The sequence below is a fragment of the Pseudomonas sp. WJP1 genome (genome assembly GCF_028471945.1).
Taxonomy (GTDB): Bacteria; Pseudomonadota; Gammaproteobacteria; order Pseudomonadales; family Pseudomonadaceae; genus Aquipseudomonas.
The window spans coordinates 3447799-4370544 of record NZ_CP110128.1 but is presented as its reverse complement, the minus strand read 5'-3'; the positions used below and the strand labels follow the sequence as shown (position 1 = coordinate 4370544).

Annotated in this window: 792 protein-coding genes, 5 tRNA genes, 10 pseudogenes and 2 riboswitches (2 of these 809 cut by a window edge); of the genes and pseudogenes, 405 read left to right on the top strand and 402 right to left on the bottom strand. The window is 60.1% G+C overall.

The genetic code is table 11. The features are described from left to right. A protein-coding gene (locus OH720_RS19545; protein ID WP_272602530.1) for a winged helix-turn-helix domain-containing tetratricopeptide repeat protein crosses the window boundary here: on the bottom strand, positions 1–334 show its 5' portion. Its footprint begins 1244 nt before the window's first position; the window shows 334 of its 1578 coding nt (coding positions 1–334); it begins with the start codon at positions 332–334; its stop codon lies beyond the left edge, outside the window. A gap of 258 nt (positions 335–592) precedes the next feature. Between OH720_RS19545 and OH720_RS19540 the strand changes: the two genes are divergently transcribed. The 4 genes from OH720_RS19540 to OH720_RS19525 all read left to right on the top strand — a co-directional run bounded on the left by OH720_RS19540 (position 593) and on the right by OH720_RS19525 (position 4596). Next, a complete protein-coding gene (locus tag OH720_RS19540) occupies positions 593–1345 on the top strand; it encodes an SDR family oxidoreductase (protein ID WP_272602529.1) in 753 nt (250 codons plus the stop codon). 42 nt (positions 1346–1387) lie between these two features. Next, positions 1388–1801 carry a cupin domain-containing protein gene (locus tag OH720_RS19535; RefSeq protein WP_272602528.1) on the top strand — a complete coding sequence of 138 codons (414 nt, stop codon included), beginning with the start codon at positions 1388–1390 and terminating at the stop codon, positions 1799–1801. A 96-nt stretch (positions 1802–1897) separates the two neighbouring features. Then, positions 1898–2995 (top strand): HlyD family secretion protein, encoded by a 1098-nt coding sequence (locus tag OH720_RS19530; RefSeq protein WP_272602527.1) that lies wholly within the window; start codon positions 1898–1900, stop codon positions 2993–2995. Continuing rightward, entirely contained in the window at positions 2992–4596 is a 1605-nt protein-coding gene (locus OH720_RS19525) for a DHA2 family efflux MFS transporter permease subunit (RefSeq protein WP_272602526.1), read from the top strand. Before OH720_RS19530 ends, OH720_RS19525 begins: the two co-directional genes overlap by 4 nt. Here the strand turns inward: OH720_RS19525 and OH720_RS19520 are convergent. The 7 genes from OH720_RS19520 to OH720_RS19490 form a co-directional block, all read right to left on the bottom strand. After that, positions 4583–5083: an outer membrane beta-barrel protein gene (locus tag OH720_RS19520; RefSeq protein ID WP_272602525.1), complete on the bottom strand. Its 501-nt coding sequence runs from the start codon at positions 5081–5083 to the stop codon at positions 4583–4585. The two genes, OH720_RS19525 and OH720_RS19520, sit on opposite strands and share 14 nt — an antisense overlap. Positions 5084–5301: 218 nt before the next feature. Continuing rightward, positions 5302–6192, bottom strand: a complete 891-nt coding sequence (locus OH720_RS19515; protein ID WP_272602524.1) for an AraC family transcriptional regulator — start codon at positions 6190–6192, stop codon at positions 5302–5304. Beyond that, complete coding sequence (locus tag OH720_RS19510) at positions 6192–6527, bottom strand: hypothetical protein (protein WP_272602523.1); 336 nt, start codon at positions 6525–6527, stop codon at positions 6192–6194. Before OH720_RS19510 ends, OH720_RS19515 begins: the two co-directional genes overlap by 1 nt. 123 nt (positions 6528–6650) lie before the next feature. After that, the gene (locus tag OH720_RS19505) at positions 6651–6908 is read right to left on the bottom strand and encodes a hypothetical protein (RefSeq protein ID WP_272602522.1); all 258 of its coding nucleotides are present in this window, start codon (positions 6906–6908) and stop codon (positions 6651–6653) included. A 110-nt stretch (positions 6909–7018) separates the two neighbouring features. Beyond that, a complete protein-coding gene (locus OH720_RS19500; RefSeq protein ID WP_272602521.1) occupies positions 7019–7501 on the bottom strand; it encodes a hypothetical protein in 483 nt (160 codons plus the stop codon). Continuing rightward, positions 7498–8313, bottom strand: coding sequence for a winged helix-turn-helix domain-containing protein (locus OH720_RS19495; RefSeq protein ID WP_272602520.1), 816 nt, complete (start codon positions 8311–8313; stop codon positions 7498–7500). Before OH720_RS19495 ends, OH720_RS19500 begins: the two co-directional genes overlap by 4 nt. A gap of 201 nt (positions 8314–8514) precedes the next feature. Next, positions 8515–9051: a glyoxalase superfamily protein gene (locus OH720_RS19490; protein ID WP_272602519.1), complete on the bottom strand. Its 537-nt coding sequence runs from the start codon at positions 9049–9051 to the stop codon at positions 8515–8517. Between the two features lie 380 nt (positions 9052–9431). Here OH720_RS19490 and OH720_RS19485 point away from each other — a divergent pair, with 380 nt between their 5' ends. After that, positions 9432–9893, top strand: a complete 462-nt coding sequence (locus OH720_RS19485; RefSeq protein ID WP_272602518.1) for an HvfA family oxazolone/thioamide-modified RiPP metallophore — start codon at positions 9432–9434, stop codon at positions 9891–9893. Between the two features lie 586 nt (positions 9894–10479). On the opposite strand, the gene OH720_RS19480 is transcribed toward OH720_RS19485, so the two are convergent. Then, entirely contained in the window at positions 10480–11508 is a 1029-nt protein-coding gene (locus tag OH720_RS19480) for a D-cysteine desulfhydrase family protein (protein ID WP_272602517.1), read from the bottom strand. Positions 11509–11742: 234 nt separating this feature from the next. On the opposite strand from OH720_RS19480, the gene OH720_RS19475 reads away from it, so the two are divergent. From OH720_RS19475 to OH720_RS19455, 5 genes are all read left to right on the top strand, one after another. Next, a complete protein-coding gene (locus OH720_RS19475; RefSeq protein ID WP_272602516.1) occupies positions 11743–12987 on the top strand; it encodes an MFS transporter in 1245 nt (414 codons plus the stop codon). 137 nt (positions 12988–13124) lie between these two features. Beyond that, the gene (locus OH720_RS19470) at positions 13125–13439 is read left to right on the top strand and encodes a DUF485 domain-containing protein (RefSeq protein ID WP_008055468.1); all 315 of its coding nucleotides are present in this window, start codon (positions 13125–13127) and stop codon (positions 13437–13439) included. Then, entirely contained in the window at positions 13436–15109 is a 1674-nt protein-coding gene (locus OH720_RS19465) for a cation acetate symporter (RefSeq protein WP_272602515.1), read from the top strand. Before OH720_RS19470 ends, OH720_RS19465 begins: the two co-directional genes overlap by 4 nt. Positions 15110–15163: 54 nt before the next feature. After that, positions 15164–15718 (top strand): cytochrome b, encoded by a 555-nt coding sequence (locus tag OH720_RS19460; RefSeq protein ID WP_272602514.1) that lies wholly within the window; start codon positions 15164–15166, stop codon positions 15716–15718. Between the two features lie 3 nt (positions 15719–15721). Further along, positions 15722–16705 (top strand): NAD(P)H-dependent flavin oxidoreductase, encoded by a 984-nt coding sequence (locus OH720_RS19455; RefSeq protein ID WP_272602513.1) that lies wholly within the window; start codon positions 15722–15724, stop codon positions 16703–16705. A 101-nt stretch (positions 16706–16806) separates the two neighbouring features. On the opposite strand, the gene OH720_RS19450 is transcribed toward OH720_RS19455, so the two are convergent. Beyond that, complete coding sequence (locus OH720_RS19450) at positions 16807–17706, bottom strand: LysR family transcriptional regulator (protein WP_272602512.1); 900 nt, start codon at positions 17704–17706, stop codon at positions 16807–16809. 162 nt (positions 17707–17868) lie between these two features. Between OH720_RS19450 and OH720_RS19445 the strand changes: the two genes are divergently transcribed. From OH720_RS19445 to OH720_RS19430, 4 genes are all read left to right on the top strand, one after another. Beyond that, positions 17869–18486: an MOSC domain-containing protein gene (locus OH720_RS19445; protein ID WP_272602511.1), complete on the top strand. Its 618-nt coding sequence runs from the start codon at positions 17869–17871 to the stop codon at positions 18484–18486. Positions 18487–18618: 132 nt separating this feature from the next. Further along, a complete protein-coding gene (locus OH720_RS19440) occupies positions 18619–20136 on the top strand; it encodes a CoA-acylating methylmalonate-semialdehyde dehydrogenase (protein WP_272602510.1) in 1518 nt (505 codons plus the stop codon). 103 nt (positions 20137–20239) lie between these two features. Further along, entirely contained in the window at positions 20240–21289 is a 1050-nt protein-coding gene (locus OH720_RS19435; RefSeq protein ID WP_272602509.1) for an NAD(P)H-dependent flavin oxidoreductase, read from the top strand. A gap of 68 nt (positions 21290–21357) precedes the next feature. Next, positions 21358–21912: a nucleotidyltransferase family protein gene (locus OH720_RS19430; RefSeq protein WP_272602508.1), complete on the top strand. Its 555-nt coding sequence runs from the start codon at positions 21358–21360 to the stop codon at positions 21910–21912. Positions 21913–21925: 13 nt separating this feature from the next. On the opposite strand, the gene OH720_RS19425 is transcribed toward OH720_RS19430, so the two are convergent. From OH720_RS19425 to OH720_RS19395, 7 genes are all read right to left on the bottom strand, one after another. Beyond that, a complete protein-coding gene (locus OH720_RS19425) occupies positions 21926–22417 on the bottom strand; it encodes a GNAT family N-acetyltransferase (protein WP_272602507.1) in 492 nt (163 codons plus the stop codon). Positions 22418–22505: 88 nt separating this feature from the next. Then, positions 22506–23207: an arsenical resistance protein ArsH gene (arsH, locus tag OH720_RS19420; protein WP_272602506.1), complete on the bottom strand. Its 702-nt coding sequence runs from the start codon at positions 23205–23207 to the stop codon at positions 22506–22508. A gap of 12 nt (positions 23208–23219) precedes the next feature. Beyond that, complete coding sequence (locus tag OH720_RS19415) at positions 23220–23690, bottom strand: arsenate reductase ArsC (RefSeq protein ID WP_272602505.1); 471 nt, start codon at positions 23688–23690, stop codon at positions 23220–23222. A gap of 29 nt (positions 23691–23719) precedes the next feature. Then, on the bottom strand, positions 23720–25009 hold the full coding sequence (locus OH720_RS19410; RefSeq protein ID WP_272602504.1) for an arsenic transporter: 1290 nt from the start codon (positions 25007–25009) through the stop codon (positions 23720–23722). Between the two features lie 23 nt (positions 25010–25032). After that, on the bottom strand, positions 25033–25380 hold the full coding sequence (locus OH720_RS19405) for a metalloregulator ArsR/SmtB family transcription factor (RefSeq protein ID WP_008063688.1): 348 nt from the start codon (positions 25378–25380) through the stop codon (positions 25033–25035). A 77-nt stretch (positions 25381–25457) separates the two neighbouring features. Then, positions 25458–26429, bottom strand: a complete 972-nt coding sequence (locus OH720_RS19400) for a ribonuclease Z (protein ID WP_272602503.1) — start codon at positions 26427–26429, stop codon at positions 25458–25460. A 15-nt stretch (positions 26430–26444) separates the two neighbouring features. Then, positions 26445–27002, bottom strand: a complete 558-nt coding sequence (locus tag OH720_RS19395; protein ID WP_272602502.1) for an ATP-dependent Clp protease proteolytic subunit — start codon at positions 27000–27002, stop codon at positions 26445–26447. Positions 27003–27810: 808 nt separating this feature from the next. Here OH720_RS19395 and OH720_RS19390 point away from each other — a divergent pair. Both OH720_RS19390 and OH720_RS19385 read left to right on the top strand, forming a co-directional pair. Continuing rightward, a complete protein-coding gene (locus tag OH720_RS19390; RefSeq protein WP_442967204.1) occupies positions 27811–28161 on the top strand; it encodes a stress protein in 351 nt (116 codons plus the stop codon). Between the two features lie 172 nt (positions 28162–28333). Beyond that, the gene (locus tag OH720_RS19385; RefSeq protein WP_272602501.1) at positions 28334–29053 is read left to right on the top strand and encodes a class I SAM-dependent methyltransferase; all 720 of its coding nucleotides are present in this window, start codon (positions 28334–28336) and stop codon (positions 29051–29053) included. Here the strand turns inward: OH720_RS19385 and OH720_RS19380 are convergent. Beyond that, entirely contained in the window at positions 29050–29961 is a 912-nt protein-coding gene (locus tag OH720_RS19380; RefSeq protein ID WP_008055881.1) for a LysR family transcriptional regulator, read from the bottom strand. The two genes, OH720_RS19385 and OH720_RS19380, sit on opposite strands and share 4 nt — an antisense overlap. Positions 29962–30069: 108 nt before the next feature. Between OH720_RS19380 and OH720_RS19375 the strand changes: the two genes are divergently transcribed. After that, positions 30070–30909, top strand: coding sequence for a HalD/BesD family halogenase (locus OH720_RS19375; protein WP_272602500.1), 840 nt, complete (start codon positions 30070–30072; stop codon positions 30907–30909). A 104-nt stretch (positions 30910–31013) separates the two neighbouring features. Then, complete coding sequence (locus tag OH720_RS19370; RefSeq protein WP_272602499.1) at positions 31014–31982, top strand: ABC transporter substrate-binding protein; 969 nt, start codon at positions 31014–31016, stop codon at positions 31980–31982. A gap of 20 nt (positions 31983–32002) precedes the next feature. On the opposite strand, the gene OH720_RS19365 is transcribed toward OH720_RS19370, so the two are convergent. The 5 genes from OH720_RS19365 to OH720_RS19345 all read right to left on the bottom strand — a co-directional run bounded on the left by OH720_RS19365 (position 32003) and on the right by OH720_RS19345 (position 36306). Then, positions 32003–32293, bottom strand: coding sequence for a hypothetical protein (locus OH720_RS19365; RefSeq protein WP_008055884.1), 291 nt, complete (start codon positions 32291–32293; stop codon positions 32003–32005). Positions 32294–32392: 99 nt separating this feature from the next. Next, a complete protein-coding gene (locus OH720_RS19360; protein WP_272602498.1) occupies positions 32393–32713 on the bottom strand; it encodes a Rieske (2Fe-2S) protein in 321 nt (106 codons plus the stop codon). A gap of 60 nt (positions 32714–32773) precedes the next feature. After that, positions 32774–34318: a class I adenylate-forming enzyme family protein gene (locus tag OH720_RS19355; protein ID WP_272602497.1), complete on the bottom strand. Its 1545-nt coding sequence runs from the start codon at positions 34316–34318 to the stop codon at positions 32774–32776. Position 34319: 1 nt separating this feature from the next. Continuing rightward, the gene (locus OH720_RS19350; RefSeq protein ID WP_272602496.1) at positions 34320–35477 is read right to left on the bottom strand and encodes an acyl-CoA dehydrogenase family protein; all 1158 of its coding nucleotides are present in this window, start codon (positions 35475–35477) and stop codon (positions 34320–34322) included. Positions 35478–35487: 10 nt separating this feature from the next. After that, on the bottom strand, positions 35488–36306 hold the full coding sequence (locus tag OH720_RS19345; RefSeq protein WP_272602495.1) for an IclR family transcriptional regulator: 819 nt from the start codon (positions 36304–36306) through the stop codon (positions 35488–35490). Between the two features lie 243 nt (positions 36307–36549). On the opposite strand from OH720_RS19345, the gene OH720_RS19340 reads away from it, so the two are divergent. The 14 genes from OH720_RS19340 to OH720_RS19275 all read left to right on the top strand — a co-directional run bounded on the left by OH720_RS19340 (position 36550) and on the right by OH720_RS19275 (position 53052). Continuing rightward, the gene (locus OH720_RS19340) at positions 36550–37320 is read left to right on the top strand and encodes an enoyl-CoA hydratase (RefSeq protein ID WP_272602494.1); all 771 of its coding nucleotides are present in this window, start codon (positions 36550–36552) and stop codon (positions 37318–37320) included. 2 nt (positions 37321–37322) lie between these two features. Next, a complete protein-coding gene (locus OH720_RS19335) occupies positions 37323–38840 on the top strand; it encodes a 3-hydroxyacyl-CoA dehydrogenase (protein ID WP_272602493.1) in 1518 nt (505 codons plus the stop codon). A 27-nt stretch (positions 38841–38867) separates the two neighbouring features. Continuing rightward, a complete protein-coding gene (locus tag OH720_RS19330; RefSeq protein WP_272602492.1) occupies positions 38868–40067 on the top strand; it encodes a 3-oxoadipyl-CoA thiolase in 1200 nt (399 codons plus the stop codon). A gap of 10 nt (positions 40068–40077) precedes the next feature. Continuing rightward, positions 40078–41850, top strand: coding sequence for an acyl-CoA dehydrogenase C-terminal domain-containing protein (locus OH720_RS19325; RefSeq protein WP_272602491.1), 1773 nt, complete (start codon positions 40078–40080; stop codon positions 41848–41850). A 21-nt stretch (positions 41851–41871) separates the two neighbouring features. Further along, the gene (locus tag OH720_RS19320) at positions 41872–42909 is read left to right on the top strand and encodes an AraC family transcriptional regulator (protein WP_272602490.1); all 1038 of its coding nucleotides are present in this window, start codon (positions 41872–41874) and stop codon (positions 42907–42909) included. A 254-nt stretch (positions 42910–43163) separates the two neighbouring features. Then, on the top strand, positions 43164–44219 hold the full coding sequence (locus OH720_RS19315) for a 3-keto-5-aminohexanoate cleavage protein (RefSeq protein WP_272602489.1): 1056 nt from the start codon (positions 43164–43166) through the stop codon (positions 44217–44219). Between the two features lie 77 nt (positions 44220–44296). After that, a complete protein-coding gene (locus tag OH720_RS19310) occupies positions 44297–45118 on the top strand; it encodes an SDR family NAD(P)-dependent oxidoreductase (RefSeq protein ID WP_272602488.1) in 822 nt (273 codons plus the stop codon). Positions 45119–45145: 27 nt separating this feature from the next. Beyond that, positions 45146–45886 carry a carboxymuconolactone decarboxylase family protein gene (locus OH720_RS19305; protein ID WP_272602487.1) on the top strand — a complete coding sequence of 247 codons (741 nt, stop codon included), beginning with the start codon at positions 45146–45148 and terminating at the stop codon, positions 45884–45886. Between the two features lie 106 nt (positions 45887–45992). Beyond that, positions 45993–47336: an MFS transporter gene (locus tag OH720_RS19300; RefSeq protein WP_272602486.1), complete on the top strand. Its 1344-nt coding sequence runs from the start codon at positions 45993–45995 to the stop codon at positions 47334–47336. 88 nt (positions 47337–47424) lie between these two features. Continuing rightward, a complete protein-coding gene (locus OH720_RS19295) occupies positions 47425–49272 on the top strand; it encodes a DUF1302 domain-containing protein (protein WP_272602485.1) in 1848 nt (615 codons plus the stop codon). Further along, a complete protein-coding gene (locus tag OH720_RS19290; protein WP_272602484.1) occupies positions 49272–50630 on the top strand; it encodes a DUF1329 domain-containing protein in 1359 nt (452 codons plus the stop codon). The genes OH720_RS19295 and OH720_RS19290 overlap by 1 nt, the downstream gene beginning before the upstream one ends. Positions 50631–50740: 110 nt before the next feature. After that, positions 50741–51760 carry a YeiH family protein gene (locus OH720_RS19285; protein ID WP_272602483.1) on the top strand — a complete coding sequence of 340 codons (1020 nt, stop codon included), beginning with the start codon at positions 50741–50743 and terminating at the stop codon, positions 51758–51760. A gap of 46 nt (positions 51761–51806) precedes the next feature. Beyond that, the gene (locus OH720_RS19280) at positions 51807–52670 is read left to right on the top strand and encodes an MBL fold metallo-hydrolase (RefSeq protein ID WP_272602482.1); all 864 of its coding nucleotides are present in this window, start codon (positions 51807–51809) and stop codon (positions 52668–52670) included. Positions 52671–52782: 112 nt separating this feature from the next. Further along, positions 52783–53052, top strand: a complete 270-nt coding sequence (locus tag OH720_RS19275; RefSeq protein WP_272602481.1) for a hypothetical protein — start codon at positions 52783–52785, stop codon at positions 53050–53052. A 200-nt stretch (positions 53053–53252) separates the two neighbouring features. On the opposite strand, the gene OH720_RS19270 is transcribed toward OH720_RS19275, so the two are convergent. The 3 genes from OH720_RS19270 to OH720_RS19260 all read right to left on the bottom strand — a co-directional run bounded on the left by OH720_RS19270 (position 53253) and on the right by OH720_RS19260 (position 56376). Further along, positions 53253–53513 carry a DUF6429 family protein gene (locus OH720_RS19270; protein WP_272602480.1) on the bottom strand — a complete coding sequence of 87 codons (261 nt, stop codon included), beginning with the start codon at positions 53511–53513 and terminating at the stop codon, positions 53253–53255. A 64-nt stretch (positions 53514–53577) separates the two neighbouring features. Then, on the bottom strand, positions 53578–55437 hold the full coding sequence (locus tag OH720_RS19265; RefSeq protein WP_272602479.1) for an ABC transporter ATP-binding protein: 1860 nt from the start codon (positions 55435–55437) through the stop codon (positions 53578–53580). Between the two features lie 282 nt (positions 55438–55719). After that, positions 55720–56376, bottom strand: a complete 657-nt coding sequence (locus tag OH720_RS19260) for a GIN domain-containing protein (protein ID WP_272602478.1) — start codon at positions 56374–56376, stop codon at positions 55720–55722. A gap of 411 nt (positions 56377–56787) precedes the next feature. Between OH720_RS19260 and OH720_RS19255 the strand changes: the two genes are divergently transcribed. The 4 genes from OH720_RS19255 (at position 56788) to OH720_RS19240 (ending at position 61266) form a co-directional block, all read left to right on the top strand. Next, the gene (locus tag OH720_RS19255; protein WP_272602477.1) at positions 56788–57777 is read left to right on the top strand and encodes a ParA family protein; all 990 of its coding nucleotides are present in this window, start codon (positions 56788–56790) and stop codon (positions 57775–57777) included. Beyond that, the gene (locus OH720_RS19250) at positions 57777–58643 is read left to right on the top strand and encodes an SIR2 family protein (RefSeq protein ID WP_272602476.1); all 867 of its coding nucleotides are present in this window, start codon (positions 57777–57779) and stop codon (positions 58641–58643) included. The genes OH720_RS19255 and OH720_RS19250 overlap by 1 nt, the downstream gene beginning before the upstream one ends. A gap of 693 nt (positions 58644–59336) precedes the next feature. Continuing rightward, positions 59337–60110, top strand: coding sequence for a hypothetical protein (locus OH720_RS19245; protein ID WP_272602475.1), 774 nt, complete (start codon positions 59337–59339; stop codon positions 60108–60110). Between the two features lie 463 nt (positions 60111–60573). Further along, positions 60574–61266, top strand: coding sequence for a hypothetical protein (locus OH720_RS19240; RefSeq protein ID WP_272602474.1), 693 nt, complete (start codon positions 60574–60576; stop codon positions 61264–61266). A gap of 63 nt (positions 61267–61329) precedes the next feature. Here the strand turns inward: OH720_RS19240 and OH720_RS19235 are convergent, their stop codons facing one another. From OH720_RS19235 to OH720_RS19215, 5 genes are all read right to left on the bottom strand, one after another. Then, the gene (locus OH720_RS19235) at positions 61330–64521 is read right to left on the bottom strand and encodes a UvrD-helicase domain-containing protein (RefSeq protein WP_272602473.1); all 3192 of its coding nucleotides are present in this window, start codon (positions 64519–64521) and stop codon (positions 61330–61332) included. Next, positions 64518–67133 carry a PD-(D/E)XK nuclease family protein gene (locus tag OH720_RS19230; RefSeq protein WP_272606490.1) on the bottom strand — a complete coding sequence of 872 codons (2616 nt, stop codon included), beginning with the start codon at positions 67131–67133 and terminating at the stop codon, positions 64518–64520. Before OH720_RS19230 ends, OH720_RS19235 begins: the two co-directional genes overlap by 4 nt. A gap of 35 nt (positions 67134–67168) precedes the next feature. Further along, positions 67169–68149 carry a hypothetical protein gene (locus OH720_RS19225; RefSeq protein WP_272602472.1) on the bottom strand — a complete coding sequence of 327 codons (981 nt, stop codon included), beginning with the start codon at positions 68147–68149 and terminating at the stop codon, positions 67169–67171. A 46-nt stretch (positions 68150–68195) separates the two neighbouring features. Continuing rightward, positions 68196–68567, bottom strand: coding sequence for a hypothetical protein (locus tag OH720_RS19220; RefSeq protein ID WP_272602471.1), 372 nt, complete (start codon positions 68565–68567; stop codon positions 68196–68198). Positions 68568–68628: 61 nt separating this feature from the next. Next, positions 68629–69510, bottom strand: a complete 882-nt coding sequence (locus tag OH720_RS19215) for a hypothetical protein (protein ID WP_272602470.1) — start codon at positions 69508–69510, stop codon at positions 68629–68631. A gap of 100 nt (positions 69511–69610) precedes the next feature. Between OH720_RS19215 and OH720_RS19210 the strand changes: the two genes are divergently transcribed. Then, positions 69611–70693 carry a helix-turn-helix transcriptional regulator gene (locus OH720_RS19210; protein WP_272602469.1) on the top strand — a complete coding sequence of 361 codons (1083 nt, stop codon included), beginning with the start codon at positions 69611–69613 and terminating at the stop codon, positions 70691–70693. A gap of 407 nt (positions 70694–71100) precedes the next feature. Here the strand turns inward: OH720_RS19210 and OH720_RS19205 are convergent, their stop codons facing one another. The 4 genes and pseudogenes from OH720_RS19205 to OH720_RS19190 form a co-directional block, all read right to left on the bottom strand. Then, on the bottom strand, positions 71101–71580 hold the full coding sequence (locus OH720_RS19205) for a hypothetical protein (protein WP_272602468.1): 480 nt from the start codon (positions 71578–71580) through the stop codon (positions 71101–71103). A gap of 286 nt (positions 71581–71866) precedes the next feature. Next, the gene (locus tag OH720_RS19200; RefSeq protein WP_272602467.1) at positions 71867–72346 is read right to left on the bottom strand and encodes a hypothetical protein; all 480 of its coding nucleotides are present in this window, start codon (positions 72344–72346) and stop codon (positions 71867–71869) included. A 245-nt stretch (positions 72347–72591) separates the two neighbouring features. Further along, positions 72592–72800 (bottom strand): annotated as a pseudogene (locus OH720_RS19195) (hypothetical protein). A gap of 216 nt (positions 72801–73016) precedes the next feature. Beyond that, positions 73017–73104 (bottom strand) — tRNA-Ser (locus OH720_RS19190). A 123-nt stretch (positions 73105–73227) separates the two neighbouring features. On the opposite strand from OH720_RS19190, the gene OH720_RS19185 reads away from it, so the two are divergent. Beyond that, positions 73228–73899: a Bax inhibitor-1/YccA family protein gene (locus OH720_RS19185; RefSeq protein ID WP_034147218.1), complete on the top strand. Its 672-nt coding sequence runs from the start codon at positions 73228–73230 to the stop codon at positions 73897–73899. 60 nt (positions 73900–73959) lie between these two features. Here the strand turns inward: OH720_RS19185 and OH720_RS19180 are convergent, their stop codons facing one another. Beyond that, positions 73960–74286 (bottom strand): YceK/YidQ family lipoprotein, encoded by a 327-nt coding sequence (locus OH720_RS19180; protein WP_272602466.1) that lies wholly within the window; start codon positions 74284–74286, stop codon positions 73960–73962. A gap of 56 nt (positions 74287–74342) precedes the next feature. Continuing rightward, entirely contained in the window at positions 74343–74780 is a 438-nt protein-coding gene (locus tag OH720_RS19175) for an Lrp/AsnC family transcriptional regulator (RefSeq protein ID WP_272602465.1), read from the bottom strand. Between the two features lie 137 nt (positions 74781–74917). On the opposite strand from OH720_RS19175, the gene OH720_RS19170 reads away from it, so the two are divergent. Beyond that, a complete protein-coding gene (locus tag OH720_RS19170) occupies positions 74918–75811 on the top strand; it encodes a DMT family transporter (protein ID WP_272606489.1) in 894 nt (297 codons plus the stop codon). Between the two features lie 6 nt (positions 75812–75817). On the opposite strand, the gene OH720_RS19165 is transcribed toward OH720_RS19170, so the two are convergent. Together OH720_RS19165 and OH720_RS19160 are read right to left on the bottom strand one after the other, a co-directional pair. Next, positions 75818–76873, bottom strand: a complete 1056-nt coding sequence (locus OH720_RS19165) for an FUSC family protein (protein WP_272602464.1) — start codon at positions 76871–76873, stop codon at positions 75818–75820. Positions 76874–76896: 23 nt separating this feature from the next. Continuing rightward, positions 76897–78522: an NADP-dependent glyceraldehyde-3-phosphate dehydrogenase gene (locus OH720_RS19160; RefSeq protein WP_272602463.1), complete on the bottom strand. Its 1626-nt coding sequence runs from the start codon at positions 78520–78522 to the stop codon at positions 76897–76899. A gap of 260 nt (positions 78523–78782) precedes the next feature. Between OH720_RS19160 and OH720_RS19155 the strand changes: the two genes are divergently transcribed. The 9 genes from OH720_RS19155 (at position 78783) to OH720_RS19115 (ending at position 87450) form a co-directional block, all read left to right on the top strand. Further along, on the top strand, positions 78783–79667 hold the full coding sequence (locus OH720_RS19155) for a Dyp-type peroxidase (protein WP_272602462.1): 885 nt from the start codon (positions 78783–78785) through the stop codon (positions 79665–79667). 383 nt (positions 79668–80050) lie between these two features. Further along, on the top strand, positions 80051–80803 hold the full coding sequence (locus tag OH720_RS19150) for a GntR family transcriptional regulator (protein WP_180203407.1): 753 nt from the start codon (positions 80051–80053) through the stop codon (positions 80801–80803). Next, on the top strand, positions 80800–82530 hold the full coding sequence (locus OH720_RS19145) for a fumarate reductase/succinate dehydrogenase flavoprotein subunit (protein ID WP_272602461.1): 1731 nt from the start codon (positions 80800–80802) through the stop codon (positions 82528–82530). Before OH720_RS19150 ends, OH720_RS19145 begins: the two co-directional genes overlap by 4 nt. A gap of 26 nt (positions 82531–82556) precedes the next feature. After that, positions 82557–82802, top strand: coding sequence for a 4Fe-4S dicluster domain-containing protein (locus tag OH720_RS19140; protein WP_008060065.1), 246 nt, complete (start codon positions 82557–82559; stop codon positions 82800–82802). A 231-nt stretch (positions 82803–83033) separates the two neighbouring features. Next, on the top strand, positions 83034–84440 hold the full coding sequence (locus OH720_RS19135) for an ABC transporter substrate-binding protein (RefSeq protein ID WP_272602460.1): 1407 nt from the start codon (positions 83034–83036) through the stop codon (positions 84438–84440). Between the two features lie 139 nt (positions 84441–84579). Next, positions 84580–85362, top strand: coding sequence for an ABC transporter permease (locus OH720_RS19130; protein WP_272602459.1), 783 nt, complete (start codon positions 84580–84582; stop codon positions 85360–85362). Next, positions 85362–86210, top strand: coding sequence for an ABC transporter ATP-binding protein (locus OH720_RS19125; protein WP_272602458.1), 849 nt, complete (start codon positions 85362–85364; stop codon positions 86208–86210). Before OH720_RS19130 ends, OH720_RS19125 begins: the two co-directional genes overlap by 1 nt. Beyond that, positions 86207–87169 (top strand): HEAT repeat domain-containing protein, encoded by a 963-nt coding sequence (locus tag OH720_RS19120; protein WP_272602457.1) that lies wholly within the window; start codon positions 86207–86209, stop codon positions 87167–87169. The genes OH720_RS19125 and OH720_RS19120 overlap by 4 nt, the downstream gene beginning before the upstream one ends. Next, complete coding sequence (locus OH720_RS19115; protein ID WP_272602456.1) at positions 87166–87450, top strand: DUF971 domain-containing protein; 285 nt, start codon at positions 87166–87168, stop codon at positions 87448–87450. The genes OH720_RS19120 and OH720_RS19115 overlap by 4 nt, the downstream gene beginning before the upstream one ends. An 81-nt stretch (positions 87451–87531) precedes the next feature. Here OH720_RS19115 and OH720_RS19110 read toward each other — a convergent pair whose 3' ends face one another. Both OH720_RS19110 and OH720_RS19105 read right to left on the bottom strand, forming a co-directional pair. Then, a complete protein-coding gene (locus OH720_RS19110; protein WP_272602455.1) occupies positions 87532–88269 on the bottom strand; it encodes a TorF family putative porin in 738 nt (245 codons plus the stop codon). Between the two features lie 119 nt (positions 88270–88388). Beyond that, a complete protein-coding gene (locus OH720_RS19105) occupies positions 88389–90131 on the bottom strand; it encodes an amidohydrolase (protein WP_272602454.1) in 1743 nt (580 codons plus the stop codon). 103 nt (positions 90132–90234) lie between these two features. Between OH720_RS19105 and OH720_RS19100 the strand changes: the two genes are divergently transcribed. The 5 genes from OH720_RS19100 to OH720_RS19080 are packed head-to-tail and all read left to right on the top strand — an operon-like array spanning position 90235 to position 96922. Further along, complete coding sequence (locus OH720_RS19100) at positions 90235–91152, top strand: LysR family transcriptional regulator (protein WP_272602453.1); 918 nt, start codon at positions 90235–90237, stop codon at positions 91150–91152. 38 nt (positions 91153–91190) lie between these two features. Beyond that, positions 91191–91808 carry a transcriptional repressor LexA gene (gene lexA / locus OH720_RS19095; protein WP_272602452.1) on the top strand — a complete coding sequence of 206 codons (618 nt, stop codon included), beginning with the start codon at positions 91191–91193 and terminating at the stop codon, positions 91806–91808. Then, complete coding sequence (imuA, locus tag OH720_RS19090; RefSeq protein WP_180203420.1) at positions 91808–92425, top strand: translesion DNA synthesis-associated protein ImuA; 618 nt, start codon at positions 91808–91810, stop codon at positions 92423–92425. The genes lexA and imuA overlap by 1 nt, the downstream gene beginning before the upstream one ends. Positions 92426–92432: 7 nt before the next feature. After that, a complete protein-coding gene (locus OH720_RS19085; protein ID WP_272602451.1) occupies positions 92433–93848 on the top strand; it encodes a Y-family DNA polymerase in 1416 nt (471 codons plus the stop codon). Then, positions 93824–96922, top strand: coding sequence for an error-prone DNA polymerase (locus tag OH720_RS19080; RefSeq protein WP_272602450.1), 3099 nt, complete (start codon positions 93824–93826; stop codon positions 96920–96922). Before OH720_RS19085 ends, OH720_RS19080 begins: the two co-directional genes overlap by 25 nt. 111 nt (positions 96923–97033) lie before the next feature. On the opposite strand, the gene OH720_RS19075 is transcribed toward OH720_RS19080, so the two are convergent. From OH720_RS19075 to OH720_RS19045, 7 genes are all read right to left on the bottom strand, one after another. Beyond that, positions 97034–97696, bottom strand: a complete 663-nt coding sequence (locus OH720_RS19075; RefSeq protein ID WP_272602449.1) for a flavin reductase family protein — start codon at positions 97694–97696, stop codon at positions 97034–97036. Between the two features lie 12 nt (positions 97697–97708). After that, complete coding sequence (locus OH720_RS19070) at positions 97709–99196, bottom strand: amidohydrolase family protein (protein WP_272602448.1); 1488 nt, start codon at positions 99194–99196, stop codon at positions 97709–97711. Next, positions 99193–100389, bottom strand: a complete 1197-nt coding sequence (locus OH720_RS19065) for an amidohydrolase family protein (protein ID WP_272602447.1) — start codon at positions 100387–100389, stop codon at positions 99193–99195. Before OH720_RS19065 ends, OH720_RS19070 begins: the two co-directional genes overlap by 4 nt. A gap of 148 nt (positions 100390–100537) precedes the next feature. After that, positions 100538–101590: an extracellular solute-binding protein gene (locus OH720_RS19060; RefSeq protein ID WP_008060034.1), complete on the bottom strand. Its 1053-nt coding sequence runs from the start codon at positions 101588–101590 to the stop codon at positions 100538–100540. 17 nt (positions 101591–101607) lie between these two features. Further along, entirely contained in the window at positions 101608–102396 is a 789-nt protein-coding gene (locus tag OH720_RS19055; protein ID WP_020795454.1) for an ABC transporter permease, read from the bottom strand. After that, positions 102393–103310, bottom strand: a complete 918-nt coding sequence (locus OH720_RS19050; protein WP_008060032.1) for an ABC transporter permease — start codon at positions 103308–103310, stop codon at positions 102393–102395. Before OH720_RS19050 ends, OH720_RS19055 begins: the two co-directional genes overlap by 4 nt. Position 103311: 1 nt before the next feature. Further along, positions 103312–104394, bottom strand: coding sequence for an ABC transporter ATP-binding protein (locus tag OH720_RS19045; RefSeq protein WP_272602446.1), 1083 nt, complete (start codon positions 104392–104394; stop codon positions 103312–103314). Positions 104395–104534: 140 nt separating this feature from the next. Between OH720_RS19045 and OH720_RS19040 the strand changes: the two genes are divergently transcribed. The 14 genes from OH720_RS19040 (at position 104535) to OH720_RS18975 (ending at position 124591) form a co-directional block, all read left to right on the top strand. After that, positions 104535–105224, top strand: coding sequence for a GntR family transcriptional regulator (locus OH720_RS19040; RefSeq protein WP_020795451.1), 690 nt, complete (start codon positions 104535–104537; stop codon positions 105222–105224). 287 nt (positions 105225–105511) lie between these two features. Next, a complete protein-coding gene (locus OH720_RS19035) occupies positions 105512–107911 on the top strand; it encodes a type VI secretion system Vgr family protein (RefSeq protein WP_272602445.1) in 2400 nt (799 codons plus the stop codon). Between the two features lie 16 nt (positions 107912–107927). Beyond that, a complete protein-coding gene (locus OH720_RS19030) occupies positions 107928–108698 on the top strand; it encodes a DUF4123 domain-containing protein (protein WP_272602444.1) in 771 nt (256 codons plus the stop codon). A gap of 55 nt (positions 108699–108753) precedes the next feature. Further along, on the top strand, positions 108754–109179 hold the full coding sequence (locus OH720_RS19025; protein ID WP_272602443.1) for a YceK/YidQ family lipoprotein: 426 nt from the start codon (positions 108754–108756) through the stop codon (positions 109177–109179). A gap of 89 nt (positions 109180–109268) precedes the next feature. Beyond that, complete coding sequence (locus tag OH720_RS19020) at positions 109269–109784, top strand: DUF3304 domain-containing protein (protein WP_442967203.1); 516 nt, start codon at positions 109269–109271, stop codon at positions 109782–109784. Further along, a complete protein-coding gene (locus tag OH720_RS19015; RefSeq protein WP_272602441.1) occupies positions 109772–110005 on the top strand; it encodes a hypothetical protein in 234 nt (77 codons plus the stop codon). The genes OH720_RS19020 and OH720_RS19015 overlap by 13 nt, the downstream gene beginning before the upstream one ends. A 96-nt stretch (positions 110006–110101) precedes the next feature. Next, on the top strand, positions 110102–110623 hold the full coding sequence (locus tag OH720_RS19010) for a DUF3304 domain-containing protein (protein ID WP_272602440.1): 522 nt from the start codon (positions 110102–110104) through the stop codon (positions 110621–110623). Further along, positions 110611–112968 carry a T6SS phospholipase effector Tle1-like catalytic domain-containing protein gene (locus OH720_RS19005; protein WP_272602439.1) on the top strand — a complete coding sequence of 786 codons (2358 nt, stop codon included), beginning with the start codon at positions 110611–110613 and terminating at the stop codon, positions 112966–112968. Before OH720_RS19010 ends, OH720_RS19005 begins: the two co-directional genes overlap by 13 nt. Continuing rightward, on the top strand, positions 112968–113231 hold the full coding sequence (locus OH720_RS19000; RefSeq protein WP_272602438.1) for a PAAR domain-containing protein: 264 nt from the start codon (positions 112968–112970) through the stop codon (positions 113229–113231). The genes OH720_RS19005 and OH720_RS19000 overlap by 1 nt, the downstream gene beginning before the upstream one ends. A 140-nt stretch (positions 113232–113371) precedes the next feature. Then, positions 113372–114361 (top strand): hypothetical protein, encoded by a 990-nt coding sequence (locus tag OH720_RS18995; RefSeq protein WP_272606488.1) that lies wholly within the window; start codon positions 113372–113374, stop codon positions 114359–114361. Further along, positions 114348–117740 (top strand): ImcF-related family protein, encoded by a 3393-nt coding sequence (locus OH720_RS18990; RefSeq protein ID WP_272602437.1) that lies wholly within the window; start codon positions 114348–114350, stop codon positions 117738–117740. The genes OH720_RS18995 and OH720_RS18990 overlap by 14 nt, the downstream gene beginning before the upstream one ends. Before the next feature lie 100 nt (positions 117741–117840). Then, positions 117841–119610, top strand: coding sequence for a type VI secretion system baseplate subunit TssF (gene tssF, locus OH720_RS18985; protein ID WP_272602436.1), 1770 nt, complete (start codon positions 117841–117843; stop codon positions 119608–119610). Between the two features lie 183 nt (positions 119611–119793). After that, positions 119794–121905: an ATP-binding protein gene (locus OH720_RS18980; RefSeq protein ID WP_272602435.1), complete on the top strand. Its 2112-nt coding sequence runs from the start codon at positions 119794–119796 to the stop codon at positions 121903–121905. A gap of 49 nt (positions 121906–121954) precedes the next feature. Further along, a complete protein-coding gene (locus OH720_RS18975) occupies positions 121955–124591 on the top strand; it encodes an excinuclease ABC subunit UvrA (protein ID WP_272602434.1) in 2637 nt (878 codons plus the stop codon). A gap of 104 nt (positions 124592–124695) precedes the next feature. Here OH720_RS18975 and OH720_RS18970 read toward each other — a convergent pair whose 3' ends face one another. The 7 genes from OH720_RS18970 to OH720_RS18940 all read right to left on the bottom strand — a co-directional run bounded on the left by OH720_RS18970 (position 124696) and on the right by OH720_RS18940 (position 130888). Next, complete coding sequence (locus OH720_RS18970; RefSeq protein ID WP_272602433.1) at positions 124696–126639, bottom strand: response regulator; 1944 nt, start codon at positions 126637–126639, stop codon at positions 124696–124698. Next, positions 126629–127504 carry a sensor histidine kinase gene (locus tag OH720_RS18965; protein WP_272602432.1) on the bottom strand — a complete coding sequence of 292 codons (876 nt, stop codon included), beginning with the start codon at positions 127502–127504 and terminating at the stop codon, positions 126629–126631. Before OH720_RS18965 ends, OH720_RS18970 begins: the two co-directional genes overlap by 11 nt. Further along, positions 127497–128507 carry an ATP-binding protein gene (locus OH720_RS18960; protein WP_272606487.1) on the bottom strand — a complete coding sequence of 337 codons (1011 nt, stop codon included), beginning with the start codon at positions 128505–128507 and terminating at the stop codon, positions 127497–127499. The genes OH720_RS18965 and OH720_RS18960 overlap by 8 nt, the downstream gene beginning before the upstream one ends. Then, positions 128504–128908 carry an anti-sigma regulatory factor gene (locus tag OH720_RS18955; RefSeq protein ID WP_180203437.1) on the bottom strand — a complete coding sequence of 135 codons (405 nt, stop codon included), beginning with the start codon at positions 128906–128908 and terminating at the stop codon, positions 128504–128506. The genes OH720_RS18960 and OH720_RS18955 overlap by 4 nt, the downstream gene beginning before the upstream one ends. After that, positions 128905–129267 carry an STAS domain-containing protein gene (locus OH720_RS18950; protein ID WP_180203438.1) on the bottom strand — a complete coding sequence of 121 codons (363 nt, stop codon included), beginning with the start codon at positions 129265–129267 and terminating at the stop codon, positions 128905–128907. Before OH720_RS18950 ends, OH720_RS18955 begins: the two co-directional genes overlap by 4 nt. Before the next feature lie 4 nt (positions 129268–129271). Continuing rightward, on the bottom strand, positions 129272–130123 hold the full coding sequence (locus OH720_RS18945) for an STAS domain-containing protein (RefSeq protein WP_272602431.1): 852 nt from the start codon (positions 130121–130123) through the stop codon (positions 129272–129274). 243 nt (positions 130124–130366) lie between these two features. Then, complete coding sequence (locus tag OH720_RS18940) at positions 130367–130888, bottom strand: DUF4142 domain-containing protein (protein ID WP_272602430.1); 522 nt, start codon at positions 130886–130888, stop codon at positions 130367–130369. A 217-nt stretch (positions 130889–131105) separates the two neighbouring features. Between OH720_RS18940 and OH720_RS18935 the strand changes: the two genes are divergently transcribed. Continuing rightward, positions 131106–131339, top strand: a complete 234-nt coding sequence (locus tag OH720_RS18935) for a DUF465 domain-containing protein (RefSeq protein WP_180203441.1) — start codon at positions 131106–131108, stop codon at positions 131337–131339. A gap of 142 nt (positions 131340–131481) precedes the next feature. On the opposite strand, the gene OH720_RS18930 is transcribed toward OH720_RS18935, so the two are convergent. The 6 genes from OH720_RS18930 to OH720_RS18905 all read right to left on the bottom strand — a co-directional run bounded on the left by OH720_RS18930 (position 131482) and on the right by OH720_RS18905 (position 138166). Next, on the bottom strand, positions 131482–132573 hold the full coding sequence (locus OH720_RS18930) for an SMP-30/gluconolactonase/LRE family protein (protein ID WP_272602429.1): 1092 nt from the start codon (positions 132571–132573) through the stop codon (positions 131482–131484). Next, complete coding sequence (locus OH720_RS18925; protein WP_272602428.1) at positions 132570–133721, bottom strand: sterol desaturase/SRPBCC family protein; 1152 nt, start codon at positions 133719–133721, stop codon at positions 132570–132572. The genes OH720_RS18930 and OH720_RS18925 overlap by 4 nt, the downstream gene beginning before the upstream one ends. Positions 133722–133975: 254 nt before the next feature. Continuing rightward, the gene (locus OH720_RS18920) at positions 133976–134839 is read right to left on the bottom strand and encodes a LysR family transcriptional regulator (protein WP_272602427.1); all 864 of its coding nucleotides are present in this window, start codon (positions 134837–134839) and stop codon (positions 133976–133978) included. Positions 134840–134935: 96 nt separating this feature from the next. Continuing rightward, positions 134936–136783, bottom strand: coding sequence for an amidohydrolase (locus OH720_RS18915; protein ID WP_272606486.1), 1848 nt, complete (start codon positions 136781–136783; stop codon positions 134936–134938). A 294-nt stretch (positions 136784–137077) separates the two neighbouring features. Next, complete coding sequence (locus tag OH720_RS18910; protein WP_272602426.1) at positions 137078–137392, bottom strand: SCP2 sterol-binding domain-containing protein; 315 nt, start codon at positions 137390–137392, stop codon at positions 137078–137080. 63 nt (positions 137393–137455) lie between these two features. Continuing rightward, positions 137456–138166 (bottom strand): histidine phosphatase family protein, encoded by a 711-nt coding sequence (locus OH720_RS18905; RefSeq protein ID WP_272602425.1) that lies wholly within the window; start codon positions 138164–138166, stop codon positions 137456–137458. 201 nt (positions 138167–138367) lie between these two features. On the opposite strand from OH720_RS18905, the gene sohB reads away from it, so the two are divergent. Both sohB and OH720_RS18895 read left to right on the top strand, forming a co-directional pair. Next, positions 138368–139390, top strand: coding sequence for a protease SohB (gene sohB, locus OH720_RS18900; RefSeq protein WP_008059244.1), 1023 nt, complete (start codon positions 138368–138370; stop codon positions 139388–139390). 188 nt (positions 139391–139578) lie between these two features. Beyond that, the gene (locus OH720_RS18895; RefSeq protein ID WP_272602424.1) at positions 139579–143361 is read left to right on the top strand and encodes a dermonecrotic toxin domain-containing protein; all 3783 of its coding nucleotides are present in this window, start codon (positions 139579–139581) and stop codon (positions 143359–143361) included. A 66-nt stretch (positions 143362–143427) separates the two neighbouring features. On the opposite strand, the gene OH720_RS18890 is transcribed toward OH720_RS18895, so the two are convergent. From OH720_RS18890 to OH720_RS18880, 3 genes are all read right to left on the bottom strand, one after another. Continuing rightward, positions 143428–143922, bottom strand: a complete 495-nt coding sequence (locus OH720_RS18890) for a DUF934 domain-containing protein (RefSeq protein ID WP_272602423.1) — start codon at positions 143920–143922, stop codon at positions 143428–143430. Further along, a complete protein-coding gene (locus OH720_RS18885) occupies positions 143906–145564 on the bottom strand; it encodes a nitrite/sulfite reductase (RefSeq protein ID WP_272602422.1) in 1659 nt (552 codons plus the stop codon). The genes OH720_RS18890 and OH720_RS18885 overlap by 17 nt, the downstream gene beginning before the upstream one ends. A gap of 500 nt (positions 145565–146064) precedes the next feature. Further along, the gene (locus OH720_RS18880; RefSeq protein ID WP_008059251.1) at positions 146065–146286 is read right to left on the bottom strand and encodes a DUF2970 domain-containing protein; all 222 of its coding nucleotides are present in this window, start codon (positions 146284–146286) and stop codon (positions 146065–146067) included. Positions 146287–146437: 151 nt separating this feature from the next. Here OH720_RS18880 and OH720_RS18875 point away from each other — a divergent pair, with 151 nt between their 5' ends. Further along, positions 146438–153391 (top strand): NEL-type E3 ubiquitin ligase domain-containing protein, encoded by a 6954-nt coding sequence (locus OH720_RS18875; RefSeq protein WP_272602421.1) that lies wholly within the window; start codon positions 146438–146440, stop codon positions 153389–153391. A 54-nt stretch (positions 153392–153445) separates the two neighbouring features. Here OH720_RS18875 and metH read toward each other — a convergent pair whose 3' ends face one another. Continuing rightward, a complete protein-coding gene (gene metH, locus OH720_RS18870) occupies positions 153446–157156 on the bottom strand; it encodes a methionine synthase (protein ID WP_272602420.1) in 3711 nt (1236 codons plus the stop codon). A gap of 156 nt (positions 157157–157312) precedes the next feature. On the opposite strand from metH, the gene OH720_RS18865 reads away from it, so the two are divergent. Both OH720_RS18865 and nfuA read left to right on the top strand, forming a co-directional pair. Further along, positions 157313–159610, top strand: coding sequence for a fatty acid cis/trans isomerase (locus OH720_RS18865; RefSeq protein ID WP_272602419.1), 2298 nt, complete (start codon positions 157313–157315; stop codon positions 159608–159610). Positions 159611–159802: 192 nt separating this feature from the next. Then, positions 159803–160387 (top strand): Fe-S biogenesis protein NfuA, encoded by a 585-nt coding sequence (gene nfuA / locus OH720_RS18860; protein WP_008059275.1) that lies wholly within the window; start codon positions 159803–159805, stop codon positions 160385–160387. A 142-nt stretch (positions 160388–160529) separates the two neighbouring features. Here nfuA and cobM read toward each other — a convergent pair whose 3' ends face one another. The 4 genes from cobM to OH720_RS18840 form a co-directional block, all read right to left on the bottom strand. Then, on the bottom strand, positions 160530–161276 hold the full coding sequence (gene cobM / locus OH720_RS18855; RefSeq protein ID WP_272602418.1) for a precorrin-4 C(11)-methyltransferase: 747 nt from the start codon (positions 161274–161276) through the stop codon (positions 160530–160532). Positions 161277–161359: 83 nt separating this feature from the next. Beyond that, on the bottom strand, positions 161360–161773 hold the full coding sequence (locus tag OH720_RS18850; RefSeq protein WP_272602417.1) for a cobalamin biosynthesis protein: 414 nt from the start codon (positions 161771–161773) through the stop codon (positions 161360–161362). Further along, entirely contained in the window at positions 161770–162474 is a 705-nt protein-coding gene (locus OH720_RS18845; RefSeq protein WP_272602416.1) for a CbtA family protein, read from the bottom strand. The genes OH720_RS18850 and OH720_RS18845 overlap by 4 nt, the downstream gene beginning before the upstream one ends. Before the next feature lie 11 nt (positions 162475–162485). Continuing rightward, on the bottom strand, positions 162486–162680 hold the full coding sequence (locus OH720_RS18840) for a CbtB domain-containing protein (protein WP_008059280.1): 195 nt from the start codon (positions 162678–162680) through the stop codon (positions 162486–162488). 122 nt (positions 162681–162802) lie between these two features. Next, a riboswitch (cobalamin riboswitch) is annotated at positions 162803–163027 on the bottom strand. 177 nt (positions 163028–163204) lie between these two features. Next, positions 163205–163416, top strand: a riboswitch (cobalamin riboswitch). Positions 163417–163515: 99 nt separating this feature from the next. Here OH720_RS18840 and cobW point away from each other — a divergent pair. The 4 genes from cobW to OH720_RS18820 all read left to right on the top strand — a co-directional run bounded on the left by cobW (position 163516) and on the right by OH720_RS18820 (position 170119). Beyond that, complete coding sequence (gene cobW / locus OH720_RS18835; protein WP_180205445.1) at positions 163516–164577, top strand: cobalamin biosynthesis protein CobW; 1062 nt, start codon at positions 163516–163518, stop codon at positions 164575–164577. Between the two features lie 3 nt (positions 164578–164580). After that, positions 164581–168423, top strand: a complete 3843-nt coding sequence (gene cobN, locus OH720_RS18830; protein WP_272602415.1) for a cobaltochelatase subunit CobN — start codon at positions 164581–164583, stop codon at positions 168421–168423. A 32-nt stretch (positions 168424–168455) separates the two neighbouring features. Then, complete coding sequence (locus OH720_RS18825; protein WP_272602414.1) at positions 168456–169454, top strand: ATP-binding protein; 999 nt, start codon at positions 168456–168458, stop codon at positions 169452–169454. Positions 169455–169573: 119 nt separating this feature from the next. Further along, the gene (locus tag OH720_RS18820) at positions 169574–170119 is read left to right on the top strand and encodes a vWA domain-containing protein (protein ID WP_336299053.1); all 546 of its coding nucleotides are present in this window, start codon (positions 169574–169576) and stop codon (positions 170117–170119) included. A gap of 152 nt (positions 170120–170271) precedes the next feature. Here OH720_RS18820 and OH720_RS18815 read toward each other — a convergent pair whose 3' ends face one another. Further along, a complete protein-coding gene (locus tag OH720_RS18815; RefSeq protein WP_272602413.1) occupies positions 170272–171816 on the bottom strand; it encodes an MFS transporter in 1545 nt (514 codons plus the stop codon). Positions 171817–171919: 103 nt separating this feature from the next. Here OH720_RS18815 and OH720_RS18810 point away from each other — a divergent pair, with 103 nt between their 5' ends. From OH720_RS18810 to OH720_RS18785, 6 genes are all read left to right on the top strand, one after another. Next, complete coding sequence (locus OH720_RS18810; protein WP_272602412.1) at positions 171920–172786, top strand: LysR family transcriptional regulator; 867 nt, start codon at positions 171920–171922, stop codon at positions 172784–172786. Between the two features lie 378 nt (positions 172787–173164). After that, positions 173165–174724, top strand: coding sequence for a TerC family protein (locus OH720_RS18805; protein WP_272602411.1), 1560 nt, complete (start codon positions 173165–173167; stop codon positions 174722–174724). A 275-nt stretch (positions 174725–174999) separates the two neighbouring features. After that, a complete protein-coding gene (locus tag OH720_RS18800) occupies positions 175000–175389 on the top strand; it encodes a RidA family protein (RefSeq protein ID WP_020795432.1) in 390 nt (129 codons plus the stop codon). Positions 175390–175464: 75 nt separating this feature from the next. Beyond that, positions 175465–176229 carry an IclR family transcriptional regulator gene (locus OH720_RS18795; RefSeq protein ID WP_272602410.1) on the top strand — a complete coding sequence of 255 codons (765 nt, stop codon included), beginning with the start codon at positions 175465–175467 and terminating at the stop codon, positions 176227–176229. Between the two features lie 39 nt (positions 176230–176268). Then, complete coding sequence (locus OH720_RS18790) at positions 176269–177486, top strand: amino acid deaminase (RefSeq protein WP_272602409.1); 1218 nt, start codon at positions 176269–176271, stop codon at positions 177484–177486. Positions 177487–177618: 132 nt separating this feature from the next. Next, positions 177619–178551 (top strand): sugar kinase, encoded by a 933-nt coding sequence (locus OH720_RS18785; protein ID WP_272602408.1) that lies wholly within the window; start codon positions 177619–177621, stop codon positions 178549–178551. A gap of 141 nt (positions 178552–178692) precedes the next feature. On the opposite strand, the gene OH720_RS18780 is transcribed toward OH720_RS18785, so the two are convergent. Continuing rightward, positions 178693–178968, bottom strand: coding sequence for a peptidylprolyl isomerase (locus OH720_RS18780; RefSeq protein ID WP_007933743.1), 276 nt, complete (start codon positions 178966–178968; stop codon positions 178693–178695). Between the two features lie 55 nt (positions 178969–179023). After that, positions 179024–181561 carry a PAS domain-containing hybrid sensor histidine kinase/response regulator gene (locus OH720_RS18775; protein WP_272602407.1) on the bottom strand — a complete coding sequence of 846 codons (2538 nt, stop codon included), beginning with the start codon at positions 181559–181561 and terminating at the stop codon, positions 179024–179026. Positions 181562–181681: 120 nt separating this feature from the next. Between OH720_RS18775 and OH720_RS18770 the strand changes: the two genes are divergently transcribed. Beyond that, a complete protein-coding gene (locus OH720_RS18770) occupies positions 181682–182791 on the top strand; it encodes a PilT/PilU family type 4a pilus ATPase (RefSeq protein ID WP_272602406.1) in 1110 nt (369 codons plus the stop codon). A gap of 124 nt (positions 182792–182915) precedes the next feature. Here the strand turns inward: OH720_RS18770 and OH720_RS18765 are convergent, their stop codons facing one another. From OH720_RS18765 to OH720_RS18715, 11 genes are all read right to left on the bottom strand, one after another. Continuing rightward, on the bottom strand, positions 182916–184871 hold the full coding sequence (locus tag OH720_RS18765) for an acetoacetate--CoA ligase (protein WP_272602405.1): 1956 nt from the start codon (positions 184869–184871) through the stop codon (positions 182916–182918). A gap of 189 nt (positions 184872–185060) precedes the next feature. Further along, complete coding sequence (gene hbdH, locus OH720_RS18760) at positions 185061–185834, bottom strand: 3-hydroxybutyrate dehydrogenase (RefSeq protein WP_272602404.1); 774 nt, start codon at positions 185832–185834, stop codon at positions 185061–185063. Between the two features lie 7 nt (positions 185835–185841). Continuing rightward, on the bottom strand, positions 185842–187233 hold the full coding sequence (locus OH720_RS18755) for a GntP family permease (protein WP_180205459.1): 1392 nt from the start codon (positions 187231–187233) through the stop codon (positions 185842–185844). A gap of 300 nt (positions 187234–187533) precedes the next feature. Continuing rightward, positions 187534–188949: a sigma-54 interaction domain-containing protein gene (locus OH720_RS18750; RefSeq protein WP_272602403.1), complete on the bottom strand. Its 1416-nt coding sequence runs from the start codon at positions 188947–188949 to the stop codon at positions 187534–187536. Between the two features lie 157 nt (positions 188950–189106). Beyond that, positions 189107–190684: an ABC transporter ATP-binding protein gene (locus OH720_RS18745; protein WP_272602402.1), complete on the bottom strand. Its 1578-nt coding sequence runs from the start codon at positions 190682–190684 to the stop codon at positions 189107–189109. Positions 190685–190698: 14 nt separating this feature from the next. Further along, a complete protein-coding gene (locus tag OH720_RS18740; RefSeq protein ID WP_272602401.1) occupies positions 190699–191721 on the bottom strand; it encodes an ABC transporter permease in 1023 nt (340 codons plus the stop codon). Further along, positions 191721–192779 carry a microcin C ABC transporter permease YejB gene (locus OH720_RS18735; protein WP_272602400.1) on the bottom strand — a complete coding sequence of 353 codons (1059 nt, stop codon included), beginning with the start codon at positions 192777–192779 and terminating at the stop codon, positions 191721–191723. Before OH720_RS18735 ends, OH720_RS18740 begins: the two co-directional genes overlap by 1 nt. Next, on the bottom strand, positions 192779–194647 hold the full coding sequence (locus tag OH720_RS18730; RefSeq protein WP_272602399.1) for an extracellular solute-binding protein: 1869 nt from the start codon (positions 194645–194647) through the stop codon (positions 192779–192781). The genes OH720_RS18735 and OH720_RS18730 overlap by 1 nt, the downstream gene beginning before the upstream one ends. 134 nt (positions 194648–194781) lie before the next feature. Beyond that, positions 194782–195063 carry a peptidylprolyl isomerase gene (locus tag OH720_RS18725; protein ID WP_007984657.1) on the bottom strand — a complete coding sequence of 94 codons (282 nt, stop codon included), beginning with the start codon at positions 195061–195063 and terminating at the stop codon, positions 194782–194784. 106 nt (positions 195064–195169) lie between these two features. Continuing rightward, positions 195170–196051, bottom strand: coding sequence for an esterase/lipase family protein (locus OH720_RS18720; RefSeq protein WP_272602398.1), 882 nt, complete (start codon positions 196049–196051; stop codon positions 195170–195172). Positions 196052–196684: 633 nt separating this feature from the next. Then, a complete protein-coding gene (locus tag OH720_RS18715) occupies positions 196685–197755 on the bottom strand; it encodes a 3-deoxy-7-phosphoheptulonate synthase (RefSeq protein WP_272602397.1) in 1071 nt (356 codons plus the stop codon). A gap of 625 nt (positions 197756–198380) precedes the next feature. Here OH720_RS18715 and OH720_RS18710 point away from each other — a divergent pair. From OH720_RS18710 to OH720_RS18685, 6 genes are all read left to right on the top strand, one after another. Further along, positions 198381–198857 (top strand): GNAT family N-acetyltransferase, encoded by a 477-nt coding sequence (locus tag OH720_RS18710; RefSeq protein ID WP_272602396.1) that lies wholly within the window; start codon positions 198381–198383, stop codon positions 198855–198857. A gap of 128 nt (positions 198858–198985) precedes the next feature. Then, the gene (gene gacA, locus OH720_RS18705; RefSeq protein WP_008015884.1) at positions 198986–199627 is read left to right on the top strand and encodes a response regulator transcription factor GacA; all 642 of its coding nucleotides are present in this window, start codon (positions 198986–198988) and stop codon (positions 199625–199627) included. Positions 199628–199629: 2 nt separating this feature from the next. Then, positions 199630–201453: an excinuclease ABC subunit UvrC gene (gene uvrC, locus OH720_RS18700; protein ID WP_272602395.1), complete on the top strand. Its 1824-nt coding sequence runs from the start codon at positions 199630–199632 to the stop codon at positions 201451–201453. Between the two features lie 33 nt (positions 201454–201486). Further along, a complete protein-coding gene (gene pgsA / locus OH720_RS18695) occupies positions 201487–202047 on the top strand; it encodes a CDP-diacylglycerol--glycerol-3-phosphate 3-phosphatidyltransferase (RefSeq protein ID WP_180205469.1) in 561 nt (186 codons plus the stop codon). Between the two features lie 63 nt (positions 202048–202110). After that, positions 202111–202186, top strand: a tRNA-Gly gene (locus tag OH720_RS18690). A 45-nt stretch (positions 202187–202231) separates the two neighbouring features. After that, positions 202232–202305, top strand: a tRNA-Cys gene (locus tag OH720_RS18685). A 100-nt stretch (positions 202306–202405) separates the two neighbouring features. Here OH720_RS18685 and OH720_RS18680 read toward each other — a convergent pair. From OH720_RS18680 to OH720_RS18670, 3 genes are all read right to left on the bottom strand, one after another. After that, complete coding sequence (locus OH720_RS18680; RefSeq protein ID WP_272602394.1) at positions 202406–203455, bottom strand: phage integrase; 1050 nt, start codon at positions 203453–203455, stop codon at positions 202406–202408. Position 203456: 1 nt separating this feature from the next. Further along, the gene (locus tag OH720_RS18675; RefSeq protein WP_272602393.1) at positions 203457–203699 is read right to left on the bottom strand and encodes a DUF4224 domain-containing protein; all 243 of its coding nucleotides are present in this window, start codon (positions 203697–203699) and stop codon (positions 203457–203459) included. 239 nt (positions 203700–203938) lie between these two features. Further along, a complete protein-coding gene (locus OH720_RS18670) occupies positions 203939–204265 on the bottom strand; it encodes a hypothetical protein (RefSeq protein ID WP_272602392.1) in 327 nt (108 codons plus the stop codon). Positions 204266–204337: 72 nt separating this feature from the next. On the opposite strand from OH720_RS18670, the gene OH720_RS18665 reads away from it, so the two are divergent. The 3 genes from OH720_RS18665 (at position 204338) to OH720_RS18655 (ending at position 205458) form a co-directional block, all read left to right on the top strand. Beyond that, positions 204338–204640, top strand: a complete 303-nt coding sequence (locus OH720_RS18665; protein WP_336299052.1) for a hypothetical protein — start codon at positions 204338–204340, stop codon at positions 204638–204640. 143 nt (positions 204641–204783) lie between these two features. Then, on the top strand, positions 204784–205113 hold the full coding sequence (locus OH720_RS18660) for a hypothetical protein (RefSeq protein ID WP_272602391.1): 330 nt from the start codon (positions 204784–204786) through the stop codon (positions 205111–205113). A gap of 141 nt (positions 205114–205254) precedes the next feature. Next, complete coding sequence (locus OH720_RS18655) at positions 205255–205458, top strand: hypothetical protein (protein ID WP_336299051.1); 204 nt, start codon at positions 205255–205257, stop codon at positions 205456–205458. Between the two features lie 20 nt (positions 205459–205478). Here OH720_RS18655 and OH720_RS18650 read toward each other — a convergent pair whose 3' ends face one another. Beyond that, positions 205479–206102 carry a hypothetical protein gene (locus OH720_RS18650; protein WP_272602390.1) on the bottom strand — a complete coding sequence of 208 codons (624 nt, stop codon included), beginning with the start codon at positions 206100–206102 and terminating at the stop codon, positions 205479–205481. A gap of 40 nt (positions 206103–206142) precedes the next feature. On the opposite strand from OH720_RS18650, the gene OH720_RS18645 reads away from it, so the two are divergent. Continuing rightward, positions 206143–207066 (top strand): hypothetical protein, encoded by a 924-nt coding sequence (locus OH720_RS18645; protein WP_272602389.1) that lies wholly within the window; start codon positions 206143–206145, stop codon positions 207064–207066. A 97-nt stretch (positions 207067–207163) separates the two neighbouring features. Here OH720_RS18645 and OH720_RS18640 read toward each other — a convergent pair whose 3' ends face one another. Next, positions 207164–208969: a DNA cytosine methyltransferase gene (locus tag OH720_RS18640; RefSeq protein WP_272602388.1), complete on the bottom strand. Its 1806-nt coding sequence runs from the start codon at positions 208967–208969 to the stop codon at positions 207164–207166. A gap of 78 nt (positions 208970–209047) precedes the next feature. Between OH720_RS18640 and OH720_RS18635 the strand changes: the two genes are divergently transcribed. After that, the gene (locus OH720_RS18635; protein ID WP_272602387.1) at positions 209048–209233 is read left to right on the top strand and encodes a hypothetical protein; all 186 of its coding nucleotides are present in this window, start codon (positions 209048–209050) and stop codon (positions 209231–209233) included. Here OH720_RS18635 and OH720_RS18630 read toward each other — a convergent pair. Next, entirely contained in the window at positions 209230–209601 is a 372-nt protein-coding gene (locus OH720_RS18630; RefSeq protein WP_272602386.1) for a hypothetical protein, read from the bottom strand. The two genes, OH720_RS18635 and OH720_RS18630, sit on opposite strands and share 4 nt — an antisense overlap. Positions 209602–209696: 95 nt before the next feature. Between OH720_RS18630 and OH720_RS18625 the strand changes: the two genes are divergently transcribed. Then, positions 209697–209891 carry a hypothetical protein gene (locus OH720_RS18625; RefSeq protein ID WP_272602385.1) on the top strand — a complete coding sequence of 65 codons (195 nt, stop codon included), beginning with the start codon at positions 209697–209699 and terminating at the stop codon, positions 209889–209891. 48 nt (positions 209892–209939) lie between these two features. On the opposite strand, the gene OH720_RS18620 is transcribed toward OH720_RS18625, so the two are convergent. Further along, the gene (locus tag OH720_RS18620; protein ID WP_272602384.1) at positions 209940–210533 is read right to left on the bottom strand and encodes a hypothetical protein; all 594 of its coding nucleotides are present in this window, start codon (positions 210531–210533) and stop codon (positions 209940–209942) included. Positions 210534–210646: 113 nt separating this feature from the next. Here OH720_RS18620 and OH720_RS18615 point away from each other — a divergent pair, with 113 nt between their 5' ends. Then, a complete protein-coding gene (locus OH720_RS18615) occupies positions 210647–210883 on the top strand; it encodes a hypothetical protein (RefSeq protein ID WP_272602383.1) in 237 nt (78 codons plus the stop codon). Positions 210884–210950: 67 nt separating this feature from the next. Here OH720_RS18615 and OH720_RS18610 read toward each other — a convergent pair whose 3' ends face one another. From OH720_RS18610 to OH720_RS18580, 7 genes are all read right to left on the bottom strand, one after another. Next, positions 210951–211307: a hypothetical protein gene (locus tag OH720_RS18610; RefSeq protein WP_272602382.1), complete on the bottom strand. Its 357-nt coding sequence runs from the start codon at positions 211305–211307 to the stop codon at positions 210951–210953. A gap of 81 nt (positions 211308–211388) precedes the next feature. Beyond that, positions 211389–211850 carry a hypothetical protein gene (locus tag OH720_RS18605; RefSeq protein WP_272602381.1) on the bottom strand — a complete coding sequence of 154 codons (462 nt, stop codon included), beginning with the start codon at positions 211848–211850 and terminating at the stop codon, positions 211389–211391. Further along, entirely contained in the window at positions 211847–212080 is a 234-nt protein-coding gene (locus tag OH720_RS18600; protein ID WP_272602380.1) for a hypothetical protein, read from the bottom strand. Before OH720_RS18600 ends, OH720_RS18605 begins: the two co-directional genes overlap by 4 nt. Then, positions 212077–212439, bottom strand: a complete 363-nt coding sequence (locus OH720_RS18595; protein WP_272602379.1) for a hypothetical protein — start codon at positions 212437–212439, stop codon at positions 212077–212079. The genes OH720_RS18600 and OH720_RS18595 overlap by 4 nt, the downstream gene beginning before the upstream one ends. 669 nt (positions 212440–213108) lie before the next feature. After that, positions 213109–213783 carry a polysaccharide lyase family 7 protein gene (locus OH720_RS18590; protein WP_272602378.1) on the bottom strand — a complete coding sequence of 225 codons (675 nt, stop codon included), beginning with the start codon at positions 213781–213783 and terminating at the stop codon, positions 213109–213111. A gap of 106 nt (positions 213784–213889) precedes the next feature. After that, a complete protein-coding gene (locus OH720_RS18585) occupies positions 213890–214051 on the bottom strand; it encodes a hypothetical protein (RefSeq protein ID WP_272602377.1) in 162 nt (53 codons plus the stop codon). Positions 214052–214065: 14 nt separating this feature from the next. Then, positions 214066–214449 (bottom strand): response regulator transcription factor, encoded by a 384-nt coding sequence (locus OH720_RS18580; RefSeq protein WP_093219601.1) that lies wholly within the window; start codon positions 214447–214449, stop codon positions 214066–214068. Positions 214450–214941: 492 nt separating this feature from the next. On the opposite strand from OH720_RS18580, the gene OH720_RS18575 reads away from it, so the two are divergent. Both OH720_RS18575 and OH720_RS18570 read left to right on the top strand, forming a co-directional pair. Next, positions 214942–215253 carry a DUF1654 domain-containing protein gene (locus tag OH720_RS18575; protein ID WP_272602376.1) on the top strand — a complete coding sequence of 104 codons (312 nt, stop codon included), beginning with the start codon at positions 214942–214944 and terminating at the stop codon, positions 215251–215253. 82 nt (positions 215254–215335) lie between these two features. Further along, positions 215336–216163: a hypothetical protein gene (locus OH720_RS18570; protein ID WP_272602375.1), complete on the top strand. Its 828-nt coding sequence runs from the start codon at positions 215336–215338 to the stop codon at positions 216161–216163. 52 nt (positions 216164–216215) lie between these two features. Here OH720_RS18570 and OH720_RS18565 read toward each other — a convergent pair whose 3' ends face one another. The 3 genes from OH720_RS18565 to OH720_RS18555 all read right to left on the bottom strand — a co-directional run bounded on the left by OH720_RS18565 (position 216216) and on the right by OH720_RS18555 (position 217749). Continuing rightward, positions 216216–216461, bottom strand: coding sequence for a hypothetical protein (locus tag OH720_RS18565; RefSeq protein WP_272602374.1), 246 nt, complete (start codon positions 216459–216461; stop codon positions 216216–216218). Between the two features lie 38 nt (positions 216462–216499). Then, positions 216500–216811, bottom strand: a complete 312-nt coding sequence (locus OH720_RS18560) for a hypothetical protein (protein WP_272602373.1) — start codon at positions 216809–216811, stop codon at positions 216500–216502. Positions 216812–216882: 71 nt separating this feature from the next. Further along, complete coding sequence (locus OH720_RS18555) at positions 216883–217749, bottom strand: XRE family transcriptional regulator (RefSeq protein WP_272606482.1); 867 nt, start codon at positions 217747–217749, stop codon at positions 216883–216885. 83 nt (positions 217750–217832) lie between these two features. On the opposite strand from OH720_RS18555, the gene OH720_RS18550 reads away from it, so the two are divergent. The 40 genes from OH720_RS18550 to OH720_RS18350 all read left to right on the top strand — a co-directional run bounded on the left by OH720_RS18550 (position 217833) and on the right by OH720_RS18350 (position 247249). Beyond that, entirely contained in the window at positions 217833–218069 is a 237-nt protein-coding gene (locus tag OH720_RS18550) for a hypothetical protein (protein WP_272602372.1), read from the top strand. A gap of 31 nt (positions 218070–218100) precedes the next feature. After that, the gene (locus tag OH720_RS18545; protein ID WP_272602371.1) at positions 218101–218445 is read left to right on the top strand and encodes a hypothetical protein; all 345 of its coding nucleotides are present in this window, start codon (positions 218101–218103) and stop codon (positions 218443–218445) included. 19 nt (positions 218446–218464) lie between these two features. After that, the gene (locus tag OH720_RS18540) at positions 218465–218716 is read left to right on the top strand and encodes a hypothetical protein (RefSeq protein ID WP_272602370.1); all 252 of its coding nucleotides are present in this window, start codon (positions 218465–218467) and stop codon (positions 218714–218716) included. Between the two features lie 254 nt (positions 218717–218970). Further along, the gene (locus tag OH720_RS18535; protein WP_442967202.1) at positions 218971–219714 is read left to right on the top strand and encodes a phage antirepressor KilAC domain-containing protein; all 744 of its coding nucleotides are present in this window, start codon (positions 218971–218973) and stop codon (positions 219712–219714) included. Positions 219715–219725: 11 nt separating this feature from the next. Continuing rightward, a complete protein-coding gene (locus tag OH720_RS18530; protein WP_272606480.1) occupies positions 219726–220499 on the top strand; it encodes a helix-turn-helix domain-containing protein in 774 nt (257 codons plus the stop codon). Next, positions 220499–221275 (top strand): replication protein P, encoded by a 777-nt coding sequence (locus tag OH720_RS18525; RefSeq protein ID WP_272602369.1) that lies wholly within the window; start codon positions 220499–220501, stop codon positions 221273–221275. The genes OH720_RS18530 and OH720_RS18525 overlap by 1 nt, the downstream gene beginning before the upstream one ends. 192 nt (positions 221276–221467) lie before the next feature. Then, a complete protein-coding gene (locus tag OH720_RS18515) occupies positions 221468–221770 on the top strand; it encodes a nuclease domain-containing protein (RefSeq protein WP_272602367.1) in 303 nt (100 codons plus the stop codon). Positions 221771–221876: 106 nt separating this feature from the next. Beyond that, positions 221877–222308 carry a VRR-NUC domain-containing protein gene (locus tag OH720_RS18510; RefSeq protein WP_272602366.1) on the top strand — a complete coding sequence of 144 codons (432 nt, stop codon included), beginning with the start codon at positions 221877–221879 and terminating at the stop codon, positions 222306–222308. Then, a complete protein-coding gene (locus OH720_RS18505; RefSeq protein WP_272602365.1) occupies positions 222305–223585 on the top strand; it encodes a tyrosine-type recombinase/integrase in 1281 nt (426 codons plus the stop codon). Before OH720_RS18510 ends, OH720_RS18505 begins: the two co-directional genes overlap by 4 nt. 2 nt (positions 223586–223587) lie before the next feature. Further along, positions 223588–223788 (top strand): hypothetical protein, encoded by a 201-nt coding sequence (locus OH720_RS18500; RefSeq protein WP_272602364.1) that lies wholly within the window; start codon positions 223588–223590, stop codon positions 223786–223788. After that, positions 223785–224099, top strand: a complete 315-nt coding sequence (locus OH720_RS18495) for a hypothetical protein (protein WP_272602363.1) — start codon at positions 223785–223787, stop codon at positions 224097–224099. The genes OH720_RS18500 and OH720_RS18495 overlap by 4 nt, the downstream gene beginning before the upstream one ends. 34 nt (positions 224100–224133) lie before the next feature. Beyond that, entirely contained in the window at positions 224134–224811 is a 678-nt protein-coding gene (locus OH720_RS18490) for a hypothetical protein (RefSeq protein ID WP_272602362.1), read from the top strand. A gap of 267 nt (positions 224812–225078) precedes the next feature. Next, positions 225079–225459 carry a hypothetical protein gene (locus OH720_RS18485; protein ID WP_272602361.1) on the top strand — a complete coding sequence of 127 codons (381 nt, stop codon included), beginning with the start codon at positions 225079–225081 and terminating at the stop codon, positions 225457–225459. Between the two features lie 337 nt (positions 225460–225796). After that, positions 225797–226201 (top strand): hypothetical protein, encoded by a 405-nt coding sequence (locus tag OH720_RS18480; RefSeq protein WP_272602360.1) that lies wholly within the window; start codon positions 225797–225799, stop codon positions 226199–226201. Between the two features lie 10 nt (positions 226202–226211). Then, a complete protein-coding gene (locus tag OH720_RS18475) occupies positions 226212–226406 on the top strand; it encodes a DUF7940 domain-containing protein (protein ID WP_272602359.1) in 195 nt (64 codons plus the stop codon). Positions 226407–226750: 344 nt separating this feature from the next. After that, positions 226751–227119 (top strand): HNH endonuclease, encoded by a 369-nt coding sequence (locus tag OH720_RS18470; RefSeq protein WP_336299050.1) that lies wholly within the window; start codon positions 226751–226753, stop codon positions 227117–227119. Between the two features lie 156 nt (positions 227120–227275). Continuing rightward, on the top strand, positions 227276–227770 hold the full coding sequence (locus tag OH720_RS18465) for a terminase small subunit (protein WP_272602358.1): 495 nt from the start codon (positions 227276–227278) through the stop codon (positions 227768–227770). Next, positions 227771–229459, top strand: coding sequence for a terminase large subunit (locus OH720_RS18460; RefSeq protein ID WP_272602357.1), 1689 nt, complete (start codon positions 227771–227773; stop codon positions 229457–229459). Further along, positions 229456–229617, top strand: a complete 162-nt coding sequence (locus OH720_RS18455) for a hypothetical protein (protein ID WP_272602356.1) — start codon at positions 229456–229458, stop codon at positions 229615–229617. The genes OH720_RS18460 and OH720_RS18455 overlap by 4 nt, the downstream gene beginning before the upstream one ends. Further along, on the top strand, positions 229610–230920 hold the full coding sequence (locus OH720_RS18450) for a phage portal protein (RefSeq protein WP_272602355.1): 1311 nt from the start codon (positions 229610–229612) through the stop codon (positions 230918–230920). The genes OH720_RS18455 and OH720_RS18450 overlap by 8 nt, the downstream gene beginning before the upstream one ends. Before the next feature lie 2 nt (positions 230921–230922). Beyond that, positions 230923–231786, top strand: a complete 864-nt coding sequence (locus OH720_RS18445; RefSeq protein ID WP_272602354.1) for a head maturation protease, ClpP-related — start codon at positions 230923–230925, stop codon at positions 231784–231786. A gap of 69 nt (positions 231787–231855) precedes the next feature. Continuing rightward, positions 231856–233046, top strand: coding sequence for a phage major capsid protein (locus OH720_RS18440; protein ID WP_272602353.1), 1191 nt, complete (start codon positions 231856–231858; stop codon positions 233044–233046). Positions 233047–233099: 53 nt separating this feature from the next. After that, positions 233100–233435 (top strand): hypothetical protein, encoded by a 336-nt coding sequence (locus tag OH720_RS18435; protein WP_272602352.1) that lies wholly within the window; start codon positions 233100–233102, stop codon positions 233433–233435. A 1-nt stretch (position 233436) separates the two neighbouring features. Continuing rightward, entirely contained in the window at positions 233437–233778 is a 342-nt protein-coding gene (locus OH720_RS18430; RefSeq protein WP_272602351.1) for a head-tail connector protein, read from the top strand. Beyond that, positions 233778–234110, top strand: a complete 333-nt coding sequence (locus OH720_RS18425; RefSeq protein WP_442967201.1) for a head-tail adaptor protein — start codon at positions 233778–233780, stop codon at positions 234108–234110. Before OH720_RS18430 ends, OH720_RS18425 begins: the two co-directional genes overlap by 1 nt. A gap of 9 nt (positions 234111–234119) precedes the next feature. Further along, on the top strand, positions 234120–234287 hold the full coding sequence (locus tag OH720_RS18420; protein ID WP_008061046.1) for a hypothetical protein: 168 nt from the start codon (positions 234120–234122) through the stop codon (positions 234285–234287). Positions 234288–234292: 5 nt separating this feature from the next. Next, positions 234293–234871 carry an HK97-gp10 family putative phage morphogenesis protein gene (locus OH720_RS18415; protein WP_272602349.1) on the top strand — a complete coding sequence of 193 codons (579 nt, stop codon included), beginning with the start codon at positions 234293–234295 and terminating at the stop codon, positions 234869–234871. Beyond that, positions 234864–235250 carry a DUF3168 domain-containing protein gene (locus tag OH720_RS18410; RefSeq protein ID WP_272602348.1) on the top strand — a complete coding sequence of 129 codons (387 nt, stop codon included), beginning with the start codon at positions 234864–234866 and terminating at the stop codon, positions 235248–235250. Before OH720_RS18415 ends, OH720_RS18410 begins: the two co-directional genes overlap by 8 nt. A gap of 53 nt (positions 235251–235303) precedes the next feature. After that, positions 235304–235792, top strand: coding sequence for a hypothetical protein (locus tag OH720_RS18405; RefSeq protein WP_008061040.1), 489 nt, complete (start codon positions 235304–235306; stop codon positions 235790–235792). Positions 235793–235832: 40 nt separating this feature from the next. Beyond that, entirely contained in the window at positions 235833–236162 is a 330-nt protein-coding gene (locus tag OH720_RS18400; RefSeq protein ID WP_272602347.1) for a hypothetical protein, read from the top strand. 314 nt (positions 236163–236476) lie between these two features. Continuing rightward, the gene (locus OH720_RS18395; protein ID WP_272602346.1) at positions 236477–239725 is read left to right on the top strand and encodes a phage tail tape measure protein; all 3249 of its coding nucleotides are present in this window, start codon (positions 236477–236479) and stop codon (positions 239723–239725) included. A gap of 19 nt (positions 239726–239744) precedes the next feature. Next, positions 239745–240329: a hypothetical protein gene (locus OH720_RS18390; protein WP_166618805.1), complete on the top strand. Its 585-nt coding sequence runs from the start codon at positions 239745–239747 to the stop codon at positions 240327–240329. Next, positions 240329–240931 carry a hypothetical protein gene (locus tag OH720_RS18385; protein WP_272602345.1) on the top strand — a complete coding sequence of 201 codons (603 nt, stop codon included), beginning with the start codon at positions 240329–240331 and terminating at the stop codon, positions 240929–240931. The genes OH720_RS18390 and OH720_RS18385 overlap by 1 nt, the downstream gene beginning before the upstream one ends. Before the next feature lie 2 nt (positions 240932–240933). Continuing rightward, complete coding sequence (locus OH720_RS18380) at positions 240934–241332, top strand: DUF6950 family protein (protein WP_272602344.1); 399 nt, start codon at positions 240934–240936, stop codon at positions 241330–241332. Beyond that, positions 241329–244394: a phage tail tip fiber protein gene (locus OH720_RS18375; RefSeq protein ID WP_272602343.1), complete on the top strand. Its 3066-nt coding sequence runs from the start codon at positions 241329–241331 to the stop codon at positions 244392–244394. Before OH720_RS18380 ends, OH720_RS18375 begins: the two co-directional genes overlap by 4 nt. Then, the gene (locus OH720_RS18370; RefSeq protein ID WP_272602342.1) at positions 244391–244744 is read left to right on the top strand and encodes a hypothetical protein; all 354 of its coding nucleotides are present in this window, start codon (positions 244391–244393) and stop codon (positions 244742–244744) included. Before OH720_RS18375 ends, OH720_RS18370 begins: the two co-directional genes overlap by 4 nt. After that, positions 244741–245400 carry a hypothetical protein gene (locus OH720_RS18365; RefSeq protein WP_272602341.1) on the top strand — a complete coding sequence of 220 codons (660 nt, stop codon included), beginning with the start codon at positions 244741–244743 and terminating at the stop codon, positions 245398–245400. The genes OH720_RS18370 and OH720_RS18365 overlap by 4 nt, the downstream gene beginning before the upstream one ends. Before the next feature lie 24 nt (positions 245401–245424). Beyond that, entirely contained in the window at positions 245425–246558 is a 1134-nt protein-coding gene (locus tag OH720_RS31705; protein WP_336299049.1) for a phage tail protein, read from the top strand. After that, positions 246558–246893: a hypothetical protein gene (locus OH720_RS18355; protein WP_272602340.1), complete on the top strand. Its 336-nt coding sequence runs from the start codon at positions 246558–246560 to the stop codon at positions 246891–246893. The genes OH720_RS31705 and OH720_RS18355 overlap by 1 nt, the downstream gene beginning before the upstream one ends. Continuing rightward, positions 246890–247249 carry a phage tail protein gene (locus OH720_RS18350; protein ID WP_272602339.1) on the top strand — a complete coding sequence of 120 codons (360 nt, stop codon included), beginning with the start codon at positions 246890–246892 and terminating at the stop codon, positions 247247–247249. Before OH720_RS18355 ends, OH720_RS18350 begins: the two co-directional genes overlap by 4 nt. Before the next feature lie 8 nt (positions 247250–247257). Here the strand turns inward: OH720_RS18350 and OH720_RS18345 are convergent, their stop codons facing one another. After that, positions 247258–248340 carry an acyltransferase family protein gene (locus tag OH720_RS18345; RefSeq protein WP_272602338.1) on the bottom strand — a complete coding sequence of 361 codons (1083 nt, stop codon included), beginning with the start codon at positions 248338–248340 and terminating at the stop codon, positions 247258–247260. A 206-nt stretch (positions 248341–248546) separates the two neighbouring features. Between OH720_RS18345 and OH720_RS18340 the strand changes: the two genes are divergently transcribed. Continuing rightward, positions 248547–249098 carry a glycoside hydrolase family 19 protein gene (locus OH720_RS18340; protein WP_272602337.1) on the top strand — a complete coding sequence of 184 codons (552 nt, stop codon included), beginning with the start codon at positions 248547–248549 and terminating at the stop codon, positions 249096–249098. Between the two features lie 106 nt (positions 249099–249204). Here OH720_RS18340 and OH720_RS18335 read toward each other — a convergent pair whose 3' ends face one another. From OH720_RS18335 to OH720_RS18315, 5 genes are all read right to left on the bottom strand, one after another. Next, positions 249205–249918, bottom strand: a complete 714-nt coding sequence (locus OH720_RS18335) for an SOS response-associated peptidase family protein (protein WP_272602336.1) — start codon at positions 249916–249918, stop codon at positions 249205–249207. A 143-nt stretch (positions 249919–250061) separates the two neighbouring features. Further along, positions 250062–250310, bottom strand: a complete 249-nt coding sequence (locus OH720_RS18330) for a hypothetical protein (protein ID WP_272602335.1) — start codon at positions 250308–250310, stop codon at positions 250062–250064. After that, a complete protein-coding gene (locus tag OH720_RS18325) occupies positions 250307–250561 on the bottom strand; it encodes a hypothetical protein (RefSeq protein ID WP_272602334.1) in 255 nt (84 codons plus the stop codon). The genes OH720_RS18330 and OH720_RS18325 overlap by 4 nt, the downstream gene beginning before the upstream one ends. Beyond that, on the bottom strand, positions 250561–250839 hold the full coding sequence (locus OH720_RS18320; protein ID WP_272602333.1) for a hypothetical protein: 279 nt from the start codon (positions 250837–250839) through the stop codon (positions 250561–250563). The genes OH720_RS18325 and OH720_RS18320 overlap by 1 nt, the downstream gene beginning before the upstream one ends. 171 nt (positions 250840–251010) lie before the next feature. Continuing rightward, positions 251011–251244: a hypothetical protein gene (locus OH720_RS18315; protein WP_272602332.1), complete on the bottom strand. Its 234-nt coding sequence runs from the start codon at positions 251242–251244 to the stop codon at positions 251011–251013. Positions 251245–252185: 941 nt separating this feature from the next. On the opposite strand from OH720_RS18315, the gene OH720_RS18310 reads away from it, so the two are divergent. Then, entirely contained in the window at positions 252186–252407 is a 222-nt protein-coding gene (locus OH720_RS18310) for a hypothetical protein (protein ID WP_272602331.1), read from the top strand. Between the two features lie 136 nt (positions 252408–252543). Further along, positions 252544–252789: a DUF1652 domain-containing protein gene (locus tag OH720_RS18305; protein WP_272602330.1), complete on the top strand. Its 246-nt coding sequence runs from the start codon at positions 252544–252546 to the stop codon at positions 252787–252789. Positions 252790–253122: 333 nt separating this feature from the next. On the opposite strand, the gene OH720_RS18300 is transcribed toward OH720_RS18305, so the two are convergent. Together OH720_RS18300 and OH720_RS18295 are read right to left on the bottom strand one after the other, a co-directional pair. Next, a complete protein-coding gene (locus OH720_RS18300) occupies positions 253123–253539 on the bottom strand; it encodes a response regulator (protein WP_272602329.1) in 417 nt (138 codons plus the stop codon). A 163-nt stretch (positions 253540–253702) separates the two neighbouring features. Next, complete coding sequence (locus OH720_RS18295) at positions 253703–254113, bottom strand: response regulator (protein ID WP_272602328.1); 411 nt, start codon at positions 254111–254113, stop codon at positions 253703–253705. Between the two features lie 914 nt (positions 254114–255027). Here OH720_RS18295 and OH720_RS18290 point away from each other — a divergent pair. Further along, complete coding sequence (locus OH720_RS18290) at positions 255028–255444, top strand: hypothetical protein (protein ID WP_272602327.1); 417 nt, start codon at positions 255028–255030, stop codon at positions 255442–255444. A gap of 185 nt (positions 255445–255629) precedes the next feature. Here the strand turns inward: OH720_RS18290 and OH720_RS18285 are convergent, their stop codons facing one another. From OH720_RS18285 to OH720_RS18260, 6 genes are all read right to left on the bottom strand, one after another. Next, the gene (locus OH720_RS18285) at positions 255630–256499 is read right to left on the bottom strand and encodes a hypothetical protein (RefSeq protein WP_272602326.1); all 870 of its coding nucleotides are present in this window, start codon (positions 256497–256499) and stop codon (positions 255630–255632) included. 16 nt (positions 256500–256515) lie between these two features. Continuing rightward, complete coding sequence (locus tag OH720_RS18280; protein WP_272602325.1) at positions 256516–257166, bottom strand: hypothetical protein; 651 nt, start codon at positions 257164–257166, stop codon at positions 256516–256518. A 429-nt stretch (positions 257167–257595) separates the two neighbouring features. After that, entirely contained in the window at positions 257596–257805 is a 210-nt protein-coding gene (locus OH720_RS18275) for a hypothetical protein (protein ID WP_272602324.1), read from the bottom strand. 374 nt (positions 257806–258179) lie between these two features. Beyond that, positions 258180–258950, bottom strand: coding sequence for a hypothetical protein (locus OH720_RS18270; protein ID WP_272602323.1), 771 nt, complete (start codon positions 258948–258950; stop codon positions 258180–258182). Continuing rightward, complete coding sequence (locus OH720_RS18265; protein ID WP_272602322.1) at positions 258938–259957, bottom strand: hypothetical protein; 1020 nt, start codon at positions 259955–259957, stop codon at positions 258938–258940. The genes OH720_RS18270 and OH720_RS18265 overlap by 13 nt, the downstream gene beginning before the upstream one ends. A gap of 280 nt (positions 259958–260237) precedes the next feature. Next, positions 260238–264386 carry a CheR family methyltransferase gene (locus tag OH720_RS18260; RefSeq protein ID WP_272602321.1) on the bottom strand — a complete coding sequence of 1383 codons (4149 nt, stop codon included), beginning with the start codon at positions 264384–264386 and terminating at the stop codon, positions 260238–260240. A 418-nt stretch (positions 264387–264804) separates the two neighbouring features. On the opposite strand from OH720_RS18260, the gene OH720_RS18255 reads away from it, so the two are divergent. Next, a tRNA-Leu gene (locus OH720_RS18255) sits at positions 264805–264891 on the top strand. 83 nt (positions 264892–264974) lie between these two features. Here the strand turns inward: OH720_RS18255 and OH720_RS18250 are convergent. Continuing rightward, complete coding sequence (locus tag OH720_RS18250; RefSeq protein ID WP_442967200.1) at positions 264975–265250, bottom strand: tyrosine-type recombinase/integrase; 276 nt, start codon at positions 265248–265250, stop codon at positions 264975–264977. 77 nt (positions 265251–265327) lie between these two features. On the opposite strand from OH720_RS18250, the pseudogene OH720_RS18245 reads away from it, so the two are divergent. Then, positions 265328–265582 (top strand): annotated as a pseudogene (locus tag OH720_RS18245) (phage portal protein); the annotation flags it as partial. Positions 265583–265804: 222 nt separating this feature from the next. Here OH720_RS18245 and OH720_RS18240 read toward each other — a convergent pair. Both OH720_RS18240 and OH720_RS18235 read right to left on the bottom strand, forming a co-directional pair. Further along, positions 265805–266386, bottom strand: a complete 582-nt coding sequence (locus OH720_RS18240) for a CatB-related O-acetyltransferase (protein WP_272602320.1) — start codon at positions 266384–266386, stop codon at positions 265805–265807. A 653-nt stretch (positions 266387–267039) separates the two neighbouring features. Next, positions 267040–267228: pseudogene (locus tag OH720_RS18235) on the bottom strand (integrase); the annotation flags it as partial. A 323-nt stretch (positions 267229–267551) separates the two neighbouring features. Here OH720_RS18235 and OH720_RS18230 point away from each other — a divergent pair. After that, positions 267552–270125 (top strand): autotransporter family protein, encoded by a 2574-nt coding sequence (locus OH720_RS18230; RefSeq protein ID WP_272602319.1) that lies wholly within the window; start codon positions 267552–267554, stop codon positions 270123–270125. Between the two features lie 122 nt (positions 270126–270247). Then, on the top strand, positions 270248–271090 hold the full coding sequence (locus OH720_RS18225; protein WP_272602318.1) for an alpha/beta hydrolase: 843 nt from the start codon (positions 270248–270250) through the stop codon (positions 271088–271090). A gap of 568 nt (positions 271091–271658) precedes the next feature. On the opposite strand, the gene OH720_RS18220 is transcribed toward OH720_RS18225, so the two are convergent. Continuing rightward, entirely contained in the window at positions 271659–272108 is a 450-nt protein-coding gene (locus tag OH720_RS18220) for a hypothetical protein (RefSeq protein WP_272602317.1), read from the bottom strand. Positions 272109–272773: 665 nt separating this feature from the next. Further along, positions 272774–273778 (bottom strand): AraC family transcriptional regulator, encoded by a 1005-nt coding sequence (locus tag OH720_RS18215; RefSeq protein WP_272602316.1) that lies wholly within the window; start codon positions 273776–273778, stop codon positions 272774–272776. Positions 273779–273948: 170 nt separating this feature from the next. Between OH720_RS18215 and OH720_RS18210 the strand changes: the two genes are divergently transcribed. The 9 genes from OH720_RS18210 to OH720_RS18170 all read left to right on the top strand — a co-directional run bounded on the left by OH720_RS18210 (position 273949) and on the right by OH720_RS18170 (position 283216). Then, positions 273949–274911, top strand: coding sequence for a quinone oxidoreductase family protein (locus OH720_RS18210; RefSeq protein ID WP_442967199.1), 963 nt, complete (start codon positions 273949–273951; stop codon positions 274909–274911). 10 nt (positions 274912–274921) lie between these two features. Continuing rightward, positions 274922–275770: a TauD/TfdA dioxygenase family protein gene (locus OH720_RS18205; protein ID WP_272602314.1), complete on the top strand. Its 849-nt coding sequence runs from the start codon at positions 274922–274924 to the stop codon at positions 275768–275770. Between the two features lie 57 nt (positions 275771–275827). Beyond that, the gene (locus OH720_RS18200; RefSeq protein ID WP_272602313.1) at positions 275828–276883 is read left to right on the top strand and encodes a 3-keto-5-aminohexanoate cleavage protein; all 1056 of its coding nucleotides are present in this window, start codon (positions 275828–275830) and stop codon (positions 276881–276883) included. A 126-nt stretch (positions 276884–277009) separates the two neighbouring features. After that, positions 277010–278320, top strand: coding sequence for an MFS transporter (locus OH720_RS18195; RefSeq protein WP_272602312.1), 1311 nt, complete (start codon positions 277010–277012; stop codon positions 278318–278320). Between the two features lie 36 nt (positions 278321–278356). Next, positions 278357–279088, top strand: a complete 732-nt coding sequence (locus OH720_RS18190) for an SDR family NAD(P)-dependent oxidoreductase (RefSeq protein ID WP_272602311.1) — start codon at positions 278357–278359, stop codon at positions 279086–279088. 88 nt (positions 279089–279176) lie between these two features. Beyond that, positions 279177–279779 carry an HD domain-containing protein gene (locus tag OH720_RS18185; RefSeq protein ID WP_272602310.1) on the top strand — a complete coding sequence of 201 codons (603 nt, stop codon included), beginning with the start codon at positions 279177–279179 and terminating at the stop codon, positions 279777–279779. An 81-nt stretch (positions 279780–279860) separates the two neighbouring features. After that, entirely contained in the window at positions 279861–280739 is an 879-nt protein-coding gene (locus OH720_RS18180) for an SDR family NAD(P)-dependent oxidoreductase (RefSeq protein WP_272602309.1), read from the top strand. A gap of 54 nt (positions 280740–280793) precedes the next feature. Continuing rightward, positions 280794–281645 (top strand): fumarylacetoacetate hydrolase family protein, encoded by an 852-nt coding sequence (locus tag OH720_RS18175; RefSeq protein ID WP_272602308.1) that lies wholly within the window; start codon positions 280794–280796, stop codon positions 281643–281645. 212 nt (positions 281646–281857) lie between these two features. After that, positions 281858–283216 carry a DUF1329 domain-containing protein gene (locus OH720_RS18170; RefSeq protein ID WP_272602307.1) on the top strand — a complete coding sequence of 453 codons (1359 nt, stop codon included), beginning with the start codon at positions 281858–281860 and terminating at the stop codon, positions 283214–283216. Between the two features lie 135 nt (positions 283217–283351). Here the strand turns inward: OH720_RS18170 and OH720_RS18165 are convergent, their stop codons facing one another. Continuing rightward, entirely contained in the window at positions 283352–283732 is a 381-nt protein-coding gene (locus OH720_RS18165; protein ID WP_272602306.1) for a hypothetical protein, read from the bottom strand. Between the two features lie 200 nt (positions 283733–283932). Here OH720_RS18165 and OH720_RS18160 point away from each other — a divergent pair, with 200 nt between their 5' ends. Beyond that, a complete protein-coding gene (locus OH720_RS18160) occupies positions 283933–284445 on the top strand; it encodes a DUF3016 domain-containing protein (RefSeq protein ID WP_272602305.1) in 513 nt (170 codons plus the stop codon). 15 nt (positions 284446–284460) lie between these two features. Here the strand turns inward: OH720_RS18160 and OH720_RS18155 are convergent, their stop codons facing one another. From OH720_RS18155 to OH720_RS18115, 8 genes are all read right to left on the bottom strand, one after another. Further along, on the bottom strand, positions 284461–288603 hold the full coding sequence (locus tag OH720_RS18155; RefSeq protein ID WP_272602304.1) for a CheR family methyltransferase: 4143 nt from the start codon (positions 288601–288603) through the stop codon (positions 284461–284463). An 829-nt stretch (positions 288604–289432) separates the two neighbouring features. Further along, positions 289433–291082, bottom strand: a complete 1650-nt coding sequence (locus OH720_RS18145) for an arylsulfatase (RefSeq protein ID WP_272602302.1) — start codon at positions 291080–291082, stop codon at positions 289433–289435. A gap of 282 nt (positions 291083–291364) precedes the next feature. Next, on the bottom strand, positions 291365–293461 hold the full coding sequence (locus tag OH720_RS18140; protein WP_272606478.1) for an HlyD family efflux transporter periplasmic adaptor subunit: 2097 nt from the start codon (positions 293459–293461) through the stop codon (positions 291365–291367). Further along, entirely contained in the window at positions 293461–294807 is a 1347-nt protein-coding gene (locus OH720_RS18135) for an efflux RND transporter periplasmic adaptor subunit (RefSeq protein WP_272602301.1), read from the bottom strand. Before OH720_RS18135 ends, OH720_RS18140 begins: the two co-directional genes overlap by 1 nt. Before the next feature lie 13 nt (positions 294808–294820). Beyond that, positions 294821–295546: an efflux RND transporter periplasmic adaptor subunit gene (locus tag OH720_RS18130; RefSeq protein WP_272602300.1), complete on the bottom strand. Its 726-nt coding sequence runs from the start codon at positions 295544–295546 to the stop codon at positions 294821–294823. 19 nt (positions 295547–295565) lie between these two features. Then, positions 295566–297101 (bottom strand): TolC family protein, encoded by a 1536-nt coding sequence (locus OH720_RS18125; protein WP_272602299.1) that lies wholly within the window; start codon positions 297099–297101, stop codon positions 295566–295568. 30 nt (positions 297102–297131) lie between these two features. Next, positions 297132–308462 (bottom strand): VCBS domain-containing protein, encoded by an 11331-nt coding sequence (locus tag OH720_RS18120; RefSeq protein ID WP_272602298.1) that lies wholly within the window; start codon positions 308460–308462, stop codon positions 297132–297134. A gap of 150 nt (positions 308463–308612) precedes the next feature. Then, a complete protein-coding gene (locus OH720_RS18115) occupies positions 308613–310112 on the bottom strand; it encodes a lytic transglycosylase F (RefSeq protein WP_272602297.1) in 1500 nt (499 codons plus the stop codon). A 245-nt stretch (positions 310113–310357) separates the two neighbouring features. Between OH720_RS18115 and OH720_RS18110 the strand changes: the two genes are divergently transcribed. Beyond that, entirely contained in the window at positions 310358–311131 is a 774-nt protein-coding gene (locus tag OH720_RS18110) for a ParA family protein (RefSeq protein WP_272602296.1), read from the top strand. 822 nt (positions 311132–311953) lie between these two features. Here OH720_RS18110 and OH720_RS18105 read toward each other — a convergent pair. Both OH720_RS18105 and OH720_RS18100 read right to left on the bottom strand, forming a co-directional pair. Further along, entirely contained in the window at positions 311954–312163 is a 210-nt protein-coding gene (locus OH720_RS18105) for a hypothetical protein (protein ID WP_008055678.1), read from the bottom strand. A 93-nt stretch (positions 312164–312256) separates the two neighbouring features. Then, positions 312257–313093, bottom strand: a complete 837-nt coding sequence (locus OH720_RS18100; RefSeq protein ID WP_272602295.1) for an NAD(P)H-binding protein — start codon at positions 313091–313093, stop codon at positions 312257–312259. Between the two features lie 179 nt (positions 313094–313272). Here OH720_RS18100 and OH720_RS18095 point away from each other — a divergent pair, with 179 nt between their 5' ends. After that, positions 313273–313914: a TetR/AcrR family transcriptional regulator gene (locus tag OH720_RS18095; RefSeq protein WP_272602294.1), complete on the top strand. Its 642-nt coding sequence runs from the start codon at positions 313273–313275 to the stop codon at positions 313912–313914. Between the two features lie 44 nt (positions 313915–313958). Here OH720_RS18095 and OH720_RS18090 read toward each other — a convergent pair whose 3' ends face one another. The 8 genes from OH720_RS18090 to OH720_RS18055 form a co-directional block, all read right to left on the bottom strand. After that, positions 313959–314243, bottom strand: a complete 285-nt coding sequence (locus tag OH720_RS18090) for a hypothetical protein (RefSeq protein ID WP_272602293.1) — start codon at positions 314241–314243, stop codon at positions 313959–313961. A gap of 195 nt (positions 314244–314438) precedes the next feature. Then, complete coding sequence (locus OH720_RS18085; RefSeq protein WP_008055683.1) at positions 314439–314669, bottom strand: hypothetical protein; 231 nt, start codon at positions 314667–314669, stop codon at positions 314439–314441. A gap of 130 nt (positions 314670–314799) precedes the next feature. After that, the gene (locus OH720_RS18080) at positions 314800–315021 is read right to left on the bottom strand and encodes a hypothetical protein (protein ID WP_008055684.1); all 222 of its coding nucleotides are present in this window, start codon (positions 315019–315021) and stop codon (positions 314800–314802) included. 72 nt (positions 315022–315093) lie between these two features. Beyond that, positions 315094–316113 (bottom strand): DNA topoisomerase IB, encoded by a 1020-nt coding sequence (locus OH720_RS18075; RefSeq protein WP_272602292.1) that lies wholly within the window; start codon positions 316111–316113, stop codon positions 315094–315096. Between the two features lie 76 nt (positions 316114–316189). Next, the gene (gene modC / locus OH720_RS18070) at positions 316190–317269 is read right to left on the bottom strand and encodes a molybdenum ABC transporter ATP-binding protein (RefSeq protein WP_272602291.1); all 1080 of its coding nucleotides are present in this window, start codon (positions 317267–317269) and stop codon (positions 316190–316192) included. Between the two features lie 3 nt (positions 317270–317272). Further along, positions 317273–317953, bottom strand: a complete 681-nt coding sequence (gene modB, locus OH720_RS18065) for a molybdate ABC transporter permease subunit (protein WP_272602290.1) — start codon at positions 317951–317953, stop codon at positions 317273–317275. Next, complete coding sequence (modA, locus tag OH720_RS18060) at positions 317954–318712, bottom strand: molybdate ABC transporter substrate-binding protein (protein WP_272602289.1); 759 nt, start codon at positions 318710–318712, stop codon at positions 317954–317956. Between the two features lie 121 nt (positions 318713–318833). Continuing rightward, complete coding sequence (locus OH720_RS18055; protein WP_272602288.1) at positions 318834–319898, bottom strand: NAD(P)H-dependent flavin oxidoreductase; 1065 nt, start codon at positions 319896–319898, stop codon at positions 318834–318836. A gap of 173 nt (positions 319899–320071) precedes the next feature. Between OH720_RS18055 and acuI the strand changes: the two genes are divergently transcribed. Continuing rightward, positions 320072–321055 carry an acrylyl-CoA reductase (NADPH) gene (gene acuI, locus OH720_RS18050; protein ID WP_272602287.1) on the top strand — a complete coding sequence of 328 codons (984 nt, stop codon included), beginning with the start codon at positions 320072–320074 and terminating at the stop codon, positions 321053–321055. A 125-nt stretch (positions 321056–321180) separates the two neighbouring features. Here the strand turns inward: acuI and ada are convergent, their stop codons facing one another. From ada to OH720_RS18020, 5 genes are all read right to left on the bottom strand, one after another. Then, complete coding sequence (gene ada, locus OH720_RS18040) at positions 321181–322248, bottom strand: bifunctional DNA-binding transcriptional regulator/O6-methylguanine-DNA methyltransferase Ada (protein WP_272602286.1); 1068 nt, start codon at positions 322246–322248, stop codon at positions 321181–321183. An 87-nt stretch (positions 322249–322335) separates the two neighbouring features. Further along, on the bottom strand, positions 322336–323001 hold the full coding sequence (alkB, locus tag OH720_RS18035) for a DNA oxidative demethylase AlkB (RefSeq protein ID WP_272606477.1): 666 nt from the start codon (positions 322999–323001) through the stop codon (positions 322336–322338). A gap of 5 nt (positions 323002–323006) precedes the next feature. Then, a complete protein-coding gene (locus OH720_RS18030; protein ID WP_272602285.1) occupies positions 323007–323711 on the bottom strand; it encodes a 2OG-Fe(II) oxygenase in 705 nt (234 codons plus the stop codon). 120 nt (positions 323712–323831) lie between these two features. Next, complete coding sequence (locus tag OH720_RS18025) at positions 323832–323999, bottom strand: hypothetical protein (RefSeq protein ID WP_272606545.1); 168 nt, start codon at positions 323997–323999, stop codon at positions 323832–323834. Between the two features lie 35 nt (positions 324000–324034). Continuing rightward, entirely contained in the window at positions 324035–324337 is a 303-nt protein-coding gene (locus OH720_RS18020) for a DUF1883 domain-containing protein (RefSeq protein ID WP_008065357.1), read from the bottom strand. A gap of 212 nt (positions 324338–324549) precedes the next feature. On the opposite strand from OH720_RS18020, the gene OH720_RS18015 reads away from it, so the two are divergent. Beyond that, positions 324550–324906, top strand: a complete 357-nt coding sequence (locus tag OH720_RS18015) for a hypothetical protein (protein ID WP_008065359.1) — start codon at positions 324550–324552, stop codon at positions 324904–324906. A 72-nt stretch (positions 324907–324978) separates the two neighbouring features. Then, complete coding sequence (locus OH720_RS18010) at positions 324979–325209, top strand: hypothetical protein (protein ID WP_110747777.1); 231 nt, start codon at positions 324979–324981, stop codon at positions 325207–325209. Positions 325210–325220: 11 nt separating this feature from the next. On the opposite strand, the gene OH720_RS18005 is transcribed toward OH720_RS18010, so the two are convergent. Both OH720_RS18005 and OH720_RS18000 read right to left on the bottom strand, forming a co-directional pair. Next, complete coding sequence (locus OH720_RS18005; RefSeq protein WP_008065363.1) at positions 325221–325502, bottom strand: hypothetical protein; 282 nt, start codon at positions 325500–325502, stop codon at positions 325221–325223. 132 nt (positions 325503–325634) lie between these two features. Further along, positions 325635–325823, bottom strand: coding sequence for a hypothetical protein (locus tag OH720_RS18000; protein ID WP_008065365.1), 189 nt, complete (start codon positions 325821–325823; stop codon positions 325635–325637). Positions 325824–326116: 293 nt separating this feature from the next. Between OH720_RS18000 and galU the strand changes: the two genes are divergently transcribed. The 4 genes from galU (at position 326117) to gorA (ending at position 330766) form a co-directional block, all read left to right on the top strand. Beyond that, positions 326117–326956 (top strand): UTP--glucose-1-phosphate uridylyltransferase GalU, encoded by an 840-nt coding sequence (gene galU, locus OH720_RS17995; protein ID WP_008065368.1) that lies wholly within the window; start codon positions 326117–326119, stop codon positions 326954–326956. Positions 326957–328326: 1370 nt separating this feature from the next. Beyond that, on the top strand, positions 328327–328779 hold the full coding sequence (locus tag OH720_RS17990) for a hypothetical protein (protein ID WP_272602284.1): 453 nt from the start codon (positions 328327–328329) through the stop codon (positions 328777–328779). Positions 328780–328813: 34 nt separating this feature from the next. Continuing rightward, positions 328814–329233, top strand: a complete 420-nt coding sequence (locus OH720_RS17985) for a PaaI family thioesterase (protein ID WP_272602283.1) — start codon at positions 328814–328816, stop codon at positions 329231–329233. Between the two features lie 174 nt (positions 329234–329407). Continuing rightward, positions 329408–330766 carry a glutathione-disulfide reductase gene (gene gorA, locus OH720_RS17980; protein WP_272602282.1) on the top strand — a complete coding sequence of 453 codons (1359 nt, stop codon included), beginning with the start codon at positions 329408–329410 and terminating at the stop codon, positions 330764–330766. On the opposite strand, the gene OH720_RS17975 is transcribed toward gorA, so the two are convergent. Beyond that, on the bottom strand, positions 330763–331776 hold the full coding sequence (locus OH720_RS17975; protein WP_272602281.1) for a DNA-binding protein: 1014 nt from the start codon (positions 331774–331776) through the stop codon (positions 330763–330765). The two genes, gorA and OH720_RS17975, sit on opposite strands and share 4 nt — an antisense overlap. Positions 331777–331981: 205 nt before the next feature. Between OH720_RS17975 and ahpC the strand changes: the two genes are divergently transcribed. Next, positions 331982–332545, top strand: a complete 564-nt coding sequence (gene ahpC / locus OH720_RS17970; RefSeq protein WP_007975937.1) for an alkyl hydroperoxide reductase subunit C — start codon at positions 331982–331984, stop codon at positions 332543–332545. A 140-nt stretch (positions 332546–332685) separates the two neighbouring features. Continuing rightward, a complete protein-coding gene (gene ahpF / locus OH720_RS17965; protein ID WP_272602280.1) occupies positions 332686–334248 on the top strand; it encodes an alkyl hydroperoxide reductase subunit F in 1563 nt (520 codons plus the stop codon). A gap of 79 nt (positions 334249–334327) precedes the next feature. Here ahpF and gloA read toward each other — a convergent pair whose 3' ends face one another. Beyond that, on the bottom strand, positions 334328–334849 hold the full coding sequence (gloA, locus tag OH720_RS17960) for a lactoylglutathione lyase (protein ID WP_272602279.1): 522 nt from the start codon (positions 334847–334849) through the stop codon (positions 334328–334330). A 138-nt stretch (positions 334850–334987) separates the two neighbouring features. On the opposite strand from gloA, the gene OH720_RS17955 reads away from it, so the two are divergent. Further along, entirely contained in the window at positions 334988–335512 is a 525-nt protein-coding gene (locus OH720_RS17955; RefSeq protein WP_272606476.1) for a DUF4946 domain-containing protein, read from the top strand. A 165-nt stretch (positions 335513–335677) separates the two neighbouring features. Here OH720_RS17955 and OH720_RS17950 read toward each other — a convergent pair whose 3' ends face one another. Together OH720_RS17950 and OH720_RS17945 are read right to left on the bottom strand one after the other, a co-directional pair. Further along, on the bottom strand, positions 335678–336040 hold the full coding sequence (locus OH720_RS17950; protein ID WP_008065377.1) for a histone-like nucleoid-structuring protein, MvaT/MvaU family: 363 nt from the start codon (positions 336038–336040) through the stop codon (positions 335678–335680). A gap of 236 nt (positions 336041–336276) precedes the next feature. Then, positions 336277–337809, bottom strand: a complete 1533-nt coding sequence (locus tag OH720_RS17945) for an EAL domain-containing protein (RefSeq protein WP_272602278.1) — start codon at positions 337807–337809, stop codon at positions 336277–336279. 442 nt (positions 337810–338251) lie between these two features. On the opposite strand from OH720_RS17945, the gene hppD reads away from it, so the two are divergent. Next, the gene (gene hppD / locus OH720_RS17940; RefSeq protein WP_180206627.1) at positions 338252–339328 is read left to right on the top strand and encodes a 4-hydroxyphenylpyruvate dioxygenase; all 1077 of its coding nucleotides are present in this window, start codon (positions 338252–338254) and stop codon (positions 339326–339328) included. Between the two features lie 104 nt (positions 339329–339432). Here the strand turns inward: hppD and rarD are convergent, their stop codons facing one another. Together rarD and OH720_RS17930 are read right to left on the bottom strand one after the other, a co-directional pair. Next, complete coding sequence (gene rarD / locus OH720_RS17935) at positions 339433–340320, bottom strand: EamA family transporter RarD (RefSeq protein ID WP_272602277.1); 888 nt, start codon at positions 340318–340320, stop codon at positions 339433–339435. Positions 340321–340521: 201 nt separating this feature from the next. Next, positions 340522–341532, bottom strand: coding sequence for an aldo/keto reductase (locus OH720_RS17930; RefSeq protein WP_272602276.1), 1011 nt, complete (start codon positions 341530–341532; stop codon positions 340522–340524). A gap of 168 nt (positions 341533–341700) precedes the next feature. Here OH720_RS17930 and OH720_RS17925 point away from each other — a divergent pair, with 168 nt between their 5' ends. The 4 genes from OH720_RS17925 to OH720_RS17910 all read left to right on the top strand — a co-directional run bounded on the left by OH720_RS17925 (position 341701) and on the right by OH720_RS17910 (position 348596). After that, entirely contained in the window at positions 341701–342822 is a 1122-nt protein-coding gene (locus OH720_RS17925) for a sugar diacid recognition domain-containing protein (protein WP_272602275.1), read from the top strand. A 112-nt stretch (positions 342823–342934) separates the two neighbouring features. Beyond that, positions 342935–344083: a glycerate kinase gene (locus OH720_RS17920; RefSeq protein ID WP_272602274.1), complete on the top strand. Its 1149-nt coding sequence runs from the start codon at positions 342935–342937 to the stop codon at positions 344081–344083. Between the two features lie 293 nt (positions 344084–344376). Then, entirely contained in the window at positions 344377–346326 is a 1950-nt protein-coding gene (locus OH720_RS17915) for a hypothetical protein (RefSeq protein WP_272602273.1), read from the top strand. Between the two features lie 257 nt (positions 346327–346583). Then, entirely contained in the window at positions 346584–348596 is a 2013-nt protein-coding gene (locus tag OH720_RS17910; protein WP_272602272.1) for an RHS repeat domain-containing protein, read from the top strand. 56 nt (positions 348597–348652) lie between these two features. Here the strand turns inward: OH720_RS17910 and OH720_RS17905 are convergent, their stop codons facing one another. Together OH720_RS17905 and OH720_RS17900 are read right to left on the bottom strand one after the other, a co-directional pair. Then, a complete protein-coding gene (locus tag OH720_RS17905) occupies positions 348653–349402 on the bottom strand; it encodes a response regulator transcription factor (RefSeq protein ID WP_272602271.1) in 750 nt (249 codons plus the stop codon). Positions 349403–349453: 51 nt separating this feature from the next. Continuing rightward, complete coding sequence (locus OH720_RS17900; RefSeq protein ID WP_272602270.1) at positions 349454–349738, bottom strand: LuxR C-terminal-related transcriptional regulator; 285 nt, start codon at positions 349736–349738, stop codon at positions 349454–349456. A gap of 343 nt (positions 349739–350081) precedes the next feature. On the opposite strand from OH720_RS17900, the gene OH720_RS17895 reads away from it, so the two are divergent. Then, on the top strand, positions 350082–351269 hold the full coding sequence (locus tag OH720_RS17895; RefSeq protein WP_272602269.1) for a pyridoxal phosphate-dependent aminotransferase: 1188 nt from the start codon (positions 350082–350084) through the stop codon (positions 351267–351269). Between the two features lie 156 nt (positions 351270–351425). On the opposite strand, the gene OH720_RS17890 is transcribed toward OH720_RS17895, so the two are convergent. The 6 genes and pseudogenes from OH720_RS17890 to OH720_RS17865 form a co-directional block, all read right to left on the bottom strand. Then, the gene (locus OH720_RS17890) at positions 351426–352403 is read right to left on the bottom strand and encodes a 2-hydroxyacid dehydrogenase (RefSeq protein ID WP_272602268.1); all 978 of its coding nucleotides are present in this window, start codon (positions 352401–352403) and stop codon (positions 351426–351428) included. A gap of 14 nt (positions 352404–352417) precedes the next feature. Then, a complete protein-coding gene (locus OH720_RS17885; RefSeq protein ID WP_272602267.1) occupies positions 352418–353713 on the bottom strand; it encodes an MFS transporter in 1296 nt (431 codons plus the stop codon). A gap of 122 nt (positions 353714–353835) precedes the next feature. After that, the gene (locus OH720_RS17880) at positions 353836–354810 is read right to left on the bottom strand and encodes a sugar kinase (RefSeq protein ID WP_272602266.1); all 975 of its coding nucleotides are present in this window, start codon (positions 354808–354810) and stop codon (positions 353836–353838) included. Next, positions 354803–355585: a sugar phosphate isomerase/epimerase family protein gene (locus tag OH720_RS17875; RefSeq protein ID WP_272602265.1), complete on the bottom strand. Its 783-nt coding sequence runs from the start codon at positions 355583–355585 to the stop codon at positions 354803–354805. Before OH720_RS17875 ends, OH720_RS17880 begins: the two co-directional genes overlap by 8 nt. 103 nt (positions 355586–355688) lie before the next feature. After that, positions 355689–356717: a LacI family DNA-binding transcriptional regulator gene (locus tag OH720_RS17870; RefSeq protein ID WP_272602264.1), complete on the bottom strand. Its 1029-nt coding sequence runs from the start codon at positions 356715–356717 to the stop codon at positions 355689–355691. 131 nt (positions 356718–356848) lie between these two features. Further along, positions 356849–357307, bottom strand: a pseudogene (locus OH720_RS17865) (LysE family translocator); the annotation flags it as partial. A 250-nt stretch (positions 357308–357557) separates the two neighbouring features. On the opposite strand from OH720_RS17865, the gene OH720_RS17860 reads away from it, so the two are divergent. Continuing rightward, positions 357558–359282 carry a fibronectin type III domain-containing protein gene (locus OH720_RS17860; protein ID WP_272602263.1) on the top strand — a complete coding sequence of 575 codons (1725 nt, stop codon included), beginning with the start codon at positions 357558–357560 and terminating at the stop codon, positions 359280–359282. Here OH720_RS17860 and OH720_RS17855 read toward each other — a convergent pair. From OH720_RS17855 to OH720_RS17845, 3 genes are all read right to left on the bottom strand, one after another. Then, positions 359271–359912 (bottom strand): DUF1345 domain-containing protein, encoded by a 642-nt coding sequence (locus tag OH720_RS17855; protein WP_272602262.1) that lies wholly within the window; start codon positions 359910–359912, stop codon positions 359271–359273. The genes OH720_RS17860 and OH720_RS17855 overlap by 12 nt on opposite strands. Positions 359913–360037: 125 nt before the next feature. Then, the gene (locus OH720_RS17850) at positions 360038–363136 is read right to left on the bottom strand and encodes an efflux RND transporter permease subunit (protein ID WP_272602261.1); all 3099 of its coding nucleotides are present in this window, start codon (positions 363134–363136) and stop codon (positions 360038–360040) included. 15 nt (positions 363137–363151) lie between these two features. Then, positions 363152–364309: an efflux RND transporter periplasmic adaptor subunit gene (locus OH720_RS17845; protein WP_272602260.1), complete on the bottom strand. Its 1158-nt coding sequence runs from the start codon at positions 364307–364309 to the stop codon at positions 363152–363154. Positions 364310–364601: 292 nt separating this feature from the next. On the opposite strand from OH720_RS17845, the gene OH720_RS17840 reads away from it, so the two are divergent. The 4 genes from OH720_RS17840 (at position 364602) to OH720_RS17825 (ending at position 368640) form a co-directional block, all read left to right on the top strand. Further along, entirely contained in the window at positions 364602–365303 is a 702-nt protein-coding gene (locus OH720_RS17840; RefSeq protein ID WP_180206645.1) for a response regulator transcription factor, read from the top strand. A 4-nt stretch (positions 365304–365307) separates the two neighbouring features. Further along, positions 365308–366606, top strand: coding sequence for an ATP-binding protein (locus OH720_RS17835; RefSeq protein ID WP_272602259.1), 1299 nt, complete (start codon positions 365308–365310; stop codon positions 366604–366606). Between the two features lie 111 nt (positions 366607–366717). Next, the gene (locus OH720_RS17830) at positions 366718–366996 is read left to right on the top strand and encodes a hypothetical protein (protein ID WP_272602258.1); all 279 of its coding nucleotides are present in this window, start codon (positions 366718–366720) and stop codon (positions 366994–366996) included. Positions 366997–367083: 87 nt separating this feature from the next. Next, positions 367084–368640, top strand: coding sequence for a trypsin-like serine peptidase (locus OH720_RS17825; RefSeq protein ID WP_272602257.1), 1557 nt, complete (start codon positions 367084–367086; stop codon positions 368638–368640). Positions 368641–368713: 73 nt separating this feature from the next. Here the strand turns inward: OH720_RS17825 and OH720_RS17820 are convergent, their stop codons facing one another. The 7 genes from OH720_RS17820 to OH720_RS17790 form a co-directional block, all read right to left on the bottom strand. Next, entirely contained in the window at positions 368714–369475 is a 762-nt protein-coding gene (locus OH720_RS17820) for an anti-sigma factor family protein (protein ID WP_272602256.1), read from the bottom strand. Next, a complete protein-coding gene (locus tag OH720_RS17815; protein WP_272606475.1) occupies positions 369472–369957 on the bottom strand; it encodes a sigma-70 family RNA polymerase sigma factor in 486 nt (161 codons plus the stop codon). The genes OH720_RS17820 and OH720_RS17815 overlap by 4 nt, the downstream gene beginning before the upstream one ends. Before the next feature lie 66 nt (positions 369958–370023). Further along, positions 370024–370557 carry a tetratricopeptide repeat protein gene (locus OH720_RS17810; protein WP_272602255.1) on the bottom strand — a complete coding sequence of 178 codons (534 nt, stop codon included), beginning with the start codon at positions 370555–370557 and terminating at the stop codon, positions 370024–370026. Between the two features lie 137 nt (positions 370558–370694). Next, on the bottom strand, positions 370695–371648 hold the full coding sequence (locus OH720_RS17805; RefSeq protein WP_272602254.1) for a D-2-hydroxyacid dehydrogenase family protein: 954 nt from the start codon (positions 371646–371648) through the stop codon (positions 370695–370697). Between the two features lie 13 nt (positions 371649–371661). After that, a complete protein-coding gene (locus OH720_RS17800; RefSeq protein ID WP_272602253.1) occupies positions 371662–372684 on the bottom strand; it encodes an alpha/beta fold hydrolase in 1023 nt (340 codons plus the stop codon). Between the two features lie 83 nt (positions 372685–372767). Continuing rightward, positions 372768–373202, bottom strand: coding sequence for a YqaA family protein (locus tag OH720_RS17795; protein ID WP_272606474.1), 435 nt, complete (start codon positions 373200–373202; stop codon positions 372768–372770). Beyond that, the gene (locus tag OH720_RS17790) at positions 373202–373648 is read right to left on the bottom strand and encodes a DUF411 domain-containing protein (RefSeq protein ID WP_272602252.1); all 447 of its coding nucleotides are present in this window, start codon (positions 373646–373648) and stop codon (positions 373202–373204) included. The genes OH720_RS17795 and OH720_RS17790 overlap by 1 nt, the downstream gene beginning before the upstream one ends. 1052 nt (positions 373649–374700) lie before the next feature. Here OH720_RS17790 and OH720_RS17785 point away from each other — a divergent pair. Beyond that, positions 374701–374889 (top strand): hypothetical protein, encoded by a 189-nt coding sequence (locus tag OH720_RS17785; RefSeq protein ID WP_075945084.1) that lies wholly within the window; start codon positions 374701–374703, stop codon positions 374887–374889. Between the two features lie 24 nt (positions 374890–374913). On the opposite strand, the gene OH720_RS17780 is transcribed toward OH720_RS17785, so the two are convergent. Beyond that, positions 374914–375285, bottom strand: coding sequence for a fe2+ zn2+ uptake regulation protein (locus OH720_RS17780; RefSeq protein WP_180206652.1), 372 nt, complete (start codon positions 375283–375285; stop codon positions 374914–374916). Positions 375286–375525: 240 nt separating this feature from the next. Between OH720_RS17780 and pvdQ the strand changes: the two genes are divergently transcribed. Beyond that, positions 375526–377862: a bifunctional acylase PvdQ gene (gene pvdQ / locus OH720_RS17775; RefSeq protein ID WP_272602251.1), complete on the top strand. Its 2337-nt coding sequence runs from the start codon at positions 375526–375528 to the stop codon at positions 377860–377862. A 55-nt stretch (positions 377863–377917) separates the two neighbouring features. Here pvdQ and OH720_RS17770 read toward each other — a convergent pair whose 3' ends face one another. Together OH720_RS17770 and OH720_RS17765 are read right to left on the bottom strand one after the other, a co-directional pair. Continuing rightward, on the bottom strand, positions 377918–378919 hold the full coding sequence (locus OH720_RS17770) for a FecR family protein (protein ID WP_272602250.1): 1002 nt from the start codon (positions 378917–378919) through the stop codon (positions 377918–377920). 97 nt (positions 378920–379016) lie between these two features. After that, complete coding sequence (locus OH720_RS17765) at positions 379017–383576, bottom strand: dermonecrotic toxin domain-containing protein (protein ID WP_272602249.1); 4560 nt, start codon at positions 383574–383576, stop codon at positions 379017–379019. 183 nt (positions 383577–383759) lie between these two features. Between OH720_RS17765 and OH720_RS17760 the strand changes: the two genes are divergently transcribed. After that, a complete protein-coding gene (locus tag OH720_RS17760) occupies positions 383760–384800 on the top strand; it encodes an Ldh family oxidoreductase (protein ID WP_272602248.1) in 1041 nt (346 codons plus the stop codon). Between the two features lie 133 nt (positions 384801–384933). On the opposite strand, the gene OH720_RS17755 is transcribed toward OH720_RS17760, so the two are convergent. Next, on the bottom strand, positions 384934–385251 hold the full coding sequence (locus OH720_RS17755; protein WP_272602247.1) for a DUF883 family protein: 318 nt from the start codon (positions 385249–385251) through the stop codon (positions 384934–384936). A 163-nt stretch (positions 385252–385414) separates the two neighbouring features. Here OH720_RS17755 and OH720_RS17750 point away from each other — a divergent pair, with 163 nt between their 5' ends. Next, a complete protein-coding gene (locus OH720_RS17750; RefSeq protein WP_008061409.1) occupies positions 385415–385666 on the top strand; it encodes a hypothetical protein in 252 nt (83 codons plus the stop codon). 10 nt (positions 385667–385676) lie between these two features. Here the strand turns inward: OH720_RS17750 and OH720_RS17745 are convergent, their stop codons facing one another. Then, positions 385677–386585: a LysR family transcriptional regulator gene (locus OH720_RS17745; RefSeq protein WP_272602246.1), complete on the bottom strand. Its 909-nt coding sequence runs from the start codon at positions 386583–386585 to the stop codon at positions 385677–385679. Between the two features lie 84 nt (positions 386586–386669). Between OH720_RS17745 and OH720_RS17740 the strand changes: the two genes are divergently transcribed. Further along, the gene (locus OH720_RS17740) at positions 386670–387593 is read left to right on the top strand and encodes a carbon-nitrogen hydrolase family protein (RefSeq protein ID WP_272602245.1); all 924 of its coding nucleotides are present in this window, start codon (positions 386670–386672) and stop codon (positions 387591–387593) included. Between the two features lie 9 nt (positions 387594–387602). Here the strand turns inward: OH720_RS17740 and OH720_RS17735 are convergent, their stop codons facing one another. Both OH720_RS17735 and OH720_RS17730 read right to left on the bottom strand, forming a co-directional pair. Beyond that, positions 387603–389069, bottom strand: coding sequence for a nucleobase:cation symporter-2 family protein (locus OH720_RS17735; protein ID WP_272602244.1), 1467 nt, complete (start codon positions 389067–389069; stop codon positions 387603–387605). A gap of 88 nt (positions 389070–389157) precedes the next feature. Continuing rightward, positions 389158–390051 carry a LysR family transcriptional regulator gene (locus OH720_RS17730; protein ID WP_272602243.1) on the bottom strand — a complete coding sequence of 298 codons (894 nt, stop codon included), beginning with the start codon at positions 390049–390051 and terminating at the stop codon, positions 389158–389160. Positions 390052–390152: 101 nt separating this feature from the next. Here OH720_RS17730 and OH720_RS17725 point away from each other — a divergent pair, with 101 nt between their 5' ends. Both OH720_RS17725 and speB read left to right on the top strand, forming a co-directional pair. Beyond that, the gene (locus tag OH720_RS17725) at positions 390153–391244 is read left to right on the top strand and encodes a polyamine ABC transporter substrate-binding protein (protein WP_272602242.1); all 1092 of its coding nucleotides are present in this window, start codon (positions 390153–390155) and stop codon (positions 391242–391244) included. Positions 391245–391257: 13 nt separating this feature from the next. Next, positions 391258–392217 carry an agmatinase gene (gene speB / locus OH720_RS17720; protein WP_272602241.1) on the top strand — a complete coding sequence of 320 codons (960 nt, stop codon included), beginning with the start codon at positions 391258–391260 and terminating at the stop codon, positions 392215–392217. 129 nt (positions 392218–392346) lie between these two features. Here the strand turns inward: speB and OH720_RS17715 are convergent, their stop codons facing one another. Further along, the gene (locus OH720_RS17715) at positions 392347–393399 is read right to left on the bottom strand and encodes an aldo/keto reductase (protein WP_272602240.1); all 1053 of its coding nucleotides are present in this window, start codon (positions 393397–393399) and stop codon (positions 392347–392349) included. A gap of 168 nt (positions 393400–393567) precedes the next feature. Here OH720_RS17715 and zapE point away from each other — a divergent pair, with 168 nt between their 5' ends. The 3 genes from zapE to OH720_RS17700 all read left to right on the top strand — a co-directional run bounded on the left by zapE (position 393568) and on the right by OH720_RS17700 (position 395861). Then, positions 393568–394686 (top strand): cell division protein ZapE, encoded by a 1119-nt coding sequence (gene zapE / locus OH720_RS17710; RefSeq protein WP_272602239.1) that lies wholly within the window; start codon positions 393568–393570, stop codon positions 394684–394686. An 18-nt stretch (positions 394687–394704) separates the two neighbouring features. Continuing rightward, the gene (locus tag OH720_RS17705; protein WP_272602238.1) at positions 394705–395286 is read left to right on the top strand and encodes a DinB family protein; all 582 of its coding nucleotides are present in this window, start codon (positions 394705–394707) and stop codon (positions 395284–395286) included. An 83-nt stretch (positions 395287–395369) separates the two neighbouring features. After that, positions 395370–395861, top strand: a complete 492-nt coding sequence (locus tag OH720_RS17700) for a GNAT family N-acetyltransferase (protein WP_272602237.1) — start codon at positions 395370–395372, stop codon at positions 395859–395861. Between the two features lie 79 nt (positions 395862–395940). Here OH720_RS17700 and OH720_RS17695 read toward each other — a convergent pair whose 3' ends face one another. From OH720_RS17695 to OH720_RS17675, 4 genes are all read right to left on the bottom strand, one after another. Further along, positions 395941–396156, bottom strand: a complete 216-nt coding sequence (locus tag OH720_RS17695) for a hypothetical protein (RefSeq protein WP_272602236.1) — start codon at positions 396154–396156, stop codon at positions 395941–395943. A gap of 105 nt (positions 396157–396261) precedes the next feature. After that, the gene (locus OH720_RS17690) at positions 396262–398502 is read right to left on the bottom strand and encodes a TonB-dependent siderophore receptor (RefSeq protein WP_272602235.1); all 2241 of its coding nucleotides are present in this window, start codon (positions 398500–398502) and stop codon (positions 396262–396264) included. A 234-nt stretch (positions 398503–398736) separates the two neighbouring features. Further along, entirely contained in the window at positions 398737–400482 is a 1746-nt protein-coding gene (locus OH720_RS17680; RefSeq protein WP_272602234.1) for a phosphoethanolamine transferase CptA, read from the bottom strand. Positions 400483–400683: 201 nt separating this feature from the next. Next, positions 400684–400860 (bottom strand): DUF6026 family protein, encoded by a 177-nt coding sequence (locus tag OH720_RS17675; RefSeq protein ID WP_272602233.1) that lies wholly within the window; start codon positions 400858–400860, stop codon positions 400684–400686. 272 nt (positions 400861–401132) lie between these two features. Here OH720_RS17675 and gnd point away from each other — a divergent pair, with 272 nt between their 5' ends. From gnd to OH720_RS17660, 3 genes are read left to right on the top strand one after another with little or no spacing between them, the layout of a single operon-like run. Continuing rightward, on the top strand, positions 401133–402113 hold the full coding sequence (gnd, locus tag OH720_RS17670; protein ID WP_272602232.1) for a phosphogluconate dehydrogenase (NAD(+)-dependent, decarboxylating): 981 nt from the start codon (positions 401133–401135) through the stop codon (positions 402111–402113). Continuing rightward, positions 402110–403633: a glucose-6-phosphate dehydrogenase gene (gene zwf / locus OH720_RS17665; protein ID WP_272602231.1), complete on the top strand. Its 1524-nt coding sequence runs from the start codon at positions 402110–402112 to the stop codon at positions 403631–403633. Before gnd ends, zwf begins: the two co-directional genes overlap by 4 nt. Then, positions 403630–404454: an HAD family hydrolase gene (locus OH720_RS17660; RefSeq protein WP_272602230.1), complete on the top strand. Its 825-nt coding sequence runs from the start codon at positions 403630–403632 to the stop codon at positions 404452–404454. The genes zwf and OH720_RS17660 overlap by 4 nt, the downstream gene beginning before the upstream one ends. Before the next feature lie 221 nt (positions 404455–404675). Here OH720_RS17660 and nhaB read toward each other — a convergent pair whose 3' ends face one another. The 3 genes from nhaB to OH720_RS17645 all read right to left on the bottom strand — a co-directional run bounded on the left by nhaB (position 404676) and on the right by OH720_RS17645 (position 408096). Next, a complete protein-coding gene (gene nhaB, locus OH720_RS17655; protein WP_272602229.1) occupies positions 404676–406178 on the bottom strand; it encodes a sodium/proton antiporter NhaB in 1503 nt (500 codons plus the stop codon). 78 nt (positions 406179–406256) lie between these two features. Further along, a complete protein-coding gene (locus OH720_RS17650; protein ID WP_272602228.1) occupies positions 406257–407546 on the bottom strand; it encodes a delta-60 repeat domain-containing protein in 1290 nt (429 codons plus the stop codon). A 283-nt stretch (positions 407547–407829) separates the two neighbouring features. Next, complete coding sequence (locus OH720_RS17645) at positions 407830–408096, bottom strand: hypothetical protein (RefSeq protein ID WP_008061368.1); 267 nt, start codon at positions 408094–408096, stop codon at positions 407830–407832. Between the two features lie 343 nt (positions 408097–408439). Between OH720_RS17645 and OH720_RS17640 the strand changes: the two genes are divergently transcribed. Then, the gene (locus OH720_RS17640; protein WP_008061367.1) at positions 408440–409765 is read left to right on the top strand and encodes a sigma-54 dependent transcriptional regulator; all 1326 of its coding nucleotides are present in this window, start codon (positions 408440–408442) and stop codon (positions 409763–409765) included. Positions 409766–409982: 217 nt separating this feature from the next. On the opposite strand, the gene OH720_RS17635 is transcribed toward OH720_RS17640, so the two are convergent. From OH720_RS17635 to pnuC, 8 genes are all read right to left on the bottom strand, one after another. Beyond that, entirely contained in the window at positions 409983–411263 is a 1281-nt protein-coding gene (locus OH720_RS17635; protein ID WP_272602227.1) for a hypothetical protein, read from the bottom strand. A gap of 46 nt (positions 411264–411309) precedes the next feature. Continuing rightward, a complete protein-coding gene (locus tag OH720_RS17630) occupies positions 411310–412056 on the bottom strand; it encodes a hypothetical protein (protein ID WP_272602226.1) in 747 nt (248 codons plus the stop codon). Between the two features lie 34 nt (positions 412057–412090). Beyond that, positions 412091–412771, bottom strand: coding sequence for a C39 family peptidase (locus OH720_RS17625; RefSeq protein WP_180206457.1), 681 nt, complete (start codon positions 412769–412771; stop codon positions 412091–412093). A gap of 61 nt (positions 412772–412832) precedes the next feature. Next, on the bottom strand, positions 412833–414350 hold the full coding sequence (locus OH720_RS17620) for a heme utilization protein (RefSeq protein ID WP_272602225.1): 1518 nt from the start codon (positions 414348–414350) through the stop codon (positions 412833–412835). Positions 414351–414401: 51 nt separating this feature from the next. Then, positions 414402–414980: an adhesin gene (locus OH720_RS17615; RefSeq protein WP_272602224.1), complete on the bottom strand. Its 579-nt coding sequence runs from the start codon at positions 414978–414980 to the stop codon at positions 414402–414404. Position 414981: 1 nt separating this feature from the next. Continuing rightward, positions 414982–415419, bottom strand: a complete 438-nt coding sequence (locus tag OH720_RS17610) for a hypothetical protein (RefSeq protein ID WP_272606473.1) — start codon at positions 415417–415419, stop codon at positions 414982–414984. A gap of 332 nt (positions 415420–415751) precedes the next feature. Further along, positions 415752–416276: an AAA family ATPase gene (locus OH720_RS17605; protein ID WP_272606472.1), complete on the bottom strand. Its 525-nt coding sequence runs from the start codon at positions 416274–416276 to the stop codon at positions 415752–415754. Continuing rightward, entirely contained in the window at positions 416273–416836 is a 564-nt protein-coding gene (gene pnuC, locus OH720_RS17600) for a nicotinamide riboside transporter PnuC (protein ID WP_272602223.1), read from the bottom strand. The genes OH720_RS17605 and pnuC overlap by 4 nt, the downstream gene beginning before the upstream one ends. A 289-nt stretch (positions 416837–417125) precedes the next feature. Here pnuC and OH720_RS17595 point away from each other — a divergent pair, with 289 nt between their 5' ends. Beyond that, complete coding sequence (locus OH720_RS17595) at positions 417126–417956, top strand: undecaprenyl-diphosphate phosphatase (protein ID WP_272602222.1); 831 nt, start codon at positions 417126–417128, stop codon at positions 417954–417956. Next, complete coding sequence (locus OH720_RS17590; protein ID WP_272602221.1) at positions 417953–418363, top strand: DUF1294 domain-containing protein; 411 nt, start codon at positions 417953–417955, stop codon at positions 418361–418363. Before OH720_RS17595 ends, OH720_RS17590 begins: the two co-directional genes overlap by 4 nt. An 11-nt stretch (positions 418364–418374) precedes the next feature. Here OH720_RS17590 and OH720_RS17585 read toward each other — a convergent pair whose 3' ends face one another. Both OH720_RS17585 and OH720_RS17580 read right to left on the bottom strand, forming a co-directional pair. Further along, positions 418375–418734 carry an MmcQ/YjbR family DNA-binding protein gene (locus OH720_RS17585; RefSeq protein WP_180206451.1) on the bottom strand — a complete coding sequence of 120 codons (360 nt, stop codon included), beginning with the start codon at positions 418732–418734 and terminating at the stop codon, positions 418375–418377. Then, positions 418731–419639, bottom strand: a complete 909-nt coding sequence (locus tag OH720_RS17580; RefSeq protein WP_272602220.1) for a LysR substrate-binding domain-containing protein — start codon at positions 419637–419639, stop codon at positions 418731–418733. The genes OH720_RS17585 and OH720_RS17580 overlap by 4 nt, the downstream gene beginning before the upstream one ends. A 131-nt stretch (positions 419640–419770) precedes the next feature. On the opposite strand from OH720_RS17580, the gene OH720_RS17575 reads away from it, so the two are divergent. Together OH720_RS17575 and OH720_RS17570 are read left to right on the top strand one after the other, a co-directional pair. Further along, complete coding sequence (locus OH720_RS17575) at positions 419771–420382, top strand: FMN-dependent NADH-azoreductase (RefSeq protein ID WP_008061341.1); 612 nt, start codon at positions 419771–419773, stop codon at positions 420380–420382. Between the two features lie 181 nt (positions 420383–420563). Beyond that, a complete protein-coding gene (locus tag OH720_RS17570) occupies positions 420564–421601 on the top strand; it encodes an alpha/beta hydrolase family protein (RefSeq protein WP_272602219.1) in 1038 nt (345 codons plus the stop codon). 28 nt (positions 421602–421629) lie between these two features. Here the strand turns inward: OH720_RS17570 and OH720_RS17565 are convergent, their stop codons facing one another. The 3 genes from OH720_RS17565 to OH720_RS17555 form a co-directional block, all read right to left on the bottom strand. Further along, entirely contained in the window at positions 421630–422070 is a 441-nt protein-coding gene (locus OH720_RS17565) for a tail fiber domain-containing protein (RefSeq protein ID WP_008061339.1), read from the bottom strand. 160 nt (positions 422071–422230) lie between these two features. Next, a complete protein-coding gene (locus OH720_RS17560) occupies positions 422231–423427 on the bottom strand; it encodes an MFS transporter (protein WP_272602218.1) in 1197 nt (398 codons plus the stop codon). A gap of 300 nt (positions 423428–423727) precedes the next feature. Beyond that, positions 423728–425314: an ABC-F family ATPase gene (locus OH720_RS17555; protein WP_272602217.1), complete on the bottom strand. Its 1587-nt coding sequence runs from the start codon at positions 425312–425314 to the stop codon at positions 423728–423730. Between the two features lie 491 nt (positions 425315–425805). On the opposite strand from OH720_RS17555, the gene lpxO reads away from it, so the two are divergent. After that, the gene (lpxO, locus tag OH720_RS17550; RefSeq protein ID WP_272602216.1) at positions 425806–426705 is read left to right on the top strand and encodes a lipid A hydroxylase LpxO; all 900 of its coding nucleotides are present in this window, start codon (positions 425806–425808) and stop codon (positions 426703–426705) included. A 118-nt stretch (positions 426706–426823) separates the two neighbouring features. Here lpxO and ku read toward each other — a convergent pair whose 3' ends face one another. Then, positions 426824–427684 (bottom strand): non-homologous end joining protein Ku, encoded by an 861-nt coding sequence (gene ku / locus OH720_RS17545; protein WP_272602215.1) that lies wholly within the window; start codon positions 427682–427684, stop codon positions 426824–426826. 185 nt (positions 427685–427869) lie between these two features. On the opposite strand from ku, the gene OH720_RS17540 reads away from it, so the two are divergent. Together OH720_RS17540 and OH720_RS17535 are read left to right on the top strand one after the other, a co-directional pair. After that, a complete protein-coding gene (locus tag OH720_RS17540) occupies positions 427870–428214 on the top strand; it encodes a hypothetical protein (RefSeq protein ID WP_272602214.1) in 345 nt (114 codons plus the stop codon). 51 nt (positions 428215–428265) lie between these two features. Beyond that, positions 428266–429417 carry a PQQ-dependent sugar dehydrogenase gene (locus tag OH720_RS17535; protein ID WP_272602213.1) on the top strand — a complete coding sequence of 384 codons (1152 nt, stop codon included), beginning with the start codon at positions 428266–428268 and terminating at the stop codon, positions 429415–429417. Positions 429418–429485: 68 nt separating this feature from the next. Here OH720_RS17535 and eco read toward each other — a convergent pair whose 3' ends face one another. Further along, positions 429486–429968 carry a serine protease inhibitor ecotin gene (gene eco / locus OH720_RS17530; RefSeq protein ID WP_272602212.1) on the bottom strand — a complete coding sequence of 161 codons (483 nt, stop codon included), beginning with the start codon at positions 429966–429968 and terminating at the stop codon, positions 429486–429488. A 295-nt stretch (positions 429969–430263) separates the two neighbouring features. On the opposite strand from eco, the gene OH720_RS17525 reads away from it, so the two are divergent. Continuing rightward, positions 430264–430536 (top strand): DUF1652 domain-containing protein, encoded by a 273-nt coding sequence (locus tag OH720_RS17525; RefSeq protein ID WP_272602211.1) that lies wholly within the window; start codon positions 430264–430266, stop codon positions 430534–430536. 120 nt (positions 430537–430656) lie between these two features. Here the strand turns inward: OH720_RS17525 and OH720_RS17520 are convergent, their stop codons facing one another. Beyond that, positions 430657–430929 carry a DUF2790 domain-containing protein gene (locus OH720_RS17520; protein WP_272602210.1) on the bottom strand — a complete coding sequence of 91 codons (273 nt, stop codon included), beginning with the start codon at positions 430927–430929 and terminating at the stop codon, positions 430657–430659. A gap of 352 nt (positions 430930–431281) precedes the next feature. Here OH720_RS17520 and OH720_RS17515 point away from each other — a divergent pair, with 352 nt between their 5' ends. Beyond that, positions 431282–432583: an OprD family porin gene (locus OH720_RS17515; protein ID WP_272602209.1), complete on the top strand. Its 1302-nt coding sequence runs from the start codon at positions 431282–431284 to the stop codon at positions 432581–432583. A 110-nt stretch (positions 432584–432693) separates the two neighbouring features. Here OH720_RS17515 and OH720_RS17510 read toward each other — a convergent pair whose 3' ends face one another. The 12 genes from OH720_RS17510 to OH720_RS17455 form a co-directional block, all read right to left on the bottom strand. After that, positions 432694–433638: a carbohydrate kinase family protein gene (locus tag OH720_RS17510; protein ID WP_272602208.1), complete on the bottom strand. Its 945-nt coding sequence runs from the start codon at positions 433636–433638 to the stop codon at positions 432694–432696. Positions 433639–433651: 13 nt separating this feature from the next. Beyond that, positions 433652–435148, bottom strand: a complete 1497-nt coding sequence (gene xylB, locus OH720_RS17505; protein ID WP_272602207.1) for a xylulokinase — start codon at positions 435146–435148, stop codon at positions 433652–433654. A gap of 156 nt (positions 435149–435304) precedes the next feature. Then, positions 435305–436777: a mannitol dehydrogenase family protein gene (locus tag OH720_RS17500; RefSeq protein WP_272602206.1), complete on the bottom strand. Its 1473-nt coding sequence runs from the start codon at positions 436775–436777 to the stop codon at positions 435305–435307. 15 nt (positions 436778–436792) lie between these two features. Continuing rightward, on the bottom strand, positions 436793–437896 hold the full coding sequence (locus OH720_RS17495) for an ABC transporter ATP-binding protein (RefSeq protein WP_272602205.1): 1104 nt from the start codon (positions 437894–437896) through the stop codon (positions 436793–436795). Between the two features lie 25 nt (positions 437897–437921). Continuing rightward, positions 437922–438752, bottom strand: coding sequence for a carbohydrate ABC transporter permease (locus OH720_RS17490; RefSeq protein ID WP_272602204.1), 831 nt, complete (start codon positions 438750–438752; stop codon positions 437922–437924). Between the two features lie 10 nt (positions 438753–438762). After that, a complete protein-coding gene (locus tag OH720_RS17485; RefSeq protein WP_442967198.1) occupies positions 438763–439689 on the bottom strand; it encodes a carbohydrate ABC transporter permease in 927 nt (308 codons plus the stop codon). 158 nt (positions 439690–439847) lie between these two features. Further along, positions 439848–441158 carry an ABC transporter substrate-binding protein gene (locus tag OH720_RS17480; protein ID WP_272602203.1) on the bottom strand — a complete coding sequence of 437 codons (1311 nt, stop codon included), beginning with the start codon at positions 441156–441158 and terminating at the stop codon, positions 439848–439850. 342 nt (positions 441159–441500) lie between these two features. After that, entirely contained in the window at positions 441501–442406 is a 906-nt protein-coding gene (locus OH720_RS17475; RefSeq protein ID WP_272602202.1) for an AraC family transcriptional regulator, read from the bottom strand. A gap of 87 nt (positions 442407–442493) precedes the next feature. Then, positions 442494–443795 (bottom strand): glycosyltransferase, encoded by a 1302-nt coding sequence (locus OH720_RS17470; protein ID WP_272602201.1) that lies wholly within the window; start codon positions 443793–443795, stop codon positions 442494–442496. 119 nt (positions 443796–443914) lie between these two features. Next, positions 443915–447637 carry a hypothetical protein gene (locus OH720_RS17465; RefSeq protein ID WP_272602200.1) on the bottom strand — a complete coding sequence of 1241 codons (3723 nt, stop codon included), beginning with the start codon at positions 447635–447637 and terminating at the stop codon, positions 443915–443917. Between the two features lie 237 nt (positions 447638–447874). Continuing rightward, positions 447875–450832: a hypothetical protein gene (locus OH720_RS17460; protein ID WP_272602199.1), complete on the bottom strand. Its 2958-nt coding sequence runs from the start codon at positions 450830–450832 to the stop codon at positions 447875–447877. A gap of 251 nt (positions 450833–451083) precedes the next feature. Next, a complete protein-coding gene (locus tag OH720_RS17455) occupies positions 451084–451443 on the bottom strand; it encodes a response regulator (RefSeq protein ID WP_272602198.1) in 360 nt (119 codons plus the stop codon). A 241-nt stretch (positions 451444–451684) separates the two neighbouring features. Between OH720_RS17455 and OH720_RS17450 the strand changes: the two genes are divergently transcribed. From OH720_RS17450 to OH720_RS17430, 5 genes are all read left to right on the top strand, one after another. Then, positions 451685–455173: a response regulator gene (locus OH720_RS17450; RefSeq protein ID WP_272602197.1), complete on the top strand. Its 3489-nt coding sequence runs from the start codon at positions 451685–451687 to the stop codon at positions 455171–455173. Beyond that, positions 455174–456007, top strand: a complete 834-nt coding sequence (locus OH720_RS17445) for a CheR family methyltransferase (protein ID WP_272602196.1) — start codon at positions 455174–455176, stop codon at positions 456005–456007. After that, positions 456004–456597, top strand: coding sequence for a chemotaxis protein CheB (locus tag OH720_RS17440; RefSeq protein ID WP_272602195.1), 594 nt, complete (start codon positions 456004–456006; stop codon positions 456595–456597). The genes OH720_RS17445 and OH720_RS17440 overlap by 4 nt, the downstream gene beginning before the upstream one ends. After that, positions 456591–457772 (top strand): hybrid sensor histidine kinase/response regulator, encoded by a 1182-nt coding sequence (locus tag OH720_RS17435; protein ID WP_272602194.1) that lies wholly within the window; start codon positions 456591–456593, stop codon positions 457770–457772. Before OH720_RS17440 ends, OH720_RS17435 begins: the two co-directional genes overlap by 7 nt. Positions 457773–457850: 78 nt before the next feature. Beyond that, positions 457851–458228, top strand: a complete 378-nt coding sequence (locus tag OH720_RS17430; RefSeq protein ID WP_272602193.1) for a response regulator — start codon at positions 457851–457853, stop codon at positions 458226–458228. A 33-nt stretch (positions 458229–458261) separates the two neighbouring features. Here the strand turns inward: OH720_RS17430 and OH720_RS17425 are convergent, their stop codons facing one another. From OH720_RS17425 to OH720_RS17415, 3 genes are all read right to left on the bottom strand, one after another. Continuing rightward, positions 458262–459932, bottom strand: coding sequence for an ATP-binding protein (locus tag OH720_RS17425; protein WP_272602192.1), 1671 nt, complete (start codon positions 459930–459932; stop codon positions 458262–458264). Beyond that, positions 459929–461428, bottom strand: coding sequence for an ATPase domain-containing protein (locus OH720_RS17420; protein WP_272602191.1), 1500 nt, complete (start codon positions 461426–461428; stop codon positions 459929–459931). The genes OH720_RS17425 and OH720_RS17420 overlap by 4 nt, the downstream gene beginning before the upstream one ends. 246 nt (positions 461429–461674) lie before the next feature. Then, positions 461675–462730: a tetratricopeptide repeat protein gene (locus OH720_RS17415; protein WP_272602190.1), complete on the bottom strand. Its 1056-nt coding sequence runs from the start codon at positions 462728–462730 to the stop codon at positions 461675–461677. A 148-nt stretch (positions 462731–462878) separates the two neighbouring features. Between OH720_RS17415 and OH720_RS17410 the strand changes: the two genes are divergently transcribed. Genes OH720_RS17410 through OH720_RS17400 form a run of 3 tightly spaced genes read left to right on the top strand, consistent with a single transcriptional unit; the run spans position 462879 to position 466156 of the window. Next, positions 462879–465014, top strand: coding sequence for an FUSC family protein (locus OH720_RS17410; protein ID WP_272602189.1), 2136 nt, complete (start codon positions 462879–462881; stop codon positions 465012–465014). After that, the gene (locus OH720_RS17405; protein ID WP_008061285.1) at positions 465004–465204 is read left to right on the top strand and encodes a DUF1656 domain-containing protein; all 201 of its coding nucleotides are present in this window, start codon (positions 465004–465006) and stop codon (positions 465202–465204) included. Before OH720_RS17410 ends, OH720_RS17405 begins: the two co-directional genes overlap by 11 nt. 4 nt (positions 465205–465208) lie before the next feature. After that, a complete protein-coding gene (locus tag OH720_RS17400) occupies positions 465209–466156 on the top strand; it encodes an HlyD family efflux transporter periplasmic adaptor subunit (RefSeq protein WP_272602188.1) in 948 nt (315 codons plus the stop codon). A gap of 200 nt (positions 466157–466356) precedes the next feature. On the opposite strand, the gene OH720_RS17395 is transcribed toward OH720_RS17400, so the two are convergent. The 4 genes from OH720_RS17395 to OH720_RS17380 all read right to left on the bottom strand — a co-directional run bounded on the left by OH720_RS17395 (position 466357) and on the right by OH720_RS17380 (position 473412). Further along, complete coding sequence (locus OH720_RS17395) at positions 466357–467778, bottom strand: efflux transporter outer membrane subunit (protein ID WP_272602187.1); 1422 nt, start codon at positions 467776–467778, stop codon at positions 466357–466359. Continuing rightward, on the bottom strand, positions 467778–470954 hold the full coding sequence (locus tag OH720_RS17390; protein WP_008061282.1) for an efflux RND transporter permease subunit: 3177 nt from the start codon (positions 470952–470954) through the stop codon (positions 467778–467780). Before OH720_RS17390 ends, OH720_RS17395 begins: the two co-directional genes overlap by 1 nt. A gap of 15 nt (positions 470955–470969) precedes the next feature. Beyond that, positions 470970–472223 carry a multidrug efflux RND transporter periplasmic adaptor subunit MexE gene (gene mexE, locus OH720_RS17385; RefSeq protein ID WP_272602186.1) on the bottom strand — a complete coding sequence of 418 codons (1254 nt, stop codon included), beginning with the start codon at positions 472221–472223 and terminating at the stop codon, positions 470970–470972. A 271-nt stretch (positions 472224–472494) separates the two neighbouring features. Next, positions 472495–473412, bottom strand: coding sequence for a LysR family transcriptional regulator (locus tag OH720_RS17380; protein WP_008061280.1), 918 nt, complete (start codon positions 473410–473412; stop codon positions 472495–472497). A 269-nt stretch (positions 473413–473681) separates the two neighbouring features. On the opposite strand from OH720_RS17380, the gene OH720_RS17375 reads away from it, so the two are divergent. The 4 genes from OH720_RS17375 (at position 473682) to pgm (ending at position 479965) form a co-directional block, all read left to right on the top strand. Beyond that, on the top strand, positions 473682–474704 hold the full coding sequence (locus OH720_RS17375; RefSeq protein ID WP_008061279.1) for a zinc-dependent alcohol dehydrogenase family protein: 1023 nt from the start codon (positions 473682–473684) through the stop codon (positions 474702–474704). Positions 474705–475271: 567 nt separating this feature from the next. Then, positions 475272–476750: a hypothetical protein gene (locus tag OH720_RS17370; RefSeq protein WP_272602185.1), complete on the top strand. Its 1479-nt coding sequence runs from the start codon at positions 475272–475274 to the stop codon at positions 476748–476750. A 67-nt stretch (positions 476751–476817) separates the two neighbouring features. Beyond that, a complete protein-coding gene (locus OH720_RS17365; RefSeq protein WP_272602184.1) occupies positions 476818–478218 on the top strand; it encodes an aminotransferase-like domain-containing protein in 1401 nt (466 codons plus the stop codon). Positions 478219–478318: 100 nt separating this feature from the next. Further along, the gene (gene pgm, locus OH720_RS17360) at positions 478319–479965 is read left to right on the top strand and encodes a phosphoglucomutase (alpha-D-glucose-1,6-bisphosphate-dependent) (protein ID WP_272602183.1); all 1647 of its coding nucleotides are present in this window, start codon (positions 478319–478321) and stop codon (positions 479963–479965) included. 154 nt (positions 479966–480119) lie between these two features. Here the strand turns inward: pgm and OH720_RS17355 are convergent, their stop codons facing one another. After that, the gene (locus OH720_RS17355) at positions 480120–480815 is read right to left on the bottom strand and encodes a pirin family protein (protein ID WP_272602182.1); all 696 of its coding nucleotides are present in this window, start codon (positions 480813–480815) and stop codon (positions 480120–480122) included. Between the two features lie 277 nt (positions 480816–481092). Here OH720_RS17355 and OH720_RS17350 point away from each other — a divergent pair, with 277 nt between their 5' ends. Then, complete coding sequence (locus OH720_RS17350; RefSeq protein WP_272602181.1) at positions 481093–483567, top strand: UvrD-helicase domain-containing protein; 2475 nt, start codon at positions 481093–481095, stop codon at positions 483565–483567. Between the two features lie 873 nt (positions 483568–484440). Here the strand turns inward: OH720_RS17350 and OH720_RS17345 are convergent. Beyond that, complete coding sequence (locus OH720_RS17345; protein ID WP_180204671.1) at positions 484441–484713, bottom strand: DUF1652 domain-containing protein; 273 nt, start codon at positions 484711–484713, stop codon at positions 484441–484443. 260 nt (positions 484714–484973) lie between these two features. Between OH720_RS17345 and OH720_RS17340 the strand changes: the two genes are divergently transcribed. Further along, positions 484974–485789, top strand: a complete 816-nt coding sequence (locus OH720_RS17340; protein WP_272602180.1) for a helix-turn-helix domain-containing protein — start codon at positions 484974–484976, stop codon at positions 485787–485789. Positions 485790–485839: 50 nt separating this feature from the next. Then, entirely contained in the window at positions 485840–487246 is a 1407-nt protein-coding gene (locus tag OH720_RS17335; RefSeq protein ID WP_272602179.1) for an NAD(P)/FAD-dependent oxidoreductase, read from the top strand. A gap of 25 nt (positions 487247–487271) precedes the next feature. On the opposite strand, the gene OH720_RS17330 is transcribed toward OH720_RS17335, so the two are convergent. Together OH720_RS17330 and OH720_RS17325 are read right to left on the bottom strand one after the other, a co-directional pair. Continuing rightward, on the bottom strand, positions 487272–487931 hold the full coding sequence (locus OH720_RS17330; RefSeq protein WP_272602178.1) for an MliC family protein: 660 nt from the start codon (positions 487929–487931) through the stop codon (positions 487272–487274). 98 nt (positions 487932–488029) lie between these two features. Next, positions 488030–488254 (bottom strand): YgdI/YgdR family lipoprotein, encoded by a 225-nt coding sequence (locus tag OH720_RS17325; protein ID WP_272602177.1) that lies wholly within the window; start codon positions 488252–488254, stop codon positions 488030–488032. 173 nt (positions 488255–488427) lie between these two features. Between OH720_RS17325 and OH720_RS17320 the strand changes: the two genes are divergently transcribed. Genes OH720_RS17320 through OH720_RS17310 form a run of 3 tightly spaced genes read left to right on the top strand, consistent with a single transcriptional unit; the run spans position 488428 to position 494355 of the window. After that, complete coding sequence (locus OH720_RS17320; RefSeq protein ID WP_272602176.1) at positions 488428–490119, top strand: VRR-NUC domain-containing protein; 1692 nt, start codon at positions 488428–488430, stop codon at positions 490117–490119. Further along, entirely contained in the window at positions 490116–492428 is a 2313-nt protein-coding gene (locus OH720_RS17315; protein WP_272602175.1) for an ATP-dependent DNA helicase, read from the top strand. Before OH720_RS17320 ends, OH720_RS17315 begins: the two co-directional genes overlap by 4 nt. 7 nt (positions 492429–492435) lie before the next feature. After that, positions 492436–494355: a hybrid sensor histidine kinase/response regulator gene (locus tag OH720_RS17310; protein WP_272602174.1), complete on the top strand. Its 1920-nt coding sequence runs from the start codon at positions 492436–492438 to the stop codon at positions 494353–494355. 150 nt (positions 494356–494505) lie between these two features. Here OH720_RS17310 and OH720_RS17305 read toward each other — a convergent pair whose 3' ends face one another. From OH720_RS17305 to OH720_RS17295, 3 genes are all read right to left on the bottom strand, one after another. Next, on the bottom strand, positions 494506–494982 hold the full coding sequence (locus OH720_RS17305; protein ID WP_272602173.1) for a hemerythrin domain-containing protein: 477 nt from the start codon (positions 494980–494982) through the stop codon (positions 494506–494508). A gap of 204 nt (positions 494983–495186) precedes the next feature. After that, on the bottom strand, positions 495187–496536 hold the full coding sequence (locus OH720_RS17300; RefSeq protein ID WP_272602172.1) for a cation:proton antiporter: 1350 nt from the start codon (positions 496534–496536) through the stop codon (positions 495187–495189). Positions 496537–496751: 215 nt separating this feature from the next. After that, positions 496752–497609 (bottom strand): SDR family oxidoreductase, encoded by an 858-nt coding sequence (locus OH720_RS17295; protein WP_272602171.1) that lies wholly within the window; start codon positions 497607–497609, stop codon positions 496752–496754. 1023 nt (positions 497610–498632) lie between these two features. Between OH720_RS17295 and OH720_RS17290 the strand changes: the two genes are divergently transcribed. From OH720_RS17290 to OH720_RS17260, 7 genes are all read left to right on the top strand, one after another. Beyond that, the gene (locus tag OH720_RS17290; protein WP_272606470.1) at positions 498633–499691 is read left to right on the top strand and encodes an IS110 family transposase; all 1059 of its coding nucleotides are present in this window, start codon (positions 498633–498635) and stop codon (positions 499689–499691) included. 456 nt (positions 499692–500147) lie between these two features. Continuing rightward, positions 500148–501164: an AraC family transcriptional regulator gene (locus tag OH720_RS17285; protein ID WP_272602170.1), complete on the top strand. Its 1017-nt coding sequence runs from the start codon at positions 500148–500150 to the stop codon at positions 501162–501164. A 248-nt stretch (positions 501165–501412) separates the two neighbouring features. Continuing rightward, positions 501413–503077, top strand: a complete 1665-nt coding sequence (locus tag OH720_RS17280; RefSeq protein ID WP_272602169.1) for an AMP-binding protein — start codon at positions 501413–501415, stop codon at positions 503075–503077. A 13-nt stretch (positions 503078–503090) separates the two neighbouring features. After that, positions 503091–503852 (top strand): SDR family NAD(P)-dependent oxidoreductase, encoded by a 762-nt coding sequence (locus OH720_RS17275; protein ID WP_272606469.1) that lies wholly within the window; start codon positions 503091–503093, stop codon positions 503850–503852. A gap of 12 nt (positions 503853–503864) precedes the next feature. Continuing rightward, the gene (locus tag OH720_RS17270; RefSeq protein WP_272602168.1) at positions 503865–505058 is read left to right on the top strand and encodes an acetyl-CoA C-acyltransferase; all 1194 of its coding nucleotides are present in this window, start codon (positions 503865–503867) and stop codon (positions 505056–505058) included. A gap of 165 nt (positions 505059–505223) precedes the next feature. Next, entirely contained in the window at positions 505224–506351 is a 1128-nt protein-coding gene (locus OH720_RS17265) for an acyl-CoA dehydrogenase (RefSeq protein WP_272602167.1), read from the top strand. A 14-nt stretch (positions 506352–506365) separates the two neighbouring features. Beyond that, complete coding sequence (locus OH720_RS17260) at positions 506366–507139, top strand: enoyl-CoA hydratase (RefSeq protein ID WP_272602166.1); 774 nt, start codon at positions 506366–506368, stop codon at positions 507137–507139. 100 nt (positions 507140–507239) lie between these two features. Here the strand turns inward: OH720_RS17260 and OH720_RS17255 are convergent, their stop codons facing one another. The 15 genes from OH720_RS17255 to argH form a co-directional block, all read right to left on the bottom strand. Continuing rightward, positions 507240–508391: an acyl-CoA dehydrogenase family protein gene (locus OH720_RS17255; protein ID WP_272602165.1), complete on the bottom strand. Its 1152-nt coding sequence runs from the start codon at positions 508389–508391 to the stop codon at positions 507240–507242. A 3-nt stretch (positions 508392–508394) separates the two neighbouring features. Next, complete coding sequence (locus OH720_RS17250) at positions 508395–509501, bottom strand: enoyl-CoA hydratase/isomerase family protein (RefSeq protein WP_272602164.1); 1107 nt, start codon at positions 509499–509501, stop codon at positions 508395–508397. Between the two features lie 169 nt (positions 509502–509670). Further along, positions 509671–510534 carry an alpha/beta hydrolase gene (locus OH720_RS17245; protein WP_272602163.1) on the bottom strand — a complete coding sequence of 288 codons (864 nt, stop codon included), beginning with the start codon at positions 510532–510534 and terminating at the stop codon, positions 509671–509673. Continuing rightward, positions 510531–510929, bottom strand: a complete 399-nt coding sequence (locus OH720_RS17240) for a Rid family hydrolase (RefSeq protein WP_272602162.1) — start codon at positions 510927–510929, stop codon at positions 510531–510533. Before OH720_RS17240 ends, OH720_RS17245 begins: the two co-directional genes overlap by 4 nt. Further along, the gene (locus OH720_RS17235) at positions 510926–512158 is read right to left on the bottom strand and encodes a cytochrome P450 (RefSeq protein ID WP_272602161.1); all 1233 of its coding nucleotides are present in this window, start codon (positions 512156–512158) and stop codon (positions 510926–510928) included. The genes OH720_RS17240 and OH720_RS17235 overlap by 4 nt, the downstream gene beginning before the upstream one ends. 2 nt (positions 512159–512160) lie before the next feature. Then, entirely contained in the window at positions 512161–513780 is a 1620-nt protein-coding gene (locus OH720_RS17230) for an acyl-CoA dehydrogenase family protein (RefSeq protein WP_272602160.1), read from the bottom strand. Positions 513781–514137: 357 nt separating this feature from the next. Continuing rightward, entirely contained in the window at positions 514138–514851 is a 714-nt protein-coding gene (locus tag OH720_RS17225; RefSeq protein WP_272602159.1) for an HPP family protein, read from the bottom strand. Between the two features lie 158 nt (positions 514852–515009). Continuing rightward, positions 515010–516188 (bottom strand): MFS transporter, encoded by a 1179-nt coding sequence (locus OH720_RS17220; protein ID WP_272602158.1) that lies wholly within the window; start codon positions 516186–516188, stop codon positions 515010–515012. 151 nt (positions 516189–516339) lie between these two features. After that, positions 516340–517689 (bottom strand): MmgE/PrpD family protein, encoded by a 1350-nt coding sequence (locus OH720_RS17215; RefSeq protein ID WP_272602157.1) that lies wholly within the window; start codon positions 517687–517689, stop codon positions 516340–516342. Next, entirely contained in the window at positions 517686–518573 is an 888-nt protein-coding gene (locus OH720_RS17210; protein WP_272602156.1) for a polysaccharide deacetylase family protein, read from the bottom strand. The genes OH720_RS17215 and OH720_RS17210 overlap by 4 nt, the downstream gene beginning before the upstream one ends. Further along, the gene (locus tag OH720_RS17205; protein WP_272602155.1) at positions 518566–519414 is read right to left on the bottom strand and encodes a polysaccharide deacetylase family protein; all 849 of its coding nucleotides are present in this window, start codon (positions 519412–519414) and stop codon (positions 518566–518568) included. Before OH720_RS17205 ends, OH720_RS17210 begins: the two co-directional genes overlap by 8 nt. Positions 519415–519567: 153 nt before the next feature. Next, complete coding sequence (locus OH720_RS17200) at positions 519568–520392, bottom strand: ABC transporter substrate-binding protein (protein WP_272602154.1); 825 nt, start codon at positions 520390–520392, stop codon at positions 519568–519570. 38 nt (positions 520393–520430) lie between these two features. Next, positions 520431–521195 (bottom strand): amino acid ABC transporter ATP-binding protein, encoded by a 765-nt coding sequence (locus OH720_RS17195; protein WP_272602153.1) that lies wholly within the window; start codon positions 521193–521195, stop codon positions 520431–520433. Between the two features lie 10 nt (positions 521196–521205). Then, positions 521206–522084, bottom strand: a complete 879-nt coding sequence (locus tag OH720_RS17190) for an amino acid ABC transporter permease (RefSeq protein WP_008062702.1) — start codon at positions 522082–522084, stop codon at positions 521206–521208. A gap of 150 nt (positions 522085–522234) precedes the next feature. Then, the gene (gene argH, locus OH720_RS17185) at positions 522235–523662 is read right to left on the bottom strand and encodes an argininosuccinate lyase (protein ID WP_272602152.1); all 1428 of its coding nucleotides are present in this window, start codon (positions 523660–523662) and stop codon (positions 522235–522237) included. 307 nt (positions 523663–523969) lie between these two features. On the opposite strand from argH, the gene OH720_RS17180 reads away from it, so the two are divergent. Then, entirely contained in the window at positions 523970–524932 is a 963-nt protein-coding gene (locus OH720_RS17180) for a LysR family transcriptional regulator (protein WP_008062700.1), read from the top strand. A gap of 16 nt (positions 524933–524948) precedes the next feature. Here OH720_RS17180 and OH720_RS17175 read toward each other — a convergent pair whose 3' ends face one another. Further along, the gene (locus tag OH720_RS17175) at positions 524949–526328 is read right to left on the bottom strand and encodes a UDP-glucose dehydrogenase family protein (RefSeq protein ID WP_272602151.1); all 1380 of its coding nucleotides are present in this window, start codon (positions 526326–526328) and stop codon (positions 524949–524951) included. Positions 526329–526517: 189 nt separating this feature from the next. Between OH720_RS17175 and OH720_RS17170 the strand changes: the two genes are divergently transcribed. Further along, the gene (locus OH720_RS17170) at positions 526518–527456 is read left to right on the top strand and encodes a site-specific integrase (RefSeq protein ID WP_336299048.1); all 939 of its coding nucleotides are present in this window, start codon (positions 526518–526520) and stop codon (positions 527454–527456) included. 8 nt (positions 527457–527464) lie between these two features. On the opposite strand, the gene OH720_RS17165 is transcribed toward OH720_RS17170, so the two are convergent. From OH720_RS17165 to OH720_RS17120, 10 genes are all read right to left on the bottom strand, one after another. After that, positions 527465–528535 carry an ABC transporter ATP-binding protein gene (locus OH720_RS17165; protein ID WP_272602150.1) on the bottom strand — a complete coding sequence of 357 codons (1071 nt, stop codon included), beginning with the start codon at positions 528533–528535 and terminating at the stop codon, positions 527465–527467. Then, positions 528532–530130, bottom strand: a complete 1599-nt coding sequence (locus tag OH720_RS17160) for an ABC transporter permease (RefSeq protein WP_272602149.1) — start codon at positions 530128–530130, stop codon at positions 528532–528534. The genes OH720_RS17165 and OH720_RS17160 overlap by 4 nt, the downstream gene beginning before the upstream one ends. 3 nt (positions 530131–530133) lie before the next feature. Beyond that, the gene (locus tag OH720_RS17155; RefSeq protein WP_272602148.1) at positions 530134–531147 is read right to left on the bottom strand and encodes an iron ABC transporter substrate-binding protein; all 1014 of its coding nucleotides are present in this window, start codon (positions 531145–531147) and stop codon (positions 530134–530136) included. A gap of 262 nt (positions 531148–531409) precedes the next feature. After that, entirely contained in the window at positions 531410–531976 is a 567-nt protein-coding gene (locus tag OH720_RS17150; protein WP_272602147.1) for a PqiC family protein, read from the bottom strand. 17 nt (positions 531977–531993) lie between these two features. Next, positions 531994–533670, bottom strand: coding sequence for a PqiB family protein (locus OH720_RS17145; RefSeq protein WP_272602146.1), 1677 nt, complete (start codon positions 533668–533670; stop codon positions 531994–531996). Further along, positions 533651–534307 carry a paraquat-inducible protein A gene (locus tag OH720_RS17140; protein ID WP_272602145.1) on the bottom strand — a complete coding sequence of 219 codons (657 nt, stop codon included), beginning with the start codon at positions 534305–534307 and terminating at the stop codon, positions 533651–533653. The genes OH720_RS17145 and OH720_RS17140 overlap by 20 nt, the downstream gene beginning before the upstream one ends. After that, positions 534304–534900 (bottom strand): paraquat-inducible protein A, encoded by a 597-nt coding sequence (locus OH720_RS17135; protein ID WP_272602144.1) that lies wholly within the window; start codon positions 534898–534900, stop codon positions 534304–534306. Before OH720_RS17135 ends, OH720_RS17140 begins: the two co-directional genes overlap by 4 nt. Before the next feature lie 1212 nt (positions 534901–536112). Further along, positions 536113–537414, bottom strand: coding sequence for an NAD(P)/FAD-dependent oxidoreductase (locus tag OH720_RS17130; RefSeq protein ID WP_272602143.1), 1302 nt, complete (start codon positions 537412–537414; stop codon positions 536113–536115). After that, on the bottom strand, positions 537411–538499 hold the full coding sequence (locus OH720_RS17125; RefSeq protein ID WP_272602142.1) for a polyamine ABC transporter substrate-binding protein: 1089 nt from the start codon (positions 538497–538499) through the stop codon (positions 537411–537413). The genes OH720_RS17130 and OH720_RS17125 overlap by 4 nt, the downstream gene beginning before the upstream one ends. Positions 538500–538665: 166 nt before the next feature. Next, positions 538666–540024 carry a glutamine synthetase family protein gene (locus tag OH720_RS17120; RefSeq protein ID WP_272602141.1) on the bottom strand — a complete coding sequence of 453 codons (1359 nt, stop codon included), beginning with the start codon at positions 540022–540024 and terminating at the stop codon, positions 538666–538668. A 162-nt stretch (positions 540025–540186) separates the two neighbouring features. On the opposite strand from OH720_RS17120, the gene OH720_RS17115 reads away from it, so the two are divergent. Continuing rightward, entirely contained in the window at positions 540187–541119 is a 933-nt protein-coding gene (locus OH720_RS17115) for a helix-turn-helix domain-containing protein (RefSeq protein ID WP_008059658.1), read from the top strand. Here the strand turns inward: OH720_RS17115 and OH720_RS17110 are convergent. Together OH720_RS17110 and OH720_RS17105 are read right to left on the bottom strand one after the other, a co-directional pair. Then, positions 541116–541712, bottom strand: a complete 597-nt coding sequence (locus OH720_RS17110) for a cupin domain-containing protein (protein ID WP_272602140.1) — start codon at positions 541710–541712, stop codon at positions 541116–541118. The two genes, OH720_RS17115 and OH720_RS17110, sit on opposite strands and share 4 nt — an antisense overlap. Before the next feature lie 177 nt (positions 541713–541889). Then, positions 541890–543851: an oxidoreductase gene (locus OH720_RS17105; protein ID WP_272602139.1), complete on the bottom strand. Its 1962-nt coding sequence runs from the start codon at positions 543849–543851 to the stop codon at positions 541890–541892. Positions 543852–544051: 200 nt separating this feature from the next. Here OH720_RS17105 and OH720_RS17100 point away from each other — a divergent pair, with 200 nt between their 5' ends. From OH720_RS17100 to OH720_RS17015, 18 genes are all read left to right on the top strand, one after another. Next, complete coding sequence (locus OH720_RS17100) at positions 544052–545101, top strand: ABC transporter substrate-binding protein (RefSeq protein WP_272602138.1); 1050 nt, start codon at positions 544052–544054, stop codon at positions 545099–545101. A gap of 77 nt (positions 545102–545178) precedes the next feature. Beyond that, positions 545179–545970, top strand: a complete 792-nt coding sequence (locus OH720_RS17095) for a class II aldolase/adducin family protein (protein WP_272602137.1) — start codon at positions 545179–545181, stop codon at positions 545968–545970. Between the two features lie 243 nt (positions 545971–546213). Then, positions 546214–546861, top strand: coding sequence for a TetR family transcriptional regulator C-terminal domain-containing protein (locus tag OH720_RS17090; protein WP_008059671.1), 648 nt, complete (start codon positions 546214–546216; stop codon positions 546859–546861). 74 nt (positions 546862–546935) lie between these two features. Next, positions 546936–547652: a response regulator gene (locus OH720_RS17085; protein WP_272602136.1), complete on the top strand. Its 717-nt coding sequence runs from the start codon at positions 546936–546938 to the stop codon at positions 547650–547652. 31 nt (positions 547653–547683) lie between these two features. Continuing rightward, positions 547684–548430 carry a substrate-binding periplasmic protein gene (locus tag OH720_RS17080; RefSeq protein WP_442967197.1) on the top strand — a complete coding sequence of 249 codons (747 nt, stop codon included), beginning with the start codon at positions 547684–547686 and terminating at the stop codon, positions 548428–548430. After that, a complete protein-coding gene (locus tag OH720_RS17075) occupies positions 548427–550688 on the top strand; it encodes an ATP-binding protein (RefSeq protein ID WP_272602134.1) in 2262 nt (753 codons plus the stop codon). Before OH720_RS17080 ends, OH720_RS17075 begins: the two co-directional genes overlap by 4 nt. Positions 550689–550892: 204 nt before the next feature. Next, entirely contained in the window at positions 550893–552305 is a 1413-nt protein-coding gene (locus tag OH720_RS17070) for an amino acid permease (protein WP_272602133.1), read from the top strand. A 330-nt stretch (positions 552306–552635) separates the two neighbouring features. Then, entirely contained in the window at positions 552636–553427 is a 792-nt protein-coding gene (locus tag OH720_RS17065) for an enoyl-CoA hydratase/isomerase family protein (protein ID WP_008063724.1), read from the top strand. A 43-nt stretch (positions 553428–553470) separates the two neighbouring features. Further along, positions 553471–554631 carry an acyl-CoA dehydrogenase family protein gene (locus OH720_RS17060; protein WP_272602132.1) on the top strand — a complete coding sequence of 387 codons (1161 nt, stop codon included), beginning with the start codon at positions 553471–553473 and terminating at the stop codon, positions 554629–554631. A 17-nt stretch (positions 554632–554648) separates the two neighbouring features. Continuing rightward, the gene (locus OH720_RS17055; protein WP_272602131.1) at positions 554649–556748 is read left to right on the top strand and encodes an acetate--CoA ligase family protein; all 2100 of its coding nucleotides are present in this window, start codon (positions 554649–554651) and stop codon (positions 556746–556748) included. Between the two features lie 10 nt (positions 556749–556758). After that, positions 556759–558366: a 5-guanidino-2-oxopentanoate decarboxylase gene (locus OH720_RS17050; RefSeq protein WP_272602130.1), complete on the top strand. Its 1608-nt coding sequence runs from the start codon at positions 556759–556761 to the stop codon at positions 558364–558366. Between the two features lie 24 nt (positions 558367–558390). Next, positions 558391–559581, top strand: coding sequence for a pyridoxal phosphate-dependent aminotransferase (locus OH720_RS17045; protein ID WP_272602129.1), 1191 nt, complete (start codon positions 558391–558393; stop codon positions 559579–559581). Next, positions 559574–560989, top strand: a complete 1416-nt coding sequence (locus OH720_RS17040; RefSeq protein WP_272602128.1) for an aldehyde dehydrogenase family protein — start codon at positions 559574–559576, stop codon at positions 560987–560989. Before OH720_RS17045 ends, OH720_RS17040 begins: the two co-directional genes overlap by 8 nt. A gap of 98 nt (positions 560990–561087) precedes the next feature. Then, a complete protein-coding gene (locus tag OH720_RS17035) occupies positions 561088–562689 on the top strand; it encodes an ABC transporter substrate-binding protein (protein ID WP_272602127.1) in 1602 nt (533 codons plus the stop codon). A 166-nt stretch (positions 562690–562855) separates the two neighbouring features. After that, positions 562856–563815, top strand: coding sequence for an ABC transporter permease (locus tag OH720_RS17030; RefSeq protein WP_008063713.1), 960 nt, complete (start codon positions 562856–562858; stop codon positions 563813–563815). 3 nt (positions 563816–563818) lie between these two features. Then, positions 563819–564646: an ABC transporter permease gene (locus OH720_RS17025; protein ID WP_272602126.1), complete on the top strand. Its 828-nt coding sequence runs from the start codon at positions 563819–563821 to the stop codon at positions 564644–564646. A gap of 2 nt (positions 564647–564648) precedes the next feature. Continuing rightward, positions 564649–566295 (top strand): ABC transporter ATP-binding protein, encoded by a 1647-nt coding sequence (locus OH720_RS17020; RefSeq protein WP_008063711.1) that lies wholly within the window; start codon positions 564649–564651, stop codon positions 566293–566295. A 9-nt stretch (positions 566296–566304) separates the two neighbouring features. Next, positions 566305–567009: an NAD(P)H-dependent oxidoreductase gene (locus OH720_RS17015; protein WP_272602125.1), complete on the top strand. Its 705-nt coding sequence runs from the start codon at positions 566305–566307 to the stop codon at positions 567007–567009. 65 nt (positions 567010–567074) lie between these two features. Here OH720_RS17015 and OH720_RS17010 read toward each other — a convergent pair whose 3' ends face one another. Continuing rightward, complete coding sequence (locus OH720_RS17010; protein ID WP_272602124.1) at positions 567075–568175, bottom strand: RHS repeat-associated core domain-containing protein; 1101 nt, start codon at positions 568173–568175, stop codon at positions 567075–567077. A 439-nt stretch (positions 568176–568614) separates the two neighbouring features. On the opposite strand from OH720_RS17010, the gene OH720_RS17005 reads away from it, so the two are divergent. The 14 genes from OH720_RS17005 (at position 568615) to OH720_RS16940 (ending at position 581748) form a co-directional block, all read left to right on the top strand. Beyond that, positions 568615–569961 carry an outer membrane beta-barrel protein gene (locus tag OH720_RS17005; protein WP_272602123.1) on the top strand — a complete coding sequence of 449 codons (1347 nt, stop codon included), beginning with the start codon at positions 568615–568617 and terminating at the stop codon, positions 569959–569961. Between the two features lie 99 nt (positions 569962–570060). After that, positions 570061–571371, top strand: a complete 1311-nt coding sequence (locus OH720_RS17000; protein WP_272602122.1) for an ABC transporter substrate-binding protein — start codon at positions 570061–570063, stop codon at positions 571369–571371. Between the two features lie 25 nt (positions 571372–571396). Further along, positions 571397–572122, top strand: a complete 726-nt coding sequence (locus OH720_RS16995; RefSeq protein ID WP_008065638.1) for an ABC transporter ATP-binding protein — start codon at positions 571397–571399, stop codon at positions 572120–572122. 21 nt (positions 572123–572143) lie between these two features. Then, positions 572144–572836 carry an ATP-binding cassette domain-containing protein gene (locus OH720_RS16990; RefSeq protein WP_081504871.1) on the top strand — a complete coding sequence of 231 codons (693 nt, stop codon included), beginning with the start codon at positions 572144–572146 and terminating at the stop codon, positions 572834–572836. A gap of 2 nt (positions 572837–572838) precedes the next feature. After that, positions 572839–573702, top strand: coding sequence for a branched-chain amino acid ABC transporter permease (locus OH720_RS16985; RefSeq protein ID WP_272602120.1), 864 nt, complete (start codon positions 572839–572841; stop codon positions 573700–573702). Then, on the top strand, positions 573702–574736 hold the full coding sequence (locus OH720_RS16980; protein ID WP_272602119.1) for a branched-chain amino acid ABC transporter permease: 1035 nt from the start codon (positions 573702–573704) through the stop codon (positions 574734–574736). Before OH720_RS16985 ends, OH720_RS16980 begins: the two co-directional genes overlap by 1 nt. An 88-nt stretch (positions 574737–574824) precedes the next feature. Further along, positions 574825–575754: a LysR family transcriptional regulator gene (locus OH720_RS16975; RefSeq protein WP_272602118.1), complete on the top strand. Its 930-nt coding sequence runs from the start codon at positions 574825–574827 to the stop codon at positions 575752–575754. 232 nt (positions 575755–575986) lie between these two features. Beyond that, positions 575987–576481, top strand: coding sequence for a hydroxyquinol 1,2-dioxygenase (locus tag OH720_RS16970; protein WP_272602117.1), 495 nt, complete (start codon positions 575987–575989; stop codon positions 576479–576481). 44 nt (positions 576482–576525) lie between these two features. Further along, positions 576526–577545, top strand: a complete 1020-nt coding sequence (locus OH720_RS16965) for a hydroxyquinol 1,2-dioxygenase (RefSeq protein ID WP_272602116.1) — start codon at positions 576526–576528, stop codon at positions 577543–577545. Between the two features lie 90 nt (positions 577546–577635). After that, positions 577636–579099 (top strand): aldehyde dehydrogenase family protein, encoded by a 1464-nt coding sequence (locus tag OH720_RS16960; protein WP_272602115.1) that lies wholly within the window; start codon positions 577636–577638, stop codon positions 579097–579099. Positions 579100–579107: 8 nt separating this feature from the next. Next, on the top strand, positions 579108–580175 hold the full coding sequence (locus OH720_RS16955) for a maleylacetate reductase (protein ID WP_272602114.1): 1068 nt from the start codon (positions 579108–579110) through the stop codon (positions 580173–580175). A 35-nt stretch (positions 580176–580210) separates the two neighbouring features. Further along, a complete protein-coding gene (locus OH720_RS16950) occupies positions 580211–581083 on the top strand; it encodes a dioxygenase family protein (protein WP_272602113.1) in 873 nt (290 codons plus the stop codon). 3 nt (positions 581084–581086) lie between these two features. Continuing rightward, positions 581087–581398, top strand: a complete 312-nt coding sequence (locus OH720_RS16945; protein WP_272602112.1) for a YciI family protein — start codon at positions 581087–581089, stop codon at positions 581396–581398. Between the two features lie 2 nt (positions 581399–581400). Then, a complete protein-coding gene (locus OH720_RS16940) occupies positions 581401–581748 on the top strand; it encodes a Rieske (2Fe-2S) protein (RefSeq protein ID WP_272602111.1) in 348 nt (115 codons plus the stop codon). Between the two features lie 126 nt (positions 581749–581874). On the opposite strand, the gene OH720_RS16935 is transcribed toward OH720_RS16940, so the two are convergent. Next, complete coding sequence (locus OH720_RS16935; protein WP_272602110.1) at positions 581875–582933, bottom strand: RHS repeat-associated core domain-containing protein; 1059 nt, start codon at positions 582931–582933, stop codon at positions 581875–581877. Between the two features lie 304 nt (positions 582934–583237). Between OH720_RS16935 and OH720_RS16930 the strand changes: the two genes are divergently transcribed. Beyond that, positions 583238–583690 (top strand): YMGG-like glycine zipper-containing protein, encoded by a 453-nt coding sequence (locus OH720_RS16930; RefSeq protein WP_020799502.1) that lies wholly within the window; start codon positions 583238–583240, stop codon positions 583688–583690. Between the two features lie 115 nt (positions 583691–583805). Here the strand turns inward: OH720_RS16930 and OH720_RS16925 are convergent, their stop codons facing one another. The 3 genes from OH720_RS16925 to OH720_RS16915 are packed head-to-tail and all read right to left on the bottom strand — an operon-like array spanning position 583806 to position 587492. Continuing rightward, the gene (locus OH720_RS16925) at positions 583806–584834 is read right to left on the bottom strand and encodes a DUF2955 domain-containing protein (RefSeq protein ID WP_272602109.1); all 1029 of its coding nucleotides are present in this window, start codon (positions 584832–584834) and stop codon (positions 583806–583808) included. Further along, complete coding sequence (locus tag OH720_RS16920) at positions 584824–585945, bottom strand: HlyD family secretion protein (RefSeq protein WP_272602108.1); 1122 nt, start codon at positions 585943–585945, stop codon at positions 584824–584826. Before OH720_RS16920 ends, OH720_RS16925 begins: the two co-directional genes overlap by 11 nt. Continuing rightward, the gene (locus OH720_RS16915) at positions 585942–587492 is read right to left on the bottom strand and encodes an efflux transporter outer membrane subunit (RefSeq protein WP_272602107.1); all 1551 of its coding nucleotides are present in this window, start codon (positions 587490–587492) and stop codon (positions 585942–585944) included. Before OH720_RS16915 ends, OH720_RS16920 begins: the two co-directional genes overlap by 4 nt. A 169-nt stretch (positions 587493–587661) precedes the next feature. Here OH720_RS16915 and OH720_RS31910 point away from each other — a divergent pair. The 9 genes and pseudogenes from OH720_RS31910 to OH720_RS16870 form a co-directional block, all read left to right on the top strand. Continuing rightward, positions 587662–588408 (top strand): annotated as a pseudogene (locus OH720_RS31910) (pyridoxal phosphate-dependent aminotransferase); the annotation flags it as partial. Between the two features lie 102 nt (positions 588409–588510). Then, positions 588511–589272: an ATP-binding cassette domain-containing protein gene (locus tag OH720_RS31905; RefSeq protein ID WP_257230452.1), complete on the top strand. Its 762-nt coding sequence runs from the start codon at positions 588511–588513 to the stop codon at positions 589270–589272. Positions 589273–589299: 27 nt separating this feature from the next. Further along, positions 589300–590088 carry a transporter substrate-binding domain-containing protein gene (locus OH720_RS16905; protein ID WP_272602105.1) on the top strand — a complete coding sequence of 263 codons (789 nt, stop codon included), beginning with the start codon at positions 589300–589302 and terminating at the stop codon, positions 590086–590088. Positions 590089–590244: 156 nt separating this feature from the next. Next, positions 590245–590958, top strand: coding sequence for an ABC transporter permease (locus OH720_RS16895; protein WP_272602104.1), 714 nt, complete (start codon positions 590245–590247; stop codon positions 590956–590958). A gap of 18 nt (positions 590959–590976) precedes the next feature. Beyond that, entirely contained in the window at positions 590977–591675 is a 699-nt protein-coding gene (locus OH720_RS16890; RefSeq protein ID WP_272602103.1) for an ABC transporter permease subunit, read from the top strand. Beyond that, positions 591672–592645: pseudogene (locus OH720_RS16885) on the top strand (DMT family transporter). The gene OH720_RS16890 and the pseudogene OH720_RS16885 overlap by 4 nt, the downstream one beginning before the upstream one ends. A 15-nt stretch (positions 592646–592660) precedes the next feature. Beyond that, positions 592661–593677 (top strand): succinylglutamate desuccinylase/aspartoacylase domain-containing protein, encoded by a 1017-nt coding sequence (locus tag OH720_RS16880; RefSeq protein ID WP_272602102.1) that lies wholly within the window; start codon positions 592661–592663, stop codon positions 593675–593677. Positions 593678–593788: 111 nt separating this feature from the next. Next, positions 593789–595408 carry a mechanosensitive ion channel family protein gene (locus OH720_RS16875; protein ID WP_272602101.1) on the top strand — a complete coding sequence of 540 codons (1620 nt, stop codon included), beginning with the start codon at positions 593789–593791 and terminating at the stop codon, positions 595406–595408. A 6-nt stretch (positions 595409–595414) separates the two neighbouring features. Continuing rightward, positions 595415–596965 carry a sensor domain-containing diguanylate cyclase gene (locus OH720_RS16870; RefSeq protein ID WP_272606467.1) on the top strand — a complete coding sequence of 517 codons (1551 nt, stop codon included), beginning with the start codon at positions 595415–595417 and terminating at the stop codon, positions 596963–596965. Between the two features lie 1116 nt (positions 596966–598081). Here OH720_RS16870 and OH720_RS16865 read toward each other — a convergent pair. After that, on the bottom strand, positions 598082–598378 hold the full coding sequence (locus OH720_RS16865) for a hypothetical protein (RefSeq protein ID WP_272602100.1): 297 nt from the start codon (positions 598376–598378) through the stop codon (positions 598082–598084). A gap of 203 nt (positions 598379–598581) precedes the next feature. Here OH720_RS16865 and OH720_RS16860 point away from each other — a divergent pair, with 203 nt between their 5' ends. Continuing rightward, positions 598582–599277 carry a tRNA (adenine(22)-N(1))-methyltransferase gene (locus tag OH720_RS16860; protein ID WP_272602099.1) on the top strand — a complete coding sequence of 232 codons (696 nt, stop codon included), beginning with the start codon at positions 598582–598584 and terminating at the stop codon, positions 599275–599277. On the opposite strand, the gene OH720_RS16855 is transcribed toward OH720_RS16860, so the two are convergent. Further along, on the bottom strand, positions 599274–600089 hold the full coding sequence (locus OH720_RS16855) for a helix-turn-helix transcriptional regulator (RefSeq protein ID WP_442967320.1): 816 nt from the start codon (positions 600087–600089) through the stop codon (positions 599274–599276). The genes OH720_RS16860 and OH720_RS16855 overlap by 4 nt on opposite strands. A 96-nt stretch (positions 600090–600185) precedes the next feature. Here OH720_RS16855 and OH720_RS16850 point away from each other — a divergent pair, with 96 nt between their 5' ends. From OH720_RS16850 to OH720_RS16820, 7 genes are all read left to right on the top strand, one after another. Next, positions 600186–601142 carry a threonine dehydratase gene (locus OH720_RS16850; protein ID WP_272602097.1) on the top strand — a complete coding sequence of 319 codons (957 nt, stop codon included), beginning with the start codon at positions 600186–600188 and terminating at the stop codon, positions 601140–601142. Positions 601143–601282: 140 nt separating this feature from the next. Then, the gene (locus OH720_RS16845) at positions 601283–601885 is read left to right on the top strand and encodes a hypothetical protein (RefSeq protein ID WP_272602096.1); all 603 of its coding nucleotides are present in this window, start codon (positions 601283–601285) and stop codon (positions 601883–601885) included. Positions 601886–602046: 161 nt separating this feature from the next. After that, complete coding sequence (locus OH720_RS16840; protein ID WP_272602095.1) at positions 602047–602346, top strand: type II toxin-antitoxin system RelE/ParE family toxin; 300 nt, start codon at positions 602047–602049, stop codon at positions 602344–602346. Then, positions 602343–602639, top strand: coding sequence for an addiction module antidote protein (locus OH720_RS16835; RefSeq protein WP_272602094.1), 297 nt, complete (start codon positions 602343–602345; stop codon positions 602637–602639). Before OH720_RS16840 ends, OH720_RS16835 begins: the two co-directional genes overlap by 4 nt. Positions 602640–602885: 246 nt before the next feature. Next, positions 602886–603536, top strand: coding sequence for a hypothetical protein (locus OH720_RS16830; protein WP_272602093.1), 651 nt, complete (start codon positions 602886–602888; stop codon positions 603534–603536). Then, complete coding sequence (locus OH720_RS16825) at positions 603536–603967, top strand: phage holin family protein (RefSeq protein WP_272602092.1); 432 nt, start codon at positions 603536–603538, stop codon at positions 603965–603967. Before OH720_RS16830 ends, OH720_RS16825 begins: the two co-directional genes overlap by 1 nt. Then, positions 603964–604791: a DUF3618 domain-containing protein gene (locus tag OH720_RS16820; protein ID WP_272602091.1), complete on the top strand. Its 828-nt coding sequence runs from the start codon at positions 603964–603966 to the stop codon at positions 604789–604791. Before OH720_RS16825 ends, OH720_RS16820 begins: the two co-directional genes overlap by 4 nt. Before the next feature lie 303 nt (positions 604792–605094). Here OH720_RS16820 and OH720_RS16815 read toward each other — a convergent pair whose 3' ends face one another. Beyond that, positions 605095–605532 (bottom strand): hypothetical protein, encoded by a 438-nt coding sequence (locus OH720_RS16815; protein WP_272602090.1) that lies wholly within the window; start codon positions 605530–605532, stop codon positions 605095–605097. Between the two features lie 356 nt (positions 605533–605888). Here OH720_RS16815 and OH720_RS16810 point away from each other — a divergent pair, with 356 nt between their 5' ends. Next, on the top strand, positions 605889–606971 hold the full coding sequence (locus tag OH720_RS16810; protein WP_272602089.1) for an AI-2E family transporter: 1083 nt from the start codon (positions 605889–605891) through the stop codon (positions 606969–606971). Between the two features lie 72 nt (positions 606972–607043). Here the strand turns inward: OH720_RS16810 and OH720_RS16805 are convergent, their stop codons facing one another. From OH720_RS16805 to OH720_RS16795, 3 genes are all read right to left on the bottom strand, one after another. Continuing rightward, positions 607044–607628, bottom strand: coding sequence for a hypothetical protein (locus OH720_RS16805; protein ID WP_272602088.1), 585 nt, complete (start codon positions 607626–607628; stop codon positions 607044–607046). 130 nt (positions 607629–607758) lie between these two features. Then, on the bottom strand, positions 607759–608187 hold the full coding sequence (locus tag OH720_RS16800; protein ID WP_032831837.1) for a hypothetical protein: 429 nt from the start codon (positions 608185–608187) through the stop codon (positions 607759–607761). 148 nt (positions 608188–608335) lie between these two features. Continuing rightward, the gene (locus tag OH720_RS16795; protein ID WP_272602087.1) at positions 608336–609916 is read right to left on the bottom strand and encodes a sensor domain-containing diguanylate cyclase; all 1581 of its coding nucleotides are present in this window, start codon (positions 609914–609916) and stop codon (positions 608336–608338) included. A gap of 376 nt (positions 609917–610292) precedes the next feature. Between OH720_RS16795 and OH720_RS16790 the strand changes: the two genes are divergently transcribed. Continuing rightward, positions 610293–611510, top strand: coding sequence for a DUF3422 domain-containing protein (locus OH720_RS16790; RefSeq protein ID WP_272602086.1), 1218 nt, complete (start codon positions 610293–610295; stop codon positions 611508–611510). Between the two features lie 792 nt (positions 611511–612302). Here the strand turns inward: OH720_RS16790 and OH720_RS16785 are convergent. Next, positions 612303–613577 carry a flavohemoglobin expression-modulating QEGLA motif protein gene (locus tag OH720_RS16785; protein ID WP_272602085.1) on the bottom strand — a complete coding sequence of 425 codons (1275 nt, stop codon included), beginning with the start codon at positions 613575–613577 and terminating at the stop codon, positions 612303–612305. A gap of 207 nt (positions 613578–613784) precedes the next feature. On the opposite strand from OH720_RS16785, the gene OH720_RS16780 reads away from it, so the two are divergent. The 3 genes from OH720_RS16780 (at position 613785) to OH720_RS16770 (ending at position 617149) form a co-directional block, all read left to right on the top strand. Beyond that, the gene (locus OH720_RS16780; RefSeq protein WP_272602084.1) at positions 613785–614447 is read left to right on the top strand and encodes a hypothetical protein; all 663 of its coding nucleotides are present in this window, start codon (positions 613785–613787) and stop codon (positions 614445–614447) included. Positions 614448–614504: 57 nt separating this feature from the next. Further along, positions 614505–615326: a polyphosphate kinase 2 gene (ppk2, locus tag OH720_RS16775; protein ID WP_272602083.1), complete on the top strand. Its 822-nt coding sequence runs from the start codon at positions 614505–614507 to the stop codon at positions 615324–615326. Between the two features lie 62 nt (positions 615327–615388). Next, on the top strand, positions 615389–617149 hold the full coding sequence (locus OH720_RS16770; RefSeq protein ID WP_272602082.1) for a SulP family inorganic anion transporter: 1761 nt from the start codon (positions 615389–615391) through the stop codon (positions 617147–617149). A gap of 61 nt (positions 617150–617210) precedes the next feature. Here OH720_RS16770 and OH720_RS16765 read toward each other — a convergent pair whose 3' ends face one another. From OH720_RS16765 to OH720_RS16740, 6 genes are all read right to left on the bottom strand, one after another. Beyond that, positions 617211–618512 (bottom strand): OprD family porin, encoded by a 1302-nt coding sequence (locus tag OH720_RS16765; protein WP_272602081.1) that lies wholly within the window; start codon positions 618510–618512, stop codon positions 617211–617213. A 120-nt stretch (positions 618513–618632) separates the two neighbouring features. Further along, positions 618633–619112 (bottom strand): MarR family winged helix-turn-helix transcriptional regulator, encoded by a 480-nt coding sequence (locus OH720_RS16760; RefSeq protein WP_008062357.1) that lies wholly within the window; start codon positions 619110–619112, stop codon positions 618633–618635. A 73-nt stretch (positions 619113–619185) separates the two neighbouring features. Further along, the gene (gene aliB, locus OH720_RS16755; protein WP_272602080.1) at positions 619186–620325 is read right to left on the bottom strand and encodes a cyclohexanecarboxyl-CoA dehydrogenase; all 1140 of its coding nucleotides are present in this window, start codon (positions 620323–620325) and stop codon (positions 619186–619188) included. 59 nt (positions 620326–620384) lie between these two features. Next, a complete protein-coding gene (locus OH720_RS16750; protein ID WP_180204228.1) occupies positions 620385–621167 on the bottom strand; it encodes an enoyl-CoA hydratase-related protein in 783 nt (260 codons plus the stop codon). A 31-nt stretch (positions 621168–621198) separates the two neighbouring features. Continuing rightward, positions 621199–621966, bottom strand: a complete 768-nt coding sequence (locus OH720_RS16745; RefSeq protein ID WP_272602079.1) for an SDR family NAD(P)-dependent oxidoreductase — start codon at positions 621964–621966, stop codon at positions 621199–621201. A 45-nt stretch (positions 621967–622011) separates the two neighbouring features. Next, positions 622012–623607 carry an AMP-binding protein gene (locus tag OH720_RS16740; protein WP_272602078.1) on the bottom strand — a complete coding sequence of 532 codons (1596 nt, stop codon included), beginning with the start codon at positions 623605–623607 and terminating at the stop codon, positions 622012–622014. Positions 623608–623836: 229 nt separating this feature from the next. Here OH720_RS16740 and OH720_RS16735 point away from each other — a divergent pair, with 229 nt between their 5' ends. The 9 genes from OH720_RS16735 to OH720_RS16695 are packed head-to-tail and all read left to right on the top strand — an operon-like array spanning position 623837 to position 633580. Continuing rightward, on the top strand, positions 623837–624613 hold the full coding sequence (locus OH720_RS16735) for an enoyl-CoA hydratase (protein WP_272602077.1): 777 nt from the start codon (positions 623837–623839) through the stop codon (positions 624611–624613). 51 nt (positions 624614–624664) lie between these two features. Then, positions 624665–625525, top strand: a complete 861-nt coding sequence (locus OH720_RS16730; RefSeq protein WP_272602076.1) for an enoyl-CoA hydratase/isomerase family protein — start codon at positions 624665–624667, stop codon at positions 625523–625525. Positions 625526–625574: 49 nt separating this feature from the next. Next, positions 625575–626771, top strand: a complete 1197-nt coding sequence (locus OH720_RS16725) for an acyl-CoA dehydrogenase family protein (protein WP_272602075.1) — start codon at positions 625575–625577, stop codon at positions 626769–626771. 11 nt (positions 626772–626782) lie between these two features. Beyond that, positions 626783–627925 (top strand): acyl-CoA dehydrogenase family protein, encoded by a 1143-nt coding sequence (locus tag OH720_RS16720; protein WP_272602074.1) that lies wholly within the window; start codon positions 626783–626785, stop codon positions 627923–627925. Positions 627926–627955: 30 nt separating this feature from the next. Further along, on the top strand, positions 627956–628705 hold the full coding sequence (locus OH720_RS16715) for an electron transfer flavoprotein subunit beta/FixA family protein (protein ID WP_272602073.1): 750 nt from the start codon (positions 627956–627958) through the stop codon (positions 628703–628705). Further along, positions 628705–629634 (top strand): electron transfer flavoprotein subunit alpha/FixB family protein, encoded by a 930-nt coding sequence (locus OH720_RS16710; protein WP_272602072.1) that lies wholly within the window; start codon positions 628705–628707, stop codon positions 629632–629634. The genes OH720_RS16715 and OH720_RS16710 overlap by 1 nt, the downstream gene beginning before the upstream one ends. Positions 629635–629686: 52 nt before the next feature. Beyond that, positions 629687–631165 carry a 3-hydroxyacyl-CoA dehydrogenase gene (locus OH720_RS16705; RefSeq protein ID WP_272606466.1) on the top strand — a complete coding sequence of 493 codons (1479 nt, stop codon included), beginning with the start codon at positions 629687–629689 and terminating at the stop codon, positions 631163–631165. Further along, positions 631162–632364 (top strand): 3-oxoadipyl-CoA thiolase, encoded by a 1203-nt coding sequence (locus OH720_RS16700; protein WP_272602071.1) that lies wholly within the window; start codon positions 631162–631164, stop codon positions 632362–632364. Before OH720_RS16705 ends, OH720_RS16700 begins: the two co-directional genes overlap by 4 nt. Before the next feature lie 34 nt (positions 632365–632398). Next, entirely contained in the window at positions 632399–633580 is a 1182-nt protein-coding gene (locus OH720_RS16695; RefSeq protein WP_272602070.1) for an acyl-CoA dehydrogenase, read from the top strand. 86 nt (positions 633581–633666) lie between these two features. Here OH720_RS16695 and OH720_RS16690 read toward each other — a convergent pair whose 3' ends face one another. The 10 genes from OH720_RS16690 to yghU form a co-directional block, all read right to left on the bottom strand. Then, positions 633667–634353: a nitroreductase gene (locus tag OH720_RS16690; RefSeq protein ID WP_272602069.1), complete on the bottom strand. Its 687-nt coding sequence runs from the start codon at positions 634351–634353 to the stop codon at positions 633667–633669. 24 nt (positions 634354–634377) lie between these two features. Next, a complete protein-coding gene (locus tag OH720_RS16685; RefSeq protein WP_272602068.1) occupies positions 634378–635139 on the bottom strand; it encodes an FAS1-like dehydratase domain-containing protein in 762 nt (253 codons plus the stop codon). A 5-nt stretch (positions 635140–635144) separates the two neighbouring features. Beyond that, the gene (locus tag OH720_RS16680; protein ID WP_272602067.1) at positions 635145–635903 is read right to left on the bottom strand and encodes a 3-hydroxybutyrate dehydrogenase; all 759 of its coding nucleotides are present in this window, start codon (positions 635901–635903) and stop codon (positions 635145–635147) included. 2 nt (positions 635904–635905) lie between these two features. Further along, on the bottom strand, positions 635906–637870 hold the full coding sequence (locus tag OH720_RS16675) for an AMP-binding protein (RefSeq protein WP_272602066.1): 1965 nt from the start codon (positions 637868–637870) through the stop codon (positions 635906–635908). Positions 637871–637899: 29 nt separating this feature from the next. Then, positions 637900–638883: a branched-chain amino acid ABC transporter permease gene (locus tag OH720_RS16670; protein WP_272602065.1), complete on the bottom strand. Its 984-nt coding sequence runs from the start codon at positions 638881–638883 to the stop codon at positions 637900–637902. Positions 638884–638887: 4 nt separating this feature from the next. Next, on the bottom strand, positions 638888–639775 hold the full coding sequence (locus OH720_RS16665; protein ID WP_272602064.1) for a branched-chain amino acid ABC transporter permease: 888 nt from the start codon (positions 639773–639775) through the stop codon (positions 638888–638890). 21 nt (positions 639776–639796) lie between these two features. Next, on the bottom strand, positions 639797–641062 hold the full coding sequence (locus OH720_RS16660; RefSeq protein ID WP_272602063.1) for an ABC transporter substrate-binding protein: 1266 nt from the start codon (positions 641060–641062) through the stop codon (positions 639797–639799). Between the two features lie 58 nt (positions 641063–641120). Continuing rightward, positions 641121–641843, bottom strand: a complete 723-nt coding sequence (locus OH720_RS16655) for an ABC transporter ATP-binding protein (RefSeq protein WP_272602062.1) — start codon at positions 641841–641843, stop codon at positions 641121–641123. Continuing rightward, positions 641836–642594 carry an ABC transporter ATP-binding protein gene (locus OH720_RS16650; RefSeq protein ID WP_272602061.1) on the bottom strand — a complete coding sequence of 253 codons (759 nt, stop codon included), beginning with the start codon at positions 642592–642594 and terminating at the stop codon, positions 641836–641838. Before OH720_RS16650 ends, OH720_RS16655 begins: the two co-directional genes overlap by 8 nt. Positions 642595–643103: 509 nt before the next feature. Beyond that, the gene (gene yghU / locus OH720_RS16645) at positions 643104–643943 is read right to left on the bottom strand and encodes a glutathione-dependent disulfide-bond oxidoreductase (RefSeq protein WP_272602060.1); all 840 of its coding nucleotides are present in this window, start codon (positions 643941–643943) and stop codon (positions 643104–643106) included. Positions 643944–644094: 151 nt separating this feature from the next. Here yghU and OH720_RS16640 point away from each other — a divergent pair, with 151 nt between their 5' ends. Next, positions 644095–644721 (top strand): dihydrofolate reductase family protein, encoded by a 627-nt coding sequence (locus tag OH720_RS16640; RefSeq protein ID WP_272602059.1) that lies wholly within the window; start codon positions 644095–644097, stop codon positions 644719–644721. Here the strand turns inward: OH720_RS16640 and OH720_RS16635 are convergent. Further along, a complete protein-coding gene (locus OH720_RS16635; protein WP_272602058.1) occupies positions 644718–646040 on the bottom strand; it encodes a DUF1329 domain-containing protein in 1323 nt (440 codons plus the stop codon). The genes OH720_RS16640 and OH720_RS16635 overlap by 4 nt on opposite strands. A gap of 315 nt (positions 646041–646355) precedes the next feature. On the opposite strand from OH720_RS16635, the gene OH720_RS16630 reads away from it, so the two are divergent. Next, a complete protein-coding gene (locus OH720_RS16630) occupies positions 646356–647219 on the top strand; it encodes an MBL fold metallo-hydrolase (protein WP_272602057.1) in 864 nt (287 codons plus the stop codon). Between the two features lie 364 nt (positions 647220–647583). Here the strand turns inward: OH720_RS16630 and OH720_RS16625 are convergent, their stop codons facing one another. From OH720_RS16625 to OH720_RS16605, 5 genes are all read right to left on the bottom strand, one after another. Continuing rightward, the gene (locus OH720_RS16625) at positions 647584–648768 is read right to left on the bottom strand and encodes an acetyl-CoA C-acyltransferase (RefSeq protein WP_272602056.1); all 1185 of its coding nucleotides are present in this window, start codon (positions 648766–648768) and stop codon (positions 647584–647586) included. A 175-nt stretch (positions 648769–648943) separates the two neighbouring features. Beyond that, positions 648944–650527, bottom strand: coding sequence for an arylsulfatase (locus tag OH720_RS16620; RefSeq protein ID WP_272602055.1), 1584 nt, complete (start codon positions 650525–650527; stop codon positions 648944–648946). Then, positions 650524–650964 (bottom strand): acyl-CoA thioesterase, encoded by a 441-nt coding sequence (locus OH720_RS16615; protein ID WP_272602054.1) that lies wholly within the window; start codon positions 650962–650964, stop codon positions 650524–650526. Before OH720_RS16615 ends, OH720_RS16620 begins: the two co-directional genes overlap by 4 nt. 4 nt (positions 650965–650968) lie before the next feature. Beyond that, the gene (gene hisD, locus OH720_RS16610) at positions 650969–652252 is read right to left on the bottom strand and encodes a histidinol dehydrogenase (protein WP_272602053.1); all 1284 of its coding nucleotides are present in this window, start codon (positions 652250–652252) and stop codon (positions 650969–650971) included. Positions 652253–652294: 42 nt separating this feature from the next. After that, positions 652295–653341 (bottom strand): LacI family DNA-binding transcriptional regulator, encoded by a 1047-nt coding sequence (locus OH720_RS16605; protein WP_272602052.1) that lies wholly within the window; start codon positions 653339–653341, stop codon positions 652295–652297. Positions 653342–653585: 244 nt separating this feature from the next. Here OH720_RS16605 and OH720_RS16600 point away from each other — a divergent pair, with 244 nt between their 5' ends. From OH720_RS16600 to OH720_RS16570, 7 genes are all read left to right on the top strand, one after another. Beyond that, a complete protein-coding gene (locus tag OH720_RS16600; RefSeq protein ID WP_272602051.1) occupies positions 653586–654728 on the top strand; it encodes an acyl-CoA dehydrogenase family protein in 1143 nt (380 codons plus the stop codon). A 340-nt stretch (positions 654729–655068) separates the two neighbouring features. Beyond that, positions 655069–657750, top strand: coding sequence for a LuxR C-terminal-related transcriptional regulator (locus tag OH720_RS16595; protein WP_272602050.1), 2682 nt, complete (start codon positions 655069–655071; stop codon positions 657748–657750). Positions 657751–657865: 115 nt separating this feature from the next. Then, positions 657866–658921, top strand: coding sequence for an RHS repeat-associated core domain-containing protein (locus OH720_RS16590; RefSeq protein ID WP_272602049.1), 1056 nt, complete (start codon positions 657866–657868; stop codon positions 658919–658921). After that, positions 658899–659132, top strand: a complete 234-nt coding sequence (locus OH720_RS16585; protein ID WP_272602048.1) for a helix-turn-helix transcriptional regulator — start codon at positions 658899–658901, stop codon at positions 659130–659132. The genes OH720_RS16590 and OH720_RS16585 overlap by 23 nt, the downstream gene beginning before the upstream one ends. Positions 659133–659522: 390 nt before the next feature. Next, a complete protein-coding gene (locus OH720_RS16580; RefSeq protein WP_272602047.1) occupies positions 659523–659882 on the top strand; it encodes a DUF6124 family protein in 360 nt (119 codons plus the stop codon). Positions 659883–659902: 20 nt separating this feature from the next. Continuing rightward, the gene (locus tag OH720_RS16575; RefSeq protein ID WP_272602046.1) at positions 659903–660088 is read left to right on the top strand and encodes a hypothetical protein; all 186 of its coding nucleotides are present in this window, start codon (positions 659903–659905) and stop codon (positions 660086–660088) included. Between the two features lie 93 nt (positions 660089–660181). Next, on the top strand, positions 660182–660463 hold the full coding sequence (locus tag OH720_RS16570; RefSeq protein WP_272602045.1) for a type II toxin-antitoxin system Phd/YefM family antitoxin: 282 nt from the start codon (positions 660182–660184) through the stop codon (positions 660461–660463). Positions 660464–660694: 231 nt separating this feature from the next. On the opposite strand, the gene OH720_RS16565 is transcribed toward OH720_RS16570, so the two are convergent. After that, a complete protein-coding gene (locus OH720_RS16565; RefSeq protein ID WP_272602044.1) occupies positions 660695–662026 on the bottom strand; it encodes a DUF1214 domain-containing protein in 1332 nt (443 codons plus the stop codon). Between the two features lie 140 nt (positions 662027–662166). Continuing rightward, positions 662167–662745, bottom strand: a complete 579-nt coding sequence (gene gfa, locus OH720_RS16560; protein ID WP_272602043.1) for an S-(hydroxymethyl)glutathione synthase — start codon at positions 662743–662745, stop codon at positions 662167–662169. Between the two features lie 149 nt (positions 662746–662894). Here gfa and parS point away from each other — a divergent pair, with 149 nt between their 5' ends. The 7 genes from parS (at position 662895) to OH720_RS16525 (ending at position 671204) form a co-directional block, all read left to right on the top strand. Next, entirely contained in the window at positions 662895–663470 is a 576-nt protein-coding gene (gene parS / locus OH720_RS16555) for a type II RES/Xre toxin-antitoxin system antitoxin (RefSeq protein WP_272602042.1), read from the top strand. Then, positions 663470–663967 (top strand): RES family NAD+ phosphorylase, encoded by a 498-nt coding sequence (locus tag OH720_RS16550; protein ID WP_272602041.1) that lies wholly within the window; start codon positions 663470–663472, stop codon positions 663965–663967. Before parS ends, OH720_RS16550 begins: the two co-directional genes overlap by 1 nt. Before the next feature lie 149 nt (positions 663968–664116). Further along, positions 664117–665262, top strand: a complete 1146-nt coding sequence (locus tag OH720_RS16545) for an acyl-CoA dehydrogenase family protein (RefSeq protein WP_272602040.1) — start codon at positions 664117–664119, stop codon at positions 665260–665262. Positions 665263–665306: 44 nt separating this feature from the next. Then, entirely contained in the window at positions 665307–666449 is a 1143-nt protein-coding gene (locus OH720_RS16540; protein ID WP_272606465.1) for an acyl-CoA dehydrogenase family protein, read from the top strand. 22 nt (positions 666450–666471) lie between these two features. Then, on the top strand, positions 666472–668289 hold the full coding sequence (locus tag OH720_RS16535; RefSeq protein ID WP_272602039.1) for an SDR family oxidoreductase: 1818 nt from the start codon (positions 666472–666474) through the stop codon (positions 668287–668289). Between the two features lie 64 nt (positions 668290–668353). Beyond that, on the top strand, positions 668354–669433 hold the full coding sequence (locus tag OH720_RS16530; RefSeq protein WP_272602038.1) for a thiolase C-terminal domain-containing protein: 1080 nt from the start codon (positions 668354–668356) through the stop codon (positions 669431–669433). 73 nt (positions 669434–669506) lie between these two features. Further along, entirely contained in the window at positions 669507–671204 is a 1698-nt protein-coding gene (locus OH720_RS16525) for an AMP-binding protein (protein ID WP_272602037.1), read from the top strand. A 285-nt stretch (positions 671205–671489) separates the two neighbouring features. Here the strand turns inward: OH720_RS16525 and OH720_RS16520 are convergent, their stop codons facing one another. Both OH720_RS16520 and OH720_RS16515 read right to left on the bottom strand, forming a co-directional pair. After that, positions 671490–672860, bottom strand: coding sequence for a DUF1329 domain-containing protein (locus OH720_RS16520; RefSeq protein ID WP_272602036.1), 1371 nt, complete (start codon positions 672858–672860; stop codon positions 671490–671492). Positions 672861–672885: 25 nt separating this feature from the next. Continuing rightward, complete coding sequence (locus OH720_RS16515; protein ID WP_272606464.1) at positions 672886–674754, bottom strand: DUF1302 domain-containing protein; 1869 nt, start codon at positions 674752–674754, stop codon at positions 672886–672888. Between the two features lie 323 nt (positions 674755–675077). On the opposite strand from OH720_RS16515, the gene OH720_RS16510 reads away from it, so the two are divergent. The 5 genes from OH720_RS16510 (at position 675078) to OH720_RS16490 (ending at position 678680) form a co-directional block, all read left to right on the top strand. Further along, positions 675078–676265, top strand: a complete 1188-nt coding sequence (locus OH720_RS16510) for a lipid-transfer protein (RefSeq protein ID WP_180204274.1) — start codon at positions 675078–675080, stop codon at positions 676263–676265. Positions 676266–676333: 68 nt separating this feature from the next. Next, the gene (locus OH720_RS16505) at positions 676334–676774 is read left to right on the top strand and encodes a MaoC family dehydratase N-terminal domain-containing protein (RefSeq protein WP_272602035.1); all 441 of its coding nucleotides are present in this window, start codon (positions 676334–676336) and stop codon (positions 676772–676774) included. 10 nt (positions 676775–676784) lie between these two features. Further along, positions 676785–677204 carry a MaoC/PaaZ C-terminal domain-containing protein gene (locus tag OH720_RS16500; RefSeq protein WP_272602034.1) on the top strand — a complete coding sequence of 140 codons (420 nt, stop codon included), beginning with the start codon at positions 676785–676787 and terminating at the stop codon, positions 677202–677204. Positions 677205–677231: 27 nt separating this feature from the next. Continuing rightward, entirely contained in the window at positions 677232–678059 is an 828-nt protein-coding gene (locus OH720_RS16495) for an SDR family NAD(P)-dependent oxidoreductase (protein WP_272602033.1), read from the top strand. Positions 678060–678107: 48 nt separating this feature from the next. After that, positions 678108–678680, top strand: a complete 573-nt coding sequence (locus tag OH720_RS16490) for a DUF2889 domain-containing protein (RefSeq protein ID WP_272602032.1) — start codon at positions 678108–678110, stop codon at positions 678678–678680. 849 nt (positions 678681–679529) lie between these two features. On the opposite strand, the gene OH720_RS16485 is transcribed toward OH720_RS16490, so the two are convergent. Next, positions 679530–681038 carry a wax ester/triacylglycerol synthase family O-acyltransferase gene (locus OH720_RS16485; RefSeq protein WP_272602031.1) on the bottom strand — a complete coding sequence of 503 codons (1509 nt, stop codon included), beginning with the start codon at positions 681036–681038 and terminating at the stop codon, positions 679530–679532. A gap of 264 nt (positions 681039–681302) precedes the next feature. Between OH720_RS16485 and OH720_RS16480 the strand changes: the two genes are divergently transcribed. Further along, positions 681303–682466, top strand: coding sequence for an alpha/beta hydrolase family protein (locus tag OH720_RS16480; RefSeq protein WP_272602030.1), 1164 nt, complete (start codon positions 681303–681305; stop codon positions 682464–682466). Positions 682467–682571: 105 nt separating this feature from the next. On the opposite strand, the gene OH720_RS16475 is transcribed toward OH720_RS16480, so the two are convergent. Further along, entirely contained in the window at positions 682572–683900 is a 1329-nt protein-coding gene (locus OH720_RS16475; RefSeq protein WP_272602029.1) for an MFS transporter, read from the bottom strand. Positions 683901–684208: 308 nt separating this feature from the next. Here OH720_RS16475 and OH720_RS16470 point away from each other — a divergent pair, with 308 nt between their 5' ends. After that, positions 684209–685360, top strand: coding sequence for an iron-containing alcohol dehydrogenase (locus OH720_RS16470; RefSeq protein WP_272602028.1), 1152 nt, complete (start codon positions 684209–684211; stop codon positions 685358–685360). 103 nt (positions 685361–685463) lie between these two features. On the opposite strand, the gene OH720_RS16465 is transcribed toward OH720_RS16470, so the two are convergent. Then, on the bottom strand, positions 685464–685757 hold the full coding sequence (locus OH720_RS16465) for a putative quinol monooxygenase (protein ID WP_272602027.1): 294 nt from the start codon (positions 685755–685757) through the stop codon (positions 685464–685466). Between the two features lie 149 nt (positions 685758–685906). Then, positions 685907–686104 (bottom strand): hypothetical protein, encoded by a 198-nt coding sequence (locus OH720_RS16460; RefSeq protein ID WP_272602026.1) that lies wholly within the window; start codon positions 686102–686104, stop codon positions 685907–685909. Between the two features lie 263 nt (positions 686105–686367). Between OH720_RS16460 and OH720_RS16455 the strand changes: the two genes are divergently transcribed. Continuing rightward, complete coding sequence (locus tag OH720_RS16455) at positions 686368–687012, top strand: FMN-dependent NADH-azoreductase (RefSeq protein WP_272602025.1); 645 nt, start codon at positions 686368–686370, stop codon at positions 687010–687012. A 127-nt stretch (positions 687013–687139) separates the two neighbouring features. Here OH720_RS16455 and OH720_RS16450 read toward each other — a convergent pair whose 3' ends face one another. Next, positions 687140–688825 (bottom strand): sigma-54-dependent Fis family transcriptional regulator, encoded by a 1686-nt coding sequence (locus tag OH720_RS16450; RefSeq protein WP_272602024.1) that lies wholly within the window; start codon positions 688823–688825, stop codon positions 687140–687142. Positions 688826–689264: 439 nt separating this feature from the next. Here OH720_RS16450 and OH720_RS16445 point away from each other — a divergent pair, with 439 nt between their 5' ends. From OH720_RS16445 to OH720_RS16415, 7 genes are all read left to right on the top strand, one after another. Beyond that, positions 689265–689519: a phenol hydroxylase subunit gene (locus OH720_RS16445; RefSeq protein ID WP_272602023.1), complete on the top strand. Its 255-nt coding sequence runs from the start codon at positions 689265–689267 to the stop codon at positions 689517–689519. Positions 689520–689560: 41 nt separating this feature from the next. Next, the gene (locus tag OH720_RS16440; RefSeq protein ID WP_272602022.1) at positions 689561–690556 is read left to right on the top strand and encodes an aromatic/alkene monooxygenase hydroxylase subunit beta; all 996 of its coding nucleotides are present in this window, start codon (positions 689561–689563) and stop codon (positions 690554–690556) included. Beyond that, positions 690553–690825 carry an MmoB/DmpM family protein gene (locus tag OH720_RS16435; protein WP_272602021.1) on the top strand — a complete coding sequence of 91 codons (273 nt, stop codon included), beginning with the start codon at positions 690553–690555 and terminating at the stop codon, positions 690823–690825. Before OH720_RS16440 ends, OH720_RS16435 begins: the two co-directional genes overlap by 4 nt. A gap of 56 nt (positions 690826–690881) precedes the next feature. Next, positions 690882–692438 (top strand): aromatic/alkene/methane monooxygenase hydroxylase/oxygenase subunit alpha, encoded by a 1557-nt coding sequence (locus OH720_RS16430; protein WP_272602020.1) that lies wholly within the window; start codon positions 690882–690884, stop codon positions 692436–692438. 73 nt (positions 692439–692511) lie between these two features. Next, entirely contained in the window at positions 692512–692871 is a 360-nt protein-coding gene (locus OH720_RS16425; protein ID WP_272602019.1) for a phenol hydroxylase subunit P4, read from the top strand. Positions 692872–692881: 10 nt separating this feature from the next. Then, complete coding sequence (locus tag OH720_RS16420; protein ID WP_272602018.1) at positions 692882–693943, top strand: NADH:ubiquinone reductase (Na(+)-transporting) subunit F; 1062 nt, start codon at positions 692882–692884, stop codon at positions 693941–693943. Positions 693944–694034: 91 nt separating this feature from the next. Beyond that, on the top strand, positions 694035–694946 hold the full coding sequence (locus tag OH720_RS16415) for a SphA family protein (protein ID WP_272606463.1): 912 nt from the start codon (positions 694035–694037) through the stop codon (positions 694944–694946). Between the two features lie 142 nt (positions 694947–695088). On the opposite strand, the gene OH720_RS16410 is transcribed toward OH720_RS16415, so the two are convergent. Further along, positions 695089–696015, bottom strand: a complete 927-nt coding sequence (locus tag OH720_RS16410; protein ID WP_442967196.1) for a LysR family transcriptional regulator — start codon at positions 696013–696015, stop codon at positions 695089–695091. Positions 696016–696175: 160 nt separating this feature from the next. Here OH720_RS16410 and OH720_RS16405 point away from each other — a divergent pair, with 160 nt between their 5' ends. Further along, a complete protein-coding gene (locus OH720_RS16405) occupies positions 696176–697966 on the top strand; it encodes an acyl-CoA dehydrogenase C-terminal domain-containing protein (RefSeq protein WP_272602016.1) in 1791 nt (596 codons plus the stop codon). A gap of 51 nt (positions 697967–698017) precedes the next feature. On the opposite strand, the gene OH720_RS16400 is transcribed toward OH720_RS16405, so the two are convergent. After that, entirely contained in the window at positions 698018–700714 is a 2697-nt protein-coding gene (locus OH720_RS16400) for a LuxR C-terminal-related transcriptional regulator (RefSeq protein WP_272602015.1), read from the bottom strand. A 214-nt stretch (positions 700715–700928) separates the two neighbouring features. On the opposite strand from OH720_RS16400, the gene OH720_RS16395 reads away from it, so the two are divergent. The 12 genes from OH720_RS16395 (at position 700929) to OH720_RS16340 (ending at position 718198) form a co-directional block, all read left to right on the top strand. Continuing rightward, complete coding sequence (locus OH720_RS16395) at positions 700929–701672, top strand: SDR family NAD(P)-dependent oxidoreductase (protein WP_272602014.1); 744 nt, start codon at positions 700929–700931, stop codon at positions 701670–701672. 915 nt (positions 701673–702587) lie between these two features. Then, the gene (locus OH720_RS16390) at positions 702588–703646 is read left to right on the top strand and encodes an IS110 family transposase (RefSeq protein WP_272606438.1); all 1059 of its coding nucleotides are present in this window, start codon (positions 702588–702590) and stop codon (positions 703644–703646) included. Positions 703647–704142: 496 nt separating this feature from the next. Then, positions 704143–705837: a DUF1302 domain-containing protein gene (locus tag OH720_RS16385; RefSeq protein ID WP_272602013.1), complete on the top strand. Its 1695-nt coding sequence runs from the start codon at positions 704143–704145 to the stop codon at positions 705835–705837. Positions 705838–705927: 90 nt separating this feature from the next. Beyond that, a complete protein-coding gene (locus tag OH720_RS16380) occupies positions 705928–707013 on the top strand; it encodes a WD40/YVTN/BNR-like repeat-containing protein (RefSeq protein WP_272602012.1) in 1086 nt (361 codons plus the stop codon). Next, the gene (locus OH720_RS16375) at positions 707013–709505 is read left to right on the top strand and encodes an efflux RND transporter permease subunit (protein WP_272602011.1); all 2493 of its coding nucleotides are present in this window, start codon (positions 707013–707015) and stop codon (positions 709503–709505) included. The genes OH720_RS16380 and OH720_RS16375 overlap by 1 nt, the downstream gene beginning before the upstream one ends. A gap of 23 nt (positions 709506–709528) precedes the next feature. Beyond that, positions 709529–710677, top strand: a complete 1149-nt coding sequence (locus OH720_RS16370; RefSeq protein WP_272602010.1) for an acyl-CoA dehydrogenase family protein — start codon at positions 709529–709531, stop codon at positions 710675–710677. 123 nt (positions 710678–710800) lie between these two features. Next, positions 710801–711955, top strand: coding sequence for an acyl-CoA dehydrogenase family protein (locus OH720_RS16365; RefSeq protein ID WP_272602009.1), 1155 nt, complete (start codon positions 710801–710803; stop codon positions 711953–711955). Positions 711956–712053: 98 nt separating this feature from the next. Next, positions 712054–712764 carry a TetR/AcrR family transcriptional regulator gene (locus OH720_RS16360; protein WP_272602008.1) on the top strand — a complete coding sequence of 237 codons (711 nt, stop codon included), beginning with the start codon at positions 712054–712056 and terminating at the stop codon, positions 712762–712764. A 181-nt stretch (positions 712765–712945) separates the two neighbouring features. Continuing rightward, positions 712946–714376 carry a hypothetical protein gene (locus OH720_RS16355; RefSeq protein WP_272602007.1) on the top strand — a complete coding sequence of 477 codons (1431 nt, stop codon included), beginning with the start codon at positions 712946–712948 and terminating at the stop codon, positions 714374–714376. Between the two features lie 3 nt (positions 714377–714379). Beyond that, the gene (locus OH720_RS16350) at positions 714380–715837 is read left to right on the top strand and encodes an acyl-CoA reductase (RefSeq protein WP_272602006.1); all 1458 of its coding nucleotides are present in this window, start codon (positions 714380–714382) and stop codon (positions 715835–715837) included. A 157-nt stretch (positions 715838–715994) separates the two neighbouring features. Further along, a complete protein-coding gene (locus tag OH720_RS16345) occupies positions 715995–717056 on the top strand; it encodes an NAD(P)-dependent alcohol dehydrogenase (protein ID WP_272602005.1) in 1062 nt (353 codons plus the stop codon). A 104-nt stretch (positions 717057–717160) separates the two neighbouring features. Continuing rightward, on the top strand, positions 717161–718198 hold the full coding sequence (locus OH720_RS16340) for a DUF1254 domain-containing protein (RefSeq protein WP_272602004.1): 1038 nt from the start codon (positions 717161–717163) through the stop codon (positions 718196–718198). A gap of 215 nt (positions 718199–718413) precedes the next feature. Here OH720_RS16340 and OH720_RS16335 read toward each other — a convergent pair whose 3' ends face one another. The 4 genes from OH720_RS16335 to OH720_RS16320 form a co-directional block, all read right to left on the bottom strand. Further along, on the bottom strand, positions 718414–719985 hold the full coding sequence (locus OH720_RS16335; RefSeq protein ID WP_272602003.1) for an AMP-binding protein: 1572 nt from the start codon (positions 719983–719985) through the stop codon (positions 718414–718416). Positions 719986–720070: 85 nt separating this feature from the next. Then, positions 720071–720991, bottom strand: coding sequence for an SDR family NAD(P)-dependent oxidoreductase (locus OH720_RS16330; protein WP_272602002.1), 921 nt, complete (start codon positions 720989–720991; stop codon positions 720071–720073). Between the two features lie 86 nt (positions 720992–721077). Beyond that, a complete protein-coding gene (locus OH720_RS16325; RefSeq protein WP_272602001.1) occupies positions 721078–722322 on the bottom strand; it encodes a thiolase family protein in 1245 nt (414 codons plus the stop codon). Between the two features lie 42 nt (positions 722323–722364). Then, positions 722365–723138: an enoyl-CoA hydratase/isomerase family protein gene (locus OH720_RS16320; protein ID WP_272602000.1), complete on the bottom strand. Its 774-nt coding sequence runs from the start codon at positions 723136–723138 to the stop codon at positions 722365–722367. Positions 723139–723302: 164 nt separating this feature from the next. Between OH720_RS16320 and OH720_RS16315 the strand changes: the two genes are divergently transcribed. The 8 genes from OH720_RS16315 to OH720_RS16280 all read left to right on the top strand — a co-directional run bounded on the left by OH720_RS16315 (position 723303) and on the right by OH720_RS16280 (position 733918). Continuing rightward, positions 723303–726014, top strand: a complete 2712-nt coding sequence (locus tag OH720_RS16315; RefSeq protein WP_272601999.1) for a LuxR C-terminal-related transcriptional regulator — start codon at positions 723303–723305, stop codon at positions 726012–726014. A 114-nt stretch (positions 726015–726128) separates the two neighbouring features. Then, positions 726129–727274: an acyl-CoA dehydrogenase family protein gene (locus OH720_RS16310; protein WP_272601998.1), complete on the top strand. Its 1146-nt coding sequence runs from the start codon at positions 726129–726131 to the stop codon at positions 727272–727274. A gap of 75 nt (positions 727275–727349) precedes the next feature. Beyond that, entirely contained in the window at positions 727350–728150 is an 801-nt protein-coding gene (locus OH720_RS16305; RefSeq protein WP_272601997.1) for an enoyl-CoA hydratase/isomerase family protein, read from the top strand. A 128-nt stretch (positions 728151–728278) separates the two neighbouring features. Next, positions 728279–729466: a lipid-transfer protein gene (locus OH720_RS16300; RefSeq protein ID WP_272601996.1), complete on the top strand. Its 1188-nt coding sequence runs from the start codon at positions 728279–728281 to the stop codon at positions 729464–729466. 13 nt (positions 729467–729479) lie between these two features. After that, complete coding sequence (locus OH720_RS16295; RefSeq protein WP_272601995.1) at positions 729480–730676, top strand: acyl-CoA dehydrogenase family protein; 1197 nt, start codon at positions 729480–729482, stop codon at positions 730674–730676. 15 nt (positions 730677–730691) lie between these two features. Further along, positions 730692–731831 carry an acyl-CoA dehydrogenase family protein gene (locus tag OH720_RS16290; RefSeq protein ID WP_272601994.1) on the top strand — a complete coding sequence of 380 codons (1140 nt, stop codon included), beginning with the start codon at positions 730692–730694 and terminating at the stop codon, positions 731829–731831. A gap of 36 nt (positions 731832–731867) precedes the next feature. Next, complete coding sequence (locus OH720_RS16285; protein ID WP_272601993.1) at positions 731868–732323, top strand: MaoC family dehydratase; 456 nt, start codon at positions 731868–731870, stop codon at positions 732321–732323. Positions 732324–732565: 242 nt separating this feature from the next. Beyond that, the gene (locus OH720_RS16280; protein ID WP_272601992.1) at positions 732566–733918 is read left to right on the top strand and encodes a DUF1329 domain-containing protein; all 1353 of its coding nucleotides are present in this window, start codon (positions 732566–732568) and stop codon (positions 733916–733918) included. A 489-nt stretch (positions 733919–734407) separates the two neighbouring features. Here the strand turns inward: OH720_RS16280 and OH720_RS16275 are convergent, their stop codons facing one another. Together OH720_RS16275 and OH720_RS16270 are read right to left on the bottom strand one after the other, a co-directional pair. Beyond that, complete coding sequence (locus tag OH720_RS16275) at positions 734408–735466, bottom strand: IS110 family transposase (protein WP_272606462.1); 1059 nt, start codon at positions 735464–735466, stop codon at positions 734408–734410. An 844-nt stretch (positions 735467–736310) separates the two neighbouring features. Further along, positions 736311–737888: an AMP-binding protein gene (locus tag OH720_RS16270; protein ID WP_272601991.1), complete on the bottom strand. Its 1578-nt coding sequence runs from the start codon at positions 737886–737888 to the stop codon at positions 736311–736313. A gap of 184 nt (positions 737889–738072) precedes the next feature. On the opposite strand from OH720_RS16270, the gene OH720_RS16265 reads away from it, so the two are divergent. Next, positions 738073–739017 (top strand): SphA family protein, encoded by a 945-nt coding sequence (locus tag OH720_RS16265; protein WP_272601990.1) that lies wholly within the window; start codon positions 738073–738075, stop codon positions 739015–739017. Between the two features lie 212 nt (positions 739018–739229). Beyond that, the gene (locus tag OH720_RS16260) at positions 739230–739667 is read left to right on the top strand and encodes an acyl-CoA thioesterase (protein ID WP_272601989.1); all 438 of its coding nucleotides are present in this window, start codon (positions 739230–739232) and stop codon (positions 739665–739667) included. A gap of 264 nt (positions 739668–739931) precedes the next feature. On the opposite strand, the gene OH720_RS16255 is transcribed toward OH720_RS16260, so the two are convergent. The 3 genes from OH720_RS16255 to OH720_RS16245 all read right to left on the bottom strand — a co-directional run bounded on the left by OH720_RS16255 (position 739932) and on the right by OH720_RS16245 (position 743595). Further along, on the bottom strand, positions 739932–741434 hold the full coding sequence (locus tag OH720_RS16255; RefSeq protein ID WP_272601988.1) for a wax ester/triacylglycerol synthase family O-acyltransferase: 1503 nt from the start codon (positions 741432–741434) through the stop codon (positions 739932–739934). Between the two features lie 543 nt (positions 741435–741977). Further along, a complete protein-coding gene (locus OH720_RS16250; RefSeq protein WP_272601987.1) occupies positions 741978–742595 on the bottom strand; it encodes a DJ-1/PfpI family protein in 618 nt (205 codons plus the stop codon). 97 nt (positions 742596–742692) lie between these two features. Then, positions 742693–743595, bottom strand: coding sequence for a LysR family transcriptional regulator (locus tag OH720_RS16245; RefSeq protein WP_272601986.1), 903 nt, complete (start codon positions 743593–743595; stop codon positions 742693–742695). A 286-nt stretch (positions 743596–743881) separates the two neighbouring features. Here OH720_RS16245 and OH720_RS16240 point away from each other — a divergent pair, with 286 nt between their 5' ends. After that, positions 743882–745222, top strand: a complete 1341-nt coding sequence (locus OH720_RS16240; protein WP_272601985.1) for an MFS transporter — start codon at positions 743882–743884, stop codon at positions 745220–745222. Between the two features lie 108 nt (positions 745223–745330). Next, the gene (gene salA / locus OH720_RS16235; RefSeq protein ID WP_272601984.1) at positions 745331–746614 is read left to right on the top strand and encodes a salicylate 1-monooxygenase; all 1284 of its coding nucleotides are present in this window, start codon (positions 745331–745333) and stop codon (positions 746612–746614) included. Positions 746615–746656: 42 nt separating this feature from the next. Here salA and OH720_RS16230 read toward each other — a convergent pair whose 3' ends face one another. Further along, entirely contained in the window at positions 746657–747448 is a 792-nt protein-coding gene (locus OH720_RS16230; protein ID WP_272601983.1) for an alpha/beta fold hydrolase, read from the bottom strand. Between the two features lie 2 nt (positions 747449–747450). On the opposite strand from OH720_RS16230, the gene OH720_RS16225 reads away from it, so the two are divergent. Further along, on the top strand, positions 747451–747594 hold the full coding sequence (locus tag OH720_RS16225) for a hypothetical protein (protein ID WP_272601982.1): 144 nt from the start codon (positions 747451–747453) through the stop codon (positions 747592–747594). Here the strand turns inward: OH720_RS16225 and OH720_RS16220 are convergent. Beyond that, positions 747591–748208 carry a LysE family translocator gene (locus OH720_RS16220; protein ID WP_272601981.1) on the bottom strand — a complete coding sequence of 206 codons (618 nt, stop codon included), beginning with the start codon at positions 748206–748208 and terminating at the stop codon, positions 747591–747593. The two genes, OH720_RS16225 and OH720_RS16220, sit on opposite strands and share 4 nt — an antisense overlap. Before the next feature lie 147 nt (positions 748209–748355). Between OH720_RS16220 and OH720_RS16215 the strand changes: the two genes are divergently transcribed. Continuing rightward, on the top strand, positions 748356–748808 hold the full coding sequence (locus OH720_RS16215; protein WP_008062611.1) for an Lrp/AsnC family transcriptional regulator: 453 nt from the start codon (positions 748356–748358) through the stop codon (positions 748806–748808). Between the two features lie 23 nt (positions 748809–748831). Here the strand turns inward: OH720_RS16215 and OH720_RS16210 are convergent, their stop codons facing one another. Then, on the bottom strand, positions 748832–749386 hold the full coding sequence (locus OH720_RS16210) for a LysR family transcriptional regulator (RefSeq protein WP_272601980.1): 555 nt from the start codon (positions 749384–749386) through the stop codon (positions 748832–748834). 122 nt (positions 749387–749508) lie between these two features. Here OH720_RS16210 and treS point away from each other — a divergent pair, with 122 nt between their 5' ends. Beyond that, positions 749509–751578, top strand: coding sequence for a maltose alpha-D-glucosyltransferase (treS, locus tag OH720_RS16205; RefSeq protein ID WP_272601979.1), 2070 nt, complete (start codon positions 749509–749511; stop codon positions 751576–751578). Positions 751579–751671: 93 nt separating this feature from the next. Here the strand turns inward: treS and OH720_RS16200 are convergent, their stop codons facing one another. Next, entirely contained in the window at positions 751672–752961 is a 1290-nt protein-coding gene (locus OH720_RS16200; RefSeq protein WP_272601978.1) for an MFS transporter, read from the bottom strand. 303 nt (positions 752962–753264) lie between these two features. Here OH720_RS16200 and OH720_RS16195 point away from each other — a divergent pair, with 303 nt between their 5' ends. Continuing rightward, positions 753265–754392 (top strand): MFS transporter, encoded by a 1128-nt coding sequence (locus tag OH720_RS16195; protein ID WP_272606461.1) that lies wholly within the window; start codon positions 753265–753267, stop codon positions 754390–754392. A gap of 56 nt (positions 754393–754448) precedes the next feature. After that, complete coding sequence (locus OH720_RS16190) at positions 754449–755549, top strand: LacI family DNA-binding transcriptional regulator (RefSeq protein ID WP_336299047.1); 1101 nt, start codon at positions 754449–754451, stop codon at positions 755547–755549. Positions 755550–755612: 63 nt separating this feature from the next. Here the strand turns inward: OH720_RS16190 and OH720_RS16185 are convergent, their stop codons facing one another. From OH720_RS16185 to OH720_RS16175, 3 genes are read right to left on the bottom strand one after another with little or no spacing between them, the layout of a single operon-like run. Then, positions 755613–757223 carry a GMC oxidoreductase gene (locus OH720_RS16185; RefSeq protein WP_272601976.1) on the bottom strand — a complete coding sequence of 537 codons (1611 nt, stop codon included), beginning with the start codon at positions 757221–757223 and terminating at the stop codon, positions 755613–755615. A 17-nt stretch (positions 757224–757240) separates the two neighbouring features. Beyond that, entirely contained in the window at positions 757241–759028 is a 1788-nt protein-coding gene (locus OH720_RS16180) for a thiamine pyrophosphate-binding protein (RefSeq protein ID WP_272601975.1), read from the bottom strand. Continuing rightward, entirely contained in the window at positions 759025–759750 is a 726-nt protein-coding gene (locus OH720_RS16175; RefSeq protein ID WP_272601974.1) for a ThuA domain-containing protein, read from the bottom strand. Before OH720_RS16175 ends, OH720_RS16180 begins: the two co-directional genes overlap by 4 nt. A 394-nt stretch (positions 759751–760144) precedes the next feature. Between OH720_RS16175 and hisD (OH720_RS16170) the strand changes: the two genes are divergently transcribed. Next, positions 760145–761428 (top strand): histidinol dehydrogenase, encoded by a 1284-nt coding sequence (hisD, locus tag OH720_RS16170; RefSeq protein ID WP_272601973.1) that lies wholly within the window; start codon positions 760145–760147, stop codon positions 761426–761428. 136 nt (positions 761429–761564) lie between these two features. On the opposite strand, the gene OH720_RS16165 is transcribed toward hisD (OH720_RS16170), so the two are convergent. The 5 genes from OH720_RS16165 to OH720_RS16145 form a co-directional block, all read right to left on the bottom strand. Further along, positions 761565–763151: a GMC family oxidoreductase gene (locus tag OH720_RS16165; protein ID WP_272601972.1), complete on the bottom strand. Its 1587-nt coding sequence runs from the start codon at positions 763149–763151 to the stop codon at positions 761565–761567. 130 nt (positions 763152–763281) lie between these two features. Further along, on the bottom strand, positions 763282–764361 hold the full coding sequence (locus tag OH720_RS16160; RefSeq protein ID WP_272601971.1) for an ABC transporter ATP-binding protein: 1080 nt from the start codon (positions 764359–764361) through the stop codon (positions 763282–763284). Between the two features lie 5 nt (positions 764362–764366). Beyond that, positions 764367–765158 (bottom strand): ABC transporter permease, encoded by a 792-nt coding sequence (locus OH720_RS16155; RefSeq protein ID WP_272601970.1) that lies wholly within the window; start codon positions 765156–765158, stop codon positions 764367–764369. Positions 765159–765186: 28 nt separating this feature from the next. Next, complete coding sequence (locus OH720_RS16150; protein ID WP_272601969.1) at positions 765187–766122, bottom strand: ABC transporter permease; 936 nt, start codon at positions 766120–766122, stop codon at positions 765187–765189. A 161-nt stretch (positions 766123–766283) separates the two neighbouring features. Further along, positions 766284–767444, bottom strand: coding sequence for an ABC transporter substrate-binding protein (locus tag OH720_RS16145; RefSeq protein ID WP_272601968.1), 1161 nt, complete (start codon positions 767442–767444; stop codon positions 766284–766286). A 597-nt stretch (positions 767445–768041) separates the two neighbouring features. Here OH720_RS16145 and OH720_RS16140 point away from each other — a divergent pair. Next, the gene (locus OH720_RS16140) at positions 768042–769184 is read left to right on the top strand and encodes a thiamine pyrophosphate-binding protein (RefSeq protein ID WP_272601967.1); all 1143 of its coding nucleotides are present in this window, start codon (positions 768042–768044) and stop codon (positions 769182–769184) included. A gap of 26 nt (positions 769185–769210) precedes the next feature. Beyond that, positions 769211–769447, top strand: coding sequence for a twin-arginine translocase TatA/TatE family subunit (locus OH720_RS16135; protein WP_272601966.1), 237 nt, complete (start codon positions 769211–769213; stop codon positions 769445–769447). Positions 769448–769465: 18 nt separating this feature from the next. Here the strand turns inward: OH720_RS16135 and OH720_RS16130 are convergent, their stop codons facing one another. Beyond that, positions 769466–770332, bottom strand: a complete 867-nt coding sequence (locus OH720_RS16130; RefSeq protein ID WP_272601965.1) for an XRE family transcriptional regulator — start codon at positions 770330–770332, stop codon at positions 769466–769468. A gap of 436 nt (positions 770333–770768) precedes the next feature. Here OH720_RS16130 and OH720_RS16125 point away from each other — a divergent pair, with 436 nt between their 5' ends. The 4 genes from OH720_RS16125 (at position 770769) to OH720_RS16110 (ending at position 775700) form a co-directional block, all read left to right on the top strand. Beyond that, on the top strand, positions 770769–771938 hold the full coding sequence (locus tag OH720_RS16125) for a Gfo/Idh/MocA family protein (RefSeq protein ID WP_272601964.1): 1170 nt from the start codon (positions 770769–770771) through the stop codon (positions 771936–771938). A gap of 94 nt (positions 771939–772032) precedes the next feature. Then, entirely contained in the window at positions 772033–773112 is a 1080-nt protein-coding gene (locus OH720_RS16120; RefSeq protein WP_272601963.1) for a glycoside hydrolase family 3 N-terminal domain-containing protein, read from the top strand. A 50-nt stretch (positions 773113–773162) separates the two neighbouring features. Then, positions 773163–774047 (top strand): sugar phosphate isomerase/epimerase family protein, encoded by an 885-nt coding sequence (locus OH720_RS16115; protein ID WP_272601962.1) that lies wholly within the window; start codon positions 773163–773165, stop codon positions 774045–774047. A gap of 66 nt (positions 774048–774113) precedes the next feature. Next, positions 774114–775700, top strand: coding sequence for a GMC family oxidoreductase (locus tag OH720_RS16110; RefSeq protein ID WP_272601961.1), 1587 nt, complete (start codon positions 774114–774116; stop codon positions 775698–775700). An 86-nt stretch (positions 775701–775786) separates the two neighbouring features. Here OH720_RS16110 and OH720_RS16105 read toward each other — a convergent pair whose 3' ends face one another. After that, positions 775787–775972 carry a hypothetical protein gene (locus OH720_RS16105; protein ID WP_272601960.1) on the bottom strand — a complete coding sequence of 62 codons (186 nt, stop codon included), beginning with the start codon at positions 775970–775972 and terminating at the stop codon, positions 775787–775789. A gap of 423 nt (positions 775973–776395) precedes the next feature. Here OH720_RS16105 and OH720_RS16100 point away from each other — a divergent pair, with 423 nt between their 5' ends. The 8 genes from OH720_RS16100 to OH720_RS16065 all read left to right on the top strand — a co-directional run bounded on the left by OH720_RS16100 (position 776396) and on the right by OH720_RS16065 (position 786997). Next, entirely contained in the window at positions 776396–777241 is an 846-nt protein-coding gene (locus OH720_RS16100) for a glycine betaine ABC transporter substrate-binding protein (RefSeq protein ID WP_272601959.1), read from the top strand. Positions 777242–777316: 75 nt separating this feature from the next. Then, positions 777317–778351, top strand: coding sequence for a quaternary amine ABC transporter ATP-binding protein (locus OH720_RS16095; RefSeq protein WP_272601958.1), 1035 nt, complete (start codon positions 777317–777319; stop codon positions 778349–778351). Then, a complete protein-coding gene (locus tag OH720_RS16090; protein ID WP_272601957.1) occupies positions 778348–780375 on the top strand; it encodes an ABC transporter permease in 2028 nt (675 codons plus the stop codon). The genes OH720_RS16095 and OH720_RS16090 overlap by 4 nt, the downstream gene beginning before the upstream one ends. Continuing rightward, positions 780372–782003 (top strand): GMC family oxidoreductase, encoded by a 1632-nt coding sequence (locus OH720_RS16085; RefSeq protein WP_272601956.1) that lies wholly within the window; start codon positions 780372–780374, stop codon positions 782001–782003. The genes OH720_RS16090 and OH720_RS16085 overlap by 4 nt, the downstream gene beginning before the upstream one ends. Before the next feature lie 40 nt (positions 782004–782043). Next, on the top strand, positions 782044–783522 hold the full coding sequence (locus tag OH720_RS16080) for an aldehyde dehydrogenase family protein (protein WP_272601955.1): 1479 nt from the start codon (positions 782044–782046) through the stop codon (positions 783520–783522). Positions 783523–783734: 212 nt separating this feature from the next. After that, positions 783735–784877 carry a M20 family metallopeptidase gene (locus tag OH720_RS16075; RefSeq protein WP_272601954.1) on the top strand — a complete coding sequence of 381 codons (1143 nt, stop codon included), beginning with the start codon at positions 783735–783737 and terminating at the stop codon, positions 784875–784877. A 10-nt stretch (positions 784878–784887) separates the two neighbouring features. Continuing rightward, entirely contained in the window at positions 784888–786222 is a 1335-nt protein-coding gene (locus OH720_RS16070; RefSeq protein WP_272601953.1) for an alanine racemase, read from the top strand. 13 nt (positions 786223–786235) lie between these two features. Next, positions 786236–786997, top strand: coding sequence for a maleate cis-trans isomerase family protein (locus OH720_RS16065; protein ID WP_272601952.1), 762 nt, complete (start codon positions 786236–786238; stop codon positions 786995–786997). On the opposite strand, the gene OH720_RS16060 is transcribed toward OH720_RS16065, so the two are convergent. Continuing rightward, positions 786998–787900: a LysR substrate-binding domain-containing protein gene (locus OH720_RS16060; RefSeq protein WP_272601951.1), complete on the bottom strand. Its 903-nt coding sequence runs from the start codon at positions 787898–787900 to the stop codon at positions 786998–787000. A 162-nt stretch (positions 787901–788062) separates the two neighbouring features. Between OH720_RS16060 and OH720_RS16055 the strand changes: the two genes are divergently transcribed. From OH720_RS16055 to OH720_RS16040, 4 genes are all read left to right on the top strand, one after another. Beyond that, positions 788063–788554: a RidA family protein gene (locus OH720_RS16055; RefSeq protein WP_272601950.1), complete on the top strand. Its 492-nt coding sequence runs from the start codon at positions 788063–788065 to the stop codon at positions 788552–788554. Positions 788555–788587: 33 nt separating this feature from the next. Next, entirely contained in the window at positions 788588–789973 is a 1386-nt protein-coding gene (locus OH720_RS16050) for an amidase family protein (RefSeq protein ID WP_272601949.1), read from the top strand. 75 nt (positions 789974–790048) lie between these two features. After that, positions 790049–790834: an SDR family oxidoreductase gene (locus tag OH720_RS16045; protein ID WP_272601948.1), complete on the top strand. Its 786-nt coding sequence runs from the start codon at positions 790049–790051 to the stop codon at positions 790832–790834. Between the two features lie 10 nt (positions 790835–790844). Continuing rightward, complete coding sequence (locus OH720_RS16040; RefSeq protein WP_272601947.1) at positions 790845–791540, top strand: ribonuclease activity regulator RraA; 696 nt, start codon at positions 790845–790847, stop codon at positions 791538–791540. A gap of 99 nt (positions 791541–791639) precedes the next feature. Here OH720_RS16040 and OH720_RS16035 read toward each other — a convergent pair whose 3' ends face one another. Next, entirely contained in the window at positions 791640–792110 is a 471-nt protein-coding gene (locus tag OH720_RS16035; protein WP_272601946.1) for an Lrp/AsnC family transcriptional regulator, read from the bottom strand. A 141-nt stretch (positions 792111–792251) separates the two neighbouring features. Here OH720_RS16035 and OH720_RS16030 point away from each other — a divergent pair, with 141 nt between their 5' ends. Next, on the top strand, positions 792252–793502 hold the full coding sequence (locus OH720_RS16030) for a Zn-dependent hydrolase (RefSeq protein ID WP_272601945.1): 1251 nt from the start codon (positions 792252–792254) through the stop codon (positions 793500–793502). 47 nt (positions 793503–793549) lie between these two features. Beyond that, positions 793550–794776: a diaminopropionate ammonia-lyase gene (locus OH720_RS16025; protein WP_272601944.1), complete on the top strand. Its 1227-nt coding sequence runs from the start codon at positions 793550–793552 to the stop codon at positions 794774–794776. Here OH720_RS16025 and OH720_RS16020 read toward each other — a convergent pair. The 7 genes from OH720_RS16020 to OH720_RS15990 all read right to left on the bottom strand — a co-directional run bounded on the left by OH720_RS16020 (position 794773) and on the right by OH720_RS15990 (position 803349). Then, entirely contained in the window at positions 794773–795639 is an 867-nt protein-coding gene (locus tag OH720_RS16020; RefSeq protein ID WP_272601943.1) for a patatin-like phospholipase family protein, read from the bottom strand. The genes OH720_RS16025 and OH720_RS16020 overlap by 4 nt on opposite strands. Positions 795640–795720: 81 nt before the next feature. Beyond that, positions 795721–796662 (bottom strand): cupin, encoded by a 942-nt coding sequence (locus tag OH720_RS16015; RefSeq protein ID WP_272601942.1) that lies wholly within the window; start codon positions 796660–796662, stop codon positions 795721–795723. Positions 796663–796775: 113 nt separating this feature from the next. Further along, positions 796776–798092: an MFS transporter gene (locus OH720_RS16010; RefSeq protein WP_272601941.1), complete on the bottom strand. Its 1317-nt coding sequence runs from the start codon at positions 798090–798092 to the stop codon at positions 796776–796778. 121 nt (positions 798093–798213) lie between these two features. Further along, on the bottom strand, positions 798214–799035 hold the full coding sequence (locus OH720_RS16005; RefSeq protein WP_272601940.1) for an enoyl-CoA hydratase: 822 nt from the start codon (positions 799033–799035) through the stop codon (positions 798214–798216). After that, positions 799032–800471, bottom strand: a complete 1440-nt coding sequence (locus OH720_RS16000; RefSeq protein WP_272601939.1) for an aldehyde dehydrogenase family protein — start codon at positions 800469–800471, stop codon at positions 799032–799034. The genes OH720_RS16005 and OH720_RS16000 overlap by 4 nt, the downstream gene beginning before the upstream one ends. Further along, positions 800468–801262, bottom strand: coding sequence for an enoyl-CoA hydratase/isomerase family protein (locus tag OH720_RS15995; protein ID WP_272601938.1), 795 nt, complete (start codon positions 801260–801262; stop codon positions 800468–800470). Before OH720_RS15995 ends, OH720_RS16000 begins: the two co-directional genes overlap by 4 nt. Next, on the bottom strand, positions 801259–803349 hold the full coding sequence (locus OH720_RS15990; protein ID WP_272601937.1) for an acetate--CoA ligase family protein: 2091 nt from the start codon (positions 803347–803349) through the stop codon (positions 801259–801261). The genes OH720_RS15995 and OH720_RS15990 overlap by 4 nt, the downstream gene beginning before the upstream one ends. A gap of 174 nt (positions 803350–803523) precedes the next feature. Here OH720_RS15990 and OH720_RS15985 point away from each other — a divergent pair, with 174 nt between their 5' ends. Next, positions 803524–804420, top strand: a complete 897-nt coding sequence (locus OH720_RS15985) for a LysR family transcriptional regulator (RefSeq protein ID WP_272601936.1) — start codon at positions 803524–803526, stop codon at positions 804418–804420. 38 nt (positions 804421–804458) lie between these two features. Then, positions 804459–804782 (top strand): DUF190 domain-containing protein, encoded by a 324-nt coding sequence (locus OH720_RS15980; protein ID WP_272601935.1) that lies wholly within the window; start codon positions 804459–804461, stop codon positions 804780–804782. Between the two features lie 280 nt (positions 804783–805062). On the opposite strand, the gene OH720_RS15975 is transcribed toward OH720_RS15980, so the two are convergent. The 3 genes from OH720_RS15975 to OH720_RS15965 all read right to left on the bottom strand — a co-directional run bounded on the left by OH720_RS15975 (position 805063) and on the right by OH720_RS15965 (position 808279). Then, positions 805063–805290 (bottom strand): AbrB/MazE/SpoVT family DNA-binding domain-containing protein, encoded by a 228-nt coding sequence (locus OH720_RS15975; protein WP_272601934.1) that lies wholly within the window; start codon positions 805288–805290, stop codon positions 805063–805065. A 79-nt stretch (positions 805291–805369) separates the two neighbouring features. After that, positions 805370–806344 (bottom strand): endonuclease, encoded by a 975-nt coding sequence (locus OH720_RS15970; protein ID WP_272601933.1) that lies wholly within the window; start codon positions 806342–806344, stop codon positions 805370–805372. Positions 806345–806455: 111 nt separating this feature from the next. Further along, the gene (locus tag OH720_RS15965) at positions 806456–808279 is read right to left on the bottom strand and encodes an NAD(P)/FAD-dependent oxidoreductase (RefSeq protein ID WP_272601932.1); all 1824 of its coding nucleotides are present in this window, start codon (positions 808277–808279) and stop codon (positions 806456–806458) included. Between the two features lie 244 nt (positions 808280–808523). Here OH720_RS15965 and OH720_RS15960 point away from each other — a divergent pair, with 244 nt between their 5' ends. The 4 genes from OH720_RS15960 to OH720_RS15945 all read left to right on the top strand — a co-directional run bounded on the left by OH720_RS15960 (position 808524) and on the right by OH720_RS15945 (position 812879). Further along, positions 808524–810413 carry a sigma-54-dependent Fis family transcriptional regulator gene (locus OH720_RS15960; RefSeq protein ID WP_272601931.1) on the top strand — a complete coding sequence of 630 codons (1890 nt, stop codon included), beginning with the start codon at positions 808524–808526 and terminating at the stop codon, positions 810411–810413. A gap of 219 nt (positions 810414–810632) precedes the next feature. Beyond that, on the top strand, positions 810633–811247 hold the full coding sequence (locus OH720_RS15955) for a dTMP kinase (RefSeq protein ID WP_272601930.1): 615 nt from the start codon (positions 810633–810635) through the stop codon (positions 811245–811247). 480 nt (positions 811248–811727) lie between these two features. After that, the gene (locus OH720_RS15950) at positions 811728–812216 is read left to right on the top strand and encodes an RICIN domain-containing protein (protein WP_272601929.1); all 489 of its coding nucleotides are present in this window, start codon (positions 811728–811730) and stop codon (positions 812214–812216) included. Positions 812217–812285: 69 nt separating this feature from the next. Continuing rightward, positions 812286–812879: a hypothetical protein gene (locus OH720_RS15945; protein ID WP_272601928.1), complete on the top strand. Its 594-nt coding sequence runs from the start codon at positions 812286–812288 to the stop codon at positions 812877–812879. 14 nt (positions 812880–812893) lie between these two features. On the opposite strand, the gene OH720_RS15940 is transcribed toward OH720_RS15945, so the two are convergent. From OH720_RS15940 to OH720_RS15880, 13 genes are all read right to left on the bottom strand, one after another. Continuing rightward, positions 812894–813400 carry a hypothetical protein gene (locus OH720_RS15940; RefSeq protein ID WP_272601927.1) on the bottom strand — a complete coding sequence of 169 codons (507 nt, stop codon included), beginning with the start codon at positions 813398–813400 and terminating at the stop codon, positions 812894–812896. A 155-nt stretch (positions 813401–813555) separates the two neighbouring features. After that, the gene (locus OH720_RS15935; protein ID WP_272601926.1) at positions 813556–815157 is read right to left on the bottom strand and encodes a phospholipase effector Tle1 domain-containing protein; all 1602 of its coding nucleotides are present in this window, start codon (positions 815155–815157) and stop codon (positions 813556–813558) included. Positions 815158–815207: 50 nt separating this feature from the next. Next, positions 815208–817043, bottom strand: coding sequence for a patatin-like phospholipase family protein (locus tag OH720_RS15930; RefSeq protein ID WP_272601925.1), 1836 nt, complete (start codon positions 817041–817043; stop codon positions 815208–815210). Positions 817044–817166: 123 nt separating this feature from the next. Further along, positions 817167–818738, bottom strand: coding sequence for a hypothetical protein (locus OH720_RS15925; RefSeq protein ID WP_272601924.1), 1572 nt, complete (start codon positions 818736–818738; stop codon positions 817167–817169). Continuing rightward, positions 818735–820819: a hypothetical protein gene (locus tag OH720_RS15920; RefSeq protein WP_272601923.1), complete on the bottom strand. Its 2085-nt coding sequence runs from the start codon at positions 820817–820819 to the stop codon at positions 818735–818737. The genes OH720_RS15925 and OH720_RS15920 overlap by 4 nt, the downstream gene beginning before the upstream one ends. Positions 820820–821618: 799 nt before the next feature. Continuing rightward, the gene (locus tag OH720_RS15915) at positions 821619–822260 is read right to left on the bottom strand and encodes a 3-oxoacid CoA-transferase subunit B (protein WP_272601922.1); all 642 of its coding nucleotides are present in this window, start codon (positions 822258–822260) and stop codon (positions 821619–821621) included. Positions 822261–822268: 8 nt separating this feature from the next. After that, on the bottom strand, positions 822269–822961 hold the full coding sequence (locus tag OH720_RS15910) for a 3-oxoacid CoA-transferase subunit A (RefSeq protein ID WP_272601921.1): 693 nt from the start codon (positions 822959–822961) through the stop codon (positions 822269–822271). Positions 822962–823271: 310 nt separating this feature from the next. Further along, positions 823272–824570, bottom strand: a complete 1299-nt coding sequence (locus OH720_RS15905) for a carbohydrate porin (RefSeq protein ID WP_272601920.1) — start codon at positions 824568–824570, stop codon at positions 823272–823274. A gap of 103 nt (positions 824571–824673) precedes the next feature. Continuing rightward, positions 824674–827079 (bottom strand): glucose/quinate/shikimate family membrane-bound PQQ-dependent dehydrogenase, encoded by a 2406-nt coding sequence (locus tag OH720_RS15900; protein WP_272601919.1) that lies wholly within the window; start codon positions 827077–827079, stop codon positions 824674–824676. A 207-nt stretch (positions 827080–827286) separates the two neighbouring features. Continuing rightward, on the bottom strand, positions 827287–827727 hold the full coding sequence (gene tspO, locus OH720_RS15895) for a tryptophan-rich sensory protein TspO (RefSeq protein ID WP_272601918.1): 441 nt from the start codon (positions 827725–827727) through the stop codon (positions 827287–827289). Between the two features lie 186 nt (positions 827728–827913). Further along, on the bottom strand, positions 827914–828729 hold the full coding sequence (locus OH720_RS15890; protein ID WP_272601917.1) for a DUF1206 domain-containing protein: 816 nt from the start codon (positions 828727–828729) through the stop codon (positions 827914–827916). Positions 828730–828817: 88 nt separating this feature from the next. Next, positions 828818–830302 carry an amino acid racemase gene (locus tag OH720_RS15885; protein WP_272601916.1) on the bottom strand — a complete coding sequence of 495 codons (1485 nt, stop codon included), beginning with the start codon at positions 830300–830302 and terminating at the stop codon, positions 828818–828820. A gap of 10 nt (positions 830303–830312) precedes the next feature. Beyond that, positions 830313–831599, bottom strand: a complete 1287-nt coding sequence (locus tag OH720_RS15880; RefSeq protein ID WP_272606460.1) for a dicarboxylate/amino acid:cation symporter — start codon at positions 831597–831599, stop codon at positions 830313–830315. A gap of 229 nt (positions 831600–831828) precedes the next feature. On the opposite strand from OH720_RS15880, the gene OH720_RS15875 reads away from it, so the two are divergent. Then, positions 831829–832758 (top strand): LysR substrate-binding domain-containing protein, encoded by a 930-nt coding sequence (locus OH720_RS15875; protein ID WP_272601915.1) that lies wholly within the window; start codon positions 831829–831831, stop codon positions 832756–832758. Positions 832759–832772: 14 nt separating this feature from the next. Here the strand turns inward: OH720_RS15875 and OH720_RS15870 are convergent, their stop codons facing one another. Further along, positions 832773–833228, bottom strand: a complete 456-nt coding sequence (locus OH720_RS15870) for a VOC family protein (RefSeq protein ID WP_272601914.1) — start codon at positions 833226–833228, stop codon at positions 832773–832775. Between the two features lie 351 nt (positions 833229–833579). Between OH720_RS15870 and ilvA the strand changes: the two genes are divergently transcribed. Continuing rightward, positions 833580–834593: a threonine ammonia-lyase, biosynthetic gene (gene ilvA / locus OH720_RS15865; protein ID WP_272601913.1), complete on the top strand. Its 1014-nt coding sequence runs from the start codon at positions 833580–833582 to the stop codon at positions 834591–834593. Here ilvA and OH720_RS15860 read toward each other — a convergent pair. The 4 genes from OH720_RS15860 to OH720_RS15845 form a co-directional block, all read right to left on the bottom strand. Beyond that, complete coding sequence (locus OH720_RS15860) at positions 834585–834959, bottom strand: hypothetical protein (protein ID WP_272601912.1); 375 nt, start codon at positions 834957–834959, stop codon at positions 834585–834587. The genes ilvA and OH720_RS15860 overlap by 9 nt on opposite strands. Before the next feature lie 1333 nt (positions 834960–836292). Beyond that, on the bottom strand, positions 836293–836751 hold the full coding sequence (locus OH720_RS15855) for a hemerythrin domain-containing protein (protein WP_272601911.1): 459 nt from the start codon (positions 836749–836751) through the stop codon (positions 836293–836295). A gap of 56 nt (positions 836752–836807) precedes the next feature. Further along, positions 836808–837269: a hypothetical protein gene (locus OH720_RS15850; protein ID WP_272601910.1), complete on the bottom strand. Its 462-nt coding sequence runs from the start codon at positions 837267–837269 to the stop codon at positions 836808–836810. A gap of 266 nt (positions 837270–837535) precedes the next feature. Continuing rightward, entirely contained in the window at positions 837536–839818 is a 2283-nt protein-coding gene (locus OH720_RS15845) for a heavy metal translocating P-type ATPase (protein WP_272606459.1), read from the bottom strand. Positions 839819–840147: 329 nt separating this feature from the next. Here OH720_RS15845 and OH720_RS15840 point away from each other — a divergent pair, with 329 nt between their 5' ends. After that, positions 840148–840690 (top strand): Hsp20/alpha crystallin family protein, encoded by a 543-nt coding sequence (locus OH720_RS15840; protein WP_272601909.1) that lies wholly within the window; start codon positions 840148–840150, stop codon positions 840688–840690. A gap of 57 nt (positions 840691–840747) precedes the next feature. On the opposite strand, the gene OH720_RS15835 is transcribed toward OH720_RS15840, so the two are convergent. The 4 genes and pseudogenes from OH720_RS15835 to OH720_RS15820 form a co-directional block, all read right to left on the bottom strand. Then, positions 840748–842127, bottom strand: coding sequence for an MBL fold metallo-hydrolase RNA specificity domain-containing protein (locus OH720_RS15835; RefSeq protein WP_272601908.1), 1380 nt, complete (start codon positions 842125–842127; stop codon positions 840748–840750). A 97-nt stretch (positions 842128–842224) separates the two neighbouring features. Further along, entirely contained in the window at positions 842225–843145 is a 921-nt protein-coding gene (locus tag OH720_RS15830) for a universal stress protein (RefSeq protein ID WP_272601907.1), read from the bottom strand. A gap of 77 nt (positions 843146–843222) precedes the next feature. Beyond that, complete coding sequence (locus OH720_RS15825; RefSeq protein ID WP_272601906.1) at positions 843223–843366, bottom strand: alanine-zipper protein; 144 nt, start codon at positions 843364–843366, stop codon at positions 843223–843225. Between the two features lie 77 nt (positions 843367–843443). After that, positions 843444–843689, bottom strand: a pseudogene (locus tag OH720_RS15820) (phosphoketolase); the annotation flags it as partial. Positions 843690–843918: 229 nt separating this feature from the next. Here OH720_RS15820 and OH720_RS15815 point away from each other — a divergent pair. Beyond that, positions 843919–844662 (top strand): helix-turn-helix domain-containing protein, encoded by a 744-nt coding sequence (locus OH720_RS15815; RefSeq protein ID WP_272601905.1) that lies wholly within the window; start codon positions 843919–843921, stop codon positions 844660–844662. Positions 844663–844733: 71 nt separating this feature from the next. Here OH720_RS15815 and OH720_RS15810 read toward each other — a convergent pair whose 3' ends face one another. The 3 genes from OH720_RS15810 to OH720_RS15800 all read right to left on the bottom strand — a co-directional run bounded on the left by OH720_RS15810 (position 844734) and on the right by OH720_RS15800 (position 847252). Then, positions 844734–845657: a universal stress protein gene (locus OH720_RS15810; protein WP_272601904.1), complete on the bottom strand. Its 924-nt coding sequence runs from the start codon at positions 845655–845657 to the stop codon at positions 844734–844736. A 238-nt stretch (positions 845658–845895) separates the two neighbouring features. Then, complete coding sequence (locus OH720_RS15805) at positions 845896–846138, bottom strand: hypothetical protein (protein ID WP_272601903.1); 243 nt, start codon at positions 846136–846138, stop codon at positions 845896–845898. Positions 846139–846178: 40 nt separating this feature from the next. Continuing rightward, a complete protein-coding gene (locus OH720_RS15800; protein WP_272601902.1) occupies positions 846179–847252 on the bottom strand; it encodes an NAD(P)-dependent alcohol dehydrogenase in 1074 nt (357 codons plus the stop codon). A 238-nt stretch (positions 847253–847490) separates the two neighbouring features. On the opposite strand from OH720_RS15800, the gene OH720_RS15795 reads away from it, so the two are divergent. From OH720_RS15795 to OH720_RS15785, 3 genes are all read left to right on the top strand, one after another. Further along, complete coding sequence (locus OH720_RS15795; protein ID WP_272606458.1) at positions 847491–848411, top strand: universal stress protein; 921 nt, start codon at positions 847491–847493, stop codon at positions 848409–848411. 471 nt (positions 848412–848882) lie between these two features. After that, positions 848883–849755, top strand: a complete 873-nt coding sequence (locus OH720_RS15790) for a GNAT family N-acetyltransferase (RefSeq protein WP_272601901.1) — start codon at positions 848883–848885, stop codon at positions 849753–849755. Next, the gene (locus OH720_RS15785; RefSeq protein WP_272601900.1) at positions 849755–850648 is read left to right on the top strand and encodes a polysaccharide deacetylase family protein; all 894 of its coding nucleotides are present in this window, start codon (positions 849755–849757) and stop codon (positions 850646–850648) included. Before OH720_RS15790 ends, OH720_RS15785 begins: the two co-directional genes overlap by 1 nt. A gap of 173 nt (positions 850649–850821) precedes the next feature. On the opposite strand, the gene OH720_RS15780 is transcribed toward OH720_RS15785, so the two are convergent. Then, positions 850822–850962 carry a hypothetical protein gene (locus OH720_RS15780; RefSeq protein ID WP_442967195.1) on the bottom strand — a complete coding sequence of 47 codons (141 nt, stop codon included), beginning with the start codon at positions 850960–850962 and terminating at the stop codon, positions 850822–850824. Positions 850963–851106: 144 nt separating this feature from the next. On the opposite strand from OH720_RS15780, the gene OH720_RS15775 reads away from it, so the two are divergent. After that, positions 851107–852426, top strand: a complete 1320-nt coding sequence (locus OH720_RS15775) for a carbohydrate porin (RefSeq protein WP_272606457.1) — start codon at positions 851107–851109, stop codon at positions 852424–852426. A gap of 170 nt (positions 852427–852596) precedes the next feature. On the opposite strand, the gene OH720_RS15770 is transcribed toward OH720_RS15775, so the two are convergent. Then, complete coding sequence (locus OH720_RS15770) at positions 852597–853502, bottom strand: DNA-binding protein (RefSeq protein WP_272601899.1); 906 nt, start codon at positions 853500–853502, stop codon at positions 852597–852599. Positions 853503–853580: 78 nt separating this feature from the next. Here OH720_RS15770 and OH720_RS15765 point away from each other — a divergent pair, with 78 nt between their 5' ends. The 6 genes from OH720_RS15765 (at position 853581) to OH720_RS15740 (ending at position 860543) form a co-directional block, all read left to right on the top strand. Then, on the top strand, positions 853581–854672 hold the full coding sequence (locus OH720_RS15765; protein ID WP_272601898.1) for a site-specific integrase: 1092 nt from the start codon (positions 853581–853583) through the stop codon (positions 854670–854672). Positions 854673–854914: 242 nt separating this feature from the next. Next, complete coding sequence (locus OH720_RS15760; RefSeq protein WP_272601897.1) at positions 854915–855766, top strand: sugar phosphate isomerase/epimerase family protein; 852 nt, start codon at positions 854915–854917, stop codon at positions 855764–855766. 14 nt (positions 855767–855780) lie between these two features. Then, entirely contained in the window at positions 855781–856851 is a 1071-nt protein-coding gene (locus tag OH720_RS15755; protein ID WP_272601896.1) for an isopenicillin N synthase family dioxygenase, read from the top strand. Positions 856852–856897: 46 nt separating this feature from the next. Continuing rightward, positions 856898–857692, top strand: coding sequence for an ABC transporter substrate-binding protein (locus OH720_RS15750; protein WP_272601895.1), 795 nt, complete (start codon positions 856898–856900; stop codon positions 857690–857692). Between the two features lie 64 nt (positions 857693–857756). Beyond that, positions 857757–859304 (top strand): amino acid ABC transporter permease/ATP-binding protein, encoded by a 1548-nt coding sequence (locus OH720_RS15745; protein WP_272601894.1) that lies wholly within the window; start codon positions 857757–857759, stop codon positions 859302–859304. A gap of 450 nt (positions 859305–859754) precedes the next feature. Then, on the top strand, positions 859755–860543 hold the full coding sequence (locus OH720_RS15740; protein WP_272601893.1) for an SDR family oxidoreductase: 789 nt from the start codon (positions 859755–859757) through the stop codon (positions 860541–860543). 66 nt (positions 860544–860609) lie between these two features. On the opposite strand, the gene metC is transcribed toward OH720_RS15740, so the two are convergent. The 6 genes from metC to OH720_RS15710 form a co-directional block, all read right to left on the bottom strand. After that, a complete protein-coding gene (gene metC / locus OH720_RS15735; RefSeq protein ID WP_272601892.1) occupies positions 860610–863366 on the bottom strand; it encodes a cystathionine beta-lyase in 2757 nt (918 codons plus the stop codon). A 71-nt stretch (positions 863367–863437) separates the two neighbouring features. Then, on the bottom strand, positions 863438–864034 hold the full coding sequence (locus OH720_RS15730; protein ID WP_272601891.1) for a cysteine dioxygenase: 597 nt from the start codon (positions 864032–864034) through the stop codon (positions 863438–863440). A gap of 17 nt (positions 864035–864051) precedes the next feature. After that, complete coding sequence (locus OH720_RS15725; protein WP_272601890.1) at positions 864052–864888, bottom strand: amino acid ABC transporter ATP-binding protein; 837 nt, start codon at positions 864886–864888, stop codon at positions 864052–864054. Beyond that, positions 864875–865663: an amino acid ABC transporter permease gene (locus tag OH720_RS15720; protein WP_272601889.1), complete on the bottom strand. Its 789-nt coding sequence runs from the start codon at positions 865661–865663 to the stop codon at positions 864875–864877. The genes OH720_RS15725 and OH720_RS15720 overlap by 14 nt, the downstream gene beginning before the upstream one ends. Next, entirely contained in the window at positions 865653–866387 is a 735-nt protein-coding gene (locus OH720_RS15715; protein WP_272601888.1) for an amino acid ABC transporter permease, read from the bottom strand. Before OH720_RS15715 ends, OH720_RS15720 begins: the two co-directional genes overlap by 11 nt. Positions 866388–866475: 88 nt before the next feature. Next, on the bottom strand, positions 866476–867318 hold the full coding sequence (locus tag OH720_RS15710) for a transporter substrate-binding domain-containing protein (RefSeq protein WP_272601887.1): 843 nt from the start codon (positions 867316–867318) through the stop codon (positions 866476–866478). Positions 867319–867573: 255 nt separating this feature from the next. Here OH720_RS15710 and OH720_RS15705 point away from each other — a divergent pair, with 255 nt between their 5' ends. Together OH720_RS15705 and OH720_RS15700 are read left to right on the top strand one after the other, a co-directional pair. Continuing rightward, positions 867574–868434 carry a LysR substrate-binding domain-containing protein gene (locus OH720_RS15705; RefSeq protein WP_008065538.1) on the top strand — a complete coding sequence of 287 codons (861 nt, stop codon included), beginning with the start codon at positions 867574–867576 and terminating at the stop codon, positions 868432–868434. A gap of 144 nt (positions 868435–868578) precedes the next feature. After that, a pseudogene (locus OH720_RS15700) lies at positions 868579–868854 on the top strand (amidohydrolase); the annotation flags it as partial. Positions 868855–868875: 21 nt separating this feature from the next. On the opposite strand, the gene OH720_RS31900 reads toward OH720_RS15700, so the two are convergent. The 26 genes and pseudogenes from OH720_RS31900 to OH720_RS15580 all read right to left on the bottom strand — a co-directional run bounded on the left by OH720_RS31900 (position 868876) and on the right by OH720_RS15580 (position 905917). Beyond that, positions 868876–869598 carry a methyl-accepting chemotaxis protein gene (locus OH720_RS31900; RefSeq protein ID WP_442967319.1) on the bottom strand — a complete coding sequence of 241 codons (723 nt, stop codon included), beginning with the start codon at positions 869596–869598 and terminating at the stop codon, positions 868876–868878. A 138-nt stretch (positions 869599–869736) separates the two neighbouring features. After that, positions 869737–869919 (bottom strand): annotated as a pseudogene (locus OH720_RS31895) (HAMP domain-containing protein); the annotation flags it as partial. Between the two features lie 1268 nt (positions 869920–871187). Further along, positions 871188–871538, bottom strand: a complete 351-nt coding sequence (locus OH720_RS31890) for a peptidase inhibitor family I36 protein (RefSeq protein WP_442967318.1) — start codon at positions 871536–871538, stop codon at positions 871188–871190. 384 nt (positions 871539–871922) lie between these two features. Then, positions 871923–875024 carry a DUF6519 domain-containing protein gene (locus OH720_RS15690; protein ID WP_272606383.1) on the bottom strand — a complete coding sequence of 1034 codons (3102 nt, stop codon included), beginning with the start codon at positions 875022–875024 and terminating at the stop codon, positions 871923–871925. Between the two features lie 28 nt (positions 875025–875052). After that, positions 875053–877194: a hypothetical protein gene (locus OH720_RS15685; RefSeq protein WP_272606382.1), complete on the bottom strand. Its 2142-nt coding sequence runs from the start codon at positions 877192–877194 to the stop codon at positions 875053–875055. Next, on the bottom strand, positions 877191–880229 hold the full coding sequence (locus OH720_RS15680; protein WP_272606381.1) for a putative baseplate assembly protein: 3039 nt from the start codon (positions 880227–880229) through the stop codon (positions 877191–877193). The genes OH720_RS15685 and OH720_RS15680 overlap by 4 nt, the downstream gene beginning before the upstream one ends. Positions 880230–880321: 92 nt before the next feature. Then, on the bottom strand, positions 880322–882739 hold the full coding sequence (locus OH720_RS15675) for a putative baseplate assembly protein (RefSeq protein ID WP_272606380.1): 2418 nt from the start codon (positions 882737–882739) through the stop codon (positions 880322–880324). Continuing rightward, positions 882736–883098, bottom strand: a complete 363-nt coding sequence (locus OH720_RS15670; RefSeq protein WP_272606379.1) for a GPW/gp25 family protein — start codon at positions 883096–883098, stop codon at positions 882736–882738. The genes OH720_RS15675 and OH720_RS15670 overlap by 4 nt, the downstream gene beginning before the upstream one ends. A gap of 1 nt (position 883099) precedes the next feature. Beyond that, complete coding sequence (locus OH720_RS15665) at positions 883100–883426, bottom strand: hypothetical protein (protein WP_272606378.1); 327 nt, start codon at positions 883424–883426, stop codon at positions 883100–883102. Between the two features lie 57 nt (positions 883427–883483). Beyond that, positions 883484–883999, bottom strand: a complete 516-nt coding sequence (locus OH720_RS15660) for a phage baseplate assembly protein V (protein WP_272606377.1) — start codon at positions 883997–883999, stop codon at positions 883484–883486. After that, entirely contained in the window at positions 883996–885108 is a 1113-nt protein-coding gene (locus OH720_RS15655; RefSeq protein ID WP_272606376.1) for a hypothetical protein, read from the bottom strand. Before OH720_RS15655 ends, OH720_RS15660 begins: the two co-directional genes overlap by 4 nt. Positions 885109–885112: 4 nt before the next feature. Further along, positions 885113–885430 carry a hypothetical protein gene (locus tag OH720_RS15650; protein ID WP_272606375.1) on the bottom strand — a complete coding sequence of 106 codons (318 nt, stop codon included), beginning with the start codon at positions 885428–885430 and terminating at the stop codon, positions 885113–885115. Between the two features lie 32 nt (positions 885431–885462). Beyond that, the gene (locus tag OH720_RS15645; protein WP_272606374.1) at positions 885463–886119 is read right to left on the bottom strand and encodes a hypothetical protein; all 657 of its coding nucleotides are present in this window, start codon (positions 886117–886119) and stop codon (positions 885463–885465) included. Next, on the bottom strand, positions 886116–889445 hold the full coding sequence (locus tag OH720_RS15640; protein ID WP_272606373.1) for an eCIS core domain-containing protein: 3330 nt from the start codon (positions 889443–889445) through the stop codon (positions 886116–886118). The genes OH720_RS15645 and OH720_RS15640 overlap by 4 nt, the downstream gene beginning before the upstream one ends. After that, positions 889442–889720: a hypothetical protein gene (locus tag OH720_RS15635; protein WP_272606372.1), complete on the bottom strand. Its 279-nt coding sequence runs from the start codon at positions 889718–889720 to the stop codon at positions 889442–889444. The genes OH720_RS15640 and OH720_RS15635 overlap by 4 nt, the downstream gene beginning before the upstream one ends. Then, positions 889717–891624, bottom strand: coding sequence for an ATP-binding protein (locus OH720_RS15630; protein ID WP_272606371.1), 1908 nt, complete (start codon positions 891622–891624; stop codon positions 889717–889719). The genes OH720_RS15635 and OH720_RS15630 overlap by 4 nt, the downstream gene beginning before the upstream one ends. Next, positions 891621–892952, bottom strand: coding sequence for a DUF4255 domain-containing protein (locus tag OH720_RS15625; RefSeq protein WP_272606370.1), 1332 nt, complete (start codon positions 892950–892952; stop codon positions 891621–891623). The genes OH720_RS15630 and OH720_RS15625 overlap by 4 nt, the downstream gene beginning before the upstream one ends. Further along, positions 892949–893713 carry a hypothetical protein gene (locus tag OH720_RS15620; RefSeq protein ID WP_272606369.1) on the bottom strand — a complete coding sequence of 255 codons (765 nt, stop codon included), beginning with the start codon at positions 893711–893713 and terminating at the stop codon, positions 892949–892951. Before OH720_RS15620 ends, OH720_RS15625 begins: the two co-directional genes overlap by 4 nt. Beyond that, complete coding sequence (locus tag OH720_RS15615; protein WP_272606368.1) at positions 893710–894441, bottom strand: T4 family baseplate hub assembly chaperone; 732 nt, start codon at positions 894439–894441, stop codon at positions 893710–893712. The genes OH720_RS15620 and OH720_RS15615 overlap by 4 nt, the downstream gene beginning before the upstream one ends. A 97-nt stretch (positions 894442–894538) precedes the next feature. Continuing rightward, the gene (locus OH720_RS15610) at positions 894539–895063 is read right to left on the bottom strand and encodes a phage tail protein (RefSeq protein WP_272606367.1); all 525 of its coding nucleotides are present in this window, start codon (positions 895061–895063) and stop codon (positions 894539–894541) included. 59 nt (positions 895064–895122) lie between these two features. Continuing rightward, positions 895123–897402 (bottom strand): phage tail sheath family protein, encoded by a 2280-nt coding sequence (locus tag OH720_RS15605; protein WP_272606366.1) that lies wholly within the window; start codon positions 897400–897402, stop codon positions 895123–895125. Positions 897403–898604: 1202 nt separating this feature from the next. Further along, complete coding sequence (locus tag OH720_RS15600; RefSeq protein WP_272606365.1) at positions 898605–901103, bottom strand: proprotein convertase P-domain-containing protein; 2499 nt, start codon at positions 901101–901103, stop codon at positions 898605–898607. Positions 901104–901941: 838 nt separating this feature from the next. Beyond that, on the bottom strand, positions 901942–902574 hold the full coding sequence (locus OH720_RS15595; protein ID WP_272606364.1) for a glycoside hydrolase family 75 protein: 633 nt from the start codon (positions 902572–902574) through the stop codon (positions 901942–901944). Positions 902575–902823: 249 nt separating this feature from the next. Continuing rightward, on the bottom strand, positions 902824–904260 hold the full coding sequence (locus OH720_RS15590; RefSeq protein ID WP_272606363.1) for an MFS transporter: 1437 nt from the start codon (positions 904258–904260) through the stop codon (positions 902824–902826). A 56-nt stretch (positions 904261–904316) separates the two neighbouring features. After that, positions 904317–905132 (bottom strand): shikimate dehydrogenase, encoded by an 816-nt coding sequence (gene aroE, locus OH720_RS15585; protein ID WP_272606362.1) that lies wholly within the window; start codon positions 905130–905132, stop codon positions 904317–904319. Between the two features lie 20 nt (positions 905133–905152). Next, positions 905153–905917, bottom strand: coding sequence for an SDR family oxidoreductase (locus OH720_RS15580; RefSeq protein WP_272606361.1), 765 nt, complete (start codon positions 905915–905917; stop codon positions 905153–905155). A 142-nt stretch (positions 905918–906059) separates the two neighbouring features. On the opposite strand from OH720_RS15580, the gene OH720_RS15575 reads away from it, so the two are divergent. The 4 genes and pseudogenes from OH720_RS15575 to OH720_RS15565 all read left to right on the top strand — a co-directional run bounded on the left by OH720_RS15575 (position 906060) and on the right by OH720_RS15565 (position 909686). After that, positions 906060–906959 carry a LysR substrate-binding domain-containing protein gene (locus OH720_RS15575; protein ID WP_272606360.1) on the top strand — a complete coding sequence of 300 codons (900 nt, stop codon included), beginning with the start codon at positions 906060–906062 and terminating at the stop codon, positions 906957–906959. 167 nt (positions 906960–907126) lie between these two features. After that, positions 907127–907408, top strand: a pseudogene (locus OH720_RS31885) (PAS domain-containing protein); the annotation flags it as partial. 21 nt (positions 907409–907429) lie between these two features. Continuing rightward, on the top strand, positions 907430–908692 hold the full coding sequence (locus tag OH720_RS15570; protein WP_442967317.1) for a methyl-accepting chemotaxis protein: 1263 nt from the start codon (positions 907430–907432) through the stop codon (positions 908690–908692). Between the two features lie 313 nt (positions 908693–909005). Further along, the gene (locus tag OH720_RS15565; protein ID WP_272606456.1) at positions 909006–909686 is read left to right on the top strand and encodes a class I SAM-dependent methyltransferase; all 681 of its coding nucleotides are present in this window, start codon (positions 909006–909008) and stop codon (positions 909684–909686) included. 1040 nt (positions 909687–910726) lie between these two features. Here the strand turns inward: OH720_RS15565 and OH720_RS15560 are convergent. The 7 genes from OH720_RS15560 to fdnG form a co-directional block, all read right to left on the bottom strand. Further along, positions 910727–910822: transfer RNA gene (locus OH720_RS15560), tRNA-Sec, on the bottom strand. A 17-nt stretch (positions 910823–910839) separates the two neighbouring features. Continuing rightward, positions 910840–912747, bottom strand: coding sequence for a selenocysteine-specific translation elongation factor (gene selB, locus OH720_RS15555; protein ID WP_272606358.1), 1908 nt, complete (start codon positions 912745–912747; stop codon positions 910840–910842). 1 nt (position 912748) lies between these two features. Next, entirely contained in the window at positions 912749–914167 is a 1419-nt protein-coding gene (selA, locus tag OH720_RS15550) for an L-seryl-tRNA(Sec) selenium transferase (protein WP_272606357.1), read from the bottom strand. 45 nt (positions 914168–914212) lie between these two features. After that, a complete protein-coding gene (gene fdhE / locus OH720_RS15545) occupies positions 914213–915139 on the bottom strand; it encodes a formate dehydrogenase accessory protein FdhE (protein ID WP_272606356.1) in 927 nt (308 codons plus the stop codon). A 4-nt stretch (positions 915140–915143) separates the two neighbouring features. Continuing rightward, on the bottom strand, positions 915144–915797 hold the full coding sequence (locus OH720_RS15540) for a formate dehydrogenase subunit gamma (protein ID WP_272606355.1): 654 nt from the start codon (positions 915795–915797) through the stop codon (positions 915144–915146). Further along, positions 915794–916729: a formate dehydrogenase subunit beta gene (gene fdxH, locus OH720_RS15535; protein ID WP_272606354.1), complete on the bottom strand. Its 936-nt coding sequence runs from the start codon at positions 916727–916729 to the stop codon at positions 915794–915796. Before fdxH ends, OH720_RS15540 begins: the two co-directional genes overlap by 4 nt. Beyond that, a complete protein-coding gene (gene fdnG, locus OH720_RS15530) occupies positions 916730–919795 on the bottom strand; it encodes a formate dehydrogenase-N subunit alpha (RefSeq protein WP_272606353.1) in 3066 nt (1021 codons plus the stop codon). A gap of 220 nt (positions 919796–920015) precedes the next feature. Between fdnG and OH720_RS15525 the strand changes: the two genes are divergently transcribed. Further along, on the top strand, positions 920016–921170 hold the full coding sequence (locus tag OH720_RS15525) for a MalY/PatB family protein (RefSeq protein ID WP_272606352.1): 1155 nt from the start codon (positions 920016–920018) through the stop codon (positions 921168–921170). 235 nt (positions 921171–921405) lie between these two features. On the opposite strand, the gene OH720_RS15520 is transcribed toward OH720_RS15525, so the two are convergent. Both OH720_RS15520 and OH720_RS15515 read right to left on the bottom strand, forming a co-directional pair. Further along, positions 921406–921630 (bottom strand): hypothetical protein, encoded by a 225-nt coding sequence (locus tag OH720_RS15520; protein WP_272606351.1) that lies wholly within the window; start codon positions 921628–921630, stop codon positions 921406–921408. A 17-nt stretch (positions 921631–921647) separates the two neighbouring features. After that, positions 921648–922556 (bottom strand): MFS transporter, encoded by a 909-nt coding sequence (locus OH720_RS15515; RefSeq protein WP_272606350.1) that lies wholly within the window; start codon positions 922554–922556, stop codon positions 921648–921650. A gap of 153 nt (positions 922557–922709) precedes the next feature. Between OH720_RS15515 and efeU the strand changes: the two genes are divergently transcribed. Next, positions 922710–922746, top strand: partial view of an iron uptake transporter permease EfeU gene (gene efeU, locus OH720_RS15510; RefSeq protein ID WP_272606349.1) — the beginning only. It continues 803 nt past the right edge of the window; 37 of the gene's 840 nt are visible here — the first part of the coding sequence; the start codon lies at positions 922710–922712; its stop codon lies off the right edge, out of view.

Here is a 922746-nt window from a genome sequence, read left to right as displayed (position 1 = left end):
CAGGCGGCCGCGCCTGGTCGCCAGGGTCGACCCTGACCTGCCCGACGAAACGGTAACCCTTGCGGGCGACCGTGCGCACCAGGCGCTGTTCTTCGCCGCTGTCACCGATGGCCTTGCGCACTGCATTGATGTGGCTGGTGATCGTCGATTCCGAGACGATCCGGCCGCTCCACACTGCCTCGAGCAAGTCGTCCTTGCTGACCACGCGCTCGGGATGGCTGACGAACAGCAGCAACAGATCGAAGACCTGGGGGCCGACGGCCACCACCTGCCCGCGCAAGGTCAGCTCCCGACGCTCCTGATCGAGCACGTAGTCTTCGAACGCGAATGGCAAGATGAATCCCCTGGCGAAGCGCCCCGACTCCGTGTCCCAGGCGACTGGCGATTAGTACGTGATGCCGATCATACGGTAGCTCGCAAGCTGCTGCACCGTTCACAGCAAGGGCGGCTGGACGAGCAACAGCGGCTTTGGACGTAAATCAACGCTTGCGCCAAGGCAAACCCAAGCCCGGCCCAAGGACTTGCCTCACGCGCGCAGGCAATCTCTCCCTACACCGACGCAATCGCTGCAGTCGACAAGTGGAGAAAAGCCATGAAGATCGTCGTCATCGGAGGCTCCGGCCTCATCGGATCGAAGCTTGTGAAAACCCTTGGCGAGCGCGGCCATGAGGCGCTCGCCGCCAGCCCGAGCACGGGAGTGAACAGCGTCACCCGCGAAGGCCTGGCCGAAGCGATGGATGGCGCCGATGTGGTGGTCGACGTCGCGAACGCGCCGTCCTGGGAAGACCAGGCCGTGCTGGATTTCTTCGAAACCTCGAGCCGCAACCTGCTGGCCGCCGAAGCCGCGGCCGGGGTTCGCCATCACGTGGCCCTGTCGATCGTCGGCACTGAACGCCTGCCGGAGAACGGCTACTTCCGGGCCAAGGTCGCCCAGGAAAACCTCATCAAGGCCTCCGGCATTCCCTACACCCTGCTGCGCGCCACGCAGTTCTTCGAATTCGTCGGCGGCATCGTCCAGTCGTTCGCCGTCGGCGAGGAGATTCGCGTTTCGCCGGCGCTGATCCAGCCCATCGCCTCCGACGACGTGGTGGCGGCGCTGGCCGATGTGGTGCTGGCAGCGCCGGTCAATGGCACGGTCGAAGTCGCAGGACCCGAGGCCATGCCGACCGACGACCTGGCCAGGCGCTTCATGCAGGCAACCCAGGACCACCGCAAGGTCGTGCCGGACGTCAACGCGCGCTATTTCGGCTCGGTGCTCGACGATCGATCGCTGACCGCCGGCAAGGACGCACGCCTGGGCGCGATCCGCTTCGAAGACTGGCTCGCCCAGTCGACGAACCGCTAACGGTGCGCGCGACCCCATTCCCAATCACGAAGGAGCAATGCCATGTTTAGCCGATTTGTATTGGCCGCGGTTTTCGCAGCGCTGACGGTCAGCGCCGTGTCGGCCGCCGAGCCACCCGCCGGCAAGGTGACGGTGGTGTTCGACCGGCCCATTCCCAACATCCCTGGCAAGAGCATGAAGGGCGTGGTCGTCGAGTACGGGCCGGGCGCCGCCTCGCCGGCCCACACCCACCCGCAAACCGCCTTCATCTATGCAACGGTTCTGGAAGGTGCGTTTCGCATCAAAATCAAAGGCCAGCCGGAAAAGATCTACAAGGTCGGCGAAAACTTCGTAGAGGAGCCGGGCTCCGTGCACGAAGTCAGCGCCAACGCCAGCAGCACCGAACCTGCGCGCCTGTTGGCGGTGTTCGTCCTCGACACCGATAAAACGCCCCTGGTGACACCCCTTGAAAAGTGAGTCGGTCACCCGCTCAGGCATCCTCGACAGCCGGGCGGCACACCGCTGCCGCCCCGTGGCTGGCGCAGTTCCAGGCATTACACAGGAAATAAAAAAATGAACGCCCTCCAGGACAAGCCCGCCATTGCCGCCGGCGCAAGTGCCGCGACCCCTGTCGTCGTGACGCGGCGTAGCAAGCGCAAGGCCCTCGGAATCTTGCTGTGTGTCGGGGCCGTGGTGGTCGTGGCGGCCTGGGGCGTCATGGCATTTTCCAGCGGCGTGACCTCGACCGACAACGCCTATGTCCGTGGCGACGTCACCTCGCTGGCCGTCAAGGTGGCCGGCTACGTCACGGCGCTGGAGGTCGGGGACAACCAGACCGTGCGCGCCGGTGACGTGCTGTTTCGCATCGATGACCGCGACTATCGCGCCAAACTCGCGCAAGCGGTGGCCAATGTCAGCGCCGCCCAGGCGCGCCTGAGCCATGTCGACGCACAGATTCAGCTGCAACGGGCGCTGATCCGCCAGGCCGAGGCCCAGCGCCGTTCGGCCAGCGCCGACATGAGCCTGGCCACCAAGACCCACGAGCGCAGCCGCAAACTGATCGTCAGCAACGCGGTCAGCCAGGCACTGGTCGATGAAACCGGCACCGCGCAATCCAGGGCCGCGGCATCGGTATCGGCCGCAGCGGCTACGGTCGAGGCGCAGCAGCAAAACATCGCCGTGTTTGTCGCGCAAAGAGAGGCGGCCGTGGCGGCCGTGACCCAGGCGGAGGCCGCACGCGAGCTTGCCCGGATCGACCTTGAGCACACCGTGGTGCGGGCGCCCGTGGATGGCGTGGTCGGCAACCGGCAGATCCGTCTCGGCCGCTTCGTGACGCCGGGGGTTTCCCTGCTCGATATCGTGCCGGTCAACGATGTGTGGGTCGTGGCGAACTTCAAGGAAACCCAGCTCGAACATATCCGCCCCGGCCAGCGCGTGCGCATCACGGTCGATGGTTACCCCGACGCGGCACTGGACGGCGTGGTCGACAGCTTTGCACCGGGCAGTGGCGCGGCGTTCAGCTTGCTGCCGCCGGACAACGCCACCGGCAACTTCGTACGCGTCGTGCAACGGGTTCCGGTGAAGATCCGCCTGGCCGACAATCCGCTGCCGGGGCGCATCGTGCCGGGCCTGTCCGCGCGGGTGGAGGTGGCGCAAGGGGAAGGCTCATGAACACCTTCGTCAAGGCCACTTTGAACAGCAGGACCCCCACCGGCGTCCTGCTCATGCTGGGCATCGTGCTGGCCGCGCTGACGGAGGCGATCGCCGGCACGGTGCTGGCGCTCGGGCGCAGCGATATGATTGGCGACACCTATGCCACGCCTGACGAATTCGCCTGGCTGGATGTTGGCTACATTGCGCTCAAGCTGATCGGGTTCATGACTGCGCCTTGGCTGATGCAACGGTTTTCTGCCCGTCACGTGCTCATCGGCGCCACCCTGGCCATGGGCCTGGCGTGTTGCATGGCTGCGTTCACGGCTCGGCTGGAGCTGCTGATCGCGCTGCGCCTCATTCAAGGGTTCGCCGGGGGAGCCCTGTTGGTGGCGGGGCAGGCGATCATTTTCCGCGCTTATCCGCGTTCGCTGCAGCCGATCCTGCAAGCGCTGTTCGCCATGGGCGCCGTGGTCGCGCCCGGCACCCTCGCACCGGCGCTGCAAGGGTGGATGATCGACAGCCAGTCCTGGACCTGGATTTTCTTCAGCGTGGTGCCGCTGGCTTTGGCGGCGAGCGGTCTGTTGCTCATCGCCGACCACCCCATGCCCGCCAAAGTGCGCCAACCGGGCTTTGACTGGCCAGGCTTGTGCCTGATCTCCGTGACCCTGTTCTGTTTCACCTACGTGCTCAGCCAGGGTAGCCGTTGGGACTGGTTCGAGGAACCGCGCATCCAGTGGTTGACGGCCATCGGCAGCGCTGCGCTGCTGGCCTTTCTCGGCCGCCAAGCGTTGGCCAAAGGCCGGGGTCTGTTCGATTTCACGGTGTTCAGGTCCAGCGATTTCACCTTTGCCTTTTTCGTCAGTTTCGTCGCCGGTGCCGCGTTGTTCGGCAGCGCGTACCTGATCCCGGCGTTCGCCCTGTCGGTGCTCGCGTTCACGCCGACCGATGCCGGCCTGCTGCTGTTGCCCAGCGGCGGTTTGTTTGTCGGCTCGCTGCTGATCGCGGCCATTGCCTTCAAATTCGCACGCGTTCCACCGGTTGCGACTGTGCCCTTTGGCATCCTGCTGATCATGACGGCGATGTGGATGCTGTCCGGTTCCACCAGCGAAAGCGGCAGTGATGACATGATGGCGGCCATCCTGCTACGCGGCCTGGGCCTGGGCTTGCTGTTCCTGTCGATCACCCTGATCGCGTTCAGCAACCTCAACAGCCGCAACCTTGCCGCGGGCATTGGCCTGTTCAATACGGGGAGGCAATTAGGGGGCTTGATGGGCGTCGCCGGGCTGCAGACCCTGATCGAGCACCACATCGTCAGCAATGCGTCCGTACTCGGCGCCAACGTCACCCCTGGGGGAAGTGCGCTGATCGAACGGCTGATCTCCAGCACGGCGATGCTGGCGGGCAAGGGCATGGATCAACTGGCCGCCGCCCGGGGCGCGACCAGCCTGCTGGGCAAGGCGGTGTCGGGTCAGGCTACGGTGATCGCCTTCGACTCAGCGTTTTTCACCGTAGCCCTGTTGTTTGTCGTGGCCGCGCCCATGCTGGTAGGCATCAAGATTGCCCTGGGCCGCTACGACCGGCATCGCCGCTCAATTGAAGTGGGTGTCAGAACAGAATAAAAGCAGAGGCCGTTGTTTGATTCAGGTTGATGTTGCCGACTTCCAGTACTTCATATTCCGCGCGGACTCCGATGTTGCGAAATACATCAACTTCAACGCCGGCACCGTAGGTCAGGTTGACGCCCGTATCATCATCGGCGGCATTGCCGTCTGCATCCCAGGCATGGGCACCGACACTGCCGAAGATTCGCACGCGCTCTCCCAGCGGAATACCGAGATGGGCGCTGGCCTGGACTGATTTACCATCGAAGTCCAGATTCTTGTCCTTGAACTGGCCGAGATCCACGAAGGCGCCTTCAAAGGCCAGGTAGCTGTTGAGACGATAACCTGCAAAAACCTTATAACTGTTGTCTTCATCGTTCAAATGGGTTTTGTCGGTTTCAATGTTACTGACGCCAGCGCCAAGGTATAAACCCTTGTCATCGGCGAGCGCCTGAAAAGACAGCAGCGAAAGCAGCGAAACGAAGCCAAGGTTTCGAAGTAACATGGGAGGTGGATCCTTGTACAGGTTGTTGGTTATCAGGTGTAGGGCGTTAATAGGCGTTAATCATCCAGGCTAATGCGACACCCAATAGGTAGGCGGCAAGGCACAGTATGATTTTCTGTTTGAGTGGCAGCGTATTAAATCGATAGCGCATGCTTTTCCCCTTGGGTAGACATAAATAATCCTGGGCAATGCGCGAGTGAACTGGAAGTCATTGATTGTTATTTGTTTGCCGCTGCCAGTTTGGAACTTTTGCGTCTGGCCGTTTCCGAGGGTGTCTCACCATAAGCTTCCTGATACGCCTTGGAGAACCGGCTCAGATGATGAAAATTCCAATACATTGCGGTTTCAGTGACCGTCGGCCAGGTGTTGCGGATCAAGTCTCGGCGGACATGGGCGAGCCTGAGGTTTCTGATGTAGGCGATCGGCGAAGTCCCGAATGTTTCAACGAAACCATGATGCAAGCTGCGCGTGGTGGTTTTCAGTTGTTTTACCAGCACCTTCATGTTCAGTGGCCTGTTGGTGTTTTGATGAATGTACTCAATGGCCTCTGTCGCGATCTTCCTTCTTGTCGGGGGCTTTTGCGCGCAGCGTCCAATAGGTGTCAGGGCCCGTAACAGGGCAACCAGCAATTCACCGTCAGCGGCTGATTGTTCATGGGGGTCACGTTGTTTCAAATCAGGCTCATTGATGTCGATCAAATGAGCGTTGAAGACGTCAATCGCAGATTGCACCAGTTTGAAATTGGCCACCTGGAAGTGGTGCACCTGTCGATATGCAAGTACGTCGATCAATGAATGGTTTTCCACGCATTGTGCGTAATGTTCTAACGTCGTGGTCAGGGTAAAAAGAGTTTCATTCGGCTCGCAGGTGTAGTGCACGGACTCGCCGCCAGACAGTACGATGATTTCGTTAGGTCGCAATTGATGGTTGTTGACAGTGGGTCGACCGACAGTCGTTCGGGAGATCGCCAATGTTATGCAGCCATGAGGAACAGAGCCGATCAGCGTGACGGCTGAATCAAACTGCAGTCGACTGCATGGGCGCCTGCAACCATCAATGAGTTTTTGCTGGCGAAAGCTGGCTTCGTGCTTTGCGGGGGCGAGGCTCATCACGTTGATGACTCCCGCATGAGCTCCAGGGTCGCGGCAAAGACGTACGTGTCGCTCGCGGTCAACTCCACCAGGCTCTGCAGTTTGCACGGCGCTATTTTCGAGCCAAAGATGGCTGTCTGGTTTGCCGGGCCGAGGGCTGCGGCATCAAAGGCGAAAAAATCATCCACGCGATAATCGGTGCAAATCTTGTAACTGGATTGTTCTTCGATCAGCTTGTTTTCGTTGCTTTCAATGTGCGTCAGGTCGGCGCTGTAAAATGCCTTGTCATCGGCCCAGGCCTTGAGTGAAAGCAATACACCAAAGGATACGCTTGCGAGTTTTTTAAGCAGCATTGAGGTGCTTTCCTTGTTGATGATTTTTCAGGCCGTGCAGTGTGTCAGCCGCATCACTGTCACGGCGTGGCCTTCGGATAGTCCTGTGCTCACGAGGCTTGTTGAAGTCAATAATCCATATTTTCAAACGGGCGTCAGCGTAAGCTCGTCGCTCTCGTTGTTTCGTGGTGGGGGAGGCAGTGCGTTATCAAGCGCCCCTTCACCTTCATTGCGCTCATTCTCGGAATATATTTTCAGGTGTTTCAATTTGATGTTTTCGTTTGGACTCATTTCTATTTCGTAGAACTCGATTTCCGTGCTGCCGATGGCGTATTCATTGTGCGCCATTGAATGGAAGGGTATGGCGGCTAGAAACAGAACTGCCAGGATCTTGGTCATCATTGATTTGACGGCTCGCGAACACTATAAAGGCGGGATCTTGATGGGCGAGGGGTGTTTGATTCAAATCAGTAATTATTATTTTTATTGTGGCGTGATTTGATGAGGAGGTCTCAGTGATTCATGCAGCGCAAACGGCCAATGTCATGCACATAAAAACATACGCTGTTCTTGTCGGCGGTAGGGAGTAATTCATAGTTCAGGATGGTGCCTTCCTGTAGAACGAACTGACGTCTGAAAAAAAGGTCCGGCGTTTTTTCAATGGCGAATAATTCGTTGTCCTGGCTTAGTTTGACGTTATTGATCTTTATCTGCACATGATGATTGCTTTCCCGGATTACCTGCGCCGAAATGGTCGCGTTACGGATTTTACCGTTCAGGCTTTCCAGGGTGGTTTGGGTCAATCGACCGTGCCCGATGGTCAGGTACTCTTCAGTGTTGAGTTGATTCGAGTCCTCCAGCCATTGTCGGGTAATGGTTTGATAACTGATATTTTCCATGTAGTGAGAGGGCGCATACATCAAGGAAAAGACACAGGCGGCATTGATGATTGCAAGCACAACCCAGTGCGCGGTTGCAGAGGTCATTGACTTCATAGGGTGGCTTCCAGACATTGCCGGATCATCAGTGCAAGGTCTTTTTGTTCGCTGTTCAATTGCAGGTTTGCAGTACTTTGGTCCGAGCGAATACACGAAATCGAGTAGTTTGTTTTAAACAGGTTCAGCCAGACATCGCCTTTTAAATTGGCTGGAAGCTGTTGAGCCTGCGTAACCGAAAGATCCCTCAGTGCTTCGGCCTCTGCCACGCTTTGGCCTACCGCATGGATGGCCAGTTCATGATGTTTTGCGCTGGAAACTTCTATTTTTGTTGTGTCGAAGCCAGAGTGGAAACCGGTGAAGGCACATACGCCCAAAGTCACCACGTAGCCGATCAACTGGGCTTTTGTAATAAAAGTTGATGTTCTGGTTTTTACTGCTGGTACCGGCAGATCATCATTGCCCTGTGGCGCCGGCGCTTCAATGGCAGGCACAGGCATGGCTTCATCTGAAGGCGTCGGCAAGTCTGAATGCGCATCCATTACATAGAGACGGTTGAAGCAATAGCCTCTGCGTGGAACCGTCATCACTATTTCGTGATCACGACTGTCGTTGAGCAGGTTTCTAAGGGAGAAAACGGCCTGGTTCAAACTACCGGAGGCAACGACGCGGTCATTCCAGGTGTAGTCGATGATCTCCTCGCGACTTTTGGTCTGGCCGGGCTCCATGAGCAGCAGGTCCAGTAGACGCGATTCGGCTCTACCTATCGTAGTGCTTTGAACTTCTCCATGGGTTGTGGTGATGGTAAGCAGGGCGGTATCTGGATCGAAAAGGGCCATGGCACCATTTTTCAATGTGAAGGCGTAGCGCATGGGTATCCTCCGTTCAGGTGGTTCTGGCTGAGTATAGAGACGGTTTTGACGGACCGGATTTGACGCAGGGCATGCTAGTCGGGGGTGAACGGCCATAAGCGGGGGCGGCGATGATGCTCGGATCGGGCGGTTTGCGCTATCCGAAAACTGCAAGGCAGGGCGGTTAGAAGGCCAGCCTTGCAGGTGACAGGACTGTGTCGATCAGCCCTGGCAGAAGCGGATCCGGTTGCCGAACGGATCGTAGACTTCCAGGATTTGCCCCCAGCCCTGCTGGACAATATCCGGGCGTCCATAGCCGTAGCGCTTGGCCAGTAACTCATCGCGAAGCAATTCGATATTGTTCATCGGGACAAACACTGTCGAACCCGGGCTGGCATCGCCATGGTGTTCGGAAAGGTGCAGTTGCAGGCCGTCGCGGCTGATGCCCAGGTACAGCGGCAGGTCGGCTTCGAACCGGTGCTCGAATTCGACGCGAAAGCCGAGGAAATCGAGATAGAACTCACGGGCCTTGGCTTCGTCGAACATCCGCAATATGGGAATGGGCTTGTCGAAGGTCACCGTGGGCGTGGGCTGGGGGGCTGCCGGGGAAAGCATCGCCGATGCCGTGTTCCAGTCCTTGTAGCCCAATTGCTGCGCGACCAGTTCCAGCGCGGTGGAGTGAGACAGGCCCTGATTGCGTTCCTCCAGCGAGGCGCGCAACTGTTTGGCCATTTGCTTGGCTTGCTCGATTGAAAACATCGTTGCTCCTGTAGCCGAGATGCCTTGGTGCCCGCGTTGCCAAACCTCGACCGTCAAGAGATACGACAGGGTTCGTTTGAGGAAGCGATGCTTTCACCTTTCCCATCGGGAGCGAGCGGCGGGCAGCATTGGCCCGCTGCCGATCGTACATGGCCGCTCCTGTGGCGGGAAGACCTGCGCCTGTGTATCGCTGTGTATCCAGACCCGTCGTACGCAGACTGGCTTACAAATGCCCCGGCAACCGGATACATCCGGGATACACGGTTGCAGTCAAATAGCCCTGCCTTAGCGAGAAAGCAACCGCGCCTCGCACCACGGCTTATCGCCCTTGTGGCATAGACCTTCGCGGCTCGGCCGCACACAGTATCCGGAGAATCACCATGTCCCGTATGTCGAACAAATCCCGTATTGGCCTGATCGCTGTTGCACTGGCCGGCAGCCTCAACCTCGCTTCGAACGCCTTTGCCGCAGACGCGCTGCCTCAGGGCTACCAACTGGCCTCGGCGGAAAAAACCAGTGAAGGCAAGTGTGGCGAAGGCAAGTGTGGCGCTGAAGAATCCGGCGCCAAAGTGACCAAGGCCGGTGAAGGCAAGTGTGGTGAAGGCAAGTGCGGCGATGCTTCGTTCGCCCGTACCGACGCCGACCACGACGGCCGCGTTTCGCTCAAGGAGCTGCTGACCGTAGCCCCGAAGGGCGGTGAAGAGTTCAAGGCCATGGACACCAACAACGACGGTTTCCTCTCCGAAGGCGAGGTCTACAAATTCCGCACCAACCAGTTCACCTCCAATGGCAAGAAAGTGCCTACGGAGTTGTTTACCCAGATGAGCAAGGCCAAGAGCTGATTACGCGTTGTAGCGGTGAATCACCTCCCTGGGATTTTTCCTGGGGAGGTTTTTTTTGGTGTGCATATCCATTGCTGCGGTAACGGCCACCTATCTTTTTTTGACTGAGTACATATCCGTTCCTGCGGTAACGGCTACTTATGGTTTCGCTCTTACAGCGACTCACTTTTTCAAACGCCAAAAAGTAAGCAAAAGGCTTTGCCCCACCACTCGGTGCCTCGCTGTGGCTCGGCATGCCCTCACTCCGGCATTGCTCCGTGGGTCGCCGCGATGGGCCATCCCTGGCCCAGCGCGGCTAAACCGGCGTCCTGCCGGTTTCCCCACTGCGCAATGCCTGCGTTCGGCCATCGTGGTTAACGGGGCACCCAGATCAAAAGCCAAAGCGAGGCGGCCTTAAGGCCGACCTGACTTTTGCAGATACCCCCAATCCTCTGTAGGAGCCAGCGATGCGGCGATCCGACTTGCCGGCGAACCAGACGCTGCGGTGTATCTGTTGTACCGCGTTATCGTTCTTCGCCGGCAAGCCTGGCTCCTACAGATTTTGCACTCGCCGCCAAGTCGAAACCACAAGGCTATGGCGTGACCCTCAGTCAAAGGCACTGCGGTAGGCAAACAACCCAGGCATGCCGCCAGTCATCACGAACAGCAGATTACTTCCCGCCGGATAATCACCATGCCGTACAGCCGCGAGCAGCCCGGCAAAGGCCTTGCCGCCGTAGACGGGATCGGTGAGCAAGCCTTCCCGGGACGCCAGCAGATGCACCGCTTCGAGCATCGCTTCAGTCGGCGCGCCATAAGCATCGCCACGTTGACTGCCATCCAAGCGAACCGACTGATCGGCCAGCGTTGTGGACCGATCAAGCAGCCGCAGAACCTGGCGGGTTTTTTCCAGGGTCGTGGCCGTGGCCTGTTCCTCGCTCGCCAGCACCGAGTAGCCAAGGATTTGCGTCGATGCGCCAGCCAGGGTGATGCCGGCCAATAGCCCTGAATGCGTGCCGGCGCTGCCATTGGGCACGATGATTTGCTCGAAATGCACGCCCAGCGCATCCGCCTGGCGCAGGATTTCGCCCGCGCAGGCGGCATAACCCAGGCTGCCCCGGGGGCTGGACCCGCCGAGGGGCATCACAAAGGGCTTCTTGCCTTGGCCCTTCAGCGTGTCGACCAACTGCGCCGCATAGGCATCAGGCAAGACACCCCGAGCCAGTCGATGGACCTTCGCGCCAAACAGTGCATCCAGCAGCACATTGCCGTTGTGGCAAAAGTCATCGTCAGTGCGCACGGCCGAGGGCGTCAGGATCAGCTCGCAGGCCAGGCCATGACGGGCCGCCACCGCGGCGGTCAGCCTTGCATGGTTGGATTGAAAACCGCCCCAGGTCACCAGTGTGTCGGCACCTTCGGCCAAGGCTTCGCCGAGCAGGAATTCCAGTTTTCGCAGTTTGTTTCCGCCACCGCCGAGACCGGTCAGGTCGTCGCGTTTGACGTAGAGGTGGCAGCCATTGAGTTCGGGCAAGCCGCTCAAGCGGGACAGTTCCTGGATCGGGGTCGGGCCTTCGAGCAGGGCCACCCGGGGGTACGCGGCCAGCGCGGCATCAAGATGAGTCAAGTCGTGGGGCATGAAGGTTCGCTCGTGGAGTGGAAGGAACTCGGTGGGCTTGGACGCCATCCGCCACTGTAAAAAGCGGCGGCTTGAAGATAAACCGCTGGCAAGGCATTACAGTTGATACACCATGTAATAAGCGCAGGTATCTCTAATGCAGATGTCTGTGATCTTAATAATTCGTTATCAGAGATATATTGCCGCGAGATAAGGTCTGCCCGACTGACATTCACCAGCGGAGCACGTGGCCTCATGAATTACGCCGATCGTAACCTTGCCTATTGGCGTCGCAACCTGGCTGTTTGTGTGTTCGGCTCGTTCACCACCCTGGTGAGCCTGAGCATGCTGCTGCCGTTCCTGCCGCTCTATGTGCAACAACTGGGTGTCACCGGGCAGGCCGACGTGGTGCAGTGGTCGGCTGTAGCGTTTGGCGCAACGTTCTTTGGCACGGCGATTACCGCGCCACTCTGGGGCCGGTTGGCGGATCGTTTCGGGCGTAAACCGATGCTGGTCCGCGCGGCCATCGGCATGGCGATCGTGATGTCGCTGATCGGGCTGGCGCGGGACGTTACCGATCTGGTGGTGCTGCGCCTGATCGCCGGGCTCATCGGCGGTTATGCCTCGGCTTCGATCGTGATGATCGGCTCCCAGGTGCCACGGGAAAAAGCCGGTTGGGCGCTGGGGGTGCTGTCGACGGGGGCGTTGTCCGGCAACCTTATCGGGCCGCTGGTAGGGGGATTTCTGCCGCAGTTGGTGGGTATCCGCGGCACTTTTTTTGTGGGTGGCGCGATGATCGCGGTGGCGGCGATCACCACCATCGTGCTGATTCGCGAGGATTTCGATCGCAGTACGGACGGGGTCCGACGCGAGAAAAAGCTCCCGGTCGAGGGGACCGGTTCTCGCTGGCCGATCATTGGCGCACTGCTGATGACGGCCATGATGGTGCTGCTGGCCAACATGTCGATCGAGCCGATCATCACGGTCTACATCGGTCACTTGGGCGTTGCCTTTGATGACCAGGCGCGGATCGCCGGGGTGGTGATGGCCTGTTCGGCGCTGGGCAGCATCCTGACCGCCGCCAGGCTCGGTGCGCTGGCCGATCGAGTCGGCAGCTGGAACGTGATCATCGGTTGCCTGGTGTTGACCGGCATCGTCATGGTGCCCCAGGCATTCGTTACGCAGTGGTGGCAACTGGCGGTATTGCGGGGGCTGATGGGCATGACCATCGCCGGCCTGCTGCCGGCCATTGCCAAGCTGATCCGGCAATCCGTCGAGGATCACGACACTGGAAAAATCCTCGGCTATCTGCAATCGGCGCAGTTCTCCGGGCAGGTGATCGGGCCCCTGATCGGTGGCCAGATCGGTGCGCATTTCGGCTTGCACCACGTGTTCCTGATGACCGGTGCGCTGCTGGTGTTGTGCGCGGGGATCAACGGCTGGGTGAGAAGTCGCGCGGCAAATCCTCGAATAGTGAATTCACCAAAAGCGATCAATTAGATCATTATTGATCATTTTACATGATTGTGTGGCGGGCATAGGTTGAAGGGGCACAGATACCGCAGCCAGTGGCGGATCGAGTCTGAATCTGAGGCTGTGGAACAACAATAACGCTACCACTGCTACACGGAGTCAACGTGAACCATGCAACCGAATCAGCCAGAATCCGCAACCATCCCCGGTACAAGGAGCTGGTCTCGCGGCAGCGAACCTTCGTCGCCAGTCTGACCGCGGCCACCCTTGTCCCGTACTTCACGTTTATCCTCGTCGCCGCCTTCGCCCCCCAGCTGCTGGCGACCAAACTTTCCGCGACCAGCATCATCAGCATCGGCTGGCCTCTAGGTGCCGTGTTCATCGTCGGGGCCTGGTTGTTCACAGGGCTCTACATCCATCGCGCCAATGGTGAGTTCGATGACCTGACCGCAGAAATCCGCGCGGGGGCCATCGTATGAAACGCCTCCTGCTGAACCTCATCCTTCCCGTCCTGCTGTGCGTGTTCGCGGCTCGCGCCATGGCCGGTGACGTCATCCAGAACGTCGAAAAACAACCGATCAACATCACCGCCATCAGCATGTTCCTGGTCTTCGTCGTGACGACCCTGGGCATCACGTACTGGGCCGCCTCGAAAACCCGATCCATGGACGATTTCTACACCGCCGGCGGTGGTATCAGCGGCTTCCAGAACGGTCTGGCACTGGCCGGTGACTACATGTCGGCGGCGGCGTTGCTGGGAGTCACCAGCATGATCTTCTTCAACGGCTTCGATGGCGTGCTGTACTCGATCAGTTTCTTTGTCGCCTGGCCGTTGCTGTTGTTCCTGTTCGCCGAGCGCATCCGCAATCTGGGGCGCATCACCATCTCCGATATCGCCTCTTTCCGCCTCGACCAGAACCGCATCCGCACGATGACGGCCTTCGGTTCGCTGACGGTGGTGTGCTTTTATCTGGTGGTCCAGATGGTGGGGGCAGGGCAGTTGATCCAGCTGCTGTTCGGCCTGCCCTACAACTATGCGGTGATTGCCGTGGGGCTGTTGATGGCGGTCTACGTCACCTTCGGTGGCATGGTTGCGACCACCTGGGTGCAGATCATCAAGGCCGGGTTGCTGCTGGTGGGGGGGACGCTGCTGGCGTTCCTGGCGCTGAGCAAATTCGGTTTTTCCTTCGACCTGTTGTTCGAAAAAGCCGTGGCCGCGCACCGCGATGGCGAGCGGATCCTGCTGCCGAGCAAACTGGTGGCCGACCCGTTGTCGCTGATCTCGTTGGCGCTGGGACTGGTGTTTGGCACCGCAGGCCTGCCGCACATTCTCATGCGCTTCTTTACCGTGCCGGACGCCAAACAGGCGCGCAAATCGGTGTTCGTCGCCACCGGTTTCATCGGCTTCTTCTACCTGATCGTGGCGGTGCTGGGCCTGGCGGCCATCGTGATCGTCGGCCAAGACCCGGCCTTCTACGAGTCCGGCAATCTGGCGGGCAAGTTGATCGGCGGCTCCAACATGCCGGTGATGCACCTGGCCAAAGCCGTGGGTGGTGACCTGCTGCTGGGCTTCATTTCCGCCGTGGCGTTCGCGACGATCCTGGCGGTGGTGTCGGGGCTGACCATGGCCGGCACGTCGGCGATCTCCCACGACTTGTACGTGATGGTGGTCAGGAAGGGTAAGGCACAGGCCAAGGACGAGCGTCGCGTATCGCGCATTGCTTCGGTGGGCATCGGCATCGTCGCAGTGGTGCTGGGGATTCTGTTCAAGGATCAGAACATTGCCTTCCTGGTCGCGCTGACCTTCGGTGTGGCGGCCTCGGTCAACTTCCCGATCCTGGTGCTCTCGATGTACTGGAAAGGGCTGACCACCCGTGGCGCACTGATCGGCGGAGTCGCCGGGCTGGTGAGTGCGGTGGGGCTGGTCATTCTCTCGCCGGCAGTGTGGGTCAAGGTGCTGGGCAATGCCGAGGCGATCTTCCCCTATGACTATCCGGCGATCATCTCGATGAACGTGGCGTTCCTGTTCACCTGGCTGGGCTCGGTCACTGACCGCAGCCATGGTGCGGTGCTCGAGCGCGAGCGTTTCGATGATCAGTTGATCCGCGCCCAGACCGGGCTCGGTGCCGCGCAGGCGGTCAACCACTAGGACCTTCGCGGTCCATCCTTTCCTGATCTGCGCATTCTGCAAAAGGAGTCAGCCATGCAACTACGAGACAATGGCCTGAGATTTTCACCCATCACCGTCGCCCTGCACTGGGTCGTGGCTTTCACGCTGCTGGGGATTTTCGGCCTGCAACTGCTGATCGGCCACGCCCATAGCGAGGCGCAGCAACTGCAGCTTGGCAGGGTACAAAACCTGCTGGGGCTGATCCTGTTCCTCGTCTCGTCCTACCGGTTCTGGGCGCGGGTCACCTCCTATCATCCGCTGCCGGTGGGCACGCCGAACCCTATCGAAGTGATCATCAGCCGCTCGGTGGCGGTGTCGCTGGCCTTGGCGATGGTGCTGTTGCCGATCGCGGTGTGGGCTTCACGGGCCGCCGCCGGCGAGGTTATCGAACTGCCCGGCGGATGGTGGATTCCGAGCATCCTGCCGGCCAACCACACGTTGAAGCATGTGGTCGATGTGCTGTTCGACATTGGCGCCTCGGCGTTCCTCGCCGGGCTGGCACTGCATGTTTTCGGCGCAGTAAAGAATCACTTTCTCCTGAAGAACAACACGCTCAAGCGGATGCTGGGCAAACATGTGGAGCTGTGAGTCATGAAACAGGACAAAACCGGTTTTTCGGGTAATGTCGTCACCCGGCTCTGCGGCGTGGAGTACCCGATATTCCTCGGCGGCATGGCCGCCATTTCCGGCCCGCAACTGGTCGCGGCAGTGGCCAACGCCGGGGGCATGGGCGTGCTCGGCGGCTTGCGCCTGCCGCCCTTGGCCTTGCGTCGCTGGATCGAGGAAACGCGTGCGCTGACCGACCAGCCCTTCGGGGTGAACCTGGTGCCGCAGTTCGGTGGACCGGATGTTTTCGAAGCGCAGTTTCAGGTGATTCTCAAGGAAAAGCCCAAATTGCTGTCGCTGTTTTATGCCGAGAAGTATGCCGCCGACATGATTCCCCGAGCGAAAGACGCCGGGCTGCTGGTCATGGTGCAAGCAGGGACGGTGGAGCTGGCCCGCATCGCCATCGCCCAGGGCGCGGACATCATCATCGCCCAGGGCAGTGAAAGTGGTGGGCACCTCAATCGCGGCACGATCGGCATCATGCCGTTGTTGACGTCGATCCTGGCGGTCGCCGAGGGCAAGCCGGTGCTGGCGGCCGGTGGCATCACCCACGGCGACGACGTGCGCGCACTGATGTCGCTGGGTGCATCGGGGGTGGTGGTGGGCACGGCGTTCATTGCCACCGATGAGTCCAACGCCCATCCGCTGTACAAGCAGAAGATCGTCGAAGCGAGCACCGATGACACCGAGTACCGCACCGGCTATTCCTTCGGCTGGACCTACGGCACGCCGCACCGGGTGATCCCCAATCGGGACAAGTGGAATTTGCTGCGCTTGATCGGCGGAGGCGCCCGGGCGATCGACAAACCGCGGATGGCACAGAAGTTGTCGCTGTATGCGGGGCAGGGGGTGGGCAAGATCCACAGTGTCGTGCCGGCGGCGGAGCGGGTGGCGGAGCTGACGAGTGGCCTGGCGCCGATCACCCGCCTGGCGTTCGGCGAAATCAATCGTGCCACCGCGTTGGGCTGAATGACCGATGGCCCACTGTAGGAGCCAGGCTTGCCGGCGAACCAAGCGCTGCGGTGTAACTGCCGCACCGCGTTATCGTTCTTCGCGGGCAAGCCTCGCTCCTACAGGGGGCCGTGTGCGGTCGCAGGCTTGGCGATCTGTTGTTGCGCCAGGCCGATGAACGCACTCATCGCCGAGGTGATCATCGTATCGTTGCGGCGGATGAACACCGTGGAGACATTGGCGAATTCCGCCGGCAGGGTGTGGCAGCGGATTGCATGGCGCACGCTGCAGTTTTCCGCGATGGCCTTGGGCAGCAGGGTCACGCCCATGCCCGCCGCCACACACGACAGGATGCCGTCGAGCGTGCCCAGTTCCATGATCTGGTTGGGCACCAGTCCCACCTGGTAGAACCAGTTTTCCAGGGTCGAGCGATAGAAGCAGCCGGTGCGGAACACCAGCACGGTCTGCTGGGGCATTTTATCGATCAGCGCCGGCAGCGTTTCGAACTGGTTGCTGCTGACCAGCACCAACTCTTCGCAGAACACCTCTTCCTGGGCCAGCGCCGAGTTCTGGTGGAAGCCGCCGACGAAGGCACCGTCGAGGCGATGAGATTCAATGGCCTTGATCAACTCGACCGTGGTGCCGGTCAGCAACGACAACTGCACGTCGGGGTACTGCTCGCGGTAGCGAGTCAGCACTTGCGGCAAGCGAATGGCGGCGGTGGTTTCCATCGAGCCCAGCCTGAGCAGGCCGGTCGGGCTGCCGGTGTCCATCAGGGCGCTGCGGCTTTCGTCTGTGAGTTGCAGGATGCGCCGCGCATAACCGAGAAAGGTCTCGCCCGCCGAGGTGAGTACCACCCCGGACTTCCTGCGGATGAACAGTTCGCGATTGAGTTCGGCTTCCAGTTCCTTGACGCGCATGGTGACGTTGGACTGCACGGTATTCACCTGCAACGCGGCGGCGGTGAAGCTGCCCAGTTCGGCCACGGCGCAGAAAATCTTCAGTTGGCGCATTTCCATGATCGTCACCATCTATCAGAAAAAGTGATTGTTGCCATGTTTAACCATCACTTTACGATCTTTCTTGGCGATTAGTAAAGTGGCCGAAATCAGGTAAAGAGCGCAGGTCTACCCATGACACCGACTTCGACAATCGACCATGTCTTCGCAGGAGGCCTGGGAGTGTTGCAGCCCGAAGGGCAGCGCACGGGCATCTTCAAGCAACCCCAGGCAGGCCCGGTACGCGTGGAGCTGCACGGCATCGTCGGCGACCAGCACGGCGACACCCGGGTGCACGGCGGCCCGGAAAAGGCCGTGCATCAGTATGCGGCGCAAAACTACCAGCGCCTGAGGCAGGCCTTTGCGCCCAGTGCCGCGCAATTGGTCGCGGGCAGCCTGGGGGAGAACATTTCCGCGTTCGGGCTTTCGGAGCTCAACGTGCACATCGGCGACGTGTTCCGCATCGGCAGCAGCCTCTTACAGGTCTCTCAGCCGCGCAGTCCCTGCTGGAAGATCAACCATCGTTTTGACGCCGAGCATATGTCGATGTTCGTCGCCCGGGAGCGGATCACCGGCTGGTATTACCGGGTGCTCGAGCCGGGCTTGCTGCAAGCGGGGGACCGCATTGAGTTGCTGGAACGGCACAACGAACGCTTTTCCATCGACCAGTTCTGGCAGGTGCAATTGTCGCACCGGCCACTGATCGACGATTTGCTGGCGCTGGCGGACAGCGTCGGCCTGGCTGCGGACTGGAAGCGCCGCCTGGGCGAGCGGGCGAAGTGGTTGCTTCATAAAATATGATCCATATGATCATTAATCATCATTTTACATGATTTATCGGCGGGCCTACCTTGGCCATGTCGGGAGCGCTCAACAGCCCCGGCCTGACAACAACAAGAGATGGCTCTTATCCACCACCAGGGGACACCCGCCATGAGCAACCAGCCAGCAGACATCGCACACTACATCCACGGTCGCCTGACACCCGGCACTTCCAGTCGCTCGCAGCAAGTCACCAACCCCGCCACCGGTGCGGTGATCGGCAAGGTGGCCCTGGCCAGCGCGGCTGACGTCGACGCCGCGGTGCAGTCGGCCGCCGGGGCATTTCCAGCCTGGTCGGCGACGCCGCCGTTGCGCCGCGCGCGCATCCTGTTCAAGTTCCTCGCGCTGCTCAACGAGCACCGCGACACCCTGGCCCGGATGATCACCACCGAACACGGCAAGGTCTTCACCGATGCCCAGGGCGAAGTGACGCGCGGCATTGAGGTGGTCGAATTTGCCTGCGGCATCCCGCAACTGCTCAAGGGCGACTACACCGAGCAGGTCTCGACCAACATCGACAACTGGACCCTGCGCCAGTCCCTGGGCGTGGTGACCGGTATCACGCCGTTCAACTTCCCGGTGATGGTGCCGATGTGGATGTTCCCGGTGGCCATCGCCTGCGGCAACACCTTCGTGCTCAAGCCGAGCCCGATCGATCCTTCGCCCTCGCTGCTGATCGCCGAGTTGTTCAAGGAGGCCGGGCTGCCCGACGGTGTGTTCAACGTGGTGCAGGGTGATAAAGAAGCGGTGGATGCGCTGCTCGACCACCCTGAAGTCAAGGCCGTGAGTTTTGTCGGCTCGACGCCGATCGCCAACTACATCTACGAGACCGGTGCTCGCCACGGCAAGCGTGTGCAGGCGTTGGGCGGGGCGAAGAACCACATGGTGGTGATGCCCGACGCCGACGTCGAGCAGGTGGTCGATGCGCTGATCGGCGCGGCCTTCGGTTCTGCCGGCGAGCGCTGCATGGCGATTTCGGTGGCGGTGTTCGTCGGTGATGTGGCCGACAAGGTCATCCCCAAACTGGTGGAGCGCACCCGGACGCTGAAGATCCTCGAGGGCATGAACCTGGCCGCGGAAATGGGCCCGATCGTCTCCCGAGTGGCGCACCAGCGCATCACCGGCTATATCGAGCAAGGCATCGCCGAAGGCGCCGAGATGCTGGTCGACGGCCGAGACTTCGATGGCTCGCAGGCCGGTGCCGATTGTGCCGGGGGCTTCTGGCTTGGTGGCACGGTGTTCGACCATGTCACCCCCGAGATGAAGATCTACCAGGAGGAAATCTTCGGTCCGGTGCTGGCGTGCATGCGGGTCAAGGATTTTGCCGAGGCGGTTGATCTGGTCAATGCCCATGAATTCGGCAATGGCACCGCTTGCTACACCCGCGACGGCCACATCGCCCGTGAGTTCGCGACCCGCATCCAGGTGGGCATGGTCGGCATCAACGTGCCGATTCCGGTGCCGATGGCGTGGCACGGTTTCGGTGGCTGGAAGCGCTCGCTGTTCGGTGACATGCACGCCTATGGCGAAGAGGGTGTGCGTTTCTACACCAAGCAGAAGTCGGTCATGCAGCGCTGGCCGAACAGCATCGCCAAGGGCGCCGAGTTCGCCATGCCGACCTCCAAGTAGCCTTCACGCGTTTTCGGGTTGGAGGGCGTGCAAGCTCGGGCTTGCACGCTGTCCAGCGCAGAGTTCCAGCGTTCACTTTCATCCGTCAGGTCCAGGTGCTGCCATGTCCAATCCTCTGTTGTCCCTATTGAGCATCCAATTGCCGATCATTCAATCGCCGATGGTGGGTGTCTCCACCCCCAGGCTCGCGGCGGCGGTGTCTAATGCAGGCGGGCTGGGTTCCATCGGCATTGGCGCGAGCAATGTCGAGCAGGCGCGGGCCATGCTGCGTGAGACGGCGGCGCAGACCGGCAAACCCTTCAATGTGAATGTGTTCTGCCACCAGCCTGCTGTCCGGGATGCCGAGCGGGAATCGCGGTGGCTGCAATTTCTGGCAGGGTTTTTCGCCGAATTTGCCGCCGAGCCACCCGTGTCGCTGCGGGAGATCTACACCTCGTTCGTTGAAGATGCCGAGATGCTGCAGATGCTACTGGAGGAAAAGCCGGCGGTGGTCAGCTTCCATTTCGGCCTGCCTGCACAACCGGCCATCGATGCACTCAAGGCCGCCGGCATCGTGCTGCTGTGCTCGGTCACCAACCTGGCCGAAGGGCTGGCGGCGCAGCACGCCGGGGTGCATGCCCTGGTGGCCCAGGGTTACGAGGCCGGCGGGCATCGCGGGGTCTTCGATTCGCAGCAGGATTTGCAGATGGGCACCCTGGCTTTGGTGCGGGTACTGGTCGATGCCTGTCGGCTGCCAGTAATTGCGGCAGGCGGCATCATGGATGGCGCAGGTATTAACGCTGTCATGCAGTTGGGCGCGAGCGCCGCGCAGTTAGGCACAGCGTTCATACTCTGCCCGGAGTCGTCGGCGAACGTTGCCTATCGGGAAGCGCTCAAGGGGCCGCGCGCGCATCAGACGCGCGTCACCAGCGTCATCTCCGGCCGTCCGGCCCGGGGCATGGTCAATCGCAACTTCACCAGTCTCGAAGGGGCAGGCATCGCCTTGCCGGACTATCCGTTCACCTATGACGCCAACAAGGCGCTGAACGTCGCGGCAGCTGCCCAGGCCAATAGCGATTTTGCCGTGCAGTGGGCCGGGCAGGGAGCACCGCTGGCGCGGGAACTGCCGGCCGCGGCGTTGGTGAAGCTGCTGGTGGCCGAGATGCAATACTGAGTGCAGCCCTGTCATGGTTTTGTTGTAACTTGGGCGCCAGGACTGAATCGGTTGGCAAGGAATGAACCATGACATTGACGGCCCAAAGGTTGGTTGACATCGCGATGACCAACCCGATCAACGCGCAATTGACCTCACGCTTGCCTGCGCTCGGCCTGGACCAGTGCCTGCTCACGGCAGGCTGCCTGTTCCAGGCGGTATGGAATCAACAGGCGCAACGCGACCCTGCGTGGAGCATCAAGGATTACGACGTTTTCTACTTTGATACCGACCTGTCCTGGGAGGCCGAGAACGAGGTCATCCAGCGGGCCCGACATCTCTTCCAGGACCTTGGGGTCAACGTCGAGCTCAAGAATCAGGCGCGCGTGCACCTTTGGTATCGTCAGCGCTTTGGCGGGGCTTACCCCAGGCTCGAATCGGCCAGGGACGGGATTGATCGCTACCTGGTGGCGGGCACTTGCATCGGCCTGGATGTCGCCACCGGCGAGGTCTATGCCCCCTACGGACTGGCGGATGTGGAGCAGGGCTTGCTGCGCATCAATCCGGCAAACCCCAGGCCTGAACTGTTTGAGCAGAAAGCGAAAAGCTATCAGGCTCGCTGGCCTTGGTTGAGGATTGTTTAAGGCGGGGGGAGGCTTACGCTTTTTCAAAACAGTAAACGGTGCACGGCAACCCTTGGATAAACAGCCGATGAACGCTGAATCGGTCTTGCGTCACCTCAGGTATCACGGCCGCCCAGAACAGCCGTGCCGGCTGGTTCGCCTCGACGTGGAAAATCTGCCATCGACCCGGGTGGCGGTTCAACAGGGTGGACACGACAAACCTGGCGACACCCTGGCCACGAAAGCGCCGAGTGACGAACAGGTAACCGATGTTGTAGCGGGCATCGGGCACGTGGATTTCATCATCCACGGTGACGAACCCGGCCAGTTCCCCGTCGACCCGGATCAGGAACGCCTGGGTCGCGGGTTTTCGCCAGTAGTCCGAGAGCGGCGCGAGACTGTAGAAGCCATGCTCACCCAGTGTCAGCGGCAACCACTCGCTGAAGTCATAGGTGTAGAACTGCATCAGGTTTTCAATGGTCTGCAGCTCGTCGCGCCGGGCCGCGTGCAGTTCGATCGAGATCATCTGAAAGGTTCCCGCCGATGGCTGTGCATGACAGGTCATTATGGCCCAGGCCTTTCAGTTTCGTGGACAAGGGGTGACGGTACCCACCTCAGATGGAGCGCTGATTGACCCGGGCCATGAGCTGGTCGGCCGTCTCCTTGCGTTCAGAGTAGCGATCCACCAGGAACGCTTGGCGGTCGCGCAGCAGCAGGGTGAATTTCACCAGTTCTTCCATCACGTCGACGACCCGGTCGTAGTACGCCGACGGCTTCATCCGACCGGCCTCATCGAACTCCATGTAGGCCTTCGCTACCGAGGACTGGTTGGGGATGGTGAACATGCGCATCCAACGCCCCAGCACCCGCAGCTGATTGACCACGTTGAACGACTGCGAGCCACCACACACCTGCATCACCGCCAGCGTCTTGCCCTGGGTGGGGCGCACGGCGCCGAGCTCCAGGGGCACCCAGTCGATCTGCGCCTTGAACACGGCCGACATCGCGCCATGGCGTTCCGGCGAACACCAGACCTGGCCTTCGGACCACTGCATCAGTTCGCGCAGTTCCTGGACCTTGGGATGTGCGACGGGAGCGTCGTCGGGCAGCGGCAAACCTGACGGATTGAAGATGCGCGTTTCTGCACCGAAGTGCTCCAGCAACCGCGCGGCTTCTTCGACCAGCAGGCGACTGAACGAACGCTCGCGGTTCGAGCCGTACAGCAGCAGGATGCGTGGCTTGTGAGCAGTGGGCTGATGCGGGATCTGCGCACCGTCGAACAGCGCCAGGTCAAGATTGGGAAGAGCGTCTGACATGTATCCTCCTGCTCAGAGCGAGCCGATTCGATCCAGCTCGCGCTTGAGTTCATCGCGGCCGAGGGTGGTCAAGGGCAGGGCGAGGAAGGCCTTGCAGCGTTGTTCGATGCGCGCCAGGGTGGCACGGAAGGCGGCGTCGACGACCGCTTCATCACCCACGACATCGGAAGGATCTTCCAGGCCCCAATGAGCTTTCACGGCCGGGCCGAAGTACACCGGGCAGGATTCGCCCGCCGCCTTGTCGCACACGGTAATGACGATATCCGGCGGGTTGCCCTCGAACGCGTCGTTGCCCTTGCTGCTCAAGCCGTCGATGCCAATGCCAGCATTCTGCAAGGTGGTGAGACTGCGAGGCAGCACCTGGCCCTTAGGGAAACTTCCGCTGCTCACCGCTTCGAATCCATCCGGTGCCAGGTGATTGAACATGGCTTCGGAGAGAATGCTGCGACAGCTGTTGGCCGTGCACATGAACAGGACTCGCATGGTTTTGCTCCTGCCGCTTGGGGCGGCCATCAAAGACTCAGGCTCAGGCGTAGTGCCAGGGCCGACAGGGTGATCAACAGAATCGGCAGGGTCAGCACGATCCCGACCTTGAAGTAGTAGCCCCAGGTGATGCGCATGCCCTTGCGTTCAAGCACGTGCAGCCAGAGGAGGGTGGCGAGGCTGCCGATGGGGGTGATTTTCGGGCCGAGGTCGCAGCCGATGATGTTGGCGTAGATCATCGCCTCGCGAACGATACCTTCCGCGCCGCTGGCCTGGATCGACAAGGCGCCGATCAGCACGCTGGGCATGTTGTTCATCACCGACGACAGCAGCGCGGCCAGCAGGCCGGTGCCCAGGGTGGCACCCCACAGGCCCAGTTCGGCCAAACGGTCGAGCACATGGGTGAGTGAATCGGTCAGCCCCGCGTTCTTCAGGCCATACACCACCAGGTACATGCCCAGGGAGAACACCACGACGTGCCAGGGTGCTTCACGCAACACGCGCCGGGTGGAAATCCGGTGACCCTTGGCCGCAACCGCGAACAGGATCGCCGCACAGGCCGCGGCCACCGCGCTGATGGGAACACCCAGCGGCTCGAGGACGAACAGGCCGAGCAGCAGGACAACCAGGATCCACCCACCCACGAAGAAGGTGGCGGGATCGTGAATCGCCGTTGCAGGCGTCTGCAAGGCCTCGACTGAATAGCGCGGCGGCAAGTCCCGGCGGAAGTACAAAAAGAGCATCAGCAAGGTGGCGGCGACGCTGACCAGATTGACCGGCACCATCACCCAGGCGTACTCGGCGAAGCCCAGCCCGAAGTAATCGGCGGACACGATGTTCACCAGGTTAGACACCACCAGTGGCAGGCTGGCGGTGTCGGCAATGAATCCGGCGGCCATCACGAAGGCCAGGGTCGCGGCAGGCGAGAACCGCAGCGCCAGCAGCATGGACATGACAATGGGCGTCAGGATCAGCGCCGCGCCGTCGTTGGCAAACAGCGCGGAGACCGCCGCGCCCAGCAGCACGCAAAAGGCGAACAACCGGTAGCCGCTGCCGTTCGCCCAGCGCGCCACATGCAGGGCGGCCCATTTGAAGAAGCCGGCTTCATCCAGCAACAGGCTGATAACGATGATGGCGATAAAGGTAGCGGTGGCGTTCCAGACGATGGCCCACACCGTGGGAATATCCTGCAGCGATACGGCACCCACCGCCAACGCGATCAGCGCACCGGCAGAGGCACTCCAGCCGACGCCGAGCCCCTTGGGTTGCCAGATGACCAGTATGAGGGTGAAGACAAAAACAGAAGCGGCAACCAGCATTGAAAATTCACTCGATCAGGGATTCAGCAACAGGCGGCATCACGCACAGGACGTCCGTCCATGTTCTGCAGGCGCGAAGCATTGTTCTGCAGCCAATCGGAATTGGCCTTCAAGGTAACCTGCAAGATTTCGTGCACCCAGGCGGGCAGGTCCGGATTGAGACGGTAGTAAACCCACTGCCCCTGACGGCGATCGAGCAGCAGTCCGCTGCTGCGCAGTTGCGCGAGATGGCGGCTGATCTTCGGTTGGCTGTCGTCCAGGGCGCACATCAGCTCGCAGACACACAGCTCGCCCTGATTGGCGATCAGCAGGGTGGCGCGGGTACGCGTCTCGTCAGCCAGGCTCTTGAATACCTCGGGAGGGGTGATCATTGCAGTAGCCTATTACATATGGATAATCAAATATACGGATATCCATATGTAATGTGCAAGTGAAGAATCGATCACCCTTACGCCAAACGGCCCATAACGACGTCCAATCGACCGTCCCGGTCGAGGTGATAGCGCTGCAGATCCCGAGCCAGCAATAGCTTGCCGGTGAAGTGCGCTGCGGCTTCCTTGTAGATGTCTTCGATGGACGGACTTCGCTCGGGATTGTCCTGGTAGCGTGCGCTGAAGTGAGTCAGAACGAGGTTGGGAATGCCTGCCAACTCGGCGAAACGCGCCACGGCGGCGGCACTGCTGTGCCCGTAAGCCTCCTGATTGTGATCGATCAATGCCTGGGTGAAGGTCGCTTCATGTACCAGCACATCGGCACCGTCGGCCACTTGCGCCAACAGCTCGGGGGTATCGTTATCGCCGCAGATGATAATGCGTTGAGCGGGGCGCGCAGGGCGCAGAAATTGCTCGGCGCGAAACAGGCGCCCGGCGTGTTCAACCTCACGTCCATGGGCCAACTCGCCCCACATCGGCCCACGGGGAATCCCTTCGGCCTCCAGGCGTTGGGTATCCAGTCGCGGATGAGGATCCGATTCGGTAAAAACAAAGCCCTGGCTCGGAACGCGATGGGAGAGGGCAACGCTGTCGACCTGAACCGTTGCATTTTGCCAGCCATCGAAGGTTTCGCTCGCATGCAGGTGCAATTCGAAGGGCAGCCAGGATTTGCTGACGGTCAGGCTCAGGCGTAGCCAGGGATGGAGCGCAACCGGCATCACGATATCCAGTGGTTCGACACGGCCCGACATGCCGGCGCTGGCCAGCAAGCCGGGCAAGCCGAAGCAATGATCGCCATGGACATGGGTGATGAAGCATCCGCGCAGCGCTTGTAAAGACAGCGGGGTGCGCATCACTTGATGCTGCGTGGCTTCACCGCAATCTACCAGGTACCAGCCCCCGCCAGAGGACTCTATGAGCGCGGTGCCACTCACATTTCGATTTCGGGTCGGAACGCCTGATGAGGTACCCAGGAATATCAGATCCATGGCCGTGCGCCCGGTTCATCCACCGCTGACTTTCCAGTGTTTGACATCATCGGCGAACATCATCTGCTTCATTTCATGGGCAATGCCGTAGGCCAGGGATTCGTGTGCAGCGATGACTTTTTCTTCGGCTGAAAGGCAATGGAAAATGTCGAGCTTGGTCTCTGCGTCCGCCGTTTCGAGGGTGAAGATCTTCACGTAGCGCGCAAGGTCGTTGTCGAGGCTCGACAGGTATTCACGCAGGCGCTGATGGTCGACCGATTTTTGGCTGAAGTACCAGTTCATCGGGTGAATCAGGAAGCGTGAGTGGGGTGAAGTGATACGCCGGCCTGCCGCCAGGAACATGATGATGCCCATTGACTCGATATTGCCTGCGTTGATCGCGCACAGCGGTACCGGCAGTGACTTCAGGAAGGTGTAGAGGGTGAAGCCAAAGTTGGTGCTCCCCCCACACGTTGACAGGTTGAGTAGCAGGGAGGTGGCGCCTTGTTCGATGGCTTCGAGGCAGCAGTCGCGGAAGCGCTCAGTGGTGCCCTGATCGATTTGGCAATGAAAATGCACGATGTGTTCAGTCATCGATTGATTACCTGTGGGGCGTGGAAGACTTCCATGCGATATCAAGTCTAGTAAACATCGGGCGTCTGATCTTGAAACTGTTGCAGATGGGCGCCTCATGTGACTACCTCCGTCGGCGCCAATACCAACGTTGGTCCTTGCTGTCTGTGTACATATCCGTTGCTGCGGTAACGGCCACTTATGGTTTCGCCCTTACGGCGAGTCCCTTTTTCAAACGCCAAAAAGGAACCAAAAGGCTTTGCCCCACCACTCGGTGCCTCGCTTAGGCTCGGCATGCCCTCTCTCCGGCATTGCTCCGTGGGTCGCCGCGATGGGCCATCCATGGCCCAGCGCGGCTAAACCGGCGTCCTGCCGGTTTCCCCACTGCGCAATGCCTGCGTTCGGCCATCGTGGTTAACGGGGCACCCAGATCAAAAACAAAAGCGAGGCGGCCTTAAAGCCGACCTGACTTTTATTGCTGCACCTGATTCCCTGTGGGAGCCAGCCTGCTGGCGATGGACGTCAACGATAACGCGCCTTGTCTGGATGAACGCGTCGCCTGGAAGTCCATCGCCAGCAGGCTGGCTCCCACAGGGGAAAGCGGGGACACCTGCAATCAGGTTGGCTGTCAGGCCGCCTCGCTGTTGCTTTGGCTTTTGATCTTCTTGCCGCCTCATGAGCTCTCGCCGTCCATCGAATGCGTCCGTTTTCGATGGAACCAAATGCCCGAATCCACTCGTCGCGAGCGCGATATTTCCGTTCAAACTTTCTGTTTTGTGCGTCCTCCGACGTATACGAGCCCAAGCTCGTGCCAACGATGTAGAGGTGAATGAAAATGGCCAATACAGGAAATAAAAATCCCGGCAGTGACTGGGACAAGACTAATGAAGCCGGTAAAAAAGGCGGTCAGGCTTCCGGTGGACAACAAACGCGCGATAGCGATCGCATGTCCGGAGGCGGGCAAGGCAATCGCGGCGGCGAATTTGCCGACGATAAGGAAAACATGTCCAAACCAGGCCAAAGAGGCGGCCAGGCTTCAGGTGGACAACAAGCCAACAGGGCTGACCAATCGTCCAGCACTGGGCAAGGTAGCGGACGCGACAGCAATCTTGATCGCGATCAATCTGACAAGGGACGCAATGACGGTGGGATGAGCGGAGGTGGAGGCCGCAAGCCCTGATGCGGTCTGACTCATCAAGCCCCGAACCCTTCGGGGCTTGGTTTTGATCGTGCCGAACGAGAGTAATCCTTCGAGTCATGCATTCCTTTCAGGAATGCATGACATAAAATTAATGAATTTTTATTATTGCCTGGTGTGAAGTAGTTTTGATTTCAGGACATGGAGAACCGCCTTGAAATCATCCCCTTCGAACGCTGCCGAAAAATTCGATACGTCACGAGCCGACGAGTACGCACGACAGAGCCGTATCGCGCTGGCAGGGTATGACGCCTGCCAGGACCTGGCTGCTTGCATGCTGGCGGCAAGCCTGGGCAACACCGGTACGGCAAAAGTACTGGTGGTTGGCGCTGGCGGTACTGCGCAGGAAATCATCGCGATGGCCAGGCTTGAGCCGGGTTGGCGCTTCATAGCCGTTGATCCGTCCGAGCCGATGCTGGCGGCGGCGAAGCAGCAGCTGGAGGCCAACAACCTGCTTGAAAGAACCACCCTGCATCATGGCCACGTGGAAGACCTGGCGGCAGACGAGTCCTACGATGCAGCGACCTTGATCGGCGTGCTCCATCATCTCGATGGGGATGAGGCCAAGCGACAGATCCTGCGAGCCATTCGATCTCATCTCAAACCTGATGCGCCGCTGATTGTTGCGGGCAATCAGTATGCTTATGCCAGCCAGCCGTTACTGCTTGCTGCCTGGGGACAACGCTGGCGCCAGCATGGAGCCAGCCCGGAGGAAGTGAAGGTCAAGCTTGGGAAAATCCTGCAAGGCGCTGACCCTCCACATTCCGAGGCGGCGGTGCAAAAACTTTTGCATGACAGCGGATTTGGCGACACCACCCGTTTCTTCAGCAGCCTTTTCTGGGGGGCCTGGTTGACGTGCAAAACGCCGATTTAGCCGTGGCCAGGATTTCCAGCCTGTTTAATCCAGGTGTCCAGCTCTGTCACCATTTTGTTGACCTCGCTGTCTTCCCGCTCTGAGGGGCGAACGATAGCGTTCCAGGCGATATCAAGGCCGTCGTTCAGGGCCGCCCAGGCCAGTTCCCCACGCTCAAGGCTGGGGGTCACCAGATCGCGTTGCAAGATGCTGATGCCGTAGCCTGAGCGAACCAGTTCGACGATGGCTTCGATCAACTCAACCGTGATCATGCGCCGCGGCAAGATGCTCGCGGGGGCGAAGAATCGATCGTATTCCCAGCCACTGGCGCGATCGGTCGAGTACGTCACCAGGTTGTAGGTCTTGAAGTCTTCGGCGTAGATGTTCCTTCTTTGCGCAAGCGGATGGTCGGTGGCCATGATCGCGATCAGGTCGTCGCGAAACAGCGGCAGTTTTGCCACCCCGCTGGGCACCATGCCGTCATCGATGATGGACACATCAAGCCGCCCTTGCATCAGGCTCGCGTAAACATCATCGCGGGGCACGGTCACCAGGGTTATTTCGATATCCGGTCGAAGGCTCGAGTAATGCTTGATGAATTTCGGAATCCAGCGGAACGGGCCGTAGGAGGTGACCCCCATGCGCACAAAGGCCGTGACACCGCCGGCCATGGACCTGGCTTCGGACTCGGCTTCATTCAGAATGGCGATGATGTCCTTGGCGGCTCGCTCCAGGCGCACGCCCGCAGGGCTGAGTCTCAATTTGCCGCCGGACCTTTCCGTCAGGCTCACACCCAGCCGCCGCTCCGCTTCACGGATGCGGTGACTGACGGCAGAGGGTGTCAGCCATAAACGCTCGGCCACCGCCGTAATCGAATCGACTTGGGACAGGGTTTGCAGCATCACAAGGTGATCCAGCGTGAGTCTCATGGTGGCCGACCTGAAAATAATTCACAAAATTGCGTAAAATTATGAGCGTGACTTGTTTTTTCGGTCGATGCAATCTGAATCCAGCAGAGCCACCGGAGAACAACAACCATGACCACCCTGCCTAGCAAACCTGCACCAGCCCTTGGCGATTTGATCGATCTTGCGCGTTACCCCATTACCGACCGCACCAACCCCGCTTATCTGGCACTGGTTGCCCGCAGTCAGTCGTTGCTGGGACAAGAAGGCGTTGCGATATTTCCGGGTTTCATTCGCGATGAATCGGTCGCGGCGATGGCGGATCAAACCCTCGCACTGCACCCGCGCATGTTTCATTTTCGGGAAAAACATACGGTCTACTTCAAGCCCCAGGAGGAAGGCGTTGACCCAGGGCATCCGCTGCAGCGCTTGATGGAGACGGAAAAAGACACGGTCGCCTACGCTGACATTCCCGGCGACAACTTGATCCGGCAGATTTACCAATCGGACGAGGTGCTGACGTTCATCCGGGATGTGTTGAACCTGGAGACGCTTTATCGTCACGCCGATCCCCTGGCAGCCCTTAACCTGCAGGGCTTCACGGCAGGGCAGCAATTGGGCTGGCATTTTGATCGTTCCGACTTCAGCGTCACGCTGTCCCTCCAGGCGGCGGCCGCCGGCGGGGATTTCGAGTATGTGCGCATGCTGCGCAATGAACACGACGATTGCTACGACGCGGTCAGGCAGTTCCTCGATGAGCCGCAAACTCAGCAGATAGAGGTGTTGCCTCAAGTACCCGGTACCCTGACATTGTTCCGCGGCCGCTATTCATTGCACCGAGTGACGCCGGTGCAAGGGGAGAGGTTGCGGCTCAACGCGGTGTTCGCCTACGTGGACCAGCCCAATGTCGAATTCAGTGCCTATGCCCGCCAGTTGTTCTACGGACGCACCACCGTCGATCCCCTGGTTTGAGTGTCACCCATAACAAGAAAAGCAATTGATTGATTCCTTCGCTTCACGTGTGTCGCACACAACAGTTCGCTGCCCCCAATAATAATGATTCGGAGCGTCTGATCATGAAAAACAGGAAGAGTTTGCTGGCTTCGTTGCTCACCCTTGGCTTGCTCGTTGGCAGTGCCGGCAGCCAGGCCGCAGGGTGGTGTGAATCGGGCCGGCCTGTGAAGTTTGCCGGTCTGAACTGGGAGAGCGGGATGCTCCTCACCGACATCATGATGATCGTGCTCAAGGAAGGTTATGGCTGTGCAACGGATCAGTTGGTGGGTAACACCATCATTCTCGAGACTGCCCTGGCCGGCAACGATATTCAAGTGTTTGGCGAAGAGTGGATGGAGCGCAGCGAGGTCTGGAAGAAGGCCGCGGCAGCCGGCAAGGTGGTCGGGGTGGGTGCGCCGATCGTCGGTGCGACCCAGGGCTGGTATGTGCCGCGTTATGTCGTGGAGGGGGACGCCAAACGCAAGCGGCCGGCGCAGGCGCCCGACCTCAGGACGGTCGCCGACCTGAGCAGGTACCCGGGTATTTTTCGCGATTCGGAGGAGCCCTCCAAAGGCCGGTTCTACAACTGCCCCGCGGGCTGGATTTGTGAACAGGACAATACCGAGATGTTGAAAGAGTATGGCCTTGAAAACACCTTCACGAACTTCCGCCCGGGCACCGGTGCGGCATTGGATGCCGCTGTGCTGTCCAGCTACAAGCGCGGCGAACCGGTGCTGTTCTACTACTGGTCACCGACTCCGTTGATGGGCCAGGTCGATGCGATAAGGCTGGAGGAAAAGACCGGCGCCAACAAGGACGTGGTCACCATGGTCGGGCTCTCCAAGGCGTTTCATGACCAGGCGCCCGAGCTGGTCGCGGTGCTGGAAAAGGTCAATATTCCCATCGATCTGCTGAACCAGAACCTGGCGAGGATGACCCGCGAGCGCATCGAGTCACCCAAGCTGGCCAGGATGTTCCTCAAGGAGTACCCGCAGGTGTGGCACGCCTGGGTCGATGAGGCGGCGGCGCGAAAAATCGAGGCAGCGCTCTAGGGGGCAATCGCAAGGACGCGTTACTTGATCTGCACAAGGACCGGGCCTTCCGTCACGATCGGCGGGTCCGCGTGGATATCCGATGCATTTTTCTGAATCCACTCACGTGCAACTTTCAAGCTCGCATCGCTGCCGGCCTTGTCCGTGCAGACAGTCACCGACGTACCGCCATCACCGGTATTGAGCAGCGTGTAGCTTACGAGACCAGGTACTGTACGCAGGGCGGCTTCGACGTCGGTTTTGCGCTCCTCCAATCGCTCGAAAAGCTGCTTTGCTCCAGCACCCAGGTAGGTTCTTATCACGGCATACATGATCGTCTCCTTTGGGAACACCCAGGTTTCAATTCCCCCGATTCATTAAGCTTAGCCACAGGCCGGCGGCAAGCGAGATGCAACGACCACCGGCCGCCTTCAGCCCGTTGTGGCCTCGGACAGATCCACGATACACACCTCGTCGTGGGAGCTGACGGGATAAGTCCTTACCTCCATTCCCTTCGCGCCCGGGCAACCCTTTTCCAGGTTGAACCGCAGTCCATGGGCCGGGCACTGCAGCATGTTCCCATGCAGTTTGCCGGCGAACAGGGATGCGCCGCTGTGCGGGCAACTCTCGTCGATGGCATGCAAGGTGCCGGCGATATTGAACAGCAGCACTGACGTTTCTTCATGGCGTAGCAGGACGCGCTGTCCTTCGGCGGGAAGGCGGTTCGCCGGGATTTCTATTAGTCGTTTCATGGGTAGTTTCTGCCAGGGTATAACGAGGCATTCGTTGCGAATGCCTCGTCACGGATAGATTTAAAGCGCTTGCGCCTGTTGCTTGAGTTGATGCTTGAGGATCTTGCCCGACGCGGTGGCGGGCAGGCTGTCGAGCACGTGAATTTTGCTTGGGCGTTTGTAGGGAGAAAGGCGTTCGGCCAGGAAGGTCTTCAAGGCAGTCGTATCGAACGACTCGCGATGGGCGACCTGAAGGAATGCCACGACCTCTTCGTTACCTTCCACCGGACGGCCGACGACAGCCGCGATCACCACGCCCGGAAAGGCTGCTATGACGGCTTCGACCTCGGGGGGATACACGTTGAACCCGGAACGGATGATCAACTCCTTGCTGCGCCCGGCGATGAAGAGCGCGCCATCGCTGTCCTGGCGCGCCAGGTCGCCGGTGTTGAGCCAGCCGTCTGCCGTCAGGACCTCTTTGGTCTTTTCAGGCGATTGGTAATAGCCCTTCATCACATTGGGACCGCGTATCCACAGCTCGCCGACTTCGCCCTGCGCTACGCAGGCGTCGCGATCGTTGTTCATCAGGCGAATGTCCAGGCCGGGAATCGGCAGGCCGATGGAGGTATCGCTGCGCGGGGCGTCGATGCGCGTCTGGCTGACCGTGGGCGAGCTTTCGGTCAGGCCGTAGCCATTGTGCAGCGTCAGGCCGAAGCGCTGTTCGACTGCGTTCTTGAGGGTCATGTCCAGGGGCGAACCACCGGCATACATGAAGCGCAATTGCGGCGCGAACAACTCGAGTTGGCCGGCATCCGCCAACTCAAGCAGCCTGGCGTACATGGTCGGAACGCCTTGCATCAAGGTAATGCCGTCATCACGCAGGGCGCGGGCCAGTTCTTGTGGGTCGAAGCGCGCTTCCAGTTGCAGCGCTGCGCCGGCGAACAGGCTGGCGAGGCAGACTGCCGACAAGCCATAAACGTGAGAAATCGGCAGCACCGCGTAGACACGGTCCTGGCTGCACAGCTGGCGCAGCAGGCTGGCGGAGTGGGCAATGTAAAGCAGGTTGCGGTGGGTCAGCATGACGCCTTTGGGCGCGCCGGTGGTACCGGTGGTGTAGATCATGACCGCGACCTGGCGCGATGGGTCGTTTTCTACCACTTCAGGCTGGCAGTCCCCATTCAGCGGTCCGAGGTGGTAGCTGCCCAGGCAGTCCGACATGCGCGGCTCGGCGCCAGCGCGCTCGGCATGGGCGGCGGCATCCCTCGATACAGCACTGCCGAACAAGACCCGACGGGCGCTGCAATGGACGCGAATGTTTTCGATCTCACCCGCCGACAATCGCGCATTGACGACCACGGACCAGGCGTTCAGGCGACTGAGTGCGAGCAGGGACGCCACCAGTAAACCGCTGTTCTCTGCGACCAGCATGACCCTGTCGCCAGCGCGAATACCGTCGCGTTCGAACTGGTCGGCCAGCATCGCGACCGCCTCGCGCAATTGGCCGTAGCTGAGTGTCTGTCCGCTCTCGAATAGCGCCGGCGCATCGTCGTGACGGGGCGGATGGCGGTCGAGGATCTGGTGCAGGTAATCGGGCTGGCCGGCAAGTACATCTTCACGGGTCAGCATGTTATTTGAGCCCCGCGCGACGAATCAGGTGGCGGGCAATCACCAGTTGCTGGATCTGTGTGGTGCCTTCGTAGATGCGGAACAGGCGGACATCGCGGTAGAAGCGCTCGATGCCGTATTCGCTGACGTAACCGGCACCGCCGAAGATCTGCACGGCGCGATCGGCCACGCGGCCGCACATTTCCGAGGCGAACATCTTGCAGCACGACGCTTCCATGGACACGTCCTGCTTGAGATCGCGCTTGCGTGCGGCGTCGATGACCATGCAGCGGGCGGCGTAGATGTCCGCCTGGCTGTCGGCGAACATCGCCTGGATCAACTGGAACTCGGCCAGCGGCTGGCCGAACTGCTTGCGCTCCAGAGCGTAAGTCAGCGCATCGTCGAGCATGCGTTCGGCCGCACCGACGCAAATGGCGGCAATGTGCAGGCGGCCCTTGTCGAGGACTTTCATGGCTGTCTTGAAGCCGATACCTTCCACGCCACCGATCAGGTTGGCGGCAGGGATACGGCAGTTTTCAAAGATGACATCGCAGGTGTGCGCGCCTTTCTGGCCCATCTTCTGGTCGATCTTGCCCAGCGACAGCCCCGGCGTACCGGCCTCGACGATGAACGCGGAAATACCGCCGGCGCCCTTGATCTCGCTGCTGGTGCGGGCCATTACCGTGAAAATGCCGGCTTGCGGGGCGTTGGTGATGAAGCGCTTGGTGCCGTTGAGGACGTAGAAATCCCCCTCGCGCACGGCACGGGTGGACAGCGAGGCAGCGTCGGAACCCGCGCCCGGTTCAGTGAGGGCGAACGAGCCGATCAGTTCGCCGGCGGCCATCCGCGGCAGGTAGCGCTGTTTCTGCTCTTCGGTGCCGTCGATGATCAGGCCCTGGGAGCCAATGCCGTTGTTGGTGCCGATCAGGGAACGGAACGCAGGCGAAGTCTTGCCCAGTTCGAAAGCGACCAGGACTTCCTCTTCCATGCTCAGGCCGAGGCCGTCGTATTCCTGCGGGATGCACAGGCCGAACAGGCCCAGTGCGCGCATCTCATCGACGATGTGCCGGGGAATCCGGTCGGTTTCCGCGACTTCGGACTCGGCGGGCACCAGGCGCTCGCGGACGAAGCGCGACAGATTGTCGAGCAGCAGGTTGAGTGTTTCCTGATCGTTGATCATGCATGACCTCTTATTGGTATTGTCGGCCCAGATTGGCCTGGACATTGCGCACCATGTGCGAAAGGCGTGGCCCCAGGTCGTCCTCCAGCATGTGCTGGCGCAGGGCGAATGCCGGGCCACCGCAGCTGAAGGCGACGACACCGGAGCCGTCGGGTTTGATCAATGGAACGCCAACGGCGTTGATGTCCTTTTCCCAGCCACCGAGGGACAGGCAGAAGCCCTGGTCCTGGTACTGGCGGAAGGCTTTTTCCAGTTGTTCGCGGATGGCCGGCCATTGCTCCTGGTCGCGGGCGCGCAGTTGATCGAGCAGCAGATCGCGCTCCTGTTCCGGCAAGGCGGCGAGATAGGCGCGGCCCATGGCAGTGGTCGCCAGGGGAATGCGGGCGCCGATGTCCAGGCGCAGGGTCAACGGGCCGCTGCCCTGGCAGTTGTCGATGTAGACCATGCTCAGGCGATCGCGCGCGCCGAGGGACACCGAAGTCTGGGTCTGCTCGGCGAGTTCGGCCATCAGCGGTCGTGCCGCCCGGCGAATGTCCAGCCCGCTGAGGTGCGCGTAGCCGAGGGCAAGCACGCCGGTGTCGAGGGCGTACTTGCCCATGCTGGCGTTGTATTGCAGGTAACCCAGGCGCACCAGGGTGTAGGTCAGGCGCGACACCGTGGCCTTGGGCAAGCCACTGCGCACGACCAGCTCCTGATTGCCCAGCAAACGCTCGCCCGGGCGAAAGCAGCGCAACAGCTCCAGGCCACGGGCGAGGGCGGTGACGAACTGGCGGTCCTGCTCCAGGTCTTGCTGGTCGAGTTCGGTGTCGAAAGGCGTGGGCTTGGTCATGGTCGATCCTCATGCGTCGGACGGTGGCTCGCCGATCGCCGGCCGGATGCTGGCATAGGCGAAAAGCGATAGTCAATAAAATAGAATCAAGTTTCGCATAGCGGAACTAATGAATCCAACCATAAATTTATTGTTTGTCATGTGATGCGTTCGTGTGATTGCAAAGCGCAGGAGAATTTGCGTAGGCTTGTTTTTAATTGCAAAACATAGTTTCGCATAGCGGAACAAAAACAAGAGGCAGTTATGAACGAAACCTATGTCGATCACCCTTTGACGGGCGTGGCGCGGATCCACCTCAACCGACCTGAGGCGCGCAATGCGCTGAACCAGGCGGTCCGTGAGCAACTGGCGGAACACTTCAGCGTGCTGGGCGTCGATCCTGAAGTGCGTTGCATCCTGCTCACCGGCGGTGACCAGGTGTTCGCCGCCGGCGCGGATATTCGCGACATGGCTGAGCGCGGTGCCATCGACATGCTCCTGCGCCAGACGCAACGGCTGTGGGCGGCAATCGCCGAGTGCCCGAAACCGGTGATCGCGGCGGTCAATGGCTTCGCCCTGGGTGGCGGCTGTGAATTGGCGATGCATGCCGACTTGATCGTCGCCGGCCGCAGCGCCCGTTTTGGTCAGCCAGAAATCCGTGTCGGCATCATGCCCGGTGCCGGCGGAACCCAGCGCCTGACCCGTGCGGTCGGCAAGTTCCAGGCGATGCGCATGCTGCTCACCGGCCTGCCGGTCAGCGCCGATGAGGCCCTGCGCATGGGCCTGGCCAGTGAGGTGGTGGAGGACGACCAGGTGCAGGCACGTGCTCTGGAACTGGCCACGCAGATTGCCGGCATGCCGCCATTGGCCGTGATGCAGATCAAGGAAGTCTTGCTGGCAGGCCAGGACGCCTCGCTGGACACCGCGCTGATGCTGGAGCGCAAGGCCTTCCAGCTGCTCTTTGATTCCGCCGACCAGAAGGAGGGCATGCGCGCCTTCCTCGAGAAACGCCAGCCGGTCTATTCGGGGAACTGAGCATGAATGCACGAAAAATCAATCGCATGGCGGTGGTCGGTGCGGGTGTCATGGGCGCCGGCATCGCGCAGATCGCGGCATTGGCCGGCGTAACGGTGCAACTGTTCGACAGCCGCGAAGGCGCCGCGCAATCCGCCCGCCAAGGGATTGTGACAACCCTCGAAAAGCTTTGCGCCAAGGGCAAGTTGAGCGAGCAGCAGGTACAGGTGGCCGCGCAACATCTGCTGGCGGCGAACGCCTTGGCCGAGCTGGCCGATGCCCAGTTGGTGGTGGAAGCGATCGTCGAGAACCTCGAGATCAAGCGTGCCTTGTTCGCCGACCTTGAAGCCGTGGTAGCCGACGACTGCCTGTTGGCCACCAACACCTCGTCGCTGTCGGTGACCGCCATCGCCGCGCAATGTAGCGTGCCGGGGCGAGTCGGCGGCTTTCACTTTTTCAACCCGGTGGCGCTGATGAAGATCGTCGAGGTGATCGATGGCCTCAAGAGCGAACCCTGGGTCGGGGCGACATTGCTGGCACTCGGCGAGCGCTTCGGTCATACCGCCGTGCGCGCCCAGGACACGCCCGGTTTCATCGTCAACCATGGCGGTCGGGGTTATGGCACCGAGGCCATGCGCGTGTTGAGCGAGTCGGTGACCGACCCGCTGACCCTGGATCGCATCCTGCGCGAGCAGGCCGGTTTTCGCATGGGGCCGTGCGAGCTGTTCGATCTCACCGGGCTGGACGTTTCGCACCCGGTTACCGAATCGATCTTCGATCAGTATTACCATGAGCCACGCTATCGCCCGACGGTGATCACCCGCCAACGCCTGGACGCCGGGTTGCTCGGGCGCAAGGTCGGGCAAGGCTTCTACCGCTACGTCGAGGGCGTGCAGCAGGTACCCGACGAGGCACTGGCACCCGACGTGAAGCTGCCGATGGTGTGGGTCAGCGCTGCGCGGCCCCACGCCCGTGATGCCGTGATTGACCTGCTTCAGCGCCTGGGTGCGCACATCGAGACGGGCCAGCGGCCAGGCCCCGACGCGCTGTGCCTGGTGTTGCCGCTGGGTACGGATGCGACGCACGCCGCCATCGCCGAAGGACTCGACCCGATGCGCACCCTGGCCCTGGACACGCTGCTGCCGCTGGAGCGCCGCCGCGTGTTGATGACCACGACCATCACCGCGCCGGGCTGGCGCGATGCTGCCCATGCACTGCTGGCTGCCGACGGCAAACCGGTCAGCGTGATCCGCGACAGCGCAGGTTTCGTTGCGCAGCGGGTGCTGGCGCACATCGTCAACATCGCTTGCGACATGGCGCAGCAAGGCGTGGCCAGCCCGAAAGACATCGACAGTGCCATTCGCCTCGGCCTGGGTTATCCGCTGGGTCCGCTGGCGTGGGGTGATGCGCTCGGCGGCGACACCGTGCTGCAGATCCTCGACAACCTCCACCACTACTACCGCGACCCGCGTTATCGCCCCAGCCCCTGGTTGATGCGCCGCGCCCGCCTGGGTTTGTCGCTGCTCACCGCTGACACCTGATACTCACTACGGGAAGGAACAATAAGAATGCTCGACGCTTATATCTACGATGGTTTGCGTACTCCGTTCGGTCGCCATGGCGGCGGCCTGGCGCCGGTTCGCCCGGATGATCTTGCCGCCCAGTTGATGCGGGCCCTGGTGGAGCGCTCGCCGTTTTCTGCCGATCAGATCGAGGACGTGATCCTCGGCTGCACCAATCAGGCTGGCGAAGACAGCCGCAACGTCGCACGCAACGCGCTGCTGGCCGCGGGGCTGCCGGTCAGCGTGCCGGGGCAGACCGTCAATCGCCTGTGTGCCAGCGGCCTGGCCGCCGTGCTCGATGCCGCACGTGCTGTCAGCTGTGGCGAAGGCGAGTTGTATCTGGCCGGCGGTGTAGAAAGCATGAGCCGTGCGCCCTTTGTGTTGAGCAAGAGCGAATCGGCGTACAGCCGTGAGGCGAAGCTCTTCGATACCACCATCGGTGCGCGCTTCCCCAATCCGAAGGTCAATGCGCAATACGGCAACGACACCATGCCGGAAACGGCAGACAACGTTGCCCACGATTACGGCATCGGGCGCGAGGCGGCTGACGCGTTTGCACTGGCCTCGCAGCAACGCTATGCGAAGGCGCTGGCCGAGGGGTTCTTCGCCGATGAAATCCTCGCCCTGCAAGCACCGGCCGGTCGCAAGGGCACCGTCACCGTGACCGCTGATGAACATCCGCGTCCGCAGGCCAATCCCGAGGATCTGGCCAGGCTCAAGCCGTTGTTTGACGGTGGCGTCGTCACCGCTGGCAACGCCTCGGGCATCAACGATGGTGCGGCGGCCTTGCTGATCGGCAGCCGCGCGTTGGGTGAGCGCCATGGCGTCCAGCCGCGAGGGCGAATCCTCGCTGGCGCTGCCAGTGGCGTTGCACCGCGGGTGATGGGCATCGGCCCGGCCTTTGCCATTCCCAAGGCGCTGGAGCGTGCGGGTTTGAGCCTGGCAGACATGGACCTGATCGAGATCAACGAAGCCTTCGCCGTCCAGGTACTGGGCTGCCTGCACCTGCTCGACTTGCGCGCCGACGACCCGCGTGTCAATCCCAACGGCGGTGCCATTGCCCTGGGCCATCCGCTGGGGGCTTCCGGTGCGCGCCTGGCGCTGACCGCGCTGCGCGAACTGGAACGCCGTGGCGGCCGTTACGCCGTGGTCAGCCTGTGCATCGGCGTCGGCCAGGGGCTGGCCGTCGTGATCGAACGTCTATAAGGAGGCGACCATGGCAACTTACAACGCACCGCTACGGGACATGCATTTTGTCCTCGATGAACTGCTGCAAGTGGAGCACTACGCCGACCTGTCGGGCTTCGCCGAGGCCACACCGGATGTCGTCGCCGCGATCCTCGAGGAAGCCGCCAAACTCGCCAGTGAAGTGCTGATGCCGTTGAACGCCGTCGGCGATCAGCAGGGCTGCAAGCTGGCCGACGGCGAAGTGACGACCGCACCAGGTTTTCGCGAGGCTTACCAGCTTTACGCGCAAAGTGGCTGGACCGGCCTGACCGCGTCGCCCGAATTCGGCGGTCAGGGGCTGTCGCACCTGCTGGGCATTGCCGTGCGGGAAATCATGACCAGTGCCAACCTGGCCTTTTCGATGTTCGCCGGCCTCAGTCATGGCGCGGTCAATGCCATCGCCAATGGCGGCAGCGAGGCGCAAAAGGCGCTGTTCATGCCGCCGATGATCGAGGGTCGCTGGACCGGCACCATGAACCTTACCGAACCGCACTGCGGTACCGACCTTGGGTTGCTACGGACTCGCGCCGAGCCGCAGGCAGATGGCAGCTACCGCATCACCGGAACAAAGATTTTCATCTCCGCCGGTGAGCATGACCTGGCCGAGAACATCATCCATCTGGTCCTGGCCCGCCTGCCGGACGCACCGCCGGGTGTAAAAGGCATCAGCCTGTTCATCGTGCCGAAAATCCTGGTCAACGCCGATGGCTCGCTGGGCGAGCGCAACGCGGTACGTTGCGGGTCCCTGGAAGAGAAGATGGGCATCCACGGCAACCCGACCTGCGTGATGAATTACGACGGTGCCACCGGTTACCTGATCGGCCAGCCGCACCAAGGCCTGCGCGTCATGTTCGTGATGATGAACAGCGCACGCCTGGCGGTCGGCGTTCAGGGCCTGAGCCTGGCCTCGGTGGCCTACCAGAATGCCGCCCGCTATGCCCGTGAACGCCTTCAGGGGCGAGCGCCGGGTGGCGCGGTGACGCCTGGGCAGCCGGCTGATCCGATCGTGATGCACCCCGATGTGCAGCGCATGTTGCTGACCCAGCGCGCATTCATCGAAGGGGGCAGGGCGCTCACCTATTGGGCCGGCCTGCAGGTCGACCTGGCGCACAAGCACCCGGACCCCGAAGTGCGTGAGGCCGCCAGCGACCTGCTTGGCCTGCTCACCCCAATGATCAAGGCTTACTGTACTGACAAGGCAGTGGAATGCACGGGAATGGCGATGCAATGCTTCGGCGGGCACGGCTATATCCGAGAGTGGGGCATGGAGCAATTTCAGCGCGATGCGCGGATTACCCCGCTGTATGAAGGCACCAACGGCGTGCAGGCGATGGATCTCGCAGCGCGCAAGCTCAGGCTCGACGATGGGCGGGCGATGCGGCGTTTCCTGAAGCTGGTGGACGACTTCTGCGACGAGCATGGCAACGAGTTGAAGGAAGTACAGGCGCTGCGCCTCGCCCTGGCAGATCTGGTGATGGCCGTCGAATACATGGGCAGCGCCGATGCGAGTGCCACCGCCGCCGGTGCGGTGGACTTCCTGCACCTGACCGCCTTGGTTGCGTTCGGTCTGCAATGGGCGAAGATGGCCGTCACTGCCCGGCGCCACCTTGCGCAAGGTTCGGCCGATGGCGATTTCTACCGCGCCAAGCAGACCACAGCCCGGTTCTTCTTCGAGCGTATACTGCCCGAAACGACGATACACCTGCAGCGTATCAACACGGGCGCCGAAACCCTCAAGGCATTCGATCCCGAGCAGTTCTAGCGCCATTCACGGAGCCTGGCGATGAAGCGAGCGAGCCCACGGGTTGCGGATAAATCCATTCCGGTGGGTGCGCTCGTCTCGTTGCCGGTGGTGCTGCAGGAGCATGGGGTCGATCCCTGGCCATTGCTGGGCGGATTCGGCATTTATCCCGACTCGTTCAAGCAGCACCTGAGCCCGTTGCCTGTCATCACCCACGGCAGGATTCTCGAGGAAGCGGCCAGGCTATCGGGCTGCGATCATCTGGGCTTGTTGCTCGGCCAGCGGGCCAACCTGCAAAACGCCGGTCCGCTGCGCTTTCTCGTGCTCAACGCCGCGACGGTACGCGCCGCCACCGAGAGCCTGATCCGCTATTGCGGGTTGTGGTATCGCGGTCTGCACTTGACCCTGGTCGAGGAGCGAGGCTACGCCGGTTTGCGCCTTTCCATTGTCGGCAATGTGCCCGGCAGCGATCAGTTGCTGACGGCTTACCTGGCCGCCATCGTCACCATCATGGAACTCATCGTCGGCCACACCTGGCGACCGGCGCTGGTTCGCATCGCCTATCGCAAGCCGCGCTCGGCAGGGTTGTACGAGCATTTTTTCCGCTGTCCGGTGTGGTTCGGACAGTCGCAACATGAAGTGCTGTTTCCCCAGGCCTTGCTTGACAAACCGCGCGCTGCCCACGATCGCCAACTGGAAGATTTCCTGCGCGGTCACCTCGACGAGCTGCAGGGTCGAGAAGGTCAAGACCTGGCCAGCCGGGTTCGCCAGGTCATCGAAGCGTTGCTGTTGCAGGGCGATTGTTCGGCGGAACGGGTGGCTGAATTTTTTGCCGTGCATCGCTTCACCCTCTATCGCCACCTGAGCGAGCAGCAGACCAGTTTCGAGTTGCTCCTGGAGCAGACTCGCAAGGATATGGCCTCCCGCCTGCTGATTGACCCCGATCTGCCCATCGCCGAAGTCGCCAGCCGTCTGGGCTATGAGACCCAGGGCAATTTCACCCGTGCCTTCAAGCGCTGGTTCGACTGTACGCCGCGGGAGTGGCGCAAAACCCGCGGCGGTGTACACATCCCTCTGTAGGAGCGAGGCTTGCCCGCGATGGACGTCAACGATAACGCGGGCTGTCTGGATGCCCGTATTGGCCTGGCGTTTTTCGCGAGCAAGCATCGCTCCTGCAGGGGCGCGTTCAGCGGCGGTCGGGAATGTGCCGAAATGATAAAAGCTGGTGCCAGGATGATAAAAACATCCAGCACGAAAGCAGTAACTTTTCAGTCATGCGAGCAGCTACACCGCTCATTCGTTCAATAACGATAAGACAGGACGGAGAAGTTACGATGCATTTCCTTGATGACAGCTTGTTCCCGGAAAACCAGGAAAAACTGGTGATTCAGGTGGCGCCCTATGGTCCGCAATGGACGCCTGCCGACTCGGACGATATTCCGGTCAGCATGGACGATCAGGTCCAGAAGGCGATCGATTGCTACAACGCCGGCGCCACCGTGCTGCACGTTCACGTACGTGAAGAAGACGGCAAGGGTTCCAAGCGCCTGAGCAAATTCAACGAGATGCTCGGGCTGCTGCGCCAGGCTGTGCCGGACATGGTCCTGCAGGTCGGTGGATCGATTTCCTTCGCCCCGGAAAGCGAAGGGCAGGCGGCGACCTGGCTGGATTACGACACCCGGCACATGCTCGCCGACCTGTCGCCCAAGCCAGACCAGGTGACCATCGCCATCAACACCAGCCAGATGAACATCTGCGAGCTGCTGACGGCCGATGACATCGCCGGCACCATCCTGGAACAGCCTGCGTACTTCAACGCCTACCAGGAGATGGTTTCCGACGCGCGTCCGTCGTTCTTCATCGAGCACCTCAAGCGCCTGCAGGCCTCCGGCATCCAGCCGCACTTCATGCTCGGTCACGTGCACCAGCTGGAAACCGTCGAGCGTTTGATTCGCAAGGGCCTGTACACCGGGCCGCTGATTTTGAACTACGTCGCCATCGGTGGCGGCGCGGCGGGCCTGGATCCGTCCGACATGATCGAGTTCGTCAAGCGCACCCCGCCGGGCTCGGTGCTGTCCATGGAAAGCGCCATGCGCGCGGTGCTGCCGATGAACGCCATGGCAATTGCCATGGGCCTGCATGTGCGTGTCGGCATCGAAGACACCCTGTGGGGTCGCAAGGGCGAACGCATGACCTCGGTGCAGCAGATCGAACAGACCGTGCGTCTGTCCCGGGAGCTGGGTCGCGAGATTGCCAGCGGCAAGGAAGCGCGAGAGATCTACAAGATCGGCCAGACCTACACCAGCGCTGACGAGACCATCGCCAGGCTGGGCATGGCGCCGAACCGCAAGCCCGGTCAGCGTGGTTTTACCGTGCCGGGACAGTATTGAGTCACACGTGACCGGACGCAGGCCGGTGGCGAAAACGCTGCCGGTCGCCTGATTCACCCGTTTCCATGGAGTGTGCAATGAATCTTGTGAATAAAGTCGCCCTGGTGACCGGCGTTGGTCCTGGCCTGGGCAAGGCGTGCGCCGTGGCTTTTGCCAAGGCCGGAGCGAAGGTAGTGATTTGCGATGTCAGCGAAGAGTCGCTGGCGCAGGCACGGGATGCCGTCGAAGCACAGGGTGCCGAATGCCTGGCGGTGCGCTGCGATGTGTCGTCGAGCGTCGAAGTGGACGCCATTTTCGACCTGATCGTCGCGCGTTTCGGCACCCTGCATGTGCTGGTCAACAACGCCGCACTGACCCCGAACCGTGAAGTCGACACGCTGCGTCGCAATGCCTTGTACCGCTACATGTCGAACCCCGAACCGCGTCGCTCGCTGGGTTTCACCAGCGCGATCAGCGACGAGGAATGGCACCGCTACTGGGGCGTCAATGTGCACGGCATGTTCTATTGCACCCGTGCGGCACTGCGGCTGATGGAGCCGCAGCGCGAAGGCAAGATCATCAACATCGCGTCGATTGCCGGCCTGTCCAGCAAGAGCGCTCACAGCCCGCACTACTGCGCCACGAAGGGTGCGGTAATCAGCTTTACCAAGTCGGTGGCCTACGAGGTAGCTGGCGCCAACATCTTCGTCAACGCCATGGCCCCGGGCGGTGTTGCCACCCCTGCGTTCAACAGCTACCTGGATGCCATTGGTGAGGAAGCCCGCAACCGTTTGTGGCAAGGGGTGCCCCTGGGCCGCTTCGGTACGGTCGAGGAGTATGCCGGCACCGTGCTGTATCTGGCCGGCGAGCATTACCTGGTCGGCCAGGTGCTCAGCCCCAATGGCGGCAGCGTGATCTGACCTCATTTCTAAGCGAGTGGAAGAACGATGAGCGATACCCCGAATTACAACGCGCTACGCGCCGCCGGCCTGTTCGATGAAAGCCTGGACCGCATGGCCGAGTGGGATGGGCCATGGACCGAAAGCTTCATGAAACTGGTCGAGGACAGCCAGGTCAACGACATCCTCGATCCGAAATTGGTGGCGCTGATCCGTCTGAACATCGACGTCACCGCTACCCACTTGTACGCTCCCGGCGTGCGGCGTCATGTGCGTGATGCGCTGCGCCTGGGCGTGACCCGTGCCGAGATTCTCGAAGTGTTCAAGCTGGCCAGTGTGGTCGGCATCCATGCCTGTGCGCTCGGGGTGCCGATCCTTGCCGAGGAGTTGGCCAATGCCGGCGTAGCCGATGAGCCAGTGGCAGCGGGTGCGACACCGGTCTGCGATGCCGTGCGCGCCGGCGGGATGTTCAATCCGCTGTGGGAGACCCTCTACAAGTGGGATCCGGCCTATCTGGAGAAATTCCTCGGCATGGGCTTCGGGCTGTGGAAGGACGGCATCCTGCCACCGCTGTGGATCGAGTTCCTGTGCATCGCCGGCGATGCCGCCATCACGCACCTGTATGGCCATGGCACGCGGCGTCACATTCAGGCAGCGCTGCAACTGGGCGCGACCCGCGAGCAGGTGCTGGAAGTGTTGAAGATCGTCAGCCTGCAGGGTATTGAAGCCTGCGAGCTGGGTGTGCCGATGCTCGATGAAGAACTGCGCGCGTTATCCGCTGCGCAATGAAGGCGGGCAGGGCGGGTCGTCCTGTCCTGTTCCAATCGCGCCGTCGGGCGTGTGAAAAATAACAACAAGAAATGTTTCCAATGCGTCTGTCGCAGGAGGAGAAGCAATGACTAGCGTGGTTGAACGAGGCCAATGCCTGACGGGTGCGGCATCTGCACACGAGGTACAACAGATTTTTCGCAAGATCACCTGGCGCCTGTTGCCGTTCCTGTTTGTCGCCTATGTGATCAACTCGATCGACCGGATCAACATTTCTTTCGCCAAGTTGCGCATGGCTGAAGATCTCGCGCTGAGCGACGCCGCCTACGGGCTGGGCGCGGCGGTGTTCTTCGTGGGTTACCTGCTGTTCGAAGTGCCGAGCAACCTCTACATGCAAAGGGTCGGCGCGCGGCTGACCATCATGCGCATCATGGTGCTGTGGGGGCTGGTGACCATCGGCACCAGCCTGGTGAGCTCCGCGACCGGGTTGTATATCGCGCGCTTTTTGCTGGGCGTTGCCGAGGCGGGTTTTTTTCCGGGTGTGATTCTGTACCTGACCTACTGGTTCCCGGCATCACGCCGTGGCCGCATCACGTCGATCTTCATCATGGCCGGGATCTTTGCCGGGATCGTCAGCGGGCCCTTGGCCGGTTGGATCATGACCCATTTCCATGGCTGGGCAGGGCTGCGCGACTGGCAGGTGCTGTTTGTCTTCGAAGGTATCCCCGCTGTGCTTCTGGGCCTGTTCGCCTGGTTCTGGCTGGTCGACAAACCACAGGACGCCCCTTGGCTCAACGCTCATGAGAAGTCCGTCGTCCAGGCACAGCTTGAAGTAGAGAATGTGATCAAGGGCAATCCCCATGCCTCGTTTCGTCAGTTGCTGCGTGATCCGCGGGTGCTGCTGGCCGGCCTGGTGTTCTTCTGCATCTATTCGGGCACCAATACCGTGGCGTACTGGATGCCGAGCCTGATCCAGAGCTTCGGTCTTGCCGACATCGGTCGTATCGGCCTGATCAGCAGCCTGCCGTACTGCATCGCCCTGGTCGCCATGTACTTGCTCGGCCGCAGTTCCGACAAACACCTGGAACGTCGCTGGCACCTGGCGCTGACCATGCTGGTGGGGGCTGCCAGCTTCGTTTTGCTCGGCATTTTCCAGGGCAATCTTGAGCTGTCGGTACTGTTCATGAGCCTGGGCGCCGCCGCCTGCCTGTCATCCGTGCCTCTGTTCTGGACTATTCCACCGGCCTACCTCAGCGGCCCCGTCGCTGCTGGCGGCATTGCGCTGATCAGCAGCCTGGGTGGCATCGCCGCGATGATCGCCCCGGTGCTGGTGGGCGCCGTCAAGACCCAGACCGGCAGCCTGTTCGTCGCCTTTGATGTGATCGCCGGCCTGCTGGTGTTCGGCGCGACGGTCCTGCTGCTGGGTATCCCCGCGAAACTGCTGCACGAGCGCACCCGCAACCCTCTCTAAGACGCCACACAACGCCCACTCACGCTGGGGCCCAAAGGCCCCGGTGCGGGGAGCGCTGCACCATTAAAAACAAAAAAAGGTGACATGCATGTTGAGCAGTACAGCCATCTCCACCCTGCAACAGCGGCGTTTTTCACCCTGCCTGCTGGCCGTCGGCGTCGCTTTGGCGACCTTCGCCAGCCAGCAGGCGTACGCCGTGACCTTCGATGTCAATGACGACTGGTCGCTGACCACCAACACCACCTTGACCTACGGCCAGAGCTGGGCGTTGCGCAACCCGGATCCGGGCATGATGTACGCCCCGGACGCCAGGAGCATCGGCAAGAACGGCAAGGGCATCGACACCAACGGTGACGACGGCCGGCTGAACTTCTCCAAGCACGACACGATTTCCCAGGTGTACAAGGGCCTGACCGAGTTCGACTTCAACGATGGCAATCAGGGCGCCTTCATTCGCTTCAAGTACTGGTATGACCACGCGCTGGACAGCGGTAACGGCGATTTCAAGAAATTCGACGATTCCGGCTGGCCGGACATGGCGAAGTTTCAGGGCTTCGAAACCTTGGATGCCTATGTCTGGAAAAACTTCGACGTGGCCGACCATCCGCTGAGCGTCAAGGTCGGCAAGCAGGTACTGAGTTGGGGTGAAGCGCTGTTCTTCCAGAACGGCATCAACGCCATCAACCCGCTGGACGTGTCGGCGTTCAACCGTCCGGGTGTCGAACTCAAGGAAGGGCAGCTGCCGGTCGAGATGGTCTCGTTCAATTTCGGCCTGAACGACACCCTGAGCCTGGAGGGTTTCTATCAATACAACTTCCGGCCTTCGGTACTGGACGGTTGCGGCACCTTTTTCCAGTCCGCCGACTTTGCGCCGGAAGGCTGCGGTCCGATCGTTGCCGGCCTGACCGGCGACAAGACCACCGCCACCGCCCTGAGAGCCGGCACCTTCGTTCCGCGTGGCCAGACCGACTACGCCCATGACGGCGGCCAGTACGGTATAGCCCTGCACAAGGTCATCGAAAGCCTGAACGATGCCGAACTGGGCCTGTACTACGCCAACTACGCCAGCCGTTTCGCATCGTTCAACGGTACGGCGGTCAGCCGGCCGATTTCCGGGCCGGGCGGTTCGCTGGCGAACATTTCGACCGCCAGCTACAACTCGGTCTACCCCGAGGACATCCGACTGTTCGGCCTGAGCCTCAGCGGCGTGGTCGGCAGCACGGCGGTGTTTGGCGAGTTGAGCTACCGACCCAACCAGCCATTGGGTTTCAACGGCAACGACACCATTCAGTTCCTGCTGCGCAGCCCCAACACGCCGTTCACCAATCCGGGCGTTGCCCCGGCCCTGGGTGCTCCGATCGAAGGCTACAAGCGCATGCCGGTGTCGCAGTTCTCGCTGGGTGCCACCGACAGCGTGTCCAACGTATTGGGTGCGAGCAAGTTTTCCTGGGCGGCGGAAGGGGCGGTCAACCACATCAGTGACCTGGGTAACGAGCGCTTCGGCCGTAGCGGTGCCTATGGCCGCAGCGAGTTGACCACCACGCCTTTCAATCCAGCGGTGCCGGCCAGCTTCTGCGTCACGCCGGGCACGGCCAACCTCAACGCCGGCCAGATCGCCAACCTCAACGCCAACAATTGCAACGACAACCGCGGCTTCTACACCGACTGGTCGTGGGGCTACCGCCTGCGCGGTGCCCTGGCTTACGAAGGCGTCCTGCCGTCGACCGTCGTGACCCCGAGTATCAACTTTCGCCATGACGTGAACGGTTATGGCCCCAACTTCCAGGAAGGACAAAAAGCAGTGGGTCTCTCGCTGCTCTTTGAATACCGCACCAATTACTCGTTGGAGTTCAACTACAACGATTTCTTCGGTGGCGACTTCAGCACCCTCGACGACCGTGACTTTGCATCGGTCAACCTTAAGGTGAGCTTCTGATGACCATGAAACTGATAAAACTGCCCCTCATACTGACCGTTCTGGCTTCGGCATGCCTGAGTGCATCGCTGTACGCCAAGGACGCCGACACGTCAAAACTGGGCACCAGCCTCAATGCCATGGGCGGCGAGCGTGCCGCCAACGCCGACGGCAGTATCCCGGCCTGGGACGGCGGCCTGAAACCGGGCAGCCTGAGCGCCAGTGCCAATGGCGACTACACCGACCCGTTCGCCAGCGAAAAGCCGACGATGGTGGTCACTGCAGCCAACATCGGTCAGTACGAGAAGCTGCTGACGCCAGGGCAGGTGGCGATGCTCAAGCGTTTCCCCGCGACCTACCAGATCAATGTCTATCCGTCGCACCGCACCACGCACATGCCTGACAAGGTCAATGCAGCTACCCGTGACAACGCCGGCAAGGTGACGCTGGCCGACAATGGCTACGGCATCATCGGCTACAACACCGGCGTGCCGTTCCCGATGCCGACCGAACCTCTGGAAGTCATGTGGAACCACCTGGCGCGTTACATCGGCAGCTCAGTACAGCGCGAAATGGCTTCGGCCACCGTGGAAGACAGCGGTGCCAGCACCCTGGTGACCTATGAGCAGAGCGTGCACTTCCGCTCGGCGGTCAGTGACCTGCAACCGGAAGAAAACGCCCTGTACTTCAGCATGATCCGCGCGCTGAGCCCGTCACGCGTGGCCGGTGAAATCACCATGGTCCACGAGCCGGTCAACCAGGTTGCCGAGCCACGCGGTGCCTGGCAGTACATTCCCGGCCAGCGTCGGGTGCGTCGAGCGCCGACCGTGGCCTACGACAACAGTGCCCGCTACAGCTATGGCCAACTGACCTCCGATGGCGTGGGTGGCTTCAACGGCGCCCCGGACCGTTACGACTGGAAACTGATCGGCAAGCAGGAACGCTTGATCCCGTACAACAGCTACAAGCTGGCGAGCAAGTCGTTGAAATACGCCGACCTGCTGAAGAAAAACACTATCGACCCGCAGTACGTGCGTTATGAGAAGCACCGCGTCTGGGTGGTCGAAGCGACCCTCAAGCCTGGCGCCCGTCACGTATATGGCAAGCGTCGCTTCTACATAGACGAAGACAACTGGCAGATCGCAAGTTCGGAGATGTACGACAGCCGTGGCGAACTGTGGCGCATGTACGAAAGCTACCCGATTCAGCTGCCGGATGTGGATGTGCCGTTCCAGGCGATGGAAGCCACCTATGACTTCATTTCGGGTCGCTACTCCACCAACTACATGACCAACGAGACCCAGCAGAAGATGGTCTTCAACCAGCTGGCTTCGAAAGAAAACTACAGCCCGGCAGCGCTACGCCGCTACGGCAAGTAATCCTCCGTTTCACGACGCTGTGCACTTTACCGCTGCTTCGGCAGCGGTTTTTTTCGCGTCTCGCAGACTCCTTCGAATTCTTTTTGGCCCGATCGGGCCGGGATTTGCTCATGCTCGTCGCAAGCCTTCGTTCTCCTTTCAATCTGCTTCCAGGCCTGGCCGGCAGCCTCACCCTGGCCGGTTTCGCCCTTTGGCTCGCTGCGGCTCCGATGCTGCATGGCAGCGGCCTGGGCGCACTGACACTGGCCATGCTGCTCGGCCTGGCACTGGGCAACCTGACTCCGGGCAGTGTCCATTTCGCCCTGGCCAGTGGCGTGCAGCTTTGCAAACAATCATTGTTGCGTGTTGGTGTGGCGCTGTACGGCTTTCGTCTCACCGTGCAACAGGTGCAGGCGCTCGGTGTGCAGGCCTTTATCATCGATGTGCTGTTGATCCTGTCCACACTGTCCCTGGCCATCTGGCTGGGTGTGCGCGTTCTGCGCATGGAGCGCCAGACGGTCATCCTGATCGGCGCCGGCCACGCCATCTGCGGCGCCGCGGCGATCCTCGCCAGCGCGGGGGTGGTGAGGGCACGCAACGACCAGGTCGCCATTGCCATTGCCTGCATCGTGCTGTTCGGTACTTTCGGCATGCTGGCCTACCCCTGGGTTTTCAGCCTCGCGCCGGGGTTGCTGGGCGACAGCCACGCCTTTGGCGTCTTCACCGGGGCCACCCTGCATGAAGTCGCCCAGGTCGTGGCCGCAGGTCAAGCCATGAACCCACAGGCGGCCGAGGCGGCGATCGTTGCCAAGCTCATCCGCGTTTTGCTTCTCGCGCCGGTATTGATTGGCGTCGGGCTGTGGTGGTCGCGCGGCAGGGCCGGGAATGAAGCCGCGGCGTCGGTAACGGTGCCGGTGTTCGTGCTGGGTTTCGTGGGCTGCATGCTGATCAATTCCTGGATGCCGTTGACCCAAGGCGTTCGGCAGTTTGTCGTCGGCCTGGATGACCTTTTGCTGGCCGCAGCCATGGGCGCGTTGGGCTTTAGCACCCGTGTGCAGGACCTGCGCAAGGCGGGTATCAAGCCCTTGATCCTGGCGTTCGGGCTGACGGCGCAGCTCATCGTCGTCGGCGCTGTCCTTACGTTGTTGTGATGACTGGACCCGGTAGCGGGTACTGCCTATTCGAAGAGGAAATGTTGTGAACCGTCGTTTATCCACGCTGGATGGTAGAAGTCACAAGCTGGATGGTGGGGTGATGTTCGGCAATACACCCAGGCATACCTGGCTCGACTGGATCAGGCCCGATCACGACAATCTGGTGCAACTTGCCTCACGGGGATTACTGGTTCAGCAAGGGGACAGGAACATCCTGGTGCTGGCGGGAGCGAGCGCATTGCTCGCGCCGCCGCGCCGGGCATGCACCTGCCAGAAGCACGTTCCGGGCCTGCTGGAAAGCCTGGCGCAACAGGGGCTGACCGAGAGCGACATCAACACGGTGGTGCTCAGTCATCTGCATGCGCAACTGAGCCCCGAAACCCGTGCGGCGATTGACGATGGCGATACACCGCGACTGTTGTTTCCCGCAGCGCGCTACATCACCGGGGAGCGTCACTGGTTTCGTGCCCTGCACAACCATCCCCATGACCGCGCACTGTTCGTCCGGCAGATCGTGCACAGGCTCGAAGGCAGCGGCCGGCTGATGCTTGTCGAGGGAGGACGCTGCAAGGAACTGGGGGACGGCTGGCGCTTGCACTTCAGCGAAGGCTACACGCCGGGTCAATTGATACCGGAAATCGCCATGCCGGGTGGCCCCGTGGTGTTTGCCGGCGACCTGATCCCCGGAACCCACTGGCTGAGCCTGGCGGTCACCACGGCCAACGACCGCAACCCGGAAGGTATCGTCGGGGAAAAGGAGCGGTTGCTCGATTACCTCGTAGCCAACGGTGGCCGCCTGTTTTTTGCCAGTGATCCGGACATTGCGATGATCAAGGTCATGCGTGACAAACAATCACGTTATCTGCCGTTTGATACGTACGCGGTGCTGAGTCGATTTGAGTCATGATCTTGCGTTCAGCTATTTATTAACGTCGTGTCCGGGATCAGGGTCATGCCCGGGTGGAGGAGGGTGGGAATGGATCAGCTACAGTTGATAGGTCATCCACAAGGAGTCAGGTATGAGCATCACTGTCTGTGTCGTATGTCGCGAGAGTGCCGAAAAAGCCTTTCCGGTAGGCAGTTTTGATGAGTTTAAATGTCCGAACTGCGGCTACTACTCCGTTAATCGGCAGTTGCTTGAGGACATGGCAGCAGCAAAGCAAATCTTTGACACTGAGCGTACCCAGCAATATTTGAAGATCCAACTTTGCTCAGACCAAGTGCCAGCGATTACACGTATCGAGGCTACGAAGCATGAGTTGATTGCGCCAAACTTGCGCAATAGGTGAGGGCGAGTCAGGGGGCAGCTGTTTGCCCCGCGGTTCCGGCAGTCCTCTTGGAAGCGCGCTTGCGAAATATCTGTTAAGTGCGGAGTACATCGCCATGCCCACCTAAGTATCGTAAGTGTTCCACAAACCCCACTGACTCCAAGGAGGGCGGGCTCATCTAGACGATACTCAGATGCAACCAAACTGGTTGTAGCATGAAGTCATGTCTCAGGGTTGGATGCCTGCTCCCCTTGAGTTCTCACCCCAAATAACCTGTCGGCAATCTGCCGACCTCGCTCCAGCCCTTCCTCCGTCAACCAGATCGATTTGTTCTTGTTCACCGGATTGCTGATGAAACCATATTCATGCAATCGGTTCATGGTTTCGAAGTCGAACCCTTTCCAGGCATGCCCATCGTCGAAACTGAAGGTCGCCAACAGGGCAAGTACGGCCTCTTCAATCAGTTTGTCGTCGTACTCCATGATCGTTACTCCGCTCATGTTCAACAGGTACCGTCGAGTGTGTGATGGGCACACCATAATACGCTCACGCCTGATCCATCGCCTCAACCACCCCCTGATCCTCGCCCAGGAAGCCACCACTTTGATGCTGCCAGAGCCGCGCGTAGGTGCCGTTTCTTCCCAGCAACTCAGCGTGGGTACCCTGTTCGATGATGCGTCCCTCATCCATGACAATGAGCCGATCCATGGCCGCGATCGTCGACAGCCGATGGGCGATGGCGATGACGGTCTTGCCCTGCATCATTTCATCGAGGCTTTCCTGGATGGCGACTTCGACTTCCGAATCCAGGGCGCTGGTGGCCTCGTCCAGCAACAGGATCGGCGCGTTCTTGAGCATCACCCGGGCGATGGCGATGCGTTGGCGCTGGCCGCCCGAGAGCTTGATGCCGCGCTCACCCACCAGGGTGTCATAGCCGCTATGGCCTTGCCGATCGCTCAGTTGGCTGATGAAACCGTCGGCCTGGGCATTGACCGCGGCGCTGCGCACCTGGGCGTCGGTCGCGTCCGGGCGGCCGTAGGCGATGTTGTCGCGAATCGAGCGGTGCAGCAGGGAAGTATCCTGAGTGACCATACCGATAGCGGCACGCAGACTGTCTTGTGTCACCTGAGCGATGTTTTGCCCGTCGATGCGAATCACACCGCTGTTGACGTCATAGAAACGCAGCAGCAGATTGATCAGCGTCGATTTGCCTGCACCGGAACGGCCCACCAGGCCGATTTTTTCGCCTGGGCGGATGTTCAGGCTCAAGCCGTCGAGCACCTGGCGTTCGCCGTTGTAGTTGAAGCTCACGTTGTCAAAGCTCACCGCGCCGCCAGAGGGTACCAGCACGCCGGCGTTCGGCGCATCCTGCACCTTGGGCCCGCGGGTCAGGGTTGCCATGCCGTCCTGAACGGTGCCGATGTTTTCGAACAGCGAAGTCATTTGCCACATGATCCAGTGCGACATGCCATTGATACGCAACGCCATGGCAGTAATCGCCGCCACGGCCCCCGCACCGACTTCTCCCTGGTGCCAGAGCCACAGGGCATAACCGCCGGCTGCCATGATCAATCCCACCACCAGTGCCTGATTGACGATCTCGAACTGGCTGACCAAGCGCATCTGGCGAAAACCGGTGTTCTTGAAATCCTCCATCGCCGCGCGCGCGAAGTGCGCTTCACGATTGGAGTGCGAGAACAGTTTGACGGTGGTGATGTTGGTGTAGGCGTCTGAAACACGCCCCGTCATCGACGATCGCGCGTGGGCCTGCTCCTGCCCGACTTGCCCCAGGCGTGGCACAAAGTACAGCATGGCCAGGCCGAACAACGCGACCCAGGCAATAAAAGGCAGCATGAGTTTCAGGGCGAAGCCGCCGGCCAGTGCGATGATTGCAATGAAGTAGACGCCGATTCCGGGTGCGATTTCGATGAAGGTGAACAGGACTTCGCGCACGGCCAATGCCGTCTGCATCACCTTGGTCGTGACTCTGCCTGAGAACTCATCGGAGAAGAATGAAAGGCTTTGCCGCAGCATCAGCCGATGAAAGTCCCAGCGCAGCCGCAGCGGCAGGTTAATCGCCAATACCTGGTGCTGCACCATGGTGCGCAGCGCCACCAGCCCAATGCTGGTGAGCAACACGATCGCGATACCCCACAGCACTGAACTTTCCTGCCCGTTCGCATCGCCACCGGCCTGCCAGGTCGAGAGCAGGTCCACGACCTGACCAAGGAAGGAAAACAACCAGGCTTCGTAGATCGACACACTGGCGCTGAGCAAGGCCAGCGCGAGGATATAGCCGCGGGCTCCGCGTGTGCAGGCCCACAGGAACCGCATCAGGCCGACAGGCGGAGGTGGCGCTTCGTCGGGGGGAAATGGGTCGAGCCTTCGTTCAAACACGCGAAGCATTGTGGTCTCCGAAATGATCTGGGTGAGGGGATTCTGCCATTTAATGGGTGCTTTGAGGGTTTGCAGGTCAGGGTGCCGGGGGATGAAGGGTCCTGCATCTAAAGCGCTGGGTGGAACTTTTACAGATGTAGAGGTGTGAAGGGTGTAAAGGAGTGTAAAGGGGACGCCCGCTAGCCTGGATTAGAGTCCAGCTAATGGGGCGATCCTTGCCTCACAGCAAATGTCATTTCAATGGCAGCTCGGCTGTCATCAAACTGAGAGCGGCCTGTTCACCCCTGCCGTTTACGAACAATCAGAGGTTGAAATTTCGCTGGCGAAAGAGCCCGTGGCGCCGGTATCGACCTGAGCCGATGGACTGACAGACAGCCGTGCGCCGGCAGACAAGCTGCTGTTGATCCGGGGAATGTGGCACAGGGATGACTCCGCTCCCATGCTCATGCGCACATTCGCCACATCCGCAGTGAAGGGCTGCGGTTTTTTGTTAAAGGTGCCACCCATTGCCAGGTCAAGCACCAGCTCACCCGTCTTGCCCTCGATCTGGATGTCAGTGCCCATGCTGCCTGCCACCGTCAGTTTGGACGGATCGACGGCACACGCAGGTACCACGATTTTCACCCCTGCTTTTCCTGTCAGCCCCGTCAGTGGTTCGCTGGTATACAGCGTGATATCCAGCGTAGGGGAGGCGAGGCGAACATTTTCCGCTGCGTCATTCACGAGCAATAACGCCTTGTTGTTCGTCGTCACCTGGAGTGTATTCAGCGTATTGGCGGAGCCTGAGACAACCATTGATGAGGTTGCAGCGCATTTGATCGACAGGTTGATGCCCTGTCGGGCTTCAACGCTGCTGAAGGCGGTCAGCGCAAAGGTTTTTTCTGCGGCCAGTGCAGCGTAACTGGTCGTGCTCGCCAACAGCGCAAGCATCAGCTTCATCGTGTTCATATAACCTCCTTGTTTCAAAGTAAGTCGCCAGTGTAGGTAGCGTTGTTTCAACACTGTACTGAGGCATGCCAAAGTCCACCAGCCCCGCCACTTCGTCGATGCCTTCACTCTTGAGCTGTTTCAGTTGCTTCAGGCCCTTCAGGCCCTTCAGGCACTCTGCACGGAACGGCCTGGCCTGATTGCGCAATTTCACCTATGCGTGATGTGGCCTAATCGGAGGTTGTATTTCACTAGGACGTCCTGAGGTACGACGCTTCAGTTTGTTGGGGGGTAAAGCTGTGGCAAGACACATGGACGCCAGGGTGGCATTTTGATACCTTTACACTACTGGGGCAGTATTGTCCTTCATGGTATTTTAGCCTATTCGTAAGACTGAATAGCTTCAGTGGTCAGAATTAAAAGGAGCTGTAATTGAAAAGTATCGCTTTTTTCAATAACAAAGGAGGCGTTGGAAAAACAACTTTGTTATGCAATGTTGCCGCGTCCTTGGCGCTAAAATCAAAAAAGAAAGTTTTGGTTCTGGATGCAGATCCTCAGTGCAATGCATCGGCGTACCTTTTACCTGATAAAATGCTCGAGTCTATTCTGATGGATGGCACCCATCAAAGCATTGATGCTTTTTTCGAGCCTGTTCGCCGTGGTCATGGATATGCCTCAGACATTCCAACGATTGTGCGGAGTGAAAGGTTTGGTGTTGACGTAATTGTGGGTGACCCAAAACTCTCTATTCGTGAGGATCTCCTTGCTACTGATTGGGCGGCAACGCGCAACGGTGATCCCAGAGGCTTTCAGACAACCTTTGCCCTTCGGGAATTGGTGGGTAGGCTTGAAGAGTACGATTATGTTCTAGTGGACATGGGGCCATCCTTAGGAGCTCTAAACAGGTCCGTAGTGCTCGCCGTTGATTATTTTTTGATGCCGTTATCTGTCGATATTTTTAGCCTAATGGCAGTGAGTAATATTCTCAAATCCTTTGCTAACTGGCGCACCTCGCTCATTGGAGCTTTGGATCGTTACGTGGTAGACGAGGGTGTGCCATTTATGGTGAAGGATGCGGTTGTAGAGTGGGATTTGAAGTTTGCCGGTTATGTAATGCAGCAATATACTGCTAAAAAGAAAGAGGGCGTAAGGCAAGCGGTAGATGCTTTCGAGAACATAATAAAAAAACAAAACGAGGAATTGAAGTTGCTCTGTGAGTTTTTTGATGTTCAGCTTTCTGAAGTAAACCTAGGCGAAGTTCCAACTCTAAGTAGTGTCGTTCCACTATCGCAGCAGGCGCATGCCCCGATATTTGATTTGGGTGCAAAAGACGGTATCGTTGGGTCTAACTATAATCGTGTTGAAGAAGCTGGAAGTTTTTATCATGCAATTGCTGATAAACTTGACCAAAGGATTGGCTGATGATCGCTTGGGGTGATGAATTAGTTTCTGCTATTGCTCGCAGACGTAGCGTGATAATGATAGGTTCAGGGGTCTCGCGAAACTCTACAAATGCTGATGGCAAACGTCCGGCGACTTGGGTGGATTTCTTGAAGTCAGCCGCAGCGAAGATTGATTCGCCGCCTGTTATTGCAGAGTTGATTGATCTGCGCGACTATCTCACTGCTTGTGAGTTAATTAAGAAAAAGGTAGGCGATGATGTTTTTGTAAGTCTGGTTCAGGCGGAATATCAACGGCCGGGATATCGGCCTGCCCAAATTCACGAACACATATATAATCTTGATTCGTCGATTGTTGCTACTCCGAATTTTGATCTTATATATGATACTTATGCCTACAATGCTTCGCATGGGACAGTCATAAAAAAGGATCACACAAGTTCTGATATTTTGTATTGTATATCTGGTGGCGATAGTCGGCTTTTGTTGAAAACGCATGGTTCAGCAGATGCTCCGGGTAACCTTATTTTCACAAGGCGAGATTATGCGGAAGCGAGAACGAAATATCAGGTTTTTTATGCTCTGATAAAATCGTTGGTATTAACTCATACGTTCGTGTTTGTTGGTTGTGGGATAGATGATCCTGATATAAGGTCTCTATTCGAGGATGTTCAGTATGTTTACGGTCGCATGCCATTTCATTATATGACGCTGCCGGAAGGAGAGGTGCATTCAGATATACTTTCCGTTGCTTCTGAGTCTATGAAAATAAAGTTTTTGACATACTCTCCGGATAAGGGGCATGCAGAACTGACCGAGTCGCTAGGTGAACTTGTGCAATTGGTTGAAGACGCAAGACGTACCTTGGCAACGAAGCAAAACTGGTAAGCATGGCGCTTTTTGCTGGGTGGTCTAAAAGTATTCTTGGACCAGAAAGGGGGCGGTCCAGAAAGGGGATATTTTCTGAAAATAAATCTGTCTCCTTTTGCTGGCTGTCTCCTTTTGCTGGCTTTTGGGGTATATGGCCTGCGAGGGCCACATAGAAGAGAAACCTTATACAAATGTTCAAACGCGTCGCAGTCGGTCTTTCCCGCCGCCTGCAAGAGCAGTTCCTTCAGCGATGGATCAAAGTGCATCGAGTCCCCTGAGCATTGAAAAATTCCAGCTTCTTCCGTGCAAGGAGTGTTGGACTTCGAATTGTTGATATCCCGCCCTTCATGCCAATTCCAGGAACTTTCGAATCCACCTAAAACACGCAGGACTTCGAGCATCACAGCTTTGCGATGCAGGAGCCCCTCCCAAGGTCCAAGTTTGGTAAGGACGCTGGAGTAAATATCAGCCCGCTGGTTTGGCAGGAAGATTTCATCTGGGGCCTCCTTCGCCCACGCAACGATTTCCAACAAGAATGACTCCGGGGCCGGCCCGCGATTGTCCACTTCTTCTTTGCACACCACGAAATCAGTTGGCATCGTTTGGCTCCCACGGTTCTTGAGATTTGAACGACAGCTTCAGACGGCTCCACTCCATTCAAGCACAATTTTTACCAACCGTCGTTTGGGGTGGAAAGAGAAGGAAAATTTTTTGAACTCAATAAAAAGCTCACTGGGAGGCTGGCAATCAGCCGGGATCAAAAGTGCTCTCTATACTCCTTTCGACGTACGTGAAATTATTCGTCAGGGGAACATTCGGATGATCAGAAAACTAACATTGATGGCAGCTATTCTTTCATTATCTGGCTGTTCGACTCCCAACACGTTGTATGTAGGAACGTACACACGCGTCGGGATTGACGCATCGCAAAGCAGTACGGGTGGTGGCATCGGATTTAGGAACGTCGCATTGACAGTTGCGCCGACAAAGGAGAATGGCGATGCATATGACGTGTTGGGCACCACAGATGTCGATCTCGCGCTCCGCAACCTTGTTCTGGTAGAAACAGTCGCCACCGGCCAAGCGGCTGTGTGTGCTAGTGGAAAAAGTAAGGCTAGCGATCTTGTTGCCGAGATCAAGAACGCCCCGCAGAAGGAGCCAGGCCCGCTAATATTTGTAGCTGACACATCGTGGTCCCTTCTTGAAGTCAGCATGGGGGATGCGGTTGGCCCCGGTATTTCGTTTGGGTATCGTCGAATTGTCGGCATTCGTATGCCTGTCAAGAATGAACACATTGGCAGCGCCTATGGCTCCGTATCGATTAGCACCTTAGAGACGGCTCATGGCAGCAAGGCAGAACCGACTGAAATAGGTGGAACACGGAGTGTGTACACGTTCGCGACCGGGAATGCATCCGTGAATATGGCCCAGAAGTACGCCAAAAAAGTGGTTGGCAACATCGATCAGCAAGGATGTCCGGATTGAAGCTTTTGCCATTAGTTTTGTACTTTGCGCTGTCCATCAGCGGATGCGCCATCACCTATGTCGATGGCGACGGGGCGACCAGGAGGATTGGACTTCTATCAATCACCGAAAAGGCTGGCCCATGCTCGTTAGTGAGAACGGTCACTACCGCGGGTGTGAACCTAGATACTTCGGCTTCCAGCGCAGGGCTCAACCTAGGCTACAAGACCGTGACGACTGTTCTGCCTCCGGACGAGGGTGCCGTATCATTTGAGATGCGAAGGGATGGGCAACTGATCTCGTACGAGCGAATAGGCCCTGTGACGCCTGGCGCACACATCGTCTGCAGGTGAGTCGACTGTGGCTCATCTAGTTAGCTGGAAATCGCGAATGCTTTTCTCCGGAGAGAGGTCCCTATAACCCAAATGCCGTCGCTCCATAAACGCTAAAATTAACTACCGCTGAAATTCGCTAAGGAAGCATCTTGTCTGTCATCAATATCAATGAGTTTCCCGCCTTCTTTCGTGCCTACAACTGGTCGAACGCGAACCATAAGGCCAGAGGGTATCCAGGCGATCAATATCCCACCTTCCCGTGGATTAAATCCTTAGAAGAGCGGGGGAGTTGGCTGGTTGAACAGGCATCACTGACCAATGCACCGACGGATTATGTTCGTGAGCTCCTTGCGTGGGGCGCCGGAAAAAACGATCCGCGGATGAGGTTTGAGGTGGGTCTGGGTAATGTGTCGCTGCTGGGCATTTTCGCGCCAGTGTTGGCCAACATCGATGATCCAAAAAAAGCGATCACTGCGGCGCTGCAAATCCCGGGTTGCGGATTAACCTACGCATCGAAACTGTTGCGTTTTCTGCGACCGGACATGCACGCCAGCCTTGATGGGCGTATACGCGAAGCAATGCTGAAAGCCCGGTTGTTGGACAGGGTCTACGACAGCAATGAAAACTCGATGGTTCGAGGCTATGTCGCGTTCCAGGCTTTTTGCGTTGAGTTGGTGGCGCAACTGGATGCGGCGAAGATTGCCCGGCCGGAATGCAACCTTCTGGCGGCAGCAACCCAGACAGGCTGGCGAGTGGCAGACGTAGAGATGGCGTTGTTTGCTTGGGCCGACCGTACGAGCACGGTACCTGACGCAGAGAGCCAGATGGCTGCCGCTGAGTGAAAATGTGCGGCCCGGACTTGGGCCGCCATTTAGGGTGTCACACGCATCAAGGATGCTGAACTCTCAAAACACCCGCACCGCGCCGGCGGCCGTGGGCAGGAATATCCATCCTTGTGCTACCGGTTTGCCCGACGCCATATGGATTGCCTTGGCATAGGCTTCGAGTTGGCCGACGTGGTCGTCGGCCAATTCATCCCAGCGCGCCTTCGGTGATGGGTTCGATTTATGATCGATCAGCACCCAGCCCTCATGGGTATCGAGCAGCAGATCAATACGCCCGTTCAGGACCTGGCCGGTCTCCAGCACTTGTTGTACGGGATATTCAGCCATTGCCCGAGATCCCTGCCACCGAGACGTAATCCAGTCGTGAAGCGCTAGCACTTGATCGTGGAGCTGCTGTGCATTCAGATAATCAAGAAGGTTATGGGCCGTCAGCAGGCGGTGAATGTCATCCAGCGTGATCGGCTGATCTTTGTCCGCAAATGAAAGGCACAGACTTGCGTGAATCGCGGCCCCCAAGACACTCATTTCTGGACGGCCCTTCAGCGCGATGCGTGTTCCAATCTGACATTTGTCCAGTGGCATTGAGAGGCCGCGTGCTGCGCTACCGGAAGGCTGAAATATTAGTGGCCGCTTCGGCTCGCGGGCCTGGCTTGGTGCAAACCAGTGAAGCGTCTCATCGTTGACACCACGTGTAGCCGGCAAAGTCCCGGGTGACAACTTTTGGGATTTTGCGGGCAGCGTTTTGCCGCTGGGTAACGTCAACGGTTGCTCGCCATCAGACAGTACCAGCCACGGAGCGTTTACGCAGTTAAGCCATGGGCCACTCATTTTTTTGGCGGGGGACGCGATGACCAATAGATCACGAGCACGGGTCATGCTGACATACAGCAGGCGCTTCGCTTCTTCTGTGGCTTCATGCTTAAACATGATCCCAGCTTCAGAACTCGCTATTTTTTCAGCGATTGGCACTTTTTGCTGCTTGCCAAACGGCCATGGCCAGCAGCGAATGAACCGATCATGCAGTGGCCTCTGAGGGTCGAAAAGGCTGTTTGAGCGTGTTGAGACAGCCCATAAGCGATCTCCAAAATCACGCGTCAGATCCATCAGGATGACCACTGGCCATTCCAACCCTTTACTGGCGTGATGGGTCATCACCTGTACGGCATCCAGTGCCGGTAACGGTAGCGCATCGCTTTGGCTTTTGGCGATCTCATCGAGCCAAAGAATCAGTCCGGAGATGGAAGCGGCGCCCAGCCCATTCAAACAAAGCTCCTCATGTTGCTGGGCGAGGTCAATCAACGCATCCAGGTTGGCCAGACGCCGCTGCGCCTGTATCGGGGACGAGGACCAGGCGGTCACAAGGGAGAGGAGATCGCATTCGGCGATCACACGTTGCAACGCTTCCTTGGGGGTTATCAGGGGAAGGTCGGCGCGCAACGCAGCGATCGCAGCGATCACTGGGTGGGCTGCATGGTCTTCAATCTCCCGTTCACGCCATTCAGTGTTGGGATGCTCCTGCGCCAGATAGCGCAATCGTTCAGAGACCCACACCTCTGGCTCCTCGGTGCTGGTCAGTGAAACGATCTGGGCAGTGGCCAGCGTATCGGCGGGATCATTCAGACGCCGCAAACATGCCAGCGCCAGGGTCGCTTCTGCGCTAGCCAGCAATCCTGGTTGGGCTGTCGAACATTGGAGACCCGCTTGGGTGAGGGCACTGGCTACTTTAGCCACGTTGCTGTTGGAATAACAAAGTACCGTGATGTCGCCAGGGCGAACATTTCGAATGGATTTGCTGGCGTTATCGAATACGCGGTGGCCTTGCTCGATCAGTTGCTGGATACCCAGTGCCAACGCTTCCATATGCTGACCAATATTGCCGCCGTCCAGACCCCAGTTGGCAAATGCCGGCCCTGGGAGGCTATCCTCGCGAGTCGGCGTCAGCTGCACCTCCGGCCCTGTCAGGCCGGGTTCAAATGCAGGCACAAAGACCTCGTTTACCAGCTCTACCAGTTCCGGTCGGGAGCGCCAGGATCGAGTCAGGACTTCTTTTTTTCCTCCGAGCTGTGGAAGCGATTTGAGGATGGCCTGCATCAAGGCACTGTCACTGCCGCGGAAACCATAGATGGCCTGCTTGATATCGCCCACCCAGTACACCCGTTTTGCCAATTGCGACAGTTTCAGAAAGATCGCCAACTGTATGGGGCTGGTGTCCTGGAACTCATCAACCATGACCAGATCCAGTTCCTCCTCCAGGACTTGGGACACTGCAGGGTTATCCAGCAATTTAAGAAGGGCATGCTCCTGATCCGCGAAATCAAGCACCCCCAGCTCACGTTTGGAGTCGCCATAAACTTTTGCCACACTGATTGCCAGACTAAAGATCTGCTGGAGGTAGTCGCGGATGTCGTTGTGTAGCGCTTGACTCTCGGCGAAGCGGGCAGCGGTTTCACCAATGAGCTCGACCAGTGGCTTGAGCTTTGCCTGCGGTTCGGTTTTTGAAAGCTTTGCCCAATCGCTCCAGCGAGCGCTGTCGTGATTCAGAGACCGCTGGAAGTCCTTGAGTAATGCGATGTAGGTGCGCGTGATGCCGACGTCGCTTTGGGCATCAATCAATTGGGCAAGCACGCTGGGAATGGCGCAGAGTAACTCCTGTTTCAAATCGACAGATGCAGGTGCCGGAAAATGCGCAAGCAGTTCATCAGCATTACGCTTTGAAAAAGCCATGGCTGATTCGAGATCGATGTCATTGGTGCGTAACTGGACCAGTATTTGACGTAGGTCGTCGAGCCAGTTGTGCGTTTTAAGCTCTCCCATTTGCTCGTTTATCTCCAGGCCCATACGGCGAGCAACAGCGAGGAAACGCTCCAGCGTTTCGCCGTTGAGGACACGATCGATGGCTTGGTTCAGCAGCACGTTCGCCTGGCTGTCTTCCAATACACGTTGCTGGGGTGGCATGCCTGCCTCAAAGGCGAACCTTTCCAGCAACTGGCCGCAGAGGCTGTTGATTGTGCCGATGCGCGCCAGGCCCATAGCGGTCGCCAAGCCTGTATTACCTTGTTTGAGTAAATGGCTACGTACCCGTTCGCGCAGCTCCGCTGCCGCCTTTCGGGTAAAGGTGGTGGCGAAAATACCTGCCGGATCGACTTCTCCACTGAGCAGTTCCTGGTGAAGGATCTCTGTGAGCCGATGGGTTTTTCCACTGCCGGCGCCGGCGCTAATAAACGTGATATGGGGCGTGGTCGACATGCTCATTGCTCCCACCCGGCAAGGGCCAAGTAGCGGTTATAGGTTTCTTTGAGATATTCCATCGACAACGCTCCTGCAGGCGGGACGGATAGCTCGTCCTCTTCGATGTCCTCCAAGGCAACTTCGAAAACCCCCTGCGCAATCTGGCCATGACGCCATGCCCAGGTTTGCGTAAAGCTCTGCCACAGCTCGCGCGTGGTGCCTGGTGGATTTGCCGGAATGCATTCGGAGTCCGCAAATGCTTGATCATCCGGTGTCAAAAGCCGGGCGGAGTCGAGAATGAAATACCCCACGGAAGGCATCGATCCCGTAGTCTGGCGCAACAGTTCGGCATAAATCGCTAGCTGCAGGTGACGATTGTCCCTGAGTTGTTCCGGGTACTTTTTGCCCCCAGCCCATTTCATGTCGACTATCGCCTTATGACCGTTCGCTTTGGTGATGATCAGGTCGGCAGATCCAGCCAGCACACCTCCAGCGAACTGCCCCTCAAGCTGTGTTTCGCAAACAACGCTTTGTGCGGACGCAGCCGAGAAATGAATTCGCAGTTGCTCCAGCGCCCGTTGCAGTCGATGTCGGAAGGTCGCGAGATCAGCGCCACGTCCATCCATCAACAGTACAGCCCCTTCCTCTCTGATCACTTGGTCGAAGTGAGTCACGAACCAAGCTGAAAAATCGCGACTGTCCATGTTCAACGCGTTGGGCGAAGCGAAAAAATGCTCCACTACGCGATGAGCCAGCACTCCCTTGAGTTGATAGCTATCGCCTAAAGCAAGGCTTTCCGATGGGCGAATTCGTGCTGCGTAATGCAACAACCACTGATAAGGGTTGAACAGGAGCAGATTCAAACTGGAGTAGGACGATTTTTCCAACGCTGACAGTGGCGTTTCGGCTGGTAGCTTCCACCAGCGTTTGCGTGACGGCAGGGGCGCTAACGGGTGAGGCTGGGACAAGGGGCCGGGAGCAATCAATAACGCCTCAAGTGCGGTGACCTTGGGATGATCCACCAGCGTTTCAACCATCTGCCATATAGGATGGCTTTCCTCGCTTTGGCGTCCGAGTACCAATATGAGGCGGCGGTCCGCCGCCAATACGGGGCGTAGCCAGTCTTGAGTGGCTTGTGCGAGCAGGGCCGACCCTGTGGGCAGCGATACACCGATCTCTGCAAGTTGTTTGAGTTCTGCGTTGGACCAAACCGAATGGCCGGGCAGAGGTGGCATCGTCATGTTCCACCACAGCACCGTGTCCACGTGCTCTATAGCCGCTCCGGGCCGTGAGACGGTCTGTTGCGCGCCCACTTGAGCCGCCAGTAAAGGGTTATTGGTCCCATTCGCGGTGGCCTGTTCCACAATCTGTTGCAACTGACGTGGACGCAGCAGTTGTACATCCTGTGCGGCAAGCGTTTCCAAAGCTTGCTCAACCGCTGCGCACTGCGCATGGCCTGCAAGAGCGGCGAGACGGTGTGCGGTTTCGGAGTGCCCCGTTCGGCCCTGAAAGAACATGCCAAGCCGTCGAACTCGTCCCAGCACGTCTTCCAAAGGCGCACCGTGGTCTTTGCTGTACGTGGGGCACTGCACCCAAGCGGTTACGGACTCTAGAACTTGTTCAGCGTCCACACCGTAGTGCTCGCTAATACCGCTCAGTACTTCTTCCCAGAGGACACCTTCCACTCCAGGGGACGCAGCAATCTTGGCCGCCAGCTTGCGGCGAGCATGGGCGCGAATCGGGCAAATGGAGTGACTGAGAAATTGCAGCAGCGCTGGGTAATTCAGCGGCGCCCAGAGAAGCTCCAGTGCCAGCGGCAACACCTGCAGAGCAGGTCTCAGTGCACTTGCACTATCGAGCCCCTGACGAGCCCGGTTGGCGCCGACCATATGCGCGTCAAGGCGACCACCTTCCTGGCTTGCGACCAGCAGGAGTGAATCGGTGTCCGTAAGCGAGCGACTGAGCCAACTGGCTGCGAGGGAGAGCGTTTGCGCCTGAACAACCTGCACAGTGCCGTCGTCTTCCCACGCGAGTGGCTCAAGTTGTTCGCCGGCGATGCTTTTTTGTAGCTGTACCTGCAACTTTCCTAAAAAGCCTTTGGCACGTCCTTTCGGTCGCTCGATGGACTCATGCGGCAGGCAATGGAGAACGGCTTGCCAGGCGCTTGGGTAAGCGTGCCAGTCATCCGCCAACAGGATTTTTCCAATGGGTGTACGACGTGTCTGCAATAGTGACGCTATTTGTTGCAAGCGCTCTCCCACCGATGGAGCTATATAGCCCTTGGCATGTCGTTCCACTTGGGCCAGATCACTGATGCGCACACTTGCATTGGGGCCGGTTGTACCGTCCCAGCCATGTAGGTACAAATCATCACGCCACGAAAGGAGCTCGGCAGCGACGCCCAACTCATCGGCCATAAAGCTGGCGAGATAGAAGCGTTTGTCGGTGGCTTCTTTGGCAAGACAATCTCGATACGCCGTCACTCGCTGGATGGCACAGTGCTGGAGGGCGACCAGCCCAAGCTGTGTCTCGAGAATTTCCAGTAAGCCTAGCGGGCCTACCGTCACAAACCCAAGTCGATTGCCAGGCCGTACCGGCCGTTGACCATCGAGTTGCATACCAAATGTAATCTGCATTTCGGACACGATTCTGCTCCCTGCTGATGTTTAACCTAGAAGCCCCGCGAAATATGGCTACGCGTCCACTTGTGACGACAGTCCATGCAGGTGAAATCCTGCGTTACTTCATGATCCGTGACGGTCACCTGCTGCGATTTTCGCTTGCCCGTCAGCCGGTCGTTCACAATCTGCTCAACGGAGCGCACCTGATAGACATTTTCCCGGTAACCGGTGAGCTTTATCGCACGACGATGGCAGCGTGGGCACTCTTTGTTTTTCTGTTGCTCAATCCAGAGAATTTGCACATGAGGTACAACCCAGCTCAATGAGCTCAGCAACGCGATAATGATGGCTAGATCGGTTGTGCTATTCGATAGACTCACTGTCGAGAACACCGGGATCAGGCATAACCCACTGATGATACCGAGCCACACCATGCCCCAAATTAGCCGGTAGCTGCACAACGACCGGTAACGTTTTTCGCGGCGAGCGATGTACTCTTCGAAAGCTTCCTCCTCTGTCCGTGGGGCAGTTTCAGTGACTGCATCCATGTACTGGGTCTGATCGAATGCATTGTTGTAGAACTGCCGGGCCTGGAGCTGCAACTGGGTACAAAACTGATCGGGTAGCAGCATGTGTTCATTCTTTTCGCTCGAGTACAACTTGAGTTTCAGCGACGCCGCGTCGCACAGCGTACGCATCATCCAAGGTGCGGGCTCCAGAAAAAATAGGCCGATTTCATACAGGTCGCCGCGGTGGTATTCGCCGATCTTGTTCGGGAGATAGTTCAACTCGATTCGCTGGTCATCGGCCAATGCGACCAGTTTGGAAGGCAACCAGCCGCCCGCGCGGGACGTCTTTATTTCAAGATCCAGAATCATGCGGTCTGAGGTCTGGCGAATATTGCGACGCCAGGACAGGGTGAGTTCATTCTCACCCCCGCGATGGCGGCAATGACGCACATGTTCAATGGTCGTTAGGCCCTCGAACTCGTCTTTTTCAACTGAGACATAGTCTCCCTTGGCGCTCATCATTGTCCCTCTGAAGTGTGTTGTGCAGGCGCAACATGTCACTGGATCATCAGTTGGACGAATCCGAGTCAGTGCCTTTCGCGTTGGCGATCATGACGTCCAGTTGTGCAAGGAAATCGTCGACGTCGATCTCTACGAACTCCCCGCAGGACGCTGCGATGATTTTTTCCGCAAACTCAGGGCTGTATTCAAGGGGCTGATAATCAGGCCGCGTCTTATCAAGGGTTTTGAAAAACCACTCTCCTTGCATTTCCTCGCCCACCAGGCAATCGAGTTCCTGCAGGCCCAACAGCGCAGATTGATATTGCGCCTCCTCCAGGTGCGAAAAATTGCGGGCGACAGCGTGTTTCAGGTCGATGGCCCGTATGCCGTTCGCGGCCAGGTTAACGATCAGGGTTTGGATCGATCTCAAGCGTTTCATCGTTCACCTCAATGAGTCAGTGATATCCCTCGCCCAGCGAGCGAGGGAAGGGCTCCTGTTGTCAGGCGGCCACGGCTACTCGCTGAAGGCCGAGGTCATAGCCGATCATGAACAGCGCAGCTTCCAGGGCGCGCAGTGGATCGTGCGGAGATGCGACCGAGTGGAAGGGGCTTCCTATCGCGGCTGGGTGTGCCAACACGGCGTTCAACACCCAGTTCGCTCGCAGATTCCAGAGCGCATGATGAGTGCCCGAGCGAAGCCCTTTGAATTGGAGATTGCCATCACCGGGGTTCCGCCGTTTCGGGGCGGCTGCGTTGGGCGCTTCCTTGGCCGCAGCCCAAGGGAAGCACAATGCGTGCGGTACGTTAGAAAGACCTAGGGATTGACAGTACTTCACAATCAGCCAGCCGAGTGCTGCGGCGACGCGACTGTCATAGATGACGAAATTCTTGCAGAGCAGCGAGTAGACCTTGGTCATTCCAGAGTTGAAGCGCAGATGCTTCGAGCAAAGAATTGGAGAAAGCTCATCGCCAGCGTCCATCGCTCTCTGTACGGCCTCTAGCAGACCTGCCAGTCCTTGCTTATTTGCCTTGAGCCAGCTTGCGTTACCGGCACTTACGCCGCCCCAACTCATCACGTCAAGTGTTGCGTCCAGAGCGCGCTTGTCATCACCATGGATATGCTCGAGATCGTTGCGCAACGCAGCCAGTGCAAGAGCATTGCTCATGGCGCAGTTTCCCGGATTGAACGCCAGTCGCGAGTTTCCCGGATGATTCCAGCGGTAGTGACTGAAGGCGTCAAACAAGCTGCTACAAGACCATTGCGCACCGGTACGACGGTCAACATACTCGTGCGTGAAGCGCCACTGAGAGTCGAGTTCTGCCGCGAGCCAGTCAATGAACTGAGAAACGTAGGGGAGGGCGAGGTAGGTCTGGCGGTTCATGAATACTCCTGTGGGCTGGCGTTACGATGAGCGAAATTGCCTGCCAGCCAGAGCATCAAAACATTGGATAGGGACAGATCGTGTCCGCAATAGGATGGCTGTGAAAAATAAAGTGGATTTGTTTGATCGCCGGGATTGCCTGCGCAAAATTTTGCTTGAGTACAAGGAGCCGCAGTCGACCACCGTTCTGCACGAGCGTGTCTGCGGCGAGTTAGCACTTGAGAACCACATTCCCAAAAGTACGCAGCGGGACCTTGAAGCACTGGAGCGCATCGGGGACGTCAGGCAGATCAAGCTGGACTCGGATCTACGAGCCAATTTCTGGGAGTGGGCAGGGCCTGGCCTCGATCTGACACTCCTGCCGACTGAGGCCATGACGGTATCGGCCATCATCGATCACGCAGCTCGCTTTGGCCTTCAGGCGCCACCCGAAATGCTGGGTAAATTGCACAAGTACGTTGATCGCGTCATGAGAAAGGGACCTCGCCGAAAGCTGGAATGGGCCAAACGCATCACCACGGGCACACGCTTCACGGTGCTGCAACCGGGTCGATCCAATCCCGACCATGTAGCCAGGATTCAGGATGCGCTTCGATACAATGAGCCGTTGAAGGTCACGTACCTCCCCAGGGATGCCGGGGGCGTTGAGTGTGTGTATCACCTCAAACCGCTAGCACTCTCCTATCAGGACTCGAACATCTACCTGTCTGCCTATGTACTGATAGAAGAGTGGCCAGAAGGCTGCGCACCCGAGCCCGGCGCAAAGCGAGGTAAGTACAGCAGCAATGGTCCGAACACGCAGTGCGCACTCATGCTCCATCGAGTGGTGGCGATTGGCGAGAGCGGCTGGGAGATTCCAGAGCCCGGGGATTTCGACGTTAACTCGCCCGAAGCACAAAAGCACCTCATGACCATTCATGATAATGAGTCTGTTGAACTCCATCTCCGGCTGGGCGCCAACCTGCACAACCGACTCTCGGAAAATCCTCTGACGGCTGACCAGTTCATGGAACAGTCATCCGACGGGAAATGGGAGCTGAGATGCACACTGCTCGATACTCAGGGTTTGAGACTGTTTCTGCTGAGCAATGCGGACGAAATTGAAGTGATTGAACCTCCCGTTATCCGAGCTCATGTGCGAGATGCGCTGCGTCGTGCTGTGAGCCTTTATGCTGACGATTGATCTTGTGTGCCGAGCGGGAGACCCGGCACCCAGGGGCGGTGGTGCCAGGCCGTAGTGTCAGGTGCCATGTTGTTTGCTTGCCTACTACGTTCAGCCTGGGTGGCTTCCTGGGTAGGGTTTATTGCCGCGGATTTTCGTTATGCTTTCACGTTGGACATCCGTGGCAGATCGCATTGACGGGCGTCCCTCATCCGCATCTCCAGCCGCCTCTATATTTTTCATAAGCACGCTGTTGTTGTACTGGAGCTTTTCATTCTGGCCTGTGGCGTGCTCAGCGCCACAGAGCGCGCTACCGTCCTTAGTGGCTGCTTTTGGCCGATTTCTGCCCCCCCCCCTATGACCGGCTGAAACCGACCCAAAGCCGGCGGTGGTGACAGGCAACAATCGGCCAAAGCGCCCATTTTCTGCTAGCGAGGTGGATGGCCCACGGTCGGGAGTGGTAAGTCGGCAGCACCTATAAATCCAAAGTGAACCCAGAAAAGCAACACTACTAAAAATACGAGCAGTACAAATACTGGTGCCATGTAAGTGTAAAAAGCGTATTTTGGAAGCTCATAGCGCGCAAAGTACTCTCGCTCAAGATAGTCGAGAGCCATAAGTGTATTTCGGATTTCTCGCCAGCGTTTCAAATAGTGGTAAATATTGAGTGTGTACATAGTGAATACTAGCGCTACTACCATTATGATTAGTGAAAACGCTTTGAAGTCACCTAGTGTGCTTCTTGCTTGGGATGAAGTGAGTAACCATCCAAGTGCAGCCAGATACGCTGTGATATTCTGTGCCAGACGGGCTTCGATCGCATCATAATAGGCTTTAAGCATTGCGATACATTGATCGAAGCGCTCCTTGTCCGTGCCTGATGCCGCTGGAGGTGATTGATCTGCCATTTAATCACTCCAGATGAAGTGGGAGCCGTTAAGGATAGAGCATCATTTTGCATAAAGAGGTAGTGACCTAAGCCTAATACTCCCAAGCTTAGAGCAAGCTATCCAAGCTATCCAAGCTATCCAAGCTATCCAAGCTATCCAAGCTATCCAAGCTATCCAAGCTATCCAAGCTATCTATTCCGGCTGAATTCACAACCCTTTTCAGACATTTATAACGTCCCTCTCGAAGCGCACGGCTTCACTACATTCAGCGTCACCTCGACTGCAGGTTTCGGGCTCGCCTGTCTCAACGTAGAAGACTCATTACCACCGCATAACCGTGGCGTGCGACAACGACGCCAAGAAACCCCGCGATGACGTTTGCCAGCGTGCCGACAAGAAACGTCACGAGAAGGTGTGACGCCCAGCTACGACGGGCGATTAAGAAACCGATGGGGTCGATATCCGGGATGTCTTTCGGCACAGAGACGATATTTGTCCAAACGTTCCATTTTGATGCGACCTTGAAGGCAAGCCAACCAGCCACTACAACGTCAGCATTTACCAAAAAAGCGCAGAAAAACAGAAAACGCTCTAGAGGACCTAACACACTGCCGCCTTCGTTCTTCGATACTACCCTCACCCATTCGCTAGCTAGAGCACTGCTTGGCGGTGGAAGAGACATTGACTTCGTCGCATGCGTCAACAACGGCTTGACCGTCAGGCCGAGCAAGAATGTGACAACAAGGCCGGCTAGGATCTGGACGAGGTGGGCAAGTGGTGACATTGCTGACGAGCCCTCATGTTTGAGTTTCGCGGCTGCCGAAGGCAGTCCACTGCAACGAAGGGTCGGGTCTCCTGGTGGAGCTTGCTTCCCTTCGGAATTCAGGACTCCAAAAGAAATTCGCGCCAGTCGAACAGTCTTTTGGCGTGTATAAACTCATTCCTTCACCGGTCAACTCCGGTAGCAGACCAAGTATAACTACTCATTTGCAATCGCTCCGTCCACCAGCAGCTTTTGGCCGATTTGAGTCATTCTGGCGTCATCAGCACCGCGAGTGTCAGCTTGATGAACTCTTCGTTCTTATCGATGGTGACCAAGGCGCCGCGCACGTTATCAGCGACGTCGGCAGCACCTCGCTGCTCGACCCAGTTCGAAAGCTCCAGGGTGGCGGCCTCCAGGCGAGCTGGTTTTCATTGATCTTGAAGAGCAGGGAAGGGAGCAGATCTGAGTTTGGCATCGCGAATCCTCGGTTTTGAGGTCAGCGTAGCAGGGGAGTTTGAGATCGGCAGCGCGCCGGGGAAGGGGGTTAAAGGCAGATGATTCGAGTAATTTCTGAGGGAGAGTTGCGGAAATAGCCGAAAAGATGCGGAAACGATGGCGTCACCACTGCATCGAACCACCAAACCCCAGAAACGACAAAGCCCTGAATAATCAGGGCTTTGTCGTATAAAGATGGCGGAGGCGATGGGATTCGAACTCATGGACCTGTTACAGTCGACGGTTTTCAAGACCGTTGCCTTAAACCACTCGGCCACACCTCCGTTGTTGTTGCGGGCGCCATAATACCTGAATGAAACACACTGTCAAACTCTCTGCATAGCTTGTTACAGGGCGTCTGTTATGATCTTTGCGACTGAACGTTTCAAACCAACAGGAGTGTCGCCATGCGCGAACAGGATTACGCAGTGAACAACAGCGTGCAGGCTGAGCAGCTAGAGGTTAGCCGCGTCCTGCGCAACACATACGGCTTGCTGGCTCTCACCCTCGCATTCAGCGGCGTGATGGCGTTTGTCGCCCAGCAGATGCGTGTCGGCTACCCGAACATTTTCGTGGTGCTGATCGGCTTCTACGGCCTTTTCTTCCTGACCAATAAACTCCGTGATTCCGCCTGGGGCCTGGTGTCCGCCTTTGCCCTGACCGGTTTCATGGGTTTCCTGCTCGGTCCGATCCTCAACCGTTACCTGGGCATGCAGGGCGGCGCTGAAGTGGTCAGCTCGGCCTTTGCCATGACTGCACTGGTGTTTGGCGGCCTGTCGGCTTATGTACTGATCACCCGCAAGGACATGAGCTTCCTCGGCGGTTTCATCACGGCGGGCTTCTTTGTGCTGCTGGGTGCGACGCTGGCGAGCTTCTTCTTCCAGATCAGCGGCCTGCAACTGGCGATCAGCGCGGGCTTCGTGCTGTTCTCCTCGGTCTGCATCCTGTTCCAGACCAGCGCCATCATCCACGGCGGCGAGCGCAACTACATCATGGCCACCATCAGCCTGTATGTATCGATCTACAACCTGTTCATCAGCTTGTTACAGCTGTTCGGCATCATGAGCCGCGACGATTGATCGCCAGCCATGATTGAAAAAACCCGCTTCGGCGGGTTTTTTCATGTCTGAAATACAGGGTCACTTAATGATGATGCTCCCATCGGCTTGTTGCCGGTAGAGCGTATAGGGCAACAGCACCGTGTCGAGCGCGCCGGAAAGGATCACATCGATCAGTACGATGGCTGGAGCGTTGTCATGGTTCTGAGCGTCCCGTCCTTTTTCCAGAGGTGCGTTCAAATAGCAGAAGTCGTACGTCACGCCGCTGTAGATTCGGGGAATGGCGCCGCAGTAACTTTTTTGTTCCTTGAGGCTTTTTGCGGCCACTTCATCTGCGCGCATCACCGTCTGAACCGTGCCGCATCCCGCAACTGTTAGCACCGCTAGTAACATAAACAGGGTTTTCATACCGCCATTCCTTAGCTGAAAAACTGCCAGTTTACAGCTTTCGAAAGGTTCCTCATCTAAGCCATCGGTGGCAGGCGCCGCTTGACCGGGGTTTTCTTGACGATGGCGGTGTTGGTTTCGGCGTGGGTGTTGAGGCGGTCGAGCAGGGTGTCCAGTTGTTCCATCGATCGCACGTGCAGGCGGGCGATGAAGCAGTCGTCACCGGTGACCTTGTCGCATTCGGTGAACTCGGGAATCGCCATGATCTGCCTCTCCACTTCCTGCAATTGGCCGGGCAGCGGGCGAACGCGCACGATGGCCTGCAGCTGATAGCCGAAGCATTTAGGGTCGATTTCCACGGTGTAGCCTTTGAGTACGCCACGTTCTTCGAGACGTCGCAGGCGCTCGGCTACGCTGGGCGAGGACAGGCCGCTGATTTGCGCCAGGGCCTTGAGGGAACGTCGCGAGTCTTCCATCAAGGCGGTGATCAGCACCTGGTCGATGTCATCGGTCATGGCGAATACCTCTCTTAGGCAGTTTTGCAAAATCGCCTTCGCAATAAAGGCAGATTCCGAGTTTAGCCTGATTTTTGCGCTGGAGAAGCGTTCCGGTGGATTGGCATACTTTGCCCATCAACTACAGGAGTCTGATGATGGACAACTCGATACGTCGCGGCTCGTTCGAAATGACCGCCGCCATGCTGATCTCCGGGACCATCGGCTGGTTTGTGCTGGTGTCCGGGCAACCGGTGCTGGACGTGGTGTTCTGGCGCTGCCTGTTCGGGGCCGGTGCGTTGCTGCTGATTTGCGCGGCATTCGGCTTCCTTCGCCCTGGCATCCTGACCCGTACCACCTTCCTGTTGGCGGTGCTCAGCGGTGTGGCGATCGTCGGCAACTGGGTGCTGTTGTTCGCCTCCTATTCCCGGGCCTCGATTGCCATCGGTACCGCGGTCTATAACGTCCAGCCGTTCATGCTGGTGGGGCTGGCGGCGGTGTTTCTCAACGAGAAAATCACCCTGCAGAAACTGGCCTGGCTGGGCGTTTCGTTTCTCGGGATGCTGGCGATTGTCAGTGCACATGGCGGGGAGGGCGACAGCGGTAACGAGTACCTGGTGGGTATCGTTCTGGCCTTGGGTGCTGCGTTCCTCTACGCGATCGCCGCGTTGATCATCAAGCGCCTGACCGGTACGCCGCCGCATCTGATCGCGTTGGTACAGGTCAGCACCGGTGTGTTGCTGCTCGCGCCATTCGCGCACTTTTCAGCCCTGCCGCAGGGGTCAAGCGCCTGGGGTAGCCTGGTCACCTTGGGCATCGTGCACACCGGCGTGATGTACGTGCTGTTGTATGGCGCGATCCAGAAGCTGCCGACGGCATTGACCGGCGCGCTGTCGTTCATCTATCCGATTGCGGCGATTTTCGTCGACTGGTTTGCCTTCGGCCATCGCCTGGAACCGCTGCAATGGATCGGGGTGGCCGCGATCCTGCTGGCCGCGGCCGGCATGCAGCAGGGCTGGAGCCTGAAGTTTCGGCGGACCGTTACCCCGTAAAGCGCTTCAGATGTTCCAGCGCGGCGCGGTCTTGGCCAGGCGCTGGCGCATCTGGCCGATGTTGGCCAGCAATTGCTCGGTCAACAAGCGGTAACCATCCAGGGCGTTATAGACCGGTGCATCGAGACTGACGATCGGCAGCGCCACGGGGCGGTCAAGCCGGTGGGTGACGCCGGACTTCAGCGCCCGGGCCATTCCAACCAGTTGCACGCGAATCAGCCGATGTTCTGCCTTCAAGGCCGATTGCAGGTCGCCGGCATCCGGTCGGGCATTGCCCAGTATCTCAAGGGTGCTGACACACAGGCGCAGCTGACGCTGGATGGCATCGAGTTCGGTCATGGAAATCTTCACCTCCTTGGATACCGATGGCATCAGTGAGCGCAGTTGCACCATCACGGTGTTCAGGCGGCCCATCAGCTTGAGGTGTTCGTCGGCGGTCACCGGTTGGCCGTCGATGATGCGCCCGTAGATCGTCGCGCAATCACGCAGGGCGTCAGCCAGGTTGTAGCGCCAGGAATAGACCGCGTAGAGCGGCAGGGCGAAGGAAAACGCCAGGGCCAGGGCAATGCCGATCAGGATGTCGACCCCGCGCCACAGTCCGTCGGAGACTGGATTGTCGCCATGCCCGGCGACGATGAATACGGTGATGCCGGCCAGCAGCGCGGTGTATCCGCCCTTGCCGATGGCGTGGTACGAGAAGAATCCGCACACCACCGCCATGGCGAAATAGGTCAGCCACGGCATGCCGAGCCAGGACTGTTGCACCACCAGCACCAGGCCAATAGCCGCCCCGACCAGGGTGCCGATGGCCCGCTCGGCGGCTTTCTTGCCGATGTTGCCGTGGTGCTGCAAGCCGCCGATCACCACCAGCATCGTCACCGAGGCCCACTCGCCGTGGGGCAGGTGGATGCCGGTGGTCAGCAGGATCGTCGCCAGCAACCCGAGCGACACGCGCACCGCATGGATCATCCGCGCGTGGCGATAGCGCTGGTACGGGTCCAGCAGCGGACGCAGTAACCGGCGCAGTAACCGGCGCAGTAGCGGTGGCAGGCGAAGAGCCATGGATGCGCTCAGGTCGGCTCTCCTCAGAAGATGTAGTCAGTGGTCAGGAAGCTTGAGCTGCGGCCACTGATGATCTCGCTGATGAGATCCTTGTTGGTCTCCTGGAATTTGGTCGCCACCAGCGTGCGGATCGAAAACACCCGCAACGCGTCATGCACCGACAAGGTGCCCTCGGCGGAGTTTTTCCGGCCATTGAACGGGTAGGTGTCCGGGCCGCGCTGGCATTGGGCGTTGAGGTTGATGCGCCCAACCTGGTTGGCGAAGGTGTCGACCAGTCGACCGACCGCCACCGGGTTGGTGCCGAAAATGCTCAGTTGCTGGCCGAAGTCCGATTCGAGAACGTAGTCGATCACCGTGTCCAGGTGACGATAGGGCACGATCGGCACTACCGGGCCGAATTGTTCTTCCTGGTAGACCCGCATCTGCGGCGTCACCGGGTACAGCACGGCGGGGTAGAAGAACGACGCGCGGGCCTCGCCGCCATTGGGGTTGACCACTTTCGCGCCTTTGCCCACGGCATCGGCCACCAGTGAGTGCAGGTAATCGACCTTGCCCGACTCCGGCAGCGGCGTCAGGGCCACGCCACTGTCCCACGGCATGCCGGGTTTGAGCGTGGCCAGTTTGGCGTTGAATTTCTCGATGAAGGCTTCGACCACGTCTTCGTGGACAAACAGGATCTTCAGGGCAGTGCAGCGCTGGCCGTTGAATGACAGGGAGCCGGTGAGCGCCTCAGTCACCGCATTGTCCAGATCCACTTCCGGCAGGACGATGCCGGGGTTTTTCGCATCCAGTCCCAGTGCCGCGCGCAAACGGTGGGGGCGCGGGTGCAATTTCTTCAGGTCACTGGCGGCCTTGTTGGTGCCGATGAAGGCGAAGATGTCGATGTTGCCGCTGGCCATCAGCGCACTGACCGTCTCGCGCCCGCTGCCGTATATCACGTTGATCACCCCGGCCGGGAAGCTGTCGCGAAAGGCCTCCAGCAGTGGGCGGATCAACAGCACACCCAGCTTGGCCGGCTTGAACACTACGGTGTTGCCCATGATCAGCGCGGGGATCAGCGTGGTGAAGGTTTCGTTCAGCGGATAGTTGTACGGACCCATGCACAGCGCCACGCCCAGCGGTACGCGACGGATCTGGCCGAGGGTGTCCTGTTCCAGTTCGAAGCGACTGGAGCGGCGGTCGAGTTCTTTCAGGGCGTTGATGGTGTCGACGATGTAATCGCAGGTGCGGTCGAATTCCTTTTCCGAATCCTTGAGGTTCTTGCCGATTTCCCACATCAGCAACTTCACCACCGCTTCGCGCTGTTCACGCATGTGCCCCAGGAAGGTTTCGACGTGCTGGATGCGCTCGGCCACGCGCATGGTCGGCCACAAACCCTGGCCGCGGTCATAGGCGCGCACGGCGGCGTCGAGGGCGGTCAAGGCGGTGGCGGCATCCAGCAGCGGCGTGCTGCCGAGGATGACTTGTTCATCGCCGCCGGGGCCGCTCAGGTACACCGGGCTGCGGACCTGGGCGAGGGGACCTGGCCAGGTTTTCAACACGCCGTCGACCAGGTACTCACGTTGTTCGACCTGGCCGTCGAGACAGTATTTTTCCGGGATGCTGCCGGCGTCGGGAAACAGGTTGCCAAGAATCTGTGCGGTCGTCATGTTGCTACCCCGTGTGTAATGTCAGCCGTGCGCTTATGGCTAGCCGTTGAAGAATCCAGTTCAAGGGTTATACGCCTTGTTGATGGTTTTTTTTAACTGCAATCGAGCGCTGATGGGCAGAATAGAGGGGTGAAGGTGTGTTTGTTGTGCTTCAAGCGTAGACCGCAATCGGCGTTGGGTGAAACGCGATCTTTTGACCTGGGAGCACACAATGGCCGGAGTCGGGGTTAAACTTCGCGCACTTTTCTAAAGGAGTTCACATGAGTCACTACCAGCCGGGCATTCTCGCCACCCCTGTTCCGCCTCTCGCTCGTCACATGTTCTTCGCCCTGGAGTCGGCCGCGGCCCTCCCGGCCGCGTTGGACAAGCTGGCGCAACTGGTGGATGGCAAATCGGCGGTGGTCGGCTTCGGTGAGTCCCTGGTCAAGGCCCTCGGCGGGCATGTCGAAGGCTTGCGCGCGTTCCCGGCGCTGAGCGGTGTCGGCGTCGATAACCCGTCGACGCAACAGGCACTCTGGTGCTGGTTGCACGGGGTTGACCGTGGCGAGCTGCTTAACCGCAGCAACGCTTTCGAGGCAGCTTTGGCCCCGGCCCTGCGCCTGGTGCAAGTGACCGAGGGTTTCCGTCACCGTGACGGCCATGACCTGACTGGCTACGAAGACGGCACCGAAAACCCCCGTGACGAAGCCGCCGCGGCCGCCGCGCTGGTGGGGGCGGGCGCCGAGGGCATGGTGGGCGGCAGCTTTGCCGCGATCCAGCAGTGGCAGCATGACCTCAAGGGCTTTCGTGCGATGCCGTCCCATGAGACGGATAACATCATGGGCCGCCGCCTGAGCGATAACGAAGAGCTCGACGACGCTCCGATCTCCGCCCACGTCAAACGCACCGCCCAGGAGAGCTTCGCCCCTGAGGCGTTCGTGGTTCGCCGCTCGATGCCGTGGATCGAAGGCGATCGCGCCGGGTTGATGTTCCTGGCTTTCGGTTTTTCCCTCGATGCCTTCGAAGTCCAGCTGCGGCGCATGAGCGGGCTGGAAGATGGCATCACCGATGGTTTGTACCGCATCAGCCGGCCTATTACTGGTGGCTACTACTGGTGCCCGCCGTTGAAGGATGGTCGATTGGATCTGCGCGCATTACTCACCTGATCCCGCATGCACGTGCTGTAGGAGCCAGGCTTGCCGGCGAACCAGACGCCGCGGTGTATCTGTTGCATCGCGTCATCGTTCTTCGCTTGTAGGAGCCAGGCTTGCCGGCGAACCGGGCGCCGCGGTGTACCTGTTGCACCGCGTCATCGTTCTTCGCTTGTAGGAGCCAGGCTTGCCGGCGAACCAGACGCCGTGGTGTATCTGGTGCACCGCGTCATCGTTCTTCGCCGGCAAGCCTGGCTCCTACAGGCGAACCGGGTGAACCGGGCTCTGCGGTGTGTCAGGTAGGCCGACGCATCTAACCTTATGCCCAAACAGTATTTCTCAAGCCTCTCCTTAGAACCCTAAGATCACGTCATAACTCGTTATGACAAGTGATCTTCATGACCGATAACGTTCTATCCCTCAGTAGCGTTCCCCTGCACACCCAGCTGCGCGATGTGTTGCGTGCGCGCATCCTCGACGGTGAATATCCGCAAGACAGCCAGATGCCTTCCGAAAGCGAGCTCGGTGCGCTGTTCAAGGTCAGTCGCATCACCGTGCGCCAGGCCCTTGGCGATCTGCAGAAGGAAGGGCTGATCTTCAAGATCCACGGCAAGGGCACCTTCGTCGCCAAGCCGAAAACCTTCCAGAACGTCAGCACCTTGCAAGGCCTGGCCGAGTCCATGACCGGTCGCGGCTATGAGGTGATCAACCGCCTGCGCAGCTTCAAGTTCATCGCCGCCGACAAGCTGGTCGCCGAACGCCTGCAGGTCGCCGAAGGCGAGACCGTGGCGCAGATCAAGCGGGTTCGCCTGATCAACCGCGAGCCGATTTCCCTGGAAATCACTTACCTGCCCAAAGCCCTTGGCGAGCGCCTGGAGAAGGCTGATCTGGTGACCCGTGACATTTTCCTGATCCTGGAAAACGACTGCGGCCTGGCCCTCGGTCACGCCGACCTGGCCATCGACGCGGTGCTGGCCGACAGCGACCTGACCCAGGCGCTGAACGTCGAGGCCGGCTCGCCGATCATGCGCATCGAGCGCCTGACCCACGACGCCGAAGGCCGTCCAGTGGATTTCGAACACCTTTACTACCGTGGCGATGCCTTCCAGTACCGCTTGCGGATCGACCGGCAAAAAGGGGCGCAGGCATGACCCGAACGACTCTCGAACAGGAATACGACATCGTCGTGATCGGCGGCGGCACGGCCGGCCCCATGGCGGCGATCAAGGCCAAGGAACGCAACCGCGACTTGCGGGTGTTGTTGATCGACAAGGCCAACGTCAAGCGCAGCGGCGCGATCAGCATGGGCATGGACGGCCTGAACAACGCGATCATTCCCGGCCACTCCACGCCGGAGCAATACACCAAGGAAATCACCATCGCCAACGACGGCATCGTCAATCAGGCCGCGGTCTATGCCTACGCGACCCACAGCTTCGAGACCATCGAACAGCTGGACCGCTGGGGCGTTAAGTTCGAGAAGGACGAGACCGGCGACTACGCGGTGAAAAAGGTCCACCACATGGGCGCCTACGTGCTGCCGATGCCGGAAGGCCACGACATCAAGAAAGTCCTGTACCGCCAGTTGAAACGGGCGCGGGTCAGCATCACCAATCGCCTGGTCTGCACCCGTTTGCTCAAGGACGAGGAGGGCGCGGTCAACGGCGTGATGGGCTTCGATTGCCGCACGGCCGACTTCCATGTGATCAAGGCCAAGGCCGTGATCCTCGCCTGCGGTGCCGCCGGGCGCCTGGGCCTGCCGTCCTCGGGTTACCTGATGGGCACCTACGAAAACCCGACCAATGCCGGCGACGGTTACGCCATGGCCTATCACGCCGGAGCGGAACTGGCGAACCTGGAATGCTTCCAGATCAACCCGCTGATCAAGGACTACAACGGCCCGGCCTGCGCCTATGTCACCGGTCCGTTGGGCGGCTACACCGCCAACAACAAGGGCGAGCGCTTCATCGAGTGCGACTACTGGAGCGGCCAGATGATGTGGGAGTTCCACCAGGAACTGGAAAGCGGCAACGGTCCGGTGTTCCTCAAGCTCGATCACCTGGCCGAAGAAACCATCCAGAACATCGAAGAGATCCTGCACAGCAACGAGCGCCCGAGTCGCGGTCAGTTCCACGCCAATCGCGGCACCGATTACCGCACGCAGATGGTCGAGATGCACATCTCCGAGATCGGCTTTTGCAGCGGGCATTCGGCGTCGGGCGTGTGGGTCAACGAGAAGGCCGAGACCTCGGTCAAGGGCCTGTATTCGGCGGGTGACATGGCTGCGGTGCCGCACAATTACATGCTCGGCGCTTTCACCTATGGCTGGTTTGCCGGCACCAACGCGGCGGACTTTGTCGCCGGACGCGAGTTTTCAGCACTGGATGCCGAGCAGATCGACATCGAAAAACAGCGAGTCTACGCACCGCTGGATCGCGAACACGGCCTGCCACCGGCCCAGGTCGAGTACAAGCTGCGGCGCTTCGTCAACGACTACCTGCAGCCGCCGAAAGTGACCAAGAAGATGCAGATCGGCCTGCAACGTTTCAGCGACATCCAGCGTGACCTCGATCAGATCAAGGCCCACAACGCCCACGAACTGATGCGCGCCATGGAAGTCAGCATGATCCGCGACTGCGCCGAAATGGCCGCCCGTGCTTCGTTGTTCCGCGCCGAAAGTCGCTGGGGGCTTTACCACTACCGGGTCGACCACCCGCAACGCAACGACAGCGACTGGTTCTGCCACTGCCACCTGAAGAAGGGCGAAAACGGCGTGATGACCAGTTTCAAGAAAGCCGTCGAGCCTTACATCATCCCGCTGGATGCCGATGAAATGCAGGCCTACGACCGGTTGCGGGTCGGTGCCGACGCGGCTTGAGCATGACACTAGAGAGAACCCGTGAAATGGCCTACCAACCCCAGGAAATATTCTTTCGCTCCAATGCACCGGTCACCGTCGACGAGGACCTTTGCATCGCCCACAAAGGCTGCACCGTGTGCGTCGACGTCTGCCCGATGGATTTGCTGGCAATCAACCCGGCCACGCAAAAGGCCTACATGGCCTTCGATGAATGCTGGTACTGCATGCCCTGTGAAAAGGACTGCCCGACCGGGGCGGTGAAAGTGGATATCCCGTACCTCCTGCGCTGAAACCCAATCCCTGTAGGAGTGGCCTGCTCGCGATCGCAGTGGGTCAGACAATGAGATGTTGGATGTGCCATCGCCATCGCGAGCAGGCTCACTCCTACATTGGTTTTGTGACAACCCGAAAGAGCTACCCGGCAACACCGGACGCTGTACTGAAAAACACCCCTCGTTTCCCACCACGCCCTGATCGTGGCGGAGACGAACATCCTATAAATGATTCGAGGGGAAACACTCATGATGTTGCGTGCAGCTTTGGCCGGTCTGGTACTGGCTTCATTCACCCTGTCGGCTTCGGCCGAAACCATCCGTATCGCCATTGGCACCCAGGACACCACCATCAACTGCGCCGCCGGCGGCCTGTTGATCCGCGAGCTGGGCCTGCTGGACAAATACCTGCCCCACGACGGCCCCTACAAGGACGCCCAATACGAGGTGCAGTGGAAGAACTTCACCAGTGGCGCGCCGCTGACCAACGAGATGGTCGCCGGCAAACTCGATTTCGGCGCCATGGCCGATTTCCCAGGTTCGTTCAACGGCGTGGCGTTTGAAACCGCCGGCAAGCACAGCTTGTTCATCAGCGTGCTGTCGGGCAGCACCAAGGGCAGTGGCAACGGCATCGTGGTGCCGAGCGCATCGGGCGTGCAGTCACTGGCCGAGCTCAAGGGCAAGACCATTTCCGTACCGTTCGCGTCCACCGCCCATGGCATGTTGTTGCGCGCTGTGGCGGCACAGGGCTGGGACCCGCTCAAGGACGTGAACATCATTGCCCAGCCACCGGAAGTCGCCGGTTCCGCGTTGCAGGCCGGCAAGATCGACGCCCATGCCGACTTCGTGCCGTTCGCCGAACTGTTCCCGAGCCGTGGCTTCGCACGCAAGATCTACGACGGTTCCCAGGCCGGCGCGCCAACTTTCCACGGTGCGCTGGTCGACCAGGCCTATGCGAAGAAATACCCGGAAATCGTCGTCGCCTATCTGCGCGCCAGCATCGAAGCCAACCAGTTGCTCGCCGCCGAGCCTGAGAAATACAGCGAGCTGATCGCCAAGGTCACCGGGGTCGATGCCGAGGTCAACTACCTGTTCCACGGTCCCCTCGGCGTGCAGACCCGCGACCTGACCTGGAAGCCGGAATATCGCCAGGCCGTCGGCACCGCCATCGACACCCTCAAGCTGTTGAAGAAGGCTGATCGCGGCCTCGACCTGAATACCTTCATCGACGACCAGTACATTCGCGCGGCGTTCAAGGCGTCCAATCTGGACTACAGCGCGCAGTTGGCCAATTACCAGCAAACGCCGCTCAAGGCCGTCGACGCAGCCAGTGGCCAGGCCATCACCGATTTCAGCCACGTGGCCGAGATCTGGGTGCGCGGCGAGCCGAAAGTCCGCCAATACGCCTCGGCGCAAGCGGCGTTCACCGCGCTGGCCGCGCTGAAGCAGGAAGGCAAGAACATCCGCGCGGTGTATGCCCAGGCCAGTGACAGCGGGATCAAGCTGCTGGCCGACCAGGCGTGGTTTGCCAGTGATGCCAAGGGGCAACTGAGTGCGTTCCTGCTCAAGGGCCAGGCCCAGCAATTCGCCACGGCCCAGGGCGGCAAAGTGTTCGATTTCACGGATGCCACGACCCAGGCCGTGGCCGCGCGCTAACCCCGAGAACACCACACCCCCCCCTGTGGGAGCGGGCTTGCTCGCGAAAGCGGTGGGTCAGTCAACATCAATGTTGGATGTCAGACCGCATTCGCGAGCAAGCCCGCTCCCACAGGGGGCAGTGTAGAGAGGACGAATTGTGTACGGATCATTTAACCGCTGGCTCCTCCGAGCCGCCTCACTGCTGCTCTGCCTGCTGTTCTGGCAACTCGCCGCAAGTGGTCACTGGAACCTCGGCCTGGTGACCTTCGCCAACGTCCCGACCCCGCTGGCCGTGATTGAAGCGGCGCTGGGCCTGGGTGACTCCGGCAAGCTCGCCCGGCACCTTGGCAGCAGCCTCAGCCGGGTCTTCGCCGGTTACCTCGCGGCGCTGGTCGTCGGCGTTGCCTTGGGCCTGGCCATCGGCCGCTCGAAATGGGCCGAAGACCTGTTGCTGCCACCGCTGGAAGTGCTGCGCCCAATCCCCGCCGTGGCCTGGATTCCCCTGGCAATCCTGATGTTCCCCTCGTCCGAGCTGTCGATGGTCTTCATCACCTTTACCGGCGCCCTGTTCCCGATCCTGCTCAACACTGTGCATGGCGTCGAAGGCGTCGATCCCCGCTTGATCGCCTCGGCCAGAAGCCTTGGGGCAGGGCGCCGGGCGATGCTGCTGGAAGTGATTCTGCCGGGCGCCGCACCCAGCATCGTCACCGGCCTGGCGATCGGCATGGGCACCTCGTGGTTTTGCCTGGTGACCGCCGAGATGATCTCCGGCCAGTACGGCATCGGCTATTACACCTGGGAGTCCTACACCATCCAGAACTACCCCGACATCGTGGTCGGCATGTTGCTGATCGGCGTACTCGGGATGGGCAGCAGTCTGCTGATCAAACGCCTGGGCGGCGTGTTCACGCCCTGGCATCGACCACGAGGAAAAGCCTGATGAGTGTGTTTCAACAGCCTGAAGGGCGGATCGATATCCGCGGTCTGTCGATCAGCCTGGGCGAGGGCAGTGCCGCGTTTGAAGCCGTGCAGGGCCTCGATTGCCTGATCGAACCGGGGCAGTTCGTGTGCATCCTCGGGCCGTCCGGTTGCGGCAAGTCCACCTTGCTCGGCGCGCTGGCCGGTCACCTGCAACCGCGCGCTGGCAGCCTCAAGGTCGATGGCGCGGCGGTGTCCGGCCCGTCGCCGCAACGCGGCATGGTGTTCCAGCAACACACCCTGTTTCCCTGGCGCACGGTGCGCGACAACGTTGCGTTCGGCCTGAAAATGCGCGGCATCGGGAAAGCCGAACGCCACAAGGCCGCCGATGAAATCCTCGCCCTGGTGGGCCTTGAAGGCTTCGCCGAGCGCTGGCCGAACCAGCTCTCCGGTGGCATGCAGCAACGGGTGGAAATCGCCCGGGTGCTGGTCAATCGCCCGCGCCTGTTGCTGATGGACGAGCCCTTTGGCGCTCTCGATGCCCTGACCCGCTTGAACATGCAGGAGCTGCTGCTGGACATCTGGACACGGATTCGCACCACCGTGGTGTTCGTCACCCATGACATCGACGAAGCGCTGTTCCTCGCCGATCGCTTGCTGGTGATGAGCACGCGTCCCGGCCGGATCATCGAAGACCTGCGCCTGGATTTCCCCCGGCCACGCACCACCGAACTGGTGACCAGCCACGAATTTTCCCGCTTGAAGCGTCACTGCCTCGAACTCCTGCGTCACGAAGACGGTCGGCAGCTGCCACGCCTGAACCCTCTCGGACTTCCCCCAGAAAACAAACTGCCGCGATTTGCCCTATGACCTCACTATTCGATGTAACCGATAACGAAGACATTCTCGCCCTGCAACCACGCCTGACTGACGACGATGCCGGCGTGCGCCGCATCGCCCTGATCGAACTGGCCGACCTGGAAGAGCCGGACGGCCTCCTGTGGTTGGTCAACCGACTGGCCGGGGACCCGGCCGAAGACGTCCGTGCCGAAGCCGCGCGGTTGCTCGAAGCCTGGGAAGATGAACCTGTGGTCGAAGCGCTGTGCCAGGCTTTGACCGATCCATCCGCAGCCGTGCAAGCCGCCGCCGCGCAAAGCCTCAGCCTGCTCAAGAGCGAAGCGGCGGGCGGGGTGATTCTGCCGTGGACCGGGCATGCCGAGATCGGCGTGCGCATCGCCGCGTTCAGGGCCTTGCGCGAGTTGCGCTACCCGCAGGCGGCCCCGGCGGCGCTGGTTGCCTTGAGCGATCAGGAGGCCAATGTCCGCCGTGAAGCTGTCGGCGTGCTGGGTTGGCTCAAACAACTCGACGCCTTGCCGGCCCTGGCGCGGCTGGCCAGTACCGACCCCGACACCGAAGTGCGCCGCGCCGCCACCGGTGCACTCGGCCTGGCCTCTGACGCACAGGTGCTGCCGGCCCTGCGCCAGGCCTTGCAGGACCAGGCCTGGCAAGTGCGCGAGGAAGCCGCCACCACCCTGGGCAAGGTCGGGCACGTCGACGCTGGCCCGGCATTGGTCCAGGCCTTGAGCGACGATTACTGGCAAGTCCGCCTGCGCGCCACCCGCAGCCTCGGCCGCTTGCGTTACGCCCAGGCACTAGACGCGCTGATCGAAACCCTGGGCCACCGCATCAGCAACCTGCGCAAGGAAGCCGCCCTGGCCCTCGGCGAACTGAATGAAAAAGGCGCCATCGCCCCGCTGCTGGCCGCGCAGGACGATGGTGATCCGGAAGTGCGCAAAGCGGTGCGCATTGCCCTGAGTCAGCTGCAATGAACCCGGTGGCAGTGGGCAATTCCCGCAGCAGGCAGCAGCTGCGCTTGAACTGGCCGGATGGCCGCGAGCAGTGGCTGGACCATGCCGAGCTGCGCCGCCAGTGCCCGTGTTCGCAGTGCCGGGCGTTTCGATTGCGCGGGACACCGCCGCTGGTTGACGATCGTGTGCGCGTGGTCAAATTGAATCCGCAGGGGTATGGATTGCAATTGGTGTTCAGTGACGGGCATGAGCGGGGGATTTTTCCGTGGCCTTATCTCTCGGGATTAACACCGGACCTGTAGGAGCGAGGCTTGCCCGCGAAGGCGGTGTGTCAGGTAAGCAGCCTTCGCGGGCAAGCCTCGCTCCTACAGGGGCCGTGTTCGTTAGAAAGATTTGCTGAGGCTCGCTACTACCGTCGCGCTGCACACATCGTCGAAGCCCCAGTTGCTGGTGCACTGGCTCTTTGACAGGTCGGTGTCGATGTAGCTCAGGCCCAGCATCACGCCTGCCAGTTCGTGGGTCAGCTTGACCTCCCACTCACGGTACGAGTCTTCAGCCTCACCCGAGCGTGAGTACAGGTGCGGATCCTTGAAGTCCATGTCGCCGTAGCGCAGTTTCAGGCCGACGTCGTAGGGCAATTCGGTCTCGTAACCGACATAGCTGTAGAGCGAGTTCTGCTCGCTATCGATACCCGGCGCATCGGCGGAGTAATAGGCCCCGAGTTTCACCCCGTAGACGCTGAGAATGCCGTAGGCCTCGCTCTGGTTGAACTGGCTTTCTTTCGGGTAAGCATATTTGAGGTAGCCCAGGTCGAGGCTGATGTCATCGGTGGCCTGCCACAACCAACCGGCGTAGTAGTCGACTTCTTGCCGGGTTTTCAGGCCACCGCCAAAGTCGACGTTGGAAGTCCATGCGCCCAGGTACAGGCCGCTGCTGTGGGCCAGGGTTGCACCGGCTTGCAGTGCCGGGTCGTTCTGGGTCTGCGAGATGCCGCGGGTGCGGTAGTCGCTGGCCAGGGTCACGTCCAGCAGCAGGGCGAAATCATCGTTCAAGGGAATGGCCTGGCTGCTCAAAGGCAGCAGGCTCAAGGAACCGAGGGCGATCAGGGTGAAAGCTTTCATGGGGGTACGTCCCGTTGCTTTTTATTGTTAAGGGCAGGATTGTTATGGGCAGAAATCGGGCAAGGCTGCGCCGCGCCCCGTGTTGAAAAACACGAGGTCGGGCAGGGGGGCGGTTTTTATTAGAGTGTTGGCGCGTAGACCTGCCGACCGGCGAACCAGGTCTGCAGCACTTGGGTGTCGTGCAGGGCTTTCTCGTCGACGCTGAACACATCGCGATCCACCACGATGAAGTCAGCCTGCTTGCCGGCGCTCAGCGAGCCGATCTGTTTGTCCAGGCCAATGGTGCGTGCGGCATTGAGGGTGTAGGCGTAGAACATGGTTTCGCGGTCGATGCGTTCATCGGCGTTGAGTACCCCAAGCGGACCCTCCCGGGTGATGGCCTGGGCCATGGCGTTCCACGGGTTGGGCGAAGACACCGCCCAGTCACTGGCCCCGGCGATGGTCGCGCCCTGTTTGAGCAACGAGTGCGCCGGGTACTGGTAACGGAACGCCAGGGCACTGACGTAAGGCTTGATCATGCCGGTGGTGTAGTCGTCGGCGCTGGCCCAGAGCAGTTGCATCGAGGCGATGACGTCGAGCGGTTTGAAGCGGGCGAACTCTTTCGGATTGACGATCTGCAAGTGCGTGATGGAGTGGGTCACGCCGCTCTGCCGGTCCTTGCGCGCCTGGGCGATGCCGTTCAGCGATTCGCGTACCGCGCGGTCGCCGATGGCATGGATGTGCACCAGCCAGCCACGCTGATCGATGGCGCTGACCAGCTCGCCGAAGTGTTTCGGGTCGATCAACAGTTCGCCCGGTTTGTGCGAGTTGGTGTAAGGGTCGATCATCGCGGCGCTCTGTGCCGGGTACTCGATCACGCCGTCGGCGAAAATCTTGATGCCGGGCAGCGTCAGGTTGGGAATGCCCTGGAACTGTTGGCGGACTTTGTCCAGGGTGTCGAGATCGGTGGGCACGCTTTTCGAATTGGCCACCAATAGCGCGGCGACGTGGGCGCTCATGCCACCGCTCTCGGCCAACGCCTTGTACGTCGGCAGCACGCCGACGGTTTTCTCCGTGGGCTTCATGGCAAACACCGGCTCGCCAGGCGCGGCGTTGGCGGCAGGGTCCATCCACGCGGTGATGCCGAGGCTGTTGTTGTAGCTCACGGCGGTTTGCGCCGCCTTGAGCAGCTCGGCGGCACTCGGCGAGGGCATTTTCGAGGCGACCCGGTCCCAGCCAGCGTCCACCAGAAAGCCGTTGGGGCTGCCGTCGTCGAGTTTGCCGATGGTGTCTTTCTCGGCGTCCGGCAGGTTTTTCAGCAGCGCGGCATCGATGCCTGCGCGTTTGAGCATCACGTTGTTGGCCCAGGCCGTGTGATGGTCGCTGCCGATGAACACCACGGGCACGTCTGCCCATTCGCCACTGTTGAATTTCTTGCCCAGGTCTTGGGCCTGCGCCCAATAGGCCGAACTCATGCCGGCCACGATCAGGACGTCGCCGTGCCTGGCCTTGCCATCTTCACGCCAGGCCAGCAGGCGTTTTTCCAGCTCGTCCAGGTCGACCACTTCATCTGCCATGTTGGCCGAGCTCATTTCCAGGCCGCCAAAAATCGCATGGGAGTGGCTGTCGATCAGGCCTGGCATCAGGGTCTTGCCATCCAGGTCGATGACCTGGGTTCCCGAATCGATCAGGGCCTTGATTTGCGCATCGGTACCGACTTGCAACACTTTGCCGTCCTGCACCGCCAGCGCCTGGACCTTGGGCTGGTTGCGGTCGGCAGTGAAGATCTTGCCGTTGAACAGCACCAGGTCAGTGGCCGCCATGGCTTCCAACGAGGCAAAACTGACGGCCAGCATCAATAGATTCGGGATGAATCTTTTCATTGAATGTTTCCTTGTTATTGCGTCTGATGGCCAGATTAGTGGCTTGCCGTGCTTGGCAGAACGCCTTACTCACGAAAAACGTTTTTGCCTGAATGGAAAAAGAATGGACAAGCTGGGTGCACTGAAAATGTTCGTGGTCACGGCGCAACTGGGCAGCTTCAGCCGCGCCGCCGAGCAATTGGGCAAGACCCCGTCGGCCCTGACCAAGGCGGTCAATCACCTGGAAGCGCAGCTCGGCGCGCGTTTGTTCGAGCGCAGTACCCGGCGGATCTTGCTCACGGAATCCGGGCGGCTCTACCTGGAAACCGCGCGCCAGGTGTTGCAGCGCCTGGACGAGGCCGGCGAGGAAATCGAGCAGTTGCAGCATGGTTTGCGCGGCAGCCTGAAAATCACCGCGCCGCTGGCCTATGGGCAGGCCTTTCTCGATCAGGTGTGTGGCGGTTTTCTCGAGCAATACCCGCAGATCAACCTGCAAGTGGACCTGTGTGACGAGTTCGTCAATTTGCTGGAGAGTGGCTACGACCTTGCCCTGCGCGAAGGTCATGACGACTTGCCGGGGTTGATCGCCCGTGTGGTCGGCAGCAATCGCCTGGCGCTGTGTGCCAGCCCGGAGTATCTGGCGCGCAAGGGGCTGCCGGTCACCCCGCAGACCCTCGATGAGCACGAATGGTTGTTGTATCGCCATCCGTTGCTCAGCCGCGAATTCTGGTGGGCCGAGCGTGACGGCCAGCGCCTGAGCCTGCCGCAACCCCAGGCACCACGCTTGCGCAGCGATAACTACGACTTGCTGCTGGCCAATGCCCTGGCCGGGCGGGGGTTGCTGCATACGCCGTTGTGGAGTGCGGCGCCGTACATCGCCGATGGGCGCCTGGTGCGGGTGATGGCCGACTATGACATCGACCCGGACAGCTTCGGCCCGCACATCCTGGCGGTGTACCCGAGCCATCGGCGGGCCACGGCCAAGGTGCTGGCGTTTATCGATTACATCGCTGCGTTTCTGGCGTCCCGCGGTTTGAATTGACTGGCGGTCCTTGCCAGGAAATTGCGGAAAGAGTACAAATGTACTCCATGACCACATTAACTCCCCGCCGTACCGCCATCCTGACCTTCATCCGCGAACGCATCGCCGAACACGGTCAGTCCCCGAGCCTCGCTGAAATCAGCGAGGCGTTCGGTTTTGCCTCCCGCAGCGTGGCGCGCAAGCATGTGCTGGCACTGACCGAAGCCGGGTTTATCGAGGTCAACCCGCATCAGGCCCGGGGCATTCGCTTGCTCGGGCAGCCGCCGCGCCCCGAGCTGCTGGACATCCCGGTGCTCGGCCGGGTGGCGGCCGGTACGCCAATCGGTGCCGATGCCGAGGTCCATAGTCGCTTGCTGCTCGATCCGTCGATGTTCTCGCGGGTGCCGGACTACATGCTGCGGGTTCGCGGTGACTCGATGATCGAGGACGGCATTCTCGACGGCGACCTGGTGGGCGTGCACCGCAGCCCCGAGGCCGTCAATGGCCAGATCGTCGTGGCGCGGCTCGACGGCGAAGTCACCATCAAGCGCTTCGAGCGGGTTGGCGAGCGGGTTCGCCTGTTGCCGCGCAACCCGGCCTATCAACCGATCATCGTCGAAGCCGACCGCGACCTGGCCATCGAAGGGGTGTTCTGCGGCCTGGTGAGGCAAGGCTGATGGGTGCCGTCGTCGCGCTGGATACGCTGTTCAATGGCGGGCAGGTCTGGAGGGGCCGGCCTGCGCCACCGGCCGTCAGCCCGCAACCCACCGGGCATGCCGCACTGGATGCGGCATTGCCCACGGGCGGTTGGCCGGAGGCGGCGCTGACGGAAATCCTCCTGGCCGGGCAGGGCGTGGGCGAGTTGCAACTGGTGTGGCCGGCGCTGGCGCGGCTGTCGGCGGCGGGTGAGCGCATCGTGCTGGTGGCGCCGCCCTGCGTGCCCTATCCCCAGGCCTGGCAGAATGCCGGGGTCGATCTGCGCCAGTTGTCGATCATCCAGGCCAGCGAGCGCGATGCGTTGTGGGCGGCGGAACAATGCCTGCGTTCGGGCAGTTGTGGCGCGGTGCTGTGCTGGCCGCACAAAGCCGATGACCGCGCCTTGCGCCGCTTGCAGGTGGCGGCGGAAACCGGCTCGACCCTGGCGTTCGCCTATCGCTCGCTCAGCGAAGCGATCAACCCTTCGCCCGCGGCCCTGCGCATCGCCATCGATGCCAGGCCCGCGCAATTGCGCGTGCTCAAGTGCCGCGGCGGGTTGGCCCGCTCGACGCCGATTGCCTTCGCCGTGGGGCATTGAGGTTGCCATGCGCTGGGTCTGTATTCTGTTCCCGCAATTGGCGCTGGACGCGGTACTGCGTCAGCGCGCCGACCCCCAGGAGCCTCTGGCGCTGCTGACCGGCCCGGCCCAGCGTCGGGTGCTGCAGGCGGTCAACGGCCCGGCGCGGGCGCTGGGCCTGCGCCCCGGCCAGTCGATGAGCGCCGCCCAGGCCTTGAGCAAGGGCTTTGCCACCGCCGAGTACGACGTCGCCGACATCGAACACTGGCAGCAATTCCTGGCCGCCTGGGCTTATCGCTTCAGTTCCCAGGTCAGCGTGCATTACCCGCGGGCGCTGGTGTTCGAAATCGAGTCCAGCCTGGGGCTGTTCGGCCCCTGGCCGCAATTCGAGGCGCGACTGCGCAGCGAACTCGGCGAACTGGGCTTTCGTCACCGTATCGTCGCCGCGCCCAATCCGGTAGCCGCGCGGGTGCTGGCCAACGCCTATGACGGCCTGGTGGTGCCCGACGAGCAAGCCTTGCAGCATTACCTGGGGCAAATGCCCGTCGACCGCATCGGGCTGCAGGCCAGCGTCGCCACGGCGTTGTCGCGCATGGGCCTGCGCACCTTGAGCCAGGTGCAGGCGTTGCCCCGGCACAGCCTGGCCCGGCGTTTCGAGGCCCAGGTGCTCATGCACCTGGATGCCTTGCTGGGGACACGACGTCTGGCGCTGGCGTTCTACTTGCCGCCGGACCGTTTCGACGTACGCATCGAGCTCAATTTCGATGTGCAATCCCATCAGGCCTTGCTGTTTCCGTTGCGCCGCCTGACGGGAGACCTGTCGGCGTTCCTGTGCGGTCGCGACAGCGGTGTGCAGCGTTTCGACCTGCACCTGGAGCACGCCGGGTTGCCGGACACGCTGATCAAGGTCGGCCTGCTCAGCGCCGAACGCGATCCGGCGATGCTGTTCGAACTGGCCCGGGGGCGTCTGGAGCAAGTCCAGGTCGAGGCCCCGGTGCGCGGTTTTCGCCTGCGCGCCGAAGACCTGCCGAGCTTCGTCCCGCAGTTTCAGGAGTTGTTCGACGATCGCCCGCAGCAGAGCTTGCCCTGGGAGCAACTGCGCGAACGCCTGCGCGCACGGCTGGGGGATGACGCCGTGCATGGCCTGCGCTTTCAGGCCGATCACCGGCCCGAGTGCGCGTGGCAGGCCAGTGCCGACAGCCAGCCCGGTGCGCGATTGCCGACCGTGCAGCGACCGGGCTGGCTGCTGACCGAGCCGCTGGCGTTGCACGAAGGCTCGACGCGTATCCTCATGGGACCGGAACGCATCGAATCCGGTTGGTGGGACGGCGATGACGTACGCCGTGATTACTATCTGATCGAAACCCGTGCCGGCCAGCAGGGTTGGGCCTACCGCGCTGTGGGTGAGGGTGGCCCGTTGTGGCTGCAGGGCTGGTTCGCATGAGCACCGACTATGCCGAGCTGCACTGCCTGTCGAACTTCAGTTTCCAGCGCGGTGCTTCCAGTGCCCTGGAGTTGTTTCAACGGGCGAAAAAACAGGGCTACCAGGCCCTGGCGATCACCGACGAATGCACCCTGGCCGGTATCGTCCGTGCCTGGCAAGCGGCGAAGTCCGTGGAGCTGTCACTGATCATCGGCAGTGAAGTGCGCATCGAGAATGGCCCGAAGCTGGTGTTGCTGGTGGAAAACCTCGAGGGTTACCAGACCCTGTGCCGACTGATCACCCGAGCCCGACGCCGTACGCAAAAAGGTCAGTATCAAGTGCTGCGCGAAGACTTCGGCGACGCGTTGCCAGGGCTGCTGGCGCTGTGGGTGCCCGACGCGGTCAATGACCTTGAACAGGGCCATTGGTTGAAACAAGCCTTCGCCGATCGCTTGTGGCTGGCGGTCCAGCTGCATCGCGGCCAGGACGATACCCGGCGGCTGAACGATCTCCTGGCGCTGGCCAGGGAACTGCGGATTCCCGCGGTGGCCAGCGGCGATGTGCACATGCATGCGCGCGGGCGCCGGGCCCTGCAGGACACCATGACCGCGATCCGCCATCACTTGCCGGTGGCCGATGCCGGGCTGCGCCTGCACCCCAACGGCGAACGGCACCTGCGCGGCCTCGATGTGTTGCGCGAGCTCTATCCGCCAGCCTTGCTCGAAGAAACGCTGAACATCGCCCGGCGCTGCACCTTTGACCTGGGCCAGTTGCGTTATCAGTATCCGCGGGAGCTGGTGCCCGAGGGACACAGCGCAGCGTCCTGGCTCCGGGAATTGACCGAGCGTGGCATTCGCCAGCGATGGCCCCAGGGTGCCAGCGAGAAGGTCCGCGGGCTGATCGACAAGGAGCTGGGGCTGATTGCCGAGCTGGGTTATGAGAGTTATTTCCTCACCGTCCAGGACATCGTCGCCTTCGCCCGGCGCGAAAAAATTCTCTGCCAGGGCCGAGGTTCTGCGGCCAACTCGGCGGTGTGTTTCGCCTTGGGCATTACCGAAATCGACCCCGACCGGATGAACATGTTGTTCGAGCGCTTTCTCTCAAAGGAGCGCGACGAACCGCCGGACATTGATGTGGACTTCGAGCACGAACGCCGCGAAGAAGTCTTGCAGTACGTGTTTCAGCGCTATGGGCGGACTCGCGCGGCATTGACTGCGGTGGTCAGCACCTACCACGCGGCCGGCGCCGTGCGCGATGTGGCCAAGGCGTTGGGGTTGCCGCCGGACCAGATCAATGCCCTGGCCGATTGCTGCGGTCACTGGAGTGATGAAACACCGCCCGTGGAGCGCTTGCGTGAAGGCGGTTTCGATCCTGAGAGCCCAGTGCTGCGCCGGGTGTTGAGCTTGACGCAACAACTCATTGGTTTCCCCCGACACTTGTCCCAGCACCCCGGCGGCTTCGTGATTTCCGAGCATCCCCTGGACACTCTGGTGCCGGTGGAAAACGCGGCCATGGCCGAGCGCACTATCATCCAGTGGGACAAGGACGATCTGGACGCGGTCGGCCTGCTCAAGGTGGATATCCTTGCATTAGGCATGCTCAGCGCGATTCGTCGTTGTCTCGACTTGCTGCGTCGTCATCGCGACCTGGACTTGAGCCTGGCGACGATTCCCTCCGAAGACCCGCTGACCTACGACATGATTGGCCGCGCCGACACCATCGGGGTGTTCCAGATCGAGTCCCGGGCACAGATGTCGATGCTGCCCAGGCTCAAGCCCCGCGAGTTCTATGACCTGGTGATCGAGGTGGCCATCGTTCGCCCCGGTCCGATCCAGGGCGGCATGGTGCACCCGTACCTGCGCCGGCGAAACAAGGAAGAGCTCGAAAGCTATCCCTCCGAAGAGCTGCGCGAGGTGTTGAAACGTACCCTCGGCGTGCCGCTGTTCCAGGAGCAGGTCATGCAGATCGCCATCGTCGCCGCCGACTACAGCCCCGGCGAAGCCGATCAGTTGCGCCGCTCCATGGCGGCCTGGAAACGCCACGGTGGCCTGGAACCCCACAAGAATCGCCTGGCCGCCGGGATGAAGAAAAAAGGCTACACCGCCGATTTCGCCGCGCAGATCTTCGAACAGATCAAAGGCTTTGGCAGCTACGGTTTTCCCGAATCCCATGCCGCCAGTTTTGCCTTGCTGACCTACGCCAGTTGCTGGTTGAAATGCCACGAACCGGCGGCCTTCGCCTGTGCCCTGATCAACAGTTGGCCCATGGGGTTCTACAGCCCGGACCAGATTCTGCAGGACGCGCGCCGTCACCATTTGCAGATTCGCCCGGTGGACGTACGGGCCAGCGACTGGGATTGCAGCCTCGAGCCGATTGCCGGTGCGCAACCGGCGATTCGCATGGGCTTGCGCATGATCAAGGGCTTTCGCCAGGACGATGCCCGGCGCATCGAAGTGGCGCGTTCAAAAGGCGCCTTTGCCGACATCGCCGATCTTGGCGAACGGGCAGGCCTGGATGCGCGCGCCCAGGAACAACTGGCCGATGCCGGCGCATTGCGGGGGCTGGCCGGTGACCGGCATCGGGCACGCTGGGAAGTGGCGGGGGTGCAAAAACAACTCGGTCTGTTTGCCGGGCTGCCCCGTCAGGAAGAGGGCGCGGTGGCGCTGCCCAAACCCACGGTCGGCGAGGACCTGCTGGCCGATTACAACAGCCTCGGCACCACCCTCGGCCCGCATCCGCTGGCCTTGTTGCGCGGCGAGTTGAAAGCCCGGCGCTGCCGCAGTTCGAAGGAGTTGCTGGAGGTGGAGCACGGGCGACCGGTCAGCGTCGCCGGGCTGGTCACCGGCCGACAGCGCCCGAGCACCGCCAGCGGCGTGACCTTCGTCACCCTGGAAGACGAGTTCGGCAACGTCAACGTGGTGGTCTGGCGCGACCTGGCCGAGCGCCAGCGCCAGGTGCTGGTGGGTTCGCAGCTACTCAAGGTCGATGGGCGCTGGGAGAAGGAGGGGGAGGTGCGGCATCTGATTGCCGGGCGCTTGAGTGACCTGAGCCCACTGCTCGACGGCATCACGGTACGCAGCCGCGATTTCCACTGACCTGTGGGAGCGAGCCTGCTCGCGATAGCGGTAGGTCAGACACTATCGATGTTGGATGTTAGACCGCCATCGCGAGCAGGCTCGCTCCCACAGGTTATGTGTGAAGGCAGGTCACTTGGCGATTGGCCAAAACCGTTCCCCACCCCCCGGTGCCTCCGTCCACGCCTGCAACGAGCGCGTCGGCAAATCGAAATAATCCCGGGTACGCGCATACCCATGCCCACCCATGCGCCCGATCGCATCCAGCCCCAATTGATCGATGTACAGGGTCTTCGGGTCGATCAGCTCATCGCGCACATGGGCCATCAGCACTTCGCCAAAGATGATCTCCCGCGACTGGCCGATGTTCAGCGCCATCATCCGCCGGCACTCCAGTGCCACCGGAGCCTCGCCGATGCGCGGGCATTTGACCGTGGTGCCGGGGATGGCGGTGAGGCCGGCGGCGGTCAGTTCGTCGAAGCCCGGGGCGAAGGGCACGGCGCAGACGTTCATGGCTTCCACCAGGGCATCGCTGACGATGTTCACGGTGAACTCCTGATTGAGCTGGATGTTGCGCGTGGTGTCTTTGGGGCTCTGGTCGCCGTAGTTCTCCACGCCCAGCGCCAGGATCGGCGGGTCGGCCGACAGCGCGTTGAAAAAGCTGAACGGCGCGGCGTTGACGCGACCTTCAGCGTCGACGGTGGTGACCAGGGCAATCGGCCGTGGCACCACGCTGCCGATCAGAATCTTGTACTTGTCTCGTGGGCTCAGTTGGCTGAAGTCGAAGCTTTGCATGGGCAGAATTCTCTAAAGGAGTGGATCAATGGCGCACAGCGGCGCCTGTGCGCTGTAGTCGTCGGCGAACGGGATGGCCGGTTGGAACAGGGTCTTCCAGTCCGGTTGGCCGAAGGCCCGGTCGCTGTGGCTGCGCATCAGATTTTCGAATTGCTGTTGGGCCTGGCGTTGCAGGGCGGAGTAGTCGACACCTTGAACCTGACCGTCCTGCATCACGCAGCGGCCATCGATGTAGCTGGCGATGCAGTCGTCGCCGCGCCCGGCCAGGACCAGGTTTTTCAACGGGTCGAACAACGGTCCCAGGTGCAGGCCGCGCAGGCTGAACACGGTGATGTCGGCCTTGGCCCCCGGCGCCAGGCGACCAATATCGTCGCGGCCCAGGGCCTTGGCGCCGCCGAGGGTGGCGGCGTTGTACAGATCCAGTGTGCTGGTGAGCGCATTGCCGCCTTCCATCAGGCGCGCGATGTTCAAGCCCTGGCGCATGTTGTCCAGCAAGTCCGCCGGCCAGGTGTCGGTGCCCAGGGCGAAGTTGATGCCCTTGGCGCGATAGCGACCAAACGAATTCAGCGCCTCGCCGTCCCGGGCGAACACCACCGGGCAATGCACCAGGCTCGCGCCGCCATCCACCACCCGTTGCAGGTCGGCATCGCCGTGGGTGTAGATGCCGTGGGGCAACAGGCTGCGTGGGGTCAGCAGGCCCAGATCCTCCAGCCAGCCCAGTGGTGAAAAACCGCGAAGTTGTTCCACCATCGCCACTTCGCCGAGGCCCTGGCAGCAATGCAGGCGCATCGGCGCATTGAGTTCCCTGCTCAGCGCGGCGGTGCGTTGCAGCAAGGCTGGCGTGCACGTCTGGATGCGATCCGGCAGCAGCGCGCCGCGAATCAATCCGTGATGAGCACCCTCGAAATCCTCGAAAAACCGCTGCGCCGCATCAAGTCCGGCCAGGCCCCGGGCTTCGTCCCAGTGGTGGGCCAGGGTACCGTCGGCCTGCCAGTAACTCATGCCGCTCATGTAGCAGGGGCCGAGGTAGGTGCGCAGCCCCAACTCGGCCGCCACGCCGGCCACCGCGGCAAACTCGTCGTAGGTCTCGGCCCACTCGCGGTAGTACATCGAGGTGATCGGCATGGCCGTGGTGATGCCGTTGCGGATCAATTGGGTGAAGGCGTAGCGGTACTTGAAGACTTCTTCTTCGGGGCTGTAGCTCTCCCTTGGGCCGCGCGCCAGATACTGCGCCGACCACATCCGGCCCATGTCGCGCTCGTCGCCGTTGTCCAGGGTCAGCACCGTGGAGTCGAGATCGCCCAGGGCATCCAGGTCGATGAAGCCGGGACCGATCAGCGCGTTGCCGTAATCGATCCACTGATCCACAGGACCTGCATAATCACGCCCGACAAACAGGATGCGCGAACCTTCGAACACCACTTCGCCGTTGCGCCACAGCACATGCTGCGCACCGTCGAAGCCGACCACGCAGGTGGCCTTGAGGCCGATGCGTTTCACAGGCGACTTTCCAGCAGGCGCCCAGCGGAGGCAATCAACTGCCCTCCGCGATAGACCTCGCGCAGCGGCCGTGCCACCACGGCCTCGCCCAAAGTCTGCACGGGCATCAACAGGAAGTTCGCCGGTTGGCCAATCTCCAGGCCCAGACCTTCATGACCCAGCGCCCGGGCGCCATTGACCGTTGCTGCCTCAAACGCCGCCGCCAGTTCTTCGTCCTTGTTCAGATCGAAACGAAACGCCAGCAGCATCGCCCGCTCCAGCATGTCGCCGTTGCCCATGGGCGACCAGGCGTCGCGGATACCGTCCGAGCCCAGGCACACATTCACGCCAACCTCGCGCAACGCCAGGAACGGCGGCACCGCGCAATCGGCCGGGGCCGAGCTCATCAGCGAAATACCCAGGATCGCCAGCCGTTCGGCCACCGACTTGACCTGGTTCCACGGCAACATGCCCAGGCAATAGGCATGGCTGATCATCACCCGACCCTGGAGCCCGAAGCGCTGGGTGTAGTCGGCGATCAGAGCGATCTGCCACAGGCCCAGCTCGCCCTTGTCGTGCAGGTGAATGTCGACGCCACGGTCGAACTCGCTGGCCAGTTTGAACACGAAGTCGAGCTGTGCGATCGGGTCGTTGTCGATGCCGCACGGGTCAAGACCACCGACGTTCTCCACGCCCAGGGCCATGGCTTCGCGCATCAGCTCGGCGGTTCCGGGGCGGCTGATCAGGCCGGTTTGCGGGAACACCACCAGTTGCAGGTCGATCAGGTCACGGTATTTTTCCTGCAGCTGCTGCATGGCTTCGACATGGCGCAGGCCGAACTCCGGGTCGATATCGACGTGGCAACGCAGGGTCAGCGAGCCGCGGGCGATGCAGTTTTCCAGCAGGGCACCGGCTCGTTGCGCAATCGGTGCGGTGACGTCGCGCAGGATGCGCCGCTCGTTGGCGATGTAGTCCTTGAGGGTGGGACCTGCGCTGTTGGGGCGCCAGGGCTGGCCCCAGAGGGTTTTGTCCAGGTGCACGTGGCTTTCCACCAGGGCAGGGGTCAGCAGTTGGTCTTGGCCGTCGATGTCGGAGGCCGACAGGGCTTCGTTCGAAGCGGGGCGGCGTTGGCTGAGCCGGCCGTTTTCGATCAGCAGGTCTTCAGCGGGGGCGCCGTAGGGGCGTACGTTGCGTAGCCAGCGGGGTTGGGTCATTGCTTACCTCAGATTCTGTGTTGTTCAGGCGGGCCTAATCGCTGGCAAGCCAGCTCCCACAGGGTTTGGGGGTGTTCGCAAAATGTGTGATCAGCACAAATCACTGTGAGAGCTGGCTTGCCAGCGATGGCCGCGACTCGGTTTTAAGTCAGCCCTTGAGCTTCGCCCAAATGCGATCCTGCAGCTCACGCGCCTTGTTGCTGCATTCCTTCTCCGGGCGCAGGCGCGAGGCGAATTCGTCGGGCATGTTGATGGCGTCCATGACTCGCCACTTGGCATCGATCAGCTTGTCGCTCTGGATGCCGTTGGCGTAGGCGATGGCGTTGGACACGGCGGCGGCGTTTTCCGGTTTCATCATCCAGTCGATGAAGATCTTCGCGTTGCCAGGGTGCGGTGCGCTTTTCGGCACGGCGAAGTTGTCCTGGAACATCGCCAGGCCTTCTTTCGGATACACGTACTTGATGGTGCTCTTCTGCAAGGTGGCCCGGGCAGTGGAGCCGTTCCAGTTCTGCATCATGATCACCTCGCCCGAGGCCATGCGGTCGACGGTGTTGTCCGAGCTGTACATCTTCAGGAAGGGTTTCTGTTTTTGCAGCAGTTCGAGGATGCGCTTGGCGTCCTGCGGGTTTTCCGTGCATTCGTCGACGTTCAGGTAATGGCTGGCGGCGTTGATCACGCTGCTGGAGGTGTCGAGGGCGGCGAGTTGGCCTTGCAGCTCCTTGCGCGGTTCGAAGAACTCTTTCCAAGAATCGTCCAGCTTGCCGCCGGGCACTCGCGCGCTGTCATAGGAGAACCCGGTGCTGCCCCACAGGTACGGCGCCGAGAATTTGCGCCCAGGATCGAAGCTTGGATCGCGGAACGCCGGCTTGACGTACTGGAAGTTGGGCAGGGTCGAGGCATCGATTTGCAGCAGCAGGTTCTGGTTGATCAAGGTGCGCATGATCGATTGCGACGGCACGATCACGTCGTACGCCGCGCCCCCGGCCTGCAATTTGGCCAGCAGGGTTTCGTTGCTGTCGTAGCCGTCCATGGTGACCTTGATCCCGGTCTCCTTTTCGAACTTGGCCAGCAGGTCGACCGGGTAGTAATCGGTCCAGTTGTAGAAGAACAGTTCCTTGGGCTCGGCGGCCTGGGCGCTGAGCGCGGTGAAGCAACTCAAGGCCAGACCGGCAAAGGCGAAACGCATGCTTTTCACTTTCATGGACGAACACTCCAGGCTCATTGTTGTTTGCCGCGCTGTCCCAGCCAGAAGGCCAGCACCACCAGCACGATGGAAATCACCAGCATCAGGGTCGAGATCGCGTTGATCTCTGGCGTCACGCCAGCCTTGATCGCCGAGAAGATGTACACCGGCAGGGTCGTGGAACCAGGGCCGGCGACGAAGAAGGTCATGATGAAATCGTCGAGGCTGACCACGAACGCCAGCACCGAACCGGACAGCACCGCCGGCCACAACAGCGGCAGCGTCACCCGGCGGAACACCTGCCAGGGGTTGGCATACAGGTCGTTCGCCGCTTCCAGCAGGCTCTTGTCCAGGTCATTGAGCCGCGCGCGGATCGGCAGGTAGGCAAAAGGAATGCAGAAGCCGATGTGCGCGACGATCACCGTCAGCAATCCCAGCTTGATCCCCAGCGCCATGAACAACAGCAGGGTGGCCACGGCGGTGACGATCTCCGGCAGGATCAGCGGCAGGTTGATCCCGCCTTCGACCATCTTCTGCCCGTAGAACGGCCGGTAGGTCGCCAGTGCCGCGAGCAGGGCAATGGCCGTGGCACAGACCGTGGCGATGCCGGCGACGATGATCGAGTTCAGCGCCGCGGTCTGGATCGACGGGTTGGCCAGGATCCGCCCGTACCAGGCGAACGAGAACTCGGTCCACACCGTCGCCGAGCGGTTGGCGTTGAAGCTGTAGGCGATCAACACGAAGATCGGCAAGTAGAGGTAGGCCAGGATCAGCAGGCTGACTTCCCGGGTCATCGGCAGTTTTTTCAGGTGCAGGGCGATCATGCGGTGGCTCCCCGACGAAGAGTTTTGGCGGCGCTGCGGCTATACAGGGCGTACAGCACCAACGACAGCAGCAGAATCCCCAGCAACAGGAACGACAGCGAACTGCCCAGTGGCCAGTTGCGCGCGGTGCCGAACTGCTGCTGGATCAGGTTGCCGATCATCAGGGTCTTGCCGCCGCCAAGAATCGCCGGGGTGATGAAGGCCCCCAGGCTCGGCACGAACACCAGCAGGGAACCGGCAATCACCCCCGGCATCGACAGCGGCAGGATGATCCGCTTGAGCGCGTGCCAGCGATTGGCGCCCAGGTCATAGGCCGCCTCTACCAGGCGCCAGTCGAGTTTCTCCAGGGTCGAGTAGATCGGCAGGATCATGAACGGCAGGAAGCTGTAGACCAGCCCGACGCTGACCGCGAAGTCGTTGTAGAGCAGGGTGATGCCGCCGGCACTGGGGAACAGCGCGTTGAGGCTCTGGGCGACCCAACCCTGTTCGCGCAGGATGATCAACCAGGCGTAGTTGCGGATCAGCAGGTTGGTCCAGAACGGGATGGTGATCAGCAACACCATCAGGTTGCGCCGGCGTGGTGTCAGGCTCGACATCCACAGCGCCACCGGAAAGCCGAACAGGAAACACAACACCGTGGTGCCACCGGCCTGGAACACCGAGCGCAACAGCGCCTGCGCGTAGACCCAATTGAGCTCAAGCTCACCGTCGAAACCTTCCTGGAAAAACAGCTGCACGTAGCTTTGCAATTGCCAGTCGGCCTGCCAGTCGACGCCGCCATAGACGTTGCGCGGCAACAGGCTGATGTAGCCCATGATGCCCAGCGGAATGGCGATCAGGGCCAGCAGGGTCAGAACCACCGGGCTGAGCAACAGCGCGCGGTTGAGGGCTGGGGAAGTGCTGCTGACGCTCATCTCAGGCCTCCATCAACAGGCAGGCGTGGGGTGGCAGGTTGACCGCCACGCGATCACCGACGCCGCGGCTGCGGTTCAGGCCTTCGTTGTTCTCGCGCAGCATGACCTTGATGTCGTTGTTCAGGCGGCACTGGTACAAGGTCGCGGTGCCGACATACAGCACGGCCTCGATCACGCCGCGCAGGTGATGGGGTTGCGCCGGGTCCACCAGTTGCGAACGTTCCGGGCGGAAGGCCAGTTGCACCTTGCCGTCGATGCCTTGGGCCGGGCAGGGGATTTCCACCGGCATGCCATTGGGCACGAACAGGTGTTCGTTCTGTTGGCCGCGCTTGAGGTGGCCGGGGAGGAAGTTGATGTCGCCGATGAACTGGGCGACGAACTGATGCTGCGGGCGTTCGTAAATGTCGTTGGGTGTGCCGATCTGCAAAATCTTGCCGGCGGACATCACGGCGATGCGATCGGACAGGGTCAGGGCTTCCTCCTGGTCGTGGGTGACGAAAATGAAGGTGATCCCGGCTTCTTTCTGCACACGCTTGAGTTCGACCTGCATTTCCTTGCGCAGCTTGAGGTCCAGCGCCGACAGCGGCTCATCCAGCAACAGCACTTTGGGTTTGGGCGCCAGGGCCCGGGCCAGAGCCACCCGTTGCTGCTGGCCACCGGACAGTTCGGCGGGCTTGCGCTTGGCAAGGTGTTGCATTTGCACCAGCGCCAGCATCTCATCGACCCGCTGCGCGATTTGCTTGCGATCAAGACCCTGCATCTCGAGCCCGAAGGCGATATTCTGCGCAACACTCATGTGCGGAAACAGCGCGTAACTCTGGAACACCGTGTTGACCCGACGCTTGAACGGCGGCAGGTCGTTGACCGGCTCACCGGCCAGGCGAATCTCGCCGTCGGTGACATGCTCGAAGCCGGCGATGGTGCGCAGCAGGGTGGTTTTGCCACAGCCGGAGGGGCCGAGCAGGGTGAAGAACTCGTTGTCGGCGATGTCGACCGAGACGTTGTCCAGGGCGGGTGCCAGTCCTGGATCGTCGGAATAGCGCTTGGAGACGTTACGCACTTCAATTGCAACTGGATGACCCATAATGGTGCATTCCTCTAATTATTGTATGCAAAATCTGGATGCAATTTAGAAATACCCGGATTAACCTGCTCATGCAACCCCCTTTTTCAAGGCTGTTCATTCGCCTGGGGCCGGTTGCACAGCACTGAAGGAGTCTTCGAATGGCGGAAAAGAAACTGGAAACCACGGTAGACCGCGTCTACCAAGGGGTTTACGAGGCGATCAGCAAACGCTCGCTGCGTCCCGGCATGAAGCTGGGCGAGGCTTCGTTGGCCGAACTTTTCAATGTCAGCCGCACGTCAGTTCGTGCCGCGCTCAAGCAATTGGAAGCCGATGGACTGGTCACCACCGAGCCCAATAAAGGTGCGTCGGTGTCGCTGCCCAGCGACGAAGAGATCCGTTCGCTGTTCGAAACCCGGCGCCTGGTCGAGATCGGCATCGTCAGCGAACTGTGTCGTCGGCGCGATACGGCGGTGACCCGGGATTTGCGCGATCACTTGCTGCTTGAAGATGAGGCGCATCGCAACGGTGACCACGAACGCTTGATCCACCTGCTCGGCGAGTTCCACATCAAGTTGGCCCGCAGCCTGAACAACCCGGTGTTGCTCGACTGGTTCCAGAAACTGATCTCCCGGGCCTCGCTGTACGCCGCCGCGCTGGATGACGACAGCCACGAAGCCTGCCGCGACGACGAACACCTGCGCTTGATCGAGTACATCGAGGCGGGCAACCAGAGCGCGGCGATCGAGCTGACGTGCATTCACTTGAATGGAATCGAGAAGGCGATTCTTGATGTGGCGGCGACCTTGAAAAGTAGCTACAACCCGCTCAAGCATCTGATTGAGGTGTAACCATCCGGTCTGAATCTGAAGATGCAATCTGTGGGAGCGGGCTTGCCCGCGATGAGGGCCTGACAGTCAATATCTCATTGAACGTTACGCCGCTATCGCGGGCATGTTGGCGGCATAGAGGCCTGCCCCCCAAGAGCAGGAAAACTCCTACATACCAGTTACACCAATACCCAGACGCTTCCTACGCGTAATAAGGAAACGTCTTATTTTCTGCGCGTGTCAGCTTCCCCAGAGTGAACGAGGGAAGGAAATGAAGCCTCCCCGTTTGCTTTCAGGGAGGTCTGTACATGAACACCGCACGAACCATTTTCTTCAACCACAGCCATCATAAACTCTGGGTCCGCGATCTTGCGACCCACCTCGACGTCCTCGCTTTCCACGGCGAAGAACGCCTCAGCCAACCCTTCACCTACCGCGTGGAATTCACCAGCACCGAGCAGGATCTCGCGGCCGAACACCTGCTGGGCAAGGACGCCAGTTTCAGCCTGTACGCCGCCAAACAACCACCGGTCATCAAAGGCCTGCCCATCCCGGAAATCAAAGCGCTGCGCACCCTGAACGGCGTGATCACCGCGTTAAAACGCCTGTCTTTCTCCGTCGACGAAGCCCGCTACGAACTGACCCTGCAACCGCGTTTGGCCTTGCTCGAGCGCGGCCGGCAATACCGTATCTACCAGCAACAGTCGGTACCGGAAATCGTCGAAAGCATCCTGCGCAACCGCCACGACTTCCGAGGCCAGGACTTCCTGTTCCGCCTGGCACGAGAGTACCCCCGGCGCGAACAGGTGATGCAGTACGGCGAAAGCGACTTGGCCTTCATCAGCCGCCTGCTGGCTGAAGTGGGCATCTGGTACCGCCTCACCAGCGACCAACGCCTGCACATCGACGTGGTGGAATTCTGCGACGGCCAGCGCGGCTACCAGTTCGACGTCGAGTTGCCAAACTTCTCGCCCGCCGGGCTCAGCAGCAGCGATGCGGACGGCGTGTGGGGCCTGCAAACCAGGCACCAGGTGGTGGAAAAAAACGTCAACATCCGCACCTATCAGCCCCTGGACGCCAGCGCCCACCTCGACGCCGATGTCGACCAGACCCGCGGTGCGAAAATCACCTACGGCGAGGCCTACCACTACGCCGAGCCCTACCGCGTGCTCGGTGGCGCCTACGATCAGCACGAAGACCTGGAATGCGAAAGCGGCTACTTCTACGCACGCTTGCGCCACGAGCGCTACCTCAACGACCAGACCCACCTGAGCGGTATCAGTAGCAGCGCCACCCTGGCACCGGGCCAGGTGCTGACCATCACCGGCGGCGGAGCACCGCAGGGCTTCACCCCGCGTTGCGCGATCATCGCCATGCGCACCCGTGCCGCCCGCGATGCCAGCTTCGAGTGCCGCTTTGAAGCCATGCCCTATTCGGAAACCCTGTGCTTTCGCCCGCCACTGCTGGCCAAACCACAAATCGCCGGCACCGTCCCGGCCCGGGTCACCAGCGGCGAAGCCCACGACAAATACGCCGAAATCGATCTCCAAGGCCGCTACAAGGTCAACTTCCTGTTCGACCGCGACCCCTGGAAGCTCGGCGAGGAAAGCATGTGGCTACGCCAGGCACGCGCCTACGCCGGCGACACTCACGGCCTGCACCTGCCGCTAATCTGCGGCACCGAAGTGGCCATCGCCTTCGAACAGGGCGACCCCGACCGCCCCTACATCGCCCACGCCCTGCACGACAGCGAACACCCGGACCACGTGACCCTGCGCAATCGCGACTACACCCGCAACGTGCTGCGCACTCCGGCGAACAACAAGCTGCGCATGGAAGACCTGCGGGGGCAGGAGCACGTCAAGCTCAGCACGGAATATGGCGGCAAGAGCCAGCTGAACCTGAGGCATCTGGTGGATGCCAGGAAGCAGCCGCGTGGGGAAGGATTTGAACTGCGCACGGATGATTGGGGAGCGTTGCGCGCGGGCAAAGGTTTGTTCATCAGCGCCGATGAACAAATCAAGGCTGCCGACGATGTACTCGCCATGGCGCCGGCCACCAGCCAGATCGAAGGCGCCCGCCAGCAAATGGCCCAGTGGCAGGAAATTGCCCAGGCCCATAACAGTCGACCACCCGCCATCGACGGTCTGCAGCAACTACAAGCGGACGCCAAAGACCTGTCGGCCCCGGCCATCCTCTTGAGCGCCCCCGACGGCATCGGCGCGGTCACGCCGGCCAGTCTGCTGCTCAACAGTGGCGATGGGATGTTCCTGCAAAGCCGGGACGACATCAACCTTGCCGCCGACCAGCGCCTGTCGGCACACGCCAAAAAAGGCATCTCGCTGCTCGCCCAGCGCGAAGGCATGCACCTGGTCTCCGGCGAGGGCCCACTGGAAATCGAATCCCACGGCGACCTGATGAACCTGATCGCCCAGCGGGATATCACGGTGCAGTCGGTGCAGGGGCGTCTGAAGTTGTTGTCCGAAAAAGGCATCACGATCGGCAGCGGCAATGCGGCGATTCACCTCGACCCGGAGGACGGAATCCTTTTCGACAGTCACGCCAAGATTCGCTCCAGGGGACAACACATCTGGGAGGGGCCTGGTGGCCAGCGTTTTCCGTTGGCGGTGTTGCCCAAGTCGGTGTGCGAGGAGTGCCTGAAAAAAGCTCAAGCAAAGGCCATTGGTTTGCTGACGCGCCAAGGTTGATGGAGGAAAGACCAAGATGAAAACGCCAACCCAATGGCTGGAGCAGATCGAGCAGGTGTGCGCCAGAGTCGAAGTACAGGAAGTTGATCTTTTGCTTGATCAGGCCGGGTGGAGCAAATGCGCCGTTCCCGGACTGCAGCAGCTAAGCCCCAAGGCGCCATGGTTCTCATTGTTTACGGGCATGCCGGAGGAAAAGCTGCTGGACCAGGCACCGCTGTTGATGCGCCTGGACCTGACCATCTGGCAACACAGGGCCTGGTTGGAAGAGCTGATCGAACACAGCGCGTCCGAGGCTCGGCTGATGGTACTGGTCTCGTCCCTGCCGTTTGAAGAACTGAGTCATGCGTTACAAGCTTTGCTTCAAATGCAGTGGGGCGAGCGGGCTGGCTTGTTGCGTTTTTACGATCCGCGAATCTTTCCCATGCTGATGAATTCCATCCTCACCAGTGAACAGCGCGCTGAGTTCCTGCGCGTCGCCTGCTTCTTTGGCTGGCTTGATCGCGACAACCAGTTGCAATGGCTGCCAGGCACTCGCTTGAGGGGCCAGAGCGGCGTCAAAGTCAGTCCCTTTGTAAGTCTTAGCAATGAGCAATGCGCATGGATCATGAGCATCGGCGCCGCTCAAGAACTGCTCAATGGCGGCGAGTTTGATCATTTGGATGGTGATCAGGAACAGCGTTTCAACCTGCTGTACTCATTGATGGTGCAAGCCAAACAGCAAAGTTTTGTTGGTGATCTGAGCGACTACGTTCGGCGGAACTTACCTGTTTCGAATGTGCAGCTTTGAGAGCTGTTTAATGCTCGTGGCGAGCGATATGGATAAACGATCGAAGGAGGCGCGCATGTTGAAGCGCATGATGCTTATACCGTTGTTGGTTTTTGTGTTTTCTACTGTTGGCTGCGGGACTTTGATTGAGCGAGACGCGTCGTCGCAGAAAAGCCATGGCTCGAATTATTACTATCCAGCCATTCAATATGATTGGGCAATGCTCACACTAGAAGGTCGTGGAGGCTACGACTATACGCCTGTACTTTGTTATCTGAGCATTGCGTGCCCCTTCATTATTGTCCTCGGTATGCCGGTGGATTTTCTTGTCGATACCGTGTTGTTACACAGCGATCACAAGAGAAAGCTCATCGCTGACAGGGAGTTCAAAGGTTACCTTCTGGATAAATATTGTCAGGCTGATAATGGGCTTCCTGATAAGGAGAAGGTCGTATTCTATGATCTCGACGTAAATTCCTGTCCACCCAAAGCTGTTCTCTAGGCAAATGGAGATAGCCGGCGCTGCATGTGAAATATTTTTGAGCAGGGTTTTCCCATGCAGTCTGAAATTAAATAAGGGAGTGATGGGCGATGGAGATAACAATGAATAAAGCCAAGGTGCGGCGGCTGTTGGGTTTATTTGGATTGGTGTTGGTCGGATGCTCCACCGCGGACAACGAAATGGTTGGAGGGAATATACAGGCAGTTAACCACACGCTGAATAATATTAATTGGCTCTCGGTTAATGGCTATAGAGCCGATGGTGGAGGGGGGCGTTCTTGTTGCATTGTTATGCCGATTAAATGGCGCCCTGGTTTGAAGGCGCATGTTGAATGGGAGGTTGATCCGGAGCTACATGCAAAAATGCCATCCGTAACATCTATAGAGTTTCGAGATGCTTATGCTAAGCACGCTGCCAATTATAAGTACTACACCGCCATCGTAGATATTCCAGAATGGCCTGAAACGAAACGATGTGGGTTGAGTGTGCACTTTTTAGACTGTAATCAAGTCAAGGTTACCAGCTCTTGCTTGTATTTTGGCTCGCCAAACTACCCAATTAACGAGCCTCTGGATATGAAGGAACCAGCCGTATGTCCGAAGTAGAAAGCAATTCAAGCGCCAAAGTCTGGGCTCCGCCTGTTTTTTCGGTGGCGGGGCGTCCTCCAGGTGATGTTGTGGCGGTAACTGCCAATTACAAAAGGCAAACTGCCGAGGAACATTGCCATCAGCAAAGCGAGAATTCCAAAGGACAGCTCCAGGGGTTCGAGTGCTGCCACAGCTTGCACATCAGTTTGCTCTTCGATGCACTCACAATAACGAATTGAACGATACGAATATGAATCACCCGAAAGGTTGTATGGAAAACGCCCCGTGAGGATTTTTCCCATACAGCCTGAAATAAAATAAGGGAGTGAGGGTCGATGGAGAAAATAATCAAAAAAACCAGGGTGTGCTGGTTGTTGGGCTTATTTGGGCTGGCGTTAGGGGGATGTTCCACAGCGGATAGTGAAATTGCGGGAGGTAATCTAAAAGCGGTTAATCATACCCAGCATGCGATTAATTGGTTTTCGGTTAACGGTTACAGAGCTCACGGTGGCGGTGGAAGTTCGTGCTGCATTGTTATGCCAACCAAATGGCGCCCAGGCTTGAAGGCGAATATTGAATGGGAAGTCGATCCTGAGCCTTATGCAAAGATAAAAAGAAAAACCACTGGCTACGGATTCGATGAAAGTGCGTGGGCTGCACATGAAGCGAAATTTAAGCGCTACAGCACCATCGTGGAAATTCCAGAATGGTCGGGAACGGACTCGTGTGGTTTGAGTGTGCATTTTTTAACGTGCAATCAAATAAAAGTTACGACTTCGTGTTGGGGGTATGGATCACCCAGTAACCCAATTAAAGAACCTAAGCAGATGAAGGAGCCAGCTGTATGTCCGAAGTAAAACGCAATTCACACGCCAAAGTATGGGCACCGCCGGTTTTTCCGATTGGGGGGCGTTTGCCAGGTGATGTTGTGACGGTTACGGCCAATTACAAAAAGCAAACCGCCGAGGAGTATGATCACCAGCAGGGCGTCAATTCCAAAGGGCAGTCCCAGGGGTTCGAGTGCTGCCACAGCCTGCACATCAGTCTGTTCTTCGATGGCACCAACAATAACGAGTTCAATGACACGAAGAAGAGCCACCCGAGCAATATCGCCAAGCTCTTTCATGCGTCGCTCCAAGATGATGATGCGAAGGCGGAAGGCTATTTTTCTTATTACATGCCCGGTGTGGGCACACCGTTTCCGGAAATCGGCGAACTCGATTACAGCGAAGAAGGCTTGACGTTCGCAAGGGGGGGTGAGGATCGGATTAACTGGGCGTTGATACAGGTAGCCAATGCACTGTCTTTTTCCCTGAACGACAAGAAAGAATTTGACCGCAAAGTCGCCAAGGAAAGGGTCGACAACATGAGCACTTGGAGGGCACCGCTGATGAGCGCCTTGGGAGAGGGCAAGCGACGGCGAATCATGAACGGGCTGTTGGGACCCTTGGAGGCTTGCAAAAAGAAGTCGAGGCAACCCAAGGTGCTGGGAATCAAGCTGTACGTATACGGCTTCTCGCGCGGCGCGGCTGAGGCTCGCACCTTCGTAACCTGGTTGAGCCAGTTGTTCGACACGCCGGCCGGTGCCACGTTGCCTGAGCAACGTCTGATCGGCCTGCCGGTCAGCGTCGAGTTTCTCGGTATTTTGGACACCGTCGCCTCGGTCGGCATCGCCCATGCAGCGCCTTTTTTCGCCGGGCACATGGACTGGGCCGATGACAGTCAGTTGCTGCCTGACGCCGCGAAATTTCCCAACTTCGTCAAACGTTGCCGACACTTCGTCGCGGCCTTCGAGCAGCGCTCGTGTTTTCCGCTGGACTCGATCCGCAATGAGGACGGTCAGTACCCGCTCAACACCTATGAAGTGGTGTATCCCGGTGTGCATTCCGATGTCGGTGGCGGTTATCCGCAGAATGACCAAGGCAAAGCCCGAGGTGGCACCAATGAGCTGGTGTCACAAATCGTCCTGCACGACATGTATTGCGAAGCTTTCGCTGGGGGCGCGCCGTTGCAGGTGCCGGAGACGGTGCTACCAAAATGCCTGCAGCCGTCTAGACAATGGCGTGTCATGAGTCCGGCAACCGATAGAGAGTTTGGACTCAGTGAGACGTTAGTCGAACGCTTCAACGCCTGGCGCCACACCCTCCCAGGCATCACCACCGACACCCCCACACACACAAAACCCTGGGAGTACAAACCACAGCAACTCGGTATCACCGTGGAAGAAACCCTGGCCGATCAACTGGGCTGGATCACCGGCTGGCGCATCGGTCGGTATGCCGATGACCCGTTGCAGAATAACGACAGCTACAAACATCAGCCGTTCTTCACTCAGGCCAATGAAGTCACTGTCTACGACACCAGTGATCAACGCGAGGCCTATGAAAAACAGAAAAAAATCATCTTGGCCGATCGGCTGAAAACGCCCGCGGCGGCCACGAACCACCCCGGCCCGCCCATCTACGAACCGCAGATCGACAAGACTCAACTCAGTCAGGCGGCTGCGGAGTTCAAACGCGACTACAAAGGCTTCGACCGCAAGCAAACCAGCGTGGCCGGCACGATCACCGATGTGCTGTTGCGCGACGCCATCTATCTGCTGAACGAAAACGATGAGTTGCAGGACCACGCTGCGATCAAAGCGGCAGGTGAGCTGCGCACAAAACAATTGTTCAGCGACACCCGAGGCACGCCCAGCAAGGACCCGCGCATGGCGCTGGTGGTCGCGCTGTTCGATGACCAGATACACGACTCACGCGCCTGGTTCATGCACGACGCGTTGGGATCGCGTGAGATATGGGCGGGCTACTTCTTCTATCGCATGACGTATTTCGGCAATGCAAACAGCCGGGACCTGTCACCGGTGGTGGTGGCGGGACGAATACTGGGCGTTGCGATGCTGGCCGGCGCAACGGTGTACGGCATCAAGCGCGGTGGGGCGTTGGGCGGGGTTGGCGGGCTGGTCGCGGGTATCGGGGGTGCCAGCATCGGCTATCAAGTGATCGACAAGGCGCGCGGTGTGGCGCTGCCGTTCCTGCCGGAGGCCGCGCAGTTGCTGAAACCGACGGCGCATATCGGCAAGGTGGCGGCTGAGCTGAAGCAGCAGATTGCCCAGGAAGACTATGCGCAACGCATCGACCGCACCACCGCCTTTCTGCGCGAGGCGGGCAGTTTGTTCGAACTTACCGGGGAGCTCGTCTGATGTTGCCTCTGGTACGTGTGGGGGACTCGATGAGCCCTTTTGGTGGGGAAGTGCTTGAAGGTCACTACGAGGCATTCGGCCAGCCGGTTGCCTGCGTGGGGGATCAGGCCCGCTGCGATTTGCACGGCCTGACGCACATCGCAGAGGGCACCTCGGTGGCGATCATGGACGGCAAGCTTGTGGCCCTGCACGGGCATGAGTGTGAGTGTGGTTGCACCCTGGTCAGCTCGCTTGCGGCCTCGTTCATGGTTGTAGCGCCATGAATCGCGCGCCGCATTACCCGGAGGTAATCGAGCCGCGGGAACCGCGTTGGCGCCGCTGGTGGCTGGCTTTGCTGTTGCTCTGGGGGTTGCAGTCGGCAGTTTTGTTGTCGTTATGGCCAGAGGAGCAGCCAAGGGTAGAACTGTGGATGTGGAGTGCCGTCCTGCCTTTTTGCTGGGTGCTGGCGATAGCGTTGCGCGTGCTGGGGTGGCAAATCTGCCTGTTTAACCGTGATGTGTATCGACGCACGGTGGATGCCGCGGTGCAGCGCTGGTGGGGGCGTCGCCGCTTGGGTTTGCCGGTGGAGCAGGTGCTGCTTGGGCCGGTGGGCGATGAGCAAATCCATTACCACGGCTTGATGGCCAACGTGCCCGCACCCAAGCCATCGAAGCCGGAGGGTGCTGCGCAGCCCATGTTGCGCTGCGCGGAGTCGCTGGGTACGACCCCTGAGCGTGCGCCGGCCTTGGCTCGACGCCTGGCTCGGTTAGCCCTGGCGCTTACGCAATTGAATGACCGCTGGCCGCAGCTGCGAGGTATCGCTTGGGTGGGGGATGAGCGCGACCAGGCTGCCTTTGTCGAGGTATTGGCCAAAACCGGCGTGATGTTGCCCGAGGCGCGTTTGCCTCTGCAGGACCTGTCCGATCTGGATCGAATGATCGATGCCTTTCACCAGGATTGTTGTGACGGGGCTGATTGGCTGTTGTGCGCCGGGGTGGTGTCGGTGCCGGAGACCGAAGCGCCTGGGCTGCCCGGTGAAGCAGGATTTCTCTGGCTGGTGAGCCGCCAGGGTCGGCAGTTGTTGCACAGGGGCGAGTACTTGTTGAGTGAACTCGACGAATCGCCTGCTGAGCTCTGTGGACAGGTCCAGCGCTACGCCGGGCTGGACGCCGCACCGCCGGATTGCCTGGCCCTGGATAAAACCAGCCAGGGCACTTTCCTGAAAGGTGGTTGGCAGTCTGGCGAACATCAATTGTCCGTGCACTGGGGCGTGTTGGCGCAACTGGCGCCCTTCATCGGCATGTCCCTGGCGTTGTTGCAGGCAAGGGAGGCCGGACAGCCCTGTGGCTGGCTGAGTCAGGACGGAAACAATCGATTGGCTATTGGAATGGCGGTGCCTCATGGCAATGATTAAGCAAGCGAGCCAAGGCTCTCTGATGAAGGTGGGATTGGGTTATCTGCTGGTCGTGACGGTCGTGGTGGTGTTCGGTTGTCTGCTGTACGACTTGAGCCGCGAGTACTTCGGCTGGCCTCGACTGCCACTCAAGTCGTTGGCGCTGTGGGGGGCGGGTACCTGGTTTGCCTTGTGCGGGTTGTGTCCGGTGATACTTCTGGCCTGGGATCGTTTGGCGGTGGCTTGGGCGACGCGCGTGACAGGAGTGGGTGTTGATGCTCCGATTTCGCCATTAAGCAAAGAGAGCGCTCCGCCGGATAATTCCTGGGTCGCTGAGTTAAAGGATTACCTGCACGAGAACCACGGTTTCCTTTGGCGCCGCAAAGTCCGCCTGCTGCTGGTGGTCGGCGAACCTGATCAGATTTCCGCCATCGCCCCCAACCTGAAAGATAAAAAATGGCTCGCTGGCCACGACACCATTCTGCTCTGGGGCGGCAGCGTCCAAACTAAATTCGATGATGAACGCTTCACTCCGTGGCAAAACCTGAGCCGCTGGCGCGCCCTTGACGGCGTGATCTGGGCCCTGAACGCGCAACAAAGCACTGATGCCCAGGCGATGGACGCTGGCGTACGTCACTTGAAAGAACTGGCCCGCCAGCTGCGTTGGCAGTTGCCGCTGCACCTATGGCAGGTCTGCGAGAGTGGATGGGGTCAGGACAAACGTGAGACCCAGGCGGTCGGTTGTCTGCTGCCGTCAGGGGTGACGCCGCTGGCCGTGGAGGGCGCTCTGCAAGATTTGTTGGAACCCCTGCGCGACAGCGGTTGGGCACAGATACATGGCACCATGAGTCACGATTTCCTGCTGCGTCTGTCCCGCGATTTGCAGACCGAGGGCATTGCCCGTTGGCAGCAGGCCCTCGCGCCGTTGTTCCGGGTGTTCGACCGTGGCGTGCCGTTGCGCGGGTTGTGGTTCAGCCTGCCGGTGCAGGGCGGTAAAGAATCCAAAGAAAATACAGACCACCTTTGGCACGGCACACCACCCTGGGACGGCGTGCTCGGTGACAAACAGGTTCACCTTCGGCGCCTCGGCTGGGGCACCACACGGATCGGTTATTCATTGGCGCTGGGACTGGCACTGCTCTTGAGCGCCGGCATGCTGCTGTCCTTCGTCAGCAACCGCGCGCACATCACCCAGGTGCAAACGTCACTGGCAACCTTGCAACAATCCTCCAACAGCGACGAACAATTCCTCGCCCTCAACGAGCTGACCCGCGAACTCGGCCGTCTGGATTACCGCGCCACCTACGGCACGCCCTGGTACCAGCGTTTCGGCCTGAACAAGAATCCAGAACTCCTGCAATTGCTCTGGCCCACCTACGTCGAAGCCAACCAGCGCCTGCTGCGCGACCCGGCGCTGGCCAGCCTGCAACAGCAGCTTGGCGCCTTGATCCGCTTGCCTGCCGACAGCCCCGAACGGCTCAAGCGTGCGCCGCAGGCCTACGAACAACTCAAGGCCTACCTGATGCTGGCGCGCCCGGAAAAAGCCGACGCGAGCTTTCTGGTCAAGACCCTGGGCACGCTCGAGCCGAGTGCCGGCGGGGTTTCGCCGGGGTTGTGGCACGGCCTGTCGCCGGTGCTCTGGCAGTTCTATGGCGAGCAACTGGCGGCTCACCCGGACTGGCGCAGTGCGGCCGACCCGAAGCTGGTGGCGCAGGTCCGCCAGCTGCTGCTCGGCCAGTTGGGCCAGCGCAATGCCGAAGCCAGCCTGTACCACCAGGTGCTTGACGCCTCGGCCAATCATTACCCGGCGTTGAGCCTGGCGCAGATGGTCGGCGACACCGAGGCGCGGGCGCTGTTCGTCAGCACGGCCAGCGTGCCGGGGGTGTTTACCCGCCAGGCCTGGGAGGGCCAGGTGCGGCCGGCGATCGAGGCCATCGCCGAGGCGCGGCGCGAGGAAATCGACTGGGTGCTCAGCGACCGGCCGGGCGACATCGCCGCCGAGCTGACTCCCGACATGCTGCGTGAACGCCTGACCCGGCGCTACTTCCAGGACTACGCCAGCGCCTGGTTGAAGTTTCTCAACCGCCTGCGCTGGCAGCCGGCCAACAGCCTGGGCGCGGTGATCGACCAGTTGACCCTGATGAGTGACGTGCGCCAGTCGCCACTGATCGCGCTGATGAACACCCTGGCTTACCAGGGGCAGGCCGGCACGCGCAGCCAGGCCTTGGCCGACTCGCTGATCAGCTCGGCGCAAAAGCTGATCGCCCAGGCCCCGGGGCCGATGATCGAGCAGGTGCAGCAGGGAGCCAAAAGCCCTCTGGACGCCACCTTCGGCCCGCTGCTGGCCCTGCTCGGCAAAACCCCCGAAGGCCAGGACGACCGTGAGCGCCTGAGCCTGCAAGCCTTCCTCAACCAGGTCACGCGCACCCGCCTGACCCTGCAGCAGGTGAACCACGCCGCCGACCCCCAGGACATGACCCAGACCCTGGCGCAGACGGTGTTCCAGGGCAAGAGCATCGACCTCACCGACACCCGCGCCTACGGCAGCCAGCTCGCCGCCAGCCTCGGCGCGGAGTGGGGCGGCATTGGCCAGACCCTGTTCGTGCAGCCGCTGGAGCAAGCCTGGCAGGGCGTCCTGCAACCCTCGGCCAGCAGCCTCAACCGCCAGTGGCAACGGGCGATCGTCAGCGAATGGCAGCAGGCGTTCACCGGCCGTTATCCCTTCGCGGCCACCGCCAGCGACGCCTCGCTGCCGATGCTCGGGCAGATGATCCGCGCCGACTCCGGGCGCCTCGAGCAATTCCTGCAGCGCGAGCTGGGCGGCTTGCTGCGCAAGGAAGGCAGCCGCTGGGTGGCCGACACGCAGCACAGCCAGGGCCTGCGCTTCAACCCGCAGTTCCTCGCGGCGATCAACCAGCTCAGCCACCTGGCCGACGTGCTGTTCACCGACGGCGGCATGGGCCTGAGCTTCGAGCTGCAAGGCAAGCCGGTGCGTGACGTGGTGCAGACCACCTTCACCCTCAATGGCGAGAAACACGAGTACTTCAACCAGAAGGAAAGCTGGCAGCGCTTCAACTGGCCGGGGCGCCGCCAGTACCCCGGCGCGAGCCTGACCTGGACCAGCGTGCGCGCCAACGAACGGTTGTTCGGCGACTACCCGGGTACCTGGGGCCTGATCCGCCTGCTGGAACAAGCCGAGGTCACGCCGCTGGACGATGGCGACAGCCGTTTTCGCCTGATGCTCAAGGCGCCCGACGGCATCGGTCTGACCTGGTACCTGCGTACCGAGCTGGGGGCGGGGCCGATGGCGTTGCTCAAGCTGCGCGGCTTTGAATTGCCGACGCAGATCTTCCTGGGTGAAAGGGGACCGACGGCACAAAACGGGAAGTTTAAAAAATGAGTTTGCGCAAATTGTTTGCCCGATGCCTCGGCGAGCGTGACGCCCTTCGGTACGCGCCGTCGCGTTCTGCGGTTGAACCTCATTCATCAGGAGTCTTTCTTTGAACAATGAAAATCTGACACTGCGTTACTTCGACGCCGAGATGCGTTACCTGCGTGAAGCCGCCCAGGAGTTTGCCGAGGCCTTTCCAGACCGGGCGGCGCAACTGAATCTGGACAAGCAGGGTGCACGTGATCCGTATGTGGAACGCCTGTTCGAGGGCTTTGCCTTCCTGATGGGGCGATTGCGCGAAAAGCTCGACGATGACCTGCCGGAGCTGACTGAAGGCCTGGTCAGTCTGTTGTGGCCGCATTACCTGCGCACCATTCCCTCGCTCTGCATCGTCGAGCTGGCACCGGAGCTTGCGCAGATGAAGCGCAGCGAGTTGATCGGCACTGGCTTCGAAGTGCTGTCGCAGCCCATCGGTGCGCAGCGCACCCGTTGTCGATACACCACCACCCAGGACCTGATTTTGCGGCCACTCGCCCTGGAGTCTGTGCGTCTGGCCCATGAGCCGGACGGGCGTTCAGTGCTACGCCTGCGCTTCGCCCGCGGGGCGATGAGCCCCTGGAGCGAGATTGACCTGAGTCGCCTGCCGCTGTACCTCAATGCCGACGCACCGCTGGCCAGTGCGCTGCACCAGGCACTGACCCTCAACGCTCAGGCCTTGTATGTTCGCCTGCCTGAGCAGGCGGGCCGCTCTGTGCTGGAGGGTTATTTTTCGCCAAAGGGGTTTGCCGAAGACGATCGATTGTGGCCCAAGGGCGACAGCGCCTTCAGCGGCTATCAGCTGTTGCTGGAGTATTTCACCTTCCGTGAGAAGTTCATGTTCGTCACCCTGTGTGGGCTTGAGCATTTGCGTATCAAGCCAGGCGATCTCTGGTTCGAACTGGACGTGGTCCTACGCCAACCGTGGCCGCAAGCATTCAACCTGAGCACCGGGCACATTCGCTTGCATGCGGTGCCGGTGATCAATGCTTTTACACTGGAGTCCGATCCGCTGGCGCTGCAGCCGCTACAAACCGACTACCTGCTTCGTCCCATGCGTTTGCAGGACGGTCATACCGAAATTTATTCAGTGGATCAGGTCACTGCGTCGTGGAATGGCGAGCACCAGGACTACGTACCGTTCAGCAGCTTTCGCCACAAGGGTGGCATGTTGCGTGATGACATGCCCGAGCGGTATTTCCATACCCGCTTGAAACGGGGTGCCAATGGCCTGCATGACACGTGGCTGATCCTCGGCGGTGACGGTTTTGACAAGGATCAGCTGGGCCTCAACCAGAACCTGTCGCTGCGCTTGACCGGCACAAACGGACAGCTCCCGCGCAAAGCATTGCAAAGCACGTTGCTCGACACACCGGGGCAATCCTCAAAGATCGGTTTGCAGGTGCGCAATCTGTGCGCGCCCACGTTGCCGTGTTACCCGCCGAACCGCGACCGATTCCACTGGCGAGTGCTCAGCCACCTGGGCTCGAACTTCCTGCCGATGCTCGACAATGCCGAAGTATTGCGTGGCACGCTGGCGTTGTATGACTGGACGGGCGACGAACTGAACCGACGGCGTCTGGCGGCCATCGTCGAGGTCAAGCACCACCTGAAGCAGCGTTTTGAAAAAGGCTTTCTGCTGCGTGGCGTTGATATCGAAGTCACATTGGATGCCAATGGTTTTTCCGGAGAGGGTGACATCAGCCTGTTCGGCGAGATGCTCAATCGCTTCTTCGGTTTGTACGCCGATATCCACCTGTTCAACCAGCTCACGCTGATCCTTCAACCTTCTGGGAAGTGCCTGCGATGGGCCGAGAATCACAGTCAGCGTATTCCCGGCTGAAAGCCGCGTACATGAACAAAGGCCGCGATCCCCTCTGTAGACCCGTTCAAGCCCTGTTCCACAGGGATTTTGCCAGCCACCGATTCCGGTCGTTGAGATGAGCCACCAGAATCAGCTATACCTCTATGAAACCATTGCCATCCGCGATACTCGAAACAAACGGGTGCAGTTACCGGGGCGCAGATGCAGTTTCTAGAAGATAACCACGGGTGTGCCGGCTGGAACGGCGAAATGGCCGGGCGCATTCGTGCGTTCGACTGGAGCCCGACCGAGCTTGGGCGCCTGGAAAACTGGTCCAGGAGCCTGCGCAGTGCGGTTCAGCTGATGCTCGCCTCACCCTTGCCGATGGTGATGCTCTGGGGCCGGGCCGGTTACATGATCTATAACGACGCCTATTCGATATTCGCTGGCGGGCGCCATCCTTACCTGTTGGGTTGCGCGGTGGAGTTGGGCTGGCCGGAAGTCGCCGAATTCAACCGGCATGTGGTCGACACCTGCCTGGCGGGCGGGACCTTGTCCTACCGCAACAAAGAGCTGGTGTTGCTGCGCGACGGAGTGCCCGAGGACGTCTGGCTGGACCTTTACTACAGCCCGGTCGCCGATGATGACGGGCATCCTGCCGGCGTCATGGCGATGGTGGTCGAAACCACCGAGTTCGTGATTTCCGAACGTCTGCGCCAGGCTGCGGAAAGTGCCTACCGCGCCGACAACGAGCGGGTACGCCTGGCCCTCAATGCCGGGGCGCTGCTCGGCTCCTTCGTCTGGGACATCAAGGCCAATACGCTCAGCGGCGATGAACGTTTTGCCCGCACGTTTTCCTTTCCCCCCGGGCAAAGCCTGGACAATTTGCCCCAGGATCTGGCCCAAGCCCATATCCATCCCGATGATCGCAGCTGGGTCGAGGAGCAGGTCAGGCAATCGATTGAGACCGGTGCGCCGTATAACGCCGAATACCGGGTGCTGCGTCCCGACGGCAGTTACCTGTGGGTGCTCGCCAGCGGCTGCTGCGAGTTCGATGAGCAGGGCCAGGCCTTTCGTTTCCCGGGGGTGTTGATCGACATCCACGAACGCAAGAACGCTGAAGAGTCCTTGCTCAGGTTCACCCGCAACCTGGAGCAGCGCGTGGCCGACGAAGTCGAAGCGCGGCTGGCGGCAGAAGAGCAACTGCGCCAGTCACAGAAGCTTGAGGCCATCGGCGGCCTGACCGGGGGCGTGGCTCACGATTTCAATAATCTGCTGCAGGTGATTGCCGGTAACCTGCACTTGCTTGCCAGGCATGAACCGGACAATGCCAACGTGCAGCGCCGGGTCGCGGCGTCCATTGCCGCGGTTGAGCGCGGTGCAAAACTGTCCTCGCAGTTGCTCGCGTTCGCCCGTCGCCAACCGTTGTCCCCGGCGATTTGCACGCCACAGCAGATTTTCGACGGCCTGGGCGAACTGTTGCAACGTGCGCTGGGGGAAACCCTCCAGGTTCACATGACCACCCCCGTTGACCCCTGGTCGATCTTTGTCGACCGCAATCAGCTGGAAAACGCCATCCTCAACCTGATGATCAATGCCCGTGACGCCATGGAAGGCGAGGGCACCATCGAGCTGTGCGCCGATAACATCACCCTCGACCGCGAATTCTGCCAGGGCAAGGGCATCGTTGCCGGTGACTACGTGCGGGTCACGGTGTCGGACAGCGGCCTGGGCATGACGCCGCAGGTACTGGGGCAGGCGTTCGAGCCGTTTTTCACCACCAAGCCCGACGGCCATGGCACGGGACTGGGCTTGAGCATGGTGTTCGGTTTCGTCAAGCAGAGTGGCGGCCATATCGAGATGTCCAGCGTGGTTGGACAGGGCACCCGGGTGCAGATGTATTTTCCGCGCAGCTTGCGCTCGATGGACAGTGAAACACCCCGTGCCGAGGTGCAGCAACGGGGCGCGAACGAGCGGATCCTGGTGGTCGAGGACAATGAGGCGGTGCGGGTTTCAACCGTGGAGTTGCTGCGCGAAGAGGGCTATCAGGTACTCACCGCCGCCAATGCCGACCTTGCCATGCAGATGTTGCTGGAGGGGGCGGTGGTGGACTTGATCTTCACCGACGTGGTCATGCCCGGCCTGATAAAAAGCTCGGACCTGGCGGCCTGGGCCAAGGTGCAGAATCCCCCGGTGGCGGTGTTGTTCACCTCGGGCCACACCCGTGACATTATCTCGCGCAACCACCAGCTGAGCCCGGATACCCATTTGCTGAGCAAACCCTATGGGCCGCAAGCGCTGACCCGGATGATTCGCACGGTTCTAAATGGCTGAACGCTCCCACGCTAATCATTCTTTTCAGATCTTTAATCAAGGCTGACCCATGACATCCACTCGCACCGCCAACCCTCCCTCAGGCATGGTCAGGGTGCGCGGCGCCCGGGAGCACAACCTCAAGAACGTCGATGTCGACATTCCCCGCGATGCCCTGGTGGTGTTCACCGGGGTGTCCGGTTCAGGAAAGTCGTCCCTGGCGTTTTCGACCCTGTACGCCGAAGCACAGCGTCGCTATTTCGAATCGGTGGCGCCTTATGCGCGGCGCCTGATCGATCAGGTGGGCGTGCCGGATGTCGATTCCATCGAGGGCTTGCCGCCAGCGGTGGCCTTGCAGCAACAGCGGGGCACGCCGAGCACGCGTTCCTCGGTGGGCAGCGTGACGACCCTGTCGAGCCTGATCCGCATGCTGTATTCGCGCGCCGGAAGTTACCCGGCCGGGCAGCCGATGCTTTACGCCGAAGACTTTTCCCCCAACACACCCCAGGGTGCTTGCCCGCAATGCCATGGCCTGGGCCGGGTGTACGAGGTCACCGAAGCGCTGATGGTGCCGGACCCGAGCCTGACCATTCGCCAGCGCGCCGTCGCCTCCTGGCCCATGGCCTGGCAAGGGCAGAATCTGCGGGACATCCTGGTGACCCTGGGCTATGACGTCGATGTGCCCTGGCGGGACCTGCCGAGAAAGCAGCGGGACTGGATTCTCTTCACCGAAGAAACCCCGACGGTACCGGTCTACGCCGGGCTCACCCCGCAGGAAACCCGGGTTGCCCTCAAGCGCAAGATGGAACCGAGTTATCAGGGCACATTCACAGGCGCACGGCGCTACATCCTGCACACCTTCACCCATTCGCAAAGTGCGCTGATGAAGAAGCGCGTCTCGCGTTTCATGCTCGGCAGCCCTTGCCCGTTGTGTGATGGCAAGCGCCTCAAGCACGAGGCTTTGTCGGTGACCTTCGCCGGCTACGACATCGGCGAACTGTCGCAGATGCCATTGCTGCAAGTCGCCGAAGTCCTCAAGCCGGTGGCGGCGCAGCACTATCTCGACGAAGGCGACGAGGCGGGTGAGGTATTGACCCACCTGCAGACCCGCCAGGCCCGCGAAGATCGGGTGGCCCACGGCGCCAGTGGCCACGCCAACGCCCCCGATGTGCGCCACACGCCGAATCTCTCGGTGGAAAAACGCCTCGCCGCGCAACGCATCGCCCAGGACTTGCTGGAGCGGGTCAGCACCTTGACCGACCTGGGCCTCGGTTACCTGGCCCTGGAGCGCAGCACGCCGACGCTGTCGTCCGGCGAGTTGCAACGCCTGCGCCTGGCGACGCAACTGGGTTCGCAGTTGTTCGGCGTGATCTACGTGCTGGACGAACCCTCGGCCGGCTTGCACCCGGCTGATGGTGAAGCACTGTTCGAAGCCCTGCAACGCTTGAAAGCGGCAGGCAATACCTTGTTCGTGGTCGAGCATGACCTGGAAACCATGCGCCGCGCCGACTGGTTGATCGATGTCGGCCCGGCGGCGGGCGAGCATGGCGGACGGGTACTGTATAGCGGTGCCCCGGCGGGACTGGCACAGGTGAAGGATTCGCAGACCCGCGCCTACCTGTTCGCCGAGCACCTGCGCCAACCCCGCCGCCCGCGCAAGGCTGAAGACTGGCTACGCCTGGAAGGCGTCACGCGCAACAACCTGGACAACCTCAGTGTCGAGTTTCCCTTGGGCTGCTTCACCGCGGTGACCGGTGTGTCGGGTTCGGGTAAATCCAGCCTGGTCAGCCAGGCGTTGCTGGAACTTGTCGGCGCGCATCTGGGGCGTCCGGGCGCCGACAGTGAACCGCAGGAGCTGAGCCTGGAAGATGACGCACCGACTGTCAGTGGCGGTCAGGTCACGGCGGGGCTGGCGTCGATCAAGCGGCTGGTGCAGGTCGATCAGAAGCCCATTGGCCGCACACCGCGCTCCAACCTCGCGACCTACACCGGGCTGTTCGACAATGTGCGCAAGCTCTACGCTGCAACGCCCGAAGCGCAGGCGGCGGGCTACGACGCCGGGCAGTTTTCCTTCAATGTCGCCAAGGGCCGCTGCCCGACTTGTGAGGGGGAAGGTTTTGTCAGCGTCGAATTGTTGTTCATGCCCAGCGTCTACGCACCATGCCCGACCTGTCATGGTGCGCGTTATAACCCTGAGACGCTGGCGATCACCTGGCAGGGCCGGACCATCGCCCAGGTGCTGCAACTGACCGTAGACCAGGCCGTGGAGGTGTTCGCCGAACAAGCGGCGGTGCGCCGCTCCCTGGAGGTGTTGCGCGATATCGGCCTGGGTTACCTGCGCCTCGGCCAACCGGCGACCGAGCTGTCCGGTGGTGAAGCACAGCGCATCAAGCTGGCCACCGAACTGCAGCGCAACCCGCGCGGGGCGACGCTCTACGTGCTCGACGAACCCACCACGGGCCTGCACCCGTGTGACGTCGATCGCTTGCTGGAGCAGTTGAACAACCTGGTGACGGCGGGGCACACGGTGATCGTCGTCGAACATGAAATGCGCGTGGTGGCGCAGAGTGACTGGGTGATCGATATCGGACCGGGGGCGGGGGATCAGGGGGGCAAGGTTGTGGTGGCGGGTGAGCCGCAGAAAGTGGCCAAGAGCAGAAAGAGCCGGACGGCGCCGTTTCTTGCCAGGGTTCTCGGTGAGGCCTGAGCCGGCGCTGTTTTTGCGGGCCCCTTCGCGGGCAAGCCCGCTCCTACAATGGATTTGTGGCGTTCACAATTCCCCTGTGGGAGCGAGGCGTTCCGACGAATCTATCAGGCGCTGTCGAGTGTGCGTCGTACCTTGTCCAGCAGTTCATTGATCTGAAAGGGCTTGATCAGCATTTCCATGCCGTCGCCGAGAAACACCTGGCGGTTGATCGCGGTTTCGGCGTAGCCGGTCATGAACAGGATCGGCAGGTGTTCGCGCCAGCCCCGCGCGATATCGGCCAGTTCGCGGCCGCTCATGCGTGGCAGGCCGACGTCGGTCAGCAACAGGTCGATGGAGTCGTCGTTCTGCAGGCGTTCCAGGGCGCTTTCGATATCCCCCGCCTCGGTGCAACGGTAGCCGGCATCCACCAGCACTTCGGCCACGAACATGCGCACCGACGGCATGTCCTCGACGATCAGCACATGTTCACCGCCACCCTGGACGTGAGTCGTCGACGATGCGACTGCGCCGGCCGTGGGATCGGCACTGGCCGGCAACATGATGGTCACTTCGGTACCGCGTCGCGCCACGCTGCGGATGTGCGCGTCGCCACCTGACTGGCGGGCAAACCCGTAGATGGTCGACAACCCCAGCCCGGTGCCCTGGCCCAGGGGCTTGGTGGTGAAGAACGGGTCGAACACCTTGTCGATGACGTTGTGTTCGATACCTGTGCCGTCGTCGCGCACCGACAGGGCGACATAGGCGCCATCGGCCAGGTTGGGGTCACCGTGGGAGTACGCGGCATAGGTGTTGACCCAGATATTGCCACCCTGGGGCAGGGCATCGCGGGCATTGATCACCAGGTTGAGCACGGCGCTTTCCAGTTGAATCGGATCGACCAGGGCAATGGCCGGTTTGCTCGTCAGTTCAAGCTTGAGGGCGATGCGTTCGCCAATGGTGCGCACCAGCAGCTCCTCGAGGGAACGGATGTGCTCGTTGATGTCCACCGGCCGGGTGTCGAGAGGCTGCTGGCGGGCGAAGGCGAGCAGGCGATGGGTCAGGGCGGCGGCACGCATGGCCGAGTTCAATGCCGCTTCGGCATAGAAGGCCACCTTGTCGGTGCGGGACTCGGCAACTCGCTTCTGGATCAGCTCCAGGCTGGTGATGATGCCGGTGAGCAGGTTGTTGAAATCGTGGGCAATGCCTCCGGTCAGCTTGCCCAGCGCGTCCATTTTCTGCACCTGCAACAGCTGGGCTTCGGTGCGCGCGCGCTCGGCGACTTCATTGGCCAGCCGGGTCGTGGCATCGTCCAGGCGCGCCAGGTGCGAGCGTTCGCGGTGACGGTGCTCGGTGACATCCTCGACGAACACCAGGCTCAATGCCGGTGTGCGGTAGGGGGAAATCTGCCACTCGGTTTCGCGAACTTCCCCCTGCACCCGCATGCTCAAAGTGCCTTTCCAGCGCTCGCCATACGCCAGGCGCAGGCGCAGTTCCTCGATCACGGCGCACTGGTCGTCGGCGAAGCACTGGCGCAGGGTATCCGGGTCGAGGTTGTCCTGGATCAGTTGGGCGAACGCATGGTTGCATTCGTGGACTTTGAGCTCTGCATCCAGCACGGCGATGGGGGCCGACACATTGACGAAAATCTCGCGAAAACGCGCCTCGCTTTCACGCAGGGCATTCTCGGTTTCGCGCACCCGCAGCAAAGTGCGCAGGGTCGCCAGCAGCACATCCGGGTCCACCGGGTGGATCAGGTAAGCGTCGGCGCCGGCGTCCAGGCCGGTGATGATGTCGCCGGTCTGGATCGACGCCGCGGACACGTGAATCACCGGGAGCAGGGCGGTAGCAGGCTCCGATCGCAGTTTGCGCACGATGTCGAAGCCACTCATGTCCGGCAGGTTGACGTCGAGGATCAAGGCGTCGATCGCCACACTGGCGATCAACTCCAGGCCTTCGCTGCCAGTGCCGGATTCCAGCACCTCATAACCGTGGCGTTCCAGGCGCCGACGCAAGGCGTAGCGCGTGGCCACGTTGTCATCGACGATCAGCAAGCGCAGGTCACGTTTCATCGGCAGGCTCCATGGCGATGGCCAGCGGGATGATCACGAAAAAGGTCGAGCCCACGCCCGGTGTGCTCTGTACCCCGACTTCGCCGCCCAGCAGCACCGCGAAGCGTTTGCACAGCGACAACCCGAGCCCGGTTCCACGCAGGCGTTTTTGCAGCGGGGAGTCGACCTGGGAGAAGTCTTCGAACAATGCGCCATGCAGCTCCTGAGCGATACCTATTCCGCTGTCGCTGACGGCGAAACGCACGTAGTCGCGGTTTTCCAGTTGCGCCGAGACCCGGACTTCACCGCGGGTGGTGAACTTCAATGAATTGGAAATGAAGTTGCGCAGGATCTGCGCGAGCTTCTTGTCGTCGGTGTACAGCCGGGGCAGGCCCACCGGTTCCTCGAAGATCAGGTCCACGGCGCTGGTGTCGACAATCGGGCGAAACATGCCGCGCAGGGCGGCGAACAGGTCGAGCATGTCGAACCAGGCCGGGGAAATGGTGATGCGCCCGGCCTCGATCTTCGCCAGGTCCAGCAGGTCGTCGACCATGTCGCTCAGCTCCCGCGCGGCATTGCTGACGAAGGCCACCTGCTTGTGCTGCTCGCTGCTCAGTGGCCCGTCGAGTTCATCGCTCAACAGGCTGGCGATGCTCAGGATCGAGCCCAATGGCGTGCGAAACTCATGGCTCATGTAGGACAGGAAGCGACTTTTCAGGTCCGAGGCCTGGCGTAGCTGTTCGGCCTGGGTATCGAGTTCGGCGTACAGCGCCAGGACGCCCTGGTTGGTTTCATCGAGCTCGGCGCGCAGGGCGATGGCTTCACCCTGCAAACGCGCGATCATAGCGGCTTGTTCGTCGATTTGACTCATGGGCATTTCAGCCATGGGCTGCCTCCAGGGCAATGACCAGCACGGTGACATCGTCTCGTCCACGACAGAAATCGCGGTGCAGGATGGCGGCAATCACGGCGGGATGGCGGTGCACCAGGCCGGGGTAATCCGACAGGTTCCAGCGCGACTGCAGGCCATCGCTGTACATGATGAGCAATTGCCCGCTCACCTGAGCATAGTCAAAGGGCTGCGCCTTTCTAAACTGCCCGCCGACGATGCCGGGGTGGGAGGCCAGGCCACGGGACTTGTCCGGTGCGACCAGGCAGGCACCGATATTGCCGATGCCGAGGAATTTCAAGGCGTCGCTGCCGGCGTCGAACTGGGCGATGGCCACTGCACCGCCACGGGTGCCGATCATGGCTTGATGAATGTCTTCCAGCACCTGCAGCGGTGAGTCGAAGGGCAGCAGCGCGTAGGCTTTCTCGCCGGCGCGGGCGGCGCGTTCGGCTTCTTCACCATGGCCCAGGCCATCGATCACCAGGACGCTGATGCGCGGCCCGTCCAGCGCCAGGTGCCAGGTATCGCCGCACGCGGGATCCTGGTGCAACGAATGCTGGCTGACGCCAATGCGTCGGTCCGCGCCCTTGTCCGTTCGCGGGTACAACCTTGTGAGCAGCACGGCGCCCCGTGAATCTGCATAGACATCGAACACCTCGGTCTGCCGGGACACAGTGCCCAGGCCAATGCCTTGGGTGCCGCCGGTGGAAAAACCGTCGGCCAGGCAGGCGTGCAGGTCAAAACCCTGTGCGCGGTCGATGGCGAGCATCTCGATACCGGCGCCGCTGGCACGAGGCAGGACCCTCAGGTGCAATTCACCACGGCTGGCGTGCTTGAGAATGTTGCTGGCAAGTTCGGTGGCGACCAGCGCTACCCGTCCCGCGTCCGTGGTGTCGAAACCGTGTTGCTGCGCGAGTTGCTGCGCGGTGCGTCGAGCGTGGCCGACCTGGCTGTTGTCCTCGATGACCAGCACTTGGGTCATCGAACCAGCGATGTTCATGTCCATCGGGTAATCGTTACGCGAGTACCCTTTCCCGGCGCAGTGTCGAGTTCGAATTCATTTACCAGGCGCTTGGCGCCGGTCAGGCCCAGGCCCAGGCCGGCACCGGAGGTCCAGCCATCGGTCATCGCCAGCTTGACGTCGGGGATACCCGGCCCCTCGTCACGGAACACCAGGCGCAGGCCGGTGCGCGGGCTTTCATCAAGGATTTGCCAGTCCATGTCGCCGCCACCGCCGTACACCATGGTATTGCGCGCCAGCTCACTGACCGCGGTCACCAGCTTGGTCAGGTCGATCAGGCGCATGCCGCAGTCCTGGGCGAGTTTACGCGCCAGTTGCCGGGCCAGGACGACGTCCTGCTCGATGTGAATCGGATGAGTGCCGCTGCTGCGCACAGTCATGGGTTGCGTACTCGGTCCTGAAGCAGTTTCATCCCGCGCTCCACATTCAGCGCGGTACTGACACCGGGCAGAGTCAGGCCGAGCTCCACCAGGGTGATAGCCACCGCCGGCTGCATGCCGACCAGCACGGTCCGGGCATCCATGATGCTCGACAGCCCGGAGATGGTGCCGATCATCCGGCCAATGAAGGAGTCGACCATGTCCAGGGCGGAGATATCGATCAGCACGCCGCGGGCGGACGTCCTGCTGATGCGCTCGGACAGGTCGTCCTGCAGCGTCAGCGCCAGCTGGTCATGCATGTCCACCTGGATGGTCACCAGCAGGAAGTCGCCCATTTGCAGAATCGGAATGCGCTCCATGGGCTCAGTCCGCCTTGTTGACGGTGAGTCCCAGCCGGGTCAGGGCCAGTTTCAGGGCATCGGCCAGGTTGGCCTTGGTAACCACGCCTTGCAGGTCCAGCCCCAGGTGCACGATGGTCTGGGCGATCTGCGGGCGCACGCCGCTGATGATGCAGTCGGCGCCCATCAGGCGAATCGCGGTGACGGTCTTGAGCAGGTGCTGGGCCACCAGGGTATCGACGGTCGGGACGCCGGTGATGTCGATGATGGCGATCTCGGAGCCAGTATCGACGATGCGCTGCAGCAGCGATTCCATCACCACCTGGGTGCGTTGCGAGTCCAGCGTGCCGATCATCGGCAGGGCCAGGACGCCGTCCCAGAGCTTTACCACCGGGGTCGACAGCTCCAGCAGTTCTTCCTGCTGGCGCTTGATCACGGCTTCGCGGGACTTCTGGAAGGTGCGGATGGTGTGCATGCCCAGGGCGTCGAGCAATTCGGAGATTTCCCAGAGTTGCTCTGCCAACAGGGCCGGGCTGTCCTGGTAATGATTCTGCAGGAGGGCAAACAGCGGACCCTTGAGCGAAAAGATGAAACTGGCGGTCTGGTGCGAATCCTGGCCGAGTAGCGCGCGGCTGTGGGAAAGCTTGTCGAGGAACTGGCGGATTTCATCCCAGCCGGCGGCGGCGATATTCTGGTCATTGCCGTTTTGCAGGCCCGAGATGACCAGCTGCAGGAATTCCGACGTCTGCTGTTGCAAATCCTGCTCTTTGAGATTACGCGTGGCGCCACTGGTCTCCAGGCCGTTTTTCCATTCGGCGAGCAGTTGTGCCTGGTGGTTCTTCATCGCATCGAGCGTGCTGGTTTGCAGTGCCGCCATGGGACTTGTCTCCTTGAAGGGTATGCGGCCGATTCCCGGAAAAAATGACCGGCGCAAAAGCAGTGACATTTCGCGGATGAAATAGTTGTTCGCGTTCGACAGCAATTTTCATTCGCCGCCTATGGACTGTAGGAGCTGGCGGAGGCTGCGGTCTTTTTTTTTGCATCGACAACCGAGGGCGGCCTGGTGTGGCCAAATAAAAAGACCGCATCGATGGATGCGGTCTTTTCATTCTGATGAGGATCACTTGTCCGGATGGGCGGCCTGAAGTTTTTTCGCCATATCCAGGTGTTTTTCCAGCCCCGGCAACATTTTTTGCGCAAAGCCCTTGAGTTCCGTTGCGCCTTTGGTCCTGTCGTCGGTCACGGTATTGGCTTGTTTCTTGAACAGTTCGATGGCGTCTTCGTGAGCCTTGACCTGGTTGTTGGCGTAGGCCGAATCGAAGGATTCGTCACGCATGTCGAGGATCTTTTCCTTGGCCTGCTTCACCAGCGTCGTGTTGTCCGGCACTTCGATGTCATTCTTTTTCGCGATGGCCGCCAGTTCATCGTTGGCCTTGGAATGATCGGTGATGATCATGTTGGCGAACGCTTTTACATCGGCTGACTGGCTTTTTTCCAGGGCCAACCGGCTGGTTTCGATCTCGGCGATGCCGCCGGCGGCCGCCTTGTCGACGAAATCATTGTCGGTTGCAGCGAAGGCCGTGCCCATGCTGGTGCTCAAGGCGATGGCCAGGGCGAGATGGCGCAGGTTGAATCTGTCCATTGGTTCTTCTCCACACGGTTGTCATGGGCGATCGAGTTGATCGTTAACTTGTGGAGGCCGCGGTGGGGGTAAAGGTTTTATCGCATTTGCGACAGGACGACGAATGGGCACCGCTGGTCTGACAGATGGTCGACAGAACCGGCCAACCAAGGCCATTCTGATAGTTGGCGAACGCAATCAGTCGCGTTTGCTACCGATTAACAAACGGAGGTGTTCCATGCCGGTGCCCCACGACCTTTTTCAGGATTTGAGTTGCACAAAGGAAGAAATCCAGCAGAAACGCACCAAGGATCCGTTACTGGATTCACTGATCAACAAATACTCGCTAGCGGATGCCGAAGTGGTGAAGGCAGAGCAAGCCAAATCCAGTGATGACGCAGTGACAAAGCTCAAGGCCAAGCGCCTGGAGGTCAAGGACAAGATCGTCAAACAGCTCCAGTCGTCGTCCTGATGCTCCGTGATGAGCCACCGACAGTCGGTGGCTGGGCAATTGGAACGACGATCCTGACCGGCACCTCGAATGTTCAGGGCCGGTAACCCGCAAATCACTGATCCCCTGTGGGAGCAAGCCCGCTCCCACAGTTTGATCGGCGTTACTTCTGCAAAGCGGTACTCAGCGGCAACCGCACCATGTTTTTCGCTTTCAACGAGCCAAAATACAACCAGTCCCCATACTCACGCACGGTGGTGATCGGCGCGTAGCTGTCGCTGCTGCCGTCCTGCAGGTTGGCGATCACCTTGCCCTCAAGGTCCAGTCCCAGCGCGAAGGCGCGTTTTTCCACCGGTTTGGGCAGAACGATCATTGCTCGTGCAATCATCTTGCGCACGAAAGGGTGAGGCGCGGTTTTGTCGAGCAAGGCGTTGCGCGGCGCATACAACGCCACCCAGAAACGGTCGCGGCCGTTGAAAGACAGGTTGTCTGGCAACCCCGGCAGGTTATCGATGAACAGGTCATGGGTGCCGGCATTCGGCCCGCTCAACCAGTAGCGAGTGATGCGATACGCACCGGTTTCGTTGACCAGCACGAAGGTATCGTCCGGACCCAGGGTCACGCCATTGGCAAACTCCAGCTTGTCCAGCAGCATCGTGGTCTTGCCGGTCTGAAAGTCATACCGCAGCAAGCGTCCGTCGCCGCCATGTTCGATGATTGCCTCACCGTCCTCGCCGTAGCCGAAACGGCTGGAGGCGTCGCTGAAGTAGGCGTAGTGCCCGGACTTATCGATGGCCACGTCGTCGGTGAAACCCAGCGGCACGCCGTTGGCGCTGGTCGTCAAGGCCACCAGGCGACCCTGGGCGTCCAGTGACAACAACCCCTTGACGGCGTCGGCGATCACCAGCAAGCCATTGGGGTGGCGGGCCAACCCCAGGGGGCGGCCGCCGGTATCGGTCAACATCTTGGTCTCCTGGCCGTCCAGGCTGGTGCGAATGACCCGGCCATCGTGCAACCCGGTGATCAGCGCATTGTTTTCCAGGAGCAGCGCTTCAGGGCCGTCGATGTTCTGTGCGCCGACGCGGGCCACGCCCTTGAGGCGCTGGTTGTCCGCGTACAGGCCGCTGCTGAGGGACGGCGCCGGTTGCGGTGTCCAGGCCACAGGGTCGACCTTGGTCGGCATCAATAGCAGGAAGGCGCCGAGGGCAACGATCAGCAGCAATAGCCCATGGTGAAACCTGAACGATCGGCTCACGCACGGACTCCTGACGGTGCAAGGTGTTGTTGCGCGGTGTCGCGAAGCGCCAGCATCGACGCTGCCGATTCGCGATCGATGCGTCGCTTGAGCAGCAATTGGTTGGCGATTCGCATCGCCACGCCGCTAAACCGGTATTCCAGCGTGCGCACGAACCGCGTGCCATTACCCTCGACCGCGCATTCGTAAGTCAGCACCAAGGACAGGCCGTTATCGCCATGGGCCCGGGCAATCCAGCGGCGTCCAGGCAGGTACTCATCGACCACCCAACTCAAGTGCCCGTCACGCCCACCGGCGCGGATGTCCTCCTCGAACCGCGCGCCAGCATGCAAAGGCCCTTTCGGACCAATGATCCGAAGGGACGATGGATGCCACTGCGGCCAACTGGTCACGGTGCTGGCATAGGCGAGCACGGCAACGGGATTACCGGCGATGTCGATCTGATGCTGCATGCGGGTCATGGGCGTTCTCTTCAGGTACTCGATGGCCGGTTCCGGTTCCGGCTCCCAGTAAAGGGTGCCGAACAGGTAGTCCATCAACGGAAAGACGATGTTGAAATTACGTTGCTGCATCATTTCGCGGCGGTGATGCAGTTCATGCAGGCGACGCATCTGGCGGATCCATGGCAGGCGCGTAATCCGGTTGTGCGCCGGCAAATGCTCGCAGGCATGGAACACTTCATAGGTCAGGTACCCCAGGACCAGGCAGCCGCCGACCAGCCCGGCGGCGTTGGCGTCCAAGGGCTTGAGCAGCCACCACAGGGGCAGGGCGATCAGCAGCGTGTGCACCACGATCAGCCAGGCGGGGAACAGGATCACCCGCCAGTCGCGAGCGCTGTCATACGTCATTTTGCCGGGGGCGAAAAAGCTGTGATGGTCGCCGGCATGGCGGGCATAGAACATCCGCGCGAAGCTTTTTTTGTGATGGCCGAGGTGTCGGTGCACCATGTACACGATGAAACTGAAGAACAGCAGGGACACCGGTACCGCCAGCCATTCGAGAGGCTGAACCTTATGCACGGTGCTCCAGAAAATGCCGATCGCCACCAGGCCGAACATCAGCACGAAGGTGCCATGCAGCCAGGGGTTATAGCGGGGATGAATGTCACAACGGTAACGGGCGCGGAATGCTTCGGTGGTCTGCCTCACTGCAATCACCTGTCGTTATTGTTATCTCCAGCAGATTAGTCGATCCCGGGGTTTTGGTTGGCGGCTGTCCAGTATTTTTAGTGGTGCTTGCGCTCTCACGGCTGATGAGGGTTTTGTAGGAGCCAGGCTTGCCGGCGAAGAACGGTAACGCGGTGCAGCAGACGCACCGAAGTGTCTCGTTCGCCGGCAAGCCTGGCTCCTACAAAACGAAGAACGATAATGCGGTGCAGTAGATACACCGCAGCGCCTCGGATTCAGGTCAACGGATTCCAGCGTTGTGACCAGTCGTCATCGCCCTTGATCACCTCGCGCAGCAGATCGAAGGCCCGCTGCAGTGCTGCCGAGTCGCGGTCGCGGGAGTACACCAGGTAGGTCGGGTAGCTGAATTCCGGGGCCTTGGGTACGGGCTCCAGCATGCCGTTTTCCAGGTAGCTCTGGACCACCCGGGTGCGGAAGTAGCCGCTGCCACCGTGTTCGAGGATGTACTGCAAACCCAGGGGGCCAAGGTTGAAACTGAGCGCCGCCTTGGCCTTTTCCGGCAGGGCGGCGTCGTGCTGGCGCCGGAAGTGCTGGCCCCAGTCGATGTACACGTAGGGTTCGGGGCGTTCGGGGTGGCGCACGAGGATGAGTTTTTCTTCGAGAATCTGCTCGACCTGCAGGCGCGGCCAGTATTCGGGCTGATAGACCAGCGCCGCGTCGAGCACCCCAAGCTCCAGTTGGCGCAGCAGGTTTTCGCCGTCGCGGATTTCCATGCGCAGCGCATGGCCGGGAATCCTGTCGCGCAGTACGCCGGCCCACCTGAGCATCAACGGATTGCACAGGCTGACCTCGCCACCGATGTGCAGGACGTCGTGGAACCCTTCGGGCAAGGGCAAGTCCCGGCGCGCGGCCTCCCAGGTTTCTACCAGTTGATTGGCATAGATCACGAAAGCCTCGCCATTGGGCGTCAGGCGGGCGCCTGCACGGTTGCGTACGAACAGCGTGCTGCCCAGGTGACTTTCCAGCTTCTGTACCCGCGCGGTAATCGCGGTCTGGGTGACGTGGAGTTTCTCGGCGGCTGCGGCAAGGCTGCCGTGGCGGACGATTTCCAGGAAGGTGCGGGCGAGGTCGATGTCCATGGGGCGGCCAGTGCGGGAAGTGCTGGCATTGTAAGGCAAATCAAAAGATCGTCCGAACGCGGCCCCAGTCCTCGGACGATCTTTTGCTTTTTCAGGTCAAAACGCGAAACAGGAGCAGCCAAACGCCCCCCAGAACCCGCGAAAGTCACTGACCGGCGCATTCGACAAGCGCGCCCGTTCGTGACTGTGCGCATGCACCGCGCAAGCCCCGACGCATTGATGAACCTGAGCCGTCAGCGCTGCCGATGGCTTCCAGTGACCGGGCACCTTGGCCACGGGCGACCACTCGGGCACCACCGGGATGGGCGGGGGGCCGAGTTTTTCGAACTCGTTACTGGCGTAGACCACCTTGCCATCGACAAGGGTCAGCACCGATTCGATACCCTTGATGCCCTCGACCTCCATATGGAAATAGTCGGCCGACAGCGCGATCAGGTCCGCCAGTTGCCCGACCTTGATCTGGCCCTTCTTGCCTTGCTCGGACGAGAACCAGGCGCTGCCATGGGTGAACAGCTCGAGTGCGGTGTCACGGCTCAAGCCTTGTGGATACAGCGCCAGGCCGCCGACGGTACGGCCGCTGACCAGCCAGTACAGCGACGTCCACGGGTTGTAGCTCGACACCCGCGTCGCATCCGTGCCGGCGCCTACCGGCACACCCTCGGCGAGCATGCGGGCAATGGGCGGCGTATGTTCGGCCGCCTTGGCGCCATAGCGATCTACGAAATACTCGCCCTGGAAGGCCATGCGATCCTGGATGGCGATACCGCCACCCAGCGCCTTGACCCGCTCGATGTTCTGCGGCGTGATGGTTTCGGCATGGTCGAAGAACCACGGTAAGCCGTCAAACGGAATGTCGCGGTTGACCTTCTCGAACACATCGAGCATACGGCTGATGGATTCGTTGTAGGTGGCATGCAGGCGAAATGGCCAGCGTTGCTCGACCAGGTGCCGGACCACCGGCTCCAGGTCCTGCTCCAGGGTGGACGGCAGGTCCGGGCGCGGCTCAAGAAAGTCTTCAAAGTCTGCTGCCGAGAACACCAGCATTTCCCCGGCACCGTTGTGCCGCAGGAAATCGTCACCCTGGCCGTAGCGTGAGGTACTGGTCCAGTTCTTGAAATCGGTCAGTTCTTCCTTGGGGCGCTGAGTGAACAGGTTGTAGGCGATGCGCACGGTCAGTTGCCGATCCTTGGCCAATTGCTGAATGACCTGATAGTCGTCCGGGTAATTCTGATAACCACCGCCCGCGTCGATCGCGCTGGTGACCCCCAGGCGATTGAGTTCGCGCATGAATTGCCGGGTGGAGTTGACCTGATGCTCCAGCGGCAGCTTTGGCCCCTTGGCCAGGGTTGAATACAGGATCATGGCGTTGGGCCGGGCGATCAACATGCCGGTCGGATCGCCGTTGGCATCGCGCTGGATTTCGCCACCCGGCGGGTTCGGTGTATCCCGGGTATAACCCACCACTTTCAACGCGGCGCGGTTGAGCAGCGCACGGTCGTACAGGTGCAGGACGAACACCGGCGTGTCGGGCGCGGCCTTGTTCAGTTCGTCGAGGGTGGGCAGGCGCTTTTCGGCGAACTGGAATTCGTTCCAGCCACCGACCACCCGTACCCACTGCGGCGTTGGCGTGCGGTCAGCCTGGTCCTTGAGCATGCGCAGCGCATCGACCAGCGACGGTACGCCTTCCCAGCGCAGTTCGAGGTTGTAATTGAGGCCGCCACGGATCAGGTGCAAGTGTGAGTCATTGAGGCCGGGAATCACCGTGCGCCCGTGCAGGTCGATGACTTGCGTGCCGGGGCCTTGCAGGGCCATGGCCTGGGCGTCGCTGCCGACCACCACGAAGCGCCCGTCCTTGATCGCGACGGCACTGGCCTGGGGTTTCTTGCGATCGACGGTGTGCAGGCGTCCGTTGTAGAGAATGAGGTCGGCGGGGTTGTCTGGCATGGTTTTACTCCCTGCGAACAGCGGGCTGATCCAGGCACCAACGGCGCCTGCGGACAGGCCTTGGAGTACGTGGCGGCGGTTGACGCCGTTGTGGTCCTCAGGTGGGCTCATGTCAGTGCTCCGCGCAACGTGAGTTGAGGGCAAACAGCTGAAAGCAGCCGCATGCGGCCAAAAGGAATATAGACGGCAAATCCGCAGGCAGCCGTTTTCAGGCGAGTAAAACGACGAATCCCGCCACAAGGGGCGGGATTCGTTTGCAGCCAGGGTCGCTTGCGCAAGCCGCAAGCGACGCGCTTAGGCCGGGAACAGCTCGGACAGTTTCATCGCCAGCATCATGTCGCCTTCAGCGCGCAGCTTGCCGCCCATGAACGCTTGCATGCCGTCGGTCTCGCCGCTGACGATGCCTTGCAGGGTTTCGGCGTCCATCACCAGGGTCACCTGGGCGTCAGGGTTTTCGCCTTCTTGCAGCTCGCAGGTGCTGTCCTTGACGACGAGCGAAAAGTGCTTGTCTTCGTCGATGCGGAAACCGAAGACCAGGTCCAGACCGGCAGCAGCGGCTGGGTTGAACTTGGCTTTCATTGCTTGTACGGCATCTGCTACGGAGGTCATGGTTTGATCCTTTTTTGGTAATTAGAGCAGGGTGGTTACAGCCAGGGTCACAATAGTCCGGACTCAGCGAAACGTGATGAGTTCCGGGGCCTTCAACAGTTGCAGGTGCGCATGACTGTTGAAGGAAGCCAGGGCCACCTCGCGACCACGGAATTTCAGGTGGTTGAGCGAGGTGTTGACGATTTGCCAGTTCAATTCAAAAGCCTGTTTTGCCGGCATTTGCGTAATGAGGTGGAGCAGGGCGGTGATGGTGCCGCCGGACGTGAACACGGCGATTTTCTGGGTGTTGTCGGCCTGTTCGAGGATGCGCTGCAGTCCGGACTGCACGCGTTCGACAAAACCCAGCCAGCTTTCCAGGCCCGGCGTGTCGTAGGTGCCGGCGAGCCAGCGTTCGATGATCAGGGCAAAGATGCGCTGGAACTCGCCACGGTTCTGTGCGGCGTTGCGCAGGATGTTCAGCGCTTGCGGCTCATCCGGCAACATGGCAGGCAACAGCGCGCGGATCACCGCGTCGGCGTCGAATTCATTGAACGCGCTATCGGTCTCCAGGATCGGCACCGGCAGGCCCACGGCGGCGTATTGTTCGAGCGCGCTATTGGCCGTATGTTGCTGGCGGCGCAGGTCGCCCGACAGGCACCGATCGAAGCTGATACCCAGTTCGGCCAGGTGCCGACCGAGGATTTCTGCCTGGCGGATACCGGTGGGCGACAGGACGTCATAGTCGTCTGCACCAAAGGAGGCCTGGCCATGTCGAATCAAGTAGATACTGCCCACGTCCGCGTCATCCCGGTACGTTGAAGGTTTGGCGAGGTTATGGGGATGACGGTGAGCTGTCAATGAAAAAACATACGCTTGTTTGAAATGCCTGTTACAGGCCTGTTTCCAGAGGTTTCACGGCTGGTAGCAGGGGCTGCGCATGGGTATGCTGGTGGTATCCCGCGCGCTTGCATGCCGCGCAACGTTTAAGGAGTCCCTGTGGAGTTTTTGTCCGAGTACGCCGTTTTCCTGGCCAAGACCGTGACCCTGGTGATCGCCATACTGGTGGTCCTGGCCAGCTTTGCGGCCTTGCGCAGCAAAGGTCGACGCAAATCCGCCGGCCAGCTGCAGGTCAGCAAACTCAATGATTTCTACAAAGGGTTGCGCGAACGCCTGGAGCAAACCTTGCTCGACAAGGACCAGCTCAAGGCCTTGCGCAAGACCCAGGCCAAGACCGAGAAAAAACAGAAGAAGCAGCCCGACGCCAAACCCCGGGTATTCGTGCTGGACTTCAACGGCGACATCAAGGCCTCGGCCACTGAAAGCTTGCGCCACGAAATCACCGCGCTGCTGACCCTGGCAACACCCAAGGACGAAGTGGTGCTGCGCCTGGAGAGCGGTGGCGGCATGGTGCACAGCTACGGCCTGGCGTCTTCGCAACTGGCGCGTATCCGTGAGGCCGGCGTGCCATTGACCGTGTGCATCGACAAGGTCGCGGCCAGCGGCGGCTACATGATGGCGTGCATCGGCGAGAAGATCATCAGCGCGCCGTTCGCCATCCTTGGCTCGATCGGCGTGGTGGCGCAGCTGCCCAACGTCAATCGCCTGCTGAAAAAACACGACATCGATTTCGAAGTCCTCACCGCCGGTGAATACAAACGAACCCTGACCGTGTTTGGCGAAAATACCGAGAAGGGCCGGGAAAAGTTCCAGGAAGACCTGGACATCACCCATCAGTTGTTCAAGAACTTTGTCTCGCGTTATCGCCCGCAACTGGCCATTGACGAAGTGGCTACGGGTGAAATCTGGCTCGGCATCGCGGCGTTGGACAAGCAACTGGTGGACGAGCTCAAGACCAGTGATGAGTACCTCGCCGAGCGGGCGAAAAAATCAGAGCTTTACCACTTGCACTATGCCGAACGCAAAAGCCTGCCGGAACGCATCGGCATGGCGGCCAGCGGTTCGGTTGATCGCCTGCTGCTGAGTTGGTGGAGCCGGTTGACCCAGCAACGCTTCTGGTAACTTTCAGCGCTTCAAACAAATGAAACCGTGGTAACCGCCACGGTTTCATTTTTTTTGCCCTTCAGAACGCTCCGCTTTCCGTGCTCAAACAGCGAAATTTCCGATCGTCACTGTCAATCGCTCCGACTTTTTCCGGGGAGTGGGTCGAGTAGAGTGGTGGTCCGGAAATGACTGCAACGGAATGCACCATGAATGAACTTCCTCACGATGTTGCCGGCCCTTGCCCGGTGCTGTCTCTGCACATGCGCGATGAACTGAAAAACATCGTGGACATCGCACTGCCACAATCCCCCGGCCAGTTTGGCGAGCACTCGATCAAAGAAAAGTGGGGGACGAACATCGATCCGCAGACTGCCTTGCTGGTGACGCTCGATTACCACTACCAGGGCCATCCCGCACAGGACGGTATCGAACAGGGGCAAGTGGCGCGTTCGCAATCGCTGCTGCAAGCGCTGCTTGCCAATTACCAGACCGTTGAAGATGGACGTTTTGCTGAAACGGCCTTGGGTCTGTACACGCAACCGGACATCGGGCCTTGCGTGCGGATTGTCGAGAACGTCGATGAATTCGCCAACCATGGCAGCGGCAATCATCAGACGTATGAAGGCATTTATCGGCAAACGGTTCCACAAACCTATGGTCCGCTGACCCAGATCGATGTGAGACCGGCGGATTTCAAACGATGGGTGTGGGAGCTGGACCTGCAGGAGCTTTACAAAACCTATCTAGATCAAGCCTGGCCGTCGAACGAAGTGATTGCTGCTGCCAGTCCTTACCCTTTGAGAACATCGACCAAAACCGCATTCGTCATGATGGCCTGGTTGCAGCGTCATGAACGGCGCTTGAGCGAAAAGGGCCTTGCCCTGGCGATGCAGGCAGCCGGTTTGCCAGCGGATCAGCCTTGGGAAACCCTGACGCTCGAACAGCTGAAAGCTCCCACCCGAATGCCGCCGAAGGTCACGGCCAGCCGTCTGAAGCTTTATCGCTATACCGCGACCGATATCTGGATGTTTCGCGATGCGGCCAGTGACCGGGTGCTGGTGTACATCCCGGGCAATTCTTCGCCGCTGCATGAGTTCACCAACGTCTCGCAGCTGCACAAATGGATGGTGAAACAGGGCGCCGCCGAGGACACGAAGCAGGCCCTGGCGACGCACTTTTCCGAAGATGACCGTCAGGACGGTACTTTCCATGCGGGTGTGCTGACCGCTCTGGACGGCATGGCGATTTACCCGAAAAAGCATTGGCTGACCAACAATGCCGGCTTCTTCAATAATGACGGTTATTGGGACCCCGCCGCCTACATCGGCTTCGACGATCAGGCCCTAACCACCGATCCGTACGCACAGCTGGTACTGACGATGAAGCAGGCTGCACGGGACAGTGTCATAACCATCCGTGACGACGCACAGGTCAATCGCGACAATCTGAGCGCCGTGGTCGAGCCGCTCGTACAGTGGGTCAACCGGTTCGGGCCTCTGGCCTTGTTTGTACCGGGAGGGGAAGGTTTGTTGGCGCTGGCTGGGCTGATCGATGCCGGCTACGGGTTGGACGAGGCCGTAAACGGTGAAACGTCCAGTCAGCGAAAGGAGGGCGTAACACGCTTGGTGTTTGGTTTGCTCAACGCGCTGCCGCTGGCGGGCGCCGGGGCGCAGGACAGTGTTGAGCGGGTTGATACCGGCGCACTGATACCTCGTGAGCCTGGCCCTGTGGTACCGCCTGTGGAAGACGGGGTGAAAGCAGAAGCGGGGATGTCACGACTGCAGCTGATGCGCGGTATCGGTCCCTCGGTGGCCTCGTTCAGCGATGAGGTATTGGTGCAGATCGGAAAAGTCAGCACGGTCGATGACGACATGCTGCGCCTGATGCACACTGGGCGACCGCCATCGCCGCTACTGGCCGATACGATCAGCCGCTTTAAGCTCGATCAGGCGCTTGGGCAGGACGGACAAGCCGAATTGTTCAACAGTCGTTACGCAGCATTGCAAGAATCCGGTCATGAATGGGTCCGGCTGTTGCAACGCCAATATCCGGGACTTCCAAAAAGTACCATCGAGCAAATGCTCGACCGCTACGGCGTGGACATCCAGAGCCCCGTGGAAGCTGCCCGTGTCCGGCAAGTATTCAAGCATCTGGACCAAAAGGCCCGGCAGTACCAACAGCATGTGCGGCTCAATCGTGCCTATGAAGGCTTGTACCTGCGTTCGCAGGTCAGTGCGCAAGCGGACACGCTGGCCCTGCATTCGCTGAAAAACCTGCCAGGATGGCCCAAGAACATTCGGATTGAAGTGCGCGAGAACTCCCTCATCGGCCCGATTGTGGATCGCAGTGGTGCGCTTGACGCTCCCAACGTTCGACGACTGATCAAGGTGGCCGGCCATTACCAGGGAAGCATCGGGCAAGTGGATTTTTATGCGGCGCTGCTCGATGTCCTTTCCGGGGACGAGCGCGAGGCGTTGCAACTTTCCCCGATTGATCCGGCCTTGGTATTACGGCACAAAATCAGCGAGCGGGCATTGCCCCGAGCGGAGTTGTTACTCGGACTGCACAGGATGGATTCTGGTCTGCCATTCGAGGCGCAAGGACTACGTGGCGGCGGCTTCCCCGGTACGCCGCAGGCAGCAGCGCTGACGCATGAAATGATGAGGTTACAGGTTAGGGAGATCTATCCGGATTTCTCGGATGCTGAGGCCGATGGACTGCTCCAGCGTGCAGGTGGTGATGCACAGGCGCACATCGATCTGCTGAAACAGCAGTTACAGCAGCTCAACACTGACTTGAGAGGCTGGATCGATCAGGTGGTTCAAGACATTGAGGACATGGACTTTCCCTTCCTCATCGACACTGATGACGAGGCGCAGGGGATGACCGATGAGCAGATCGAAGCACATAACGCCGAGCTGGTTGAAAACACCATGGACTACGAGCGGGAAACCAGGATCGAGTTGGCCGCTGAACTGACCGCAATTTGGCAAGGGCGTGCATCGCCAGACCAGCTCGTCTATTCAGGTGAACAGTTTGTGGGAATAAAGCTCCACATGGGCTTCGAGAACTATCACCGATTACCGGTTATGAACGTCCGGTTCAACGATGTCGTCGAGCTGTCGATGCCACACTTGCATGTGGCCGAGCGTGAATCCCTGAATGGGTTCCTGGAGTGTTTTCCGAATCTGCAGACCTTGGATCTCGAACATGCCGATCTGATCGAATTCGACGCCGAGGGGAATGGGCAGACTGTTCTGCCGACGACCCTGTTGAGCCTGATTCATCTCAGGTCGCTCAGTCTCAAGGGCACCGGCCTTGTGTTCACCCAAGAGACGGCGTCGCGGCTGAGCGGGTTGGTCAGTCTTCACACGCTGGACCTGAGTGACAACCCATTGAGCGTACCTCCCGTGCTGCTCGGGATGAACGACCTGCGGTGGCTGAACTTGAGTAACACCCGGATTACCCGGTGCCCGATCGGCATCAGGGATGAACCCTATATGGTCTCACTGGATTTGCGTGATAACCGCATTGTCCGGGTTCCTCCCGCGGTGATGAATCAGGCTGTCTCGGTGGATCGTGTGCTGCTGGGGGGCAATCCACTGACGGACGAGGACACCCTCCGGCGACTGATCAGTCATCGTGAGCAAACGGGGATCAATTTATGGCTGAACGAGCCAGGCGTTGACTATGGACAGCCGATTGTGTGGCTACGCGGCTGCGAGGAACCGCTGAAACAATCCAGGCAAGCGCTTTGGCAGCGGCTGGCAGAAAAGCCCTCTGGTACGCGGTTTTTGAGCGCGATAAACAGGTTGAGCCTGACCCCCGATTTTCATGTCGGTTATCCGTCGCTTCAGATGCGAGTCTGGGGACTTATGGAAGCGGCAGATGCTTCAGGCGCAGTATGGGGTCGATTGACCGCGGCGGGTGGGCGACTTGAAAATCCATGGGTGGCTTTCACGTCGCTGGAACAGCGCGCAGGCCTTTAAAAGGATTGTGATGTCAGAGCCAAGGGAGGGAGCCTTGAACCCCGTATGGGATTCAAGGCTTGCCGATCAGCGACGACGGAACAGCGGCAGCGGTTCGTCAGTGGCGGCCTGATAGGTCACCGAGAAGTCCTTGAGACCTTCCAAGGCTTCGTACGGATCCTTGTCGGCGCGAATCGCGAACGCATCGAAACCGCAGCGGTGCAGGTAGAACAACTGGTCGCGCAGCACGTCGCCAATGGCCCGCAGTTCGCCTTTGAAACCGTAGCGGTCACGCAGCAGGCGGGCGTTGGAGTAGTTGCGGCCATCGGTGAAGGCCGGGAAGTTCAGGGCGATGACCTGGAAGTTGGCCACGTCTTCACCGATCTCTTCGGCTTCTTCATCGGCATCGAGCCACACACCCAGGCCACCGTCGCGGGCCAGGAGCATACGGCCGTGCTCACGCCACAACTGCAGCGGGACAATGTAGTCGTCGCAATTGGTGATCTCGTCGATGCTGAAATCCTTGGGCAGCAGGTGCCAGGTTTCGTCGACGACTTCGTTGTTCTTAATTATTCGCTGCATAGACGCGCTCCTTGAAGAGGTCGATGCCAATACGCTGGTAGGTGTCGATGAAGCGCTCGTCTTCGGTACGTTGTTCGATGTACACGTCGATCAGCTTCTCGATCACGTCAGGCATGGCTTCCTGGGCGAAGGACGGGCCGAGGATCTTGCCCAGGCTGGCGTCGCGGCTGGCGCTGCCGCCTAGGGACACCTGGTAGAACTCTTCGCCTTTCTTGTCCACCCCGAGAATGCCGATGTGGCCGACGTGGTGGTGACCACAGGCGTTCATGCAGCCGGAGATGTTCAGGTCCAGTTCACCGATGTCGAACAGGTAGTCCAGGTCGTCGAAGCGGCGCTGGATCGATTCGGCGATCGGGATCGACTTGGCGTTGGCCAGGGAGCAGAAATCGCCGCCCGGGCAGCAGATGATGTCGGTCAGCAGGCCGATGTTCGGCGTGGCGAAACCTTGTTCGCGCAGCTCGCCCCACAGGGTGAACAGCTTGTCCTGCTCGACGTCGGCCAGGATGATGTTCTGCTCGTGAGAGGTGCGCAGTTGACCGAAGCTGTAACGCTCGGCCAGGTCGGCCACGGCGTCGAGCTGCTTGTCGGTGATGTCGCCCGGTGCAACGCCGGTCGGCTTCAGGGACAGGGTCACGGCCACGTAGCCCGGCTTCTTGTGGGCCAGGGTGTTGCGCACGCGCCAACGGGCGAAGCCCGGGTGCTGCTGGTCGAGCTCGGCCAGGGCGGCGCTCTGGTTGTCCAGCGCCTTGTAGTCCGGGTCGACGAAGTGTTTGGCGACGCGCTGCACTTCGGCTTCGGTCAGCGTGGTCTGGCCACCGCGCAGGTGCTCCATTTCCGCGTCGACTTTCTGGGCGAAGACCTCAGGGGTCAGCGCCTTCACCAGGATCTTGATCCGCGCCTTGTACTTGTTGTCGCGACGGCCATAGCGGTTGTAGACCCGCAGGATGGCGTCGAGGTAGCTCAACAGGTCTTGCCACGGCAAGAATTCATTGATGAACGCGCCCACCACCGGCGTACGGCCCAGGCCACCGCCGACCAGCACGCGGAAGCCCAGCTCGCCCGCGGCGTTGTGTACCGGCTCCAGGCCAATGTCATGGACTTCGATGGCGGCACGGTCGGAGGTCGAACCGTTGACGGCGATCTTGAATTTGCGCGGCAGGTAGGCGAATTCCGGGTGGAAGGTGGTCCACTGGCGGACGATTTCGCACCACGGGCGCGGGTCGATCAACTCGTCGGCAGCGACACCGGCGAACTGGTCAGTGGTGACGTTGCGCAGGCAGTTGCCGCTGGTCTGGATCGCGTGCATCTGCACGGTGGCCAGTTCAGCCAGGATGTCCGGGATGTCTTCCACCGCCGGCCAGTTGAACTGCACGTTCTGCCGGGTACTGATGTGGGCGTAGCCCTTGTCGTAGTCACGGGCAATCCTGGCCATCATTCGCATCTGGCGCGAAGTCAGTTGGCCGTAAGGCACCGCCACCCGCAACATCGGCGCGAAGCGCTGGATATACAGGCCATTTTGCAGGCGCAGGGGGCGGAATTCTTCTTCGCTCAGCTCGCCTGCCAGATAGCGTCGGGTCTGATCACGGAACTGCTTGACGCGGTCCTCGATGATCCGCTGATCGTATTCGTCGTATACGTACATATAAGTCCTGTTCTCAGGCTTGGGTCGCTCGGATACAGCTGCGTTTTTTGCTTGCCGCAGTCCAAGAGCCTCTGCAATTCTGCGCGCACGGCCGCGCACTCCTAATGGAGCCGGGGCAAGATACCAGTTTGCGGTTATGCGCAAAAGTGATGTTTGAGTATATGTAAAGAACCAAAAGGACTAATGAGAATCGTTGTTGCAAAGCCCCTGTTTGTGGTGCGGGCAATCGTCGTCTTTACTGTGATCGAGTCTTTATGCAATCACCGATAAAACCGACAAGAGGCGATGCAATGAGCAACCCTTCCAAAGCTTCAAAACCCGATAGCACGGTGGATGCCTGGGCCATTTTGTTCCTGATCATCCTGGTCGTGGGCACTGCCGTTTTCTGGGTCAGCCATCAATAACCGTTAGCGCCCGGGCCGTGGTCGGGCCGCCAGCGCCGACTGCGGACCGGTTATCCGTAAGCAATATTTGTTGCGCAGCAATGCCGGACTGCGGGCTCAGATGCCTGCGAGGTACAGCACCAGCTTGACGATGGCAAACAGCGTCAGGGCGAACACGGTGGTGAACAGTATTCCCAGGATCACGAAGTGACTCGGCTTGCCGTGGGTAAAGTCCCGCGCGCGGTTTTTCCCGCTCTGCACCCCGAATGCCGCAGCCATCACGCTGTGCACCATTTGCCAGAAGGTTGGCGGCTTGTTGTTGGTGTTGTCGTCGTCCATATACCCCTCGCCATGCAGATATGATCTGTAAGCATAGTCAAACAACCCTGTGGGTGAATGAGCCCGGTTGCCCTGCATAACTATGTACCGCCATGCCCTCCAATGGCCGTGATTTCCTGATCCTTCAACCACAGTGATCAGGATGCACGTCATGCCCGAGCTTTCCCCGCCCATGGATCATGGATTTCATGTTCCGTTCATCAAGAAACGCCTGCCCGACTGGACCCGACACCTCGCACCCACCCATATCGACAACCTCACCCGGGCCAGGGATCCGGCCGAGGCATTCGCCAGGAACCATCCGCAGTTCTACGCCGGGGCGTCGCCCGCGCTGCGCCTGGCGCTGTATGACAGTCAGTTGCGCAGCAACAGCTCTACCCAGGTACTGGCCAAGACCCTCAAGGACTTCAAGGGCATCACCGAATTTGCCAAGCCGTTGCTGGCAGAGGCCATGAACAAGACCTTTGGCCAATCCCCCAATTCGACTAAAACCATGCTGTTTCACCTGCGAGCGCCCAACCAGGTCGATGAACAGACACTGTTGCAGGCCGCGTTGCGCAACTTCGAGCTTGATGAGCCCTTTGATGAAGTCGCCCTGCGGGAGACCAGTGCGCTGGCCCCCGTCGGGGCACTGCAGAACGAGCTTTACGATCGGCGCGAGCACTATCCGTTCTGGAGTACGCGCTACAAGATCCGCGACAAGCTGTCGATCAAGCCTGGAGAGTTCGCCACACTGTGCCGGCAACTGGACCTGGGCCAGCAGTACCAGGCTCACCTGAGCACCGTATTCGATGCGCCGAGCACCCGTGCTACCGTGCGCGAGCAGATGATCAAGGCCAACAAAGACCTGATGCGCCTGCAAGTTCACATCGCGCGGATGAAGTCGGATCTCAGTGAGTCGGCGTATGAGACCTTGCTCGCGGTCGTCAATGGCAGCCCGGAGCCCAAGATCGATGGCCGGGCGGTGGCGTATAGCCATTTGACGGCACTGGGCTCGGCGTTGAGCGATGTATTGATCATGGGGCCGGTGTCCCGCAAGCCCACCTCGACCCTTGAGGATGTCGCCGAGCTGTTCCTGCCAGTCCACGTTTGGCGTGCGGCAGTCGACGCGCAGGCGCGAATCATCGTCTACATCCCGGGTGACCCGAAGCATCCGGTCAAGGAATTCGCGTCGCTGGCCGAATTTGCCAAAGACTTTGCCGTTCGATTGCGCTCGCGAAACTTTCAACGTTTTATTGCCGGATTGCTTCCCCAGGACGAGTCACCGAGGTTTTTTCGCAGGCTCAAAGCCCAGCTCAAAACCCAGCGCTGGAATCCGAATCCGGTCTGGCCGGGCCCGCCCTACAACCCCGAAGCCTACCAGGGCGGCATGTATGAAGAGGTGTGGAACGACGACGTCAACCTGGCCCTGAGCGAAACCTTCATCGACGCTGAAGTATTCGGTGCGCGCTACGAAGCCCACCTGGCGCGGATCAAGTCAAACGCCAGGCTCCTGGCGGTGCCTACGGCTGCCGTTGACCACCAGGCCTGGATCGAACGCCTCGAACACCTGGCTGAATGGGGCTTGAACATCCTCAACGTCGGCGCGTTCTTCGTTCCCGGGCTTGGCGAAGTGATGCTGCTGGTGACTGCGGTGCAATTGGGCCGTGAGGTGTATCAGGGGGTGGAGGCCTGGAAGGAGGGCGACGCCGAGGAGGCCTGGGGGCACCTCACGTCGGTCATGCAGAACGTGGCCTTCATGGCGGTGCTGGGCGCAGTGGCCAGCAAGGCGCCACCGATTACGGCGTCGCGCTTCGTTGACGGCATGCGCAAAGTTACCACGCCGTTCGGCGAACCGCGCCTGTGGAACCCGGACCTGGCGTCGTACAAAAGCCGCGTTGCACTGGATGGCGTGACGCCAAACGCACTGGGACAATATGAAGTGGGGGACAAGACCTACATCAAGTTCGACGGCAATGCCTTTGAAAAAACCTACGACCCGGCGCTCAAGCAATGGCGCATCAAGCATCCCACCGATCCCGAGGCCTACCAGCCGATCTTGCAGCACAACCAGCTCGGCGCCTGGCGCCATCTCGATGAGCGGCCCCTTGAATGGGACCGTCTGACCTTGTTGCGCCGCATCGGCTCACGGATGGAGGCCTTCTCCGATGCGCAGTTGCAGCAAATCTCGCAGGTCAGCGGGGTCAGTGATGATGCCTTGCGCCAGATGCATATCGATCACCAAATACCGCCGCCGCGTCTGGCGCAGACCATCGCGACGTTCAGCGCCGATCAGCAGGTGGATGAGTTCATTTCAGGCCTGCGCCAGGGTTCCCGCCTCAACGTCGCCGCCGAGTTTGCCGTACCCTTGACTCTCGAATTGCCCAACTGGCCTGTTGAGGGCGTGCTGGAAGTCTTCGAGGGCACTGAACATTGGGGCGCCTCCCAGCGCTACGGTGTGACGTCGGGGCAACACAGTGCCAGACCGACAATCAAGCTCACTCGAGCTGAAGTGCGCGCCGGCATGCTACCGGATATCGTTCTGGCGGCCCTCGACGAACAGCAAAAAATTCAACTGCTGGGGGCTCACAGTGCAGGCCCCGGCGTGGACCGGGTACAGATTTTGAGGGACCGTCTCGCCGATCGGGCACTGACTCGCAGGCAGTCATTGTTCAAGCGTCTGCACACTCCCGAACCGCCGACCAATCCCGATATCCAGCGCCTGCAGCGCAGTTTTCCGACGTTGTCGACCGAGGCCGCCCAGGACGTGCTCAATGGTTCCCGTGCCAGTGATCTGTCCCGGTTGCGCAGTAGCGGCAAAATGTCCCTGCGCCAGGCCAAGGCGATTCGTCGGCATCTGCAGCAAGCCGCCCTCAACCGTACACTGTGCGGCTTGCGCCTGGACAGCATGGCCTCGGCGGCCAGTGACCGCTTGGCGTTGCACAGCCTGCAGCACATGCCCGGCTGGACCGCGCAGATGCGCGTGGAAGTGCGCGCAGGGTTCATTCAAGGCCCGCTATTGGACAGCGTCGGCAGCGCAACGGCAAGGCCCGGGTACTATCTGATAAAAAATCAGGATACCTACCGGGCGTTCGATGCACAGGGCGTGGCGCTCAACAGCATCCCCGCCCACGGGCGCAATCTGTTCGAGTCGCTGGTGGAGGTGTTGCCCCAAGCTGCCCGGGATAACCTGCAAGGCCATCAGGCCCAGGCCTTGCGTGAAGACCTGGCCTCCTCTGCCAGCGCCCACCGCGAGGAGATGGCGCAGGTGCTCAATCACCGTCCCATCGACGGTCCGGGGCCGTCCCTGCGCCTGCCTTCAGGCCAGCTCGGTTACCTGGCGAGCGGTCGCGGTTTCGGCGACTTGCCCGATGCCGGGTTGGTTACCCGGGTTCGCGTGCTCTACCCGAACATTTCCGATGAACAAGCCACTCAGTTCATCAGCAGCCGCCTGAGCGCCGGGGATAGCCATCAGCAGGTATTCAACCTGCTGAATAACCGCCAGCGGGAATTCGAAGGGTTAACCCGCCAGTTGACCGCCTGGATCGGCACCGGTGCCGGGCAAGCCGCGCGGAGGTCGCAGGTGGAAAGAATTCTGCGGTGCTGGCGCAACGGCCTCTATCGGGGCCAGGACCCTGCTTTTGAACTGGATGTGCGCGGCGCGGATGCTTTACCCGAGTGGGACGCCGACTTCAGCCATGTGAAAACCTTGCGACTCAACAGCGGCCAACTCACCGATGACGCGGGCCCGGCATTGCTGGGCAGGTTTTCGCAGCTCAAGAAACTCGACATTCTGGTGCAGGGGCAGGACACGGCCGCCCTGGCCGGGAAAGTGCCGCAATGGACCACGGTTACCGAGCTTAACCTTGCAGGCCTGGGGCAGGCGTATGCGCCGCAGTTCCTGCGAGCAATCGAGGGCATGACGCAGTTGGAGGTTCTGTCGCTGTGGGGGGATGCGGATTCGATGGACTTCAGCAAACTGACGAGCCTGCGCTCCCTGAATTTGCTAGGCCCTGCCCGTTGGCCGAGCGGGGTATTGGATCTGCCGATGCTCCAGGTCCTGGACTTGCAGACCGTGGCGATCCCCGACCTGCCCGCCGAACTCTATACCGGTCATGAAGCGCTCTGGCGTGGCCTGAGATTGAACTGGGGAGCCCTGGAGCCACAGGCGTTTCGCAAGGCTTACAACTACGTGCGCGACAACCCCGCGCATCTGGCGGATGAAGCGCAGATGGTTGCGCACTACTGTCGTACGCGGCTGGGCTTACTGATGCCCCAGGATTATTCCTTCGCGACTGATGCGTTGGCGCGATTCAATACCGAGGGGGTGACAGGCATGGCATTGCTCGAACGAGTCGACGCCCTGCACCAGCAACGCAATGCATTGAATCTGGCGCTCGACACCTGGCAGAACACCCCGGTCAGGGTCGAAGGGGAGCAGGTCCAGGCTCATCATCGCGAGGTGATTGCCGACAGGGTTCGTGAATGTGCGCGCAACAGCTTGCGCGCCCAATACGCGCCTGACGAACCCGTGGCAGGACCGTCATGGGCACCTGCCAGGTCAGGCATCGACGTGCTCGACATGACGGGCCTGGGCGCCATCGGAGATCTGCCCGCACTGGGCGATACAGTGTTTGCCCATATCCGCCGTCTGAACCTGGCCGGCAGCCGGCTGACGGCTGCGCAGGTGAACGATTTCCTGCGAGCGTTTCCGCAACTGCGCACCCTTGAGCTCAGCGCCAACCGATTGACCGAGTTGCCCCAGGCCTTCGACTCGCTGTCCGAACTGACCGCGCTCGACCTTTCGTTCAACGAGTTGACAATCACGGCGACGGCGCAGGCCCGGATCAATCGCTTGACCTCTTTGCAGACGCTGAACCTGGCGTATAACCGGGTAGGCGCCCTGGACGTCAGTTCGCTGACGAACCTGCAAAGCCTGTACCTGGGACATACACGCCTGACCCGCTGGCCCAACGGAGCGCTATCGTTACCCCGACTGCGCCGCCTGGCCCTCAATCACAGCGCGATCACCGACATCCCGGTAGAGGCGTTGACCGGTCATGATCGACTGCTGGGTGTGACCCTGCTGCAAGGTTGCCGACTGAGCCCGCATGCCCTGGCGGCAGTGCGCGCCTTCGCTGAGCGCACACCGTCCCAAACGCCGATGGGCATCACCCGGGCGCATCTGGCGGCAGGTCGTACAGGTGGCGATCCGGAGTTTTTCCCGGTCGAGGTGTCGGAGCAGCCCAATCTACTGTTGCCACAGAACCTCGCGCCAGTTGACGGTAGTTTGCCGCCGACTTCCGCCGGCCGGCTGCAGCGTCTTGATCCACAACTGGGCGAAGCCCAAGCCGTCGAGCGCATCGACGCATGGCTGGCCGGCGGCCTGGGTGCGACGGAGATTGAGGCGCGACTGGCGCTATGGGAGCAGCAACAGACCCAGCTGATCGGTCGCCTGAATGAATGGATCGATGCCCCGGCTTCACGCCTGCGTCGCGCGTGGGTGAACGCCGTGGACCGTCGCCGGGCAGCCGACCAATTGCTGGAAAGCTGGCAGCTTACGCTGAGGGATATTCCCGGGGTCGAGGGAACTCTGGATTTCAACGGCCTGATCCTCGGCGATCTGCCGACAATGCCGTTCAGCTTCAATCATGTTGTGGAGCTGGATCTGAGTGACGTCGGGCTATCGTCGAATTCCGAAGGATTTTTGCGTTCGTTTCCGCGCGTGCGCAGCCTGACACTCAGTCAGAACGGCCTGGGCAGCTTGCCCGAGGCTGTGACCCAGTGCCAGGAATTGACCCGCCTGAACGCCAGTTTTACCGATATCCGCGCCAACGTGCCGCTACAGCGCCAATTGCGTTCCCTGCCGCGCCTGCAATGGCTGGACCTGGGCGAAAATCACTTGAGCGAATTTGACATGACCGGTCTTGACCGCCTGCAAGGCCTGGATCTGCGTGGCAATAACCTGCGTGATTGGCCGGTGGGGGTGCTGGAGGCACCCGCACTGACCACCCTGGAGCTGACGAGCAACCAGATATCGAGCATTCCCCAGGAGGCATTTCAGCCTGAACACGCGGATCTCATGAGCGGCACCAACCTGTTCGACAACCTGCTGGAGCCGGATGAGTTTGTGCGCTTGCAGGATTACTTGCGCCAAACCGGGCGAGGCTTGGGGTTCACTCACCTGGATATCGATCACCTGCTGGCGGGATTTGAGTCCGCGGAGTCACCGGAGTGGAGTGAAGCTGTCGCGCATCCTGATCAGGAATCGAACGAGGCCCAGAAAGAGCGTTGGTTCCGCGGCGTTGCGGCGGATTCGGAAAAGCACGCGATGTGGAGCGCCATGATGGAGCAGGACACTACCCACGATTTTTCATACATTCTGTCGCAGCTGCGCCATACCCAGGATTTTCATACGGATCGCCTCGGCCTGACGCAGCGAGTGTGGCGCGTGATTGAGTCGGCCTATGCTGACGAGTCGCTGAGTCAACGCCTGATGGGTCTGGCGAAAGCGCTGAGGCATCAGATGACCTGCGGCGATGGTCGAATCCTGTTGTTCAACGAGCTGGAAGTCGAGGTGTTCGAGTACGAAGCCCTGAAGTCCATTGCTCCCGAGCATAAAGGTCGCGAGTTGCTCAAGCTGTCCAGGCGGCTGTTTCGCCTGTCGCAAGTGGAGGAGATCGCCAGCGCAAGAATCGCTGCTCGCCCGACTACCGATCCGGCGGAAATCCGCTTGGCCTACCGCATCGGTCTGGCACAACGCCTGGACCTTCCCGATCAACCCCAAGGCATGCTCTACGCCAACATGGCGGGGGTGGCGGCGGCTGATCTCGATCAAGCCTATACCCGGATCATTGCCCAGGAGCAAACAACGGTGTTCAACGATCAACTGATTGCGCGCAAATACTGGAGAGACTATCTGGAAGAAAAGTACCCGGCTGAATTCACCCGGGTGCAACAGCAGTTCCAGGAAAAATGCGCGGACCTTGAAGACCAGTACGCCGAGTTCAACCAGGCGTATTTTCAGGCGCTCAAGACGCTGGAAGCGGACAACCGGGTCGACCGCAAGAACCTGCTGAGCGAACTCACGTCCCGTGAACTCGCCGAGCAGGCCACGATGACCTGATCCTCGGTTGGCAACACTCTGGAGTCGACAGGCTCGACTCCAGAGCTCACCGGATCAGTCGTCGTAGCCGAGGTTCGGCGCCAGCCAGCGCTCGGTCACGCTCAACTCCTGACCCTTGCGCGAGGTGTAGCTCTGCACCTGATCCCTGTCGATCTTGCCCACCGCAAAATACTGTGCCTGCGGGTGCGCGAAGTACCAGCCGCTGACCGCTGCCGCCGGGAACATCGCGTAGTGCTCGGTGAGGAACACGCCGCTGCGGCCGGCCTTGAGCTCTTGCGCTTGCGGATCCAGCAGCTTGAACAGCGTGGCTTTCTCGGTGTGGTCCGGGCACGCCGGGTAGCCTGGGGCAGGGCGGATACCGGAGTATTGCTCCTTGATCAGCGCCTCGTTGTCGAGTGTCTCGTCCTTGGCGTAACCCCAGTACTCTTTACGCACCTGCTGGTGCAGCCACTCGGCACAGGCCTCGGCCAGGCGGTCGGCCAGCGCCTTGACCATGATCGAGTTGTAATCGTCGCCGGCGTCCTGGTAAGCCTTGGCCACCTCTTCGGCACCGATGCCGGCGGTGGTGATGAAACCGCCCACGTAGTCGGTGAGTTCGCTGTCCTTGGGGGCAACAAAGTCAGCCAGGGAGAAGTTCGGCTTGCCATCGGTCTTGATGGTCTGCTGACGCAGGTGATGCAACTTGGCCAATGGCTTGCCGTCATCGCCGTACAGTTCGATATCGTCGTCGCGCACCTGATTGGCCGGCCAGAAGCCGAACACCGCGCGGGCGCTGATCAGCTTCTCGTCGATCAGTTTGGCGAGCATTTCCTGGGCATCGGCGTACAACGCGGTCGCGGCTTCACCGACCACTTCGTCCTGGAGGATGCGCGGGAACTTGCCGGCCAGGTCCCAGGAAATGAAGAACGGCGTCCAGTCGATGTATTCGGCCAGTACCTTGAGGTCGATGTTGTCCAGCACCTTGGCGCCGGTAAAGGTCGGTTTGACCGGTGTGTAGGTGCTCCAGTCGAACTGTGGCTTCTTGGCGATCGCCGCCGCGTAGCTCAGGCGTTCGGTGCGGGCACTGCGGTTGGCAGTGCGCTCGCGCACTTCGATGTATTCCTCGCGGGTTCGCTCGACGAAGCCGGCCTTCAGTTCCTTGGACAGCAACTGGGTCGCCACGCCGACAGCGCGGGAGGCGTCAGTGACATACACCACCGCATCGTTGCTGTACTTGGGCTCGATCTTCACCGCCGTGTGCGCCTTGGAGGTGGTGGCGCCACCGATCATCAACGGCAGGTGGAAATCCTGGCGCTGCATCTCGCGAGCCACATGGACCATTTCATCCAGCGACGGCGTGATCAGGCCGGACAGGCCGATGATGTCGCACTTCTGTTCCTTGGCCACCTGGAGGATTTTCTCCGCCGGCACCATCACGCCGAGGTCGACGATGTCGTAGCCGTTACAGCCCAGCACCACGCCGACGATGTTCTTGCCGATGTCGTGCACGTCGCCTTTAACGGTGGCCATGAGGATCTTGCCCTTGGCCTCCGGCTTGTCGCCTTTTTCCAGTTCGATGAACGGGATCAGGTGGGCCACGGCCTGCTTCATCACGCGAGCCGACTTCACCACCTGCGGCAGGAACATTTTGCCTGCGCCGAACAGGTCGCCGACGATGTTCATGCCGGACATCAGCGGCCCTTCGATCACTTCGATCGGACGGGCGAAGGACTGGCGCGACTCTTCGGTGTCTTCGACGATGTGCGTGGTGATGCCCTTGACCAGCGCGTGTTCCAGGCGCTTGTTGACGTCCCAGTTGCGCCACTCTTCGGTCTCGGCTTCCTTGACGCTGCCGTCGCCCTTGTACTTGTCGGCGATGGCGAGCAGGGCGTCGGTGCCCTCCGGGGTGCGGTTGAGGATCACGTCTTCAACGGCGTCGCGCAGCTCGACAGGGATCTGGTCGTAGATTTCCAGTTGCCCGGCGTTGACGATGCCCATGGTCAGGCCGGCGCGGATCGCGTACAGCAGGAACACCGAGTGGATCGCCTCGCGCACCGGGTTGTTGCCGCGGAACGAGAACGACACGTTGGACACGCCGCCCGACGTCAACGCATACGGCAGCTCGTCGCGGATGTAGGCGCAGGCGTTGATGAAGTCCACGGCGTAGTTGTTGTGTTCTTCGATACCGGTGGCCACGGCGAAGATGTTCGGGTCGAAGATGATGTCTTCCGGCGGGAAGCCGACGTCATTGACCAGAATGTCGTAGGAGCGCTTGCAGATCTCTTTCTTGCGCGCTTCGGTGTCGGCCTGGCCGGCTTCGTCGAACGCCATCACCACCACGGCGGCGCCATAGCGCTTGCACAGCTTGGCGTGGTGAATGAACTGCTCGACGCCTTCCTTCATGCTGATCGAGTTGACGATGCCCTTGCCCTGGATGCACTTGAGGCCAGCCTCGATCACTTCCCACTTGGAGGAGTCGATCATGATCGGTACGCGGGAGATGTCCGGCTCGCCGGCAATCAGATTGAGGAAGGTCACCATGGCCTTCTTCGAATCGAGCATCCCTTCGTCCATGTTGATGTCGATCACCTGGGCGCCGGCCTCGACCTGCTGCAGGGCGACTTCCAGGGCTTCGGTGTAGTTGTCTTCACGGATCAGCCGGGCGAACTTGGCGGAACCGGTGATGTTGGTGCGCTCGCCGACGTTGACGAACAGCGAGTTGCGATCGATGGTGAACGGCTCCAGGCCCGAGAGACGGCAGGCCTTGGGGATTTCCGGGATCTGCCGTGGCGCATAGCCGGCCACGGCCTTGGCGATGGCTTCGATGTGGCCTGGTGTGGTGCCGCAGCAGCCGCCGACGATGTTGAGGAAGCCACTTTGAGCGAACTCTTCGATGACCTTGGCGGTTTGCGCCGGCAGTTCGTCGTACTCGCCGAACTCGTTGGGCAGGCCGGCGTTCGGGTGCGCGGAAACGTGGGTGCCTGCCTTGTTCGACAGCTCCTCGAGGTACGGGCGCAATTCGCTGGCGCCCAGGGCGCAGTTCAGGCCGACCGAAATCGGCTTGGCGTGGGCCACGGAGTTCCAGAACGCTTCGGTGGTCTGCCCGGACAAGGTACGGCCGGAGGCATCGGTGATGGTGCCGGAAATCATGATCGGCAATTCGATGCCCAGCTCTTCGAACACGCCCTGCACGGCAAAGATCGCGGCCTTGGCGTTGAGGGTGTCGAAAATGGTTTCGATCAGGATCAGGTCGGCGCCGCCTTCGATCAGGCCTTTGGTGGCCTCGGTGTAGTTTTCCACCAGTTCATCGAAGGTCACGTTGCGGTAGCCGGGGTTGTTCACATCCGGCGACAACGAACAGGTACGGCTGGTCGGGCCGAGTACGCCGGCAACGAAGCGAGGTTTGTCCGGGTTCTCGAGGGTTTTCGCATCGGCGATCTTGCGCGCCAGGCGAGCGCCTTCTACGTTCAGCTCAAAGGCCAGTTCTTCCATGCCGTAATCGGCCATGGAAATCCGGGTGGCGTTGAAGGTGTTGGTTTCCAGGATGTCGGCACCGGCATCCAGGTAGGCTTTCTCGATGCCACCAATCACGTCCGGGCGCGTCAGCACCAACAGGTCGTTGTTGCCTTTGACATCGCTCGGCCAATCGGCGAAGCGTTTGCCACGGTAATCCTGCTCTTCGAGCTTGTAGCTCTGGATCATCGTGCCCATGCCGCCATCGAGAATCAGGATGCGCTCTTTGAGGGCGTGCTTGAGAGCTTGAAGGCGAACACTGCGATCGGACATTGGGACTACTCGAAAAGACCATGACGAAGGGCCGGGATGATAGCAAACCTGTGCGCTTTTAGAGCATGTCCGGGTTTTCCATGAATATCGCTCATGTTGGTGTGGCGGCCAGCCCGGTAGAATCGCGGCGTTTTCTAAAGGATCGGGACCAGGGACATGTCGTATCGCGTCGTCATCGCCAGTGTGTTGATGTTTTTAAGCTGGGGCGCGGTTGCGCAAAGTCCGGCGATTTCCCCTGCAATCTCCTATACCCGCGATATTCAGCCGATCTTCACCGAAAAGTGCGTGGCCTGCCACGCCTGCAACGACGCCGCCTGTCAGCTCAACCTGGGCAGCGGGGAGGGCGCGGCCCGTGGCGCGACGAAAGTCCCGGTGTATGACGGTGATCGCAGCCAGGCCGTCGCGCCGAGCCGCCTGTTCTATGACGCGTTCGGCAAGCGGGCCTGGCAACAAAAGGGCTTCTATTCGGTGCTTGACGCCCAGGGCAGCCAGGCTGCATTAATGGCGCGCATGCTGGAACTGGGTCACACCAACCGCTTGCAACCCAATGCCAAATTGCCCGAGGACATCGTCCTGGGCCTCAATCGCGACAACATGTGTGCCTTGCCGGGCGAGTTCGACGGTTATGCCAGCGCTCATCCCAAGGATGGTATGCCCTTGGCAGTCACCGGCCTGACCGATCAGCAATACCAGACGCTGCAACGCTGGCTGGCCTCGGGTGCGCCGATCGATGAACAGGCCCTGGTGCCCAGCGCGAAGGAAGCGTTGCAAGTGGTGCAGTGGGAAAACCTGCTCAACGCACCGGGCGCCCGGCAGAGTCTGGTAGGGCGCTGGTTGTTCGAGCACTGGTTTCTCGCGCACCTCTATTTCAAGGACGGCGAGCCGGGGCATTTCTTCCAGTGGGTGCGATCTCGCACGCCGACTGGCCAGCCGATCGACCTGATCAACACCCGTCGGCCGAACGACGACCCCGGCACCCAGGTGTATTACCGCTTGTGGCCGGTGCAGGGGGTGATCGTGCACAAGACTCACATCACCTATCCCCTCAGCGCGGCGAAGCTGGCCCGGGTCAAGAGCCTGTTCTACAACGGCAACTGGCAGGTCAACGCCTTGCCGGGCTACGGCCCGGAACGCCGGGCCAATCCATTTGCCACCTTCGAAGCGATCCCGGCCCAGGCGCGTTATCAGTTCATGCTCGATAACGCCGAGTATTTCGTACGCACCTTTATTCGTGGCCCGGTCTGCCGCGGGCAGATCGCCACTGACGTGATCCGCGACAACTTCTGGGCGCTGTTCCAGGCGCCGGAACACGACCTCTACATCACCGACCCGAACTATCGCGGCCAGGCCACGCCTTTGCTGGCGATGCCGGGGCAGAACGACGATGTCGGCAGCGTCCTGAGCCTGTGGCACGACTACCGCGACAAGCGTAACGAATACGAAGCCCTGCGCCGGGACAGCTACGCCGATCTGCCGGCGCCGAGCTGGTCGAGCCTGTGGGCCGGTAACGACAACGCATTGCTGAGCATTTTCCGCCACTACGACAGCGCCGCCGTGACCAAGGGCCTGATCGGCGACGTGCCACAGACGATGTGGCTGTTCGACTTCCCGCTGCTGGAACGCACTTACTATCAGTTGGCGGTGAATTTCGACGTGTTCGGCAATGTGTCCCACCAGGCCCAGACACGCTTGTATTTCGACCTGATCCGCAATGGCGCCGAGCAGAATTTCCTGCGCCTGATGCCGGCGGATTCCCGCGACGATTTCCTCGACGATTGGTACCAGAACAGCGGTAAATTCAAGATGTGGCTGGATTATGAGTCCATCGACAATGACACGCCGACCGCCCTGAAGCTCGATGAAAAAGACCCCAAGCGCGACTTCGCCATGCAGCTGCTGGCCCGTTACGGCGAACTGAACGCCAAGCCTGACCCGATCAATCGCTGCGACGGCGCATACTGCTCGCGGCCGAACATCGATCTGGACCTGCAGGCAGCCGAGCAGGCTTTGAGCCGTTTGGCCTCACGGCCGGCGGCCGGCCTCAAGGTCATCGATCAACTGCCGGAAGCGACCATGCTGCGCATCGAGACCACGAGCGGTCAGCGTGTGGTCTACAGCCTGCTGCGCAACCGTGCGCACAGCAACGTGGCGTTCCTGCTGGGCGAGTCGCTGCGCTATCAGCCGGGGCTCGATACACTCACCATCTTCCCCGGGGTTCTAAGCAGCTACCCGAACTTCATGTTCAATATTCCGGCCGATCAGGTGCCTGAGTTTGTCGATGCGATGGAAAACGCCAAGGATGCCGACCGTTTCGAGAAAATCGTCGAACGTTGGGGAATTCGGCGCAGCCATCCGCAATTTTGGCAGTACTTCCATGACTTGAGTCGCTATATCCACGAAACCGAACCGGTGGAAGAGGGTGTGCTGGACATGAACCGCTACGAGAACCTCTGAATAATTCCCGTAGGAGCGAGGCTTGCCCGCGAACCAGGCGCTGTAGTCTCGGGGTAGACAGCGTTATCGTTCTTCGCGGGCAAGCCTCGCTCCTACAGGGTCAATCGTCCTTTCTTTTCCCGACAAAAATACTAGGACTTTGTCCGGCGCGATGATTGGCGTAAACTGCGCCCAAGCCTGCGAGGAGTTTCCATGACCGCTATTACCATCACCGACGCCGCCCACGATTACCTGGCTGATCTGCTCTCCAAGCAGAACACCCCGGGCATCGGCATCCGCGTCTTCATCACCCAGCCTGGCACCCAGTACGCCGAAACCTGCATTGCCTATTGCAAGCCGGGCGAAGAAAAACCCGAAGACACGGCGCTGGGGCTCAAAAGCTTCACCGCGTACATCGACCATTTCAGCGAAGCTTTCCTGGACGATGCCGTTGTCGACTACGCCACCGACCGCATGGGCGGCCAGCTGACCATCAAGGCGCCAAACGCCAAGGTGCCGATGGTCAATGCCGACAGCCCGATCAACGAGCGCATCAACTACTACCTGCAAACCGAGATCAACCCGGGGCTGGCCAGCCACGGCGGCCAGGTCAGCCTGATCGATGTGGTCGAAGACGGCATCGCCGTCCTGCAGTTCGGTGGCGGTTGCCAGGGTTGCGGCCAGGCAGACGTGACCTTGAAGGAAGGCATCGAGCGCACCCTGCTCGAGCGTATTCCCGAGCTCAAGGGTGTGCGTGACGTGACTGACCACACGCAGAAAGAAAACGCCTACTACTAAGGTGTTCGCTGCGGCATGAAAAAACGGCGCCCCGTGAGCGCCGTTTTTTTTGCGTGAAATTCACTGGGGCCATCGCTGGCAAGCCAGCTCCTACAGGGGATCGCGGTCAACTGTGGGAGCTGGCTTGCCAGCGATAGGGCCCTTATGGGCGATACAAATGTGCATGCCCGGCGCGATACAGCGACGATTCGCTGAAATGATCACTACCCAGCACATGCCCCACCAGAATCAACGCTGTACGGCGAAACCCCTTTTCTGAAACCTTTTCAGCTATGTCCGCCAGCGTCCCCACCACCCAATCCTGATCCGGCCAGGTCGCCCGGTGAATCACCGCGATCGGGCAATCCGCGCCGTAATGCGGCAGCAACTCGGCAAGGATTTTCTCCAGATGATTGACCCCCAAATGGATCGCCATGGTCGCCCCGTGCTGCGCCAGGCTGCCCAGTTCTTCTCCGGCCGGCATTGCGGTTTTATCAGCGTAACGGGTCAGGATCACGCTCTGTGACACGTCCGGCAACGTCAGCTCCGCGCCCAGAAGCGCTGCGCAGGCGGCCGTGGCGGTCACGCCGGGGATGATTTCAAAAGGAATGTCGAGCTCACGCAGGTGGCGAATCTGTTCGCCGATGGCACCATACAGGCTCGGGTCGCCGGAATGCACGCGGGCCACGTCCTGACCCTTGGCATGGGCGGCCTTGATCAATTCGATGATCTGTTCCAGGTGCAGTTCGGCGCTGTTGACCACCTGTTCGGCGCGGTGTCCTTCCAGCACCGCGGTGGGCACCAGCGAGCCGGCATAGATGATCACCGGGCAGCTGCGAATCAGGCGCTGGCCCTTGACGGTGATCAGTTCCGGGTCGCCGGGACCGGCGCCAATGAAATAGACGGTCATCGAAGGTTCCTGTTGAAAATGGGGGCTGGGCAAGGCTTCAGATGAAGATTGCTCATGATCGAATGCGCGGATTATCGGGGATTTTACGCGGCGCCGGCCAAGGCGAGGGTGGCCTGGGCATATTTTTGTCGGCGAATCAGCAATTTTGCCGGCGACTGGGCCAACTGTTCTGCCAGGGCCAGGGCGGCACTTTCCGCCACGCCGTAACAGCCGGTACGCTCGAACGCGATCTGCGAATGGTGGCTGAGGTGCGGTTGATAAGCTGCTAATTGTTCACTGCTGAAGTACCGCATCTCTAACCCAAGCTGTTCGGCCAGTTCGTTCAGGGCCGGTTCGTCGCGTTTCAAATCGATACTGGCCAGGGCCTTGATCCGATGCAGTTCGATCCGGTGCGCCTGCAGTGCCTGGTCGAGCAGTGCCCGCAACGTGCTGACGGGGCAGCCGCGCTGGCAGCCCAGGCCGACCACCAGGGTCGGCGCTGTGCTGAGGTCAGTCATGCGTGGTATTGGCCATCGCTTTTGCGGCGGAACAACCAGGCGCTGATCAGGCCCAGGGCCAGCCAGAACGCCACGTTGGTCAGCTGCGAAGCAATCTTGAACTGAGTTTCCAGTGCCTCTGGAGCGAGCATCGAGTGCACGTCCGGTTGCGGTGCGCCAATCACATGAGGCACGGCGAGAATCGCTACGCCAAGGACTTTCATCAGCCAATGGCGGCTGAACACGATCAGGGCGATACCGACAGCGGTGGAGGCGGCGGTGCCGATCCACCAGAGCTGGCGTTGCGCCAGATCGGCAGCCGCGGTGCCCGGCAACTCAGGGGGCAGGCCAAGAGTCGGCGCCAGCACGAAAGTCGCGTAGCCAGCCAGGCCCCAGAGCAGGCCCTGGGACGTCTTGGTCGGCGCGCGCAGGGTGTAGAGGCCGGCGAGCATCAGGGCGAAGCCGACTGCCACTACGAGGTTGCCGCCAGTGGTCGACAGCACGCGCTGCCAGCCGTCTTCCGGCTCCCAGGCTTCGCCGTCGTGGGTGTGGGCCGCGACGCCCGCGGCGTGTTCGTGGACTTCAACCGCCGCAGGTTCGGATTTTTCGTAGGTTTCGGCCTGCAAAATCAGCGGAGAAACCCAGAAGCTTTGCAGCAGGGTCAGCAGCAGGGCGGCCAGCAGCCCCGTGAACCCCGCGGTTTGCGCAATACGCTTGATCATGTCGGCAGGTCTCAATGGCACGGGAACGCGGAACTGTGGCGCGTATCGTGAGCCGCGTTGTGAACGGCTTCGATGTGCGAGAAACCGGCGAAGTACACCAGGCACGCGCCGAGGATCGACGCGCAAACGGCGGCGGTCAGGCGTTGCGACAGGGTAGTGGTGGTGCTGGCGGTATTGCTGTGGCCGGTGCTGCTGATGATCGACATGGCGCTTCCCTCTGTTCTGTCAGCGGGGAATAAGAGCGCAAGCAGAGCCCCGCACGACCGAGCGCGCAGAAGTCCGAACAGCGCCCGCCCACCGCGGGTTTGTTGATTGAAGTGATCGTATTGTTCACTTTGTGTTGCGGGCCGGTCTCCGGGCTCACGAGGGGCGCAGGTGTTAGCCTGAACCTGCAAGCGTCACCTTCCCATGCCGCAGTGGCACAGTGGATCTGACGCTTCGCTCGCTTACCGTTGCGGGGGCAGCACCGGACTGACATGGCCTGAAGTAAAGCACATGATTCACCGGTTTCCCGTTTCACCCTGTGAAGGGCACCCGTAACAAGATGCGTAGGAGAGCATGGGCGGGGGTGGGGCGTCAATTGGCAAGGGTTCTCAACTCGGGACCGAGTCGCTCCATTCGCGAGCAAGCCCGCTCCCACATTGGAATGCGGTCACCTGTGGGAGCGGGCTTGCTCGCGAAGGGCGCACCGCAGGAATCATGTGAACATTGACCCGCCCCGATACCATGCGTAGCCTTGCGCTTTCGAGGTTCTTCGGCGTTTGTCGAAGCTAAGAAGGGAACGCGGTCAATGCCGCGGCTGCCCCCGCAACTGTGAACGGTTCAGTTTCTGCCATGCCACTGCATGCGCCAGCCATGGCGCGCGCGGGAAGGCGCAGCAACCGCCAGTCCAATGACTGGCCAGCCGTCAGCCAGGAGACCTGCCTCGATACAGATTCTCACTACAACCGGGCGGGGTGATCCGGTGGCGAACGCATCCGGCGCGCTTGTGCGTTGCCGGTTCTCGTCCCGTATGCCCGCCACCTTGCCAAAGGGCATCCGATGAAAACACTGGCCAAACTCCCCGTCACCATCGTCACCGGCTTCCTCGGCTCGGGCAAAACCACCTTGCTGCGGCACATGCTCGACAACGCCCAGGGCCGCCGCATCGCGGTGATCGTCAACGAGTTCGGCGAGCTGGGCATTGACGGCGAAATCCTCAAGCAGTGCTCCATCGGTTGCACCGAAGAAGAAGCCAATGGCCGCGTCTACGAACTGGCCAACGGCTGCCTGTGCTGCACCGTACAGGAAGAGTTCTTCCCGGTGATGCGCGAACTGGTGGCCCGTCGCGGCGATCTCGACCACATCCTGATCGAAACGTCTGGACTGGCCCTGCCGAAACCCCTGGTCCAGGCCTTCCAGTGGCCGGAAATCCGCAGTGCCTGCACCGTTGATGCGGTGATCACCGTGGTCGACAGCCCGGCAGTGGCGGCTGGCACCTTCGCCGCGTTCCCGGATCAAGTCGACGCCCAGCGTAAACTCGACCCGAACCTGGATCACGAATCGCCACTGCACGAGCTGTTCGCCGATCAACTGGCCAGCGCCGACCTGGTGATCCTCAACAAGGCCGACCTGATCAGCCCCGAAGACCTGGCCCGCGTGCGCCTGGAAGTCGCCGAAGAACTGCCGCCAGCGGTGAAAGTCATCGAAGCCAGTAGCGGTCGCCTGCCGCTGGACGTGCTGATCGGCCTCGGCGCCGGTTCCGAAGAACACATCGACAGCCGCCACAGCCATCACGACCACCACCATGAAGGCGAAGACGATCACGACCACGATGCTTTCGATTCGATCTCCATCGAACTGCCGGCATCCGACGAAAGCCTGCTGATGGATGCGCTGACCCAACTGGTGGTGCAGCACGGCATCCTGCGCGTCAAAGGCTTTGCCGCGGTTCCGAACAAACCGATGCGCCTGCTAATTCAGGGCGTGGGCACCCGTTTCGACAAGCATTTCGACCGCCAGTGGGGCGCTGAAGAAGCGCGCACCACCCGCCTGGTATTGATCGGCCAGGCACTGGACGCCGCAACGCTCGAAGCGCAATTGCGCGCCGCGCTCAGCGTGTAACCCATGCACCTGCTCAGGACCCAGCCCGGCGGATTCGTGTCGGATGACAACATTGCCGACCTTGGACAAACCCCCGCCGAGCTGGTGATCCTGTGCAGCGGCGACTCCAGCCTGGCGCTGCTTGCCGAAGCGGCGCAGCAGTTGCCCGACGATTACCCGAGCGTGCGCCTGGCCAACCCGATGCAGGTGCAGAACCATGCGTCGGTCGACCTGTATGTCGACGAAGTACTGCGCCACGCCAAAGTCATCCTGATTTCGCTGCACGGCGGCATTGCCTATTGGCGTTACGGCGTCGAGCGGCTGGTGGAGTTGTCGCAGCGGGGTGTGCAGCTGATTCTGGTGCCCGGCGATGACCGCCCGGACCCGGAACTCAGCGATCTCAGCACCGTGGGCGTTGAGGATCGCGACCGGCTTTGGCAATTCCTGCGTCAGGGCGGCATGGGCAATGCCCTCGACTTTTTCCGCTGCCTGGCCAATCGTTGGCTGGGTCGCGACTATGCCTGGGCCGAGCCGCACACCTTGCCACGCACGGCGATTTACCACCCGCGAAAAAGCCCCGCGGCACTGAGTGACTGGCAAGCCGAGTGGCAGGGCGGTCAACCGGTGGCGGCGGTGCTGTTTTACCGCTCGCATTTGCAGGCGGCGAACACTGCTTTCATTGATGTTTTCTGCCAGCGATTGCAGGCGGCGGGGCTTAATCCGTTGCCGATTGCGCTGGCCAGTCTAAAAGAACCCGGCTGCCTTGCGGTGGTCGAGGACTGGCTGGATGAAGTCGAGGCGGGGGTGATTCTCAACACCACCGGTTTCGCCCAATCCAGCCCGGAAGCACCGCACTTGCGCCCGTTTCGCCGCAATATCCCGGTGATCCAGGCCATTTGCGCCCAGGACAATGAACCGGGCTGGCGGGCCAGTGAACAGGGACTCGGCCCCCGCGATCTGGCGATGCACATCGCATTGCCGGAACTGGACGGGCGCATCATCAGCCGGCCGATCAGCTTCAAGGACCTGGCCTGGCGCAGCGAGCGCAGCCAGTCCGACGTGGTCTGCTACCGTGCGCAGCCGGAACGCATGGACTTTGTCGCGCAACTGGCGCGGCGCTGGATCGATCTGGCGCGGGTGCCCAATGACGAAAAACGCATCGCGCTGATCCTGGCCAATTACCCGACCCGCGATGGACGTATCGGCAACGGCGTGGGGCTCGATACCCCGGCTGCGGCGTTGAACATCCTGCGTGCGCTGCATCACGAAGGCTATCCGCTGCCAGCCGGGTTGCCGGAGAGCGGGACCGCGTTGATCCAGCAACTGCTCGGCGGGGTCAGCAACGACCTCGACACGATCGATCAACGCCCGTGCCAGCAAAGCCTGGCGATGGACGCTTACCTGCAGATGTTCAACGCACTGCCAGAGGCCAATCGTCAGGCCGTGCTGGAGCGCTGGGGCACGCCCGACAGTGATCCGATGTGCCGTGACGGACGCATGATGATCGCCGGGTTGCGCTTTGGCCTGACCTTCGTCGGCATTCAACCGGCACGGGGTTACCAGGTCGATCCCAGTGCGGTGTATCACGACCCGGACCTGGTGCCGCCCCATGGCTACCTGGCGTTCTATTTCTGGCTGCGCAACACCTACGGCGCCCACGGCGTGATCCACGTCGGCAAGCACGGCAACCTCGAATGGCTGCCCGGCAAGGGCGTGGGGTTGTCGGAGCACTGCTGGCCGGATGCGCTGCTCGGGCCGCTGCCGAACATCTATCCGTTCATCGTCAACGACCCGGGCGAAGGCGCCCAGGCCAAACGCCGCACACAAGCGGTGATCATCGACCACCTGATGCCGCCGCTGACCCGCGCCGAAACCTACGGCCCGCTGCGCAACCTCGAACTGTTGGCCGACGAGTATTACGAGGCGCAATTGCTCGATCCACGGCGTGCCCGGGAACTGCAACGCGACATCCTGCAACTGGTGCGCGACACCCACATCGACCGCGAGCTGCAGCTGGACGAACGACTGGACAGCGAGGCCGATGCGGCGATCTGGCTACCGCGCCTGGACACTTACCTGTGCGATTTGAAAGAGTCGCAGATCCGCGATGGCTTGCACGTGTTTGGCGAGTCGCCGGCCGGACGCTTGCGGATCGACACCTTGCTCGCGCTGCTGCGCATCCCCCGGGGCGATGGTCGAGGGGCGCAATCGAGCCTGCTGCGGGCGTTGGCCAAGGCCTTCGAACTGGGGTTCGATCCGCTGGATTGTGCGCTGGCCGAACCGTGGGCCGGACCGCGCCCGGATATGTTGTTGTCGCTCAGCGATGATCCCTGGCGCACCACAGGCGACACCCGCGAACGCCTGGAACTGTTCGCCACACAGCTTATTTCACAGGTGTTGAATGACCCCTGTGGGAGCCAGCCTGCTGGCGATGGAGTGTCAGCCACATTGATGTCGACTGACACTCCATCGCCAGCAGGCTGGCTCCCACAGGAGACGCGCTGGATTGAGGTTCAAGTCATCCTCGACCATCTGCGCGAAGTGGTCGCACCAAGGCTCGACGTCTGTGGTCGCGCAGAAATGCGCGGCCTGCTCGATGCCCTGAGCGGTCGTTTCGTCCCGGCCGGACCCAGTGGCGCGCCGAGTCGCGGTCGCCTGGACGTGCTGCCCACCGGGCGCAACTTCTATTCGGTGGACGTGCGTAACCTGCCGACCACCACCGCGTGGCGCATCGGTTTTCAGTCCGCCAACCTGATTCTCGAACGCCACATGCAAGACCATGGCGATCACCTGCGTCAGCTCGGCCTGTCGGTCTGGGGCACGGCGACCATGCGCACCGGCGGTGACGACATCGCCCAGGCCATGGCGCTGATGGGCGTGCGACCGGTCTGGGCTACTGGCAGTCAGCGGGTCGACGACTTTGAAATTCTGCCGCTGAGTTTGCTCGATCGTCCGCGGGTGGACGTGACCTTGCGTGTATCGGGTTTCTTCCGCGATGCCTTCGCCAACCTGATCCGGTTGTTCGATGCGGCCGTGCAGGCGGTCGCCGCGCTGGATGAGCCGGACGACTTGAATCCGTTGGCGGCCAAGGTGCGCGCCGAGCGTGATGCCTTGCTGCAATCGGGGCTCGATGATGAAGCCGCTCGCCGTCAGGCCGGTTGGCGCATTTTCGGCGCCAAACCCGGCGCGTACGGCGCGGGCGTGCAGGGCGCCATCGATGGTCGTTTGTGGCAGAGCCGCGCGGACCTGGCCGAGGTTTACCTGAATTGGGGCGGCTTCGCGTATGGCGGGGCTGACGAAGGCACCGCGGCCCGTGAGCAGTTTTCCCAGCGCCTGAGCCAGGTGCAAGCGGTGCTGCAAAACCAGGACAACCGTGAGCACGACCTGCTCGATTCCAATGACTACTACCAGTTCCAGGGCGGGATGCTGGCCGCCGTGGAAAGCCTGAGTGGCGAGGCGGCGGCCAGTTATCACGGCGATCATAGCCAGCCAGATTTGCCGAAGATCCGCACACTGAAGGAAGAACTGAACCGGGTCATCCGCTCCCGGGCGGCCAACCCGAAGTGGATCGAAGGGGTCAAGCGGCACGGCTACAAAGGCGCCTTCGAAATGGCTGCGACAGTCGACAACCTGTTCGCCTTCGACGCGACCACCCGGTTGATCGACGATCACCAGTACGCGCTGCTGGCAGATGCTTATCTGCTCGATCCGGGCACCCGGGATTTCGTGCGCGAGCATAACCCCCATGCTTTGCGGGACATGACCGAGCGGATGCTGGAGGCGCAGCAGCGGGGGATGTGGAAAGAACCGGGGGATTACCGGGAAGCTCTGGAGAACCTGTTGCTGGATATAGAAGAAGACAGTTGATGAACACCACCGACCATGATGAGTAAACCGACATGACCGACACCCCGCATTTCCCGCTCTCCGCCGTGGTCGGCGCCGACGATTTGAAACTCGCGCTGTACCTGACAGCCATCGACCCGAAAATCGGCGGCGTGCTGATCGAAGGTCCGCGCGGCATGGCCAAATCGACCCTGGCCCGCGGCCTTGCGGACCTGCTTGCCAGCGGCCAATTCGTCACCTTGCCCTTGGGGGCCACCGAAGAGCGCCTGGTCGGCACCCTCGACCTCGACGCGGCCCTGAGTGAAGGTCGCGCGCAATTTTCCCCCGGTGTGCTGGCCAAGGCCGACGGCGGTGTGCTCTACGTTGATGAAGTGAACCTGCTGCCGGATCACCTGGTTGATCTGCTGCTCGACGTGGCCGCCAGCGGGACCAATCTGGTTGAGCGCGACGGCATTTCCCATCGGCATTCGGCGAAGTTCGTGCTGATCGGCACGATGAATCCGGAGGAGGGCGAGTTGCGTCCGCAACTGCTCGATCGCTTCGGCTTGAACGTCGCCCTCAGCGGCCACACCGCACCGACGGAGCGCGGGCAAATCATCCGGCGGCGCCTGGATTTCGACAGTGATCCACAACAATTCTGCGCCGAATGGGAGCACCCGCAGCAGTCGTTGCGTGAACGCTGCCAAACCGCGCGCAGCACCTTGGCGAGCATTCCCCTCGACGATGAAGCCTTGGCGCAGATCACCGAGCGTTGCTTTGCCGCCGGAGTCGATGGCTTGCGCGCCGACCTGGTCTGGTTACGCGCGGCGCGCGCCCATGCGGCCTGGCGCGGCGCAACAACCATTGGCGAAGAAGATATCGACGCGGTCGCCGAGTTTGCCTTGCGCCATCGTCGTCGCGAGCACACGCCACCGGCCCCCCAACAAAACCAGGCGCCATCCAGCCAACAGCCGAACCCGAGCGAAGGGCAGGGCCAGTGGGGCGAGATGCCCGCTCAAGCGCTGCCGGTCGGTGCGCGGCGTGAAGTGCCGACCTGGCCAAAAAAGCCCTAGGCATTCGCCCTCGATCTGACGCGGGGGCGAATGCCAGACCCCGTGCCGGACACCTCGATCACGGCAAACAGGGTAAACGTCACGCGGCCCATAACGGCTCGATCAATTGGCCCGGCACCTTGCTCAACGGTCGGCCGCGTCAGCGCCAGGATGTGCTGTTCCAGCTGCGCACGCGCTCGGCGCATGAGCTGTGGCTGGTGATTGTCGACGCGTCGGCTTCGACCCGCCGTCACCAGGCATTGAGTGATGCCAAAGGCCTGTTGGCGCAATTGTTCGATGATGCCTACCGCCAGCGTGCGCGCCTGGCATTGCTCACGGCTAGCGGTGCTGCACCTAAGTGGCAGGTGCAAGGATTAAAGGCGTCCAGCGGTTTGCGCAACTGGCTCGACGGACTCGGCGCGGGCGGCGGCACTCCGTTGCTGGCGGCGTTGGGTGAAGCGGCGCTTTGGCTTGGCGTGCGGCGAAAGCGTTTTCCAGAGGAGCAGCAGCGCTTGCTGGTGGTGACCGATGGCCGGATGAAAGAATGGCCTTCGTTGCCCGTGCTCGACTGCCCGGGGTTGCTGATCGACATCGAGCGCGGGTCGATTCGGCTTGGGCGCAGCAGGGTCCTGGCGGCGCAGTTGCAGTCCGAGTATCGGCATATCGACGAGTTGCTGCCGGGCTGAGACTCTGTGTTGCCTTGTCTAATCGCCAGCAGGCTGGCTCCCACAGTAATTCTGGCGAGCCACAGATTTCATGATCGCCGGATATCCCCTGTGGGAGCCAGCCTGCTGGCGATGAGGACCCCACAATCAAGGATGAACTCGCCAGATACGCATCATTCAAGTACCAAAGCTGTCCGGGCCGCTGGAATCGGATTGCGCATCAACGTCCCGACCACCAATGCACTCAACAATCCCGCCAGCCCCGCAACCCACAGCAACAGGCTGAAACCACCCACGAATGCCGTTCGCGCCAGCGGCTCGACCACAGTCCGCGCGGCTTCCGGCAACACACTCAGCGCCGCCGGCATGTCACCGGCCACCACCCGCGAGGCGATACCCTGGCTGTGTTCGAGCCATTGCCCGCCATGTGCTGCCAGGCCGTCGTGCAGCAACTGTTCGCTATGTCCCGAGAGCAACGCGCCATACACGCCGATGGCCAGCATCACCGCGCTGAAGCGCATGGTCGTACTCATGCCCGAGGCCATGCCGGTACGCTCCCTGGGCACACAGGCCATGATGTTTTTCTGCGTATCGCCATTGAGCAACCCGGCGCCGGCACCCGTGACTGCAATCGCCAAGGCAAGGGGCAGGTAACCGCCGCTATTGACCGCCCAGGCGCTGAGCAAATTGCCGCTGCCCACCAGGGTGAGTCCGATGGCCATCATGTTCGCGGGCGTCACGCGTCCTGCCAGCCGTGCACCGATGCGCGGGAAGATCAGCATGGTCACGGCAAACGGCAACATGCCCAGCCCCGCGGAAATGGCGGTAAAACCCAAACCGTTCTGCAAGTAGAACGGCAGCATGGTCATCATCACCTGGGCGCACGCGGCGTAGGCAAACATGCCGAGCAACGCGCCGATGAAACGTGGGTAACGGAACAGTTGCAGGTCGATCATCGGCCGCCGCTGCAGGCGCTCGATCACCACGAACAACCCGAGCAACAGCGCACCACCCACCAGGCGTGCGTAGGTGGCAGGGTTGTTCCAGCCGATGCGGTTGGCTTCGATCAGGCCCCAGATCAGGCACAGCAAGCAGGCGCTGAAGGCGAGGCTGCCCCACGGATCGAGACGCGCGGCCTGGGCGTCGCGGGATTCCGGCACCGCGCGCCAGACCATGAACATCAGGAACAGGCCGATCGGCAGGTTGAGGTAGAAAATCCAACGCCAGCCCACGTACTCGGCGATCAACCCGCCCAGGGTCGGCGCCGCCGTCATGGCCACGCCCATGCAACCGCCCCAGAACGCCCAGGCCTTGGCCCGTTCGACTTCATCGTGGAAGGTATGGCCGATGGAGGCGAGCGCTGAGGTCAACAGCAGCGCGGCGCCAACGCCTTTGATCGCGCGGGCAATGTCGAGAAACAGTGCATTCGGTGCGGCACCGCAGCCAACCGAGGCCAGAATGAAAATGCCCAGCCCCCACATCAGGGTTTTCTGCCGTCCGAAACGGTCCGCCAGGCTGCCCGCGGGCAACAGTAGCGCGGCGAACGCCAGCATGTAGGCACTGACCACCCACTCGATGTCAGCGAAGTTCGCCCCCAGGTCCCGGGCGATGCTGGGCAAGGTAACGGCGACGATGTTGGTGTCCAGCACGATCAGCGAGCATACCGCTGAGGCGGTTAACAAGGTCAGGCGCGGGCTCACCCGGGGTTTGACGGACATGGCAGGGGTTCTCTACTGTGAGATTTCGTGCAGCTTATCGCTGGCTGGCGATGCTTTTGTTAGGCGCGCACCGTCTCTTCATTACCTTTGAGCTAACGCACCGATGGATATCCGCCACTTTCGTTACTTCCTTGCGGTCGCCCGGCATCGCAACTTCACCCGCGCCGCCGAGCAACTGGGGATCGCACCGCCAACCCTGACCCGGCAAATCCAGGACATGGAGGCGGAGCTGGGCGCGCGTCTGTTCCTGCGCCAGGTCCGGGACGTCAGCCTGACCGAGGCCGGTGCGGCGCTGGTGACCGAGGCCGAGGCCACGGTGCGCCAATTCGAGTCGGCGCAACGCAATGCCCAGCGTGCCGGTCGGGGCGATATCGGCCACATCGAACTGGGTTATGTCGCGTCGGCGGTTTATTCGGGGTTGCTGCAAAAACAGGTGCAGGGTTTTACCGGCCAATACCCGGATGTCAGCCTCAATGTGCGGGAGAGCCCCATGGCCAGCCTGCCGAACATGATCCTCGAAGGGCGTTTCGATCTGGGTTACATCCGTTGCCCGTTGACGTTGCCCGAGGGTGTCGACAGTGTGCGCCTGATCGATGAAGGCTTTGTCCTGGCACTGTCGGTGGACTCATGGCTGAATCGCTTGCCGGTGATCAATTCGGCTCATTTGCAGAACGAAAACTTCATTCTTCCGGAGCAGGTCGTCGGTACGTTGCAAGTCGCCGCCCAAGGCGCTTTCGTGCCGAAGCTGGGTGCTCAGCCGGGTGGGTTGGTGGCAGTGATTGCCTTGGTATCCCTTGGGCAGGGCGTGGCAGTGGTGCCGGAGTCGGTGGTGGGGCATGTCAGCTTGCCGAACGTGGTATATCGGCCGATCCAGGATTGCAATGCGTCATCGTGGCTGGCATTGGTTCATCGCCGGTTCGAGAAATCACCGGCGGTGGTGCGGTACATCGAGCACGTGAAGAATAGTTGAAAGCATCGCGAGCAGGCTCGCTCCCACAATTGATCTGTGTCGTTCGCAAACCCTGTAGGAGTGAGCCTGCTCGCGATGCTGTCCTCCGTAACGACATAACTCCAAAGCAGTTACAGATTTTGAAATGATTTGTGACTGTAGGAACTGTCGCTATCGCCTGTACGATTCAAGTCCTTTTTCCTTTCCAGGACTTGCATGAACGCCCTTACGGAGCCCCCCAGTTATCCTTCCCCCTCGCGCCAACGCGCGGCCTTGATGCACGCGAAACACCCGGTTTTCTGGCGTCCCGATTTCCCTTTGATTGCAGTTCCCCGGCCTCTGCGCTGTGCCTTGCCGTGCCCGGCATCCTGAATTCACTGAAGAGATCGAGACATTTTCATGGAATGGTTAGCTGACCCCACCGCGTGGCTGGGCTTGTTGACACTGATTGTGCTGGAGTTGGTGCTGGGCATCGACAACCTGGTGTTCATCGCGATCCTGGCGGACAAATTGCCGCCCGAACAGCGCGACCGCGCGCGAATCATCGGCCTGTCCCTGGCCTTGCTGATGCGCCTGGGCCTGCTGGCGAGTATTTCCTGGCTGGTAACCCTGACCCAGCCGCTGTTCGAGGTGTTCGACAAGAGCTTCTCGGGGCGTGACCTGATCATGCTGTTTGGCGGTGTGTTCCTGTTGTTCAAGGCGACCATGGAGTTGCACGAACGGCTCGAAGGCCACGTCGGCGAGCGCACGTCCAATACGGCATACGCCTTGTTCTGGCCCATCGTGGCGCAAATCGTGGTGCTCGACGCGGTGTTCTCCCTCGATGCGGTGATTACCGCGGTGGGCATGGTCGACGAATTGTCGGTGATGATGATCGCCGTGATCATTTCCATCGGCCTGATGATCGTTGCCAGCAAGCCGCTGACCCGCTTCGTCAACGCGCACCCCACGGTGATCATGCTGTGCCTGGGCTTTTTGATGATGATCGGTTTTGCCCTGACCGCCGAAGGCCTGGGCTTCCACATTCCCAAGGGCTATCTGTATGCGGCCATCGGTTTCTCGATCCTGATCGAGGTGTTCAACCAGATCGCCCGGGCGCGACGCAAACGCTCGATGCAGGGCCTGCGACCGATGCGTGAACGCACCGCGCACGCGGTGATGCGCATGCTCGGTGGGCGCAAACTGGCGGTGGAAGAGGTCGGTGAAGAAATCGCCGACATGCTGGACGACGGCGAAGCGCAGAGCGAAGAACTGTTCGACCGGCGTGAACGGGTGATGATCAGTGGTGTTCTGCAACTGGCCGAGCGGCCGATCCGCAGCCTGATGACCGTGCGTGCCGACGTCGACCATATCGACCTGGCCGACGACCCCCAGACCATCCGCACGCGTTTGATGCATTCATCCTACTCGCGTCTACCACTGATTCGCGACGGCGCGGTGGATGAACCGCTGGGCTTCGTGCACAAGAAGGAGCTGCTGAAGGAATTCCTCGCCGGCAACCAACCCGACCTTGCACACCTGGCGCGCCAGGCCGTCAACCTGCTGGACAGCTATTCGGTCCTCAATGCCCTGGAGCAGATGCGCAAGGCCTCGACGCACATCGCGTTTGTGGTCAACGAATTCGGTGACTTCGTTGGCGTGCTGACCATGACCGACATCCTCGAGTCGATTGCCGGTGAGCTGCCCGACGCCAGCGAAATCCAAGGCCCGGACGTGGTCGAGGAGAAGGGCGGCTTCGTGGTCAGCGGCGCGTTGAACCTGATGCGGGTGCGTCAACGCACCGGCTTTGCGGCAGAACCGACTGACGACTACCAAACCCTGGCCGGCCTGGTGGTAAGCCTGCTGGATCGATTGCCGATGATCGGTGACAGCCACGAGTGGGAAGGCTGGCAATTGACCGTCATGTCGGTTGAAGAGCGGCGGGTGACGCGGGTGTTTTTGGCGCGGATGGGCGGGTGATATTACCCCGCCTTGAGGGCGCCTTCGCGAGCAGGGAAACGCATCCCAGTGGAATGCGAACCTGCTCGCGAAGCGACGTTCATGGATTTACTGGTTTAAAACACTTTTCAATCTCCCCCCTACATTCCGTCCACGACCTGTGGCACACTTTCTGTCGTCCATTCCGCTATTGCATACCATGTTCCGTTATAGCGGAATTTACTGAGCCTTCGAGGTTTCGCAGAAGATCGACTTCATAAATCTGATCCTTCGATTTTCAATCAGGAGATACACCCATGAGCATTACTCGTTACGGCACCGGCAGCACCGCCGCTGGCGGTCAGCCACGTCCTTTCGCCCGCGCCGTTGAAGCCGATGGCTGGCTGCACGTCTCCGGGCAGGTGCCGGCGGTGGAGGGCGAGATCATTGTTGGTGGCATCGTCGAGCAGACGCACCAGACCATGAAGAACCTGGTCGCGATTCTCCAAGAAGCCGGCTATGGGCTGGAGGATGTGGTGCGTGTTGGCGTGTGGCTGGAAGATCCACGGGATTTCACCAGTTTCAACAAGGTTTTCTCCGAGTATTTCAAACCTGAACACGCACCGGCCCGGGCCTGTGTTCAGGCGAACATGATGGTCGACTGCAAGGTCGAGATCGACTGCATCGCGTACAAGAAAAAGGCTTGAGATTTGCGATAGCTTGCGGACGCCTTCGCTGGCAAGCCAGCTCCTACAGGGCGAATTTGAAAGGGCACCACTGACATGAGCGAAGACACCATCAAGCGCCGGGCTCGCGGTCTGGACCGGGCCTTCGATATCCTCGATTTTCTCAAGGAGATCGGCCAGCCCCTGCGCCCGAACGACATCGCCAACGGCATCGGCAGTCCGAAATCCACGGTCTACGAGCTGGTGGCCTCGTTGCTGGAACGGCGGATCCTGGAACCGGTGGGCAAGGATGGTCATGTCTATCTCGGTCGCCAGCTGTATTTCCTCGGCCAGGCGCACCTGCGCCATTTCGACCTGACCCGCGAAGCCGATCGAGCCCTGCAGGACATCGTCAGCCAGACCCACGAAACGGCGCAGATGTGCCTGCTCAACGGGCGCAAATACACCGTGGCGCTGATGAAGGAAGGCGAGCGGCATTTCCGCATTTCCTCGGACATCGGCGAGAACGCGCCCATTCCCTGGACAGCGTCCGGGCGCCTGTTGCTGGCGCACCTGAGTGACGAGGAAATCGTCGACCTGATCGACCACGACGATTTCATCCTGCCCAACGGCGAACGTTTGCCGCTGGAACAGTTTCTCAAGGAAATCCGTCAGGCCGGCATCGATGGCTTTTTCTCCTTCGACAGCGTGGCCGACACCTTTACCCATTGCTTCGCCGCCCCGGTCAAAGGCCCCGATGGCGTGGCCATTGCCACCCTGTGCATCGTCGCCCCACGGGCCGATGCCAAGACCCATTACAGCGATTACCGCCGGGTGCTGATCGATAGCGCCAACAGCCTGGCCCGTCGCATCAACGAATGACAGCGGCTGCCCGCGGCCGCGAATGTGAGGAGTTCGACCATGTCTTCTGCCAAGAATATTGCCGCCGTGGAAAAGGGTTTTGCCCACACGGGGGCCCACCTGGTGCGCGACGTCAGCCTGCCCGCGCTGGTGCTGCATCGCGAAGCGCTGGAACACAACATCCGCTGGATGCAGGACTTTGTCAGCAACAGCGGCGCGCAGCTTGCGCCACACGGCAAGACCAGCATGGCCCCGGCGCTGTTCCGCCGGCAACTGGACGCCGGCGCCTGGGGCATCACCCTGGCCAGCGCCACGCAAACCCGCGCAGCCTATGCCCACGGCGTGCACCGGGTACTGATGGCCAACCAGTTGGTCGGCACCCCGAACATGGCGTTGATTGCCGATCTTCTGGCTGATCCGAATTTTGACTTCCATTGCATGGTCGATCACCCGGACAACGTCGCCGACCTCGGCGCCTATTTCGCTTCGCGGGGTGTGCGCCTGAACGTGATGATCGAGTACGGCGTGGTCGGCGGTCGTTGCGGTTGCCGCAGTGAACAGGAAGTGCTCGACCTGGCGTCGGCCATTGCCGCGCAACCGGCTCTGGCGCTTACCGGGATCGAGGGGTACGAAGGGGTGATTCACGGCGACCACGCGGTGAGCGGCATCCGCGCTTTCGCCGGCTCCCTGGTGCGTCTGGCCGTGCAGTTGCAGGACAGCGGCACCTTCGCGATTGCCAAGCCGATCATCACCGCTTCAGGTTCGGCCTGGTATGACTTGATCGCCGAGGAGTTCGAGGCGCAGAACGCAGGCGGTCGCTTCCTCAGCGTCTTGCGTCCTGGCAGCTATGTAGCGCACGACCATGGTATCTACAAGGAAGCGCAGTGCTGCGTGCTCGACCGCCGCAGCGATCTGCAGGAAGGCCTGCGCCCGGCGCTGGAGGTCTGGGCGCACGTGCAGTCGTTGCCTGAGCCGGGCTTTGCGGTGATTGCCCTGGGCAAGCGCGACGTGGCCTATGACGCCGGCTTGCCGGTGCCGTTGCTGCGTTACCGGGCCGGTGTGGTGCCGGCCAAGGGCGATGACGTGAGCGCCTGCAAGGTGACCGCCGTGATGGATCAGCATGCCTTCATGACCGTGGCGCCGGGGGTTGATTTGCGGGTGGGCGACATCATTTCGTTCGGCACTTCGCACCCGTGCCTGACGTTCGACAAATGGCGCGTGGGTTGTTTGGTGGATGAGCAATTGAACGTTGTCGAGACCATGGAGACCTGTTTCTAAGGCTTGAGACCGAGTCGCGGCCTTCGCGGGCAAGCCTCGCTCCTACAGAGGGAATGCGTTCCATTGTAGGAGCGAGGCTTGCCCGCGAAGGGGCCCTGACAGACAACAAAGAAACACCAGAGACCCCACAACATGCATACCATCAACACCCTGGCCCCCCACACCCCGCGCATCGCCCTGATCGGCGAATGCATGATCGAGTTGCAACACCGCGCCGACGGCAGTCTGCAACAGAGTTTCGGCGGCGATACGTTGAACACCGCGGTCTACCTGTCCCGGGAGCTGGGCGCGGCGGGATCGGTGGATTACGTCACCGCCCTGGGCGATGACAGTTTCAGCGATGCCATGTGCCAGAGCTGGGCCGCTGAAAACATTGGCCTGAGCAAGGTCCAGCGCTTGCCCGGGCGCTTGCCGGGGCTGTATTGCATCCAGACCGACGCCGCCGGCGAGCGGCGTTTTCTCTATTGGCGCAATGAAGCGGCGGTGCGCGATTGCTTCACCACCCCGGCCGCCGCGCCGATCCTGGCTGCGCTGCCGGATTACGACGTGTTGTATTTCAGCGGCATCACCCTCGCGGTACTCGGCGTACAAGGTCGGGAAAAGTTACTGGAAACCCTGATCGAAGCGCGCCAGCGTGATGCGCGGATCGTCTTCGACAACAACTACCGGCCGCGTTTGTGGGCCTCGGTGGAGGAGGCGCGGGTGGCTTACCGCAAGGTCCTGCCCTATGTCGACCTGGCGCTGCTGACCGTCGATGATGAGCAGGCGTTGTTCCATTTCGCCGATTGCGAGGCGGTGTTTGCAGCGTACGAGCAGATTGGCACGCCTGAAGTGGTGCTCAAGCGCGGCGCCGAGGCCTGTCTGATTCGTTGTGCTGGCGAGTCATTCGAAGTGCCGGCGCAGAAAGTCGAGCGGGTGGTGGATACCACGGCGGCGGGGGATTCGTTCAGTGCGGCGTACCTGGCCTCGCGGCTCAAGGGCGGGAGCCCGGTCGAGGCGGCTGGGGCGGGGCATCGGTTGGCGAGTCGGGTGATTCAGGTGCCTGGGGCTTTGATTCCCAAGTAAGTGGTGGATGGCCGCTGGCTGCGCCATCGGTTCGCTGGCAAGCCAGCTCCCACAGGTTTTATGGCGCGGCTGAAATCTGTGGCCATTTACAAATCCCTGGGGGAGCTGGCTTGCCAGCGATGGGGCCCGCAAGCCAACCAGTCAATCCCGGTAAAACACCTGCACCAGGTGATAGCCAAACTTGCTCTTGATCGGCCCATGCACCACCCGCAGCGGTTTCTTGAAGATCACCGCGTCGATCGCCCCGACCATCTGGCCCGGCCGCACTTCACCCAGGTCGCCGCCGCGTTTACCGGACGGGCAGGTGGAGTACTTCTTGGCCAGCACATCGAAGGCTTCGCCCTTGGCGATGCGTTGCTTGAGTTGCTCGGCTTCTTCCGAGGTTTTCACCAGGATATGGCGGGCTTGAGCTTTCATGGGGCAGATACCTTGTTACGGTAGTGGCAGCGAGGGGGCGCGATTATGCCCCAACTCACTGCGGTTGACCGATCATCGTGCGAATCTTGTTGGCCAGCAGATCAATGGAAAACGGTTTGGCCACCATGTCCATGCCTTCTTCGAGAAAGCCCTGGCGTTCGGCGGCCATCTGCGCGTAACCGGTCATGAACAGCACTTTCAGTTCCGGGCGATGCTGGCGCGCGATTTCCGCCAGTTGGCGTCCATTCATCCCGGGCAGCCCAACGTCGGTGACCAGCAGATCAACCCGCAAGTCGGATTCGAGCAAGGGCAGGGCCGTCTTCGCGTCTTCGGCTTCATAGGCGTGATAACCCAGCTCCTTGAGCAGATCGGTGACCAGCATGCGCACCGCCGGGTCGTCTTCCACCAGCACCACCGTTTCGCCGGCAATCGCCGACGGTGCTTCGCTGACCACGGGCGACAGCACATCCTGCGGCTCGACGCCTCGCAGTCTCGGCAAGTACAGGCGCACGCTGGTGCCCTGGCCGGGCAGACTGAACAGGGTCACGTGGCCACCCGACTGCTGGGCGAAACCGTAGATCATCGACAACCCAAGCCCGGTACCCTGGCCGATGGGTTTGGTGGTGAAGAACGGGTCGAATGCCTTGGACAATACCTTGGGCGTCATGCCGGTGCCGTTGTCGCTGACCGCGATCATCAGGTAATCCCCGGCCTTGACCGGTTCCAGGGTGGTGATATCACTGCCGTCGAGGTAGACATTGGCGGTTTCGATGCACATCTGGCCACCCTCGGGCATGGCGTCCCGGGCGTTGATCACCAGGTTGAGCAGGGCGTTTTCCAGTTGACTGACGTCGGTGCTGACCGGCCAGGCATCTTCGGCCAGTTGCAGCTTGAGTTCGATGTGGTCGCCCTTGGTCCGGCTGAGCAAATCTTCCAGGGAGTGGATCAGGTCGTTGGCGTTCAGCGTCTTGCGATCCAGCGACTGACGCCTCGAGAACGCCAGCAGCCGATGGGTGAGGGCGGCGGCGCGATTGGCCGAGGACACCGCGGCCTCGGTGAAACGGCTGACTTCGGCGGCGCGGCCGTCGGCGATGTAGCGCTGCATCAGGTCCAGGCTGCCGATGATTCCAGTGAGCATATTGTTGAAGTCATGGGCGATGCCGCCGGTGAGCTGGCCCAGCGCTTCCATCTTCTGCGCATGCCGCAGGGCTTCTTCGGCGCGCTCGCGTTCGAACATCTCGCTCAGCAGTTTTTCGTTGGCCTCGGCCAATTGTCGGGTGCGGGCACTCACCCGTTCTTCGAGGGTTTCGTTGAGGTTGCGTAGCGCTTCTTCGGTCTGTTTGCGCTCGGTTTCGTCGATGACGAAGATGTAGAAACCATTCACCGCGCCATCCGCGCCGTGACGCGGCAGGTAATTCATCAGCGCCTGGCGCATGCTGCCGTCGCGGTGCGGGGTGCTGATGCTGAAGCAGCAGGGCTTGCCGGTCAGGGCCTGGGCGATGTGCTCGGCACGCAAGGCGTAGGCCTCATCACCCAGCACTTCGCGAATGGTGCGGCCATAGAGTTCCTGGGGCGTCAGGCCATACCAGTCCAGGTAGGCGGCGTTGTTCAGGCGAAAGCGCTCCTCGCGATCAACGTAGCTGATCAGGATCGGCATGGCGTTGATGATCAACTGCAGCTCGGTCTGGCTCTGGCGCAAGGCCTGCTCGGTGTTCTTGCGATCGGTCAGGTCGAGGGCCGCGCCGAGGAAGCGGATCGGCCGCCCATGGTGATCCTTGTAGCAGCGTCCGCGGGCGAACACCCAGCGCAACTGGCCATCAGGCTGCAGCAGGCGGTATTCCTCGGCATATTCGCTGCCGTGGGTGATGCAATGCTTGATGCTGCGGGCGATCAGGGCGCGGTCTTCAGGATGGACGCCGTGCAGGTATTCGCTGATGGGCAGCTGGCCGGACAGGGCCGGCTCGATGCCGTGCAATTGGGCGAAGTGAGCGTCGGCGATGAAGCGGTCCTGACTGATGTCCCAATCCCAGGTGCCGACCGCGTCGGTGGCGGCGAGGGCCAGTTGCAGGCGTTCTTCGGTGTCTTGCTGGGCCTTGAGGCTCGCGGCGGAACGCTGTTCCAGTTCGAGGGCGATGCGCCGGCGTTCGTTGGTTTCGATGGCGGTGACCAGGATCCCGGCGACTTGGGCGTCTTCATCGCGGATAGGGCTATAGGTCAGGTCAAGCCAGAAGTCGGAATCGATACCGTCGCGCTGCAGGGTAAAGCGCTGTTCGCTGTAGGTTCGCACCTGGCCTTGTAGGACTGCGCTGTAAATCGGGTCGGTAAAGTCCTTTAATTCGGGCCAGATCTGGTGGGTTGGCTGTCCGAAAGCGTGCGGATGCTTGCTGCCGGCCAGCAGTGCGAAGCCGTCGTTGTAGATCTGCGTCAGCTGCGGCCCCCAGAGCAGCAGCATCGGCATCGGCGAATGAATCACGATGTCCACGGCGGTACGCAGGCTCTGTGGCCAGGTGCCAGCAGCGCCCAGGGGGCTGTTTGCCCAGTCGAGTCTGGCAATCAAGGCCTGGGCATCGCTGCCGGTCGGTGATGCGTTCATCAAGATGTCCTGCACAAAAGTCGGTGTGGCGGCGTCAACTATCCTTGCAGGGCAGTAGACGCTGGATGACCTGCTTCAGGTCATTTTTTAACATTGAATGCTTCGTAGGTGCTTTTTGCCATGGAAATCGACGCGTTGTTAAGCCGCCTGGCCAGCCAGGATGGCTCTGATCTCTACCTGTCCACCGGCGCGCCGCCCAGTGCGCGATTCGACGGAGTGCTCACCGCCCTGGCGGACCGACCGTTCAAGCCGGGAGAAATCGCTGTGATTGCTGCGTCCATCATGGACGCCGAACAGCGCCTTGAGTTCGATCGGGACCTGGAAATGAACCTGGCGATCTCCCCGCCCGGGATCGGACGCTTTCGGGTGAACATCTTCAAGCAGCGTAACGATGTGTCGATGGTCGTGCGCAACGTCAAGCTCGACATACCACGCTTCGAAGACCTCAAGTTGCCGTCGGTGTTGCTTGAAACGGTGATGCTCAAGCAAGGGCTGATGCTGTTCGTCGGCGCTACCGACTCGGGCAAGTCTACCTCGCTGGCGGCGTTGATCGACTACCGTAATCGTCACGGTAGCGGCCACATCGTCACCATCGAAGACCCGATCGAGTACATCCACCGGCACCAGCGATCGATCATCAACCAGCGCGAAGTCGGTGTCGACACCCGCAGTTTTCATGCTGCGTTGAAAAATGCCCTGCGCCAGGCGCCGGACGTGGTGCTGATCGGCGAGATCAGCGACCGCGAAACCATGGAGCATGCCTTGGCGTTTGCCGATTCCGGGCACCTGGTGATCTCCACGCTGCACGCCCACAACGCCAGCCAGGCGCTCGATCGCATTATCAATTTTTTTCCTGAAGAGCGCCGGGGACAACTGCTTAACGATCTGGGCAACAACCTCAAGGCCTTTGTGTCGCAGCGTCTGGTACGTAGCGTTGATGGCCAGCGGCGTGCTGCGGTAGAGGTGATGCTGGGAACGCCGACCGTTGGTGGCTTGATCCGGCGTAATGAGTTTTCCGAGCTCAAAGGGGTGATGGAGAAGTCGGTGGCGCTGGGGATGCAAACGTTTGACGGGGCGCTGTTCGAGTTGGTCGCAGAAGGTGTGATCGACGAGGAAGAAGCGTTGAAACATGCAGATTCGGTGAACAACCTGCGATTGCGGTTGAAGTTGCACGGCGATACAACGCGAGGTTCTGCACAATCGTCAGGTGACTGGGGCTTGATGGATTGACCCATACCCTTGTAGGAGCGAGCCTGCTCGCGATGGTCGCAAACGATAACGCGGGATGCCTGAATCCCCGCGGTGCCCGGACCTCCATCGCGAGCAGGCTCGCTCCTACAGGGGAGGCTGTGTTTCAGTCCTGGAGTTCGGGGCGATCGCGGAACTGCTCGAGCGCCTCGGGATTGGCCAGCGCATCGGTGTTTTTCACCTTCTGCCCATGCACCACATTGCGCACCGCCAGCTCGACGATTTTGCCGCTGATGGTCCGGGGAATGTCGGTCACCGCGACAATCTTCGCCGGCACATGACGCGGCGTGGTGTTGGCGCGAATGACCTGGCGGATCTGCTGCTGCAGCGCATCATCCAGTTCCACACCCTCGTGCAAGCGCACAAACAGCACCACCCGCACGTCGTCCTGCCATTGCTGACCGATGGCCACGCTGTCGAGCACCTGCGGGATTTTCTCCACTTGCCGATAGATTTCCGCCGTGCCGATACGCACGCCGCCGGGATTGAGCACGGCGTCGGAGCGCCCATGGATCATCATCGCGCCATGGGGCAGTTGTTCGGCGTAGTCGCCCTGGGCCCAGACACCGGGAAATTGACTGAAGTAGGACGCCTGGAGCTTTGCGCCATCGGGGTCGTTCCACAGGCCGATCGGCATCGCCGGGAAGTGCCGCGTACACACCAGTTCGCCCTTTTCGCCAATGACCGCCCGGCCCTCGTCGTTCCACACCTCCACGGCCATGCCCAGGCTCTTGCCCTGTATTTCGCCGCGGCGCACCGGCTGCCAGGGGTTGCCGTTGACAAAGCACGAGACGATGTCGGTGCCGCCCGACATCGAGGCCAGGCACAGGTCGGCCTTGAAATCGCGATAGACGTAGTCGTAGCTCTGCGGCGACAGCGCGGAGCCGGTGCAGAGCAAAGTCTTGAGGCTGCCCAGGTCATGGCTTTGCCCAGGCTTCACGCCGCTGCTTTGCAGGGTGGCGAGGTACTTGGGGCTGGTGCCGAACACCGTGATGCGCTCGTCGTCGATCAGGTCGATCAAGCGTTGGGCATCCGGGTGGAACGGCGAGCCGTCGTACAGCACCACGGCGCTGCCCACCGCCAGGGCCGAGACCAGCCAGTTCCACATCATCCAGCCGCAGGTGGTGTAGTAGAACAGGCGATCACCGGGGCCGAGATCGCAATGCAGGCCGTGTTCCTTGACGTGTTGCAGCAGCACGCCACCGGTGCTGTGGATGATGCATTTGGGCACGCCAGTGGTGCCGCTGGAATAGAGGATGTACAGCGGATGGTCGAAAGGCACCGCAACGAAATCAGGGTCGCCACCAGGATCATAAAAATCGTCCCAAAGGGTGACGTTGGCCTGGGTACGGAAATCTTCGATGTGTGTTTCGGGCCGCGCATAAGGCACGATCACCAGCTGCTGCAACGATGGCAGGCGTTCGAGGATTTCGTTTACCTTGGCGCTCTGGTCGATCGCCTTGCCGGCGTAACGATAACCGGCGCAGGTGACCAGCACTTTCGGTTCGATCTGGCCGAAGCGGTCGATCACCCCTTGGGTGCCGAAATCAGGCGAGGAACAGGACCATATGGCCCCGAGGCTGGTGGTGGCGAGCATGGCCACCAAGGTTTGCCAGGTGTTGGGCATGCACGCCGCCACCCGGTCGCCAAGGCCGACACCGGCTGCGATCAAGCCATTCTGAAAGCCGGCGACATGCTCCGCTAATTCGGCCCAGGTCAAGTGTTCACGCTGGCCGTTTTCAGCCACGGCCACCACGGCCACGGCATCGTCTCGACGACTGAGCAGGTGTTCGGCGAAATTCAGGGTAGCGCCGGGGAACCACTGGGCGCTGGGCATCTGCGGGCCTTCCAGCAGTACGGCGTCGGGTTGCTCATGGAAGCGGATGTCGAAGAAGTCGACGATGGCCTGCCAGAAGTCCGGGCGCTGATCGATCGACCATTGGTGCAGGGCGGGGTAGTCGTCGATGTGCAGGTGGTGCCGTTGGATAATGAAGCGCCGAAACGCTTCCATGCGAGTCTTGCCGATGCGTTCGGCGGTGGGTTGCCACAGTACTTCGGACATGATGTGCCTCTTTTTTTTATCTGCAGAGTCATTCGCCTGTAGGAGCCAGCGATGCGGCGACCCGACTTGCCGGCGAAGAACGATGACGCGGTCTAACAGATACACGGCGGCGTCTGGTTCGCCGGCAAGTCGGGTCGCCGCATCGCTGGCTCCTACAGGCGATGACCGATAACTCGGTCCAGCGGGTGTTTACTGCGCCAACCACCCACCATCGATATTCCACGCCGCGCCCCGCACCTGGGTGCCAGCTTCGCTGCACAAAAACAGCACCAGTTCACCCAATTGCGGCGGCGTCACGAACTCCAGCGACGGCTGTTTCTCAGCCAGCAAATCGTGCTGCGCCTGTTGCAGGTCGATGCCCTTGGCGGCACGATCGTCGATCTGTTTCTGCACCAGCGGAGTCAGCACCCAGCCCGGGCAAATGGCATTGCAGGTGATGTTGCTGGTGGCCGTTTCCAGGGCGACGACCTTGGTCAGCCCTATCACGCCGTGCTTGGCGGCGACATAAGCGGCCTTGCCCGTCGAGCCCACCAGGCCATGCACCGAGGCGATGTTGATCACCCGGCCCCAGCCTTTGGCGCGCATGCCCGGCAGGGCAAGGCGGGTGCTGTGGAACACCGATGACAGGTTGATGGCGATGATCGAATCCCAGCGCTCCACCGGGAACTCGTCCACGGGGGCCACATGCTGGATGCCGGCGTTGTTGACCAGAATGTCGACGCCGCCGAATTCGCGCTCGGCGTAGGCGATCATGTCGGCGATCTGCGCCGGGTCGCTGACGTCGGCCGGATGATGGCCAACCTTGCCGCCGAACTGCTCTACTTCGGCAATCACTTTGGATGCATCGCCGAATCCGTTGAGAATCAGGTTGGCGCCAGCCTTGGCCAGGCTCAGGGCTATGCCTAAGCCAATGCCGCTGGTGGAGCCGGTAACCAGTGCGGTCTTGCCCGAAAGAGTCGTCATCAATACCTCACACAATGCCAGTGGCGTAGAAAGTGCCGATCACTACGAAAACCGCCAGGGTCTTGATCAGCGTAATACAGAAAATGTCTTTGTAGGCTTCGCGGTGGGTCAGGCCGGTCACCGCCAGCAAGGTAATCACCGCGCCGTTGTGCGGCAGGGTGTCCATGCCGCCGCTGGCCATGGCCGCTACCCGGTGCAGGACTTCCAGCGGGATGTTGGCGGCATGGGCCGCTGCGATGAAGTCATTGGCCATGGCCGCGAGCGCAATGCTCATACCGCCGGACGCTGAACCTGTGATGCCCGCCAGCAGGGTCACGGTGATCGCTTCGTTGACCAGCGGGTTAGGGATGCTTTTGAGCCAGTCGGCCAGCACCAGAAAGCCTGGCAACGACGCAATCACCGCACCGAAGCCGTATTCCGACGCCGTGTTCATCGCTGCCAACAATGAACCGCTGACCGCACTTCGGCTGCCTTCGGCCAACTTGCCGCGAATTGCCTGGAAGCCGAACACCAACACCATGATGATGCCGACCAGCAATGCCGCCTGAACGGCCCAGATCGCCGTGAGCTTGGCGATTTCGGTGGTTACCGGCGCGGCCATGCCCGGCAGCGCAAGACTGTGGGTCTTGCCGTACCACTGTGGAATCCACTGGGTAAACAACAGGTTCATGATGCCCACGGCCAACAGCGGCGACAGTGCGATCCACGGATTGGGGAGTTTGATGTCGGCAGCGGTTTCCGGCTCGTTGCGCAGTTCGGTGCCATAGCCTTCGCCGCTAAGCTGAGCCTTGTTGCGCTGGCGCTGCAGAAACAGCATGCCGGCGCAGACCACGAAGATCGAGCCGATCAAACCCAGCCATGGCGCCGCCCAGGCGGTGGTGTTGAAGAAGGTGCTGGGGATGATGTTCTGGATCTGCGGGGTGCCAGGCAGGGCGTCCATGGTGAACGAAAAGGCGCCGAGGGCGATGGTCGCCGGGATCAGGCGCTTGGGGATGTTACTCTGGCGGAACATTTCCGCGGCAAACGGGTAAACCGCAAACACCACCACGAACAGCGAAACGCCACCGTACGTCAGCAGGGCGCAGACCAGCACGATCACCAGCATCGCCTGGCGGGTGCCGAGCACGCGAATGGCCGCCGCGACGATGGAGCGCGAGAAACCGGACAACTCGATGAGTTTGCCGAACACCGCGCCCAGCAGGAAGACAGGGAAATACAGTTTGATGAAACCGACCATTTTCTCCATGAACACCCCGGTGAAGGCGGGGGCGACGGCGGAAGGATCGGTGAACAGGACGGCGCCGAGGGCGGCAATCGGGGCAAAAAGGATAACGCTGTAGCCACGGTAAGCAGCCAGCATCAGCAGCGCGAGGGCTGCCAAGGCAATGATCACACTCATGGTGTGTCTCCTGGATTGTTATTTTTGTGTGGGTGGATCTTTTGTGGGGAAGGGCTTTAGCGAGTTTCGTGCCAGATATTTAAGTTATTGAAATATAAGGAAATTGATTTTATTGGTGGTGGTGCGCGATGTAATTGTCTCTGTTTTGAGATTTATAGCGGCCGGGCGGGCGCCTTCGCGGGCAAGCCTCGCTCCTACAGGGAATTGTGTCAGACACAAATTTCGGGAACAGGGTGACCTTTGTAGGAGCGAGGCTTGCCCGCGAAGAGGCCCTGTCTACCAATAGAGATATATATCTCTTTACTGAGACTCTGCAATCCCCAACGCCACCATCTTCTTGTACAAGGTCGACCGCCCCAACCCCAACCGCGCCGCCGCTTCAATCACCTTGCCCCCGCATTGCGCCAGGGCCGCTTCAATCAATTGCCGGTCAAAGCGCTCACGCGCCGCACTGAACGTCTCATGCTCCACGACTTCCGCAGGCAACGGCGCCACGCGCTCTATCGGCGTAAAAGTCCCGATCGCCGCACGGATGTCCGCCACCGTCAGCCGCAGATCATCACTGAGCAACGCCGCCCGCTCCAGCACGTTGCGCAGTTCTCGAATGTTCCCCGGCCAGGCGTGTTGACCCAGGAGCGCGAGCGCTTCGCTGTTCAGTTCGTGCTGGCTGCGCAACTCTTCGAGGATCGCTTCACTGAGGGCGGGCAGGTCGTCGAGACGCTCGCGCAGCGGTGGCACCTGGATCGGCAGGACGTTGAGGCGGTAGTACAAATCGGCGCGAAACTCGCCACGCTTGATTGCCGCCTCCAGGTCGGTCGAGGTTGCGGCGACCACCCGCACATCGCTCTGGATCACCTCGTTGGAGCCCACCGGTTCGAATTCCTTTTCCTGCAGCACCCGCAGCAATTTGCTTTGCAGGGGCAACGGCATGTCGCCGATTTCATCGAGGAACAGCGTACCGCCCTGGGCGATCTGCAGTTTGCCGGCGCGGCCTTTGCGGTCGGCGCCGGTGTAGGCACCCGGGGCGGTGCCGAAGAATTCGGCTTCAAGCAGTGCTTCGGGGATGGCCGCACTGTTGATGCTGACAAACGCCTTGTGTGCTCGCGGCGAGGCACTGTGGATCGCCTGTGCCAGCAATTCCTTGCCGGTGCCGGTTTCACCGAGCAGCAACACCGGCGAGTCGGTACTGGCGCTGCGCCTTGCCCGGCGCTTGACTTCCAGGCTGGCGGCGCTGGTGCCGATGAAGTGGGCGAAGTTGTAGCGGGTCTGACGCGAGCGCAGCAGCGAGCGCGTGGAAGCCAGTTCTTGCTGCATGCTCATGTAGCGCTTGAGCATCGGCGACAGGCTGCGCAATTCGTCGAACAAGGCAAAGCCGATGGCACCGATCACCTCACCGGAGTCGTCGTGGATCGGCAGGCGCATGACCACCAGCGGTTCCTTGGAGGTGTCCTGCATGTCGAGCAGGATCGGTCGGCCGGTGCGCACCACCTCGCGCAGCAGGCTGCCGGGGATGACGCTTTCGCAGGCCTTGCCAATCGCGCCTTCGGCCGATGGAAGGCCAAAGCGCTTGGCATAGCGTTCGTTCATCCAGACGATGTTGGCGTCGCGGTCGACTATCACCGTCCCCTCACTTGACTGCTCGATGATCTCGAACAGCGAGCGGATCGCCAGCAGGCGTACGCGCTGGTAGTCCTTGAGGCTTTCGGTGGTGTTCATGGGGGATGATCCTGATTATGTGTTGCCTGGGCTGGCCTCCTCACTGTAGGAGCCAGGCTTGCCGGCGAAGAACGATAACGCGGTGCAACAGATACACCGCAGCGTTTGGTTCGCCGGCAAGCCTGGCTCCTACAGAAAGCGACGCGGTCTGACTGGATTATGCCTGCCCCACATGCGCCGCCGCCAACAGCTCTTTGGTGTACGGATGCTGCGGCGAATCGAACACGTCGTGGCTGGCGCCGCGTTCGACCACCTTGCCGTCCTTGATCACGATCATGTCGTGGGCCAGGGCGCGCACCACCGCCAGGTCATGGCTGATGAAAAGATAGGTCAACCCATGCTTTTCCTGAAGCTGACGTAGCAGGGCGACCACCTGTTTCTGCACGGTGCGATCCAGCGCCGAGGTGGGTTCGTCCAGCAGGATCAGCGCGGGCTTGAGTACCAGCGCCCGGGCGATGGCGATGCGCTGGCGCTGGCCACCAGAGAACTCGTGGGGGTAGCGATGCCGGCTTTGCGGGTCGAGCCCGACTTCCTGCAGCGCCCGGATCACCTCGGCGTTGCATTGCTCGGCGTTCAGCTGGCTATGCACCTCCAGGCCTTCGCTGATGATCTGCGCCACGGACATGCGCGGGCTGAGACTGCCAAACGGGTCCTGGAACACCACCTGCATTTTCTTGCGCCACGGTCGCAACTGTTTCTGTGTCAGGCCATCGAGCGCCTGGCCCTGGAAGTGAATAGCGCCCTCGGAGTCCAGCAGGCGCAGGATCGCCTGGCCGAGGGTGGACTTGCCGGAACCTGACTCGCCGACGATGCCCAGGGTCTTGCCGCGCTGGATGCTCAGGCTGATGCCGTCCACGGCCTTGAGGTAAGTCTTGCGCCGGAACAGTCCGCCACCGACGGCGAATTGCACCCGCAGGTCGTGCACTTCCAGGACTTTCTCGCGTTCGTCCCGGGGCAGGGCTTCGCCTTCCGGCTCTGCGTTTAGCAGCACGCAGCTGTAAGGGTGTTTCGGTGCGGTGAACATCGTCTCGCAGGTGGCTTGCTCGACGATTTCCCCGGCCTTCATCACGCAGACGCGCTGGGCAATGCTGCGCACCAGATTGAGGTCGTGGCTGATCAGCAGCAGCGACATGCCCAGTCGCTGCTGCAGCGACTTGAGCAGCAGCAGGATCTTGCGCTGCACCGTCACGTCCAGCGCGGTGGTCGGTTCATCGGCGATCAACAATTCCGGCTCGCAGGCCAGGGCCATGGCAATCATCACCCGTTGGCGCTGGCCACCGGATAGCTGATGGGGGTACGACTTGAGCCGTTCCTGGGGGTTCTGGATGCCCACCAGATGCAGCAATTCGAGAATCCGCGCTTGCGCCACTTTGCCGGCCAGGCCCTTGTGCACCAGCAAGGTTTCGCCGATCTGCTTTTCGATACTGTGCAGCGGGTTCAGGGAGGTCATCGGCTCCTGGAAGATCATCGCGATGCGATTGCCCCGCAGTTCACGCAATTTGCGCGCATCGGCGCCCACCAGTTCCTGGCCGCGATAACGGATGCTGCCGCTCGTCTCGGTACCGCATTCAGGCAGCAATTGCAGGATCGAGTGCGCCGTCACCGACTTGCCCGAGCCTGACTCGCCCACCAGCGCCAGGCATTCGCCGGGGCGGATGTCCAGGCACAGGTCGCGCACCACGGTTTGGCCGTTGAAGGCGACGCTGAGGTCACGGATTTCGATCAGGTTGGTCATATCAACAGTCCGCTTCACGAACGGGGGTCAAAGGCGTCGCGCAAGGCTTCGCCGATGAACACCAGTAGAGAAAGAATCAACGCCAGGGTGAAAAACGCCGTCAGGCCCAACCACGGCGCCTGCAGGTTCTGCTTGCCCTGGCCGATCAACTCACCCAGCGACGCACTGCCGGCCGGCATGCCGAAACCGAGGAAGTCCAGCGCGGTGAGGGTCGAGATGGCCCCGGTAAGAATGAACGGCAGGTAGCTCAAGGTCGCGTTCATGGCGTTGGGCAGGATATGCCGCACGATAACCTTGCGGTCGGTGAGGCCCAGGGCGCGGGCCGCCTTGACGTATTCCAGATTGCGCCCGCGCAGGAATTCGGCGCGCACCACGTCCACCAGGGCCAGCCAGGAAAACAGCGCCATGATCCCCAGCAACCACCAGAAATTCGGCTCGACGAACCCCGAGAGGATAATCAGCAAATACAGCACCGGCAGCCCGGACCAGACCTCCAGCAGCCGCTGGCCGAGCAAGTCGACCCAGCCACCGTAATAACCCTGCAGGGCACCTGCGGCGATGCCGATCAGCGCGCTGACGAAGGTCAGCATCAAGGCAAACAGGATCGATACCCGTGCGCCGAAAATCACCCGCGCCAATACGTCTCGCGCCTGATCGTCGGTGCCCAGCCAGTTCACCTCCGAAGGTGGGCTCGGCGCCGGTTTGTTCAGGTCGTAGTTGGGTGTGTCGTCACTGAAGGGGATGGGCGGGAACAGCAGCCAGCCACCGTCCTTCTTGATCAGGTTCTGCACATAATCGCTGCGGTAATCGGCCTGGAACGGCAGTTGACCGCCGAACTCCTGCTCGGTGTAGCGCTTGAGTGCCGGGAAGTACAACGAACCCTGGTAGCTGACCACCAGCGGTTTGTCATTGGCGATCAGCTCGCCACCCAAAGTCAGCAGGAACAGCCCGACAAACAACCACAGCGACCACCAGCCGCGGCGGTTTTTCTTGAAACGCTCGAAGCGGCGTCGGCCTAATGGCGAAAGCTTCAACATCAGGCGTTCCTCGCAGCGAAGTCGATGCGCGGATCGACCAAGGTGTAGCACAGGTCGCCGACGAGTTTTATCAGCAGGCCGAACAGCGTGAAAATGAACAGCGAGCCGAACACCACCGGGTAGTCCCGTGACACGGCCGCTTCGTAGCTCATGCGACCCAGGCCATCGAGGGAGAAAATCACTTCGATCAGCAGGGATCCGGCAAAAAACACGCTGATGAACGCCTGGGGAATCCCCGACACCACCAGCAACATGGCGTTGCGAAACACGTGGCCGTACAGCACCCGGCGTTCACTCAGGCCCTTGGCGCGGGCGGTGACCACGTACTGGCGGGTGATTTCATTGAGGAACGAGTTCTTGGTCAAGATGGTCAGGGTGGCGAAACCGCCAATCACCAGCGCGGTCACCGGCAGCACCAGGTGCCAGAAGTAATCGACGACCTTGCCCAGGGTCGACAGCGACTCGAAATTGTCCGAGACCAGTCCGCGTACCGGGAACCAGTTAAGTGAGGTGCCGCCGGCGAACACCACGATCAGGAACATGGCGAACAGGAAAGCCGGCATGGCATAGCCGATGATGATCGCGGTGCTGCTCCAGACATCGAAATGACTGCCGTGGTGCACGGCCTTGCGAATGCCCAGGGGAATCGACACCAGGTAGGTGATCAGCGTCGCCCAGAGCCCGAGGGAGATGGTGACCGGCATTTTTTCCAGGATCAGGTCGGTGACGGTGGCGCCGCGAAAGAAGCTTTTGCCGAAGTCCAGGCGCGCGTAGCTGGTGAGCATCAACCACAGTCGTTGCGGCGCCGGTTTATCGAAGCCGTATTGCTTTTCGATGTCCTTGATCAGCTTTGGATCGAGGCCGCGGCTGGCCCGGGAATGGCCCATGGTCTCGCTCGAGCCGCCACCGACGCCGCCCCCGCCAATGCCCTGCAGGTGCGCGATAGCCTGTTCCACCGGACCACCTGGGGCGGCCTGGACGATGACGAAGTTGACCAGGAGAATGATCACCAGTGTCGGGATGATCAGCAGCAGGCGCCGTACGATATAAGCCCACATCAATGCGGTCCTCCGGGTCTGCCACGACGGATGCGCTCGGCGGTCATCTGCTGGTTGGTCAGCGGCGTGGTGCTCATTTCCCACCAGCTCTCGATGGCTTCGTCATTGCTCGCCTGCACGTTCGGTATGCCGAAGCGATTCCACCATACGGTCGAGGTGCCTGGCGGGTAATAGTTGGGAATCCAGTAATAGTTCCATTGCAGCACCCGGTCGAGCGCGTGGGCATAGTGCAACATGTCGGCCTGGGTGTTGGCGCGGATCAGGCCGTTGATCAGGGTATCCACCGCCGGGTTCTGCAACACCATGTAGTTGTTGGCGCCGGGATCAAGGGCCGAGACCGAGCCGAAGTAGTTGATCAGTTCGCCCCCGGGAGAAGTGGTAACCGGATAGCCGGTGACGATCATGTCGTAGTCGCGGCTCATCAGGCGATTGACGTACTGGGACGAGTCGATGCGGCGGATGTTCAGGTCGATGCCGATCTGTTTCAGGGTGCGCTTGTAGGGCAGGAGCAAGCGGTCCATGCCGTTCTGGCTGACCAGGAAGGTGAAGCTCAGTGGCTCGCCGTCGGCGTTCACCAGTTGATCGCCCCGGGGTTTCCACCCGGCCTGTTCGAGCAGGTCCAGGGCTTGCAACTGCTTGTCACGAATCAAGCCGCTGCCATCGGTTTTTGGGGGTTCGAACACCTGGCTGAAGACTTCATCGGGGACCTGTCCACGCAAGGGTTCCAGGATCGCCAGCTCGACGGCATCGGGTAACTGCCGGGCGGCCAGGTCAGTATTGGAAAAGTAGCTCTGCTGGCGGATGTACAGGTTGCGCATCATCTGCCGGTTGCTCCATTCGAAATCCCAGAGCATCGCCAGCGCCTGGCGCACCCGGCGATCCTGGAACATCGGTTTTTGCAGGTTGAACACGAAACCCTGGGCCGATTGTGGCGCTTCGGTGGCCAGGTGCGCCTTTTGCAGGCGACCGTCGCTCAGGGCCGGGCTTTCGTAGCCAATGGAGTAGCCGGTGGCGGAAAACTCGCGGTTGTAGTCGTAGGCGCCACCGCGCAATACCTGGCGCGCGACATCGGTATCGCCGAAGTACTCGATGCTGAAATGGTCGAAGTTGTACAGCCCGAGGCTGACCGGCAGGTCCTTGCCCCACCAGTCGGGGTTGCGCTCGAAGGTGATACTGCGCCCCGAGTCGACCTTGCCGACCTTGTACGGTCCGCTGCCCAGGGGCGGCTCGTAACCGCCGCCATCGGCAAAGTCACGGGTCTTCCACCAGTGTTCGGGAAGCACTGGCAAGGTCGCGATGTCCAGCGGCAGGGTACGGTTTTCGTTGTTCTTGAAGTCAAAGCGCACGGTCAGTGGAGACTCGACTTCCACGCCCTTGACGTCGGCGAATTGCGTGCGATAGCGCAGGCTGCCCTGGGTCATCAACAGGTCGAAGGTGTAACGCACGTCCTGGGCAGTGATCGGCGTGCCATCGGCGAATTGCGCCTTGGGGTTGAGGTAGAAACGCAGGGACAGGCCGTCGTCGGAGCGTTCCATTTGCTGCGCCACCAGGCCGTACACCGTGTAAGGCTCGTCCAGCGAGCGCTGTGCCAGGGGGGAGTAGAGCAGGCCATCGATCTGCGTCACACCGATGCCCTTGTCTATATAAGGCAGCACGTGATCGAAATGCCCGATCTCGATCGCCGAGCGGCGCATCGTCCCGCCCTTGGGCGCCAGTGGGTTGGTGTAGGCAAAATGGCTGAAGCCGGTAGGGTACTTGGCGGGCTCGCCGTATACGGTCAACGCATGTAGCGGTGCGGCATTCACACCAACGGCGCCCAGGAGCAGGGCCACGGCAGTGAACAACAAAGTCGGGAAAGCCAGTCGCATTGTCAGCCTTAGAGCCGGGGATCGTTAAGCACAATTTGTACGCTAGCGGCGCGTCCCTCGCCAGCCGAATTACGTATCTGAAACACGACGGCCCACCAGAGGGCGGGCCGTTGCACAGCAAATCCAGGCGTTTATCAGTCCTGGCGGCTGGTCACTTCCAGCAGGTGATAGCCGAACTGGGTCTTGACCGGACCTTGTACCACGTTGATCGGTGCGCTGAAGACCACGGTGTCGAACTCCTTGACCATCTGGCCCGGGCCGAACGAGCCCAGGTCACCGCCCTGGCGGCTGGAAGGGCAGGTGGAGTTGGCTTTGGCGACTTCGGCGAAGTCTGCACCCGCCTCGATTTGGGCCTTCAGTTCATTGCACTTGGCTTCGCTGGCGACAAGGATGTGACGGGCAGTGGCTTTGGCCATGGGAAAACTCTCCATTCAATGTACGGTAAAGTGCTGAGCCTACCGGATTCAGTGGGGTATTTCTCCTCAAAGTTCCGTTGCCAGCGCTCTGGACGGCAGGTTTGGGTTAAAGACCGGCATTTTCCAGGCGCTCGGCGTGCTGTACATAAAGATCGATCGGGTCGATGCGCCTTTCACTTTGACCACCGACCTGGCGAAGGGTGCCCAGATGGTCCAGCGGATAGTCGGAGCGGATGACGGAGCCCAGATGGGAGCTGTAGCGTCCGACCATGCCATCGTTCTGCAAGGGCTCGGTGGTGAAAAAACGTGACAGCGCCCGCAGCAGTCCGTGGGACGGATCAAGTGCGTCCAGTTCGACATCCCGGCGCTTTCCCTGCAGGATGCCACTCCAGGAATAGTAGCGGACACCATTGACCTGTTCGTTGCCCTTGCCACCCCAGCTCGGCGGCAAGCCTTGCGGGTACTTCTGGTTAAACTCGCCCACGCCTTGGGTGGTCAGGGCGTTCAACGCGGCGATGGCATTTTGCGGTATCCGACGTTTGCCGCTGAGCAACGACAGGAGGTCGGCGAACAATGTGGCAACGGTTTCAGCCAGCGTTTCCGGAAGGTCGCCGGGCGTCAGTGCCTTGCGTAGCAAGTCGGCCAGTTCCGACCCGTGGTTCGGTCCGCTGACGGACGTCACCGAGGCCACCTTGCCGGGCGCTGTCGCGGCGGCATAACGTGCGGCCAACGCGCCCTGGCTGTGGCCGATCAGATTGACCTTGTGGGCGCCGGTCCCCTGCAGTACCCGCTGGATCTGCGACAGGAGCTGTTCGCCACGGACTTCGTTGCTGTGGGTGGCGGATAGCTGCGGGACGAACACGCTCGCCCCGGCGTCCCGCAGGGCCTGCTTGACGTCGTGGAAGAGTTGCACACTGCCGATCCGCTCGAAGCCGAAAAGCCCGTGCACCAGCAGGATGGGATGATGAGTCTTTGCATTCCGTTGCATGTTCATTCCTTTTTCCAGGGTTCAAGAAAGTGATTTCGACCTCACTTTAAAGACTCCAATGCTGGCGCGATGCATGAAATGGCCGCGGTGGCTTGGGGAAAAAGGCATAGGTACGGTACGAATGCGCGGAGGTGGGCGTGGCCTTGGTCGTGAATTGCGCAGGGCTTTTGCGGTGCTGGACTGTATATAGACTGTATATAGATTGCGGGAATATCCATTGCTGCGGTAACGGCTGCTTATGGTTTCGCCCTTACGGCGAGTCCCTTTTCAAACGCCAAAAAGGAACCAAAAGGCTTTGCCCCACCACTCGGTGCCTCGCTAGGGCTCGGCATGCCCTCACTCCGGCATTGCTCCGTGGGTCGCCGCGATGGGCCATCCCTGGCCCAGCGCGGCTAAACCGGCGTCCTGCCGGTTTCCCCACTGCGCAATGCCTGCGTTCGGCCAGCGTGGTTAACGGGGCACCCAAATCCAAAGCAAAAGCGAGGCGGCCTTAAAGCCGACCTGGCTTTTACGGGTGTACCTGATCCCCTGTGGGAGCCAGCCTGCTGGCGATGGACATCAACGATAACGCGCCCTGTCTGGATGAGCGCTTTGCCTGGAAGTCCATCGCGAGCATGCTCGCTCCTACAGGCGTTATTCCTGTGTCCGCAGCCGATCCGCCGCCTGGCGCAACAGTTGTTCTGTCGCGCTCCAGCCCAGGCAACCGTCGGTAACCGAAACGCCATACTGCAGCGACGAGCCCAGCGGCTGGCAACCCTCGAACAAATGGCTTTCGATCATCATGCCGATCAGCGAGCGATCACCCTGCAGGCGTTGCTCCAGCACGTCGTTGAACACAGCGGGCTGGCGCAGCGGATCTTTACTGCTGTTGGCGTGGCTGCAGTCAACCATGATGCGGGCCGGGATCTTCAGGCGGGTCAGGTCGGCGTGCACGCGGGCGACGCTGGCGCGATCGTAGTTCGGGCCGTGATGGCCGCCGCGCAGCACCAGGTGGGTGTCTGCATTGCCCGGGGTCTGGATGATCGCGGGATGGCCCTGGCTGTCGACACCGAAATGACGATGTGGATGGGCGGCCGAGCGCATGGCGTCACAGGCCACGCCGACTCCGCCGTCGGTGCCGTTCTTGAAGCCGACTGGCATGCCCAGGCCGCTGGCCATCTCCCGATGGATCTGCGATTCGGTGGTGCGGGCGCCAATGGCCACCCAGCTCAGCAGGTCATCGAAGTAGCCGGCAGCCATGGGTTGCAGCAGTTCGGTCGCCACCGGCAAGCCCAGCATGAGCATTTCACGCATCAGTTCCCGGGACAGGGTCAGGCCGCCGGCCATGTCATCGCTGCCGTCGAGGTGCGGATCGTAGGCCAGGCCTTTCCAGCCTACCGTGGTGCGAGGTTTTTCGACGTAGGCGCGCATCACCAGGAGCATCTGGTCGCTGACGTCGGCGGCCAGACGGGCCAGATTGTCGGCGTATTCGAGGGCTGATTTCGGGTCATGGATCGAGCAGGGGCCGACGATGACCAGCAGGCGGGAGTCTTCCCCGTCGAGGATCGCGCGAACCGCCTGGCGGTGGGCGGCGACTTGACGGGCCAGGGCATTGCTCAGGGGCAATTGCTGCTTGAGTTGCAACGAACTTGGCAGGCGCAGGGTCAACGCTTCGTTGGCAGGGTTGAGGGTCGACAGTGGCAGAGCAGAGACGGACGAGTTCATGTTCAGGCTTCCTGGGCGGCGGCGGGTCGTTCCCGCGCGCTCGGCCCTACTGGGGTGTTCGACAATTGGCCGGATTGGCTACGTGTGTGTGCTTGCCACCAGTGGGTGACCGATCGGAGGCGGCAGGCTGTCCCGAGCGGAGGGTGGTAAATCGCCAGGCGGTAAAACTGTCGTGACGGTAATAAGTGGCGTAGTTCATTTCGTGAATCCTCTTGATGGCGGTGTGTCGCTAAATAAGTGGCGGGCCCAAAAAACAAAACCCCCGGTCGGGAGGCCGACCGGGGGTTGAAAATTCTCTGGTGGCGACCCGTTTGAAGTGGGCGCCGTGTGGGTATCAGGCGCGCCAGTGGCTAAACCAATACCCAAAATAAAAGCTTGCCGGAGCGCACACGTCGTTCACCCGAGCAGCCGCAACCGAGCGCGGAGCGCTGGCGGTATTAAGCGGTGGGTGGGTGTTGAACATGGTCTATCTCCGATGAATGCACCGAGCTTACTAGAGGCCGGTGCGAGGTTTCAATCAGAAAATGCTATCGGTCATCAACGACGGTTTCTATCGCTTGAGTGCCCATGGGGTTGTGACACACACTCCTTGTTTTTGAAACCGACCCCCGTCAAAGGATCAAGCATGACGCCATTGCATGACCTTCGCCGCGGCTTGCCGGATGTTGACTGGCGCCCGGCAACGGACCGCGACCTCGATTTCGCCCGGGAACTGACGCACGTCAACATGCTGCGCTATTACATCCAGCACGATCTGTTGTGGCAGGACGAAGCGTTCGATGTCGCCTGGGCCGGGCGGGACAACCGGATAATCGTGCGCGGCGAGCATCGGCTGGGGTTCGTCAGCCTCAGTCGGGATGCCCGGGCGTTGTACATCCGCGAACTGCATGTTGGCCAGGCGTTTCGAGTGCAGGGTGCCGGTTCCTGGGCAATCGATCAGGTATTGGCACTGGCGTGCAGGGAAGGGCGCCAGCGCTTGCGTTTGACGGTTTTTGAAAATAATCCGGCACGTGCCTTGTACGAACGCAAGGGCTTGAAGGTGGTGGGCAGGGACGAGTGTTTCCTGCGCATGGAGCGTGAAGTGTTCGCTGCTCCTGGCTGAAACACACTGCCGACAAGCTCTGCAAGACGAATGGAAACTTTTTATATAGCGCTGGGCGCTAGGTCTGCCAGATGCTTTTTGCTAAGGTGGCGGGCAATCCAAATAAGATCCTATCGCGAGGTGTCTGCTTGATTAGGGTGCTAGTAGTCGATGACCATGATCTCGTTCGTACAGGCATTACGCGAATGCTGGCTGACATCGATGGCCTGCAAGTAGTCGGCCAGGCAGAGTCCGGGGAAGAGTCCCTGCTCAAGGCGCGTGAGTTGAAACCCGATGTGGTCTTGATGGACGTGAAAATGCCCGGGATCGGCGGTCTTGAAGCCACTCGCAAATTGTTGCGCAGCCATCCTGACATCAAGGTTGTCGCGGTGACCGTGTGCGAGGAAGATCCGTTTCCTACCCGGCTGTTGCAGGCCGGTGCGGCGGGCTACCTGACCAAGGGTGCCGGATTGCCGGAAATGGTCCAGGCCATCCGCCTGGTGTTTGCCGGGCAACGTTACATCAGCCCGCAAATTGCCCAGCAACTGGCGATCAAGTCGTTCCAGCCGACCAACGATTCGCCCTTTGACGCGCTGTCGGAGCGGGAAATCCAGATCGCGCTGATGATCGTCGGCTGCCAGAAAGTCCAGATCATTTCCGACAAGTTGTGCCTGTCGCCGAAAACCGTGAACACCTACCGATACCGCATTTTCGAAAAGCTTTCGATCAGCAGCGATGTCGAGTTGACGCTGTTGGCGGTGCGACACGGCATGGTTGATGCCAGCCTCTGAAAATGACTGAAAAATTCGATCCAAGCGCCTTCCTGTCGACGGTCAGCGGGCGCCCCGGCGTCTATCGCATGTTCGACAGCGATGCGCGCCTGCTCTACGTCGGCAAGGCCAAGAATCTCAAGAATCGCCTGTCGAGCTACTTTCGCAAAACCGGCCTGGCCCCCAAGACCGCTGCGCTGGTGGCCCGTATTGCCCAGGTCGAAACGACCATCACGGCCAATGAAACCGAGGCCTTGCTCCTCGAGCAAACGCTGATCAAAGAGTGGCGCCCGCCGTACAACATCCTGCTGCGCGACGACAAATCCTACCCTTATGTCTTTCTCTCCGATGGCCAGTTCCCACGGCTGAGCATCCACCGCGGGGCGAAGAAGGCCAAGGGAAAATACTTCGGTCCCTATCCGAGCGCCGGAGCGATTCGCGAAAGCCTGAGCCTGTTGCAAAAGGCCTTTTTCGTTCGCCAGTGCGAAGACAGTTATTACAAGAACCGCACGCGGCCTTGCCTGCAATACCAGATCAAGCGCTGCAAGGCACCTTGTGTCGGCTTGGTCGACCCGCAGGTGTATGCCGAAGATGTGCGGCACTCGGTGATGTTCCTCGAAGGTCGCAGCAATGCGTTGAGCGACGAGTTGTCCGCGGCCATGGAAGAGGCGGCGATCAACCTCGAATTCGAGCGTGCCGCCGAACTGCGCGATCAGATTTCGCTGCTGCGCCGGGTTCAGGATCAACAGAGCATGGAAGGCGGCACGGGCGACGTCGATGTGATTGCAGCGTTCGTCAATCCGGGCGGCGCCTGTGTCCACCTGATCAGTGTGCGCGGTGGGCGAGTGCTGGGGAGCAAGAACTTTTTCCCGCAGGTGGGTATCGAAGAAGATGTGTCCGAGGTCATGGCGGCGTTTCTCGGCCAGTACTACGTCAGCAGTCCCGAACGCGACTTGCCGAGCGAGCTGATCGTCAATGTGGTTCACGAAGATGTTCCGGCACTGATCGCGGCCATTCACGAGCTGCGCGGTCGCGAACTGACCATCAGCCACCGGGTGCGCGGTACGCGTGCGCGCTGGCAGCAATTGGCGGTGACCAATGCCGAGCAGGCCCTGGGTGCGCGCCTGGCCAACCGACAACACGTTGCCGCACGTTTCGACGCCTTGGCCGAAGTGCTCAAGCTGGACGAGCCACCCCAGCGCCTCGAGTGCTATGACATCAGTCACTCCAGCGGGGAGGCGACCGTGGCCTCGTGCGTGGTGTTTGGTCCCGAAGGCCCGATCAAGTCCGATTACCGGCGCTACAACATCGAGGGCGTCACCGCGGGCGACGACTACGCCGCCATGCACCAGGCCCTGACCCGGCGCTTCAGCAAGCTCAAGGACGGGGAGGGCAAGCTGCCGGACATCCTGCTGGTCGACGGCGGCAAGGGCCAGCTGTCGATGGCCCGTGACGTGCTCGATGAGCTGGCGGTCCCCGACCTGATCCTGCTCGGCGTGGCCAAGGGCGCGACGCGCAAGGCTGGTTTCGAAACCCTGTACCTCAACGACGCCGCCCACGAATTCACCTTGCGCGGTGATTCCCCCGCACTGCACCTGATCCAGCAGATTCGCGACGAAGCCCACCGTTTCGCGATTACCGGGCACCGCGCGCGACGCGGGAAAACCCGGCGCACCTCGACGCTTGAAGGCGTTGCCGGAGTCGGGCCGACACGTCGGCGCGATTTGCTCAAACATTTTGGTGGATTGCAGGAGCTGTCTCGTGCCAGCATCGAAGAGATCGCAAAAGCCCCCGGGATCAGTAAAAAGCTCGCAGAGTTGATTTATGCCAATCTGCACAGCGAGTAGAATGCCCCCCTCACCTCGTAGCCAGTTGTGCCGATGAATATCCCTAATCTGATTACCGTTCTACGCGTCCTGCTCATACCGATCTTCATTTTGCTGTTCTACCTGCCTTACCAATGGAGTTACCTGGCGTCAGCCTCGGTCTTCGCCTTCGCCGCCGCCACCGACTGGCTGGACGGGTACCTGGCCCGACGCCTGGAACAAAGCACGCCGTTCGGGGCCTTCCTCGATCCCGTGGCCGACAAGCTGATGGTCGCCGTCGCCCTGGTGTTGCTGGTCCAGGAACACGGCAACCTGTGGCTCACGCTGCCGGCTGCCGTGATCATCGGTCGCGAGATCGTGGTCTCGGCCTTGCGCGAATGGATGGCCGAACTCGGCGCCCGTGCGCACGTGGCCGTGTCGAACCTGGGTAAATGGAAAACCGCCGCGCAAATGCTGGCGCTGGTAATCCTGCTGGCCAATCCGAAGGACTTCAGCTTCTGGGTCTTGTTGGGTTACGCCTTGCTGATGGTCTCCGCAGGCCTGACATTGTGGTCCATGGTTCAGTACTTGCGGGCTGCCTGGCCGCACCTGAAGACTGACGTGCAAAAGAAATAAAACTTTTTTGAATCAAAGGGTTGACGTGGCTTCTGGATTCTATAGAATGCGCCACACCAAGACGCGGGAATAGCTCAGTTGGTAGAGCACGACCTTGCCAAGGTCGGGGTCGCGAGTTCGAGTCTCGTTTCCCGCTCCAAGTTTTACGCATTTGATGTCGCGCTACTGACAACAAATGTTTTGAGGCCGAGTAGCAAAATGGTTATGCAGCGGATTGCAAATCCGCCTACGCCGGTTCGATTCCGACCTCGGCCTCCACTATTGAAAGCCCCGCAGATTAACGTCTGCGGGGTTTTTTATTGCTCGCAGGAAAGTGAAGGAGTTCCGAAACTTTAGGGGGTGGAGTTCCGAAACTATTTCATTTTGAAGGCTGAGCGATCGCCCCGATACGACGATAAACACGCTTGGTGATCTCCTGTTCGGAGTGGCCCAGCAGGAGGCTCGCGTCCGCGATGTCGGTTATTTCGGAAGCTGCTTTTGGTCGGATATCCTTGAACTGGAATTGGCGAATCTTCTCTGCGTCATCACTCCGGCCCTCTCTGACTGCCAGCGATCGTGCTGATTCCCGAGCGTCATCCCATCTATTACGCAGCATCTGCTGCGAAACGCGCATCCCTGACTTGCTGAGGATGAAGTGCGACGCGCTGTGCTGTTTGTTTCTCTCCATGATTTCTTCTATGAGTAGGCCAAGGCTATTCTTCACGCCATCGGCCTGCATCTGGATTCGAAGGCGTTTGCTGGTTTTTCCTTGTTGCACAGTCAAGTAATCCCCCTCTATGTCTCCACGTGTCATTGCGATAACGTCAGCCGGGCGCTGTCCCGTCAAATAGGCCAGGTCCATCGCATCCCTCAGCTCCTGCGGAGCTTGTCCATACACTGCCGACCAGACCATATCGTTGGCGTAGTAGTCCCGGACCTTTTCCTTGTTTTTCCGAACCCCTGCGCACGGGTTCTCCCGGTCAGTGAAACCCCATTCCCGAGCAATGTTGAATACATGGGACAGGAGGGCAATTTCTCTGTTCGCCCTGGTCTTGGCCGTCCTTGCATCCCGGTACTGCGCAACCATGGATGGGGTAATTGCGTCGATTGGCGCGTCTTCAAACCCTTTGCGCAAATGCTTGAGCTCAGCTTTGTTGTCCTTTTGCGTGCGCGGCGCCTTCTTCGGGATCATGTCCCGCTCGTACCTGTCAAAAATCCCCTTCATGACCTTCAGGTCAGCCGGTTTTGCCTTGGCTTCCAGTTCAGCCCATTTCAGCCTTGCCTTGTCGAAGTCCCCGCCAAGCGACAGCTCCTTGCCGTTCGCATCCCGGTAATAGTACCCAACCCAGACAGTACCGTTCTTGCGGGGGCGTTTACGCCGCACCATCCCTGGCGGCAGATCCCTATTTTCTGTCTTGCGGGGGCGCATATCAGTTCACTCTGGAGAAGTCTGGTGTCCAGACCGGACGCGTCGGGGGCGGGTTTGGGTCAGCGATAGACGGGGAGAGCATGCCCAACTTCATGCGGGCGTACATCCGCCCAACCAAAGGGCGCTTGCCGCGGCTTTCGACGAACACCCACTGACGATCAATCAGCCAGCGACGCTGGTAGGCTCTGGCCTTGTAGCCAGTGAGTTCGGCCAATTCTTCGTCGGAGAGGATTTCAGTTTCCATGGAGATGTTCCATGCCGCGCGTGGCGGCAGAAGGTGGTTGATGGGTAAGTGGATTGAGGAAATCAGATGAGGGGTGTTAGGCAGGCTGAATGGCTGAACTAAGGTTTATTGGTTCACCTCGCCAGTTGCGCACACGCTTTCTCCCCTGAAGGTAGCTGGCGGGGTGGACCCTTACCGCCGCGGCCCCTTGTAGCAGTACACGTAGGCGAACCATGCGAGGGCTGGCGCTCCGAGCAGGATCATGACGTCACCTCGCGGCGCGCCCACCAGCAGACAGGGCCGTCGTCGGTGTCGTAAATCGCCAGGCAGAACCAATCCTCGCCTTCGGGGCGGTCAGGCTCCCAGTAGCTATAATCCGGGTCACCGGATTCGAAGTAGCGATCGGCAACGGCTTCGTCCGCGTACTCAAGGCTCACCATCGCCACCTTCAGGCGCTGTTCGGCAATCCATGCTTTGCACTTGTCACCGTCGCCCTCGTCGAAGTCGGGCATATCTGGGTGCTGAAACGAACCTATTTCATCGCGCACGACTGGTGCTGGCTGGATCAATTTGAATTCTTCAGGCATGACTTCGTCCTTGCCGCTATAACGGCTGACTTTGAAGGGAAAGAGGGGGGTGGTAGCCACGGTTGAATGGGTATGAACTATCTCCCCCACGCCGCACTCAACCGCTTGAGTGACAACTGTTACTCGATGGCGGTGTGCTCCGCCCAGGGCACGGACATGGCATCTATCGACGACTTCAGGATGAAATCACACGAACTTTTGTTAGAACTCGACGCCGCAACCATGGGAATGATGATGCTTGTGTCATCCAAGTGTGTTTCGGGACCTGAATGGGAAATTGCGACCAAGAGGCAGCACGACGCCTATCAGTGCTGGGACGCCTTTATGAATGTCCCACTCGTAACCGATGCCGCTAATCCCCCACCTGCTATCTGAGTTTCTCATTCTGCGCCCCCGCTATAGCGGCTGACTTTGTAGGGGGAAGGAAAACAAACAGGCCAGCAAAAATTGAAGCGACCTTTCGCCTCAATGAGAAACTGGGTCCATACTGGTTTTTTTGTTTTTTGGGTGAGAAGCCAATGAGTGAGCGAGGTGAAACGTATTGGGATTGGGCTGACCCCGACGAACATTGCCGAATCCATGAAGAGCGCCTAAAAAACGGCCTCCTGATCGACATACACGTTCGGCTTTCTCAAAAGGGCGATACCCAGCTCTTTATAGGTGTATACAGCGAGCAGGGCACGAGGCTTTTCGAGGAAGCCTATCTTTCTCGTCCCGGTGAAACGATGACCCAGGCAATGGAGTGGGGAATTCAACACGCTAAGGAGGTCGTCAAAACACTAAATGTTTCGGCTGAGCCTTCGAAGGCTGAAGCACTTCCCCGTCAGGGCTCGCGTCAAGCGGATTAGGGCGGGGGCGCGCTTCTTGTTTTTTAATTGCTGGTGAGGCTTTAGACCGCCATATTGAGTTGAATTATTCTCAACGCTGGTACTCCACCGCTTGAGGGTGATCGCACTTCATGAGGTAGTGCTTACCACTCAAGGAGATGAATGATGACATCCGGCGACGACTTCAGACTTGATTCGTACAAGCTGTTGCTTGAGTTGGATGCTTCGACAACGGGCATGATGCAGCTTGTCTCGTCGCGAGTTACCTCTGGACCGGAGTGGGATCTGGCCATTGAGAGGCACCGCATTGCTTACGAAACCTGGAGCTCATTTCTCAATAAGCCAATCGGCAATCCGGGTATTTGAGATCACGGCTTCCCTCCCGGTCACCTTGCAGTCTCCATCGATACCAGATCGTGGGCATTCACAACCGGTTTCGGCGAGTATGTCAGTGTGCCGTCGAGGATTGCCGCCTTGATGGCTTCAAACTCCCAAGCGTAATACTGCGATTCGACGTAGACCTTCATCTCGCCGTAGTCGTGCTTTTTCCGGCGGATGAATGCCTCAGCGGCGTCCTTCGTGAAGTGGCTATTCACGATTTCCCAGCGATGGGTCCAGCCGGTGACGGTGTGGTCGTCGAGTTCGCGAAGGATGTCCCATTGGTCATCTTCATCGAGATCGAGGAAGCCGCATTCCCGGTCTGCTATGACCTGGTCATCCATTTCACCGCGCTCATCATCATCCAGGTCGTCCCAGTATTCCTTTGGACTGAACCACGATTGGTCTTCGAGGCATACCACCAAGCCTTCCGCATAGTCAGGCTCAAACCCGTATTCGATGCGCTTGGTCTGGACGGTGAACAGCGCGGCGGCTGTGTGGTGCCAATTGACACCAGCCCCGCTGCAGTCATGGCGCAGGCGCTGAACGAAGTCGGACCAGGTTGATGCAGTTAGGTCGTGGCCGGTTGCCAGGCTCGGTGCCCGCTCGCCGATTTTGTTTTCTGTGGGCATGGGGGTCCTATGCCGGGTCATACCCGGGCTGTGGATCGTGGTGAAGATCAGCTACAGTTCAGAGATCAGTTTTCAGTACGAAATTTATTTAGGAGAGGCGAAATTGAGTCAGCAGAAAGAGTCGCCGATTCCGTTGTTGGTTTTAAGTGCTGCATCAGTTTTTACATTGGTTGTTGTTGTCGGGTTTGTTATTTTGTTTTCCGTTAAAGGAGTTTCGGATCTCAAGCTCAACGAAATAGGCGACGCGCTGGCGGGCCCCTCTGGAATGTTAGCTTTTGTGTGGCTTTTGGTGACAGTTGTTTTGCAGAGACATGAAATTACCAGTTTAAAAAAATCCGCTGAGGTGCAAGCTAGCTCGCTGGAGACAAGTGCAAGAGTTAGCCTTATGACTCATTTGCGTGATTTGCAGGAGCGATATGCTACGGATCTTAGGGGTATAAACGAGGAAGCTAAAGGTGAGTTTCTAACAATATTGCAAAAATTGAATTTTTTAAATCACCCAAAAGAAATTGCTCGCAAACCTAAGCATGCAGCATGGTGGTTAACCGCTTATTTTGTTGATGAAAGAATCTATCCGTTTAATCTTGAGGATAGTCTTCTTGATGTAAAGTCTCATCATTTGAAAAAGCATTTTGACTACGATGCTTTTTTGACTGTTCAGTCTATGTTGTTAAGAGGGGATAGGATTTATAAAGTATTGTCACGTCTTAGAGGTTTTGCTAGAGAGTCGGGCACGCAACATGATCAGAAGATATTTGAAGCTGTTTTGGAACTAGAGTGGTTTCAGGTTACATACCCTATGTTAATTAATATCCATAATGAAGCGTTGAAGATTATTAAAAAAGGAGGAATCGCCAATAAGCTTGTCACAGAATTTATGCAAGCGTATGACGATGAACCAATCATGGAGATTCCTTGGTCCGACGATTGGCTTACTACTTTAAGTGATGCTAGTCGATCTTGAATGAGAATGTATATCGATCCGCTTTATTGGAATTTACTATAGACAATCCATAGATGTCCGACTGATTGCTTCTTCACGGCGATCAATCTGTGGTGATCTATGCCGCTAGTCGCTGATATAGCTCGATGATGTCGGCAGCGTTGGCGCTGACCAGGGCTTCGGCCTCATCCGGACACACGCTGTTGCCGATCAGCCGGACCTGGTCCGTCTTGTTGATGTCGCGCCATTCTTCGGCGCCGGTGACGGGATCGACGAACAGCCCGCGATCAATGATGTAGTCCTTGTCGAAGCCCTGGGCCGCCTTCAGCTCAGGCGGCTGCAGCATGCGAAGGGTGATGTCGACCAGCACGTAACCTCCAACCATGACCAGGTCCGCCGGGTCTTTGAAGTGCTCCGGCAGATGCTCATGCATGAACGCGGCGCAGCGACGGGCGCCTTCCAGTTGCCCTGGCGTCAGTGTGTCCGGCACCTGCACCACCTCGACCAGTGCAACGCGGTCCTTCGTCGGCAGGGTGTGCATTGGCTCAGTGAGTGAAATCCCGTCCTTCTCGTTGCCGTAGTACTTCACCAGGTAGGCATTGGCCAGGCGCTGATTGGCGCCGGATTGACAGATAGTGGAGAGCGGCGAGTCGGCAGCGCGGCCATCACCATCGTAGAACCCGCCGTTTGCCTGCTCGAAGAACGCAGCCGATAACGCGTGATGCCCAGTACTGGTAGCGACCACGCCGAGAGGACCGTCAACGTCAGCACCAACCGAGCCTTTCCGCAATGTCACCATGTTCGCCGCCGCCATCGCGAAGTGGCCACCCTTTACCTGTGCCACCTGAGTGCGGAGCGGCTCCTGCACATCGAAGTTGCGCTGCGCTGAACCGTTGGCGCACTCGGTGAGGAAGGGTGCCGCTACCGGCCGCACCAGTGCGTGATGCGTGCCGCCGGCGCTGATGGTCGACAGTGCTTCGTCGACGCCGTGGGTGCTGGTGTGCGCTTCAGATGTTCCGCGCATTGGCACAATGAACGGCTTCGCGCTGGTCAGCACATGCCGCCAGCAACCCTTGGCCACGCGGCGCATGGTGTTCACGGCCATCGGCTTGTCACGAAAGATCGTGCGGCCCAGGTTGCTCCAGTCGATGCATTCGGCGGCGGTTCGCCAAGGCTGCTGCTTCGCCGTCGGCAATTTGTGGCGCTTTGGCGCTGGCCAGACTATCGGCTTGCCGTCGCTTCGGGCCACCAGGTACAGGCGCTTGCGGATGGTCGGGGTGCCGGCGTTGGCCGCGATGCGCTCGCGCCATTCGACGTTGTAGCCAAGGCCGCGCACCAGACTTTCCGCCGGCACGTATTCGCCGATCGATTGCAGGATCTCTGGCATGTCCGGGTGATCGGCGGCGAGCCCGGTGCTGAGCGCGGCGATGAATGCCTTGAAGGTTCGGCCGCGTTCGGCCTTGATCGGTTGGCCGTCTTCGTCGATAGGGCCCCAGTCGCAGAACTCTTCGACGTTCTCCAGGAACATCAGGCGCGGCCGGGTAGCGTGCGCCCAGCGAACCACCACCCAGGCCAGCCCGCGAACCCCGCGGTCACGCGGTGCACCGCCCTTGGCCTTGCTGTGATGCCGGCAATCCGGCGAGGCCCAGAGAATGCCAACCGGCTGGCCGCCGGTGGCATGGACCGGATCCACCTCGAACACGTCAGCGACATAGTGCGCCGTCTGCGGGTGATTGGCGCGGTGAACGGCCAGGGCAATCGGGTTGTGGTTTACCGCGACATCCGGCTCCCGGTACGCCCGGGCTATCCCGGTGCTGGCACCGCCGCCACCGGCGAACAGGTCCACCACCAGTTCCTTTTCGAATGGCAGGCCCATGCTTGGCTGACGGTTGATGAACTGGGGTAATTTCTGTTCTGCGGACATAGAGGATCCTCGCCGGCTGGCGTGATTCGTAAATTGGGATGATGATTTGCACCTGGCGCAAACCTGATGGTGGTTGCGATGAGTGCGAAAACCGATGTGGAAGCGATACGCCTGATCGGCGAAGAGGTCGTGCGGCTTCTCAGCCTTCCCGAGCTCAGGCTTGAGGCCGAGGCCCGGGAAGGGCTGATCCTGATTGCTAATCTCGCGCAGTGGCGAGCGATGGCCTTCGGGCCTGAGCCGGCCATTCGGCACCACGTGCGTTAGATCGAAACTTCGCCGGTATCGATCTTGCGAAGTTCGGTCACCTCGATTTTCTGGGTGCCGTCGGTGATCACCCAGCAGGGCAGCTCAAGGTTGCGGAAAGTGCCGTGATAGCTGCGGTACGCGCCAAGGGCTGCTTTTCGAAAGCAGTCCGCTGCGACCTGGCCGATCGGCATTGGCTGCCCCCCCCCCCCTAGTAGTTTCAAGTCAAACAAAAAAGCCTTTTCAATTCGCTTGGCGGCTGATCGGACAGTGTTCGGCGAGAGCTTGAACTCCTCCGCGACCTCGGTAACGTGCTTGTAAATAAGTGCATCGTGGATCTGCTGATCACGGGCGCCATTACGCAGGCCCGCATAGATGACTGCTTGCATTGGTTATCTCCAAGCGGCCATCCGTCCGATGAGGTGGCGCTAAGGGGAGTGGTTAGGTAGGGTTCGTGCTTTTTTTCGATTGGCAGGAGAGCCGAATGAGCAACAGGGTACTTTTGGTGGCTTTCGGGCTGGCCATCACCACTGTATCTACCACCGACGCTTACTTCGTATACGAAACAAGCCAGATGGTGCTGAAGTCCAACTCCATGACTTCGGAAGCTGCAGAGCTGACTCATAAAGCCGGATATGCTGGGGATGGCGCCGAACGCACCGCTCAGGATCTGCGGTAACGGTGATAGATGGGTGCCGATAAGGCGCTGGCGGGCAGCGCCGGAGGGTCAGGCCAGATAGGCCCGGTCGAAGTCGCTCAATGGATGGCGCGGACGATGGCGAAATTCCTTCAGCGCGAGCTTATAGCTGACCTTTGCCGCCTTCATGGTCGGAGCCCACTCGCCAGCAATCTCCAGCGATTCGTATGGCGACCAGTAAGAGGATCTGGAATGGCGATAAGCACTGCCACGCGGGTAGCGCACCATTCTGTATTCCCATTTCCCCCACTCGCCACGTTGCTGGATCTTCGGCTGATTGATGCCGAGGAAGTGGGCGAACCCGTCGTAACACTCGCACTCATCAAGATAGGCATCAAACTTGGTGCGTTTGGGCGGAGGTGGCAATGGCGGCATCTTGCGTAAAGCAAACAGCTCGCCCTCGTCGGTAGCGCGATAGACCACCTCATCGTCAGCGCAGAAATCCGGAGCCTTGCCTCGGCGCATCAGGCCGGCTTCAACAAGCACGTCGAGATTGTTCGCGTCGTAGTAGCCCGGGCTGGTAAGGAAGTAGTTGCGGCTGATCTCGCGATGGCGACCATCATCTGGGCGAAGCCCCAAGGTGTGCCAGAGCAGCCCAAGCTGCGTTTCGGTGACTTCGATCATGGACTTCTCCAGTCAGGCGCCGCCATCCGCGACCGGATGCGACAAGGTGGCAATTTTTGGGGGGATGGGGTATTGATTGGTCACCGGCATAAGGGCCGGATGAGGGAGCGAAAATGACGACTGATCGTGAAATTGCGTTGGAAGTTGTAATTGCAGCGCTTCTTAAGGCCGCTAGGCACGATAAGAACGAAATACTGGAGCGCGCTAAGGGGCTAGTTGTGGACGGAGCAATTGGAGGCTTTCACAGCGAATCAGCAGCCAATTCTGCTATCAGAGAGATTTCCGGGCACTTAAACCCATCTTCATTCAACGCTCAATATGACGAGCAAGCGAATTTCATCTCACACTAAGTGAGGCCGGAGAGGGCTCTGCCACCTTTTCATCCGGCTAAAGGCACCTCCTCTGCAGGTGCCTTTTCTAAAAGGGGTCGATGATTTCATCGCCAGGGTCTTTTCCGATTTCGATAAGGCTTTGATTGCGGAAGTCGTGCGACACCTTTTCGCTCACAACATAAGGTGTCGTGACATTCCGAAGCATCCACGCGGCCGTCATATGGTCGGCGGCGATCAAATTCCGCAGAAGCCGCTGATGAACGTCCTGCTGGTTGTCGATGCCGTGTTCCTTCATCACTCGCTTGAGGTCTGGCTTGAACACCCCTGCAACCTCAACAGTGAATTTCTCGATACCCAACGCAGCATTCTTGACTGCTTCTTTCTCGCGCTTTCTGCGCTGCTTGATGGCTTCCGCCGTCGGCTCCTGCTGTTCCTCGGCCATGGCCTGCCTCTTCAATTCCGTGGGCTGGTAGATCCAGCCATGTCTGTCGTCGGCGTTGGCGCACCTGGGTGTTGATCCGTCTCATGCCGCGACCTTCACTTGATGCCAGGCACCTGCGGCATAGAACAACTTCGCGGCCTTCGCCTCTTCAAGCGATACCTCGGAAGGAACAGCGATCCATCCAGAAGCCACCAGGTGGTTCGGGTTGCAACTTTTTCGCAGCTCCAGGTAGTAATGCTCGATGGCATCAGTCAGGCGTTCGACCTTGTAGATGCCCTCCGGTGAGATCTCCACCGACTTGACATACTCAACGCCGCGCTCGTCTCGACACATGGCGCTGATGTAGATCGTCCATCGGTAGGAGAAGTCGAACAGAGCGTTGGCAATTGCCAAGCTCCTGATCTGCCGGCAGCTCTTCCAGTTCGCCATGATCTGCGCGCCGCTGGGGTCGATGTTCACGACTGCGACGTGGTTGGTCCTGAGCAACGCCCGGCAACTGCGTTCTGCCCGGGCGAAACCGTTGTTCGCCTTGCGCTTGCTCATAGCGCCTCCGTTATTCGTCGCAGCGCGATGCGTTCAGCGTGGGATGGGGAAGGGCGACGGCGCTTGAGGATGGTGTCGGGATCGACCTTGTCGGAGCGCGGTGGTCGGTGCTCAGGCTTGAAGGAGGCGGCCGGTTCTGCTTTGCCGCCGGCGCCGAAGAAATGGTCCAGCTGACGGTTCAGGTTCGCGATGATGGCGTCTTTCGGGTTGGGCATTGGGCCTATGTTCATCGCGACATACCCATGAAGGCGAAGACAAAAAGCACCACGGCGAAAACCAGCGTCCAACGAGTCATCCAGCTCGCCATATTGGTAGCTGTGAGGTGCGCGGCCTGGGTGAAATGAGCGGCGTTTTCGAAAGCCTGAGCTGAACGGCAGGCGTTCATGTGGCCGGCTACTTCGGCGCGCTCGGTGCCGGTCTGGCGATCAACCACACCGAACAGATTGTTTCCGTGCGGCACGACGGTGAAGCGCACTGGTATGGCAGGAGATGTGATCCCTACCTTTTGATAAAACTCGGCGGTAGCCAGGGTGGCTCGCTGACGCAGCCCATCGAGGATGGCGCGGCGCTGTTGGAGAGTCTGATTCATGTCCTTCCCTCGGATGGTTGCGTGTATTCGTCAGCACTCTGGCCGCCTGCTGGTTGCCGTTGGGCGCAGGGGAGGGTGCTGGCGGATAAAGGCAGGCGTAAAAAAGCCCGAGATCAACCGGGCTTTTGTTGGCGTCACGAAGACCTCCCTACGTGAGCGCCTCCCAGGCCCGCTACTGGCGACAGCCTGGGTTTGAATCATCAGCGGTGACCTTGAACTTGGGGTGGCCTACCGGTTGCCCGGTTGGTGCGCGGTGACACCATCGGCCCAGATGCCCGCTGCCTGCCAGGGTGAAGGGCGCAGCCATCAGGCTTACTGCGCCACGCAGGTGAAGCGGTTAATGCTGCATTGGTGCAAACCCTCCGTGCTTGAGATGGAAAAACTATTCCGGTTAGGTGCAATTTGTTTCCGGATGCAGGGGACCGCATTGCGCGGTGCAGAATCGTCCGCATCGGAGAGTGATCGAAACACCAGGGCGCTACCCCTGCTTGTTTCCCGCCGCGTTTCTGGTATTGGCCGGCAGATCCGGCTCAGGAGATTTACGGGGCTTTGCGATCCTAGCGCTGCAGCCCGCTTGGGCACGATTCGATCACTCTCCGATGCGGCCTGGTGCTGGGGAGTACCAGGGCCTCGGGCAGTTATCGTCAGGCTGACGTGGCGCTGGTTGGTCTAGCCGTGAGTGATGGATAGATCACTGATCACGCAAATCGAAGCGTCCTCAGGATCGGTTGAGTCGGAGTAGTCGATTTGGTTGTACACGCCGCCGTGAAAAGCGAGAGTCTTCGTGTCCCAGGTGTTGTCGAGGCGCATGATCGCGGAGGCGGATTTGGCGCCGTTGCAGCTCGCAGATACCGATATAGCGCCGCTCGAATTGGCGTGAATGTTGATCTTGAAGAGTGCGCCGAGCGGCACGTTTTCCAGTACTGTCGAGTTGACCGGATCGTCTTGCAGGTAGCTCGACCGGAACCCCATGGTGATTTTGCCTTTGTTCCAGAACACCTTTACCGGTGGGCGTTCAGAGCCCTGCACATGAATTTGGCCGATCACGACCTTCTGCAACGAATTGACCTTCGTCAGCCGCATTTCTTGACGGCACCAATGGTCTGCGGCACTGGCAAACAGCCAATAGCCAGGCTCTTTCCATTCACAGCGAGTTCGATGGACGCTTTTACTGGAAGCGCCAAGGGTTGGCGCTGTCATCTGCAGCGATCCGTCGGGAAGCATCGAAATGACGCTTGGGCATTCGATCAATGCTCGCCACCCGATCAAGTCCAGGGAGACAGGGTTCGTGTCGGAAATTGGAAGCGGGGTGGCGATGATGAAATTGCTGATATCTACAGTCATTGTCGATTCCTTATTTCATTTGATGTCACCTGTGCTCTGTTGAGCCCTTCGCTTGATGTAGGCCTACATCCCGCTGCACCCTGTCGCCAAGGTGCAGAAGCGATGCTCATTCAGCCTGGAGCGCTTCGATAGCCTGCCGGTAGTCAGAGGCGATCCTCCGGCTGATGGCCGCGTCGTCGTACCGACCTTCCTTCTCTTGGATGGCTGCGTTTCGTTCGTAATTGGAGGCACAGCTTTCGAGCAGTGAAACTGTGAATGCGTACTTCATGGAGTTCTCCAAGGTCATGCGTGGTGGTCGTAGGCTTCAGCGCGCTTTGCCGTCCGGACCTGGGCAATACGGCGCTCAGGGACTCGACGATCACGGCGCATTGAGTCGCCATCGAGCATTGCGTGCATGGCGATCAGCGCTGCCAGAACAAAGCACATCGGAGAAATGATTTGGCGGCGCATCGCTTCGGCCACCAGAGCGGCGCGGCGGGTAACGCCGAGCTTGAACATTGCGTTGGTGAGGCGCTTCGCTACGGTGGCAGGCGAAATACCGACCTCCCGTGCGATTTCCTTTGCGGTGAGCCCGAGGGCAACCCAGAGAAGAAACTGAAGCTCTCGCGGTGCCAGGCCACGACCGAGGTGACCCTTCCATGTGCCATTTACGATTTCTGTTTCCATCGTTTTGACTCCCGGTTGTTTTCCCAATGCACCCGACCAACCAGGTGCATTAGTGAAATTTTCCGTCCTATTGCCGCCGGAGGGGCGGGGCGCATTGCTTGCCGGGTCTTTCGTGCCTACTGGGCTTTCACGGTTCTGGCGGTTCGCCATCGAGCAGCCGTCCAGGGTGTTCCTGTCGTTGGCAGGCTTTCGGGCCTGTCTGCTCGCCGGTCGCCGGTAGAGGCAATGCGGTCTGTTGTTTATTGCGCTGGCTGTTAAAGAGCGGCAGGCCTCTCGGCCCTTTGCAGCTGGCACCTGATTGGGTTCCGGGCTGCGATGAGCGAAATATGAACTATAGGTTCACATAAGGTCAAGTACCAAAAGTACATATTTTTGAGAGAGTTCAGATTTTTAGGATTTCGCGCTTATGCCTGTAGGGGGATTTACCGCGAACCGATGGTTCGCTATCCTTTGCGACAACTGGATGGATGTACAGTAATAGGGGTTGTAAACATGGCGGAGAACAAAGCGAAACCAGCAGTACGAGTTGAGATGTCCGGCATAGAGCGTTTAGGTCTGCGAGTGTCGTCAATGATCAACCACCCAGTCGCTCAGACTCAGCGCTGGGTGACGATCCATCGCCTGGACACGGATGGTGATCGCGAGTGGGAGGAGGTGATGGGCTTGCTATCCGAGACGGATGGCATAGACATGACGTTCAACCACGACGAGTCGGTGACGCTTAAGTGGGAGGCGAGTGCCGACGAAGACCGCGTGATCGAGGTCGACAGCACGGAAGAGGTGGAGGAGGTGGCTCCTTTCTAGCGGATAACAAAAAGCCCGCGTCAGGTGGGCTTGAGTAATAGCATTTTGATAGGATGCCCGTACTCAAACGGAGAAGGGATTCATGAATAAAATTGTCTTAGCTTTCGGGCTCGCGGTTGCACTTACGGCCTGCGGCCAAGCTGATAGGGAAAACGCAGCGAAGCTTCAGCAAGAGGTTAATAAGCTCCAGGGGGAAATCACTACCCTACGCACAGAGCTGGAGGCTGAAAGAAACGGCCCGGATCGTTTGTTTGCGAAAGCGAAGAACGAAATTTCTCAGGCGAGCCTCGCTCTGGCAAAACAGACGCTTACAGACCTAATCGCCCGTTATCCAGAGTCTCAACAGGCTCAAGGCGCTAAGTCTGTATTGAGCGATGTAAACGCCAAGATTGAAGCTGTCGAGAAAACAAAACAGCTTGAAGCTGCTAAAGCCGCAGAGGAGCAGCGGCAAACCCTCGCCCGCCTTGATGTGAACCTGAGGAAGAACACGGATGAAATAAAAGGAGTTACATGGATTTCGCACAAATCACAGCCTGTGCTGGATAATTACATGTCTTTGTATTTCGGCACAAAGAACGGATCAGCTTCCATATACCCGCTGCGGATGAAATTTAACTACTACGCTGACAGCTGGCTATTCGTTAAAAGCGTGACTATCAAGGCAGATGACCAGGTCTTCAGTTTGGATAAGATGGATTTTGAGCGTGACAACGGCTCGGGCAGTATTTGGGAGTGGTCAGACTCACCAGTCGAAGACATGGCCATGCTCAACAAAATCATTTCTGCTAAGAAGGTGGTAATTCGCTACGACGGGCGCCAGTACTACCACGACTTTGTACTGCCGGAAACGCAAAAAAATGCAATGAAGGAAATCCTCCTAGCCTGGAATCGATACGGCGGGAAGGAATAGGATCGCGTAAACCGAAGGGGCGGCGCGGATGTAAAGATGGTGTTAAGTTCATTCAAGTCGGAATGCTTTCATCCCGCACAATCCTTCCAGCCTTCACCTCATCAGCGTGAGCAGTCAGCCGATCCTCATCAGCATGGAACACGGTGCACATTCTCAGCACGGCCTGGGCGTCTGCCTCGTTGCCGGCCAAGCTCAGTCGCTCAGCGATACGCAACAACTCCACCGCTGACCACTTCAGATCGGAGGCTATTCCCTGAAGGTCGCGCTTCAGGTCTTGCTCTGGCTTATTGAGTCCCACGGATACCCTCCATCACATCCCCGACCTAGGCTAATGACTTAGCGATTGAATCGCTTTCCATCGGTAGACTGTAGATAGAGCCAGTCCGAGTAGGGCAGCCTTGCGAGGATTTTTGTTTTTTCTACGACTGCAGCCATTGTCATACCTCTACATAGCAAGCTGACGCCGCCCTGAATCCGATCGCACATAGCGTCAGGGCTGTCGATGAAGTTCGTTTTGTTCAGTCTCAACATAACTACGGTTCGGCCCTCTGGCACTGCGCCTATAGGGGGCACCACGAAGAGAGTGATTTGCGTGTAGACCACGATTGCGATAGCTGCAACCAAGCCAGCAAAAACGATTTTGCGCATTAGGAGTTCCATTCCGATGTGTGAGTCGTTGGTGTCGCTGCGTTAGGCCCGCCTCGCTAGATGATCCAGGGTTACACCAGGTGAGCGTTCCATACCAACAGCACCCGAGCCTGGATATACGTCTCATCCGCCCTGATCGTTTGCGGTGGGTGTCTCGTATTATCGGAAATCATATTGATCTGATCGTCGCCGAGCCATTGCAGGCGCTTGATGTACAGGTGACCCTCCCAGGAGAACATGTAGATCCCATCGCCCGCGAATTCACGGATGCTGATATCGACGAGGAGTGGGTCGCGGTGCTTGATCGTTGGCGCCATTGACTGACCCCATCCCGTCACCATCTTGAGATGGAAGTGTTCCTTGAACTCAACTCCCATCTCGCGAAGATGCTGGGGGCTTACCCTCACATCCTGGAGCATCTCCGGATAGTCGTGCGGAATTTGCCCGCCACCCATTGCGGCGCGAACATCGTAATGCGCGATCCACACTTCATCACCCATTGCTCCGGGGCGGTAGTAGTCGGTCTCGATTGCGCCGCCGCCATCATCAGCTTCCGCAACTGCAAGTAACCGCCTGCGAGCATCATCAGACAATCCTTTCCCTTGCTTGGAAAGCATGTTCCGGACGATATCCGCTGCCGATTGCGGGTGACTCTCAGTATCGCCACTTTCGACTTCAGCCAGCTTTGAAAACTTGGGCTCGTCACCGGCACCATGCTGAAGCCATTCGATTTTTACACCAAGCGCGCCTGCAATAGCGTTCATCTTGGCAGGACCTGGCAAGGACTCACCGTTTAGCCACTTGCTCGAAGCCTTAGGCGTGACTTTTGCTATTTCTGCCAGCCGAGCGCCTGCGCCCCACTGGTCAATGCCGTGGGCGGATAGCGCTTTTTTTAGGCGAGCGACAAACGCTGCGCGAATTTCTTCTATCTGAACCATTGGTTCAGCATCGCACGGCCTTGCATGTACTTTCAGTTCCGACATAATATGTACTGTAAGTTCATAGTTGACTCGGAGGCCTCATGCGGCCGCTCAAGAAATCGATCGATGACGCTGGCGGCGTGCCGGTGGTTGCTCTGGCCTGCGGAAAGTCTCCTCGAGCCGTTTACAAGTGGCTTACCGCTGACTGCCTGCCGCGCACCGAATACACCGGTGAGACGCGCTATGCCGAGCAAATTGCTGCTCTAGCTGCCGCCAATGGAAGGCCGTTCGAGGCGTCTTGGTTGCTCGCGGAAGCCCTCCCAAAGAAAGCCGCCTAATCCCGTTACTCCCAACTGCGGAAGCGAACCCATGGCCTACGGAAACAAGACCCATCGCAATACCCATCAGCTGAAGTCGCGCCTGAATGACGACGCCTACGCAGCGATCCAGGTGGAAGCGCTGAAGCGTGAGATTCAGCCGGGCGCCTTGGTTCGTGACCTCACATTGGCTGCTTTGCGGTTCAAGGAGGATTACGGCTACTTCCCATTGATCGACGACAAAGAGCTTGACGGTTTTCCGGCACTGGCTGAGCTGGCTCGCGAGCTGAAGATTCAACCCGCTGTACTCGCGCGCGATCTCATCCGTGCAGCCCTGCAAGCAAGACAAGAGCAGGACGCCATCACCCAGGTCAACGACAAGAAACTCAGCGCCTGACTAGGCCATGGAGGGAGAAATGCCTGCAATACCGGAAGTAGGGCAGTACACGCAGGACGAGAAGGACCAGCTTGAGCGGTGGGCTGATGAGGTTGGGATCTGCATGGATCAGCTCGCCGACCGGATCTTGCAAGTGACGGAGCGTGCGGTAGAGCGGCGCAGTGCTGCTCGCCTCGCAAACGATGAAGCAGCCCTGCGAAGCCGCCTCGCTGCTGATTCTGTGCAAGAGGCCCAGGCAGAAAACGTGATCTCAATTTTCCCTTTGAGGTAACGGCTTGGCCCCTTATTAGGTGCCGCGTTAGCAGAGATTGGACCAAGCGGGGCTGGCATCTAATTCGGGGCCATAGAGAAGAAAGAGTCATGGGTTCATCCCTGATCGAGCTGTTGAAGCAAGTATCGGGGGGATAGCGCGACAGCGGCAGAGCATCGGATTAGCTGTGAATTTAACCAGTACTCAAATTACACCCACAAAAAAGCCGGTGGCTAGACCGGCTTCTTCACAACGCAAACACTTGAGGGGCCATTATGAACATCAATACCGCTCCCGGCAATACCCGCCATGTCGCGACACTTTTCGGTCAATCGCAAAACGTGTCGCGACACACGATGTCGTCTCGCGAGGTTGCCGAACTGACCGGCAGCACGCATGACAACGTCCTGAAAACTATCCGCGCCTACATTTCCAGGGGTGTCGTTTCTTCAAACGACACCCCCTACGTCCACCCGCAGAATGGTCAGGTCTACCGTGAGTTCCTGCTTTCCCAGCGCGACACCCTGGTGGTGGTCTCAGGCTACAGCGTCGAGTTGCGCGCCCGGATCATCGATCGGTGGCAGGAGCTGGAGGCGAGGGCGGATCAGTTCCAGATTCCGGCTACCTATGCCGAAGCGCTGCAAGCGGCTGCTGATCAGGCGAAGGAAAACCAATCGCTTCGTTTGGTGATCCTCGACCAGGCGCCGAAGGTAGCTGCCATCAAGCGCCTGGCATCCGCCGCCGGCGCAATCTGCATCAGTGATGCCGCAAAACAGCTGCAGGTTTCGCCATCCAAACTTTTCCAGTGGTTGGAGAAGAATCGGTGGATCTTCCACCGCGGCGGCTCCAAGCGCTGGACCGCCTATCAACCCCGCATCACCTCCGGCTATCTCGTCCACAAGGTCACCGCGCTGAAGAGCGATCCGGAGACCGGTGAGGACCGTGCTGCCTTTCAACCCCTCGTAACACCCAAAGGCCTGGCCTACCTGGCTGAAAAAAATATCGGAGCCTCGCTGTGAGTGTTCAAGCAATGTCCTGGGCGCTCTCGCTGCCCACTGAAACCCTTAAAGACTCCAGCGCGCGTCACGTTCTGCTGTGTTTGGCCAACTACGCCGGTGCGAATGGTGCTGGTGCATTTCCGTCGGCGTCGACCCTGGCCCAAGACACCGGTCTTTCCGAGCGCACCGTTCGTTACAAGCTGGACGATCTGGAGAAGTCCGGATTCATCCAAAAGGGCAATCAAGCCATCGCCGCTGCGCACATTGATCGTCATGACCGCCGTCCAGTCGTTTACGACCTTCAACTATCGCGGGGTGCAAATCCTGCACCCCGTACAAAACGGGGTGCAGATGATGCAACGGGGTGCAGTTCACAACAGAACGGGGTGCAGCCGGGAACAGAACGGGGTGCAGAATCTGCACCCAATCCGTCACTTAACCATCAGGTAACCGAAGAGCAGCTGCAGCGCGAATTGGCCGATGAGATTTCTCGACAGGACCAGGCCGCCGTCGATGCTCCGGATGATCGCCAACGCTTCGCCATGTTCGCTGTCTGGGAGCCGAATGCCAAATCCCTGTCCGACCAGATCACGATTGCTGGTCTGCCTGCTGATGCAGTGCCTGACGCCGCCGTCCGTGCGTTCAAGGGGTTCTTCGTGGCCAAGCCCGCCACCGTCGATTCGGCTGCTGGCTGGTGCTTCCGGTTGGTGCAGTGGGTGAAGCGCGAGCGCGTCAAGGCGTCGGGGCAGGGCAAGGCGCCTGATTTCGATAGCACCAGCTGGGCTGACGACCTTGGAGGTTTGTGATGAACGCAACCGCGAAAAAACCGACCGTTAAAAGCGCCACCATGCTCCTGCAAACCATGGGCAATCTGCCGCCGGTTGTACCGTCGGTGCCGACTCAGCTCGCCCCGGGGACCGCCGAAGTCGTCAACGCTCTATTCAAGGAACTCAAGGCCATCTTTCCGGCTTGGCGTCAGGCATGGCCAGACGACGAAACCCTAGACGCGGCGAAGCGTAGCTGGATCAAAGCGTTCATCGCCGAGGGCATCAACCAGATCGAGCAGATCCGGTACGGAATCCAGAATTGCCGAAACCTCGGCGGCGACTTCGCGCCCAGCGTCGGGAAGTTCATCAAGTGGTGCCAGCCCACCGCTGAAATGCTGGGTATCCCTTCGCACGACAAGGCCTTCCGCGAAGCCCTGGATAATTCTCACCCGAGTCGGTTTGACGAGCGCACCTGGTCTCATCCGGCCGTAAGACATGCCGCGCTCCAATGTGAGATCCACAATCTCTGCGACCAGATTCCCGAGAAAGCCAGCAAGGTTTTCGATCGGGCTTACGACATCACGATTCGCAGGCTTGTGAAGGGGCTTTCGCTGGAAGAGATCGCCGTTGGTATCGGACACGATGGTAGCAAGTCCGAAGTCGAGTTGGCCTCCGAGCTGACCGAGCGAGTTGCGCAGGCCCAGATGTCGCGAATGGGCATACCCGCTGACGGGAAGTCCGCCCGGGAGCAGCTCCTGCGCCGCTTCGGGTTGACGCCCTCGCCGCGTGCCGTGGGAGGTGATCATCATGCCTAACCCGTATCTCGCGCCCACTGACCCAGCCGAGTACCGCTTTGCCGTGCACAGCTGCGGCTACAAGTGGGACCTGGGCTACCATCCTGATCGCGCAGTGGCGTTGTTCGCAGACTCGGCAGCAGCTCTGCGGTTTGGCCAGTCGATGTGGCCATCCACCTGCGAAGTTATCGATATCACAACAGGGGAGCGGGTATGCGCGTGAGCTCGAAGAAACTCCGCGCCTCGGCCAACGGCCAGGAGTGCACTGTCCGCCTGCCGGGCACCTGCAATTTCAACCCGACCACCACCGTGCTTGCGCACCTGCCGTGCGGGCAAAAGGGCATGGGCATGAAGGGTTTCGATACCGTCGCGGTGTACGCGTGCAACGCCTGCCATGACGTGATCGATGGCCGTGGCGCCGGCGACGTTGATTGGCAGGACATGCCGCGCGCTATCGCCGAAACGCATGAGGCCCTGATCCGGGCCGGAATACTGACCGTAAAGGGGGCTGCATGATTGACCCAATGACTTTGCTCGTCCTGATGATCCTCGCCAGTTGGGCGCTCTACGAAGTGTGCCGCTGCCTAAATGACCGGTACCGGAAAGCGCGTGGTGACCGTAAATGAAGCCGGTAGCTATGAAGTTGTTCAAAGCCCGGGCCACCCGTGCAAAACCAGTCGATCCTGAGGGGCTGGAGCAAGCGGCTTTGATGGCTGAGCTGCGCACCCGCATGCCGGAGGTCGCTGACCTGATCTTTCATGTCCCCAACGGCGGGCATCGCGTCAAGGCGGTCGCCGCGAAGTTGAAGGCCCAGGGTGTGAAAGCCGGAGTCCCTGACCTGGCCCTGCCGATGGCCCGCGGCGGCTTCTTCGGCCTGTACATCGAGTTCAAGGCCACACCACCAAACGATGCTGCAATCTCGGACAGCCAGCGCGAGCGGATTCGCAAACTCAATGCCCAGGGGTATCTGGCGGTGGTGTGCCGTGGGCACTTTCACACGATGGAGCAGATCCGCGCCTACCTGCGTCTCGCACCGACCGTGGTGGCCGCATGACCAGCGCCGCCGTGAAGATGTCAGACGCCGAAATCAAACGGCAGGCTGCCGGGGATGTCCGGGATCTGCGCGACATCGAGAACCGCGGCCTGTACCTGCGCTTCACCCGGGCACGCGAACGTGCATCCTGGTACCTGGTGGTGAAGGGCGAGTGGAAGCGAATAGGCGCTTTCCCGGATCTCAACACCAAGCAGGTGGTCGCTGCGCTGCCGGCTATCCGTCTGCGCCTGGATGCCGGTACCAGGGCGAACCTGTCGAAGTGGATCACTGTTGGCGAACTGCTGACCTGGTACGCCGAGCGCATGTCTCGCGACCGCAACCTCTCGAGCAAGCGCAAGAAGACCGGCGCCTCTGCCATCAAATGCCACCTGATGCCGCGCCTGGGCGATCTGCCCCTGACCGGCGTAGACAAGGCAACACTCGACAGCCAGCTCATGTGGCCGCTGCAGGAAAGCATTTCCATCGACTACGTGCGCTCGGTGTTCCAGCTGCTGGCCCTGGCCTTCCGGCAGGCGTTCAAGCTGGGGCTGATCTCGGCCAACCCGATGGCGACCATCAAGTTCAACGACTTCTCAAAGGCCAAGGTCGGGATTAAGCCGTCGCGCCTGCGTGGGGTGCAGCTGTCGGGCCTGCTGGAGCAGTTGGGCGCTGTCTTCGAGGTTGCACCGCTGGACGCCATGCTCGCCCTGATGATGCTCTGCCACGGCACGCGCATCGGCGAAACCCGGCAAGCGCGCTGGTCGCACATCAGCCTGGCCGATCGTGAGTGGTTCATTCCGGCTGAACACACCAAGACCGGCGTCGAGCATCACCTGCCATTGACCGAGCAGGTGTGCGTGCTGCTGATGCGTTACCGCGAGGGCCAATACGCCCGAGGCTACGACGGCCAATTCCTGTTCCCGGCGCGCAATGGCAAAGCCCTCAGTGAAGGTCAGGCCAGTGCCGTGTTCACCAAGCTGGGGCAAGGCGAGTGGACCAGCCATGACTTGCGCAAGGTGGCCCGTACCGGCTGGGCAGACCTCGGCATCGACCACCTGATCGGTGAGCTGCTGATCAACCACGCGATGGGTCACAACGTGAAGGTGTACATCCAGTCGGACGTGATGGGGCGCAAGCGCGATGCCCTGGAGCAGTGGCACGGCCATCTAGACCAGAAGGGTTTTACCCTGATTCACGGATTGACCGGCTTTAGATTCGGAGATTCCTGTAATGCGCTGGAAGCCGCAGAGCGTAAGGCCTGCGAGGCCACTCAAGAATCAACCATAGGCGAGGTTTAAAAATGATGATTTTGCTCGATAGGTCCTCTGGCCTCGCTGTAAATCCGGCCGAAGTCAGCTCGATGCGCTTCGAGAGTTGGAACGGCGACAAACACTTGGTGCTGACCATGCAGACCGGCAAGGAGCTGTCCGTCCAACACTGGCCATACGGCGACGGCCCAAACGTTTACCGCCTGCATGAGCAGCTATTGGAGGCTCAATGATTCGAAGTCATAGCCCGGCCTTCCGCCGAGAGCTGAAATTCATCGTCGAATGCAACGCTTGCGCGGGGAAAGGCATACGCCTCGGGATCTTCCATTACCTCGAATGCGAGCACTGCCTGGGCTCTGGATGGGTCTGCGGCCACACGCTTCAGACGCTGTCGTTGAGCGATGTCGTGCCGGTACTCAATGCACGCTTGAAAGACGCGCTCACCGAGATAGCCAGAGCCCGCCATGTCATCGGCGGTGCCCAGGGGCAATACGAACAGAACAACCGCCGCGGTGCCGGCGGCTCGAATTACACCGGCGACTGATCGCCGTTCTTTATTGTTGCTGGGGAGAGTCACTATGAAACTGATCGGAGCGCGCCAAGCGTGGACCGACTCGCAGCATGAGTCGAACGCCTCAATATCCGCCGTAGCCATCGAATCGGCCAAATCCGCCACCATCGCCAGAAAGGCCAGGGCTCGTCAGCATGAGGTAGTCTTTGCCGCCATGGGTGACGACAAGGAGGAACGCATCAAGGTCGCCCGCCAGAAGATCCGCATTGGCGAAACTCGCCGTACTCCGATCGGCCGATCCACGGCCCGTGCCGCGCACCTGGCCATGATGGGAAAAATTCAGCGCGCCATTGGCACGTTGCCTTTTCAGGTCCAGCAGTTCGGACACTTCCTTTACCACCCCTGCCTGACCATGCAGCACGTAATGAATGCCGTACTGCTGATCACCGCCAAGGCGCAGTTGCCTGACCTAACCTCGGCTAAGCGCGTGAAGGCGCAGTACCTGGTAACCCTGGCGCTCCAGTCCTACAAGGCTCAGGTGAGCGGGGTGGCAGAGTGGGGGCCGGCGCGGGTTGCTGCCGAGATGAAGGAGTTCTTCGGCGTGACGATCGATCCCAAGAACTGGACCCGCGACTGGCTCGACCTGTGGCAATCCCTGATAGCAGTGATCGCAGAAGTGGATATTCAGGCGCAACAACCTATTTGGCAGGTGATTCACTCGGAGAAAGACGAAGAGGCGGCATAATTATGTTGACATGACGGGTTTTTTTGCGTACTTTTCCCATAGTGCACAAGTAACGCGAAACGCACACGAATATCTGAACCCGGCCATCGAGCCGGGTTTTTTATGCTTGTAGATGGCGTATCGCCATTGTTCACCCTCGAGATATCTGATCAACTTTACTTGGCTCGAATCACCCCAACTTCGTTAGAGGGCGTTTGGGGGGGATCGAGCCACAGGGTGCTAACGATTAGCACGTTGGTTCATAGATCGAAAAAGGGAAGAACAGGTTTGAGCGGACTCGGAGAGACATACAATTTTGGCCAATCGGTGGCGGGTCAAGCATGGCCGACGTTTTGGCTTGCTTTGATAAGCATTGGGGTGGTTTGGGTCTTAATGAATATGGTCTTGAGTACCAGTTATCAGCGAGGTTTCGGTGAGGTCCAATTCAAAAAAGGCTTTGTCATAGCTGGCGTGGTCATATTCGTGCTTTGCGTGATTTTTCCATATGGTTGGGAGTACTTGCTGCATCCGGTTGTTGACTCGGGTGATTTCGACAGCCAAACAACCGATTCCCCTGCGAAAGCGCTGTTTTTGGGCGATCTAATAGGATCGGTTATCGGTTCTATTGCCGCATTTGTTGCGTGTGTCTGGTATCAGAAAACACACTAAAAATGCATTCAATCCGCTGAAATTTATCAGCATTAAACCCCGGCTTGCGCGGGGTTTTTTATTGCCTTTTATTCCTCGTACGGTTCTCGAATGTCCAGAGCGACGCTTTCAGGGTGGCGCGAGAACGAATCTGCGAGATCGATGCAGAGGGGCGTCGAAGCAGAGAAGGACTTCGACAGACAGCGGGAAAAACTGCGCATTTATTTAGGGCCTCTGCATCCGCAGGGCTTTTTCGTTTCTGGCACGCCATCGTCTTTGCTCCGAGTGGAAGAGAGGGGCGGGGCGTGCCGGACCAATCACAACGCCGAGATACCGAGGCGCCATGAGATATCAATCTATGTCCGAGCCTGGTCCACTTACTGCCGCTGGCGGTATCGCGCTGTACAAGCTGGGTGCATTTGGATTCGTTGCCGTTTTGGCTGCTGTCGTCGTTATGGCGATGACTTTGCCCAAGACTATGCGCGAGTTCGTCGTCGCAATGATCAGTACATCGGTGTCGAGCATCTGCGGCGGTGCTTTCGTCGTCCGGTGGTTTGGCATTGGTTCCTGGGCGAATGACGACGTCGGGGTAATTGCCCTGGGCGGAATCATCTTTGTGTGCGGCTTGCCTGCATGGGTATTGGTTCGCGCCTGGTTCAAGTGGGCCGAGAAGCGCCGAGATCAGGACCTGACCGAGATAGCCAGTGATCTTGCCGAACTGCGTAAAGCGGTAACCGGTGCCAGCCAACAACAGAATCCGTAAGGGGGTGACCATGCAACTGATCGACAACTGGAAACAAGCGCTGAGCATGACCAGCGTGCAGGCGGGTGGCGCGATCGCTGCCCTGGGTATCGCTGAGCAGCTGATGCCGCAACTTCAGGCAGTGCTTCCACCTGCGGCCTACGGCGTACTGGGTCTGCTGGTTATGATCGCTCGCGTTGTCCTACAGCCGAAGCTGGTGAAGTGACAGTTGAGCCCAATTACCAATCTGGCGTTAGGATGACCGCAGAAGAGTCGGCTGTGATGGAGTGAGAAAGCACTTCATTCAGTTGACGGCAATGGTTGTCTGCCTGTTCAGCCTGTAAGAAATTTCGATTCACTGCTTCCCCTGTTCGGATGTCGACGATTCGGTAATAGAAACCGTTCGAAACTCCGTGGGCGGGTCGTTTTTGCACGATGAACACTTCCCCCATGATCTGGCCCCCGATTGGTCAATCCATTCACCTTAATCCGTGATTGGCATTTATCAAGGACGGTGGATGAATGGGGATTTCGTAACGCGGGAACATCAATCAAAGCGTTCGACGCGACATGTTTCGCGAATCAGCAAATTGTGTCGCCAAAGGTCAATCAGGTATGTCTCGACTCAAAACGTTATCGCCTCGAATGAAGCCATCCGAAGGTAGACCATTGGCTGTCCCCATCGCAGAGGGAGGTGCAGAGGGTTGGGGTTCGGGCCGTGGTGGTCGACCTTGGCGACGTAAGCGAGCCGCGATCCTGGTGCGTGACAAATACACCTGCCAAACCTGCGGCATCATCACCTTGCAGCTCGAGGTCGATCACATTGTGAATCGCGCTCGGGGTGGGTCGGACGATGAAGAGAACCTTCAGGCGCTCTGCACCCCGTGCCACAAGCTGAAGACCGCCGCCGAGTCGGCCGAGGGAGCGGGGCGGACGTGATGTCCGACGATCTCGTCGGGCCAATGCGAATCGGTATCGATTGGGTTCTGTGGCACGCCAGTACCCCGGGGCGGGTCGAAACCGTGGAAGGTTTTGCATAGGACACCGCCCCCGACCGCACGGACAGATTTTTTCCCCCACACAGGTTTTTTGTTAATGGCGTTAACAACCAAGCAGCGTGCATTTGTCGACGCTGTGAGGAGAGGTGCGTCCAACAAAGATGCAGCGATAGCCGCAGGATATGCGGCCTCCAGCGCTTCGGTCGCCGGGTCACGATTGGCCAAACATCCGAACGTCCTCGCTGCATTGGCCTCTTCACCCATTAACAAAAATGTTAAAGCCGGCCCCAGGCCGGTCAATGAAAAACCGCCGGCCGAGGACCTAGCCCTGGGTGATGTCGAATCCTCTTTCGACTTTTCCACGGCGATGACATTTACCGATCCGAAAGCATTCTTGATCGCGACCATGAACGACTACGACGCGGACGCGAAGCTTCGGGTCGACGCAGCGAAAGCGCTCATGCCGTTCATTCATCCGCGTAAAGGTGAAGGCGGCAAAAAAGAAGAAAAGGAAGATGCCGCGAAGAAGGCTGCCAAAGGCAAGTTCGGCGCTGCACCTCCACCCCCAACTCATTTGCGATCGGTGAAATAAGTGAACGAACCCACCTGGGACACAGCGTGCCCAGACTGGGAGTCGCGCATCATCAATCGACAATCGCTGGTTCCGTTTCCGCCGCTGTTTCCGGACGAGGCAGCCGCGTGCATGCAAGTCCTGAATGACCTGCGGATTGTCGACGCACCGGGTAGCCCGCTGATTGGCGAATCCTGTGCGCCGTGGATCAGTGACCTGGCCGGCGCCATTTTCGGTGCTTACAACTCCAATACCGGCGAGCGGCTAATTCAGGAGTTCTTTCTCCTCATCAGCAAGAAGAACGCAAAGAGCACCATCGCTGCCGCGATCATGCTCACGGTGCTGATCCGGAACTGGCGCCAGTCAGCCGAGTTCATCATCCTGGCACCGACGATCGAGGTGGCGAACAACGCCTACGCGCCGGCCCGCGACATGGTCAAACACGACGAAGAGCTTTCGGCGCTGCTGCATGTGCAGGATCACGTTCGGACCATCACCCATCGTGAGTCCGGGGCGACATTGAAGGTGGTGGCCGCCGATCAAAACACAGTCGGCGGGAAGAAGGCCGCCGTCGTCCTGGTTGATGAGCTTCACCTGTTTGGCAAGAACCCACATGCGGCCAACATGCTGCGTGAAGCCACCGGTGGACTCGCGTCTCGGCCCGAAGGGTTCGTAATCTATCTTACGACGCAGTCTGACCAGCCCCCGGCGGGCGTGTTTCGCGAAAAGCTGCAGTACGCTCGGGGCGTGCGTGACGGCACGATCGTCGATCCGAACTTCCTGCCGGTGATCTACGAGTTTCCGAAGAAGATCCTTGAGGCCGATGATCACCGCAAGCCGGAGAACTTCTACATCACCAACCCGAACATGGGGTACTCGGTTAGCGAGAAATTCCTGATCCGGGAAATGAAAAAGGCGGAGGAGGCCGGTGAGGCTGAGGTGCTGGGCTTTATGTCCAAGCACCTTAACGTCGAGATCGGCCTCGCGTTGCGCTCAGACCGGTGGGCAGGCGCTGATTACTGGGTTGGCGCAGCAGAAAAGAAGCTCACCCTAGACGATGTGATTGCCCGATCCGACGTCATCGACATCGGGATCGATGGCGGCGGCCTGGACGACTTACTGGGTTTCGCCGCCGTGGGCCGGGACAAACGAACCCGTGACTGGTTGGTATGGACTCACGCCTGGGCGCATCCCTCCGTACTCGAGCGAAGAAAGGCAGAAGCCCCTCGTTTTCACGACTTTGAGAAAGACGGCGACCTGACCCTGTCAAAGCGAATAGGCGATGACGTGCTTGAGGTGGCTGACCTGGTTGAACAGGTGGAAGAGTCGGGCCTGCTGGACAAGGTCGGCGTCGACCCTGTGGGTATCGGTGCGATCTACGATGCGATGATCGAGCGCGAAATCCCCCCGGAAAAGATTGTTGCTATCAGCCAGGGGTGGAAGCTCGGCGGGGCGATCAAGACGGCGGAACGCAAGCTTGCCGAAGGCGGGATGAAGCACGGCGGCCAACCCATGATGGCCTGGTGTGTCAGCAATGCGAAAGTCGAGCCGCGCGCGAACTCCATCCTGATCACCAAGCAAGCCAGCGGCTCGGCCAAGATCGATCCCTTGATGGCTCTATTCAACGCGGTGACCTTGATTTCTCTGAACCCCGAAAGCCGGGGCAACGATGACTTCATGGCCGCCATTAGGAACCCGATCATCGTATGAACCCATTGCACGTATTCATTCTGCTCGCGCTGTGCGGGTTTGGTTCGGCCGTTGCAGGAGTTTACGTTCTGCAAGGCTTGGGCTGGGCGCTAATCGCCGGAGGCGTTGCGTTAATTCTGATCGCTGGATTTGTGCGCAAGGGGCTGATCAGTGACTAAATCATTATCGGCCGTGCTGGGCCGCGCGGCCCGCAAGCCGAGTGCGTCGCTGGGACACACTCTGAACGAATGGATCGGTCGGCAGATCGGCTTGGGCGACGGCGGCTTCTGGGGGCAGTTCCTCGGTGGCGGATCCAGCTCGGGCAAGAACGTTACGGTCGACAACGCTATGCAGCTCTCGGCGGTTTGGTCTTGCGTCAGGATCATCTCGACGTCGGTGGCCGGCCTGCCGATGGGTGTGTATCGACGCGAAGCTGACGGTGGACGCAAGGATGCCCGGGACTTTGGCCTCTATGACATCGTGCACACAAGCCCCAATGAGGACATGACGGCGTTTCAATTCTGGCAGGCGATGGTTGCCGCCATGCTCCTTCGCGGGAATGCATTTGCGGAAATCTTGCGGATAGGTAACCGAGTTGTCGCCTTAGATTTCCTGCTACCGAGCCGTGTCGATTTGGAATTGGATGCGGATGGTAGGATCACCTATTGGTACCGCCCGAAAAAAGGCACTCGGCGCCAGATCCAGCGTTCGGACATGTTGCATATCCCGGCGTTTAGCCTAGACGGGCGTATTGGCCTTTCGGCCATCCGCTACGGCGCTGATGTTTTCGGTGCTGCAATGTCCGCGGATGATGCCGCGAATGGAACTTTCAAGAACGGGTTGCTTCCCGCGGTGGCATTTAAGGTTGATCGCGTGCTCAAGCCGGAGCAGCGAGAAGAGTTTCGCGACTATGTAAAGCAGGTGTCGGGGGCTTTGAATGCTGGGCGATCGCCAGTGCTTGAGCAGGGCATCACGCCAGAATCCATCGGGATTAATCCCGTGGATGCTCAACTGCTCGAGTCCAGGGGTTACAGCGTTGAAGAGGTGTGCCGCTGGTTCGGCGTTCCGCCATGGATGGTGGGGAAAACGGATGCGGGCAGTAACTGGGGTACCGGACTCGAGCAGCAGATGATTGCCTTCCTGACCTTTAGCATCAGTTCGATTACCAACCAGATTCAGCAGTGCGTTAACAAGCGATTGTTGACTCCGGCGGATCGCGTTTCGTACTACGCCGAATTTTCGCTTGAGGCATTCCTGAAAGCCGACACCGCCGGGCGCTCAGCCTGGTATAGCCAGATGACCCAGAACGGCATCATGACTCGTGACGAGTGCAGGGTAAAAGAGAACCTCCCCCGGCACGGCGGCAATGCAGGCGTGCTAACGGTTCAAACAAACTTGACCCCCATCGACAAGCTGGGCGAATCCACCGATGGCCAGGCCGCGCAGACAGCCTTGAAAAGCTGGCTCGGCCATAAGGAGTAACCATGCCACTGAATATCAATGCTCGCAGTTTCAACTGCGAGCTGAGCCCTCGCGCGCTCGATCTATGGAATCCGGATCTGCGCGCGGCGCTGGAAGCCGGGACTGACACCATTACCATGTACGGCATTATTGGTGAGGACTGGTTCGGCGAGGGCGTCACCCTCAAGCGCGTCGACGCAGCGCTGCGGGCCATTGGTGATAAGCCGGTCACCGTTTACATCAACTCGCCAGGCGGCGACATGTTTGAAGGCATCGCGATTTACAACCGCCTGATCGAGCATTCGCAAGAGGTCACCATCAAGGTGCTAGGCCTGGCCGCTTCGGCGGCATCCGTTATCGCCATGGCAGGCGCCAAACGCGAAGTTGCCAAGACCGCATTCCTGATGATCCACAACTGCTGGACGTACTTCGCTGGCAACCGGCACGCCATCCGCGAATTGGCCGACACCATGGAGGAGTTCGATCGCGCCATGATCAGCTTGTACGCAGACACCAGCGGGCAAAAGGAAGCTGCGGTAGAGAAAATGCTCGACGCCGAGACCTACATGAACGGATCGAACGCCGTCGAGAAGGGATTCGCTACCGGTCTTATTTCCGCAACCGAGGTTGAGCAAGCACCACGCGAAGCGGGGGCGCAGGCCCATTCAGCGCGTAAGCTCGACGCGGCACTGGCGAAGTCCGGCATGCCTCGCAGCGAACGGCGAAAACTCATTTCCGAAATCAAGACCAGCACGTCTAGCACTGCTGGCGGCGACACGCTTCGCGCTGTCGTGCCGGGCATGCCCAGCGCTGCCCTTGATGTATCCGCGTTTGAAGAAACCGCAAACCAGGCGTCAGCGCTTCGAAGTTTGTTCCCGAGCCGCTGAGCGGCTGTAACCACACCCGATTACCTACCGCCTCTATGGCGGTTTTTTCATTTCTGAAAGGACCAAAAAATGCCAGCTCCGGATTACGCTCAAATCGAAGCCTCCCAGAAGCAAACCCAGGCCGACCTAAAAGCGGTTGGCGATCAAATTAAAACCTATGCCGAGCGCACCGAGAAGGAAATCAAAGCTTCCGGTGAGATGCAGGCGGAAACCCGTGGCAAGGTGGATGAGCTGCTGCTCAAGCAAGGCGAGCTGCAAGCCCGTGTGCAGGAGGCGGAGCAGAAGCTGGTCAATGCTGGCAAGCTGCATGAGCCAGAAGTGCAGCAGTCTGCTGGTCACCTGGTGGCCGCCAAGATGACCGAAGAAGGCGTGACCAGTTCGTTTCGCGGCTCGCGTCGCGTCGAGGTTCCGCGCGCCGCCATCACCACTGCCACCGGCGGCGCCCTGGTCGCCCCTGACCGCGTCGGCGTGATTATTGCCCCTCAGCGCCGCCTGACTATTCGCGACTTGGTCGCGCCGGGTACGACTAGCAGCAACGCTGTGGAGTACGTCCGGGAGACCGGCTTTACCAATAACGCCGCAATCGTCGGCGAAGGCCTGGCCAAACCGTACAGCGACCTGACCTTCGGGCTGGAGAACGCGAACGTTCGTACTATTGCTCACCTGTTCAAAGGTAGCCGCCAGATTCTGGATGATGCCGCCGCACTGCAAAGCTACATTGACGCCCGTGCGCGCTACGGTCTGCTGCTGGCCGAAGAAGCCCAGTTGCTGTATGGCAACGGTACCGGCAATAACCTGAACGGCATCATTCCTCAAGCTCAAGCGTACGCCGCACCGGCCGGAATCACCGTGGCCGCCGAGCAGCGCATCGACCGCATTCGCCTGGCACTGCTGCAGGCGACCTTGGCTGAGTTCCCATCGACCGGCGTGGTTCTTAACCCGATCGACTGGGCTGCAATCGAGCTTCTGAAGGACGGCGAGGGTCGCTACATCATCGGCAAACCTCAGGACGGCACCGCACCTCGCCTATGGAACCTGCCGGTGGTTGAAACCCAGGCCATCGTCCAAGACCAGTTCCTAGTCGGCGCCTTCAGCCTTGCTGCGCAGATCTTCGACCGCATGGGCATCGAGGTGCTCATCTCGACCGAGAACGACAAGGACTTCGAAAACAACATGGTCACCATCCGTGCAGAAGAACGCTTGGCGTTCGCCGTGTACCGACCTGAAGCGTTCGTTACCGGCGACCTGACTGCCGCTTAATCCCCAATTAAAAGGCCACAGCTCAGTGCCTTGCTCGTTTAGGAGAGATCGATATGGCGCGTAATACTTCAAGCTCGCCTGCGGAAAATGACAATGCCATTGATACGACTGTGGCTAAGTCTCCCGCTGGCGGAGCGGCTGCTGAAAATGCAGGACAGGTTATCCCCGGCGACGCTACTGCCATGGGTATCGCCGCGCTCGATGCACGTGCGATCACCGCTACAAGCGTACAAGCGTCGGACAACTCGATCATGATTTACCCGCTGCGCAGCTACCTGGACGGCAAAGAAATCCGGCGCCGGGGTGGTGCCGGTTATCTTTCGCCGAAGCATGACGCGACCTCGCTGATCGCTGCAGGCCTCGCGACTGACAAAGATCCAAAGGCCTGATATGAGCGCCGTATCGATCGACGAAGCAATGCAGCATTTACGTGCGGAGGAAGACGATCGTGCGCACGTGGAGTTGCTTCTGGCGGCAGCCGAAGACAGCGCGGCGCAGTTTTTGAACCGCCGCTTTTATGCGGATGAACTGTCGCTTGCTGCGGCCGTGTCGGATGGCTCTGCTGGCAGCAAGCCAATTGTCATCAACCCATCCATTCGCGCGGCGTGCCTGCTGATCGCCGGCAGTCTCTACGCGAACCGGGAAGATGTCGTCGTCGGTACGATTTCTTCCGAGCTTCCCATGGGATCACGATCTTTGTTAACGCCATATCGCATTGGCTGGGGGGTGTAGTGAGAGCCGGATCCTTGCGTCATCGCTGTGCCATGCAAAAGCCGGTGCGCGTTAAAAACTCATCTGCCGGCTTCGAGGTCACCTGGGCAGAAGTCGACAAGGTTTGGGCCGATATCGCGCTGCCCACCGGACGCATCGTCCCTGTCGCCGAGCAATTGAAGGCGATTGTATCGGCGGAAATTCGCATCCGACCCCGCGCGGATGCGGTCGCAGGCAATCGCCTGGTGCATGTGGTCGGCGGTATCGCCATGACCTACCTCATCGAGGCGGTATTGCCGGATAACGCCCGCTCGATGCTGCGACTCCTCTGTTCAAACGTCCCCCATTCTTAGAGGTGAACCATGAAAGTAATTGCATTGGGCAACCTGTCCGGCGCCACTGGCGAAAAATCCAAAGGCGAGGAGTTCACTGTCGATGCTAAGACAGGTGCCGAACTGGTCAACCGCGGGCTCGTCCGCGAAGTGCTCGAGTCGCCGGTGGCCAAAAAGGCCGAAGCAGCCAAGGAGTAATGGTCATGGCTACTCGTCGCTCGCGCATGTCCGGGGACTTCAAGTTGCGGCGCACATTGCGCAACATTCATTTGAAGATGGATAACGAATTGGTCCCGGCGATGCAGGAGTCAGCGGACCAAATCCTCACCACCATGCGGCAGTTGGTACCGAAAGATACCGGCGCCGCTGCGTCTGCTTTGAGAGCCTTCGTTTCCAAAAGCGGCCTGGATGCGCAGATCGGCATCCGGGGTAAAAAGGACATGCGTCGGTTCTTCTATCTGCGCTTTCTTGAGTACGGCACCAAGGGTTACAGCGGCGCGCTTTATCGACGGGCTGATGCCAACGCCATCGGCGGTGAGCACACCAACAACCGGGATAAGTTGCAACTCAAGGGGCGCCGCAATGCCCTGAACCAGCGACCTACCAAGAACAAAAGTGATGGTGGTCACTTTTACGGCAACTACCCGGATATTCCGGCTCGCCCCGCACATCCATGGCTTCGACCTGCAATGGCCGTGAATCGGGAAGTTGTCCTGGCCAATATCCGTGCCGCCGTGGCAAGGACATTGAGCAAAGCGAGTGAGGGCATTACCGATGGCTGATCCGTCTGTTGCACTACAGGAAGCGCTGGTCGCGCGACTGGACGCTGAGGTTTCGTGTCCTGTGTACGACGGTGCTCCGATGGATACGCCGATGCCTTACATTTCGTTTGATCGCGAAGTCTCGGTGAATACTCGGCCCATCTCCGGCCGTAAACGCGAAACCCGGATGCTCTACCTGTCGATTTGGTCTGATGCTCACGGCCAGGCGGAAGTGAAACGCATCAACGGCGAGATCGTCGCCGCCCTGGACGAGCGCCGGTTACCGTTGACAGTTGGCCGTGTTGTCTCCGTAAGAGTTGAGCAGGCCGATGCTCAGCGCGATGCGGATGGTGTCACCTATCAAGGTTCGATCGCTGTTCGCGTTATCACCACTCATTAATTTACATCCGGCCGCCTCGCGGCTTTATCCAATGTGCCTTTGGAGGAACCCCCATGGCCGATGACAACCTCAATACCGCCGCCGGCTGCCGATTCTCGATCGGCAGCAAGAACGGCGCCGATACCGAAGCGCTCTACAAGGCCGACACCTATGTCGAAGTCGGCGAGATCGAAGACTTGGGCGAATTCGGCGACACTTTCAGCTCGGTGAACTTCACGTCCCTGCGCGATGGTCGTGTTCGCAAATACAAGGGGACCGCCGATGCGGGCGACCTGACACTGACCGTGGGCCTGGACAACGGCGACCTAGGCCAGGCCAAGCTTAAAGTTGCCCACAAGGATCGCAGCAAAGGTGACTACAACATCAAGGTCACCCTGAATGACGGCGATCCTGATGCAACCCCGGCCATTCTCCCGACCACGTTCTACATGCGTGGCAAGGTCATGAACAACACCGTCGCTGCCGGTGCCGCTGACAACGTGGTGCGCCGCAATGTCACCATCGGCATTAACTCCGACATCCTTGAAATCCTCCCGACATGACCGGTGGGGCTCCGGCCCCAACCTTCCAAGGAATTGATCCATGAGCAAAACCCTGCACGGTACGACCACCATCGCCATGGGCGATGAGAGCTATGAACTGCTGCCAACGTTGGCCGCTGTTCGCGCGATCGAAGCGCGCTTTGGCGGATTGCGGGGCGCAGCCCAGGCCATCACCTCGCTTAGCGTTGAGGGCTGCGCTGCAATCATTGCTGCTGGTGCTGGCCTCGCTGGAAAGCACGCTGACGCTGTCGAGGAACAAGTGTGGCAGGCGGGGGTGGTTGAAGTATCTGTTCAGCTGAACAGTTACCTGGCGGCGCTGTACAACCCACGGGGTACAGTGCCGGGAAAGGACAAGGCGGCGAAGGAGTAAGCGCTGTCCAGGACGGCAGCTACGTTGACCGGATGTATGCGGTGGCCACGGGCTGGCTTGGATGGTCACCCGATACGGCTTGGCACACGCCGCTCCCCGAGTTGTTCCTGGCGATGGATGCGAGGATCGAGTGGGCCCAGATGACCAACCCTTTTGGCGGAAAGCCGTCCGGTCCGAAGGAAAAGCCGAAGCCTTCCACGGTTGCTGCCAAATTGCGGCAAGCGCTAATGGGCCGGACCAAATCGAGGGGGGATTAACTTCTCACTCACCCTTTCTAAAACCCGCCAGGGTAGGTTTTTTATTGGAGATAAACAGTGGCGGATACCGACGTTCAGGGGATGCTGGTTCGCATCGAAGCGACCACGGCGCAACTCCGTCAGGAAATGGCCCGTGCGGACTCCAGCGTGGCCCAGGCGTCCGGCAAAATCGATAAGAGTCTGGGGCAAGTAGACGAAGCCTTTGATCGTGCGGGTGAAAGCGCCGAAGGCGCCGCTGGATTGATCAAGAACGCCCTTGCTGCGGCAATTGGCGTTGCGTCCATCGGCAAGATTGTAGAAGCGGCAGACTCCTACGGACAGATGTCCGATCGCATCGGCATGGCCACCAGCAGTGTCGGCGAATACGACCTGGTGCAGCAGCGTTTGCTGGAGACCGCGAAGCGCACCTATCGTCCGTTGAGTGAAGCGCAAGAGCTATACATCCGGACCGCTGACAGTTTGAAGTCGATGGGCTACAACACCGGCCAGGCGCTGGATGTGATGGACAGCTTCAGCTTCCTGCTGGTGACTAACTCGGCCACGGCAGACAAGGCCAGCTCAGCCATCGACGCCTATTCGCAGGCGCTGCAAACCGGCAAGGTCGAAGCTGATGGCTGGCAGTCGATTCTCGCAGCCATGCCGACAGTGGTCGACACGATCGCAAAGTCCACAGGGAAAACAGCCGAAGAAATCCGCAGCCTTGGGGCGCAGGGTAAGCTCAGCCTGGATGTTCTGACCGAAGGCCTGCAGAAGTCCGCAGAGGCAAACGGAATATTGGCGGACAGCATGAGCATCGCAGTTCGCGATGCGGTGCAGAACCTCTCGAACGCATTCACCGTCTACATGGGCAGGCTGAACGAGACATCTGATTTCACCGGCGTCTTGGGCAAGGGGATTAGCGCCCTAGGCAACAACTTCGAAACCTTGGCGGATATTGCCATTGTTTCGGCTATCGCTGCCTTGACCCGGTACGGGGTGAGCTCCGCGAATTCCGCTGCCGTGGCGACATATGCCGCATTTAAAGATGCCGCCGCACGAAAGGCGCAAGCTGCGGCTGTTCTGCTCGCCGCTGAGGCCGAGCAGCAGAAGGCCCGGACCTCAGTGGTTCTGGCCGAAAGAGAGGCCATCGCGGCGCGCGGCACTGCGGTACAGACTCAAATGTCGATCCAGTTGGCCGAGGCCAGGATGGTGGAGGCGCGTGCAACGAGTGCTGTGGCTGTCGCTCAGGCCGGGTTGAGTCGTACCAGCGGCGTGATTATGGGCGTCCTTGGTGGGCCGCTTGGAATTGCGGCGCTCGCGATTGGTGCGGCCACGGCATTTCTGACGTTGCGGGATAACACCAACGTGCTGAAGGATAAGCTCGGTGATCTCGCCGACCCTATCGATAAGCTGATCGAGCGCTTCGGTGCGCTGAATCGGGCCACTCAATCGGTCACGCTTCGCCAGTTGAAGTCGGAAATCGACGACATGCAATCTCGCCTCGGGCAGAAATCCGGGGCTATCGCTGACCAGTTCGAGAATGATCTCCGGAACATAGGTGCTGCCGGTTCCGATGGTCTAATGACAGGGCTGGCACCGCTGCCGGCGGAGGCGCAGAGCGCTCTGGAACTGGTGCGCAAAGCTTCCAAAGATCAGGCGGCCGGTATGACTGTCGACTGGAAGGCCGTCGCTGACCAGCTCCGTGTTATGCCTGGTGTCACTGAGTCGATGGCGCAGGCCATTGAGGAAAGCCAAGGCCCCGTCACCGAGCTATCTGCGGAGCTTGATAAGCAACGAGCGACCTTTGCGGCCCTGACCGGCGAGACTGACGAAAATACGCGTGCAGAGCGCGGAAACGCAGCCGCCAAAGCGAAAGCGGCAGGTATCGGCCAGGCATACCTCGATCAACTGCAGAAGCAACTCGGCGCCGCTCAGGACAAAACCAGCCTGGCCGCCGCAAACCGATTCATTGAGGAAAACACTGACCTCACGGAAGGCATGATTGTCGCCATCCGTTCGGCTGCTGCTGCCAAAGACGCCCAGAAAGCGGCGGATGATGCCGCAACCAAGGCCTCAAAGAAGAACACCAGTGAAGGCGAGTCAGCCGCCAAGCAGCAGCTCAAATCGTTTGAGTCGACCGAGGAAGGCTACAAACGTCAGATCGAGCTGATCAACACCACCGGCGAAAAGCAGAAGGATGCAACGGAGGTTGCGAAGCTCTCCTTCGAGCTGCAGGAGGGCAAACTCGGCAAGCTGACCGAGGCGCAGAAAAAACGGCTGCTGGGCATGGCCGCCGAACTCGACGCGCTGAACAAGATCAAGAAGGCCAATGAAGATGACCTGAAGTTGACCGCGTTCAAGGCGGCGCAGGCCACCGGCACGCAGACCACACAGGACGGCTTCGATCAGGAGCTGGCCGGCATCGGGATGGGCGACAAGGCCCGGGACCGGATGCGTGCGGATCTAGCGCTTCGGCAAAAGTACGCGGCTGACTTGGCCAGCTTGAACGAACAACGCAACACCGGACAGATTTCGCCAGAGCTCTATGCCAGCGAGACGAAAGTTCTGCAGGATGAGCTCGGCAAGCGGTTGGCTGCCCAACAGACCTACTTCAGCCAGGTGGATGCTGCCCAGTCCAACTGGTCAAACGGTGCGTCGGATGCACTGCAAGACTACGTCAACCAAGCGGCCGATGTGGCCGGCCAAACCAAGCAACTGTTCACCAGTGCCTTCAGTGGGCTGGAGGATGGCATCGTCGACTTCGTGAAGACGGGCAAGCTGTCCTTCAAGGACATGGCCGATTCGATCATTGAGGATCTGATCCGAATTCAGGTTCGGCAAGCCGCCGCTGGTTTCCTCAGCAGTGCATTCAGCGCATTCACGGGCTGGGGGGCTGGCAGTGGAACCATGACCGGCTTCAGCGAAGGCGCGATGGTGGCCAACGCCAAAGGTGGGGTCTACAGCTCTGCCAGCCTGTCATCGTATTCTGGCGGCGTCTACGACACGCCGCAGACCTTCGCCTTCGCCAAGGGCGCCGGCATCTTCGCGGAAGCTGGCCCCGAGGCAATCATGCCGCTGACCCGAGCTGCTGACGGGTCGCTCGGCGTTCGGGCCATTGGCGGATCAGGGGCGTCAGCCGCTGAATCCGCTGCAACGGTGTCGGTTGGCGGGATCACGCAGCACATCACCGTACAGGGCAATGCTGACGAAGCCACGCTCGCGCGCATCCAGGACGCTGCGCGTCGCGGTGCCGAGGGCGGTTACCAGATGATGCTCAAGGACCTCAAACAAAACGGCCCAGCCCGTCAGCTAATCAATCGCCGGTAAACGGCTGTAGGAGTACTTCATGGCTATCGCTTGGCCGGCTGCGTTGTGGCCGTCGCAAATGACGTGGGGCATGGTCTACAACAACCGAGCCTTCACGTCGACGCTGTCCAATGCTCAGCAGATCATGGGCTATCCGGGGGCCTACTGGTTGTGCACGCTCAGTTTTGATGGCCTGTTTGATGAGGACGAGCGCGAAGTCACTGCGCTGCTTGGCCGCCTTCAGGGAATGTTTGGGACGGTGAATATTCCAGCCTTCACGCGCACCAGATCCGACAACATTGGCGCACCGGTGGTCGTCACAGCAAATGCCCAGGCCACCAACATGATCTTGGGCGGGGTGACGCCGAACCAGAAGGTCTTTTCTTTTGGCGACTACATCTCCATCGCCGGTGAGATGTTTGAGGTGGTGGACGACGCCGCATCGAACGTTCAGGGACGGGTCCAGGTTTTTCTCAACAAACGAATTCGCCGGGCTATCACGCCCGGGGCTGCCGTTGAGTATCGCAACCCCTATTCCGAGATGCGTCGAGTGGATGACACCAATCAGCTGACTGTTCAGCCCGTCGTGGCCAATGGCAGCTTTCAGTTTCGAGAGGCTTTCTGATGCCGTCAGCATTCCCGTTCAGCCAGAGCGTGGTGAATATCATTGCGACGGGCAAGTTCATGCCTGTGTACGCCGTGCAGCTCGACTTTGTCGACGGCATGGTCTTCGCGCACACCGGCACCGGAGACCTTGTTGTCGACGGCATCACCTATCAGGGCGTGGGCAATTTCGGCCAGGTCAGCCAGTCGCAGGAGAGCGACAACTCTGGGTCGCCGATGTCCGTCGAGCTGACGCTCAGCGGTCTGGACTCCTACATCCTGTCTGAGACGAACGTGCGCGGGTGCCGTGGGCGCATGGCCAAGGTCATGTTTGTGGTGTTCGACGAGGCTGGCAATTACGCGGCGGACATCCTGTTTTCCGGTCGAATGGATGCCTCCAAGTTCTCCTTTTCCGGTAACGGCGAGGACGGCAACAGCATCACCGTCCCGGTCGTTGACCGGATGGCCGAGTGGAGCCGAACCGGCACCGAGCGCTTCACCGACGAAAACCACCGCGCGCGGCATGACGGCGACCGGTTTTTCTACGCCATCGCGCAAATGTCCGAGTGGCCCATCTACTGGGGCTCGAAGAAGGACGCACCGACATTCACCTATGGAAGCTAGCCATGCGCTATCGAGACTGGACAACCCGTCTGAACGACGTGATCAAGGCCGCCCAAGAGCGGCCTTTTTCATGGGGCGAATTTGACTGCTGCCTGTTCGCCGCTGACTGCGCGACGGCGGTGTGCGGCGTAGATCCGGCCGAGCAATACCGCGGCAAGTACACCACGGAGACGGGGGCAAAGCGGCTGCTAAAGAAGCAGCACGGCAGCCTTGAATCTGCATGGGACGCCTGTTTTGTAAGAATTCCGCTGACCTTTATCCAGCGCGGCGACGTGGTGATGTACGACGCACCCGGCGGCCGAAGCATGGCCGTCTTCTGGGCTGGCGATTTTTGGGCAACAACCGACGACGGCGCAGCCCGGGTCGAATGCGCGCCACTGGCCGCGTGGAGGGTTGAATGAGTGGCGGCGTAAAGAAACTTGCTCAGGTCGCGGTCGGCGCTGTCATCGGCGGCTTTCAGGGTGGCCCGTGGGGCGCTGTCGCTGGCGCGGCGCTTGCCTTCTACGCAGCCGAACAGCAGGAAAAGCTCAACACCAAGTCGCCTTTGCGCGACAACGAGCCGTCAGCACAGACCGTACGATCCTCCAAGGCGCCGGCGCGCTTCATCCTTGGCCGGGTTTCCACCGGCGGCGTTCTTGTCTGGGCGCAGGAGCAATCAGGTGCGCAGGGTGAGGGCGAATGGCTGCACTTGGTCTACGTGCTGTGCGAAGGCGCCATCGACGCCTTGGAAAACATTTACCTTGGCGAGGAAGAGATCAGTTCGTTCGGCGCCCTGGCCAGCTACGAGCTGGTGGTGAACCCGACACAGGTGAATGCCTTCCTTAAAGCCAACTGCCCAGATTGGAAGGACAGTCAGATCGGACGGGGACTTTCTTTTGTTCGCGTGTCGCTGCAGTACAGCGCCGAGAAATTCCCCTCGGGTATTCCGGACACGCGGTTTGTCGTTCGCGGTCGAAATGACATCTACGACCCTCGCACTGGCACCGCCGTTTACAGCGCAAACACCGCGCTGCATCTGCTCTGGTTTCTGCGTGCCCGATGCGGCGTGCCGGATGACGAGATCGTATTCGAAACGTTCGCCAGTGCGGCCAACGTCTGTGATGAGGCCCTGACCAACGCTGACGGATCAACCAGCCAGCGCTACCGGAGCGGGTGTGTCATTGGCGCGGATGAACAGCGCACCGGTGTTTTGCAGAAGCTTGAAGCGGCATCTGGTGGGCATCTGATCCGCGTGGGTGGCCGCTGGATGTTCCAGGCCGGGGCCTATTACGGCCCGTACGACTTCGAAATCACTGAAGACATGGTGATTGGCACGGTCACGGGCAGCACTGAATCGACCAATGACTCGGCGATCAACACCGTTCGCGGCACCTTCATTGATCCCTCGCAATCATGGACCGAAACTGACTACCCGGAAGTCAGCGTTGCCGAATGGGTCGTGGAGGATGGCGGCGAGGCGGCGGAAACGCTCACGTATTCCTACGTCACGGATCCTTACCAGGCCCAGCGCCTGGCAAACATGGAGCTGCGCCGACGCCGCGCTGGCGGTGCAATCAGCATCCCGATGAACTTTTCCGGCTACAACTGCCGCCCGGGTCGCGTGGTACGGGTCAATCTGCCATCGCTGAACATCCTCGGTGAATTCATCGTCTCTGACTGGTCCATGGGCGACAGCGAAGGCTGCACAGTCCAGGTCAAGCAGTACGAGGTGGCAATCTTCGATGATGCCGTAGGCCAGCCGTACAACCCGTTGGGCTTCATTAATCTACCGACTGGCGGCCTGGGATCTCCTACAGGGCTGACCTGGACGCAGAACACCGGGGCTGAGGTCGTGCAAGGCGCCCTGTCCTGGACGCCGCCGGCTGGGATTGTGTCGTCCTACGTCGTCATCGTTCGCCAAGGCGCGACCGCTGTTCAGTCGCACTCGGTACCGGCAACATCGACTCAGTGCGCAATCAACGGGCTGCCTTCAGGCAACTACACGATGAGTGTGGCGTCCCTGGGGCCTATGGCGCGATCCGGCGAGGCGAGCATCTCCGTCAGCATCAACGGCCCGCCCATCCCTGAATCCTGCGTGGTGCAGTCCTCGATCGACAGCATCGTTTTGATCCCGCAGAACACACAGAACGGCCTCAATGGCGGCACCTACGAGTATTTCTTCAGCACGTCGCCGACGGCCACAGCGAACGATGCTGATTATCTGGGGCAGGGGCTGTCCTTCACCCACACCGGGCTGGAGTTCTACACGAACTACTACTATTTCGTGCGCTCGTCGAATGCCTATGGCAAGAGCTCGTTCCTGTACGTGCCGACCTCGACCTCCAATGACGTCTCGGCGTACCTGGCAGCGTTGGCAGGCCGGATCACCGAGACGGAACTCGCCGAGGATTTGCTTTCCGAGATCGAGAAAATCCCCGGGCTTCAGGCGCAAATCGATGCGCTCGACGGCCTGACCGGTTACAAGCCGGATCAGGTTTACGAGAAAAACCAGATGGTCGTGGAGGGCGGCCGCATCTTTCAGGCCAAAGGCCCGGTTCCAATCAACACGCCACCACCGAACGCTGGTTACTGGCTGGATGTCGGGCAGTCGGTCGAAACGGCCAATGGTCTTGCTCAGCAAGTGGCGACCAACACCGCCGAGATCACCGAGCTTGACGGTGCGGTCACAGCCCAGGCGACTGCCTTTGAAGCGCTTCGGGCTTCTTCCCGCGACGACAACGGTGAGGGCGAGCTGGCGGACGCACTGAAAGGCTGGGACAGCACTGCATCGGCGGCCACGGAAACCAAAGTTCGCGCCTCTCAAAATGAGGCGATGGCGAGCAGGCAGACGACGCTCGAAGCCAAGGTTGGTGTCAACGAGTCCAGCATCACCACGCTTGAACAGGTCGTGGTGACGAACCAGCAAGCCACAGCTCAGCAGATCACCCAGTTGGGCACGACAGTCGGCAACCAAGGCACGCAGATCGGCCAGCAGCAAACATTGATCGAGGCCAATTCCTCGATCATCAATGACGTGAACGGCAAGCTGGCTGCGACCTGGTCGGTGAAGATGCAGTACAGCACCTCCACCGGGCAGTACATCGCAGCAGGCATCGGGCTTGGGATCGAGAACACTCCCGCAGGCCTGCAAAGCCAGTTCCTGGTCAGCGCGGACCGTTTCGCCATCGTCAACACCATCGCCGGCGGCGCCATCTCGGTTCCGTTTGCGGTGCAGGGTGGGCAGGTGTTCATGAATTCGGCGTTCATTCAGGACGGCAGTATCACCATGCTGAAGATTGGCCAATATCTGCAATCTGATAACTACGTTGCTGGGGTCCAAGGTTGGCGCTTGGATAAGGCTGGAAACCTGGAATTCAACGGACCAAGCCCGGGTGGAGGCCGTCTGACCATGACAAACCGTGCCATCAAGGTCTACGACCAGAATGGAGTGAAGCGCGTCCAGCTGGGAGATCTGACCGCATGATTGATGGAGCAATGGTTTGGGATGAAAACGGCAACCTCTCCATGGCTACAACGACTTTCACCTACCAGGTGATCTGGCAGGGCGTGATCGATTTCAGCGGTGCCACGCCCAGCTACTCACTCAGCATCCCGGGCTTCAACCCGGCCAACTGCGTCTTCATGATCATTCCGACCAGGGCGCAGGATGTGCAATCGGCAGAGAACGACGGCTTGGGCAACTCCAAGTCTTATCCCTACGTCACCACCGCCGCAGGGCAGGTGACTGTTCTGCCGAAAAACCCTTCTGCTGGGGCGTCCGTTGGCCAGACAAGGATTGTCGCCAAGGCATACGCGATAAAGTTTTCGACATGAGCTATGGCTTCCAAAGCCTCAACGACAACTCCTTTGTTCAGATCGACGCGGAAGCGCCACGGCTGTGCATGCTGACTAAAGGGTCGTATTCAGGGACGACCAATGCGTCGGGGGTGTTTGCCAGGGCCATCACCAGCCAGGATCCGCCGCTGGTGTTCGTCCGGCCTGATGCGGGGGGCATCCAGGTACCCATATCTGTGTGGTTCACCGGCGGCCCGGGGAACTGGACCGGCTTCACCATGAAGGCATCCAACGTTACTGCAACGCTAAGCGGTCAATATTTCGTGGCCGCTTGGGCCGCCATGGGCACAGCGATGTATGGAATGCAGCTGTGGGATCAGAACACCGCGCTGGTCTATGACAGTGGTGCGCCAGCGGTGGTGGTGACCTTCGCCGCCGGCAACTGGACGTATGTCGGCGACGAGGTGCTGACCGTGGGGCGCCGTTACATCTGGAGCATCAGCAAGCTACTTGGGGCGGGGGAGTACATCTCCCTTAATCCGTTCGCCATGAACTGCCACAACGCCTCATCTGGTGGCGGCTGCGCGCTGGGTGTTGATTACGCCAACAGTCGAATCCTCATGTACAGCCTCGCAACAAACGCCTGGACTGACCAAGGTCACCGGCCATTTCTCTGCGCCAAATTACTGGCCTGAGCACCTTATTTCTGGAGATATTCAATGCCCTGGTACAAATCAGGAACGGTCTCTGTCACCCAAAATTCCAATGCTGTGCTCGGCGCGGGAACCGCATTCATTGCCAACAGCCGGGTCGGCGATGCCTTTCGTGGCCCAGACGGCGCCTGGTACGAAGTGACCAACATTGCCAGCGACACGGCCTTGTCGATCTCGCCGAACTATCAGGGTGCGACCAATGCAGCGGGCATCTACACTCTGGCGCCCATGCAGGGTTACGTCAAAGATTCGGCCGATGCGCTGCGGGCACTGGTGAACCAGTACGGTACTAAGTTGGCCGCACTCGGCACCACCGGCAACTACGACATATTGCCAGTCACGAAAGGCGGCACTGGCGGTACAAGCCAGGCGGATGCTCGGACAGGGCTTGGTCTTGGCTCTGTTGCGACTGAAAACACGCTTCCAATCAACAAGGGTGGAACGGGCAGAACAGACGGTCGAGCCTTGTTCTCTGAAGTTTCGGCTCAATTAGCGGCTGCATTGTTTAGCACGCAGGGAATGTACATGGGATGGAACTCTTCATCCCAAGGTGAGGGGCATTTCATTGTCAACAGAGGTGGTGGTAATGGGGGCTTTACGTGGCGATCAGTGAACGCTGATAACTCTGCCACCGGACCAACAATGTCTTACTCATATGCCGGGCTGCTCACAGTTCCTACCCTCACTGTCACAGGCGCGCCTATCCCGCAGTCGTCCGGTGGTACAGGCGCCACATCTATGGGCGCTGGGGCTGTAGGAACAGTTTCGCAAACTAGTGGTGTGCCGACCGGCAAAGTAGTAGAAGCGGGGTCAAACGCGAATGGTACGTTTACTAAATTTGCGGATGGTACGCTAATTTGTAGGTACAAATACGCAGTTATCCGCACGATGAGTAGTCCGACAGGTTCACTATTTTTTGGTGGATCTGGTGAAGGGGCTAAAAACTTTCCTGCAACATTCATTGCAGCACCTGTTATTAGCATACAGGGCTCATTGGAGACAGGTGAAGGCTGGTTTGTGCCGGGCTCCACACTCTTGAATTCAACAACGCAATGGCCAAGCGGATATGTGTTTACACAAATCTCAAGAGGGGCAATGATTCTGTCAATAGACTATTTAGCCGTAGGAAGGTGGTTTTAATGAATATAATGCTTAGCCCGAATCGTCGTGATGACACGCTCGAAGTTATCAAGACGGGCGATGTTTTAACAATTAACGGGGAAGACTTCGACTTTTCTCCAGTTGGGGAAGGCGACACTTTGCCCGCAGACGCCATTTCTTCAGGATGGTTTACCGGTGAAGTTAATAGGATTGACGGTGCGATTGAACTAACTTTGATTTTGCCTAACCCTTGGAACTATAGCCCTGAACAAGCTTTCCCGGTTCCGTTGCTTAACGTACCTGACGGCCCGGTTGCGTTTCCGTTGCCGCTGCCAGAAGTCCCGAGCGAAACCGCGAGCGAGGTGCAGGCATGAATATCGACTGGACCCAGCTCATCACCAAAGCCATGAAGGATGCTGCTGCCCAAGCAGATCAACTGGCTGTTGCGAAGGCAGAATTGTCAGCAAGGAACTTCAAGGCTGTAACTCAGATCGCACGCATCCAGGATCGCATTGATACGCTCGGTTACGGCATTGATGCCGGCGAAGCGACTGAGGAAGACGAGGCTGAGCAGGCTGCGCTGCTGATCAATCTCAAAGCCTGGAAAACCTACAAGTTCGCACTGGGCAAGGTGACCGCTCAGGCGGCATGGCCGGCTATCCCAGTGTGGCCAACTGAGCCAGCCGTGCCATTTATTGCCGCAGCCCCAGAGGGGGTCATTCGATCATAGGCTAGGCCTTAAGTCCCACTGACTAGTTCGCGAGCTTCTACTCTGGCATGCCTGAGCCTGAGCACCTTAGCTCCGAGTGAGAGCCCAGGCTTTTCAATCCTTTGGTGTAGAGCGTAGCAAACAGCAAAGAGCAACGCGCATATAATGAGCTTAGAGCTAATTCCGGTAAATCCAAGACCCTGCACAGGAGTGGAAATGTACTCCCAAAGCCAGTTGTGGAACAGATAAACGGAAAACGTTAGGTCGGAAATAACTCTAAGAGCGCGTCCGTCCTGAAGCTTTGGTCCGTAGTAAAGCGAGGCCAGGAACAAAGCCAGCGCGATGATCGCGTAATTGCTTTCCTTCCAGCCTGGCTGAATGTTCGAAATTTTTATCAGAAACATCAAGCTCAGTATCGACCCTACAGCAATGCATATTTTCCTGTTGGCGAGTTCTTGCTGGCTTAAATAAATCAAGGATCCGATGAAGAGAAAAAGAGAGTAGGTGTTTACATACGCCGCGTTCCAATGCCCAATTTCAGGGAATGCTGGAATTACGTAAAGACAGGTGGCCACGATCAGATAGGCTATAGGTAGTAGTTTTTGGCTTGTGAATAATCCAGCGGATTTGAAAGTCGCCATAAGGATATAAAAAAGTATTTCAATTCGAAGTGTCCACTCAACGCCAGCCAGTGCGTTTGGAATATCGAAGAAATCTCCGATCAACAATAATCTCGGTACCATTACTGACAGCGGCGGAACCGGAGTTTCGTGGAAATACCATGCCATAAATGTCTCGGAAAGTACTGCAAATATGAAGAGTGGGTATATCCGAAAAATTCGCTTGATAATGAAGTCGGTAGGTGTTTCTTTTTGTAAGACGTGGGTTATGATGTAGCCAGAGGTAAGAAAAAAAACAACTACACCAGCGGCACCCCCAATGCACAGCGGTACTAGCGCCTCAAAAAAATATCTAGTAGTGATATGAAGTGCAGGATTGTTAACTGCGGCGCTGAGTTCTTCCGCGAATTTGTGGCCAACTAGTACACTGATAAATGCGAAAACCCGCATGTAATCCAGAAATACTAAGCGCCCACCATTGGCTGCTGACATTCAATTGCCCATTTTTAGAAGTGTGAAGGTTTAAGCGATGATCGCTGTTTTTCGCGGCATTGTACGCAGAACGTTACAAAACCACACGATAATTCTGGCTAAATGCCACCAGCTGTTGCCATAGGCCGCCAATACAACAAACAGCCATCTGCGTGATGCAGCGACACCCGCAATCGTGCGGGCTTTTTTTACGCATGGAGAAAAGTATGCCCATCACCCAGCAGCAGCTGCTGCAGATCCTCCCGAGCGCCGGCAAACAAGCCGGCGTTTTTGCGTCCGCGCTCACGCTGGCCATGGACAAGTACCAGATCAACACGCGCCTGCGCATGGCTTCCTTCATTGCCCAGGTCGGTCATGAGTCCGGTCAGTTCCGCTACGTGCGCGAGCTGGGTGGCGACCAGTACCTGAGCAAGTACGACACAGGCACCCTGGCCAAGCGCCTGGGCAACACGCCCGAGGCTGACGGCGACGGGCAGAAGTACCGAGGCCGCGGCCTGATCCAAGTCACCGGCCGCGACAACTACCTCGCATGCAGCAAAGCCCTGTTCGGAGATGACCGCCTGCTGCGCACACCTGAACTGCTCGAGCAGGCCGAGTGGGCTTGCAAGTCGGCGGCCTGGTTCTGGAATTCTCGCAACCTGAACGCGCTGGCTGATGCAGGCGACTTCGTAGACATCACCCGGCGCATCAATGGCGGCACGAATGGAATGGCCGAGCGCCGATCCTTCTACCTCGCCGCGCTGAAGGTGCTGAAATGAGTCCGCTCCTGCCTCCGGCAGGCGTATGAAGGTATCGGCAAAACTCCGCTGAAAAGGCAAGATGTTGGTCAGCATCAACCACCCTGACATCCGCCCAAGTTAACTATTAGCCGTTATCCAGTCTATCGCCTGCTTGAGGTCTCCTTTTGGGGAGGATCAATCCGCGTTGTTGGTTTCGTACATTGCCCACCGCGTGGTCCACGGTAAACCATTCAAACGCCTCAGACGGCTCTCCCTCCAGCAGTACTATCTGCTCGGCGCGTCCTTTGGGCGTCGCCGGGTCCAGCCATTCACGCGCCAGTTCCGCTGACAGCGCCACCGGCCGGCGGTCGTCAATGTCGACCATGCCGCCGGCGCTGTCGGCGGTGAGGATGACAAAGCCATCATACTTTCCCGGTTCGTGCTCGCCGATCGGGTACTGGCCAATCGCGGCGCAGAGGATTGGCGTTCGGTCACGGTGGCGGATCAGGTAGGGCTGTTTTTTGGGGCCGCCTTCATTCAACCACTCAAACCAGTTGTCGATCGCGATGATAGCCCGGTGTGGCCAGGTTGCTCTGAAGAATGGGCGCTGGGCAACCTTTTCCACGCGGGCATCAATCGGCATCGTGGCGCTGTCGGCCCATTGCGGGCGCCAGCCCCAGCGCACCAGGTCGGCGCGCAGGAATTCCCCCTCTTGGTGAAAAAGCGCGAGTTGAGTGCTCGGCGCGGCGTTGTAGCACTCAAACGGCAGGTCGCCGACATAGTTGAGCAGGGCATTGGGCATGTTGAGGGCGGCGACGAAGTCCTGGATGCCGCGATATTGGGATAGACGTTCACACATGATTGAGCTTTCTCTGCTGCACCCAGGGTAGACCAGTGCCAAAGGACTTCGTTACCAATCCTCGGCCAGCGCAGGGCAGTCTTTGCCTGAAGCGAAACCGTCGTGGCGAGTCGGGTCAGTCTTGAGCAGAGCGCCTACGGCGCTCACAGCTCCACCATAAACCCCCGCAACCCAACACCGGCAGCAAAGCGTCCCACAGCGGTCAGACTGGCCCAGGCGCGAATCTTTTCCCGCTTGGAACGCACCGGCACCCAGCGCGCGCCGCTACCGCCCAGGCGGATCGCCAGGCCCCACGCTGGGCCGCCGTCGATCTTGGCCACCAGACACTCGCGCACCGCGTGTTGTTCGACCAGGGCGCGCAACACGTCCTCTTGAATCGCCTCGCCGATCATAGGAGTTCGGCCAAGCGTATTTGCGCGGCATCATCAAACGCCCGATACAGCCCTTCAACATCAATGGCGTGCAGTACGCGCACGGTGTCGAGACCCAAGGCAAAGCCTTCGGCGCGGTCTGCAGCGCGCAATGTGTCGGGCAGCGTGCGTCCGCTCCTGATCGCGAGCAGGAGTTTGTCCGCTTGGACGCGGATCGAACTTGGTAGGTTAAGTGGCTCCAGAGGGTCACTGGTGGGATTGCCGCTGCTCATCACAACCATCCGGCTTGTCGGCCCATATCCAGGCGCTGGCTTAATTCGTGGCCCTGGTTAGGATTCAAAACGCCGGCCACCACCAGCCCCCAGAGGAAGCCACGCAGCTGGTTTTGCGTGCTCAGCATGCCGGCATGGGTCAACGCCTCAACACGAAACGCTTCGACCTGCGGCCGTAGCAGCGGAAGCTGTGCTTTAAAGTCCGCCATGGCGATCAGGTCATCGAAAAATTGATTGGCCGCCTCGATAGCGGCAGGGTCAGTCAATGGCTCGTACATGGGGCGCGTCCTTTCGAGTGTGTGACCGTCATTGCGTAAAATTCAGGACCAAGGGTCGTGATCACCCAGTCTAGGGGGGAGTGGGAAATAGCGCCAATCAAAAAGGCCCCCACATGGTGTCAAAATGTGGTGGCCTTTTGAACATAAACGGCGTTACTCGAAGCGGCGGTCTTATTCTTTCGCCCAGGCGTACACGCGCTGATTGATTTCACCCAGGCCGCCGTCGCGGGCGATCCATTCTTCACCGGCGCGCCGGCACTGCGCCTTCAATTCATCGACACTGATGCCATGAAAAGCCGCGACGGCCGGAGCCAGATGTTCCGGAGCATCGCCGCCATCGCGCAGGGCCACAAACATCAGGTGATGCGCGGGCCAATTGGCATACAGGCTATTTGGTTCGGTCATAGTGATAGCTCCTTGAGGGAGATCACTTATTGTAAGCATGGCCCACCGTGGAGAGGTTTCCTTTTAGCCGGAATTCTGTGCCGTTTAGGAGGGGCGTTGGTTGACGGGCTCACAGATAGATTCACCCAGTTTTTTAACTCGAACAGGCCAGCATGACCCGGCGCGTGCGTAAGCTTTTTTGATATAGCTCAGTGCCCAGGTATTTCCATTTCTTTGCCGGAAAGCTGATGATTTCTAGATCTTGACCGCAGTAATTGAACACAGTTTTTGATGCTAATGACCTCTGATGCATCGTCTAAAAGGTGACCAAAATCATCATTAGGTTTATGCCCGCCATGAACTCCGTGATGGTGGTTAGGCTTCCGGTCTGCAAGAGCACCGTTATCGTTACCGGAATTTGTGTTGAGGCTAGGGCAGCTAGTAAAGGAGTACCTGGCGGCATGCTCTGCGTCATGCCGATCGCATGGATTGTCACCAGTGAGAGCACGGCTCCTACAGTTAGTGCCGTTAAAATCATCACCGTCGCTGCCAACACAGGTATAAACAATGCCGCCGCTGCTTCCACACTCCTGCCCCCCGATTGTCCGATTTGTCGTTGCAACCGCGGTCGAGGTGAGTGTGCTTTTGCCTAGAAGCCTGGCATGTGACGACGCTCTCTCCGCGAATGGAAGGCTAGCAGTGAGGCGAACAATGTGTTGGATCCAAGGGCATTGTCTAACAGGTGTATATGGTCGATTGTTGCTTGATGTAACGGGCAACTATCGGACCCAGAGTGTGCATCAAGAAGCGCTTTGAGAGGGAGGTCTTGGCTCGGAAAAATGATCCTCGGGCAAGGAGACCGTAGTAGGTAGAAAAAGCACCATGAGCCCAGCCGCGTATCGCCTGCAATGAACGACTGAGATTGAAGTCTGCTCTATCGGAATACACGCCGGAGAATCGACATGTACGACAGCACGAAGGTTGAGGTGTTTTCCGCTTTTCATGACTTATTGGTGATTCCGGAGGTTCGGATGAATGCACAAGAGCAGTATGAAGAGTTGCTTCGGCTTGCTGACCGTTTTTATGCGCGAGGAGTCATCGACCGAGAAGAGCGCCGATCCTTAATTGAGGTGGCGACGATAGCCTATGCTCGGGCAGTTGAGGGGGTGGGAGGAGGAACGTAAGGGGGGGGGCAGTGAGTCGCGCGGTGTGGGCAACTGGAGGGTCGGTTGGTAGCTCTGGCCGATTGGGCTGAGATGGTTTTCGTAGGCATTCGTCAGGTCGTCTATTATTTATAAGCTGACTCTGAGGACGTAAGTCATGATTTCTCCGCTTGAGCTTCGCCACACGATTGAATGTGGCTTTCTGCCTCTTTCCTGCACCTGCACCAGCAATCCGGATGGATCGCTCATGATCAAAGTATTCGATCCGTCGAGCGGCCAGGTTGAGCTATTGGTCACAGCGGTCACGACGGAGCACTTAACCTCCAATCGTGCAATCGCGAATCTCATCAGGGAGCTGCGCAGCGAAATGGCGAGTCGAAGTACGATGATCGCCGACGGCTAACAATGGGTTACGTCTGCCGAATAGCCGCAGTGAATATTGTGTCTTCTGATGGATCGCTGACACGCGAGAGGTTGCTCCTGAGCTTATTTCTGCCTGCCACGAACAACAGTGGTCGAACCGAAGCGCTCGCTCGCGGAGGACGGCTAAACGAACCAACAAGAGACACGCGAGCGCGGCGGCAGCGCACAACGATAACACCACAGAGCGTTCTAGAACGGTGGTGCTGTTCTAGTCGACCAGAATAATTACCCGCTAAGAATCGAGATCCATAACGCCCTCAACGCAAACAGGAGGGCAATGAAGCCTTTCTCAGTCATAGAAACCTCCAGCGACTCAGGGTGATGTCTTAATAATGAGGTTTCCAGGCTGCAGCAGCGTGGCTACCGAAATCACCAGGTCATCCAGGGACCAAGGCTTGTGCAGATAAATCGTATGAGTTGGTAAGTCGCTTGGATCGATTAAATAACCGGATGTGAGAATGGAGGCGATCCATGGCAGACGACTCTGGATCATCTCAATAAACTCCATCCCCTGGATCTGCCCTGGTAGTGCCTGATCCACGATCACAAGCGGGCAGTGAAAAGTGTTTTGCAAAAAGTACGTCAGCGCGTCGTCTGCGGTCTCAAACGCCAGAGACTGGGCGCCAATCTCAGACAGGATGTCCGTCATCAGTGATCGAAGGGTCGGATCATCCTCAATAACGATCACCGTACCTTCGATCGGCAGCATTCCTTCCCAGTTCACGTTCACACGTCTTGTCCTTCAAGGTCAGGTTGGTGCCTCATCGAAAAGACAGCATAGGACGAAGCCCGTATGGGTGGGCCTGGGGATGTACCATCAGCAAGTGGCAAGTGTAGGTGTCGTCTGCAGAGGCGCAAGTCGACCCGAAACAGTCATTCAAAACCTCTATTGCTTAGGCCTTATCGATGGGGTGACTAGGTTGAACCAGCGTCGTTACTGCCATCACCAAATCATCCATTGCCCACGGCTTTTGTAAATGGATTGTTGAGTCGGGCAACGTTAAGGGGGTGAGTTCGTAGCTAGATGTAAGAACAGTGGCGGTCGGTGGCCATTTCTTTTTCACTAACTTAATGAAGTCCGCACCGCTCAACTGACCAGGCTGGCCTTGATCAACGATCACCAATGGACAACCGTCGGGCATTCCCATCAAGTAGATCAAAGCATCGCCGGCAGATTGGAAATCCAAGGGACGGAGGCCGATCTCGTCCAGAATGTCTACCATCGACATCCTCAGCGTGGGATCGTCCTCAACAACGATGACCCATCCAGGCAGGGGTAAGGGTTTTTCCCGCTTTGCCTTCATGCTGGATCCTTATTCAGATATCACCAAAGGCAGTGATAGCGTCTCTCCCAGTTTAGGCGTTTTTTTGCAGAGCTATCCCTGTTTGCCGCCTTAGAGAGAAACAGAAATAGCCCGATGTCCGCACCAGATCTGGGAACTCAGCACCGGATGTAAGGAAAGTCCCCCCGTTTTTGGGGAATTCTCGCAGGCAAGAGCCAGAGCTTGACTGGGACGGCTGACTGGCTTGGTTATTGCTCAGATGCTCGCACTCACAATTCGTTGATCGACTGGAGATGAGAGCCTTGTGGAAACATCCTCTGCTTCTAGGCATCGCATGTGGATTTACGATCCTTGCACTTGGTTTTCTCGCGAGCTTTATCCTGCTCCAGTGGCAGCTGAGATAACCAATTGACCCAAGTAGCGTGCAGTCGTCGGCGTAAACCGGAATTGAAGACCTGCTCGAGCGTCCGCTATTGGCCGTTCTTTGCCGATCGTGACCGGCAGAAGTCGACCCAATGCGGACGTTTAGAGTATTAAAAATTAATTTGTCTCCTTTTCACTCCAGTGCGTTCGTGAGTCGTAGTCATGAGTGAGAGTGATTCTTGCGGAATTTATAACCGATTATAGAGCCGGAGCCTGGTACCGTATGAAAATCAGAACATTACTACGGCGGTTGCTGATAATGCATCACCATACGGACTGTTCCAGTTTACTAAGTTCTTCTTCTGCTACCCCTGTAGAGAGTAGTAATTTGCGAATAGGTCCGGCAATAATATATCCATCCGCTATCGGGTCTATTCATAAGTGACATATAAAAGTTAATCAATGATCTGCTATATGCTCAATGTCAAATAGATATTTCGGGTAATTTAGGTCTGCTAATCTTTTCTATGCGGGTGTTCGGCACTGATAAAATAGAGGCAGGAGGAAGTCAGATGAAAAATATAATGAGAGTTACAGTTGAAGGTTTTATTGGGTTTGGGGGCGGGCAGATATTATCTTTTCCTTGGAAAAGAGTCTCTGAAAACTCGGCCATTCTTGCCAGCATTACTACACGGAGAAAAGGTCCAGAATACCGGGGAAGTAAAAAAATTAAATTTACGCCATTTCCTCTTCACGACACTTATCTGGAGTGTGTTAATGGATTTGGCAAAGGAGGTGACAAGAAGAGTGGGGTGCTAGTTTCATTCCATGTACCTGATAGAGATCCATTCCCAACGCTTAGTGGAGATCCATTTGCTAGAGTTCCAATCGATCTTATATTCACATTCGTATGCATGGACGATTTTTCTGGTTTGGATTTTGATAAGTATTATATTGACTCCTTCGCAGCATTGAATCGAATTAAATGACTCATAATATATGTTGAGGCATGACCAATTGCCGCTAAGCATAGGCCGGGGTTGTCTACCGGAGCATTCCGCTATTTTAAATGTCCACTTTTGGCCGGTTTCTGCCTACCGTGAAGGGCAGAAACCGACCCATAGCAGCCCTTCGCCAGGCGTGTGACCGGCGAGAAGAAAATGTCTTAATAGTTTCATTTCGCTCCCGCCAAGTTCGCCGCGTCTTCTTTCCGATACTGGAGGTATTTCAAATAAGGCTCCGAAAATCCTTCTTTGTACGCATACTCAAAGGCATTGGTAAACAAGACATAATCATCGGCTGTACCCGAGCGATCTTCATCATTTTCATTCTTTCTGTATGCTGCGGTCGAAGCTTTTTCCATCGGCCCGATGAGGTCTGAAAAGAATCGCTCGGCCTCCTTTCTGTCCAGCGTTCCTCCATACTTGGAAATATCATCAAGAAACCGTGAGCGAGATTTGAACCTGGCAAACTCCGGCGGGGTTATGTAACGTTTGTTGCCTGCCTCTTTCACGACGACAACGCTTTCCTGTGGTTCCCCAAGCATGATCTCCTGCGCGCACAGATACGCTAGGACAACGCGTTCCTTAGAGACTTTTTTGTCTATATGCTCATCAACCAGAAAAAGAACCTGATTGGTATCAAGTGCCACACTCGCGCCATCCTTGCCGAATTCATCAAACAGGAAAACCTCCTTCCTACATGCTGAATCTTCCCTTACGTTGTCCGGATCACCCTTGAAGAAGGCAAACGAGTCGTTTATGTATTTCTGCGCGTCTGCATAACGCCCCGCCAGTATTAAAGAGTCTGCGATTTTTGCAGCGGCATGCCGGCAAGCCATCCACAGCTCCCATTTCAAAGGCCTATTTGCCTTCGAACAGTTCGCATCGTAATCAGGAATCAGATGAGCCGATGCATTCTTTACCTCTTCGTAGGTGCTCGCCACTGGCTCTTTGTCGCGATCTCCGTAACTGGAGCACCCTCCCACGGCCAGCAACACGAGAACCCAAACGACACGACAGCGTCCCTCGATAGCCTTGACCATTGCTATCACTCCTCGTCTAACGATTCTCCACCTTGCTGGCCTCAATGCCTGCGGGATTGGCCCAGTAGTTACGTACATTCACCAAATAACGCCAACGTCCGCCCGAGCATTCATACACGCGTTCACCGTAACTGACGATGGCGCCATCCTGGTGGTAATACAAATGAGCGTCATCATTATGTTTGGTGAAGTATTTGCACGGTTTACCGTCATAATCATTCGTAGGGTCAAGCGGCTGGTTGGCCGTCATTGATTTAGGTTCTTCTGTCTTGGGCTCATCATTGCGTTGCCCTTTGTTGGCCCAAGGATTGAGCGTCGGATCCTGTTTCGATTTTTGCACCTGAATCCTGTTTTTCCTAGCTTGCTCCTCTTTTTTCAGCAGGTCCTGGCGATCCTGTTCGGCTGCCTGTTCCAGTTCACGCCTTGTGCGCTCTGCCTCTTCCTGACTCATGGTCTCCATGACGCCCTGGATTGCTCGGAGTCCCTCTTGGTAGGCCGCATCCACATCAGACGATCCTGCACTTCTACTGTTGCTAGATCTGCCAGGTTGAACATCCACTTCGGTAGCGTTGCCCGCAAAAACGGGTGAATTAGAGAGGGTTGCAGCGAAAACCGCAAAACACAAAAAAGCAACGAAGCTGCCTGTTCTTTTGCTTGGACTGAACATAAACCAGCTCCTTGATATCCAAGTTTCGATAGAAACACCAAGAGCATTTGACATTAAATTCTAGTCGAGCTTTTTCACGCTGCCCGGCTCATTTACTCTTCCGATGGTTCTAATCCGAGGCACCCTATCCCCGTCAGACCTTGGGCGCGCGAAACTGCAAAGCGGCAGGGGGGGCAGGGCAGGCTTTAGAGGCGTTTGCCGGGCCTTGGTTTTTGCGGCTGAGGATAATGAATCGTTGTGAATGCAGATATGTGAAGCCGGTGAATCGCAGCTCGTGATGAATAGGACTGTAATGAAACTCATGAAATATAGGGTGTATGCCATAACGTAGTTAGACGAGGCTGTCCGTTAGCGGGTTGGCTTGGAAGATGCTTCAAAAATTGTGTCTAAAGCAGCCAATCGCGAGTGACCACTTTTGGCCGATCGCGGTCATTCTGGCGTCATCAGCACTGCAAGCGTCAGCTTGATGAACTCTTCGTTTTTATCAATGGTGTGCAAGGCGCCGCGGACATTCTCGGCGACGTCAGCCGCGCCGCGCTGCTCGACCCAATTCGATAGCTCCATGATGGCGGCTTCCAGGGCGAGCTGGTTTTCGTTGATCTTGAAGAGTAGGGAAGGGAGCAGGTCAGAATTGGGCATCGCGAATCCTCCGTGAAGAGGTGAGCGTAGCATCTGGGAAATGAAGTGTTCGAGGGGAGTGGCATTCGGTCGGCAGAATGCCAGGGGAGGGGTTAGAATCAGTTCCCAAACTCAAGGACGAGCCCGCATTTTATGCGGTCTGGAGAGCATCTGTATCGCCTTAGTTTCGGAACTAAAAAAGGCTACATGCCGCAGCCAGTATGAGTTTCACTAGCGGATTGCAAATCCGCCTACGCCGGTTCGATTCCGACCTCGGCCTCCACTATAAATAGCCCCGTAGATCAATGATCTACGGGGTTTTTTTATTGCCCTCGGGAAGTGATGTGTTCTGCAATTGTTGGCATGTGTTCCGCACCCCTAACTGAAAGCCGTTCTTATGAGGTAGCTTGGAGGCCGAAGGACTCTGCAATACGACCGATAATGGTCTGGAGGTCTCCCCGGATCCTGAGTGCTTTGAAGTCGATCTCCTCGGCCGCCAGGCGCTCAAGGAACTGCACCATGTCCGCGTTGAGCCTCTCGGACAATTCGATGACATCGCCGGTCAGTAGGCCGGTCAGAACCAGGACATCGTTACGGTGCTTCTTGATGTTCTTGCTATCGATCCTGCCTTCACCGTTCATTTTGCGCTGAGACAGGTCGAGCCAGGCTTTGGCCTTGAAGGGGATGAGGCGATCAGCGCTGACGTAGGACAGCTCCTCATTCTGCTGGCGCCCACCAAGCAAAAAATCGTAGTAGGCGTCATCGAGCAGGATCGCGGATAAGCTAGATACCGATTCGTCTGTGGGGATGGGTGTTGCCGTCGCGTTCTCTTCGTGCTCCAGGCCTTCTGGCGCACGCGAAAAGAGTTCGATCATGACGGGATAGGTCTCATTTGTAGGGTTCTGGAAGTGATAGAACACGGGTCGGTCACCGCCCTTTTGCTTGATCTGATACCCACCTGCCTTGATAAAGTCCCAGAAATGAGCAACGAATCCAGCATCCAGTGCTTCGATAACCAGGACAATGTCCAAGTCCTTGGTGGCCCTGAAACTTTCACCGGCATCATCCATTGCCAGAGCGGAGGCAACGCCACCGATCAGGACGTAGCGATCACGGAAATCGCGGAAATGCTGGCCGAATACATCCAGACCTCTCACGCTAGCCATTTAACCTGCTCCTTGAGTTCATCCAGCGCAATCTGAATGCGTTCGTCGGGGTTGTCTTCCAAGCTCAGAAAAAGCGACGCTGCGTCTGCCAAGTGTTGCGATTCGGTGAGCGACGGATACGCCCAGATCTCCACCCATTCCTCGATCGCGTCCACCGACTCGATGACCTCGAACGCTTCAAGCGCCAGCATGTCATTGAACACTTTCTTGCTCATTCCCCATACAGCCTGCTTTGGCTCCGCCAGCATCGTACACATGGCTAAGGCTGTTTCTCCGGCGATGAATACACCGGGCGCCATGGGGATAGCATTGCGAGTAATGCCTATTTTCTTTTTGACGGGGGACCGTAGGTATTGCTTGGCCTTTCGGAACACCTCAGCAGGCGATCCGCTGAAGGCGTAGGTCTTCCAGGGCAGCTCGCTTTTGGCAGGGGTAATCACCTCCAGCGATTTCAGCTGATCCACTGCCTTGGAGAGAGTCACCCGGCTGTAGCTGAGATCGCCCAGCAGAGCGTTCGTCGTGAAATAGGATTCGTCTGTTTTGCCTGCATAGAGGCATGAGAGAAGCATGGCCTGGGCGGCGGGGAGGAGGGAGGTAACCTCGCTTTGCTCGCGCCGTCGGCGGAAACTTTCGCGCAGGTCCAGTGCCATCTCCGGAATGAACATCTGGAAGCCGGGCTGGATAAAGTTGACCTGATGCGTGATCAGGCTTCGCCGGTCTTGGATCGTCAGAGACCTGCAGACGTAGGTGATTACCTGGTTGGTAACTTTGCGCACCAGATCGATGTGCTTCTGCAGCTTCACGATGCCTGGATAATCAACCTCAGCTCTGGAGACCAGCAGCATCATAGTGAGCGCCGAGTGGTTCGCCATCGGGATGCTCAATTCGTAGGTTTTGTAGCTGTCCCGGATGTTGAAGGGGACCCTGAGGGGCATCGGCGTCAGGTGCGCCGTCACACCGAGAACGGACTCGATGTAGGCCTTTGCTTCGTCTTGTAAATTCGGCATATCCCAACTTCGTGTTAATCACTTTTTTCACTGTAAACCATGGTGGTTAACAAGTCAAAAAAGTGATTTACAGATACGCGATTTCAGGCGTCATAGGCGAAACCTGCCACGCATAGTGCGGGCGTGGTGGGGGGGCATGCGACTGCGCGTTATGAACTGGACAGTGTGATGCGTCGAACCGTGAAGGCCGGGCATACTTGCCCACCTGTGCAGTACCCTCATTTCCCCCAACCGCGCTTCCCGTAATATCAAAGCTCACCCTGTCAGTCAGCCGCGCACCTCAATAGGGTCGCGAATTACACGCCTCATCAATAATGTCGATGAAGTCATCATGGGACACCGGCTTGCTCACGTGGTAATTGAAGCCCGATTGCCTGGCCTTTTTCTCGTCGTTGCTGGTGGTGTACCCCGTCAGGGCAATGGCCGGTGTGTGTTTGAGGTGGGTGATCTGGCGAATCGCCTGGATCAGTTCGTGGCCACTCATGACTGGCATGCCGATATCCGAGATGATCACGTCGTAGCTGCTGTCCTTGGCCGCTTGCAGGGCCTTGAGTGGGTCGCTGAAGGCTTCTACGTGGGCATCCTCCATTTCCAGCAGCAGTTGCAGGACTTCCATGACTTCCCTGGAGTCATCCACCAGCAGCACTTTCTGGCCGATCAGGCGCCCCGATTCGCCCCTGCTTTGCGGTTGGTCGTTGGCGTGCTGTGGCGTCTGGCACAGTGGCAACAGGACGGTAAATCGGCATCCGCGGCCCAGGCCTTCGGAATGTACATTCACCGAACCGCCATGGGCTTCGACCAATTGGCGCACCAATGACAGGCCAATGCCCAGGCCCTCGCGCTGTTGCGGGGTGTGCTGGTTTTCCGCCTGGCTGAACAGGTCGAACACCTTGTGCAGGTTGTCCTGTTCAAGCCCTGCGCCACTGTCGATGACATCCAGGCGTGCCATGCCGTCGACCTGGCTGGCGATCAGCTCGACTTGACCATTTTGCGGGGTGAACTTCAACGCGTTGTTCACCAGGTTCCAGATGATCTGTTCCAGGCGTGTGCTGTCGGCATCCACCACCAGCGCTGGCTCGGGGGGCTGAGGCACCTGCAGCGTGATGACGCACGGATGCTGGTCGTTGACGAGCACGGTGTGAATGTCCTGGAGAATCCGTCCCAGGTCCACCGCTTGTTTTTTCAGTTTGAGTTTGCCGGTGCGCACCCTGGCGACGTCCAACAGGTCGTCGATGATCCGTGCCTGGCTGCTTACGGCATCGCAGATGGTGTTGACGGCTTTCATGGCCGGCCCGGCGCTTTTGGTGATTGGCAGTCGACGCAGCAGTTCTGCGTTGAGCTGGATAAGATTGAGCGGGTGTTTGAGCTCATGGGACATCACGGCAAAGAACTCGTCCTTGAGGTGGCTGCTGGTCTGGGTTTCCGCCAGTTGCTGGTTTTGCTGGTCGTGAATGCGCTTGTGACCGGTGAGGTCGCGCGCAATCTTCACGTAGCCCTGCAGGCTTTCCCCCTTGAGCAGGGCGACTTCGCCGCTGCAATAGAAGCGGCTGCCGTCCTTGCGCAGGTGCCAGCGCTCGTCTTCGCCTCGCCCATGTTGGCGTGCCGCCGCCAGTTCTGCCTCCGGCACGCCCTCGGCGCGGTCCTCGGGGGTGAAGATCAGGTCATAGCAGGCGCCCAGGACTTCGTCCTTGGCGTAACCGAAAATCAGCTGCGCACCGGTGTTCCAATCGGTGATCATGCCGTGCTCGTCGAGAATGATGATCGCGAAGTCGTGGGTGCTTTCCGCGACCAGGCGCATGCGTTCCTCACCCAGGCGCAGCTCGTCTTCGGCGGCGCGACGCTTGGTGATGTCGATGAAGGTCAGCACCGTGCCGTCGATGTGGTCCTCGCTGGACCGGTAGGGCAGCAGGCGGGCGATGTACCAGCGCTGGTCGTGGCTGCTGACCTCGCGCTCGATCATGTTCAGCGAATCGAAAACTGTCGCCGCGTCCTCGGCCAACTGCGGGTAATCCAGGCGGTGGGTGATGTCCATCAGCGAGCGCCCGGTGTCGACCGGCAGCATGCTGAAGATGTCCGTGGCCCTGGGGGTGAACCAGCGGATGCGCATGTTGCGATCGACGAAGACGGTGGCAATGTCGGTGGAGGCAATCAGGTTGGTGAGGTAGTCGTTGATCTTGTCGGTTTCTTCAACCTTGGTCTTGAGCTCGTAGTTGACCGTCAACAGTTCCTCGTTGATCGATTGCAGCTCTTCCTTGCTGGTCTCCAGCTCTTCGGTAGCCGAACGCAGCTCCTCGTTGATGGCCTGCATTTCCTCGTTGGAGGCCTTGAGCTCTTCGCTGGATACCTCCGATTGCTCGATGGTCTCCTGCAAATGCAGCTTGGTGCGCTGCAGCTCTTGCTCGAGATTGCTCAATATCCGGTTTTCGGTCTGGTTCGCGACGTTGGCGAGCGAGTCCTGAGGCTCGACTTCACGCTCCTCGAAGATCACCAGGACGTACTCGTTTTCGGTCTCTTCATCCTTGTACGGGTGCGCAGTCAGGTCGACCAGGTAGCTGCGCTGCTCACGCTCGATCCGTACTTTGCGCGAGGTCACTGGTGTGCCGGCCTGCTGCACCTGAAACAGCGTGGTGCGGATCTCCAGTCGCAGGTCCGGGTGGGCCAGCGTCAGCAAGTTACGCGACAACTCGCCGGCCACGTAACGCAGGAAACGTCCGGCACCTTCGGTGATGTGTAGGATATTGGCATGGGTGTCGACGATGATGCTCGGCGGCGCAGCCTTTTCCAGAGCGCGCAGGTGGATATCGGCGTAGGACGTCTTGCGTGCGGTTTGAGCGACGACGGGGCTGCTGGCGACGGTGGTGCGCACGTAGCCACCCCGAGGCATGGCCGGCGCCCGCCGGGTATTGGCCAGGCCGCTCTTGGCGCGGAAGATGCGGTTGCGTTTGTCCACGGGGGTGAACAGGTCCAGGCAAGCGTCAGCGGACTCGGAGGACCCCAGGAACAGGTAGCCGCCCGGGCGCAAGGCAAAATGGAACATCTGCATGATGTCGCGCTGCACGTCGCGGTCGAGGTAGATCAGCAAATTTCTGCAGACGATCAGATCGATTTGCGAGAACGGCGGGTCCAGCAACAGGCTGTGCCTGGCGAACAGTACTTTCTCGCGGACTTCCTTGCGTACGCGAAAGTGCTGTTGTTCCCGGCTGAAGTACTGGCGCATGTAGGACGACGGGACATCGGTTGCGATGGCCTCGGGATAAACGCCGTTGCGGCCGAAGGCGATGGCCCGGTCATCGATATCCGTGGCGAAGACTTGCAGCTTGGCAGGGCTGTCTTGCTGCGCCAGCTGTTCGGTCAACAGCATCGCCAGGCTATAGGCTTCTTCGCCGGTGGAGCAGCCCGCCGACCAGACACGGATCTCGTCACGGTGCGGCCGTGAATCCTGCAACGACTTGAGCAAGCTGGGCACGACATCGCGCTCCAGAGCCTGGAAGGCTTCGCGGTCGCGAAAGAAATTGGTGACGCCGATCAGCATGTCGCACAGCAGTTCCCGGGTTTCTTGCGGGTGTGCTTGCAGGTACTGGTAGTAGGCGGCCAGATCCGGTTGGGCGGTCACTTGCAGGCGTCGCTCGATGCGGCGCAGCACCGTTGCGCGCTTATAGTGCTTGAAGTCGTGGCCAGTGCCCGCGCGCAGTTGCAGCAGAATGTCTTGCAGCAGCTGTTCCGCGACGACAGCGTCGCGCTCGCTGGCAGCTGGGCCGATACTGGCGTCAGGGTCGTCGGTGATGGGCAGGTGAATGGCTTGCGAGTTGTGCCACAGCTCCAGCAGTTTTTGTGGCATTTGCACCACCGGCAGCACCAGATCGACCATCTGGGTGTCGATGGCGGCGCGGGGCATGCCGTCGAACTCGGCATCTTCAGGGGCCTGCACCAGTGTGATGCCGCCTTGTTCCTTGATTCGCGACAACCCCACCGCGCCGTCGGAACCCGTGCCCGACAGCACCAGGCAAAAGGCACGCTCCTTGTGCACATCCGCCAGGTCCCTGAAGAACAGATCGATGGCGATGTTCAAGCTAGGGTGGCGATCGGCCAATGTCACCGACAGGTAGCCATCGCTCATGGTCAGGTGGTGCGCGGGCGGGATGACGTAGACGGTGTTCTTTTGGATATCAGTGGTTTCGGTCACCTGCAGCACCGGCATCCCGGTGACTTCCTGGATGATCCGGTCGACGATGCTCTGGTGATCCGGTGACAGATGAAGAATGACCACGAAGGCCATGCCGTTGTCATCGGGCATGTGCTGGAAAAATGCCTTCACGGCCTGAAGCCCGCCGGCGGAAGCGCCGATGCCTACCACGGGAAAGTCCAGCGTACTGGGGGTCGACTCTCTGCGCTGGGGGGCATCGGGAGTGTGCTTCGTGGAAGACTTCATCAATTAAGGCCTTAAATGGCGATGGCGGCAGCCTGCCGACGCCAATTCGAACGGGTCCAGGAAAGGGCTAAGAATAATGCGCACAGCGCCGCATTGCGAAGGCAAAGATCGGCGCTGTTGGCACCAGCATAGATCAGGTCGCGGGGTTGGCCGGCCTGGCAGCGGGCGAGGGCGGTGAAAGGGTTTGGTTGTGCTGCCAAGCTATTGAAATATAAAGTGATATTGTCGTTTTCGCGACGCGCTGGGCACATGTTCGCTGTCGATCTTGCCCGATGCTGTAAAAAATCACCGTAGATCCATGATTTAACGCGCTTTTTTTTCTGTAACCGGTTGGATCCAGTGTTCGAAAAACAGCGTCACAAACTTGCTTCGCCCGGACGGGATGTATATATTCCCCCCTCTGCTTCACCGCGCTACCGCCCGAATGGCGAAACTGGTAGACGCATGGGACTTAAAATCCCCCGCTCGTAAGGGCGTGCCGGTTCGATTCCGGCTTCGGGCACCATGAATATCAAGGGCTTGCGTGAGATACCTCACGCAAGCCCTTTGTTTTTTATTGCCGCAATTTTTGAATTTTTGCCGCAATACCTATTTTGTCGACGTCACCTTCTTGCCTTTCCGGTTGCGGATGTAGTGCTCAGTCATCACGACGGTGGTGTGGCCCAGCTGGTCCATCGCCTCTCGAATGTTCCCTGTCGATTCTTCCTTGTCCGTAGCTGCTTTGGCCCGCAAATCACGCATCTGAAAGTGCGCCTTATCAATCCCGGCTTTCTCCCTGGCTATATCAAAACCACCCCTGAGCATTGAATAGGTCAGTGGTTGCCCGTTGTCGATCACGACCAAACGAGTAAACCTGACCTTCATTTCGGCTATTCTTGCAGCAATCCGGTCTATGACCACCTTTAGTTCGCCAGCGATCTCGATTCGGCGTTCGCTCCTGTCTTGCCCTGGCGGATGACTTCGGTGCGATCAAGAACATCAGCCGCGACGATCAGCTCGCCATGTTGCGTATACCACCGCAGTTGATGGGCGTGGTTCCGCAAAACGCTGGGGGCTTTGGTTCGATCCGCGATGCGGCGCAGGTGTGGGCTGTCAACGAGCTAGAACCGGAGCAAGCCAGGCTGCTGCAGATCAATGACTGGCTTGGAGAGGAGGTGGTGAGCTTCCGGCCATATGAGATTCCGGCACAAGGGTGAAACCAGGCGGCCGGAGACTGGTCATCCAGTCTGGGAAGTGGTGGTTTCCGTGGCCAAACAATAAAAGCCCCCGTACCGGGCTTGGTGTGGGGGGGCTTTCAACATTAGCGGCGTTACGAGTAATGCACCGTCACTCGCTTGCGGCGGAGACCGCGTGGGAGGCACAGGGGGGGCCTTCCACTCATTGGCTACCCGTTCGATTTTCTCGGAAAATTCATTGCACTATCGGCTTCGGTATTTTCTTATAAGCTCAATTAATAACTCTTTTGTTGGGGGCATAGACAGTTTTATAGACGCTTCTTTAATCGCATCCAATGGCAAATTCCACCAGCTCAGCTCTAGCAGCAAATCAACTATCTCCTTTTCAAATCGTTTTTTCAAAGGTTGTGCTGGATTGCCGCCAACAATCTCATAAGGCTCTACATCTTTAACTACCGTAGCATTGGTAGCCAGCACTGCCCCTGATCCTATCGATATGCCAGACATAATAGTCACCCCGTGCCCAATCCAGACATCATCCCCAATAATCAAGTCACCTTTCGTTTGTGGGTGACCGCTTATTTCTTGGCCGCCCAGCTCATCCACAAAAATATGGCCGAACGGAAATGTTGTCGTCCAATCTGTTCTATGATTTCCTCCCAGAAAAATATTGATAGAAGTTGAAAGTGAACAAAATGATCCGATTGTTAGACTAGCTCCCTCACCCCATTGCCTTATCGATAAGTTCTCGAATCCGTAAGTAAAGCGTCCTACTATTATATTACTTTCTCCGATTTTTCCGTATCTTTCTACATTGTTTGTCATGGTTAAATAATCGCCTGTATTAATGATTTTTCTAAAGTGGCAGTTTTTAATGAATAGAAACGGAATGCTAATTAGGTACTAATGCTCTGTGATTGGTTTTTCCCGTATTCGCTTTTAGAAAGTCGGAATATCTCGAACACTCGCGGAGCAATACTCATTGATGGAAACGGACGAGTCGAATTTGTCGTAGGCAGTAATTGGCACTTAAACGTCCGTGGCCTCGGCGCAGCTATTTACCAGCGTGGCGATGCCAGTCATGTGAGTGCAGTTCGCGCTACCGCAGGTATTCACAAACTGGGCTTTCATCGACGTTATTTTGATGTCAGACACAGAACAGTCTGCATATACCAATTGGGTGGCCGCCAAAAAGGCTAGCGCTACGAGGTACTTCATGGGTGGATCCCTTTCACAGGTAAAGTCTTTTAGTGCCGGACTCAGTGGCGGACTGGAGCTGGTGCATCTCCCAATTCAGCAGCCAACAACTCGACAGCTTCGGACAGTCTTTGTAGTCCCTTGACGCCCGATCCTTGGCTTGAGCATGGACTGGGGCAGGCTCGTTCTTGGTAGGGGGTAGCTCTATTGCGATATGTGCGACGTCCAGGCTTGCACGCATATCGGATACCAACTGCCGCATTTGGTCCAGGTATTTGTCAGTCATCCCATGGTTCCGTTTTCGATATACCGGCTTTAGCGCGCAAGTCGCGCATTTGGAACTCGGACTTTTCGACCCCGGCCGCTTCCCTGGCCAAGTCAAATCTCCCCCGCAGCATCGCCACCGACATTGGTGTGCCATCCTCTGTAACGATCAACCGCGTCGAGCGGACCTTGTGTTCTGACTTCCGGGGACCCAGGGCTGACATTCAAGACAGTCGTCTATTGGATGAAAGTGGTATATCGAGTCGCTTCATATTGTCCATCAGTAAGCGTGCTATGAACCTCTGGCTTGATTTCAGCCAGCTTGGGGCAGCGTCATTTCCTGCTGTGATGCTGCCGTTGGAACGATTGTAGACAGCGAATATTCGCTTTTTTGACATCAAAACAACATTGCTTTTTCCTAATATGCGCCTAGAATCGCAGCCCCCAGTGCATGGCAAACAGCCAGCATGCTATGGCTAATGATCGTCGTCCGTCAGCATGGAAGCACTTTAGTACAAAAGGATATGTCGTGAGTCCTCACCTTTTTCGCAAAACACTTCTGGCCTTGGCCATCGCCTCCAGTTCTGTGGCTGTTCAGGCCGAAACGCTGACTGTCAATGACCTCGGTATGGCACAAAGCCTGACCCAACACACTGACAGCGTTGAAATCATCGGTAGCAACAACAGCGCTGTTGCGAATTTGGATGTAATCAGTTTGAAGGGCGTTACCTTCGACAAAGATCTGATCCTCAATGCCACAATAACTCCTAGTGGCGCCTTCTCCGACGGTGTGGATTTCGACAGCCCCGATGGCCCGGTTTGGAAAAACAACTACATCGGCGGCGATTTGATCAACCGCGGCAACATCTCCGCAACCGGGAATGCCTCGACGGCCCTGCTGATCGACCCGTCCACCATCAAAGGCAGTGTGATCAACGAGGGTACATTAAGTAGTAAAGGCGAGCCTGTGAAGGACCTCGACGAAGATGAGCTCGAGGAAAATCGTGCAGTAGATATTTCCGGCAGCACCGAAATCGGCGGTGACTTGCACAACACTACCAGCGGCAAGATCATTGCCGAAGGTACCGACGCCACTGGCATCTCCATGAGTGGCGGCAAGATCAGCGGCAACCTGATTAACGACGGTTCGATTTCGGTCAAGGGCAGTCAAAGCACAGGCATTGACCTGACTTCCAACGGCGAAGGTAAGTACGTCGAGCACGCCGATATTTCGCAGCTCATCAACCATGGCACCATCACCGCCACTGGTGACGACGCCACCGCCATCGAACTGGACGGTGTCCGTTTCTCAGCCGACCCAGCCAAAGGCCATGTGATCAACAGCGGATCGATTCTGGCCAGTGACGCAGCCATCGAAGTCGGCGGCTTTGAAATTGACAGCGACCTCAAGCGACTGCGAATTGTTAACAACGGCACCATCATCGCTGGCGACGAGGCGATTGACGCTTCTGGCGCCACTGGCGGCGAGGTTTATCTAGATATGCTCAACGGCAGCAAGATTACCGGCAATCTGATAGGTCTGAACGGCATCAAGGTTTATGGCAACACTCAGTTTGCCGGCACTGACGCTACGATTGACGGTGCCAACATCACGCTCAAGAACAAAGGCCGGATCGACGTGGGCGATAATACCCAAGCCGGACATTTGGACTTCACCACGCCGCATACTAGTATCGACGGCGATATGTACGTCGCAGAGACCTCTTCCATCGGCTTGAATCTGAGCAGCGCGACCAATGCCAGCACACCTGTACTGAGCGTGAGTGGTACCGCCGGGTTTGCAAAGGGGTCGCAGATCAAACTTGCCGCACAGGGCAATGACTTCAGCGCCAACGGCAGCGAGTACACATTGGTCAAAGCCGGTACCTTGGAGAACAACGGTCTGACTCTGAACAGCACTTCGGCACTGCTTAACGTCGACAGCTACGAAGTCGCTGGCAACAAGATCGTCGCGAAGGTTACCACCAAGAGCGATACTCAGATCGGCGCAATATCCGACCAACAAGGTCTGTCGGGCAACTCGCGGGCAGCCCTGTCCAGGCTCCTCAACGACGGCGTGCTGGCGAAGATCAGCAATCGCGATGACCTCGTGTTGCAAGGCTTCTCCAACGCTGACGATAAGCAGCTGGCCGCTTTGGCCAAGCAGCTGACGCCTGAAGTCAACGGGGGCGACAGCCAAGCGGCTGCGACGGGCTTGTCGCTAGTCAATGGCGCCATTGGTTCGCGCTCCAGCGCGGCGCGCACTGGTCTGTCGTCGGGTGATCTGCTGGCCGAGACCGGCGTCTGGGTACAAGCGCTGACCAGCGATGCCACGCAGGACACACGCAAGAATGTCTCCGGTTATGACGCTGACAGCAACGGTGTCGCCATTGGTGCTGACGGCAAGCTAAATGCTGACACTACCATCGGTCTCGCTTACAGTTACCTTAGCACTGACGTGAACTCCGACGGTGGCAACAAAACCGACGTAACCGGCAATGCGTTGACGGTCTATGGTGATTGGACACGTGACAACTGGTTTATTGATGCATCCTTGACCTACGGCTGGAACGATAACGACTCCAAGCGCAGCATCGCCGGCACCCAAGCCAAGGCAAACTATGACAGTGATTTTCTGGGCCTGAGCGCTCTGACTGGCTACAGCTATCGCATCGACAAAAATCTGATCATCGAGCCTCAAATTGGCGCTCGTTACACTAACATCAGCATCGATTCGTATAAGGAAAAGGGCAGCTCTGCCGCGTTGAGCGTTGGTGCGCAGCGTTATGAAGTCGGGGAAATGGGTGCTGGCGTACGCATGGCAGCAGCCTTCGATCTGGGTAAGGGTAGCCTTGAACCGCAAGCCAAGGTCATGGCTTGGCATGATTTTATTGGCGATGAAACCAGTAGCACCAGCACCTTCGTTCTGGGCGGCACGCCGTTTACCACCACTGGTTCTGGTTCGGTGCGCGACAGCTACGAGCTGGGCCTCGGACTTGACTATAAGCTCAACGCCTGGACTGTGGGTGGCTCGTACGATTACCTCAGCAAGACTGCCTTCAGTGCGGATACTTTCACTGTGAAGGTTCGTTACGACTTCTAACCCGTCAGAGCGATATAAATCGACCCGCCGAGTGCGGGTCGTTTTATTTCTGTTTGGTGCCGGTCGTTATCAGTCGAATCTTTAAACCGCTCCACGACTAAAATAACCGCAGCGAGGCGTGCGTGCTCATTCGAATCGTTTTATTCGCCATTGCAGCCTTGGCCATCAGTAGCTGCACGACACCCATATCGATTGCCGAGGTCGCGCATTCCAGCAAGCTCGTGTCGGCAATATCGGGCGAAGGCGCCTTCCCGATCCAAATTTTGCAACCTAAAGCGGGCCATTTCGCCAAGCTTCGGGTCTATATCGAAGGCGACGGTAGGGCGTGGATTACTGCCTCGCAACCAAGTTCAGATCCCACCCCACTCAGCCCCATGCTGATCAATATGGCAGCTACGGATTCCCGGCCAGCCGCTTATCTGGCCAGGCCTTGTCAGTTTGTCAACAGCATAAATTGCAATGCGATGGTATGGACGGATGAACGTTTTAGCCGTGAAGTCATCGACTCAATGAGTTCGGCCCTGGACACTTTAAAGCAGCGTTTTGCAGTCGAGCAGTTTGAGCTGGTGGGCTACTCCGGTGGAGCGGCGGTGGCGTTGATTCTCGCTGGCGAGCGCAACGATGTCTTTCAGGTGCAGACTATCGCTGGCAATCTCGATCCTGTGGCTTGGGTTCAAGCCAAAGGGCTGTCGCCTTTAACCGGATCGCTCGACCCGCTTAACTACCGTGCAAGATTGCGTTCAATCGCACAGCGGCATTTTGTCGGTAGTGCAGATGAGGTGATTACGCCTTCGCTGGTGAGGGGGTATGCCAGTAAGGTGCAAGCAGAATGCATAGAGATAGTCGAGGTGCCAGCCACCCACCAAGAGGGCTATGGTTTGATATGGACTTCAACGAGTAATAAAGCTATTTCAGGAGGTCAATGCTCGTCAGTATCTTCTTTAGTGGAACCGAGGCATCTGTGACTTTACCTCGCCAGCGCTCGTGAACGCTACGCCAGCAGCACGGTCGAACTGTGTTCTGTGGAGCTGTCAGGCTTTTCCGCTGATTCCTTTGCTCGACCTGGCGTGCAGGTTCCGCTGAAGAGCGCCTACTATGCAGACCTGCTCACGCCAACACAGGAGTTGCCAACCTACTCCGAGGTTGAGATTAGTGCTCTTCCTGCCAAGCTCTTCGGTATGCCAGTTCGGGTAGCCTCTATCCCCACCCTCATCGCCATGAAGAAGGGGTCAATTTCGGCAACAGCAAAACACTCAGAAAAGCATCTCCATGACATTGCTTTGCTGCAGAGGTGTTATGGCCAACCTCTCCATGAAGGCTATGCCGAGCGTTAAGCTCCGCTTTTTACCGTTAACGTCCTTTCGCCGAAGGGACGTTCATAACATTCAGGCTAAAGGGTCGCGGAACGCGGTCCCAGTGAGCGAGACTAACGATTTGAATACTGTAATGAACTCTCCCAGCGATTTCCGCGAAGGTGTGATCCAAGAGAGTCCATATATGAATTGTTAGGCCGCATTGAGCACAACCGGTACATCAAGGGCCCAGAATGCGCGTGGCGAGGTTGAGTAAATTGGGTCGCTGACCTGTAGTAATTACTCCATAGAGTGACGAGCCAGTGCCGAATGCGGCGCTATCGTTGCTTCCTGCGTTCACGTTTATCATATATGGCACCGTTGTTTCCGGTGACAAAATCAATGTTTTCCGCCTCCGCGCTGCCCCGAGTTGTAATTCAAAGGTAACGGTGAAGTTGTCGTACTTGTCAATGCCAAGTGTCACAAACGCGAAGGGTAAGAGCTGCTCCGTAGGCCACAGATAGTGTCCCACCTCCTTACCAGGCACAAACACGGCTTCGCTGGTTTGATGAAGAATAACGCCTGCTTGCATGCGATGATCGCTCAGGATGGACTTGGTCTCATTAGGAAACCAAGTGACGAGCCACTCAATTTCAATGCTGTAAGTTGAAAGCCGATCTAGAATTGACATGGCTTATCTCCGTTGAGTCGGCAATGAGAAGGTAACATAGAGAGGAACGCGAGCAGGTCAACACGAAAGTGTGCTGCGATCTAAGGATAGGTAAAGAGGCACGCTTTAGCCCGTCCCAGTGAGCGCATTCATTCACCTCCGTTTGATGGTGCAAATGAGGGTACTTACTTACAATGGATTCCAGGCGACGAGGTAAGAAGTCGAACCAGTGTTAGCGTTCGGCCAACCCACCTTTCTGATCCCAACGCTTAGGGCGGTGGTGTCCACACTATTTAAGTGGACACCACTTTTAGCCTCAACAAGCGGATCACCATGCGCCAAAGAAACTCTTAACCCAAGCCTTTCAAAGCCCAAGTTGTCCAGCAGTGGCCGATTTCAGCCTTTCGCCAAGGGGGGCATTCGAGAAAATAAGAAGAGATTTTCATGCCGCAAAGCTTTTTGATGCCTTAAGTTTATTGAGTTTTTCGGCGGACAGCTTGGTATGATTGACGGGAATATAAGCACGTAACATGTTGATATATAAAAAATTATTCTTGTACTTAAAATCCCCCGCTCGTAAGGGCGTGCCGGTTCGATTCCGGCTTCGGGCACCATGAATATCAAGGGTTTACCGTTTATGCGGTAAGCCCTTTTTTATTGGCTGCGGTTTTTGAGCGCGCGCCACACTACGCTCGCTGCTTCTCCCTACGCCATGCCGTCACACTGCAACCAAAGCGCCCCGAAAACCATCTCGAAAAGGCACTCAAGGACGAGAAGCCCAGAAGAATGGCGACTTCTGAAAGCGATCGCTCGCGGTTCACGACATAACGGTTCACCAGATCGACCCGAACGTCATCAACAATGGATGAGTAGCTTTGATCGTGATGGGCGAGATGGCGATACATGGTCTTGCGGTCCACGCCAAGCTGCTGGGCCACTTTTTCGGCTACGCATTCGCCCGCCGGCAATAGCGCGAAGACTAATTTGCGCACTTTGTCAGGCATCGTCACATCGGACTGGGCCAGTTTTGCATCGAGGAATTCCCGTGCATGACGCGCAATCAATGGGTCATAGGACTGGATCGCCGCATCCAGATCGCTGGTGGCCAGGACAATGCCGTCGAATTCATGGTTGAACCGAACCGATGCACCAAACACCTGCCGGTGCATCGCCAGGCTGACTGGCGCCTGGTGCGTGAAACAGACACTGCGAGGTTTCCAGGCGGGGCCAAGCAGCTGCTTCAATGTTCGGAAAATCACGCAGGTGACGAGCTCGGTCGCTTGTCGCACTGACCCCCCCATATTGTCGGTGAGCTCCTGCTTGAAAATCGCCACGCCGTTCGCTTCTTCAATGCTCAAGTCCATTGATTCGTTAGTGAGCCCGAGACGGCGTGTCAGCGATTGCCAGGCTTTGCGCAGCGTCTGCTCCTCGCGCAGGGCGATGGCCAGGGGACCGAGGTTATCCAGCTGGCGGGTTTGGCCCATGCGCAGGCCAAAGTCTTCGATCTTCGCGGCATACGCAGAGTCTTCCAGCAAGTGCATGACCGATTTTGCCGGGATCATGATGCTTGGATCCATCAGCGCCGCATCGGTGATGCCTGCCTTGCGCAACTGTCGATAGGGGTCCAGGCCGACGGAGAGGGCAACGTCGATAAAATTCGTCAGGCTTGAACTTCTAAGCAAACTCGGCATTGGAACTCCATTTTTGCCTCGAGATGTAAAAAAAATACCCCAGAATGTCAAGTCCAACAGCGGACATTCGCGGATACTTTTTCTACGAGTGGCGCTAACCACACTGATATTGAGCGCAAACGATCGGCAATTCGTATTCGAGGAGAATCAATTTGGCACACGTAATTCGTATGAATGAAACAGGTGGTCCGGATGTTCTGCGCTGGGAAGAAATGGAGGTTGGCGATCCAGGTCCTGGGCAGGTTCGATTGCGTCATGAAGCGGTGGGCCTGAATTTTGCCGATACCTATTTCCGCTCCGGGTTGTACCCGATGCCGCTTCCTGCCGGCATGGGCGTGGAAGGCGCTGGCGTGGTCCAGGCCGTTGGCGAAGGGGTGAGCAATGTTGCGGTCGGCGATCGGGTTACCTACACCGGCTTCCTTAACACCTTGGGTGCCTATAGCACCGAGCGCCTGATACCCGCGGCGCCCTTGATCAAACTGCCCGATGCCATTTCGTGCGAAACAGCGGCGGGCATGACCATGCGCGGGCTGACGTCGTCCTACCTGATGCGTCGCATCCATGACTTCAAGGCGGGCGACACCATCCTCATGCATGCGGCGGCAGGCGGTGTCGGCCTGATCGTATCGCAGTGGGCCAAGCTGCTCGGTGTGACGGTTATCGGCACCGTATCGAGCGAAGCCAAGGCCGAGATTGCGCGGGCTCATGGTTGTGACCATACGATCAACTACAGCTACGAAGACGTGGCCGCACGGGTCCGCGAGTTGACCGATGGCGTTGGCGTCAACGTGGTGATCGACAGTGTGGGCAAAGACACTTTCGATGCCTCTTTGAATTCGGTCAAGCGGCGCGGACTGGTCGTATGCCTGGGCTTCGCTTCCGGCCCGGTCTCAGGCTTTGATCCACAAATCCTTGCCACCAAGGGGTCGCCTTTCCTAACCCGTCCGGCACTGGCGGATTACATCGTCGATCCGGTGGAAAAGGCCGCACTCGCCGGGGAAATCTTCGGTCATGTTGCAGCCGGTCGCATCAACATCCCGATCAACCAGCGTTACGCGCTACAGGACGCGGTGCAGGCCCATCGCGATCTGGAAGCGCGCAAAACCACGGGTTCCTCGATTTTCGTGATCTGAGGAGGTCACCATGCGAGTTGAACAACTGACCTGTTCCATCGGTGCCGAGCTGATCGGTGTCAATGTAGCCGACGCCATCCACGACGATGACGTGTTCGGGTTTATCCGCGAGGCGTTGATCAAGCATCGGGTGCTGTTTCTGCGTGACCAGGACATAACCAGGGCTGAGCATGCGAGCTTTGCCCGGCGCTTTGGTGATCTGGAGGACCACCCGGTCGCGCCAACCGACCCCGAGGCGCCCGGTCTGGTGCAAATCTACAAGCGCCCGGACGCGCCGCTCGATCGCTATGAGAACACCTGGCATACCGATGCCACCTGGCGTCAGGCACCGCCCATGGGGGCCGTGCTGCGCTGCGTGGAGTGTCCGCCAGTAGGGGGTGACACGATGTGGGCCAATATGGTGTTGGCCCATGACAACCTGCCGGATCAGGTCAAGGCGCAGATCAGCGACCTGATTGCCAGTCATAGCATCCAGTCGAGTTTCGGCGCGGCAATGCCGCGTGAAAAACGCCATGCGTTGAAGGCCCAGTTTCCGGACGCGGAGCATCCGGTGGTCCGCACTCATCCGGAAACCGGCGAAAAGGTCCTGTTCGTCAATGCCTTCGCGACGCACTTCGTGAACTACCACACCAAGGAACGCGTGCGTTACGGACAGGACTGCAACCAGGCCGGTGGCGACCTGCTGCAATACCTGATCAGCCAGGCGTACGTACCTGAATATCAAGTGCGCTGGCGCTGGAAGAAAAACAGCATGGCGATCTGGGACAACCGCTGCACCCAGCATTACGCCGTGATGGATTACCCGCCGTGCCATCGCCAGATGGACCGCGCCACGATCATCGGTGACCGGCCTTATTGAGCGGGTAGGCACAGCCTTTTTCCAATCCGATCCAACTAGCTGACAGTGAGATAGAAAATGCAATTTCTAGACGATTCGCTGCACCCGGAAAACCAGGAAAAAGTAGTTATTACCGTCGCCCCGTACGGTCCCGAATGGATGCCTGAGGATTTCCCGGAAGATATCCCGGTCACCATGGCAGAACACATCGAAAAGGCAGTGGAGTGTTACGAGGCTGGCGCCACTGTGCTGCACCTGCATGTGCGCGAACTTGATGGCAAGGGCTCGAAACGCCTGTCCAAATTCAATGAGCTGATCGCCGGAGTGCGCGAAGCTGTGCCGGACATGATTATCCAGGTCGGCGGTTCGATTTCATTCGCCCCGGAAAACGATGGCCAGGCCGCCAAATGGCTGTCCGACGACACACGCCATATGCTGGCAGACCTTGATCCAAAGCCCGACCAGGTGACGGTGGCGATCAACACGACGCAGATGAACATCATGGAGTTGCTCTATCCCGAATACATCGAGGGCACTTCACTGGGCAATCCGCTACTCGGCTCAGCCTATAGCGAGATGACAGTGCCCGCGGGACCTGCCTGGGTGGCGGAGCACCTGCGTCGCTTGCAGGCATCCGGGATTCAGCCGCACTTCCAGCTAACGGGTATCCACGCGCTCGAAACCCTGCAGCGCCTGGTCCGCAAAGGTGTCTACACCGGCCCATTGAATTTGACCTGGATCGGGGTGGGCGGAGGATTCGAGGGGCCCAATCCGTTCAACTTCATGAACTTTGTCCAGCGTGTACCGCAAGCGTGCACATTGACCGCCGAGTCTCTGCTCAAGAATGTGCTGCCGTTCAACATGATGGCATTGGCCATGGGGTTGCACCCGCGCTGCGGCAACGAAGACACCATCATTGGGCAGCATGGCCAGCGCTTCGGTTCTGTGGATCAGGTCCGGCAAACGGTCCGTGTGGCAAAAGAGCTGGGCCGCGAGATTGCGACCGGCAAGGAGGCGCGCCAAATCTACCGCATTGGCACCTGGTACAAGGACGCAGACGAAACCCTCGCTGCAAACGGCATGCTTCCCAACCGCACTGCGGGCCCGATAGTTCCCTCGACCCACGGTCGATAGTTCTCCTCTCAGAGCACGGGCAGAAAGGCGGTAGCGCCTTCCTGCCCGGACTGCAGCCGTGCGCAATTCGCTTGAATTGCGTGGGATAAAAATAATGGGGGCGATATGCAGGTAGAGAAGTTTTCCATGTCGATTGCAGTGAATCCTCCGCGCGAGATTTCACGCCCGCGTGCCTATTGCTGGCTGGTATTTATCGTTATCTATGCATTGATGCTGTCTGACTACATGTCGCGACAGGCACTCAATGCAGTTTTTCCACAACTGAAGGCCGAGTGGGCCTTGAGCGATGCACAACTTGGCCTGCTCAGCGGCATCGTGGGCCTTGCGGTTGGCTTGCTGGCTGTACCGGCCGCGTTGATGGCGGACCGCTGGGGGCGGGTTAAAAGTGTGGTGATCATGGCGCTGTTCTGGAGTCTGAGCACTTTGGCCTGTGGGCTGGCAGAACACTATAACCAGCTGCTGCTCGCCCGATTGTTTGTCGGTATAGGCGAGGCGGGCTACGGCAGCGTTGGGCTTGCAATCATCTTGAGTGTATTCCCGTCTTCCATGCGTGCCACGCTGACCGGGGCCTTTACCTCCGCCGGCATGTTTGGCTCGGTACTGGGGCTGGCCTCAAGCGGCGTGATTGCGAATCACTTTGGTTGGCGCGCCGCGTTGATTGCCATGTCGGCGCTCGGATTTCTCTTGATCCTGTTCTTTGCATTCACGGTGAGTGAAACACGCCTGGCGCGGTACAGGCCCCTCGAGTTGGCCGAGTCGCCGGTGGAGGGCAAACGTGTTGAAAAAATTCGATTGCGCTCACTTCTCAAGACCTTGTTCGGCGCGCCTACGCTGGTGTTCACCTATGTTGGCAGTGGCCTTCAGCTCTTTACCGCTTACACCATCATTGCCTGGATGCCCAGCTACCTTAACCGCTACTACGATTTACCCGCTGACAAGTCGGCACTGGCGGCGGCCGTGTTACTGATCGCCAGCGGGCTCGGCATGGGTTTGTGCGGCGTTTTCACTGACTGGGTGGGGCGCAAGTCGGACAAAAACAAAACGCTGCCCGCCATCCTCTACTGCCTGGGATCCTGCGTACTGCTGATGATCAGCATGCGCTTGCCACCCGGCGCCGGACAGTTTGCGGTCATCATCACGGGCGTTTTTTTTGCGGCTGGCACTTATGGCTCAGCGGGCGCCATCGTCACCGATCTGGTGCACGTCTCTCTCCATGGCACCGCCATTGCCACCCTGGCGCTGGCCGGCAACCTGCTGGGTGCCGCGCCAGGGCCCTATCTGACTGGCCTGCTCGCCGACCGAATCGGCCTGCTCGGTGCGTTGCAGTGGGTCCCGTTAGTCTCGATTGGCGCAGCATTGGCGTTTGCTTTCGCAAGGTCTCATTACCTCCACGACCTGCGCCGCCATGCGTCCTCCAGTTGCCAACAATCGCGTTGAAAAACACCTCTCACATCCCGTAAGGAAATGCAGACGATGAATCACATCCTTTCAAAACCGCTCAAGGGTAAAGTTGCCGTCATCACCGGTGCTGGTCGTGGCATTGGCCGCGCCATTGCCCTGGCTTATGCGCAGGCCGGCGCCGCGGTGGTTTGCAGTGCACGCAGCGCAGCGGAAATAGCCGAGACTGTGCGCATGATTATCGAGGCAGACGGCCAGGCTGTCGCCCAGACAGCCGACGTGGGTGACTACGCCGCAGTCGTCGCCCTGTACCAGCGCGCCAGCGATGAATTCGGCGGTGTCGATATCGTAGTCGCCAACGCCGGCATCGCGATCGAGCAACGACGGATCGAGGACAGTGACCCGGCACAGTGGCGCAAGACCATCGACATCAACCTGACCGGTGCCTACCACACCGCTCATGCCGCCATCCCGCACCTGCGCCGGCGCGGTGCCGGGAAAATCATCATGATCGGTTCTGGCCAGCGCCACCGTGCCACCCCCGGTTTTTCGGCCTACTCCTGCAGCAAGAGCGGTATGTGGATGCTCACCCAGTCGCTCGCGGTGGAACTGCTGGAATACAACATCAGTGTCAACGAGCTGATTCCAGGGCCTGTACAGACCGAGATGACGCGCGATGCGGCTATACCGCCGGGTGAGTGGTTCAAGACCCCGGAAGACGTGGTGTCGCTGGCCTTGTTCCTGGCGGATATGCCCGACGCAGGACCTACCGCTCAGAGTTACAGCCTTATGCGCCGCGCGATCTGATGAGTAAGACGTTTTGGAACAAGTGACGACTCTAACTTAACTAATGAATGTCGCTTTAACTAAAATTCATCAAGATGAGAAGAGTTAAATGAGCGAAACTGCCTTGTTTACCCGGATGGATCAAAGCACTCAAAAAGACTGGGATATTATATCTGCAGAGTTTAAAAGCTTTGCCAGCGCCTTGCCGGATCGAATCATCGCGCACATGAATCTGCTGTCGGGTGATTTTTCCGGCTTTCCGATTGATCGCCTGAGTCACTGCCTGCAAACGGCTACACGCGCCTATCGTGATGGTCGCGACGAAGAGTATGTGGTGTGCGCGTTACTGCATGACATCGGTGATACGTTAGGCGCCTACAATCACTCTGAAGTGGCGGCGGTTATCCTCAAACCCTTTGTCAGCGAAGAAAATCACTGGATGATCCAGAATCATGGGATTTTTCAGGGTTATAACTTTTTTCACCGCATTGGAATGGATCGCCACATGCGCGACATGTTCAAGGATCATTCGAACTATGTGCGCACTGCAGAGTTTATCGAGTTGTACGACAGTCCTGCCTTCGACCCTGAAGGTGAAACATTGCCCCTGAGTTTCTTTGAACCGATGCTGCGGCGTATTTTTGCCAAGCCCAGGTTGTCCCTCTACGGGCCCATGTTTAGCGCTGAAACACCCGCTTACCCCAAAATGTAAAATTATTACCCCAGATCGTCAAAACCGGATTTATTTTTCTGCAGATACTTGTCTCACGTCAACCAAATACCGGAGTCATTTATGCCATTGGACGAGCAACTTGAACACGCGCCATTTGAAATGGCGCAGGCAAGCACGCGCAACTTTTCAGGCCGTGTCGTATTGATTACCGGCGCTGGCCGTGGCCTGGGGGGAACCATTGCACTGCATTTCGCGCGGGCCGGTGCAGATGTCGTGATCTGCGATATCGATATTCCCGCCCTGGAGGAAACCCGAAAGGCTGTTGAAGCGGCAGGTGCCAACTGCCTGGCCCTGCACTGCGACATCTCTTCGAGCAGCCAGGTCGTCGCCATGTTCGCCGACATTGTCCAGCGTTTTGGCACTTTGCACATTCTTGTGAATAACGCGGCGCTGGCTCCCACGGGGGCAGCTGACGCAGTACGACGCAATAAACACTACGCCTACATCACGACTGCGCAACCGAGACAGTCGCTAGGTTTCACCAGTGAAATAACCGATGAGGAGTGGCATCGGTACTGGGATGTCAATGTGCACGGCATGTTCTATTGCACGCGCGAAGCGCTCAAGCTGATGCAGGAACAACGCTATGGTCGCATCGTGAACCTTGCCTCGATCGCCGGGATGTCGGCAATCAGTGCGCACAGTCCGCACTACAGCGCGTCGAAGGGCGCCGTCATTGCCTTCACCAAATCGGTCGCAGCGGAAGTTGCCGGGGGCAATATCCTGGTCAATGCCTTGGCCCCGGGCGGGGTGTCGACCCCTTTCTTTGAAGAATATCTCGATTCCATCGGCGAGGAAGGTCGACGCAGGTTCTGGCAAGTCATACCGGCGGGCAGGTTCGGGACAACGGATGAATATGCGTCCGTGGCGACATTCCTTGCAGGCGATCACTATTTCGTGGGGCAAGTCATCAGTCCCAATGGGGGCGCCGTCCTTTAAACAGCGCGAACTGGCTGTCGAGTACAACACCCACTTCAACATCTGGACGAAACTATGCGATTGGTAAGATTTGGAGAAAAGGGCAGGGAGAAGCCTGGCCTGCTCGATAGCCAGGACATCATCAGAGACCTGAGCGGTATTCTCAGCGACATCGACGCAAGTACATTCACGCCATCATCTCTGGCGCATCTACAAGATATCGATCCTTCAACTCTCCCAGCCGTGGAGGGAAGTCCCAGGTTGGGGGCACCACTGCGGGTAACCGGCAAGTTCCTCGCGATCGGGTTGAATTACCGGGATCATGCGCAGGAGGCCAATCTGCCGATTCCCTCGGAACCTATCGTGTTCATGAAGGCCAACTCCTGTATCACGGGCCCCCATGATGAAATCATCCTTCCACCCGATAGCCAAAAAACCGATTGGGAGGTTGAACTTGGAATTGTTATTGGCAGTGAAGGCGCCTACCTCGATAAAAAAGATGCACTCTTGCATGTAGCGGGTTATGTCCTGGTTAATGATGTTTCCGAAAGAGCCTATCAATTGGAGCGTGGGGGGACCTGGGATAAAGGAAAGAGTTGCGATAGTTTTGGCCCGATCGGCCCATGGTTCATCACCAAGGATGAGATAGGCGACGTACAGAACTTATCCATGTGGCTGGATGTGAATGGCGTTCGCCGGCAAACAGGGAACACGGCGACGATGATTTTTGATGTGCCCACCCTCGTGGCGTATATCAGCCAGTTCATGCGACTTTACCCTGGCGACATTATTACCACGGGTACGCCTCCAGGCGTTGGGATGGGTATCAAGCCCACACCGGTTTTCCTTGAAGAAAACGACATTGTCACTTTGGGTATTGAAAAACTCGGCCAGCAACGCCAGGCGTGTGTTCGCTATAAAGGTTGATTTCAACAAACAATGATCTCGGCAGGAAAGTGCAACCCCGTCATCGAAATACTTGATGTTGTTTAGATAAAAAAAACAAACGGAGACAAGTCAATGCATGAACATAGCGTTTGTAGTACGCGTTCGAGGCGAAGTCAGTTGGCCGTGGCCCGACCATGAAAAAACTTTCTAAACATTCGCATTGCCCGGGTTCCGGGCAGGAGATCTACAGAATGATGTTCGTGAACAGTTTGATGGCGACTTCCCTTGCAGTGGTTTTCACAACGGCGGTACACGCCGCAGTTTCCCCTGAACAAGTGGCCAGGCTGGGCACCAGCCTGACCCTGGTGGGCGCGGAGAAGGCCGGTAATGCCGATGGCTCCATTCCGGCCTACAACGGCGGCCTGACCACCGCTCCGGCCAGCTTCAAGGCGGGCGACACTTTTCGTCCGGACCCCTTTGCCAGTGAAAAACCGGTGCTGGTGATCGACGGCAAGAACATCCGCCAATACCAGGGCATGCTCACGGCCACCACGGTGAAGCTGATCGAGAGATTTCCCAGCTACCGTGTCGATGTTTATCCGACCCACCGCACTGTAGTACTACCGCAGGCGGTACTGGATAACAGCGTGAAGAATGCCACCGGGGCCAAGTCCCTCGAAGGCGGGTTGGCCATCGACAACGTCTTGCCGGGCGTGCCATTCCCGATTCCGCAATCGGGCGCCGAGGCAATGTGGAACTTCCTGCTGCGTTACCAGGGCGTCAATATCAATGCCAAGTACGATTCCTGGAACGTCGACTCGGCCGGTGTGGCCAGCCTGGCGACCACCGCTCAAGCATTCATCAACTACCCGATCTACGAGAACATGTCGCAGCCGATCACCAGCTCCGACGTGTACTACCAGATGAAACTGTATTACACCGGCCCGGCGCGGCGCGCCGGTGAAGCCATCATGCTCAAGGACGCCACCAACGCCATCCAAATGCCGCGCCGCGCCTGGCAGTATCTGCCTGGCCAACGCCGAGTGAAGCTGGCCCCGAGCCTGGCCTACGACACGCCTAACCCGGGCACGGCCGGCACCGGCACCTACGACGACGTGTTCGTGTTCAACGGCGCGCTGGATCGCTATGACTGGAAGTTGGTGGGCAAGGAGGAAATGATCATGCCCTACAACACCTACAAGCTGACCTACGCCCAGGATCCGAAATCGCTGACCACCTCCAACCATCTGGCGCCGGATATGGTGCGCTGGGAGAAGCACCGCGTCTGGGTGGTGGAAGGCAACCTGAAGTCCGGCGCACGTCACGTTTACCAGAAGCGCCGCTTCTACCTGGATGAAGACAGCTGGGTGGCCCTGGCCTCTGACCAGTACGATTCCCGTGGCCAGCTCTACCGTGGTTCCTTCGCCTTCCTGAGCCAGAGCTATGACAAGCAGGTGCCGGACGCCACGCCGTACATGATCTATGACCTGGTTGGCGGTTCCTACAACATCAACGGCGTGGTTGGCCCGTACGGCGGCATCCACTACATCAGTGCGCTGTCCAAGGCACAGTGGTCGCCCGAGTCCCTGGCAGGGGCGGGTATTCGCTAGCATCCATGTGCTGCGCTGGCGAGCCATCGCCAGTGTGGCCGAGTGTATGACAGGCGCCGTGAAGCTTATTTGAAAGCCATGAAAAAGCCCGGCACCTGGCCGGGCTCAGGAATGCTGCGGTCTGCACATTCAACGCTATGTGAAGTACTTCGCAATCGCCTGCTTGCCTATTGCCGCCTCAATGTCCCGGTAGGTGCGCTTCTCGGTCGCGCACAGCAGCGACCTGCCATCCCTGAGCTGCATCGAAAAGGTCAGTTCGATCTCATCGTCCGCCAGTATCACCCCGGCGACAGCGCCGATCGGACCGAGGGCCAATGCGCCCGCCAATCCCAGGCCGACAGTGCTCGATACGTCCCGATAGGACGTTTCACTGACGACTGTGGCGTCGAGTATTTCGGATGTCGCAATCTTGAGGCCAGGCCATGGGTAGACAGCCGTTTCTATCGTGATAAAGCCAGGTTCCAGCACTGCACTCCCCTCAAGGAAATCCCCGGCCAGGATTTTTATTTTTGCCATGTGGTGTCCTCCCTGTATGAGCTACAGGAAAATTCAACGCTTGCGGGGTGGGTGCGTCAACGCTCTCTGGACGAGGGTACCTTTTGGCCGACTAGTGGATCAGGGGGCCATGGATCATCCAGTACCCCACATATGCACCTGGGCGTAAACTGAATAGGGTGCAGCCTGCATCGAATCGCGCTGCGCCTGGAGGTGAGGCCATGCGCTTGATAACCGCTTGCATCTCGATCGCCCTGTTGGCGGTGCCACTCGCCAACGCAGCGTCTTCGGTCGAAGTCGTCTTCAAGAACCCCGAGAGTTTCAACGATGCCAGCCTGGATAGTCCGGGCTATGAACGGGGTGCCGATCCTTACGTCATGAACGCGTTGCGCAGCCATATCCAGAAACTGGGCGAGCGCTACCTGCCACCTAATCAGGCGCTGCAAATCGAAATACGCAACATCGACCTGGCCGGCCGCTATGAACCCTGGCGGCCGAATGCCTATGACGTGCGCTTCATGCGCGATATCACCTGGCCGAGCATCGATCTGCATTACGTGCTCAAGCAAAACGGTGAGGTGGTCAGTCAAGCCGACGCCAGGGTCATGGACCAGATGTACCTCCAGCGCCCGGGGCGCCTCAGCCGAAGTGACAGGCTCTATTCCGAGAAGGCGATGCTCTCGGACTGGTTCCGCAGGCAATTCGCGGGGAAACATCAGGTAGGGACGAATTGAACGGTACGCGGCCGTTCAGTAAGGCCGCGTACTGCAAGCCTCGTCGATGAGGTCGATGAAGTCGTCATGGGAAACCGGCTTGCTCACGTGGTAATCAAAGCCCGATTGCCTGGCCTTTTTCTCGTCGTCGCTGGTGGCATAACCCGTCAGGGCAATGGCGGGCGTGTGTTTGAGTTGGGAAATCTGGCGGATGGCGCGGATGAACTGATGGCCGTCCATGACCGGCATGCCGATGTCCGAAATGATCACGTCGTAGTTGCTGTCTTTGGCCGCCTTAAGGGCTTGCAGTGGGTCGCTGAACGCTTCGACATGGGCGTCTTCCATTTCCAGCAGCATCTGCAGGACTTCCATGACGTCTCGGGAGTCATCCACCAGCAGCACTTTCTGCCCGACTAAACGCCCCTGTTCGGCGACGGCCGGTTGCTCACTCGGCTGCTGTGAGGGCCGGGAGAGCGGCAAACGGATGGTGAAGGTACAACCACGACCGATGCCTTCGGACTGCACATCCACCGAACCGCCGTGGGCTTCCACCAGTTGGCGCACCAACGACAGGCCGATGCCCAGGCCTTCGCGCTGTTGCGGGGTGTGCTGGTTGTCCGCCTGGCTGAAGAGGTCAAATACCTTGTGCAGATTGTCCTGCTCAAGCCCCACGCCGCTGTCGATGACGTCCAACTGGGCCATGTTCTCGACGCGATGGGCGATCAGTTCGATGCGGCCATCCTTGGGCGTGAATTTCAGCGCGTTGTTGAGCAGGTTCCAGATGATCTGTTCCAGGCGCGTGCTGTCGGCATCCACCACCAGAGGTGGCTCGGGGGGCTGTGGCACCTGCAGCACGACTTCGCACGGATGCTGGTCATTGATCACCACGGTGTAGATATCCTGGAGAATCCGTCCCAGGTCTACCGCCTGTTTTTTCAGCTTGAGTTTGCCGGTGCGCACCCGGGCGACGTCCAGCAGGTCGTCGATGATCCGCGCCTGGCTGGCGACGGCATCGCAAATGGTGTTCACGGCCTTCATGGCTGTCCCGGCGCTTTTGGTCATCGGCAGGCGCCGCAGCAGTTCGGCATTGAGCTGGATGAGATTTAGCGGGTGCTTGAGTTCGTGGGACATCACCGCAAAGAACTCGTCCTTGAGGTGGCTGCTGGTCTGGGTTTCGGCCAGTTGCTGGCTTTGTTCGTCATGCATGCGCTTGTGACCGGTCAGGTCGCGGGCAATCTTCACATAGCCCTGCAGGTTCTCGCCCTTGAGCAACGTGACTTCGCCGCTGCAATAAAAACGGCTGCCGTCCTTGCGCAGGTGCCAGCGCTCGTCTTCGCCGCGACCTTGCTCGCGAGCCTGGCGCAGCTCGGTTTCCGGCACGCCCGTCGCACGGTCTTCGGGCACGAAAATCAGGTCGTAATAGGCGCCGAGCACTTGCGCTTTGGTATAGCCGAAAATCAGCTCGGCGCCGGTGTTCCAGTCGGCAATCACGCCATTCTCGTCGAGGATGATGATGGCAAAATCGTGGGTGCTTTCGGCAACCAGGCGCATGCGTTCCTCGCCCAGGCGCAGTTCGTCTTCGGCGGCGCGACGTTTGGTGATGTCGATAAAGGTCAGCACCGTGCCGTCGATATGGTCCTCGCTGGAACGGTAGGGCAGCAATCGGGCAATGTACCAACGCTGGTCAATGCTGCTGACCTCACGCTCGATCATGTTCAGCGAGCCAAAAACCGTCTCTGCATCCTCAACCATTTCCGGATAATCGAGGCGGTGGGTGATGTCCATCAACGAGCGCCCGGTATCGACCGGCAGCATGCTGAAAATGTCCGTGGCCCGGGGGGTGAACCAACGGATGCGCATGTTGCGATCGACGAACACCGTGGCGATGTCGGTGGAGGTGATCAGGTTGGAAAGGTAGTCGTTGATCTTGTCGGTTTCCTCGACCTTGGTCTTGAGCTCGTAGTTGACCGTCAGCAGCTCTTCGTTGATCGACTGCAGTTCTTCCTTGCTGGTTTCCAGCTCTTCGGAGGCCGAACGCAGCTCTTCATTGATGGCCTGCATTTCTTCGTTCGACGCCTTGAGTTCTTCACTGGAGACTTCCGACTCTTCGATCGTCTCCTGCAAGTGCGCCTTGGTGCGCTGCAGATCATGCTCGAGACTGGCCAGCAGCTGGTTGTCGCTCTCGTTCGAAGCGACATCCAACTGTAGCTGCGCAATGATTTCCTGTTCCTCGAAGATCACCAGCACGTACTCGCTGTCGGTTTCTTCATCCTTGTACGGGTGCGCGGTCAGGTCCACCTGGTAATACCGCTGTTCTCGTTCGATCCGCACCTTGCTCGAGGTGACTGTCGCGCCTTTTTGATGAACCTGGTACAGCATCGTGCGCAGCTCCAGGCGCAATTCCGGAAGCGCGAGTGCCAGCAAGCTGCGGGTTAGTTCTCCCGCCACGTACCGCAGGAAACGCCCGGCCCCTTCACTCAAGTGCAAGATGTTGCCGTTGGCGTCGACAACGATGCTCGGTGGCGCGGTCGTTTCCAGCGCGCGCAGATGGATATCGGCGAAGGAAATCTTGCGGCTCGCTTTGGTTTCGATGGGGCTGGCGGTGGTGGGGGTTCGCGCATGGCCATCGCGAAACAGCGCCGGAGCGCGCCGGGTGGTGGTCGAAGCGCTCCTGGCGCGGAAAATACGATTGCGCTTGTCCACCGGGGTAAACAGGTCCGGACAACCGTCGGCGAATTCCGAGGACCCCAAGAACAGGTAGCCACCTGGCCGCAAGGCAAAATGAAACATCTCGTAGAGGGTGCGTTGTACGTCGCGGTCCAGGTAAATCAACAGGTTCCGGCAGACGATCAGGTCGATCTGCGAAAACGGTGGGTCCAGCAACAAGCTGTGCCTGGCGAACAGCACCTTGTCACGGATGTCCTTGTGCACCCTGAAGTTCTGGCCCTCCTTGATGAAATGCTGACGCAGGCGCTGTGGTGGGACATCGGTGACGATCGCCCCGGGATAGACACCTTTGCGCCCAAAGGCAATGGCGCGCTCATCAATGTCCGTGGCAAACACTTGCACTTTGGCCGTTGCAGCGTCGAGTACCAACTGCTCACTCACCAGAATGGCCACGCTGTAGGCTTCTTCGCCGGTCGAACAGCCGGCTGACCAGACGCGGATTTCCTCACGGTGCGGCTGGCTGTTGCGCAACGATTTCACCAGGTTGGGCACCACTTCACGTTCCAGCGCTTCGAAGGCTTCGCGGTCGCGGAAAAAGTTGGTCACGCCGATCAACATGTCGCCCAGCAGTGCGTTGTTTTCTTCCGGGTGCGCTTGCAGGTAGTCATGGTAGGCGGCCAGGTCTGGATGGGCGGTCACCTGCAAGCGCCGCTCGATCCGGCGCAGCACCGTGGCGCGCTTGTAGTGCTTGAAATCGTGGCCGGTATGCGTGCGCAAATGCAGCAGAATGTCCTGCAGCAATCGCTCGGTCTTCGCGGCATCCCGTTCGGCCGGAAGGGGCGTCTTGAGGCCAGGATCATTGGCACCGGGGAGGGTGATGGTCTGTGCGTTGTGCCAGAGCTCCAGCAGTTTTTGTGGCATTTCCGCCACCGGCATCACCAGGTCGACCATCTGCGTGTCGATGGCCGCGCGCGGCATGCTGTCGAACTCGGCCTCTTCGGGGGTCTGGACCAAGGTGACTCCCCCTTGTTCCTTGATGCGCGACAAGCCGACCGCGCCATCGGAGCCGGCGCCGGACAGCACCACGCAAAAAGCCCGCTCCTTGTGCACATCCGCCAAATCCCTGAAGAACAGATCGATAGCAATGTGGCTGCCCGCCGACCGCTGTGCAGGGGCGACGGACAGATAGCCGTCATTCATGATCAGGTCATGGGCCGGCGAGATGACGTACACGGAGTTTTTCTCGATCGAAATCGTCTCGGTCACCTGCCGCACCGGCATTTGCGTGACGTCCTGGATGATCCGGTCGGCAATGCTTTCATGGTCTGGGGCTAGATGGAGAATGACCACGAAGGCCATGCCATTGTCATTGGGCATGTGCTCGAAGAACGATTTCACCGCGTTGAGGCCACCGGCAGAAGCGCCAATCCCGACCACCGGGAATACAAGGTCGCTGGGGATCAGTTCCTTTCGTTGCGGAACATTGGGTGAGCGCTTCGCAGTGGTTTTCATAGGGTTCACCTTAATCGCCGGGGCAAGATCTGCCTCCAGCTGCCCAACGTAAACCGCGATTCCGGTAACGGCTCCCCTGCAGAAGGAGTACAGGACCAGGTAGCGCTGAACGGTAACCTGGCGTCGGTTTGCACATAAGTTATGACCGCGCCATATCCATTGAGTATCAACCTTTTCACAGGAAAAATCAGAATGTTCCCAATCGTCATGCCGTCATAACTCTTCGAACTAGTTGCAACTAGCGGTTTTATCTATAGAGAAAAATTAAGTTGGCAGCGACGTTGATACGGGAGATGTATTTCAGGGTTGAATTGCCTACAAAAAATCACCCGACAAATGGCAGCGTTCAGGAAGTTGACGCTGTAGATTTGTCGTACTAAATATTTCGTACTGCGTTGGTTTTCATTGATATTCAAACAAGAGGAGGCCGCGAAGATGATGCGCAGAGGTTCCACGTATTGGCTCTGGGCGGACTGCGAGTTGCACTGTCGATCCCACGATGAATTGCAAGATGACGGCACTCTTATTGATGTTCAAACCAGAGTTTCGAGAAAGGGCAGAACGCAGTTATTCATCGGTGTCTACGACAAAAACGGATCGCACCTGTTTGAAGAGGCTCACGACTACTTGCCCCACGATACGATGACGACGGCGCTGGCGTGGGGTGTGTGTCGTGCGCGGGAAATTGCCGCGGGTAACCTGGTCATGAATGCCCGGACTGGCAGGAGCCACAGCGCGGCCAGCGATTCCCGGCATTCATCCGCAGGTTGAAATCCGCAGTCGAAAGCCAGCGCCGCGCCGATCAGGCGCAGGCGCTGGCTTGCCACCGCTAGTTGGGTATTGGAATGGTGATGCCTTCTTTCTGCAGATCTTCGCGTACCGACTGGAATTTCTGGTACTTGGATATTTCGATCGGGCCGTCGTAGGTCATGCTTTGCATCTTGCGAGGCGGGTATTTGATGTAGGTCTTCATGAGTTTCTCAATGGACTGGCTGATCGGCACCATGGTCCAGGTGCGCTCGGTAACGTTGCTCATGAAAATGTCATAGCGCTCCTGCGGGTCCTGATACAGGTCGAACACCTGCGGTACCGTCGCCACGTATTTGGTGGCACCTTTCCAGCCCAGGTTGGTGTCCACGGCCAGTCCGCCGGTCGATACGCCATCGTCGCCACGCAGGTTGAATACGGCTTTGTAGTTGCCCACTCGGGCAGCCCCCGGGGACAGCTCGTTTTCGGTGAAGTAGAACCACTCTTTGCGTGGATCGGGACCGGTGCCCTTCAACACCGGGGTCATGTCAAAGCTGTCGAAGATGATCGGCTGGCCTTCGCGATCTTTCTCCGGCAGTTTGATCCCGGCGACCGAGGCGAACGTCGCCATCAGGTCCAGGCCACCGATGATGTCGTGGTTTTTGGCGTTTGCCTTGATTTGACCGGGCCAGACCATGATCGCCGGCACCCGGTTGCCCCCTTCGCGCACCGTGCCCTTGGTGCCCCGGAATGGCGTGTAGCCGGCATCCGGGTAAACGTCCTGCCAGGCGCCGTTATCGGTGGTGTAGACCACCAGGGTGTTCTTATCCAGCCCCAGCGCTTTCAACTTGTCCATGATGTGCCCGATACGGGTGTCGAGCTCGACGATCGAGTCGGCGTATTTGCTCTTGGAGATCGACTTGTGGACGAACTCCGGAGCGGGCAGGTTGGGTTGATGCACTTTCATGAAATTGACGTTGATAAAGAATGGCTTGTCGGATTTGGCCGCCGTGTCGAGGAACTCCAGTGCCGCTTTCTCGACGTAGCTGTCGAAGAACGGAATCCCGACCACACCGGGCTTGCCATCCACCACCGGCGTATCCACGTATTGCCCATTGATCTTGAATTCCTCGACCGCTTTTTCCCCCGCCTTGCCGGACAACGCACCTTTGGTGACTTGGGTGAACATGGCACGGGTTTCCGGGTCCATGTCCGGGAACCAGGTGGGGTCGGCGTAGGTGTAGGCATTGAGGTGATACAGGCCGGCGTATTTCATGACGTCGTAGCCTTGGGCATTGGGCAGTGCGTAGTCGGCCTCGCCCAAGTGCCATTTGCCGGTGAAATAGGTTTCGTAACCACCGGTCTTGAGCACGGAGGCCAGTGTCCACTCAGCCGCCGGCAAACCGCCACCCTGGCCCTGGAACGCCACCGTGGTCATGCCGCTGCGGTTGGGGATGCGCCCGGTCTGCATCGCAGCCCGGCCCGGTGTGCAACTGGGTTGGGCGTAGAAGGAGTAGAAGGTGGTGCCTTCGGCCGCCAGTTGGTCGATGCTGGGGGTCGGCATGCCGCGGCCGACACCACCGCCATAAGGCCCCAGGTCACCGTAGCCGGTGTCGTCGGAGACGATGAACAGGATGTTGGTTTTTTCGGTCTGTGCGGCGTGGGCAACGTTGATTGCCATCAACAATGTACAGGCAAGGTAAAGCCTGGGGTGATGCGCAAACTTGTTCATAAGGGTTTCCTTTCTCAAGTTCCGATCCTTGTTGTGGGCCGCTCATGTATCGAGGGCAAATCAACAAGCATCTTTGTGAGTAACCCCCCCAACGTTCAGCCAGGACAGTTCAAGGAAACTTTCCAACGACACAATGGCATTCCTTTCACTACGCAAGGCAGCCGTGAAAGGTTAGTTCCATAACGCTCGCTCCGTGTGGTTGCAGATCCCGGATTAGACGTCGTTCGTCGATTTATTACCTGATTTCCCCCTATCCACGGCTGAACTCACTTTCAGACGGCTTCAAAATCCGCTTTCGCGCATCAGCACGGCAAGCAAGTGGGTGGCGACATCGCCCAGCACGCTGCGTCGTTCACCCTCGATTTTCAGGTGGCCACGGGTTTCGCGCAGGCTCGGCAAGGGCGCGTCGAGCTGGATCAACACCTGGAACAGCGCGGCGCTCGGCACCAGTTCATGTTCCTGCGCGGTGGTGGGCACCGGGCCGCCAAAACGCGAGGACAGCATGCGGTGGGACAACTGGCTGGCGCGGGTGCTGCCGATCACCAGCACCCGGCCAGCGAGCGGCGTGGTCTGGCCGTCGGGATAGAAGCGCACGCGATCGCCGGTGACCAGGCGATGCACCTGGTCCTGGGCGACGTAGGCGTCCACTTGCCAGCTGCTGGGATCGATCAGGATGCCCAGGGCGTCCTGGCGGCCGATCCACTGGCCGGGTTTCCAGTCCGGATTGACGTCCAGCCACAGGCCCGCGAACGGGGTTTGCAGGTTGAGCCGGGCGATTTCCGAACGGGCGGCGCGGGCTTCCTCGAACTGCACGTTGAGGCGCTGGCGGGTCACCGCGTCTTCGGCAAGGCCACCGGGGTCGGCCAGCAGCCCGGACAGGCGTGCCTGATAACTGCGGGCATTGGCTTCGCTGCTGTGCAGGCGCGAGGCGATGTCCGGCTCGTCGAGCACCACCAATACCTCACCGGCCTTGACCGGGCCTTCGCCGTGAATCGACTGCAAGCGCGCCGGGTAGGGCGCATAGACCCGCAACTGATGTTCGGCGCGGGCCACGCCCACGGCGTCGATCTGGGTGCGCCAGGGCAATGCGAGGCCCACCAGGATCAGGCCGAGGATTGAATAAAACAGCACTTTGCGCAGGCGTGGAATACTCGCGCGACTGGCCCACCAGTGGCCCAGTTCGCGCACCACCGGCATGGCGATGAACCAGGACAATTCAACCATGAACAGAATGATCCCCAGCAACTTGAAGAAGAACAGGTAGACCGCCAAGGCGATCCCCAGGAACAGCACCAGCCGATACAGCCAAGTGACGATGGCGAAGGTCACCAACAGCCGTCGCTGACCGGTGGGGAAGACCTCCGGCCAGTCTTCCTGCAAACCCAGCAGGTTACGCCGCAGGGTGACCCGGGCCAGCGCCGAGGCGCGTTCGTGCAGGTTGGGAAAATCCAGCAGGTCGGACAGGATGAAGTAACCGTCGAAGCGCATGAACGGGCTGGCGTTCAAGGCCAGGGACAGCAGCCAGCTGGTGGTCGCCAGGTACAGCAGGGCATTGCGCAACGCTCCCGGATCGCACAGCGCCCAACCCAGGGTCGAGAGCCCGGCCAGGGACAACTCGGTGACGATCCCGGCCGAGGCGATGGCCAGCCGCTGGCGCGAACGACTGAGTTTCCAGCTCTCGCCGGTGTCGGTGTAGAGCATCGGCCACAGCACCACGAAGGCGATGCCCATGTGCCCGACCCGCAACCCCAGGCGCGTCGCCACCAGCGCGTGGCCCAGCTCATGCAGGGTCTTGGCGACGATCAGTGCCAGGGCGAAACTGAACAGGCCTTCGGTGGAGAACGACTCGACCACGGCACTGGTGAAGCTGTCCCATTGCTGCAGGACCAGGATCACCCCCAGCACGCTCAGGCTCACCACCACCATGGCGGTCAGCGGATGGAACAGCCAGCGAAGGGCATGGGCCAGGTGTTGCAGCGGTTGCTGGGGGCGCAGCAGTGGAATGCGGAAAAACAGGTAGTGGTGCAGCCACCAGCGCCAACTCAACCAGCTGCCTTCCTCGCTTTTGGCCTGCAGGCGCGCCAACGCCGCGGGCCCGGCACGCAGCAACTGGTGTTGTTCGAGGAACTGGCGGAAGTCGAGGATCTGCTCCACATCCGGCTTGAGCGCAGTGCCTTCGGCGATCTGCTGGCTGATCTGCCTTGGCGACTGCCCCCAACGCAGCAGGCACTCGAACTCCAGCCAGCCGATGCGGTAGAAGCGGTTGATCACCGTGTCCTGGATCACCCACGCCGGTTCGCCGCTGCTGCCGTGGGCGGCTTCGCTCAGGCGCAGGTCCTCGCGCAAAGGGGGCAGGGGAATGTCGGCCGGGTCGAGCATCACCAGCCACTCCAGGCGCGCAACGTTGCCAGCGGACGACGCAGCAGGTAGTACCCAAGCATCACCCGGCCGCCATACAGTTTGGCGGTGCCGTGCAGGCCCAGGCGCGCGTGTTCCGGCGCGCCGTCGATGCTCGCCAGCAGTCGATAGGCGACCACGCCTTCATCGCTGGGCCGCGCCTGGTAACTGGTTTCGAGGATCTGGCCCTTGAGCGGGGTCAGCGGGTACGCGGTGAGGAACAGCGTGACCTCGGCGCCGGGCTCCAATGCGATGGCGTCGGCCACGGCCAGCTGGATCAACATGGCCGGCTGGCTCGGGTCGGCCACCTGCATGATCCGTTCACCCGTCACCACCGGTTTGCCCAGCCAGTCGTTGGGGTCGCTGAATACCGCGACACCGGCGCGCGGCGAGAGTACCCGGGTGCGCTTGAGTTGCGCCTGCACCGCTGCCAATTCGGCGCGACGCTGCTGCGCGCGACCTTCGAGCAAGGTCAGCTCGCTTTTGCTCTGTGGGTTGTCGAAGGCCCGCTGGCTAGCCGCCTGCAGTTCGGCATCGGCCACTGCCACCTCCTTGCCGAGCACTTCGGCGCGGCTGCGCAGGGTGGTTTCGTCCAGGGAAAACAGCGGTGTGCCGGCGTCGACCGATTGATTGGGGCGCACCTGAATGTGCTCGATCACGCCATCGATGGGCGAGCTGATGATCTGCGCCTGGCGCGACACGATCTCCGTCGGCGCCAGGGCCGTTTGCCGCACCGGCAGCAACAACAGGGCGCCGAGTACGAGCAGGCCCAGCAGTGTTTGTTTGCGATTGGGCCACCAGCGGCCCAGGCGACGCCGTCGGCTCAGCGCGGCCCAGCAATAGGCCCAGGTCTGTATCGGGCCGGTCAGCACCTGGCGCAGCCGCGCGGGCGGCTCCTGTTCGAGTAACAACAAGAGCAGGCCCAGGCGCTGTTGCTCGCGGTCCTGTATTGGCACGCACCACAGGCCCGCCGGCCACCATTCGTTCCAGCCTTCGGCAATGTCCGCGGGCGCTGTGGTGGTGTCCTGGGTCAGCCAGACCGGCTCGCCGCCCGGCACCTGGGTGGCGATCCAGCGGCTGGCACGACCTAACCACACCAAATAGGGCGAGTCTTCGCTGGGACGCGACAGGCCCGAGACGCACAGCAGTTCCAGCGACGATTCACGCTGGGCAAACACCAGTGCCTGGTGAAACGGCAGCAGCGGATACAGGTCGTTGGCCATGCTGAAGGCCAGGGCGTTCAGCGTGTCGGCGGCAATCGCCTTGTCACGCAGGGCGTCCAACTCCAGCAGCAGTTGGGGGTGGGGCAGGGGCTCATTCATGGTCATGGCTGAATACTTGTCATGGCTGAGCAGTGTCCTGATTGAATCGCGCCGTGCCGCTCATGCCGGCCATCAGGTCAGGGAATTTCTCGTCGAGCCGCGCCTCCAGTTCGACGGTCTGCGCCACCGCATCGACCCGCGAATTGATCACCGTGACATGGGCCGGGTAGGTCTTCGCGGTTTCATGGATGCTCACTTGCAGCGGCATGCCCTTCTTCAGGGTTTTTAGCAGGTTCGAGGGCACGTTCAGGCGCACCTTCAACGCACCGTCGCTGACCAGATCGAACAGCGGCGTACCGGCGCTGACGGTCTGGTACGGCTTGACGTAGACCTTTGCCACCGTCCCGGAGAACGGTGCCAACACCTGGCAATAACCACTCTGGGCCACGCCCATGGCGCGGGCGCCCTCGGCTTTTTGCACTTCGGTGTTGGCCATCGAGACTTCGATGTCGCCAACGGCATTGAGCTGGCGCAATTGCTTTTTCGCTTCCAGGTTCTGCTTGGCCATCGCCAGTTCCGCCACCGCGACTTTGCTGCGCGCCTCGGCCTCGTTGCAGTTGAAGCGCGCCAGCACCGCGGACTTGGCCACGTGTTCGCCGAAGGTGGCTTTCAATTCACCGAGCGTCCCGTTCATCTGGCTGGAGAGGGTGGTCTCCAGCTCTGCGGCGAGCAGTACGCGGATGGTCGAAGCAGTGTCCGGGGGCGGGTCCTCGGCCTGAGCCCCAAAGGTGGCAGTGGTCAACATGAGCAACATCCATCGCCAATTACGGACGGGTCTGAACATTCGGCATTCCTTGCTGGGTGACGAGCAGTCGTTGCTGCTCCTGTTGGTTCAAGGTGTTCTGGATTTCCCGGGCCAGGGTCTTGATGTCGTGTTTGTCGATCTCGTTGGGCAGCACATCCAGCCCCACCGAGTTGTACAACCGGCCCCAGGCCGCCTGGGCGCTGGAGAAGGCGGCTTCGCGCTGGTAACGCGAGAGCAGGTAGCGACCTTCGGCACGGATCACCTCAAGCTCCGAGCCCAGGGCGCCAGACTTGGCGGCCTGGGCGTAATCGAGCAGGCTGCGGTCGACGCGCAGGCTCTCGTCGGTGAACTCTACCTCTTGACGCGCGAGTTGGTAGCGCAGGGTGCCGACCCGCACCTGGGTCAGGATAGCCATCGACAGCGCCACGCGCCGGGTGTCGTCGGTTTCGTTCTGGGATTTCTCCGCGGCGTTCAACGCCGGCAGTTGCAACAGGCGCAGCAGGTTCATCGAGACCTGCAGGCCGGTGCCCATCCAGTCGCTGTTGTAGAGGAACTTGTTGGAGTCGTACCGGTAGCCGTAGTCGACGCTGACGTTCGGCCACAGCTGCGCCTTGGCGATGTCCAGGTCCTTCTGGTTCACACGTTTGCGATACCACTCTTCCATGATTTCCGGACGGTTTTCCATGGACAGCTGTTCGAGTTGCGCCATGCTTTGGCGCACCTCTGGCAACGGCGGCTCGGTGGTGTCGGCCAGGACCATTTTCGAGCCCGGTGGCAACGACATCAGCGCCGCCAGTTCCGCCTGGGCGAACTCCAGGTCCTGGCGGCGCACGGTCAGCAGGTAGATCGAGTCGAGCAGGGCGCGTTGGTAGGCGAGGATTTCCTGGCGCGGCAACAGGCCCCGGTTTTCCGCGTCACGGGCCGAGGTCAGGGCGGTGTGGGTGCGCATCAGCAGTTTGTCGACTTCCGGCATCAGGCGTTGAGCACCGAGCGCGCGCCAGTAGGCGTTGCGCACATCCTGCAGGACGTTCTGTGCGACTTTGCGCCGGCGCTCCTCGGCCATCAGGATCTGATCGGATTTCTGCTGGGTGCGGTAATAGGCCACGCCGAAATCCAGCAGGCTCCAGCTCAGCCCCAGGCCGTAGAGTTCGCGATAGCGTTCTTCGGAGGTCGATGCGCGCAAGCTGACTTGCCGGTCCTCGATGCCGATGGAGGTGCCGCCGGAGTCGTTGTTGCGTCCGGCATACCCGGCCGACGCCACCAGGCGTGGCAGCATCTCATGGCTCGACACGTCGCGCAGGTCCGAGGCCAGGGCGCTTTCCATCAGCTTGAGGCGATAGTCGAGGTTGTACTTGAGTGCTCGCGCGGCCGCCTCGTAAAAGGTGATGGGCGCAGTGACGGCTTCCTGGCCGGAATACATGCGCGATTGATCGGCGAGGATGCGCTGGCGGTTTTCCTCATCGGTGGCGGGTTTTGGCTCCAGCGAAGAGCATGCGCTGAGCAGCAGCGTCGAAACGAGTGCGGAACTCAATAGCCTGGTCGCGGTTCTTTGCATATTCAATCCTTTGCGTTTACCGGTTCTTATTCAGTTCGACGGATTTTCGGGTTCACGATTGACCGGGTACAGCCGGTTGGCGGCATTGCGTAACTGGGCGCTGAAGCCCCGGGCCTGGCGCGGTTCGGCCGGTTTCTCCGCTTGCGCCGGGCCCTGGGTCATGTGGGCGCTGTCGATGGTGAACAGCGACGGATCGCTCAACAGGCCATCGGCGCTCAGGCTGGTGCGGCCCTGGCGTCCGAGAATCCACAGCAGGTCCAGGTCGCTTTCCCGGCGACTTTCACGCACGGCCTGGGCCACGAACTGGCCGGGGACGATGCCCAGTCCCGCGCCCAGCGAATCGCTGGTGAATTCGCCCACACTGGCGAGGCGCAGGTTGGAACCCCCCGCGCCCCAGGTCGAGATTTCGAGCAGCCGGGCTTCGCGCTCCACCACCGGAGTGATGAAGATCGCAGGTGTCGGATCGGGCAGGCGCAAATTGGCGTTACGGTCGTTCGGATCGCGGTCGAAGAAGTTGCCCTGCGGTGCCGGGATGAACGGCGTGGCGATGTCCAGGGCGATCACCAGTTCGGCCTGGTCGGTGGCGCCGTTGATGTCGCTGACGGTGTAGGTGAAGACATCCTGCAGCACCTGGCCCAGTCCGGCGGCGGCCAGCACCGCGGGGTTGCTCTGGTCGATGGTATAGGTGTAGCTGCCATCCGCGTTGAGGGTCAACGTGCCATAGAGGCCACGGATCGGCTGGCCGATCACGCCTGCGGTGCCGGTGCCGGTTTCGCTGCCGGTGCGCACGGCAACCACTTGCAAGCCATCGTTGGCATCCACGTCGCTGTCGTTGGGCAAGACATTGCCAGTGGCTTGCGGTGCCGGTACCTGATCGCTGGCGACGGCGCTGTCGTTCTGCGCCACCGGTGCATCGTTGGCGCCCTGGATCACGATGGTCAAGCGCGCATCCGAGGTCGCGCCAAAGGTGTCGCTCATGCGATAGGTGAAGGTTTCGCTGAGGGTATTGGCGGCGGTGCGCAGGGCCTGGACCTGCGCATTGTTGTTGTCGATCACATAGGTGTAGCTGCCGTCGGCGTTGAGGGTCAGTTGCCCGTAAAGGCCGACCAGCACTTGCCCTGCGTTGCTGCTCTGGCCGTTTTGGGTGCTGACGCTCAGTACCTGCTTGGTCTCGCCGTTGGCCACGCTGTCGACGTCGCTGTCGTTGGCCAGCACGTTGCCGGTGGCATTGCTGCCGGGGGTGCCGTTGTTGACGCCGCCGGCTTCCAGGGCGGTGCTGCCATCATCCTGGGCGATGGGGTTGTCGTTGCGCCCGTCGACGGTGATTTGCAGTTCGGCGCTCGAAGAGGCGCCGAAGACATCGCTCAGGGTGTAGGTGAACAGGTCGGTCAGGGTCTGGCCGCTGATCCGCAGGGCCTGGACCTCGGCCAGGTTGTTGTCGAGGTCATAGCGCCAGGCGCCATCGGGCAGCAGGATCAACGTGCCGTATTGCCCGCGCAATGCCGTACCCACGACGCCTGCAGTGCCGGTTTCGTTCAGGCCGCCGGTGTGCAGGGCCGTGACGGTGAGGGTGTCGCCCTCAAGGTCGGTGTCATTGCCGATCACGTTGCCACCGGGGTTGACGCCGGCCTGCGCGTTGTTCAGGCCGCCGGCTTCCACCGCGGTACCGGCATCGGTATTGGCGACCGGTTTGTCATTGCGCCCACGGATGATGATGTGAATTTCCGCCAGGTCGCTTTGCCCGCCAAGGTCGGTGACGCGGTAGGTGAAGTGTTCATCGAGAAATTGCAGCGGCCCAAGGGACAGGATGGTCGGGTTGCTGGTATCGACGATGTAGGTGTAGTTGCCGTCGGCGCCGATGATCAATTGGCCGAACTGGCCGTTGACCAGCGTGCCGTTGGTGTTGTCGGTGCCGGCATTCACCGCATCCAGCGCACCGCCCGCCGCTTCGGTGCCGAAGCGGATGCCGCTGACGTGCAGCACATCGCCCTGGTCGACATCGGTGTCGTTGGGCAGCACGTTGCGGGTTGGATTGATGCTGTTGCCTGCGCCATTGTCGGCCACGGCGACCGCCACGTCATTGGTTGCCACCGGTGCATCCCAGGCGCCGTCGATGCGGATATTGAGTTGCGCGATGTCGGTGGCGCCCGCGGTGTCGCGCATGCGGTAGGTGAAGGTTTCCACCAGCGAATCGCCGGGCTTGAGGGCCTGGACCGCGGCCAGGTTGTTGTTGATCACGTAGCTGTAGGTGCCGTTGGCGGCGATGGTCAGGGTGCCGTACAAACCGTTGAGGGTCTGGCTGGTGGCGACCGTGGTGAAGGTGCCGCCCGCCGCTTCGGTGCCGCCGCGAATGTCGGTGACGGCCTTGCTGTCGTTGGCATCGACGTCGGTGTCGTTGCTCAGCACACTGCCGCTGGGGTTGAGCCCCGGCGAGGCGTTGAAGGTGCCGCCGGCTTCAACGCCCACAATGCTGTTATCGACCGCCAACGGGTTGTCATTGGTGCCGCGAATGATGATGGTCAGGGTTGCGGTGCTGGTGGCGCCGGCCAGGTCGCGGATCTGGTAGGTGAAGGTTTCTCTCAGCACATCAGCGATGGTGCGCAAGGCCTGGACCTGCGGGTTGCTGTTGTCGAGCACGTAGCTGTAGTTGCCGTTGGCACCGAGGGTCAGGGTGCCAAAGGCGCCGGTCAAACCGGAGCCGATCACACCGACGGATGCGCCCTGGCGAACACCGACCACGCTGAAAGCTTCGCCATTACCGTCGACGTCGCTGTCGTTGCTCAACACGTTGCCGCTGGGGTTGATCCCCGGGATGGCATTGTTCAAACCACCGGCTTCGATGGCGGTGTTGGCATCGTTCTGCGCAACAGGCGCGTCGTTGGCGCCCTCGATGGTGATGGTCAGGGTCGCGGTGTCCTGGGCGCCGCTGGCGTCGATCACGTTGTAGTTGAAGCTGTCGGCGAGGGTGTTGCCGGCACGCAAGGCCTGGACCGCCGGCATGCTGTTGTCCAGCCGGTAGACGTATCTGCCGTCGGCATTGAGCGTAAGCCAGCCGTAGGTGCCGCGCAGTTCGGCGCCGAGGGTTCCGGCGGTGCCCGCCGAGTTCTCGATACCGGTGCGCACGGAGGCCACCGCGCGGGTCTCGCCGTTGGCCACGCTGTCGACGTCGCTGTCGTTGGTCAGCACATCCCCGATCGGGTCGCGGCCGGGCAGGTTGTTGTTGACGCCGCCGGCTTCGATGGCCGTTGTCGTAATATTCGGGATGGTGCCGTCATCTCTGGCCACCGGATTATCGTTCTGGCCGCGGATCAGTACGATGATTTCGGCGGTGTCGGTTTCCGGGGTCGGGTTCACCCCATCGCTGATGGTGTAGGTGAAGCGTTCGAGCAGCAGGTCGGTATTGCGGCGCAACGCCTGGACGTCCGGGTTGTTGTTATCGAGGGCATAGCTGTAGCTGCCGTCGGGATTGATGGTCAGGGTGCCGTACACACCGATGACCACCGTGCCGCCCGCGACCACCGGTACAGGGGTTCCAGGCGTGCCTTCGGCGCCGGCCCGAATGAACGTGACGGTCAGTGGGTCGCCGTCGGGATCGAACGCCGTGGCCGTTGCATCACCCACGGGGTCGACACCTGGCGTGGTGTTGTTGACGCCGCCCCGTTCGGTGGCGATGGAAATGACGTTCTGCGCCACGGGCGGGTCGTTGACGCCGCGTACGGTGATCTGCAGTTGCGCGGTGTCGGTCAGCCCGGCGGTATCGACCACGCGATAGGTGAAGTACTCGGTCAGCGTCTGGCCAGCGGTCAGGGCCTGCACCGCGGCGTTGGTGCTGTCGACATCGTAGAAAAACGAGCCGTCGGCGCCGATGCGCAAGGTGCCGTACAAACCCGCGATCACCGTGCCATTGGCCTGGGTGCTGCCGGCGGTGACACCGTTGAGCACGTCATTGAGCGGGTCGTAGGTGGCCTCGCTTTTGTTGATCACGCCATTGACCTGCAACTGTTCGCTGGGCCGGTCGGCCGCATCGACGTCCTGGTCGATGCCGTTGTCGACGGCAACCGGACGACTGGGGAACAGGATGACGTTGCCGGTCGGGTTGCTCTCGGCGGCGTTGCCGTTGGTGGAAGCGGCCTGGGCGTCGGCGAAATCGTTGCTGGCCACCGGGTTGTCGTTGGCGCCCTGGATGACGATGCGCAATTGTGCGACATCATTGAGGCCGCCGGCGTCGGTTACCCGGTAGCTGAAGAACTCGATCAATTGATCGCCGGCACTCAGGCGCTGCACGGTGACGTTGTTGTTGTCCAGCACGTAGCGATAACTGCCATCGGGGTTGATGGTCAGCGTGCCGTACAGGCCGGCGACGGCGGTAGGGCCGGTGACCGGCGTGATCGTGCCGGAGCCTGCTTCCGGCACTGGCCGAATGGCGGTGACGGTTTTGGTCTCGCCATTGGCCACGCTGTCCACGTCTGTGTCGTTGGCCAGAACATTGCCCACGGCATCGCTGCCTGGCGTGCCGTTGAACACGCCACCGGCTTCGATCGCGGTGCCGTTATCGTCGACGCCCACCGGGGTGTCGTTGGCGCCTTGAATGGTCACGGTCAGCCTGGCGATGTCGGTGGCGCCGGCCAGGTCGCTCAGCACGTAGTCGAAACTGTCGGTCAGGGTCTGGCCGGACAGGCGCAAGGCCTGGACCAGTGGATTGCTGTTGTTGACGATGTATTGGTAGGCGCCGTTGCTGCCGACCAGCAGTTGGCCATATTGGCCGTTGATAGCCAGCACACCGACAATCGGCGTTTGTACCCCGGAACCGTTGACCGAGGCCACGGACACCACATGCAGTTGATCGGCGTTGGTGGCGATGTCCACATCGGTGTCGTTGGTCAGCAACTGGCCGGTGGGGTCGACGCCGATCACGTTGTTGTTGGTGCCGCCGGCTTCCACGGCGGTGGCGCTGTCGTTGACGCCGATCGGTGGGTCATTGACCGGGGCCAGGATGATTTGCAGGGTATCGGTGTCGGTCAGTGCGTCGGCGAGAGTGCCCGGCGTGCCGTCGTTATTGGCGTCACCGAAATTGCCCTGGTCGTTGCTGACCACGGTCAGGGTGTCGGTGCCGTTGAAGTTGGCGTTGCCCAGGTAGCGCAGGCTGGCCAACACGGTGTTGACGTCGGCCAGGGTGCCGCTGAGGGTGAGTCTGTCGGAGTTGGCGCCGGTGACGCTCACCCCTGGCAGCGCAGTGCCCAGGGACAAGGTGCCGTGCAGCACGCTCAAGGTCACGCTGATGTTGCGCCCAGCCACGTTCGGATCACGATCGACGTCGATATCCGCCACGCTGATGCCACCGATGTTCAGCGTGACATCCTCCAGCCCTTGCTGGTTGCCGGGCAGGGTGTTGACCGGCGCATCGTTTTGCTCGACATAACCTGCGTTGGCCGCCTGGGTATCGGCATCGCCCAGGGTGATGGTGATCTGCCCGAGGGTGGCGCCGTCGCTATCGATGCGCACGCGCAGATCGCCCAGCGGTTGCGGGTAGCTGACCCGCCCGGCGGGCGCGTCGATGCGGAACACGCCCAGGGGCAGGACGCCGAAGCGGTACTGGCCGTTGGCGTCGGTCACGGTGCTGAAAGTCAGGTTGTCGGCGGTGGTGCCGAGTTGCCCGTCGGCCCCGGCCCAGGTCAGGGTCACGGTCTGCCCGGCGAGGCCGGGGCCATCCGGGACGGTGCTGGCGTCGGCCGAGGCCGTGTCATTCCACAAGGTGCCGGTGATCACCCCGAGCCCTGCGTTGTCGCGCAGGATGTACTGGTTCGGTCCGACCGTGCTGCCGGTGCGCTCGCCATCGATGGCGCCGTCGGTTCCGACGCTGTTGCCGCCCCAACTGGTGAAGTCTTCGGGCAGGCTGCTCCAGGTCAGCGTGGCGTTGCTGCTGGCGATCACCGAGTCGTTGGGCAGGGTGACCTGGTATCGCACCTGAACCTGGGCGCCGACATCCAGTTGATCGAAATTGACGCTCACGCCACCGGTTGTGCTGAAGGTGACCCCCGCGGGCAAATTACCCGGGCCGAAGGTGGTGCCATTAATGGTGACGCTGACCAGCGTGTAGTTGCTGCCGCTGGCGAAGCTGTCGCTGACCTGGGCGTCGAACGCCGGCAGGCCGCCGTTCTGGGCGAAGCTCAGTTGCACCGTGGCGGTACCGGTGCTGCCTGTTGGATTCGGGTTGAAGCCCACCACCTGTTTGTCCAGGCCATTGAAGCTCGGTTCGACGATGCGCTCGACAAGCGTATTGCTGGCCGCGCGGCCCGCGCCGTTGACGATCTCCCGAGCGCTCGCACCCAACTGGGCGCCGGCGACGTTGCTCGCCTGGTTGGTGACGCGCACGTTGAATTCCAGCACCACGCCTTCGAGGTCGGCGTCCGTACCGCCGCCGTTGACCACGTTGCCGAGGTTGAACGTAATCGTTTGGCTGCCGTCGAGGTTGGTGACCACGGTCAGTCGGCTGGGGTCGAACACGCCAGTGGGGCTCAGGCCGAGCAGGTCGGGGGTGATCGGCAAGGCTTGCGGGCTGTTCTCGTTGCCGCTGATGTTCAGGGTGCCGCCGACGATCAGGTTGACATCGCTGGTCAGGCCACCGTCGGCGATGAAGCCGATGCGCAGGGCGTTGACCAAGGCATCCGGGGAGATGAATTGCAGGCCGTTGGCCAGGGTGATCTGCACCTGGTAGTTGGGGTTGTTGCCTTCCGGCACCAGTACCACCACGCGGTAACGGATCACTTCGCCGATGGTGACCGCTTCCACCGGCGCCGTGGTCGGTGCCGGCGCTGCGGTGTCGGGCAGGCCGCCGACCCGGGAAATCTGGATCGCCTGGGCCACCGGCACGATCAGGGTCGAGGCGTTGCGATAGTCGTTGAGCGTGCCGCCATTGAGCAGCCCGTCGACACCGGTCCGTTCGCCGCCCTGGGTGCCGTCGAGGCTGGTCCATTGCACGGTCGCCAGGTTGGCGAAGTTTGACTGGGACGCCGCCGTGGCATTCACCACACCCGACAGGCTCAAGACGATGCTGCCGCCCTTGGCGATGTCGATGTTGGCGCCGTTGGCGGTGCGCAACTGGCCGTTGACGATTTCGAAATCGATCCCGCCGTTGTTGGTCGCGCCGTTCTGGTACAGCACGCCCGTCAGGGTGATGTTGCTCAACTGGGTCGGCAGGTTGTCGAGGAAACTGATGTCGAAGGCGTTGAAGTCGCTGCCGCCGGCGCCATTGCTCAGGGTGATGGTGAAGGTCACCGTATCGCCCTGGTCGTAACCGCCCAGGCCCGAGGTCGAGGTCAAGACCTGCGTGACCGCCAAGGTCGGCTCGCGCACGGTCACGGTGGGTTGGCCACCGGTGAGGGCGACGGTGCGGTCCACCGCCACGGTGCCGTTGGGCGTGTCGCTGTCCGGGTCGCTGAACAGCAGTTGTGCGCTGTTCTGCAGGGCCTTGTTGGCCTGGTTGGTCAGCACGTTGTTGGCCACCAGTTGCAGGCGAATCACGAAGCTGTTGTTGCCGGTCTGGTTGTCGGCGGTGGCGCCGGACACGCTGAAGGTCCAGCGCGCATCGACGCCATCGCCGCCCAGGGTTCCGCCCTGGCCGGCAAACCCGCTGACCACGATGCTGCCGACAAAATCGGCGCCCAGCGCGCCGCTACCGGTGCGGGTAGTGATGATCTGGTAACCCAGCCCACCGTTGAAGCTGGTGTCCAGGCGCATGCCCGGCGGGATCAGGTCTTCGATGCGCAGGGTTTGCGTGCTGCCTTCGGGCAGGGTGACGACGATGTCGTAGCGCATGCTTTCGCCGATCACCAGGTCTGCGCCGGTGGTGTGGCTGGCGCTGGAGTCGCCGTTGTCCAGGGTGCCGTCGGCGAACACTTTGCTGATCACTGGCGCGGCCACTTGTTGGCTGGCCAGATCGGTCAGGTCGGTAGGGGTGAAATCGCTGCCGTTGTTGACGCTGGCGTAATTGCTCAGGGTGGCGGTGCTTTGCAGGCTGCGGCTGGCTTCGATGGTTGAACTGACGACCACGTCGTAACTGATCACCACCACATTGGCGCCGCTGGTGTCGGCGGCGGTGCCATTGCGACCGGCGAGCAGGGTGGCCTGGCCACCGGCATCGAGGAAGGTGATCTGGTTGCCAGTGACGCTGTAGTCGACGCCGAGCACCAGCGCGGTACCGTCGCCGCGGAATATTTGCAGGTTAGCGGCGGCCAGGCTGCCACCGACGAAACTCAGGCCAGTGGGCAGGGCAATGCTGGTGCTGACGTCGAACGCGCCGCCACCGCCGGTATTTTCGATGGCCGTGACCATGCGCAGGGTGTCGCCGCCATCGATGCCGGTGATGTTGCCATCCACCGCGGTGAGGTCGGTCACGCTGCCATTGAACGGCACCCCGGTGGTGCCAGGTGGGTTCCAGCTGCCGGTGGTGTTGCTGACCGTACCGTTGGTGCCCGACACCACGCCATGCTTGATCGCCAGCACCGGTTCGGCGATCGACACGATGGCCACCACATCCGAGGAAATCAGCGTGCGGTCGGTGAGGGTGGTTTGCTGGCTCGATTGCGCCAGCACATCCAGCGAGCGCTGATCGGCGAAAGGCTGGTTGCCGACCCGGATGGTGAAACGCACGACGATGCGGCTGCCGGTGGTGTCGGCGGTGACGAAGCTGCCGAAGTCGAAGGTGATCGAGTTGCCGGCACCGCTGGTGACCGTGAGCACGCCACCGGTATTGGTGTTGCCGGGGCCGATTTGCCATTGGCCGGGATCGCCGCCTATGGCCCAGGCCACACCGCTCACATCGAACAACGGCAGCGGCAGGTAAGCGGTGAGCTTGAACTGCTCGTAGTCACCGGTCACCAGGTCGTAGCTCAGTTCGAAGGTGACTTCATCACCGGGTCGCAACTCACCGCTGGCTGGCGGCGTGCCGTCATTGACCTCGACGATCTTGATGTCGACGGTGTTGGTCGGGATCACGCTGGTGGTCGTCGAACCGTCGGTTTCGCTTTGCCCGGTCAGGTTGAAAATGTCTTGCAGCAGCGTGCCGTCGACCTCGGCCGTGTTGCCCAGTTCGTCGCCTTCGTTGATTTCGCTGTGGGGGTTGCCCGATGGCGGCTTGTAGGTCTGGCCGACAATCGCCGAATAGCTGAGCACCGCCAGCACCGCGCCTTCCAGGCGATCGTCAAAGGCCAGGTCACCATTAAGCCAGCCACGAATATTGGAGAAGGCATCGCGTAGCGATTTGGCGATGTCGAAGACCATCGAGGTGGTGCCGTCGGGGTTAGGCGCCACCGACGTCGCCAAGGCAATGGTTTGCGGCACGCCAGCGAGGGTGACGGTCAGCGTGGGTGTACCGCTGAGGGCTTGCCCGTCGCTGAGCTGGTCGCGAATGATCAGTTGGCCTTCGTTGAAGAAATCCTTGCCGAAGGCGAAGTAGTCGGAGATCGCCAGGTTCAGGGTGTATTGCAGCGTGTCGCCGGGGGTGATGCCGGTCTGGCCGATGTCCGTCTGCAAGGTCACCTGTTTGAGCAGGGTAATGGACTTGGCGACAAAATCGGTGGGCTGGCCGGTGCCGGAAAAATCGATGGTGGTATTGGGCGCCGTAACATCACGCGGGTCCAGTGGCGTCCATTGACCGCTGGCCGTTGGCGCGCCGAGGGTGATGGTCACGTCATCGCCGGTGACCGGGTTGATGATCGCCTGGCCATTGGCGTCGACTTCCGGCACGTAGAACGCCACCTGGGTATTGGTCGCGGCGGTCAGGCTGTCGTATTCGACGGTAAAGGAATTGATGAACACGGCGTCGGACGCAATCAGCGTGGCGATGGCGGTAGGGTCGGTGACCACGGTGCCGTCATGCAGGGTGATCGAGGTCAGGCGCCCGCCAGCACCGGGGGTGATGGCCGTGACCTGGATGTTGTCCGGCAGCGGCTGGGTGACGATGACATGGTTCAGCGTCTGGCCCGGTGCGGGGGTTACGGTCACTGTCAGGGTGCGGCTGTAGTTCGGGCCGGTAGCGGTTTCGCCCTCGGGTGTGGTGAGGGTCTCGTCGAAGGTGATGACGGTCGGGTGCACGATAAAGGGCAGCGTACCGGCCTGAATCAGGGCCGGGTCGTCGAAGGGGTTGTCCAGTGCATCGTTACCGAACTGAAAGCCGCCGCTGGCGCGAATGGTCAGGTCCGGGCTGCCATTGGAGAAGTTGGTGTCGGCCAGATTGCTCAGGCTGGCGCTGACTTGGACCGAGATCACCGGCTGGTCGGTGGAGACGCTGGCGAAGGGAAGCTCGATGACCACCAGTTGATCGCCAGGCTGCATGCCGAACGCGGCGGCGTTGATGGTCAGGAAGTTGCCGCTGGCGTCCTTTGCAATGGGGTGGGTGGCGTTACCCGCGGCGTCGAACACCACCACGTGGGTGACCAGGTTTTGCCCCAGGTAGCTGGCGGATATGAAACTCACGCCATCGTCGCCGTCCTTGCCACTGGTGGGCATGAACAGGGTCAGGAACGGCGCATAACCTTCCTGGCCTGAATTGTTGCTGAAGTCGACGGTGAAATTGAAACGGTCGCCCAGCAGGACGTCGGCGCCGCCTGCGGGCAGGGTCACGGTGGGCGCGGCATCGGCCAGCAAGCCCTCGAAGCTGGCGATGGCGGTGCTGCTGAGGGCGATGAGCTTGTCGATGTCACCGACTCTGGTTTCCAGGGTCCAGTCGCCGCCCGCCGCGCTGTTGCCGGTGTCGTTGTTCGAGGCGGCCACGTCGGCACCGGTCCAGCGTGCCAGCTCGGTGACCAGGGTTTTACCCGCGGCCCCTGCGCCGATGTCACAACCGTAGAGCTGGATGTCGGCGCCCTGGGTCAGGTTGTTGCGCCATTGTTCGAGGGTCTGGCCGAGCTGGTCGACGTTGTCGGAAGTGATCGTCCGGTTGCCCAGGGTGAATTGCCCGGCAGCGCCGTGGGACAGCACCTGGATCGAGTCGACCTTGCCCAATTGAGCCAGTGCCGCGGAGATCGCTGCCAGGCCATCCTGGCCTACGTTGACCACGATAGCCGTGACATTGGCGGGCAGTTGCGCCAACAGTTGTTCGCGGTTTTCGATGCGGCTGTCGAGCACCAGCAGGGTGCGCGCAGCGGAAGGCGCCTGCTCCGTGGCGGGCCGGCCTTCGGTCGGGGAAGCGGGTGTGGCAGCGGGGTCGGTGGCCGGGTGTGCGGTTTCCGCCGGATCACTGTGATGCTGGTCGGCGGCGGCCGAAGCCGCTGCACCGTCGAATAGAATCCTTGGCTCCAGGGCCAGAGCCTGGCGTTGCGGGCGCAAGTGAAGGCCGGAAAAAAGACGCGGTGTTACTGACATAGTGGAAATCCTCAACCTGCGTTGAACCAATCCCTTGTACAAAAAGCCCACTATTGGACACGATTAGCGTAGATCCATATTTTGAGGAATCCAGGCTGAAAGCAGCTATTTAAGCGGCTTTCAGACTTTCGGCGAAGAAGCCACTTGCCATCATTGAGGCAGTTTTGCAGGGTTTGAGGCGGATTTTTCCTCTACAAGCTTGTACGCCACGTAGTACTTGTAGATGTTGCCGACGTAATCCACGGTCTCCCGGCCCACCACTTGCGCCGCCGCTTGTTCAACATTACCAAACCAGACGTTTTTGTCCAGATTGGACTTTTCTGCCAGTGCGCGGAACTTGCGCAGGTTGCCGGGCCCGGCGTTGTAGGCGGCGAAGGTCATCAGGGTTTTGTTCATCTGGTTCAATTGCGGGTCGTTCAGGTACTTGTCCGCGAGCAGGCGCATGTACTTGCTGCCGGCCTCGATGTTTTTGTCGGCGCTCTTGTCGATGCCGCCGATGCCCACGGCGGGGTCCCTGGCGGTTGTCGGCAGCAGTTGCATCACGCCCACCGCGCCTCTGGGGCTGCGGGCTTGCTGGTTGAGTTGCGACTCCTGGAAACCCTGGGCCATGAGCATCAGGTGATCGAAATCATAGGTGCTGGCGTGGCGGTTGAAGATCTCGACCATGTCCTGGAATTTCTTCATCTCCTCTTCCGACGTGGCATTGAGCACGCGCTTGCTGCTGTTGGTGACGTACTTGGTGCGCAGGCTGTTACCGAACGTAGTGCCGATCTTGTGGGTCTTCACGAAGCCGGCGAGTTGTTCCTTCAGCTGCGGGCTGTCCTTGCGGATGGCCCAGGCAAATTCGGAGTTGTCATGCACGACAATGTCGTCGTGAATCTGCATGTCGATGTACAGCGGTGCCCAGATTTTCGCGATGTAGCGATCCACCACCGTGGCCTTGAGCAACCCGGCATTGACCATTTGCAGCAGGTCTTCGGACTCCAGGTTTTCATCGGCGGCTTTCAGGTCGATGGGCGCCAGGCCTTGCTCCTTGAAGGAGGCGCTCAGCGCCTGCAGGTGCTCGTAATAGCTGCTGGAGGCGCGCACGGTGATTTCCAGGCCGGACAGGTCTTCCAGTTTTGCCAGGGGTTTGCTTCCTGGGGCGGTGACCAGGATTTCCGGGATGTTCACGGCGAACGGGTCGGCGAAATCCACGTCCTTGAGACGCGCCTCGGTCACGGTCAGCCCGCCGGCGGCAATGTCGCCAACACCCTTCATCAGCTTGGGCATCAACTCGTTGCGCGGGGTAGGGATGAACATCACCCGCCATTGCATGGATTTTTTCCCGTAGGGCTGTGTCTTGTTCAGCCAGGCTTCCAGCCCCTTGCCAAGTTCATAGCTGAGGCCGCGTTGGCGTCCGCGATCGAGTTCGAAAAAGGTTTTGCTGTAGGGCACCAGCACCCGGATCAACCGGCGCTCGCGCATGCCCTCGAAATCGCCGACCCAGTCCGGCAGAACCGGCAACACCAGTTTCTGCACTTCGGCTTCTTCAGCGGGTGTCAGTTCGACGGCAGGCAGTTCGGGTTGGGGTTGTGCCAGGGCTGCGTTGAGCCCACACAGCAAGAGCATCAGGGCTAATTTACGACAGTGACTCCATACATTGCGCATGTTCACTCACCGACAGGGCAGGGAGATCGGGGTTACATGCCAGTATGGCTAGTGGTTGGGCTTTTACCGCATGGATCAACAACGTTCGTTTGCTCAGCAGGGTTCTTTGTATCAGTCCATCGCTCTAATCCGGGGCTTGCGCGGTCACTGTCGTAAAACTGTCATGTTCCGGTCATACAATTGACACGGCTTCTTACACTTTCCTTCAGTTGGCCTTTGGCCTTTTTCATGGATGAGCAAGTCCCATGCGTCGTGTCGTATTCAATCAGAAAGGCGGTGTTGGAAAATCCAGCATTGCCTGCAACCTCGCCGCCGTGAGTGCTGCCGAAGGCTACCGGACGCTGCTGGTTGATCTCGATCCCCAGGCCAATTCGACTCACTACCTCACCGGCCTGATGAACGAGGACATTCCTGCGGGCATCGCCGATTTTTTCAAGCAGACCTTGTCCGGCGGTTTCGAGGGCAGGAAGCACCGCGTGAACATCACCGGCACGCCTTACGCCAATCTCGACCTGGTGACCGCCAGCCCGGAGTTGTCAGACCTGCAGTCAAAACTCGAGAGCAAGTACAAGGTCAACAAGCTGCGCAAGCTGCTGGTGGAACTGTCCGAGGACTATGAGCGCATTTACATCGACACACCGCCGTCGTTGAATTTCTACACCTTCAGCGCCTTGGTGGCGGCGGACAGATTGCTGATTCCGTTCGATTGCGACAAGTTTTCTCGCCAGGCGCTGTATCGCGTCATCGCGCAGGTGGAAGAGCTGCGACTTGATCACAATGAGTCACTGACGGTGGAAGGGGTGGTGGTCAATCAGTTCTCCGGGTATACCGGTTTGCACCAGCATCTGGTGGATGAGCTGTTGGCCGAAGGGCTGCCTCTGCTACCGGTTTACCTGAGCAGCTCGGTCAAGATGCGCGAGTCTCATGAAGTGTCGGTTCCGCTTGTTCATTTGGCTCCTCGACATAAGCTTTCGCTGGAGTTTGCCAATTTGCTGGATGCTTTAGAGCGAGCGGCTTAGGTGAGTTCTCCGCACATAGGTGCATATTTGGATTGGGTGTATATCCATTCCTGCGGTAACGGCCACTTAGGGTTTCGCCCTTACGGCGAGTCACTTGGAAGAGCCCCAAGTAACCAAGGGCTCTTGCCCCTGGCGTTCGGTGCCTCGCTAATGCTCGGCATGCCCTCGCTCCGGTCCTGCTCCGTGGGCCCGCCGCGATGGGCCATCCTTGGCCCAGCGCGGCTAAACCGGCATCCATGCCGGTTTACCCACTGCGCAGAACCTCCACTCGGCCTCTCGATGGGGCAAGAAAATCAAAAGCCAAATCAACAGCCAAAGCGAGGCGGCCTGACAGCCGACCTAATTGGTAGCTGTACGCGTTCCTCCTGTAGGAGCCAGGCTTGCCGGCGAAGAACGATAACGCGGTACAACAGATACACCGCGGCGCCTGGTTCGCCGGCAAGTCGGATCGCCGCACCGCTGGCTCCTACAGGGGATTGGGGTGTCTGGAAAAGATCAGGTCGGCTTTAAGGCCGCCTCGCTTTGGCTTTGGATCTGGGTGCCCCGTTAAACCACGATGGCCGAACGCAGGCATTGCGCAGTGGGGAAACCGGCAGGACGCCGGTTTAGCCGCGCTGGGCCAAGGATGGCCCATCGCGGCGACCCACGGAGCAATGCCGGAGAGAGGGCATGCCGAGCCCTAGCGAGGCACCGAGTGGTGGGGCAAAGCCTTTTGCTTACTTTTTGGCGTTTGAAAAAGTGAGTCGCCGTAAGGGCGAAACCCTAAGTGGCCGTTACCGCACCAATGGATATGTACGCCAAAAAAAGGGTCAGGCCCCCGCGCTATTCCTGTTTATCCTCACCGCCCAAATCCGCCTTGCGCCGATCACTGCCGTTCGGGTTGCCGACATTGATCAGCCTTCTTTCCAGCAGAATGTTTTGCAGTGCCTCCCGCTCTGACGGGGACATCTGGTGCTCTCGCTCCTTGAGTTCAAGCAGGATCGGGCTGGACCACTGGCGATAGGTTTGTTCGGCATTACGCGTGGATGACATCGGTTCCTCCTTGAGTTGATTTCTGCCAATCAAAACGCCTCGGTTCGATACGCAAAGTGACCCTAGCCGAGGAAGGCCATTGTTGCCAATGCCTCACATCGGACAAGCCCATGCACCGGCTGCAGCGGTACGCCGGACGTAGTCACGAAAGTCCCGCGGCGGCCGCCCCAGTGCTCGTTGCACGCCATCGCCGAGCGCTGTGTTGCGGCCATCGAGTACGGTGGTGAACAGGTACATGACCAGGTCGATCAGCGGACGCTCAAGCTGTTGCTGTTCCAACGCCTGGCGATACTCATCGGCCGGCACAGAGATGAACCCGATGTCGCGGTTTGCTGCGCGGCCAATCTCGGCAACCGCCTCGGCGAACGTCAGCGCCCGTGGCCCGGTCAATTCATAGAGCTGACCTGAGTGACCGGGTTGGGTCAGTGCCGCGACGGCGACGTCGGCAATGTCCTCTGCGTCGACAAATGGCTCCGCGACAGGGCCGACGGGCAGGGCCAGTTCGCCTTGCAGGAGCGGCTCGAGAAAGTGCGCTTCGCTGAAGTTCTGGCAGAACCAGCTGGCCCTCAGCAGGGTCCAGTCGACACCACTGTTGCGCACCACGCTTTCGGCCTGTTGCGCCTCGATCTCCCCGCGCCCCGACAACAACACCAACTTGCGCACGCCCAGTTCAACGGCCTGGTCGGTGAATGCCTGAATGCTCTCCAGGGCGCCTGGTACCGCAAGGTCGGGTTGATAGCAGATGTAGGCCGAGTGGACACCTTCGAGCACCGCGGCCCAGGTCGATCGATCGTCCCAGTCAAAGGCCGGGTTCGCCCCTCGGCAACCCTGGCGAACGGGCAAGTCGAGTGCTTGCAAACGTTGAACGATGCGCCGACCGGTTTTGCCCGTTGCGCCGAGAATCAGGATGGGCTCTTGAGAGGTTTTCATCGCGTTCATCTCCAATGAATAATGTGAGTGGTACTCACGTTTAAAAGATGATAAACCCTCATATTTTCCCGTCAACCGGCCGAAGCGCAAAACCGACGTATGGACGCGACCTGTTGGGTCCGACTGCGCACAATGCTAAGGTGAGTGATTGTCATGTTATTGATCGGGGAGGCAGCCACGTGCCGGACCACACCACTGAAGTGCCCCAGCAAGCGCCGAATCGACGGGTCCCTGCGCAACAACGCAGCCGTGAACGTCAGGAGCGAATTCTTGCCGTGGCCACGGAGTTGATAACGAGCAAAGGCAGCGATCAGGTGAAGATGAGTGAAATCGCCGGGCTGTCGCAGATTTCGATTGGCTCGCTTTATCAGTACTTTCCCGACAAAAGCTCGATCGTTCGCACCTTGGCCGAACGCTATAACGCCCAGAGCCGTGATTGTATCGAGGCGGCGCTGGCAACGGTCGAAGATGTGCAAGGGTTGCAAGCGGCCTATACGGCGCTGCTCGATCAGTATTACGAGATTGTCCTGGCAACGCCGGCAATGCGCGATATCTGGTCCGGCATGCAGGCCGACAAGCAATTGCTCCAGCTGGAACTGCAAGAGAGTCGTATCGCCGGCGCCATGCTCGCCCAAGCTATGCAGCGGGTAGCGCCAGGCGCCGACATGCAGCGCCTGGCGGATTCGGCATTTTTGATCTGGCACCTGGGAGAGGCGACCATGAGGCTGGCGGTTTCATCCGGGCCTGAGGAAGGTCGCCGGTTGGTGGAGGCTTTCAAGCGCATGTCGCTGCACGAAATCCTCGGCCTGGTGCGTCAATAACCAGTAAGGATTGGGCCAACAGATTCGACCCAATCCTGTTGTCGCTAGACAAAGGCCTGCCCGTGAAAACCCCGTGGCAACCGTTGCAGTCCGGCCATGGCGGTGAGCCGCTCGGTCCAGGCCTGGCGCCAGTCATTGACCACCTGAACGGTCTTGGCCTTGCGGGCGGCGCGGCGTGCAGCGTTGCGTTCGGTTTTTCGCGCCTCTTTATAAGCGTCGGTGTTTCGACAGCTTCTGCATTTCACCCGATTCAGTTCCCGGGTGGAGGTGAGGTTGCTGCCCTTGTGACCGCAGGCCAGGTGCCCGCTGACTTTGAAGTGGATGACCATCAGAACGCCTCCTTCATGACGAAGTAATCGTTGGACAACCCTGCTTCAGTGATGTTCGCCACTTGCGGGCGCAAAAAAAATCCCAGCGCCAGGCTGGGTTGGGGGCAGGAATCAGACAGACACACACGCGGTGACGATAGCGTCGCCGGTCATGCGTCCCGCGTCAGGTGGTGTCTGTCATCGGTATCCAGATGCTCATCTGAACCGTGGCAGCGGTGGGTCGACTGGCTTGAGCGACGACAGTGTATTGCGGATCAGCGGCGTATCCTTTTCGATGTCGTTCAGGCGATCACGAATTCTGAGCGCAGTCGGGTGTCCGCCTTGATGATCGACCCAGTCGGCGATTTCCTTGCACGCGGCAGCCAGGCGAACCTGACGGGAGTCGAGCAGGGTGAGCAGGGTGGTGATGGACTCTTTTTCGGACATCGGGAACACCTCCATTGAGAAAACCTGAAGATTGGCAGTAAAAAGCCCGCCGCAAGCGAGCTTTCTACCGATGTGGCGCCGATCCTTCAGCCTTTTCAGTATAGACCCGTAACCGCTTGGCGGATGTTCGTCAGCCTTGCCGGACCGTCATTTGCGACCGGGCATTGAGCTGTTGGCATATGCGTTGGGCATCACGTTCAAGATCGTAGCCGTCACCGATGAAACCGTTGGTGCGGGTATCGGCGATGCGGTACCAGACGGCGGCTTCAGCGGGTTGATGTACGGTTTCTCCAGCCCGGCGTCCATGGATGATGATCTTGTTGCAGCGCTTGACGACGAAAATGTCTTCCATGGCTTCACCGCAGCTGATTGGCGTACAGATCAACTATAGAAGCCATTTGCAATCGTGCAAAAAATAGGCAGGTCAGTTCGTCGGCTCAACGGCCATTTTCTCCAGCAGCATCGCCAGCCCGACTTCCTCCGCCCGCAGGCCTTTACGCACCCTCGGCCTTGGCAGTTGCGCCAGGGCGCCGAGCACAAAACCCTCGAGCACCGCCGGGTGGATGTAGCACTTGCGGCAGACTGCCGGGGTGTTGCCCAACTGCCTGGCAACGTCCTTGACCATCGCCACCACGTGCTGTTTGGCCTGTGATTCGGGTTGCCACTCCAGCTCGCGCAACACGGCCAGGGCCAGGACGCTGCCGGCCCAGGTGCGGTAATCCTTGGCGGTGAAGTCGGCGCCGGTCAGGGTTTGCAGGTAGGTGTTGACGTCGGCGGACGTGATGGTGTGTCGCTCACCGTTTTCATCGAGGTACTGAAACAGGTTTTGCCCGGGAATCTCCTGGCAGCGCTTGATGATCCGCGCCAGTCGCCGGTCCTTTACGGTGATTTGATGTTCGACGCCACTCTTGCCGCGAAACTGGAACAGGATTGCGCTGCCGTTGACCTCCACATGCCGGTTGCGCAGGGTGGTCAGGCCGTAGGAGCGGTTGTCTCGCGCGTACTGGGTATTGCCGACGCGGATCAGCGTCGCGTCGAGCAAGGTGATAACGGTGGCCATGACCTTGTCGCGGCTCAAGCCCGGTGCCTCCAGCAAGGCTTCCAGTTGTTTGCGCAACTTTGGCAGGGCCAGGCCGAAATCCCGCAGGCGCGAGTATTTGTCGCTGTCGCGCACCTCGCGCCAGCGCGGGTGGTAGCGGTACTGCTTGCGCCCGCGGGCGTCGCGGCCGGTGGCTTGCAGGTGACCGCGCGGGTCGGTGCAGATCCACACGTCGGTGTAGGCCGGCGGCACCGCCAGGGCATTGATGCGCTGAATTTCCTGCGGGTCGACGATGCGCTGGCCAGTGGGGTCGAAATAACAGAATTTGCCGCGCAGTTTCCGACGGGTGATGCCCGGTTGGGTGTCATCGACGTAATGCAGGTCACGGGGCAGTGCATCGGGCATGGCGATTGTCCTGGGCGAGGGATCGGGGGGCCGTTACAGCCATTGACCCCGCGCCGCGCCAGTCGTGCCCGCGCCGTTATGCCAGCACGGCCACGGCCTTGATCTGCGCCCAGAGTCGCTGGCCCGGGTGCAGGTGCAAGTGGTCCCGCGAATAGCGGGTGATACGCGCCAGCAAAGGGCTGCCCTCGGCGTCCAGGCGCACCAGCACATGGGCGCTGTTGTCGGCAGGCATTTCACTGACCACCGTGACTGGCAGGCGATTGAGGATGCTGCTTTGGTAATCGCCTTGCAGGCTGAGGCTGACATCCCGCGCCTGGACCTTGCATCGCAACGCCTGGCCCGCGGCCATCGGCGTGTGCGTCACGCGAATGTTCAGGTCGGTATCGGGCAGTTGTAGCGTCAACAACTGGTAATGGGCGTCATAGGCAGCGACATGCCCCTGGATCACAACGCCGGCGTCGTCACCCAGCGCCAGGGGCAAGTCCAGGCGTGCCAGGGTCTGGCCGATGGGGCCGCTGGCCAGTGCCTTGCCGTCGCTGAGCAGGACGATGTGGTCGGCCAGTTGAGCGACTTCATCCTGGGAGTGGCTGACATAGAGCACCGGGATGTCCAGCTCATCGTGCAGGCGTTGCAGGTAAGGCAGGATCTCGCTTTTGCGTTGTGCGTCCAGCGCTGCCAGGGGTTCGTCCATCAACAGCAGTGTCGGGCTGGTGAGCAGGGCGCGTGCCATGCCGACGCGCTGGCGTTCGCCGCCGGAAAGGTGCTGCGGATGCCGGTCGAGCAGATGACTGATGCCCAGCAGCTCGGTTGCGTGTGCCATGTCAACCCGGCGCTGGGGTTTGGGGATGCGCTTGAGGCCGAATTGCAGGTTGGCCAGCACCGACAGATGAGGGAACAGGCTGGCTTCCTGAAACACGTAACCCAGTGCGCGCTTGTGCGGTGGGACGAAAATCCCCTTGGCGCTGTCTTGCCACAGCTGCTCGTTGACCTGGATAAATCCCTCGTCGGCCCGTTCCAGCCCGGCGATGCAGCGCAGGCAAGTGGTCTTGCCAGAACCGGAGTGCCCGAACAGCGCCGTCACCCCACGGCCGGGCAACTGCAAATCGACATCGAGGGCGAACCCCGGATAACTCAGCTTCAAGCGCATTTGAATCATCGATCAGCTCCAGCCCGCTTTGGTTTTACGGCTGGAGTACAGCGCCAGCAACACCGCAAAAGAGAACACCAGCATGACCCCGGCCAGCCAGTGGGCCTGGGCATATTCCATGGCTTCGACGTGATCGTAGATCTGCACCGAGACCACCCGGGTCTTGTCGGGGATGTTGCCGCCGATCATCAGCACCACGCCGAATTCGCCGACGGTGTGGGCAAAGCCGAGGATGGACGCGGTGATGAAACCGGGTCGGGCCAGGGGCAGGGTGACGCTGAAAAATGTGTCCCAGGGACCGGCACGCAGGGTCGCGGCCACTTCCAGCGGGCGGCTGCCAATGGCGGAAAAAGCGTTTTGCAGCGGCTGGACCACGAACGGCATCGAGTACAGCACCGAACCGATCACCAAGCCTGCGAAACTGAAGGTAAGGGTGCCCAGCCCCAGGGATTGGGTGAACTGGCCGACAAACCCGTGGGGGCCGAGCGCCAGCAACAGATAGAAACCAATCACCGTGGGCGGCAGCACCAGGGGCAGGGCGACGATCGCCCCGACCGGGCCGCGCAACCAGGATTGGGTGCGCGAGAGCCATAACGCCAGCGGAGTGCCGACCAGCAACAGGATGACGGTCGTCAGGGACGCCAGTTTCAGGGTCAGCCAGATGGCGGAAAAGTCGGCACTCGAGAGCGACATTTAGATCTGGTAACCGTAGGACTTGATGATGGCGGCGGCTTTTGGCCCCTTGAGGTATTCAACCAGTGCCTTGGCGGCCGGGTTGTCCTTGCCCTTGTTGAGGATCACCGCGTCCTGTTTGATCGGGTCGTGCAAGTTGGCCGGGACGATCCAAGCCGAACCGCTGGTGATCTTGCCGTCCTTGTAGATCTGCGACAAGGCAACGAAACCGAGTTCGGCATTGCCGGTGGACACGAACTGGTAGGCCTGGGTGATGTTCTGGCCTTCGACGATCTTGTCCTTGACCTTGTCGGTCAGGCCTTCTTTGGCCAGCACTTGGGTCGCCGCCAGGCCATAGGGCGCGGCTTTCGGGTTGGCAATGGACAGATGCTGATACTGGTTGTCGCCCAGCACTTTGCCCTTGGCGTCGACGTAGCCTTCCTTGGCCGACCACAGCGCCAGCGTGCCGACGGCGTAGGTGAAGCGTGAGCCCTTGACGGTGTCGCCTTCGGCCTCAAGTTTTTGCGGCGTGGTGTCGTCTGCCGAGAGGAACACTTCGAATGGCGCGCCATTCTTGATCTGGGTGTAGAACTGGCCGGTTGCACCGAAGGCCGTGACCAGCTTGTGCCCGGTGTCCTTCTCGAAATCAGCGGCGATGGCCTGGATCGGCGCGGTGAAGTTGGCAGCGACAGCGACCTGGACTTCGTCCGCCTGGGCAGAGCCAAAGGCGAACACGGCGAGCAGGCAGGTGGGGGCAAAACGTGAGGCACGAATGGTCATGAAACGGCTCCGTCACAGGCAAGTGTTGCAAGAGGGTGATTCGTTATATATCTGAATATATAGCGAAATGCCGCTAAACGGAATGTGTTGCAGCGCCAACCGTTGCTGGCCGCCACGAGGGTCAGCGCTGCAGCAACTTCGCCAACCCTTCCTCGGCCAGGCGCCGGGTCAGTTCGGCGGTGCCCGACTCGACGCCGAGGGTGAATGCCTGTCCGGCCCAGAGATTGCTGAAGTCTGCCTCGCCCTTGGCGCGCAACGGCAGCAAAGCACCGCCCGCGAGGGGGAAGTGCGGTGCCTGGCTGCTCATCGGCCCGAGCTCGCGCATCACCCGATTGAGAATCCCCCGTGCCGGGCGACCGGTGAAAATGTTGGTGAGCGCGGTCTCGCTTTCCCGGGCGGTGCGCAATGCCTGGTGATGCGAGGCGCTGACCTTGGCCTCTGGCGTGAACAGGTACGCCGTGCCCACTTGCACCGCCGAGGCGCCCAGCATGAACGCTGCCGCCACCCCCCGTGCATCGGCAATGCCGCCGGCGGCAATCACCGGCACGTTCACGGCATCGACCACCTGGGGCACCAGGGCGAAGGTGCCGACCTGGCTGCTCAGGTCATCACTGAGGAACATGCCCCGGTGCCCGCCCGCTTCATAGCCCATGGCGATGATCGCGTCGCAGCCATGCTGCTCGAGCCAGATGGCCTCTTCGACGGTAGTGGCCGAGGACAGCACTTTTGCCCCGGTGGCCTTGACCCGATCCAGCAGGGATTTTTCCGGCAGGCCAAAGTGAAAGCTCACCACCTCGGGGCGCAACTCCTCGACCACTTCGCAGGCGGCCTGATCGAACGGCGCGCGATTGGACACCGGTGTCGGCGCATCGAAGTCGACACCCAGCTCGTGATAGTAGGGCTGCAGCAGGTTCTTCCAGTCCTGGGCGCGTTGCTCGTCGACCGCCGGCGGTTGATGGCAGAAGAAATTGACGTTGATCGGGCGCTGGCTGTGCTGGCGAATGTCCTTGAGCGCTTCACGCAACTGCTCGACGCTCAGCATGGCCGCAGGCATCGAGCCGAGACCGCCGGCGTTGCTCGCTGCAATGACCATGGCAGCGGTGGTGGCGCCGGCCATGGGGGCCTGGATGATTGGCAGTTCGATCCCGAGCAGGTCAAGGATGCGCGTATCTGGCCATTGGCTCATTTCAGTTGTACTCCGACGTTGGAACCGGGCGAGGCTCGATTTGTAGCAGCAATCCCTGAGGTTATGCCAGTCATGTTTGCCGCAGGCGAATTGGCTTAAAGTCGTATACGGTAATTTTTTGCGAAATGGTATTTAAATAGCACCACAACAGGTGATCTCACCAGGAGGCAGCGATGTTCCAAGGTATTTTGATCGATAAAAACGAAAGCGGTTACCAGGCCACACTGCAACAGATCAACGAGGACCAGCTGCCCGAGGGCGACGTGACGGTACGTGTGGCGTACAGCACGCTGAATTTCAAGGATGGCCTGGCGATCACCGGCAGCAGCCCGGTGGTGCGCAAATTCCCGATGGTGCCGGGGATCGACCTGGCGGGGACCGTCGAGGTCAGCACGCATCCGGACTACAAGGTTGGTGACAAAGTCCTGCTTAATGGCTGGGGCGTGGGCGAAGGGCATTGGGGCGGTCTGGCGCAAAAGGCGCGGCTCAAGGGCGAGTGGCTGATTGCGCTGCCCGAGACCTTCACCGAAGCCCAGGCCATGGCCATCGGCACGGCAGGTTATACGGCGATGCTGTGCATCATGGCGCTGGAGCGCAACGGTGTGACGCCCGACCAAGGCGAGGTTCTGGTCACCGGGGCCAACGGTGGCGTGGGCAGTTTCGCCATCGCGTTGCTGAGTAAACTCGGCTATCGGGTGGTCGCTTCCACGGGGCGCTTGTCGGAGCACGAATACCTTAAGCAACTGGGTGCCAGCGAGATCATTGACCGCGCTACCTTGTCTGAGCCCGGCAAGCCGCTGGCCAAGGAGCGGTGGGCGGCGGTCATCGACTCCGTGGGTAGCCACACCTTGGCCAATGCCTGTGCCAGTACCCGTTCCGAAGGTACGGTCGCCGCCTGTGGTTTGGCCCAGGGTATGGACTTCCCGGCCTCTGTGGCGCCCTTTATCCTGCGCGGCGTGACCCTGGCGGGGATCAACAGCGTGACCCAGCCGAAAGCCAGGCGTGTGGAGGCCTGGGGGCGCTTGGCCAAGGACCTGGACTTCGACTTGTTGCCACTGATCAGCCATGAAATCGGTTTGAGTGAGGCGATCGAGGCGGCGCCGCGATTGTTGGCCGGGCAGTTGCGGGGGCGGGTGGTGGTGGATGTGAATCGCTGAACAGGCCTCGCGCGGCTGTACGCGATCTAATGTAGGAGCGAGCCTGCTCGCGATGAACCTGAGAGCACCGAGGGGTGTCAGGTGCCCAGCGTCATCGTTGACGACCATCGCGAGCATGCTCGCTCCTACAAGGGCTTTTCCCGCTCCAGCAATTGCCGCTTACGCTCCACGCCCCAGCGATACCCCGACAGATTGCCATCGCTGCGAACCACGCGGTGACAGGGGATCGCGACCGCCAGGCTGTTCGCGCCACAGGCTTGTGCCACGGCGCGAACCGCCTTGGGGTTGCCGATGCGCTGGGCGATGTCGGCGTAGCTGGCGGTGCTGCCGGCGGGTATCTCCCGCAGGGCTTGCCAGACCCGCTCCTGAAAGGCCGTGCCGCGCACATCCAGGGGCAAGTCCAGGCCCAGGGCCGGAGCTTCGATGAAGCCCACGACTCGGGCGATCAACTGTTCGAAGGCCTGGTCGGCACCGATCAGGGTGGCGCGACGAAACTTGTCCTGCAGGTCGCAGACCAGTTGCTGCGGATCATCACCCAAAAGAATCGCACAGACCCCACGCTCGCTTTGCGCCACCAGAATTGCGCCCAGCGAACACTGGCCAACCGCGAAACGAATGGCATTGTTTTGCCCCTCGGCACGGTAATCCGTGGGTTTCATTCCCAGTACCTGATCCGCCGCCTCATAGAAACGGCTGTTGGAATTAAAGCCGGCGTCGTACAACGCATCGGTGACCGAGCGGCCATCCGCCAGTCGCTCGCGCATTCGGCGCGAACGATGGGCTGTGGCATAGCCTTTGGGTGTCAGGCCGGTCACGGACTTGAACACCCGATGGAAATGAAAGCTGCTCAGTCCTGCCGCTTGCGCCAGTTCGTTCAGTGCGGGTAACGCCTCGGCGGTTTCGATCTGGCGGCAGGCGGCGGCCACGGTGGCGGCATGTTGTGCGGCGACAGCACTTTGATCCTTCGCCGCGCGCTTGCTTGGGCGATAACCCGCGGCCTGGGCCAGTTCAGCGCTGTCGAAGAATTCGACGTTCTGCGGTTTCGGCAAGCGCGAGAGGCTGCTGGGGTTGCAGTAGATCCCGGTGGTTTTCACCGCGTAGACAAACTGCCCGTCCGCCTGTGGGTCGCGGGCGACCACCGCGGCCCAGCGTGGATCGTTTTCGGTGCTGCTTGTTGTCGATTGGCTTGTCATGGCTTTACATCCGTTGACCCGTTTGCCGCAGATTAACCACCGGCTGGTACGTCCACACTCCGGCGCTTGCGGTCAAACTCCACGACCTCACCGCGCGGTCCGAAACGTGAAGTTGATGCGCTGTTCGCCCAGGCGCGGGTGTTGTCCATCCTTGATCGGCAGCACGCCGTGATAACGCAAGCGATCCACGCCGCCCCAGACCACGATGTCGCCATGCAGCAACGGCACACGCTGGCTTTTGTCGCTGCGCGCGAAGCCGCCGAACAGGAACATCGCGGGCAACCCCAGGGATACCGAAACGATAGGCGCAGCGTAGGATTTTTCGTCCTTGTCCTGATGCAGGGACATTTTCGCCCCGGGCACATAGCGATTGATCAGGCAGGAATCCGGCACGAAATCGGCAAATCCAGCCTCCCGTGCCGCCGCCTGGGCCAGTTGAAAAAACACCTCGGGCATGGGTGGCCAAGGCAGGCCGGTGCGGGGATCGTCGCGGGTGTAGCGATAACCGCTGCGGTCGGTGGTCCAGCCCCAGGTGCCGCAACTGCTCAGGGCCACCGACATGGTGAAACCACCTGGGGTAACCATTTGCCGGAACGGTGCAGCCGCCAGCACGGCCTCCAGTGCCGGCAGCAAACGCGCAAGCCAGGGCAGGGCGAAGCCTCTGAGGACGTAGGACTGTTCGCCGATCTGCTCGCGTCGGCGCGCTTGCTCGGGCTCGGCGTCGGCAAAAAGGTCCAGGGTGGTCGGGTTCATGGTGCTCATGATGCGTCGTGAAAGATGATCCCAAGGGTATGCCGTTTTCCGCTGTGCAGGCGACTGACGCCGTGGCGCAGGGTCACCCGATAGTAACCGCGCGCGCCTTTGACCGGGCGCTGGTTGACCGCGAAGATCAGGCCGTCGCCCTTTTTCAGACCGATGACCTGCGGGCGCGACTGCATGCGCGGGCGCTGCTCGGTCAGCACGAACTCACCGCCGGTGAAGTCTTCCCCAGGCTCCGACAGAAGAATCGCCACCTGCAGCGGGAAGACATGCTCGCCATACAGGTCCTGGTGCAGGCAGTTGTAATCCTGTGGCCCGTATTGCAGCAACAAGGGCGTCGGCCGCTGCTGGCCGGCGGCATGGCAACGCTCGAGGAAATCCGGGAGATCGTCGGGAAAGCGGCTGGGCAAGTCCATCTGCGCATGCCAGCGATTGGCGATCGGCACCAGTCGCGGGTAAAGCGCACTGCGCAGGCGGGCCACCAGCGGCGGCAAGGGGTAGTCGAAATACTTGTACTCGCCACGGCCGAAACCGTGGCGGGCCATGATCACCTGCGAGCGAAAGCCTTCGGATTGGCCGTACAAGGCGCTGACCTGATCACAGGCCTTGTGACTCAACAGCGACGCGATGACCGCGCAGCCGTCCTGATCGAGTTGCTGTTCCAGCAGGGGCCAGTCCAGCCTGTCCAGGTATTGCTCGCTCATTGCCGGGCCCTCAGGTGATTGAGGTGGCGAGACTAAGGGGCATGACGACTGTAAACACTCCGACACTTGCGGTCGAATTTCGGCAGGGAGCAGACGTCCATGTTGTCGCTCCAGGCGATATTACAGCGCCTTGCTGACGCTGATGTCGCTGATGACGTCTTCGCTGCCATGAAGGGCGTCCAGCGCGGCTTTGGCTTCTTCTGCGGTGCCGTTTTCCAGCTGGGCAAATTCGAAGCGGCGTTCGCCATTGAGTTTGTACTTGATGACGTATTTGGTCGTCTGGGCCACGGTCATACCTGTCTGTCTGCGTATAAAGGCGCTGCTCAGCTCAGTTTCGAGCTGGAGCGGCGGATGATCTTGATCGAGTGGGTCAGGGTCGGCTTGCGCGTCACGCTGATCGGCCGGCGATTGACCGTGTCGATGGTGATGTTCCAGAAGCCGGTGCTCGGCGCCGTGATGCGGGCCGGGAAGGTGTCAAACGCGCCGCCGTGATAGGTGTGACGACCGCCATTTTTGAAGCTGCGGAAGTTGGCGTCGTTCATCAAGCGAATGTTGCAAGTTTGCGAGCATTGAATGACGACGATGTCGTCCTCGTTGAGGTGCTCGCGCTGGTGGATAAATTTCATGGGGCGCCTCCAGAAGGGCTTTTTCTACAAAATCAAAACGATAGCATGGGCGATTGGCGCAGTTTATCAGCCCCGGGGCGTTATTATCCGGCTGTGCGGGCCCGGTTGGACAATAAAAACCGGATATTACGCACACCGTGAAAGAAAAAAGCAGTCGGTCCCGGAGAAAACCCGTGTTTGAGCTGTCGGAGGGTCTTTAACGGAGGTTTCATATGAAGTGGGGCATGTTGGGCTTGCCGTGGGTCCTGGCAATCAGTGGGTGTGCAAGTGTCTCGGACATCAACCAGACGTTGCCGACCATGAATGTGATTTCAGGCAAGAAGCCCCAGGAATATGCCCAGTGCCTGAGCGAAAAACTCGCCGACAGCCGAGGCGCCTTGCAGATCGAAGAGCAGAAAGACGGTGTGCGGGTGATCGTGCCGCAGAAGCTTTCCTCGGGGCCGGCCGCAGTGTTCGATATCGAGGAACGCTCCGGCGGCAGCAGCATCAAGCTGCATGAGCGCATCTCCAACGTGCCTATACGACCTTTCGATGTACGCGATGCCGCCACGGCGTGCATTTCCGGCTGATAGACTGTCGACCGTCAGCACCGATGCCGTCAAAGCGACCCTTTGGCGGCATTGTCATTTCTGGAGTCGAACATGAAGCGAGAGCGGGTACGGGAGCGACACGCAGAGGGCCAAATCTGCGCCACCCATGTGATTCAGAATCCGGCGAATCCGGGGGAGTGGATCGTGTTTTTCAAGAAAAGCGCCGGGCGCAGTTTTTTCCTGGTGGACGAAAGCGACGAAGTCGAGTCCTTCAGCAGTCTCGACGAACTGGTCGAGACCGTACGCGGCCTGGGGATCAAGTTTGCGGAAATCCACATGTAGGGCTCCACGCCTTATTTGCAGACCACCACGACGCTCCGGTTCTTGTAGTTGCCAACGTCGACGCCCAGGGTCTTGTCGCTTTCCTCGGGGGCGGGTGAACCGTCGGTGCCCACGATGCGGTAGCCGGTGCCGGCGCAGGAGGCGTCGGCCTTTTCGTAGCAGCTCGCCCAGGAATTGGCCTCGCCGGAGCAGTCGATGGCCAGGCCTTGTTCGCCATTGTTCAGGTAAGTGGTTTCGGAAGTGGCGCAGCCACCGAGGGCCAGAACCGCAATCAGCGGCAAAAATTTGGTCATGTCGTTGTCGTCGTCAGGATGAGGGGCAACGCCTGTGACAGCGCGGTTGGCAAAAGGTTATAGCCAAAGGCCACTTCTTGCCGGTATTCGCAAAAAAAAAGCCCTGCACCAAGGCAGGGCGTCAGGCATGGATCAGTTCTTGTCCTTGCCCCGTCGCTTGGGTGCCGGGTGTTCCAGCTGCAACACCGATGCCACTTCGATCGCCATGGCTTCGGACGGGAAAGGACCGACAGTGTTCTCAGTGCCAACGCCGGTTACCCACCACTGGCCGTCTTTGGCCTTGTTGATCACGAACCCGTTGACGCTTTTTGCTTCTGACATCTAGTTGCCTCGTTGACTGGATCAATGGGCGCCATGATACCGCCAAATGCACCGTTGGGGTGCCGATGGATGCGGGTTGGTGCGCTTGGCCATGGGTTGACTTGGCGTGCAAACCTGGCGGACTCTGCTATCAATAACAGGCTGCTGATCCATTCGCGGTACTCGCTGCGGAACTAACGGCGAGAATATTTCTCTATGATGGCATCGGTTAGCCAGTGCGGGGCATTGTAAGGTGTACGCCGCCTGATTAGACTGCGCCGAAACCCGTACACACAGCCCTTTCAAGGACTTATATGATCAAGAAATGCTTGTTTCCAGCAGCCGGTTACGGCACTCGCTTCCTGCCAGCGACTAAAGCCATGCCTAAAGAAATGCTGCCGGTGGTAAACAAGCCACTGATCCAGTACGGCGTCGAAGAAGCCCTGGACGCCGGTTTGACGGAAATCTCCATTGTCACCGGTCGCGGCAAGCGCGCCCTGGAAGACCATTTCGACATCAGCTACGAGCTGGAAAACCAGATCAAGGGCACCGACAAGGAAAAGTACCTGGTCGGCATCCGCAAGCTGCTCGACAACTGCTCGTTCTCTTACACCCGCCAGACCGAAATGAAAGGCCTGGGCCACGCGATCCTCACCGGCCGTCCGCTGATCGGCGACGAACCCTTCGCCGTGGTACTGGCGGATGACCTGTGCGTCAACCTCGAAGGCGACGGCGTACTGACCCAGATGGTCAAGCTGTACAAGCAGTTCCGCTGCTCGATCGTGGCCATCCAGGAAGTCGACCCGCAAGAGACCAACAAGTACGGCGTGATCGCCGGCGAGATGATCCGCGACGACATCTACCGCGTGCACAGCATGGTGGAAAAACCAAAACCTGAAGATGCGCCGTCGAACCTGGCCATCATCGGTCGTTACATCCTGACCCCGGACATCTTCGACCTGATCGAACAGACCGAGCCAGGCAAGGGTGGCGAAATCCAGATCACCGACGCCCTGATGAAACAGGCCCAGAACGGTTGCGTGATGGCCTACAAGTTCAAGGGCAAGCGTTTTGACTGCGGCGGCGCTGAAGGCTACATCGACGCGACCAATTTCTGCTTCGAGAACTTCTACAAGACGGGCAAGGCTTACTGATAGCGCATTGGTTGCTTGTACTGAAAAGCGATCTTCACAAGCTGTAATCAAGCTGATGAAGGCCTAAACAAACGCCCCGACTTGTTCGGGGCGTTTGTTTTTGTGTGCGCTAAAAAGGCGCCTGGTTTCTTGTAGGAGCCAGCGGTGCGGCGATCCGACTTGCCGGCGAAGGCGTCCTGACATTCGATGGTTGTCTTTCAGGTGTACATATCCATTCCTGCGGTAACGGCCACTTATGGTTTCGCTTTTACAGCGAGTCACTTGGAAAAGCCCCAAGTAACCAAGGGCTCTTGCCCCTGGCGTTCGGCCCCTCGCTAAGGCTCGGGGTACCCTCGCTCCGGTCCCGCTCCGTGGGCCCGCCGCGCTGGGCCATCCTTGGCCCAGCGCGGCTAAACCGGCATCCATGCCGGTTTACCCACTGCGCAGAACCTCCACTCGGCCTCTCGATATAGGGGCAAGAAAATCAAAAGCCAGATCAAGATCAAACGCGAAAGCGAGGCGGCCTTAAAGCCGACCTGATTGCAGGTCTGTCCGCATTCCCCTGTAGGAGCGAGCCTGCTCGCGATGGACTTCCAGGCAATGCGTTTATCCAGACAGGGCGCGCTATCGTTGACGTCCATCGCCAGCAGGTTCGCTCCTACGGGGGTACGTGCTCACTTGAAATCAGGTCGGCTTTAAGGCCGCCTCGTTTTTGATTTTGATCTCGGTGCCCCGTTAACCACGCTGGCCGAACGCAGGCATTGCGCAGTGGGTAAACCGGCAGGACGCCGGTTTAGCCGCGCTGGGCCAGGGATGGCCCATCGCGGCGACCCACGGAGCAATGCCGGAGTGAGGGCATGCCGAGCCCTAGCGAGGCACCGAGTGGTGGGGCAAAGCCTTTTGGTTCCTTTTTGGCGTTTGAAAAAGGGACTCGCCGTAAGGGCGAAACCATAGGTGGTCGTTACCGCAGGAATGGATATGTACTCAGACAACTATCTCCCAGAGGCTTTGACGCGGTATGGATCAGCGTTGGTAGAGGCGCCGATGGAGGTAGTCACAAGTTGACGCACCGGCTCAGGGCGTGAGGGGGGGTAAGAAAATCAAAGCCAGAGCAAGATCAAAAGCCAAAGCGAGGCGGCCTCCCAGCCGGCCTGATTTCGGTGTTACGTGGGCCGGAGCCAGCGGGCGGCGGTCCGACTTGCAGGCGAAGAACGATAACGCGGTCTAACAGACTCACCGCAGCGCTTGGTTCGCCAGCAAGTCGGATCGCCACCGGCTCGCTCATACAGCGCACGAGCACGTAGGTATTGGCTTACATCCTTTGCCCGGTTGTTCGAGAGAAAATTCTGATTTGCAAATTGAGGTAGGTAAACACGTTTGCTGCTTGATGCATGAGCAGTAGGCTGACCGTTCTAGTGGTGGCTTTTGCCTTGCTGAACATTGGCGTGGGCGCGATCGCGACGGTGTCCAATGCTGTGATTTTGTCAGCTGCGCCACCGGCAAAGGCGGGCGCCGCGTCGCCATTAGCGAAACGGCCTATGAAGTGGGCGTGGTTGTTAGGGATGACAGTGCTCGGCGGTGCATTGCAGCTCCCGGGGTTCCTGAGCGAAGTGCAGATGATGCTGGCAAGTGAGACGCTGTCTGGCGCCTATCATGTGGCTGCAGGCATGTCGGGCGATCAAGCAAGGGAATTGATATCGCAGGCGGGAAGGGCATTCGAAGGTGGAATCGGTTTGGTTTCGTGGGTGACGTTCGGCTTGGCACTCATGGCTATTTTGATTGCCTGGCGCACTCTGCGGGCCCCGAAAACGCAATCTGCAGAGGAGGCTGGATCGAAAGCGTAGTACACATTAATGATTTAGTTGCGGAGAGTACGTCATGGACAGAAAGGCATTTTTCTGGATGGTACAGGAAGGACATTTACCCACACCGAAGGCTGCTGAAACGCTAGGAATCAAAATATTGAATATTGATGAGAGCGAAGGAAGTATTGAGCTCTCGTTTGAGGCTACCGAGGCCTTTACTAACCCCGTGGGCAATGTACAAGGTGGGTTTCTCGCGGCGATGCTTGATGACACGATGGGTCCAGCGCTAGCCGCAACGCTTAAGGAAGGTGAGTTTGCGCCGACCTTGAGCCTAAACGTGAATTTTCATGCTCCAGCGAAGGTCGGGGTGCTTATTGGTAGAGGGCGTGTGGTTAGACGGGGAGGGCAGGTTTGCTTTCTCTCTGGTGAGCTTGAGCAGGCTGGGCATGTTATTGCGACCGCGACTGCAACCGCTCTGGTCCGAAAGCCGTAGGAGTTCCAGAAGATTCCTGGCGCTGGCAAATTACGCGGATAGCAGCAATTAATTGAAAATCAGGTCGGAGGGCGGATCGCTGGAGTATTTTTTCAATTTCGACCTCATATCCAACACAGCGCTTGTCCCAGAAGTGACTATGGGTATGCTGTTTGCCTGCCGAGGAGATTGAAAATGGCCTACGATTTTGACCTTTATGTGATTGGCGCCGGTTCTGGCGGTGTGCGGGCGGCCCGGTTTGCGGCCGGCTTTGGCGCGAAAGTGGCGGTGGCCGAGAGTCGTTACCTGGGCGGGACCTGTGTGAACGTCGGTTGTGTACCGAAAAAACTGCTGGTCTACGGCGCGCATTTCGCCGAGGACTTCGAGCAGGCGTCGGGTTTTGGCTGGAGCCTGGATGAGGCGCAGTTCGACTGGGCGACGCTGATTGCCAACAAGGATCGCGAGATCAATCGCCTCAACGGCATTTACCGCAACCTGCTGGTCAACAGTGGCGTGACACTGCACGAAGGCCACGCCAAGATCGTCGATCCGCATACCGTCGAGATCAATGGCGAGCGCCACACGGCTAAAAACATCCTGATCGCTACCGGCGGCTGGCCGCAGATTCCCGAGATTCCCGGGCACGAGCACGCGATCAGTTCCAACCAGGCATTTTTCCTCAAGGAACTGCCCAAGCGTGTGCTGGTAGTAGGCGGGGGTTACATCGCCGTCGAGTTCGCCGGCATTTTCCACGGCCTGGGTGCCCAGACAACCTTGCTGTATCGCGGCGAGCTGTTCTTGCGCGGCTTCGACGGTTCGGTGCGCAAGCATTTACAGGAAGAACTGACCAAGCGCGGCATGGATTTGCAATTCAATGCCGACATCGAGCGTATCGACAAGCAAACCGATGGCAGCCTGAAAGTGACACTCAAGGATGGCCGTCAGCTGGAGGCCGACTGCGTGTTCTACGCCACCGGTCGACGTCCGATGCTGGACAACCTCGGGCTGGAAAACACTGGGGTGAAGCTCGACAAGAAAGGCTTCGTCGAGGTGGATGAGCTGTACCAGACGGCCGAGCCGTCGATCCTGGCCCTGGGCGATGTGATCGGCCGGGTGCAGTTGACGCCGGTGGCGCTGGCTGAAGGCATGGCGGTGGCGCGGCGCTTGTTCAAGCCTGAGCAGTATCGCCCGGTGGATTACAAGATGATCCCCACGGCCGTGTTCAGCCTGCCCAATATCGGCACGGTTGGCCTGACCGAGGAAGAAGCGCGCGAAGCCGGCCACGAGGTGCAGATTTTCGAAAGCCGCTTCCGGCCGATGAAGTTGACCCTGACCGAATGCCAGGAGCGCACGCTGATGAAGCTGGTGGTGGATGCCCAGACCGACAAGGTGCTGGGCTGCCATATGGTCGGCCCGGAGGCTGGGGAAATCGTCCAGGGCCTGGCCATCGCCTTGAAGGCCGGCGCCACCAAGCGCCACTTCGACGAAACCATCGGCGTACACCCGACGGCCGCCGAAGAGTTCGTCACCCTGCGGACACCGGTCGGCGCTTAATCGTCCTTGGCGACGTCTGGCGCTGTTGCATTGGCAGCGGCCAGGCGTAGGCTTTTTTCGAGATCCGCGCGGGTTTTCAGCAGTTCGATTTCCAGTGACTTGTTGACGTGTGCCTGTTCCTCGACGCTCTGTTTGAGCGCCTGGCTTTCCAGCATGGCCACGCGCAGGCGTTCCTGGAGGAGGGTGCGGTCGCTGTCGACACGCGTGGTCTGGTCGAACAGTTGATCCTGGCGGGCGTTGCTTTGCTTTAGCTGCTCTTGCAACAGGCTCAGCTCGCGCTGTGTGCCGCGGTTCTCGGTCAGCAGGCGTTCGTTGTCGCGGTGCAGTTGGGTGATTTCGTCCTGGCGTACCAAGGCGCTTTGTTGTGCCTGGCGCACTTCTGTCTGCAGTTGCTGCAGCTGGTTTTCGTGGCGGCTCTGCTCTTGCTCGCGCTGCTCGTTGATCGTATTGCGGTAGTGCTCCAGGGCGTCACGGCTGTGCAGGTGTTTCTCTTCGAGCGAGCGTATCTGCTCGTCCTTGTCTTTCAGGCGCAGTTCGAAATCAGCCAGTGCCTGAGTCTGCCCGGCATTGCGGGTTTGTTCGCTCTGCAGCAGGGCAAGCGTGCTTTGCAGCGCCTCGGATTCCTGGGTCAGTGCCAGGCTCTGCAGTTCGTAGTGCTGCTGCAATTGCGTATTGGCTTGCTCGGCTTGCTGCAACTGCGTTTCCAGCGCCTTGCGTTGTTGCTCGTATTCCTCACGGGCCTGGTCAATGGGTTCCTGCGCCTGCTCCTTGAGGCGCTGCGCCAGGCGCGTTACCAAGGCCAACAGCTCTTCGTCGATCGGCTCGGGTGGCGCCTCGTCGGTGTCCGGGGTGCTATCATCGAGCTCCTTCATAATGCGATGGATCGTGGTTTTCGAGCCGGTATTGCCCATTTCAATCCGTACGGCATCGATGCTGGGGTTTTCGCCACGGGCAAGGATCGCCAATCGCGCCGCTTGCACCACCTGTTTGTTCACGCCGCCACGGGCCATGGAATCTCCTGGGATTTGCTGTGTGGTACGTACCACGAAAAAGCGCATTGTACCCGTTGTGGCCGTAATTCGGTTTTCTTCTATCCATACTCTTGGTTAATAGCGAAAGCCAATCAGCGGCATGAGGTTTGCCAATGAGCCAACCGTCCGTCGAGTGGGTAAAGTTCTCTCCATCAACTTCTTAACCCCTGACGGAGAGTCAACGATGCCTATCATCAACAGCCAAGTTAAACCGTTCAAAGCTGACGCATTCAAAAATGGCGACTTCGTAAAAGTCTCGGACGCTGACCTCAAAGGTAAGTGGTCTGTAGTGTTCTTCTACCCGGCCGACTTCACCTTCGTCTGCCCGACCGAGCTGGAAGACCTGGCTGACAACTACGACGCCTTCCAGAAGCTGGGCGTTGAGATCTACAGCGTTTCCACCGACACCCACTTCGCACACGCTGCCTGGCACAACACTTCGCCAGCCATCGGCAAGATCCAGTACACCATGATCGGCGACCCGACCCACGCCATCTCCCGCAACTTCGACGTGCTGATCGAAGAAGCTGGCCTGGCTGACCGTGGCACCTTCGTGATCAACCCTGAAGGCCAGATCAAAATCGTTGAACTGAACGACGGCGGTGTTGGCCGTGACGCTTCCGAGCTGCTGCGCAAGATCAAGGCTGCCCAGTACGTTGCTGCACACCCGGGCCAGGTTTGCCCAGCCAAGTGGAAAGAAGGCGAGGCCACTCTGGCGCCGTCCCTGGACCTGGTTGGCAAGATCTAAGTCTGTGATCGCTGCATCAGGGCGGAGCTCCGCACCTACTCAGTAAGCTGCACCGCCCTATAAAAAGCCCGGGCGAGATTCGCTCGGGCTTTTTTTCGCCTCAAAGCTTTCGTCTCAAAAAAATCAAGGAAATCGCCCGTATGTTGGACACCAATCTTAAAACCCAGTTGAAGTCGTACCTGGAACGGGTCACCCAGCCGATCGAGATCGTTGCCTCCCTCGACGACGGTGCGAAATCCCAGGAACTGCTCGCATTGCTGAAAGACGTTGCCAGTCTTTCCACCCAAATTACTTTGCTCGACAACGGTGATGACGCACGCAAGCCATCGTTCTCGATCAACCGCCCTGGCGCCGATATCAGCCTGCGTTTCGCCGGCATTCCGATGGGCCACGAATTCACGTCTTTGGTGCTGGCCTTGCTGCAAGTCGGCGGGCATCCCTCCAAAGCCAGTGTCGAAGTGATCGAACAGATCCGCTCGCTCAAGGGCGAGTTCAACTTCGAGACCTATTTCTCTCTGTCCTGCCAGAACTGCCCGGACGTGGTCCAGGCATTGAACCTGATGGCGGTGCTCAACCCCAATATCCGCCACGTCGCCATCGACGGTGCGCTGTTCCAGGCGGAAGTCGATGAGCGCCAGGTCATGGCGGTACCGAGCATCTACCTCAACGGCGTGAACTTCGGCCAGGGCCGTATGGGCCTGGAAGAAATCCTCGCGAAAATCGACACCAGCGGCATCGAGCGTCAGGCCGAGAAGATCAGCGCCAAGGAGGCCTTTGATGTGCTGGTGGTGGGCGGTGGTCCGGCCGGTGCTTCGGCGGCCATCTATGCCGCGCGCAAAGGTATTCGTACCGGTGTCGCCGCCGAGCGTTTTGGTGGCCAGGTGCTGGACACCATGGCCATCGAAAACTTCATCTCCGTGCAGGAAACCGAAGGGCCGAAACTGGCGGTCGCCCTGGAAGAGCACGTCAAGCAGTACGACGTGGACATCATGAACCTGCAGCGCGCCGACAAATTGCTGCCCGGCAAAGCGGGGGAGTTGCATGAAGTGCACTTCGCCAACGGTGCGAAACTCAAGGCCAAGACGGTGATCCTGGCCACCGGTGCGCGGTGGCGTGAAATGAACGTGCCGGGTGAGCAGCAGTACCGCAACAAGGGCGTGGCGTACTGCCCGCACTGCGACGGTCCGTTGTTCAAAGGCAAGCGCGTGGCGGTGATTGGCGGCGGTAATTCCGGCGTTGAGGCAGCCATCGACCTGGCCGGTATCGTGTCCCATGTCACGCTGCTGGAGTTCGATGTACAGCTGCGTGCCGATGCGGTGTTGCAGCGCAAGTTGCACAGCCTGCCGAACGTGACCGTGATCACCAGTGCGCAAACCACTGAAGTGACGGGTGACGGGCAGAAGGTCAACGGCCTGCGCTACAAGGATCGACAGAGCGACGAATTGCGCAGCGTGGAGCTGGAAGGGATTTTCGTGCAGATCGGTCTGTTGCCCAATACCGATTGGCTCAAAGGCACCATCGAGCTGTCACCGCGTGGCGAGATCATCGTCGATGCCCGTGGCGAAACATCTGTGCCTGGCGTGTTCGCTGCCGGTGACGTGACCACCGTACCGTACAAGCAGATCGTGATCGCGGTGGGCGAGGGCGCCAAGGCTTCCCTGAGTGCATTCGACCACTTGATCCGCACCTCGGCGCCGGCATAAACCGGACGCTGAAAACACAAAACCCCATGAGTGATCATGGGGTTTTTTTGTGCCTCCCACAGGGGGATTTTGCTGGGGTTTACAACGGGGCGGGCTGGATGATCTCGACCCAGTAAGCATCCGGATCCTTGATGAACGCCAGGCTCTTCATACGGCCATCGTTCAGGCGCTTCTGGAAGTCGCAGCCCAGCGCTTCGAAGCGCTCACATGCGGCGACGATGTCCGGCACCGAGATGCAGATGTGGCCAAACCCGCGCGGGTCGGTATTGCCGTTGTGATAGGCGAAGTCCGCATCGTTCTCGGTGCCGTGGTTATGGGTCAGTTCGAGAATGCCGGGGATCGATTTCATCCATTGCGTACGCTCAGCGGCATCGGCCGGGATCTGGCTCTTGTCGACCAAGGCGAGAAAATACAGGCTGAACTGCGCTTCCGGAAAATCGCGCTTCTCCACCAGCGAGAAGCCGAGAACGCGCGTGTAGAAGTCCAGGGACTTGGTGATGTCCTTGACCCGCAGCATGGTGTGGTTGAAGACAAAGTTCTGGGTGGCGGTGTCAGGCTGTGCGGTCACGCCGGGGAAGGTGTTCAGTTCGTGCAGGCTCATGGGCCCTCCGGAAAATAAATGGGGCTGGCGACAATGATACGCATGGGGGGCGACATCACCAAACCCAAAGCGTCCGCTATTGCCTGACCGCTGGCCGAAGATCAAACTTCAGGGCTAACTGGTTGAGTGTTGATGGCAATGATTCGATTGTGCAGGTCGTTGATGATCTTGAGTGGTGTGCTGTCGGTGTTTGCCCGGGCCCACGCCGATGAGCCAGTGGTGGAATGGCCACCGGGCTGGCAGGTCGAGGCCGTTGCCCAAGGCGAGGCCGGCTCCGGTGTCAGTCGCCAGCGTGCGGTCAAGAACGATGCGCAAGGCGAGCCCTTGATGGTGATGGAATTGACCATGACCCGGGTGCAAAGCGGTCATCAGGTGAACCTGGAAGCAGTGTTGCTGGAGATGCGCAAATCGGTGCAGAAAGACTTTTTCCAGGGTGGTTATCAAAGTGTTTGCAACCGCATTCACTCGACCACCTTGAGTCGCTTGCCGGCGCTTGAAACCACTTGCACCATCACGCAGAACGGGCGGCATGTGCTGTCTCAAACATTGGTCGCCGCCGTGGATGCCGATAAGGCCTACGTACTTTCCTACGCTGGGCAGGCCGAAGCTTATAAGGCCAGTCAGAATGAAATAGAGGTGGCCCGTAACGGCTTGAAACTTTAGTTGAAGGCTTCAATGAACGCCGATTTCATGCTTGTGCCGATAGCGTTAGATAGCCAAAAGGATTAAGCACAAAGTTGCCTGGAAAGTACCGGGCAGGTTTGTCTTTAGTGCCATCATTGAAAAAAGCCCTGCAGGCGCAGGGCTTTGTTTTTTCAGTGCGAGGGTTTAGCCGCGCAGCCAGGAATCAACGGTGGCGGCACCGTATTGTTCCTTCCAGGCCTTCAGTCCACGGTGGTTGCCGCCCTTGGTTTCAATCAGCTCGCCGGTATGCGGGTTCTGATAAACCTTGACCACGCGGGCGCGGCGGGTTTTTGGGGCGGCCTGTTGCAGACCGGATTTTGCCGGGTTCGGGTCGAGGATGGCGATAATGTCGCGCAGGCTCTTGCCGTAGGTTTTCATCAGCCCCTGGAGCTTTTCTTCGAATTCGATTTCTTTCTTGAGCCCGGCATCGTTCTTCAGGGATTCAAGCTGCTTGAGCTGCTCTTGAAGGGCCTTTTCAGCTGCACGAAATTCAGCGAGTCTGGACAATATCTTTACTCCAATAGTGTGTGGCTGATACCAACCGCAAACAAAGCTATAAGCCAAGAGCCTTGAAGCGACTCGGTGATAAATGGCTCACCTGCCAATCTGGTGCAGGCATGAAAAATTGTAGTAGTTAATGGATCAAGAGTAAATCATGACTTTTTCTTCATGTAACAAGAGTTGTGCCTTGATTCAAATGGAGGAGGGCGGCGTGTCGTTGAATCGCTGCTAAAGGCCACTAGTTAATCATCACTTAATGCATTAATGAAGTCTGCCGCAGGCATCGGTCGGCCAAACAGATAACCTTGCAGGTAGTTCACTTTGTGGGCCGCCAGGTAGTCACTTTGCTCCGGGGTTTCCACACCTTCTGCAACCATTGCCAGGTCGAGCTTGACCGCCAGCTCGATGATGCTGTCCAGAATGTGGCTGGAAAGGGTATCGATGCCGATCATGGCCACGAAGCTCTGGTCGATTTTCAAAAAGTCCACGTTGAACTGGCGCAGATAACCGAGGCTTGAGTGGCCGGTGCCGAAGTCGTCGATGGCGATCTTTACGCCAAGCTCATGCAGTTGCTCGAACAGTTGAAGGGTGATGGCCGTGGGCTCGATCAGCTTGCGCTCGGTCAACTCCAATACCAGGTGGATGGAGCCGGGGGCAAAGGCGTCGAGGAACTCGCGGCAATCCTCGACCAGCGCAAGGTCCTGGCAATGATTGGCGGTGATATTGATGCCGACATGAAACGGCTCGTCAAAGGACGCCGACCGCGGTGCCAACAGCCTGGCGGTTTGTTGCATGATCGAGCGGGTCATCGGCACGATCAGCCCGCAATGTTCGGCAAACGGAATGAACAGGTCGGCGCGTACCAGGCCTTCCTTGGGGTGGTTCCAGCGCATCAGCACCTCGACCCCCGTGCATTTCTTGCTCTGCGCCTGCACCACTGGCTGGAAATACGGAACGAACTCCCCAGCAATCAGTGCGCGCTGCATCTCAACGGTTGGCGACGACGAACGTTTCTGCAGGACGTGCCCGATCAAGGCGGAAATCACACCGAAGAACAGCAACAGGCTGAACAGTGGCGGGTATTCGCTGCTCATGTAACGCCACACTTCGCCTTCGGGGAAACCGGCCGTTACGCTGAACGGATAACGCGAGGATGCCAGCCTGTTTTCTGCGACGGGAAACTCGGGTGGTTCGCCCTCGTGAAAGCTGCCGTCGGCGGACAACCAGGCAGGCCCGACCTGCAGCAAGAGCAATGTGCGACGCCCGATCAGGCGCATGAGATTACCCAGGTGGTAACCGTCCAGCGTGCTCATGGCGCCTCGTTTGCCGTCGCCGATTCGATAAACCAGCAACGCGCTGTCGGGCGTCACCGGGTTGCCCTTCATCAACAACAACTGGCCGTTGGCATAATCTCCAGAGGCAATTTTTTCGTGATAGTCACCGAACAGTGAACTGCAATAGATGGTGTCGTCCCACAGCAGGGTGGTCGAGCGCACGAAGGGGCGTCGTGTCACCTGCTCGCGCAACGCCAGGTTGACGTCAATGCAAGGCTGGCCCGCCAAGGGCAGCAACTCACGCGCCGCCTGGGCGGTGTTGTCGAGCATCAGTTCGAACTGGCGAGTCGTTTCTTCGGCGGTGTGTTGGGTGCTTTGCCTGAGTACGCGTTCGGCCTGCATATAAAGAATGGCAAAACCCAGCAGGACCGGCAGCAGTCCACACAGCAAGGTCACGGCGAGCCTGATGCCACGCGGGTGGGTGTTGGTTTTCAGTGGCATTGGCGAAACCTGTATCGATGAAGTCGGGCTATCAACGGCTGGCAGTTAGTGATGCCTCCCATGAAGCGTTCAAGTACGGGGCAGGTTAGTTGGTTCCGGGCACTTACGCAGCCCTTGGGTATCCCAGACGCGGCGATGAGCGGTCATCGGGGGTTAAACAAACCCTTGCGCGTCGGGGGAAAAAGGGGATTTGATACAAGAGGCGGACAAATTGATTTACGCTGTGTAGAATCAGGTTACGCATACAATAATAATCGTCTTCTGGCAGCAGAAGCCTCGCCCTCAGAGCCTTGGGTCGACAATGAAGATATTCGGGTTTCAATTGATCTACGGTGATTTCCTCGCCCGCAGCGTGCGCGGCATCTCCTGTGCGCCACCCGCCGGTCTCAGCATTGCTAGCAACTAACATTCGTTAATTGATAAAGATGATGAGGCGCCAACCATGGCAGATTTATACGAAAACCCAATGGGCCTGATGGGCTTTGAATTCATCGAGCTGGCCTCGCCGACCCCCAATACCCTGGAGCCGATCTTCGAGATCATGGGCTTCACCAAGGTCGCGACCCATCGCTCCAAAGACGTGCACCTGTATCGCCAGGGCGCGATCAACCTGATCCTCAACAACGAACCCCACAGTGTCGCCTCGTACTTTGCCGCCGAGCATGGTCCGTCGGTGTGCGGCATGGCGTTCCGGGTCAAGGATTCGCAAAAGGCCTACAAGCGCGCCCTGGAACTCGGCGCCCAGCCGATCCACATCGAGACCGGCCCGATGGAGCTGAACCTGCCGGCGATCAAGGGAATCGGCGGTGCGCCGCTGTACCTGATCGACCGTTTCGGCGAAGGCAGCTCGATCTACGACATCGACTTCGTGTTCCTGGACGGCGTTGACCGTCACCCGGTCGGCGCTGGTCTTAAGATCATCGATCACCTGACCCACAACGTGTATCGCGGTCGCATGGCCTACTGGGCGAACTTCTACGAGAAGCTGTTCAACTTCCGCGAAATCCGCTACTTCGACATCAAGGGCGAATACACCGGCCTGACCTCCAAGGCCATGACCGCGCCGGACGGCATGATCCGCATCCCGCTGAACGAAGAATCGTCCAAGGGCGCCGGGCAGATCGAAGAATTCCTGATGCAGTTCAACGGTGAAGGCATCCAGCACGTGGCGTTTCTCAGCGATGATCTGCTCAAGACCTGGGATCACCTGAAAAGCATCGGCATGCGCTTCATGACCGCGCCACCGGATACCTACTACGAGATGCTCGAAGGCCGTTTGCCCAACCACGGCGAGCCGGTGGGCGAGTTGCAGGCGCGCGGGATTCTGCTGGACGGTTCGTCCGAGGCGGGCGACAAGCGCCTGCTGCTGCAGATCTTCTCGGAAACCCTGATGGGGCCGGTGTTCTTCGAATTCATCCAGCGCAAGGGTGATGACGGGTTTGGTGAAGGCAACTTCAAGGCGCTGTTCGAGTCGATCGAGCGCGATCAGGTGCGTCGTGGTGTGTTGAGCACTGATTAAATCGTTACACCGTAAAAACTGTGGGAGCGAGCCTGCTCGCGATGGCGTCTTCAAGGTCAACATTGATGTTGGCTGGCAGACCGCTATCGCGAGCAGGCTCGCTCCTACATTGGTTTGCGGCGTTGTCGAACCAGATGCTTGAACCCTTCAAACACCAACACCACTACCGCCATCCAGATCGGAATATAGGTCAGCCATTCCCCCGGCTTGATGCTTTCCCCCAGCAACAACGCCACGCCCAGCAACAGCACCGGCTCCACGTAGCTCAATAACCCGAACAGACTGAACGGCAGCAAGCGACTGGCGATGATGTAGACCACCAGCGCGGAAGCGCTGATCAGGCCCAGCAATGGGATCAGCCAGGCCAATGCCGGGTTCTGGTCGAAGACACCGAAACCTTGCTCGCCACTGCTCACGAACCAGTACGCGATCGGCAGCATCAGGGTCATGTCCACCCAGAGTCCGCCGAGGTTGTCAGTCTTCAACCATTTGCGCACCACGAAATACAGCGGATAACCCACCACCACGACCACTGTCGCCCAGGAGAATCCGCCGACTTGATACAGCTCGTTGAGCACGCCGAGGCTTGCGAAGAACACGGCGACTTTTTGCAGATAGGACAGCCGGTCACCGTAGGCAATTCGCCCGGTCAGGACCATGGCCAGCGGCAACAGGAAGTAGCCCAGGGACACATCGAGGCTGTAGCCGTTGAGCGGGGCCCACATGAACAGCCAGAGTTGTACGCCCAGCAACGCCGCCGAGACGAACAGGATGCCGATCAACTTTGGTTGGACGCTGAACCGACGTAGCAGATCGACCACGCGCCGCCATTCTCCCGACACCAGCATGAACAGGGTCATGCACGGCACCGTCAACAGCATGCGCCAGCCGAAAATCTCTACACCGCTCAAGGGCTTGAGCAGCGAAGTGTAGTAATACATGACGGCAAACAGCACCGAGGCTGAAACCGATAAAGCGATACCTTTTGACAAGCTGTCCTCGCGAGGTTGAACGTAAAACGGGGTGCGGAGGATACGTGGTTTTTGTGCTGAATATTGGCCGGATGATCAATATTTACAACATCCCCTGTAGGAGCGAGCCTGCTCGCGATCGCGGTCTTTCAGTCAACATCTCTGTTGAATGTAGTACCGCTATCGCGAGCAGGCTCACTCCTACAGGGGCTAAGTGTTTCTTCAGCTATACGGTCTGCGGCCCGACACGAAATGGCTCACATCGTTGAACCCCGGCGTCGACGCATGCCCCGGTGTCACCAGCGAATCGATGAAGGCCTCATCCTCAGCCGTAATCTTCACCGCCTGCGCCTTGGTGTACGCATCCCACTGTTGTTCCGTGCGCGGGCCGACGATGGCCGAGGTCACCGCGCTGTTGTTCAGCACCCAGGCGATAGCGAACTCGACGATACCGACGCCGCGCTCCTGGGTGTATTGCGCAATTTTCTGAGCGATGCGCAACGACTCGACGCGCCATTCGGTTTCAAGGATGCGTTTGTCGGCGCGTCCTGCGCGACTGTTGGCGTCCGGCTTGACGTCCGGCGCGTACTTGCCGCTGAGCACGCCGCGCGCCAACGGACTGTAGGGCACCACCCCGAGGCCGTAATTTTGAGCGGCAGTGAGCTGCTCGGTTTCGGCCTGGCGGTTGACGATGTTGTACAGCGGCTGGCTGATCACTGGCCGGTCGACACCGAGCTTGTCGGCCACGCGAATCACCTCGGCGATGCGCCAGCCCCGGTAATTCGACAGGCCCCAATAGCGGATCTTGCCCTGGCGAATCAGGTCGCCAATGGCCGACACCGTGACCTCCAGCGGCGTGTTGTGGTCTTCGCGGTGCAGGTAATAGATGTCCAGGTAGTCGGTACCCAGGCGCGTCAGGCTGGCCTCGATACCGTTGAAGATGTGCTTGCGGCTGAGGCCGCTGCGGTTCGGCACACCGTCCGCCGGGCCGAAACCGACCTTGGTCGCCAGCACCCATTCCTGGCGGCGACTGGCAATGGCTTCGCCGACGATCTCTTCGGACCGGCCGCTGGTGTAGACGTCGGCGGTGTCGATGAAATTGATGCCCTGGTCCCAGGCCTTGTCGATGATGCGAAGGGAATCTTCGGTATTGGTCTGCTCGCCAAACATCATGGTGCCCAGGGTCAGGGTGGACACCTGCAGGCCCGAGTGACCCAGTGTGCGATAGCTCATGGGGAAATCCTTTTGCCGGAGGGAAAGGCTCAATCAAATACCAGAATTACACAGCGGGGCAAACGCTCTGTGACAGGCAGGCGCTCTTTCTCATGATTTCTTGCGATGCACAGGGTAACGTTGATCGCCCAGTGAGTCTTGACCACTCCCGTTTCAAGGAACCCCGCTATGTTCGAACTCGATCACGACCTGGCCCAGGACATCGTCGACCGGGCGATGGCCATCCTGCCGTACAACGTCAATGTCATGGACAGCCAGGGGCTGATCCTCGGCAGTGGCGAGCCGGAGCGGGTCAACACCCGGCATGAAGGCGCGCAACTGGTGTTGGCCAACGGCCGCGTGGTGGAGATCGACGCGCAGACAGCGATCCACCTCAAGGGCGTGCAGCCGGGCATCAACCTGCCGCTGATGCTCGACCAGCGCTTGATCGGTGTGCTCGGCCTCACCGGCGATCCCGAGCAATTGCGCACCTACGCCGAGCTGGTGCGCATGACCGCCGAGATGCTGGTGGGCCAGCGTAACCAACAGGCCGAACAGCAATGGCGGCGCCAGCGCTGCGATGACCTGCTGGCGTTGCTGCTCAGTGACGGCGGCAGCTCGCCGCGATTGATCGATGAAGCGCAGCAGCTCGGGCTCAAGCCGCACATGGCGCGGGTGCCTTACCTGTTTGAGCTGGGCACGGAACAGGGGCCAGGGCACACCGTCGAGACGCTCAGTGCCTGGCTGACAAGTCGTTACCCGGACAGCTGGTGCGTGAGTTCGGCCAAGTCTTCGTTGTTGTGGTGCCGACCGGCAAACCAGGCGATCGAGAACGAGCGACTGCTGGAAAAACTCGATGGCCTGGGTTGGAACATCCTGCGCATTGCCGTGGGCGGGCAGGCGGACGGGCTGCCGGGATTGCGTCGTTGCTATCACCGGGTCCGCGACCTGCTGGCCTATGGGCGCGACGTGTTGCCGCAATCCCGTTTGCTGACGCTTGACCGCTATCGGCTGCCGGTGTTGCTGTGGCGCCATCGCAACGACGATGCACTGGACGAGCTGCTCAACCCGTTGCGCAAAGTCATCGCCAGGGACAACAACGGCCAACTGCTGGCAACCCTGCGCAGTTGGTGTGAGCACGATGGGCAAAGCCAGGCCTGCGCCGATGCGCTGGGCATACATCGCAACAGTTTGCGTTACCGGATGGAGCGGATTGCCGAGCTCAGTGGCGTTGATCCACTGAAGCTGGACGGGATGCTCGCCCTCTACCTTGGCGTGCAGTTGCTGCCCCAGGCAGACACCCCTGCGTGAACCCCGGGCTTTGTGGAAATGAACAATAATCCCCAGTGCCGCTTGTGCAGCAGCCTGGCGTTATTGTTCATGGCGACTGGCAGCATGGGCGCATTGGAACAGGAGAACCCCCATGAAAATCGTCATCGCCCCCGATTCGTTCAAGGACAGCCTCAGCGCTCAAGGCGTCGCCGATGCCATTGCCCTCGGTCTGGCCGAGGTATGGCCCGCTGCGCAGCTAGTCAAATGCCCGATGGCCGACGGTGGGGAAGGGACGGTCGAGTCAGTGCTGGCCGCTTGTGATGGCGAGCTGCGTAGTACGACTGTTCGCGGACCGCTCGGCGTAGTCGTCGACGCTGCCTGGGGGTGGTTACCCCACAGTCACACGGCAATCATCGAAATGGCCGAGGCCAGTGGTTTGCAGTTGGTGCCAGTCGATCAGCGCGATGCGTGCGTCACTAGCACCTACGGCACCGGTGAGCTGATCCGTGCCGCACTCGATGCCGGGGCGCAGCGCATCATTCTGGCCATCGGCGGCAGTGCCACCAACGACGGTGGTGCCGGGGCGATGCAAGCCTTGGGCGTGAAGTTGCTGGATGCACAGGGCCAGGTCCTGGCGCCGGGCGGCCTGACGCTGGGACAGCTGGCCCGCATCGATCTGAGCGGCATCGACCCACGCCTGGCCGATGTGCGCTTCGACATCGCCGCCGATGTGAACAATCCGCTGTGTGGTCCTCACGGCGCGTCGGCCATATTCGGCCCGCAAAAAGGCGCAACGCCTGCGCAGGTCGAACGGCTGGATCTGGCGCTGGGGCACTTTGCCGATCACTGCGCACTCGTCTTGAACAAAGACGTGCGCGGAGAGCCCGGCAGCGGCGCAGCGGGCGGCCTGGGGTTTGCCGCCAAGGCGTTCCTTGGGGCGCAGTTCAAGGCCGGGGTGGAAGTGGTCGCCGAGCTGGTGGGCCTGGCCGATACGGTTGCCGGCGCTGATCTGGTGATCACCGGCGAAGGTCGTTTCGATGCACAGACTTTGCGCGGCAAGACACCCTTTGGTGTGGCGCGCATTGCGCGTGAACACGGCGTACCGGTCATCGTCATTGCCGGCACGCTGGGCGAAGGCTATCAAGCGTTGTATGCCCATGGCATCGACGCCGCGTTTGCCCTGGCGAGTGGGCCGATGACATTGGCGCAAGCCTGCAGCGAAGCACCGCGCCTGTTGCGTGAGCGAGCGAGTGATGTGGCGCGGGTCTGGCGGCTGGCCGCTCTACGCGATCCCCTGTAGGACCTTGGGCAGCCACCGACGCAGTATGGCTTTTACGAAGTTTCGGTGGCAGCGTTTAAACAAGCATTGCGGGAAGTTTTTTAGCAAGTCACGCGCACCTGTATAAGTAGCCACCTGTCAACTCTGACAGTATCGCAAACTAAAAAGTGAGTATTTAATTCTGCCCAAGGTCGTAAAAACCGGGTAGCGCGACGAAGCGTGTTCTGCAGTGCTTGAAGTAGCTCGAACTGCCTGCCGAGATGAATGGGTCATGACTATCGTCACGAACAGATATTCATTATCAGGAGAGCAACATGGCAAGTTCCGAAGAGCAACTGAATGTTGAGCAAGTGTACAGGAGCAAAAGTACTAACCTGTCCAGGGTTCCGGCACCTAACGCCTATGACAAGCCGACAATCGAAAATACCATTCCAGGTGATCCCGATGGGTTGATGCATATCAGCAAAATCCAGGGGCCCGCTGCCGAACCTATAAAAATCACAGTAAAACCATGGGTCAACTTACCGGAAGACCCAGGTGATGTCGGTCATCTTTACCTGGAATGGAAGTTTCAAGGCTGGAGTGATTATCAGCCCCTCGAAGACCGCGCAATTTTGGACCCGGCAAGTCAGCCCAATTTTCCCGGTTCCTTCGAAATTCCGAAGACCCTATACGATGGGTATGAGGGAACTTTTGAAGTCAGATATCGGGTTAAGGAGTGGAATACCGGGGGGGAGGTGGAATCGTTTTCTACCCCGCTGACTTTCGACAGAACTGCGCCCTGGATGCCGGCCGCACCCCCGGAAGCCATCGTCCCAAAATTGATCACGACGGCAATTCTGGAAGCACAGGGCGGAGTTGAATGCGAGATCCCCGATCCTGGGGAGGTCAAACCCGTCACGATAGCCATCGCCTGGTCCGACAAGATTCCAGAGCAATTGCCGCCAATGGATGAAATGCATTATGTGGGGCTGCTTCCAGCGGATCGCAAAATCAAGGTTTTGAAGGAAGTCTTCGAAGACTTTGGCTCACGCACGCTTTATCTGGCGTACGGCGCAATGGACAAGGCAGGTAATTTAAGTCAGATGTCATGGCCGGTCACTGTCGAGAATGCACTGGGGACGCTACCTTCCGGGTTGAAATCGCCCACGGTGCCCAAGGGCGATGATAATGATGAGATCGACCGTGAAGATGCTGCCGCTCCCGTAGAGGTTCACACAGGAACTATTGATAATTACCTGCCTGAGGATCGCATCAGGATCATTTGGGGAACACAGAGTTTCATCGGCGGCCCCATGTCCCAGTTAGGCCCATCACCGAAAGTTATTGTCCCATGGCCCAACATGAGGGATGCATACGACTTCAACGTGGGTGGACAACAGTCCACGCCAGTAAAGTTCCAGGTATTGCGGGGCAATCACCCCATCGACTCCCCACCGAGGGTTAATCCACTCAAGGTGGACCTTGAAGTGCCAATTGTTAATCCGGGCGGACCTGACCCGGAGCATCCTGATTTCCTGAAGCCAATCATCACCAGCAGTAGCGGTAGCACAACCGATTTGACAAGGGCCGATGCGGACAAACCCGCCACGGTCACCGTCACCCTCCCTGATGGCATTGAGGACAATGATGTAATCACGGTGAAATGGAATGGCGAGCTTGTGACTGCTACCGCTCACACCATCGACGGGACTGAAGGCGCGACCATCGATATTCCAGTGCCTTGGGAGGAAATCAAAAAAACGCCGATGATGCTCAACCTTCCAGTTTGTTTCAGGGTCAAGCGGCCGGGTGTCACCAATCCTTTGGATTCACCTGCGGAAACGATCAACGTCAAGGTTCTGAAAATAGAACTGCCAGATCCCGAAGTGCAAATGGCGGGGACCTTGGTCAATTGCAATGATTTGCTGTTTGACGGCACTGAGTGGGGTATTCACGTGCTCATCCCGCCATCCGAATACTTGAAGAAAGATATGAGCGTGATGTTCGTTTGGCAGCTCTTTGTAGATGGCGTGGGCTTGGTTAATACCGAGATCGTGCAAGAAAAAACCGTCACTGAGGAGCAGGAAAGTAATGGCATTTATTGGTTGGTACCTTACTTGCGATGCCTGAAGCCTTCCTACATTCCTGGAGTACGCCAAACGACCCGGGCACGGCTGGCATACGGGATGCAGATCGATGGGGATGAAGCGTCATCCAATATGATCGAAGTAAGGGTCGGTGTATTTGAAGAAGAGGACCATTGCAAGATACCACGGCCCTAACTTCAAATATCCGAGGAGAGAGCACGGAGAGGACGGCTTTTTATGAGGCCTTCGAATATCCTTCGTGCTCTTCGGAAAAGTCCTACATACCAATCTGAGATGTCTCGGTAGTCTTCGCCGCTTTTGTAGGCTCAAGCGGAGGTTGTCGGCTACGACAAACTCCACCGTTGAATTCCTGATATGTGGTGTCTAGCTTGGAAAATAAAACGTCGTTTACATTGTCGCCGTTGTCCTCATCCTTGAAGTGGATAACGATCATGCCCTTGTTGCTGATCAGCACGCATTCGCTCGCCCGGATTGTCGATAATGGCGAGCAGGCCAATATCAACAGCGGTACCGTGACCGATGATTACCTTCCTGCCTTGGGCGAGGATCCGCTACAACGCACGACCACCACCGCCGGCATTTCTGCGACCTACGACTATGATGAGCAAAACGCTCGCCTGAAGTGGACTGAAGAAAACGGTCTTAAACTTTCCCGGGAATACTTCACCAACGGTGAGATTAAAAGCGAAACCCGGGAACAGGCCGATGCACCGCCGCTCAGCATGTACTACCACTACAGCCGCCAGGCTCGGTTGCTGAAGTACACCGATGTCCTTGAACAGGTTCAAACCTATGTCTACAAAAAACTGACCGGCCAGCTTGAAAGCACGACACTGGGCACCACGACTTCGAAGTTTTGTTACAACAGCCTGGGCCAAACCGTATGGATTGAAACCGTCGACGGCAAGCAGCGTCTGGAAATCAAGCTGACGTACGATGACCAAGGGCGTGAAGTGCTGCGCGAGTTCGATTTTGGCGCTGATCAGACTCAACAACTGAGCCAGGTCTACAACGAGGTGGACCAGTTGGTACAGCGCATATTGAAGGAAGGGGAGACGGTGCTGCGTGACGAAACCTATGAGTACGATGTTCGCGGACGCCTGTTCGTTTACCAGTGCAGCGGCACTCAACAGCCTGTGGATCCTCACAACCGGCCTATCGAGATGCAGTCGTTTATATTCGACGAAGTGGATAACTTGCTGCGGGTGGACACGTGGTCGCCAGACACCGATAACGCCCCCGGTGGCAGAAATCGTGCCAACTATACCTACTCCACAGACGACCCGGCTCAGTTGATCAAGGTGGTCAGTAAATTCGAGAGCGACCCCGAACAGACGATCTACCTGGACTACGATGCCGATGGCAACTTGTTGCATGACGAAGTTGGACGCAGCCTTGGTTACGACGACCTTGGCCGTTTGATCAGCGTCAGCGCCTCGCCTGGCGAAGACCCCAGTGATTATCGCTATGACTCGCTGGATAAGATGGCCAGTCAAAGCACGGGTGGTAGCGAACAACAGCGTTTTTACCAAGGCGACAACCTGGTCAACTTGCGTGATGCGACGAACAGCAGCACGTTTGTCACGGCCAATGGAGTCGTGCTCGCCGAGCACCAGGCAGGTGCTGGCCCAAAGTCCCTACTGCTGGCCAGTGATGACAAAAACAGCGTGCTGCGCGAGCTCGGGCAGGGGTTGGCGAATGACATCGCTTACTCGGCTTATGGGCATGGCAGTTCCGAACAACCGGTGAGTGCTCGATTGGGCTACAACGGCGAATTGCGGGAGACGCAAACCGGTTGTTATTTACTCGGCGATGGCTACCGGGCGTTCAATCCTTTTTTCATGCGGTTTCAAAGTCCGGATAGTTGGAGTCCGTTCGGGAAGGGAGGATTGAATGCGTATATGTATTGTTTGGGGAACCCGATTAAGCATAAAGACCCGAGTGGGCACAGTGTAATTGCGATAGTTTTGGGATTGGCTGCAGCAGGGGGCGCGGTCTGGTCGTTCAAGGAGGGGAATGAAGTCGTGGGTGCGTTCGCAACTGTTGCTTCGGTGGCTCTACTTTTTGTAGGTGTGAGCATGCAAGCCAAGGGCGGAGCCAAGACGAGAATCAGCACCCCCAGGGGGGCGAGTTCAAGATCGGGATCAGCCATAATACCAGCCCCAGGACCAGTCCCAATGCGAGCTCCGAGGCCAAGCTCAAGCCTGAGCAGCTCAAGCTCAAGCTCAAGCCCAAGCCCAAGTCAAGTGCCATCACCAACACTACCGCCAAGGCAAAGGCGTGGAGCAGTAGTTGATACCGAGAGTAGCCGATTAAAAAGGAGGGAGAATGCACTCCAACCTGAAATGAGCTCCGATGAATCTCAGGTGTTAGCTGAGTTTAAATTTCTAGATGACTTCAGATATGACGGTACTTTAATGCAAACAACTATTCGACAAACGTAGTTGGTCCCCAGGCTCCACTTAGTGCCAAAGGAGCCTGGGTAATCAGGTGCTGAATCTCAGTGCTTCAACCCACTCACCCGTGCAAACTCCACCAACCCACCGTCATGGCCAAGTCCCAACTTGTCCATGGCGGTACGTTTTTGTCGGCTGATGGTTTTTTCGCTGCGGTTCAGTTGCGCGGCAATCTGTCGTCCGGACAGCCCCTGGGCAATTAAGCGGACCACTTCGATTTCCCGGTTCGTAAGACTCACTAAAGGAGCGTTGGCACCGAAGACAGGCAAGGACTGGGTATCGAGGATCCCGGCAAAGGTGGGGCAGAGGTATCGACGCCCCCTGGCAACGGCGATTACCGCCCGTTTTACCTCGTTCAAGGCGCTGCGCTTATCGAACAGACCGTTCACTCCGATGTTGAGCAGTGCTTGCAATAACGACGGGTTGCTCAACATGGTCACTACAATCAGAGGCAGCGGAGCGAAATGCCGTTTGAGGTAACCCATCAACGCCAGCCCATCAGGAAGGCGTCCGTAAGGCATCGCGTAGTCGCTGATCACCAGGTCACAGGGGGTGTGCTGCAGATGATGGATCAGCTCATCGGCATTTTCGGCCTTGGCGACCACTGAACAGGTGGGATCGGCAAAGGAGGAGAGAGCCATTTCGATACCCGTCAGCACGACCGGATGATCGTCGGCGATGATGATTCGCAGCGCTTTGTTCGGGCGCTGCCCATGGGACACTGGCGTATCGTCACAGGCACTGGCGCGGGAGAGGTCAAGCGGTTGGGGTCGAGGTGCGGGGTCCGGATTCATGAAAAGTCTCAACAGGGGTCAATGACAGGTCGACCGCTGGAGAGGCGTGGTTCAAGGTGCCTTAATCAGGCCTAGATCCAGCGCCATCATCATGGCGATCCAGCGCGATCTCACGCCGAATTTTCGGCGGATGTTACAAAAGTGGTAATTCACACCCGCCTCGGTGCATTGGACGATCTGCGCGATTTCCCAGGACGATTTACCAACGGCAGTCCAATGCAAAAGCTCCTTTTCCCGCGCCGTCAGCTTGATCGCTTTAGGCTGTGGGCGTTCTTGCGCCTGGAGATTGGCCAGGGCTGGCGATGATCGAACCGATAGGGTATTGGCACGGTACATAGTTGAATCTCCCATTCATCATCATTGACGGCGTGGGCGCGGCGGAATCTTCCTACAGCTTGATGGCATGGTTCGCGCGGCCGTCCTTCAGGCACCTGATTTCAGGGCTGGAGGCTCGGTTTCCTTATAGCGCGAATCACCCCGCTTGGAACCTGTCACAAATTACAGGTGGTGGACTTTAATCGGACACTGCGGAACTGGCTGTCAGTAAAGGAGGCTAGGTCTGTAGGAGATATCGCTGAATTTCCTTCGCCTAATCCGTTCGTCGATTTCATTGCGGTAGTGGCGCGTGGCGCGATTTGAGATAGGGTTGACTCAGGAACTCGCGCGATTGGAGAAATACATGCGCTATTCAGGTTTGACCCAACGCATCGCCGGTGAAGGCGCCGCGGCCTGGCAGATTCATGACCGCGCTCTGCAAATGCGCGAACAGGGTGTCGACATACTGCTGCTGTCGGTCGGCGACCCTGATTTCGATACACCCAGACCCATCATCCAGGCCGCCATCGACAGTTTGCTGGCGGGCGACACCCATTACTCACAAGTGCGCGGCAGTCGGGGGTTGCGCGACAGCATTGCCCGCCGTCATCGGCGTCGCAGTGGCCAGGTGGTGGATGCCGACCATGTGATCGTGATGCCCGGCGCGCAATGCGCGGTGTACTCGGTCGCGCAGTGCCTGCTCGATCCGGGCGACGAAGTGATCGTCGCCGAGCCGATGTACGTGACGTATGAAGGTGTGTTCGGCGCGTGCGGTGCCACCGTGGTGCCGGTGCCGGTGCGTCCCGAGAACGGGTTTCGGGTCGATCCGGCGGATGTGGCGGCCCGCATCACCCCCAGGACCCGGGCGATACTGCTCAACAGCCCGAACAACCCTTCTGGGGCCAGTTTGTCGCTGATGATCTGGCAGGAGCTGGCCTTGCTGTGTGTGCGCCACGACTTGTGGTTGATCAGCGACGAGGTCTACGGTGATCTGCTGTACGAGGGCGAGCACATCAGCCCGGCCAGCCTGCCGGGCATGGCCGAGCGCACCGCGACCATCGACAGCCTGTCCAAATCCCACGCCATGAGCGGCTGGCGCGTGGGTTGGGTGATCGGGCCCAAACTCTTGAACGACCATCTGGAGCATCTCTCTTTGAGCATGCTGTTTGGCATTCCAGAGTTCGTCCAGAAGGCGGCGCAGCTGGCGCTGGATGAAGACCTGCCGGAGGTGGCAATGATGCGCGAAGAATATCGCCAGCGCCGCGACCTGGTGTGTACCAGCCTGAACCAATGCCCGGGCATCCGGGCCATTCGCCCGGACGGCGGGATGTTCGTGATGGCCGACGTGCGCCAGACCGGGTTGTCTGCCCAGCATTTCGCCGAGCGGCTGCTGGAGGGGTATGGCGTGTCGGTGCTGGCAGGTGAGGCGTTCGGGCCGAGCGCGGCGGGGCATATCCGCATCGGCCTGGTGGTGGATCAGCGCAAACTGGCGGATGCCTGTCGGCGGATTGCGCTGTGTGCCATGGATCTGCTGGAGGCGCGGCGGGCCTGACAGATTTGTGTAGGCATTGCCGGCCTAATCGTCGGAACGCCGCCCGGAGCCGGCTCGCTCCCACAGTGTTCGGTGGAGGTCACAAAATTTGTGCCCGCATCAGGTCCTGTGGGAGCGAGCCTGCTCGCGATAGCTATCTGACAAACAACAAATCCCTCAAGCCTTCCACGCCCGCACATTCACCAGATTAGCCGGCCGCTCACCCGCCAACGCCGCCAACAGATTGTCCACCGCACACCGGGCCATCGCCTCCCGTGTTTCATGGGTCGCCGAGCCCATGTGCGGCGTTGCCACTACGTTGTCCATCTGCAACAGCGGCGAGTCGAGGTTAAGCGGCTCGCGCTCAAACACATCCAGCCCCGCCGCGCGAATCTGCCCCGCACTCAAGGCCTCGATCAACGCCGCTTCATCCACCACCTTGCCCCGGGAGATGTTGATGAAGATGGTTTCGGGGCGCATCAGCGCAAACTGTTCAACACCGATCAACCCTTCGGTTTCAGCGGTCAGCGGCAAGGTCAGGCACACGAAGTCCGCCTGCAGCAACAGCTCGTCCAGGCTGCGGTATTGCGCATTGAAACGCTGTTCAACCGCCGGTTTCGGCGAATGGCTGTGATAGATCACCGGCATGCCGAAACCGCAATGCCCACGCTGGGCCAGTGCCTCGCCGATGCGCCCCATGCCGATGATGCCCAGGGTTTTGCCGTGCACGTCGCTGCCGAAATGCGCGGGGCCGAGGTTACGAATCCATTGACCGGCTCGTACCATGTTTGCCAGTTCCACCACGCGTCGGGCGGTCGCGAGAATCAACGCAAAACCGGTATCGGCAGTGGTTTCGGTGAGCACGTCCGGCGTGTTACTCAGCAGGATGCGCCGCTCGGTCAGGTAGTCGATGTCGTAGTTGTCGACGCCCACCGAGACGCTGGCGATGGCTTCAAGGTCGGGTGCCAGGTCGAGCAGTTCGGCATCCAGCTTCAGGCTGGCACCGAGCAAGCCGTGAGCGCGGGGCAGGGCATCGCGCAATCGGGCCAGGCCATCGGCGTCGAGGTTTTCGATCAGGATCACTTCGGCCTGCTCGTGCAAGCGGGCCATCAGCAGCGGCGAGAGTTTCTTGTACAGAACAACCTTCTTTTTCATTGTCGTCATCCAATTCAGGAGTGTGCAGCGGTGCGGGTTAATGCGACCGTGGGCCGCTCCCGGTCACTGGCGCCGGGCTTGAGGCAAATCGTCAGCACCACCGAGAGCATCAACGCGCCGCTCATCAACAGGTACGAGGCACCCGGCGAGCCGGTGGAGCTGTTCAGATAGCCGACCAGGTAGGAGCCGCCGAACGAACCCAGCGCGCCCATGCTGTTGATCAGCGCCATCGCGCCGCCGGCGACGTTGGCCGGAAGGATCTCCGGGATGATCGCGAAGAACGGCCCGTAAGGTGCGTACATGCAGGCGCCGGCAATCACCAGCAAGGTGTAGGACCACCAGAAATGTTCGGCGCCCAGGGCGTAGGAGCCATAGAACGCGAACGAGGCGATCAGCAGCGGCGGCCAGACGAAGCGTTTGCGTTTTTGCAGTTTGTCCGAGCCCCAGGACACCAGCAGCATGCCGATCACCGCTGCCAGGTAAGGCAGCGCCGACAGCCAGCCCGCCTGCACCATGTCCATCTGCGCACCGGCCTTGAGGATCGATGGCAGCCACAGCACGAAGCCGTAGACGCCGATGCTCCAGCAGAAAAACTGCAAGGCCAGGAGGATGACTTTCGGCGAGCGGAAGGCTTCGGCGTAGTTCTTCACCGCCTTGATGCCGACCTGTTCGGCGGCCAGGGCGCTTTCCAGGTCCTGCTTTTCCTGGTCGTTGAGCCACTTGGCCTGGGACGGACGATCATCGGCCAGGCGCCACCAGATGAAGGCCCAGAGCACTGCCGGCAGGCCTTCGACGATGAACATCCAGCGCCAGCTGTAATGCTGCACCAGATAACCCGAGACCACCGACATCCACAGCATGGTCACCGGGTTGCCAAGGATCAGGAAGGTGTTGGCCCGCGAGCGTTCGGCGCGGGTGAACCAGTGGCACAGGTAGATCAGCATCGCCGGCATCACCGCGGCCTCGACCACGCCAAGCATGAAGCGGATGACGATCAGCCAGTAGGCATTGGAGACGATCCCGGTCAGGGTTGCCAGGCTGCCCCAGAGGATCAGGCTGACGAAAATCAGCTTCTTCACACTGTGTTTCTGGGCGTAGATTGCCCCCGGCACCTGGAAGAAAAAGTAGCCGAGGAAGAACAGCGCGCCGAGCATGGATGACAGGCCCGGAGTGATCATCAAGTCCGCCGCCATGCCGGAGGCGGCGGCGAACCCGTAGTTGGCGCGATCCAGATACGCCAGGCTGTAGGTGATGAACACGATGGGCATGATGTACCACCAGCGGCGGGTGGCGAGCGTTGCGGTTTTCATGGTGATGCTCCTGAGCTTGTTGTTTTTGTCGCAGCAGGTAACGGTTTTAAATCTACAGAGACTGTGCCGGCCCCTTCGCGGGCAAGTCGGAACGCCGCCCGCACGCTCCTACAGGACCTGCGCTAGGCCTGTAGGAGCGAAGCTTGCTCGCGAACAGCGGCCTCAAATTCAGCGGTCATTTCAGCCCGGGTCGGCAACCCCTCCATATCCCCACGACTCTGCACCGCCCGGCTGCCAATCCAGTTGGCGCGCTTCACGGCCTCGGCAAAACTGTGGTTTTCGAGCAGGGCGCTGATCATACCGACGGCAAAGCCATCACCGGCACCGACGGTATCGACCACGGTTTTCACCGGCACGCCGTCGACAAAGCCGGCATCCAGGTGCGTGCGGTAGTAAGCGCCATGCGGGCCGAGTTTGATCGCCACGGCCTCGGCGCCCTGGTCGAGGTAAAACTGGGCGATGTCGGCCGGGTCTTCGAAACCGGTGAGCAGGCGCCCCTCACTCAGCCCCGGCAACACCCAATGGGCAAGGGCGGCCAGGCGGTTGATTTCGCTGATCATCTGTTGCTCGCTGGCCCACAGGCTCGGGCGCAGGTTCGGATCGAACGACACGCTGCGCCCGGCCTCGCGCATGCGCGTCATCAATTCGAACGACATCTGCCGTGCGCTTTCCGACAGCGCCGGTGGGATGCCGGTGGCATGCAGGTGCCGGGCCTTGAGCAATTGGGGCGCGATCGAGTGCGGCGACAGGTGGCTGGCCGCCGAACCGCGGCGGAAGTACTCGACGGCGGGGTCGCTGCCATCCTCGGCGCGGGACTTGAGCTGGAAACCGGTGGGATGGGCAGGGTCTATGTCGACGTGGCGGCAATCCAGGCCCTCCTTTTCCAGCGTGTCGATGACAAACCGGCCCAGGGAATCGGCACCCACCCGACTCAACCAGGCCACCTTGAACCCGAGGCGCGACAAGCCAATGGCGACATTGCTGTCGGCCCCGGCAATGCGCTTGTGGAAAGAGCTGACACTGGACAGATCGCCGGCCTGTTCGGCGACGAACATTGCCATGGTTTCGCCGAACGACAGAATATCGATCTTAGACATGGGCGTTCTCCCGCTGCGCTTGGCCCAGGTGGGCGAGGGCGGCGACGTGTTCGCGGGTCAACTGCACCAGGTCATCGCCTTGCAGCGGATATTCCGCCGCGCGCATGACGCCTTGTGCCATGTGCCGCAGCAGCTCTTCCCACTGTTGCAAGTCGCTGGCAGCGGGCGGGATGGCGACCAGTTTGCCGTCGGCGCGACGGGTCACCGCCTTGCAGTGCACATAACCCACATGGCGTCCGAGCAATCGTGCGGCGCTGGCGGGCGACTGGTCCTGCCAGTGCCAGTTGCCGATGTCGAAGGTCATCTTGATCGGCAGGTTGTGCTGCTCGACTTCATCGAAAAAACGCTGGAAGGGTTCGATGCGACCGCCGTGCAGGGTCTGGTCGTTTTCCACCAGTAACTGCACGACACTTTCGCTCAACAGCTGGGCGAGGGTTTGCAGATCGCTGTTGTCGGTGAAATAGCCCAGCGACACTTTCAGCCATCTGGCGCCAAAAGCCTGGGCCCGTTGCAGGGCGGCAATCAATTCAAGGTTGGGTTTGGACTGACCGGCCAGCCACAGCTCCATGGGCGAGGAATACACACTTTCCAGGCCCTCGGAGCGCGTCGCTTCGGCCAGTTGCGCAGGATTTTCACGGGTCAGTAATTCTTCGCGCCATTCGATGCGCGTGGCGCCGGCGAGAGCCAGGATTTCGATGAAGCTGCCTTGACCGCGTTGGCGGACAAGGTCGGCGCCATAGCTGGAAAGGCTGATGGAAACGGCGGGTTTATTCATTGTTTTTTTACCTCTGAAACCGGTTTCATTTTTGTTCAAAAAAATAGGCGATGATCTTGAAGCCGTGTCTATGTAGGAGCGAGGCTTGCCCGCGAAAGGGACCTCATGTTGGAACACCCAAGGTTGTCGACCCCCGCACAATCAACCGCGCCGAAAAATCCAGCGTCCGCACCGGGCCATCTTCGCCACGCAAACGCCTGAGCAAACACTCAAACGCGCTGGCGCCGATCTCGGTGGTCGGCTGGGCGAGGGCGGTAATGCCACTGCCCACCAACGGGTACCAATCCAGGTCGTCCAGGGCAATCAGGCCCACATCCTCGAACAAGTTACACCCAAGTTCACGCAATGAATGGGTGCTGGCCAACGCTGCAATCCCGTTCGCGCAAAACAGCGCTTTGGGGCCGGAGCCAGGTGTGTCGAGAAAGGTTTTCAGATTCGCCGTCAGCTCGCTGCCGGTTTCTGTGATTGCCCCGCGAAGTGCAGGTCGTTGCTCGATCCGCGCCTTGAAGCTGCTGACCCGTTCGATCCGCGAACTGGTGCCGTCAAAAGGCTCGGTCACCAGCATGACGTCGCGGTACCCGCGTTCTTCAAGATGGGCGAGGGCCATGTCGACGGCTGCCGGATTGTCCAGCCCGACCATGTCGCTCTCGAGGTGCTCGACCTTGCGATCCACCAGCACCAGGGGCATTTCCCGATGCAGCTCATGCAATTCGTCGCGGTGATGGCCGAGGGTGTTCACGATCAGGCCTTCGATGTTGTAGGAGCGCAGCAGGGCCAGGTGCTGGCGTTCCTGCTCGTCATCGCGGTCGGTGTTGCACACCACCAGGCTGTAGCCATGTTGACGGCAGGCGGTTTCCACCCCGTGCATCACGGCAATCGAATAGGGGTTGCGGATATCAGCCACCAGCATGCCAATCAGGCGCGTGCGCCCGCGTTTCAAGCCGCGGGCCATCTGGTTCGGGCGGTAGCCCAGTTCGGCAATGGCCTGTTCGATGCGCTTGGCGATGGCATCGGAAAGCAGGGCGCGGTCTTCGCCAATGAACCGTGACACGCTGGCCTTGGAGACCTTGGCATGTTCGGCCACGTCGAGCATGGTCACGCGGCTACGCTGGGCGGCGGAGAAATCGTTCACGGTCTGAAACCTTGTTATTGGATTTATAAGGCTGGCGCATGGCGCTGAAACCGGTTTCAGGAGACACCAAAAGCAAATGTGCCGTCAAGTACCGATTTCTCCCGGAATCGATTCATACCGACCGGCGGCGCTCAGGCCAGCACACTCATCCAAGCCGAAGCCAACAACAGGCCCATGCAGCGATTGAAGCGTTGCATCGCGCGGGGTGAGCGCAACCAGCGGCTGGTACCGGCGCCGAGCAGCGCTCAAACCCCGAGACACGGCAGTGAAATCAGGAAAAACGCCAGGGACAGGTAGGCCAGATGCACTAGCCGATCTTCGCCTACACCCGTGAACACACTGACCGCGGCCAGTGCCATCATCCAGGTTTTCGGGTTGATCAACTGCAGGCTCGCCGCGCCCAGCAGTCCAAGACGGTCGTCGGTCCGCTGGGTGGTGATGGACATGGCCGGGGCTCGGAAGATCTGCCAGGCCAGATGACTCAGCCACGCTACGCCAGCCCACTGCATGGCCGTTTGCAGCATGGGCCAATGAATCAGCGAGGAGCCGGCGCCAGCGCCCACCAGCAGCACCAGGGGCGCGGCGATTTGAGCAGCGCTTGCGATACAGCGCCGGTGTCAGGCCGTAGGCGCGCTAGCCCGTGGATTGTGAAGATTGATTTGACTGATCTTCACACCTGTGAGACGGACTGCCCGGTTATTTAGCGCTCGAAAGCAAAGCGATGTTGTGCAATGGGCTTTACCACAGACAAACCAACCGCACCACTATCAGGTCTGATAGTGGTGCGCACGACAGGTATCAGTTTTACTGTATTGAATCACTTGCGCGAGGAGATGCACTTTGAGCAGTTACGACCCCCTCGGCAGCCCGACCGAAAAGCCATTTAATTCCGTGTCCAACTCTGAGGTGCGAATTTGCTCCCCCGGTAATATACGAGCACAGCGCAAACCACCCAACACCGCCGAGTTGACTTGGGACGAACCCTACGCGACGTGCAGTATATGCCCAGATGCCATTGGCTATGATGTCTACGGCGAAGGCATTACTACACAACATGTGGTTCGTCCGCCTTGTGAAATAACGGGTTTGCAAACACATATCGAGTATCTGGTATACGTTACCGCTAAAGCGGGAGGGGATAATGTATCGACGCCCAGCGTCTGTCATTTTTGCAAGACCAGACCTAACAAGCCCGGCACTCCACAGCTGAGCAATATCACGTATTCATCCGCGACATTGACCTGGGCACCGTCGACCGACAGTGGCGAGATCAAACGTTATGGAATTTATCTGAATGGGTTTCTGGTTGGCCTGACAAAAGAGACTCGTTTCAACTTGAGTTTTTTGAAATCAAGTTTCGGTTTTTTAGTGCAGATCTGCGCAATCAACGAGCAAGGTGTGTCCGATCCCGCGTGGGCCACTTTCAGGACCTTGCTGCGTGCCCCGGCCAATCTGAGGCTGCGGCACAATGCTGGAACCTGCAGACTGACCTGGGATCCTGGTTTTGCGAGTTTACCCACTCATGAGGGGACAGTTAACGGGAAGCCGTTCACCGCCGGGCCTCTGGGTTATAGCTTTAGTCTTGCCGAGCTGTCTCCTGGCCCAGCGCCACATCAATTCCACTTTACGATCCTGGCTAAACTGGGTTTGCAAGTCTCCGAAATGACGACGTTTACTACCATGTTGGATGACCTCGTATCGCCCACCCAACCCGGAAAACCTGTTGTTAGTGATATTACTCATGACTCAGCACAGTTGACTTGGGCGCCAGCAAGCGAGAATACGGGTGTTACCGGGTACAGGGTAGTGCTCAACGGTATACGTGTTTTTACTACCGTGAATACCCATTGCATTCTTCGAACAGGCCCCAGCAAATACAAGTGTGTCTATATACGGGCGGAAGATAAGGACGGGAACCTTTCCATACCCAGCGAGCGAACTGTGTTTAGACACTCAGGGCCGGAGGATGACCCTTTACCTTCGCCGGTAGCCGCCATTACCGCCCTGGCACCCACGACAGCCAGACTGGAGTGGTCACTTGCCGAGGGTGGCAGCTTACCGCCGGTTGGGGTAATGATCATGCTTGACGGCGGTCATTACGAAACCACGATGGTGAGTAATTCTGCGGTGCTACGGAATCTGATTCCGGGCACTGAATATGTTATTGAAATATTTGCTTATGATTCAGTAGGGAAGATGTCAGAGCCAACAACTATTTATCATGAGCAAAAGGACGTGACGCCACCCAGCCGTCCGGAAAATTTAAGATGCATTGATTCGAGCGCCGATTCGGTCACATTGGGCTGGGACGCTGCAGAAGATGAAACCGATGTACTTGAATACGTTATCTATAACAATCGTGAGTACTTTGATAGCACGAGGCTTAATACCTACACTGTCGTTAATCTTCTGCCCGGCATGTATACCTTCGAGGTATGCGCCATGGATCCGTTGGCAAACGTCTCCGAGCCAGTGACTGTCAACGTTATCGTTGAAGGCGAGTCAACGAGCGTGCCGACCAACCTTGAATTTACCCAGGCAACAGCGCTGCCGTCATCCAAATAGTCCCGCGGCAATGTTGATGGAAAACCCTAGAATCGCCGTATTGAACAGAAAACCGATCAACGACTGTGCCAGTACGATTTTGCGCAAATCACGGGTTGCTACACCGACATCCGAGGTCTGTACCGCCACGCTGATGGTGAACGAGAAGTACAGAAAGTCCCAGTAGTTGGGTGTGGTCAAACCTTCGGCGAAACGTAGCGCCGGTTCCTTGCCATCCCAGGTGTAAAACAGTCGCGCGTAGTGAACGCTGAAAATCACCCCGATCAGCAACCAGGAACCGATGACAGTAAACGCCGTGAAGCCGTAGTGCAGCAGCTTGCGGGTGGTTTCCAGGTCTTTGCTGCCCGCCAGCTCGAAGGCGATGGTCGCCAGGCTGGCAATCGCCGCGATGCACACCACCAACAGCACCAGCCCGGCGTTTTCGTCTTCGATCTCGGCGATGCGTTTCACATCGGTTGCCTTGGAGCGCACGGTGAGCCAGAACATCAGGAGCAGATAGGTCCAGACCCCGACGTTCCAGCCGATGAGGATTTTGCCGATGATCGAGTCGGAGGGGGCCAGGATGCCTGCCGCGACGCCGAGGGTGGTGGCGGCGGACAGGCGAGGGTGGGTGTGGGTGAGGTAGGGCATGGAGGCTCGATGAGTCAGTGCGTTGAAAGCACCTTAGCCTAACGCCGTCAGGTGTGACCACCATCCTGGATCGATCACATCCATTGTGGGAGCTGGCTCGCTCCCACATGGTTTTGTGGCGTCGGTTATCGATCTTTATGGCGCTTGCGCACCAGCTTCATCACCACCACAAAAAACACCGGCACGAACAGCACTGCGAGTGTTGCAGTGATCATTCCGCCGATCACCCCGGTGCCGATAGCCTGCTGGCTTGCCGAGCTTGCGCCGGTCGCGATCGCCAGCGGCACCACGCCGAGGATGAACGCCAGCGAGGTCATGACGATCGGCCGCAACCGCAGGCGCGCCGCTTGCAGGGTGGCGTCGATCAGGTCGTGGCCTTCGTCGTACAGGCTCTTGGCGAACTCGATGATCAAGATCGCATTTTTTGCCGACAGGCCGATGATGGTGATCAGCCCGACTTTGAAGAACACGTCGTTGGGCATCCCGCGCAACGTCACGGCGAGTACTGCGCCGAGCACGCCGAGCGGCACCACCAGCAGCACCGAAGTCGGGATCGACCAGCTCTCGTAAAGCGCCGCCAGGCACAGGAACACGATCAGCAACGACAAACCCAAGAGGATCGGCGCCTGGCTGCCGGACAGCCGTTCCTGCAAGGACAGGCCGGTCCATTCCTGGCCCAGTCCCATCGGCCCCAGCGCAACCAGCCGTTCGATTTCGGCCATGGCCTCGCCGGTGCTATGCCCAGGTTTCGGTTCCCCGGAAATGCTGATCGCCGGGTAGCCGTTGTAGCGGGTCAGCTGCGCCGGGCCCTGGGTCCATTTGGCCTGGACGAAGGCCGACAGCGGCACCATTTTTCCAGCGTTGTTGCGCACGTGCATTTTCAGCAGGTCGGCCACCTGGCTGCGCTGGTCGCCTTCGGCCTGGACCACGACCCGCTGCATCCGCCCCTGGTTGGGGAAGTCGTTGACGTAGGTCGAGCCAACGGCGGTGGACAGCACGTTGCTGATCTCGGCGAACGACACGCCCAGGGCGTTGGCCTGCTTGCGGTCGACGATCAATTGCACCTGGGGCGCTTCGGCCAGGGCGCTTTCGCGTACGTTCATCAGGATCGGACTTTTCTCGGCTGCCTCAAGCAATTCGGTGCGTGCCTGCATCAGCGTGGCATGGCCGAGGCCGCCGCGATCCTGCAGGCGAAACTCGAAGCCGCTGGAGGTGCCCAGGCCGTCCACCGGAGGGGGCAGCACCGAGAACGCCACGGCATCCTTGATCTGGCTGAGGGCGATGTTGGCACGGTCGGCAATCGAGCTGGCCGAGTCGTCGCTGCCACGCTCGGACCAGTCTTTCAACGTGGTGAACGCCAATGCCGCGTTCTGCCCGCTGCCGGAGAAACTGAATCCGAGGATCACCGTGCTGTCGCCAACCCCAGGCTCCCCGGCGTTATGCGCCTCGATCTGCTCGACCACCGCCACCGTGCGGTTCTTGCTGGCACCTGGCGGCAGTTGCACGTCGGTGATGGTGTAGCCCTGGTCTTCCACCGGCAGGAACGAGGAGGGCAGGCGAGCGAAGCAAATCCCCAGGCCGATCAGCAGCGCGCCATAGATCAACAGGTAGCGCCCCGTGCGCTTGAGCGCATAGGCGACCCAGGATTGATAGCGCGCGGTCAGTCGCTCAAAGCTACGATTGAACCAGCCGAAGAAACCGCGTTTTTCATGATGCTCGCCCTTGGCGATCGGCTTGAGCAAGGTCGCACACAGGGCCGGGGTCAAGGTCAGGGCGAGGAAAGCCGAGAACAGGATCGAGGTGGCCATCGACAGGGAAAACTGCCGGTAGATCACCCCGACCGAGCCCTGCATGAACGCCATGGGAATGAACACCGCCACCAGCACCAGGGTGATGCCGATGATTGCCCCGGTGATCTGCTGCATCGCCTTGCGCGTCGCCTCTTTGGGAGACAGCCCTTCGGTGACCATGATCCGCTCGACGTTTTCCACCACCACGATCGCGTCATCCACCAGGATGCCGATCGCCAGCACCATGCCGAACATCGTCAGTACGTTGATCGAGTAACCCAACGCCAACATGGTGGCAAAGGTGCCCATCAGCGCGACCGGTACCACCAACGTCGGAATCAGCGTGTAGCGGATGTTCTGCAGGAACAGGAACATCACCGCGAACACCAGCAGCATGGCTTCACCCAGGGTGTAGACCACCTTGGTGATCGAGACCTTGACGAAGGGCGAGGTGTCGTACGGAATCTTGTATTCGACGCCGACGGGGAAATAACGCGCCAGCTCATCCATCTTCGCCCGCACCAGGGTCGCGGTGTTCAGGGCGTTGGCGCTCGGCGCCAGTTGCACGCTGACGGCGGTCGACGGCTTACCGTTCAGGCGCGTGCCGAACTGGTATTCCTGGCTGCCGATTTCCACCCGCGCCACATCGGAGATGCGCACGGTGGAGCCGTCGGGATTGGCCTTGAGCACGATGTCGGCGAATTCTTCCGGGGTCGACAGCTGGCCCTTGACCAGGATGGTCGCGGTCATTTCCTGGGTGCCGCGGGTCGGCAGGTCGCCGATGCTGCCGGCCGAGACCTGGGCGTTCTGCGCGGCGATGGCGGCATTGACGTCAGCCGGCGTCAGGTTGAAACCGATCAGCTTGCGAGGGTCGATCCAGATGCGCATGGCACGTTCGGCGCCGTACAGCTGGGCTTTGCCGACGCCGTCCAGGCGCTTGATCTCGTTCATCACGTTGCGCGCCAGGTAATCGCTGAGCGCGGTTTCGTCGAGCTTGCCGTCGCTGGACGTCAGGGTGATCAGCAGCAGGAAGCCGGAGGAGACTTTTTCCACCTGCAAACCTTGCTGGTTAACCGCCTGGGGCAGGCGTGACTCCACCACTTTCAGGCGGTTCTGCACATCGACCTGGGCCAGTTCCGGGTTGGTGCCCGGCTGGAACGTGGCCTTGATCGTCGCGCTGCCCAGGCTGCTCTGGGACTCGAAATACAACAGGTTGTCCGCGCCGTTGAGCTCTTCCTCGATCAGGCTGACCACGCTTTCGTCGATGGTCTGCGCCGAGGCGCCGGGGTACACGGCATAGATTTCCACCTGCGGCGGCGCCACGTTGGGGTATTGCGCCACCGGCAACTGCGGGATGGCCAGGGCGCCGGCCAGCAGGATGAACAGGGCGACCACCCAGGCAAACACCGGGCGGTCGATAAAGAACTGCGGCATAAACAAGCGTCCTGCTTACTGGCCAGAAACCTGGGCAAGGGGGAGAGGGGTGTCGTCGATCTGCACTTTTTCGCCGGGACGGGCGTGTTGCAGGCCTTCGATGACGATGCGATCGCCCGGTTTCAGCCCGCCGGTGACGACCCAACGGTCGTTCTGCACCGGCCCCAGCTCGACCGGCTGCTGGCTGACGCGCTGTTCTGCATCGAGCAGCAACACCTGGGCGATGCCGGCGCTGTCACGCTGGATGGCCCGTTGCGGCACGCTGATGCCTTGCTGGTTGACCGCTTGCTCCAGGCGTACGCGCACGAAGCTGCCAGGCAGCAGGTCGAGATCCGGGTTGGGGAATTCACTGCGCAGGATGACCTGGCCGGTGCCCGGGTCGACGGTGATGTCGGTGAACAGCAGCTTGCCGGGCAACGGATAGAGGCTACCGTCGTCCTCGATCAGGGTGGCCTTGGCCTGGCCTTGACCGACTTCCTGCAACTGGCCGGAGCGGTACGCCCGGCGCAGGTCGTTGAGTTCGCGGGTCGATTGGGTCAGGTCGGCATGGATCGGATCGAGTTGCTGGATCAGCGCCAGGGGCGTGGTTTCGTTCTGCCCGACCAGCGCGCCTTCGGTGACCAGCGCGCGGCCGATGCGTCCGGAAATCGGCGCGGTGACGGTGGCGTAGCCAAGGTTCAGCCGGGCGCGTTCAACCATCGCCTTGCTGGCGGCCACGTCGGCGGCGGTTTGCCGGGCGTTGGCCCGTGCGTTGTCATAGTCCTGGCCGCTGATGGCCTTGTCATCGATCAACTGGGCGTAACGCTGCTCTTGCAGTCTGGCCTGGAACGCGTTGGCCTCGGCCTTGCGCAGTACCGCTTCAGCGCTGTCGAGGTCAGCCTTGAAGGGCGCCGGATCGATACGGAACAGTACCTCGCCCTTTTTCACGTCACTGCCTTCGCGAAAGGCTTGTTGCAGCACCACGCCTGCGACCCGGGCGCGTACCTCGGCCATGCGCGGGGCGGCAATGCGCCCGGTCAGTTCGCTGCTGATCGACAGCGGGCGGGTTTCGATGGTTTCGATGCGAACGCTGGCCAACGGCGGCTGCTCTTCGGCGACCGAGGACTTGTCGCACGCGCCCAGCGCCAACGCCAGTGCTATCAGGCTGAGCCTGGCAAGCGGATTCTTTGACATGAATGACCCCAATAGTGACCCCCAGCATCCTACTGGGCGACGGCGATGGTAGCGGTGAAGCTTTGTTGGTGCTGTGTGAAATTGTGTAAGGGTTTTGCTCAGGTGTGTGCCGGGGCGTATATCCTTTGCAGCTTGATTCCTTTTGCGCCTGTGATGCCGCCTTCGCGGGCAAGCCCGCTCCCACAGGGTCCGATGTGAACACAAATTATGTGTACACCATCAATCACTGTGGGAGCGGGCTTGCCCGCGAAGAGGGCCTGACTGACGCCACAGCATTGCCGGAAAACACCCCATGCCCAACATCCTCCTGGTCGAAGACGACACCGCACTCGCCGAGCTGATCGCCAGCTACCTGGAACGCAACGGTTACTCCGTCAACGTGATCACCCGAGGCGATCAGGTGCGCGAGCGCGCACGGCTCACGCCACCGGACCTGGTGATCCTCGACTTGATGCTGCCCGGTCTCGATGGCCTGCAAGTCTGCCGGTTGCTGCGCGCCGACTCGGCAACCTTGCCGATCCTCATGCTCACCGCCCGCGACGACAGCCACGACCAGGTGCTGGGCCTGGAAATGGGCGCCGACGACTACGTCACCAAACCCTGCGAACCCCGGGTGCTGCTGGCCCGGGTGCGCACCTTGCTACGGCGTAGCAGCCTCGCCGAGCCATTGGCGGCCAATGACCGCATCCTCATCGGCAACCTGTGCATCGACCTGTCCGAGCGCACGGTGACCTGGCGCGGGCAACCGGTGGAGATGTCCAGCGGCGAGTACAACCTGCTGGTGGTGCTGGCCCGGCATGCCGGCGAAGTGTTGAGCCGCGACCAGATCCTGCAGCGCCTGCGCGGCATCGAGTTCAACGGGACCGACCGCTCGGTGGACGTGGCCATCTCCAAGCTGCGGCGCAAGTTCGACGACAATGCCGGCGAGGCCCGCAAGATCAAGACCGTGTGGGGCAAGGGTTATCTGTTCAGTCGATCCGAGTGGGAATGCTGAAGCGATGTTCAGAATCCTCTTTCGCCTGTACCTGGTGACCATCGTTTCGTTCAGCGCCGCGATCTACTTGGTGCCGGACCTGGTGATCAAGGTCTTTCACGAGCGTTTCCTCACCTACAACCTCGATTATTCCCGGGGGCTGCAAACCCTGATGGTCAAGCAGTTCAAAGTCGTCCCGGTCGAGCAATGGCCGGCCCTGGCGGCGGAAATGGACAAGGAGTTCCATCCGCTGCACATCCTGCTCAGCAGTAACGACGATGCCGAGTTTTCCCTCGAGGAACAGCAGCGTTTGCAACGCGGCGAAAACGTTGTGCGCATCGGCGACTGGGGCTGGCGCACCCTGGCGGTGGCACCGCTGGACGAACGCACGGTGGTGCAAATGGTCGTGCCGCCGGACCCGATGGACGTGAGCCTGTTGTACTGGAGCATCAACGTGCTGATCGGCGCGACCATGCTCGCCTGCCTGTTGCTGTGGCTGCGTCCGCACTGGCGTGACCTGGAACGCCTCAAAAGCGCGGCGGAGCGCTTCGGCAAGGGGCACCTGGGCGAGCGTACGCAGATTGCCGCCAACTCCAACATCGGCAGCCTGGCCAACGTCTTCGACACCATGGCCGGTGACATCGAAAACCTGCTGAATCAACAGCGCGATCTGCTCAACGCGGTGTCCCACGAATTGCGCACGCCATTGACCCGCCTGGATTTCGGCCTGGCCCTGGCCCTTTCCGATGATTTGCCGACCGCCAGCCGCGAGCGTTTGCAAGGGCTGGTCGATCACATTCGTGAACTCGACGAGCTGGTACTGGAATTGCTCTCCTACAGCCGCCTGCAAAACCCCGCGCGGCTGCCCGAGCCCATCGAAGTGCCGCTGGATGAATTCATCGACAGCATCCTGGGCAGCGTCGATGAAGAACAATCGCCCGACATCGTCATCGACGTGTTGCTGCACGGCCAGCTCGAGCGCTTCAGCCTCGACCCGCGCCTGACCGCCCGCGCCCTGCAAAACCTGCTGCGCAACGCCATGCGCTACTGCGAAAAACGCATTCAGGTTGGCGTACAGGTGTGCGCCAAAGGCTGTGAGATCTGGGTGGACGATGACGGGATCGGCATCCCGGATGACGAGCGCGAGCGCATTTTCGAGCCGTTCTACCGACTCGATCGCAGCCGGGACCGTGCGACCGGCGGGTTTGGCCTGGGGCTGGCGATCAGCCGTCGGGCGCTGGAGGCCCAAGGTGGTTCGTTGACCGTGCAAGCGTCGCCATTGGGCGGGGCGCGGTTTCGGTTGTGGTTGCCTGCGCCGGGTTGAAAACGCGTCACACCTGTCAAACCTGACAGTAGCCAGGCATGCCAATTCGGCGTTTCATGGTCCCGTCGCAGTCAAGTTGTCGCGCCAAACACCAAGGACTGGAGGCGAGTGATGCAGGCACCGACAATAAAAAGAACGGGCAATGGCACGATCAACGCCATCAGGAAAGTCTGGGTCGACGCAACGTCGATCCAGTTCGCCATGGTCCTGCCTGATGAGGGCTGCTCCCAGCTGGCCATTCGAATTGGGCCCAATCTCACGGCAGACGGCGGCGACTGTTTTCAAGTGGGCGACAAGGTGCAATACACCTTGCTGACGGGGCCTGTGGAGGCGTTTGCGCGAGCGCAGGATCTGATGAAGTTCCCGGGTGCCATTCGGATGGACGGATGAGAAACTGATGTAAAACTGTCATTTGTGACAGTATACGAATGGCCCGGCATAACCTTTCATGTTCAAACCCACATTGAGGTAATTGACATGAAAAAGTCTTCCAAGGTTATCGTCTTATTATTAAGTATTTACACCAGTGCAAGTTGGGCCGACAGTATGTTGGGGCCTGCGAGGCCTACAACTGTCGTGCCCGCAGGCGGCATTCCCGATTTGATTTCAGTCTCAGAACCAAAAGCGAAACGTTTTTTCGCAGTCGGCCTCTTTACATCCACGATCGGGGTGGGCTGGCGTTGTACCGCCACGCTGATCGCCAGCAGCAAAACCCCGGACCCCGCCCAACCGGCTCTTATGTTGACAGCGGGGCATTGTGCCAACCCTTCAGGACTTACCGGTGATAATGAAGTGGTGATCGATAGACCCATGCCGCCGGGCTGGCAATTCATCCCTGCGTTTTTTCATGACAATAAGGATGACCATATTCCTGTCCCTGTCAAACGTATCGTTTATTCAAGTATGAAGTCCACCGAGATCGCTGTTCTGGAGTTGGACGCCACTTATGGAGAGTTGAGTTCTCGGCAAATAGAACCTCTGGTGTTGACGAGTTTCAACACCTCGACGCAAAAAATTGACATCGCGCATATTCCCCTGGGGCCCTTTCCGGGAGGATCCTTCCTGCGTTACTCGGCGTGCAATGTGATGTCGGCGCGGCCAGTTTTTGAAGGTTACTATCCGATTCGCGAAGACTTGCCGTGGTTCTGGCCCAAAGCGTTGCCCAGTGATTGTATCGGGGTGTACGGTGGTTCTTCCGGTTCGCCGGTCTTTGATAAAGACGGTAAGCGCGTGGTGGGTGTTTTGAGCACTGCGGTAGCACCATCGCTGAATGGTTGTGGGTTTGCTCGACCTTGTGAAATCACCGGCGATGGCATGAAGAGTCGTCCGGATGCGGTCTATTTCAATTCGGTCGATCAGATACTGCTCGCGTTGAAAGCCGATAACACACTCGATTTGAGCAAACTTGATCAGGGGGATGGTGTTGGTTTGACCCGAGTGGGGTCCTGGTCAACCCGTTCGGAGGTTGCGGATGCTTCGGGTAAATTGCAACCGGCCCGATGGAATCTGAAGATCGACCCAGCGTTCCAACGCATTCGCTACAAAACCGGCCCGGCCGGTTCTATTCAGTGTGATCAGCCCAAAGGATACGGCGAATCGTTGCCTGTAGCGGATCAGCCATTTCTCCAGCTGCCGGTTGACTCGAAAGAGGGTATACAGGCGATCTGCGTGATTGGTCAAAAAACGGGTCAGACGGCTTGGCAGTTGGAACGTCATGCCACGATTAAGTTGCGTCAAATAGACAATACGGCACCGGTGGATCGCCCTGTTATCGTGCTTGCGGAAGACAACTCTGAATTCTGGGTAGTGCTGTCTCTTTTGAATCTAAATGAGATCGTAAGTGTTTACGTTAAGTACGGGCCTCTGGATTCGACAGACTGTGCAAATGCGGATGGATACGTTCTTCAGGTATCAGAGGAACCAATCGATCTACCTAAACCGGCTAACTGGCGCTTTTGCACTTATGGTACGGATGAAGCCGGTAATGAATCGCCTCCTGTAAGTCGGGATTTCGAGGCGAGTCGCAAGGGCTAAATACGAGTAGTACGTAACGTGTGCTGGGCGTCGAGCAGGGGGAGTTGCAAAAGTAACTGTAGCTCCTCCGGGGTCAGGCACCCATCCGGCCGCGCAACTGCGTGGCCATCTCCTCCAGATCCCCCACTGGATGACGCCCGATCAGCATCCAGGCATGTTCCATATCCGCCCAATAAACAATGTTCATCCCGTGCCGTCGCTCCTTGGCGAAATGCCGGCTGCCGCTGTTGGAGCGCGTGACGCACAGGGCCATCGGGCCGTGAACCGGATCCAGGTAGGTAATCTGGGCGATGGCCACGCCGTCGTACTCAAGGATTTGTGCGCGTTTGAACTGGGCGCGGGGCAACGCCAGTTTTGCCGGCGCAAGATTGAGGCCCAGGCGCGCATCGATAGTGCGCAGCTGCGCCAGTTGCGTAGTTTCGTCACTGGGTAGGTGGTCGAGGGTTTCCGGTACATAGAGCACCATGTAGTCGGCGACCAGCCCGCGCCAGTTGTGCGTTTGCTGACTGGTTTGCCAGCCGAGGAACAAACGGTCCGCCAGCACACCACCGGCCAGCAATCCGGCGGCTGCCGCGAGGAACCAGCGCCGACTCAGCCCCGGGCGTGCAGGGGCCGGCAAGGTGTCGAGCATGGCCTGCAGGCGCTCGACCGGGGCTTGTCGAGTGACTTCGTCGTAAGCCGATTTGAATGGCATGCTGCTGCGGTCCAGCCATTGCAGGCGCAGGCCGAGCATCGGGTCTTCGGCGATGGCGGCATCGATGCGGGTGCGTTGTTCGGCATCGAGCTGGTTGTCCAGGTAGGCCACCAGTTGCTCATCCGACAGTTTCGCGTTCATCGACGTTCTCCGGTGGAAGGGTTCGGCACCGTGTGCAGCGGCGGATACTCGGCCAGTTTCAGCCGGGCGGCGGCCAGTCGGCTCATCACGGTGCCGATGGGGACTTGCAACACATCGGCCACTTCGCGGTAGGACAATCCTTCGACGTAGGCCAGGAACACTGTTTCGCGCTGGGCCTCGGGCAACGCCTCGACGCGCCTGATCACCTGCGCGGCGCGCACATGGGTCTGCGCCGCCTGTTCGCCATCGAATGACAGGGCTTGATCGACATCCACCACGCCCTGGCCCTGGTGCACTCGGCGGGTGCGCACTTCATTGATCCAGATCGAATGCAGAATGCTCATCAGCCAACGGTCCATGCGCGTGCCCGATTCGAACTGCCCGCCGCGTTCGAGCGCCCGCACGCAGGTCGCCTGCACCAGGTCCTCGGCCACATGCCGTTGTCGGGACAACAGCAGGCCATAGCGCCACAATCGCGCCAGATGCTGCCCCAGTTCTGCCCTAATTTCCTGATCGCTGGCGATAGCGACCTCCCTCCAATCGGGTTGTCAGGTTTTCGATGACGCGTTGATGGCTTCGGCCAGGTCCTGGTATTGCTCGCAGGTGGTGTTGCCGCAGATCGATTTTATCTGCTGCAGCTGTTCCTGGGCGAGGTCCAGCCGGCCCTTGATCACATAGGCTTCGCCGAGGTATTCGCGAACCAGCGCATACTGCGGGTCGAGTTTGACCGCTTGCAGGTAATAACCGATGCCTTCATCGGTGCGTCCCAGTTTACGCGTGGCGTAGCCGCGATAGTTCAGGGCCTTGGCGGTGTTGGGCTGCTTGAGCGTATCGAGCAGGGCCAGGGCTTCTTCGTAACGCCCGTCCTTGGCCAGTTGATAGGCGTAATCGGTACGGTCGGCATCCGGCAAGAGCATGCTGGTTTGTTTCACGCACCGTTGTGCCTTGCTATCGAACACCTGCCCTCGAGGGCACTGCGGTTTGGCGGGGGTATCTTCCTCGCCGTTGGCCCATGCCAGGGAACTGGACAGTGCGACGGCGAGCACCAGCGGTGCAGTAACGATCGAGAGACGGCGATTCATGGGCAATGCTCCGAACGGGCCGAAAACGTTGAGAAGGGCTGATGACCCTTCAACCGAAACATAAACACCGCAGCCTGAACATTTATTCATTTTTTTCGGCGGTTTTTGCAAGAAAAACCCCCAGTCGCCGGGCGTTATCAGCTCAACAGGCGAATCGGTTTTCCCGCCGACCAGGCTTGAATGTCCTCGATCATTTGCGCAAAGAATAGATGGTAATTCTGTTGGCTGACGTACCCGACATGGGGCGTTGCCAATACGTTGTCCAGGGTTCTGAACGGATGATGTTCGGGCAAGGGCTCCTGCTCGAACACGTCCAGCGCCGCTCCACCCAGGCGTTGTTTCTGCAGGGCCTTGATCAGCGCCGCTTCATCGACGATCGGCCCTCGGGCAGTGTTGACCAGCAGCGCCGTGGGCTTCATCCATGCCAGCGCCTGGCTGTCGACCAGGCCACGGCTGCGTTCACTGAGTAGCAGGTGCACCGACAACACGTCGGCCTGCTCGAACAATTCCTGCTTGCTGACATAGGTCACGTCGAACTCGGCGGCGCGTTCGGCGGTGAGGTTTTCGCTCCAGGCGATGACCCGCATGCCGAACGCCTGGCCGAAGCGGGCGACCCGTTGGCCAATGCTGCCCAGTCCCAGGATCGCCAGGGTCTTGCCGTGCAGGTCGCCACCCAGGCCTTGCTGCCACTTGCCGGCGCGCAAGGCGTTGGCTTCGACCACCAGGTTGCGGGTCGCGGCCATGATCAGTGCCCAGGTCAGCTCCGGCGCGGCATGCTTGTAGCTGTCGGTGCCACAGACTTGTATGCCCAGCGCGGCGGCGGCCTTGAGGTCGAGGGCGGCATTGCGCATGCCGCCGGTGACCAGCAGGTTGAGATTGGGCAAGCGGCGCAGCAGGTCGTCGTCGAACCGCGTGCGCTCGCGCATCACGCAGATCACGTCAAACCCGCCCAGGCGATCGGCCAGGGTCGCGTTGTCGGCGGGGTAGTCGTGGATGAACGCAACCTCGCCAATGCTCTCCAGCGCCGACCAGTCGACCACGTCGCGGGCCACAGCCTGCCAATCATCAATCACTGCAATCTGTAGCGCCATCAGCCTTACCTCATCAAGGAACGGGGTTGGTGTTGTCCAGCCAGCCAAGCAAGGCCTTGTGAAACTGCGCCGGTTCTTCCATCTGCGGCGCATGGCCCATGCCGGGGAATTCGACCAGGGTCGACTGCGGAATCAGTTTTGCCACCTGCTTGCCGAGCACATCGTAATGACCGATTTTCGCCTTGACCTCAGGCGGCGCAATGTCCTTGTTGATGGCCGTGGTGTCGGCGGTGCCGATCAGCAGCAGGGTCGGCACCTTCAGGTCCTTGAGCTCGTAGTACACCGGCTGGGTGAAGATCATGTCGTAGATCAGCGCCGAGTTCCAAGCCACCTGGGTTTTTCCAGGGCCCTTGGCCATGCCCGCGTACATGTCGACCCAGCGGTCGAACTCAGGTTTCCAGCGGCCATCATAGTAGGTGCTGCGCTGGTAGTCGTGGATGCCTTGGGCGTTTACTTTCAGTTCGCGCTCATACCATTGATCGACTGTGCGATAGGGCACGCCGAGGGCTTTCCAGTCTTCCAGGCCGATGGGGTTGACCAGCGCCAGCTGCTCAACTTGCTCGGGATATTGCAGCGCGTAACGGGTGGCAAGCATGCCGCCGGTGGAATGCCCGAGCAAGGTGGCTTTCTGGATGCCGAGGGCCTTGAGCAGTTGTTGGGTGTTGCTGGCCAGTTGCTGGAACGTGTACTGATAATTGTCCGGTTTGCTGGACGTACAGAAACCGATCTGGTCCGGGGCAATGACCCGGTAGCCGGCATCGCTCAGGGCCTTGATCGAGGTCTCCCAGGTGGCGCCGCAGAAGTTCTTGCCGTGCATCAGCACCACGCTGCGGCCGTTGGCCTTGCCATGGGCCGCCACGTCCATGTAGCCCATTTGCAGGGATTTGCCCTGGGACTCGAACGCAAAATGCTTGACGGTGTAGGGGTATTCGAAGCCTTGCAGCTCGGGGCCGTAGGCCGGGCCTTCGGCAGCGATGGCGGGCAGGGCGGCGGTCAGCAGCAGACCGGACAGCCAGCTTGAGCGGGTAAGGGGCATGGATGAACTCCGTGGAAAATCCGCCGATACTGAATCGGCATGATTAGGGCGACATTAAACAGGCAATCGCCGCGGCACTTGGTTCAACCCATCCACCCCAGGGTGGCCAAGGCGAGCGCGCCATAACGGGCACCCTTGGCCAGGGTCACGATCAGCAGGAAGCGCCCCAGCGGTTCGCGCATGACGCCGGCCACCAGGGTCAGAGGGTCACCGATCACCGGGAGCCAGCTGAGCAGCAACGACCAGTGGCCGTAACGTTGATAGTGACGACGGGCGTGTTCCAGGTGTTTGGCGCTGACTGGAAACCAGCGCCGGTTCTGGAAGCGTTCGATGGCGCCGCCCAACCACCAGTTCACCACTGAACCGAGGACATTCCCCAGCGTGGCGACCGCCAGCAGCAACCACAGCCAGTGCCGATCGCTGAGTATCAGGCCAACCAGCACCGCTTCGGACTGCAGCGGCAGCAAAGTCGCTGCACCGAATGCAGCCAGGAACAAGCCGAAGCAGGCGGTGAAAATCAATGGGCGGGGTAGTCCGCCACCACCACATCGGTGCCGTCCTTTTTCAGGCCGATCACTTGATAGGCATCGCTCATGCCGTCCATTTCCATACCCGGCGAGCCCATGGGCATGCCCGGGGCGGCAACGCCCAGCAGGTCATCGCGCTTGCTCAGGGCCAGCACCTGATCGGCCGGCACATGGCCTTCGACGAATTTGCCGTTGATCAAACCGGTGTGGCACGACGCCAGGCGCGGCGGAACGCCATGTTGTTGCTTGAACTCGCTCATGTTGCTTTCGACGTGGTCTTCAACCTTGAAACCGTTGGCTTCGAGGTGGCTGATCCATTTCTTGCAGCAACCGCAATTGGCATCCCGGTGGACCTCGATCGGGATCAGGTCGGCGGCCTGGGCCAGGGAAGCAATGAACAGGGCGCCCAAGGCAGCCAGACGTAAAGGGGTTCGCATGAGGGAAGGGGTCTCGGGTTGCGGGCGAAGGATTATATTTTGAAGGTTTTTTGCGGGTAGGCGTTCCGAGTGTGTTTCGAAGTGCTACCGAGTTGGTTGGCCTTATTATCGTAGATCAAGGCTGTCAGATGGATGAGGGGAAGATTACGAGTTTGTCAGGTTGGCTGTTGTTTGGTGACGGTGTACATATCCGTTCCTGCGGTAACGGCCACTTATGGTTTCGCCCTTACGGCGAGTCACTTGGAAAAGCCCCAAGTAACCAAGGGCTCTTGCCCCTGGCGTTCGGTGCCTCGCTAAGGCTCGGCATACCCTCGCTCCGGTCCTGCTCCGTGGGTCGCCGCGATGGGCCATCCATGGCCCAGCGCGGCTAAACCGGCATCCTTGCCGGTTTACCCACTGCGCAGAACCTCCACTCGGCCTCTCGAGGGGGCAAGAAAATCAAAAGCCAAAGCAGAGCAAAAGCAGAGCGAGGCGGCCTTAAAGCCGACCTGATCGGGAGCCGTACGCAATTCCCTGTAGGAGCCAGGCTTGCCGGCGAAGAACGATAACGCGGTACAACAGATACACCGCAGCGTCTGGTTCGCCGGCAAGCCTGGCTCCTACAGGGGATCGGGGGTATCTGCAAAAGTCAGGTCGGCTTTAAGGCCGCCTCGCTTTGGCTTTAGATTTTGGGCGCCCCGTTAAACCACGCTGGCCGAACGCAGGCATTGCGCAGTGGGGAATGGCCCATCGCGGCGACCCACGGAGCAATGCCGGAGTGAGGGCATGCCGAGCCTAGGCGAGGCACCGAGTGGTGGGGCAAAGCCTTTTGCTTACTTTTTGGCGTTTGAAAAAGTGAGTCGCCGTAAGGGCGAAACCATAAGTAGCCGTTACCGCAGCAACGGATATGTACACCGAAAAAAGAGTCACCTGTCAGGCCCCAGCCCCCGCGATAAAGCTAAAAATCTTCATCGGCTGTAACATAGCCACCGCCCATCCCCACCATACGGCAGGAGCCCGGGCATGCAGGCGCATACACAGCGGATACATTTTTTCAGATTCAGGAATTGCCAATGACTCAGTCGCAACGTTTGAAATACTCGATTCTGATCTCCCTCGTGGTACTGGGAATCATGTTTGGCCTTTCGTATTTGCAGAACACCGGCGTCATCAGCGAAAAACTGTTCCAGTACATCGCCATTGGCGTGGCGGTGGTCGTGGTGGTCGTCAACGGCGTGATGCGCCGAAAGGTCAAGCCCTGAGCGGCAGCCCCGGGCCTGGCTCGATCAGTCGTTGTGCAGCAGGGCGGCGGCCCGCGGGTGAAGGCTGTAGCTCTTGTCCGCATTGAGGACAATCACGCCTTCGCTGCACAAGCGTTTCAACACTTCGCGCACACTCAGGAACGACAGGGGAATATCCAGTTCCAGCAAGTGCGTGTGCACGCCACGCACCCCCAGGCTGCGGTCGTTTTCGGCGGCCGAGAGCAAGGCGTCGATGACTTTCAGACGAATCAGACTGGTGCGCAGGCCAAAGCTCTTGAGCAGGAGGCGGATCCGCTCGTTGCCGTGGCGCTCGGTACGCTGGTCGAAAACACCGACTCCAACGGAAGTGCCCTTTGACGCGTTGCTACCGTCCGTTGGCAGTTGCGAGTTGTACATGGCGAAAACTCCTTTTCAGAGCCTGATCGGGAAAAATTGGGCGCTCTTACCTGATAAGACGTATGAGCGACCCAAATCATGAAGACTTGAATGTAGAAATTTCGTCGTCATGACGTGAAATGCGGTTCGGGACCGCCATCCAGCCTCCTAAATTTTCCTCGTTTGCTTCGTCCCTAGAAGAATGCGCAGTGCGTGTCTGTACGCAGAACTGTAACCATCGTTTTTCGATCAGGAGCAAGTGTGATTATTTCCAGCCAGTTAGCCAGGATGAGCCTGGCGGGTGTGTGCCTGGGGCTGAGTCTTGCGGCGAATGCGCGCAGTGAGCCTGAGCAGGCCAGTGCCGATATCCGCCGGACCAGTTTCGGTGTGCCGCATATTCGGGCCGAGAACGAGCGCGGGCTTGGTTATGGCATCGGCTATGCCTACGCTCAGGATAACCTGTGTTTGCTGGCCAATGAGATCGCCACGGTGAACGGTCAGCGCTCACGGTTTTTCGGCCCGGACCAGTTCACTGTCGAGGAGCGTGAAAACCGCGTCAGCGATCTGTTTTTCACCTGGTTGAACACCCCGCAGGCCGTCGATGCCTTCTGGCAGGCGCAAACCCCGGAAGTACGGCAGCTGATGGAAGGATATGTGGCCGGCTACAACCGCTTCCTGGACGAACGTCGGGCCCAGGGTTTGCCGCAGCAGTGCCAGGGCGATTGGGTCAGGGAGATCACCAGCATGGATCTGGTCAAACTGACCCGCCGCCTGTTGGTGGAAGGTGGCGTTGGGCAGTTTGCCGAAGCCTTGACGGGCGCGACGCCACCGGCTGCGGTCGCGGGCAACAAAGGCAAAGGAACAGCTTTTCAGGTGGCCGACATGCGTATGCAGCGCTTCGCCCTCGACCGCGGCAGCAACGCCGTCGCGGTGGGCAGTGAGCGCTCGTTCAATGGCCGCGGCATGTTGCTGGCCAACCCGCATTTTCCGTGGGTCGGTGGGATGCGTTTCTATCAGATGCACCTGACCATCCCCGGCAAGCTGGACGTGATGGGCGCCGCGTTGCCCGGCCTGCCGATGATCAACATTGGCTTCAACCAACACCTGGCCTGGACCCACACCGTGGATTCGTCCAAGCATTTCACCCTGTATCGCCTGCAGCTCGATCCCAAGGACCCGACCCGTTACCTGCTTGATGGCAAATCCCTGCCGATGCACAAGCAGACACTGACCGTTGACCTCAAGCAGCCCGACGGCTCGGTCAAGGCGGTTTCCCACGTGGTGTATAGCTCGCAGTTCGGCCCGATCGTGCAATGGCCTGGCAAGCTGGACTGGGACAACCAGTACGCCTACAGCTTGCGCGACGCCAACCTGGACAACGACCGGGTGTTGCAGCAGTGGTACGCGATGAACCGTGCCGGCAACCTCAAGGAGTTCCAGGCCTCGGTCCATGAAATCCAGGGCATCCCGTGGGTCAACACCCTGGCGGCGGATGATCAGGGCCAGACGCTGTACATGAACCTGTCGGTGGTGCCGAATGTCAGCCGCGAAAAACTCGCGCAGTGCAGTGACCCTCGGATCGGCTTGCAGATGATCGTCCTCGACGGTTCCAACAGTGCCTGCGCCTGGGATATCGACCCGCAAGCCGCACAAAAAGGCATCTATGCGGCGGACAAGTTGCCACAACTGTTGCGCAAGGACTTCGTGCAGCATTCCAATGATTCGGCCTGGCTGGCCAACCCGGCGCAGCCGCTCACCGGGTTCTCGCCATTGATCAGCCAGGACAGCCAACCCTTGGGCCTGCGCGCGCGCTTTGCCCTCGATCGCCTGGGTAAACTGGCCAAGTCGGGGCCGATCGCGGCAGCGGATCTGCAACACATGGTGCTGGACGACCAGGTGTATCAGGCGGCGCAAGTGATGCCGGACCTGTTGCAATTCTGCGCGTCCGACCTGGGGGCCGATGCGCAGGCGCTGGCGCCGCTGTGTGCCAGTCTCAAGGCGTGGGATGGCAAGGCCAATCTCGACAGCGGCGTGGGCTTGGTGCATTTCCAGAACATCGTGGAACCGCTGGAACAGCTGCCCGATGTCTGGCGCGTGGCGTTCGATCCGCTGGACCCGCAGCACACGCCGCGCGGCCTGGCGATTGAGCGTGCGCCGGTAGCGCAGGCGCTGCGCCAGGCGATGCTGGCATCGGCAGAACAGGTCAAGGCGTCAGGGCTCAGGAAAGACACGCGCTGGGGCGATGTCCAGGTGGTCAGCAGCGGCGGGGAGCAAACGCCGATCCACGGCGGGCCGGGTACGCTGGGCGTCTACAACGCCATCCAGAGCGTGCCCAGGACCGACGGCAAACGCGAAGTGGTCAGCGGCACCAGCTATCTGCAAGTGGTGACGTTCGATGACAAGGGCCCGCAGGCCAAGGGATTGCTGGCGTTCTCGCTGTCGAGTGATCCGGCCTCGAAATACGCCCGGGACCAGACGCTGGCGTTTTCGCAGAAACAGCTGAGTGTGTTGCCGTTCACCGAGCAGCAAATCAAGTCCGATCCGGACTATCAGGCGCAAACTATCCGCGAGCAGGACGCCAAGGTGGCGGCTCACTAGGTTGGCGGGTATTTGATCGAGACATGAAGGCCGCACCCCGCAAGGGTGGCGGCCTTCAGCTTTTCGGGGCTTGCTGCGGAATCGAGTTGAGAACCGGGTTGCCGTCCTTGTTGCGGGTCAGGTAGACCGGCAGCACCTTGGGCAGGGACGTCACCAGGGTATTGAGTTCCTTGATGTTGTAGATGCCGCCGATGCGGATTGCGCCGGTACTGTTGTCGGCGACCACCAAGGGGTTTTCCAGGTAACGGTTGATCAACGGCAGGGCATCGTTGAGCGCCAGGTCGTCGAGCACCAGTTTGCCGCTGCGCCAGGCCAGCGAGTTGTCGTTGTCGTAGGTCTGGCTGATCCGCGGCATGTAGTCGCCATGGCCGTAGCTCGCTTGCATCGAAGGGCCAAGCCTCAAGCCGTCCCCCGGCAGGTCATCGTTGCTGCTGACCAGTACCGAGCCTTCGATCAGGTTCACTTTGACCTGGTCTTCATACATCCAGACGTTGAATTTTGTCCCGGTGACGCGGATCCGGCCTTCGGCGGCCTTGACCACGAACGGGTGGGATGTGTCGTGACTGACGCTGAAAAAGGCTTCGCCTTTGCCCAGGGTGACCTGGCGTCGATCCTTGTAGTTGCTGTAGGTCAACTCGCTGCCCAGGTTCAGTTCCACCTGGCTGCCGTCCTTCAAGGTGACCTGACGCACATTGTCGGTCGCCTCGAAGTGTTGGTACGAATCGGGCAGCCACCCCAGGTTCCAGCCGCTGTAAGCCGCCAACGGCAGCGCCAGTGCGCACACGGCCGCCGCCATGCCGACAGTGCGCCAGGGTGTCCGGGTGGGGCGAACCATTGGCACAATGTTGGATTCGGGGCGTGGCAGGTCGCCTGCAACGTCCCAGATTTCCAGCATGGCCTCGTATTCGACCAGGTGCAGCGGATGAACATCCAGCCACTGCTCGAATGCCTGCCGCTCCGAAGCGGTGCAGTCAGGTGCATGCAGGCGCATGCACCAATGCGCGGCGGCCTCGGTGATGGCGTCAAACTGGGCTTGTGAGAGTGGGCTGTCGGTCATTGACTCATCCTGATTTCCCGCATTCTAACCTTGAGGGCAGTCGACGAGAACAGCCGTCATGGCATTTACCCATCAAACGGCTGTTTATTTTCCGCCGTCAAGGTGTATTGACGTGTAACTCGCGTCCGAGATGGCTGATTAACCAGGCCACGCTGTCGGCATTTCCAAGTTGTACCGCCAGCCGGGTCAGTGAATTATGTTTGAAGATGTCGCGAGCACCGGCCAGGTTGTCTGCGCCGGTCAACGCCAGAATATGCGTCCTTACCCGATCGGTATCTTCAAATGTGGTACTTCCCGGGTCTTCCCACTCGCCGGTGTCGGGATCCTGAGTCATGAACAATCGAGTGTAAGGCGTCTCTTTTGCCAGTGCGGTGTTCTGAACGTCGGTCAATGCATCCTTGAGAGCAATGGCGGTCGCGCTGGCCGTGCCGATCAGGTCGGGGAAGGGTCTGCCAGGGTCCAGGTAGGAAATGTCCTCGGTTTTACAAGCAATGTGTGAAAGCTCGTGCAGGAGCGTTATCGCCCGGGCATGCGTGTGGATCGGGAACGTGGTGTCGGAAAGATGTCGGCGGTAATGCTCGAAATCGGGGTCGAAGAATCTTTCTCCCAGATAGATCGTCTTCGTTTTGTCCTTGGGTACGATAAAGCCGAATGTACTGTCTGCGCTGTCGATTACCCTGCCGACGACAAAGCGATCGGACTTGGCCTTTCTAAGTGTGGGGTCCAGCAAGGCGCTAAAGATATCGCCCACGACCTTTTCCAGCTTTTGCACATGCGCGGGCAGCACCTCTGGCACATCGATGAAACGCTTGATGAGTTGATGCACGGGGGTGTCCGTGTCGTCGGCGTTGTTCAGCAACTGCAGGTTTTGAAAGCAGGTCCAGGCATAGCTCGTTGCCTGGTCCAGCGCCTGGTCGATCTGTCTGGCCTTGTGCGGGAAAATACGTCGAATCTGCGGCATTCCACGGGCGTCGACGTTCATGCCGTCCCAAGCCGCCTCCAGCGCATCCAGCCGACTGATAAGGCCGAATTGCGGTGTCGGTGCTTTCCGGTCGAGCACCCACTGTTTCGATGTGTTTTGCCGCAGATAAGGGCCGAGCTTCTGGGCGCTGGCGATGCGCCATTGAGTGCCGCGTTTGGCCACCGGAAATACCTTGCCTTCCACCGGCCCGTAAAGTTGCCTGGTCGTCGGATGCGCGTAGAGGCCCGGCGTTGAGTCAGGCTTGAGCGCACCCAGGTCAACGTGGAGGTTTTCATGGCGCTGTAACTTTGTGCGCTCGGGGGCGGTGACCTTGATGTCCTGCCATTTGCAGGCAGCTTCGGGTTTTTCTTGCTCCGCATCAGTCGACGTAGAGGTCGACAGCGCGTGAGTGTCCAGCGATTGGCGCAACGAGGCGAGTTGAGCGATGCCGCTGATGAACGCCCTGATGGCCGCCCCCCATTTGTGCGTTTGCAGGTCTTCGGCGGATTGCTTGATGTCCAGGTAGCTGTGGTACACCGTGACAGGGTAGGCGAGCTTGCCCATGAAAAACGAATACGCCGCGTGCAGGTCTTCACCCAGAACGTGCTTGATGGTTGCCCATTGACTCTGTTTCCTGTCATCGGACTGACAACCGAGCAATCGGCCCAATAACGCGGCATTGTCATTGAACAAGTGCCCGAACAGGTGCCCCTTGATTGGATTGGACGCCAGCGTGACCTCGGTCTGCGTGGCCACCGACCCGGCTCTTTTAGCCCGGTTGCCGCGCGTTGCCATCCGGGTCTCCAGTGAAAACCGATCAAGATTCCTCAGGTTCATGAGGACCCAATCAAGCAATGCGCCGCGCGACTTCAGCTCTGCCAGCAGCTGGGTTTCGCTGGCGTATTCCTTTATCCCGTGTCGTGGACTGTGAGGGGCGACAAGCACCTGCGGCGCTGTGCTGTCGGCCGATGAACCGATCAGATAGACGCCTGGCACCTTGACGGTTTGTCCGCTCCTGACGCCGAGCAACTCCAGGGGGCGGATGATCGCATGGGCCCCCTCGACGGCTTTACGGGCGATGGCATCAGGCATGTCCATGACCTGGCGGATCAGGTCGAAACCGGTTTCGCTCAGGCGTTCCTGCAGTTTTTCCACGTGGGCGTGGTGCATCAGTTGCCAGGGCAGTTGCTTGTAAAAACGTTGCCTGCGATCGGCATTTGCCACGGTGTCTGCAAGGGCCGCGCTGAGTATTTTTTGCTGATGCTCACCGGGTTTCAGGTCGCGTATCAGGTCTTTGACATAACGTTCGTTCATGCCCTCTGGAATGACCGTGGTGTCCAGCGACGTCAGTTTGAGGGAGACCGTGTCCAGGTCCTTGAGATGCGCCAGCGCAAACTCGGTCAGGGTCTGGTTGCGGGGCGCAGACCAGGGGCTCGCGATCTGGACCTGGACCTTGTCCGGATCAAGGTTGAAACCGTCTGCCTTGAGCTGTTGTTCCAGTTCATGGTGGGCGGTGCGCGGTAATGAGCGGATGCCGCTGAGGTAATCCTCGTCGTCCTTGACGTTGTTCTGGTATTGCTCAAGCAGTTCGCCATGCAGGATCAGCTCTTTGATCGGTGCCTTGGCCAGCCAGGTCGGCAGTTTTTGCTGGGTGATCAGGGACTGGGCGATGTCGGTCGCATGGCTCAGCCCGGTCATGGGCTCGCGCAGGGCCACCAGATTGAGCAGGCTGGCCAGCGGCGCAGGGGCGAGCGGGGTGGCCAGTGCACGGGTGACGAAGGCCTGGTCCAGATCAACGAAGGGTTTTTGCAAATTGTCGAGAAAATGCCCATGGACCCGTTGCAGCGGCGCCAGCGTGTAGGCCTTGCCTGGCGATCGCTCGCTGCGACCGAGGTTTTCCAGAAGCATGCAACGATGATTGTCGTCCTTGAGGCGCCGTTCCAGCTCGTCCTTGAGCGGCGTCAGTGCCTTGAACGCTTCAAATCCCAGTGCCGGCGTCCACAAGATGGCCTTGCCCGAATGCACCGGATCCAGGCCGCCCCGTTCGGTCAGGACAAAACAACTGGCCAGCTTCAGCGGGGTTACAGCGGCGCCAGCCTTCAACGCGAGGGAGAAGACCTCCGGAAAAAAGCCGTTCAACGCCGCTCGTTGCACGCGTGTAGGCGTATCGAGCACGGTTTTGATGATCGCCTGTTCCGTCGCACCCAGGGTGCGCGAGACGGCGCGAAGCTTCAATTCACTGCGCAGTGCCGTTGCCAGGGTATGGGTAAAACTTGACTGCAAATCCGCCAATGATGAACTGACGAGGTTTTGTGCCTCGGAGAATGTGCTGGCTGTGGTGGGAATGGCCGGGTGTTTTTCAAGGCGTTGATCGAGCGCCTGTTCGACCGAGCCCAGCAGCGACAGCTCCGTTTTGGCCAACCCGCCGCGCACTATGGCCGGTCGTGCGCTCATGCGTCGGTCCGGACGAGTGCTCCAGCGTCCTGCGCTGTCGCGCAGCAGCAAGCGCTGATCGATCAACCCCCGGACGTCCAGGGCATTGTCGAGTAAGGCATGAGGGTCCTGCGTGCCTTCGCTTTCACGGTAAAGGCTCAAGGCATTGCTGAGGTTTTGCCGTTGTTTATCGATGATGTCAGCCATCACGCTAGCAAACACCGCGCCGACGACGGGCTGACCGACGAGCACCCAATCGTTCGGCTCCAGTTCAGTAAACGTGCTGCGTTCGTCCAGTGACATGAAGTTGAGCAGCGTGTCTTCATGCCCTTCGCTTCTGAGCATCTGTCGCAGGATTGTTTTCACCGCCGACAGGTTGCTTGTGACGTCGACGCCTCGGGACGGGCTGTAAAGGAAACCGAGGGTGTTCGCGCGACCGATCATCAGGGTCGAGGCAAGCTCCGCGAAAGGTTTGAGGGGGGCGGTGATCCGCACTTTTTCGATGCGAAGGGGATCGCCCGTGGCCGGGGCGAGGCTGACCTTCATCAGTTGCAGGTATTGCTCTGTGGTCAGAGTGCCCTGTTGGCGCTGGTACAACAGCTTCGCGTGAAAAGTGTCGCGCAGGCCCTCGGCGAAAAAAGCCTGGCGCGCCAGGCCATTGCCCATGGGCGTGTTCCAGAATGTCTCAAGCAGGCTTGGGAGGTCGTCCAGCATCGATTGCAAGGTGGGCATCTTGACCAACTCGCCCGCCATCGCCTTGAGGTTTTTTTCCTGCTGTTGCTTGAGCGTGAGTTCCTGATCTGCGAATACCGCGCCTTCGATTTCGCGGGTGGCGATGTCGAGTTCCGTGGCAGCGGCCAAGGGCAGGCGTTGTTCGATGGAGAGGAACCGCAACAGTTCACGTTTTCCAGTGGCCTGCGCCAGCCATTCCTTGAGTTTGCTCTTGAGCTCGGCCATACCCGCGAATTTGCTCAAGCCTTTCCACGGTGTGTAGAGCGTGACTTCGCCATCGTTGGGCCGGCTCATGATAAAGGCGCCGGCCAGTGGATTGCCGGTCTCGTCGGCCAAAGACAACAGCAGCTGAAAGGCCAGCATCGGTTTTTCATGGGCTTTGCGGGCTGCCTGGGTCGGTAGATAAACCGTGTTCAGCCAGTCCAGATCGTCCAGGGTAAAGCCCAGCGCGGTTTCCCGTTCGCCGAGTGGCGTGGTACTGGATGCAGACAAGGCTTCGTCAAAAAAATACGGCAATGCAGTTGTCGTCATGGTGTTTCCTCGATGGGCTGCGACGGTGTTCAGCGCAGGTCGTTGGGTCGAGGGGCAACAGTAGGGGCCGGGAAAAGGCGGGGTGCGGTACATATTGCTTGTGCGAGAGACTTGACAGGACGGCGGTAAGAAAGCACTTAATCGACCTGTTGCCCGCCTCTAACAATAAAACTGGAGCTTCAGATGACCGCTTCGCCTGAAATGGCAGTCAGTTCGGCCAACTCAACCCTGGATTTTGATTCTCTGGTGCTGTTGCTCGAACGCATTTTCGTTCGTCACGGCACCTCCACCGAGGTCGCCAAAACACTGGCCCTCAACTGCGCCGGTGCCGAGCGCGATGGCGCCCACAGCCATGGCGTGTTCCGTATTCCCGGCTACGTGTCGACGCTGAAAAGCGGCTGGGTCAATGGCCAGGCCAAGCCTGTGGTCGAGGACGTCGCCTCGGGTTTTGTCCGGGTCGACGCAGGCAATGGCTTCGCCCAACCGGCGCTCGCCGCCGCCCGCGCCTTGCTGGTAGAGAAGGCTCGCAGTGCCGGCATTGCGGTATTGGCGATTCGTAACTCCCATCATTTCGCGGCGTTGTGGCCGGACGTCGAGCCGTTCGCCTATGAAGGGCTGGTGGCATTGAGCGTGGTCAACAGCATGACCTGCGTGGTGCCGCACGGCGCCGATCGCCCGCTGTTCGGCACCAACCCGATAGCCTTCGCGGCCCCACGAGCAGGCGGTGAGCCGATTGTCTTCGACCTGGCCACCAGCGCGATCGCCCATGGCGATGTGCAGATCGCCGCGCGCAAGGGTGAACGCTTGCCGCCGGGGATGGGCGTCGATGGCCTCGGCCAGCCGACCCAGGACCCGAAAGCGATTCTGGAGGGTGGCGCGTTGCTGCCGTTTGGCGGCCACAAGGGTTCAGCGCTGTCGATGATGGTGGAGCTGTTGGCGGCGGCGTTGACCGGCGGCAATTTCTCGTTCGAGTTCGACTGGAAGAACCACCCGGGGGCCAAGACCCCGTGGACCGGCCAACTGTTGATCGTGATCGACCCGAGCAAGGCAGCCGGGCAGAGCTTTGCCGAGCGCAGCCAGGAACTGGTGCGGCAGATGCACGGTGTGGGGCTCAAGCGGTTGCCGGGGGATCGGCGGCATCATCAGCGGGCGAAGTCCAACGCTGAGGGTATTGCGCTGGATGCAGATACACTGGCGAATTTGCGGGAGTTAGCGGGGCTCTGACTGTAGGAGCGAGCCCGCTCGCGATGGACTTCTGGACGCCGCGTTTAACCAGTAAACACGTGTCTTCGTTAACGACCATCGCGAGCAGGCTCGCTCCTACAGAGGCCACGTTTCAACAGGTGGTCTCGCAGATTTAGCGGCGGCCCAACAACAAGCCCACGACCAACCCAAATCCTGCGGAAATGGCCACGGTCTGCCATGGGTGCCCGCCAATATAGGTCTCAGTGGCCTCCACCGCCGGCAGGGTCCGGGCGCGCACGCTGGTGACCGAGTCCCGTGCCTGCTGGAGTTTCTGGGCGATTTGTCCGCGAAGCGTGTCTGCTTCTTCTCCGACCAGTGACGCACTGCTCTTGAGCAGTTTCTCCGACTCTTCGATCAGTGACTGAAGTTCGCTGAAAGCCTGGTCCTTGATCTGGTCTTCGGCGGCTTGTGCGGCGGTTTTGCGGGCCATTGGGTGACTCCTTGCAGTTAATGGGCATTGAACAATGGAGTCCGGCGCGACGGAAAAAGTTGCAGTGATCTTGCGGGCGGACGCCATCCTGTTGAAAAATCCAGCGCAGGACATTTCCACCTACAGTGTAAGATGTCGCCTATTTACGCAGCAGGTAATTTCCATGAGTTTCAATCTGGCCGACAAACCCCTTGCCGAGCGCGCAGCGCTGGAAGACGAGAAATCCCGTCTGTTCGAACTCTGGCAGAACAACCTGGGCAAGGCCAAGGGCGAAGCCGCGCGGCTGTTCGGCGAGCGCGCCAAGCGCAAGGGCAAATGGGCCGAGTGGGTCCGCGCCGAGCTGGACGGCATGTCGCCACCGGAGTTCTCGAACATGGTGCGAAGCGAAGTCAATCGCTTGATGGCGGCCAAGTAACGCAGGGTTTTCACGCAAAACTCGCGACAATCGCCTCGCGCACTTTCAACACCACCGGATCGAGCTGAGTACTGGTGCGCCAGCCCAGTTCGATCGGATAACGCGGCAGCGCCAAGGGGCAGGGCAGCAGCGCCAGGCCGCTGAGCGCAGCGATGCTTCGGGCGGCATGGGCCGGAATGGTCGCCACCGCCTGGCTGCCCTTGAGCAGATGCGGCAACGCCGCGAAATGCGTGGTCGAAGCGCACACCCGCCGGCTCAGGCCCAACGCGGCCAATCCTTCGTCGGTGATCCCGATAAAGCCACCCGATGACACCAGAATATGTTCACGGGCAACGAACTCTTCAAGGTCGATGGTTTGCTGACCCGCGGCCAGGCTCATCGGGTCAACCAGGCACAGATAATCGCCTTCCCCCAAAACCTGACGACTGAGCAAGCGTTCGGCGAAGCCGCCGGCCGTGATTGCCAGGTCGATGCTGCGTTCCATCAACGCCTGGGCGACGATCTGGCTGTGGGTCTGGCGGAAGATCAGGCGCAATTTCGGCGCGCAGCGGGCGATTTCTTCGATCAAGCGGCGACCGTAGGCGATTTCGAAATCATCCGACATGCCCACCGTGACCGAACGCCCTTCGTAATGATGGGCTGCCGGATCGACCATCGCCAGGCTTTGCCGGCATTTGTTCAGCGCGTCGCTGACCACCGGTTTCAACTGATTGGCCTTGAGCGTCGGCGCCAGGCCTCGGCCGGTGCGTACGAACAATTGGTCGCCGTACAGCTCGCGCAGCCGACGCAGCGCCGCGCTCACCGCCGACTGCGTGACGCCCAGGCGCAATGCTGCACGACTGGCGCTGGACTCTTCGTGCAAGGCCTCGAAGACTTTGAGCAGGTTGAGGTCGACGGTGGCGATATTCATCAGGTTCATATCATTCAGCAGCGAACGGGGCTTTATTCATGATCCTGTAGCGCCTGAGAATGGGCAACACCCGATTCGAATGGAGTTAGCGTAATGCCCAAGTCAATCGTTGCTGCACTGCAAATTGGCGCACTGCCCGCTGGCAAGGCCGAGACCCTGGAGCAGATCCTCTCGTACGAAAACGCCATCGTTGAAGCCGGCGCGGCGCTGGTGGTGATGCCCGAAGCGTTGCTCGGCGGTTACCCGAAAGGCGAGGGGTTCGGCACGCAACTGGGGTACCGATTGCCGGAAGGTCGGGAAGCGTTCGCCCGGTATTTCACCAACGCGATCGATGTGCCGGGCGCGGAAACCGAAGCGCTGGCCGGGCTGTCGGCGCGTACGGGCGCCAACCTGGTGATCGGTGTGATCGAGCGTGCCGGCAGCACCTTGTATTGCACGGCGTTGTACTTCGATCCGCAGGCAGGACTGGTCGGCAAACACCGGAAACTGATGCCCACGGGCACTGAGCGACTGATCTGGGGCAAGGGCGATGGCTCGACCTTGCCGGTGATCGACAGCCAGGTCGGGCGGATCGGCGCTGTGGTGTGCTGGGAAAACATGATGCCGCTGCTGCGCACCGCGATGTACGCCAAAGGCGTGGAGGTGTGGTGCGCACCAACGGTGGACGAGCGGGAGATGTGGCAGGTGAGCATGCGCCACATCGCCCATGAAGGACGCTGCTTCGTGGTCAGTGCCTGCCAGGTCCAGGACTCGCCGCAAGCCCTGGGCATGGAGATCGCCAACTGGCCGTCGGATCGGCCGCTGATTGCCGGCGGCAGTGTGATCGTCGGGCCGATGGGTGACGTACTGGCGGGGCCGCTACGCGGAGAGCGGGGACTGCTCACCGCTGAAATCGACACCGACGACCTGGTCCGCGCGCGCTACGACTTCGACGTCGTCGGCCATTACGCGCGCCCCGACGTATTCGAGTTGAGCGTGGATGAACGCGCCAAGCCCGGCTTCCGGTTCAACACATAACCAGGTGGCTCAGCGGTTCAACTGTGCGACAACCGCAGGCGTGGCGGGTTCAGCCTTGGCCGGAACATCCGGATTTTCCATGACCTGGAGAATCGAGGCTTCCGGATCGAAATCGTCTTCTTCCAGCTCGATGAATTCCTCGGGCAAGAAGATATTCAAAACGATGGCGCACAACGCCCCAACAGTGATGGGCGATTCGAAGATGTTGTGCAGCGCTTTGGGCAGCTCGCGCAACACTTCCGGTACGGCGGCCACGCCAAGGCCCATGCCGATGGAAATCGCCACGATCAGCATGTTGCGCCGATGCAAGCCGGCCTCGGCGAGGATCTTGATCCCGGCCACGGCGACGGTGCCGAACATCACCAGCTCCGCACCGCCGAGCACCGGTTTGGGCATCAACTGCAGCACGGCGCCGATCATCGGGAACAGCCCCAGCAGGACCAACAGGCCGGCAATGAAAAATGCCACATAGCGGCTGGCCACGCCGGTCAGCTGGATCACCCCGTTGTTCTGCGCGAAGGTCACCATCGGCATGCTGTTGAACACCGCCGCCATGGCCGAGTTGAGGCCGTCGGCCAACAGGCCGGACTTGATCCGGCGAATGTACACCGGGCCCTTGACCGGTTGACGGGAAATCATCGAGTTGGCGGTCAGGTCGCCGGCCGCTTCCAGCGGCGACACCAGGAAAATCACCGCCACCGGGATGAACGCCACCCAGTCGAAGGCAAAGCCGTACTTGAACGGTACCGGCACGCTCATCAGCGGCACGGCCGGCAGACTGGCGAAATCGACGTGGCCCAGCAGCCAGGCGACGGCGTAGCCGAGGGTCAGGCCGATGACAATCGCGCCCAGGCGCAGGAATGGCACGTCGACCCGGTTCAACACCACGATGGTGCCGAGCACCAGGGCCGCCAGCCCCAGGTGACTGGCCGCGCCGAGGTCGGGGGCGCCGAAGCCGCCGGCGATGTCGGTCATGGCGACCTTGATCAGCGACAGGCCCATCAGGGTGATGATGGTGCCGGTCACCACCGGGGTGATCAGCATCCTCAGCTTGCCGATGAACTGGCTCAAGACCACTTCGATGAAGGCGGCAAAGAAGCACACGCCGAAGATCGTTGCGAGGATTTCATCGGTGCCGCCGCCCCGGGCCTTGACCATGAAACCGGCACTGAGGATGACGCTGATGAACGAGAAACTGGTGCCTTGCAGGCACAACAGACCCGAGCCCACCGGACCGAAGCGCCGCGCCTGGACGAAGGTGCCCAGGCCCGAGACGAACAGTGCCATGCTGATCAGGTAGGGGATTTCGCTCTGCAAACCCAGGGCGCTGCCCATGATCAGCGTCGGGGTGATGATCCCGACGAAGCTGGCGAGTACGTGTTGCAGGGCGGCGAACACGGTGGCGGTAAGGTGCGGGCGGTCGTCGAGGCCGTAGAGCAGGTCACTGTGGCGCGGGGTTTTTTCAGGGGAAGTCATGGTGGTTTGTGCGCCGGGAGGCGGGGCCGGGTCAGAAAAAGGACGCGCAGGATGCCAGAACGATCCAGTCACGGCAAAAGCAAAATCCTCAGGCAAACGCCGCGAGCAAATCCTCTTCAAACGCCTTCTGCGCATCCCCCGGCACTTGGGCGCGATGCCGAGCCAGGTGAAACGCCACCTCGAAACTCAAGCCATCGCGACGCACCGGCCGCAACAAACCCTTGTCTTCCCAACTGCGGGCAAAGTGACTGGGCAAATACCCCACATGCTTGCCGGACAGGATAAAGGCCAGGGTGCCTTCGACCTGTTCAGAGCGCGCCGAGCAGACCTTTCCTTGAAAGGGCTCGTCGCTGCGCAGGAAGCGGTAGGGGTGATCGACCCGGTCGCAGGCCTGGAGTGCCTGGTCATCGGGCGCCTCATCGGTGAACAGCGGATGGCCGACGGCGCAGTACAGGTGCTGGGTTTCAGTAAACAACTGGCGGTAGTCAAACGCACTCTGGATCTGCGAGAAATAGCCGATGGCCAGGTCCAGCCGTTGCTGCAGTAGCAAACGTTCCATGTCACCCGGCATGGCGCTCATCAACTCGATGCGTACCGACTCATCACGCTCGCGAAAGCGCCGGATCGCTTCGGCCACCCGCTGCAGCACCGACTGATCCAGCGCTTCGGACAAACCCAGGCGAACTTCGCCGATCAAACGCCCGGCCACGCCGTTGGATTGATGACGGAACGCTTCGATGGACTGGAACAGGCTGCGCGTTGCGCTGAGCAATTGTTCGCCTTTTGGCGTGATCCGAAAGCCGCCCTTGCCACGGCTGCACAAGCGATAGCCGAGGCGGGTCTCCAGCCTGGCCATTTGCTGGCTGATGCTCGACTGGCTCAGGCCCAGTTCACCCTGGGCTGCGCTGAAGCCACCGCACTCGACAACGCTGACAAACAGGCGCAGCAGTTGCAGGTCCAGGTCATGCAGTTGGCCGAGCATCAAACATTACTCCGGAATAATGTCAGGTTAATTAACTTGATATTTCACCAATGTAACCGAGGACGCATCCTGCAACCACTTCCTCAGGTCAGGTGTGCGTCATGGCTCCCGTGCTCAAGTATTGTGTCCCAACGCTGTTCCTCGCCATGGCCGCCGCGGCCCAGGCCGAGGACAAAGTCATCAACCTCTACAGCTGGGCCGATTACGTCGCCCCCGAAACCTTGCAGAGCTTCGAACAGGAAACCGGCATTCACGTGCGCTATGACACCTTCGATGCGCCGGAAGTGCTGGAAACCAAATTGCTCACCGGCGGCAGTGGCTATGACGTTGTGGTGCCCTCGTCCAGCGTCCTGGCCCGGGGCCTGGCGGCCGGTGCGTTGCAAGCCATTGCTCACGACGGCTTGAAGGGCTACGCCAACCTTGATCCGGATTTGCTGGAGAAACTCGCTGCGGTCGATCCCGGCAATCAATATGGCGTGCCTTATACCTGGGGCACCCTGGGTTTGGGGATGAATGTCGAGGCGGTCTCGAAACGCCTGCCGAACGTACCGCTCAACAGCCTGGACCTGCTGTTCAAGCCCGAGTACGCCAGCAAGCTCAAGGACTGCGGCATTGCGATCATCGATTCACCCCAGGAGGTGATCGGCCTGGCGTTGCATTACCTGGGCAAGGACCCCTACAGCACCGACAAGAAGGATCTGGACGCGGCGCAAGCGCTGCTGCATCAACTTCAACCTTCGGTGCTGTACGTCGCCAGCGGTCGACAGATCAACGACCTGGCCAATGGCAGCGTGTGCCTGGCCCTGGCTTACAACGGCGACGCCAGCATGGCCGCCGATCAGGCGCGCAAGGCCAACAAACCCTATGAAATCGCCTATCGGATTCCCAGGGAAGGCACCCTGGTGTGGCAAGACAACCTGGCGATCCCCAAGGACGCGCCGCACCCCGAAGCTGCGCGCCAGTTCATCGAATTCATGTTGCGCCCCGAATCCGTCGCCGCGCTGACCAACACGCTGTTCTTCGCCACCGCCAACCAGGCCGCGACGCCGCTGGTCGACGAGGCGGTGCGCACCGACCCGGACATCTATCCACCCGCCGAGATTCGTCAGCGCCTGTACGCCGACCGCAGCATGAGCCTCAAGGACATGCGCCAGCGTACCCGCGTGTGGACCACTTTCCGTAGCCGCCAATAACAAGGAGCCTTCAATGGACGTCCCAGTGCAGAACGATCAGGCCATCACCCGTGACAGCCTTTATGGAACCGCCGCCGAAAGCACCTACGCCGGCATCACCAGTTTCATGCGTCGACGCTACAGCCGCGACTTGCGCGGGGTCGACGTAGCGGTCAGCGGCGTGCCGTTCGACACCGCGACCAGCAACCGCCCCGGCGCCCGCTTCGGGCCACGGGGGATTCGCGCGGCGTCCACCGGGATTGCCTGGGAGCGCCACTGGCCGTGGACCTTCGACCCTTTCGATCACCTGGCAGTGGTCGACTTCGGCGATTGCGACTTTGATTACGGTTCGCCGCAGTCAACACCCGAATGTATCGAAGCCCACGCCGAGCACATTCTTGGTGCGGGCAGCGCGATGCTGACCTTCGGCGGCGATCACTTCATCACCTATCCTCTGCTCAAGGCCCATGCGCGCAAGCATGGTGCGCTGTCACTGATTCACTTCGACGCCCACAGCGACACCTGGCCGGACGAAGAGGGCAAGCGCATCGACCACGGCACCATGTTCTGGCATGCGGCCCAAGAGGGGCTGGTCGATCCGTCGCGCTCGGTGCAGATCGGCTTGCGCACCACCAACGACGATCACCAGGGCTTCCAGGTGCTGGATGCGCGACAGGTGCATCGACGTGGCGTCGATGCGATCGTCGAAGCGATTCGGGCAAGGGTCGGTGACCACCCGGTGTACCTGACGTTCGACATCGACTGCCTCGACCCGGCGTTCGCACCGGGCACCGGCACCCCGGTGTGTGGTGGCTTGAGCACGGTGCAGGCTCTGGAAATCCTCGGCGGCTTGCGCGGGATCAACCTGGTGGGCATGGACGTGGTGGAAGTGGCGCCGGCCTACGACAACGCCGACATCACCTCATTGGCGGCGGCGACGCTGGCGATGGAGATGCTGTGCCTTTATGCGGCGAAACATAAGGTCGACCAGTAACACACGCACATAGACTGTAGGAGCGAGGCTTGCCCGCGAACCGGACACCTCGGTGTAACTGCCGGACCGAGGCGATCCCTTCGCGGGCAAGTCGGAACGCCGCCCGCTCGCTCCTACAAAGGGCGTGTATCAGGCCACCGGGATTTTTGGTAGATCCAGAGTCACACCACCACTGAACCGCGCGAACGACCCGCTAATGGATTCATGGGGCACGCCCTTGGGCACATCGCTGACACCCTCGAGCCGCGCCAACTGCCCGGCATCCAGTTCCACGTTCAACGCCCCCAGAGTCGCATCCAGTTGTTCACGGGTGCGCGAGCCGAGGATCGGAATCAGCGTGGTGGTCGAGCGCCTGGCTTGTGCGCGCAGCCAGGCAATGGCCACGTGGGTCGGGCTCGCGCCCAGCTCTTCGGCGACGGCCAGCAGGGTGTCGAGCAGGGCGGTTTCACGGGCGCTTTTCTCGGCGTGAACCAACATTCCCAGTTTGCTGGCGCGGTTGTCGCCATCGGCGCTGCGGTATTTGCCAGTGAGGAAGCCTCCACCCAGCGGCGACCACAGGGTTGCGGCCAGGCCCAGGGCTTCAGCCATGGGCAGTTGTTCGCGTTCGGCGCTGCGTTCGGCCAGGCTGTACTCGACCTGGATCGCCGCGATCGGCGCAAACCCGCGCACTTCGGCCAGCAGGTCGGCGCGGGCGATGCGCCACGCCGGAAAGTTCGACAGCCCGGCGTAATGGATCTTGCCGGCGCGGACCAGGTCGTCGAAGCCGCGCAGGATCTCTTCCATCGGCGTCACGCCGTCGCTCATGTGGGCCCAGAACAGATCCAGGTGATCGGTTTTCAGCCGCTTCAAGCTCTCTTCCACGGCGCGAACCATGTTCTTGCGGTTGTTGCCGGTGTGGGAAATGCCGGCGTCCGGCGTCGTACCCAGCGTGTATTTGCTGGCGATGACCAGATGATCGCGTTCGGCGGCGATGAATTCGCTGAGCATGGCTTCCGACTGGCCCGCCTGGTAGCCGTTGGCGGTGTCGATGAAGTTACCGCCCGCGGCGAGGTACCCGTCAAAGATCCGCTTGGCTTCATCGCGCTCGGCACCATGACCCCAGCCGGTGCCAAAGTTGCCGGCACCCAACGCCAGTTCGGAAACCCGCAAGCCGGTTTTACGGCCGAAAACTTTGTAATGCATGGGGAGACTCCTGTGGAACCGATCGAATGAATTTAAATGTTGTGCGTAATCTATTAAATATGATGCCAATAATATTTGCCGTCAAGGCGTTTTTTCCTTGCCCGACAAGTGCACAAACGGCGTGAAATTTCACAGAAGACGCTGTCGACGGATGGCATACTGCCGCGCATGAATGTCGACTCTCCCCTCAGTGCCTGGCAGCACGCGATCGAACAGAAGGGTTTCGTCCAGGACGAAGCCCAGGAACATGCTGTCTGGGCCCTGCAAAAGTGCCATGAAGCGCTGCATGAAGGCCGCAAGCCGATCATGGGCGTGTACCTCTGGGGCCCGGTCGGACGTGGCAAGACCTGGTTGATGGACCAGTTCTATCAACACCTGCGGGTACCGGCCCGGCGTCAGCACTTTCATCATTTCATGGGGTGGGTGCACCAGCGTTCATTCCAGCTGACCGGTACCGCCGACCCGTTGCAGGCCCTGGCCCGCGAACTGAGCGAAGAAGTGCGGGTGCTGTGCTTTGACGAGTTGTTCGTCAATGACATCGGGGACGCGATCATCCTCGGCCGCTTGTTCCAGGTGATGTTCGAGCAGGGCGTGGTGGTGGTCTGCACCTCCAACCTGCCACCGGACCAACTGTACGCCGACGGTTTCAACCGCGACCGCTTCATGCCGGCCATCGCCGCGATCAAACAGCACATGCAGGTGATTGCGGTGGACGGCGGCGAAGACCATCGCCTGCATCCGGGGCAGGGCTTGCAACGTTACTGGGTGGCAGCGCCGGGACAGCCCAGTGCACTGGCTGATGTGTTCAAGGTGCTGACCCTTGGCCAAGCGGTTTCCAGTGCGCCGATCAAGGTCGGCTATCGTTCGCTCGAGGTGGTGCAGGCCAGCCAGAGCGTGCTCTGGTGCCGTTATGCCGACCTCTGCGAACAGCCCTTTGCCGCGATGGATTTCATGGCCCTGTGCGACACCTTCAGCGCTATTCTTCTAGGTGACGTGCCCAACCTCAGCGCGCAAAAGCGGGCAGGGCGCATTGCCCGGGGCACCGAGGACGGCGTCGAGCGGGTGGTTGCAGGCGACCGCGAACTGCCGCAGTTGTCGGTGCACGACGACGGTGTACGGCGTTTCATCGCACTGGTGGACGAGTGTTACGACCGCAAGGTACCGCTGTACCTCGAAGCGCAGGTGCCCATGGACTCGCTTTACACTGAGGGTTACCTGGAATTTCCGTTTCGCCGAACCCTCAGCCGCCTTCAGGAAATGCAGCTGCAACGTTTTGCCGAGGCCTGACATCCAGGAGGCGTGAACATGAATCAACCCCTGTCACACCATTTGTTGACCATGGCCTATCAGAATGCCTGGGCCAATCACCGGCTGGCCAAGGCCTGGTGCCAGTTGAGCCAGGAGCAGTTGGCGGCACCGCGGGTCAGCTTCTTTCCCAGCCTTGGCGCGACCCTCAACCACATCCTGACCTGTGACTGGTTCTACGTGGATGCCCTTGAGCGCGAGTTGCGCGGTGACGACCCCCATCCTGATTGCTTCGTGTTCTTCAAGGACGACGAGCCGTTTACCCTGGCCGTCGACCTCAGGCGCGAACAGGCGCAGGTCGACCGCCGCCTGATTGCCTACTGCGAGCAAATGCGCGACGCCGACCTGGGCAAGATCGTGACCATCGCTCGGGACACTCCGCAATACGACAGCCGCTTGCGCCTGCTGTCGCATCTTTTCGAGCATCAGATTCATCATCGCGGGCAGGTCCACGCCATGCTCAGCGGCACTTCGGTCAAGCCGCCGCAGCTGGACGAGTTTTTCTGTGCCGGCGAGTCGCACCTGCGGGCTGAGGATTTTGCCGAGCTGGGATGGACTGAAGCGTTGATCTGGGGGCATTAGGATTGCAATACGCATGACGCTCAGGATAGGGTCGTAGTCCGATGCCTACGTATCGGGACTACTTCATGTGATCGGGGATGGAAATGGATTCCGCAGAAATTCTTGTGCTTCAAGCCAGCTACACCAATCCGGTGCATGCCGAGGCGATCGGCCTGGTATTGAACAGTTACGCCGAAGATCCAATGGGGGGTGGTCATTCCCTGCCTGCCACGGTGCTGGAACACCTGCCGAGCGAGTTGGCCAAGCGCCCCCATGCGTTCAGCGTGCTGGCCTTTGTCGGCGGCGAGCCGGCCGGTTTGATCAATTGCTTTGAAGGTTTTTCGACCTTTGCCTGCCGGCCCTTGGTCAACGTGCACGACGTGGCGGTGGTGCCGAAGTTTCGCGGCCTGGGCCTGAGCCAGCGGATGCTGCACAAGGTCGAGGACATCGCCCGTCAGCGCGGCTGCTGCAAGATCACCCTGGAGGTGCTGGAAGGCAATGCGCCGGCGCAGGCGTCCTACAGCAAGTTCGGCTTTGCCCCGGGCGAGTTCGACCCGGCACACGGGCGCATGATGTTCTGGATCAAACCCCTTTAATCCGGGCAAAAAAAGGGCGTCCATCAGGACGCCCAACAGAAGTCTCTGACCGAAGAGCAAACGGTCAGAGGTGTAGCAATCATTTCGGCCGATAGGACTCGGTCATTTGCGCGGTTTGATCGTCCGGCACCCGCAGCTCTTTCGCCTGCTCTGGCGTGATGTTGCCCAGCGCCACTTGCTGGTTGTAGTGCAGGGTTTCGTAGTAGTAGCGCATGCGTTCGGCGCCGCCTTCGGCAAAGGCGCTGGCAGAGCCCAGCGTCATCAGGACTGCGAGGATCAACGTGGATCTTTTCATGGTGCCTCCCACTTACAGATGTCGGATGCCTTTCGTCCATGAGTCAATGAATCAAAGTCGAACGCTCATTATCCGCCGATTCCGTTAAATGGGAATTAACATCGCCTAGAGCTTCCAGTCCAGGCTCAGGGTCACCGTGCGCGGGTCTCCCCAATACACGCCGTTGTAGAAACCGACGTTATCGTAGTACTTCTTGTCGAACAGGTTGTTGACGTTCAACGAGGCGGACAGGTGCCGGTCGAATTCGTAGCGCGACATCAGGTTGACCACGGTGTAGGCCTCCTGCTGGATGTTCGTGCGTTCGGTGATGATGCTGTTATCGGCGCGGCGACCGACCGGGCGATTGGCGCCGCGATAGATGTCGCTCTGCCAATTAAGCGCAGCACCGACGGTCAGCGCCTGCCACTCGCCGGGCAAGTGATAGGCCGTGGAGAACCGCAACATGTTCAACGGCTGGACCGTGTTGATGCGCTGTTTTTCACCGTCGACCGAATGGGTGTAGGTGTAACCGGCGGTCATGTTCCAGCCCTCCATGACTTCGCCTGACAGCTCGGCTTCGAAGCCTTGCACCTTGTTGCCTTTACCGCTGGATTTATAGAACTCCTCGCCGGTCACCGGGTCCGGCGGCACCGAGTCGTCCAGTTCCGCGACGTTGTCCTGCTTGCTCCAGAATAATGCGGTGGCCAGGTTCAATCGTTCTTCCAGCAGGCTGCCCTTGAGACCCAGTTCATAGTTGCTGCCGACCACAGGTTCAAGGTATTTGCGACTGCTGTCTCGCACCGTCTGCGGTTTGAAGATATCGGTGTAGCTGACGTAAACGGTGTACTCCGGGGTCAAGTCGTAAAGCAGGCCGGCATAGGGCGTCCACATGTCGTTTTGTTGCTGGCTGCTGTGATCAATGCCGTTCAGTTGCAGGTTGTCGTCGTAGCTGTTGGTGGTGGTCGAGGTTTTCCAGCTGCCGTAGCGGCTGCCGAGAACGGCGTGCAGTTCGTTGGTGAGGTTCAGGCGCGAGGCCAGGTAGCCGGCTTTCTGCCGGGTATAGTCTTTCGAGCCTGTCAGGCTGGTAACGGTGTCGGGAAACTTGCCGATGTTGCCCATGTATTTCCAGTCAGGGACATTTTCATAATCTGCAGCTCGAGGGCCATCCACCGTGTAAGGCGAATCCTCACGGCGCTCGGCTTCGCCATAACCCACCATCATTTCGTGATCGCGGCCCAGCAACGTGTAGGGACCGGACACGTTGAAATCATAGGCTTTCATTTTTTGCGTGCCGATCATGTGGCTGACGTTGGCGACCATGCCGCTGCGGTCCGCCTCGGGGAAGCCGCCGCCGGCGTAGTAGATCTTGCCGTCGGTGTCGCTTTCGCGGTGGGTGTAGGCGGCCTTGAGCTGCCACCCGCCGCCGAGCTGGTGGTCGAGGTTGGCGAACGCGGTCTTGTCCTTGAGCGGCCAGGAACTCCAGGGCGTGGCCATGTTGGTCGAGCGCCCAAGATTGGCCTTGCTGCCGTCGGCGTTCCAGTACGGCACCGTGCCCCAGGACGTACCTTGCACGTGCTTGTTCTGATAGTCGTAACCCACCGCCAGCAGGGTGTCGTCGGTCAGGTCGGCCTCGAGCACGCCGTAGCCGACTTCCCGTTGCTGCTGGTATTTGTCCCGGTACGAATCGCTGTCGCGGTAGGCCACCACCCCACGACCGCGCAGGCGTCCGTCGAACGCCAGCGGACCGCCGACGTCCAGGTAGCTGTAGTAATCGTCGTAACTGCCGCCGCTGACACCGGTCTTGGCTTCCCACTGCGACGTGGGGCGTTTGCGCACCATGTTGATGGTGGCCGAAGGATCGCCCGCGCCGGTGGTCAGGCCCGTTGCACCGCGTACCACTTCGATGTGGTCGTAGATGATGGTGTCGGAATCGGACTTCATGTAGCTGAAGGTATTCAACATGCCATCGATCTGGAAATTGTTGATGGTGTAGCCGCGCGAGGAATAGCTGACCCGGTCCGAGTCGTTGTGCTGGACCACCACGCCTGTGGTCTGGCTCATGGCTTCGGACAGGCTGCCGAGTTTGAAATCGTCCATTTGCTGGCGCGTGACCACGGAAACCGATTGCGGTGTGTCCTTGATGGACAGGTTCAGGCGGGTGGCGGTGCTCATCGCACCGGTGGTATACGACTCGGTGTTTTCGGTGGTGCTGCCCAGGTCCTGGGCGGTGACGTTGGTGGCGCCGAGCATGAGGGTTGGCGCCAGTGGGGCGCTCTCGGTTTCGGTTTCAGCCAGCAGATCCGGGCTCAGTGCGGCACCGCACAGGCCAAGGGTAAAAGTCATGGAACGGGTGATAGGCGCGAACATCGCGGCCGACTCCTTGTCGTCGAGGGAAAATCCGTTTATGCAAAGACGAAGGAGGGGGGAGGGATTTAGGGGTAAACGAGAATAATTATTATTTTGGGCGTTTTCCTGCAACACAAAACGACTGTGGGAGCGGGCTTGCTCGCGAAAGCGGAGTGTCAGTCAACGATGATTTCGACTGGTCCACCGCTTTCGCGAGCAAGCCCGCTCCCACAGGTTTGAATGGTGTTGAAGGGACTACTTTTGCACGACTTCCGGCAAGACTGGCGCAGCTTTGGGCTTGATCAAGCTGAAATCGATCAAGGGTCGCTGTTGCCGCTCGTAAGGGTTGCCGATCAGCAATGGCCGTGCCTTGAAGCTGTCGCTGACTACGCTCTTGGTGCGATCGAGTTCATCGAAGCTCAGGCCCGCCAGGTCTGCCCAGGTATGGATCAGGTGCGAGCTGCTGTAGGGACGCTCCAGGTCAGCGCCAAAGTTCCAGTCGTGGCTTTCTTTCCATTTTGGTGAGGCCCAGGCCATGAACGGGATGGTGTACATCGGCGCCGTCGGCTTGTTCTCGTTGCGCCCCAGCGTGCCATGGCCTGGGGAGTCGAACACGTCTTCACCGTGGTCGGAGAGGTAGAACAGGAAGCCGTTCGGGTCCGACTTGGCGAAGTCCTTGATCAGGCTCGACACCACGAAGTCGTTGTACAACACGGCGTTGTCATAGCTGTTATAGGTTGGCAGTTGATCGTCACGTACGCCCGCCGGAACGCCATTGCGGTCCTTGAACTTGTCGAAGGTCGCAGGGTAGCGGTACTGGTAGCTCATGTGCGTGCCGAGCAGATGCACCACGATCAGCTTGCGCGGTGCCGCGTCGGTCAGGGCCTTGTTGAACGGCTCGATCACGTCGCCATCGTACTGGGCGGCATTCTGGTTGCGGTTGTTGTTGAGGTACACCTGCTCGTCGGCCTGCTCGGAAAAGGTCGTGAGCATGGTATTGCGCTTGGTCATGGTCTGCTGGTTGGTGATCCAGAACGTCTTGTAGCCGGCCTGTTTCATCATGGCGACCAGGGACGGCGTGGACAGGTACAGCTCAGGGTTTTCTTCGTCGGCGAAGGTCAGCACCTGTTGCAACGCCTCGATGGTGTACGGGCGCGGCGTGATGACGTTATCGAAGACCGCCAGCTGGTCCTTGAGCTTGTCCAGTTCCGGGGTGGTTTGCCGAGGGTAGCCGTACAGGCTCATGCGCTGACGGTTGGTGGATTCGCCAATCACCAGCACCAGGGTCGCTGGCTGGTTGGCCGTCGAGTCCTTGAAGTTGTGCAGTGGCGCAACCTTGCTCGCGCTGTGCAGCATCTGCTGCATATTAGCCAGGGTATCGAGGTAGCGGTGATAAGCCACGGCCATCTGCCATGGCACCGCTGGCTCGATGCGGGTTTCGAATTTCTCGAAGCCTTCGGCGAAGCTGCCGGTACGCAAGGTGTGCTTGACCAGCGGATAGCCGATCACCCCGACCACTATGGCGGTGGCCACCACCAGGGCCTTGGCGCGAGGCAGGTACACCGGGCGCAGGCGTGTCCACAGGAAGTAACCGACTGCGGTGTGGGCGAGGAAGGCCGGGACCATCCACCAGGCAAAATACTGGGTCATATACTCGCCGGCTTCGGACACGTTCGACTCGAACATGATGAAGATGACGCTTTGGGAGAATTCCTGCTGGTAGATGAAGAAGTAACCGAGGCTGGCCATCGAGCACGCCCACAGCACCACGCCGATGACCGCGGCCATCACTCGGGTTTGCCGGGGGAACAGCAGCATCGGCGCCAGCCAGATGGCACTCATCACGAACGCCTGGCGAAAGCCGGTGAAACCGGAGGTGCCGGTCAGCTGGATCAACAGTTGGGTGATGCCGGAAAAATACCAGAAGAACAGGAACAACCAGAGAAATCCTGCCCAATCGAAACCTTTCGCAGACGAATCGCTGCGTTTAAACCAAGTCATTCAACGCTCCAGCCAGTAGTCAGTCGCACCGCTTGGCCACGCAGTCGCCGAAAAAAAACGACAGCCGCACGCAGCCAGGCGGCGCACAATGCGCCGGAGTATCAACAAGCGAATGTGAAAACTTCGTGAGTTGCCGGGAGTAAAGGGGGGATATGGCGTGTCGGAAGCAGTGCAAGGCTGCTTCCGGTTTCGGCGGGAAGATCAGGCGTGAGGTGCCCGCTGGGGCAATGGCAAGGGCTGTTGGCCCTGGATCAGCAAGCGCAGTTGCGCCAGCTCCTGTTTCAACTGGTCGCGCTCGTCTTTCAACTGACGCAATTCATCGCGACGGATAGTGACGAAAAGGGTTTGTGCTGGCAGTGCGGTGTGTACTGTGCCCATTGCTCACCTCGCAAATGGCGTGTCTCAACTGTAGTTGGCCGCCGAAATCGGTGGCTGAACTACTATCGGCGCCAATTTTGATTTCTTTTGCCCCCGAAGGGAACTTTTTTATTTTTCATGGTCGTTGTGTCTTCGGCACGATTCCCGACGTTATCCATCAGGATCGGGCACAATGCCCGGAAACTTCACGCCAACGCTCTGGACTAACCTCATGAGTCGCGTTGGGCTATAACCTTTGACACACATTTATTTGTAGTAGGGAGCATCAGCACATGCAACTCGGGATTATTGGACTGGGCCGCATGGGCGGCAATATTGCGCGGCGCCTGATGCTCAACGGACATTCCACCGTTGTGTACGACCGCAATACCGCCTTCGTCGAAACCTTGAGCGGAGAGGGCGCCACCGGCGTCGCCGATCTGCCAGCGCTGGTTGCTGGCCTGGCCAAACCACGAGCGGTGTGGGTCATGCTGCCGGCAGGCGCACCGACCGAAGACACCATCGACACCCTGAGCACCTTGCTCGAAGCCGGCGATACCATTATCGACGGCGGCAACACTTTCTATAAGGACGACATCCGCCGCGCCAAGACCCTCTCGGAAAAAGGCCTGCACTACATCGACGTCGGCACCTCCGGCGGCGTCTGGGGCCTGGAGCGCGGTTATTGCATGATGATCGGCGGTGATACCGAAACCGTGAAGCGCCTTGATCCGCTGTTCGAAAGCCTCGCTCCGGGCATGGGCGATATCCCGCGCACCAAGGACCGCAAATCCGATGACGACCGTGCCGAGCGCGGTTACATCCACGCAGGTCCCGCCGGCGCCGGGCATTTCGTCAAGATGATCCACAACGGCATCGAATACGGCATGATGCAGGCCTTCGCCGAAGGTTTCGACATCCTCAAGACCAAATCCAGCACCCTGCTGCCGGAAGACCAGCGTTTCGACCTGAACGTCGCCGACATCGCCGAAGTCTGGCGGCGTGGCAGCGTGGTGTCGTCCTGGTTGCTGGACTTGACTGCCGACGCCCTGGCCAGCGATCCGAAACTCGACGGTTACTCCGGTTCCGTGGCAGACAGCGGCGAGGGTCGCTGGACCGTCGAAGCAGCCATGGAGCAAGCCGTACCGGCCACCGTGCTGACGACCGCTCTGTTCTCGCGCTACCGTTCCCGTGGGCAAGGCACCTTTGGTGACAAGATCCTCTCGGCCCAGCGCTTCGGCTTCGGTGGCCATGTGGAGACTGCGAAAAAATGACCCACGGGATCCGCAGGAAATCCAAGACTGAACCCGCGCCACCTACCACGCTGTTCCTGTTCGGCGCCCACGGTGATCTGGTCAAGCGCCTGCTGATGCCGGCGCTGTACAACCTCAAGCGCGACGGTTTACTTGGGGATGGCCTGCGGATCGTCGGCGTTGACCACAACGCCATCAGCGATGAAGGCTTCGCCAGGAAGCTCGAAGACTTTATTCGCAGCGAGGTGGCCGGCAAAGTCGGAAAGGGCGATCAGTCCCTTGATCCGGCTGTGTGGGCCAAACTCGCCAAAGGCATCAGCTACGTCCAGGGCGACTTCCTGGACGACAGCACTTATCAAGCGCTGGCGGCAAAAATCGCCGACAGCGGCACTGACAACGCGGTGTTCTACCTGGCCACCGCGCCACGTTTTTTCAGTGAAGTGGTGCGCCGACTCGGCGCATCCGGTTTGCTCGAGGAAAACCCGGAAGCCTTCAGGAGGGTGGTGATCGAAAAGCCCTTCGGCTCCGACCTGCCAACCGCCGAGGCCTTGAACGCCTGCCTGCTCAAGGTCATGACGGAAAAGCAGATCTACCGGATCGATCATTATCTGGGCAAGGAGACCGTGCAGAACATCCTGGTCAGCCGGTTCTCCAACAGCCTGTTCGAAGCCTTCTGGAACAACCATTACATCGACCACGTACAAATTACCGCCGCCGAAACTGTCGGCGTCGAAACCCGTGGCAGTTTCTACGAAAACACCGGCGCCCTGCGGGACATGGTGCCCAATCACCTGTTCCAGTTGCTGGCGATGGTGGCCATGGAGCCACCGGCCGCGTTTGGCGCCGATGCGGTTCGCGGTGAGAAAGCCAAGGTGGTCGGCGCGATTCGTCCCTGGTCGGTGGAAGAGGCACGGGCCAATTCGGTGCGCGGCCAATACGCTGCGGGCGAAATCGATGGCCAGCCACTGCGCGGTTACCGCCAGGAAGACAAGGTGGCCCCCGACAGCAACACCGAAACCTATGTCGCCCTGAAAGTCATGATCGACAACTGGCGCTGGGTCGGCGTGCCGTTTTACCTGCGTACCGGCAAGCGCATGAGCGTGCGCGACACCGAGATCGTCATCTGCTTCAAACCTGCGCCATATGCGCAGTTCCGCGATACCGAAGTCGATGAGCTGGCGCCCACCTACCTGCGTATCCAGATTCAACCCAACGAAGGCATGTGGTTCGACTTGCTGGCCAAGCGGCCCGGCCAGACCCTGAAGATGGACAACATCGAACTGGGGTTTGCCTATAAGGATTTCTTCGAGATGCAGCCGTCCACCGGCTACGAAACCTTGATCTACGATTGCCTGACCGGCGATCAGACCCTGTTCCAGCGTGCCGACAACATCGAGAACGGCTGGCGTGCGGTGCAGCCTTTCCTGGACGCCTGGCAGCAGGATGCCAGCGTGCAGACTTATGCCGCGGGCGAAAACGGACCTAAAGCCGCCGAAGAACTGCTGGCTCGCGATGGTCGCGTCTGGCACGGCCTCGGATGAGTGAAGCCAAGCCACAGCCCATCCGGTTTTTGCTCAGCGACATGGACGGTACGTTGCTGCTGCCTGATCACAGCCTGAGCCAGTGCACCATCGACGCGGTCCGTTCGTTGCGTGAGGCCGGCGTGTTGTTCAGCCTGGCCACTGGCCGGCCGCCCAGGGCCATGTTGCAGACGATCGAGGCCTTGGGTGTCGACCTGCCCACGGCAGCCTTCAATGGCGGCACCCTTGTTCATCCTGATGGCAGTTTGCTCGTCGCGCATTACTTGCCGGCCGCGGCGGCGTTGACGACGCTGGCGCTGTTTGCCGATCAACCGCAGATCGAAGTCTGGGTGTTCAGCGGCGGCGACTGGCTGCTGAAAGACTCGACCGGCCCCATGGTGTCGCGCGAACAGCACGGGCTGGGATACCCGCCAGTGGTGGTCGAAAGCTTCGAACCGTACCTCGCCCGCATCGACAAGATCGTCGCCGCCAGCAGCAACGCAGAGTTGTTGGTTGAGCTGGAGGCCCGGTTGCTGGCGAAAGTTGAAGGTCAGGCCCAGGTCTCTCGCTCGCAGCCGGTTTATCTGGACGTGACTGCGATGCAGGCCAACAAGGGCGAGGCGTTGAAGACGCTGGCCGAATTCCTCGGAATTCCGTTGGCGCAGACGGCTGCAATGGGGGATGGCGGCAATGACCCGGCGATGTTTCAGGTGGCGGGGTTGGCGATTGCCATGGGGCAGGCGCAGGACGAAGTCAAACGCCAGGCCGATGTGGTGACCGGAGCCAACACCGAGGACGGCGCGGCCGAGGCCATCGAGCACTATATCCTGAACGCTCGTTAAACCGCGTTATCGTTCTTCGCTGTAGGAGCCAGGCTTGCCGGCGAACCGCGCGCCGCGGTGCATCTGTTGCACCGCGTTATCGTTTTTCACGTGTAGGAGCCAGGCTTGCCGGCGAACCATGCGCCGCAGTGCATCTGTTGCACCGCGTTATCGTTCTTCGCGGGCAAGCCTCGCTCCTACGGGCGATCCGGTTTGCCGGCGAAGGCGTCAGGCCTGCCACCTCAAAGCCAGAAACTCACGGCGTACCAACCAAGAACGCCCATCACCACCGTATACGGCAACGCCATCCACACCATCCGCCCGTACGACAGGCGAACCAGCGGTGCAATCGCCGAGGTCAGCAGGAACAGGAACGCCGCCTGGCCATTGGGCGTCGCCACGCTGGGCAGGTTGGTGCCGGTGTTGATCGCAATCGCCAGCGTCTCGAAATGCTCGCGGCTCATGTGCCCGGACAGGAAGGCCTGTTTCACTTCGGTGATGTAGATGGTCGCCACGAACACGTTGTCGCTGATGGCCGAGAGCAGGCCGTTGGCGATGTACAGCATGCCCGGTTGTTGCTCGGCGGGCAGGGCCAGCACCCAATGGATCAATGGCGTGAACAGCTGTTGATCGTGGATCACCGCCACCACGGCGAAAAACACCACCAGCAACGCTGTGAAGGGCATGGCGTCCTTGAACGCGTTGCCCAGGCGGTGCTCATCGGTGATGCCGGTGAACGCGGTGATCAGCACAATCACCATCAGCCCGATCAGGCCCACTTCGGCCACGTGAAAGGCCAGCCCGGCAATCAGGATCAGGGCCGCCACACCTTGCACAAGCAACGCTGCACGCTGGCGTGAAGTGCGCTCGGCATTGTCCTGGGCGGCATAGTTGGCCAGCACGGTGCGCACGTTATCCGGCAGCAGCGTGCCGTAGCCAAACCAGCGCAGCTTTTCCAGCAGGACACAGGTGACCAGGCCCGCGACCAGCACCGGCAAGGACACCGGCGCGATCTTCAGGAAAAATTCGCCGAAGTGCCAGCCCATTTCATGGCCAATCAGCAGGTTCTGTGGTTCGCCTACCAGCGTACACACACCACCCAGCGCCGTGCCCACGGCGCCGTGCATCAGCAGGCTGCGCAAAAAAGCGCGGAACTGCTCGAGGTCGGCGTGATGCAGGGTGGGCAGGTGCTGGTCATCGCTGTATTCGCTGTCCTGGCGCGGATCGCTGCCCGAGGCGACGCGGTGGTACACCGAGTAGAACCCGACGGCGGCACTGATGATCACCGCGGTCACGGTCAGGGCATCGAGAAACGCCGACAGGAACGCCGACAAAAAGCAGAACATCAGCGCCAGCAGGGCCTTGCTGCGCACCCCGAGCAGCAGGCGCGAGAACAGGAACAGCAGCAGGTCTTTCATGAAGTAGATACCCGCGACCATGAACATCAGCAGCAGGATCACCGGGAAGTTGTGCAGCAACTCGTCATAGAGCGCCTGGGGTGTGGTCATTTTCAGCAACAGCGCCTCGACCAACAGCAAGCCGCCGGGCATCAGCGGATAACATTTGAGGGCCATGGCCAGGGTGAAAATGAACTCCAGCACCAGCAACCAGCCCGCCACCACTGGGCCTGCGGTCCATAACGTCACGGCGTTGAGCAGCAGGAAACCGACAATGCAGGCCTTGTACCAGCGCGGTGAGTTGCCGAGAAAATTGTGCGCGAACGCCTGGGCCATCGAGCCGGACATCGGCTACTCCTTGTATTAAGAAGCGCGCAACTTGCCGTAAGCCGAACAGAAGATCAAGCGTAGGAAAAGTCCATCGAACTAACCCAGGTAGCGTGCGACGATCGCCCGATAGCTGCCGTCCAGGGAATAGCCGGCGACGAGGATGTTACGGTCATCCTGCACCGCGATCGAAGTGGCCGTGTCGAGGCTGCGCCCAAGGCGGGTGCGCACCCATCCGTTGCCGTCGCCAAAATCGCCATCGACTTCGCCGTTAGGCAGGTATCGACCCAATACAAAGTCGGCCTCGACGCCGCCAATGGTGGCGCCGGCGGTCAACACGCTGCCATCCGGTTGCACCTGGGCGGCGGTCCACTGGCAGCCGCTGTGGCCGACTTCCAGCAAGTGCGCCTGGCCGTCATTGCAATGATGATCCGGGCGCCCATTAGAGTGCACTTTGAGCGCCAGGCAGCGCATGGGGTCGCGGCTGCTGCCAAAGCATTGCACGTCGCCGTTGTCCCGCTGGACGATCTGGCTGACCTGGGCACCCTGTCCGCTGGCCTTGAAACTCATGAAACCATCGACGGCAAAGCTGCTGTCCAGGCTGCCATCGGCGTGATAACGCGCCACCAGGCCTTCTTCTGGAAAGTTGATCGATCCACCCACCAGGATGCGACCGTCGCGTTGCACCGTCACGCTGCTGAGCCAGGTATTCATCAGCAGGTGCCTGACCATCACAAAGCCGCGGCCATTGAAGGTGCTGTCCAGCGTGCCATCGGCGTTCAGGCGTATCAGCATGGCGGCATGATCGGCCAGTTCGAAATGATGATTGGCCACCAGCAGTATCCGACCATCTTCCTGCACGTCGACGCTGCAGGCCTCGGCGCCCGGTACTCCCGGGGGTAGCCAGACATCGCGCATGCCCCGGGACAAGTTGCCTGGCAGGCGCACGACACAGCGGCCATTGTCGCCAAAACGCTGGACCGGTTGACCCAGCGAGTCAAACAGCGCCAGGGCGGGAAGCGTGCGGTGATCGCTTTCGTATTGCAGGCCGGCAATCAACAGGTGCCCATTGGGCAGCACCTGCACCTTGCCCGCCATGGCCTCGAAGCCCGGTTCGAATTGCCCGATGACGCTGCCTTGATTGCCAAAAGCCAGGTCCGCCGAACCGTCTTTCAGCAAGCGCGCCAGGCCAAAGCGGTTGCCCCCAGGCATTGCGACCTTTGCCGCCACCAGTATCCGGCCCTGTGAATCAATCGCGATGTCGTTGGCCAGACTGGAGGTGCTGCCGAAGAAATACACCTGGGCAGTGCCTTTGGCTGCGAAGGTGGTATCGAGCTTTCCGGCATGATCGACGGTTGCGGGGAAAGCCAGAACGGACTGGATTGACATCACGCATCTCCTTGCGAGTCGTCCTTATCCAGAAGTTTGGCGGTGGCGACTGTTAAGAGAATATTCAATCCCTGAATGGTTGAATGCACAACTGTCAGAACTAACAGGTGGAGGGTCGTTGTGTGCCACAACAGTGTCTTTTCGAACCAAACGCAAGCCAGCAAAGAATTAAGGGCGCGCCGAAGTTCAAGTAAGAAAGCGTCTTAAGTGCAACTGGAGTTAAAAGTCACCTAACTAACGCCAGCGAAGGGCGCGGATTACTCCAGAGTAATCCGCCCTACGATTATTGTGGCATTGACCACGATTGCAGTGCGTAGCCTTCTTCGCTCAACTCGGCGCGCGCCTGTTGCAGCAGGCATTCGAGCTGCGCTGGATCGGTATAGGCGCTGCTCGGGATCTGCTTGCGTCCAATATTGTTGTTGGTGCGGTCGATCACGGTGAGGGTCAGTTCGCCATTACCGTCCTGTGGGGCCCAAGCCACGCATTTGAAAGGTTTGAATGCGCGGTCGGCAATCAGCAGAGCTTCGTTGACACGGAGCGGGGCGTTCATAGGTCGTCTCTCTATAGGCCCAATCAAGTCATTTGCCGTCGGTTGGGCTTACCGTTCGGCTGGTTACTTGTACTGATGCCCGCAACCGGGGTTCAGGTCACACACATTCAAAAGAAATTTCAACTTTCTTCTAATCCGCGCGCAAACAAGCAGGTGTTGAAAGCGCAATGAAAGAAAACATTCGTCAGGTCGTTGGAAAAACCCGTTTCTTATAACTCTTTACGTACCAGGCCTATAGTCAAACGGTACAAGCGCCCGTCAAATTCTTGCTAACGTTACAGCCAGGTCCGCCAAATGACTGTTTTTAATAAAAAATCCTAAAATTTGGCGTCAAGGAAATCACATGAGCGAAGCGCCTGCGTTACGTCGTCTATTAGTGGTGGATCCCTGCGACGACTGCCATCGTCTGTTACCGGGATTACGTTCCGTGGGTTGGGACGTTGACAGCTGCTCGCTGGACAACGCCGCCGATCGTAGCTGTGACGTGGGCTTGTTACGATTACAGCCCTTTCATCTTGAGCATCCGGATACGGTCAAAGAGGTGATCAGCCGCAGCGGTACCGAGTGGATCGCCGTGCTTAATCAGGATGTCCTGCGGCTACAGAATGTCGGGGACTTCGTCTGCGAGTGGTTTTTCGATTTTCATACCTTGCCGTTCGATGTCTCCAGGGTCCAGGTCACGCTGGGTCGGGCCTTTGGCATGGCGCGCTTGCGCGGGCAGGGCACGGTTCATATCGATCAGCCCGAGCACGAGTTGCTGGGCGACAGCAAGCCCATACGCGAACTGCGCAAATTACTGAGCAAGCTGGCGCCCACCGAGTCGCCGGTGTTGATTCGCGGTGAAAGCGGCACCGGTAAAGAGTTGGTGGCCCGCACGCTGCATCGACAATCCCTGCGCCATAGCAAACCCTTTGTCGCGATCAATTGCGGGGCCATTCCCGAGCACCTGATCCAGTCCGAACTGTTCGGCCACGAGAAAGGCGCCTTTACGGGCGCCCATCAGCGCAAGGTCGGGCGGATCGAGGCGGCCAACGGCGGCACGCTGTTTCTCGACGAGATCGGTGATCTGCCCCTTGAACTGCAGGCGAGCCTGTTGCGCTTCCTCCAGGAAAAACACATCGAGAGGGTGGGCGGCAGTCAGCCGATTCCCGTGGATGTGCGGGTGTTGGCGGCAACCCATGTTGATCTCGAGGCGGCGATCGAGAAGAAAAGTTTTCGCGAAGATCTGTATTACCGCCTGAACGTGTTGCAAGTCGCGACCGCGCCCCTGCGTGAGCGCAATGGCGACTTGTCGATGCTGGCCAACCATTTTTCCCATTTCTATAGCCGTGAAACCGGCCGCCGTCCGCGTAGCTTCAGTGAAGACGCCCTGATAGCCATGGGCAAGCATGACTGGCCGGGCAATGTGCGCGAACTGGCCAACCGGGTACGTCGCGGCTTGGTGCTGGCCGAAGGCCGGCAGATCGAAGCGAGAGACCTGGGGCTGATCAGCCATCACGCCATTGCCGCGCCGATGGGCACGCTGGAAGACTACAAGCACCGGGCAGAGCGCCAGGCCCTGTGTGATGTGCTTAACCGCCACAGCGATAACCTGAGCATCGCCGCCAAGGTGCTGGGGATATCCAGGCCGACTTTCTACCGGTTGTTGCACAAGCATCAGATCCGCTAACCAGCCGCTGCGGTATACCTGCCGCACCGCGCCATCGTACTTCGCCTGTAGGAGCGAGCGGGCGGCGATCCGACTTGCCCGCGAACCAGACGCTGCGGTTTACCTGTTGCACCGCGTCATTCGCCGGCAAGTCGGATCGCCGCCCGCTGGCTCCTACAGAAGATATAACCGCAAAAACCCCGTTGCGATTGAAATCGCAACGGGGTTTTGTCGTGGGTCAGAAGTAGTACGGGAATTTCAGGCTGAAGGAGAAGTCCGGCGAGTCGTCGGTCAGGCCGATGGCCAGGTTGGGAACGATCGTCAGGTTGTCGCTGGCGGCCAGGGTCATGCCGATGTTGAAGTTGGCCGAGTTGTAATCGCTGTTGGAAATCGATTGCCAATCGCCGCCGTCCGGCTTGATTTTGCTCTTACGGGCGAACTGGTCGGTGAACGAGAACGACATACTCATCTTCTCGTTCAAGGCGAACGCAATACCGGCGCCGATCTGCCAGGAGTCGCCCAGCTTCACGTCCCCGGGTACCTTGGTGTTGACCGTAGGGCTGATGTCGCTGAAAGAGTCCTCCATGTTGTAGGTGTAGGACAGGCTGCCGAACAATACGGCCGGGTCGAAGGTCTTGACCAGCGAGATACCCGGGGTGATCGACCAGACACCATTGCCGGTAGGCAAGTCTTCGGGTACTGCGAGGTTATCGTTACCCGGGACCTCGACCAGCTTGATGCCGTAAGGGTCCTCCCCAGTCGGCGCCTTGACGCGCAGTGTCGCCACCGCGTCGGGCAGGTTGGCCGATTCATCGAGGAACTTGTAGGCAACGCCGACGTTTATGTCGCCAATGGCCGGGTCGCGGGTAACGGTTTCGTCTGAAACCCCGTTGGCGGCGCCACCGGCGCCACCGGAGGAATACGTCGATTCGCGATAGACCACGGGCACGTTAATGTCGAACTGCCAGCGTTGGGCTACGTTGTAGCGGGCGGTCAGGTCCAGGGTCCAGTTATCCGCCTTGATGCGGTCGAGGTTGATGTTGCCGAGGAAAATCGAGTCCAGTGCCAGGAAACCATTGAGTGTCAACGCACGGGTATCGTAGTGGGTGTATGTCAGGCCGGTTTCGACGCTGAACTTGCCACCGCCAAAGAACCCGCTGGCTTCGTCGTACAGGTTGGAAACACTTTGCGCCGGTTCCGAGTCATCCTTGAGCGACTGCCCGTAGGAGCTGCCGGTGGTTCCGGGCGCGCCGGCAGCCACCGTCTGGCCACTTCTGGGCGCTTCGGCGGGGGATTTGGTCAGGCGTTTGGGCGCGGGTGTCGCCGGTGCTTCTTCGACTTGGCGAACGCGCTGTTCAAGGACCATCAGCGCGTTCTGTTGTGCTTCGTACCGCTGTTTCAACTCCATGAGTTCTTGTTTTAGTGCTTCGACCTGGGGGTCCGGTGCTGCGTATAGCAATGGGGCCGGTGCCAGGCTACTCAAACAGACGATAACTCTAAACGTTAACGATCGGTGCATGGGTTAGCCGTCCCTTCTGACTACAGATGATGAGACTGAGCGTAGATCAGAATCCTTGGGTGCGAAGACCTTTGAGCTGGTCCAGGTTGCCGTTCAGCGAGCCGGCTGTTGCCACGTTGTCACGCAGCACGACATTGAAGGACGTGAGGTTTCTGACCAGGTTGCTACTGCCGAGCAACGTCGTGTTCTGCATCAAGCCACCTTGGGCCAGGCGTTGTACGGTACTGCCCTGGTTGTTGTTGGCCACGATGTTGAGTTGCACGCCCGTGCCGCTCGAGGACACGCTCAGTGAGCCGGCGCCATTGGAACCGACCAACGTCGAGCCTGCGGCCAGTGGCTGGCCTTGCTGTTGCGTTGCTGGCGCCTGGTTGGCCTTGCTGACGTTGATATCAACGTAGTTGTACGCACTGTTGTTGTCGCCGGCAGCCCGTACGACTTGCGTGACGCCTTCGGTGCTGTTCAGGCCGCCGCCGCCCGTGACGGTGCCGGTGCCCGGGCTTTGGGTACTCGCCGAGCCATTGCCTTTTTCGTCGATCATCGACACATAGAACTGTGGCTTGATGGTCGATTGTTGAATCTGCATCCTGGAAGTTGCCCCGATCACTTCACCGTTGGCGTTTTGCCAGGTGCTGGTCATGGCAATGCCGAAACTGATGATTCGCCCCGGCATGACATAGCGACCGCGCAGGCTTGCCAGTTCCTGGTCGCTCAGTTCAATGGGCTTCAATATTTCTGCATGGAGCGGCAGGCTGGCGGCCAGGCAGACAACGGCCAGCCAGATTGGAGTCTTCATTGGATACTCCCGGAGCGTCTTGCTCCTTTTGTTATTAGAAGAAGTCGCTTTGAATGAATCCGAAATCCATCAACTCCGCGTCCTGTACCGGGCTGAAGGCGTTGACGCGGTTTTTGGCGGTCAGTGGCAGGGGCGGGTCGAGCAACGCATTGGCTTTGTCATAGCCCTGCCCGATGACGGCAAAGATGATGCCGTTCCAGCCTTTTACAAAGTCTTCGACTTTGTAGCGTTTATGCCCCAGTACGGGATCGCCGATATACACCCAGTCGTTCTGGACTCTTTGCATGACCACAAAGTGTTTGTAGCCACGGATGTCCAGGAGTACCACCACAGGAATTTTGATCTCCTTCAAGGATTCCGGTGATACCCGGTAGCCACGGGCGCGCATGCCGATACTTTCCACGTAGCGCTTCATGTCGAGCATGGAGAAGCCCTGGACGCGCACCAGATCCTGATCGGAGTGTGACAGCATGCCTTCGATGATTTGTTCTTCGTCTACGTCCAGCCAGTAGGCCTGGCGCAGGATCGTCGCCAGCGCCGCGGCGCCGCAACTGAAATCGGTTTTCTGTTGCACCAGGTCGGCAAATTTGCGCTCGCGTACGCTCTGGATCGGCTTGTACACCAGCGCACCGCCCGGCAGGACGGACAACGGCAGCTGTGCAGCCTCGATCACACTGGACACGCAAAGCAAGATTGCCAAGGCGATAATACGCATGGTGGGACGCCTTCTGGTTAGGTTTAAAAAGGCCCCCGGACGGGGGCCTCTGCAGACAGCATTAGAACGATTGGTTGGAGATGGCCAACGAGTTGCTTTGTTGGTTGCCCACACCAGCAGCCACGTTGACACCCAGGTTGCCGCTGCCGCCGTTCACCGAACCGCTCAGGGTTGCAGTGTTGGTCACAGGGTTGGCCCAGCCGGTTGGAGTCAGCACTTGATAAGAGTAGGTGTTACTCAAATCATACGAGCTGCTTTCGCTCCAGCTTTTCGCTTTTGCGTACTCGGATTCGGACGACTTGCTGCCCGATTTATCGAACGACGACGCGTTGGCTTTCTCGAACGAAGTGTCGAACGATTTTTCGAACGAGGAATCGCGCGATTTGTCGTACGAGGATTCACGGGATTTGTCGTACGAGACATCGAGAGACTTGTCGAACGAGGATTCGCGAGACCTGTCGAACGAGGATTCGCGAGATTTGTCGAACGATTTGTCTACCGACACGTCGAGCGTTGCGCTAAGCGAAGCGCTAAGCGATGCCTCGGACTCTCTGCTGCGGGTGCGATCGCCCCAACCGTTGTTGACGGTAGTGGAGTGGGAAGCCGCCGCCGCAGCGTCCAGGGTCGCGTCCAGTGAAGCATTCAGAGAAGCACTCGATGAGCCGCTTGCACTGCTGCTGTTGGAACCACTTGCAGCGCTGCTGTTGGAACCGCTTGCATCCAGGCTGAAGGAACCGCTTGCGCTGCTGCTGTTGGATCCGCTTGCATTGCTGCTTTTGGAACCGCTTGCATCCAGGCTGAAGGAACCGCTGGAGCTAGAGTTTTTGGAACCGGCAGCGGCCCAGCTCGACGAATTGCTTTGACTGCCGCTGGCTTCGAAGGACTTCTCGCGAGAGGCACTACCGCTAGCGGTTTTGGTAACCGTAATGGTATCTACGCGATAGGTCCGGTCAGCGGTGTTATTCACGATCAGGCCAGGACCGTCTTGGTTGGCGGAGGCGGTGGCTCTTGCGCTACCGAGTGGAGCATTGGTATTGGCAATTGCCATGGTGTTTTTCTGTTGGTTCAGATCGCCGCCAGCAATGTTGACACCCACGTTACCGCTGCTGCCGTCGGCGGATCCACTCATCGTGGCAGTGTTGGTTACGCCGAAGTTGTCGACGCGGTTACGGTTGCTGGTTTGCCTCACGTCAGCGGTGGCAGTGGCCATGCCGAACACGAAGCTGTTATCAATCGCGGCGTTGTCGGAGGCTGCGTTGGCGATGGCGGCGGCGTTGTCTTGCTGGTTGCCGTTACCTGCCGCCACGTTGACGCCGACGTTGCCGCTCGCGCCTTGGGCCGAACTGCTCATCTCGGCCGAGTTTTCTACCCCTTCATTATAAATGCGGTTGTTGGTGCTGCTCTGTCTGTCGTAAGCATTGGCAGTCGCACTGATAGGGACCATTTTTGCAGGAGGGTTGTGGTGGCCGCCGTTGTGATGATGGTTACCACGCCGATCGTTTTGCCCAGCTTGTACAGCAACAGCCATGACCGCAGCAATTGCGAAAACCAGAGGCTTTAATGCCATCGAAGGTTTCATGGTGATTCTCCGTACTTATTTTAGGTTAAGTGTTGTTATTACCTGTTTGGGTCAGTCCACGACCCGTACGCTGAGGGTGTTGGCCATGCGGTTTCCCACCCCGGCGCTCTGATTCAACTGAATGAGCCCACGGCTACCGGTGAAAGCCTGGTCACTGGTAGTGACCTGGCGATAGCCTGGTGCAGAGTCAGTTGGATCGGAGTTGTAGAGCAGCGTCACGTTCTGTTGCATGAGGACGCTGTCATCGATACTTTGCGGCTGGGCACTGGTGCTGATCCGCAGCGCATTGGCTTGCTGGTTGCTGGCACCCGCGCTCTGGTTGACGCCCAACGCGCCATTGCCATGGCTGAAGGAGTCGCCTTGAATGCTGGATCGAGCATCCATATTGGGGTCGACAATGGTGCGCAACCGTTGGCGAATCTCAGTGGTCGCGCTGGCGTTGTGACCCGCGGCGATAGCCCGGGCATTAGCCTGTTGCTGCAGGTCGCCGGCGGCCTGGTTGACCGCGAAGTTGCCCTGGTACTGCGCGCCCGAACCGTCAATTTCGGCGTTATTGATGACGGGGACGGGGGATTGGGCGAAGGTCGATGCACTGCAAAACATGGCAATCAGCAGCAGCGTACGATTCATCTTAACGGTCTCCCGTCAAGATTCTCAGGGCACCCAGGCCCTGCTGGACGTTTGAATTGACCATGTTGGCAATGCCGCTGCCGGAATTGCCCGACCGCCCGGCGGGGAGGTTGGAAAGCTGGGTCTGGTTGCTGATATTGCCGCCCAGGTTGTTGGTGTTTTGCGTCACCAGGCGGGAGATGCCTGCACCACTGGCGACGCCGGCAAAGTCACCGTCGCTCAACTCGTTGGTTTGAGCGAGGACCTGTTTGGACGGATTGGCGTTGACGGTCGTGGGGTTGGGATCGGGGACGAGCGCTGGAACGGTTGCGTTGCGCACCTGGACATCACGCTTGATGACAATGATGCCGTTGTCAGCTTGTACAGGCAGGCAGACCGTTGAGCTAAGTGCACATCCGACCAGCAGGAGACTATAGAGACGGTTATCAAATTTCCCCACGACGGCAATTCCTTCTGTAAGTGGAACGCTGGCCCTTATCAGCGTTGCAGGGGAAGAGAGCAGAAGGTGTGCCGTTTTTGGTTTTGCTTTTAATAACAGTGGCTTGGCTTTAACTGTTGAGGTGATGAAAAACACTTTGTAACGCCATTGAGACAACGCCAGGCAAAAGCGCCGTCCATGCTGGCGGCATTGCTCGCTAAGGTCGTTAAAGGCAATTTGTATCAGTGGCTTAACATTTTCTGGCGAAAATGCTCAAACCGCTCTAACTCGAGGGTTTGCGCAGGGGAGGGTGTTTCAGAAATGGACGTTTTCGGCAGGGTGTAGCCGCCCTGTCAAGCCGTGAGCAAGCGCGCGACAGCGTCGAATGCCGCGTCCTTGCGTTGTTGCCAGTCACCTTGCAGTACCTGAAAAGGCTGGCGGTGCAGCTCTAGCCACTGGCGGCTGGCCTGGAAAAACGCCTGGCGTTCTGCCAGTTGCGGTTGGCAACGCTGACCGTCGTCATGCCAGGTCACTGTCTCAGGACTTAGCAGCAGGTGCAGGTCGTAATGGCGCTCCTGCAATGCCTGTTCAATCCACGTTGGGCAATCGCCAAACAACGTGCGACTCCATAGGATGTTGCTCAACAGGTGTGTATCGAGAATCAACAGGGACGGCTGTTTCGCACGTGCCTCATCTTCCCAAGTCAGCTGGCCAAGTGCTATGGGCGTGATGTCTTCGTAGCAGGTTAGCCGGGCTTCATTATCGATGAAATACCGAACGTACTCGCCGACCAATATGCCGCCGAAGTTGGCGTGAATCTCGTTCGCGAGCCAGCTTTTGCCGCTCGATTCCGGTCCTGCCAGCACCAGTACCTTCATGGGCACAGCAGCGGATCGCTGCGCCATGTGCGCCAGCCTTGAATGGCCAGAAGGAAAAACAGGAAATACAGGGCCGCCGTCAGGTACATCCCTTTATAGAGGAACAGGCCGACGAAGACACAGTCCAGGACGATCCACAGCGGCCAGCACTGCAGGCGCTTTTGCGCCATCCACCATTGCGCCACCAGGCTGAAGGCCGTGAGGGCGGCGTCGAGCCAGGGTTGCGCGGCATCGGTCCAGTGCGCCATGGCGGCGCCCAGCAACAGGCTGCCGAGCGCGCCAAGGGCCAGCCCGAACGCCACCGCTTGCCCGTCCAGCCGGCTGACCTCGCGCCCGTGATGTGCCTGGCCTGCGCGGGTCCACTGCCACCAGCCGTAGATCTGCAATGCGGCGTAGATCACTTGCAGCAACATGTCCGAATACAGCTTGACCTCGAAAAAGATCCAGCTGTAGATCAGCACCATGATTAGGCCGATCGGCCAGCACCAGGGGTTCTGTTTAACCGTCAACCAGACGGCAATGACGCCGAGGGTAGCGGCAAACAGTTCAAGCCCGGACATGCAGGTTCCTTGGAGAAATCGAAGAGGGGGGGGCGATTGTAACCGGATTACGGCGAAGAGGCTTGTTGCAGCGCTTCCCCGGTGTCGACAACGCGGCAGCGAAACGCGCACTTGTCTGCTAGGATTTCGTCCCCGCACGCAAAAACCTGAAAACAAACTGATTTTTCACGAAACGCTCGAATTTTTTGCGTAGGCTTGTGCGCGCGGGATGAAACGACGCTGATTTACAGTAAACAGCTTTGAATAAATAAACGGGGCATGCGTCGACGCATAGCCTTTTGGGGGATTGATGGATCTTTGGACGGCCTTTCAGGCTTTGATTCTTGGCGTTGTAGAAGGGCTGACGGAGTTCTTGCCCATTTCCAGTACCGGGCACCAGATTATTGTCGCCGACTTGCTCAATTTTGGTGGCGAGCGCGCCATGGCGTTCAACATCATTATCCAGCTTGGCGCCATCCTGGCGGTGGTCTGGGAGTTTCGGCGCAAGATTTTCGACGTGGTCGTCGGCCTGCCGACGCAGCCCAGTGCCCGACGCTTTACCGCCAACCTGCTGATAGCTTTCCTGCCGGCAGTGGTTCTCGGGGTGATTTTCGCCGACCTGATTCACCACTACCTGTTCAACCCGATCACGGTGGCCACCGCATTGGTCGTGGGCGGGATCGTCATGTTGTGGGCTGAAAAGCGCCAGCACGAAGTGCATGCCGAAAGCGTCGATGACATAACCTGGAAAGACGCCCTGAAAGTCGGCCTGGCCCAGTGCCTGGCGATGATTCCGGGCACTTCGCGTTCCGGTTCGACGATCATCGGCGGCTTGTTGTTCGGCCTGTCGCGCAAGACCGCTACCGAGTTTTCCTTTTTCCTGGCCATGCCGACCATGGTGGGTGCAGCGGTGTACTCGGGTTACAAGTACCACGACCTTTTTGTGCCTGCGGATTTTCCGGTGTTTGCGCTTGGCTTCGTCACTGCGTTCATTTTCGCGATGATTGCGGTCAGGGGCTTGCTCAAGTTCATCGCCAGCCACAGCTACGCGGCGTTTGCCTGGTACCGCATTGTGTTCGGATTGCTGATCCTGGCTACCTGGCAGTTTGGTTGGGTTGACTGGACCGCAGTCAAGCCATGAACGATGTCAGCACGCGCAACGGGGCAAGCATCCGCAATGTGCGCCTGAAACTGTTGCTGTTCGCCATGTTGTGCGCGCTGCCGCTGTTCGGTTCGATGTCGTTGTGGCTGCAAGGGGTTTCGCTGATTCCCCTGGCGGCCTACGGCATTGTCAGCGTGCTGGCGTTCCTGCTGTACTGGAGCGACAAGCGCAAGGCGCGCTTTGATCACTGGCGCACTCCGGAAAACGTCCTGCATGCGCTGGAGTTCGCCGGCGGCTGGCCGGGCGCCTTGCTCGCGCAGCAAGTGTTCCGGCACAAGACGCGCAAGGTGTCCTTTCAACTGGTGTTCTGGATCATTGTCCTGCTGCACCAGGTGTTCTGGATCGACCGGTTATTCCTGGGGGCGCAGCTGTTCGCACTGGTCTGACCCTGCAAGTACTAGAGCAGCAGGCCGACTTGGGTGCGCTTGGGTAACTTGCTCACCACCAGTTGATGGGAGCGCCGCAGCAAGCCTTGTAGTTCCTCGGCGCCAAGCGGGTAGGGCGTGGCCATGATGATCCATTGGGCCCGCGCCAGATAAGGCGCCGGGTGAATACCCGGACGGTCGCAGTGGCCGAGAAACAGGTCCTTGTCGACCTTGAACGCCAGGGACTCGCCGCGCAGGTTCTGCAAGGCGAACATCTTGTTACCTGCAATCGAAAATACCCGCACACCACCCCATTTGTAGTCCTCACGGGCTCCCGGCAATGCCAGGCAAAAAGCCGCCACGTCGGCCTCGTTCATGCGTCCTGCCTTCATATCAAGCGATCCCCACATGCATTGAATGTTTCGATCAGATGGTCGAGCCAGGCACGCACGGCCGGCATCACGCCGCGTCGATGAGGGTAGACCGCCTGCAGCCAGCCCCCTGGCAACGACCACTCGGGCAGTAACTGTACCAGTGAGCCGTTTGCCAGTTCCTGTTCGCAATACATCATCGGCAGCGTGGTAAAACCCTGGCCGGCCAGTGTGCAAGTCTTTCGCACGATGAAGTCGTCGATGCCCAACCGTGCTTCAAGGGCCAGCTCGTATTTTTTGCCCTGGCGATCGACCAGGCCAATGTGCACAAGGCGATCGGGCTCAAGGGCGCCGAGCACCGGCAGGTTTTTCAGGTCATCGGGGTGATTGATCTCGAGCCCCTGGAGGAAGGCGGGGCTGGCGACCATCAGCATCTGCGCCTGGCGCAGGCGGCGGGTTACCAGCAGCGGATCTTCATCACCCGGCTCGCGTACGCGCAACGCAACGTCCACGCCTTCGGTCACCAGGTCTACGCGACGATTGACCAGCATCACCTCCAGCTGGACTTGAGGATACTTCTCCAGAAAGTTGCTGATCACCCCCGGCAGCATTTCGTGTGCCAGGCCGACCGGGGAAGAGACCCGCAAGCGCCCGCGCGGTTCGCTGGACATGCTGGCCACGGCTTCGTCAGCCATTTCCGCTTCCAGTAACATCGCCTGGCAATGGCGCAGATAGCGCTCGCCTACAGCAGTGAGTTTCAGCTGGCGAGTGGTGCGTTGCAGCAAGCGTGCACCCAGGCGCTCTTCAAGTTCGGCAATGCGCCGCGACAGTCGCGACTTGGGAATCCCCAGCAAACGTCCGGCGGCCGCGAAGCCGCCGGCCTCGACGACTTTGGCGAAATAGTAGAGGTCGTTAAGGTCTTGCATGGGCGCTTACTCGATCGTTCTATCAGTGAGACAAACTATCGCATTGTTGCAGTCTAATCAGCTATTGGTTTCGTCTGTAGGATTGTCTCCATCAGATCGCCCTGGCGGCGATCCTCACCTGGAGATCCCACATGAAACTGCTGCATATCGATTCGAGCATTCTTGGTGACAACTCGGCTTCCCGTCAGCTGAGCAGCGAAGTCGTCAAAGCCTGGCAAGCCGCTGAGCCGTCCGCCGTGGTGACCTACCGTGACCTGGCTGCCGACGCTATCAGCCATTTCTCTTCGACCACCCTGGTCGCAGCGGGTACTACCGCTGAATTGCGCGACGCCGCCCAACAGCACGAAGCTCAGCTGAGCGCGTCGACCCTGGCCGAGTTCCTCGCCGCCGATGCCGTGGTTATTGCAGCGCCAATGTACAACTTCACCATCCCGACCCAACTGAAAGCCTGGATCGACCGCATTGCCGTTGCCGGCCAGACCTTCCGCTACACCGAAGCCGGCCCTGAAGGCCTGTGCGGTGGCAAGAAGGTCGTGATCGTTTCGACTTCCGGTGGCCTGCACGCCGGCCAGGCAACCGGTGTTGCCCACGAAGACTACTTGAAGGTGTTGTTTGGTTTCATCGGCATCACCGACATCGAGTTCGTCCGCGCCCACGGCCTGGCCTACGGTGACGAAGTGCGCGGCAAAGCCATGAGCGATGCCCAGGCGCAAATCAGCGAGCAGTTGTTCGCCGCCGCGTAAGGCTTGGGTAAAGACCCACTGCCGCTGCAGGCAATCCCCAAAAAACTCTGTATTCTGTTCACGCAAGTGGCAGATGCAGAGTTTTTTGTTTCTGGCTGTTGCCAATTGTTGTTGCGAATTGTGGCCCGAGTTATGCAGTCGAGGCTTAACGTCTCCGTTCCGGTAGCAGGTGGGGCATCCTATGGTGCGTCTTTGTGCAGGTTTACTGATCTGTCTGCTCGCCAGCCTGAATCCAGTGCACGCAGCACCTGCGCCGCATCCTCACTGGAGCGTCGGTTTTCATGAGATGAGTTTTCTTGATCCGCTCGATTTGCAACCGATGCGTGCCATTGCCTTTTATCCTTCGAGCGCCAAGGAACACTCCAGCAGGCTTGAGGGTTACACCGTCGAAGCCGGCGAAGACACCAAAGTCGCCATGGGCCGGTTTCCGATGCTGATGCTGTCCCATGGCAACACCGGCACGCCGCTGGCCCTGCATGACCTGGCCACGTCGCTGGCACGCAAGGGTTTTGTAGTGGTGGCGGTGATTCATCCGGGCGACAACTCCAAAGACCACAGCCGCCTGGGCACCTTGAGCAACCTGTACGGACGGCCGATCCAGATTTCCGAAGCCATCACCGCGACCTTAGGCGATCCCATGCTCGCACCCTACGTCAATGCCGAGCAGGTCGGGGTCATCGGTTATTCGGCAGGCGGTGAGACAGCGTTGATATTGTCCGGCGCGACCCCGGACCTGGATCGTCTGCGCCGCTACTGCCAGGAACGCCCGGACGACCATGATGCCTGCAATACCCAGGGTGAACTGATCGTCGACCGCGACGATTTGCAGCCGGTGGCCGATCCGCGGGTCCATGCGTTACTGCTGATGGCGCCACTGAGCCTGAAGTTCGGCCGTCATACCCTGGCCGATGTGCATGTCCCGGTACTGCTTTACAGCGGCGATGGCGACAAGCTGGTGGCTCCCGACAAGAACGCCGCTGCCCTGGCGCGCAAGCTGCCCGTCGCCCCTGACTTCAAACTGCTCGCCGGGGCCGGGCATTTCGTCTTCATGGCACCCTGCAATGACGAACAGATCGTCAACATGCCGGCCCTGTGCACCGATGCCGAGGGGGTCGATCGTGTGGACATTCACCGCAACTTGATCTTCGAAGCCGGGCGCTTTTTTTCTCGCACGCTGGGCAGGGCGACGCGGGCCGGGATGCAGACCGCCGATCAATGAACGGCGAGCAGAGGTCTTTTATAATTCGTTACTTGTTTGCCAAGGCTGTTTCCAGGGTTTGAACCCTGGCATTCAGTTCGCGAACGGATTCGATTAATGGTGCAACAAGTTTTTGATAGTCCACTTGCAGGTGATCACCTTCAGTGCGTACCAACTGTGGGTAGACCTTTTGTACATCTTGCGCGATCAGGCCGACGTCAGCCTGGTCGTTTTGTTTCCAGTTGAATGTCACGCCACGGAGTTTGAGCAGATTCTCCGTCGGGTTTTCCAGGCGCTGTACGTTTTGTTTCAGGCGTTCATCGCTGAATGGGCAGCAATCGCCGCCAATGCCGCCAGAGCCCGGCGGGCCGCCAACATCATAGCAGACACCGTTGTGGCAGATTTGCTGTTGAACCGAACTTTCGGCGTTTGCAGTGGGGGTAATTAAGAACGCCAGCAATGGAGTAAGGAGTGTTAGAGCGGTTCGCATCGTCTATTCTTTCCGAGCAAGAGTTTAATGTAGATGTTTCGTCTACGATTTTGTCAAAGTTGATAATCAAAGCAACGATGGCACTCTGCGTTAATTGATGCGTGATATTACTTGTTGTTGTATTTTGAAATGCTTTTATGGTTTTTGTTATGTGGTTATTTCAACTAGTCTGGCTTGCAGCCTGACGTGATAGCAACAAAGTGAGACAAAGTCCGGTGACGGACAGCAACGCAGCGCAAAAGAAAATCCACGAGTACCCGAGGTTCAACGCCACCGCACCCATCAACGGACCGGCAATCGCCAGGGCCAGGTCGAAAAACACCGCATAAGCACTCAAGCCCGCACCGCGACTGGAGTTGGGTACCTGCTTGATCGCTTCGACGCCCAGCGCTGGATACACCAGCGACAGACCGAAACCGGTCAGGCCGGCGCCGATCAAGGCATAGCCGGTCGAAGGCGCCAGCCACAGCAGTGCCAGGCCGACGGCCTCGATGGTCATGCAGGCGATGGCCGAAGTGAAGCCGCCAAAACGGCTGATGCTGGAAATGAACAACAACCGGGCCAGGATGAAGCACACTCCGAATACCGTCAGGCAATACGCCGCGCCGCTCCAGCCACGATTGATGTAATACAAGGTAATAAAAGTGGTGAGGGTGCCGTAGCCGATCGAGGCCAGGCTCAGGCTTGCACCAAACGGTGCAATACGCCCGAAAACCGCCCAGAACGGCAGACGCTCACCACGAATGACCGGCACCGACGGTTTGTTGCGGATCAGCAGCAGCGCCGCCAGGGCCATCAGCGACAACGCGATGCCCAGGCTGGCGAACCCCAGCTGATCGACCATCACCACGCCCGCCGGCGCACCAATGGCAATGGCGCCGTAGGAAGCGATGCCGTTCCAGGAGATCGAGCGTGCGGTGTGTTCGGCGCCGACCTGGCCCATGCACCAACTGATGGTTCCGACACCGATCAATCCCTGGGCGATCCCTAGCAGCAGGCGGCCGGCGATCAGGATCAACAGGCTGAGAAGGGGCAAGCTTTGCAATAACACCGACAGCAAGGTCAGCCCGCCACTCAGGACAATCCCCGACAGGCCATAAATGATCGCGCGCTTGGTACCGACATTGTCCGACATGCGCCCGGCCATGGGCCGGCTGAGCAGGGTGGCCAGGTATTGCGAGCCTATGGTCAGCCCGGCGACCACGGCGCTGAACCCGAGCTGTTCATGGACATACCCCGGCAAGACCGCAATCGGCAGGCCGATGCAGAGGAAGGCGACAAAGGTATAGAAAACGATGGAAACGATCTGCAAGGTGATCGCCATGGAGCTTTGCGGTGGCTGTTCTTGCGCAGACATGAGGGCTCGTTCGCGGGCGGCGGTGGGAGAACTGCATGATGGCGCGGTGGCGGAATAAAAGAAAGCAGGCTAACTAATTTGGTTTGATATTCTCGTTGATCTTGACGGCCTCATCGTCGGAGCGCCGCCCGGAGCAGGCTCGCTCCCACATTTGAAATGCATTCCCCTGTGGGAGCGAGCCTGCTCGCGAAGGTTTCGACACCACAGAAAATCATGAGTCTGAATGCAAAAAGCCCCGTCACAAAGGACAGGGCTTTTACTTGCAGCTTGCAGCTTGCAGCTTGAAACTAATAGCTGCCCTTAGAACACCACACCCTGGCTACGCAGGTAATCGTCATAGGTACCGCTGAAGTCGGTCACGCCGTTAGGGCTCAACTCGATGATGCGGGTAGCCAGGGACGATACGAACTCACGGTCGTGGCTGACGAAGATCAGCGTGCCCGGGTAGTTTTCCAGTGCCAGGTTGAGCGCTTCGATGGATTCCATGTCCAGGTGGTTGGTCGGTTCGTCCATCACCAGCACGTTCGGCTTTTGCAGGATCAGCTTGCCGAACAGCATGCGACCTTGCTCACCACCGGAGATGACCTTGACCGACTTGAGGATCTCGTCGTTGGAGAACAGCATGCGGCCCAGGGTGCCACGAATCATCTGCTCGCCCTGGGTCCACTGGCCCATCCAGTCGAACAGGGTGACGTCTTCTTCGAAGTCATGGGCGTGGTCCTGGGCGTAATAGCCCAGCTCTGCGGCGTCGGTCCACTTGACGGTGCCGGCATCCGGGGTCAGTTCGTTGACCAGGGTGCGCAGCAGGGTGGTTTTACCAATACCGTTCGGGCCAATGATCGCCACGCGCTCGCCGGCTTCAACAACAAAGCTGAAATCCTTGAACAGCGGCTTGCCGTCGAAGCCTTTGGCCATGCGTTCGACGATGACCGCTTGACGGTGCAGCTTCTTGGTCTGTTCGAAACGGATGAACGGGCTCACACGACTCGAAGGCTTGACCTCGGCCAGCTGGATCTTGTCGATCGCCTTGGCGCGGGAGGTCGCCTGCTTGGCTTTCGAGGCGTTGGCCGAGAAGCGGCTGACGAACGATTGCAACTCGGAGATCTGCGCTTTCTTCTTGGCGTTGTCCGACAGCAGTTGCTCGCGGGACTGGGTCGCCACGGTCATGTACTCGTCGTAGTTGCCCGGGAACAGGCGCAGCTCGCCGTAGTCCAGGTCAGCCATGTGCGTGCACACGCTGTTCAGGAAGTGACGGTCGTGAGAGATGATGATCATCAAGCTGGAGCGCTGGGTCAGAACGTTTTCCAACCAGCGGATGGTGTTGATGTCCAGATGGTTGGTTGGTTCGTCGAGCAGCAGCACTTCAGGATCGGAGAACAGCGCCTGAGCCAGCAATACTCGCAGCTTCCAGCCTGGGGAAACTTCGCTCATCGGGCCGAAATGCTGCTCAATGCCGATACCCAGGCCCAGCAACAGTTCACCGGCACGGGATTCGGCAGTGTAGCCGTCCATTTCTGCGAATTCGGTTTCCAGCTCGGCCACGGCCATGCCGTCTTCTTCAGTCATTTCCGGCAGCGAGTAGATGCGGTCGCGCTCGGCCTTGACCTTCCACAGCTCTTCGTGACCCATGATCACGGTGTCGATCACGGTGAATTCTTCGTAGGCGAACTGGTCCTGGCGCAGTTTACCCAAGCGCACGTTCGGTTCCAGCATGACCTGGCCGCCGGATGGATCAAGGTCGCTACCGAGGATTTTCATGAAGGTCGACTTGCCGCAACCGTTGGCGCCGATCAGGCCGTAGCGGTTGCCCGCGCCGAATTTGACCGAAACGTTTTCGAACAACGGCTTGGCGCCGAACTGCATCGTGATGTTAGCTGTAGAAATCAAAGGTTTTTCCTGCGAAGCATTCAGAGTAGCTAGGGTTGCGGCAGTACCGATTCAGTACCCGTTCACGCTGTTCGACCATGGGCAGTACATCCCGGCCAGCAGCGCAAGATCCATTTGGCAATAAGTGGACAGCAGCATTGGGAGCGCTTGGCCCGAGTCGAAGTGCGCTGAGGCCGGGATTTCCCGTCATCAACCAAGGGGGGCGCGTAAAGTTTGGCGGCGATTGTACTGGTCTGGCCATATAAACGATAGGGCAATAAGGCCGCACCGACGCATTGACGGTATCAGCGGACAGATTTTCACATCTGAAAGCTAACAATTGGTTACAGACGATGGCTAAAATGCCATCTTTCACTGGGTGCCAAACGTTGGCATCGGCTCAAGGACGGTCCTTCGGGACAGTTTTCTGGTTTTCAGACGCTGCGCAAGCTCCACAGGCGATTTGGTTGCCAGGGGCGCAGTTTGTTCACCTCTGACGTGTGACGATTTCCGTGAAACTCATCATTGCCGCTGTCTACGTTGTATCCATCGCGTATGTCCACCTGCGTGGTCGTGTACGCCACAAACTGGGCCGTCAACTGAGCGACCACTCGACGTTCCTGGCGCCGATCAATTGCTTCCTTTATATGTTCTCGAAAATCCCCAACAAGCCGTTTCTCAACCCGGCGGATTTTCCCGACCTGGCGCTGCTGCAGACCCACTGGCAAGAAATTCGCGCCGAAGGTCAGAACCTGCTGACAGCGGGGGAGATCAAGCGCTCCCATGATTACGATGATGTCGGCTTCAACTCCTTCTTCAAGACTGGCTGGAAGCGCTTCTATCTCAAGTGGTACGGCGATAGTCACCCATCGGCCATGAAACTGTGCCCACGCACCACTGAACTGGTGCAGGGCATCGGCTCGATCAAGGCGGCGATGTTCGCCGAATTGCCGCCGGGTTCCAAGCTGGTTCGCCATCGCGATCCCTATGCCGGTTCCTACCGGTATCACCTGGGCCTGGAAACGCCCAATGATGCCGGTTGCTACATCAACGTCGATGGCCAGAACTATCACTGGCGCGACGGTGAGGCGGTGATGTTCGACGAGACGTTCATTCATTACGCAGAGAACACCACTGACCAGAACCGCATCATCCTGTTCTGCGATGTCGAGCGTCCGATGAAATATCGTTGGGCTGCTGCGTTCAATGGCTGGTTCAGCCGCCATGTGATGTCGGCAGCCGGTGCGCCGAATGAAGCGGGTGACAAGACCGGAGGCATCAACCGCCTGTTCGGCAGGATCTACAAGATCCGCCTGCGCGCCAAAGCCTTGAAGAAGCGTAATCGCAAGCTTTATTACCTGCAGAAGTGGGCGTTCTTTGGTGGTTTGCTGGCGATCTTCGTCATGGTCTGATTCATTCGTTTGTCAAACTGACGTCATCGCGGGCGAGCCCGCTCCCACAGGTTTTGTGAACGCCGCCTATCACTGTGGGAGCGGGCTCGCCCGCGATGAGGCCGGAAGGTCCAGTACATTATTTGCTGACTTTTTTCCTCGCCGCCGGTTTGGTCGTTGATTTGGCCTTGGCAGCAGGTTTGCTCCCGCCCTTGCCACCCAAACTGCGCTTGAGCAACTCGGTCAAGTCAATGACATCCGCCGTCTTGCGCTCATCTTCGCCAGTGGCCGTTTCAACATCCTCGATCTTGCCTTCATGGGCCTTCTTGTCCACCAGGGCCATGATCTTGTCTTCGAATTCGTCCCGGTAATCGTCCGGCGACCACTCGACACTCATGTCCTCTACCAGGCGCTTGGCCATGTCCAGTTCACCCTTGGCCAGTTCGGCCTTGGTCACGTCCGGGCCTAATGCCAGCTCGTCCAGGCTGCGCACTTCCGCCGGCCAGCGCAGCTTCACCAGAACCATGGCCGATTCCAGCGGCATCAAGGCCGCCAGGTACTGGCGGGTATGCAGCACCACACGGGCCAGCGCGACTTTATTGGTTTTGGTCAGGGTTTCGCGCAACAGGGCATAGACCTTGCCGCCGCGTTTATCCGGGGCCAGGTAGTAGGGCGTGTCGATGTTCTGCAGGGGGATCTGCTCGCTGTCGACGAAGGCAAAGATATCGATGGTCTGGGTCGACAGCGGATGCGCCGAGCGAATCTCCTCTTCGCTGAGCACCACGTAGCGGCCCTTTTCGTATTGCACGCCTTTGACGATGTGCTCTTTGGTGACTTCCTTGCCGGTGACTTTATTGACACGTTTATAGCCCACCGGGTCCATGCTGCGACTGTCCAGCCAGTCGAAATCCACCCCTTGGGATGACGTCGCCGAAACCAGCGCCACAGGGATATGCACCAACCCGAAACTGATCGCGCCTTTCCAGATTGCCCGTGCCATGGTCGTCTTTCCGAAAGTGATGTTCAGGTGACCTTGGGCCTTGGGCAAAAGTTTCAGCTGCCTGCAGGCGGGTCTGGCAGTGCTTCGTGTTACATCTTGCCGGGAAGTTTGGGTTAACAAATGCGAACCCCAGGCGTAGCGTGTTATCGAAGACCCTATCCACGCATCCATCGCGAGGCTCGCCCATGAACCGATACGTACCTGGCCTTATCGTGCTGGCATTGAGCGGCGTACTCGGTCATCAGGCGCAGGCCGACGTCGCTTCGGCCGGCACACCGTTACAGGTGGCGCAAAACCTGCCGGGCAGTACCAACAACAATCCCTACAACAGCCCGATCCGCCGGGCCAACCCAAACAGCATGCAAGGCACCCAGCCCAGTGCCCCGGCGATTCGTGGGCCGAATACGGTGCCTGTGCCGCGGCCGCCAACCCTCGATAACGGCGGCATTGGCAATCGTTATCCCCAGAGTCCCGCTGCGCCCGCCAGTCCCCCGAAGTTCATTCCCAATCCACCTCCACGCAGCCCTTGAACGGCAGGACATCAGCTCTGACACCCATCCTCATGACAAAAGGAATCGTGCATGTTGCGTAAAACCTTCCTGGCCACTTTCTGCGCCGGCACTTTGTTAGCCACCAGCGCGCCTGTTCTGGCAGCGACCACCCAAGACATGCAAAGCGAGCAGGGCACCCTCGAGGTCACGCCAATCGCGACAGGACTTGAGCACCCCTGGGCGTTGGCCTTTCTGCCAGACCGCCAGGGAATGCTGGTCACCGAACGACCGGGCAACTTGCGTGTGGTGACGGCCGAGGGCAAGTTGTCGGCGCCGCTCAACGGCGTGCCCAAGGTCTGGGCCAAGGGGCAGGGCGGTTTGCTGGATGTGGCGTTGTCCCCCGACTTCAGGCAAGACCGGATGATTTACCTGTCCTATGCCGAAGGCGGCGGCCAGGGTGGCAAGGCAGGTACCGCGGTCGGCCGCGGACGACTGTCCGAAGACCTGACGACACTGAAGGATTTCCGGGTGATTTTCCGCCAGGAGCCCAAACTCTCAGTGGGCAACCATTTTGGTTCGCGGCTGGTGTTCGACCGGGACGGCTATCTGTTCGTTACCTTGGGCGAAAACAACGATCGCCCCACCGCCCAGGACCTCGACAAGTTGCAGGGCAAGGTCGTCAGGATCTATTCGGACGGTAAGGTGCCCGACGACAACCCCTTTGCCTCCCAGGCCGGCGTGCGCCCGGAAATATGGGCCTACGGCGTTCGCAACCCGCAAGGCGCGGCGCTCAACCCCTGGACCGGCACGCTCTGGGAAAACGAACACGGTCCGCTGGGCGGTGATGAGGTCAACATCATCGAACGCGGCAAGAATTACGGTTGGCCGCTGGCCACCCATGGCGTCAATTACTCGGGTCAGCCGATTCCCGAAGCCAAAGGAAAAACCGCCGAAGGCACCCTCGGGCCGCATCATGTCTGGGAAAAATCCCCGGGTCTGAGCGGTTTGGCGTTCTACGACGGCGACCGCTTCAAGGCCTGGCAGCACAACGCGTTCATTGGTGCCCTGGTGACCCGGGAGCTGATCCGCCTGCAGTTCGACGGCGACAAGGTGATTCACGAAGAACGCTTGCTTGGCGAGCTCGACAAGCGCATCCGCGATGTGCGGCAAGGGCCGGATGGGTATTTGTATGTGCTGACCGATGAAGGGGATGGGGCGTTGTACAAGATAGGGTTGAAGTAACGCTCACCCGGTCGCTCCCGCGTGTGGAACGATCGGGGTCTGAGTGGGGCCCGATGTACAAATGGCAGTTATTCCTCGACAGCCTTCTCGACCTTGCTCGAGGCCGACCAGACCCGGTAGCGAACCTCGACGTCCTTGGGCACATAGAGCACGATCGGCAGTTTGCTGTTGTAGCGCAGCATGAAACCGTCACCGACCACCGGCACGAAATCCTGTTGGCGCTTGCCATCCGGGCAGGCCATCAGCGTGCTCATCGGACCGATGACTTTTTCCAGTCGATAGAACGGATACCCCCAACCTTGGAGGTTCTTCTCTTCGAGAATGCCGCCCAGGCGTTGGCGATTGCAGTCGACTTCCAGGGTCTTGCCAGCAAGAATCTGGACCTGGAAGTCGTCTTCACGGGTTTGCGGGGCGAGATGGATGACCTGGCGGGTGAAACCACTTTCCGGCTTCGGGAAGGGCGCAACTTCTTCGAGTTTTGCCCCGTGGGCGATGCTCGACAGCGTGACGGCGATCAGCCCGAGGGTGGTGCTGAGGGTCGATGAACCCATGATGCCTCCTTGCGTTTGTGTGGTTGAGCGGATTCTGGATCAGCCATTTTCGACGGCGGCAGTGGCCAATGCAAATCCTTTGCCTCAGCGTGCAAATTGCAGGGCCGCCAGCAGCTTTTTTCGCAATTTGCATGAGCGTTTTTACGAGACCTTACAATAAGTCCTTGAATTACCGATGAGCTGCACAGCGAAATTCAAGGCATGTTTTATGCTGTACCTGTTCTTAAGCTGACCGGGATTTCATATGAGTCAGTGTCGATGGTTAATTGGCAGTCTCACAACGGAGAGGGTCGCCATGTTTCTTTCTGCCTTGGAACTTCGCAATATCATTGAAAGCAGTTTTCTTCCGAGACGCTGTCAATGCACGCTGTCGCCTGACTTGTCCATGACTGTAAAAGTGTATGCGGATGGGGAAACCGATCAAATCGATCTGTTGAAAACCGGGATAAACGCCCAGCAACTCAATGGCTGTCGGGAAATCAACGAACTGATAGCCACGCTGCGTTCCGATCTTCAGCATCACCACACGGAACCCGGAAATACCCAGGGGATGCGCAAAGCGCTTTAAATCTTCCTTTCACGTTCCGCCAGTGCGCGCCGGGCCTGGCAAAGCGCCAGACCCTGCGCCAGCAACCAATCGGGCAACACGCCCCAGGTCAGCAAGCAAGGAAGTGTTCCCTGATTTTCCTCAGTTCTGATAACTGCAAGCGTCGGAAAGTTTTCGATAGGCGATTTCTTCAGGTTGGCCCGATTGTGAGTCGATGTACTTCATCGTCGCGGTAATCACTTCGCAGTCCAGGGTGGTGGGTTCGCTCAGCGCAATCACTTTGCCCACGTGCAATGGCATGCCGTAGTGGTAGGAAGGCACGTTTTGTGTGGAGGTGGTGTCATTGGCCTGTGCAACGCCGGCCGATGAAGCACAGACGAAGGCGATTGAAACGAGCAGGGCGCGCGAGTTCATGGGGCAATCTCCAGTGCAGATGCAAGTTAGCTCGACGTGTCGTCGAACCTGCCGCACTGGGCGTCAGAGGGCTCTGAGGGCGTGCGGTCCAGTAAAGTGTTGGACTGCGCGATTAAGCATTGGTTAACCCGGCTGAACGCCACCTGTCGTACTGCCACTACCGTTCGGCGGCATTTATCAGGTTAAAGCGGTCACTATTGAGACTAAAGTCGTCTGCAGTGTAAAAAAGCCTTCTGCCATCATTGCCGCTCACCCCGCGTGTTCACTTCAGCCCGGTCCTTTACAGGAGCGGATGAAGGCTATTTCTGGCGGATTGCGCCCTGACGCAATCGCTGCATTGTTGGAGTTTTTAATGCGTCCCCCTTTTACGTTCATCCGCGCCCGCCAGTCATTCGGCTTCGGTGCTCTGGTCCTGTGCGCCGGTTTTACCGCCCCGGTTCAGGCGAGCGGTTTTATCGACGACACCACAGCGAAAATCGAATCACGTACGGTGTATTTCAACCGCGACTTTCGTGACGGGCACACCTCCAACGAGCAGGGCGCATCCAAACGCGAAGAATCGGCCCAGGGCTTTATTCTCAATCTGCAATCGGGGTACACCGAGGGTACGCTGGGTTTCGGTGTCGATGCATTGGCCATGGCGGGATTCAAGCTCGATTCCAGCCCTGACAGCAGCAACAGTGGCCTGTTGCCGTCCAGCGGCAGTAACCCGCGTGGTTCGGCGGACGAGTACACCAAGCTCGGCCTGACCGCCAAAGTGCGCGTCTCGCAAAGCGTGCTGAAGTACGGCGCCCTGCTGCCGGATGTGCCGCTGCTCAAATATAACGACGGCCGCTTGCTGCCGACCATGTTCAACGGCGCGATGCTCACCTCCAGGGAAGTGCAGGACCTGAACTTCATGGCCGCGCGCCTGGACAAGTACACCGCCCGGGATTCCACCGATTCCCAGGACATCCGCGTGCACTGCAAGAACAAACGTTATGCCTGCAACATCACTGCCGATCATTTCGACATGTACGGCTTCGATTACAGGATCAACGAGCGGCTGACGGCTCAATATCACTACGCCGAACTTGAAGACATCTACCGTCAGCACTTCCTCGGATTGCTCGGCAACCAACCGCTGGGGGGCGGCGTGCTCAAGGCCGATCTGCGTTTGCTCAAGAGCGCCGACAGTGGCGCTGCCCGTGCCGGCTCCATCGACAACCGCGCCCTGAGCGCAATGCTTGCCTATGCCCTCGGCGGCCATACGTTCAGCGCTGGTTGGCAGCGCATGAACGGCGACAACTCGATGCCATACCTCGATGGTACCAATCCGTATCTGGTCAACTACGTGCAGGTCAACGACTTCGCCGCGGCGCAGGAACGTTCGTGGCAGCTGCGTTACGACTATGACTTCAAGGCCGTTGGCATCAACGGCCTGACGTTCCTGACCCGCTATGTGAACGGTGATCACATCAAGGTACCGGGCAGCGATCAGGAAGGCAAAGAGTGGGAACGCGACAGCGAACTCAAGTATGTGGTGCAGAGCGGGACGTTCAAGGACGTCAGCCTGCGGTTGCGCAATGCGACCTATCGCACCAACTACCAGCAATATGCCCGGGACGTGGATGAGACGCGGCTGATCGTCAGCTACAACTTTTCGATCCTGTAGCGCCTGAAAGATTGCCATCGCGAGCAGGCTCGCTCCCACATTGGACTGCGTCCTTCAGGGCAACTCGGTCAACTGTGGGAGCGAGCCTGCTCGCGATAGGGCCATCACATTCAACGCAACTCTATCTGATGGCGATACGGCAAATCCGGCCCGGTCTTGCTGCACGTCAGCGCAGCCGCCTGCACCGCAAACCTCACCATCGAGTCGATCTGCTGGCGACTCAGTTGCCGTACTCCCTCGACCGAATCCAGCCGTTGTTCGGTCAGCCAGGCAATCAACGCCGCCTGGAAGGTATCGCCAGCGCCCACGGTGTCGGCGATGACCACAGCGCAGGCCGGTACCGACCACGAGCCGTGCTCCCGACTGAACACCGTCGCACCTTCGCCACCTCGGGTCAGGAACACCAGCTGGCAGCGGTGTTGCAGCCATCCCTCGATCACCCGCGCCGGGTCCTGCCCGGGAAACAGCAGGCCCAGGTCCTCATCGCTGACCTTGATCAGATCGGCATGCTCGACCAAGGTGGCAACCCGCGAACGCCACAGCTCGATGTTCGGCTCCGGGTTAAGCCGCACGTTCGGATCAAGGCTGATCAGGCGCTTGCCGCTTTCCCGGCGCACCAGTTCCAGCAGCGTGTCGGCAATCGGCTGCACCACCAGGGAAAACGAACCGAAGTGCAAGCCACGCACGTGCGGCCCCAACGCCGGTAGATGCCCGGGTTGCAGCTGTCGATCCGCGCAGCCTTCGCCGCGGAAACTGTAGTGCGGCGAGCCATTGGCCCCGACCGCGACCATCGCCAGGGTGGTCGGTGCGGCAAAATCCACCAGATAGTCCGTGCGCACGCCTTCTTCCTCCAACACCTGGAGCAAGCGCCGGCCGAGGTAGTCGGTGGACAAGCCGGCCAACAACGCAGCCTCCACGCCCAAACGGCGCAAGCCCACCGCAACGTTGAAGGGCGAGCCACCGGCGATGGCCTTGAAATTCACTTTTGAAGCCAGGCCGCTGGCGTCGTTTTCACTGAAGAAATCGAACAGCGCTTCGCCACACACCAGATACATAGTTGTTCGCTCTTTATAGGGTTGCGACATGTTGTCGATAGCGTTCGTAGGCCAATCGCGAGGCTGCCACGTTTTGCGCGATCGGCAAGGTTTCGCTGGCCGGATCGAACTTCACGCAGCGCTCACACAGATCCGCCAGGCTGTCCTCATGCCCGGTTGCCCGGGACTTGCACCAGGCCGCCTGAATCGCCGCGCCAAGGGCGGCGGCTTCGCTTTGCTCGGGGCAGACGACTGTCATGTTCATGGTGTCGGCGACGATCTGCCGCCACACCGCGCTCCTGGCGCCACCACCGATCAGGCAGATGCGCTGGCTTTGTAAGCCATTGTGGCGCAGCAGGTCCAGTCCGTAACGCAAACCGAAGGTCGTGCCTTCCACAACGGCGCGACACAGATTGGCCCGGGTCAGGTTGGTCATGGTCAGTCCCAGTACGCTGCCGGTGGCATGGGGCAGGGCAGGGACGCGTTCGCCGTTGAGGAACGGCAGCATGCTCACCCCTTCGGCGCCGATGGGGGCCTGGGCAACGAGCGCATTGAAATGCTCGATATCCAGATCGAACAATTCTCGAATCGCCCCGGTGGCGTTGGTCAGGTTCATGGTGCAAATCAATGGCAGCCAACCGCCGCTGGATGAACAGAACGTAGCCACTGCCGCGTCCGCGCTGACGTTCGGTTGCTCGGCATAGGCGTACACCGTGCCGGACGAGCCGAGGCTCATGGTGATCGCACCCGGTGTGATGTTGCCGGTGCCGATGGCCCCCATCATGTTGTCGCCACCGCCGCTGGACACCAGCGCCTGCGGGTTGATGCCCAAGTGTTCGGCGATGCCCGGCAGCAGCGTGCCGACGGCTTGATGGGCATCGATCAGTTCCGGCAACGCGGCATGCAGACGCCCGCTGGGGTCGATGTCGCGCAGCAGCTGCACATCCCATTGGCGGGTACGTACGTTGAAATAGCCGGTGCCCGAGGCATCGCCGTATTCGCTGCAGCTACGACCGGTGAGCCAGAAGTTCAGGTAATCATGGGGCAGCAGGATGTGCGCGATGCGTGCAAACACATCGGGGTGCTGTTCCTGGGTCCAGAGTAGTTTTGAAACCGTGTAGCCCGGTGCAATCACCACGCCGAGGCGTTCCAGCGAGCCTTTTTCGCCTCCCAGATGGTTGAGCAGTCGATCGTTTTGCGCGGTGGTTTCGGTGTCGCACCAGAGCTTGGCCGGACGCAGGACCTGGCCTTGATCGTCGAGCAGCACCAGGCCATGTTGCTGGCCGGATACGCCGATGCCGAGGATGTCCTGGCCATCCGCATCCGCCGCCAGCAATGCACGTCGGGTGGAGAGGCTGAATGCCTCCAACCATTGCGCCGTGTCTTGCTCACGGCGCCCGTTGGCGCCGCTGATCAGCTTGTGCGCGGCGGCGCCCTGGCCCAGGACCTGGCCGCTGAACGCATCGAGGATGATGGCTTTGGTGCCTTGGGTGCCGCAGTCGATGCCGAGGAATAGTTGTTGGGTTGCCATGTTGGATCCTTGGTGTGTCAGTTCGATCGCGGTGAGTCCATTCGCGAGCAAGCCCGCTCCCACAGTGGTGCGGGGTGGAACATGGATTTGTGTACGTCGTTGACCCCTGTGGGAGCGGGCTTGCCCGCGATGACGTCAGAGGCTTCACCGCAATGCTTACGCCAGAATCCGCTCCAGAGTCCGCGTCACCCCAACCTCGCGCAAACTGTTGCAACACCACTCAAACGCCGCGACAAACTCCGCTGAACGTGGAATCGCCATACCAAAAATCTCCTCGACCGCCAGCAACCGCTGGGTAATCAATGCATCATCCGCCACCAGCGCCTGGCAGAACGCCGCCCTTGGGTCTGCAATGGCGTAAGTCTCGCCATGCTCATCCACCCCTTTCAAATACAACGCCCACGCGGCAACGACCAGCGCTGCGCGTTTAGTTTCCCGGCCATCGGCAATCAGGCGGTTGATGGTCGGCACGGTGAATTTGGGAAACTTCGACGAACCGTCCGAGCACACGCGCTCCAGTTGATCGGCAATCGCCTGGTTGGAGAAGCGTGCCACCAGGGTGTTCTTGTACTCGGTGAGGTCGATCCCCGGCACCGGCGACAGCTGCGGCGTGACGTCCAGGTCCATGTAGGCACGCATGTAGCGCACAAACAACGGGTCGTTCATGGTCTCGTGGACGAAGCGGTAGCCCTTGAGGAACCCCAGGTAGGTCAGGGCCAGGTGGCTGCCGTTGAGCAGCTTGATTTTCATTTCTTCATAGGGGCTGACGTCGTCGGTGAACTGCACGCCGACCTTTTCCCAGGCCGGGCGGCCGTTGACGAACTTGTCCTCCAGCACCCATTGCGCGAACGGTTCGCAGACCACCGGCCAGGCGTCGTCGACCCCGTGCCGGTCGGCCAGTTGCTGGCGATGTCGGGTGCTGGTCATCGGCGTAATGCGGTCGACCATGGCGTTGGGGAAGCTCACGTTGCGCTCGATCCAGTCGCGCAGATCGGCATCCAGCAGGGTGGCGAAGGCCAGCAGGGCGGTGCGGGTGACCGCGCCGTTGTGCGGCAGGTTATCGCAGGACATCAAGGTGAATGCCGGCGTGCCTGCCGCGCGGCGTTTGGCCAGGGCGGCGCAGAGGAAACCGAACACGGTTTTCGGGGCGTGCGGGTTCGACAGGTCGTGCTGGATCTGCGGCAGATGGGCCATGAACTCGCCGTTGCTGTCGTCGATGCAGTAGCCACCCTCGGTGATCGTCAGCGAAACGATGCGGATCTCGGGGCTGGCGAGTTTGTCGATCAGCGCCTGGGCATCGTCTTCGGCCAGCAGTATGTCGCGGATGGCACCGATGATTCGCACTTGAGTGTCGTCGGTATCGCCGAGCTCGAACAAGGTGAACAGGTAGTCCTGTTGTTGCAGATCATCCCGGGCCCGGCGATCTTCGCCGCGCAGACCGACGCCGCAGATCGCCCAGTCCAGACCTTCGCCCTGGTTCATCAACGCATCGGTGTAATACGCCTGGTGGGCGCGGTGGAAACCGCCGACGCCAATGTGCGCGATGCCGTGGCGGGTGTCGCTCAGGGCGTAGGCGGGTCGGACCACCTTGGGTGCAAGGCGCTGCAGGTTGTGTTTATCGAGTTTCATCACAGGCTCTCTGAATCAGGCAGCGAGGCGCAACGGGCGGGTCATCGCCACGCCGTCGGCATCGAACAAATGGCAGTGGCTGGCGTCCAGGTGCAGGCTCAAGGTCTCGCCGTAGCGGCTGGCCAGGTCGCCGCGCACACGCAGGGTCAAGGCTTCGCCGTTTGCTGTGCGCACGTGACAGAAGGTATCGCTGCCCAGGCGTTCGCTGACGTCGGCGGTGACCTGCAGCGTGCAGTCACCGGGTGCGGCCAGTTCCAGGTGTTCCGGGCGAATCCCCAAGGTGACGGCGTCGCCGACCCTCAGGCTGGCGCCGCTGAGCGGCAGACTGATGCGGGTGCCGGCATCCAGTTGCACTTCACAGCCTTGGCCGTCGACCCGGCTGACCTGGCCCTTGAGGAAACCCATTTTCGGTGTGCCGAGAAAGCCTGCGACAAACAGGTTGGCCGGCTGGTGATAGAGGTCCAGCGGCGAGCCGACCTGTTCGATTTTGCCGCCATTGAGCACCACGACTTTATCGGCCATGGTCATCGCTTCAACCTGGTCGTGAGTCACGTAGATCATGGTAGCTTGCAGCTCCTTGTGCAGGCGCAGCAGTTCAAGGCGCATCTGCACCCGCAGCGCGGCGTCGAGGTTGGACAGTGGTTCGTCGAACAGGAAAATTTTCGGATTGCGCACGATCGCCCGGCCAATCGCTACGCGTTGCCGTTGACCACCGGACAGCTGTTTGGGCTTGCGCTCGAGCATCGGTCCGAGCTCCAGGATGCGCGCCGCTTCACCGACTTTCTTCTCGACCTCGGCTTTCGGCACCCCGGCCAGGTCGAGGGCAAACGACATGTTCTTGCGCACGCTCATGTGCGGGTACAGGGCGTAGGTCTGGAACACCATCGCCAGGTCGCGCTTGGCCGGGCTGACTTCGGTGATGTCGCGGCCGTCGAGTTCGAGGGTGCCTCCGCTGACTTCTTCCAGCCCCGCGATCAGGCGCAGCAGGGTGGATTTGCCGCAACCGGACGGGCCGACGAACACCACGAACTCCTTGTCATTCACTTCCAGGTCGATGCCCTTGATGATGGAAAAGCCTTCGAAGCCTTTTTGCAGATTCTTGATTTTCAGGTTGGCCATGATGATGGGCCTCCACGTGTTGTTGTTATTTCACGGCGCCGAACGACAGCCCGCGCACCAGTTGTTTCTGGCTGATCCAGCCGAAGATCAGGATCGGCGCGCAGGCCAGGGTCGAGACCGCCGACAATTTGGCCCAGAACAACCCTTCGGGGCTTGAATAGGAGGCGATCAACGCGGTCAGTGGTGCGGCTTTCGATGAGGTCAGGTTCAGCGACCAGAAGGCCTCGTTCCAGCACAGGATCAGCGACAGCAGCACGGTCGAGGCCAGGCCGCCCTTGGCGATCGGCAGCAGTACCCGGAGCATTTCCTGCGTCAACGTTGCGCCATCCAGGCGGGCGGCTTCGAGGATGTCTTTCGGGATGTCCTTGAAGTAGGTGTAAATCATCCAGACCACGATCGGCAGGTTGATGAGGGTGTAGATCACGATCAGTGCGATGCGTGTGTCGAGCAGGCCAAAGCTCTTGGCCAGCAGGTAGATCGGCATCAGTACGCCCACTGGCGGCAGCATCTTGGTGGAGAGCATCCACAACAGCGTGCCTTTGGTGCGTTGGGTTTCGTAGAACGCCATTGAGTAGGCTGCCGGCACCGCGATCAGCAGGCACAGGGCCGTGGCGCTGAACGAAATCACCACTGAGTTCCAGGCGAAACTTGCGTAGTCGCTGCGCTCGTTGATGTGCAGGTAGTTTTCCAGCGTCGGGGTGAAGATGAACTGCGGCGGCGTGGCGAACGCATCGATTTCGGTCTTGAAACTGGTCAGCACCATCCAGAAGATCGGGAAGAAGATCAGGATCGCGATGGCCCAGGCCAGGGTGCCAAGCAGCAGGCTTTGCAGACGACGGGATTGTTGAAGGGTCATGGCGCGGGCCTCAGGCTTTGTCAGTCAGGTTTTTGCCGATCATGCGCACCAGCACGATGGCCGCGATGTTGGCGATCACCACCGCGATCAAGCCGCCTGCCGACGCCATGCCGACGTCGAACTGCACCAGCGCCTGGTTGTAGATCAGGTAGGCGAGGTTGGTCGAGGCGTAGCCGGGGCCGCCGTTGGTGGTGGTGAAGATTTCGGCGAACACCGAGAGCAGGAAGATGGTTTCGATCATCACCACCACTGCAATCGGTCGCGCCAGGTGCGGCAGGGTCAGGTGCCAGAAGATCGCGATGGGCCCGGCACCGTCCAGGCGCGCGGCTTCCTTCTGTTCCTGGTCGAGTGACTGCATGGCGGTCATCAGGATCAGGATCGCGAAGGGCAGCCATTGCCACGAGACAATGATGATGATCGACAGCAGCGGGTAGTGCGCTAGCCAGTCCACCGGTTGCGCACCGAACAGTTTCCAGACGTAGGCGAGAATCCCCGACACCGGATGGAAAATCAGGTTCTTCCAGATCAGCGCGCCGACCGTGGGCATGATGAAGAACGGCGAGATCAGCAGCACCCGCACGATGCCCCGCCCGAAAAAATCACTGGCTTCGAGCAGGGCGCTGATCAATACGCCGAGCACCACGCTGATCAGCAACACACTGCCTACCAGAACCAGGGTATTGGTGGCGCCGGGCATGAAACCGGAGTCGGTCAGGAAGTACGTGAAGTTTTCCAGCCCGACGAATTCGTTTTCACCCGGATTGAGCAGGTTGTAGCGAATCAGCGAAAAGTACAGGGTCATGCCCAGCGGCACGATCATCCACAACAGCAGCAGGGCTACCGAAGGGCTGACCAGAAACCAGCCGGGGTTGGCAAACCGCCTTTTGCGCAGCGGTTGAGGGATTTCCATGTGAGCTTTGACAGTTGAAATATTCATGATGATCAGAACCGATTAGGAACAGGCAAATGAAGATCAAATGTGGGAGCGGGCTTGCTCCGGGCGGCGTTCCGACGAAAGCGGAATTCCAGCCGCTGAAGATGCATCGGATGTACCGGCCTCTTCGCGAGCAAGCCCGCTCCCACATTTATGCGAGGTTACTTGGGGTAACCCGCGCGCTTCATCTCGCGTTCGGTGGTTTGCTGGGCAGCGGCCAGGGCCTGCTCAACCGGAGTCTGGCCAATCAACGCCGCGGAGAACGATTTGCCGACCTGGGTGCCTATGCCCTGGAACTCCGGGATGGTCACCAGCTGAATGCCGATATAGGGCACCGGTTTGAGCGTCGGCTTGCCCGGGTCCGCCGCCTTGAGCGATTCCAGCGTGACTTTGGCAAAAGGCGCGGCGTTCAAGTAGGCCTCGCTGTAGGTCGAGGCGCGGGTACCTGGCGGCACGTTGGCAATGCCGTCCTCTTGCGCGACCAGTGCACCGTATTCCCTGGACGTGGCCCAGGCACTGAAGGTTTTTGCCGCGTCCTTGGCCTTGGAGCTGGTCGGGATCGCCAGTGCCCAGGAGTACAACCAGGCCGAGCCTTTATCGGTAACCTCATGGGGCGCGTAGGTGAAACCGACGTGGTCGCTGACCTTGCTCTGGGTCTTGTCGGTGACGAACGAGCCGGCGACGCTGGCATCGACCCAGATCGCACATTTTCCGCTGTTGAACAGCGCCAGGTTTTCATTGAAGCCGTTGCTCGATGCCCCTGGCGGACCGGATTTTTTCATGGTGTCGACGTAGAAGTTCAGCGCGTTCTTCCATTCGGGTCCGTTGAATTGCGCTTTCCACTGCTCATCGAACCAACGTGCGCCGTAGGCGTTGGCCACGGTGGTGACCAGCGCCATGTTCTCGCCCCAGCCCGCTTTGCCGCGCAGGCAGATACCGTACTGTTCTTTATCCTTGTGGGTGAGTGTGTTGGCGAATTCGGCGATCTGGGTCCAGGTCGGGCGCTCGGGCATGGTCAGGCCGGCGTCCTTGAACAGGTCGGTACGGTAATAGGTGATGGAGCTTTCAGCGTAGAAGGGCAAGGCATACAGCGACCCCTTGACGGACAGGCCCTCGCGCACCGAGGGAAAAACATCGTCGAGAGCGTAGCTGGCCGGCAGGTCCTTCATCGGCTCCAGCCAACCTTTCGCGCCCCACAGTGCGGCTTCGTACATGCCGATGGTCAGTACATCGAACTGTCCACCCTGGGTGGCGATGTCAGTGGTCAGGCGCTGGCGCAGGACGTTTTCTTCGAGCACCACCCAGTTGAGCTGGATGTCCGGATGCTCGGTCTCGAAGGTTTTCGAGAGCTTTTGCATGCGAATCATGTCGCTGTTGTTGACGGTGGCGATCGTCAGGGTCTGGGCGCCAAGGCTGACGCTGCTGAGGGTCATGCAGGTGAAGGCAAGCAGAGCTTTTACAGAGGGTTGCATCGAGCACTCCTTTTCTGCACCCGGTGGGCCACAGAAGGACAGTTATTGTTTTTGTATCTTCCGAAGGCAGGAAGAATGTGCGCTGATTACAGCCTTCTATTGAGGGCGAGACAAATCATCCATCGCACTTGGATTGATACTATTTTGCACTGGGGTTTGGAGGGGGAGACGCAGAGAAGGGCTTTTTCAGCGGTGGGACGACATCGAATCCGTACAGGTTTTTGGGTTGAAATACAGCACCTGTGGGAGCGGGCTTGCCCGCGATGAGGCCGCCAGATCCGAAAGATAATTCGTCTGACAGTCCGCCATCGCGGGCAAGCCCGCTCCCACAGGGATTGTGTTTTAACCCAGGTTCTGCTCGGTCAACCGCTGCACCACCAACCGCCGGTAATGCGAAGGCGTCATGCCCTTGAGCTGCTGGAAACGCCGGTTGAAGTTGGAGATATTGTTGAAGCCTGACTCGAAGCACACGTCGGTCACCGGTTTGTCGCCATCGGCCAGCAGTTCGCAGGACTTGCTGATGCGCAGGCGGTTGACGAACTCGATGAAGCAGCGCCCGGTGGCCTGCTTGAACACGCGACTGAAGTAGGTCGGCTTCATGCCCAGGTGCTCGGCAACTTCCTCCAGCGGCAGATCGCGGGCGTAGTGGGCGAAGATGTAATCCACCGCGCGGTTGGTGCGATCGATGTTGTGCTCGTCGGCCAGCTGCGGCGTCGTCGCGCCAGACAGCAGTTGATAGTCTTCGCAGGCCGCGAGCAACTCCAGCAGTATGAAAAAGTGTCCGAGGCGGGTCATGCCCTGGGTGTCGGCGATGCGCTGCATCAGGTCCATCGCCTTGCCGATCGTGTGTTTGCAGCGAAACTCGATGCCGTACTGCGCGCGTTCCAGAAGCGGCGCCAGGCTCTTGAGCTCGGCGAACACCTGGTAGCCGCTGTCGAACAGCTCGTCGGTGAAGTTGACCAGCATGTCGCGCTTGGGCACCACCTCATCTTCGGCCACCTGGCTGATCCAGTTGTGTGGCAGGTTGGGGCCCGTGAGAAACAGGGTTTGCGGATAGAAGTTGCCGATGTAGTCGCCAATGAACACCTTGCCTGAACTGGCGACGATCAGGTGCAGCTCGTATTCCTTGTGAAAATGCCAGCGCACCAGGGGGCAGGGGAAACCGTGCTGGCGATAGATGATGGACAGCCCGTTATGGTCGTCCATCAGTTCATAGGAAGGGTCGGTAACGCGGGTGGCTCGGCTCATGTCGGGACGCTTTTATTGTTATCGCACGTCGATCATGCCTCTTTCACGGGCAAATTTGCCAGCGTGTTACCCGTGTGGCCTGGATCTTCAGCACTCGGCTTTATGGCGATTCTTGGCTTCAATCCATTGCGCCATGTATTGGGTGCTCTTGTGTTGATGATGACGCAGCATGCCGCCGGTAAAGTTGTCTCTTCTGATCGACATCAGGTGTTGGCGGCAATGCTCGAGCCGTGCAATCAGTGCCGGCCCGTGAATGCGTGGCTGGTAACGACTCGCCAGCAGGTCCAGTCCCAGGGTCTGGGCATTGAGCCACTGCGCCTTGTCCTGATGGAGCTGCACGGCGCAATCGGCAAATGACCTGGCGGTGCGGGTGATCGCCCCCGGCCATGGCTCGCCTGCATGCATGGCTTCTGCGCCGATGGGCGTGGTGACATTGGGCGTGCCACAGAGCATTGCATCGACAATCTTGCCTTTGATGCCCGCGCCAAAGCGCAACGGTGCCATGCACACCCGTGCCGCCGACATCACTTGCAGGGCGTCCGGCGCCCAGTTCATCACATGGAACCCCTGCGCCGCGTTATGCAGCGCGGTCGCCTTGGGCGGTGTATAGGCGCCGTAGATGTGCAGCTGAGCCGTGGGTAATTGCTGGCGAATCATTGGCCAGATGGTGTTTTTCAACCAGAGCACCGCATCCCAGTTGGGGGCATGGCGAAAATTGCCGATGTGAATAAAATTCGCCCGCTCTTCGAATGGTGTCAGCGCATGGGGGGGTACATCCACCATCAGCGGGCACCAATGCAACAGGCTGCGCGGCAGCTTGAAGTGCTCGACCAGCAACTCGATCTCCACTTGCGAGATCATCAGGTTCAAGTCGCAACGATAGATGGCCGCGATCTCTCGCTTGGCCAGGTCGGTCTCGGCCATGAGCTCGAATTCCTCGCGCAATGCCGGCACGAACAGTTCGTTGAAGTCATCGTCATCGTCACTGGCCTTCAAACGATCCTTGAGCCGTTGATGGCGAGCGTGGCGCAGGCTTTGCAAATCCTGGGTCCCGAGTACGCGCAAGGCATTCGGGCAGTGTTTTTCGACACGCCAGCCGAACTGTTCTTCCATCATGAATTGTTCGAACAGCACGATATCCGGAGCGAGTTCGCTGATGAACGTGTCGAAACTGCTGTTGTTCAGCTCGATGGGTACTTCACGAATGCCCAGCACCGTCAGGTCTTCCTGGTGCTCGCCAGCCCCGGCGGGACTGCTGAAGGTAACGTCCCAGCCCTGCTGCAGGAAAGCACCGAGCAGTTGCATTACATGCCCACCGGCCGCAGAAGAGCGAGGCTCGGGCCAGACGTAACCAATGACCAGGACTTTGGTTGCGTGGGGCAGGGTCATTGTTGTTCCTTCGGGCAGGTTATCGGGCAGAAATCGAGAGGGCGCAATTAAACCACAAGAGGGTCGATCTTGAGTGAAACCCCGCCGCCACAGGTCGCCATGCGGCAGCGGTCCCAGTGTTAGATCGTGTTGAGTTTCACCAGGACATCCGCGCCGATGTAGCCGTTGCGGTTTCGATCAAGCGCCAACTGCATGGCTTTGATATTTTCCAGATAGACAGGTCGGTTGGTCGCCAACTGGCTCAACAATGAAGTCGTTATGGCAAACGAGTCTGCGTTTTTCAAGGCGGTGGTGCTTTTGAGGTATACCGGCGGGTATTTGCCGGGAATCGCTGGCGCATGACCGGAGGCGAGGTTCAACAAAGGGCCTACGTCCAGTTGTTGGTAACCTTTCTGATAAATATCCGGGGCCAACGCATAGTTGAAATCCCGGGTGTCGGGCGCGCCGTGAAACATTTCGTGAATCAAGCCGTCAGCCGTGGTACCTGAATTGAAAAACTCCTTGCGGTAATTATCATTAAAGTTGTGAATGTTTATTCTGATAAATTTTTTGCGCGCTGCTTCACTGTGGCTTGCGGCCTGCCATTCCTTATACCAAGTGGTGTTCAATGACGCGAGCGCCTCGGTGTTTTTTGAACCATCAAAAATTACATTGTTGAGACTGACCTTTGAAAAGTCTGCTTTTACTTCATTCAAATAGGCGAGGTATTGGCTACGTGTCTGGGGTGAGGCGTCCCCCAGAAGTAGCTTGAGCACAAGGTTTGCATCATCGTTTGACGCAGTGTCCGACAAGACACTGAGAGCACTGTCTACTTTCTTGCGCGCCAAAGGAAGGCCTTCCTTGATAACACTTCTGGCATAGCTTTCAGGCATGAATTTGTAACGGATTGGATGGAGTTTTATTGTCGACTCGAAGTTGTTCAGTTTTTTACCCCACGGCTGGCCAAGTCGGTTGAGAGCATACCAATCGTCATTTTTGCGGACAGCGGCAAATACGAAAGTATCGGCGGCGCCATCAAGGGGGCGCCATGTGCCTTGTGCCACGTCAATTCGCTGTGCTGCCTTGATCAAGTCGTATGAGTCAGCGGCACCGTTAAGCTTTCGAAGTTGATGGGTGGCATTTTCCAATGAGTGCAGCCCCAGCTTGCCAATGCCCAGTGCACCTTTTTTCAGATACTTTCCGGCGCCATAGAGTAGTTCAGGTGTGCCATCCAAGGGGTTGAACACCGAGTTGAGAAGTACAAGGCCGGTCTTCGCCAACGCTCTTGATTTTGCTCCGATAGAGGCTGCCTTGCCGATCATGCTAACGGCCTTTGCGACCACGCCGACAACCAGTAATACGTTGACGGCGAGTTCAATCGTGCAAGCCAGTACACTGCCTCTATTGCGGTCTGGATCGTCTGAAGTAAGGTCCTCGTAGCAGCTCTTGAAAGGTACGATGATATTGATGAAGGTGTCGAAGTAGTTTTCTTCCCTGGCGAGCTTGAGCTCCAGTTCTGTTCGGCCTCTTGAATCTTCTATCAGTTCTTCGTATGTCCAGACAGGCCGATGTTTCAGGATAAAGTCCACCAGCGAGTTGAATTGCCCGCTGTAAAAACTCTTGCAATGACCTTGCTGTGTTTCTCTCGATTTTTTTCCAGTGCGAGGTGGTGTGCCCAGCTTGTCGATGACGCCCTGACTGGATAAGGCGACGCCGTGGGGAACGCCATGGGTGTAGCGTTCGATGTCGGTAGGCAACGTAAGCAGGGTAGCTGCTTTGCTCAAGCTATTGATGTGACCGGTAAAGTCCAGCCTGGCGGGTTGCTGTAGCAAGTTTTCTTTTTCTATCAGTGCTGCCAGTTCCGGGTTTTCCCGACATTCTCCTTGTAATGTGAACAACTCATAACAGTACAGCCGCCCTTCATGGTTCGAACATAACACCAGACCATAGCGGCCCGTAGCGGCATCCTTGTCTTTCTGCTTTTCCTGGAGAAACATGTCTGGAGGCTGGATAACGGGAACCGATGGGCGGAGTGTGAATAGGGTGATTTCTCCGCACAGCAAGCGAGCGCGGTCAATGGGCGGTAATCCCGATAAAACGAGGTTCACCGTTGTGGCCATCGCTTTTGCCAATGGTGCATAGGCTTGGTCAAAGCGACGCTTGAATACGCCTTCCGTAGAAACCAGGCCAGGTAAAAGGTGCGGGAAGCTCTGGTAAATGCTTGTGCCTTTTCGTACATCCCAATTGCTTGTCCCAAGATGATTGGACATGTTGAGCTCGACCATTGACATGGCCAATGGCTCGAAATTGTTGAACTCATGAGACCCGCGTCGTTTCTCGTAGAGTATTTTTTCCTGCAGGAAGTCGCAGCCCGGCACGATATGCTGGAGTATCTCCAGTGATATCGCTTTTCGGGTGGGTAGTGCAGTGGCCAAGGTTCTTGCTGTCTGTGTGTAGAGATCACCGAATGCCTGATAAGCCGCGATGGCAGACTCGACGGCAGCCGGGTAATGATTATTTACGCTGTCGAGCGCAACAATGCTGTTCAGTAGGGCCCAATCAATGATGGGGTCAATCGCCAACACGCTGTGCAGAATTTCCAGATCCTTGTTGACCGGCTCAATTGCCTCCAGTTGCATGACATCGCAATAGGTCATCGTCAGCGCAGACCCGATTGCGTTTGCTTCTGCCAGGGCGACACCCCGACAGAAGGCGATCCATTCGGATGTTCCCGCGAGCAGAGAATCGGGTAGCTCTCGAACCAGAAGCTCTGGGGCCTTGCCTGCCAATAGCAAGTAGGCAGCTAATGTGGTGGCATATGCGGGTACTTTATGGTTGGCCTCAAGATGCCTTTCAAAGTCGAAGATGATGTCTTGTGCTGACTTTTCAATGTTTTCGGGCACGTAAGGATTGTAACCGGCCACATGGTTGCGCGGTTCGTCTTCGCCCGCTGCGGGGTAAATATCCAGAATGATGGCGGTCATCAGGACCTGCTGCGCGTACAGCTCAGAGATTTCTTCTCCTGCATTGGAACCGTACCAGCCGAGCGCATCGATATAGGTTTTAGACCAGGACTGCAAGAAGGGGGGTGTGCCCAACTCGTGCAGAAGTTCACGGCAGTTCGACAAGGTAACCGTATGCCCTTGGGATCCAAATGCGATTTCCCATAGTACTGTCAGGAGTTTTTTTTCGCGTCCGGTGAATTGATCCGTCAACGCTCGTATTGTTTTTCGCTCATCAAACGACAATTCGGGGGCTGCGATCATTCCCCAATAGTTATCGAGAGGAGGGCTGGGGCTGTACTCGAACTCTAGATGTTTAATCAGGTTTTTTATGCCCTTTACATCTTCAGGTAGATCGTACTCATGAAATGCTATCCACTGCTTCACACCGACAGCATCATTTGCAGAAACAACTCCCCCAATCGCTGCCGCGATTTCAGTGAGCGTCGCCAAATCATCCTTGAGCTCAGGATCAAGATTTATCGCGTTGGTGACGCGGTCTACCCGGTCATGAGGCCATACGAAAATCTGACCTGCGGTGAATACATAGAAAGAACCTGATTTAACGCCATGTTCTTCGAGAATACGTTTAAAGGCTGGCTTGTCCACCATTCGTTGCAACAGGACTGCTCCAGGTTGATGGGCTTGTTCGAAAGATGAGTCCTTCTGCACGGTGATAAATTCACCGTCCCAATATACAGGGATATCGTCGTCCTCTGCGGTGATACCTTTTTTAAGCAGTGTGAGAATGTGTTGTCGCTCGATCTCATCGCTCTTGATATTTTTTTCAGGGTCGCTAAGGATGCGATGCGGCTTGGAGAAACGCACAACAGAAGTTTTCGCAATGTCGGGGTTGTTCATTTATAAGTCCATTTCAGGTTTTGTTTTTAGGTGTGGTAATCCTCTTGTAGTCAGGGTAAGTAGGCAATTGACGATGTGTGAATGCTTGTTTCTTGCTTTCGAAAAGCGAAGAGCATTTGATTAATGTAAGGTTAGCCGCGCATTCAACCACAGTCGGCGCATAGGCGATGGGCTGTTGAGCCTGCGAGCGGCGACTCTTGATTTGCGCCACCCGTAGGCACCCACTCCTGTTTCAAATCACGCGAGTTGAATAATTCCGCTTATCTCCTGGTAATTGGTTATCTTGCCCCCTCGCGCCAAATTGGAGCTCAGCGAGAGTTGGTACCAATCGGTCGCTTGTTTGCAAATCAGTACATCCGTTGCCTGAAATAGTTCCCCAATACCTTCCAGGCGTGCAATTTTCACATCCGCAATGTTCAAAGACTTTACTGCGTTAAGCGCATCGAGCGTTCCGCTTATGGAGCGAATTTGCCGGGTGGCTTTTCCAGAGGTCTTGACACCTTTTCCGGTGATGAGTAATACGCCGTTTTTAGTGAGATTCCCGCCTTTTTTCATGAGGCTTGACACACCATCCAGCGGGTTGACCAAGCTCAATGCAAAACTGCCACTGAGCCTGACCAGTTTCACGGATTTCGAAAGAAGACTCCCGGATTTCAAGGCGACGTTTGCAAATTTCGACGCGACGCCCGCTGCAGAGCCAACAACCGCCAGCGCGTCGAGTGCGCATCCAACAACTCCGGATGCCTCGCGGTCAGGATCACCCGACGTCAGATCTTCGATGCAGCCCTTGAACGGGATAATTAAATTAAGAACCAGGTCAATATTTTCTTCGGTGTTCTGCCTGGCAGCCTCAAGGGGGGCTACACCATATCCGGTATCGTAAAGTTCTTCGTAGGTGGCCGGCGGGAAATGTTCAAGTAAAGTTCCTACAGTTTTGTTGGTTCTTAGGGAGAAGAAGGTTTCAAGTTGACTTCTGGTGCTGGGGGAACCAGGTGGGGCTTCATTTGATTGCCATAGTTTTTCGACGACCAGTTTATGGGTGACGTCCCTGACGGGCGCCGTCCCCTTCAGGTACGCGTCAATGTCCAAGGGCCAATCAAGGGCTTGCGCCTGCCATTGCATCTGGTCTTTATCAGCCCAAAGGCTGGGGTCGAAATATTCAATGGAGGTGGTCAGGAAAATATCGCCCAGGTCCTGGCGGCTGAAGCACTCGGCTCGCAGCGTAAACAGTTCGTAGTAATATTTCTGAGCGTCGTGCTCTGCGCAGATGATGACGCCATAGCGCCCCCTGTATTTATCCCTCAGCCGTTGTGTCTCTTTCGTTGCATGATCGGAAAATTTTTCGCGGACTGTGTAAAAGCTGAGAACGCCATATTCCAGTCGAATTCGATCTGTTTCAGGCATTTTTGACAGGGCGAGCTTTAGTGCGGTGACTGTGCCTTGCTGTATTTTTTCATAATAATCGCTGAACAGTTTGGTGTATAATACTTGAATATTTTGAAGTTTGTAGAAATAGGGTCTGGCCAGTGCCATTCCGTCATTATATCCAAGGGTGAAAATATCTGCGGATATGTCTGTTCCGGTCCAACCCTGATACATTAAGTCTCCTGACATGAATAACTCATGAATCGATATTGCTTTGTTTCTTGGCATGTCCTTGTGTAGGAAGTGTTTGTCGGTGAAGTAACCGCCATCCGGAATGGCTCTTTTAAGCTCGATCAAGGCGACTTCTTCCCGCGTCGGAAGTGGGGTGTTAAACGCATTGCTGCATTGTTCCAAAGCTTCTGTGTATTGATTGTAGTGAGTTTCGGTGGTGTAGAAATTATCAGTGGTGTATTCGCCTTCAGGGCTGTAGGGAATCAGCCCATTGACGGCGCCCCAGTTAAGCATGTGCGTTATGATGTCGAGGCCGAAGAGTTGCTCAAGTTGCTGATCGAATGGCCCTAAGTCAGCGTAAGACTGTACTTGTTCGTAGGTCATCGCACGTGATGACCCCGGGGCAATGGTTTCGATCTTTGCGACAGCGAAGCTATGCACGACCCACGCAGGCGAGCTGATTGTCATACTCTCCGGAATTTCCTTTACAAGGAATTCAGGCGCCTCATCACCTACAAGAATATGCACCGCCAGGTGAGCTGCCTTGGCATCAATCATGCCGTTGGCGACAAGGTGTTTTTCCAGATTCAGTAAAATTTGCGCAGGGTGAAGATCCGCGTTTGCCGGTTGGTAAAATGCGTAGCCCAGCACACGACCTTTGCTTTCAATCTCACCTATGTTCGGATCGATGTTCAGTACGATGGCTGCCATGAGGAGTTGTCGCAGATCCTCTTGACAAGGTGAATCATCCGAGTCTGTTCCATACCACTCCAACGCTTCAAGGCAGTCCTGAGCGAGATTTGAACCGATCATGCCTTCAATGAAATCGTTGATAAATTGAGCGGGGTCGTTGTTCAGATCCACCTGTGAGTGGATGTTTTGCTCGACCAGCTTATTCAGTAATTGGCCCGTATCACTTAGCCCGAACGTTGTCGTCGTGTTTTTGATTTTTTCGCGCTGGACAAGAGTCAATGCGGTCGGGGAAATTTCCGGGTCTTTAAGTATGTCGTAATACTTTCCTGTTCCTGGTAATGCAGGACGTCCTTTCTTGAAGAAATCCATGAGGTTTGCAAGCTGCTGAGCCGTAGATGGCATGGGGTGCCCATAAAATCTGATCCACTGTTCAACGTTGATCTGGTCGCAGCTGTATATGAAACCACCTGCGTTGTTCGCGTATTCGCTGAGCTCGTCCAGGTGTTGATTGAGGGTTTCATTCTCCTTCAGAAGGTCGTCGATTTGCATGGGCGTGCCGTCGACGATGATATATAGCTCTTTGTTCGAATTGCACACGTATGTGGTGGGTTCGGGCAGGCTGGATAATTCTTCCAGGCTTATGAAATCATCGCACTTCAACAGTTCATTAAACTTGGCTTGTCCCGCTCGATGAGCCAGTTCCAGCGAGCTACCAGGGGTGGTGGGGATAAGCAAGTTTGAAAGTTTAAATTCGGCATTGGCGTCGGGGAGATTGTTTACATATGCTTCCAGTGACTCGGTGATAAATTTTTTCTCTGCTTTGTTGAACGCCAGCAAAGCGCTAATGTCCGACTCAAGGTTGTCGAAAGTTGATATTTTTCGATAATCATATCTAGGGGTGTTCATCAATAAATCCTTTTTCTGATGATTGCGCAGGTCGGCGCGGGTTTATGAAATAAAAGGCGGCTGTTGGTTGTGATTGATGTCTATGACATTTTCGAAGCAGAGTAGGGCTGGCGACATAAAGATGGCCAGAGGGTATGTTGTGCTTTTTGTTTCCTTGAAGTGCTAGATGTTAACGCGGCCAGGTTTCTGGCCGGCTATAGCAAAGTAATCAACGCCAAGCGGATATTCATTTGCGCAGGATTGCAAGTGGCTCAGCCAAGGATGCCCTTGACCTTGTCCCGCAACTGATCGATGGAAAACGGTTTGCCAATAAGATGCATGCCTTCGGGCACTTCGATGTTTTCGGCATAACCGCTGGCGAACAGGATTGGTAGGGTGGGACGCAGTTTGCGCGCCTCGTTGGCCAGTTCCCGGCCGTCCATGATCGGCAGCCCGACATCGGTCATCATCAGGTCAATGTGCTGGCCTTGGTCCTTGAGGAACTCCAGCGCCTTTTCACTGCCATCCGCCTCCAGGACCTTGAACTCCAATTCCTCCAGTACGTCGACAATCAACATGCGCACGATGGCATCGTCTTCGACGACGAGGAGGGAGGGGGCGTTGGCGCTCATGATGGTGTTCTCTGAAGGGTGGGTGGGTTTTTCGCCGTTCAGAATCGCCGGCTCTCTTGCATGAGTAAGTGACGGGTCCCTACAAGTTCCCCATAGGCTATAAAAAGAAGGGGCGGCACGCGTATGGGCAAAGGATAACCGCTGCGTTGTGCATTTTGCGGCCAACCCTGTGAGAAAATTCGATTGGTGCGTCAGTTTTGGGGCAAACTCCTTGGTTTCATCCGTTCAACAAGGCTTGACTATGACCTCTGAGTCTTCGGTTGATGAGCAGCGATTTCGCAAGCTCCTGAGCCGCAACATCGGCCTGCCGCTGGGCGTCGGCGCCATCAGTGCGGTGTTTTTCGTGTCGCTGATCACTTACTTGCTGTCGACGATCCAGTGGGTCGAGCACACCGACCGGGTGATCAATAACGCCAATGAGGCGGTCAAGCTGACGGTCGACCTGGAAACCGGCATGCGCGGTTACCTGCTCACCAGCGACGATAAATTTCTCGAACCCTATGAAACGGCCAGACCACGCATCGCGGTCGTGCTCAGGACCTTGCTCGAACTGACCGCCGACAACCCGGTCCAGACCGACCGCTTGCACAGGCTCGAATCCCTGCAGCAGGAGTGGGCCGGTTACGCGCAATCGATGATCGAGCTGCAGCGCAGCAACGGTGACTACCGTGGGGCGGTCAGGGCCGGCAAAGGCAAGCGCCTGACCGATGAGATCCGCAAGCAGTACGAAGACGTGATCGACATGGAGCAGCAGTTGCGCGCCACGCGTAACGAGGAAGTGCGCCGTACCACGATCTGGAGCATCACCCTGTACCTGTTGTTCATTGCCGGTATCAGCGGGTTGCTGGCGTACATCGGCCGCCGCGACCTGGTCAATCTGTCGCAAAGCTACGCAGGGACATTGGCGGCGCAACTGGCCAGCGCCCAGCGCCTGGAGCAACAGGCCTGGCTGCGCAATGGCCAGACCCAACTGGCCGAGCAAGTGTTGGGGCAACTGTCGCTCAACTTGCTGGGCCGCAATATCCTGCAGTTCTGCGCGCAGTACCTGGGCACTGCCGTGGCGGCCATTTATGTGCGCGAAGAACACGGCGGTCTGCGTCGCGTGGCGTCCTACGGGTTTTCCCGCGAGCAGCAGGAGCGTGAGCAGCAGATCTACAGCGACGAAGGCATTGTCGGCCAGGTGGCGCAACAGGCCCGCCTGATTCGCCTGGACGATGTGCCCGGCGACTATTTCAAGGTCAGTTCCGGTCTCGGCGAAGGTTTGCCGCGCAGTGTGCTGGTGGTGCCGACCAGCGACGACGAGCGGGTCAATGGCGTCATCGAGCTGGGCTTCCTGCGCCCGCTGACCGACCGCGACATCGATTTGCTGGAACTCATTGCCGGCAATATCGGTACCTCCATCGAGGCGGCGCGTTATCGCCAACGTTTGCAGGAAGTGCTCGCCGAAACCCAGCAACTCAACGAAGAGTTGCAGGTGCAGCAGGAAGAGCTCAAGACCGCCAACGAAGAGCTTGAAGAGCAATCAAGGGTGCTCAAGGAATCCCAGGCACACCTGGAAACCCAGCAGGTCGAGCTGGAACAGACCAACGAACAACTCGCCGAACAGGCGCAGGTGTTGGCCGATCAGCGCGATGCCATGGACCTGAAGAACACCGAGCTCAACCAGGCCCAGGCCCAGCTCGAAGAGCGCGCCGAAGAATTGCAGCGTTCGAGCAAATACAAATCCGAATTCCTTGCCAACATGTCCCACGAGCTGCGCACGCCGTTGAACAGTTCGCTGATCCTGGCCAAGTTGCTGGCGGAAAACCCGCAGGAAAACCTGAGTGCCGAACAGGTCAAGTTTGCCGAGTCGATCTATTCGGCCGGCAACGACCTGCTCAACCTGATCAACGACATTCTCGATATCTCCAAGGTCGAAGCCGGCAAACTGGAGATACGCCCGGAAAACACCAGCGTGGCGCGCCTGGTGGACGGCTTGCGCGGGATGTTCCAGCCGTTGGCGGCGGACAAGCAGCTGGACTTCCAGGTCGAGTTGCAGGACGGTGCGCCAACCATGATGTTCACCGACCGCCAGCGCGTGGAGCAGATCATCAAGAATCTGCTCTCCAATGCCGTGAAGTTCACCGAGAAAGGGCGGGTCGCCCTGACCGTGACCGCAGCGCCGAACGAAGGCATTGCCTTTATCGTCAGCGATTCGGGTATCGGTATTGCCGACGATCAACAGGAAAGTATTTTCGAAGCCTTTCGCCAGGCCGATGGCACCACCAATCGGCGTTACGGCGGCACCGGGCTGGGCCTGTCGATTTCCCGTGACCTGGCCGCGCTGCTCGGCGGCTCGATCAATGTCGCCAGCACGCCGGGGCAGGGCAGCCAGTTCAGCCTGGTGCTGCCGCAGCAGTACGTCGAACCGGGTGATGAGCCCGTGGAGCCGTTGCGCGCCTCGCCGGTCCTCACGCCAACCCAGGCCGCCCCCAGCGCGATTGCGCCAGCGGTGGTCCCGGAGATTGCTCGGTTCGCGGATGACCGCCTCAAGGCACCCTTCACCGTGCGGTGCATCCTGGTGGTGGAGGACGAGCCGAATTTTGCGCACATCCTCTATGACCTCGCCCATGAACTGGGTTACCAGTGCCTGGTGGCCCACGGTGCCGACGAAGGCTACGACCTGGCCACGCAATTCATACCGGACGCCATCCTGCTGGACATGCGCCTGCCGGATCATTCCGGGCTGACGGTGCTGCAACGCCTGAAGGAACACGCCGAGACCCGCCATATTCCGGTGCATGTGATTTCGGTCGAAGACCGGGTCGAAGCGGCGATGCACATGGGGGCCATCGGTTATGCGGTCAAGCCGACCACCCGCGAAGAGCTCAAGGACGTGTTCGCGCGCCTGGAAGCCAAGCTGACCCAGAAGGTCAAGCGCGTGCTGCTGGTCGAGGACGACGACTTGCAGCGCGATAGCATTTCCCGGCTGATCGGCGATGATGACATCGAGATCACCGCCGTCGGCCTGGCGCAGGATGCCCTGGCATTGCTGCGCACCACCGTGTTCGATTGCATGATCATCGACCTCAAGCTACCGGACATGCTCGGCAACGATCTGCTCAAGCGCATGTCCACCGAAGACATCTGCTCGTTTCCGCCGGTGATCGTCTACACCGGGCGCAACCTGACCCGGGACGAAGAAGCCGAACTGCGCCGCTATTCGCGCTCGATCATCATCAAGGGCGCGCGCTCTCCCGAGCGCCTGCTGGACGAAGTGACACTTTTTCTGCACAAAGTCGAATCGCGGTTGTCCCATGACCGGCAGAAGATGCTCAAGACCGCCCGCAGCCGCGACAAGGTGTTCGAGGGGCGCAAGGTACTGCTGGTGGACGACGATGTGCGCAACATCTTCGCCCTCACCAGCGCGCTGGAGCAAAAGGGCGCTGTCGTGATCATCGGCCGCAACGGTCGTGAAGCGATTGAGCGATTGAATGAATTCGAAGACATCGATCTGGTATTGATGGACGTGATGATGCCGGAAATGGATGGTTTCGAAGCCACCACCTTGATCCGCAAGGAGGCGCGCTGGCGCAAACTGCCGATCATCGCGGTGACGGCCAAGGCCATGAAGGACGATCAGGAGCGCTGCCTGCAGGCCGGCGCCAACGATTACCTGGCCAAGCCCATCGACCTCGATCGCCTGTTTTCGCTGATTCGTGTGTGGTTACCGAAGATGGAACGTATTTAAGTGCAGAGCGATTATCCAGGAGAGCGAAGCAGCGAAATCGAATTGCGCTTGTTGATCGAGGCGATCTACCTCAAGTACAGCTACGATTTTCGCGATTACTCCGGCGCATCGATCAAGCGCCGGGTGACGCACGCCTTGAGCCAGTTCGAGTGCAACACCATCTCGGCGTTGCAGGAAAAGGTCCTGCACGACCCGACGGCGTTCATGCAGTTGCTGCAATTGCTGACGATTCCGGTCAGTGAAATGTTTCGCGACCCTTCGCACTTCCTGGCCATCCGCCGTGAGGTGGTACCGTTGCTCAAGACCTACCCGTCGATCAAGATCTGGATCGCCGGCTGCAGCACCGGCGAAGAAGTCTATTCGATGGCCATCCTGTTGCGCGAAGAAGGCCTGCTCGAGCGCACCATTATCTACGCCACCGACATCAATCCGCGCTCGCTGGAAAAAGCCAAGCAGGGGATTTTTTCCATGGAGAATGTCCGCGCCTACACTTCCAACTACCAGCAGGCCGGGGGCAAGTGCTCCTTTGCCGACTACTACACGGCAGCCTATGGGTACGCGATTTTCGACAAGTCGCTGTGCGAAAACGTCACCTTTGCCGATCACAGCCTGGCAACGGACAGCGTATTTTCAGAAACTCAGTTAATTTCATGTCGTAATGTATTGATTTATTTTAATAAAAAACTCCAGGATCGTGCTTTCGGATTGTTTCATGAGTCGCTTTGCCACCGCGGCTTCCTGGTGCTGGGCAGCAAGGAAACCCCGGATTTTTCAGCCTTCGGCAACCAGTTCACGCCGTTGGTCAAACAAGAACGGATCTATCGCAAATCATGAGCAGCGCAACGGGTTTACCTTCCATAGAAGCGATTGTGATCGGCGCATCGGCTGGCGGAGTTGAGGCGCTGCTCAACATCCTGGGTCCCCTGCGTGTGGGTTTCGGATTGCCGATCATCGTCGTCCTGCACTTGCCGGCCGAACGCCGTAGCCACTTGGCGGAAGTCTTCGCCCGGCGAGTGTCGCTGCCGGTCCTGGAGGCTATGGACAAGACCCCGGTGCAAGCCGGAACCCTGTATTTCGCCACGCCCGGGTATCACTTGTCGGTTGAGCAGGACCGCAGCTTTTCCCTGAGCCTGGAGGACCGTGTGCATCACTCGCGGCCGGCCATCGATTACCTGTTCGAATCCGCCGCCGATGCCTACGGTCCGAACCTGGCCGCGGTGTTGCTGACCGGTGCCAATCAGGATGGCGCCAAGGGCATGTCCCAGGTCAAGCGGCGGGGCGGGTTGACCATCGTCCAGGACCCGGACGAGGCCCAGGTCGCGACCATGCCCCAGGCGGCGCTGGATATTCTGCAACCCGATCACATACTCCCCATACGCGGCATCGGCCGCTTGCTTGTCGAGCTGGAACGAATCGCATGCTAAGTAATATCCAGGCCAAACTGCTGATCGTCGACGATCTGCCAGAAAACCTATTGGCACTTGAAGCGCTGATCAAGCGTGAAGATCGCATCGTCTACAAGGCGCTGTCGGCAGACGAGGCCTTGTCGCTGTTGTTGCAACACGAATTCGCCATGGCCATCCTCGACGTGCAGATGCCCGGCATGAATGGCTTCGAGCTGGCCGAGTTGATGCGTGGCACGGAAAAGACCCGCAACATCCCGATCGTGTTCGTCAGCGCCGCCGGTCGTGAACTGAACTACGCGTTCAAGGGCTATGAAAGCGGCGCCGTCGATTTCCTGCACAAGCCCCTGGATATCCAGGCGGTCAAGAGCAAGGTCAACGTCTTCGTCGACCTCTACCGGCAGAGCAAGGCCATGAAGCAGCAGGTCGAAGCGCTGGAGCAAAGCCGTCGGGAGCAGGAAGCGCTGCTCAAGCAGTTGCGCAGTACCCAGCTCGAGCTGGAGCAGGCGGTGCGCATGCGCGATGACTTCATGTCCATCGTTGCTCATGAAGTACGTACGCCGCTCAACGGTCTGATTCTTGAAACCCAGTTGCGCAAGATGCACCTGGCCCGGGACAACGCCGCGGCGTTCACCCTGGACAAGATGCACGCCATGGTCGATCGCGACGAGCGGCAGATCAAAAGCCTGATCCGCCTGATCGAAGACATGCTCGATGTGTCTCGCATTCGTACCGGCAAGTTGTCGATCCGCCCGACACACTTTGACCTGGCGGCGCTGGTTCGCGGTTTACTGCACAATTTTGCCCAACAGATTGAAGCCGCCGAGGCGTCGGTCAGCCTGGATGCCGAGCAACCGGTGATGGGCGATTGGGACGAATTTCGCATTGAACAGGTGATTTCCAACCTGCTGACCAACGCCCTGCGTTACGGCGCCAAGAGCCCGATCTCGCTGAAGGTGTACAGTGAGAACAATGAAGCGCGGGTGGAAGTCCGTGATTACGGAATTGGCATCAGTGAAGAGAACCAGCAACGGATATTCCAGCAATTCGAGCGCGTCTCGGCCAACAATGTCGCCGCCGGGCTGGGCTTGGGGTTGTTTATTTCCGAACAGATAGTTGCCGCCCATGGCGGTACCATTACCGTCGAGAGCCGGATTGGCGAAGGCGCCCTGTTTCGCGTTTGTCTGCCGCTGTAGGAAAACAGTGTGATAAACGCAACCTCTGATCGACCCCGGGGTCGTATTCAGCAGCTATTGACCGAACAAAGGCTTCCCATGAGTGAAGATGCACAAGATGTAGTCCTCGTCGTCGAGGACGACCCCTCCATCCTGATGGTGCTGTCGGCCTACCTGTCGGGGGAGGGCTATCGGGTGCTGCAAGCCGAAAACGGTGAGCAGGCCTTCGAAATCCTCGCCAGCAAACCCCACCTGGACATGATGATCACCGACTTCCGCCTGCCCGGCGGGATCTCTGGCGTCCAGATCGCCGAGCCCGCGGTGAAATTGCGGCCTGAGCTCAAGGTGATTTTCATCAGCGGCTACGCCCAGGAAATCCGCGAGACGGACAGTCCGATCACCCGCAAGGCGCCGATTCTGGAAAAGCCATTCGATCTGGACAAGTTGCAGGAACTGATGCAGGAAATGCTGTCCTGACCCGGTGGGAACTGCCGCGACCTGCGGCAGCTCCTACACGCGAATCATCTCCTGCACCTTGGCCGTCAAAAGATCGAAGGTAAACGGCTTGGTGATCATCTGCATGCCCGGATCCAGGAACCCGCCGCGCACCGCCGCATGTTCGGCATAACCGGTGATGAACAAGACCCTCAGCTGAGGCCGCAGTTGCCGGCCGATTTCCGCCAGTTGCCGACCATTCATGCCGGGCAGGCCGACGTCGCTGATCAGCAGGTCGATGCGTTGGGTCGAGTCGAGGATCGGCATCGCACTGTCGGCATCGCTGGCCTCGACAAAGGCATACCCCAGGTCCCCCAGCACGTTGCTGACCAATAACCGTACCGCAGGATCGTCCTCGACGATCAGCACGGTCTCGCCATTTTGCGCGTAAGGCGCATGTTCGACGTCGATCGGCTTGTCCTGGGGCAGGTCGCCGCCAAAACGCGGCAAATACAGGTTCACGGTGGTGCCTTGGCCGACTTCGCTTTGAATCGCGACATGCCCGCCCGATTGCTTGCTGAAGCCATAGATCATCGATAAGCCCAAGCCGGTGCCTTGGCCGATGGGTTTGGTGGTAAAAAACGGGTCGAAAGCTCGATTGATCGTGCTTTGCGGCATGCCGCAGCCATTGTCGGTGACGCTCAGTACTACGTAGTCGCCAGGCTCAAGGTTTCCGTGGGGCCTGGTGAAATCGGCGTCCAGCTTGCGGTTCGAGGTTTGCACCAGCAGCTTTCCACCATCAGGCATGGCGTCGCGGGCATTGATGACCAGGTTGAGCAGGGCGCTTTCCAGTTGGTTAGGGTCGGCTTCGGCGACCCACAGCTGCTCGTTCAACTGCATGTCCAGGTCGATGCTTTCATTGATGCTGCGTTGCAACAGCTCGCCCATGGAGACCACCAGGTTGTTCATGTCCACGGGCTTGGAATCAAGCGATTGGCGACGGGAGAACGCCAGCAGACGGTGGGTGAGGCTCGCCGCACGATTGGCGGACGTCACGCCGAGGTCGATCAGGCTGTCCAGATCCTCTGTGCGCCCACGGGCCAGACGCCGGCGCAACAACTCCAGGCTGCCGATGATGCCGGTCAGCATGTTGTTGAAGTCATGGGCGATGCCGCCGGTGAGCTGGCCAACCGCTTCCATTTTTTGCGACTGGCGCAGTACCTCCTCGTTGTGGCGCAGCTGCGCGGTGCGCTCTTCGACCTGTTGCTCCAGGGTCTCGAGGGTGTTTTGCAGGCGCAGTTCACTCATGCTCAAGTCCACCAACCGATCCCTGGCTTCATACTGTCGCCTTCGACCGCGCAGGGCCGCAGTGACCATGCTGATCAACGTTTCCGGGTGGAAGGGGCGTTCGAGGAACGTGACGTTACCCAGCAGCGGGCCAAAACGTGACGCCGGGTTATGTTCCGGGCCACCATGGTGAGTCAGCAGCACGATCGGCAAATCGGACCAGGCCGGTTGCTGCTCGATCAGCCCCAGCAGCGGCTCAAGGTCGCTGCGCAGCAAGGCTTCGCTGGACATGAGCAACAGGCCGGCGCCTTGCTGCAGTTCGTGGCAAAGCCCCGCCAGGTCCTTACTGACGACCCCGCCGAAGCCCGCCTCGTTGAGCAAGGTCAAGGCGATCTGGCTGTCTCGCCCCAGGGGGGCAAGAATGATCGCACGCTCGGACGTCGCATCATTGACTGTCACGGTGTATCCCCGAGCAGGGGATTGCTCGCGCCCAGGTAGGTCGGGACACCGCGCAATACGCCCTGGAAGGTTTCCAGCGGTTCGCCGATGGTCATGCCGTTGGCGCTGATCTTGTATTCGCGGATGGTCGATTCATGGCTGCCGGTGCGTTTCTTGATGATGGAAATGGCTCGCCTTACCTTGCCCAGGGCTTCGAAGTAGCGCAACAGAATGACCGTATCGGCCAGGTAGGTGATGTCCACCGGGGCCTGCATGTCACCGACCAGGCCATGCTGGGCGACAGTCATGAAGGTCGCTGCGCCTTTGCGATTGAGGTACAGCAGCAGCTCGTGCATGTGTAGCACCAGGGCGTTTTCTTCCGGCATCGCCGCTTGGTAACCGTTGATACTGTCGATCACCACGGTCTTGATGTCGCCCTCATCGACGCAGCGACGCACCCGATGGGAGAACTCGCCGGGGGACAGTTCAGCGGCGTCCACTTGCTCGATCAATAAATTGCCGCTGTCTTGCAGCGCACTCAAGTCGATCCCGATGTTCTTCATGCGTGCGAACAGCAGGCCAAGCTCTTCATCGAAGATGAACAGTGCGGCTTTTTCGCCTCGGCTCACGGCCGCAGCGGCGAAAATCATCGAGATCAGTGACTTGCCGGTGCCCGCCGGGCCGAGGATCAGCGTGCTGGAGCCCGTCTCGATACCGCCGCCGAGCAGCGCGTCCATTTCGCGGATGCCGCTGGTCAACTGTTGTCGCAGGTAGTCGCCGCGGTGCTCGGCGGCCACCAGGCGCGGGAACACGTGTACGCCGTTGCCCATGATGGTGAAATCATGAAAGCCGCCGCGGTACTTCTGGCCACGGTATTTCACCACACGAACGCGTCGGCGCTCGGCGCCATAGTTGGGTGTCAGTTCCTCCAGGCGAATCACGCCGTGGGCCACGCTGTGCACGGTCTTGTCCAAAGATTCGGTGGTCAGGTCATCGAGCAGCAGCACCGTGGCCTCGTAGCGCACGAAATAGTGCTTGATGGCGAGAATCTGCCGACGGTAGCGCAGCGAGCTTTGCGCCAGCAGGCGAATCTCGGAGAGGCTGTCGAGCACAACGCGGGTGGGCCTGACGCGTTCGACCACTTCAAAAATCTGTTTGGTGGCCTCACCCAGTTCCAGGTCCGAGGAGTACAACAGCGATTGCTGGTGCTCGGCGGTCAGCAGGCTTTCGGGGGGCGTCAGTTCGAAGATATGCACGTTATCGTCCAGCTCCCAGCCATGGGAGCGCGCACCCTGGCGCAATTCGCGTTCGGTTTCGGACAGGGTGATGTACAACGAGCGCTCGCCGGCTTGGGCGCCGGCCAGCAAAAAGTGCAGGGCGACCGTGGTTTTGCCGGTTCCGGGTTCGCCCTCAAGCAAAAACACATGGCCGCGGGACAGTCCGCCATCGAGGATGTCATCGAGACCATCAATTCCTGTGGCGGCTTTTACGCTGGTCAACTCGTTGGATGTAGTCAAAAAATGCCCTCTCATGACTAGGGGAAACGAGGCAGCTGGTGACGGGCTGCCTGTTCTCTTGACCCTGGGTCGTAATGAGCGTTCAACTTTTTGTAGGGGGACGTTGGGCCTACGTACCCTTGCCCGCGTCATCGTTTTTCGCCTGTAGGAGCCAGGCTTGCCGGCGAACCAGACGCTGCGGTGTAGCTGTTGCACCGCGTTATCGTTCTTCGCCGGCAAGCCTGGCTCCTACAGGCGAGGAACGTTTTATAGCCCTTGCTGCAGGGCCGGATCATCCGGATTCATTTGCTCAAGCTGCGCCAGCAGTATCTGCACGTTCTGCAACTGTCCGCTTTCTTTCCAGTAATTGACCAGCAACACCCGTGCCCGACGATCGTTCGGATGGCGCTGGACGATTTCCTGCAGCTGTTTCTGCGCCGCTTCCAGCTCCTGTTCGCCATGCAGCGTGGTGGCCAGGTCGTAGCGGTAATCCTTGTTGTTCGGCTCAAGCTCCACGGCCTTGGATAAACCGAGCAGGGCGAATTCGCTTTGGCCGTGATGCAGCAACCAGAGCCCCAGCGCATGTTGCAGATAGGCCGAGTCGGGCTGGGCCTTGAGCTGTTTGGCCAACAGTTGGCGGGCAACGTCGGCCTGGCCCTGTTTGTCCAGTACCTCGATCTGCATCACCAGCGCCGGCAGCTTGCCAGGATCGAGGCGCAACGAGTGTTCGAGCGCCTGTTGCGCCTCTTTCAATTGGGCGTTGTGCAGGTACAGCCGCGCCAGCTGGTACTGGTTGTCGGCGCTTTCAGGCGCGTTTTTCAACACCTGCTGCCAGGCGTCGATGGCCTGCTCCAGAGGACCGAAATAGAGACCAAGATCATCGGGTGACAAGCCCAGCAGCGCATTGACGGCGGCCAGTCGCACGTTCTGCTCGCCGTCATCGAGCAACGGCCCCAGCAACAGGCTGCGCTGGCCGCTGGGCACCAGTGCGCTGATGCTTTTGATTGCTGCGATGCGGACCTCGGGCGCCTCATGCTGCAAGTCCGCATCCGCAAGCTTCAGCGCCACGGAGCTGGGGTAGTTGGGCAGTTCGGCATGCAGCCAGACGCGTCGCTTGGGCGAAATGTCCGGGCGCGCCAATTGCTGGTAGAGCACCCGCGCGGCCCCCGGTTGGCCGTTGCGGGCTGCCGTCAGCGCTTCGGTGTAACCGCGCTTGATCGCTTCGGGCACCACCGGGGTGCTGCTGCGCAGGAACATCCAGGCAAGGCCGATGGCAAACAGGACGCAGAGGCTGATGAGCAGGTAGCGGCGGGACTGGGGCATGCAGGATCCGGAAGCTGGCAGGCTTTGGCAAAGCTGTCAGCTTCGGTCAGGCGGGGCCTTGAGTCAAACCCTGACTTGCGATACGCAAACCTGTCCAGACCCCGATGCTGTGACTACGCTTGCTGGAGTGGACTGGACGGGCGCACCCATGCAAGCGCTGCTGCATTACTTCAAGGCGATGCTCAACCCCGGGCGCGGGGTGCTGCTGTTCGCCTTGAGAACCATCGCGGCCGGGCTGTTGACCCTGTACCTTGCGTTTGTATTCGACCTCGAGCAGCCCAAGTGGTCGATCATGGCCGTGGTCATCATCAGTCAACCCTTGGCCGGCATGGTGCTGGCCCGCAGTTTCGGCCAGGTCATCGGCACCACCCTGGGGGCGGCGGTGGCCGTGCTGATCATGGCGATCTTCCCCCAGGCGCCGCTGCCTTTCATCATGACCTTGTCCCTGTGGCTGGCGCTGTGCACCGCCGGTGGCACTTTGTTGCGCTATACCAGTTCCCAGGCCTTTGTCCTCAGCGGCTATACGGCCGTGGTCGTGGGACTGCTGGCGGTGCCCGATCAGGATGGCACCTTCCTGCTGGCCGTGACCCGCGTGACCGAGACGCTGCTGGCGGTAGCCTGCGTCTGCGTGGTCAGCCTGCTGACCGCGCGCCCTGAGGCCGTGGCCAAGGAGTATTTCGACCGGATCGACCAGGTGATCAAGTTGCTGGCGACCCACGCCAGCGCCGTTATCCGCACCGAGGAAAACGAAGCCGACTTCCACCGTCGGCAAATGCAGTTGCTGGGGCAGATCAGTGCGCTGGAGGGGGTACGCCGGCATCTGTATTACGACGCGCCGCGTTTGCGCAGCGCCGACGACCTGGTGCAGTTGCTCGGCAACCAACTGGTGCTGCTGACGGCAAGGCTCACTGCCTTGCGCCATCAACGCGAACTGTTGCTCGAACGCTGGGAAGGCGAGATACCCGGGGAAATACGGCAGTTGCTCGACGAAGAACTGGCCTTGCTCGATGAACTGGCCCGGCAGGGGCGCTCGATGCCTGGCGAGCAGCGGCGCCAGTTTGCTGCGTTGCAAACGCGTTTCGATGCACTGGCGTACCGCTCGGAGCAACTGATCGAACCCTTCAAGGCCACCCTGCGCTCGCTGTCCTGGTCGTTGCGCTGGGAACAGGCGCGCATGCTGCAGCAGCTTGAAACGATTCTGGAATTGAGCGACGTGATCCAGAGCGGGCGCAAGGCCAGCAGCGTTTTTCGCGGCCAGGCCAACCCTTTGCACCTGGATTTCACCCTGGCGACGATGAATGCCATCCGCGCTTACTGCGCACTGATGGTGGCCGGGCTGATCTGGATCGAAACCGGATGGGACGGCGCCCGGGGCGGGATGGTCGTGGTGGGGATTCTTTGTTCGCTGATGGCGACGTTTCCCCGGCCACTGCTGGCCGCCCAGAGCTATGCCCGGGGGCTGGCGCTGGCACTGGTGTTGTCGTCGGTGCTGCAGTTTGCGCTGGTGCCGATGATCAGCAGTTTCGAACTCCTGGCGCTGCTGCTGGCGCCCTTGCTGTATGCCGTCGCCGTGGGGTTGTACAGCCCGGCCACGACGGGCACGGGGATTGGCCTGGGGCTGATGACGTGCCTGTTGTTGGGCCCGCAAAACACCGGCATCGGGCAAAACAGTGCCATTCAGTGGTTCGAGTTTGCCGGCGCTTATTTGTGCGCCGCGACACTGGCCTTGAGTGTCTATGCCTTGATCTTCCCCTTCCGGCCTGTGCTGCGGATGCGCCGGTTGTTCAAGGAGAATTGCGAGCAGGTCTACGCCTTGCTGAAAACCCCGGCCACCGATGAAAACCAGTTTGCCTTCGAGAGCCGCATGGTCGACCGCCTGACCATGATGTTGGGACTGTTGCCCGCCCTCCAGGACAAGCCATCGCGTGACCTGTTCGACGTCAGCCTGGGGTGCATGGCGTTGGGCATCGCCTTGAACCAGCTGCGGCAACAGGGACAGAACAACACATTGCTCAGTGCGCAGTTGCAAAGTCGATTGTTCGCCACGGTACGCGAAACCGGGAGGCTGGTGGCCGGCCGGCCCGACATTGAAGTGAACGCTGTGCTCGGTCGCCTGCACGCCTTGGGCGATGAACTGGACGCGCTGCATTCCAGTGTTCATCAACACCTCTGGTCGGTGTTTCGCATGCGCGTGGCGCTGTTGATCGTGGTGTCGTTCCTGGAACGCCACCGTGGCCACTTCGAACCCGCCACTTTGCAAGGAGTACCCGAGCTTGCCCATTGATCTGGAAATAGGCGGCGTCTACTTGCCGCCGATCGCCCAGGCGTTGCTGCTGGGGGTGCCGGTTTTCCTGGTGCTGGACTGGATTCTGCGGCGTCTGGGCGTGTTGCAGTTCGTCTGGCATGAAGCCTTGTTCGAAGGTGCGTTGTACGTCTGCGTGTGCGCGACGTTGATCCTGGTGATGGGAGCCTGATGCCGTGAAGAAGATCCTTGCCCATCTCACTACGGTGGCGGTGGTGGTGCTGGCTTTCGTGCTCGGTTGGTTTGCCTGGGAGCACTACACCCGCGCCCCCTGGACCCGCGATGCACGGGTGCGGGCCGACGTGGTGACATTGTCCGCCGATGTCGCGGGACGCATCGTCAGCCTCGGTGTGCAGGATAACCAGCATGTGGAGAAGGGTCAGTTGCTGCTGGAAATCGATCCTTCACGCTACGCCCTGGCGGTGGAGCACGCCAAGCGTTCGGTGGAAGTGGCCAAGGCCTCACTGGGGCAGTCCGAAGCGACCATCGTTGCCAGCCAGGCGTTGCTGCGCCAGCGGCAGAGCGAGGAGCGGCGCCGGCGCACCCTCAAGGAGCGCTCGGCCATTTCTGGTGAAGAGTGGGAAAAATCCAGCACCGATGTCTCGGTGGCCCAGGCCGACTTGCTACGCAACCAGGCAAACCTGGGGTTTGCCCAGGCCAACGTGCAACTGGCCATTGCCGCCTTGGCCGAGGCCGAACACGACCTGGAACGCACCCGCGTCGTATCGCCGGTCAGCGGCTATGTCACCAATCTGCTGACCCGCCAGGGCGACTACGCGACCGCAGGCGGCCCGCTGGTGGCACTGGTGGACAGCGATTCGTTTTACGTCAGCGGCTATTTCGAAGAAACCAAATTGCCGCGGATCGGGGAGGGTGACCGGGTCGACATCGAGTTGATGAGTGGCGAACGATTTGGCGGCACCGTGCAAAGCATCGCCTTCGCCATTGCCGACCGGGAAAACCTGCCGGGCGGGCGTTTGCTGGCCAACATCAACCCCAGCTACACCTGGGTCAAACTGGCGCAGCGGGTGCCGGTGCGGATACGGATCGATGCCGACTACGCCGGTAAAGACAAATTGCGCGCCGGTACAACCGCCACAGTGACTGTCCAGGAAAACCGCTAAACCTTTGTAGGAGTGAGCCTGCTCGCGATAGCGGTGAGTCCGTCACCACTATTGTTGAACAGTCACCCGTCATCGCGAGCAGGCTCACTCCTACAGGGGAATGAGGTGTTTTCGAGAGCAAAAAAAGCCCCGCGACCGAATGGGGCGCGGGGCAAAAAATTGGTTGGTTGCGGCCAACCAAAGGAGCTCTGTAGAAACGCTTACTTGCTAGCAATTGTCTCCGGTTGCCAGCCGCCACCGAGGGCCTTGTAGATCGCGACGATGCCGCGATACAGGTCGACTTCGGCCTGGGCCTGGGTGTCTTCTGCCGCCAGGCGCTCGCGCTGGGCATCGAGCAGCACGAGGAAGTCGGCGGTGCCTTCGCGGTAGCGGATCTCGGCGAGGTCGGCAGCGGAGCGGCTCGATTCGCTCTGACGAATCAGCGAAATCAGCCGTTGCTGGCGTTTGCCGTAGTCGCTGAAGGCGTTTTCCGATTCTTCCAGGGCCAGCAACACCTGCTGCTCGTAGGTCGCCAGGGCGCCTTCGGCATCGGCGTCGGCCCCGCGAATGCGGGCTTTTACACTGCCCAGGTCAAACGCGGCCCAGGTGATGCTCGGGCCCAGTGCCCAGGCGTTGGCCGCCGAGGAACCGATTTGCGAGCCACGTCCGGCGGTCCAGCCGAGGAAGCCGCTGAGGCTCACCCGTGGAAACAGGTCAGCCTTGGCCACGCCGATACGCGCCGTGGCCGACGCCAGTTTGCGCTCGGCGCTGAGGATGTCCGGACGGCGTTGCAGCAGCTCGGCGGGATCACCAATCGGCAAGGCCTTGGCAATCGCCGGCAAGTCTTTGGGGCTCAGGTCCACGGCCAACTTGTCCGGGCGCTGGCCCAGGAGGGTGGCGATGCGGTTTTTCTGCCGCACCTGTTCGGCCTGCAATTGCGGCACGCTGGCTTCGACCGATGCCAGGCGAGCATCGGCACGTTCCACATCGAGTTGATCGCCGACGCCGGCATCACGCAGGCTGATGGTGATCTTGCGCGACTCCTGCTGGTTGTTCAGGTTGGCCAGGGCGATCTTTTCTCGCAGTTGTGCACCGCGTAGCTGGCCATAGGCGTCCACCAGTTCGGCAATCATGGTCACCTGCAGCTGATATAGATCAGCTTCAAGCGCCTGTTGCTCGGCATTCGCCGATTCCAGGTTGCGCTGGATGCGGCCAAACAGGTCGATCTCCCAGGCCATGTCCAGCCCCAGGTCGTAGCGCTCGCTGTTGACCCGATCGGTGGTCTCGCCGGGAATTTGCCCTTTGCCCAGGTCACTGCTGACCCGGCTGGTGATGGTCGGCATGGCGTCATTGCTGACGTCATCGCGGATCGCCCGGGCCGCCTTCCAGCGAGCGAAGGCGACGCGCAGATCACGGTTGCCCTTGAGGGATTCGGTCACCAACTGGTTGAGGGTCGGATCTTCGAACTGTTGCCACCAGATGCCTTCGAAACGCGAGCGGTCGAAGTTTTTCTGGCCGGCTGCGCCCGCCGTGGCCGTGGTGATGTTGGCCGGTTCAAGGGCTTGGGTTTTATAGTCCGGGCCGACGGCACAGGCGCTTAGCGCCAGTACCAGCAGGCTCGGCAGGAAAGCTTTCAAACTCATCAATGCGACTCCAGCTTCAGGGCACGGGCGGCTTTGCGCGCTTGACCACGCTCGACAAAGTTGCGAATCAATACGTAGAACACCGGCGTCAACAGCAGACCGAAGAAGGTCACCCCGAGCATCCCGGAGAACACCGCCACACCCATGGCATGACGCATCTCGGCACCGGCACCGCTGGAGAACACCAGGGGCACCACACCCATGATGAACGCAAAGGAAGTCATCAGGATCGGCCGCAGACGCAGGCGGCAGGCTTCCAGTACTGCAGCCAGCGGGCTCAGGCCTTCTTCCTGCTTATCCTTGGCAAACTCGACGATCAGGATCGCGTTCTTACAAGCAAGTCCCACCAGCACGATCAAGCCGATCTGGGTGAAGATGTTGTTGTCGCCTCCCGAAGCAATCACACCGGTAATGGCCGACAGCAGGGTCATCGGTACGATCAGGATCACCGCCAGTGGCAGGCTCCAGCTTTCGTACTGCGCCGCCAGCACCAGGAACGCCAGCAGCACGCAGAGCGGGAACACGAACAGCGCGGTGTTGCCGGACAGGATCTGCTGGTAGGTCAGGTCGGTCCATTCGTAGGTCATGCCGTTGGGGAGTTCTTCCTTGAGCAGTTTCTCGATGGCTTTTTCCGCCTGGCCGGAGCTGTAGCCCGGGGCTGCGGCACCGTTGATTTCAGCAGTGATGAAGCCGTTGTAGTGCATCACGCGATCCGGCCCCGAGGTGTCGCTGACCTTGATGAAGGTCGCCAGCGGGATCATCTCGCCCTTGTTGTTGCGCACCTTGAGTTGGCCGATCTGGTCGGATTCGAGGCGGAACTGCTGCTCGGCCTGGACGTTGACCTGATAGGTGCGACCGAAGCGGTTGAAGTCGTTGGCATACAGCGAACCCAGGTAAATCTGCAGGGTGTCGAAGATGTCGCTGACAGCCACGCCGTGGGTCTTGGCTTTTTCCCGGTCGATGGCGGCATCGACCTGGGGCACGTTCACCGTGTAGCTGGTGAACAGGCCGGCCAGTTCCGGCACGTTGTGGCTCTTGGCGATGACGTTCATGGTTTCCTTGTACAGTTCTTCGTAGCCCAGGTTGCCCCGGTCTTCGATCTGCAGGCGGAAACCGCCGATGGTGCCCAGGCCTTGTACCGGTGGCGGCGGGAAGATCGCCATGTAGGCTTCCTGGATCCCGGCGAACTGGCCGTTCAAGGCACCGGCGATCGCACCGGCGGACATGCTCGGGTCTTTACGTTCGTCGAACGGCTTGAGGGTCACGAACACGATGCCGGCGTTCGGGCTGTTGGTGAAGCCGTTGATCGACAGGCCAGGGAAGGCCACCGCGCTTTCCACGCCAGGCTGTTTCAGGGCCAGGTCGGACATGCGCTTGATCACGTCTTCGGTACGGTCCAGGCTGGCCGCATCCGGCAATTGCGCAAACGCCACCAGGTATTGCTTGTCCTGGCCGGGTACGAAACCGGTCGGGGTGCTGGAGAAACCGAAGAACGTCAGCACCATCAGGCCGGCGTACAGCAGCAGGGCAATGCCGCTGGAGCGGATCACGCGGGCAACGGTGCCTACATAACCATGGCTGGCCTTTTCGAAGAAGCGGTTGAACGGACGGAACAACCAGCCACCGAACATCTTGTCCAGGACCTTGGAGAAACGGTCTTTCGGCGCGTCATGGCCCTTGAGCAACACAGCGGCCAGGGCCGGCGACAGGGTCAGGGAGTTGAAGGCCGAGATCACCGTCGAAATCGCAATGGTCAGGGCGAACTGCTTGTAGAACTGTCCAGTCAACCCGGAGATGAATGCTGCCGGAACAAACACCGCACACAGCACCAGCGCCGTGGCAATAATAGGGCCGGTCACTTCGCGCATGGCGCGCTTGGTGGCTTCGACCGGGGTCAGCCCGAGCTCGATATTGCGCTCGACGTTCTCCACCACCACGATCGCATCGTCCACCACGATACCGATCGCCAGTACCAGGCCAAACAGCGACAGGGCGTTCAACGAGAAGCCGAACAGATGCATCACGGCAAAGGTACCGATCAGCGATACCGGCACGGCCACCAATGGAATGATAGAGGCGCGCCAGGTCTGCAGGAACAGGATCACTACCAGGACAACGAGAATCAGCGCTTCAAACAGGGTGTGGACCACCGCCTCGATCGAGCCGCGCACGAAGATCGTCGGGTCGTAGACGATGCTGAAATCCATCCCTTCGGGGAAGCTCTTCTTCAGCTCGGCCATTTTCGCCCGAACTTCGTTGGAGATCTCGATCGCGTTGGAGCCAGGGCGCTGGAAGATCGGGATCGCCACCGCCGGCTGGTTGTTGAGCAAGGAACGCAAGGCGTACTGGCTGGAACCCAGTTCAACGCGAGCGATGTCTTTCAGGCGGGTGATTTCACCATCGTCGCCAGAGCGAATGATGATGTTCTCGAACTCCTCCTCACTGACCAGACGGCCCTGGGTGTTCACCGACAACTGAAAGCTTTGCGCATTCGGCGCAGGTGGCGCGCCCAGTGCACCGGCTGCCACCTGGCGGTTCTGTTCACGGATGGCGTTGACCACATCGGTAGCGGTCAGGTTGCGCGAAGCGGTCTTGTTCGGATCGAGCCACACACGCAGCGAATAGTCGCCCATGCCGAACAGCTGCACATCACCGACACCGCCCAGGCGCGCCAGCTCATCCTTGATATTCAGAATCGCGTAGTTGGACAGGTACAGCATGTCGTAGCGTTTGTCCGGCGAGGTCAAGTGCACGACCATCGTCAGGTCGGGCGACGCCTTGTCCACGGTGATACCGATGCGCGTCACTTCCTCGGGAAGTTTCGGCTCGGTGCGGGTCACGCGGTTCTGCACCTGCACCTGGGCGTTGTCCAGGTCGGTGCCCAGGGCGAAGGTGATGGTCAGGGTGATCTTGCCGTCGGCGGTCGACTGCGAGGACATGTACAGCATGTTCTCGACGCCGGTAATCGCTTGCTCCAGGGGAGCGGCCACGGTTTCACCGATGACTTTGGGGTTGGCCCCCGGGAAGTTGGCGCGCACCACCACGGTCGGCGGCACCACTTCCGGGTATTCGCTGATCGGCAGCTGGAACAGCGAGATGGCGCCGGCGATCAGGATCAGCAGCGACAGCACCGCGGCGAAGATCGGCCGTGAAATGAAGAATTGGGAAAAATTCATCGGAGTCGTTATCCCTTAACCGCGTGGGTTCGCAGCAGCCAGTTTCACAACGGTGCCCGGTGCGACCTTGGCAGGCGCGACTTGGGGCAGGTTGCTGGCTTCCAGCGCTTGTCGTTGTTGGGCCAGGGCCGCGAGGGTCTGCTCGGTGGCCATCGGGATCACTTCAGGGGTGACCGGGGAACCCGGGCGTACCCGCTGCAGGCCCTTGACGATGATGGTGTCGCCCGAGTTCAGGCCGTTACGCACGATGCGCAAGCCTTCGATTTTCGGGCCCAGCTCCACGGCGCGATAAGCCGTGTTGTTGTCGGCATCCATCACCAGCACGAACTTCTTGCCCAGGTCCGTACCCACCGCCTCATCGTTGATCAACATGGCGTTGTAGGTGCCGCTGCCCACCAGTTTCAGGCGCGCGTAAAGGCCCGGGGTGTAGCTGCCGTCGCTGTTGTCGAACACGGCGCGACCGCGGATGGTGCCGGTTTTCGGGTTGACCTGGTTGTCGACGAAGTTCATCACGCCCTGGTGCGGGTTGCCGTCTTCGTTGGACAGGCCCATGTACACCGGGGTGGTGGCGCCGCGTTTACCCTGGCGGGCGAGCTGGGTGTACTTGAGGAACACGCGCTCGTCGGCATCGAAGTAGGCGTAGACCTTGTCGGTGGACACCAGGCTGGTCAGCGGGGTGGTATCGGCCGTCACGAGGTTGCCGGCGGTGATTTGCGCACGGCTGACGCGACCGCTGATGGGGGCGGTGACGCGGGTGAAACTCAGGTTCAATTTCGCCAGGTCCAGCTGTGCTTGCAGGGCGCCGACGGCGGCGCGAGCCTCTTGGGCGGCACTGGTACGCGAATCGGCGAGCTCGGCGGAAATCGCGTTGCTGGTGCGCAGGCGCTCACCGCGCTGGGCTTCGTTTTCGCTGCGGGTGGCATTGGCGCGGGCCTGGGCCACCAGGGCTTCGAGGCGACGGACTTCAGCCTGGAACGGACGCGGATCGATCTGGAACAGCAGGTCGCCTTTCTTGACCAGGGCGCCTTCGGTGAAGGTCACTTCATCGATCTGGCCCGAGACCCGTGGACGAATTTCAACGGTTTCCGGCGCTTCAAGGCGCCCGGTGAATTCGTCCCACTCGTTGACCGGTTGCTCCAGCACCTTGGCCACGCTGACCTTGGCTGCGGGCAAGGAAGCGGCAGTCTCTGGCGTCTTGCCGCAAGCGCTCATCACCACTACGGCCAACACGGCCAACGGCAAGCGCAAATGTTTGAGTGACTGTTCCATGGATGCATCCGCCAATGTATTAAGATTGGCGAATGATGCTCGGCAGGGTTGTATCGCACGAATCGAATGAGGCGAAGGTAACTATCATCCGGAATGATAGGAGAGGCGGGGTAGCTCTCTAGCCTGCGCCTTTGCCAAGGTCTCGATCAATGGGGTTGATGGAAACTCTGTGTTTCCATGAGGGTAAAGATCAGGCATGAGACCGAATCGCTCACTTCGCTTTGTAGGAGCGAGGCTTGCCCGCGAAGAGGCCATCAGCCTCAACACATAATCAGGCCAGACTATCCGGATCCCCAAAGAACATCTGAATCCGCGACCGCAACCAACGCTCCCCCGGATCATTGTCCTGGGACCCACGCCACGCCATGTGCAATTCAAAACTGCGCACCGGCAGCGGTGGATCTTCGGCCCGGACCCCGCCAGCTGCCGTCAGCGCATCGGCCGTATAGTCAGGCACGGTCGCGACGATATCAGTGCCGCTCAAAAGCGAGCTCAGCCCGTTGAACTGCGGCACGGCCAGCACCACATGACGTTTACGCCCGAGCTTTTCCAGTTCTTCATCGATAAAACCGCTCAGGTCACCGGCGAACGACACCAGTGCATGGGGACGCGCGCAGAAGTCATCCAGGCTCAATGGCCCTGGTACGGTGTCGGCGCGCAACAGTTTTGGCGAGCTGCGGCGCAGCACTTTGCGCTTGGCATTGGCGGGCAGGTCAGTGGTGTAGCTGACGCCGATGGATATCTCGCCGGAGGCCAGCAAGCCGGGCATCAGGATGTAGTTGACCCGCCGCACCACCAGCACGATCCCCGGCGATTCGGCGCGCAGGCGCTTGAGCAGCATGGGCAGCAGGGCGAATTCGACGTCGTCCGACAGCCCGATGCGAAACACCGCGGTGCTGGTGGCCGGGTCGAACTCGGCGGCACGGCTGACGGCGGTGGAAATCGAATCCAGCGCCGGGGAGAGCAGGGCGAAGATCTCGACCGCCCGGGCGGACGGTTCCATGCTGCGGCCGGTGCGGACGAACAACGGGTCGTCGAACAGCCCGCGCAAGCGCGAGAGCGCCGCACTGATGGCCGGCTGGCCGAGGAACAGCTTCTCCGCGGCGCGGGTCACACTGCGCTCGTGCATCAGGGTTTCGAACACGATCAACAGGTTCAGGTCGACACGACGCAGGTCATTACGATTCATCTTGAGTCCTGGCAGAGTCAGCAAACTTGACGTGAGCGGCCATATGAGAACAATGGCCAGCAGGAATATTACGGGGAAAGGCTGGTACTCTGCACCGAGTAATTCAATTTTCCCACACCGGCTGCTCCGGTTTCTTACGACATTTGACGATGTTGCTGCAGCTGCGGAATCAATGACAGGCATGTCGACTATTAATAGCCACTGATAGTGTTGGGTCAAAACCCCAGCTAGAGTTCAAGGCATTAGAGGTTCAATTGGCGAGGTTTGCGATGTCCCGCACGATCCGTTTTCACAAGTTTGGTCCAGCCGAGGTGCTCAAATGCGAAGAGCATGCGGCGGCTCTGCCTGCTCCGGGCGAAGTGCAGGTGCGCGTCGAAGCCATTGGCATCAGCTGGTACGACACACTCTGGCGCCAGAACCTGGCGTCGTCCCACGCTCGTCTGCCGGCCGGTATTGGCCAGGAAATGGCCGGTATCGTCACGGCTGTCGGCGAGGGTGTCGATGACCTGGCGGTCGGTGACAAGGTCGCCAGTTTCCCGGCCCAGAGCCCGAACGATTATCCGGTCTATGGCGAGCTGATCGTCCTGCCGCGCTCGTCGGTGTCCCGTTACCCGGACGTGCTCAGCCCGATCGAAGCCAGCGTGCATTACACGCCGCTGTTGATTGCCTATTTTGGCTACGTCGACCTGGCACGGGTCAAACCCGGGCAGTTCGCCCTGGTCACCGACGCCAGCCACTGCGCCGGCCCTTCGTTCGTACAACTGGGCAAAGCCTTGGGCGTACGAGTGATCGCCGCAACCAAATCCGCGGAGGAGCGTGAATACCTGCTGTCCCTGGGTGCCGAGAAAGTCATCGTCACCGAGGAAGAAGACCTGTTGATGCGGGTCAACAAGATCACCGACAACCGCGGTGTGGACGTGGTGTTCGATGGTTTGGGTGGACCGCAGATGTCGTTGCTCGGCGACGTGCTGGCACCGCGCGGCAGCCTGGTGCTGTATGGCCTGCAGGGCGGCAACCAGACGCCATTCCCGGCGTGTGCGGCGTTTCAGAAGAACATTCAATTCTTTGTGCACTGCATCGGCAATTTCACCGGCAAGCCGGAGCTGGGCATCATCCAGGACCAGGTTGCGCTGCAACGTGCCTTGCGCGACATTAACCAGCTGACCGCCGATCGCGTGCTGCTGCCGCTCAAGACCCGGGTCTTCCCGTTCACCGAGTTCGTCGAGGCGCACCGCTACATGGACGAATGCCCATGCCGCGAAAGGGTTGCCCTGCAAGTCGAACCTGCTTGACCCCTCCCGAAGAGTCCGTGCCTGCACGGACTCTTGCGTTTTAGCGCTTTGCCCTCCGACATGAGACGTCCCACCAGCCTGAAGGTGGGTCGGTTCAGCAACTGAACCGGTTTTTGCTCTCGATCTGTAGCTTCTAATCAACATCCAAGTACTGATAATTGCATGATTACTTTCATCTCAAGGAATGAGTCATGGCCAGGTATCTAGCCGATACTTTTCAATGGGCGTCGTTAACGCAAGTTCGACAACTAGTGGCTTTTTGCGTGGTCGCCACATTACTACGAGAAGCTACTTTCCTCATTTTTTGTATTAAATGTCTGTGGGACGCTGTCGGACATTTCCTAGGATGCCGAAGGCAATCGAAACAAACCCCCGCCAAGCTGCTGTGCGTCAGCCCTTACGGGCCAACCTGGCCTGCAGCGATCAATTATTTCAAATGATGACAAAAAATTTTATTGTTAGCATTTGGTAATAAAGTTCAGTAATTAATCTCCCTTCGGGCATTCCTTGCGCTAGGCGTGAAGTTGTTTGCGTTGTATCGGACTTTTGAATATCAGGTAAATAGAAATGACCCATATCCATGACCAGGCGATGAACTATGTCTATCAACAAGTGTTACAGCGCCTGTTGAGTTTTTTTTCACGCGCCGAGCGCACGGCTTTGCAGTTGTTGATCCAGCGCCTGGCTGTCGCCGCTGGAGGGATGGATCGGATCGGTGACTACAAGGTATTGGCGGTCCAGTGCGGATCGCGTGACAGTTGCTACACCCTGGCGCTGCTGCGGGCCGCACAGTTGACGATCGCCACCCGGGCGCCCACGACATTCAGGCTGCGGGTGGCGACCCTTCGGCGCAATGGCATGAGCCAGCTGGCACTGGATAACATCCATCGCAGCTACAACGCCTTGTTCGTCTACGACGATCCCCGGGTCGAAGTGCTGATGGTTGATAACAGGGAGGTGCTGGCCTTCGATCACCGGGCCCCTCTATCGCGCGGCGCACGTGAGGCCAACCGGACGAACCTGCTTATGATGGGCCATCGTCGCATCATGGACGGACCGTTTGACCTGTGGGACGACGGGTACCTGGCCGCAGGCGAGTTCCATGGACAGATCGCCCGCTGGAACAATGGCGTCGATGCCTTGATCAGTGGCGACTCTCCGCGCGAGCAGAAGCGGTTCATCGAAGGGCTCAAGCGCGCGGCCGCCAAGGCCGGCCTCGTGACGTCCAACCGTCAGGAGGCGGATTACGGTGGGTTGTTCATGTTGCTCGATGAATTTGGCAGCGACTGTTATCAGGTGTTTTATGAAGACTACGGCCAGGAGGCCTGGCGTCCGGCAGGGCAGTTTGAAGCCTGTCGTCGCACGACCTACATCGATATCCACGACGTGCTGGTCAGCCACCTTGAAGAGCGCTGGCCGCTACTGACCGAGTTTCTTGGGTTCCAGGCCGATGAACTGGCGGCGCATCTTGGCGAAAATCAGTACGTCAGCGTGGCGTTCTCGGCACACCTGCGCGGGTTGCAATCCTGCTTCGTCCAGGGCAACACCTATGCGGCGGGTGTTACACACTACCTGCAGCGCGCCCTGGTGATGATGCGCCGTAATCAACTATCGGAGCGCTTGTGTGAACGGGCAGACGAGACGTATGGCAACCCGCACAAACTGGTTGCCCAGCGCGCACTGATCGCCGATGAGGCTCAGCAGGGCTTTGGCCTGAACGAGGCGCAATGGGTGTGCCTGCTGTTTGCACCTTTTGTCGGGCAGGGTGCGGCACTGGAGCGCTTCCTGCGCCAATGCCACCCTGGCATGCTCGTGGCAATGCCCGAGTTGCATCGGGCCATGCAGGGGCATCCGGTCCAGGAGCAGATCCTGCAGTGGATGGTCGATGTCAGCGGCTTGCCTGTCAGCCTGATCGGCAACCTGTATCGCATGGCGCCGGTGGTGCAGGAGGGCAAGTCGATGAACCCGCCCGACAGCCATGCCCCGCAGCCCGGGCAAGCAAGCGACGAGGTGTCGGTGACCGGTGAATGGTCGGCAGGTCGTTGAACGTGCGCATGTTGCCGGCCTTTTCGAGTGTGAATGACAGCCACCGCCACGCAAGCGGTCCGCTGCCATGAAAGGACAACGTGAAACCGATTTCGCCTATCAGGCGGTCTACCGCTACTTGACCAGCCTGATCAGCGAACCCGTGAGCGACAGCCGTGTGCGCCTGCCATCCTTGCGTGAACTGGCCGAGCGCTTGAACGTGTCGATCTCGACCATACAGTACGCCTACGCGCTACTGGAAAAGGAGGGGCGGGTTTATTCGGTGGCCAAGTCGGGTTACTACGCGCTACCGGTTGCCCCCAACAGCACGCTCTACGATGGCAGTGACCTGCTCGAGAGTGTGTATGTCAACGCCCGTCTTCCCGCCATGCTGGTCCTGAGCGCCGATGAGCCGGCCTTGCTGCAACCGCTCGACAGCCCGTTGTTGCTGCTGGAAAGGGAGTTGCTGCGCCAGTACCCGCGCCAGCCGCAACCCGCTGCGCAGCCCTGCGGCGAGCTGGAGCTGCGTACTGCATTGGCGGCACGTTATACCAGCTCGCCGGTACGCTGTTGGCATGCCGATGATGTCTACATCGGCGCCGATCTTCGCGGTGTGCTGGAAATCCTGATCGTCGTGCTGGAGCTCAAGGACGCCGCTGTGGCTGTCGAGTCGCCCTGTGACTGGGCGATACTGCGCCTGTTTCAGGCGGCCGGTGTGAAGGTGATCGAATGGCCGCTGCTGGGCGACGGTAGCCTGGACGGCAAGCGCCTCAGCGACCTGCTGGAAGCGCAGCCGGTGCGCCTGGTGATGGTGTCGTCCGGGCTGAACATGCCCCGGGGCAGCAGGGCCCCCGATGACAACCGGCAGGCGATCGCGCACTTGCTGGAACGGCACGGCGTTTGGGTGCTGGAAAACGATTGTTATGGTGAGCTCGGGTTTGAGCCCGATCAGCGGCGATTTCGTGATCTGTTGGCCCCGGAGCGCCTGATGGTGTTTTCCACGTTCGAAAAGATCATCGGCCCGGAGGCCCCTTATGGCTATCTGCTCTCCCGCCATATGAGCAGCGAGCTGCAACGGCAATTTCTCTTGCGCGCCTTTCGCCTGTCGCCGATTCGCCAGAAAGCCATTGCCCGCTTGTACAGCAACGGGCGCATCGATCAGCACCTGCAGGTACTGCGCCGGCGACTCAAGGACGGCAAGGAACAAATCACCCGGCTTTTGCAGGAGCGCCTGGGCGATGCCTTGCAGTTCGTCGAACCCCAGGGCGGGGCGACGATCTGGCTGCGTTCATTGCGCCAGGTCGATATGAGTCGGGTGTTCCAGCGGTTGCTCAGGCAACAGGTGGTCGTCGCGCCCGGCGAGCTGTTCAGTCTGCAGGGCCTGCACGGGCAGCACTTGCGCTTGAGTCATGGTGTTGGCAACGACCAGGAACTGACCGCCGCGCTGGGCTTGCTGGGAGACGCCTTGCGTCTGGAAGCTATCGATTGAGCCTTTGCCATATGACATCAATGGATCGATTCCATCGCGCTAAGGTCAAACTGCCAGTAAACTCCGCTTCTACTCCTGAACTCTATTACAGAGGTATTGCATGACACTCAGTCCTTTTGCGGGCAAGCCGGCACCGGCGCAATTGTTGGTAGACATCCCGCGACTGGTCACGGCCTATTACACCGGCCAACCCGACGCCGCCATTTCGACCCAGCGGGTGGCTTTCGGCACGTCCGGGCATCGAGGCAGCTCGTTCGACTTGAGTTTCAATGAATGGCACGTCCTGGCAATCAGCCAGGCCATCTGCCTGTATCGCCAGGCCCAAGGGATCGATGGCCCCTTGTTCGTCGGCATCGATACCCACGCGTTGTCCACGCCGGCCGGCGCCAGCGCCCTGGAAGTGCTGGCCGCCAATGGCGTGACGGTGATGATCGCCGAAGGTGACGAATACACGCCGACGCCCGCCGTCTCCCATGCAATCCTGTGCTACAACCGCGGCCGTACCACGGGCCTGGCGGATGGCATCGTCATCACCCCGTCCCACAACCCACCGCAAAGCGGGGGCTACAAATACAACCCGACCAATGGCGGCCCGGCCGATACCCACATCACCAAGTGGATCGAAGCCAAGGCCAACGAGCTGCTGGCGAACAAGCTCGCCGGGGTCAAGCGCATCAGCTACGAGCAGGCGCTGAAGGCCAGCACCACCCATCGTCACGATTACCTCAACACCTATGTCGCCGACCTCATCAATGTGATCGACTTCGACGCCATTCGTGAGGCCAAGCTGCGCCTGGGCGTCGACCCGTTGGGTGGGGCAGGCGTGCGCTACTGGTCGGCGATTGCCGAGCATTACCGCCTGGACCTGGACGTGGTGAACAAGCAGGTCGACTCGACGTTCCGCTTCATGACCGTCGACTGGGACGGCCAGATCCGCATGGACCCATCGTCCAGCCACGCGATGCAGGGGCTGATCGGCCTGAAGGAACGCTTCGACGTGGCCTTCGCCTGCGATCCAGACCACGACCGTCATGGCATCGTCACCCCCTCCGGCGGCCTGCTGGCGCCGAACAACTACCTGGCCGTGTCGATCGATTATCTGTTCCAGAACCGCCCGCACTGGCGAGCCGATGCCGCAGTGGGTAAAACCGTGGTCAGCAGCGGCTTGATCGACCGCGTGGCCAAGCGCCTGGGGCGCCGCCTGTATGAAGTGCCGGTCGGCTTCAAGTGGTTTGCCGATGGCCTGTTCGACGGCTCCCTGGGCTTTGGTGGCGAAGAGAGTGCCGGGGCTTCGTTCCTGCGCAAGGACGGCAGTGTCTGGTGCACGGACAAGGACGGGCTGATCCCGGCCTTGCTGGCGGCTGAAATGACCGCACGCACCGGTCGCGACCCAAGCCAAGCCTACCGGGCCCTGACCGACGAACTGGGCGAGCCGTTCTCGGTGCGGGTGGATGCCAAGGCCAACCCGGAACAAAAGGCCCTGTTGAGCAAGTTGTCGCCGGATCAGGTCACCTCGACTGCACTGGCGGGTGAACCGATCCAGAGCATCCTCAGCCATGCTCCGGGTAACGACCAAGCCATTGGCGGCCTGAAGGTCATGACCGAAAACGGCTGGTTCGCGGCGCGCCCGTCGGGCACCGAGGATATCTACAAGATCTATGCGGAAAGCTTTGTCAGCGACGACCACCTCAAGCAGTTGGTGGCAGAGGCCCAGACCCTTGTGGATGGCGCTATTTCTGCGAAATGATTGACGGCCCCTTCGCGGGTGTCACGTGTCTGTAGGAGCGAGCGGGCGGCGATCCGACTTGCCCGCGAAGACGGCAGCATGAGCACCGACATACTCCAGCCAATCAAAAAGGGCGACCTCCCACGGTCGCCCTTTTTTTGTCCGATTTACAGCATCAAGCCAGATCCACCAACACGATCTCGCTGTCCTCAATCGCCGTCACCCGCAACACCTGCTCCTGGGCAACCGCTACACCGTCTCGAGCTTGTGCACGCAAGCCATTGATTTCAATGATTCCAGTGGCCGGCACCAGGTAAGCGCGACGCCCGCTGTCCAGGTGATATTCCGCCGTTTCGCCGGCCTTCAGATTCGCCGCCACCAAGCGTGCATCGGCGCGGATCCGCAGGCTTTGATCGTCCCCGGCCTTGCCGCTGGCCAGGGTCACGAAACCTTCGCGCTGGCCTTTCGGAAACGGCTTGGCGCCCCAGGACGGTGCCAGGCCGGATTCGTTGGGGATGATCCAGATCTGGAAAATCTTCGTCGGCGTCGCTTCCAGGTTGTATTCACTGTGCGCGATCCCGGTCCCGGCGCTCATGACCTGAACGTCACCCGCTTCAGTGCGACCCTTGTTGCCCAGGTTATCCTGGTGGGTGATGGCGCCTTCACGGACATAGGTGATGATTTCCATGTCCCGGTGCGGGTGCTGCGGGAAACCGGTGCCCGGGGCAATCACGTCATCGTTCCATACCCGCAGGTTGCCCCAGTTCATGCGCTTGGGGTCATGGTATTCGGCGAACGAAAAGTGGTGATGGGCATCCAACCAGCCATGGTGAGCGCCGCCAAGCGAGTTGTAGGGTCTGAGTTCAAGCATGATCGTCTCCTGAAGGGTTCGTCATGGGGCGCAAGGGCTGGCCACGAATCGACACCGGTGGTTGATGACGGGCATCATCCATCAGGCAACAATCGATAAAAAGCGTAAAAAGTGCCTCATGATCATCGAATTATTTGATTGATATAAGCCTCGAAAACGTTTCATCCAGCCTTCAATATCGCCCATAAGCCGATGAGTCATAAGCATTTCACTAGAACTGAACGGCAAATACAGACACCATAGCCCTCAACAGCCTCACACCCTGGAGTCCGTCCGCGTGCCGCAACACACCCCCGATCTTCCGCCTGAACTTCGTCCCCTGGCCGAGATGCCATGGCTCAAGCGCCTGGCCGCGCGCTTTTTCGGTCATGGCCTGACACGCCTGCGTGCGCAACACCGCGCATCCTGGTTGCACGGCCAGGCCGACGGTTTTCGCAGCGGGCACAGTGCCGGGGTGGATTACGGATACAAGGAAGGCAAGCTTGAGGGGCTGGAAGAGGGCCGGCAAGTCCTGCTGATTCGCGACTCGCGCTGCACCGAGCATCGGCCACCTAACATCGACGACCATCTGTTCGACGATTGGCGCCTGCCATTGACCGCCGAATTGAAGAAACGCATGAAGGCCGACGTCGCCCGGTTGCTGCCGGCACATGCCCAGCCCAGCGCCGCGCAGTGGAAGATGATCTTCAGCGATACGCCATCGACGTCGGTGATTGCCGGCGCGGGCGCGGGCAAGTCGACGACGCTGGTCCTGCGTATTCTATTGCTCAGCCATTACCTGGGGTTTGAGCTGAGTTCCATGACCGTGGTGACCTTTACCCGCGAGTCACGCAAGGACTTCATCAATAAACTGATCGAGCTGTTTGCGCTCTGGGGACATGCGCTGGGTATGCGCGAGGCGCGTGACCTGGTGCGTACCTTCCATTCGCGCATTCTGCCGATGGTTCGCAGCCTGCCGGGCTTCGAACGGCTGCAAGCTTTCGAGAACCTCAGTCACCGGGCGCAAGGTGCGGATGACGAGGTGGACAGCAACCCCTTCGATCTGCGAATCAATGATGCACAGCGTCAGCAACTCAACGCCTGTTATCACGCCTTGCACGGCCGCGATGAGCGTTTTCGCGAGCTGATCAAGCCATTGTCCCGTCACGCCTTGCAACTCAAGGAGCTGGAGCGCGACCACCCCGATGTACAGAAGCGTGTGGCCGTCACCGAGCTGGCGGCCAAGCGCGATGAAGAACTCTGCGACCTGGTGGAGGACTTGTGGTTTCGCGCTGGCGCCTGGCCGATCAAGGGTATAGAGCCCAAGCGCCAGGCGTTCGATATCAACGGCAGCGCCTTTCATTGCCACGGTTACATTGCGTCGCTGGACGCCTGGGTGGTTCTGGGTTTCGACCCTGCTGAAAATCCGCAGCTGACCCGGCCTAATGCCAAGCTGACGCTGCGTGCGGAAACCGCGGTGAAGCGCACCCTGTTTCAAGCTTTCTGTCGTAAGCCATTGATATGGCTAGATAATTACGAATCATCAAGGCGCGTCCTGGCGTCCCTTGGCGGTGATGCCAGCGCCGGGCCGGGCTTCGATTACAAGGTCAAGGGTGAGCTGGCGTCTGCGCCATTGCTGGACTGTTTTGTCGCTGCCGCCGGGTTCATCGAAAATCTCGGCCTCGATGTGCCGACTGCCGTGGGTGAGATGAGCTTTGCAAAGGATGACCCGGACCGGTTTTTCTTCGAGGCCTTGAGCCTGTACTGGCGTGCCCTGGAAGATCATCTGCTCGACCAGAAACCGCCGGTCATGACCTACAACCGCATGTTCGCGCTGTTCAGTGAACATTCCCCGGAAAACCTCAAGCTGCTCAGCGACGAGCTGTTGCGGCCGCTGTCTCACTTGATGATCGACGAATTCCAGGACGTTTCGCCGCAAATCGTCTCGTGGATCCGCGCCAGCCTGGCCGAGATCCGCAGTCGCGGCCCGGCGATGCACGTAGGGCGCGGCGCCCAGCACTCGTCATTGCTGTGCGTGGGCGATGACTGGCAGTCGATTTACGGCTGGCGTGGCAGTTCGCCGAGCTATTTCATGGAGTTCAACAAGACGTTCTCGTCGCCGAGTACCACCAAGGTCATGCTCAGCGATAATTATCGCAGTCACCAGTACATCATCGACGCCGCCGAACACATCGTGCGAGCCGCGCCGGCGATTGCCGGCAAGAAAGCCAAGGCCAGCGGCGAGCCCAAGGCCTTGCTGCCGGTCAATGTGCTGGATCGGGACGATCAGGCCATGGCCCAGCGCTTGATGGAGCACTACCGTAAAGGTGACTCAATCTTGATGCTTTATCGAAAAAGTAGCGATAAGTCGTTGATTGAACAGCATATTCAGTCTGTAGTTAATGTTGATTCTAGCTTGCCGCATGAGGCCCGACGTCTCAAGCAGCTGACCTATCACAGCGCCAAGGGCCTTCAGGCGGACGCGGTGTTCCTGCTCGGCGATTGCCAGCACCTGACCCGTTCGCCGTACAAGAACCAGGTTTACCGCATGGCGGGCCTGGGCAAGGCTGGCGACAGTGAGCCTTATGACAATGCCCAGAAGGACGAGATCCTGCGCCTGGCTTATGTGGGTATTACCCGGGCGGTGAGTCATTGCTATTGGTATGTCGATGCGCAGGAGACCCAGGCGGCGAATATGCCCAAGGCGTCGGACCGGATTGGCAAGGGCAAGGCGTTTTTTGTCGATCATCGTCAAGCTAAGACACCGGCGTAATCCTCGTAATTGGATGGACTCGTCCAAACCGAGGCGGCCTTACGGCCGACCTGTTGTTTGTTGTCCGCGTACATATCCATTCCTGCGGTAACGGCGACTTAGGGTTTCGCCCTTACGGCGAGTCACTTGGAAGAGCCCCAAGTAACCAAGGGCTCTTGCCCCTGGCGTTCGGTGCCTCGCTAATGCTCGGCATGCCCTCGCTCCGGTCCTGCTCCGTGGGCCCGCCGCGATGGGCCATCCTTGGCCCAGCGCGGCTAAACCGGCATCCTTGCCGGTTTACCCACTGCGCAGAACCTCCACTCGGCCTCTCGAGGGGGCAAGAAAATCAAAAGCCAAAGCAAGATCAAAATCAAAAGCGAGGCGGCCTGATCGGGAGCCGTACGTATTCCTTTTGTAGGAGCCAGGCTTGCCGGCGAAGAACGATAACGCGGTACAACAGATACACCGGCGGCGTCTGGTTCGCCGGCAAGCCTGGCTCCTACAGGGGATTGGGGTATCTGCAAAAGACAGGTCGGCTGTCAGGCCGCCTCGCTTTTGTTTTTGATCTGGGTGCCCCGTTAACCACGCTGGCCGAACGCAGGCATTGCGCAGTGGGGAAACCGGCAGGACGCCGGTTTAGCCGCGCTGGGCCATGGATGGCCCATCGCGGCGACCCACGGAGCAATGCCGGAGTGAGGGCATGCCGAGCCTAAGCGAGGCACCGAGTGGTGGGGCAAAGCCTTTTGCTTACTTTTTGGCGCTTGAAAAAGTGAGTCGCCGTAAGGGCGAAACCATAAGTGGCCGTTACCGCAGCAATGGATATGTACTCAGCAATCGAGCCTGGAAAAAACAAAAGCCCACATTATCGTGGGCTTTTGGACGGTACACCTGCCGTCAGGCATAACTCCTGAGGGCCACCGGAGGCACGAACGCTTCAAGCTCATCCTCCACGGCTTCGATTATTCGCTCGACGTCGGCGGCATTCATGACTGTCGAGCAGGGGATACCGGCGATGGCGATCATGGTCTCGCCACTGGCCCGATCAAACAAACGGGCAATCATGCTGCCCGGGGCGTCCATGCTTGCCTCGAAACCCATGGGATGAAAATGCCAGCGCATCAGCTGGCAGGCATTTGGAAAAGTAACCTTGCTGAACCCTTTATTCATGTGTTGCCCGCCTTCTTCATCGAGCGCTTCCGTTAGCTCATGGTAGGAGGGAAGAGCCTTCATTGGCTCAACCAGTGACAGTCTTTAAAAGTAGCAGCTGGATGTGAAAAAAATGTGGATTTTTCAGGCCGTTTGGCAATTGCTGAGGTTTTTTTGATACAGGTCACATGCGCCAACGTTTGCGCAATGACCAGCTCCCGTCAGCCATTGAATGCACGGGCAAACTTGGGCAAGCTCGGCGCTTTTCGACGAGACCTTACATGCACGCCGAAGATGATGGCCCGCTGCAAACCCAGGCCACGGGCGAGACGGTCATGCGTTACCACCTGCACTGGAAACGCGGCGATCTGGACGGGGTCATGGCGCTGTATCACCCCGACGTCCAATACAGCGATTTTTTCCAGAACCGGGTGATGGGGCTGGCGCAGTTACGTGACTACGTGCAAAGCAGCATGCCCCGCGACCCGGATGAAGCGCTGGAACATTCGGACCGCATCCGCCTGGACGGCAACACCGCGTTCATCCAGTACCGCATCACCCTGCGCGGCGGTGAGGGGCTGGTGTCGTTTCGCGCCAGCGAAGCGATCACCGTGAAGGACGGGCTGATCTGGCGTGTCAACGAATATGCTTCACTGGTTCACGAACAGCCAACCTACGAAAAAACCGGCATCCAGCGCCCGGCGGTCAGTCGGCTGGGCTTGTCGCCGCGTCAGTTGAGCTTCATGGCCAACGACCTGCAGCAGTACTTTCAACGCCAGCAACCTTATCTCGATCCGCAGCTCGACCTGCAACGGGTGGCGCAGGAGTGCGGGTACAGTCGCAATCAGATTTCCTATCTGCTCAACCAGGTGTTGGGCCAGAGCTTCTATCGCTACGTCAACCAGGCCCGCCTGCAGCACCTGCTCAACACACTGGACAGTGCCATGCCAGCAGGGCGCATCGACGAGCTGGCGTTTGCCGCCGGGTTCAATTCACTGTCGGCGTTCTACAGCTGTTTCCGCCAGCACACCGGCCTGTCGCCCAAGGCCTACGTCAAACAAATTTCCTTGCGTGCACGCGCGCAAGACAACGCCTGAGCCCGCGCAGTAGGATCCAGGCCATCGAAGTCTGAGTGGCGGAGTCTTGCATGCCGGCGTGGCGCACTATCAGTTTGTGGATGGACCAACTCGACGAGCCTTTGCTGGCGCGGGCGGCGCTGGAGCAGGATCTGGACGTCGACGTCGCCATCATCGGCGCGGGGTACACCGGGCTTTGGACCGCGTACTACCTCAAGCGCCAGGCTCCCGCCCTGAACATCGTCATCATCGAGGCGCAAACCGCCGGTTTTGGCGCCTCGGGGCGTAACGGCGGGTGGTTGATGGGCAATCTGCTGGGCGAAGACCGGCTGCTCGCCGCCTTGTCACCCGAGCAACGTCGTGCCTCTTACGATTTACTGCATGACATCCCTGATGAAGTAAAGAATGTCATCGAACGTGAAGGCATCGATTGTGATTTTCGCAAAGGTGGCGCGCTTTACTGTGCCGCTCGCTACCCCGAGCAGGAGACCATCCTGCGCCAGTACCTGGACAAGCTGTACAGCCAGGGCCTCAACGAAAGCGACTACCGCTGGCTGAGCCCGGAGCAGTTGGCGCAGCAGCTGCGCATGGCCAAGCCTTATGGCGCTATCCATGCGCCGCACGTCGCGACCCTGCATCCGGCGAAACTGGTTCGGGGGCTGGCGTGCGCGGTCGAGCGCATGGGCGTGCGGATCTACGAGAACAGCCCGGTGAATCATTGGCAATCCGGCAGCCTGCGCACGGCCCAGGCCTCGGTGCGCAGCCGCTGGGTGGTGCCGGCGGTCGAAGGCTATGCAGCCAGCTTGCCGCCGTTGGGGCGTTATCAGTTACCGGTGCAAAGCCTGATCGTGGCCACCGAACCCTTGTCGGCCACCACCTGGGAAGAGATTGGCCTGAGTGATGGCCAGGCGTTCGGCGAAAGCAGTCGCCAGGTGACCTACGGCCAGCGCACGGCAGACAATCGCCTGATCTTCGGCGCCCGTGGCGGCTATCAGTTTGCCGGCAAGCTGCGCCATGACTTTGACCTGACGCGCAGCGAAATCGATTTGCGGCGTTATCTGTTCGGCGAATTGTTTCCACAGCTTCGCGATGTGCAGATCACCCATGGCTGGGGCGGCAACCTGGGCATGTCGCGCCGCTTCAAGCCGCACATGCTCTGCGACCCAGCCTGCGGCATCGCCTTGTCCGGCGGTTATGGCGGGGAGGGTGTCGGCGCCAGCAATCTGGGCGGCAGGACCCTTGCCGACCTGATTCTGCAACGCGACACCGAGTTGGTCCGCCAACCGTGGGTGATTGCCCGGGGCGGCCTGGACGCGCTCAAGGCCTGGGAGCCCGAACCCTGGCGCTGGCTTGGCTACAACGCGATCATCCGCAGCTTCGTCCACGAAGACCAGACCCTGGCCAACCTGGCCAGCGCACCCTGGCGGCGAAAGCTCGCCAGTGGGGTCGCGGGGTTCATGGAAGGTTTCATGCAGTGAACAGTGTTGCCTTCGATGGGCGTGTTCAACTGACCGGTTCGACCGTGCACCGCATCGGACCTGCGCCGGGCATTTGCAGCAGCGCATCGTTGCCCTCTTGCCAGAAGCTTTGGCTGCCCCTGTAGTCGTTGCCCTTGTAAAGGGTTCCTGAAGGGCTCGACACCTGTTCCAGCGTGGTCGAGGTATTGGCCCATTTCAGGTACACCACCGCCGGTTCGACCGTGAAATACGTGGCGGCCACCAGTGCGCCAAGCCCTGCGCAACGAAAAGCCTGCGGGCCTTCGGTGCGCCTGCTTGGATCCTTGGTCCGGGCAATCGCCGAGCCTTGGCGCAGTTGGTGCGCGCGCTCGGCATAGTGGCGCACCGTACACGCCTTGGGATCGGCCTCGACCGCGCACTGATCGCGGGCGAGCAGCCAGAAGCGCTGGTCGATCTCGACCTTGTCCGGCCGCGGTACCGAATGCTCGTCGGTGAGCGCCAGGCGATACAACCGCGTCAGCTCGATATCCATCTGCGCCAGTCGAGCGTCGCGACAGATAAGCTTTTCAACGGGCTCCCTGGCCGTGGCGCAGTCGAAGCTGGTATTGAACGATCGCGCGGGTGTCGCGGCGCTTGCACCGAGACTGATCGAGGCCCAGGCGCCGACCGCGAGGAGGGAGGTCAAACGTGGCGTGACCATTTTCATTTCGACACCATCATTCGGTCGCACTGGGTCTATCGCAGTGTAAGGCAGTGCTCGAAACCTGCCACATCAGGGGCACGGAGCAAAAACGCTTCGCGGGCTCAGTCTTCCTGGCGAATCGTGGTCACTTCATCGGCCCTGACTCTGACCTTGGCCCCGGAAATATCCTCGAACTCGAAGAAACCGTCCTTGGTCCTGGTTTTTGGCATGTCCTTGGTCAGATACTGGGTGCCGTTCTGCAGGGTGACCACCGTGGGCGTCGAGCAGCCGGCCAGGGCGATGAAGGCCGCTACTGCCAGGGGAAACCCCAGATTCCTGATGTTCATAATCACCTCTCATTGTCCGAAAAAAACAGTGTGGCTGTTACAAGCGAATCCAGCGCTCTGGCGATTGGTGCCACGCAACGGTAAAAAGTTCGATGGCGGGGGCAAAAAAGCCCTTACAGCGCCGCCGCTTATCCTTTTCCATTTGCATGGGGCCGTGGGTTACTGGTATCTGTATGCATAACCAGTATTCGCTAGCCGTGGCCTTTTTTCCCGTGACCGCCAATCCGCTCGACGATCCGTTCTATTACCTCAACAACTTCATGCAAGTGCTTGATTGGCTTGAGCACCGCTATGCCGACGTGTTGAGCGACGAAGAACGTCGCTTCATTCGCGACTTCAATGACTTGCCCCGCGAGCCGCAGGCGCTGCTGGTCAGGCTGGTCATGCGCAAGGGCATTCATTTCCGCGCCAGCAAACTGCATTACGCCGAGATCGGTGACATCGATAGCGCAGCCCGGCCGTTGCTGGCGCTGGGCTGGCTCGACGAGCGTGAGCCAATACCGGTCGAGGTATTATTCGAAGTGTTGCTCAAGGCGGAAATACTTCAATGCCTGGGTCACGCCATTGCTCAACCCAAAGGTAAAAAGATCGATTGGCTGCCGACACTGTGCGAGCAGTTTAATCAAGCGCAGTCCTTCAACGACTGGTGTCCGGCGTTGAGCGACCACTTGTTCAGCCTGACCATCATGAGCCTGTGCGATCGCCTGCGCTTGATGTTTTTCGGCAATCTTTATCAGGACTGGTCCGAATTCATCCTGGCGGACCTGGGGATCTTCACCTACGAAAAAGTCGAGTTTTGCGCCGATTCCCGAGGCTTGCGCAGTCGCGAGGACGTCGACGCCTGCCTGTTCTTCTACCAGTGCCAGCAGCTGTTCGAGGCCGGCGAGGGGGTGGCGGGCATTGTCGAGCAGATCAACGGCCTTGTGCTGAGCAATCCCTGGCTGCAAAGGCGTCGTGACAAACAGCTGTTTCAGATGGGCCAGGCGTGTGAGCGCGCCGGTGATTTCGCCAGCGCATTGACCCTCTACCGGGACTGCGCGTACCCCGGCGCGCGCTTGCGCATGATCCGTGTGCTGGAGCGCTGCGCCGAGTACAAGCTGGCCCTGGACCTGGCGTGCCAGGCTGAACAGTCGCCGCAAAACGCCGCTGAGCAGCAACACCTGCTGCGTGTCCTGCCCAGGCTACGTCGCAAGCTGGGAGGGCCGCCGGTCAAGCGTCCGGCACCACGGCAGATGTTGCGCCTGGACCTGCAACTGAGCCGGACCGACCCCTTATTGGCGGTGGAGGACTATGTGCAGGCCCACCTGGGCGAAGACTCGGCACCGGTTCACTACGTCGAAAACAGCCTGATCAACTCGCTGTTCGGCCTGCTGTGCTGGCCGGCGATCTTCGCACCGCTGCCGGGGGCGTTTTTCCATCCATTCCAGCGCGGTCCGGTGGACCTGCTCAGCGAAGACTTCCATAGTCGCCGGGCCGAGTTGTTCCAGGCCTGCCTCGACGAACTCGACGACGGCCGATACCGGGAAACCATCCGCCTGCGCTATGCCCAGAAGTGGGGCGTGCAGTCGCCGTTCGTGTTCTGGGGCGCCCTCAGCGAGGCGTTGCTGGAGCAGGCGCTGGACTGCCTGCCCGCCGAGCACCTCAAGCACTGGTTCAACCGCTTGTTGCTGGACATCAAGGCCAATCGTGCGGGCATGCCGGACCTGATCCAGTTCTGGCCGCAGGAAAAAACCTACCGCATGATCGAAGTCAAGGGGCCGGGCGATCGTCTGCAGGACAACCAGCTGCGCTGGCTGGAATTCTGCCATGAGCACCGGATGCCGATTGCCGTGTGCTATGTGCAATGGGCGGAGCAGGACGCTTGAGCTACAGCATCGCGGTACGGGCGTTGTGTGAGTTCACCGCCAAGGTCGGCGACCTCGACTTGCGCTTCACCCCGTCGCCGACCGCGCTGGAAGGCATCGCCGGGCACCGCACGGTGGCGTCACGGCGCAGTGAGGGCTACCAGAGCGAAGTCGCCCTTGAAGGTGCGTATCTGGGGCTGACGGTCAAGGGCAGGGCGGATGGCTACGATCCCGGGCAAAACTGCCTCGAAGAGGTCAAGACCTACCGTGGCGACTTGAGCAAGCAACCGGCCAACCACCGGCAACTGCATTGGGCACAGGCCAAGGTCTATGGCTGGCTGATGTGCCAAAAGCTCGATCTGGCGAAGATCAACGTGGCGCTGGTGTATTTCGATATCGTCAGCGAAAAGGAAACCTGTCTGGTCGAGGAGTTCGCTGCCGCCGAACTCAAGCAGTTCTTCGAACACCATTGCGGCCTGTTCCTGCACTGGGCCGAACAGGAAACGGCCCATCGCCAGGGACGAAACCTTGCGGCACAACAACTGGCGTTTCCCCATGCCGACTTTCGCCCGGGCCAGCGTCACCTCGCCGAATCGGTGTTCAAGGCCGTCAGCACCGGGCGTTGCCTGATGGCCCAGGCGCCCACGGGGATTGGCAAGACCATCGGCACCCTGTTTCCACTGCTCAAGGCCCTGGCGCCGCAGCAACTGGACAAGCTGTTTTTCCTCACGGCGAAAACCCCGGGACGCCAGCTGGCCCTGGACGCCGCGCAGGTTATCCTGGCCAGCGCCGGTGCACCGCCCTTGCGGGTGCTGGAGATGATTGCCCGGGACAAGGCCTGTGAACACCCGGACAAGGCCTGTCACGGTGAGTCCTGCCCGTTGGCCCAGGGCTTTTATGATCGATTGCCGGCGACGCGCCAGGCCGCCAGCGAGCTGAGCCTGCTGAACCAGAGCGCATTGCGCCAGGTCGCCCTCGAGCATGAGGTCTGCCCGTATTACCTGAGCCAGGAAATGGCGCGCTGGGCCGACGTGGTGGTTGCCGATTACAACTATTACTTCGATTTCAGTGCGCTGTTGTTCGGCCTGGCCCAGGCCAACAGCTGGAAAGTCGCGGTGTTGGTCGACGAAGCCCACAACCTGGTGGAACGTGGCCGGCAGATGTACAGCGCGAGTCTCGATCAATCGACCCTCGACGGCGTACGTAAAACCGCCCCCGAGGCGTTGAAAAAACCTCTGCAGCGGGTCAACCGCGAATGGAATGCCTTGCATAACCAGCAACTGGGTGCCTATCAGGCCTACGACAAGCCACCGGAAAAACTGCTCCAGGCCCTGTCATCGTGTAGCGCCAGCATCGGCGACTACCTGAACGACCATCCCCAGGGACTCGACAGCGCATTACAGGGCTTCTACTTCGACGTGCTGCAGTTCTGTCGCGTGGCCGAACTCTTCGACCAGCAGTACCTGTTCGACATCAGCAAGCGCGACCTCGAACGCAAGCGCAACCTCTCGCAACTGTGCCTGCGCAACGTGGTGCCCGCCGGCTTCATTGGGCCACGCCTGAGTGCCGCGCGCAGTACCGTGCTGTTCTCGGCGACCCTCAGCCCTCGCCATTACTACGCCGATTTGCTGGGAACCCCAGCGAACACCGTGTGCATCGACGTCGAGTCGCCTTTCCATGCCGATCAGTTGCACGTACAGATCGTCAACCAGATCTCCACGCGTTTCGTTCATCGCCAGGCATCCCTGGCGCCGATCGTCGAGCTGATCGCCCGGCAGTTCCTGCAGCGCCCGGGTAATTACCTGGCGTTCTTCAGCAGCTTCGATTACCTGCAGCAAGTGGCGCAGTTGCTCGCCGAGCGCTATCCCGACATCGATCTGTGGTCACAGTCACGGGGCATGGCGGAGGCGCAACGCCAGGCGTTCCTCGAGCGGTTCACCGCCGATGGCCAGGGCGTGGGCTTCGCGGTGCTGGGCGGGGCGTTCGGCGAAGGCATCGATTTGCCGGGTGCACGCCTGATCGGCGCGTTCATCGCCACCCTGGGGCTGGCGCAGCTCAACCCGGTCAACGAGCAGTTCAAGCAGCGCATGGCGGCCATGTTTGGCGCAGGCTACGACTACACTTACTTGTTTCCCGGAGTGCAAAAAGTGGTGCAGGCCGCAGGCCGGGTGATTCGCACACAGCAGGATCAAGGCGTGGTGATGTTGATCGATGATCGGTTTGGCGAGAGCAAGGTCAAGCAATTGTTGCCACGCTGGTGGTCAATCGCGTCGACGGCTGTTCAAATGGAAGGTTTATCGCATACTGCAGAAATACAGCACCCGAAATGAGGGATCAATGAGAGAAGATCGAACCCGGGCCGGGAGCATTGAAGACAGGCGCCTGCGTCTGCTGATCGATGCGGTGGTTGACTATGCGATCTACATGATTGATCCCGATGGCATCGTTACCAGCTGGAACGCAGGGGCCCGGCGTTTCAAGGGTTACGAGGAGACCGAGATTCTCGGCCAGCATTTCTCGCGGTTCTACACCGAGGAAGATCGTCGTGCCGGTTTGCCCCAGCGGGCCCTGGACACGGCCATGCGCGAGGGGCGTTTCGAGGGCGAAGGCTGGCGCGTGCGCAAGGACGGCACGCATTTCTGGTGTCATGTGGTGATCGATCCGATCTACGATCCGGCGGGCACGCTCCTGGGATTTGCCAAGATCACCCGTGACCTGACCGATCGCAAGATGGCCGAAGAAACCCTTAAGCAAAGCGAACAGCAGTTCCGGTTGCTGGTGCAAAGCGTCACCGACTACGCCATCTACATGCTTGCCCCGGATGGCCGTGTTACTAACTGGAACCTGGGGGCCCAGCGCATCAAGGGTTACTTGCCCGAAGAAGTCATTGGCCGGCATTTTTCGATGTTCTACACCCCTGAAGACCAGGCTGCCGGCTTTCCAGATCGGGCACTGGAGACTGCGAAGCGTGAGGGGCGTTTCGAGAACAAGGGCTGGCGGGTGCGCAAGGATGGCACCAGGTTCCTGGCCCATGTCGTGGTCGACCCGATCTGGGGGGACACCGGAACCTTGCTCGGCTTTGCCAAGATCACCCGCGATATCACCGAAGCGACCCAGGCGCAGCAGGCGCTTGAACAAACCCGCGAGGCGCTGTTCCAGGCGCAGAAGATGCAAGCCATCGGCCAGCTCAGCGGCGGGATCGCCCACGACTTCAATAATTTGCTGACCGTCATTTTGGGCAATCTGGAAATCGTGCGCAAACGCCTGGCCGACGACCCGAAAATCATCCGTTTGCTCGACAATGCCACCCAGGGCGCATTACGCGGCGTGTCCCTGACCCAGCGCATGCTGGCCTTTGCCAGGAAGCAGGAGCTCAAGTCCGAACCGGTGGAACTCCCCGTGCTGGTGCAAGGGATCAGCGGATTGCTGCGCAGCTCACTCGGGCCTTCGGTGGAATTGGAAACCCGTTTCCCAGTGCAGATCGAGCCAGTCATGGCCGACGTCAACCAGTTGGAGCTGGCGGTGCTGAACCTGGCCACCAACGCCCGCGATGCCATGCCCAATGGCGGGAAAATCGTCATCAGTGCTTGCGCCGAAACCGTCGCTGATCAATCCCCATCGACTACGCTGAAGGGACGTTATGTATGCCTGAGTATCACCGACACCGGCGAAGGAATGGATGAAGCGACACTGGCCTCGGCCATGGATCCGTTCTTCACCACCAAAGGGCTTGGCAAGGGTACCGGGCTGGGGTTGTCGATGGTCCATGGCTTCATCGAGCAATTGGGTGGGCGGTTCATTCTCAAGAGCCAGAAAAACCAGGGCACTACCGCTGAGCTTTGGTTGCCCGTGGCCTCGGAAGGCTCGATAGTAGCCCCCCTTGTCGAGGAGCCGGCAGCGCCGCAAGTGCGTCGGCTGTGCATCCTGGTGGTGGACGACGACAGCCTGGTGTTGACCAGCACCTGCCTGTTGCTCGAAGACCTCGGTCACCGCGTGATCACCGCGACGTCCGGCGCCCAGGGCCTGGACCAGTTCGAAAACAACCCGGCGATCGATCTTGTCATCACCGACATGGCCATGCCGCACATGAGCGGCGCGCAACTGGCGGAGGCCATCCGCACGCGCAACCCCGGCATGCCGATTATCCTGGCCACCGGTTATGCCGAGCGCCTGGAAGGCTTTGCGGCCAGGTTGCCGCGGTTGTCCAAGCCGTTTACCCAGCTGAACCTGGTGGAGATCATCGCTTCGGCCATGTAGACACCGTCCTCTGTGCCACCGCGTTTTTTTGTAGGAGCCCGGCTTGCCGGCGAAGGCGTCCTTGAACATGGCATTGCTCTTACGAACGCCTTCGCCGGCAAGCCGGGCTCCTACAGGTTTGGGTCGCCGCCGTTACAAAACATCTAACCATCAAGCAGCCATATGCGAACCGTCATGTTCCTTTTTCAGACGGGCCTTGAGGGTCTCCATTTTTTCCCCCAGCTCATCCAGCGCCGCTTTACCCAGCAGCTTTTTAGCCTGGGGAAACATCTCGGTCTCTTCCTCTTCAATGTGGTGTTCAAGCAATTCCTTGACCACCTTGACCCGACCGGCGAACTCGGGCGTGGACGGGTCGGTGACTTTCAAGTCCGGCAGCACCAGGGAATCCACGGTCCGGTGTTCTTCCTTGGCTTCGTAATACATCACGTCCTGCTCCTTGCCCCCGGCTTCCTTATAGGCCGGGTACAGGACGTCTTCTTCCAGACGGGTATGGATCGAGATTTCCATTTCCAGCTTTGCCAGCAGCTCGGCACGCTTTTTCAGGCCGCGTTCGGTTGATTCGCTCAGTTGGCTGAGGATGCCTTTTACGCGTTCATGATCGGCTTTCAACAGGTCTATGGCATTCATGGTGAGTCACTCCAGGTTTGAGGGCAGCTCGAACGGTTTTAACCGCAGGACACTCATCGTTACGCAGCATTTGTCGTGCCGGTTTGACGCCGCTGGAAAGTGGCCGAAAATCAATAGGATATAAGCGCTAATGGCCAATAGGCTCCATGCAGGCTGCATGAATCGGGGCTTTGATTCATGCACTTCGCCACGGGCAAGGATCGATCAGGCGGATGGCTGCTTTTGCCGTTCATAGTGGGCGAGGATCGGTTGGGTGCTGATCCCGTGGATCAGAATGCTCAGGGCCACCACGCACAGCGTGAGGTCGGTGCACAAGGTGGCCATCGACGGAGCGAGGTCATGATTCAGGGCATAGAACAGGTAGTAGAAACTACCGATGCCGCGAATCCCGAACCACCCAATCAACAGCCGCTGCTTGCCGTCAAGCAAGGCGCCCCAGGGCGCCAGCCCGACAATCAACGGGCGGATCACGCAGAACAGCACCAGCGCAATCGGCAGCGCGCGCCAGTCCCAATGACCCACCAGCACCACCCCGAGCAACGTTACCAGGAACACCTCCATGGCCCGTTCGACCAGGCTGCCGAAAGACAGCATGTCGCCGATCATGATCCCGGCCGCCACCTGCGCTTCTTCAAGGTTCGTCACATCACCATGCACGGCGGCATCGGGCTCGACGTTCTGATGACCGACCACTGGCTGCACCAGGTGCTCGGCCGGCGTCTGCGAGTGCCCCATGGATTTGACTTCGGCCCGACGCAGCCCCAGGCCCGCTGCAAACACCGACAGGAAACCGTAACCATGCACCCATTCGGCCGCGACATACGCCAAGGCGATCAGGGCAAAGGTCAGGTAGTCGTTGGGCGACAAGGTGCTGTCGGCGTTCTTGATGCGCATGGACAACGTCAGGCGCCCGATCACCCGGCCCATGCCATAGCCGACCAGCAATCCAGCGGGCACCGCCCACAGCAGACGATTGAGCGCCCAGTCATCGAGCCAGGCGGTGGAAGCACCGCTGCCTTGCTCAATAAACAGCAAGCCCAGGATCACGAAGGGAAAGGCAATGCCATCATTGAGCCCGGCCTCGCCGGACAGGCCGAAGCGAACCGCGTCGACGTCCTTGGCGTCGTTGACCTGCACCAACGAGGCCAGTACCGGGTCGGTGGGCGCCAGAATCGCGCCGATCAGCAACGACGGCCCCCACGGCAGGTCGAAGGCGTAATGCAGCAACAGGCAGACACCGATGATGGTCAGGACCATGACCGGTCCCGCCAGCCCGAAAGCGACGCGCCATCTACGGTCCCTGAGGGGTAGACGCAGTTTTAGCCCGCAGACAAACAACGAAAAGAGCACCGCGACTTCCGTCAGGTGCTCCATCCAGAACGCAGCCTCCTTGATGTCCAGCCTGAGCCAGCCCAGCCCCGCCGGCCCGATGACCACCCCCAATGCCAGGCACACGGCCGAGGTGGTCACCGGCATCCAGCGCAGGTACGACGAGGTCAGTGCCAGCGTCAGCAGCACGGCACCCAGTACCGCGACCCAGGCAATGAAGCTCATGGTCCGGGGATCATTGAACGACGGTAGCGCGCAAATACCGCGGCGCTAATGCTTCCTTGCGAATATCCGCCCACGGAAAGTTCGGCTGAGTGAACCGTTTGACGACAGGTGCGGACATGACGATCTCCAGGTGTCGAAAGGCCCGCCGGGGAGGGCCTATGCAGTATTGAGCGTTGGCGGTATGTCCTGGTTCCATTTTACAGGCACTTCGCGCATCACAGGATCGGCTTGCCCCCGGTCACCCCGAAACGCTGGCCGGTGATGTAGCTGCCTTCATCCGAGGCCAGCAGTACGTAGATCGGCGCCACTTCCACCGGCTGGCCCGGACGGCCGAGCGGGGTGTTGGCGCCGAAGTCCTGTACCGTTTCCTCGGGCATGGTCGAGACGATCAGCGGCGTCCAGATCGGTCCCGGCGCCACGCTGTTGACCCGGATATTCTTTGGGCCGAGCATTTGCGCCAGGCCGGCGGTGAAGTTGGCGATCGCGCCCTTGGTCGTGGCGTACGCCAACAGGGTGGGGTTGGGCATGTCGGAATTGACCGAGCTGGTGTTGATGATCGAACTGCCGGGCTGCATGTGCTTGAGCGCCGCCTGGCAGATCCTGAACATGGCGGTGATGTTGACGTCGAAGGTCATTACCCATTCTTCGTCGGGTATGTCCTCGAGGTTTTCGTGGGTCATCTGGAACGCCGCGTTGTTGACCAGGATGTCGATGCGGCCGAAACGCTCGACCGTTTTCTCCACCAGGGCCCGGCAATGCACCTTGTGCGCCAGGTCACCCGGCAGCAGCAGGCATTGGCGGCCGGCCTGTTCAACCCAGCGCGCGGTTTCCTGCGCATCTTCCTGCTCATCAAGGTAGGCCACGGCCACGTCGGCGCCTTCACGGGCGAAGGCAATGGCTACCGCGCGGCCTATGCCGCTGTCGGCCCCGGTCACCAGGGCGATCTTGCCGCTCAGTCGACCCGAGCCTTTGTAGCTCTGCTCGCCACAGTCCGGGTACGGGTCCATTTTGCGCTGGGAGCCGGGGACGGGTTGATGTTGTTTGGGGAAGGGTGGTTTGGGGTAGTCGTTCATCTTCGTTCTCCGCATTCGAGGTTGGGCGGTCAAAGGGTTGACCCTGGCCTTTTGGGTGGAGTTCGGTTGGATGGCGGTCCATTGCTGCTGTGCTATTGGCTCCCCTGAGTGAACGGATAATTTAGGAGCCAGGCTTGCCGGCGAAGGCGCCCTGACATTCGATGATTGTCTTTCAGGCGTACATATCCATTCCTCCGGTTACGGCCACTTATGGTTTCGCCCTTACGGCGAGTCACTTGGAAGAGCCCCAAGTAACCAAGGGCTCTTGCCCCTGGCGTTCGGTGCCTCGCTAAGGCTCGGCATGCCCTCGCTCCGGTCCTGCTCCGTGGGCCCGCCGCGATGGGCCATCCTTGGCCCAGCGCGGCTAAACCGGCATCCATGCCGGTTTACCCACTGCGCAGAACCTCCACTCGGCCTCTCGATGGGGCAAGAAAATCAAAAGCCAGATCAAGATCAAACGCAAAAGCGAGGCGGCCTGACAGCCGACCTGATCGGCAGCCGTACGCGTTCCTCTTGTAGGAGCCAGGCTTGCCGGCGAACCAGACGCTGCGGTGTGTTTCTTGTACCGCGTTATCGTTCTTCGCCGGCAAGTCGGATCGCCGCACCGCTGGCTCCTACAGGAGATTGGGGTGTCTGGAAAAGATCAGGTCGGCTGTCAGGCCGCCTCGCTTTTGTTTTTGATCTGGGTGCCCCGTTAACCACGATGGCCGAACGCAGGCATTGCGCAGTGGGGAAACCGGCAGGACGCCGGTTTAGCCGCGCTGGGCCAGGGATGGCCCATCGCGGCGACCCACGGAGCAATGCCGGAGTGAGGGCATGCCGAGCCTAGGCGAGGCACCGAGTGGTGGGGCAAAGCCTTTTGCTTCCTTTTTGGCGTTTGAAAAAGGGAGTCGCTGTAATTGGATGGACTCGCCCGCGCCGAGGCGTCAATGCGCCACGGGGGCAGTCTAAGAAGCCACCGACAGCGAGGGCGAATCCATGAAAAAGCATACGACGGTTAAACAGTCTTTGTCTTCCAGCGATCTGTCGGCCTGCACGACAGTGGCGGTCGATCTGGCCAAGCAGGTCTTTCAGGTGGCTGGCGAAGACGCCCTTGGCCAGGTGCTTTACGAAGAACGTATCAAGTCGCGTGAAGCCTTTCACGCCTTTCTGCGCCAACTGCCGCCAAGCGTAGTAGTGCTGGTGGAAACAGGTCCAGGCGCTCAAGCATGGGCGCGCCAGCTACAGGCTCAGGGCAATCTGGCGCGGATTCTTCCGGCACAGCTGGTGGCCCAGCACCGCAGCGGCGCCAAAAATGATCGAAATGATGCACTGGCCATATTGCGTGCGGGACGGGACAGCAAAATTGCCGCGGTCCCCATCAAAAGCGCCACCGCGCTGGCCATGCAGGCCTTGCACCGGGCCCGCCAGGGTTATGTCCGTCGGCGCACAGCCATGAGTAACCAGATGCGCGGTTTGCTGATGGAGCATGGCGTTGTCCTGGCTCAGGGTGATGCGGCGATCAACCAGACCCTGCCTCGGGTGCTCGAAGACGCCACCCAACCGTTGCCGGAGATGTTGCGTGAACTGATCGACGAGCTGCTGGGCGAATGGCGCCAACTGGGCGAACGGGTCAACGTCCTGACCGGTCGCCTGGAGAAGGCCGCGAACGAGGACAAAACGGCCCGGCGGCTGATGACCGTGCGCGGGATCGGCCCGATCATCGCCACTGCGCTTTTGGCCAAGCAGACCGACCCTGAGCGCTTCGCCAATGCACGCCAGTTCGCCGCCTACTTCGGCATGGTGCCTGAGCAGAAAAGCAGTGGGCAGAAAATTCGCCTGGGCCGGATAAGCAAACGCGGCGACAGCTATGTGCGCAGCCTGATGGTTCAAGGCGCTCACGCGGTATTGAGGCATTTGCGCGCGGATTCGGAGCAGCCCGACGATCGTCGCCTGCAACGGTGGCAGGCCCGGCTGGGGCGCAAGGAAGCGGCGATACGCTTGGCGAACCGCAACCTGCGAATCATTTGGGTGCTGCTACAAAATGAGCAGACTTACCGCAGCCAACCGGCCCATGGCCGGCCAGCTGCGCCAAGTCACTGAACATAAGCGTTCTGCCACCGGGGCGCCACGGCGCTTCAGCCCCTGCTAGAAAACATTGACCCCAGGTCAGACCGTCGCGGATCGATGCCTGCGCTCTTACCGGCCTTCGAGGCCTGCATGTAATCGGCATACCGCGAGCTCAACCAATGTCGGCCAGAAGCCGCAGACAGGGCTTCCTCGAACAGGCCTTATACATAGATGCAACCGGGTAGCAGTGTTTGAAAAACAGGTGGCCAGTGGGGGCGAGTCCATACATAAGAGCGAAACCATAGGAGGCCGTTACCGCAGAAATGGATATGTACGCAGTCAACAAAAGATAGGCGGCCGTTACCGCAGCAATGGATATGTACTCCGACAACAAATAACAGGTCGGCTACCAGGCCGCCTTCGCCGACAAGCCAGCCGCTGCGCTAATATGCCCACCACCTCGAACCAGAACAGGGCACGCCTCGCGCAATGTCGGAAAAAGACACCATTTCCATTCAGCTGGTGCGTGAAGCGCTGCTGCAAAGTTGCGACCCGGGCGCGGCCACCGATGAGGTGTTGCACAAGGTCGGCATCGATCCGGCGTTGCTCGGCAGCAGCGACGCCCGTGTCCCGGCCAGTGCCTATGCGCGTCTGTGGCGCTTGTTGGCCCGGCGGGGGGATGACGAATTTTTTGGCATGGACCCGCGCAAGCTCAAATCCGGCAGCCTGGAGTTCCTCTGTCGCTGTGCCATGGTCCAGCCGAGCCTGGCGGCCGGGCTCACCAGTGGTTTGAGCTTCCTGTCGTTGATGCTCGAGCGCATGCCCGCCGAGCTGGTGCATCAGCAAAGCCTGGCGGAAATCGTGTTGCACGAAGACGACCATGAGCCGCGCCGCGCCTTTACTTACTTTACCTACTGGATGATCGTGCACGGCGTGGCCTGTTGGCTGGCCGGGCGTCGAATTCCGATCCTGGCAATCGAGCTGCGCTGTGCGCAGCCGGATTTCTGCCATGACTATCAGGTGATGTTCTCCGAGAACCTGCGCTTCGACCGACCGCGCACGCGGATGATCTTTTCCGCCGACTGCCTGGGTTTGCCGATCAAGCGCAGCGATGAAGAGTTGCGGCGCTTCCTGGCCCATGCGCCGGCCAACATCCTGGTCAAGTACCGCGATCCGCAAAGCCTGGCCAGCCGCATCAAGCAGGACCTGCGACAACTGCCCGCGGAGCTCTGGCCGGAGACCGAAGCCCTGGCGCAACGCCTGTGCATGTCGGCCTCGACCCTGCGCCGCCGTCTGGCCGAGGAAGGCCAGACATACCAGGGGCTCAAGGACAGCGTGCGCAAGGAGCTGGCAATCAGCTGGCTGGCGGAACCTGCCATCAGCTTCGCCGAAATCGCGACCCGGCTGGGGTTTGCCGATACGAGTTCGTTCTACAAGGCGTTTCGCAAATGGTCGGGGTCCAATCCCGGGCATTACCGAAGCTTGATTCTCAACGAAACCCATTGACCCGGATTTCTGGTTGTATGTGCGGGCCTCTTCGCGGGCAAGCCTCGCTCCTACGGGACGATGATCTCCTGTAGGAGCGAGGCTTGCCCGCGAAGGCGGCCGCACAGGCGCCACACCTCTCGATTCCTTGGCCAAACCAGTCAAGCAACTTGATAACTTTGACCATTGCCCGACACCCCGCGCAGAGCGAGTATTTCCCTGTTGGTTACGGTTCCCCCCACCTAACAAAAAATACAGGGACTTTGGCAATGCGCGATTACTTGTCTGCTGTTTCACAGTTCAACTACCAGCACACCGTCGATGCCGCTCTCGCAGGCAATCTGACCGCTCTCAACGCCTGCATCGAGTGTTGTGACCGGCATGCGCTGCCTGGGCGTATCGCGCTGTTCTGGGAGGGCCGTGACGGCACCAGCGCGACCTACACCTTCAAAGACCTGCAGGACAAAGCCGCGCGTTTTGCCAACTTCCTGCAGGCCTTGGGCGTGAAGAAAGGCGACAAGGTCGCCGGTCTCCTGCCACGCAATATCGAATTGCTGGTCACCGTGTTCGCCACCTGGCGCATCGGCGCGGTCTATCAACCCTTGTTTACCGCCTTCGGCCCCAAGGCCATCGAGCATCGCCTGGGCAGTTCCGGGGCCAAGGTGGTGGTCACCGACGCGGTCAATCGCGCGAAACTCGCGGAGGTCGCCGACTGCCCGACCATCGTCACTGTCGCAGGCCCCAAGGGGCAGGGAATTGTCCGCGGTGATTACAGCTTCTGGGCCGAATTGGCCAACTACGCCAATGTTTGCGAACCGGTGCTGCTGACCGGCGAAGACCCGTTCCTGCTGATGTTCACCTCGGGCACCACCGGTCCTTCGAAAGCACTGTCCGTGCCGCTCAAGGCCATCGTCGCCTTCCAGGGCTACACCCGTGACGCGGTGGATCTGCGCCCCGAAGATGCCTTCTGGAACCTGGCCGACCCGGGCTGGGCCTACGGCATCTATTTTGGCGTCACAGGTCCCTTGGCCCTGGGGCACCCGATCACCTTCTACGATGGCCCGTTTACCCTGGAAAGCACCTGCCGGGTGATCAACAAGTACGGGATTACCAACCTCACCGGTTCACCGACGGCGTATCGCCTGTTGATCGCCGGTGGCGAAGAATTCGCCAGGTCGATCAAAGGCAAGCTGCGCATTGTCAGCAGTGCTGGCGAGCCGCTTAACCCGGAAGTGATCCGCTGGTTCGCCGATAATCTGCAGGTGGTCATCCATGACCATTACGGCCAGACCGAGCTGGGTATGGTGCTGTGCAACCACCACGGCCTGGAGCACCCGATCCATATGGGCGCCGCCGGTTTTGCCTCGCCCGGCCACCGCATCGTGGTGCTGGACGACGACTACCAGGAACTGGGCGTCGGCCAACCGGGCATTCTGGCCATCGACCGCAGCCAGTCGCCGATGTGCTGGTTCGCCGGTTACCAAGGCGTACCGACCAAGGCCTTCGTCGGCAATTATTACTTGAGCGGCGACACGGTCGAGTGGAACCCGGACGGCAGCATCAGCTTCGTCGGCCGTAGCGACGACGTGATCACCACCTCCGGCTACCGCGTCGGTCCGTTCGATGTGGAAAGTGCGTTGATCGAGCACCCGGCGGTGGTCGAAGCCGCCGTGGTCGGCAAGCCCGATCCGGAACGCACCGAGCTGGTCAAGGCGTTCGTCGTGATCTGCTCGCAATACCGCGCCACGCCGGAGCTGGTCGAAGAGTTGCGCCAATACGTGCGCAAGCGCCTGGCGGCTCACTCGTATCCCCGCGAAATCGAATTTGTCAGCGAGTTGCCGAAAACCCCAAGCGGCAAATTGCAGCGCTTTATCTTGCGCAACCAGGAAATCGCCAAGGCTCAAGAGGCCGCCGCGAAGAACGTTCCAGCTTGAAAAGGAAACAATGATGCAGATCGAAAACAAGGTTTTTCTCGTCACCGGCGGTGCTTCCGGGCTGGGTGCGGCAACCGCTGAAATGCTGGTCGCGGCCGGTGCCAAGGTGATGCTGGTGGACATGAACACCGAAGCCGTCGCGGCCCAGGCCCAGCGCCTGGGCGCGCAAAGCGTGGTGGCGGACATCAGCGACGAAGCAGCCGCCGAGGCCGCGGTACAGGCCACGGTCAAGGCCTTTGGCGGTCTCAACGGCCTGGTCAACTGTGCCGGCATCGTGCGTGGCGAAAAGATCCTCGGCAAGAACGGTCCGCACGCCCTGGCCAGCTTCAGCCAGGTGATCAACGTCAACCTGATCGGCAGCTTCAACATGCTGCGCCTGGCGTCGGCGGCGATTGCCGAGACCGAAGCGGACGCCGATGGCGAACGCGGCGTGATCATCAACACCGCCTCTGCGGCGGCCTATGACGGCCAAATCGGCCAAGCGGCCTATGCAGCGTCGAAAGGCGCCATCGTCAGCCTGACCTTGCCTGTCGCCCGTGAACTGGCGCGTTTCGGCATCCGCGTAATGACCATCGCCCCAGGCATTTTCGAAACGCCGATGATGGCCGGCATGACCCAGGAAGTTCGCGATTCCCTGGCCGCCGGCGTACCGTTCCCGCCGCGCCTGGGCAAACCTGCCGAGTACGCGTCCCTGGTTCGGCATATCATTGAAAACAGCATGCTCAATGGCGAGGTGATCCGTCTCGACGGTGCCTTGCGCATGGCGGCCAAATAAGGAGGATTTGTCATGACTATTGCCAACGATCCGATTGTTATCGTCAGCGCCGTCCGCACCCCGATGGGCGGTTTCCAGGGCGAACTGAAAAGCCTCACCGCGCCGCAACTCGGCGCCGCCGCGATCAAGGCCGCGGTTGAGCGTGCCGGTGTTGCAAGCGATGCCGTCGACGAAGTGCTGTTCGGCTGCGTCCTGCCTGCCGGCCAGGGCCAGGCGCCCGCGCGTCAGGCGGCGCTGGGTGCCGGGCTGGATAAGTCGACCCGTTGCACCACCCTCAACAAGATGTGCGGCTCGGGCATGGAAGCGGCCATCCTGGCCCACGACATGCTGCTGGCCGGCAGCGCCGAGGTGGTCGTCGCCGGTGGCATGGAAAGCATGTCCAACGCGCCGTACCTGCTGGACCGCGCCCGCAGTGGTTATCGCATGGGGCATGGCCGGGTGCTCGATTCGATGTTCCTCGACGGATTGGAAGACGCCTACGACAAGGGGCGCCTGATGGGCACCTTCGCCGAAGACTGCGCCGAAACCCACGGCTTCAGCCGTGAGGCCCAGGATGCGTTTGCGGTGGCCTCGACCACCCGTGCACAGCAGGCGATCAAGGACGGCAGCTTCAAGGACGAGATCGTGCCGTTGACTGTCACCGTCGGCAAGGAGCAGGTGACGATCAGCAACGACGAGCAGCCACCGAAAGCCCGGCTGGACAAGATCGCCTCGCTGAAGCCTGCGTTTCGCGATGGCGGTACCGTAACGGCGGCCAACTCCAGCTCGATCTCCGACGGCGCGGCCGCACTGGTGCTGATGCGTCGTTCCGAAGCCGACAAGCGTGGCCTCAAGCCGCTGGCGGTGATCCATGGTCATGCGGCCTTCGCCGATACCCCGGGCCTGTTCCCGGTGGCGCCGATTGGCGCGATCAAGAAGCTGATGAAGAAGACCGGCTGGTCGCTGGATCAGGTCGATTTGGTCGAAGTCAACGAAGCCTTCGCCGTGGTCGGCATGGCGGCGATGACCCAGCTGGAAATCCCCCACGAGAAGCTCAACGTGCACGGCGGCGCTTGCGCCCTGGGCCACCCGATCGGTGCGTCTGGCGCGCGGATTGTCGTGACCCTGCTCTCGGCCCTGCGCCAGAAAGGCCTGAAGCGTGGCGTGGCGGCGATCTGCATCGGTGGCGGCGAAGCGACGGCCATGGCCGTGGAATGCCTCTATTAAAAGGTGAACGCCAATCCCTGTGGGAGCGGGCTTGCCCGCGATGACGGACTGCCAATCAACAAATGTGTTGGATGTGACGGCCTCATCGCGGGCAAGCCCGCTCCCACAGGTTCAGTGTTTCAAGCAGGTAATGTGAACGACGGCTGAAATTTTTAAGGATTCACCATGATCCCCAATGACGAACAACAGCAGATACGTGACGCGGCCCGGGACTTTGCCCAGGAACGGCTGAAACCGTTCGCCGCCGAGTGGGACCGTGAACACCGTTTCCCCAAGGAAGCCATCGCCGAGATGGGCGAACTGGGCTTCTTCGGCATGCTGGTGCCGGAGCAGTGGGGCGGTTGCGATACCGGTTACCTGGCCTACGCCATGGCCCTGGAAGAAATCGCCGCGGGCGACGGTGCCTGCTCGACCATCATGAGCGTGCACAACTCGGTAGGTTGCGTGCCGATCCTCAACTACGGCAACGATGACCAGAAAGAGCGCTTTCTCAAGCCCCTGGCCAGCGGCGCGATGCTCGGTGCTTTTGCCCTGACCGAACCCCAGGCCGGCTCCGACGCCAGCGGCCTGAAAACCCGTGCGCGCCTGGAAGGCGATCACTACGTGCTCAACGGCTGCAAACAGTTCATCACCTCCGGGCAGAACGCCGGGGTGGTGATCGTGTTCGCCGTGACCGACCCGGCTGCCGGCAAGCGCGGCATCACGGCATTCATCGTGCCCACCGATTCGCCAGGCTATAAAGTCGCCCGGGTCGAGGACAAGCTCGGCCAGCACGCCTCGGACACCTGCCAGATTCTCTTTGAAGACGTGAAAGTGCCAGTCGCCAACCGCCTGGGCGAAGAAGGCGAAGGCTACCGGATCGCCCTGGCCAACCTCGAAGGCGGGCGCGTTGGCATCGCCTCACAATCAGTGGGCATGGCCCGCGCCGCGTTCGAAGCGGCGCGCGACTATGCCCGTGAACGCGAGAGCTTTGGCAAGCCGATCATCGAACACCAGGCCGTGGCATTTCGCCTGGCGGACATGGCGACCCAGATCGCCGTGGCGCGGCAGATGGTGCATTACGCGGCGGCGCTGCGGGACAGCGGCAAGCCGGCGCTGGTGGAAGCGTCGATGGCCAAGCTGTTCGCTTCCGAAATGGCCGAGAAGGTATGCTCCTCGGCGCTGCAAACCCTGGGCGGTTACGGTTACTTGAACGACTTCCCTCTGGAGCGGATCTACCGCGACGTGCGGGTCTGCCAGATCTACGAAGGCACCAGCGATATTCAACGCATGGTCATTTCACGCAATCTTTGAAAAGGAAACCACTTGTGAGCTACGAAACGATTTTGCTGGAAACCCATGGCCGGGTCGGCCTGATTACCCTTAACCGCCCGCAGGCGCTGAACGCGTTGAATGCGCGGATCGTCAGCGAACTGAACCAGGCCCTCGACGGCTTCGAGGCCGACTCAAACATCGGCTGCATCGTCCTGACCGGTTCGAAAAAGGCCTTTGCCGCCGGTGCCGACATCAAGGAAATGGCCGAGCTGACCTATCCGCAGATCTATATCGACGACCTGTTCAGCGACAGCGACCGCGTGGCCAACCGCCGCAAGCCGATCATTGCCGCCGTCAACGGTTTCGCCCTGGGGGGCGGCTGTGAGCTGGCGCTGATGTGCGATTTCATCCTGGCCGGCGATAACGCCAAATTCGGCCAGCCGGAAATCAACCTCGGCGTGTTGCCGGGCATGGGCGGCACCCAGCGCCTGACCCGCGCCGTGGGCAAGGCCAAGGCCATGGAAATGTGCCTGAGCGGGCGTTTGATCGACGCCGTGGAAGCGGAGCGTTGCGGCATCGTGGCGCGCATCGTGCCAAGCGATGAACTGCTGGATGAAGCGCTGAAAGTGGCGGCATTGATCGCTAAAAAGTCGCTACCGATTGCGATGATGGTCAAGGAAAGCGTCAACCGCGCCTTTGAAGTGAGCCTGTCCGAAGGCGTGCGCTTTGAGCGCCGGGTGTTCCATGCGGCGTTTGCGACGCAGGATCAGAAGGAAGGGATGGCGGCGTTTATTGCCAAGCGTGAGCCTGAGTTCCAAGGCAAGTAATATAGCGTTTTCGCTGACGTCTTCGCGGGCAAGCCTCGCTCCTACAGGGAATATGCATTCCCCTGTAGGAGCGAGGCTTGCCCGCGAAGCTTTTAAGGCCTCACACCAGATAGTTCTTCAGTTCCCGGGCAATCACCATCCGCTGAATCTCGCTCGACCCTTCATAGATCTGCGTAATCCGCGCATCCCGGTAATACTTCTCGACCGGGTAATCTTCCAGATAGCCATACCCGCCATGAATCTGAATCGCTGAGGAGCAGACTTTCTCGGCCATTTCCGAAGCAAACAGCTTGGCTTGCGAAGCCTCCGACAGACACGGCTTGCCAGCCGTGCGCAGGCGTGCCGCGTGCAGGATCATCAGCCGTGCGGCATTCAGTTGCATGTGCATGTCGGCCAGCAGGTTGGCGATGCTCTGGTGTTCATTGATCGTTTTGCCAAACTGCACGCGCTCGCGCGAATAGGTCAGCGCCGCTTCGAACGCCGCGCGGGCAATGCCCAGTGCCTGGGCGGCGATACCGATGCGACCGCCTTCGAGGTTGGACAGGGCAATGGCCAGGCCCTTGCCGCGTTCACCCAGCAGGTTGGCTTCTGGAATGCTGCAGTTGTTCAGGGTGACCGCGCAGGTATCGGAGGCGCGGATACCCATTTTGTGCTCGGTGCGGTCGACGATGAAGCCCGGGGTATCGGTGGGCACCAGAAACGCGGAAATGCCGCGCTTGCCCAGGTCCGGGTCGGTCACGGCAAACACGATGGCCAGCTTGGCCCGCTTGCCGTTGCTGACAAACTGCTTCGCGCCGTTGATCACCCACTGGCCATCGCGCAATTCGGCGCGGGTGCGCAGGTTGTGCGCCTCGGAACCGGCTTGTGGTTCGGTCAGGCAGAAGCAACCGATGACTTGGCCGCTGGCCAGGTCCGCCAGCCAGGTTTGTTTCTGTTCTTCGCTGCCGTAGTTGAGCACCGGCCCGCAGCCCACCGAGTTGTGGATGCTCATGAATGCGCCGGTGGCGCCGTCGCCGGCAGAGATTTCTTCCACCGCCAGGGCATAGGCAACGTAATCGACATAGGTGCCGCCCCATTCCTCGGGAACCACCATGCCCAGCAGGCCCAGCTCACCCATCTTCGCCACCAGGGCGTCGTCGATCCAGCCGGCTTTTTCCCAGGCCTGGGCGTGGGGCGCGATTTCGCCACGGGCAAAGTCCCGGGCCATGTCGCGGATCATGACTTGTTCTTCTGTCAATTCGAGATCGTGCATGGCTTAGCTCCCGCTCTCATCGAAACCGTTGAAGAAACTTGCTACGTGCTCGGCGTCCAGCGCCTGCAGGGTAGGCGGGTTCCAGCGCGGATTCTTGTCTTTGTCGATCAGCAAGGCGCGCACGCCCTCGATCAGGTCGCCGCGCTCGAACCACTGGCGGTCCAGGTGCAGCTCAAGGGCGAAGCACTGTTCAAGGCCCAGCTGCCGACCGCGGCGGAGCATTTCCAGGGTCACGCCCATGGCCAAAGGTGAGCGGGTCTGCAGCAGGTCGGCGGTGGTCGTGGCCCACTCATGGCTGTCGGCGACCGTTACTTCACGCAGTTGCTCCACAATACTCGGCACATCGGGCAAGGCGAAGAAGTGGTCGATAGCCGGGCGCAAGGCGGCCAGCGGCGCATCGGGCAACTGTTGCACTCCGAGTTTCGCCAGCAGGCCCTGAAGGTCCTTCAGTGGCGTGTCATTCCACTGCAGTTGATCGAGTCTTTCATCCAGTGTGGCCAGCTTGCTGCTGTCCAGGTACCAATCGGCCAGACCGCAGTACAGCGCATCGGCCGCGCGGATCTGCACGCCGCTGACGCCCAGGTAAATCCCCAGTTCCCCGGGGATGCGCGGCAGGAAGTAGCTGCCGCCAACGTCGGGGAAATAACCGATGCCGACTTCAGGCATCGCCAGTCGACTTTTTTCGGTGACCACCCGCAGGTCGGCGCCTTGTACCAGGCCCATGCCGCCGCCCAGCACGAAGCCGTCCATCAAGGCCAGCACCGGTTTGCGGTAATGGTGAATCGCGAGGTCGAGGGCGTATTCCTCGACGAAGAAATCTTCGTGCAGGGTGTCGCCGCTCTTGAAGCTGTCGTACAGCGAGCGAATGTCGCCACCGGCACAGAAGGCTTTTTCCCCGGCACCGCGCAGCACCACCGCATGCACCTGCTCATCCTGTGCCCAGGCGTCGAGCTGACGCTGCAGGTCGCGCACCATGTCCAGGGTGATGGCGTTGAGGCCGGCGGGGCGGTTGAGGGTCAGGTGACCGATGTGGTTGCGAACCTCGGCCAGCACTTCGTTCTGTGTGGCATCCATGGACGAAGTCCCCTTCGATAAAACCTGAGCAGTCATCACTAACTCCCTGCTTTTATTGTTCTTTATAGACAAGCTCGCGCGCGAGCGATGCAGGATCGTAACAGTGCAAATTTGCCGTTTACAAGGCGAAATGATGCAGGTCGTATCTGCATTTATGCATGGGCGGACAAAAGCCGGGGCGAGCTGTCCCGGCTTTATGGACCCCTCAACGATGCAAGTGCTCTTGCAGGACTTGTGTGCACAAGAGCAGCGCCTGTTTTGCCGGATCGTAGCGAGCCGGATAGTTGACGAACCCGTGGGGCATGTCGGTGTACTCCTTGTGTTGCACCAGGACATCAGCCTTCTTGAGTTGACGCGCGTATTGCCGTCCCTCGTCCCGCAATACATCAAGTCCTGAGGTGATGACCAACGCCGGTGGCAAGCCTCGCAGGGTTTTAGCGTAAACAGGTGAGAGTCTCGGGTCCGCACGGGACATGCCCTCCGGTATGTAATGTTCGATGTACCACTCGAGCATTTCACCGGTCAGCCCAGGTCCTTTGGCGAACTCGTCATGGGAGGGATTGTTCGCCAGGCAATCGAGCAAAGGATAGAGCAGCAGTTGAAACGCCAGCCGTGGCGAACCCCGTGCGAGGGCCCACTGGCTGACGACAGCTGCCAGCCCGCCCCCGGAACCGCCGCCCGCCACGGCCATTCGCGAAGGAAGCAACCCCAGGCCCGGGCCTTCGTCAATAATCCATTGCGTGGCGGCACAGCAATCTTCCACTGCCGCAGGGAATCGGTGTTCCGGAGGACGGGCATAGTCCACGGCCACCACGGCGCAACCTGCCCACTCACACATGTGCCGGCAAAAGCCGTCGTGGGTATCCAGATCCCCGGTGACCCATCCACCCCCGTGGAAAAACATCAGTACGGGGTAGGGGCCCGGGCCGGCAGGCGTGTAGAGCCGTAGAGGCAGTGCTCGTCCCTGATTTTCCATGATCAGGTCGCGAACCCTGACAACCATCAACTCGCGCAGTGCAGTCCTGACGTCTTCCACCTCAGGTCTCGGGTCCCGCCGCGAGGCCGTCATTGATCGAGCTCGCAGGCCGTGGCCTCGGTGGTGATTTCGACCACATATTCCTTACTGATCAAGTCGCTGACCGCCAGGCACATCAATGTCGGCGGGTGCCCCTTGAAAAACTTCTTGTGCGCCTTGGCGATGTCCGGCCAGAACTTCATGCTGGTGGTGTAGATGCGGATACCGATGATGCTTCGCCGGTCGACGCCAAGCTGTTTGATGGAGTCTTCGATGATCTCCAGGCAACGCAGGGTCTGCTTATAGGCATTACCCGGTTTGAAGGGTTTGCCTTTTTCATCAAACGCCACGGTGCCGCCCATCAAAATCCGCTCGCCGACGCGTATTGCCCGGCAGTATCCGGCAATTTTTTCCCATGGGGCTTGCGAAAAAACACGTTGGATTTTCATTGTGCCGCTCCTTTGCCCAGATCGATGGGCAGTGATTTCAATCCCCGAAACTGCAGGTTGTTGGTTCGCCATATCGCCGGTTGTTGCTCAATCAGGCGCAACGCCGGAAATCGCTTGAATAACGAGGTGAACACCACTTCCGCTTCCAGGCGGAATAACGCGGTGCCCATGCAGAAGTGCTCACCGCGGCCGAATGCCAGGTGATCGTTGGGCTTGCGCTGGATGTCGAAGTGATCAGGGTGTTCGAACTTCGCCGGGTCACGGTTGGCGGCGGCGCGCATCAGGTAGACCAGCTGGCCTTGTTTCATCGTGACACCGTCGATTTCCACATCTTCCTTGAGCACGCGATGGCTGAATGACCCGGCGGAATCGAAGCGCAGCATCTCCTCGATGGCCGGTTTGACCAGACTCAGGTCGGCTATCAAGGCCTGGTGCTGCTGCGGATGCTCAAGCAAATGCAGCAAGCCGATGCACAACTGATCGGCGCTGGTGGTGTAACCCGCCACGAGGATGAAGACGATCTGCGCCAATACGTCTTCGTTGCTCGATGTGCTGTCCTTGCCGACCTCCAGTACCCGGCTGACCAGATCGTCCTGCGGCTGTTGGCGGCGCTGTTCGATGACGTCGGCGAAATACGCGTACATTTCCTCCACACCCTGGAGCGCTTGCGCCGGTCCATAGTCGGGGTCGAGGCTGCCGACCAGGAATATCAGGATGTCATCGGTCCAGCGTCGCAGCTTCAACGCGTCCTCGCGCGCGATGCCGTAGAGCTTGGCCAGGATCAGCGCCGGTACGCGGTTGAAGAGGTTTGCCATCAGATCGGTTTGCTGTTCGAGGCAAGACAGCTCCTCGTCGCTGATGACCTCGATGGTGTGCCTCAAGGTCTCGATGGCGCGGGGCGTAAAGGCCCGGCTCAACAGGTGGCGGCTGGCCTTGTGTTCATCACCGTCCCGGGAGTACATCCAGTCCGAGGCGAGCTTGACGAACCCTGCCAGTTGCGCCCGTTTTTCCTCGGGCACCTGGGCATCGACCAACTGCTGAATGCGGTTCGAGGAGTAGCGCCTGGCATCGCCTTGCGCGGCGAAGACATCGCTGTAGCGAGTCAGGAACCAGGCCTTGAAGTGTGGGCACCAATAGACCGGATGGTGCTCACGCAGGTAATGGTAAGCCGGGTAGGGGTCGCAGACCGTTTGGCGACGGGTGAAGTCGAGCAGCAATTGCGTATCCATGATCACTGCTCCCCGAACAGCGCAGCAGTGAACTGGCGGATGTAATCCGGCTTGTCGATGGGGGCGCTGACCAGTTCGCACGGCGGTCTCAGCAAGGCCGCCAGCATGGCCAGTTGAGCTTCGCTGGCGTGACTGTCCAGCTCGTTGCTGTTGGCGACGAATCCTCCTTCGCTTAATTGCCTCTGAAACACCTCGATCAGGTCATGCAACGTTTGCGGCGACACCAGTTGATTGCTCTCGACTTCCGCGATAATCAGGTCGAGGGCGCGCGCGTAGGTCAGAGCGACGGCTTGTCGGTGGGAGACTTCACCCGGATTTGCACAGTGTTCGACAATTTTCTTCTCGATGCGCTGGGCAACGTTGGCGGTAGGGCGTGAAGCAAAACGCGGCCGGGTGATCGCATCCCTGGCCACCTGGTAGGCCATGACACTGTTGTCCCCTGCAAACGTGACGCTGATCTCGCAGTCCATGCGCAACGTGACGATCTGGTTGTAATGGTGAAAACCCTGGGAACCGCAGATTTCCCGGCACATGCCCATGACATCCAGCGCCATCCAGGTACCGACGCTTTTGGCTACGGCGGCGAGGATGTGCAGTTCCTTGCGCTTGTGCCGCTGATCCCAGTGCGCTTCGAATTTCGATACGATGGCCTGTTCCAACAGCTTCAGGGCCAGCGCCTTGAGTTGTTCGGTGTATAGCCGTTGGCGAATCAACGGTTTACCCAACAGCGGTACGTGCGTATTGCCGGCCTGGACCTGGCGATGGCCGGCGAAACGGTAGGCCAGGTGGGCGCACAGGCCAGCGCCGCTGCTCGCAGCGGCCAGGAGCAACAAACGTTCCTGGATGAACGTCTCCATGGCGCAGGTCAGGCGTTCGCTTCTGGGCACATCGCTGCTGAAGTTGCCGTCCTTGAAGTATGCGTGCCGTTGCATCAACGCATCGAGCGACAGTTTCATCTGCTCGAAACGTATGCCGGCCACCTGGTTGGCGTGGATTCCTCCCTTGGGATCGCAGGCCATGACCTTGACGCCGGGAAACAACGGGCCATTCTCCTGCTCGCGGATCGGCACCCGAAACCAGTGCAACCCTTCGTCCTCGCCGTCGACGATCAAACGCGCCAGCACCATGACCACTTGCGCTGCGTGCAAGGCATTGCCGATCCAGAACTTGCAGGCGGCCGGGGACGGCGTATGCAGGATCAGACACTGGCCTTGCCGGTCGAAGGTGACGCGGGTTTGCAGGTTGCGCACATCCGAGCCGCTGCTGATCTCGGTACAGCCAAAGGCATACACCGCGCCCATCTCGATCACTTCCTGGCGGTAGCACGCCACTTGCAGTGCGCTTGCCTGGGCGAACAGGGCGTTGCCGGCGATCATGTGGTCGACGATCGACGAGAACAGCGCATAGTCGTAGGCGCCGATCAACCCCGTGCATTCATACATCTGGCGAAAGTCTGACTGACGTGCCTGGCCCAGCCACATGTCATTGGTGATCAGGCCATCGCGCACAATCGTGCGCATGCGCTCGATGGTCAGGTCCATGTAATTGCGCAGCGGCAGCTGGTGCCGTTTCCCGGGGTCGAACAGCGGGGTGCCCAGCCGTTCCAGGAGTGAGGTGCTCATCGGATGTTCCTCTCGTAGATTTCGAAAAAACAGTTTCGAAACCACCAGAGTCAGAGAGCTGGCGGAACTTGAAGCACGCGAAATCACGGGCCTTGGCAGCCGGGGCTATTTTTCTTGCCCACGGCTGGTTACGCGAGGGAGTCGCGGTGTTTCACAAGGAGGCGCGGTTCTGTCAAAGCGCAAAGCCAGCATCGCCACCCAACAACGTTGAGTATTTCTCCATAGCCAGACTTCCTGTGTCATCGCTACTGGACTTTTACGGCGAGCCAGACTTCGTAGTGAAAGGCAGACAACTCTGTGCGGTACGTTTTTCACTGTAGTCGCTGAACCATTCAGGGCAAGGTGCAACATCGACCACTAGTCGGACGTCGTGCGGGACAACACCTCACCAATACTGCGTCGCCTGGCCTGCAGCTCAGTGGCATGGATCAGCTGTTCAAGGTCTTCGGGGGTGACGTCAATGAAGGCCTCCATCTGCGCCAGGGCCAGTTTCAGGTCCTGGGCGGTGATCGCCTGGCTGTCGACGGGAGGGTGGTCGGCGGGCACTACGGCCACCGGTTCGCTGGCGCGTTTCGGGTAACGGATGCGCGTGAGATTGTTGTAGGCCAGGGCACTGAACAGCATGGTCAGTGCTGCGAGCATCACCGGGCCCAGGGCTTTCCAGTCCATGGCAATGGTCGCGGGGTCGGCCAGGACCAACAGCAATGCCAGCGCTCCGGCCGGCGGGTGCAGGCAACGCAGCCAGCACATCAGGATCAGCGCCATGCCCGCCGCCAGGCAAGCACTGCCCAGGGTCCGTCCGAGCACGTGAGCCACCAATAGGGCTACCACTGCGGCGCTCAAATAACCGCCGAGTATCGACCAGGGTTGCGCGAGCGCGCCGGACGACACGGCAAACAGCAGTACCGCCGAGGCACCCAGCGGACCGACCAGGTGCTGCGCCACTTGCATGCCGAATACCTGAGCGCACAGCCAGACGCTGAACATCGTTCCCAGCGCCATGCCGATGGCGGCGCGACTCCATTCCGAGGGGCGGGTATTGATAGCGGCGGGCAACCAGCGAGCAAGCATGATGAACATCGTTCCATTAAAAACCGGGGAAAAAAAAGGGCCTTGCCTGGGAAACCCGGAAAGCCCTTGAAGGTGTTCCAACTGTTGGGGGAGGAACGGTGACAGTGTGCCGTGCCTTCCCGATGCTGACAAATTCATATTAATGAAGCTTCAGTTCATTATTTCTGATGTATCGCCACGCGCCGGCCACTCATGAAACACAGGAAACCGCCCATGGCCGTCAGCGCGCTCAAGGCATAGAACATGGTCGGCGCCGGGGTGTGCATCAACAGGAAGCCACAGATCACCGGGCTCAATGCGCCACCGAGGGCGGCCAGGTTTTGCGCGCCGTAGTAGCTGCCGCGCAGTTCTTCCGGGGCCAGGGTGTCGACGAAGAGGAATTCGGCCGGGTAGATGATCATTTCGCCGAGGGTGAAGATGAACATCGCCACGCACCAGCCCACCAGGCTGTCGGCCAGGCTGAAACCGATCAGCCCGACAATGAACAGGCTGGTGCCGCCTGCGATCCAGTAACGCAGTTGCTCGCGGTTGAGGAAGCGGCCGATCTGGTATTGCAGCAGGATCACGCTGATCGCATTGCAGGCGAGCAGGGCCGCCATGGTTTCCAGGGCGCGTTTGGAATCTTCGGTGACCAGCAGGTATTGCGACAGGTACAGGGTGAAGCGCCCGTGCACCACGGTGCTGAGCAGACAGCCGCAGGTGAACATGATCAGCGTGCGGTCGTTTTTCAGGGTGACCAGGGTCTTGAGGAAGCTCTGCGGTTGGCTGATTGTCGGTGTCTGCGCTGAGTCCCTGGGGATACCCAGCATCAGGAAGATGCTGAAGAACGCGATGCCCCCGGCGATCAGGAACGGCGCGATCGGATAGACCCCGGCGATCACCACGCCGAGCATGGGGCCGGTGGCGTAGCCGATGTTGGTCAGGGTGTAGCGCAGGGAAAATGCCTTGGCACGTTGGCCCATGGGCAGGTTTTCGCTGAGGATCGCCTTGGAGCCGATGAGGAACAAGGCCGAGGCAGTTTCGGTGATCACCAGGGTCAGGGTGGTCAGGTAGAGGTTTTCGGCAAAGGTCAGCAGCACGAAGCCGATGGCGCTGGAGAGCATCGCCAGGATCAGCAACCGGCGTTTTTCCAGGCGGTCGATGATGTAGCCGCCGTACAGGGCGAGCAGGGTGGCGATGAATACCGCGATGCCCAGCAGCAAGCCGACGTCCTGCTGGTTGAGGCCCAGTTTGTTGCTCAGGAACAGGGTGAGCAGCGGGCTGGTGATGGCGCGGCTGACGACGATGGTCAGCGACACGATCATCAGCCGGCGAATAACGAGCGAGTAAGTGGCCACGGTAGTGCAAATGTCCTTATTCAGATGTTGAAGTGTTCGCCGATATACCGAGTCGCGGCCAATCGCCAGCAGGCTGGCTCCCACAATTCAAATGCGATCAACTGTGGGAGCCAGCCTGCTGGCGATGAGGCCGGTACAAGCAACGACATAATCAAACCAGCCACCGCTCAATCGTGCGCACCGATTCCAGCGCTTCCAGCCGCCACAACTGCCCCAGCAATTCCTCAGCCTGCCCCCGCGGCATCACCCGCTCTGCCAAACTGAAAAACTTCTCCTCCAGCGCCGCATCACTCAACGGATTACCCGGCGCCCCCAAGGGCGGATCGACGCACAGGCTCGCCTGCCGACCGTCCACGGTCCGCACGCTCACCACGGGTTCGCCATCCTCGGACAGTTGCCGGTCCACTTCAAGGCGAATGCGCGACATCCACGGGGCAATGCGCGGATCGCATCGCAAGTCATCGTCGTAGGCCTGCAGACGGCAATGACCGTGCACCAGCCGCGCCGCCAACGCATAGGGCAGGCTCATTTGCGCCGCCGCCAGGCTCGCGACGTCATGGCCGCCGCACATGTCCTTTAGAAAACCGCACAACGACACCTGTATGTCTTCAACCTGATCGACTTGCACATCGAGTTGCTCGAGCAACAGGCTCAGGGCGTCGATGGCCGAATGCGTACCCCGGCAAGAGGCGTAGGGCTTGATCGAGCAACGGGCGAGTTTCCACACGACGCCCAGCCCGGCATCCAGCGCCTCGGGGTTGGAAGTGGGGGCGGCGAGGGTCTTGAGAAATCCACCCCAGACATCCTCAAACAGCCGGGTCGGCCCGCTGATGCCTTGCCGGGCGAAGCGCGCCGCGAGCAAACCACCTTCGGCGGCTCGGCCGCTGTGCAGTTTCTTGCTTTGCGAACCATCGTGGATGAAGGCCCACAAGCCGCCGCTGAAACTGCCGGCGATGCCCAGGGCCGACAAAGTCTGCCCGGCGTCCAGGCGCAGGATCCGCGCGCAGGCCGCCGCCGCGCCGAACACTCCGCAGGTCGCCGTGGAATGCCAGCCGGCGCCGTTATGGGCCGAGTAACCGCCGCAGGCTTCGAGCACCCGGCGTCCGACTTCGTAGCCGATCACCACGGCGGTGATGAACTCGCGTCCCGTCACCGGTTGATCGGACAGCGACACCGCGGCCATCACCGCCGGTATCACCACCGCGCCGGAATGATCGCAGCCGCCGGTGTCGTCCAGTTCCAGGGCGTGGGCGGCGATGCCATTGAGCATTGCTGCCTGTGCCGCGCCGACCCGTTGCTGGGTGCCCCAGATCAAGCAACTGCCAGCTTCGCCTTGGTAAACCTCGCGCGCCGTTCGCGCCACATCGCTCCCGGCCCCGGCCAGTGTCGCGCCGAAGGTATCGAGGATGTGTCGCTTGGCTTGCTCGACCAGCGCCGGTGGCAGGTCTTCGAATCGTGTATCGGTGCAAAACTGCGCCAGTCGCTGCAGGCGTCCGCTCATGACAGGTAATCCCGATAATGCCGTTCGAACACGCACGCCGGATGATCCTCGGGCACGGGTGCGGCGGTTTGCGCCCACCACCGGGCGACTTCGGCGCCGGTGGCGATCCACACGTCATCGTGCTGCAAAATCCCTTCGAGCAATTCGCGCAACAGACCTATACGCCCGGGTGTGGCAATGATTTCCGGGTGCAGGCGCAGCACGTAGCACAAGCCAAAACGGTGGAAGCCGGCGAAGTCCATTTGCAGGTTGCCCAGGGTGTGGCTGTAGGAAGCGATCCGTGATTGCGCCGGCGGCACGGCCGGGCTGAGGTTGAACGCGAAGTAGGGTTCGTCCTCCAGTTCGTAGTGCAACGGCAACTCGATCACCTGCGCGGCTGTCGGGTGCGCGAACGGTAGATCATCGCCGCGCCATGACGACGACCATTCAATGCCCTGATCCTGCAAGGCCTCGATGAATCCCGGCGCGGCGTTGCCGGCGGGAATGCGAAAGCCGCTGGGGCGCTGGCCGGTCAGCGCCGTCAACGCGGCGCAACCCTTGGCCACCTCGGCGCTTTGCGCGCTGAGGTCGAGCGTGTCGTAGTTCTGGTGGCGATACCCGGCGCAGGCAATTTCATGCCCGCCGGCAGTGATTGCTCGAATGTGGCCGGGGTTCTCTTCGGCGACGATGCCGGGGACGAACCAACTGCTGCAGACACCGAGCTCCTTAAACAGGCCGAGCAAACGTTCCACGCCGCGCTGGGTGCCGTAGCGCCAGACCGACAGGGTCTTGTCGCGTCCGGCCACTTCCGGGGCCTGGGTGAGGATGCCGTGGATGTCGTTGTAATCGACGGTCAGCACCACGGCGCAGCGATAGCCTTTGGGCCAGACGGTGGACTCAGCCATGGTGATGCTCCTTGAGCCACCAGCGGGCGACGTCACGGCAGGTGGTGAACCAGACGTCGTCGCGTTGGCGCATGTGTTCGAAGAGTTTTTCCAGCAACAGGATGCGCCCCGGTTTGCCGGTGATCTTGGGGTGGAACAGGGTGGTCAGGCACAAGCCTTCGTTCATGGCGCCGTCGTATTCGCGGCACCAGTTGTCCAGGGTCAGCGCGTAGCTGGCGGTGCGGTCCAGCCCGGACGGGAAGTCCGGGGCCCGGGTGTAGGCGATGGAGGCGTAGTCGTCCATTTCCCAGCGCCCGGGGATTTCTACCAGCGGCGTGGCATGGCCCGACACGTTGACCAGGTACGGCCGGTCATCGCCGCGCATGCTGCTGGAGTAGCTCACGCCTGCCTCTACCAGCATGGCCGGGGTTTCGGCGCGCCAGTCGCCAGAGGGCGTGCGGAAGCCTTCGGCGCGGATGTTCAAATGCTTCCAGAACACTTCGCGGGAAAGCTTCATGACGTCCTTTTGCTGTTCCAGCGTCAGGGCGTAGAAGGATTCGTGTTTGTAGCCGTGATAAGCCACCTCATGCCCGCGCTCGACAATCGCCTGGCACTGTTTAGGCCAGTTCTCCACGACCCAGGCCGGGACGAAGAACGTCGTCGGGATGCGGAACTCATCGAGCAAATCGAGAATCCGCGGCAATGCCCGGTAGGGGCCGTAACCGCCGAATCCGAAGTACTCGGGCTTGCGCCAGATCGAACCGTTGAGCATGGCATCGCCGGTCGGGCCGTCGAGGTCGAAGGCCAGGGCCAGGCAGGCCTTGTGCTGGTCGGGCCAGGTGGGTTGGGGTGAGGAGGACATCAGTGGTGCTCCAGCTATCTATAAATACACACCAAACCCTTGTAGGAGTGAGCCTGCTCGCGATGACGGTGGCACATTCAACATCTTCATCGACTGGCATGCCGCCATCGCGAGCAGGCTCGCTCCTACAGTGGAATGGGGTTGCCTGTGCGGTTATTTGCCGGCGTTGATGGTCACGGTCTTGATCGCACCCAGTTCCAGGTCCCACTTCTTCAGGATGGCCTGGTAGCTGCCGTCATCGATCATGCTCTGCAGGGCAACCTTCACCGCTTCGCTCAACTCAGGTTTTTTCTTGCTCACGCCAAGGCCGGTGAACTGCGAGGAGATCGGCAGGCCCACGGTCTTGTACATGTCCTTTTCCTGGGTCTTGAGGTACGGCAGGGTTTCGCTGCCCTGCATGGCCGCATCGATACGGCTCTGGCGCAGTTGCGCACGGGCGTCGGCCGAGCCTTCGGTGCCGATCACGTTGATCGCAGGCTTGCCCGCGGCTTCACAGTTGGCCTTGCTCCACTCGGCGATTTCCGCCGGGAAGGTGGTACGGCGGCTGGTGCCGACCTTCTTGCCGCACAGGTCGATGATCTCGTTGGTGGCGGCGTTTTTCTGCAGGGTGTAGAACTGCGGGCCGCTGGTGAAGTAGTCGACGAAGGTCACGCTGGCCTGGCGTTCCTTGGTATCGGTCATGCCCGACAGCACCATGTCCACGCGGTCGGTGGTCAGGGCATTGATCATTTGCTCGAAGCCGGTTTCCTGCCATTTGATCTTCACCCCCAGGCGTTCGGCCAGGGCGTTGCCCAGGTCAACGTCCAGCCCGGTGAGGGTGTTGGTGGCCGGGTCCTTGAAGTCCATCGGCGGGTAGTTGGGCATGATCGCGACGACAATCTCGCCTTTTTCCTTGATGCTGGCCGGCAACCCGGCAGCGAAGGTGAAACCGGATGCCATAACGCCTGCGAGTACTGCTGGAATAACGAAGTTCTTCATGGTCGTTCTCTTATGAGTGTTGTGAGCGCTAAAGGGCACTAGGTTCGAACGGCAGAAATGAAGCTTTGGGTGCGTGGGTTTTGCGGACTTATTAGTATTTCTTCGGGGCTTCCTGCCTCCACGATTTGCCCGCCGTCCATGAACACCATGCGGTTGGAGACTTCGCGAGCGAAGCCCAGTTCATGGGTGACGACGATCATGGTCATGCCGGTCTGCGCCAGATCGCGCATCACCGACAGCACCTCACCGACCAGTTCCGGGTCGAGTGCCGAAGTGGGTTCATCGAACAGCATCAGCTTGGGGCGCATGGCCAGGGCGCGGGCAATCGCCACCCGCTGTTGCTGGCCACCCGAGAGTTCGATCGGGTAGCTGTTGCGCTTGTCGGCCAGGCCGACCCGGGCCAACAATTCCAAGGCTTCTTCGTGCGCCTCCTTGGGCGAACGCTTGAGCACCTGGCAGGGCCCCTCGATGATGTTTTGCAGCACGGTCATGTGCGGGAACAGGTTGAAGCGCTGGAACACCATGCCGGTGGACAGGCGCTGGCGGGCGATCTGCGACTCGTTGAGTTCGTGCAGCTTGTTGCCGACGACGCGATAGCCCACCAGTTCGCCGTCGACCCACAGGCCGCCCTTGTCGATCTTCTCCAGCTGGTTCACGCAACGCAGCAAGGTGCTTTTACCGGAGCCGGACGGGCCGATGATGCACAGCACTTCGCCTTGCTCGACTTCGATATTGATGTCCTTGAGGGCGTGGAAATGGTCGTAGTACTTGTTCAGGCTCACGGCCTTGACGATGCTTCTCATGTTGGGCTCCTCAAGAACGCTTGCCGGCGCCGCGAGCGAAACGACGCTCCAGACGGCTTTGACCGAAGGACAGGACGGTGACGGTGGCCAGGTACCAGATACCGGCGACGATCAGCAGCTCCATGACGCGGGCGTTGGCGTAGTAGATGTTCTGGGCGTTGTAGAGCAGTTCCGAGTACTGGATCACGCTCGCCAGAGAGGTCATTTTGACCATGCCGATGAATTCGTTGCCCACCGGCGGAATGATCACCCGCATGGCCTGGGGCAGGATGATCCGGCGCAAGGCCTGCAGGCGCGGCATGCCGATCGACTTGGCCGCTTCATACTGACCGGTGTCCACCGAGAGCAGGCCGGCGCGCACCACTTCGGCGGTGTAGGCGCCCTGGTTGATGCTCAAGCCGAGCAGGGCGGCGACGAAGGGCGTCATCAGGCTCACGGTGTCCAGTTCGAACAGGCCGGGGATGCCGATGGTGGGGAAGATCAACGCCAAGTTGAACCACAACAGCAGTTGCAGGATCAGCGGCGTGCCGCGAAACAGCCAGGTGTAGGTCACCGCCACGTAGCGCAGGATCGGGTTGGCCGACATGCGCATGATCGCGGTGATCACCCCGAACACGATGCCCAGCGCCATTGCCAGCACCGCCATGACGATGGTGTTGAGCAAGCCCCACATGATCGCCTGGGAAGTGAGGAACTGGCCGATGTAGGACCATTCGATCTTGCCTTCGGCAAAAGCCCGCACCAGGCCGATGATGGCAATGACGATCACCGTGGCAAAGAAGATCCGCCCGTAGTAACGCCGTGGCACATGATCGTACTGGGTAATGTCGAACTGGTTTTCCGCCAGTTTGCGCTCCGCCTGGAGTCGTTCTGCTTGTGTCTGGCTCATGGTTGTTTCTCCGTACACTGTTCTCTCAAATCCACCACATTCCCTGTGGGAGCTGGCTTGCCAGCGATTGCGGTGTTTCATCCTGCATCAACGTCGACTGACAGGACGCCATCGCTGGCAAGCCAGCTCCCACAGGCTGTGTGCAGTGCCTTAAAGGCGGAAGCCCTGATAGTCCTCGGTCCAGGCCTGCTGGGCGGCGAGGGCGGTTTTCAGGCGGGCGATCTGTTCGCGTACCTGTTGCGGCGCGGTGCCGCCCCAACCACTGCGTGCAGCAATGGCGGCTTCCAGGGTCAGGCTGTCGCGCACCTGCGGCGTCAGGCGCGGGTCGATCTCGGCCAGCAGCGCAGGCGACGCTTCCCACAGTTCGATGTCGTGTTTCTCGCAGGCCTGGACCAGCGCCCCGGTGATTTCGTGGGCCTCCTTGAACGGCACGCCGCGTACCGCCAGCCAGTCGGCGACTTCGGTGGCGAGGGTGAACCCCAGGGGCGCCTGGCGCCGCAATTCTTCGACGTTGACCTTCATGGTCGCCACCATCCCGGCCATGGCCGGCAGCACCAGCAGCAGGGTGTCGACGCTGTCGAGCACGCCGTGCTTGTCTTCGCTCAAGTCGCGGTTGTAGGACAGCGGCAGGGATTTGAGGGTGGACAGCAGACCGGTCAGGTTGCCGATCAGGCGGCCGGCCTTGCCCCGGGCCAGTTCGGCGATGTCCGGGTTTTTCTTCTGCGGCATGATCGAACTGCCGGTGGCGTAGGCGTCGTCCAGGGCGACCCAGCGGAACTGGCGCGAGGACCACAGGCAGAACTCTTCGGCGAGCCGGGAAATGTTGACCCCGAGCATGCTGGCGATGAACAGGAACTCGGCGACGTGATCGCGGCTGGCGACGGCGTCGATGGAGTTTTCACACACGCCGCGGTAACCCATCTCCTGCGCCGACTGCTGTGGCAGGCGCGCAATGGCCGAGCCCGCCATCGCTGCCGCGCCCAGTGGCGACAGCGAGGTACGCACATCCCAGTCCACCAGACGCTGGACGTCGCGCAGCATCGATTGGGCGTGGGCCAGCAGGTGATGGGCAAACACGATCGGCTGTGCTTGCTGCAAGTGGGTGAAACCGGGGCAGATGCTTTCGATGTGTTGCTCGGCCTGGTCCACCAGCGCCTGCTGCAAGGCCAGCACTTCAACGGCCAGGGTGCGCACATGGTCACGCAGGAACAGCCGCAGATCGTTGGCGGTCTGGTCGTTGCGCGAGCGTCCGGCGCGCAGCTTGCCGCCCAGCGCGCCAAGACGCTCGGTCAGCAGGCGTTCGATGAAGGTGTGGACGTCTTCGTCGTCGAGGGTTGGGCGGATGCTGCCGGCGCGAAAGTCAGCACCAATGCCTTCCAGGGCGTCGAGCATGGTCCGGGTTTCCTGCTCGCTCAGAAGCCCGGCGCGCTGCAGTTCCCGGGCATGGGCCTTGGAGCCGGCGAGGTCATACGGGGTCAGGCGAAAGTAACGTTCCGGGCAACGGGACAGGGCGGCCAGGGCTTCGGACGGACCGCTTTTGAAGCGAGCTCCCCAGAGACGGTCGGTGGTTTGAGACATTGTTGTTTTCCTCGTCGATAAGCGGATTGAAATCGCAGTGCCGGACTGCCGCGAGTGCCGAAGAGCATTCGGGCGCATTCAGGCCAAATCAGTTTTCAAGGGCAGGGGAAAAAACGCGGTTGCCGGGTGGCCGAAGCTGATCGTAGTGTCAGCTTTTATTGTTTGGAGAACAGTCAGTTGGCACTGATGTTCGGGATTTTTTGGCGGTTGCCAAGCCTGGTTTTCTGTGTTCATTATTATTAGGCCAGCTATGTTTTTGTTGTTGGACACAGGTTGTTGAATGTGGCGCCAGAGGTAAATAAGCATTATGGAAACCCCACTTTCCAATTCCGGAAACCCGCCGCCGAAAACGCTGCAACGGGCACCGCTGGCCCTCAGTGGGCTGGATTTCAAGCTGCTCAAGGTGTTCAAGGCGGTGGTCGAGGCCGGCGGTTTCAGTGCGGCACAAAACGAGTTGAATGTGGGCTTGGCGGCGATCAGCAAACAGATCTCCGACCTTGAGATCCGTATCGGTATGCGCCTGTGCACCCGAGGTCGCGAGGGTTTCCACCTGACCGAAGAAGGGCGCTTGGTGTATCAGGCTTCGATTGATTTATTTGCCTCGGTCGACAACTTCCGCGATCGCCTTAGTTCAGCTCAAAACGAACTGGTCGGCGATCTTGGAGTGGGCATTATTGATAACACTATATCCGACGATAATTCGCCTCTAGTTGCCGCGCTTAGAAGCATGAATGAGCACTCGCCGAAAGTTCGCTTGCAACTTCAAGCGGCGCAGCTGGATGAAATTGAGCGGGGTGTCGTAGAGGGTCGGTTAGTTGCCGGGATTGTTCCGGTTTATCAAAAACGCGAAGAATTTGATTACTTTGCGCTGTATGAGGAGCGCTCGCAGGTTTATTGCGCTGTTGGCCACCCGTTATTCACTCTGGCAGACGCACAAACAGGCGCCGATGTGCTTAAGGACTACGCGTGCATCAACCACCGTTACGCGATCCATCGCGACAAACTCTACTTCACCCACTACGACAGCTTTTCCGCCTCGGCGACCCAGGTAGAAGCCGTGGCGCTGTTGATCAAGACCGGCCGCTTCGTGGGTTTCCTGCCGCAGCATTACGCGGCACCCATGGTCGATCGCGGAGAGTTTCGCGCGATACGCCCGGACCTGATCAGCATCGTCACACCGTTCAATCTGATCCTGCGTCACAACACGGTGCGCAGCCCGTTGGTCAAGGCGTTTGCCCAGGCGTTGGGCGTGGACTTGAAGAGCAACTAACGGGCAACGCTTATTGTTATGCGACCCCCTGTGCCGCGGGCCATTGTTGATAAGGAATCGGCAACTTGCGCGACTCGCCGCGGCCCATCGGGAAGTACAGGAAACCATTGCGCGCCAGGCGTTCGGCATCGTACAGGTTGCGGCCGTCGAAGATCACCGGTGCAGTAAGGCGCTGGCGGATCAGGTCGAAATCCGGGGCCTTGAACTGTTGCCATTCGGTGCAAATGATCAGCGCATCCGCACCGTTGAGTACTGATTCCGGCGTACCCATGAGCATCAGCCGGGTTTCATCGGGGTACAGTTTCTGGGTCTCCTGCATGGCTTCCGGGTCGAACGCACGCACGTTGGCACCCGCGGCCCACAGCGCTTCGAGCAGCACCCGGCTTGGCGCGTCGCGCATGTCGTCGGTGTTGGGTTTGAACGCCAGGCCCCACAGGGCAAAGGTCTTGCCGCGCAAATCGCCCTGGTAGAAGGCCTTGAGGCGCTCGAACAGCTTGTGTTTCTGCCGCTGGTTGATGGCTTCCACCGCTTGCAGCAGGTCGCTGGTGCAATTGGCCTCTTCGGCGCTGTGGATCAGGGCGCGCATGTCCTTGGGGAAGCAGGAGCCGCCGTAACCGCAGCCGGGGTAGATGAAGTGGTAGCCGATGCGCGAGTCGGCGCCGATGCCCAGGCGCACCGATTCGATGTCGGCACCCAGGTGTTCGGCCAGTTCGGCGATCTGGTTGATGAAGCTGATCTTGGTCGCCAGCATGCAGTTGGCGGCGTATTTGGTCAGCTCGGCGCTGCGCAGGTCCATGAACATGATGCGTTCATGGTTGCGGTTGAACGGCGCGTACAGGTCTCGCATCACCTCGCGCACGTCTTCGCGTTCACAGCCAATGACGATCCGGTCCGGGCGCCGGCAATCGGCCACCGCCGAGCCTTCCTTGAGGAACTCGGGGTTGGAGACGATATCGAACTGCAACAGGCGCCCGACCTTGATCAGGCACTTGTCGATATGTGCGCGCAGGGCGTCGCCTGTCCCCACCGGCACCGTGGATTTTTCCACCAGGATCAGCGGTTGCTCACGGTGGCGCGCCACCGCCTCGCCCACCGCCATTACCTGACTCAGGTCTGCCGAGCCATCGTCGCGCGATGGCGTACCGACCGCGATGAAGAGCACCTGGCCATGTTGCACCGCGAGTTTCTCATCGCTGGTGAACTGCAAACGACGGGCGTCCAGGCCCTCGCGCACCAGGCTGGCCAGCCCCGGTTCGAAAATGCTCACGTGGCCTTGTCGCAGCGACTCGACCTTTTTCTCGTCGACGTCCATGCAGACCACGTCGTGACCGACTTCAGCCAGGACGGCCGCTTGCACCAGGCCAACATAGCCGCTACCCAACACACTGATTCTCATGGTTTGCTCCTGCCCCGATCGAGTCCGATCAAGAATTAGCATCACCATGTTTCAGTTCATCTATCGCTTCGTCGGCCAAAGCGGTCGTTGCCGGCAGAGCATTTGACTTTCATGGCCATGACCGGCAGCGTAGCGGCCATCGCTGTCTAACACCGTTTTCTGCTTCCTCTTTCTTCAAGGCCGTTTCGTTTGACTGACTTACCTGCTGCTGATCCACAAGCCGCCAAACCCAATCCCCTGACCCTGTATCTGGCACGGCTGGCGCCCTCCAGCCAGCTGACCATGCGTTATGTTCTGCAGGACGCCGCAGACCGCCTGGGCTTCGAAGAGGTGAATCTCGAGGAGATCGCCTGGCACGACCTGCAGCCCGAAGACGTCATTGCCCTGGTCGCCACGTTGCGCACCGACGGTTATGCGCCCAACACGTCGTCGTTGTACGTCAACGCGGTGCGCGGCGTGATGAACGAAGCCTGGCGCATGAGCCTGATCAGCCAGGAACACTTGCTGAAAATGCGCTCGGTCAAGGGTATCGCCGGCACGCGCCTGTCCCAGGGGCGCAACCTGCGGCGCTCATTGATCCAGGAATTGATGGAAGTCTGCGCCGCCGACCCTCGGCCACAAGGCCTGCGGGACGCCGCTATCATCGCTATCCTGTACGGCTCGGGCATGCGCAAATCGGAGTCGGTGAACCTGGACCTCAGCCAAGTCGACTTCAATGAACGCAGCTTGCGCGTCACGGCCAAGGGCAACAAACAGTTGATCAAGTACGCCCCGGCCTGGGCTTTCGCCAAGCTCGATGCCTGGCTGGAACTGCGCCGCTCGATGCTCAAGGAAGGCGAGGAAGACGACCCGTTCCTGTTCAACCGTATTCGTCGTGGCAGTCACATCACCCGCGAGCGCATCACCAAGCACGCGATCTATTACATCGCCCGGCAGCGGGGCACGCAGGTGGGGGTGAAAATCATGCCGCATGATTTTCGTCGCTCGTTCATCACCCGGGTGATTGAAGAACACGACCTGTCCATCGCGCAAAAGCTGGCGCATCACAGCAATATCCAGACCACGGCCAACTACGATGTGCGCGACGACAACGAGCGGCGTCGGGCGGTGGACCGCTTCGATCTTTGACCGCTTGATCAAGGCTCGCTCAGCACATGCGCATGGCCGATGGTCGAGACCTGGACGGCGCTGCCGGCAGGCGGCGCGTACATGCCGGAGCTGCGTACCAGCAATGATCGCCCGATCGGCTGGTCGGGCGCGCGAGGCTGCAACTCCACGGTCAGGGTGCAGGTGTTGCCGCTGAAATCCCGGTCGATCACCCTGGCCCGGCAGCCAGCGGCACCTGTGTCATCGGGCAAAACGCTGGCCAGTTGCAACTGCTCGGGCCGTAGCATGATCTGCGCGCTGTGGTTGTTGCGGTGATTGTTGACCGGTATCCGGCCCAGGTCGCAATGCGCCCAGCCAGCCTCGATCCGGGCCGGCATGACCACGGCGTCGCCGAGAAACAGCGCAGTCTGTTCATCTTCGGGGTAGCGATAGAGGTCCAGCGGATGGCCTGACTGCACCAGCCTGCCATGGCGCATCACCGCCAGTTGATCGGCGAAGGACAAGGCTTCGCTCTGATCATGGGTGACCAGGATGGTGGTGACCCCCGCGTCTGCCAGCAGGCGGGCGACCATCTTGCGCATGACGGCGCGCAAGCCGGTGTCGAGTGCCGAGAACGGCTCGTCCAGCAACATCAGGCGCGGCTGCTGCGCCAGTGCCCGTGCCAACGCCACACGCTGCTGCTGGCCGCCGGACAGCTCGTGGGGCCAGCGCCCGGCCATGTTCGAGTCGAGGGCCACGCTGTCCATCAACTCAGCGACGCGCTCATGCTTTTCGTTGCCCTTGATCGACAAGCCGAAGCCGATGTTGGCAGCCACCGTCATGTGCGGGAACAAGGCGCCGTCCTGCGGGACGTAGCCGATCAGGCGTTGGTGCGCCGGTACTTCATGGGTGCTGTCGACCAGGGTTTGACCATTGAGCGACAAGCGCCCGGAGTCGGGGAACTCGAAGCCGGCAATCATGCGCAGCAAGGTGGTCTTGCCCGAGCCCGAGGGACCGACAATGACCGTGCGGCTGCCGCTGGGTACCGACAGGCTGACGTTATCCAGGGCTCTATGGTTGCCGTAGGATTTGTTCAGTGAGTGCAGTTCAAGAGTGTTCATCGGCCAGCCGTTTTTTTCGATTGGTGATAAAGGAGCCCGGTCAGCGGCAGCGACAACAGGATCATCAGCAGGGCATAGGGCGCCGCCGCGACATAGTCGATTTCGCTGGTCATGGCCCAGAACCCGGTCGCCAGGGTCCGGGTGCCATTGGGCGCGAGCAACAGGGTGGCGGTCAGTTCGTTGGTGATCGCCAGGAACACCAGCGCAGCACCGGCGGCAGCCCCCGGAGCGGCCAGGCGCAGGGTGATCAGCCACAACGCGCGGGCAGGGGAGCGGCCCAGGCTGCGGGCCATGTTTTCCAGCTCCACCGGGGCCTGGGCGATGCCGGCGCGCAAGCTCACCAGGGCCCGGGGCAAGAACATCAGCAGATACGCCAAGAGCACGGTGATGGTGGTCTGGTAGATCGGCCGGGCAAAGTGAATGGTCACGGTTACCAGTGCCAACGCCACGACGATGCCCGGCAATGAACTGGTGATGTAGTTGCAGCTTTCCAGTACACGTTGCAGGCGACCCGGGTGGCGGATCGACAGCCAGGCAATCGGAATGGCGGCGCAGGTGGTCAGGGCGGCGCCCGCGATGCCCAGTAGCAGGGTCTGTTGCAGCGCCGGCAGCAGCTCGTCCAGGTCCCAGGCTTGCACACCACCGGCGATCAACCACCGGCCCAGGGTAATCAAGGGCACACCCAGCGCCAGGGCGCAGGTGGTGACCTGCAACGCCAGCGCGAACACCCTGGCCGGGGTTTTCAGGCCCACCACCCGTTGCTCACGGGCGCTACCGGAGCCCACGCGGGCGTAGCGCGCATGGCCCCGCGCGGCGGATTCCACGGTCAGCATCACCAGGCAACACAGGGCCAGCACACTGGCCAGCATGTGGGCGGCAGGCCCGTTGAAGGTGGATTTGAACTGATCGAATATCGCGGTGGTGAAGGTGTCGAAACGGATCATCGCGTACAGGCCATACTCGGCCAGCAGATGCAGGCCGACCAGCAACGCGCCTCCGCAAATGGGCAGGCGCAACTGCGGCAGCACCACGCGAAAAAACACCGCCCACGGCTTGAGTCCGAGCGATTCGGCGACATCCTCGATGGCCGGGTCGAGGCGACGCAGCGTCGCAGCAATCGGCAGGTACAGAAACGGGAAGTAGGCGATGACCGACACCAGCACCCCGGCGAACAAGCCGTGGATCGGCGGCACCAGGCTGACCCAGGCATAGCTGTGGACAAAGGCCGGCACCGCCAGGGGCGCAGTCGCCAGTAACGACCACCAACGCCGCCCCGGCAAATCCGTGCGCTCGGTCAGCCAGGCCAGCGTCACGCCCAGCGCCACGCAGAGGGGAATCGTCAGCACCACCAGCAACACGGTGTTGGTCAACAGCTCGCCCACCCGTGGCCGGAACACCAATGTCACCACCGTGGACCAGCCCGTCTGCAAGGACACGCCGATGACGTAGGCAATCGGCAGCAGCGCCAGCAACGACACCAGCACCGACAAACCGACCACCCACGCGCCACCGCGGCTCGCGAACGCGCCGCGTGACCGTTTACGCAAATTTTCGGGTAACGCCTGGGCGGTACCCACCGGCAGGATTTCAGGCATCAATTAAAGCAGTCCCGCCTGAGTCATCAGCTCCACGGCTTTTTTACTGTCGAGTTTCGAGGCGTCGACGGACGGCGCGTCGAGCTGCTGCAAAGGCACCAGTTTAGGGTTGGATTCGGCGTTCTTGCCCACGGCGTATTCAAACGATTTACCGTTCTTGAGGATGGCCTGGCCGTCCTTGCCGGTGATCCATTTGAGGAACGCCTGGGCATTTTCCTTGTGCTTGCTGGAAGCCAGGACACCGCCCCCGGAAATGCTCACGAACGCCCCCGGATCCTTGTGCTTGAAGTAGTGCAAAGCGGTGTTCTTGCTGTTCTCGCCGGTCTTGGCCTGATCGACGAAGCTGTAATAGTGGTAGATCACGCCGCTGTCGATCTGCCCGGCGTTCACCGCCTTGAGCACCGAGCTGTTGCCCCGGTACGCGGTGAAGTTGGTTTTCATCGCCTTGAGCCAGTCCAGGGTGGCGGCTTCGCCTTTCTGTTCCAGCATGGCGGCAACGATCGCCTGGAAGTCAGCGCCACCGGGGGATGCGCCCCAGCGACCTTTCCAGCTTGGTTCGGCAAGGTCCATGATCGATTTCGGCAACTGCGCTTGGGGTAGCTTGCTCGGGTTGTAGACGAACACCGTGGAACGCGCAGCGATCCCCACCCATTTGCCGTGGGCCGGGCGATAGGCCGAGTCGACCTGTTCCAGGGTGGTTTTGTCCACGGGCGCAAACAAAGCGGCGTTGTCGACCAGGACCATCGCCGGGGAGTTTTCGGTGAGGAACACATCGGCTGGCGAGTCGGCGCCTTCCTGTACGATCTGGTTGCCCATTTCAGTATCATCGCCGTTGCGCAAGGTCACCGGAATACCGGTTTCCTGCGTAAAACCTTCGACCCAGGCTTTGGTCAGGCTTTCATGCTGTGCGTTGTAGACCACGATGCCGACGGCATCGGCAGCGTACACGTGGCCAGCACTCAGCAGTGCGGTGGCCAGCAAGGCCTTTTTGAGGAACGAAGGGATAGGGGACTTCATGCGGCGCCAGCTCCTGTTATTTTTGGTGTTGCAGGCTGATTCGAGTGAATCGAACAAAGAAGGACGTCAATTATTCTAGATCAATACGAATCATTTGCAGATTTAAGGCGCGGCTAATGTAGAGCCACGAATGAGAAAAAATCGTCAAAGCCCCTGTTTAAAGAAACCTGTGGGAGCGAGCCTGCTCGCGATGGTGTGTCAGGCGACTTCAATGTGTCTGATACTCCATCGCGAGCAGGCTCGCTCCCACAGGGGGATTGTGTTACGGGCTGGCATTCGCGGATGGGCAACCCTTTTGCGTGCCAGCCGCGGCTTGGCTGATCAGCGCGGCCAGGCGCCTGACATTGTTCTGCTGTGCGGCTACCAGTTCATCGATCGATGGCCCTGATGGCGTCTGCAAGGTGCTGCGACAATTGCCTATGACCTCTTCATGGCCATTGCTGCTACGAAGGCGCCATTTCACGTCGAGCAAGCCATACTGGCCGGGAATCGAATCGAAGCGCTGGACCTCCACGCGCACCAACAATTTGCGTTGCGGATTGTTGTTGATCATCTGGTCGACCAAGGCACTGCGCAATTCATCCACCAGGCTGGCCCCCCACCAGTCGGTTTCCAGGATCGCCATGCCGGTGTTGCCCTGGCGCACGACGATCTGCGGGCGATCGACCTGCGGCGGGACAGTGAGCAATTCAATCTGGATATCCGCGGCACTGCGTGAGCTTCCTGCCATTTGGGCCGGGGTCAAAGTGTGAAACTGGATCGGGTCGCTGCGGCAGGCAGCGAGCAACGACAACGCGGCAACCAACGTGATTTTCAGCGGAAAAGCCATGAATGTTGCTCCTGTGGTCATTTGCTCGGCGGCCCTTGCAGATCCATCGGCGCGGCATTGTTCGGACGCCCGCGAATCAACGATTCCGGATGCCGGCCCAGGTAATCGGCCAGGTCACGCAAGGCGCGCGACGTGCGTCCGAGTTCGTCCATGGTCTGGCCGAGTTTTTCCCGTTGCGGCGAATCTTCGGCAAGCGTCGAATTGGCCGATTGCAGGGTCGTGCTGGCCGATTGCAGGGTTTTGCTGACGTCGCCCAGGGTGCTTTGCACGCTAGGCAGGGTCTTGGCATTGAACTGAGCCAGACTCTTGCGCATTTCGACGAGGTTGCTGTCCAGATTGCCGGCGATCCGTTCAATGGGCAGCTGATTGATCTTGGTGACCATGGCCTCGAGTTTTTCCTGCAATTGCTCGAGGCTGCCAGGTACGGTGGGCAGGACGACCGGCCGCAAGGTTGGATCGAAGGCGACTTTGTCCGCCTTGGGGTAAAAGTCCAGGGCAATGTAGAGCTGGCCGGTCAACAGGTTGCCGGTGCGGGCCTGGGCACGCAGGCCGTTTTCGACGAAGGTGCCGATCACACGCACGCCCGCGGCTTCGTCGTTGGGATCATGATTGAGCACCTTGAGCATCTTGGTGTGCGCCTGGCCCAGGCGTTGCGGGTAAATCACGATGCCTACGTTGACCGGGAAGGTGCGTTTTTTCTCGTCGAAATCCAGGTTGACCGAAACCACCTTGCCGATCTCCATACCCAGGAACTCCACCGGCGCATCAACCTTCAGCCCGCGCAGGGCCTGATCAAAACGCAACACCATGAACTGCGCCTTGCCATTGGGCGGGGCGAGGGCGGTCAACTGGTCGGGGAACAGTTCGTAGGCATATTCTTCCGGGGCCGGCTTGTCGTTGGGACTGTACTCCGGAGCACGAAAGGCGATGCCGCCGACCAACAGGGACGACAAGGACTCGGTCTTGACGGCAAAGCCGTTGGCGCCAACGCTCACGTCGACACCGCTGGCGTTCCAGAAACGGGTGTTCTCGGTAACGTACTGATCATTGGGCGCATGGATGAACAATTCGATGTTCACCCCCTTGCCGTCGGGGTCCAGCGCGAAGGCTACCACCTGGCCAACCGGTATCTTGCGGTAGTAGACCGGGGAGCCGATATCCAGCGAACCCAAGTCCTGGGTGTGCAAGGTGAAACGCTTCCCCGGTTCGCCGTAGGTGATTGGCGGCGGGTTTTCCAGGCCCTTGAAGTTCTTCGCCCGCGCATTGTCCTGGCCGATATCGGCGCCGATGTAGTCCCCGGATAACAGCGTATCGATACCCGATACGCCGCCCGCGCCGATCCGTGGCCGTACCACCCAGTACTGCGAGTCTTTTCGGGTAAAGCTTTCCGCCTGTTTCGCCAGTTTGATGGTGGCGTTCACGCTCTTCTGGTCGCTGCTCAGTTCCACGTCCGAGACATGGCCGATCACCACGTTGCGGTATTTGACCTCGGTCTTGTTGGCGGTCAGGCCGTCACCGGTCTTGAACGTGACCGTGATGGTCGGACCTTCCTGCAGAATGCTGTGTACCACCAGCGAGATCCCAACCAGGACCGCCACGATCGGCACGATCCACACCAGCGAAAAGCCGAAGCGGCGGGTCTTGATCGGCGCCTGCCCGGGGGCCAGTGGCCCGTCAGTGGCTTGTGACTTCATCCGTGACCTCCTCATTTTGTGGTTTTTGCCGCTCTTTATCCCAGATCAGTCGCGGATCGAAACTCATCGCCGAGAGCATGGTGAACACCACCACCAGACCAAAGAACAGAATGCCGGGCCGCGGTTCGATATCGGCCAGGGCCTGGAACTTCACCAGGGAGGCCACCAGGGCGACCACGATGACGTCAAGCATCGACCAATAACCGATGAGCTCGACAAAACGGTACATTTGCGAGCGCTCGCGCAGTGCCCACTGGCTATCGCGCTGGACGGTCACCAGCAGCAACGTCAGGGCGACGAACTTGACGCCCGGGACGGCGATGCTGGCGATGAAAATGATCAGGGCGATGTCCCAGGCGCCGTGCTGCCAGAACTCGATCACGCCGCTCATGATCGTGCTGTCGGCGCCATCGCCGACCATCTTGGTGTTCATCACCGGCAACAGGTTGGCCGGGATGTAAAACACCAGGGCGGTGAACATATAGGCCCAGGTCCGGGTCAGCGAGTTGGTTTTACGTCGATGCAGAGGAGCGCCACAGCGCTCGCATTCGTGGGGTTCGAGGGTCATGTCACAGGCCAGGCCGCAGGTGTGGCACAGGCACAGGTTGAGATCGCTGGCGACGGGAGGTGTTGTCATACGATGTCCCACAGTTCACGGATGTCGCGGCCGGCAATGCGGATCATCATCAGGCTGAGGACCGCCAGGGCAAACAGACCGATGCCGGGCAGCACATCCAGCAACCCGGCGAGCTTGATCACCGCGACCATTGCCCCGAGCAGGCAGACCTCCAGCATGCTCCAGGGCCTGAGGGTTTCCAGCCAGCGCATGCAGAACCTGAAACCGGGTGAGCGCCTGCGGGCGAGGGCGAATCCCAGGACCCAGATCAAGAGCACCAACTGGAAAATCGGCGCGATGATCATGGCGATCGCCGCTACCATGGCGATGAAGGTGATGGGGCCCAGGCTCAATGCCAGCACCGAATCCCAAAGTGTTGCGCTATTTTTCAGGCCTTTGAGGCTGATGCTCATGACCGGATAGAAGTTGGCGAAAATCCACAGCACCAATGCGGTAAAGGTCAACGCCAGGCGCTGCTCCACCGTCAGGCCGTTATAGCGCTGAAGCACGCCGCCGCAGCGCGTACACAGGGTTTTCTGATGTTTGGCGAGCGTGACTTTTTCATACACGCAGTCGCAGTGCTCGCAGATGATCAGCTGATCAGTAGTTGCCATGGGCCAGGCTCAACAGGAGGCAGGAAGTTCAGAGCACCCCCTCAATATAGAAGTGACTCGCGATTGAGCAAATCGAAATAAGGGTTGTCGGGTTGCCGCATCGCAGCGAAGGCGTCCTTATAGCCGACCTATATTTCTTGTCGGAGTACATATCCATTCCTGCGGTAACGGCCACCTAGGGTTTCGCCCTTACGGCGAGTCACTTGGAAAAGCCCCAAGTAACCAAGGGCTCTTGCCCCTGGCGTTCGGTGCCTCGCTAAGGCTCGGCATACCCTCGCTCCGGTCCTGCTCCGTGGGCCCGCCGCGATGGGCCATCCTTGGCCCAGCGCGGCTAAACCGGCATCCATGCCGGTTTACCCACTACGCAGAACCTCCACTCGGCCTCTCGAGGGGGCAAGAAAATCAAAAGCCAAATCAAGATCAAACGCGAAAGCGAGGCGGCCTTAAAGCCGACCTGATCGGGAGCCGTACGCATTGTGATCGTTCCCACGCTCTGCGTGGGAATGCCGCCAGGGACGCTCCGCGTTCCGCAGACGACGCATGACGTGAGCCGTGCGCCATGGTGACGCGGAGCGTCACAGGATGCATTCCCACGCAGAGCGTGGGAACGATCAGGTTGGGGGTAACCGGAAAAGTCAGGTCGGCTTTAAGGCCGCCTCGCTTTGGCTTTGGATCTGGGTGCCCCGTTAACCACGCTGGCCGAACGCAGGCATTGCGCAGTGGGTAAACCGGCAGGACGCCGGTTTAGCCGCGCTGGGCCATGGATGGCCCATCGCGGCGACCCACGGAGCAATGCCGGAGAGAGGGCATGCCGAGCCCTAGCGAGGCACCGAGTGGTGGGGCAAAGCCTTTTGCTTCCTTTTTGGCGTTTGAAAAAGGGAGTCGCCGTAAGGGCGAAACCATAAGCCGCCGTTACCGCAGCAACGGATATGTACTCAGAAAAATCTCCCACAACAAGCTTCGACGCGGCGGGGATCAACGTTGATAGAGGCTCCGATGGCGGACGTCACAGGTTGACGGACAGGCTCAGGGTGTGAGGGGGCAAGAAAATCAAAAGCCAAAGCAAAAGCCAGGCGGCCGGCCGGCCCGATCGGGAGCCGTACGCATGACCTCTTCAGGAGTCAGGCTTGCCGGCGAAGGCGACCGAAAGTCCAATGCAACGCTCAAGTACGCCTTTGCCGGCAAGCCTGACTCCTACAAGGGGCGAGGGGGTTAGCCGAGCACTTCGCGCATCCGGTACCAGAGCATGCCGAGGGCCAGCAGTGGCGAACGCAGGGCGCGGCCGCCCGGGAAGGTCATGTGGGGTACGGCGCTGAACACATCGAAACCGCGGCTGTGGCCGGCCTGGATCGCTTCGCCCAGCAGTTTCGCGCACCAGTGGGTCACGTTGAGGCCATGGCCGGAGTATCCCTGGGCGTAGAACACGTTCGGGTGCTGGCGCAGGCGCCCGACCTGAGGGAATCGATTGGCCGTGATGCCGATCTTGCCGCCCCATTGATAGTCGATGCGCACATTCGCCAACTGCGGGAACACCTTGAGCATCTGCGGGCGCATGTAGGCGCTGATATCCGCAGGGTCACGCCCGGAGTAATGGCAGGCGCCGCCGAACAACAGGCGCCGGTCCGCCGAGAGCCGGTAGTAATCCAGGCCGACCTTCTGGTCGCACAGCGCCAGGTTGTGCGGGATCAGCGCTTCGGCAACCTGGACCGACAAGGGTTCGGTGGCGATGATGTAGCTGCCGGCCGGGAGCACCTTGCCGCTGAGTTTTGGTTCGAGTTCTTCCAGGTGGGCGTTGCAGGCGAGCACCAGGCTGCCAGCGCGAACCGTGCCGCCGGCACAACGAACCTGCACGGTGTCGCCATGGATCAACTCCAGCACCGCACTCTGCTCGAAGATCTGCACGCCAAGGGAGCGCGCGAGCTGCGCTTCGCCCAGGGCCAGGTTCAAGGGGTGCAAGTGACCGGAACCCATGTCGACCAGGCCGCCAGCATACACGCCTGAGTTCACCACTTGCTGACGAATCTGCCCGGGTTCTACCAAGCGGGTTTCGTGGGCGTAACCCGAGTCCTTGAGTGCTGCGTATTCAGCCGTAAGTCCCGCAAACTGCGCCGGGGTGTTGGCCAGTTCGCAAAAGCCCCAGCGCAGGTCGCAATCGATGCCGTGTTCGCGGATACGCCGGCCCACCAGCCCGACCGATTCGATGCCGGCGCGCTCCAGATAACGCACGCCTTCGGCACCGATGTGCTTGGCGAAACCGCTGACGTCATGCCCAATGCCGCGGATGAGTTGCCCGCCGTTGCGCCCGCTGGCCCCCCAGCCGATCCGCCGGCCTTCCAGCAGGATCACCGAGAGGCCGCGCTGGGCCAGTTCGATGGCGGTGTTGATGCCGGTGAAACCACCGCCAATCACGCAGACATCGGCTTCAAGGTCCGCCGCAAGCCCTGGAAACTGCGCCATGCCATGGGCCGACGCGGCGTAATACGAGCGAGTATGTTCCTGTGTGTACTGGTTCATTTGTTGGACTTCACTTTGCTCCACGAACGGGTCATCAGGCGCATGATCGACTGCGGTGGCGTGGTGGAGATATAGAGCTTGTCGAGCACTTCCTGCGGCGGGTAAACCTCAGGATTGTTCACCAATTCCGGGTCCATGTACTGCTTGGCCGCCGGGTTGGGGTTGGCATAACCTACCGAGGCACTGACCTTGGCAATCACTTGCGGGTCGAGCAGGTAATTTATGAAGGCATGGGCCTCTTTCGGGTTGCTGGCGTCGGCGGGGATGGCCAGCAGGTCGAACCACAGGTTGCTGCCTTCCTTGGGAATGGCGTAGGCGATGTTCACGCCGTTCTTGGCTTCCTTGGCACGGTTGGCGGCCTGGAACACATCACCGGAGTAACCGAACGCCACGCAGATGTCGCCGTTGGCCAGGTCCGAGACGTACTTGGACGAGTGGAAATAGGTGATGTACGGGCGGATGCTCAACAGCTTGGCTTCGGCCTTCTTGAAGTCTTCGGGATTCTCGCTGCGCGGGTCCATGCCCATGTAGTTGAGGACCGCGGGGAACACTTCATCGGCCGAGTCCATCATCGAGACGCCGCACTGGCTGAGCTTCTTGATGTTTTCCGGTTCGAACAGTACGGCCCAGGAGTCGATGTGGTCGATGCCCAGCACCTGCTTGACCTTGTCGACGTTGTAGCCGATGCCATTGGTGCCCCACAGGTACGGCACCGAGTGTTCGTTACCCGGGTCGTTTTTCTCCAGTAAGGCCAGCAGTTTCGGGTCCAGGTTCTTGAAGTTCGGCAGTTGCTCGCGGTCCAGCTTGAGGAACGCGCCGGCTTTCACCTGGCGAGCGAGGAAGTGGTTGGAAGGCACGACCACGTCGTACCCGGTACGCCCGGCGAGCAGTTTGCCTTCCAGGGTTTCATTGGAGTCGAAAACGTCGTAGATCACCTTGATCGAGGTTTTGGCCTGGAAGTCGGCGAGGGTGGTTTCGCCGATGTAGTCGGTCCAGTTGTAGACGCTGACTTGTGGCTGCGCCTGGGCAAAGGCGCTGAACAGAACCGTCAGCGCAAGCGGCACCACGGATTTCAATAGACGCATATCGACACCTCTTCGAATTATTGGTTTTTTCAGGTGATTCTTTGGTGTTCTGGCGGCCGCCATCGCGAGCAGGCTCACTCCTACAAGGGGAATGCATTCCAAATGTAGGAGTGAGCCGGCTCCGGGCGGCGTTCCGACGATGGGGCCGCTACGGACAGCACAGATCTCAGACGCTGAGCAACAGGAACTCACGCTCCCACGAACTGATCACGCGCTTGAAGTTCTCGTGCTCGGCGCGCTTGACCGCGACGTAGCCACGCACGAACTTGTCGCCCAGGTAGCGGCTGACGGTGGCGCATTCTTCCATCTGCGTCAGCGCGTCTTCGATGGTGATCGGCAGGCGCAGGTTGCGCCGTTCATAGGCCCGGCCCTGCACCGCGGCGCTCGGTTCAATGCGCTCGATCATGCCCAGGTAACCGCATAGCAGGCTGGCGGCGATGGCCAGGTAAGGGTTGGCATCGGCCCCTGGCAAGCGGTTTTCCACGCGCATGGCGTCCGGGCTTGAGGTCGGCACGCGCAGGCCGACGGTACGGTTTTCTTCGCCCCATTCGACGTTCACCGGTGCCGAAGTGTCCGGCAGGAAGCGGCGGAACGAGTTGACGTTGGGGGCGAACATCGGCAGGACCTTGGGGATGTACTTCTGCAAGCCACCGATGTGGTGCAGGAACAACTCGCTCATGTTGCCGTCGGCATCGGCGAAGATCGGCTGGCCGGTGGCGATGTCCACCACGCTCTGGTGGATATGCATGGCGCTGCCCGGCTCATCGCCGACCGGCTTGGCCATGAAGGTCGCCGCGACATTGTGCTTGAGCGCGGCCTCGCGCATGGTGCGTTTGAACACGGTGATCTGGTCGGCCAGGTCCAGGGCATCGCCGTGGCGGAAGTTGATTTCCATCTGCGCCGGGCCGTCTTCGTGGATCAGCGTGTCGAGGTCCAGGCCCTGGAGTTCGCACCAGTCGTAGACGTCTTCGAACAGCGGGTCGAATTCGTTGGCGGCGTCGATGGAGAAGGACTGGCGACCGCTTTCGGCACGGCCGGAGCGGCCCATCGGGGCCTTGAGCGGCAAGTCCGGGTCTTCGCAACGCTGGGTCAGGTAAAACTCCATTTCCGGCGCCACGATCGGCCGCCAGCCTTTGTCGGTATACAGCTGCAGGACTTTCTTGAGCACGTTGCGCGGCGACAATTCGATCGGGTTGCCGAACTTGTCGAAGGTGTCGTGAATCACGATGGCGGTCGGCTCGATCGCCCATGGCACGACGTACACCGCATCGGACACCGGCTTGCAGACCATGTCGATATCGGCCGGGTCCAGCAGGTCGTAGTAGATGTCGTCGTCGACGAAGTCCCCGGTTACCGTTTGCAACAGCACACTTTCCGGCAGGCGCATGCCTCGCTCATGCAGGAACTTGTTGGTGGGTGCGATTTTGCCGCGTGCAATGCCGGTCAGGTCGCTGACGACGCACTCGACTTCGGTAATCTTGTGATCTTTCAGCCAAGTGAACAGCTGATCGAAAGGGACATTCATAAAGACCTCGTTATTGGTTTTATTAACGCCAGGAGAGGCCGGTTTCATCCGCCGGACACTTCCCCTGTAGCGCGTTGACGTCTATCTTGGGCGAGCCTTGCGGTTCCATCTATCCACTTTAAGCAGCATAAAGCGCACCAAAAGAGTGCGTAAGGTCACCCTATGACAGTCTGCAATTCATTACAGGTCCAGGCGTTCAGCACGGCCGATATCGCCGAGCAAATCCGCGCTACACCGGGCTGGGTCCAGCACTACCAACAGATGTCGCCGGGGCATTTCGCAGGCCGCGTTCGCTATCTGGACCTGCAGGGCGTGGAGATTTACGAGGAGCACATGAACACCCGGGTCGAGCAGAATTTCAGCGCGCCACAAGGCTCGCTGGCGTTCTGTTTCGACCGCAGCGACAACGCGCTGTACGTGTTGAACGGCGAAAGCCGCAACATCTGGATCACCCCGGAGAACTACCAGGAAATCGCCGTGGTGTTCGGGCCGGAGTTTGTCCAGCGCCATGCCCTGGACGTCGCCAGGCTTGAGGGGTTGTTCATGGCGCCGCTCAATTCACAGCAAAATGCCTTGTTCAGTCGCTGGCTCAGCGCAACCCTGACCCAGCTGTCGCAGACCTACGACCCGCCAAGCCGTGAAGCCTTGACCGAGCAGTTGCTGGACGACTGCCTGTTCATCCTCGACAACGCCTGTGTCTGCCTCGACCAGGGCGCACTGCAGCGCCGGGCCGGGGAGCGGGCGATCATGAAGCGGGTAGGGGAATGGGCGGCGGACAGCCCGGAAGAACAGCTCAACCTGCTGGCGTTGTCCCAGGTCGCCGGGGTTTCGCTGCGCCAGCTGCAACACACCTTCAAGACCTTCACCGGCATGGCGCCGGCCCAATGGCTGCGCCTGCGCCGCCTGAACAGCGCCCGCCGCGAACTGCTCAGCCGCACGCCGGCGCAAACCACCGTGGCCGAAGTGGCGATGCACTGGTCGTTCTGGCACCTGGGACGGTTTTCCAGCAGCTATCGGGCGCTGTTCAAGGAACTGCCGAGCGACACCCTCAAGCGTGCAAGCGTGGCTCAGGCTGTGGGGCGCGGCCGGCGTTAGAAGGTCGGTGGGGTGATCACCCAGATCACCACGGCGTCCACCTCGCCGGGATTGCCGTAGCGGTGTGGTTCCTGGCTGGAGAAACTGAAGCTGTCGCCTTCATTGAGTTGAAAATGGCGCTCGCCAACCCATAACTCGAAGCTGCCCGACAGCAGATAGCCGGCTTCTTCGCCGTCGTGGCTGTAGCTTTGCTGGCTGTAGGTGCCGGGGGGGAAACGCGAGTGGAGCATTTCCAGCTGGCGGTTGGCTTGCGGGGTGAGCAACTGGTCGACGATGCCGTCTTCGTAATGCACGTTCAGGCGGCTGTGCTTGCGCACGACGATACCGTCGTCTTCAGGATCGGTGATCGCCTCGCTGGCAAAAAACCATTGGATGGTCACGCCGAGACTGCGGGCAATGTTGAACAGCGCCGGGATCGACGGGTAGGCGAGGTTGCGTTCCAGCTGGCTGATATAGCCGGCGGTCAGCTCGCTCTGCTGCGCCAGTTCCGCCAGGGTCATGCCCCGACGTTTACGCAGGCCGCGAATCCGTGTGCCGAGGAAATGCGGTTCGGCGCTGCCGGTTGCGGGCTGGGTCTTACTGCTGTTGCTCATGGTTAAATCCGAACCGGGAGGAGTGGCGCAAATCCCTGTAGGAGCGAGCCTGCTCGCGATGGTCGCTAACGATGACGCGTACAGTCTGGTTCAACGCGGCGTTTTCGAGTCCATCGCGAGCAGGCTCGCTCCTACAGGGTTGGTGTCAGCCATCAAAGCCCCGGAGTATAAACAGGCTTAAAGCTCCCACGCGACTTTAAGTCCCTCGTAAATCGCTTCTTCGGCGGTACGCGGCGCCAGGCAGTCGCCGATGCGGCGAAATTCCACCAGTCCTTGCAGTTGCTCGCCCAGGGTATCCACCGGCTGATGGCCCTGGCACAGCACCAGCGTATCGACATTTTCCAGCAGCATCGGCTCACCGCTGGCGGTGTGCTGCAGGTAGACCGTGTTGTCGTCACAGCCGTACAACCGGGCATAGGGGATGATCGGAATGGCGAGCTTGTGCAGCTCGCCGGCCAGTTGATCGCGCACGTACAGCGGCAGGTTTTCCCCGCAATGGGTGCCGTTGACTGCCAATTGCACCTGATGCCCGGCACGGGTCAGGCGCTCGGCGATACCGGGGCCGATCCAGTCGCAGCGCCAGTCGACCACCACCACCGAACGGCCGATTTTTACCTCGTCTCGCAGCACTTGCCAGGCATCCACCACCTGCAGTTCGCCACCGCGCTCGAAGGGCGGCCAATAGGGTTCGGCACCCGTGGCGACGATCACCATGTCCGGTTTCTCCTGCTCCACCAGTGCGCGGTCGACCCGTGTATTGCGCACCACACGCACCCCGGCCAATTGCATTTCCCGTTGCAGGTTGGTGCTGGCACCGCCGAATTCGCTGCGCCGTGGCAGCAGTTGCGCGAGCAGCACCTGGCCGCCCAGTTGCGCGCTGGCCTCGTACAGCGTCACCTCATGTCCGCGCTGGGCGGCCACGGCAGCGGCTTTCATCCCGGCCGGGCCACCGCCGGCAATCATGATGCGTTTGCGTTTTACAGTCGGTTGGCGTTGGCCAAAAATCAACTCACGGCCGGTTTCCGGGTGCTGGATGCAGGAAATCGGCAAGCCCTTGTGGAAGTGCCCGATGCACGCCTGGTTGCAGGCAATGCACGCACGCACATCTTCGACGCGGCCGACGTCGGTCTTGTTGGGCATTTGTGGATCGCAGATCAACGCCCGGGTCATGCCGCACACATCGGCCTGACCGCGAGCCAGGATCAACTCGGCTTCCTGGGGTTGGTTGATGCGCCCGGTGACGAACAACGGAATATTCAAACCTGCCTTGAAGGTGCCGGCCTCCCTGGCCAGGTACGCCGCTTCGATCGCCATCGGCGGCACGATGTGTACGGCACCGCCGAGTGATGCCGAGGTGCCGGCGACGATGTGTACGTAGTCCAGTTGCGCTTGCAGCGATTGCACGGCAGCCAGGGACTCGTCCTCGGTCAGCCCCTCGGGGTCGCGTTCATCGGCGGAGATGCGCAGGCCGATGATGAATTGATCGTCAGTCGCAGCCCGGATGGCGGCAATGACTTCACGCAGGAAACGCAGGCGCTGCTCCAGCTCGCCGTTGTAGCCATCGGTGCGCCGGTTGACTCGCGGGTTAATGAACTGCGCCGGCAGGTAACCGTGACTGGCGACCACTTCCACGCCATCGATGCCGGCCTGGTGCAGGCGTCGGGCCGCCGCCGCGTAACCTTGGACAATCTCGTCGATCATCGCCTGGTCCAGCGCCCGTGGCATCACCCGGAAGCGCTCGTTAGGCACCGCCGACGCCGAGTAAGCCACCGCCAGCAGACCGTCGCTGGACTCCATGATTTCCCGCCCCGGATGGAACACCTGCGACAGCACCAGGGTGCCATGGGCGTGGCAGGTTTGCGCCAGTTTGCGGTAGCCCTCGATGCATTCATCGCCGGTGGCCATCAGCACATGGGAGGTGTACCGCGCACTGTCATGCACCCCGGCCACCTGCAGCACGATCAGTCCGACACCACCTTCGGCCCGTGCCCGGTGATAGGCAATCAGCTGCTCGTTGACCAGGTTGTCAGTGGGCATGGAGGTGTCGTGACCGCTGGACATGATGCGGTTTTTCAGGCGCTTGCCACGGATCTGCAAGGGTTCGAACAGGTGCGCGAAGGCAGGTGTCGGGGTCGGCATGGTACGGGCACTCCAGGCAGCAGATTTCGGCGTTGTTATTATTGTTCTATAGAAATTTACCTTCAGTAAAAAATCAACTTGTTTTTTTACTTGGCCTTGATTAGCTTCGTGTCGTGCCCGCTCCTGGGGCGAACCTCACCAACAATAAAAAAGGGCCATGTCGACCTCGGGTCGAGTGGCACCTGCACGAGGAACCACTGATGAAATCGAATACGCTCAAGCACGGTTTTTATCCCCTGGCATTGACCCTGGCCATGAGCCTTGGCAGCGCGCAGGCAGCATCGGACATGGTGGTGGTCGGTTACGGCGGCGCCGGACAAAAAGCCCAGGACGTGGCGTTCTTCCAGCCTTTTGCCGCGGTGGATCAAAGCAAGGTGATCCAGAGCGAATACAACGGCGAAATGGCCAAGATCAAGGTCATGGTCGACACCGGCAACGTCGACTGGGACGTGGTGCAGATCGAAGGCCCGGACCTGATGCGCGGCTGCGAGGAGGGCATGTATGAACGACTGGACTGGACGCGCCTGGGGCACGCCGACCAGTTGATCCCGGAGGCCGCGCAGGAATGCGGGTCCGCCGCGCTGGTGTGGAGCGTGGCGATTGCCTACGACACCGACAAACTGGCCCAGGCCCCGACGTCCTGGGCGGACTTCTGGGATGTGCAGAAAATCCCCGGCAAGCGCGGGCTGCGCAAGCGCGCGGTGTACAACCTGGAATTCGCCTTGCTGGCGGACGGCGTGAAAACCGAAGAGGTCTACAAGGTACTCGGCACCCCGCAAGGCGTGGACCGGGCATTCGCCAAACTGACTGAGCTCAAGCCTTACATCCAGTGGTGGGAAGCCGGCGCGCAACCGCCACAGTGGCTGACCGCAGGCGACGTGGTGATGACCTCGACCTACAGCGGGCGCATCGCCGACGCTGCGCAAAAAGGCAGCCACCTGGCGCTGGTCTGGCCCGGCAGCCTGTACGGCATGGACTACTGGGCAATCATCAAGGGCTCCAGGCACGTCGACCAGGCCAAGCGCTTCATTGACTTCGCCAACCAGCCGGATGCGCAGGTGAAATACGTCGAGCAAATTCCCTATGGCCCGACCAACATCCAGGCCGCCGCGCGACTCGATGACAAACTGGCGCAATGGGTGCCCACGGCGCCGCAGAACCTCAAGGGCGCGCTGTCGATGAACGTTGGGTTCTGGGTCGACCATGGCGAAGAACTGGAAGAACGCTTCAACGCCTGGGCCAGCAAATAATTACAGGGGATGGCTGGACCTGTCGAAGCGTCCAGCCTTACTGTCTGCCCAGCCGAACAGCCTGGAGAACCCGAATAATGAATAATCTTGCCACTGCCCAGACCGCCCCCGAGCGCAGCGCCACCGAACAGCGCCTGCGTGAAGAACTGGCGGCCTGTTATCGCCTGATTGCGCATTTCCGCATGACCGACCTGATCTTCACCCACATCTCGGTGCGTATTCCGGGGCCGGAGCATCACTTCCTGATCAATCCCTACGGGTTGATGTTCGATGAAATCACCGCGTCCAATCTGGTCAAGATCAACCTCGATGGTCATGCGGTGGAGTCATCGCCGTACCCGGTCAACCCGGCCGGTTTCGTGATTCACAGCGCCATTCACGGCGCTCGCGAAGACGCGCAATGCGTGCTGCACACTCACACCAAATCAGGGTGCGCGGTGGCGGCGTTGAAGTGCGGGCTGTTGCCGGTGAACCAGATTTCCATGGAGTTCTACGGCCGCGTTGCCTACCACGACTACGAAGGCGTGGCCCTGGACATGAGCGAGCAGCAACGGCTGGTGGCCGACATGGGTGACAAGCCGGTGTTGATGTTGCGCAACCATGGCCTGCTGACCGTCGGCGAAACCGTGAGCCAGGCATTCTTGCGCATGTATTACCTGGAAAAGGCTTGCGAAATCCAGCTGGCGGCGCAGGCGGCCGGGGAGTTGGTGTTGCCGCCGGCGGAGGTTTGCGCGCACACCGAGCGGCAGTTCAATGATCCGGGGCGGCCGTTGGACGACGGTGAGCTGAGCGACCCTGATGCCATGCAATTGGCTTGGGCGGCTTTGTTGCGGTTGCTGGATCGGGTGGCGCCGGGGTATCGGGACTGATCCAGATTCTCGGTCGTTCGGGCGGGCCTCATCGCGAGCAGGCTCACTCCTACAGGTGTGTGGGTGTACGCAAAATCCGCGAACGACCAAAATCACTGTAGGAGTGAGCCTGCTCGCGATGGGCGCGCCGCGTTCAACCTGACCAACGTCTGACTGGAGACCAACTACGCTCTTGCTGTACAGTCGTTCAACTCGCGGCCAAATTACGAGCCCCAACGATCGAGAACGCAGGAGCAGTCGCCCATGAATCAGGAAGCCCGTTTTTCCCGCATGGAACCGGAGTTGCGCAAGGCCAATCTGATCGAGGCGACGCTGGTGTGCCTCAAGCGCCATGGTTTCCAGGGCGCGTCGATCCGCAAGATTTCCGCCGAGGCGGGGGTTTCGGTGGGGCTGATCAGCCATCACTATTCGGGCAAGGACGAACTGGTGGCCGAGGCCTACATGGCGATCACCGGGCGCGTCATGACGTTGCTGCGCGACGCCATGGAGCAAGCGGCACCCACTGGCCGGGAGCGCTTGTCGGCGTTTTTTCGTGCTTCGTTCTGCGCCGAATTGCTCGACCCGCAACTGATCGATGCCTGGCTCGCCTTCTGGGGCGCGGTAAAAACGGCCGAGGCGATCAATCAGGCCCACGAGCATTCCTATGGCGAGTACCGGGCGATCCTGGGCAAGGTGCTCAGGGAACTGGCGCAGGAGGAGGGTTGGGAGCACTTCGATGCCGACCTGGCCGCGATCAGCCTCAGCGCGTTGCTCGATGGCCTGTGGCTGGAGTCCGGGCTCAATCCGGGGACCTTTACCCCCGAGCAGGGCATCCAGATTTGCGAAGCCTGGGTCGACGGTTTGCAGGCCGGTGGCCGGCAGCGGTTTTGCGTGCAGACGAGTAGCTGTTGATCACCTGTTCAGCAGTGGCTACTCTCTGGCGCTGATGCAAGCCCTCTAATAAGAAACAAGCAGGACACCCAGCAATGACTCCTCGGGTACTGATCGTCGATGACGATCCGCTGATTCGCGAACTGTTGCATGCCTACCTGTCCCAGGAAGGCTACGACGTGCATTGCGCCGCCACGGCGGAACTGGCCGAAACCTTCCTGGCAAGCGAAGCCGTCGACCTGGTCATGCTCGATATCCGCCTGCCCGGCAAGGACGGCCTGACCCTGACCCGCGAACTGCGGGTGCGATCGGAAGTCGGGATCATCCTGATCACCGGGCGCAATGACGAAATCGATCGCATCGTCGGCCTCGAATGCGGCGCCGATGACTACGTGATCAAGCCCCTCAACCCACGGGAACTGGTGTCGCGGGCAAAAAACCTCATTCGCCGGGTACGCCATGCGCAGGCGCCACAGCCGGTTGCCGCCGTTACCAAACCGGTCAAGCAGTTCGCCGGCTGGGCGCTGGACACCGACCGCCGGCGCCTGATCGACCCGGCCGGCAGCGAAACGTTGCTGACCCACGGCGAATACCAGTTGCTCAGCGTGTTTTTGCGCAACAGCGGCCACACCCTCAGCCGCGACCAATTGATGGACCAGATCCGCAACCGCGAGTGGGTGCCCAACGACCGCTCGATCGACGTGCTGGTCGGGCGCTTGCGCCGCAAGCTGCACGACGATCCCGCCGAACCGCAACTGATCATCACCATCCACGGCGCCGGTTACCTGTTCACTGCCAGCCTGGCGGCGTGACGCGGTGGGACGGTTGCTCTGGGTGCTACTGATGTTGTTGGCGAGCAACGTGCAGGCGGCGGACAAGATCCGCTATTGCGATTACCCGGTGTACCCGCCGATTTCCTGGAGCGACGGCAAACAGGTGCGAGGCCTGGCGCCGAGCGTGGTCCGGCAGTTGTTCGGTAAGCTCGGCTACGAGGTCGAGATCGTGGTGCTGGATAACTGGAAACGCTGCCTGTTGGACGCTGCCGAAGGCCGGGTCGATGTGGTGCTGGCCTACAGCACCGCGCAACGGGAACAGAGCATGCTGTTTTCCAGCGTGCCGGTGCTGCGCGAAGAGGTGGCGTTGTTCATCAATCGCCAGCATCCGGTGAAGTTCGAACAACTGCAGGACCTGGCCCAGTACCGTGGCGGCTTGCTGTTCGGTGAAAGCTACGGCGTGGCGTTCGATCGCATGGTCGCGGAGCACAACAACATCGAATGGGTCGCCAGCAGCCGGCAGAATTTCGGCAAGCTGATTCGCGGGCGCATCGATTTCATCACCCAGGAGCGCCGCACCGGCGAGCTGTACGTGCAGAACCTGCCCGGCGCCGAGGACATCGTGGCCTTGCCCAAGGCCCTGAGCGTGGACTACCTGCGGGTCGCCGTTTCCCGCCGTTCGCCGTTGGCCGCCCAGATGCCGCAGATCGATGCGCAGTTGCAGCGCATGGTGGATGCCGGTGATGTGCAGCGCCTGCTCGATGAAAGCGAAGTCATCTACCGCGACATGATCAACCTGCCGGCGAACGCGCAATGATCCGCGCCCGCCCCGGAGGACTGCTGCGGCGCCTGCTGTGGTTCATCCTGCTGTTCAGCCTGTGTTTTACCGTGCTTGCCAGCAGTGTGCAGCTGTACATCGAGTATCGCCGGGAAATGCGCGAGATCGACTCGCGCATGGAGCTGATTCGCGCCGGTTACCTGGCCAGCCTGGAGCGCAGTCTCTGGGACCTGAACCAGGAGCAGTTGAATGTGCAGCTGCGCGGCCTGGTGGATTTCTCCGACGTCGCCAGGGTGCACCTGACCGGTCCGGATTTTGACCTGGTGCAAGGCAATCCCGCGCCGGCAGGGCCGTTGCGCATCGAGCGTTTTGCCCTCGATTACCAACCCCCCTCAGGTCCGTTGCGCCATCTGGGCGAGCTCGAAGTCAGCACTGACCTGGGGGGGGTGTATCAGAGACTGTACGCCACCGGCTTGACCAACCTGTTGTGGATGGCGGTGTTTTTTTGCGGCCTGGCGGTGGCGCTGTCGGGGCTGTTTTATCGACTGGTGACTCGCCACCTGAAAGTCATGGCCGGATTTGCCCGGCGCATAGCCGCAGGGCAATGGCACGAGCCGCTGCGCCTGGACAAGCGGCCTGGCGCGCAAAACGACGAAATCGACACCGTGGCCCATGCCCTCGACGACATGCGCCGGGCGATCCTCAGTGACATCGACCGCCGGGAAACTGACCGCCTGGCCCTGCAGGACAACCGCGACGAATTGCTGCGAATGGTCGAGCGCCGCACGGCCAGCCTGATGCGCGCCAAGGACGAAGCCGAAGCGGCCAACCTCGCCAAGTCGCGGTTCCTGGCGACCATGAGCCACGAACTGCGCACGCCGCTCAATGGCATCCTGGGCATGGCCGAGTTGCTGCGTGGTGCCAGTCTCGAGCCGCAGGACAGCAAGCGCCTGGATGCGTTGCACAAGGCCGGCGAGGGACTGCTGACCATCCTCAATGAAGTGCTGTATTTCGCCAAGCTGGAGGAGGGCACCAGCCTCCCGGAGCCGGTGAATTTCTCCATTCGCCAGTTGCTCGACGAAGTCCTCACGCTGCTGGAGCCCAAGGCGCTGGACAACGACACGATCCTGCATTGCCGGGTCGATCAACGGGTGGCCGAACTTCACCACGGCGCCGAGCAATACCTGCGCCAGGTGTTAAGTAACCTGTTGGCCAACGCCATCAAGTTCACCGAAGGTGGCGACGTCAGCGTTGAAGTGGCGTTGCTCGCACTGCCGCAAGAGCAGCTCGGGCAACGTCTGCGGGTGAGTGTCACCGACAACGGCATCGGTATCGCCCCGGCGATGCAGGCGAAGATTTTCGAGCGTTTCACCCAGGCCAGCGAAGAAGTCGCGCAGCGTTATGGCGGCACGGGATTGGGGCTGGCCATCTGTAAGCACCTGGTGGAGAAGATGGGCGGCGGCATCGGCGTCAGCAGCGAAGTCGGGCGCGGCAGTTGTTTCTGGTTCGAGTTGACGTTGCAGCCGGCCATCGAAGCCATTACCCCGACGCCCACTCATGCCGCGGGCCCGGCGCTGGATATCCTGGTGGTCGAGGACGTGGCGCTCAACCGCGAAGTGGCCGAGGGCTTGCTGCAACGGGACGGGCATCGAGTCTGGCTGGCCAACGATGCTGAACAGGCATGGGTGCAATGCACGGCGCGCAGCTTCGATCTGATCTTGCTGGATGTGCATCTGCCGGGGATGAGCGGCGTGCAGCTGTGCGAACAGATCCGCAGCAACGACGGACCGAACCGTCACACGCGCGTCCTGGCCTTGACCGCCAGCGTGCAACCGGCGTTGGTGCGCGGCTACCTGGATGCCGGCATGGACGGCATTCTGGCCAAACCCTTGAAGCTGGAAAATCTGCGACAGGTGCTGGCGGGGCAGGCAACCACCGCGCCGTCCGGGGTAGACGACGCAGCGATGGACTGGCCGTTGCTGCAGACCCATCGCAGTTTGCTTGGCGAACAGAAAGTCCAGGGCCTGCTGGCCGTGCTGCGCGATTCGATCCTGCAACACCGTGAGGGGCTGAGCGAAGCCATTGCGGCAGACGATTGCACCGAAGTGGCACAATTGGCGCACCGCCTGGCCGGCAGCAGCGACTCCCTGGGATTTCGTGCATTGGCCGCGGTATTACGCAGCCTCGAAGTCGCGGCGCTGGGCCATGACCAACCGGCGATTCGATCGTTGGTGCCCCTCGTCGAAGCGCAACTGCAAGGTTCGCTGCACACCCTCAAAGGCCTGTTGCAGAGCTGACGTACAAATTTGTTACGACTTTCTACAACTTCGATCTTTACGTACAACAGGGCCTTACATGGCTTTCCAATAATCGACGCAACCGCCGCAGCGCGGTCTTCGAAGCTTATTGGAGATAATAATAATGAATTGCCGTAAAGCTGCTTCCTCCCTGCCTGATCTCCCGTCATGCGCTGCCCGTGTCACCCAGTCGGGGTGCCGGGCATGAACGAAAACACCGATCGTAAAGGCATACAGCTGACTCGGGCGCTGAAGAGTCGGCACATTTTCATGTTGTCCCTGGGCGGCGTGATCGGCACCGGGCTGTTCATGGGCTCCGGCGTGACCATCAACCAGGGCGGGCCGGTGGGGGCGATCCTGGCCTATCTGGTCGCTGGTTTCCTGATGTACCTGGTGATGGTCTGCCTGGGCGAACTGTCGGTGCAGATGCCGGTGTCCGGCTCGTTCCAGACCCACGCGACCAAATTCATCGGCCCGGCCACCGGCTTCATGATCGGCTGGGTGTACTGGATGAGCTGGGCCACCACCGTGGGCCTGGAGTTCACCGCCGCCGGCATGTTGATGACGCGCTGGTTCCCGGCGGTGCCGATCTGGTACTGGTCGGCGCTGTTCGTGGTGGTGCTGTTCGGCATCAACGCCATGGCAACCCGTGCCTTCGGTGAGGCGGAATACTGGTTCTCCGGCATCAAGGTGGCGGCGATTCTCGGTTTTATCGTGGTCGGAGTGCTGGTGATCTTCGGCGCAATCCCGCTGACCAGTGGCGCACCGGCGCCGATGATGACCAACCTGATCGGTGACTCGCTGTTCCCCAACGGCATGTCCGCGGTGTTCGCGGTGATGATGACCGTGGTCTACGCCTTCCAGGGCTGCGAGATCATGGGTGTGGCGGCGGGCGAAACCGACCAGCCGGAAAAAAGCATTCCCCGCGCCGTGCGCAACGTTGTGTTTCGCGTGCTGATCTTCTACGTACTGGCGATCGTCGTGCTGTCGGCCATCGTGCCGTGGCAGCAGGCGGGGCTGATGGAAAGCCCGTTCGTGCAGGTGTTCGACATGGTCGGCATTCCCTACGCCGCCGACCTGATGAACTTCGTGATCCTCACGGCGATCCTGTCGGTGGGCAACTCCGGTCTGTACGCCTCGACGCGCATCCTGTGGGCGATGTCGAAAACCGGCATGGCACCCAAGAGCCTGGCGCCGTTGAGCAAACGTGGCGTGCCGTTGCGCGCGCTGAGCATCACCTTGTGTTTCGCCCTGGTATCGCTGATGACCAGTTTCATTGCCGCCGACACCTTGTTCATGGTGCTGATGGCGGTGAGCGGGATGTCCGGCACGGTGACCTGGATCGTCATCGCCTTGGCCCAGTACAAGTTCCGCAAGGCCTACCTGCGTGACGGCGGCAAACTCAGCGACCTGAAATACCGCGCGCCCTGGTTCCCGGTATTGCCGCTGATGTGCATCACGCTGTGCTGCTCGCTGTTCGTGTTCCTGGCACTGGATGAAACCCAGCGGCCATCGCTGTATTGGGGGTTTGGATTCATTGCGCTGTGTTATGGCGCGTACTTCCTGTTCCACCGCAAGCGCGAAGAGGTGTTGGCGCCGAGCCTGCCGAGCGCATAAATCTCCGATTCAACCCATCCCCTGTGGGAGCGGGCTTGCCCGCGAAGGCGTCGTGCCAGTCAACATCAATGTCGACTGACAGATCGCTTTCGCGGGCAAGCCCGCTCCCACAGTTGTTTGTGGCGTTGCGTAGGTAGTTGTTCGAAGTTGTAACAACGCCAAGAGCTTGAACGACCATTTATTATGAATATCCAATAAAAACAGATAGATAGATTATTTTTCTGCTTGTTACAGCAAATCTTCCCAGCAATTGCCGCCTTACTGAACACTCGTTTAGTATGGCCTCAAGTCGCATCACCTCAGACCAATCACAATAATTCGAGGACTCGCATGACTACTCACGATTCTCTGCTCAGTCAGGTCGAAGCCGGCGTTGCCTGGATCACCCTCAATCGCACCGCCCAGCGCAATGCGCTGGACATCCCGACCCTGAAAAACCTGCACGCCTTGCTCGACGCTTTCAACGCTGATCCCGCGGTGCGCGTGGTGGTGTTGACCGGCAGCGGCCGCAGCTTCTGCGCCGGTGCCGACCTGGCTGAATGGGCCGAAGCCGAAGCGCGTGGCGCCCTGGAAACCTACGGCTGGACCGAAACCGCCCACGCCCTGATGACCCGCCTGCACAGCCTGGACAAACCGACCATCGCCGCCATCAACGGCACCGCCGTCGGCGCCGGCATGGACCTGACCCTGTGCTGCGACCTGCGCATCGCCGGGCAATCGGCGCGGTTCAAGGCCGGCTACACCAGCATGGCCTACTCGCCAGACGCCGGCGCCAGTTGGCACCTGCCACGGCTGATCGGCACCGAGCAAGCCAAGCGCCTGTTGTTCCTCGACGAACTGTGGGGTGCCGACCGCGCCCTGGCCGCCGGCCTGGTCGGCGAAGTTTGCGCCGACGATCAACTGCTGACGGTCACCAGCGAGCTCGCCGCCCGCCTGGCTGCCGGACCGACCTTTGCCTTCGCCCAGACCAAAAAGCTCATGCGCGAAGGCGCCGACCGTAGCCTGGCCGAACAACTGCAAGCGGAACTGGCCGCCGGCCTGCTGTGCGGTCGCAGCGAAGACGGCAACGAAGCCTTGCGCGCCGCCACGGAAAAACGCCCGGCACGCTTTATCGGTCGCTAAGCCTTGGCAAACCTCTAACAGCATACGAACAACAGGTAGCAGCATGAATTTCCAACTGACCCAAGAACAAGAAATGTTGGTGGACTCGGTACGCAGCTTCGTCGAGAAGGAACTGCTGCCCTATGAAACCGAGGTCGACCGCGCAGACGAAGTCTCCCCGGAACTGGCCGCGCAGATCCGTGGCAAGGCGATCGCCGCCGGTTTCTATGCCTTCAACATGCCCGAAGAGGTGGGCGGTGGTGGCCTCGATTACCTGTCCCAGGCACTGATCGAACGTGAGCTGTCCAAAGTCTCCTGGGCGCTGCACGTCTTCGTCGCACGACCTTCGAAGATCCTCATGGCCTGCAAAGGCGAGCAGATCAACGACTACCTGCTGCCATGCATCCAGGGCGAGAAAATCGACTGCTTCGCCCTGACCGAACCGGGTGCCGGTTCCGATGCCAACGCGATCAAGACCCGCGCCGTGCGTGAGGGCGACGACTTCGTGCTCAACGGCAGCAAGCACTTCATCAGTCACGCCGGCCACGCCGATTTCGCCATTGTTTTCGCCGTCACCGACACCTATGAACACAACGGCAAGAAACGCAACGCCGTGACCTCGTTCCTGGTCGACCGCAACACCCCGGGCATGACCATCCGCCGTGGACCGAAGTGTGTGAGCAACCGTGGTTATCACACCTTCGAAATGTTCTTTGACGACTGCCGTGTACCGGCCTCCAAAGTGCTGGGCGAAGTCGGCAAGGGTTGGGACGTGGCCAACGCCTGGCTCACCGCAGGCCGGGTGATGGTTGCCGCCAACTGCGTCGGACAGGCGCAACGGGCACTGGACGTGTCGCTGCAATGGGCGGCGGATCGCAAGCAATTCGGCCAGCCGATCGGCACCTACCAAGGGGTGTCGTTCAAGTTGGCCGACATGGCGACGCAAATCCGCGCCGCCGAACTGCTGACCCTGCACACCGCCTGGAAAATGGACCAGGGCACCATGACCGATGGCGAGGCCGGCATGGCCAAGCTGTTTGCCAGCGAAGTGCTCGGCCGCGCGGCCGATGAGGCGGTGCAGATCTTTGGCGGCATGGGCCTGATGGACGAAGGTCCGGTGGAACGTATCTGGCGTAACGCGCGGATCGAGCGGATCTGGGAAGGCACCTCGGAAATCCAGCGCCACATCATTTCCCGCGAACTGCTGCGGCCGCTGCTGCGCTGATCGCCCGGAGAATTGCCATGTCCCAGACCATTCGTGACAACCTCAAGCGCATGCTCGCGCCACGCCACGTGGCCTTTGTCGGCGGCCGCAGCATGGCTCGCGCCCTCAAGCGCTGCGCCGAGGGCGGCTACCCAGGCCAGATGTGGCTGGTCAACCCGCAGCACGACAGCCTTGAAGGCGTGCCTTGCGTGCGCAACATTGCCGATTTGCCCTGCGGGCCGGACGCGGTGTTTATCGCCACCAACCGCGACCTGACCCTGACCTGTGTCGCTGAACTGGCAGCCATCGGCACCGGCGGCGCGATCTGCTATGCCTCGGGTTTTGCCGAAACAGGCGCCGAAGGCCAGGCCCTGCAACAGCAACTGCTGGAGGCCGCGGGCGACATGGCCTTGCTCGGCCCCAACTGCTACGGCCTGCTCGACTACCTGCACAGCAGCGCGCTGTGGCCGGTGGCTCACGGCGGCAAAGCGGTGGAGAAGGGCGTGGCGGTGCTGACCCAGAGCGGCAACTTCGCCTACAACCTGTCCATGAGCGACCGCTCGCTGCCGGTGGCCTACATGGCCTCGGTCGGCAATCAGGCGCAACTGGGGGTGGCGGAACTGATGGACGTGTTGCTCGACGAGCCGCGTGTCACCGCCATCGGCCTGCACCTGGAAGGCCTGAAGAATGTCCCGGGATTCGCTCGTGCCGCGCACAAGGCGCTGGAGAAGGGCATCCCGATCATCGCGCTGAAAACCGGTGTGTCGCAGATCGGTGCCGAACTGGCCTTGAGTCACACCAGTTCGTTGTCCGGTTCCGATGCGCTGTACGACGCGCTGTTCGATCGCCTCGGCGTGATCCGCGTCAGCGGCCCGGTGAGTTTCGTCGAAACCCTGAAGGCGGCGGCCTGCGGCAACTTGCCGGCGGGCAATAGCCTGATCGCGCTGGCCTGTTCCGGTGGTGATGCCGGCTTGATTGCCGACTACGCCGAACGCAATGAGCTGGCGCTGCCGAAACTTGACCAAGGTCAGGTCGACGAGCTCGCCCAGGTCCTGCCGACCTACGCCAACCTGGTCAACCCGCTGGATTTCACCACCGCCATCTGGGGCGACGGCGAAGCCCTGGACCGCATGCTGGACAGCGCCCTGCGCACCGAAGCGGATGCGGCGATGCTGGTGCTCGACTACCCGGCGCAGTTCACCGGCGAGCGCAAGGAATGCGACCTGCTGCTGGACCTTTACTGCAAGGCGCTGGAGCGCCACGGCAAGACCGGTTTCGTCACCTCGGCGTTCCCGGAACTGCTGCCGCCGCACGCCCGCGAGCGTTTGCATGCCCAGGGCGTGGCGGCATTGCAGGGCGTCGAAGACGGCTTGGCGGCGTGGGGGCGCATCGCCGGTTACCAACGCAAGCGCCAGGCATTGCTGGCGCTCGGCGAATCGGCACTGGTGCCGCTGTGCCCGCAAGCGCTGGAAGGCGAAGGGCAATTGCTCAATGAATGGGATTCCAAGCAGGCCTTGCGTGCCTTTGGCCTGCCGACGCCCAACGGCGTGTTGAGCACACCGGAAAATGCCCTGAAGGACGCCGCGGCGCTGGGCTATCCGTTGGTGGTCAAAGCCGTCAGCGCGCAACTGCCGCACAAGACCGAAGCCGGTGCCGTGGCACTGAACCTCAAGGACGACAAGGCCTTGAGCGCCGCGCTGGACAAGATGCGCGCCAGCATCAAGGCCTACGCGCCGCAGGTGGCCTTCGATCAACTGCTGCTGGAACCCATGGCCAAACCGCCATTGGCCGAGCTGATTGTCGGCATCAAGCGCGAAAACGATTTCGGCCTGGCCCTGGTGATTGGCGCCGGCGGGATTCTGGTGGAGTTGCTCAAGGACAGTCGCAGCCTGCTGCTGCCGACCACCGACGGCGCGATCCGCCAGGCCTTGCTGGGCCTGCGCAGTGCCCCGTTGCTGCAAGGTTTCCGCGGTCGCCAGGCGGCGGATCTCGACGCGCTGGTGGCGGCAATCCGCGCCGTGGCCGACTACGCCTGCGAAAACGCCGCGCAGTTGCTGGAACTGGATGTGAACCCATTGTTGGTCGGTGCCGATGGCACGACCGCGGTCGATGCGTTGATTCGCATCGCCCATGTGTGAGGACCTAAACATGCAAAGCAAAACCTTGACCGGTGGCCAGGCGCTGGTGCGCCTGCTGGCCAACTACGGCGTCGATACCGTGTTCGGCATTCCCGGCGTCCACACCCTGGAGCTGTATCGCGGCCTGCCCGGCAGCGGCATCCGTCACGTGCTGACCCGCCACGAACAAGGCGCCAGTTTCATGGCCGACGGCTATGCCCGGGTCAGTGGCAAACCCGGGGTGTGCTTCGTCATTACCGGCCCCGGTGTGACCAACGCCGCCACCGGCATCGGCCAGGCCTACGCCGATTCGATCCCGATGCTGGTGATTTCCAGCGTCAACCACACGGCCAGCCTGGGCAAGGGCTGGGGCATCCTCCATGAATGCCAGGATCAGCGCGCAATGACCGCACCGATCACCGCGTTCTCGGCAGTGGCCTTGACTGCCGAAGACCTGCCGGAGCTGGTCGCCCGTGCCTATGCGGTGTTCGACAGCGAGCGTCCGCGCCCGGTGCACATTTCGGTGCCGCTGGACGTGCTGTCGGCAGCCGTGGCGCGTGACTGGAGCAACGAGGTGGTGCGCCGTCCGGGGCGTGGTCCGGCATCCGCCACTGCAATCGATCAAGCCGTGGCCAAGCTCAACGGCGCGAAACGACCGATGATCATCGCCGGTGGTGGTGCACTCAAGGCCACTTCGCAGCTGCAAGAGATCAGCACCCGACTCGCTGCGCCGCTGTTCACCAGCGTCGCCGGCAAGGGCTTGCTGCCACCGAATGCGCCGCTCAACGCCGGCTCCTCGCTATGTGTGGAACCGGGCTGGAACCTGATCGCCGAGGCCGACGTGGTGCTGGCGGTCGGTACCGAAATGGCCGACACCGACTTCTGGCGTGAACGCCTGCCGCTCAACGCCGAACTGCTGCGGGTGGACATCGATCCGCGCAAGTTCAACGACTTCTACCCGTGCGCCGTGGCCTTGCATGGCGATGCGCAACAAACCCTCTGTGGCTTGCTTGAGCGCTTGCCGTCCGAGGTGCGTGATGCCAGCGCTGCGATTGCCTCGGTCAGCGCACTGCGTGAAGCGGTCAAGGCCAGCCATGGTCCGTTGCAATCGATTCATCAGTCGATTCTTCAGCGCATTGGTGAAGAACTGCCGGAAAACGCTTTCATCAGCACCGACATGACCCAACTGGCCTACACCGGCAACTACGCCTTCGACTCGCAGGCCCCCCGCAGCTGGTTGCACCCGACCGGCTACGGCACCTTGGGTTACGGCCTGCCGGCCGGCATCGGCGGCAAGTTCGGTGCGCCGCAGCGGCCTGGCCTGGTGCTGGTCGGCGATGGCGGTTTCCTCTACACCGCGCAGGAACTGGCGACGGCCGTCGAGGAACTGGACAGCCCGCTGGTGGTGTTGCTGTGGAACAACGACGCACTGGGGCAGATCCGTGATGACATGCTCGGCCTGGACATCGAGCCCATCGGCGTATTGCCACGCAACCCGGATTTCGCTGCCCTCGCGCGTGCGTTCGGCTGCACCGTAACCCAGCCGCAAAGCCTCGCGGAGTTGCAGACCGACCTGCGCCACGGCTTCAAGCGCAACGGCGTGACCCTGATCGAACTCAAGCATGCCTGCGCGCACTGATCTGTATTTCAAGGGGATGAAGCCATGCGCTTTTCCGATCTGACTCAACGTATCGCCGGTGACGGCGCTGCCGCCTGGGATATTCATTACCGCGCGCTGGCCCTGCTGGAGCAGGGCAAGGACATTCTGCTGCTGTCAGTGGGCGACCCGGATTTCGACACGCCACAACCCATCGTCCAGGGCGCCATCGACAGCCTGTTGGCCGGCAATACCCATTACGCCGAGGTTCGCGGCAAACGCGCCTTGCGTGAGGCCATCGCCAAGCGCCACCGCCAACGCAGTGGGCAGTCGGTGACAGCCGACGAAGTCACGGTACTGGCCGGCGCCCAGTGCGCGCTGTTCAGCGTGGCCCAGTGCGTGCTCAACCCGGGCGATGAGGTGATCGTCGCCGAGCCGATGTACGTCACCTACGAAGCGGTATTCGGCGCTTGCGGCGCCAAGGTCGTGCCGGTGCCGGTGCGTTCGGAAAACGGATTCCGCGTGCTGCCCGAAGACGTCGCTACCCGCATCACTCCGCGTACCCGTGCACTGGCGCTGAACAGCCCGCACAACCCGTCCGGTGCAAGCCTGCCGCGCACTACCTGGCAAGCCCTGGCCGAGCTGTGCATCGCCCATGACCTGTGGCTGATTTCCGACGAGGTCTACAGCGAACTGCTGTTCGAAGGCGAACACGTCAGCCCGGCGAGCCTGCCGGGTATGGCCGAGCGCACCGCGACCCTCAACAGCCTGTCGAAATCCCACGCCATGACCGGGTGGCGGGTCGGTTGGGTGGTGGCGCCGCCGTCCCTGGCCGCGCACCTGGAAAACCTCGCGCTGTGCATGCTCTACGGTTCACCGGACTTCGTTCAGGATGCGGCGGTCGTGGCGCTGGAAAGCGACCTGCCGGAACTGGACGCCATGCGCGAAGCCTATCGCCAGCGTCGCGACCTGGTGTGCGAGCACCTGGCGGATTGCCCGGGCGTGCGCGCCTTGAAGCCCGATGGCGGGATGTTCGTGATGCTCGATATCCGTGAAACCGGGCTCAGCGCCCAGGCGTTCGCTGATCGTCTGCTCGATCGCCACGGCGTTTCGACACTGGCCGGTGAAGCCTTCGGCCCGAGTGCGGCCGGGCACATTCGCCTCGGCCTGGTGGTTGGCCCCGAACCTTTGCGCGATGCCTGCCAGCGCATCGCCCGTTGCGCCCATGAATTGATGGAGGCTCGGCTTCATGCTTAACCACAAAGCTTTGTTTATCGATGGACGCTGGCAAACCCCGTCCGGCCAGGGCAGCGCCGAGGTGATCAACCCGGCGAACGAAGAAGTGGCCGGCAGCGTGCCGCTGGGCGATGAACGCGATGTTGACAATGCCGTCGCCGCTGCACGCCGGGCCTTTGGTCCATGGTCGCGCACCCCGTCGAGCGTGCGTGCCAGCTACATCCGCGCCTTGGCAGATCAACTGAAGACCCGCGCCGATGAAATGGCCTCGGTGATCACCACTGAACTGGGGATGCCGGTGCAATGGTGCCGTTCGGTGCAAGTGGACGGACCGATCGTGGGGCTTGAGCAATACGTCGAGCTCGCGGGCCTGATGGACGAAGTGCGCGAAGTCGGCAACTCGCTGGTGATTCGCGAGGCGGTGGGCGTCTGTGCGTTCATCAATCCCTGGAACTACCCGCTGCACCAGTTGATCGGCAAGCTCGCCCCGGCGCTCGCTGCGGGTTGCACGGTGGTGGTCAAGCCAAGTCAGGAAACCCCGTTACACGCGTTTCTGCTGGCCCAGATGATCGAAGACATCGGCCTGCCGGCCGGGGTGTTCAACCTGGTCAGCGGACCGGGTTCCAAGGTCGGTGAAGCCCTGGCCAAGCACCCGGACGTGGACATGGTGTCGTTCACCGGTTCCACCGGCGCGGGCGTTCGAGTCTCACAGGCAGCCGCACCTTCGGTGAAGCGCGTATGCCTGGAGTTGGGCGGCAAGTCGGCGTTGCTGATTGCCGCAGATGCCGATCTTGCGGCTGCGGTGCGCTACGGCGTACAGGACGTGATGATCAATTCCGGCCAGACCTGCACCGCCTTGACCCGCATGCTGCTGCCGGCCAGTCGTTATGTCGAGGCGCTGGAGATTGCGCTGGAGGAAACCCTGAGCCTGAAGATGGGCGATCCGCTGGATTCGCAGAGCTTCCTCGGCCCGATGTGTTCCGCCGGGCAACGTCGCACCGTGCTCGATTACATCAGGATCGGCCAGGAAGAGGGCGCACGCCTGCTGTGCGGTGGCAATGCGGCGTCGGACTTCGAGCGCGGCTACTACGTCAGCCCGACGCTGTTTGCCGATGTCGACAACAGCATGCGTATCGCCCAGGAAGAAATCTTCGGCCCGGTTTTGTGCCTGATTCCTTATGACGACGAGGCGCAGGCGATCCAGATTGCCAACGACTCGCCGTTCGGCCTGTCCAGCGGTGTCTGGGCCGGCAGCACCGAGCGTGCCCTGCAATTGGGCCGGCAACTGCGCGCCGGTCAGTGTTTCCTCAACGGCGCGGCATTCAACTATCAGGCGCCGTTCGGCGGCTACAAACAATCCGGCAACGGGCGTGAATGGGGGGAAGAGGGGCTCAGCGAATTCGTCGAAGTGAAGGCGATCCAGGTGTGACTGTTGGCGATTCAAAGGTTTTGCGCACCGGGCCCTGGCCCGGTGTCTTGCGTGGTTTTGAACCGGTATTCCATTAGTTTTTGATCAGGGGCAATGCAATGAGCGATAACAAAAACAAAATTACTCAAGCGAACCATGAATTCAGTTTTCCGCGCCGTGACTTTTTGAAGTTCAGCGCAGCCGCTGCGGCAATCGCCGGGGCGTTCACCATGGGCTTGCCGTTTGGCGCCATGGCTGCCGAGGCGACGCCAAAAGCCGGTGGCGTGCTGCGTTTGGGCCTGGCTGGCGGCAGCACCACCGACTCCAAGGACCCCGGTTCCTGGAGCGATACCTTCACCTTCGTCGGCTTCTCGGCGGTCTATAACACCCTGACCGAAATTGCCGTGGACGGCACGGCGATCCCGGAACTGGCCGAAAGCTGGACCTCGACCCCCGATGCACGCGTCTGGACCTTCAAGCTGCGCCAGGGCGTGACCTTCCACAACGGCAAGAGCCTGACCGCCGATGACGTGGTCGCGTCGATCCAGCATCACCTTGGCGAGAAATCCACCTCGGCGGCCAAGACCGTGCTGGGCGACGTGGCCAAGGTCAGCGCCAATGGCAGCGACAGCGTGGTGTTCGAGCTGCACTCGGGCAACGCCGATTTCTCCTATGTGGTCGCCGATTACCACCTGGTGATCATGCCGAGCAAGGACGGCACGCCGGACTGGCAGGCCGGCGTCGGCACCGGCGGCTATCGCCTCAAGGACTTCGAGCCGGGCGTGCGCATGACCCTGGAACGCAGCCCCGATTACTGGAAGGCCGGGCGGGCGCACTTCGCCAGTGCCGAGTTGATCGCCATCGCCGACGGCGCAGCGCGGGTCAACGCACTGGTTACCGGGCAGGTGGACGTGATCAACAAGGTCGACCTCAAGACCGTGGCGCTGCTCAAGCGCAACCCGAACCTGATCATCGAAGAAACCAAGGGCGCCCAGCACTACACCTTCCCGATGCTCACCGACAGCCAGGTGTTCCAGAACAACGACGTGCGCCTGGCGATGAAGCACGCGATCAATCGCGAAACCCTGCTGGCGTCGGTGCTGCACGGCTATGGCCTGGTGGGCAACGATCACCCGATCCAGCCCGGCAGCCGCTTCATCAACACCGCACTGGAACAACGCACATACGATCCGGACAAGGCGCGCTTCCACCTGAAACAGGCCGGCCTGGATTCGCTCAAGGTCCGCCTGCAGGCCTCAGACGCGGCGTACACCGGGGCAGTGGATGCCTCGGTACTGTTCAAGGAGCAGGCCCGTGCGGCGGGGATCGACATCGATGTGGTGCGCGAGCCCGCCGACGGTTTCTTCTCCAACGTCTGGATGAAGCAACCCTTCACCACCTCGTTCTGGTACAGCAGCCTGACCGCCGACCGCATGTTCAGCATCGGCTACGCCAAGGGCGCGGCGTGGAACGAAACCCATTGGGACAACCCGCGTTTCAACCAGCTGCTCAACGCCGCCCGGGGCGAGATGAACGACCCGCTGCGCCGCGAGATGTACAACGAAATGCAGTCCCTGTGCCGGGATGACGGCGGAGCGATCGTGCCGCTGTTCGCCAGCTCGGTGGCGGCGCGTTCCAATCGCGTGGTGCACGGCGGGCAGACCGCGCCCTATGGCGAACTCGACGGCTTGCGCGTAATCGAGCGCTGGTGGCAGGCGTAAGCGTCCGCCAAAACAATGAAGAACCCCTGTAGGAGCGAGCCTGCTCGCGATGGCGTCGGCACAGTCAAAATCGATGTTGTCTGATCCACCGCTATCGCGAGCAGGCTTACTCCTACAGGGGTAATTCGCGGTCTTCCAAGGCGTGCCCAATCCAAGGAACTGCACGATGAGAAGTATTTTCAAGCTGTTAGGGCAGCGCCTCGCGTTAGGCCTGCTTTCGCTATTCGCGGTATCAGTCATCATCTTCCTCGCCGTCGGCCTGCTCCCCGGCGATATCGCCCAGGCCATGCTCGGTCAGTCCGCCACCCCGGAAACCGTGGCGGCCTACCGCGCGCAACTGGGCCTGGACCTGCCGCCCCTGACCCGTTTCGGGCACTGGATCTGGCAATTGCTGCACGGTGACCTCGGCGTGTCGCTGGCCAACCAGCGGCCGATCGCCGAACTGGTCGGCACGCGGTTGGGCAACACCTTCAGCCTGGCGCTGTTGGCAGCCCTGGTGTCGGTGCCTTTGGCGTTGTTGCTGGGCATGCTCGCGGCGTTGTATCGCAACAGCTGGTTCGACCGCCTGCTCAATACCTCGGCCTTGAGCGCGGTGTCGTTCCCCGAGTTCTTCGTCGCCTACATCCTGATTCTGGTGTTCGCGGTGAAGCTCAACTGGTTTCCGAGCATTTCCAACCTCTCGCCGAACGCCAGTCTGGGTGAGGTACTGGAACGTTCGGTGCTGCCGGTGGCGACCCTGAGCCTGGTGGTGATCGCGCAGATGATGCGCATGACCCGCGCCTCTTTGATCAACCTGTTGGCCAGTCCGTACATCGAAATGGCCCGGCTCAAGGGCATCAGCCAGTCGCGCATCATCTTCCGCCACGCCTTGCCCAATGCCCTGGCGCCGATCGTCAACGTGGTGGCGCTGAACCTGGCGTACCTGGTGGTCGGCGTGGTGGTGGTCGAGGTGGTGTTCGTCTATCCGGGCCTCGGCCAGTTGCTGGTGGACTCGGTGGCCAAGCGCGACATCCCGGTGGTCCAGGCCTGCAGCCTGATCTTCGCTGCCACCTACATCCTGCTCAATACCAGCGCCGACGTGCTGTCGATTGCCAGCAACCCACGCCTGATGCATCCAAAGGGGTAGACCATGAGCCTGCTTAAACAACTGGTCCGGGCGCCGCTGAGTGCGAAGTTCGGATTGCTGGTGATCGTTGTGTACATTCTGGTGGCGCTGTTCGCCGAGGTTTTGGCGCCGTTCGGCGAAACCCAGGTGGTGGGCGAGGGCTTCGCGCCGTGGGGCGGGCAATTCCTATTGGGCACCGATAACCTGGGGCGCGACATGTTCAGCCGCCTGGTCTATGGCGCGCGCAATACCCTGGGCATCGCCTTCCTGACCACGGTGCTGGCGTTCCTGCTCGGTGGCACCTGCGGCCTGATCGCGGCGATCAAGGGCGGTGCGGTCGATCAGGGCCTGTCGCGCGTGGTGGACATCCTCATGGCCATTCCGCAATTGATCTTTGCCTTGCTGATTCTCAGTGTGGTCGGCACCACGGCCACCTCGCTGGTGCTGGTGATCGCGCTGCTGGATGCGACCCGGGTGTTTCGCCTGTCGCGCGCCGTGGCAATGAACGTGGTGGTGCAGGACTTCGTCGAGGCCGCGCGCCTGCGCGGTGAAGGCCTGTGCTGGCTGGTGACCCGCGAGGTACTGCCCAACGCAGCGGCGCCGCTGATTGCCGAATTCGGCCTGCGCTTCTGCTTCGTGTTCCTGTTCATCAGTGCGCTGTCGTTCCTCGGCCTGGGCATCCAGCCACCGACCGCCGACTGGGGCAGCATGGTGCGCGACAACGCCGTGCTGATCACCTTCGGCGACATCAGTCCATTACTGCCCGCCCTGGCCGTGGCCCTGATCACGGTCAGCGTCAACTTCGTCGTCGACTGGATGCTGCACAAATCCAGCGGCCTCAAGGAGTGCTGAACATGACGACATCCAAACCTTTGCTGGAAATTCGCAACCTGCACATCGAAGGTCACTACGAGGACGCCTGGCATCCACTGATCAAGGGCATCGACCTGACCCTGCAACGCGGTGAGGTGCTGGGGCTGATCGGTGAGTCCGGGGCGGGCAAATCGACCCTGGGCCTGTCCGCCATGGGCTACACCCGCGACGGCTGCAAGATCACCGGCGGTACGGTGCATTTCGACGGCATCGACCTGCTCAAGGCCAAACCCGAAGCCTTGCGCAAACTGCGCGGCCTGCGCATCGCCTACGTCGCGCAGAGTGCGGCAGCCTCGTTCAACCCGGCCCATCGCTTGATCGATCAGCACGTGGAATCGGCGGTGAAGAACGGCGGCATCAGCCGTGAACAGGCCATGCGCGAGGCGGTGGAGTTGTATCGCGTGCTGCGCCTGCCCAACCCCGAACAGATCGGCCAGCGTTACCCGCACCAGGTCTCCGGCGGCCAGCTGCAACGGGTCATGACCGCCATGGCGATGGCCTGCCACCCGGACCTGATCATCTTCGACGAACCGACCACCGCGCTCGACGTCACCACCCAGATCGAAGTGCTGGCGGCGATTCGCGATGCGGTGAAGACCTACGGCAGTGCGGCGATCTACATCAGCCACGACCTGGCGGTGGTGGCGCAGATGGCCGACCGCATCATGGTGCTGCGCCACGGCAAACTGGTGGAGGAGGCCGAGACCCGCAAGATGCTCGGCGATCCGCAAGAGGACTACACCAAGTCATTGTGGGCGGTGCGCAGTTTCCGTACCGAACCCAAACCCTGTCCGCAACAGGAAAAACCGCTGCTGGAACTGCGCAACAGCTGCGCCAGCTACGGCCAGCAACCGGTGCTGCATGACGTGTCCTTGAAGCTGTATCGCGGCCAGACCCTGGCGGTCATCGGAGAATCCGGCAGCGGCAAAAGCTCCACGGCGCGGTTGATCACCGGTTTGTTGCCACCGACTTACGGGCAAGTGCTGTATGACGGCGAGCCGCTGCCCGCGGACTTTCGCCAGCGCAGCAAGGAGCAACTGCGCCGTGTGCAAATGATTTACCAGATCCCGGACACGGCGCTGAACCCGCGCCAGCGCATCGTCGACATCATCGGCCGGCCGTTGACCTTCTACCTGGGGCTCAGGGGCAAGGCCATGCGCGCGCGGGTGGCCGAATTGCTGGAAATGATCGAACTCGATCCCGCGACCTTCATGGAGCGCCAGCCCCGGGAGTTGTCCGGTGGACAAAAGCAACGAATCTGCATCGCCCGGGCCCTGGCCGCCGATCCACAACTGATCATCTGCGACGAAGTCACCTCGGCCCTCGATCAACTGGTGGCCGAAGGCGTGCTCAAGCTGCTCAACCGCATTCAGCAACAGCTCGGCGTGGCGTACCTGTTCATCACCCATGACGTCGCCACCGTGCGCGCGATTGCCGACGAAGTGCTGGTGATGCAACGGGGCAGGGTGGTGGATCACGGCTCGCGCAGTGCTATTTTCACGCCACCGCACCAGGATTACACCGGCCTGCTGTTTTCCTCCGAACCGCAAATGGACCCCGACTGGCTCGACCGCCTGCTGGCCAGCCGCGCCACCCCGAATTCAAACCCTATGCTGGAAAAAGTCTAAGGAACCCCCATGAAAGTACTGATCGTCCACGCTCATCCAGAGCCACAATCCTTCACCGCCGCCTTGCGCGACCAGGCCGTTGCCACGCTTGAAGCCCAGGGCCACGAAGTGCAGGTCAGCGACCTGTACAAAATGAACTGGAACCCGGTGGCCAGCGCCGATGATTTCTCTTCGCGGGAAAATCCCGAGTACCTGGTCTATGCGCTGGAGCAACGCCTCGGTGTGAAAAGCCAGTCGCTGGCACCGGACATCCAAGCCGAGCTGGACAAACTCCTGTGGGCCGACCTGTTGATCCTCAACTTCCCGATCTTCTGGTTCTCAGCCCCGGCCATGCTCAAGGGCTGGATCGACCGGGCGCTGGTGTCGGGCATCTGTTATGGCGGCAAGCGCTTCTATGATCAAGGCGGTCTGGCCGGCAAAAAGGCATTGGTCACCGTGACCCTGGGTGGGCGTGAGCACATGTTCGGTGAGGAGGCGATCCATGGTCCGTTGCAGGACATGCTGCGGCCGATTTTGCGCGGGACGTTGGCGTATGTCGGGTTTGATGTGCTGGAGCCGTTTGTGGCCTGGCATGTGCCGTACATCAGCGATGAGGCACGGCAGCAATTTCTGGTTGATTACGGCCTCCGGCTGCAGCATCTGAGTGATGATCAGCCGCTGGTGTTTCCGAAACTGTCGCAGTTTGATGAACAGTTGTACCCATTGGAAAAATAGGCTTTGCCTAATATCTGACCGTTAGATTCCCACGCCGTTGCGTGGGAATGTTTTCTGCGTTTCAACTAAGTAAGCGCTCTAAGTGTGAAAATTTTGCTTTGTTCAGCTTCAGTGAAACGGCGTAAACCCAAGCCAAACCCAAAGTCATCGTCTATAACTTCTCCTAAAAAACGGACCTTGATTCCAGCTCTCGGAATTTGAACAGGCAAGATTCCGAGCGCCATGCCGCCGCCTATTCTCTGGATATTGTGTTCCCGTATATAGACAATTGACGCGCCCGTCCCGCCAGTAATAGAGTATCCGTTCGCACCGGCGGTTTGAGTTACCAAGCTTACTTCATGAAGTTTATTAGGTAATTTCCTAGCAGAATGGTAAACGATATCTTTCATTCCTGAGGACGTTCGCGCTAATGCGGTCATGTCGCTTCCTGGTAGTCGTTGCACTATATTCTCAAGCAAATGCGGTGCTCGTTTCAAACTTTCAAACAGTCCCGTCGGCGTAAGTATAACGGTGTTGCTGGCTGTGAACGCAGGGGTAATTATTTCGTTAGCGGCGCTCAAAGTAGGTTTTATAGTGTTACCAATGTTACTGGTTTTCTTAATGACCGCTTGTGCCATTTCAGCAAGAGTTGGGACGTGCCCGTTGGGGTCCGATAGATTGACGGGATCGCCTAAGCAATACGAATACGAATTCAATCCTCCCTTCCCAAACGGACTCAAGCTGTCAGGGCTATTGAACCGCATCAACACCGGATTAAACGCCCGATACCCGTTACCCAACAAATAATGCCCGGTCTCAGGGTCTGGTCGTTCGCCATTGAATCCCAGCAAACTGAGCAGGCCACTCAATGCAGTCCGATGTCCGTAGGGACTGTAGGCGCTGGCTTGTCGTTCGCCGTCTTTCTTGAGTGTATGCAGTACCGAGCGTTGCACGTCGGTAGCCAATAAAGTGGTGTCGAGCGCATTGTTTTCATATTGTCGCTGCGCCAACAAAAAATCACCGTGCTGGACGATGGAGTGCCCGATTGCACCCTGAATTTCGGTGGCCAGTCGGTTTTTGCAGCAAAAGCGATGGCGTTCCGGGGTATCCGACAGAGACTGGCTGGTCAGTTTATCCAGCGGATCGTAGCTATAGCGGATGAGCCAGGGTTGCTTTGGATTGGACATTGGGCGCTCCGAGGTTTCACGGTCTGGGAGGGCTTGAGTATCGAAGGGATTGTTGGAGACGGGAACTAGCAGAACTGATAGTCGAAAACCTGTGTACACCAGAAAACACTGTAGGAGCGAGGCTTGCCCGCGAAGAGGCCGGTAAATTCAACATCGATGTTGGCTGACCTGACGTCTTCGCGGGCAAGCCTCGCTCCTACAGTTTGATCTTCAGCGCGTTCAAATCCCCGCCCCATTGTTCTGAATACGCAAACACTGATGTCGCCGAGAATGGAATTGTTGGTGCAGTGGCCGGCTTGTAGCCTCCATCACGCCGAACACCGGGATCGGCCAACGATCCGGTGGAGCTCCAGCCAGGGCTCATCAAGACGTCCTGCCTTGCTTTCGGCCTTACGCCCCTTCGGGGGTTTGGCGCCTAATAAAAATAAGGAAGGCAGGTATGAGTATTCGTGCATGGGCTTGCGCTGCAACCCTGTTCGCCCCGGTTCTGGGTGCTGGCATGTTGTTTCCCTCAATGGCACGCGCCGCGGACGACCCGATGGGCTCGCTGGTGCGCGGGGTGTTTGGCGACAGCCTTGAGCGTGAGCACGGCATCAAGATCTACGGCTGGGGCCAGGCAGGTGTGATCTACAACAACAACGGCACGGATGACGTCAGCAAGCAAAGTTTCTTCAATACCGACGAAGGCGTGAACCTCAACCAGTTCGCCCTGGCCGTGGAGAAGAAACCCAAGAGCAATGTGGTCGGTCGTGTCGGACCGTTTCCCGGCCCCATGCCACAAGAAGCGGACTGGGGTTTCAACGTCACGGCCCTGTACGGCAAGGATGCGCGTTACTTCAAAACCTACGGTTGGGACGAAGACCTGGGCGTCAACCGCGAGAACAAGGCTGAAGATCCAGCGTTCACCATTGCCCAGGCCTACGTCGATTTCTATTTCCCGGTGCTCGGCGGTTCGGACCTGATGATCGGGATTTTCCACACACCGCTGGAAAATGAAATCGGCTTCGCCTTGCCATCGCCGGCACCGACGGACTTCTACTCGCACACCTATTCCTTCATGCATGGCCCGGCCAAGCATGCCGGTGCGCTGTACTCGTTCAAACTGCCATCGGCCCCCGGCGAAAGCATGCTGGGCTTCGAACTGGGCGTGGTGCAGGGCTGGAACAACCTGCAAGACCCCAACCATGACCCGGATGTCATCGCCAACGTACGCTGGCGTTCGGCGGATTTCAGCACCTGGATCGACTGGGAAAACATTTATGGCAACGGCGCCGGCGACAGCTTCGCCGAATGCAGTTGCGGCTCGCCGATACCGGCCGGCACCAAGGATGACGACTACAAGCGCCTGGCCTCTTACCTGACCTTGTCCCAGGTGCTCGACCCAAACAACCGCGTGGCACTGGAGCTGAACTATGGCACGCAGGAGCAGGGCGCTTTCGCCGGTTTCGCCAATAAAGGCGATGCCACTTGGTACGGCACCGATGTGAACTGGTATCACAAACTCAGCGAAAACCTGATGTGGAACAGCCGCGCCGAGTGGTTCTACACCGATGCGCCCGTACACGTGATGATGGCCAACATCGACCCGAACACAGGGATTCCCGACCCGACCTGGGGCAGTTTCTACGGCGTCACCACCAACCTGGCCTGGACCCCGACGCCCAACGTGCGCCTGCGTCCGGAGTTGCGCTACGACATCCATTCCGGCCCCGGCCGCGATGCCTACGCCGACGGGCAAAAGGACTCGCAGGTGGTTGCGTCCTTCGACGTCAGTTTCTTCTTCTAACCCGACGCTTTCGCTGACCCGACGTGATGGCGCTGCCCACACGTTGCGACCTTGTTCGTCCGGACTTTACCGGCCCGTCGCCGCACTGGAGCAATTTTCATGACAGACAACAACGATAAAAACCTGTTTGGCCGCGACGTTTCACGTCGTGATTTCCTGCGTGGCAGTGGTATCGCCGCCGGCGGGATCGCCTTGGCCAGCTTGCCATTCAACTTTGCCGTGGGCAGTGAACGGGTGATCAAGCTCGGCTACGTCAGCCCGCAGACCGGGCCACTGGCGCCGTTTGCCACCGCCGACAACTACATCATCGAATCGCTCAAGCAAACGCTGACGAACACCCTGACGGTGGCCGGCAAGCCGTACCGCCTGGAAGTCATCGTCAAGGACAGCCAGTCCAACCCCAACCGCGCGGCGGAGGTGGCGAGCGAACTGATCCTGTCGGACCAGGTCGACCTGATGCTGGTGTCGTCCACACCGGAAACCACCAACCCGGTGTCCGACCAATGCGAAATCAACGAAATCCCCTGCATTTCCACCGTGGCGCCCTGGCAGCCATGGTTCTTTACCCGAGGTGGAAAACCCGATCAGGGCTTTGAGTGGACCTACCACTTTTTCTGGGGCCTGGAAGATGTGATCGGCACCTACACCTCGATGTGGGGCGCCATGCAGACCGACAAAGTCATCGGCGGTCTGTTTCCCAACGACGGCGACGGCAATGCCTGGGGTGATTCGAAGCTCGGGTTTCCACCGGTGCTGGCGCAAAAGGGTTTCCAAATGGTCGACCCTGGTCGTTTCCAGAGCCTGACCGATGACTTCTCCGCGCAGATCGCCGCGTTCAAAAAGGCCGAGGTCGAGATCGTCACCGGTGTGGTCATTCCTCCAGACCTGACCACGTTCTGGACCCAGGCCCGCCAGCAGGGCTTCAAGCCCAAAGCGGTGTCGGTGGGCAAGGCGTTGCTGTTTCCCACGGCGGTCGAAGCGCTGGGCAAGGCGGGCAACAACCTGTCCACCGAAATCTGGTGGAGCCCCACGCATCCGTTCAGTTCATCGTTGACCGGCGCCAGTGCGGGGCAGCTCGCCCAGGGCTTCACCCAGGCCACCGGCAAACAGTGGACGCAACCGCTGGGCTTTGTGCACGCCCTGTTCGAACTGGCGGTGGACATCCTTCAGCGCACCGAAGAGATCGGCAACCCGAAGGCCGTACGTGACGCCTTGCTCAAGACCAACCTCAACACCGTCGTCGGGCCGATCAACTGGAACGGCGGGCCGGTGAAGAACGTCGCCAAGACGCCGCTGGTCAGTGGCCAATGGCGCCTGGGCCAAGACAACAAATACGACTTGATCGTGACCAGCAATGCCACCGCGCCGGCGATCCCGCTGGGCGGCGAGATGCAGGCCATTACGTATTGATCGCGCTCACGCAAGCAGGTGCTCCATGCAACAGCCACTTCTACAACTGAACGATGTGCACAAAAGCTATGGCTCGGTGAAGGTCACCGATGCCATGAGCCTGAGCCTGCAACCCGGCGAGGCCCTGGGCATCATTGGCCCCAACGGCGCGGGTAAAAGCACGCTGTTCAACCTGATCGCCGGTGGCGTGGCGGCGGACAGCGGCAGCATTCATTTCGAGGGTCGCAACGTCACCCGCGAGCCGGTGTTCAAGCGTTGCCAGCAAGGCATCGGCCGTTCCCACCAGATCCCGCATCCGTTCGTGAAAATGACCGTGTTCGAGAACCTGCTGGTGGGCGCCACCTTCGGCGCTCGGTTGCGTGACAAGGAGGCCAGCCAATGGTGCGCGCAAACCCTGGAACTGACGGGGCTGATGCGCAAGGCCAACGTGCTGGCCGGCTCGCTGACACTGCTCGACCGCAAGCGACTGGAAATGGCCCGCGCCTTGTCGACCCGGCCACGCTTGCTGTTGCTCGATGAAATCGCCGGTGGCCTGACCGAACCGGAATGCCTGGCACTGGTGGAAACCATCCAGGGCATCCACAAGGCCGGCGTCGCCATCATCTGGATCGAACACATCGTCCATGCCTTGCTGGCGGTGGTCAGCCGCCTGACGGTGATCAACTTCGGCGCCAAGCTGGCCGAAGGCGAGCCGCGCAGCGTCATGGCCGACCCACGCGTCCAGGAAATCTACATGGGCATCGGGAGCTGAGACATGACGACCCAAACAACCCTGCTGTCCATTGACCGACTCTGCGCCGGCTATGGCGACTTTCAAGCGCTGTTCGACATCAGCCTCACGCTGGATGAAGGCGAAACCGTGGCGATCATCGGCTCCAACGGTGCTGGCAAATCGACCTTCCTGCGCTCGCTGGCGGGGCAGATCAAGAACCAGGCGAATGCCATCACCTTCAGGGGCCAGCCCATCGGCGACCTGGCGGCCAACCAGGTGATAGCGCGCGGCATCGCCCTGGTGCCGGAAGGGCGAAAGCTGTTCCCGTCGCTGACCGTCGAGGAAAACCTGCAGATCGGCGGCTATAGCAAACGCCCGGGCCCCTGGACGCTAGCCCGTATCTATCAACTGTTTCCGGTTCTGGAAAAGCTGCGCAAGCGTCCCGGCACCGCGCTGTCCGGCGGTCAGCAGCAGATGGTTGCGATTGGCCGGGGCCTGATGGCCAACCCGCACTTGTTGTTGTGCGACGAAATCAGCCTGGGGCTGGCGCCGACCACGATCAAGGACATCTACGCCGCGCTGCCCTCGATCAAGGCTGACGGCACCACGGTGATTCTCGTCGAACAGGACATCAATCAGGCGCTGAGTGTCTGCGACCGTTTCTATTGCTTGCAGGAAGGGCGTGTGTCCCTGACCGGCCGGCCCGGGGACGTCGACAAGGCGCAAATCAAAGCCGCGTACTTTGGGGTTTAGTGATGGAATGGCTCAATACGCTTGTGCAGGGCATGTTGCTCGGTGGACTCTACGCAATGTTCGCGGTAGGGCTGTCACTGATGTTCGGCATCATGCGCCTGGTCAATATCGCCCATGGCGACTTCATCGTGCTGGCGTCGTACCTGGCGCTGATGGTGGTCAACCACCTGGGTTTCAGCCCGCTGGCAAGCCTGGTGATCGTCGTGCCGGTGATGTTCTGTCTTGGCTACCTGCTGCAACGCGGCTTGCTCAACCGCACACTCGGCCAGGACATTTTGCCGCCGCTGCTGGTGACCTTCGGTCTGTCGATCATCGTGCAGAACGTCCTGCTGCAGTTTTTCAGCGCCGACAGCCAGAAGTTGTCCCAGGGCGATCTGGAAGTCGCAAGTGTCGGCTTCGGTAGCCTCAGCGTGGGGATCATGCCGCTGATGGTGTTCGCCAGTGCACTGCTGATCATCGGCGGCCTGCAATTGCTGTTCTATAAAACCGCGTTGGGCCGTGCGTTCCGCGCTACCTCCGATGACCAGCAGACGGCACGGCTGATGGGCGTGAACAACGCCCACATCTTTGGCCTGGCCATGGCGCTGGCGATGGCGGTGGTGTCGATCGCCGGGGTGTTCCTGGCGATTCGCACCAGTTTCGATCCCACGGTGGGGCCGGCGCGTCTGTTGTACGGCTTTGAAGCAGTGATCATCGGCGGCCTGGGCAGCCTGTGGGGCACCCTGGCGGGCGGGGTGATTCTCGGCATCGCCCAGGCGCTGGGCGCGAAAATCGATCCTGGCTGGCAAATCCTCGCCGGTCACCTTGTGTTTCTGCTGATCCTGGTCGTGCGCCCGCGTGGCCTGTTTCCCCGGAGTGTCGACTGATGAATGCCTTGAATAATCCTGCGCTGGCTTACCGCGTACAGCGCACAACCACCAGCAGCCGGGTAGGCCTGTCATTGCTCGGCCTTTGCGTGCTGGTACTGATCAGCGCGCCATTGTGGGCCGATCGTGCCAGCCTGCGGCTGGTGGTGGAGTTCGCCTATTACCTGGCCCTGGCGCAAATGTGGAACCTGTTGGCGGGTTACGCCGGCATGGTTTCGGTCGGGCAGCAGGCGTTTGTCGGCTTGGGTGGGTACCTATTGTTCATGCTGTCGACGCAACTGGGGGTGCCGCCCTTGTTCGCCGTGTTGCTTTCGGGCGTGCTCGTCGCGCTGTTGGCGATTCCCACCGCACTGATCGTGTTCCGGCTGCGCGGCGCCTACTTTGCGATCGGCACCTGGGTGGTGGCTGAGGTCTTTCGCCTGGGACTGGCACAGATGAGCAGCCTGGGCGGCGGTTCCGGGCAAAGCCTGCCGGCGGCGATCGTACGGCAGATCGGCAATGACCGTGACGGGCGCGAGATGCTGATCTACTTCACCGCACTGGCGATCGCCATCGGCGCGGTGGCGCTGGTGTTCTTCCTGCTGCGTTCACGCCAGGGCCTGGCGCTGGCGTCGATCCGCGATTCCGAGCCGGCCTCCGGCAGCCTGGGTGTCAATACCTTCCGCACCAAGCTGATGGTGTACGTGTTGGCGGCCGGTTGCACCGGGGTGGTCGGGGCGCTGATCTTCCTGCAAAAGCTGAGGATCTCCCCGGATGCGGCGTTCAACCTGCAGGACTGGACGGCGGTGGTGATTTTCATCGTCATCATCGGCGGCATCGGCACCCTGGAGGGGCCATTGATCGGTACCTTGATCTATTTTGTGTTACGCGGATGCCTGGCCCAATACGGTGCCGTGTACATGATCATTCTGGGGGTGGTCGCGGTGGTGATGATGCTCAAGGCGCCGCAAGGGGTGTGGGGCCTGATCAGTGAACGGCTGGGTTGGCAGGTTTTTCCCATGCAGCGGCGGTTGTCGGTGCAACCCCGGCCATGACTACGCGTCCGGTATCTGGAGTGCGAGGTGCCGACAGGCTAACCTCGCTGTTCCTATAAGAACAAAAACATCCAGAGAACCTGCCCCCATGGATCGTTTACTCAGTGTCGAAGCCTTTGTGCGGGTTGCCGAAACCGGCAACTTCGCCAGGGCAGCCCAGCAACTGGGCGTGACCCGCTCGGTCATCACCCATCGCATCCAGCAGCTGGAGCAGTTCATCAATGCGCCGCTGTTCCATCGCAGCACGCGCCATGTGCGGCTTTCCGAGGTCGGGGAGACGTATTACAAGGAGTGCGCGGACATGGTCGCGAGTTTCAACTCGTTGACCGAACACATGCGCGAACTGCGCGCCAAACCCACCGGCAAACTGCGGGTGCAGATGCTGCCCGGGTTTGCCATCGGGCACTTCGGCCGCATGCTGGCCGAGTTCACGCGGCTGTACCCGGACATTGAAGTGGACGTGATCGTCAACGACCGGGTGGTGGACCCGATCGAAGAAGGTTTTGACGTGGCGTTCCAGATGTTCCCGCCGATGGCGGAAACCCTGATCGAGCGCAAATTGTTCAGCGTTCGCCGACTGTTCTGCATGTCCCCCGATTACGCCAGCGAGTTCGGCGTGCCGACCCATCCCCAGGAATTGCTGCAACACAAGATCGCCTTGTACGAGGGCTATCCGTCGCGCAACCGCTGGCTGTTCAACGGCGCAGACGAGCAGGTGGAGCTGAGCCTGCCGGGGCAGGTACGCTCGAACTCGGTGCACCTGTTGCGTGATTACGCGCAGACCGGCGTCTGTATTGTCTGCCTGCCGACGCTGGTGGCCAGCGACGACCTGCTCAGCGGGCGGCTGATTCCGGTGCTGCCCGAGTATTCGTTGTCTTCCTTCAACTTCTCCGCGGTGTATCCCGCGACCCAGCGCCGGGCCTTGAAAGTCCGTACGTTGATCGACTTCCTGGTGGAGAACTTCGGCGACGAGCCGTGCTGGGATAAGCCGTTGCTGGAGCGCGGCTGGGTTCGTTAAGAGACGCGCGCACACCTCTGTAGGAGCGAAGCTTGCTCGCGAAGGTGTGTCAGGCGACATCACCTCAGCTGACCCACCTTCGCGAGCAAGCTTCGCTCCTACAAGAAAGAGGTCGCTACCTCAGTGTTTGCGTTTCGCAAACACTGTTGTCGCCGGTCCTCTAATTGTCCCAAGGCCAGGCGCGACGTACTGTTGGCTCACTGTTACTACAACAACAAAACGGTGAGAACCCATGAGTAGCGCGGCAATCGAAACGGTCTTCGGCTCGCTGGACAAGTACACCAAGGGCTCGGTTGAAATCATCAGCGGCCAGGCCAGTCACTACGCGTTTTCCAACGTTTTCGAGGTGGCGGAAAAATCCTTTCCTTATGAAAAGGTCGTCGTCGGCCTCAACCTCGGCTACGTCATTGAGACCCTGCGCGCCGAGGGCCAGTCGCCCTGGTACACGGCCGCGCACGACGAATTCGCCATCGTCATGGACGGCGAAGTGCGGGTGGATTTCCTCAAGCTCGATGCGCCATTGACCGCAGGCGAGGGCACGCAACTGGCAGGCGAAGTGCCGGCGGGCAAACCCATGGGTTACGTCCTGCTCAAGCGCGGTCACCAGTGCCTGCTGCCGGTCGGCACCGCGTATCGCTTCGAAGCCAGTCGCCCTGGCGTGATCCTGCAGCAGACGATCAAAGGCCCGTTGTCGGTCGAGAAGTGGGCCGACATCTGCTTGAAGTGATCTGCCCAGTCGCCCCCGCCCACAATAACAAGAGGAATCCCGCCATGGCCATGCTTGAAACCGCAGCCCAAACGCCACTGTTCGCCGACGAAGACGTCCAGGCCAGCGCCGCCCATCCCGTCACCGGTTATCGCGCCTTCAAACTCGGCGCGTTCGAGCTGTCGCGCGACGAGTATTTCGCCCGCATCACCTGGCCTGCCAAAGGCCAGACCCGTTCGCACCTGATTCCGGCCGATGCCTTTCTGCGCGCCTTGATGCGCGATGTGGCCTGGGGCTTTTTCTACGGTTGGGTCAACTTCGACCACGTCATCGGCACCCGCAATTACTACGGCAAAGTCGACCTGTACGCCGGCACCTTCAATGGCACGCTCAAGGCGGCAGGGGTCAACTACACCGAAAATTTCGAAACGCCGCTGATCATGGCGACCTTCAAGGCGATCCTGCGCGACTGGACCAACGCCACTTTCGACCCGTTCGCCGCACCGGAAGAAACCGGCAGCGCATTCGGTCGCAAGAACGGCAACAACATCGAAGCCATCGAACGCTTTCGCATCGCCACCAAACGGATGCCCGGCCTGCCGGATGATTCGCCGCTGCGCAACGATCTGCCGGTCAACCGCCAGTTCATCGATGTGCCGCAGGACGAGCCGGAAATTCACGCTGCGGAAGGTTTCGAAGGCCAGTTGCATGCCTTCAACCTGCACAAGTACCTGTCGCGCTCCGACGTGACCTGGAACCCCTCGGTGACCTCGGTGTGCAAGGCCAGCCTGCTCTGCCCGACCACCGAAGAGTTCATCCTGCCGGTGTTCCATGGCAACGACCGGATCGAGTGGTTCCTGCAGTTATCGGACGAGATCATCTGGGATGTCGGCGACAAGGACGACGGCAACCCGCGCGCGCGCATCACCATGCGCGCCGGCGACATCTGCGCCATGCCGGCCGACATACGCCACCAGGGCTATTCGACCAAGCGCTCGATGCTGCTGGTCTGGGAAAACGCCACGCCGAACCTGCCGCAACGCTATGAAAGCGGCGAACTCAAGCCGTATCCGATCGAGTTCTAAGACCAAGGGTCTTGCCCGGCACCGCGCCGGGCCACGCTCTCAGCCATCCAGTCAGACACTGCGCCACAGACGCGGTGCGAGGAAACCATTATGCAAAATCAGCTCTATATCGATGGCCGCTTCGTCGATGCGGTCGGCGGCGGCACCATCGACGTGGTGTCGCCCCATGACGGCTCGTTGATCACCCGCATTGCCGCCGCCGAAGCCGCTGACATCGACCTCGCGGTGGCCGCCGCCAAGCGTGCGTTTCCAGCCTGGTCGGCCCTTGCCGCTGCCGAGCGCGGACGCCTGTTGCTCAAGCTGGCGGACAAAATCGAAGAATGCAGCGAAGAACTGGCGCAGCTGGAATCCTTGAACACCGGGCACCCGATCCGCGATTCCCGTGGCCTCGATGTGCCGCGCACCGCCGCGTGCTTCCGTTACTTCGGCGGCATGGCCGACAAGATCGAAGGCACGGTGATTCCGGTTGAAGCCGGGTTCCTCAATTACGTGCAACGCAAGCCGATCGGCGTGGTCGGGCAGATCGTGCCCTGGAACTTTCCGCTGATGTTCACCAGCTGGAAAATGGGCCCGGCGTTGGCGGCGGGCAACACCATCGTCATCAAGCCCTCGGAAATCACGCCGCTGTCGACCTTGCGCATTGTCGAGCTGATGAGCGAAGTCGGCTTCCCCAAAGGCGTGGTCAACGTGGTGCCGGGTTACGGCCATACCGCGGGCCAGGCTCTGGCCGAGCACCAGGACGTCGGCAAGATTGCCTTTACCGGCTCAACCGCCACCGGTCGACGGATTGTTGAAGCGTCGCAGGGCAACCTCAAGCGTATTCAACTGGAACTGGGCGGAAAGGGTGCGAACATTGTCTTTGAAGACGCCAATCTGGAAGCGGCGGTCAACGGCGCTGCCTGGGCGATCTTCCATAACCAGGGCCAGGCTTGCATCGCCGGTTCGCGGCTGATTCTGCATGAAGACATCGCTGATGCGTTCCTGGAGCGCTTCATCGCCCTGGCCAAGTCCATCCGCCTCGGTGACCCGATGGACCCCGAGACCGAAATGGGCCCGCTGACCTCGGCACTGCACCGCGACCGGGTGCTGGCCTACATCGATATCGCCATCGAACAGGGCGGCAAGATCCTCGCCGGGGGCAAGGCGCCGGACGACCAGGCCCTGGCCAAGGGGTTCTATGTCGAACCCACGGTGGTCGAGGCCAAGCCGGGTGATCGTGTCTGCCAGGAAGAAGTCTTCGGCCCCTTCGTTACCGTCGTGCGCTTCAGTACCGACGAAGAAGCGCTGGCCATCGCCAACAGCACCGAGTACGGGCTGGGCAGCGGCCTGTGGACGCAGAACCTCAGCCGTGCGCACAAAATGGCCGATGCCATTCATGCCGGTATGTGCTGGATCAACTGCTACAAGCGCGTCAGCCCCGGCAGCCCGTTTGGCGGCGTAGGGCAGTCTGGTTACGGCCGGGAAATGGGCTTTGAAGCGATCCACGACTACACCGAAGCGCGTTCGGTGTGGGTCAACGTCGACGCGAAAATCCCCCCGCACTTCAAACGCTGAGGTTGGCCATGAACCCTTTTGTTTACCAAAGCCTGCCGACCCGCGTGGTGTTCGGCTGGGGCAAGCTCTCGGCACTGGCCGAAGAGATTGAGCGCCTGGGGGCCCGACGGGCGCTGATTCTTACCACGCCGGAACAGCACGGCCTCGGCGAACGCGTCGCGGCTTTGCTCGGTGATCGCGCGGCGGGTGTGTACCCGCATGCGGTGATGCACGTGCCGCTGGAAGTGGCACAAGCGGCGCGCGTCGAAGCGGCGCGCCTGGATGCCGATTGCTGTGTCGCCATCGGCGGTGGCTCGACCATCGGCCTGGGCAAGGCAATTGCCATGGATTCCGGGCTGCCCATCGTGGCTGTACCGACCACCTACGCCGGCTCGGAGATGACGCCGATCTACGGCCTGACCGAAAATCGCCTGAAGAAAACCGGGCGTGATCCACGGGTGCTGCCGAAAACCGTGATCTATGATCCGCAACTGACTTTAACGCTGCCGGCGCAGATCTCCGCCTGTTCCGGTATGAACGCCATGGCCCACGCGGTGGAAGCGCTGTACGCCGAGGACGCCAACCCGATCATCGGCTTCATGGCCGAGGAATCGATTCGCTCGCTGGCGCAGGCATTGCCGGGGGTGGTCAAGGATCCCAATGATCCCGATGCGCGCAGCCATGCGTTGTATGGCGCGTGGCTGGCCGGCATCTGCCTGGGTTCGGTCGGCATGGCCTTGCACCACAAGCTCTGCCACACCCTGGGCGGCACGTTCAATTTGCCCCACGCCCAGGCCCACGCCATCGTCCTGCCCCATGCCGCGCATTACAACCGCGAAGCCGCCGCAGGGCCCCTGCAGCGCGCGGCGCGTGCGTTGGGTGGAAGCGAGGCGGGCGAGATCGGTGGCTTGTTGTACGCGCTGAACCAGAAACTGGGTATTCCATTGGCGCTGGCCGACATCGGACTGCCGCCAAACGGTCCGGCGCAAGCGGCTCAAATCGCCTGTGCCAGCCCGTATTACAATCCACGGCCGTTCGAACAAGGCCCGATCGAAGCGCTGCTGACCCGCGCCATGCTCGGCCAGGCGCCAGCCTGACTCACCCTGGGCTCAGCACTGTCGGAATAAAAGCAATGACCGATCACGATAAAACCATGGAAAAACTGATCTGCGAGCAGGCCGTGAACAGCTTCGCCGATGCGCCCAATGCCCGTTACAAACAGATCATGCAAAGCCTGGTCCGGCACCTGCACGCGTTTGTCAGCGAGGTCGAACTGACCGAACAGGAGTGGTTCGAGGGCATCGGTTTCCTGACCGAAACCGGCCACAAGTGCGACGGCCAGGTGCGCCAGGAATTCATTCTGCTGTCGGACACCCTCGGCGTGTCGATGCTGGTCGACGCGATCAATCATCGCCACAGCGCCACGACCACCGAGACCACGGTGTTCGGGCCGTTCTACATCGAAGGCATGCCCGAGCGCGCGTTCGGCGAGAACATGGCCTTCACCCAGGGCGAAACGGCGCTGGTGCGCGGGCGGGTGGTCGATACCCACGGCAATGCCCTGGCCGGTGCGGTGCTGGACGTCTGGCAGACCGCCGAAAACGGCATGTACTCGGGCCAGGACAGCAAACAGCCATTCGGCAACCTGCGCGGTCGTTATCGCACCGACGCCGACGGTTGCTTTGCGATCCGCACGATTGTCCCGGTGTGTTACCCGATCCCGACCGATGGCCCGGTGGGGCGCATGCTCGAGGCCGCCAACCGGCATCCGTGGCGGCCAGCGCACCTGCATTTCATGATCGAGGTGCCGGGGTATCGCAAACTGGTGACCCACCTGTTCAATCACGATGATCCGTACCTGGCGTCCGATGCGGTGTTCGGTGTGAAACAGTCGTTGCAGGTGATCTACGAGGATCGCACCCGTCACGATGAGGTGTCCGCACAGCTGGGCATGCCATTGCCATTCAAGCGGGCCTGTTACGAATTCGTCATGGAGGCGGGGTGAATCATGGGCCAGTTCTTTGCGGTATTCGCCACCGACCACCCGGATCGCCTGGCCTTGCGCCAGCGCTTGCGGCCCAGTCACCAAGCGCATTTGCGGGCGACCGATGCGCACCGGGTGGTCGTGCGCCTGGGAGGCCCGACCCTCGATGATGCCTGCACCGCGATGAATGGCACACTGCTGGTGATCGAAGCCGGCAGCCTGGCTGAGGTAGAAGCGTTCATCCAGGACGATCCCTATGTTCAGGCCGGGTTGTTTGCGAGCATCCAGATTCGCCCCTGGAACTGGAGCCTCGGCAACCCGGAACTGCGGGGCTGACCATGACCCTCATCACCTTGTGCGAACGCCAGGACATCACCGACGGCGGCGCCCTCGGCCTGCCGCAGCACCAGCACCTGCATCCCGCCGGCCTCGTCGCAGTGCGCCAGGGCGAGCAGGTGTGGGTGTACATCAACCGCTGCCCGCATTTTTCCGTACCACTGGACTATCGTCCGCAGGAATTCTGCACCTATCGCGGCAAGGTGCTGATGTGCGCGCATCACAGTGCGATGTTTCGTTTTGAAGACGGGCACTGCATCGACGGGCCGTGCAAGGGCGCGAGGCTGGAACCTGTGCCGGTGCGCTGGGTGGATAACCGTCTAGTCATGGAGGTGGGTGAGGAGGGCTGAACTACACTCTTTGAGGGTGAATCACGGCCATCAGGAGATCATCATGAAAAGGTTGTCACCCATCGGCCTGTGAGTCGCATTGTCGGTTTTCCGTGCTCGGGGATTGGTTGAAACCGTAGTGTAAGATTAAGAGCTTCGAATCTTTTCCCTGGCATTTTTAATAACTTCATTGAATGGAATGGCGGAACTGTCTTTCTGGTCTGCGATCTTTACTAATTTGGAAATGGTTTCTTTGGCATGCTTAAATATAGGTGATGGGTTTTTTTCGTACGCTAGGCGTTTTGTAGTATGAAGAATGCGATCATGAAGTTTGTTCATGAAAAGATTACTAGATATTAGGTTTTTTTGCTTTAGCTCTTCAAGAAACACGTTTCGAATGATATTTGGATTTATTACGTCACGACTTGGGTCGAATACTTTAATGTGTTCGGCCCTCCAGCGTACGAAGCTTTCGAGTGGGTCTGGATTCTTAATTTGAAATATTTCCGGGTGTCTTTCTTTAACTAATTCGATTTGCTCTTGGATTTTTTTGTTGTAGATTGCTTCTTTGTAAGTGCGGCGGTGATCATTAAATTTTGAAATTAAATCATCAATTTCTTTGTTGATTTTTTTGTTGGCGGCGCGCTGTAAAAAATTTCGGATAATTTTTGGGATATGTCCGGTAGGATCGCTGAAGTTAACCGGATCACCGTTGCAGTACGCATACGAATTAAATCCACCCTTCCCAAACGGACTCAAACTGTCTGGGCTATTAAACCGCATCAACGCTGAATTAAATGCCCGATAACCATTGCCCAACAAATAATGCCCAGTCACCGGATCCGGCCGTTCCCCGTTGAAGCCCAACAGGCTGGTCAACCCGCTTTCGGCAAGGCGGTGCCCGTATGGGGAGTAGGCGATAGCTTGTCGCTCGGTGTTTTTCTTGAGTGTGTTCACTACCGAACGTTGCAAGTCAGTCGCCAGTAAGGTGGTGCCGTGCACATCGTGTTGGCGCTGTTGCTGTGCCAGAAGAAAGTCACTGTACTGGACGATGGAGTGCCCGATTGCGCCCTGAATCTCGGTGGTCAGTCGGCTTTTGCAGTAAAAGCGATGACGTTCCGGGGTATCTGACCGAGCGTGGCTGGTCAGTCGATCCAGCGGATCGTAGTTATAGCGGATGAGCCAGGGTTGCTGCGGGTTTGTCATTGGGCGCTCCGAGCTTTCAAGGTCTGGGAGAGCTTGAGTATCAACGGGATTGTCGGAGTCGGGAACTAGCAGAACTGATAGGCGAAAAGCTGTGTGCACCAGAAACCTTGTGGGAGCGGCGGTGCGACAATTCGACTTGCCCTCGATGAGGGCAGCATATCCAACATCGATGTTGGCTGACCTGACGCCTTCGCGGGCAAGCCTCGCTCCTACAAGGGTGAGTTCGGGATCGAGTCCGGGCAGGTGGGCGAGGAGGGGTGAACTACACTCTTTGAGGGTGAACCACGCCCATCAGGAGATCATCATGAAAAGGTTGTCACCCATCGGCCTGTGCGTCGCACTGTCATTTTGCAGTGCCCAGGGATGGGCCCAGACGGTAGTACCGCTGAAGGGCCAGACTTCGCAACAGACTCAACTGGACATCAACGAATGCAACAGCATTGCCGCCAGTAGCACCTCAACCACGTCCACGCCCTCTGGCGGACGGCTCAAGGGCGCCGCAGTAGGCGCGGCAGCCGGTGCGGCCGGGGCCCAGGTACGCGGCCGCCAGCATGACGAGTTCTATGATCGTGTCGATGACGATACCAAGCAGGACTATCGGCAGAACCGCGCCAAGGAAACCGCGGCGGCGGGCGCCGTGGTCGGCGGTTCGCGTCAGCGTCAGGAACGTCGGGCGCAGGAGAAAACCAACGCAGCGACCACTTCGACGGCGTATACCAGTTGCTTGCAGGGGAAGGGGTATCAGGTTAATCCGTGATAAATGTTGGACCTGTAGGAGCGAGGCTTGCCCGCGAAGGCGTCGGCATAGTCAACATTGATATTGCCTGACCCGCCGCCTTCGCGGGCAAGTCGGATCGCCGCACCGCACGCTCCTACGGAATCGGCTTAAGGCTGCTCTTTTCCCGCTGATCCAGCAAATACACCATCAGGCACGCATACAACGTCACCGCAATGAACAGCCCCATGCGCACCGCGAAGGCGGTGTAGACGTCCTTGCCGGCCTGGCTGTCCTGCACCGACTGGCCCAGCAGGATGATCAGGGTGATCAGGCTGTTGAGCCAGAAACCAGGGCTCAACCGCCCCGGGCTCAGGCCATAGAGCTTGCGCGCCAGGATCAGGGCGAACAGCAGCATCCACAGGAAGAACATCCAAAGGTGCACGAAGACCGTCAGTGCGCTCCAGAACAGTATCGCCAACAGGCCGCCGAGCAAGGTCGAGCCAATCAGTTCGCGGGCGGCGTCGCGGGCGTTGGTGCTGGAACTCTGTTGTCCCAGGCTCACGGCCTTGAGCACGATGGGCAGGTAGCTGGCGGGGTCGATCAGTGCCAGCAGGAAGGTCGGGATCACGATCAGGGTGGCGCGCAACGCGACGCGGTCGACGTCTGCTGCCGACTGGGCCGGGGCGGGCGGGGGTGTTGGGGCGTTGTCCGGTTCGGGAAACAGCCAGTGACTCAGCCAGCCGATCATCACGGCCAGGAGCAAGCCGCTGGTCAACGCCTTGATGACCGTCGCCGCCAGGCCGAAGTCGGCGACCCCGGCCGCCGGGATCATGGTCAGGCCGATCACCAGGAAGGTCACCACCAGGTTGTTGCCGCCGCGCTGGCCAAAGCGAAACACCATCAGGAGGCCGAGGCCGATCAGCAGTACGCCGCTGAAGGCGTAGTAACGCAAGAGCGGGATCAACAGCAGGCCGATGCCGGTGGTCAGCATCGCGGTCAGCGCCAGCACCAGGGTGGCTTTGAACGGCAACGGGCGATTGAGGCTGACCAGCAGCAAGGCACCCAGCACCGGCGCGAGGAAGGGGATCGGCATCGCCAGGCCGAAACTCGCGGCCAGGCACAGCGCCGTGCCACAGGCCAGGCGCAATGCGCGCTGTACCCTCGGCGAGCGCTTAGTAGGCATACGACAGCCAGCTCATCAGCCACAGGAACAAGCGGCCCAGCGGGTTGAGCACGTTGCCTTCGGCAGGGAAGGCCATGACTTCGGCCTGGCCACCGGAACGGATGGCGCGGTTGTCCTTGAGCAGGGTCAGCGACTCGGGAGAAAACTCGATGACCACCGGAAAACGCTGGGCCGGGCGCAGCCAGTCACGGCTGTTCTGCACCGTGGGCAGGCTGCCGGGCGCGGTCGGCTGGCCGACGCTGACGCCGTAGCCGATGCTGCGCACGCGGCCCTGGAACACTTCGCCGGGCAGCGCGTCGAGGGCAATCGACACCGGGGTTTCGGGCTTGACCAGCGCGAGGTTGTTCTCGGTCATGTCGGCGCTGATCCAGACATCGTGGATCGCAATCAGGGTCATCACCGGGTTGCCGGCCGCGGCGAATTGGCCGACATCGGTGCGCAGGTCGGTGATCAAGCCGGCCGAACGGGCGCGAACCTGTGTGTTGGAAAGGTCCAGTTCGGCTTTCGACAGGGCGGTGGCGGCGCTGCGCAACAGGGCGTTGTCTTCCTCGCTGCCGCCTTCCTGCTCACGGGCGCGCTGCACTTCGGCGCGGGCCGCGGCGACCTGGCTGACTGCCGCCTCGCGGTTGGCGCGGGACACCTCCAGCAGGCGCACGGAAATGGTTCCGGGGTCTTCACGGTACAAGCCCTCGAGGCGCTGATTGTCCTGCCGCGCCTTGAGTTCGTTGGCCTGGGCCGCGCGTAGACTGGCTTGCGCCGAGGCGATGCCGGCGGTGCTGGCGCCGATCTGCCGGCGGGTCGATTCAAGGTCGGCACGCGCCCGATCCACGGCGATCTGGTAGGGCTGCGGGTCGATCTCGAAAATCACCTCGCCGGCCTTCACATCCTGGTTGTTGCGCACGTTGACGCGAATCACCCGGCCGGCGACTTCCGCCGCCACCGGAATCACAAACGCACCCACCCGCGCCTGCTGGGTATAAGGGGTGAAGCGGTCAGCCAGCAGGTACCAGGCCAGGCTCAGGACGATCAGCAGCAAGACCCACTTGATGCCTTTTTTCGTCGGGTCGGCGGCAGGCGGCGCGGGCTGGGGGGAGGGCGCGGCTTCAGTCATGGTTTCACCTGATTGGGCAAAGGGGAGGCGGGCTGCTCAGCCGGGGGCTCGGTAAGCAAGTCGCCCCAGTCGGTGCGTTGTTCCATCTGCTGGCGCGTGGCGCGATCGACCTTGGGCTGGGCGCTGTACCAACCGCCGCCCAACGCCTTGTACAGGGCAATCACATTGCTCACCGCATCGCCACGGCTGAGCAGGTAGCTGTCCTGCAGTTCGAGCAGCGCCCGCTGGGCGTCCAGCACCCGCTGGAAGTCCGAGTAACCTTCGCGGTAGAGCGTGTTGGCCAAGGCCAGTGAGCGTTGCGCGGCTTTTTCCGCCTCGCGCAGGATGCGTTCGCGTTGCAGGGCGCGGGTCAGGCCGTTGGCGGCGTCATCCGCCTCGCGCGCGGCCTGGCGCACCTTGTCGCGATAGGCTTCGATCAACTGCTGCAAGCGCGCATCCTGCACGCGCACGTTGTTGCTGATGCGGCCGTAGTCGAACACGTTCCAGCGCAGGCTGGGGCCGCCAATCAGGTCGAGGCTGCGCGACGTTCCGCTCAAGGTATCTGTCGACCAGACGATGCTGCCCAGCAGCGTCAGGGCCGGGTAGAAATCGGTTTCGGCGACGCCGATCAGCGCCGACTGTGCCGCAACGTTGAATTCGGCCGCCCGCACATCGGGCCGGCGCAGCAGCAGGTTGGCCGGGACATCCTGCAACACGGCGCGATCGACCAGCGGGATCAACTCGCTGTTGTCGGCCACCAGTGGCAGCGCACCGGGTGGTTGGCCGATCAACACGGCCAAGGCATTGCGGGTGCGATAAAGCTGATCTTCCAGGACGGGGAGGGTACTCAACGTGCCCAGGTACTGGGTCTTGGCTTGTTGCAGGTCGAGTTCGGCGGTCTGGCCGCTCTTGAACAGCCTTTCGGTGATTTCGAAATTGCGGTGCTGCTGGCGGGCGTTTTCGTTGGCGACACGCAAACGCGCCTCGGTGGTGCGCAGGAAAAAATAAGAGTCGGCCACCTGCGCCCGCAACAGGACCAGCACGTCGTCATAGTTGGCCTCGGCCGCGAAGTAGCTGGCATCGGCGGCCTCGATGGCGCGGCTGAAGCGTCCCCAGAAATCCAGTTCCCAGCCCACGTCGAACCCGGCACTGTGTTGCCAGAAATGGCTGTCCACCGGGTTGTTGCCGCCGGATTGGTGGCGGTTGATGTAGACGCTGTCAGCGGCGATTTGTTGCAGTTGCGGGTAACGCCCGCTTTGCGCGATGCCCAATTGCGCCCGGGCCTCCATCACGCGCAAGCCGGCGATCTTGAGGCTGGAATTGTGCGCATCCGATTCGGCGATCAAGCGGTCGAGCACCGGGTCGGCGAAGATCTGCCACCACTGGCGGATGTCCGGGTACTGCTGGCGCTGGCTGGCCTGCTCAAGGGCCGGGGTGTTCCAGTGATCGACCCAGGTTTCGCCCGGCGGCTGGAAGTCCGGCCCCAGCCGTACGCAACCGCCGAGGACCACTGCGCCCATCAGCAGCAGCCGGTGGCGCCGCATCCGCGTGGATGTACCTGATTGCATTAAGTGTTTTCCAGCCAAAGGACCTCACAGCAGCATAGTCGTCGGGATGCCTTCTGCATGACCTGGACAATCGATAGGTAAAAACGTCGCGACTGTCGTAAAAACGACCTGTTTACGCTGAACGCGAACCGTCGACAGTTTTCTGTTGAACGAGTGTTCAGCTTGAACTATGTTCGTTCCACCTTCTTTCCCGGCTGGTTGCGGGCTTGCGTTTCTTCTTATTGAACGAGGCACTGGCATGCGGTTTTCACCCTTTGTTGAGCAAAACTCAATCACGCCCAGTGTCGACGACCCGGATTTTCCCACCCCCGATTTCATCACCGATGCCGCTATTGAAGGCGGCGAATTTGCCGATCGCCTGGCCTTGCGCGAAGCGATTGCCGGGCACTATGGCGAGCTGTTGGGTCGTGAGCTGAAAGCGGCGAACGTGATCACGCTGGCCGGGGCGCAGGACGCCTTGTTCGTCACGTCGATGTGCCTGCTTGCCGCAGGGGACGAGGTGATTGTCCTCGATTCGATGGACCAGGCCTGCGAGGCGACGCTCAAGGCTTGCGGCGCCACGCTGGTGCGGATGACGTCCATCGATGCAACGCTGCTGACCAAGGCGATTACCCCGCGCACCCGGGCGATTTTCCTGTCGAGCCCGAACGGCGGGATGCTCAACCACGAAGCATTGCAAACGATCGCCGGACTCGCCATCGCCCATGACCTGTGGGTGGTGGTCGAGGAGGTCCATGGGGAGCTGACGCTGCAGCACCTAAGTGTCTCGGCAGCGCCGGGCATAGCCGAGCGCTGTGTGGTAATCGGTAGCCTGTCAACAGCGCACCCGATGGCAGGTTGGTGTATGGGTTGGATCGTCGCTGACTCCGCCATGGTCGCGCATGCCCAAACCTTGATGGTAGCCAAGACCTCCCAGCGTATCCGCGATTTTGTCCAGGCACTGAAAGTTCAAGCACCCAAGCCCGTGATCAGCCGCGCGTCGAGTGCGCCGGTCATCGAACCTGTGACTGCGCGCACCATGATCGAAGTCGATCGCCTGCACAAACGCTTCGGCAACATCGAGGTGCTCAAGGGTGTGTCCCTGACGGCGCGCGAGGGCGAGGTGATCTCGCTGATCGGCGCCAGCGGCTCGGGCAAAAGCACCTTGCTGCGCTGCATCAACATGCTCGAAGTCCCGGACCAGGGGCGCATCCTGGTGGATGGCGAAAGCATTCACCTGAACCACACCCGCCCCGGCGCGCCACTGGTGGCAGACGCCAAACAATTGGTACGCATCCGCTCCAGCCTGGGCATGGTGTTCCAGAACTTCAACCTCTGGCCCCATCGCACGGTGCTGGAAAACCTCATCGAAGCGCCGACCCAGGTCCTGCGTGAAAGCCGGGCGGAGGCGACCGAGCGCGCCGAAGCCTTGCTTGAACGCGTGGGGCTGGCGGCCAAGCGCAACGAGTACCCGGCGTTTCTCTCCGGGGGACAGCAGCAACGGGTGGCCATCGCCCGGGCCCTGGCCATGCGGCCCAAGGTCATGCTGTTCGATGAACCCACCTCGGCACTCGACCCGGAACTGGTCGGGGAAGTGCTGCGGGTGATCCGCTCCCTGGCCGAGGAGGGCCGGACCATGATCCTGGTGACCCATGAAATGGCCTTCGCCCGCGATGTCTCTTCCAAAGTCGCGTTTTTGCATCAAGGGCTGATCGAGGAAACAGGGTCGCCCGACGAAGTGTTCGTACACCCACGCAGCGAGCGTTGCCGGCAATTCGTCAACGCTCATCAAACTCGCTAACGCCACATAAAAAGACGGGAAAACAACATGGCAAATCGACGTTTTGCACACTGGTTGACCGGGGCAGCCTGCGTATTTCTGGCTGGCATGAGCGCGGCCCAAGCCCAGCCGATTCGCTTCGCGGTCGCCGCCGAACCCTATCCGCCGTATACCGAGAAGCAGGCCAACGGCGAATGGAAAGGCTTTGAAGTGGACCTGATCCACAAGCTGTGCAGCGAAATGAAAGCCGAGTGCGAGATCAAGGAAGTGGCGTGGGACGGGATCATTCCGTCGCTACTGGCGAAGAAGATCGACGTGATCTTTTCCTCGATGTCGGTGACCGAAGAGCGGGAAAAACAGATCGCCTTCAGCAAGGCCTATTACGACTCCGTGGTGGCGATCGTCGGGCCGAAGGACGCTGTCGTCAAAAAGTACCCGGACGACCTCAAGGGCAAGACCATCGGCGTGCAGAACTCCACGGTCAGCGCCAGCTACCTGAAGACCTACTACGAAAAAATCGCCGACGTGAAGTACTACGACACCCAGGACTCGGTGAACGCCGACCTGATTGCCGGTCGCCTCGACCTGATGATGGCCGACGGCACCGCCATGGCGGCCTTCGTCAAGACCCCGGATGCCAGCAAAAGCAATCTGGAGTACCTCGGCGCCGTGCCGTATGACCCGATCTTCGGCAAGGGCGTGGGCGCCGGTCTGCGCAAGGACGACACCGAGCTCAAGGCCAAACTCGACAAGGCCATCCAGGAACTGCTGGCGAGCAAGGATTATGACGACCTGTCCCAGAGTTACTTCGGGACCAGCGTGAAGCCGGCGTTCTGATAGCCATATCTGTACACAGATCCCATGTGGGAGCGGGCTTGCTCGCGAAGGCGGAGTGTCAGTCGACATCATCGCTAAATGACATACCGCTTTCGCGAGCAAGCCCGCTCCCACAGGGGCAAGTGGCGCCTTCAAGGTCACTGACTGGAGAGCAAAATGCCAGCAATGTTCGATTTGATCGGTTTCAGCGAGCAAGGGTGGGGCGCGGCGCTGTTCAGGGGACTGTGGATGACCCTGCAGATATCCGCCGGCGCCTTCGTGCTCGGGCTGGCCATCGGCCTGGTGGTGGCCTGCCTCAAGTTGGGCGGACCAAGGCCGATCGCAGCGCTGGCGCGTGGCTACACCACCTTGTTCCGCGCGGTCCCGGAGCTGTTGCTGATCCTGTTGCTGTACTACGTCGGCTCCATGCTGCTCAACGCACTGATGGCAGCGCTGGGATACGGCGCGGTGAACGTCAGCGGACCGTTGGCGGCGATCGTGGTGCTGGGCCTGGTGCAGGGCGCCTACGCCTCGGAGATTTTCCGCGCGGCGATCCAGGCCATCCCCTTTGGCCTGATCGAAGCGGGGAAAGCTTTCGGTCTGCACGGTTTCGGCCTGTTCCGCCGCGTTACGCTGCCGATCATGGCGCCCTATGCGATGGCGGGGATGGCCAACCTGTGGATCAACCTGATCAAGGACAGCGCCCTGATCAGCGTGGTCGGCACCAATGAACTCTTGTACACCGCCAGGCAGGGCGCAGGTTCGACGCGCCATTACCTGTTGTTCTACCTCACGGCGGCGGCGCTGTATTACGCAGTGACGCTGGCGTCCAACTACCTGTCGGGACGGCTCGAGCGACGCATTCGTCGCTGGATGCCTCTTGTTGACTGAACCGGCAAAGAGAATGAAATGATTCCAGCGTGGATAGTTGAATACGCATCGCTATTGGCCCGGGGGCTGCAAACGACAATTGCGATCCTGTTGATTGCCAGTGTGTTCGGTTTTTTCCTGGCGGTGCTGGTGGCGCTGGCGCGGATCTCAAAGAACAGAGTCATCGCCAAGCTCAGCCTGTTTTATACCAGCGTGACCCGCGGCACCCCCTTGCTGATCCAGATCTACATCTTCTATTACGGCCTGGGCAGTCTGTTTGCGCAGTTTCCGCTGATTCGCGGCAGTTTCCTCTGGCCGTACCTGCGAGACGGCTACTGGTACATCGTGTTCGCCCTGGTGGTGTCGGTGGGGGCCTATGTCGGCGAAGTGATACGCGGCGGCCTGCTGGCGGTGCCCAAGGGCGAAATGGAAGCGGCTTCGGCGTTCGGCATGACCCCGCGCCAGGCCCTGATGCGGGTGCGCTTGCCCCGGGCGCTACGCTTGCTGTTGCCGACCCTGGCCGGGGAAACCGTGATGCTGCTCAAATCCACGGCCCTGGCCTCGACCATTGCGGTGATCGATCTGTTGGGCGCGGCCAACGTGGTGCGCGCGCAAACCTTGCAAGTGTATGAGCCGTTGCTGCTGGTGGCGGGTGTATACGTGTGCCTGACGTTCCTGATCGAGGCGCTTTTTGCCTTCGCCGAGCGCCGTGGCACCCCGGTTCGCAGGTCCGCATGATGAACAACACGCCATTGGTTGACCGCTCCCTGCAAGGCATTGGCCTGTGCACCCTGGGCTACGCGTTCCTGTCTTTGCAGGATGCCGGCATCAAGTGGCTGGTGGCCGATTATTCGGTGTTCACCATCCTGTTCTGGCGCGCCCTGGTGGTGGTATCGCCTGTTTGCTGATAGGCCGTTTGCAACTGGTGCGGCGTGCCTGGCGCTCGTCCAGCCGGCGCCTGCTGGTGGTGCGCGGCTTGCTGTCGATCGCGGCCTGGCTGCTGTATTACACGGCAGCCCGCGACCTGACCCTGGCGGAAATGACCACCCTGTATTTCTCGGCACCGATCATGGTCACGGTGCTGGCGACGGCGATTCTCAAGGAGCGCGTCAACGGCTGGCAGTGGTTCACCCTGATCATCGGTTTCATCGGCGTGGTGATCGCCTGTCGCCCCACAGACATGGGCGATCCATTGCCGATTGTCCTGACCCTGCTGGCCGCGATGTGCTGGGCGTTCACCTATATCCAGTTGCGCCAGGTGGATGAGCAGACCTCGGTGCTCGAGCAGATGCTGATCACCAATGTGGTGTTTGCCATTTGCATGGCGCTGGCGTTGCCCTGGACCCACACCCCGGCGCCGGTTCCGGCCTGGCTGGGCATGCTCGGCGCAGGATTGATGGGCGGCATTGGCCAGTTCCTGCTGTTCGCCAGTTTCCAGCGTGCCACCGCGACCGTGCTGGCGCCGTTCGAGTACACCGGGCTGATCTGGGCGTTCCTGCTGTCGAGCCTGATCTGGGGCACGCTGATGGATGTGTCGTTGATGATCGGCGCCGGGTTGATCGCGGTCAGCGGCACCCTGGCGATGATATTCGGCCGGCACCCGTCGCAGGACGTCGTCGGTGCCGAATGCTCGGTGTCGCAGCCCCTTTACCCCGAAGCGGCCGAGAGCAAGCCCGATCGCGGCCAGGCGGGTGTCGTGGATCAATGACAGGAGGACAAGCCGATGGCGCAGGATATTTCGTTCGACGTTCGCAACAACAATGGCGATCCGGTACAGGTCGGTGCCTGGCGCTTCGAAGGCGCCAACGGTGGGCCGAAGGTGCACTTGCAGGCCGGGGTGCATGCCGATGAAATCGCCGGCATGCTGGTGCTGCATCTATTGATGCAGCGCCTTGAAGTCGCCGAGTCCCAGGGCCGGCTCAAAGGCAGCGTGACCGTGGTGCCGCAGGCCAATCCGCTGGGCATCGGCCAGTTTCGACAAGGGCGGATCCTGGGGCGTTTTCACGATGGCAGCGGGCAGAACTTCAACCGTGGCTTCGATCAGTCGGCCTCGATGCAGCAGCCTTCGACCAATGTCCAGGAGTGGCAACAGAAACTGGTGCAACTGGCGGCACCGGCGGATGTGATGCTGGACCTGCACACGGATGATGAAGCGTTGCCCTACCTGTACGTGCACCGCAGTTTCTGGCCCCGTGGCCGTGAACTGGCGGCGGCGCTGCAGATGGACGTGGCGATCATCTGGGATGACGGCGGCGACGGATCGTTCGAGGAAACCATCATCGCGCCGTGGCTGCGCGACGGCACGACCGGGCACCGCATGGCCGCGACCCTGGAGCTGCGCGGGCAGGGTGACGTCAGCGACCCTTTCGCCGAGCAGGATGCCCAGGGGCTTTATGCCTGGCTCTGCGGTTATGGCGTGATCGACGATGAGGTGTCGCACGCTGACTGGCCCGTCGAAGCCGTGGAGATGGGCCACATGGAGACCATTCTCGCCCCGCAGCCCGGAGTGCTGGTCTTCGAGAAGGAACTGGGCGATCTGGTCGAGCAGGGCCAGCGCTTCGCACGCATCCTGCGCCGCCCGGGCGATCCGTCCTCCGAAGTGGTGCTGTACGCCGAGCAGGCCGGGCGCATGGTCACACGCTATCGCGATCGCCTGATCGCCCGGGGCATGGGCGTAGCGAAGTTCACCGGCAGTCGCCTGTCGCGTCACTGGAGCGGCGGGTTGCTGGACCCCAACTGAGTCGACGCCACGGCAATGGCCGATCACTGGCGTTCATGACAACCGCCCGTCGCTGGTCTACGCTGCGATACGTAGCCCTGTCCTGAACCCAGTGACGTAAGGAACCGATGCATGCGGAGCAGGTTGCTCGCCCCATTGATCGTCATTGTCGCGATGTGTTGGTCGGTACTGTTGTGGGCCGAGGACGCCATCCAGCCGCTGGAGGCTCCACCTGCGCCTGCGGAACTGAAAATCGCCAATCGCAGCATCATGGTTTTCCGCGGTGCGGTGCTCGGTGAAGCGCCGCCCATCCGGGTAAAACGTGCAAAAACAGTGATTAACGAAGCCCTGGATGAAGCGGACGATCTGCGCGTCAGCCTCGACTCCATTCAGGGCAGTTATCTGGTGCTGATCGGCGCCAAGCGCGCTTTTATCGTTTCCACCAAGGATGTCGATCCCACCGAGTTCGAATCGGTCAGGCAGGCGGCAGAAAGTGCTGCCGACAATCTGCGCCTGGTGGTGGCCGAAACCCAGGAAGCCCGCAACCTGCGGCTGATACTAAGGTCATTGGTGGTCGCTGCGCTGGCCACCGGCATCTATCTTGCGTTGCTCTGGGGCATGGCGTACCTGCGTCGGCGCTTGCTGAAAAAGCTGCCGGACCTGATGCACCGGCACACTCAGGCGCTGAAAGTCGGGCAGGTGCAGGTGATCGATGCCAACTACCTGTATCCGCTGGTCAGCCGTCTGCTGGGGATACTGCGCTGGCTGGTTGTGCTGCTGCTGACCTACGAATGGCTGGGTTTTGTCCTGTCCCGCTTTCCCTATACCCGGCCTTGGGGCGAAAGCCTCAACAACTACCTGTTGGAAGTCGCCGGTCATTTATTCCAGGGCATAATCGGCGCCATCCCCGGACTGGGCGTGGCACTGGCGATCTTCTTCATTGCCCGGGGCATCACGGTCTTTGCCCGGCGGATCCTGCGGCGCATGGCCACGCCCGGCACCTTCAGCTGGTTGAACCAGGAAACCCTGCAACCGACCCAACGCCTGACGTCACTGGCCATCTGGCTGTTCGCCCTGGCCATGGCCTATCCCTACCTGCCGGGTGCCGGCACCGATGCCTTCAAGGGTTTGTCGGTGCTGATCGGCCTGATGATTTCCCTGGGTGCCACCAGTGTGGTCGGGCAGGCGGCGTCCGGGTTGATCCTGACCTACACCCGTACCTTGCGCCCCGGCGAGTTCGTGCGCATCGGCGAATACGAAGGCACGGTGACTGAACTGGGCATGTTCACCACGCGCATTCGCACCGGCCTTGGGGAAGTGCTGACCCTGCCCAATTCGATGATCACCGCCACCGTCACCAAGAACTATTCGCGCACCGTGCAAGGCCCGGGTTATGTGGTCGACACGGTGGTGACCATCGGCTACGACACGCCGTGGCGCCAGGTCGAAGCCATGCTGCTGGAAGCCGCCAGGCGCACTCCCGGGGTGCTCGCTGAGCCGCCGGCGCAGGTGTTCCAGACAGCCCTGTCGGATTTCTATCCCGAGTATCGCCTGGTGGCCCAGGCCATCCCCAGCCAGCCACGCCCGCGCGCGCTGTTGCTGAGCATGCTGCACGCCAACATTCAGGATGTGTTCAACGAGTACGAGGTGCAGATCATGTCGCCGCACTATCTGGGCGATCCTGAGCATGAGAAGCGGGTGCCCAGGGACAAGTGGTATGCATCTCCGGCGCAGAAAACCGGGCAAACCTGAGTGAAATTGACTAAACGCCACCGTGCCTTTGCCGGTTTCATTATCCTCGCCGTAGGCCTGATGGGCATGTCTGCGCTGTTGCTGCTCAAGTCTGAAACACAGCGCCGGGAAACGCGCTTCTACGAATACGTGCAGAATATTTCCGGCATCGTGCGCAATCAGCTCGATACCAACGAAGCGGTGCTGGCCCGGTTCTCGGCCTTTCTCCAGGCGGTCGACCAGAGCGACACCGAAGCGGCGGCGCGCTATGCCGCCGCGGTGATGGCGGCTTACCCGCATCTGTACATGCTGGAAGCTGCACGCGCGGTGCCCGTGGCCGAGCAGTCGGCCTTCGAAGCTCTGCTGCGCCGTACCTGGCGACCGGACTTCACACTCAAGGACTTTCCCACCCTTACCCGGCAACCGGCCCGGCACCAGGCTTTTCTGCGCGAGACCTGGCCAGTGCTGTTCATGTATCCGGTGCTCACTGAGGCCAATGCGATCTACGGCGTCAGGCTGGAAACCGTCGGCTATCTGTCCCATGCGCTGGCCCGCACCTACAACAATCCCAAGCCGGTGGTATCGCCGGTATTCACGATGTATGAGGGTGGCGACGCGTTCATTCTGATGCAATCGGTCAGCCGGCCTGAACGGATGCGCGAGAGCTCCCGGCCGAATTTCTTCGGCAGCACCATGGTCGCCTTGCTGTTGGTCAGGACGGGGTCGCTGCTTGATGCGGTGATGCATGCGAACCTGGACCCGCGGGTGCACATCCGCGCTGTGCTGCAGACCGCTGCCGGGTCTGAAAGCCATGTATTTGCCACGGGGACCGGGCGGTCCGGTTTCGTCGATCGTTTTTTTCTGCCGCTGCTCGAGGAGCGGGTCGAGATTCGCAGTGCGTCCCAGCCGATGACGCTGCTGTTTGAACGGCAATTGCGTTTTGCAGACGTCTTGAGCGGCCAGACCTTGATGCTTCTGGTGCTGTTGGGCGCGGCGTTCGTCCTGATTCCGTTGTTGCTGATCCGGCATTTCAAGGCGCTGGAGCGGGCAGAAGTCGAGCACCAGCGTTCAACCTATCTGGCCACCCACGATGTGCTCACCGATCTGCCCAACCGCTATCTGTTTGCCGATCGCTTCGAGCAGGCACTGTCCCATTGGCAGCTCGAGCGGGTGCCGTTTGCCGTGCTGTTGATCGACCTGGATCATTTCAAGGACATCAACGACCATTACGGCCACGAGGTTGGCGACCAGGTGCTGCGTGCGCTGGCCAGTCGCATGCTGGGCGCCACGCGTGGGGGAGATACCGTCGCCCGTTACGGGGGCGATGAGTTCGTGGTGCTGGTGACTGACCTCGCCGATCCTGACAACGCCCAGCTCAAGGCTTCGAAGATGCTGGAGGCGATCGGCCAGTTAATCGTGACCAGCGCGGGGGAAATTTCACTTTCGTGCAGTATTGGCATCGCCCTGTGTCCGCTGCATGGGCAGACGCTCGATACCTTGCTCAGGTCTGCTGACCAGGCCATGTATGGGGTCAAGCAGCTGGGGCGAAAGGGTATTGCCATGACCAAGGCCATGTAGGAGCCAGGCTTGCCGGCGAAGGCGTCCTGACAGACGATGATTGTCTTTCAGGTGTACATATCCATTCCTGCGGCAACGGCCACCTAGGGTTTCGCCCTTACGGCGAGTCACTTGGAAAAACGGAACGCCGCCCGGCCCTAAGTAACCAAGGGCTCTTGCCCCTGACGTTCGGTGCCTCGCTAATGCTCGGCATACCCTCGCTCCGGTCCTGCTCCGTGGGCCCGCCGCGATGGGCCATCCTTGGCCCAGCGCGGCTAAACCGGCATCCCTGCCGGTTTACCCACTGCGCAGAACCGGAACGAAGCCTCTCGATGGGGCAAGAAAATCAAAAGCCAGATCAAGATCAAACGCCAAAGCGAGGCGGCCTTAAAGCCGACCTGATCGGGAGCCGTACGCATTCCCCCCTGTAGGAGCCAGCGGTGCGGCGATCCGACTTGCCGGCGAAGAACGATAACGCGGTACAACAGACACACCGCAGCGCCTGCTTCGCCGGCAAGTCGGATCGCCGCACCGCTGGCTCCTACAGGGGATTGGTGTATCGGCAAAGATCAGGTCGGCTTTAAGGCCGCCTCGCTTTTGATTTTGATCTGGGTGCCCCGTCAACCACGCTGGCCGAACGCAGGCATTGCGCAGTGGGGAAACCGGCAGGACGCCGGTTTAGCCGCGCTGGGCCAGGGATGGCCCATCGCGGCGACCCACGGAGCAATGCCGGAGTGAGGGCATGCCGAGCCTAGGCGAGGCACCGAGTGGTGGGGCAAAGCCTTTTGCTTACTTTTTGGTGTTTGAAAAAGTGAGTCGCTGTAAAAGCGAAACCATAGGTGGCCGTTACCGCAGCAACGGATATGTACGCAGAAAAAATCTCCCACAACAAGCTTCGACCCGGCATGGATCAACGTTGGTAGAGGCCCCGATGGAGGTCGTCACAGGTTGACGGACAGGCTCAGGGCGTGAGGGGGCAAGAAAATCAAAAGCCAGATCAAGATCAAACGCGCAAGCGAGGCGGCCTACCGGCCGGCCTGATCGGGGGGGGGGCGCATTTCCCCGTAGGAGCGAGGCTTGCCCGCGATGGTCGTCAACGATAACGCGGGAAACCTGACCCACCTCGCTGCCGCCCGATCACCTGCACTCCGACAACACCACCTGGCAGGTACTGGGCGTACCCCCCGAACGGCCGGCATAACGGATGCAGTTATTCAGCGATTTCTGCCGCGCGATGCTCAAGGTGGAGCCAAAGGCCAAACCGCCTTCGCCGGCGGTGGGCAGCGCTTTGGCATAGCAGCTTGAGCCTGAGCTCGAGGCCGAGTAGCGAGCCGTGGCGGTCTTGCCTGCACAGCCCGCTGTCAGCACCAGGTTGATGGCGAGTAGGGAAGGCAGGACCCATGACGAGCAGTGGCGCACTGTGATTGCGGTCATCCCGTTTCCCCTGGCTCAAGCGGTTGGCAACCGATGGTGTGCCTGATCAGTCTAGTCGGCCCGGGGCCTGGGTGAGCGTGCTGCCGATCAACAGTCATGGCGCCCTTGTCGCATAAATTTGAAATGCACGGCGTTACTCGACAGAATCGCCCCCCCGATTGGGCCAAAAAGTGCCGCAGGGTCGGGGTGAAAAGGGGTTGCAGTTGAACGAACAGACATTGTCCATGCGCCTGGAGCGCGTGGCGGCGCAGGTGCCAGCCGGTGCGCGCCTGGCCGATATCGGCTCGGATCACGGCTACCTGCCGGTGGCGTTGATGCGCCGTGGCGCGATCAGCGCGGCGGTGGCCGGTGAGGTGGCGTTGACGCCGTTTCGCGCGGCTGAACGCACCGTGCGTGAGAGCGGCCAAGACCTGGCGATCACGGTACGCCTGGCCAATGGCCTGGCGGCGATCGAACCGGAAGACCGGATCACGGCGATCAGCCTCTGTGGCATGGGTGGCGAGACCATTCGCGACATCCTCGACAGCGGCAAGGCCCGCCTGAGCGGTCAGGAGCGCCTGATCCTGCAGCCCAACGGCGGTGAACAGCCCCTGCGCCAATGGTTGATGGACAATGGCTACCGAATCCTGTGTGAGGAAGTGCTGCGGGAAAATCGCTTTTATTACGAAATCATCATCGCCGAGCACGTCGGCTCGGTGGAGTACTCCGCCCAGGAGCTGTACTTCGGCCCACTGCAGATGCAGGCCCGCAGCCCGGCGTTCCTGGCCAAGTGGCAGCGAATGCTGCGCCTCAAGCACAAGACCCTGAGCCATTTCGCCCGGGCTCGGCAGGCCGTTCCCGAGGAGAAGGTGCAGGAGATTGCCCGCCAGGCCCGGTGGATCACCGAGTTGCTGGCTTAACCCCGGCCACCACGCAACTGCGCCGGACTCACGCCAAGACGCTGCCTGAAGGTGGTCGTCATGTGCGCCTGGGAGTTGAAACCGCAGGCGTGGGCGATGTCCGCCAGCCGCGCTGTCGAATCGCGCATCAGGGCACGGGCCTTGGCGAGGCGTCGGTCGATCAGGTAACTGTGCGGGCTTTGCCCCGTCGCGTGCTTGAATGCACGCAGGAAATAGCCTTCGGACAACCCGAGCAACTGCGCCATCGCCTGTACACCCAGCGGGCCGTCGAGGCCGGCGTCGATGAATTCATCGAGCAAGCTCATGCGGCTGGCGGTTATCGAGCCTTGCAGCGGTGCCGACAACCCTTCGTTCCCCGTGGCTCGTTCGGCCAACGCGAGAGCCCAGGCCTCCCAATCATCCGTCACGCACGCCTGCAACAGCGCGCCGCGCATTCGCAGGGCGAGGGCGGTCGCCTGGGGATCGATGTGGTTGTTGAAGGCGCGATTCCCGGATAGCAACTTACCGTCGGTGCGCATCAGCCGCAGGTATTCACCGCCCTTGGGCGATTCGGACAACACGTCACACCCTGCGGGCACGAACGCCAGGCCGTTGGGCACGGCAATGAAGGGTTGTACCCGATCGCTGCCGATGGCGTGCACGCCGCGCTGGCTGTCGAAGGCAAAGCCGATCGCCGCCTGGCTCGCGACATATCGGGTCGCGTAGGCGCTGCCGGGTAGCAGCTCGATCGCCCACGGACCGGCCTCGACACGGCGCACCGGTTCAGGCGGGAATGGTGGATGCAGGTGGTTGGGACGGTTCATGAACAGCATAGTAGTCAAGAAGGGGCGCAAAAGTCAGGTTGGTTTTTTGAAAGCCGGCCAATGGTCTGCGTGTCTAGACTGGGCCAAACCCCTGGGAGCCTCCTCATGTACACACTGACTCGCGACGATATCGAACAAGCCGCTCGCCTGGTTTACCAGGTGATGCCTGCCACCGCGCAGTACCCTTGGCCCTTGCTGGCTGAGCGCCTGGGTTGCGCGGTGTGGGTCAAGCACGAAAACCACACACCCACCGGTGCGTTCAAGGTGCGTGGCGGCATTACCTTCATGCACTGGCTCAAGCGCATGCACCCGGACGTGCAGGGCATTGTCACCGCCACCCGCGGCAACCACGGTCAGAGCCTGGCGCTGGCGGCCAGCGCGCTGGGCTTGCGGTCGCTGATTGTCGTACCGCAAGGCAACTCGCTGGAAAAGAACAATGCCATGCGCGGCTTCGGCGGTGAAGTGGTCGAACATGGCCGCGATTTCGATGAAGCCCGCGAGGAGGCGGCACGCCTGGCGCAGGCCCACGACCTCTATCTGGTTCCGCCGTTCCACACCGAACTGGTCAAGGGCGTGGCCACCTATGCCCTCGAACTGTTCAAGGCGGCGCCGGACCTGGATACCGTCTACGTGCCGATTGGCTGTGGCTCGGGGATTTGCGCGGTCATCGCCGCCCGCGACGCGCTGGGCCTGAAAACCCAAGTGGTGGGCGTGGTATCCACTGAGGCTGCAGCGGCGAAATTATCCTTTGAAGCGGGTGTTATATGTGAGACCCCCTCGGCCAATACCTTTGCCGACGGCCTGGCCGTGCGCAAGCCGATTGCCGAGGCCTTTGCTGTCTACGCGGCGGGTGCCGAGCGGATCGTGTCGGTCAGTGAGGCGCAGATTGCTGAGGCCATGTGCGTGTATTACACCGATACCCACAACCTCGCCGAAGGGGCAGGCGCGGCGGCCCTGGCAGCGCTCATCCTGGAGCGTGAAGCAATGCGGGGCAAAAAAGTGGGAGTGATTCTGTCCGGTGGCAATGTCGACAGATCGGTGTATGCGCGCGTGATTGGGTGACGGGTTTGACCCTCAGTCAGAAACCGGCACACTCGACTATCATGAAATCAACCCCAATGGGCAGTGGGCATGGCTGGCCAACATGGCCGGCGCGCCTATACCCGCGCCATTGTCGATGAACTTCAAGGCATTGGCCGCCCATGAACCTCAAAGAGTTGATCTGGCCCCGGTTGCAAACGCTCAACCAGCAAGAGCTTTCGCAGCAAGAGGCCGGACATGAGCAAGACAACACCAGTATCAGGGCGGCCAACTGGGACGTTGACACCGATGCGGCGCTCGAAGAAGCGCGACGCCTCGATGATGCCGACTCGGATCGCCGAAAAGCCGCAGACGGCAAGGCCAGCCTCTATCTGGCAGCCGTCACGGTGCTTGCACCGGTCTTAGCCGCTTTACTTGCGGGCATCTGGAGCGACCCATCAACGGTCGGCTACAGCACTGTCGTGCTGGCAATCTTCTTTCTGGGCACCTTGTATCTGTTCCGGGCGGGCCTCTGGGCATTCGAAACGCTCAAGGTCTCAACCTCAAGCCGGGTCGACGCCAGTGACCTGGCCAGCCTGTGGTGCAAGACCGACCCCAAGCCCGAGCTGGTGGAAAAGCTGTTGCTTGCCGTGAGGTACAACCACACCGGGACCCAGCGCAAGATGTCCTGCATAAAGATGACCCACGCCTTTCTGCTCCGGGCATTCCTGTCCTTTATCCTGTTACTGATCGTCCAGGTCGCCTGGCACCTGTTTGTCAGCTGATTGCACTGGGGATTACCAAGATCCGTTGTATCTATTAGTTAGATGAGCGGATGCGTTGGCTCCCAGTCATGGCGCTGAGGCAGGAGCTGAAGGAGCGCGTATTTATCTACGTTCTTTCGCAATTGTTGATTTTATGTAGTTTATAAACTACAGTTGCATTCATGAAGACAATCAAACAAACAGCGACCTACATGACGTGGGAGCGAAAACTAAAGGACCAGCGCGCCAAAGCCGCAATTGCCGCGCGGATCTTTCGGTTGGCAAACGGTTTGTTGGGTGACGTGTCGCCGGTAGGCCAGGGGGTCAGCGAGTTACGGATTCACTATGGCCCCGGTTACCGCGTATATTTTCAGCAACGAGGTGATGAATTTGTGTTGCTGTTGTGCGGCGGCGATAAAAGCAGTCAAAGCCGTGATATTGAAGCAGCAAAAATACTCGCCAGCGAGTGGAGGTCAGAATGAGCGAAAAAATTTACGACTACGACCCAGCAGCAGCCCTGGACGGCCCCGAAGCAATCGCCGTCTTCATGGCGGATGCGTTTGAGACGGGTAATGCTGAATACATCGCCAAGGCAATGGGGGTCGTTGCCCGAGCCAAAGGCATGACTGAGCTGGCCCGCGAAACAGGGCTTTCCCGTGAGCAGCTTTATCGCTCATTCAGCGAAGACGGGAATCCCACGCTTAAAACCATGCTGGCCGTTATGCGTGCCCTGGGTATCGACATGACCGCTCGACCGCACGTATCACCGTTGTAATCCCTGCGAACAAACCTCCCACAGGCCTAGGGTGCGCGACCCCAGCTCGTCGTGACAGCTTCACCGTCGCGGCGAGCGCGGCGAAGTGTTAGGTACGATTGGGCAATACGGGCTGATTTGTCACCCGCCAATCATTCAATTGGAACTCCCCATCTCGCTGCCCCGTCATCTGCAATGAGGGGGGCTGCGGGTCTTTCGTGGCGAACCCTGATAACGCTTTTCTTCACTCAGAAGGCGAGGGACGACATGAATATTACAGATACCACGACCGGTAGCCAGCCGGACAAGCCCAATGCCGCAGGGCCAGGCCAGGACTTTGAACACCTCAAGGAAAGCGTCACAGAGACGCTTGGCGATGCAAGACAACAGGTGGATGAGCAGTTTGGCCAGTACCGTGACACGGCAGCCGATCAGATCGAGGCACTGGCACAAGGGGCAAAATCTTTCGTTTCGGAACTGGAGGACAAGGACAAGCTCGGCATGTCCGACTACCTCGCGGACATGGCGGAGTCCATGAGCGGGCTGGCGGGGAATTTGCGCGGCAAAAGCGCGGAGCAGCTGCTTCACGACGGCGCCGAACTGGCGCGCAATAATCCGGGATTGTTCATTGCCGGCAGCATAGCGTTGGGCTTCGGCCTGTCACGCTTTCTCAAGGCTGGTGCCGCTCCGGCGGCGACATTCGCCGATGCCGACGATCCGGCAGCAGGGCATTCAAGGCCGCCGTCCGGGGGCTTTGGTGCTCAACGACCGTTTGATACCTCCGTGCCACCGCGCACCGATCAAGGCCCTGGCCTGGCCAGCGGTATCACCCCGGCCGCGCCCAATGATCAGGATCATCCATCAAGCTTTGCGGCGAATTCGACAACCGGGTCCACATCCTACAAGGGAGTGCTGTGATGAACAGAGAAGATCAAGAACTGCCCGGCGTAAGACCGGCATACACACCTGAGTCTGACGCTTCGGTCGTCGGGCTGTTGCGCCAGCTGACGCGCGAAGTGCCCTCGCTGTTCACCAAGGAACTGGCATTGGCCAAGGCTGAGCTGCAGGCCAGCCTCACGACGCTCAAGGCAGGCATTGCCGGCGTCGCCGGTGGAGCGATTGTGCTGCTGGCGGGGTTCATCATCCTTTTGATGTCCGTGGTCTACGGCTTGAGCATGGTCATGGCGCCGTGGCTGGCCGCGCTGATTGTCGGTGTCGTGGTGATGATCGTCGGGTTCGCCATGCTGCAGTCCGGAAAAAAACAGTTCGAACCGTCCCACTTCAAGCCTGATCGCACCTTGGACGCCTTGAACAAAGACCAGGAAGCGCTGCGCAGGAGAGTGTCATGAACAGTGAATTCGAAATCGAATCGCAAAAAAGCCCCGAGACCATCGAGCGTGAAATCGATGCGCAGCGTGCAAGCATTGGCAACATCGTCGACGCGCTGGAAAGCAAATTCACCCCGGGGCAGGTCATCGACCAGGCGTTGTCGTTCATGCAGAGCAACGGCACCACGTTCCTGAGCAACCTTGGCACCAGCGTTCGCAACAATCCCGTTCCCGCGGTGGTGACCTCGGTGGGTCTGTTGTGGCTGATGATGAGCCAGAACCGTCCGCCGATTCCTCGTCCCGTTTATCGGGCGGACCCGCAGCAGAACAAGGTAGGGGAGTGGACCGATGGCCTGGCGGATGGCCTCGACAGTGCGCGCGAGCATTTGCACCAGACTGCCGACACCCTGAAGGAGGGTTACCAGACGGTCAAAGGCAAGGCGGCGCACCTGGGCGAAAACCTGGGCGCTACCAGCGAAAACATCAGCCATGCCATGCATGACGCCAGCGACCGCCTGGTGCGCAGTACCCAGCAGATGAGCAACCAGGTCAATCATTTGCTCAAGGAACAGCCGCTGGTCGTTGCCGCTGCGGGCATTGCCCTGGGCGCCATGCTGGGGGCGGCATTACCCACGACATCGACCGAACAGCGCTACATGGGCAAGACCAGCGCAGGGCTGGCGGACATGGTCAAGCAGCAGGCACGGGAGGGATTCGAAGCGGTGCGCGACACGGTGACCAAAACCACAGAGCACGTGGACATGGACGTGGAAAAGCCCGAAGGGGATCGCCCCGCGGTAGCCAGTCAACCGGCCGATCTGTCGCGCGGACTTGGAACGTCGTAGGGCGTGGTATGCAAAACGGGAGGTCAGAGTCTGGCCTCCCCAAGGTATTGGGCAAGTCAGTCGCACGGAAAATGGCATTGGGGGGGGGGGGCGTTGCACGGCAGCACCGCGAATGTTGCCGTGGCAACCACGCCGAGAAAACCCGAGCTTCAGCATTTTTAGCGGCAAGGTTCTGCCTTCGCGGATGACAAGGAACGTACTGGAGATTTGCGGAATTTGCATTTGCCGGTCGGCGCATGCGGGGTGAGCAGGTCAACACCCGTTTGCTTGTAGCCTGCCCCCGATTTTTCGCTGCCCAAGGTGTCAGCGCAACAAAAGGCCCGCGGCCCTGGCTCGCAATGCCATCACCAGATTGGCTGGCATTTTTTTGATTTCTTCAGGCCAGAGCGCCAGGTGCCCGCGAAATTCTCTCGACTCATCGTCGTATCTTGAAATATCAGCGAGCACGAAGCTGTATCGGCTGAGGTAAGCCGCAGACAAATCATCGGCCAACGCCCGCGCAGGCTCACCGGCTAACGCCAGGCACCATTGGGCGATTTCAACGATTCGTTCACTTGGCGTCCGCGGGGCCACACCGTGGAGGAAATTCAGGATGTATTGGTTATAGAGCAGGGCGCCTTGCTCGGGCTCTTCGGTGGGGTTTCCCGGGCAATGTCGTCGCTCCCAGGGAAGCATGTAGACCATTTTGTCCAGAGCAGTCTGAAGAACATAATCCGACGGTTTCACCAATCGATGCATCATCTTCTCCCGATAAAAAAACGGTTTAGCTATGGTAGCTCATTCTTGGAAGTCAATAGATTTCATGAAGAAAAAACCACAAGGGGATGTGTTCCTGGCTCGACGAATCCCGGACTGCATCGGTCATGGCGTTGCCATATTTTGCATAGCGAGCCTGCTCGCGATGGACGTCCAGACAACGCGATCGTTCAGACAGGGCGCGATATCGTTGACGATCATCGCCAGCAGGCTCGCTCCTACAGGGAGATCGCGGACAGGCCTGCAATCAGGTCCCGCATTGACCCCTCGTACCTCGAAATCAACGTCTATGCTGGGCTAACCGATTGCTTACCTCCACAGTGAACTGTCAGGAGACATCCATGGTACCCATGCCGCTGTCAGAGAAGGCCTTGTCCCGCGGGTTGCTCGATACCTTGATCCGCGCCGGACTGATTGTCGTGCTGGTGCTGTTCTGCTTCGAAATTTTCCGGCCGTTTCGCGACTTGATGCTGTGGTCGATCATCCTGGCGATCACGCTTTACCCGTTGCAAGAACGACTCCGGGGCCCGCTGGGGCGAAAAGAAGGGCGCATTTCGACGTTGATCGTGCTGGTGGCCGTCATCATCCTCATGGTGCCTATCTACCTGTTGGGCACCTCGATTGCCGATTCGGTGGAAAACGCCATGACCGTGGTCCGGGACGAAGGCATCCGCATTCCGCCCCCGTCCGACTCCGTCGCCACATGGCCACTGGTGGGTAAACCATTGTCGGCGCTGTGGCTGCAGGCAGCCACCGACCTGCCGGGCCTGACGGCGAAGTACATACCGCAAATCAAGGATGTCAGCCTGTCGTTGCTGGGCAAGCTCGCCGGCGTCGGCATGGGTTTCCTGATGTTTATTTTCGCGCTGATCATCGCCGGGATCTTCATGGCTTACGGCGAATCGGGTAGTCGCGCCTCGGTGCAGATCGCCTCGCGGATCAGCGGACCGGAAAGAGGGCCCCAGGTGGCTACCTTGTGTACCGCAACCATCCGCGCCGTGGCGCTCGGGGTGGTCGGTATCGCGTTCATCCAGATGCTGCTGGTGGGGCTCGGGTTTGTGTTCAAAGGGGTTCCCGGTGCCGGGCTGCTGGCATTGGCGGTGCTGCTGCTGGGCATCATGCAGTTGCCCGCAACCTTGATCACAGTACCGGTCATTGCCTATGTGTTCGCCACCGAAGGGGCCAGCACCGCGACCATCGTCTTCGCCATCTACGTCTTCGTCGCGGGCCTGGTGGACAACGTGCTCAAGCCCTTGTTGCTGGGGCGCGGCGTCGATGTGCCGATGCCGGTGATATTGATCGGAGCCCTGGGCGGGATGGTTACCGGCGGGATTCTTGGCCTGTTCATCGGCCCGGTGGTGTTGGCGGTCGGTTATCAGCTGTTTTGGCAGTGGGTGCAAGACCCGCCGCCGCCGACGGTATAGGAGGGGAGGAGGTAGCGCCTTATCCGCAGGGTCGAGCGTACAGGGACCGGCCGGCAGTTGGCGGTTCCTGGTTCAAAGCCCGAGGTAGCCGCAGTAGATAACGGCCAACGTGGCAGCGATCCCAAAGGCCCCCAGCGCCTTGATGGTCGAAGGGTGCGCTGACAGGGGATTTATCAAGCGCGGCAGGCGCGGATCCGAATAGGCAACCGGTTGATAGCGTCCGCGCATGATTGCCAGGTAGGTATAGCGAAAGCCGATCAACAGGAACAGGCTCGCCAGGCTGAGGAGCAGGGTGGCAAAGGTGGTCGGTCCAGCCGCAGGTAAAGGGTGCTCTATATCGCAGGCAGCACTATCGACTTGTGCGACAGTGATTTGCCCATGGTCCTTTGAAGCCGGTGTTCCTTCACTGAGCAGCCTGGCCTGTTGCCCCAGGTCCAGGGTCTGGTATTGCCAGAGAGTCGACGAGCCTTCCCGGCAGTAGGTGAACGTTCCAGGGTTTTGGGCGGCAATGATGCACGCGTCTTCAATCCCGCGCTTTTTGAGGGTTTCCATGGCGGTTCTGGTGAAATCCAGATCGAGGACAGGAGCAATCCCTGTGGCTGAAACCGCGCCCGAGACCAGCAGACTCCCCACAACACCGATAGTTGAAGTTTTCAAGGCTGGATTTCCTGGTTTTTTATTGGCTTTATGTCAGGGACGCGGAGCTTGAATGAACCTGCCGTAGTGGAGTCTAGAACGCGTTAGTCACTTTGATAAGCATGCGCATTTAAAAAAGTTGCGCTGCAGACTATTCACAGTCATCGGCCACAGCCTTCTCGGCACGCTGGATTTCCTGTTTTATATCGGTGGTGATTTTCTGTTCCTTGCGTTCCTGACCGAGGAACTTTTGCTCGCCCCGAGACTTGACCTCCGCATCTTCAGCATGGATCTGCGCTTCGATGGCGGCAGAATGCTGATCGATCACGGCATCGACCTCGGCTTCGTTCTTTGCAGTATCGAGCGCCGAAACCAGTTTGCCGGCCTCGGCTTTTTCGGCTTCGGCATAGGCTTCGACCGACAACCCGGCGGCCAGGGCCCGAGCCTGTACTTCCAGCTCCTTGAGGTGCTGGCGCGCTAACGCACATACCGCTTCCTGGCGCTGACTCTGCTGCTCTTTCCAGTTGTTGAGTCCATAGACAGCAGTACCGATGATGACGATCGTTGCAGCGACCCCCAGTAATTGGACTTTCACATTCCATCCCCTCAAAAACAGCTTTTGGCAATGATTACCCGAATCCATTCGGGGAATGAAAAGCGTAGCAGACTGGGTGGCACTCAAGGTCCGTCCAGTGTGCTGGAAAGGATTTTCAAGAGAGCACTCGGGCCTACAGTGGACGACTTTCGCTCGACTCGTTGGCGCAGCACCAGCGATTTCGTCCTTGTCGTTTGGCCACGTAGAGCAGGGCGTCAGCGGCTTTGATCAAGGTGGCCGGCGTCACCTCCTCGAAGCTCGGGTGGCTGGTGGTGATGCCCGCGCTGGCCGTGACCCTGCCCAAGGGATGAGCGCAATGTTCGATGCCCAGTGCTCGGATGGCTTGAAGAATCTCTTCGGCAACCTGTGCCGCACCCGCACCATCCGTGTTAGGCAGCAGCACCGTGAACTCCTCGCCACCGTACCGGACAGCCAGGTCCCCGGGTCGTTTGACCGCTTGCTGGATCGCTGCCCCTACCGCGCCCAGGCAATCATCGCCGGCAGCGTGCCCATAGCTGTCGTTGTAGCGTTTGAAGTAATCGACATCAAGCATGATCAGCGACAGCGTGGAGCCCTGGCGCGCAGCCAGGCGAATCTCCTCCGGCAGCGCCGTATCCAGGCGTCGACGGTTGCCCAGGCCCGTCAGGCTGTCGGTCAACGCCATGTCGCGCATGGCCTGGTGTGCGTGACGCAACTTTCTTTCCGTCACCATTCTCTGGCGTAACTGACTCAAGACGATGAGGCCGAACACCGCGAGCACCCCGATCAGCACCACCAGCACCCACCCGGTTTTCAATAGATCACGGCGCCAGGGAGCGATGATGGATTCGCGGGAAAGCCCGGCTTCCACCACCAGCGGATAGGTGGTCAACGCCCGGTAGCCGTACAGGCGTTCGGTGTCGTCCACGACGGCTTTGACTTCGGCGACGCCTTGGCTGGCGTTGGGTAGATAGCGCTTGAAAATCTCGCTGTCCGCCAGGCTTTTACCCACCACGGAGGCAATGAAGGGGCGCCGTACCAAAATGGTTCCGTTGCGCATGGCCAGCACCAGGGCGCCCTTGTCATCGATCTTGAAGTCGCCGTAGTAGTCGACGAAGTAGCTGACCTTGATCGTCCCGAGGAGCACGCCGGCAAAGGTGCCATCCAGATTGTTCAAGCGGCGGGAGATGGGGATGATCAGGTCGTGGGTGGATCTGCTCTGAACCACCTCGCCGATGCGCACGTTCTTGTCCTCATGCGTGCGGTGATACTGAAAGTAATCGCGATCGGCGTTGTTCGCGGGCTCCGGCGTGGTCTGCTTGTCCGTCACGATCCATTGCCCGTCCGCGCCGTAGATGAACAGGCCATGAAGTTGCGGCATGATTTTCGATTGCTGGACCAGCAGCTTGTGAATGCGCGGGACGTTGATGTTCTGCAAGCCGTCACCCTCCACCCGTTCCCCGAGCGCGGCGGTCAGTACATCCACTTGCCGAATGGCATCTTCGGCGTGTTGCGCCGTGGCTCGCGCCAGGTTGGTCACGGAGTCGCGGGCAGCGTCGAAGGCTGACCGGTAATCGCGCCAGGTCCGCCAACCCTCAACCGCGAGAAATGCCAGGACCACCACCAGCATGAAGCTCACCGTGAGGCGGAACACAGCTCCCGCGCGCACGGTCGTCGCAGAGACAGGTTCAACGTCGCCATCCACCCTGGGCGGTGGCTGCTTGCGTCCAGGCATCAACAACTCCTTTTGCTCGCGGTCTGGGCACGCTGCTCGCCATCTTCAGCTGTCCAGTTTCGCCGAAGGGCAGCCTGGACTAGACAAGACCGACAAATGACAGAATCACCAGGACGATCACGACGGCACCGACGATGTAGATAATATTGTTCATGAGGCCACCTCTGTCTCTCAAGGGGTTGTGACACCTGGGTGTCTAGTACAAATGACACTTGGGTGCGCACTTGCGTTCCGCAACCCGCTCGCAGAGATCGCGCAAAAATCGGTGACTCGTGGGTGCATCGACCAGTCCCACTCACAATAGCAGTCGATAACGCCCTGAAAGCCCCGGCATTTATCGTAAGCGCCAAAAACAACTCCAAGATGGCCTCACCACATGCACCCGTTACGACAAAGCCTGCACAACGAACTGCACGCGCGCCCGTCACTGTACTTCGATGAGCCGGCTCATGTGTTTCACCTGGCTTTCCTCGGCAGCGAACAGGTGTGCAATACGTTTCTTCAGGACTGCTGCCTGGCCTCCCTCGATCTGAACGCTGCCCAAGGCATTACCCGACTCGATGGCCACGCGCTGAAATGGGAGCGCCATGCCGAGTTTTTCACCCTGACCCTGGTGGTCACTTCCTCCAGCGATGAGTTGTCCTGGACGGCGCTGCCCGACGTCCTGGCGCGAAAAATCCAGGCGTATTTGCCGACGCTGATCAATTCGGTACAGATCGTGGTGCGTGGTGAAGCGCAGCTGGATCTCTCGCGCTACGGCTTCAAGGACCCGTGCGGTTCCTGCGTGGGGGGTGGCGATGCTGTGGTCTGGAGCGATTTTCGTATCAGCGAGGATGGCAACAACCACATATTGTTCATCAACCGACGCCTGAATGCGTACCGCCAGGGGCGGATGATACGCCGCCTCCTGGAAATCGAGACCTACCGGATGATGGCCTCGTTATCCTTGACCATGGCCAAGGAATTGAGCGCGCAGCTCGATGTTTTCGACAAGACCCTGGTCACCCTCTCCGAACGCAACGCCGACCCGGCCGGCAGTCATGCCAAGGCGCTGCTGGCGGATATCTCCAACCTGTCGGCCCAGGTGGTCAGCAGTACCGCGAAAACCCGCCACCGATTCAGTGCCACCCAGGCCTATGCGCAATTGGTGTTCGAGCGCCTGGGTGAATTGCGGGAAAGCCACGTCGGTGATTGCCAGCGCCTGGGCGTGTTTATCGAACGCCGCTTCAAGCCCACCGTCAGGTACTGCACGGCCACCGAACAACGACTGGAGCATCTGGCCGAAAGCGTGGCCAACCTGGGCGACCTGTTGCAGGCACGGGTCCAGGTGGAAATGGAAGAACAGAACTCGGAAATCCTCAAGAGCCTGAACGCCCGCGCCGATGCCCAGATCAAGATCCAGCGCGCTGTGGAAGGCCTGTCGATCATTGCCATCAGCTACTATTTGCTGAGTCTGCTCAAGCTGGGTTACTCGGGGCTGCACGTGCTCGGCGTCGCGCTGACCCCGCGCGAGGCCATGCTGGCCATGGCGCCGCTTGCGATCGGGATTCTTGCGTGGATCATTCTTCATATCAAAAAGGTCAAAGAGCATTGATCTTTCAGGTGTACATATCCATTCCTGCGGTAACGGCCACCTAGGGTTTCGCCCTTACGGCGAGTCACTTGGAAAAGCCCCAAGTAACCAAGGGCTCTTGCCCCTGGCGTTCGGTGCCTCGCTAGGGCTCGGCATACCCTCGCTCCGGTCCTGCTCCGCGGGCCCGCCGCGATGGGCCATCCTTGGCCCAGCGCGGCTAAACCGGCATCCATGCCGGTTTACCCACTGCGCAGAACCGGAACGAAGCCTCTCGAGGGGGCAAGAAAATCAAAAGCCAGATCAAGATCAAACGCAAAAGCGAGGCGGCCTGACAGCCGACCTGATCGGGAGCCGTACGCGTCCCCCTGTAGGAGCCAGGCTTGCCGGCGAAGAACGATAACGCGGTACAACAGATACACCGCGGCGCTTGGTTCGCCGGCAAGCCTGGCTCCTACAGGGGATCAGGTACACCCTTAAAACTCAGGTCGGCTGTCAGGCCGCTTCGTTTTGGCTTTTGATCTGGGCGCCCCGTTAACCACGATGGCCGAACGCAGGCATTGCGCAGTGGGGAAACCGGCAGGACGCCGGTTTAGCCGCGCTGGGCCAGGGATGGCCCATCGCGGCGACCCACGGAGCAATGCCTTCGTTACGGCATGCCGAGCCTAGGCGAGGCACCGAGTGGTGGGGCAAAGCCTTTTGCTTCCTTTTTGGCGTTTGAAAAAGGGAGTCGCCGTAAGGGCGAAACCATAAGTGGTCGTTACCGCAGCAATGGATATGTACTCCGACAACAATCGCCCACAAGCTTTGGCTGCCCTAGGCACTCGCATCGCTTTCATGCGCATCGGCAAAGGCCATGAGCACGTCCAGGTCGAGCACATCCAGTTTGATCCGCGAAATAAACGCAGAGAAGGCGAGGTTGGCGGCAAGCAGGCGCAAATCCGAGGCCCAGGCCGGTAGGTGGACCGGGCCCTGGAGCCAACCGGACTCGAAGAGTGGGGCCAGGCGCACGGTGTCCCCCAGGCTCAGGCGCCCGGCGAACAGGTAGCCGACCAGTTCCGGTCGGTTGTCACGGATCGCGATGCGCAGCAGGGTGTGCACGCCGAGCAAACCGGTCAGGTAGGCCGCATCCTTGGTGAACGCCGAACCGCCGCGCAGGTCGGCGCCGCGAAACACTCGCTGGGTCGAACGGAAGGATTCCTCCTGGGTCTGGCCGGCAGCGAGAAAACCTTCGAACACCTGGATGAAATCGGCGCCATCGAGCGCCTGTTGCACCGCGAGCACACGCAAGGCGAGGCGACGCAGGCGGTTGATGTCCATGCTGCCGGTGAACAGCTCGGCCAGGGTGGCGATGCCTTCCTGGGTCTGGGTGGTGCGCGGCGCGCCCAGGCCAAGGCTCTTGAGGTTCGGTTGCAGCGCGCCGTTCTGCGCCGTGGCGACATGCACGAAAGCCTCGTGCTGCAACAGCTGGTTCTTGTCCAGTTGCGAAAACAGCGCGCTGGCCCGCAGGCGAATGCGGCTCGCCCCGGCGATGGCCTTGGCGGCCAGGGTCGGATCGAGCACCACCGTGATCCGGCCCGGGCCGAAGAAGCGATCCAGTTCCGGTTGCATCCAGGCAGCGAAGGCCTCGGCCGGGATCTCCGCCGGGCTCGGAGGAATCCGCGTACCGCCCAGAAGGGCGTCAGTGGTGTTGAGGAAGAAGTGGGCCGCGTCCAGCATGCTCAGGTTCAGGTTGGCGTAGTGGAAGTCCGGACGCCGGTACAGCGCTGAGGAATATTGAGTAAAGGCCGGTGTACCAATGGCACCGAGCATGCGCCCGGCCGTGGCATAGCTGCGCGCTGTCATGGCCAGGTGGCGCCCGGCCGGATGCCCTTCATCGCAGCGGCCGACAAAGGCCTCTAGCGCGCCGATATCGGCGCTGTGATCACGCGGGCGCAACTCGACCTCGGGCAATCGGGCTTGTCCAGCGCGCCAACGGGCCAGGAACGTTTCCTCGACCCCCTCCGGCCAAGCCAAGGCATCCAGCACGCGGATCTTGCGCACCAGGCCGGGCAGGGCGGCATCGAGTTCGGACAGGGGAGCGCTGCTCATGCACATCTCCATGGGCAATCAGGTTCAATCGTAAAAGCTTAGTCGGTGTGCAGACGTGCCGGTTCGATTGCGCACGTTCGAATCGCCAGCGAAACAGGCTTTTCAAACTACACTGAAAATTTGTTGAAACCGCCCAGTGATAAAGGACCGCTGCCTTGGCCTGTCTCAAAGGGCCTCACGTTGACGCGGCCGTGCGAGGATGACTGCATGCAAGGCACAGCAGAGCAAAAGCGGGCACGGGTACTGGATCCGGTCGATCGTGTAACGGAAGTGATCTTTGGCCTGCTCATGGCAATGACCTTCACCGGAACCATCAGCGTGGCGACATCTGGCCAGGAGGCCGAACGCACGATGATGTTCGCAGCGTTAGGGTGCAACCTGGCCTGGGGGCTGGCCGACGCGGTGATGTATCTACTGCGCAGCCTGATCGAACGCACGCGCAAACGTACGTTGTTCACCGCCCTGCGCGGCGGAGCGGATGCGGCGACCGGGCAAGCGCTGATTGCCGATGCGCTGCCACCGCGCCTGGTCGCGGCCGCCGGCCCCGAAGAACTGGAGTCGCTGCGACTGCGCCTGGTCAAATTTGCCAACACGTCGGTGCAGCCGCGCCTGACCTGGGACGACATCAGGGGCGCGATCGGGGTTTTCCTGCTGGTGGTGGCTTCGACATTCCCCCTCGTGGTGCCGTTTCTGTTGCTCGACCAGACAGCGCTTGCCGTACGCCTGTCCAACCTGGTCGGGCTGGTGGTGCTGTTCATCGCCGGCTGGATACTGGCGCGCTATGCCGGCGCGAAGCCCTGGGTCGGTGGCGTTGCGCTGGCGGTCACCGGTGCCGTACTGATCGTCGCGATCATCGCGCTCGGTGGCTGAGCAGCCGGCAATCACACTGCTTACCTGTCGACAATCTGTCTTGCTGAGGTCTTGGTCATGGCAAAGGACAAAAAGAAAGCCGCAAAAAGCTATCCCGCGCAAAGCCTGAAACTGAAGAACAAGGATTACCTTGAGCAACTGCGCCTGCTGCACGTCGAGTTGGTGAAATTGCAGGAGTGGGTGAAAGCCAAGGGCATCAAGATCTGCATTGTCTTCGAGGGGCGTGACGGTGCCGGCAAGGGCGGGACCATCAAGGCGCTGACCGAGCGCGTGAGCCCGCGGGTGTTTCGCGTGGTGGCGCTCCCGGCACCGACCGATCGGGAAAAAAGCCAGATGTATCTGCAACGCTACCTGCCGCACCTGCCCGCAGCCGGCGAGGTGGTGATCTTCGATCGCAGCTGGTACAACCGGGCGGGCGTGGAGCGGGTGATGGGGTTCTGCAGCAAGGAGCAGGTTGCCGGGTTTCTGAAAACGGTGCCCAACGTGGAGAAGGCGATTGTCGATTCGGGCATTATCCTGCTCAAGTATTGGCTGGAAGTCAGTCCAGAGGAGCAGACTCGCCGGCTGGAGGAGCGCATCAAGGATGGGCGTAAAATCTGGAAACTGAGCCCCATGGATCTCAAGTCATACAGCCGCTGGTTTGATTATTCGAGGGCGCGTGACGACATGTTCCAGACGACCGACACCGAGCACGCCCCCTGGCTGGTGGCCAACTCCAACGACAAGCGGCGAGCGCGCCTGAACATCATTTCTGATCTGCTCAGTCGCGTTCCCTACGAGGAAGTCGCGCGTGAGAAGGTGGTGTTGCCCAAGCGGCAGAAGCCTGGCGGTTATCGCGAACCGGATTATCCGCTGCGGCGAATTCCCGAAAAATTCTGACGGGCACTTCAAGCAGGCACTTCAAACAGAGCCACGCGCTGGACAAAAAGGGCCACAGTCCCATGAGCCATTCGGATGCTTCGCCGCCCACCCCGGAACCGGGGCGCATTGCCCGTCGCGATACCGGCGGCGACAGCGGCTGGAGCCGTTGGCTGCCCGGGCTACGAACGCTGCGCGAGTACAAGATAGCCTGGTTGCGCCACGACATCATGGCCGGCCTGGTGCTCACCACGATGCTGGTGCCTGTCGGCATCGCCTACGCCGTGGCATCGGGCGTCCCCGGCATCTACGGCCTGTACGCGACCATCGTTCCACTCCTTGCTTATGCACTGTTTGGCCCCAGCCGGATCCTGGTGCTGGGGCCGGATTCCTCGCTTGCTGCCGTGATCCTCGCCGTGGTGCTGCCATTGTCCGGTGGCGATCCCCATCGCGCCGTCGCCCTGGCGAGCATGATGGCGATCGTGTCGGGTGCCGTGTGCATCCTGGCCGGCATCGCACGCCTGGGCTTCATCACCGAGCTGCTGTCCAAACCGATCCGCTACGGCTACATGAACGGCATCGCCGTGACGGTATTGATCAGTCAATTGCCGAAAATCTTCGGCTTTTCCATCGAGTCCGCCGGCCCGATCAGAAACCTGTGGGCGATCGTCACCGGGGTGATGGAAGGCAAGGCCAACTGGATCACCTTCATGGTGGGCGTCGGCACCCTGGCGGTGATCCTGCTGCTCAAAGGCAACAAGCGAATCCCGGGCATCCTGATCGCCGTGGCGGGTGCGACCGTCGCCGTGGGTGTGCTGGACCTTGCCACGAGCGCGGGCGTGTCGGTCCTTGGTGTGCTGCCACAAGGCTTGCCGGCGTTCGCCATCCCCTGGATCACCCGCGCCGACATTGTCCCGGTCATCATCGGCGGCTGCGCCGTCGCCCTTGTCTCGTTCGCCGACACCAGCGTGCTCTCGCGGGTCTACGCGGCGCGCACCCGTACTTATGTCAACCCGAACCAGGAGATGGCGGGGCTGGGTTTCGCCAATCTGGCGGCGGGTTTTTTCCAGGGTTTTCCCATCAGTAGCAGTTCTTCACGGACGCCCGTGGCCGAAGCTGCCGGCTCCAAGACCCAGTTGACCGGCGTGGTCGGCGCACTGGCGGTGGCCGTGTTGCTGATGGTGGCGCCCAACCTGCTGCAGGACTTGCCCAACAGCGCACTGGCCGCCGTGGTGATCGCTTCGGCCATCGGCTTGATCGAAGTTGCCGACCTGCGACGCATTTATCGTATCCAGCGCTGGGAGTTCTGGCTGTCGATCGCCTGCACCATTGGCGTCGCCGTGTTCGGTGCGATCGAGGGTATCGCCCTGGCCATCGTGATCGCCATTATCGAATTCCTGTGGGATGGCTGGCGGCCGTACTCCGCCGTGCTGGGGCAAGCCGAGGGGGTCAAGGGCTATCACGATATCCAGCGTTATCCGAACGCGCGCCTGATCCCTGGCCTGGTCCTGTTCCGCTGGGATGCACCGTTGTTTTTCGCCAACGCCGAACTGTTCAACGAGCGGGTGCTGAACGCCGTGGCGGCATCGCCCACGCCGGTGCGCTGGTTGGTCGTGGCCGCGGAACCGGTCACCAGTGTCGACGTGACCTCTGCCGACATGCTGGCAGAGCTGGACGACACCCTGCACGCGGCGGGTATCAAATTGTGCGTGGCGGAGATGAAGGACCCGGTCAAGGACAAACTCAAGCGCTTCGGGCTTTTCGCAAGGCTTGGCGAATCGGCGTTTTTTCCCACGATAGGCGAGGCGGTGGACAGCTATCTGGCGGCTCATGGCGAGCAATAGCTGACGCGGACAGTCAAGGGCGGCCAACCAGGCGTGCCGCCGCCCTTGACTGCCCGGCGGCTTACCAGAACTTGAAGGTGTAGGCGATGATCAGTCGATTCTCATCGACGTCGGTCGTGTCGCTGCCGCGATACGTCACATTGCGCCAGCGCAGGCTCAGGTTGCGCAACGGTCCGCCCTGGATCACGTAGCCGATGTCGGTGTTGCGCTCCCACTCCTTGGCGCCAACAGCGCGAATCTCGAAGTCATCGCCGCGCATGTAGCGCGTCATCAAGGTCAGGCCGGGGATGCCCAGGGCGGCAAAGTCATAGTCATATCGCAGTTGCCAGGAGTCTTCCCCGGCCCGCACGAAAGGCTGGTATGTGCCATTGTTCAAAGCCCATGGGTCGGCCACCAACAGGTAGGGCAGGCCGGTGTCGCCATTCTGGTTCTGATAGCCCAGGCCCAGGGAGTGGCCGCGGCTGCTCAAAGTCAACATGCCACCCAGATAGCGGTTGTCGACATTGGTGCGGCCCTCGTCATCGCTGCCGAAGTAGCGCACGTCGGCCTTCAGGTTGACGCTTTCGCTCAATGGCGCCTTGTACAAGAGGCTGGCGGCATTCTGGCTGTAGTTGTCCTTGAGCTCGGCGCGATAAACCGTGGCGCTGAGGCTGGGCAGGAAGGCGTAGGTAAAGCCGCCATAGTTGAAGCGGTCGGTGGGCACGCCACCGGTGGAGCCGTCGGCCGCCATGCGCATGTCCTCGTAGTCGGACGAGTCGCGCTGGTGCGCCTGGCGAAATTGCCCGGCGGTGAGGCTCAGATCCTGGATATCGGTGGAGACCACCTGCCCACCGCGATAAGTCTGTGGCAGCAGGCGCGTGTCATTGCGAAACAGCACCGGCATCACCGGTTCATGGTTGCCGAGGGTGACGAGGGTCTTGGCGACCTTGAGCTTGGCAGTCGGTGCCAGGAAGCTGTACTCGTCGACCGGCTCGCCGGTGCGCTGGTTGCGCTGCAGCACGCCAGTGCCGCTGCTGCCGCCACCGGAGTCGAGCTTGACGCCTACCAGCCCCAGCATGTCCAGGCCCACGCCAATCGTGCCCTCGGTGAACCCCAAATTACCGCGCAAAATGAAGCCTTGCGCCCAGTCTTCCGCCTTGCTCTGGGGCTTGCCATCGTGGCGTGGGCCGTCAAACAAACCGGCGTCCCGGTAATCACGATTCATGTAGAAATTTCGTGTTTCCAGGCTCAAGTGACTGTCGGCGATGATGTCTGCATGGGCCTGTGAAGCGAGCAGTAACGCCGAGACACAAGGGGCCTTGAAGGAATACCGGGCACGAGTCGGCCCGGCCAGATGCCCGGTGACGGGATTGGCTGTACGCATGATGAGAGGTTCCTGCCTGCTGTGAGTTGTTTTTGTTGTTCAGCCAGCCCCGGGAAGGGGGCTGTTTTAGGGTTTCATGAACAATGACGCTTCGGCGAGGGCAGGAAGGTGGGGATCAGCCTATTGCGCCTCGTCGTCTTGCGGCTCGTCGCCGAGCGATATGGCGACCATGTCGCCTTGCAGCTTGTTGAGGTAATGCAGCAGGCTGACGCTGTCGTCGAAACTGAAGCCTTTCAACGCCTGCTGGTAAAACGTCTGGATCCGCTCCTGCAACGAGTCCCAGAAGGCCCGGCCGGTATCGGTCAGTTGCACCAGGCGCGCACGTCCGTCATCCGGATGCGGCACGCGCAACACATGGTTGTCGCGCTCCATGCGCTTGAGCACGCCGTCCAGGCTCTGGCGACTGACGAACAGGTACTCGGTCAGTTCAAAGAACGAGATACCGCCTTCATAACGTTCACGGGACAGGGCGCCGAGCACGGCCCATTGCACCGTGCTGATGCCCATCTCTTTCTGGACTTGCCGCTGCAACACGTTGCCGGTCTGGAACAGCCGGAAAAACAGCGTGTTGGGTACGGATCGGGTATCGCTATTGTTCATTGATGTTCCTTATCGGCTCCGTCAGGGCGAGCACGGTTGTATGAGCGCCCGACCTGATGGAGCAGGCAGGGCATCAATTGGGGACAAATTCGCGCGCGATGATATTTTTCATGATCTGCGCGGTGCCGTCACCGATTTGCAGGCCAAGTACATCGCGCAAGCGCTGGGCGAACGGCAGGTCCTCGCCGTAACCGGTGTGCCCATGCGCCAGCAGACACTGCTTGACCACATCGAACGCCAGTTTCGGGCCCCACCACTTGTTCATGGCCGCTTCGGCATTGTGTGGCAGCTTATTATCCTTGAGCCACAGGGCGTAATAACACTGCAGGCGGGCAGCATGCACGTAGGTCTGCAATTCTGCCAGAGGGTGAGTCAAACCCTGGAACGAAGACAAGGCCTGGCCGAAGGCCTTGCGCTCGGTCAGCCACTGCCAGGTTTCATCCAGCGACTGTTGGGCCAGGGCCAGGCACTGCAGGCCGATCAGGGCGCGACTGTAGTCAAAGCCTTGCATGACTTGCTTGAAGCCCTTGTTCTCATCGCCCAGGCGATGGTTGACCGGCACCTGCACATTGTCAAAAAAAATCGAGCCGCGACCGATGGCGCGCTCGCCGGCATCCTCGAAGCGGGTCGTGCTGATGCCGGGCAGGTTCATCGGCACCAGGAACGCGCTGATACCGCTGGCGCGTTGTTCCACGGTGCCGGTGCGGGCGAAGACCACGGCGACGTCTGCCTGGTCGGCCATGGAAATCGACGTTTTCTCGCCGTTTAGCACATAGACATCGCCCTTGAGCTCGGCCTTCAGGCGCAGGCTGGCGGCATCGGATCCGCCGCTGGGTTCGGTCAGGGCGATACAGGCTACCTTGCGCCCGGCGGTCATTTCACCCAGCCATTCCCGGGCCAGGGAGGAGTCGGCGTATTGGGCGATGATCTGGCCGTTGAGCGACGTCAGCAGCGGGATGTACGCCACATTGAAGTCGCCACGGGCCAGCTCTTCGATGATCAGGCCGGCGGTGACGCAGTCCAGGCCGCTGCCGCCGAATTCTTCCGGCAGTTCACCACCGAGCAGGCCCATCTCGCCCATCTGGGCAATGACTTCGCGCTCGATGCGGCCATCGCGATCCCGTTGGCGGTAACCGGGGGCGAGGACGTCGGCGCTGAATCGGGCGACGCTTTCGCGGATGGCATTTTGTTGTTCTGTGAAGGCGAAATTCATGATGCTCTCCAGGCCATTCGGGTGCTGTGCCGGCAGCGCGATGGCTGCCGGCGCAGGGATCATTTGTAGAATTTACGGAACTCGGGTTTGCGCTTTTCCTTGAACGCGGCGACACCTTCCTTGGACTCCTCGGTGTCGTAGTACAGGCTCAGGGCCTGCATGCCGAGGCCGCCAATGCCGCCGATATTGGCGCTGTCGGCATTGAACGAGCGCTTGGCGATGGACAGCGCGGTCGGGCTCTTCTCGAGAATTTCCTCGCACCACTTCTGTACTTCTTCATCGAGCTGCTCGTGAGGCACCACGGCGTTGACCAGGCCCCAGTCCAGCGCCTGCTGCGCGCTGTACTTGCGGCACAGGTACCAGATCTCGCGGGCGCGTTTTTCGCCGATCAGGCGCGACAGGTAGGCGGTGCCGTAACCCGGGTCGACCGAGCCGACCTTGGGACCGACCTGGCCGAACACCGCTTTGTCGGAAGCGATGCTCAGGTCGCAGACCACGTGCAGCACATGCCCGCCGCCGATGGCAAAGCCGTTGACCCGGGCGATCACCGGCTTGGGCACTTCGCGGATCAGGTTCTGCAGCTCTTCGACCGGCAGGCCGATCAAGCCGCGACCGTCGTACTGGCCTTCATGAGCGCCCTGGTCGCCACCGGTGCAGAAGGCCTTGTCGCCAGCGCCGGTGAAGACGATGACGCCGATTTCCTTGTTCCAGCCGGCACGGTTGAACGCGTCGAGCAGTTCCATGCAGGTCTGGCCGCGAAATGCGTTGTAGCGCTCGGGGCGGTTGATGGTGATGGTCGCGACGCCGTTGAGTTCGTGGTACAGGATGTCTTCGTAGTTCATTGCATGCTCTCCCATTTGAGTGTGGTCTGGCTTAGCCAGCCATCGTCAGGCCGCCGGACACGCTGATCACTTGACCGGTAATGAAGTTGGCATCGTCGCTGGCGAGCAGGGCGATGATTCCCGGATAGTCTTCCGGCTGGCCGAGGCGACGCATCGGCACGGCATTCTTGAAGGCTTCCAGGAGTTTTTCCGGGTTGTTGGAGGTGTCGGCCACGCTCTTGAGCAGCGCGGTGTCGGTGGGACCTGGGCAGACCACGTTGACGTTAACGCCCTTGGTCGCCAGCTCCCGCGCCAGGGTCTTGCTCAAGCCCACCAGGCCAGCCTTGCAGGCGGCGTACACGGCCTCGCCCGAAGAACCGACGCGGGCGGCATCGGAGGCGACGTTGATGACTTTGCCGCCACCGGCCTCGAGCATTTTCGGCAGCACCACGTGGTGCATGTTCAGGGCGCCGGTCAGGTTGATCGAAATCAACTGCTCCCACTGCTTGGGCTCGGTCTTGAGGAAGGGCATGAAGCGGTCGAAACCGGCGTTGTTGACCAGTACAGTCGGCACGCCCAGGTCTTTTTCGATGGCGGCCACGGTGTCGGTGATGGCGGCGTAGTCGGTGATGTCGGCGGCGTAGGCGACGGCCTTGCCACCGGCTTCGCGGATCAGGTCGACGGTGGTTTGTGCAGCATCGCTGTCGCGATCGAGCACCGCCACCAGGCTACCTTCGGCGGCGAAGCGCAGGCACACGGCGCGACCGATGCCGCCGCCACCGCCGGTGATGATGACGGTTTTTCCATTCAGGCCTTTCATAGGGGCATTCTCCAATTATTGATTTGCGCGATTTGAGGTGAGGGTTCAGCGGCGCTTGACCGGGGCGATGCGAATGCTCGCGGCCCGCTCATGCAGCTTGAATTTCTGGATCTTTCCGGAAGGCGTGCGGGGCAGGGCAGGCAGCACTTCCAGGTATTCGGGCAAGTAGTTGCGCGACAGGTTGTGTTCGAGCAGGAAAGTCACCGCCTCGTCGAGGCGCAGGTCCGTGTAACCGTCATGCAGGGTGACGTAGGCGCAAACCCGCTCGCCTAGACGCTCGTCGGGGCAACCCACCAGGGCCACCGCCGAAATGGCCGGGTGCTTGTAGAGCAGGTTTTCCACCTCGACCACAGGGATGTTTTCGCCGCCGCGGATCACCACATCCTTGGTTCGCCCGGTGATGCGGATATAGCCCTGGGCATCCATGCGGGCCAGATCGCCGGTGGCGAACCAACCTTGGGCGTCGACGCTGTAGAGGTCGGGACGCTTGAGGTAACCCACGAACAGGCTGGCGCCGCGGACCTGAAGATGGCCTTCGCTGCCGGCAGGGGCTTCAATGCCGACATCGTCGACTACCCGTACTTCCACCAGGGGCAGGGCCAAACCATCGGTGTAGATGGACCGCTCGGGATCGTCCTGCGGACGGGTCATGGTCGAGGCTCCGGATTCAGTCATGCCCCAGGCCGAGATGATTTTCGCGTTGAGGCTGTTGCCGGCCTTTTCCACCAGGCTTTCCGGAATCGGCGCACCGGCCGAGACGAAAATCCGCAGGCTCGACAATGCATCGCGGTGCCCAGGGGCAAGCTCGATCAGGTCGGCGAGGAAGGGTGTCGAGGCCATCGTGAACGTCGGGCGCTCGGCGGCGATGATCTTCACGGCGGTGCGCGCATCCCACACGTCTTGCAGAACCGCTGCCGCGCCGAGGTAGATGGGCATCAGCATGCCGTAGAGAAACCCGGTCTGATGGGCCATGGGCGAGGCCATGAAGACAATGTCCTGGCGGCCAAGTCCCAGGCGCTCTGCATAGGGAATGATGTTGCTCAGCAAGGTTTTGCTGGTGTGCAGCACACCCTTGGGTTCACCGGTGGTGCCGGAGGTGAACAGCAGCTGCACAATGTCATCGGCCTGCGGGCGACGCTCGGCGAACAGCGCCTGGGTATCGCCATTGTTTTCCCATGCCCGCTCCAGCAGTTGCCGTTCGAAGCTGTTGTCGCCTTCGCCACCGATCACCAGTACTTGCCGCAGTTCAGGCAAATCAGCGCGCAGGCCCTCGGCCATGCTGGCGTAGTCGAAACCCCGGAAAAGCTTGGGCACGACCAATAGATGACTGCGGGCGTGGCCGAGCATGAAGCGCAGCTCGCGTTCGCGAAAAATCGGCATCAATGGATTGAACACGGCACCGATACGGGCACAGGCCAGGAACAGGGCGGTCATCTGCCAGCTGTTGGGCAACTGGCAGGACACCACGCTGCCTTTTTCCACGCCCAGGGCGGCCAGGCCGGCGCCCATGCGGGTCACCACGGCATCCAGTTCGCCGTAGGTAAACGAGACGGGGGTGTCTTCGCCGCTCTGGTAACTCGACAGGGCGCGGCACTCTGCGCCCCGGGCAAGCTGCGCATCCCAATAATCTGTAATGATCATGTCACTACTGCTGGGCGTTTCTGGATGACGCTCTGCGGGTGTGCCTGTCCAGGTGTTCATTTGTATATTTCGACTCTTAAGGGTTTGAGTTGTTGTTATCTGGCGATCTGGTGTTGCCCTTTCGATGAGCTGAAGATAAGGCTTTCAAAATTAATATGTCAACATGTTGTCTTTATATTTTTCTGTGGATATATTCGAAGGCATTCCCGCAGAACAAGAGGTAGATGACATGGCTTTCCTGAACATCCTTGTCGAGCAGCGTGCCGCCGTCGGCCTGATCCGCCTGAATCGCCCGACTGTCTATAACGCGCTCAATGACGCCTTGATGACTGAACTGGGCCAGGCGCTGCTGGCCTTCGAGGCCGATGAGCAGATTCGTGCGGTGGTCATCACCGGCAACGACAAAGCTTTCGCCGCCGGTGCCGACCTCAGCGAATTGCAGTTCAAGGGTTTTGCCGATGTGTACCTGGAGGACTTCGTCACGGCCAACTGGGAGACCGTCACCCGCTGCCGCAAACCGGTGATTGCAGCGGTTGCCGGCCTGGCGCTGGGCGGAGGCTGCGAGCTGGCGATGATGTGCGACATGGTGATCGCCGCCGACAACGCGCGGTTCGGCCAGCCCGAAGTCAAGGTCGGCACGCTGCCCGGCGCCGGCGGCACCCAGCGCCTGACCCGCGCCATCGGCAAGGCCAAGGCCATGGACCTGTGCCTGACCGGGCGTTTCATGGATGTCGATGAAGCCGAGCGTCTGGGCTTGATCAGCCGCGTGGTGCCCCTGGCCAGCCTGCTGGATGAAGCCCTGGCGGTGGCCGCGCAAATCGCCGCTCACCCGGCCATCGCGGTCAAGCTCAATAAGGAAGCGGTCAACCGGGCCTTCGAAACCACCCTGGCCGAGGGCGTGCAGTTCGAGCGGCGCCTGATGCACGCCAGTTTTGCCAGCCAGGACCAGAAGGAGGGCATGCAGGCCTTCGCCCAGAAGCGCCAGCCGGTGTGGACTCACCGCTGACAGGCGCGACCGATTGGCAAGCCGCATAACAACAAGAAGAGGAACTGTCCGATGACTTCAGTCGTACAAATGACCCACGAGGCAGGCGTGGCCTTGATCCGGGTCGACAACCCGCCGGTCAATGCCCTTGGCCACGCCCTGCGCGCCGGGTTGCTGGAAGCCTTTAGAGAGGCCGAACGGGACGCGCAGGTCGAATTGATCATGCTCTATTGCGTGGGCAAGACCTTTATCGCCGGCGCCGATATTCGCGAGTTCGGCCAGCCGGCCCAGGCGCCGATCCTGCAGGAACTGACCCTGGCCATCGAAAACGGCAACAAGCCTTCGCTGGCGGTGTTGCACGGTTCGGTGCTGGGCGGCGGGCTGGAAGTCGCGCTGGGTTGCCACTACCGCATTGCCCACAGTGCCACCCGGCTCGGTTTGCCGGAAACCCGCCTGGGGCTGTTGCCCGGTGGTGGGGGCACCCAGCGCTTGCCGCGTCTGGTGGGTGTCGAAACAGCGCTGGAGATGATCATCACGGGTGAACCGATAGAGGCGAGCCAGGCGTTGGGACTTGCTCTTGTAGACGCTCTGTTCGACGACGAGCCTCTGGTCGCAGGCCTGCGGCATGCACGGCAACTCTTGGCCGAGCAGGCCCCAGTGCGGCGTGTCGGCCAGATCGAAATTCCCACGACACCTGCCGAAGCCAGCGCCTTGATTGAGGCCCGACGCAGCGAAATCAGCCGTACCCAAGCTGATTCATTCTCGGCGCCGCGTTGCCTCGCCGCCGTCGAAGCGGCAACGCAAATGCCGTTGAGCGAAGGCCTGCAGCGCGAGCGCACGCTGTTTCTCGAGTGCATGGCATCGCCCCAGCGCGCGGCGCTGATCGAAGACTTCTTTGCCCGGCGCCAGGCGGCCAGGCAACGCCAAGGCTGAACTTGCGGCCAGCCTCGGGGTTGGCCTGACCATCGATAGAGGACTTTGCATGGACATCCATTACACACCCGCCGAGCTTGAGTTCCGCGCCGAGGTGCGGGCCTTTCTCAGTGACGCGCTACCCGCAGACATCGCCAGCAAAGTTCGCCTGGGCAAGCGCTTGAGCAAGGACGACCACCAACGCTGGCAGCGCATCCTCGCGCGGCGCGGCTGGTACGCGGCCAATTGGCCGGTGGCCTTTGGTGGCACTGGCTGGGGCGTGGTGCAGAAACACATCTTCGAAGAAGAATGCGCCACCTTCGGCGCACCACGCCTGATCTCCTTCGGCGTCAACATGGTTGCCCCGGTGATCATGAAGTTCGGCAGCAAGGCGCAGCAGGCGCATTACCTTCCGCGCATCCTCAGCGGTGAAGACTGGTGGTGCCAGGGCTATAGCGAGCCGGGCGCGGGCTCGGACCTGGCCAGCCTCAAGACCCGCGCCGTGCGTGAGGGCGAGCACTATGTGGTCAACGGTCAGAAGACCTGGACCACCCTGGGCCAGCACGCCAACATGATTTTCTGCCTGGTGCGCACGGACAACGAAGCCCAGCAGCAGCGGGGTATTTCCTTCCTGCTGATCGACATGGCCAGCCCCGGCATCAGCGTTCGCCCGATCATCACGCTCGAAGGCGAGCATGAGGTCAACGAGGTGTTCTTCGACAACGTCCGCGTACCGGTCGAGAACCTGGTGGGCGAAGAGAATCAGGGCTGGACCTGCGCCAAGTACCTGCTGACCCACGAGCGCACCGGGCAGGCCGGTATCGGCCAGTCCAAGGCGGCACTGGCGCACCTCAAGGAGGTGGCCCGGCAGGAACTGCGCAACGGTTTGCCGCTGCTGGACGATTTGCAGTTTCGCCTGCAGGTCGCCGAGGTTGAGATTCAGCTGCTGGCCATCGAGATGAGCACCTTGCGCATCCTCGCCGCCGCCCAGGCCGGCGGTGTGCCCGGTGCCGAAAGCTCGATCCTGAAGATCAAGGGCTCCGAAATTCGCCAGGCCATCAGCCACTTGCTGCGCAAGGCGCTGGGCACCAAGGCGCTGCCCTTTGTCGAGGCCGAACTGCACGACGATTTCACCGGTACTGCACTGCACAGCGACTACAGCGCCGCCCCCGCCAGCCAGTATTTCAACCTGCGCAAGCTGTCTATCTACGGCGGCTCCAATGAAATTCAAAAGAACATCATCGCCAAGATGATTCTTGAGCTTTAAGGAGGTACGCAATGGACTTCACACTCAGCGCCGAGCAGCAGATGCTGCAAGACACCGTGGCCCGACTGGCCCGCGATCACTACAGCTTCGAAGCCCGCGAAGGCTACTACCGCAGCGAAGCCGGCATGAGCCCGGCGTTCTGGAACCAGATGGCCGAACTGGGCCTGTGTTCGGTGCCGATTGCCCAGGCACACGGCGGTTTCGGTGGCAGCGGCGTGGACAACCTGCTGATCATGACCGAGCTCGGTCGCAACCTGTGCCTGGAACCGTTCCTGCAGTCGCAGATTCACGCGGCGGGCCTGCTGCAGCAACTGGGCGATGCCAGCCAGCAGGCAGACCTGTTGCCGCAAGTCGCTGGCGGCTCGCTGCAACTGGCGGTGGCTTTGGAAGAACTGCAAAGCCATTACCAATTGCACGACGTGCAGACCCAGGCACGTGCGGTCGAGGGTGGCTGGTGCCTGTCCGGGCGCAAGATCGCCGTGGTCGGCGCGGCCAGTGCGGGGTTGATCCTGGTGTCTGCGCGTACAGGCGGCGATGCGCTGGGCGAACAGGGGATCAGCCTGTTCCTGGTCGATTCCCAGGCGGACGGTTTGCAGCGTCGCGATTACCCCTGCATCGACGGCCCGCGTGCCAGCGACCTGATCCTCGACGATGTCTTTGTGGGTCGGGGCGCGTTGCTTGGCAACGTCGGCGAGGCCTTGCCAGCCTTGCGTTATCAGCAGGGTCGCGCGATTGCCGGGCAGTGCGCCGAAGCCATCGGCGGCATGGAGGAAGCTTTTCGCCTGACCCTCGACTACCTCAAGACTCGCAAGCAGTTCGGTGCCCCCATCGGCAAGTTCCAGGTGCTGCAGCACCGCATGGCCGACATGCGTGGCGAGCTGGAATTGGCTACCTCGATGGCCATCCTCGCTGCCTGCGTGGCCGATCAGGCCGACAGCGACGAACGCAGCCGGCAACTGGCGGCCGCCAAATTCGTGGTGGTGCGCGCCGCACGCCTGATCGCCGAGCAAGCGATCCAGTTGCACGGCGGCATCGGCATGACCTGGGAATACAGCCTGGCCCATCACGCCAAAAGGCTGGTGATGCTCAGTCACCAGTTGGGTGATGACGATCACCATTTGCAGGCCTACGCCGCGCTGCTGCACAGCGCCTGATCCATCACAGCACTCACACGGGAACACACTATGAAAGTACTGGTTGCGGTAAAGCGCGTGGTCGATTTCAACGTCAAGGTTCGTGTCAAGGCCGACCAATCCGGCGTCGACCTGGCCAACGTCAAGATGGCGATGAATCCCTTCTGCGAGATCGCCGTGGAAGAAGCGGTGCGTCTGAAAGAGCAAGGGGTTGCCACCGAGGTGGTGGTCGTCAGCATCGGCAGCAGCGCGGCACAGGAGCAACTGCGCACCGCTCTGGCCCTGGGCGCCGACCGTGCCATTTTGGTCGAGGCCGGTGAAGAACTGGGTTCCCTGGCCGTGGCCAAGCTGTTGAAGGCGGTGGTCGACAAGGAACAGCCTCAGCTGGTGATCCTCGGCAAGCAGTCCATCGACAGCGACAACAACCAGACCGGCCAGATGCTCGCGGCATTGAGCGGCTACGGGCAGGGCACCTTCGCCTCCAAAGTCGCCATCGACGGAGACAGTGTCGCCGTGACCCGCGAAATCGACGGCGGCGCACAAACGGTCGCGCTGAAACTGCCGGCCATCGTCACCACCGACCTGCGCCTGAACGAGCCGCGCTACGCGTCGCTACCCAACATCATGAAAGCCAAGAAAAAGCCGCTGGAGGTGCTCACTCCGAGCGCCCTGGGCGTGAGCTGCACGGGCACCGTGCAGACTTTGAAAGTCGAAGCGCCGGCCGCGCGCAGCGCCGGGATCAAGGTCAAGTCGGTGGCCGAACTGGTCGAGAAACTCAAGAACGAGGCGAAGGTAATCTAATGGCTATCCTGGTTATCGCTGAACACAACAACGCGGCGCTGGCGGCCGCTACCCTGAATGCCGTGACCGCTGCGCAGCAGATCGGTGGCGACATTCATCTGCTGGTCGCAGGCCATGGCGCTGGCGCCGTGGCTGAAGCGGCGGCGCAGGTTGCTGGCGTGGCGAAAGTGCTGCTGGCCGACAACGCCGCGTATGCTCACCAATTGCCGGAAAACGTGGCTCCTCTGGTTGCCGAGCTTGGCAAGGGCTACAGCCACGTCCTCGCTGCCGCCACCAGTAACGGCAAGAACATCCTGCCGCGGGTTGCCGCGCTACTGGATGTCGACCAGATCTCGGAGATCATCGCGGTCGAAAGTGCCAATACCTTCAAGCGCCCGATCTACGCGGGCAATGCCATCGCGACGGTGCAGTCATCTGCCGCCGTCAAGGTGATCACTGTACGCGGCACCGGGTTCGACGCCGCTGCCGCTGAAGGGGGCAATGCCGCCATCGAAGCGCTGAGCCTGGTCAGCGACAGCGGCCGGTCGGCGTTTGTCAGTGAAGCACTGGCCAAGTCCGACCGTCCGGAGCTGACCGCGGCGAAGATCGTTGTGTCAGGTGGCCGTGGCATGCAGAACGGCGACAACTTCAAGCACCTCTATGCACTGGCCGACAAGCTCGGCGCGGGCGTGGGGGCGTCGCGCGCCGCGGTCGACGCCGGTTTCGTACCCAACGACATGCAGGTCGGCCAGACCGGCAAGATCGTCGCGCCGCAGTTGTACATCGCCGTGGGCATCTCCGGCGCCATCCAGCATCTGGCCGGCATGAAGGATTCCAAGGTGATCGTGGCGATCAACAAGGACGAAGAGGCGCCGATTTTCCAGGTGGCCGACTACGGCCTGGTGGCGGATCTGTTCGAGGCCGTGCCGGAGCTGGAACGGGCAATCTGAGGAGGTGCATGTGAATACGTTCAGACAGATCGGTGTGATCGGCAGCGGTGCCATGGGCCGGGGAATCGCCCAGTTGTTCGCCACCGCGGGCGTTCCGGTGTTGCTGTATGACAGCCGCAGCGAAGCAACGGAGGAAGCGCTGCAAGCCAATCGCGCGTTGCTTGAGCGATCCGCCGCCAAGGGCAAGTTGAGCAGTGAAGCACTGGCGACGGCATTGGCTTGCATGCGCCCGGCCATCAGCCTTGAAGCCTTGGCCGATTGTGATGTGTTGATCGAGGCGATCGTGGAAAACCTCCAGGCCAAGCAGTCGTTGTTCCGCGCGCTGGAGCAAGTCGTAAGGCCCGATGCGGTGCTGGCGACCAACACTTCATCCTTGTCAGTGAGCCTGATTGCCAGTGCTTGCAAGCATCCCGAACGGGTCGCCGGGTTTCACTTCTTCAACCCGGTGCCACTGATGAAAATCGTCGAGGTGGTCCGTGGCGAACTGACCGACCCGCAGGTGGTTCAACGCCTGGCGGCGCTGGCCGGGCACGCCGGACATTTTGCCGCAACGACGCCTGACTCCCCGGGCTTCCTGGTCAACCATGCCGGGCGGGCCTTTGGTCCGGAGGCCTTGCGTATCCTCGGCGAGGGGATTGCCACACCGGCGCAGATCGATCGCATCCTCAAGGACAGCCTCGGCTTTCGCATGGGGCCGTTCGAACTGTTCGACCTGACCGGCCTGGACATTTCCCATGCGGTGATGGAATCGATTCATACCCAGTTTTACCAGGACCCGCGCTACACCCCTTCGGCGCTGGTGCCTCCGCGTCTGGCCAGTGGTTTGCTCGGGCGCAAGACCGGGCAGGGCTTCTATCGCTACCAGGACGGTGGCGTGGTCGAGCAAGCACAACCGGCGCATCCGCAGGTGTCGATCACCCAGCCGTTCTGGCTGGACTGCGACGACTCGACCATGCGCGAGCGGATCTCTGCGGTGCTGTCGGTTGCCGGCGTGGCGCTGGAGCAGGGCGATCAACCGAGTGCGCACGCCATCTGCCTGGTCACGCCTTTGGGCGAGGATGCCAGCAGCGTGATCGCCCGCAAACGACTGCCACCACGACGCAGCCTGGCGCTGGAGACCTTCGTCGGTTTCGACACGCGCCGCGTGCTGATGCGCCAACCGGCGCTCGATCCACAGGTCCTGGCCCAGGCGCGCCAGGCCCTGGGTGCCGATGGTGTTCCAGTGGAGGTCATCAATGACTCGCCGGGGTTCATCGCCCAGCGCGTGCTCGCCGGGATCGTCAACCTGGGTTGCGAAATTGCCCAGCGGCGCATCGCCGAACCCGCGATCCTCGACCGTGCGGTGCAGTTGGCCCTCGGTTACCCCCATGGTCCGCTGGGTTTTGGCGACCATTACGGTGCTTTGCAGATCCAGCAGATCCTGCACCGACTGCATGAGCTGTATCAGGAGCCGCGCTACCGGGTCAGCTCCTGGCTGCGGCGTCGTGTGCAGCTCGGCCTGCCCCTGACCACCCCCGAGGAGCAAGCATGAGCGCCTATATCTACGATGGCCTGCGTTCGCCTTTTGCTCGTCACGCTGGCGCCCTGGCCGCTGTGCGCCCGGATGACCTGCTGGCCAGTGTGGTGTGTGCCTTGGTGGCGCGTAACCCGTTCGACGTGCGCGACTATGAAGACTTGATCGCCGGCTGCAGCAGTCAGGCCGGTGAGGACGGGCGCAACCTGGCGCGTCATGTTGCACTGCTGTCCGGCCTGCCGACGGCCGTTGCCGGGCTGACTGTCAATCGTCTATGTGGCTCCGGCCTGGCCGCCGTGCTGGATGCAGCGCGTGCCGTGCGCTCAGGCGAGGGTGAGTTGTTTATTGCTGGTGGCGCTGAGAGCATGAGTCGTGCGCCGTTTGTGGTGGCCAAGGCGCAAAGCGCATGGTCCCGTGATTTTCATGTGTACGACAGCTCAATCGGCGCACGCTTTCCCAACCCGAAGGTAGAGTCCGGGTTCGGTGCCGATTCGATGCCGCAGACGGCGGACAACGTCGCCCGTGAACTGGGCATCACTCGCGAGGACGCCGACCTCTATGCCGCGCGCAGTCAGGCGCTGTTCGACGCGTCCGTTCGCGATGGTTTCCAGGCCGGTGAAATCCTGCCGATCGAAGTGCCGCAAGGGCGCAAGCAGCCACCGAAGATCGTCGACCGTGACGAACATCCGCGCCCACAAAGCAACTTCGAGGCGCTGTCCGACCTGCAACCGCTGTTTAACGGCGGTGTTGTCACCGCGGGCAACGCCTCGGGCATCAACGATGGCGCGGCAGCGCTGCTGATTGGTTCGCGGGCCATTGGCGAAAAGGCCGACCTCAGGCCTCGCGCGCGCATCCTCGCCGGCGCCGTGGCCGGGGTCGAACCACGCCTGATGGGCCTCGGCCCGGTGCCGGCCTGCACCAAGGCCTTGCAACGCGCAGGCTTGACGCTTGCCGACATGGACCTGATCGAAATCAACGAAGCGTTTGCCGCACAAGTGCTCGGCTGTGCCCGGCAACTCGGCGTGGCCTTCGATGATCCGCGCCTGAACCCCAACGGTGGTGCCATTGCCATCGGCCACCCACTCGGTGCTTCCGGCGCTCGCCTGGCCTACAGCGCGGTGCGGCAACTGGAACGCAGCAACGCACGCTTCGCCCTGGTCAGCCTGTGCATTGGCCTCGGCCAGGGCATTGCCTGCGTAATCGAACGCCTCGACTGACCAACATTACAAGAACCCAACCGGAGAATGACCCATGGCCAACAAGGCAAGCTTCAACTGGATCGACCCGCTGCTGCTCGATCAGCAACTCACCGAAGAAGAGCGCATGGTGCGCGACAGTGCCCAGCAGTTCGCCGCCGACAAGCTGGCGCCTCGGGTGCTGGAGGCTTTTCGTCACGAGCAGACGGACCCTGCGATCTTTCGCGAAATGGGCGAGACCGGCCTGCTCGGCGCAACCATTCCCGAAACCTACGGCGGCAGCGGCCTGAACTATGTGTGTTATGGCCTGATCGCCCGGGAAGTCGAGCGCGTGGACTCGGGCTATCGCTCGATGATGAGCGTGCAGTCCTCCCTGGTGATGGTGCCGATCAATGAATTCGGCAACGAAGCCACCAAACAGAAGTACCTGCCCAAGCTGGCCAGCGGTCATTACATCGGCTGCTTCGGCCTGACCGAGCCGAACCATGGCTCCGATCCGGGCTCGATGATCACCCGGGCACGAAAAGTCGACGGCGGCTACCGCCTGACCGGCAGCAAGATGTGGATCACTAACAGCCCGATCGCCGACGTGTTCGTGGTCTGGGCCAAGGACGATGAAGGGCAGATTCGCGGCTTCGTCCTGGAGAAGGGCTGGCAGGGCCTGAGCGCGCCGGTCATTCACGGCAAGGTCGGGCTGCGTGCGTCGATTACCGGCGAAATCGTCATGGACAATGTGTTCTGCCCCGAAGAGAACGCCTTCCCGGATGTGCGCGGCCTGCGCGGCCCGTTCACCTGCCTGAATTCGGCGCGCTACGGCATCGCCTGGGGCGCACTGGGCGCGGCCGAGGACTGCTGGCACACCGCGCGCCAGTACGTACTGGACCGCAACCAGTTCGGTCGCCCGCTGGCTGCCAGCCAGTTGATCCAGAAGAAACTGGCGGACATGCAGACCGAAATCACCCTGGCCCTGCAAGGCTGCCTGCGCCTGGGGCGGATGAAAGACGAAGGCACGGCCGCCGTTGAAATCACTTCGATCATGAAGCGCAACAGCTGCGGCAAGTCGCTCGACATCGCACGCCTGGCGCGGGACATGTTGGGTGGCAATGGCATCAGCGACGAGTTTGGCGTGGCCCGTCACCTGGTCAATCTGGAAGTGGTCAACACCTACGAAGGCACCCACGACGTGCATGCGTTGATCCTCGGTCGGGCGCAGACCGGCATCCAGGCGTTTTTCTGATGCTTGCCTGGCCAGTCTGAAGCCGGCGGCAAGCCAAAAAAAGGCGATGGTCATACAACCATCGCCTTTTTTATGCGGGTACCTGGCTATCCAGGCACGTGCTCGGTGAAACCATGGAAGGACGTGAAAGCGGCGACCGGCTCGCGCTGTGTCTGCAGGCTGTTTTCCGGCGCGTCGCGGTCCTCATGCCCGAGTGCGATGCCGCAGACCAGGATGTCCTCATCCGCCAGAGGCACATGCCGGCGCACGATCTGGTGATACCAGGCGAACGCGGCCTGGGGGCAGGTGTGCAAGCCCTGGCCGCGAGCGGCGAGCATGATGTTCTGGATGAACATGCCCAGGTCGATGTAGCTGCCGGTATTGAGTCGGCGATCGAGGCTGATCAACAGGCCGACCGGGGCATCGAAGAAATGAAAGTTGCGCAGGTTCTGATGCTCGCGGGCCTCCCGGTCGTTGCGGTCGATGCCGAGCGCTTCATACAGGCCATAACCGGAGGCGCGACGACGGCCCTGATAGGGTTCGAACCAGTTGTCCGGGTAATACTGGTATTCAGGATCATGCTGGCCGGCTTGGCCGGTGGACGCCAGGATATCGGCACACAGCGCCTGCTTGGCATCGCCGGTCAGCACATGGACATGCCACGGCTGCACGTTGTTGCCGCTGGGCGCCCGGGAGGCCACCTTGAGGATATGTTCGATCACCGGCCTGGAAATACCCATGGGCAGGAAGCGGCGGACCGATTTGCGGGAGCGTATGGCGTTGTCTACATGCATGGATCTTCTCCGATTATGCGCGGTTCAGTCGAGTTCGGCGTAGCCTCTGATGCGAATGCGATTGTTCTCGTTGGCCAGTATCAGGTTGCGGCGAGTGCTGCCTGACAGGTACAGCCTTGGGTGATCGCCCAGGGCAATGGGCGACAGGAAGCGCACGCCAAAACGGCGCAGGCGCGAGCCGGGCAGCAGGCTGCCGAGCAGGCCCATGCCGAGCATGCCCTGGGCAAACACGTCCGGGTGCCCGGCTTTCTGCGCAATGGCCGGTTCCAGGTGGACGCGGTTGTGATCCCCCGAGGCGCTGGCAAATGCGTGGATTTGCTCGCGGCTGATCTCGGGGGCGATGCGTGCCGGCGAATCGTGTGTATCGAGCGTCGGTCCGGCGTTGGGCGCGCCCGGTTGCGGGACAGCGACATAAATACTGAGCATCTCGCAAGCCAGCGAACCGTCCGGGGCCATCAACCGGGTTTGCTTGTGCAGCAGGCTGAAACGCGGCTTGTTGATGACCTCGCTCAGGTGCGCGCTGCTGCGGTACACATGGCCTGGCCGCAATGGCTGGTGATAGTGGAAGTGTTGTTCGCCATGCAGCAGTTGATGGGCCTCAAGCCCGGTCAAGGTGAACAGCTGCTCGACCACGCCCTGGTCCATGTCGGCACTGTAGACGAGGGTTGGCGGCAGATTGATGTAAGGGGGAATGCCAATGGCCTGATTCAGGGCCGAAACGCGTTCGGCTTCGAACGACCATTGGCATTGCGCGAACCGGTGGCCGGCGAGCGCGGCGAAATCCATGCCGGTCACCAGCCGCCGGCCACGCTAAGCGACTCGCCGGTAATGGCGCGCGCAGCGTGGGAGGCGAGGTACACGGCGCTGTCGCCGATTTCGCTGGGTTCGAGCAGGCGCTTGAGCGGTTGGCGCGCCAGGATGTGGCGTTGCAGCGCTTCATCTTCGCTGATGTGGTCCTGGGCCGCCAGTTGCGGCAGCTGGTTTTCCACCAGGGAAGTGCGCACGGCGCCGGGCAAAATGGCGTTGGCGGTGATCCCTCGATTTACGGTCTCAAGGGCCAGGGTTCGGGTCAGGCCGATCAGGCCGTGTTTGGCGGCAACGTAGGCGCTCTTGTAGGGCGAGGCCAGTTTGCCGTGCACCGAAGCGATATTGATGATGCGCCCACTCTGCTGTTCGAGCATGCCCGGCAGGGCGTGTTTGCACATCAGGAAAGGCCCCGTCAGCATCACGGCCAACAGGGTGTTCCATTGGCTCAGCGGGAAGTCCTGCACGGGCGCGATGTGCTGCAGCCCGGCATTGTTCACCAGCACATCCACGGCGCCGTGCTCCGCCAGCAGTTGCTCATAAAAGGCGACGATCTGCGCCTCGCTGGTGACGTCCAGCGCAAAGGCGCGGGCGCTGGGCAAGCTGCTCGCGGCCTGTTCGGCGGCCGCCAGGTTGACGTCGCACAAGGCCACGAAATCACCCTGGGCGGCGAAGGCCCGGGCAATCGCCAGGCCGATGCCCTGGGCGGCACCGGTGACCACCACGGTACGTTGCGTCGGGTTCATGTTCAGGCTCCCGTTGATACAGGTTGCAGGTGGCAGCGACTGATGACGTCAAGGGCGGCGGGATTTTCCATTGACGTAAGGTCGCCCGCGTCCTGGCCCAGGTAAGCGGCGCGTATCACCCGGCGCATGACCTTGCCGTTGCGGGTCTTGGGCAGCTCGCTGACGTAATGCAATTGCTTGGGACGCATCGCCTTGCCCAGTCGGGCGCCGATCAGGCCAAGCAGTTCGGTTTCCAGCTCGGGGGTCGGTTCGCTGCCTGGATGGAGCACCACGAAACACACAGGGGCTTCACCCTTGATTTCGTCGGGAACGCCGATGGCCCCGGCCTCAAGCACCTGGGCGTGGCTGACCAGGATCGATTCCATTTCCGCAGGACCGATGCGCTTGCCGGCCACGTTCAGGGTGTCATCGGAGCGACCGGTGATGGTCCAGAAACCTTCGTCATCGATGATCGCCCAGTCACCGTGCACCCAGGTTTCAGGGAAACGGTTGAAGTACGAGTCTGCATAGCGCTGGGGTTCCTGCCAGAAACTCTGGGTCATGCCGATCCACGGCTGGCGCAGCACCAGCTCGCCCAATGCCTGGCGAACCGGCTGACCCTGAGTATCGCAAACGTCAGCCGCCATGCCCGGCATGCGGCTGTTGAAGGTCACCGGGGCGATCGGCTTGATCAGCACGTTGGTCAGGATGCCGCCGCCAATTTCGGTGCCGCCGGCGTAGTTGATGATCGGATAACGGCCCTGACCTACGGTGTTGAATAACCACAGCCAGGGCTCCGGGTTCCAGGGCTCGCCGGTTGAGGTGAAGGTGCGCAGGGCACTCAGGTCATGACCTTGGGCAATGGCTTCGCCATGCTGCATCAGCGAGCGGACGAGGGTAGGGGATACGCCGATGTGCGTGGCGTGGTGGCGTGCGCCGAGTTTCCACACCCGGTCTGCTTGTGGGTAGTCCGGCGAGCCTTCATAGATCACGGCGCAGGCACCGTTGATCAGGCTGCCGAAGACCACCACCGGGCCGGTCAGCCAGCCCATGTCAGTGATCCAGAACAGCCGGTCGTTCTGCCCGACATCCATGCACAAACCGACATCCAGCGCCGCCTTGAGCGGGAATCCGCCGTGGGTATGCACCGCGCCCTTGGGCTTGCCGGTGGTGCCGGAGGTGTAGATGATCATCATCGGAGCCTGGCTGTCCATGACCGCTGTCGGGCACTGGCTGCCGTCGCAGGCTTGCAGGGTGGCAAAGTCCAGGTCGCGGGTCGGGTGCCAGGGGATGTTGCGGCCGAGGCGTCGCACCACCACGACTTTTTCCAGGGACGGGCTCAGTGCGGCGGCCTTGTCGGCCTCTTCCTTCATGGCGATCACCCTGCCGCGGCGCATGAAGCCGTCGGCGGTGATCAGCAGCTTGGCTCCGCAGGCTTCGATGCGCGTGGCCAGGGCTTCGGCGCCATAGCCGGAGAAGGCGGGCGTGAAGATCGCGCCGAGCTTGACCACCGCCAACAACGCGACCACGGTCTCGATCAGCATCGGCATGAAAATGGCGACGCGGTCACCGCTGACCACGCCCAGTTCGCTCAGGCCCTGGGCGACGTTGTCGACCCGTCGCGCCAGCTCGCCGTAGCTCACTTCAAGGCACTGGCCGTCTTCGCCTTCCCAGATCAACGCGGCTTTCTGTGCGTGCTCGGGGTCGACAGCCCAGCGTTCCAGCGCCGTGCGCAGGATGTTGAGCCGGCCGCCCTCGTACCAGCGCGGATGCTTGATGCCGCCCGCGGCATTGAGCGGCGTTTGATAAGGCTGGTCCCAGACAATGCCCAGGGCCTTCTCCAAGGCGCTGGCGAACCATTGTGGATCGTTTGTGGAGCGCTCGATGAAGGCGTCATAGTCAGGCTCGCGCACTTCCTGCATCCACTGGTGCAGGCGCGTGCGACCAATGAAATCGGCGGACGGCGTCCAGACGGCGGAGGTGTTCATGGTCATGTCCTTATCGCTGATCAATGGGATCACTTGAAATTCTTCTTCACAAGCAGCTTGATCGATCCGACTACACCGGAACGGAAGCAGAGTACGCAGAGCACGAAAATGCAGCCAAGGATCGGCGTGCCCCAGGTACCCAGTGGCGATTGCGCCAGCAGGTGTTGCAGCGAGATGACGATGCCGGCGCCGACGAAAGGGCCGAGCAGGGTGCCGACGCCGCCGAGCAAGGTCATCAGCACCACTTCGCCGGACATGTGCCAGTGCGCATCCGACAAGGTCGCCAGCTGAAACACCACGGCCTTGGTGGAACCGGCAAGGCCGGCAATGCCCGATGAAATGACAAAGGCCAGCCATTTATACCGCGTGACGTTGTAGCCCAGCGACGTGGCGCGGTCTTCGTTCTCGCGGATCGCCTGCAGGATCTGCCCGAAAGGCGAGTGCACCACGCGCTTGGCCAGGGCGAAGCCCAGCACGGTGATGGCCAGTACGAAGTAGTACATGGCGTGGTTGTCCGCCAGGTCAATGAACCCCAGCAGCTTGCCGCGACTGATGCCGTGCAGGCCGTCTTCGCCACCGGTGAAGGGGGCCTTGAGGAACAGGAAGTACAGCAGTTGCGCGAGGGCCAGGGTGATCATCGCGAAATAGATGCCCTGCCTGCGTATCGCCAATGCACCGAACAGCGCACCGACCAGCGCGGCAGCGGCAGTTCCGCCGATGATCGCCAGTTCCGGTCCGATGCCCGGGTGTTGGCTCAACAGATAACCGGTGCTGTAGCCGCCAGCGGCGAGGAACGCGGCATGCCCGAAGGACAGCAGGCCGGTATAGCCCAGCAGCAGGTTGAACGAGCAGGCAAACAGGCCGAAGCACAAAAGCTTCATCAGGAATACAGGGTAAGCGACCCAGGGGGCGATCAAGCCGACCGCGATCAGGGCGATGTACAAGGTGTTGAGCTGGCGTCGTTCACGGATCCCGCGCTGTTGCGCGAAGGTCAGCAGAGATTGAGTGTTCATGGGCTTACGCCTCCTTTCCGAACAGACCGTTGGGGCGTACCAGCAGTACCAGGATCATCACCAGGAAAATCACCGTGCCGGATGATTCGGGCCAGAACACCTTGGTCAGGCCTTCGATCAGGCCCATGGCGAGCCCGGTGAGGATCGCCCCCATGATCGAACCCATGCCGCCGATGACCACCACCGCGAACACCACGATCAACAGGTTGGAGCCCATGGTCGGCGACACCGAGTAGATCGGCGCCGCCAACACACCGGCGAAAGCCGCCAAGGCCACGCTGAAACCGTAGGTGAGGGTAGTCAGTAGCGGCACGTTGACCCCGAAGGCCTGCATCAGCGCCGGCTTTTCGGTGCCAGCGCGCAGGTAGGCACCCAGGCGCGTTTTCTCGATCACGTACCAGGTGAACAGGCACATCCCCAGGCCAGCCGCCAGCACCCAGGCGCGGTAGGCCGGCAGGAACATGAAGTCCAGCTTGAAACCGCCTTGCAGCGCCGGCGGGATCGGGTAATTGCTGCCGGACACGCCGAACAGGTTGATGAAGCTGCCTTCGATAATCATGGCCAGGCCGAAGGTCAGCAGCAGGCCATAGAGATGATCCAGGTGCGCGATGCGCCGCAGCAGCAGGCGCTCGATCACTATGCCCAGGGCGCCGATCAGCAGCGGCACCAGGAACAGCGCCGCCCAATAGTTCACGTTCAGGTACTTGAGCAACAGCAGCGCGGCGAAGGCGCCGATCATGTATTGCGCGCCGTGGGCGAAGTTGATGATGCGCAGCAGGCCAAAGATCACCGCCAGGCCCAGGCTCAACAGCGCATAGAACGCGCCATTGATCAGGCCGAGCAATAATTGGCCGAACAGGGCTGCCAGGGGTACCCCCAATAGCATGGTCATGTCAGTCGTCCTCGGGTTTGGTCAGGGGCGTAACGTGCTGGCGACTTTCTGATCGGCCGTCACGAGCTTGCACTTGCTTTGTGAAAGCGGCAGGAAAGCTTCGTCCGCCGGGATCGTGCCGAGGATCTTGAACAGATCCCACTCGCCCGTGGATTCCTCGGGTGCCTTGACCTGGGCCAGGTACATGTCATGCACCATGCGGCCATCGACCCGAACCCGACCGTTTTTAGTGAACATGTCGTTGATCGGGGTCTTGATCATGTACTCGCGCACGGTCTGCGGGTCGTCGGAGCCGGTGGCTTGCACCGCCTTGAGGTACTGGTAAGTGCTCGAGTACATGCCCGCCTGAACCATGGTCGGCATGCGCTGGGTGCGCTCGAAGTAGCGCTTGGCCCAGGCGCGGGATTCATCGTTCATGTCCCAGTACCAGCCTGAAACGAACTTCGTGCCCTGGGCCGTCGGCAGCCCGATGGCCTTGATGTCGGTGATGAACACCATGAGGCTGGCCAGGGTCTGGCCGGCTTCCATCAGGCCAAATTGCTTGGCGGTGGAGATGGCATTGACCAGGTCGGAGCCGGCGCTGGCCAGGCCGATGATCTTGGCGCCGGAGGCCTGGGCTTGCAGGATGTACGAGGAAAAATCGCTGGTCTGGAACGGGTGGTTGGCCTTGCCGATGATTGTACCGCCGTTCTCGACCACCGCCTTCGACACTTGCGCCTCCATGGCGTGGCCGAAGGCGTAGTCGGCGCTGAGCATGTACCAGGTGTCACCGCCGCTGGCGACGATGGCCTTGGCCGCACCGTTGGAGACCGAGTAGGTGTCGTATACGTAATGCAGGTGGTTGGGCGTGCAATATTCGTTGGTCAGGCTGGCAGCGGCGGCGGTGGAGACGATGGCAAAGCGTTTCTTTTCTTCGACCAGGCGGGTGACGGCGATGGCCACCGGTGAGGCGTTGAGTCCGGCGATCAGGTCGACATTGCGCTGGTCGATCCACTCGCGGCTGATGTTGGCGCCCAGGTCGGCGTTGTTCTTGTGGTCGGCGGAAAACAGCTCGATTTTGTCCTGGCCGATCTTGCCGCCCATGTCCTCGATGGCCATGCGTATGGCTTCCAGGCCGCCGGGGCCGGCGAGATCGCTGTAGGGGCCGCTGAGGTCATCGAGGTAGCCGATGCGAATCTCATTGTCGCTGATGCTGGCCTGCGCGGTGCTGGCGAGCAGGCCGCAAAACAGGCTGGCGGTGATCGCCCGGGCCATCAGGGCGGTACTGAAGTTGAATGCTGCTGACATGCGAATCTCCACGGCTTGAGAGCACGCTAATTGTTGTTATGGGTCGTTTACAGCAGGGTCAAACGCCAAGCATGGCGTTCAGTTGATCGCGTTTGCCGTCCAGTTCCGCGGCGCTGAAGTGTTCGACGACCTGACCGTGTTCGATCAGGTAATGACGATCGGCCAGGGGCGCGGCGAAGCGGAAGTTCTGCTCCACCAGGACGATGGTGATGCCCCGGCGCTTGAGCTCCACCAGCACTTCGCCCAGGCGCTCGACGATCACCGGGGCCAGGCCTTCGGTGATCTCGTCGAGCAGCAACAGGTTCGCCCCGGTGCGCAGGATCCGGGCCATGGCCAGCATCTGTTGCTCGCCGCCGGACAGGCGCGTGCCTTGGCTTTTGCGGCGCTCGTGGAGGTTGGGGAACATGTCGAAGATTTCCTCGAGCGACATGCCGCCCGTGGCCACGGTTGGCGGCAGCATGAGGTTCTCTTCCACGTTCAGGCTGGCGAAGATGCCGCGCTCTTCCGGGCAGAACCCCACGCCAAGACGGGCGATCTGGTGCGCGGCGGTCTTCACGGTCTCCTGGCCGTTGATGCAGATCGAGCCGCTGCGGCGGCCGACCATGCCCATGATCGATTTCAGGATGGTGCTGCGGCCGGCGCCGTTGCGGCCGAGCAGGGTGACCAGTTCACCGCGATTGACCGTCATGTCGACGCCGTGAAGGATGTGCGACTCGCCGTAGAAGGCATGCACGTTGGCCAGGCGCAGTTGTTCGCGTGGTGGATTCTGTACGTCAGACATGCCCAGCCTCCTTGCCCATATAGGCTTCGCGTACCTGCGGGTTGGCCGATACGCTGGCGTAGTCGCCTTCGGCCAATACGCTGCCGCGGGCCAGGACGGTGATGCGATGGCACAGGCTGCTGACGACGCGCAGGTTGTGCTCGACCATCAACACCGTGCGGCCCACCGCGACCTTGCGGATCAGTTCAACCACCCGCTCGACGTCCTCGTGACCCATGCCCTGGGTGGGTTCATCGAGCAACATCACCTTGGGTTCCAGGGCCAGGGTCGTGGCCAGTTCCAGTGCACGCTTGCGCCCGTAGGGCAGTTCGGCGGTCTTGTGCAGGGCGAAGTCCTGCAGGTCGACTTGTTCAAGCAGGTGCATGGCGCGCTGGTTGAGGTGGTCGAGGGAGTTGGCGGCTTTCCAGAAATGGAAGGACGTGCCGAGCTCCCGTTGCAGGGCGACGCGGACGTTTTCCAACACGCTCATCTGGCCGAACACCGCCGATATCTGGAAGGAGCGCACCAGCCCCAGGCGGGCGATCCTGTTGGGCGCGAGCTTGCCGATGGCTTTTCCTTGATACAGCACCGCGCCGCGGGTGGCTGGCAGGAAGTGGGTCAGCAGGTTGAATACCGTGGATTTGCCGGCGCCGTTAGGGCCGATCAGGGCATGGATATGCCCCTCCTGCACTTGAAGATCGACCGAGTCCACGGCCGTGAAGCCATTGAACTCCTTGGTCAGCCCCCGGGTTTCAAGAATGACATTGCTCATCGCTGTTCTTCCTGCCTGGTGATGGTTTGCTTGGCTAGACAGTCCCCATGCCGCATGTGCAGGGGGTCAACCTTGACCGCTGGACGCACGCGAAACGGTCGAACGGTCGGGCAGGAATTTATGAGAGATATAAGTCATCATATTGTCATTAATCGCATCACACCAAATTTTGGTAGGATGGATAGCTGACGTCATTTTTTCGGTCTGTCTCATTGCAAGCACCTGTTTCACAAGATTTGATTGTTTTTATGGTGATGTGAATGCTTTGTCGATGGAGCAGACAATACGCTCGACGATTTATTAATGTCAACATGTTGTCTTTAAATGTGAGCGGCACGCAGGCGTCATCGTCCTTGCTACCTCAAAGGTGAGGCCGCAGTGGGCAGTTCCTGCAGTCAGGTATCCAATGAGGGGGGAGGTGACACGTTGAAAGCGGCCAGTCGACCTTGCGACGACTGACCGTGCTGATTTTTGCGGGGCGTCCGGCGTCGATAACGCCGGACAGCTCTTCAGCCCAGATCAGCAGCCTGATGCCGCTCAGGCACCTGGGTTGCTTCGTCCCCCCACGTCCGGTTGACGCGCTGGCCACGGAGGACCGCAGGCCGATCGGCGATTTCCTGCGCCCAGCGCTGCACGTGGGTGTATTGATGGGCCGATAGAAACTCGGCAGCCGAGTACACGTTGTCGCGCACCAACTGGCCGTACCAGGGCCAGACCGCGATGTCGGCGATGGTGTAACGGTCACCGGCCAGGTAAGGGCTTTGCGCAAGCCGGCGGTCGAGGACATCCAGCTGCCGCTTGGTCTCCATCGTGAAGCGGTTAATCGGGTATTCGTACTTCTCCGGCGCGTAGGCGTAGAAATGCCCGAAGCCGCCGCCCAGGTAGGGCGCCGAACCCATTTGCCAGAATAGCCAGTTGAGGGTTTCGGTGCGTCCTGCGGGGTCGGTGGGCAGGAATTCGCCGAATTTCTCCGCCAGGTAGAGCAGGATCGAACCGGATTCGAAGACGCGGATTGGCGGCTCCACACTGCGATCCAGCAGCGCCGGGATCTTCGAGTTCGGGTTGATCTCGACAAAGCCGCTGGAGAACTGTTCGCCCTCGCCGATGCGGATCAGCCAGGCGTCGTACTCGGCGCCGGTATGGCCAAGCGCCAACAGTTCTTCCAGCAGAATGGTCACCTTCACGCCATTGGGAGTCGCCAGCGAATACAGCTGCAACGGGTGCTTGCCTGTCGGCAGCGTCTTGTCATGGGTCGGGCCGGCAACAGGGCGGTTGATATTGGCAAACTCGCCGCCAGAGGGCGCATTGTGTTTCCAGACCTTGGGAGGAACATAAGACGCTTTGCTCACGAGATGGACCCCATAGTGTGTAGTGATGGCGTTGAACGCTTACGATCGCGCAGGGTTAAAACAGTATGTCGTGTGAGCAATACGAGCAACTGCTGTCGATTTCGCAGAGTCCCGTTCGACTATGGGTCAGGGACAGCATCAGGAGAAACCTATGCGCAAGCTCATCGTTGCCGCTTTCATCAGTCTGGATGGCGTCATTCAAGCGCCCGGCGGGCCTGACGAAGACACCAGCGGCCAATTCCGCTTCGGTGGCTGGATAGTGCCTTACTCGGATGAGACCTCTGGCCAGGCCATACGGGATCTGTTCTCACAGCCCTTCGAGTTGCTGCTGGGACGTCGCACCTACGACATATTCGCGGCGTACTGGCCGCGGATAAACGCTGGGGCGCACAACTACATCGCCGACCTGTTCAACGCGGTGCCCAAGCATGTGGCCACCCATCACCCCGATACGCTTGAATGGCACAACAGCCATGCACTGCAGGGCAACTTCGTCGACGCCATACGCACGCTCAAGGAACAGGACGGCGCCCACCTGTTGACCCAGGGCAGCGCCGACCTGGTGCGCCAATTGCTGGCAGCGGGGTTGGTGGATGAGCTCCGGCTGATGACGTTTCCCGTCGTCCTCGGGCACGGCAAGCGCCTGTTCGACGATAACGCACACGCGTCGGCCTTCACGTTGGAGCATTCGACCAGCACCCCTGGCGGCGTGTTGATCAACCGTTACGTGCGCAGCGGCGAGGTGCGCACGGGATCGTTCAACGTTGTTGAAACCTAACGAATACCGGCCCCCGCCATGGACTCCGGCACCCACTGCGCCGTCGATAGCGGCTCGATGTATTTGATGCCGCCGTGGGGGCCCACCACGCCATTGATGTTGTAGGTGCCACGCGACAGGTCGTACGTCATGAACGGAGTGGCATCCGGGACTTGTTGGTCATAGCTCTGGCTGAAGAAAGCGAAGGAGCCACGATACAGCTGGCCACTGGTGTCGTACTGATCGGAGGCCACCGCGGCCCAGGTATCTTCATCCAGGTAAAAGCGGCGCTTCTGGTAGATGTGCTTGGCGCCGGGCTTGAGATTGCCCTCCACCACGTAGACCCGGTGCTTTTCCCAGCGCACGTAATCCGGGGAAACGAAATTGGGGGTGGTCAGCGATTTGGCTTCGCGGGCGTAGGTGAGTTTGTAGGTGTTGTAGGGCACGATCATTTCCCGCTTGCCCACCAGCGTCCAGTCGTACAGCTCGAGTGCACGGGCGGTGCCGGGGTTGGGCGTGTCGTAGGCCAGGATCGAAATCTGTTTGACCCGGCGCTGGGCGGGCATGTACTGCCAGGCGCGGCCAGGAAACTCCGTGGCATTGGTGGCGTTCTTGAGCATGATCGACTCGCCGGCTCGGCGCGCAGGCCCGGTATAGGACAATTTCAACTGATAATAAATGTCCGAGCTGCTGAACGGCTTCGACATGTTCTCGTAGATCGGGAAGGACACGTAGGCCTCGCCGGTGACCGCCAGGCTCGGCACGCCCGCCGTGTCGACGCTCCAGGAGTCGTACTTGGAATGGATGTTGACGCCCTGGTAGCGCAGCAGGAAGTTCCACATTGCTTCGGCGCCCGACTGCGGGATCGGAAACGGCACCCCGGGCATCACATTGTCGATGGCCGTTCCGCCCTCGAGGGCTCGGGCGTTGGTGGCATTCGTGCGGCTGTTGTCCAGTACCGCCTGTGGCAGCGATGCGGTGCGGTGGGTCGGATACACGTCGACGCGAAAGCCGGGGTAGCGCCGGGCCAGCGCGACGGTGGTGGCGGTGAGCATGCCTTTGTACGCATCGACGTTCTTGCCGTTGATCACCAGCAGCGGTTTTTCGTGGGCAAAGGGGTCAGGGCGCATGCTGTCGCCGGCCTTGAAACTTGCGGGGGCCGTGGTCAGGCCACCGCTGTAGGGCGGAATGGAACCGTCGGCATTGCCGGCCTGTTCTGCACCCACTCCCGTCAGGCTGGTGCCCAGCCGGGCGGCTTCCTGGCTCGATACATAGGCGTGGGCATCGATGGCCAGCCCCATGAGGGGGATGGCGGCCAGAAGACTTTTCACGAATTTCATCTTGTTATGCTCCTGCCAGGCGTACCAGGCAACTCGTGACTCAGAGGCCACGGTCGCATCCGTCGGCGCAATTGCCAGAGTTTGTAGCTCCATTAAAAAGCCTGTGCTGGGGGGGCGCTTCGCATTTGACGACAGTTACTTGGCTATTGATGACAGGGCCGCAGCTTTGGAGAGGATGTGAGCGTGTTGGCCAGTGATCCGTCCGGGACCCACTCCACAAGGGTGGGGGCGTCGGCGTGAAGGAGGATTATTCTTCAAGCCTCATAAAACCCGCACGTTCTGCAAAGGTGGGGCGAATTCGAAGAGGTGTCTGTCGTGAACCGTTGTTTATCCACTCTGGCCGGTAGCAGTCGCAAGCTTGATGGTGGCGTGATGTTCGGCAATACGCCGCGGCAGTTGTGGGCTGACTGGATCAAGCCTGACCAGGACAACCTGGTGGACCTGGCCTCGCGTGGCCTTTTGGTACAGCAAGGGGGCAAGAATATCCTGGTGCTGGCCGGTGCCAGCGCCTTGCTGGCGCCGCTGCGACGGACCTGCAGCTGCCAGAAACATCCCCCGGGATTGCTCGACAGCCTGGCGCAACAGGGCCTGGCCGAAGGCGACATCAATGCGGTGGTGCTGACGCACTTGCATGCGCAACTGACGCCTGAACTGAGTGCGGCGATCGAAGAGGGCAATACACCGCGCTTGCTGTTTCCTGCTGCGCATTACATTACCGGGGAGCGCCATTGGTCCCGTGCTCTTCACAACCATCCCCATGATCGCGCTTTATTCGTCCGCCAGATCGTGCGCAGGTTGCAGGGCAGTGGTCGGCTGGTGCTGGTCGATGACGCCCGCTGCAAAGAGCTCGGTGATGGTTGGCAGTTCCACTTCAGCGATGGTTACACGCCAGGGCAATTGATCCCGGAAATCACCATGCCCGGCGGGCCGGTGGTGTTTGCCGGTGACCTGATTCCCGGTACCCACTGGTTGCGCCTGGACGTGACGACGGCCAACGATCGCAATCCGGAAGGGTTGGTGGGGGAGAAAGAACGGCTGTTGGACCACCTGGTGGCCAGCGGTGGTCGCCTGGTGTTCTCCAGTGATCCGCAGATTGCGATGATCAAGATCATGCGTGATCGACATTCGCGTTATCAGGCGTTTGATACGTACACCACGTTGAGCCGTTTCGAGTGTTGATGGTTTCTCTCACCATCTGTTGTACCGCGTTATCGTTTTTTCGCCTGTAGGAGCCAGGCTTGCCGGCGAACCAGACGCTGCGGTGTGTCTGTTGCACCGCGTTATCGTTGTTCGCCGGCAAGCCTGGCTCCTACAGGCGAACCAGACGCTGCGGTGTATCTGTTGCATCGCGTTATCGTTCTTCGCTTGTAGGAGCCAGGCTTGCCGGCGAACCGGGCAACGCGGTCTGTCTGGTGTACCGCGTTATCGTTCTTCGCCGGCAAGCCTGGCTCCTACAGGTTGAACCAGGCGCTGCGGTGTATCTGTTGCACCGCGTTATCGTTCTTCGCCAGCAAGGCGTTCTGGCGATAAGGACGGCACACTCTCACAGCACCTCGAACAACCCGGCCGCCCCCATGCCGCCACCCACGCACATGGTCACGACCACGTATTTCACGCCACGGCGTTTACCCTCCAGCAAGGCATGACCGACCATGCGCGAGCCGCTCATGCCGTACGGGTGACCGATGGAGATCGCGCCGCCGTTGACGTTGAGCCTGTCGTTGTCGATGCCCAGTTTGTCGCGGCAATACAGCACCTGGCAGGCAAATGCTTCGTTGAGTTCCCAGAGGCCGATGTCATCGACTTTCAGCCCGTGCTGCTTCAGTAGTTTTGGCACGGCCAGCACCGGACCAATGCCCATTTCCTCGGGCGCCAGACCCGCCACCGCGATGCCCCGATACACACCCAGCGGTTGCAGGTTGCGCTGTTCGGCCAGGCGCGCGTCCATCAACACGCAGGCACTGGCGCCATCGGACAATTGGCTGGCGTTGCCGGCGGTGATACAGCCGCCTTCGATCACCGGTTTGAGGTTGCTCAGGTCTTCAAGGCTCGTTTGTGGGCGATTACCTTCATCCAGGCTCAAGTTGACCTGTTCCTGGCGCACCTCGCCGCTGGTTTTGTCCTGCACCTGCCTGGTCACCTTGACCGGCACAATTTCCTGGCGGAACAAACCAGCCTGTTGCGCTGCAAAGGTGCGCTGTTGCGATTGCAGGCTGTAGAGGTCCTGTGCTTCGCGGCTGATGCCGTAGCGCTTGGCCACCCATTCAGCGGTTTGCAGCATTGGCATGTAGGCCAGGGGGACGTTGCGCAGGACGCTTTCGTCGTGCTGGCTGCCGACCCATTCCATATGGCGATTTTGCACCAGGCTGATGTGTTCCTGGCCCGCACCGACGGTCACCTGCATGCCGTCGACCATGATTTGCTTGGCGGCGGTGGCGATGGCCATCAAGCCCGAAGCACACTGGCGATCCAGGGTCTGGCCGCTGACCGTCAGCGGCAGGCCCGCGGCCAATGCGCTCATGCGCCCCAGGTTCCAGCCGGCAGTGCCGGCGGGCATGCCGGTGCCCATCACCAGGTCTTCGATTTCACCCGCCTCGATACCGGCGCGCTCGACCGCGGCGCGAATGGCGAAACTGGCCATGGTCGGGGCAGTGGTGACATTGAATGCACCGCGAAACGCCTTGCCGATTGGCGTGCGGGCGGTGGAAAGGATGACGGCTTCTTTCATCGTGTTGTTCCTGTTGGGGGAGGGGCGGCCCGTTGTTGAGCCATGCCTCGATCTCGGGCAGCGAGTAAAGCGCGTCCACGATAGAGAGGTGCTCCGGGCATTTACCCCCCTCCTTTGGGGTGGACGGAGCACAGCCACTTCGTGGGGTTGCGTGGGACCCGCCGGATTCCATTCTTCACTGTGGCTTGTGCTGACTCCTCAGGAAGTCCTGCACCAGGTTCGATCGGTCGAACGACTTGGCCGCCTGCACCGGCGGGTACTCGGCCAGGGACTTCAGGTGTGCGCCGATCAGCTCGCTCATCGGTGCCGAGATCCACGACGACTTCTGGATCATGTGGCCGTAGGAATCATTGCTGTCGTAGCTTTCGAACGGGTCGCTGCGCAGGTTGAACATCAGCGGTGCAAACAGCGCCTTGATCGGCGCGTAGTAGTCCTCCTTGGTTGAGAAGTGCAGCTTCCACGGGCCGATGCGTACGGCGGTCAACTTGCTCTCGATGTAGTAGAAGAGGCTGGTACGCGCGCTTTCCGGCGCCTTGCCGGTCCAGTAGTCGAGGTTGTTGATGCCATCGATGTACTGCTTTTTCTGCACTTTCATGCGCTCGACCACGTCCGGCACACCCGCCGCCGCGGCCAGGGTGGTGAACATGTCCTGGTGCGCCTGGATGCCATTCTTGATCTGGCCCGGCTTGATCACACCCGGCCAGCGCAACATCGAGGGTACGCGCACGCCGCCTTCGTAGGTGGTCATCTTCTCGCCACGGAAGGGGGTCGTGGCGCCATGGGGCCAGGAGGAATGTTCCGGGCCATTGTCGGTGGAGTACCAGACGATGGTGTTGTCATCCAGGCCGTTGCGCTTGAGGAAGTCGAGCACCTGGCCGATGTCATGGTCGTGCTGCAGCATGCCGCTGCCTTGCATGTCGTCTTCGTGGGTGTACGGGGCGGCGGCATGTCGCCACTTGTCGTTGAGGTGGGTGTACAGGTGCATGCGGCTGGTGTTGAGCCAGACGAAGAACGGCTTGTCGTCGCTCTTGGCTTTGCGCATGAAGTCCAGCGCATGGGGGATCACTTCGGCCCCGTCGAAATCTTCCATGCGCTGGGTCGTCAGCGGCCCGGTGTCCTCGATGGTCTGTTTGCCGACCAAGCCAAATCGTGGGTCTGACGTCGTGTCGTCCTTGTCGCTGGCGAAGCTGTGCAGCACGTCACGGGTGGCGAATTTTGTGGCGTAGGCCTGCGGTCCGCCGGGATAGGCCTTGGCGAAATTCTGGTAGTCCGCGTATTCACGCTGTTCCTCGGTATTGAGGTGGTACAGGTTGCCGAAAAACTCGTCGAAGCCATGCACCGTCGGCAAGTTGGGATTGTTGTCGCCGAGGTGATTCTTGCCGAACTGGCCAGTGCGGTAACCCGCCTCTTTCAATACTTCGGCCAGGCTTGGCGAGGCGGCTTGCAGGCCGAGCTTGTCGCCCGGCTGACCCACGGTGGTCATCCCGGAACGAATCGGGTACTGGCCGGTGATGAACGCCGCGCGACCGGCCGTGCAGGAGGGCTGCCCGTAGTGATCGGTGAAACGGATGCCCTGCATGCCGATCTGGTCGATATTCGGCGTGGTGTAGCCCATGGTGCCCATGCCGTACGCACTCACGTTCTGCCAGCCAATGTCGTCGCCCCAGATCACCAGGATGTTGGGTTTGACCGACTGCGCCTGCACCAGTGGAACGGCAAGCGCAACGCAGCCCAGGACAAGCTTGCACAAGGTATTCATGACGCCACCTCGATGCTCTCCAGCGCGCGGCGCAAGGATTCAGGTAGCGCCACCGGCCGGCGCGTCACGCGATCAACATAGACGTGGACGAAGTGACCCTGCGCCGAAGCCTCGTTGTTGCCATTGGCGAACAGCCCCACTTCATAACGAACGCTTGAAGTACCCAGGCTCGCCACGCGCAGCCCGGCGCGCACCAGGTCGGGGAAAGCGATGGACGAAAAGTAGCTACAATGGGTATCGACCACCAGGCCGACTGCAGGACTGCGCTCGAAGTCGAGCACGTTCTGCTCCAGCAGCCAGCCGTTGACCACGGTGTCGAACCAGCTGTAGTAGATGACGTTGTTGACGTGACCGTAGACGTCGTTGTCCATCCAGCGGGTGGTGATGTCGCGCAGGTAGGGATAGGCGTTGCGCTCGTGCGGTACGGGTTTGCTCATGGCGTCAAGCCTCCTGCTTCATGCGGCGCACGCGGATATCCGCCTGCTCCTTGTGGCCGGACATGTATTCGTAGCCACACAGCCGTGAGCAGTACTCGCCGATCATCACACTGGCCTCATCTGTCAGCACGCGCTGGTAGGTGTGGGTCTTGATGAACTTGCCCACCCACAGCCCACCGGTGTAACGCCCCGCGCCCATGGTCGGCAGCGTGTGGTTGGTGCCGATGACCTTGTCGCCATAGCTGACGTTGGTGCGGTGGCCGAGAAACAGGGCGCCGTAACGCGTCATGCGGTCGTGGTACCAGGCCGGATCCTGGGTCATCACCTGCACGTGTTCGGAGCACAGGCGCTCGGCGACTTCCAGGGCCTCTTCGTCGGTGTCGCACAGGTAGATCTCACCGAAGTCGTTCCAGGCCACGCTCGCGACAGGCGCGGTGTCCAGCCGTGAAAGCACCTGGTCTATCGCGGCCGGCAATTCTTCGGCGATTTTTTGGCTGGTGGTCACGCAATAGGCGGGGGAGGTCGGGCCGTGTTCGGCCTGGCCCAGCAAGTCGACGGCGACCAGTTCGGCATCCACCGTGTCATCGCAGATCACCAGGGTTTCGGTCGGCCCGGCGAACAGGTCGATGCCGACACGGCCGAACAACTGGCGCTTGGCTTCGGCGACATAGGCATTGCCCGGGCCGACGATCATGTCGACGCCGACGATGCTCTCGGTGCCGATGGCCATGGCCGCCACGGCTTGCACACCACCCAGGCAGTAGATCTCGTCAGCGCCGGCCAGGTGCATCGCCGCGACGATCTCCGGGCACGGCCGGCCTTCGAATGGCGGTGCACTGGCGATTACGCGCTTGACGCCGGCGACCTTGGCGGTGAGCACGCTCATGTGGGCGCTGGCGATCAACGGGTACTTGCCGCCTGGGATGTAGCAGCCCACCGAATTGACCGGGATGTTGCGATGACCGAGAACCACGCCGGGCAAGGTCTCGACCTCGACATCGTGCATCGAATCCTTCTGGATCTGGGCAAAGCGGCGAATCTGCGCCTGGGCGAACCTGATGTCGTCGAGCGTCTGAGCGGGCAGGCTGGCGATGCACGCGTCGATCTGTTCCTGGGTCAGGCGCATGTCTTGCGGCGCCCAGTGGTCGAACTTTTCGGAGTAGTCGCGCACCGCAGCATCACCGCGTTGCTCGATGTCAGCCAGGATAGCTTCCACGGTGGCGCGCACCTGGGCTTGATTGCTCGCTTTCGCCTGGGCCGACTGGCCTTTCTTGAGTTGTTGAATCACCGGATATTTCCTCTGGATTGTTTTTGTTTTAGCGATTGGGGGTTATGCGGAGGTGCGCAACACCAGATGCCCCGGCACCTCGTGGAGTGCCTGGTCGGCGCCGTCGCCGGGGCGACCCTTGCCCAGCAAGCGAATGGCGCAATCGATCATCTGGCTCAGGGGCTGGTGCACGGTGGTCAGTGAGTTTTCCGGCCAGGCGGCAGCGCGGATATCGTCGAAGCCGACCACGGCGACATCCTCAGGTACGCGCAGGTTGGTGTTCATCCGCAGGTAACTCAGTACGCCGAGGGCCATCACGTCGTTGGCGCAGAACACCGCGTCGATGGCGGGTTGCCCAGCGCTGAACAGTCGGGCCGCCGCGTCGCGCGCGCCTTCGTAGGTGTATCCACCCTCAACGCAGGCAACCAGGCTTTGACCGTACGCGACCAGGCCCCGCTCGAAGCCGCGCAAGCGATCAGCCGTGGTGGAGATGCCCGGATCACCGGACACGAAGGCGCAGGCCTGGCGTTGTTGTCCCACCAGATAGCCGGCCACCTCGGCGGCCATGCGCTCGTTATCGCAGCACACCGACCAAACGCTCGCGTCCTCGACACGGCGGTTCATGAACACCAGGCCGACACCCTGGCGTGCGCACAGGTCCGCCAGGTGTGAAGACAATTTCGCGGCGGTCACCACGATCCCATCGACCTGGTACTGCAGCAGTTGCGGCATCAGTTCGTCCGCATCGCCCCCCGGTGGCACCACGAACAGCAGCAGTTGCCGGCCTGCCTGGCGCAGTTGCAGGGAAAGCTCCTCGACCAGCGCCGGATAGAAGGGATTGGCCATATCGCCAACCACCAGCGCAACGATGCCGGTCTTGCGCTGGTTCAGTGAGCGGGCGATGGCGTTGGGCCGATAGCCCAGTTGATCGGCCATGGCAAGGATGCGCTCGCGCAGCTTGGCCGAGATGCGCGACTGCGCATCGAAGGCGCGAGTGACCGTGGAGGTGGCGACCCCTATGCGTTGGGCAAGGTCCCTGGCGGTGACGCGCACGACGGGCGTCGAGTGCTGCCGGGCCGATAGACCCTGCTTGGTGCTGTCGTGCTGCATGTCGTTCACTCCGGCCGCTTTTCAGTCTTGTGCAAACGTGTGCACTCATGGACCGGATGCTATCGGCGCAAAGCCGATTCAGGCTCCCCCCGAAGAGAGGGGGGAGCGGACAGCGTCGCAAACCACCCCATGCGCAAGGCAACAAACATGGCCTACCCGCTTCGAGGGGGCAGGGCGAGCGTGTACCGCCCTAAGGTGGCGTAAAGGCGTCCATCGCCAGAGCCCATCTATTGGAGGTAATTGAATGATCCCGCGCACTCTCTTCGATCATGAACATGAAGCGTTTCGCGACACCGTAAAGCGGTTTCTCGCGCAGCAATGCACGCCGTTCCATGAACAGTGGGAAGAGGACCATCGGGTTCCCCGGCAGATCTGGGAGCGCGCCGGTGAACTGGGCATGCTCAACGCCACGACCCCGCAGGAATATGGCGGCCTGGGCCTGGACCGACGCTTTTCGATGATCGCCGTGGAGGAAGTGGCCCGCGCCGGGCTTTCCGGCTTGAACGGTTTCAACGTGCACGACATCTGTGCCGGCTACCTGATCAACTTCGGCACCGAAGCACAGAAACAGCAATGGCTGCCGAGAATGGCCAGCGGCGAAGTCATCGCCGCCGTGGCCATGACTGAACCCGATACCGGTTCCGACCTGCAAGCGGTCAAGACCCGCGCCGTGCCCGACGGCGATGACTACGTGATCAACGGGGCCAAGACCTTCATTTCCAATGGCACCAACAGCGACCTTATCGTGGTGATCGCCAAGACCGGCAATACCGGCAAAGGCTCGCGGGATATCTCGCTGATCCTGGTGGAGGCCGACCGGGTCGGCGTCACCAAGTCCAAGCCGCTGCGCAAGGTCGGCCTGCATGCCCAGGACACCACCATGCTGTTCTTCCAGGACGTGCGGGTGCCCAAGGCCAACATCCTGGGGGGCGAGCCTGGCCAGGGGTTTTATCAGCTGATGAAGGAGCTGGCGTGGGAGCGCCTGAGCATCGGCATCCTGGCCATTGCCGCAAGCCAGGCGGTGCTCGAGCAGACCATTGGCTACACCCGCGAGCGCAAGGCCTTCGGCACGCCGATCATCGAATTCCAGAATTCGCGCTTCAAGCTGGCGGATCTCAAGACCGAAATCGTCATCGGGCAGACCTACATCGATCGCTGTATGGAACTGATCCTGCAACACGAACTGAGCCAGCAGGCAGCAGCGGCGGCCAAGCTGTGGTGCACCGAGCTGTATTCCAAGGTAGTGGACCAGTGCGTGCAGCTGCATGGCGGCAACGGCTACATGCTCGAGTACCCGGTTGCCCGGCATTACCTGGACAGCCGTGTCAATCGCATCTACGGCGGCGCCAACGACATCATGCGCGAACTGGTGGCGCGAACCCTCTGAATCGGCCTGACGTCTGCGGATGTACCCAGCCCCCTGTAGGAGCGAGCCTGCTCGCGATGGTCGTCAACGATTACGCGGGCAACCTGACACCCCGCGGCGTTCTCGGGTCCATCGCGAGCAGGCTAGCTCCTACAGGGTAGCCCCCCCTCGATTGTGGGGGGTGGGCTGTCTGTTTTCCCCGCCACAATCCTGCGCGCAACCATGACACTCGCTGTCTTTTAGCGGTGTTCGGGTCAATAATCCGCCAATCGCCAGAACGTGGCCACACCTCGCCGGTCCGTCGTACAGCGCGCGCCACGCTGTTGCGGATGATTTGGCGGGATCGGAGACCAGGCAGGACATGCATACCGACAAGCTGCTCGTATCGACGAAATTCGCTCCACCGCGCATTGGTACCCAGACCATCCTGCGCGAACGCCTGCTCGAGGATTTGCGCGGCATGGCGCAATGCCGCGTGGGCCTGGTGACCGGCAGCCCTGGTTTCGGCAAGACCACGCTGCTGGCCCAGTGGCGACAGGTGATGATGCGTTCCGGGGCGGAGGTCGCCTGGCTGGCGCTGAGCGCCGATGACAAGCACGTGCCGATTTTCTTCGCCTATCTACGCGGCGCGTTGCAGCGTCTGGGCATCGTCCTGGACAGCGGCGTTCCGCTGGAAGGGGCGCGACCGGAGTTCATCGACGAGGTGGTGGCGACCATCGTCGAAGGGGCCGCCAGCATCAACAAAGAGTTGTTCCTGGTGATCGATGACTACCAGCACGTCAGCGACCCGCGCTCCCACCAGCTCATGCAAAAGCTGCTGGACCACAGCCCCGAGAACCTGCACTTCGTCATCTCGTCCCGGGTCGGCCCGCCGCTGAGTTTCAGCCGGCTGCGCCTGAGCGGGCAGTTGCTGGAACTCGATTGCGCCGCCTTGCCGTTCGATCTGGCCGAATCCCGCGCGTTTCTCGAACAGAGCCTGGCCGCCTTGAAGCTCAGCCCGGAAGAATTCCATCAGATCCACGAACTCACCAGTGGTTGGCCAGCCACGTTGCAGCTGGTGATCATCCTGCTGCGCAGCGACCCGGACTCGCGCGGTGCCTTGCGCGAAATGGGCTGGCGTTCCGACGACCTGCAGAGCTACCTGGCCGAAGACGTCATGGCCCATCTGCCGCCCGAGTTGGCGCAGTTCATGGAAAGCGTGAGTATTTGCCGGCGCTTCAACGCCTCCCTGGCGCAAGCGATTACCGGCGTCAACTCGGCGCAAGCCATGCTCAAGCGGCTGGATGAAGAAAACCTGCTGATCTTTCGCGTCGAAGCCGATGACCGTCAACCCTGGTACCGCTTTCACGCGCTGTTCGGCGATTTCCTCGCCACGCGGCTCGCTCGTCGCGACAGCGCAGCGCTGACCGAACTGCATAACCGGGCCGCCCGCTGGTTCGCCGAGCGCAAGCTGCTCGCCGAAGCGGTACGCCATGCCACCCTGGCGGGCGACCTGGACTTCGCCGCGCAACTGATCGAACGGGCCGCCCCGGCCACCTGGAGCCTGAGTCAGCTCAGCCCGCTGCTGCGCCTGCTCGACCGCTTGCCACAGGACATCCTGTTTTCCCGGCCGCGCCTGTTCTTTCTCGGTTGCCTGGCCTATGCACTCACGGCCCGCCCGGCCAAGGCCGAGGTCTGGCTGGAGCAATTCCATCGCAGTGGTGCGGCTCAGCACGCTGACGTCGCCTATCGACTGCCCTTGGTGCAGGCGGCCATCGAAGTTCAGCGTGATCGCACCGAGCCAATCATTGGCTTGCTCAAGGATTTCCAGGCGTTGCCGGATGACTATTCCGTGACACGCTTCGGCGCGCCGGCGCTGCTGACCATCGCTTATCTGGCGGCGGGGCGGATCGAGGAAGCGCTGCAGTGCCTGGATGACAACCCCATCCCCGAAGCCGAGCGCAATGGCGAGATGGCACTGGTGGCCGAAGGCGCCCGGACCCTGTGTTACCTGCAGGCCGGCCAGATGCGCGAGGCCGAGCGGATCGGTTCGGCACAGCTGGCCCGCGCGGTGTCGGTGCACGGGCACCGTGCCGCCAGTGCCTATCTGGGGGCTGCCACGCTGGCCGAGGTCTACCGCGAGGTGGACCGAACCGACGAAGCGCGGGAAATCCTCGCCAACCGCAATGGCCTGCTGCAATGGGCCATGCCCGACACCATGCTGCGTGCAACGATCTGCCGGGCACGCCTGGACCTGCTGCAGGACAGCGCCGCCGTGGCCATGGCCTTTCTGGAACGCCAGGAACGCCACTTTCGCACCATCAACCAGGACCGTGCCCTTTCGCACTGCCTGGCCGAGCAGGCCCGCATCGCCTTGCTGGAGAACAACAAGGATCTGGCCGCCGACCGGGTCGCCAAACTGCAGGTACTGGCTGAAAAACACCGAGAGTCCCCAGGCTTCCAGGCAGACATCCCGGCGATCGCGGCGCTGGCGCAAGCGCGCCTGCTGCTGGCCACCAATTACCCGGACAAAGCCCTCGCAGCCCTGGCCATCCTGGGCACCTACGCGAAAAAATTCAGCCGCGGGCAATTGCTGGTCACCGGCCAGTTGCTCCAGGCGTGCGCAAAAGGCGACCTCCTGCAGCCGGAACAGGCGCAAGCCCACTTGCTGGAAGCCTTGTCCCTGGGCCGCCGCCTGGGGCTGGTGCGCACCTTCCTCGACGAAGGTGAGGTGCTGCGCAAGATGCTCGTGGCACTTTCGAGCAAGCCGCTGGCCAGTGAGGATGAGGCTTACTTAAGAGGGCTGCTTGAGCGCTTCGGTCCTGGAAGCGTCGGTCGCTCCAGCGAGTCAGCGGCCAATGGCGCCTCTTCCATGCTCACGCCACGGGAGCTGGCCATCCTGGAACTGATCAGCCAGGCGATGGCCAACAAACGCGTGGCCCTGACACTGAACATCTCGCTGGAGACGGTGAAGTGGAACCTGAAAAACATCTACGCCAAGCTGGGGGTTTCGAGTCGCTATGACGCGGTGTCGTGGGCGCGAAAGAATGGGTTGATTGAGTGATTCCTACAGGCTTGTTTCACAGACAGAACACTAGCAGTTCTGCTAGTAGGCAGCGCTGGCCAATTGCGCGAGAGTAGTAGCCTGAATCGACGGACCTTTCAGGGAGCTCGTCCCCATGCAAACGAACCACGAAACCCTGCTCTGCCGTTACCACTACGACCCACTGGATCGCCTGTCTGTTTGCACGCCAGCGGAGCAGGCAAGCACCGGGCGCTTCTATCAGAAAAGCCGCCTGGCCACCGAGATCCAGGACCTGGTGCAGCATTCAATCTTTCAATTCGACGATCAACTGTTGGCACAGCACCAGCGTCAGGGCGGCACCGTAGCAACAACCTTGCTCATCACCGATCAACAACGCTCGGTGTTGAACGCGCTCGATACAACGCTGCCTCTTTCCCGCGCCTACACGCCTTACGGCCACCGCCATGTGGGAAACGGCCTACTCAGCCTGCTCGGTTTCAACGGCGAACGGCCGGATCCGGTGACAGGGCATTATCATTTGGGTAATGGCTACCGCCAATTCAACCCCGTGTTGATGCGGTTCAACAGCCCGGACAGTTGGAGTCCATTTGGGAAGGGGGGAATCAATGCTTATGCCTATTGTACAGGAGACCCAATTAACAGGACGGATCCAACAGGGCACTTAGTAAAAACACTCCTGAAAGAGCTGCAGGGGAATCTCGATCCAACCGAACTTTGGAATTCGTTATATGCAGTGAAAAATGATTTTCATGGCACTAAAGCAATACGGGCGGCGGCAGATTTGGAGGGCGCGGATCCTAAGCAGTTTCTACTCAATAAAGCCATCAATAACATGGTGAACGAATCAAGAAATACCCTAGGCGAGTTAAAAAATAAAATTAGTACGTCAGTCGGTATTGAAGGAGTGATTGGGGAAATTTCAGAGGCCGCAGTAAGTACAAAAAAATTCCTAGGAGTTAGTACTCAATTACGAGGCTTCCCTGATTTTTTGAACAAGCGGATGAGGGATAAGCTGAGTTGGTGGGGCGGAGAACTCGAGGTCAGACTTAAAGAAACTAAGAAAATAGCTGCTGATAGAGTCAGGCTTTTACGGGATATTGAACTTGAGTCCCCATCTCCTTTTAGGATAGTGGATCCTTTGGCGTCTCAACAACCAGATGGCGCCCGTGACAAAATCCGAAAGTCATGAATATCCACCTGCAGCAACAATTGATTGTGTGCTGGATAAACAGCGCAACCTTCAACGCTTTTACTGCAATAGCCAACAAACCCGTGCCCCAGACATTAACATCTCGCTGGAAACGGTGAAGTGGAACCTGAAAAACATCTACGCCAAGCTGGGGGTTTCGAGTCGCTATGACGCGGTGTCGTGGGCGCGCAAGAATGGGTTGATCGAGTGAGGGTGAAACTGCATAGTTGGGCGCTGTTTAAACACGCTCAAGATTGCTTGTTTAACCGCCCTACAGCTTACTTCCTGAAAGCTACAAGACCTTGCGCCGTTGCCTACGGGTACGCCAGAATCCGCCGGCTTGTGCGCCTTGGGGCTGCTCGGTAACTTTGTTCGGGTCACTGATTGTCAGTGATCGGGTTTAGTCGCCCGGGTGGATATTTAGAGAGTTGCACAAGCTCATCAGTCAGGTAGTTCGATGCCTGCGCTCGATGGTGGCTGTGCGCAGGGCGCCTTCGGGCGCGCCGGCTTTGCTAGATTCCCCGGTCGACTAACCTGCGCACAGCTGCCTCCCTCCCGTTTAGTCGCAGGAGGGGTGGCACCCAATCTGGAAACCTAGCTTATGTTCAAGGTCACACCCAATCCCCCGGACACCGATCCCGCATCCCCCTACGAACCCGACTCAAACAAACTCAACAAGGCCGCCGAACGCGCCCTCGATTACCACTTCCCCTCGACCGCCGACATCAAGGCCACGCCGCGAACACCCAGCACGCTGTTTACCGTCGACCCAAAAGCCACGAGCGAAACCCTGATGGTTTACCTGGTCGAGACACTGGCCTCGGTCGATGTGATGGTGCACAAGTTGGTCGATCATCTGGACGGTGGGGCACGCAATGCGCTGTTGGGCATTTCCAACAGCGTGATGCTCGCGGAAATCACGGCGAATCGGGTGTTGGATCAGATTGATCCGCCTGACTAGCTCACACAGGAACCTGCAGCATGCCCCCACAACCTACCCGGCAAGCCGACATTGAGCAGTTGCACCGTGAAATGGCTGAGCTTGCCGAAATAATGGACAGACCAGCCCCCTCAATGGCACGCGCTTTTCTGTTGCCTTTCTGCATCGGTGCTGCGTTCGCCCTTACGGTCTTTATCGTCGTCGTACTGGAGGCCCGCCTGGGTTAATCCAACGTCCCCTCACTCAGCTGGGTGGGGGGGGCACTGACACCTACTGAAATCAAACCTCCAATATTCATTAATCATCGAGGCATTGAGCGTATGAGTGCACCCCAAGGCCGGGCTGAGCAGGCAGTGTGCGCTGCGCAAATGGCCCAAGACTTCAGCGCGAAGTTGAAAGAGGTCACTAGCGGCGATGTAACACATTTGGTGATTTTGAAGGACAACGAGCCGGCGGCCGTGCTGATAGGTGCCAGCGCTTATCAAGCCCTGCAGGATGAACTGAACGACCTTCGTGCCGACCTTTTGGCCATTGAGCGGCTGCTCACCTTGGATGAACAAAACACTGCGAGCCTGGAGGACATGGAGGCACACCTCAGGTAGACGATCACTACGGGGATAAATCCCCTCGCCACAAATTGCTCAGTGTTGCTGGATCCTAAGCGCGAACCACCAGCGCAGCGAAGAAAGGGAGCATTGCGTGGACGCGCCATTCACTTCACCCGCTGGGGTTTCGCCGGGTCAGTCTATCCCCGGTTTCAATTTGGTAACCAACCCTTGTAGGGGGGGATGGGCAAGCCACCCTGAAGTCCGGAGTGGCCGTCCGTAGGGTGATCAGGAATGCTTGATCACCGGCGGGAAGTATTCGCCGGTGGTCGCCCCACCCTTGGCCCCATAGAAGCGGAAGATCAGGCGATAGTTCTGCCCCGGCGAGGTGGGCAGCCAGTTGCCGTCGGCGACGTCCTGCGGTTTTGTGGGGGCGAAGTGCAGGGTCAGGGAGCCGTCCTTGTTGTACGTCAGCGGCGAGTGACTGTTGATCGCAAAGCGGTTCTGCGCATTGGGCAGGACGCGGAAGTTCCGGGAATCCGTTGCAGTAATCGACCAGTAGTAATTCACCATCGACGCTGGCAGTTGGGAGGCGGGGAAGGTCACCGAATAGCTTTGCGCGCTCTCCAGCGGTTTGCTGTTCTCGTCCAGCCAGCCCCGGTAATAGACCACTTCCTGCTGGGTGTTGGCCCAGATACCGCCAAAGTTCACCAGGGTGCGGGTCAGGTAGTCACTGCCGTAGGTGCCGGAGGTGGCGGGGCGACCCCAGCCATTTTGGGCAATACCGTGGCCCATCAAGGGTGAAGCCTTGGCAAGATCGGCGAAGGTATGGGTGCGGATCGACTGGTCGATGCGCGCCCGTTCCAAAGGCTCGGCGACGGCGGCGGCGATGGCGCGGACCTTGGCTTGCAACGGTTCCATCCCGGGGTTCAGGTCAGGCTCCTGCAGCGCCTCGGTGGCAGAATCGAACGCTTCCACCCCCGGCAATTGCTGCCCCGGGAAAACCAGGGTCTGCGCAATGTTCGGCAGTTGTGGCGAGCCGGTCGGGCGCATCTTGAAGGCGTGCTGCAAGCGCTCGGCCTCGCTCCAGTCGCTGCCCAGCTCCACGCGCGTCAGCACCCGTGCTGTACGTGCCGCAAGGTCGACTCGCTGGGTGTTGGCAGGCAACTTGACCTTGGAACCTTGCAGGCAGGCCGCGAACTCGCCATGCGGATGCTCGGGGAACACACGTTCGTTGATGTTGGCCAGCGTTTCGCCCCAACCGTTTAAAAATTGCACGGTGTAGTAGCGGCCACGGATCTCGGGCACCGAAATCAGCGTACAGCTGTTCTCGTCCACCGCCACCCAGGCTTCGGAGTAAGCCACGTCCACGTTGGGGTTGGGCCAATCCACCGCGCCGGGCTGGTGATGGCTCAAGGTGTTCCACTGCATGCCAGCCTTGAAGTCCAACTGCTGCTGACGAGCCACCAGCAAACGGCTGTACAGGTAGATATAGGCGTCACTGATAGCCTGGTCGGTGATAACGGGGGTGGTTTGCGCAAGCGCGACCGGCACTTGTAAACAGGCCGTCATCAGCCAGGCAGCGGTCGCGGCCCGTGTGAAAGGTAAACGCAAGGACATGAAGTTCTCCGTCGAATGCAGTCGAAATGACCTCAGGGTCATGGCCAGTTAGCCTGCATCCGACTTATTGCGCCCCCCCTCTTTTGGAGTGGTGGTCATCCGGGCTGCGGTCCGGTCAAGAAACCGCCACGGCCGACCGATCAGGCCTCGCGAAGCAGCCCTTTCTTTTTCGCCACATGCGTGGCCATTGCATCCATCAGGTCCGGGGACAGGCAGTCGTAGGGCTCAAGGCCGAGCGAACGCAGGCGCTCACGGATAGCCGGCATCTGCGCGGGCGGTGTGCCGGTTTCGATGATGGAAGACACGAACGCGGCGAAGCCCGGCGCAGCCCATCCGCTCTGGGGAGAGAGCTCGGTGTGGACGAAGTCCAGGCCGTAGAACGGATGATCCTTGTTCTCGATGCGCCCGAAGAGATGGGCGTGGCACTGCTTGCAGGCGTGACGCTGGATGGTGGCGGCTTCGTCGACAATCGCCAGCTTTTCCCCGTGTGCAGTCACGCTGACTTTATCCCGGGGAACCACGGCGATGACGGCGAATATCGCGCCTTGCGGTTTCCAGCATTTGCTGCAGCCGCAGGCGTGGTTATGCAGGGTTTGTGCGTCGATCCGGACCTCGACCTTGTCGCTCGCGCACAGGCATTGCAAGGTGCCACCGGTGAAGTTCGCGGCGGCGGGTTGGATACCGTTGTCCAGTGCAGGGTGAAGTTTCAAGGTGGCCATGCTGGCTCCTCCTTTAACAGGCTGCCCCCAGATGAATGCCCCCAGATAAAGAATAGCGCGCCATTCGAAGTGTTCCTCTGTGTTGGATTAGGTGTTTCTGCCATCTGGCACTATAGTTAATGCCAGATGTCAGAGTGACGGAGGTTGCCATGAGCGCCAGGACGAAAGATGTTGTAGTCGATGAGGTTGCCAAAGATGCCAGCCGAGAAAGAAAGGTCAAGCCACGCCCCCCTAAGGTTAGTGCCAATGTCCTGACTTATGGCGAGCATACGGCGGGGGTGGCAATGGCGCGCTCGAGCCGCGTGCCCCCTATGGTTGCGGTCTTGCTTTCTGGAAAAGCCAGCGATGATCGCATGGACATCTACAGGGCCGTTAAACACGGTTTCCCGCTGCAGTTGGTGCTGGACATGATCGAAAACAGCGCGGTGTATAAACAAAGCGGTGTGTTGTCGAAGATCGTTGGCACCTCTGACCGTACGCTTGCGCGGCGGTTGAAAACGCCCAATGAAGCGTTGACCCCGGAGCAAAGCACGCGCGCGCTCAATTATGCCGAGGTCCTGGAAAAGGCCACGGATGTGCTGGGTTCGCGTGAGCTTGCCGAGCAGTGGATGGTCAAGCCTGCGCGGGGCCTGGATGGTGAGACACCTATCGACCTGATTTCAAATTCAGTCGGGTATGAGTTGGTGACTGACTTTCTGACGCGTATCGAGTATGGGGTCTATTGATGGCGAAAGACCCGTTGAGCGGTGAGATTCATTTCTGGCGCCTTGATCCTGCTGAACATGCCGCCACCTGGAATTCGGGCGTGGGGGCGGAAAAGGTGGGGGGGCGCTGGAACCCCAAAGGCATGGCCACCGTTTATGCAGCCCTGGATGCTTCTACGGCCATCCTTGAAGTGGCGGTGCATAAGGGTTTCGAGGCGCTGGATTGCAAGCCCCATTGTCTGACGCAGGTCCTCGTGCTCGACCGGTCGAAGATCTTTGTGGTGCAGCCTCAAAGCATTGCCAATGCCAATTGGCTGGTACCGGGTACCCCAAGCCGCAGCCAGCAACAATTCGGTGCTGACTTGTTGCGCCAGCATCCATTCGTGCTGGTCCCTTCCAGTGTTTCGCCGCATAGCTGGAATTTGCTGATGAACCCGCAACGCGCTCTCGGGTTGTACGAGTTGGTGTTGCAGGAACCTTTCGCCCTTGATGGGCGCCTTAACAAGCCGTTGCCCTGAAAACGGTTCTGCCCACTCTCCCTGAGTTCAGCTAGCGTTGCTCTCAATCCCCCCCTCCCCGAGGGGGCGTATCGGCGATACCTGCTCCTATGATCGATCCAGAGCCCCTTCAAAGGTGGCCGACCGACGACCGAAGGAGAGAATCACCGATGATACCGCGCAGCCTGTTTGACCATGAGCACGAGGCGTTTCGCAGCAGCGTGCGGCGCTTCCTGGCTCAGGAATGTGCTCCCTGCCTCGAACAGTGGGAAACAGACCATCGGGTCCCGCGGTCCATCTGGGAGCGGGCCGGGGCGCTGGGCATGCTCAATGCCACCACGCCCGAAGCCTATGGCGGGCTGGGGCTGGATCGGCGTTTCTCGATGATCGCCACCGAGGAAATCTACCGCGCGGGCCAGGCATCGGGACTGATCGGTTTCGGCGTGCATGACATCGTCGCCGGCTACCTGGTGAATTTCGGCAGCGAACAGCAAAAGCACACCTGGCTGCCGAAGATGGCGGCAGGCCAGGCCATCGGCGCGGTGGCGATGACCGAGCCCGATACCGGCTCGGACCTGCAAGCGGTCAAGACCCGCGCCGTGCTGGACGGTGATGAGTACGTCATCAATGGCGCCAAGACGTTCATCTCCAACGGCACCAACTGCGACCTGGTGGTGGTCGTCGCCAAGACCGGCAACACCGGCAAGGGCGCCCAGGACATCTCGCTGATCCTGGTCGAAGCCGACCGTGCGGGCTTCAGCCGATCCCAGCCATTGCGCAAGGTCGGCCTGCACGCCCAGGACACCACCATGCTGTTCTTCGACAACGTCCGGGTGCCCAGGGAAAACCTGCTGGGCGACGTGGCGGGGCAGGGCTTCATCCAGTTGATGAAGGAGTTGGCCTGGGAACGGCTGTCCATCGCCATCAGCAGCGTCGCCGGCGCCGAGGCGGTGCTCGACAGCACGCTCGAGTACACCAAGGGCCGCAACGTATTCGGCAAGCCGATCTTCGCCTTCCAGAACACCCGCTTCAAGTTGGCCGACCTGAAGATGCAATTGGCGGTGTCGCAGAACTACGTCGACCGCTGCATGGAGCAATGCCTGGCCCGCACCCTCAGCCCTGAAGCGGCAGCCTCGGCCAAATTGTGGTGCTCGGACCTCTACACCAAGGTCGTGGACGAATGCGTCCAGCTGCATGGCGGCAACGGCTACATGCTCGAGTACCCGGTTGCGCGGCACTACCTCGATCACCGCGTCCTGCGTATTGCCGGCGGCGCCAACGACATCATGAAAGATCTGGTCGGGCGCACGCTCTGATCCAGGTTGCAGACTCAGGATAAAGAGAAATGCCCATGGAATACCTGATACCCCGTACCTTGTTCAGCACTGAGCACGATGAATTTCGACGCGCCTGCCGGCGCTTCCTGGAGCAGCAAGTCAACCCGTTCCATGCCCAGTGGGAGAAAGACAAATGCGTGCCCCGTGAGGTCTGGCGCATGGCCGGCGAGATGGGAATGCTGCTGCCGTCGATGCCGGAGGAATATGGCGGGCCCGGTGCCGATCGCCTGTTCGACATGGTGTTTGCAGAAGAATTCATGCATGCCGGCGCCTCGGGCCTGATCGGCTTCGGCGTGCACGGCCTGGTGGCCAACTACATCCTCAACTACGGCACCGAGGCGCAGAAGCAGGCCTGGTTGCCGAAAATGATTGCAGGTACCGCCGTGGGCGCCATCGCCATGACCGAACCCAACACCGGTTCGGACCTGCAGGCGGTGCGCACCCGCGCCAGGGCCGAAGGTGACGAGCTCGTCATCAACGGTTCCAAGACGTTCATCTCCAATGGTGCGTCCTGCGACCTGGCGCTGGTGGTCTGCAAGACCGGTGACAGCGGCAAGGGCGCCCAGGACATCTCGCTGGTCATCGTCGAGAAAGAACGCGAAGGCTTCAGTCGCTCGCAGCCGCTGGAAAAGATCGGCCTGCACGCCCAGGACACCAGCATGCTGTTCTTCGACGATTGCCGCGTACCGGCCGAAAACGTGCTCGGCGGCGTGCAGGGGCAGGGCTTCTACCAGCTCATGCATGACCTGGCGTGGGAACGGATCATCGGCGCCGTCGGGTTTCAGTGCCAGGCGGAAGCGGCGCTGGATCACACCATCGAGTACACCCGTACGCGCATGGTTTTCGGCAAGCCGGTGCTGGACTTCCAGAACTCGCGTTTCACCCTGGCGCAACTCAAGACCGAAATACAGATCGGCCGTTCATGGATCGACAGCTGCATGGCCTTGCTGCTGCGCGGCGAACTGACCGCCGAAGCGGCCGCGGTGGCCAAGTACTGGACCGCGGAGCTCAGCAGCCGCGTGGTCGATGCGTGCCTGCAACTGCATGGCGGCAATGGCTACATGACCGAATACCCGATTGCCCGGTTGTACCTCGATACCCGTGGCAACCGGATCTGGGGCGGTACCAACGAAATCATGAAAGAAATCATCGCTCGCACGTTGTGAGCGCGATCATAGGAGAGCAAACGTGTCTCAAGAAATTCGCTTTGACGGCAAAGTTGCCATTGTCACCGGCGCCGGCAACGGCCTGGGACGCGCCCACGCCTTGCTGCTGGGTTCCCGCGGGGCCAGGGTGGTGGTCAATGACCTGGGCGTGAGCACCGAAGGCCTGGGCAGTTCAAGCGCTGCGGCCGATGAAGTGGTTGCGCAAATCCGCGCCATGGGTGGCGAGGCTGTCGCCGACTACAACTCGGTGACCGAAGGCGAGAAAATCGTCGCCACCGCGCTCGAGGTGTTCGGCACGGTCGACATCCTGATCAACAACGCCGGCGTGTTGCGCGACAGTTCGTTCCACAAGATGACCGAAGAACAGTGGGACCTGATCCAGGAAGTTCACGTCAAGGGCGCCTTCCGCCTGACCCACGCCGTGTGGCCGATCATGCGTGAAAAAGGCTATGGCCGCATCATCATGACCGCCTCCGGCGCTGGCATTTTCGGCAACTTTGGCCAGTGCAACTATTCCACCGCCAAGTCGGGCCTGATCGGCTTCGCCAACTCGCTGGCCATCGAAGGCGCGAGCAAGAACATCCGGGTCAACACCATTGCCCCGGTCGCCGCTTCGCGCATGGTGATCGCCAGCGGGTTGTTCCCCCAGGAGTTGCACGACAAGGTCAAGGTCGAAGACTGCGCGCCGCTGGTGGGTTGGCTGTGCAGCGAGGACTGCACAGACACCGGTGGCCTGTTCGAGGTCGGCGGTGGCTTCCATGCGAAATACCGTTGGGAGCGCTCCCACGGCCGGTTCCTGCACACCAATACCCTGAGCCCGGAACTGGTGCGCGATAACTGGTCGCGCATCACCCGGTTCGATGAGCGCAGCGTTCATCACACCGATGGCGCCGACGGCCTCAAGGAGCTGTTCACCCGCATGGAGTCCCCCGCAAAAGGTGGCAATGCGTTCGTTGACATGGAAGTGGCCGCCAACGCGGTCTCCCACCTGGAAACAGAATACGACCAGAATGATGCCGCGCTCTACGCCCTGGCCGTTGGCGCCGCCAAGGACCCGTTGGACCGCGATGAATTGAAGTACGTCAACGAGTTCCTCGGCGACGAGTTCCGCGTACTGCCGACCATGGCCGTGCTGCCGGCGACCGAAGTGTTCCTGCGTGCCGCCAAGTCCGGCGAGCCACAGCTGGAAGGCCTGAACGTGCCCTTCGCCAAGGGCCTGCATGGCGAGCAATACACCGTGATGTATCGCCCATTGCCGCCCAAGGCCAAGCTCAAGCACAGCATGCGCTTGAAGTCGGCGATCGACAAAGGCAAGAGTACCGTGACCATCCTGGCCATCGAGACCACCGACGAGCACGGCACGCCGCTGTTCTACAACGAAGTGACGGGCTTCTACCCTGGCGTACCGGGTGCAGGCCTGCAACGTGTGCCCAGCGAAGAGATCAACGTGGCGCCGGAACGTGAACCCGATGCGGTGCTGGCGGACCAGACCGAAGTCAACCAGGCGCTGCTGTATCGCTTGTGCGGCGACTGGAACCCGATGCACATCGATCCGGACTACGCCGCCAAGGCCGGCTACGAGAAACCGTTCCTGCATGGCCTGTGCACTTTCGGCTACCTCGGTCGCCACGTGATCAAGGCGTTCTGCGGCAACGATTCGCGTCTGTTCAAGAGCGTGCGCGCGCGCTTCGCTTCCATTGTGATGCCGGGCGATACCCTGGAAACCCGCATGTGGCGTGAGTCGCCGACGCGCATCATCGTCGAGATGCGTGCGGTCGAGCGTGACGTTGTCGTATTGAAAAATGGTGCGGTCGAATTGTTCGAATCCGTACCGGCCTGATTGCCGGGCCACCTGCCGCTTCCATGAACGGGAGGCGGCAGTTTTTCTATTTCAGGAGAGCACGATGCAACGTTGCGTCAATGTGATTGGCGTAGGTATGTCGCCCTTCAGCCCGGCCGCGCTGGGCCCCGATCCGCCCTTGCTGATCGGCGCTACGATAAGACAGGCGCTCACCGACGCTAGTTTGTGCGCGCGCGATATCGCGGAGGTCCATGCCGTGACGGGCGCGATGGATGGCGCGGCCTTGCAGCGTGCTCTGCAAGCGGTGGGGCTTGCGCAGGTGCCGCTCCGCCACTTTGCGCCGGGTGGCGCTGATGGCAGTGCGTTGTTCGCACGCGCTTGCCAGGCCATCCTGCTTGGGCACGCGGAAAGCATTCTGGTGCTGGGTATCGAGGGGGCGCCTGCGGCTACTCTCGGCTATGAGCATCTGGGCGCCACGGCGCAGGCGTACATGGCGCGCTACCAGACTCGACGAGAAACCTTTGCCATGATCGCCGTCAAGGCGCGCCAGCATGCGGCGCTCGATAGCATGCTGACGCTGGACCAGGTGTTGCAGGCGCAGATGATCGCCGATCCACTCACCCATCCGCAGGTAGCCTGGGCCAGCTCAGGCGTGGCAGCGGTGTTGCTGTGTTCCGGTGAGTTTGCCAGGCGCCACGGCCACGACGCGCTGGTTCAAGTCGCCGCCCAGGCCTGTGTATCCCCGCAGCAATTGAACGGACTGGATCTGGGGGCAACCTTCGCCGGCGTCAACTATGAGGTCAACGTCGCCGCCGCCCGGGAGCTGTATGAGCAAGCGGGCAGGGGACCGCAGGACATTGCCGTCTGCGAACTGCACGACCTCAGCACCGTCAGCGAGTTGTTACTCTATGAAGCGCTGGGTTTCTGCGCCGAAGGCGACGGTGAGAAACTGGTCGAAGACGGCGATAATACCTACGGCGGCAATCTGGTGATCAATCCTTGCGGGGGCTTGCTGACATTGGGTCATGCCTCGGCAGCAAGCGCTCTGGCGCAATGCATAGAGCTGGTGCAGCAGCTGCGTGGCAGCGCTGGGCGACGCCAGGTGGCCGATGTGCAACTGGCCCTGCAGCATCAGGTGGGTGACGACGGCACGGTGACCACGACCCTTTTCCAGCGCGGGTGAAGCGCCGAAACCGGCCACGAACAGAACAATTTCAATGGGTGGAACACCTTCCTTCAAAAATGCAGGATCTGTCATGAACAACAACAATAAGCACCCGACACTGTTGCATCGCTTCCTTCACTGGGAGCACAGCACGCCAGATGCCATCTACCTGACCCAGCCCTTGCCCGATGGCAGCGTTCAAGACTACAGCTGGCGTGAAGTGGGCGACCAGGCGCGGCGCATGGCCGCTCACCTGCAAAGCCTGGGCTTGCCGGCGAAGTCTTCGATTGGTATCTACGGCAAGAACACCGCCCACTGGATCATCGCCGACCTGGCGATCTGGATGGCCGGGCACGTCAGCGTCCCGCTGTACACCACCGCCAACAGCGACACGGTGCGCTACGTGCTGGAGCATGCGCAGATACGCCTGCTGTTTGTCGGTCGTCTTGAAGGTGACGCGGCGGGTTGGAACGCAGTGTGTGCCTCGATTCCCGCCGATTTGCCGCTGATCGATTTGCCCATGTCCGGCTGCGGCCAGGGTGAATCCTGGGATCAGGTCATCGCCCGTACCGCGCCACTGCAAGCGGTGGTCGAAGCGGTGCCAGGCGAACTCGCCACCATCATCTATACCTCGGGCAGCACCGGCGACCCCAAGGGCGTGATGCACAGCTTCGGCGCCATGTACGCCGCACCGGCGGTGACCGGTTGCATGTACGACAATGGCAAGGGCACGAGCACCAGCGATCGGCTGCTGTCCTACCTGCCCCTGGCCCATACCGCCGAACGGGCGGTTGTGGAAGCGGTGTCGCTGTACAGCGGTTGCCGGGTGTTCTTCAACCTGGGGCTGGAAACCTTCAGCGACGACCTGCGCCGCGCGCGCCCGACGATCTTCCTGTCCATGCCGCGGCTGTGGGGCAAGTTCTACCAGGGCATCAACGAACGGATCGATCCTGCCCGCCAGGCTACCGTCTTCGCCGATCCGGTGGAAGGAAAGCTGATGAAGGCGCAGATCCTCTCGGCCCTTGGGCTTGACCAGGTGCATACCGGGCTGTCCGGTTCTGCGCCGTTGCCGGTCAAGGTGATGGAGTGGTACCGCGAGCTGGGCCTTGAGCTGCTGGAAGGCTATGGCATGTCGGAGAACTTCGGCACCTCGCACTTCAGCCTGCCGGGCCAGGTGCGGGTCGGCTACGTGGGTGCGGCGATCCCGGGGGTCGAATGCCGTATCGGTGACAACAACGAAATCCTGGTGAAGAGCCCGGCGCAGATGCTGGGCTATTACAAGCAACCTGACCTGACCGCTGAGAGCTACACCGCCGACGGACTGTTCTGCACCGGTGACCGTGGCGAACTGGATGAGCAAGGGCGCCTGCGGATCACAGGAAGGGTCAAGGAATTGTTCAAGACCGCCAAGGGCAAGTACGTCGCGCCTGTGCCGATCGAAGCCAAACTGGGCAATCATCCGCGTGTCGAGGCATCCTGCGTCACCGGGGTTGGCCTGGCGCAACCGCTGGCCTTGCTTAACGTTTCCCCCGATACCCGCGCCGCGCTCGCCACGGCCGAGGGTCGTGACAAGGCGGCCACTGAGCTCGAGGTTTTCCTGGCCGAAGTCAATGCCCAGTTCGAGTCGCATGAACAACTGGGGTGCCTGGTGGTGGTGGCTGAACCCTGGACCGTCACCAATGCGCTGCTGACACCGACCCTGAAGATCCGCCGCAGCCTGATCGAGGAGCGGTATCAGGGGCAGATCGAAGGGTGGGGTGCGAGCCGCTGCAAGGTTGTTTTCGAGTAGAGTCTCGTTGCGATGTGAGAAAGCCGGCCTTTGGGTCGGCTTTTTTTTAACTGGCGAGTATGGGGGCAGTGCGTCAGTGGCCAGCGATGTTGAATGTGCCGGCCTCATCGCGAGCAGGCTCGCTCCCACAGTGAGTCTGCAGCGGATACAACATCTGTGTACGGCCACAAATCCCCTGTAGGAGCGAGCCTGCTCGCGATGGCGGCGTGTCAGTCGCCAATGATGTTGTGCCAAACGCAAAACGCCCCGCAAGCGGGGCGTCTGTTCATCCACTGTTGCTAGAGGTCAGCGAATACCCGCGTTACGCAACGCCGCCGGTGTGAAGTCCGCCAGTTTGGTGCGGGCGCCGTATTGCGGTGCCGATTTCGCCTCGTTGCTCATGGTTGCCACGATGTAGCGGCCGACAAGCAGGTCGTAGAACCCCTGGGCGGCCGGTGCATTCAAGCCTTTTTCGTAGTTGTTGTAGGTGTAGTTTTCACCCACGCGCCACAGTTGGCCGCGGCCGTCGTAATGGTCCACCTCGGACAATACCCAGGTGTCTTCATCGAAATACATGTCGCGCTTGGCGTAGATATGCCGTTCGCCAGCCTTCAATGTCGCCTGCACGTGCCACACCCGATGCAGCTCGTAGCGGGTCAGGTCCTGGTTGATGTGGCCAGGCTTGATGATGTCCGCGTACTTGAGGCTTGGCGACTGCAGCTTGTAGTTGTTGTAGGGAATGTACATCTCCTTCTTGCCGATCAGTTTCCAGTCATAGCGGTCCGGCGAGCCGTTCATCATGTCGGCGTTGTCGGAAGTGCGCATGCCGTCCGAGGCCAGGCCCGGCGCATCGTAGGCTAGTTGTGGCGCGCGGCGTACACGGCGTTGCCCGGCGTTGTAGGTCCAGGCCTTGCGCGGCTCGGTGACCTGGTCGATGGTTTCATGGGCCATGGACACCGTGCCGGCCAGGCGCGCTGGCGCATCTACCGCGAAAATGTAGTAATAGAGGATGTTCTTCTCGGCCTGCAGATCCACGCCATCCATGTATTGCGGGAAGCTGTTCTGGTCGTGCGTCTCGACGACGGTGTAGTCACCGTTGACCTGCGGCACCGCCTGGACCGACCAGCGCTCGACGTTCTCGCCACGAAAACGCGTTACGAAGTTCCAGTAGACCTCGACGCCACTCTTGGGGATCGGGAAGGCGTAGTAACGCGAATCGGCGAAGTTGCCCAGGCCAGTGCCTTCATTGACCAACTGCACATTGACCGCGCTTTTCTTCGCGGCAGCGTAAATGCCCACAGGCGCCGCCGCGGTACGGTGAGTGGGATAGACCGGAATTTTGTAAGTGTCCGGGTAGCGCTGGAACATGGCGAGCTGGCCGGGTGTCAGCTTGTCCTTGTACTGCTGGGCATTGGCCGCGGTGATGGTGAACAGCGGCTTCTCGTTCTTGAACGGGTCGCCCAGGAATCCCTTGGCGTCCACCGGTGCCGCGCCGGGCTTGAGACCGCCATCCCAGGCGGGAATGCTCTTGTCGGCGTTGCCTTCCTTTTGCGCGCCCAGTGGCGTCAGGGTCGTGCCCAGTTTTGCCGCTTCCTGTTCGCTGACGGCGGCCATGACGCCGCTGGCCAGCAGGGAGAGCGCCAGGCCTGCGCAGGTGATGATCTTGCTTGCTTTCATGGATGTACCCTCTGTCTGTTGCGGCTCAGAAGTTGACGCCGAAGCTGAGCGAGACGAAGTCCCGGTCGGTGGTGGTGTTGAATTGGCCGCCAAAGAAGTCCGTGTAGCTCAGGCTTGCGGTGTAGGTGGAGAGGTAGTCGGCATCCACGCCGACGCTTACAGCCTTGGCGCCTTCCTCGAAGTTCGGGCCCCAGCCGTCCACGTCATGGGACCAGGCCAGGTTCGGCGAGAGGTTGATGCCGGCGATGACGTTGGTGTAGTCCAGCTTGGCGCGCATCCGGTAACCCCAGGAATCGGTGGTGTAGAAACCGTGGCTGTTGCACTCCTTCTGCGGGTTGGTCGCGGTGGCGCAGACACTCGCGTTCTGGGTACCGGGGAATTCACCGGCGCCATACACGGGGCTGCGGCCAAACCGGACATCGGTGCCATCGGCCGAGCCCAGGCCATTGATGCGGTTGTAGCCGACTTCACCGACCAGGGTCAGGCGGCTGGCCCCCAGCACTTGGTCGAAGAACTGCGTGGCCGTCACTTGCGCCTGCATCACCGGCATCCGTTTGTAGCCAGGCAAGTCACCGCCCAATGCCTGGGCGGTTTCACCGGAGGTGAAGACCGGTGAGGTCTGGGTGGTGAAATTGGTATCGGTGGATTGAATGGCCGCCAGGTTCAGGTCGGCGGTGTTGATTTGCAGGGGCATGTTGGGGCGGTAGCTCAGTTCGCCACCGACGGAGGTCTCGCCCAGGGTGGTCTGGAAGCTCAGCCCGTACAGGCGGATGTCCTCCGGATAATCGACGAAGTAGCGCGCGGCGCGTACCCGGTCGAACTGGTTCTGGGCCACACCAAGCGCCCGTGCGGCAGGGGGCAGGGCGCCCACCTGGGCCGCCGTGATCGGCGCCACGGTGGTTTGCTTGAAGCTCAGGTAAGGGTTGCGGCTGTGGTAGTTCATGGCATAGAAGCCGAATTCGGTGTCGTGCAGGTCGGGGGCGAACCAGCGCAAGGCGATACCGTACTGGCCACTGTCGCGCGGGTCGTTGTCCTTGAGGCGAGGCATGTAAACGTCGTCTACCACACGCCCACTGAGAATCTGCGCGGCGCTCGCGGTGTTGCGGGCCACACCCGGGGCGAGGTCGGGACCGGCGAACACCAGGCGATCGTTGCAGCCCTGGGGCAGTGGATCGGAGCCGAAGAAGGTGCCGCAGTTATCGACCACCGAATTGGCCCACTGGATCTGGTAGAAACCCTCGACGGTGAGGTTCTCCGCCAGGCCCTGGGACAGGTAGAGCATGTTGACCGGGATCAGGCCTTCCTTCACTTCGGCACCGGGGCGGCGCAGGGCGGCGACGTCGACCGGGTTGATGCTGTTGATCGAGTTGCCGATGAAGGTGCTCTCGCCCCAGCTCACCACCTGTTTACCCAGGCGCACGTTGCCCGGCAGGTCGCCCAGGTTGTAGTTGTGGTAGATGAAGGCGTCGAGGAACTCGGCCCCGGAAGACTTGGCCAGGTCATCGCGGCCGCTGTCGTCGATGTCGTAGAACCGGCGGTGCTCGTCCTTCAGTTCGAAGTCATACCAATACTTGCCGCGCACGAAGACGCCGCTGTCGCCGTACTTCAATTCAAGGTCATGCACACCCTTGAAGATCTTCGAGAAGGTTTCACCCTTCTTGAAGTTCTGCCGGTTGTCATCCGCCGTGCGAGTGGCCGATTCACCGCGCAGGCCAAGGGTGTTGGCGGCGTTGATGAACTTGGGGTCCGGCCCGCGTACGGCCCAGCTGGAACCGATGGAAAGGGATGAATCGAACTGACCTTCGATTTCGCCGATCTGGAAGTCGACGGCGTTGGCACCGGCGCACGACCCGAGGCCCACGGCCAGGGCCAGCAGGTGAGGGCGAAACTCGATGGGAAGCGTGGTGCTGGACCACTGGCGTCGGGCGCTCTTATGTCTTGCGAAAGTCACGTGTTGGTTACCCCTCTGATCTTGTTGTTCTGGTGTACCGCCACGCAACGCTAACCTCGCCGCCCTTTGCGCCTCCCCCTCGAGTGGGGGGGGATCCCCCTCCATTGGTCGCGCCCCCCGATGGCCTTGCGCATGGCTGCGAAGCCCCCTCCACCGGAGGGGGTATGGGGGCGTGCGGTGTACGTGACCATCGGTCGACGGTTTGCTGCGCTCGCTCCAGGCTGGGGCGTGCGGCACAGGCCTGATAACTGACCTTGGAGAAAGTGATGTCCCAGAAAGTAATTGTTGCCGGTGTCGGCATGATCCCGTTTGCCAAGCCCGGCCAGAGCGGTACCTACATCGAAATGGGCGCGCAAGCCATTCGCCAGGCACTGCAGGATGCCGGCCTGGACTACCGCAAGGTGCAGCAGGCTTACGCCGGTTATGTGTACGGCGACTCCACCAGCGGCCAGTCGGCGCTCTACGAGGTGGGCCTGACCGGTATTCCGGTAATCAACGTCAACAACAACTGCGGCAGCGGATCTTCGGCGCTCTACCTGGCGCGCCAGGCCGTGGAAAGCGGCGCCGTGGATTGCGCCCTGGCGTTTGGTTTTGAGCAGATGCAGCCCGGCGCCCTGAAATCCCATTGGCTTGACCGTCCGATCACCTACGGCAAGGGCCATGAAGTGGCCGACGCGATCTTCCCTGAAGGCCGTGAAATGCCGGACGCCCTGAAATTCTTCGGTGGTGCGGGCAAAGAGCACATGGAGAAATACGGCACGAAGATGGAGACCTTCGCCGCCATCCGCGCCAAGGCCAGCCGCCATGGCGCGAACAACCCGTTGTCGGTGTTCAAGAAGGTAGTGACAACCGAAGAAGTCATGGCCGACCAGGTGATTTTCCCGGGTGTCATGACCCGCCTGATGGCATGCCCGCCGACCTGCGGCGGTGCGGCAACCATCCTCGTGTCTGAGCGCTTCGCCCGGCAACACGGCTTGCGTACCGATGTGTGCATCCTGGCCCAGTCCCTGGTCACCGACCAGCCGCAAGCCTTCGAGCCGCCGTCGCTGATCAGCATCGTCGGCGTCGGCATGACCCGTCAGGCGTCGACCGAGGTGTACGAGAAGGCCGGTGTCGGCCCGGAAGACATCCGCATCTGCGAGCTGCACGACTGCTTCGCCCACAACGAGCTGCTGACCTACGAAGGCCTGGGTTTCTGTCCGGAAGGCGGCGCCGAAAAATTCGTCATGGACGGCGACAACACCTACGGCGGGCAAGTGGTGATCAACCCGTCGGGCGGCCTGCTGTCCAAAGGTCACCCGCTGGGCGCCACCGGACTGGCCCAATGCTACGAGCTGACCCATCAGCTGCGCGGCACCGCCGACAAGCGCCAGGTGGACAATATCCAGCACGCCTTGCAGCACAACCTGGGCCTTGGCGGCGCGGGCATCGTGACGCTGTTCGGCCGCGGTTGACGACACGGCGCGCCTGTTGCGGACGCGCCCTTTTTTTGACTGAAAAGACACACGGAGGACTGCGTGACATGCCAGACAAGAGTCTGATCGGGCGCTCATTGGGCGTGACCACTTGCGAAGTGGAAAAGGGCCGCCTGCGCTTTTTCGCCAAGGCCATCGGCGAAACCGACCCGGTGTACACCGATGAAGACGCCGCCCGCCAAGCCGGGCACCGCTCATTGCCGGTACCGCCCAGTTTCCTGATGTGCCTGGAAGCCGAAGGGCGTGACAGCGACCATATCGTCCAGGACATTTTCGGCTTCGACCTGGGGCGCATCCTGCATGCCGAACAGGGTTTCGATTATCACGGCCTGGCCTACGCCGGCGACGTGCTCACTTTTGATACCCGGGTGGTGGACGTCTACGAGAAGAAGGGCGGGGCGCTGACTTTCGTGGTGCAACAGACCCGCGTCACCAACCAGGAAGGTCAGCACATCGCTGATATCCGCTCGTCACTCGTGCAGCGCTGAGGAGCCCGCCATGAATTCATCTCAGTTGCATGACGTGCGGGTCGGCTTCGAGCTGCCGCCGCTGGTACTGCCTGCAATCAATCGCACGACACTGGCGCTGTACGCGGGGGCCTCGGGTGATCACAACCAGGTGCACATTGACCTGGACTTCGCCCGTCAGTCCCGCCAGCCCGATGTCTTCGCCCACGGCATGCTCTCGGTGGCCTACCTCGGCCGCCTGCTCACCGCCTGGGTACCGCAGCAGCAGATCCGCAGCCTGGCGGTGCGATTCACCGGCATCACCCAACTAGGTCACATCCCCACGTGCCACGGCAAGGTCATTGACCTGTTCGAGGTCGATGGCGAACGACGCGCGCGCCTGGCGCTTCGCTGCGTCAATCAATACGGCGACGAAAAACTGCTCGGCGAAGCCACCGTTGCACTCATCTGAAATCCCACAAGAACAAGGAACATCCCCATGAAAAAACTCGAAGGCAAAGTCGCCCTGGTCACCGGTTCCGGTCGTGGCATCGGGCGCAGTGTCGCCCTGAAACTGGCCAGCGACGGCGCGCGCGTCGTGGTCAACGACCTGGACGCCGGCCCCGCTGAAGAAGTGGTTGCGCAAATCCGCGCCCTGGGCGGTGAAGCCGTTGCGTGTGTCGGCAGCGTCACCGCGGCCGATTTCGCCGAGCGCTTCGTCAAGACCGCGGTCGACAACTATGGCGCCATCGACATCATCGTCAACAACGCCGGCTACACCTGGGACAACGTGATCCAGAAGATGAGCGATGAGCAGTGGTACGCGATCATCGACTGCCACATCACCGCGCCGTTCCGCATCCTGCGCGCGGCCCAACCGATCATCAGCGCCATGGCCAAGAAAGAGGCCGCCGAAGGTCGCGTGGTCAATCGCAAGGTGGTCAATATCGCGTCGACGTCCGCTGGCGGCAACCCGGGGCAGGTCAACTACTCCACGGCCAAGGCCGGCGTGTTGGGCATGACCAAGTGCCTGGCCAAGGAATGGGGACGCATGAAGGTCAATGTCAACGCCGTTGCCTTCGGCCATATCGAAACCCGCCAGACCCAGCCGGTGGAAGGCGATCCGCACTTCATCAACATCGAAGGCCGGGAGATCAAGGTGGGCATCAGTCCTGCGATTGTCGAGCAGTCGAAGAACATGATTCCGCTGGGTCGTCCGGGCAATACCGAAGAGGCAGCCGGCGCCGTGTACCTGTTCTGCATCCCGGAATCGGATTACGTCAGCGGCCAGGTACTTGTCTGCGGCGGCGGTCTGGGTAACGTCTGAGAACCGGGCGGGGCGTTTCGGCGCTCCGCCCTCCAGGAGTGCAGGGCCATGACAGTGCCAGTTTCCGCCAACCCCAAGCGACGCCTGCTGCACACCCGCAAGGTGGTTTGCACCGGCTATGAGCGCGACGACGGCCTTTTCGATATCGAAGGATGCCTGCTCGATACCAAGGGCGTCGACACCGAATTCGCCTACGGCACGATTCCCGCCAATGGGGTGCTGCATGACATGCGCATTACCATGACCATCGACCAGAATATGGTCATCCGCCAGCTCCTAGCCGTTTCCGAGCAGGCGCCGACGCCTGTGTGCGGCCATGTCAACCGGGCCTACGCGGCCCTGGTTGGACTGCGCATCGGCACCGGTTTCAAGAAGCGGGTTGCCGAGCGCGTCGGCGGATTGAAGGGCTGTACCCACCTCACCGAAATGCTGGGCCCGATGGCAACCACTGCCATCCAGACCCTGGCCCCGGTGATGCAAAAACGCCTGCGCCAGCGCGCCGCTGCTGATCCTGAATTCAAGATGCCGGACCACTGGGTGATCGGCACCTGCCATGCCTACCACCCCGATGGCGATGCGGCGCGGCGTGTCAATAATTGGCGCCCCGGCGACATTAACTAGGAGGGTGGTGTACATATCCATTCCTGCGGTAACGGCGACTTAGGGTTTCGCTCTTACGGCGAGTCACCTGGAAGAGCCTGTAGAGCCAGCGGTGCGACGATCCGACTTGCCGGCGAAAAACGATAACGCGGAGTAACAGACACACCGCAGCGTCTGGTTCGCCGGCAAGCCTGGCTCCTACAGGGTGAACGAGTACGGCTCCCGATCAGGTCGGCTTTAAGGCCGCCTCGCTTTGCTTTGGATTTGGGCGCCCCGTTAACCACGATGGCCGAACGCAGGCATTGCGCAGTGGGGAAACCGGCAGGACGCCGGTTTAGCCGCGCTGGGCCAAGGATGGCCCATCGCGGCGACCCACGGAGCAATGTCGGAGTGAGGGCATGCCGAGCCCTAGCGAGGCACCGAGTGGTGGGGCAAGAGCGCTTTGGTTACTTTCGCGCTTTTCGAAAGTGACCCGCTGTAAAAGCGGAACCATAGGTGGCCGTTACCGCAGCAACGGATATGTACTCAGAAAACAATCTCCCACAACAAGCTTTGACGCGGCATGGATCAACGTTGGTAGAGGCTCCGATGGAGGTCATCACAAGTTGACGGACAGGCTCAGGGCGTGATGGGGCAAGAAAAGCCAAAGCCAAAGCCAAAGCCAAAGCCAAAGCCAAAGCGAGGCGGCCTGACAGCCGACCTGGTTTCTTGATTGATCGTTCCTACGCTCTGCGTGGGAATGCCGCCAGGGACGCTCTGCGTTCCGCTCTCGACGTAGGGCTTGAGTCTTGCGCATGTGACGCGGAGCGTCACGAGATGCATTCCTTTGCTGCGCGTGGGAACGATCATGTAGAGAAATCAGGCCGGCAATCAGAGCGTTTGTTTGTCATCAACCTTCTGTGCAAGCGGTGTTCGGCCAACACGTCGGCCTTTCGCAACCTTCGGTGCCCGGGCCGCCAAGCCCTTCATTTCCTCATACGAATCCACAAGGCACTGCGCGAGGAATTCCGGGTCGGGAACCACGTTCGGTGAACTGGTCAGTGAGATGAACATTTTTCCGCAGTAGCTGGTGGGGTTCCAGATCAACGACAGGCCATCGACCAGTGGGCCGACACCGCACCAATACACCAGCTTGGCGCCGAGCATGTAGAGCGGCACATTGGGGCCGGGGACGTTGGTCACCATGCAATTGTGCAGCACCACCGGACCCTTGCCGCCCATGCCCATCAGCGTCGCGAGGCGGCCGGCGAGGCCCAGGGTGGCGGGGGGCGCGAATTTCTGCAGGTTGGTCAGGTCACTCGCACCCACTGCATTCTGGATCGCCTTGGATTGCGAAGTAGCAGCCTGCAACGCCTCCAGGCGGGCGACCGGATCCTCGATGTCCGTGCGCAGGGGGAAGGTCAGCATCGACACGGTGTTGCCGGCGGCGACGCTTTCATTGCCCTGGCGGGTGTTGACCGGTGCCAGGGTCACCAACGACTTCTCCGGCAGTTCATCCTTGGCGATCAGGTAGCGCCGCATCGCGCCGCCGACCATGGCCAGTACCGCATCGTTGACCGTGGCCCCGGGTACCAGGTTCTTGATCTGTTTGACTACACCCAGATCGAGGGTGACCGAGTCCCAGACCCGAGTGGACGTCACGTTGCTGTTGAAGCGGGTACGCGGCGCGCCGCCTTCGGAACTCAGTACCGAACGCGCCATTTTGCGCAGGCTGGCTACGGTGAGCTTGGGTAGCACGCGTGCCAGGGGCAGGGCCATGCGGGCGGAGGCCATGACGTTGTCGGTGAGCATGCGGCTGACCGTGTCCAGCGGGCCCCATCGCAGCGGCAAACTCGCCGCCGGGGGCGCTTTATCCACAACGGCGACGGGCTTGCCCTGCGTGCCGGCCAGGTCGTGCAAGGCCCAGGTCAGTTCCGCGGCGGCAGCGCCATCCATCGCGGCATGGTGGGTCTTGGTGAGGATGGCGAAGCTGCCCTTGGGGATGCCCTCGATGTTGTCGAGGCCCTCGATCACGTACATCTCCCAGGGTGCCCGGGAAAGATCCACGGAGCGGGCATGGATGCGCGACACCATGATGCAGAACTGACGCCAGTCGCCCGGTTTGGGCAGCGCGAAATGGCGAACGTGGAAGTCGATGTCGAACAGGTCGTCTTCCACCCAATAGGGATAGCCGAGACCAAAGGGCACCTGGACGATCTTGCGCTTGAACACCGGTGAGACATCGAGGCGCTCGTTGATATGCTCGACGATCTGCCGAAAGCCGAGGCGTTGCCCCTCTACCGTAGACTGATCGTAGATGTAGATCATGGTGCAGTGCGACGCGGCATGTGGACGATCGACTTTCAGGAACAGGGCGTCTTGCCCGCTCAGTTTGCTCATCGTTGAGGCTCTCGCTGGGTGGTGGATGGGGAGTGCCCGAGAGCTGTCCAGCGAGCTCGCCCGGGCCTGGTCAATACGACGAAGGTCGATGGCGAGCAGATTCGTCGATCTGCCGTTGACCCGTCCCCCTGCAAATGGGGGGGAGCACGTGGCTGGCGCGGTCTTTATTCTGGAGGCTGTCGCAGGGTCCTGTGCGCGTCGCCGGGATGCGCAAGCTGACCCTCGGTCGCAGAGGAGTTTTGTGTGTCGAGTCAAGAGCGCTGCATGAGTGAGCAAGGGCCAGGCGATTCACACGGTCCCTGGTGGGAACGTTTGTCCGAAGACTTCTGGCGGCAGGCTGATGGCACGGAACTGGATGTCCGGCACCCGTTGAAGATCCACGGCACCGCCGCCGTCGAGCGAGTGATGCGCACCGCCTTGTCGACTACGGTCGCGGCGAGTGCTTTGGCGACGTTATCCAAGGCTGGCCGTTTGCAGCGCGAATTCGAGGCACTGCGCTTCTACGAACCGCTGGCGCGCGCCGCAGACGCCTCGCGCGTATTCCTGCCGCCGCCGAAGGACATCGTCGTTAACGAGCGCAAATTGCCCGGCAAGGATATCCGCCGCCTGCAGTTGCGTTTCGCAAGCCCGTTCAAACCGCTCAATCCGTTCGCCCGCCCGCAGTTCGAAGCCATGCAGCGCAACGCCTGCGCCCATGCCCAGTACTGGTGCCATGGCGACCGGCCGCGACCGACGCTGATCGTCATCCATGGTTTCGCCGCCGACTCGCACTGGCTCAATGCCCACGCGCTGTCGCTGGCCGGTTTCTACCGGCGCGGCTACGACATCCTGCTGTTCACCTATCCGCACCACGGCCTGCGCGCCGAACGCGGCAACTGGTTCAGCGGCCAGGGGCTGTTCGGCAGTGGGTTGGCGGCTTTCAACGAGGCTCCGCTGCATGCGATCCACGACCTGCGGGTATTCATCGACTATCTACAGGGGCGTGGTGTAGAGCAGATCGGTGTGACGGGCATCTCCCTCGGCGGTTACACCGCAGCGACGCTGGCGGCGGTTGACGAGCGCCTGGCCTGGTGCGTCCCCATCGTGCCCGCGGTCAGCCCGGTCGATGCGTTCCTCGAGTGGCAACCCACTGGGCTACTGCTCTCGCGGTTGATGCGCAGCCAAGGCATTGGCGTGGCCGAAATGCGTGGACTATTGGCCGTGCATAACCCGCTGACTTACACCCCACATCTGGACGGCGAGCGCATGCTGATCATCGGTGGCGCGGGAGACCGGGTCACCCTGCCACGCCACGTGCGCCTGCTGCACCGGCACTGGCCGGGCAGCGAGCTGCACTGGTTTGCGGGCAATCATGTCCTGCACCTGGGGCGGGGTGAGTACCTGGCACGCATGGGCCAGTTGATGGATCGATACGCTGGCTCTTTGTAGGAGCGAGCCTGCTCGCGATGGTCGTTAACGATAACGCGGGGAATCTGATTCCCCGCGGTGTTCTTGAGTCCATCGCGAGCAGGCTCGCTCCCACAGGGGATTGGGTTATGCCCGAGAGTCTCGTCGATCCTTCAGGCAGTGAGCCGGTATCCCGATCAGCAACACCAGCGCCCCAAGCACCATCACGATCGCCATCACATCGAACGCCAGGTACAGGCTGCCGGTGGCGGACTTGATCGCCCCGACAGCGGCCTGGCTCAGCACGCCCGCAAGGTTGCCCAGGCTGCTGATGATCGCAATGCCACCTGCCGCGCCGGCCTTGGTCAGCAACGCCGGCGGGATCGTCCAGAACAACGGGATGGCCGACAGCGCCGCGGCGGAGCCCAGGCTCATGAGAAAGATCGACAGCACCACATTGCCGTGCACCAGGCCGAGCAGGGCAAAGCTGCCCGCACCCACCAGCATGGTCAGCCCTAGATGCCAGCGGCGTTCCATATGCCGGTCGGAACTGCGCCCCAGCAGGTACATGGCACACACCGCGACGATAAAGGGCAGGGCGGCCAGCATGCCGATCAGTTTCAGGTCTTCCAGGCCGAAGCCACGGATCAGCGTCGGAATCCAGTAGGTCACGGTGTTTGAGCCACTGTAGATGCAGAAGTAGACGAGTCCGGCGATGTACATTCGAGGCTCGCGCAGCACGCCGCCGAAGTGACTGCTTGTGGCGCTCGGCTCCGTACAAATGTCCTGGGCGATCTGGCGCTTTTCTTCATCGGTCAGCCAGTTGGACTGCTCGGGACGATCCGTCAGCCAGAACCAGCCGAAGAGGCCCAGCAGCAGGGTGGGTGCACCGGTCAGGATGAACAGCATTTGCCAGTCCTTGAAGCCCAGCCAGCCATCGAGGTGGGCCATGATCACGCCGGACAGAGGCCCGCAGATGATCCCGGCCACCATGCCCGCCATCAACAACCCGGCCGTGACCCGCCCGCGCAAGGACGCCGGCAGCCAGTAAGTCATGTACAGGATTATCCCGGGAAAGAACCCGGCCTCGGCCACGCCCAGCAGGAATCGCGCGGCGATCAATTGGTTGGCCGTGGTGACGAAGGCCGTCGCCACGGTGACCATGCCCCACAGCAGCATGATGCGGGTGATGGTGCGGCGCGCGCCGACCCGTTGCATGTACAGGTTGCTGGGGATCTCGAAGAGGATATAGCCGAGGTAGAAGATCCCCGCGCCGATGCCGTAGGCGGCGTCGCTCAGCAAAATGTCCTCGGCCATGCGCAGCTTGGCGAACGACAGGTTGATCCGGTCGATGGCATTGACGATGAAGGCCAGCACCAGGAAGGGCATCAACCGCCACAGCACCTTGGCGTAGACGCGTCTGGTGGCAGGGGGCGCGCAAGCGATATCCGGAAACTGCGAAAGGGTGTCATTCATGTGTCGTTGCTCATCGTGTTTTCCTCTTGGACTTGTTGTTGTAGGCGAGGTCGTTCTTAGGGCGAGTATAGGGATCGGGCGGGCGCGTTCGTTCCGGATTCCAGCGGTCGATGAAGCGCGTCTAACCCTCTGAAAACACGTGATTTATTTGGTTATTTCGGAAAGCGGATCAGCGACGCCTCCGGATAACCTGGCCCCCACTCCGAAGGAGGGGGGTGAGGGATCAAGACGAACCTCTACGGTATTGGCCTGGAGCCTCACGCTTGAAAAGCGAAGGTCGTCAAAACCAATACTGGAGAACCCTTGCGATGCTATCGATGGCCTTCAATACCACCCGCTCGATCATCATCGAGCGCGGTGCCGCCACCCGTCTTGCCCCCCAGGTGCTTAACCTGGGGGCCAGTTCCGTGCTGCTGGTGACCGACGCGGGCGTCATGGCCGCCGGGTTGCTCGATCCGGTGCTGAGCGGTTTTGCTGCAGCGGGCGTGCCGGTGCGGGTATTTGCCGAGGTACTGGCCGACCCGCCGGAGTCGGTGATCCTCGCGGCAGTCGAAGCGGGCAGGGCGTGTGGCGCCGATTGCGTGGTGGGATTTGGCGGCGGTAGTTCGCTGGATGCCGCCAAGCTGGCGGCGTTGCTGTTGCGCGGTGGCGAGCAGCTGGCGCAGATCTATGGCATCAACCAGAGCAAGGGCGCACGCCTGCCGCTGATCCTGGTGCCCACCACTGCCGGCACCGGTTCCGAGGTGACCGCCGTCTCGGTGGTCACCACCGGTGCCGGCGAGAAGAACGTGGTGATCTCGCCAACCCTATTGCCGGATCTGGCGGTGCTGGATGCCGAGCTGACGCTGGGGTTACCCGCGCCTATCACTGCCGCGACCGGTATTGATGCGATGGTCCATGCGGTCGAGGCCTACACCAGTCGCCACCTGAAGAACCCGCTCTCCGACTGCCTGGCCAAAGATGCCTTGCGCCTGCTCTGCGGTAGCCTGCATCAAGCCTGCCACGAGGGGGCGGACCTGGTCGCTCGGGAAAACATGTTGCTGGGTGCGTGCCTGGCCGGCATGGCCTTTGCCAATTCACCGGTGGCTGCGGTGCACGCCTTGGCCTACCCGATTGGCGCACGTTTTCATGTGCCGCACGGGGTGTCCAACGCGCTGGTGCTGGGTGCGGTGATGCGTTTCAACCTGGAAGTGGCAGCGCCGCTCTACGCGCAGCTGGCCGAGATCGTGCTGCCGAACGTGACGGGAAGCGAACGCCAGAGAGCACGCGCCCTGGCCGATCATCTGGGGGGCCTGGCCGGTGAGCTGCAATTGCCAACCCGTTTGCGCGACGTGGGTATCGGCGAGGGCGATATCCAGGCCTTGGCCGAAGATGCGATGAAGCAAGCGCGCCTGCTCGGCAATAACCCGCGCCCGGTGAGCCTGGCCGACGTCCTGGCCATTTATCGGGAGGTGCTGTGAGCAGCGAGGCCCAGCGTGCCTGACGTGTAGATCTGCGGCGCTTCTACAGGGTCGATCCCCCTCGACAGGAGGGGGCGGCTTTATGCCGGTGTGGGCTTGTCTATCAGGCAAACAACTGACAGTTGAACTCAATACTTCGAACGGATTCACAGTTCAATAAAACAGCATACTTTTCCTGCACTGGATGATGGAAGTGACTCTCCATATCCGACTGGGTCAGCCAATGCCCTGTAACAATCCAGAGGTGGGAGTTGCAATGGCTTTGTACCGCTGTGTATGAGAGACAGCCTGAGGAATCGCGCAAGGAACCTATCATGTCGCGCAGCATGACGCCGACAGTATCTACCTGCCCGGGGGCAGCATGAATGGTTACCGTGTTGGATGCTGCTATAAACATGGTTTATTCCTCCACGCATAATAATTGCGATGCACGGCCATGAAGTGACTCGTGGATACATGGCGCACTAGACACATGAAATGCCGCAGCTCTCTCGATACCCTGCGAGAGCTGCGCACCACAGCCTGGAGCCATTAGAGTCATTTCAGCTAGCTGCTTTTGGAATTGGGTTCTACATCAGACTTAGCTGTATTCTGGTTGTCGTTTTTTGTTTTTTCTTGCGCAGCAAGCGCTTCTTGTACGCGAGTTTCATTTCTCTTCAATACTCTATCGGCGCCATCCTCAGCGAATGCCATGGAACTCAATGCGGACAAGAACAAAGTACATGCAACGATAAGCTTCTTCATGAGAACGCCTTCCGAGTAGTGCCACGGCATGTGGCTTGAGGTTTCAGGCTATTCGAATGAAAACTACCGTTGAATATCCAATACTCAAGAAAAACTGCTGACCAATTTTGTATTGGTAGCGCACGGTGAAAACCGGTATAGCGATTTTACGGGGAATTGGATGTTTCACGCAGGTATACAATAATCTATCGTAGCGGCGTGAACATAATAGAATACTTCATAAGCCGACGCTAAAAAATACTGATAACCAGAGGAGTGCGTCAATGAAGTTGCTGCACGTCGATGCCAGTCCAAAAAGTGAGCGCTCCAATTCTCGAGCTTTAGCCCGCCACTTTATAGCGTGCCTGCGCGAGCAAAATGTAGCGCTCGATATCGATTACCTGGATGTGGCGCAAAATCCCCCAGCGCACATCGACGAATCGTTCACCATTGCCGCGTACACGCCTGCTGTGCAGCGCACCGCCGCGATGGAACAGGCTCTGGCTGCGTCCACAGCCTTATGTCAACGCGTGCTGGATGCCGATGCCTTCCTGTTCGCCATGCCCATGCATAACTTCTCTTACCCTTCGGTTTTCAAAGCGTTCATAGACAACATCGTTCGAGCCGAATTGACCTACGTCGTCGGCAGTTCAGGCCAATACATCGGTCTATTGACCCGACAGAAAACCCTGTTCATCACGACACGAGGCACCGACATGCGCGCGGGAATGCCGCTGTCGCACATGGATGCACTGACTCCATCGCTCAAGGCAGCATTCGGCTTCATAGGTATTCAAAACCCTGAATTCGTCAATGCACAACCTACGCAATTTGCAGCAACCGAAGAACGTGAAAAAGCGTTGCAAAGAGCCCGTATCCAATTGTCGGACGTGGCTCGCAAGTGGGCGAAAGAGCAGGTATTCAAGTGAGCGCGAAAAAAACCGCGCAACATCGGTAGATGAATAGCCGTGAAGGGCTGATCCACGAACCTATGGAAAGGGCTGAGGTATCGTACTCGCAGTGCTCCGTTTCGAAGTACGAACCTCAGCTTGATGCTTAACCCTCGGTCAGCTTCTTCAATCGATAGGCCAGCGCCGGTCGCGTTATGCCAAGAAGCCGGGCGGCTTCCGATACGTTCTGATTCGCTCGATCCATGGCACCCTGTAGCAGTTGTTGTTCCACATCATCCAGGCTCACCCCCAGGTCGAGTAGCCTGTCCACCCACTCATCCGCAGGCTCAAGCTTCTGGCTGACCAGATTGCCATCGCTCGACAGCCCGATGCTGAGTGCTTCTACCGACATGTGCGGAAAGAGCGCCTCCACCGAGATGGTTTTGTTGTTGTCAGTGATGATCACACCACGCTCTATCAGGTTTTCCAGCTCACGAATATTGCCCGGCCAGTCATAGCGCAGGCACGCCTCGTTGGCACGATCGGATAGACCAAGGGTCTTTTTTCCGTAGCTCAGGTGCAGCTTTTCCAGGAAGTGCTCGATCAAGAGCGGGATGTCTTCGCGACGATCGCGCAGTGCCGGGATTCGAACCGGATAAACATTCAGGCGGTAGTAGAGGTCGGCTCGGAATCTTCCATCCTTTACCGCCTGGCCAAGGTCTTCGTGTGTCGCTCCGATCACACGCACGTCGACACGTCGAGTCTGGCTATCGCCCACCCGTTCGAGCTCACCCTCCTGCAGCACCCGCAACAAACTCGCCTGGGCGCGTGGCGTGAGCTCGATAATTTCATCAAGAAACAGCGTACCCCCATGTGCCCGCTCGAAACGGCCCATACGCGATTGTTGGGCACCGGTATACGCACCTCTTTCAACGCCAAACAGCTCGGCTTCTATCAGGTCCGGGCTGATGGCTGCGCAGTTCAGGGCAATGAAAGGACCTCCCGCACGCTCGCTGCGCAAATGCAGGCTACGGGCGATGACTTCCTTGCCGACGCCCGTTTCACCCAGAAGCAATACGGATGCTTTTCCGGGTGCGACCTTGTCGATCAGATCACAGGTCTTTCGGTAATTGGCCGATTGACCAATCCCATAAAACTGACCGGCACGCAGCTGAAGGCGTTGATTCATGTTGTCGACTTGAAGCTGCAGGGTGCGCAACTCATCGATGATTGGATCACTCTGGAAGTAGCGCATGAATGTATCGGCATCCTCCCACTCTTCAGCGGGCTTGCCGATGATGCGACACACGCTGTCGCCACAGCCGCGGCAGCTGACTTCCTTGTAGATGATCTGGCGGCCGATGAAAAATGACGAATAGCTGATCGCGTACCCGAGCAAGGTCCAGCAGATGGGTTGTTCGGAATGCAGTTGCTCGCTCTGGTGGTTCTCGACCTCGAACGAGTCGATCCATTCGATATCGGCGTAGAAGGTTCCTGCCTCGATATCAATGTCCATGACGATCGGACGCACCTTGACCATACCCTTGAGCGAATGCAGCTGAGGGCCTATCAGGAACATGTCGATATCACTGCCGTTGGGGCGTAATTTGCGGGCCAATTCAGCATCTTTCAGCCCGGACTGGTAGCCCAGTCGAAGGAAAAAACCCTTCGCACGCTCTTCGCCAATCATCTCGATCAGCTCTCGACGAAACGACGCCATCGATGAAGCCTGCATCAGCAGCATCCGCTGTTCATCAAGCCAGATTTTCCCTTCACTGCCGAGAAAGTGAATGCGATCGGTCAGATCCTTGAGCAGCACTGAGTGCTCCGAGGCTCGGTATTTCATGGTCATGCACACGCACCCCTAAGTCTTTTTTGTTGGTGGGGATTATTCGGCCCCTTTGCCTTGGCTGGGGCGTAGGGGGGGCCAGAAGCAGAACTCTTGCAACTTGCGTTCCGCAAAAAAATTCAGTTCCAGAGCGTCCTGGAACTTGCCTGGAAGTCACCTCCAGAGCGCTTGATCACAGGGTTAAGGATAACCCTCCACTGGTTGGACATGACTGGCGCTGATTGGTTATTTGCTCAAATCGCAGGGGGCGGAGTGATCAAATGATCAAATCGTGGAAATCGCCAGTCCCTCAAAAATAACCTCAAGCCTAAGCAGTGGAACGCCAAAAAACATCTTAACCTGATGTTTTATAACGTTTTTTCTCATCTGTTCATTTCTCGCAGGTTGGGCTGGCACCGTTGTTGCTCTGTCCCTCTCCATAACAACAGGGGAGCACCCGAGCATGAACCCACCTGGCAGCACCTTCGATCAAATGCCGCGCTACATCCGCGTTCGCAGCAAGCCAGAAGATGCCTTTGTCGAATTCGATTTCGCAATCGGCTACCCGGAGCTGTTTGTCGAGCTGGTGCTGCCGCATCAAGCGTTCAAGCAGTTTTGCGAGAACAACCATGTGCAACACATGGACGCGCGAATGTCAGACGCCCTGGACGCCGATGCACGCAAGTGGCGTTACGGCGAAACCCGCGACGTTGAATAAGCCGCCCACCACCTAAAACAACAACTACAGGAGACCACTCCATGAGTGTCGAGATCAAGACGACGACTGTCGAGACGATCCGCAACACCTTCAGCCATACGCGGCGCCGTTTTGGCGACAAGGTTGCCAGCCGTTATCAGGAAGCCAGTTTCGACCTGGAGTCGGCGACCAACTTTCATTACCGGCCGCTGTGGCAGCCCGACAAGCTGCTCAACGATGCCACGCGTACTGCCGTGGTCATGGCCGACTGGTATGCCGTCAGCGATCCGCGCCAGTACTACTACGGTGCCTATGTCCAGGCCCGGGCCAAGATGCAGGAAAACGCCGAGCACGATTACGCCTTCTGTGAAAAGCGCGACATGCTCGGCGGTTTGTCAGCAGAGAATATCCAGCTGATCAGTACGCTGTTGCTGCCTCTGCGCCATGCGGAGCTGGGCGCCAACATGAACAACAGCAACATCGCCGCCGATGGCTTCGGCACCAGCGTCACGCAGATGCATATGTTCCAGGCCATGGATCGACTGGGCATTGCCCAATACCTTTCGCGCATCGGCTTGATGCTCGATGACGGCGATGTCCTGCTTCTCGCGCAAGCCAAGCAGCTGTGGCTGAACGATGCAGCCTGGCAAGGCATGCGCCGCTACGTCGAAGACACCCTGGTCATACGTGACTGGTTCGAATTGACCGTAGCGCAGAACGTCGTCAGCGATGGTCTGGTTTACCCCCTGATGTTCCACAAGCTCGACGAGCATTTGTCGGCTAATGGTGCCGGCCAGGTCGGCATGCTGACCGAGTTCATGCGCCTGTGGTTCGCCGACAGTCAACGTTGGGTAGACGCTCTACTCAAGACGGTCATCAACGAAAGCCCTGAAAACAAATCGATGGTGCAAGGCTGGGTCGATCGCTGGAGCCGGCGCTCGCTTGAAGCCTTGGCCCCATTGGCCGCCAAAAGCCTGGGTGCTGCCGCGCTCGAATCTGTACAGGCGGAGTTCACCGCGCGCCTGAAAAAAATTGGCCTGACAGGAGCCGGCGCATGACTTCCCTCGTCTACATCAACCTGCAAGACACGGATTACGCACGCTCGATCGTCGAAGCCATCAGGGCCGACAACCCCCACGCGGTTGTCCAGCATCAGCCATCGATGATCCGCATTGAGGCCGGTAATCGCCTGGAAATTCGTCGCGAAACCATAGAGCAGATCACAGGTACCCCATGGGATATCCAGGAAATGCTGATGTACGTGATCACCCTGGGCGGCAACGTCGAGGAAGAGGACGACAGTTTTTCCCTGCACTGGAACAGCTGAGTGCTGCCATCGCGCCGTTAGCGTTTGTTCGATAACAAGAATTTGGGAGAGCCATCATGGCCGTGAAAAAACGCCTCAATGCCAAAGAAAAATATCGCTGCATGACTCGTGACCTCGACTGGGAACCCAGCTACCAGACCCATGAAGACATCTATCCACACGAGCGTTTCGAAGGGATCAAGATTACCGATTGGGACAAGTGGGAAGACCCGTTCCGCCTGACCATGGACACCTACTGGAAATACCAGGCCGAAAAAGAGAAAAAGCTCTACGCGATCTTCGATGCGTTCTCGCAAAACAACGGCCATACCACGCTGTCAGACGCACGTTATGTCAATGCGCTGAAATTGTTCCTGTCGGGCGTTACGCCGCTGGAATACCAGGCCTACCAAGGGTTCGCACGGGTCGGTCGGCAGTTCAGCGGTGCCGGTGCGCGCATCGCCTGCCAGATGCAGGCTATCGACGAACTGCGTCATGTACAGACTCAGATTCACGCCATGAGTCACTACAATAAGCACTTCAATGGCCTGCATGATTTTGCCCATATGCATGACCGCGTGTGGTTCCTCTCGGTGCCCAAATCGTTCTTCGAAGACGCACGCACAGCTGGCCCGTTCGAGTTCCTGACTGCGATCTCGTTCTCCTTCGAGTACGTGCTGACCAACCTGCTGTTCGTACCGTTCATGTCCGGTGCTGCGTTCAACGGCGACATGGCCACGGTCACCTTCGGGTTCTCCGCACAGTCCGACGAAGCCCGGCACATGACCCTGGGCCTTGAAGTGATCAAGTTCCTGCTGGAGCAGCACGAGGACAACGTGCCAATCATCCAGCGCTGGATCGACAAGTGGTTCTGGCGCGGGTACCGCCTGCTGACGCTGGTCGGCATGATGATGGACTACATGCTGCCGAACAAAGTCATGTCCTGGTCCGAAGCCTGGGGTGTGTACTTCGAAGAGGCCGGTGGCGCACTGTTCAAGGACCTGGAGCGCTATGGCATCCGTCCTCCAAAGCATGTCGAAGAAGCCAACATCGGCAAGGATCACATCAGCCACCAGGCCTGGTCGATCTTCTATCAGTACAGCCAGGCGACCAACTTCCACACCTGGATGCCGACCGACGAGGAGTTGGATTGGCTGTCTTCCAAATATCCAGACACCTTCGACAAGATCTACCGCCCACGCTTCGAACACTGGCGTGCGCTGCAAGAGAAGGGCGAGCGCTTCTACAACCCGACGCTGCCGATGCTCTGCCAGATCTGCCAGATCCCGCTGTCGTTTACCGAGCCTGATGAGCTCACGACCTTGAGTCATCGCAGCGCCACGCATGAGGGCGAGCGTTATCACTTCTGCTCCCAGGGTTGCTGCGACATTTTCGAGTACGAACCCACCAAGTACATCCAGGCCTGGTTGCCGGTGCACCAGATCCTCCAGGGCAACTGTGGGGCTGGCGATGTCGAAGGGGTTGTACGCGATTACTACAACATCAATTCCGGCGAAGACAACTTCGAGTACCTGGGCTCCGCTGAGCATCGACGCTGGCAGGACTGGCACCCGAATGATCGAAACAGCGCGCCGGCTACCCCCGTCGACCCGGATCTGCTCAAGACCGCTTGAGGCTTGGCGCTGAGCGATGAAGCGGGTGTCCGCGCCCGCTTCCAAATGACCTGACAAGAAAAAGGACAACATCATGCCCGTGACTGCTATTGGTGCCTACAGCGCCCACCCCCTGGATAGCCAGGACAACTTCAAAGGCCTGCAGCTGGTGTACCTGTGCTGGGAAAAACACCTGATGTTCTGCGCGCCGTTCACCTTTCCATTGCCACCGAGCATGCCGTTCGGGGCGTTCATCGAGCAAGTGGTGAAATCGTCCATTGCGCAACACCCGGATGCCCCTCGCGTCGACTTTAGCCGTGCGCTGTGGCGATTGAACGATCAGCCTTTCACCCCGGACTACGCGGCCAGCCTGATCGATAACGGCATAAACCATAAAAGCCTGCTGCATATGAATACGCCAGGCTTGAACGGCATTGCCGGCACTTTCAACTGAGGAACCGGCCATGAGCTACCAAGTAACCATCGAACCCACTGGCGAGCAAATCGAGGTGGAGGAGGGCCAGACCATCCTGCAGGCAGCCTTGCGCCAGGGTGTCTGGCTGCCATTCGCCTGTGGCCACGGTACCTGCGCCACCTGCAAGGTTCAGGTGCTCGAAGGTGAGGCAGACCTGGGTGCGGCATCATCATTCGCCTTGATGGACATGGAGCGGGATGAAGGCAAGGTGCTCGCCTGTTGTGCCATTCCTCAAAGCGACATGGTGATCGAAGCGGATATCGACGCCGCCCCGGACTTCCTCGGACACCCTGTCGAGGACTATCAAGCGGTTGTCACCAGGCTTGTGGATCTGTCGCCCACCATCAAGGGCGTCCACCTGAAACTCGACCGGTCAATGGCGTTCCAGGCAGGCCAGTACATCAACCTGCAATTGCCGGGGATTGAAGGGACGAGGGCGTTCTCGCTCGCCAATACCCCGAGGCAGGCGGATGAAGTCGAATTGCATGTGCGTCGTGTAGACGGCGGACTGGCTACGAGCATGATCCACGATGAACTTAACGTCGGTGATGCGGTAGAACTTTCCGGACCTTACGGGCAGTTTTTCGTGCGTACGTCGCAAAGCGGCGACTTGATTTTCATTGCCGGTGGCTCGGGTTTGTCGAGTCCTCAATCGATGATTCTCGATCTATTGGAGACCGGCGATACCCGCCAGATTGTGCTGTTCCAAGGTGCACGCAATCGAGCTGAACTCTACAACCGCGGGTTATTTGAAGAACTGGAGCGCGAGTTTACCAACTTCACTTACGTACCTGCGCTCAGCCAGGCGGCAGACGACGAAGAATGGACAGGATTCAAGGGCTACGTGCATGACGCTGCGAAACAGCACTTCGAAGGACGATTCAGCAACCGCAAGGCGTACCTGTGCGGGCCGCCTGTGATGATTGATTCAGCCATCACCTGCTTGATGCAGGGGCGGTTGTTCGAGCGTGACATTTTCATGGAGCGTTTCTATAGCGCTGCCGATGGCGCATCCGAAAGCACCAGATCGGCACTGTTCAAAAGAATCTGATTTCACCGCAAACATAACCGCCAATCCTGCTGGTTTCCCGACGGTCAGCAGGGTTGCGGCTGACTATAAAAACAACAAAAGGTCATCAACCATGAAAGCAGCACCAAAGAAGACTTGCGCGCGTCAACTGTGCCACACCGGTTTAAGTATTCTAGCCGCCACCAGTATTGGGGTTCAGGCCACCGAGAACGGCGGTTCCTCATATCCCATGGGTTCCGAAAACTATATGTCCGGCGCAATGCCTCCACCGGGCTTGTATTCGCAGTTCTTCGTCAATCACTACGAAGCCGATTCACTACGTGACAACAGCGGCGACAAGGTGCCGGTGGATTTTCGCGTGCGGGCCAACGCCATTGCACCGCGGTTGATCTGGGTAACTGAGCAGCAAGTGTTCGGGGGGAGCCTGGCTTTTCATGCCATCGCTCCACTGGTGGATTTGAAAGTCGAGCTCAACGGGCAATCGCAAAGCAAACAGGGCCTGGGCGATATGATTTTTGGTCCGGCACTGGGTTTTCATCACAGCGAGAAACTTCACAGTATTCTCGCCCTGGATTTTATCGCCCCCACAGGCGAGTACGACAAAAATGACCTGGCCAATCTCGGACGTAACTACTGGGTGATCGAGCCTGTTCTCGCGGTGTCCTATATCGATCCGGAGGGACTGAACATAGATGCCAAAACCATGTACGACTTCAACCTGCGCAATAAAGATACTGACTACCGCTCGGGTCAGGAGCTGCATATGGATTACGCCGTCGGTTGGGGGTTGGGTAATGGCTGGGTCGTAGGGGTAGGGGGTTACATTTACCACCAGACCACGGATGACCGACAAGATGGCGAGACGATAAAAAACAATAAAGGCAAGGTATTCGCTATCGGGCCTTCGGTGAAATACACGAGTGATAAGGGATGGTTTTTGACCGCTAAATGGCAGCAGGAGTCCCAGGTACGGAACAGGGCAGAGGGGGACGCTTATTGGGTGAAACTGACCGTACCTTTCTAAATGACGTGTAGCCAAGGTGAAATGCGTCGATCCGGGCGTGATGATCCTCCGGTCCTTCGAGCACGATCGCCCGCGCTTCGAAGCTGTTTTCCACGCCAGGTGCATGATGGTGCAGGTTGAACAGCCAGGGGCGCCACCGCAATCATGTCCCTGGAGCTTTGCCAACCTGCAGAATTTCCCCCACCAACCAACTCATCGCTCGATCCTGTCCACGTTGTGCCAGGTACACCAGGTCCAGCTCGAAAGCGTCCAGTGCAAACGGCAAATCATGCAGCTGCAAAGGCAGCAACGTCGCGAAGTTGCGCGCCAGTTGGGTCGGCAGCACGACGCACAGGTCCGAGGCCGCGACCAGATGCGCCGCCTGCAGGTAGTTGGGGGTGGTGTAGACGATTTGCCGTGACAGCCCCTGTTCCCCCAGCCATTGATCGACCATGCCACGGGTCTGGCCGCCATGTACCCAGAGGTGGCGCAAGCGCAGAAAGGTCTGCAGGTCCAGCGCGCCATTGACCAGCGGATGGTCCTGGCGCAACGCGACCTGAAGCGTTTCGCTGCGCCAGTGGTGACGGGCGAAGCGTGCCGGGATTTCGTCAAAGCGGCCCAGCACCATGTCGAGTTGTCCGCGATCCAGGGCATCGATCGGCAGGCTGGGCGCCAGTGGGGCGATGTCCAGGCGCAGGTTGGGCGCGCTGTCCTGCAAATGCCGCAGCAGGCTTGGCATGCACACCTGTTCGACAAAGTCGGTCATGGCAATGCGAAAGGTCTGCCGGCTGGACAGTGGGTCGAAGCTTTCGTCGACGTTGAGGGTCTGCTCGATCTGCTGCAACGCCGCGCGAATCGGGCCTTCAAGCGCCAGGGCCTTGGGCGTCGGTTGCATGCGCCGGCCGATACGCACCAGCAACGGATCATCGAGCTGTTCGCGCAGGCGTGCCAGGGCATTACTCACCGTCGGCTGGCTGAGGGCCAGGCGCTCGGCGGCGCGGGAGACGTTCTGTTCGCGCAGCAGCACGTCGAGGATACGCAGCAGGTTTAGGTCGAAGTTGGTTGTATTCATTCTGCAAATATCACGCATATGAAAATGAAATTTCTCAAATAGTAGGCAGCTGCTTAGGGTGTCGGCAATCCTTCTTTTCAGCTTTGGGGAGTGTCGGTGTGAGCAAAAGATTTGACGTACAGCGGGCGACGTTTTTAGTGGTCGGCACAATGGGTCGGGTCGATGGGGAGGGGCGGGCATGAGCTATCAAGCACCGCTGCGCGATATGCGTTTTGTCCTGCACGAACTGTTTGACGTCACCGGGCATTGCCAGCAACTGGGCAATGGCCTGGACCGCGAGACCATCGACGGCGTGCTCGAAGAGGCCGCGCGGTTCACCGCCGAGGTGGTGGCGCCGCTCAATCGCAACAGTGACGAGCAGGGCTGTCGCCTGGAGAACGGAGAAGTCACCACGCCGGATGGCTTTGCCCAGGCCTACAAGCTCTTTGTCGAGCAAGGCTGGGCCAGCATGACCGGGCCGCTGGACTTTGATGGCCAGGGCTTTCCGCAAATGGTTTCGGCGAGCTTCCACGAGATGCTGATGAGCGCCTCGCTGTCGTTCCGCGTCTATTCCGGGCTGACCGAAGGCACGGTGCTGGCCCTGCATCGCCACGGCAGCGAGGCGCTCAAGCAGCGCTATCTGGGGCCATTGGTCAGCGGCGAGTGGACCGGCACCATGTGCCTCACCGAACCCCAGGCCGGGACCGACCTGGCGCTGTTGCGTACCCGCGCCCAGCCCCAGGCCGACGGCAGCTACCGGCTCAGTGGCAGCAAGATCTTCATCAGCGGCGGCGAGCAGGACTTCACTGACAACATCATTCACCTGGTGCTCGCCCGTTTGCCCGACGCACCACCGGGCGTCAAGGGCATCAGCCTGTTCCTTGTGCCCAAGCGGCTGGTCAACGCCGATGGCTCGCTTGGCGAACGCAACTCGCTGGGTTGTGGCGCGCTGGAACACAAGATGGGCATCAAGGGCGCCTCCACCTGTGTGATGAATTTCGACGACGCCACCGGCTGGCTGGTGGGTCAACCGAACCTGGGCCTGGCCTGCATGTTCACCATGATGAACGATGCACGTTTCCAGGTCGGGCTGCAGGGCCTGGGTATCGCCGAAGCGGCATTCCAGGGCGGCCTGGCCTATGCCCGCGAGCGCTTGCAGTCGCGGGCGATCACAGGCCCCGTGGCGCCGGAAAAACCTGCCGACCCGATCATCGTGCACCCGGATGTGCGGCGCATGTTGCTCACCCAGAAGACCCTCAGCGAAGGTTGTCGCATGCTGGCCGCCTACGCTGCCCGACAACTGGACCTCGAACACGGCGCCACCGACCCGGTTCAACGGGATGCCGCCAGCCGTCGCGCCGCGTTGCTCATCCCCATGATCAAGGCGTTCTTCACCGACTGCGGGCAGGAAGTGGCCAGCCTCGGCGTGCAGTTGTACGGCGGTCACGGGTTCATCCGCGAATGGGGCATGGAGCAACTGATGCGCGACAGCCGCATCACCCAGCTTTATGAAGGTACCAATGGCATCCAGGCGCTGGACCTGATCCGCCGCAAGTTGCTCGGCGACGGCGGCAGCGAACTCAATGCATTGATTGACGAACTGGCTACCCAGGCAGCATTGGCCACGGCTCATCCGCAGATGGCCGACATGGCCGAGCGGGTCGCACAACGCCTCCAGGAGTGGCGGGCGCTGGCCGACTCGGTGCTGCAAGCATGCCGCCGCGACCCCGAAGAGATTGGCGCGGTGTCGGTGGACTTCCTGGCCTATTCGGCCTACGTGATGTTGGCGGCCTTGTGGCTGCAGGCGGCTGTGCGTGCCAGTGAGGCCCTGCAGGCTGGCAGCGGGGAAGCGGCGTTCTATCAGGCCAAGCTGCAATCGGCCGACTTCTACCTGCGCCGAGTGTTGCCACGGGCCGGTGCCCATCGCGAGGCATTGCTCGCAGGTGCCGGTTGCCTGATGGCCATGCCGGAGAGCCACTTCGCGTTCTGAATCATCACAGGGTACGACTTCCCCTCTCGACGGGAGGGGAGTCGCTAGGGGTCAGTCGATCAGTTTGTGGTTGCGCGCCCAGACCATGGCATCGTAGCGGCTCGAGACCCCGAGCTTGGCGTAGATGTTACGCAGGTTCCACTTCACGGTGTCCAGGGTGATGTCCAGCGTATGGGCGATGCGCTTGCTGGACATGGCCTGGGCCACAAGGCTGAGAATCTCGCGCTCGCGGGGTGTCAATTGTGGCTCTTGCCCCGTGGCTGCCTTGCGCCGCGCCGGAGTTGTTGCCTGCGCCTGCGCGCAGGGGCCGGTCAACTTATCGATCAGTTGGTCCACGTAATGGCGCACGGGGTCTTCAAGCGGGGTTTGGGCAAGACGGCCAAGCAGTTTTTCGCTCAATGCGCCTTCGTCCAGCAAGGTGCGAATCAGCCCAAGGCGCTGTCCGGCTTCCACGGCCCGACGCAAGCATTCGAGGGATTGCTCGGGACAATCGAGGTCTTGCAGTACGCCGGCCGACAGCAGGTCGACCAGTACGGCCAGGCGATTGCGCTGGAAGCGTTCGGCGTAGTCTCCCACTGTTTTCAATGCCTGCAGGGCTGCCTGGGAGTCCTCGCTGATGAGTACCCGTGCGCGGGCCAATGCGGCGATCGCTGGCAGTTCCGCCCGACCACCGCGCTCGCTGCCGTGGTTGCGGACAAACTCTTCAAGCGTTTGCAGTAATTCCACCGCTTGATTGCGCTGGCCCTTGATCAGGCTCACGCGCACCTGTTCGCCCAGTAACTGGGCCACCGGGCGAATCTGCCCCAGGCTGCGCAGGTGGGCGATTTGCTGGCGCAGAAAGGCCAGTGCGGCATCCGGACCTTTCTGCAGCAGGTCCAGACGGCTGCGGCTGATATTGGTGCGTACGATGACATCGGGAACGGAGGAGTGCAGCAAGCCAAAGCGGTTGGCGATCAGTTCGCGCGCGTCATCGATCCGGTCGAGCTCGTAGAATGCATCGGCCAACAGGCTGGCACAGAGGTTGGCACAAATCGAACGGTGTCCGCCTTCGCGGGTGGAACGCTCGAGCAATTCGGATACCAGCGGTTCGGCCACGCCGATCTCGCCGCTCATCATATAGGTGGTCAAGCGCGCCGATTCCGCGACCAGTGCCATGTCGTTGCCGCGATCCTGCGGTGGTATCGGATGGATGTCGAACAGGCGCCGGGCATCGGCATAACGTCCCGCCGTGTAATAGGCGACGCTCAACGCCGCCAGCAGCATGTAGCGCAGGAAGGGGTTTTCCATAGGTGCATCGCGCACGTGCTCGAGCAGGTCGATGGTACGCTCGCTGTCGTCTTCCTGAATGGCGATGGCCGCGTGGATCACCGGCAGGCCGCTGACCAGTTCGGGGTGCGCGCTGAGGTCGCTGGCCTGCAGACGCTCGAGCCAGGATTTCGCCCTGCCCGGGCGCGAAGTCAGCGAAACCGTGACGCAGGCCAGGAACAGCAGGCGTTGATGGGAAAACAGCACATCCTCGGGCATGCGCTCCAGCAGGCGCAGGGTCGGGGCCAGGTACTCCAGGCTCCAGGTGGCTGGCGCTGCCTGTTCGATCACCCGTATCGCAAAATCGATGTCATCGCCCAGGCTGGCGTGGCGAACCGCTTCGGTCAGGCAGTTGTGACCGGCGAACCATTGGGCACCGAGGCGGTGCAAAGCGCGGATGTCCCGGCCCCGACGCTCCAGGCGCGCGCTGAGGAACTCACCGAACAACGGCTGGAAGCGATACCAGGTCATGCGGTCTTCGGAGTCGACCCGCTGGATCAGCAGGTTCTCGTCTTCCATGCGCTGCAGCAGTTCACCGGCGTCGACATGGCCAGTCACCGTCACGGCCATGGCGGCGTTGAATCGACGGAAGATCGACAACGTTTCGGCCACTTCGACCAGTTCGTCCGGCAGGTGCGCCACCACTTCTTCGCTCAGATAGCTTTGCAGGTCGCTGGAGCGCCAGACCAGGTCATTGAGCAGCGAGCGGCTAGAGGGGCGGTTCTTGAGCATGATGACGATCAGTTGCAGGCACGACGGCCAGCCGTTGGTCAGGTCATGGATCAGGCTCAGCTCATCGGCATTGATCTTGTCGGTGCCCAGGTTCTCTTCGACGAAGGTGCGGGTCTCGGCCAGGTCGAACGGCAGCTCGGCGCTTTCGATTTCCACCACCTGGTCCATGACCCGCAGGCGCGACAGGCTCAGTGGCGGGTTGACCCGCGAGGCCAGCACCAGATGCAGGTTGCCCGGGCTCTGGTCGAGCAATTTTTGAATCAGCTTGTGGGCATGTGGGACTTCCACATGGTGGTAGTCGTCGACGATCAGGTACAGCTCCTTGCTCAGCATGGCCGCCGCTTCGACGATGATGGCGACACAGGTTTGCATCGCCGGCAGCGTGTTGTCTTCGCGCAACAGGTCGCTGTCCACTTCGATGCCCAGCCGGCGCAACCCTTCGAACAGCGCTGTGCAGAAGGCGGTGTAACCCTTGTCTTCGGCCATCAGCGAAACCCAGGCAACTTCCGCGCCGGCCATGAGCCGGTCCTGGCGCCACTGCGCCATCAAGGTCGTCTTGCCGTAACCCGCCGCACCGGTGACCAGCGCCAGCTTGCAGTGGTGCATGCGTTTGAGCTGAGCGAGCAGGGCCGTGCGGGGCACATGGCGAGTACCGATGCGCGGTGGCGAAAACCGGGTCGAGACCAGGTGTCTGGCTGGGGTGTCTGGCAACTTCTTATCCTCGCGCCACGGTCACGGCGACTTACGCGCCGGGCGAAACTAGCCAACCTGTCGATGCAGGTCAAGATTTTACGATAGCTCCATTCAAGCCCCAGGGGTGTTGCTCAACGCAGTGTTGTGCATCCGCAATGGGAGGGACGGGAGGGTGGTTTTGTTTCTTAAGATCTGCCAGGTCCCCAATCCGGGTGCCAACAAAGGAATCACGATGAAACTGGATAACAAAGTAGCCGTCGTCACGGGCGCGGCATCGGGGCTTGGCCTGGCCACTTGCAAGGCACTGGCGGCAGCCGGGGCCAGCGTGGTGGGGTTCGACCTGGATCAGCAACGGCTTGATGCAGCGCTCGAAGGCATTGTCGGTATCGCGGTCGACGTATCCGACGAGGCCAGCGTCAAGGCGGCTATCGACGCGGTGGTGCAACGCTTTGGCGCGGTGCATGTGGCGGTGAACTGCGCGGGGATACTGGGGCCGTGCAAGACCCTCTCCAAGGGCCAGTTGTTTCCAACCGAGCTGTGGAACCGGGTGCTGGGGGTCAACCTCACCGGTACCTTCAACATGATCCGGCACGCCGCCCTGGCCATGTCGACGAACACGCCCGGGGACAGTGGCGAGCGCGGGGTGATCATCAACACGGCGTCGGGTGCTGCGCGTGAGGGGCAGATGGGGCAAGCGGCCTACAGTGCGAGCAAGGCCGGGATCATTGGCATGACCCTGCCGATCGCCCGCGACCTGGCCGAACACGGGATCCGCGTGGTGAGCCTGGCGCCGGGGCTGTTCGAGTCCGGCATGTCCGCGGGCATGCCGGCGAAAGTCTCGGAGACCATCGTCAACGGCTTGTTGTTTCCCCGGCGCATGGGCCTGCCGGAGGAGTTCGCCGCGCTGGTGCGACATGTGGTGGAAAACGCCTACCTCAACGCGTTGACCCTGGATATCCAGTGCGGCACTCGTTGATCTGAACGTGATCCTATAGGGTCAGGTTGGGGCTGCGGGTGCATATTTACATTGGGTGTATATCCGTTGCTGCGGTAACGGCCACCTATGGTTTCGCCCTTACGGCGAGTCACTTGGAAGAGCCTGTAGGAGCGAGCCTGCTCGCGATGGAGGTCAACGATGACGCGGGGAGCCTGGCACCCCGCGGTGCGCTCAGTTTTTTCGCGAGCATGCTCGCTCCTACAAACCCCGCCGCGCTGGGCCATCCATGGCCCAGCGTGGCTAAACCGGCATCCATGCCGGTTTAGCCACTGCGCAGAACCGGAACGAAGCCTCTCGATATAGGCAAGAAAATCAAAAGCCAAAGCAGAGCAAAAGCCAAAGCGAGGCGGCCTTATAGCCAACCTGATTGCAGGTCTGTCCACATTCCCCTGTGGGAGCCAGCCTGCTGGCGATGGACTTCCAGGCGGCGCATTCATCCAGACAGGGCGGGTTATCGTTGACGTCCATCGCCAGCAGGCTGGCTCCCACAGGGAATCAGGTGCAGCCGTAAAAGTCAGGTCGGCTATAAGGCCGCCTCGCTTTTGTTTTTGATCTGGGCGCCCCGTTAACCACGATGGCCGAACGCAGGCATTGCGCAGTGGGTAAACCGGCAGGACGCCGGTTTAGCCGCGCTGGGCCAGGGATGGCCCATCGCGGCGACCCACGGAGCAATGCCGGAGAGAGGGCATGCCGAGCCCTAGCGAGGCACCGAGTGGTGGGGCAAAGCCTTTTGCTTCCTTTTTGGCGTTTGAAAAAGGGAGTCGCTGTAATTGGATGGACTCGCCCGCGCCGAGGCGTCAATGCGCCACGGGGGCAGTCTAAGAAGCCACCGACAGCGAGGGCGAATCCATGAAAAAGCATACGACGGTTAAACAGTCTTTGTCTTCCAGCGATCTGTCGGCCTGCACGACAGTGGCGGTCGATTTGGCCAAGCAGGTCTTTCAGGTGGCAGGCGAAGACGCTCTTGGCCAAGTGCTTTACGAAGAACGCATCAAGTCGCGTGAAGCCTTTCATGCCTTTCTGCGCCAACTGCCGCCAAGGATAGTAGTGCTCGTGGAAACAGGTCCAGGCGCTCAAGCATGGGCGCGCCAACTACAGGCTCAGGGCAATCTGGCGCGGATTCTTCCGGCACAGCTTGTGGCCCAGCACCGCAGCGGCGCCAAAAATGATCGAAATGATGCACTGGCCATATTGCGTGCCGGGCGCGACAGCAAAATTGCCGCGGTCCCCATCAAAAGCGCCACCGCACTGGCCATGCAGGCCTTGCACCGGGCCCGCCAGGGTTATGTCCGTCGGCGCACAGCCATGAGTAACCAGATGCGCGGTTTGCTGATGGAGCATGGCGTTGTCCTGGCACAGGGTGATGCGGCGATCAACCAGACCCTGCCTCGGGTGCTGGAAGATGCCACTCAACCGTTGCCGGAGATGTTGCGTGAACTGATCGACGAGCTGCTGGGTGAGTGGCGCCAACTGGGCGAACGGGTCAACGTCCTGACCGGTCGCCTGGAGAAGGCCGCGAACGAGGACAAAACGGCCCGACGGCTGATGACCGTGCGCGGGATCGGCCCGATCATCGCCACTGCGCTTTTGGCCAAGCAGACCGACCCTGAGCGCTTCGCCAATGCACGCCAGTTCGCCGCCTACTTCGGCATGGTGCCTGAGCAGAAAAGCAGTGGGCAGAAAATTCGCCTGGGCCGGATAAGCAAACGCGGCGACAGCTATGTGCGCAGCCTGATGGTTCAAGGTGCTCACGCGGTATTGAGGCATTTGCGCGCGGATTCGGAGCTGCCCGACGATCGTCGCTTGCAACGGTGGCAGGCCCGGCTGGGGCGCAAGGAAGCGGCGATACGCTTGGCGAACCGCAACCTGCGAATCGTTTGGGTGCTGCTACAAAATGAGCAGACTTACCGCAGCCAACCGGCCCATGGCCGGCCAGCTGCGCCAAGTCACTGAACAAAAGCGTTCTGCCACCGGGGCGCCACGGCGCTTCAGCCCCTGCTAGAAAACATTGACCCCAGGTCAGACCGTCGCGGATCGATGCCTGCGCTCTTACCGGCCTTCGAGGCCTGCATGTAATCGGCATACCGCGAGCTCAACCAATGTCGGCCAGAAGCCGCAGACAGGGCTTCCTCGAACAGGCCTTATACATAGATGCAACCGGGTAGCAGTGTTTGAAAAACAGGTGGCCAGTGGGGGCGAGTCCATACATAAGAGCGAAACCATAAGTCGCCGTTACCGCAGCAACGGATATACACCCAATCCAGTTCTTGGATACAACCCCACGCTTAAGTGAACAGCACGCCAGGCCGGGGGGTAGGGGGACACCCCCTTTCAGAAAGGGGGGGGAGGACGGCGGGCTGACGCTGGCACCCTGCGCAGCACTCGATCACTGATCGAGTGGCTTGCGAACCTGGAGGTCCAGGTTCAACCCAGGGGAGGAGGCACCCAGATGAATAACAAGAACAAATCCAGTCAAAGTCATCCCACCAGTTCTCATGCATTGAAGGCAACGGTCGTGGCCATGTGCGCGATAGCCTGCGGCAGCGCCGGCGCGGTCGAGATCGACACCGGCAACGAAGACATCCAGCTGCGTTGGGACAACACCCTGCGTTACAACCTGGGGATGCGTACCGAAGGGCAGGATAAGGCGATCCTGGCCAACCCGAACAATGACGACGGCGACCGCAACTTCGACAAGCACCGGCTGGTCAACAATCGCCTGGACGTCCTCACCGAGTCGGACCTCATCTACAAGGGCAAGTACGGCGCGCGTGTCAGTGCCGCGCTCTGGTACGACGCCGCCTACGCCGGTGACCTGGACAACGACAGTGTCGCCACCTCCAACCACCTCAATTCCAGTGGTCGCCCGGCCACAGGCCTTAGCCGCTACACCGACCGCTACTACGAAGGCCCGTCCGGCGAATGGATGGATGCCTTCGTTTTCGGCGAGTACGAGCTGGGTGATATGCCGCTCAAGGCCCGCCTGGGCCGCCATACGGTGAACTGGGGTGAGTCGTTGCTGGGCGCCGGCGCCATCCATGGCATCTCCTACGGCCAGGCACCACTGGACCAGGGCAAGGCGCTGGCCCTGCCAGGAATCGAGGCCAAGGAGCTGTATTTGCCGCGCAACCAGATTTCCGCGCAATTGCAGGTCAACCCCGAGTGGTCTTTCGCTGCGCAGTACTTCTTCGAATGGCGGCCATCGCGAGTGCCTGAAGCCGGCAGCTACCTGGGTTTTGCCGATATCTACCAGCAAGGTGGCGAGTCGTTCATCCTAAGCCCCACATTGCGTGCCATTCACGGCGATGACATCGAACCGCGCAATTCCGGGGACTGGGGCGTGATGACGCGCTGGAGCCCGGAGTGGCTGGACGGCACCCTGGGGTTCTACGTGCGCCAGTTCTCCGACACCCTGCCGCAGGTGATTTTGTTGGCCAATGCCCGCCCGCAGTATTACCTCAACTACGCCGACAAAATCGACATGTACGGCATCAGCCTGTCGAAGGAAATCGGCGGCATCAGCGTCGGTGCCGACCTCGACTACCGCCACAACATGCCGCTGGTGAGCTCGGCGGCGCGGGTCACCTCGGTCGCACAACTGCCGGACGACGGCGACATTCTTGGCGCCCGTGGCGACACCCTGCACGGTGTGCTCAACGCGATCGGCACGGTCAGCCCGACCCCGCTGTTCGACAGCGCCAGTTGGTCCACCGAGCTGACCTGGAGCCGCTGGATCTCGGTCAACGACGACCCGCTGAACCTGTTCAAGGGCTCGTCTGCCTACAAGGCGGTATCGACCAACATCGACGAAGTGTCCCGTGATGCCTATGGCATTGCCGTCAACTTCACGCCGAACTGGTATCAGGTGTTCCCCGGGGGCGACCTGTCGATGCCAATCAGTTACTCCCAAGGTCTTTCGGGCAACTCGGCGGTCGCCTCTGGCGGCAACAAGGATGCCGGCAGCTACGCGGTGGGCCTGGCTCTCGACCTCTACAGCCGCTACCGCTTCGATCTGAAGTACGTGGACTATTTCGGTGACTACTCGACCAACCCCGTTACCGGCGCGGCCCTGACCCCGAGTGGCAGCCAGGCATTGCTGGAAGATCGCGGCGCGGTGTTCTTCACCTTCAAGACCACGCTTTAAGCCGCTGCTGCAAGCCGACCCGGGGTGGCCCCGTTGCGAGCCACCCCGGGTGCACTGCGCGTTCACGCGCAACTGATGTGAGGTGACAAGGTGTTCAAACCATTATTACGACGGCCCCTGGTGATCCTGACTGCGCTTCTGGCGGGGCACGCATTCTCGCAACCGGTCTTTGTCTCGCCCCTGGACACACCCTCGTTGCAAAGCACCCGGGCGATCCACGCGCCACTCAACGCATTGGCCAAGGCCGGTGGGCGGCTGATTGCTGCCGGCCAGCGCGGCCATGTTCTCTATAGCGACAACGCCACGACCTGGGTCCAGGCCCAGGTGCCGGTCAGTTCTGACCTGACCGCGCTGGCGTTCCCCAGCGCCACCGAAGGCTGGGCCGTGGGCCACGAAGGCGTCGTGTTGCACAGCAGTGATGCGGGCAAGACCTGGGCCAGGCAGCTCGATGGTCGACAGATCGCCACAATTTTGCTCAAGCAATACGGCCATCCCACCAACCCGGAGGACCTCGAAGCTCAGCGCCTGAAGCAGGACGCCGAATTGTTCGCCGCCCAAGGCGCCGACAAGCCGCTGCTGGATGTGTGGTTCGCCGATGAGCGCACGGGTTTTGTCACGGGTGCCTTCAATCTGATCTTGCGCACCGAGGACGGCGGCCAGACCTGGACCTCCTGGCAGGATCGAGTCGACAACCCGCGCAGCATGCACCTCTATGGCATGCGCCCGGCAGCCGGCACGCTGTTCATGGTCGCCGAACAGGGACTGGTGCTGAAACTGGATGCCGCCAGCCAGCGTTTCGTGAAAGTCGAATTGCCTTACGAGGGGACCTTGTTCGGCTTGCTCGGCGATGAACGCCTGGTGCTGGTCTATGGCTTGCGCGGCAACGCCCTGCGCAGCCTCGATGGTGGGGCCACCTGGGACAAGGTCGATACCGGCATCAAGGAAGGCATCACCAGCGGCTTGATGGCCGATGACGGCTCGATCGTGCTGGCCAGCCAAACCGGCCAATTGCTGCGCTCCACTGACCGTGGAGCGACCTTCAGCCGCGTCGCGGTGGACCGCGTGGCGCCCAACTTTGCAATCGCACCCGCTGCCGACGGGGCCGTCGCCCTGGCCGGCCTGGGCGGCGTGCGCGTGCAAAACCTGCAACAGAAAAAGAAAGTCGGAGAGCTGTGATGGGTAGCCACAACGCCAGCGACAACCTGCAATCGATCAGTAACATTGACGAATTCAACCACCAGTCAGGCAGTCGTCTGGAGCGGTTGATCTTCAACCATCGGCTACTGGTGATTCTCCTGTGTAGCGTCGTGACGCTGATCCTCGGTTGGGATTCATCGCGGCTGACGCTCAATGCCGCGTTCGAGAAAACCATCCCGCAGAACCATCCCTATATCCGCAACTTTCTGGACAATCGCGACGAGCTCAAGGGGCTGGGAAATGCGGTGCGTGTGGTGGTGCAGAATCGCACGGGAGATATTTTCGATCCCGCCTACCTGCAGGCGCTCAAGCAGATCAACGACGAACTGTTCCTGACCCCGGGCGTCGACCGGGCCAACGTAAAGTCGTTATGGATGCCGGTGGTGCGCTGGAACGAGGTCACCGAAGAGGGCTTCGCCGGTGGCCCGGTGATGCCGGATAATTACACGGGCTCCCAAGCCGGCATCGACGCCTTGCGCCAGAACATTGGCCGGGCGCAGCTGCTGGGGAATCTGGTGGGCACCGATTTCCGCTCCAGCATGATTTTCCTGCCTTTGCTGGACAAGGACATCAGCACTGGAAAACCGCTGGACTACTGGGAGCTTTCCAAGCGCCTGGAAAGCATACGCGCCCAGTATTCCGGCACTCACGGCGGCGCTGACCTGAACATCCGGATCGTCGGCTTTTCCAAGGTGGTGGGCGATCTGCTCGATGGTTTGCAGCAGATGATCCTGTATTTCGCCGTGGCGGCCGTCATTGCGGCGTTGATCATCTTTGCCTGGACCCGATGTGTACGCAGCACCGTGCTGGTGCTGGGCTGTTCGTGCATCGCGGTATTGTGGCAACTCGGGCTGATCGCCCGGCTGGGTTACGCGCTGGATCCTTATTCGATCCTGGTGCCGTTCCTGGTGTTCGCCATCGGCGTGTCCCATGGCGCGCAAAAAATGAACGGCATCATGCAGGACGTGGCCCGTGGCACCCATCGACTGGTCGCTGCCCGCTACACCTTCCGCCGCCTGTTCCTGGCCGGGGTCACGGCGCTCGTGGCTGACGCCGTGGGCTTTGGCGTGTTGATGCTGATCGACATTCCGGTCATCCAGGACCTGGCGGTCACAGCGTCCATCGGCGTGGCCCTGCTGGTGATCACCAACCTGGTCCTGCTGCCGGTGATGCTGTCCTACACCGGCGTCAGCCCGAAGGCTGCGGCGCGCAGCCTGCGCAAGGATCAACGCGAGGCCGGTGGGGTCTGGCGCCTGCTCGAGCGTTTCACACAGCGGCGCTGGGCGACGGCGCTGTTGTTGGGGGCGGCGATCCTGACGGTGGCGGGCTTCGTCGTCAGTACTCAGCTGCAGATTGGCGATCTGGATGCCGGGGCTTCGGAGCTGCGGCCCAATTCGCGCTACAACCTGGACAACGCCTATATCAACAGCAAGTACTCGCTGTCTTCGGACCAGTTCGCGGTCATCGTCAAGACGCGGGCCGAAGGCTGCCTGGAATACCAGACCCTGGTCGATGCCGACCGCCTGGGTTGGGTCCTGCAGCAAGTGCCGGGCGTACAGAGCACTGTGTCGCTGGCCGATGCGGTGCGCAAGATTACCGCGGGCTCTTACGAAGGCAGCCCGAAATGGATGTCCATCTCGCCCAACCAGGACGTGCTCAATTATGCGGCGCGCACCGCAAGCACCAGCAACCCCGAGCTGTTCAACAACGATTGCTCGGTGATGCCGGTGGTTGCGTACCTCAGCGATCATAAGGCGCAGACCCTGGATCAGGTGGTGCAGGCCGCGCAAGCCTTCGCCACCGCGCACAGCACGCCGGATCGCCAGTTCCTGCTGGCCGCCGGCAGCGCCGGGATCGAAGCGGCGACCAATATCGTGGTCAGGAAAGCCAACCTGACCATGCTGTTGTACGTGTACGCGGCGGTCATCGTGCTGTGCTTCATCACTTTCCGCAGCTGGCGCGCGGTTGTTGTCGCCGTTGTGCCGCTGGTGATTACCTCGATTCTTTGCGAGGCGTTGATGGTGCTGCTGGGCATGGGCGTCAAGGTCGCGACCCTGCCGGTGATCGCGCTGGGCGTGGGTATCGGCGTCGACTACGCCCTGTATCTGCTGAGCATCCAGCTGGCCCGCCAGCGGGCCGGGGACACCCTGGCCCAAGCCTACCGCCATGCCTTGCGCTTCACCGGCAAAGTGGTCGCGCTGGTGGGCGTGACCCTGGCGGCGGGTGTGATCACCTGGGCGTTCTCGCCCATCAAGTTCCAGGCCGACATGGGCATCCTGCTGACCTTCATGTTCCTGTGGAACATGCTCGGCGCCCTGGCCCTGATCCCGGCGCTGTCGCACTTTTTGCTCAGGGACGTGCATGTCCACGGTTCACCAGTGGCCATGCCGCAACCCACCGAGACGCCCGTTGCCATCGAACCCAAGGCCCGGACGGTGCAATCCGTACAGGCCGATCCGAACCCTGTCTGAACCTGAATTCATAAGGAATTACCATGAGCGACACATCCGCAGCGTTCCTCGGCGAACAGGAAATCATGATCCGCGAATCGGCGCGCAAAGTGGCCGCCGAAGTGGTTGCACCCACCGCCGCCGAGCGCGACCGCAGCGCCACCTGGCCGCGCCATGAACTTCAAGCGACTGCCGAGCTAGGCTTTCTCGGCATGCTGATCCCTGAAGAGTATGGCGGTGCCGGCGCCAGCTTCGTCGAGTACTGCCTGGCCATCGAGGAGTTCGCCGCCGCCGACACCGGTTTCGCCACCCTGATCCACGTGCACAACTCGGTGGGCCTGGCCGTGGCGCGCCTGGGTAACGAAGAACAGAAGCGCAAGTACCTGCCGGACCTCGCCAGCGGCAAGCGCATCGGGGCATTTTTGCTCAGCGAGCCTCACGCCGGCTCCGACACGGCTGCATTCCGCACCCAGGCCCGGCGCGAAGGCGAGCACTACGTACTCAATGGCAGCAAGCAATTCATCTCCAACGGCAACGAAGCAGGCCTGGGCCTGGTGCTGGCGGTCACCGACAAGGCCGCCGGCAAGAAGGGCAGCAGCCTGCTGATGGTCGACCCGCAGGAAAGCCCCGGATACGTCGTGGCGCGCGTTGAACACAAGATGGGTCAACGTTCGGCCCATGTGGCACAAATCCAGCTGGAAGAATGCCGGGTACCGGTAGCGAACCTGCTGGGCGAGGAAGGGGCAGGCTATCGTAATGTGATGGGGTCGTTGTCGGAAGGGCGGGTGGCCATTGCCGCCGTTGCCGCCGGTACCGCTCGTGCTGCACTGCAGGCGGCCGTGGGCTACGCCAGGGAGCGTGAGGCTTACGGCGCACCGATCATCAACCTGCAAGGGGTGGCGTTTGACCTGGCGGACATGGCGGCGCAAGTCGATGTCGCGCACCATTACATGGTGCATGCCGCGCGGCTTTGCGAGGCTGGTGTGGCCTGTGCCAAGGAAGCTTCCATGGCCAAGTTGTTCGCCAGCGAAATGGCTGAGAAAGTGTGTTCCGACGCGCTGCAGATCCATGGTGGCTACGGCTACCTGAATGATTTTCCGGTTGAGCGTTATTGCCGGGATGTGCGGGTGACCAGGATCTACGAGGGCACCAGCCATATCCAGAAGCTGATCATCGCTCGCAGCCTGGGCTGATTTGCGTGCCTGCCCCCTCCCAACGGAGGGGGGTGACCTGGCGGCCGTTGGGCATAACCTGTTGCTTGAGCGGGCTCGAATGTTCCGGTGGGTTCGCGACGATGGGCAGCAGGGAATCAGACCATGAAACTACAGAAAACCACTGATGCGCAGAGACAGGCAGTGGACAGCTTCCGTACCTTTCTCGCATCGGAGGTAACGCCCGTGGTCCGAGCGTACCGGGGCGGGCCCATTCCCCGGGAGAGGCTGCGTGAAATCACGCAGGGCATCGCCGAATTCGGCCTGCCCGGCGCGAGTATTGCGCAGGCTGTTGGTGGCATGGGTTTGTGCGTGGTCACCGAGGCCATGCTGCTCGAGGAGCTGTGCGTGGTCTCTTGCGAAATCGCCCATTGCGTCATCGGTAATATGCTGGTTGCGAGCGTGCTGGCGGACCTGCCCCCGGCACGGCACGGGTTGCGCGAACGGTATTTGCCGGATTTGCTCGCAGGGCGCAGCTGCGGCGGTTTTTATCTGCACCAGGCCGATGCCCAGGCAACGGGTCTCGAAGGTGGCGTCAATGCCTGGCCAACGGCGGACGGCTGGGTGATCAACGGTACGCATGAGCGGGTTTGCAACGGTCTGTACTGCGACTTTCTCATCGCCTCGGTGCGTACCGGGGACGGCACATTGCGTCATGTGCTGGTGGAGCGCGAGCAGCATGGATTTGCCTCGCGGATCATCGACCGGCCCAGCCTGAACGGGACATTCAATACCCGAGTGTCATTTCGCAATGTGCGCTTGCCTGCCAGCCATGCGATCTGGCAAGAGCACGATGGCGCGCAGCAACAGGCCAGGTTGCTGGAAAAGATCGACGTCGGGGCGGCCCTACTATCCATCGGGTTGACACGGGCGGTGCTGGAGGCATGCATTGTCGCCGCGCAAAACCCTGACGGGCCTGGCGGACCGCCTGCATCGCAGCCATGGGTGGCGCTCAGGATTGCGGAAATGGCGACAAGGCTCGAAGCGGCGAGACTGACCTGCTTTCGAGCTTATTCGCTGATCGACGACGGCACGCCTTGCGAGGTTCAGGCGTGCATGGCGCGCTGGCTGGCCAGCGAAATGGCACTCAAGGCTTGCCAGGATGCCTTGCATCTGCCTGGCGGCAAGGGCCTGAGCGCCGCGCTCGAACTTGAGCGTCTCGTACGCGAGGCTATCGTGCTGCCGGTTCCGCACGGGCTGACCGACGCGCAAAAGCTGTCGATCGCCAAAGTGCTCACGGGCGTCAGTGCCCTGGGCTGATCATGGTGGACGCGTTCCACGTTTGAGGATTCTGTATGCGCTATTCCCTTGTTGCACTTGCTGTCGCCATTGTTATGACCAGCGGCCCGACCTGAGCCATGGCCCGCCAACTCACGGTACAAGGTCACGAGAAGATCGGATCTCGTGGTCAGAACAGCCATGACAATGTCGTGGTGGAATTGCCGGCCAAACCCCGCAAACATCCGAAACAGGCACGTTCGGTCGCCCTCGTCGACGCGCTGAAGACCGCCGGGCGCGAGATCCTCGAAGGCGAAGGACGGGAGGCGTTGTCGATTTATCGTCTTTCCGATTACTCGGGAGTCGCGATCAGTTCCATCTACGAATATTTTCCCACCATCGAGTCGCTGATCGGCGCGATCTTCGAAGACTACCGCGCCGATGTCCGCCAGCAGGTGATTGCCAACATCCACGCGCTACCGGCATCGGCCAGCCTCTATGACGGCATCGAGATGATCCTGCGCACCGGTCTTTCAGCCTTGCATCGCTGGCTGCAGGTCGATTCCGAGCTGAGCCTCAAGTCTGCCTACTACGGCGAATTGGTGCGCCTGGAGATCGTCAAGCCGGAGCGCTTCTGGATTTCCATGGTCATTCCGGCGCTGGTGCAACGCTTTTCCGATCAGGTTCTGGTGCGTGACCGCGAGAAGGCCGGCTTCCTGGCCTATCAGGCGGTCACCGCTTTACCCCGTGCGCTGTTGATCGAAAAACCCGAATACCTGCTTGATGACGACACCGTTCGTTTGCTGACGCGCATGCTCCATGCCCTGTTGACCACGGCAGACCCGGAATAATCGGTTTCGAGAACCCACAAAATAGACTAATAACCATATAAAACAGAGACATATGATTTGTTTTCGGGTGCCGGAATCCGGAAATGATATTGCCTCTGCTGCCCCTAAACTGGTTCCGCCATCAAGGCCGTTGTGCATCGACGGTCAAGGCGCGAACGAGTGAATTTCCGGAGATTGTCCCGTGACAAGAACAACAGAAGAACAGGTCGAACTACTGCTGAGCGACCCGGCAGCCCTGGTCGATCATAGCTTGCAGAACTGGAAACAATTGCCTGGCGAACAGATCGATGCGCTGCAATTGGCGGGGCTCAAACGCCGTTTTGCCGAAATGCGCGACCGGATTGCGGTGCTCAACAAACTGGCGGAAGCCGAAGGAATCAACAGTATCGAGCAGCTCGACGACGTCGTGCCGCTGCTGTTCGAACACACGATGTTCAAGTCCTACCCGCCATCGCTGCTGGAAAAGAACAACTTCGCCGCGATCAACAAATGGCTGGGCAAACTGGTGGTTCCGGAACTGGCCGAGAAGATCACCGCTGTCGACGTCAGTGCCTGCACAGGCCTGGACGATTGGTTTGAAACCATGGACAGGGAAATTCCCGAGCTTTGCCTGAGCCATACTTCGGGCACGTCCGGCACGCTTTCGTTTCTGCCCTGCAGTGCGCGGGAGTTCGAGAAAGCCTCCGAAGTGCGCAAGCTCTACGCCTGGAACATGACCGGTGCGGACACCCCGGACCCGGACTTGCACACCGCCTACCCGTACTACCGCAAAGGCTACCTCAGCCACCTGCGTGGCATGGGATCGCTGACACGCGTACTGCTGCCCGATCTCTCGCACTTCCACCCGGCCTATCCGTCGACCCTGTCCAGCGATGTACTGCGCCTGGGCGCCCGGCTGCGTGCCGCCCATGCCAATGGCACGCTGGATCGCCTGGTGGTGGCGCCCGAACTGCTGGCCAAGAAAAAAGCCTTCGACCAGCAACAAGCCGAGATGCCGCAGCACCTGGCGGCATTTTTCGATGACATCGCCACTCGCCTGAAGGGCAAGCGCGTGTATATCGGCGGCACCTGGAACCTGCTGCACAACATGGCCGTTGCCGGTCTGGAACGTGGTCTTGAAGGGGTGTTCCATCCCGACTCCTACATCATCACCACCGGCGGCGCCAAAGGTGTGGTGCCGCCCGAGAACTGGCGCGAAGACGTCATGCGCTTCCTGGGGGTGAAGACGCTGAACGAGTCCTACGCCATGTCGGAGGTGGTCAGTGGTTCGCACCTCAAATGCGAACAGGGCAATTACCACTTCTCGCACACCGCGATTCCCTTCCTGCTCGATCCCGAAACCAGCAAGCCACTGCCACGCCACGGCCGCCAGACCGGGCGTGCGGCGTTCTTCGACCTGGGCGCCGATATCCACTGGGGCGGCTTCATCACCGGCGACGAGGTCACCATCGAATGGGATGAACCCTGCACCTGCGGGCGCCACAGCCGCTATGTGGTCGGGGCGATCCAGCGCTACAGCGAAAAGAACGGTGGGGACGACAAGATCACCTGCGCCGCGTCCGAACAATCCCATCGCGAAGCGATGGATTTCCTCAACACCCTGGAAGGCTGAGCCATGTCCCATCCCATTGCACCAATGATCATTCGTGGTCAGGTCATCACCGACAACCTGATCGAAGTGGGGGGCCGCGGCGGCGACCTGAGTTTCCTGACCCCCGACGCCAGCAAGTACATCGACCAGTTGCCCCTGGGCAATCCGGCGAAACTCGCCGATCTGTACCGCTTGAGTTTCGACGACATTCTCGATTACGCCGTCGAACTCGGCGCGCGTCTGGACCTGGACAAGAACCGGTACCTGCAGGAAGCCTGTGAACTGTCGTTCCTGACGGCGCCGACCACCCCGACCATCGTCAAGGGCTCCTACATGGGCCTCAAGCACTTGCTGACACGTGAGCTCATCACCGAGATGGCGGAAAGTACGGTCGGCATCAAGTACCTGGAAGGCTGGGTGCCGCAGACGCTGCTCGACGGCACCGAGCTTGAGGTGCGCTGCTTCGGCGCGCGCACCCTGCACATCGTCGCCGGCAACGCGGTGTCCCTGTCGTTGTGGACCATCATCCGCAACATGGTGCTGCGCAGCGACGCGATCATCAAGGCGCCGTCCAACGACCCGTTCACCGCGCTGGCCATCGCCCGCACCATGGTCGACATGGCCCCGGACCATCCGCTGACCAAACACCTTTCGGTGGCTTACTGGAAGGGCGGCGACGAGGCGTTCGAGCAGCGCCTGTACCAACCGCAGAACCTGGAAAAAATCGTCGCCTGGGGCGGTTTCGCCTCGATGAAGCACGTGACCAAGTACATCCAGCCCGGCCTTGAGCTGATTTCCCTGGACCCCAAGCGCAGCGCCAGCATCATCGGCCAGGAGGCCTTCTACAGCGAAGCGAACATGCGCGAAGCGGCGGTGCGCCTGGCGGCCGATATCGGTGCGATCAATCAGAAGGGCTGTGTCTGCGCGCGGGTGGTGTATGTGCAGAGCGGCACGGACGAGCTGGGCCTGCAGAGGCTCAACACCTTTGGCCAGTATGTCTATGAAGCCATGCTGGGCTTGCCCAATACCCTGAGCACCGCGCCCAAGCGTTACGACCAGGGCTTGAAGGCCCACGTCGACGCACTGCGCCTGGATGACGAGTGGTACCAGGTCATCGGCGGCAAGGAAGGCGAGGGCGCGATCATTTGCTCGCAATTGCCGGAGCCGGTGTCCTTCGCCGCCAGCCTCGACGACCGTACCGCCAACCTGGTGCCGGTCGACGACTTGAGCGAAATGATGGCTGCGGTCGACGCCTACACCCAGACAGTCGGCGTGTATCCAGAGAGCATCAAGGACCAGCTCAAGGATGTGCTGCCGCTGTATGGCGCCCAGCGCATCGTTTCCCTGGGCTACGCCGCCGCCATGAAGTTTGCCGCGCCCCAGGATTCCATCGAGCCGATGCGGCGCATGGGCAAGTGGATTTCCAACCAGATCGCCGCGCCAGAAACCAGCGCCGCGCCGTGGTTGCGTCCCTCGATCTAACCTGATTCTAACAACCACCACCAAACCCTGTGGGAGCGGGCTTGCCCGCGAAGAGGGCCGTATGCCCAACATAGATGTTGACCGTTCGGACGCCATCGCGGGCAAGCCCGCTCCCACAGGGTTTGGTGGTGTTTGCCCAATATTTGGAGAAATGAACATGACCACCTGCATCGGCTACGGCGCCCACGAAGCCAACGCCCCCCTCGAACCCCTGCGTTTCGAACGCCGTGAGCTGCGCGCCGACGATGTCGCCATCGACATCGACTACTGCGGCGTCTGCCATTCCGACCTGCATTACGTGCATAACGACTGGAAAAGCACGCGCTTTCCCTGTGTACCGGGCCATGAAATCGTCGGTCGGGTCAGCGCCGTGGGGTCGGCAGTCGTGCGTTACCGCGCTGGAGATCGGGTCGCCGTCGGGTGCATGGTCGACAGCTGCCAGCAATGCGAAGCCTGCGAGCATCATCAGGAGCCGCACTGCAGCCAAGGCATGACACCCACCTATAACGGCCTGGACCGCCTCAGCGGCGAGGTGACTCGCGGCGGCTACGCCCAACACATCGTGGTGCGCGAGCGTTTCGTGTTGCGGGTGCCGCCGGCGCTGGACCCGCGCTTCACCGGTCCGTTGCTGTGCGCCGGCATCACCGTCTGGGCGCCGATGCGCGAGCACGACGTCAAGACCGGTACGCGCCTGGCGGTCATCGGGCTGGGCGGGCTGGGGCACATGGCGGTCAAGCTCGGCGTGGCGCTGGGCGCCGAGGTCACCGTGATCACCACTTCACCTGGCAAGGCCGATGATGCCCTGGCGCTCGGCGCGCATCATGTACTGCTATCCACCGACCCGCAGGCCATGAAAACCGCCGCCAGCAGCTTCGACCTGATACTCGACACCATCCCGCGCGGCCACAACGTCAACCCTTACCTGATGCTGCTGGCCCGCAACGGCAAACTCGTGCTGGTGGGCGCCCTGGAACCACTGGAGCCGATTCACGGCGCCTTGCTGGCGATCAACAACCGCTCAATTGCCGGCGCGTTGATCGGTGGCCTGGAACAAACCCAGCAGCTGCTGGACTTCTGCGCCGAACACCAGGTGCTGCCAAGTTGCGAAATGATCGACATCCAGGACATCAACCAGGCGTTCACGCGCATGCAGAACAATGACGTGAAGTATCGCTTCGTGATCGACATGGCGTCGCTCAAGGATATCGAGGTCGCCTGACGTCTGGCGTTGCAAAGTGCCGGCCTCCCCAGACCCCCCTAAACGAGAGGGGCGGTTTGGGGTTGGCAAAGGCATAACGGTCCTTTACCTGAAAGGACCCCTACATGAACGAACTGAAAGTACTGCTGGCTTCTTGCACGGTGTTTGCCGCCTGCCTGTCCTCTGTGCCGAGCCACGCCTTGCCGGGTACGCCGGTGACGGTGAACGTCGATAATTTTGTCCGTGCCGAGACCGACCGCTATTTCGCCCTGACCATCAAGCGCGCAGGGCTGGGCGGTTTCTTCCATTGGCGCGAACTGATACCCGCCGGCGCCCAGACTGTCGTGCGGCCCAACCGCGACACCCTTTATTCCACCGCTGTGTTCGACCTGGACGCCGGGCCCGTCACGGTGAGCCTGCCCAATGCCGGCAAGCGCTTCATGTCATTGGCGCTGATCAACGAAGATCACCACGTGGTCGATGTGCGTTACGACGCCGGTAATTACACCGTCAGCAAGGCGCAGGTGGGTACGCGCTACGTCATGCTGGGGGTGCGGGTCCTGGTCGACCCTGCCGATCCGCAGGACCTGGACAAGGTTCACGGTTTACAGGATGCCATTGCCGTCAGCCAGCCCAATGGCCCGGGACGCTTCGACGTGCCTGACTGGGATGAGGCGAGTCGGGCCAGGATCAGGAACGCGCTGTCTGTCCTGGGGCAATCACTGATTGATTCGCGGGATATGTTCGGCAAGCCCGGTGACGTCGACCCGGTCCGCCACCTGATCGGCAGCGCTACAGCCTGGGGTGGCAATCCGCAAAAGGATGCCTTTTACCAGATCGTCACGCCCGCGCGTAACAACGGGCTGACGACTTATCGGTTGGAGGTGGAGCAGGTTCCGGTTCGGGCCTTCTGGTCGATCAGTGTCTACGATGCCGATGGCCACGTGCAGCCAAACGACCTTGGTGTTTACGCCATCAACAACCTGACCGCGAAGAAGGGCGAGGGAGGGCGGGTGTCGGTGCAGTTTGGCGCTTGCTCGGCCAACACCACCAATTGCCTGCCGATCATGCCAGGGTGGAACTACATGGTGCGGTTCTATCTGCCGGAACAACCGATCCTGGACGGCGTCTGGAAGTTGCCCGAGGCGCAGCCGGCTTCCTGAGCGTCACCCGCGCCTCCTGTAGGAGCGAGCCTGCTCGCGATGGAGGTTAACGAAGACGCGGGTGTCTGAATGCCCGCGTTGTTCGGACGTTCTTCGCGAGCAGGCTCGCTCCTACAAAATCATCGGCAAAAAAAGCCCCGATGTCCCCAGCCTGACCAAGGGCGGTAGGGGACATCAGGGCGCAAACGAAGGGGTAAACGTTCAGAACAAGCGAATCAGGACACGCAACGCGCCTTGTCTTTCCAGTACTTTTCACGCACCTGGCGGCGCAGCACCTTGCCCACCACGCTGACCGGCAAGGCCTCGACGAAGACGATGGACTTGGGCGCCTTGAAGCGGCCCAGGCGTCCCTTGACGTGCTCGATCAGGGTGTCGACCGATACGGCCTGGCCGTCCTTGAGGATCACTTCGGCATGCACCGCCTCGCCCCATTCTTCATGGGGAATACCCACGACAGCGGAATTCAGAACCGCAGGATGGGCATTGAGCGCCGCTTCAACCTCGATGGCGTAGACGTTGAAACCACCGGTGATGATCATGTCTTTCTTGCGGTCGACCAGGAACAGGAAGCCCTCAGGATCGATGTAACCCAGGTCGCCGGACTTCCAGTAACCATTATGGAACTCGTCGGCCGTGCCTTGTGGATTCTTGAAGTAGCCCGAGATGGTGCCCCGGGAACGGACCCACAACTCGCCGGTCGTGCCCAGCGGAACTTCCTGGCCGTTCTCATCGACAATCAGGATCTCGGCGCCGACGGCGATGCGCCCGGCCGAGGACAGTTGTTTCTCGTTCTGGGTCAGATGATCGGCCTTGCCCAGCAAAGCCACGGCATGCAGGCATTCCGTGGCGCCGTATATCTGCATGAAAATATTGCCGAAGCGCTCCTGGGCCTGGCGCAGTTTGGCCGGGCTCATCGGTGCGGCCCCGTAGGCCATGGTCTGCAGCGAAGACAGGTCGTAGTCCCGCGATTCGGGCAATTCCAGCAGGCGATAGATCATGGTCGGCACGAGCAGGGTCATGGTGACCTTTTCCGCTTCGATATTGCGGCACAGCCGGGCCAGGTCCGGGATGTTCTGGGTCAGGGTACAGCCGCCGCGGAACAGTGTCGGCAGCAGGCCCAGGCCGGAGCCGTGGCTGATGGGTGCCATGTGCAGGAAGCGGGTGTCCGGCTGGTAGGGTTGCTCGGCTTCCAGGTACATGGAGTCGCGCAGCGCCATCCAGTTTTCGATGGTGTAGGCAACACACTTGCTCTGGCCGGTGGTGCCACCGGTGAAGCGATAGACCAGGGTGTCCTTCTGGGTGTCGTTGTCGACCCCCGGATTGTGGTCCGGCACGTCTTCGAGCAGGTCCCAGAAATACAACAACCCGTCACGCGGGTGCTCTGGTGGGTCCATGCAGACCACGGTGATGCCCTGGTCGCGCAGCGAGTCGAAGTAACGATCGAGCAACGCGTTCTCAAGGAACACCACTTTGGGACGCAGGAATTCGATTTGCCAGCGGTGTTCCTCGAAGGCATCGCGATAGTTGGTATAGGCAGCGGCGGCGTCGCCCTTGAGCGCCGTCCAGGCGTGGAACAGCGAGATATTGTCGTTTTCCAGGATGCACAGGTAGACATCCCCGCGGCGAAGTCCGAGCCGTGCGCGCAGCATGTTGACGATGCGGTTGGTCAGCGAGTGGAGTTCACGGAAGTTGTAGCGGCGATTGCGCTCGATGTTGACCAGGGCTTCCCGATCGCCGAACCGCACGGCCAGGTTACCGACCGTGTGTGCGAAGTTCATTATTGTCATTGTTCATTCTCCGTCCGGGCGTGTGGCTGCACGCCCGTTGCGATCATCGTCGCGAGTTTAACCCGGGCCCTGCGCCCGGGAATACTCAGGCCTGTTGAGCCTTGATAGCCGCCATGGCCGTGTCAATGAACACCTTGACCTGCTGGTTGGCGTCGAAGCGTTCGACCGCAGTGCTCCAGTCGGTGATCTGCGCCAAGTGCGCCTCGACGGCTTCCGGGGTCAGATCCTCGTTGCCGATGTACACCGGAGTGGTTTCTTCCATGCGTATGGCCGAGAACACGCCGGCACCGGCACCGAGAATCAGCTTGGTCGGTGCATTGTCGCTGACCAGGAACAAGGCGCCCGGGGTGACCTGCTCTGGACGGCTGGCCGCCAGCAGTTCGGCCGGCATCACGTCCTCGGTCATGCGGGTGGCCGCCATTGGCGCCAGGGTGTTAACCAGGATGTTGTTCTTGCGGCCTTCGATGGCGAGCATGTTCATCAGGCCCACCACGGCCATTTTTGCCGCGCCATAGTTGGCCTGGCCGAAATTGCCGAACAGGCCGGCGGCGGACGTGGTCATCAGGATGCGGCCGTAATTTTGCTCGCGCATCAGCTCCCACACCGCCTTGGAGCAGTGGATCGCGCCCATCAGGTGGACATTGATCACCGCATGGATGTCGGCCATTTCCATCTTGGCGAACGACTTGTCGCGCAGGATCCCGGCGTTGTTGATCAGGATGTCGACGCGACCGAAGGCTTCCACCGCCTGCTTGACCATGGCCTGGACCTGTTCGTAGTCGGCCACGTTGGCGCCGTTGGCAATGGCGACGCCACCGGCCTGGCGGATTTCCTCGACCACGGCCAGCGCGGCGTCGGTGGAACTGCCGGAGCCGTCACGGCTGCCGCCGAAATCATTGATCACAACCTTGGCGCCGCGGGCGGCAAGATTCAGGGCGTGGACGCGACCCAGGCCGTTGCCGGCACCGGTGACGATAGCGACGCGGTCATCGAAACGAATGGTCATGGTAGTTTTCCTCCAGTGAGAGCGTAGTAGGTGGAGAACGACGGAGGAAGTGCGTGGTTTCCCCGAGTCGCCGTTCTCCATAAAAATCAGGCCCGGCTGAAAATGCCGACGTGTTCAGTGGACTCTTCCACGCGCCACAGGCCACCGCCGTTGCCTTGCAGGGCGATACGCGCGCCTTCGACCTGACGCGGGCCACAGTTGCCGCGCAGTTGCTCGACCAGTTCGAAGATCTGGCCGATACCGGTGGCGCCGATCGGGTGGCCCTTGGACTCCAGGCCACCCGACGGGTTGACCGGCAACCGACCGCCCAGGGCGCTGTCACCGCGCTCGGCCATCACACCGCTCATGCCCGGTTCGCACAGGCCCAGGGCCTCGATCGCCAGCAGTTCGCCGATGGCGGTGGCGTCATGCACTTCAGCCACATCGACCTCTTGCGGGCTGATGCCGGCCTGTTCGAAGGCCGCCTTGCCGGCCAGGTGGGTACAACCCTTGTCGTAGTCTTCGGCTGCACGGGCCGAGGCCGAGCGCACCACGCTGGCCAGGACCTTGACGGCACGGTTCCTGTCGAACCCGTATTTCTTCAATGCCGATTCCGTGCACAGGATCACGGCCGCGGCGCCATCGGAAATCGGCGAGCACATCGGCAGGGTGATCGGGTAGGTGATGGGCGGAGCGGCGAGGATTTCCTCGATGCTCATGGCATTGCGGTACTGGGAGCGCTCGTTGTGCACCGAGTGGCCGTGGTTCTTCGAGGACACGGCGGCCAGTTGACGCTGGGTAATGCCATAGCGCTCCATCAGGCCGCCACGGCCCAGGGCCGCATAGACGTCCATGAACGGGCTGTAGGGTTTTTCCGATTGCGAGCCGGCAGGCGGCACGATGCCCTGGCCCATGTTCGCCAGGTATTGCTTGTTTTCCTCGAAGGTTTCGATGTCCCAGGCAGACTCGAAAGCCGAGAACATCTTCGACTTGTCGCTGTAGAACATTTTCTCCGCGCCGACTGCCAGCGCCACGTCGGCAGCACCGGCCTGCAACTGGGTCACTGCCAGGTTGAAAGCATGGCTGGACGAGGCGCAGGCGCCTTCAATGTTGAAGATCGGGATGCTGTCCAGGCCCAGCGGCAGCAGTGCCACCTGGCCACGGATCATGTGCTGGCCATCGAAGTGGCCCTGGGTGCAGTTGCCGAAGAAGCCGACCTGAATCCACTTGCGGTCGCATTCTGCGTCTTTCAGGGCGTCTTCCACCGCCCAGGCGGTGAGCTGCTTGATGGTCTTGTCGGTGTGACGGCCGAAGGCGGTCATGCCGACGCCGACGATGTATACGTTTTCCATCGGTGCCTCGAATAGTTGAGAAAAAGGGGCAGGGCGCTTGACTCAATAACCCTTGAAATCCGGTTTGCGCTTCTCGGCGAAGGCGCGCACGCCTTCGGCCATGTCGTAGGAGCGCTGGTGGTCACGCAGTTCCAGCAGTTCCTGGCGCAGGGCGTCGGCGCGGGACTTGTCACCGGCCTCATCAGCCACTTTTTTCATCTTGCGCAGCACCAGCGGGCTTTTCTGCGCCAGTTTGTCGCCCAGTGCCTGGACGCGTTCGACCAGTTCGGCATCGGCGACCACTTCACTGACCAGGCCGTAAAGCTTCATGTCCTGGGCAGGCAGGGCGTCACCGGTGAACAGCATGTACTTGGCGATGTTCTCCGGGATCTTGCGTGGCAATACGGCCGCGCCGCCGCCTCCGGGAAACACCCCGAAATTGGAGTGGGCATCACCGAAACGAGCGCTTTGTGCGGCGATCACCAGATCGCAGCACAGCACGGTTTCCAGGCCACCGGCCAGGGCCATGCCGTTGACGGCGGCAATCACTGGCTTGGGAAAAGCCCGCAGCGCGTCGAAGAAGGTGACGATGGTGTCCAGCAGGTCTTTCTCGCCAGGCTGCGGCGTGCCGCCGGCCTTGAGGTCGGCGCCGGCGCAGAACGCCGGGCCGGTGGCGGTCAGGGCCACCACACGGACCTGATCGTCATTTTCCCAGGCGTTCAGCCGGGCGGTCATGGCCTCCAGCATTTCGCGGTTAAGGGCATTCATGGCCTTCGGGCGGGTCAGGGTGATCCAGCCCACCTGGCCCTTGAGTTCAAAAGAAACGGACTCGCTCATCTCCAATCCTCGATCAACATGCAATTGACGTTTCTGTCTGGATTGGAAATTACGCGACACCCCCGGACTGTCTCCCCCCCCCTTGCGGACGGGGCGAGCGCCACCTCGTCTGTTGCAGGATGCGCCACACATCCAGGCAACACGCCAAGGGCGGAGATCCAATCATGCAGACAAATGTCATCAACGCCGGCGATCTGTTGGTCGCCACCAAGTTCTCGCCGCCGCGCTTGAGCGCCCGGCACATCCCGCGCGCGCAATTGCTGGCGCGCTTGCGCGAGTCGCAGCCGTGCAGTGCCACCCTGATTACCGGGGGCGCGGGGTTCGGCAAAACGATTGTGCTGGCCCAATGGCGACTGGAATTGATGAAAGCCGGGTTGGATGTGGCCTGGGTGTCGTTCAGCCTCGACGATCGCGAGTTCGCCAGCTTCCTTTCTTATCTGCTGGCAGCCTTGCAGCGCCTGGGCATCGTCATCGAACAGGATTGGCTCAACAGTGACGGCAGCGAGCAGTCAATCAATGCCTTGATCGCCCTGGTCACCCATGCCGCACAAAATATCGAAAGGGAGCTGCACCTGCTGCTCGACGATTTTCATCACGTCGATTCATCGACCTCGCATCGCTTGATGCAGAAATTGCTCGACCATTGCCCTGCCAACCTGCACGTCACCATCGCCTCGCGAAGCACGCCGCCCCTGAGCCTGGGGCGGCTGCGCATGCAGGGGCATGTAGCCGAGGTCGATGCCGTCGAACTGCCTTTCGATCTGGACGAGACGCGGGACTTCTTCAAGCAGAACCTCAGCACCCTGGCACTGACGGCCGACGAAGAGCGGTTGATCCATGACCTGACCAATGGCTGGCCCGCCAGCCTGCAACCGATTGCCACCATGTTGCGGGTGCGCCCGACCCGGCGATCGCAGCTGCGCTCGATCCTGCGCAACTCGGCGGATCTGCAGGCGTACCTCACCGAAGACGTGGTGGCCTGTTTGCCCGCCGAGTTGCTGGAATTCATGGAAAAAGTCTCGATCCTGCGCCGCTTCAACGCCGACTTGAGCGAATTCGTGACGGGAAGCGCCCGCGCCCGGGACATGCTCAAGCGCGCCGAAGACGAAAATTTGCTGATCCATCGCATCGAATCCGATGACAGCACGCCCTGGTACCGCTTTCACCCGCTGTTCGGCGAGTTTCTCACCCAGCGCCTGGCGACCCGCGGCGAGGTGACGGTGCAGGCACTGCACCGGCTCGCCAGCCAATGGTTTGCCGAGCATGATTATCTGGTGGAGGCCGTGCGTCACGCCAACCTGGGCGGTGACCGCGATGACGCCGTCGAGGCCATGGAGCTAGCCGCATCGACGACCTGGAGCATGGCCTATATCAGTCCGATGCTGCATCTGCTCGAACGCCTGCCCCAGGACACGCTATTCGCCCATCCGCAACTGTTCATCATCGGCTGCCTGACGTATGCCTTCACCGCCCGGCCGGAAAAGGCCCAGCGCTGGCTGGAACAGATACGCCGCAGCGAGGCGTCGCGCGTACCAAAGATCTCTTCGAAGCTGGTGCTGGCCGATGCCGCCATCGCCCTGCAACTCGATGAGCCGCGGCGGGTCATCGGGCTGCTGGAGCCGACCTTGCAGACGCCGCTGGAAAACCACTCCTTGCGCTACATCAGCCTGTCGGCCCTGGCCACGGCCTATCTGTCGGTGGGGCGCCCGGACGACGCTCGCAAGCTGCATGAGCAGTACCCCATCGATCTGAACCACTGCGACAACGACATGGCCATGGTCTTTGAAAACACCCGGGCGCTGACCAGCCTCAAAGAAGGCAATGCGCAACAGGCACAGCATATCGGTGCAAGCGTCACCGCACGCGCCGAGCAAGCGTATGGGCGCGGCTCGGTATCGGCCAACCTGTGCGCCGCGACGATGTGCGATGCCTATTACGAAATGGACCAACTGGACGACGCGCTGCAAATGTTGGCCAACCGCAGCGGTATCCTGCGCTCATCCATGCCCGATGTGATGGGCCGGGCCTCGATCTGCCGTGCGCGCATCACCTTGCAACGAGAGTCACCGCAGGCGGCCTTGAGTTTTCTCGAAACCCAAAGCGCGCATTTTCATGTGCTGGGCCTGGACCGGCTGTTGGCATTCATGCTGGCCGAGCAAGTCCGCGTGCTGGTGCTGCAAGGTGAAAATCGTCGCGCCAGTGAACTGGTGACACGACTGGTGGCACTGGAGGCGTCCCAACGCCCGCACGCTGAACCGCGTGAAGACATCAGTTGCCAGACGGCCTTGTCCAAAGCGCGGCTGGCACTGGGGATGCGCGATCCGCTCAGTGCGCTGGAGCCACTGCAGGCCGTCATTACCTACGCCGAGCAGGCGGCGCGCGGGCGGTCGGTGGTCCGCGCACGCCTGCTCGGCGCGCAGGCCCACGCCATGCTCGATCAACCGGAACAGGCGCAGGCCCACCTGCAACAGGCGGTGCAAGCCGGTGCCCGGTTGGGATTGGTTCGGACCCTGCTCGATGAAGGCCCGGCGCTGCTGGCATTGCTGGCTCAATGGCAGGATGAAATCGCTGGCGAAGGCTCGGTTGGCGATTATCTGAAGGCACTGCTGAACCATGAAACGACCCAGGCGCAGCCCTCGCCCGTGGTGAGCGCACCGAGGCATTCGAACGAGGGGCCTCGGCCCAGCCTGACCCCCCGTGAACTGGAGATCCTCGGGTTGGTTGCCCAGGCCATGTCCAACAAACGAATCGCCCTGACGCTCAACATCACCTTTGGCACCGTGAAGTGGAACGTGAAGAACATCCTCGCCAAATTGGGCGTGTCCAGCCGTTATGCGGCAATTACCCTGGCGCGTCAGCAGGGTGTGCTCAAGTGACTGGACGTTGACTGCGGCGTGCGCCCCCTCCCGAGACGGGAGGCGCGTACGTGCGCGGCCAGCCCGCATGCTCAGGTCAGCATCGATTTTTCGACCCGGATCAAGAGGAAGACCATGAGCGATACATCTGCAGCATTCCTGAGCGAGCAGGAAATCATGATTCGCGATGCCGCCCGCAAGGTGGCGCAAGAAGTCGTCGGCGCCACGGCCGCCGAGCGCGACCGCACCGGCGCTTGGCCGCACGCGGAACTCAAGGCGGTGGCCGAACTCGGCTTTCTCGGCATGCACATTCCGGAAGCCTTCGGTGGTTCGGGCATGTCGTTCCCGGAATACTGCCTGTGCATTGAGGAATTCGCGGCAGCGGATGCCGGTTTCGCCACCATCCTGCATGTGCACAACGGCATGGCCGACATGCTTCATCGCTTCGGCACCGAGGCGCAAAAGGACAAGTACCTGGCGGGCATGATCAGCGGCGAGCTGATTGCCGCCGGTCTGCTGACCGAGCCCCAGGCAGGTTCCGATACCGCGGCCTTTCGCACCACGGCGCGCCGCGAGGGCGACCATTACGTGCTTAACGGCAGCAAGCAGTTCATCTCCAACGGCAACGAAGCCGGGATCGCCTTCGCGATTGCCGCCACCACCGAGACACCCGAAGGCCGCAAAGGCCCGAGCATGTTCATCATCGATCCACGGGAGCCGGGCTACATCGTGGCGCGCGTTGAAAGCAAGATGGGGCAGCGTTCGGCCCATGTAGCGGCAATCCAGCTGGATAACTGCCGGGTACCGGCGCAAAACCTGCTGGCCGAGGAGGGCAGTGCCTACAAACGCCTGATGGCCACCCTGTCCGAAGGCCGCATCGGTATCGCCGCCGTGGCCGTGGGCGCCGCCCGCGCCGCACTGGAAGCCGCGGTGAAGTACGCGCACGAGCGTGAGGCCTACGGTGCACCGATCATCAAGTTGCAAGGCGTGGCGTTCGACCTGGCCGACATGGCCACCCAGTTCGAGGTGGCCCAGCATTACATGTTGCACGCCGCGCGCCTGCATTACGCCGGGGTGCCTTGCGCCAAGGAGGCGTCCATCGCCAAATTGTTCGCCAGCGAAATGGCGGAAAAGGTCTGCTCCGAAGCGCTGCAGATCCATGGCGGCTATGGCTACCTGAGCGACTTCCCGGTGGAACGTTACTGCCGTGATGTGCGGGTGACCAAGATCTACGAGGGCACCAGCCACATCCAGAAGGTGATCATTGCCCGCAACCTGTAATGGACCCGCAGTGCAATCTGAACCTTGGGCGCGGCCGGGTATCGCCGGCCGATGCCGCATCAGGAGGAAATGGATGTGACTGACAGTGCAGTGCTTTATGAAAAGATCGGCAAGACCGCGCTGATCACCTTGAACCGGCCACAGAAAAGAAATGCGTTCGAGGCGGCCATCAACCAAGCCTTGCCGGCCGCGCTGATCGCGGCGCGAGACGATCGCACGGTGCGCTCGATCGTACTGACCGGCGCCGGCGGGGCCTTCTGCTCCGGTTTCGACCTGGGCAGCCTGGAGGAGGGCGAAGATGGCACATTCGCCGGACGCAACCTAGTGTTGGGCTTTCACGAGTGGTTCGCCAGCCTGGTCGACCTGCAGAAGCCGGTGATCGCCGCGGTCGATGGCGCGGCGGTGGGCGCCGGTTTTTCCCTGGCCCTGGCCGCGGACTTCATGTTCGTGACGCCACGGGTACGGTTGTTGCCGACCTTCCTGAGCCTGGGGCTGGTGCCGGACCTGTCGATGCTTTATGTACTGCCGCGCCTGGTCGGGCTGGCCAAGGCCAAGGAGCTGATCTTTTGCGCCCGTGCAATCGATGCGCAGCAGGCATTGGCGCTCGGCCTGGCGCAGGTCGTCGTCCCTGAGGAACAACTGCTGGACAGCGCCCTGCAGTTCGCCCGCCAGTTCGATGACGCACCGCCCGATGCGTTAGGATTGGCCAAGACATTACTCAATCGCTCGTTCGAGACCGATCGCCAGGCGATGACCCAGTTTGAAGCCTGCGCGCAATCGCTGTGCGGGGCCAGTCGTTACCACGCCGAAGCGGTGCGACGCTTCCTCGGCAAGGAAGGCCTGCCCTACACGGGCGCGAAGCTGCCACAGCCATGAACCCCCAAATGGGGAGGGGCGGCAGGACTTCGGGGCTGCTTATCCTTGTGACTCAAAGCCTGCCGTCCGGCACGATCCACCGAAGGACGCCCGGGAACTGGCAGGATTCCAATGTTGAGGAGTGAGACATGATGCACAAAGTCGTCGTCGCGGGTGTAGGTATGATCCCTTTCGTGAAACCCGGGCAGAGCGAGACCTTTGCGGTCATGGGCGAGCAGGCCGTGCGACTGGCCCTGGCGGATGCCGGTGTCGGTTACGAATCGGTCCAGCAGGCGTATGCCAGCTATGTGTTCGGTGACTCCACCTGTGGCCAGCGCGTGCTCTACAACGTCGGCATGACCGGCATCCCGGTGTTGAACGTGAATAACAACTGCGCCAGCGGCTCATCGGCGTTGTACCTGGCCAACCAGGCCATTGCCAGCGGCATGGTGGATATCGTCCTGGCCTTCGGTTTCGAGCAGATGATCCCCGGCGCCATCGGCAGCGCCTTCCCGGATCGCCCGAGCCCTCTGGAGCTGTTCCTCGATCAGTGCGACGAGGCGATTCCCGGTGCCGCGCAAATTCCGGCGGCCCTGCGAATCTTCGGTAGCGCCGGGGTGGAACACATGCAGCGTTTCGGCACCCCCCTGGAAACCTTCGCCAAGATTCGCGCCAAGGCCAGCCGGCATGCGGCCAACAATCCGATGGCGGTGTTCCGCAAGGTGGTCACCCCTGAAGAGGTCCTGGCCGACCAGGTGGTGTGGCCTGGCGTCATGACCCGTCTGATGGCCTGCCCGCCGACCTGCGGTGCCGCCGCAGTGGTCCTGTGCAGTGAGGCCTATGCGCGCAAACATGGCCTGGATCGCAGCGTGTCGATTGCCGGCCAGGCGCTGACCACCGATGGCGTGGAAACTTTCAAATCCGGCGACATGCGCGACGTGGCGGGTTACTCGATGTCCCGCGCGGCGGGCCGAAAGGCCTATGAAATGGCCGGTATCGGTGCCGAAGACGTACACGTCGTCGAACTGCATGACTGCTTCGCCCAGAACGAGCTGCTGACCTATGAGTCCCTGGGGTTGTGCCCGGAAGGTGGGGCGCAGAAGTTTGTCGACGATGGCGACAACACCTACGGCGGGCAATACGTGGTCAACCCGTCTGGCGGCCTGCTTTCCAAGGGCCACCCGATTGGCGCAACCGGCCTGGCGCAATGCACCGAGCTGGTCCAGCAACTGCGCGGCCGCGCCGAGCAGCGCCAGGTCGAGGGTGCGCGCATCGCCTTGCAACACAACGTCGGCATCGGTGGCGCCTGCGTCGTCACCCTGTACCGCAAAGACTGACAGGGGAAACACCATGGACTTTCAACCTGATGCCAGCCTCGAAGCGTTCCGCGAAGAAGTTCGCCGGTTCCTTCAGGACCAGGTTCCGGCACAGCTCAAGGGGCAACAGCGCTGCGCCCGATCGCCCCGGGAGCAGATCATGCGCTGGCAGAAACTCCTCACGGCGCGTGGCTGGGGCGCGCCGTACTGGCCCAGGGAGCACGGCGGCACCGGTTGGTCGGTGCCACAGATCCTGGTGTTCGATGACGAGTGCAGCGCGGCGGGCACGCCAACCCTGGATGGCTTCGTGCACAAGATGCTTGGCCCGGTGCTCAATACCTTTGCCACGCCAGAGCAGAAGGCCGAGCACCTGCCGCCCGTCCTCAATGGCGAGCGTCTGTGGTGCCAGGGTTTTTCGGAACCGGGCGCCGGTTCCGACCTGGCGTCGTTACGCACCCGCGCCGAGCGTGATGGCGATTGCTATGTGATCAACGGCCAGAAAACCTGGACCAGCTATGCCCATCACGCGGACTGGATTTTTTTGTTGGTACGCACCAACGCCGACGTTAAAAAGCAGGCCGGCATCAGCTTTCTGCTGGTGGACATGAAGACCCCGGGCATCACCGTGCGTCCGATCCGCAGCATCGACGATGCCCATCACCTCAATGAGACCTTCTTCGACAATGTACGGGTGCCGGTCGGCAACCTGATCGGCGCAGAGGGGCAGGGCTGGACCATCACCAAGTTCTTGCTCAACAACGAACACGCCACCGTTGCCGACTTGCCCGAACTCAAGCGCTACATGCGCGAACTGCGGCAGATCGGTTCCACGCTGCACGTGGGCGACCAACCGCTCTACGAGCGCCCCGAGTTCGCCCTGAAGCTGGCGCGGCTGGATGCCGAACTGCAGGCCATGGAGATGTTGGTGCAGCGGGTCGCGCGGCTGGAACAGCAGCACGATCCGGCGTCGCACACCCTGGGTTCGATACTCAAGATCCGCGCCACCGAATTGCAGCAACGCATCACCGAAGCGCAGATCGAAGCGCTGGGCGACTACGGCGCGATTGCCTATACGCATCCCCATGAAGCCGATCCCGAACAACCGTTCCCGCAGCAAGCGCTGGCCAGGGGCATCAGCAACGACATGTTCCTGCGCCGCGCGGCGACCATCTACGGCGGCACCAGCGAAGTGCAGCGCGGCATTATCGCCAGGATGCTGTTCCAACTCTGATATCAGGAAACCGCCATGGATTTCGAATTCACTTCGGAACAACAACTGTTGCAGGACAGCCTGCGACGTTATGTAGACAAGGCCTACAGTTTCGAGGCGCGTACCGCCCTGCTCAATGCAGGCAAGAATGGTAGTGCAGACAACTGGGGACTCTTTGCCGCCAACGGCTGGCTGATGGCGGCGTTGCCGGAAGAATACGGCGGGCTGGGCGGCTCGCTGCTCGACACCGTGATCATTGCCCAGCAATTGGGGCGCGGGCTGGTGCTGGAACCCTTCATGGCCTGTGGTGTGCTGGCGGCCCAGACACTGCTGGCGACAGGCACCGAGGCGCAAAAAACGCGGCTGTTGCCGCAACTGGCCGACGGCACGTACCGCATCGCGCTGGCCTACAGCGAGGCAGGGTCGCGGGGCATGCCGTTGCCCGTCACCCTGCAGGCCGAGCGCCGGGATCACGGTTTTCGCCTGACCGGTCGCAAGACGCTGGTGCTGGGCGCCGTGGGTGCCAAGGCATTCATTGTCTCGGCGCAGATACCACAATCACCGGGCATCAGCCTGCTGTTGGTGGACGCGGATCGCCCGGGCCTGAAATGCCAGACGCTGCCCTTGCATGACGGCACCTGGGTCCAGGAGCTGCACTTCGACGGGGTCGAGGTCGGCGCCGAAGCCTTGCTGGGCGAGGCAGGGCAAGGTCTGGTCGGGTTACGCCAGGGTCTGGCCCACGGCATCGTCGCGTTGTGCGCAGAGTTGATCGGTGGGATGGAAAAAACCATCGAAGTCACCGCCGATTATCTCAAGGTGCGCCAACAGTTCGACGTGCCCATCGGCACCTTCCAGGCATTGCAACACCGCATGGCGGATATGGCGGCGGAACTGGAGCTGGCGCGGTCGAGCCTGCACGCAGCCCTGGCCTCCATGGCCAACGAAGACGAGGCCAGCCGCGACAAAACGGTCTCGGGCAGCAAGATGTTGATCTGCCGTGCGGCAAAGTCCGTCTGCGGCCAGGGCATCCAGTTGCACGGCGGTATCGGCATGACCGAAGAGTACCTGGTCGGGCACTACTACAAACGGGCCATCGTCGCCGACTTGCTCCTGGGCAGCAGCGACAGCCACGAAGCCGCTTGCGCGGCGGCGCTACAGGCGCAACTGCGCGTCTGAACCGTTATTGAACAGACTATCGAGAGCACAACAACAATGAAAAGCTACGAAACCCTGGCCGAACTGCAAGGCCTCGTCGGCGAAGTCGTGGGCACCAGCGACTGGGTGGCCATCGACCAGCAGCGCATCAATACCTTTGCCGAAGCGACCGGCGATCACCAATGGATTCACACCGACCCCGAACGCGCCGCCCACGGGCCATTCGGCAGGACGATCGCCCATGGTTTCCTGACGCTGAGCCTACTGCCGACCTTCATGACCAACGCCTTTGAGCTGCGCAATGTGAAGATGGGCGTCAACTACGGCATGAACAAGGTGCGCTTTGTCCAGCCTGTACCCGTGGACAGTCGCTTGCGCGGGCATTTCAAGGTGCTGTCCTTCGAGCCGCTGGAGGGCAACGGTGCGCAGGTAACCTACGAGATGACCGTTGAGATCGAGGGCGCTACCAAACCGGCCTGCGTGGCCGAGACCATCCTTCGGGTATTCGCCTGAGCCGTAACGCCCGCCACACTGCTTTGACATGACGCCACGCGCATCCCGATGCCGCGTGGCGTTTGCGTTTTCAGCCGGATAAAAGGCCTGCCCCTCCCTTTGTGCGCCAATAAGGGGGGGGCGCAGACAGAGGGGGGTTGGTTAAAAAAAGCACTGCCGGGACGGGAGGATATTCCGCAGTTCCCTGAAGGCCAGGGCGTGCTTGAGAAGACGCTCAAACCATCATCCTAGAGGTTGGAGACATGATTAAACTCACAAGAACCCTGATTGCGGTCGGCCTGCTGGCCGCCCATGCAGGCGTGCTCCATGCAGCAGTTTCAGAGCAGGAAGCCAAGCAGTTGGGCACTACCTTGACATCCGTGGGTGCCGAGATGGCCGGTAATGCCGATGGCTCCATTCCGGCCTATACCGGCGGGCTGAAGATCGCGCCTGCCGGGTTCGACAAAGCCACGGGCATTCGCCCCGATCCTTTCGCCAATGAAAAACCGCAGTTCTCGATCAACGCCGGTAACGTGGACACCTACAGCGACAAGCTCACGGAAGGCACCAAGGCACTGATCAAGAAGCTGCCGGGTTTTCGCGTCGACGTGTATCCGACCCATCGCACCGTGGGCTATCCGCAGTTTGTGCAGGACAACACGTTGAAGAACGCCACCAGCGCCACGCTGACCAACAATGACGAGACGCTGCAAGGCGCCCACGCCGGCGTACCGTTCCCGATTCCCAAGACCGGCATCGAAGTGATGTTCAACCACCTCGCACGTTACCAGGGCCTGGCCTGGATCGCGCCCAAGTACGGCGCTTACAACGTGGACGCGGCGGGTAAGCTGGTCACGTCCACCCTGGGTCGCTGGACCTACGAGATGCCTTACTACGATACGTCGAAAACGGGCGACGACATTCTGTTGACCCGTGCCCGTGCCAACTACAGCGGCCCTGCACGGCGTGCTGGCGAAGCGGTGATGACCTTCGACTACACCGCCACCGAGCGCGGGCGCAAGGCCTTTCAGTACCTGCCAGGCCAACGCCGAGTACGCCTGGCACCCGACCTGGCCTACGACACGCCGAACGCCAGTACCTCAGGCATGTCCACCATCGACGACATCAACCTGTTCAACGGCCGGATGGACCGCTTCGACTGGAAACTGGCAGGCAAGAAGGAGATGTACGTTCCGTACAACGCCTACCGCTTCGCCTACGCCGAGAATCCGGAGCAGGTGTTCGGTTCGAAGTTCATCAATCCGGACCTGGTGCGCTGGGAGCGGCATCGCGTCTGGGTGGTGGAGGCGACCCTCAAGCCCGGCATGCGCCACATCTACTCCAAGCGCACCTTCTACATCGACGAAGACAGCTGGACCGCCGTCGCGGTGGATCAGTACGACGGCCGCGGCCAGCTGTGGCGACCTGGCTTCAACTACCTCCATCAGATGTATGACGCCGTTGCCGTCAACAGCACCGCCGGCCACTACGACTTGATTGCGGGCACTTATTACATCAACGTTTGGCCTGGCAAGGCCGGCGTGCAGGTCATGGACAAGCTCAGTCCGGATAATGGCTGGTCATCCGATAGCCTGGCGGGGGCTGGGGTGCGCTGATTGTTGCTGGACTGGCCGTTGTTGCGAAACGGGACCGACTTGGGCGGTTCCGTTTTTTTTTGGTTTTAGAGATGGAATGGGGGGATATCCATTGCTGCGGTCACGGCGGCTGGCGGTTTCGCTTTACTTTGTAGGAGCCAGGCTTGCCGGCGAAGGCGTTGCGTCTGGCGATGTAGGTTTTGATGGTGTACATATCCATTTCTGCGGTAACGGCCACTTATGGTTTCGCTCTTATGTATGGACTCGCCCCCACTGGCCACCTGTTTTTCAAACACTGCTACCCGGTTGCATCTATGTATAAGGCCTGTTCGAGGAAGCCCTGTCTGCGGCTTCTGGCCGACATTGGTTGAGCTCGCGGTATGCCGATTACATGCAGGCCTCGAAGGCCGGTAAGAGCGCAGGCATCGATCCGCGACGGTCTGACCTGGGGTCAATGTTTTCTAGCAGGGGCTGAAGCGCCGTGGCGCCCCGGTGGCAGAACGCTTTTGTTCAGTGACTTGGCGCAGCTGGCCGGCCATGGGCCGGTTGGCTGCGGTAAGTCTGCTCATTTTGTAGCAGCACCCAAACGATTCGCAGGTTGCGGTTCGCCAAGCGTATCGCCGCTTCCTTGCGCCCCAGCCGGGCCTGCCACCGTTGCAAGCGACGATCGTCGGGCAGCTCCGAATCCGCGCGCAAATGCCTCAATACCGCGTGAGCACCTTGAACCATCAGGCTGCGCACATAGCTGTCGCCGCGTTTGCTTATCCGGCCCAGGCGAATTTTCTGCCCACTGCTTTTCTGCTCAGGCACCATGCCGAAGTAGGCGGCGAACTGGCGTGCATTGGCGAAGCGCTCAGGGTCGGTCTGCTTGGCCAAAAGCGCAGTGGCGATGATCGGGCCGATCCCGCGCACGGTCATCAGCCGTCGGGCCGTTTTGTCCTCGTTCGCGGCCTTCTCCAGGCGACCGGTCAGGACGTTGACCCGTTCGCCCAGTTGGCGCCACTCACCCAGCAGCTCGTCGATCAGTTCACGCAACATCTCCGGCAACGGTTGAGTGGCATCTTCCAGCACCCGAGGCAGGGTCTGGTTGATCGCCGCATCACCCTGTGCCAGGACAACGCCATGCTCCATCAGCAAACCGCGCATCTGGTTACTCATGGCTGTGCGCCGACGGACATAACCCTGGCGGGCCCGGTGCAAGGCCTGCATGGCCAGTGCGGTGGCGCTTTTGATGGGGACCGCGGCAATTTTGCTGTCGCGCCCGGCACGCAATATGGCCAGTGCATCATTTCGATCATTTTTGGCGCCGCTGCGGTGCTGGGCCACAAGCTGTGCCGGAAGAATCCGCGCCAGATTGCCCTGAGCCTGTAGTTGGCGCGCCCATGCTTGAGCGCCTGGACCTGTTTCCACGAGCACTACTATGCTTGGCGGCAGTTGGCGCAGAAAGGCATGAAAGGCTTCACGCGACTTGATGCGTTCTTCGTAAAGCACTTGGCCAAGAGCGTCTTCGCCTGCCACCTGAAAGACCTGCTTGGCCAAATCGACCGCCACTGTCGTGCAGGCCGACAGATCGCTGGAAGACAAAGACTGTTTAACCGTCGTATGCTTTTTCATGGATTCGCCCTCGCTGTCGGTGGCTTCTTAGACTGCCCCCGTGGCGCATTGACGCCTCGGCGCGGGCGAGTCCATCCAATTACAGCGAGTCACTTGGAAAAGCCCCAAGTAACCAAGGGCTCTTGCCCCTGGCGTTCGGCCCCTCGCTAAGGCTCGGGGTGCCCTCGCTCCGGTCCTGCTCCGTGGGTCGCCGCGCTGGGCCATCCCTGGCCCAGCGCGGCTAAACCGGCATCCATGCCGGTTTACCCACTGCGCAGAACCTCCACTCGGCCTCTCGATGGGGCAAGAAAATCAAAAGCCAAAGCAACGCGAGGCGGCCTTATAGCCGACCTGATTTCGCGGATGTACTCATTCCACTGTAGGAGCGAGCCTGCTCGCGAAAAACGTCCAGACAACGCGATCATCCAGACGGGGCGCGTTATCGTTGACGTCCATCGCGAGCAGGCTCGCTCCTACAGGGGTACGTGCTCACTTGAAATCAGGTCGGCTTTAAGGCCGCCTCGCTTTGGTTTTTGATCTGGTTGCCCCGTTAACCACGATGGCCGAACGCAGGCATTGCGCAGTGGGTAAACCGGCAGGACGCCGGTTTAGCCGCGCTGGGCCAGGGATGGCCCATCGCGGCGACCCACGGAGCAATGCCGGAGAGAGGGCATGCCGAGCCCTAGCGAGGCACCGAGTGGTGGGGCAAAGCCTTTTGCTTACTTTTCGGCGTTTGGAAAAGTGAGTCGCCGTAAGGGCGAAACCATAGGTAGCCGTTACCGCAGCAATGGATATGTACACCACTGCGCACAAAAAACCTTCAAGAAACCCGCCGCGACTGATCCACCCAATACCGCTCACGCACCTGTCGTCGCAGCACCTTACCAACGGCGCTCAACGGCAAAGCCTCAACCAGCGTCACCGATTTGGGCGCCTTGAAACGACCCAGGCGCTCCTTGACCAGCGCAATCAGTTCTTCTTCATCGACAGTCATTCCCGGTTTAACCACCACTTCGGCATGCACCGCCTCACCCCATTTGTCATGGGGAATACCAACCACAGCCGACATGGACACGGCAGGATGGGTATTGAGCGTCGCTTCGACTTCCACCGCATAGACATTGAACCCTCCGGTGATGATCACGTCTTTCTTGCGGTCGACGATGAACACATAACCGGCCTCATCAACGTAACCCAGGTCCCCGGACTTCCAGAACCCCTCACTGAACTCGGCGGACGTACCCTCGGGATTGTTGTGATAGCCGCTGATGGTCCCACGCCCGCGCAGCCAGATTTCACCGGTCGCGCCGGTCGCAACCCGATTGCCGGACTCATCGACGATCTTCAGCTCGATACCTGTGGCAGGCCGGCCGGCGGACGCCAATCGACCTGTTTCGACTGCGTCAAGATGGTCGGCCTTGGTCAGGGTGCACACCGCCTGGGCGCATTCGGTGGCGCCGTACAACTGGAAAAATATGTTGCCGAAGCGCTCTTGGGATTGCTTGAGCTTGACCGGGCTCATGGGGGCCGCACCGTAATACAGTGTTTGCAAGCTGGACAGATCGTAGTGCGACGCCTCGGGCAGCTCCAGCAGCCAACCCACCAGCGTCGGCACCATCAGCGCCGTGGTGATCCGCTCGGCTTCGACATTGCGGCACCAGGCCTTGAGGTCGGTGGCATTCTGGGTAACGGTGCAGCCACCACGGAACAGCGTGGGCAATAGCGACAGCCCCGAGCCATGGCTGATGGGTGCGATGTGCAGGTAGCGGGTGTGTTCGTTGAGGGCCTGGCTCTGCTCGCTGTCGGCATACATCGAATCCCGCGCTGCCAGCCAGTTATCGATGGTGTAGCGGGCACATTTGCTCTTGCCGGTGGTTCCACCGGTAAAGCGGTAGATCAGCGTGTCCCGATGGACATCGGATTCAACGTCAGGCTCATCCTCCGACATGCCTTCGAGCAATGCCCAGAAGTACAACGCGAAGCCGCAATCGGCCGGTGGCTCATCCATGCAGATCACCACCGCACCGCTGGCGCACAGCATTTCGCGGTACTGCAGCAACAGACCGGTCTCGATGAAAATGACCTTGGGGGCGATGAAATCGACCTGCCAACGGTGTTCTTCAAGTGAATCGCGAAAGTTGGTATGCGCAATCGCCACTTCGCCCTTGAAGGCCGTCCAGGCATGCAGCAGCGACAGGTTGTCGTTTTCCAGAATGCACAGCGCCGTGTCGCCACGCTGCAAATTCAGGCGCGTGCGCAGGGTGTTGGCGATCCGATTGGTCAGCCGATGCAGCTCGTCAAAGCGATAACGCCGATTGCGCTCGACGTTCACCAGCGCTTCCTGGCAGGCATAGCGTTGCGCGACCTGAGCCATGACTCGGGAAAAATTCATCTTCATTGCGGTCTCCATTTGTTGTTCTGGCTGTTGGAGATCGCATTTTAGGAAGGGGGGCGGCGTGCGACGCGCCCCCCATCGGGAGAGGGGCTGCTCCCGGGAGCCGGTGCTAGGGTGTAAGTAGTCGGCGCAAGCCACTATCAACCATCAAGGTTGGTACTTTGTTTGCAGTGAGTCGAGGGCATTGATGAAAACAGCAAAGAGACTTGCGCTGGGCTTGCTGGCTTCTTTGCCAGCCCTCGTGGCCCAAGCCGACAACGGCGGTATCAGCTTCTGGCTGCCAGGTCAGTTCGGCGCGCTGGCGGCGGTACCCACCGAGCCCGGCTTGAGCCTGCCGCTGATCTACTACCATGCCCACGCCAAGGATGACGCCAGCAAACCCGTTCCCCGAGGCGGACTGACCACGGTTGGCCTCGATGCGACGGCGGACATTCTGTTCGCCTTCCCGAGCTACACCTTCGCCGAGCCGTTGCTCGGCGCTCAAGTGGCCCTGGCGGTGGGCGCGGCAGTGGCGCGCTCCGAGGGCAGTGTCGATGTCACACTGACCGGTCCACGTGGCCGGCAGTTCTCTGGCAACACCGACGATACGTTGAAGGGTGGTAGCGATGTGTATGTGATGGGCACCCTGAAATGGAACCATGGCGTCCACAATTTCATCGCCTACAGCATGGGCGATATTCCGGTCGGCGCCTACGACCCCAATCGCCTGGTCAACATCGGCCTGGGTCATGCTGCGCTGGATGCGGGAGGCGGCTACACCTTTTTTGACAAGAAAAACGAGTTTTCCGCCGTGGCGGGCCTGACGTACAACTGGGAAAACACCGATATCGACTATCAGAACGGCATCGATGCCCACCTTGACCTGAGCGCCTCCCACTTCATCACCGAGCAGACTCACCTGGGCCTTGTCGGTTATGTCTACCATCAGGTCACCGGTGATAGCGGCAGCGGTGCAACCTTTGGCGATTTCAAGTCCAGGGTCAATGGCATCGGGCCTCAGGCTGGACACTTCTTCAAGGTCGGTAAAGACCTCTGGTACACCAACCTCAAGGGCTACTACGAATTTGACGCGCAGAACCGGGCAGAGGGCTGGAACACCTGGTTGACCCTGGTCATTCCGTTATCGGATTGAAGACCTGCGCGTGCGGCTTCTGGCCGCGCCCCGCCAAGTGTCTAGTGCCAACTGTCCCCCATCAGCTACCCCCCTCCGAAGGGGGAGGCGAGCGATATAAAACCAGCCTGTACCCTCGCAAGCCAACCCCGTGCATACGCACCTTGGGGTTGTCGAAGCCATTTGTCCGAGGATTTCTGAATGAACGTGAAAGCCATCAACAAGGCGGTGCCATGAGCGAGAAGGCCTACCGCCCCAGCCGCGACGATTTTCGCCGCTTCTACACCCTCGGCACGCGCTGGGGTGATCATGACTCCTACGGCCATGTGCAAAACGTCGTCTACTACTCGTTCTTCGATTCGGCAATCAGCCATTTTCTGGTGGAGCAGGGCACACTGGATATCGACAGCAGTCCGGTCATCGGCTTGATCGTCGAATCCAGCTGCACCTTCTTCTCGCCGATCACTTTTCCCGATCGAGTGACCGTTGGCCTGCGCATCGCCCATTTGGGCACCAGCAGTGCGCGTTACGAGCTCGGTGTCTTTCGCAATGACGAACCGATGATTTGCGCCCTCGGCTACGTGGTCTACGTCTATGTGGATCGTGCCACCAACAAGCCGGTCGCCATTCCCCCATTGGTTCGAGACGAGTTGCGCACCCTGACCGATTAAGGCGTTGCATACCGACGACCCTGTCTCGCGTGGGACGGGGTCGTACGGATTTACCCGGTAGGAGCCAGGATCAGCACCTGGTGTGCCACTCGCGGCGAATCAGGATTTGATCGAGGGTTCTACTGATCGCCGTGCAATTGCGCACCATCTCCATGCGCTCCCAGGTGGCATGCTCACCCTCTTTGACAAGTTGCCTGACCTGATGGACAGGCAACGGTGTCAGTAACCTCCAACGTTCATGGGCGAGGGGCAATCCCTACAGGGTCACTCGCACGGTTGCTCGACATCGGCAGCTGCGGGGATGGCTCGCTTGCGTGGTGGCGTTGCAGGAGACTCCTTGGCGGCCGCTTCCATCGGCTGCCGGCCCAGGGCCAGGTATTCCTCGGTGGATTTGTGCAGGCAGTCGATGTAGACGTCCATGTCAGGCAAGACGTCGCGATCGCTGCCCACCCCGAGAATGATCTGGTCGTAGAGGCTGGTGACGGCATGGCTGAGCGCCATGCCGTCGGCGATTGGCGGGACGAAATAGAGTGATTGCACCTCGGCGCCGGCGAAGTACTTGCGTGCCTTGCCCATGGGGCCCGGGAAGTTGGTGATCAGGGTGTTGCACAAATGGTATTTGCCGACATGTCGCCAGTGACTGCCCATCCAGCCCCCCAGCATGCGCATCGGCGCAGGTACCAGGTCGCCCATTGAAACGATCAGTTCATACACCACATCGCGGGCAAGCTCGGTCCCCGACTGCGTGCGCTCGAGGATCGACTGCAGCCGTTCGACAGGATCCTCGATATCCGTGCCTATGCCGATCAGCATGCCGGACACCAGGTTCCCGGTCCGCTGGGCTTGCTCGGAGAGAATCGCTACCGGACACATTGCGACCAGCGACTGCTCGGCGGGAAGAGCCTCGCGGCGTATCAGGTAGCGCCGCAGCCCCCCGGCGATAATGGCCAGGATGACGTCGTTGAGCGTGGCGCCCTTGGCGCAGCGGCGGACCTGCTTGATCTCGTCGAGCTTCCAGGACAATCCGCCAAAGGTCCGGTGCGGCGAGACCTGGGCGTTGAACACGGTGCTGGGAATGCTCTTCTGGGCGGGTCGGTTCTCTGCGCGCAGCCGGGTCAGCAAATTCAGTCCTGCCCTGGACGCGCTGTAGCTGGCGCGCAAGCTGCGCAGTGGCTGGGTCAACAAGCGGGGAACGGTTTTACCCCACATGTGCGCGCGGCTGGGCAGGCGATCGTTGTAAGGTTGCCGGTAAGGACGCTCATCGGGTTCAGGTTGATCACTCATCAGCAGATTGTTGATCTCGATGCCAGCCTTGCCATCGATGTAGGCGTGATGAAAACGCAGTAGCAGGGCGAAGCTGCCGGGTGCCACGCCTTCTACGTTGTTCAGCCCCTCGATGATGGTGAGCTCCCAGGGCGCGCGGCCCATGTCAAGGGTGCGCGACATCGACCGCGCCGCGAAAATGCACAGTTGCCGCCAGTCGCCAGGTTGTGGCAGGCCGACGTGGCGGATGTGGTACTCCAGGTCGAAACTTTTGTCCTCCACCCAGTAGGGATCGTCCAGCCAGAAGGGCGCGTGCTGCAGCCGTCGGCGAAACAATGAGGTACTACCCAGGCGATTGTTGATGTAGCGGATGATGTCCTTGTGCCGGACCAGCCCGTTGGGTGCGGTGCGTTGGTCGCAAATCCACAGGCTGCCCCCCACCATGGGTTGATGGGTGGCGTCGGAATAGAAGAACTGGGCGTCCAAGGGTGTCAGTTGTTTCAAGGCTTGTTCCCTCCAATAGCATGATGACCAAATCAACACGTTCGGTGAGCAGCCTGTTTATCTTGGCAACTGACCGCCTCACGCATTGCCGTCATGGTTGCGCGCGAGCCCATTGGCACACACCTCCCTAGTTGGCAGGGATCAACGTCTGCTGTGGGGGCGCTCATGGCACAAGTGAAGGTATATGAGTGAGGTTTAGACCGTACTCGGTGCCCCGCCTAGGCTCGGCATGCCGTAACGAAGGCATTGCTCCGTGGGTCGCCGCGCTGGGCCTGCGTTCGGCCATCGTGGTTTAACGGGGCGCCCAAATCTAACGCCAAAGCGAGGCGGCCTTATGGCCGACCTGATATCAAATGAACACGTTTCCCTGTAGGAGCGAGCATGCTCCGGGCGGCGTTCCGACGATGGACGTCAACGATTACGCGCCCTGTCTGGATGATCGCGTTGTCCGGACGTTTTTCGCGAGCATGCTCGCTCCTACAGGGAATCGCGGACAGCCCCCCAACACTAAACTGAAAAGGATTACGCTGAGATACGTCTGGGTTAGACGGCGATTTTTTCAGAGTGCAGATAAGGCGTGATATTGCGCATGGCACGGGAAACGTAGTTTTCCTTCTCGCCGACCGGTGCGACGTAGTAGAGCGCGCTTTGCGCGGCATCGATGCCTTCGAGCCTTGCGATAATCCAGGTGGCCAGGTATTGGGATGCCAGGCAGCCACCCGCGGTAGCGATGTTGCCATTGGCAAAAAAAGCCTGATTGAGGACGTCGCCCCCTGCTTCCTGAACCCAGGGTTTCGTCGTCAAATCGGTACAAGCGGGTACGTCTTTGAGCAACCCGAGTTTTGCCAGGATCAAAGTCCCGGAGCATTGCGCGCCCAATAGTTGTCGGCCAGGATCAAGCTCCAACTGCGCCATGAGCGCAGGATCGGCGACCACATCCCGGGTTTGCATGCCACTGCCAACGATGACAGCGTCAGCCTCGCTCGCTTCTCGCAGGGACACGTGGGATTCAATGACAACCCCGTTCATGGAGCGAACTTTGGCAGTGGGGCTGGCAATTGAGACACGCCAGCCTGGCTTCTTGATTCGATTCAAAATGCCCAGGGCAATCAGTGAGTCGAGTTCGTTGTAGCCTTCAAAGGTCAGGATTGCGATGTGCATGATGGCTTTTCCTTTGTAGATGGACCAGGAATGGGGCAGATCCATGCTATGGCTGAAAATCATGACATTTAAAAAATTGTAATGGATACATTCCCTTTCAATCGGAGAACAGCTCGAACATCAGCTGCCGCAACCACCGATTGGCCGGATCCTTGTTATATCGGGTATGCCAGAACAGGTTGATTTCGATGGTCGGTAGATCCACAGGTGGCGCTATGACCGTGAGCCCGAAGGGCTCTTCGCAACTGCTGGCGAACCGTTCGGGTACGGTCGCCAGCAAGTCCGTGCGCTGAAGTATCTGACCTATCGCGACGAAGTGAGGAACCTCCAACCGTACATTTCGTTCGATGCCAGCGCGCGCGAGGAAGTTATCAACGATGCCGTGCCCTGTGTTCGCCGCTACCACACGAACGTGGTGATAGCTGCAATAACGCTCAAGTGTCAACGGTTCCCGGGTGGCAGGATGGCCTTTGCGACACAGGCACACGTAGCGGTGGTGGAAGAGACGTTGCTGGAAAAAGCCCGCCTGAAGGTGGGGCAGCAACCCGACTGCAAGGTCGATCGCACCGTTTTGCAGTCCTTCGGCCAGGGTATCCGCGTTGTTGTTCAGTGTGCTGATGGAGCAACCTGGCGCGCGTTCAGCGAAGGCATCCATCAGCCGCGGCATGAAGTAGATTTCACCAATGTCCGTCATTGCCATGGTGAATCTGCGACTGCTGGTGAGCGGATCAAACGTATCCTGTCGACTCAGCGCATCGCGCAGCGTCTGGATGGCCAATGCTACCGGCTCGGCCAACTGACAAGCATAAGGCGTGGGTTCCATTCCCTGGTAAGTGCGCACGAAGAGTTCATCGTTCAAGGTCGTACGCAATCGCTTCAGCGCGTTGCTCACAGCGGGCTGGGTCAGTTCAAGATTATCCGCTGCCGTCGAGACCCTGCGGTCGATCAACAGTTGGTTGAACACCAACAGCAGGTTGAGATCCAGCTCTCGTAATTCCATAACGCCTCAAGCAGATGGGGTGCATATCAGGGCGACAGAGTTGCCCGCCGTCAGGTCTGCACCGCACTGAATGGTCGCTGCAAGAAATCCAGCCTATCAACTGCTCCACAGTCGCGTCCATCGCAAGGGCGCGAAGAGCCCTACGTGTCTGCGATCTTTATTCACGCTCGAAATAACAGGTATTTGGATCACTGCATTTATCACGCTGGATGCCTTGGCCATGATCGCGAATCCCGCAGGCCTCTGAACCTGCGGTTCAATAACAATGACAAAAAAGAGCGATGCCATGCGTACGATCGATGTATCGGCCCTGATTGACGGGGCTCGTTTCAATACCTTCCATGCGCGCGTACTGTTCTGGTGCGCACTGATCATCATCTTCGACGGCTACGACCTGGTCATCTATGGCGTGGTGTTGCCCTCGCTGATGGCCGAGTGGGGATTGAGTTCAATACAGGCGGGGGCGCTGGGCAGCTGTGCGCTGGTAGGCATGATGCTGGGGGCGCTGTTTTTCGGCTCACTGTCGGACCGCATCGGCAGACGTAAAACCATCATGATCTGCGTAACACTGTTCAGTGGTGTCACCGCGCTCAATGGCCTGGCGCAGAGCCCGGAAGCGTTTGCGTTATGCCGATTCATCGCCGGCCTGGGGATCGGTGGCGTAATGCCGAACGTGGTGGCACTGATGAACGAGTACGCGCCGAAAAAATCCCGCAGTACCTTGGTCGCCCTCATGTTCAGTGGCTATTCGCTAGGGGGCATGTTGTCCGCCGGCCTGGGCATGGCGTTTATTCCGCTCTGGGGATGGCAGGCAGTGTTCTATGTCGCCTTGATTCCGCTGTTGGCCTTGCCCTTTTTGATACGACAGCTACCCGAGTCGATGGAATTCCTGCTGCGTACCGGGCAGACGTCCAGGGCTCAAGTCTTGTTGATGCAGGCTGAACCCAGCTATGTGCCGAGCGCAGTCGATCAGTTGAACCGCATGGTCGCCAAAGGCACCAACGTGTCGATTACGCAGTTGTTCCGCGAGGGTCGCAAGCTGAGCACCTTCATGCTGTGGCTGGCGTTTTTCTGTTGCCTGCTGATGGTCTATGCATTGACCTCCTGGTTGCCAAAACTCATGAGTGCTGCCGGGTACGGCTTGAACTCGAGTCTGGCGTTTCTGGTGGCGCTGAACCTCGGTGCGATTATTGGAGCGGTAGCGGGTGGCTGGCTGGGTGATCGAGTCGGCATCGCCAAGGTTTTATTCGTCTTCTTCGGATGCGGGGCGTTGGCATTGAGCCTGCTGGCGCTTAAAGCGCCTTTGCCTGTGCTCTATCTACTGATCGCCATAGCGGGCGCATGCACCATCGGTACGCAAATCCTGGCCAACGCTTGTACCGTGCAGTATTACCCGCCGCAGATTCGCGCAACCGGACTCGGTTGGGCGATGGGCGTGGGGCGAACCGGCGCCATTATCGGCCCTCTACTGGGCGGAGTACTGCATGCCTCTTCACTGCCGCTGCAAGCGAGTTTCCTGATCTTTGCGCTACCGGGATTGATCGGTGCCATCGCGATCCTGGTCTTTGTGATGGAGAACGCCACGGGGCGCCAAGACACTCCGTCCAGGCAAACCGTTGCCCAGTAATATTCACATTGATGATGCCAAGTATTGAAGTGGCGGTATTTATCAATAGCACTCTGCGCACGATGATTGAGTGACTCCAATAACAATCAGCCTCACGGGTAACTTGCCATGCATTCATCTCAATCTGTCTTGCACATCGGTATTGTCGGCGGCGGCATCGCCGGCGTGGCGTTGGCTCTCGATCTGTGCCGCCATGCCCATCTCAGTGTCCAGTTGTTCGAAGCGGCCCCGGCCTTTGGTGAAGTAGGTGCCGGTGTCTCCTTCGGCGCCAACGCCGTGCGTGCCATCGCCGGCCTGGGCATTGCCGAACCTTATCAGCAGATCGCTGATCGCACGCTGGATCCCTGGCAGGACATCTGGTTCGAATGGCGTCGTGGCGGGGATGCCGGTTATCTGGGCGCGAGCCTGGCCGAAGGTGTCGGGCAGTCGTCAGTGCACCGCGCTGATTTTCTCGACGCCCTGGCCAGCCAGCTGCCAGAGGGGGTTGCCCGGTTTGGCAAACGGGCAGTGAGCGTGGAGCAGGAAACCGAACAAGCCCACGTGCTTTTTTCCGATGGCAGCGAGCACCGCTGTGATCTGCTGATTGCTGCTGACGGAATCAAGTCGTCGATTCGTGATCATGTGCTTCAAGGCCTCGGCCAGCCCCTTGCGGCACCGCGCTTTAGTGGCACTTGCGCCTACCGCGGGATGATCGACAGTCAACAGTTGCGCGCCGCTTACCGTGCTCGCGGGGTCGACGAGCACCTGGTCGACGTCCCGCAGATGTACCTCGGGCTCGACGCGCATATCCTCACGTTTCCGGTCAAACAAGGGCGGCTTATCAACGTGGTGGCGTTCACCTCCGATCGCAGTCGACCGGAGCCGTCCTGGCCAAGCGATTCCCCATGGGTTCGCAATGCCAGCCAGGCAGAAATGCTTGCCGCTTTCGACGGCTGGGGCGATGCGGCGCGGGTGCTGCTCGAGTGCATTGCGCAGCCGACGTTTTGGGCCCTGCACGAACTCGATGAGCTGGCGGGCTACGTACACGGGCGTGTGGGGCTGATTGGCGACGCGGCTCACGCCATGTTGCCGCACCAGGGCGCTGGCGCAGGGCAGGGGCTCGAAGATGCCTGGCTGTTGGCACGACTGCTGGCCGATCCACAGGTTTTGGTGAGCCGGCCGCAAGCTGTGCTTGAGGTTTATGACGCTATTCGTCGCCCCCGTGCCTGTCGTGTGCAACGCACGTCCTGGGAAGCGGGCGAGCTTTACGAACTGCGTGATCCGGCAGTAGCCGATAACGAGCAGATGTTGGGCAAAACCCTCGCCGAGCGTTTCGACTGGCTGTGGAATCACGATCTGCAATCGGACCTGCAACAGGCGCGTGAGCAATTGGGCTGGAAGGAGCTCGCTTAGTACTTACCTGGCCTGTGGCTACACTGGATTGAGATCGCCGATCTACAGCAGACGGCAAACCGCATCAATGACGCTCTGCGTGTTTTCCCTGTGGGGAACGTGTTGGCAATCGCTGATGACAAGCATCTCGATCTTCCCGCGGGCCAGGCTGGCGTAACGGTGGGGATGCAACGTCGAGCCGAACTCATCGTCTGCTCCATGGATGACCAGCATAGGGCACTGGATCGTCGGGAGACCCTTCTCGACGGTCCAGTCTGTGTAGGTGGGAGAAAGCCAGGTCTGTGTCCAGGCATTCAATACCCATTGAGCCTTTTCACCGTGGTATTTCTGCAAACGCTCGATCTGTCCTGGCTGTTGAAACTGTTCCTTGGCAATTCGGATACCGCACATTGTCCGCTCTTCAACAAAGGCTTGCGCAGACTCGGTCACCAGGGCCAGGCAATGCTCGGGAAACAATGCGGCGCAGTTTGTCGCCATGGCACCGCCGACGCTATGGCCGAAGGCGATAAAGCTTTCGATGCCCAGGCTTGAGCGCACGAATGGGAAGTAACGCTGTGCTTCCTCGCGAATGAAGTCATTGGACCAATCGCCGGGATGAGGGTCTGAACGACCAAATCCTAAGCGGTCGTAAGCCACGACTTGCCTGTTGGTTGCCTTAGCGAGCAGGGAAGGGAAGTCCCGCCATAGCTCCACGCATCCGAGAGAGTCATGGAACAAAATGATGGGGGCTGTAGGCTCGGCCAACCCGTGATTGCCCGGATACCAGCAGCGTGCGAACACCTGCCCATACGGTGTGTTAACCCAATGATCTTCATGGGTGATGGAAACCTGCATTGATGATCCTCATCTTGCACAACCATGCCAGCCAAGCAGCCGTCACTGGATTGATGTTCATGGACACTTTCATAGGCTGGATCGTGGCAAAGAACTTTGCGACGATCCAGCCTCATGGCTATCGCCTCGCTGAAAAAGTGAATTAACCCAGCATCTGCTCGCTGAGCAAAATTGCCGCGATGATGATCATGGCCATCCCGGAAAAACGGCTTACCAGGCGAGCCGCGGCTGGACGAGCCTTGAGCACAGCCTGTGAGGCGAATCCAACCAGCAGATAGATAACGCCACAACTGAGGGTGTGGATGAGACCCAACGCAATCATCTGCATCGGTACGGGCCAGGCAGCCGCCACGTCAGTGAATTGAGGCAGCAGTGCCAGGAACAGCAGGAACACTTTCGGATTCAGCCCGCTTACGCAAAGGCCCTTGAGCACCCAGCGTTTCCAGGAACTCGACGCCTGGATGCAATCAGCGTGCGGTGTAGCGGGGCGGGCAAGCATGTTAATACCCAACCACAGCAGGTAACCCGCCCCCGCAACGGTGAGCACCGATAAAGCAAAGGGGTGGTTGGTCACCAGCGTCCCGACACCAGCGGCCACAATCGCGGTGGCTATCAAATGGCCGCAGAGCAACCCGCCTACGGCAGGGATGACGACTCGCCCCCTCAGCCCGGCGGAAATCGCATAGGCCCAATCGGCACCCGGTGTGATGACGAACAGGATGGATACCGCCCAGAAGGCAACGAAAACACTCAAGGTCATGGCGTAAGCCACTTGTGCTGCTGATAAAAGGCGCTCTGCATCGTCGTGCTCCGGGAAGTTTGGGGGTAAGGAAGAATAATGAAATCCTGTTATAATTTACTTCCAAAGATTGTCGTGCAGATGCGTACGATTAGAAGGAATTTCTAAATGGACAGGATTGATCGAAAGATTCTTTCTGAGCTGCAAAAGGATGGTCGACTTTCAGTCACCGAACTCGCCGAGCGCGTGGGCCTGAGTCTTTCCCCTTGCCATCGTCGGGTTCGGGCACTGGAAGAGTCGGGGGTGTTGCTTGGCTATAGAGCGCAACTGGATCCTGGCGCATTGGGCCTGAATTTTTCCGCCATGGTATTTGCCACGTTGCGCGAGGGAGACAGGCGGGCTGTCGAGGCTTTCGAGACGGCACTCGTGGACATCCCGCAGGTGGTCGATGCCCAGAGGTTGTTTGGCGAACCGGACTACCTGCTTCACGTCATTACCCAAGACTTGCCGGCCTTTCAAAGGCTTTACGATGAGAGCCTTTCGACGTTGCCTAATGTTCAACGCCTGACCTCGACACTTGTGATGAAACGGGTCGTGCAGGATAGACCGCTGCCCCTATAGCTTGAGGCTGGCTTTCATTGCAATCAGCCAAGCGTCTGGCAAGTTTCGATCAAGAGTGATCGTAGCCACGCCTGACCCGCGTCACGGTGTGTCCGCTCATGCCAGGCCACCATTTTGCTGAAACCGGGTATATCGACCGGTGGCTCGAGCATTGTCAGGCCATCGCAGTGCAAGGCCAGCCGAAGAGGCACCACGGCAATCATGCGACGATCGACGAGCTCCAGCCAGACCTCCATCTTCGGATAGCGCTTTCGAAGCAGCGCCAGAATCGGGGCGATATGGAATCTACCCATGCGATGGCTGGTGCTGATCCTCAACGTTCCCCTGGGTTCGACCCGGTCACCCAGCGAGGTTTCTAGCATGCCGTTGACATTGTCCATAATGGTCTGGGCCCAGACCAGCATCACTTCGCCATCCGAGGTAATCGAGACTCGTCGGGTTGTTCGGTTGAACAGCTTGCACCTCAAGGTCACTTCCAATGCGGCGGTGCGTTTGCTGACATGGGCGGGGGAGATACCGAGTTCCATGCCTGCCGCGATGAAGCTGGCGCGTTTGGCGATCGCCGAGAAGAGGAGCAAGTTCCAGCTTATGCAACGAATTCCACATCTGGGCCTCATACAAAGATGAGTCCAGCCATTTGGTACTGGTACGGATGCAATGGCCGGTTGCAGTTTTACCCCGACAACAGGTAATGGCTTTTATGACGACTGCTGAGAAGAACCATGTGGCCTGGCTGGTCGAGCAATCCATGCTGCATGCAGCAAGGCAGCGGGCAAAGCTTTATTCGGGACAATGTCGTATGTGGCAGCATCCGTATGCGCATACCCGTCCCCGCGATGCGTCGGCCCTGGCTTCGGTTTGGTTCACCGCGTATCCGCCATCCATTGTTACTCGCGAAAATGGCACCGTGCTGGAAGCACTGGGCGACGAAAGCCTGTGGCATGCGCTCTCTAAAATCGGCATCCAGGGCATTCACAATGGCCCGCTTAAAATGTCAGGCGGCCTGATGGGGACTGAACATACGCCTACGATCGACGGTAATTTTGACCGCATCAGTTTCAATATTGACCCGCAACTGGGTACTGAAGCGCAGCTTCAGGCACTGTCCCGCATGGCCGCTGCGCACAATGCAGTCATCATTGATGATGTTATCCCGTCTCATACTGGAAAAGGCGCGGATTTTCGCTTGGCCGAGATGGCCTTTGAAGATTATCCCGGGCTCTACCATATGGTGGAAATCCGCGAAGAGGATTGGCCACTGCTGCCCGACATTGCACAAGGGCGCGACGCACAAAACCTCAGCCCTCAGCAAGTCGATGCTCTGCGAGACAAGCATTACATCGTTGGCCAACTGCAACGGGTTATTTTTTTTGAGCCTGGGGTCAAGGAAACCGACTGGAGCGCGACACCGATCGTTGTGGGTGTTGATGGCAAGCCAAGACGCTGGGTTTACCTGCATTATTTCAAGGAGGGACAACCATCGTTGAACTGGCTGGATCCGACTTTCGCCGCGCAGCAGATGATCATCGGAGACGCGCTGCACGCCATCGACGTCATGGGGGCGAAAATTTTGCGCCTCGACGCCAACGGATTCCTCGGTGTCGAGCGAAAACTCGATGGTACGGCCTGGTCAGAGAGCCATCCGTTATCGATCACCGGTAACCAGCTACTCGGTGGGGCGATCCGCAAAGCCGGTGGTTTCAGTTTTCAGGAGCTGAATCTGACCGTTGACGATATCGCCGCCATGTCCCACGGCGGCGCTGATCTCTCGTACGACTTCATCACCCGACCTGCCTACCAGCATGCGTTGCTGATGGGGGATACAGAATTCCTGCGATTGATGTTGCGCCAGATGCACGCCCTGGGCATCGATCCGGGGTCGCTGATCCATGCCTTGCAGAACCATGACGAACTGACCCTGGAACTGGTGCATTTCTGGACCCTGCATGCCCATGACACATTCCTGTACCAAGGCCAGACGTTCCCCGGGAACATTTTGCGCGAGCATATTCGCGAGCAAATGTACGAATGCCTGTCCGGAGAGCACGCTCCCTATAATCTGAAATTTGTCACCAACGGCGTGTCGTGCACCACCGCCAGCATTATCACTGCCGCGTTGGGGATTCGTGACCTCGATGCAATTACTCCCGCAGATCTCCAACAGATACGCCAGATTCATTTGTTATTGGTGATGTACAACGCGATGCAACCGGGGGTATTCGCGTTATCTGGCTGGGACCTCGTGGGCGCGCTGCCATTGCCTGCAGAACAGGTCGCGCATTTGATGAACGATGGCGATACACGCTGGATCCATCGTGGTGCCTACGATCTGGCTGACCTGAATCCGGAGGCGCCGCTATCGGCCGGCCTGATGCCGCGTCCGACAACCTTGTACGGCAGCCTGCCCACTCAATTGAAAGACCCGAATTCGTTTGCCTCGCAACTGAAGAAAATTCTTGCGGCTCGCCGCGCCTACGATATTGCTGCCAGTCGGCAGATTCTGGTTCCGGACGTCCAGCACCCTGGGCTGCTGATCATGGTTCACGAATTGCCGGCGGGCAAAGGTACGCAAATCACCGCGCTGAACTTCGGCTCGACACCGATCACCGAATCCCTGCACCTGCCCAATATCGCTCCGGGGCCTGTGGTCGATATCATCAATGAGCGGGTTGAGGGCGATCTGACACCCGAGGGTGAATTCACCATCACGCTGGATGCTTATGAAGGATTGGCGCTACGCGTGGTCAGCAACTCGCCGATGATCCAATAGCCGGATTAGTTGTGATCTGCACTGAAACACAACAGGAGCGGTGTGCCCGCTCCTGCGTTGTGTCGGCTGCGAGCCTTGCCGTGGCGGATGTTATCAAACGTTTTTTGTTTTAGAGAGATCGGTACTGGTTGTCGATGGCTGTTTTACACCGACAGCTTTTTTGGGTGCTCTCATCAGCAGCGGACCAAACGTCGCAAGCAGACCCAGCATGATCAATGGGAAGAACATCAGCGAGCCCAGGCCGAAATGACTGACAATCACGGTGATAGCAGCAGGCCCCACGAGCATCCCGGAAAAGCCGATGCAGTTGACGATGCCAATGTTGCGCCCTGCGTGCTTCGAATCCCTGCGCCCTGCGGCGGAAATCATCAACGGGGCAATGCAGGAAAGGCCCAGGCCAAACAGTGCGAAACCGAGAATGCCGGTAACGGCCGTGCCGCCGACGATGGTAAGGGTCATACCCAGTACACACACCGTACCGCATCCGAAAACGACTTGAGCGTTACCAAAGGCGGCCGCCAGCCGGTCGCCGAACAAACGCCCGACAAAGGCCGCGCCAACGAAAATGGACACTGCCATGCCCGCGGTCGACGTGGTTGCCGAGAACTCGCGACGGATATATTCCTGACCCCAGTCGGCGATCGCATTCTCTCCCATCATGCTGCCCAGCAGCAGGACGCCAAGTGCAATCATCACCAGAAGCGTTTTTGCCGATGGCCCGTTATCGATGTCATCAGGCGACCGGGCGCCTGTTTGCCAATCGCCAGATGACGCCAGGGGAACGTCATGCTTGCCCAGCAGCCACCGGCTGAAGACACAGCCGACAATCAGCATCGCAATGCCCAACACGGTAAAAGGCACTTGCACGCTGTCGGTGTAAAAACCGGTCAACCAACTGCACGCCATCCCCAGTAGAAAACCGCCAAGCGAATAGAACGCGTGGAAACCGGACATGATCGAACGTTGGTAAAACCGTTCAACTTGAACGCCATGGGCATTCAGGGCGGTATCCAGGGCCCCGCGCAACAGTCCCAGCACAACGCCGAAACACATTGCAAACCAGAAACCGCTGATGAAACCCAGCGGGATAATGGAAAGCGGATAGGCGACTGCGCACACAGTGATGACCGGTTTTGCACCAAAGGTGTCCAGCAGGCGGCCCACCAACAGTGCACCGGCAGCGGAACCGACCCCGATCCCGAGCGCGATCAAACCGAAATTCGCATCCCCCAGTTCGCCGGTAAAACCCAGTTGTGCCCTGAAGACACTTACCCCGGTCGACCAGATGTACATCATTGCACCGATCATCATGAAGCCGAGGAAGGTCGCGATACGCGCCTTGCGGATGCGAGTGGGGATCGGTGTTCTTTGAAGGTTTTTCATCACGCTGCAGGGTCCCTTTTGTTTTTGTCGGGTGTTTATGCAAGTCGTTAGGTGGTGCGTTGAGGGTTATACGTATAACTCAATAAAAATAGCATCTGCAACAGATCAACTGTCAACCTTTTTAAGAATTACCGACAAACAGCTTAGGCTTAGAATGAATGTTTGCCTGGCACGGCGAATCTACCCCGTACAGAACCATTGGCCTGAACGATTATTTTAGGTTATACGTATAACTTTAATGGACTGAGCACTGAGGTTTTCGTGACGTCTCAAGAACGGGTACTGCCGTGCGCCACCCCCCATATGACGGCCTATCGGCTGACGTTTCTTATATCAGGCCTGTGCATGGGGGCCTGGGCCCCCCTGGTTCCTTATGCGCGCAGTCGCGCCGGGGTCGACGACGGTGCGTTAGGTGTGCTCCTGCTATGCCTCGGCCTGGGCTCCCTGGTGATGATGCCGCTTGCCGGCATTCTGAACGCCAGGAAAGGCTGCCGCTTCACGATGCACGTCGGCATCGCGCTGGTGTCGCTGACATTGCCCCTGCTGGCGACGACGCATTCGTTTGCCGGCCTGATGTTCGCCCTGACCGTTTTCGGTGCCGGGTGCGGCTCAGTCGACGTCACGATGAACGTACAAGGGGTGATGGTAGAGCGCGCCACTGGCCGATCATTGATGTCAGGCTTTCATGGGTTGTTCAGCCTGGGAACGATTGTCAGTGCGGCCGGTATGACCGCGTTGCTGTGGCTCGGCGCCACGCCATTGCTGGCCAGCAGCGCCGTGATGGTGGCACTGCTGGCATTTGTACTGACATACGGTCATCAGATGCTGGGGCGAAGTGGCGATGAAGGCAGCCCGATATTTGTCAGGCCGACTCCTAAAGTCTTGTGGCTCGGTGTGCTCTGCCTGTTCGCGTTTCTCGCTGAAGGCGCGATTCTCGACTGGAGCGCAGTGTTTCTCGCACAGGTTCGGGGCGTGGAGCATTCGATCGCCGGCCTTGGCTATGCGGCGTTTGCCGTAATGATGGCTTTGGGACGATTGAGTGGCGACCGGATTCTGCTGAAACTGGGTTCGCGCGCGGTGCTCATCGGTGGCGGCCTGATTGTCATGCTGGGCTTCACGATAGTGGTACTGGTGACGGACTGGCTCATGAACCTGGCGGGGTTCGCCGTTATCGGCATTGGATTGGCGAACATTGCCCCGGTCTACCTATCGCTGGCGGGTGCTCAACAGACGATGCCGGGGGAGTTGGCGATTGCCGCGGCAACCAGTCTCGGTTACCTCGGGATCTTGATGGGCCCGGCCGTCATCGGGCTCTTCGCCCATGCGACGAGCCTGTCCTTGGCGTTACTGGCAGTCGCCTCATTGATGATCGCGGTCATTGCCAGTGCCACTCGACTGGTTCCGAAGGGTTCTCGTCAACGGTTACACTGAGTGCATGTTTTTTTCACGGACCTCGTATGAGGTTTCAAAAGATCGGGAAGCAAGCGATGGCATCCGTTTCAATGAAAGATGTAGCCCTGGCGGCGGGGGTGTCTCAGCCCGCGGTGTCCTACGCCTACAATCGCCCCTCCAAACTGTCGCAAGCCCAGCGCGAGCATATCCTGGAGGTGGCCGCCTCGCTGGGCTACCCGGGTCCGAACGTTCTAGGGCGAAGCCTGCGCTCGGGCAAGATCGGTGCGATCGGGCTGATGATGATGGACAAATTGTCCCTGGCATTCGCCGATCCCTGCACCATTGCCTTGTTGCGCGGGATCAGCGAAGTCGGTGAGCTGGAAAACGTCGCGCTGACGTTGTTCCCGCTCAACAACAATCGACTGGTCGGGCGTGCCCAGGCCGCGAATCACGGCAGCCTTGCACTGCGCGGGCTGGTTGACGGGCTGATTATCTCGACCTTGCCGGATGATCACCCGGCGGTATTGGCGGTGGTTAAACAGAACATTCCATTTGTCGTCATCGATTCGCCCCTGGTTGAAGACGCTTTTTTTGTCGGTATCGATGATCGGGGCGCCGCCCGTACCCAGATTCAACATCTGCTGGACCTGGGGCACCGCAAGATCGGCATCATCATTGACCGGCTCAATCCCGACGGTTATCGCGGTCCGATCGATCAACAGCGCTTCAAAAGCGCCAGTGAGCGCATTGTCAGGGAGCGCCTCACCGGTTACGTGGAGGCCGCGAATGAGGCAGGCCTGGCATTCGAGGACCTGAGCATTATCGAAGCCGGCGGGCTGGATTCGACGTCAGGGCAGGCAGCTGCGTTTACGCTGCTGACGTCCAGCGATGTCACGGCAGTCGTTGCCTGTTCGGATGTCATGGCGATCGCTTGCATGAAAACGGCCCACGCGCTCAATCGCAACGTCCCGCAAGCGCTATCGGTGATTGGCTTTGACGATATTCCCGAGGCGGTGCAGCTCGGTTTGACCACCATTGGCCAGCCAATGGTAGAGAAGGGCGTATACGCAGCACGGCTTCTGACCGAGCAACTGAATGCGCCGGCTGGCACCCGGCTCGAACCCGAGCAGAAAATTTTCGCCACGAAATTGATTGTGCGAACCTCGACGCTCAGGGTGCAGCCATCAGACGCTTAAGTACAGGCAGGGCTGCGGCGTAAGGTTTTTACGCCGCAGCTTTGTTTCTGGTTGTTCTACCGCTCAACTCGCCTGGCGTTTGAAATTGTCCGCAACCCGCAGGGCATTGGCGGCGATCGTAAGCGCCGGATTGACCGCCGCCGAAGACGGGAAGAAAGAGCTGTCGACGACCCAGACGTTATCCAGGTCGTGCAACTTGCAGTTCACATCCAGCACGCTGGACGCAGGGTCCGTGCCCATGACGGCAGTGCCACACTGGTGCGAGTTGGTGGCAATGCCCATCCGCGCTTTCAGGATCACTGGATAGCCTGCCTCACGCATGACCTTACTGGTCTTGCTCACCAAACCTTCATGAGCCTTCAGGTTGTTCGGCGTCCAGTGGACTTTGATCGCGCCACGCGCCTTGTCATACGTGACCCGATTTTCCTGCGTCGGCAAATCTTCCGAGGTCAGGTACAAGTCGACGCTGTGGTCGGTGATGTATCGCGACGCAAACTTTGGCAGCCACGGGCGCATTGAGGTGATCATCGGCTCGCGGATTTTTCCAAGCATCTGCACGTTGCCCAGAGGAAACGAATTCCGGGGGCTGGCGCTGTACCAATCGTTGATGGCCAGGGTTTTCTGGAAGATCACTTTGTTCTTGCGCCGCGGATCCACTGCCAACATGAACGTACTGTTGTGAACCATGTAGTTGCGACCCAATTGCCCCGAACTGTTGCCTAGACCTTCTGGGTGTTGAGCGTTCGCTGACTTGAACAGCAGGGCCGCGCTATTCACCGCGCCACAGGCCAGAACGAATCGTTTGGCCCGCAGAGTCACCTCTCGGCCATCGAAGAGGCCATGGGCCTGGGTGACCGTGCGGCCGTCGCTGCCGGTTTTCAGTTGTTTGATGAGGGTGCGCGTCATCAGCCTGATGGAACCGCTGCGCAACGCCGGTCTCAATGCCGATACTTCCGCATCAGCCTTTGCATCAACGAGACAAGGATAGCCATCGCACGTTGAGCACAACACACAGCCGCCGCCGTCGCCATAATCCACTGCCGCAGGCATCACGAAGGGCTTGAGCCCGGAACGTTGCATGCTTTGCTCAAGCGGCATCAGTGCCGGGTCATGTTTGAGCGCAGGTTGCGGAAAAGGGCCAGAGCGCCAAGGCTCACTCGGATCAATACCCGCCTGGCCATGAACCCTGTAGAGCTTTTCAGCTTCGGCATACCAGGGTTCCAGTTCTGCGTAGCTGATCGGCCAGGCAGGGGAGATGCCCTCGGCATGCTGGATTTCGCCGAAGTCCTCTTCGCGAAACCGCGGGAGCATCGCGCCATAGAACTTGGTGTTGCCGCCGACGTAATAAAACACGCCGGGGGAAAACGCTTGATTGGATTGATCCAGCCACTGCTCGGCGTTTCGGTAGCGGCCTTCGGCGAACACCGATTCGGCGCTCCAGTTGTGTATCTCACGGGGCAGGAAATCACCGCGTTCGACAATGATTATGTCCAGCCCACTATCACGCAGCGCATGGGCAAAGGTCGACCCGCCCATGCCCGAGCCGATAATCACGACATCACAGTTGATATTGCCATCTGCATCAGGTGTCACCACGTCGAGGGCGCGCGGTTCGCGCGGCGCCCCCGATTGTGGATTCAGCTCTGCATGATGCGAAATCAATGCATCACTCATTTGAGCCGCTCCAGTGCTTATAGGTGTTGTTCGGAGTTCCGGATTTCCCAGTACTCGTCCTGACGTTCGTCAGTGATGTACTCAGGAATCGGGAAGTCCCACCAGCCCGGTACCCAGGGGCCTGCGGCGTCGCGATCGGTCGGGATTTCAATGAGCACCGGAGCGTTCAGGTCCAGGGCTTCCTGCAAGATCGGCTCGAGATCTTCCGGGCGCTCCACGCGATAGGACTTCAGGCCGAAGGCTTCGCCGACCGCTTTGAAATCCGGGCTGTAAGGTGTGCCGTCCGGATGGTTGAACTCGGTGCCGATGTGGCGACTGGTTTGCTTGCGCTGGCCGCCGCGAATCGACATGTACCCGGCGTTGTTCTGGATCATGAACACGACAGGAATGTTGTTGGTCACGCAAATCGCAATTTCCTGAGAGGTCATCAGGAAGTCACCATCGCCCAGGATGCACACCACGGGTTGGTTCGGTGCGGCCAACTTGGCACCGATCGCGGCAGGCACAGCCCAGCCCATGGACGAGAATCCACCCGATGTCAGGTGCGTGCGGGGCGTGTAGACCGGGAAGGTTTGCTTGACCGCACCCTGGGTGTTGCCGGACCCGACCACCACGATGGTGTCACGCGGGAATACCTTGCGCAGCGCACCCAGCGGCCGTTGAGACGTAAACGGGAAGCGATCGGAGTCACGGCGACCGGCCAGCTTGGTTTCCCATTCATCTTGATAGCCGCGCAAGTCGCTCATGTACTCTTCGCGATCGACAGCCTGGCCTTTCAAGCCTTCCACGATATGCGCCAGCGCGTATTTCGCATCGGCACAAATGCCCACTGTGACCGGATAGTTTTTGCCGATTTCGTGCGGGTCGATGTCGATGTGGATCAGTTTCGACGGCGGAATGGCAAAGGTCACGCCCTTGGCATAACTGGACGACGACCAGTCCGTGAAGCGACAACCCACGGCGATGATCACATCGGCAGTGGAGGCAACTTTGTTGCCGCACATCGTACCGGTCTGCCCGACGCTGCCAGCGAACAGTGGGTGGTCTTCCGGGAAGCCGCTTTTGCCGTTCCAGGTGGTTACCACAGGAATTTTCCAGGCCTCGGCCAGGGCGAGCACTTCAGCGCTGGCCTCGCCGGTGATAACCCCGCCACCGATGACCAGCACCGGGCGCTTGCAAGCCTTCAGTTCCTCGACGGCACGAGCGGTAGCCGCCGGGTCCGGGAAGCACTTGCCGATAGGCGTACGCTCTTCCAGAGCGTGCAGGGTCACTTCAGCCGCTTCAGCCTGAACGTCCATCGGGATTTCCAGATGGACCGGGCCTGGACGGCCAGTAACCATCGAGCTCCAGGCCCGATGCATCATGAACGGCAACTCTTCAACGCGCGTCGCGACCCAGTGACGCTTGGTGACTGCTTCGGCGATTTTCGGGAAGTCGTTGTCGGTATAGCGCTCCAGTTCCTGCAGCAAACCGTGGCCGCGCATGTGGGTGGGCGGCCCGCCAGTGATCAACATCAGACTGGTGGAGTCAGTGAAGGCGGTGGCCATGCCGATCACGGTGTTGGCGGCACCTGCACCGATGGAGGTGACCGCAGCCATGGGCTTGCCGGCTACCCGGTAGTAACCATCTGCCAGGTGGACCGCGCTCTGTTCATGGAAGACCTGGATGAATTTGAGTTTCGAGTCTTCTTCGAGGAAGGCGTCTGTGAGTGTCCAGATACCGTGGCCAGGAATGCCGGCGACATACTCGACGCCGTAGTTTTTCAGGGTTTGCGCCACGATCTGGCTGCCGGTCAATTTGCTCATGACAGGACTCCTTGGGTTGATGAAAACGGGGTGGAGGCGGAGGGTTTCTCGGTGACTTGTGCGCGCCCGCGCGTTGCCCAGTTCAGGCCTTGCCTGGTCAGGCGACGGATGTTCGGGTCGGCCAGGTTGCTGGTGTCGTGCCCGATCGAGTGATAGAACACCCGGCCCTGGCCCCACTGGCGAACCCAGGCAACCGGGCTGCGGTGGCCCTTGATCCATGGAAATGGATTGCCATCGAAGGTGGTTTCGGCGAGCACATGAATGTTCGGGTCGACCTGCATGTAGTACTGCTCGGACCTGACCTCGAAATCCTCGACGCCTTGAGTGACCTCATGCGTGCGATCGATGACGTTGACCTGGTACGGATGGGGAAAGCCTTCGCCCATCGGATGCTCGAGAAACGATCCGCCCAGCACCCAGTGGTACTTGAGGCTTGCGCGAAAGGCCGCACCCGCACCGTGCCAACCCACCAGGCCAGTGCCGCTTTCGATCGCTTCGAGCAGGCGTTTTTCCTGGGAGGCGGTCAGCGTTTCCGTGGTGACGGCATTGTTCCAGCCGATCACGATCAGGTCGTAGCCGGTCAAGTCCCTGTCGAGCGTGAAGATGTCGGTCGACTCTTCGACTTCGAAATCCAGTTCCTGGAAAACGGTCCGGGCCCATGCAGCAATTTCATAGGGGTAATGGCCGGGCCAGCCACCGAATAAATACAAGACTCGACTCACGGTTGGTCACCTCTTCATGTGGGCGTGATTATTAGGTTATACGTATAACCGCCTATTTAAATTATCACTCCGAATCGCTAAGTCAATGGCGACTTGATTAATTTCCTGAAAGGGTCTTGGAAAGTGCTGACATAGGCGGTTTGAGCCTATATAAATAAAGGGCTGTAGATAACTCGTCATGCGCTTGTGATGCAGCCTGTCGGGTTTTGATACGAAAAAGTTATACGTATAACGCTTCCGACGGATTCGAGTGCTTCAGCAGTGCGTCTGTGCTGCGTCAGATTGCGTCATCAATGAAGGCGCTGCGAAATTGCCGGGGAGAGCGGGCTAAGAAAAGATGGTCGCCAAGCTGAGGGCATGTCGCGTGCCCTCAAGAACCACCTGGAGCCTATTGATGATTCGTTATCTGAAAACAAGCAAGCCTGTCGAAGCTCAAGCCGAGATTGCTTCTCAAGTCCGCGATACGGTTGCGCAAATCATCGCCGACGTCGCCAACAACGGAGACGCTGCCGTTCGTGAATACTCAAGGAAGTTTGATCAGTGGGCACCCGCGTCCTTCCGCCTGACCGACGAAGAAATCGCGGCCTGTGTCGCCAGCCTTTCCGAACAGGAAATCGGCGATATCAAATTCGCCCAGGCGCAAGTACGTCGTTTTGCCGAAGTGCAAAAAGCATCCATGCACGATGTTGAGGTCGAGACGCTGCCGGGCGTGATCCTGGGGCACCGCAATATTCCAGTGAACTCGGTGGGTTGCTACATTCCCGGCGGCAAATACCCGCTGCTGGCATCGGCGCATATGAGCGTGCTGACCGCCAAGGTGGCGGGGGTGAAACGCGTGGTCGCAGCGGCTCCGCCCTTTGATGGCAAGCCTCATCCGGCCATCGTGACCGCGATGTACCTGGCCGGTGCCGATGAAATTTACTGTGTCGGCGGGGTCCAGGCGATTGCCGCTTTTGCGTTGGGTACTGAAGCATTCAAGCCGGTCGACATGATCGTCGGGCCAGGCAATGCCTATGTCGCGGAAGCCAAGCGCCAACTGTTTGGCAAAATCGGGATCGACTTGATCGCCGGCCCGACTGAAACCCTGGTGATTGCCGATGACAGCTCGGATGTCGAAATCATTGCTGCCGACTTGCTTGGCCAGGCTGAGCATGGCGTCAACTCACCAGCCGTATTCCTGACCAATAGCCCTACACTTGCAGAAACCCTGCCGGCAGAAATCGAGCGCCAGTTGACCATCCTGTCGACCGCGCCGGTGGCGTCAGTCGCCTGGCGTGATTATGGCGAAATCATCCTGTGCGACACCCTTGACGAACTGGTCCAGGAAGCCGACCGGATTGCCTCCGAACACGTACAGGTCATGACCCGCGACCCGCTCTATTTCCTCGAACACATGACCAACTACGGAGCACTGTTTCTTGGTCAGCGGACCAACGTCTCCTACGGTGACAAGGTGATCGGCACCAACCACACCCTGCCCACCACCGGGACCGCGCGCTACACCGGCGGCCTGTGGGTCGGCAAGTTCATCAAGACCTGCACTTATCAACGTGTCCTCACGGATGAGGCCAGCGTGCTGGTTGGCGAATACTGCTCGCGCTTGTGCGGCATGGAAGGGTTCGCCGGGCACAAGGAGCAGGCGGACATCCGCATTCGTCGCTACAAACAGTCCGCTTGAGGGCTGCGGGTCTTCACCGCACCTGGTAAGCGGATAGCGAGAAAACTGGTCGTTTCTCGGTGCTGCTGGTCACTCTCACCGTCTTTCCAAGTGCTTTCAGGCTCCCCAATCGGGGAGCTTTTTTTAACCATCGCTCCTACAAGGCACGCTGAATGTGATCAGCCGCTTTCTCACCGATCATGATCGCCAGCGCGTTGGTATTACTGGAGCACAAAGTCGGGGCAATGGAATTGTCGGCGACTCGCAGGCCTTCGATGCCTTGTACCCGCAGCTCATTGTCCACCACCGCCATCTCGTCCGTGCCCATTTTACAGGTGCCTACCGGGTGCAGCGCAGCATGCGCCTGCCGACGCACGAAATTCATATAGTCATTACGGGTGCGCAATGGTTCGGCGGGGACGTGTTCGCGCAGAATATGACCGGCCATCGCACTCTGGGACATGATGTGTCGTCCGAATTCGGTCGCCTCGATCATGCATTCGACATCGAAGGGGTCGGCCAGGTAGTTGGGTTCAATCGACGGAAAGTCCATCGGGTCTGCGCTGCGAAGTTGCACTGCACCGGCCGAGCGCGGGCGGGTCTGGCACACGTTCAGGGTGCAACCGTTGCCACCGGGAACGGAACCCACGCCAGCCTCTACACCGGCACCCGCCATGAAGCAGTACTGCGCGTCCGCACGGTTCTCGGCGACAGATGTACGCCAGAACGCGCCACCTTCGACCACGTTGGAAGTCACCGGCCCTTCTCGAAACAACGCGTATTGCAACCCGGCTGCGAGTTTCCAGTGCGGCTTCTTGTACTTGTCGTAGCTCAATGGGCGGCGCAGTTCGTTGATCAGTGATACTTCGATGTGATCCTGCAGGTTTTGTCCGACGCCAGGCAGGTCATGTACTACCTCGACGCCTTTGTCCCGCAAGTGACTGGCTGGGCCAATGCCTGACAGCATCAACAGTTTCGGGGTATTGATCGCCCCGGCACTGACAATGACTTCGCGCTCGGCCCTGAGTACTCGACGCTGATTGTTTTCAAGGTATTCAACGCCCGTTGCGCGGCCATTTTCGACCAGGATGCGCAAGACTCGGCAGTTGGTTTTGACCGTCAGATTGGGTCTCTTTCGCGCAGGCTTCAAGTAGGCGACCGACGTGCTCGATCGCAGACCGTTCCTGGCGTTGATTTGATAGAGCCCGCAACCGTCCTGCATCCCCGAGTTGAAGTCTGCGTTATAGGCCAGCCCGGCTTGTTGGCAGGCTTGTAGCCAGAGCTTGGTCAGAGGGTGGGTAAAACGCTGATCACTGACGCCGACCGGACCATCAGTGCCGTGCGCATCATTGCTGAATCGATCGTTGGTTTCGCATTTCTTGAAGAAGGGCAGGACGTCGTTGTAGGCCCAGCCCTGAGCACCACCCGCTGCCCAGCTGTCGTAATCGGCCGGTTGCCCGCGCAAGTAGACCATGGCGTTGACCGAACTGCCGCCGCCAAGAACCCGCGCCTGGACCATGGTCGGATTGGCGGGGCCGATATAGTCCGCGGGTGGCTCCCAGGGATAGCGTTCGACCAGGTTGCCCTGGCTGGTCTTGTAGAAACCGACCGGAAGATGAATGAACGGGTGAATGTCCTTTGGCCCCTCTTCGAGGAGAACGACTGAAACCTGTGTATTTTCGCTGAGACGTGCCGCAATGACGCACCCGGCTGACCCGCCCCCGACCACGATATAGTCGACCATTGTTGTGTTCCGCCCTGATCAAAAAAAACGCCGGATCATGCTCTTTGGGAAGAGCTGATGATCCAGCGTTGAAGTTGCTGACATACCCCATGCTGAAGTCAGCAGGGGGGCTGGTTCACTGCATTGCCATTCAGGCCGGTATCACCACAAAGCTGTCTGGTTTACAGGTGAGCGCCACATCCGATCCAGGTGGTAGCGCGTGGCTGCCGGGGGTGGGCAACTGCTGGCATTTAAGATCGATGGTTCCGCCAGCCACAGCTACTCGATAAATAACCCGATTACCGATGAACGAAGTGTCTTTCACTTTGCCGACAAAGGCCCCGTCGGCCATCGCAGCGCCTTGAGCGGGCTGCAGACCGATGGTTTCCGGACGGATCGACACGTTGACGGGGCCGGCACCCAGGCTGTTCTTGGCCGTATGCGCGTATCGACCAAACGGCAGATCAACATAACCGTTGCTGGTATCGCCAAGCCCGTACGTGCCATTGACGATGTTGGTATCGCCAAAAAACTTCGCGGCGAACAACGTACGCGGCGACCAATACATCTCCTGCGGCCCACCGATCTGCTCGATGCCACCCTTGTTCAGCAATACCACCCGGTCGGACAGGATCATCGCTTCGTCCTGGTCATGGGTGACATACACGAACGTTGTCGATGTCTCTTCGTGGATCCGTTTGATTTCATTGAGCATGTGGTGGCGAATCTTCAGGTCCAGCGCAGCCAGTGGCTCATCGAGCAGCAGCACGGCGGGGCGATTCACCAACGCCCGGGCCAGTGCGACGCGTTGCGCCTGCCCGCCACTGAGCTCGGAAATCCAGCGATTCTTGAAGCTTTCCAGCTGCACCAGTTCCAGTGCCTTGGTCACTTCACGCTTGATTTCATCCTTCGGTTTCTTCTTCAGGCGCAGCCCGAAAGCAACGTTGTCGAAGACGTCCAGGTGAGGGAACAGGGCGTATTTCTGAAACACCATGTTGACCGGACGGTGCTCAGGCGCCAGGGACGTTGAGTCCTTGCCATCGATCACGACCTTGCCGGTGGTGGGTTCTTCGAAGCCGGCGATGATGCGCATCAGCGTGGTTTTGCCACAACCACTAGGGCCCAGCAATGTCAGGATTTCGTTGCGCTTTACGGTCAGGTCGACTTTGCCCAGGGCGGTCAGGTTGCCGTAGCTCTTGGATATTCCGGTCAGTTCAATACTGTTGGTCATGGTGATTACTCCGCAGTTTCTGCGCGTTCAAGTTCGAGGCGGCGACGGCGCAGGGTCATGACCAGGCCGGCGATGACAATGATGGCAATGGTCACGACCAGCATGAATACCGAGGCGGCATTGATGGTTGGGCTGACGGCGCGGCGCATCATCGAAAGAATCATGAGGGGCAGCGTTGTGTCGCTGCCGGTGACGAATACGGTGATCAGGAACTCGTCCATCGAAAGTGCGACCGCCAGGATCGCGGCACCGGCAATCGTCGGCCCGATGATTGGCAGCGTCACCAACCAGAATGCCTTGAGCGGCGATGCGCCCAGGTCACGAGCCGCTTCTTCGAATGACAGATCGAAGTACTCCAGGCGTGAACGCACGGACTCGACGAAAAACGGAAAAGTGAACAGCGTATGGCCAATGATCACGGTGAGCAGCGAGCGTGGCAGGCCGATCAACGAGAAGAAAATCACCAGCGCGATTCCCAGGAATAAACCGGGCAAGGCGATCGGGGCGAAGTTCATGAAGGCAAAGGCGGATTTGACTCGACCTTTCATGCGCATGAGCGCCAGTGCCGAGAACGTGCCGAGCAAGGTGGTGAGTATTGCCGAGCCCGCGGCGACGATTGCACTGTTGGTCAGCGCCGTCATGAAGTCCGAGCTGCTGAACAGCGCCTCGTACCATTGAGTGGAAAACCCCTCGAACGGGAACGACAACGAAGCTGACGAATGAAAGCTGAACAGCGCGATGATCGCGATGGGTGCGTAAAGGAACAACATGTAAACGTAAGTGAATAGCCTGATCATGGCGAGTTACCTTTTTTATGGGCGGCAATCAGTCGTGGTAACGCTTGCCGGGTGCCAGGTTTGCAGCCCGCAACACACCCAGAAGCAGCCCGTAGACCAGCATGAATACCAGCAGCAACAGGTAGGCCATCGCTGCCCCCAGCGGCCAATTACCCACCGAGCGGAACTGGTTGGCGATCACCAGACCGGTCGTCATGGCATCTCTGCCCCCGAGCATTTGGGGCGTGACGTAGTCACTGGCGGCGAGGACGAAGGTGAACATGAACGAACTGACAATGCTTTTGTGCGCCATCGGCATGATCACTCGCCATAGGATCGTGGATCCGCTGGCGCCCAGATCTGCGGCGGCTTCCAGATAGTCCTTCTTGATATCGCGCAGGCCAGACACCAGCAGCAGCAGGGTGAACGGCAGCATGATGTGCACAAGGGTCAACACCACCGAGAACTTGCTGAATACCAGCCAGTCCAGGGGTTGATCGATCAAACCGAGGTGCAGCAGCGTGGAGTTGATGACGCCGTTGGTGCCCAAAATCGAGCGCCAGGCATAGACCCGCACCAGATAGCTGGAGAACCACGAAATCAAGGCCAGGTAGAGGACGGCGTTGGAGCGCGTTCGATAGACAATGTAATAGGCGACAGGCGCGCTGATGACCGTCGAGAGCATGGCGGTCCAGAAGCCGTTTTGCAGCGCGATCCATAACGAGTCATAGAATCCGCTGGCGCTCAAGGCTCTGGCGTAGTTGGCAAGGGTCGCGGCGGGCTCCATGCTGAAAGTCTTGGCGGTCCAGAAACTCGCGACCAGCAGCAGCAGCGATGGAACGAGGAAAAATACAATAAGGAAGAGCAGGGGAGGCGACGCCAGTAAGTAGCCGCTCAAGGTTTTTTTGTCGATTTTCACGTGCTTGCCCGCCTTCGAATTCCTGTCATCCAGGAGGATGGGCTCGCTGTTGTTGACTACGTTCATGATGAGTGTGCCTTTGCTTTTTGTTTCGATAACGAGGGCGCTCTGCTGAGCGCGTGCACGTTGTGGCCGCCGTCGAGCAGAGGGGCGCGTGCTCGCAAGCACCCACTCTCTCGTGCAGCCCCCTCAAACAGGCGTTTCTATAAACCGGCTAGCCGACAGCTCTAGAATGAGCCTTTGAAGTTTGCCCACTGATCGATCCATTCAGCATAGGTCACATACTTGTCGGAACTCAGGGGTGGCTGACCGTAGAGTTTCGATTTCTCGAAAAAGCTGTCCAGGTTCGCATAGTCGTAGGTGTTTCTCAGCTCTTCGGGCAACAGCGGCACGGCTTTGCTGTTGACCACGCCCGCGAACATCGTGGTTGCCATCTTGGCCTGTGTTTGCGCTTCGAGCGTCTTGTTGATGAACTCCAGCGCCAGCGGCACGTCCTTGGCCGTTTTCGGCACAAACAAGGCATCGCACCAGAGGGCCGCGCCTTCCTTGGGCACCGACAGGGCCGTTTCTATTCCGCGCTTGCGGGTCTCGTACGGCGTGTTGGCTGTCGCCGAAAAAACCGCGTCCACTTCGCCGGAAACCAGCAGGGAAACAGCATCGCCCGATGAGGCCGCGAAGACTCGGCATTGGTCACGGTACGGTTTGAGTTTCTCGAATGCGTCGTCAAACTCGGCACGGGTCAGGTTGGGGAACTTGTCGCCATAGCCGGCAATAATCGCGATCAGCGACCAGTTCGAAGTACCGTCATCGACAAAGGTCAGCCGCCCCTTCAATTTCGGGTCCAGCAGGTCTTTGTATTCGGTGGGCTTTTTGACGTTCTTCGGGTTGTAGACGATGGTGTTCATGCCCCACAGAAGGGGAATGCCCCACTGCTTGCCATCCCAGTACCAGCGGCTGCCTTTATAGAATAGCGGGACAGTATCTTCGGCCGAGTAATTGGGGATTTTCGATGTGTCGATGGCCTTGAGCAGCCCCATCTCCTTGTAGATGATCTCGTAGCCCAGCGCGTACATGGTCAAGTCAAGCTGCACCGGATCGGCGCCCGCCAGACGAGCGGTAATGTCGTCCTGGTTGCTGGCGTAGCTTGACCGCACAGTGACGCCGCGCTGCTTGCGCCAGTCAGCGAGTTCCGCGTCACCGGTTTCTCCTTCCCAGCCAAGAATTTCCAGGTGTCCGCCTGCGGCGGCAAATGCGCCGGGCGCGAAAGATCCCAGGTACAACCCCGCGGCAGATGCGGCAGCCCCCAGCAAAAATGTGCGCCTGTTCAAGCTAATCGAATCCAGGTCGATGCCGGTGAGTCCATAACCCGTCTCTTTTTCTTTTTTCATTTCGAGTTCCTGCCTAGGGTGGTGGTTAGCAAACGATCAGCAACTTGCAATGGTTCCGGCTCGGCGAGTGTGGCCGGGCTCGTCCTTATGTATGCAGTCATGTACATCGGCAGTGTTATGGCCAGCAGTGTTTCCATCCAGCTGGGGAGGGCGGCGGCACTTGCATGCACATAAGAGAGAGCATTGCGCCGCGGGCCTCCACTGGTCCGATTGACTCTTCCCTGGCTGGATTGCACGACGCCTTTTTCACCTTGCCGGGTTAGGGCTTGAAGCGTCGCGCCCAGCGCTTGATAGGCTCGGCTTGTTGTTTTCATGGATCGAGTATTGGCCTGGCGGGCAGAGCACTCAATTTCGCAGACCCTATAAAAGCGACGCACTCTGACGCATCAAAGTGACCTAATCGGCGCAGCGCGCACTTGTTAACGATAGTTCCCAAAGAGCCGGGAAAGGGCGGGGATCGACTGCGTCAATGTGCGTCTCTTTTGCAATGGGTGCGAAATTGAGCCCTGAGGGCACCAGGCGAATACTCGCCTTGCGGTCTGAGACGGGGCGAGTTGCATTCACCCTGAAACCTGCGGCTGTTGAATGGAGTATCCTGTGAAACTCACTGGTGGCCAGATTGTTGCGAAAGCGCTGAAAGCGAACGGCGTCGATTATGTGGCAGGGATGCCGGGGGCCGGTTCATTGGCGTTACTGGAGGCGTTACGGATGCCCGGTACGGATATTCCGTTCATTCAAGTCATACAGGAGCACAGTGCAGTCCATCTTGCCGATGGTTATTATCGCGCCTGTGGACGCCCCATGGCTGTCGTGCTTCCTGTGCCATTGGGCATTTCGAAAGCGCTGGGCGGGATCGCGACCGCGTTGGCGGACTCGTCGGCCATGCTGGTCATCAGTAGCAGTGACAGCGAGCGGCACGACTCTACGACAACGGGCATCACCAAGCAGCATGTGGACGTTTCGTCGATTGAACAGTTGCCGCAAATCCTGCGTCAGGCGTTCGACCTGATGCTCAGCGGTCGTGCCGGCCCGGTCAGCCTGGATATCCCGGCGGTTGTTCAGAACACCTCGATTGAGGCAATCCTGCCCCCGGCCACCTTGCGCGCTAATGCCCAATTGCAACGGACAGACGCCCGTATGATGGAACCGTCAGTCAGCAAACTGTGTGGCGCGGCTCTTCCTCAGGTCGCAAATGACCGTGCGTCGCAATGGGGGGCAGCCCTGGAGAGGGATGCGATTGTGGTGATCGGCGAGGGGAGTATCCAGGTACTGGTCGGCGATATGTTTCCTTTCGATCAATCCGGCAGTTACTTGTGCGCCGCCAGTGCTGAGACGCTGGGTTGGGCGGTGCCAGCGGCCATCGGTGCAAAGCTCGCGATGCCGGCGCGCCAGGTGGTGTGTGTCGTGGGGGATGGGGATTTCCTGCAGTCGTTGCAGGAGATGGCGGTTTGCGTAATGCACAGTCTGCCCGTGGTGTTTCTTGTGTTCAACAACAGCGGGGATGCGACCTTGAGTGATGTGCAAAGCACATTGGTCGAACAGCACCAGGCGGGTGAATTCAACCTGCCGGACGGCAAACCTTACTCACCGGACTTTGCCGCAATTGCCAGGAACTTTGGTCTTGAAGCCTGGCGGGTCGAACATGCTTCGCAGCTCAATCCAGCGTTTATCAAGGCGCTAAACAGCAAAGGCCCGTCGTTGGTAGAAGTCATTACTGCGCGCGGCACGCGAGGTAATTAATCAAATCTTGCGAGAGGAATCACGCTATGGGTATTTTCGACTGGAAACACTGGATCGTTGTTCTGTTGGTGGTTGTGCTGGTCTTTGGCACGAAGAAGCTGAAAAACCTGGGAAGCGATGTCGGTGAATCCATCAAGGGTTTTCGCAACGCCATGAATGACGACGACAAAGGTGCGCAACATTCGCAAGCCCAGCAAGTTAGCGCCGCCGTTGAGCTGCCGCCGATCACCGGCGGCACTGTCACTGGGTCTGAGCATCGATGAGGTGGTCTTTGGACCGCCTCAGGCCTGACCGCCCCACACGATAGTGGCGTTGTCGCCGGTCATGTACTCACGCACCTCCAGCGGCAAGGATTGATCGCTGGGCAGCACGGCGGTTGCATTGCGCAGATGGTGTTTGCCGATCTTGCCTTTGTCTACCAGCCCCAGTGCCATGCGGGTTGAAAAGGGCTGGCGGAAGGAGGACGACGCCACACCGGTGACCAATCCATAGAGGAAGCGGATCGGTCGGCGATGCTGTGGGGTCAGAATCGAAAACGTCATCTCGTTGCGTTGTTTGCCTTCGAAATCCACCATGAACAGGCGGTCCCCCAGCAGCAGGCAAAAACCGTGATAGGTGAACGAGTAGCCAATCTTGCCGCTGCCATCGAGCAGCGGGAAACGTTCTACCGTGACGTACTGGACCATCGAATCGGCTCGATACAGGCAAGTAACCGAGCGCAGGATTCTGCCTTTGTAGATCGAAGAGTTGTGATAGCGGTAATAGACGCCCAGGTAGTCTTCGAGTAAGTCAGCCGACTGTTTTGCCAAAGGCAAAAAATGATTGAATTGCGCCGAGGCACGCAAGTCCGTCGGCAATTCGTTTTCATACCCTTCATAGAATTTCTTGAACTCGGCGGGTGGCCGAAAAAGATCTTCGGCTTCCATCATGAAATAACGGCCTATTTTCTGAAGAATCTTCTGCGAAGGAACGTGCTGGCCCACCAGGTACTTGTTGAACTGCTGGCGATTGACATCGACTTTGCGGCACATGTCCGCCACTGAACGGCAGGACTCGACCAGCGTACTCAGGTTTTTTTGCACGTTGGCTTGCAAGTCGCTGCGAACCTGTTGTCGCTCAGGGTGCGAGGTGGCAGCTGTCAATGGCATGGTGACGGGGTCTCCTGGGCGGGGCATAGTCTGTCTCGATTTAACTAAGGGTTTTTGAGCGACGAGGTTATATGGTAGTTATTCTTGAATAACCGTTAAGTCACTTCATTGCGCCGTAAACACTTGATCATATTGTATTTAATCTCAAGCTTGTTCCATGCCGTGTGAAAATATTCGAAATCTGGCCAGCCATCGATCTTTATCAGTCTAGCTCCAACGGCCGAAGGTTACTCGCCGCCCCGGCAGGTAACAGATTGGCTTTGCCGGGTAACATCATGCAACTCCCCGAACCCAATGGTCCTGCAAAGTTTATTCATTTCGGGTGCTGCGGTCTGCGTCATGTATTGACGTGGTGCGAAATGGAGAAACGCCGCATCGCCCTTGATACTCCAGGTGGCGAACGTGTGTACGTGCCATTCATTGAGGGATTTGAACCATGGCCAGGTTAACAGGCGACATTCCAGGACAACGACGTTTCAAGGTCGGGATGGTGGGTGGCGGGCAGGGCGCCTATTTTGCCAGCTATCATCGCGCCGCCATGCGCCTGTGCAACCGCTTCGATATTGTCGCCGGCGCCTTCTCTTCGGATGCGGACAAATGCCGTGAGGCCGGGGCGGCACTCCATCTGGCGCAAGAGCGAATTTACCTGTCATTCGAGGACATGGCAGCTACCGAGTCGTGTCGCCCCGATCCGATTGATGCCGTCGTCATCGTGACGCCCAATCACCTGCACTTTGAACCGTGCCAGCTATTTTTGCGGGCGGGAATCCCGGTGATCTGCGACAAGCCGTTGGTCAATAGTCCGCAAGAAGCCTACGCGTTGGCCAGCATTGCCGAGCGGCACAATACTTTTTTCGCAGTGACTTACACCTATCAGGGCTATCCCATGGTCAGGGACGCCCGTAGCCGTATCCAGGCCGGGGAGCTGGGTGAAGTCCGGTTCATGTACGTCGAGTATCTTTTGGAATGGTTGGCACCCGGTGTCGATGGGTTGAGCAAAAGCCTGGCCTGGCGTGGCGACCCTGAAAAGGCCGGGCCGACCGGCGCGCTGGGAGATGTCGGAACACACGCCTTCAACATGCTTGAATTCCTGTCCGGGCGGCGTTGCACCAGCCTGAATGCCAAGTTGAGCACGGTTGTGCCAGGTTGGGGGCTGGACGACACCTGTGTGGTGCAGCTTGAATTCGAGGGCGGCGTCGATGGCTTGTTATGGGCCAGTTTCGCGGCGCCTGGTCATCGCAACGGATTGCGTTTCAAGATCGTCGGCAGCAAAGCCTCGGTCGAGTGGTGTCAGGAATCACCAGAAACGCTTCTGTTCACGCCCATTGACGGCGCCGACCGTCTCTACCGCCGTGGCCAAAGCGACAATAAGGCGCAGACGCTGACCTTTACCAGCTTGCCAGCGGGAAACACCGAAGGCTATCTGGAGGCGCTGGCCGTTCTGTATGCCGATTTCGCCGAAGCCCTCGAGGCCGGAACGCAGTGGCGCACGGCGACCACCGTCCCGTTACCGGATATACATGAGGGCGTGCGGGGGGTGGTGTTATCCCAGGCCTGTGTCGAGTCCAGCGAGCGGCGTGCCTGGGTGCCTTTTCCCGAACAGTAAATCGTTTCCTTCAGGAGGCGATCACAATATTTGAGACCTTGGCCTGAATGGCCGGGCGTCTCTGTCCAGCACTCGCGTTTGTTGAGAAAAAACCATGTCAAGTGAACTGCTTAGAGCTGCGTATTCGGTCCTGCTTCCCGCGTTCGGTGATCTGACACTGGACGACAATGTCCGTCGTTGTTTGAGCCGCGGCGGCGTTTCCATTTTGTTGGGCGAGACCCGGGAGGAGTACGTCGGCCGAGACATGAGCGCGGCGCGCAAGAGCGTCGAATCACCCACCGATTTTATCGATATCGCGCGAGAAGCCACGTCATTAGCCGGTTCACCGGTGTTGATCGCCGTGGATCAAGAGCTCGCAGGTATCCAACGCCTTCACCAACTGGTCCCGGCCGTCGCATCGAGAGAGCAACTCAAGCATCTTGGTTCGCAGGACATCGAACAGCGCTGTTTCGAGATGGCCAGAGTGGCGCGCAGCCTCGGAGTCAATCTATTCCTGGCGCCGATCGTCGATGTAGTGACGGGGGCCAATCCATGGTTGCACAACCGGCATCTAGGCGCCGACCCCGTTGAAGTCAGTCGCATATCCTGTGCCTTTATTCGAGGGGTGCAACGCGCGGGTGTCATCGCAACGGCTAAACACTTCCCCGGTCATTACGTCACCGAGCAGGATCCGGCAATTGCCGAAGCCTCGGTTCCAGGGCCGCTTGAATTGCTTCATGACAACCTCGAAGTATTCAAGGAAGTCATCGCAACCGGTGTGAAGGCAGTCATGCCAGGGCCTGCCGTTTTTCCGGCAATCGACCCTGATCATTCGGCCTCAACCTCGTCCAAAGTCATCGCGGTGCTGCGTTACACCCTCGGATTCGAAGGATTGATCATCTCTGATGACCTTGATGCGGTGTCCATTCTCAGGGGTAACTCCCTCACGGACACCGCAGTCGCTTCGCTGGCGGCTGGGGCACATCTGTTGCTCGTGTCCAGCGATTCGGGCCTGGACGCTATCGCCGAGGCTATCGTGACGGCGGTTCAGGACGGTGTTCTGGAGCGTGAGGTGCTGTTGGGGGCTGCCACACGGGTGCGTGAACTGGCGGCCGCTGGTGCCAATTGCGCGCTGTCGATACCTGACGCAGCAACTGCGTCAGATTGCGCCGCATTTCCTGCAAGTGCGAAATAACGACCGCAACCCTATCCCTCTACACTGGGAATCAACGGTAGGAGCCTGATATGACCACTCAAAAAAACATCCTGGCCTTGCATTCCACAGTCGCAAAACATTCGACACTGGCGATGGACATCGACATTGCCAGAACTGTCGGTTTCGATGCGCTGGAGATCTACAGCGGCAAACTGGAGGCCTGGTTGCAGGCCGGCTACTCGGAGGCGGAACTCAAAGCCTTGCTCAAGGATATCCCTGTCACGGGGATCGGCTACCTGAGGGATATCGAACGCCAGGGCACCGAGCGCGATGACATGCTCAAAGAAGCTCAACGGTTGTTTCAACTAGCCAATCTGGTCGGCGCAAAAGGTGTCCAAGTGCTCACCGGGCCCATCAATGTCCAGGCCGTGATCGATTACCGGCAGCGCGGCGCGAGCGATCACTACAGCGGATTACTGGGGCTGGACGAGTTCGAGCAATATGCACTGACGGCGAGGAATCTGGCGGCGCTGGCAGACCTGGCACAACAATACGATGTCCTTCTTTATCTCGAAGCCTTGTCATGGACCCCGTTGAATACACTGGAACATCAACTGCAACTGATTGATCGCACCGAGCGCCACAACGTCAAAATGGTGATCGATTACTGGCATTGCTTTACGTCTGGCGTCAAGCCCGAAGACATCGCACGCATCAACGCCGAGGTTATCTACGGCGTGCATGTGTGCGACTCGTTGCCTTTTGCTGGCGGTATTCCCAATGAAGAAGTACTGCGCGATGTCCCGACAGGGGACGGAGTATTGAACCTCGCCGAGTGGACGGCTGCAGTGAAGGCCACCGGTTACGACGGTTGGTGGAGTTGTGAGTTGTTTTGTAAAAAACAACAGCAACAAAACAGCTATGAGGTCGCGAAAGACCTGAAGGCGCTTCTGAGCCGCCTTGTTGGCCGATAAAGGCCGTGCACACCAGATTCAAATCTCCCGTTCCTGCAATGCGTGCCCTAAAGGTAGTAAGTCGTCATGGTGGATTTCATCGTAATCGGAGGCGGCTCGACAGGCTGCACAGTGGCATCGAGACTCAGCGAAGACAAGTCTGCGTCGGTTGTTCTTTTTGAAGAGGGGCCGCGTGATCGCAATCCCTACATCCATATTCCAGGCGCCTATTACAAAACGGCGCAAGGTCCGCTGCTCAAGCGCTATGCGTGGGAGCCCACGCAAGATCAACGCCGTTGCGAAACGCCGACCATGGTCCAGGCCAGCGTGCTGGGGGGCGGGAGTTCGGTCAATGCGATGATTTATATTCGCGGCGTACCCGCCGATTACGACGGTTGGGCGCAGCAGGGCGCTACGGGCTGGTCTTACAAGGACGTATTGCCCTATTTCAAAAAAGCCGAGGATAACGAGCGTTTCTGCAACGACGTTCATGGCGTCGGTGGCCCGCTGGGGGTGTCTGACCCGATCAATATCCATCCACTGACCAAGGTTTGGCTGCACGCTTGCCAGCAGTACGGTTTGCCGTACAACGAGGACTTCAACTCAGGCACACCGCAGGGCTGCGGGCTGTATCAAATCACCGCGAAAAACGGCTTTCGAAGCAGTGCGGCAGTGGCCTATCTGGCGCCCGCCAAATCACGCAAGAACCTGACGGTGAAAACCGGATGCCGCGTGATCCGTATCCTGACCCAGGGCAACAAAGCGATCGGCGTTGAATACATCGAGAACGGGGTGCGTCAGATCATGCACGCCGACAAGGAGATCGTGTTATCGGCCGGTGCCATCAACTCACCGCGCTTGTTGATGTTGTCGGGGATCGGCCCGGCCGCACAGCTTCAAAGGCATGGCATCAAGGTGATCAAGGACTCGCCCGGCGTGGGTCAGAACCTTCAGGACCATATCGAAGTGTCATTGGTGTATGAGCTGACGGGGCCCCACAGCTACGACAAGTACAAGAAGCTGCATTGGAAAATGCTGGCGGGTTTGCAGTACGCCCTGTTCAGGCAAGGCCCGGCGGCGTCCAACCTGATCGAGGGCGGTGCCTTCTGGTGGGGAGACAAGGCGGCAACCAATCCCGATATCCAGTACTTCATGGTCGTTGGCGCGGGCATCGAAGAGGGCGTCGACTCGGTTCCCGGGGGCAATGGCTGTACCTTGAATCTGGGGCAGATCCGTCCAAGGTCCAGGGGCTATGTCGAACTGTATTCAGCCGACCCGATGTCGCCACCGCGCATCGTGCCCAACTACTTCAGCGATCCGTATGACATTGAAAGCCTGGTGGATGGTTGCCTGGTGGGTGAGGAAATCATGTCCCAGGCCGCGTTCAAACCCTACCTCGCAAGGCGTCATGTACCGTGCGCGGCCGTCAGTACTCGAGAAGCGATGAAAAAGTTCTGCCACGAAGAAGCCCACGCGGCGCTGCACCCCTCAGGCACCTGCCGCATGGGAGTGGATGAGCACTCGGTTGTCGCGCCGGATCTCAAGGTGCATGGCATGGAAGGGCTGCGCGTTGCTGACGCATCGATCATGCCCACACTGATTTCAGGTAACCCTAACTCGGTGTGCATCATGATTGGAGAAAAGGCCGCCGACATGATCAGAAGCGGTCAATAGATCGTCGCCCAGGCGGCATTCGATGAAGTGTGATCAAGGCGCGGCGGTAACAGAGGTGTCACCTGTTACTGCCGCGCTTATTTGGTTCAGATGAAACTGCCGATCACCCACAATGCACAGGCCGCGCTCCACGCCAACAGCAAAATCGCGGCGCAAATTTTTGCCTGCATTTCAACAGCGGAGCGCTTCGTTTCGATGGGCTTGTTCGTTGAGCCAACAGGCTGCATGCCGACTCTGGCCAGATGACCTGCCGCATAAAATACGCTGTGCATGGCATGCCCCTTTTGGGTGGATTCTGCTCAAAAATAGATTGATCAGTACTGCTTTATTGGTCCAAGGCAATCTCCATGCCACAGAACGTCCCCGCAATTCAAACCCCCTCGTACATGCTGCGCTGAGCCGGCCAACGGCTCTGCGTCAACGCGTTCATATGATTTACATGTCTCGAAAAAAAGTCACTTGTTGCACTTCTGGCATCGGGCCATTGTGGTTTGCAAGCGAGGCGATATGTAGTTTTTTTTTGACGGACGCAACAGCTGTTTCCTGCTGCGCCAATCACAAAAGGTCATCCCGATTCTCGCGATTCATCTGGCTCATAGTCGGCCCTGCCCAATCGACAACAACAATTCCTATTGAGGCGTATGCGAATGAACTATCGAAATGCAGGTCAGCTGGTTACCTGTCTTGTAGCGTGCATGAACTTAGGCTTCGCCCAGGCTGCCGTGCCTGAAATTTCGACACCGGTGCGAATCTCGTTCATCAACTCTTCAGACTCCGATTTCATTGCAGCGGTGTATGGCCAGGCACTCAAGCAAGCGGGGTACGAGGTCAAGTATGTGACCGTGGACTCCGCGGCCCAGTACACCGCTGTGCAAACCGGTGATATCGACGCCACGCTCGGTGCCTGGCAAACCACCGGTGTGGAGATGACCAAGGCCGCCATGGCGTCCGGCAAGGTCAATAACTACGGCCCGACCGGGGTCAAAGTCACCGAAGGTTGGTGGTACCCGGACTACCTCAAGCAATTCTGCCCGGGACTGCCTGCTTTCGAGGCGCTCAAACAACCCAAGTGCGCTGAAGCCCTGGCCACCGCCGACACCAAGCCCAAGGCACGTTTTGTCGATGCCCCGGCTGACTGGGGCTCGCGGTCCGATGTACGCATCACCACCTATCAACTGCCATTCAATGTGATCAATTCGGGTTCGCCTTCGGCACTGTTGGCCACGTTCCAGGGCGCCATTGATCGCAAGCAGCCGATCCTTGGCTGGATGTTCACGCCGAACTGGTTCACCGAAAAAAATCCCGGTGAGTTTGTGCAGTTTCCCGACACCCGCCTGGAGGTCGACGTGCTGAAACTGGGCAACAAACAGGCGTATGCCGCCATACCGGCCGCGGAAAAAATCTTGCAAAAGTTCACCCTGGACAAGCAAGCCGTGGCCACGGCCATGGATAAGATCGATAACGACGGCAGTTCACCTGAAGACGAAGCCGATGCATGGATTGCCTCCCACAAGGACGTTGTTCAGGGCTGGTCGAAATAGCGCTACTGCTTGTTTCGTCGCTGCCCAAGAACATATACCGAACTGGCGAGCGCAAATCGCCATGGGAGATTCAAGGTGTTGAACCCTATTGCTGCTACAGAACCACTTGCACTGAAGGCAGTCGATGTCTGGAAAGTTTTCGGTGCCGACTGCGAAGCGTATTTGAAGGCGCAGGGCAATGCGCGCGATGCGCAGGCCCTGGAAAAACTGGGCTACACCACCGGCGTGCGAGAAGCCACATTTGAAGTGCGCACTGGAGAGATTTTCATCCTGATGGGCTTGTCCGGCTCCGGCAAATCAACGCTGCTGCGATGCCTGACCGGGCTGTATTCCCTCAGCGCTGGCGAGGTGATGATTGCCGATCAGTCGCTGGCGTCCGCCACCTCACAGCAGTTGATGGAAATTCGCCGGCGCAAGATCAGCATGGTGTTCCAGAACTTCGGACTGCTGCCGCACTTGAGCGTGCTGGAAAATATCGCGTTCCCGCTGCGCATGAATGGCACGCCACGGGACAAACGCCTGGCCGAGGCACAGCGGGTGCTGGAACTGGTCGGGCTCAAGGGCCGCGAATTGTTCTATCCCCACGAACTGTCCGGCGGACAGCAACAGCGCGTCGGTATCGCCAGGAGTCTGGTCACCGACCCTTCGATCTGGTTCCTCGACGAGCCGTTCTCGGCACTCGACCCACTCATTCGCAAAGAGATGCAGAACGAGTTCATTCGTCTGCAACGCAGCCTGCGCAAAACCATTGTGTTCGTGACCCATGACTTCGATGAAGCCGTTCGCCTGGGAGACCGGATTGCGATCATGCAGAACGGCCAGATTCTGCAAATCGGTACAGCGGAAGACCTGGTGCTCAAGCCTGCCAACGACTATGTACGAGCGTTTGTGCAAGACATCCCGCGGGAGAAAGTGGTGTCGTTGCGGGCGATCCTGGAACCGCTGTCAACGCAGGCCGAGCACAACGAACCGTTCGAACTGGATCAGAAAATCGGCAGTGCTGCGCAACGATTGATTGCCTCGGACCAGGCCATTGCGGTGAAAGATGCCAAGGGAGTCATCGTCGGCCAGGTATCACGTCAGTCCTATTCACGTTGGTTGATCAAATGAACAGTCAGGAAATCCCCACCGCACTGGCGGATTCGGTGAATTCGCCAACCCGCTCGGCCGAGAAGCCGGGCCGTTTCAAAATGATCAAGGCCATTGCGCTGGTCATGGCGGCACTGATCGTGCTGACGCTGCTCAACCGAGTGGATTGGGCGCACAGCATGCCGCAAACGTGGACCGTGGACGCCGGGAGCTACATCACCCGACTGCTGGCCTACATCACCCAGTTCACAATTGGCAGCTACACCATCGTGGATATTTCCAGGGCGATTTCCGGTGTCCTTGCATTGCCTCAACGCTTCCTCGGCGGGTTGCTGGTCGAGGGCTTCAGGTTCAGTGTCTTCGGTTCGTCACCGATTACGCTGCCGGCGATTCCCTGGTTCTCCATGGCCTTCGTGCTGACCCTGCTCAGCATTTGGTTCGGCGGGAGAAAACTCGGGCTGTTGGTCGGTGGCTGCCTGGCGTACTTCCTCTTTACCGGGTTGTGGGTGTCAGCCGTCAACACACTGGTCACTGTCGCCGTGGCGATTCCCATTGGGTGTGGCCTCGGGTTGCTGCTGGGCATCCTGGCCTATCGGTATCCAGTGGCTGAGGCGGTGCTGGAGCCGTTTTACGACACGATGCAAACGCTGCCGATTTTTTCCTACCTGGTGTTGATCGTGGTGTTCTTTGGCTTCGGCCCCATCGCCGGGCTGGTGGCGCTGGTGATTTATGCCATGCCGCCGATGGCGCGTATCACCACGTTTGCCTTGCGCCGCACGCCGCAGTCGATTGTAGAACTCGCTCAGATCACCGGTTGCACGCCACGCCAACAGTGCTGGAACGTACAGGTTCCGGCGGCCCGGGCGATGCTGCTCACCGGGTTGAACCAGGTGATCATGCTGACGTTTTCCACGGTGATCATCTGCGCGATCATCGGTGGTGAAGGGCTTGGCGCCGATGTGCTCAAAGGGCTCAAGTCCATGCGTTTGGGCGGTGCACTGGTGGCGGGCGTGGCGATCACGTTGATGGCGATCATGCTCGATCGTGCCTGCCGCATCTGGATCATGCGGCGGCCGGGACACGGGCAGTCCAGGAAGGGCTTGATCACCCTGGTGTGCGTGCTGGTGACCGTAGCGGGTGTCGTGGCCGTATGGGTATACCCGCACATTGCAATGTTTCCGAAAGCGCTGGAGTTCGAGCCGGGCAAGTTTCTCAATCAGCAACTCAAGGTGTTCAACCTGGCGTTCCAGCCACAACTCTCCGCGTTGCGCGATGGCGTGATCTCGGGGCTGCTGCGCCCGACCCGCGAGCTGTTCGCCTCGTTCGGCTGGCTGCCCAGCCTGATCGGATTCGGTGGACTCGCGCTGATCACCGGCGGCCGCAGGCTGGCGGTCATGGTGGTGATCATGCTGGGCGCTGTCGCCTGGTTCGGGCTGTGGGACAAAGCCATGGTTTCCCTGTACCTGGTGATCATATCGACCTTGACCGCCATCGTGCTGGGGCTGCCATTGGGCATCCTGGCAGGCCTCAATCGCAAGGCGTTCGTCATCCTCGAAGTGGTGGCTGACACCCTGCAGACGCTGCCGGCGTTTGTCTACCTGATCCCCGTGGTCGTGCTGTTCGAGGTGGGCGATTTCGCGGCCTACATCGCCATCGTTCTCTACGGCCTGGCACCCGTCAGCCGTTACGTCGCCAACAGCCTGCAACAGGTCGGCGGCGAGTACAAGGAAGTGGCGCGCATGAACGGTTGCAACGGCACACAGCAGTTCTTCCATGTGCTGTTGCCGCTGGCCTTTCCGCAAATCGTGCTGGGCATCAGCCAGACCATCATGCTGTCTTTCGGAATGCTGATCGTGGTTGCGCTGGTGGGTTCTCAAGGGCTTGAGGCCCAGACGCTGTCGGCGATCGGTCGTGTTCAGCCCGGTGAAGGTTTGATCTCCGGCCTGGGCATTGCGGCCCTGGCCATCACGGTCGATCGCATCGTCCGTGCTACTACCAACAAGTTGACGCCCGGTACCAAAAGGGCTTCGGGGGAACAGGCATGAGTCGCACCACCACCTATGACTACATCATTGTCGGCGCCGGATCAGCGGGCTGTGCGTTGGCCGGACGATTGTCGGAGGATCCATCGATCTCGGTACTCGTACTGGAAGCAGGTCCCAAGGATTGGGATCCACGGTTTTCCTTCCCTCTGGGTGAAGCCCTGACCGTTGGCAGTCGCTATGACTGGGCTTTCAAGTCCGAGCCTGAACCTGCCTTGCGCGGCCAGCAATTCGAGCTGCCACGTGGCCGCGTCCTGGGCGGCAGTTCATCAATCAATGGCAAGTTGTATGTGCGCGGCAATGCTCAGGATTTTGATGAATGGGAAGCCTTGGGCAATCCCGGTTGGGGGTTTGATTCAGTGTTGCCTTGTTTCATGCGCTCGGAACATTGGGAGCACGGCGCCTCACCGTTGCGTGGAACGGGTGGGCCGCTGGAAACCACTTTCGGGCATTACCAGCACAGCATCTATCAGGCATTTATCGACGCTGGAACAAGCCTGGGGTTTGCCTATAACCCGGATTACAACGGACCGAGCCAGGAAGGTTTTGCGTGGTCGCAATTTACCCATACCCACGAATCCGTGGCGCGGTGTTCTTCGGCGCGAGCGTATTTACGTCCTGTGCGGGATCGGTCGAACCTGACCGTCATGACCGGCGCGCTGGTCACCAAGGTCCTGTTGCAAGGCGATCAATGTGAGGGGGTGGCGGTTCAGTACAAAGGCAAGGTGTTGCAGCTGCGCTCGCGACTGGACACGGTGCTGTCCGCCGGGGCTTACCAATCGCCACAATTGCTGATGTTGTCGGGGATCGGTGACCCGCAGACGCTGGCCGAACACGGCATTGAGACCCGGCACGTTTTGCCGGGCGTCGGGCGCAACCTTCAAGACCACTTTGGCTCGACGATCCAGTTCGAAAGTAAAACCACGGACACCTACTATCGCCTGATGAATCCGTTCAGCGCCGCGTCCGCCTTGCTGCAGTACGTGGTGCGCCGGGAAGGGCCGTTTTCGATTTTCCCGATGAACGCCCTGGCCTTCGTCAAGACGCTGCCCGAACTGTCACGCCCGGACGTGCAGTTCCTGATGTTCCCCAGTGCGGTAAACCCCAATAGCGCCAATGATCCGTGGCCGCGCAAGCACGCGCTCGCCATCCAGTGGGCGGTCTGTCGGCCGCAGAGTCGCGGCGAAGTCACCCTCAACTCGGCAAATCCCATGGCCCCGCCAAAAATCATTCATCGTTTCCTCAGCGAGGAGACCGACCGCGCCGCCAATCGCCGTGCGTTTCGCCTGGCCCGTCAACTCTTTGCCCAAGGCCCGTTGAAAGCGTTGGTGGGTGAGGAGGCTGCGCAAAGTCGCGAATGCGTGACCGATGAGCAAATCGACAATTACATGAGTTACCTCTCGGGAACGCATTACCACCCGGTGGGCACTTGCAAGATGGGCAACGACGACCAGGCCGTGGTCGATGCCCGTTTGCGCGTGCATGGGATCAAGGGACTGCGTGTCGTTGACGCGTCCATCATGCCGACCATCGTCGGCGGCAATACCAATGCCGCGTCGATCATGATCGGCGAACGAGCCGCCGAGTTGATTCAGGAAGAACGCGCCGGCGGCCTGAAAATTTCCGCATGACCCCTTGGATGTCTCGAACTGTCAGCAGGTAAAAACCAACATGCAAAACCTGAACTTTATAGAGGGTCGCTGGACCCCGAGTGCTACCGGTCAGACCTTACCCGTCATTGATCCGGCTACCGAGCAAGTCTTCGCCCAGATCCCTCGCGGTGTCGCCGAAGATATCGATGCCGCGGTCGCGGCCGCTGAAAAAGCGCTGAATGCCGGTTGGCGTAGTACCACTGGTACGCAGCGGGCGAAGCTTCTGCGAGGTATCGCCCAAGGCATCGAAGCCGAGGCCGAGGCCCTGGCTCAACTGGATGTGCGTGATTGTGGCAAGCCGATCACCGAGGCGCGTTATGACGTGGGGGACGCAGTGCTCTGCTTCAACTATTACGCGGAGCTCGCCGAGGCACTCGATGCGCGCCAGGGTGAAGCGGTGGCGATCGCCGATGAGCGCTTCGAGGTCAAATTGCGCTACGAGCCCGCCGGTGTCGCCGGATTGATCGTGCCGTGGAATTTCCCGTTGGTGAACGCCGCGTGGAAAGTCGCCCCTGCGTTGGCGGCCGGATGTTCGGTGGTGATCAAACCCTCGGAACTGGCGTCCCTGAGTACCTTGCGCCTGGCGCATATTGCCGAGACGGCGGGGCTACCGGCCGGCGTGCTCAACGTGGTGACCGGCCTGGGCAGTGAGGCCGGTGCACGTTTGGCCGGGCATCCGGGTATCGCCAAAGTGTCGTTCACCGGCGGTGTCGACTCCGGACGCAGAGTGATGCAAGCACGGGCCGAGCTGGTCGGTGATGTGGCGCTGGAGTTGGGCGGAAAGTCGGCGATGATCGTGTTCGACGATGTCGACCTTGATCACGCGGTGGAATGGATTCTGATGGGCTCCCTGTACAACCAGGGCCAGGTCTGTGCCGCGACGAGCCGTGTACTGGTGCAGGAATCGGTGTATGACGCTTTGCTGGAAAAGCTGCACGCTGCGGTTGTCGGGCTGCGTGTTGGCGCGGGGAGTGACGACACGACCCAGGTAGGGCCGCTGATCAGTGCCGCACAGCGTGACCGGGTGGCGAGCATGGTCCGCCAGGGTATCGAGCAAGGCGCGAGGGTATTGTGTGGCGGTGAAGTAACCGCCAGTCACGGCACAGGTTTTTACTACCTGCCAACGGTATTGCTGGACGTCTCTCGCGAGAATCTGCTCTGGACCGAAGAGATTTTTGGCCCGGTGCTCAGCGTCACCCGGTTCAGTACCGAAGCCCAGGCCATCGAACTGGCCAATGACAGCCGCTTCGGTCTCGCCGCCGCGGTGTTGTGCAACGATCAAGTGCGACGTGAGCGTGTGGCGAGTGCCCTGTTCGCCGGTATCGTCTGGGCCAACTGCTCGGGCCCAGCCTTCATTCAGGCGCCATGGGGCGGGGTCAAGCAAAGCGGTTTCCGACGCGGACTGGGCGAGTGGGGCATGCATGAGTTTCTGGAACTCAAGCAAGTCACCACCTATATCAGTGATCAGGCCTGGGGACACTTCACGCCGGCCGGTTAATTGATTGACGGTCACGGTTAAAGACTTTGTTGTCGTCTCTCTTTATCCAAGAGGACGGCAACTTTTTTTTGCCATTTTTTTTACCAGTAGCGCAGCGCTTTCATGTTAGTTCAGTTGACTGATTCTCAAATTTAATCAATTGAGCGACATCGGAATAATCCTTTAACTGTCTTCAGTGGCTGGAACAATAACAACACTGGAGATTAGGTTTCATGAACCGCATTGATAACGAATTGCTGCTGGATCTTTCCCGTCGACTGATTCAACTGGTGACGTTCGATCCACCGGGCAACGAATTACCGGCTGCGCAACTGGTGGCGTCGGTTCTGGCCGACTTCGGCATCGACAGCGAACTGCAATCGATCGGTGACAACCGCGCCAACGTCGTGGCCCGCATCAAGGGTAACGGCAACCGTCCTGCGCTGATTTTTTCGGCGCACCTGGACACGATCAGCGTCAACGAAGCCGACTGGAGCGTTCCGCCGTTTGGTGCGCTGGTCAAGGACGGCCGCCTGTATGGTCGCGGCGCTACCGACATGAAAGCGGCGCTGGCAGCGATGGTCGTCGCCGGTATCGCCGTCAAGCAAAGCAACGAGCCATTGCAGGGCGATCTGATCCTGGCCTTCAGTGCCGCGGAAAACTCCAGTTGCCTGGGCGCCAGGCACATGCTCGACAGCGGGATTCTCGATGGCAGTGGGGCCTTGCTGGTCAGCGAACCGACGTCCCTCGATGTGTTCATCGCCGAGAAAGGTGCGTTGTGGCTGCAAGCGACGGCCAAGGGTGAATACGGGCATAACGCCTTCTCCGAAAACCGCACCGGGGATCGCGGCAGCGCCATCCTGCGCATGGCGGAATTTCTCTGCCGTGTGCGTGACCTTAAGGTTGAATCGCCGGTTCACCCCTTGCTCGGCTCGCCAACCGTGAACGTCGGCCTGATCCAGGGCGGTATTTCCTGGCCGCTGATTGCGCCGCAGTGCACGGCGAGCATCGACATTCGCACCGTACCCGGCTTGACCGCAGACGATGTGATTGCCCAGTTTCGGACGATTGCAGGGCCTCACGTCAGCATCGACCTGGTGGACGTCAAACCACCGGTGGACACCCCGGCCGAGCATCCCTTTGTTGACCTGTGCGTAGCGTCGGTAGTCGCCGAACGGGGCGCGCAGCCACTGGTAACCGGGGTCTCCTACTACTCGGACGCGGCGGTCCTGGCGCCGGCACTCAATGTGCCCATGGTCATCATCGGCCCTGGCGAAGTCGGCAAAAGCGGCTCGGTGGACGAGTACGTCGAACTCGACAAGCTCGAAGCCTCGGCGCGAATTTTCGCCGATATTGCCCTGCGCTACCTGGCTTGAGGGTATGTGCATGAGTGAGCTATCCGCACGCCTGCCATTGGCGTTGACCCATGCCTTGCAGGCCATCGACGAACAAACGGTCGATGGCACCACCAAAGGCTTGCCGCCGGCGCTGTCGCCCATGGCCTTCGGTGACATTGGCAAGCAGGGCTGGAATGTGCTGCAGGAGGACACCGCGTTCCCCGTCGCAGTCCTGAAAAAATCAGCCCTGGCCGGCAATCGCGAATGGATGAAAGCCTTCTTGCGTACGACCGGCGCGCGCATTGCCCCGCACGTCAAGACAACCATGTCACCGCAGTTGTTCAGAAGCCAGCTGGAAGACGGTGCATGGGCGCTGACGGCGGCCACAGCCAATCAGGTCGCGGTATTGAGGGCGTTCGGTGTGCCGCGAATCCTGATTGCCAATCAACTGGTCGGCCGGCAGAACATTGCGCTGATTTACGATGAGTTGGAGCGGGCGCAAGGCGCTGAGTTGATAGTGATCGTCGACTCGATCGCCACGCTGGATGCGCTGATCCGAGGGGCCGAAGGCCGGGTACCGCGGCGCAAGCTCGGCGTATTGCTGGAAGTGGGTGCCCAGGGCGGCCGTACGGGTGTGCGTGATATGGCCGTCGCGGCAGAACTTGCGCAACGCATCGCATCAAGTCCGGTGGTGGAGCTGCGCGGCCTGGAGTCCTACGAAAGCGTGTTTCCCGGGTTGGCGGAGGAGGAAAAGCTGGGGCGTATTGAAGCGATGCTCGAAAGCATGCTGGCATTGGCCAGCGACTTTCTCCAGGCCGGATTTTTTGCGCCGGGGGAAGTGGTGCTGTCCAGTGGCGGCTCCGAGTATTTCGACGTCGTTGTGCAGCGCCTGAGTCAATGGCGCGCGCCTCAGGGCCAGGTCGTGGTGATCCGTAGCGGTTGCTATCTGGCCCACGATCACCTGGCCTACGCCCGCGCCTTCGACCGCCTGGTTGCCCGTACCCCAACGCTGGCCACCATAGCGCCTGCGCTGCAAGGCGGGCTCGAGGTCTGGGGCGTCGTGCAGTCCCGGCCGGAGCCGGACACATTGATTGTGACGGTAGGCAAGCGTGACATCAGTTTCGACTTCGAAATGCCGATCGCCCGCTTGCATTACACCCCCGCACTGGGCGCGGCACCGCAACCCTTGGGCGCGGACTACAAGGTGACCCGCCTCAACGACCAACACGCATTTGTGGAGTGCCACGCAGACTCCACGGTGAAGGTCGGTGACTTGATCGGTTTTGGCATTTCCCATCCGTGCACCACGTTCGACAAGTGGCAAGTGATCCTGCTGGTCGACGACCACTACAACGTTGAATCGGCCATTCGCACGTTCTTTTAAATCGGAGTTTCCCATGACTGTGCAGATAAACAGCGTCCAGATCGCCGCGCCCACTGGCCCGGCGTATGGCGAGCAGCTACGAATCGGCCTGATTGCACTGGCGGCAGACATTGCCATCGAGCGCGATTTTCACCGTTTGGCCGCGGACGACGACGTCAGCGTGTTCACCTCGCGCATTCGCCAGGGCGAGCCAAATTCGGAAGCGACCTTTCGCGCGTTTGAAGCCGACATACCCCAGGTTGCGCACCTGATCCTGCCCAATTCGCGGCTGGATGTCGTGGTGTTTGCGTGCACCGCGGCGTCGATGCTGATCGGCGCCGCGCAGATCGAAGCGGCGGTGCAACTGGGGCGTCCAGGCGTTGCAGTGACCAATCCGGCGACCGCTGTGACCGAGGCGCTGAGAGCGGTCGGTGCCCGTCGCATTGCGATACTCACGCCCTACACGCCATCGGTGACCGAGACGGCGGTGGCATTCATGCAGGGGCAGGGTTTTGAGGTGCACAGCGTGGCTTGCCTGGGTATCGACCTGGACGATACCCATGCGCGCATCAGCGAAGAAGTCCTCTACCAACAGGCGCTCGAACTGGACTGGAAGTCGGTGGATGCAATCTTCCTGTCCTGCACGGCCATTCGCTCATTGAACGTGATCGAGCGGCTGGAGCGCGCCACCGGCAAAGTGGTGATCACCAGCAATCAAGCAACGTTCTGGCATGCGTTGCGCCTGGGCAAGGCCAGCCCCTCGGTGCAAGGGTTTGGCCGTCTGTTCGAGTTCTGATCAGGAGTGTGCCGGCTGGCTGCCGGCACTTTTGACTTCCTTGAGCAGCCAGTCGCGAAAGGCAAGCACCGACGAACTCGGCACTTTGCGATGCAACAACAGGTAGTTGCCGTTGCACTTGACGCCAACGTCCGACAACACCACCAGGTTTTTCTGTTCGATATCGGCCCTGACCAGTTCGACCGGGCACAACGCGACGCCATGACCGGCGATGGCGGCAGTGCTCATCAAGTTGAAGTCTTCATAAATGATGCCGCCCAAAGGCGCCGCCAGATCCAGCCCGGCGGAGTGAAACCAGGCCGTCCAGATATTGCGGTCGTTGTCGTGCAGCAAGGGCACGCGGGCAATTTTTTCCGGCGTCGAGAGATCGCCGTAACGCGCTACGAACGAGGGACTGCACAACGGGCGAGACTCACCGGAAAACAACGGCACGCCCACTTCGCTCCCGGTGACAGGCGTTTCCTGGTAACGGATCAGTACATCACAGTCGGCGCGCATCTCATCGGTTTCATGGGGGGCGTAAATCACCCTGATGTCGATATCGGGATGAGCCGCCATGAATTTCGGAAGGCGCGGGATCAACCACCGTGACGCAAAGGAGGCCACTGAGGCGACCGCAATGGACCGGCCATTCTTGGCCCGGATCACGTCCTCGCAGAAGTTCTGGATTTGCTGGAACGCATCGGTCAACAGGTGTGAAAACTGCTCGCCGACCGGGGTCGGGACAACACCCCGGCCGACGCGCTGCAGCATGGGCACACCAAAATGATCTTCGAGTTGTTTGATCTGGTGACTGATAGCCGGATGCGTGACGTTCAGCTCCGCTGCGGCTTTGGTCACGCTGCGTAGACGAGCGGTGGCTTCGAACGCTCTGAGGCAGGCCAGCGGCGGAATCGTCGGCATTGGATGTCCCTCGAGTACGACGTTTAATCGTTAGTTTGATTTACAGGTTAGCTGAAAATTGTAACTTGTATCAAGGCTGTTATTCGTCGAATCTGCGGGTATGAAATCCGGCTCGGAAAGTTCAATAAGGTTTGCAGCTCGAGCGCAACTAATAATAACCAAGTGATTATTTTACTGGGAGTTCAAATGAATAACTCGGGTGCAATTTATGAGCGTATTTCAGCCGCCGGTATAGCGCTTGTTTCTCCGGGGAAACCGGCGGCCTCTTATGTTTCGTTTGTTCAAACCGGAAAACTTCTGTTTCTGTCCGGGCATGTTTCCAAGCGCGACGCAAAGCCCTGGGTTGGCCAACTGGGCAAGGACACTGATACCGAAACCGGCGTGCGTGCCGCTCGCGCCATCGCCATCGATGTGCTCGGAACGCTACAGGCCGCGACGGGCGATCTGGCGCGCATTGCCCGGATCGTCAAAGTGCTGTGCCTGGTGAACAGCACCGGCGAGTACACCGACCATCACATCGTCGCCAATGGTTTTTCCGATCTGTTGGAAGAAATCCTCGGCGAGTCGGGCAAGCACGCCAGGAGTGCGTTCGGTGTGGCGCAGATTCCGACCGGCGCCTGCGTCGAAGTTGAATTGATTGTCGAGCTGCACTGAAGCAAAAACCCGTGTGATAGAGGTATGGATACGATGGCGACATTGACTGAAACAGCAGCAGCCCTGGCGAAGGGAAGGGTGACCGCCGTCGAGTTGGTGGCCGCCGCGCTCATCCGTACCAGGGCGAGCGAGTATGTGTTCACCGAGCTCTTTGAAGAGCAGGCGATGGCGCAGGCACGTGCCGCTGATATCCGGCGGGCGAATCAATGTCAGTTGGGACCGTTGGATGGTGTGCCGTTCGCAGTGAAGGATTTGTTTGATGTTCGAGGCAGCAAGACGCTGCTCGGCTCCTTGACCCGGGTCGGCGAACCTGCCGCCACCGCCGATGCGACCGTTGTCGCTGCCATGAAGGCCCAAGGAATGATCGCGTTGGGGAAAACCGGCATGAACGAATTTGCGTTTTCGGGCCTCGGTCTGAACCCGAACTTCGGCACGCCTACGGCGGATTTTCCGGGTGTCGAACCCCGGGCGCCAGGCGGTTCCTCGTCGGGCTCGGCGGTGGCTGTGCAGAGGGGAATCGTCTGCGCCGCCATCGGTAGCGACACGGGTGGTTCGATCCGCGTGCCTGCCGCATTCAACGGTCTGGTGGGCTTCAAAAGCTCCCCCGAGCGTTATGACCTGGGCGGCGTCCATCCATTGGCACCAAGCCTGGACAGCCTCGGGCCAATGGCTCGCACCGTGAGGGACTGCGTGTTACTCGATGCCGCCATGCGCGGGCTGACCGATCCTTCGATAGAAGCGCGTTCGCTTTCCGGGAACCGGTTCGTGGTCGAGCAGGGTGTGCTTGACGATGCCCGACTGGCGCCGGCTGTACTGCAAAACCTGTTGCATTGCGTTGAACGATTGCGCGCGGCGGGCGCCTGGGTCGAATTCGCAATCCTCGACAGCGTTCAGCAGGTTCGGCAACTCATTGTTCGTGACGGCTGGCTTGGCGCCATCGAGGCATGGGAGCAACTGCGCGACGTGGTGCTGGGCCCGCAAGGGGCTCAAGTGGATCGTCGTGTCAGCGCAAGGCTGCACGTGGCCGCGAAGATTCCTGCCGAACGTGCCAGAACTATCAGGTCTGCCCGGGCCAGGTTGATCGCGTCCGTCGCTACGGAGCTGGATGGCGCGGTGCTGATCATGCCGACGGTGATGCACGTGGCGCCTTTATTGGCACCGCTTGAGCAGGACGATGAGCTGTTCACCGCCACGAATATCGCGACCCTGTCGCTGACCATGATCGGCAGCTTCCTGAACATGCCGGGGCTGGCCATGCCCTCCGGTACCGATGCTCAGGGGCTGCCGACTTCCATGCTGTTTTCTCTGCCCCAAGGACATGACGATGAATTACTCGCCTGCGGCCTGGCCATCGAACAAACCCTGCAGCCTGGCCAAGGCTGTGCATCTCAAACACTTGCTGCAAAGGCTCACACCTGAAGGCCCGCGTTCACCGAACAGGACTGGCGTGAGCATTCAAATCAATAACTCCAAAAAAGACTTGAAGAGGTAAGTATGGACCTGAAAATCAAGGGCAAAACGGCACTGGTCATGGGCGCGGGTGGAGGGCTTGGCGGAGTGATTTCGCAAACCCTGGCCGCAGAGGGGGCCAACGTGGTGGTGGCTGACATCAATCTCGATGCGGCGCGTGAAACACTCGATGTCATCGAATCGGCGGGCGGCAAGGGCATTGCGCTGGCGTGGGACCTGGGTGATCTGGCTCAGATCGACACCAACATGGCGTTGATCGAAGCGCAATTCGGTGGCGTCGACATCCTGGTCAATAACACTGGCGGTCCACCACCCACGCCGGTCTCCGGCCAGGACCCGGCCCTGTGGCTCAAGCAGTTTCAAGCCATGGTGTTGTCGGTCATTGCCATCACCGATCGGGTGTTGCCGGGTATGCGCGAGCGCCAGTGGGGGCGGATCGTCACCAGCGCCTCGTCCGGTGTCGTGGCGCCGATTGCCAATCTCGGCATTTCCAATGCACTTCGCCTGTCCCTGGTGGGTTGGTCAAAGACGCTGGCTCGCGAAGTCGCTCGCGATGGCATCACCACCAACATCATTCTGCCGGGACGCATCGCCACGGCGCGGATTCATTTTCTCGACGATAAAAAGGCCGAACGGGAAGGGCGCAGCGTCGAAGACGTGCGGCAGGAAAGTACGGAGTCGATTCCTGTCGGCCGCTACGGTGATCCGCAGGAGTACGCCGATACCGTCGCGTTTCTGGCCAGCGGGCCTGCCTCTTACATCACCGGTTCTGTCATCCGTGTGGATGGTGGACTGATTCCGAGCATTTAAGGAGAACGCCATGAGCCTCGATCCATCGATCAAAGAAATCCTCGGTGGCATCTCCACCGCCACACTGACCACGGTGCTGTTGAAGAAAGGGCTGCGCAATGTATGGCTGCGCGGCACCCGGCCGCTCCAACCCGGGCAACCACGGATTGTGGGGCGCGCCTTCACGTTACGTTTTGTGCCTGCACGTGAAGACCTGGCGACGCCGGAGTCCTGGTCGTCACCGATTTCCACGCGGGCCGCCATCGAAGCCATGCCCGAAGGCTGCGTGGCCGTGGTGGATGCCATGGGGGTGACTGACGCGGGTATCTTCGGCGATATCCTCTGCGCGCGGATGCAGCAGCGCGGCGTGGCGGCATTGGTCACCGATGGCGTGATTCGAGACGTCGCCGGCGTGCGTGACACGCACTTGCCGGTCTGGTGCCAAGGCGTCGCCGCGCCGCCATCGGTGGCGGGACTGACGTTTGTGAACTGGCAGGAAGCGATTTCCTGTGGCGGCGTGGCCGTCTTCCCTGACGATGTGATCGTGGTGGATGACGATGGCGCGGTGTTGATTCCCAAAGCGCTACTGGAAGAAATAGTCGTAGTGGCTGCCGAACAGGAGCGGCTCGAAAACTGGATCATGCGTCAGGTTCAGGATGGCGCAACGTTACCGGGGCTGTATCCGCCCAATGCGCAGAATAAAGCTCGGTACGAAGCTGAGCGCTAGTGCGCAACAAGCGGTTACCAGAATATCCGGTAACCGCTTTTTTGGTCTTTGATGGAAACTTCGCAAGGGAATGTCCGAATCGTCGCCTTTGTATCGCACTCAATCACGAGACATCGTGGGAACAAAAAGGCCGGATTTCACGGTGCTCATGGACACCAGGGTCTTGAAACGCTTGACGTTATTGCCCTCGAAAAACAGCTCGCGCGTCAGCTGTGTGTATTGCTCCATGTTTTTCACCAGCATGATCAGGACGAAGTCGCACTCGCCGGCGACGTAGTAGCACTGCTGAACCTGCGGGCATGCAAGAAAGGTTCGTTTCATGCTGTCGAGCCTGTCCAGGCGCTCGTCGTCAACTTCCACCGCCGCAATCACGGTAAGCGAATATCCCACCTCAACGGGATTGATCTGCGCGACCGTGCCTACGATCACCCCGTCGACAGCCATCTTCTTCAATCGCCTGTTCACCGCAGCTGAGGAGAGGTTTACCTGGGCGCCCAAGTCCTGCTGGGAAGTGTTGGCATCCCGTTGAATGGCATCCAGGAGAGCAAGGTCAAAATGATCGAGGCTCATGCGTTCAGTCCATAAAAGTGCAGCGAATGGCAGATAATGCAATAAAAGTTCATCTGAAGGATTAAAGTCAACGTTTTACTACGCGATAGGGTAATAAAATTTTCATCAATGAAGGCCTTGCCCCCCATTGAGGAGAATTTGATGAGCGTGCTACCTGATGTACGGCTGAACGGCCCTCTGTTGATTGAGCAAATTCGAGTGCTGGGTGAGCTGGGGGCAGATCCAGTAGACGGAGGGCGTACCCGCATCGCACTCACGGATTCGGAAAAAGCCGGGCGCGATCGGGTGGTGGCCTGGATGCGCGAGCTTGATCTCGATGTTCAGATTGACCGTATCGGCAACATCTTCGGCACGTTGCGATCGCCGAGCGACCAGGGTGACCAACGCCCTCTCATGATGGGCTCGCACATCGACACTGTTACCAACGCGGGCGCACTGGACGGTTGCTATGGCGTGCTGGCAGGTCTTGCTGTCCTGCGTGCTTACCGGGATGCGGGTGCTGTGCCGCAGCGTTCAATCACAGTAGGCGCCTTTACCAACGAGGAAGGTGTCCGGTACCAGCCGGACATGATGGGGTCGCTGGTGTACGCCGGGGGCATGGCGGTTGAAGAGGCCCTTGCAACCATCGGCACCGATGGGACGCGCCTTGGCGATGAGCTCGAGCGGATTGGCTACGCGGGTTCCCTGGAGACTGGTGCCATCGTGCCCCACGAGTACATCGAGCTGCACATCGAGCAGGGGCCGATCCTCGAAGCCGAAAATACCTTGATTGGTGTTGTTGAGAACCTTCAGGGCATTTCCTGGCAACAGGTGCAAGTGAAGGGCAACGCCAACCACGCAGGCACCACACCGACGCGCCTGCGCCATGACGCGGGCTTTGTCGCGAGCTCCATCGTTGCAGAGCTGCGTGCGATCGCTGTCGAAGGAGAGTCGACGCTTGCAACCGTCGGTTGCATGAAGTTCGAACCCAACGTGATCAATGTCATTCCGCGCAAGGCCACGTTCACTGTTGATCTGCGCGATCCCGATGAGACCAGGCTCGTCAACGCCGAAACCCGTCTGGCGGATTACCTGGCTGCCATTGCCCAGCGTGAAGGCGTGACCATCACCACCGAGCGCCTGGTTCGTTTCCAGCCGGTGATCTTCAATGCCGGTCTCGCCGACGAAATTGAGGCTTGCGCGCGGCGCTTGGGTTTGTCTCATCTAAGGATGACCTCAGGTGCAGGCCATGACGCCCAGATGATCGCCCGCATCGCTCCGGCTGCAATGATCTTCGTCCCCAGCCGCGGTGGAATCAGTCACAACCCTCGTGAACACACCGATGACGATCAGTTGATCCAGGGGGCGCAAGTGTTGCTCGACGTCGTTAGTCGTCGACTCAGCGCCTCCTGAATTTTTTCCTCGCCAATCATTGCCTGTTTAACGGAGTACCAACGCCGATGTTTATCGCCAATCCCAATGTGACCCGTCAGCCGTATCCCAAATCGCTGAAGGATGTCATGAGCGTTGAAAAGGCCAACGAGAGCCGTCAGTGGCTGTCCCGGTGGTCTCGATTGAACCCGGCCGGAACGCCTCTCTACTCGCTGCCAGACCTTGCCGAAGATCTGGGTGTCGAACAGATCCTGGTGAAGGACGAGTCCGAGCGCTCGGTGTTGGGCAGCTTCAAGGCGTTGGGCGCGCCGATTGCCCTGGTGCGCTTGATCCTCAGGACCTTCCCCGACCAGTGCTTCGTGCCGCACGATCTGTTGGAGGGCAAGCACGCCGATGCATTGGCGCATTTCACTGTCATCAGTGCGACTGACGGCAACCATGGCCGGGCTCTTGCGGCGGCGGCTCAAAGCATCGGCTGCCGCTGCGTCATTGTGTTGCACGCCAATGTCAGCGTTGAGCGAGAAGAAGCCATTGCGGCGTACGGTGCGCAAATCGTTCGAGTCACCGGGAATTACGATGAGTCAGTGGAGAAGGCCGCTTCGCTCGCGGCCGAGCATGACTGGATCGTCGTCTCCGACACCTCCTATGAAGGGTACGAGGTGATCCCGCGCGACGTGATGCAAGGCTACGGCACCCTCGCGGCGGAAGTCATCGAGTCGTTGAAGGCGGGTGATACCCAGACTCCGCCATTTACCCATGTGTTCCTGCAGGGCGGCGTCGGCGGGCTTGCCGCTGGCATCGCGAGCTACCTGTGGGAGTGGTACGGCGAGCGGCGACCGGTCTTCGTCGTGGTAGAGCCGCAGCAAGCGGATTGTCTCTACCAAAGCGCATTGGCGGGTAGGGCGGCTAAAGCCACAGGCTCGGTTGATTCGGTCATGGCAGGTCTGGCGTGCGGAGAAACCTCCCCGCTGGCCTGGCGCTTTTTGCAGCCCTGTATCGATTTCTTCATGACCATCGATGACACCGAGGCGCTAGTGGCGATGCGTCGCCTGGCGGCTGGCAGTGCCCGTGACATTCCGCTTGTGGCAGGCGAGTCGGCAGTGGCAGGGCTGGCGGGTCTCATGCACCTGGTTTACTCAGGCGCGAATGCCGCCGACATGGGCATCAATGAAGAGTCGCGGATCCTGTTCATCAGTACCGAAGGTGCAACCGCGCCTGGTCTTTACGCCGATCTCCTGGGCGAGACGCATACCGGCGTCCTGAGGCGTCAAAAAGCCTGGTCGGTTGCCATTTAATGCTCATGGGCATGTGAATGGAGAGTCAGGGCACCCGGTACCTTGGTGCGTTCGAGCCCCCCACGTTCCAGCCACCGCAGGGTTTGCTCATAGGCGCGCTGCAGCAAGGACTCGGTCTGGTCAAAGTTGAACACCGAGACATCCACAGGGCACAAGGGCGGGACGATGTGCAGGCTGGTGAGCGTGCGGAAGTGTTCGATGTCGCTCACCAGCTGGCGCATGCTCATCAGATTGACGGTGTGCAGGGCCAGGGCGACCAGGCCTCGGGGCGGTTGTGTCAGGGCGCAACTCACGCCAGTGGGGATGACCACGACGTTGGTGGCGCCCAGGGCGACGGCAGTCGAAATGGGCGTATTGCTGGCCACGCCGCCGTCAACCAGGTACCGGTCGGCGATTTGTACGCAGGGGAACACCAGCGGGATTGCCGCGCTGGCCAGTAGCGCCTGCTCGAGTTCGCCACTGGACAGAACGGCCTCGGCACCACTGAGCAAGTCGGTGGTGACGATGTGCAGGGGTAGCACGGCGTCCTCGATACGATGAATGGGCAGTGCCTGACCCAGCAATCGGTGCAAGGCCGCCGGCTGCAACAGAAAGCCACGCCGTTTGATCAGTCCTCTACAGGTATCAAGCCAGGAGAGGGGAAAGATGTCGTTTTTACACAGCCTGCGCCAGAACCCGGCGAGTGCCTCGACACCATCGGAATCGGGCCGTGCGGCAAAGTAGGCACCGTTGATGGCGCCTACCGAAGCGCCGACCACCATGTCGAATCGAACATTGGCCTCGACCAAGGCCCGCAACATACCCACCTGCACCGCACCCAGGCTGCCGCCGCCAGCGAATACGATTGCGGTCTTGTTGGCCATGGTCGAGTCTCGGGGCACAAATGTATCGAATGAGTGTAGCTGACGGGGCTGCGTTACCGGCCAACCCGACTTTTGCCAGACTCAGCTGAAACGAATGTCCAGTGAGCGAAGATGGGTCTGCAACCCGGCATCCTGGATGGGGATCAAAAATGCTTCTTGATCCGACTCGTTGAAATGCGCGTGCCAGTAGCCCGGAGGGGTCACGAATGCCAACCCGGGTGCCCAGTCCACCCGAACAGGATTGCGTATCTGGCCGTCAGCCTCCAGTTCAGTCCCCACCAGTGAGTAGCAACCCGCTGGGCAGTCGATGATGAAATCCAGTGCAATGGACTGGTGCCTATGCGGCTTCTGGATCGAACCCGCAGGGAGAATGCCGTACATGGCCCAAAGCACGTGGGTCACGGTCCTGGTTTGCGGAAAATTACGATTGCCCAGCAAGATGCTGATACGGCTACGATCTTGAGCGCGCGGGTCATTCGCCGCTTCACGCAGCTTCGCGTTGGCGGTCTGCGCCGGATACAAGGTTGGCGCGAACCGATCGATGCTGCCAGTGACACCCAGGTAACGCAGCAGGGGCTCGTCATGCACATAGTAGAGGCGAGCATCCTCAGTGGCGCTGAAGCGGGTGTGCAGAAGACCTGGCAACGCAATGAAGCAGCCTTTGGACCATTCAATGACGTGTTCACCCTGAATCACCTTGCCTGCGCCGGCAATCACATAAAAAACCTGTGAGGTGGCATTGGGCTGGAGTGTAAGGCTGTCACCCGCATTGAGACGGATGAAGTTTGCGCACAGGCCCGGCCCTGTTGCAGGACCTTCACAGCCCAGGGCATCGCTCAGGTCCAGCGGTACAACCCGCGATGGCCCGCTGTCATAGAGTGTCGCCGCAAAGCTGTGGTATGGAATTCGGCTGATGAGGTTGGCGCTGATCGGGTTCGCTGCCTTGCTGTACTCGAAGTATTCGGCTTCCCGTTCGCTTGCCTGCATTGCGTCAGCTGCATCACGGTTGAGTGGGTTGTTCATGGTCATCTCTGGTTGAAGATCCGCACGGGCAACAACGCCCGTGCGGGATGAGAAGGGAGCGCCGCTTGTGCTGGATTCAATCCCGGAAGCTGCGACGGGTGACTTATAGGGGCTTATCGGTTGACCAATTTGGCGGGCACGAACACCAGGATGATCATGGCCGACAGGAACACGCAGGCAGCGACGATCACCAGGCCCGTCGTCATCGATTGCGTCAGGTCCCTGAGGGCTCCGAGCAACGCAGGGCCGGCGAAACTCGCCAGGTTGCCGGTGGAGTTGATCAGCGCAATGCCGGCGGCTGCGCCTGCACCGCCCAGGAAGGACGTTGGCAATGCCCAGAACATGGGCAGCGAGGTGATGATCCCGGCCGTTGCGATGACCAGGCCGGTAATGGCCAGCCAAGGGGTCAACGGGAAGAACGCGCAGATCAGAAAGCCCGGTACTGCCACCAGCAATGGAATCACCGCATGCCACCGACGCTCGCGGTGGCGATCAGAGCTTTTACCGGCCAAATACATGCCCAGGAGGGCTGCCAGATAGGGCACTGCCGAAATGATCCCGATCATCCTGGGATCGGTGATACCCGAGTTGCTGATGATGCTGGGCTGCCAGAAGCCGATGGTGCTCGTCCCCATGACCAGTAAAAACAGGATCGCGCACATCAGCCACACTCTGCCGCCAAGCAGGCCCTGGCGCACCGTACTGTGTGTCTTGGTGCTGTTGTCGTTGCTGATTTCCCCAGCTACCAGTGTTCTTTCCTCGTCGCTCAGCCATTTGGCGTCGGCGACTTTATCGGTCAGGAAAAACATCACCACGAACCCCAGTATCAGTGCAGGCGCAGCTTCGATGATGAACAGCCATTGCCACCCCGCCAGGCCGTGCACATCGTTCATGGTGTGCAGGATATAGCCCGATACCAGGCCGCTGAGGATGCCGGAGACCGGATTGCCCGCCATCAGGAACGCAACCATCTTGCCCCGACGATGAGCAGGGAACCAAAGGGTGAGATAGAGCACTATGCCTGGGAAAAAGCCTGCTTCGGCAATACCCAGGAAGAAGCGCGCGATGTAGAACTGCATCGGTGTCTGCACCAGTGCAGTCGCCGCCGAGATCAGCGACCAGGTGATCATGATGCGAGCGATCCAGCGCCGCGCCCCGACCCGGTGCAGGATCATGTTGCTGGGCACTTCGGCGAAGAAATAGCCAATGAAGAACACACCGGCACCCAGGCCATACACCGCGTTGCTGAAGGACAGGTCGTTGAGCATGGTCAACTTGGCGAAGCCGACGTTGATCCGGTCCAGGTAACTGACGACGTAGCAAAGGAACAGCAATGGCATGAATCGCCACATGACCTTCTTGAACGTAGAGTCGGCGAGGGCAGGGACGTGCTCGCCGGTGTGTTGCTGCGCTGTATTGAGAGTAGTCATCGCTGACTCCTTGTTATTGTTATGGAGTGCTCGTGATATCAAAGGCCGTGTGATCGTCAGCGCAACGGTCCAAGCTTTGCTCCGCTGACGATTGTCGCAGCTCTGCTGTGATTCGGGCTGATCAGGTGCCGCTGAAACGCGCCGGTCGTCGCTCCATGAAGTGCGCCACGCCTTCTTTGAAGTCGTCGCTCTGGATGCTCAGGAACATTTCCCGGTTAGCCTGCGCGATGTTTTCCGTGAGTGTCTGGAAAGGCGATTCGCCCAGCTGCTGCTTGATGACGCGCACAGAGCGGGGCGAGACATTGATTGCCAGGTCTTCGGCGTAGGCCAATGTTTGCTCCAGCAAGCTGTCTGGCGAAAACAGCCGGTTGACCAGCCCCATGCCCAATGCCTCGTGCGCCGTTACCTTGCGCGAAGAGAGCAGCAAGTCCGCGGCGTGGCCTGGCCCGACAATACGCGGCAGCAGCCAGGCAATGCCGTGTTCGGCAATCAGCCCACGCTTGGCGAAAGCCGTGGAAAACACCGCCGTTTCACTGGCGAAACGCATGTCGCTGTACAGGGCCAGGACCAACCCCAGCCCGGCGGCTGCGCCGTTGATCGCGCTGATGATGGGTTTGCGCACGCCAGGAAAATACGAATAACGGCTTTGATAGTCGGCGCGCCGGTTCATGTCGTAGGCACGCATCCAGGCCATTTCACTGATGTCATCGGGTGGCAGCACCTCAAGTTCATCGATGTCCATGCCGGCGCAGAATGCCCGACCGTTGCCGGTCAGCACGATGACCCGAACGCTGTCGTCGCGATCCAGTTGGGCAAAGGCTTCACGCAGTTCAGCCTCCATCACCTTGGTCAGTGCATTCATTTTATCCGGGCGCATCAGTGTCACCACCGCAACGTGCTCGCGGGCACCGAAGCGGCTGAGTTCGATTTGCTTGAAGCTCATGATTTTTCCCTCGCACTGCTCACGGGCATTTGAATGGCGCGTATCTCGATAAACTCCTCGATGCCGTACTTCCCGCCTTCACGGCCAAGACCCGAATCACCGAAGCCTCCGAAGGGGGCTGCCGGGTTATACGGCGCGCCATTGACGTCGACCTGACCTGCGCGCAATTGACGGGCGAGTTTTAGCGCATGATCGATCTGGCCTGCCCACACGGCAGCGGCCAGGCCATAGGCCGTGCTATTGGCCATTTCGATGGCTTGCTGTTCGTTTTCGTAGGTGATGACACTCAGTACCGGACCAAACACTTCCTGTTGCGCCAGCGTTGACTGAGGCGGGACTCGCCCGAAAATCGTCGGCGCAATGAAGTAACCGTTGGCAGGCACCTGTGCCTGGCTGCCACCGGCAATCAGGTCCAGGCCTTCAGACTCACCCAGGGCGATCATCGCGTGAACGCGATCGCGATGCGCCGCTGACACCAAAGGGCCCATGCGTGTGGCTGGATCCCGCGGGTCGCCTAACGTCAGGCGCGTCACGGCGTCAGCGAGCAAGGCGCGATAGGTGGGGTACAACTCGATTGGTACGAGTAGGCGGGTCAGCGAGTTGCACGATTGGCCCGAGTTCAGGAAGCACGACCCGACCACTTGGCGTACCACGCTTTCAGCGGGGGCATCGGCGGTGGCGATACAGGCCGATTTACCCCCCAGTTCCAGGGACACACGCTTCAAGGCCTGGCCTGCCGATGCGGCAATACGTCGGCCCACTGCCGTCGAACCGGTGAACGACAGCAAGGCGACATCCGGATGATCGACCAGTGCCTGACCGGTTTTGGCATCCCCCATGACAATGTTCAGTACGCCTTTGGGCAAGCCTGCGGCCAGTGCGGCCTCACCCAATGCACGAGCGGTACAAGGTGCCAGTTCGGATGGCTTGAGTACCACGGTGCAACCGGCGACCAAGGCAGCGGCAATCTTGGCGGTCATCTGGTGCAACGGGTAGTTCCACGGCGTGATCGCACCGACGACGCCTACCGGGACGTGGTTGAGGATGGAGTGCCCGAGCGGGGTGTCCGCCAGGCACTCGCCTGCAAGGTCAGCCGTTGCGCGCCAGGCCAGGATCGGCGCCTGCACCTGTATCCGCTGCGATAGCTTGAGTGGCATGCCAACTTCCGCGGCGACGCCTTGCGCAAGCTGCTCGACCTGTTCTTCCAATTGATTGGCGATACCGCGCAGGTAGTCTGCACGCGTGCTGACGGGCAATGTCGACCAGGACGCAAAGGCGTTTTTTGCCGCCCGGACGGCGCGGTGGATTTCTTCGCTGGTGCCATGGGCGACGTGGCCCAGTTCAGCTGCGCTGGCGGAATCGTGGATAGTGGTGCTTTCGGCTGATTGCGCCGCCGTCCAGGTTCCATCGATCAGGTGATGTTGATAGGCAGTCATTGTTGGGTTCCTTTGCGTGCACGCGCGTCTATAAACGCGCTCATCGAGGCTTGTGGTTCGCCGCTGGCGTAGCATTCAAGCTGGGCGCGAATGCCAGCGGTGCAGGCATCGTCAAAGCCCGGCTGAGTCAGCGCGCGAAAGCGTTGTTTGGATAAACGGATGGCAGTTTCGGGGAGTTGTGCCAACGTGCGGGCGCGTGCCAAGGCCGCGCCAAGCACATCCGAGCCATCAAGCTCGGTGACCAGGCCCATCTCATAAGCACGTTGCCCGCTGACCAGTTCACCGGACACAGACAGCTGTGTGTTGTGGGTCAGGCCAACGTGCAATGACAGCAAATAGGAGCCGACGATGCTGGCCAGGCCGGCTTTGACTTCCGGTTGACCGATCCGGGCATCAGGCGAGGCGATCCGCCAGTCGCCACAGAGTGCCAGTTGCATGCCGGCGCCGGCGGCGACGCCGTTGATGGCCACCACGCAGGGTTTGTCCAGGTCGCGTACGGCCTGGTACATGGCGCGTTGCGCGTTCAGCCACGGCGCAATCTGCTTCCAGTCGACGGCACTGGCCTCTTCTAGATCCTGGCCAGCACAAAACGCCCGGTCACCGGCACCGGTCAGGACGAGCGCCTTGACGCCCGAATCGCGATTAAGCTGCTCCAGCGTATCGATCAATGCACTGCGCAGGGTTTGATTGACGGCATTCAGATTGGCCGGGCGATTGAGTGTGACCAGTGCAACTTGATCCTTGATTTCCACCAGGACGCTGCGCGGTTGATCGAGATGACTGAGGTTCATGGCGCCTCCCGGTATTCGATAACGGCGTCGACGGCCACCACACCTTCGGCCAGCACCATGACCGGGTTGACGTCGACGCTCAGCAGGTTGGCCTGGTGTTGAAGGGCGAAATTACCCAGTGCCACAGCCGCTCGGGCCAGGGCCTCGACATCGAGTGCCGGCTGACCGCGAGCGCCCTTGAGCACAGGGGCGATGCGCAGACGACTGATCGCCTCTTGAGCCTGCGATTGCGTGAAGGGGGCGAGCAACGAAACGCTGTCCTGGCGAATCTCGACCAGGGTTCCACCTTCACCGATCACCACCAGCGGGCCGAACAAGGGATCGACGACGACGCCCAGCATGAATTCATGCAAGCCCTTGACCGAACGGGCCACGATCAGCTGTCCATGGGGGACACCCAGTTTGTCCAGTGCACCCAGGCACAGACGCGCCGCCTCTTGCGCCGCTTGCGGGTCGGCGAGATTCAGATGAACCAGGCCATGTTCGCTCTTGTGCGGGACCTGCGCTGCGCAGCCCTTGATGACGACGCGGCCACCGAAACTGGCGGCGATGCGCGCGGCGCTTTCCGGGTCATGGCACACCTGGTGCTCGACGACCGGCACGCCAGCATCCGCCAGCAGTTTCAGGCTGACAGCCTCATCAAGCAGGCCGTTATGCGTGCCGGGTGTCGCGGCTGGCTGGGCGGGCAGGGGAGAACCTTGCCATTGGCAATGCCGGGCATACTGACGAAGCGCGGCTACCGCATCGCTTTCATTGCGAAAGCTCGGCACACCCGCTTGCTGGAAATGTGCGCGAACATCGGCCTGCGGCGCGGTCATGACCACGGGCTTGCCCGTCTGGTGCATGAACCGGGCGGTGGTGTGTGCCAGTCCTGGCACGTCGTAACCCGGGCCGGCCACGGGAATCCCGATGAGAAACATGTCCGCCTGCGGGTCATCGCCAAGCGTTTTCAGGACGGCAGGAAACATGGCGCCGTTGCCGAGCAGCGCCGCGGTGAGATCCAGCGGGTTTGCCGCGCTGGCAAAGTCAGGAATCAAGCCTTTCAAGCGCTCAGTGGTCGGCAAGGCCAGTTCGGTCAGTGGCAGTCCGACACGTTCAGCGGCATCGGCGCACAGCACCCCCACTGCGCCGCTGTGACTCATTACCACGGTCCGCCCGGCTCCGGGAGCAAAGCCACTCAGGTATAGACTTGCTGCGTTGACCAGTTCGTGAATGTCGTGGGCACGCCAGATGCCGTGCTTTTCGAGGAAGGCATCGAGGGCGCCATCCTGACCCACCATGGCTCCGGTGTGGGAGGCTGCGGCGGCAGCGCCCTTGTTGCTCACGCCACCCTTGAGAAGCACGATGTGGGTACCGTTTTGTCGGGCAATCCGGGCGGCCTCGGCCAGCAGCTGCGGATTGGAAACGGTTTCCACGTAGACCAGGATCAGGCGAATGTACGGGTCGTCCACCAGCAGCCGGGTCAGCTCCGAAACGCCCAGGTCCGCGTCATTGCCGGTGGCGGCCAGGTAGCGCACGCCGTAACCCTGTTCACGCAGCATCGCATAAGGCATGACGCTCGCCGCGCCACTTTGACTGACAATCGCGATAGGCCCGTCCGCCGGGGGCACTTCCATGAACATGGTGCTGAAATTCAGCACCGCACCGTTGGCAAAGTTGGCGAAGCCCTGAGCGTTGGGCCCCATCAGGCGCATGCCATGCAGGCGGGCAAATTCCACCAGTTCATTTTGCAATTGGCGACCGCTCTCGCCCGTCTCGGCAAAGCCTGAGGCCATGACCACCACGGTTTCGACGCCGAGCTTCGCACAGGCCTTGATGGCTTCTACGGCCGCCAGACCCGACACGGCGATAATGGCCGCCTGCGGGACAACGTCGAGCGCGGCCAGATCAGCATGGCAGGGCAATCCTTGAACCGACTCGCGCTTGGGATTGATGGGCAGGATGCGGCCGGCGTAACCGAACTTGCGCAGGTAGTGAATGGGCCGGCCACCCACTTTGTTTGGGTCGTCCGACGCGCCAATGATCGCGACGCTTGAAGGGTCGAACAGCGACAGCGCTGTTGAACCGATTTTCTTGTTATGGGCCATGGTGGGCTCTCGATTCTGAGGGTTGGCTTCAGGTCTGGAATCAAGTCTATGGAGAGGAGGGAGTATGCAGAAGAGTCATGCAGGCGATATCAGATACATCAAAAAGTGATGGCTCAAGCCCTGTGTGTGGTTTATGTTTCGACCTCTGGAACCGGGGCGACGAGGACGAGGCGGATGAACCTCAAACAACTGCAAAGCGTGCTGCTGATGGAGGAACTCGGGTCTATTTCCCGAACTGCGGTGGCGCTAGGCACCGCCCAGTCGCTGGTCAGTCGCCAACTGGCGCAATTGGAGGGCGAGTGGGGCGACCAGTTATTCGTGCGCACCGGGCGAGGCCTGGTGCTGTCGGACTTCGGGCGACTGGTGCTGCCAGAAATCTGTTTGCTGCTCGCCCAGGCCGAGCGCCTGGAAACCTTGGTCAGGGAGTCCTCGGGCGTGCCGGCGGGAACTGTGCACATCGGCGTCCTGCCGTCGATGTCGCGCAAGTTGCTGCCGTTGCTTTTCACCGAGTTGCAAACCCATGCTCCAGGGGTGCGCCTGCATGTGGTGGAGGGGTTCAGCGGTGACCTGGATGAACAACTGGCGGCCGGTTCCCTGGATCTGATTGTCGTGAACCGGTATGGCATATCGACCGCCCGTGACGAAGAGACATTGGGTGTCGTTGATACCTACTTGGTGGGCAAGGCCGGAAGCCTCGCTGGAAATGGGGTGCCGATTGCGTTCACCGCATTGTCGGGTTTCCCGTTGATTTTACCCTCGCGGCCGAATGGCTTGCGCACAACACTCGATCAACTGGCGCGTAAACATCAGGTCGCTCTGAACGTGGCGATCGAGGTCGACACCTTGAATGCAATGAAGGATGTCGCGGCTGTCGGGGGAGCGTTCACGATCCTGCCGTTTTTGGCAGTACAGGATGATGTCGAACGCGGCTTGCTGGATGCGGTGATGATCGACAAGCCAGAGATTAAAAGAACGATTGCCCTGGCATTCACTCACCAGCATCCGTTGTCCAAGGCGGCCAGGGTCGTGGGCGGACATGTTCGGGAGTTGTGCCAATCGCTGCTTTGTTAGAATTGCTACCCATCATTGGCATGCCTTGAGGTGTCGAAATGAAAGGTTTTCTCGTGATTTTCTTTACTCAACAGAACCGTCGCTTTCAGGGAAAGATGCTGGGTCAATGGATCGTCGATGTGGCTAAGGAAATGGGTCTGCGTGGTGCGACGCTCTCTACGGCAATTGAGGGTTTTGGACACACCGGTCGATTGCACTCCTCGCATTTTTTTGAACTGGCGGATCAACCTACGGAGATACGCATGGCTATCACTGAGGACGAATCCGCAAGGTTGTTCCAGAGGCTGGAGGCTGAGGAAATCTCTGTGTTTTACATAAAGACCCCGATCGAGATGGGCTTCGTTGGCAAAAAAACGAACTAAACTGTCGTTGGTGAAGCCGACGGATACGTCCTCGCACGCAGGCGTGTCGAATACTTTCGACTTCTTTTGCCCCAACGAATGGATTTGGTCGCACCCTGTCGAACAGGGCTCCGTGATCTCACACAGGGCCGATCAAACGCACTGGGAACCAGAGAAATGCTTGACTGCTGCCCGTACGACCTACGAGCTGCTATTGAGTTACCGAGAGCCTATGCGGCTCGCAAAGCCGGCCAGGAATTGGGTGAGAAGCCTCATTTTTCACTAATTTAGGGGCGCTTCCTTATTTGTCCTCGGCGCTGACCTGCTGTTCGCTACCCCAGGCTTCAGTGAGCTCGTCTATTCGATCTGCGATATGTGCCTTTTTTGACAGGACCAGGCATCGCGTGTTGCCGATAAATTCTTCAATCAGGTAAACAGCGTCGCCGACATCCAGCTCCAGCTCCTGCAACGCTTCATCGGGAATCCGGATCGCACCGTCACCATCCCATTCTTCGATGATGATTTTCATAGGGGGCTTTCTCACATGGGGTCTCCTTATTTCAGGTGTCGGCCCCGGTTTCGCGAGGCCGACTTTCAACAGGCAGCAACTACTTGCAGTTGCCTGCCTTTCGATATCCTGCAGCCTGGGCCTCGGATTCCGAGGTGAAGGATATCTGGTTTTTTTCAGACACCTGACCATACCCAGGGCACCCCGTCGAGAGGTGGTAGACCTGACTTTTCCGGTTACCCACGATCGAACCCACTCCGGCTGCGCTCGCTGCGCTCGCAAGGGTTTGCTGGACGGGTGCCCGTGGAGGGTTGACTGGAACGGCGCTCACCACCCCCTCACCAACGGCCTTGTATCCTTGCGACCAATGACGCTCACCCGTTACAAACGGATTGGAGTGTCCCATGATTGCGGCAATGCGACGATCGCGCTCTTTTTCCCAGGACGAAACCGGGTACTGCTTATCCCAGGCCATCAGTAGCTGTTGCTGCTGACGTGACATGCTCAATTTGTATCGATCGAACATGTAGAAGGTTGTTCTGGCGACCAGCCCCTTGACCTCGTCGCGCGGCTCCGCAGCACGTTGGTCGAAATCAACCCGCGTCTTGCATTGCCCATACTGCGGAGCTATTCCGGAGGCCATGCCGTAGTTGAAATTGCTGCGGTCGCCGTTCACCTCTCCAACAGAGGGGTAGAGGTTGAACAGGTCTGCCTCCATGGCTCGAAACACAGGATCATCGTCCACACAGTGCTCGCGCCCCCCGTTCTTCCAGCATTGGCGTTGGTTACCGAACGTCCAGGCTGGAACGATGTGTTCCCACTCGGTCCGTTCCGCGCGATTCTCTTGTTTCCTGGCCTTGAGACCGCATGACTCGGCATCGATACGGCCACCGGACTTACCTACCCACGTCCATTTGCAGCCGCAATACAGCTCGCCCATGGGGCTGTTCGCCTGGTCGAGGTAGATTTTCTGCTTTGCGATGACCTTGGCTTCGGAAAAGGTCGATGGAGGGCTTGAAAAGGCGGGGGTAATGACCGAGAAGGACAGCGCTACTATGGCAAGCAGTTTTTTCATTGGACAGCTTAAGCAGTTGAAAGGAAACGCATTATACGCACGACTCGATGGCGTTCGATGAAGAACGAGAGGGCCAGGATGGCGCCCAACCACGGCTGGGCGCCATTTCACTCAGCCTGTGTGATGACTCTTGGCAAGGCCGTAGACGGATGTGTTGATGCCTTCGAAGCGCGCTTTCAACTGCAACGCCAGATACAGCGAATAATGCCGTGACTGGTGCAGGTTGCCACCGTGGAACCAGAGGTTTTCCTGCTGGGTTGGCTTCCACATGTTGCGCAGTTCGCCCTCGTAGGGGCCAGGGTCATTGGTGGTTCCAGAACCCAGGCCCCAGCAGCGGCCGACCTTGTCAGCGACTTCCTGGGAAATCAGCTTCGCCGCCCAACCGTTCATTGAGCCATAGCCCGTGGCGTAGACGATCAGGTCTGCCGGCAGTCGGCTGCCATCGTTGAGTACGACGGCATCCGCTTCGATGCGTTCGACACCCAGGCCGGGCGCGCTCTTGAGCTTGATCGTGCCATTGGCGATCAGTTCTGAGGCGCCGACGTCGATGTAGTAACCCGAACCACGGCGTACGTACTTCATGAACAGGCCAGACTCGTCGTCACCGAAGTCGAGCATGAAGCCGGCCTTGGCCAATCGCTCGTAGAAGTCCTTGTCACGCTCCTTGATCGCGTCAAAGACGGGTTGATGAAAGCTTGGCATGACCTTGTAGGGGATCGAGGCGAACAGCATGTCAGCCTTGTCCGTGGTCAAGCCCGTCTCCAGGGCGTCTTCAGAGTAGAGCCCGCCGAAGACCAGCTCCATCAAACTGTCGGAACGCACGATGTGGGTGCTGGAGCGTTGCACCATGGTCACCTCGGCGCCGTTCTCCACCAGGTCGGCGCAGATATCGTGAGCCGAATTGTTCGCACCGATGACCACCGCGCGCTTGCCGCTCCAGGCGTCGCCGCCGGGATGGCGGCTGGAGTGATGCTGCTGGCCTTGGAAAACCTCGGCACCTGGATAAACCGGAACATTGGGTACGCCAGACATGCCGGTGGCGAGGATCAACTGGGCAGGCTGTAAAGTCATACGCTCGCCATCGCGCTGCACGTCAACCTTCCAGGTGCCACTTTGCTCGTCAAAACTGGCGCTCACGCATTCCGTGCGCGGCCAATAATTGAGTTCCATGACTTTGCTGTACATTTCCAGCCAGTCGCCAATCTGGTCCTTTGGGGTGAAGACCGGCCAGTGATCGGGGAAGGGCAGGTAAGGCATGTGGTCGTACCAGACGGGGTCGTGCAGGCACAGAGACTTGTAGCGACCACGCCACTGATCGCCAGGCCGTTCAGCCTTGTCGACGATCAGGGTTGGCACGCCCAGTCGCTTGAGCCGCGCCGCGAGCCCCAAACCACCCTGACCACCGCCGACGATCAGGCAGTAAGGTTGGGTGGTGAAGCCTAGCGCAGCTTCTTCATCGCGACGGCGCTCCAGCCAGTTGCGTTTGTCAGCGTGGGCGTGACCATGACTGGCACCCATCGGACGACGGCGGCCACTGGGTTCCTCAAAACCCTTGAGCTCGCGCATGGTCGTCAGCAGCGTCCAGCACAGGCCCTCTTTCAGACGCACGTAGCCTTTACCCCGCGCCGCCTCGGTTTCCAGGCTGATCCAGCCTTCGAGCACACCGTTATTGAGCGTCGCCTCACCCTCCAGCTTCCATCGCCCGGGGCGAGTCTGGTCAAGGCGTGTTTCGAGCATGTCGCGGATGGCAGGCTTGCCTTCCAGGGTCACCAGGTTCCAGCTGAACAGCAGCAGGTCACGCCAGTGACACTCGTCGGCAAACAGTTCCAGCGTGCCGTCCAAATCACCTTGGGCGAGACGCTCGCCGAGGTTTTCGACCCAGGCCGCGAGTTGAGCAGTGGGCGTGTGCAGAGGTGTTTCAACAGCGATGTTCATGGGCTTCTCCCGTTCTTGTTGTTTTTGTAACAACTCGTCCTGGAGCAAGGCCCGGGCCATCTTCATGAAAGCCTCGTTGCAGAGCGGTTGGCGCAGTACTGCTCAGGCTTTGACGCGGATCCATGTCACGAATCCGGGAATGGCGGGTGACAGAGTGTCACTCCGTGCAAAAAACGCTCATTGCAGTCTTTTCATATAAGCTGCAAGCAGCCCCGTGTCCTGACCGTAACGGAGAACAAGAACAATGAAGCCGGCCTTGATCAACGCCCATGCACAGCAGGTGCTGCATGCTGTGCAGGGCACTATCGCCAGCCACAGCGCTACCGCTGACCTGGCCATCACACGATCCTGGCGCCGGTGCCTGGATCAGTATCAGCTCGATCCCGCCAGCCGCCGCGCACCTAATGTGGTTGAACAAGCACGCTTGCAGGATCACCGCGGGCCACTGGAACACATCATTGCCGTGGCGCATTGGCAGATGAGCAACCTGCACCAACAACTCGGTCGAGACGGCCACGTGGTGCTACTCACCGATGCTCGCGGTGTGGCGATCGACAGCGTGTTCAACGAATCCGAACGAGCCGAGTTCCAGCGTTCCGGGCTGTGGCTCGGCTCGGTATGGAGTGAAGATTGCGAGGGCACCAACGGTGTCGGCACCTGCCTGGTCGAGCGACAGCACGTCACCATCCGCCGTGATGAGCATTTCCGTGGCAAGCACGTCGGCCTGACCTGTTCGGCGAGCCCGATATTCGATGCGCGTGGAGAGTTGCTGGCCGTGCTCAACCTTTCTTCTGTCAGGGATGACCACAGCCTTCAGCAACACTTCCAGGCCATGGCATTGACCAACCTGTCAGCCAAGTTGATCGAGAGCTGTTTTTTCCTGGGGCAGGATCCGCAGCGATACTTGCTGCGCTTCCATCCTGAGGCGGGCTACGTTGGGCTGCAGGGTGAAGGCCTGCTCAGTTTTGACGAGAGTGCCCGTATCTGTTCAGTCAATCAGGCTGCGCTGGACCTGCTGGGTCTCAGCCGTGACCAGGTGGTGGGGCAATCCCTGACGATGCTGCTGGAAACACCTATCGACCAGGTGATGAGCCAGGCCAGCGCCCAGCCGAGCGTCTGCTGGCCCATGCGGCTGGTGGACGGACGCCTGCTCTACGGTCAGTTGCGAGAACCCGCGCACCAGCCGCCCTTGGTCATTGCCCCAACGCCCATCATCAACGACGTGCACGTGTGCCTGGAAGACCCACGCCTGCAACGCGGATTTGCTCGCGCATTGCGAGTTCTGGAGCGTGACGTTCCGGTATTTCTACAGGGCGAAACCGGTACCGGCAAAGAAGCTTTTGCGGCGGCGCTGCACCGCGCCAGCGCCAGGGCGGCCCAGCCGTTTGTGGCAATCAATTGCGCAGCCATTCCAGAGACGCTGATCGAGAGCGAGCTGTTCGGCTATCGCGGCGGCAGCTTCACCGGCGCACGCAAGGACGGGATGATCGGCAAGCTGGAACAAGCCCATGGCGGCATTCTGTTTCTTGATGAAATCGCCGATATGCCACTGGCGCTGCAGACTCGCCTGCTGCGGGTGCTGGAGGAGCGTCAAGTGGTGCCCCTAGGCGGCGCGACGGCGCGTCCCCTCGACGTACGACTTGTCAGTGCCAGCCACCAGGATCTGCACGCCTGTGTAGCCGAAGGGCGCTTTCGTGAAGATCTTTTTTATCGCATTGCCGGTTTCACCGTGCAGCTCCCGCCATTGCGCGAACGATCAGACAAGGGCCGTTTGCTCGACCTTCTGCTGCGCGAAGAATCAAAAGGCACAAGGATTCGACTGGAGGCGGGCGTCAGGGAGCGCTTGCTCAAGCATCCGTGGCCGGGCAATGTCCGGCAGTTGCGCACGTGCCTGCGCACGCTGGTAGCGTTGTCGTTGGAGGGGCGTGTCACCCTGGACGACTTGGCAGAGTTACTGCCGGCAGCGTCAGTTGCGTTGGCCGAAAATCCGCTGGGAGTATCCGAACGGCAGACGCTGCTGACGTTGATTGAGGCGGAACATTGGCATATCGCTCGTGTTGCCGCGCGCCTGGGGATCAGCCGAAATACGCTTTATCGCAAACTGCGTCATCACGGTATTTCGCGACCTGGTTGAATGCAGGATGACATCGTCGCGCTCCCTGCCTCTGTGGACTTGGACTGAGGCGATGGAGGTCGAGCAGGAGAGGGCGCTGATGCTGGAAGCAACCTTGGATCCGCGATGTTAGAGTGTTCGTCAGTTCATAAGAACCCTCTACTCGATTCGCATAGTCGCACCAAGCGGTTCCAGCGAACGAACCGGGAAAAAAACCGTATATCAATCGTTATGTGAAGAATGAATCGTGCGCTGTTTGTTTCTCTGGATGGGCCCAAGGGAGCCGGCAAAACCACACTGTTGGAGGCCGTTACGAAAGCACTGAGGGCCGACAACCAAAAGGTGATCCGACTTTGCGAGAGAAAAAGCGACCCCTTCAGGGGTGAAACAATGACTCTCGTTAACAAATTCGTCAGAAATCCCTCCCGGGATCTGGAGTTGGAGGTTTGTGAGCGCTTTGCTGATAGCCGTACCTGGATCTCCCGGCACGTGCTGACTAAACAGCCACCAGGCAGCATCATCTTGATCGATCGCTGGTACCCGTCTGATGCCGCGTTTCGCCGGATAGTCCCGTTTGCAGAGATTCTACAGTTGAACATTGATCGAAACGTGCGAGTGCCAGACCTGCATGTCGGGGTTGTCACCGCCCCTGATATTTCGTGGGCGAGGGCAGCGGCTCGACGGCGTGGGCTGAGCAGTACTGTGATCCATAAGCTGGAAGAACATGTCGCTTGTACCAAGGCGTTCGAGCGTGCGATTGCAGATCTCGACTGGGTTTTATGCCGTAATGAAGGAACGATTGAAGACGCAACGATGCAGGTGGTTTCGGAGATCTATAGAGTCCTTGATGGGTAGCCTACGATTAAAGGTCGATGTTGCTCGTCTAGACACGTGTTCAGTTGCATCCGGGCTAGCTGATTGATACCGCTGTCATTCCGGGGTTTCCTCGACGAGATTGCGAAAACACCTTGCCTTCTTTTTCGAACTCCCGCTGCACACCGGTCACCGCGTCACTCAGGCGGATCGACGGGCGACTTGCCGCGATCGCTTCGATTGCGGCGAACTGGACCACGTTGACGATGTTGCCGCCGGACAGTTCGAAGCGGGCGAGGAGGCTCGCGAGGCGATTACGGCCGTCCTGCTCCGGAAACGACTCGACTTACCTCAAATGAGAACGCCCACCTTACCGCGACCAGATACTGGACTTCTTGGGATCGCTGTCTATGCTTATAGAGGTCAATGGGCTTGTAGTCCATGTCACTTAGTAGTTAGGTGATTTGCGAAAGCCTCTGCAAAGGATTGATACTTAATCTTTAGGCTGAGAGGGTCTTTAGCATGAAGAAAATCATCTTATTTGCTTTTTGCTTTTTGACTAGTTACTCACAAGCTAATGCCTCAGAGTATTTTTTTGTTGTGGCGAAACATAGTGGTAAGTGCCTTCATCAGCATGGCGCGACTCAAGGAAACGGAGACGCCATCACGCAATGGAGCTGCGTGAACCAGCCAAACGTGAAACTGGAGAAAATACCCGCAGGCGACGGATATTTTTTCTTGAAGTTTCAGCATAGCGGAAAATGTGTTCATCAACAGGGCGCAACTCAAAGAAACGGAGATGCCATCACGCAGTGGGATTGTGTAGACCAGCCGAACGTGAAATTGAAACAGATACCAGCAAGTGACGGATATTTTTTCTTAAAGTTTCAGCATAGCGGAAAATGTGTTCACCAGCAGGGCGCAACTCAAGGAAACGGAGGTGCCATCACGCAGTGGGATTGTGTAGACCAACCGAACGTGGAGTGGAAATTTCAACCTGCACCAGGTTAAAGATACTTCGGCGTGCAACTGACAACGGGCGTAAATGTACCAAGTGGCACTAATTCGATGAGCCGAACAATGGATGAAGGAAACGAAAAAGGTTCATGGTGGAAAACCCTTCCTGGCATTCTTTCTGGAATCGCTGCTGTCATCGCTGCCCTGACGGCCTTGATAGTGACGCTTTCTCAAAATGACCTCTTGGGAGAAAGGAAGCATTCCAGTCCCACTCAGGCGACGCCGATCAGTCAGAGCACGCCTATCAGCCAAGTGCCAGACAACGAATCGGACACAAGAGATGGAGTGTTGTCACCGCCTATTTCGACTCTAACCTCAACAAAGGAGCTTTTGCAGGCGCTCCAAAAAGCAAACATACGCAATAGTGTCAGTGGCGGTGATAATACAATGCTTGAATGGCTGAGTGATTCGGATCGGCACTATTATCGATTAGCGGAAGGGTGCCTGGTGCTTGTTGGAAACAGACGCCTAGCCGAAGATGGAGTTGATTTGGATAAAATTAACTACTACTACTTAGAGTCGCTTGGCTTGAGGGGCGGGGAAATCATGCCGATTAATCACAAGATTGATGCGCAAAAGTTGGCGAAGGCAATGGTTGATGCGTACAATAACAAGAATGGCACTCATTCAAATTCATTGCCTGAAATCCTGGAGTAATCATAAAGAATGGACTATGCCCCATTCTGTTTGAACGAGCGCGCTCGTTCTGCGTTAGTTGTACGTAGGCTGGCGACGAGATGCCCATACGGGGTAACGACCGGATGACTAGTAGCCTTCCAAGAGCGTTTCTCTTTCGGCAGTACCAGCTTCTGATCTCGAAGATTTCGCAATTGCGCATGCTCTGGACTCTCACGTTCAAAGCCGGGAATAAGTTCAGCGACAGATTTTTTTCCTGCTGCAACCAAAATAGAGTCAAAGAGAGCGACCTCCTCTGGTGTTAGCTGATTTGACGTTGCTGTAATGTCATCCAGAAGCTCATGCAGAACAGTACGAGCGTACTCAGGTGTGAGCTCAGCCTCCACACCCAGTACCTTTACCTTTATTGTTTTGAATGTGACTGTTTCTGCGAGCCGTTCGAGAACGGCACAGACTGGCCTGTAGAAGAGCGCTGCAATAAGTAACGATGTGACTGGCCAGGCCAAGGGAGTTACGATATTGGCAAAATCCACCGCTAACATATGACCTCCTATGGCGCCGAACCATGGCTCGCCTGCCGACGAAACCCGGGCGATTCAGTACAAGAACGTAGCAGACGAATCAGCGGCCATGGGTGCTCCTCGCATGGCTTAACGACAAGAGCCACAGGATCACCCCTCGCGGAGCGCGCCGATGGCTAGAGTCGCTCGATTTCCAACATTACCCAGCCAGAATTATTATCGTAAAACCCTAGTTCGATCTGCACATCGTTGAAGTAGCAGAGCATCTGGCCGCTGACGGGCACGGTGAACTCACCACCGTCTTTCATTACCCAAGGGTGGTACTTGTCCACGGTGCCGATGAGGGCGAACCATTTGGCGTCATCCTTGCGCTTGCCATGGACGAGTGAGGCAGCCCTGTGGGCGACGCTGTCCCAGTCCTCGCCGTCGATACTGCGCGCGATGTACTTGAGATCGCGTAAGGGTTCGCCAACCCCGGGCACGACGTGGGCTCGGTAACGGACGCCGGCGCGCAGGAACACACCGGTCGGGTTCCAGTATTTTTCGGCGTAGATGCGCTGGGTTCGTTGCGCCGTGGTTGTACCGTGGGGAAGCTCACCGGGGTTTCGAACAAAGTACTCCACCAGCTTGGGCGGGCGGTAGGTCGGGTCCTCCTGCCAGCGGCGTAGCACGGAATCATCAATGGTTTCATTAATGGTGCACAGGGAGCCGGCCGTACCTCCAGACGTGACGATACTGCGGGGTAGCCTGCCGATATCTCGGTAATTACGCTGGTCGCCGTTTTTGATTTCGTCCCAGATGTTGAGGATCTGACCAGCGAAGGCTTTGAAACTGTCGTGAATGGGGTCGTGCCACGCGCCAGGGCGGGGCTCGATGGTGTGAGTGAACGCAAGGCCGAGCGCAGTGGCCTTCTGCATCATCCACTGCAGGGTAATATTGGGTAGATCATCGTCCTGGTAGCCGCCGCCAACATCGGAGTGCGCACCGATAAACCAGCGTTGCTCGTAGCATTCAGTGAAATCGTCGAGTGTTTGCGCTTCCTTTCCCGTCTCGGCGAAGGCGCGCCACAGGGAGGCCTCGAACATTGGGCGGTGTTCGTCAATGGCAAGGGCATGGTGGCCGTATCCCTGCGCCCGTGTGGGTCGCACGTTGTGAGCGGCGGATTTGCCGCGGTGTGCGTCTTTGTTTTGCAGGGCGTCGGCATCGATGGCGCCAACGGTGTCCCACAGGCCGGCCATACGGATCTTCACCGCACGCACGTAGACGTCATCGATGAGGCGGGCCTCCAAGCGGTCGGGATGCCAGCCGGGAGGCGCCTCCGTCGGGTGGCCCTGCCAGTAGCGCAATCGCCACATGGGGCGGATGACCTCGCTATCCTGCTGCGAAATATCTGCATAACGGTCGAAAATTTCCTTGGTGCTCCATTCCTTGAGCGTGTCCGGGCGTGCAAGTCCGCAGATGGCGATCATCTGCACGAGGCTGCGAGCGGCGAACGCGCCGCGGCTGAAGCCGAAGACGTAAATCTCCGTGTCGTCCTGATAATTCTCGACCAGCCATTCGTAGCCTTCACGAATTTTGCGGGCAACGCCCTGGCCAAAGATGCTGCCTCGGACGAGTTCGCCAACGTCGGTACCGACTCCCGTGATGTATTCCTTTTTCTGGGGAACACCATTCACGTCTTTTTCCGCGAGCAACCCATAGGTACGCCAGACGTTGGTGCGATCCTTGGGCGTGTTGTCGGTGCCATCAAAAAGCAGGATGAGACGTAAAGAAGGCATGCCTGGTCTCCTTACGAAATGCGGGAGGGGACAACATTCGATGTCTCGTATCAGACACCGCTATCGGGATAGGGAAACGCGTTGGGTTTATTCAGCTTGGGATCGACGTATGTGCGTAAAGCCGCATCCGTAACCGCGTATCCCCAATTGATCAATCGTTCCTGCAACTCCTCATCCAGCCGCTTCAGACGCGTAGCGATGCCGGCCAGCTCCTGAGTGCGCGCAGGTTTGCAACTGAGAGTGAGTGCGCGGCCCGAATAGTGATCGTACGGGGTGCCTATTCCCCAATACGTTCCCAGGCGCTTGCCGGGATCATGAGGTTTGGCTTGATAGCTCGCTATGAGCGCGTGTTTGCGAAGACTACGCACCTGATTGTCGATCAGATCCAGGACGCGATAGGCGTGGCGTGGCCAATCGTGTTTAGGCTCTTCCTCTGGTTTTATTTTGGCGCCAGCGTCGCTGACAAGCACCGTTTCGTAGCGTTTCCAAACGGTCTCCAGGCCCAGGTTGTCATAAACGCCGCCGTCGGCCAGTACGACATCAGAGGTAAAAGGTGGACGTTGCATGTCGTCGCCCGAGCCAGGTTTAAATGCGGCCGGATGAAGTTCGATGGTCAGCGGTGATAGTACTGGTGGAAAGGCTGAAGAGGCTGCGACCGCCCGGGCGATCGAAAAATCAGGATTTTCGATGCGGCCAACGCGATAGTCACCCATATAAGGTTTGGAGAAACGCCACAGCACGCCGGATTGCACGTTGGTGGCATTGATTACAAAGCGAGGGGTATCAGGCAGGGCCTGCAATGTTTCCCCGTGGAAGAGGTACTTGTCATAGGCCGCAGCGACTTTCTCCCCAATACTGCCGGGAAGCAGAATGCCGCCGATGATCGCTTCGGCGTCAAGCGTGCGTCTTGCAAGCTCACGAATGGGTCCGACCACACGGGCCTCGAAGGGCGCCCGAGCACCATCAAAAGGTAGATGCTTCCAGGCCAGTGCGAGAACCGCGCTTGTGATCGAGCCGCCCGACACGCTCGAAATACGCTGCAGCCTAAAGAGCTGACCGCTTTCATAGAGGCGCCAAAGGCTTCCCACGTGAAACAGCATTGCGCGGTAACCACCGCCGGATAGACACAGTCCCGCGCCTGACTCCGGGCGACGTGCTGCAGGTTCCGGTTGCTCACTCAGTGCGACATTGACGGGCTGTACATTCCTCGTTGGTGCCTCCCCAACATCGGCATGATCCGCCATGATCTCGAACGTCGTATCGCCGTCTATTGCCATCGGCTGATTTTCCAGTGCTACAACGGCAGGATCCTGGGCATTGGTTAACTTGCCGGCGGCATCAAATTTTGCCGCCATCAGGTACTCGACCTCGGTCTTTGTATAGGCGGGATCCCAGTGTGTGTTTTCGGGTACATGGCAGTGTCCGAAATGTCCGCCTTTGGCCCAGTTCTCCGTACTGCGCAAATGACCGCCCGGATCCTTGCCGTTTTTTGCGGGCTTGGGCAGCCCCGCCGGCCAAACCAACGGGACGTCATGAATCTGCTCGAGCCAACGGCAGAGGCGGGCCAGGTTCTTCAGCGTCGCTTTGTTTTTGGGTTTACCGGCGAAACCGACAACTTCTATCTGCAGGGCTCGATCCCGGTTGGTTTGTACACCGCCTTCTGCATTGCGTAGCGAGCGCGCCGCTGTGTCGGTGTCGATATGCTGGTAAATTTTGCTGGCGTCCACCGTGAAGTGCGGGTCCGACCGGTTGGACTTGAACGCGGTAAAGGCGCCCTCTGCGCTACCACCTTCCGTCGTGTGATGGACAATTTTGAACACGCCGCCCGTGTAACTCCCGCTGGTACCGGTAATGGGGCGCTGTTCGGCAAAGGGGCATTTGGCCATGATCTATCTCTCCCGCCAGAGGGCGCCGAGTTCAACGCTCGCGATTTGCGGCGGTAAGCTGGCGGTGGCAAGAAATTGTTTGGCGTGCTCCAGATCGAAAACCATGGTGCTTGCTCCGTCGGATTAAAACACGGTGTACTCAAGATAGAGATCTGTGGAATTCAGAGAGTGTTTGAACGGCGTGTAGTCCGCATTGAGGGAGTCATCGTTGCGAAACGTTCGCCCTTTGGTGGCGGCCAGGATGGCCTCCTTCAGATGAGGATTAGGCATCTGCCAACCTTTGGCGCCTTGCTGGTTGCCGAAAGCCTCGTCAGTGGAAATCGCTGCCACCAGCTCGCGATGAGTCATCAGGTCGAGGCCTTTGTCCTTCAGCGTTGCGTTGTGACTGCCGTGGTGCCCGACCTTGTAAAAGCGCACAAGCCCGAGAATCTGAGTCGCCGAGAGCTCACGGGTGTCGTCCTTGTAGTTCTGATCGTGCCAGGACAACCAATTGCCAACCTGTGCATCGCCAGGAAAAAGCATGAAGGTTTCGTCGGGAAGCTCAAACGCAAGCACCAGGCTCGTATTGTTGGTGTCAGAGTCGAGTTGCATCGCAAGCGGGCCGGCGGCACCGAGCCAATCGGAATCGATTGCCCGACGCGATTGATCGCGTCCGTCTCTGTCGGACCCAGCACAGTAGTGCTGATTGAGCCATCGGAGAATACCGGTGTCGGTGTTTACATCAATGGCGCTCGACGCACTGTCCGCCGAGCGAACCTGGTCTGTACGGATGCGATGTGATCGGTTTGCGAACGGCAAGTCGTTATCGGGGTCGTGGGACTCACCGTCGACCAAGCGAAACAGAAGATCCTCAAAGGCCCTGTTATCCAGATACGTCTCTTTCGCCGGACCCGACGAAGGTTTGTCCTTTTTCAGCTTCTCCCAATCGCGCGGAGGGCCGAGAACAAAGGCCTTGAGTGCTCCAGGAGCGGCGATAACCTGACCGGGTGACAGGAATTCCCTGGAGAGCGCCTCAGCTTTGACCTTTTCCATGATGTCGCGGCCTTTAAGCCGCTTGGTTTTGACCCGCGCGGCACCGAGCGCGGCATCGACCGGCTCGGCCCCACTGTTTGCAACAAGTGGCCCTAAAAAAGCGTCGAGGCCGGAAAGTGCAACCTGCCGATCGGCGGCAAACAGCGATGGGGTTGTACTCGCCGCAGCCTGCTGAATGATTTCGGAAAGAGCCGCCAATGCAACCCCGCGCTTGTCGCGATCCTGGCGTAGCTGATTGGCAAAGGCATCGTTGTCATCCTCGGTCCAGGCCATCCAGAGTTTATTGATGGCAAGGCCGCCGAAGATGATGTCTTGCGCCTGCGAAAAACCAGAGATGTGGTCCCAGTGTTCGTGCGTGATGACCAGCAAATCGAGCGAACCTTTTGTCAGTACGCTGCCATCCGCCGCGAAGGTGCCACCTGTCGTCTTGACGATATCGGTAGCAATTTGCCGCATACGTGCTTCGGCCTGCGCACTGCCCATCAGAATGCCAAAGTCGATCAGGATATGTGCAGGTGGTTCATTGCCGTTGAGCACGCGGATAAGGAAACAATCGCCCAGAAAGCCGGCATATTCGCGCCCTTGAGCACCCAACGCCCGGTACATGCGTACGATTATCTGGCTCTTCGCGTTAGCGGGGGCGCCTTTCTTTTGTCGAGTCATTCGAAGCTCCTGTGCAGGAAGGCAAATGGCTCAAGATTGGCGCTCACACGTGAGCCAATCGCCTGTCCCGACGTTTTGCCTGTACGGAAGTCACGCTGGGCAGCCAAGCGTTTGTCGTCGCAAACATTCTTTCTGATGATCCGAATCAGCTTGCCATCGCGCAGGTCAATATGAATGGTCGCGCCGCCGCGGAACCAGAAGTCGGGGTCACGCGCGAGGAGAGCAGTGTCACCGGCATCCGCCTTCTCTTGGTCGATCGAATCGTCGTAACCACGTCGTTTCTGCGTCATCTGGATGATGAGTTGATGCGTCTCTTGCCCTTCGGGTCCGGCTCGCCGAGCGATCCGCGCTGAATGCACCTCGAACTTCGGAACCTTGGAAAATTCGCCATTCTCATTCGCCTTGCCTGTCCACAATGTAGGGACGTTGGTCAGCGGTGCCTTGCGACGAGGATCATCGAAGGCAAGCAGACGCATGCCGATCAGCTTCTCCCACCCCTCGTCGAACGCACTGTCTTCCTTGAACCACTCATGAATGAGTAACTGGTTACGCTGGATTACGCCGACAGCGGCTTCGCGGAGGTTGCGTCGCCCCCCGCCAGAGGCTCCATGCACACTAGACGCGTGCATGGGCCCGAGTGAAATGGACAGTTTGAGTGTGGCCAACAGTTCAGAGAAGACGTTGCTGAGCCCCTCTTCGGGATTCCCGCCGGCTTCACCAAACTCGGGGGTCTCAGAAAGATCCGGCTCATCCCATAGCAAGCTGTCAGGTGCCATCGAGATGCAACCGGGCACGGTGATGCCACGCTTTCTAAAGGCTTCGACGAAAGCGATGCGATAGCGCATCGGATCGTTAGCCACCAGATCAGTATCGGCCGTGATAATTGCCCGCAAATATTCGCCAAAGTGCAGGTCAACCGGGGGGGTATAGTCCAGCGCCCGCACGCACATGCGAAGCACCTGGTCCGCGGCTCTTCCGGCCTCAACAGCCAAACGGTCAACGAGTTCTGCAGAGAGATAATCCTGATTGGGTGCGGCACTCGACCGCGCGAGGCGAAAGAGATCAGCAGTCTTATGCTCGTAAATGGTGACGAATGCATCAAAGATGGCAGCAACGAGAAAGCCACCACGCTCGTGCGCTTCGAATGTTTCAGAGAGTTTCTTGGGTGGCTTGATTTTGCCACTGCCGTTCTTATCGGCCCGGGATGTAGCACCGGCCGATGTTACGGGAGACCCTAGATACTGCAGTGCATAGCGCAACGCCCCGCGGCGTCCCGTAGCGTGACCAAACTGAAGTGCAAGTCCATTCAACAGGCCCGGCTCGCGCAGCGAACCTTTACTCTGTGCCAGCTGATGCCGTACGACATTCGTCAAACTGAAATGCTGGAGCAGCGCGATGATATCGGCAAAAGCCTCATGAAAGGCCAGTGAGTCGAGATTGGTGGATTCGATCGAGCGCTGCCGCATTCCGTGAAGAATCGCATGTGTTGTCTCATGGGCAACGATGTCTTGCGACAGACAAGTGAAGACCCAGCTACTGGAAGCGGTATCGTCTTCTGGATGCTTGAAGTACCCGAAAAGCAGCGCGCGCTTGCTGGGGCTGTAATAGGCATTCTTTTCGCGAAGGCCGTGGGGATAGATCCGCAACCGACGTGTGAAGCTCCGATCCGGAGTGTCTTTAGATGCATTCCTGTCGCCAGCCCACAAGACCACTCGCCCAAGCGCCCGCTCGAAATTACGGATCGTGCGCATCGCAACCGCGAACACCATCTGCTGATGGAACTGTGGGCAACCTTCGGACGGTGGTAACCCATCTTGAGCCAGCAGAAAGGGCGCGTTGAGATCGACAGGGGCGTAAAAAAGGTCTGAACTGGGATCGTAATCGATCACCTCGAGATAGTCGTTAATGGGCCCTGGCTCCAACTGGTCTTCCCAACGTGTTTCCCATGGAAGCTCAATGACCGCGTCATTAATGACCGCAGTCTTCAGTTCGACCGAAGACTGTGGATCGAAAGCGTATACGCGCAGCCGCCTCATGGGAGGCTTTGGCACCCGTGGAACCAGCTGCTGGATATCCGTCATCGTTTCGGTCCTCGTTGGCGAAAAGGAGGAATAAACGCTATTTCACTCTGGTCCAACCGCCGATAAATCTTCAACTGCATCAGCTAGCCGATAACTTCTACTGGAGCAAGAGTGGTCCACCTATTTAAAGTTAAAGTCTAGAGCCAGAGGGTGATCCAGTTCATAGTTGAAAACTGAACTTGCGCTAAAGTCTTTTTGCGCAAACCAATTACACCTACACCCCGTTGGATCCACTTGTGAAGGGCCTTGAACAGAAGTTTAGCCACGCAAAATGAGGCTGCTTCTATTAAAAGTGAGTTACGCTTATTACGAAAAGGTATTGAGAGTGCTAGCCGGCACTGGTAGCGACTGCGCATAGTTCAAACGCGCTGCCAAAACATTAAGAGTGTTTTTTGGCGCCAGTCTTTTGGCAGAAAGTGACTTGTAGAGCTTCGCGTACAAGAAACGAATAACGTATTTAACGACATGATTGGGGTCGTACTTATTTTTGGTTTTTTCGGGATTCGTTTTTATTGTCGTGGCGGGAGTGAAGGGAATCGAAAAAGCGAATTTTTATGCCAGTTGCATTAGCTTTATGATGCCTAGGCTTCACCTTAAAAGCCTTGAGTTATTATCTGGTTCAACCTCAAAAATGGAGTTTAAATATATTACCTTCCTTGCCACGCTACTTTTATTATTGCTTGCAGCCAATACAGCGCCATGTTGATGCTCGTTTGAGCCCTGGAGCCGTGAACACCCGTTGCCGGACGAGCTTGAAACCGTCCGGCACATTGCTGCGTGACCACGCAAACTTGATCCGTTATCGAATCAACGGCACGCCACTGAGCGCTTGCAAGTCCTCAAAGCTGATATCAGCGACAATCTCCCGGACCTTCAAGCCTTTCGCAGTGACGTCCAGAATAACCAGGTCGGTATAAATCCGAGTCACGCAGCCAATCCCGGTCAGCGGGTAGGTGCATTGCGGCACCAATTTGCTTTCGCCAGTCTTGGTCAGGTGATCCATCATGACGAACACCTGACGCGCGCCAGTCGCAAGGTCCATCGCGCCACCCACTGCGGGAATTGACCCTTCGGCGCCGGTGTGCCAGTTGGCAAGGTCGCCGTTGACCGAAACCTGGAAGGCGCCAAGCACGGCAATATCGATGTGCCCACCGCGCATCATCGAGAACGAATCGGCGTGGTGAAAATAAGCACCACCGGCCAGCAACGTCACATGCTGTTTGCCCGCGTTGATCAGGTCATCGTCTTCCTCCCCCGGCGCAGGACTCGGGCCCATGCCCAGTACACCGTTTTCACTGTGCAGGAACACTTCCTTGTCACCGAGGTAGTTGGCCACCAGCGTGGGCACGCCAATGCCCAGGTTCACGTAAGAACCCTCGAGAATATCGTCGGCCACACGCTGGGCCATTTCGCTACGCGATAGTTTTTTCATAACAGTCATGGCGGGCCTCAGTTGACGTTGGCATTCGAGATGGGGGCGAGCGGCACTGCGACCACGCGCTGAACGAAGATCCCCGGCGTGACAATGTGTTCGGGGTCCAACTCTCCCAACTCGACGATCCGCTTGACCTGGGCGATTGTCGTTTTCGCTGCCATTGCCATGATCGGTCCAAAATTACGCGCGGCTTTGCGATAGGTGAGATTGCCCCAGCGATCGCCATTTTCAGCCTTGATCAGTGCGACATCGGCATGCAACGGCATTTCCAGCACATAGTTGCGACCGTCGATCACTCGGTTTTCCTTGCCTTCGGCCAGCAAGGTGCCGTATCCGGTTGGCGAATAAAACGCACCGATTCCAGAGCCAGCCGCGCGAATGCGTTCGGCCAGATTGCCTTGAGGCACGACCTCAAGTTGCACCTTGCCCGCCAGGTAGAGTTCGTCGAATACATAGGAATCGGATTGGCGTGGAAACGAACAGATGACCTTGGCCACTCGCCCGGCCTTGAGCAATGCAGCCAGACCGATCTCACCGTTGCCGGCATTGTTGCTGATGATGGTCAGCTCGCGAGCACCCGAAGCGATGACGCCATCAACCAATTCCGACGGCATCCCGGCAGTGCCGAAGCCACCCACCATGATGACCGAACCGTCGGCAATGCCGTCCAGTGCAGCAGCGACGGATTCAAATGTTTTGTTGATCAAGACGTACTCCCGTTTTTGTATGGCTGAACAGAATGATCTGATGGAAAACCCGATTGGATCATCATGACTGCTAGGTGTGCATAGCGTGCCAAACAACGGGGGGTGGTGGGTGTCCCGGCACGAGATGTCGTGCGATTAGCGAACGAAACCGTGAGAAAGTGAACGGGAATGAGTAAAAGACCTTGGCGTCAATCGCAGGGTTTCTCGCGGCCGTCAGCGATTGACGGTCGACAGGGGAGGATAATCGAACAACAAAAAAACCGGCCTTGCGCCGGTTTTCCTTTTTCTTTGAGGTTCCCTGACCGAGAGTTCAGAGCGCGGCTTTCACCTGCAAACCGAGCACCAGCGCATTGTCGATGTCTTGCCCGGAAAACGCGCCGGGTTCGATGATGTATTGCACATTCGGGCGCAGCGTCAACCAAGGAGTGGCTTGGTAGCCGTAGCCAAGCTCGATCAGTTGTTCGGCACTGTCCAGATTCGGGAACGTTGTGCCATTGGCCAGCGCGGCGTCCTCCTGCACATCGCGGCTGCGCGGGTTAGGTACAGCCCGGCCATAGCCCAGAGCGACGGTGTCACGCGGGCGACCCTCGAACGGTTTGTACAGAACCACGCCGGTGCCGTACCACTTGCTGAACGGCGAAGCCGCTTCGCTGGCCGCCGAGTATTGGCCGAAGGCGTGCAGACTGCGGCCCTCGGACGATTGCGAACTCCACACGGCCTGATCAATCAGCAGGTAATGACCGCTGCGGCCGGACACTTCTTTATCGCTGCCGATGCGTTTCACGTCGGAACTGTCGTAGTAGTAGCCAACCTTGTACTCGCCGGGTAACTCACCCGCGTGCTTGTACACCAGTTCGATCGGTACCACGGTGCCGGTCGTATGTTTCGGGCCCAGATGCCAGGCACGGCTGGAATTGCCGTTGCTCTCAGGATCGACATTGAAGGCCGCCACACGTAGTTGCCAAGACGAGGACAGGTCGTACTTCATGCGCACGCCCAAGTGGGCGTTGGGGTAGTTGGTCCAGCCACTACCGCCAGACATATTCAGCGGATGGCCGCAGAAACCGGCGTTCATGAAGTTGCAGAGAATGCCACTGTCGAGGCCACCGAGGTCGTTGCCCATGGCCATGTAACCCAGCTTAACGTTGAGCGCCGGGGTGAACAGGCTGCGCTCGTAACTGAGTTCAGTCAGGCGAGTGTAGAGACCGCCGTAGTTTTCCTGGATGGGCAGGCGGTTGCCGACCAGATCCTCGGAGGCGCTATTGCCGCGTCGGTCGTTGATAGTCAGCTGAATCTTGCCGGCGTTATCCACGCCATACAGTTTGCTCAGGTCGAACTGCGCGCCGAGCTTGATGTTCTGCGAGTAACGGGCTGAACGGTGCAGGCCGCCATCGGCGTTATAAGCGGTTTCGCCGCTGTAATCGCCGGTGAACTTGATGCCGTTTTCGTCCATCTGGTGGCGTAGACCACCCCAATCGCCGGTCAGGGTATTGCGGGTCAAAAGGTTTGAATCGGTATCGGCGAAGGCGGGCAGGGTGGCGCTGCAGGTCAGGCCCAGCAGCAATCCGTTGAGCCAGCCTGCATGGGAAAAGCGAACAGCCAAAAACATGTGAGTCTACCTGGTGGAATCTTGAATGATTTCGCAAAGCGGCGCGGCACCCGCAGGTGCCGCGCACAGAGAGAGTGCCCGCCAGTGAGGCGGGCACAGCGGCTTACGGCAGGGCGTAAGCCATCACGTAGTCGCCGCGATCGGTCGACTGGCGAGCACCGCCGGCGGTGATGACGATGTATTGCTTGCCGGTTTTCGGCGAAACGTAGGTCATCGGGCCACCTTGGCTGCCGACGGGCAGACGCGCTTTCCACACTTCCTCACCGTTGCCGCTGTTGAACGCGCGCAGGTAGAAGTCCTGAGTGCCGGCGATAAAGATCAAGCCACCTTGAGTCGACAGGGTACCGCCAAGGGTTGGCAGGCCGATCTTAATCGGCAGGTGCATGCGGATGCCCAGCGGCCCTGTATCTTCAACGGTGCCGACCGGAACCTGCCAAGCCACTTTCTGCGTCTTCATGTCGATGGCGGTCAGCGTGCCGAACGGTGGCGCCTGGCAAGGAATGCCGGCCACCGACAGGAAGCGGTTTTTGTTCACTGCGTAAGGCGTACCCTTGAGTGGAACCGCGCCCATGCCGGTGTTCAACGCTTCGCCACCGGAAGTGGCCTGACCTTTGTTCTGCGACGGGATCATCTGAATCCACAGACCCAGACGCATGTCGTTGACGAAGATGAAACCGTGCACCGGGTCAGTGGAGATGCTGCCCCAGTTCATGCCGCCCAGTGAGCCTGGGAAACTCAGCGATTTGTCCAGGCCCGGCGCAGTGTACAAGCCGTCGTAACGCATGCTCTTGAAGTCGATACGGCAGAGCAACTGATCGTACGGGGTCGCGCCCCACATGTCGGATTCGGTCAGGTGCTGCGCACCGATCTGCGGCATGCCCACCGATTTCGGCTGGGTGGGCGAGTACGGTTCGTCAGGGATGTTTGCCGCTTTGACCGGCACTTCTTCAACGTCGGTCAGCGGTTTGCCGGTGGCACGGTCAAGCACGTAGATCTGCCCGGCCTTGGTGCCGATGACCAGCGCCGGTACGGTTTTGCCGTCCTTGGTGAAGTCGATCAGGCTCGGCTGCATCGGCAGGTCGAAGTCCCAGAGGTCGTTGTGAACGGTCTGATAGACCCAGCGTTCTTCACCGCTGCTGGCGTCCAGCGCCAGGATCGAGGCGCCGTAGGTGTGATCGAGCTTGCTGCGTTCGACACCATAGATGTCGGTGGAAGAGCTGCCCATCGGCAGGAACACCGTGTTGGTCGTCGGATCATAGGACATCGGCGCCCAGCTGTTCGGCGTGCTGCGTGCATAAGTACGGCCGTCGGTCGGCGCGTTGCGATCCTGCGGGTTGCCCGGGTCGAATGCCCAGCGCATCGCGCCGGTGATCACATCGAACCCACGGATCACGCCACCCGGCATGTCGGTTTGCACGTTGTCGGCCACGCGACCGCCAACCACCACGGTGGTGCCGGCCATCAGCGGTGCGGAAGACAACTGGTAATAGCTGTCCGGAACATCACCCAGGCCTGCCTTCAGATCAACCTGACCGTTGTTGCCGAACCCCTGGCAGAACTCGCCGGTGTCGGCATCGACTGCGATCAGGCGGGCATCAATGGTGTTGGTCAGCAAACGGCGCTGGCAATTGGCAGCCGGCGCCGGTTTGGCTTCGATGATCGTCGAATTGCTCGGCTGAGCGATGGCGTGGGTGGCGTCGAAATACGCCATGCCACGGCAACGCTGCCAGACTTTCGACTTCGCATTGATCGCGTTTTTCCAGAGTTCCTTGCCGGTGTCGGCATCCAGTGCGATCAGGTTGTTGTGCGGGGTACAGATGAACACCTTGTTGCCGATCTGCAGCGGGGTGAGCTGGTCTTCGGCTCCATTGCCATCGCTCTCGGCGACGTCACCGGTGTGGTACGTCCACGCGACTTTCAGCTTGTCGACGTTAGTGCGATTGATCTGATCCAGTGCTGCGAAGCGGCTGCCGCCTTCGGTATTACCGTAGTGAGCCCAGTCCTTTTGCGCCTTGTCCGGCTCAACCGGCGTCAGGCCCGGGCCAGTGCCCGTGGCGGCAACAGTCGGGTGCGCAACGAACATGTTGCCAGCGGCCACCGCCAGCGCAATCGCCAACACAGCCGCGATGCCATAGGCACCGCGACCTGGGACGCTACCATTGGCACGCTTGAGCAGCGGGTAGACCAGCGTGACCGCCAGGCCAACGGCGCTGAACATGAACAGGCGTGAGAATACCGGCCAGAAAACCAGCCCGGCATCACACACAGCCCAGATCGCCGTGCCCACCAGAAACGCGGCGAACAACCAGGCACCGGCCGTTTTGAAGCGAGCGATCAGCAAACCGGAAATGGCCATCACCAGCCCACCCACCAGGAAGTACCAGGACCCTCCCAGGTTGACCAGTTTCACGCCACCTGCAGCCAATGCCAAACCGAGGAGGGCGATGATCACGCCCAACCCGACCAGAATGAATTTTGATATGCCCGAGAGGCGGTGACTCTGCTTCACGTTAAGTGTCCCGTTGAAATGATCTGTGCATTATATAGATAGCTAACTATCTAGTTAAATCATAATTCGGAATGAAGCGTATTTCACTACTCAAATACGCGCCTGATCGAAGAGCGGCGCGCCTCAAGGATTGCAGGGATCGTCGAACGTAAACAAAAGGCTCGTTTTTGTCAGGGGAGAGCGGATTTATGACAGTTCCAGATCAACTCATCGGTTTTTGCTCAATATGGAAAAATTCAACGCACCGGCTAAACAAAGCCATACCAGGTAAGGAAACAGGATCAAGCCGGTGATCACGTCAAGCCGCAAAGCCATCACTACCATTGCAGCGACCACCAGCCAGAGCAGCGTCAGGATCAACATGCTGGCGAGAATGCGTTGCGCACCGAAAAACACCGGTGTCCATAGCGTATTAAGCGCAATCTGCGCCGCCCATAAAGCCAGCACTACCTGACTACCAGGTATCTGGGTCAACCGATATCCGGCCCAGGCGAGTAACAGATAAATCGTCGTCCAAGCGACTGGAAATAACCAATTGGGTGGCGTGAAGCCGGGTTTAGCGAGAGATTCGTACCACTGACCGGGTTTAAAAAAGATGCCTGTGCTTGCCGCCGCTGCGCAGGCCAAAAGGAAAATATAAAAGGTCATGATCATTCCTTGTCTACGGTGAGTGATCTTGAGTTGTGAATGCGTATGAATCCCGATAAGTACGCACTGGCTTCAGAGCATCTGATTGCCATGCTGCAGTCGCCAAAGCACTCGAAATAGAGAGAGTGCCCAGGGCGAAAAATTCACAATTTCTCGAGGACTGCATCCATCAGGGGCACTTGGCGACTATGATCTCGGTATTCCCGGCACATCCATATTTATCTTGCGCCAAGCGGCTTCTGAAAAACTGTAAGCCGAAAAGGCGATCAACCCCAACGCCATCACCATCAAAATCAAACCGCCAAGGGGCAGATTCTGGAGAGCATCGAGGGCTTCCTTCATGCCTGGTGGATCAGTGGCTTGATAACGGGAGCCGCTGATCACCAGGAGCAGGGCTATCTCGATAAACACCACTCCTCGGGCTATGAGTCCAAACCGAGACACCGGGCGTATATAGCGCATCACGTCTTCGTCAGCCTCAAAGTACTTCTCGAACGACGCCTTCCATGCCTTGATGATGTGAGCGATTCCTACGCCTAGTGGGACGAGCGCCACGAGGTAAACCAACACGTTTGAGTGATCCCAGGACAAAAGATGCGCCAGTAAATCCTTCGTCTCCCCACCTGCGGAACTGCCTGAACTTCTGACGCCGCTTATGAGCAGCCCCAATGCAAAAAACGCAAGAGCGCCGTTGATCAAACCTCCCACTAACAAACCTGCGCGAATCACCAACCCTTTGAGTTTCGTACCGTGATGATCAACGTCGCGAATCGCTTGCACCAGACGCCACCCTGCGAAGGCGAGTAGACCAGCCACCACTAGCCCAACCAGGACATATCCGAATGGCTGGGTTAACAATGCCTCCAGGCTTTTTTGACTGTCCTTCGGTTTTGTCGAGTCTTGAGCCGCCAGCAGAGCGAAAATACCTATGATCAGATACAGAATGCCCCGAGCGGCATATCCGCCTCGAGCGAGCATGACAAGGGTGTGTTGAGTGGACATTGGATTTATTCCCGAAGGTCATATAAGAGCAGACCTATCGCTTCGGGAGGGGTTCGGTAGAGGTAGAAGTAATCGGCAAGCCAGCTGGCTAACCAGGCTTTAGAGTATTTTCTCGGGCAAGCTCAATGCACTTCAATGCCAAAATGGTTGTCGGGTCAACCAATGCGACCTCATGATTTTTGATCATGTGGGATTCGCTATGCTCCAGCACCAGAGGTAGCTCCGTGCATCCCAGGATCAGCACATCAGCGCCCAGTTCACATAAGTGCTCTGCGGCGATCAGGAGCTGGTCTTTGCATATACCCTCTGTGAAACCTGCTTTGATGCCGTGATCTCCGTATATCGATTCCATCACCAACGCTTGGTAGTCCACACCAGGGGTAATTATTTGAAGCCCGGCTAGCCTCGCTGCCTCATGGTAAACCTGACTCTTGATTGTGCCGGACGTAGCGAGCAGCCCGACGGTTTTACCAGCACCGTAACGCTGCACGATGGCTTCAACGGTCTCTGTCAGCATATTCACAATGGGTACACGTAAATGCGCCTGGATGCGCTCTACAAATGCGTGAGCGGTATTGCATGGAATCGCAATGGCATTGGCACCCGAGCTTTCAAGTCGCTTGCATGTTGCGTACATCGCCATCGTTGGATCGGTTTCGTCATACAGCAGGTTGGCGGTGCGATCAGGGATTTGGGGATTCTGTTCCACCACCATTTTGATGTGTTCCTGATCGCGACCCGCCGGTGTATGCGCAACGACCTTGCCCATGAAGTCGACAGTAGCCGCTGGCCCAACGCCGCCCACTATCCCAAGCTTGAAAGGTGGGCGGCTCGATTGGCCTTTCTCCAAGGTGGCGAAAGCGGCATAGATCTCGTTGATATCCAGTACAGTGAGACCACGCCGTTGCAGATCACCACAAACCAATGAGAGCTCAGTCATGCCAGGCAAGATGATTGTGGCTCCCTGATCCTGAAGCGACAGGCAGGCCTGATAGACACATTCGAGCGGCACACCGTCAAGGTATCCATCCTTGATACCGTTAACCCCGTACATGGCGCCCATCAACCCGGATTGCTTGTTATCGTTTGGATAAACGAGCTTGAAGTCATTGCCGAAATAGCGCTCAAACAGTCCTGAGTGCCGAACATAGTCAGACGCGATGACGCCCAACGTACTGCCGCGTTCAGCGACATGATCCACGTGCTTTCGTAGCGCCGCCATCATATCCAGAACGGGTATGCCAATTTCCTCCTGGATCTCCTCACGAAAGGTGTGACTGGCAAAACAAGGCAGTACAACTGCATTGACTTCGCTGGCCTCGAATGTCTGACAAACCTGGAAAACATAGAACTTTCTGGAGGTCATGCTGGTTCCCCGATCCAGGGGCATCAGGACGTCCTTGAAGGGGTGTTGCTCAAACAGGAAGTGATAGCGGCCTTGATCCTCCAAAACCGCTCGGGACTTCACCAACTTGTAGAAAAGATCGCCGCCGGCCAGTGAACCAAGTCCGCCGACGATACCTAGTTTGCGAGCAAACGATGACTGGCTGGACGGCTTCGATTTACCTTTCATGTCTATGCTCTCAAGCGGTGGCTACAGTGGGGGTTGGGAGCGCAGATGTGGTGCCTGGCGCGTCTTCAGCCTCTTCATGTGGTTCTGACTTGGCAACCACAGCCGTCGCGATGCTATTGCCAACCACGTTGGTGGCAGTCCTGGCCATGTCAAGGAATTGGTCAATGCCGAGGATCAATAAAATGCCGGCTTCGGGAAGATTGAACATGGGTAACGTAGCCGCCACCACAACCACCGATGCTCGGGCTACACCTGCCATTCCCTTGCTGGTGATCATCAGCGTCAGCAAAATGAGTAGTTGCTGTGTGAAGCTCAAGTCGACGTTGTAGGCCTGGGCAATGAACATGATGGCGAACGCTTGGTACATCATCGAGCCATCAAGGTTGAATGAATACCCCAACGGAAGGACGAAACTGGATACGCGCTTCGGTGCGCCAAATTTCTCCAATGCTTCCATGGTTTTTGGATACGCGGACTCGCTACTGGCAGTGGAAAATGCCAACAGAACCGGTTCGCGGATGAGCTTGCCCAGGGTAAACACTGAGCGCCCCAGGAACAGGTAGCCGGCAGCGAACAACACGCACCACAGAATCACGATGCCCAGGTAAAACTCGGCAATCAATTTTCCGTAATCGACTATCAAACCGAGGCCTTGGGTAGTGATGGCCGATGCGATGGCTGCGAAGACGCCTATTGGCGCGAAAGCCATAACGAAGTCCGTGACCTTGAACATCACCTTGGCCAGCTCTTCGATGCCATCGACAATCGTTGTGTAACCGGCCCGCTTCACACCCGCCAAGGCAAACCCGAAGAACAACGAGAACACCACGATTTGCAGGATTTCGTTGTTGGCCATTGCTTCAGCAATGCTACGGGGAAACACGTGACTGATGAAAACCTTGAGGCTGAAATCCCCGGTGTTCACCACGGGGCTCGCCGCGTGCTGGACGACCTCCATGTTCAGTCCTGCACCGGGTTGGAACAGGTTCACCAGTCCCATGCCGATTGCCAACGATATCACCGAAGCGGTAACGAACCAGGCCATGGCTCGCAGGCCAATGCGCCCAACGGAGCGAGAGTTTCCCATGCTGGCAATGCCGCCGACCAAGGTGGCGAACACGAGAGGCGCGATGATCATCTTGATCATGCGTAAAAATATATCGGTGACCATCGAGAAATAAGACGCGATCTCTTTGGCGCTTTGTTCGCTCCCTGCGAAGTGGTGGCACGCCCAACCGACAAGCACGCCTAAGGCGATGCCAATTGCGATCCGACGCGGAAGTTTATTTTTCTTCACGGAGCTTTCCTCAAGTGGTTTTTTTGCTTTTTTTACTTGGCAGGAGACAAGTGTCATTGGGTCGAAGCTCTGTGGCCTCGCTCCAACGTTTTCGATTCTAGGGTCGGGCCTGGAAGGGCGTGATGAGTAATCCCGATAGCCCCATGCGCTTTTGGAATAGTTTTCGAATCTGCTGCTTGTTCCTCACTGGGCCGCAGTAAACTGCCCATTCGGGACATGAGGTGTCGGTATGCAAATCAAATGGCTGGATGACCTTCTGGCGGTCGCGGAGTGGAAGAATTTTTCTCGGGCTGCGGAGGTTCGTTGTGTGACCCAGTCGGCTTTGTCGAGGCGTATAAAGTCACTTGAAGAATGGGTAGGTGCGGAGTTGGTCGATCGTGGCACCTATCCTGTCCAACTGACCTCTGCTGGCCGCACATTTTGTGAAGAAAGTCGCGAGGCATTGGCGGGGTTAATGAGGCTGCGCTCAAGCCTTCGCGAGGTAGAGCGGATGCCAGGGCGATCCATCCAGGTCACTGCCGGCCACAGTCTGTCGATGACATTCCTGCCGAAATGGCTGAAGCAATTTCAGCAGCACAATGAGCAATTCAATGCGCGGGTCGTTGCCGCCAACATCCACGACGCGGTCATATCTCTGGAGGAGGGGAGTTGTGATCTGATGATTGTCTATCATCACCCCTTGGCGCCCATTCTTCTCGATTCGGAAAAGTTCGGGAGTTTGACCTTGGGTCATGACGCGTTCATTCCTGTGTGCGCACCTGACAGCGAAGGCAATCCGCTGTATCCCTTACCGGGTACCTCCAGCAAAACAGTTCCTCACCTCGCTTATACAGCCACGACTTTTCTAGGTCGCGTTGCCGACATCGTCATAAAAAATGGCCCGACTGCATGCATGTTGGAGCGGTGCTACGAGGCGGATATGACGATGCTACTGATGCGAATGGCAGTCGAGGGTTATGGGGTGGCATGGTTGCCACAAAGCGCTGTCATGGACGAGCTTCAGCGAGGACAGTTGGTAAAAGCGGGTGGTGATGAATGGGGCACGCGACTGGAGATACGCTCCTACTGCTCCATTACGAATGAGAACCCTACGATGCGCAGCTTGTGGAAAACCCTCGAAGGAGCTTCCCGCGATCTCCATGGCAAAACGGCCAGTTGACCGGAGCTCCAATCTTAGGAAAACGCAGCCTCGATAAATGCCTCTAGCGCTTTATCTTCCAGTATCTCAATAGAGAAGTACCCGAAGCGTTTGGGCAACCAAATGATGCGTGCCCCAGACGGGGATTGCAGGTTCGCACGAGCCAATGGCTTTCCATTTTCGTCTTCTGGCTGAACACCGGCGGCCATCAATTCGTCATAGGCTTTCTCAATGTCCGGTGTCGAGTAGCAGTGGCGGTAAATCATCCCTTCACCGGACGTATCCAATAGCTCTTTCAGATTCCCCGCCAACGGCTGTACCAGCATGAAACGCTCTTGGCCCATCAGCGCAATCGCGTAGCGCACATGCAGACCACCTCGTTCCCAGACGAGGGTTTTAGAGATCCTGGCGTTAAGTACCTGCGCGTAGTAAGCACAGGCTTCGTCGAGATTCTTGACCAGTACATCTACGTGACTGAATTTCAGATCCATTTGCAGTCCTCCTGTTGAAACGGCGTCCATGGTAAACCCGCCATAACGGTTTCCTCGGTGCACTGATTGTGAGCCAGGCGTTAAGTGTCTGGGCGACGGATTTAGTGTTTCTTTTCCCGGGACAACAAACAGGGCGTATGACAGCCGAGGCTTGTGGAGTTTGGCTGTTGACTTGCAATCAGCAGCCAGCTAATTTCTGAGCATGACTTCCATCGTATTGCGCTGCCAGCCAAGCATTATTACCGCCATTCCTCATTTGGCGGGCTAGCTCACGACTGCAGCACCCAACCCGCCCTAGAGGCGGGTTTTCATTTTCTGTCTCGGGGCTCTGATCAATGTCAGGAGACGATCATGCCCAGCACGCGCGACCAACAAACCCTACTTGAGCAGTACGTCAAAAAGATCCTCGCCGCGCCGGTGTACGAACTGGCCGTGCATACGCCCCTGCAGCCGGCACCCGCATTGTCCTTGGCATTGGGTAACCAGATCCTGCTCAAGCGCGAAGATCTGCAACCGACCTTTTCCTTCAAGATTCGTGGCGCCTACAACAAGCTGGTTAACCTGAGCGATGAGCAAAAAACGCGCGGCGTGATTACCGCGTCCGCCGGCAACCATGCCCAGGGCGTGGCACTGGCGGCTCGGGAGTTGGGCATCGAGGCAACCATCGTAATGCCCGCTACGACGCCAGAGTTGAAGGTGGGCGGCGTGCGCAGTCGCGGTGCCGAGACGCTGCTGCACGGAGAAAGTTTTCCGTTTGCCCTATCTCATGCGCTAGAACTGGCAAGCCAAACCGGCAAAACTTTTGTTTCGCCTTTCGATGATCCGGATGTCATTGCCGGGCAGGGCACGGTCGCCATGGAAATTCTGCGTCAGCATCAAGGGGCGCTGGATTCCATCTTTGTTCCGGTAGGCGGTGGCGGTTTGATCGCCGGCATCGCGGCTTACGTCAAATACTTGCGGCCAGAGGTGCGCATCATTGGCGTCGAGTCGGAACATTCAGCCTGTTTGTACGCAGCCCTACAGGCCGATGATCGAGTGGTGCTGCCAAGTGTGGGCACCTTTGCCGATGGTGTAGCGGTTGCACAGATCGGCGCACACGGATTTGAGGTGTGCAGGTTTTGCGTCGACGAGGTACTGACTGTCAGTAACGATGAGCTTTGCATTGCGATGAAGAATATCTACGACGATACGCGCTCTATCACTGAGCCTTCTGGCGCTCTGGCCGTTGCTGGCATCAAGAAATACGTTGCGCGAACGGGTGTGCGGGATCAGACACTGATCGCGATCGACTCCGGTGCCAATATCAATTTCGACTCTTTACGGCATGTGGCCGAACGCGTCGCATCGAGTGAGGCGTCAGCGTAATTGTTCAAGCCGCTTATCAAGCTTGCTTGGCGGCAAGTTCGGCGTCGAGTGAAGCGTCAGCCAGACGGCCCGCAGAATGTTGATCGCGGCCATATTCAGGTGTTGTTCGGCGGCGTGCAGGGCCAGTTCGGCTGCCAGGCGCTTGTCGGCAGCACTGAGGTGCGCCGTTTTGTGGGTCATGTCCGCATCGACGTTGGCCAACAGCCCCTGGAGTTCCTGTACCGCCTGATCCGATGCCTGATGCATGTCCGCGAGCAGACGGCTGGCCTCGGCAGGCGTCATGGCCAAGGCGCGGACACTGCGAAAAGTCAGGCGGGCGGGCAAGGTGGCCAAACTGAAACCCGTCGAAATTAACTTGCCAATCATGGGAACAACTCCTGTAAACGAGTGTTCCAGCAGCGTATCAGAGTAAATCGCAAAAAAAATGTCTGCTCATCGCTTGCCAGAATCAACTCTGCGCGGGTTCAGCGAAGAGACGTCTGGAGTCGCATCAAATAGCGATTGCCGCATTAGTTCGGAGGACTGGCGCAATGTATGCCAAGGGAAAAGTGGACAGTAGGGAAACGGAGAGGATATGCAATTTAACATAATATACATTATGCGTACTCATAGGTACTCCACACAGGGTGCCTCTGGGTGTCGTCGTCACTTAAAAATCAGAAAAATCATCTTAAAAAAATATTCTCGAAAATTCATGGACCTAGGAAGTCACGAAAATGATTCTTCGTGGTTTCAGCATATGAAGTAATCGGTGCTGTCCCACTCAGTACATTGGACTTAACCCATGCACTACATCGATGAGTCCCATCTGACATTTTAGCTCTTCGCGGCCTCACGTGAGCATGCCTGTCGTCGGAGCCCGCAGATCTTGGAAGAAATCGTGTGAAATTGCCCTAGATTCGCGTGATCGTGCACCGTATGCGAGTTCGTCTGTTCGTTTGATATAAAGGGTCTTTTTGGTAACCGCTTGTTCGTTTACGGCATTGCTAACGCCACAGGTCCACCTGTAAGCCTGCAAGCACGTCGCTGTGCGAAATCTGTAGCATTCAGCGTGGAGTTGATGCGCAGATTTCAAGATTGCCATACGGGGAAAACACAAACGCCCATTATTTGCTTGCAGACCCTGACGGTTTGGCGATGCACACGTTGTGCTCGCCGAAATCTGGTTAGATGAAAAGCTCAGTGAAATGCTCGTCCGGTACCGTTGTTAACCACAATTTTGACTTGTTAACCACCGTAGTTAACAAGTCAAAAAACAGGTTTACAGCGTAATGTCGAACCTACGTGCCCAGCACGCCTGGGATTTCAAAGCTGCGTAATGCTGTTGGAGCTATGGGGTTTGCCGGTTGGAATGTTACCCTTACTATCACTCGCGCTGCTCTGTCAGCCGCAACTTTCAAATTTTGGCACCCTGCTAGATTAGGTTGGACCACATCAGAGAGCCCCGACGCCGCGTGTCTGGTGAGAGATATGAGCTCTTGAAGATGGTCTACCGCCCATGGCAACGTAATGATCTTTACGTGGAGTGATTAGCTAGCTCAACTAAACATCTATTTAGTTTAGTTAACTTTTAGTTTACTAAAGGTCTAAGTCAGTTCAAGTGGTACCTGCCCCCTTCCCCCCCCTCGAAAACAATCCCGCCGACCGAAAATCTCTCTGGCAGCAACACAATTTTTGAGGAAGAAGGCAATAACTCCGATTAATGCCATTGACGCTTTATTTCCTGCCACTGAATGCCTGAAAGCCACTTGTCTGCCATCGGGAAGAAAATGTTCTCCTCTGCCTCCATATGATCATAGTATTTTGTGATGAAATCATCGATGGCAGCAGCGATCACGCTCGTCTCCTTAGTTGAATCCTCCAACATCATGAGTTGTCCTGCAATGCGCCCAAATGCCTGATGATCTCGCTCGATATCCTCAACCCGTGGATGGATCGGTGCTTCAGTTGTTAGCAACGCCCGCCGGATAAGCTCTTCATTTTCATGGTGGTGGCGCTCTGCTTCCCCATGCAAGGCCTCCAGCATCTTGAACAATAGCTTGCAGTCGTCGCTGCCTGCGGACTCATGTCTTAGTTTCTGCAGCAATGCCTTGACCCGGTTGATTTTTCCAGCCACTTCATGATGATAGGCATGAAGTTCATTCAATAAGACGTTCATTTAATACCCTCACTAGTTCGTTGTGTTTAACTTTTTTAGTTACAGATTCTCCTCTGTCACTCAAGCGTCAAGCGTTTGGCCAGTTCGGCGTCAGGCTTCCACAGGGCGTTGATACAGGCTTCTCCGTCCTCCTCCGTTACAGGCTCAAGAGCCTGCGGATCCAACATGCGGCTGTCGACCAACGCAAGTCGCACAGTTCCGTTTTTGTCGAGGAGCACATGTGCCATACATTCGCATAAGGATCGGGGCAAGGCTTTTATGGGAGGCTCTATGTCGGCATTCTCAAGCTCGACCTCGAAGCGTGTGGAGCACGCGTTTACCAATTCCTTCAACGCATGAGAGGTAAAGTGATACGCCGTGAAATAACACGTCGTCAACGCCAGCGAGATCAACAACAGGAAGACTACTTCACGTTTCCAGGGTCTTTTGCCCGGCCGACGCAGGTTTTCGAATGCGGCACCTCTGTCCCGCCACCAACCTCGTACCACGTGAATCCCAATCAGCTTGTTGATGTTCATGACAAGCTCACCTCACCCCTGTGTAACAAAAGCATGCAGCCAATAACAGGATGCGGTTTGACTTAGGTCAAATAGTTTGCAACAACACATGCTCCTCGAACGCAGCCAGAAAATGAAATGACTCGCGTGACAAACTGCACCAAGGAGCAGTCTTGCGCCCAGTGGAACAATCAGCGGCTATCACAGTAAACTTCCCCACATGCTGTTGTCGGTAATACGGAGGTTGACAGACTCAACTGCGTTTGCGCTGTGCCTGACACAAGCGTTTAACGCCGATCCAGATACCGGAACAGCTCCTCTTCCTGATCAAAGTGCAGTCGCACGAGGGTGTCGAGCCGAATCAGCTGATGCTGAATCTCATCCGCCGAAGCCGTTTCAGGGGCGGCACTGAAGTCACTGCTCATGCGCGCCAGTAGATGGATCAGGCGAAAAATCTCTCGGTGAGCGTGGCTCATGGCGGACATGGGGTCCTCGCCTGGCAGGCTTTGCGTCAACTGCGGATAGAGTGTGTTTTCATCTTCACGTTCATGGCGCGCCAGCGATGATTGCAGCTTGATGACCAGCTCCTGCAAATCAGTCTGTGCTTGCGCCAGTGGACGCCGGGAAAAATCATTGGCCAGTTGATGCAGATCGCTGAGCACTGAAGAGAGTTGCTTGTGCTCGTCCTGCAGGTGATCAATCTGTTGCGCAGCAAGCCTTTGTTGGCTCACCTCCCGCAGCGGCCCCAATGCACGCAAGGCGTTAATGATGATCACCACATCGATACCCTCTTGCACGATGGCGCCGATGAGGGGTGGTAGGTAACCGAAGGCCGCCACCGCCATGGCCAGCAACGACATACCCATGCCGACCAGCACACCCTGACGCGCGATGTGGCGGGTTCCTCGGGCAATGTCCAGCGCCTCCACCAGACGATCAAGACGATCCACCAGCAGCACAACGCCCGCTGCTTGCGCTGACGCAGTGGCACCGCTGGCTCCCATTGCCACGCCGACGTTGGCCGCCGCTAACGCGGGAGCGTCATTGATGCCATCGCCGACCATCAAGGTGCTCGCGCGCAAGCAGCCTTCCTGCACCGCTCGAACCTTATCCTCGGGGATCAATCCTGCACGCAGCTCGTCAATCCCGGCAGACAATGCAACCATCTCGGCGGTTTCCAGACGATCCCCGGTGAGCATGACGATCCTTTCGATGCCCCTGTTGCGCAGTCGGCGCAGCGTTTGTGGTGTTTCTCGGCGCACGTTGTCGGAGAACACCAGCAGGCCGGCAAGTGTTCCATCCACCTCAATAAAGCTGCCACTGCAAGCCAGGTAATCCATGTGGCGCAACATGGTGGCGGCCCAGTCCGACACAGGTGCGTCTGCATGTGCAAAAGACAATGTACCGAAACGAACCTGCCTGCCACCGACCACCCCACGCAGGCCTGAGCCCGGAGCCTCTTCTACCTGCTGGGGAACGCTGAGGAGCAGTTGGCGTTGATGCGCCGCCTCGACAATGGCCCTGGAGATGGGGTGTGTCGAGGCCTGGGCCAGCGAAGCAGCCAGGCAGAGCAACCGTTGGGGGTCGGCCAGTCCATTGACCTCAATCGACTGTAGACGGGCATGGCCGCTGGTAAGCGTTCCGGTCTTGTCAAGAAACACCTGCTTGACGCCGGCCAACGCCTCCAGGGTCGCGCCATCCTTGATCAGGATCCCGCGCCGCGCCGCCTTCGAAATACCTGACATGATGGAAATCGGTACCGCCAGAATCAACGGGCACGGCGTGGCAACCACTAGAACCGCCAGGGCTCGCAAAGGATCGCCACTCAGTTGCCAGGCCGCTGCGGCAATCAGCAAGGTCAACGGGATGAAGAACAACGCATATCGGTCGGCCAAGCGCACGAAAGGCGCGCGCGAACGTCGTGCCTCCTCGGCCAGCCGAACGATCCCGGCATAGGTGCTTTGTGCAGCCGTTCGCGTGGCGGTCAGCAGAAGGACTGCACCCACATTGGAAACGCCGCTGAGCAGTTGCTCTCCTTCTCGACGAGTGACGGGTAACGATTCGCCGCTGAGTGCCGATTCATCCAGTTCGGCGGTGGGACTCAGTAGCCGCCCGTCGACCGGTACCACCTCCCCCAGGCGCACCAGCAATGTTTGATTTGGCTGGATCTGTTCTACGGGGATCTCGCGCAACCCACCCTCTTCCTGCAACCAGGCAAAACGTGGCGCCCGATCGATAAGGGCACGAAGCTCACGCTCGGCGCGTTGGCTGGTATAAAACTCCAGGGTACGTCCGCTTGCGAGCATCAAGGCAATCACCGCTGCCACCAATGTCTGCGTAAAGGCCAGGGCGGCGGTGATCGACAGCAACGCGATCATGTCTACACCAGACTCGCGCCGGGCCAGACGCCTGACGATCTCGACCAGCAGTACCAAGGCCATGACCATACTTCCTGCGGCCCAGCATAACGACGCCCATTCCGGTCTTTGTGAAAGGTGCGCAACGCCCCCCGCCAGCAGTGTCAAGGCGTTGAGCAGAAGCAGCATGGGGTCCAGCCATTTACTGAGCACGGAGGTGAGTTCCTCAAAGGGCGTGTCACGTTTTTCCTCGCGAAAACACCCGTCGCCCATTGAGTCAAAGCTTAGGACTCGATCGTCTATCGTGTCCGTTTTTGACCAGCACCGAGGTGACGGCTGGGCCATAAGGGTGTTTGTCCTCTTTCTGATTTAAATCAACCGACCGTTGGGTATTCCCGTAGAAATTAGAGTCAGCGTTCGCACCATCGCATTGGATAAGTGACGCTGGCTTTGAAAAGGTCAGCGCCTGGCTGTTTTTTTCAGGGTGGACTCGTGTACGGGACGTTTGCAGCCTGCCCTTTACCCAAGAGGAGTGGTGAAAAATGAGCAATTCCGTGAAAAAAATGCCGATCCAGACCGAAGACAAATCAAGCCAGCATCCAGTGTCGTCAGACCTTTGGCGACCTCTGGAAAAATTGCGGCAACAGGTCGATCACCTGTTCGAAGAATTCAACCGTGGTTCAGGTCTATCGCCCTTCAGCCGTGGGCTATTTGATGTCGAACCATTCTGGAAGCGCGAACTCATCGGCCATGGCCTGCCTGCCGTGGACATCACCGAGAAAGACAAGAGCTTCGAAATCACCGCCGAACTCCCCGGCATGGATCAAAAGAACATCGAGCTCAAACTGTCCAACGGCAATCTGATCATCAAGGGGGAAAAGAAAGAGGACAAGGAAGAAAAAAGAAAGGGCTATTACCTTAGCGAGCGGCACTATGGTTCCTTTGAACGGGTGTTCAACCTGCCCAAAGGCGTCGATGTCGAGAAGATAGAAGCGAGCTTCAGCAAAGGCGTGCTGAGCATTTCGTTGCCGAAAAAGCCCGAAACCATGAAGGCGGACAAAGTCGTGCCGATCAAGGCCGATTGACCGTTGGCGTACCTGCCCCCTGCCGGTAAACCGGCCGGGGGCATTTTTTCAATGCGGTTAGTTTTCAGGGAGATCAACAGGGGCAAGTTCGACGCTATCGCGATACTCTGGCACCGAAACCGTCCATCCCAACTCCAGGCTGATGCGACGGCGCAGCACATCCGATGCGTTGGGTTCCCCATGCACCACAAAGGTGTGTTTTGGAGGTCGCTTGAACCCACGCAGCCACTGCATGATTTCATCAGCATCGGCATGCGCAGACAGGGTTTGCATCGGTACCACTTCGGCGCGCACTGGCACGTCTTTACCGTGGATACGAACTGAAGGAGCCCCCGCGACAATCTGCGCCCCACGGGTGCCACCGGCCTGAAAACCCGGCATCAGCAACGTGTTAGACGGATTGGGAGCCAGCGCCTTGAGGTGATGGACCACCCGCCCTCCGGTCGCCATGCCGCTGGCGGCGATAATTACCGCCGGGGTGCGTTGCTGATCGAGTTCTCTGGAATCCTGGACAGTCCGTACGAATTGCGCCACGTGGCACATACCTTCGCAGTCCTCTTGGGACAATCTGTGCTCGCTGCGAAAACGCTGGTACAGGCTCGTGACATCGGTGGCCATCGGGCTGTTCAGGTAGACAGGAATATCGGGAATCGCCCTTTTGCGTTTCAACTGATACAGGTGATACATCAACAGCTGGGCACGTCCTACAGCGAACGACGGCACCAGGGTAATTCCTTGGCGCAGCGCAGTACGGGTGATGACCTCAGCCAATTGCTCCTGCGGCGATTCGACTGGATGTTTACGGTCGCCGTAAGTCGACTCCACCAGCAGGTAATCCGCCTGCTCGACGGTTTCCGGAGCGAACATCAAAGGATCGTCAGGTCGCCCCAAATCCCCGGAAAACACCAAGTCCATGCCATTGGCGCTCACTTGCACCGTTGCCGCCCCCAGGATATGCCCGGCGCATCGAAGCTCGATGGTCATGTCCGGGACAATTTGAACCTTGTGGTGCAGCTCCACTGGCCGCAACAGTTTTAGCGCATGCTCGGCATCTTGCTCAGTGTAAAGCGGCAGTGCCGGGCTGTGTTTTGAAAAGCCATGGCGATTGGCGAACTCAGCCTCTTCTTCCTGCAAGCGACCACTGTCGAGCAGCAGAATTCTCACCAGCTCACAGGTCGCGGGCGTAGCATAAACCGGGCCACGATAACCATTGCGCACCAGTACGGGCAGATAACCGCTGTGATCGAGATGGGCATGGGTCAGCACAATCGCATCCAGTTCGCTGACCGGGAGCTGGAACGGGTCCCGGTTGTGTAATCGCAGTTGCTTGTAGCCCTGGAACAACCCGCAATCGACCAGCACATGCTGGTTACGATGCTCCAGCAGGTACTTGCTGCCCGTGACGGTACCCGCGGCACCTAGAAATGTGATTCGCATGGCCGATTCCTTGAACATTCAGGGGAGCGCTATTGATCGCTCCTTTTGCTTCAAGGCCAGTTGATTTTTATCAACTGCAAGCTTGTCAGTGCCTCTTTCAGTCGGGCGGGGGGAATGGTTTGACAATCATCAAACTGCACGGTGCCCGGTTTAGAACACTTTCAGCAGTACTACCGATAAACCAGTCATTTCCATGGGGATAAACCGTACCCAACACTACGATGTCAAAGGCATTCTGTTGAGCGAAAAGTCCGATGACTTTCTGGGGGTTACCCGTCAACGAATGTCGACACTTATGTTTGATGCAATAGCGCTCGGCAAGCACATCAAGGGCCTCTTGCTGGGCATCCTGAATCGCATCCCTCAAACTGTCATCCAGACTGCCTGTCGGCACACTCATCGGTGCATCGCTCATCACTGACCAACGACTGACATTAAGCACGTGCAGTGCAGCCCCGCAGCTGGCTGCCAGCGTAGAGGCCAGATCGAGTATTCGGTCATTCAAGCCCTGAGTCAGCTCCTCCAGATGGGACAGATCGATCGCCGCGAGAATTTTCAATGGTTTTGGATTTGCGGCACTGGTCACCAGGTGCAAGTGCGCCGGACACTCGCGCAGCAGGCGCCAGTCCAGAGGTCGGTGAAAGGCACGGTCGAGTGCCGGCACGTAATGGGTGTCCTTGATCACCAGATCCGGGAGGAAGTCATTCACGTATTCAAGCAGGTGCGTCAAACTCGACTTGGCCCAGACCACTTCAGTGGTCACCTGCATTCCGATGCATCGTTGAAACCGGGCTTGCTGCTCTAGCCAATGCCGGTGCACCTGCAGGTATCCCTCCCTGGCCTGGGCCATCGCATCGTGATCAAGAAGACCCGCCACCGCCAGTGCCGGGACATAATCGAACGCGACAATATGCAATAACGAGCCGGTTGCACCGGCCAGGGCATATGCACGCTGAAATGCCGGGCTAAGGGTCATTTCGCTAGGCGCTATCATTAGGATTCGTTTGAGTTTGAGCATCACTTACCTCTCACAGAAACGTTAACTACCTGATTGCACGCCTGATTCCCTGCCGAGGGTCTCGAGGCAATCGACGGTTATTTGCGACTCGCCCTCTCCAGCATCCGCCTGGCGCGTTCTTTTGCTCCATCGGCTGTGCCTTGCGCCTGTGCGGCCGCGGCCAGCTGCGCTTTTACGTACGCCTCGTCGGCGCTATCGCAACTGCAAAAGTTGTTGTTCAAGTATCTGGCGTTGTCCGGTAGGAGCGTTGATTTTTATCAACTAAATCGGTGGCACCGTAAAGCCGCCCTCACTGGATTTAGTGGCCCGCTCCCGGCGCCCATTGCCAGTTCAGTACTTCGGGCATTTCCTGTCCATGCTCGATGAGGTAGAGCTTGTGTTTTTCCATGGTCGACCAGTAGCGCGAGCGCGCGGCTTGCAACTGATCGTGCAACCGGGGCATCCATTCGATGACGTCCAGCGCCAGCCGATAGCGATCCAGGTTGTTGATCACCGCCATATCGAATGGCGTCGTGGTCGCGCCCTCCTCATTGAAGCCGCGCATCTGATCCACCGATCAATATGAATTGATTTTGTGAGCCTGGCAGAGATGGGACTTGATTTACCTCAAGTTTCAGAGCAGCTGTTACTGAGCCATTCAATACCGTTCTGATATTTACTTGGAACGCAGGATATGGATCCACTCGTCGAATCCCGATCGTTGGTGTCCCGTTTTCCTGCTGCGACGGCGATCGAGAAACTATGCTCTATTAGCTGATATGGAGGGATTTCGCATGATTGAAACTCGATCCTATCGCGACCATCACCTCAAAACTGCATGTTCCAGTTGCAGCGTGTTGGAGTTGTGTCTGCCACTAGGACTGACCGGTGGGGAAATCGAGCGCCTGGACACGTTGATCATCCAGCGACTCAAGGTCAGGAAAGGCGCAGCACTCTACCGTGCAAGCGATCAGTTTCGCTCCCTTTACGCCGTGCGAATCGGTTCTTTCAAGACCAGCGTGGTTTCAGTTGATGGTCGCGAGCAAGTCACAGGGTTCCAGATTCCCGGCGAAATGCTCGGCCTGGATGCCATCAGCACCGATCTGCATACGTGCAACGCGGTTGCCCTGGAGGACAGCGAAGTCTGCCCCATCCATTTTTCCCACCTGGAAAAACTTGCCCGAGAGCTGCCTTCACTGCAGCACAACCTCAACAAAATCCTCAGCCGGGAAATCGTTCGCGATCACGACATGCTGATGATGCTGGGCAACATGAATTCGGATGAACGCCTGGCCGCTTTCCTGCTGAATATGTCGCAACGCTTGAACTCTCGCGGCTATTCGGCCAACAGCTTTGTGCTGAAAATGCGGCGGGAGGAAATTGGCTCCTTCCTGGGCCTGCGCCTGGAAACCGTCTGTCGCGGCATTGCGCACCTGCGTGACCAAGGACTGGTGGAAATCAACGGACGCGACGTCAACATTCGCAGCCTCGATGGGCTCAAGCAACTGATCGTGGGCTGCCATCGCCACCTCAGCTAGGCGCTGGAACGGTTAGGCACCGGCCAGTTCAACGGCAAGCTCGTGCACATTCCCTGACGCGCTACCTGACCTCAGGATTGCAGCATTCGCCCCGGTTTTATCGCCAATACACTGCACGGCGCCCGATGCAAGAGTTGCTCGGCCGTGGTGCCTAGACGTTTGCTTAAACCCTTGTGCTGCACCGTGCCCATGACAATGACGTCAGTGCCGTGCTCGGCGGCGAATTCACAAATACTCGGCACGGGTATGCCTTCCCTGAAGTGACGACGTTCCGGTGGCACGCCGTGGCGTTCAGCGATGGCCGCAAACGCGTCATGCTGAGCCGTTCCCAACATTTCATATATTCCGGTGGCCAACGGCAATGCGCCAAAGCCCATGTCCTGAACGTATACAGCCGTCCAGTCATACACATGCAGCAGTTCAAGACTGGCATCACAGACAGCGGCCAATTTCGCTGCTGCGTCGATAATCTGGTCGTTGAACATCCGGCCCAGTTCCTCATCGCGCAACACATCAATAATGGCCAGTACGTTACGGGGCCGGGGATATAAAGGCGTGGTCACCAGATGCACCGGCACCGAACACTCACGCAGCAGCTGCCAGTCCAGCGGCGTGAAAAACACGCGCTTGAGCGCCGATTCTTCCTGGGCGTCCTTAATGATCAGGGTCAGCGGCATCTCGTTGATAAAGTGCAGGATCTCTTCATAAGGATCCTCTACCCACACCACCTCGCTGGTAACCTGCACGCCATGCTTGCTCATCAATCCGGCCTGATCGGCGAGCCATAGCTGATGAGTTTTCAGATAGCCGTCCCGGGCCAGACTGAATTGTTCAGGTGCGATCAACCCAACTACCGCCAAGGCCTGTGAGTAGTCGAACGCCACGATATGCAAGGGCAAGTGCATCGCCAGCGCCAGCGCCGCAGCCCGGTCGAATGCCGGAGTACGGGTCATGGCAGGGGGCGCGACCAGGAGTAAACGTTGAGTTTGCGACATGGGGCACCTCGGCACACGGCCATTTCAATCCAGTAGTAGGAACCACAGATTGATTAATACCTGTTCCGACCACTTGATATTTGTCAGTTACACGCGCGATGTCCGTCAGTTCAACCCCAAACCCGCCCACATCGCGAGTGTCAGCAACAACCGATCTTGATCGGCTGTTTGGCCTGTCAGCCCAATGGTTTGGTTCATTGGGTTGTCATCCGCATGAGTCCCTTGCTGACCCAAAGGGTTACTCGACAAAATCGGCTCGAGACTGTTCGCCCTTGGGACAGGCCGTTCGACGGTCAGGCATCGGTCTGGTAACGGCTGCCGGGGAAGGGGAAATCGGCCAGGCATGCGGTGCTTCGATACGCGTCTTGAGTTGGCCAACGAAAGCCCGCGCTTCGCCCAGGCTATTGAAGTTCACTTCCAGGGCATCCATGCACACGACCCAGCAATGGCTTGCCGGTTTCTCCATGATATCAATGATCATAGACACCTCCGTTCCACTTCGAGAATAAAGCCGGACACCCTCACGGCGTAATCGCGACCTTCATCACACCGTCCCGTTGGTGGGCAAACAACTCATAAGCCGCCTCGATATCATCAAGTTTGAAACGGTGAGTCACCAGTGGTGACAGGTCCACGCCACCACTCTGCACCACCGCCATCAGGCGGCGCATGCGTTCCTTGCCGCCGGGGCACAAGGTGGTGACGATGCTGTAATCTCCCAACCCTGCAGCAAAGGCATCGAGTGGAATGCGCAGATCACTGGAGTAAACGCCAAGGCTGGACAGTCGACCGCCCGGACGCAGCACGCGCAGCGCGGACTCGAAAGTCCCTTGGGTCCCCAGTGCCTCGATGGACACGTCGACTCCCCGACCATCGGTCAGGGCCATGATCTGCTCGACCACGTTACCGTCCTTGAAGTTGACGATATGGGTCGCGCCCAACCGTCGCGCAACGTTCATCCGCTCAACCACGGCATCGACGCCAATGATTGTCGTCGCGCCTTTAAGGCGTGCACCTGCGACCGCACAAAGGCCTATTGGCCCAAGGGCAAACACGGCAACCGTATCGCCGATGGTCACTTCGCCCCGTTCTGCCCCGGAAAACCCGGTGGACATGATGTCCGGGCACATCAACACCTGCTCGTCACTGAGCCCGTCGGGAATCGGGCACAAATTGGCAAGGGCGTCCGGTACCAGCACGTACTCGGCCTGGCAGCCGTCGATGATGTTGCCGAACTTCCAGCCCCCGATAGCGCGAAAACCATGGCGCGTGTCTGGTCCATCCTGTGACGCGCAACCACACAGACAGGCATAACTTTGCCCGCTGGGCGTGATGGCACCGGCAATCACCCGCTGGCCTTCGACAAAGCCGCGCACTTGGGAACCCAGGCGCTCAATGATGCCCACCGGCTCATGGCCTACAGTCAGGCCCTTGGCCACCGGGTATTCTCCGCGCAAGATGTGCACGTCGGTTCCGCAAATAGTCGTGGTGGTGATACGGATCAATGCATCCTGCGGCCCGACTTCAGGGATGGGTTTGTCTTCCAGCACGATCCGGTTCCGTTCAACGAAAACAGCCGCTTTCATGGTTGCCATGGTGTTCCCTCCTCTACCGTGCGCAAGCCAACCTCCCGTACGAACCCAAAGACTGCGCCGGGGAGATCGACGAAAGATTGATCATGGTCAACAAATCTGTCACTGGACGAGACGTGGGCGACCACACGTCGGGCAGCATCGTGCTTCTCCACGCCATTTGACAAAGATCAACCCCGTCGCTCTGGTCTTCAGCAGGATTTGGGCAAGCAATTGCGTGATTACCTACCGGAGATTTGTCATGTCTGATCAATCACGTTTCATGCTGGTCGTCTCGCCGTTGATGGAAAACAGCCCGGCCTTCGACCGGGCCGCTGCGCTGGCCAAGGCCTCGGATGCGGCACTGCACATCGTGGCGTTCGATTATCTCGAGGGGCTGGCGACCGCTGGAATGGTCAACGAACAAGCGCAGGAACAGATGCGACTAGGCTATGTCGAGCGCCATCGTCAATGGCTTGAAGACCAGGCCAGACCGATGCGCAAGATCGGGGTTCACGTCACCACTGAAGTGGTCTGGGTGGAGCGGCCGCTGCAGGAAATCCTCATTCATCTCAAAGAACAGCCGATGGCGGCATTGATCAAGGCGCTGGAACACGAATCGCTGCTGTCACGTCTGATGTTTACCACTCTGGATATCCATTTGCTGCGCGAATGCCCGGTGCCACTGCATTTTGTCAGCCATATGCGCCACGCATTGCCGCGCAAGATCGTCGCCGCCGTCGACCCTTTTCATTGCGATGACCAATACGAAGGTTTCAACGACAGGATTCTGCGCGAGGCGTCAAAACTGGCCGCTACCTGCAACGCTGAGCTCGACGTGGTCTACGCCCATGACCTTTCATCCATCAGCGCAGATGAATTCGGTTTCAGTAATGGCTCGGCATTTTTTTTCTCGAGTAAAGCCAAGACGCTGTTCGACGCGCAGGCTGACGCGTTCCGCGAGCTTTCGGAGCGCAACGGTATTGCGCCGGAGCACCAGCACATGATCATGGGTAATCCGGTCAAGGTGCTTTCCAGCTATGCCGGGGCTTATGACACTGATGTCATTGTCATGGGTCGCATCGGTCACGGCGCCATGGAGCGATTAATCGGCAGCACTGTGGAGCATCTGCTGTACAAGATGCCGTGCAGCGTGTGGGTGGTTTCACCTGAAATAAATTGAGAGATGGATTATTGCCTATCAAAAGAAATACGTGACGGGATTGGGCGAAGAAACCAACGCCGCCAGTACTGGAGTCGTCGCCACGCTCGTCACGGTGCAAGACACTGCAGCGAGTCTCAAGCCTGTTGGCGATGGCAAGGCGAATGTTTTCTTTGCCGAACGCACGATGCGCAAACGTGAACTCATCGTAATACCATGAAGCTCGCCTAGGCCTCAGGCGGCAAGGTGGTTAGATCGCCTTCTCGCGGATAACATGACACCCGGCAAGCTCGGGGGACGAGTATCGGCACCAGGTGCGTAGGGATTGCGAATAGCGTCCATGTTTCTACCCAAATTATGGAGTTTATTTAAATTCGATAAAATGCCTGTATGTCGATAGATTCAATGCTGGTTCCCTCCCCGCTTTATCCCGAAGCCCCGACATCTGCTAGCGTTTAACCTACTCGATTAGCAATTGAGGAGAACTTCGCAGTGTCGAAAAAGCTGGTCATACGCAACATGACCCGTCCCGAGCTGGACGAGCTCGTCGGTTGGGCTGCCCGTGAAGGCTGGAATCCCGGCGTTCACGATGCCGAGCTGTTCTGGGCTGCGGACCCTGCCGCCTTCATCGCGGCGTCCCTGGGCGGCGAATTGATCGGCGGCGGCGCCATCACTTCCTACCATGGCGAATTCGGTTTCATGGGGTTTTTCATCGTCCGGCCTGAATTTCGCGGCCAAGGCCTGGGCAATACCCTCTGGCACGCACGCCGCGAGCGACTCCTCGCCCGCCTGCGCCCAGGCGCAAGCATCGGCATGGACGGAGTCTTCGCGATGCAGGACTACTACGCCAAGGGTGGTTTCGTCTTCTCCCATCGCAATATGCGTTTTCGTGCCGATGCTGCCAAACGCCCGGCGATCTCGCAGGCAGACGACCAGGCCATCGTTGCGTTGGCCACTTTCCCGTTCGATCAGGTTGTCGATTACGACCGCACCTGTTTCCCGGCCGAGCGCGCCGACTTTCTGAGGGGGTGGATAGCCCAGGCTGACGCCCTCGCCGTGGGTTGCCAGCGTGATGGCAAACTCAGCGGCTATGGCGTAGCAAGGCGCTGCCTTGAAGGCTACAAGATCGGCCCCTTGTTCGCCGATGACGCCCTGACAGCCAATGCCCTCTATGCGCGCCTGGCGGAATTTGCGCAGGGTGCCCCGTTGTTTCTCGATGCCCCGGAGAATAACCCCGCCGCGATGGCGCTCGTGCGCCAACAGGGCATGGTCGAGGTTTTTGGCTGTGCACGCATGTACCTCGGCCCTCCTCCGGCGATCGCGCACGAACGCGTGTTCGGCGTCACCACCTTCGAGCTGGGCTGATGCCCGCCCGCGACCTCATCGGTTATGGTGGCTGCCCGCCTCACCCGCGATGGCCCGGTGAGGCGCGCGTTGCGGTGCAGTTCGTCCTGAACATAGAGGAAGGCGCAGAGTCATGCATCCTCAATGGCGATGCGCAGTCGGAGGCCTGGCTTCACGAACTGCCGGGCCGCCCGCCGCGTGTGGGGGAAGCGGACTTGAGCGTCGAGGGCATGTACGAATACGGAGCGCGCGCCGGTGTGTGGCGCATTCTCGAGCTGTTCAGCGCCCGAGGCCTGCCGCTGACCGCCTTCGCCGTAGGCCGGGCACTGGAACTCACCCCGGCGATTGGCCATGCGCTGTGCGCTGCCGGGCATGAGATTGCCGGGCATGGCTACCGTTGGCTGGACTATCGCGACATGCCTGAAGACCAGGAGCGGCTCCATATCCGCCTCACGCTAGACGTGATCGAGCAGATCTGCGGCAAACGCCCCGTGGGTTGGTACACAGGCAGGGTCAGCCAGAACACCCGCCGCCTGCTGCGCGAGGAAGGCGGGTTTCTCTATAGCTCCGACGCCTACAACGATGACCTGCCCTATTGGCTCCCAGGCGAGCCCGCCCACCTGGTGATCCCTTACACACTGGTCAATAACGACGCCCGCTATCTGCTGCCGAATGGTTTCGCCTGTGGTGATGACTTCTTCCGGCTGCTCAAGGATGCTTTCGACCTGCTGTGGCAGGAAGGCGCGCAACATCCGAAGATGATGAGTGTCGGCCTGCATGGGCGGATCAGTGGCCATCCTGGTCGTGCGCTGGCGCTGGCGCGCTTTCTCGATTACGTGCAAGGCCATGACGCGGTGTGGATCTGTCGGCGTGAAGAAATTGCCAGGCACTGGATAGCGCAATTTCCTGCTTGAGTGGTGACCCACTGAAGCAACTGTTTTCGATGTAGACCGCGGGCATTCAGGTCGCCCGCGTCATCGTTGACGTGCATCGCGAGCAAGCATCGCTCCTACAGGGGACCGCGTACGATTGTCCAGCCAGTTTGGCCATTCAACCCACCGCCCCCCCGCTCAATCGCAAAGTTGTTTCAGGCCTGGGCCACCGGCATCACCTCCAGGCTGTTGATGTTGATTTGCGCCGACTGGTTCATCAGCCAGAAGATCGTCTCGGCGATGTCCGCAGGTTGCAGCGGCTGTTGGTTGCACTGGAATCGCTGATCGCGCCCCATCCAAACGCATTATCCCGTACAGTCGCACCCCGTTGGCACCCTGCGCGGGTGACGAAAATGCGCGGATACCCGCGCCGCAACCCGCTGCCGAAAACCGTTGGGGGTCGTCCTTTTTGACTGGAACAGGATGGGGAATTGTTTAAGATGCGATCCATGCCGTACCCGATGAAAGCCTGCCTGGTGGTGTTGGCCTGGTCCGGTTGTACCGCCGCCAATGCCGCCAGCAGCGCCAGTCCGGCTGCCCCCGGCAAACCCAAATGCATGAATTACGACCAATACCTGACCCGCGCCGAAATCGTCATCAAGCCCGTGCCGATCTGCGGCCGTATCAGCCCGGAGCTCGGCGGCCTGCGCGAAGCCCTGGCCGAGCACGGCCTTGGCTTTACCGCGACCTCCTTCAATGGCTACACCTATGACGTGCTCGGACACAATGCCAAGCCTCAGGTGTACAACGGGCAGAACCCCAGCTACAACGCGTCCCTCAATACCTACCTGACCTACGACCTGACCCGCGTGGGCTTTGCCAATGACGCGCAATTCACCCTCGCCGCGCAGTGGGTGGGCGCCAACTACACGCCGGCCAACCCGCGTGTCACCACCATGACCGTGTTTGCGATCAACCAGTCGTTCTTCAATCATCAGCTTGAGCTGGAATACGGCTACATCACCGGCGTACGCCTGTTCTACGGCATCGCACTGGGTGGCAACGCCTCCACGGCAGCACTCGGTCCGAGCAGCGTGGTGCCGTTCCAGGTGGGCATGTCAGCCACCGAGCCGACGCCGACCCTGAACGTGATCGTGCGCGACCCAAAGCTGCGTTATTACAACAGCTTCGCGGTCACTCGCAGCGTCAGCCCCGGCGGCATTGCCCAGGACGTGGAAGACAACCCCAGCGGTTTTCGCCTGAGCGTGCCGAACGCAAAGGCACTGTTCATCGACGAGTTCGGCTACAAGCGCGCCGCCAGCGCCAGCGAGAATTCGGCCTGGTTTCGCGCCGGCGCGCTGTACAACACCAGTCAATACACCGAGTTCAAGTCCGGCGAGAAATCCGACAACAACTATGGGATGTACCTTGCCGGCACCCTGCAGGTCAGCAAACCCTGGGGCGATGCGCGGGGCTGGTACCTGGACAGCAAGGTCGACTATTCACCGGACTCGGTCAACGCCATCAACAAGGCCATCCAGTTCACCGCATTCAACGTCGGGCCCTTCGTCAACCGGCCGACGGACATGCTCGCGTTCGGCGTGACCAAAAGCTACTACAGCAAGGAACTGCGTGACGTGTATACCGGTTCCCGCATGAACACCGCTGACTACACCCTGGCCGCGACCGCCTCCTACGCCGCGCAGTTAACGTCCGGCATCTACCTGATCAGCGGCCTGACCTATACTCATAACCCGGTGCTTACCCCAGTGCACGGCGATGCACTGTTGTTGCAGGAGTCGCTGAACTTCCTGTTCTGAGTTCACCCGCACGTCACCCCCTCTCGACCCAATCCCCCCCCTGCTACACCACCATCGCCCACTTGATAGCCCGCCGGCGCCGAATGTTTGCCCTGGCCGTTTGAGCTCAAGCCGTGCAATCCGGTTTTTGCGTTTCGAAAAGGAGGCAAAGGGCATCACAACACTCACGTTTAGACTGAGCCCTGCGCCGCGGGCGTTTTGCGTATGCGCGCCTTGCGCTTGGCGGGTGGTGCTTCGCGCACCTGGATCAGTTGCTGCTCCAGGGTATCGGCACGGGCCTGCTGCGCCGCGGCGCGTTGCTGGACTTGATTGAATTCGGTCTGGCTCAACTCGATTCTGCGCTGCAACTGCTCGACTTGCCGGCCGGTGGCCTTGAGTTGGATCGCCATCGCCTTGCCCTCCTCCCGCGCACGGTCGACCTCTCGGTGTGCCCGATCCTCGACCCCGCGCACGTAGCTCTCTTGTGCGGCGCGCTCCTGCTCGGCCTTTACCCGCAGCGACTGTAAATCCTCCTCGGCCTTGAGTCGCAGCGACTGTAGATCCTGCTGCAGTGCCTGGTTGTGCTGCTGGGCTTCGCGGCGCTCATGCAACAAACCTTCACGCTGCTGTTGCAGGTCCTCGATCTGCGTCTGGCGCTGGGACAACAGCAGCTCCAGATCTGCCAGACGCAACTCGGCTGCCTGGCGTCCAGCCAGAGCCTCCGCCGCCTGCTGGCGAAACTGTGCTGCGTCCTGACGCGCCTGATCCTCGATCTCGGCGACCCGCTCGCGCTCTGCGATCAGCACCTTGCGTTGTTCCGCCAGCCCTTGTTCGGCGACGCCCTGCGCCAGGTGAATCGCCTGCTGCCACACCGCGACAAACGCTTGCGAGACCTCGCCGGGCAGCGCTGGCAGACGGGTCTCGCCGCTCAGTCGCTCTGCCAGGCGCGCCCACCATTGATCGAGCAGGCCGCCAACCCGCGCCGGACTGCCACGCCCCAGCTCCAGGCGCACGCGTTCCACGGTCGGGCGCTCGCCGCGGGCCAGCACCGCGTCCGCCGCCGCAAACACGTCATTTTCCGGCACCCCTACTGCCATGGCTCACCTCCGGGTATATTAGATCTGATAATAGAATGTTATCCGACGTTATATTTTGAATAATGGAATTATCATACGTTGAACGTATTAAATATTACAGATCAATTATCGTTGGTGGACGAAACCCCGCTAAACCCGCATTCCCTGGCGATCAACGCCCAGGAAGCGGCGGCGGCCTTTCTCGCTGCCGGCACCGCGGCCAATACCGTACGCAGCTACCGCAGCGCCCTGACCTACTGGTCGGCGTGGCTGCAATTGCGTTACGGCCAGGCATTGGGTGACGCGCCACTGCCGACCGCGGTGGCGCTGCAGTTTGTCGTTGATCATTTGGCACGCCCCCTGGCCGATGGTGGCTGGACGCACCTGCTGCCGCCCGGAATCGACGCGGCGCTGGTCAAGGCGCGAGTCAAAAGCAAACCCGGCGCCCTGGCGTACAACACGGTCACTCACCGCCTGGCCGTGCTGGGCAAATGGCACCGAATCAATGAGTGGGACAGTCCAACCGAAGCGTCGGCGCTGAAGACCCTGTTGCGCGAAGCGCGCAAAGCGCAGGCGCGCCAGGGCGTGGCGGTGCGCAAGAAAACTGCGATCGTGCTGGAACCGTTGCAGGCCCTGCTTGCCACCTGTACCGATGGTGTGCGCGGCGTTCGCGACCGCGCCCTGCTCCTGCTTGCCTGGAGTGGTGGCGGACGGCGCCGTTCGGAAGTGGTCGGCCTGCAAGTGGGCGATGTGCGCCAACTGGATGCCGACACCTGGCTGTACGCCCTGGGCGCGACCAAGACCGACACCGGCGGTGTACGCCGTGACAAGCCATTGCGCGGCCCTGCGGCGCAGGCACTGGCGGCCTGGCTGAAGGCTGCGCCGGCGCAGGAGGGCCCGTTGTTTCGGCGGATGTATAAAGGCGGCAAGGTCGGGACGGCAGGCTTGTCGGCTGACCAGGTGGCCCGCATTGTCCAGCGCCGGGCCAAGTTGGCGGGTCTGGAGGGCGATTGGGCGGCGCACAGCCTGCGCTCGGGGTTTGTCACCGAGGCCGGGCGCCAGGGCGTTCCGCTCGGCGAAGTCATGGCCATGACCGAACACCGCAGCGTGTCCACGGTAATGGGTTACTTCCAGGCGGGTTCACTGCTGAACAGCCGAGCCACGTCGTTGTTAGGCGATGAGGAGTCGTAAACGCCGAGCCATCAGCGCCCACTGTAGCTTGGGACTCTTCAAAATGATGCCGTAACAGTGGCATCTCTCGCTAATCCCCAACGTAGACGCCTGCCCGCCCCTGAAATCCCGTCCGGCAAACGGGATAAGTAGCCAGCTATTTGTTGATGAAAGCCTGAAGTATTGATTTGATTTTTCCGATTCTTTGACGCCGCCGCCTATGCCTAACATCGGCTCCAGAGCGAAATAGCCGAGGATCACCGATGAAGCTGGAAATTTTCCGCACGCTGTGGGGCTACACCGCCAGCAAGGCCCAGGCACTCGATGAGTTGCTGCGGGCGGGCTTCGAGGGCATGGAAGCACGCTTGCCACTGGACGCCGGTGAGCGAGCTGAGTTTGGCGCGTTTCTCCAGGCCAATCGCGTGGGTTACATCAGCACGGTCTTCACCGCCTACGATGTACTGCCGGACCAATCGGCGTCCCCCGCCGTTCATCTGCATGACCTCGACCGGAAACTGGCCTGGGCCGCCGAGCTTGGCCCACGTTTTGTCAACGTGCTGGCGGGCAATGATCGCTGGACCTTGGCGCAACAAGTGGAGTTCTTCGGCCAGGCACTGGAACTGGCGCGCAAGCACGGCCAGGTCTGCAGTTTTGAAACCCACCGCTCGCGTTCGCTGTTCAACCCCTGGGTGACCCTGGAGTTGATCCGGCAACTGCCCGACCTTTTATTCACCAGTGACATCAGCCATTGGGTCGTGACTTGCGAGCGGCTGTTGAATGACCCGGCCGATGACCTCAGCGCCTTCGTCGAGCGGGTTCACCATATCCAGGCCCGGGTCGGCTATGACCAGGGTCCACAGGTTCCGCACCCGGCGGCGCCCGAATATGCCAAGGAACTGGCTTTCCATCAGCAGCACTGGGAAAGCATCTGGCGCTCGCAGCAAGCCCGCGGTTACCAGGTCAGCACCCTGACCCCGGAATTCGGCGCCGACGGCTACCTGCATCATTTGCCCTTCACCAATGTCCCGGTGGCCGACCTGTGGTCATTGAACGTGTGGATGGGCCAGACCGAGCGCGAACACTTCGAGCGCTTCCACCACTCAAGCCATCCTTAGGGAGCCCACGCGTCATGCCTGACAATAAAAATAAAAGCATCAGCACTGACACACACAAAGCCAACTTCAACAGCATCCCGGTGGTCAACATCGCCGGCCTGTTCAGTTTTGAACTGGAACACCGCCTGGCCGTGGCTGAACAATTGGGGCGTGCCGCCAGCGAAGTCGGGTTCCTCTATATCACCGATCACGGTATCGACCCGCAATTGATCGCCAACCTGCGCAAAGCGGCCAAGGACTATTTCGACCAGCCCTTCGACACCAAGATGCAGCACTACATCGGCACCTCGCAAACCCACAAGGGCTTTGTACCGGAAGGTGAAGAGGTCTACTCCAAGGGCAAGCCGGACCACAAGGAGGCCTTCGACGTCGGCTTCGAAGTGCCGGCCAATGACCCGCTGGTGCTGGCCAACACCCCATTGCTGGGGCCCAACGACTGGCCGCAGCTGCCAGGTTTCAAGGCTGCTGTTTCGGCCTACTATGATGCGATCTTCGCCCTGGGCCGGCGCCTGTTCGCAGGCTTTGCCCTGACCCTGGGCCTGGAAGAGAACTACTTCGACAGCCTGGTCACCCGCCCGCCATCAAAACTGCGCCTGATCCACTACCCCTTCGACGGTGCCGCCCATGACGCACCGGGACTTGGCGCCCATACTGATTACGAGTGCTTCACCATCCTCCTGGCCGACAAACCGGGCCTTGAGGTGATGAACAACCTCGGACAATGGATCGATGCACCACCGATCGCCGATGCCTTTGTGGTCAACATCGGCGACATGCTGGAAGTGATGACCGCAGGCGCCTTCGTTGCCACCGCGCACCGGGTGCGCAGCGTGAAGGAGGAGCGTTACTCCTTCCCGCTGTTTTATGCCTGCGACTATCACACCCAGATCAAACCGCTGCCCGGATTTGCCCAGGCAGGCAACGACTACGAAGAGATCACGATCGGCGAACACATGTATGGCCAGGCCCTGCAGACCTATCAGTATCTGCGCCAGAGGGTAGCCAACGGGGACGTTCAACTGCCAGGCAAGGCACGCAAGCCCGCCAGTTTCGGACATCTGAAAAATCAGGCGCAAGCGTCCTGATTGAAGTTTTCAGCTACACCCCTACCTACGCCGGAGTCAGTAAAAAATGAAAAACAACAAGAAAAACCTGTTGGGCCTGGCTGTATTGGCCGCCGGCATGCTCGCCGCCTCAGTGAGCATGGCCGCGTCAGACACCTTCAAGGTCGGCATGGAAATCACCTACCCGCCTTTCGAGTCCTATGACAAGGACAAGAACGTAGTGGGTTCGGACCCCGAAGTGGCAGCGGCGCTGGCCAAGCACATGAACGCCAAGGTGGAGTTCGTCGACACCAAGTTCCCGAGCCTGATCCTCGGTTTGAACTCCGGCAAGTACGACGCAATCATTTCCGGCATGTACATCACCCCGGAGCGCCAGACCCAGGCCCAGACCATCGCCTATGCCAACACCGGCGCCTCGGTCATGGTGCCCAAGGGCAGCGAGATCAATGCGAAAAAGCCTGAAGACCTGTGCGGCTTGAAGCTCGGCCTGGAACAGGGCACGACCTGGGTCAAGGAATTCAGGAAGCTGTCCGATGAATACTGTGTGCCCAACAACAAAGGCGCCATCACCGTCAGCGAATACCCCTCGGCGCCGGAAGTGACCCAAGCCCTGTTGTCGAAAAACATCCAGGCCCAGGTTGAAATCGCCGGTGCCGCAAAAATGATCGCGGAAAAGACCAATGGCCGGGTAGTGATCACCACCGAGCACCCGATTTACCAGCAAACCCTGGGCATCTTCGTCAAGAAGGGTAACGACGAAACCTTCCAGGCCGTGCAAAAGGCCTTCGAGGAAATCAAGAAGAGCGGTGAGTACGCAGCCATCCTCAGCAAGTATGGCCTGGAAGAACCGACCGCAAACTAAGAACCTGTCCTTGTAGTCTGGTCATCTGCCTCCCCTGCACGGGGGCGGCAGATCGAGGTGCCCCATGCAATTCGATTGGTCGTATTTCTTATCCCTGTTCTCCCTGCCGGACTTCTGGAAGGCCTGCGTTACGGTAGTCCAGCTCAGTGCCCTGGCCTGGTTCATCGGCATGCTGCTGGGCTTTGTCCTGGCCACGGCCAAGCTGTCCCACTCGCCTTTGCTGCGCATTCCCGCAGCGGTCTATATCTGGTTCTTCCGCAGCATCCCGCTGCTGGTGCTGGTGGTCTTCGTCTACAACTTGCCGCAGCTGTTTCCCGGCAGCGGGCCGATCCTGTCCAACCCCTTCTACTCAGGTTTGCTGGCCCTGGTGGTCACGGAAGCGGCGTACATGGCGGAAATCCACCGTGGCGGACTGATCTCCGTGGCCAAGGGGCAAAAGGAGGCCGGACGCGCCCTGGGTGTCGGCCTGTTCGGCATGCAGCGCCTGATCGTGATCCCCCAGGCTTTCCGTATCTCGCTGCCGACCCTGATCAATGAATACATCACGGTGGTCAAGCTGACATCGCTGGTCTCGGTGATCTCCCTGACCGAAATCCTCACGGTCGGCCAACGCCTCTATGCCACCAACTTCCTGGTCATGGAAACCCTGGCGGCGGTCGGCGTCTACTACGTGTTGATCGTCACCGTGTTCGGCTTTTTCCTGCAGCGCCTGGAGCGCTACCTGGACCTGAACTTCCGCAAGCCGCACACCCTCGATGACGCCGCCGTGGCCAAGTTCAGGGCCTGCGCCGAAGCCTTGCCCGACAGCGCGCGCAAAGCGGCCGGCAACAACGCGACGCCCATCCTGCAACTGAAGAACATCCAGAAGAGCTACGGCACGCACAAAGTGCTGCTGGGTATCGACCTGAATGTCGACTACGGCCAGGTGGTCTCGATCATCGGGCCATCCGGTTCCGGCAAGACCTCGCTGATTCGCACGGTCAACGGCCTGGAAAGCATCGATACCGGCGACATCCTGTTGTTCGGCGACAAATTCATCGAAGCCTCGGACAAACCCAACAGCGCCCGCCTGCGCAAAGGCGTGCGGCACATCGGCATGGTGTTCCAGAACTTCAACCTGTTCCCACACCGCACCATCCTCGACAACGTCACCCTGGCACCGCGTTACCACGGCCAGCCGGGCGAGCTGAGTGAACATCGTGCGTATGCGCTGCTGGACAAGGTCGGCCTGCTGGCCCACGCCCACAAGTACCCGCACCAACTGTCCGGCGGGCAGCAACAGCGCGTGGCGATCGCCCGGGCCCTGGCCATGGAGCCGCAGATCATGCTGTTCGACGAACCGACCTCGGCCCTCGACCCGGAACTGGTCAACGACGTGCTGAACGTGATCCGCGACCTGGCCAAAGAAGGCATGACCATGCTGATCGTGACCCACGAAATGGACTTCGCCATGTCGATCTCCGATCGGGTGATCTTCATGGAGAACGGCAATATCCAACTCGATGCCGCACCTGACACCATCCTCTGCGATGCCGAAGGAGAGCGAGTTCGGCGCTTCATGGGGATCGCTGCCCGATCGCCAAACCCGTCGGCGACGGTGGATCTTGCATGACTAGACCCCAAAGCGGCCTTAAAGCCGACCTGATTGCAGGGCTGTCCGCCTTCCCCTGTAGGAGCCAGGCTGCCGGCGAAGAAGGATAACGCGGTACAACAGATACACCGCAGCGTCTGGTTCGCCGGCAAGCCTGGCTCCTACAAGTGATTGGGATGCCTGGAAAAGATCAGGTCGGCTTTAAGGCTGCCTCGCTTTGGCTTTGGATTTGGGCGACCCACGGAGCAATGCCGGAGAGAGGGCATGCCGAGCCACAGCGAGGCACCGAGTAGTGGGGCAAAGCCTTTTGCTTACTTTTTGCTGGGCCGGCACTCCGGCGTTTGAAAAAGGGAGTCGCCGTAAGGGCGAAACCATAAGTGGCCGTTACCGCAGCAATGGATATGCCCTCAATGCCTATACAAAACAGTATTGGCCCTTTTCCTTGAACTTTTATCTTTCAGGAACACACGCATGAATCTTGGAATAGCAGGACGCTGGGCGCTGGTGTGCGCCGCCAGCAAAGGCCTGGGTAAAGCCTGCGCACAGGCACTGGTCAGCGAAGGCGTGAACGTGGTGATCACCGCCCGGGGCGAACCGGCGCTGAATGAAACAGCCCGCCAGCTCAGGGCGATCAACCCTGAAGTGACGGTCATCGCCATCGCCGGCGACATCTCAACGCCCGAGGGGCGTGCGGCTGCCCTCGCAGCCCATGGGCATTTCGATATCCTGATCAACAACGCCGGAGGCCCGCCCCCCGGGGATTTCCGCGAATGGAACCGCGACGCCTGGCTCAAGGCGCTGGATGCCAACATGCTCACCCCCATCGAGTTGATCAAGGCAACGGTGGACGGCATGGCGTCACGCGGATTTGGCCGCATCATCAACATCACCTCGAGCGCGGTGAAGTCGCCGATCGAGAGCCTCGGCCTGTCCAATGGCGCGCGCAGCGGCCTGACGGGGTTTATCGCAGGGCTTGCCCGGCAAGAAAACCTTGCCAGTCGCAATGTGACGATCAACAACCTGCAACCAGGCTCGTTCGATACCGACCGACTGCGTGACAACCTGGTCGCTGCCGCCCAGGAGTCGGGGCAGGACAGTGAGGCATTCCTCGACGGATGCCGAAGCGAAATTCCGGCTAAACGCTTCGGCTCCCCCGAAGAGTTCGGCGCACTTTGCGCCTTCGTTTGTAGCAGTCACGCGGGCTACCTGACCGGGCAGAACCTGCTGATCGATGGCGGGGCTGTTCGCTCCAGCCAATAGACACGGCAGGCACAATGGGCGCGGATGGCGGCGATGCTTTCGCCATTCGCCCCCTGCCTCTCGGTTTTACCCCAGAGCGGCAAAACCCCGCTGCAAATCCTCAAGCAACGCCGCGACATCCTCAAGCCCGATGTGCAATCGCAGCACCGGATTCAACAGGCGATCAGCGGCGCTGTTGCGATCCTTCGTGTCAGCAACCGTTATCAGGCTTTCGTAGCCGCCCCAGGAAGCCCCCAGGCCGAACACTTGCAGCGCGTCGATAAAACGCTCGACACCGCTTGCGTCGGCATTATGCAACTCAAAGGACAGCAAACCGTTGCTGCCCTTGAAGTCCCGTCGCCACAGTGCGTGATTGGGGTGCTCAGGCAGCGCGGGGTGGAACACATGCTTCACCTGGGGTTGCGCCTGCAGCCAATGAGCGATTTCCAGGGCCTGGCGTTCGTGAACCTCCAGGCGTGGCGCCAGGGTTCGTGCACCGCGCAGCACCAGATAGGCGTCGTCGGGGCTGACAGCGATACCGAAGGTGTCGCTCATGGATGCCAGCGGCTGCCAGACGTCTTGCCGGGTGCAAACGCTGCCCATGACCACGTCACTGTGACCGCACAGGTACTTGGTCAATGCCATGATCGAGATGTCCGCACCCAGTGCCAGTGGCCGGTACAGGTAACCCGAGCCCCAGGTGTTGTCCACGGCCAGCAGGATGCCCCGTGGTTTGCACAACGCGGCGATGGCCGGCAGGTCGCCAAGTTCATACAGCAAGGAGCCGGGCACTTCGGTGTAGACCATTCTGGTGTTGGCTTGCAGTTGCGCTTGCAGGTCGCTGCCGTCAGGCGCGAAGTAGCTGACCTGGATGCCGAACGGCTCAAGCAGCTCACGGGCCAGGCGCCGTACGGGGGCGTACACCGCGTCAGTGATCAGCACATGATCGCCGGGCCGCAGGTAGGCCAGGAACGTTTGCGCCACCGCCGCCAGCCCGGTGCCGAACAGACGGGTACGGTAACCGCCCTCCAGCTCCGTCACCAGGTCTTCCAGGGCAAACGCCGTCGGGTTGCCCCGGGCGCCATAGCTCAGGACACGTTCGCTATCGCGCCGAGCGCGGGCGTCGCGCATTTGCGCCAGGTTGTCGAACAGTACCGTGCTCAAACGGCTGACCGGCACGTTGACGCCCCGACTGCCACTGCCCTTTTCGGTTCGCGCCGCGTGCACCAGTCGGGTACGGACCCGTGCATCATCGAGCGCTTGCGACGGCGCGCGCAGAGGCTTGAGACTGGCGATTTCGTCTGCACTCATCTGCGCCAACAAGCCGTTTTCCCAGGCCAGGTACTGACGCGCCGCCTCCTTGTTTCCGGCGTGACGATCATGGGTAAAGAACAGGAAGTCGATGCACTGGTCGTCGGGAGGTGTATTGGCGCCCTCCTGCACGGCAAATCCCGCCGTACGCCAGGCATCGAGTCCACCGTCCAGCCAGCGGGCTTGCGTGCGCTGTGTGCCTGGCAGCGCCTGCGCCGCGAAAGCCGCCAACCGCGGGTCATCGGCCAGCAACACCAAAGGTCGCGACTCAGCGGTCACTTCATCGGCCAGCAGCGAACGGATCGACCAGCGCGAGCCGGCGATATGGGCTTTGCGGTAGCTCATGCTTGGGCGCAGATCAATCAGCGCCACCGCGTTATCCTTCAATGCGTCGCTCAGGGACTGCGCCGTGATCGATGGCAACGCGTCATACGTCACTCCATCAGCCACTGGCAACGCCAGGCCGCTGCTCACCCCGCCCGCCAGCACGTAAGCCTCATGCCCCAGCTGCCGAAGCCAACTGGCAACGATCGGTGCCCGTACGCCATCGCTGTCGATCAACACCAGCCGCGCCTGGCGAACGCCGATGTACAGGTCGGTGGCCTGGATCAACTGTCCACCTGGAGTGTGTTGCGCTCCGGGTAGGCTACCGGCGGCAAACTCTTCGGCGGTGCGCACATCACAGAGAAACAGGCTGCGTGCGGCCTCCCCGGCCCACTGCTCGACCTGAGCGGCCGTAACGCTTTTCACCCCGACCTTTGCCGCAAGCTGTGACGCCGCGAGGCGCTGTTGCGGCAAGTTTGTCGATGACACCTCATCGGCATAACGACGGGTGCTGCCGTGCTCCAGCTGGAAATCTTCCAGATACCAGCCCTGTGTACCGTTTTCCAGGGCGTAGACCGGGTTTTTCACACCCAGGTTGATCAGGGTCTGGGCGCCGATGATGCTGCGGGTTCGACCTGCGCAATTGACCACGATCGGCGTGCTGTCGTCGGGCACCAGATCCTGTACGCGATAGCCCAGCTCGCCATTCGGACAGCAGACCGAACCGGGAATGGTCATCTTGCGGTATTCATCGAACGGCCGACCGTCCAGCACTACCAGTGGCTCGCCGCTACGCTGCCATTGCGCTAGCTGTCGGGCGGTGACATGCGGCGTGTGACTGGCCTCCTCCACCAATTCTCCAAAGGCCTTGGACGGCACATGCACGCCGGCAAACAGCTGATACCCGGCAGCCTGCCAGCCATCGGCGCCGCCCTCGAGCACCTGCACGCGACTGTATCCCAGTGCTTGAAGGCGCTCGGCGGACCGTGCCGCGACATCCCCACCATTCTGGTCATAGATCACCAGCCGCACCCGGAGGTTTGGCGCCAGACGCCGAACCTCCAGCTCCACTCGGCTATAAGGCAGGTTGACTGCGAAAAACAGATGGGCTTCGCCATACTGGCCGTGTTCGCGCACATCGAACAGGGCAATTTCCTGCCCGTCGAACAGCCATTGCTGCAATTGCCCCGGGGTTACGGTCTGGCTCATGGAAGTCCCGTCAGAAAAGAAATTATTCAAGCAGCGTGTGTAGGTCAGGCTTCAAGTGAACAGCACGGCGATCATGTGTAGGCCTTGATCGACGGCGCCATTTGCGAGGCGTTGTAATTGAGAATGCGCCCGTCCGCCTCGACACCGTAGCGGCCATTGAGCGACTCCAGCGGCAGGCCATAGAGGTGGAAATGCAGGGTCGCCTGCTCGCCTTCGACACGTATGCCGTGCAGGTCTTCGCCCAGGAACGAGATCGACGTGCCGGGTTGCACGATCACTTCCTTTTCCAGATGCAAGGTGGTGAAACCAGGCTCGCGACCTTCGTCGTCACGGCGGTAGACGTAGTTGATCTCCTGGCCCTCGACAGCACTGATGATCGCCCAGGTTTCGTGGTTGTGGGGGATGGTGCTTTTGCCCGGCAACAACGAGTTCAGGTACAGCGTCGGCGTGTCGCCGTCGTCATTCAGACGGTAGCGAAACGCAGTGCTGCCCTGCCCCGGCACCGGTGCAGGGAACGCGTCGAAATTGAACAGATCGCGGCGCTCGGCCAGGGTTTCGAGCAAGCCAACGATTTCCACCAGCGCGGCACGGTCGACGCCACGTTGATTGATGACGCGGATTTTCTTCAGGAAATCCTCGATGACGGCGGCACGGTTTTCGGTACTCATGAACAGGCTCCTCGGTATTAGACGGACAAGCTGTAGCGACCCAGGTTGGTCAGCAGATAAGGGTCGTTGGCGACGGCAGGACGGCGCCCCGGATCACCCAAGGCATGACGCAGGAATTCCTGGGTGCGCTCACTGGTCGGGTGCTGGAAAATCTGTGCGGCGCTGCCGTGCTCGACGATCACGCCGTTTTCGGTGAAGTAGACGATGTCGCTGATCTCTTCGGCGAAGCGCATCTCGTGGGTGACCAGCACGCAGGTCATGCCCTCTTCGGTCAACTCGCGGATCACCGTCAGCACCTCGCCGACGGTTTCCGGATCAAGTGCCGAGGTCACTTCATCGAACAGGATCAACTCCGGGCGCATCGCCAGTGCACGGGCAATCGCCACCCGCTGTTGCTGGCCGCCGGACAGTTGTCCCGGATAGGCATCGGCCTTGTGCTCCATGCGCACTTTGGCCAGCAAGGCACGCGCTTCTTTCTCGGCCTCGAGGCGGCTGCGCCCCAGCACTTTGCGTGGCGCAATCACCAGGTTCTCCAACACCGACAAGTGCGGGAACAGGTTGTACTGCTGGAAGACAAACCCCACACGCTTGCGCAACTCGATGCGCTGGGCTTCGAGGACCTGGGTGTGAACCTCGGTGGTGCCGACACGGATCGTGCCGCGCTGCGGCTGCAGGAGCCCGGTGATGCAGCGCAGGATCGTCGATTTGCCCGAGCCGGACGGGCCGATGATCGACACGGCCTGGCCTCGGTGCACGTCAAGGTCGATGCCCTTGAGCACCGGATTGCTGCCGAACGAAAGGTGCAGGTCGCGCAGGCTGACCAAGGGTGCGGCGACGGTTTCAGTAGAAGGCATAACGTCGCTCCAGGCGTTGGGTCAATCGGGAAATCGGGTAGCAGTACGCGAAGAACAGCGCCAACAGGCTCAGGTAAATCACCACGGTGAAGCCGGTCATGTTGACGGTGTTGCTGGCAATCTGGGCGGTGTCGATCACATCGTGCACGCCCACCAGGGAGGCCAGCGCGGTCCCCATGGTGATCACCGCGTACAGGTTCATCCACGGTGGCAACATGCGTTTGAAGCATTGCGGCAGGATGATCGAGCGGAAAATCTGCCCACGGGTAAAGGCCAGCGAACGGGCGGCCTCCCATTGGGTGCTGGGGATCGAAGCAATGGCGCCACGGAAGATTTCCGCGACGTTGGCACTCGCCGGCAAAGCCAGGCCAATCGTCACCTTGACCCAGTCCGGGAACGGTACATAGGTGCTGCCGACCTTGATCTCGAACGGAAACACGTAGGTGGTGAAATAAATCAGTACCAGCCACGGCGCGTTGCGGAAGATCTGCACCCAGATCCGCGCCGGCAAGCGCAGGACGCGCAAGGGTGAACACGCCAGCGCCCCCACCAGCAAGCCCAGTACTGAACCCAGCGTGATGGCAACCAGGCTGATCAGAATGTTCTGGCCGAAACCTGCCGCCAGGGCGGGTGACCACTGCAGCAACGCATTGAGCACCGGGCTTTGCGGGGCGAAATACACCAGCCACAACCCGATACAGGCCAGTACGAGCAGCTTGCCGACGTGCCGGCGTGGCCAGGCCATCGGCGCGGCCGCGGACGATTCAATGGCCATAGCCGGGCATCCTCAGGCGCGCTTCAAGGAAGCGCCCCACACAATTGACGATAAAGCTCAGCAGGCCAAAAAAGCCCAGGATCAGGATCATCAGCTCCAGTACGTTGTCGCTCTGTGTCCAGATCATGATGGCCGCGTAGGTGATGTCGCCTACGGCAATGGCAGAGGCCACGGCCGTCATCTTCACCAGGTCGATCAGGTTGTTGATCAGCGACGGCAAGGCAAAGCGCAGGGCCAGCGGCAGTTGTACGTTCCACAACAACTGGCGGCCGTTGAACGCCAGGGAACTGGCCGCCTCCATGGTCACCGCCGGCACAGCCTCGATGCCGGCGCGCAAGGCCTCGGCATGAAACGCCCCCTTGTGCAGTGAAATCACGATCACCACCCACGCAAAGGGTGTCAGCGGATTGGCCGTGCCGACGGCCTGGGTCAACAGCATGTTCAGCACCAGGAACGCGCAATACAGCTGCACCAACGTCGGGGTGTTGCGGGTGACTTCCACAAACACCCGCGCAGGTGTTGCCAAACTGGGCTTTCCTGAGGTCAGCATCGCCGCCAGCCCCACACCCGCGAGCAAACTGCCGACGATGGTGAACAGGCACAGCAACACCGTGGTCAGCGCGCCCTGTTCCAGTGTTCCGCGTTGATAGGCGTCGAGCACAAAGCTGTAGTTCAGACCGAATCCGGCGGTCCAGTGAACGAACACCTCCAGCCACTGGCTCATGCGTCACCCTGCAAATATCGGTTCATGTACCACTACCTTGAACGACCGCCGAGTCCGTCGACGGTCAGCTGAAATGATGGGGAACCGCTCAGGCGCCGTTGGCCTGGAACTGTTTCTGCAGTTCCACCAAAGCCGGTGACGCGGGGGTGATGTGGTTGCGGGTCTGGGCTTCGATCAGCCAGCCACTGCGGTGCAACTCCTTGACGATGGGGTCGAGCCGCGCCTGGGTATCGCGTTCGCCAGGTCGGGTCCAGATCACCGAAGGGGCCGGGTTGAGTTCCGGGCTGAGTGCACGATAGCCCTGCCATTCGGCGTTGTCGGCAATCAGCGGGTTGATCAGCGTGGCGTCGTGAACCGCGGCTACGCAGTTGTTGCCGCGCAGCGCGAGCAAGGATTCGGAAGAGCTCTTGAAGCCCTTGATCTCAGCGCCCAACTCGGTGAGCGGCTTGATATAGCTGCTGCCCTGGGAGGTGCACACAGGCTGGTTTTTCAGATCCTCCCAACGGGCGATCTTGCTGTCTTTCAACACCGCTGCAGTTCCGCCTACACGGTAGAACGGAGTTGGCACAAACCCGAGGATCTCGCCGCGTTCGGCGGTCCATTCCATGTTGGCGATCAACAGATCCACTTTGCCCTGCTGCAAAAACTGCACACGGTTGGCAGGCAATACCGGCACCAACTGAACCTCTGCACCCAGTTGCCGCCCCAGTTCCTGGGCGAGGTCGACGTTCAGGCCGCGAGGTTTTTGGTTGGCGGGATCGATCCCGCCAAAGGGACCGCCGGACAGCAAGACACCGACCACCAGTAGATGGCGTTGCTCGATCTTGTCCAGGGTCGCATCAGCGTGTGCAGCGGTACTCGCCGCCAAGGAGATCAAGGCGCCCAACATCGCAGGCAGTAATCGTTTAACCGGTGAGCGTTCAAGCAACATGGATTTTTCCCCCAATGGATGATCGGCGTCCCCCGATCTACTGTGTGGGCATGCTAGGGAGTGTCATGGGGTAAACGGAAATTCAAATATCTAATATCGTTATAACTTGGTGTCGCGCGCTAACGCCAATTTGGCGTAAATCCCAGTAAACACGGTGAATTACCGAACTAAAATCTTGAGATCGACAAAAACACATAAACAAATGTAATGTTTATATTTGCCGTATTGATATAAAAACAGCTACCGGGAACGGCCATGTCGACCTCACCTACCCTCGACCTCGAATTGCTGCGCACCTTTATTGCCGTGGTGGATCACCACAGCTTCGCGCAAGCGGGTGCGCAACTGGATCGCACCCAATCGTCGGTCACCCAGCACATGCAACGGCTGGAGCACTTGGTCGGGGTGAACCTGTTCGAGAAACGCGGGCGGCAAAAGCAGCTCACCGAAGCAGGCCTTCAGCTGCTGCGTCATGCCCGGCAAATGCTCTCGCTCAACGACGACGCACTCAACTCCCTGCGTGAAAGCAGCTTGAGCGGTGTGTTGCGCATCGGCTCACCCCATGACATTGCCGACACTATCCTGCCACCGATGCTCAGCCACATCGCCCGATCGGCCCCTCGATTGCGACTGGAAATTGATGTCGGTCGCAGTCCGTTCCTGATGGATGATCTGCACCGTGGCAAGGTCGACATGGTGATTTCCACACGCGCCGATCCAACACTTGAAGGGTTTGCCTTGCGCACTTCCCCAGTGTGGTGGATTTGCTCGGCCCAATACATCCACACCCCGGGCGAGCCGCTGCCACTGATTCTCGTGGATGAACCGAGCATCTATCGCCGCTATGCACTGGAGGCACTTGAACGCGCCAACATTGCCTGGCGCCAGGCGTACCTGGCCTCGAACCTGATCGGCATCAAGGCCGCTACGCGGGCAGGCTTGGGCGTCACGCCGCGAAGCATGGAAATGCTCGGCCCGGACATGCGCGTGCTCGGTGAAAATGACGGCCTGCCACGACTGCCGGATGTGACCTATTACCTGTGGATCCGGCCCAACACCGTGAACCCGCTGGTACGCCGGGCCTATGAGTTGATCAGGAGCAGCCAGGGGTTGTAAGCGCTGCGGTGCTGCGATCCGCAGGGCCGGCGACCGCGCCCGAAAACCAAAGGCAAACAAGCTCCCAGCCATACCTGCCAGGTGCCGCCCATCACACTTAGCCTGTGATTCGGCAGGGTCTGCCTGCGCGCAAAAACTATAAAGCTGACCGAGGCCATGGTGCCCGCGCTGGAGCTGGCGGCACCGGGCAAGGTCACGCGACTGGATGCCTCCCTGTCGCCGAGCGAAGACTTCTCCTACTACGCGCAGAAGGTGCCCGGGCTGTTCGTGTTCCTTGGCGCGACGCCCGAGAACCAGGACATGCGCAAGGCGCCGAACAACCACAGCCCCTACTTCACTGCCGATGATGCAACGCTGGCGACCGGGGTGAAGGCGCATGTGCAGTTTGTCCTTAACTATCCAGGACGGCGCCAGGGCTGAAGGCCTTGGGATCGGGTGCGGTCAGGCGACCGCCACCCGCTCGGTGTTGCTGCTCACCTCGAACTGCCCCACCAGTTTCTGGAGTTTATTGGCATTGAGCCTGACCGTTTCGGCACTGTTTTGCAGCACCACCACGGTCTGGCGCATTTGCGTGGAGCAGTGATCGACCTTGCTGATCGTCTTGCCGTAGTCGAGGCTACGGGTGTTGAGCTGCTGGATGATCGCAAACATGCTTTCTACCGCTTGATGCAACTGCACGTTTTCCGAGGAGGCATCTTCGGCCAGGCGCAGGCTGTTATCGACGTCCTTGACGCCCTCCTCCATGAAGCTTACGGCTTTTTGCGTTTCGTTCTGCAGGCCCTCGACCATCTGCCGAATGTCGTCGGCCGCCCGTGATGTACGCAAGGCCAGGCTGCGTACCTCGTCGGCGACCACCGCGAAACCTCGCCCATGTTCACCCGCGCGCGCGGCCTCGATGGCCGCATTGAGCGCCAGCAGGTTGGTCTGGTTGGTGATGTCGCTGATCAGGCCGGTGATCTTGCCGATCTGCGTCATCCGGCTGTCGAGCAACTGCACGCTCGAAGACGAACGCTCGACCACGTCCCGAATCGATTGCGTGCCTTGCTGCACAGCGAGAAATTGCTCGCGGGCGCGGCTGACCACTTCATCCATCGCCTGCTTCATTTGTTCGGCACTGGCAGAAGCCTGCTGGATCTCGCCCAGTTGGTCTTCGACGATAATCATCATGCGATGCACCGCTTCGGCCACCTCGTCGGAGGTGATACTGGCCTGCTGGCTGCGTCCCAGCATCATCTGGTTGGTGGTGCCTACGTTGCTGCTGGCCTTCACCACTTGCCCGACCACCGAGTCGAGGTTGTCGATGAAACTGTTGATCCAGCGCCCCATGTCGCCGGTCTCATCGTTGGCCATGCGCTTGATATCCAGGCGCTGGCGCAGGTTGCCCTCGCCTTCGGCAATGGCCCTGATCACGCTCGTCATCTCGTTCAACCTTGCCGCAAGACGCTTGGGCCCGAGCCGGCTGAACAGGAAGGCGGCGCCTGCCATGCTGACAACCTCGACGGCATCGATCATGCCTTGGGCCAGGCCACTGTAATGCTGGACCAGGACATTGCAGGCAAAGAGTCCGGTCATGGTCGCAATGTAGGGTTTCATCAAGCCATGGCTGAGCGAACGCCGGCGGTAGACTTCCTCAAGGTCGGCCTCACACATCATGCCCCAGCGATCAGGTGACCCCGGCAACTGGAAGGTAACACCCTTGCCCACCACTGGAATGTGCCGGTAGTCCGAGTAACCGGGATAGGTCACGAACAGGTTGGAACCCTTGCGGATAGTCTCGCGTACCCCGGGGTGCAGTTGTTGCGTCGCCGGGTCGGTGAAACGCAGCTCCAGCTCGGTGTGTCGCTGGATCTGCACGGTCTTCCAGGGTGTGTGCACCCCGCTTTTCAGATTTTCACCGTGGCTGAAGGTGCCGTCTTCGAAACGTGAACGTGACAATGCGGTGCCGGGTTCGATGGCCGGATCAAAACGCGATTGCGCCATGAACAGATAGTTGTCACCCGACTCGGCAAAAATGTGCCCGGCCTCGCGCTGGATGAGATCGCCCAATACATCGTTGGGCACGCGACCGCAGAGGCAGCCCAGGACCTTTCCATCGACCCTCAGGGGCTGATAGAACATCAGCGTGACTTCATCAAAGAAGCGTGAAGACAAAGGGCCGATTTGCAAGGTCAGTGGATCGCTGTAAGGGCCATGCAGAAACGGCGCCTTCAATCCCTCTGCCAATGCGCGGGTTTGCTCATGCCGGTTTTGACCGCGTCGAGTCCAGGTCGAAGCGATCACACTGCCGCTGGTGTCTACGACGAACAACTCCGAAAAATCTTCCGCCTGGTTGAGCTTGTCCACCAACGAAGTGCTGTCGAGGTGGGCGAAATCACGACCCAGGTTCTCCGCCAGTTCCGCCAGGTGTTCCCACTGCTCGCGCGTCCAGTTCTGCAGCAACTGTACCCGGGTTTCAGCGATGGCTTCGAAGGTTTGCTCGATCACCGGGTAAGCCGACCGATTGAGCCAGCACGACCAGCCCATCCGGACTTTGCCAGTCTTGCCGAACCAGGGGAGCCAGCGCTTTTCACTGGCGGACAACGGCATGAAATTACTTGATAGCGACATCCACTTCGTCCATTGCGACATTCAGATGGCTATTCGATAGCAAATACCAGGCCAATTCGTGAGCAGGCTAACCATCCTTCGTCTTGCCTTGCCTTCGCTCGGCTGACTCTCCGTACATGTCCTGGCTAACTATGCTCTGCCCTGCCCTATCTGCATTCACACTGCCACGATGAAATATCATCATTCCAGTCATCTCCAATATATTGGCACTCCCCAAACGCCTGTGATGCACCGCCTTTATCCCTATCCTCCCACACGACAACACGGCACCCGGGAGAGACTCTGAACGAGGAAATCTTATCGTTCATCCTGTCTCCAACATACGTTTTAATATGATTAGGCCTTAAATCCTGGTGCCTTCCATCAAAGTCGGCATGCTCATAAGCCACACAGCCGCCCGTTGTAGCGCTTGCACCAGTCGAACAAATACCGTCACCGGCGACGGCATCGATGCAAAGGAATGTGCAACTGATTGAGAGCGCCAGAAAAAAAAGCATCACTAACATTTTATGGCTGGACCACGCCATGTGTCCGCACTTCCCGGCTGACTCAAGATACTCGTGCGTGCCCAGTCCTATCCACGCCTCGGATACTCCCTTTCCGTGATAAGTTGTTTGAATATGCATTTTTTATCTCCTCAAGAAATGCTGAACTTTATGCGCCTACTTGTAATGCGCAGAGCTTTCGTACACTTCCCCTCCTTGTCACCATCGAGCCGATACCAATGCTGCGTGACTTCGCAAGACAACGTCAGACTTGTTGCCAATCGCCAGGTGTGGCGCACCTGCAATTTATGTTTTGTCTTGTAAAACGTTACTGGCACCCTCTTGTCGTTATAACCATGACCAACAAAACTCATCGTTTGGTTTGGCGATCCCGGTTTACATCTCGACGAAAAATATTCCGCTATTTGCCAACTGCTGCGAGGCGTCGTGGCCCAGCAAATACAGTTGGGATTCAATGGTGAAGTTGCCAATGTATTTGCCTTGGTGCGCGATGCACGCGGCAACCTCACCGGCCGGATCGAACAGGTTCTGGCTCAGACTGATTTTCATTGCCAATAGTTGGTTTTGCGACCCCACCAGGGTATTGGCGTCTGCCAACAGGCTTCGGTAACAGCCTTCGATCACCCCGCCATTACCCGCGCCGGCTAGAGCACTCAGGCGTTTGAGCATCTCGTCGCTAAGCCTGATCTGACGCAGGCGATTGTTGCGCAAACGCAGTTCTCCAGCGCCAACTTTGAAGCGGACCCGGCCCGAACTCAATCCTAGGGCCACGCGTTTCAAGGCATCAATGTCCAATCGCTCATCGTTTTCGGCTTCGCCATACAAGGACAGCCGACCGTTGAAGACGTTGTCGGCCAACAGCGTATCGGCGTCGCCATCGCCCAGGGACAACGCAAAACCGGGGCGTTCGAGCAACAGTTCAGCGCGCAGCCGCCCGAGCGAAAGAGCCAGTCGACTCGGACCGGCTGCTGTTTCAATATCCGCACGCAATGTCGTCAGCGCATCCAGTTCTTCGCCATTGAGCTTTAGCGCATTGCCAGCTGCGCCCATAATCTGATCAACCTGTTGACCGAACAGCTTGCGTTGCGCTGCGCTGTAGGCTGTAAACTCGGCGACGGTCGTGTCTGCGATGGACGTAAACAGCGCACCGTTGCCCACTTTCAAGGCGGTCTGCAGCGGCGCCAACAGGGGTACGGCGGCGATCAGGTCCAACACCCGTTGCGCCCCGTCGGTTCGGTAGGCATTGATTACATTGCCACTGAGGTCGATGCGCTGGGCGTTTTCGATATGCACCAGGCTATTTCCCGCTACCGTCAGGCCCGACGAACGCAGGCGATGCAAGCGCAACTGCTCGCATCCATCGAACTGCATGGACTGGCTGTCACCCATTGCAACGATGTCGAAATCCATCAAGGTCAATGACCTGTAGCCGCGCCAATTGCATTTTTGATCCCTGAGAACCAGCCGGCTGGCCGGGCCGCTGCCGTGGATGAACACGTGGGTGCCCGGCGGCGCGTCCTCGTCAAGGCTGTCGGCCAGGCGATGTATGCCGGGCAGCAGGCACAGGCAGAGGTCACGCCGGTCCTGCTTGAACAAGGTAATGAGCGCGATGTCGAGGTTTTCGAATTCACCACCGACCCCTACGCTGGTGCAGCAACCCCCGCCGTGACTCTTTTGACACAGTGCATCGATTGCCTCCTGCACGGTATGGATGCCCTGGGCGGCCATGTCAGGGCACTTGGCCGGGTCATAGGCGACCTGCGCCGCCAGCGACAGGCGGGCAGAAAAGTGAATGGTATTGAACTTGCCCGCCACCGGCTGGCCCGCCTCCAACAATTGGGCGTTGCAGGTCTGGTTCAGATCTGTGGCTGACAAGCTCCAGGCAACACTCGCAACGCCATCCGCGCCACTGGCGATGATCTGCACGGCGGTGCCATTGGGCAATGTGCCGTGACTGACGCTGAAACGGACCTGGGCCCCAGCCACCGGAAACTCGCCGTTGAACACCGCCACTTCCAGAGGGCTGGGCAGTGGCACGGGCTGTGGGTCCAGTGGGTTGGGCATGGCTTCTTGCCCGTCACCGCCGACGTAATAGAGATTGGTCAGCGCAGTCAACGCTGGAAACAGCTGGCGGCAATCGGATAACGAGGTCCAGGCCCCGGCCTGGCAGGCGAGCACGGCCAGGCGGGTGAACGCACGCAGCACACCCTGGGGTGGCATTAGTTTGGGCTTGTTTGCCTCCACCGGCCATTCCACGTCGCCCGTGGCGGTGCGTGCCGGGATGGTCCAGAAATCGCCGATCCGGTATCTGCCGGGGGTGAATTTGACTTCGACACCGTCCTCCAGCGTGTCCCATCCGCTGTTGGCGTTGGCCGGTGCAGGCGCCATCCTGGCCCAGTTCTCCCAGCGACGCACTCGCGGATTATTCAGGTACAACAGTTCATCCAGCGGCTCGGTGGCGCTGCCCAGGTCGAGGGTCACCACATTGCCCGCGGTCTTGAGGACCTTAACCAGCGCGCCTGAGCGTCCGAGCAGTTCATGGGTATCATCGATAAATTCCAGCCAGCATTCGGCAGTGATGGCCAGGTCCGCGTCGCGACCGATGCTGGCGACTTCGAACTCGTTCCCGGCCGGGTTACCCAGCCAGCGCGTCACCCGGGTCAGGAGGCTGCCGTTGTCTCGGGACCACTTGTAGAGGACATCACCCGACCCACTGCCATCATCATGAATCTCGACACGGTACAAGCGATTTTCCAGGCGCCGATAGCCTGCTTCCGGGGCCAGCAGGCACGGATCCTTCGGCGGTGTGCTCGGCTCGGCACGGGCGGCCAGTTTGCCGTCCGTCTCAGCGATCAGGGCGGTCCAGGCCGGCAGCACGCTCTGGCAGTTGAAGTCAGCACCGAGGTCGGCTGCGCGAAGCAGTTTGACCTGCCAGACCAGTTGATCACGGGTCGCGCTGTCCGGCCCGCCGAGGGCTACCTCACGGATCAGAGGGTCTTCCAGGGCGGTGATATGGCGCAACCAGGCCTCGAGGTAGCCCAGGTACAGGCCGTCCGGTGGGTCGATCCCTTGGCCATTGTTGTCGTAGACCTTGATTTCGCTCAACGCAGGGGCGTTTGCCGGTGGCAGCGGCAACATCCCTGCTGAACCGGGCAGCACCGGCGAAGCGTTAGCTGGCAGTTGCGGCTGGCTGGTCACTGCGACGGGGGTTGCGATCTCGCAAAGCAACCCTTCGACATAGTAACGGCCAGCACCGACCACGATGTTCTTGCCGTTACCGGTCAACAGAAAGCCGGGGTTGGCGATCGGTCCGCCGCTGTGGCCGATCGTATCGACGGTTTCGGTTTCGATGCGGCGATTGAGAATGTCCTGTTGTTCGTTCCAGTCTGCATCCAGCTGTACCCTTCCTTGCTGCATGCGGACTGCGCGGTAGTGTTGGCCAGGTTTGTCGGTGGAGCGGGTGAGATCGGCTTTCATGGTCGTCTGTCCCGATGTGTACGTTCGGTCAATTCACAAAAATCACGCCGGCCTCGAGGCCCAAGCGCAGATATTCATCCAGGGCCTGGCGCAGGTTGGCCTCACGCTGGGGTTGTTGCAGCAGGTTCCAGACGCCCATTTCGGCGCCGTCCTCGGCACCGCGGCACAGCTCCACGGCGCAGCCAAGGCGTAGCTGGGAATAGGCTGGGTGACCGAATGTCACCGAGGTAAAGGCTGGGGTAACCCGCACACTCTCGCGCTTGGCCTTGGTAGCAGGCACGCCTTGCATAACCAGGTCAGGCAGGCAGCGATAGCGACGTGGTGTCTGCGAGCCTTGCGGTACGAAACTGAAGCGAACGCAGCCTTCCTGCAGCCGGGTGATCGTCAATTTCGCGTTGAAAAGGCAATTGCTGGCTGTCAGCCCACCGGCCGCTGTAGTGCCAAATACGCTACAGCGGTCGAGGTCCAGATACGTGTCCGGCAAGTCGAAGGCTGGCTTATCCGCATTGTCGAACACGCAGGCGCGCCCCACTACGCCAGCAATGGCCTTGGCAACCTGCAGCGGGCCGCACAGGCAATGGGTCAGGCGCAGCCACAACTGGCTGGCGGCCCCCGTATGGCGGATACCGCCCTTGTCAGGGGTCAGGCTGCAATGGCGCACGTTGACTTCGCCCAGCGCGCCGTCCAGGCCCAGTTGGCCGTCCAGCAGCAGGCCAGACAAACTGAGCCGGGTATTGAGGTTGCCGCGCAGACGCCAGTCGCCGACCAGTACTGGTCGCCGCTTGTTGGCGGCTTCGATGGCCAGGTGGGTGTCCGGCAGGTCGAGATCGGGTGTGAGCTGCTGCGTCGCGTCATCAAGCAAGTAGATCAACGTGCTGGTGCCGGCTTTTACTGCCGTCAGTGCATCGGCCAGGGACGGGTGATCATCCGGCACCCGCAAGAGCACCTGGAAGTCCGTGGGCTTGAGCAGACCCTGCTCCGCTTCCCGGTCATGCTGCGCGGGGCGGCGGTCATAAGGGCCGCCGCCAATATCGCCGGGGAAGCCGTAGCTGTAGGCGACCTCCACGGTTGTCGCGGTCTTGCCGGCCGGCAGGGCAATGCGCCCGAGCACCGGGTCGATGCCTACCAGGAACTGGCTGGCGTCGGCGGGAAAGGTCTTGGCCGCCCCTCCAACGCTGGTTGTTTTGACTGTCACGCTTGGCGGAGGTCGCCGCCATTGTTCGGGCACCACTCCCGGCAGCGCAGACAAATTGCACACGACCAGATGTTCCGGCGGGATTTGCAAGTCGTCGAGCCAGACCCGCAACACCGGGCCATTCTCTTGCTCCTGATCGTTGGGGAAGTAGACACTGTCGGGCTCGACGCCATCGGCCAACGCCTGACGCAGGGCCGTCAGTTCATCATGCAAAACGCGCCGTGACAGCGGTTCCGGCACGTTTTCCGGCAGCGCCAGATGGGTGATTTCCTGCTCGCTGCGGGACCGGTTGAACAACATGCCCTCGCCTTGCTGCAGTGGTCCGGGAAAGCTGCGACCCAAGGCATCGAAGCTGTAGAAACCGGGCAGGCTGGTGGCGGTATGGGCCGTACACCGTTGCAGCGGATAAGCCTGGAGGCGCCAGATATACAGCCCGATGTTGGCTATGTTGTAACGCCCGGCTGTCAGCGGTCGCACCTCGACGCTGTGGGCACAGCGGTCGAACGGTCCGTCGACCCGTTCCATTTGCGCGGCGTCGCGCACGTTCGGCGTGCGCACGTTGTGCAGGCGGCGATGGTCCAGGTACTGGGTGGTGCCCAACAGCTCGAAAAACTCTACCGCCCGAGCGCACCATCCGGTGGTGTCGCACGCCAGTTGCTCGAGCACCGGCAGCGTGCCTTTACGACGACGCAGGCGCAGGGTGTTGGCGACGTATGCACGCAATGTAAAGGCTTGAGTGCCACTGACCGGGTAGAGCGCCCGCACCCCCAGCAACTCGCCGATATAGGGGATCAACCAATCATCGCAGGTCTCGATGAACCAGTTGTCGTAAAGTCGGGCGATGTCGGCCTCGACAAAAGCGCCCTGCTCGGCGATCACCTCCAACAGCGCACGCAGTTGCCCACCCGTTTCGGCGTCACGATCACGGTAGAACGCCGGCAGCCGGGCCAACAGGAATTCGGCATCGATGCTCATTGGCTAAGCTCCGTCAGGATGACTTGTCCGGGGTCCAGCAACAACAACTGCGCGGCAAGGATCTGCGTGCCTTGCCAACGCGCACCACGTGCACGCAGGCGCCCGTCCGGGCCAGCGACGCTGCTGGTCAGGAGGCCGTCGAAAAGCTGCAGGCTGTCCAGATCGACTCGCTCCACGCCTGCTACACGTTGCATCAGGGCCAGCACTTCGCTGCCGCTTACTGACTGGCCATAGCGCCGTGCGGCAAAACAGTACGCCTCGGCCAGCGAATCGCGCACAGCCGCCAGGACCGCTGCGCTTTCATAATCAGGTTTCACCCGAAGGTTGGCCGACAGGCCGAAACGCAGGACCACACCCGGTTCGAGTTTGAGGCGCTGGTGGGCCGGGCTAACTGAATCAATCGCCGTTGCCAGGTTGCGATAAAGCTGTGATCCGGGATCGATCTCGCTACCGCCGACGCCGCTGATAGAGAGGTGGACCAACCGCTGTTCGCCATCCCAAAGCCACACCGCCTGGGCTTTGCCGACGCCGGCGAAGGCGGCGGCGAAGTCCTCGACATCCCGAAGGGAAACAATCCGGTCCAGGGTCATTACCGGCAAAGGCGCATTTTGTCGGGCGCTGTCGCAGCCTTCCGGGTCGACCCCACCCGCCGCCGGCACGGGGTTGATCACCTCCTTGACCCCCAACGGGCGAGTCAACAGCAGACTAATGGCCCCTTGTTTCAGGTTGCCGGCAGCACCAATGCCGACCCGATAGCGTGCCTGCACGTTCATCTGCCCGCTGGGTAGACGGCTGCCGTACTGACCATCGCCCAATTGCACGGTGACAGTCCCGTCGTCACCGCGTCGGACAAGGTACGCACGGTCGTGCGGCGTCAGTTCGCCAAGGCGCGGCGCTTCGGCCCAGCGCAGGCCATCGACGCGTATTTCCAGTGTGCTCTGGATACCCGAAGGCGTGGGGGCGCTAATGTAAGTCAGCGGCTTTTGCTGTAGCACAAAGCGCTGGAACGCTTGCCCGGCATCGCCGCTGCCGAGGATTTCCGGCGCAATGCGCATCTGTTTGCTGTCGCCATGACTGGCAGGCGCCACGTTGGCATTGATGCGCACACTCAGTGGCAGGTAGGTGTTGAGCAGATCGCTGGCAAGCTCCAGGCGTGAACGCGGGCCGCTACTGTCGTTACGCCGTAGTTGCACGACCTCACTGGCCGACTCCAGCAGCACTTCGTGGTGGGCGCCGTCGGCGAACGTGAGACTCGCCAGGCGCCCGTCCCTGGAAATCTCCAAGGCTGCCAGCGCGTCGCCCTCCAGCAGTCGCTTGCGTGCCGGAGCATTTTGCGCCGCTGCGGCCAGGGTCAGGCCGCTGATGGCCAGCCACTGCCCCTCCTGCAGTTGCGCCTGGAGCCCGTCGAGGGTCAGCTCATGACCACTGAGCAAACCTGAAACGGGACGAAGCGCCCACGGCAGTTCGATGGATTCGCCATATACCGTTGTATCGCGCAGGTGCTCGTTGAACAGCTCGCGCAATTGCTCGCCGCGCAATTTCAGGCGCGTGGTCTTGCTGCTCAGGGTGAATGCGGCGCGGGCGTCCTCGCCGGCTTCCAGTATCTGGTACAGCTCCTGGTAGTCCGGCAGCGCCAACACCAGCCAGCTGCCGGCCACCAGCCTGGGGTAACTGGCGTCCAGATGCACCGTGTGCACATCCCGTGGGTACAGCCGGCTTTGCCCGATAATCTGTTTGGCAATACCGGGGCCCTGCCAACTCAGTTGTATCAGCGCCGCACCGGTGTTTTCGAAGTACTCCAGGCGGATGTCGAGCTTTTGCCCGGCCTTGAGTTCGTGCAAGGTGGCACTGGGCTCGGGGTTGTCCTTGCCGGGCCATTGATTGATCAATAATTGCCCGTTGAGCCACAGGCGCACGCCATCATCGGCCTTGACGAAAATGCTGTAGCTGCCGCTCTCGGGTATCTGCAGCCAACCGCTCCAGCGTACCGAGAACCTATCGGCGCTCAGGCTCGGATCGGGGTTGGCAGTACCCCAGTCGAAATTAACGGTGGCGTCCGTACGACTCAGTTTTCGCGTCTTGAAATCGCTGCCTTCGAAATACTCGCCATACAAACCACTGCCCGCAGCCTTCGTGCCGGGTGGATCGGAAATGTCCGCCAGGGTGAAGTTCGGCCATTGCCCGTGCACGCTGATGAGGGCCTGGGCGTCGTCATCAAACCCCAGGTAGCTCGCCCGCAGACTGCGCGGCATGGCGCGCCAGTCTGGCGCCGCCTGACCGAACAACGCAGCTTTGGTGCGCAAGGCAAAGCAGCGGGGGTTGGCTCTGGCTGGCTCGACATGGGGCAGGATGTTACCCAGCGGCCGGTCGAGGCTCACCACCGTGTACCCGGCCAGGGGATCGGCACTGGGTTCCACGGGCGCAATCACCTGTACGCGCGCCACCCGGCGCACATCCCAGTTTTCGCTGCCGGGGTTTTTCAGCCGTTCATCTCCAACGATCAGCAGCGTATCGCCAACTTGCAGGCGGGTGCCCTGCCCCTTCAAATACAGTGTACGACTGCCCCAGTACGGTGGCACGGGCTCCTGGCTCACCACGCGCAAGGCATTCCAGGCCACGCGAGCGTGCAATGGCTCCAGGGTTTCGAAAACCTGAGGCATCTCATCCTGCTCGGGGATGCTCTGGCATTTGCTGCCCGCTTCGATTCGCGCCGTCAGCGGCGCGCCAGGCGCGGTCTCCAGGGAAAACGCCAGGAAGGTCGAGGCTGCGACGCCGGGGCGCAATTCATAACCGATGGTACGTGCCAGTTCCAGCACCGAGCGCCGTTCTGTCGCGGTGCGCAGGAAGCCCTCGTTGGCAATGCGTTCCTGATAGAAGCTCAGCACGTCGAGTACCCCAGCCCAGGCATCGAGCAGTGCCAGCACCGGATCATCGCTATCGCGAGTGCTCAGGTCGAGCAACACCGGCACGCTGGACAGACGCTCCAGCATGGCCTGGCGAAAGCGCCCGTGTGTGCCGACACGGTAGTGCAGCATCGGCTGCCCCGGTGGGTTCATCTCATCGACCGGAGTCGGCGTTTGAGGTGCGCTGCAGCAGCCGCATTGTTTGTCTTCTCCTGCGCCATTACTCATACGCCACCCTGCATGCTGAGCCGCAGCCGGCCGTTCTCGGGGAAGTTCGGGTCGTTATCCAGGCGCAGCACTTCGAGGGGGGTAGCGTGGATAAAGCCCTGTTCGATCTCCTGGTTGGGTGTCTTGCCCCAGCGCTGGAACACCTTCACCTCAAGGGAGGCCACGCCCGTCACCGAGTGCGCCGCCTCCACCAGTGCCGACAGGGCCAGGCCCTGACCAAAGCTGAAGTGATCGGGATGAAAGAAGCCCTGTTGTCCCAGCGCATCCTCACGGTTGCCCAGGCGCACGAGCAGCCCACGTTTCACCGACGTGGCAAAGTAGCCCGGCAGCACGCAGATGTTCAGCTGGATATCCAGCGCTACGTTGATCGGCTCGCTCAAGTCCAAGTCATAACCGGCCAGGCGATAGCGCTCCAGGTGCTCGAGCATTGCCTTGCGAAACGGCGCATCCATCGGCTTGCCGCCTTTGCGGTCAATGCTGACGAACATGCTGTACCAGCTGCCGGTCCAGCGCAGCCGAGCGGCAGCCCGCTGCACCTCGGGATGGCGCTCGGCAATGCGTGCATAGTCGGTTTCGGTGACCGCCCTTTCCTGGGTACGAAATGCTTGCGGTGCAAACAGCTTGATCGAGTTCGCGCTCTCGGGTTCTGCGCCGCCCAGCGCCGGCAGCGGGTTGCGCACCGCTTCGATGTGGGGTTCGATCAGTGGGTCATCGCAAATGATGTGGGTGATGCTCTCGGCGCCGACATTGCCGATGCTGCCACCGCCCTGGCGATAGCTGGCCAACAAACGGCTTCGGGGGGTTGGTTGCAGGCCGAAGCGATTGTCACCGAAACGCAGGAAGGCACTGCCATCGGCTTCGGTTTCCACCACGAATGCCCGGGCGAAACAGTCGCTCGCGAGCAGGTCGCGGCGCGGCGTCCAACTGATGACATCTGCCTTGGGCGGGGCGCCGGCAACGCCGGTGCCGTCCTCGATCAACTGCATGTCGGCCGCAACGGCTTGTCGCCAGTCCTGTCTCAGGCTGCTGCAGGCCGAGCGTGTCGGATCGTCTTCATAGGGCTGTGCATAGACGATATTGGGCTCACGCAGGCGCGGTCGGTAGTTTCCTGTGTCAGGTACAGTGTCCGGCAACAGGGTTTCATTGCTGCGGGTCAGGCCATGGTCGGCCAGTACCAGGTTGGCACGGGCACAGGCGACGGTGAGTACCAGGCTCACCCCCGCCTGCTCTATCTGCACACTGACGCACATCTCGAATGGCAATGCGTCTTCAGCATGCCATCTGACCAGTTTCAGCGGCGTACCGGTGAGCGGGTCCAGCCCCTGCGTGACTTCGACCAGCCGCACCACGTGCCGATGGCTGCGATCGACATTCGCCGCCCAACCGTATTTCAGGTCGGGTACTTGCTCCAGCAGCAGCAACATCCCCGGCTGCAAATTGAGTGGCGGCTTGTTGACCAATGCGGCTTCCTGCGCGCCAGCGCTCAGGCAAAAATTCGGCTCGCCCCAAGGGTGGATCGCAATCTCGTTGTGCGCCGCCCACAAAGGCAAGGGGTGCAAGGTTTCGAAGACCTGGGTTGCGCCGTCTGGCAGGGTCTCCAGCACGGCCTTTTCCACTCGCGGGCCCGGGCCAAACCCGCGGGTCAGCAATGGTGTGCGTACCCGCAGCACCTGACCATCGGCTTTACCGTTGATCATCAAGCTGACAAATACCCGGCTGTTGCAACCCTGTTGAATCGGGTAATCGAGCAAGCGTGCGTGCCGGCACAACGACACGCGCCGGCGTGCCGTGCCCAGGTAAGCCTCGGTGGCCACGGCGTCCTGGTAGTAACTGAGCTGATCGCCGATGTGCGCGAGCATCTCGACCAGCGCCACCGTGAAGTCCGCCGGGTTGCGCTCGCGAAACCCCGGTATCAGCTGCCCCATCCGGTCCAGCATCAGCCGACGGAAACTTCCATAGTCCTTGGCCAGGTAATCCAGCTGCGGCTCGACCCAAGCCTGCGGGGGGCATGAGTGGTCATCGGCGCAATCGAACTCGGAGGGGCACTGTGCCTTGAAACTGAAGCGAATGCTCGACAAGCAAGGGTCGAATCCCTCGGGTGGGTCTTGCGGGGCAGCAGGATCGATCAGCACGAAACGGTACCAGGAAAAATCACCGGCCTGGTCCAGGGTCAAGTCAAGCTGATTGCCCTTGATGCTCAGGCTTGCAATATGCACCCCGGTGATCCGCACCCCACCCTCGATCATGCAATTGGCGCTGGTGATACCGATCAGCGGGTAGACGAACACCACGCGCAACTTGCGCTGGTCCCGTGAGACCACCTCCAGGTAGTCGATGCCGTTGAGGGCCGGCGAGCCGAGATCGCGCAGCAATTGCAGGCGGTGGCGGTTATCAGAGAGGAACTCGCGTTTCATGGTCCGATTTCCCGGCTGAAGGTTGCCAGTTGAGGCTGGCGATCCTGGCGCATGACGTATTTCACGGTCACGTTCAGGCGCGCATTGAGATTGAGTACTTGCACCTCTTCGACCTCGATCAGCTCACCCAGCCACTGTTGCAGCGACCCTTGCACGGTCATCTGCAAGGCGGCGGCAAGGGCATCGCTGTTGGGAGCAAACACCAGTTGCAGCAGCCCACAGCCGAAGTCCGGGCGGTTCACCCGCTCGCCCGGTACGGTAAACAGCACTTGCTCGATCATGTCGCGCACGTGCAGGTCGGCGAAGACCTCCGTGCTGCGGCCGCGCGAATCGATACTTAATGGAAAGTCCAAGGCCATATCAGACTCCTGAGACCCGCATCTGGGTGGCCGTGATCATCAATGGCGTACCGGTTGGCGTGCAGATCGAGGTACTCGATTGCAGTAATACCGGTTGCCCTCCGGCATACACCCGCGTGGCCCCGACCAACCATTGACCGATGATGCAAGGCCCATTGCCTGGCAGCGGTGGCGGCATGCTGCAGCCGGCGACCACATAGGGCGCCGTGAGGGTCGTCACCGGCTGACCGGCCAGCAGTACCCGGGCAAAAGGTGCGGTCGACATTGCCTGGCCGCCGTGGGCGCACATCACGGTGGCACCGGCATGGAGGAGAAAACCAGGCATCATGGGCACTCCTGTGTCAGGGGCGGGTTGGCACGTTGGCCGCAGCTTGAACGCTTCATATCAAATCACCGCCAAGGCGCCCTGGTTGATATCGACCGTTGGCCCCGTGAGCATGATCGTGGCGCCCTGGCCATTGCTGATGGTGATGCCGATTTCGTTGATCGAGATCATCGCGCCAGTCATGGTCTTGAGCAGGATGCCGCCGGTTGGGCCCGGCAGGTCGGAGATGGTCAGGCCGTTCTGGTTGCCGGTCTGCAGAACGATGCTCGGCGACACTGGCAAGCCCGTCAGCGCCAGTGCCGGCAACTCTGCGGCACTGCCCCAGAAGCCACCGACCCAGATCGGGTAATCCTGGTTGCCCTGCTCGAATTCCACCCAGACCCCGGCACCGATCTGTGGCACCACAAACATGCCACTCTGCTGCCCCGCGAACGGCAAGCAAGGCATCGCCCAGCTGGAAACGCCCAGCCCCAGCACATCGGGCACCTGCACCTGGATACGCGCCATTTGCATCGGGTCGATGTTGTTCTGCACCACGCCACGGAACTTGCCGTAGAACTTGCCTTCAGCGTTCATGCCAGAACCCTCAGTATCGTCGAAACCAGCCCATTGCGAGTCAGCGTAAAGCTCTGCTTGAACTCGCCCGGCTTGAAGTTGCTGGTCACGGCTTTCACGTAATAGAGCCCGTCGAAAGCTACACCTGCGCCACGCACGCCAACCAGTTGGCGTGCCTTTAGCAGCGTTCCATAGCGCAACACGTCGAGCGAGCCGGTGGCGGTCACCACATCCCTGGAGCTCGCCGCTTCCGCCAGGCCCTTGGACAACCCCTCCGTCGACTTGAGCTTGGCAGTGTCCTTGAGCAAATGAGTCGATTTGGGCACCAGTGCCAGCATCCCGAGCGGTGGGTTGATCAGGCTGATGTCAGGAATCGGCAGCGGGATCGGAAACTTGGTCAAAGGGTTCTGGACAAATACCGTAGGCAAGCTGGCCTTGGTGTGGTCGATGCTGAATGACAGCGACTCGACGTTGCTCTGGGCGTCCATGCCCAGGTTCAACGCCGGTTGCGGCATGCCCAGCTTGATCTCAGGTCCCCAATAAGCGGTGTTTGCCCCTGGCAGCGGGCCAGGCTCGACATAGAAAACGTAACCGGCGTCCTTGGCCAGCTGCTGTACATAGGCAAGGTCGGTGCCCTCATGGGTGGGGATCTTGTCGACCGGGACCGGCACATCCTTGAAGAGTTGCGCGATCACCAGCGGCACCATGCCAAAGACCGCGTACTTGGCGATGATCAACGCCACCCGTGCCTCTACCGGCATGGCCGGATAGGGAATGCCATTGAATTCCTGCTGGTCCATGGCCACCGACAGGTCCTCACCGGTAATAGTCAGGGTGCTCTGCCCCGGTTCGTTGGAGCCGCTGACTTCCTGGCGGGTAATCAGCCCATCCATCAAGACCATCGGCAGGCTGTTGAGAGTGACTACGATAAGTACCCGCAACCACGGAACACGCCCGCCAGTGAGCAGCAACAGCACATGCAGCGGTGACTGGCTGTGCAGCGAAAACTTGATCTGAAAACCGCTGCGCGTGCCCGCCGCCGACGTCACCTGGATGCTCTGCAACGCATCGATCAGTGGCTTGGGCACCGGTACCGGGATCGCCGGGCCGACCAACAATGAGACGTGCATACCTTTAAGCATCACCAGGCCCCTGCATACCTTCGGGTAACGTCAGGCGCACAGGCCGCCCCGGCTCTTCAAGTTCCAGTGGATGCAAGCAACCATTGGCATCGGGCAGGCGCCAGAACTGTTCGGGGTCACCGAGTACCGCAGCCGCCAACCGATCGATGCGGTCGCCCTGGACCACCCTGTAGACCTGCAGGGTGACGAATGCCGAAGGGTCCGGGACGAAGCGCCGTCGCAGATACATCACCCGGTGCCCATCCGCCTGGGTCAGCTCGGTCGTTTCAGTCAAGTGGTAACGGCTGTTGGGTGGGAAACGATCACTCATGGTCTAGTCCTTTCTGGCGGTCGACTCACTGATCAGAACAAGGTACTCAAACCCAGGCTGGCCAGGGTCGCGTTGCCGGCCTTGCGCGCCAGGCGTTCGCGGCCCTGGTGGTAAACCATGTACAGGTGCCCGCCTTTGTCGCCCAGGCCTAGGTCATTGATGTTGAGCACACGCATGCCGAGACTGATACGGGCACGGATTGGATTGAGGTTGATGTCGAAGGCTTCCTCGACGATGGAGAAGTCGGTGATACGCACCGGCAACACGCGCTCCTTGCTCCAGACAAACAGAGGCAGTGGCGCTTGCACCGGAACAATTTCCAGCGTTCCGGCGTTGGCCATCTGATTGTTGCGGATCAGGGTGTTGCTGTCCGGATAGACAATGGTTTCCAACGCGGCCAGCTGCGGATGGATGCCCACTTCGATCACGCTGCGGTGCTGGTTGGAAAATTCAAGCTGGTCGGTGGCGTCGATCTCGGCGTCGAGCTTGATGGTCTCTATGGGCGGACCCTTGAGCCGTAACGGTTCGCTGATCGCGGCACTGCCACCAGTGCTTTGCGGCTGCAGGCTGCGGGTCAACAGGTCGGGGTTGTATTGCAGGGCGATTACTCGCTGCACCGAGCCGTTGACCGGATCGATAAGAATGATTCCGCCCTTGAGCACTTTGGGCGAGTTGGGAAGACCGGTCATGCTCCACCCCCTTGGCTCTTGGCCGCGGCGAACAGATTGTCGAGCATTTTCGAAGGGTTCAGGTCGAGTTGCGCGGGCTCCGCCTTGATGTCCGACAACGTGGGCATCCGCGGGCCTTCAACGCTGTCGTAGTGCAACGGCATGCGCACGCCGAGGCTAAGGCCGGTGTCGAATTTGCCACCCAGCAGCTCCCAGGTTTTTTCTGTACGCACCTTCAATGTCGAGACCCCGGCCTCGGCAAACAGCCGGGCATTGAGCTTCGCGGTGAGGACAATGCTGCCCCCTATGTAAGCGCTGGCATCGATGATGAACTTCTCTTTGCTGTAGGCGATCTCGCCGCCCAGATCGACCTTGCCTTGCAGGCCGGCAGTGGCCACTACATTAAGGCCGCCACCGGCTTCGGCGATGCCTGCGTCAGCGACCGCGTCGGCTCCCAGAGTCCCGGTGATACCGCCATCGGCCGGGATACTGGCCTTGGTCTTGAGGTTGAAACTGAAATCCGGGTCCGCATCGAACGGGCTGAACTTGACCTGCGCCCTGCTTCCCGTGAGCACGCCGGGGCCGACAGAGTAGTAATACCCCAGGCTTCCCCAGAGCTTGAACTTCAGACCGACCACGCCGATGGAGGCACCCGGGATCGGAATGTTCCCGGAGGCCTTGAAGAGGGTGTGGTCTTCCTGTTTTTCCGGGAAACGCTTGAACAAGGTGATGTCGGGAAAGCCGAGCTCACCGTCGAAGACGATCTTCTGGTGCTCGTCCACGGTAATGCCGGCGGTAGCCACCAGGCCTTTCTTGATTTCGTAGGAGAGTTTGCCCTTGCCGGTGATCTTTCCGTTGGGCCACAACTCGACGAGGATACTGCCCTGGGCCCGGCCCTTGTTGATCTTCATGTCCCCCTTGGCGGAGACCTTCTCATTGCCTTTCCTGTATTCGTAGGTAGCGTCAATTGTGCCTTCCAGGCCAGGGAAGATGAAACCGGCCTTGCCCTTGGCGCTGAACGACTCGCCATCGTACGAGAGGTTGGCCTGGAAGGGTTTGAGATAGGGGTTCTTGACCCCAATCGTACCGGCACCCTGGAGCATCCATTTGTTGGAGGCGTAGCTGAGGTCCAGGAATCCTTCGCTGCCGCCCGGCAGCTGCAGAATTATTTTGCCACCGGCGGCGATCTTGCCCCCCTCGAACGACACAAAGGCAGAACCACTCTTGAAGTAGGGAATTTTGCCGGCCATTTGCGCCGACTCGATTGTGGCGCCCCCGCTCCATTGCCCGTCACGATAATTGATCTTGCCCTTGGCCTCGTCGATGCCAGGCAAGTAGACGAAAAGATCGTTGCTGAACATCAGGCCTTTTTCGTCGGCGCTGATAATGACTTTGCTCTCGGCGATTTTCTTCGCCTCACCGAACTCCAGGCTCACGTAACCGTCAGGCTTGAGTTTGGGCGCAAGTGCCATGGACAGGGACGCGTCTTTGATTTTGACCCCGGGAAACGGCGGCTTCAGTTTATCCTTGCCCAGCGGCGCCTTGAGACAAAAAGAGTTCGGCGTAAAAGCCACTTCGAAACGGTTGAGGAAAGGCACTTTGTTCGTTGTGATATAGCCCTCCCCGGCCACCCCGCCCTCGACCACGCTCAGGCTGGTGAAGCGTCCCTCGCTTAGGTAGTCGTAGGTGAAAACAATGCCTGGGTGCGTCTTCGCCTCATCGGAAAGGCTCAGGTCGCCGTTCTTGGCCACATTCAAGACTACTTTGGTGCCTTTGGCCGGCAACGTTATCGGCAGCCGGGTGCGGTCGCGGTCGTCGATCATGGCGTGGATGCTGTCTTTACCCTTGGCGACCCGGTGCAGCGTCATCAACAACAGCCCAGGCAGCACTTCTGCGCTGGCGACGTTTTCCCGAATACCGGATTTAAAAATATCCTGGACCTTGCTTCCTTCGCGGATCCGCAACTCCACGGTCCTGCCACCGGCGCTGATCGAATAGCCGAAAAGGGGTTCACTGGACTTATCGGCGTGTCCGGCCTCACCCTTCTTTGGTGCCTTCAGCTTCTTGGCGACTTTACAACACGGCCCGCACTTGCCAGTGGATTTCATCTTGGCGTCTTTGAATATCATGCGCAGCTCGGCCGGTGGTTCCTTGCGGTCTTTCTCCATTTTCTGTGCGATGCTTTGGGCCAGACCGAAGACCTGCTGTTTGATAAGGCTACCGCTCATGCCATTATCGGCACGATCGAGCACTTGGATATTTTCCTCGGTGTTGTCGCCACCCACCTGCAGCTCGATGATGTGGTCCATCTCGCAGGTTCCGCCGCCGACCTTGGGGAATTCGGAGTCGCCACCGGCCTTTTGCCAGGCTGCGTTCAGCGCATCGCCCATTTTCCAGCCTCGCTTGTTGACCCAGCGCGAGCGCAACTCATCGGACTTGACACGCTCCTGCCAGTGCCCGGCTGCCTGGGCCTTGGTGCCCTGCATGGTGATAATGCCGCGCAGGGCTCCCGCCTTGGCCTTACTACGCCATTCTTCAATGACGGGACCCTTGACTTCATGCAGTTCCAGTTTATTGACGATGAAGGAAGCCAGTTCCTTATCCTCGCGTTTTACGTTGACACTGGTTTTCTTCTCTGGCGTGACCTTGTGGCCAGTGGTCATTTCCGTGCCCTTGTAGCGGCTCTCAATCTCATGCTCTTGTGATTTGCCCTTGTTGGCCGTGCGCGACAGGCGCGTTCCACCCTGGCTAAGCAAACCACTCGCCAGTGGCTGACCGCGCATGACGCTGCTGGCGGCCTGGTCGGCCTCATGCTCCAGGCGCTGGTATTGCGGGCCCTGGTCGGCCAGGTCAGTGCTGGCGAAACGTTGCAGCCCCTGCTGCTGCACGGTATGCGCCAGTTCATGGGCCAGCAGATGGCGACCGCTGTCGGTATGGGGCTGGTACTGGCCGCCGGCAAAGACGATGTCCTGGCCAACCGTGTAGGCGCGAGCATCGACCGCCTCGGCGCTGGCCGCGGCGGCACTGTCGTCGTGGATGCGTACGGTCGTGAAATCGTTGTTGAAGCGGTTTTCCATGAAGCTGCGGGTATCGCTATCGAGCGGTCGACCGGGGCGCGCCAGGGTGTCGCTGACGGTGCTCGGTATGCCCTGTCCGCTGTGAGCACCGTTTTCCTTGCGTTGCAGGTCAAGCGAACGCCTGGCCGCACAGCCGTCGCATTCGCCACTGCTGCCAGCCCCGGCGCCACAGGCGCATTTACGCTGCAACAGCAGTCTCGCCCCGGGGCTGCTTGACGGTGGCGCGTCGTGCTCGGTGGCGGGTGCACGTGCAAGGCTGTGTTCTGTCATGTCCACTGCCCCTGCAATTGCCTGGCGATCAACTGCGCAAGGCGCCGTCCGGTGCGCTCGGGGCGTTCGCCCGCAGGCGTTTCGAAACGAGGGAGGTGTATGCGATCGACCTCGAAACCCAGCCCCGGCAGCGGTCCCTGGACCAACAAGCGCCCCAGCTCGCGCTCCAGCGCACCAGCCAGACGCTGACCATTGCCGACGGAATAACCGGGTAGCGCCAGGGTGTCGATGGCCAACCGGATGGCTGAGGTAGCCGTAGCCTTGGGCGTGTTCATTGCCAGTCCCTCACTTCCGCCGCCGATAACGGTTTTTCCAGTTTGGCGAATTCCGCTTCGGCGGCAGCGCGCAAGTGCTGCATGCCGATGGCCATGTCCTGGTCCGCCGCGAGGAAGGCCGCGTTCAGCGCCAGGTTGCGGATATGCCCACCGGATAACGACAGCCTTGCCAACTTGCCGATATCCAGCGCGTCGCAGGGCGCGTCGGGCGGGAATGCCCGCTGCCAGATCGCACTACGGGCCTGCACATCCGGGAAGGGAAACTGCACGATGAAACGGATTCGCCGTTGGAACGCCGGATCGATGGCCTGCTTCAGGTTGCTGGTGAGAATGGCCAGGCCGCGATAAGTCTCGATGCGTTGCAGCAGGTAGCTGACTTCCAGGTTGGCGTAGCGATCATGGCTGTCGCGCACCTCGCTGCGTTTGCCAAACAAGGCGTCGGCTTCATCGAACAGCAAAATTGCACCACTGCTTTCGGCTGCGGTGAACACCCGCGACAGATTCTTCTCGGTCTCGCCTATGTACTTGCTGACCAGTGCCGCCAGGTCAACGCGGTAAAGGTCCAGCTGCAGTTCGCTGGCCAGCACCTCGGCGGCGAGGGTCTTGCCCGTACCGCTGCCGCCGGCAAACAAGGCGCTGATGCCCAGTCCGCGGCTGCTGCGTACCGCAAAACCCCAGTCGCGATAGACCCGGGAACGTTGACGAACCTGGGCTGCGAGGGTATGCAAACTGCACAGCGCTGCGTCAGGCAGTACCAGATCATCCCAGCTGGCACGGGCGTCGACCCGTTCGGCCAATTGCTCCAGACCGTGGCGAGCTTCTTCGCGGCAGGCCTGCCAGAGCTGCTCGACGGCGGTTTCGCCACGGGCTTTGAAACCTTGCGCGAGCCGGGAGATGGCGTTGCTGCTCAGTTGAAATTGCTCGGCCAGGGAGCCGAGCCGGCCATTCAAGCCCTCACCCGTTTCACCCAACTGCTGCTGCCAGATTTTCAGACGTGCGCAGGCTTCGTTGCGTTGGTCACCGAGGCGTAGCTGATCGCGGCGTAGCGGTATCGTGCTATCCCCGCTCAGTAACACCAGGCTTTGCAAGCGGTCGATAAAGTCGCCCAGACGTTGCGCCTGTTCAGGCCCCGGACTTTCTGGTTGCACCCAGAGCAAGGCGCCTCGCAGCAGCGCTTCACGCTCCCACAGGCGCGCCAGTTGTTCTCGCTCGACATGCCCGGCGGGCAAATTGTGCTCGGCAAGACGATAGAGGTGCAGGCCCAGGCTGGCCGCAAGCACCTGGGCAAAGCTTTCACCCTCGCAACCTGTCAGCCTGACCACCGGCGCCAGGACCAGGCTGGGTGCCGATTGCCACTGCACGGCGATGCTGTGCAAGCTTGCTTGAACCCTGTCGCCCGCTTCGGGTTCGCCTTCAGGCCGGCTCTCCTGGCGCAACCAGGGCTCCAGACGTGGGTCAGGGAAGCTCAGGCCTGCGATGCGATGCAGGATGTTTTCGTCGACCACTAGCCGCGCTTGCAAGGGTCCACCGGCACCGACGGGCTCAAGCAATTGCCAACGCCGTAAACGGCCTATCGGCGTCACCGCGCTCCACTCGGGCTCGGGCAACAGACGCAACGCCACTTCAAAGTTCAACCAGGGTTTGTCGGGGTCATCTTGCGCCTGTGCCAGCAACGCTCGAAAGCGTGGGTCCAGGTCCACGGCAGCAGCCAAAAGCAACAGATCCTGTTCGAAGCGGCTCAGGCCAAGACGCTCACTGATAAGCGCCAAGGCTGGCGGTGCCTGCAAGTAGGTGCCCAGCGGCGTAGCGGCTTCTGCCAGGTGCGCAGTCAGATAGGCGGCGAAAGCGTCCAGAGCCTGTGCAAGAGCGCGGCTGTTTTCGGCGAAATCGCGACGGTGGCTCATGGTGCCACCTCAGGGCCGTCGAACTGCCCATCCATGCCTTGGGTCAGCGCACTCGTGCCGGTATCCACCTGCACCCGGGCCAGATAGGCGCCTTGCACAACCCCCTGATATTCGATGGTGACGGCATCCGCCTGCTCATCGGGCCAGGAGATGCCGTTACCCTCACTGGCGTTGAAACTGTAAGCCCGCGCGGGACGGGCGCTCGGAGGGTTCTTTTCGTTCAGTAACAGGCGCACGCGTTGTCGGGCCCCCAGCGGCGGCGTGCAGGTCACCTTGAGTGCGCCGGCCCGAAAAGTGACACCGTCGATCACCATGCTGATCGCGCCAGGCAGCACGGTGAATATTGCCTGGGGGTTAAGGATGAACACACCGAGGTTGGACTCTATCGCGCCATGTACAGTGGGCGGCGTGCCCATCAGTTGCCCGTGCGACACCAGCAAGGTACAGACCCCGGCCCGCAAGGAGGCCGGCAATGCCGGCGGGTGCGGCGGGTCAGGCAACAGGAAACCGAACTCCAGCACCTCGTTGTCGACCCTGTTCAGAGCGGCACTCAGGTCCAGTCCGTTGACCAACAGGCACATCGGCTGTGCCTTGAGGTTCATGCCACTGACCCGCACGCTGCCGTCGGGCACAATCGGTATCGACGCCCCCTCCACTGACTCGACCCGGTCGACCCGCGGTGCACGCAATGGCATTGCATAGAGGTTACGCGCCAATACCGGCAGCGGCGTGCGCTGGCTCCTGGCGGTCGATTGCAGCACCACACTGATCAGGTACGCGGCACTGGGCCGGGCCGGCAGCTGGATGGCCGACCAGATCCGCGAAACTTCGTCGGCACTCAGGTTCAGGGGCGTTACTCGCAGTTGCTCGACCTGATCGGCCAACCCGGCCAACTCCAGCGCTTTTGGCAAATGGGGTTTGTTGGCATTAGGTTTGAGCGCTTCGCGAATGGCATCGCGTCCCATGCCCGGGATGTCATGGAGGACCTGCATGGCAGCGCCCAGCAGAATCTCGGCATGGAAGTCGGCGACTCCGTAGGCCGTAATCAGTACGTACAAATCCAGCGCCAGAGGCGGATTGCCAATGCGCTCTCCACTGCTGTCCCGGCCAGGCAGACCAAGGTTGGTCCAGCCGAGGTTGCGCATCTGGTTGTACAAAAAAATATTCAACTGGTCGCTGCTGCCGTTCGTATCGATCCGGTCCGGGGCTACACAGGTGACACTCGGCGCGCCACCGAGCACATCGCTGATTTTCATGTCGGCAAAGCCGACCTCCAGCATCTGCTGCAGGGTCGCGAGAGCGGCTGCCAGCCCCAGGGGCGAGCTCATGATCGTCGCCCCGTGCTGGCATCTCGTTCACTCAGGTACTCTTCCAGGGACTTGGCCGGCAGGCGGGGTGGCGGTTCTTCACGGCGCCCGGCTGGTGCGGGGCTCTGCGCGATAATCTCGATGCGACCGATGCTGATCTCGATCCTGGGGGCGGCAGGCAGGGGTTGCGGCTGCGTGGCGCGCGCCTCGGGCATGGAAAGCTGTGGCGGCTGTGGTACCGCGGTGTTGGGCGTCGACACCCTCAGGCGTTCGACTCGGCGCTCGATTGTCTCGCGGTGAGTCGTCTGCTGCTCAATACGCTCCCGATGGAGCAAGCGTTCTACCGGGCGGGTATCGTGCAGGCTTGGCGAATGGGCCGGGGTTGCCAATGCAAGCGGTGGCGTCGCCGGTGCGGACTGAACCGTCGGTGCTTCGTGCATTTGCGTGAAAGGCGAGCCAGGGAATGCCTGTGGCAAAGCCACCGTGGGTGGCAGAGCATTGCGCTCGAAACTCGAAGTGTAGGATGCCGCAGTGACGGGCACTGGCGAAGGTAGTACCGGGTCGGGTCGAATGGGAGTGATCGGTTCATGGCTGGGCAGCGCTGTGTCAGGTCTCTGCGCCGCCACTGTGAGCACTTCGCCAGCCTGCGCGATCAGCGTTTCTGGCGCCTGCTCCCAACGGCTTGGTGCAATGCCTTCGGCTTCGAAGCGCGATGCCAGGCGTGGCCGTATCGCTGGCGGATACAAGACGCGTCGGGCCAGGCCCAGCAGCAGGTCGTTCACGACAGTACCCGTTCCAGATAGCGGGCACGGCGCTGGGGGCTCAACGCTAGGATTTGCCCCTCGCTCCAGCCGTAGGCCGTGGCCAACAGGTGCACATGGTCGAGTGTTTGCCGGGCCCAGTGATCGAGGCCTTCCAACAGGTAGCTGGCAATATCGAATACCTCGCTCCAGCGCTGGTCGCACGCTGGGCAGCACATCTGCAGCTCGGTCAACGCTTGCGGATCGGCACGGCCCATGGCTTCGCTGAGTGCTTGCAGCAATGCTTGTGGCAGGGTCGAAAACTCAACGGTTTGCCCCCCCTGCTGCGCCTCTAGCAGGCAGCGACCTGCCAGCACCTTGCGCGCCTGGTCGATACTTGTCTCGGGGACCAAAGCCTGCAGGTCGAGGCTATCGGGCAGGCGAAAATGCACGAGGTAGTCCTCCCATTCGAACTGCCCGCACGCTTCGTCAGTGGGCGAGTCGTCCAGGCGCAGCTGCGAAGTGCTCAGGTTCAATTCCACCTGTTCACCGCAATGCCCACAGCAGGCCAAGGCTGTGAGTTGTGGCCCCAACAAAGCACCGTACAAATCCAGCAGGTGTGCGTCACGCCGACCCAGTGGCAGGCGTTCGGCGCCTGCCTGGCCATCAGTCAACAACGGTGCCAGAAGTGCACAGGGGCGTAACGCGGTGGGTAGCGTCAGGCTATGGTCCAGAATCGTGAGCCAGTCTGAGGTGGTGAGTGTGGACACAATGAGGGGCCTCCGTCATGGAAACGCCAGGAATGAGTCAAACAGCACAGTTCAATCGTCTTCCGCTGACGGACTCGTCGCACGACTTCACAGCCTGTCAACTGGGCTCGTTGAAGCTCGGCTCGCTGGGTTCGACCACTTCATAGTCACGCTCCCAACCCTCGTTCTCGAGTTTCAACCGGGAAATCGCCACGGCGTTGGCATTGGCGTCCAGGTCCGGCAGCGACTGAAACTCGCTGACCCAGCAGCGGAACACCTTGTACGCAAGAGCCAACTGGCCGGCCTCGTTGTACAACTCGATAATGATGTCCTTGCGAAAATCCTTGAGCGAGGTCTCCGCGCCCAGGCCCGAGGCGAAATTCCAGACCTTGTTGGCCCATTGTTCAAAGCTGCTGTCGTGGGTGACCCCGCGCTCGAGCGTAATGGCCTCGAACTCGGTACGCCCCGGCGATTTGCGGCTACTGCTGGGGTCGCCACCTTCGCGATGCTTGACCACCTCGGTGGTGCGCTTGAGTGCCGATACCTTGCTGATACCGGCAACGTAACGGCCATCCCATTTGATACGGAATTTGAAGTTCTTGTACGGATCGAATCGCTGGGCGTTGATGTTGAACTGAGCCATGTCCTTTCTCTCCGATGCAGCGGTTCAACAGTTGCCCGAGCGGGCAACTGCGGCCTTGATCACACTTGAATCTGCCCCGCCAGTTGCGCAATGGTGATCACTACGAACTCCGCCGGTTTCAGCGGGGCAAACGCGACCAGGATATTGACCACCCCACGGTTGATGTCGTCCTGGGTGGTGGTTTCCCGGTCGCATTTGACCAGGTAGGCTTCACGCGGCGTCTTGCCCTGGAAGGCACCCTGGCGAAACAGGTTATTCATGAAGGCACCGAGATTGAGGCGAATCTGCGCCCAGAGCGGCTCGTCATTGGGTTCGAAGACCACCCACTGGGTACCGCGATACAGGCTTTCTTCCAGGAACAAGGCCAGTCGACGGACCGGAACATATTTATATTCCGAAGTCATTTGGTCTGCCCCGCGCAGGGTCCTGGCGCCCCAGGACACCGCGCCGTAGACCGGGAAGTTGCGCAGGCAGTTGACTCCCAGCGGGTTGAGAGTGCCGTTTTCGCGGTCATTGAGTGAGTAGCTCAGCGCTTGTACCCCAACCAGGCTAGCCTCAGTGCCGGCCGGTGCTTTCCACACACCGCGGTCGCCGTCGGTGCGCGCGTAGAGCCCGGCCACGGTGCCGCAGGGTGCGCTCAGGCGCAGCTTGCCGTTTTTCAAAGGGTCGGCGATGGCGATCCAGGGATAGTAGACAGCGGCGTGATCGGACTTGGGCAAAGCCTTTTTGAAAGTCTCGACCATCTCATCCGGCGCGACACTCGTCAGCGGCGCATCAATCACGAAAAACGCCCGGCGTTCCTCGCAGTAGACCGCAGCATCCATCAGTACTCCGACCTCCGTGATTCCCGGGAGACAGAGAATGTTGAACAAGTCCACCGCTTCCAGGGCATACAGCCCTTTGCGAGTGGCTCGATCGGCAATGAATGCGGCGTAGACATCATCCGGCGTATAGGCCGTTTCGGCCCCACCTTGCAGGGTGATGTAGAACGGCGGGGCAATAGACGAACCGGCCAACAAGTGCAGTTCACTGGCTATGCTGTTGGACGGTGCCTCGGAGACCACAATGCTGGAAGTCGCAGTCTGACTGCCCGTTGTGAGCACCAGGGTGCTGCCCGCCACCGTGCAGGTGAAATTTTTATAAGCGTCTACGTTTATCCTTTTTTCGCGAACCGTTGCTTGAATGCGCGCGGCCACATCGGCCAGTTTCACCGCCAGGTTCCCGGTAACGTCCCCGCCACCAATGTCGATGAGATCCGGGCCATAGCCGTCGAGGCTGATGTACAGGCTGGTGTGGGTGGAATTCGGCAGATTATTCAGATCGTTGGCGCCGAAGGTATCGCTCGTCAGTGTTGCGGGGCCGGGCACCGGCACGGGCCGGATGGCCGCGACCGCATCGGAATCGGTGCCAAGGGCTTCGCTACCCAGGCCGAGCACTGCGCGAGCGTTGTTTTGCAGGCCGGGTAGCACCCGGACACTCGAAAATTCGCCACCGACGCCCGAAGTCATGAGGATCGTCTGAGTGTTGACCGGTCGCGTGCAGGTGAAATTCTGATAGGCCAATTGGCTATTGGCCTGTGCCTGCACCTTGGCCTGGATCGCCGCGCAGAGTGAGTCCAGGCGCTGGGTCGGCGTAGCCCCGCTGATGTCCGTCGGCAGCGTGATCACCACCTCAAGCGGCGGCAGGCTGTTTACACTCAGGCGAAAGGCGTTGTGATTGGCGTCCAGCAGCTTCTCCACATCAACCAGACTGGCGCTGCGCGAGGTGGCAGGGGACAGAGCGTCCAGGGCCGTTTTGTCAAGCAGCCGAGTCAGCTTCACCAATTTAGAAATGTCGTTGATCTGGTCGAGTGCGTAACGGGCATCCTTTGAATTCAAGGAAAGATTTTCAAAGCGCTCGGTGCGGCCATCCACCGCACGGACCAGTGTCATGTTGAACGTGCTGCCGGGTGTCAGGGTCAGGTAATCCACCCGCACTTCGATGCCGTTACCTGCAATACCTTCGTCCAGTGCCTCGACCTTCAACACATCGATAGCATCAGCGTTGTGCAGGGTTTTGTTGGCCGTGTTGGCACTTTTGACGATACGTACGGCGTAGGCATCGGTGCCGCCGTTCTGGAAGAACTGGCGCACGGCATAACCCATCTCGGAGTCCGTCGCCAAGCCGCCGAAACTCCGCTCGTAATCAGCAAAACTGAACAAACGTATGGCTTTGTTGATCGGCCCGCGCGGCGCGCAGCCAACAAAGGCCGCCACGGAAGTCGCGACACCCGTGATGGTGCGCACGCCACTGGTCACTTCATCGATATAGACGCCTGGATAACTAAGTTGGGCAGGCATGGGGAGTCCTTACCGGATAGGCTGCAGTAGGTTGATGGCTCTAGACCTCCAGAGGCTCGCGCCTCACACCCAACTCTAATGCATCCGGATTCAAACCATTGCCCGGAAATCGTTGATGACCTGGTCACTGTTTGTATTGCGCGGCGCAACACTTATGCCCATGGTCCGAAGGTAATATTAGATATAGATGAGTTTTTTATATTCGACAACCCGTAATATCTAATAACTTCTCGCTATGACACTTACAACAAGAAGCTCATTGGGTTTTTAGCACTGTCTATTGTTTTGCTCGCGATTATTATGCCTCATGGAAATTAAAGTCCTCGCGACTCCCCTCTTCAACTTCACGCCAGTGTTAAGATGGTAAAACACATGTAATGAGTAAGCTTTTCGGCGTTTGTTGTATAACTTATCGTCGAAGCCGCGCACCTCGATGCACTGGCAGCGGACACCCTCGCGGCGGCTGCAGCCTTAGGCCACGTCGACCTTTCCGGCGATGTCCGGCGTAATAATATCCCTGCCCGGGGAAATCAAATCACCAAGATGTAGAATGACATGGTTATACGGCCATATATCAATGAGCTATCGACGCATTACAAAATTAATCTATCCCCAGCAACTCAACGTGCTCGACAGCCAAATACCCACATGGTCAATCTATAGCTTCCAGACACTGGCAAGGTTCAAGTTGAACAATAAGCCCACCGTACTCGCCACGCAGTACACTCAAATGTAATCGACTCGTGCCGACGCCCAGAAAGTAGCCGTGCAGGTGACACGCAGCCCCCAACCACATAAAAACATTATGAATAATGAGGCAGAGCATTCCATCAAGGTTTCCGACATCAAGAGAGCTGCCAGCAAGCCATGGCAGGTTCCGATAGGACTGTACGTGTCAACCCGCTATTACCCAGCAACCCATGTGTTAATGGCGGCGCAACTAGCGACGACAATAGAAACAGCAAGCCATAAAGCTGCGTAACCCCACGAGAGCCACCCTTAAAGAAACATAATTTTATTCCTGATAGTAATGTTGGCAGGAAGACGTGTAGCACTTCGACGATGTTGCGAATACGGGTCCGCGCGCGTACCTTCACGACCGCTTCTGCAGCTTTCACCACCGAAACCGTCCCGCTGTCGCCGCGTAACTGCGTATTCGCGAGCATCTTTGCGGCCGTCTCGCGTACACCGGCTGCCAGGGCCTATCCCTGCAACTGGATGCGTAGACTCCAGCGGTTCAGCTTGCCCAAATCGCGAGTGGCCAGGTCTTGGATCTGCAGGGTCCACTTGCCATCGCAGGCTTCGCCTCGCAACACTTGCAATGCCACTGCTGCTTTGGAGGCGTAGGTTGCCCGCAGGTTATCGGTGTCGCCGCCCGCACGGTTATGCAGCACGACATCCGTACCCGCTGGCGAACGCAGCACCACACGCAGGTCACCGATGTAGGTGTGGGTGATGTCGACAGCTACCTCAAGGTCCCCGATAAGCCCAGTCTCGACCACTTCCAGCACGCGTTCGATACCCGCGGCCTGGTTGTCCGGAATCGTTGCACCAGGCGCGTCCTGTCCGGTTATCACCAGCGTTGGCGCACTCACGCCAACTTCCAGCGACCACTCCTCCAACCGCCCAGTGTCCGCCGATGCCACATCGCGTACCCACAGCGTCCAGTCGCCGTGCCCTTCCTCACCGTCGAAACCGCGCAGGGCCGGCAACGTTGATGTGTCCCAGGTGCGGGCGAGGTTGTTGCCACCGCCGCCGGCGCGGTCATGCAGTACCACCTGGCGGCCAGACGGTGCGATCAGCGTGATCACCAGGTCGCCGATGTATGTATGCCGCAGATCCATTGCCACCCGCAGGAAGTTCAGCGCACCTCGCTGCTCAACAACCAGGAGGTCGCGAATACCCTCGACCTGGTTGTCGGGAATCTCCTTGCCAGGCCGGGAGACATGGCGCCCTCCGGGCTGCGGTTGCGGCTCGGGGCCACGGCGAAGTTCCAACGCCAGGGCCACTGCACGCTCGGCATCCACTCGCCCGTGCCCGAACCAGGGGCTCCAGGTACCGTCGGCGTGGTCGATATCCTGGAAGTTACCGCTGTCAAAGGGTGCGATCGGCGAGACATCCCAGGACGTATTCAGGTCATAGTTCGCCGGTGGGGTACGTGCATAGGGCGTCGTATCCAGATCCTTGGCCGCAGTGCGACGCAGCACCGATGCCACCTCTAGCGCGCCAAGCCCTGGGTTCGCCGAAATCACCAGTGCTGCAATGCCGGCAGCCAGTGGTGTCGCGCTGGAAGTACCACCGAACTCGGCGGTGAAGTTACCGGATTCCCCGCTGGTGGTGGTGATGCCCAGCCCTGACACCTCCATGCGGGAGAAACTATGACTGTTGCTCGACGGAGCGCATATCTCGATACCCGTGCCGTAATTGGAGTAATGGCTACGGCGCGCGGTACTGGCGAGCGCGGCCACGTGCATCACACCCGGGATCTCCACCAGGTTGTTGACGAAGCTGCGCGCCGTCTGCACGCCTTCCCATTGCCACGCACCTGCCACGTGCACCCAGCCATGTGTATGGGGCACGTCCTGGTTCGCCACGTGCAGGATCGGGCAGTCCTCATTGCCCGCCGCCCACAGGAACAGGATGCCCCGCCCTCGCCGCCCGCCAGAGGTCGTGAGCTGCCTGATGCGGCTGATGACCGGGGAGGCGTAGATTGAAGTCGGCACTGAACCCCAGGAATTCGACAGTACGTCCACTTTGTCGGCGATGAAGGCCAGTGCGGTCAGCAACTTCGAATCATTGATCAGAAGCGACGGCCCCTGGGATTCCCACTTGATTGGCAACAGCCGGCAACCCGGCGCCGCCCCTACTGTCAGCACTGCATCGGCTTCGCCGGCGATCACTCCGGCACACGAGGTACCATGGTCGGCGTCGCGTTGGTACATGCGGGCGGGCTGGGCACCGACGTCCAGGTTGGTGACCAGGCGCGAGCCGTTGAAATACCCCCAGGCAGCGAACTTCCCGGGCGAGTCGAAATCGGGGTGGTCGAGTTTGCAGCCATCATCGGAGACGCCGACCACCACTTCAGCGCTGCCGAAGTTATCGAGCAACAACCACGCCGGTTCGCAGCGAGCATTGGCCCTGGGGTCCACCTCAGGATCCGCGAAATGGCCATGGAGATGCCATTGGCGTGCGTACTGTGGATCAGTGGGCGGCAAAATCGCCTGCTTCGCGACAATATAGTTGAGGTCGTTCTCGGCCAGCTCCACCAGCGGTTCTTCCTCGCAGAGTTGGACCACCAGCTTCACCGGATTGATACCGGTGTGGTTGGTCAACTCGAACAGGAAATCACGCTCCGAATAGTGCTCGCGCTGCAGCAGCCCGTAGCGCCCGGCAAACTCGGCTATCTGCTCGGGAGTCAGGCGGTCCTTGAAGGTGACGAATACCCGGTCGGTGATCAGGAAATCCTGGCCCGTGTCGGCCAGCGTGTAGGCGTGATGGGTAGGCGCTATTTCCCGCGACAGTGCCATCGTTGCCTCCAACTCATGTGGCGGCACCGTTACCCGAGTCGACCCTGGCGATGCTGTCTCGCCCGCCTCGGCGATGCCAGCGGCCCGCAGCGTGTCCGGCAATGCCCGGGCAATGAATTGGTCAGGGCGTTTTTCCAGATCCAGCTTCTTGCCACCGCGATAGGTGTAAGTCATGGCCTTGCTCCTTCAATACGATACCTGTTGTCTGCGTTCGTTTCTGACGCACCCTTTTAGGATGATTGAGAATCTCTGCGCGAACCTAAGTCTGCATTCGGTTGTTCGTGCATCAGTACCGTTGTCCGTGACTATTTTGAAATGAAGATATCAGCAGAGCATCTTGGACACGATATCTTCTATCCTTTCCCGAGGCATTCGAGAAGCCGACACAGGAATTACCGAATTCCCGATGACTTTCAGGGCAGTGAACAAATTAGTTGCACCATCGCACACCCCTAGCAATCTTCAATGCGATAAAACCTATTACTGTTTTTGCAAGAAGCCAGAGATCCAGAACCCTAAAACTGCGAAAGCGCCAGCGATAAATCCGTTGTGACAGTTAAAGTCCAGACACCATTAAAATACAATGCAAACACTAACGATTCGACGTTAAATCGTAGTTACATCAGAGACCGAAGCATCAGGCTAATGGGTTTTACTTACCCACTACCCACTTCAGTCGTGTAGGTTTTTTGAGAATAGATAGGGATCCAGCTTTATCAAAGAAACTTCCAACCGCCCGTCGCCAATCGATAGAAAGATTGCGACCTACCGAACCAATACTTATAGTCATTCACTATTATTGATGTCGACAAGCGACAATACATACTTCATTAAATCATGCATTTCAATGAGATGAGTTACTTCAATACACTTGGACCGGTTGAAATGAAACCGTCATTTGCGCGCCGTAATTTGCAAGCGGACATTCGTGATGAGGGTACGGCATGACAAACGAAAGTTGAGAGTCGGTCTAACACAGATTCTCAATCACCTGCAGCTCGAATACGCTTCTTCAAGATCGTTGCAGTTCGTAACCCGGTGCAGGAGTACCGGGCCACAGCTCATAAAAAACTTCGGCGCGTTCCAACCCACCATGGCGCGGGCTTTGCGGAATGCCTAGCGCCCTGGCAGCAGCGATGCTCAACTCCCCTATTCGGTTACTGGGGCCTCTGTCAGCAACCACGCAATCAACCGACTTGCCGTTCCAGGATACACGGGCGGCGCATCCTCGAACGATTCCTCTGGTTTCCTGGACAATCAATGGCGGTACAACGATGTAGGCAACGGTTTCTGCGTCCACATAAGCCGCTGGGTCATTAAGTGCGAGATGTCGATGGCGGTACCAGGTTGTCGAGGCGATAATTCCACCGGGAAAGACGCGCGGTTCATTGTCAGCACCCAGGATGACAATGCTTCTGGCCCAGGAATGCGCACATATCACCTTGCCGCCTACACGTTTCATTCCTCCATTGGCCAGAAACTCGCTGCCCGAATCATCTTCCATGTAAGCGGCGGGAGCCCCGTTCTGCCCATTGGCGCCATCTGCGTCGATATCTGCATCTGCCGTGAAGTAGACCCTGCCGTGGTCGTCTTCATAGATTGTGCTTGAGTAATTCTCACCGTTTATGATCCCGATCTCACGCATTTGGATCCTCCAGGAGGTGGATTCACCTCCGTGCTGTGCTGGCTGCTCGCTAAGCACAGCAGATTTTCAGACAATTTCAATGCTCCAACCCTCTCCCGCCGTTACGCTGAATCACGCCAAAATCCGCCCCTTGAATGGGGAGCGCGTGGAACTGTCGCGTAGCCCAAAGAGCCATTCGCTTCAAGCTGCGCGACAAGATCGACCGTTGAGCGAGTCGTTTGATGAAGGCACAGGTCTGACTGGTTCATCTCACACTGCGCGTGCGCTGGTTCCGGACTGGATAGGCCTCGCTGTTGCGGCGTTGGCTATTTCCCAGGCATCACGTGCTTCGTCCAGGTCACGGTTGAGGGTTTCCGGGGTCCTGAACGTGGCGTACAGGGTGATCAACGTGAGCAGCGTCAGGTAGCAGGCAATCGGCAGCCAGGCTTTGACACCGGCGCTGGCGTCGCCGTCGTGGCTCGCCACGACCAGCGCGATGATGCTGGCACCGATCATCGGCGCAATGCCACCGGCGATCACGGCCGACACTTCCCGGGCGATCGACACCCCCATGTAGCGGTGACGCGAGCCGAACAGTTCAGGCAAGAGCGCCGCCTGGGTACCGAACATGCCCCAGGTACCGATGCCCAGCGCGATGGAGATGGCTACGATGCTCGCCGCCACGTTGCCCAGGCTCAGCACCCACCACACCGGGAAGGCCAGTGCCAGTTGCAGCAGCGCGAAAGCGCGGTAGACCACGACACGACCGAAGCGATCGCTGAGTTTGCCGGCAATCGGCACGGTCATCGCGCCGAGACTTGCCGCGCAGATAAGGGTCAGCACGCCCACCGGCCCTTGCAGCCCCACCACCCCAACGATGTAGCTCACGGCCAGGGCCTGGTAAATCGATGACCCCCCGTTTTCCCCCAGGCGCAGGCCGATACCGACGAGCAAGGTTGGCCGGGAATGGGTCATCGCACTTTTCAGCGGGTTGACGCATACGCGCTTGAGCGCCTTGAGGCGGATGAAGGTCGGCGACTCCCTGAGCGACAGGCGCATGTACAGGCCCAATGCAACGATCACCACGCTGCTGTAGAACGGCAAACGCCACAGCCCGCTCTCGATCACGTTGTCATTGCCGCTGACCACCAGGAAATACACCAGCGCCGCGAGGATGGTGCCCAACTGGATGCCGAGGAACGGCAAGGCGGCATAGAAACCGCGCCGGCCCTCGGGGGCGTACTCGGTCATCATCACCGCGGCACCGGCCTGTTCGGCACCGGCGCCCAGCCCCTGGAGCAGACGCAGGATCACCAGCAGTACCGGTGCCAGGTAGCCGACCTGATGGAAGGTGGGCAAGGCGCCGATCAGGGTGCTGGAAATGCCCATCAGCAGCACCGTCGACGCCAGCACGAACTTGCGCCCCACGCGGTCACCGATCATGCCGAACAGTACGCCGCCCAGCGGCCGTATCGCAAAGCCCAGGAAGTAGGTGCCGAAGCTGGCGATCAGGCTCATGGCGCGGGTCTGTTCCGGAAAGAACAGCGGCCCGAAAATCAGCGCCGAGGCCAGCGTGTAAAGCGCGAAGTCGTAATATTCCAGGGCACTGCCCAGGGAGCAGGCCCAGGCGGCACGGTGCAAGTCTTTCTTGCGCTCGCGGGCGTCGGGGGTCGAAGTGATGTCGGATGGAGAATGATCGTGAGTCATCTGGGTACCTCCAGGTGCCTTTACGGCATCTTGTTATTGACAGGTCGTTGGGGTGCTTACAGTTTCAACCGCCGGATTTCCTGGAGCATGGCCTGCTCCATGATGTCGATGGGTGCCTCTTTGCCGGTGTACAACTCGATTTGCCGACAGGCCTGGTGCACCAACATGCGCGTGCCGGCCACGGTGCGGCAACCCAGGGCCTTGGCTTGCAGCAACAGAGCGGTGTGCACTGGCATGAACGCCACATCCATGACGATCAGGTGGCTGGCCAAGCGGCCATCCAGCGGGTTGTTGTCCGGCTGCTTGAAGCCCACGGAAGTCGCGTTGATGACGATATCGAAGCTCTTGGCCGTGAACGCCTCGAGGCTACCGCCCCAGCGGGCGCCCAGATCTTCGGCCAGAGCGGCACCGCATTCGAGACTGCGGTTGAACACCGTGACCTCCCCCGCCGCTTGCAGGCAACCGTAGACCACCGCTCGGGCAGCGCCGCCGGCACCGATCACGGCGATACGCTTGTTGTGCAGTTCGGTGACTTCCTGCAGGGCGCGCACCGCGCCCAAGTGGTCGGTGTTGTAGCCGGTCAGAACCCCGTCGACGTTGTTGATGGTGTTGACCGCGCCGATCACCCGGGCCGATTCGTCGATCGTATCCAGATAAGGCATCACCGCCGTTTTATAGGGCATGGAGACGTTCATGCCGCGCACGCCGAGGGCGCGAATCGCCGCCACGGCGGCAACCGGGTCTTCGACGCCGAAACAGACAAAGGTGTAGTCCAGCTCCAGGGCGTCATAGGCAGCGTTGTGGATCTTTGCCGAGAGCGAAAACGGCGAACCCATGATTGAGCCGCAGAGGGTTGGCAGGGATTGAGGCATGTGGGTGTCCTTCGGATGAGTTAGACGACGCTGGTCAAGCCACCATCGACGAAGAGGGTCTGGCCGTTGACGAAGTCGGACGCTGGCGAGGCAAGGAAAACTGCCGCGCCGCACAGTTCCTCGACATGGCCCCAGCGCCCGGCGGGTGTGCGTTGCACCAGCCACTCGCAAAACGCCGGGTCGTCGACCAGCGCCTGGTTCAGCTCGGTCTGGAAATAGCCGGGGGCCAGGGCATTGATCTGCAGGCCTAGACCTGCCCAGTCGGCACACATGCCACGGGTGAGCATGCGCACGGCGCCCTTGCTGGCGGCATAGGGCGCGATGGAGCGCCGCGCCAGTTCGCTTTGCACTGAACCTACGTTGATGATCTTGCCGCGCCGGCGAGCGATCATGTGCCGGGCCACCGCCTGGGACACATTGAATACGCCGTCGAGGTTGGTGCTAATCAGCCGGTGCCAGTCTTGCGCACGGACGTCTTCTAGTGCCTGGCGATGCTGCAGCCCGGCGTTGTTGATCAGAATGTCGATCGGACCGAGGCGGTTTTCCAGCCCATCGATGGCGGTCGCGACGGCGTGGTGGTCGGTCACGTCGAACACCACGTATTCGGCGTCCAGGCCTTCATCGCGTAATAGCGCGCAGGCGCTCTGGGCGCGCTCGGCATCGCGGCCATTGAGCACCACCCGGGCGCCCGCTTGTGCCAGCCCACGGGCCAGGGCCAGGCCGATGCCGCGCACTGAGCCGGTGATCAGCGCCCGACGCCGGTTCAGGCGAAAGTTATCGATCATGTGTGTCTCCCTGTGCTGGATTTACGAATGGGCCATGACGTCACTTTCAACCGCTACCGCCTGGGCGTGCCAATCGTTTATGGTGATGCCGTGATCACCGTTCGTGATCACCAAGCACGCTGTAGCCCATCGGGAGCCTCAAGTGGAACTCAAGCATCTGCGCGCTTTTACGGCCTTGGCCGAAGAACTGCACTTTGGTCGCGCGGCGGCGCGCCTGCACATTGTCCAGCCGGCCTTGAGTGCACAGATACGTGCCCTGGAAGAAGATGTCGGGGCGCAGTTGTTCGAGCGTGACCGCCACCGGGTCGAATTGACTGAAGAGGGAGCGCTGTTTCTGCCTGAGGCCCTGGCGACCCTGCGCCAGGCCGGGCGTGCCCGTGAGGTGTTGCAGCAGGCCGCGGCCGGAGAGGTCGGGGTGTTGCGCCTGGCATTTGTGTCTTCGACGCTGTCGCACTTGTTGCCGGTGCTCGTGCGTACGCTGGAGGAGCGCTACCCGCGTATCGAACTGGAACTCAAGGACATGCCTTCGCTGCCGCAGGCCCGGGCCTTGCTGGACAACGCCCTGGATTTCGGCCTGGTGCGCCTGCCCTTGAATCTGCCTGGCGTGCACACACGCCTGCTCTTCGAGGAATCGCTGGTGGTGGCGCTGCCGCAGGACCACCCGTTGTGCGCCCAACGCCGTATAAAACCTCAGGATCTGCTCGGGTGTCCGATGCTGGTGCTGGCGCGCAAGTTCGCGCCCGGTTTGTATGACCAGATGCTGGCGGGTTTCCACCGACGCAAGATCACCCTGACGATTGCCCGGGAGATGGGCGAGTTCACCACCCAGTTGGCGTTGGTGGCCGCCGGCCTGGGCGTCGGCATCCTGCCAAGCGGTGCCGCATCGGCGCTGCCCATCGGCGTCGTGATCCGCCCGTTGGCGCTGGCCATGAGCGGAGCCGGCATCGGCGTGGCCTGGACCGGCCTGGAAAACCCGCGCAAGCGGGCGCTGATGCAGGTACTCGACGAACTCTATCCCGCCTCGAGCCCCGAACTCACTTAGGGACAGTAGGGAAAGCTGGGGGCACACCTGCAGTTGTCATCAAATGAAAAGAAAGTGTCGTCGACTGCGGGGTCGGCGATCACGGAATGCGTGTAGAACACAACCGCGTATTTTTCTGATGTACCTGTTCAAGACCCTAATAATAATCCGTACAGGGATCGCATTTTATGCGTGTGAATCTGCCCGTAACCGACCACGAAAGATTATTCCCCGCCGAACAACGCCTGATCTCCACCACCGATCTTGATAGTCGAATCACTTACTGCAATGACGCCTTTGTCGACATCAGCGGTTTTACCTTCGACGAACTGGTCGGCCAGACGCATAACATGGTCCGCCACCCCGATATGCCGCCTGGGGTATTCGTGCACATGTGGCACACCATCAAGCAAGGCAAGCCCTGGATGGGCATTGTGAAAAATCGGGCGAAGAATGGTGATTATTATTGGGTCAGTGCCTATGTCACGCCCATGTATGAAAACGGCCGCCTGAGTGGTTACGAGTCGGTTCGCTCGGTGCCCACTCGCGACCAGGTGCGCAGGGCAAGCGTGCTCTATGCAAGGATGCGCGCCGGCAAGCCGATCGTCGCGCTGAGTGCGCGGATTTTCCGGCCGCTGCAACAGGGCTGGCCATTACTGATGGCAACCACGGTTTCACTGCTGGCTGATCAGTGGCTGACAAAGACGGCGGCCCAGGGGGTACTGGTGGTGAGCCTGGGGATTGCCTGGTTCCTGATCGTGTCCCGACAACGCAGTGCCATACAACGCACTCTGGCCGAACATCCGAAAGCCTTTGCCGATCGGTTGGTAGCCCTTACCTACAGTGACAACCATGGTCCCCAGGGGCAACTGGACATGGCCATGCTCAGTGAGGAGGCGCGCTTGCAGACCGCCTTGAGCCGGCTCGTCGATGCCGGGGTCAGTGTGAAGGCCAAGGCGGCGCAGTCATCGGAGCTATCCGGCTTGCAAGCGCAGGCGCTTGACCGCCAGCGCAGCGAAACCGATCAGTCCGCCGCCGCCATCTCGCAAATGGCGGCAACCAATCTGCAAGTCACGCAAAACGTCATCACTACGGCCCATGCCGCCTGCGATGCTGACCAGTTGACGAGGGATGGCAGCGAGTTAGCCGGGCAAAGCCTGCGCGCCATGGAGGCCATGAACGCCGCCGTCAACGAAATCGGCCAGGCGGTCAATGCGCTGGCGAGCGAGACGCAATCGATCGGGAGCGTCGTGGATGTCATCACGTCCATTGCCGAACAGACCAACCTGCTGGCACTCAATGCGGCCATCGAGGCGGCCCGGGCGGGTGAACAAGGACGCGGTTTTGCCGTGGTGGCCGACGAGGTGCGATCCCTGGCCCAGCGCACCCGCACCTCCACCGAGCAGATCCACGGCATCATCGCCTCCCTGCACATCGGTGCCGATCGCGCAGTGGCAACGGCGTCCCGGGGTGAGCAGATTTCCCGCGACAGCATGCAGCGTGTCGAGGCGGTGCAGGCTGCCCTGGTCGGCATCAGTCAGGCTGTCAGCCGGATCACCGATATGAGTCAGCAGATGGCGTCAGCGTCAGAAGAGCAAAGTCACGTGACTGAGGATATCAATCAACAGATCACGCGAATTGCCCAACTGTGCGATCACAGTGCCGGGCAGGCCAAGCAAGGCGCGGCAATCAGCCAGGACCTTGAAGTCATGGCTGAGTACTTGCACAGCCTGGCCGAGCGTTTTAACCGATAACCCCAGGCACTGCGACGGGCTGGTTCAGACCGTCGCTTGTGCCCGGCATGAGGCTATGCGAATCCAAGGAACGACAGGACGACCGCGATAACCACCACCAATCCGACGATGTAGATAATGCTGTTCATCAGTCCACCTCTCAATCTGACAGGATTGAAAAACGCGGGTGCGACAACCACTAGTTCATGCACCGTTGCTTGTCACTCCATTCGACAACACACATCGCGCATTGTCCCCATCAGGCGCAGCTGGGCTAATGGTTCGCATGCTCCTGTCCTATGCTTCTATCCAGCCCACCACTTCGGACATCGCCATGCCTGCCGACGAATCGACCCTCCTGCAAAGCTGGCACCACAACGCCCACGCCTGGATCGAAGCCGTGCGCACCGGCGCCATTGAAAGCCGTCTCAAGGTCACCGACCAGGCCATCCTGCTGGCGATACTGGGCCGCCAGCCCGAACGCGTGCTCGACCTCGGCTGTGGCGAGGGCTGGCTGTTGCGGGCACTGGCGGATCGTGGCATCGAGGCCACAGGCGTGGATGGCGACGCGACGCTGGTCGAGGCGGCGCGGGCGGCGGGCGCCTCATCGGTGTACCTGGCCAGCTATGAAGCGCTGGCAGAGGCCAAAGTGCAGATCGGCAATGACTACAACCTGATCTGCGCCAACTTCGCCTTGCTGCACCAGGACATCATCCCGTTGCTCGCGGCCATGAACGCCCTGCTCGCCCCCGGCGGCGCGCTGGTGATCCAGACCCTGCATCCGTGGACCGTGGCCGCGGGTGACTACCAGGATGGCTGGCGGGAAGAGACTTTCGCCGGGTTCGAGGGGCAGTGGCAACCGATGCCGTGGTACCTGCGCACCCTGGCCAGTTGGTTCAATGCGCTGGACATGGCCGGTTTTCGGCTGGTTGGCCTGCAGGAGCCGCAGCACCCGCAAAGCCCTGTGCCGCAATCGTTGCTGTTGGTGGCGGAGCGGCGGGATGGTTCGATATAGAGCATTTTTTCCATGCAGGTGCATGTTTGGGTGTATATCCATTGCTGCGGTAACGGCCACCTAGGGTTTCGCCCTTACGGCGAGTCACTTGGAAAAACGGAACGCCGCCCGGCCCTAAGTAACCAAGGGCTCTTGCCCCTGGCGTTCGGTGCCTCGCTAAGGCTCGGCATGCCCTCGCTCCGGTCCTGCTCCATGGCCCAGCGCGGCTAAACCGGCATCCATGCCGGTTTACCCACTGCGCAGAACCGGAACGAAGCCTCTCGATGGGGCAAGAAAATCAACAGCCAGATCAAGATCAAACGCGAAAGCGAGGCGGCCTTAAAGCCGACCTGATTGCAGGCCTGTCCGCCTTCCCCTGTAGGAGCCAGGCTTGCCGGCGAAGAACGATAACGCGGTGCAACAGAGACACCGCAGCGCCTGGTTCGCCGGCAAGCCTGGCTCCTACGGAGGGTTGGGGGGTATCTGCAAAGATCAGGTCGGCTTTAAGGCCGCCTCGCTTTGGTTTTTGATCTGGGTGCCCCGTTAACCACGATGGCCGAACGCAGGCATTGCGCAGTGGGGAAACCGGCAGGACGCCGGTTTAGCCGCGCTGGGCCAGGGATGGCCCATCGCGGCGACCCACGGAGCAATGCCGGAGTGAGGGCATGCCGAGCCCTAGCGAGGCACCGAGTGGTGGGGCAAAGCCTTTTGCTTCCTTTTTGGCGTTTGAAAAAGGGAGTCGCCGTAAGGGCGAAACCATAAGCCGCCGTTACCGCAGCAATGGATATGTACTCAGACAACAATCGCCCACAGACGTTGACGTTGACGGACAGGCTCAGGGCGTGAGGGGGCAAGAAAATCAAAAGCCAGAGCAAGATCAAAATCCAAAGCGAGGCGGCCTACGAGCCGACCTGATCGGGAGCCGTACGCATCCCCCCCTAGGAGCCAGCGGTGCGGCGATCCGACTTGCCGGCGAAGAACGATAACGCGGTGCCGCAGATACACCGCAGCGCCTGGTTCGCCGGCAAGCCTGGCTCCTACGAGCAATATTCAAGCGAAAATGGCGGAAGGTAGCCGGAGTCGAACCTGCCCGGGAACGGATGCCGTCCCCAACCGGGTTTGAAGCCCGGCCGCGCCACCGGGCGCGATTACCTTCCTTGAAACGGCCCCTGGTTCAATCTTGCGTCCTGCGTGCCAGGGCGTTGTCCGCGCGGATCTGGCGTCGATCTCCCACGCGACGGGTCAGGCCGAGCCGGTCGAAATACTCCAGGATCTGGATACTGCGCTTGCGCCCCAGGCCCACCGCATCGCGAAATGCCGCTACCTCGATCACCGGGTTGTCATCGGCCAGTTGCAACAGCATAGCCGCCAGGCGACGGATCATCGTGTCGGTGTAGAACAGATCGCGGACCACTGGGTGCAACAGTCCCAGCCGCGCCATTTTACGCAGCAGTGCGCGCACACTGGCTTCGTCATGCCCCAGATCACGCACCCAGGGCGGGTCGAACCCGGCGGCGTCGAACCGCGGCTGCAACTGTTGCCACAAGGCTTGCTCCTCGTCGCTCAGGCGCACCTGATGCTCCGGCAGGTGCAACCACGGCCCACTGGCAGCGATATGCCCAGTGGCCAGCAACTGCTCGAGCAGGCTGATGAATACCGGGCGATCCAGGGTGCTGCCGGCAAATCGGCGCAGGCGATCGCGGTCCGGGCCCATGTGGTCCGGCTCCTGTTCATGGAAGCGCGCCAGGTGTTGCTGCAACTCATCCTGCAAGGTCTGCCAGCGGCTGGCGCTGAACAGGACCGGTTCTTGGCGGGTTTCGATCAGGCGTATGTCGCCGGGCAGCACCCAGGTCGCGCGCGGGCGGTTGAACTGGCGTTCAAGCTGTTGCGGATCGAGCCCGCTGTCGCTGTTGGCCAGCAACCCTGGCAGCACGTCTTCCAGGCGAGTGCTCGCGGCCAACGCCGAAAGCTGCGCCAATCGCTCGGGGCTGCGGCGGTGGCGGCTTGGCGCAAAGGGGTCGAGGACCCTGCCGCCGCCAAGGGTGCGCTGGGCGCTCTGGTCCCGCAGGATCAACCGGTCACCCAGCACCGCCTGCACCGGTGCATTGACCAGCAGTTGCGCGAACATCCGTTGCCCCGGCGCCAGGCTGGGCCCCTCCAGCAGGGCCACCCGCCCGGTGACGTCCCGTGTCCCAAGGTGCACGTGCACCGGTTCGAAGTGCTCGAAGGCGCGCGGTTCACCGGGTAACAGCTGCAGGTCGATGTCCAGGCGCTGGGTCGGGGCGTGCAGCCACGGGGCCGACAACCACTGGCCGCGGTGGATCTGCGACAGCGCCAGGCGCTCGGCATTCAGGTTCAAGGCGACCCGCTGTCCGGCCACCGCCACGTTGGCCGCCTGGTTCTGCGCGTGCAGGCCGCGAACCCGCACGGTCTTGCCAAGGGGGCCGAGTACCAGGGATTCACCCACCGTGACCTGGCCGGACAGCGCCGTGCCGGTCACCACGATGCCCGCACCGGGGACACTAAACGCGCGATCGATGGCCAGGCGAAAACCACCCTCCTGACTGCGCTGCTGCACTTCGGACTGGGCCTTGAGTAACGCTTGACGCAAGGTCTGCACACCCTCCCCGGTCATGCTCGACAACGCGATCAGCGGTGCCTCGGCGTAAGGACCGGGCGCCAGCAACGTTGCAATCTGCTCGCGCACAGCCTGCACCTTGGACGGTTCGACCCGGTCGCATTTGGTGATCGCCACGATGGCGCGGGGAATACCCAGCAACTCGACGATGGCCAGGTGTTCCCGGGTCTGCGGCATCACGCCGTCGTCGGCAGCCACCACCAGCAGCACCAGGTCGATGCCGTGTGCACCGGCGAGCATGTTGTGGGTGAAACGCTCATGCCCCGGCACATCGATAAAACCGGTCAAGGCCGCGCCAGGCTCCAGTGCGGCGTAAAGATAGCCCAGGTCGATGGTCATGCCACGTTCGCGCTCCTCGCGACGCCGATCACCGGCCTGCCCGGTCAATGCCTCAAGCAATGCGGTCTTGCCGTGGTCGATGTGCCCGGCTGTGCCGACGATCACCTTACGTCACCTGCAATTGATCGAGCTGCGCCAGCCACGCCGGCTCGTCGTCCAGTTGCCGCACGTCCAACCACAAGGCGTCGTCATCGATACGCCCCAGCACCGGGATCGGCAAGGCTCGAAGGGCCTGTTCCAGATTCAACAACCAGCGCCCGCGCTGACGCTTGGAGGTATTGGCCCGCAGGCATAACGCGGCGCTCGGCAAGCGTGCCACCGGCTGGCTGCCACTGCCGATCATCCCCAGCGCCGGCACCGCGCTGACGCTCCAGCCCGCGCCCAGCCGCGTGGCCAGGGACGGTTGCAGGCGCTCGGCTTGCGCCAGGATGTCGGTTTGTGCCCGGGTGAGCAGGCGCAGGCTGGGCAGGCGTTCGGCCAGTCGGTCCGGGTTGCGGTACAGGCCCAGCACCGCTTCGAGGGCGGCCAGGGTCAACTTGTCGACCCGCAGCGCCCGTTTCAGCGGGTTCTTCTTGATCCGTGCAATCAGTTCCTTGCGCCCGACAATCAAGCCGGCCTGGGGACCCCCGAGCAATTTGTCGCCGCTGAACGTGACGATGTCCGCGCCGTCGAGCAGGGCCTGGCGCACCGTCGGTTCGGCCGGCAAGCCCCAGCGGGTCAGGTCCAGCAGGCTGCCGCTGCCGAGGTCTTCGAGCAGCGGCAAGCCCTGTTGATGGGCCAGGCGCGCCAGCTCGACGGTCGGCACCCGGGTGGTGAAACCCTCGATGCTGTAGTTGCTCGCATGCACCCGCATGATCAAGCCGCTGCGCGGGCCGATGGCGGCTTCGTAGTCACGGGCATGGGTGCGGTTGGTGGTGCCGACCTCGACCAGCTTGACCCCGGCGCGCGCCATGATGTCGGGGATACGAAAGGCGCCGCCGATTTCGATCAGCTCGCCCCGGGAGATAATGCCTTCCTTGCGCGAACCCAGGCTGTTGAGGGTCAGCAGCACCGCGGCGGCATTGTTGTTGACCACGGTCACCGCTTCGGCGCCGGTCAGCTCGCGGATCAGGCCCTCGATCAGATCGTCGCGGTCGCCGCGCTTGCCGTTGTGCAGGTCAAACTCCAGGTTCAACGGATAACGCGCGGCCATTTGCACGGCGTCGATGGCTTCCTGGGGCAACAAGGCGCGCCCCAGATTGGTGTGCAGGACCGTCCCGGTGAGATTGAACACCCGGCGCACGTGGCTGCGATGCTGGCTGGCCAGACGCTCGCCCGCCCTGCCCGCCAGCACCTGCGGGGTGAGTTCGACCGCGTCGAGTTGCCCCGCCAGGACAGGTTGGCGCAAATCATCGAGCAACTGGCGCAGGCTGGCGAGCAAGGCGTCGCGCCCATAGCGTTCGGCCAGCGACTGGCAGGCCGGGTGGCGCAGCAGGCTGTCGATCGAAGGCAGTCGCAAGGCTGGGCGGGTGGATCTGGCAGACATCAGGCGCTCCGGCAAACGTTGACCGCCTGAGTGTAGACGTTCCCTTCAGTCGCCCCCTGGTGCCAGCAGCAGGTTGGGCGCTGGGCGCACAAAGCCTTCCTGGTCCAGGCGCATGTCGAGCATCAGGCTGCTCAGGTCGGCGGACAGCGCTTCGGCCTCGGCGTCGCATTCCAGATACAACTGCTTGAGATAACTGTGACAACCGGGGCAGGTTTCAGCGCGCAACGGTGCCTTGTCCGCAGCAAAGCGGTCGCTGTCGAGACTGACGTACTGCAAGCCTTTGCTCTGCTCGCAATACACGCACTTGACCCGCACCACATGCCATTCACAGGCACATAGCGAGCACACCAGGTAGCGCAAGCCGTTGTACTTGCCGCGATGGCGGATTACCCCAGCCATGGCCGGTGAACCACACGCCGGGCACTGGTTGAGGCTGTTGCCGGGTTTCAAGGCGAGATCCTTGGTACTCAGCAGCCAATGGCTCCACGCGACTTGCAACGCCGCCCCCAGGAATGGCACCAGCGCCGCCGGCAGCAAGGCGAACTGGCCGCTGACCAAGGCGATCGCCCATGCCTTGAGCTGCCCGACGTTGGCATCACGCAAGGTTGCCACGGCGTTTTCCACCGCCGGTTGCGCCGGTGGCTGATAGTGCTGCAACAGCGCGTGCAGATAAGCCAGCCACGCATCCTCGCGCACCAGGCTGTCGGCGGCGAACGGTGGCAGGCCATGATCCAGGCACAGTTGGACGCGTTGCGGGTCCGGCAATGCCGCCTCGGGTGGAGCGTCCATCAGGCGTTGCTGCACGTTGCACAACCCCGCCACCAGGCGCAGGTAATCGGCCAACGGATGGCTATCGGCAAGGCGCTCCAGGCGCTGCGCACGCAAGGCAAACAGGTTATGCGGTGGCAGGTGCAGAAACGGCGGCGATGTCGCCGCCGCTTCGATCTGTCCCGGCTCCAGGATCGTGGCCAAGTGATTATCCTTTTTTATTCAGCGGCGGATCGACTCGCTCATCCCGGGTCACTTCGCGGTACCAGAGCCCGTGGTGTTTCTTCGCCCAGGCGCGGCTGACCCAGCCGTGCAGCATGGCGTTGACCGAGCCCTTGATCCAGATGCCGGCGTAGATGTGCACGATGATGCTCAGGATCAGCACGAAACCGGCCAGCGCGTGCAACAGCATCGCCCAGCGAATGCTGGTGATGCCGAAATAGGCGCTGAAGTAAGCGCGCCATATCACCAGCCCGCTCAACAGCAACACCAGCATGCACAGCAGTAAAGTCCAGAACAGCAGCTTCTGCCCGGGATTGTACTTGCCGATGGCAGGCACACCCTCCTCTTCATTTTTCATCACCCGGTCGATGCGCCGCAGCCACAGTCGATCATTGGCGATAAAGATGTTGGCGCGCCAGAAACTCAGGACCAGGCCGAAGAAAAACACGAACATCAGCACGCCCATGAACGGGTGCAGGATGCGCGTCCAGGGCCCGCCACCGAACAGGTTGCTCAACCAAAACAGCGCCGGGTGGAACAACGCCAGGCCCGACAACCCCGCCATCAGGAACAGAATCGCCACCAGCCAGTGGTTGGTGCGCTGGTTGCTGGTGTAGCGCAGGATCTGCTTGCGGATCATGGCCTGTCCCCCCGCTTCGGATCATAGGTGTGCACCGACGGATCGACTTCATGTACCGCGGGATCGCTCGACGGCGGCAGTTCATCTTCCTCGACCACTTGCGGCCCGACGCGCACGTAATGGAAGAACCCGGCCAGAACCGCCGCGCCCATGGCCAGCAGGGCCAGGGGTTTACTGACCCCCTTCCACAGGCCCACCAACGGGCTGATCACCGGATCGCTCGGCAGGCCGGCGTACAGCCTCGGCGTGTCGGCGTGGTGCAGCACATACATCACGTGCGTGCCGCCGACTCCCGCCGGGTCGTACAGGCCGGCGTTGTCGAAGCCACGGCTCTTGAGGTCGACGATGCGTTCGGCGGCATGTTCCTTCATGTCCTGCTTGGAGCCGAACACGATGGCGCCGGTCGGACAGGTTTTCACGCAGGCCGGCTCCAGCCCCACCGCCACCCGATCCGAGCACAGGGTGCACTTGTAGGCCTTGTGGTCCTTTTGCGAGATGCGCGGAATGTTGAACGGGCAACCGGTGATGCAATAGCCACAGCCGATGCAGTGATCCTGGTTGAAATCGACGATGCCGTTGGCGTGCTTGATGATCGCCCCGGGGCTGGGGCACGCCGCCAGGCAGCCGGGTTCGGCGCAGTGCATGCAGCCGTCCTTGCGGATCAGCCATTCCAGGTTGCCGGCGTCGGTTTCGTGCTCGGTGAAACGCATCAGGGTCCAGGTTTCTGCGCTCAGGTCCTGCGGGTTGTCGTAGGTGCCGAGGTTGTGGCCGACGTCGTCACGCAGCTCGTTCCATTCCGAGCAGGCGACCTGGCAGGCCTTGCAGCCAATGCACTTGGTGGTGTCGATCAGCTTGGCGACTTCCTCCAGGTTGCGTACCGATGACGGCACGGTGGTGGTGGCCGAGCGGGCAATGATGTCTTGGCTGGCCATTTAGACTTTCTCCACGTTGACCAGGAATGACTTGGATTCCGGGGTCTGGGTGTTGCCATCGCCGAGGAACGGCACCAGGGTGTTGGTGAGGTAGCCGTGGCGCGTGAGCCCGGTGAACCCCCAGTGCAACGGGATACCGATCTGGTGCACGATCTGATTGTTGACCTGCAACGGACGAATGCGCTTGGTCACCACGGCCACCGCCTCGATGAAGCCACGCTTGCTGCTGACCCGCACCCGGTCGCCAGCGACGATGCCTAATTCCTTGGCCAGCACTTCGCCGATCTCGACGAACTGTTCGGGCTGGGAAATCGCGTTGAGCTTGCAGTGCTTGCTCCAGAAGTGGAAATGCTCGGTCAGCCGGTAGCTGGTGGCGGCGTAGGGGTAATCCTTGGCCACGCCCAGTGAGTCCCAAACCGAATCGAAGATCCGCGCCGCCGGATTGCTGGTGGCCTTCTTGTTCTGCGGGTGCAGCGGGTTGATACCGATCGGCGTCTCGAACGGCTCGTAGTGCTCGGGGAATGGCCCTTCGTTCATCTTGTCGACGGCGAAGAACCGCGCCACACCTTCGGGGTTCATGATGAACGGATTCATCCCCGCCTCCGGCGCCACGTCAGCCTTGTAGTCCGGCACGTCGGTGCCGGCCCAGGCTTTGCCGTTCCACCACACCAGGCGCTTCTTCTCGTCCCAGGGCTTACCTTGCAGGTCGGCCGAGGCACGGTTGTAGAGAATCCGCCGGTTGGCCGGCCAGGCCCAGGCCCACCCCTGGTGCTGGTGCATGCCATACGGATCGTTGTTGTCGCGCCGGGCCATCTGGTTGCCCGTTTCGGTCCAGCTGCCGCAGAAAATCCAGCACCCGGACGCCGTGCTGCCGTCATCCTTCAGCTGGCCAAAACCGGCCAGTTGCGCATTGCCCTTGATGAGCACCCCGGTGGCATCGGTGAAGTCGGTGACGGCGTAGCCGTTGACCTCCTTGGCCAGTTCTTCCGGTGACGGTTCGTCAGGGATCTTGTAGGGCCACGACAGTTTCAGCAGCGGGTCGGGATAGGCACCGCCCTCGGCCTGATAGCGCTGACGCAGGCGCAGGAACAGCTCGCTCATGATGCGTATGTCGGTGTAGGCCTCCCCAGGGCCGTCGGCGCCCTTCCAGTGCCATTGCAGCCAGCGACTGCTGTTGACCAGCGAGCCGTCTTCCTCGGCGAAACAGGTGGTGGGCAGGCGAATCACTTCGGTCTGGATGTTCGCGCTGTCGACGTCGTTGTACGGCCCGACCTTTTGCCAGAATTCCGAAGTCTCGGTGGCCAGCGGGTCCATCACCACCAGCCATTTGAGCCTGGCCAGCGCGGCCATCACGCGGTTTTTATCCGGCAATGCCGCAATGGGGTTGAAGCCCTGGCACATGTAGCCATTGACCTTGCCCTGGCCCATCAGGTCGAACACCTTGAGGATGTCGTAGTTGGGAATGTCCAGTTTCGGCAGATAGTCGAAGGCCCAGTTGTTCTCCAGCGTGGCATTGGCCCCGTACCAGGCTTTCATCAGGCTGACGTGGAATTTGCTGTAGTTCTGCCAGTAGGACAGTTGCCCCGGTCGCAACGGTTTTTGCGTGCGCTTGACGATGTAGGCGGTGTAGTCCTGTTCGGCATCGCCCGGCAGCGTGAGGTAGCCCGGCAGCGAATTGGACAGCAGGCCCAGGTCGGTCAGCCCCTGGATATTGGAGTGCCCGCGCAAGGCATTCACGCCTCCGCCCGGCATGCCGACGTTGCCCAGTAATAGCTGCACCATGGCCGCGCTACGGATGATCTGCGCGCCAATCGAGTGCTGGGTCCAACCCAAGGCATAGAGGATGGTCATGGTCTTGCCCGGTTGCGAGCAAGTGGCGATCTCCTCCCAGATTTTCTGCATGGCGTCGACCGGCATGCCGCAGATCTGGCTCGCCAGTTCAATGTTGTAGCGGCTGTAATGCTGCTTCATCAGTTGATAGACGCAGTGCGGATCCTGCAGGGTCGGGTCGGTCTTGACGAAGCCGTCTTCACCCAGCTCATAGCCCCAGCCGGACTTGTCGGTGTACACCCGCTTGGCCGCGTCATAGCCGCTGAAAATCCCGTCCTCGAAGCCATAGCCGGCTTTGACCAGGAACGAAACGTCGGTGTAGTTGCGCACGTATTCGTGCTGGATCTTGTCCTCGGTCAACAAGTAGTTGATCAGCCCGCCCATGAAGGCGATGTCGGTACCGGTGCGGATCGGCGCGTAATAATCGGCCACCGAGGCTGTCCGAGTGAATCGCGGATCGACCACGATCAACCGCGCCTTGTTGTGCGCCTTGGCTTCGGTCACCCACTTGAAACCACAGGGGTGCGCTTCCGCTGCGTTGCCGCCCATGACCAGAACCAGATTCGCGTTGGCGATATCGGTCCAGTGATTGGTCATGGCACCACGGCCGTACGTCGGGGCAAGACTTGCCACCGTCGGGCCGTGTCAGACACGCGCCTGGTTATCGAACCCCAGCATGCCGAGACTGCGAACCACCTTGTGGGTGATGTAGCCCGCTTCATTAGACGCCGCCGATGCCGCGAGGAAACCAGTGGTCAGCCAACGGTTGACCGTCTGGCCCTGGGCGTTCTTCTCGATGAAGTTGGCGTCGCGGTCGGCCTTCATCAGGTCGGCGATGCGATCGAGCGCTTCATCCCAGGAGACTCGCGTCCACTCGCTGCTGCCAGGCTTGCGCATCTGCGGGTATTGCAGGCGGCCGGGGCTGTGAATGAAGTCCAGCAGGCCGGCGCCTTTGGGGCACAGGGTGCCGCGGTTGACCGGATGGTCGGCGTCACCTTCGATGTGGATGATATTTTGCGCGACATTCTTGGCCGCATCGCCCTGGCTGTACATGATCAACCCACAACCGACCGAGCAATACGGGCAGGTGTTACGGGTTTCATGGGTGTGGGCGAGCTTGAAATGGCGCACCTGCTCGGCGAAGGCGGCCGTCGGGGCCATGCCCAACGCGCCCAGGCTGGAGCCTGCAAGGCCGATACCGGCGACCTTGAAGAACTGACGACGGCTGAGGTCCATCGTGCACTCCTTATCAGGTGGAAATCCGCTGCGTTGGCGGACTTTTCTGGACAATCACGGTTGCGGCAGTCTCGCTACCGACACCTGAAACTGTAGACAACGGGTGGGCGCCTTGTGTGAAAACCGACCGTCGGGCAACCGGCAACATCCTCGCTCGCGCCCACCGGGGCTTGGCGATTATCATGGTTGCCATTCCAACCCAGCGTTTACGAGACTGCGCATGACTTTCGATTTTGATCAGGTGTTCGACCGCCACGGCACTGGCAGCACCAAGTGGAGCCGTTACCCGGCCGACGTGTTGCCGATGTGGGTCGCCGACATGGATTTCGCCGCGCCGCCGATGATCATCCAGGCCCTGCAAAAGCGCCTGGAACACCCGTTGCTCGGCTACAGCGTGGCCAAGGACGATTTGCGCGAAGCCATCGTTGCCGATTTGTGGAGCAAGTACGCCTGGCGCGTCGAGCCGCAAGAGCTGATCTTCCTGCCAGGCGTCGAGTCGGGCTTCAACATGGCGCTCAAGGCGCTGGTACAGCCGGCGCAGAATGTGGTCGTGCAGGTGCCCAACTATCCACCCCTGCGCCACGCGCCGGGTCATTGGGGCCTGAACAAGGTCGAGCTGAACTTCGACCCGCAGCCTGACGGCACTTACACCACGCCACTGGCGACCCTGAAGGAATCCCTGCAAGGGGGCGGCGCACTGCTGCTGAGCAACCCGCACAACCCGTTGGGCAAAGCCTTCGCCCGGGAGGAACTGCAGGCCATTGCCGACATCTGCCTGGCCAACGAGGCCTGGATCATTTCCGACGAGATCCACGCCGAACTGTGCTTCGACGGCCGCCAGCACCTGCCGATGGCGTCCCTGAGCCCGCAAATCGCCCAGCGCACCATCACCCTGATGTCTGCCAGCAAGGCCTATAACATCGCCGGCCTGAAAACCTCGTTCATGATCATCCAGGACCGCCACCTGCGCGAGAAGGTCAATCATGCACGTTGCGGCATGGTCGACAGCGTCAATCCGCTGGGCATGGAAGCCACCCGCGTCGCCTACAGCGAAGCCGCACCCTGGCTGGCAGCGCTGAAGGACTACCTGCAGGGCAACCGCGATTACCTGGTCGACGCCGTGCGCAGCCGTTTGCCGGGCATCACGATGAATGTGCCGCAAAGCACTTACCTCTCCTGGCTCGATTGCACGGCGCTGGGGCTGGATAACCCGCAACAGTTCTTCCTCGAACACGCCAGGGTCGGCTTGAGCCCAGGCCTGGATTTCGGCGATGACTGCCAACAATTCGTGCGCCTGAACTTCGGCTGCCCGCGGTCGATGCTGGAAGAAGGGATCGCGCGCATGGAGCGCAGTTTGCGTCATCGTAACGCCTGATCATTCCCTGTAGGAGCCAGGCTTGCCGGCGAAGAACGATAATGCGGTGCAACAGATAGACCGCGGCGCCTGGTTCGCGGGCAAGCCTCGCTCCTACAGGCGAAAAACGATAACGCGGTGCAATAGATAAACCGCAATGTCCTGTTCGCCTGTAGGAGCCAGGCTTGCCGGCGAAGAACGATAACGCGGTGCAGCAGATACACCACGGCGCCTGGTTCGCCGGCAAGCCTGGCTCCTACAGGTTTTGAGTACGCCTTGGCATGGCCGCAAAAGCCGCCAGAACAATCAACAGTGTGCCCAGGGCACTGAGGATTGCCGTGAGGGAAAGGGTCTGGGAGTAACCAACCATCCCGCCGACAATTCCGCTTCCAAGATAAATGAAGGGGTGCAGCCCACTGGTAAAGAACGTATCGACTGCCACCACTTTGCCAAGGTCCTTCTCCGGAGACAGTGTCTGCATCGCGGTGGCCCAGCCCGTCAACCACGCCGCTTCGACGATGCCCAGGCCAAGGCAAGACTGGCCAATCGCTCATGGCCGCAAGTGAGAACCGTGGTGATAGATCCAATGCACGCGCCGAATCCCGATGCGGCCAGGCACAATCCCCACATTTCCTGGCTGAAGCGATCGCTGATGGCATAGGGTGCGACGACAAGAAAAATCGGGAAACACAGTACGTTCACCACGAGCGTGGCTGCGAAACCCAGCGAAAGCATGGAGTTGCCGGTAATAACGGAAACGCCACTGACCGCGTCTCTGATCGATATCGCCTCCTCGAACTCACGGGGCTCCACATCGGGCAACATCGCCGTATAAACGGCGGCACAAAAAAATGTCAGACCATCGATTAATATGCCCCAGACCGGGTCCCAGAAAATGATGAACACGCCCAGCGTCGCGGGAAACAGTACAGCGACCAGATTATCGACAAAGTTCATCGCACCATTGCCCGCAACCAGTGCTTGCTTGGGCAACAGATTGACCAGCAGCACCTGGGCGCACGGACGAGATACTCCGATGCCGATGCCAAATATCAGGTAGGCAAAAATCAGCCACCACCAAGGCGCACCAGAGACGATCAGCACTACCGCGGCGAGCTGCGCAATACCCCGCGCCGTATCGGTGTAAATCAGCACTTGTTTCGGCGACTTTCGATCCGCCAGCAAACCTCCGGCCAAGGCCCCGAATACGGTCCCTACCCCGACTGCCGCCATGACAAAGCCGAATACTTCTGCTCCGAATCCGCTCCGAATAAGCGCTATTGGCAGCGCCGCCAGACAAATAGCATCGCCCGCCATCGAGAGGCTTTGCCCGATGAGCAACTTGCGAAAAGACGCGACGTTGAGCGCATCGGTATAAATTGAGAAGCGATTGGTTATAGAGATCAAAAGTAATCGTCCTTGAGGCCCATGCTGGCGAGGCGTCCGTGAGACATCTAAGATTGTTCAGCTTAGGTTCAGGTAATTGTCAATCACTCCCATATGGGAATGAGTGTCATTATGTTACAACTTAGCACCCTATCTAATTCCCCACGGTGCTGAATGCTCGTTCCTTTTCTGATCATGCTGCGCGAAGGCA

What these genes read in the sequence shown, in the direction of transcription:
- OH720_RS17235 (WP_272602161.1), bottom strand. Translation starts at nt 512,158, where the DNA reads ATGGATACGCAATTGCTGCTCGACTTCACCCGTCGCCAAACGGTCTGC.
- OH720_RS17040 (WP_272602128.1), top strand. Translation starts at nt 559,574, where the DNA reads ATGCTTAACCACAAAGCTTTGTTTATCGATGGACGCTGGCAAACCCCG.
- OH720_RS17020 (WP_008063711.1), top strand. Translation starts at nt 564,649, where the DNA reads ATGACGACATCCAAACCTTTGCTGGAAATTCGCAACCTGCACATCGAA.
- OH720_RS15605 (WP_272606366.1), bottom strand. Translation starts at nt 897,402, where the DNA reads ATGCCTGCCCAACTTAGTTATCCAGGCGTCTATATCGATGAAGTGACC.
- OH720_RS19500 (WP_272602521.1), bottom strand. Translation starts at nt 7,501, where the DNA reads ATGAAGTCAATGACCTCTGCAACCGCGCACTGGGTTGTGCTTGCAATC.
- OH720_RS15975 (WP_272601934.1), bottom strand. Translation starts at nt 805,290, where the DNA reads ATGAAAATCATCATCGAAGAATGGGATGGTGACGGTGCGATCCGGATT.
- OH720_RS15835 (WP_272601908.1), bottom strand. Translation starts at nt 842,127, where the DNA reads ATGCGAATCACATTTCTAGGTGCCGCGGGTACCGTCACGGGCAGCAAG.
- OH720_RS18880 (WP_008059251.1), bottom strand. Translation starts at nt 146,286, where the DNA reads ATGGACGACGACAACACCAACAACAAGCCGCCAACCTTCTGGCAAATG.
- OH720_RS19450 (WP_272602512.1), bottom strand. Translation starts at nt 17,706, where the DNA reads ATGGAAATGCGCCAACTGAAGATTTTCTGCGCCGTGGCCGAACTGGGC.
- OH720_RS16945 (WP_272602112.1), top strand. Translation starts at nt 581,087, where the DNA reads ATGGGCCAGTTCTTTGCGGTATTCGCCACCGACCACCCGGATCGCCTG.
- OH720_RS16665 (WP_272602064.1), bottom strand. Translation starts at nt 639,775, where the DNA reads ATGACCATGCTATTGGGGGTACCCCTGGCAGCCCTGTTCGGCCAATTA.
- OH720_RS15810 (WP_272601904.1), bottom strand. Translation starts at nt 845,657, where the DNA reads ATGTCGCAAACTCAACGTTTACTCCTGGTCGCGCCCCCTGCCATGACC.
- OH720_RS18015 (WP_008065359.1), top strand. Translation starts at nt 324,550, where the DNA reads ATGAAGTGGGGCATGTTGGGCTTGCCGTGGGTCCTGGCAATCAGTGGG.
- OH720_RS15520 (WP_272606351.1), bottom strand. Translation starts at nt 921,630, where the DNA reads ATGCAGACACTGTCTCCGGAGAAGGACCTTGGCAAAGTGGTGGCAGTC.
- OH720_RS16500 (WP_272602034.1), top strand. Translation starts at nt 676,785, where the DNA reads ATGAATTCATCTCAGTTGCATGACGTGCGGGTCGGCTTCGAGCTGCCG.
- OH720_RS16050 (WP_272601949.1), top strand. Translation starts at nt 788,588, where the DNA reads ATGGCGACATTGACTGAAACAGCAGCAGCCCTGGCGAAGGGAAGGGTG.
- OH720_RS19005 (WP_272602439.1), top strand. Translation starts at nt 110,611, where the DNA reads ATGTCCGAAGTAAAACGCAATTCACACGCCAAAGTATGGGCACCGCCG.
- OH720_RS18780 (WP_007933743.1), bottom strand. Translation starts at nt 178,968, where the DNA reads ATGAAAGCTCAAGCCCGCCATATCCTGGTGAAAACCTCGGAAGAAGCC.
- speB (WP_272602241.1), top strand. Translation starts at nt 391,258, where the DNA reads ATGGACGTCCCAGTGCAGAACGATCAGGCCATCACCCGTGACAGCCTT.
- OH720_RS16020 (WP_272601943.1), bottom strand. Translation starts at nt 795,639, where the DNA reads ATGGCCAACAAGACCGCAATCGTATTCGCTGGCGGCGGCAGCCTGGGT.
- OH720_RS17075 (WP_272602134.1), top strand. Translation starts at nt 548,427, where the DNA reads ATGATCCGCGCCCGCCCCGGAGGACTGCTGCGGCGCCTGCTGTGGTTC.
- OH720_RS18505 (WP_272602365.1), top strand. Translation starts at nt 222,305, where the DNA reads ATGACCAGCGCCGCCGTGAAGATGTCAGACGCCGAAATCAAACGGCAG.
- OH720_RS16570 (WP_272602045.1), top strand. Translation starts at nt 660,182, where the DNA reads ATGAGTGCACCCCAAGGCCGGGCTGAGCAGGCAGTGTGCGCTGCGCAA.
- OH720_RS17225 (WP_272602159.1), bottom strand. Translation starts at nt 514,851, where the DNA reads ATGCTTGCTCGCTGGTTGCCCGCCGCTATCAATACCCGCCCCTCGGAA.
- OH720_RS31890 (WP_442967318.1), bottom strand. Translation starts at nt 871,538, where the DNA reads ATGCTTTTTTTTCTGGCGCTCTCAATCAGTTGCACATTCCTTTGCATC.
- OH720_RS17070 (WP_272602133.1), top strand. Translation starts at nt 550,893, where the DNA reads ATGAACGAAAACACCGATCGTAAAGGCATACAGCTGACTCGGGCGCTG.
- OH720_RS31905 (WP_257230452.1), top strand. Translation starts at nt 588,511, where the DNA reads ATGATCGAAGTCGATCGCCTGCACAAACGCTTCGGCAACATCGAGGTG.
- OH720_RS19085 (WP_272602451.1), top strand. Translation starts at nt 92,433, where the DNA reads ATGCGCTGGGTCTGTATTCTGTTCCCGCAATTGGCGCTGGACGCGGTA.
- OH720_RS17460 (WP_272602199.1), bottom strand. Translation starts at nt 450,832, where the DNA reads ATGAACACCCCTAGATATGATTATCGAAAAATATCAACTTTCGACAAC.
- OH720_RS19215 (WP_272602470.1), bottom strand. Translation starts at nt 69,510, where the DNA reads ATGAACCGCCAGACCTACCTCGCCCTCCCCTACGTTTCTCAGTTCATT.
- OH720_RS19170 (WP_272606489.1), top strand. Translation starts at nt 74,918, where the DNA reads ATGGACAACTCGATACGTCGCGGCTCGTTCGAAATGACCGCCGCCATG.
- OH720_RS16115 (WP_272601962.1), top strand. Translation starts at nt 773,163, where the DNA reads ATGACCACTCAAAAAAACATCCTGGCCTTGCATTCCACAGTCGCAAAA.
- OH720_RS17055 (WP_272602131.1), top strand. Translation starts at nt 554,649, where the DNA reads ATGTCCCAGACCATTCGTGACAACCTCAAGCGCATGCTCGCGCCACGC.
- OH720_RS17025 (WP_272602126.1), top strand. Translation starts at nt 563,819, where the DNA reads ATGAGCCTGCTTAAACAACTGGTCCGGGCGCCGCTGAGTGCGAAGTTC.
- OH720_RS17065 (WP_008063724.1), top strand. Translation starts at nt 552,636, where the DNA reads ATGACTACTCACGATTCTCTGCTCAGTCAGGTCGAAGCCGGCGTTGCC.
- OH720_RS17880 (WP_272602266.1), bottom strand. Translation starts at nt 354,810, where the DNA reads ATGTCTAAGATCGATATTCTGTCGTTCGGCGAAACCATGGCAATGTTC.
- OH720_RS16460 (WP_272602026.1), bottom strand. Translation starts at nt 686,104, where the DNA reads ATGAAGAAGCTTATCGTTGCATGTACTTTGTTCTTGTCCGCATTGAGT.
- cobM (WP_272602418.1), bottom strand. Translation starts at nt 161,276, where the DNA reads ATGACCGTCTATTTCATTGGCGCCGGTCCCGGCGACCCGGAACTGATC.
- OH720_RS15725 (WP_272601890.1), bottom strand. Translation starts at nt 864,888, where the DNA reads ATGCCTTCTACTGAAACCGTCGCCGCACCCTTGGTCAGCCTGCGCGAC.
- OH720_RS18955 (WP_180203437.1), bottom strand. Translation starts at nt 128,908, where the DNA reads ATGACTGTGCGCAGCAGCGGCACTCATCCGATTCACATCGAGCAGGAC.
- OH720_RS19150 (WP_180203407.1), top strand. Translation starts at nt 80,051, where the DNA reads ATGACCGATAACGTTCTATCCCTCAGTAGCGTTCCCCTGCACACCCAG.
- selA (WP_272606357.1), bottom strand. Translation starts at nt 914,167, where the DNA reads ATGTCTGCCAGATCCACCCGCCCAGCCTTGCGACTGCCTTCGATCGAC.
- OH720_RS16065 (WP_272601952.1), top strand. Translation starts at nt 786,236, where the DNA reads ATGACTGTGCAGATAAACAGCGTCCAGATCGCCGCGCCCACTGGCCCG.
- OH720_RS16770 (WP_272602082.1), top strand. Translation starts at nt 615,389, where the DNA reads ATGAGCCATTCGGATGCTTCGCCGCCCACCCCGGAACCGGGGCGCATT.
- OH720_RS16970 (WP_272602117.1), top strand. Translation starts at nt 575,987, where the DNA reads ATGAGTAGCGCGGCAATCGAAACGGTCTTCGGCTCGCTGGACAAGTAC.
- pgsA (WP_180205469.1), top strand. Translation starts at nt 201,487, where the DNA reads ATGAATATCCCTAATCTGATTACCGTTCTACGCGTCCTGCTCATACCG.
- tspO (WP_272601918.1), bottom strand. Translation starts at nt 827,727, where the DNA reads ATGACCTTTTATATTTTCCTTTTGGCCTGCGCAGCGGCGGCAAGCACA.
- OH720_RS16475 (WP_272602029.1), bottom strand. Translation starts at nt 683,900, where the DNA reads ATGAATGACACCCTTTCGCAGTTTCCGGATATCGCTTGCGCGCCCCCT.
- OH720_RS16485 (WP_272602031.1), bottom strand. Translation starts at nt 681,038, where the DNA reads ATGAGCAAACTGAGCGGGCAAGACGCCCTGTTCCTGAAAGTCGATCGT.
- OH720_RS18180 (WP_272602309.1), top strand. Translation starts at nt 279,861, where the DNA reads ATGCCATTGGACGAGCAACTTGAACACGCGCCATTTGAAATGGCGCAG.
- OH720_RS17345 (WP_180204671.1), bottom strand. Translation starts at nt 484,713, where the DNA reads ATGAATAAAGGGTTCAGCAAGGTTACTTTTCCAAATGCCTGCCAGCTG.
- OH720_RS17750 (WP_008061409.1), top strand. Translation starts at nt 385,415, where the DNA reads ATGAGTTTCAATCTGGCCGACAAACCCCTTGCCGAGCGCGCAGCGCTG.
- OH720_RS19160 (WP_272602463.1), bottom strand. Translation starts at nt 78,522, where the DNA reads ATGACGACCGCACAGATTCTTGGCAACCTGTTTCCCGACGCCGGCAGC.
- OH720_RS19510 (WP_272602523.1), bottom strand. Translation starts at nt 6,527, where the DNA reads ATGCTGCTTAAAAAACTCGCAAGCGTATCCTTTGGTGTATTGCTTTCA.
- OH720_RS19145 (WP_272602461.1), top strand. Translation starts at nt 80,800, where the DNA reads ATGACCCGAACGACTCTCGAACAGGAATACGACATCGTCGTGATCGGC.
- OH720_RS16965 (WP_272602116.1), top strand. Translation starts at nt 576,526, where the DNA reads ATGGCCATGCTTGAAACCGCAGCCCAAACGCCACTGTTCGCCGACGAA.
- parS (WP_272602042.1), top strand. Translation starts at nt 662,895, where the DNA reads ATGAGCGCCAGGACGAAAGATGTTGTAGTCGATGAGGTTGCCAAAGAT.
- OH720_RS19465 (WP_272602515.1), top strand. Translation starts at nt 13,436, where the DNA reads ATGAAACGCCTCCTGCTGAACCTCATCCTTCCCGTCCTGCTGTGCGTG.
- OH720_RS16155 (WP_272601970.1), bottom strand. Translation starts at nt 765,158, where the DNA reads ATGATCAGGCTATTCACTTACGTTTACATGTTGTTCCTTTACGCACCC.
- OH720_RS17050 (WP_272602130.1), top strand. Translation starts at nt 556,759, where the DNA reads ATGCAAAGCAAAACCTTGACCGGTGGCCAGGCGCTGGTGCGCCTGCTG.
- OH720_RS16815 (WP_272602090.1), bottom strand. Translation starts at nt 605,532, where the DNA reads ATGATGCATCGATTGGTGAAACCGTCGGATTATGTTCTTCAGACTGCT.
- OH720_RS18085 (WP_008055683.1), bottom strand. Translation starts at nt 314,669, where the DNA reads ATGTCCGAAAAAGAGTCCATCACCACCCTGCTCACCCTGCTCGACTCC.
- OH720_RS17745 (WP_272602246.1), bottom strand. Translation starts at nt 386,585, where the DNA reads ATGAACCTGATGAATATCGCCACCGTCGACCTCAACCTGCTCAAAGTC.
- OH720_RS18215 (WP_272602316.1), bottom strand. Translation starts at nt 273,778, where the DNA reads ATGCCGAGTTTGCTTAGAAGTTCAAGCCTGACGAATTTTATCGACGTT.
- OH720_RS18625 (WP_272602385.1), top strand. Translation starts at nt 209,697, where the DNA reads ATGAGCAACAGGGTACTTTTGGTGGCTTTCGGGCTGGCCATCACCACT.
- OH720_RS16090 (WP_272601957.1), top strand. Translation starts at nt 778,348, where the DNA reads ATGAACAGTCAGGAAATCCCCACCGCACTGGCGGATTCGGTGAATTCG.
- OH720_RS18650 (WP_272602390.1), bottom strand. Translation starts at nt 206,102, where the DNA reads ATGCCCACAGAAAACAAAATCGGCGAGCGGGCACCGAGCCTGGCAACC.
- OH720_RS18420 (WP_008061046.1), top strand. Translation starts at nt 234,120, where the DNA reads ATGAAAGTAATTGCATTGGGCAACCTGTCCGGCGCCACTGGCGAAAAA.
- OH720_RS19435 (WP_272602509.1), top strand. Translation starts at nt 20,240, where the DNA reads ATGTCCAATCCTCTGTTGTCCCTATTGAGCATCCAATTGCCGATCATT.
- OH720_RS17300 (WP_272602172.1), bottom strand. Translation starts at nt 496,536, where the DNA reads ATGAGCTTCATTGCCTGGGTCGCGGTACTGGGTGCCGTGCTGCTGACG.
- OH720_RS16710 (WP_272602072.1), top strand. Translation starts at nt 628,705, where the DNA reads ATGGCTATCCTGGTTATCGCTGAACACAACAACGCGGCGCTGGCGGCC.
- ahpF (WP_272602280.1), top strand. Translation starts at nt 332,686, where the DNA reads ATGTTGGACACCAATCTTAAAACCCAGTTGAAGTCGTACCTGGAACGG.
- OH720_RS16005 (WP_272601940.1), bottom strand. Translation starts at nt 799,035, where the DNA reads ATGAGCTTCAAGCAAATCGAACTCAGCCGCTTCGGTGCCCGCGAGCAC.
- OH720_RS17755 (WP_272602247.1), bottom strand. Translation starts at nt 385,251, where the DNA reads ATGGCCCGCAAAACCGCCGCACAAGCCGCCGAAGACCAGATCAAGGAC.
- OH720_RS16450 (WP_272602024.1), bottom strand. Translation starts at nt 688,825, where the DNA reads ATGACCATGAAATACCGAGCCTCGGAGCACTCAGTGCTGCTCAAGGAT.
- OH720_RS16605 (WP_272602052.1), bottom strand. Translation starts at nt 653,341, where the DNA reads ATGCAGCACGACAGCACCAAGCAGGGTCTATCGGCCCGGCAGCACTCG.
- OH720_RS18850 (WP_272602417.1), bottom strand. Translation starts at nt 161,773, where the DNA reads ATGACTGACCTCAGCACAGCGCCGACCCTGGTGGTCGGCCTGGGCTGC.
- OH720_RS16930 (WP_020799502.1), top strand. Translation starts at nt 583,238, where the DNA reads ATGAAAAGGTTGTCACCCATCGGCCTGTGCGTCGCACTGTCATTTTGC.
- OH720_RS17125 (WP_272602142.1), bottom strand. Translation starts at nt 538,499, where the DNA reads ATGCGTCTATTGAAATCCGTGGTGCCGCTTGCGCTGACGGTTCTGTTC.
- OH720_RS17895 (WP_272602269.1), top strand. Translation starts at nt 350,082, where the DNA reads ATGCGCTATTCAGGTTTGACCCAACGCATCGCCGGTGAAGGCGCCGCG.
- OH720_RS18580 (WP_093219601.1), bottom strand. Translation starts at nt 214,449, where the DNA reads ATGGAAACAGAAATCGTAAATGGCACATGGAAGGGTCACCTCGGTCGT.
- OH720_RS17495 (WP_272602205.1), bottom strand. Translation starts at nt 437,896, where the DNA reads ATGGCCAACCTGAAAATCAAGAATCTGCAAAAAGGCTTCGAAGGCTTT.
- OH720_RS18195 (WP_272602312.1), top strand. Translation starts at nt 277,010, where the DNA reads ATGTCGATTGCAGTGAATCCTCCGCGCGAGATTTCACGCCCGCGTGCC.
- OH720_RS19050 (WP_008060032.1), bottom strand. Translation starts at nt 103,310, where the DNA reads ATGAGCGTCAGCAGCACTTCCCCAGCCCTCAACCGCGCGCTGTTGCTC.
- OH720_RS18380 (WP_272602344.1), top strand. Translation starts at nt 240,934, where the DNA reads ATGCGCTATCGAGACTGGACAACCCGTCTGAACGACGTGATCAAGGCC.
- OH720_RS18960 (WP_272606487.1), bottom strand. Translation starts at nt 128,507, where the DNA reads ATGAACATCGCTGGTTCGATGACCCAAGTGCTGGTCATCGAGGACAAC.
- ku (WP_272602215.1), bottom strand. Translation starts at nt 427,684, where the DNA reads ATGGCACGGGCAATCTGGAAAGGCGCGATCAGTTTCGGGTTGGTGCAT.
- OH720_RS18840 (WP_008059280.1), bottom strand. Translation starts at nt 162,680, where the DNA reads ATGTCGATCATCAGCAGCACCGGCCACAGCAATACCGCCAGCACCACC.
- OH720_RS18290 (WP_272602327.1), top strand. Translation starts at nt 255,028, where the DNA reads ATGAAAAATATAATGAGAGTTACAGTTGAAGGTTTTATTGGGTTTGGG.
- OH720_RS18275 (WP_272602324.1), bottom strand. Translation starts at nt 257,805, where the DNA reads ATGCCCAATTCTGACCTGCTCCCTTCCCTACTCTTCAAGATCAACGAA.
- OH720_RS19055 (WP_020795454.1), bottom strand. Translation starts at nt 102,396, where the DNA reads ATGATCGCCCTGCACCTGAAAAAACTGCCGATGACCCGGGAAGTCAGC.
- OH720_RS16395 (WP_272602014.1), top strand. Translation starts at nt 700,929, where the DNA reads ATGAAACTGGATAACAAAGTAGCCGTCGTCACGGGCGCGGCATCGGGG.
- OH720_RS16780 (WP_272602084.1), top strand. Translation starts at nt 613,785, where the DNA reads ATGCAAGGCACAGCAGAGCAAAAGCGGGCACGGGTACTGGATCCGGTC.
- OH720_RS16385 (WP_272602013.1), top strand. Translation starts at nt 704,143, where the DNA reads ATGAATAACAAGAACAAATCCAGTCAAAGTCATCCCACCAGTTCTCAT.
- OH720_RS18785 (WP_272602408.1), top strand. Translation starts at nt 177,619, where the DNA reads ATGCATACCATCAACACCCTGGCCCCCCACACCCCGCGCATCGCCCTG.
- OH720_RS19300 (WP_272602486.1), top strand. Translation starts at nt 45,993, where the DNA reads ATGACTAGCGTGGTTGAACGAGGCCAATGCCTGACGGGTGCGGCATCT.
- OH720_RS19155 (WP_272602462.1), top strand. Translation starts at nt 78,783, where the DNA reads ATGAGTCACTACCAGCCGGGCATTCTCGCCACCCCTGTTCCGCCTCTC.
- zwf (WP_272602231.1), top strand. Translation starts at nt 402,110, where the DNA reads ATGACCCACGGGATCCGCAGGAAATCCAAGACTGAACCCGCGCCACCT.
- argH (WP_272602152.1), bottom strand. Translation starts at nt 523,662, where the DNA reads ATGTCTCAAACCACCGACCGTCTCTGGGGAGCTCGCTTCAAAAGCGGT.
- mexE (WP_272602186.1), bottom strand. Translation starts at nt 472,223, where the DNA reads ATGGAACAGTCACTCAAACATTTGCGCTTGCCGTTGGCCGTGTTGGCC.
- OH720_RS18280 (WP_272602325.1), bottom strand. Translation starts at nt 257,166, where the DNA reads ATGTTCAGTCCAAGCAAAAGAACAGGCAGCTTCGTTGCTTTTTTGTGT.
- OH720_RS18490 (WP_272602362.1), top strand. Translation starts at nt 224,134, where the DNA reads ATGAAACTGATCGGAGCGCGCCAAGCGTGGACCGACTCGCAGCATGAG.
- OH720_RS17635 (WP_272602227.1), bottom strand. Translation starts at nt 411,263, where the DNA reads ATGCACCGATCGTTAACGTTTAGAGTTATCGTCTGTTTGAGTAGCCTG.
- OH720_RS16825 (WP_272602092.1), top strand. Translation starts at nt 603,536, where the DNA reads ATGAACAGAGAAGATCAAGAACTGCCCGGCGTAAGACCGGCATACACA.
- OH720_RS18210 (WP_442967199.1), top strand. Translation starts at nt 273,949, where the DNA reads ATGAATGAAACAGGTGGTCCGGATGTTCTGCGCTGGGAAGAAATGGAG.
- OH720_RS15745 (WP_272601894.1), top strand. Translation starts at nt 857,757, where the DNA reads ATGCAATTCGATTGGTCGTATTTCTTATCCCTGTTCTCCCTGCCGGAC.
- ada (WP_272602286.1), bottom strand. Translation starts at nt 322,248, where the DNA reads ATGACAAGCCAATCGACAACAAGCAGCACCGAAAACGATCCACGCTGG.
- OH720_RS16600 (WP_272602051.1), top strand. Translation starts at nt 653,586, where the DNA reads ATGATCCCGCGCACTCTCTTCGATCATGAACATGAAGCGTTTCGCGAC.
- OH720_RS17625 (WP_180206457.1), bottom strand. Translation starts at nt 412,771, where the DNA reads ATGCGTATTATCGCCTTGGCAATCTTGCTTTGCGTGTCCAGTGTGATC.
- OH720_RS17455 (WP_272602198.1), bottom strand. Translation starts at nt 451,443, where the DNA reads ATGAGCGCCAACGCCCCCTCCCTCCTCGTCGTCGAAGACGATGCCATC.
- OH720_RS17955 (WP_272606476.1), top strand. Translation starts at nt 334,988, where the DNA reads ATGATTCGATTGTGCAGGTCGTTGATGATCTTGAGTGGTGTGCTGTCG.
- OH720_RS15870 (WP_272601914.1), bottom strand. Translation starts at nt 833,228, where the DNA reads ATGGATCTGAAATTCAGTCACGTAGATGTACTGGTCAAGAATCTCGAC.
- OH720_RS18190 (WP_272602311.1), top strand. Translation starts at nt 278,357, where the DNA reads ATGAATCACATCCTTTCAAAACCGCTCAAGGGTAAAGTTGCCGTCATC.
- gfa (WP_272602043.1), bottom strand. Translation starts at nt 662,745, where the DNA reads ATGGCCACCTTGAAACTTCACCCTGCACTGGACAACGGTATCCAACCC.
- OH720_RS16550 (WP_272602041.1), top strand. Translation starts at nt 663,470, where the DNA reads ATGGCGAAAGACCCGTTGAGCGGTGAGATTCATTTCTGGCGCCTTGAT.
- OH720_RS16980 (WP_272602119.1), top strand. Translation starts at nt 573,702, where the DNA reads ATGAATGCCTTGAATAATCCTGCGCTGGCTTACCGCGTACAGCGCACA.
- OH720_RS18675 (WP_272602393.1), bottom strand. Translation starts at nt 203,699, where the DNA reads ATGGAAACTGAAATCCTCTCCGACGAAGAATTGGCCGAACTCACTGGC.
- OH720_RS19040 (WP_020795451.1), top strand. Translation starts at nt 104,535, where the DNA reads ATGGCGGAAAAGAAACTGGAAACCACGGTAGACCGCGTCTACCAAGGG.
- OH720_RS15730 (WP_272601891.1), bottom strand. Translation starts at nt 864,034, where the DNA reads ATGAGTACCGAAAACCGTGCCGCCGTCATCGAGGATTTCCTGAAGAAA.
- OH720_RS18205 (WP_272602314.1), top strand. Translation starts at nt 274,922, where the DNA reads ATGCGAGTTGAACAACTGACCTGTTCCATCGGTGCCGAGCTGATCGGT.
- OH720_RS15795 (WP_272606458.1), top strand. Translation starts at nt 847,491, where the DNA reads ATGTCTGATCAATCACGTTTCATGCTGGTCGTCTCGCCGTTGATGGAA.
- OH720_RS18105 (WP_008055678.1), bottom strand. Translation starts at nt 312,163, where the DNA reads ATGTCATCCACGCGTAATGCCGAACAAACCTATCGCCAGTGGTCCAGC.
- OH720_RS18165 (WP_272602306.1), bottom strand. Translation starts at nt 283,732, where the DNA reads ATGGCAAAAATAAAAATCCTGGCCGGGGATTTCCTTGAGGGGAGTGCA.
- aroE (WP_272606362.1), bottom strand. Translation starts at nt 905,132, where the DNA reads ATGCCTCAATCCCTGCCAACCCTCTGCGGCTCAATCATGGGTTCGCCG.
- OH720_RS17715 (WP_272602240.1), bottom strand. Translation starts at nt 393,399, where the DNA reads ATGCATTACAAAGTTTTCGGCCGTAAAACCGGCTTGCGGGTTTCCGAA.
- OH720_RS16655 (WP_272602062.1), bottom strand. Translation starts at nt 641,843, where the DNA reads ATGTCTGACGTACAGAATCCACCACGCGAACAACTGCGCCTGGCCAAC.
- OH720_RS16995 (WP_008065638.1), top strand. Translation starts at nt 571,397, where the DNA reads ATGCAACAGCCACTTCTACAACTGAACGATGTGCACAAAAGCTATGGC.
- OH720_RS17885 (WP_272602267.1), bottom strand. Translation starts at nt 353,713, where the DNA reads ATGAAAACCGCAACGCTCGCCACCCGCCGCTGGTGGTACATCATGCCC.
- OH720_RS18945 (WP_272602431.1), bottom strand. Translation starts at nt 130,123, where the DNA reads ATGGCGGCACTGCAAACCAGCACGCTCGATGCGATGAAGAACCACCAG.
- OH720_RS16150 (WP_272601969.1), bottom strand. Translation starts at nt 766,122, where the DNA reads ATGAACGTAGTCAACAACAGCGAGCCCATCCTCCTGGATGACAGGAAT.
- modB (WP_272602290.1), bottom strand. Translation starts at nt 317,953, where the DNA reads ATGTCGCTCTCGAGTGCCGACTTTTCCGCCATCTGGCTGACCCTGAAA.
- fdxH (WP_272606354.1), bottom strand. Translation starts at nt 916,729, where the DNA reads ATGGCCAGCCAAGACATCATTGCCCGCTCGGCCACCACCACCGTGCCG.
- OH720_RS19520 (WP_272602525.1), bottom strand. Translation starts at nt 5,083, where the DNA reads ATGTTACTTCGAAACCTTGGCTTCGTTTCGCTGCTTTCGCTGCTGTCT.
- OH720_RS16280 (WP_272601992.1), top strand. Translation starts at nt 732,566, where the DNA reads ATGATTAAACTCACAAGAACCCTGATTGCGGTCGGCCTGCTGGCCGCC.
- OH720_RS15565 (WP_272606456.1), top strand. Translation starts at nt 909,006, where the DNA reads ATGCCTGCCGACGAATCGACCCTCCTGCAAAGCTGGCACCACAACGCC.
- OH720_RS18495 (WP_272602363.1), top strand. Translation starts at nt 223,785, where the DNA reads ATGATTCGAAGTCATAGCCCGGCCTTCCGCCGAGAGCTGAAATTCATC.
- OH720_RS16180 (WP_272601975.1), bottom strand. Translation starts at nt 759,028, where the DNA reads ATGAGCAAATTGACCGGCAGCCAGATCGTGGCGCAAACCCTGAAAAAC.
- OH720_RS16520 (WP_272602036.1), bottom strand. Translation starts at nt 672,860, where the DNA reads ATGAAAGCAAGCAAGATCATCACCTGCGCAGGCCTGGCGCTCTCCCTG.
- OH720_RS16350 (WP_272602006.1), top strand. Translation starts at nt 714,380, where the DNA reads ATGTCCCATCCCATTGCACCAATGATCATTCGTGGTCAGGTCATCACC.
- OH720_RS17645 (WP_008061368.1), bottom strand. Translation starts at nt 408,096, where the DNA reads ATGAACGCCCCGCTCCGTGTCAACGAAGCTCTGCTGATTGCCGACCGC.
- OH720_RS17160 (WP_272602149.1), bottom strand. Translation starts at nt 530,130, where the DNA reads ATGCCTGAAATCCTGCCGGTGGGTACCGCCCAGGCGTTACCCGAAAAT.
- OH720_RS16830 (WP_272602093.1), top strand. Translation starts at nt 602,886, where the DNA reads ATGAATATTACAGATACCACGACCGGTAGCCAGCCGGACAAGCCCAAT.
- OH720_RS15915 (WP_272601922.1), bottom strand. Translation starts at nt 822,260, where the DNA reads ATGACTGTTATGAAAAAACTATCGCGTAGCGAAATGGCCCAGCGTGTG.
- OH720_RS16440 (WP_272602022.1), top strand. Translation starts at nt 689,561, where the DNA reads ATGAGTGTCGAGATCAAGACGACGACTGTCGAGACGATCCGCAACACC.
- OH720_RS17295 (WP_272602171.1), bottom strand. Translation starts at nt 497,609, where the DNA reads ATGAACGACTACCCCAAACCACCCTTCCCCAAACAACATCAACCCGTC.
- OH720_RS18080 (WP_008055684.1), bottom strand. Translation starts at nt 315,021, where the DNA reads ATGGAAGACATTTTCGTCGTCAAGCGCTGCAACAAGATCATCATCCAT.
- OH720_RS18845 (WP_272602416.1), bottom strand. Translation starts at nt 162,474, where the DNA reads ATGATCAAGCGTATTGCGCAAACCGCGGGGTTCACGGGGCTGCTGGCC.
- OH720_RS19410 (WP_272602504.1), bottom strand. Translation starts at nt 25,009, where the DNA reads ATGCTGGTTGCCGCTTCTGTTTTTGTCTTCACCCTCATACTGGTCATC.
- OH720_RS17155 (WP_272602148.1), bottom strand. Translation starts at nt 531,147, where the DNA reads ATGAAGTCCCCTATCCCTTCGTTCCTCAAAAAGGCCTTGCTGGCCACC.
- OH720_RS19065 (WP_272602447.1), bottom strand. Translation starts at nt 100,389, where the DNA reads ATGACCCAACCCCGCTGGCTACGCAACGTACGCCCCTACGGCGCCCCC.
- OH720_RS16010 (WP_272601941.1), bottom strand. Translation starts at nt 798,092, where the DNA reads ATGACTACTCTCAATACAGCGCAGCAACACACCGGCGAGCACGTCCCT.
- OH720_RS18470 (WP_336299050.1), top strand. Translation starts at nt 226,751, where the DNA reads ATGTTTCGCGAATCAGCAAATTGTGTCGCCAAAGGTCAATCAGGTATG.
- OH720_RS18765 (WP_272602405.1), bottom strand. Translation starts at nt 184,871, where the DNA reads ATGTCCGAAGTACTGTGGCAACCCACCGCCGAACGCATCGGCAAGACT.
- OH720_RS16240 (WP_272601985.1), top strand. Translation starts at nt 743,882, where the DNA reads ATGCGTACGATCGATGTATCGGCCCTGATTGACGGGGCTCGTTTCAAT.
- OH720_RS19355 (WP_272602497.1), bottom strand. Translation starts at nt 34,318, where the DNA reads ATGCTGACCCGTGAAGATGTACTTGCCGGCCAGCCCGATTACCTGCAC.
- OH720_RS16015 (WP_272601942.1), bottom strand. Translation starts at nt 796,662, where the DNA reads ATGAACAACCCACTCAACCGTGATGCAGCTGACGCAATGCAGGCAAGC.
- OH720_RS18005 (WP_008065363.1), bottom strand. Translation starts at nt 325,502, where the DNA reads ATGACCAAATTTTTGCCGCTGATTGCGGTTCTGGCCCTCGGTGGCTGC.
- OH720_RS17335 (WP_272602179.1), top strand. Translation starts at nt 485,840, where the DNA reads ATGCCGGCGTGGCGCACTATCAGTTTGTGGATGGACCAACTCGACGAG.
- OH720_RS17465 (WP_272602200.1), bottom strand. Translation starts at nt 447,637, where the DNA reads ATGAACAACCCCGACATTGCGAAAACTTCTGTTGTGCGTTTCTCCAAG.
- OH720_RS17435 (WP_272602194.1), top strand. Translation starts at nt 456,591, where the DNA reads ATGCTAAGTAATATCCAGGCCAAACTGCTGATCGTCGACGATCTGCCA.
- OH720_RS16025 (WP_272601944.1), top strand. Translation starts at nt 793,550, where the DNA reads ATGTTTATCGCCAATCCCAATGTGACCCGTCAGCCGTATCCCAAATCG.
- ahpC (WP_007975937.1), top strand. Translation starts at nt 331,982, where the DNA reads ATGCCTATCATCAACAGCCAAGTTAAACCGTTCAAAGCTGACGCATTC.
- OH720_RS16330 (WP_272602002.1), bottom strand. Translation starts at nt 720,991, where the DNA reads ATGACCATTCGTTTCGATGACCGCGTCGCTATCGTCACCGGTGCCGGC.
- OH720_RS17380 (WP_008061280.1), bottom strand. Translation starts at nt 473,412, where the DNA reads ATGAATCGTAATGACCTGCGTCGTGTCGACCTGAACCTGTTGATCGTG.
- eco (WP_272602212.1), bottom strand. Translation starts at nt 429,968, where the DNA reads ATGGGTTCATCGACCCTCAGCACCACCCTCGGGCTGATCGCCGTCACG.
- OH720_RS16060 (WP_272601951.1), bottom strand. Translation starts at nt 787,900, where the DNA reads ATGCCGACGATTCCGCCGCTGGCCTGCCTCAGAGCGTTCGAAGCCACC.
- OH720_RS17485 (WP_442967198.1), bottom strand. Translation starts at nt 439,689, where the DNA reads ATGAATATTTCAACTGTCAAAGCTCACATGGAAATCCCTCAACCGCTG.
- OH720_RS19540 (WP_272602529.1), top strand. Translation starts at nt 593, where the DNA reads ATGAAGATCGTCGTCATCGGAGGCTCCGGCCTCATCGGATCGAAGCTT.
- OH720_RS17540 (WP_272602214.1), top strand. Translation starts at nt 427,870, where the DNA reads ATGAACCGATACGTACCTGGCCTTATCGTGCTGGCATTGAGCGGCGTA.
- OH720_RS16895 (WP_272602104.1), top strand. Translation starts at nt 590,245, where the DNA reads ATGCCAGCAATGTTCGATTTGATCGGTTTCAGCGAGCAAGGGTGGGGC.
- gloA (WP_272602279.1), bottom strand. Translation starts at nt 334,849, where the DNA reads ATGAGCCTGCACGAACTGAACACCTTCCCCGGCGTGACCGCACAGCCT.
- OH720_RS16080 (WP_272601955.1), top strand. Translation starts at nt 782,044, where the DNA reads ATGCAAAACCTGAACTTTATAGAGGGTCGCTGGACCCCGAGTGCTACC.
- pnuC (WP_272602223.1), bottom strand. Translation starts at nt 416,836, where the DNA reads ATGTCCGGGCTTGAACTGTTTGCCGCTACCCTCGGCGTCATTGCCGTC.
- OH720_RS19325 (WP_272602491.1), top strand. Translation starts at nt 40,078, where the DNA reads ATGGCAACTTACAACGCACCGCTACGGGACATGCATTTTGTCCTCGAT.
- OH720_RS17280 (WP_272602169.1), top strand. Translation starts at nt 501,413, where the DNA reads ATGCGCGATTACTTGTCTGCTGTTTCACAGTTCAACTACCAGCACACC.
- OH720_RS19140 (WP_008060065.1), top strand. Translation starts at nt 82,557, where the DNA reads ATGGCCTACCAACCCCAGGAAATATTCTTTCGCTCCAATGCACCGGTC.
- OH720_RS16705 (WP_272606466.1), top strand. Translation starts at nt 629,687, where the DNA reads ATGGGCCGGGGAATCGCCCAGTTGTTCGCCACCGCGGGCGTTCCGGTG.
- OH720_RS15600 (WP_272606365.1), bottom strand. Translation starts at nt 901,103, where the DNA reads ATGACTTACACCTATCGCGGTGGCAAGAAGCTGGATCTGGAAAAACGC.
- OH720_RS17145 (WP_272602146.1), bottom strand. Translation starts at nt 533,670, where the DNA reads ATGAAGTCACAAGCCACTGACGGGCCACTGGCCCCCGGGCAGGCGCCG.
- OH720_RS18540 (WP_272602370.1), top strand. Translation starts at nt 218,465, where the DNA reads ATGCCTGCAATACCGGAAGTAGGGCAGTACACGCAGGACGAGAAGGAC.
- OH720_RS18270 (WP_272602323.1), bottom strand. Translation starts at nt 258,950, where the DNA reads ATGGCTAGCGTGAGAGGTCTGGATGTATTCGGCCAGCATTTCCGCGAT.
- OH720_RS17200 (WP_272602154.1), bottom strand. Translation starts at nt 520,392, where the DNA reads ATGAAGAACTTCGTTATTCCAGCAGTACTCGCAGGCGTTATGGCATCC.
- OH720_RS18590 (WP_272602378.1), bottom strand. Translation starts at nt 213,783, where the DNA reads ATGACTGTAGATATCAGCAATTTCATCATCGCCACCCCGCTTCCAATT.
- OH720_RS16940 (WP_272602111.1), top strand. Translation starts at nt 581,401, where the DNA reads ATGACCCTCATCACCTTGTGCGAACGCCAGGACATCACCGACGGCGGC.
- OH720_RS17190 (WP_008062702.1), bottom strand. Translation starts at nt 522,084, where the DNA reads ATGAGCCAGACACAAGCAGAACGACTCCAGGCGGAGCGCAAACTGGCG.
- OH720_RS17800 (WP_272602253.1), bottom strand. Translation starts at nt 372,684, where the DNA reads ATGCCCCTTACCCGCTCAAGCTGGCTGTCCGGTCTGCTGCTGACCGCC.
- OH720_RS17100 (WP_272602138.1), top strand. Translation starts at nt 544,052, where the DNA reads ATGAAATCGAATACGCTCAAGCACGGTTTTTATCCCCTGGCATTGACC.
- OH720_RS18220 (WP_272602317.1), bottom strand. Translation starts at nt 272,108, where the DNA reads ATGTCAATTCTAGATCGGCTTTCAACTTACAGCATTGAAATTGAGTGG.
- OH720_RS17060 (WP_272602132.1), top strand. Translation starts at nt 553,471, where the DNA reads ATGAATTTCCAACTGACCCAAGAACAAGAAATGTTGGTGGACTCGGTA.
- OH720_RS16840 (WP_272602095.1), top strand. Translation starts at nt 602,047, where the DNA reads ATGAAGACAATCAAACAAACAGCGACCTACATGACGTGGGAGCGAAAA.
- OH720_RS17985 (WP_272602283.1), top strand. Translation starts at nt 328,814, where the DNA reads ATGGACAGAAAGGCATTTTTCTGGATGGTACAGGAAGGACATTTACCC.
- OH720_RS16785 (WP_272602085.1), bottom strand. Translation starts at nt 613,577, where the DNA reads ATGAGCAGCGCTCCCCTGTCCGAACTCGATGCCGCCCTGCCCGGCCTG.
- OH720_RS18570 (WP_272602375.1), top strand. Translation starts at nt 215,336, where the DNA reads ATGAATAAAATTGTCTTAGCTTTCGGGCTCGCGGTTGCACTTACGGCC.
- OH720_RS16335 (WP_272602003.1), bottom strand. Translation starts at nt 719,985, where the DNA reads ATGACAATAATGAACTTCGCACACACGGTCGGTAACCTGGCCGTGCGG.
- OH720_RS17310 (WP_272602174.1), top strand. Translation starts at nt 492,436, where the DNA reads ATGAGAGAAGATCGAACCCGGGCCGGGAGCATTGAAGACAGGCGCCTG.
- OH720_RS15570 (WP_442967317.1), top strand. Translation starts at nt 907,430, where the DNA reads ATGTATGAAAACGGCCGCCTGAGTGGTTACGAGTCGGTTCGCTCGGTG.
- OH720_RS16225 (WP_272601982.1), top strand. Translation starts at nt 747,451, where the DNA reads ATGATCCTCATCTTGCACAACCATGCCAGCCAAGCAGCCGTCACTGGA.
- OH720_RS16245 (WP_272601986.1), bottom strand. Translation starts at nt 743,595, where the DNA reads ATGGAATTACGAGAGCTGGATCTCAACCTGCTGTTGGTGTTCAACCAA.
- OH720_RS15925 (WP_272601924.1), bottom strand. Translation starts at nt 818,738, where the DNA reads ATGACTCGACAAAAGAAAGGCGCCCCCGCTAACGCGAAGAGCCAGATA.
- OH720_RS18480 (WP_272602360.1), top strand. Translation starts at nt 225,797, where the DNA reads ATGTCCGAGCCTGGTCCACTTACTGCCGCTGGCGGTATCGCGCTGTAC.
- OH720_RS16580 (WP_272602047.1), top strand. Translation starts at nt 659,523, where the DNA reads ATGTTCAAGGTCACACCCAATCCCCCGGACACCGATCCCGCATCCCCC.
- OH720_RS18295 (WP_272602328.1), bottom strand. Translation starts at nt 254,113, where the DNA reads ATGAAGGCAAAGCGGGAAAAACCCTTACCCCTGCCTGGATGGGTCATC.
- OH720_RS16700 (WP_272602071.1), top strand. Translation starts at nt 631,162, where the DNA reads ATGAGCGCCTATATCTACGATGGCCTGCGTTCGCCTTTTGCTCGTCAC.
- OH720_RS18600 (WP_272602380.1), bottom strand. Translation starts at nt 212,080, where the DNA reads ATGAACATAGGCCCAATGCCCAACCCGAAAGACGCCATCATCGCGAAC.
- OH720_RS16855 (WP_442967320.1), bottom strand. Translation starts at nt 600,089, where the DNA reads ATGCTGTTCATGAACCGTCCCAACCACCTGCATCCACCATTCCCGCCT.
- OH720_RS15960 (WP_272601931.1), top strand. Translation starts at nt 808,524, where the DNA reads ATGAAGCCGGCCTTGATCAACGCCCATGCACAGCAGGTGCTGCATGCT.
- OH720_RS15805 (WP_272601903.1), bottom strand. Translation starts at nt 846,138, where the DNA reads ATGATCATTGATATCATGGAGAAACCGGCAAGCCATTGCTGGGTCGTG.
- OH720_RS18415 (WP_272602349.1), top strand. Translation starts at nt 234,293, where the DNA reads ATGGCTACTCGTCGCTCGCGCATGTCCGGGGACTTCAAGTTGCGGCGC.
- OH720_RS19135 (WP_272602460.1), top strand. Translation starts at nt 83,034, where the DNA reads ATGATGTTGCGTGCAGCTTTGGCCGGTCTGGTACTGGCTTCATTCACC.
- OH720_RS19415 (WP_272602505.1), bottom strand. Translation starts at nt 23,690, where the DNA reads ATGCGAGTCCTGTTCATGTGCACGGCCAACAGCTGTCGCAGCATTCTC.
- OH720_RS16265 (WP_272601990.1), top strand. Translation starts at nt 738,073, where the DNA reads ATGAAAACAGCAAAGAGACTTGCGCTGGGCTTGCTGGCTTCTTTGCCA.
- nhaB (WP_272602229.1), bottom strand. Translation starts at nt 406,178, where the DNA reads ATGTCCGGCTCGATGGCCCAGGCGTTCGCGCACAATTTTCTCGGCAAC.
- OH720_RS19030 (WP_272602444.1), top strand. Translation starts at nt 107,928, where the DNA reads ATGAAAACGCCAACCCAATGGCTGGAGCAGATCGAGCAGGTGTGCGCC.
- hppD (WP_180206627.1), top strand. Translation starts at nt 338,252, where the DNA reads ATGGCAGATTTATACGAAAACCCAATGGGCCTGATGGGCTTTGAATTC.
- OH720_RS19330 (WP_272602492.1), top strand. Translation starts at nt 38,868, where the DNA reads ATGCTCGACGCTTATATCTACGATGGTTTGCGTACTCCGTTCGGTCGC.
- OH720_RS19105 (WP_272602454.1), bottom strand. Translation starts at nt 90,131, where the DNA reads ATGAAAAGATTCATCCCGAATCTATTGATGCTGGCCGTCAGTTTTGCC.
- OH720_RS16220 (WP_272601981.1), bottom strand. Translation starts at nt 748,208, where the DNA reads ATGACCTTGAGTGTTTTCGTTGCCTTCTGGGCGGTATCCATCCTGTTC.
- OH720_RS19460 (WP_272602514.1), top strand. Translation starts at nt 15,164, where the DNA reads ATGCAACTACGAGACAATGGCCTGAGATTTTCACCCATCACCGTCGCC.
- OH720_RS18770 (WP_272602406.1), top strand. Translation starts at nt 181,682, where the DNA reads ATGGAAATCGACGCGTTGTTAAGCCGCCTGGCCAGCCAGGATGGCTCT.
- OH720_RS18240 (WP_272602320.1), bottom strand. Translation starts at nt 266,386, where the DNA reads ATGACAAACAATGTAGAAAGATACGGAAAAATCGGAGAAAGTAATATA.
- OH720_RS18185 (WP_272602310.1), top strand. Translation starts at nt 279,177, where the DNA reads ATGAGCGAAACTGCCTTGTTTACCCGGATGGATCAAAGCACTCAAAAA.
- OH720_RS17150 (WP_272602147.1), bottom strand. Translation starts at nt 531,976, where the DNA reads ATGGCTTTTCCGCTGAAAATCACGTTGGTTGCCGCGTTGTCGTTGCTC.
- OH720_RS15715 (WP_272601888.1), bottom strand. Translation starts at nt 866,387, where the DNA reads ATGAGCCAGTGGCTGGAGGTGTTCGTTCACTGGACCGCCGGATTCGGT.
- OH720_RS17805 (WP_272602254.1), bottom strand. Translation starts at nt 371,648, where the DNA reads ATGGCGCTACAGATTGCAGTGATTGATGATTGGCAGGCTGTGGCCCGC.
- OH720_RS15850 (WP_272601910.1), bottom strand. Translation starts at nt 837,269, where the DNA reads ATGAACATCAACAAGCTGATTGGGATTCACGTGGTACGAGGTTGGTGG.
- OH720_RS17175 (WP_272602151.1), bottom strand. Translation starts at nt 526,328, where the DNA reads ATGAGAATCAGTGTGTTGGGTAGCGGCTATGTTGGCCTGGTGCAAGCG.
- OH720_RS17095 (WP_272602137.1), top strand. Translation starts at nt 545,179, where the DNA reads ATGAATAATCTTGCCACTGCCCAGACCGCCCCCGAGCGCAGCGCCACC.
- OH720_RS16470 (WP_272602028.1), top strand. Translation starts at nt 684,209, where the DNA reads ATGCTATCGATGGCCTTCAATACCACCCGCTCGATCATCATCGAGCGC.
- OH720_RS17570 (WP_272602219.1), top strand. Translation starts at nt 420,564, where the DNA reads ATGGTGCGTCTTTGTGCAGGTTTACTGATCTGTCTGCTCGCCAGCCTG.
- OH720_RS17115 (WP_008059658.1), top strand. Translation starts at nt 540,187, where the DNA reads ATGACAGTCTGCAATTCATTACAGGTCCAGGCGTTCAGCACGGCCGAT.
- OH720_RS18175 (WP_272602308.1), top strand. Translation starts at nt 280,794, where the DNA reads ATGCGATTGGTAAGATTTGGAGAAAAGGGCAGGGAGAAGCCTGGCCTG.
- OH720_RS18100 (WP_272602295.1), bottom strand. Translation starts at nt 313,093, where the DNA reads ATGAAAACCTCTCAAGAGCCCATCCTGATTCTCGGCGCAACGGGCAAA.
- OH720_RS18465 (WP_272602358.1), top strand. Translation starts at nt 227,276, where the DNA reads ATGGCGTTAACAACCAAGCAGCGTGCATTTGTCGACGCTGTGAGGAGA.
- hisD (WP_272601973.1), top strand. Translation starts at nt 760,145, where the DNA reads ATGATTCGTTATCTGAAAACAAGCAAGCCTGTCGAAGCTCAAGCCGAG.
- OH720_RS15930 (WP_272601925.1), bottom strand. Translation starts at nt 817,043, where the DNA reads ATGGCCAAATGCCCCTTTGCCGAACAGCGCCCCATTACCGGTACCAGC.
- OH720_RS16480 (WP_272602030.1), top strand. Translation starts at nt 681,303, where the DNA reads ATGAGTGAGCAAGGGCCAGGCGATTCACACGGTCCCTGGTGGGAACGT.
- OH720_RS19015 (WP_272602441.1), top strand. Translation starts at nt 109,772, where the DNA reads ATGTCCGAAGTAGAAAGCAATTCAAGCGCCAAAGTCTGGGCTCCGCCT.
- OH720_RS15945 (WP_272601928.1), top strand. Translation starts at nt 812,286, where the DNA reads ATGGATGAAGGAAACGAAAAAGGTTCATGGTGGAAAACCCTTCCTGGC.
- OH720_RS18595 (WP_272602379.1), bottom strand. Translation starts at nt 212,439, where the DNA reads ATGAATCAGACTCTCCAACAGCGCCGCGCCATCCTCGATGGGCTGCGT.
- OH720_RS16670 (WP_272602065.1), bottom strand. Translation starts at nt 638,883, where the DNA reads ATGAACACTCAATCTCTGCTGACCTTCGCGCAACAGCGCGGGATCCGT.
- OH720_RS18010 (WP_110747777.1), top strand. Translation starts at nt 324,979, where the DNA reads ATGAAGCGAGAGCGGGTACGGGAGCGACACGCAGAGGGCCAAATCTGC.
- OH720_RS18370 (WP_272602342.1), top strand. Translation starts at nt 244,391, where the DNA reads ATGATTGATGGAGCAATGGTTTGGGATGAAAACGGCAACCTCTCCATG.
- OH720_RS16290 (WP_272601994.1), top strand. Translation starts at nt 730,692, where the DNA reads ATGGATTTCGAATTCACTTCGGAACAACAACTGTTGCAGGACAGCCTG.
- OH720_RS16725 (WP_272602075.1), top strand. Translation starts at nt 625,575, where the DNA reads ATGGACATCCATTACACACCCGCCGAGCTTGAGTTCCGCGCCGAGGTG.
- arsH (WP_272602506.1), bottom strand. Translation starts at nt 23,207, where the DNA reads ATGTCAGACGCTCTTCCCAATCTTGACCTGGCGCTGTTCGACGGTGCG.
- OH720_RS18440 (WP_272602353.1), top strand. Translation starts at nt 231,856, where the DNA reads ATGCCAGCTCCGGATTACGCTCAAATCGAAGCCTCCCAGAAGCAAACC.
- OH720_RS16905 (WP_272602105.1), top strand. Translation starts at nt 589,300, where the DNA reads ATGGCAAATCGACGTTTTGCACACTGGTTGACCGGGGCAGCCTGCGTA.
- OH720_RS16435 (WP_272602021.1), top strand. Translation starts at nt 690,553, where the DNA reads ATGACTTCCCTCGTCTACATCAACCTGCAAGACACGGATTACGCACGC.
- OH720_RS19305 (WP_272602487.1), top strand. Translation starts at nt 45,146, where the DNA reads ATGAGCGATACCCCGAATTACAACGCGCTACGCGCCGCCGGCCTGTTC.
- OH720_RS17565 (WP_008061339.1), bottom strand. Translation starts at nt 422,070, where the DNA reads ATGCGAACCGCTCTAACACTCCTTACTCCATTGCTGGCGTTCTTAATT.
- OH720_RS17470 (WP_272602201.1), bottom strand. Translation starts at nt 443,795, where the DNA reads ATGACCCTGCCCCACGCAACCAAAGTCCTGGTCATTGGTTACGTCTGG.
- OH720_RS16040 (WP_272601947.1), top strand. Translation starts at nt 790,845, where the DNA reads ATGAGCCTCGATCCATCGATCAAAGAAATCCTCGGTGGCATCTCCACC.
- OH720_RS18430 (WP_272602351.1), top strand. Translation starts at nt 233,437, where the DNA reads ATGAGCGCCGTATCGATCGACGAAGCAATGCAGCATTTACGTGCGGAG.
- OH720_RS18260 (WP_272602321.1), bottom strand. Translation starts at nt 264,386, where the DNA reads ATGAAGTCTTCCACGAAGCACACTCCCGATGCCCCCCAGCGCAGAGAG.
- OH720_RS15770 (WP_272601899.1), bottom strand. Translation starts at nt 853,502, where the DNA reads ATGGCAGTAGGGGTGCCGGAAAATGACGTGTTTGCGGCGGCGGACGCG.
- OH720_RS16285 (WP_272601993.1), top strand. Translation starts at nt 731,868, where the DNA reads ATGAAAAGCTACGAAACCCTGGCCGAACTGCAAGGCCTCGTCGGCGAA.
- OH720_RS18405 (WP_008061040.1), top strand. Translation starts at nt 235,304, where the DNA reads ATGGCCGATGACAACCTCAATACCGCCGCCGGCTGCCGATTCTCGATC.
- OH720_RS17920 (WP_272602274.1), top strand. Translation starts at nt 342,935, where the DNA reads ATGAAAATCGTCATCGCCCCCGATTCGTTCAAGGACAGCCTCAGCGCT.
- OH720_RS16120 (WP_272601963.1), top strand. Translation starts at nt 772,033, where the DNA reads ATGTCAAGTGAACTGCTTAGAGCTGCGTATTCGGTCCTGCTTCCCGCG.
- modA (WP_272602289.1), bottom strand. Translation starts at nt 318,712, where the DNA reads ATGACCATTCGTGCCTCACGTTTTGCCCCCACCTGCCTGCTCGCCGTG.
- OH720_RS17395 (WP_272602187.1), bottom strand. Translation starts at nt 467,778, where the DNA reads ATGAGTTTGAAAGCTTTCCTGCCGAGCCTGCTGGTACTGGCGCTAAGC.
- OH720_RS18350 (WP_272602339.1), top strand. Translation starts at nt 246,890, where the DNA reads ATGAATATCGACTGGACCCAGCTCATCACCAAAGCCATGAAGGATGCT.
- OH720_RS19535 (WP_272602528.1), top strand. Translation starts at nt 1,388, where the DNA reads ATGTTTAGCCGATTTGTATTGGCCGCGGTTTTCGCAGCGCTGACGGTC.
- OH720_RS15675 (WP_272606380.1), bottom strand. Translation starts at nt 882,739, where the DNA reads ATGAAACGCGAGTTCCTCTCTGATAACCGCCACCGCCTGCAATTGCTG.
- OH720_RS18090 (WP_272602293.1), bottom strand. Translation starts at nt 314,243, where the DNA reads ATGGTCATCCACTTCAAAGTCAGCGGGCACCTGGCCTGCGGTCACAAG.
- cobW (WP_180205445.1), top strand. Translation starts at nt 163,516, where the DNA reads ATGAAAACACTGGCCAAACTCCCCGTCACCATCGTCACCGGCTTCCTC.
- OH720_RS18915 (WP_272606486.1), bottom strand. Translation starts at nt 136,783, where the DNA reads ATGCCAGACAACCCCGCCGACCTCATTCTCTACAACGGACGCCTGCAC.
- OH720_RS17840 (WP_180206645.1), top strand. Translation starts at nt 364,602, where the DNA reads ATGCCCAACATCCTCCTGGTCGAAGACGACACCGCACTCGCCGAGCTG.
- OH720_RS17780 (WP_180206652.1), bottom strand. Translation starts at nt 375,285, where the DNA reads ATGTACAACTCGCAACTGCCAACGGACGGTAGCAACGCGTCAAAGGGC.
- OH720_RS17195 (WP_272602153.1), bottom strand. Translation starts at nt 521,195, where the DNA reads ATGAGAAGCATCGTCAAGGCCGTGAGCCTGAACAAGTACTACGACCAT.
- OH720_RS19060 (WP_008060034.1), bottom strand. Translation starts at nt 101,590, where the DNA reads ATGAAAGTGAAAAGCATGCGTTTCGCCTTTGCCGGTCTGGCCTTGAGT.
- OH720_RS16510 (WP_180204274.1), top strand. Translation starts at nt 675,078, where the DNA reads ATGTCCCAGAAAGTAATTGTTGCCGGTGTCGGCATGATCCCGTTTGCC.
- OH720_RS19295 (WP_272602485.1), top strand. Translation starts at nt 47,425, where the DNA reads ATGTTGAGCAGTACAGCCATCTCCACCCTGCAACAGCGGCGTTTTTCA.
- OH720_RS15875 (WP_272601915.1), top strand. Translation starts at nt 831,829, where the DNA reads ATGCAAATCAAATGGCTGGATGACCTTCTGGCGGTCGCGGAGTGGAAG.
- OH720_RS17680 (WP_272602234.1), bottom strand. Translation starts at nt 400,482, where the DNA reads ATGACTTGGTTTAAACGCAGCGATTCGTCTGCGAAAGGTTTCGATTGG.
- OH720_RS17415 (WP_272602190.1), bottom strand. Translation starts at nt 462,730, where the DNA reads ATGCCCCAGTCCCGCCGCTACCTGCTCATCAGCCTCTGCGTCCTGTTT.
- OH720_RS17810 (WP_272602255.1), bottom strand. Translation starts at nt 370,557, where the DNA reads ATGAATCGCCGTCTCTCGATCGTTACTGCACCGCTGGTGCTCGCCGTC.
- OH720_RS17215 (WP_272602157.1), bottom strand. Translation starts at nt 517,689, where the DNA reads ATGAGCGGACGCCTGCAGCGACTGGCGCAGTTTTGCACCGATACACGA.
- OH720_RS19380 (WP_008055881.1), bottom strand. Translation starts at nt 29,961, where the DNA reads ATGAGACTCACGCTGGATCACCTTGTGATGCTGCAAACCCTGTCCCAA.
- OH720_RS19110 (WP_272602455.1), bottom strand. Translation starts at nt 88,269, where the DNA reads ATGAAAGCTTTCACCCTGATCGCCCTCGGTTCCTTGAGCCTGCTGCCT.
- OH720_RS18285 (WP_272602326.1), bottom strand. Translation starts at nt 256,499, where the DNA reads ATGGTCAAGGCTATCGAGGGACGCTGTCGTGTCGTTTGGGTTCTCGTG.
- OH720_RS18250 (WP_442967200.1), bottom strand. Translation starts at nt 265,250, where the DNA reads ATGAAGGTCAGGTTTACTCGTTTGGTCGTGATCGACAACGGGCAACCA.
- OH720_RS18545 (WP_272602371.1), top strand. Translation starts at nt 218,101, where the DNA reads ATGGCCTACGGAAACAAGACCCATCGCAATACCCATCAGCTGAAGTCG.
- OH720_RS16360 (WP_272602008.1), top strand. Translation starts at nt 712,054, where the DNA reads ATGGCCCGCCAACTCACGGTACAAGGTCACGAGAAGATCGGATCTCGT.
- treS (WP_272601979.1), top strand. Translation starts at nt 749,509, where the DNA reads ATGACGACTGCTGAGAAGAACCATGTGGCCTGGCTGGTCGAGCAATCC.
- OH720_RS16640 (WP_272602059.1), top strand. Translation starts at nt 644,095, where the DNA reads ATGCGCAAGCTCATCGTTGCCGCTTTCATCAGTCTGGATGGCGTCATT.
- OH720_RS16070 (WP_272601953.1), top strand. Translation starts at nt 784,888, where the DNA reads ATGAGTGAGCTATCCGCACGCCTGCCATTGGCGTTGACCCATGCCTTG.
- OH720_RS19265 (WP_272602479.1), bottom strand. Translation starts at nt 55,437, where the DNA reads ATGCTTCGCGTGTTTGAACGAAGGCTCGACCCATTTCCCCCCGACGAA.
- OH720_RS16620 (WP_272602055.1), bottom strand. Translation starts at nt 650,527, where the DNA reads ATGAATACCTTGTGCAAGCTTGTCCTGGGCTGCGTTGCGCTTGCCGTT.
- OH720_RS19045 (WP_272602446.1), bottom strand. Translation starts at nt 104,394, where the DNA reads ATGGGTCATCCAGTTGCAATTGAAGTGCGTAACGTCTCCAAGCGCTAT.
- OH720_RS16685 (WP_272602068.1), bottom strand. Translation starts at nt 635,139, where the DNA reads ATGGATTTCGCCGCGCTCGCCGGCCACCGGTTCGCGCAATGCCAATGG.
- OH720_RS16715 (WP_272602073.1), top strand. Translation starts at nt 627,956, where the DNA reads ATGAAAGTACTGGTTGCGGTAAAGCGCGTGGTCGATTTCAACGTCAAG.
- OH720_RS16490 (WP_272602032.1), top strand. Translation starts at nt 678,108, where the DNA reads ATGACAGTGCCAGTTTCCGCCAACCCCAAGCGACGCCTGCTGCACACC.
- OH720_RS17830 (WP_272602258.1), top strand. Translation starts at nt 366,718, where the DNA reads ATGCAGGCACCGACAATAAAAAGAACGGGCAATGGCACGATCAACGCC.
- OH720_RS16310 (WP_272601998.1), top strand. Translation starts at nt 726,129, where the DNA reads ATGAGCGATACATCTGCAGCATTCCTGAGCGAGCAGGAAATCATGATT.
- OH720_RS18390 (WP_166618805.1), top strand. Translation starts at nt 239,745, where the DNA reads ATGGCTATCGCTTGGCCGGCTGCGTTGTGGCCGTCGCAAATGACGTGG.
- OH720_RS16195 (WP_272606461.1), top strand. Translation starts at nt 753,265, where the DNA reads ATGACGGCCTATCGGCTGACGTTTCTTATATCAGGCCTGTGCATGGGG.
- OH720_RS15660 (WP_272606377.1), bottom strand. Translation starts at nt 883,999, where the DNA reads ATGAACGCTGAAGGCAAGTTCTACGGCAAGTTCCGTGGCGTGGTGCAG.
- OH720_RS18815 (WP_272602413.1), bottom strand. Translation starts at nt 171,816, where the DNA reads ATGTCCGTCAAACCCCGGGTGAGCCCGCGCCTGACCTTGTTAACCGCC.
- OH720_RS19000 (WP_272602438.1), top strand. Translation starts at nt 112,968, where the DNA reads ATGTTGCCTCTGGTACGTGTGGGGGACTCGATGAGCCCTTTTGGTGGG.
- OH720_RS16495 (WP_272602033.1), top strand. Translation starts at nt 677,232, where the DNA reads ATGAAAAAACTCGAAGGCAAAGTCGCCCTGGTCACCGGTTCCGGTCGT.
- OH720_RS18365 (WP_272602341.1), top strand. Translation starts at nt 244,741, where the DNA reads ATGAGCTATGGCTTCCAAAGCCTCAACGACAACTCCTTTGTTCAGATC.
- OH720_RS18890 (WP_272602423.1), bottom strand. Translation starts at nt 143,922, where the DNA reads ATGCAGCGAATAATTAAGAACAACGAAGTCGTCGACGAAACCTGGCAC.
- OH720_RS16410 (WP_442967196.1), bottom strand. Translation starts at nt 696,015, where the DNA reads ATGCGTGATATTTGCAGAATGAATACAACCAACTTCGACCTAAACCTG.
- OH720_RS18725 (WP_007984657.1), bottom strand. Translation starts at nt 195,063, where the DNA reads ATGGCCAAAGCCACTGCCCGTCACATCCTTGTCGCCAGCGAAGCCAAG.
- OH720_RS19250 (WP_272602476.1), top strand. Translation starts at nt 57,777, where the DNA reads ATGATCGCTTGGGGTGATGAATTAGTTTCTGCTATTGCTCGCAGACGT.
- OH720_RS18525 (WP_272602369.1), top strand. Translation starts at nt 220,499, where the DNA reads ATGAACGCAACCGCGAAAAAACCGACCGTTAAAAGCGCCACCATGCTC.
- OH720_RS19260 (WP_272602478.1), bottom strand. Translation starts at nt 56,376, where the DNA reads ATGAACACGATGAAGCTGATGCTTGCGCTGTTGGCGAGCACGACCAGT.
- OH720_RS16270 (WP_272601991.1), bottom strand. Translation starts at nt 737,888, where the DNA reads ATGAAGATGAATTTTTCCCGAGTCATGGCTCAGGTCGCGCAACGCTAT.
- OH720_RS17205 (WP_272602155.1), bottom strand. Translation starts at nt 519,414, where the DNA reads ATGTCCTCCTCACCCCAACCCACCTGGCCCGACCAGCACAAGGCCTGC.
- OH720_RS18865 (WP_272602419.1), top strand. Translation starts at nt 157,313, where the DNA reads ATGTCGTATCGCGTCGTCATCGCCAGTGTGTTGATGTTTTTAAGCTGG.
- OH720_RS19365 (WP_008055884.1), bottom strand. Translation starts at nt 32,293, where the DNA reads ATGTATGCCGTGATAAGAACCTACCTGGGTGCTGGAGCAAAGCAGCTT.
- OH720_RS17500 (WP_272602206.1), bottom strand. Translation starts at nt 436,777, where the DNA reads ATGAAACTCGATAAACACAACCTGCAGCGCCTTGCACCCAAGGTGGTC.
- OH720_RS19025 (WP_272602443.1), top strand. Translation starts at nt 108,754, where the DNA reads ATGTTGAAGCGCATGATGCTTATACCGTTGTTGGTTTTTGTGTTTTCT.
- OH720_RS15595 (WP_272606364.1), bottom strand. Translation starts at nt 902,574, where the DNA reads ATGCGTGAGATCGGGATCATAAACGGTGAGAATTACTCAAGCACAATC.
- OH720_RS17620 (WP_272602225.1), bottom strand. Translation starts at nt 414,350, where the DNA reads ATGAAACCTTCGATGGCATTAAAGCCTCTGGTTTTCGCAATTGCTGCG.
- OH720_RS17785 (WP_075945084.1), top strand. Translation starts at nt 374,701, where the DNA reads ATGACTCAGTCGCAACGTTTGAAATACTCGATTCTGATCTCCCTCGTG.
- OH720_RS15955 (WP_272601930.1), top strand. Translation starts at nt 810,633, where the DNA reads ATGAATCGTGCGCTGTTTGTTTCTCTGGATGGGCCCAAGGGAGCCGGC.
- OH720_RS17010 (WP_272602124.1), bottom strand. Translation starts at nt 568,175, where the DNA reads ATGTCCAATCCAAAGCAACCCTGGCTCATCCGCTATAGCTACGATCCG.
- OH720_RS15760 (WP_272601897.1), top strand. Translation starts at nt 854,915, where the DNA reads ATGAAGCTGGAAATTTTCCGCACGCTGTGGGGCTACACCGCCAGCAAG.
- OH720_RS16730 (WP_272602076.1), top strand. Translation starts at nt 624,665, where the DNA reads ATGACTTCAGTCGTACAAATGACCCACGAGGCAGGCGTGGCCTTGATC.
- OH720_RS16660 (WP_272602063.1), bottom strand. Translation starts at nt 641,062, where the DNA reads ATGTCAGCAGCATTCAACTTCAGTACCGCCCTGATGGCCCGGGCGATC.
- OH720_RS17320 (WP_272602176.1), top strand. Translation starts at nt 488,428, where the DNA reads ATGCATAACCAGTATTCGCTAGCCGTGGCCTTTTTTCCCGTGACCGCC.
- OH720_RS19315 (WP_272602489.1), top strand. Translation starts at nt 43,164, where the DNA reads ATGCATTTCCTTGATGACAGCTTGTTCCCGGAAAACCAGGAAAAACTG.
- OH720_RS17890 (WP_272602268.1), bottom strand. Translation starts at nt 352,403, where the DNA reads ATGAAAAAGAAGGTTGTTCTGTACAAGAAACTCTCGCCGCTGCTGATG.
- OH720_RS17990 (WP_272602284.1), top strand. Translation starts at nt 328,327, where the DNA reads ATGAGCAGTAGGCTGACCGTTCTAGTGGTGGCTTTTGCCTTGCTGAAC.
- OH720_RS15680 (WP_272606381.1), bottom strand. Translation starts at nt 880,229, where the DNA reads ATGCTGCACTACCGTGTCGGCACACACGGGCGCTTTCGCCAGGCCATG.
- OH720_RS15540 (WP_272606355.1), bottom strand. Translation starts at nt 915,797, where the DNA reads ATGATCCGCAAGCAGATCCTGCGCTACACCAGCAACCAGCGCACCAAC.
- OH720_RS15645 (WP_272606374.1), bottom strand. Translation starts at nt 886,119, where the DNA reads ATGACCGGTCTTCCCAACTCGCCCAAAGTGCTCAAGGGCGGAATCATT.
- OH720_RS17375 (WP_008061279.1), top strand. Translation starts at nt 473,682, where the DNA reads ATGTCCCGCACGATCCGTTTTCACAAGTTTGGTCCAGCCGAGGTGCTC.
- OH720_RS16530 (WP_272602038.1), top strand. Translation starts at nt 668,354, where the DNA reads ATGCAACGTTGCGTCAATGTGATTGGCGTAGGTATGTCGCCCTTCAGC.
- ilvA (WP_272601913.1), top strand. Translation starts at nt 833,580, where the DNA reads ATGCCCAGCACGCGCGACCAACAAACCCTACTTGAGCAGTACGTCAAA.
- OH720_RS19395 (WP_272602502.1), bottom strand. Translation starts at nt 27,002, where the DNA reads ATGACTGAACACATCGTGCATTTTCATTGCCAAATCGATCAGGGCACC.
- OH720_RS18940 (WP_272602430.1), bottom strand. Translation starts at nt 130,888, where the DNA reads ATGGACAGATTCAACCTGCGCCATCTCGCCCTGGCCATCGCCTTGAGC.
- OH720_RS15610 (WP_272606367.1), bottom strand. Translation starts at nt 895,063, where the DNA reads ATGGCTCAGTTCAACATCAACGCCCAGCGATTCGATCCGTACAAGAAC.
- OH720_RS18895 (WP_272602424.1), top strand. Translation starts at nt 139,579, where the DNA reads ATGAATGAACTTCCTCACGATGTTGCCGGCCCTTGCCCGGTGCTGTCT.
- OH720_RS16030 (WP_272601945.1), top strand. Translation starts at nt 792,252, where the DNA reads ATGAGCGTGCTACCTGATGTACGGCTGAACGGCCCTCTGTTGATTGAG.
- OH720_RS18990 (WP_272602437.1), top strand. Translation starts at nt 114,348, where the DNA reads ATGGCAATGATTAAGCAAGCGAGCCAAGGCTCTCTGATGAAGGTGGGA.
- OH720_RS18635 (WP_272602387.1), top strand. Translation starts at nt 209,048, where the DNA reads ATGAGTGCGAAAACCGATGTGGAAGCGATACGCCTGATCGGCGAAGAG.
- OH720_RS17705 (WP_272602238.1), top strand. Translation starts at nt 394,705, where the DNA reads ATGAATCAACCCCTGTCACACCATTTGTTGACCATGGCCTATCAGAAT.
- OH720_RS18265 (WP_272602322.1), bottom strand. Translation starts at nt 259,957, where the DNA reads ATGCCGAATTTACAAGACGAAGCAAAGGCCTACATCGAGTCCGTTCTC.
- OH720_RS19185 (WP_034147218.1), top strand. Translation starts at nt 73,228, where the DNA reads ATGCGCGAACAGGATTACGCAGTGAACAACAGCGTGCAGGCTGAGCAG.
- OH720_RS16130 (WP_272601965.1), bottom strand. Translation starts at nt 770,332, where the DNA reads ATGCCATTGACAGCTGCCACCTCGCACCCTGAGCGACAACAGGTTCGC.
- OH720_RS17695 (WP_272602236.1), bottom strand. Translation starts at nt 396,156, where the DNA reads ATGAAAAGATCCACGTTGATCCTCGCAGTCCTGATGACGCTGGGCTCT.
- OH720_RS19175 (WP_272602465.1), bottom strand. Translation starts at nt 74,780, where the DNA reads ATGACCGATGACATCGACCAGGTGCTGATCACCGCCTTGATGGAAGAC.
- hbdH (WP_272602404.1), bottom strand. Translation starts at nt 185,834, where the DNA reads ATGACGACTCTTTCGGGCAAGACCGCACTGGTTACCGGCTCCACCAGC.
- OH720_RS17765 (WP_272602249.1), bottom strand. Translation starts at nt 383,576, where the DNA reads ATGACGACAACTGCATTGCCGTATTTTTTTGACGAAGCCTTGTCTGCA.
- OH720_RS16105 (WP_272601960.1), bottom strand. Translation starts at nt 775,972, where the DNA reads ATGCACAGCGTATTTTATGCGGCAGGTCATCTGGCCAGAGTCGGCATG.
- OH720_RS16250 (WP_272601987.1), bottom strand. Translation starts at nt 742,595, where the DNA reads ATGCACATCGCAATCCTGACCTTTGAAGGCTACAACGAACTCGACTCA.
- OH720_RS19310 (WP_272602488.1), top strand. Translation starts at nt 44,297, where the DNA reads ATGAATCTTGTGAATAAAGTCGCCCTGGTGACCGGCGTTGGTCCTGGC.
- OH720_RS18455 (WP_272602356.1), top strand. Translation starts at nt 229,456, where the DNA reads ATGAACCCATTGCACGTATTCATTCTGCTCGCGCTGTGCGGGTTTGGT.
- OH720_RS18655 (WP_336299051.1), top strand. Translation starts at nt 205,255, where the DNA reads ATGATGACATCCGGCGACGACTTCAGACTTGATTCGTACAAGCTGTTG.
- OH720_RS18500 (WP_272602364.1), top strand. Translation starts at nt 223,588, where the DNA reads ATGATGATTTTGCTCGATAGGTCCTCTGGCCTCGCTGTAAATCCGGCC.
- OH720_RS18135 (WP_272602301.1), bottom strand. Translation starts at nt 294,807, where the DNA reads ATGACCATGAATGAGCCCCTGCCCCACCCCCAACTGCTGCTGGAGTTG.
- OH720_RS18305 (WP_272602330.1), top strand. Translation starts at nt 252,544, where the DNA reads ATGATTTCTCCGCTTGAGCTTCGCCACACGATTGAATGTGGCTTTCTG.
- OH720_RS16625 (WP_272602056.1), bottom strand. Translation starts at nt 648,768, where the DNA reads ATGAAAGAAGCCGTCATCCTTTCCACCGCCCGCACGCCAATCGGCAAG.
- OH720_RS16085 (WP_272601956.1), top strand. Translation starts at nt 780,372, where the DNA reads ATGAGTCGCACCACCACCTATGACTACATCATTGTCGGCGCCGGATCA.
- OH720_RS17700 (WP_272602237.1), top strand. Translation starts at nt 395,370, where the DNA reads ATGGATTCCGCAGAAATTCTTGTGCTTCAAGCCAGCTACACCAATCCG.
- OH720_RS16615 (WP_272602054.1), bottom strand. Translation starts at nt 650,964, where the DNA reads ATGAGCAAACCCGTACCGCACGAGCGCAACGCCTATCCCTACCTGCGC.
- OH720_RS17180 (WP_008062700.1), top strand. Translation starts at nt 523,970, where the DNA reads ATGGAAACCCCACTTTCCAATTCCGGAAACCCGCCGCCGAAAACGCTG.
- OH720_RS18320 (WP_272602333.1), bottom strand. Translation starts at nt 250,839, where the DNA reads ATGTACGAGCCATTGACTGACCCTGCCGCTATCGAGGCGGCCAATCAA.
- OH720_RS18160 (WP_272602305.1), top strand. Translation starts at nt 283,933, where the DNA reads ATGCGCTTGATAACCGCTTGCATCTCGATCGCCCTGTTGGCGGTGCCA.
- OH720_RS16345 (WP_272602005.1), top strand. Translation starts at nt 715,995, where the DNA reads ATGACCACCTGCATCGGCTACGGCGCCCACGAAGCCAACGCCCCCCTC.
- OH720_RS17105 (WP_272602139.1), bottom strand. Translation starts at nt 543,851, where the DNA reads ATGCCGACCCCGACACCTGCCTTCGCGCACCTGTTCGAACCCTTGCAG.
- OH720_RS15590 (WP_272606363.1), bottom strand. Translation starts at nt 904,260, where the DNA reads ATGACTCACGATCATTCTCCATCCGACATCACTTCGACCCCCGACGCC.
- OH720_RS16975 (WP_272602118.1), top strand. Translation starts at nt 574,825, where the DNA reads ATGGATCGTTTACTCAGTGTCGAAGCCTTTGTGCGGGTTGCCGAAACC.
- OH720_RS19205 (WP_272602468.1), bottom strand. Translation starts at nt 71,580, where the DNA reads ATGGCAGATCAATCACCTCCAGCGGCATCAGGCACGGACAAGGAGCGC.
- OH720_RS17520 (WP_272602210.1), bottom strand. Translation starts at nt 430,929, where the DNA reads ATGAACTCGCGCGCCCTGCTCGTTTCAATCGCCTTCGTCTGTGCTTCA.
- OH720_RS17045 (WP_272602129.1), top strand. Translation starts at nt 558,391, where the DNA reads ATGCGCTTTTCCGATCTGACTCAACGTATCGCCGGTGACGGCGCTGCC.
- OH720_RS16075 (WP_272601954.1), top strand. Translation starts at nt 783,735, where the DNA reads ATGAACCGCATTGATAACGAATTGCTGCTGGATCTTTCCCGTCGACTG.
- OH720_RS17675 (WP_272602233.1), bottom strand. Translation starts at nt 400,860, where the DNA reads ATGGGCACAGTACACACCGCACTGCCAGCACAAACCCTTTTCGTCACT.
- OH720_RS17535 (WP_272602213.1), top strand. Translation starts at nt 428,266, where the DNA reads ATGTTGCGTAAAACCTTCCTGGCCACTTTCTGCGCCGGCACTTTGTTA.
- OH720_RS19400 (WP_272602503.1), bottom strand. Translation starts at nt 26,429, where the DNA reads ATGGATCTGATATTCCTGGGTACCTCATCAGGCGTTCCGACCCGAAAT.
- OH720_RS17820 (WP_272602256.1), bottom strand. Translation starts at nt 369,475, where the DNA reads ATGAACGCGAAACTGTCGGATGAGCAACTGGTGGCCTACCTGGACAAC.
- OH720_RS19200 (WP_272602467.1), bottom strand. Translation starts at nt 72,346, where the DNA reads ATGTCACCACTTGCCCACCTCGTCCAGATCCTAGCCGGCCTTGTTGTC.
- acuI (WP_272602287.1), top strand. Translation starts at nt 320,072, where the DNA reads ATGTTCCAAGGTATTTTGATCGATAAAAACGAAAGCGGTTACCAGGCC.
- OH720_RS18075 (WP_272602292.1), bottom strand. Translation starts at nt 316,113, where the DNA reads ATGCCCGATGCACTGCCCCGTGACCTGCATTACGTCGATGACACCCAA.
- OH720_RS16045 (WP_272601948.1), top strand. Translation starts at nt 790,049, where the DNA reads ATGGACCTGAAAATCAAGGGCAAAACGGCACTGGTCATGGGCGCGGGT.
- OH720_RS18170 (WP_272602307.1), top strand. Translation starts at nt 281,858, where the DNA reads ATGATGTTCGTGAACAGTTTGATGGCGACTTCCCTTGCAGTGGTTTTC.
- OH720_RS16765 (WP_272602081.1), bottom strand. Translation starts at nt 618,512, where the DNA reads ATGCGTACAGCCAATCCCGTCACCGGGCATCTGGCCGGGCCGACTCGT.
- OH720_RS18385 (WP_272602345.1), top strand. Translation starts at nt 240,329, where the DNA reads ATGCCGTCAGCATTCCCGTTCAGCCAGAGCGTGGTGAATATCATTGCG.
- OH720_RS15785 (WP_272601900.1), top strand. Translation starts at nt 849,755, where the DNA reads ATGCCCGCCCGCGACCTCATCGGTTATGGTGGCTGCCCGCCTCACCCG.
- OH720_RS17690 (WP_272602235.1), bottom strand. Translation starts at nt 398,502, where the DNA reads ATGTTCGCGCCTATCACCCGTTCCATGACTTTTACCCTTGGCCTGTGC.
- OH720_RS17480 (WP_272602203.1), bottom strand. Translation starts at nt 441,158, where the DNA reads ATGCAACCCTCTGTAAAAGCTCTGCTTGCCTTCACCTGCATGACCCTC.
- OH720_RS17760 (WP_272602248.1), top strand. Translation starts at nt 383,760, where the DNA reads ATGACCGCTTCGCCTGAAATGGCAGTCAGTTCGGCCAACTCAACCCTG.
- OH720_RS16200 (WP_272601978.1), bottom strand. Translation starts at nt 752,961, where the DNA reads ATGAAAAACCTTCAAAGAACACCGATCCCCACTCGCATCCGCAAGGCG.
- OH720_RS18970 (WP_272602433.1), bottom strand. Translation starts at nt 126,639, where the DNA reads ATGAAACGTGACCTGCGCTTGCTGATCGTCGATGACAACGTGGCCACG.
- OH720_RS18950 (WP_180203438.1), bottom strand. Translation starts at nt 129,267, where the DNA reads ATGGAGCGCATTCCGATTCTGCAAATGGGCGACTTCCTGCTGGTGACC.
- OH720_RS15830 (WP_272601907.1), bottom strand. Translation starts at nt 843,145, where the DNA reads ATGCTCAAACTCAAACGAATCCTAATGATAGCGCCTAGCGAAATGACC.
- OH720_RS17325 (WP_272602177.1), bottom strand. Translation starts at nt 488,254, where the DNA reads ATGAACATCAGGAATCTGGGGTTTCCCCTGGCAGTAGCGGCCTTCATC.
- OH720_RS19230 (WP_272606490.1), bottom strand. Translation starts at nt 67,133, where the DNA reads ATGCAGATTACATTTGGTATGCAACTCGATGGTCAACGGCCGGTACGG.
- OH720_RS18875 (WP_272602421.1), top strand. Translation starts at nt 146,438, where the DNA reads ATGCCCGAGCTTTCCCCGCCCATGGATCATGGATTTCATGTTCCGTTC.
- OH720_RS15775 (WP_272606457.1), top strand. Translation starts at nt 851,107, where the DNA reads ATGCGATCCATGCCGTACCCGATGAAAGCCTGCCTGGTGGTGTTGGCC.
- OH720_RS16185 (WP_272601976.1), bottom strand. Translation starts at nt 757,223, where the DNA reads ATGAGTGATGCATTGATTTCGCATCATGCAGAGCTGAATCCACAATCG.
- OH720_RS16720 (WP_272602074.1), top strand. Translation starts at nt 626,783, where the DNA reads ATGGACTTCACACTCAGCGCCGAGCAGCAGATGCTGCAAGACACCGTG.
- OH720_RS15995 (WP_272601938.1), bottom strand. Translation starts at nt 801,262, where the DNA reads ATGAACCTCAGTCATCTCGATCAACCGCGCAGCGTCCTGGTGGAAATC.
- OH720_RS15970 (WP_272601933.1), bottom strand. Translation starts at nt 806,344, where the DNA reads ATGAAAAAACTGCTTGCCATAGTAGCGCTGTCCTTCTCGGTCATTACC.
- OH720_RS15640 (WP_272606373.1), bottom strand. Translation starts at nt 889,445, where the DNA reads ATGACAGAACACAGCCTTGCACGTGCACCCGCCACCGAGCACGACGCG.
- aliB (WP_272602080.1), bottom strand. Translation starts at nt 620,325, where the DNA reads ATGAATTTCGCCTTCACAGAACAACAAAATGCCATCCGCGAAAGCGTC.
- OH720_RS17240 (WP_272602162.1), bottom strand. Translation starts at nt 510,929, where the DNA reads ATGAAAATCCAACGTGTTTTTTCGCAAGCCCCATGGGAAAAAATTGCC.
- OH720_RS17275 (WP_272606469.1), top strand. Translation starts at nt 503,091, where the DNA reads ATGCAGATCGAAAACAAGGTTTTTCTCGTCACCGGCGGTGCTTCCGGG.
- OH720_RS15690 (WP_272606383.1), bottom strand. Translation starts at nt 875,024, where the DNA reads ATGAAAGCCGATCTCACCCGCTCCACCGACAAACCTGGCCAACACTAC.
- OH720_RS17525 (WP_272602211.1), top strand. Translation starts at nt 430,264, where the DNA reads ATGTTTCTTTCTGCCTTGGAACTTCGCAATATCATTGAAAGCAGTTTT.
- OH720_RS19490 (WP_272602519.1), bottom strand. Translation starts at nt 9,051, where the DNA reads ATGTTTTCAATCGAGCAAGCCAAGCAAATGGCCAAACAGTTGCGCGCC.
- OH720_RS17030 (WP_008063713.1), top strand. Translation starts at nt 562,856, where the DNA reads ATGAGAAGTATTTTCAAGCTGTTAGGGCAGCGCCTCGCGTTAGGCCTG.
- OH720_RS18550 (WP_272602372.1), top strand. Translation starts at nt 217,833, where the DNA reads ATGCGGCCGCTCAAGAAATCGATCGATGACGCTGGCGGCGTGCCGGTG.
- OH720_RS17120 (WP_272602141.1), bottom strand. Translation starts at nt 540,024, where the DNA reads ATGAATGTCCCTTTCGATCAGCTGTTCACTTGGCTGAAAGATCACAAG.
- OH720_RS17845 (WP_272602260.1), bottom strand. Translation starts at nt 364,309, where the DNA reads ATGTCAAAGAATCCGCTTGCCAGGCTCAGCCTGATAGCACTGGCGTTG.
- OH720_RS15710 (WP_272601887.1), bottom strand. Translation starts at nt 867,318, where the DNA reads ATGTTGCTTGAACGCTCACCGGTTAAACGATTACTGCCTGCGATGTTG.
- OH720_RS31705 (WP_336299049.1), top strand. Translation starts at nt 245,425, where the DNA reads ATGCCCTGGTACAAATCAGGAACGGTCTCTGTCACCCAAAATTCCAAT.
- OH720_RS18445 (WP_272602354.1), top strand. Translation starts at nt 230,923, where the DNA reads ATGCCACTGAATATCAATGCTCGCAGTTTCAACTGCGAGCTGAGCCCT.
- OH720_RS17770 (WP_272602250.1), bottom strand. Translation starts at nt 378,919, where the DNA reads ATGACCGACAGCCCACTCTCACAAGCCCAGTTTGACGCCATCACCGAG.
- OH720_RS16985 (WP_272602120.1), top strand. Translation starts at nt 572,839, where the DNA reads ATGGAATGGCTCAATACGCTTGTGCAGGGCATGTTGCTCGGTGGACTC.
- OH720_RS18730 (WP_272602399.1), bottom strand. Translation starts at nt 194,647, where the DNA reads ATGCGACTGGCTTTCCCGACTTTGTTGTTCACTGCCGTGGCCCTGCTC.
- ppk2 (WP_272602083.1), top strand. Translation starts at nt 614,505, where the DNA reads ATGGCAAAGGACAAAAAGAAAGCCGCAAAAAGCTATCCCGCGCAAAGC.
- cobN (WP_272602415.1), top strand. Translation starts at nt 164,581, where the DNA reads ATGCACCTGCTCAGGACCCAGCCCGGCGGATTCGTGTCGGATGACAAC.
- OH720_RS17245 (WP_272602163.1), bottom strand. Translation starts at nt 510,534, where the DNA reads ATGACGGCCTCGCGGCGGGACCCGAGACCTGAGGTGGAAGACGTCAGG.
- gnd (WP_272602232.1), top strand. Translation starts at nt 401,133, where the DNA reads ATGCAACTCGGGATTATTGGACTGGGCCGCATGGGCGGCAATATTGCG.
- OH720_RS16370 (WP_272602010.1), top strand. Translation starts at nt 709,529, where the DNA reads ATGAGCGACACATCCGCAGCGTTCCTCGGCGAACAGGAAATCATGATC.
- OH720_RS17790 (WP_272602252.1), bottom strand. Translation starts at nt 373,648, where the DNA reads ATGCGAACCCCTTTACGTCTGGCTGCCTTGGGCGCCCTGTTCATTGCT.
- OH720_RS16365 (WP_272602009.1), top strand. Translation starts at nt 710,801, where the DNA reads ATGAAACTACAGAAAACCACTGATGCGCAGAGACAGGCAGTGGACAGC.
- OH720_RS16820 (WP_272602091.1), top strand. Translation starts at nt 603,964, where the DNA reads ATGAACAGTGAATTCGAAATCGAATCGCAAAAAAGCCCCGAGACCATC.
- OH720_RS16315 (WP_272601999.1), top strand. Translation starts at nt 723,303, where the DNA reads ATGCAGACAAATGTCATCAACGCCGGCGATCTGTTGGTCGCCACCAAG.
- OH720_RS15860 (WP_272601912.1), bottom strand. Translation starts at nt 834,959, where the DNA reads ATGATTGGCAAGTTAATTTCGACGGGTTTCAGTTTGGCCACCTTGCCC.
- OH720_RS16915 (WP_272602107.1), bottom strand. Translation starts at nt 587,492, where the DNA reads ATGCAATCAGGTACATCCACGCGGATGCGGCGCCACCGGCTGCTGCTG.
- OH720_RS16745 (WP_272602079.1), bottom strand. Translation starts at nt 621,966, where the DNA reads ATGAAAGGCCTGAATGGAAAAACCGTCATCATCACCGGCGGTGGCGGC.
- OH720_RS19475 (WP_272602516.1), top strand. Translation starts at nt 11,743, where the DNA reads ATGAATTACGCCGATCGTAACCTTGCCTATTGGCGTCGCAACCTGGCT.
- OH720_RS16145 (WP_272601968.1), bottom strand. Translation starts at nt 767,444, where the DNA reads ATGAAAAAAGAAAAAGAGACGGGTTATGGACTCACCGGCATCGACCTG.
- OH720_RS17250 (WP_272602164.1), bottom strand. Translation starts at nt 509,501, where the DNA reads ATGACTGCTCAGGTTTTATCGAAGGGGACTTCGTCCATGGATGCCACA.
- OH720_RS16455 (WP_272602025.1), top strand. Translation starts at nt 686,368, where the DNA reads ATGAAGTTGCTGCACGTCGATGCCAGTCCAAAAAGTGAGCGCTCCAAT.
- OH720_RS16835 (WP_272602094.1), top strand. Translation starts at nt 602,343, where the DNA reads ATGAGCGAAAAAATTTACGACTACGACCCAGCAGCAGCCCTGGACGGC.
- OH720_RS15655 (WP_272606376.1), bottom strand. Translation starts at nt 885,108, where the DNA reads ATGCACGTCTCATTGTTGGTCGGCCCGGCGATCCCGGTACCGGTGCCC.
- OH720_RS16215 (WP_008062611.1), top strand. Translation starts at nt 748,356, where the DNA reads ATGGACAGGATTGATCGAAAGATTCTTTCTGAGCTGCAAAAGGATGGT.
- OH720_RS19455 (WP_272602513.1), top strand. Translation starts at nt 15,722, where the DNA reads ATGAAACAGGACAAAACCGGTTTTTCGGGTAATGTCGTCACCCGGCTC.
- OH720_RS16430 (WP_272602020.1), top strand. Translation starts at nt 690,882, where the DNA reads ATGGCCGTGAAAAAACGCCTCAATGCCAAAGAAAAATATCGCTGCATG.
- OH720_RS15905 (WP_272601920.1), bottom strand. Translation starts at nt 824,570, where the DNA reads ATGTTTTTGGCTGTTCGCTTTTCCCATGCAGGCTGGCTCAACGGATTG.
- OH720_RS17355 (WP_272602182.1), bottom strand. Translation starts at nt 480,815, where the DNA reads ATGCTTGAACTCAGACCCTACAACTCGCTTGGCGGCGCTCACCATGGC.
- OH720_RS17900 (WP_272602270.1), bottom strand. Translation starts at nt 349,738, where the DNA reads ATGTACCGTGCCAATACCCTATCGGTTCGATCATCGCCAGCCCTGGCC.
- OH720_RS19340 (WP_272602494.1), top strand. Translation starts at nt 36,550, where the DNA reads ATGAACGAAACCTATGTCGATCACCCTTTGACGGGCGTGGCGCGGATC.
- OH720_RS17255 (WP_272602165.1), bottom strand. Translation starts at nt 508,391, where the DNA reads ATGCACGATCTCGAATTGACAGAAGAACAAGTCATGATCCGCGACATG.
- OH720_RS17630 (WP_272602226.1), bottom strand. Translation starts at nt 412,056, where the DNA reads ATGAAGACTCCAATCTGGCTGGCCGTTGTCTGCCTGGCCGCCAGCCTG.
- OH720_RS18935 (WP_180203441.1), top strand. Translation starts at nt 131,106, where the DNA reads ATGCCGGTGCCCCACGACCTTTTTCAGGATTTGAGTTGCACAAAGGAA.
- OH720_RS15685 (WP_272606382.1), bottom strand. Translation starts at nt 877,194, where the DNA reads ATGAGCATCGATGCCGAATTCCTGTTGGCCCGGCTGCCGGCGTTCTAC.
- OH720_RS19020 (WP_442967203.1), top strand. Translation starts at nt 109,269, where the DNA reads ATGGAGATAACAATGAATAAAGCCAAGGTGCGGCGGCTGTTGGGTTTA.
- OH720_RS18000 (WP_008065365.1), bottom strand. Translation starts at nt 325,823, where the DNA reads ATGTCAGAAGCAAAAAGCGTCAACGGGTTCGTGATCAACAAGGCCAAA.
- OH720_RS19370 (WP_272602499.1), top strand. Translation starts at nt 31,014, where the DNA reads ATGAAAAACAGGAAGAGTTTGCTGGCTTCGTTGCTCACCCTTGGCTTG.
- OH720_RS16845 (WP_272602096.1), top strand. Translation starts at nt 601,283, where the DNA reads ATGAACCTCAAAGAGTTGATCTGGCCCCGGTTGCAAACGCTCAACCAG.
- OH720_RS15580 (WP_272606361.1), bottom strand. Translation starts at nt 905,917, where the DNA reads ATGATCGATAACTTTCGCCTGAACCGGCGTCGGGCGCTGATCACCGGC.
- OH720_RS16110 (WP_272601961.1), top strand. Translation starts at nt 774,114, where the DNA reads ATGGTGGATTTCATCGTAATCGGAGGCGGCTCGACAGGCTGCACAGTG.
- OH720_RS19495 (WP_272602520.1), bottom strand. Translation starts at nt 8,313, where the DNA reads ATGCGCTACGCCTTCACATTGAAAAATGGTGCCATGGCCCTTTTCGAT.
- OH720_RS17660 (WP_272602230.1), top strand. Translation starts at nt 403,630, where the DNA reads ATGAGTGAAGCCAAGCCACAGCCCATCCGGTTTTTGCTCAGCGACATG.
- OH720_RS16100 (WP_272601959.1), top strand. Translation starts at nt 776,396, where the DNA reads ATGAACTTAGGCTTCGCCCAGGCTGCCGTGCCTGAAATTTCGACACCG.
- OH720_RS17430 (WP_272602193.1), top strand. Translation starts at nt 457,851, where the DNA reads ATGAGTGAAGATGCACAAGATGTAGTCCTCGTCGTCGAGGACGACCCC.
- OH720_RS18330 (WP_272602335.1), bottom strand. Translation starts at nt 250,310, where the DNA reads ATGATCGGCGAGGCGATTCAAGAGGACGTGTTGCGCGCCCTGGTCGAA.
- OH720_RS15985 (WP_272601936.1), top strand. Translation starts at nt 803,524, where the DNA reads ATGAACCTCAAACAACTGCAAAGCGTGCTGCTGATGGAGGAACTCGGG.
- OH720_RS15750 (WP_272601895.1), top strand. Translation starts at nt 856,898, where the DNA reads ATGAAAAACAACAAGAAAAACCTGTTGGGCCTGGCTGTATTGGCCGCC.
- galU (WP_008065368.1), top strand. Translation starts at nt 326,117, where the DNA reads ATGATCAAGAAATGCTTGTTTCCAGCAGCCGGTTACGGCACTCGCTTC.
- OH720_RS16230 (WP_272601983.1), bottom strand. Translation starts at nt 747,448, where the DNA reads ATGCAGGTTTCCATCACCCATGAAGATCATTGGGTTAACACACCGTAT.
- OH720_RS17875 (WP_272602265.1), bottom strand. Translation starts at nt 355,585, where the DNA reads ATGAATAAACCCGCCGTTTCCATCAGCCTTTCCAGCTATGGCGCCGAC.
- OH720_RS18980 (WP_272602435.1), top strand. Translation starts at nt 119,794, where the DNA reads ATGCAGTTTCTAGAAGATAACCACGGGTGTGCCGGCTGGAACGGCGAA.
- OH720_RS17230 (WP_272602160.1), bottom strand. Translation starts at nt 513,780, where the DNA reads ATGAGCACCTCACTCCTGGAACGGCTGGGCACCCCGCTGTTCGACCCC.
- uvrC (WP_272602395.1), top strand. Translation starts at nt 199,630, where the DNA reads ATGACTGAAAAATTCGATCCAAGCGCCTTCCTGTCGACGGTCAGCGGG.
- OH720_RS18630 (WP_272602386.1), bottom strand. Translation starts at nt 209,601, where the DNA reads ATGCAAGCAGTCATCTATGCGGGCCTGCGTAATGGCGCCCGTGATCAG.
- OH720_RS17410 (WP_272602189.1), top strand. Translation starts at nt 462,879, where the DNA reads ATGCAAGCGCTGCTGCATTACTTCAAGGCGATGCTCAACCCCGGGCGC.
- OH720_RS17370 (WP_272602185.1), top strand. Translation starts at nt 475,272, where the DNA reads ATGACCCATATCCATGACCAGGCGATGAACTATGTCTATCAACAAGTG.
- OH720_RS17930 (WP_272602276.1), bottom strand. Translation starts at nt 341,532, where the DNA reads ATGAGCTATCGCACACTGGGTCACTCGGGCCTGCAGGTGTCCACCCTG.
- OH720_RS16810 (WP_272602089.1), top strand. Translation starts at nt 605,889, where the DNA reads ATGGTACCCATGCCGCTGTCAGAGAAGGCCTTGTCCCGCGGGTTGCTC.
- OH720_RS19485 (WP_272602518.1), top strand. Translation starts at nt 9,432, where the DNA reads ATGTCCCGTATGTCGAACAAATCCCGTATTGGCCTGATCGCTGTTGCA.
- OH720_RS15670 (WP_272606379.1), bottom strand. Translation starts at nt 883,098, where the DNA reads ATGGCCTTGGACTTTCCATTAAGTATCGATTCGCGCGGCCGCAGCACG.
- OH720_RS16320 (WP_272602000.1), bottom strand. Translation starts at nt 723,138, where the DNA reads ATGAGCGAGTCCGTTTCTTTTGAACTCAAGGGCCAGGTGGGCTGGATC.
- OH720_RS16650 (WP_272602061.1), bottom strand. Translation starts at nt 642,594, where the DNA reads ATGAGCAATGTCATTCTTGAAACCCGGGGGCTGACCAAGGAGTTCAAT.
- alkB (WP_272606477.1), bottom strand. Translation starts at nt 323,001, where the DNA reads ATGAACCCGACCACCCTGGACCTTTTTGCCGACGCCGAGCCCGAGCAA.
- OH720_RS16850 (WP_272602097.1), top strand. Translation starts at nt 600,186, where the DNA reads ATGTACACACTGACTCGCGACGATATCGAACAAGCCGCTCGCCTGGTT.
- OH720_RS18885 (WP_272602422.1), bottom strand. Translation starts at nt 145,564, where the DNA reads ATGTACGTATACGACGAATACGATCAGCGGATCATCGAGGACCGCGTC.
- OH720_RS18435 (WP_272602352.1), top strand. Translation starts at nt 233,100, where the DNA reads ATGGCGCGTAATACTTCAAGCTCGCCTGCGGAAAATGACAATGCCATT.
- OH720_RS16635 (WP_272602058.1), bottom strand. Translation starts at nt 646,040, where the DNA reads ATGAAATTCGTGAAAAGTCTTCTGGCCGCCATCCCCCTCATGGGGCTG.
- OH720_RS19335 (WP_272602493.1), top strand. Translation starts at nt 37,323, where the DNA reads ATGAATGCACGAAAAATCAATCGCATGGCGGTGGTCGGTGCGGGTGTC.
- OH720_RS18475 (WP_272602359.1), top strand. Translation starts at nt 226,212, where the DNA reads ATGCAACTGATCGACAACTGGAAACAAGCGCTGAGCATGACCAGCGTG.
- OH720_RS18355 (WP_272602340.1), top strand. Translation starts at nt 246,558, where the DNA reads ATGAATATAATGCTTAGCCCGAATCGTCGTGATGACACGCTCGAAGTT.
- OH720_RS16595 (WP_272602050.1), top strand. Translation starts at nt 655,069, where the DNA reads ATGCATACCGACAAGCTGCTCGTATCGACGAAATTCGCTCCACCGCGC.
- OH720_RS17135 (WP_272602144.1), bottom strand. Translation starts at nt 534,900, where the DNA reads ATGGCAACTACTGATCAGCTGATCATCTGCGAGCACTGCGACTGCGTG.
- OH720_RS18640 (WP_272602388.1), bottom strand. Translation starts at nt 208,969, where the DNA reads ATGTCCGCAGAACAGAAATTACCCCAGTTCATCAACCGTCAGCCAAGC.
- OH720_RS18790 (WP_272602409.1), top strand. Translation starts at nt 176,269, where the DNA reads ATGTCTTCTGCCAAGAATATTGCCGCCGTGGAAAAGGGTTTTGCCCAC.
- OH720_RS19035 (WP_272602445.1), top strand. Translation starts at nt 105,512, where the DNA reads ATGAACACCGCACGAACCATTTTCTTCAACCACAGCCATCATAAACTC.
- OH720_RS19290 (WP_272602484.1), top strand. Translation starts at nt 49,272, where the DNA reads ATGACCATGAAACTGATAAAACTGCCCCTCATACTGACCGTTCTGGCT.
- OH720_RS16375 (WP_272602011.1), top strand. Translation starts at nt 707,013, where the DNA reads ATGGGTAGCCACAACGCCAGCGACAACCTGCAATCGATCAGTAACATT.
- OH720_RS18575 (WP_272602376.1), top strand. Translation starts at nt 214,942, where the DNA reads ATGGCGGAGAACAAAGCGAAACCAGCAGTACGAGTTGAGATGTCCGGC.
- OH720_RS19100 (WP_272602453.1), top strand. Translation starts at nt 90,235, where the DNA reads ATGGACAAGCTGGGTGCACTGAAAATGTTCGTGGTCACGGCGCAACTG.
- OH720_RS17640 (WP_008061367.1), top strand. Translation starts at nt 408,440, where the DNA reads ATGAGCGAAGCGCCTGCGTTACGTCGTCTATTAGTGGTGGATCCCTGC.
- OH720_RS18775 (WP_272602407.1), bottom strand. Translation starts at nt 181,561, where the DNA reads ATGAACGCATCACCGACCGGCAGCGATGCCCAGGCCTTGATTGCCAGA.
- OH720_RS18920 (WP_272602427.1), bottom strand. Translation starts at nt 134,839, where the DNA reads ATGGACATCGACCTCGCCCGCACCTTCCTGGAAATCGTCCGCCACGGC.
- OH720_RS17510 (WP_272602208.1), bottom strand. Translation starts at nt 433,638, where the DNA reads ATGTATCTGGTGTGTGGCGAAGCGCTGTTCGATTTCTTCAGTGAAAAC.
- OH720_RS19360 (WP_272602498.1), bottom strand. Translation starts at nt 32,713, where the DNA reads ATGAAACGACTAATAGAAATCCCGGCGAACCGCCTTCCCGCCGAAGGA.
- metH (WP_272602420.1), bottom strand. Translation starts at nt 157,156, where the DNA reads ATGTCCGATCGCAGTGTTCGCCTTCAAGCTCTCAAGCACGCCCTCAAA.
- OH720_RS19275 (WP_272602481.1), top strand. Translation starts at nt 52,783, where the DNA reads ATGAGCATCACTGTCTGTGTCGTATGTCGCGAGAGTGCCGAAAAAGCC.
- OH720_RS18715 (WP_272602397.1), bottom strand. Translation starts at nt 197,755, where the DNA reads ATGAACTCGTCCGTCTCTGCTCTGCCACTGTCGACCCTCAACCCTGCC.
- OH720_RS18750 (WP_272602403.1), bottom strand. Translation starts at nt 188,949, where the DNA reads ATGAACACCACCGAAAGCCTCAAGGACTACCAGCGCGTACGCCTGCTG.
- OH720_RS16300 (WP_272601996.1), top strand. Translation starts at nt 728,279, where the DNA reads ATGATGCACAAAGTCGTCGTCGCGGGTGTAGGTATGATCCCTTTCGTG.
- OH720_RS15980 (WP_272601935.1), top strand. Translation starts at nt 804,459, where the DNA reads ATGAAAGGTTTTCTCGTGATTTTCTTTACTCAACAGAACCGTCGCTTT.
- OH720_RS18710 (WP_272602396.1), top strand. Translation starts at nt 198,381, where the DNA reads ATGACGCCATTGCATGACCTTCGCCGCGGCTTGCCGGATGTTGACTGG.
- OH720_RS18145 (WP_272602302.1), bottom strand. Translation starts at nt 291,082, where the DNA reads ATGAACAAGTTTGCGCATCACCCCAGGCTTTACCTTGCCTGTACATTG.
- OH720_RS18665 (WP_336299052.1), top strand. Translation starts at nt 204,338, where the DNA reads ATGAACTATCTCCCCCACGCCGCACTCAACCGCTTGAGTGACAACTGT.
- OH720_RS15705 (WP_008065538.1), top strand. Translation starts at nt 867,574, where the DNA reads ATGTCGACCTCACCTACCCTCGACCTCGAATTGCTGCGCACCTTTATT.
- OH720_RS15935 (WP_272601926.1), bottom strand. Translation starts at nt 815,157, where the DNA reads ATGCCTTCTTTACGTCTCATCCTGCTTTTTGATGGCACCGACAACACG.
- OH720_RS17730 (WP_272602243.1), bottom strand. Translation starts at nt 390,051, where the DNA reads ATGCTCGGCCAACTGCATGACCTGGACCTGCAACTGCTGCGCCTGTTT.
- OH720_RS18410 (WP_272602348.1), top strand. Translation starts at nt 234,864, where the DNA reads ATGGCTGATCCGTCTGTTGCACTACAGGAAGCGCTGGTCGCGCGACTG.
- OH720_RS19165 (WP_272602464.1), bottom strand. Translation starts at nt 76,873, where the DNA reads ATGGCTCTTCGCCTGCCACCGCTACTGCGCCGGTTACTGCGCCGGTTA.
- OH720_RS17085 (WP_272602136.1), top strand. Translation starts at nt 546,936, where the DNA reads ATGACTCCTCGGGTACTGATCGTCGATGACGATCCGCTGATTCGCGAA.
- OH720_RS16165 (WP_272601972.1), bottom strand. Translation starts at nt 763,151, where the DNA reads ATGGTCGACTATATCGTGGTCGGGGGCGGGTCAGCCGGGTGCGTCATT.
- OH720_RS18670 (WP_272602392.1), bottom strand. Translation starts at nt 204,265, where the DNA reads ATGCCTGAAGAATTCAAATTGATCCAGCCAGCACCAGTCGTGCGCGAT.
- OH720_RS18510 (WP_272602366.1), top strand. Translation starts at nt 221,877, where the DNA reads ATGAAGCCGGTAGCTATGAAGTTGTTCAAAGCCCGGGCCACCCGTGCA.
- OH720_RS17140 (WP_272602145.1), bottom strand. Translation starts at nt 534,307, where the DNA reads ATGACAACACCTCCCGTCGCCAGCGATCTCAACCTGTGCCTGTGCCAC.
- OH720_RS17265 (WP_272602167.1), top strand. Translation starts at nt 505,224, where the DNA reads ATGATCCCCAATGACGAACAACAGCAGATACGTGACGCGGCCCGGGAC.
- OH720_RS15940 (WP_272601927.1), bottom strand. Translation starts at nt 813,400, where the DNA reads ATGTTAGCGGTGGATTTTGCCAATATCGTAACTCCCTTGGCCTGGCCA.
- OH720_RS16565 (WP_272602044.1), bottom strand. Translation starts at nt 662,026, where the DNA reads ATGTCCTTGCGTTTACCTTTCACACGGGCCGCGACCGCTGCCTGGCTG.
- OH720_RS17850 (WP_272602261.1), bottom strand. Translation starts at nt 363,136, where the DNA reads ATGCCGCAGTTCTTTATCGACCGCCCGGTGTTTGCCTGGGTGGTCGCC.
- OH720_RS17130 (WP_272602143.1), bottom strand. Translation starts at nt 537,414, where the DNA reads ATGAACCAGTACACACAGGAACATACTCGCTCGTATTACGCCGCGTCG.
- OH720_RS16875 (WP_272602101.1), top strand. Translation starts at nt 593,789, where the DNA reads ATGCGGAGCAGGTTGCTCGCCCCATTGATCGTCATTGTCGCGATGTGT.
- OH720_RS19225 (WP_272602472.1), bottom strand. Translation starts at nt 68,149, where the DNA reads ATGATGAGCGCCAAGGGAGACTATGTCTCAGTTGAAAAAGACGAGTTC.
- OH720_RS16445 (WP_272602023.1), top strand. Translation starts at nt 689,265, where the DNA reads ATGAACCCACCTGGCAGCACCTTCGATCAAATGCCGCGCTACATCCGC.
- OH720_RS19375 (WP_272602500.1), top strand. Translation starts at nt 30,070, where the DNA reads ATGACCACCCTGCCTAGCAAACCTGCACCAGCCCTTGGCGATTTGATC.
- OH720_RS17340 (WP_272602180.1), top strand. Translation starts at nt 484,974, where the DNA reads ATGCACGCCGAAGATGATGGCCCGCTGCAAACCCAGGCCACGGGCGAG.
- OH720_RS19480 (WP_272602517.1), bottom strand. Translation starts at nt 11,508, where the DNA reads ATGCCCCACGACTTGACTCATCTTGATGCCGCGCTGGCCGCGTACCCC.
- salA (WP_272601984.1), top strand. Translation starts at nt 745,331, where the DNA reads ATGCATTCATCTCAATCTGTCTTGCACATCGGTATTGTCGGCGGCGGC.
- OH720_RS15720 (WP_272601889.1), bottom strand. Translation starts at nt 865,663, where the DNA reads ATGGCCATTGAATCGTCCGCGGCCGCGCCGATGGCCTGGCCACGCCGG.
- OH720_RS19115 (WP_272602456.1), top strand. Translation starts at nt 87,166, where the DNA reads ATGAACCCGGTGGCAGTGGGCAATTCCCGCAGCAGGCAGCAGCTGCGC.
- OH720_RS18030 (WP_272602285.1), bottom strand. Translation starts at nt 323,711, where the DNA reads ATGAGCGAGCAATACCTGGACAGGCTGGACTGGCCCCTGCTGGAACAG.
- OH720_RS19425 (WP_272602507.1), bottom strand. Translation starts at nt 22,417, where the DNA reads ATGATCTCGATCGAACTGCACGCGGCCCGGCGCGACGAGCTGCAGACC.
- OH720_RS17270 (WP_272602168.1), top strand. Translation starts at nt 503,865, where the DNA reads ATGACTATTGCCAACGATCCGATTGTTATCGTCAGCGCCGTCCGCACC.
- OH720_RS17000 (WP_272602122.1), top strand. Translation starts at nt 570,061, where the DNA reads ATGACAGACAACAACGATAAAAACCTGTTTGGCCGCGACGTTTCACGT.
- OH720_RS18825 (WP_272602414.1), top strand. Translation starts at nt 168,456, where the DNA reads ATGACCGACACCCCGCATTTCCCGCTCTCCGCCGTGGTCGGCGCCGAC.
- OH720_RS15630 (WP_272606371.1), bottom strand. Translation starts at nt 891,624, where the DNA reads ATGAGCCACCGTCGCGATTTCGCCGAAAACAGCCGCGCTCTTGCACAG.
- OH720_RS16545 (WP_272602040.1), top strand. Translation starts at nt 664,117, where the DNA reads ATGATACCGCGCAGCCTGTTTGACCATGAGCACGAGGCGTTTCGCAGC.
- OH720_RS18325 (WP_272602334.1), bottom strand. Translation starts at nt 250,561, where the DNA reads ATGAGCAGCGGCAATCCCACCAGTGACCCTCTGGAGCCACTTAACCTA.
- OH720_RS18315 (WP_272602332.1), bottom strand. Translation starts at nt 251,244, where the DNA reads ATGACCGAACCAAATAGCCTGTATGCCAATTGGCCCGCGCATCACCTG.
- zapE (WP_272602239.1), top strand. Translation starts at nt 393,568, where the DNA reads ATGAATGTCGACTCTCCCCTCAGTGCCTGGCAGCACGCGATCGAACAG.
- OH720_RS31900 (WP_442967319.1), bottom strand. Translation starts at nt 869,598, where the DNA reads ATGATTATCGTCGAAGACCAACTGGGCGAGATCCAGCAGGCTTCTGCC.
- OH720_RS18375 (WP_272602343.1), top strand. Translation starts at nt 241,329, where the DNA reads ATGAGTGGCGGCGTAAAGAAACTTGCTCAGGTCGCGGTCGGCGCTGTC.
- OH720_RS16925 (WP_272602109.1), bottom strand. Translation starts at nt 584,834, where the DNA reads ATGCCTACTAAGCGCTCGCCGAGGGTACAGCGCGCATTGCGCCTGGCC.
- OH720_RS16465 (WP_272602027.1), bottom strand. Translation starts at nt 685,757, where the DNA reads ATGTTTATAGCAGCATCCAACACGGTAACCATTCATGCTGCCCCCGGG.
- OH720_RS18310 (WP_272602331.1), top strand. Translation starts at nt 252,186, where the DNA reads ATGTACGACAGCACGAAGGTTGAGGTGTTTTCCGCTTTTCATGACTTA.
- OH720_RS16325 (WP_272602001.1), bottom strand. Translation starts at nt 722,322, where the DNA reads ATGGAAAACGTATACATCGTCGGCGTCGGCATGACCGCCTTCGGCCGT.
- OH720_RS16890 (WP_272602103.1), top strand. Translation starts at nt 590,977, where the DNA reads ATGATTCCAGCGTGGATAGTTGAATACGCATCGCTATTGGCCCGGGGG.
- OH720_RS16960 (WP_272602115.1), top strand. Translation starts at nt 577,636, where the DNA reads ATGCAAAATCAGCTCTATATCGATGGCCGCTTCGTCGATGCGGTCGGC.
- OH720_RS18740 (WP_272602401.1), bottom strand. Translation starts at nt 191,721, where the DNA reads ATGTTGAAGCTTTCGCCATTAGGCCGACGCCGCTTCGAGCGTTTCAAG.
- OH720_RS16295 (WP_272601995.1), top strand. Translation starts at nt 729,480, where the DNA reads ATGGACTTTCAACCTGATGCCAGCCTCGAAGCGTTCCGCGAAGAAGTT.
- OH720_RS17975 (WP_272602281.1), bottom strand. Translation starts at nt 331,776, where the DNA reads ATGGCCCGTGGCGGCGTGAACAAACAGGTGGTGCAAGCGGCGCGATTG.
- OH720_RS18620 (WP_272602384.1), bottom strand. Translation starts at nt 210,533, where the DNA reads ATGATCGAAGTCACCGAAACGCAGCTTGGGCTGCTCTGGCACACCTTG.
- OH720_RS19120 (WP_272602457.1), top strand. Translation starts at nt 86,207, where the DNA reads ATGACCTCACTATTCGATGTAACCGATAACGAAGACATTCTCGCCCTG.
- pgm (WP_272602183.1), top strand. Translation starts at nt 478,319, where the DNA reads ATGACACTCAGTCCTTTTGCGGGCAAGCCGGCACCGGCGCAATTGTTG.
- OH720_RS16760 (WP_008062357.1), bottom strand. Translation starts at nt 619,112, where the DNA reads ATGAACAATAGCGATACCCGATCCGTACCCAACACGCTGTTTTTCCGG.
- OH720_RS17740 (WP_272602245.1), top strand. Translation starts at nt 386,670, where the DNA reads ATGCCCAAGTCAATCGTTGCTGCACTGCAAATTGGCGCACTGCCCGCT.
- OH720_RS17585 (WP_180206451.1), bottom strand. Translation starts at nt 418,734, where the DNA reads ATGAAGGCAGGACGCATGAACGAGGCCGACGTGGCGGCTTTTTGCCTG.
- OH720_RS17035 (WP_272602127.1), top strand. Translation starts at nt 561,088, where the DNA reads ATGAGCGATAACAAAAACAAAATTACTCAAGCGAACCATGAATTCAGT.
- OH720_RS18560 (WP_272602373.1), bottom strand. Translation starts at nt 216,811, where the DNA reads ATGCGCAAAATCGTTTTTGCTGGCTTGGTTGCAGCTATCGCAATCGTG.
- OH720_RS16125 (WP_272601964.1), top strand. Translation starts at nt 770,769, where the DNA reads ATGGCCAGGTTAACAGGCGACATTCCAGGACAACGACGTTTCAAGGTC.
- OH720_RS16340 (WP_272602004.1), top strand. Translation starts at nt 717,161, where the DNA reads ATGAACGAACTGAAAGTACTGCTGGCTTCTTGCACGGTGTTTGCCGCC.
- OH720_RS17475 (WP_272602202.1), bottom strand. Translation starts at nt 442,406, where the DNA reads ATGAGCCGAGCCACCCGCGTTACCGACCCTTCCTATGAACTGATGGAC.
- OH720_RS17490 (WP_272602204.1), bottom strand. Translation starts at nt 438,752, where the DNA reads ATGACCCTTCAACAATCCCGTCGTCTGCAAAGCCTGCTGCTTGGCACC.
- OH720_RS18755 (WP_180205459.1), bottom strand. Translation starts at nt 187,233, where the DNA reads ATGAGTGTGATCATTGCCTTGGCAGCCCTCGCGCTGCTGATGCTGGCT.
- OH720_RS17925 (WP_272602275.1), top strand. Translation starts at nt 341,701, where the DNA reads ATGTTCGAACTCGATCACGACCTGGCCCAGGACATCGTCGACCGGGCG.
- OH720_RS18530 (WP_272606480.1), top strand. Translation starts at nt 219,726, where the DNA reads ATGTCCTGGGCGCTCTCGCTGCCCACTGAAACCCTTAAAGACTCCAGC.
- OH720_RS17650 (WP_272602228.1), bottom strand. Translation starts at nt 407,546, where the DNA reads ATGTCAATCCAGTCCGTTCTGGCTTTCCCCGCAACCGTCGATCATGCC.
- OH720_RS15625 (WP_272606370.1), bottom strand. Translation starts at nt 892,952, where the DNA reads ATGAGCTCGCCCCTGGGGCTGGCAGCCGCTCTCGCGACCCTGCAGCAG.
- OH720_RS15740 (WP_272601893.1), top strand. Translation starts at nt 859,755, where the DNA reads ATGAATCTTGGAATAGCAGGACGCTGGGCGCTGGTGTGCGCCGCCAGC.
- OH720_RS17835 (WP_272602259.1), top strand. Translation starts at nt 365,308, where the DNA reads ATGTTCAGAATCCTCTTTCGCCTGTACCTGGTGACCATCGTTTCGTTC.
- OH720_RS15950 (WP_272601929.1), top strand. Translation starts at nt 811,728, where the DNA reads ATGAAGAAAATCATCTTATTTGCTTTTTGCTTTTTGACTAGTTACTCA.
- OH720_RS16865 (WP_272602100.1), bottom strand. Translation starts at nt 598,378, where the DNA reads ATGACCGCAATCACAGTGCGCCACTGCTCGTCATGGGTCCTGCCTTCC.
- OH720_RS17945 (WP_272602278.1), bottom strand. Translation starts at nt 337,809, where the DNA reads ATGCCACTGAAAACCAACACCCACCCGCGTGGCATCAGGCTCGCCGTG.
- OH720_RS17575 (WP_008061341.1), top strand. Translation starts at nt 419,771, where the DNA reads ATGAAACTGCTGCATATCGATTCGAGCATTCTTGGTGACAACTCGGCT.
- OH720_RS17450 (WP_272602197.1), top strand. Translation starts at nt 451,685, where the DNA reads ATGACCTCTGAGTCTTCGGTTGATGAGCAGCGATTTCGCAAGCTCCTG.
- OH720_RS19125 (WP_272602458.1), top strand. Translation starts at nt 85,362, where the DNA reads ATGAGTGTGTTTCAACAGCCTGAAGGGCGGATCGATATCCGCGGTCTG.
- OH720_RS16260 (WP_272601989.1), top strand. Translation starts at nt 739,230, where the DNA reads ATGAGCGAGAAGGCCTACCGCCCCAGCCGCGACGATTTTCGCCGCTTC.
- OH720_RS16790 (WP_272602086.1), top strand. Translation starts at nt 610,293, where the DNA reads ATGCACCCGTTACGACAAAGCCTGCACAACGAACTGCACGCGCGCCCG.
- OH720_RS18055 (WP_272602288.1), bottom strand. Translation starts at nt 319,898, where the DNA reads ATGAGCCAATGGCCAGATACGCGCATCCTTGACCTGCTCGGGATCGAA.
- OH720_RS16690 (WP_272602069.1), bottom strand. Translation starts at nt 634,353, where the DNA reads ATGCATGTAGACAACGCCATACGCTCCCGCAAATCGGTCCGCCGCTTC.
- OH720_RS16190 (WP_336299047.1), top strand. Translation starts at nt 754,449, where the DNA reads ATGGCATCCGTTTCAATGAAAGATGTAGCCCTGGCGGCGGGGGTGTCT.
- OH720_RS16735 (WP_272602077.1), top strand. Translation starts at nt 623,837, where the DNA reads ATGGCTTTCCTGAACATCCTTGTCGAGCAGCGTGCCGCCGTCGGCCTG.
- OH720_RS16425 (WP_272602019.1), top strand. Translation starts at nt 692,512, where the DNA reads ATGCCCGTGACTGCTATTGGTGCCTACAGCGCCCACCCCCTGGATAGC.
- OH720_RS17560 (WP_272602218.1), bottom strand. Translation starts at nt 423,427, where the DNA reads ATGTCTGCGCAAGAACAGCCACCGCAAAGCTCCATGGCGATCACCTTG.
- OH720_RS15840 (WP_272601909.1), top strand. Translation starts at nt 840,148, where the DNA reads ATGAGCAATTCCGTGAAAAAAATGCCGATCCAGACCGAAGACAAATCA.
- OH720_RS16675 (WP_272602066.1), bottom strand. Translation starts at nt 637,870, where the DNA reads ATGAACACCTCCGCCGTCTGGACGCCGTCCGCCGATTTCATTGGTCGC.
- OH720_RS15990 (WP_272601937.1), bottom strand. Translation starts at nt 803,349, where the DNA reads ATGGCCCATAACAAGAAAATCGGTTCAACAGCGCTGTCGCTGTTCGAC.
- OH720_RS15815 (WP_272601905.1), top strand. Translation starts at nt 843,919, where the DNA reads ATGATTGAAACTCGATCCTATCGCGACCATCACCTCAAAACTGCATGT.
- OH720_RS16795 (WP_272602087.1), bottom strand. Translation starts at nt 609,916, where the DNA reads ATGCCTGGACGCAAGCAGCCACCGCCCAGGGTGGATGGCGACGTTGAA.
- OH720_RS18605 (WP_272602381.1), bottom strand. Translation starts at nt 211,850, where the DNA reads ATGAGCAAGCGCAAGGCGAACAACGGTTTCGCCCGGGCAGAACGCAGT.
- OH720_RS17915 (WP_272602273.1), top strand. Translation starts at nt 344,377, where the DNA reads ATGGCAAGTTCCGAAGAGCAACTGAATGTTGAGCAAGTGTACAGGAGC.
- OH720_RS17165 (WP_272602150.1), bottom strand. Translation starts at nt 528,535, where the DNA reads ATGAACACTCTTGAACTGCACTCACTGAACAAATCCTACGGCAACCAT.
- metC (WP_272601892.1), bottom strand. Translation starts at nt 863,366, where the DNA reads ATGAGCCAGACCGTAACCCCGGGGCAATTGCAGCAATGGCTGTTCGAC.
- OH720_RS18680 (WP_272602394.1), bottom strand. Translation starts at nt 203,455, where the DNA reads ATGCGCCCCCGCAAGACAGAAAATAGGGATCTGCCGCCAGGGATGGTG.
- OH720_RS17285 (WP_272602170.1), top strand. Translation starts at nt 500,148, where the DNA reads ATGTCGGAAAAAGACACCATTTCCATTCAGCTGGTGCGTGAAGCGCTG.
- OH720_RS16415 (WP_272606463.1), top strand. Translation starts at nt 694,035, where the DNA reads ATGAAAGCAGCACCAAAGAAGACTTGCGCGCGTCAACTGTGCCACACC.
- OH720_RS16680 (WP_272602067.1), bottom strand. Translation starts at nt 635,903, where the DNA reads ATGAACCCGACGCAACGTACCGTGGTGGTCACCGGTGCCGCCCAGGGC.
- OH720_RS18535 (WP_442967202.1), top strand. Translation starts at nt 218,971, where the DNA reads ATGAACATCAATACCGCTCCCGGCAATACCCGCCATGTCGCGACACTT.
- OH720_RS18660 (WP_272602391.1), top strand. Translation starts at nt 204,784, where the DNA reads ATGAGTGAGCGAGGTGAAACGTATTGGGATTGGGCTGACCCCGACGAA.
- OH720_RS18125 (WP_272602299.1), bottom strand. Translation starts at nt 297,101, where the DNA reads ATGCAAAGAACCGCGACCAGGCTATTGAGTTCCGCACTCGTTTCGACG.
- OH720_RS18155 (WP_272602304.1), bottom strand. Translation starts at nt 288,603, where the DNA reads ATGAAAACCACTGCGAAGCGCTCACCCAATGTTCCGCAACGAAAGGAA.
- OH720_RS19220 (WP_272602471.1), bottom strand. Translation starts at nt 68,567, where the DNA reads ATGAAACGCTTGAGATCGATCCAAACCCTGATCGTTAACCTGGCCGCG.
- OH720_RS18975 (WP_272602434.1), top strand. Translation starts at nt 121,955, where the DNA reads ATGACATCCACTCGCACCGCCAACCCTCCCTCAGGCATGGTCAGGGTG.
- OH720_RS16955 (WP_272602114.1), top strand. Translation starts at nt 579,108, where the DNA reads ATGAACCCTTTTGTTTACCAAAGCCTGCCGACCCGCGTGGTGTTCGGC.
- OH720_RS18610 (WP_272602382.1), bottom strand. Translation starts at nt 211,307, where the DNA reads ATGGCCGAGGAACAGCAGGAGCCGACGGCGGAAGCCATCAAGCAGCGC.
- OH720_RS15855 (WP_272601911.1), bottom strand. Translation starts at nt 836,751, where the DNA reads ATGAACGTCTTATTGAATGAACTTCATGCCTATCATCATGAAGTGGCT.
- OH720_RS15665 (WP_272606378.1), bottom strand. Translation starts at nt 883,426, where the DNA reads ATGATGCCTGGTTTTCTCCTCCATGCCGGTGCCACCGTGATGTGCGCC.
- OH720_RS18720 (WP_272602398.1), bottom strand. Translation starts at nt 196,051, where the DNA reads ATGCAACGGAATGCAAAGACTCATCATCCCATCCTGCTGGTGCACGGG.
- OH720_RS18910 (WP_272602426.1), bottom strand. Translation starts at nt 137,392, where the DNA reads ATGACCTCCGTAGCAGATGCCGTACAAGCAATGAAAGCCAAGTTCAAC.
- OH720_RS19345 (WP_272602495.1), bottom strand. Translation starts at nt 36,306, where the DNA reads ATGACCAAGCCCACGCCTTTCGACACCGAACTCGACCAGCAAGACCTG.
- OH720_RS19405 (WP_008063688.1), bottom strand. Translation starts at nt 25,380, where the DNA reads ATGATCACCCCTCCCGAGGTATTCAAGAGCCTGGCTGACGAGACGCGT.
- OH720_RS17855 (WP_272602262.1), bottom strand. Translation starts at nt 359,912, where the DNA reads ATGCCCTACCTCACCCACACCCACCCTCGCCTGTCCGCCGCCACCACC.
- OH720_RS16695 (WP_272602070.1), top strand. Translation starts at nt 632,399, where the DNA reads ATGGCCAACAAGGCAAGCTTCAACTGGATCGACCCGCTGCTGCTCGAT.
- OH720_RS16950 (WP_272602113.1), top strand. Translation starts at nt 580,211, where the DNA reads ATGACCGATCACGATAAAACCATGGAAAAACTGATCTGCGAGCAGGCC.
- OH720_RS19525 (WP_272602526.1), top strand. Translation starts at nt 2,992, where the DNA reads ATGAACACCTTCGTCAAGGCCACTTTGAACAGCAGGACCCCCACCGGC.
- OH720_RS18345 (WP_272602338.1), bottom strand. Translation starts at nt 248,340, where the DNA reads ATGTCAGCAGCCAATGGTGGGCGCTTAGTATTTCTGGATTACATGCGG.
- OH720_RS16405 (WP_272602016.1), top strand. Translation starts at nt 696,176, where the DNA reads ATGAGCTATCAAGCACCGCTGCGCGATATGCGTTTTGTCCTGCACGAA.
- OH720_RS18340 (WP_272602337.1), top strand. Translation starts at nt 248,547, where the DNA reads ATGCCCATCACCCAGCAGCAGCTGCTGCAGATCCTCCCGAGCGCCGGC.
- OH720_RS15965 (WP_272601932.1), bottom strand. Translation starts at nt 808,279, where the DNA reads ATGAACATCGCTGTTGAAACACCTCTGCACACGCCCACTGCTCAACTC.
- OH720_RS17110 (WP_272602140.1), bottom strand. Translation starts at nt 541,712, where the DNA reads ATGAGCAACAGCAGTAAGACCCAGCCCGCAACCGGCAGCGCCGAACCG.
- OH720_RS19285 (WP_272602483.1), top strand. Translation starts at nt 50,741, where the DNA reads ATGCTCGTCGCAAGCCTTCGTTCTCCTTTCAATCTGCTTCCAGGCCTG.
- OH720_RS17390 (WP_008061282.1), bottom strand. Translation starts at nt 470,954, where the DNA reads ATGAATTTTTCCCAATTCTTCATTTCACGGCCGATCTTCGCCGCGGTG.
- OH720_RS18140 (WP_272606478.1), bottom strand. Translation starts at nt 293,461, where the DNA reads ATGCTCGACCCGGCCGACATTCCCCTGCCCCCTTTGCGCGAGGACCTG.
- OH720_RS18800 (WP_020795432.1), top strand. Translation starts at nt 175,000, where the DNA reads ATGAGCATTACTCGTTACGGCACCGGCAGCACCGCCGCTGGCGGTCAG.
- OH720_RS16525 (WP_272602037.1), top strand. Translation starts at nt 669,507, where the DNA reads ATGAACAACAACAATAAGCACCCGACACTGTTGCATCGCTTCCTTCAC.
- OH720_RS15885 (WP_272601916.1), bottom strand. Translation starts at nt 830,302, where the DNA reads ATGAAAGGTAAATCGAAGCCGTCCAGCCAGTCATCGTTTGCTCGCAAA.
- OH720_RS16935 (WP_272602110.1), bottom strand. Translation starts at nt 582,933, where the DNA reads ATGACAAACCCGCAGCAACCCTGGCTCATCCGCTATAACTACGATCCG.
- gorA (WP_272602282.1), top strand. Translation starts at nt 329,408, where the DNA reads ATGGCCTACGATTTTGACCTTTATGTGATTGGCGCCGGTTCTGGCGGT.
- nfuA (WP_008059275.1), top strand. Translation starts at nt 159,803, where the DNA reads ATGACCGCTATTACCATCACCGACGCCGCCCACGATTACCTGGCTGAT.
- OH720_RS18400 (WP_272602347.1), top strand. Translation starts at nt 235,833, where the DNA reads ATGAGCAAAACCCTGCACGGTACGACCACCATCGCCATGGGCGATGAG.
- OH720_RS18110 (WP_272602296.1), top strand. Translation starts at nt 310,358, where the DNA reads ATGCGTCGTGTCGTATTCAATCAGAAAGGCGGTGTTGGAAAATCCAGC.
- OH720_RS17910 (WP_272602272.1), top strand. Translation starts at nt 346,584, where the DNA reads ATGCCCTTGTTGCTGATCAGCACGCATTCGCTCGCCCGGATTGTCGAT.
- OH720_RS19440 (WP_272602510.1), top strand. Translation starts at nt 18,619, where the DNA reads ATGAGCAACCAGCCAGCAGACATCGCACACTACATCCACGGTCGCCTG.
- OH720_RS17080 (WP_442967197.1), top strand. Translation starts at nt 547,684, where the DNA reads ATGTTGTTGGCGAGCAACGTGCAGGCGGCGGACAAGATCCGCTATTGC.
- OH720_RS17005 (WP_272602123.1), top strand. Translation starts at nt 568,615, where the DNA reads ATGAGTATTCGTGCATGGGCTTGCGCTGCAACCCTGTTCGCCCCGGTT.
- OH720_RS15650 (WP_272606375.1), bottom strand. Translation starts at nt 885,430, where the DNA reads ATGAGTGATCGTTTCCCACCCAACAGCCGTTACCACTTGACTGAAACG.
- OH720_RS19390 (WP_442967204.1), top strand. Translation starts at nt 27,811, where the DNA reads ATGAAAATGGCCAATACAGGAAATAAAAATCCCGGCAGTGACTGGGAC.
- OH720_RS17330 (WP_272602178.1), bottom strand. Translation starts at nt 487,931, where the DNA reads ATGAAAATGGTCACGCCACGTTTGACCTCCCTCCTCGCGGTCGGCGCC.
- OH720_RS15635 (WP_272606372.1), bottom strand. Translation starts at nt 889,720, where the DNA reads ATGAACACGCCCAAGGCTACGGCTACCTCAGCCATCCGGTTGGCCATC.
- OH720_RS18965 (WP_272602432.1), bottom strand. Translation starts at nt 127,504, where the DNA reads ATGGCTGAAATGCCCATGAGTCAAATCGACGAACAAGCCGCTATGATC.
- OH720_RS18115 (WP_272602297.1), bottom strand. Translation starts at nt 310,112, where the DNA reads ATGCGCAATGTATGGAGTCACTGTCGTAAATTAGCCCTGATGCTCTTG.
- OH720_RS19350 (WP_272602496.1), bottom strand. Translation starts at nt 35,477, where the DNA reads ATGATCAACGATCAGGAAACACTCAACCTGCTGCTCGACAATCTGTCG.
- OH720_RS16135 (WP_272601966.1), top strand. Translation starts at nt 769,211, where the DNA reads ATGGGTATTTTCGACTGGAAACACTGGATCGTTGTTCTGTTGGTGGTT.
- OH720_RS19180 (WP_272602466.1), bottom strand. Translation starts at nt 74,286, where the DNA reads ATGAAAACCCTGTTTATGTTACTAGCGGTGCTAACAGTTGCGGGATGC.
- OH720_RS17580 (WP_272602220.1), bottom strand. Translation starts at nt 419,639, where the DNA reads ATGCAAGACCTTAACGACCTCTACTATTTCGCCAAAGTCGTCGAGGCC.
- OH720_RS17365 (WP_272602184.1), top strand. Translation starts at nt 476,818, where the DNA reads ATGAAAGGACAACGTGAAACCGATTTCGCCTATCAGGCGGTCTACCGC.
- OH720_RS19530 (WP_272602527.1), top strand. Translation starts at nt 1,898, where the DNA reads ATGAACGCCCTCCAGGACAAGCCCGCCATTGCCGCCGGCGCAAGTGCC.
- OH720_RS17825 (WP_272602257.1), top strand. Translation starts at nt 367,084, where the DNA reads ATGAAAAAGTCTTCCAAGGTTATCGTCTTATTATTAAGTATTTACACC.
- OH720_RS18555 (WP_272606482.1), bottom strand. Translation starts at nt 217,749, where the DNA reads ATGGTTCAGATAGAAGAAATTCGCGCAGCGTTTGTCGCTCGCCTAAAA.
- OH720_RS18020 (WP_008065357.1), bottom strand. Translation starts at nt 324,337, where the DNA reads ATGAAATTTATCCACCAGCGCGAGCACCTCAACGAGGACGACATCGTC.
- OH720_RS18735 (WP_272602400.1), bottom strand. Translation starts at nt 192,779, where the DNA reads ATGTGGGCTTATATCGTACGGCGCCTGCTGCTGATCATCCCGACACTG.
- OH720_RS15800 (WP_272601902.1), bottom strand. Translation starts at nt 847,252, where the DNA reads ATGGCAACCATGAAAGCGGCTGTTTTCGTTGAACGGAACCGGATCGTG.
- OH720_RS15890 (WP_272601917.1), bottom strand. Translation starts at nt 828,729, where the DNA reads ATGTCCACTCAACACACCCTTGTCATGCTCGCTCGAGGCGGATATGCC.
- OH720_RS16160 (WP_272601971.1), bottom strand. Translation starts at nt 764,361, where the DNA reads ATGACCAACAGTATTGAACTGACCGGAATATCCAAGAGCTACGGCAAC.
- OH720_RS16750 (WP_180204228.1), bottom strand. Translation starts at nt 621,167, where the DNA reads ATGAACTACGAAGACATCCTGTACCACGAACTCAACGGCGTCGCGACC.
- OH720_RS16420 (WP_272602018.1), top strand. Translation starts at nt 692,882, where the DNA reads ATGAGCTACCAAGTAACCATCGAACCCACTGGCGAGCAAATCGAGGTG.
- OH720_RS17090 (WP_008059671.1), top strand. Translation starts at nt 546,214, where the DNA reads ATGAATCAGGAAGCCCGTTTTTCCCGCATGGAACCGGAGTTGCGCAAG.
- OH720_RS16920 (WP_272602108.1), bottom strand. Translation starts at nt 585,945, where the DNA reads ATGACTGAAGCCGCGCCCTCCCCCCAGCCCGCGCCGCCTGCCGCCGAC.
- lexA (WP_272602452.1), top strand. Translation starts at nt 91,191, where the DNA reads ATGTACTCCATGACCACATTAACTCCCCGCCGTACCGCCATCCTGACC.
- OH720_RS19430 (WP_272602508.1), top strand. Translation starts at nt 21,358, where the DNA reads ATGACATTGACGGCCCAAAGGTTGGTTGACATCGCGATGACCAACCCG.
- OH720_RS16575 (WP_272602046.1), top strand. Translation starts at nt 659,903, where the DNA reads ATGCCCCCACAACCTACCCGGCAAGCCGACATTGAGCAGTTGCACCGT.
- OH720_RS17210 (WP_272602156.1), bottom strand. Translation starts at nt 518,573, where the DNA reads ATGGCTGAGTCCACCGTCTGGCCCAAAGGCTATCGCTGCGCCGTGGTG.
- OH720_RS17305 (WP_272602173.1), bottom strand. Translation starts at nt 494,982, where the DNA reads ATGAATGCCATAGACCTGTTGAAAGCCGATCATGAACGCGTAAAAGGC.
- OH720_RS17515 (WP_272602209.1), top strand. Translation starts at nt 431,282, where the DNA reads ATGCGTCCCCCTTTTACGTTCATCCGCGCCCGCCAGTCATTCGGCTTC.
- OH720_RS19515 (WP_272602524.1), bottom strand. Translation starts at nt 6,192, where the DNA reads ATGAGCCTCGCCCCCGCAAAGCACGAAGCCAGCTTTCGCCAGCAAAAA.
- OH720_RS15780 (WP_442967195.1), bottom strand. Translation starts at nt 850,962, where the DNA reads ATGGGGCGCGATCAGCGATTCCAGTGCAACCAACAGCCGCTGCAACCT.
- OH720_RS19270 (WP_272602480.1), bottom strand. Translation starts at nt 53,513, where the DNA reads ATGGAGTACGACGACAAACTGATTGAAGAGGCCGTACTTGCCCTGTTG.
- OH720_RS17605 (WP_272606472.1), bottom strand. Translation starts at nt 416,276, where the DNA reads ATGAAGGTACTGGTGCTGGCAGGACCGGAATCGAGCGGCAAAAGCTGG.
- OH720_RS18805 (WP_272602411.1), top strand. Translation starts at nt 173,165, where the DNA reads ATGGAATGGTTAGCTGACCCCACCGCGTGGCTGGGCTTGTTGACACTG.
- imuA (WP_180203420.1), top strand. Translation starts at nt 91,808, where the DNA reads ATGGGTGCCGTCGTCGCGCTGGATACGCTGTTCAATGGCGGGCAGGTC.
- OH720_RS16880 (WP_272602102.1), top strand. Translation starts at nt 592,661, where the DNA reads ATGGCGCAGGATATTTCGTTCGACGTTCGCAACAACAATGGCGATCCG.
- OH720_RS19235 (WP_272602473.1), bottom strand. Translation starts at nt 64,521, where the DNA reads ATGAGCATGTCGACCACGCCCCATATCACGTTTATTAGCGCCGGCGCC.
- OH720_RS16000 (WP_272601939.1), bottom strand. Translation starts at nt 800,471, where the DNA reads ATGACTGCCTATCAACATCACCTGATCGATGGAACCTGGACGGCGGCG.
- OH720_RS17905 (WP_272602271.1), bottom strand. Translation starts at nt 349,402, where the DNA reads ATGAATCCGGACCCCGCACCTCGACCCCAACCGCTTGACCTCTCCCGC.
- OH720_RS19010 (WP_272602440.1), top strand. Translation starts at nt 110,102, where the DNA reads ATGGAGAAAATAATCAAAAAAACCAGGGTGTGCTGGTTGTTGGGCTTA.
- OH720_RS17015 (WP_272602125.1), top strand. Translation starts at nt 566,305, where the DNA reads ATGAAAGTACTGATCGTCCACGCTCATCCAGAGCCACAATCCTTCACC.
- OH720_RS16035 (WP_272601946.1), bottom strand. Translation starts at nt 792,110, where the DNA reads ATGAGCCTCGATCATTTTGACCTTGCTCTCCTGGATGCCATTCAACGG.
- OH720_RS16590 (WP_272602049.1), top strand. Translation starts at nt 657,866, where the DNA reads ATGCAAACGAACCACGAAACCCTGCTCTGCCGTTACCACTACGACCCA.
- OH720_RS18810 (WP_272602412.1), top strand. Translation starts at nt 171,920, where the DNA reads ATGGATATCCGCCACTTTCGTTACTTCCTTGCGGTCGCCCGGCATCGC.
- OH720_RS17725 (WP_272602242.1), top strand. Translation starts at nt 390,153, where the DNA reads ATGGCTCCCGTGCTCAAGTATTGTGTCCCAACGCTGTTCCTCGCCATG.
- OH720_RS18120 (WP_272602298.1), bottom strand. Translation starts at nt 308,462, where the DNA reads ATGTCAGTAACACCGCGTCTTTTTTCCGGCCTTCACTTGCGCCCGCAA.
- OH720_RS18795 (WP_272602410.1), top strand. Translation starts at nt 175,465, where the DNA reads ATGAGCGAAGACACCATCAAGCGCCGGGCTCGCGGTCTGGACCGGGCC.
- OH720_RS19505 (WP_272602522.1), bottom strand. Translation starts at nt 6,908, where the DNA reads ATGATGACCAAGATCCTGGCAGTTCTGTTTCTAGCCGCCATACCCTTC.
- OH720_RS18745 (WP_272602402.1), bottom strand. Translation starts at nt 190,684, where the DNA reads ATGACCAACCTGATCGAAATCCGTGACCTCAGCGTCGCCTTCAACGGC.
- OH720_RS18515 (WP_272602367.1), top strand. Translation starts at nt 221,468, where the DNA reads ATGCGCGTGAGCTCGAAGAAACTCCGCGCCTCGGCCAACGGCCAGGAG.
- xylB (WP_272602207.1), bottom strand. Translation starts at nt 435,148, where the DNA reads ATGGCAACCCAACAACTATTCCTCGGCATCGACTGCGGCACCCAAGGC.
- OH720_RS18585 (WP_272602377.1), bottom strand. Translation starts at nt 214,051, where the DNA reads ATGAAGTACGCATTCACAGTTTCACTGCTCGAAAGCTGTGCCTCCAAT.
- OH720_RS15755 (WP_272601896.1), top strand. Translation starts at nt 855,781, where the DNA reads ATGCCTGACAATAAAAATAAAAGCATCAGCACTGACACACACAAAGCC.
- OH720_RS15525 (WP_272606352.1), top strand. Translation starts at nt 920,016, where the DNA reads ATGACTTTCGATTTTGATCAGGTGTTCGACCGCCACGGCACTGGCAGC.
- OH720_RS18130 (WP_272602300.1), bottom strand. Translation starts at nt 295,546, where the DNA reads ATGTTGACCACTGCCACCTTTGGGGCTCAGGCCGAGGACCCGCCCCCG.
- OH720_RS18615 (WP_272602383.1), top strand. Translation starts at nt 210,647, where the DNA reads ATGACGACTGATCGTGAAATTGCGTTGGAAGTTGTAATTGCAGCGCTT.
- OH720_RS19320 (WP_272602490.1), top strand. Translation starts at nt 41,872, where the DNA reads ATGAAGCGAGCGAGCCCACGGGTTGCGGATAAATCCATTCCGGTGGGT.
- OH720_RS17590 (WP_272602221.1), top strand. Translation starts at nt 417,953, where the DNA reads ATGAACGATGTCAGCACGCGCAACGGGGCAAGCATCCGCAATGTGCGC.
- OH720_RS19075 (WP_272602449.1), bottom strand. Translation starts at nt 97,696, where the DNA reads ATGCAAAGCTTCGACTTCAGCCAACTGAGCCCACGAGACAAGTACAAG.
- OH720_RS18200 (WP_272602313.1), top strand. Translation starts at nt 275,828, where the DNA reads ATGCAATTTCTAGACGATTCGCTGCACCCGGAAAACCAGGAAAAAGTA.
- OH720_RS17735 (WP_272602244.1), bottom strand. Translation starts at nt 389,069, where the DNA reads ATGACTTCCCCTGAAAAAACCCCGCGCCACAGTGACCTGCTCTACGGC.
- OH720_RS16740 (WP_272602078.1), bottom strand. Translation starts at nt 623,607, where the DNA reads ATGATCATTACAGATTATTGGGATGCGCAGCTTGCCCGGGGCGCAGAG.
- OH720_RS17615 (WP_272602224.1), bottom strand. Translation starts at nt 414,980, where the DNA reads ATGAATCGTACGCTGCTGCTGATTGCCATGTTTTGCAGTGCATCGACC.
- OH720_RS18335 (WP_272602336.1), bottom strand. Translation starts at nt 249,918, where the DNA reads ATGTGTGAACGTCTATCCCAATATCGCGGCATCCAGGACTTCGTCGCC.
- OH720_RS17595 (WP_272602222.1), top strand. Translation starts at nt 417,126, where the DNA reads ATGGATCTTTGGACGGCCTTTCAGGCTTTGATTCTTGGCGTTGTAGAA.
- modC (WP_272602291.1), bottom strand. Translation starts at nt 317,269, where the DNA reads ATGATTCAAATGCGCTTGAAGCTGAGTTATCCGGGGTTCGCCCTCGAT.
- OH720_RS16505 (WP_272602035.1), top strand. Translation starts at nt 676,334, where the DNA reads ATGCCAGACAAGAGTCTGATCGGGCGCTCATTGGGCGTGACCACTTGC.
- OH720_RS17440 (WP_272602195.1), top strand. Translation starts at nt 456,004, where the DNA reads ATGAGCAGCGCAACGGGTTTACCTTCCATAGAAGCGATTGTGATCGGC.
- OH720_RS15920 (WP_272601923.1), bottom strand. Translation starts at nt 820,819, where the DNA reads ATGACGGATATCCAGCAGCTGGTTCCACGGGTGCCAAAGCCTCCCATG.